The organism is Polyangiaceae bacterium (assembly GCA_015075635.1).
GTDB lineage: Bacteria > Myxococcota_A > Polyangia > Polyangiales > Polyangiaceae > JADJKB01.
In genome coordinates this window covers 795,904-1,718,649 of sequence record JABTUA010000001.1, presented here as the reverse complement: position 1 = coordinate 1,718,649, position 922,746 = coordinate 795,904, and the positions used below count along the sequence as shown (strand labels likewise).

Sequence of the window (922,746 nt, the reverse complement as noted above, 5' to 3'; positions counted from 1 at the left end):
GCTGGCGGCGGCGGCTCGTGGCGCGGCGCGCTCGGCAGGGGCGGCGGCGCGGCCTGCGGAGCCGACTTCAGCACCACGTCGGCCGCGCGCGGCGACGACGCGGCGACCGGCGACGAGCGCAGGGTGTCCACCCCGACGTCGGTCACCTTCACCTCGCCGGCGGGACGCGCCGGCGCACGGCGCTTCACGACGGTGGGGCGAATGCGCTCTTCGGCCGCCTTCGGCGCGGCCTGCTTCTCGAGATGTCGACGGACACGCTCGACGGCATCCGGTCCGACCACGCTCATGTGGTTACGCACGTCGGACACCCCAATCGACTGGAGCAAAGCCACCAGAGCTTTGTTTTCCATGCCCAGATCGCGGGCGATCTCGTAGACACGCATCTTCGTCATTCCTCCGTGGGCAAATCCCCACCGGCTTCGTCTCGTGCTGTTGGCTCCGCCGTGTGAGCCCAGTCGATGGTCTGTGCGAGGGCGCGGCCGAGCCCCGAGTCGAGCACGGCCACTATCCCCGTCTCGTTTCGGCGCGTGACGCGACCGAGCTCACTCTTGGTCCCCCATGCTCGAGCGAGCCCGCGGGCGACGGCGGCTCGAACCTCTTGGGCCTCTGCCGCCGCGCGGGCGTCGGTCGCCACGATCAGCAAGCGAGCCTTCGAGCTGCCGAGCGCCTCCTTGACCTCGTTCACCCCGACCGCGAGCTGCCGCGCACCGAGCGCCGCTCCGAGCAGGCTCTGGACCCGGCGATCGGCGGCGGCGCGGATTCGAGCCGCCAGCTCGGCGGCATCCGCTTGCACCGGGGCGCGGAAGCTCTTCGCGAAGCCGCGCTTGGCCGCCGCGCCGAGGCAGTCGGTCCTCGGGTGTACCCAGGCGCCACGCCCGCTCTGCTTGCCGGACAGCACCGGCCCGAGCTCACCGTCTGGTCCGAGCACGAAGCGCACCAGCTCCTCCGGGGCTGCCTCTTTCTGGCAGCCCACGCAAGTGCGGCTGGAACCGCTCGGCGCTCGGGCTTCGGACATGGTGAGCATGGGCCGCGCTCGCCTCACTCCTCCAGGGCGGCCGGGGCGGGGGCCGGGGCCGCCTGCGCCTCGGCGGCGAACTTCGCCCGCGCCAGGTCGATTTCCTTTGCCTCGTGATCGAGGAAGAACTGCGCGCCTTGCTGGATCAGTCGGGCCTTCTTGATGCCGAGGCCGGTGCGGATGGCCAGGCGGTCCGCGTCCTCGCGTGCCAGCTCGGCCACCGTCTTGTAGCCGGCCTCCTCGACCAGCTGCGCGGTGCGCAGGCCGACGCCGCGGACGAAGCGCAGCTTCTCCTTTTCGGTCAGCGGCTCCGGACGGCTGGCGGTCTGCTCGATGCGCTCGCGCCGCATGCGCTCCATGCTCGACTCCGCCCGCTCCTTCAGGGACTGAGCGGCCTCGGGCGTGCCGACGCCCTGGATGCTCACGAGCTCCGCCACGTCGGCCTCGGCGATCTCCTCCAGCGCACGGAAGCCCAGGCGATACATCGCGCGAGCCAGGTCCTCGTCGACTCCGTCGATCTGCCGGAGCGCCTGGAGCGCCTCCTCTTCCATCTGCTTGAACTTGCTCTCGCTGATGATGTCGAGCTTCCAGCCCGTGAGCTGGGAGGCGAGGCGCACGTTCTGGCCCTTGCGGCCGATGGCCAAGCTGAGCTTCTCGTCCGGCACCACGAGCTCCATGCGGTGGTCAGCCTCGTCGACGATGACCTTGTTGACCTCGGCCGGCTGAATCGCGTTGATGATGTAGCGAGCCGGATCCTTGTCGAACGGCACGATGTCGATCTTCTCGCCGCGCAGCTCCTGAACCACGGCCTGCACGCGCGAGCCCTTGATGCCCACGCAAGCGCCCACCGGGTCGACGTCCGAGTCACGGGTCGTGACCGCGATCTTGCTGCGGCTGCCAGGCTCGCGAGCCACGCCCACGATCTTGACGATGCCCTCGTAGATCTCCGGGACCTCGGCCTCGAACAGCTTGTCGACCAAGGGCGGGGCCGAGCGGCTCAGGATGATCATCGGACCGCGCGCCTCGCGGTCGATGTCCTTCACGAACGCCACGATGCGGTCTCCGGGGCGGTAGGTCTCCCGCGGCGTCTGCTCGCGAGCCGGCAGGATGCCCTCGGTGCGCCCGAGATCCACCACGATGTTGTGGCCCTTCTCGAAGCGCCGGACGATGCCGCGGATCAGCTGACCCTGGCGGTCCTTGTACTCGTTGTAGATGATGTCGCGCTCGGCGTCGCGCACGCGCTGGAGCAGCACCTGCTTGGCGGTCTGCGCCGCGATGCGACCGAAGGTGCTGCGCGCCTGTTTCATGTCGAGCACCGCGCCGAACTCCTTGTCCTGCTGCCGGGCCTTCTCGGCGTCACGCGGGTGCCAGAACACCTGAAAGCCGAGCTCTTCGCCGATCTCGGCTTCGAGCCCGTGCTTCTTGGCCACGTCGATGGCGATCTCCCGCTCCGGGTCGGCCACCTCCTCGACCACCGTCATGTACTGGAACAGGTCGATGTGCCCGCTGTCCTCGTTGAAGCGAGCCTCGAGCTCCCGCGTGGGGCCGAAGGCGGCCTGGGCGGCTTTCAGGATGGCGGCCTCCATCGTCTCGATGAGGATCTGCTTGTCGATCCCCTTCTCCTGAGCCACCTGTTCGACGATGCCTCCGAGGTCGTCGCCGAATCCAGCTGAGTGCGCTGCCATTTTCATTGTCTCCGTGATCTGAGCCCCGGGTCAGCGCCCGTGGCCGGATGCCCGTCGTACGGGCCCCTTTCCCTTCGGCTTGCCTTTGCGCGGGGCGCCGCCCCAACTGAAGGTGAGGCGCCCGCTCTCGATCTGCTCGAGCTCGAGGCTCGAGAGCCCCTGCTCCGTCTCGAGCACCACACGGCCCGACTCGTCGAGCCCGTGAAGCGTTCCATGAATCACCCGCTGCCCCGCGACGGCCTCGCGCAGCTTCAGCTTCGCGGATTGCCCCGCGAAGCGCGCGTAGTCCCGCGCCGAGTACAGCGCCCGGTCGAGCCCGGGGGAGCCGACCTCGAGCCGGTAGGCGTGGCTCAACACGTCCGCCACGTCGAGCGCGGCGGAGAGGTCGCGGGAGACGTCGGTGCACAGCTCGATGGTGATGCCCTCGCCGGGGATGCGGCCGTCCGGTCGCTCGATGGTGAGCTCCAGCAACCAGCCGCCGCGATCCGTGCGCCACACGAGCTCGACGCCCTCGACACCGTGCGCACGGAGCACGGGCTCCACCGCAGCGAGCACGCGCTCGCGGTCGAGACCGGGGAGACGTTCATGGGCGACGAGGGTCATGGATGGTTCTTTGGCGACTCGCGAGGCAGGCCACGGCCGTACCCCGCGCTCGAGAAGACCCGAGTTTTCCGGCCGAGATCGCGGGACCCGGCCAAAAAAAAACGGACCCTAGTAGGGGGTCCGTCTGGATCCACCCGAGTTGTCGGCGGGGTATTTAGCCGACGCCGCGGGGGAGCGCAAGCCAGGGAAAAACTACCGGGATTACCGGGGGATGGGCCCGAGAACCGGGGCAGCGCCTCAGCCGGGCTTGGGGCGCGAGCGCATTTTGCGGGGCGGCAGGAGCTCCTCCTGACCCGGGATCTTCTTGGCCATGAAGATCATCGCGTCCAGTTTGATGAAGTGCCGAACCCGGTAGAACTTGAGCGCGGCCTCGTTGTTCTCCGCGACCTCGAGCACCAGGTGCGTACAACCCCGCACTCGCGCCAGGTGCTCCAGCTGCTCGAGCGCGAAGCTGCCCACGCCGTGCCCCTGGTAGGCCGGGTGAACTGCCAGCTCCTCCACGAACAAGGGGCGCATGTCGCGCTTCTCGAAGTAGCGGCTGTTGACCCAGCTGTCCTTGGCGACCTCGAAGGCGCACTCCGAGTAGGCGACGATCTGGCTCTTCGACCCGGCGCCTGTCTCGAACACGAGCTGCTCGATACCTTCCTCTTCGTAGACCTCTTCGAACTGATTGCGCGTGCGGGGACGCTGGTACTCGACCGTCTCGCGGTTGACGTCGCGGAACACCAGCTTCAGGAACTCCCAGACGCGCTTGATGTCGCGCCGGTGCATGCGCCGCACGCGGATCACCGGCGGGGGGTCGGGCGCCGGGGTGGGCGCAGGGGCTGGCGAGGCCGGCTGGGTCTTCCGCCGCGCCATGGCTCACGCCAGGTTCGGCAACGTGACCAGATCGACGTGCAGAACCTCGTCGCTGAACGCCATCATCTCCGCCAGACAGCCTTCGCTCGGGCGGGTGTCGGTGCGGATCTTGGCGCAACCCGCGCGCCCACCTTCGAAGACGGTGTTCTCCAACTCCTGAATGTTGATGGCGTGGCGCTTGAGCACGCCCAGCACGTTGGCGAGCGCGCCGACCTTGTCCAGGAAGCGGACCACGAGCACGTAGCGCCCGCGGGTGTTGGCGGCGATGTTCACCACGTTCGGGACCTCGCCCTTCACCAAGAAGCTGCGCAAGATCCGCACAGTTTCCGCGGCAATCGCCACCTGCGCCTCGTCGGTGGAAGCACCGATGTGAGGCGTCGCGTAGACCAGCCCGGCGTGCAAGATGGCGTTGTCGTAGTCGGCCACCCGCGTGTCCGGCTCGTTCGGCAGGACGTCGAGCCCGACGCGCAGCTCCTTCATCGGCCCGAGCTCGGTGAGCGCCGCGAAGTCCACGAGCCCCGCGTCGGCGGTGTTGATCAGCATGCCGCCGTTCGGCAGCGCGGAGATCACCTCGCGCGAGATGATGCCGCGGGTACGCTCGGTCAGCTCCAGGTGCACGCACAGGATCTCGGAGCGCTTGGCCAGCTCGAGCACGTTCTGCGCCCAGCCGACGCCCAGGTCCGCGGCGCGCGCCGGCACCAGCGACCGGCTCCAGGCGTGGACGTCCATGCCGTAGGCCAAGCCCAGCTTGGCCACGGCGCGGCCGACGTGGCCGAAGCCCACGATGCCCATGCTCCGACCGCGCAGGCCCTTCGCTTTCGCGAACTCCTGCTTGTCCCACTTGCCCGCGCGCAGGCTGCTGACGGCGTCTGGCACGCGCCTGTCCAGGCTGCCGATCAGCGTCATGGTGAGCTCGGCGACACCGGAGGCGTTCTTGCCCGGGGTGTTCGCGACGTAGATTCCGCGCTCGCTGGCGGTCTTGACGTCGATGTTCTTCACGCCGGCCCCAGCGCGGATGATCAGGTTCAGCATCACCCCCGCCTTCATCGCGTCGGCGCGGACCTCCGTGCCACGAACCACCAGCACGTTGACGTCCTTCACCGCGGCGGGCAGCGCGTCTGCGCGGATCTCGGGCTGATACGAGACCTCGACGCCCAACGTGCGCATCTCGTCGAGCGCCGCCGGATTGAGCTTGTCCGCGACCAGGACCTTCATGAGGGCGACGCTTTTATCACGGGCGGGAGAGTTTTGTTACCGGGACGCCCGGACCCCGCGAAAGCCCGTTCAGCGCCTGGGCCCGATGCGGTGCTGGGTCTCTGCGAGGCAGAGCACGAGCTCCCCGCCCGGCGTCTCCGAGAGCAGCGGCGCGAGGCGGGTCTGGGCCTCCGGCGAGAAGCGCGCCTCGAAGCGTCCGTCTTTCACCCGAACGTAGACCGCGTCGTTGTCGCCGACGCACACGGTCGTCGGGTCGAGGCTCTCCTCGCTGCCATCCGAAAGCAGCAAGGTCACGCGGCCCGGCTCGACGCGGAGCGAGTGGACGAAGAACGGCACGTCGTCGACGCTGAAGTAGGTCCAGTCCCAGCCGTTGGTGAGGATGAAGCGGCCGTCGTCCGGGTGGCGGTCGATCCACGAGGCGAACGCGCGCTGCATGCCCGGGTGCTCCACCCGCGCGCCGTCGTGCCAGAAGCGCCCCTCGCGATCCAGTCGGATGCTGCTCTCGCGCGAGCGCCCCTCGGGCGCGGGCCAGCGGAAGAACTCGGGGTGATCGCCGGGCTTCACTTGCCTTGCACGACCTGGGTCAGCGCGCCAGCGGCGACGAGCCCGCGTGATTCGACGCTGCCCGTCGCATCCGGCCAGCGCACCTCCAGCTGAGCCGCGTCGCAAGCGCCGACACCGAAGTGGACGACCAGATCGTTCTGCATGCCGAAGTGGCCGTACCCGCCGCCCACCTCACGCACCATTTTGGTGCCGCCGGCGTTCAGGGTGACGCGCGCACCGACGGCCGCGGCGTTGCTGCCGGGGCCGCCGCGCAGGTCGAGCTCGATCCAGTTGCCCTTGGTGGAGGCGTCGCTCTCGTACAGGTGGACCTCGTTCGTCGCCCAGATCTTGCCGCAGTCGCGCGCGGTGCCGGAGCCGACCACGACGTCCAAGTCGCCGTCGCGGTCGAAGTCCGCGACCGCCAGACCGCTGGCGCAGGGGTGCTTCAGGCCGTAGGTTTCACCCTTCTCCTCGAAGCTGCCGTCCACCTTCTGGTGGAACACCCACAGGTACTGATCGGCGTAGTCGCTCGACGCGACCAGGATCTCGTTGCGACCGTCGTTCTCCAGGTCGGCCGTCGCGGCCATCAGCCCGCCTTCGTTCCAGGAGGGCGTGGGGTGCGGCCAGGCGAGACCCAGCTCCGCGAGGGACGGTCGCGCGTATTTGACGGCGCCGGCGGCGGCGTCGCCCACCAGGAGCCCGCTCGGATCGCTGGACTGCCCGGCCCAGAAGTGACGGATCTCGGCGTTGTACAGGTCGAGCGTGCCGTCCCCGGTGACGTCCGCGCACACCGTGCTGAAGGTGTTGCCGTTGTTCCGCCACGGCATCGAGTCGTACTGGCTCCAGGCGGTGTTCGTGCAGCTGATCACCGGCTGCGGGTTCGCGGGGCACGCCGCGTCGCTGCTCTTGGTGCAGTAGCAGAGGAACATCTGGTTGTCGGTGAAGTCCTGGTTCTCGTCGCCGGCGAAGCCGCTGACCTTGCCCTGCTCGACGAACTTGCCGCTGCCGTCGTTGACGTAGAGCAGATTCCACTGGCGCCCGTAGGCGCTGACCAGGAGATCCATGTCGCCGTCGCCATCGACGTCGCACGAGGTTGCGCCGTAGGCCGGCCGGTGGTTGGTGCCTTCTTCGAGGCCCCAGTCGTCGGTGGTCAAGCCAGAGCTGTCCGTGACCTCCGTGAAGGTGCCGTCGCCGTTGCCCAGGTGCAGCCGCGCCTGCGTGCCGACGTACGAGGTGCCGTAGCTCTCGTACCAGCCGACCACGAACAGGTCGACGTTGCCGTCGCGGTTCACGTCCGCGAAGGTGGCGCCGCTGGTGGGCAGGCCCGTGCTGGCGTGCGGCTCCAGCGGCGGCGCCAAGCTGAAGTGCCCCTTGCCGTCGTTCAGCAGGAGCTCGCTGCGATCGCCGTCGCCGGGTGTCGGCGGCGACTGCACCTTCTTGTTGTCGGTGAAGGTCCCGCTGAACAGATCCAGATCGCCGTCGTTGTCCACGTCGGCGCTGACCACCAGGTGGGCCGCGCGCAGCTCGTTCTGGGCGCCGTCGCGGGGCGTGCCGTAGCCGCTCGCCAGCGTCTCGTCCACGAAGCTGCGTCCGCCGCCGGGAGCGGGGCGGTTCATCAGCACGCGAATCAGCGCGGGCTGGCCGCCGTCGAGCGGGTCCCGCGTGTTGGTGGAGAGCGAGTGGACCACGAGGTCGGGATAGCCGTCGCCGTCGAGATCCGCGGCCACCAGCCGGTTGCCGTTGACACCGCTGAGCCCCCACTCGGCCGTGCGCTTGGTGAAGGTCGGCTCGCCCGAGACCGCGTGCGCGTCGCAGGCCGGCGGGCTCCCGGCGCCGCCGCCCGTACCGCCGGCGCTGCCGCCGCTGCCCCCGCTGCCAGCGCCGCTCCCCGACTCGGAGCCGCAAGAGAGGGAGGCCATCCCGAACACGAGAGCTCCCACCGAAAACACAGTCCTTCGCATGTACGCACCCCGCGCGCCTGGCGCCCGCCTCACTTAGCACGGGCGATCAGAATTTCAATGCGGCACCAGCGCCCCGCGCCGCATCAGCCCGGCCAGCATCCGGATCACGTCCCGTCGCGGGATGCCGGAGGCGTCGATCACCTCCTGGATCGTGACGCCGCCCTCGGCGCAGGAGAGCACGAACGCCGCCTTGCTCGACAGGTTCAGCTTCTTCGGGTCGCGAGCGACGTCGGTGATCTCCAAGCGGCGGTCCAGAGGCCCGACCCGCGCCTCGAAGATGTGGTCGACCACCGGCATGCCGCTGCGCAGGACCTCGTACATCGCGGAGTTCTTCCCGAACAGCGCCAGCTCGAGCAGCGCCTCGGCGTGGCGCACGGCTTCATCCATTCGGCCGAGCTTGAGGGCGGCCCGCGCCTCTTCGAGCACTTGCTGGGCGCGCAGCACGTTCTTCTCCGAGAGCCCGTCGGGCGAGGGGCTCACGGGCGGCGGCGGGCTGGACGGGCTGCGCGAGATGCGCTCGAAGGGCGGCACGCTCTCGGGCGGCACCGGGCTCGCGCGGGCGGCCGGCGGTGGTTCTGGCGCCGGCGCCGCAGGCTGCGAGCTCGGCGTGCGCGACGGCCGGCGGGACACCGGCGTGAAGTGCTCGATGCGATGTTCCGCCGGCGTGGGCGGCGGGGTCCGGCCCGACTGAATGAGCGGAGCCTTGGGCGGACCCGAAGGGTGAGCCGAGGGGCTCGTCGCGCGCTCGGCGGTCACCTTCCGGGCCGCGAGCGGCGTCGGCTGCTCGTGGCGGGCGGCCGAGGTGGGAATGCGCTCCTCCGCCGCCGGGGGGCTCGTTTCGCTATAGGTGCCGAGCGACGCCGGAGCCGTGCGTCGCTCCTCCGGCGGCAGCGTGGTCGCGATCTCGGCGCCGCTCATCGCCTGCTCGAGCGCCTGGGCGTATTCGGTCACGGTCGGGTAGCGATCGGCGGGCAGCTTCGCCATGGCGCGCATCACCACGGCTCCGATCGCGCTGGGCACCCAGGGGGCGACCCTGGTCAGCGGCTCGGGATTCGCCGCGATGACCCGCGTCATGATCTCGACCGGCTCCTCGCCAGGGAACGGCGACTGCCCGGAGAGCATCTCGTAGGTGATGGCCGCCAGCGCGAACTCGTCCACGCGGTGATCGACCTCGCGCTCGCCCCGGGCCTGCTCCGGCGCCATGTACGCCGGCGTGCCGATCACCATGTTCTGCGCGGTGAGGCGGCGCCCCGCGCCGCGCACCTTGCTGATGCCGAAATCGAGGACCTTGGCGAACTCCTTCTCGCCGGTGACCCGGACCAGGAACACGTTTTCCGGCTTCAAATCCCGGTGCACGATGCCCTTCTCGTGCGTGCTGGCGAGGGCGGACGCGACCTGCGACGCGATGCGGACGGCGGTGGCCAGCGGCAAGCGCCGCTCGCGCTCGAGGCGCTCGGCCAAGGTGTCGCCGTCCAGGTACTCCATGACCAGGAACGGGTCGTGCTGCTCCGTCTCGTCCACGTCGAAGACCTGCACGATGTGCGGGTGCCCCAGGCTGCCCACGACCTCCGCCTCCCGGCGGAAGCGCTCGATGACCTCTGCGTGACGCGCGTACTGGGAGAGCAGGACCTTGATGGCGACGCGTCGCTTCAGCCGCACGTGCTCGCCCTCGTAGACGACGCCCATGCCGCCTTCGGCGATCTTCCGGACGACCTGATAGGTCCCCTTCAACGTGGTGCCCACCAGCGGGTCGGCGGGACGCAAGCCAGTGTCGGCCGAGTGGCCGGCGTCGTGAGCGTGTCCTTCGTCGCTCACGCTGCCCCCTCCTGGTCCACCTGCTGGCGCATGCGAGAAGCCTGAGGAAAGCACGCTCGCACCCGGGATCAAGCTGGCCGTGCTTTTCCCGAGGGATGGGCCACTGCCCGGCGGAGGCTAGACTCCCGGAAGTGTCCGACCGGCTCGATCGGGTGCGCTCCCTCAGCGTGAGCGACCACCGCCGCGATCTCGCGGGGATGCGCTACGTCTACCCTGTCGTGTCGCGCCGCGCCGGCGGCGTGAGCATCGGCGTGAACCTGAACCCGAACAACGCCTGCAACTGGCGCTGCGTGTACTGCCAGGTGCCGGAGCTCGTGGCCGGCAAGGGCCCGGCCATCGATCTCGAGCTCTTCGCCAGCGAGCTCGAGGAGATGCTCGATGCGGTCCTGAACGGCGACTTCCTCCAGCGCGCGCCCGAAGGGGCGCGCCGCCTGACCGACATCGCCTTCTCGGGAAACGGAGAGCCGACGACCTCGCCGGACTTCGGCCCGGCGCTCGAGGTGGTGGGGCGAGCGCTCGAGCGCTTCGGGCTCCGCGGCAAGCTGAAGGTCCTCCTGATCACCAACGGGTCGATGCTCGAGAAGCCCGAGGTGCGCGCCGCCGTCGCTCGCTTGGCCGAGCTGGGCGGCGAGCTCTGGTTCAAGCTCGACAGCGCAACCGCCGAAGGCGCGCGACGCATCAACTCGTGTCACGCTACGCCGGCGGAGCACTTGCAGAAGCTCCGCTCCGCGGCGCGTGCCTGCCCCACGTGGCTCCAGACCTGTTGGTTTCGCTGGCACGGGACGGCGCCGAGCGAACTCGAGCAGGCGGCCTACCTCGCGGCGCTCGGGGGCCTCGCCCGGGAGGGCGTGCCGGTCGCCGGCATCCATCTGTACACGCTCGCGCGCCCCTCGCTTCAGCCGGAGGCGACCGAGCTCGCGCCGCTCGAGCCGGAGTGGCTGGAGGCGTTCGCCGAACGCACTCGCGCGCTCGGCTTCGTCACGAAGGTGAGTCTCTGAGCGTCTCGTGCACGAGACCGAGCGCAACCAGGCACGCGACGTCGGCGCGCAGCACCCGCTCGCCCAGGCCCGCGAACGCGAAGCCCGCGGCAGCGAGCAGCGCGCGCTCGAAGTCCACCCAGCCGCCCTCGGGCCCCACCGCGAGCAGGAGTCGCTGACCCGCGCCCAGGCCCGCGCAAGCCTCATGGAGTCGCCCCGCGCTGTCCGGGTCGAGCGCCACGCGCCGGCTCTCCGCCGGAAGCTCGTCCTCCACCAGCTTGCGAAACGAGCGGTGCAGCGTGAGCTCGGGCAGGCGCGTGTCCCGCGCCTGCACCAGGCCATCGAGGAGCTGGCGCCGGATCTCGGCAGCCTCCAGGCGGTGCGAGTCGAAGTAGTAGCGCTCGACGCGGGCGGCGTTGCTGACGTAAATGTGCCCGACTCCGAGGGACCCGAGCGCGGGCAGGAGCCGCGCGAACACCTTCGGGCGCGGCATGGCCAAGAGCAGGTCCAGCCTCGGGCGCTCGGGCGTCGGCGCGCTGGCGAGGGTCGACGCGTCGAACACCACGCGGTCCGCGTGCACCTCGACGACCCGGGCGACCCCGAGCGGGCCGTCCACCAGACCCGCGCGGAGCTCTTGCCCCGGCACGGCCCGGAGCACCTCGCGCACGTGCCGCGCCCGCTCGTCCGTGAGCACCGCGCGCCCGCTCGGATCGAGCTCGCTCGGCTCGAAGAGCAGCAGGTTCAAAGCGTCGCTTCGCTCGCCTTGGCGCCGAGTTCGACCGCCTTCGAGCTGACCTTGAAGTCTTTGCCGTCCCAGACCACGTCGTGGCGCTGGAGCTTCACTGGCGCGTCCTTCTTCGCGCTACGGAGCCGCGCCAAGAACGCCGCGCGCTCCGCGTCGGGTGTGGTCAAGAGCACCGACGATAGCCCCGCCTTGGCGGCATCGGTCGCCTCGCCGAGCCCGAGGTCCTTGTCGTCGAGCCGAGTCACGAGCTGGACGTCCGCCGAGAGATCCTCCCAGGTCAGGAGCACCAACGTACCCGCGCCGCTGAAGAGCTGCAGCTCCTTCAGCTCTCGCTTCACGCTCTCCGGCTTGGTCCCCGCCGGCGGTTTCTCGACCAGGCGCGCGAGCCGAGCGGCCGACAGCATGCGCGCCCAGCGCCGCGGATCGGTCGGCCCGGGCGTACCCTGGGCGTTGGCGATCTTGCGCTCGAGCCTGAGCGCCTCGTCCACGCGACCGGCGCCGGCGGCCGCCGCCGCCAGCCGGAGCCAGCCGAGCGCGTCGTCCTTCGCCAGCTCGGTGATGGTGCGGTACTGGCGATAGGCCGGCTCGTACCAGCCGTGCCCCAGGTAGATGTCCCCGAGCAGGCGGCGCGAGTCGATGCCCTCCGGATCGAACTCGACGATCTCGGAGTAGGTACGCACCGCCTCGTCGGCCAGGCCCGCGCGGGCCAGGACGTCGCCGATTTCGCGGGCGATGTTGGGCGTGAGGAACCCCTGATCGCGCAGGCGGTGTCCCAGCGCCACGGCCTCGTCCTTCTTGTCGGCTTCGACCAAGAGCTTGACCAGTCGCATGCCGCCGTTGGGATCCTCCGGCGCCTTCGCGCTGGCCTCGCGCACCTTCTCGATGCGCTTGTCCACGTCCCCGATCTCGGACAGCTCGAGATCGAGCTTCGGCCAGTCCACCGCGCTGCCGAAGAGCGCGCGCTCCACCGCCGCCACCAGGCGCCCGTCCACGGCCCGGCGCAGGATCAGCTTGGCGACGAACTTCTGGACCTCCGGGCGGCCCACGAAGTGCGCGAGCACGACGCTCGCAGAGCCCTCGCCGTCGACGCGCTTCTGCAAGAGATCGAGGAAGGTGCGCTCCGCGCGCCAGTCGGACAGCTCGCAAGCGCCGAGGGCGGCGTCGTAGCGTTGCACGAGCTCCGCCGGGCTCTTGATGGTCTTGAGCCGCTTCTGCCAGAGCAGCACGCGCTGGGCCAAGGGCCGCGCCGCGGCGTCGCTGCAGGTGCGGAGCGCGGGGGCCGCCAGCGCGACGCCGCGCTTGTCCGCCTCCTGGTCCTTGCCCAGCTTACCGCCGTAGGGTGACGCAACCTCCGGGTCGAGCTTGACCGGTGCTGCGACCTTCTTCTTCTCCAGCACCGGCGGCGGAGCCTGGGGCAGCATGGTCGGCTTGGCGGGTTGGTTCAGGTCGTCGCCGTCGATGGGCCGAGCCTTCGGGCGAGCCGCGGCCCTCGGTGGGCCGCCTGCCCCCGCGGCGAAGCCTCCGCCTTTTCGACCCATGGCGCCCTGGTCGAGAGCTTCTTCCTGCGGCGCGGCGGGGGCGATGGTCGGCGCCGGCATCGGCTCCGCCGCCATCGGCGCCTCGGCCTTCTGCTCTTCCATGTCCGCGCGCGGACCCGGCGCGTAGCCCGGCTGCGCCTGGGTGGCGGGCGCTGGTCGTGACGCCGGAGCCGACTCCTTCTCGTTCGAGGCGCCCAGGTCGAGCTTGCTGCAACCGAGCGGCATGAACCCGGGCGGCGTGATGGCGGCGTGACGAAGCGCCAGGCGCCGCTCGCTGTCCGCGTCGAGGTCGAGCAGGGTGAGCTGCTTGCCGCGGAGCTTGCTCTTCTTCTTGCGCTGGATCCCCATCTGGTAATACGCGCCCTCGCTCTCGAGCGCGAGGATGCTGGTGAACGGCGTCATCAGGCCGTACTCCAGGCCGAGGGCCACGATGCGCCCGCGCTCCGCGTCCGGTCCCTGCGAGCCACCGAGCAAGCGCCGGACGTACTCCGCCGCCCAGAGCCGCGGCACGAACTCGGCGATCACGCTCGTCTCGCGCTCGGCCTCGTACTCCTTCGTGAACTGCTCGCCGCCGATGCGCCCCTTCACCTTCACGCGTTTGGGCAGGTCGTGGTGGGTGCGGGCCAGCACCACGACCTCCTGGCCGCGGCTGACCTTGCCGCTGGCGCTGTAGAACGGCTCGTCCAGGCCGGCGCCGAGATCGAGCTCCAGATCGGTGATGGTCGGGACCTTGAGCGCCGCGGTCAGCTCCAGCGCGCGCGCGGTGGTCTGCTCGGCCTCGTCCACACGGAACGCGCTGCCGCCGCCGGCCCGGGAGAGCTCGGCGAGCAGCGGGTAGTTCGCCTCCGAGCCGACGCCCACCGCGAACAGGCGCGAGCGAGAGGTGCCGAGCGCGCGCCGCAGGCGCTCCACGATCTGCTCGCCGCTGAGCTCGCCGCTGGTGGCCACGCCGTCGCCGACGTAGACCACGGCAGGCTGCTCGGCCCCGTGCAGGCGCTGGAGCGAGACGTCGAACATGCTGGCGATGTCGGTGGCGCCCCCCGGTTGGTGCCCCGCCAGCGCCTCGAGCGCCTTGGCGATCTCGCCCTCGCTGGCCGCTGCCATGCCTTCTTTCGGGTGCAGCACGGTCGGGCGCACGTCGAGCGCCACCAGGGCGAAGCGATCGTCGTCCGAGAGCGCGCGCATGATGGCCTCCGCGGTCGCCGTCTTGAGCTGCCGCGACGACTCGTCCCCGGCCGCGGAGGTGTCCACCACCACGACCACGTCGCCGCGCTGTTGCTTCACGCCTTTCCAGTCGAGGTCCGGCGTGTAGCGCACCATCACGTAGTCGGCGCTCTCGCCGTCGGCCTTGTGGCGCGACACGGCCAGCGCCGGGCGCCGATCCGGCAGCGTCGCCTCCAGCTGGAAGTCCGCGCGGGGCGTGTAGCCGGAGCGACGCATGGTCACGCTGCGTCCGTTGCCCTCGACGCGCGCGTCCACCAAGGTCGAGAGCTTCATCTTCGGCCCGGCTTCGCCCAGATCCACGCTGAGCGAGAACTCGCCGATGCGCACCGGATCGCCCTGCCCCATCGGGTAGACGTAGGTGAGCTTGCCGTCGTTCGAAGGGTTGATCTGCACGTAGCGCAGCACCACTCGACGGGTGCCCCCGGCGCGGATCGGGTAGATGCGCGCGCGGTAGCTGCGGGCGTCCACCCACTCCAAGATCGCGGGAGAATGGCCGGTTTGTTTGGCGGCGGTGTACTGCGCGGCCGCCTCCTTCGACTCGATGAACTCGCCTTCGATCAGGTTGCCGTTGGTCTCGAGCGCGAAGCTCGTGACGCTGGCGTTGTCCGGCACCGTGAACCAGTACCAGCCTTCCACGTCGCGCTCGCCCGGGTTGAAGAAGGTCTGGTCGACCTCGGTCTCGCTGAGCCCCTCGCGCACCACGGCGCGCACGCTCTGGCGGCCGATCTCCAGGCGCTTGGCCGCGCTGCCGGGCAGCGCTCCGACGTCCACTCCGTAAATGGTGCCGGCGCCAGCGCCGGGCACGCCGCTGCCCGAGGAGAAATCGGCCATGCCGCCGGTCCAGTCCTCCCAAAACGCGAGCGCGGCGACGACGGGCGCGGCTTCTCCCTTCACGCTGCCTTGCTCGCCGGCCTTCACCTCGGCGCGGCCGCCTTTGCCCGTGACGGTGGCCATGCCCCGAGCGACGTACACGGAGGCGTCGGCGCCGTCGCGACGGATGGCCACGCCGGCCTCCGCCGCCGTCACGCTCGTCGCGGCGATCTCGTGCACCATCGGCTTGCGATCGGTCGGCGGGGCGTCGAGGAAGTACTCGCCCTTCTCGAGCACGACCGACTCGCCGCCCAGCTTGATGCTGCTCTCGGCCCGCATGAACAGGCGCGACCCGTCGGGCAGCCGTACCAGCGCCCGGGCGCCCTTCTCGGTGGTGATCTTCGCGTCTGCGAGCAACGGCGTACCGCTCACCGCGCGCGCCGGTCCCTGGCCCAGGTCCACGCTGACCTCTCCGGCGGCCAGCTCGAGCCGCGCTTGGATCGGCGACGCCTTCGCCGGCGGCGGCTTGCGGAGCGCGACCGCGAGCAGCACCGCGACGAAGAGCCCGAGGCCGAGCACTGCCAGTACGAGCCGCGTGAGTGTTCGCGCGCGCGACGCCTTGAGGTTCTCACTCATGTCTTCCTCCGCCGATTCGGACTCCGCCTACGAGGCGTCCCTTGGTGCGAATGTTCCTGCGGTCCAGGCAAATCCACAAGTCCCACGGAGTGAAGAATCAACTCTAGAAAGCCAAGTCCAGCGCCTTGGTCGCGTTGCTGCGAACCTGCGCCTTGCCCTTGCGCTCGGCTTCCGCTGGAGCGGCCCCGGCAGGCGGCGACGAGAACCCTTCATTGGCCTGTCCGAGCGCGCTCGATTGACCCTGGAAATCCGCTTCGAGCTTCGCTTTGGCGGGCGACGGCGCCCGCGCCACGGTCGCCTCGCGCTGCTTCTTCAGGTCGTCGAGGCGCGCGTCGAGCTTGCGCCGCGCTTCCTCGCCGCGGCCCGCGGCCCACAGCTCGTTCGCCTCGGTGAGCGCGGCGGCGGTCTGGCTGCGCAGCATGCGCGCGGTGACCAACGGGTCGATCTCGCTCACGTTCGCGGGGTTGTCGGTCAAGAGCGCGCTCAGCTTGCCTTGGCACTCGCCCCGGGTCCCGAGCAGCGTGCCCGAAGACAGGTCGTCGTAGCCCATCTTGATGTCGGCGACGGGCCGCTCGCCGCTCGCGCCACGCGGAACGCGCAGCGAGACCAGGAGCGTCTTCTCTTCGCCGGAGCTGAAGCTGCCGAGGGGCACGAACAGCTTGCGGCCCTCGCGGCGGAACGTGCGATCGAACACGCGCTCGACCTCCACGCCCGGCGCCAGGTCGATGGCGACCTCGGCGTTCTTCGCCAGCGACTTGGCCAGCGTGTCCAGCTCCTGATCGAACACGCGGGGAAGATCCGCCGCGTTCTCCACGAAGTGGTGCCGGCCGTTCGACTCGATGGCCAGCGTGTTCATCACGCGCTCGTTGTAGTCGACGTCGACGCCGACGCTGCTGATGCTGGCGCCCATGTTGCGGATGCGCGCGCCGATGGCCCGGAAACCCTCCGGGTCGCGCACGCCCGCGGTGGCCTCGCCGTCGGAGAGCAGCAAGATGCGGTCGATCATCCCGCTGCGCTGGCGCAGCTGAGCCATGCCCTCGTCGATGCCGCACGAGATGCAGGTGTCGCCCAGCGCGGAGATGGTGCCCAGCGAGGCGCTGACGCGGTCGCGCGAGAAGGAGTCCACCGTCGTCGGGGCGACCAAGACCTCGGCGGTCTGGCTGTAGGTCACGACGGACACCACGTCCCCGTCGCGTAGGCGGCGCACCATGCCGCGGGCGCCGTCGATGGCGTTCTGCAAGCGCTTGCCCTTCATCGACCCCGAGCGATCGATCACGATGGCCAGGTTGAGCGGCGCGGCCACGGGCGGCGCCCCGGACCCGTCCGCCGCCACGTTGACCAGCAGCATGGTCTGGTTGTCCTTGCTGGCGAGGAGCTTGCCGTGGCCGAGTCGGCCCTCCATCATCAGCGTCCTGCCGGCAGTGAAGCTGGCGCCCGGGTGGGCCGGGACCTCGGGCTGCTCCGGCTCCGCGCCCCCCACCCCGCCGAGGGGCTCTGGCTCGAGCCGAGGCTTGGTCAGGGACCAGACCGACACGCTCGACAGCAACATTCCGATGGCCGCCAGGCCCGCGACGCTCTTGACCTTCATCTCGGCTGTTCCTCCCAAACGGGCCTGGAAGCGGGAGCTTACAGGCGGTGCTTCGTCAGTACGCCTGGGGCCGACAAAGGATCTCTCGGCCCTCGCCCCTGGCGAAAAAGACCGCAATATTCGGGGTCATCCTGCGGATGCCGCGCCGCGCCGGACACCCACGGCGCCCAGGAACTCCCAGGGCAAGATCGAGCCGATCAGCACGAACACGGCGTCGGCGTCCACGCGCTCTTCGCCCGCTGTCGTCCGCAGCACGACGTGATCCGGCTCCACGCGCGCCACCGTGGAGTCGAAGGCGAGCTGGACCCGCCCCTGCCCGACGAGGCGCTTCACCTCGTCGATGTTGCGAGCCTTCCCGCGACGGAACCCGCTGCCGCGGTAGACCAGGGTGACCCGGGTGGCGGGCTGGCGGGCGAGCGCGATGGCCGTCTCCATCGCCGTGTCCCCGAGTCCCACCACGACCACGCGCTGTCCGGCGAACGCCCGGGCGTCCACCAGCGCGTAGAACACGCGGGACTCGGCCGCCTGGGCGATGGGTACGTCCAGCCGGCGCGGCGAGCCCCGGCGGCCGATGGCGAGCAGGACGTTCCGCGCGCGATAGACCCGCTCGCCGCCTTCCTCGCCGAGCGCCGTCACGACGAACGCTTCGCCGTGCCGCTCGACCCGAGTGACACGGCGCCCCTCGTCGATGTCGAGCTCCGCCCGACGCACGATGCGGAGCCACTTGGCCAAGAGCTCCTCCTTGGTGGACTCCTCCAGCCACAGGTCGCCCACCATGGGCATGCCCAGGGGTTGGTCGAACACCAGCTTGCCGCGAGGGAAGCTCTGGATGCTGGCGGCGACCGTCGCCTGCTCCAAGAGCTTCGCCGTGAGCCCTCGGGCCTTGGCCTCGAGCGCCGCGCTGATGCCCGCGGGACCGGCGCCGACGACGATCAGGTCGAGGTCGCCGTCGCGGTCGCGCGCGCGCCCCTGCCGCTCGGCGATCTCGCGCACGGCGTGCGAGCCTTGGTTGATGGCGTTGCGGATCAGAGGCAGCCCGGTGAGATCGCCGGCCAGGTAGAGCCCCGGCACGTCCACCGACTCCAGCGTGTCCTTCACCTTGGGGCGGTCGTCGATGGGGTCGCCATCGCTGACCACCAGGGACCCGTTCGGACAGCGCTGCTCGCACAGCGTCAAACCACAGCAGTCGTCGGGTCGAGCAACGACCGCGACGTAGCGCCGCACCTCGAGCACGTCGTAGGGGCAAGCGTCGACGCAGGCATAGCAGCCGAGGCAGGTGGCCACGTCCACGTGTGGCACGCGTCGCACTGCTGCCGGCTGCACCACGCTGAGCTGACGCCGAGCCTGCTCCAGTCGCGCGGAGCGACGGCGTGCCCGTAGTCTGAGCCCCCCGAACACGAGCAGCGCAGCGCCGAAGCCGCTGCCGACGATCCCGACGGGGCTGCCCGCGACGCCGGCGAGCGCCGGCGCGGCGCCGCGGCTGGCGACCTCGCGCGCCGCTTCCCAGGCGGCGTCGCGCTCGGTGGTGGCGCCGGGGGCGACCTTCGCCCCGACGCCGGCCAGCCCGCTGACGGCGCGGTGCTCGTCGAAGCAGACCGTGGGGCGCTCGGGCGAGCGCTGGCCCTCGATCAGGCACTCCCGGATCGGATCGTCCTGCCGTCCGAGGTCGTGGCACTTGGCGCACGCGCGCGCCGGGACCAGCGGCACGCTCACGGTCTTGGTCGGGCGGAACAGAGTGTGCTCCCCCGAGAGCTCGCGCTCCCAGCCCGTGCCGTAGCGGATCACCGCGCCGTCGGGCGTGAACGCCACGCCTTCGTCGGCGCGATGGATTGCGTGGCAGCTGGTACAGCCGAGCTCGCGCCGCCTCCGCAACTCCTGGTGCGCCGGGCGCTCCGAGGGGAGCCCGCCGTGACAGCGCCGGCAGGCCTCCTGGGGCTTGCCCTCGTCGGTGTGGCAGCTCCCGCATTCGAGCTTGGCGAGGCGATGCGGGCGCGACTGCCCGCCGGGAGAGCGCAGCCCGGGCAGCCCGCTGCTCCAGATCGCGAGCGCGGCGGCCACCACGGCGCCGACGGCGGCGGCCGGGAGCAGACCGCGAAATCGCGTCACGTCGCTGGTCTCGAGCGCGCGCGGCGCGCCTCGGCGGCGGCCGTGGGCAGCCTCGGGCGCGAGCTCGACGAGGGGACGGTCGTCGGCCATCACCACCTCGTCATCTGGAGCACGTGCAGCGCCAGCAGCACGAGCAAGATCCCGGTCCCGAGCAGGTGCGCGGGAACCAGGCCTCTCAGGCAGAAGGTCAGCAAGCGTCGCGCGGGCAGCGCGCGGAGCTCGACCACGATGCGGATCAGCTCATCGAGCCCGTCCAGCCGTTCTCCGCCGCGGCCCTCGAGCACGGCGTCCACGCGCGCGCGGAGCACGCTGCGCTCCTGGCTGAGCGTGCGACCGGACGCGATCAGCGCGAGGGCGCCGAACGGTGAGCGCGCGTATGGGACCAGCAGCTTCTCGGTGATGGTCTTTGTCAGCTCGCTGGTGCCGCTGGTCGCGCGGTGCAGCCGATCGAACAAGGTGTCGTTCTCCAGTGCCAGATCCTCGGGCAGCGCGCCCTTTCGCTCGAGACGCGAGAGCCGCGCGGGGATCCCGCGGTAGGCCAGCGCGGCGACCCCACCGAGGAGCGCCGTCAGCCAGAACGCCACCGAGAGCGCGCCGGCCAAGCCGTGACCGATGCGTCCGCCGGAGTGCAGCGCGACCGCAGCCACCGTCCCGAGGCCGAGCGCGACGTGCAGCCGATAGTGCGGAACGACGCGCGAGCGCGGTGCAGGCATCTCTCGAGCGTCCGTCTTGCGCGCGCGGGGCTTCGTCCAGCGCTTGCCCAGGCGCTTGGGCAGCGCGTAGGCGGCGAGCCCGAAGCAGCCGAGGAGCGCGCCGAGCCCCGCCGCGTAGGGCAGACCGCTTCCCGGCGACCCGAGCGCGCGCGCGTGGAAGAGCACGCCGGCCGGGACCAGCCCGATGGCGAGCGCGACACCGACCGAGGGCGCGAGCGCGAGCCAGCCCGAGCGCTCCGGCGCCGCGCTGGCGACCGCCGACTCGCCGCCGAACAGCGCGCCGAGCTCGCGGAAGTCGCGCTGCGGATCCAGCCGGGTGATGGCCTCGGTCGGGCAAGCGCTGACACAGGCTGGGGCGTCGAAGCCCTTGCACAGGTCGCACTTCACCGCGACCTCCTCCGAGCCGCCGCCGGCGGCGCGGGGCGCCATCCGGATGTTCTCCCAGGGGCAGGCCTTGGCGCAGGCGCCGCAGCCGGTGCAGAGCGCCTCGCGAATGAACACGTCCCCTTCCGGATCGCGACCGATGGCGCCCGTAGGGCAGTCGATCATGCACACCGGGTTGTGGCAGTGCTGGCACGAGCTCGGCAACATCAGGCTCTTCGCGGCGCTCTCGGCCACCGCGAGCTCCGTCACGATTTTGTCTCCTCGGCGCACCAGGCGCGCGACGCCGTCGTGGGTGTCCGCACAAGCCCAGGCGCAATGACCGCAGCGGACGCATCGGTCTTGGTCGATGGCCAGGAGCGAGCGCGCCATCTGCAGTCGATACAGATCCTGGAACACGTGCTGGGTGGTCTTTACGGAAGCGTCGGCGACTCGCCGCTGGCGCGCCACGCGCTCCGCCCGAAGACGCGCGATGCGCTCGAGCACTCCCGGGTTGCGATCGACGAGCGAGCGGAGCAGCGCGCGTGGCACCGCCAAGAGCTGGCAATCTCCCTTGGCCACGGCGTGCACGCCGCGCCGCTCCCCCGAGAGCGCGTCTTCGTCTCCGAACAGGTCGCCTCGGCTCACGTAGGCCCGCACCTGGACTCGACCTTCGTGCTCGGTCTGGAGCTGGAGCAGTCCGCTCACCACCAGGTACGCCGCGTCCGACGGATCGCCCACTCCGAACAGGCGTGCGCGTCGAGGCAGCGCGGTCCAGCGCACCCCGTCGAGCAAGAGCTCCAGATCTTCTCCGGGCAGGTCCCGGGCGAACGCCAGCGTGCCGAGCAGGTCGCGGGAAGCCGCGCGACGCAGCGCGCGCTCCTCGCGCGGCAGGCCGTCGCCGCCGCTCTTGGCCAGCGCCCGCGTCAAGACGCCCATGGGGATCTCGGCCAGCTCGCAGGCTTGCTCTGCCGTGGCGGTGGCCGCCCGCGCGGCGCCCGGCAGCGCCGCTTCTTCGCCCAGCGTGTCGCCCCGCCGCGCGCGCCGCAGCTCGCTCTCGTGCTCGTCGCCGCGGCGCACCGCGGTCAGGCGGAGCGCGCCGCTCGACACCACGAAGAGCGCGTCGCTCGGCTCACCAGCGCGGTAGAGCACGTCGCCGGCGGCGAGCTCGCGCCAACGCCCGGCGCGTTCGACCTCGGCGCGTGCGCGGGCGTCGAGGCCGACGAGCGCCGGCGCGTCGAACACCGAGGGCGGCCAGGCGCTCGAGCTCACCGCACCACCGTGCTCACGCGGGCCATCTCCACGATGGTGTTCCGAGCGAGCGCGCTCTGGTCGATTGCGGGTCCGCTGGGGCGCTTGCCCAGGCGCGCCTGCCGGCGCTCGTAGTCGATGAACGCGCGCAGCAGGAAGGGCGGGAAGGCCCGGAACAGGAGCCGTGTCTCGACCTCGAAGGGTGGCGTGAACCCGCTGGTCGGGATCTCGTAGACGTAGGTGATGGGGACGCGCGGCGGCAGCGAGCGCGTGTCGATGATGGCGTCGGGACCGCGCGTCGCGCCGCGCGTCGCGTCCAGGGCACCGATGGGGAAGTAGGTCTCGAACAGCGCCTCGTCGCCGAGCAAGTTGCTCTGGCACTCGCCCGTGTCCGGATCGTAGGTGCCGTCGGCGTAGCGATCGGCGCGCGCGCGCTCCTGGCCCGGCAAGGGCTGGCAGCGGCCGCTCGCGTCCACGCTGCCGATGCAGACCACGCAGCGCAAGAAGCCGTTCTGGAAGTTCACCAGGCCTCGCCCCCGGAAGCGCTGGCCGCCGCGCGCCGGGTTCGGGCTGAAGCGCGGGACGTCCGGCCCATCGGCGACGTCGGCGCCGAACATCCCGAGCGGACGCCCCTGCCCGTCGCGGAGCCCGTCGTCGGTGTTGACGCGCAAGAAGACCTTGTCCCGCAGATCCTCGTCGTCGCGCTCCACGCGCCCGACCTCGTAGACCCGGCGCCCGCGGGCGTCGCTGACGCGGAGGTGCAGCCAGACCTCGCGTTCTTGGCTGAACCCCGCAGGGACTCGGTGCCCGCCGCCCACGTTTTCGAACACCACCGGCAGCTCGAGCGTCGCGCCGCGCAGGGCGGGACCCTCGAGCTTCAGCGAAACGCTCGCTTGCAGCAGAATCTGGCGCCGCTGGGCGGCTCCGAGCGGGATCCCGAACACGTCCACGGTGGGCTCACTGACCAGGCCATCGGCGAACTCCGCCGAGAGCGGTAGATCGACCCCGCTGAAGTAGTGCGGCGTGCTCCTCCTGGGCTCGCCCGAGCTGCTCGCCCAGCGCCCGTCGGGATAGCTCCCGGGCGCCCGCTTCACGAGCCGCGTGCCGGGTGGGCAGCCGCTGCCGCCCGGCGCCCCGCGTTCGGTCTCGCACACGCCGGGGAACGTGGACATGTGGCAGTCCTGACAGCTCGCCGCCTTGCGGCCCGCGCGAGCCTCCGCCGCGACGTAGTCCTGCCACTCGCTGAACGCGTTGCGCAGCCGCTTGAAGTGCTCGCCCTTGCGCGCGCCGATCACGTCGCTGCCGAACAAGCGCACGTCGTGGCAAGTGCCGCAGAAGCGACTGTCCTGAAGGAACGCGGCGGCCGCCTTCGTGGGTCGGGCGTGCGCGCCGCCGGGCACCCGGTCCTCCGGCGCCGCCGCTGCCGCGAACAGCTCGGCGGGATCGAGCTCGTAGCCGCTATTGGAGATGCCGAACGCGCCCCGGGCGTCTTCGGGGCGCATGCTGAAGCGTTCGCCGGTGCGCGTGCTCGTCCAGAACGGATTGCCCTGGTAGCCGCCTCGCGCCGGGCGCACCGGCCCGCGCACCTGATGACAGAAGCCGCACGAGATCCCTTCCATGGCCCGCTCGGAGAGCAGATCCGCGAGCGGCAAGCGGGAGCGCGCGTCGCTGCCGCGTCCGTCCCAGGCCGGCAGGCTCTTCTCCAGGTTCTCGGCGGGCGCGTGACAGTTCACGCACCAGAGCTCGCCGCCAGAACCGGTGACCGGCAATCCGGAGACGCGATCGCGGCACGCCCCCGCTCCGGCGCTGCGCAGAATGCCGGCGCCGTTCGGGCAGTCGAGGTCGCGCCCGACCTGCTCCTCGATCAAGATCTCCAGCGCCTGGTAGAGGGGGCTCTTGGCGGCGTGCGCCATCACCGAGCGATGCCACTCCCCGGTCTGGCGCGGGTGGCACGCCGCGCAGTCGCTGGCCAGCGTCTCGCTCGGCCGGAGCGGCTCCCGAGCCAAGGCTCGCTTCTCGGTGCCAGGACGCTCGTCCAAGGCCGCGAACGCGACGGCGGCCAGCGCGAGGCCGGCCAGCACTGGCAGAAGCGCGCCGAGCCGCCAGCTGGAGACTGGCTTGGCCGGACGCGCGCCCTCGGTCGTCGGCTCCGCGGCCCGCGGTGGCTCGGGCGCTCGGGGGTCCGGAGAGCGCGCGGTCTTCGGGGCCTCCCCGGCGAGGAAGCGCGAGAGGCCCCTTGCGATCTCCGCCGCGCTCTTCGGGCGCTCGCGCGGGTCCGGATCCAACAGGCGCAAGCAGAAGCTCTGAAGCCCGGGGGGCAGCAGGGCGGCCCGCGCGTCGGCGATGGGCGGCGGCGCGCGGTGCGCCGCCTCCTCGAGACCGTGGCGCAGGCCACGCACCGCGAAGGCGTGCTCGAGCGCGAGCCCCCGGTAGAGCATCAGCCCGAGCACGTAGCGGTTGGCCGCGTTGTCCCAGGCAGCACCGTCCGCTTGCTCCGGCGGCATGAAGCGCGGGGACGCACTGTCCGCGGCGCGGTCGGGCAGGGCGGGCTCACCGACCAGCGCGTGGATCAGTGGGTCCGCCAGGAGCTCGACACGGTCGCCGACCACGACGACTCCCTTGGGCGAGAGCGGTCCCGGGAACAGGCTCGCCTCCTCCAGCGCCTCGAGCACACGCGCGAGGGCCAGGAGGCGCTCGACCACCGAGCTGGGCTCGTGCTCCGCGCGCAAGAACTCCGCCAGCGTCTCCCGAGGTACCCGGCGCTCGACCCAGATCCCATCGGCGTCCTCACCCATGGCGACGAAGCCGCCGATACCGCGGCGCCCGAGCTCCGCGAGCCGTTCGGCGAGGGCGCGCTCTTCGGACCCCAGCCGCCACAGCTCCGCCGAGCCCGCCTCGAAGCGTCGCGCTCGACCGACGCGGCCGAGCTCCCGACGGCTCACCGCGCCTCGCTCCGGGGATTGGCGGTGAGCGCGGGCTCGTTCCTCGGCTCGTCGTCCGAGCCAGAAGCGCGCACGAGGTAGGTGACGAGGCCGGCGATCAGGCTGAGCAGGACCACTATCAGGAGCCCCGTGCGCGCCGGAACGTCGCGCGGCGCCGCGGCCTTCTCCACCAGCGCGATGGTGTCGGCGCGGGGTTTGTCCTGCTTCGGTCGGGGCGCAGGCCGCTCTGCGACATCCGCCTCGGGGCCCTTCTTGGCCGTGGCCTCCGCCTCGCGCTCGCTCGCGGCGGGAACCGTCGCGCTCGGCCGGGTGCGCCGCCGCGCTCCGCCGCTCGCGGGAGCGAAGGGCTCGAGCTCGTGCAATACGTCCGCCGCAGAGCCCGGTCGATCGTCGGGGCGCTTCTCGAGCAGCTCGAACAACAGGCGCTCGATGCCCTTGGGCAGAGCACCCCGCACCTTGTCGCCCAGCGGCGGCGGCGCCTGCGTGCACTGCATGTTCAAGAGCTCGCGCGGAGAGGGCGACTCGAAGGGCGGCTTGCCGGCCAGCATCTCGTACAGCACCAGGCCCAGACAGTAGAGATCGCTGCGCGCGTCCACGCCGGTCGCGTCGATCTGCTCCGGGCTCATGTACTGCAGCGTGCCCACGCTGTGCGTCGTGGTCTTGCTCAGCGCTTGAAGCACCTTGGCGATGCCGAAGTCCATGACCTTCACGCCGCCGTCGTCGAGGATCATCACGTTCTCGGGCTTCAGATCCCGGTGCACGATGGGCGGCTCTTGGCGGTGCGCGGCGGAGAGCGCCGACGCGATCTGCACCGCGACGTCCACCGCCTCTTCCCAGGGCAACGCGCCGTGTTGGTTCAGGTACTCCCGCAGCGTCTTGCCTTCGAGGTACTCGAGGGCCATCACCAGCTGCTCGTCCGCCTCGGTGCAGGCCAGGCAACGCACCACGTTCGGGTGGTCCAGGTGCGCGAGGATCGTCATCTCGTTCAAGAACAGACGGCGCCCCTCCTCGCTCTTGGCGAGCTCGGGCCGGAGCACCTTCAGCGCGACGCGCCGGCGGGAGAGGCGCTCCTCGGCCTCGTAGACCTTGCCCATGCCGCCCTCGCCCACCAGCCGCCGAACGAGGTACTCGCCAATCCGCTCCATCAGCCTTGCCGCCTTGATACGCGCGAGCAGCCGAATCGTGCTGCCGCCCGGGGTCGAGCCTACCGCCCGCCGCGTGCCCAGAAACGCCGCGCGCGCCGCCGACCTTGCAGTCGGGCCGGACAACCCCCGGATATCTCAGCGCAAGTCCCTGGGTCCGGGGCGGGGTGGCTGGATAGGAAATTGATAGGAAGCTCGGAGGAAGCTCTTAGGAACACGGTCCGCAGCAAAGCCCCATCCTCGCTCGAGTCAGGAGGAACGACGGAGATGGGCATGAAGAAGCTGTTCAAGTGGGTTTCGGTCGCGGTCTCGATCCCGGGGTCCTTGCTCGGGGCTGGGCTCGGGTTCGTCTACGCGGGTCTGCCCAACGCGCCGGCGGCGAGCGACGCGCCGGTGTCGGCCACCCCGGAGGCGGTCGAGCGTGGGCGTTACCTGGCCAACCACGTCGCCGGCTGCACCGACTGCCACTCCAGCCGGGACTTCTCCCGCTACTCGGGGCCCCTGGTGCCGGGCACGGAGGGCAAGGGCGGACAGCGCTTCGGCCGGGAGCTCGGCTTGCCGGGCACCGTATACGCGCCGAACATCACCCCGGCCGGCGTCGGAGCTCACAGCGACGGAGAGGTCGCGCGCGCGATGACCACCGGAGTCGCCCAGGACGGGCGCGCGCTCTTTCCGCTGATGCCATGGCAGGACTTCTCACACCTCTGCCAGAGCGACGCCGACGCCATCGTCGCCTACCTGCGCACGCTCTCTCCGAAGGCCGGCACGGTGCCGGAGGCGCAGCTGGACTTCCCGGTGAGCCTGCTGATCCGCACGCTGCCGAAGGCCGCCGAGCCCTGGGCCTGCCCGGACAGCACGAAGGACCCCCTCGCGGCGGGCAAGTACCTGGTCACGGTCGGCGGCTGCACCCACTGCCACACCCAACGCGACGGCAACGAGCCCAAGGCCGGCATGTACCTGGCCGGCGGCACCCGCATCCCGCTCCCGACCGGCGGTGCGGTGCGCTCCGCGAACATCACCCCCGATGCGGAGACCGGCATCGGCCGCTGGACTCGGGCCGAGTTCGTCGCGCGCTTCGCCGCCTATCGCGATCCCAAGGCGGCGCCCAGGGTCGAAGCCGGGCAGCCGAACACGCTGATGCCCTGGACGTTCTACGCGGGCATGAGCGATGCCGACCTGGGCGCCATCTACGACTACCTGAAGAGCGTCCCCGCGGTGCACAACCCGATGCTGCGCTTCGAGCCCTGATTCAGCCGCACTCGCGCTCTTCCAGCACGACGGCGCTCGTGGCCTCGAGCATGAAGCGGCCCCGGCGCGTCGGCACGATGCGGACGTCCGGACACTTCTGCTCGAGCCGCTTGCGCAGGAGGATCAGCCGGCTCTCGAGGTTGTCCTTGATGGGCGGCAGGCCGAGCGTGGTGTCCAGGCGCAGCTCGCGGTTGGAGAACTCGGTCTCTCGCCCCGCCTGGTGCTCCTTCAAGATCTTCCACAGGATCTTGCCGGGCACGTTGCGGATCAAGTACTCGCCGTCCACGAACACGCAGTCGTCGTTCTTGTAGAAGCGGAACACGCGTGTTCGCTGCGCCGCCGGTCCGGGGGCGGGAGCCAGCTGGCTCGGCGGCTCGAGCTCCTCGTCGTCGCGGCTCTGCATGTGGTCGATGCCGATGGCGATCTGGTTGCCGATCACGGCCAGGAACGCCTCGTGCCAACGCTGAAAGCACAGCGGATCCCGGCTCTCGACGGCGAGCACGCCCACCAACTTGTCCTGGAGCAGGAGCGGCAGCGCCATGTGACTGCGCGCGTCGGAGAGCCCGGGCAGCGGGATCTCCGGCGTGAGCGCCGCCGAGCCGTCGGTGGCGCTCACCCGGTCCCGCACCGCCCGCCCGTAGCGCAAGAGCTCGTCCGTCGCGCTCATGCTGATCAGCCGGCGCTGCTCGGCCACCGTGCCTATCAGGCCTTCTCCCACGCTGACCTCGGCGCCGATGCCGCTCTCGCCGAAGCCATGCGAAGCGATCGTGAACAGGCGCCTCCCGGTCTCGTCCGGCAAGAGCACCATCGAATGAGAGAAGTGAAAGAGCCGGTCCAGCGCGTCGAGCGCCGACTCGAGCAGCTCGCCCAGGTCCCGCGCCAGGTTGATGCTCGACGAGACCGACTGCAAGCCCCGGAGCTCGGTGATGGGCCCCGGCGGCTTCTCGGCGAGCTCGGGTTCGTCGCATGGCTCGGGCGGGCGCAAGAAGCCTTCGATGCGCTCGAGCTCCAGCACCTCGTAGACGTCCGCGGACAAGAGCCGGAAGATGCCGCTCATGCCCGTGTGCGAGGCGATGGCGTCGATGCGCAGGGACATCTCGTCGAATAGCGGGCCCTCCTTCTCGGAGTGGTCGAAGCGACACAGGAGCCGGTAGGCGTCGAAGGTCAGCGGGTCGTAGATCTGAAGGCAGGCGCGCGGGTTCTCTTCGACGTTTTGCCGCGTTTTGTTGAAGAACTGGCAAGAGAGCGCGACGCGGCGCGCGTCGATCAGCTTCACCTGCGAGACCAGCGTGATGTTGGGCACGCCGCTCTTGGAGCAGGTGGCGATGCTGCAGGGGATCACGCCCTGGAAGCAGCGATTCAGGTCTTCGAGCGCCAGCGTCACGCTTCGCTCGCGGCGAGCCGCGCTCCGGCGCCGGGCCCCGGCGTTTGGTCGAAGACCTCCGTCACCTCGATCTCGACGGCGTGGGCCGGCAGGAACGCGATCCTCCGCGACACGCTCGGGGGCAAGCCCACGATGTCGAGCTCCTTGGCGAATGCCTCGACGTAGCGCTCCATGATCGCGCGCTCCGCGTTCGTCGCTTCGCGGACCACGACCGCGCGGCCCTTGAGCTGCCGGGTGCGGTGCGTCGGAACCTCGGAGAAGGTCACGGCCACTTGCCCGTTGTCGCGCAGATTCGCCACGCTGCGCGCCGCCGTTGCCTGCGGCAAGAACAGAGTCAAACGACGCCCGTCCGCGTGCACGACGCAACCCACAGCACGCGCGCACTCGGGGACGAGCTGTGCGTCGCGCGTCCCCAGCATGGTCGACACTCCGCCTCGAAGGAGCTGACGGAGCGCGTCGGAGATCATGGACCGCGCATCCTAGACCAATCTTCTGGCGGATTTCAGCAGGGTTGACGCGGCGCCCATGCTTCGCAAGCCTGTCCCGCGGGTCATGAGCCTGTCGAGCGTCCTCGAGCAGAGCGATCTCACCACGCTCTCGGTCCTGCGGCAGGGCGACGAGGTCGTCTGCTCGGTCAGCCGCGAGTGGGACCCAGGTCAGGACTTCTCGGGATACGGTCGGCGCTTCAGCAGCGATCAGTTGACGTGTCGCGAGCCAGAGGTCCTGGGCGACGCGGCGGCTCGCGCGCTCCTCGCCGAGCGCGGCGCCGAGGGCGCGCTGGCCGCGCTCTCGGAGGGGATGCGCCGGGGGCGGCACGAGCTCTTCGTGATGCGGCGCCACTCGGGCCTCGGCGTGGAGGTCTGCCACTTCGTGCACTCGACGGCGCTCGGCCGACGGAACGGCTTCCACGCGCTCCGCGCCGGCGGCATCCGCCGCCTTCCGCCGGGCGTCGCCGAGGGCGAGGCCCTCGCCGACGGGCTGAACCTGTCGCGCGCCATGTCGTTCAAGTGCGCCGCCGCCGGGGTCCCTTTCGGAGGCAGCAAGACCACGCTCTCGGCCGCCCCGTTTCCGGCGTCCGACGCGGCTCGCGTCGGCTTCATCGCCTTCTGCGTGGACCGCGGCCAGCTGATGACCGGACCCGACATCGGCCTCGAGCCGGACTTGCTCGACGCGCTCTCGCGGGTGACTCCCCACGCCCTGTGCGGCAGGTCGAGCCCGCTCGGCTCCACCGCAGGGCCCACGGCGGCCGGCGTCCGCGCGGCGCTCGCGGCCGCCGCCGAGCACCGCTACGGCGCGCGCAGCCTGAAGGGAAAGCGGGTCGCGCTCCAGGGGCTCGGCTCGGTGGGCCTCGAGCTCGCCGTGGAGCTCGCCGCGGAGGGCGCGGAGATCATCGGTGCCGATCCCGATCCGGAGCGCGTCGAGATGGCGCGGGCCCGCCTCCCGAAGCTCGTCGTGACCAACCCGGAGCGCGTCCTGTACACGGACTGCGACGTGCTCTCGCCGTGCGCGCTCGGCGGCGTGCTCGACGCGCGCAACATCGGCGAGCTGCGCTGCGCGATGATCTATGGCGCGGCGAACAACCAGCTCGCGGCGAGCTCGACCGAAGAAGAGCTCGAGCTCGCCGAGCTGCTCGCCGCACGCGGCGTGCTGTTCCAGCCGGATTTCACCTACACGATGGGAGGGATCCTCACGGGCTGGGAGGTCTACCAGAAGCGCGATCTCGCGAGCTTCGCCAAGGTGCAGACGGACATCTCGCGCGCGGCGGGCGACGGGACGCGCGATCTCTTGCGCGAGGCTGCGCGGACCGGCGAGACGCCCTCGGCGGTGGCGGTGCGCTGGTTCTCGCCGCTGGTCTACGGAAGCTCCGAGTGACGGGCGGAGACCTCAGCCGGCGCTGGCAGAGCCTCGCGCCCTACCTGCTCGCGCTCGCCGTCCTGCTCGCCTACTTGCCCTCGCTCTCCGGCGGATTCCTCAACTGGGACGATCCCTGGCTGATCCGCGACAACCGCGTGCTCGCCGACCCGAGCCCGTCCGCGCTCGGGCGCATCTGGCGCGATTTTTCCCCCGAGACCCGGCTCGAGCTGGGCGCGGAGTATCTGCCCGTGCGAGACACGGAGCTCTGGCTCGAGGCGCGCCTGTTCGATCTGTCCCCGGGTGGCCTGCGCGCCTCGGCGCTCGCGCTCTACGTCGCAGCGATGCTGCTCTTGCGCAGCGCGCTCCGCCGGACACTCGGGCGGCCGGTGCCCGCCGAGGTCGCGGCCTGGGTCTTCGCGCTCCACCCCGTGCACGTCGAGAGTGTGGCCTGGCTGTCCGGGAGGAAGGACGTGCTTGCCCTCCTGTTCGTGGCGGCGGCGATGGCGGTGCACGCGGGGACGAGCCGGCAGAGGCTCTGGGCAGTGCCTGCCCTGCTCCTCTCGGCCCACCTGTCGAAGTCGATGACGGTGGTGGCCGCCGGCCTGCTCGTCGTGCAAGACCTGCTCGCGCGCCGTCGCCCGGATCTCCGCATCTACGCCGGCGCAGGTGCAGTCGCGTTCGGCGCGCTCCTGGTCCATACCGCGGTCGGCGATCTGGTCGGAATGACCCAACCGCCAGCCGGCGGCAGCACGCTCACCCAGGCGCTCAGCATGGCGCCGGTGGTCTGGCGCTACGTGGGCTGCCTGTTCTTTCCGCCGGCGCTCAGCCTGGTGCACGACGTCCCGGTGGTCGCGCGCCTCGGCGTCACCACCCTGCTCGCGCTGGGGCTCGTCATGGGCTGGGGCGCCGCGGGCGCGTACCTGTGGCTGCGCCGCGCTCGCCCGCTCGGCCTCGCGTCCTTCCTCGCGTTCTTCGTTCCGCTCCTGCCGGTGAGTCAGCTCGTCTTCCCGCTCCAGAACCAGATGGCCGATCGCTACCTGTTCCTGTCGCTGCTCGGCGCGGCGCTGCTCTTCGGCGCGCTCTTCGACTCGGTCCGGAGCCCGAGCTTCGCGCTGGCTCCGCTCGTGCTCTTGGGCCTCGGGCTCGCGACGGCGGAGCGCGCGTACGTCTTTGCCTCGAGCGAGCGCGCGTTCGCGGACGCGACGGCAAAGACCCGGCTCTCGCCCACCGCGCCTTACCAGCTCGCGAGCGCGCTCGAGGAAGGGCGCGACATTCCCGGCGCGCTCCGCCTCTACGAGCTCGCCCTGGTGCGCAGCCGCGGACGCGACGAGGTCGGCCGTCGCGCCACCAACAACCTGGCCAAGCTGCGGGTAGAGACCGGTGACCTCGAGGGAGCCGAGGCGGTGCTCGCGGCTGGGCGCCTGCGCTGGCCCGACGATCCCAAGATCTACGCGAACCTGGTGCGCGTGCTCTCCCGCCAGGGTCGGACGACCGAGGCCAGGGCGCTGTTCGACGAGCTCGTCCGACGTTTCCCGGAAGAAGCCAGGCAGAGCGGCGCGCGTCCCTGAGCGCGGCCCAAGTCGGGCCAAGACTTGCCCCGGGGCCGTTTCGGCGACACCTTTCGCCGCGTCATGGACGCCAGCGGCAGCCACGAGTCGAACCGGGCCTATTACGACGCCTTCGCCGAGGAATACGAGAGCCACCGCGGAGACAACGACCCGGGCGGCTACCACGACCTCCTCGACGAGCTCGAAGCGGAGTTCGTCGAGCGCTACGGCCGCGATCGCGACGTGCTCGAGGTGGGCTGCGGCACCGGGCTGGTACTGTCGCGCATCGGGCGCTTCGCGAGGAGCGCCCGCGGCGTCGATCTCTCGCCGGGCATGCTGGAGAAGGCGCAGGCGCGGGGGCTCGACGTGGTGCTCGGCTCGGCCACGGAGCTGCCCTTCGCCCACGAGAGCTTCGACGTGACCTGCTCGTTCAAGGTGCTGGCTCACATCCCGGACATCCGTGTGGCCCTGTCGGAGATGGCGCGGGTCACACGCCCGGGAGGCGTGCTGATTGCCGAGTTCTACAACCCGTACAGCTTCCGCGGCCTGGCCAAGCGCCTGGCGCCCCCCGGGCGCATCGCCGACGCGACCCACGAAGGCCACGTCTACACCCGCTACGACTCGCCGCGGGCGGTCGAGAGGCTGCTGCCGCCGGGCTGCCACATCGTGGACTCCCGCGGCGTCCGCATCGCCACGCCGACCGCCAAGATGATGAAGCACCCGGTGGGGCGCCGCTTCTTCCGCGCCGCCGAGCGCGCTCTCTGCGACTCGCCGTTCAAGTACCTGGGAGGCTTCTGGATCGCGGCGATCCGCAAGCGGGGTTGATCAGCGACCGGCCCGATACTTCCCGTCGCCGTCCGCGTCCACGTAGATGGGGTTGGTGATGGCGATGGGGGTGAGCGGCTCGTCCCCCGGGCCGCCCACGATGGGCGGCAGCGCGCGGTCACCGTCCACGCGCACGACGACGAAGGCGTCGGTGGGCGCCTCGACCGCGACCGTGTCGGAGAAGCGCACCGGCCCCGTCCCCGCCGGAACCGCGAGATCGCGCTTCACCTCACCGTTCACGTAGATCCTGAGGCGCGAGACCGAGACCCAGTCCGGTGCCCAGAGCTTGAGCTCAAGGTTGACGCGGCCATCCCGAGCGCGAACCAGCTCCCCGTACGACTTGTCGGCGACGCGGGCCTCGACGAAGGGGCCGGAGCTGAAGAACGAGTGGCCCTCGCGGAAGGCGGCGGCCATGCGGTCACCGTCCACGGCGGGCACGGGGTCGTCGAGGCGCACGTAGTTGCGCGGATAGCCGGCGTAGCTGGTCTGGATTTCGTGAGTGTCCGAGTTGCCGACGGCGGTGACCCTGCGGCCGCTCCTGAGCAGCCCGAACCAGTCCGCGAGCACCCGCTCCACGGCCTGCGCGGAGCCGTGCTTGGCCCCGTTCATCACCTCGATGGCGTCGAACTCGAACGACACGCGGTTCTTGGTGAAGCGACCGGACCTGGGATCGAAGCCGCCCACGCTGAAGTAGCCCATCTTGCCCAGGCGGGGATGGTTCACCGTGACGAGCGCGCTCGGTCCATGGCGCCGGAGCGCTCCGAGCAGCTCGTCTGGACGCATGCCGTTCATGCGCACGCCGTGCAGGACCCACCAGTCGTTCTCGTCGCGCATGGGGAATGCCCCGAAGTGCCCCCAGTCCGTGGTGCTGATCTCCGATCCGGCGACGGTGCCGAGCAGGTCCCGCGCACCCGCTCGCTCGATCTCCGGGCGGTAGTCCGTCACGATGTTGTGATCGGTGGAGACCAACACGTCCACGCCTTCAGCGGCGAACTCGTAGACACGCGCGGGCATCGGCACGCTCGAGTCCCAGGATGGCGCGGCGTGGACGTGCATGTCCGCGCTGAGCCAGCCCTCCCGGACCACGACCTTGGTCAGCGTGGGCGTGATGGAGATGGGGTCCTCGCCCACACGGAGCTCTTCGACGTGCAGGCTCCACTCGAGGCCACGGCTGACGTAGACGTCGTAGCTGCCCTTGGGCAGCACGAAGGCGCCGCTGCCGCTCAGGGAGAAGACCCGATGGTAAGCCACCATCCCCCCGTCGATGGCGGCGGTGGGCAGACCCATGCCCAAGTCCGGGTTCGGCGTCCCGTCCCGCCCGAGCAACGTGAGCTTGCACGGGATGGACTGCCCGGACGGGTCGCGGACGGAGAAGCTGACGTTGCCCCGCTGCTTCGGCGCCGGCTCCTGCGGGCTCGCCGACGGGAGCGGGCTCGCTCCGGAGTCCACGCCGAGACCTTCGAGCTCACGGCTCGGCGCGCGACCGCAGGCGTGGCTGAACAGCCCCGCAGCCAGCGCGAGAGCCAGACCGGGGACGAGCAGGTCCGGCGGTCGCATCAGAAGCGACCGACTACGCCGAGCTCCATTCCCCCGGCGGTGGGCAGCGCCAACGGACGCAACGAGACCACCGGCGCATCCGGCGTGCGGCGCAAGTCGGGGCTGAGCGGTTTCTTCACGGTGTCACGGAACTCCGGAACGAACGCCAACTGAGCCTGTAGCACGCCCACGGCGGCCACGCCCACAAAGCCCCAGCTCGAGATGGTCAGCACCTGGTGGGCCGAGCGGAGTTTGTTTTTCAAGTCCGAGGGATCTGGCGGCGGGTCGTCGTCGGCGCGAGCGTTGAGATCCAGCTCGATGACCATCGCCGTGAGCGCGGTGCCAGCCAGCGCCACCTCGGCCCCCAGGAACAGGTAGCCCAGGAGCGGGTCGCGGTTCTGGAACTGCCCCACGCCGAAGGGCAAAGCCGCGATCCAGCGGTCGTTCTTTTCGACCACGACTTCGCGGCTCGCCAGCTCTTCGAGTCGCTCGACGCGGCGGCGCTCGGCGAGCGCTCGGCGCGCGGCCTCCTCCGCGGCGGCGCGCTTCTTGGCGAGCTCCTCGGCCTGCGCCTTCTTGATCTCGTCGACCAGCGAGTCCCGCACCTGGAAGAAGCGATCGATGACGGTCGCGGGGAAGACCAAGCTGTCCGGCGCGCGCATCTGCGGGTTCTGACGGATGGCGGCGCGCATCTGCGCCTCCGCCTCGGGGACCTGACCGTTGCCGATCAGACACGCGGCGTAGTAGATGCGCGCGCGCTCGAGCACTTCGGGGTCTTGAAGCTTGCGCGGCTCACTGCCGACGAGGTCCGCGAACTCCTTGACGCAGTCGGCGTACCTGCCAGCGTCGTAGAGCGTGATGGCTCGCGCGAGCTCGGCCTCGTCGCTGAGGCCACCCGCCTGGGCCGACGCGCGGGATGGCGTCAGCGCGAGCGCCAAGAGCAGACCGAGCAGGGGTGGGCGGATTCGAGCCGGGGGCATCTTGGCCGCGGCTTCGAACGACCGTTCGGAGCGCGCCGAAACCGAGGTTCGAACGCGGCAGCGGGCGCGTCAACCTCCTAGGGCCAGGCGAGCTGTCGAGACTGGCCCGGGCCGAGCTCGACCTTGGCGGCTTTTGGCGCCGAACCGGCGGGCGGGCCGACGATCGTGCAGCTGCCCTTCACCGTCGATTCGGGGCCGGGGATCTTGACCGTGATCGAGCTCCCACCCAAGAGCTTGCCGCTGAACAGCAGCGGGCACTCGGCCTCGGAGCCCTCGGGGCCCGCGAGCGCGAGCGAGGCGGGCTTGAACGGGGCGGCCCCGTGGATCGTGAGCACGCTGGTGCCGGCGGTAACGTCGAAGGCCCTGGGCCCCTGGTTGACGCAGCAATCGCTGTTGGGAGGCACGACTTCGAGGGTGTGCTTGCCGACCGCGAGCTCGAGCGTCTTGCCGAACCAGCCGTCGACCGCCTGTCCGTCGACCTTGACCACCCCCGAGCGCGCGCCGGTCACCACGATCATCACCTTGCGCGTCTCCGTCGGCCCCGCGCTCGGCAAGGGCCCAACGACCGGCAGCTTGGGCGCCGTCACGGGGCGCTCGCTCGGCGCCGGTTGGGCGCTCGCCGAGGCTCGCGGGGCCAGCGGCGGCGCGCTCGGTCCGGGGCGCACCACACGCTCGGCGCTCGGATCGGGATCCGGCAAGAGGACCGGCTGCCGCGCCTGCCGGCTCACGCCGTAGGCGACGCTGCCCAGCACCACGCTCATGGCGAAGACCGCACCGGCACGCGCGCCCAGGCGCCGGCGCCGCTCGCTCTGCGCGAGCCCCGCGACCTGTTTCAAGAGCTCGGCGTCGTCGGGGCGAAACGCCAGCGCGCGGTTGAAGTAGGCGGCGGCGGCAGGGGCCTGCCGCGCCGCGCGCGCCTTCTTACCCAGCTCGACCAGACGCCGGACCACGCGGCCTTCGTAGTCCGCGGCGTAGCTCTCCGGCGAGGTGAGGTACTCGACCAGCTCGCGCCGCGGGTTGTCGAAGCCGACGGACGCCAGCTCCTTGCGCAGGGCTTCGCACAGCTCCCCGCAGCTCGGGTAGCGGCCCTCCGGCTCGCGCGCCAAGGCGCGCTCCACGATCTTGCTCAGCCCCGCGCCCACCGTAGGGCGCGCGCGCTCCGGCGGCGTGAAGGTCCCGTCGAGCACCTTGCGCAGCACCTGAGCGGGGTTCTTCCCGTCGAACGGCAGCCGACCCACCAGGCACTCGTAGAGCAGCACGCCGAGGCCGAACACGTCCGCGCGGGCGGTCACGTCGCCGCCCTCGATCTGCTCCGGGGCCATGTGCGCCGGCGAGCCGAGCACTTGACCGGTGCTGGTCACGCCCTGGGCGTCGAGCAGCTTCGCGATGCCGAAGTCGGTGATCTTCACCCTGCCCGACTCGGCGTCCGCCGGTCGCTCCTGCGACGCTCCGCGCTTGCTCGACGAGCGATCCGAGAAATCGACCAGCACGTTCTCGGGCTTCACGTCGCGGTGGATCACGCCTTGCTCGTGGGCGTGCTCGAGCGCCGCGCCGATCTCGATGGCCATGGCCGCGGCGACCTCGGCGGGCATGTGGCCGCGCTCGGCCAAGAGCTTGCGAAGCGTCGTGCCGGGCACGAGCTCCACCACCAGGTAGCGCTCGTCATCGGCCTCGTCCGAGACGTCGTAGACCTCGACGATGTTCGGGTGCTTGAGCTTGGCGACCGCGCGAGCCTCGCTGACGAAGCGCAAGCCCACTTCCTTGTTCTCGCGCAGGTGTTTGTGGATGACCTTGATCGCGACGTCGCGGCCCAGGCGCCGATCGCGAGCGCGGTACACCGTCGCCATGCCGCCATGTCCGATCTCCTCGAGCACCTCGTACTTCTCGAGCTTCGGGATCAGTTCGGCGACGAGCGGCACTAGCCCGCCTCCCAACCGCGCGACGCGACTCGGCTCACTTCACCACCTCGACGCGCAGCGCGTTGGTCGAGCCCCGCCCCCCGACCGGCGCGCCGTACACGATCACGAAGCGGTCGCCGACAGCGACCATGCCGCTGTCGACGAGCAGCGCGCGGGTACGCGCCGCCAGGACCTCGAGGTCGGTCACGACGTCCAGGGCTCGGGGCGACACGCCCCAGAATAGCGCGAGACGGCGCAGAGTCCGCTCGTCCGGCGACAGGGCCACGAGCGGAACCATGGGTCGGGCCTTGGAGACCAGGCGAGCGGTGCCCCCGCTCTCGGTGAGAGCCACGATGACCTTGGCGCCGACTTCCCGGGCAATGCTGCACGCGGCATGGGCGATGGCCTCTGCGGTGGCGCTCCCGCGCTCCGAAGGCACGGGCTGGAAGAACGGGCTCGCCTCGGCCTCTCGGATGATGCGGTCCATCATCTGGCAGGCCCGGATCGGGAACTTCCCGGTCGCCGTCTCCCCGGACAGCATCACCGCGTCCGCCCCGCCGAACACCGCCCCGGCCACGTCGCTGGCCTCGGCTCGGGTCGGGCGCGGCGCGTCCACCATCGATTGCAGCATCTCCGTCGCGACGATCACGGGCTTCTTGAGCGCCCGACAGGTCCCGATGATCTGGCGCTGCACCACCGGCACCCGCTCCGGCGGGAGCTCCACGCCCAGATCGCCGCGGGCGACCATGGCCGCGTCCGCTGCCTGCACGATGGACTCGATGGACTCCACGGCGCTCGGGGTCTCGATCTTGGCCACGATGGGCGTGGGCCGGCCGTGTCCCGCGCACAGCTCGCGCAGCTCCTCCACGTCGGCGGCGCTGCGCACGAACGAGAGGGCCACGTAGTCCACACCGAGACCGAGACCGAACGCCAGGTCCTCGCGATCCTTCTGGGTCAGTCCGCCGAAGCGCACGCGGTGCGACGGCAGGTTCACGCCCATGCGCGCGCGCAGCGCGCCCCCGTGGTCCACCCGCGCCATGACCCGCTCGTCGGCCACCTGCTCGACCCGAAGCTCGACCTGGCCGTCGCCGAGCAGGATGCGGTCGCCGGCGCGCAGATCTTCGTGCAGGCCGTCGTAGTCGACGCCGATGGTCTTGTCGTCCCCCGGAGCGCGCGCCACCAGATCGACGCTCTGCCCCACCTCCAGGCTCGAAGGCACCACGCTGCTGGTGCGAATCTTGGGGCCGCACAGGTCTTGCAGGATGGCCACCGGCTTGCCCGCCGTGGCGCTCGCATCCCGGATCAGCTCGACCATGCGCCCGTGGTCCGCGTGGGTGCCATGGGAGAAGTTCAAGCGCGCTACGTCCATCCCCGCCGCGATCAGCTCGGCGATGCGCTCGGGGGTCTGCACCGCCGGCCCCAGAGTGCAGACGATCTTGGCGCGGCGGAGAGTCATCAGGCGTCATGGTGCCACAGCACACGGCCGCCTGGGGGAGAACGCTCACGAGGCAAACGCCGGCAAAAGACGCTATAAGCCGGGCCATGTCCGGATTTGCACGCGACGAACGCGGGGGCGCCACCCTGGGCGGCAGGTCTCTCGCCGAGCTCTTGGAGGAGGCCCGGATCCCGACTCCCGCCTACTTCTACGACCTCGACGGCATCAGCCGGGCGACTCGCGAGCTGGTGACGGCCTTCGATGACTCGCCGGGCCTGGTGGCGTACGCCGTGAAGGCCAACACGGCGGGGAGCGTGGTCCGGGCAGTCGCCGGTGCCGGCGGTGGCGCCGACGTGGTGAGCGGCGGCGAGCTCGAGGTCGCACTCGGCGGGAGCATGCCGCCGGATCGCATCGTGATGAGCGGCGTCGCGAAGCTCGACTGGGAGCTCGACCTGGCCATCTCCCGCGACATTCGCGCCATCCAGCTGGAGAGCGTCGAGGAGGTCGCGCGGGTGGCGGCGCGAGCCCGCGCGCTCGGCAAGACCGCCCGCGTCAGCCTGCGCATCAACCCGGACGTCGAGATCGACTCCCACGCTCACATCGCCACCGGACACGACGAGGCGAAGTTCGGCATCGTGGCCCGGGATCTGGCCGCTGCGTTCGCGGAGCTCGAGCGGGCCGGCAGCGCACTCCGGCTCGCCGGGCTGTCCACCCACGTCGGCTCGATGCTGGCGACGCCGGCCCCCTACCTGGAGAGCGCGCGCGTGGTGTGTGGCGTCGCCAAGGAGCGCCTGGGGGCCGGGAACGCCCTCGAATTCGTGGACTTCGGCGGCGGCTTCGGCATCGATTACGGCGGCGCGCCCGTCGACGCTCCGCCCGCGTTCGTGCGCGCTGCGCTCGCGCTGTTGCGCGAGCAAGGCCTCGGCGAGCTCGCGCTGGTGGTGGAGCCCGGACGCGCGCTGGTCGCGCCCTTCGGCGTGCTCGTCGCGGGCGTCGTGCAGTCGAAGCAGAGCGGGGCGCGCCGCTGGTGTCTGATCGACGCGGGGATGAACGATCTGATCCGTCCCGCGCTCTACGCCGCCCGTCACCGCATCGAACCGCTGGAGCGCGCGCCCTCGGCGCCCGAGTGGCAGGTGGTGGGACCGGTGTGCGAGAGCGCCGACGACTTCGGGCTCCATGCCTTGGGGCCGAGCGTCCCGGCGCGGATCGTGGTGCGAGACGCCGGGGCCTACGGCTTCACGATGGCGAGCGAGTACAACGGCCGCGCGTTGCCCGCCGAGGTCTTCGTCAGCCGGGGCAAGGGCGCCCACGTCTCGGCCTCGCCCGGCGTCCAGAGCTGGGTGAAGCGGCGGCTGGAAGCCTGAGGGAGACGCACGCGCTACGGCTTGCGCTTCAGCGCCGGGGTCTGAGTGGACGAGCGCCGCCGCGTCCCGGTGTGCTTTCGCGCGATGTTGCTGGTCGGAGGTTCGGTGCGGTCGTAGCGCCGCGCGGCGCTCCCGTTGCGCGGCGGCGGGGTCAGGCTGCGCGTGCGGTAGACTTCGCCGTCGACCACCACCTCCACCCCGAGCGATCGACAGCGCCGCGCCACCCGCTCGATGTCGGTGCCTGGACTCAGCAGGAGCCCGGCGGGCGGCGACGGATCGACGAACAGATCGGCGGTCTGCCGGCGCGTCCGAAGCATCTCGCGGATCTCGTTGTCCTCGACCCACAAAAAGCCCTGGGTCGGCACGTACTCCGCACGGCCGAGCACCGCCGAGGCCTGCGTCAGCATGCGCTCGATGGGGTCCGGCAGCTGGGCCAGCGCCTCGAGCCGGCCCTTGAGGTTGTCGGCGTCGAAGCCCGCGGCGAGGGCCAGCGAGAGGGTGTGTTGGGTCACGCTGACATCGAGGCTTCCAGTGACTGAGCCGATCTCGATCAGCGGGGAGAGCGCTACGACGCTGCCGATGCGGTCCGCCGGGCCGATGCGCAAGACCTGACCATCGACGAAGCGGCTGCCCTCCCGCTGCGCGTCCGGGTTGGGCAGCGCGGTGCCCGTGATGTAGGCGCGGCCGCGGGGCGTGATGCGCAGGGTCGGACGCTCCGAGTCGTCGGAGGGATCCCCGAGGTCGACCACCCCGAGGGAATGCAGCGTCTCGCAGGCGATGCGCTGAGCGATCTCCGCCGGGGTCGAGACCTCGACGCCCGCTCGTTGGGCCCAGCGCTCGAGCAGCCGCGCCAGCCCGGGCGTGCGCGAGTCGGCGCGAACGAACGCCGCGACGGCCTCCCACGGTGCCCAGCGCCCGTCGCCGAGCTCGCGCAGCGCGTCGAGCACGATGCGGCGAAGCACGCCCACCGCGCTCGCCTCCCGGGCCTCGGCAGTGACGCGCAGCACCTCTCCGTCGGGTCGTGCTTCGTCCCAGGCGCCACCGCGCAGCCAGGTCTCGAACAGCAGGCGCCCGAGATCGCCGACGCGGCTCGCGCCCGGCGGTGAGGTGACGCTGATCACCGAAGCGTCCCAGAGCCCCATTGCCCGGCTCAGCGCCGCGATCAGCGCGACCGAGTCCGGATGCTTGCCGAAGCGCGTGGCGAGCTTCGAGACGAGCGACCGCGGGGTGCCGACCCCGGGACGCACGTCCACCGAGGGGTCGCGCACCGCCAGCGCCAAGGCGAGCGCCAGCGGCACCGGATCCTCCGCGAAGCGCGCGCGGCGCGGCGCGTGGTCCTCCGCGAGCACGTAGCTCAAGATCTCGCGGCGCTGCGCATCGCGCTCGGCGCGGCGCTGCGCGCCCACCACCGCCGCCACCTCCGTCGGAACGACGTGCCGGTTCGGGTACACCGGGATCAAGAATCCGCGGCGCTCCAGCGCGAAGCCCACCCCACGACGCGAGGGCGTCGCGCCGGTTGCGCCGCGCAGGCGCATCGGCTCGCGCTCCAGGTCGAGCAGCTCCTCGGTGTCGACCTCGCCGCCCACCTTCTCGACCGCCTTGAGCAGCTTGCGCTCGAGGGGGGCCAGCGCCTCCACCTCCTTGGCGAGCGCCTGCGGGTCGTTCATGACCTCCCAAGCCGGCTCGAGCGAGAGCGCCAGGGGCGGTGTAGCCGGACGCCCCAGGTAGTGCGAGGCGATGCTACTCGCGACCTCGGGGCTCGCCTGAGCCAAGAGCGCACGGGCGCCGCGCGGATCGTCGCCCTGCCAGCTCCGCACCTGGACCATGTAGGCGATGGGGAGGATCAGCTCGACCCCGCCGTGGTTTCCGCCCCGTGCGAACACGATGCCCCGATGGACCAGCGGCGCCACCGCCGGGGGCAGCGCGTCCAGGACGAGCACGCCTTTCGCCTCGGCGATGCGAAACAAGAGCTCCGCGGTCGCACCGGGCAGGTACCCGGCCGGGTCCCGGACCTCGGGCAGAGAGACCAGCGCCCGCGCCACCTGCGACGCGACGTCGATGCGCTTGGCCTGATCGACCGCGATCTCCATGCGGTCGATCAAGGACGACAGCTCCCGCTCGGGCAGCTGCCTGAGCAGGTCGGCTAGGCGGAGCGCGTAGTGCGATAGTGCGCTCCTTCCTGGCTCTCGACCCTCCATGCTTGCCGCTCCTGGGGCGCAGACGAGTCCGCGCTTCTCACAGGAAACCGCGATTCGGCGCGCTTGTCCAGGCGGGGTAGTGCTGACGCAGGTGGTGGGTGACTCACGCACACTGTCTCCCACATCGCGGCGCGCTCGCGCTAAATGTGGGAGCGGAGCGCAGACGCTCGGTCGGAGGCCGCTTGATCCTACGCGATCCCGTTCATGGACTGGTCGAATTCGAGACGGACGAGGAAGACATCGTCTCGGCGCTGCTCGAGGCCGCGGAGGTGCAACGCTTGCGTCGCATCCGCCAGCTCGGCCTCGCCGCCCTCGCCTACCCGGGCGCCGACCACACTCGCTTCTCGCACGCCATCGGCGCGGCGTTCGTGATGACGCGCTTCATCCGCCGCATGCGCCAGGTGCACGACGAGCTGCCCTTCTGGCAGCGCGTGACCACGGAGCGCGCGCGGGACGCGCTGGCCGCGGCGCTGCTCCACGACGTCGGGCACGGTCCGTTCTCGCACCTGTTCGAGGAGGCGCTACCCGACGGGCCACGCCACGAGACCTGGACCAGCCGCATCATCTTGGATAGCGGGACCGACGTGAACCGCATCCTCTCGCGCTACGACGCCACCTTGCCCCAGCGGGTGGCCGAGCTGGTGCACGGGCGCCACGAGCTCACCTTTCTGGCGCGCGCGGTCAGCGGCACCTTCGACGTCGATCGCTGCGACTACTTGCTGCGCGACGCCTACTTCACGGGCGTCGGCTACGGCTCGTTCGATCTGGACTGGCTCTTGCGCAGCCTGCGCCTCGGCGCACCCCAAGTGGACGGACAAGCGCCGCCGCTCGCCATCGACGGCGCCAAGGGCCTGCCGGCCATCGAGTCGTTCATCCTGGCGCGGCTCTTCATGTTCCAGCAGGTCTATTTCCACAAGACCTGCCGCGCCAGCGAGTGGCTCTTGGCTCGCATCCTCGGCCGGGTGCGCCAGCTGCTCGTCGACGGCACGCGCCTCGGCGGCGTTCCGCAGGCCGTTGCGTCCCTCTCCCGCGACGGGGACGCTGCGCTCGGCGACTACCTCGCGCTCGACGACGCGATCCTCTGGACGGCGCTCGCCGAGTGGAAGAACGCCGGCGATCCGGTGCTGCGGGACCTGTGCACGCGCCTGTCGACGCGCAAGCTCTTCAAGACCTACGAGCTGTACGGCGCCCAGGCCGAGCCGGAGGTGCGCCGGGAGCTGCTCGAACGCGCTCGAGAAGTGGCGCGGGCCGCGGGGCTCGATCCCGAAGTGTACGTCGGGCTCGACTGCGCGTCCGACCTACCCTTCGACGACTCCGACGGCTCGCTCACGGTGATCTTCCCGACGGGCGCGCCGCGCCGCCCGGGTGACGTCTCCTACCTGCTCGGCCGTCTACGCGGCCAGCGCATGGCGCGCGTGCGCTTGATCTTCGCCGAGGAGCTGCGCGACGAGATCAGCCGCGCCGTGGAGAGCTGATGCCTCGCCTCTGGTGGTGCGCCGCGCTCCTGCTCACACCCGCGCCGCTCCTGGCCCAGGGCTGGGACCCCGGCGAGCCCACTGCCTCGCGCGTGCGCGGGCAGATCTCCGAGCCACGCGGCGGTCGCGGCGACGGCGTGCACGGGCGCTTCGCCGGCGACTTCGACCTGGGCTTCGGGCTCGGGCTCGGCACGACGCAGGACGACGCGCTCGGCGCAGCCCGGCTCGGCCTGCACTACTACTCGACGCTGGGGGTGTACGCCGTGTACGCCGACGGGCTGGGCCAGGAGGGAGAGACCCGGCGTTTCGGCTCCTTCGGCGCGGAGCTCCGCCCGCTCTTCCTCCCGCGCTGGTCACAGGATCTGGAGCAAGGCCCAGCGACCCTCGATCTGGCCATCGACTCACTGTCCTTGGGGATGGGCGCGTTCTTCGCACAGCCGCGCGGCCGCGACTTCGGCTCGGCGCGCGGGCTCGATCTCTCGCTCGGCGCGGGTCTGCCCTTCTTCCAGAACGCCTCTGGGCCCTGGCTCGAGGCGCGCTACGTGTACCGCTGGCTCGACCCCGGCGGTGCGGACGAACGTGACCACGCCGTCTTGGTGGTCCTGTCCTGGCACAGCGTGCTGCTCAGCGGCCTGGCCGAGTGAGCGCCCGCTCCCGGCTCACGTGCTCGATCACGGCAGCCCGCTCGCGCTGCACGAAGTCGCGCACCGCTAGGTCGAGGCGCCGGTCCAAGAGGAGGTGGGTGCTGTGGGTGACCGTTGGCAAGAAGCCGCGCGCCGCTTTGTGCTCGCCGCCCGCTCCGGGCTCGAAGCGTGCGAGCCCGCGCTCGATGCAGTCTTGGATGCCTCGGTAGTAGCAGACCTCGAAGTGCAGGAAGCGGCGCTCCTCCCGCGCGCCCCAGTAGCGGCCGTAGAGCGCGTCGCGCCCGAGCAGGTTGAACGCACCGGCGATGGGCTCGCCCCCGCTCGCGTCGCGGGCGAACACCAGGTGGATCTGCTCGCCCATCTTGGCGCAGACCTCGTGGAAGAACTCGCGGGTCAGGTAGCGGCGACCCCAGACGAACTTGTCCACCGTCGTCAGGTACAGCTCGTACACCGAGTCTATCTGCGCGGAGGAGAGCGCGCTCCCGAGCATCGACTCGATGCACAGGCCGCTCTCGGCGACCTCGCGCCGTTCGCGCCGGAGCTGGTGGCGTTTCTTGGCGTCGAAGCTCCGGAGGAAGTCGTCGAAGCTCGCGAAGCCGGCGTTCTCCCAGTGAAACTGGATTCCAGCTCGGCGCGCCATGCCGGCGGCTTCGAGCCGATCGGCCTCGTCCGCGCTCGGGAACAGCACGTGAGCTCCCGAGGCGCCGATGCGCTCGGCGAGCGCAGCGAGACCTTCGGCGAAGGCGCGGGCCACGCGCGCCGGATCGGCGCCGGGTGCGCTGAGCAGGCGCGGGCCAGTGGCGGGGGTGAACGGCACCGCGACCACCAGCTTCGGGTAGTAGTCGAGCCCCAGCCGCCCCTCCGCGTGGCTGGCCCAGGCGTAGTCGAAGACGAACTCTCCCTCGCTGTTGCCCTTCACGTAGGCCGGCGCGGCCGCGAGCACTCGCCCGTCCTCTTCCAGCGTCAGGTGCATGGGCAGCCAGCCCCGCTCGGGGCGCACGCAGCCGGTGGTCTCCAGCGCGTCCAGCCAGGTGAACGAGAGAAACGGCGGCGCGGACGACGCCAGCTCGTTCCAGGTCCGTTCCCCGACGTCGCGGATCGAGTCGTGGGTGCGAAGCTCCAAGGCTTTGGCCCAAGCATAGTGGAGCGCGGCCGCTCGGGAAGCTTCCCCGACCCTTGGCCGTACATTCCCTCGGGATGATCCGCCCCGCCTGCTATCCTTCAGCCATGTCCGCCGTCCGTCGCGCTCTCGTGTTCCCGCTCCTCGGCCTCGGCGTCGCCGCGCTCGCCTGCGAGGTCGACAGCGGGAGCTCGCGCCCCGCGCAATACCCGCCCCAACAAGGCCCGCCCGGCTACTACGGCGGCTACCCTCCGGGGCAAGCGCCGCCCCCGGGCTACGGCCAGCCGCCGCCCCCCGGCTACCCGAACCAACCGCAACCGGGCCAGCCGCAGCCGGCGCCGACGCCGACCCAGCCGGCGCAGCCGCCGCTGCCTCCGGTGGCCTACGATCCCATCAACGCGACGGACGTGCTCTTCCTGCGCGGGCGCGCGCAGGCGGTGATCCAGGAGCTGATCGCTGCGCTCGACGCAGGAAAGTCGCAGAAGGTCGCCGGCATCCCGCTCATCGTCGATGATCGCGTGGGCGAGGTGAACGCTTTCGCCGCCTGCACCAAGGGCGGCAAGAGTGTGATGGCCATCAGCGACGGACTGCTCGACATCGAGGCACACCTGGCCCGCGCCAAGGCCACAGACGAGATCTTCGGCACGCAGAAGACCGGGCAATACATCCAGCTGGTGGCCAAACACCAGAAGCCCGGCAGCCCGATCGTGAGGCCGGCTGCCGGCTTCTTCGACCCGGCCCAGGACGCCGACGGCCGCAAGGTCAAGCGGCAACACGAGATCCTCGACGAGCAAGTCGCGTTCGTGCTCGGACACGAGCTCGCGCACCACTACCTGGGACACCTGCCGTGCACCGCGACCGGAGGCGGCGTCACGGCGGCGGAGGTCAACCACGTGCTCTCGAGCGTCGTGCCGCTGTTCAACCAGCCGAACGAGCTCGGCGCTGACGTCGCCGGCACGAACAACGTGCTCGGCGCAGGCAAGCGCCGCGCGCCGGCGTATCACTGGACCGAAGGCGGCGGCCTGTTGACCATGCAGTTCTTCGCTGGGCTGGACTCGCTCTCGCCCATCGACGTGTTCAACTTCGAGCGCTCGCACCCGCCGCCGCAGATCCGCACGCCCGTCATCCAGCAGGCCGCGTCCAGCTGGCGCTCGAGCGGCGGCCAAGGCTGGCAAATCCCCGGGCTGCCGTTCTAGTCTGAAGCGGTGAGCGACAAGAGCGAAGAGCCCACTCCACAACGGCTCAGGAAGGCTCGCGAGCAAGGCGACAGCCCGATCTCGCAGCCGCTCACCCAGGCGCTCGCGTTCGTGGTGGCGGTGGCGCTCGCCCCGGCCGCCATCGCCGCGACGCTGGCGCGGAGCGCCGAGCTCTTGCCCCGGGCGATTGAGAATCCCGGCGCTCCTCACACGCCCCTCGCGCTGGCTCTGGACGTGCTCGTCTTGTCGCTGCCCATCGTCGCCGCCGCCGCGCTCGCCAGCGGTTTCGCGGGCGCGGTGCAGGCCGGCGGCGTGGTGGCCTGGAAGAAGCTCGGGCCCGACTTCAGCAAGCTCAATCCGGCGCAGGGCCTGAAGGCGCTCCTGACCCGCGAGCGCCTGATCGGCATCGCGCGCGCCTTGGTCGCGTCGCTGGTCGTCGCCTACCTCGCCGTGCGCCTCGTGATGACCCACGCGCCGGACGTCGCGGCCACCACCGGCGCGCTGGAGAAGGGCGGCATCGTCGCCGGCCACCTGCTCGAGAAGCTCGCCTGGATCGCGGCGCTGGTCGGCCTCGCCCTGGCCGCGGTGGACGTCCTGGTGGTGCGGCAAGCGTGGCTGCGCAGAAACCGCATGAGCAAGGACGAGGTCAAGCGCGAGCACAAGGAGAGCGAGGGCGACCCCGAGCTCAAGAGCGCGCGGCACCGGGCCCACCAAGAGATGCTGGCCAGCGCCACCGTGGCCGCCGTGCGCACTGCGACCGTGCTGGTCGTCAACCCGACCCACCTGGCGGCGGCGCTCAGCTACGACGAGGAGAGCGACGAGGCCCCACGCGTGGTCGCGCAGGGTCGCGGTGATCTCGCGCGGCGAATGGTCGAGGCGGCACACGCCTTCGGAGTGCCCGTGGTGCGCGACGTGCCCATCGCCCGCGCCCTGCTCGAGCTCGAGGTGGGCGACGAGATCCCGGAGGCGCTGTACGAGGCCGTCGCCGAGATCGTGCGCGAGGCCTGGGCCGAGAGCGAGCGGGAGCGGTCCGGTCAGCGCTGAGCGGCGGCTGTCTGCTCCACGACCTGGGTCCAGGTCCGCGCGGCGTCCTCGCTGCCCGCCGCGTGAGAGAGCTGAGCCAGGAAGCGAGCGCACGCGATCTCGCCTCTTTGGTCGTGCGCCTCGCGGGCCCGGGCCAGCGCCTCGAGCCCCTCGAGCAACGCCTCGGTGCCGCGCCCGGCGCTCGCGAGCGCCACGCCCAAGGCCAGCGCCGCACGGCTCTTGTCGCCAGGAGGCAGGCGCTGGGCGCCGAGCTTCGCGCTGCGTAGGCGCCGGAGCGCGTCGGTGACCTGGCCGCGCGCCAGGCTGGCCATGCCCTCGAGGCGGTCGGCGACTACGTGCTGCGTGCCGTCGTCACGCAACTCGGAGGCGAGAACTTCCATCGCGGCGTGGTCCCCGTGCTTGAGCGCCTGCACGAAGCGCTGCGCGGCCACCTCGCCGGACGGCGGCGGCGCTCGCGACGGGCGGTCGGAGATCGGCGCGGGCATCATCGACGGCGGCGGGGGCACGTCCGAGCGCTGGAGCCCAGCCCGGTCCGCGTGCGCCCCGGCAAACAGCCCGCGGTGCCGCACCAGCGAAGGCTCACCGCTCTCGCCGAACACCTCGAACGCCATCGCCGTGTCCTCGAGCCCACCGGCCCGGAGCGCCCCCGCGCCGCGCCGCGCCAGCGGCAACGCGCGATCGACGTCGCCGCCCAGCATCGAGTGCACCGTGGCCGCGACCGCGCACAGCGGCTGGTCCGCGCCAGCGAGCACCGCCGCGGCGGCTCGGTGCAGGCGAGCGCGCTCGGCCTCGGCGAGGGCGTCCGTGAGCACGAAACCCAGCGTCGCCGATGGCAACATCAGGCGAGCGCCGTCGCGCAGCACCAGGTCTGCCGCCTCGAGCGCGTGGAGCATCTCTTCGCTCGGGGGCGGCTCCTTCATCATGCCGAGCAGCGCTGCCAGCTCTTCTTCCTCCGAGTCCCCTCCCAGCACCGCCAGGCCGCTGAGCACGGTCTTCACCCGAGGATCCCAGCGGCGCACGCGTCGCGCCAGCAACTGTTGCGGTGAGAAGGCCCCGGCCTTCGCGGTGCGCTTCAGGCTGGCGTCCTCCTTCAGCACCAGCTCCCCACTCTCGAGCGCGTCGGAGAGCGCCGCGAGAATGCCGAGGGGCAGCCCGCCGCCGCGCGCCGACCAGCGTTTGGCCTCGGAGCCGCGCAGGCGCCCGCTCGACAGCTGGTTCACCAGCTCGACGGCCTGCTCGGATTCGAGGGGACCGAGCTCGACCTCGAAAGCGCGGGTCAGGTGCGAGAGCGCCTCCGGCAGCGCCAGGCCGTCCAGCGCCCGCGCAACCACCGCGAACGCCCCGGACTTCGCCGCGTGCACGACCGCCTCGAGGCTGTCCGCGTCGATCTGCTCGACGTCGTCGATCAGCACCAGCCCGGGGCTGTCCTCGCGGCGCAAGAGCGCCGCCAGCAAGTTGCTCGAGGTGTCCAGGTCGAGGCCCTCGCCGGCGAGCACGCTCTCGAGCGAGGACGACAGCGCCGGATCGAGCTCCGCCTGCGCCTCCTTGGCGCGGGCCAGCGCGCGCCTGAGCGAGCCGAGCGCTTCACCCAGCCGCGGCCGAAGCCAGAGCGTGCGGCGCGCGCGCTCCCGGGCTGCCAGCTCTTCGAGCCAGCGCGTACCGCCGGAGCCGCGCCGTCCGGTCACCAGACCCAAGGTGCCCGGCGGCGGCGCGACCGGGGCCTGGCCCAGGTAACGCGCCCGAACCAGCGCCACGGTCGGAAAGCCGCGCTCGGGCTGCCACGGGTGGCGCACGTCGAGCCGCACGCCGCGCACGCGCGCCCCGCCGAGCAGGCCGATGCGCGAGCCGCGGACCAACAGCCGTTCGTCGCGCACGGCAGCGATATTGGGATCGACCAGCACCTCGCCGGAGCGCGCCACGCGCGCGAGCGCCCAGGCCATCACCAAGGGCGGCCCCCAGGCGAACGACATCCGACCCGTCCCGCCGATCTCGCCCAGCTCACCTTGTGCGATGCCGACGCTGAAGCCCAGCGCCGGGCTGTCGTCTCCCGTCAGTAGCTCGACCAGGCTCTCCATGCCGTCCGGGGGAAAAGCCACCGCAAAGCTGGCCGCGTGCCAGGCCACGAGCTTGCCGCCGCCGGCCTCGGCTCGGGAGAACACCGCATGCGCGGCGCGCGCGTAGTCCTCCGAACGATCCGCGAGCGCCACCGCACCGCGCCAGCGGAAACACGCGACGATGCGATCGGGACCGGTCATGTACCGATGCGGATCTTCTTCTTGAGCTGGGCCAGCTCGTCGTCGACCTCGCTGCCGCCCTTGGGCGCGTCCGCCCCTCCACCGCCGTACTCGAGCGCGCGGAACTTGGCTTCGACTTCCTGCTTGGTCATGCCACCGGGCCCGCGCCCACCGCCCAGCGCTTCGTCCAGCTCGCGCTGAGCCTGCACCGCCGTTTCGACGCCTTCGATCTGGTCCTCCATGCGCCGGAACTCCGAAAACGCGCTGGTGCCCGACCCGCTGGCGCCGAGCCCTTCGACGCCTCCGCCCGCCTTGACCTGCTTGGCCTTGGCGATGATGGTGTTCTTTTTGGCCTGGATCTCCTCGAGCTTGTGCTCCATGCGCTCGAGCTCGGACTTCATTTCCAGCGCGGCGCCGCGCTGCTCGGCCCGCAGCGCCTCGGCCCGATCCCGCTCGGCGGTCACGCGCTTCTTCTGCACCAGCGCCTCGCGCGCCAGATCGTCGTCGTCGTGCTTGACCGCCAGCTCGGCGCGCTTCGACCACTTCTCGACCTCGGTGTCGAGCTCGGCGACCTTCTGCCGGAGCTGCTTCTCGGCAGCGACTGCCCGGACGACCTCCTGCCGGCCGGCGCGCACCTGCTCCTGCATCTCGAGCACGGTCTGCTCGATGGACTTCTTCGGGTCATCCGCCTTGTCCAGCAACGCGTTGAAGTTGCTCGAAATCACGCGGCCCATACGATCGAAGATCCCCATGACCGAGACCATGCCACGGCCCAAAGCGCGTCGCCAGAGCCTAGCCTCAGTCTCGATCGGTTCTCCCCGAGTCGAGCTGGGTCGCCACCACCGGCAGGGCAATGGTGACCCGGGACGGGGCGGTAGAGAGGAGCATGGGCCGCACAGGAGCACCCGCCCAGTGCCGAAGCCCCGTCAGCGGTTGGTGATGTGGATGGCGTGACCCAGGGAGTGCGCGGCGGCCTCCATCAGCGCCTCGCCCAGCGTCGGGTGCGGGTGGACGGTGAGCGCGATGTCCTCTGCGGTCGCCACCATCTCCAGGGCCAGCGCGGCTTCGCTGATCAGATCGCTGGCCGAGGGTCCGACGATGTGGATCCCCAGCACCCGACCGGAGGCCTTGTCCGTGAGCACCTTCACGAAGCCGTCCGTCTCGCGGATGCTCATCGCGCGGCCGAGGGCCGCGAACGGGAAGCGCCCGACCTTGACCTCGAGGCCTTGCTCCTTCGCCTGCGCCTCGGTCAGGCCGACGGTGGCGATCTCCGGATCGGTGAAGATGATGCCCGGGATGGTCACCCAGTCCTTGGCCGACGCCTTGCCGGCGATCACCTCGGCGCAGATCTCGCCTTCCTTGGTGGCCTTGTGCGCGAGCATGGGCGGACCGCTGACGTCGCCTACCGCGAAGATGCCCGGCACGTTGGTGCGGCACTCGGCGTCGGTCGGGACGAAGCCTCGCGCGTCCACCTTCACGCCCACCTCTTCCAGACCGATGCCGCGGGACCGCGGGCGCATGCCCACCGCCACCAAGACCACGTCGGCGTCGACGCGCTCCGTGGCGCCGCCCACGGAGACGACCACGCCGACGCTGCCGTCGGCGCTCCGCTCCCAGCGCTCGGCCTTGGCCTGCTTGAGCACCCGGCCACCCTTCTTGGTCAGCGAGCGCTCGACGATCTTGACCGCGTCGGGGTCCACGCCCGGGAGCAGGCTCGGCGTCAGCTCGATCACGGTGAGTTGTGCGCCGAAGGCCTGGTAGACCATGCCGAGCTCGAGACCGATCACGCCGCCGCCGATCACGGCGAGCCGCTTCGGCACCTCCGCCAAGCTCACGGCCTCGCGGGCGCCGATGATCTGCTTGCCGTCGAACTCGAAGCCCGGCACCTGAATGGTCGCCGAGCCGGTGGCGATCACGATGCCTCGGGTGGCGCTGACGCGCAGCTTGTCTCCGTTCGCGCGCGTCACCTCCAGCGTCTTTGGGTCCACGAAGCGCCCCATGCCCTCGATGGCCTCGGCGCCGTTCTGCTTGAGCAAGAGGCGCACGCCACCGGTGAGCTTCTTGACGATGCCGTTCTTCCAGCTCTGAAGCTTGGCGACGTCGAGCGAGACGCTGCCGAACGAGAGGCCCTGCTCGCCGGCCTTGCCCGCCTTCTCGTACTGGTGCGCCGTGCTGATCAGCGCCTTGGACGGGATGCAGCCCCAGTTCAGGCACACGCCGCCGTACTCCTCGGCCTCGACGCACGCCACCTTCAACCCCAGCTGACCCAGCCGAATGGCGCAGGGGTAACCGCCGGGACCTCCACCGAGCACGACCACGTCGAAGCTTCGCTCTTCCATCTTTCGCCCCTAATAACACCGGGCACGGGAAAGACCCTAGTGCCGATGCAGCGACGCGGCGGAGCCGCGGGGGATCATGCTGGGACGGTGCGAGAAGACCTCGACCGTCTCGCTCCGCGGCGGATAGATGAACTGGAGCGGCGAGCGCAAGAAGCGCCCGAGCACCGCGAACAGCAGGCGCAGGCCGCGACCGAGCGGCACCTCGCGGGCGCGGAACGCGACCCCCAGGGCCAACAGGAAGCTGATGCCGAAGTTCATGCTGCCGATGGCCAGGATGCCGAGCGCCGCCCAGCCCACGCTGGGATCGGTGAGGCCCGCGAGGCCCATGGACTTGACCGAGAGCGCCAGCGCGCCGCTCGACAGCGTCACGTGGCGCACGTCCAGCGGCAGCCCGAAGAACTTGCCGAACGCGGGGGTCATGCCGAGCAGCACGCCCAGGGTGACACTGCCGCCGAAGCCGGCGACGTGCTTGGAGAAGAGCTTGCCGAGCCAGCCGAGCAAGCGTTTGCCGAAGAAGCGCCTCGAGCGGTGCTGCGCGATGGCCTCGGGGATTCGGCGGTACACCGCCCAGTTCTCCAGCCAGCCGGCGCCGATGCTGGAGGCCCAGAGCAAGACGCCGGTCAGCGCAGCGTAGGGGATGGTGCCGCTCTTCCAAGGGTGGAACGAGTCGATGGTGTACTGCGCGTTCTCGGCGTCCAGGAAGGTGCGACCGGTGGACGCGCGAAACACCACGTCGAACAACACCGCCGACGGGATGACCACGCCGATGTTGCCGAGCGCCGCCGCCAGCTGAGAGCGGCAGATGCGCGCGATGGTCGTGATCAGGTCGTCGAGCTGGTGCTCGTCGCGCTGGCCGCGGATCGAGCCGGCCAACGCCGCGGCCGTCATGCTCGGCTGCTTGGTGGCCAGCGTGAAGCCGAGCAGCTGCATGGTCACGAAGCTGCCGGCGTAGTTGAACGCCGACACCATACCGTCCACCGCCGGCGCGAAGTGCGCCCACTTGGTGAAAAACTTCATCACGCAGGTGAACACGGTGAGGAAGCCTCCGCCGCCGGCGGAGGCGAGCATCTTCCACCACTCCCCCCGCGACACCGTGATGTAGTGCTCGCCGGTCTCACCCGCGCGCTCGATCACCTTGCGGGCCAGGAGCTGCATGTTGTCGCGGATGACCCCGCGCACGCTGCGCTCGCGCAGGCGCGCCCGGCAGAGCTCGGCCACGAACGTGGTCTCCGCGCTGACCAGCTCCGGCGTGCTGCGCGGATCGAGCGCCACCAGGATGGACTCGACGCGCTCCAGGCACTTGGTGATGACGTCGAGCCGGTACACGACGTCCACGCTGACGCCGAAGCGCTCCAGGTTTTCGTGCACCACGACCATGTCGCGCCGGCACATCAGGCACAGATCCGGCAGCTCCTCCCGGCTGGCGTGGGGCAGGCGGAAGAAGGGCGACTCGCGCACCGGCCCCACAGGTCCACGGCGCCGGATGTCGTCGGAGAGGCCGAGCGCCGAGACGCGCGTCGTGAGCAGCGCCAGGGCGTCCTCGGTCGCGTCCCTGAGCGGCTGCCACACGTCGCCGAGGCGCGCGAACAGGTCGAGCACGAGCTCCGCCGGCAGCGACGCCAGCCAGTCTGCGTCGCGATTGGTGCGGAACATGCGCGCGAACAGCTTCGCCAGATCGCCGTAGTCCGGCGGCGACGGCAAGAAGCGCCGGGCCAGCCGATCGCTGGTCTCGTCGAGCAAGCCACGGTCGTTCGGCAGCCCGACCTCGCACAGGAGTCCCAGGGCGTTCGACTCGCGCAAGAGCGAGCCGATGCAGCCGCTCAGCCGCTCGCGGAAGACCGGCGCCACGTCGAGCGCGCGGAGCAGCAATCGCAGGCGCGTGGTCGCGTAGGGCTCGGGCGGCGCCCCCTCCACCGGCGGCGGCTTCGGGCCGTCGCACAACCAGCGCGCCAGCTGCTCCACGCCCTCCACGCGGTGCTCGAGATCGCTGGCCGGGTCGAGCGCCGCCAGCCGCGCGTGCAGCTGTTTCACCGCCCGCGTCGTGTAGCCGCCCGCGGTCAGCCCGCGCGCGAAGCTCGACACGTCGGGTACGCTCCCGCTCACCTCCGCCGGCATCTCCACGCGGCGAGCGTACACGATCCCGGCCGAGCCAATGAGCGTGAGCGCATGTGTGACTCGCTCGGCGGACGGGACCCGCGTGCCTTGGCTCTCGGCTCACGGGGCTTGACATCCCGCTGGAGGCCGAGCGGTTCATCAGCTTGGGGGGTGCAGGCGCTCGGTCCGAGTGTCGCATGTACGGACCGCAGTTGCACTGATGTCAGATTGCCTGCATAGTAGAGTCATGTCGAAGACACTGACGCTGCGCAACGTGCCAGAGGACGTAGTGAAGGAGCTGCGACGACGCGCCAAACGCAACGGACGCTCCGTGCAGAGCGAGCTCCTGACCCTGGTGCGCCAAGGCACGATCGATCAGCGCTCGCTCGAGGAGCGCCTGGCCGAGCTCCGGCGGTCGCTGCCACGCCGCATGCGCATCGCAGAGATCCACACCGCGATCCGCGAAGGGCGCCCATGAGAGTCGTCGTCGACACGGATGTGGTTGCGGCGGCCCTGCTCGGCGAAGAGCGCAGAGGCGCGGAGGCCGCTCGCCTGCTCGCGAAGGCGGACGTGCTGCTCGCTCCGTCACACTGGAAGGCCGAGCTGGCGAACGTGTTCTGGAAAGCAGTCGTGTTCGGTGCCGTGCCCGCGGATGCCCTGGGTGACCTGTTCCGCGCTGCTGAGCTCCTCGGCATCACCTCGGTCGACGTGTCCGAGCTGTGGCGCGGCGCGACTTCCCGCGCGGTCACGCTGCGCCAGTCCGCCTACGACGTGCTCTTCGTCGAGCTCGCGCTGCGCGAAGGGGTCCCGATGGCGAGCTACGATCGAGCACTGGCGACCAAGGCGCCGCGCGTCGTGGTGCCGCCAGGCAGGCTACTGCGCGCGTGAGAGCTTCCCTCGGGTGCGCAGCTCGGCATGCAAGCCGCGCGCTGGCTCGCGAAGACACCCCCGCCGGCGCTCGACCCTCAGTGCCCGCTCGGCGCCCTGGGCCCGCGGCGCATCTCTTCGCGCTGCTCGGAGAGGTGCCAGGGCAGCTCCGCGTAGACGTCGTCGAACAGCGTGTCGAGGGCGGGAGGAGCCAGCTTCTCCACCGCGTCGATGGCGCGTGAGATCTCCTCGTTCAGCTCCTGGTCGATACGCTCTACGCCCGCGGCGTCGAGGTGTCCTTCGCGCTCCAGGTAGCGCCGCAGGCGGTCGATCGGGTCCTTCTCGGCCCAGCGCTTCACCTCGTCCTCGGAGCGGTAGCGCGTGGGGTCGTCGCTGGTGGAGTGCGCGCCCATCCGATACGTGAACGACTCGATGAAGCTCGGGCCACCGCCGGCGCGCGCGCGCTCGACCGCGTCCTTGACCACGCGGTAGACCGCCAGCGCGTCGTTGCCGTCCACGCGCACGCCGGGCAGGCCGTAGGCCTTGGCCTTGACCGCCAGGGTCTGCGACGCCGTCTGCCGCGCCGTGGGCACGCTGATGGACCAGTGGTTGTTCTGGCAGATCATCACGCACGGCACCTGGAACACCGCCGCGAAGTTCATGGCGTTGTGGAAGTCGGGCTGGCTGGTGGCGCCGTCGCCCAGGAAGCCGACCGCCACGACGGGCTCCCTCCGGAGCTTCGCGGCCCAGGCGGCGCCCACGGCCTGGGGGATCTGGGGGCCGATGCAGCTCGACCAGGACACCTGGTTCACCGCCCGGCCGGCCATGTGGCTCGGCATGTTGCGACCCTTGAGCACGTCGAGCTCGTTGCCGAACACCTGCGCCAAGTACTGGTCGAGTGGGAAGCCGCGGACGAGCATGATCGAGCTCTCGCGCAGCGCGGGGAAGATCCAGTCGCGGGGCTCGGTGGCCAGCGCCGTGGCGATGGGCGTGGCCTCCTGCCCGGTGCAGGTGCCGTAGAAGCCGACGCGACCCTGGCGCTGCAGGCCCACCATGCGCGTCTCGAGCACGCGCATCTTGCGCATCTCGCGGTACATGCGGAGCAGCGTCTCGCGGGGCAGCCGGGGATCCGTCGCCGGATCCGCGCTGCCGTCGTCGCGGAGCGTGCAGAGGAGCCCGACGCTGGGATCCCCGTCCGGCAGGCGCTGCATCGCCGTCACTCGGATTCCGCCTCGAGCATGTTCAGAAGCTCCGTGGTGCGGTCGTCGTCGAGCTCGAGCGCCTCGGCCAGCGCGTTGATCACCTCGTTCTCGCTGTCCTCGATCTCGCTGTCGGCGAAGGCCAACGCAGCCGCCAAGGAGAAGGCCGCGTCCACGAGCGCGGGGTCCTCCTTCAGCGTGGGCGCCACCGCCGCGAGCCGGGCCTCGAGCCCCTGCTTGGCGAGCTCGGCGCACTGCTCGAAGAGCTTCTCGATGTGATGCGTGCGCACGGCGTGCTGCGTCAGCCCGCGCACCGCGCCGCGGAGCACCTCGCGTTCGCTGTCGGTGACCTTGCCGTCCGCCATCACCATCAGGCACATCACCTCGAACAAGGCCTCGAAGCGCGCCTTGGCGTCCGGATCGCCTGCGAACGGGTCGTCGTCCGCCGCGGCCTTCATGAAGTGGACGCTTGGCGGCTGGCCGACCTCCAGGAGCTCGTCACGGATCCGGGCCAGGGTCTTGTCGCGGAGCTGAATCATGCCGTTCGTCTTCGCCGCGGTCGGTCCGGGCGTCAACGCCTTCGGGCGGGGCGAGCAGCCCGAGCGCTTCTTCCACCGCGCTCGGCTCGGCGCGATCGGGCTTGCCTTGCATGGCTTCGAGCAGCGGGCGCGCCTCGGCGAGCCGCGCGCGCCCGGCGGCGGCCACCGCCAGCGTGCGTGCATCTCGCGACCAGGAACCGAGCCCCCGCAGGATCGCCTGCCGTGCCCGGGCGTCGCCGAGGCGGGCCAGCGCGACGCGTGCCTGCCACGCGAACGGATCACGGCTCACCCCGAACACACCAAAGGCACGACGCGCGAGCCCGCCGCGGGCGTCGTCCAACCCGAGCGCCCCGGCGAGCTCGATGGCGGCCTCCGCGTCCTCTGGCTCCGCGGCGCCCTGACCGCTCCGAACCGCGTCCACGATCACGCTCGCGCCGCTCTTGTCTCCCGCTCGCCCGAGCACCAGCGCCGCGGCCAGCTTCACGCTCGTGTCCGTGTCGTCGAGCGCGGCGCGCGCGGCGTTGCCCAAGCGCTCCGGCAGTTCGACGTCACCGCTCTCGAGCCAGCGCTCCTCCGCCAGTCGCAGCGCCACGTAGCGGACGTGGGGATCTTCGTCGCGCACGAAGCGGTGGAGCACGTCGAGCGCTCCGGCCCCCTGCAGCTGAGCGAAGGCGATCAACGCCTGGAAGCGCAGCTCCGGTTGCTCGTCACGGAGCGCCCGCTCGATCACCCGGGTGGCGTCCTCGTCGTCCGCCTGGCCGAGCTCACCGAGCGCGACCAGCGCCATCTGGCGCACGCGCGGCGCATCGTCCCGGCCCGCGGCCTCCACCAGCGCGGGCAGCGCCGCCCGCGCGCCGGCGTCCGCCAGCGCCACCGCCGCCTCCGCGCGCACGGCCACGGCCGAGTCCTCCGAGAGCACCCGCCGCAGTCGCTCGACCGCGACGTCCGCTCCCTCTCGGGCATGGCGCCCCAGGTCCCGCACCGCCGACACCCGGACCTCGAGCTTCTTGTCCCCGGCGTCGCGCAGCGCCGCGGCGAGGGTCCGTGGCAATGGGGACAGGCCGAACATGAGGCGCGGAGGCTAGCCCCCCAGCCTGGGGTCGCCAACCTGGCGTTGGCACGCGGAGTGCTTGCGGGGGGCGCGGTTCAACGGATTCAGGCATCCATTGTCCCCGGCCGGAGGAGCTCAAATGCACAAGGTGATCATCATCGTCGGACTGGCCCTGGCAGCGGTGAGCTGCGACAACCCCCAAGCTTCGACCACCGGCAGCGCGGCGGCGGAGAGCACCGCGGCGCCTGCGGCGGCGAGCGCGCCCGCGCCGCAGTCGAACCTGCCGCCCCTCGACCCCAAGAACATCGTCAGCATCGCCATCGGCTCGAAGGACCACACCACGCTGGTGACGGCGCTCAAGGCCGCGGACTACGTGCCCTCCGTGGCGAATGCCGGGCCCCTGACGGTTTTTGCGCCGACCAACGCCGCCTTCGACAAGCTCCCGGCGGGCACCGTGGACGGCCTGGTCAAGCCCGAGAAGAAGGACGATCTGCGCGAGATCCTCAAGTACCACGTGACCACTTCGGTCTACGACGCGGACAACCTGAAGGACGGCGACACCCTGTCGATGGCCAACGGCCAGAAGACCACCGTGAAGGTCAAGGACGGGAAGATCAGCATCAACGAGGCCAACGTCGTGGCCTCGATCCGGGCCTCGAACGGCATCGTCCACGTCGTCGACGGCGTGCTCCTGCCGCCGAAGAAATAGCTCCCGAAATCGCGCAAGCCGTGCGTGCGGCGAATTGTCGCACGCAAGCCGCGCGCGGCTCTCAGACCCACAACGGACACCGTTATCCACGAAACGACAGCTCGAACCCGGGGCATGACGGATGTCAGCCCCCACGAAATTCGCGGCACGGCAGTTGCTCGTGACGTGCCGCGAGACCCGGAGGCTCTTCATGCAACTCTCGATCGGTAAGGCGCTCATCATGGGGGGCGCAGTCCTCGGCATCGCCGTCGCGGCGGCGTCCTGCGAGAACAAGGCGGAGAAGAAGGCCACCCAAGCGCCCAGCGGCGCCCTGGGTGCGTCCGCGTCGCTCAAGCAGCTGATGGACACTCGTGGCCTCAGCGAGGCCGACGTCGAGGCCGCGGTGAAGACCTACGTGCCGGGCGGCAAGTCCGACGAGTACATGATCTTCGCCTCGGGCGGTCACTCCGGTCAGGTGATCGTGATCGGCGTACCGTCGATGCGCATCCTGAAGGTGATCGCGGTCTTCGCGCCGGAGCCCTGGCAGGGTTACGGCTACGGCGGTGACAGCGACAAGGTGCTCGCCGCCGGCAACCAGGGCAACCGGAAGCTCAGCTGGGCCGACGTGCATCACCCGAACCTGAGCGAGACCAAGGGTGACTACGACGGCAAGTACCTGTTCGTGAACGACAAGTCCAACGGTCGCGTCGCGGTGGTGGACCTCACCGACTTCATGACCAAGCAGATCGTGCCAAACCCGCTGGTGGCCAGCGATCACGGCGGCGCGTTCGTGGATCCCAACACCGAGTACGTCATCGAGACCAGCCAGTACCCCGCCCCGCTCGGCCGCGATTACGCGCCGATCAGCGAGTACAAGGAGAAGTATCGCGGCCTCGCGATGTTCTGGAAGTTCGACAAGGAGAAGGGCCGCATCGACCCCGAGAAGAGCTTCGGCATCGAGCTCCCGCCCTACACTCAGGATCTGGCGGACGCCGGTAAGCTGGTCAGCGACGGCTGGGCCTTCGTCAACTCCTTCAACACCGAGATGGCCACCGGAGGCACGCTGGAAGGCAAGCCGCCGATCGAGAGCGGGGCGTCCAAGAACGACATGGACTACCTGCACGTCATCAACTGGAAGAAGGCCGAGCAGCTGGTCAAGGACGGCAAGGCCACTACGATCAAGGGCGTGAAGGTCCTGCCGATGAGCGTGACCGGGGCCGAGGGCGTGCTCACGCTGGTCGGCGAGCCCAAGAGCCCCCACGGCTGCGACGTGACGCCCGACGGCACCGCCGTCGTGGTCGGCGGCAAGCTCGACACCCACGCCACGGTCTACGACTTCGCCAAGATGAAGGCGCTCATCGACGAGAAGAAGTTCGAGGGCAAGGACGCCTACGGCGTGCCGATCATGGCCTTCAAGGACGCGATTCGCGGCCAGGTGGAGATCGGCCTCGGGCCGCTCCACACCGTGTTCGACGACAAGGGCTTCGCCTACACCTCGGTGTTCATCGAGAGCGTGGTCGCCAAGTGGTCGGTCAAGGACCTGAAGACCGTGGAGAAGCTGCCGGTGCACTACAACATCGGCCACATCATGGCGGCCGAGGGCGACACGGTCAGCCCCGACGGCAAATACGTCGTGGCCATGAACAAGATGAGCATGGACCGGTTCACGAAGGTCGGGCCGCTCTACCCGCAGAACTTCCAGCTCGTGGACACCACGGGTGACAAGATGCGCATCTTGGTGGACGCCCCGATCGGCCTCGGCGAGCCGCACTACTCGCAGATGATCAAGGTCGACAAGCTGAAGCCCATCAGCGCCTACAAACCCGGCGAGAACCCCTACACCGGTCACGTGGATCCCAACGCGACGCTCAACGAGAAGTCGGCGAAGATCACCCGCAACGGCACCACGGTGGACGTGTGGATGACCGCGATCCGCAGCCACTTCGTCCCCGACCAGATCGAGGTCAACGAAGGCGACACGGTGAACCTCCACATCACCAGCCTCGAAAGCGCCGAGGACCAGGTCCACGGCTTCGCGCTCAACATGTACAACATCAACGTCAGCCTCGAGCCCGGCAAGCACGAGAACATCACCTTCAAGGCCGACACGCCCGGAGTGTTCCCGTTCTTCTGCACCGAGTTCTGCTCGGCGCTCCACCTGGAGATGGCGGGCTACCTGCTGGTGAAACCCAAGGGTCAGTGACGGGGGAGATCGTCGAGCACTTGACATGACCGCGACGGCGGATCTCGAGCACGAAGTCGAAGTTGACGATGGCCACCGCCACCTGGCGGTCGTGAAACCCGAGCCCGCCCCGCGCCGCACGGTGGCGAGGTGGAGCGTGATAGCGCTCTGCCTCGCCGCGGTCGGGCTTCAGGTCGCGTCGTTCTTCCAGCCCTGGTGGTGGATCAAGCTCTACGCGCCGCAGTACCCCAAGGGGCTGAAGATGGTCATCTCGCTCACCGGCGTGTCCGGCGACGCGAAGGAGGTGGACATCCTCAACCACTACATCGGCATGGAGAGCCTGACGAAGGCCGCGGTGCTCGAGCGCCAGCTCGCCGGCTACGGCGTCGCGTTCCTGGCCATCGCGGTCGTGGTGGTGGCGCTCCTGGCCGGAAAGAAGCTCGGCAAGCTGCTCGCCGTCGTCGGCTTCAGCTTCCCGTTCGTGTTCCTTGCCGACAGCTTTTACTGGATGTACCGCTTCGGCCACAACATGAACCCGGAGGCGCCCATCCGCCTGCCGCCGTTCACCCCGCAGCTCTTCGGCAACGGACAGATCGGCCAGTTCATGACCTTCGCGCAACCCTCCACCGGCTTCTGGCTCGCCGTCGGCGCCTTCGTGGCGCTCGCCGCTGCGGCCATCGTGCGCGGCCGGGTGTGCGCGGGCTGCGCGAAGGCCGGGAGCTGCGGCGCGGTCTGCCGCGACGCCTTCATCGGACCGAAGGCAGGCGCAAGTCCATGACCCCCTCCGCGCGGCGGCGAGCAGCTTGGGCTACCGCCGCCGCGGTGGGGCTCGCGCTGACGCTCGTCGCAGCCAAGAACCTGCGCCCGAGCTGGCACGCGCCGGGTGAGCTGCCGACTCCCAGGGGCCCGGCGACCCTCGTACCCCCGCCCGGCGCGGCGCTGGCGCGGGACGAGGCCGAGCTCGGCAAGCTCCTCGGCGACCCGAGCGGCCCCGGCGAGATCTGGCTCGATGCGCGGGTCTACCACGGCGACTTCGAGGTCAAGCGCCCGCTCACCCTGCGCGGCACGGGGCAGAGCGTGCTCGACGGCTCCGGCGCCGGCACCGTACTCAGCATCGAGGCCGATCGCGTCACGGTTGAGAACCTCACGCTGCGCGACTCCGGCCGGCGCCACACCCAGGAAGACTCGGGCGTGAAGGCCACCGGAAAGGGCATCGTGCTCCGGAACCTGCGCACCGAGGACACGCTCTTCGGCATCCAGCTCGCCATCTGTCACGGCTGCCTGGTCGAAGGCGTACACGTCGCCGGGACGGCCGGCGAGGAGCTGCGCGGCGACGGCATCAAGATCTGGGAGTCCCACGACTCCGTGGTCCGGGCGTCGCTGGTGGAGCGGGCCCGCGACGTGGTGGTCTGGTACTCGCGGGGCGTGACGCTCGAGAGGCTCACCGTGCGGGGCAGCCGCTACGGCGCGCACTTCATGTACGCGCACGACTCGGCCTCGAAGGACGGTCGCTTCATCGACAACGAGGTGGGGATCTTCGTGATGTACAGCTCGCGGGTGTTTGCCAAGGGCAACGTGCTCGCGGGGGCCAAGGGCTCCGCCGGAATGGGCTTCGGCTTCAAGGAGAGCGAAGCCGTCGTCCTGGACGACAACTGGGTCGTGGCCAACACCACCGGGATCTACCTCGATCACACGCCGCGCTCGCCCAACCAGGAGGTACGCTTCGAGCGGAACGTGCTGGCCTTGAACGACGTCGCGCTGCGCACCCACGGCTCGAACCGCGGCATCCGCTTTGCAGACAACGACATGCATGGGAACGGGACCGTCGGCGAGGTGGACGGAGGCGGCGACATGCTGGCGCTGACCTTCTCCGGCAACTACTGGTCGGACTACGCAGGCTACGATCTGAACCGCGACGGCCAGGGCGACGTCCCCTTCGAGGTGAAGCGCCTGTCCGGCGAGCTCACCGACGCGCGCCCGGTCTTGCGCTTCTTCCGCGGCACCGTGGCGATGAGCCTGGTGGACGCCATCTCCGAAGCCGTCCCGACCTTCTCGCAGCGCAAGCTCCTCTCGGACGGCACGCCGAGCTTCGGGCGGAGGCGACCGTGATCGAGCTCTCGCACGTCAGCAAGTCCTTCGGCCGCGTGGTCGCGCTGCGCGACGTCTGCCTGCGCATCGACCCGGGAGAGCGCGTGGCGTTCATCGGCTCGAACGGCTCCGGCAAAACCACGCTCCTGCGCAGCCTGCTCGGCCTCCTGCGCGTGGACGGCCGCGTGAGCATCGCCGGCGTGGACGTGGCGGTGAGCCCGGAGGTCGCGCTCAAGAGCGTGGCCTACATGCCGCAGATCGCGCCGCCCATCGAGGCGCCGGTGCGGGAGGTGGTGGCGGCCATCTGCCGGCTCCGGGAGGTGAAGCCGAAGGCCGTGGCGGAGCGCGCGAGCCGGCTCGGGTTGGTGCTCTCCGAGGTGGACAAGGTGCGCTTCCGGGATCTCTCCGGCGGGACGAAGCAGAAGGTGCTCGCGGCGCTGACGCTGGCGGCGGAGGCGCCGATCCTGGTCTGCGACGAGCCCACGGCGAACCTGGACGCGCAGGCACGCGCCGCGTTCTTCGCGGAGCTGGACGCCCGCCCCAAGCACCACGTCACCCTGCTCTGCTCCCACCGCCTCGACGAGGTGCGGCAGCTCGTCGACCGTGTGGTCGAGCTCCGGGAGGGGCGCATCGAGCGCGACGCCTCCGTGGAGGAGCTCCTGGCCGATCGCCAGCGCTTCCGCGTCGAGGTCACGCTGGCGAAGGCCGCGCCGGAGAGCGTGCGAGCCTTCCTCCTGGAGAGCGGCTTCAGCGCGGCGGGCGCCGAGCGCTTCGAGTCCCTGGTGACCCAGACGGACAAGGTGGCGATCGTCGCGCGCCTGGTGCGTGAGCACGGCGCTTCCATCTCCGACCTCAGCGTCTACCACGTGGACGAGCTGGATCTGACCGAGCGAGCCAGCGAGCCGCGGCTCAAGGTGGTGTGAAATGAAGAGGCTCGCCCTTGCCCTGATGGCCCTTCTGGTCGCCTGCGAGTCCGCCGACGCGCCGAAGGACCCCATCTGGGGCAAGCAGCCCTGCGGCAGCTGCGCCATGCTGGTCAGCGAGCCGCCCCACGCCGCGCAGCTCGTGACCGCGGACGGCACGCGGGTGTACTTCGACGACGTCGGCTGTCTGGCCGCCTACGTGCTGGAACGCAACATCAGCCCGCCCAAGATGTGGGTGCGCGACGCGGCCGGCACCTGGGTGGACGCGCGCAGCGCGAAGTTCAAGACCGGCGGCAAGACACCCATGGACTTCGGCTTCGTTCACGCGCCGGACGGCGACGCCAGCTTCGCGGACGTCGAGCGCGCCGCCAAGAAGCGCGCGGAGAAGCCATGAGCCAGTCCGATCGCCAGAACGCCCTGTTCCGCCTCGAGATGGCCGACGCTTTGCGCTCGCGTTGGGTGGTGTTCACGGCGGCGGTCTACGGCGCGGTGTTCGCGGCGTTCGTCTGGCTCGGGCTGCGCGAGTCCACGGTGCTGGGGTTCACGGGCCTGTCCCGCGTGGTGCTGAACGTCGCCAACGCGGTGGTCATCGCGGTGCCGCTGGTCGCGCTGGTCGCGTCCAGCCAGACCATCGTGCGCGCGCGCACCTCCGGGTTCTTCGAGCTGGTGCTGGCCCAGCCCTGCCGGCGGCAGGACTGGCTGGTCGCGGTGATCGCCTCGCGGGTCGTGGTCGTGCTCGGGCCCCTCGCAGGGCTCTTGCTCGGGACGCTCGTCACGGGCCTGGTCACCGGCTCCGACGAGGCGCTCTTGCCGTTGGTCCTGCGCAGCCTGGCGGTCACCGCGGGCCTGTCCTGGGCGTTCCTCGGCATCGGCTTCCTGGCCTCTTCGCTGGCGCCCACGCCCGAGCGCGCAACGGTGTACGCGCTCCTGGCGTGGGTGGTGGGCGCGGCGCTCCACGACTTCGCGCTGATCGGCGCGCTCCTGCGCTTCCGCCTGGCGCCGGAGGCGGTGTTCGCCCTGGCCGCCGCGAACCCGGTGGAGGCCGCGCGGGTCGCGTTGCTCTCGGGAGTCGACCCTGAGCTCGGCGTGCTCGGTCCGGTGGGCTTCTGGCTCGCGAATTCGTTCGGCTCGAAGCTCACGCTGCTCGTCGGGGTCGGCTGGCCCGTCGTGCTGGGCTCGCTGTGCCTGATGCTGGCGGCGCGACGGCTCTCGCGGGCTGATCTGGTGGCGTGAGACCAGCGCGAGTCGAGCACGAGTACGAGTACGAGTACGGGCAGGTAGAAGAGGAAGAGCGGGGACGGGCTCAGAAGCAGAACAGAAGCTGGTGCGAGCACTCGGCCGCAGGCCGGGCCCGGAATCACGCCATGGGGCTTGGCAAGATCAGATCACGATCGGCCAAAGAGAGGAGAGTGAGAAGACCCGGCGAATCCGGGCGCCGGCTGTTTGAACCGTGCGGAAGCGACGCGAGGAGTTGGGGGCCAGTCCGCGGAGCGAGATGAAGAGCGTGACCTACTCCACGTGCACCCAGCGCCGCACGCCCTCGCTCGCCAGCTGCAAGGTCCCGCTCACCAGCATCACCGCGACGACGCCCACGCCCAGCACGTGAGGCGCGCGCAACATCGCCAGCGTGCCCTGCTCGAGCAGCGCGCCCAGGCTCACGCCGTCCGGCGGGCCCAGGCCGACGAAGCCCAGCGCCGTCTCGCCGAGCACCACGCCGGCGGCCGAGGTCCCGATCTGAACCGCGACCGGACCGAGCAAATTCGGGATCACGTGAACGAGCACGATGGCGGCGCGACCGAGCCCGAGCGCCCTGGCAGCCTCGACGAACTGCGACTCGCCCAGGATGCGGGCCTGCGCCGCCGCCACCCGCGCGAACGGCGCCCAGGCGGTGACGCAGAACACCAGGCCGATGTGCAGGCGCGACGGCGTGCTCACCGCGGACAGCACCGCCAGCGCCAGGAGGAAGGTCGGGAACGACTGCACCAGATCGCAGGCGCGCAGCGTCCAGCGCTCGAAGCGTCCGCGCGCGAGGCCCGCCGCGGCCCCGAGCGGCGTGCCCACCAGGAAGCCGAACAGCGAGACCAGCGCCGCGAGCGCGAGCGCGCGCAGCGTGGCGTGGCTGACCAGGGCCAACAGATCCACGCCGGCGTCGCCCGACCCGAGCGGGCGTTCGGCGCTGGGCGGAGCCCAGGCGAGCGGGAGGCTCAGGCGCGACGGCGAGCGCTCGAGCGCGAGCGCGACGAGCGCGCAGACGACGGCCAAGACCAGCGCGGGGACCAGCGCCGACAGAGCCGCCTTGCGCCGCCGGGTCGTGCGCAGGTCCTCGGTCACTGCTCCCTCCCGCGCGGATCGATGGCGGCGTGCACCGCGATGGCCAGCGCCTGCACCGCGACGAAGAGCAGGCCCGCCGCGACCACGCTGGCCTCGAGCACCGGGATGTCCCGCGCCGCGTAGGCGCTCAGCATCAGCGTGCCGAGGCCCGGGCGCTCGAAGAGCCGCTCCAGCACCACCGCGCCGCCGAGGAGCGCGCCGAGCTGCGCGGCGATCACCACCGAGATGGGCGCGGAAGCGGCGGGCAGCGCGTGCACCACCCAGACCCGGAAGGCCGAGCCGCCTTTCGCCGCCGCCACGTCCAGGAACTTCGCGCGCCCGAGATCGAGCAGCGCGGCGCGACCGATGCGCGCCACTTGCGCTCCGAGAGGCAGCGAGAGCAGTCCGGCCGCGAAGAGCAGGCCGCTCGCGCCGCTCTCCGGATCGCCGGGCAGCGGCACCCAGCGCAGGCGCACCGCGAGCACGAAGGTGGCGAGGGGCGCGAACGCCAGGAGCGGCGTCGCCGCCACCAGGAGCACGGCGCGGTGCAACCACTCGCGCCGCGGCCCGAGCCAGGGCCCCACGCACAAGACCGCCGCGGCGATGCCGGCGAGCGCGCCGATCAAGACGGCGCTGCCCGCCAGTGCCGCGGTCGGACCGAGGGCGCGCCCCACCTCGTCGAAGGCAGCCGTCCCCGGGCGCGCCAGCGAGTCGCCGAGATCGAGCCGCACGAGGCCCGCGAGGAAGCGCGCGTATTGCACCGGCAGCGAGCGGTCGAGGCCGAGCTTTGCGCGCAAGAGCGCGCGATCGCTCTCCGATGCCTGCTCCCCGAGGACCAGGGCTGCGGGATCGCCCGGCAGAAGGCGCAGCGCCAGAAACGTCAGGCTGGCCAGCGCGACCAGCGTGAGGAGGGCGCCGCCGGTGCGTCCGAGCACCGTGGCTCCGAGCCGGAACGCCGCCACGAACGCGTCGTGGAGCTTCCCGCCCGAGCGCTCGGTCATGCGTCGGTGGAGGCGTCGGTCCCGGCGTCGGCGGCGTCGCCCGCTCCGCCGTCGCTGGCGCCGTCGGCGCCGCCATCGCCCGCGTCGCTGCCGCCCTCGCTGGCGTCAGCGGGCGCGTCGCTCCCCGCGTCCTCCGGCGCGCCCGCGTCCGGCTGCCAGGGCTTCACGTCGAAGCCCGCGTCGGTGCCGGTGCAGACCTCGGTGTTGGGATTCTCGGGCAGCGGAGTCCCCGAGTAGGGCACGACGCACACCTTGCCGCTCGGTGAGCCCCACTCCACCACCTCCGCTCCCCAGGGGTTGTCCTTGGCGCTCAGGTCTTCGCAAGCGTAGCCGGAACGGCAGTCACCGTTGCCGCCGCAGCTGCGCAGACAGAACGTGCGCTGGAGGCGATCTTCTTCCTGCGGGTCCTGGCAGACCAAGCTGTCGGAGGTGTAGAACGCGACGCAGATGGCCTCCTCGGGGCAGGTGCCGGGCTCGCAGTTGAAGATGGTGCAGTAGCCGCCCGGCTGCGTGGTGTCGCAGAGACGGTCACCGACGTTGGAGCAGTCCGTGGACACCGAGCACTCGTCGCCGATCTCCGGCTTGCAGCCGAACGCCAGAGACGCCGTCAGAGCGGCGAGCAAGGCCCAGCGATCGAGGTCGGGACGCGCCATCTGAGCGGGCGGACTCTAGCGACCTCACCGGAAAAGTCACGACGAAACGCCGTTTGCCCCCGGGCCCCGCGGCACCTCGGGTTCCATCGGGCGGAAAAGCGCTCTATGAGCAGCATGGGCGCGCCCGCGGCATGGCCACACACATCACGATCGACTGCATCAACTGCGGCGCGTGCGAGCCCGACTGCCCGAACGACGCCATCAGCCAGGGCGACGAGATCTACGAGATCGACCCGGAGCGCTGCACCGAGTGCGTCGGCTACTTCGACCACGAGGCCTGTCAGGCGGTTTGCCCGGTGAAGTGTTGCCTGCCGGATCCGCTCCGGGTGGAGACCGAGCCGGTGCTGCTCGAGCGTGCGCTCCGCCTGCACCCGAACGACCCGGATCTCCAAGCTCGCGCCCAGCGCGGCGAGGTGCCGTCGCGCTTCCGAAAGTGAGATGAGGATGAGGCGGCTGACCGTGGTGATGAGCGCGCTCTTTGGCGCCGGATGCGGCGGCGGCGCGCCGCTGCTCCACCCCGCGCACCCGCTGCCCGAGGAGCACGTGGCGATGGGAGCGGGCGTGAGCTCCCAGTTCGTGACCGGCGACGCGGACTCGCGCATCGCCGACGCGCGGGCCGCGATGAGCGACGGCGCCGTGGACTCCGACGCGGAGCGGGACCGGTACGTGGGCGGGGCGCTGGCGCACAGCCTGCTCGCACCCGGGCTCGCGCCGTGGGTGGGAGCGCGCGCAGGCCTCGGCTACTCGGCGGAGGCGGGCATGACCTACAGCGGGCGCGCGGTGCGCATCGACGGACGCTACGCTCTCGCAAACGACAGCCTCGCCGCGAGCGCGGGCCTGGGCGCGAGCGGCGTCCTGGCGCGGCCCGGCAGCGATCCTCCGACCGAGGCCCGAGGCGGCAGCGACGAGCAAGTCCCCGGTCTCGACGTCGGCGGCGTCTCCGGCTTCGGCTTCGACGTTCCGCTCCTGGTCGGCTGGCGCAGCACCGCCAGTTTGTTCCAGGTTTGGGTGGGCGGACGGGGCGGCTACGAGCGGCTGCGCGGCACCGCGGTGATCCGCATCGACACCGATCCGACGCAGGCGGACGAGGCGCCGTTCGAGGCCGAGCGCTGGTTCGCGCTCGGCGTGCTCGGCTTCGGTGTCTCCATCCACCCGGTCACCGTCGCCGTCGAGCTCGACGCCGGCTACCAGTCCGGCAACGGCTCGATTCAGCTCACCGGCGCGACGGGCGGACGCGCCCGCCACAGCGCCAAGCTGGACGGAGTGACGCTCGCCCCCGGGGCGGCGGTGATCTTGAACCTATGGAAGTGAACCGGGGAAATCTCCGACATATCGCCCATTTGCTCCGGGGGCCGTTGCCCGGCCCCGGCCCAGGGCCTAGGATAGCGAGCGTGAACCCGGTCGCCGGTCGGTCAAGTGTATTCGCGCTGTTGGGCGCGCTCTCGCTGGGTTGTTCCGCCGAGCTCGAGAGCTACAGCACGGACGCGGATACCGCCTCGAGCGCCCACGCGCTCGTCACCGTGCAGCGCTCCGTCGCCGCCGACGGCAGCGCGGCGCGGGCCGACGTGCTCGCCGGCTTCGTGCGCGTGCCGGCGGACGTCGATTCGCGACCGCTGTACGAGCTGCTCGGGCTGCGCGCCGCGATGCCGGCGCTCGGACAGTGCCGAGAGAAGAGCCTCGGCCCCGACGCGGCGCCGCCGCTCTCGGGCGTCGGTCGCGTCGAGCTGCTCGAGGCCGGCGACGTGTGGGTCGGCGCACCCGGCAGCGAGACGACCCTGGCCCCTCACGCTTTCCCCACCGTCACCGAGCAGATCGCCGGCGTGCTCTACGCCTCGCGAGATCGCTCGGCCTCCGCCTTCCCTGCCGCGAGCTCGTACTCCGTCCGCACGGTCGGCGGTCCTTCCATGCCCGCCCTCAACATCACCCGTGAGGCTCCGGTCGAGCTCGACAGCGTGGCGGTCGGCGGCGTCGCCCTCGCCGAGGTCAAGGAGCTCGGGACCGGTGCGCCCATCGACGTGACCTGGGGCGTGGGCGCGAGCGGCGACATCGTGGTCGCCGAGCTCGCCACCCAGGACGGCGTCGTCGCCTGCGCCTTCCGCGACGACATGGGCACCGGCACCATTCCGGCGGGCAAGCTCGTCCACTCGGGCGCCGGCCGCTTCTCGCTCTCGCGCATCCGGACCGCCAGCTTCCGCGCCCCTGGCGTCGATTTCGGCGAGCTCTGGTTCCAGTTCGAGCTCGGCGCCAGCGTGACCTTCAAGCCCTGAGCCCGCCCCATGCGGATCGGCCCGGCAGCGCGCTCGTCGATCCTGCTCGCGCTGTGCGCGAGCCTCGTCGCCTTCGCCGTCGAGGCCGAGGCCAAGCCCAAGGCTCGCCCGACCGCGCGACGCGCCACCGGCGCGGCCTACCGCGCCCACGTGCTCCGCTGGCACGCGAAGGACGACGCCGCGCGCGCTCCGCTGGACGCGCAGGGGCGCCCGAAGCTCGTGCTGGAGAACATCAACACCAAGGAGCGAGTCGAGCTCGAGGCACTGGGCGACGGCGGCGGGTTCAGCGAAGCGGAGCGCGCGCGCGCGACGAGCGTGCTCCGGGACACACACCGCGGCGGCGACCGCGCCGCCGATGCCGAGCTGCTCGATCTGCTCTACCGGCTGCAACGGCACTTCGACGCACCTTGCGTGCGGGTGGTCAGCGCGTATCGCGCCGGCGGCGCTTCGCAGCACGCGCGCGGGCGCGCCGCCGACATCGTGCTCCCCGGCGTGGACGACGCGAAGCTGGCGGCCTACGCGCGCTCGCTCGGCAACACGGGCGTCGGGCTCTATCCGAGGAGCGGCTTCGTGCACGTGGACGTGCGCGAGAGCCCCCACTACTGGGTAGACTCGAGCGGCCCGGGAGAGCGCAGCCGCCCCGTCAAGCAGAAGAAGCCCGCGAAGAAGGTCGCGCGGAAGAGCCCACGACCCGGCGTTCGATGAAGACCGTCGCCGAGCTCGAACGGAGCGACCGGCTGGAAGAGGCGGCTGAGCTGGCGGAGTCGAGCGCCGCGCACGCCGAGGCGGCGCGGCTCTGGGAGCGGGCCTGCCGCTACGATCGCGCGGCGCTCGCTGCCCTCGCCGCGGGCGACGCCCGCCGAGCGATGACGCTCGCCGTCCGGGCGGCGTCCCCCGAGCTCGAAGCCCGAGCCAGCAGCGAGCTCGCGAAGACCCCACACGAGGCGGCCTTGCTCGCCGCGCAGCTGTCCGACCAAGGGCGCTTCGCCAGCGCGGCGCGGCTCTGGCTCGCGCTCGGCGACCCGGGCGCCGCGGCCGGCGCCTTCGAGCGCGTCGGGGCCTGGCTCGACGCGGCGCGCTCGCACCGCGCGGCCTCCGACCCGCGCCGGGCGGCGCGCTGCCTGGAGCAGGCGGCTGAGGACGAGACGGCGGGGTTCGAAGCGCACTTGATGCTCGGGGAGCTCTACCTGGAGCACGCGCGACACGACGCCGCGGTGCGTGTGCTCCAGAGGATCCCGAAGAGCGCGCCGGAGCGCGCACGAGCGCTGCCGCTGCTCTCTCGCGCGCTCTCCGCGTTGGGCCTCACCGACGCAGTCGCCGAGCTCGGACCCGAGCTTGGAGCGCTCGGCGCGCAGGCGCAGGCACGGGCCCAGAGCTCGCCCGCCACCGAGCCCGGTGAGTCGGTGCTGTTCGGGCGCTACCGCGTGGTCGCGGACGTCGCCCGCACTCCGACCGCGCGAGTACTGCGGGCTCTGGATCTGGTCGCCGGCGGCGAGGTGGCCGTCAAGCTCTTCTCCGCCGCGTCCCTGCGCGACGCGGGTCGCGACGCGTTGGTGCGCTTCGAGCGCGAGGCCGTCGCGCTCGGCAAGCTGCGCCACCCCGCCATCGTACCGCTCCGCGGCTACGTCCCCGAGGGCCCGGCGGTGGTGCTGGAGTGGATGGCCGGCGGCTCCCTCGCGGATCTGCTCGAGCAGGACACGATCTCGCCGGCGCGCGCCGTCGAGATCGCCGTCGCCGTGCTCGGCGCGCTCTCGGAGGCCCACCGCCGTGGCATCCTGCACCGCGACATCAAACCGGCCAACGTGCTGTTCGACGCCGCCGGCGCCGCGTACCTCGCGGACTTCGGCACGGCCCACGTCGCCGACGCCGCCGCCACGGTCACCAGCGGCGTGATCGGCACGCTGGCCTACATGGCGCCGGAGCAGCGCGCGGGCGCGCCGGCCAATGCCCGAAGCGACGTCTACGGCGTGGGGGCGCTGCTCTGGCACGCGCTGACCGACGCCCCGCCGGCAGAAGACCGCGACTTCCTCTCGGACGAGCTCGGCGACGCTCAGCGGGACTTGGTGCGGCGCCTGATCGGCCCCGAGCCCGCGCGACCCGAGAGCGCGCTCGAGGCGCGCGACCTGCTCGCCGCGTCGAGCTGGCCGCGGACCAAGCCGCCGCGCCGGCCCGCGAGCGTCGCGCCGGTGTCGCACCCCGCCGCGAGCGCCCGCGGCAGGCTCACCCTGATCGACGGCGTGCGTTACCGCGACAGCTGGCTCGAGCGCGACGTCTACGTGCTCCAGCTGGCGAGCGCCGCCGCAGAGCGCGCCCGCGCCTTCGCGCGCGCCGACCACCGAGCGCTCGCCAGCGTCCTCTGCGTGCAGCCGGATAAGAGCGCCGTCTGGGTGGAGGTCGTGAGCGGGGAGCGCGTTACCCTGCTCGACCCGCAGGAGCGCCGCGAGCTCGGCGACGCGCTCGCGGCGCTGCACCGAGCGGGCTCCGCTCATGGCGCCGTGGACTCCTCCCATGTGATTCGCCGGGGTGGCGAGACGCTCCTCGGGTTCCCGCTGTCCCCGGCCCACGGCAGCGCGGAGGCGGATTTCGAGGCGCTCGATGCGCTCGCCCGGAGTACTCTCCCCGCGGGATGAAGACCCACCGCGTCTACTTCGTGCCCGGCATGTTCGGCTTCGGCAGCCTGGCCGGCTACGACTACTTCCACCACGTGCGGGTCGCGCTCGAGCAGCGCTTCGCCGACGCCGGGGTGGAGCTCGTGGCAGAAGTCGTCCCAACGCCGCCCACGTCGTCGCTCCGGCACCGCGCGCGCATGCTCGCCAAGGCCGTCCGGGCAAGCGCCAGCGGCGAAGGTCCGATCCATCTGGTGGGGCACTCCACCGGAGGGCTCGACGTGCGCCTGGTGCTCTCTCCCACCACGGATCTGCAGAGCGACGCGGAGCGGCTGCGCTGGCGCCCGCGGGTGGTGAGCGCGATATCGCTCAACACGCCGCACTACGGCACGCCGCTCGCGAGCTACTTCGCCACGGTGTCCGGCACGCGCGTCCTGTACGCGCTGTCGTTGCTCACCGTGGTGTCGCTGTCGGTGGGTGAGCCTTCGCTGGCAGTCTTCTCCAAGCTGCTGGCGGCGCTCGGCAGCGTGGAGCAGCTCTTCGGCGGCGACGTGCGCCTGATCAGCGGAGCCACGGACTTGATCCTGCGCTTCGTCGACAAAGGCGGGCGCAGCGAGATCTCGGGCTTCCTGGAGAAGATCCGCAGCGATCAGGGCGGCGTCGTGCAGATCATGCCCGAGGCCATGGACCTGTTCAACGCTACCGCCGAGGACAACCCGAACATCCGCTACGGCTCGGTGGTCACCGCAGCGCCGGCACCGCAGGCCATCCGCTTCGCCAAAAAGGTGCGCTCACCCTACGCGGCGCTCACCGCGGCGATGTACTCGACGCTCTACCAGTTCACCAGCCAACGTCACAAGATGTACCCCTACGCCAACCCGACGCCCGAGCAGCAGGTGCTGCTGAAGGTCGGGATCCGCGAGGAGGTCACGGACAAGAGCAGCGACGGCATCGTGCCGACCCTGAGCCAGCTGTGGGGCGATCTCGTGTGGTGTGGCGAAGGCGATCATTTGGATGTGCTCGGACATTTTCACGATGACGAGAAAGAGCGGCGCCACGTGGACTGGATGACCAGCGGCGCCCACTTCAATCGCCAGCGCTTCAGCGCGCTCATGGACGCGGTCGCCAAGTTCCAGCTGTCGTCCTGAGTGACGCTCGGCTATCCTCACTCGTGGGATCGGGTGACGACATGAAGAAGATCTGGCTTGGTCTGGGCGCGCTGGTGTTGGTGGGGTTGCCGGCGGCGTGCGGCGGCGACGACGGCGGTTCGGACGGCAGCGGCGGCAAGAGCACGGGCGGCGCGAGCTCCGGCGGCGCGAGCTCCGGCGGCGCGAGCTCCGGCGGCGCGAGCTCCGGCGGCGCGAGCTCCGGCGGCACCAGCTCCGGCGGCACTAGCTCGGGTGGCAGCGCGGGCGCCGGCGGCGCGCGCGGCGCCGGCGGCGGCGCGGGCGCCGGCGGCGGCGCGGGGACCGGCGGCAGCGCGGGTGCCGGCGGCGGCTCGGGGACCGGCGGCAGCCCTGGAACCGGCGGCAGCGGTGGCGCCGGCGGCTCGGCCACGGGCGGCAGCGGCGGCACGGGTGGAACTGGTACCGGCGGCACCGGAGGCATCGGCATCGGCGGAACCGGCGGAACCGCCGGCACCGGAGGCAAGGGCGGCACCGGAGGTACGGGCGGCATCGGCATCGGCGGCTTCGGCGGCGTGGGCGGCAAGGGCGGCACCGGGGGCACGGGCGGCAGCTCGTGCAGCGGCCTCGAAGCGGACTACAAGACGACGCTCGCCGCCGCGAAGGAGTGCAGCACGCTCCTTCCGACGCTGCAGTGCACGGTGCTGGTCGACGATCAGCTCGCCTGCCCCTGCTCGACCTATGCGAACCCGGCCAACACGGCGGAGATCACCAAGCTGCAACAGCTCAAGACCTCCTGGGTGACCTCGGGCTGCAACGTCGGCGTGATCTGCCCGGCCATCGCCTGCCTCGTACCGAGCGGTGCCTCGTGCACCGGCTCTTCGGGCACCAAGTCCGGCAGCTGCGTCGACAAGTGAGTCAGCGCTTGGCGTTCCGGGCGACGGTGTCGTCCGCCCGGACCTTCGCCTCGGGCTCCGGCGGCGGATCCACGATGCGGTAGACGAGGTCGCGCTCGCGCCCGGCGCGCAGGTAGCGCACGCGCAGCTCGTTGGCGTTCTTCAGCGACTGGAACGCCGCGTAGGCTTGCGTCTCGCGCTCGATGGGCATGCCGTTCACGCTGAGCACGACGTCGCCCGGGCGCAGGTCCACACCCTGCCAGAAGTCCGGCGGCTTGAGCTGCACGACCCGGAAGCCTCGGAAGCGACCAGCCTCCAGGGACGGCTCGACCTCCACGCGCTGCAAGAACCACCCGAGGCCCGCCTCCACGGTGGCGTGCACCTCGTCGCGCCAGAGCGACCCCGCGGGCGGCGCCGGCCGCGCCGGCTCGCTGTTCATGGCGTCCTCGGCGTCGGCCTCTTCGACCAGCACGTCGCTCGGCGGATACTCCGCCTCGCTCTCCCGCGCTCCGCAGGCGACCAGGGTGAGGGCAAAGGGAAGAAGGCGAATCAGCCCGGGCTTCACGCCTGGAATATGGGCCGGCCCTGGCCAGCCAGGCAACTTTGGGGGTTATGCTCGGGAGCATGAGGCGCCGGGCCCTGCTTCTGGTCTGCCTGCTTTCGCTGGGTTGCCGGGCGCCCACCGAGATCGACGACGTCCCCTACGACCCCCGCTACGGCGACTCGACGAAGCTGGACCTGTACCTGCCGGACGAATCGGGCGCTCAGCCCGCCGTGATGTTGATCCACGGCGGGGCCTGGCGCTTCGGCGACAAGCGCCACTTCACCAATGCCGCGCGCCGCTTCGCACGCTCCGGCTACGTGGCGGCCAGCATCAACTACCGGCTGGTGCCCGAGGGCGCGTTCCCGAACGGACCGCGCGACACGGCCTGTGCGCTGGCATTCCTCCAGAAGAACGCCGGCGACTACGGCATCGACCCGGAGCGCATCGCCGTGGTGGGCTACTCGGCAGGCGGTCACCTCGCCTCGTTGCTCGGCGTGGCCTGGAACGAGCCGAGCATCGAGCCCGACTGCGAGTGGGGACCACCGGAGCGCCCAGCCGCGGTCATCCCCGGCGCGGGCGCCCACGATCTGCGCGCGCGCGCCGATGTCGAGTGGGTTCAGGACTTCATGGGCGGGACGCTCGAGGAGCTCCCCGACAAGTACCAACAGGCCTCGCCCATCGCGCAGATCGACCCCGGGGAGCCACCGTTCTTGCTGGTGAGCGGCGGCGGCGACTGGATCGGCGTGCCCGAGCAGTCGCGTTGGATGCGCGACGCCCTGCGCGCCGTGGGCACGGAAGCGGACGAGCTGCGCTTGGCGGGTGGCGGCCACCTGGTTCAGCCCGGCGCCGATCCAGGCGAGCTGCAATTCGGCGTGCTGCTCGAGACGCCGGAGGCCTGGCTGGTCATCGCCGACTTTCTGGCACGCCACATCGGTGAGCCATGAGAGGCTGGCTCGCGGCGCTGATGGTGCTCGTCTTGCCCTGCGCAGCCGGCGCCGCGCCCCAGGGCAAGCGCAACGCCATCTCCCACAAACCCTTCGCGTTGGCTTCGAGCGGGCTCAGCGTGCAGTACGAGCGCTACTTGGCCGAGCGCTGGAGCGTCGCCGGCGGGCTCGGCGCGCGCCGCGCCGCGCGCGAAGACTTCAGCTCCCACACCGTCACCGTGCTCAGCGAGGGACGCTTCTGGCTCACGCGTCGCGACTGGGCGTCGGGCTACGCGGGCATGGCAGGCCCGTACCTGGCGCTCGCGCTCGACGCCGCCCGCACTTCCGTCCGCTACGTGCCCACGGACCGCCACGTCGGCGCGATGTGGGAGGTCCAAGAGCGCTTCGGGTTCGGCAACCGCTTCGTTCTCTGGGGGTTGCAGGAGCTCAGCGTCGCAGCGTCCGTGGACGTGCTCCACGACTTCGACGAAGACGGTCGGCTCGCACCCAACACGCAGACCACGCTCGGCCTGGACTTCACGGTGGGCTGGGTGTTCTGAGCGCTCGGTCGACGGCAGCGAAGACCCGCCCCGCCACCTCGTCGGGGCTGCCGACGCCCGAGACGTGCTCCAGGCGGTCACCGGGCACCAAGCGCTCGGCCTGTGCGTAGATCTCCGCCAAGCGGCGCTGCAGCTCGCGCTTCTCGTACAGCTCCTCGCTCCCGCCCCGAGCGCCGCGGCGCTGCTCGGCCAGCTCCGCGGGGACGTCCACCACCAGCGTGAGATCCGGGCGCAGCGCCCGGGCGTTCAGCTGGCGGATCCACTCGACCACCTGCTCGCTCGGCGCCGTGACCGACTGGTACGCCAGGCTCGAGAGATCGTAGCGATCGGAGACGACCCAAGCGCCCGCCGCGAGCTTCGGCTCGATCTCGCTCGCGACGTGATCGACGCGGTCGGCGGCGAACAGGAGCGCCATGCTGTCCCAACTCGCCGTGCGCGGTTCGCCGCTCGGCCCCGTCACGGCGTGGCGCAGGTACTGGCGAATCAACGCACCGACGGGCCCGTCACTGGGCTCCCGCGTCTGGTGGACCGCGAGACCACGAGCCTCGAGCGCTCGAGCGAGCCGTCCGAGCTGAGTCGTCGTGCCGGCACCGTCGATGCCTTCGAGCACGACGAAGCGCCCGCGCACCGGGCTCACGCCGCGGCTCCCGGCGGGCCGTCCTCGCCCAGGACCACGTTGTCGATGAGGCGCGCGGCGCCGACCCGCACCGCCAGCGCCAGCACGGCGCGCTCGCCGACGCTCGCGTCGTCGGCGAAGGGCTCGAGCTCTTCGCTGTCGGCCAAGGTCACGTAGTCCGGGCTCAGGCCGGCAGCGACGACGGCCGCTTCGACCGGTCCGCGGAGCGCGCCGGCGTTGCGCTCCCCGGCCTCGAAGCGGCGGACCGCCGCCGCCAGCGAGCGCGACAGCACCAGCGCTCGTTCGCGGTCCTCCGCCGACAAGTAGGCGTTGCGCGAGGAGAGCGCCAGTCCGTCGGGCTCGCGCACGGTCGGGTGGCCGACGACGCTGACCGGGAGGAGCAGATCCCTCGCCATGCGCTGGATCACCTTGAGCTGCTGGTAGTCCTTGCGGCCGAACACCGCCGTACACGGGCCCGCCGCCGCGAACAGCTTGGCCACGATGGTCGTCACTCCCTCGAAGTGACCGGGGCGCGAGCGGCCGCAGAAATGCTCCGTGAGCCCGTCGACGCGCACGCGGGTCTTCTCACCCGCAGGGTACATCTCGGCTACCTCCGGCGCGAAGATCAGCGCCGCACCGGCCGCCTCGCATTTCTCCAGATCCGTCTCGAGCGTTCGCGGGTACTTCGCGAAGTCCTCGCTCGGACCGAACTGCGTCGGGTTCACGAAGATGGTCACCGCGACGTCGTCGCTCCTGCGGCGCGCTTCGCCCACCAGGGCGATGTGCCCGGCGTGCAAGGCGCCCATGGTCGGCACCAGGCCGAGCCGACGCCCCCGCGCCCGCACGCCGTCGCAGGCAGCACGGAAGTCGGCGACGGTCCGGCAGAGCTCGAGCGGCATGGAAGGCACCGGATTCATGCACAGGCGCGGCGCGGCGGCTACGATTACCCCCCGGGCTTGCAGTCCCGCTCGGTAGTCGGGCCGGACAGAGGTTGAGAAGCGACGCGTTCTCGAAGAGTTGAGGACGGTCACGGGTACGGCGCGCGAGCAGGCGCAAATTCGCACTCGAGGTCAGGACGGGCCGGCGCTGGAGGTCGGGGCGTGGCTCTCGGGTGGCGCCGGGCGTTGGTGAAGCGCTGGCGGCGTCGGCGCAGCGGTCGAGCGCACGACGCAGAGCTCGATGACCGCGAGTGCGGCACTGCGTGCAGCTGCCTGGAGGGAGCGCCATCGGACTCGAGCTCGACGCGCAGCTTCCGGACCCACGGCGCTGCCGCTGACAAAGACCACCAAGGGCATCCCGTGCACGCCCGTTTGTTTGCGGGCGTGCGAGCAGCGTTTCAGCGTACGGTGACCTGAAGGAAAGAGCATCGAGACGTCGATTTCTCTTGACGCATTCTCGAGCGACGCGCGTTCGCGTTCGACGACCACGCGGGTGAGGGCCTCTCGCTCGCGCGTGGTGACGCGCTCGTGCGCGTTCGTGCGCGCGACGACGCGCGACGCTTTCCGGTGCTCGAAACGCGCTCTGCGTGCCAGCGGTGAGCTCATCTGTGCCTCGAACAGGTCGCACTCAACGCAGAGTCATCGGCATGCTCGTCAAACGCTTCGGCGACGCGCGCCTCGACGAGGTCCGCGACCCGCGCAACCCACGCGGGCGTCGCTGGCGCTCGGGCGGTGCGCGACCTCGGACTTCACTACCTGTTTGCGGTCAAGAGCACCCAACCCTCCCTCCACACCGAGGCCGTGCGCTGGATGGGTGGCCTGGAGCCTGACCAGGCCGCCGCCACCAGCACGGATCTCGACCACAGTCGCTCCGTCGTGCGGCGCATCTACCTCGGTGAAGCCCTTGCCGCGCCGGAAGGTTGGGAGCATCTCAGGACCGTGCTCCGCGTCGAGGTCGAGACCCTCGACTCCAATGGCGTCCGGGTCGCGAACGACAACCGCTACTTCGTCTCCAGCTTGCCACGCTCTCGTCTCACCGATGCCGAGTGGCTGCTCGTCGTACGGCGCCACTGGGGCGTCGAGACTGCCCATCAGCTTCTCGATGGCGCCTTCGCCGAGGACCATCATCCGTGGATCGAACAGAACCCGCGAGCCACGGTCGTCGTGATGGTGCTGCGGCGCATCGCATACACGCTGCTCGCGCTCTGGCGCGGGGTGACTTTGCGCAGCGACGAACAGCGTAGGCGGCCCTGGCGCGACCTGATGCGCGACATCTGGCTCTGCACAGTCAAGGCCACCGCAGAGACCCCTCGAAACTCGAGTGACCGCCGGCTCCCGCCGGCGCCTGCGTGACCCGTGCCGAGGCCTTCGCGCCGACCTGCTCTTTGACAGACTCCGCGTCGATCACCGCCCTCGGGCTCCTGCCCCCGTAGAGGCTCGATGGCACTTGCTCCTGTGCGGCCCAGTACCTCTCCACCGCCCCGTCCCCGGGGCACCACTTCCCCGCCGGTGGTGGCGACCCAGCTCGACTCGCGGAGAACCGATCGAGACTGCCCGGGCTTGTCGGCGGCACCGCGCTCGTGCTCCGCTTGGGTCATGACGGGCAGGTCGCTCGGGTGGGTGGTGGGGCTCGGGGCGGCGTTGGCCGCGTGTGGTGGCGACGACGGCGGCGGCAGCGCGGGGAGCGGCGGCACCCCCAGCACGGGTGGCGCACCGAGCGGCGGCGGCAGCGCCGGCACCCCGACCGGCGGTAGCAGCAGCGGCGGCACTGGTGGCAGCGGCACCGGCGGCGGCGCAACTGGCGGCGCGAGCAGCGGAGGCGGCGCGGGCGCCGGCGGCGCCGGCACCGGGGGCGGCGCGAACGGCGACATCCCGGGCGGCGGCACGGTGCTCTTCCAGGAGAAGTTCGACGACGCGAGCTTCACCGCCCGCGGTTGGTACGACGGCTCTCAGGGCACGATCAGCCAGACCGAGCACGCTCCCGGCAGCACGAGCTCGTTCCAGTGCGCGTTCGCCCAAGGCGGCACCGCCTGCTCCGCCGGCAAGCCGGCGCGCCACAAGATCACGCCCAGCGAGACGGTTTACGCGAGCTTCTGGCTCAAGCTCAGCTCGAACTGGGTGGGCTCCGGCAAGCCGTATCACCCGCACATGTTCCACTTCATCAACGACCTGGACGGCGACTGGGTCGGTCCCTCGCACACCTACCTGACCACTTACATGGAGGTCGTGGCCGGCAAGGCGTTCCTCGGGCTGCAAGACAGCAAGAACGTGGACCTGAATTGCATCTTGAAGAACGACGACAGCTTCGCCGGCTGCAACGGCAACTTCGCGACTTATCCGTTCACCGAGAACCGCTCGGTCTGCGCCTGCAACGGCCTCTTGGGCGATCTCCAGGGCCGCGACTGCTTCTCGAACGGCAATGGCACCTGGTACAGCTCGCGCAGCTGGACGGCTGCGAACGCATGGGTCGATGCCGCCGGCCCGAGCTACAAGGGCGACTGGCACTTCGTCGAGGTCTACTTCGCAATGAACTCGATCCAGGGCGGCAAGGGCGTGGCGGACGGCAAGATCCGCTGGGTGCAGGACGGCGTGACGCTGATCGCGTCCGACAAGATCTTGATGCGCACGAGCGCACACGCGACGCTGAAGTTCAACCAGTTCGCCATGCTGCCGTACATCGGCGACGGCTCGCCGGTGGCGCAGTCCTTCTGGGTGGACGACCTGACGGTGGCGACGGCCAGGCCCTGACTCAGCCGACCACCGGCAGGAGCAACCGCGACCCCCCGAGCTCGATGGCCCAGCGGACCGGACGTGGCCCCGGCGGCGTGGTGAAGTGATCCACGTCGGCGGCGCCCAGCACGAGCCGCAGGCGTGTGCCGGCCCGAAATCGCGTGGCCAGCGGCAGGAGCTCGATGGCGTGCGTGGCGAGCTCGTCCGGCGCGAGCGTGCGCGCGTCTCTTCGCAGGAAGCTCGCCTCCACGCACGGCGGTCGCGCTCCGTCCTCGACGAGCCGCGTGCGGTGCAGCGTGCGCAGGGCTCCCTCGCTGAGCAGATGCGAGGCCCCAGAAGCCTCGACCTCCTCCAGGTACACCACGATGGCCGAGTCCGGCGCGCTCGACGCGAGGGCCAGCACCAGCACCGGATGCCCAGCCACGACCAGCTGAGCCGACAGCGGCTCGGAGTCGAAGACCAGGTACCCCTCTGGCGAGCGCCCGCGCCCGTCCGCCACCAGGAACGGACAGAGCAGGGTGCGCCAGCGCGAGCGCTGACCGGCGCCGACGTCGAGCGGCATGCTGGCGGTGTCCCGCCCCTGTCCCACTCCGTCGCGGAGCAGCCGGCGACCGCGCGCGAAGCCGAAGCTCGCGACCCGCGCGTCGGTGGGCGGCCAGCTCGGGGCCGTGGACCAGCGACCCTCGCCCATCAGGTAATAACGCACCCGCGGCGCCTGCGCGCGCGGCGACTGCTCGGGGACGAGGTGCGCGTCGAAGAAGCGCAGCAGCTCCGCGGCATGATCGAACGAGGCGCGCCGCCCGGGCGCCTCCGGATCGAGGTCGAGCTGACCGCCGTGGACCCAAGGGCCGATGAGCAGGCGGCTGTCGGCGCCGAGCCGCTCGAGCGCGGCGTGGCGCTTGACCGCCGCGTTGGCGTAGCCGCCGTCGAACCAGCCGCCGTAGCTCAGCACGGCGACCTTCGCGAGCTGCGCCACGTACGAGTGCGGGCTGAAGTACTCGCTCGACTTGCCGGGGATCGGCGCGTCCGTCGGCACGTCGTCGCGGAAGGTCACCTCGCTCGCGCCATCGTGCACGTAGTAGTTGTCGGCGTGCGCGCGCAGCGCGTCGGTCAGGATCTCGCCACGCGGATCGTCGTCGGTGCCCGCGACGCCGCCGAGGCCCCAGTCGATCACGCGGCCCAGCGCGCGACGGAGCGCCGGGTGGTCCAGGCGACGCGCGACCGCGGGCGGGAGCAGGCCGTGCGCTTGCAGCATGTAAACGAGCGCGACCATCTCGCCGGCCTGGTTGCGATCGAGCGCGGCGTTGGCCGTCTCCCAGGCCTGGGTGAAATACGAGGAGTGCAGCCCGCCCGGGAAGCCGACGTCGGCGTACACGTCGAAGAGCGAGAAGCGCGGCGCGACGGCGCGCACCGCGGGGTGCCCGGTGATGCCGAGAAATTCTGCCGTGGTGCCCTCGTAGGAGACGCCGGTCGAGCCGATGCGACCGTTGGACCAGGGCTGCTTCACGATCCAGCTGGCGATGTCGGCGCCGTCGGCGACCTCGCCGTCGAGCCACCACGGGCACGGCCGCTCGCCGAACGAGGCGCCCGAGCCCCGCGCGTCCACGTCCACCCAGGCGTAGCCGCGGGAGGTGAAGAGCTGCCGCATCGGGCCGTTCATCGGATCGAGGGTGAGCTCGTCGAGCAGCGGCCGGAGCGCGGGGTTCACGCGAAAGCGGCGGAAGTAGCGGGTTTGTCGCAGGATCGTCGGTAGCTTCGCGCCGCCCTTCCCGCGCGGCAGGCACACGTCCACGGCGATGCGCGTGCCATCCCGCATCTGGAGGTACTCGGAGCGTCGCTCGTAGCCCCGAAAGCGCGCGGGGCGGAGCGCCAGGTACTCGGCGTGGCTCGGATCGCCGTCGCGCGACGCCTTCATGCGCGCTCAGTCCTCGGTGGGGCCGTAGCCCGGTGGCTCGGAGGCGACCACGGGTTTGGCGCCGGTGGGCTCGCCGGTGCTGTGCGCCTTGCCCATGCCGAAGCTGTGGGCTTCGCCGGGGAACGCACCGGACTGCACCTCGCTGACGTAGCTCTGCGTCGCCCGGACGACCGCGTCGCCGAGCTCGGCGTAGCGCTTGACGAACTTCGGTTGCACGTCTTCGTACATGCCCAGGAAGTCGTAGCAGACCAGCACCTGCCCGTCGCAGTGCGGGCCTGCGCCGATGCCGATGGTCGGAATGCGCACCGCTTCGGTGATGCGCCGCGCGACGGTCGCCGGCAGCCCCTCGAGCACGATGCAGTACGCGCCAGCCTGCTCCAGAGCTTTGGCGTCGGCGAGCACGCCGGCCGCGGCGTCCTCACCCTTGCCCTGCACGCGAAAACCGCCCATCGCGTGCACCGACTGCGGCAAGAGCCCGACGTGGCCCATCACCGGAATGCCCGCCTGCACGATGCGATGCACGTGCTCGGCCACCACCAGGCCACCTTCGAGCTTCACCGCTTCGAAGCCGCCGTTCTTCAACAGGCTCCCGGCGTTCTCCAAGGCCTTCTCCGGCGAGACCTGGAAGCTCATGAACGGCATGTCGCCGACCACGTGTGCGCGGCGCGCCGCCCGGGCCACGGCGCGGCCGTGGTAGCAGATCTCCTCGACGCTCACGCTCAGGGTGTTGGCGTGTCCCTGCACGACCATGCCCAGCGAGTCACCCACTAGAAGGATGTCGGCCCCGCCCTCGTCGAGCAGCCGGCCCAGGGTCGCGTCGTACGCGGTGACCATCGCGATCTTCGGACCCACCCCCTTGCGGGCGCGCAGGCTCGGGACCGTGACCTTGTCGGGCTTCATTTGGGCCGCCGGAGCCTAACATGGGCCATGCCGGCCCTTGGGCCGGGTCACCCGGGAACACTATCCCCCCTGTCGCTCGTAGAAAGAAGCGGGCCGAGGGCCCAGAATAGGACCCGCATGCCGCCTGCCGATTCCGAGCTCGGCCGCTTCCGCCGACTGTTCCAGCGCTGGGCCCGCCAGGTGCGGCTGCGCCTCGCGCTGCGTTGGGTCCTCTCGGGCCTGGCCATCGGGCTCGCGCTCGGTGCGATCGCAGCCGCCGCCCTCTGGTGGCAGCGCTTCGGCTCGCTGCGCCCCTTCGCCGCGGCGCTCGGCCTGCTCGGGGTGCTGGTCGCGGCCTTCGTCGCGCTCCGTCGCAGGCTCAGCGACGCCGACGTCGCCCTCTACCTCGACGCCCGCCTCGACGCGAAGGAGGCCATCAGCACCGCCCTCGAGGTCGGCGAGCGCAGCGACGAAGCGCGCGCCGTCGTGCTCGGCGACGCGACCGACGCCCTCGACAAGGGCGATCCGAAGCGCGCGAGACCGCGCGTGCTCGCCTGGCTCCACGCGCTCGCGCCCGCCGGCGCCGGCGCCCTGGTCTACCTCTGCCTGATCCCGCTGCCACCTGCGCCCGCCGCGCCACCGCCACCGCCCGGCTCTTCGCTGGTTCAAATCGCCGACCTACGAGGCCTGGAGAAGATCGAGCGCCTGGAGAAGCTCGACGCGCGAGACGCCGAGCAGCGTGAACGCCTGAAGCAGATCGCCGAAGAGGCGAAGCGGCTCCGCGAGCAGCTCTCCAAGGGCATGGAGAAGCGCGAGGCCCAGTCGAAGATCGCCAAGCTCCGCGACGACGTCGCCGCGGAGCGGCTCAAGCTCGGCGATCAGAAGAACCGCGCTGGTCTGGAGGCGGCGGTGGGCAAGCTCGCCGACAACAAGTCCACCAAAGACGCGGCGAAGGCCCTGGGCGACGGCGATCTGGTCGAGTTCGACAAGAAGATGCAGGAGCTGGCCAACAAGGCCGAGAAGGCGGATCGCGAGGCCGCCAAGCAAGCGCTCAAGGAGGCGGAGAAGGCCGCGCGGGAGAAGGGCGCGAAGGAGCTGGCCAAGGCCCTCGAGGAGCAGCAGCAGCTGTTCGAGAAACGCGAAGCCAAGGCCGAAGCGCTGCGCGAGCTGGCCAAGGGTTTGAAGGGCAAGCTGAGCGAAGAGGCCCTGAAGGACCTGGAGGAGTTCGGCCAGAGCGGCAGCCCCGAAGCGCAGAAGCGCCTGGCGGAGTCGCTGGAGAAGGCCCTGCAAGGCATGAGCGAAGAGGAGCGCAAGCGCCTGGCGGAGCGGCTGCAAAAGCAGATGGAACAGCAGCCCGGCGGCGCCAACCCGATGACCAAGGAGCAGATCGACGAACTGGCCAAGCGTCTCGGCACGCCCGAAGGACAGAAGGCGCTCGAGGAGCAGCTGAAGGAGCTGGCCAAGCCCGACGCGAGCCAGGAAGGCGAGCGCGAGAAGGGTCTCGGCGACGCGGAGAAGGGCGGAGCCGAAGCGGAGCGCGGGCTCGGCGGGATGGCGCCGGTGCCGATGGAAGGCAACGGTCAGCCCGGCCCCGGCCAAGGCGACAAGGGGGACAAGGGCAACCCGGGGGGCCCTGGCCAGAAGGGCGACAAGGGCAACAAGGGCGACGGCTCCGGCGGACCCGGCAGCAAGAAGGACTTCGGCACCGGCGATCACAAGGGCAACACCAAAGAGCTCGACGCGAAGGGCCTGCGGGCGAAGGCCGGCGCGAAGCTCAACCCCGGCGCGCCCATGCAAGGCAGCACGCTCGGTCGGGCGCCGTCGCGCCCCGGTGAGACGGCGAACCAGGCCGGCACCGGCGCGCTCGGGCAGGCAGGGCCGAGCGAGCTCGGCGGGGTCGAGGGCTCCGAGGTCCCCGAAGAGTACCGCGAGCAAGTGGGCCGCTATTTCCAGCCGTGAGCAGCGGCTGATTTCCGACTACGCTCCGGAGGTCCCATGACCCAGAGCACCTTCGAAGCGCGGCTCGCCCAGGCCCGCGACGCATCCGCCCGGCTCCGAGAGGCCATCGGCACGGTGATCGTCGGGCAAAACGCCGTCGTCGATCAGGTGCTGTGGGGCCTGATCGCCGGCGGGCACGTGCTCTTGGAAGGTGCCCCCGGCCTCGGCAAGACCTTGCTGGTGCGCACCCTCGCGTCGAGCCTCGAGCTCAAGTTCTCGCGCATCCAGTTCACCCCGGATCTGATGCCCAGCGACGTCACTGGCACGAACGTGCTGGTGATGGACGCGACCGGCAGCGCCACGGGGCGCTTCGAGCTGCATCGCGGCCCCATCTTCGGGCAGGTCATCCTGGCCGACGAGATCAACCGCGCCACGCCCAAGACCCAGAGCGCTCTGCTCGAGGCCATGCAGGAGCATGCCGTCACGATCGCCGGCACCCGGCACGTGCTCGACCAGCCGTTCTTCGTCTTGGCCACCGAGAACCCCATCGAGATGGAGGGCACCTACCCTCTGCCGGAGGCCCAGCTCGATCGCTTCCTGCTCAAGGTGATGGTGCCCAACCCGAGCGAGGACGAGCTGACCGCGATCCTCACCCGGACCACCGGCCACGAGGTGGAAGCCCCGAAGAGCGTGCTGCACCGCGACGACGTGCTGGCGCTGCGCGCCCTGTGCCGCGACATCGCCGTGGCGGAGCCGGTGCTGCGCTACGCCGCGCGCTTCATCGGCGCCAGCTCGCCCGACTCCCCGACCGCGCCCGAGATCGTCAAGCGCGGACTGCGCTACGGCGCCGGCGTGCGCGGCGGCCAGTCGCTGGTCTTGGCGTCCAAGGCGCTGGCCCTGCTCGAAGGCCGGGCGCAGGTGGCGTTCACCGACATCCAACGCGTCGCGCCGCCGGTGCTCCGACACCGCATGATCCGCAGCTTCGAGGGCGAGGCCGACGGCCTGACCACCGATCAAGTGGTGGAGGAGCTCACGCGCGCCGTGCCGACGCGCCCGGGCCCAGTGGAGCAGGTCGTACAAGGCAGTCGATGAGCGTGCGTCGGGTCCGCGCTCTCCTGGCGCTCCTGGCGCTCCTGCTCTCGACCGTGCTGGCGAGCGCCCAGGATCCCGAGCCCGCGCCGGGCGCCGGACCCGCTGCCCCCGCTGGCCCAGCGGCCCTCTTGCTCGACGCCGTGCCGTTGCTCGGCCCGGGCTCGCCAGCGGGGGAGCGCTGGCTCTCGACCGTGGTGCGCCTGGTCAACACCACCGAGCAGCAGCTCGAGGGCCACGTCGAGCTGACCAGTGAGCTCAGCTGGAGCCGCGGCGAGAAGCGCCTGCGCACCCGCGCTCCGTTCGCCGTGGCGGGCAAGGGGCGGGTGACGCTCCAGCTGCCGACCCACGGCTTCATGCACACGCCGCCGCAGCTCGCCGTGAAGGCCTTCGACGGCAAGGGCAAGGAGCTCGCCTCGGCGAATCTCCCGGATCCGCGCCCGCTCGAGCCGACGCTGTTCGATCTGAGCATGCCGAGCCGCATCGGACCCGGCGTTCGCGGCAAACGGGTGGCCGCGCAGCATACCGCACCGTTCCGCTCCAGCTACAGCTACAGCGCGCCTTCGCTGGGAGTGGCGTCGCCGCAGGTGAACGCCGCGACCGGGGAGCCGGTCTTGCCGGACCGAGCGGCGGGCTACGCGCCCGCCACGCTGATCTTGGCCAAGAGCGATCAACTCACGGCGCTCCAGGGCGCGGAGCTCGACGCGCTCTGCCATTGGGTCCTGGGAGGCGGCTCGCTGGCGGTGGTGATCTCCAGGCCGGAGGATCTGCGCTCACCCATCTTGTCGGCGATGGTCGGCGCCAACATCCAGCCCGCGCCCCCGCCTGCCGGCTTCGGCGGCCAGGCGGAGTTCGTGGTGCCGACGGACACCGGGGGCAGCTACGGCTACGCGCCCCGCAACGTCGTCAAGCGCGCGTCGCCGGGCGCCGAGGTCAAGCTGACGGGCTACGGTGGCGGCAACCTGCGCCCGAGCCCCTGGGGCGCGACGGCCAGCTACGGCATGGGCGAGCTGACCTTGCTCGGCTTCGACGCCACGAAGGACCCCGCCGCGAGCGACGAGTGGGCGCGGCTCAAGATCGTGGACCTCGTGCGCCACGCCTGGGACCGACAGGTGTCGGTGGCGCTGCCGCACGCCGCAACCGCCCTCGACAGCGGCGCGCTCGACAGCATCAGGAAGCAGCTCGATCCGAACGAGGGCGCGCGCTGGGCCATCGTCGTCGCCCTGCTGCTCCTGATCGCGTACTCGATGCTGGCGGGTCCGTTGAACTTCTACCTGGCCTCCAAGAAGGGCAAGCCGCTCAGGGCGCTCTGGCACTTGCCGATCTGGTCCGGAGCGACGATGGCAGCCATCGTCGTGCTCGGCGCCATGGCGAAGGGCGTCTCCGGACGCGCTCGGCACCTGACCTTCATCGAGGCGGGCGCGGGCATGACCCGCGGCGCGGTCACGCGCTTCCGCGGCTTCTACGCCTCGGCGGCGGAGCAGCTCCTCGTGCGCGCTTCGGATCGCGGCAACGTGCTCGACGTCGCCGGCGACGACGCCAGCGAGACCTCGCGGGAGCTGGTCGTCGATCGCGACGGGGCCCGCCTGGAGAAGTTCCAGGCCAAGCCCTGGCAGACGGTGGTGGTGCGCGAGGACGGCTTCACGTCGCTGGGCGGAGGCGTCAGCCTGATCGAGCGTGGCACCGACGTGGAGGTGAAGAACCGCACGGCCCGCGACCTGATCGGAGTGTTGGTGTGGCGGCCGAAGGGTGAGGTCACCTACTTCCCGCGCATCGAGGACGGGCAGAGCGTGCTCGCCTCAGCCGGCCGCACGCTGCCGAAGAAGATCGGCCGGCGGCGCTTCATCGGGACGCTGAACCTTCGGGATCTGGACGCGCAGGACTTCGCGGCGACCCTCGAGGCCGACGTCAAGGGAGCCGGCGAGGCCTGGAAGGCCCTCGACGACCTGATCGACAACAACGTCAACTGGTGGCCGGACGACGCGCCGGCGCTGATCGGACAGCTCGAGGGCGGCGAGGGCAAGACGGCCGACTCGGGCCTGTCCGTGGACGTCGACCGGGTGCTGGTGCGGGTGGTCGGAGTGGGAGGCGTGCCGTGAGCCAGGGCTCGCTGCTGGTCACCATGCCCGGGCCGAGCGCCGGGCTGATCGAGCCGCCCGCGATCCGCGTGCGCCATCTCTGGCACCGCTACGGCTCCATGGACGTGCTGCGCGACGTGAGCTTCGAGGTCGGCCACGGCGAGATCTTCGGCTTCATCGGGCCGAACGGCGCCGGCAAGACCACCACCATCCGCATCATGGCGACGCTGCTCGACCCCATGGCGGGGCGGGTCGAGATCGACGGCATCGACGTCTCGGTCGATCCCGATCAGGTGCGGCGGATCATCGGCTACATGCCCGATCACGCGGGCGTCTACGACCGAATCACGGTGCGCGAGTACCTGGAGTTCTTCGCGGACGCCTATCGGGTGGCGAACATCGGCGTGGTGGACGCCGTGATCGAGCTCACCGACCTGGGCAACCTGCAAGACCGCCTGGTCGCGGCCCTCAGCAAGGGCATGAAGCAGCGCTTGGGCCTGGCCCGCATCCTGCTCCACGACCCGAAGATCCTGATCCTGGACGAGCCCGCGAGCGACCTCGACCCCCGCGCCCGCATCGAGATCCGCGATCTTCTGCTCGAGCTCCGCGAGCTCGGCAAGACCATCTTCCTGTCGAGCCACATCCTCACCGAGCTCAGCGACGTGTGCACCTCGGTGGGCATCCTGGAGCGCGGCAAGCTGGTGGTCGCTGGGCCCATCGGTCAGATCGCCGAGCGGCTGGAGGTGCAGCGCGCCGCGGAGGCGGTGGGGCTGCAGCCCGGCGCAACCGGAGCGCCGGCCCCGGTGCAAGCCTTCGTCCCGGCGGTGCCCGAGCCGGGACCTCCGCCCGCAGGGGAGCGCGCTGCGACCGGTGCTCCCGCACCCGTGATCACGGCGGGCGGGGCCGAGATCCCGTCGTCCACGCGCAAGCGCCTGCGCCTGCGCGTGCTCGGGGACTCGCGGGTCGTCCTGCCGCTGATCGCCGGCGGCACCGGGATCCTGAGCGTGGAGCCTGGGCCCGGCGGGCAGCTCACGGTCTACTACGTCGGCAACGACCGCTTCGTGGCCGACGTGGTCCGCCACCTGGTCGCCAACGGCGTCGGCATCGTCGGCGTCGAGCCCGAGCGCAACGAGCTCGAGCGCATCTTCCTGGAAGTCACCCGGGGGGATCTGCAATGAGCGCGCAGACGGGCCGCCCGACCCTGGCTGACGCGCCGCCCTCGTCGCGGCGCATCGACCGCGCGCGCATCCGGGTGGAGAAGCTCCGGAACGACCCGAACCCGATCTGGATGCGGGAGATGCGCCAGGCCGCGCGCCTGGGCCGCACGCCGATCATCCTGGCCATCATCACCGGCCTGATGGCGCTCTTGATGTGCGCCGTGGGCGGCGTGGCCAGCGTCGCCACCGAGCCCGCCAAGGTCGGCGTCGCGCTGTTTCACACCTTCTTCTCGCTGGCCTTCGCCGTGGTCACCTGGATCGGCCCGGCGGTCGCGGCCAGCACCATCGCCAGCGAGCGCGGCGGTCGCACCTGGGAGGCGCTCTCGCTCACGGGCCTGGGCGCCACCACCATCGCCCAGGGGAAGTTCCTGGCGTCGCTCAGCTACATCTCCCTCTACATCGTGATGCTGGTGCCGGTGGGGGCGCTGCCCTTCCTGTTCGGCGGCGTCAGCGCGCTGGAGGTCTTGTGCGCCTTCGCGCTGCTGTTCTGCTTCGGCGTGCTGTCGGTCGCCTTCGGGCTCAGCATCAGCTCGCAGTTCTCCAGCACCGCGGTCGCCATCGTGGTCACGCTGCTGGTGGCCATCCCGCTCTCCTTGCTGATCTACGTGCTGGGCGGGGTGGTGCTCTCGATCGCCGTCCACGACCTCTGGCCGGCGATCCCCAAGGGCGCGCCGGTCTGGCTGCCCACGGCCTACGTCCGCGCCGACTTCGGCCTCGAATACATCGCGTTCCTGGTGGCGGCGCCCCTCGCGACAATCGCCCTGCCGGCCTGGTTCCTGTACGAAATCACCGTCGCCAACATGGGCGGCATCAGCGACGACCGCTCGAGCGGGGTCCGGCGCTGGTTCCTGGTAGCCGCGCCGGCCTTCACCATCGCCACGGTCGTGCCGGCCTTCGCCGTCCCGTCGGACTACTGGGCCGCGGTGGCCATCGCCCTCAGCCTGACCTTCCTGTTCCTGGTGGTGATGGCGTTCGTCTTCGCCGGCGAGCCCCTGGGCCCCTCGCGCCGGGTGCTGATCCACTGGGACCGGCAGCGGGTCGGCAAGCTCCGTCGCTATCTCGGACCCGGCATCACCCGCGCCTGTTCGCTGCTGATGGTCGTCGGCACCGCGTGCGTCGCGCTGCAGATGGCCATCGGCGTGGCCCTCGAGCTCAGCTCTCGTTCGCCCGCCGCCGAGGAGAACGCGTTGCGGGTCGTCGCGTTCGGCGGCTACGTCGCCGGCTACTGCCTGTTTCTGGCCGGCTTCGCCGCCTGGACCCGGGCCCGCGCCTCGACCACCAGCGTGCCCCGCGCGCTCTTGGTGGCCGCGTTGTTCTTGACCACGGCGGGACCTTGGCTGGCGATGGCCGTGGCCGGCGTACTGACCGAGGGCAGCGACAGCGCCTTCGTGTTCGCCTCGCCCTCCCCCACCTACGTGATCGTGATGCTCAAGCAGATCGGCAGCACCTCCCCGGACTCGGAGCTGGTGCTGGCGGCGGGCGCGGCCTGCGCGTTCGGCTGGGGATTGCTGGGATTTGGCCTGTTTGGTGCTGCCGCGACGCGCACTCGCCGCGTCGTGCGGGAGCACCAGAAGGCGCAGGAGAAGCTCGACGCCATGCTCGCGGCCGAGGAAGAAGCAGCTCGGCGTGGCCCCGAGCCCGAGCCCGAGGCGGCCCCGGCCGAAGCGCCGACCCAGGAGAGCTGAGTCGTGTCGGGTACGAATCCCTCGCTGCTCGACCCCGAGTTCATCCGCGAGCTCGAAGCGCTCAGGCGCCGACTGGAGATCCGCGCGCGGTCCGGAGCGGCGGGTGAGCACGCGGCCAAGCGCCGCGGCGGCTCCGCGGAGTTCCAGGAGCACCGCTACTACGAGCCTGGCGACGACCTGCGGCGCGTGGACTGGCTGGCGTTCGCCCGCACGGGCACCCCGGTCGTGAAGCTCTTTCGCGCCGAGGAGGACGTGGTCGTGCGCCTGCTCCTCGACGCCTCGGCGTCCCTCGAGTTCGGCGACCCGCCCAAGATCGAGGTCGCCCGCCGCCTGGCCGCGGCCCTGGGCTACATGGCGCTCGCCGGCTCGCAGCGCGCGCAGGTCCTGGTGGCGGGTGCCCGGGAGACGACGACCGGGATCTCGCGCCGGGCGAACGCCCGCCGCGGACGCGGTGGGCTCGCCGGGCTGCTCCGCGATCTCGGGCGCGACGCTCCGAGCGGACGCGTCGATCTGGCGCGCGCCATCGACGACGTGGTCGCACAGTCGCCTCGCCCCGGGATGCTGGTCGTGCTGAGCGACTTCTTCGATCCCGGGCCGGTGACCGCCGCGCTCAGCCGCGCGGTCGTGTCCGGACACGACGTGGCCCTCGTACAAGTGGTGGATCGAGGGGAAATCGAGCCGAAATTGGAGGGAGACTACGAGCTCGTCGATGCGGAGACGGGACAGTCGCTGAGCATCACGATGGATGCCAGCGCCGTCGAAGCCTACGTGCTCCGCTTCGCGGGTCTCGTGGAAGAGCTGCGCGCCTGGGCCCGACGCCACGGCGCGAGCTACGTACGCGTCGCAACGGACGAGGCCCTCGAAGGCGCCGTCCGACGATTCGTCGCTCGTTCCATCGACTGAACGTCAGCGCGCTGACGGACGACGGAAAGAGAACGCGGGAGGAGCGCGACGCTCTCGAGCCGCCGCGCTCGCCACCGCTCGAGCCCCTCAGGTACCGAGTCGCTGGGCGAGCCCAGCGACCTGGCACCGAGAGAGACTCACTTCTTCTTCCGACGGGCCTTCTTCTTGGCCTTCTTCGGAGCCGCCTTCTTGGCCGCCTTCTTGGCTGCCTTCTTGCGACGCGCCTTCTTCTTCGGGGCTGCCGCGGGTGCCGCTGCCGGAGCTGCTGCCGCCGCCGCTGCCTTCTTCGATGCCTTCTTCTTAGCCGCCATGATCTGTTCTCCGTATCAGCTCACTGAATGAGCAGGGTGAACACACTTTCATCCATTCGAGTGCATCTCGTCAAGACGATCTTTTCATGCATCGCGATCTCGAACGTCGACTCGCGCGCGCGACGTGCTCGCGCGCACACCACGAACGTGCGCTCGGTGCGCGCGTCGGTGCGTGCGTCGCACACGCTCTCGGAGCGGCGCTCGACGGCGTGTCGTCACGCTCGCGGCGCAGCGATCGAGAGCGCGTGCGAGCGCGTCTCGTCGGCGCGTGGCGGCGCGACGCACACCCTGATTTTTCACGCAGAAACCCCGCAAAACGCCCCTTCGCGGGCGCACCCATACGGCGTGACGAACGACCTCCCGGACGGCGGCCCGCGCAGCGTCGCCAATGCGCCGCAGACCGGGGGCCCAGTCCAAGCTAAGCTCCCCCGCGCATGCCCATCGAGCTGCGTAGCCCCGGGGGTCTCTGGCTGCTCGGGCTCGTCGTGCCGTTGGTGCTCCTCTACGTGCTGAAGGTGCGCCGCGTACAGCTGCGCGTCGCCTCGACTTGGCTCTGGGCCGTCGCGGAGCGCGATCTGCTGGCAAAAAGCCCCTTCAAACGCCTGCTGGTGCAGGTCCCCCTGCTGCTTCAGCTCGCGGCTCTCTTGCTGCTCGCCCTCGCGTTCGCAAAGCCCGCCACGCGCGGGGGAGCCATCGTCGGCGACCACGTCGCCATCGTCGTGGACGTCAGCGCTTCGATGGCCGCGCGGACGCCCGAAGGCACGACCCGCATCCAGGCCGCCCGCGCGGCCGCCATCAACGTGGTGCGCGCGCTGGGACCGGGGGCGGACGCGCTGATTATCGAAGCGGGTCGCGAGGCCCGCATCGCCTCGCCGCTCGACCGGGATGGGCGCCGCCTGGAGGCGGCCATCGAGCGGCTCGAGCCCGGCGACATCGAGGGCAACCTGGGCCGCTCCCTGGCCATCGCGGCGGACCGCCTCCGGCAGCTGCCGGGGGACAAGCGCATCGTGGTCGTGACCGATCGAGCGCTCACCGATCCGGAGTCGCTCGCCGCCGTGTCGCTTCCGGTCGACGTGGTCGACGTCGGCGGCGAGGCGTCGAACACCGCCATCGTCCGGGTGGACGTGCGAAGTGGCCTGGATCCAGCCACGAAACGCGATCAAGTTCAGGCCTTCGTGCTGCTCGCCCACTACGGCAAGGCACCGCGGGACGTCTTCGTCACGCTCCGCCAGCGCAACGTGACCGAGCCCCTGGCGTCGCGGAAGCTGACGCTCGCGCCGGGCGAGCGGGCACCCGTGGTCCTCACCTTCGAGCCCACGACCGGCGACCGCGGCACGGGGCTGGTGGTCGAGCTGTCGCCGGACGACGCCCTGCCGACGGACGACCGGGCCTACGCCCGGGTGCCGATGGGGCGGAAGATCCCGGTCGTGCTCGCCCCGGGCGACGGCGCCCCTTGGGTGAAGCGCGCGCTCTCCGCGGATCCGGACGTGGAGCTCCTGGGCGCGAGCCTCCAAGCGCTCTCTACAGCGGCGGTCCCCGATGACGCGCTCTTGGTGGTGGACGGCGCGTGCCCCGCACCGCTGCCCGGGGGCGACGTCTTGCTGTTGAACCCGCCGGCCGGCAAGTGTCGCACGGCGCTGGTGGGCGAGCCCCTCGAGAGGCCCAGCATCACGTCCTGGAGCGAGGCCGACCCGCGCTTGCGTTTTCTGACCTTGGATGGGGTGGAGGTCGCCCGCGCTCGCAAAATCGAAACTGAGGGGCAAGCAGACGCACTAGTGAAGACCCGCGAGGGCGTGCTGATCAGCGACGTGTCCTCTCCAGGCCGTACCGGCACGTTGGTGGGCTTCGACGTCGGCGACAGCAACTGGCCCCTGAAGGCGTCGTTCGTGCTGTTCGTCCGCAACGTGGTGGAGCTCGCGCGCTCCCATCGGGCCCGCGGCGTCACCGGCCCAGCACGCACCGGCGAGCCGATGACGGTGCGGGTGCCGCCCGACCTCACCAGCGTCGAGGTGGAGGATCCGGCGGGAAAGAAGCTGTCGATCCCCGCCAAGGCGGGGCTCACGGTGGTGCCCGAGGTGGCTCGGGCCGGCTTCTACTTCGTGAGCTGGAAGGGCGAGCGCCCGGGCAGCGTGCTGGTGGCCGCCAACCTCACCAGCGAGGTCGAGAGCAACATCGCCCCCAAGACCCTGCCGAGCGGAGGCGCCCCGGTCCGGGTCTCGGACGCGGCGTCGGTGGCGGACTCGCACACCGACTGGGCGTGGGTGCTCGCCGCCCTGGCCCTGGCGTTCATCGCGTTCGACGCCTGGTGGTTGACGCGACGGCCCCGGGTCGGCTCGCCGCTGGCGGTCGCGGCGCCGAAGCTGCCGGACCGCCCCGCGGCGCGAGGTGGGCGGTGATGCCTCCTGCCCTCGGTGCGCAGCTGCCTTGGCTGGCCCTCGCGCTCGGCTTGGTGGTCTTCGGCAGCTACCTCGGCTGGGCCCTGCGGCGCGCAGGGCTCGGGCGGCGGCCGCTGCTCCTCGGCCTGAGCCTGCTCGGCGTGTTGCCGGTGCTCTACCTGGGCCTGACCTGGGCGCGGGTGCTCTCGGAGCACTACGTCCGGTTCGAGCGCCCCCTCTTGGCCCTGCCGGCGGCCGTCGTGGTCGCCGCGATCGCTCACCGGCTGCTCGGCTTGTCGCCGCGCCAGGGCGCCGCCCGCCGCACGCTCACCGAGCTCCTGATTGGGTTTTCTGCGCTCGCTGCGGCCTTCGCGGTGTCCGGCGCGGAGCTCGGCAAGCCCCTCGATCGCCTCGCCATCCTGGTGGTCATCGACCGCAGCCGCAGCATCGACCTCGTCCCGGACGCCGACGCGCGGGTCCGAAGCGAGCTCCAGATCGCCGAGCTCGGCATGCGTGACGACGACCGCATCGGGACCCTCGCCTTCGCCGCCGAGGCCGCGGTCGAGGACCCGCTCAGGCCTCGGAGCCGCCTGCCGGCGCCCCAAAAGGTCGAGCTCGGGCGCGACGGCACCGACATCGCCGGAGCCATCCGCCGTGCTCTGGCCGAGGTCCCGGCAGACTCCGCCGCGCGCATCGTGGTGCTGAGCGACGGCGTGTCGACCCGGGGCGATCCGCTCGAAGCCGCCGCCGCCGCCGTCGCCGCCGGCATCCCGGTCGACGCGGTGCCCCTCGACCAGTCCAAGGTCCCCGACGTGCGCGTCGCCGCGCTGCGCATGCCCCCCCGGGCCAGCGAAGGGGAGACCATCGAGATGCGGATCGTGACCTCCGCCAGCGCCGAGACGCCGCTCGAGCTACGCATTTTCCGCGACGGACAGCTGCTCCGGAAGGGCAACGCCAAGGTCGCCGCCGGCGAGGACGTGCTGCGCCTCCGGGAGCAGGCGCCGGGACCGGGCCTGCACCGCTACGACGTCGAGATCACCGCGCTCGATCCGAAGCTCGACGTGCGGCCCGAGGACAACACCGGGTCCACCTTCGTGCGCGTCCGCGGCCAGGCCGCGGCCCTGGTGATGGAGCGCGATCCCAAGCTCGCCGGAGCCATGATCCGCGCGCTCGAGGCGGCTGCCTTCCGCGTGGACAGCGTCGGCCCGAGCAGCGTTCCCGCCGACATCGCGGGCTTCGCCTCCTACGACGTGCTGGTGCTCTCCGACATCCCGGCGCCCGATCTGTCCCCGACCCAGATCGACGCCCTCGCCAGCTACGTGCGCGATCTGGGCGGGGGCCTGCTCCTGATGGGAGGTGACAAGTCCCTCGGGCCGGGCGGCTACGGCAAGACCCCCATCGAGGAGGTCAGCCCGGTCTCCTTCGACCTGAAGCAGGAGCGCCGGCGCGCGAGCCTCGCGGAGGTGATCGCCATCGACTACTCCGGCTCGATGGCGATGCGCGCAGGGAAGCACACCAAGCTCGAGCTCGCCAACGAGGCGGCCGCGCGCTCGGCGGAGCTCCTGGGCACGGGCGATCGGCTCGGAGTCATGCACGTGGACACCGTGGTCAGCTGGACCGTCCCGCTCGGGCCGCTCACGGACAAGGCGGCCATCAGCAAGGCCATCCGCGCCGTGGGGCCCGGCGGCGGCGGCATCTACGTGGACCTCACCCTGCAAGCCGCCTACGCCGCCCTCGATCGCGAGAAAGTGAACCTCAAGCACCTGCTCCTGTTCGCGGACGGCTCCGACGCCGAGGAGCGCGCGGGGGCCTTCGGCCTGGTCGCGGGGGCGAAGTCCCGCGGCATCACCACCAGCGTCATCTCCCTGGGCCGCGGCTCCGACACGGCGGATCTCGAGAAGATGGCGCGCCTCGGCGACGGGCGCTTCTACCTGGTCGAGGACGCGGGCCGGCTCCCCAGCATCTTCGCTCAAGAGACCGTGCTCGCCGCCAAGAGCTCGATCAACGAGACCACCTTCAAGGCGGAGCCGGCCTCGCCCGGCGCTGCCACCCGAGGCATCGACCTCGGCGCGCTCCCGGTGCTCACCGGCTACGTGGTCACGATCCCGAAGGGGCGCGCGCAGGTCCACCTCAGGGGCCCCGAGGGGGATCCCATCCTGGCCACCTGGTCGATCGGCATCGGCCGCGCTGGGGCCTTCACCAGCGACTACAAGGACCGCTGGGGCCGCGCCTGGACCTCGTCGCCGGAGGCGTCGCGTCTGTTCGGCCAGCTCGCGCGCGATCTGACTCGACGCGCGGACGACCCGCGAGTGCGCCTCGAAGCCGACGCGGCCGGCGGCGAGCTGCACGTGCGAGCGAACCTGGTCGGCGACGACGGGCGCGCCGAGAGCTTCCGCCGGCTCAAGGCCCGCGTGGCGGGTCCCGACGGGTTCCAGCGCGAGATCCCCCTCGAGGCCGTGGGCGCCGGCGCCTACGCCGCGACCATCCCGCTCTCGCGCCCGGGCGCCTACATCGCGACGGCAATCGACGAGATCGCCGGCGACGCCGTCGCGACCACCGGGGCGGTGCTGAGCGCCGGCGAAGAGCTTCGGCCGACGGGCACCGACCGCGGCCTGCTGACCCGCGTCGCCGAGATCACCGGCGGACAGGTCCGCGACACGCTCGCCGGCATCTTCAAGGAGCGCAGCGTCAAGCGCTTCGCCTACACCAGCCTGACTCCGCCGCTCTTGCTCCTCGCCGCGCTCGCGCTGCTGTTCGGGGTCGGCGCGCGCAAGCTCGCCTTGCCGGAGCGCCTGAGCTCGCTCCCGGCCCGGTGGCGGGCGCGGGCGCGCGCGCGGGAGGCGCGCACCCAGGCCGCGGCCGAAGCGCGCGCGGAAGAGTCCCGAGCAGCCACCAGCACGCTGGGCGCGCTTCGGGAGCGCAAGCACGAGCGCGGTGCGGAGCTCCCGCACCCCCGCGTCACGACCGACGCCGCCCCCCCCAGCGTGCCTCGCTTCGGCCACGCGACCCCTGCCCCGCGACCGGTCGTCGCCCCGCCACCGGCGCACGCGGCCCAGGCCGGCGCCGAGCCTGCGGCGGGGCCAGCTTCCTCCCGTCAGATGAGCGCCGCCGAGATCCTGCTGGCACGCCGGCGCGGACGACGGAAGTAGATGCGAACCCCGCCGGGCATTCTCGGACGCCAAAGCGCGCAACACGGGGCTACTATCCCCGGCGCTCGCATGAGGTCCCTCTGCCTGCTCGCCCTCGCTGCCGCATGCTCCCGCGGGCCGGAGCCCTGCGCCTCCGCCGGCGTCTGCCCCGAGGGTCAGGAGTGCCTGGCCAACCGCTGCGTGGTCGCCGGCGGCGATCCGGTGCCCGCGGATAGCCACCGCTTGGTGCTCGAGCCCGAGCAGATGGCCGTGGTGGGCAACGCCGCGACCGAGCCCGGCGAGCTGCCGGCTGCGGTCACCTTCGGCGGCGGCGCGAACGGCACCTCGACGCTGTACCTGAAGTTCCCGCCGGTCTGGCGCCACAAGCGGCGCATCGAAGCCGCGTTCCTGATCCTCGAGCCGATGCCGGCGACCTTCGGCAGCGCCGAGGACGTCGCCGTGGACGTGTGGCGCGTGCGAGAGCGCTGGGAGCCGAGCTCCCTCACCCGGATCGAGCAGCCCGAGCTCGGCCCGCCGCGCAGCCGCGGCCTCGCGCGCTCCACGCCCCCGAGCCCGCTGCGCGTCGACGTGACGGCGCTGGTGACTCACCTCGCCGAAAACGCCGGAAGCGACCACGGGATCGCGCTCCGCGCCGGCTCCGGCGACAGCGCCGGCGCGAGCTTCGCGACCGGCACGAGCGGCGGAAGGAGCCCGCGCCTGGAGATTTACGTGAGGTGAGGTTCCATCGGCGATGAAGTCGCTCTAACGTCCCGGCGATGTCCGACACGCTGCTCCAGGTGGAGCACCTGACGACGGCGTTCCATACCGACCGCGGGACGCTCCGCGCGGTGGACGACGTGTCGTTCAGCGTGAAGAAGGGCAAGACCCTGGCGGTCGTCGGCGAGAGCGGCTGCGGCAAGAGCGTCACGGCGCTGTCGATCATGCGCTTGGTCCCGTCGCCCCCCGGCAGCATCGAGCGGGGCAAGATCGACTTTCTGGGCAAGGACCTGGTCGGGCTGCCGGAGAAGGAGATGCGCAGCGTCCGCGGCGACAAGATCTCGATGATCTTCCAGGAGCCGATGACGTCGCTGAACCCGGTGTACTCCGTGGGCGCGCAGATCGTCGAGGCCATCCGCATCCACCGCAAGGTGAGCCGGCGCGCGGCGCGTGACCGCGCCCTGGAGATGCTGAAGCTGGTCGGCATCCCGAGCCCCGCGGAGCGCATCGACGCCTACCCGCACCAGCTGTCCGGCGGGATGCGCCAGCGCGTGATGATCGCCATGGCGCTGGCCTGCGATCCGGCGCTGCTCATCGCCGACGAGCCGACGACCGCCCTCGACGTGACGATCCAAGCGCAGATCCTCGACCTGCTCCGGCGCCTCCAGGAAGACCTGGGCATGAGCATCCTGTTCATCACCCACGACCTGGGTGTAGTGGCCGAGTTCGCCAGCGACGTGGTGGTCATGTACGCCGGCCGCGTGGTCGAGACCGGCAGCGTCGAGCAGATCTTCGCCGACCCGCTGCACCCCTACACTCGAGGGCTGCTCGCCAGCGTCCCGCCCATGGACTCGTCGCAGGACGCGGGCAAGCCCCGGAGGCTCCCCACCATCGACGGCGTGGTGCCCGATCTGGCCAAGCTGCCGGCGGGTTGCCGCTTCGCCGACCGTTGCGCGCTCTACGCCAGTGGTCCTGACGGCGCCGAGCGCTGCACCAACGAAGAGCCCGAGCTCTCCCGCGTCGCCGAGGACCGCAGCGTGCGCTGCCACTTCGCGAAGGGGGCGAATTGAGCGAGCCCGACGACAAGGAGAAGAACGGCGGTAACGACGAGCTCGGGAGCGCTGCGCTCTGGGAGCCGCCGGCGGAAGAAGCGGCTGCGGCGGTGGCCGGGGCACCCGACGCCGCGGAGGCGCCGCGCGAGAAGAAGAAGACGCTGCTCCAGGTCGAGCGCCTGGCGAAGTTCTTCCCGGTCAGGAAGGGCCTGCTCGGCCGCACCAAGCTGGTGCGCGCGGTGGACGGCGTGACCTTCTACGTGCGCTCCGGCGAGACGCTCGGCCTGGTGGGGGAGAGCGGCTGCGGCAAGAGCACGCTGGGCCGCACCGTGCTGCGCCTGATCGAGCCGACCTTCGGCCGCATCGTCTTCGACCAGAAGGACATCACGCCGCTCTCCCAGGCCCAGCTGCGCCCGCTCCGGCGGCGCATGCAGATCATCTTCCAGGATCCGTACTCGTCGCTGAACCCACGCATGACCGTCCGCGCCATCGTGGGAGAGGCGCTCAGCATCCACAAGCTGGCGAGCTCGCGCTCGGAGGAAGAGGCCAAGGTCGAGGCCCTGCTCACGCGGGTGGGCCTCCGGCCCGAAGCGATGCACCGCTACCCCCACGAGTTCAGCGGCGGCCAGCGCCAGCGCATCGGCATCGCCCGGGCGCTCGCCGTCGAGCCGGACTTCATCGTCTGCGACGAGCCCATCAGCGCCCTGGACGTGTCGATCCAGGCGCAGATCGTCAACCTGCTGCTCGACCTACAGGACGAGTACAAGCTCTCGTACCTGTTCATCTCCCACGACCTCAAGGTGGTCGAATACGTGAGCCGGCGCGTCGCCGTGATGTACCTCGGCAAGATCGTCGAGGTCGCCCGGGCCGCCACGCTCTACGAAAAGCGCCACCATCCTTACACGCGCGCGCTGCTCTCGGCCATCCCGGTCCCCGATCCGGCCCGCCGCCGCCTGCGCATCTTGCTCGAGGGCGACGTCCCGAGCCCCATCGATCCACCGACCGGCTGTAGCTTCCACCCGCGCTGCCCCAGGGCGGAGAAGGGCAAGTGCGACGTCGAGAGCCCGCCTTTGCAGGAGATTGAGAAGGGCAGCCATCACCGCGTGGCGTGCTGGAATCCTTATGTTTGAATTTTCGTTTGCGATCACGCCTGCACTGGCGTCAGGCGATCGTGGCTCGCTGATGCATGCCGGCGCTGGCCTCGCCAGTATTCTCGTGCGTCTGGGTCTCAGTGGCCGATCGGGATCTGATCTTGGCAAGATCCAAGATGCTGTGCCGGAGGCCGCTCGCGCGGCCGCGCCGCTTCGCGGCGGAGAATTTCTCATTCTCGCTCGCGCACGTGTCAGCGCCTGGCGGCTCTTCCCACCTGCAACATGCCGGCGCTGGCCTCGCCAGTATTCGCGGGCGTCTGGGTCTCAGTGGCCGATCGTGATCTGATCTTGGCCAGACCCACGACGTAGTGGCGGAGGCCGCTCGCGCGGCCGCGCCGCTTCGCGGCGGAGAACTTCTCATTCTCGCTCGCGCACGTGTCACCGCCTGGCGGCTCTTCCCACCTGCAACATGCCCGCGCTGGCCTCGCCAGTAATCTCGGGCGCCACGCCTCTTTGGCGGATCGTGATCTGAGCGTGGCAAGACCCGGGAGGTGATCCCGGGGCCGCTCGCGCGGCCGCGCCGCTTCGCGGCGGAGAATTTCTCATTCTCGCTCGCGCACGTGTCACCGCCTGGCGGCTCTTCCCACCTGCAACATGCCCGCGCTGGCCTCGCCAGTATTCTCGGGCGCCACGCCTCTTTGACGGATCGTGATCTGACCGTGGCAAGACCCGGGAGGTGATCCCGGGGCCGCTCGCGCGGCCGCGCCGCTTCGCGGCTGGCTCACCCGTCAGGTCTTCAGAGCGCGAGGCGGGACACCGAGGCGAACCACCAGTTCGTCCAGTACACCGCGCCTTGGGCGACCGCGATACCCGTGGGCAGCATCTCGCCCTCGGCGAGCACCTCTTTCTTCGACCCGCCGGCTTTGGGCGCGCGCTGCACGCGGCCCTGGATGGTGCAGCCGGTCGTGACGCAGGCCCCCCAGCTCGTCCAGTACACGTGAGCCTCATCGACGGCGATGGCCTGGGGCGCTTGATCGGCGGCATCGGTCGCTTTTGCGACGTACTCCGGCGCAGCCCCGACGAACGCCATTCGATGGATGTCGCCCTCCGCGGTGCTCCAATAGACGTGGGTCGCGTCGGTGGCCAGGGGCCCCGGCGAGAACTGATCCAACACGAGGGGCTCGACGGTCTTCAGCGTTGGGCTGGGCGAGTCGCCCAGGTCGACCGCGATTCGGCTGACGGTGCCATCCAGGAACCCGGGGCCGTTTCCCATCGTGGTGAGGTAGAGAGCGCCGCCGCTCACGGCGAGCGCGCGGGGATTCGGGAGCGGTCCGGTCAGCGGCCAGCTCTTGTTGCCGACCAGGTACACCTGCTTCACGGTGGTGCCACCGACGTAGAAGGCATGCTTCCCGGACACCGCGACTCCGTGCATCGTCACCGGGTCACTGACGAGCGACGAGACCGCCCCACCCTCCTTGTTGACCGCCTTGAGCTCCCCTTCGGCCGACGTCCAGTAGACGGTGGTCGAGTCGCTCGCGAGGGCGACGACCTCCGTGGACCCGCCAGGGTCGAGACGCTCGAAGTTCTTGCCGTCGAGGTCCATGACCCACAACGCCCCCGTCAGCACCGACTTCCCCAGATCTCCGGAGTCCCCGACGAACAAGTGAAGACCGTCGGCGACCAGCGGACCCAGAGTGCCCGAGGTCGAGCTCGAGCCCGGCTTGGAGAAGACCACCGCGGGCTGACACTTGCCGGCCACGCATCCTCCTCCCAGGCAGGAATGGCCGCACGAGCCGCAGTTGTTCTCGTCCGTGAGGACACCGCCGTCGTTGCACGGCGGCGTGCCCGCCGCTCCTCCGCTCGCGCCAGCGCTGCTCGATGCGCCGCTGGCGCCGCTGGTACCGCCGGCGCCGGCGCCCCCGGCTCCCGTCTTCGAGTGCTCCGTGGTGGAGGTGCAGGCAAACGCGACGGCGAGCGGCACCAACAGCGACGACACGCGCAGCCAGCTCACGACCATACTCACCAATATACACCCCGTTGGAGGTCCGTAGCCACTAGACCTTTCGCGGCCCGGACGAGGCGAAGTGCCATGATCGCGTCTCGTGTCGCAGATGATGGAGCGGTGAGCTACGCTCGCACGGTGAGCAGCATGCGCTCGCAACCGCGGTCGCACCTACTCGACTACTGGCCGGACGCCGACGAGTAGAGAACGAGCGCAATGGCGCGCTCCCTGCGCGGGTGACGTGAACCAGCCCCTGCCCTAAGCTCCCCGCCATGCCCAAGACCATCCGCATCCACCAAACCGGCGGGCCCGAGGTGCTCTCGCTCGACGAGGTCGCGCTGCCCGAGCCGGGACCGGGTCAGGCGCTGGTGCGCCACCGCGCCATCGGGCTGAACTTCATCGACACCTATCACCGGAGCGGCTTGTATCCCCTCCCCGCCCTGCCCCACGGCATCGGCATGGAAGCGGCCGGCGTGGTCGAGAGCATCGGGCCGGGCGTGACCGAGGTGAAGGTCGGCGATCGCGTGGCGTACGCCGGCGGTCCGCCGGGAGCCTACGCCGAGGCGCGCCTGATCCCCGCCGATCGCCTGGTGCACGTCCCGCCGTCGGTGTCCGACGAGCAGGCCGCCGCGATGATGCTCAAGGGCATGACCGTCGAGTACCTCACGCAACGCTGCCGGCCGGTGCGGAGCGGCGAGACCGTCTTGTTCCACGCCGCGGCGGGCGGAGTGGGTCTCATCGCCTGCCAGTGGCTCCGTCACCTCGGCGTCACCGTCATCGGCACCGTCGGCTCCCGCGAGAAGGCGGAGCTGGCCCGGGCCCACGGCTGCGCGCACACCATCGTGTACACGGAGGAAGACTTCCCGAAGCGCGTGCGCGAGCTGACCGGCGGCGCCGGCGTGCCGGTGGTATTCGACTCCGTCGGGAAGAGCACCTTCCTGGGCTCCCTCGACTGCCTGTCCCCGCGCGGCATGCTGGTCGGCTTCGGCAACGCCTCCGGCAAGCCGGACCCCTTCGACATGCAACTGCTCTCGACCAAGGGCTCCCTCTACCTCACTCGCCCCACGCTGATGGCCTACACGGCCAAGCGCGAGGAGCTGATCGCGAGCGCCAACGCCCTGTTCGACGTGGTCGCTCGGGGCATCGTGAAGATCGACATCACCCGGCGCTGGCCGCTCCGCGAAGCAGAGCAGGCTCACCGCACCATGGAGGCGCGGCAGACCGTCGGCTCGTGTCTGCTCGAGCCCTGAGCCCCGTGCAGGAGCGCAAGAAGGTGCTGAACGAGCGCGCCGGAGCGGCGAGCTGAGAAGCGCATGCCGCGAGCACTGCTCTGCTTCGTGCCGCTCGCGCTCGCCGCGGCCTGTGGGGACGACACCTCCGAGGTCGCGGCGACGGGTGGAACCGCTGGCAGCGGCGGCAGCGCCGGCAGCGGCGGCAGCGCCGGCGGCGGCGGCTCCGGCGGCGACGCCTCCGCCGATGCGCCGGCCTGCCCCGGCGCCCCGACCCTGCACACCTTCGTCGCCCTCGGCCCGAGCGAGCAGGTGCTGAATCCGGGACGCGGCTTCCACGACTTCGTCGATCTCGCCTCGACCGACGACTTCCAGGGGGTGCGCGCCGCGGGCCGCACGCTGGCCTACGCCGGCGTGTCGCTCCTCGACTACCTCGACGCGCCCATCCCGAGCGGCTTCCTGAGCCAGCTCTCCGCGGGCCTCGACCGGGTCCGCGCCGCCAAGATCAAGGTGATCCTGCGCTTCGTGTACCGGAACGACATGGCGGCTCCCAACGACGCGAAGCTGCCGCGGATCCTCGAGCACATTCAGGCTCTCGCCCCGCTCTTGAAGCAGCACGCTGACGTGATCGCGGTGCTCGAGGCGGGCTTCATCGGTCCGTGGGGCGAGTGGCACTCGAGCAGCAACGGCCTCGACACCGACGCCGCAGCCAAGAAGGCGATCCTGGACGCGCTGCTCGCCGCGACTCCCGCCGACATGTTCGTGCTCGTGCGCCGCTGGAGCTTCAAGCACGACCACGCGGGAGGTCCCGTCACCGCGGCCCAGGCCTTCGACGGCACGCCGGTCTCGCGCCTCGGGCATCACAACGACTGCTTCCTGGCCAGCGACGACGACATGGGCACCTACCCGTCCGGGCAGGCCGCCGCGTGGAAGGCGCTGATCGGAGAGGACACGCGCTTCGTGCCCATCGGTGGCGAGACCTGCGCGGACTACCCCGCGCGCACGACCTGCAAGGTCGCCGTGCCCGAGATGAGCCAGCTCCGCTGGTCCTTCCTGAACGCGGTCTACCACCCCGCCGCCCTCGCCCGCTTCCAGAGCGAGGGTTGCTACGACGAGATCGCGAGCCGGCTCGGCTATCGCCTGGTGCTCGAGTCGGCGACCTTCCCGGAGACGGCGAGCCCCGGCTGCGCGCTGCCCCTGTCGGTGAAGCTCCGCAACGACGGCTTCGCCGCGCCCTATCACGCGCGCGAGCTCGAGCTGATCCTCGATGGCCCGACCCGCTTCGTGGCCAAGCTCCCGGTCGATCCGCGGCGCTTCGACGCCGGCAGTCACGCTTTCGACGTCTCGGTGCCCCTGCCAGCGTCCCTGCCGCCGGGCAGCTACTCGCTGGCGCTCCGGCTGCCGGATCCTGCGCCCGCGCTGCGCGAGATCCCGGAGTACGCCATCCGCTTCGCGAACGCCACGGGCTGGGACGCGACGACCGGAACGAACTTGCTCTCCGCGGACCTGTCGCTGACGCCCTGAGCCAGTCGGCTCACTTGGATGATGCGGGAGGCGCGACAGCCAGCGCCGGCGCCGGCCCCGGCTTGCACTCCACCACGCTGAGCTCCATCGCGAGCCCCCTCGGACGCGCCAGGAGCAGGCGGCCCCGCGCGAGCGCGAGCAGCTCCGCGCTGCGCACGACGGGCTCGGGCCCGAGGGAGTCGAGCAGGCTCGCGCTGGCGTTCACCGCTCCGATGCGGGTGGCGTCGCTCACGCTGCCGAGCGAGAGCCAGCCGTGCGGCGCGCTCGGGTCCTTCGGCGCCGAGTCCACCAGGAGCGCGGGCGCCCCCACGCCCGGCCCCTCGTCGTCGAGCAAGTGGCGCTCCACGGAGCCGTCCGCCCGCACCCTCCCCAGGTGGATGCGGCGCTCCTCGGCGCCCGGCGCCGAGTCGTCGTCGCGCCAGGAAAGGAGCGCGGAGCCATCTGCCCCCGGCGCCAAATCGAACACCAGCACGTGCGCGTTCTTCGGCGTGACCGGTTTGGGCTCGCCGAGCGCCACCCCGTTCTGATCGAGCGGCACCGCGGCGAGGTAACGCTCTCCGAGCTCGACCACCGCGGGCTCCGAGACGTCCGCGGACGCGCTCGGCGCCGGGCCAGCCGCAGGCTTCGGCGGCAAGGTCTTCTGTTTGGGGGTGATTGCGCGCGCCACCCAGGCCGCCCAGAAGCCTCCCGGCCGGCGGACGATGCGCGGCGACTCCGCGTCCTCGCTGGGCGTCGAGACGATGCGCTTCTTGGTGACGTTGGAGACGTCCTTGCGCGCGAAGCTCGCGGTGACGATCACGCCGTGCTTGTCCGTCGCGCTCCACTCGTCCCAGATGGCCACGCCCCGCTCGGGCCCGAGCTCCAGGCCGGCGACCCGGGACTCGTCCCGGCTCTCGGCGATCTCGGCGCCCAGCACCACGCCGAGCTTGCCGGCGCTGGGCTTGATGGCAGCGAGCTTGAGCAGCTCGCCGCCCGCGTCGGTGTCGTGGACCAGCGCGATCAGGTCGTCCTCGAACGCGGCCAGCTCCGGGGGCTCCGGGTTGGCGTGGAGCTTGCCGAGCTCCGCCACGCGCCCCGTCCCGGCCTCGGCGTCGAGCAGGGCCACGAGCGCGGTGGTCTTCCCCGCCTGCATCGAGAGCGCCGACACCGCGAAGCCGTCGCCGAACGAGAGGCCCCGGCCGATCTCCACCGCGAACGGCAGCGCCGGTTGGTCGGTGCCGTCATCCTCTTCCTGCCCGGAGTCGGGTGCCTCGGCGCCGCGCTCACCCAGCGTGAAGCTCTTGCCCGGGAACGGCTCGCTGCAGCGGGGCGACGCGCTGACCGGTGCTGCCGACGCGCTCGGGGCCGCGCTCGGAGCGCTCTCCGGCACGCGGCGTTTGCAGGCGGAAAAACAGGCGAGCGCCGCGCAAATCGCCAGGGGCGGTCCGAAGCTCGGGCGCGAATTGCAAAGCATGGCTCGGCGGCGCATGATGCCTCGCCCGAGCGGGGTGTGCCAGCGAATGCCGAAGCGCGAGCTGACTCAGCCTTACGAACCGAATCCCGCGCTTCGAGCGCTGTATCGCCGGTTCTTCGATCGCATCCAGGTGGACGAGTCCTGGGTGGACGACGTCCGCCGTCTGGCCGATCGGGGCAGCGTGGTCTACGTGCTCCGGAACCTCAACTTCATCGATTTTCTGGCGCTCGACCACCTGACCAAACGCTTCGCGTTGCCCCAGGTCCGCTTCGCCAACGACCTCGGCCTGTGGATCCTGAACCCGATGGGCAAGGGCTGGCTCAACGCCATCTTTCCGCGACGCGACGTGAGCGCCTCCGACGAGCTCGCCGACGCCCTCACCCGCGGCGGCTCCGCGGCGCTGTTCTTGAAGCGCCCGCCCGGCGTGCTCGACGTGGCGGCGGGCGGCAGCCACGGGCGCGGGCTCACGGAGGGCGACGACCTGGTCCGCACGCTGATCCGCCTTCAGAACCGCCAGGACCGCCCCATCCTGCTCGTTCCTCAGGTCTTCGTCTGGAGCAAGGAGCCCGACACCCGCGGCAAGGGCTCCTTCGACTTCGTGCTCGGCCCCCGCGAGTGGCCCAGCCCCGTGCGCACGGTCGGACAGTTCCTCTACAACTACAAGCACGTCGCGCTGAAGGCCGGGGACGCGCTCGACCTCCGGGCGTTCCTCGCCAAGGAGAGCTTGAGCGAGGACGTCGCGGTGCGGCGCATCACCTACGCGATGTTGGCTCGTGTGGAGCGCGAGCGGCGCAGCGTGACCGGCCCCGCCGAGAAGGCCCCCGATCGCGTGCGCATGGAGATCCTCAGGACGCCGCGCCTGCGCGGCATCATCGAGGATCTGGCCGGCGAGAAGCCGACCGACCGCTACGTGATCACGGCCCGGGCCCTGAGCATGCTGAGGGAGCTCCAGGCGACGCCGGACATGGCCGCCATCAAGGGGCTCGAGGCGATCTTCGATCGCGTCTTCCACCGCATCTACGCCGGCATCGAGTACGACAAGACCGAGATCGAGCGGGTGCGCGAGGCGGCCAAGCAGGGCTCGCTGGTGCTCCTGCCCAGCCACAAGAGCCACATCGACTACCTGATCCTGAGCTACGTCTTCAACGAGTCGAACCTCCAGCTGCCGCTGATCGCCGCGGGCGAGAACCTGAACTTCTTCCCCGTCGGCACCATCTTCCGCCGGAGCGGCGCGTTCTTCATCCGCCGCTCGTTCAAGGGCGACAAGCTCTACACGGCGGTCGTGGACGCCTACATCCGCCGGCTGATCCGCGACGGCTACCCCATCGAGCTGTTCCTGGAGGGCAGCCGCAGCCGGACCGGCAAGCTGCTCTCGCCGAAGTTCGGCCTACTGAACATGATCGTGGACGCGGCGCTGGCGGTGCCGCAGCGCACCACGTACTTCGTGCCGGTCAGCATCGGCTACGAGCGCATCGTCGAGGCCGGCAGCTACGTGCACGAGATGGCCGGCGGCGAGAAGAAGAAGGAAGACGCCACGGATCTCTTGCGGGCGCCCGAGGTGCTGCGCCACCGCTACGGGCGCATCAACCTTCAGTTCGGCCAGATCCTGAGCCTCTCCGAGCTGGCGCAGGAGCTCGGGACGGATCTCGGGCGCATCAGCTCGCCGGCCAAGCGCCGCGCGCTGGTGACACGGCTCGGCAACCGGGTGATGGACGAGATCAACCAGGTCACCGCCGTGACCCCCGGCGCGCTCACCGCCATGGCGCTGCTCACGCACCCGCGCCGCGGCATCCCGTTCACCGAGCTGGTGGAGCGTGCCACCCAGCTGCTCTCGGTGCTCGCGTCGATGGGCGCGCGGGCCACGCCCGGCGCCGTCACCCCCTCGGGCACGCTGCGCGCCGAGGCCATCCGCGAGGCCGCCCAGATGTTCGCGGACGCCGAGCTCGTGGACGTGCACACGCCGCTCGGCGAAGGGGTGAAGGAGAAGCGCTCGCGGGCCATCGAGGACGAGTCCATCCTCACGCCCGTCGAGAAGAAGCGCCTGGTGCTCGACACCTCCAAGAACATCATCATCCACTTCTTCGTCGAGCGGGCGCTGGTCGCGGTGGCCCTGCTGGTCTCGCCGGGCCCTCCCGTCGCCGAGGACACGGTGCGCGAGCGCGTCCAGACCCTGTCGCGGCTGTTCAAGCACGAGTTCCGCTTCCGCGCCGACGCGCCCTTCGACGCCATCTTCGACGAGACGCTGCTCGGCATGCAGGAGAGCGGCGCGCTCGGGCGAGACGCGAGCGGCGCGCTCGTGCCCGGCCCGGGTGCCGGTGGCTGGTCGGGCCGCGAGTGGCTCGAGCTCTACGCAGCCATCGTGGTGAGCTTCCTGGAGGGCTACCGCGTGTCCGCCCGGGGGCTCGCGCTGTTGCTCAAAGGCGCCGCCAGCGAGAAGGAGCTCACCAAAAAGAGCCTGGCGCTCGGCAATCGCATGTTCTTCGCCGGCGAGCTCTCGCGGCGGGAGTCGGTGAGCAAGCCGCTGGTCGAAAACGCGCTCGCCTCGTTCGTGGACCAGGGCTACATCATGAAGAGCGAAGGCAAGCTGGAGCTGACCGACACCTTCGCGACCCAGAAGGCCGTGGCCACCATCGAGAGCAAGATCGCGCTGTTTTTGGGTGAGGACGGCGCATGAGACGCGCGCTCTGGCCGTGCCTTGTCTTCGCGACCGGCTGCGTCGGGACGCCCACCCCACTGGCCCCGAACGTGGACGGCTCCGTGGGCGTTCCACACGCCGGCGTGCTCCGCGGCGCGGAGGAGCTGCCGGTGAAGGGTCCCGGCTTCGTGCGCTACCGGCCGAAGAGCCCGAACTACTGGGGCAACCCGCGGCTGGTGCGCAGCATCACCGGCATCGCGGCCAAGGTCAAAGATGCCGTGCCCGGCGGCGCGCCGCTGGTAGTCGGCGATCTCTCGGCCCGCCACGGCGGCAAGATCCCCGGGCACCGCTCGCACCGCACCGGCCGCGACGTCGATCTCCTGTTCTACGTGACGACGCCCTCCGGCGCGCCGGTGCCGAGCCCCGGCTTCGCCAAGATCGGCACCGACGGCCTGGCCCAGGTGAAGGACGAGCACTTCGTGCGCCTGGACGTCGAGCGCAACTGGCTCCTGGTCAAGGAGCTGGTGAGCTCGGAAGAAGCCCAGGTGCAGTGGATGTTCGCGAGCCGCGGCGTCGAGGCCCTGCTCATCGACTACGCCCGCGCCCGCGGGGAGCCCCTCGAGATCATCTGGCGCGCGGAGACCATGCTGCTCGAGCCCGGCGACTCGAGCCCCCACGACGACCACGTCCACGTGCGCATCGCCTGCTCCGCGGAGGAAGAGGCGGCGGGCTGCGAAGGCGGCGGGCCGCGCTGGGAGTGGCTCCGGAGCCTGCCGCCCCTCGGCGAGCTCGACGCGCAGACGCTCGGCGAGATCGCCCGCGACGACCCCTTCGGCCTGGAGGCCGCGGCGCTGGAAAGCGCAGCCGCCGGCGGAGATGCCTGAGAAGGGCAAGCTGCTCGAGGGTGACTGCCTCGAGCTCGTGCCCAGGCTGGTGCGCCGCGCCACGGAGCGCTTCGACCTGGTGTACGTCGATCCGCCGTTCAACACGGGGCTCGCGCACCGGGCGCGCGGCAAACAGGGCGCGCGCATCCGCGGCGAGCACGCCTACGCCGACGCCTGGGGCGGTCTCGACGCCTTCCTGGGCATGCTGGAGCCGCGGCTCGCGGTGCTCCGCGACGTGCTCGCCGAGACCGGCAGCCTGTGGCTGCACCTCGACCACCGCACGGTCCACGACGCGAAGGTGCTCGCCGATCGCGTGCTCGGCCGCGGCGCGTTCAAAGGCGAGATCGTCTGGGTGCCCGGCAACGGCGCGCGCGGCCGGCGCGGCCCCAGCGTGACCCACCAGACCATCCTGGTCTACGCGCCCGGGCGCGAGATGCTCTGGAACCACCAGGACCCGTGGCTGCGCGAGCCGTTCGCGTCCGTGAGCCAGAAGATGCACTTCAAGAACCAAGACGCGAGCGGGCGTCGCTACCGCGACCGCACCATCGCGGGCAAGACGTATCGCTACTACGCCGACGTCGGACGCCAGCTCGGCAGCGTCTGGAGCGACTGCCCCGCCATGCGGGCGAACACCCCGCTCAACCCCGAGACCACCGGCTACCCGACGCAGAAGCCCGAGCGCCTGCTGGAGCGCATCGTGCGCGCGACGACTCGCGAGGGCAGCCGCGTGCTCGATCCGATGTGCGGCAGCGGCACCACGCTGGCGGTGGCGGCGCGCCTCGGCCGGCGCTGGGTCGGCGTCGATCGGAGCCCGGTGGCGCTGGCGATCGCGCGGGCGCGCCTGGGCGTGTGAGGGGTCAAACGCGCGGCTGGGAGCCGGTGCGGTGCAGGGGCAGCTCCTTCACGACGCGGAACCCGAGGCCCATGCCGCGCGTGAGCCCGTAGAGCCCGCCGCGAGAGGCGGCACGAGTCCAGCTGGCGTCGCCGCTCCACAGCCCCGAGCGCACCATGCGAAAGCCGGACTCTCCGCGCCCGGTATGCGGGTCCGGCTCGGGCTCGGCGTCGAGCTCGGCGGCGGTCTTCTCCCCGAAGAGATCGCCGACCCACTCCCGCATGCCACCGGCCAAGTCGCGAACGCCGTAGGGCGAGACGTCCTTCGGGAAGGAGCCGATGGGCTCGGGTTGCTGCAAGAACGGACGCGAGTCGCGCATCTTGCAGAAGGTGGCGTCGAAGTGGTCACCCCAGGGGAAGAAGCGCCCGTCGGCGCCGCGAGCGGCCTTCTCCCACTCGACCTCGCTGGGCAAGCGAATCGGTGCACCGGTCCGCGCCGACAGCCAGCGGCAGTAGGCACGAGCGTCGAACCAGTCCACCAGGCTCACCGGGAGCCGCCAAAGGTGACCCTCCTCCGGAGGAAACAGCTTGCGCGCCTCGCCCTCGATGATGTCGGGTAGCGGCTCCCACGCCCCGGTTGGCCCGCGCCGCACGGCCATGCCCTCGGAGCCCCGCACGTCGTGCGGCGCGCGCTTCTGCGCGAGCCCCAGATCACTCTCGTTCAGCTCGTCCAGGAGCTCGCAGTACTCCCGGATGGTCACCGGGAACTCGGCGATGGCGAAGTCACCGACGAACACGTCCTGGCGCGGGATCGGGTCGATGGCGTCGGGGTCGCCGCCCAGTGTGACCGTCGCGCCGGGAACGTAGATGAACCCGGGACCGATCTCGTCGTCGCGGTAGAGCGTGACCCGGCCGTCGTGGCGACTGCCGCGCCCGAGCGCGACCGGGTAGCGAACGTCCCGATAACCCGGCGCCTTGAGCACGATCAGGTAGCTGCCCGGATCGAGACGCACGTCCGACAAGGGCGTGCGTCCGAGGAAGCGCTCGGCACCGGCCGTGAGCACTCGGTCCTGCTCGGTGTAGCGCTGCGCGAAGACCTGAGCGCCGGGTGGGTCGGAGCTCAGGCTGAGGCGCGCCTCCGCGCGGAGGAGCGCGCCGAAGTGCCCGGTGTCGTGCTCGAGCACGAGCGCCTCGTAGTAGATCTGCGCCGCCGGGCGGCGCTCGGCCTCGGCCGAGATGGCCCGGGACCAGTACAGCTCCGCCAGACCTTGGTGAGCCGGCTGGCACTCCGAGTCGTAGCCGAGCGCCTTGGTGTAGAGCTCGATGGCCTGAGCCAGAGCCAGCGCCCCCTCGCGATCGGCTTCGGCGATGCGGTCCTCGATGCGCCAGGCGGCGCGCTTGCGCTCGACCGACTCCCAGGCGGCGATCTCCTTGGCGACGGCGCGGGCCACGCCGCCGAGCTGCCGGCGCTCCGCTTCCAGCTCCTGGTAGCGACGGACGGGCTCCGTCGCCTGCTCGCACAGGCGCAGCGCTTCTTCGCGGCGGCGCTCTCGCTCCTTGGCGCCTTCGAGGAACTCCTCGACACGCTCCGCCACGAGGTCCGCGCTCTTGGGGCGTTCGCCGGGCGCTCGCGCCATCAGCGAGAGGCAGAGGTCCTCGAGCAGGAGCGGGCACGACGCTGTCAGCTGGCGGGGTGGCGTCGCGCCTTTCTCGTACGCCTGGACCATCTTGTGCGCGTCGGCGGCGAAGCCGAACGGGTGCTTGCCGGTCAGGATCTCGTAGAGGATCACCCCGAGCGCGAACAAGTCGCTGCGCTGGTCCACTTCGCTCCACAACCCGAGCGCGACCTCGGGGGCCAAGTAGCCAGGCGTCCCGCCCGTGGGAGAGCCAAATGCGGGCGGTGGCTGCGAGCCGCGCAGGTGTTGGCGCACCACGCTGTCACGGTGCAGCTTGGCGAGCCCCCAATCGGCCAAGTACACCTCGCCGAAGTCGCCGAGCAGGATGTTGTCCGGCTTGATGTCACCGTGGAGCACACCGCGGGCGTGCGCATACGCGAGCGCGCGACAGACCTGCACGAATGCGCCGAGCAAGCGCACCATGGGCCACTGCTCGCGGAGCTGGGGCCGGTCCAGCACGTCCCCCAGCGACTGCTTCTTGACGACCCGCATGGTGTAGAAGGGCTGGCCGTCGTCGAGCGCGCCCAGGTCGTACACCGGCACGATGTTCGGGTGCTCCAGCTGGGCGGTGATGCGCGCCTCCTGGAGGAAGCGGCGGATCATCGGCCGATCCGGGTCCGGCTTCTGCATCGTCTTCAGCGCCACGATGCGGCCGATCTCGCGATCGAGCGCCGCGACCACCTTGCCCATCCCGCCGCGGCCAAGGGGCTCGACCGTCGAATACCTCGGGCCCTCGAAGCGACCGGGGAGCAGGCTGATCTCCCGGCGCGATGGGCCGGTGCCGAGCTCCACGCTGACGGGCGGGTCGCCTTCGTCCCCGGGCACCGTCGCGCGCTCCGACGCGATGGGGGCCGCGACTTGCGGGAACGCCTGGAGCGTGGCGACCGCTTCCCGCGTCAGCGCCACGACACGCTCCTTGGGGAGCACCGTCTCGAGCACCTGCTCCGGCGGTGCGTTCGGCTCGGCGGCGATCTGCGCGAGCTGCCAGAACTCCTCCGGGCTCATCAGCCCGCGGGCCAACGCTTCGAGCGCAACCTCCCGCGCGTTGCGGAACTTCATCGCAAGAACCAGCCTATCACGCTCCCGAAAAGCGAGAGGCCCGCGGAGCGGCGGGCCTCTGGCTCGAAATCCGTGCAGCGCGGCTACTGAGCGCAGGCCACCGGACGCAGCGCGTACACCGCCGCAGGCTCTTGCGCCGGATCCACGCTGCCGTCGTAGGTGGTGTCCACGCAGCAGTTGGAGCGCGCCATGTGCGTGAGCACGGAGAGCGTGGCGTTCATGCGGCCAGGACCCTCGGGAACGTTCTGGAGGATCTTGTTGTAGACCGAGATGTGCGCGTTGCAGGGGTTCGGCGGCCAATTCGGTCCACCGATACCGGGCAAGTGCGCCGTGTTCTCGAGGCGCTTGAAGAAGCCCGGGGAAATCTCGGTGCCCGGGTAGCCGATCATCGTGTTCTCTTTGCGGACGAAGTCCTGGAGCTTCACGACGGCTTGCTTCTGCGAGGCAGAGCTGCCGACGCCGGCCACGGTGAGGACGCCGACGGCAGTGAGCAGGGCGGTGAGCTTCAGGTTGGGCATGGGGTGTGTGCTCCTCGAGTTCGAACTGGGTGTAGGGATCCCCCGATACTAAGAGAGAACTATACTGGGCCCGCATTCACGCCGTCAAACTGCGCACGCGCGCGCACAGCCGCGGCACGTGTAGGTGGAGAAGGCAACGGCGCGGCGCGGCAGTCTCGTTGGCGATTGGGGCCCCGGCCCCAATCTCGTTGGCGATTGGGGCCCCGGCCCCAATCTCGTTGGCTCGTTGGCGATTGGGGCCCCGGCCCCAATCTCGTTGGCTCGTTGGCGATTGGGGCCCCGGCCCCAATCTCGTTGGCGATTGGGGCCCCGGCCCCAATCTCGTTGGCGATTGCGGCGCGGCGTGCGGCTCTAGAGCCGCATTTCTCGGAGGTCGGACGCGAGCGTGAGGGTCGGCTCGGTCTTGGCCTTCACCTCGTCGGCGCTCACGCCGGGGGCCAGCTCGCGCAGCACCAACCCACCTTCGCCGACGTCGATGACCGCCAGCTCGGTGATGATGCAGTGCACGACCCGCTTGCCCGTGAGCGGCAGCGCGCAGGCGTTCAAGATCTTGGGCGCGCCGTTCTTGGCCGTGTGCTCCATGATCACGACCACGCGCTTGGCGCCGTGAACCAGGTCCATCGCGCCGCCCATGCCCTTGACCATCTTGCCAGGGATCATCCAGTTGGCGAGATCGCCGTCGCGGCTGACCTCCATCGCGCCCAAAATGGCGAGATCGACGTGCCCGCCCCGGATCATGGCGAAGCTCGTGGCGCTGTCGAAGATCGACGAGCCCGGCAGCATCGTCACCGTCTCCTTGCCGGCGTTGATCAGATCGGCGTCCTCCGTCCCCTCCAGGGGATACGGCCCGATGCCCAGGAGGCCGTTCTCGCTCTGGAGCATCACCTCCACCCCCGGCGGGATGTAGTTCGCCACCAACGTCGGCATGCCGATGCCGAGGTTCACGTAATAGCCGTCCCGGAGCTCCTGGGCGGCGCGCTGTGCAATCTGCTCTCGCGTCAGCATTTCTGGCTCCTCAGCTCTTGCGGGTGGTGCGGCGCTCGATGCGCTTCTGGTGGGCGCCGTTGCCCACCACGACGCGCTGCACGAAGATGGCCGGAGTGTGGATCTCGTCTGGGTCGAGCTGCCCGACCTCGACCAGCTCCTCGACCTCCGCGATGGTCGTCTTCCCCGCCATCGCCACCAGCGGGTTGAAGTTCCGCGCCGTGAGCCGGTAGCAGAGGTTGCCGTACCGGTCGCCCTTCCAGGCCTTGACGATGGCGAACTCTCCGGTGATGCCGCGCTCCATGACGTAGGCGCGCCCGTCGAACTCGCGCACCTCCTTGCCCTCGGCGACCTTGGTGCCCACCCCTGCCGGCGTGTAGAAGGCCGGGATGCCCGCGCCGCCGGCGCGCAGCCGCTCCGCCAGCGTGCCCTGCGGCACGAGCTCGACCTCGAGCTCCCCGGACAGGAACTGCCGCTCGAACTCCTTGTTCTCGCCGACGTAGCTCGAGACCATGCGCTTGATCTGCTTGTTCTGAAGCAAGATGCCCAGGCCGAACTCGTCGACGCCACAGTTGTTGCTGACGAAGGTGAGGTTCTTCACGCCCTTGTCGCGCAGGGCCTGAATGGCTAGCTCGGGGATGCCGCACAGACCGAAGCCGCCAGCGAGGACGGTGGCGCCGTCCCCGATGTCAGCCACTGCCTCGGCAGCGCTCTTCATGACCTTGTCCATGGCGCGCCCAGCTAGCACCGGCCGCGTGCGGGCGACAAGCTCAGGCGGAAAACCCGAGCGCCCGCCGCTGCGCCGGGCCGCTCGGGCGACAGCCTTTAGGCGGAGAACCCGAGCGCCCGCCGCTGCGCCGGCCGCGTGCGCGTATCGCCCCGGCGCCAGAGCAGGCCGTCGAGCGCGTAGTGCGTCGCCTGCGGGAGCGCCAGGAGCGGCACGAGCAGCGCGGCCCATACGGGCGAGAGCTCGACGCCGCTCGAGTCGAACAGCCACGGCCGGTCGTGCCAGATGAGCCGGTCCCACGCCAGCTCCTCCACGAACGCGAGCAGAAGGAGCAGCCCCACGAACGCGCCCACGCCGCCCGCCACGATGCGCGAGCCCAGGATGTCCGGTCGCTCGTGCTTGCGCGCCACGGCGTAGGCGTAGAGCAGCGCGAAGTAGGGAACGCCGTGCACGATCACGTTGGTCACCGTGAACTCGAAGTCGCTGTTGGTGCGCACGATCCCGAGCCACCACACGGCGGCGGTGGTGAGCACCACCACCAGCTTCCCCAGATGAAGCGTGCGCGTGGTGGCGGCCAGCATCACCTGCCGCGCCACGAACAGCCCGAGCAGGCCCACCCAGACCAGCTGCGCCGCCGGGAGCAGGCGCGCGGCACCCGCCCCCAGATCCACGAAGTCGCCTTTGACGAACCACGCGAAGTCGGTCGTCGCGATCCGCGAGTGCCAATGCAGGACCGGGTAGAGCGTGGCCGCGTAGACCGTCGCGTCGTCCAGCACCCGGTCGAAGACGCCGCGCTGGCCAGCCCGCGCGCGGTACACCGCCACCCACCCCACCTGCTGGCGGATGAAGTGGAAGAGCGCTACGTAGGCCAGGGCGCGCCAGAACACCATCGACCCTTGCGCGTAGAGCAGCGCGCCGAGCGCCCAGCAGGCGAGCGGCACGCCCAGGTAGCGCCACTTGTGCCGTCCGAGCTCCTCACGGTCCAGATAGGTGCGAAACAAGGTGGACCAGACGTGCGCGACGTCCACCGCCACCACGAACAAGAGCCAGCCCCACTCCGGCAGCGGCCCCGGCGCGAGCCCCACCGCCCGCGCCGCGCCGACCAGCGCGAACGAGCACAGAGCGCTCCCTCCGAACAGCAGCAAGTCCGCTCGCGGTCCCCAGAGGAAGGGCCCGAACGACAGGGAGGGCGCGGCGCCGGCGGCCATCGCCGCCACGTATAGCGCGGATCTCCCGTTCCCCGCTCCGCGTCCGCCCACCGGCACCCTCATCCCGCACGCACTTCGACGCCCCCGGTGTTCCCCGCCCCGCGTCCGCTCGATAGCGTCCCTGCTCGCCCGCGTCCGCCTTCCGGTCATCCCAGCTGGACTCCGACGGCTTCGCTCTCTCGGCCCCGTGTCCGCCAACTGATGATTCAAAGAGGGATCTCAAAGGGGCCAACCGCACGCCCAACCGCACGCCCAACCGCACGCCCAACCGCACGCCCAACCGCACACTTCGCCGGCGCGAGCGCCCTCGGGTCGGCGCCGCGCGCCCAACCGCACGCCCAACCGCACACTTCGCCGGCGCGAGCGCCCTCGCGAGGAGACGAGGCGCCGCTCCGGCGCGGGCAGAAGCAGCGTGAAAGACGCGCCCCGGGCATCGACGACGTGGCGTGCTGGTGGTCAGCGCCTGGCAGTCACACCATCCCGTCCAAATTTCGACAGACTTTCAGAGCAGCGACTCGACCTCTCGGCCAGATGCGCGCAGCACCTCTTCTGCCGCGCGCACGCCGTGGTCCTGCGCCTCCTCGAACAACCCGACGCCGGACAGATCCGAGTGCGCGAAGTGGACGCGACCGAAGGGCTCCGCCGCTTTCTTGCGGGCCGCTCCCCAGACGAAGCCGGGGCGCGGGCGCACCATGGCGTGGCCCCAGCGCCAGACGTCGATGCGCTCGAGGATCTTGGACAGACCGTCGTGCGCCGGCTCGAGCTCGCGCAGCACCTCCGCACAGAAGGCCGGGTGCTCCATCTCGAGCAAGCGCGTGCGCGCAGCGCGGGCGTCGCCGTCCACGAGCGGCTGGTAATAGGTGCAGACCGTGGGCCCGTAGTCCTCCAGCCGCTGGTGGTTGGCCACCACGTAGCCCAGCGACGTGCCGCCGTAGATCACGTTGTCCCAGGCCATGCCGAAGCCGCGGCTCTTGGGGCGTCGCGAGAGGTGCAGGTTGGCGACCCACCACACGCCGTAGTCGAACGCGGTCAGGTGCTCCGGCGGCGCGTCCCGGAAGGGCCTGAGCACCCGCGGCACCACGAACTTCGGCAGAGCCAGGATCACGCGCTCCGCGACGATGCGCTCCAGGCTCCCGCCGCGGGTGTCCAGCACCGAGAGCTCGACCCCGCTCTCGCCGGGCACGACGTCGGTCACCAGCTTGCCGGTCGAGAGCCGGTCTCCGGCCAGCGCGGACAGGTGGCGCACGATGCGCCCGTTGCCCTCGGGCCAGGCGATGAAGGGCGCGCTCTCGGCGCGCGGCGCCGGCACGCGCGAGCAGAAGTAGAAGAGCATGGCCCAGGCGCTGGTGTCCGCCAGCGACAGGCCGTAGTCGTCGCGGCAGGCGTACTCGACCCACCAGCGCAGGAGCTCGCCGCCGAGGCCACGCTCCCGGAGCCAGGCGTCGGCGCTCTGGCGATCGAGCGCGGTGACCTCGGCGTCGTCGCTCGAGCGGCGGAGCGGCAGCTCGAATGCGCGGCGGCCGCGCGCGTCGCGCCAGGCGACCCAGCGATCGACCTCCTTCTGGAAGCGCTCGAGCTCGTCTCGATCGGCGTCGCTGGCGATGCTCTGCGGGTAGAGCCCCTCGTGCCAGCTTCCTTCGACGAACACGCGCTCCTCCGGCTCGCGCACCAGGAGCTCTTCCTTGCCCCGCGGCTCGCCGTCCGGGCCGCGGGCTTCGAGCGCGCCCATCTCGTCGAGCAAGAGGGTGAGCGCGCGGTTGTCGCGACCCGGCACGGGCACGTAGTGGGCGCCCCAGGGGTGCGGCACCACGCCGTCCGTGCCGTAGCTGCTGGTACCGCCCGGCTCTGGCTCGAGCTCGAGCACGACGAAGTCCCGAAGGCCCGCGCGCTCGAGCCGCCATGCCGCCGAGAGCCCGCTCGGCCCAGCGCCGACGACGGCCACCTTCACGCGCCGCGGCTCTCCGCTCGCGCGCTCGACGGTGGCGTCCCGTAGGCGGTGGCCGAACCCGACGGACGCGCCGCGGATGCTGCCCGGCACCTCGCGCGGCGAGCGTTTGCAGCCGGCCGCCGCCGCCAGGGGCGACGTCGCGAGCAGGCCGAGCAGCTCCCGGCGCGAGACGCTCATCGCGAACGCTCGGTCACAAGCAGCAGAAGGTGACGGGGCCGGCCGGATCCGCCGAGCCGGTCACGGTGCCGCCCGTCTTCGGACAGGTCGCCCCGGAGCCCGAGCCGCCGACCAGCTTCATCGAGCGGCTGTCGCCGCCGTTGCCCTGGCAGCCCGGCGACGCGACGGGAGAAGAGTCGGCCTTGATGTTCGTGCACCCCGACATCTCCGCGACCGCGAGGGTGTCCTTCTCCTGCAAGCACGCAGAGTCGGTGTAGAGCTCCAGCGTCGCGCCGGTGCAGCCGCCTGTGGGGGTGCCGCATCCGCACGCCGAACAGGTCCGCGTGTCAGTAGGCGCCGCGGTGTAGAAGACGGCCTCCTTGCCCCACGCCGAGCTCGGGCAGGTCACGTCCCCGGCCTTGAAGATGCAGATCTTCTGAGCGAACCCGGACGGCGCCGTGGGGACACACACGTTGGAGGCCCCGCAGCCACCGGGATCCCCCGTGGGGTCGCCGCAAGCGCGCACCGACTTGGTGTACTTCGCCGTGGGCTTGACCATCGTGCCCTGGGAGCTCGAGGTACAGGTCCCACCGGCCGCCACCAGGTTGGTGAACGCGGCGGAGACCGGCTTGGTGGCGCCCGTCGGGTCCCAGCACAAGCTCTGGGTCTTGCAGGTCGCTCCGACGGTGATCGGCGGCGGTGTGGGTGAGCCGGAGCCGCAGACGCCTTGCCAGTAGCCCCAGCAGCCGCTCCCACCACAGGACGCCCCGTCGAAGAAGACCACGTCCGCCGAGCAGGTCACGCCGCTCGGCGTGCCGCACTGACAGGTCGGACACGTGACGGTGCCGGCGTCGAGCGTCGAGCTCGCGGTCTGCTTGATGGTCGGGTAGCTGCTTGGACAAGACGGCGGGGTCGCTGTGCCCTCGTAGTAGACCACCGGCCCTTCCCAGCCGCTCGGGGGGCTCGGCACGCATGTGCCGTTACCACAGCTCGCGCCGCCGCCGCTCCCGCCAGTGCCGCCACCGCCCGTCGCACCGGTGCCGCCACCGCCCGTGGCACCGGTGCCGCCGCCCGTGCCCCCGCCACCCGTCGCGCCGACGCCGCCACCCGCGCCAGCCACGCCGCCGGTAGCCCCCGAGCCCGAGACGCCGCCCGTCCCGTAGAACTCGTTGTCCGGAATGAACGAGAACTCCGGGAAGCCGCAGCTCGCAACCAGAACGACCGCGCCCAAGAGCGCGCCGCGCCGGACCCAATCAGAACGCACCGACAAGGTTCACTCCCTTCAGCTCGGGTCCGGGCACCACGTTCAGGCGCACGCGCGCGCTCTTCGGCTTCTCTTTCGGGGCGTCGCCGCCGCCGCCGCTCAGCAGCATCACGGTTGCGACCCCGATGCCGACGACGCCCACGCCGAGCCCGATGTTCGCGAACAGCGCGTAGCGCTTGCCGTCGTCCGAGAGCTTCTGCTTCGACGCCGGACACGTGCCGTCTGGGCGGCAGAAGCCCTCGAGCTCGTCCTGGTTGTCCTTCATCTGCGTGTAGAAGTAGGCGCCAGCGCCCAGGCCGACCACACCCACGCCTCCGATGATCCAGGGCAGCGCCCCAGCGCCCTTCTTCTCGATCTTCACGTCGGGCTTCTGGTCCGGCTCCGGCTCGGGCTTGGGTTCGTCCACCGGCGCGGGCTTCGCCTTGAAGTCCTCGGGCGGCACCAGCTCGACGCTCTTGCTCTCGCCTTCGGCCAGGGTGACGGACACCTCGAACTCGCTGCCGCCGATCTTGGCCACGATGCGGTGGGGTCCCGGATCCGTGGAGACTTCCTTGCCGACCTGCGCCTCGCCGAGCGCCACGCCGTCGAGCTCGATCTTGGCCGACTCGGCGCCCTTGCCGCGGGTGATCGTCAGCTTCGGCACACGCGCCTCGAGCTGCTCGCGCGCCTTGCTGATCTCGTCGAGCTCCTTGGCCTTGGACTGCTGCGCCTCGTATTCGGCGATACGGTACTCGCCGAGCGCTTCGTTCAGGCGCCCCAGGTGCTCCTTGCAGCGGCCGATGTGGAAGCGCACCGCGGGGGTGGTCTTGACCTTGCCCACCTCTTCGAACTTGCTGAGGGCGCTGGCCCAGTCGCCGGCCGCCTCGAGGCTCACGCCCTCCTTGAACAAGGTGCGGGCCTTGGCCAGCTCGGCGGGGCTCTGGGCGAAGGCCGGCCCGGCCGCGAGCGTCGCCGACCCAAGGGCCAATGAAACCGAGAGCATCGCCACCGAAAGCGCAGTACCCAAGCGTCGAAGTCGCATCCCTGAAGCCTTCCTTCGCGAGTCTAGCACCGCTCTCCCCCTCCAAGCTCGGGCCAAAACGACCGAATGGCCCTACACCGGCGGCGGCGGCCGCGTGGAGGTCCGCGCGTGCCGCTGAGCGTCGCGCTCGGCCTCGGCCACCAGCCGCGAGTACGCGTCGAAGCGCTCGGGCACCTCTTTTCGCGACTGCGGCGGCGAGCCGGGCATGGGCGTGGGGGTCCGCGGCGGGCCGGCTGCGCCGGTGAACGACGCCACGCTCGACACCCGACTCGCCCGGTCCACGCGCACGCCGATACGCTCGGCGAGGTAGTCCACGAGGCGATCGAGGTCCTGCGCGCCTCCGGAGGCTTGGCCCAGGATGGAGAAGTCGAAGGCGCGGGCGTCGATCCGCGCCGCCCACAGCACCGTCGCGAAGTGCAGATCCGCCGCGGCAAATGCGTCGAGCTGAGTCGCCGCCGCGAGCTCCACGCCGGCCTCGGGCACCACCGCGCGGAAGGTGGAGCTCGACGCCGGGCGAGAACGCTGCCGCGAACCGAGCTGGACCTCGCCCCGGACGATGGTGAGCAGGGCCCGGTAGGGGATGGGCATCGAGCGCTCGCTCAGGTGGAGCACCAGGCTGTTTTCGCCCAGCTCCAAGGCTCGAAGAGGCACGAACATGCGACCCGGATCCGCGGCGACCGCGGTGTCCACCACCGCCACTCGAAAGCCCTGGTCGCGGAGCTGCCGGCCGAGGGCTTCGGCCTGCTCCGGCGCCGCGATGGCCTTGATCACGCCCCAGGCCCCGGGCTTGAGCTTGGTCTTGAGCTCGTAGGGCAAGAGGCCGGCCACCTGGGCGATCCGCCCATATTCGTCCTCGCTGCCCGAAAAAGGCGGCCCAATCAGCACCAGCATGGCTCTTCCCGGAGGGCCGATCTTACGCGAGCCGGCTCAGCTGGCCGAAAAACCGACTGGCCAGCGGCCCCACGGTCGCGAAAAACCCGGGGTTCGTGATAAACGACCCCTGGTACCACCGAGCCAAAGAGCCGGCAGCGAGGGAGAGGCAGCGCGACATGGACATCAACTGGGCCCCGTTCGTGAAAGCACTGATCGCGTCGATCGTCTACTCGCTGATCGGCATCGTGATGTTCGGCATCAGCTTCCTGGTGATCAAGCTGGTGACACCCTTCTCGCTCCGGAAGGAAATCGAGGAGGACCAGAACACCGCGCTCGCGATCATGATCGGCTCGGTCATCCTGGGGCTGAGCATCATCATCGCCTCCGCCATCGGCGGCTGAGCCCAGGCCCGCGAACGCGATCGTCCCGATGACGGACGGGGACGAGTCGATCGAACCGAAGCCGCGCGGTTGGCCAGACCCCGGCCGCGCCGCTCCTGCTCGGACGCACGCCACGCTGCTGCTCAGCATGGTGCTGGTCATCGCCACCGCCGGGCTGGTGTACGAGCTGGTGATGGCGGCCGTCGCGAGCTACGTGCTCGGCGACTCGGTCACCCAGTTCTCGACCGTCATCGGCGTCTACCTGTCGGCGATGGGCCTGGGGGCCTGGCTCTCGCGCTTCGCCGAGCGCCGGCTCTCGCTCCTGTTCGTGGACATCGAGCTCGGCACTGCGCTGATCGGCGGGCTGTGCGCGCCGGGTCTGCTCCTGGCGTTCAGCTACACCAACGCGTTCCGGCTGATCCTGTACGCGACCGTGGTCGCGGTGGGCGTGCTGGTGGGCCTGGAGCTGCCGCTCCTGATGCGCATCCTCCGGCGCGAGCTCGAGTTCAAGGAGCTGATCGCCCGCGCCCTCACCTTCGACTACGCCGGCGCGCTGGTGGGCTCCTTGGCGTTCTCCCTGTTCCTGGTGCCGCGCCTGGGCCTCGTCCACACCTCGCTGGCCTGCGGGCTCTTGAACGCGGCGGTGGGGCTGCTCTCGACCTGGGTCCTGGTCCCCGAGTCGGAAGAAGAGCGGCGCGGCATGGCGGGCGCGCGCCTGCGCGCCGTGTTCGTGCTGGTCCTGCTCGGCCTGGCGCTCTTGCAGGGCAAGCACTTGACCTCCCTCGCCGAGGCGCAGAGCTTCGGCGGCCGCGTGCTGCACGCCGAGAGCTCGCCGTACCAGCGCATCGTCCTGTCCGAGCGGGGCAACGGGTTCGCGCTGCACCTGAACGGCAACCTCCAGTTCACGAGCCGAGACGAGCACCGGTACCACGAGGCGCTGGTGCACCCTGCGATGGCGGCGGCGGCCTCCCGGCGCCGCGTTCTGGTGGGCGGCGGCGGCGACGGCCTCGCGGTCCGCGAGATCCTGCGCTGGCCCGACGTGGAGCGCGTCGTCCTGGTGGATCTGGACCGCGCCGTCACCGATCTGGCGCGCACGCGGCCCGAGCTCGTGGCGCAGAACCAGGGCTCGCTGTCCGATCCGAAGGTCCAGGTCATCAACGCCGACGCCATGATCTGGGTCGCGGAGAGCCGCGAGAGCTTCGACGTCATCGTCCTCGACTTCCCCGACCCCAGTAACTACTCGGTGGGCAAGCTCTACAGCACCGAGCTCTACCAGCGGGTGCGCGCCCGGCTCGCGCCGGGCGGCGCGCTCGGCGTGCAGTCCACCTCCCCGCTCCTGGCGCGGCAGTCCTTCTGGTGCGTGGTCGGCACGCTGCGCGCGGTGGGGCTCAGCGTCCTGCCCTACCGCGTTTACGTGCCGAGCTTCGCGGACTGGGGCTTCGTGCTCGCGGGGCTCGACCCCGTCGAGCGTCCCACCCGCCTGCCGCCGGGCCCGCTGGCCTACCTGGACGCGCACACCCTGGCCCAGCTGTTCGAGCTCCCGAGCGACGTCGGCGAGCTGCCGGTCGAGCCGAACCGCCTGAACAACCAGGCCCTGGTCTCGTATTACCTGCGCGAGTGGAGCCGTTGGGAGTAGCGGCGCGGAACCGGGCTACCGCTCCGAGCGATGCGTGTTAGATCGTCCGCCTCGACTGGAGCCGGTGACCATGGGGAAAGACGCGATGACGCTCGAGACGCAGCTGGACTTTGCACAGAAGTGGGAGCGCGAGTGCCCGGACGACATCTGGTTCACGCAGCCGCTCGGCGGGGGCAAGCTGCGAGACTTCACCTTCAAGGAAGCCATCGGCGAGGCGCGGCGCATGGCGGCCCACCTGAAGTCGCTGGACCTGCCGGAAAAGTCGCAAATCGCGCTGTTCAGCAAGAACACGGCCTGGTGGATCTTGGCGGATCTCGCCATCTGGATGGCCGGCCACGTCTCGGTCCCGCTCTACCCCACGCTCACGCCGGAGACGATCCGGCAGATCCTCGAGCACAGCGAGGCGAAGCTCATCTTCATCGGCAAGCTCGACGGCTTCAAGGCGATGGAGCCGGGCATCCCCGAGGGGCTGCCGCGCATCACGCTGCCGCTCTCGCCGAAGCTCGACGCGCCGAGCTGGGACTCGATCGTCGAGAAGACGGAGCCCCTGGCCGGCGAAATCCGCCGCCCCAAGACCGATCTGGCGACCATCGTCTACACCTCGGGCTCGACCGGCGTGCCCAAGGGCGTGATGCACAGCTTCCAGACCATGATCGACCCGGGCCAGAAGTTCCTGGAGTTCCTGGAGATCAAGCGGGAGGACCGCATGCTGTCCTACCTGCCGCTGGCCCACGCCTTCGAGCGCTACGTGGTCGAGACGGGCACCCTCGGCACGGGCTTCCGGGTGTTCTTCGCCGAGAGCCTCGACACCTTCATCGAGGACATCAAGCGCGCGCGCCCCACGCTGTTCGTCAGCGTGCCGCGGCTCTGGCAGAAGTTCCAGCTCGGCGTATTCTCCAAGATGCCCGAGCACAAGCTGAGCTTCATGCTCAAGGTGCCGATCCTGAGCGGCATCATCAAGAAGAAGGTGCTCGGCGGCCTGGGCTTCGATCAGGTGCGCATCGCCGGCAGCGGCTCGGCGCCCATCCCCGCGGAGCTCATCGCCTGGTACCGCTCGCTCGGCCTCGAGTTGCTCGAGGGCTACGGAATGAGCGAGAACTTCAGCTACTCGCACATGACGCTGCCGGGGGACGTGAGGGTCGGCTACGTCGGCAAGGCGTGCGCCGGCGTCGAGTGCAAGCTGAGCCCCGAGGGCGAGGTCTTGGTCAAGAGCCCGGGCACGATGCTCGGCTACTTCAAGGCGCCGGAGCTCACCGCCGAGATGTTCACCGAGGACGGCTTCCTGCGCACCGGCGACCGCGGCGAGGTGGACGCGGAGGGTCGCTTGAAGATCACCGGACGCGTGAAGGAGCTGTTCAAGACCAGCAAGGGCAAATACGTCGCCCCCGCGCCCATCGAGAACAAGCTGCTCCTGCACTCCGACGTCGAGCAGGCGCTGGTCACCGGCAACGGCTTCCCTCAGCCCTACGGCATGGTGGTGCTCAGCGAGCAGGCTCGGAAGCGCGCCAAGGACGAGGCCGAGCGGCAGCAGCTGGCCGCCGCGCTCAAAGGCCACCTCGACGAGGTGAACGCCACGCTCGATCAGCACGAGCAGCTCGACCTGCTCGCAGTGGTCACCGACGAGTGGACGATCGAGAACGGCTTGCTCACGCCGACCATGAAGCTCAAGCGCAGCGCCATCGAGCAGAAGTACGGCCCGCGCGCCGAGAGCTGGTACGAGCAGAAGAAGCCGGTGATCTGGGCGTGAGGTTCAGAACCCCGGGTCGGTGACGGGCGGCGGGACGAAGCCGCCGCCCTTCTTGACCTCGGGCTTCTTCGGATCCGGTTTCTTCGGATCCTTCGCGTCTTTGGGCTCCGCGGCTTCCTTCGGGTCCTTCACCGGCGCCTTCGCCAGGCCGCCTTGTCGGGCCTGCTGGCCCTTCTCGACGCCGAGCTGGTTCAGATCGATGGCCCCCGTCTCGTCGAGCTTCTCGCCGTCGTCCGGCTTCTTCGGCGCCTCCGGCTCGGCGGACGCCACCGACGCCGTCGGCACCACCGGCGACTGCGCGGCAGGGCTGTCCCCGCTGCCCTTCAGCGTGCGCGTCAGCACCAGCGCGCCGCCGATGAACAGCGCTGCGACGAACAAGCCGCCCACGACCCAGACCGCGCCGCGGCTCTTCTTCTTGGGCGGCTCGGACGGGAGCTGAGTTCCGAACGGAGTCTCCGGTGCGCTGAGCGCGCTGGAGGTGAACTCCGGCACCGACGGCCGGAGGAACGCACCGCTCGGCGTGGGGCCGGTCAGCCCGGTCAGGCCGGTGACGGAGGGACGCGAGTGGTCGGGGTTCGACGGCGAGCCGAACGGCGCAGGCACGACGCGCGTGCCGAGCTCCGGGAAGCGCCCCGTCGTGCCGGACGCCTCGACGGAAGACGCGCGCTCGTCGGCGAGCCGGATGGCGTCGCGCAGCGCCGCGCGCCGCTCGTCGCCTCGATCCCCGAGCATGGCCGTCACGAACTTGCCGACGTCCTCGGTGCGCACCCGCGGGACGGTCGGCGGGAAGACGCGATCGAGCGCGGCCTCGAGCTCCGCGGCGGTCTGGAAGCGCTTGTTCGGATCGCGATCGAGCGCGCGCATCACCACCGACTCGAGCGGTTTCGGGTACTCCTTGTCGTAGGCCCGCGGCGGGATGATCGGCCGGTCGGAGACGATGTTCTGCAGCGTGATCATGTCGTTCTCGCCGCGGAACGGATGTTTACCGGTCGTGAGCTGGTAGAGGATGATGCCCAGCGCGAAGATGTCGGTGCGCCGATCGATGTCCTTGCCGAGCGCTTGCTCGGGGGACATGTACGGCGGCTTGCCCTTGATCTGTCCGGAGTTGGTGTGCTCGACGGTGCGACCGGCGGCCTTGGCCACGCCGAAATCGACGATCTTCACCACGCCGTCGAAGGTGATGAGGATGTTCTGCGGCGAGATGTCCCGGTGCACGAGGCCGATGGGCGTGCCCTGCTCGTCCTTCAGCTCGTGCGCGGCGTGCAATCCCGCGGCTGCGTCCTGCACGATCTTGACGGCGATGGGCCGCGGGATGCCCTCGCGCTTGGCGGCGGTGCGGCGGATGTTCGAGAGCGGCTCGCCGTCCACCCACTCCATCACCAGGTAGAGCAGGTCGTCCTGCTCGCCGAGGTCGGAGATCTCGACGACGTTCGGGTGACGGATGCGCGCCGCGATCTGCGCCTCGTCGAGGAACATCTGCTCGAAGTGCGGGTTGTCGCTGATGGTCGGCAGCATGGTCTTGACTGCGACCGTCTTGGTGAAGCCGCGGGTGCCCTTGAGGCGCGCGGCCCAAACGGCAGCCATGCCCCCCTGTGCGATTGGCACCAGGAACTCGTACCGGCCCACCGTCTGGCCGGGCTGGATTTCCCCGAGCGTCCTCATTGGTGCGACTTTGTGTGGCAAGAGCGTGGCAGACAGACCGGCGCCGCACAAGCGTCAGCGCGCGCGGTGCCACAGTGTGCGCCGGTGTGCGCGGAGAGCTGGGCTCGAGAGGTTGCCAATGGAAAGCAGAGACGCACGAAGGCGCACGCCGGATCTGGCTCTCGGGCAGGTTTCGGCGGCGACGGCACCACCTCGTTCTGACTCCGACGAGACATCGGCTCCGCTTGGCGTCCGGCGGACCCGCGGGAAGGGCCCTGGGGGCTAGCTGGGGAGCCCCTGTGCAGGCCTCCTGTACAAGCCGGGAGTATCTTGTGTTCACCCGTGCGAAAGTTCAGTGCCTTCGCCTGCTTATCGACAATCGCCCAACCTGTCGTGGTTTTTTGTTGTCCCAGCCCAAGGGGTTGGGGTAAGAAGACCCTCCACCCGCCGCGACAGCTGTTCGTCGGTGCAGCCGGTTGGACCACCATCCCCGGCTCACCCCCGAACGCACGTTCAGTCGAACGGTCCAAGCGCGCAGTGGGGGGTGACTCAGACTTTTGCAGACTTGGATTCGGGTGACGGGGCTCCGGTCCCGCTGCCGGCAGACGGAAGAACTTGGCTTGGACAATGGGGGTTTCCGGACGCCCTCGCTCCCCCCAGGAGCGGGTGGCGCGAGGCGTTTTGCTCTGCGCGCGGACCGGTGCCGCTCGCAGATGAAGGCAGCACATGCCGCAAGTGAAGGAGCGAGGGATGGCGCAGTCGACGATCGTGGGGCAGGAAAGCAACGTGAAGGCAGCAGCCGCGGAAGAGCCCGCCAAGAAGCGGGGCTCGGCGCGCCGCAAGAAGGGCGTCAGCGTGGAGCGGCGCTTCACCCAGCCGGGCGAGACCGGCTTCGAGAACGTCACCTTCGAGCTCCGGAAGAGCGTCATCACCAACCCCGACGGCTCGGTGGTCTTCAAGATGGAAGGCGCCGAGATCCCTGCCGCCTGGTCGCAGCTCGCGACCGACATCGTCGTCTCCAAGTACTTCCGCAAGGCCGGCCTGCACGGCGACAAGACGCGTGGCGAGACCAGCGTGCGCCAGGTCGTGCACCGCCTCGCGCACACCATCCGCAATGCCGGTGAGCACTTCGGCGGCTACTTCGCCAGCAAGAAGGACGCCGACGCCTTCGAAGCGGAGCTCTCCTTCCTGCTCGTCAACCAGTACGGCGCGTTCAACTCCCCGGTCTGGTTCAACTGCGGGCTCTACCACGAGTACGGCATCGAAGGCTCCGGCGGCAACTGGGCCTGGAGCGAGGCCACGGACACCATCGGCGAGACGGCCAACGCCTACGAGAAGCCTCAGTGCTCCGCCTGCTTCATCCAGAGCGTGTCGGACGACCTGATGGCGATCTACGACCTGATGAAGAGCGAAGCGCGGCTGTTCAAGTACGGCTCCGGCACCGGCTCGAACTTCAGCGCCATCCGCGGCAAGCAGGAGAAGCTCTCCGGCGGCGGGACCTCCAGCGGGCTGATGAGCTTCCTCGAGGTGTTCGACCGCGCGGCGGGCAGCACCAAGAGCGGCGGCACCACGCGGCGCGCCGCGAAGATGGTCTGCCTCGACATGGACCACCCGGAGATCGCGGACTTCATCGGCTGGAAGATGCGCGAGGAGAAGAAGGCTCAGGCGCTCATCGCCCAGGGCTTCGAGAACGACTTCAACGGTGAGGCCTACCGCACCGTCAGCGGGCAGAACAGCAACAACAGCATCCGCGTCACGGACGACTTCATGAAGGCCGCGCTCGCCGGCGGCAAGTGGCACACCATCGCCCGCACCACCGGCGACGTGGTGGACACCTACGAAGCGGCAGACCTCTGGAACATGATCGCCCAGAGCGCCTGGGGCTGCGCGGATCCGGGAGTGCAGTACGACACGACGATCAACCGCTGGCACACCTGCCCGAACTCGGGGCGCATCAACGCCTCTAACCCGTGCTCCGAGTACATGTTCCTCGACGACACGGCCTGCAACCTGGCGTCCTTGAACCTGACCAAGTTCCTGCGCACCGACGGCAGCTTCGACATCGACGGCTACCTGCACGCGGTGGACGTGTTCTTCATGGCTCAGGAGATCCTGGTGGACTTCTCGAGCTACCCCACCAAGAACATCGCGCAGAACTCCCACGACTACCGCCCGCTCGGCCTCGGCTACGCGAACCTGGGCACGCTCTTGATGCTGCTCGGCGTGCCGTACGACTCGGATCAGGGTCGCGCCATCGCCGGCGCGCTGACCGCCATCATGTGCGGCCGGGCATACGCCCAGAGCGCCAAGATGGCCGCCAGCAAGGGCCCCTTCCCCGGCTTCGGCAAGAACCGCGAGCCGATGCTGCGCGTGATGCGTATGCACCAGGAGGCGGCCTACGCCATCAACCGCGACGAGTGCCCGCCGGAGCTGTGGCGTGCTGCCGCCGCCGCCTGGGACGAGGCGGTGAGCGTCGGCGAGCAGCACGGCTACCGCAACGCACAGTCGACGGTGCTCGCGCCCACCGGGACCATCGGTCTCTTGATGGACTGCGACACCACCGGCGTCGAGCCGGACTTCGCGCTGGTGAAGTTCAAGAAGCTGGCCGGCGGCGGCTACTTCAAGATCGTGAACCAGTCGGTGCCGGAGGCGCTGCGGCGTCTCGGCTACGCCGAGGCGAAGATCCGCGAGATCGTCGCCTACGTCTCGGGCACCAACACGCTGCTCGGCGCTCCGCACGTGAGCCGCGCGTCGCTCAAGCAGAAGGGCCTCACGGACGAGGACCTGGCCAAGATCGAGCAAGCCATCCCCGGCGTGTTCGACCTGCACCTGGCGTTCGCGCCCTGGGTGCTCGGCAAGGAGACCTACGAGCGCCTGGGTGTCACCGCCGAGCGCATGAGCGTGCCGGGCTTCAACCTGCTCAGGCACCTGGGCTACAAGGACGCGGAGATCTCCGAGGCCAACGACGTCATCATCGGTCGCATGACCATCGAGGGCGCGCCGTACCTGAGCGAGGAGCACTACGCCGTGTTCGACTGCGCCAACCGCTGCGGCCGCATCGGGCAGCGCTTCCTGGCGCCGATGTCCCACGTGCACATGATGGCGGCGGTGCAGCCCTTCCTGTCCGGCGCGATCAGCAAGACGGTGAACCTGCCGAACGACGCCAGCGTGGAGGACGTCCGCGAGATCTACGAGGAGGGCTGGAAGCTCGGGCTCAAGGCCGTGGCCCTCTACCGCGACGGTTGCAAGGCCAGTCAGCCGCTCTCGACCTCGAACAAGGACGCCAAGGACAGCCAGACCAACGAGCACGAGGGGGTCGCGCCGGCCGCACGCGCGGTCACCCTGACGCGCCCGCAGGGCACTCGCGTCCGGCTGCCCAAGAAGCGCCGCGGCTTCACCCAGGAGGCCGCCGTCGGTGGCCACAAGGTGTTCCTGCGCACCGGCGAATACGACGACGGCACGCTGGGCGAGATCTTCATCGACATGCACAAGGAAGGCGCCGCCTTCCGATCGCTGATGAACTGCTTCGCGATGGCGGTGTCGGTCGGCCTGCAATACGGCGTGCCGCTCGAGACCTACGTCGAGCAGTTCACCTTCACGCGCTTCGAGCCCCACGGCGTGGTCACGGGGCATCCGAACATCAAGTTCTCGACCAGCATCGTGGACTACCTCTTCCGCGTGCTCGGCGTCGAGTACCTGAAGCGCTACGACTTCGCGCAGGTGAAGCCGGCGGAGTCGCAGTCCGGCATCGAGGATCCGACGAATCCGCTGGTCGAGGGACCGCCGGAGAGCGTGAGCCTGTTGCCCCCGCCGGGCCCCGGCAACGAGCCGCAGACGCTGGTCGGCACCGACGTGCACGGCGCGCTCGACGCTCAGCTCGAGGAGATGATGGGCGACGCCCCGGTGTGTGACAGCTGCGGTCACATCACCGTCCGCAACGGCGCTTGCTACAAGTGCCTGAACTGCGGCAACTCGATGGGATGCTCATAGGGGACTTGCCGGGTCCGGCCGGCCGCGGGGCCCAATTCGCCAGCCGCTGGTGAAAGGCCTCGCCATCCGCGGGCGTTCTCGGCTCGAGAAGAATCTCCAAACCGGGAAATTCCTGGTAAAAGAATCCCCGATGCTGAACCAAGGGAAGCTCAGCGCTCGGGCCGGGGTGTTCGCAGGCGCGCTCGTCGTGCTCGCGCTCCTGGCCTGCAAGAAGAGCAGCAGCGAAGCCACACCCACCGCGGCGCCGGTGCCGGAAGCACCGCCCGCCGCGACTCCCGAGGCACCCAAGGCAGAGGAGCCGGCTCCGAGCGCCAGCCCCGAGCCGGCCGCGGACACCCCCAAGCCCGTGGCGACGACCACCACCAAGGTGACCGTCGACGCCGGCACGCAGCTCAAGGACGCCGGGACCGTGAAGGACGCGAGCGTCGCTGACGCGGCCGTCGACGCGGCCAAGCCGGCGAGCAACGCCGCCGCCGACGCCAAGGCCGTGGAGGCGTGTTGCGCGGCGCTCGCCGCGGAGTCGAAGAAGACCAGCCCGCACACCAACAAGTACAAGTCAGCCGCCGCCGTGTGCAGCGGCATCGCCGCCAGTGTGAAGAAGGGCGCGGCCGACGCGACCTCCGCCAGGACCACCATCCGCGCCCAGCTCACGGGTGTGCCCATCCCGGGCGGATGCTGAGCTCCAACAGATTTCAAATCGTTTGCCCCTGACCCCCGTCTGACTCGATACGACCCTTGGAAGTCCCTGAAGAGGGAGGACCGTTTCGGAGGACCCGATGAACAAGGCTTCAGAACCCGTGACGCGTACGCTCCTCGCCCCCATCGCTCTCGGGCTGATGCTGCCTCTGGGTGTGGCGCTCTACTCCGGCTGCAAGAAGGACGAGCCGCCGCCGCCCTTGCCCTCTGCTGCCCCGGCGACGACTCCCAGCGCTCCCGTGGTGCTCGAGGTCGAAGACGCCGGCGACGACGGCGACGCGGACGACGGCGACGCTTCGGACGCGAAGAAAGGCGTCGGCGTCCCGGCCGCCAGCCTCAAGGCGTGCTGCAACGCGCTCACGCAGAACGCCGCCAGCGCGCCTCCGCCCACGAACGTTTACATGACGCAGGCCGCCGCGGCGTGTCACGCCGCCGTCGCGCAGGGCAAGGACAAGGCCAGCGTCGTGGGCATCGTCTCCGGTGCGCTCAAGGGCGCCGGGATGCCGGCCGCCTGTCGGTGAGCTCAGCGTACCAAGTGATCGAACCCGCCGCGCGTGATGCGCGTGCGTGAGCCGTCGTCGCCTTCGAGCCAGACGCCGGCGCCGCGTTCGACGCGTCCGATGTGTCGAGCACCGCGGGGGCACCGCGCAACGGCGCAGAGGAGCGCGTAGTCTTCGCCGCCGTGGAGCGCCAGCTCGAGCGCGCTCGCTCCGATGCGCAGTGCGGCGCGGCGGAAGCTCGCGTCCAGGGTCTGGCAGAGGGCGCGCTCTTCGAGCACCACCCGCACGCGGCTCGCCCGACCGAGGTGCGCGGCGTCGCCGGCCAGGCCGTCCGAGATGTCGATGGCAGCGTGCGCCGTCTTGGCCAGCGCGCGCCCGTGGTCGATCAACGCGACCGGGCGCCGCCACGCCTCCGCCCACGGCGAGCGCCCCCGCCGCCCGGCCTGGAGGAGGCGGAGCCCGAGCGCCGCGCGACCGACCTCGCCGACCAGGATCAGCCGATCGCCGACGCGCGCCCCCGAGCGCAGGAGCGGACGCTTCGCTCGGCCCAGCACCGTCGTCACCAGCGAGAGCTCGGGTGCCCGCGAGATGTTGCCCCCGATCACCGGGCAATCGATGGCGCGGGCGGCCGCCGCCTGCCCGCGCGAGAGCTGGGCGAGCTCCGCGCGGCCGACGGACTTCGGCAGCGCGAGCTGGCAGAGCGCCGCCACGGGCGTGGCACCCATCGCCGCGAGGTCGCTGGCCGCCGCCATCAGCGCGCGCCAGCCGAGATCTTCGAGGCTGAGCCAGCGCCGGTCGAAGTGCACACCCTCGACGCAGGCATCCACGGTCCAGACCAATCGCTCGCGACCGAAGCGCAGGACCGCCGCGTCGTCGCCGATGCCGAGCTCGACGTGCCCCGCGGGCTTGCCTGTCGAGAGCGCGCGCTCGAGCAGCGCGATCGCCTCGAGCTCGCTCAGGCGATGGTGGTGCGACGACACGGGATGGTCACCACGAATACCGCGCCCCGCGGCACGTTGTCCTCGACTCGCACGGTGCCGTCGTGGGCGTCGATCAGGCGCCGCACGATGGACAGGCCGAGCCCGGTGCCCTCGTGCTCCCGGGTCGCGCTGCCGTCCACCTGGTAGAAGGCGTCGAACACGCGCTCCTTCTCCGCGTCGGGCACGCCGATGCCAGTGTCGATGACCCGCACCTCGATGGCCGGGCGCTTGGTGCTGAAGAGCACCAGGCCTCGGCCCTCGTCGTCAGCGCGGCGCTCCAGCACCGAGGCCCGGACCGAGAGCGTCACGCGGCCCTGCTCCGGGGTGAATTTCAGCGCGTTCTCGCTCAGGTTCAGGAACACCTGCCGCAAGCGCTCGACGTCCGCCCACACCGTGGGCAGGCCTGGTTCGGACTCGACGCTGATCTCCACCAGCTTCTTGCGCGCGGCCGGAGCCAGGGTCTGCGCCACGTCTCGGATCAGCGGCACGATGTCGATCTCCGCCTTGCGCAGGCTCATCGTCCCGCTCTCGAGCTTCGACAGGTCGAGCAACCCCTTGATCAGGCCGAGCAGCTGCTCGCCCTTCTCGTGGATGGTGTGCACGAACTCCTGCTGCTCCTTCGTCAGCTCGCCGGCGATGCCTTCCTTCAGCATCTCGCTGTAGCCGATGATGCTGGTGAGCGGCGTGCGCAGCTCGTGAGAGACGGTGCCGAGGAAGTTGCTCTTGAGCCGATCGAGCTCCTTGAGCCGGTCGAAGGCGTGCTGCAGCTTCGCGTTCTTGTCGGCGAGCTCGCGGTAGCTCTCCTGCACGCTCATCAGGTGCATGTTGCTGGTGAGCAAGGCCTTGTGGCCGGAGAACAGGATCAGGTCGAGGGCGTGGCACAGGTGGCGAACGATGCGCCGCGCCTGCTGATCGGGAAACGCCGGAAGCTCCAGCCAGGCGCTCGCGACCCGCGCGCCGTCGATGCCGGCGTCCAGCCGGGTGAGCTCCGCGCTCGGGCCCGGAGCCGCTGGGTCGCGGTAGGGCCCGAGGATCAGCCGCCCGAGCCGCCGCCCGTCGTAGCTGATGGCGCGGACGATGTAGCGTGCGCCGGTCACGCAGGTCAGATCCGCCTCGGTGTCAGGCTCCGGCTCCAGGGATTTCACCGCGGAGATCACCGACGCCAGCGCGTCCCGCCCGGCTTTGTGCTCGTCCAGGTAGGCGTAGAGCGGAGGCTCCCCACTCGCGTCGGCGAGCAGGTTGCCGCTTTCGCTGAAGATGCGCAGCGAAACACCGAACAGCTCCCGCGCGCTCTCGGCCATCTCGCGGAGCGCGCCTTTGTCCACCAGGCTCTCGAGCTCGACCGAACGGCCCATGGTGAGCTCGTCCAGCAGAGTGACCGGGGCCTCGGCCATCACTCTCCCTCCGGTCTGAGCACCTCGAGCGCGCCGCCCACACAGGCACCGAGCACGTCCGCGAGCGGCCGGTCGTGGCCGAGCCGCTGCGCGACGGACTCGAGGAAGGCCGTAGAGTCGAACCCGAACTTGCGGTTCAAGTCGTGCTCGGCGTCGAGCGCGCTCCAGGTCAGATAGAGCAGACCGATGAAGCTCTCGACCACGCCCTCGCCACGCGTCGCCACCGCCAGGTACACGGGCTCTCGACCCTGCGCTGCGAGCGAGGCGATCTCCTCGTCGCTGCGCACCGCCGGCAGGTCACGCTTGTTGAACTGGATGATCAGCGGGATCTGCTTGAGCGTCAGGCCGTAGGTCTTGAGGTTCTCCTTCAGGTCCACGAACGCGGTGGCGTTGTTCTCCGTCTCGGCCACCTGCGAGTCGGCGATGAAGGCGATGCCGTCGGCACCCTGCAACACCAGCCGCCGGGTCGAGGCGTGGATCACCTGGCCCGGGACCGTGAACACCTTCAACCGCACCGAGAGCCCGCCCTTGTCCCGGAAGGTGAAGGGCAACAGGTCGAAGAACAAGGTGCGGTCGTCCCGGGTCTCCAGCGTCATCAGCCGGCCGGTAATCGTCGGATCCGCGGCCTCGTGCAGCGCCTGGAGGTTCGTCGTCTTTCCGCTCAGGGCCGGGCCGTAGTAGACGAGCTTGATCGTGAGCTCACGAGCGGCGAAATCAAGCTGCATGGCGCGGAGGGATGACTCTAGCGCAGCGCCCCCGCGCTGGACACCCGGGAATTCCCGGGAGGCTCGGAGCGGGCGTTGAGCAAGGCGCTCGTGCTGATCTGGCTCGGGACCTCCGCGGCGCAAGCCAGCCACGAGCCGGAGCTCGACTCCTGGGCGCGCGCGCGCTGGGTGGAGCTCGAGCCACCCGCCACGGATGCCCCCGCCGGCTTGCCCTACGACGACGCGCTGGCTCAGAGGCTCGAGGAGCTGCTCGACCAAGCGCGGCTCGCCGCGAGCTCCCTGGACGACGCGACGGCGAGCGAGCGGCTGCGCGCGATCGAGCAGAGCTTGCGCGAGCACCCGGCTTTGCCGCAGGCGGCGTGGCTCCTCGCCGAGGCGCTGCAGATCGAAGCCAGCATCGCCGGGCGCACTGCCCCGGACGATCGCCCGCAGCTCTTGGCGCGCGCCCGGGCGCTCGAAGGCCAGCGCGCGACCGCCTTCGGCGAGCCGGCCGAGGCACGAGCACCGAGCGCGCCGCTCTTGAGCGTCTCGCTCTCCACGCGCGCCTCGGACCAGATCTACTTCGACGGCAACCGCGTCGGACGTCGCTTCGAGCTCTTGCCCGGCGAGCACCACGTCCGCGTCGTGCGCCGCGGGCGGGTGGTGTGGGCCGGCTGGGTGCCGGTGGAGAAGGCCGGCGCCCTCGCGCTGCCGCTGCCGGCTCCGGTCGCGTGCAGCCTCGACGATCTCGGCGACGTACGCGTGAGCGGCGGAAAGGTCTCGGTACCGGCCCACGTCGGCTGCGCGCGCTGGGCGGTGGCGCGCCCGGCGGCGAGCGGTGGCATCGAGATCGCGTCGTGCCGGGGCTCCTGGTGCGGCCCGCTCATGCCGTGGAGGCGCCACGACGGCGCGATCTACAGCGGTCCGCCGCAGCCGCCGCCGGAGCCGGGCTTTCCCGCCTGGGCCAGCTGGGCGCTGGTCGGAGTCGGCGCAGCCGTCTTGACCACGGGCGTGCTCTGGCAGGCCGGCGCCTTCGACGAGCCGGGGCGGGGCTCCACGCGCTTCGAGCTCTGGGGCCCGGGCCAGCGCTCGACCAGCGGCGCGCTCAGCCCCAGCGCGCGCGGGCGTCGCTGATCGCCTCGAGCACGCGGGCCTTCGCCGGTCCGCCCACGACGTGGCGCCGCTCCACGGCCTCGGCCGGATCGAGCGCGGCGGCCACCGCGTCGCCGCCCAGAGCCGGGTGAGCCTTCGAGAGCTCCTCGCGAGACAGCTCACCGATCTGCACTCCCTGCTCCTCGGCCCGCTTCACGATCGCGCCCACGATGTGGTGGGCCTCGCGGAACGGCACGCCCTGGCTCACCAGGAAGTCCGCCACGTCGGTCGCGCACACGTGCCCCGCGCCGAGGGCCTCGCGCATGCGCTCGCGGCGGAAGGTCGCGGTGGCGATGGCGCCGGTGAGCGCGCGCACGCTGACGAGCGCGTTGTCGAAGGCGTCGAAGATCGGGCGCTTGTCCTCCTGAAGATCGCGGCCGTAGCCGAAGAAGAGGCTCTTCTCCAGCACGAGCAGCGCTGTCGCGCTGCCGATCAAGAGCGCCGCCTTGCCCCGCACCAGCTCCGCCACGTCGGGGTTCTTCTTCTGCGGCATCATGCTGGAGCTGGTCGAGAACTGATCGCTCAGGCTGATGAAGCCGAACTCCTGGCTCGACCAGAGCACGATCTCCTCGCCGATCCGCGACAGGTGAACGCCCAGGATCGCCAGCGCCCCGGAAAGCTCCATCAGGAAATCGCGGCTGCCGGTGGCGTCGATGCTGTTCCGGGTCGCGCGCGCGAAGCCGAGCTCCCGCGCGGTGGCCTCGCGATCGAGAGGAAAGCCCGTGCCGGCCACCGCGCCCGCGCCGAGCGGGCACTCGTCCAGCCGAGCCAGCGCGTCCGCGATGCGCCCGCGATCGCGCCAGAGCATCTCTTGCCACGCCATCAGGTGGTGCGAGAGACGACTCGGCTGCGCGCGTTGCAGGTGCGTGTAGGAGGGCATCAGCGTGTCGATCTCGTCCGTCGCCCGAGCCACGATGGCGCGACCCAGCTCGGCGAGGGCTTCGAGGGTCTCCTCCGCGCGACGCCGGGCGTAGAGCCGGAGGTCGGTCGCCACCTGGTCGTTGCGAGAGCGCGCCGTGTGGAGCTTGCCGCCGACGGGTCCCACGATGGCGGTCAGGCGCGCCTCGATGTTCATGTGGACGTCTTCCTTGGCGCGGTCCCAGCGGAGCTCGCCGCGCTCGATCTCCAGAGCGACCTGGCCGAGCCCCGCCACCAACGCCTCGACCTCTTCAGCGCCGATCACGCCGGCGCGCCCGAGCCCCCGCGCGTGCGCGATGGACCCTTGGATGTCTTCGCGCCAGAGCGCCGAGTCCACGTCCACGCTGGTGTTGAGCGCCTCCATCGCCAGGTCGATGGAGGCTTCCAGCCGACCTCCGCGCGCGACGCTCACGCCGAGGCTCCTCTGAGCTTGCCCCGGAGAGCTTCGAGCCGGGCGCCCAGCTGCGAGAGTCGCTCGCTGTCCCGCTCCGAGCGGGCGAGCTCGGCCTCGCGGTCGCTGGCACCGGCCTCGCGCTCCGCGCGCACGGCCGCCAGGACCTCGATCACCTCGCGGTGCAGCTCCTGGCCTGCGGTCACGACCCACTCGTCCAGCCGGCTGGCGAACTCGTCCACCATCTCGTCGATCTTGGGGCCGACCTTGGCCGCCGCCTCGCGCAGGACCACGGGCCCGAGCTCCAGCGCGCGCTTCTTGATCTCCGCCTCCGTCCGGCCGCGGTTCCACAGCGCCAAGGCCGGCGCCGCCGCCAAGAGCAGCCCGCCGAGCAGGGCGTTCGCGAACATCACGCCCATGCCGAGGCTGAGCACGGCGAAGATGCCGACGTCGTAGGCGAAGCGGTCCACCTCGATGGGCGGCGCCTTCAAGTCCGCGCCCATGGCGCCGCTCACGCGCTTGCCCACGTCGTGGGCGTCGTCCTTGACCAGAGCGACCATGCGCTCGCCGAGGGCCTCGAGCGCCGCGGCGATCTCCCGGGTCTCGAGCTCCGCCCACTGCCGGAACGAGTGCTCGAAGAAGGGCCCCAGGTGCTGCTTCAGGTCGTCGCCGCTCGCCTGCTGCAAGATCCCCGGGAGCTGACGCACCACGTCGTCGCAGAAGCGATCCAGATCACGGCGCGCCCACGCCTTGATGGCGCCGGCTTCTTCCCGGATGTCCAGGCGCCGCTTCTCGATGGTGTCGGCGTGCCCGGCCAGATCGGACTCCAGTAGCTCGATGCGACGCGCGAGCTGCTCGGCGCTCATGGCCACGGCGCGGCGCCGCGCGTCCACCCCGCGCCCGAGCACTGCGGCGGCGGACAGCCCCTCGCCCAGCGCGTTGTCCAGGAGGATGCGCCCGCGCTCCTCCGCCAGGAAGCGCATCAGGTGGTCCACCAGCTCCGGGACGCCGCTCTCCTCGGCGCGCCCGGCGAGCGCCGCTTGGGCGCTGACGGGGAACACCGGGGGATCCTCGACCAGCGCGCTCAGCCGGTTCTTCACGTAGCCCAGGGCCTCGGCGCGCTCGTCGGCGTTCCAGATGTCGCTCTTGGCGACCACGAAGAAGATCTTGTCGCGGCTCTTGCCGATGAGCTGATGTTCCAAGAACAGCCGCTCGCTCTCCTTCACCGGCTGCCCCGCGTCGAGCACGAACAGCACCGCGTCCGAGCGCGGGATGTAGCCATAGGTGATCTCGGCCCGGGTGAGCGAGAGATCGTTCACTCCGGGGGTGTCCACCAGCACGATGCGCTCGCGCAGGAGCTCCGCCGGCAGGCACACCTCCACGTAGCTCACCGGCTCGTCCGCGCGGGCGCCGCCGGTGGCGAAGGTCTTCACCTCCTCGAAGGGCAGCGGCTGCTCTTGCCCCGAGGCGAGCACGACCTTGGAGCTCGGCTCGTCACCCCACTCGATGTGGTGGATGACCGCCGTGGTGGGCGTGACCCCGACGGGCAGCACGGCTCGGCCGAGCAGCGCGTTCACGAACGTGCTCTTGCCGTGGTTGAACTCGCCGACCACGACCAGGTGGAAGCGGTCCCGCTCCAGCTTCTTCACCAGATCCGCGTCCACCCGATCGGCGAGCGACGCGGCGCCCACGCTGCGCGCCAGATCCGAGAGGCTACCCAGCGTTTCGATGACTTCGAGCTTCCGCTCGCGAAAGGAATCTAGCATTTGTTCTCGTCCATCCGGCTAGGGGAGCCTAGCGAGGATTGATTTCTCTCTCCGATGATCGGGGAATTGTCTCTTCTCCGATGACCCCCGTCAGCGCCTCGCCACACGTCCCACCGGCAAGACAGTCGGCGCCGGTCCGGGCCGGCGTTCTCACTCCGCTCACCTTGGCGGATCGTGATCTGATCTTGGCAAGCCCCACCGCGTGATGGCGGGCGGGATTGCTCTTCTCTCCGATGACCCCCGTCAGCGCCTCGCCACACTTCCCACCGGCAGGACGGCCGGCGCCGGTCCGGGCCGGGGTTCTCACTCCGCTCACCTTGGCGGATCGTGATCTGATCTTGGCAAGCCCCACGGCGTCGTTCTGGGCTCGGCCTGCGGCCGAGCGACACTCCCGAAAGGTCCGGCGCCTCATTCCGCGCCAACCCTACCCTAGCACCTTCACGATCTCGTGAACCTTCTCGTCCACCTGCTCCATGGAGAGGCCGTCGTCACCTTTGCCGACGTGCTGGCGGAAAAGCGAGCTCTGGCCGAACTCCCGGAGCGCCAGCACGCGCTTGGGGAGCCAGGGATGGGTGGCGAACACCTCGCTGAAGCGCCCGACGCTGCCTTGGGCTTCCTCGTGCTGCTCCAGGAACGCCTCGATGTTGAGCTCTTCGTACAGCTTCTGCGAGCCCAGCGCGAGCTTGGTCAGGGCGCGGGACGCGACGTCCAGATCGCGGGCGCAGAGCGCGCCGGCGCGATCGCAGGTGATCTCGGCGCGGCGCGACCAGGCCCGGAGCGCGAGCACCGCGGGCAGGCTGGCGTAGCGCAGGAACAGGCCCGCCATGCGCGTGAGCATGAAGAGCGCCGTCAGGTAGACCACGTGGTTGTTGTGGATGTGACCGCACTCGTGGCCGATCACGCTCATCAGCTCGTCGTCGGACAGGTGATCGACCAGGCCCGAGTGGATCATGATGAACGAGTCGTCGTTCGTTCCGTAGGTCGCCGCGTTCATCTGCGGGTTGTTGACGACGTAGAGCGTGGGAGTGGCGATGCCGAGCGTGGAGCCGCAGCGCTCGGCCAGCGCGAGCACGCGCGGGAACTGTCGCGGGCCCACCTTGACGGCGTGCCCCAGGAGCTCCGCCTTGCCGATGTGCTTGAACATCCGGACGCCCGCCGCTACGGCGAGCTCCACGGGCTTCATGGTCTCGAAGGCCACCCGGGTCTTCTTGTCCCAGGCGTAGGCGTAAGCGTGCGAGCTCTCTCCGGAGCTCGCTCCGGGATGCGCTTGCTTCCGCTCATCGACGAACTTCTGAAAATCGAGCGATTCTACTCGGGCCACGCGTGACTCCTCGGGTCCGCTGAACGTAACGTCGGGCCCCCCACCGCGCAATCGCCGCGCCCGGAGCTTCAGCCGAGCGAGAGCGCCACCGGCTCGAGCACGCCGGCCTCGATCTCGGCCAAACGCGCCAGAAAACGCCGGTAGTCGCGCAGGGGTGGCTGGCCCGGCGGCGCGCGCAGGGAGTAGTCGGTGATGCGCGTGGTGGCGAAGCGCAACGCTCCGAGCGCGGCCTCCACACCGAGCGCGGCGAGCTCGCGCGGCTCGAGACGACGCACTGCGTGATAACCCTCGAGCATGCTCCGGACCAGCTCGAGGTCGAAGCGGTCGCCGAAGCACCAGGCCTGGACGCAGACCATCAGGTCGAAGGCGAAGACGCCGAGCGACGCGCTCTCGAAGTCGATGAGCGCGGCGAGCTGACCGCCCCGCCAGAGCACGTTGTCGCGGAACAGGTCGCCATGGATCACACCGCTGGGCAGGCTCGGGTCGCGCTTCTGCGCGTAGCGCACCAGCCGCTCCGCGATTCGCTCCACGTCCTCGGCGTACTCCGGCGTCCGCGCGCGCTCGAGCCGCGCCTGCAAGTCGCCGAGCTCGAAGCGACTAGGCGCCAGCTCGTCGACCTTCACTAGGTGCACGCGCGCGAGCGCCGCACCCACCGCGCGGGTGTGCTCGGGTCGCACCCGCGCCTGGCACAAGATCTCCCCCTCTATCCAGGGGAAGAGCGCGACGGGCTTGCCGCGGTGCTGCTCCAGGCGCTGCGAGAGCGGCTCCGGCGTCGGCACGCCGGCCCTCGCGAGCGTGGCGAGCAAGGCGAGCTCGCGCCTCGCCCCGGCCTCCACCTGCTCCTCGTACACGCGCAGGAACACGCTCTGCGCGCTGGCGGTCTCGACGCGGAAGTTCGAGTTCACGCTGCCGCCGGACAGGGCCTCGACCTGGCGCACCTCGAGCCCGAACGAGCGCCCGATGCGGCGCGCTTCTTCGAGCTCGAGCGGGGTGAGCCGGGCCATCGCGGAGGCCATGATAAGACGCCGCTCACGCGGGGCGAAACCTGGTGCTATCCTTCACGGGTCTCGCGAGGCGGATGCCGGAAGTCTACGGAAACACCACGGGCCTGTCGCCGAGCGCGCAGAAGGCGCTCGAACGCATCTACCGCCGTCGCGTCCCGCTCGACCGCATCGCCACGCCGGAGCTGGTGCGCTCGCTGTCCGAGGCCTCGCGGGAGAGCCAGCGCCAGGTCGGCGCGCTGGTCCACCGCTCCGGGCAGGTGGACTACGTCGTGGTCGGCAGCCCCACCGGGCTGATGCTGCCGGACATCGGGCGCCTGCGCGCAGCCCAGGGGCGCTTTCGCGCGCTGCGCCTGGTGCACACGCACCTCTTCAACGAGCCGCTGACGCGAGACGACCTGGTCGATCTCACGCGCCTGCGCCTGGACCTGATCGCCGCGGTGCTGCTCAGCCGCGAGGGCGAGCCGCGCAGCATGACCTGGGCCTACAACGTGCCGACGCGCGCCAGCGGAGACACGCCCTACCAAGTGGTCGCGCCAGTGCCCTGGGGCTCGCCGCAGCCCGACTTCGGGCAGCTCATCGGCGCGCTGGAGAACGAGTTCGACAAGTTCCAGCGCCTCAGGGAGGTCCGCGCCAAAGACGGGCGTGCCATCCTGGTGCACGTCGGCGAAAAGCGCGTGCCCGGCGCGGCCGCCCGCGCCGGCGCGCGCCTGAACGAGCTCGAGAGCCTGGCCCACACCGCCGGTGTCGAGGTCGTGGACAAGGTGGTGCAGCTCCGGGACCGGGTCGACCCCAAGCTGGTGCTCGGGCGTGGAAAGCTGGAGGACGTCGTGATGCGCGCCATCGAGCAAGACGTCGAGACCTTGATCTTCGATCTGAACCTGACCCCCGCGCAGGCCCACGGCATCAGCCAGGAGACTGACCTCAAGGTCATCGATCGGAGCCAGCTGATCCTCGACATCTTCGCGCAGCGCGCCGAGACGCGAGACGGCAAGCTTCAGGTGGAGCTGGCGCAGCTCAAGTACGCGCTGCCGCGCCTCGGACTGAAGGACGACTCGCTCAGCCGCCTCACCGGCGGCATCGGCGGGCGCGGTCCCGGCGAGACCAAGCTCGAAATCGGGCGGCGCCGCGCCCGCGATCGGGTGCACCAGCTGGAGCGCTCGCTCGGGGAGCTGGCGAAGAAGCGCGCCGAGCGCCGGCGCCGCCGGGAGCAGAGCGGCGTGCCCGTGGTGGCCATCGTGGGCTACACCAACGCGGGCAAGAGCACGCTCTTGAACACCCTGACGGACGCCGGCGTGCTGGCCGAGAACAAGCTGTTCGCGACCCTGGACACCCGCGCGCGCCAGCTCCACCTGCCGGACGGGCGCAACGTGGTGCTCACGGACACCGTGGGCTTCATCCGCGAGATGCCGGAGGGGTTGTTCGCGGCGTTCCGCGCCACTTTCGAGGAAGCCGCGGAGGCCGATCTGGTGCTGGAGGTCGTGGACGCCGCCGATCCCGAGCACGCCGAGCACGAGCGCACGACGGCGGGGCTGCTGGAAGAGCTCGGCCTCTCGGCCTTGCCGCGCCTCACCGTCTACAACAAGGTCGATCTGCTGGAGCCGGGCGAGCGCGACGCGCTCGAACGTTTGCCCGAGGCCACCACCATCTCGGCGCTGCGCAAGGACACCACGCTGACCTTGCTGCGACGCATCGCCGAGCGACTGCCCTCACGCACGCCAGAGCGCGCTGCCCCAGTGGAGCCCGGCCCCGAGAGCCAGGAAGCACACGAGCTGGCCGGGGCGTAGGCGGCCGTCCCGGCGCATCTCGTCGAGCAAGATCGGGATGGTCGCGGTCGAGGTGTTGCCGTAGCGCTCGATGTTGGAGGGCACCTTCTCCTCGGGCACGCCCAGCCGCTCGCGCACCGCGGCGTTGATGCGCTCGTTGGCCTGGTGCGCGACGAACCAGTCGATCTGCTCGAGCTTCACCTTGGCCTTCGCACACACGCGCTCCACCGACTTCGGCAGCAGCGTGACCGCTTGCCGGAACACCTCGCGCCCGTCCATGCGCGGGATCCACAGATCCTCGGCCACGGTTTGCTCCGAGATGAAGGGGCGCGAGCGGAACCCCGCCGGAATGGCCAACCGATCGGCGTAGCGGCCGTCGGAGTGGAGATCCGTCGCGAGCAGCCCGCTGCCCGGCCGCCCGGAGCGCTCGACCACCAGCGCACCAGCGCCGTCGCCGAAGATGATGGCCAGCGAACGATGCCGCGTGGCGCGCGCCCAGTCTTCTTCGGAGGGCCGAGCGCCGGTGTCCTGCTCCAGGAGGTCCCAGTCCCGCCAGGGCATGAAGCCGGCGTGCGCCTCGGCGCCGACGATGAGCAGCGTGTTCGCCGCCCCGCTCGCGAGCAACGAGTCCGCCACTTGCAGGCTGTAGATCATGGCGGCGCACTGCTGGCGCATGTCGAGCGCGGGCACGCCGCGGCAGCCCAGCTTCGTCCCGAGGATCACGCCCGAGCCCGGGAACACGTGATCCGGCGTCATGGTGTTGAACAGCACGTAGTCGACGTCTTCGGCGGCGCGCCCCGCGTCGTCGAGCGCCGCCCGCGCCGCTTCGACGGCCAGATCCGAGACCCCCTGCCCCTCCGGACAGAAGTGCCGCTGCCCGATGCCGGTGCGCTGCCGGATCCAGGCGTCGCTGGTGTCCATCACCCGCGCCAGGTCGTGGTTGGTGTACGGCCGCCCCGGCAGGTGGCGTCCCGATCCGATGATGCAGAGTCCTGGCATGTGCCCCTCGCGTCGCGGCCGCCGGGGATAATCGAAAGCTCACCCATCGTCACCTCTTGGATTGGTTGAACCAGGGAAATTTGGCTGGAGCCAGCCGAGCAGCGCGCCGAAAAAGATTCCGCAACTCGCGCTGCCGATCGGCCGATTGGGCCGGCATGCGCGCGCCCCTCCTCGGTCTGTGCCTGCTCCTCTCGGCCTGCGGCGGCAGCCTCTCGCGCGCCCAGCACGCCTTCGACGAGGGGCGTCACGCCGACGCGGTGGACGAGTACCGGGCGCACGAGGCCGAATTCGACGAGCTCGGCCCCCGCGCTCAGGCGCGCTATTCGCTCTACCGTGGCCTCTCCCACTTCGCCTGCGGCGATCTGCGCGCCGCGTCCTTCTGGCTCGCGCGGGCACGCGACGCCAGCGCCCGCGATCCGGGCGTGTTCGACGTGCGCGAGCAGGGCCGCCTCGACGCGGCCTGGCGCAGCATGGGCCTGATGCCCGGCGAGTCGGCGCGAGTTACTTCAGGGCTTCCGGCAGCCGTCCCAGGGCACTCCGAACCGCCGCACGCATCGCGCTGAGCTCGACTGACCGGACCTTGCTCGGGCGATCCGTCGCCTGCGCGCGCCCGTTGATCACCGCGTGGATGCTGCCGCCCCGCGCCCGGCGCAAGGTCGCGCTCACCACCGCCACGGTCTCGGCCTGCCCCGAGCTCTCGCGCGTGGCCATCTGCGTGAGCGACGCCGACAGCACGAAGCGGTCCTGCGCCTTCACGTTCGACAGATCGACCTCGCCCAGCTCGCGCTCCACGAGGCCGCGGAACGCTTGCTCCAGCTTGGGATCGGCCCGCACGACCTTCACTTCGCCCAGCGCCACCGGCGAGGAGCCCGCGTCCGCCCGCGCGCCGAATCCCGCGAGCACCGCCATGCCGAACAGGGCAGCGAACAGTCGTCTCCTGCTGCGCACGAATACGCCCAAAGCCGTCTCCTCGGAAGCAGCCGAAGCCGAGCGCGGCTTCGGCGCACCCACGTGGCTATCAAGGCCGGCGAGGGACGGCCAAGTTTCAGCGCGCCGGTTCGATGCGGTCGGCGTCCACCGTCTCGTCCCAGGCGGTCTCGTAGCCTTCGTAGTGAACCAGGTAGCGGTCCGGCGCCGCGACCGCGACGATCGTCGCCAGGTACTTCGAGCCCCGCCACTTCACGCGCACGCGGTCGCCGGGCTTGTAAGCAGTGGCGCCGGGAGCCGGGCCGGAGCTCTTGGGCGCGACACCGCTGGCGCGCGCGACCTTCTCCGGGGCGGGAGGCGCGTTCACCGGCCCGTCGATGCGTCCCTTGATGCGATCGAGCGTGACGTCCTCGTCCCAGCGCGCCTCGTAGCCGTCGAAGTGAACGCGGAAGCGCGCGGTGCCCTTCTTCTCCAGGATGTAGGCCGGGTAGTTGCGTCCCTCCCACTCCACCCAGACGTACTCACCCACGCGGTACGGCTCGGTGCAGGCCGCGAGCGCGAGCGCCAGGAGGAGCCAGCCGAGACGCATCCCCGCGGGCTTAGCCAAAATGACCGCGGAGTGCCAGCACCGAAGCGGTAGCTAGGGGGTGTCCCTAGTTCGTGTGCGACCGAGCGGCTCGATTCGCGCCGCTCGGCGATCAGCCGAGCCCCGGAATCACTTGAACAGTCTGGTCATGATCAGATCTCGATCCGGAAATGAGGCGTGAGCGCGAAGACCGGCCGGGGCCGGCGCCGGCCGTTTCGACCGAAAGGAAGGGTCGCGTGGCGCTTGCTGCCGCCAGCGGAGCGCGAATCAGGGACACCTCCTAATACGGCGCGCTCGACTCGAACGCCTTCGCGTGCGGCGCCGGACCTTCGACGATGACCACGAGCTTGCGATTGTTCCAGTAGAACGACTCCGGGTACCCGCCGGTGACCGCGACCACGCTGCCGCGCACCGCGCCCGAGCTGTCCGTGACGTTGCCGCGGGTGACCTTCTGCCCAGGCTTCAGGTTCGAGATCGAGGTGCTCCAGACGTTCTGGATGCGGTCGTTGGCGATGGACTCCGTGGGGTACACCAGGAGCAGGTGGATGATCCGCGCGCCGCCCGGCGAGGTGTAGACCGCGCCGATGCTGTCCACCACTCCGGGCGGGACCTTCTCGAGGGGCGAGGTCCCGACCAGGCGGTAGTCGCCCACCTGCGGCCGGACCAGGCTGCGCACCGAGCCGCTGCTCGGCACCTCGCCGCCGGGGCCCGACGAAGGACCGCTGCTGCCGCTGCTCGACGAACCGCCCAGCATGACCAGGACGATGATGAGACCCACGCCCATCAGCGCCGCGAACCCCGCGCCGAGGCAACCGGCGACACCACAGCCGCCGAGGATCTTCAGGCCGCCGCCGCCCTCCTCGGGAGGTGGCGGCATCGCGCCGACCGGCGTCGCGCCGTAACCAGGCGGACCGGGCGGGGCCACGCCGTAGCCGGGGGGCTGCGCAGGCGGCGCGCCGTACTGCGGCTGCGCCGGTGGTGGACCATAGGCCGGGGCGCCGGGCGGCGCGTAGCCGGGCTGCGCGGGCGGCGCGTAGCCGGGCTGCGCAGGCGGCGGACCGTAGCCCGGAGCCTGGGGCGGCGCGTAGCCGGGCTGGCCAGCGAACGGCCGCGGTCCACCCGGCGGACCGGCGGGGCCCTGCGCCGGGAGCGTGTGGCCACAGTTCGCGCAGAAGCGCGCGCCGGGGTCGAGCTGCGTGCGGCACTGCGGGCAGAAGTTCACGATGCGCCCCCTTCCAGTCCGAGCGCGCGGCGGCGTTCGAGCGCGGCGGCGCGGATCTTCGCGACCTCGGCGTCCACGCGGGCGCGTCGCGCCGGATCGGCCTCACCCGCCAGGCGCGCCTTGGCGAAGGCGAGCTGCACTTGCAGGTTGTGCAGGCTGCGGAGCCCCAAATAGAAGCCAATCTTGAAGGTCAAAACGGTCTTTGCGTACGTCAGCTGGCGCGCGATCACGCTCTTCAGGAGCGGCAGATCCGCGGCCCCGACCGCGCCCGTCGAGAGCTCGTCGTCGAGGTGACCGTGGATCGCGCGGCGCTCTTGCAGGAGCGCATACACGGCGACCAGCGCGATGAACACCACCGGCACGCCGAGCGCGAGGTTCGCACGCAGCGCACCGCTGTCGCCCAGGGCGTTGCCGTGGCGGAGCAGCTGGTAGGCGGCATCGGCGATCACCGCGCCGATCAGCGACACCACCGGCAACACGGCGCGCAGGATCGGCGCCTTCGCCTCCGAGGCCAAGCCGAAGCCCGCGCCGATGATCGCGCCGACCACGCCGTCCGAGAGGCCAGAGAGCGCCAGCTTGCCGAAGCTCGCCACCTGCGACACCTCGAGGCCCGGCACGCTGACGCTGGCGAACGTCAGCTCGTGGACCAAGCGCTCGCCCACGCCGAAGCCGAGCCCGCCGCAGGTGCCGTACACGATGCCGTCCATCGTGCCGTTGAACTCCTCCCAGCCGCGCCGCTGGCCATAGGCGACCAACACGCCGACGCCGGCGCCGATGCCCAGGAACTTCACCAGCTCCTTGATCGAGGCGCTGGCCCAGAGGTTCAGCCCGAGCAGCGTGTTCTGGGCGACCAGGGCGACGAGCGTGGCGCCGGCGGCACCCAGGAAGAACACCATGAGCATGGCCCACAGCGGCTCCTTCTCGTTCATGTCCACGAAGCGCACGACGGCGAGGTACAGGATGGCGAGCAGGAGCGTGGAGATCAGGGTCGAGGTCATCGGGGGCCCCGGCGACGTTAGAGCGTCTTTCGACCCGATGGAACAGTGGCGGCGCGGGGTTGGGGTTCCCCGCGCGGGGTGCGGGGCGAAGCCCCGCCGTGAAGACCGGCGAGGCCGGCGCCGACTGCGGGTCCGGTCGCGTTCGATCGCCAGACGCCGTGTGGCACGAGTCGAGAATGCTCTAGTCGATTTCTGCCTTGGGCGTGAATCCCGCGTGGTCCAGCGCCGGGTGCCTCGATTCGAGCCAGCCGCCGATGCGCGCGCGCGTGGTCCGGTAGGCGTGCTCGAGGATCTTGCGGCGCGCCGCGAAGCTCGCCGGGTTGTACATGAAGAGCAGGGCGTCGGTCGGTTCGGGCTCGATCAGGAGTACGTCCGCGGCCCCGCTCTGGACGATGCGCGTCATGGATTCGTGCATCTGCTGGTGCATGCCGATGCGCAGCGACTGGTTCATCACCCACATCAGGCCCTTGTCGCGCACGCTGCCCTTCAGACCGTGACCGGTAGGTACGGCCTGAGCACGCACGGGGACCATGGGGTTCACCACCACGATCACGTTGGCGCCCTCGCCGACTGCCACGTCCAGGTGCGAGACCTGGGCGGAGCCCGCATCGATGTACCAGCGGTCGGCGATGCGCACCGGCGAGAAGAACGGCGCCACCGCCATGCTGGCGATGCAGGCCCGGGTCACCGGCACGTGATCGAAGCCCTCCGCACCGAACAGCACGCGCTCCCCGGAGTCGAGGTCGTGGGCCATGATGCGCAAGGGCTTGGGCATGCCGTGGAACGTGTTCGGGATGCCGCGCCGCACGAAGAAGTCCTCCAGGAAACGCTCGTAAGCGTCGAGGGAGAAGAGCCCGGTGGGCAGCGTGTCGTAGAAGCGATCGAGCTCCTCCCAGAGCACCGCCGGGGAAGGCGCTGGCGCGCGCGAGATCAGGCTGCTGGTGCCGTGGCGGAGCGCCTGCCAAGCGCTCACGAGCGTGCGCCGCCAGGCATCGAGGTCCATTTTCAGGATGTGCTTGCGCTCGAGCGGGAAGTACTGGTCAGCCGGATCCAGGAACGCGCGGTACAGGCGCTCCGGGTCTTGCCCCGCGGCCAGGGCGGCGGCCACGCTCGCTCCGCTGTTGGTGCCCACGTAGAGGTCGAAGCCCCGCTCTTCCAGACCCAGGAGGCCGTCTTCCAGCGCGGCCAGGGCGCCGATCTGGAACATCGCGCCGGTGGCGCCGCCACCCGGCAGGCACAGCGCGACCCGCGGCTCGGCCATCTCAGCCCTCAGCGCCCGCGCAGGTGCGGCACGACGCCGCGCTTGGTCACGGTGTCCTCGGCGAGCTCGGGCCTCGTCTCGGCGTAGTCCAAGGTCGAGTGCAGGCCACGGCTCTCGCGGCGGCTGGCCGCGCACGAGATGATGAGCTCGGCCACGGTGGCGATGTTGCGGAGCTCGAGCAGATCGCGGTTCACCAGGTGCTTCCAGTAGTACTCGCGGATCTCCTCCTCGAGCAGCGCAACGCGCCGCGCCGCTCGCCGGAGCCGCGTGTCGCTCCGCACGATGCCGACGTAGTTCCACATCAAGCGGCGGAGCTCGTCCCAGTTCTGCGTGACCACGACCGCCTCGTCGCTCGGCACGGCGCTGCCCACCTCCCACTCCGGCACCTCCGGCCAGGGGCTCTGCCTGAGCTCCGGCAACAGCGGGCCGGCCTTGTCCGCCGCACGCTTGCCGAGCACCAGGCCCTCGAGCAGCGAGTTCGACGCCAGGCGGTTGGCGCCGTGCAGGCCCGTGCACGCGCTCTCGCCGATGGCCATCAGACCCGGCAGGCTGGTGCGCCCGTGCAGGTCGCTGGTGATGCCGCCGCACAGGTAGTGCGCCGCGGGCACCACCGGCAGCGGTCGCTCGGTCATGTCCATGCCGTAGCGCAGGCACTCCGCGTGGATGTTCGGGAAGCGCTCCTTGACGAAGCTGGCGGGCTTGTGGGTGATGTCGAGCAGCACGTAGTCGCTGCCGCTCTTCTTCATCTCGAAGTCGATGGCCCGGGCCACGATGTCGCGGGGCGCCAGATCCGCCATCGGATGGTGCCGCGTCATGAACGCTTCCTTCGTCTCCGGGTGGCGCAGGATCGCGCCTTCGCCCCTGAGCGCCTCGCTGATCAGGAAGGTCCGGGCCTGCGGGTGGTGCAGGCAGGTGGGGTGGAACTGGTAGAATTCCATGTTCGCGATCTCGGCACCGGCGCGGTACGCCATGGCGATGCCGTCGCCCGTCGCGACGTCGGGGTTCGAGGTGTAGAGGTAGACCTTGCCGGCCCCGCCGGTGGCGATCACGGTCTGGCGCGCCAGCACGCGGCGCACGGTCCCGCTCTTCTCGTCCAGCACGTAGGCGCCGACGCAGGTGTCGGGCCCGCCGAACTTGCTGAGCACGATCAGGTCCACGCCCATGTGCCAGTCGAGGAGCGTGATGTTCGGGTTCTCCGCCACGCGCTCGAGCAGCGTCCGCTCGATCTCGCGACCCGTGATGTCCCCCGCGTGCGCCACGCGCCGCGCGGTGTGCCCGCCTTCGCGGCCCAGGTCGAGCTCACCCTGCTCGTTCCGGGAGAACGGCACGCCGTAGTCGACGAGCTGCCGGATGGCGGCGGGACCCTCCTTGACGCACAGCTCGACGGCCAGCTGGTGACAGAGCCCGGCACCGGCGGTCAGCGTGTCGGCGACGTGGCGCTCGAGGGTGTCGTCGGGGGCGAGCACCGCGGCCACGCCGCCTTGCGCCCAGGCCGTCGAGGAGTCTTCCCGCGCGCGTTTGGTCACGATCAGGACGCTGCCGTGGCGAGCCGCGTTGAGCGCGAAGGTGAGCCCCGCGATGCCGCTGCCCAGGACGAGGCAGTCCGTGGTGATGGACATGGGAGGCGGCATATTCCACCGCCGGACCCCGCGAGCGCGAGAGAAACCGCGGGCCCGGGCGCGAGCGGCAGAGAATGCGGGGCATCGTCATTGACGCGACGCTCCAAAGGATCTACCTCGCTCGGGTCCAGCGCGCCGTTTCCCGGGCAAATCCGGGCGGCTCGCGAGACAGCCCCTCGTCCCTCCGGCTCGATACACGCCCCCTCCCTCGGGAGGAACGTGGGCGGGCCTCACCAAAGGAGCTTGCCGTGAAGATCCTGGTCCCGCTCAAGCGGGTCGCGGACCCCGCGAACCACAACAAGGTGAAGATCCCTGCCTCCGCCGACAAGGTCGATACCGCCGGCCTGGAGTGGCAGATCAATCCCTTCGATCTGTACGCCCTCGAGACCGCGCTGCGCCTGACCGAAGACGGCAAGGCCCCCAAGGTTCGCGTGGGCGAGGTCGTGGCCCTGACGCTCGGGCCGACGGAGACGGAGACCAACCTGCGCTCCGCGCTCGCCACCGGCGCCGACCGCGCCATCCGCGTGGACACGACGGACGAGGCGCTGGACGGCCGGCTGGTCGCCCTGGCCATCAAGAAGATCGTCGAGGAGGAGAAGCCCGACCTCGTCATCATGGGCAAGCAGGTCGTGGACGGCGAGAACAACTACGTCGGCCAAGCCGTGGCCGCGATGCTCGACTGGCCGATGGCGACGTTCGCAGCGACGATCAAGGAGGAGGCCGGTGGCCTGCTCGTCGGGCGCGAGGTGGACGGCGGCGTCAGCACGCTCAGGGTGAAGTTCCCCGCGGTGATCACCGTGGACCTGCGCATCGTGGCGCCGGACAGCGTGTACTCGTCGAAGACGGCCGCGGGCTTCAAGTACCCCTACGAAGAGGTGCGCTTCGCGCCCCTGCCTGCGATCATGCAGGCCAAGAAGAAGCCGCTCGCCGTGAAGAAGCTCGCCGAGCTGGTCGGCGACGCGGCGCTCACCAGCAAGTACGTCCGGTTCGAGGCGCCCCCCGGGCGCAAGGCCGGCGTGAAGGTCAAGGACGTAGCCGAGCTCGTCCAGAAGCTCGCCACCGAGGCGAAGGCCATCTGAGGAAGGAACGAGCCATGGCAGACATTCTCGTCGTTGCAGAGCTGACCGCCGACGGCAAGGTCAGGAAGACCACTCACTCGGCCATCGCGATGGCCAAACAAGCGTTGCCCGCCCTGGGCGGCAGCTTCTCCATCCTCGTGATGGGCGCGAGCGCCAAGGCCGCCGCCGCGGAGCTCACCGGCTTCGGCGCGGCCAAGGTGCTGGCTTGCGAAGACGCGAGCCTCGCGAACTACGTGTGCGAGCAATACGCGCCCACGGTGGCCGAGGTCGGCAAGGCCTACGGCCTGATCGTCGCGTGCGCGTCCAGCTTCGGCAAGGACCTGCTCCCGCGCGTCGCCGCCAAGCTCGACGCCGCCTACGCCGGCGACTGCTCGGGCCTCAGCGTCAGCGGCAACAAGGTCGTGTTCAAGCGCCCGATGTTCGCCGGCAACGTGTTCGGCCACGTCGAGCTCGGAACCGCCATCCAGGTCGCCACCGCGCGCCAGAGCGAGTTCGAGCCCGCCGCTCCGAGCGGCGGCTCCTCCCCCGTCGAGTCGGTCGCCAAGGTCGCGCCCAGCGCCGGAGCCAGCCGCGTCGAGTTCGTCTCGCTCGAGGCGGTCAAGAGCGCCCGCCCCGATCTGGGCGAAGCCAGCATCGTGGTCTCCGGCGGCCGCGCGTTGAAGGAGAAGTTCTTCGACGTGCTGAACCCGCTGGCCGACACCCTGGGAGCCGCCATCGGCGCCAGCCGCGCCGCCTGCGACGCCGGCTACTGCCCAGGCGATCTGCAGGTCGGCCAGACCGGCAAGATCGTCGCGCCCAGCCTCTACTTCGCCATCGGCATCTCCGGCGCCATCCAGCACATCGCCGGCATGAAGGGCAGCAAGACCATCGTCGCCATCAACAAGGACGCCGAGGCCCCCATCTTCCAGCTCTCCGACTACGGCCTGGTCGCCGATCTGTTCCAGGCGGTCCCGGCGCTGGTCGAGGACCTGAAGAAGCACAAGGCCCAGAAAGGCTGAGCCACATCACCTAGCGCCCGCGCAGCCGTCGAGCTGCGCGGGCTTCGGGGCGTAGCGCAGTTTGGTAGCGCGCACGGTTCGGGTCCGTGAGGTCGGCAGTTCGAATCTGCCCGCCCCGACTACTCGCTTCACTTCGACTGTCCGCCAGCGGCGGCAGGCCCCGCTCGGCGCGCAGCGCGTCGATCCAGTCGATGATGGCGTCCTCCAGGGCCTTCAGATCAGCCTTCGGCCGCACGAAGAATCGCTCGGTCTTCATGGCTCGAGCCCCAGGCAAGTACCGCAGAGCGTGTCGAGGCCGATAGCCAGGTCGGCTCCATGCAAGCGCAGGACGAAATCGGGATCGTCGCCACGGTAGCCACCGAAGAGCGCGAGAGCGAGCGGCACCGGCGCGCCGAGGGTCTGGCTCCAGCGATCGATGGCCGAGTAGACCAGGCGGCTCGACTCCAGCCATTCCTCGGTCGAGCACTGGCCGCCCAGGTCGTCCTCTTCATGCGAGTCGGCGCCGTGCGCGAACGCGACGTAGTGGACGCGGCGAGCGAGGACCAACTCGCCGATCCGCGCGAGCCCGCCCTCGAGCTCGGCCAGGTAGGTCGCGTGGTCGCCGGACGGGTCGAGGTTCACTGCGATGGCCTGGTCGAGATCGGGGACGAACCCGCGAGAGTCGCCGATGCTGTTGCCGAAGTGACCGTCCAGATCGATCCAAGCGCCGCACAGCCCGCGCTCGCGATGGAGGAGCACGCTGGCGATCACCTGGCCGCTGAAGGTGCAGAAGGCCGAGCCGCCGCGGGGCGTGGCGTGGTGGAAGCCGCTGGTGGGGCTCACTGCGATGCGGGCGGGGCGGTCGCACGCGGCGCGCAGGGCGGCGACGAGGCTGCCGTTGGTGTAGCGGACGCTCTGGGCGAAGGCTGGGCTCCAGCAGAGCCCGTTGGACTCGGCGTGCGGGGCGTGGCCGGCGAAGAAGCCGTCCACGTAGGCGGCTTCGTGGGCGATCAGGAAGTCGTCGCGGCCGAGCGGCGCGAAGTCCTCGCGGAGCCGCGTGGCCGAGGCGAGCGGCGAACGGAGCAGCCACTCGACGTAGCGGCGTGGCTTCGTCGGGCTCTTGGAGAAGTTCCCGCGCGAATCCGGGGCGGCGACCTCGGGGCGGTAGAAGACATCGACGACGGGTTCGTAGTGGCGCATCGGTTTTCCTTTCGATCGCAAGCTGCGACCGAGGGCGTGACCGGCGCGTGACAGCCGGGGATTTCGGCTAGTCCGGGTCGGTGTCGGCGTAGCCCGCGTCGCTCACGGCGCCCAAGACGACCAGGCCGGGGGCGAGGCGCGGGCGCTCGCCTGGGGCTGTGACGACGAGCTCGTCGGGCAGTCTGAGGCCGCGGGCGCGCAGCTGTTCGGCCAGGCGGTGCCGCACCTGCCTGAGCGCGGTCTGCTGCGCGCGACCGTCGCTGCCCATCACGCGCACGGTGAGCTGTCGGGCATCGGCGGCGTGCTGTCGGAGCAGACACGCGAGCAGACGCGCGGCGCGATGGGGCAGCGGCAACCACGGGCCCTCGGCGAAGCGGAGCACCGCCCCGGCGCGATCCGGCGGGAGCCGGAACACGAAGGCGGGCACGAGCGTCGGTGCCAGCGCGTCGAGCTCGGCGAGCGCGGTCGCCTCGGAGACGCTGACGTCGGCGAGACCCGGGTCCGGGCCGACCAGCCGCCAGTGCGCGTCGCCGAGGTAGGGCTCGTCCGGCCGCGCGCCGCGCCCTTCGAGGGGCGCTCGGTCGAGATCGAGGAAGTAGCCGGCGAGCTCGAGCATCGCGAACAGGTCGGTCTGGATCGGCACGGACGGTGCGGAGGCGTCGCGCCCGCGCACCCAGGCGTCGTGCGCGCTGACCGCTTCCGCGAAGGTGCGCTCGACGACCGCGCGCGAGGCGCCCAGCCGCCCGAGCAGGGCCAGCCGATAGATGCGCGGATACGGGCCGAGCAAGGGCTCCCGCGCCGCCTCGGCGAAGAGCGCGTCAGCCTCCTCCAACGTCTCCTGCGTGCGCGGGTCGCGGAGCACGAGGTGCGCGAGGCGGTACGCGGCGAGCGCGGCCCACGGCTGGAGCTTGGGCGGCGCGCTCGCGAGCTCGTGGGCTTCGCGCGCGCGTTCGAGGGCGTGGGACGTCCCGGCGCGCAGGAGCTTGTGCGATGCAGCCTCGGTGAGCAGCCGGTTCACGCGGGCGCGACGCTCGGCGAGGGAGGACACGAGGGCCAGAGTAGCTCAGGGCAAGTGGGCGATTCGTTCGATCTCCGCCACGTATTCGCCCGAGAGCCCCGCCTCCCTCGCGCCCTCCACCAAGAGCTCCCAGTACTCTCGGCTCGGCAGCATCTCGGCTGCCTTCTGCGCGACCACGTACACCCAGGCCTCCACCGAAGACCCCTCCGGCGTCGTCACCTTCCAGAGCTCGCGCCGGTAAGCCGTCGGCACGCCCTCGTAGCGGTCCAGCAGCTCGAGCTCGTCGCCGACGTCGAAGAGCGCACCCCAGACGACGCTCCCTGGCGCCGGGACCAGATCCGCCACGCCGCCGCGGCGCTTCTCGGAGCGGCGGGTGAAGCCCAGCCGGAACCCCTCGACCCGCGCGACGCCGAGCTGGCGCGCCGACGGGCAGCGCTCGCGGAGCGCACTCTGGCCCAGGTTCGAGCCGTAGGCGAAGTAGGGGACCGTCATGCCGTGGGCAGACGCTGCCTACTCCGGCACGCACACCGAGCGCGACTTCGTCGAGCCGACCTGCTTCTTCGTGACGCACGCCGAGCCAGCGGGGCACTCGCTGGCGTTGCTGGCCGGCGTGCAGCTGCGCGCGCACATGCTGCCGCCGAGCGCGGGGTCGTTCACGCAGTAGGTGAGCGGCGTTCCGGCCTGGTCGGGACACGAGCCGGTGCAGGCGCGGGTGCAGACGCCGGCTGCGGTGGTGCTGGCTCCGAAGCAGGTGTTGCCGCTCTGGCAGTCGCTCGCGTCCAGGCACTGATCGCCGATCCAGCCCGGCGAGCCGGGCAAGCAGACCTTGGCCGTGGTGGTGCTCGCGCCGAAGCGCTTCTGGGTCTGGGGCTTGAAGTGATCGAGGGGGCGGCAGCCGAGGTTCGTGCTGTTCTCCTTGAGCACGCACATTCCCTTGGTCGGGGCCTCCGGATCGGCGACGCAGAACGAAGTGGGGTAGCCGGGCTTGTCGGGGCAGAGGCTGGTGCACGACTTGGTGCAGAAGCCGCGCTCGCTCAGCGGGTTCGTCTTGCACGTCAGGCTGGGATCGACGCAGTCCGAGTCCTCCACGCACTCCGCGCCCAGCCACGGATCGGGCACGTCCACGCGCACGCCCTCGGCGTCGCGCTCGGGCTCCCGCTGCAGGTGCACGGGGACCTTCGCCAGGCCCTTGATGCGCGCGTAGAGCTCCAGCACGTCCTCGGCGCGCATGCGGATGCAGCCGTGAGAGACGAAGCCGCGCCGCAGGTTGCCGCCGTTCGCCGCGCGGTAGTTGTCGACCGGTCCGTGGATGGCGTACGGCCCACTGAAGGACAGGAACGGCAAGCCCGCGAACACCGGCAGCGTCTCGCCGGTGGCCTTGTCGGTCCACCAGATCTTGCAGGCGGTGCTGGTGGCGGGCGTGATGCTGAAGTCCTGCTTGCCCTGGCTCAGCACCGGGAACATGCTGCGCGACTCGCCGGACGTCGTCTCGCCCGCGTTGGTGTTGATGGTGCCGGGGCCGATGGGGAACACCTTGTCGTAGCCCGTCTCCGGATCGACCAGGTGCAGCGTGAGACCGTTGAGCGAGACGGTGATCCGCGGGTCCTTCAGCTTCGGCAGGTTCGGGATGGCCTTGCAGGTGGTGGCCGCTCCCCAGTTGCCGTCGGCCTTGAGGTCGTCGGCGCCGAGCTCGCCGAGCTCGATGTCGTCACCGTCGAGACCGGTGCCCTCCCCGTCGTCGCCGGCCACCTCGTCGCTGCCGCACGCCGAAAGCGAGAGCGGGAGGCAGAGCGAGGTGGCGGCCAGGGTGAGCCGCGCCCGGCGAAGCAGTGGACGCATGGGGCCACTCCAGCAGAGCGCGGACGACGATCAAGCGCTTTTTTCGCGCGCCGGCCTCAGCCCTCCGGCGGCAGGAGCACCGCGTCGAGCACGTGGATCACGCCATTCGTGGCGACGATGTCGGTTTGCACGACCTTCACCGAGTCGTTGAGGATCACCGAGCCGTCCATCACCTTGATGCTGACGTCGGCTCCGTTGACGGTCTTGGCGCTGGACAGCGTGACCACCGTGTCGGCGCGCACGTCACCGCTCACCACGTGGTAGGTCAGGATGTCGGCGAGAGCCTGCTTGTTCTCGGGCTTCAGCAGCGTGTCCACGGTGCCAGCCGGCAGCTTGGCGAAGGCGTCGTCCGTGGGCGCGAACACCGTGAAAGGGCCGGGACCACTGAGCGTCTCCACCAGGCCTGCGGCCTCGACCGCCGTGACCAGGGTGGTGAAGCTCCCCGCGGCCTGCGCGGTCTCGATGATCGACTTCTGCTGCTGCTGGTTCGAGGGCTCGGACGAGTCGTCGTCAGAGCCGCAGCCGGCTACCCCGACCCCGAGAGCGATGACCAATGCCGTGGCGAAACGAGATGTGATCTTCATAGATTCCTCCGTTGAGACTTTGTCTAATACCCATATTAGACATGTCTGGTTTCACCGAGCAGTTCGTTTGTGTCGTACTCGCACCTACATGCCCGTCCGGGCTGGCCGATTGACGCCGGGGAAGCTCAGCGGGAGCAGCGGCCCATGCGACTCGGAACGCCCCTCTCGCCCAGCGCCACCAAGGTCATGTTCCTCGGCTCCGGTGAGCTCGGCAAAGAGGTCGTGATCGAGCTTCAGCGCCTGGGTGTCGAGGTCATCGCGGTCGATCGCTATGCGGACGCGCCCGGGCAGCAGGTGGCGCATCGCGCGCACGTCATCGACATGACGAACGGAGCGGCGTTGCGCGAGCTGGTGCTGAAGGAACGCCCGCACCTGGTCGTGCCCGAGATCGAGGCCATCGCCACCGACGAGCTGGTGAAGCTCGAGGCCGAGGGGCTGGCCAAGGTGATCCCCACCGCCAACGCCGCGCACACCACCATGAACCGCGAGCGCATCCGCAGGCTCGCCGTCGAGGCCGGGCTGCCGAGCTCGCGCCATGCGTTCTGCTCTTCGCTCGAAGAGCTCGAGGCTGCGGTGGACGGCGGCATCGGCGTGCCGTGTTTCGTCAAGCCCGTGATGAGCTCGTCCGGCAAAGGGCAGAGCAAGATCAAGGACCGCTCCCAGGTGAAGCTGGCCTGGGAGTACGCGCTGGCGGCAGGGCGCGTGAAGCAGACCCGCGTGATCGTCGAAGCAGAGGTCGAGTTCGACTTCGAGATCACGCTGCTGACCGTGCGCCACGCCGGCGGCACCGCGTTCTGCGAGCCCGTCGGCCACGTGCAGATCGACGGCGACTACGTCGAGTCGTGGCAGCCCCAGCCGATGACCCCCGCCGCGCTCGAGAAGGCCCGCGGCATGGCGCGCGAGATCACCGATCGCCTGGGCGGCTGGGGCATCTTCGGCGTCGAGCTGTTCGTGAAGGGCGATCAGGTCTGGTTCTCGGAGGTGAGCCCCCGCCCCCACGACACGGGACTGGTCACCCTGGTGTCGCAACACCAGAGCGAGTTCGCGCTGCACGCGCGGGCCATCCTGGGCTTGCCCGTGGACACCAGCCTGCGCACCCCCGGCGCCAGCGCGGTCGTCTACGGCGGCCTGGAGCAGAAGGGCATCGCCTTCGAGGGCGTGGCCGAGGCGCTCGCCGTACCCGGCACCGAGCTCCGCCTGTTCGGCAAGCCCGAGTCGTTCAAGAAGCGACGCATGGGCGTGGCCCTCGCCCGCGCCGACTCCGTCGAGCTCGCACGGGAACGCGCCAAGCTGGCCGCCGCGGCGGTGAGGCCGGTCGCACCGTGAGCTGAGTCAGGGCGCCCGCACCGCTTCCACCACGAAAGAGCGGCACTGCCCCTCGCCGCAACTCCCCGGGTGATCGAGCCAGCGTCCCAGGGCCCGACAGCGTGTCTGCGCCTGCACGCGCTCGTGCCCCGGCACGGAAGCTCGGAGCAGGACGTTCACCTCGCGCCGGCTGCCCTCGTCGTAGAAGCGGTCCTGCGTCTCGCAGTTCCCGCACACCCCCAGGATGGTGTACGGGCCGCGGAATGCGCCCACCAAGGCGGTGGTGCCCGCTGCGGGCGGCGGGACGCCCGCGGACGGCGGCGCGCGATCTCCTCCGCTGACGCAGGCTCCCGCAATCATCGCACTCAGGAAGAGCCAGCGTCCCAAGTCACCTCCGCCGGAAAAATTACACGGATTTTCGCGGGAGTGCTTGACATGACCTCCGCCATTGTTCATGTTCGCGCGCCCTTCCGGCCCCGGCCGGAGGCGGGGCGTAGCGCAGTTTGGTAGCGCGCACGGTTCGGGTCCGTGAGGTCGGCAGTTCGAATCTGCCCGCCCCGACAAAAACCCAAGGCAGGTCACAGTCATCGGGTCTGCCCCGATGCCGGTCGTGCGCCGCCTCTTCTGCCTCTGTCTACTGGCCGCCCTCCTGCTCCTGACCGCCCGCGCGCGGGCCCAGGACTGGGACCGCTCCAAGACCCGCGCCGACCTCGCCGCCGGCAAGCCGCTCGTGGTCCACGTCCGGGTGGCCCTGTGCTCGAACGACCAAATCGACTGCGGCAGCAAGATCGCCGGCCGGCCGGGCAACCTCAGCCACAACGTGTACTGGGGGGCGGTGTTCGGAGCGCGGCGTTTTCTGGAAATGAAGTCGAGCGGCTGGGAGCGCCTGAGCCTGGGCAAGCTCGATGACGTCGTGCTCGAGCGTGCCGTCTACCGCCGGAGCATCCCGGGCAAGCGCTGGGGCCTCAGCCGCAAGCTCGAGCAGATCGTCGTGCTCGACGCCGTGCACGGCGATCGCATCGACCAGGCGGTGAGCGGGTTCTGGGCGAGCGCCACCGGCGGCGAGAAGCTCGTGATCGACGACGGCGCGCAGAAGCGCGAGGTCGCCGTGCACGTCACCGGCTACGTCGGGCACAACCGCTTGATGGACGGCCTCGAGCTGCCGGAGCGCGCCGAGAGCCCCGCCGCCATTCCATCGTTCGTGCTGGCCTGCTACTCCGAGAACTACTTCGGCAAGAAGCTGCGCCGAGCCGGCTCCGAGCCCCTGGTGATGACCAAGCAGCTGATGGCCCCCGAAGGGTACGTGCTCCAGGCAGTGCTAACCGGCATCGGCGACAACAAGGACCAGAAGCAGATCCGGCTGGGCGCCGTGTTGGCCTACGCCAAGTGGCAGAAACTCTCCCACGGCAGCGCGTCCTGGATCTTCGCGGGCAAGTAGCCCGCGGCGCCGCGGCGCAGGGTCTCCGCGCTCGAAGTTCCGCGACCCGCCGCCCCGGCGTGTTTTGGCCGCACGTGCGCGAGAGCTACTCTTCGTCCAGGACGCAGGTCACGCGGGCCACGAACTCCGTGCTCGGCGAGCCGCGGTAGCTCAGGATCTCGATCAGCGCGGCGGGTTTGATGCGTACCACGATGGGCTTCGGGGCCACGTTGGTCGAGACCTGGCAGGTCGCGAAGGACGCGCAACCGTTGTAGAGATGCACGATGTGGTCGTAGCCGTAGTTGCGGTAGCGCGCCTCGGTCCAGGCTTGTACGCAGTACACCGGAGCCTCGGGATCCCGAGCCTCGGTCGTCCGGTCTCCGTGCACGACAGCCGGCGCCAGCAACGCCAGCGCGACCAGCGCTGCCACGCGCAGCCGTTTCGCGCTTCGATGGGCCATGTCTGCCTCTGCTCGGGAGGCGGCAAGTTCGGGGCCAGCTGGACTCGACTTGGGCAGTCTCGGCGGGACGGCGCGCAGTTCGAGGTCAACGCTTCGCGAGCGCCGTGGACAGGCGCTCCGCAAGCTCCGCGAGCGCGGCGTCGTCGCAGGGCAGCTCCACGTAGTCGAGCGGATCCGGGAGCGCGAGCGCGACGCTGGACAGACAGTTGTCGCGAATGCAGGCGACCACGTGGGGCCCGTCGGCGCGCGCGATCAGCTCGGCGAGGACGGGCCAGTGGCCCTGCTTCGCGGCCTCCAGCTTGCCGACGCCGCCGACGATGACGACGTCGGCGCTCTCGGAGGCGAGCTCCTTGGCGAAGGCGAAGCCGGCGGCCCGGAAGGCGTAGCCGCACAGATCGGGCTCGCTCGACGTGCGCGCGAGGATCCCGACCTTCTCCGGAGCGGAGACGCTCACGATGTCCCAGCCCACCGTCTCGCCGCTGGCGTCGGAGACGTCCTCCTGGACGAAGCCGGTGACGCGCAGGCCGCGCGCCTGGAGCAGCTCCGCGAGCTTCTTCGCTGCGCGCCCCTTCTCGGTGCCGGGTGCTCCGACGATGGCCGACCAGCTCGACATCAGGGCTTTCTCCTGGCCCTGAGCACTGCGCGCAGGGTGACGAGTAGAAATAGCACGAGCGTCAGCGCGTTGCCGATGGCGCCGTGCTGGCGCAGTCCGGCGTGGCCCAGCAGGTCTCCCGCGATGCGCGCGGCGAGGGAGAGCTGGAGCAGTGCGAGGTGCAGGTAGAAGAGCGGGCTGTACGGCAAGGGCGTCCCGAGCACCGCGGGGAAGATCACCGGTGCGTGGGCGAACACCATCGAGAACACGAAGCCCAGCATCAGCGCGTGCACGAAGGCGTCGTAGCGGGCGCCCGCCGTGTCCGCGCCGGCCCAGAGCATGCCGAGCGCGCCCGCACCCAGCCAGAAGTAGCCGGCGAGCAACGCTACGGCCATGTAGCGGGTGAGACCACGCTTCTTCACCGTGTGGCGAGCCACGTCGAAGACGGCGAGCCACAGCGTGACGCCAGCGAGGCCGAGGCCGAGGAGCCGCGGGGAAAGAGCGGCGCCCCAGAGGACGACCGCAACGGCGAGAACGAAGGCCCGCCCCGCGTTCGGTCCGGGCGCGAGCACACGGCCGAGCTCGCGCCGCTCGGCGAAGATGGTCAACACCAAGAACGCGATGAACCAGGGCACGATCCAGGGCCTGCCCAGCGCCCATCCCAGATTGCCAGCGCACCAGGCCAGGGCAGCGAGACAGAGCACGAGCGTGAAGTCGGCGACGTGGCGTCGCGTCAGATCGACGCTGACGGCGAAGAACAGCGCGCTCGCGCCGGTGGCGAGCCACGCGGCTGCGCCGACCTGGCCGGACAGGGCCACGAGACCCGAGGCGCCCGCAGCCAGCGGCGCGGAGTAGGCCCACGCCTTGCCGTGCGCAACGGCGCGCTCGAGGCCGATGAGCGCACCGAAGAAGCCGGACACCATCAGCGGGCCGTGGAGCGCGGAGACCGAGAGCACGGGCGCCGGCAGGACGACGCCGAGGCGAGCGAGACCCGCGCCGATGCCCGACAGCAGGCAGAGCGCGGCGACGATCAGAAACGGCAGGCGTCCGAGCTTCATCGGCCGGAGCCGAACGCGCCAGCGACGTGCTCGGCCATCAAACCGGGATGCCAAGGCGGCTCCCAGACCAGCTCGATCTCGATGCTCTCGAGCTCGGGCAGCTCGGCTTCGATGGCCTGACGCGCCTGCTCGGTGATGTACGGACCGAGCGGGCACGCGGGGCTGGTCATCGTCATCTGGACGTCGACCCGCTTGCCCTCCACGGCGACGGCGTAGACGAGCCCCAGATCCACCACGTTGATGCCGAGCTCGGGATCGTCCACGCGGCGCAGGGCGGCCCAGACCCGCTCGCTCTGGCTCGGCTCGGCCGTCATGGACAAAAGCCTGCCGGCGGGCCGGCGAAATGGGAAGGGTGCAACTCAGGAGACCAGCGGGTAGACTGCTCGGGTCATGGGCGTCCGGGAGTTCATCGAGCGAGCCAAGGCTCTGTCCGGGGCAGAGCCTCAGCTCCTGGACCGCATGGCGGCCGCCGCGTCCACCCGCACGCTGGCCCGCGGCGAGGTGCTCTGGCGCGCCGGTGACCTGGCGAAGTCGTTGACCGTGATCAAGAGCGGCCTGATCAAGGTCGTGCGCCCGGCCGCGCGCGGCCGCGCGTCGATTTGCGGCATCTTCGGCCCCCCGGACACGGTCGGTGACCTGGCCGTGCTGCGCCAGATCGCCTACCCGGCCGACGCCATCGTCGCGACGGAGTCGGCGACGGTGATCAGCATCCCCGGCTCGCTGCTCACCGATCCGAGCGCGCAGAGCACGCCCTTGGCGATGAGCATGGCGTGCGCCATGCACACCAAGCTGACCGCCCTGCACGACAAGGTCGAGGTGCTGTCCGCCGGCTCGGTGGAGTCTCGGCTGGCCACGCTCTTGGTCAAGCTCTACGACCGCTTCGGGGACGACTTCGACGACGGCTCGCACAGCATCCCCGTGGCTCTGTCGCGCCGAGAGCTCGCCGAGCTGGTGGCCACTTCGTTCGAGACCGCCATCCGCGTGATGACCCGTTGGGAGCGCGAGGGCGTGCTCGTGACGACGCCGCACGGCTTCACCGTGCACGACATGAACGGCCTGAAGGCCGCTGCCGGCGGCGAGAGCGGCGAAGCTCTCTTGACGCTCAGCCGTTGACCACGGACAGCGTCGTCCCCAGCAGGGCGCGACGAGCCCGCTGATCTTCCGCGAAATCGCCCTGATAACCCGGCGGCACGTAGGAGCAGAGGCCGTCCCAGTCCAGGTAGTCGCCCGTGACCGCGAAGGCGCGCGCCCGGGAGCCGCCGCACACCCGGGCGTACTCGCAGGCGCCGCACTTGCCCTTCAGCCGATCGGCATCGCGCAGCGCTTGGAAGACCGGGCTCGTGCGGTAGATGTCGATGACGTCCTGCTTGCGCACGTTGCCGCAGGGGATGGGCAAGAAGCCGCTGGGAAACACCTCGCCGCGGTGCGACACGAACAGGAAGCCGCGCCCGTCGTTGACCCTGAGGCCCAGCTTGCCGTGGGTGCCGTAGTCGGCGGCCGTGCCCGTGGCCTTCTTGCGCTGGGCGAGCACGCGCCGGTAGTGCGGCGCCGCCGTGGTTTTGATCGCGAAGTCTTCGCGCTCAGCGATGCTCGCCAGCTCTTCGAGGGCGCTCTCCACCGCAGCGTCGCTCGGCAGCATGCGCAGGCCCGCGCGTCCGGTGGGCACCACGAAGAACACGCTCCAGAGCACGCAGCCCGTGTCCCGCACCAGGCGCGCCATCTCGGGTAGGATGTGGATGTTGCCGGCGTGGATGCTGGTGTTGATCTGCGTACCGATGCCGTGCGCCTTCGCGTCCCGCAGGATGCGCAGCGACAGCTCGAAGCTCCCGGTGACTCCGCGGAACGCGTCGTGCACCGCGGCAGTCGGCGCGTCCACGCTCACCGCGAGCCGCGAGAGCCCGGCCTGGGCGAGCTCGGCGATGAGCTCCGTGGTCACCAACGGCGTGGCGCTGGGAGTGAGCCCCATGAGCAAGCCACGCGAGCGCCCGTAGGCGACGAGCTCGAGCAAGTCGGGCCGCTTCGCCGGATCCCCACCGGTGAGGATCACCAAGGGCACGTGCGCGCCGGCGAAGCTGTCGAGCAGGCGCTTGCCCTCGGCCGTGTCGAGCTCGCGGGGGTCGCGTCCGGGCTTCGCACAGGCGCGACAGTGTTGACAGGCCAGATCGCAGGCCTGGGTCGTCTCCCAGATCGCGATGAACGGATGCTCGTCGAATTTTGCCAAGGGGGTCTCGCGGCGTTCTGCAATCCACGTGCCCCGCGCGCTCAGGTGTGCCCTATCGAGCCATTGGCGGGACCCACGACCTCACGGCGGTGAAATCGGCGCGAGGCTTGCGGCGATCAGCCCCCGCCGCGCAGGTCTTGCGCAGGGCGGTGTCACGGATTGGCTCGATTATCCGCGGGTTTCGGGCCGGCGCCAGCGAAGCCTCCCAACTCCTGACGCTTGTCAGCTAGGGTGCCCCCGCGGCCCCACAGGCCGCTCGCTTTGGCGTAAGAAGTCGCGCCGGGCGGGAGTACTCGGAGGAATTGAACATCATGGACTTTCGGATTGTTCTGGTCGCGAGCGGCGCGCTGCTCTTGAGCGTGGGCTGCAGCAAGGAAGACAAGGCTTCGGGCGGCGCGGTGGGCGCAACCACCGGCGCGGCCACCGCCGCCGCGGGCGGCGGCGACGACCCCAAGGCGTATTACAAGATGAAGTGCGTCGTGTGCCACGGCGAGGCCGGCGGCGGCGACGGTCCCGGCGGCTCGGCGCTGACGCCGAAGCCCCGCAACTTCACCGAGGCGGCCTGGCAGGACTCGGTCAAGGACGACGAGCTCAAGAAGGCGATCGTCGAGGGCGGCGCGGCCGTGGGCAAGAGCGCCGCGATGCCCGGCAACCCGGACCTCCGGGGCAAGGACGCCCTGGCGGACGGGCTGGTCAAGCTCATCCGCGGCATGAAGAAGTGATTTCCGTGGCTCCCGCTCGGAAGCGCCGGCGCCGCGGTCAGCCGCGGCGCTTGCGCTCGGGAGCGCTCGAAACGTCGGCGAGCGTGGTCCGGCTCGCCCAGCTCTGAAGCGCGTCGTTCAAGACGGACCAAGCGGGGTGGAGCGGGCAAGGCCGCTTCGCGTCGCAGTTGCCCCAACCGAAGGCACAGCGCCCGCCGACCGGCGCCTCGCCCATGGCGCCCAGCACGTCGGCGAAGCGGATCTGCGAGGCCGGCCGCGAGAGCGCGAAGCCGCCGCCGTGGCCCTTCTGCGAGGTGAGCAGGCCCGCCGCCACCAGCCGCCGGAGCACCTTCGACAGATAGTGCACCGGCACGTGCGTATCGACCGCGAGGTCGGTGGCGCGGAGCGCAGGCTGGTCGCCCTGTTGAGCCAGGCGCGTCATCGCGCGCAGCGCGTACTCGGCGGTCTGGGACAAGGGCGCAATCCCTTCGCGTGCGACGACCCCGAGCCGGCGCTTGCCGGCGGGCTTGGCTGACTTCCGCATGATCGATGTCACTCCGCAAAAAACCCAGCGTTGAAACCTACCCCATCAATAGACCACGATGTCCATAGACATCAAGCCCGCCGAGATCCCGGCCATGATCGAACGAAGTCACAGCGAGTCGCCCGAGGCTGCCGGAGCCCGCCGTTGGGTCTTGCTCGCCGTCGGCTCGCTGCTCCTGTCCGGCGTGCTGGCGCTGCTCTTGGTCGTGGCGCGCGCGCCGGTGTTCTCTCGCCTGGTCACTGACCCCGCGTTCTTCCGTCGCTGCCTGGTCGTCCACGTCGATCTCTCGCTCCTGGTCTGGGTCTACGCGTTCGCGGCGGCGCTGCTCTTCTTGCTGCCACGCCCGGGGCGAAGCTCGCTCGCGAGCCGAGCCGGCGTGTACGTCTCCGCGTTGGGTGTGCTCATGCTGCTCGTCGCCGCGGCCGCACCTGGGGCCCAGCCGATCCTTGCAAACTACGTACCCGTCATCGACCACTGGTCCTTCGGCGCTGGACTCTTGGTCTTCGCCGCCGGTGTTTTGGTCAGTGTGGTCGATCGCCGGCTCCTGCCGAGCGAGCCCGTCCCCGGCAGCGTGCTCTCCGTCCCGGCGGCCGCCGTGCCCGGGCTCCGCACCACCGGCATCGCGCTGTGCATCGCGGCGCTGACCTTCGCCGCCACCTGGCTCCGGCGCCCGAGCGGGCTCGACCCCGCCACCCTCTACGAGCTCGGCAACTGGGGCGGCGGGCACGTGCTTCAGCTCGCGAGCACCGCCGCCATGCTGAGCGTCTGGTTGATCCTGCTCTCCGGCGTGCTCGGCCGCTCGCCGGTCTCGCGCAACGTCGCCGCGGCGCTCTTCGGCCTGTTGCTCTTGCCCTGGACCTTGGCGCCTTTGCTGGCGGCGAGCGGCATGCAGGACGTCGCGGCGCGCGAGGGCTTCACACTCTTGATGCGCTGGGGGATCTTCCCTCCAGCCTCGATCCTACTCGTGCTGTGCGTCGCGGCGGTGGTGCGCGGCTTCCGCGACGGCACGCTCTCCCGCGCGGATCTGCGCGACCCGCGCCTGATCGGCTTCTTCGCCAGCGCCGGCCTGACGACGCTGGGCTGGATCCTGGGCGCCCTGATCCGAGGCTCCACCACGATGATCCCGGCCCACTATCACGCCTCCATCGGCGGCGTGACGGTGGCGTTCATGGCGGCGAGCTACCCGCTGCTCGAGGTGGTCGGCGTGCCGGTGCGCGACTCGCGGCTCGCGCGCCGCGCGGCGCACCTGCAACCCGCGCTGTTCGGCGTCGGGCAGAGCGTGTTCGCCGTCGGCTTCGCGCTGGCGGGCGCGCACGGCATGGGGCGCAAGCTCTACGGCGCCGAGCAGAACGCGCACAGCGTCTGGCAGAAGCTGGGCCTCGGCGTGATGGGCCTGGGCGGCCTCTTGGCCATCGTCGCCGGCCTGCTCTTCCTTGGCATCGTGGTGGGCGCGTTCCTGCGTCGCCAGCGCGCCCAGGTCTCGGCCTGGGAGCTCGTGGGCCCGGGCTCGTTCCTGGTGCCCGCGCCGGCCCACGCCCAAAGCTCGACCCGCGCCGGAGCGGGGGATCGATTCGAACTCAATCAGAGGACTGGAGGGTCAAATGGCTGAACCAGAGCAGACACATCCGATTCAGAGACTGCTCGACAACCCCTGGCTGCTGCTCGCCCTCGGGGTCTTGCTGCCAATCATCTCTTACACGGTCTGGGGCTTGGTCGAGCTCCAGAACCTGAAGCCCGCGCTCTTGCCCTGAGGAGAGACCAATGGGAATCACAGCCCCGCCCGCAGATTGGTTCAAGGCCCCCTCGGGGACCGAGCGCGCCTGGATTGGGCTCGCGCTGCTCTGGTGCATCGTGCTCACCCTGGCGATGCCGTACTGGCACTTCAAGGGCAAGCAGAACAGCACCGGCGAAGCCTACGCCGTCGAGCCCGCGAAGTTCGGCGCCCGCGTCCAGAGCTTCGTCGCCTCGAACAAGGTGGACGAGAAAGGCGGCATCCCGGTGGTCGAGCCCGCGCCCGGCGGCGACGCCTACCTGCAAGCGCAGATGTGGACGTTTTACCCCATCATCAAGCTGCGCAAGGGGCAGACCTACCGGCTGCACATGTCCTCGATGGACATCCAGCACGGCTTCTCGCTCCTGCCCATCAACATGAACTTCCAGATCCTGCCGGGCTACGACCACGTGCTCACCATCACCCCCACGATGACGGGCGAGTTCCCGATCATCTGCAACGAGTTCTGCGGCATCGGACACCACCAGATGACCGGCAAGATCATCGTGACGGAGTAAGCCCATGACGACGATGGATCCCACTGTCGAAGGCGCAATCGCCGAGACCCCGGCCGACACGGCCGAGCCCAAGGGCAACCACCTGCCGGGCATGAGCCGCATCTGCGGCACCACCGGCTTCACCGTCGATCTGACGGCGCAGAAGTTCATCCAGCTGAACGCGGTCGCGGCGGTCGTCTGCCTGCTCATCGGCGGCGTCGCCGCGCTGCTCATCGCGCTCACCCGCTGGCCCGCGGTCCACCTACTCCCGGCGGAGTGGTACTATCGCTTGGTCACGCTGCACGGCCTCTCGATGCTGATCCTCTGGATCATCTTCTTCGAGATCGCGGTGCTCTACTTCGCCGGCACGGTGCTCTTGAAGAGCAGGTTGGCGTCGGCGTCGGCGGCCTGGGTGAGCTTCGTGATGATGGTCGTGGGCGGCGGTTTGGTCGCGGCCATGGTGCTCACCGGCAAGGCCGACGTGATGTTCACGTCGTACGCGCCGCTCAAGGCGCACCAGCTCTACTACCTGGGCGTCATCCTGTTCGCGGTCGGCACGCTGATCGGCGTGATCAACTTCTTCGCCACCATCTACATCGCCAAGCGCGACAAGACCTACAAGGGCTCGGTGCCTTTGGTGGTGTTCGGCGCCATCACCGCCGGGATCATCGCGGTGGCTACGCTGCTCCACGGCGCCGCCATCTACATCCCGACCTGGCTCTGGGCCCTCGGCGTCATCCCCAACATGGACTCGGCGGTGTACCGCCTGGTGTTCTGGGGCCTGGGCCACCCGTCGCAACAGATCAACGTCGCGGCGATGGTCAGCGTCTGGTACCTGCTCAGCGCCATCACCGTCGGCGGCAAGGTGCTGAACCAGGGCGTCTCCCGCGTCGCCTTCCTGTTCTACATCCTGTTCATCAACCTGGCCTCGGCCCATCACCTGTTGGTCGACCCGGGCGTGAGCGCCGGCTGGAAGATCTGGAACACCTCCTACGCGATGTACCTCGCCGTGCTCGCCTCGATGATCCACGGCTACACCGTGCCGGCCTCCGTCGAGGTGGCGCTGCGCAAGCAGGGCCACGACAAGGGCCTGTTCGGCTGGCTGGGCGCCGCGCCCTGGAGCAACCCGGGGTTCTCGGGCTTCTTCCTCAGCCTGATCATCTTCGGCTTCATCGGCGGCATCACCGGCGTGACGCTGGGCACCGAGCAGATCAACATCATCGCCCACAACACCCTGCGCATCCCCGGCCACTTCCACTCCACGGTGGTGGGCGGCACCACGCTGGCGTTCATGGCCGTGACCTACTACGTGGTCCCGCTGATCTTCCGCCGCGAGTACCCGCTCCGGGCCGTCTGCAAGGCTCAGCCCTACGTGTTCGCCCTGGGCATCGTGCTGATTTCGTTCGGCATGTCGTTCGCGGGCTCCTACGGCGTCTCGCGACGCCACTGGGACATCGAGTTCACCGGCGCGACGCACGCCGCCGGTTACGACGCCAGCGTGCACGTGTGGCTGGCGATGGTCGGCATCGGTGGCATCATCGCCTTCACGGGCCTCTTGATGTACGTCGTCCCGACGGTGCTCGCCGTGTTCTTCGGCAAGAAGATCGACGGCAAGATGACGGCTTGGTGAGGAGGCAGGAACATGGCTGAACAAGAGAAAGCCGCAGACGTGATCGAGAAGGAGTCGGACCACCACGGTGACGAGGCCCACAAGGCCCCGGGCACGTTCGTGCTCACCCTGGTCCTGCTCGTCTCGTTCGCCGTCTATTACTTCGCGAACTGGAAGGCGCTCGCGGACGTCTGGCACGTCCGTTGAAGGAACCCCGCTCATGACCAACTCCGCGGACACACCTCGCCCCGACCAGGGAACGCCCAGCGATTCGGGGCAGGAGCGCGCCGCGGAGTCGGCTGGGGCGCGCTGCGAGGCGGCCGAGCGACGCCTCGCGCCCAGCGCCCTGGCCAAGGACGACGCCTCGGGGTTGCCGCGGCCGCTGGCGGCGCTGCACGTCTTCTTCTCGTCCTGGCGCTTCCCGGTGCTGATGCTGGCGGTGCTGCTCTCCTTCGACCTGTTCCAGCTCCTGATGCTGGTGATCCCGAAGAGCGACAGCGGCGTCGGCGCCTTCGCCGAGGAGTTCCGCGTCTGGTGCTACGGCCTGAACCAGCAGACCGGGGAGTTCGAGACCAGCTACATCGCCATCTTCCTGGCGCAGCCAGCGGCCATGTGCGCCGTCCTGGCGGTGGTCTGGGGCAAGCAGGTGCGCGAGGCGCTGCGCAGCCGGCGCCGGGCCATGCTGCCGTACCTGGCCGCGGCGGCGGCCCTGGTGAGCATGGCGCTGGTCTCGCTGGTCGGCCTGGGCGAGAAGACCGCCCAGGCGGCCGCGCCCTTCCCCGCACAAAAGCTCCGCACGGCGAAGCCTGCTCCGGCGATCGCCCTGCTCGACCAGAACGGGGACGAGACCGAGCTCGCCTCGCTCAAAGGCAACGTGGTCGTGGTCACGGGCATCTACGCCACCTGCTTCCACACCTGCCCGCTGATCATGGGCCAGCTCAAGCGCGGTCTCGACGCGCTCACCCCCGAGGAGCGCCAGATCGTGCGCGTGGTCGCGGTCACGCTCAACCCCGAGCACGACAAGCAGCCGGTGATGCTGAAGACGGCCGCCCGCTACCAGGTGAAGGCCCCGGAGTACCGCCTGCTCTGGGGCGAGCCGGCCAAGGTGAATGCCACCCTCGACGCCTTGGAGATCGCTCGCTCGAAGAACCCGATGAACGGCGAGATCGACCACGCCAACCTGTTCATCGTCGTGGACAAGCTGGGGCAGGTCGCCTACCGGCTCACGCTCGGCGAGCGCCAGGAGCGCTGGCTGGTCGACGCGCTCAAGCTGCTGGTCCAGGAGCCCTCCGCCTGAGATGGACCCGAGCGCCCCGACCGAACCGGTGGGGGGCGCGGCGACGGAGGCGTCGCCTGCGTCCGCGAGCAAAGCTCACGTAACGTCACCCGTCCGCGCGCTCACGGTGATCCGCGACGACGGCGAGCGGATCGAGCCGCCGGTGCGCGGCGAGCGCGCGCTCCGCGTCGGCAACCGGCTGTTCCAGGCCCTCGACGCGGCGATCCATCGGGGCGTCCCGGTAGAGCTGAACCCGCTGGCTCAGACCGGCGCCATCGCCAACACCACGCTGATCACCGCCATCGTCTCCGGCATCGTGCTCCTGCTCTGGTACCGGACCAGCGTGCACCTGGCCTACGACTCGGTCGTCGCCATGGGCCAGCAGCGCTTCGGCGCTGGGCTCGTGCGCAGCCTGCACCGCTACAGCTCCGACGCAGCGCTCCTGTTCGTGCTCATCCACGCCGTGAAGCTGTTCTTCGAGCGACGCTTCGGCGGGGCACGCTGGCTCGCGTGGGTGACGGGCCTGGCGCTGCTCGCCCTGCTCTGGCTCGACGGTTGGCTCGGCTACTGGCTGGTCTGGGATCAGCGCGGGCAGCTCGTGGCCCTCGGCTCGGGCCACCTGCTCGACACCCTGCCCATCTTCGCCGATCCGCTCTCGCGCTCGTTCCTGGTGGACGACCGGCTGAACTCGCTCCTGTTCTTCGTGGTGTTCTTCCTGCACATGCTGCTGCCGCTGGCGATGGGCATCGCGCTCTGGCTGCACATCACGCGCCTGTCGCGCCCCTGGTTCCTGACCCGGCGGGTGATGACGGCCTGGGTCTTGGTCTCCCTCACCGTGGTCAGCGCGGCCTTCCCCGCTGACGCGGCGGGTCCCGCCAAGATGGCCGTTCGCCCCGAGGCCTTCAGCATCGACTGGTGGTATCTGGCGCCCGTCTGGCTCACCGATCGCCTGGGCGGCGGCGCGCTCTGGGCCATCGTGCTCGCCGCCGGCGCGCTGCTCCTGCCCATCCCCTGGTACCTGGCGCGGGGGCGCGCGCGGGTCGCAGAGGTCGTTACCGCGCGCTGCAACGCCTGCGAGAAGTGTTATCACGACTGCCCCTACGACGCGATTCAGATGGTGAAGCGGACGGACGACAAGCCCTTCCCCGCCATGGCCAGCGTCGACCCCGGCAAGTGCATCGGCTGCGGCATTTGCGCCGGCTCCTGCGACTCGGCGGGCATCGGCCTCACCTGGTTCGACAGCATCCGGCAGCGCCACCGCATCGACGAGCTGGTCGACCAGGGCTTGGGCGCCACGGAGCCGGTGTTCCTCGCGCTGGTCTGCAGCGAGTCCGCCGGCGCGCACCTCGAAGTGGACGCCGAGACCGCGCGCTCTGCCGAGCTCCCCGGCTACGCCGTGGTGCGCGTGCCCTGCGCGGGGTGGATCCACCCGCTCAGCGTCGAGCGTGCGCTCCGGCGAGGCGCGCGCGGCGTGCTGATCGTCGCCTCTGGTCCGGGCAGCTGCATGTACCGCGAGGGCAACCGCTGGACGGCCGAGCGCATGAGCGGAAAGCGCGAGCCCAGCTTGCGCGCCGACAAAGTGGACGCCAGCAGAGTCCGCGTGGTCGAGCTCTTCCGCACCCAGCGAGGCCGCCTGGTGGCCGAGGCCAAGGACTTCGCCGCGCAGGTGGCCCGCGCGGGCGCCAGACCGCCCAGCCTGCCGGCGCGCCTGCTGACCGGCCTCGGGCTCAGCGCGTTGTTCGGGCTGGTGACCTGGGCCGGCACCGCCGCCGTCTACCGCACGCCGGACGACCCGGCCCCCAAGCTGGTGATCTCGTTCAAACACCCGGGCAAAGCCGGCGAGAACTGCCGCGAACCCAGCGCAGAGGAGCTGGCGAAGCTCCCGCCGCACATGCGCCAGAAGCAGATCTGCGAGCGGCGACGCGCCAGCGTGCGCCTGCGCGTGACGGTGGACGGCGAGCAGATCTCCAGCCGCGCCTACGAGCCGCGCGGCATCTGGGGCGACGGCAACAGCATCGCGATCGAGCGCTTCTCGCTCCCCGCGGGGCCCCACGCGGTGAAGGTCGAGCTGGGCGACACCATGAACCCGGACGAGCTCAACCACTCGACCCAGCGCACGATCACGCTGAAGGAGCGCCACAACACGGTGCTCCTGTTCGACAAGATGACGGACTTCGTCTGGTTCGAGTGACGCGGCGGCGCTCGCCTCCCGACGCTCGGGCGCTCGCCTCCCGATGCGCGGCGCTCGCCTCCCGACGCTCGGGCGCTCGCCTCCCGATGCGCGGCTCTCGCGTCCCGACGCTCGGGCGCTCGCCTCCCGATGCGCAGCGCTCGCCTCCCGACGCTCGGGCGCTCGCCTCCCGATGCGCGGCTCTCGCGTCCCGACGCTCGGGCGCTCGCCTCCCGACGCGCGGCGCTCGCCTCCCGACGCTCGGGCGCTCGCCTCCCGATGCGCGGCGCTCGCCTCCCGCGGGGCCTCGCAAGCTCCAACCGCACGCCCAACCGCACGCCCAACCGCACGCCCAACCGCACGCCCAACCGCACACTTCGCTCGCGTGGGACACCCCTCCTTCGAGCTTCGAGCTGCATCGGGTCGCGTGCTCTCCCGCTGGCGCACGTTCCGGCGCGCTAGTTCTGCGCGTCCCGGTCAGGCACCCGTTTCGCGAGGTCCCGCGTACTGCCGGAGCGTGTTAGATCCCCACTCGCCATGAGCGAAGAGATCCCGTTCCGCACCATCATCGAGCCCTTTCGCATCAAGGCGATCGAGCCCATCCCGCTGACGAAGCGCGCCGAGCGCGAGGCCTTGCTCGAGCAGGCCGGCTACAACCTGTTCAAGCTCCACGCCGAGCACGTGACCATCGATCTGCTCACCGATTCGGGCACCGGCGCCATGAGCGATCGGCAGTGGGCCGCCCTCCTGGCCGGCGACGAGTCTTACGCCGGCAGCCGCAGCTACGACCACTTCGAGACGACGGTGAAGAGGCTCACCGGCCTGCCCCACGTCTTCCCCACGCACCAGGGCCGGGCCGCGGAGCGCATCCTGTTCGAGGCCGTGGTGAAGCCCGGTGACGTGGTGCCGAACAACACCCATTTCGACACCACCCGCGCGAACCTGGAGCACGTTGGGGGAGTGGCCCTCGACCTGCCGCGCTCGAGCGACGAGCGCTTCGGCGGCAACATGGACCTGGAGGCGCTGGAGCGGGCCCTCACCGGCGACCGCAACGTGCCGCTGGTGATGATGACGCTGACCAACAACGCGGTGGGCGGCCAGCCCGTGTCGCTGGAGAACATGCGGGCGGTGCGCGCGCTGTGCGACCGCCACCAGGTCCCGCTGTTCGTGGACGCGGCGCGCTTCGCCGAGAACGCCTGGCTGATCAAGCGGCGCGAGCCCGGCTACGCGGACCACACCCCGGAGCAGATCGCCCGGGAGCTCTTCGACCTGGCGGATGGCTGCACCGTGAGCGCCAAGAAAGACGGCATCGTCAACATCGGCGGCATCCTGGCCACTCGGCGCGCCGACTGGGCGCGGAAGTTCGAAGTGCTGCTGATCTTGAGCGAGGGTTTCCCCACCTACGGCGGGCTCGCCGGGCGTGACCTCGAGGCGATGGCCGTGGGGCTGATCGAGGCGCTGGATCCGGAGTACCTGCGCTACCGCGAGGCGACGGTCGCCTATCTGGCGCGCGGGCTGGAGAAGGCCGGGCTGCCCATCGTCAATCCGCCGGGCGGGCACGCGGTCTTCATCGACGCGGGGCGGGCGTTGCCGAAGATGCCGCGCGCCGAGCTGCCCGCGCAGGCCATCGCCATCGAGCTGTATCGCGAGGGCGGCGTGCGCAGCGTGGAGGTGGGGACGTTGATGTTCGGCGCCGCCGCGCAGCACGAGCTGGTGCGGGTGGCGCTCCCCCGCCGCGTGTACACCGCGTCCCACGTGGATTGGGTGATCGAGACGGCGGAGCGCGTGGCCGCGCGCCTGGGGGAGATCCGCGGCTATCGCATCGTCGAGGAGCCGCCGCTCCTCAGGCACTTCACGGCTCGGCTTCAGCCGATTTGACCGGCGTGCGCGGCACCAAGAGGTCCTCCAGGAAATACGCCGCGAGGTCCGCCCGGCCCGACAGCCCCGCCTTCTTGTAGAGCGAGCGGGCCTGCTGGCGCACCGTGCGCTCGCTCACACCGCGCAGATCGGCGACCTCCTGGTGGCTCAGACCCTTGAGCAGGAGCAGGCCGATCTCGCGTTCCGCCGGCGACAGGCCCCAGCGCTCGAACTGCCGGTCGATGGCGGCGCCGAGCCCCTCGATCAGGTCCCGGGCCTCGTTGCGCCAGCGCTCGGCCTCGGCCCGCTGGTCGGCGAGCCGAGCTTCGAGCTGCGCCGCCTCGCCGCGCAGCGCCCGAGCCTCCGCCCGCAGCTCCTCGGCGTCACGCCGCAAGACCAGCCAGCGCCGGGAGAAAGCGACGCCGCCGCCCAGGGCCAGCAGCACGATCGTGCCCTCGAGGCCCAGGTGCGACGGGCCCGCTCCGTGCAGGTAGTCGAAGAGCAGATCCGAGCCGATGATGCCCCCGATCAGCACGAACAAGAGGGCACCGAGCAGCGTGCGCCGAAGCTCGTGGTCGGGGCGGTCGGACATCAGCCGGCGTGAGCATAGTCGACCCAAGCGCGCGAACCAGCACGCCACTCGCCTACAGTGTGGGACAGCGCGGGCTGACGGGCGTCAGCGCGGAGCGGCGCTGCACCGCGAAGAATGTGCGGATGCGCCCGATCCTCCTCGTCAGCCTCCTCGCTCTCTCCGCCCTCGGGGCAGCTCTGCCCAGTTGCTCCCAGCGCGAGGTCGAGTCCGAGCAGACGTATTTCGAGCGGAAGATCGCGCCCATCCTCAACGGCTCCTGCGCGCGGAGCCCGACGGGGTCCCTGTGTCACATCACGCAGGACGAGCGCGGCAACGCCCTCGGCAACCTGGACGTCACCGAATACGACCTCGTCGCGAAGCGCCGAGACCTGCTGGTGAGCTACGGGCCGTACGGGCTGCCGGCCCTGCTGCTCAAGGCCTTCCCGCCACAGTCGCTGCAGCTCACCGCGTACGACGGCACGACCGAGACCATCAACACCGCCATCCCGCACACCGGCAACTCGATCCTCGATCCGAGCACCGCCGGCGCCCAAGCCATCCTGAAGTGGATCGAGCGGGGCGCCACCGAGAACAACGCCGAGCGGAAGCAGGCCAAGATCGAGAAGGAGCCCTGCCTGGATCGCATCGGCAAAGATCCGATGTTCGATCCGAGCAAGGACCCCGCGACGCCGGACTACGCGGCGTTCGTGAGCGACGTGAACGACTGGCTGGTCTCGAGCTGCGCTGGCTCGAACTGCCACGGCGCGCCGGAGGGCTCGTTCCCGCTCTCGTGCGGCAAGACGCCGGAGCAGAAGCGCTGGAACTACTTCTCGGCCAGCGACTACGTGGCGAAGGACCCGCAGTTCAGCGAGCTCCTGAGGCGCCCGATGAACCCCGCCTACGGCGGCACCTACCACGAGGGCGGCGCGTTCTTCGATTCCCCGGCCGACGCGCAGTACCAGAAGGTGCTCGCGTGGGCGAAGGCCCAGGGCGGCGCCACGAACGTCCCCAAGGACGCCGGCTTCGACCTGTTCGCGAAGCGCGTGCAGCCGATGCTGGTCAAGCGGGGCTGCATCCTGGTCGGCTGCCACTCGGCGCCTGCCTTCAACGACTTCAAGCCGCGGGCCTCGAGCGGGAGCCACTTCGGCCTGGCCGCGACCCGCGACAACTACCGGCAGGTGCTGAAGCAGGTCGCCCTGGAGTCGCCGGATCCCAACGCGGGGCGGCTGATCCGCAAGAACCTCGAGCCCGGCCGGGGCATCAAGCACCGCGGCGGCGCGCTCTTCTCGCTGGGCGGCGATCCGACCCAGTGCGACCTCAGCGCGGCCGAGACCGGGCCGCTCGACGCGCAGGACCCGTATTGCGTGCTGGTCGCCTGGATCGCCAAGGAGCGAGCCGAGCGCACCAAGGATCTCGCGCCCCTCTCCGGTATCGTCTACGTGAAGCGGCCGCCGTCCTCGGCGCCCGAGACGCTGCAGGGCTTCGAGAGCTACACGCCCGGCGCCGACCTGCGCTTCATCGGCGCCACGCTCGACGCGCAGGGCAAGCTCGCCACCAGCGGCGGAGACGTGAGCCTGTCCGCCGGATGCGGGCTCGACCCCGCGACCGCGGACGTGAGGCGACCGCAGGTCTCCTGGGACGGCAAGACCGTGGCCTTCGCGGCGCGAACGTCGGCGACGACTCCGCTCCGGATCTACAGCATGAAGCCCGACGGCTCGGGCTGCGCCATCGAGCCCGTGATCGGCGCGCCGCCCAGCGACGAGACTGGAGCGGCCGTCCCGGACAACGGCGAGCCGATCCACGACTTCGATCCGGCGTTCGCCCCGGATGGCACGCTGGTGTTCGCCTCGACCCGGGGCAACATCCGCAAGAGCGCGGAGTTCAAGGGACCGCAGCGCTCGGCGGCGGACCCGTCAAAGCTCAATTCGAACATCTACGTGCTCGAGAACGGCAAGATCCGCCAGCTGACCTTCCTCTTGAACTACGAGGGGCAGCCCAGCTTCAAGCTCAACGGGCAGATGCTGCTCACCGCGGAGAAGCGCGCGCCGGGCTTCTACCAGCTCGCCGCGCGTCGCATCAACCTGGACGGCGGCGACTACCACCCGCTCTTCGGCCAGCGCCCCAGCATGGGCTACCTGCAGCTAACGGACTGCATCCAGCTCCCGGACGGCAACTTCGTCGGCGTCGCCAGCGATCGGGGCGCCGCGCACACGGCCGGCACGCTGGTGACCGTCAACCGCTCCATCGGCCCGGACAACGTGAGCCCGAACCCGGACGACTACATGGAGGACCCGGACGCGCTGGACTACGCGAAGACGCCGTTCTTCCAGCGGGCGCTCACCATCCTGGATCCGGCTGCCACCGGCCGGGTCGGCCAGGCCACCCTGGGCGCCTACCGCAACCCCTCGGTGCTTCCGAACAGCGACATCCTGGTCAGCTACGCCGCCAACGTGGTGGACGTCGGCAGCTTCAGCGGGAACTTCGACGTGGTCACCGTGGACTCGGTGTCGGGGCAGCGCACCTCGCTCGCGGGCCTCGGCGATCCGAACGCCGACGAGCTCTGGCCGGTGGCCGTGTTCGGCCGGGTCAACCGCGGCGTGTTCCGCTCCACGCCGGCGGATCCGACGGGCAGCGCGGTGATCTACACCGAGGACGACGATCAGAGCCGCACGGACCGCGCGCAGCTCACCTACCTGGACTTCCCGATGATCACGAGCCTGATGTTCCAGAGCACGCGCTCGCGCCGGACCATCCACACCGACATGGACGACTTCGAGTACTGGGAGGCGTTGCCGCCCCAGGGCGAGAAGAGCCTGGACGACGCGAGCCCGTACATCATCGACGACGGCAAGTTCGGCAAGCTCTACGCGCGGCGCCGCCTCTTGGGCAAGGTGCCGCTCGAGGACGACGGCTCGACGCGCCTTCAGCTCCCGGCCGGCGTGCCCGTGGTGCTGAGCGTGCTGTCCAAGCTGCAAGGCGAGAGCGACTCGACGCTGCACCACCAGAAGGAGGAGATGCAGTACTACCCCGGCGAGTGGGTGACGCTGTCGTTCCGGCGCGAGCTGTTCAACAACTTCTGCGGCGGCTGCCACGGACCCACCAGCGGCAAGGAGCACGACGTCGCGGTGAAGCCAGACCTCCTGAGCCAGGCCTCCAAAGCCGTCGCCAAAGCCGCGGATCCCGTGGACCTGGTGAAACTGACGCCCGGCGAGCCCAAGGCGCCTCCGTTCCCGTGAGCGGGCCGGCGTGGTACGGGTCCGGGACATGCACCCGGCCCGCCGCCACCTCGCCGAGGACCACGCGCGGCTCGAGCGCCTGTACGCGGAGCTCGAGAACGCCCTGGACAGCGCCGATCTCGCGGTCGTGCAGCAGGCCTGGACGCGCTTCGAGAAGGATCTCCTCGGGCACCTCGAGGCTGAGGAGCGCTGGCTCTTCCCGCTGATGGCGGCCGACCACGCCGCCGACGTCAAGGAGCTCCGGCTCGAGCACGAGCGCCTGCGCCACCTGGTGAGCGAGGAGGGCCTGGCTGCGGATCTCCACACGCTGCGCAAGGAGACGGCGCAGGAGCTTCTGACCGAGCTCCGCGCGCACGGCGCCCACGAGGACGACACGGTCTACACCTGGCTCGAGAGCGTTCCGGAGCCGACCAAGCTCCAGGAGTTGCTCGACGCGCTGGTGCGCCGCGCGGGGGGTATCGTCTCGGGGTGAGAAAGGAGGTGCCCATGAGCGAGCTCAGACTGACCCGCTTGGTTCAAGGCGGCGGTTGAGCCCGGAAGCTTCCGGCCGAGGACCTGGTCCAGGTCCTGAGTCAGCTCCCGATGCTCTCACATCGCTGGGTGAGCTCCGAAACGGGCCCGCTCGACGACGCGGCGATCGTGTCTCCGGAGCTCGGCGCGCAGGGCTCGCTGGTGCTGACGCTCGACGTGATCACGCCGGTGGTGGACGACCCGGTCGCGTTCGGGCAGATCGCGGCGGCCAACGCCCTGTCCGACGTCTACGCCATGGGCGGAGATCCGCAGGTGGCGCTCTCCTTCGTCGGCATCCCCGACGCGGTGCCGCTCGACGTGCTCGCCGCCATCCTGCGCGGTGTGACCGAGAAATGCCACGAGGCCGGCTGCGCCATCGTCGGCGGCCACAGCATCCGCGACAGCGAGCCCAAGGTCGGCCTGGCCGTGGTCGGCTCTGTGGATCACGCACGCGCCTGGACGCACAAGCGAGCGCTGGCGGGCCAGCGACTGCTGCTCACCAAGCCCATCGGCACCGGCGTCATCGCGCAGGCTGCCCGCTCCGACCGCGCTGCCGCCGACTCCGTCGGGCTGGCCACGCGCTGGATGGCCCGCCTGAATCGCCACGCCAAGGCGGTGGGCGTCAGCCACGGCGCCACGGCGGCGACCGACGTCACCGGCTTCGGTCTGCTCGGCCACCTCGAGCACATCGTGGCCGCGAGCGGGCTCGAAGCGCGGCTGAACGTCGCGGCGATCCCGCTCCTGCCGGGCGCCCTCGACGCGGCCCGCGAGGGCCTCGTGCCGGGTGGCAGCAAGCGCAACCTGCGCTACGTCGAGGCTCACCTCTCCGGCGCCGCGGCGCTCGCTCCCGAGCTCTTGACGGTGCTCGCCGACGCGCAGACCAGCGGCGGCCTCTTGCTCTGCCTGCCTGCGGAGCGTGCGGAGTCGGCGCTCGCCGAGCTGGGCGAAGGCGCTGCGCTCGTCGGCGAGCTCGTGAGCGGCACCGCGGGGCGGATCGCGCTCGAGTGACCGCCGCTCAGCCCTGGTGCATCTCATCCACCACGCGGCGCAGCTCATCGAGCAGTGGGTGCTCCCAGTCGCTGCTCAGGCTGACGATGACCTCGCGGTAATACCAGAGCGTCTCGTCGCGGGTCGGCGTGAAGCGTTCCCAGACCGCTTCGCCGACCAGTCGCCGATCTCGCACGATGGCCGAGGCGTTGTGGAGCTTGTCGGCGGCGCTGATCAGCTTGAGCTCCGCCGGTTCGTCGCGCAGGCGCTCGAGGTAGGCCACCTTGCGCTGCTTCCACGGGGGCTTGGGCTGAGTGGTCGTGTCGCTCAGCGCTTCGACGAAGCGCGCGACGCGATCGCCGAAGCGACGGGCGAGCTCGTCGCGATGTGCGCCCTCGATGTCCTCGAGGTAGTCGTGACAGAGGGCGGCGACGATCTGCTCCTCGTCGCCGCCGTGCTCGGCGACCGTCGCGGCGACCTGGAGCAGGTGCGACAGGTAGGGGACGCCGGAGCCTTTTCGCACCTGGCGCCGGAAGGCCGCCGCCACGAACCCGAGCGCGTGGTCCAGGCGCTCGGAGTACTGGGGCTCCACGCTGTGCTTCACGTCCCGAACTCTACCCCCACCCACGCGGGGCGGCAGGCCGGGCTTTTTCCAGTCACAGCGAACCGATCTGAGGTATTCTCGTGACACTGAAATCGCGTTTGCGGGCGATCCGGGCCCGCCGCCAATGACCGGAGGCAGCCGTGCCGATTGACGTTCCCGCCGTGCGGATCCTGATCGTCGACGATGACCGGGCCATCTGCGACTACATGCAGACGCTGCTCGAGAAAGACGGCTTCACCGTCAAGGCGCTGAGCGATCCCACGCTCGTCGAAGACGAGGTCCGTCAGGGTAGCTACCACGTCGTCATCTTGGACCTGATGATGCCGAAGCTCGACGGCATCGAGGTCTTGAAGCGCATCCGCGAGCACGACACCGACGTCGCCGTCGTGGTGTTCACTGCGCATCCGAACCTGGACTCGGCGGTGGCGGCGATGAAGCTCGACGCCGTCGACTACATCAAGAAACCCTTCAACGTCGACGAGTTCCGCGAGGTCTTGGCTCGTGTGATGCGCAAGAAGGGGCTGGCCCGCACCCCGGAGGAGCAGCTCCACAAGATCATCGGGGACACCATCCGCAACATGCGCAAGGTCAAGGAGCTGACGCTCAAGCAAATGAGCCGCCGCACCGGCCTGAGCATCTCCCTCTTGTCGCAGATCGAGCGGGCGGAGAGCAGCCCGTCGATTTCCAGCTTGTACAAGATCGCGCTGGCGCTAGACACCAAAATCCAGGACCTCTTCGGCGACAACTGACATGAACCACCTTCACGACTTTCGCGGTACGCGCCGGCTGTCTCTGGTGGCGCTGACCGCCTTGGCCTCCCTCTCGCTCTGGCTCGCGCCGAGCCCCGGCCGCGCCGACTGGCCGCCGCCCCTCACCGCGACCTCGAGCGACATGAAGAACCCGGCGAACTGGCCGAACGATCCGGGCTACGGCTACAAGGCGAGCGAGAAGGCCAGCGAGCGCAGGAGCGGGCAGTGGCAGTTCTACTCCTTCATCCCGGACCGCTCTCCCGGCGGCTTCGTCCCGCCGCTGAACCCCGGTGAGACGGCCTCGGGCATGAGCGTCGATCTGGCCTGGCGCCACACCATCGGCGACGACCGGGTGCTGATCGCGGTGCTCGACTCCGGCATCAAGTGGGACGAGGCCGATCTCGCCGAGAAGGCCTACCTGAACCTGGGCGAGCTCGCGGCCCATCCGCCGCTGAAAGCCGACGGCTCCCCCTGCGCGCCGCTCGACCCGCTCAAGCCCACCGAGAAGCTCTTCGACTGCAACGGCGACGGCATCGCCACGGTCGGCGACTACAAAGATCACCCGGGCCTGTCCCCGGCGGCGAGCCCTGGTCACCCGGCTGGCGACTGGAACCAGAACGGCATCCTGGACGCCGGCGATTTGATCGACAACCCCATGTTCTCCGACGGGGTGGACGACGACGCCAACGGCTACGTCGACGACATCTCGGGCTGGGACTTCTTCAAGAACGACAACAACGCCTACGACGACACCCGCTACGGGCACGGCACCGGTGAAGCGCGGGACTCCGCCGCCGCGACCAACAACGGCATGGGGGACGCGGGCATCTGCCCGATGTGCCGCTTCGTCCCGCTGCGCGTGGGCGACAGCTTCATCGCCGACGGTCAGGACTTCGCCAAGGCGGTGGTCTACGCCACGGACAACGGGGCGAAGGTCGTGCAGGAGGCTCTCGGCACCATCAACATGAGCGGCTTCGCGCAGACGGCGATGGACTACGCCTACGAGCGCGGCACGGTGATCGTGGCGAGCATGGCCGACGAAAATAGCCGCCACCACAACGTGCCCGCCGCCGCCAACCACACCATGCCGGTGCACGCGGTGACCATGCTCGGCGGCGACGACCAGAGCACCACCGCCAAGAGCTTCCTCTCCTTCAACAACTGCACGAACTTCGGCGCGCAGAACTACTTGTCCGCCTCGGGCACGGGTTGCTCGAGCGAGGCGACCGGGAGGCTGTCGGGGCTCGCCGGCCTCGTCTACTCGATGGGCGTTCAGCAGAAGCTCGACCCACCGCTGTCCGCCGGCGAGGTGATGCAGATCTTCTTCAAGACCGCCGACGACATCAACATCGAGGCCTCGCAGAAGCCGGGCAGCGAGTTCTACTGGTCGCAGGAGGGCTTCGACCAGCGCTTCGGCTACGGCCGCGTGAACGCCAACACCGCGGTGGAGTGGGTCAAAGAGGGCCGCATCCCGCCTGAGGTGGACATCGTCCGGCCCTACTGGTTCGAGACCCTCTACAAAGACCAGGTCACGGCGGCGGTGCCGATCATGGGCACCGTGCGCGCGCGCCGCGCGCCGCTCTACAGCGTGATCGTGGAGTGGGCGCCGGGGGTGCAGCCCTTGGACGCTGCGTTCAAGGTCATCAAGAAGCTGGAGAACATCAAGAGCAGCGAGGTGCCCGTGTTGGGCAAGGACGGCACCCCGCTCGCGACCTTGGACGTGCGCGAGATCGACGTGACCCACGAGCGCGACGTGGACAGCCCGCTCGGCGAGAACGACCGCACCATCACCGTGCGCGTGCGGGCCATCGCGCACTACGGCGGCAACCTGGGCGACGTCGAGGGCGAGCTCAGGCGCGCCTACGCCGTGCACGAGGACGACACGCTCCTGCCGGGGTTCCCGCTCTTCCTCGGCGCCTCCGGCGAGTCGAGCCCGAAGCTCGCGGACATCGACGGCGACGGCGTCCGCGACATCGTGGTCGGCACCGCCGACGGCAAGCTGCACGTGCTCAGCATGGCGAGCGGAAAGCCGGCGTACGTCAAGGGCTTCCCCTTCTCAACCGATCCCATCGACGGCCTCAATCCCAAGCTCCCCCTGAGCTACGCCGCCGCCCCGGGCTACTCGGCGCCGGAGACCCTGGTGAACAAGGACGCGGCCCGCGAGGCCATCAGCCCGACGCCGGCCATCGCCGACCTGGACGGGGACGGCAGGCTCGACATCGTGGTCACCACCTACTCCGGCACGGTCTACGTCGTGAAGAACGACGGCAGCGCCCTGCCCGGCTGGCCCCAGCGGCTACCAGAGATCCCGTCGTGCCCGTACGGCGCGCCGAAGCCGACCGACAAGGCGTGCATGGACACGGACACCCGCTTCGCCCGCGGAGCGTTCGGCAGCCCAACCATCGAGGACATGGACGGCGACGGCAAATACGAGATCGTGCAGCCGGCCTTCGACGGCAAGGTCTACGTGTTCAAGGCCGACGGGACCCAGCTCGACGGCTGGCCGGTCGCGGTCCACTACGAAGGCGGGGACGGCAGCGGCGAGTACAACCGCATCTTCACCTCCGCGGCGGTGGCGGATTTCACCGGCGACGGCCGTCCCGACGTGTTGGTCGGCTCCAACGAGAAGCTCGGCAAGGCGGGCGGCGCCGGAGCCTTCTACCTGATCGACGGTCGCGGCACGAAGGCCGGGGCCAAGCCCTGGCTCACGAACTGGCCGGTGACGACCATCTCGTTCAACCTGTTCCCGCTGATCTCGGAGGGCGTGGGCAACTCACCCATCGCTGGTGACCTGGACGGCGACGGCAAGCCCGAGGCGGTCATGCACGGCAACGCCAGCGCGCCGCTCATCGTGCCCACCGATCCCGGCACGCAGAAGCTGCTCTCGTCCACGCCGACCAACGCGCTGCCGGAGCGCATCAACCCCGACACAGGGGCCAAAGAGCGCGGCCTCGCGCCGACCAGCATCTTCGGCGCGGACTCCAAGGCCAGCCAACCGGACACCATGTTCCCGCTCTTCGCCCAGCCATCGATGGGCGATCTGGATCAGGACGGCGTCCCGGACGTGGTCTCGAGCGGCGGCTCGCTCAGCCTGGCGCAGAACCTGCTCTCCAGCCAGCCGGCGAAGGGCCCAGCGCAGAACCTGCTCTCGATGTGGAGCGGCAAGACCGGGCGCATGTTGCCCGGCAGCCCCGTGGTGCTGGAGGACTTCACCTTCTTCAACAGCCAGGCCATCGCCGATCTGAACGGCGACGGATACCCGGAGGTGATGACCGGCAGCGGCGGCTACTTCGTGCACGCCGCCGACGCCTGCGGCCGCGAGCCCACGGGCTGGCCCAAGTTCACCGGCCAGTGGATCGTCGCGACCACCGCGGTCGGCGACGTCACCGGCGAAGGGAACCTGGACGTGGTGGTGAACTCGCGCTCCGGCTGGCTCTACGCCTGGAAGACCGAGGGCAAGAGCGACGGCGTCGTGGCCTGGGAGAGCTTCCGCCACGACAACCGCAACACCGGCCACTACGGCACGCCGCTCGAGCAAGGCACGAAGCAGAGCGGGGTCGTGCCGCTTCCGGTGGACGACGAGGGCAAGTGCGTGGTCACCGACGGACCCGCGAAGAACCCGACCAAGTCCTTCGCTGCGGCCGGAGGCTGCGGCTGCCGCACCGCGGGCGGCGAGCTCAGCGGCGTCTGGGGCCTCGCGGCGCTGGCGCCGCTCGGCTTGCTCGCCGCGCGGCGCAGGCGGCGCCGTCCCGAGTAGTGCCGAAGGTCGGACTTGAACCGACGACCCCACGCTTATGAAACGACCCGAGACGTCAGCACAGAGCATGTTTCCTGCGCTGTCGTCGCGCGTGATGACCACGGAGAACCCACCGTAGACGTGGGAGTGTCCGATCCTGGTGTCCGATCGTTGGGCACACTCTCGAAAAGCGTGGGGTCTGTCGCCGCTCTGCCGGTGGACGAACGGGCCGCCGTGCTCGCTGAGCTGCGGCAGGCTATCGCCGCGCTCCCTGCCGGCCCCAGCGAGCCGAGGACGCGGCTCGTCGCACTGGCGAGGCGCCTGGAAGCAGCGCAGGCCCAAGACGCCCAGCGGGCCGCCGGCGGTGCAGCGTGACCGACGTCCTGCTCCCTGGTCGTCGGGCTCGCCCTCGGCGCAGTGGTCTGCTGGCAGGCGTGCCGGCCGTAGCCCGGTCCTTGGTTGTCCCACCGTTGGACAGCTCGGGCCCGGTGAGGCAGAAGAAAGCCCGGCGAGCCTTGCAGGGCTCCCGGGCTGTGGGTCGATCGTGGCGACCAAGAGGAAAGTACAGCGGGCAAGAGGATCGAGCAACGGGACGCCCCCGCGCTGTAGGTGCGGCCGCGCCAAGAGCCCGACTGCGCAGTGCTGCATCGGCTGCGAGACTCTCGAGCGCAACGAGCCGTCGGGCTGGGTGGGAGAGCGCGGCGAGCTCCTGGCTCTGGTGCGACGCCTGCGTCGCTCGTCCACGCGCAAGGACCGCGAGATCGGGCGTCTCATGCTGGCGGCGCTGGCACCGCAGGTCAGCTTGGCGGCGCTTGCAGCCGCTTGCTCGAGACTAGAGCTGTCGGCGGAAGGACGGCCCTTCAGCCTGTACGGGCCAGAACGCTCGCCGTTGCCCGCAAACCCAGCGGTCGACGAGCGCTTGCGCGAGGCGGATAGGTTGATCGCGGCTGCGCGAAAGAACGCCCCGAGGGAGCCCGAGATCTCGCATCGCCCGGTGATCGACGTCTGCATTGCGGCAATGCTCGTGGCTCGGACTGTCAAGAAGGGTCGTTGGGAGACCGCGTTTCGGCGGCGGCTAGCCGAGTCCGAGTGCGACCTGGCGCGCGACATGTCCGCATCTGCGATCGCTCAGCTGTGCGCTGCCTTTGAGGCCCCTCGCGTGAACTGGAAACAGGCGGAATCCGTGCTGAGCCACCTCGGCTTCCGGATCGCGTCGCAGACGCTCCAGACGCTCTACAAGCGCGCAAAGGCCCGCCTGTTTGCGAGGGAACTCGCCCGGCACAAGTTCGGAACATAGGAGTTCCGCGACAGGTTGCGGTCGCGTCCGGCATTTTGGGGCCGATGCTGCGTCGTCGCCCGCCCCCCGAGATAGTCGCCCGCGTCGCCGAGATCGTCCGCGTGCTCGGTGCCGCCGATGCCGCCCGTGCCCTAGACCTGGGGCGCGCGACGGTCGAGCGCCTCGCCCGAGGGGATCGCGTCATGCGCGGGTCGATCGCGATCGCGGAGCGGTCGCTCGGGGAGATCGCTCGGGGGCGTCGATGATCCTCCGCGCCGTCATCGACCAGGTGCTCGACCTGCTCGAGGCCGAGCCCGAGCTAGCGGAGCGGGTGCGTGTCGTGCTCGGCGCAGGTGCCGACAAAGCCGCGCCGCGACTGCTCGACCGCGCCGAGCTCGCCGCAGCGCTGAAGGTCTCGCCGGCGTCGCTCGACCGCCTGCGAGGCGAGCCCGCGTTCCCGGAGGTGCGGATCGGCGACGCTCCGCGGTTCGAGTTCGAGGCGGTGCTGCGCTGGCTGCGGTCTCGCGCGGACAGGCCCGACGACGGCAACGTGGTGCACCTCCGGAGGCGGGCCAAGTGATCGCCGAGCTGATCGAAGCGCGTCGACGCCGAGTGGCGCTCGAGGACCGCGTGGCCAGGCTGCGCCAGCTCGTTGACGTCGAGCTCGGCACCATCGCCAGCGAGCTTCACGCGATCGAACGCCTCGAACGAGAGGGCGCGCGCGCGATGCGGGAGCTCGAACCGGAGCTGAACGCCGAATGAGCAGCCCGACCGCCACGCGGACGAACGGCGCCAAGCCAAAGCTCCGCCCTGTCGCGTCCCAGACGTCGCCGGCCGACGTCGCTCCGCCGCCGCACGACCTCAGTGCCGAGCGGGTGGTGCTCGTCGCGTGCCTCGACAACCCAGGCGCGATCGTCGACGCGCGCGCCATCGTCGCTCCCACGGACTTCTTCGAGCGCGATCACAGCCGGCTGTTCGCTGCGATGATCGATGCCGCGGAGGCCGGCGTCGCAGTCGAGCCGGCGCAGCTTGCGGTGCTGCTCGCGGAAGATGGCGCACCGCTCGACGCCCGCGCCGTCGAGGACCTGGTCGACCTCCGCGACCTGAATCCGGCCACCGTCCTCTGGCAGCGGGCCGCCGAACGGGTGCGCGATCTGTCTCGGAAGCGTCGCGAGCTCTCCGCAGCCACGGGCCTTGTCGCCGCCATCCGCTTTGGAGATCAAGAACTCATCGAGGCAGCTCGCGCTCGGCTTGCCGCGGCGAGCCCAGCCGTGTGCGAGAAGCCGAGCGAGCCACCGGTCACGCCCTCGAGCATCGTGTCCACGTGGCGCACCGAGGGTCCGCTTCAGCGCGTGCCCACGGGCATCGACGCCCTGGACGCGATGTGCCGCGGGGGCCTGCCCGTCCCGTGGCGTGTCGTCATCGTGGGCGCGCCCAGCGCCGGCAAGACGGCGGTCGGGACCATCGCCGCCGACACGCTCGCGAGGACCGCCGCTGACTCTGGGCTCTGCGTCGGCATTCTCGCGGTCGACGAAGAGCCCGAAGACCTCACGGTCAGGCTCGCCCAGATCGCAGGGTTCAGCGTGGCGCAGCTCGAGCTCCGGGACCCTGATGTGCTCGGGGACGTCGAGGCCGAGCTCGCCGAGCTCCGGGTGCGGTTCTACGACGCCGCCCACACCATCGAGCGGGCAGCCGAAGACCTGGCGCAGTGGTGCGCGGAGGAGCAGCGGCGCGGGGCGCTCCTGGTGGACTCGCTCCAGGCCGCGACGTCGGAGCTCGCGGTCACGGCGAAGACGCCACGAGAACACGTCGAGGCGAACGTGCGCGCGATCCGGTGGTGCGTGTCCCACCATCGGCTGCTCGTCATCGCCACCAGCGAGGCGAACCGCGGAAGCTACCGGAGCGAGGACGCGGCCGACACGACCAACGACATGGCCGCCGGCGCCGAGTCTCGGTCGATCGAGTTTGGTGCTCAGACGCTCTTGATGCTGCGCACCCCGAAGGACCAACCTGACGTCATCCACGTCCGCGTGGCGAAGAACCGCCGAGCCGACCGGGGCGAGTTCTGGCTGCGGCTCGATCGTGACCGGCACCGGGTAACCGAGTGCGCGGACCCAACGACGGACCCGAGAGCGGTGGAGCAGCGCGACGAGCAGCGGCGCGGGGCCACGCTCGGACGTCTCGACGCAGACGCCAAGGTCCTGGTGCGAGTCATCGTGGCCAATCCTGGCCTGGGCGAGCGCGAGCTCCGCACCGCCGTCAAGGCCGCCGGCTACCCCTGGGGCCGTGACCGCCTCGACGCTGCCAAGGCCCGCCTCAAGGCCGGCGTGGCTGGCTCCCGGCTGGTGAACCGCGGAGACGACCGGGCCCATCGGTGGCACGTCGAACCCATCTCGGAGGACGGCTCATGACCTCACGTGCCGCATGTGCCCGGCACGTGCCCGGCACGCCCAGGCGTGTGCCCGGTTCGGTGGTGTGCCGCGCTCCCTATGGGGGAGCGGCACGGCACCTGGGCACGCGCTCGCCTCGGGCACTAGCTGTGCCCCAGCTCCGCCGCGGGAGGCTCGCCATGAAAGGCACCCGTCCTTTCAACATGAGGCCCCCCCCCTCCCCCCTGGGCTCGCCTACATGCAAAAAGCCCGCGATACCCGGGGTATTGGGGCACCCCTCGCGGTGCCAGAGGGCCGCCTCTGGCGCGCAGCGCGTCATTTTTCCCCCGCCATTTGGCAGCCAAACGAGCGGAAAGGCCTGGATTCATGCCGCGTAAGCTGAATCCCCCGCTCGTCGCCAAGATCAAGCGCCTCAAGGCGAGCGGGTCGACGCATGAGGAGATCGCCGACAAAGCCGGCGTGTCGCGCGGGACCGTGTCCAACGCGCTCCGCCAAGTGAAGCCAGCCAAGCCAGCCGCGTCGACCAAGGGCGCGCCGGCTGCGCCCTCGTCGCCAGAGCCCTCGGCGCCCCTGCCCGTCGAGCCCATGACGCCCGAGGGGCTCCTGCTAGAGCTGCAGCGCGAGCTCGCCGACCTCCGGCGGGACGCGGAGCAGGCTCGCAAGAACGGGGACGACGCAGGCCTCTCCCGGACTCAGCGGCTCCGCAGCGCCCTGCTCTGCCTGGCGACACGGATTCAACGCTCGCTGCCGATCGCCGACGACATGGTGCTCGTGTCGCGAGACGCGCTGGAGCAGGCCGCAGCGAGCGCCCGCGCGAAGATCCTCGAGCGCATGCGTCGCTCGGCGAGAGGGGGCGCATGAGCCGACCCGCGACCGCTGCCGAGCTCGACGGCTTCCGCGCCGTGCTGGACACGCTCCTCGCCGAAGCGTGGCTCGCGGCCCTGCGCGGCCGTCCCGACGTCGCCGCGCTTTTCCTCGAGGCCTCGGCGCCGGGCCTGGCGCTGCTCGCCGGCGTCGCTCGACGAACCGGAGGCCCGTCGTGAGCGCCTCGACCAGCCGGGTCTTCTCGTCCGTGACGCTCGCGAGCGGGGTCGTGCGCATGATCGGCGCCATGGCGTGGCCCGGCGAAACGCCGAGCGTGAGCGTCACGCGGTACGACGGCGGCCGCCGCATCGGGCGCACGGCCTTCTACGTTGGACCCGCGGTCGACGCCCTGGTCGAGGCATTGCGCCGCGCCGGCGAGTCGCGGTTCAGCGGGAGAGAGGTAGTAGCCCTCTTGCCGCACGGGAGCGAGCTGGAGCTCGAGATCTCCGTCGAGCGCTCGCACAGCCGCGGCGCGGTCGTGACGTTCGTCCGTGTCCGCCGCCATGACCGCGAGCGCGTGGGCAACGCCACGGTCATCTCCGGCTCAGAGCGCTCATCCCTTGGCCACGCCTGCAGGTGGGCACGCGAAGCGGCCGCGCAGCGCCAAGAGGACGATGACGTCGAGCGCTTCCCGGGCACGGAGGCGCCATGAGCGGGCCGCTCGGCAATCCGCGATGGGGCGAGCTCATCGGGCGCACCACGCCCTCGAGCGAAGAGCTCCGGATCCTGCTCTGCGTGTACGCGCAGGAGCGGCTCGGGTTCGTGCTCGAGTGCGGTGCCGAGCTCGCCCTCGTGTTCGCGGTCATCGTGGCCGAGCGCGAGGCCGAGATCGTTGAGCTCGCGCGACAACATCACCGCGGCAGCGCCGCACAGCAGCAGAAGGACCTTTCATGAAAGCCAGCATGATCCCGACGGAGAACGAATTGCGCACACAGGCGGTCGAGGCGCGCCTGCGTCGAGAGCACGACGAGAGCGCCGAGAAGAACGCGCGGCTACGGCTCGAGCGGCTCGAGCAGCTCGAGGCCGATGCGAAGCAGGTGCGGGGGCCGCGGCGCGAGCTGATCTTGCCCGTGGTGTCGGAGCTGGTCGCCAAGGCCCGCGCCGACTTCAAGCGCTACGACGTCGCCGCGAAGGCGCTCGACCGCGCCGAGGCCGAGTGCCGGAAGGCCGCGAGCGCTGTCGACGTCGCGCACTCGCGCCGCGCCGAGGGAACCATCGACGCTCGCGAGGCGCTCGAGCGCCAGAATGCTTGCGTCGTCGCTGAGGCCGCCGAGGCGTGCCGCTTCCGGGAGTTCGCGGAGGCCAGGCGCGCGGCGAGACTGCCCGTGGTCGACGTGCCCACCGAAGCCCGGAGAGCCGAAGATTCGACGCGGGCTCTCGCGGTGGACTTCGTCGAACACGGCGCGGACTTCTCGCACGACTACCACCGGCCCTCGCCCGACGTCCGCGGGCTCGCCTACCTCGAGGGACGCCGGGCGCCGGCGATCGTGGCGTGGTTCTCGATCTTCGAGCTCCGCGAGCTCGCCGGCCTCGAGGACAGGTGCAAGGCGCGCGACAAGCAGCGGACGAGCGCCGACCTCGAGCAGCTCTTCGCCGTCCGGTGGGGTGAATTCGAGCGCATCGAAGCCCTGCCGCCGGCGCAGCGCGAGCGAGAGCGCACGCCATGATCCGCAAACGAACGCCTTCCGAGGTCCGCGCGGCGCTGCTCGCGCGCGGCATCGCGGTCGGCGCCTCAACTGAGATCGTTCTCGAGCAGCCCAGAAAGGAAACGAACACCATGATTCGCAAGCACGGCCTCACGGGGCTGGACCCCAAGCAGGCACAGAAGGCCCTGGACGGGATCGACAAGATCCTCGCGCAACTCTTCACCGGCTACGATCCCGAAAAGGATCGCAGCGACGCCATCCTCGCCTGCGAGGGCGCGGTCGGTGGGGGCGACGGTGCCGAGGCGGAGGAGCCACCGACGGCACCGACGGCCATTGCACGGCTCTCGCAGCGCGAGCTGGACATGTGCAGGAAGTACGGCGTGGCGCCAGAAGCGTACAAGCGGACACGGGACGCGATCGCCGCCAAGAGCCGTCGCGTCTGACCTTGGCGGCCTGGCGCCGAGGTCATCTCTCGGCGCCAGGACGTCGGCGCCCGCCGGTGCCAAAGAAGGGAACCCTCATGAGCGCCATCGACTACGCAACAACCGTCACCAGTCTCGACGCCGCGATCGCCACGGCTTCCGGCGAGGACCTCGTGCTCCTCCAGGACGTTCGCCTGCGGCTTGCCGACAAGGGCGCGGAGCTCACGGCGCGGTGGTCGGCTGCGGTCGACACTGCCAAGACGGCCTGGATCGCCGCCGCGACCGTGGCTTTCACCCAAGCGAAGGAAGCGGCGGACTACGTCATCACGACCGCCGGGCAGCCCGCGCCGCCGGCGATCACGTTCAACACCTACAGCTCGGCCGAGATCGTGGGGCGCCTGAGCGCGGCACAGGAGCTCGCCTCGGGTGCGGCGGCGCGCGCTCTCGAGAGCTACGGCTCCGCCTTCCGCAGGGCCTGGGCTGACAACTCGGAGGCGACGTCGCTCTACACGGGCGCGCGGAAGAACCCGAGCGACCCGTGGGCTGCCCCCGTCGCCGTCGCCTCGATCGAGCGCGAGATCTACGTGCTCATCGCCGAAGCCACGGAGCTCCTCGCGATGGTGGCGGCCTGATGGCGGAGTGTCGCCACGGCTTCCACCCCGGCCGGTGCCTGGCGCCCGCGTGCGAGAATGCGCCGGTGCCGGGCACGAAGCCGCGCCCGGCCCTGCGTCGCGCTGTGCGAGAGGTCACGCAGACGCGTCGCGAGGTGCGAGAGGTCGCGGAGGCGCGTCGCGAGGTCAGAGACGTCGCGGTCTCACTCTCGGAAGCCGAAGCTCGCGAGGTGCGGCGCTTGATCCTGGAGTACGGTGCGGACCGGGCGGCGCGTCAGCTCGGGCTCGACGCGCGAACTGCTCGAAAGGCCGGTTGTCGAGAGCCCGTCTCGGCGCTCACTGCCGCCGTCGTCCGCGCAGCCCTCGCGAAAGGCAGAGGGTGATCGATCGGGCGAAAAGCTCTCGATGGTGCAAGGCGCGAATTGGCAAGCGCCAACCCGTCGACGTCGTCGGCTCATGTCGCGTCCTGGGGCGGTTCGGCGCGAGGCACGGCCGCAACGCCCGGCGGGGAAGGCAGGCCTCCGAGGTCGACCAGGTCGAGGTCCTCCCCGCCATCGCCGGCCGCGCCACGTCCCTCGCGCGCCCCGAAGTGCCGGAGGTTTCGCGGCGAGGCGCCGCCCGGATTTCCATCGACCGAGCTCCTGCGTATGCTGAATTGAAAAGGCCCCGCGGCGTGCAACCGCCCGGAGCCCAGACTCACAAGGAGGTAGATCCCCATGAGCACCAAGAGTGTACCGAACGAAGCGGGCGGAAAGAAGCGCGGGCAGGCACGTGCCAACCCTGCTGACTGCCAGCACCCGACCGGCGCCCGCTACAACCGCCTTCTGGCCCGCGACGTCGACGACCTCCTCGGGCGCGTCGAGGGTTCCCTGCTCGAGCTCGTCGAGGGATTGACCGCGGAGGGCGAGGGCTACCAGCCGGCTGAGGACCTGCTCGAGGCCCTCGGGCGCCTGGTGACGGCTCGCCGCAATCTGGACACGCTGACGGACCACCTCGACACCGAGCTCGGGACGGTGCGGCCATGAAGCGTCGCAACTGGCGCGACGAGCGCACCGCCGTCGTGGACTTGGACAGGTATCGGTCGTGGCGCGAGGGAACGGCGATACCCGTCGTGCAAGGCACGACGTCGGTCCACGACTACATTCACCTCTCCCGCGGAGACGTCGCCTGCCTGCATCGCATGAAGCGCCAGATGCGTCTCGGGTCAGAGGAAAGGAACTACCTCGGGGAGCCACGACGCTTCAGAGCGGACGGCGGCAGCGCCGACGTGATCCCGTTCCCCGTTCGCGAGAAGGCAGGGGCCGATGGCTGACCTCGCAAAGGACCTCGGCTCGCCACTTCTCAGCCGCGTCGAGGCCGCCGACTACCTCCGCATCGGTGCACGCACGTTCGACCAGCGCGTAAGGTTCAACGTGGGCGGGCTGCGCGTCGACGCCGTGCGCATCGGCGGGCGCGTGCTCTTCCGGCGCGAGGACCTCGACGGCTGGATCGTCGCGCAGGCGGCCGAGCAGCTCGAGCTCGAGCGAGCTCGCGGGGAGCAGGCCGAAGTGCTTGCAGTGAACGGGCTCGAGCGCCGTTCGGTCATGGCCACGGGAGCGGCGCCGCCGGCGCCCGCACCTGCACTTGCCGGCGATCCAAAGTGGCGCCGGGTGCTGCACTCACCGCGGCGCGCCAGGGGAAAACAGGGAGGCAAGCATGGCAAGTGAACGCAAGGGCGGGCGGAAGCCCACGGGCACGCTCATCCCCACGAAGGAAGGTCTCGCTGCTCGCGTGCCGATCATCGTCGGCTACGTCGAGGGGAAGCCCGTCCGCGAGAAACGTTGGTTCAAGCTCGGCACGGACAACAAGGCGCTGGCGCGCGCGAAGCTCGCTCGACTGATCGCCGAGGCCGAGGCCGGCAACGTGCCCGCGGCGGACGATGCTGCTCGACCGGAGACCGTGGCTGAGTACGCCGAGCGGTGGAACAAGTCGCGCACCGCGCGCGGCGTGCGCTGTGCGCACTACGAGAAGTCCGTCTTCGAGAGCGTCTGGAAGCCGGCGATCGGTGACCGACAGCTCGCCGCGGTGACAGCGGCAGAGATCCGAGCGGTGCTCGAGGACGTGGCTGCAGGCCTGCTCATGTGGAAGCGCAACGCTCGCTCGGAGCCCCAGCGCTACTCACGCGCGAGCATCGTCCACATGCGCGCGACGATCTTCCGTCTGTTCCAAGCCGCGTGGAAGGACGAGCTAGTCGCCGAGAACCGCGTGGCGCGCGTCGAGGTGCCGGAGCTCGAGGAAGAGAAGAAGGCCCGCGCCGTCCTGACCGACCAGGAGATCGGACAGCTCGTCGCGCACCCCGACGTCGACGCCGAGATCAAGCTCCTGGTCGTCCTGTCCCGAACGATCGGCGGACTCCGGGCGGGCGATCTGAACGCGCTCGACTGGGCCTCGTTCGGTCCTGACTTCGCGACATGCACGTTCGTCCGGCGCAAGACCCGGAAGAAGCGACCGATGCCGCAGACGCTCGAGGTGCCCGCCGTGGTGCGGCCGTTCATCGCTGCATGGTGGGAGCGGCACGAGCGCCCGAGCTCGGGCCCGGTGTTCCCGGTGCGGAAGGGGAAGCGCGCCGGCGAGCAGAAGAAGGCCTCGAACATGAGCTATGCCGACCGGCTGCGCCGGGCCCTTCTGGTCGCTGGGATCGAGCGGCACGAGCTCCACCACGACACCCCGACGACCCGCCAGGTCGACTTCCACAGCACCCGGCGGGCCTACGCGACCGCCCTGGCCCGCGTGGGGGTCAACGAGCAGACCGCCATGCAGCTGACCGGGCACGCGGACTCGAAGGTCCACCGGGGCTACGTCGAGGCCGCGAGCATCCAGGTTCTACCCGCCGCGGCCGTGCCCAAGCTGGACGCTGGCGCGGTTCGGACACTCGCTCTGTCCGAACGTCGTGGTCGCGGGAAGGTGCGCACCCCGAAACCTGAACAATCTCAGTGCCGAAGGTCGGACTTGAACCGACGACCCCACGCTTATGAAGCGCGTGCTCTAACCAGCTGAGCTACTTCGGCTGAGGGGCCGGGACTATGTGCGGTCGCCCGGCTTCGGTCAAGACCCTGTGCGGGGCCCGAAAAAGTGGCCCGCCGCGAAGCCCGAGCCCGCCCCGCTCGGACGCGCAGGGCGGGCTCGCAGGCTCGGCTCACCTCCGATACGCGAGCACCCAGAGCACGGCGATGATGCCGTCGAGGCTCGCCATGACCCGCGTTGCTTCGGCCGGCGGCAGGTAGCGGCACGCCCGCGCGATGCGCAGGGCCATGACGGTCTCGCGAGCGGAGTTGAGAGCGTCCTCCAGGCGCGAGCGTCGCTTGCCGGCCTTGTTCCAGACGCCTTCGCTACCGTTCAGCGCTGCGCTGTTGCTAGCGCTCTTCATCTGACCGGCGAGGTCGCGGTCGTGCCGGGCGACCTGATCGGCGAGCTGATGAACGTCGCGCACCATGTCTTCGAGCGAATCCAGGACTCTCATGAATCATCTCCTCTTTCTGCCTCTCTCTTCGAGAGCGACAGTCCCCGCGGCGCCGCGCGCAGCGCGGGTCAAGGGCGAGGGCTCGCACAGCGAGCCCGAGGCGCGGCGCTAGCCGCGCGAACCCTGGACGCGCGCGAGCACGGCGCTAGAATCGGAAAGCGACGAAGAGATAATCCCCGCGGGGAGCTGACCTTCCAGGACCAGGTTCAGGATCAGGACCGGGATCAGGTTCGGGATCAGGTTCGGGATCAGGTTCGGGATCAGGTTCGGGATCAGGTTCGGGATCAGGTTCGGGATCAGGTTCGGGATCAGGTTCGGGATCATCCCCGGTCCTGATCCCGGTCCCGAGCCCGGTCCTGGTCCTGATCCCGGTCCTGGTCCTGATCCCGGTCCTGATCCTGATCCCGGTCCTGGTCCTGATCCCCGGTCCTGGTCCTGATCCCGGTCCTGATCCTGATCCCGGTCCTGGTCCTGATCCCGGTCCTGATCCTGATCCCGGTCCTGGTCCTGATCCCCGGTCCTGGTCCTGATCCCCGGTCCTGGTCCTGATCCCGGTCCCGGTCCCGTCCCCGCGCTCAGCTCCCCCCGCGTCTCCCCTTCCCCGGCCCTTCCCGCCCCACCGCCGGGTTCGTCGCGTCGAACGTCATCCGCAGCGGCTGGGGCCCCGGCAGCAGCTTCGCCGGCAGCGGCCCGAACGGCGCTGCCCGCCGGACGGCGGCGACCACGTTGCGGTCGAACTCTTCGATGCCGCTGCCCCGCGTGACGCTGATCGACGACAAGCTGCCGTCCTTCTTGATCACCATCAGCACCGTCACCAGACCCGAACGCCCATCGGCGATGGCCCAGTCTGGGAAGGCGTTGCGCCAGAAGGGCTCGACCTTGCGCTCCACCCCGCGGAAATAGCCGAGCACGCCGGAGTCGGCGCCGACGTCGAGCAGTGCGCCGGGCCCCGTGCCGCTCGGCGCAGAGCGCGAGCCGCTGCCGCTCGAGCCGCCGCTCGCGGGCTTGCCCGGTCCGAGCTCTCCCCCCACTCCGGCGCCGCTTCGCCCGCCGGCAGTGCTGGCGTGGATCAGCGAGGCCACGGCGTTGGCGACGTCCTGCGAGCTGTCGGTGTTGTCGTTCGGCCGCCCCTTGTCGAGCGAGGGAACGGCCGCGCGCGCGGCTGGCACCATGGGTCGCGCGAGCATCACGGCGGCGCTGCGCCGGAAGTCCTTCCCCGGCGCGCCGACGTGGGTTCCGAGGGCCGCGGTGTCGCGCTCGCCGCCCGTCTCGGCGCCGCCCGCGGGTCGCTCGGGGCCGCTGCCCTCCTCCGTCTCCGCGCCGCCGAGCACGGAGCCCTGGTCCGACGCCTGACCGCCGGTCGCCATGCCCCGCGAAGGATTGGTGGCCGCGGCGGGCCGGCGCAGCGCGAGCTTGCCGCTGCCGGAGGCGACGAACGACAGCTCCATCGGGTTGGGCGTCGCGCGGCGATCGTCGTGGGACGCGCGGTGGTCTGCGGTTCGCAGCCGCTGCACCTGGCTGCGGTCGAGACGGTTCAGCGGATCGCGGTCCAGGCTCAGACCGTCCACGCTGTCAGCCAGGTTGAGCGCGCGCTCGCTGGCCTCGGTCGTTCCGCCACGACCGGGATCGGCGATGTCGGGCCGCGGCGTGCGCTCACCGCCGAGCGGGCCGACGGCCGGGCGGTCGCGCGGCTCGGCCTCCGGATCCGCGACACCGGCGAGACCCGCTGCGGACACCGTGGGCAGCGAGACCTCGGAGTCCTCGAGCGTCACCTCGACGCTCCGGGGTGCTGCCTCCTCGAGGCGACGCTGGGAGAGCGACTGGTGCAAGAGCCAGGCGCCGAGGCCGATGCCCGCCACGTGCAGCACCACCGAGGTCACGAGCGCTCCCGGTGCTGCGAGGGTGCGCGGCCGCTTCATGCTGGCCTAATTCTGGACGATACCAGCCGCCGCCGCCAGAGGCGGCCCGAAGCGCCGGCAGGCGTTCTCCGTGGTCAGCGCCGAGAGCGCCTCGAACCCCATGTTTCTGAGGCTCGCCACCGCCCGCGCGGTGTGCACGACGTGCGCGGGCTCGCAGCGTTTGCCGCGCAAGGGATGTGGGGCCAGGTAGGGAGCGTCGGTCTCCACCAGGATGCGGTCGGCCGGCGCCCAGGCCGCCACGTCCTGCACGGCGCGGGCGTTCTTGAAGGTCACCACGCCGGAGAACGACAGGTCGAAGCCCAGGTCGAGCGCCCGCGCGGCGAAGACACGGTCTTCGCTGAAGCAGTGGATGACGCCGCCGACCTCCCGCGCGCCTTCGCTCTCCAGGATCTCGAGCGTGTCCGCCGCAGCCTCTCGGGTGTGCACGACGATGGGCAGGCGCCGCGCTCGCGCGAAGCCGATCATCTCGCGAAACACCTCGCGCTGCACCTCGCGCGGCGAGTGGTCGTAGTGGTAGTCGAGGCCGATCTCGCCGATGGCGACGACTCGGGTCGCGGGCGCGAGCTCCTCGAACAGCGCCCGGAGCTCCGGACCGTGGCTCTGCGCCTCATGGGGGTGGACGCCGACGGTGGCCACGACGTCCGGGCGGCGCTCTGCCAGCTCGAGCGCGAAGCGCGCCTGCTCCGCACCCCCCACCCCGATGCACACGAACGCCCCCACGCCTTCGGCCCGGGCGCGCTCGATGACGGCGTCGGCGCCCTCGGCGAAATAGCCGGCGTCCAGGTGACAGTGGGTGTCGACGAGCATCTACAAAAAGGAGAAGGGCGGGATCCGAGGAGCCCGCCCCTTCCTCTTCCTCTACGGTCTAGCTCAGTTGCCGCCGTAGATCTGCAGCGCCGGCTCCGGGAAGCCGAGCGTGGCCGCCGCGTCGCGCGTGTAGTCGAGCAGGCCGCGGTAGTCGCGGAGCTCGCGGCACTTCTTGTTGTCGTCGCAGATGGTCGCGCCCTTGATGATGGGCTGTCCCGAGCTGTCGAGCACGACGTTGGCCGCGCCCGTGACCGGATCGTAGGGCGTGGTCGGGTCGAGCTCGTAGGCCTGGCCCGTCAGGATGTTCGCCCACTGCACCATCTTGGCGGCGATGCCCTTGTCGTACTTCTTGCCGAGCAAGGTCTCCTCGCCGTAGCGCTTGGCGATGTAGCGCTGCCCGGTCTCCGGATCGCGCCACTCGACCATCTGCTTCGGCAGGTAGCTCGGATCCACGTCCGAACCGAGCTTGTACAGGCGCATCATGTCGACCCAGTCCCAGTTCTCGCTGGTAGGCAGGTAGACGTAGGACCAGAAGACGATGAACTTCTGCACCTCGTAGCCGAGCTGCGGGTCCACCGGCCGCGAGCCGGTGCTGGTGCCGCCGGAGCCCACCGGATCGCCCAGGGCGGTCTGACAGAGCAGCGTGCCGTTGACCGGCCAGCAGACCTCCGGGCCGTTCGGCGCGATGAACGACACCCAGCCCAAGGACTCCTTCGGGTACTTCGGGCCGCTGTCGCTCTCGATGACGTGCGGCGCGCCGTTCGGCTCCGCCGTGACGCGCGCGGCGAAGAGCCCGCGGTCCCCGGTCAGCATCGAGCCGATCAGCCGGCGCATGCCGTCGCCCCACAGGTCGGCGTAGTTGATGTGGCCGAAGCGAGCGTCGAGGCCGTCGAAGCGCCAGAAGTTGAACGAGCGGTAGGACGCCTCCAGCATCGACTCGATGGCGAAGGTCTTCTCGTAGTACGAGCCTGCCTGGTTCAGGTAGTCGATGGTCCAGTAGCCCTGGCCGAACTGGAAGTCGTTCGACAGCGGCTTGCCGCCGAACGAGACGTCGCCGGCCTCCGACATGCTGGTGCCGTTCGGGATGTCGACCAGCGTCGGGTCGATCCCGGCCCCGCCGGACACGCCGCCGATCACGTCCTCCTCCGGCATGAGCGGGCTCTGCGGATCGCTGGCGTCGTCCGCGTAGTGCGGGCCGATGTGCGGACGGGTCATCACGCGCACGAAGTGGTCGAAGCCGAGGGCCGCGCCCACGCCCGTGTCGTAGAAGAAGCCGCCGTCACCGAAGTAGGCGCCCATGATGGTCGAGAGTGGGAGCCCCAGGTTCTTCGAGTACTCCTTGGCGTAGAAGCCGGCGATGTACGCGATGCCCTGGGTCAACGCGCTGATCTTCGCGTGGTAGCGGCTGAGCGCGCGCTGGTACGCGCCGTAGACCGTGAAGTTCACGCGGCCGTTGCGGAAGTTGTCGAACGGGTGGCGGTTCTCGTAGAGGTTCGAGTGGAACGTGAGCTCCTCGAACAGGTCGCCGCCGTTGTCGTGGCGATAGCTCGAGGGCGACCAGCCGTCCGCGTATTCGTCGGACTCGAAGCCATAGGGCATGCGCGGCCGGCCGTTCTCGTCACGCGCGCGCCGCGAGGTGAAGAAGCGCGGGTTGGTGCCGGTCTGGTCCGAGAGCTGGTCCGGCAGGAGGTCCGTGTAGGCCACGTAGTCCACCGGGATGCGCTCGCACTTGGTGCCCTTGACGATGCGGCCGTCGAAGACGGGGTCGTAGACGCCGTCCCTCTCGCTGTCCCAGTTGGCGGGGGGCGAGGTGTCCGCCGGCTGGCAGTTGCGGATGAACTTGAACCACTTGTTCCACTCCGAGTAGTGCATCAGCTCCTCGGCGTTGCTTCCCCAGTTGTCGTCGGGGCGAGCCACCACCTGACCGAGCAGGCCACCGGCGAAGTCCACCAGCCCGGCCACCTCGTTGCCGGCCGGAGTGCCTTCGATGACCACGTCACCGTCCTGGTTGCGGACCGTGGCGATCATGTTCGGGTCGTTCATCACGTCCACGACGTCGCCGTAGAACATGCGGGCGCCGGCGTAGTCGTAGACTCCCAGGCCCAGCATGTCCTGGGTCAGGTCGCCGGCGTAGTCCATGGTGGTCGTGTGCTGCCAGGTCCAGATGGAGTGGTCGTGCTCGTCGGCGGTGATCGGATCCCAGTAGCGGGGTCCGACGCAGGCTGCGCCGTCGTCGACGGCGTCGGTGCAGGGCTCGTTGACCTTGTCGTTGTCGGTGCGGAGCTGCCAGTACTGCGGGCGCCAGTTGAACTTGTCGTAGGAGCTGACGAAGTTGTGACGGAAGCCGACGGTGTGGCCCATCTCGTGGGCGATGACCGCGTAGTGCATGCGTGCCCGGAGGTAGTCCCACATCTTGTCGACGCGACCCTTGGTCTGACCCGGGCTCTCGTTCTCCGCCGCCGGGAACTTCGTCTTCATGATCTTCGCCAGCGCGGGGAGGCCGGTGGGCTCGGGAGCGCCGACGATGCACTGCCCCTTCTTGGCCAGGTGCATGTGGAGCTGCTGCTCGGCCTCGCGCAGCACATGGGAGCGCATGCCGCGGAGCGGGGAGGCCTGCTCGAGCACTGCGTCACCCACCGGCATGGAGGGGTCCACCCCCGCCATCTGCGTCCACATCGGGCCCATCAGCTGGGCTTCGATCTTGGTGCCCTTTGCCGCGTTGATGCGCTGGTCGAACTCGGCGCGCGCGGTGCCGCTGGCCTCCGGAGGCAGGCGGTTCCACCAGAGATCCGTCTTCATGTTCTCGCGTAGCTTGCGCGGGTCGAGGATGGCTTTCGCCTTCTTGACCGCCTTCGCATCGACGTTCTCCGGGCTCATGCCGTGGATGCCGGCCATGCGCTTGTTGATCTCGGCGCGGGTCATCTTCATGCCACCGGCGAGCTCGCGCGATGCCTTGCTGCCCTTGCCCAGATCGGACTCGATCCAGTTGCGGATGTAGGAGCCGCTCGAGATGTCGCTGCTCTTGAGCTCGCCGTTCATCCAGCGCAGCTGGTCGACGAAGCCCTGCGCGGCGGTGTCGGTGACGGCGTTGTAGACGTTGATGCCGGCGCTGATGGCCTCGCCGGTCAGCGGGTCGGCCAGCGTCGGGCCGTAGCCCCAGGGCGACTGGCTCTGGCGCGTCGGCCAGACGTTGACGTGGTGGTAGCGGATGTCGCCGGGACGGACCTTGGTGCCGACCTCGCCGCAGGCCGAGTCGTCCCCCTCGACCACCGGGTTGTGGCAGAGCACCACCATCGGCCGGATGCCAGCGTAGGTCTGTTCCATGTCGGCGACCTCTTCGGCCTGCTTCATTGGGAACTGGCCAGCGCAAGCCCCGGCGTCGCCCAGACCAGCGCTCTTGCCGTTCGTGCGCTTGCACTCGACGAGCCGGGCGGCCTGCACCGCGCCGCGGATGGCCATGTCCCACTCCTGGGTCGCCTTCCGGGTCCAGTCGAACATCAGGGTGTCGCCCTCCGGTCCCACCGTGTAGCGCCACACCACTGGACGCAGCTCGCGCTTGGCGTACGGGATGGTGCAGAGGCCCGTGAGGTCGTCGCAGCGCGAGCCGGGGTCGGCCGTCGCGCACTGGTCCTCGGTGCCGTCCTTGTCGGCGTCCGCGTGGGGGTCGAGCTTCGCCAGCCGCTGCTCGGGAGTGTTGCACTCCAGCGTGGTGTGGCTCTTCATCCAGATGTTGTAGCGCTGGGCGAAGCGCCGCCACTCGTTGTCGATGATGCCGTAGCGGTTGTCCCAACCCATGCGGTCCTGGGTGAAGATGCCGAACGAGTTCATGCGCGAGCCGTCCCAGTGCATGGGCTCGTAGTCGGTGTGGCCCTCTTCTCCGGGCTGCGCCACGCGCTTGAACGAGTAGCGGACGGTGACCTCGCTGTTCTCGCAGTTGCCCCAGGGAGCCGTCGCGCCGATCACGATGCTGCCGCGGTACAGGCAGGCGTTCAGCGTCTGGCCGAAGACGGTGACCATCTTGGGCTTCAGGTACAGCTTGTTCGTGATGTCGAAGTAGCCCTGCTTGCCGTCGAACACCGGGGCGTCGGGGTTGTTCGGATCGTCCACATAGTACTGCAAGCTCTCGGTATCGATGCTGTCGCCGAAGGCGCCCTGCGCCGAGATCGGGTCCCACCACATCGAGCTGGCGACCAGGTTCTGCGACCAGTCGACGCGGAAGTACTTGCGCTCGTACCAGGGCCGATCGCTCGAGTTCTCCTCGACGACGTTGAGCTCCTCGCCGGTAGTGGCGTTGTAGGCGCGCTTGATGTCGAAGTGCGACTCGATGCGCCAGGAGCCGATCACGCGGCCGTCGTTGGTCGTCTTGCTGCCGTGGCCGTCGGAGCCATCGATCTCCTCGTAGGTCAGGCGCGCGTTCAGCACGTCCTCGAGGATCTCCCACTTGACGCGCCGGAGGCCGCCGACCAGGCCCGGGAACACGCCCGCTTGATCCGCCCCGAGCGGGACGTCGGTGATGGTGGCCGCCGTGTAGAACTCCGGATCGTCCGTCGGAGTCTTCAGATCGGCACCGACGAAGAAGCTCTTCTCCAGAGCGTTCGCTTGCACCTTGTTGATCGGCTCACGCTCTTCCGCACAAGCGCCGGCTACCGCCACCAGCGCTCCGAGCACACCCATCTTCAGCCACTTGCTCGCGATCGACATCGCACTCCTCCCGAAAGCTCGAGGGTCCGTCCTAGCGACGTTCTCCGGCCTCTCTGCCCAAGCGAGCCCGAAGCCTCGAGCGGCCGGTAATCTACACCCAAGCCGGCGACTGGCCAGCGCGAAGTGGCCAGGCGGCCGGGTTCGCCCCGGCTGGAAAGCAGTCTGGCTGTACGCCCTGTTCCTAGGAGAATCGCCTGCGAATCCAGAGCAGCAACGCGCCGGCCAGCAGCACACCGGCCCCCACCGCCAGCTCGCCCCAGCGCGCGGCCCGGGCGACCAGCCAGACCGCGCCCAGGGCCAGAGGAGCCGGCCAGGCGTGCCGGAGCGAGAGCCCACGCTCGCCGGCGAGGGAGAGCTTCACCAGCGAAGCCAAGCTCATGCCGTATTGAGCGAGCACCGCCACGCTCGACAGGGCGAACAGCTGCATCAGTCGCCCGGAGAGCACGAACACCAGCACCAGCGCGACGGTGATCCAGAGCGCGCGCTGCGGCACGTGCCGGGCGTCTTCGTGCCCGATCCAGCTGCCGAGCCCGTCGGGGCGGCCGAGCGTCGCGAGGTAGCGCGGCGTCATCGCGAACATGCCGAAGGCGATGCCGAGTGCCGAGACGTTCGTGCCGAGCGCCACGGCGGAGGCCACGCGCGCGCCGCCGAGCTCCGAGCCCAGCGCGACCAGCGGCGCCTTGCTGGTCGCGAGCGCCGGCACCGCCGCCACGCACGCGGCGTGCAAGAGCACGTAGAGCGCCGCCGCGAGCATCAACGAGAGCACCGTCGCCGCGGGGATCGCGCGGGCGGCCCCGCGAGCATTGCCGGCCGGCACCGGCACGATCTCGAACCCCTGCGTCGCGAACACCACCACCAACGCCGCGCGCGCGAAGTCCGCGCCTGGCACGACGCTCGGCGTGGGCAGGTCCTTCGGCGCGGCGAAGAAGAGCGACGCGAGCAAGAGGAGCGGCACCAGCTTGAGCACGGTGATCCCGCTCCAGACCCAGGCGCTGGGTCGGAGGCCGCTGGCCGCAGTGCCGGCCAGCACCAGCACCGAGAGCGCAGCGAAGACGCGCTGACCGACGACGCCGTCGAAGCCTAGCAGCGGGCCGGCGTGCTGGCTCAAGCCGGCCATCACCGCCGAGGTGCTGAACAGCGCCGAGACGTACGCGACCCAGCCCACCGCGAAGCCCGTGCTCGGCCCGAACGCCGCCCGCGCCCAGACGTAGGGCCCGCCGTCTTCGGCGAAGCGGCTGCCGAGGGCCGCGTAGGCCAGCGCCACGGGCAACAGGCAGAGCGCGGTCAGCGCGTACACCCACACCCCCGCGGTCCCCGGCACCAAGCCCGCGACCTCCGCCGGCGTGAAGAAGATCCCGACGCCGACGATGCCGTTGACGCCCAAGGCGAGCAGGCTGCCGAAGCCGAGCGAGCGGCGCGCGGGGGCGGGGCTCTCGGACATGCCGGGCCCGGAGCCTCAGTGGAGCAGATCGACCAGGCGCTCGCGCACCAGCATCGTCGCGGCGTCGGCGGCGGAGCCGTCCTGGTAGCCGAAGCGGCTCTTCCAGCGCTCCACCGCCGCCCTCACCTCCACGCGCCGGCTCTCGTCGAGCCCGCTGCCTTCCTCGCGCAAGAGCACGACCACGTCGCGGGCGAGCTTCGCCACGGCGACGCGCCGTTCCGCGAAGACGGCGTCCTGCATCCGCTTGAGCTGCGGCGCGAACACGCGGCTGTTGTCGATGCTGTCGCCGGGGTGGTCGATGGCCCAGGCAGCGACGCGGCTGATCAACGAGTGCCGCAGGTCTTCCGGCTTGTCGGGGGAGCCGAGCAACGCCTCGACCTCGCCCATCAGACGCGGATCCGGGTCCTCGTACTGCCCGGTCAGAGGATTGCGTAGCTTCTCGCCCTTCACCCAGTAGCTCACCTGGGTGATGTAGCGGTCGAAGAGCTCGCGATAGCGGGTTTCGTCGACGAGCCCGCTCGACACGCGGAGCTCGTCCTCCAGCGTCTCGAGCAGGCGGTCGCGCAGCTCCTTTCTGAACTGCAGGTGGTCGTGGTAGCCGCCCGGCACCTTCTCTTCCTGGAGCCAGGCGTACTCGTTGGTGCGCTCGCACAGGCGGTCGAGCTCGTCGAGCACGGCGAACGGCGACAGGCAGTCGTAGAGGGGGTTCTGCGCCGCGTCGAGCAAGAGCGTACGCATTTCCCGCGGGCTCGCGCCGGTGGAGCCCTCGTAGATCGGGTAGGCGTCGCTCTCGTGGTAGATGTCGCAGATGGCGGAGCGCAGCAGCTTCGCGCTCTCCTCGTCCATGCGCGCGGGCGCGGTCCCCGTCGCGTAGAGATCGACCTTCTCGAGCGCGCTCAGCTCGCCGACCAGGTCGCGCACGGGCTTGTCGTAGCGGTCGACCGTGGGCCGGCGCATGCGCGTGAGCACCGCGAACATCGCGGCCATCCGCGTCGCATGCGGCGCCACGTGCTTCTTCACCTGCGGCGCGATCTGCGCGTCGTAGATCTTCTGCTCCTCGACCCAGCTCCGGAGGTACGGGACCTTGATCAGCTCGAGGCGCCCGCGGAAGCTCTCGAACTCCGGGTGCTCCCGGAAGGCAGCCAGGTGGAGCTCGTTGCCGCTCGCGAGCATCACGCAGTTGACCTGCACGTTCTGCGAGCGCAGCGCGACTTCGCCCGTCTCCGCCGTGATTTGCAGGTACTTGAAGGCATCGAGGGGCCGCTTCAGGATGTCCGAGAATTCGAGCATGCCGCCGGCGGCCTCGATCAGCTCGCCGAAGGCCTCGAACAGCGTCACCGCCTGCAGCGCCGAGGGCAACGCGGAGAGCGATCGGTCGGCGGTCACCTGGCGCTCGCCGGCGTCCACCGAGAGCTGCGGACCCAAGGTGACCGCGCCGACGCGATAGCGCTGGGAGATGAAGTAGCGCTCGACCTGCACGTGCCTGAGTACTTCCTCCAGCGAGCCATCGTAGCTGGAGAGCAGCGCCTCGTAGACCTGCTTGCTCTTGTGGGAGAGGTTTCCCCGCGCGATCCAGTTCGGCGGCGGCTCCTTGGCGCCGGCGTCGCGGTAGAGGCGCTCGAGCAACGCACCGCGTGCCTCCTCCGGCAGGAGGAACAGCGGGTGATCGCGCACCTCGACGATCAAGCGAGCGTCGATCTGATCCTCGGGCAGGTGGGCGTAGCTGCCGTCCCCGGTGATCACCGCCGAACGCTTGCCACCGAAGCCGATGGCCCCTTTCAGCTCGCGTTGACTGGGAAAGACCCAGTGGAAGCGGTAGAGCGCGCCGGCGGGCAAGGACGAGTAGTGCTCGAGGGCGCGCATGATGCAGGCCGCCGCGGTGCTCTTCGCCGAGCCGTTCGGACCGTGCGTGAGCAGGATGCGGTTGGGGCGACCCTCGCGGACGAAGTTGTTGAGCGCGCGGAACAGCTCGCCCTGGAGCGCTTCCTGGCCAACCAGCGCGTCACGACCGGACGCGTCGTCCTCGAAGGGCTGGTCGAACAGGACGAAGCGCGTCTCCACGCCCCAGGGATGCTCCACGGCTTGCTTGCCATAGTGCTCGAACATGTCGCGCATGTAGCGCGCCGCGTCGCGGGAGTGGGCGAGCGGGTCGGAGGCGAACAGCTCCAGGTACTCCTGGAACGAGAGCACGCGCCTCTCTTGCTCGAAGCCTCGCTGGACTTGCTCCGCGATCTGCCTGAGCTCGTCGAGGATGCGCTTGTCGCCCATCCCCCTACTTCTACTTCACATCCACATCGACCGCGAGCGCACGCTTCTCGATCAAGCACTTGTCGTCGGTGCAGACCGAGAAGTGGAACACCCCCTTGATCTGCTTCTTGCCCTTTTCGGCGGTGAAGGCCACGGGCATGGTCACCTTCATGTTCTCGATCTTGGCCTGGTCCTTCTTGACGATGGCCGAGGGATAGGTGACGCCGGCCGTCTCCGCGGTCTTGAACTTGTAGGGGTACTTGTCGTTGGCGTGGAACGGGGCCTTGGCCTCGAGCACGATCTCGACTGAGCCCTGCTGTCCGGCTTTGTAGTCGCCGCCGCCCTTCATCTCGAGCTTGAAGGTCTCCTCGGAGTAGGACCCTTTGGCCGCCGCGAGATCGACGGCCGCGCCCTCACCCTCCTCCGCGCCTTCCGGCTTGGCGACGGCGGGCTCGGCGCCGGCCTTGTCGCCCGCACCCACCGCCGCGGGGGTCACCTCCGTGGGTGTGCCCTGGCTCGGCGGCTTCGGCTGCTCCGCGCTCGGGGTCGCTTCTTTGCTGCAGCCGAACGCGACCAGGGTCGCGCCGAGGAGGAGCGCCGCCCAGCGCCCAGTGTAGGTGGAGATGGGAGACAACCGATGAGTCATGGACACTCTCGATACCACACGGTCAAAACCGGGGCCATACGCGCTCGCAGCCAGCATGTGAGCTTGATACGCGCGAGCCGCGCGGGAGGTTCCCGCGGGCGTCAGCGGAACAGCACGACCACGATGACGACCCCGAGGAGAAGCGCGATCCCCCCCACGGCGAAGGCCAGGAGCAGACCGAAGTTGCCCGACTTCGGCACACCCATGGGAACCAGGTCGTCCGGGTAGGCCCCGTATTGCCCGACAGGACCCGGGGGCGCCGGGTGGGCCGCGCCAGGGGCGGCGCCGAACGCCTCGCTCTCGCCGAAGAAGTTGTCGGCGACGTCGGGCGCCGGCACGCCCGCTGCTTGCATCATCTGGGGCAGCTTGTCGCGCACGATCGCGCCGAGCTGCTCCTGGGGCACCGTCGCCCACTCACGGTGCGATCCCTCCAGGCCGAAGGCGTGCCCGAGCGCGTCCGCGAGGGCGCCGATGGAGGGGATGCGCATCGACGGGTTCTTCTTGAACGCGTGCACCATCACGCGGTCCACCGTCGGCGGCATGGGGTTCGGCTTGCCCTGCGCCGCGATGCTCGGCGCGGTCGGCTCCTTGGTCAGGATCTCGAGCAGGATGCTCGGCCCGTTGTTGCCCTTGAACGGCACCGTCCCCACCAGACACTCGTAGGAGATCGCGGCCAGCGCCCAGACGTCCGCGCGGTGGTCCAGCGTCTCCAGGCCCTGGGCTTGCTCCGGAGCCATGTAATACGGAGACCCGATGGTGGTGCCCATCACGGTGAGCTTCTTGGCCGGATCGCTCTTGTCCTTCACCGAGCCGAAATCGAGGATCTTGACGATGTCGCCCTCGCGGGTCTGACACAAGAACACGTTGTCCGGCTTCAGATCCCGGTGAACCAGCTTCTTGGCGTGCGCCTCGTCGAGCGCCAGCGCGATCTGGCTCACCATGCGGATCACGCGCTCCGGCGGCAGCACGCTCTCGCGCTTGAGCGTGGCCCGGAGCTCCTCGCCGTAGAGGAACTCCATCACCAGCGCGTAGCTGCCGTCGTGCGTCGGCTGGAAGTCGGTCACCTCCACGATGTGGTTGTGCGGGAGCTGCTTGCTGACCTCGAACTCACGCTTGAAGCGCTCGAGCGACACGTTGTCCGTGGCCACGTCCGGGTGCAGGATCTTGAGCGCGACGTTGCGCTTGTCGACCATGTCGAGCGCTTCGTACACGCGCCCCATGCCGCCGTCGGCGACGACCCGCCGCACCTGATAGCGGTTGCACATCACCTGGCCGATACGCGCGTCGCCGTCCGCGGACGCGATCGGGGCCTGGGTGGCGCTGACCAGCTCGCGACCGTCGACGGGGCAGAAGCCGGCGTCGTCCGGGTAGAGCCGGGCACATTCGGCACAAGCCTTCACGACCGGTCTGGCCCCTCTCCCTCGCGTGGCGCCACGACGCTCACGGACCCGTGGAAGGGCCTTCCTCCGATTGGGACGCTTCCCCCGGCGGCACGTCGATCCGGAAGTAAAGGATGCGGTTGCAGCTGGGGCACTGCCCGAACTCCTCGTTGCGGCGCAGCTGCTGGTACAGCATCGGGGGCAAGCGCATGTGGCACTCGCTACAGGTGCCGTCCGTGGTGAACGCCAGCGCCGTCCCACGCCGCTTTCGCACCAGCTCGTAGCGCCGGTAGAGCGCCGGCTGGATCCGGGCCACGATGTCCTTGCGCGAGGTCTCCTTGCTGGAAGCGCTGCTCTGGACCTCGCCCAGGCGGCTCGTGGTCTCGCCCTCGGTCTCGCCCAGCTCGCTCGAGATCTTGTCGCGGTCGGCCGTGGTGGACTCGATGCCCTGCCGTGCCTGATCTGCCAGGCCGTTCACGCGCTCGATCTCGATCTCGCGGTCACGGTACAGCTTGCGCAGCTCCTCGACCTCGCGCTGCGCGGCGTTTGCCTCTCGCTCGGTCCGGCAGCGTGCGAGCTTCTCCCTCGATTTCTCGATCTGGTTGCTCATCTGCCTGAGCTCCAGCATGAGCTCGTTGCGCATCTTTTCCATGTCCTCGACGCTCTGGCGATCGCGCACCAGCTTGGCGTCGAGCTCCTGGAGCGCCTGCCGCTTCTTGTCGAGCGCCTCGCGCTCTCGGCTGAGCTGTTCTTGGAGGTCCTTGATCTCCGAATCCAGTGCCGAGAGGCTTTCGAGCGCGTCGATTTGGGATTGCAGTTTCACGGCCGAACACGGCTCCTTGTCACTAAGCATCCCCCCGAGGACGAGTGTGGGCCCACCTGGGTTCGAACCAGGAACTGCCCGGTTATGAGCCGGGGGCTCTGACCGATTGAGCTATGGGCCCGGCTAGTCGGAAGAGGAGCGCACCTTCGGCCCGAGGTCTTCGACAGGGAAGGAACGCGGGCCCATGCAAGCTCCACGCCCGGAAACCTAGTCGAACGGCCCGGGTGGGGCAACAGCGGGAACGATCCCGGAGATTCTCGCGCGAAAGCTGCTCGACTCGCGCACTTCCACGCGGCGATGAGACCCGCCACGGGAGCCTTTCGTCGACGTCACCCGCGAAGAGTGACCTGGCTCCCGCCGGGCGAGGAGGCGTCCGCCGGCTGATTCGCCGCTCCTGACGATCGAGAGACGATCATGGCAAGACTGGCTGAGTCGAGCCCTTGGGATCCGCGCAGCAGCGGAAACCCACCTGATAGAAGCGGAACCAGCGGTTGTGCGAGTTGGTGACCGGGCGGCAGCGCGCACGGATCGGCCCCCAGTAGCCCCCTTTCAGGCTGGAGACGTCCTCGTCCTTGTCCAGCTTGGGGTCCTCGTTCACGACCCACTCGTCCACGTTCCCGGTCATGTCGTGCACGCCGAACGGGCTCACGCACCCGCTCATCGCCCCGCTCGGGACGCGCTGATCGAGCCGCGACACCTCGTCCGAGATGAGTCGGTCGTGGGAGAACGCGGAGAAGTTGGGGTCACGGTAGTGGCGGTCGATGTTGCAGGCCTCGGCGTTGCGCTCGAACCCGTACGGGTACGGCAGCTTCGCCTCGCCCTCGCACGCGAAGGTCCACTCGCTCTCGGTGCAGAGCCGCTTGCCTTCGGCCTTGCAGGCTTGCTCCGCCTCCACCCAGCTGGTCATCACCGCCGGCAGCGCGCCCGCCTGGTTCGGGTACTCGTAGCGGTCGATGCAGAAGCGCTTCTGCACCTTCTGCCCCTCGCACAGGATCTTCTCGTCGTAGCGCCGGCAGCGATCGCGGTTTTCCTGGATCCACTCCAGGCAACGGTGCCCGACGTAGGGGCAGTACGTGCCCGCGACCAGCTGCATGTCGGGACCGCACGTCCCGCTCTCCAGCGGGGCCACCGCGGGCGCCGGCGGCGTGGCGCGCCCGGCCGCCCGAGCGATGACGTCGCGGGGTGCGTGGGCGAGCTGCGCCGGCCGCTCCGGGGCCACCCAACGCGGCGCGACTAGCCCCAGGCCACCGAACGCGCACAGGGTCGCCGCGCCCAGCGCGACGAGCCGGCGCGTCCCCCGCGAGGGGCGCTCGGCTGCACGCTGGGGCACGACCGCGGCGGACATGGGCTCGCGGAGTCTAGCCGCTCGGCTCGGCGCCGTCCGCCCGCCGCTCCTCGCTGACCGGCACCGGCCAGCCGCCGGGGCCTTTCCTCTGGTCGAGCTCGTGCTTCGGGCGTGGCTCCGGCGGCAGCGCCGCGGAGATCCCGTCCTGGGCGTCGGCGCAGCAGCGAAAGCCGATTTGATAGAACTGAAACTCGGGGCCGTGGGTCTTGGTCGTGAGCCGGCAGGTGTTCCGGACGGGCCCCCAGTAGCCGCCGTTCAGCGTCGAGACTTGAGCGCCGCCTTCTTCCGAGTTGTCCGTCCACTCGTCCACGTTGCCCACCATGTCGAACGCGCCGAACGCGCTCACGCATTCGGGGTGGCTCCCGATCGGATCCGCCTGCCAGAGGCGGGCGATCTCCGCGGCGCGCGAGCCGGGTGAGACGAGCTTCTTCGCGTCGGCCTCTTGCACCGGTCGGCTCACGTTGCACGGGCTCGGCAGACGCTCCCAGCCGTAGGGGTACGGCGCGCGCTTCGGACCCTCGCACGCCAGCGTCCACTCGGCCCGCTTGCACAAGCGCTTGCCGACGCTCTCGCAGGACTTGCGGGCCTCGTACCAGGTCACGAAGACCGCGGGCTTCTCGCCGACGCGGTTCGGCCACTCGTGACGGTCCACGCAGAAGCGGCGCGGCTCCTCGTTGTAGCGGCACTCCGGCTTGCGGGCGTACTCGGCGCAGCTCGGGCTCGCCTCGTCGACGAAGCGATCGCACTGGTACTCGACCACCGGGCACGAGCTGCCGTCTACCAGGGCCATGTCATCGGGGCAGGCCTGGGGCAGCTCCGCGATGACGGGGACGCTGGCGGCCGAGGCCGCGGCCAGCTGCGCCTCGGGCGGCACCGCGCTCGGCAGCGGCAGCATCGCGACCAGGAGCGGGATCAGGGGGCCGTACTCGGGCGAAATCACGACCGCCCCCTTATCGGAGACCCACCGGCCCTCGGCCAAGTTCCCGGAGGATCCGGACGTTTGGACAGGTCCCAGCCGACGCAATCCGCTCTAAGCTCGGGGGCCCTCCATGCTCGACAAGCTCGTCGTCAAGAGCGCCTCTCAGCACAACCTGAAGGACGTGAGCTGTGAGCTGCCCCGCAACCGGCTGGTGGTGATCACCGGGCCGAGCGGCTCGGGCAAGTCGTCGCTGGCCTTCGACACCATCTACGCCGAAGGCCAACGCCGCTACGTGGAGTCGCTCTCTGCCTACGCACGCCAGTTCCTGGATCAGCTGCCGAAACCTCGCGTCGAGAGCATCGAGGGGCTGAGCCCGGCCATCGCCATCGAACAGCGCGCGCTCGGCAAGAGCCCGCGCTCTACCGTCGGTACGGTCACCGAGATCGCGGACTACCTGCGGCTCTTGTTCGCACGGGTGGGCGTCCCGCACTGCCCCATCTCGGGCAAGGTGCTGCGCGCCTATACGGTGCAGGAGATCGTGGACGCGGTCGTCGCCCGCGGCGAGGGCGCCCGCGCAGCCATCCTGGCTCCGGTCGTGCGCAAGCGCAAAGGCGAGCTCCGGGCCGAGCTCGAGCAGCTGCGCCGTGACGGCTTCGTGCGTGCACGCGTCGACGGGACACAAGTCGACCTGGGCGAAGAGCTCGACCTCGACCGTAACAAGGCCCACGACCTGGACGTCGTCGTCGATCGCATCGTGGTCAAGGCGGGCGTCAAGGGGCGGGTCACCGACTCCGTCGAGCTGGCGCTGAAGCTGGGCGACGGCACCGTGCTCATCGACCCGGTGGACGGCAGCGAGCCCGTGGTGATGAGCGAACGCCTGGTGAGCTGGGAGCACGGCATCACGCTGCCGCCCCTCGAGCCACGCCTGTTCTCCTTCAACAGCCCGCACGGAGCCTGCCCGGTCTGCGACGGCCTGGGCATGCGCTCGGCGATCGACCCGGCGCGCATCGTGCCCGACGACACGCGCACGCTACGCGAGGGCGCGGTGGCGGCGTTCGGCCGACGCGGCTCGGTGGCCACCGCCACGGAGGTGGCCGCGCTGGTCGAGGCGCTGGGCGTCAGCCCGGACAAGCCCTGGAAAGATCTGCCGGACGAGCAGCGCCAGGCCATCCTGTTCGGCAGCGGCGGCAAGGCCAAGAGGAAGGGATCGAGCTACGAGGGCATCGTGGCGCGGCTCGAGCGCATGCTCGAGACCGGCGAGCTCGAAGACCAGGAGGACCACGACGACTACGAGGGTGCCATCGGCCCGGAGGATCTGGGGCGCTTCGTCGTGAGCCAGGTTTGCGCCGAGTGCCAAGGACGGCGCCTGCGTCCGGAGGCGCTGTCGGTCAAGCTCGGCGGTCGCGCCATCTCGGAGGTCAGCACGCTGCCGTTGCGCAAGCTGAAGGACTTCCTGAACGAGCTCAGCGAGAGCGAGTCCATGGTCGGCCGCGACGCCGCCATCGCCAAACCCCTGCTCAAGGCCGTGATCGAGCGAACCGGGTTCCTGATCGACGTCGGGCTCGACTACCTGACGCTCGACCGTCCGGCTCACACCCTGTCCGGCGGCGAGGGCCAGCGCATCCGTCTGGCGACCCAGATCGGCGCGTCTCTCGTCGGCGTCCTCTACGTGCTCGACGAGCCGAGCGTGGGCCTGCACGCCCGCGACAACGAGCGCCTGCTCTTGGCGGTGCGCCGCCTGGTCGAGAAGGGCAACAGCGTGATCGTGGTCGAGCACGATCGCGACGCCATCCTGGCGGCGGACTACGTGGTGGACATGGGGCCGGGCGCCGGCGCGCACGGCGGCACCATCGTCGCCACCGGGACGCCCGCCGACCTGATGCAGAACCCGGCGTCCGTCACCGGCCCCTACCTGTCCGGGGAGAAGCGCCTGCCGCTGCCCAAGGTCCGGGTGAAACCCGGCAAGAAGAAGCTGTGCGTGGTGGGCGCGCGGGCCCACAACCTGCGAGACGTGAAGCTCGAGATCCCGCTCGGTTGCATCACCGCGGTGACCGGCGTGAGCGGCTCTGGCAAGAGCAGCTTGATCGTGGACACGCTGCTCTCGGCCGCGCGCGCGGAGCTGTACGGCGCCACGGGCTGGGTCGGGCCCTGCGATCGCATCGAAGGCCTCGGCCAAATCGACAAGGTGATCAGCATCGATCAGGCGCCCATCGGCCGCACACCGCGCTCGAACCCGGCGACCTACACCGGCATCTTCACGCACCTTCGCGAGGTGTACGCCGGGCTGCCGGACGCTCGGGCGCGTGGCTACAAGCCCGGGCGCTTCTCCTTCAACGTGAAGGGCGGGCGTTGCGAGGCGTGCCAGGGCGACGGCGTGTTGCGCATCGAGATGCACTTCTTGCCCGACGTGTACGTGACCTGCGACGCCTGCGGCGGGCGGCGCTACAACCGCGAGACGCTCGAGATCCGTTACCGCGGCATGTCCATCGCCGACGCGTTGGACCTGACCGTGGACGAAGCCTTCGACCTGTTCGAGTCCCTGCCCCGCATCGCGCAGCGCCTGAGCGCGCTACGCCAGGTGGGCCTGGGCTACGTGCAGCTCGGCCAGCCAGCCACCACGCTGTCCGGCGGCGAGGCGCAGCGCGTGAAGCTGGCCACGGAGCTGGCGCGCAAGGCCACGGGCAGCACGCTCTACGTGCTCGACGAGCCCACCACCGGCCTGCACTTCCAGGACATCGAGCTCCTGACCCACGCGCTCACGGGCCTGCGCGACGCCGGCAACTCCATCGTGCTCATCGAGCACAACATGGACCTGGTGGCGTGCGCGGACTGGGTGGTCGATCTCGGCCCCGAGGGCGGCGAAGGCGGCGGACGTATCGTCGCCGAGGGCACGCCGGAGGAGGTCTCCGAAGCCGTGGACAGCCACACCGGGCGTTACCTGGGGGAGGTGCTGCGCCGCGACGCACGCCCGGCGCAGAAGCCGCAGCCCGCGCCCGCCGCGAGCGCACGCCGCGGCGCGCGCGGGCGCTGAGACCTACTCCCTCGCCGGTCTCCCGTGAGCCTTGGCCGCGAAGGTCGAGCCTCAGCCGAAGTCTTTTTCGACCCGCTCTTGATCCTCTTTGCAGCGGATGCAGAGCGTGGTTTCCGGGCGCGCCTCGAGGCGTTTGACCGAGATGCGTTCCCCGCAGTCGTCGCACACGCCGAAACTGCCGGAGTCGATCTTCTCCAGCGCCTTCTGGATCTTGTCCAGGAACGCCTTCTCGCGGCCGCGCAGGCGGAACGTGAAGGACTGAAGGTACTCGCTGGAGGCCAGGTCCATCTCGTCCGGCAGGTCGTTGGCGTCGAGGGTCATGTCCTCGTCCAAGGTCTGCTGCGCTTTGCGGATGATCTCCATCCGCTTTTCGTCCAGCAGCTCCTTGAATTTCTTGAGCTGAGCTTTCGTCAGCTTGGCTTCACTGCTGGCGGGGCCGGCTTTTTCGCTCGATTTGGTTGCCATCTCGCGCTCCGAGAGCCCCCGAACCTAAGACGCCGACCCGGCGTCGTCAATCGTCGGAACGCGCGGATCGGGCGCCGGCGGTTTGGCCTGGTTTTGGCTATGCTCGCGCCGATGCTGCGCCTCGATCCGACCCGCCCCCCCGCGGCGCCCCGGGACGCGGCCACCGTCGTCGTGGTCCGTCCGGGCGGCCCCGGCCTCGAGCTCTTCTGTGTGAAGCGGCACGCCGCTTCGGGGTTCCTCGGCGGCGCGGTCGTGTTCCCCGGTGGCAAGGTCTCCCCGGCGGATCGCGCGCCGGCCTGGGAGCGGGCCTCCACTCCGCTCGGGCCGCGCGCCGCCAGCGTGGCGCCGGACCCGGTGAGCTGTCGTGCGTTCGCCATCGCGGCACTGCGAGAGCTGTTCGAGGAGGCCGGCATCCTGCCCTTGGCCGGCGCGAGCCTCGACGACACGGCCGTGGAGAACCTGCGCGGCGAGCTCGCGGCCCGGACGCCGGAAGGGAGCGACGGCTCGCGGGAGTTCCTCGAGCTCCTCGCCGAGCGCGGGCTCATCCTCGACACCGCGGCGCTCGAGGCCATGGCGCGATGGATCACGCCGGCGGCAGAGGAGCGCCGCTACGACACGCGCTTCTACGTCCTCTGCGCGCCCGCGGGGCAGAGCGGACGGCACGACGAGCACGAGACCACCCACAGCTTCTGGGCGACGCCATCCGAGATCCTCGAGGCGTGGGAGAAGGACGAGATCTTCCTGGCGCCGCCGACCGTGCGCACGGTGCAGCTCCTGGCGCGGGCGAACGACGTCGAGACGGCCCGGGCCATCGCGCGCCGTCAGCCCCTCGAGCCGGTCTGTCCATTCTTCGCCATGGACGGCGACGCCGCGGTGCTCGCCCTGCCCGGGGATCCGCTCTACCCCGAGCCCGCCGCGCCGCCGGCCGATGCAGACGCTCCCACGCGGTTCGTGCTCCGGGACGGCCGCTTCGTACCGGAGCGGGTGGCTCAGCGCCCTTCCCGGTAGGCCCGCACCGAGTTCACGATCGCGTCCGCGAGCTTCTGCCGATAGTCCCCGGTGTTGAGCCGCGACTCACCCAGCGGGTTCGAGATGAAGCTCGTCTCGAACAGGACCGCCGGCATGCGAGCGCCGGCGAGCACGTAGAAGCCCGCGCGCTTCACTCCTCCGTCCGGCTCGTCGGAGTAGGACTGCGCGAAGGACGCGAGCGCAGACTTCTGCAACAGGTCCGCCAGGCGCACCGAGCGCGACAGCGAGCCAGCGTCGAGCACGCGGCTCATGGCGTTGGCGAGCTCGGCCGCGGCCGCCGCCGAGGCGGCGTTCTCCCGTGCTGCCACGGCGGACGCCAAGGTGTCCCGCGAGTCGTCGAGCACGAAGGTCATGAAGCCGCGCGCGCTCGGGTCTTCGCTGGCGTTGCAGTGGATGGACACGAACAGATCTGCTTGGAACGCGTTGGCGCGTGCCGTGCGCTCGTCGAGCGCGACGAAGTCGTCGGAGTCGCGGGTCAGGAGCGTGGCCACGCCCAGCTCGCGCGCCAGGATCGGCGCGGCGCGGTGTGCGACGTCGAGCGTGACGTCTTTCTCCCTGAGCCCCGCCGGTCCCACCGCGCCGGGGTCGTGGCCGCCGTGACCGGGGTCGAGGACGACGCGGCGAATCGTCCGCGGGCCCGTCGTGGGCTCCGGCGCGGGAGCGGCCGTCGGCGCCGTGGACACGTCGATCACCAGGCGGAATGGCTCGGGCAGGTAGAACACCTTGCGGTGAACCGCCTGCGCCAGGTCGAGCACCACCCGCGTGCCCTTCTCGCGCTTGCCCAGGCGGACTCGCTCCACCAGCCCGCCCACCTTGTGCTCGAGCGCTCCCTTGTAGGTCGCGCCGTCGATGTCCACGTACAAGCGCGGTCCTCGCGCCGCGCCCTCGGCGGGAATGAAGCCGACGTCGAACAGCGTGGGGTGAGTCACGAACACGACGACGCGAGCGGCGTCTTTGGCTCCGTAGCGCTCGATGTTGGTGATGCGCACCGGTCCGGCGCGCTTGCCGGCCCCGAGGGTCGGAACCACCACAGGACCGTGCGCGTCGATGCGAACGTTCGCGCCGCGCGCCGCGCCGGCGTCGGCGCCACCGGCGTCCCCACCGCCGGCCTGGCGATCTATCTCGGCGAGTACGTTGGGCAGCGGACGAAACGCCGCGAGCGTGGCGAGCACGTTCTCCGCGCGCTCGCGGCAGGCGCTAGACTCCGCGCCGACCTTCACCCGATACGCTCGAGCATAGGTCTCGGCGGGCGACTGCTTGTGCTCGCCCTCGAGCAGCGCTCGCTCCAGCCGCGCGAGGCAAGCCCCCTCCCCGGTTGCCGACTCGAGCCCGCGGTAGAGCTCGAGCGCCTCGAGCACGTCCGGCTCGCGGTGCTCCAGGCGCCAGAGGCGCGCACGCAGCTCCGCCGCGCTGCGAGAGAGCGCGGTGGCTTCATTGCCGCTCGCCTTGCCGGCGGCGACCGCGAGCGCATCGGCCTCCGCCACCGCCTCGGCGCGGCTGGGCAACACGGAGAGCGGAGCGCGCGGCTGGGCGCTCGCCGACGCGGACCCGGTCGGGCTCGCAGAGCCGCTGGCGCAAGCGACCACGAGGGCGAGCACGGAGCCGAAGGGGGCGAGGCGAAGGACCGCCATATCCGGAGAGTTGCCACGAGGAAGCGGGGGTGGGCCAAGCCCCTGGGCCTGTCTCGGAGCTTTTCTTAGGGAATTCGCGGACTCCGTGCATTGCCGGGGGTGGGCACCGGGTGCTAGCCTTCAGGCGTTTGCTCGAGGATGACGGCCATGGCGAACCAGAATCAGGGCGTCGACGCCGACGAAGCTGACGAGCTCGCGAACCAGTTCAAGCCGATGTGGGAGTCGGACGACGAACCGGCGGCAGCTGCGCCCGTAGCGCAGGCTGCCGCGCCAGCGCCCGAGCCGGCGCCGGCCACCGCCCCGTCACCCGCACCCGCTGCACCCGCACCCGCACCCGCACCCGCACCCGCGACCGCAGCCCCTGCCCCGGCACCAGCACCCGAGCCTGCGCCGGCGCCCGCTGCGGCGCCCGCGAGCACGCACAAGATCGTGGGCGTGCCGGTGGTCAAGGTCGCCGGCCACTCCAAGCCGCCGCCGGCGCCAGAGCCCGAGCCCGCACCGGCGGTCGATCACAAGAAGACGATGCTGGGGGTCGCGCCGCCGCCTCCCGCCAGCGAGGCAAGCGCGACTGCCGAGCCTGCGCCGGCCCAAGCAAGCGCGACTGCCGAGCCTGCGCCGGCCCAAGCGGCCCCGCTCGCGGTCAGCAAGACGCTGGTGCTCGGCAGTGTGGACGAGGAAGCAGTCGTCGCACAGCGGTCGGTGGAGGTCGCGCCCGCGCCAGCACCCGCGCCGAGCGCGTCCGAGCCTGCGCCGGCAGCCGCCCCCGCGCCCGCGCCGGCGGCCGCGCCCGCGCCTTCGCCCGAGGCAGCCGCACCGCCCGCGCCGGCGCCGGTCGCGATCGCCGCGGCACCGGCCGAGGCCCCGCGCTCGCGCCGCAGCCAGGCGACCGCGCCGCGCTACGAAGAGGACGTCCCGGTCACGCCGGTCAAGCGCAACAACGTCGTGTTCATCGTGCTCGGCGCAGCGCTGCTCATCCTCGTGCTCGTCGGGGTCAAGCTGATCCTGGGCGGCGGCGCGAGCGAAGAGGAAGCGAAGCCCGCCGAGCGCGCCAGCTCCGTGCCGGCTGCGACCGCCACCGAGGCGAAGACCGCGGAGCCCACCGCGAAGCCGCCGGCCGAGCCCGAGGCGACGAAGCCGCCCGCAGAGCCGGAGCAACCCGCCAAACCGGCGCCGATCGCCGAGACCAAGCCGGCGCCCAAGCCCGCAGCGGGCACCAAGCCCGCGCCGGGCCCTGCGCCCGCCAAGCCGATCGGCGGGCCGAAGCCCGCTCCCCCCAAGACGGGCGGCGGGACTATAGTCCGTGAGACTCCATTCTGAAGCACCCGCTCCCCACTCCGACGAGTATCCATGACCCGCCGATTCGCCTCCATATTCGCCGTGCTTCTGGCCATGACCCTGCCTCTCGTCACGAGCGGCGTCGCCCTGGCGCAGGACGACGCCTCGATCCAGATGGCGCGCGAGCGGTTTCAAGAGGGCGTGAAGTTCTACGACCAGAAACAGTACGACAAGGCGCGCGCCGCCTTCTTGCAAGCGTACGCGCTGAAGAAGCACCCTGCGGTGCTGCTCAACTTGGCACAGAGCGAGCTGCGCTCGGGCCGAGAGGCCGACTCCGCTAAGCATTTCGCGCAGTACCTCCGCGAGAACAAGGAGGCGACGCCGGCGGAACGCCAGGAGGCCGAGAAGGGCCTCGCGGCGGCCAAGGCCAGCGTGGGCGAGCTCAACATCACGGTCGTCGACGGTGCCGACGTGTACGTGAACGGCAACCTCGAAGGGCGCTCGCCGCTCGGCGGCCCCGTCTACCTCAAGCCGGGCTCGCACAACCTCGAGGCGCGCAAGGACGGCAAGAGCGCAGCGTCGCCGGTCACCGCCATCGCAGGCCAAACCGGCTCGGTCGAGCTCTCCTTCACGGGGCCCAGCGGGCCGGTGGCTGGCCCAACGCCGGTGGGCCCCGGAGCGGGCGCTGACCCTGCGGGCGGGCCGCCCGGACCCGTTCCACCCGGCGGCGGCCTCGGAGCCCCCCCGCCCGGCGAGCCGCCGCAGGCCGACAAAGGCAGCGACAAGCCGAGCTTTCTGGCCTGGGCCAAGCAGAAGCCCCTGGCCTGGGTCGGCGGCGGCGTGGCCGTGCTCGGCCTCGCGGGCGGTATCGGCTTCGCGCTGACCTCGAGCGCGAGCTACGACGACGCCGAGACCATCCGGCAGAAGATCATCGACCAAGCCCAGAAAGATGGCGTGTCCGGGCCTTGTGGCCCGCCGCCCAAGACCACCCCGACCAACTACACGAACGCCTGCGACAAGTACCAGCAGCGCGTGGACGACGGCGACTCGCAGAAGAGCCTCTCGACCGTGAGCTTCGTGATCGCCGGCGTCGCCGTGGCCGGCACCGTCGTCTATTACTTCCTCGATACCGGCTCGAACAAGGCCAGCATCGGTCAGCGCGAGCGCGGACGCCGCGCCGCAACCAAGAGCCACGGCCTCCGAGCTTCGGTCGTGCCGTTCGTGGGCCCGAACGAGCGCGGCCTCGGCGTGGTCGGTCAGTTCTGACTCGAGCTTCGGCCGTGAGCGGCTTCACCCGCCGGCTTTGTCCAGCCAGGAGCGGAAGGTCGAACGCGGCACGCCCGCGGCCCGCGCGGCCGCCGCGGTGACTCCGCGGTGGCGCGCGAGTAGCTCCAGCGCGGCCTCCGGCGAGAGCGCCTGCGGCCTCTTGTTGCTCGCGCTCACCGGCAGCTGAACGTGGCAGGTGTCGATCACCGTCGCGGGGGCGGCGACCGCCGCGCGGTACAGCACCGCGCCGAGCTCGCGCACGTTGCCAGGCCAGGGATACTCCACCAGCTTGGCGATGGCGCCGCTGGTCAGTCGCTTGGGGCCGACCTCCGGCAGGTAGCGTGCGAGCAGCGCCTGGCTCAGCATGGGAATGTCGCTCTTGCGCTGCCGGAGCGGGGGGATCTGAATCACGATGGTGCTGAGTCGGTGCAAGAGGTCGGCGCGAAACCGCCCTTGCTCCACCCGCTCCTCGAGCGGCGCCCAGGTCGCAGACACCACGCGAACGTCGATCTGACTCGCTTGGTTGGCTCCGACCGGTCGTACCCAGCCGTCCTCCACCACGCGCAAGAGCTTCACCTGCACGCTCGAGGACAGCTCCGCCACCTCGTCCAGGAAGATCGTCCCACGCTGCGCTTGCTCGAACGCGCCGGAGCGCGTCGCGATGGCGCCCGTGAAGGCACCTCGACAATGCCCGAACAGTTCTCCGTCGGCGAGCGATTCGGCGATCGCGCCGACGTTGAGCGGAACGTACGCGCCGCCGCGACCGCTGAGCCGATGCAACGCCTGCGCGACGACGTCCTTCCCGGTGCCCGACTCGCCCCGCACCAGGACCGGCGCCTTGAGCGGCGCGTGCCTCCGCACCAGCTCCGCGACCTGCAACATCGCCTGAGAGCTGCCCACGAGGCCCGGGATCCCGTCGCCTTCGAGGGCGCCGTCGGGCTCGCTCGCGCCACGGACCACGACGCTGGTCCTTCCGATCACGAACACCCCCGCTCGCCCGGAGAGAACCGCTCGGGGCACCCGAGCCGAGCCGACGAACAGGCCGTTCTTCGAGCCCACGTCTTCGATCACCACGCCGCGCGGCGTCCCGACTAGCCGGCAATGCCGTGCGCTCACCGTCGGGTCGGCGATCCTCACGTCGGCGCTCGGCCCGGCACCGAGCAACAGCGGCCGCGTCATGTCGAGTCGCGCTCGGCGCGTTCCGTCCGGCGAGCCGATTTCGAGGAACCATGGCCCGCGCGTGCACTCCCCCGTGACGTCCTGCGTTTGCTCGAATGTGTCTGGCTTGCTCGTCTCCATCGTGTGGACGACATCGGCGGCTGGGCTGCGCGAGTTGCGCGCGTTTCTGAGAATGTGGTTGGGCACAGATGCGCCGTTTTTCCCTCGATCCGTCCGCGCCGGCCGCGCCGCCCCCGCACGCGCCGAGAGGGGCTGTCCGGGGCGACCGCCACCGTGCTAGAGAGGCGCCCATGTCCAGGTTCTGGCTGCTCGCCGTGTCCGCCGGTCTCAGCCTGTGCCCGCTCTCCGCGGCGGCGCAGGAGCCCCCGGACGAGACTTCCGAGGCAGCAGGCGAAGAAGCGGAAGGCGAGGCGCCGCAGGAGGCCCCCGAGCCCAGAAAGAAGCGCCCCCCCACCGAGGAGCCGGACGAGGACGGACCCGAGCCACCGTTGGTGGTTCCGGCGCCCGATCAGCTGAGCGGACACCTCCAGCTCTCTCCCTCCGCGGGCGTGGCCGTCCCCTTCGGCAACCTCGAGGAAGGCGCTGCGCAGAGCGACGTCATGGGCAGCGGCTGGGCGTTCGGGCTGGAGGCGTCCTACGGCCTGACCCGCACGGTAGCCCTCGGCGCCTTCGGCCAGCTCTTGTCGCTGGGCAGCTCGGAGGACTGCTCCGACTGCAAGGCCCAGAGCATGGCGGTCGGTGCCTTCGTTCGCTACCACCTGGTGCAGGGGGTCCGCTTCGATCCCTGGATGAGCGCCGGCCTCGGTTATCGCAGCACCAAGATCTCCGGCCTCGGCAGCGACGTGACCTATTCGGGCGTCGAGTGGCTGCGGCTCATGGTCGGCGGCGACTGGTACGCCTTCGACAAGGTGGGCTTCGGTCCGTACCTGGAGCTCGACATGGGTTACTACGGCAAGCGGTCACCCGGCCAGCTCGGCACCTCCGCCGCCCATTGGCTGTTCGCCACCGGCGTCCGCGTCACGCTGGATCTACCCGGGAAGTAGGACGCCCCCGCGGCGACGCCGAGACCAACCGCCAAGACGCCAGCGGAACGCCAAGTTCGCCAAGTCTGAAAATCAATACTTCAGACTATCTGTCCTTGGCGAGTCTTGGCGGCTTGGCGGCTTGGCGGTCTTCTGCGCCCCGCGCCGGGCCGCGTCACCCGACCGCGATGCCGAGAGCCTTGCGCAGCTGCGCGTAGTTCTCGCTGACGCTGAACAGGAGCAGGTCCTTGATCTTCTCCTGCGGCGTCAGGTCACCCGGCAGGGACGGCTCGGCCCCGATGATCTTCTTCGCGATCTCGAGGTCGGCGCAGACCAAGAGGCCCGCGCGGCACGCCGTCTGTTCCACGGCCTGATTCCAGCGCTTGATGTTTGCCTTCGCGCCTTCGTCGATGAACTTCTTCACCACGATGCGCAGGCCCTCCAGCTGCACCGGCTGCATGTACTTGGCGAGCTCCTGCGCGGTCGCGCGGATCTGGGCCTGCATGTCCGCCGGCATCGGCGTGTTGGGGGCGGCGATCATCACGCCGGCGAACAGCATGATGGTGAGCTCCGCCTGGGTCGGGAAGAGCGTGCGGATGTAGTGCTCACCGCGGTAATACGCCAGGTGCTTGCCGCAGATGAAGGTGAGCTCTTGCGGCTGGAAACCGGTGAGCACGGTCTGCCCCGCCAACGAGGCCGGGGGCACCGCCGGTACTGCGACGATGGAGCCCGGGACGTCGTTGCGCACGTACAGCTCCGGCGACGGAATACCCAGCACCTGCGCCGCCCAACCGAAGGTCTTGGCGAAGGTGACGGTCGAGGTCGCCGGATCTTGCTTGAAGCGCTTGTCCAGCGTCGGCAGCTTCCCTTGCGACTGGAGCTGCGCGATCTTCGCCTGCAGCGCGGCCGGCGCGATCATCTCCATGATCTTGGAGATGTAGATGTTCTCGTCGGGGTGGAAGAGGTGCTTCACCCAGTGCTCGTTGCCCAGGCGGCCCTTGACCTGCAGCATGCCCTGCGGCTTGTAGTCCTCGAAGAACTGCTTCTCCTCCCCGTCGACCTTCTTCATGAAGGCCATGGCGGCGGCTAGGCACCACGCCTCGTCGTAGGAGCGCTTCTGCAAGTAGAGGCGGTAGAGCGAGCGGTAGGGATCCACCTTCAGCGGGTCCGCCTCGAGGATCGTGCGCTGCTCCTCGATGGCCTCGTCGAAGCGCTCGCTGACCTCGTACAGCTCCGCCAGGATCTGGTGCTGCATCACATCGCCGGGCTTGATGGTCGTAGCCATCTTGAAGGCCTCGATCGCCTCCTCCGGACGCTGCAGCCGATCGCGGTAGATCAGCCCGAGCTGGTGCCAGAGCGTGTGCTCCAGGTCGGAGTTCCCCTTGCCCGCGATGCGGTGGAGCATCTTGCGGTAGGAGCGTTCGAGCTGCTTCCAGTTCTTCTCCTGCGTCAGGATCTTGTTGATGCGCTCGAAGGCCTGCAGGTAGCCCGGGTTCAGATCTAGCGACTCGTTGAACAGCTCCACCGACCGGTCCAAGTCGTTGAGCTTGTCGCGGTAGATCTGCGCCATCGTGTAGAAGTACCGGCTCTTGATCTCCGGCTTCTCCTCGATCGCGGCGATCGAGTGCAGCGTGTCGATCATCTTCTGCCACTCGGAGGCCTCGCTGTAGAGCTGCAAGAGCTTGTGCAACAGCACGTGGTCTTGCGGCTTCAGCTCCTGGGCCTCTTCCAGCGCTTCCAGGGCCTTCTGCGGGTTCTTCTCCTTCTCGGCCCAGAGGTCCCCGATCTCGTTGAGCAGCGCGTAACGCTCCTCGCCGTCGTAGACGCTGTCGAGGATCTGGCGCTTGTACGCGGCGACCTGCTTCCAGTCGTTGGCCTGGCCGTAGACGTCGATCAACGCCTCGAGGGTGGGGCGGTGCTCGCCGTTCAGAGCCAGCGCCTTCTCGAAGTTGTTGATCGCCTGCTTGGCCTGGTGTTGCTCGCGTTTGATGCAACCGAGCCGGAAGTAGACGTCCGTGCGCTGCTCGACGTCCTCCTCACCCAGGGCGGTCAACACCTTCTGGTAGTTCGTGAGCGCGGTCGGCCAGTCCTTGAGCTCGTAGCCGGCGTCAGCGATGCCGCGAATGGCCTCTTGATCGGTGAGATCCAGGTGGTTCGCGGTCTGATAGGCCTTGAGGGCCTTGTCGTGGTTACCCAGCGCCGAGTGAACCTTGCCGAGCAGCTTGTAGAGCATGTGCTGCTCGTGCCGCTCGCGGTTCTTGGCCTTCTTCACCAGCATCTCGGCCAGGGGCTCGGCCTCCTGGAAGCGACCGATGTTGCTGTACTCCTGCACCAGCGGCAGGGCGGCTTCCTCGCAGTCCTCGTCGCACTGCATCGCGAGCTCGTACGCCAGGACGGCCTGCTCGTGCTCGTTCAGCATCTCGTCGCGCAGCTTGCCGAGCTCCACCAGCAGCTTGGCGCGGGCGCGCGGGGCCTGGGTGTTGAGCTGCTCCTGCTCCAGGTATCGAGCCGCGCGGTCCCAGTCCTGTTCGTCGACGGCGATGGTGCGTAGCGCCGCGAGCGTCGGCAGGTGGGTCGGGTCGAGATCCAGGGCCATCTCGAAGCGCTCCTGAGCCTGCGAGCGGTCGCCGAGCTTCTCGTCGAGCGACTTGCCGATGCGGTAGTACATCTCGACGCGCTGCGTGCCGTCGGTGGTGAGATCCGCCACGCGCGTCATCGACTCGATGGCGCGGGCCGCGTCGCCCTGCTTCTCGTAGAGCTTGGACAGCGCGTCCAGCGCCTCGATGTGGTTCTCGTCGAGATCGACGATGTTCTGGTAGGCGTCGATGGCGCGGTCGACGTCGCCGACTTCCTGCGCGTACACCTCCGCCATGGCGCCGTAGAGCTCGATCTTGGTGGACTGGTCCGCGGCCTCGGCGATGTGGCGCTCGTAGGTGTTGATCAGATCGAGCCACTGCTTGAGGCGGCGGTAGCAGCGCTCCAGGCTGACGTAGGCGGACTCGCAGCTCGGATCGATCTCGACGGCCTGCTCCAGCCGTTGGGCTGCCAAGTCCGCCTTGAGGAACTGCTCCTCTTGGATCTGCGCGAGCTTGAGCAGCACGTCGACGCGCTCGCGCTCGGTCTCGACCACGTCGAGCTGACGCTCGAGGATCTCGACCATGTCCGGCCAGTCCTGGACCGCCTGATAGATGCGCTCCAGGCCGCGCAGCGCGAAGATGCTGCTGCCGTCGAGCTCGAGCACCTCGCGGTACACCTTGCCGGCGCGCTCGAAATCGCCGAGCGCCGTCTCGTACAGGCCGCCGAGCCGCATCTTGTGCTGGGCGATCTGGTCTGGGTCACTCAGCGCCTTCACTTTGCTGGTGAGGATCTGCACGAGGTCGGCGTGGTTGGCGCGCTCGTCGTAGATGCGCTCGAGAGCCTCGAGCGCGGGCAGGAACAGCGGGTCCACCTCGAGCGCACGCCGGTAGAAGGTGATGCCCTGGTCCGCCTGGCTCATGTGCTTCTCGAGCAGCTCGCCGAGATCGCACAGGATCACCTTCTTGTCGTCGTTGGCGACGGCTACGTCCAGGGCGCGGGTGAGCGTCTCGCCCATCTTCTGCCACTGCGCGCCCAGCCGGTAGATGGCGGCCATCTGCCGCATGACCTGAACGTTGTTCGGGTCGAGCTGCATGACCTGTGCGTAGTAGGGCTGCGCGTACTCGGGGTGACCGAGGTCCTCGCCGTACCACTTGCCGAGGCGCAGGCAGAGCTGGATCTTCTTGTCGTTGTCCGCTTCGTCCTTCAGCCAGGCGTTGGCGGTGTTGATGAGCTCGCCCCAGCGGCCGGTGCCAGCGGCCATCCGCTCCAGGTAGCGGGTGCTCTCGTCGTCGCCGTAGTCCTCGGCGAAGGCGTTGACCAGCGCGTCGAAGGCCTGGTTCTTGTCGTCGAGCTTCTCCTCGAAGACCCGGGCGATGCGCCGGAGAAGGTCGTTCTTCTCCTCGGTGGTCTCGCGGGTCTCGAGCCGGTTCAGGTAGAGCTCGACCAGCTGTTCCCAGCGCTCCGCAGCCGTGTGCAGGCGCTCGAGCGACTCGAAGGCCTCGTCGTGGGTCGCGTCGATGGTCAGGATCCGCTCGAAGGCCGGCGTGGCCTTGTCGTAGTCGTTGACCTCTTTCTTCCAGATCTGCGTGACCTCGAGCAGCTCGCGGATCTTCTCCGCCGGCTCCTCGAGCGCTTCGGCTCGGCGCAGCTTGACGTCCACGACCTCGACCCAGCGCTCCTCGGCGCGGTACACGCGCTCGAGCTCCGCCATGGCCTCGAAGTCGTGGGGATCGACCTCGAGCAGGTTGCGCCAGGCCTCGGCGGACTCGAACGGCTGCTCCAGCACCTGCCCGTAGGTCTTGCCGAGCTCGCGGTAGATGGCCACCAGCTCCGTGGGGTCGAGCAGCGCAGAGGCGCGATCGATGCTGGCGTGCAGCGCCGCGACCAGCTCCCGCGGGTCCTGCCGCACGCGCCAGATCTGCGCGATGGCACGCAGCGCAGCGACGTTCGAGAAGTCGATGTCGAGCACGCGCTGCCAAGTCTCGAGCGCCTCGTCGTCACGTCCGAGCTGCTCCGAGAACAGGCGAGCGCGCCGGGTCAGGATGTTCACCCGGTCTTCGTCGCTCTCGGCAATGTCGAAGTGGCGCTCGAGCATGTCGGTCAGCTCGGCCCACTTGCCCTGCTTCTCGTACAGCCCCGCCAGGGCCCAGAGCGCCTCCGGGTCCTCGCCACGCAGGTCGAGCACCCGCTTCCAACCCTCGATGGCCTCCTCGGTCTTGCCCAGTCGATCGGCGGCCAGCTGGGCCATCTTGGCTCGGATCTCGGCCTCTTGGACGTCGCCTACTGCGTTCTCCAGCTCGCGCCGGAACACCCCATCGAGCTCGACCCACTGCTCGGTCTGCTCGTAGATGCGACCGAGGGCGCGAATGGCATCCTCGTTGGCCGGCTCGAGCTGGTCGAAGATGCGCCGGAACGCTCGGATCGCGTCCTCGACTTGGCCCAGCTGCTCCTCGTAGACCTGGCCCAAGCGGGTGTTGAGCTCGACCTTGTCCCGGGGATCTTCCGCGGCTTCCGCCCGCTGCTCGAGCACGCCGGCCAGCTCAGGCCACTGCTCGAGCAAGGAGTAGATGCGGTCGAGGTTCGCCAGCGCGTCGACCTCTGCCGGTACGACGGTGAGGACGTAACGGTAGGTCTCTTCGGCCTTCGCGACGTCGGCCAGCTCCTCTTCGAACACGCGCGCCAGGCGCTTGCCGATGGATGCCTGCGTCGCGGGCTCGCTGCCTTCGATGCCCAGCACGTCGGCGTAGGCGTTCGCCAGCTGCTCCCAGCCGCCGTCGATCATGGCTGCCAGGCGCTCGATCTCCTCGCCCGTGCGCTCGTCGAGCGGGCGCTCCTTGATCGCGCGCACGTGCACCTCGAATGCACGCACGGGATCCATCAGACGCTCTTCGGCGTCCTCCGCGATGCGGTGGTACATCGCGATGCGCTGGTCAGGATCGGTGATGTGGCCGAGCTCGGCCTCGCGGACGCGGATGAGCTTCTCCCACTCGCCGGACTGCTGGTAGAGCGGCTCGAGGATCTCGGCAACCTCCAGCTGCTTCACCCCCGACTCGAACAGGCTCTCCAGGGCACCCAGCGTGTCGCTGTGCTCCGGCGCCGCGTTGATCACCTCGCGATAGGCCTCGATGGCCTTGTCCAGGTCTCCCAGCCTGAGCTGATAGACCTGCCCGAGTCTGAACTTGAACTCGAGGATTTCGTCGGGGCTCTGTCCGATGTCGGCCTCGCGCTTCAGCACCTCGGCCAGATCCGTCCAGCGCTCGCTCTGTGAGAACAAGCGATCCAGCGCGCGCACGGCGCTCTGGTTCTCCGGATCGGCCTCGAGTACGCGCCGGTAGCGCGCGACGGCACCATCGACGTTCTCGAGCTGCACCTCGTAGACCTGGGCCACGCGCAGGCCCAGCTCGACCACGCGCTCCGGTTCGCTCCCGAGCTTGTCGAGCTCGGCGTCATACAGTTGGGCGACGGCGGGCCACTTCTCGATCAGGTTGGCCAGGCGCTCCAGCGACGCCAAGGACTCTTCGTTCTGAGAGTCGCACTGAACCGCGCGGGCATACGTCGAGAAGGCGTTGTGCGGGTCGGCAAGGCTCTCTTCGTACAGCCGGGCGATGCGGTGCAGCAGCTCGACCTTGGCGTACGGCTCCTCGGAATGGCGGACCTGGACCTCGAGCACGCTCACCAGGCGCTGGTACTCGCCCATGGCGTCGTACACGGGCTCGAGCACGGACGCCGCAGCGAGCGCCGAGCGGTCCCCGTCCTTGATGCCTTCCAGGGCCGCCAGGGTCGGCTGGTGATCCGACTGGATGCCCAAGATGTCGCGGTACAGCTCGACCGCGCGCTCCACGTCGCCCAGGTGCTTCTCGAACAGCTCGGCGATGCGGTACTGGAAGCTGACTGCCTCCGCCGGATCCTGCGTGAGCTCGGCCTCGTGCTGCAGCACGCTCAGGAGCTCGGGCCAGTTCTGCGCGGTCTGGTACAGCACGTCGAGCCGGCCCAGCGCGGTGAGGTCGTCCGGGTCGAGCTCGAGCACCTTCTGGTAGGTGTCGATGGCGCGGCTCACGTCGCTGAGCTCGCGCTCGTACACGGCTCCCACCTGGTAGAAGATCATCTTCTTTTCGTCCGTATCCAGGACGAGATCGACCTTCTTGTTGTAGACGCCGAGCAGATCTTCCCAGCGCGAGAGACCGAGGTAGAGGTTGATCAACGCGTCGATGCTCTTCAGGTCCTCGGCGTCGATCTCGAGCACCTTCAGGTAGACGTTGATCGCCGCTTCCTTGCGCTCGAGCACCTCTTCTTCGATGTTCGCCGCCTGGTAGAGGGCCGCCTTCTGATCCTCGGTGTCCTCCAGGATGGTGGCCTTGCGTTGCAGGATCAGCGCCATGTCGGCGTAACGCTCGGTCGACTGGAACAAGGTCTGCAGCGACTCCGCTGCCGCCAGGTTCATGGCGTCGATCTTGAGCACCTGACGGTAGAGCTCGATCGCGCGATCGACGTTGCCGACGTCGTTCTCGAACACTCGAGCGGCGAACGTGTAGAGCTGGCTCGCCAGCTCCGGATCGCTCTGTTCCTGCGCCAGGCGCTCGAACACCTGAGCCAGATCCTGGAAGCGCCCGGTGGCGCGGGCGAGGCGATCGAGGCCGGCCTGCGTCTCCTCGTGGGAGGGGTCCGCAGCCAGCGCGCGTGCCAGCGTGTCGAACGCCGAACCGATGTCTCCGGCCGCGTCCTCGTGCAGGGTCGCGATCTGGTGCAAGAGCTCGACCTTGCGCGAGGCGTCCTCCGCCCGGCGCACCTGAACCTCGTGCACGCCGATCAACTTCTGGTAGTCGCCTTGTTGACGGTAGAGCGGCTCGAGGATCTCCGCGATGGCCAGCTCGTGCTCCGGCGACTGTCCGAGCCGCTCCAGGGCGGCCAGGGCCGCTTCGCTCGTCGGCTCGCGCTCCAGCACCTGGCGGAAGCCCTCGATGGCAGCCTCGATGTCGCCCATGCGGGTCTCCCGCAGCGACGCGAGGCGCAGCATCAGCGAGAGCTGCGAGGCCTCGTCGGCGGCCAGGTTCAGCTGGGTGTCGAGGTTCTCGGCCAGCTCCGGCCACATGCTCTGCCGGGTGAACAGGCCGTCGAGCGCCGCGAGCGCCACGCTGCTCGCGGGGTCGAGCGCCAGCACCTCGCGGTACGCCGCGATGGCCTCCGCCGGCTTGCCCAGCTTCTCCTCGTAGACCTGGGCCATCTGTGCGTAGAGCGACTCGCGCTCCGCACCGTCCTGGGCCAGGTCGATGCGACGCCGGAACACGCCCACCAGGTCCTCCCAGTGGCCGGTGCCGCGGTACAAGGCGTCCATCGCCGCGAGCGCCTCGGCGTCGCCGGGGTCTAGAGCGAGCACCTTGTCGTAGCTCTGCGCGGCGTCTGCCACGAGCTGGAGCTGCTCCTGGATGGAGGCCAGGCGCATCCAGTAGTCGCGCGCGAGCGTGGCGTCGTCGAGCGCCCCGCCGATCTCCTGGTAGATGCGGATGACCTCGTTCCAGGCGCCGGACTGCTCGGCCAGCTGCTCGAGCTCGAGACGCGTGTCCGCCAAGGCCGGATCCTGCTTCAAGGCCCGCGCTTGCGCGTCGATGGCTCGGTCGAGAGCCTGCAGCTGGTTGGCGGCGACGGAGGCGATCTTGCGCAAGAGGGCGACCTTCCGCTCCGGGTCGGGGTCGGACTGCGCCAGGATTTCGAGCGCGCCGATCAGCTTCTCCCAGTCCTCGCGAACCTCGTAGATGGTCTCGAGGATCGCGGCGGACTCCGCGCGCAGGTCCGCGTCGCTGAGCATCGCTTCCAGCGCCAGTCGAGCACCCTCGTGATCCTGGTTGATGAACAGGATCTCGCGGTAGTTGGTCAGCGCCCCGGGAGCGTCGCCCAGGTGGCTGGCCTGAACCTCCGCCAAGCGGAACTTCAGATCCACCAGCTGCTCCTCCGAAGCATCCAGGTCGATGCGTCGGCGCAGCACGTCGGCGTAGGCCTCCCAGGACTGGGTCTCGCGGTAGAGCCGATCCAGCGCCTCGAGCGCCACGCCGTCCGCCGGGTCGTCCTCCAGCACGGCTTGATAGGTACTGATGGCGGAGACGGGATCGCCGAGCTGCCCCTCGTGCAAGCGAGCGATCTCGTACAAGATCGGCTTGCGGGTCTCCGTGTCGTAGGCCAGCTCGCGCTTCTTGGCGTAGACCTCGAGCAGGTCCTTCCAGCGCTCGGTCTGGCGATAGAGCTTCTCGAGGGCCTCCAGAGCCACGGCGTTTTCGGGCTCAGCCTCGTAGACCGCGCGGTACTCCGCGAGCGCGTCGTCGATGCGACCGACCTCGTCCACCAGGATGCGCCCGAGGCGGAGTCGGAGCGCGTTGCCCGAGGCAGAGTCGCCTTCGCCGTCCGCGCGCTGCTCCGCGGCGCGGTACGCGGCGACGACGTCGTCCCAGCGTCCCGTCTGGTGCGCGGCGCGCTCGACGTCGGCCTGGCTCTGCTCGTCGTTCGGTGCGATCTCGAACGCGGACAGGAAGCGCTCGAAGGCCTTCGCCTTGTCGTTGATCCGGGTCTCGTACAACGCCGCGACCTCGCGCAGCAGCGCGAGGCGCTCCTCGGGCTCCTCGACGTGGCCCAGCTTCACCTCGATGGCGCTCGAGAGCCCCTTGGGGTTGTTGGCCTGGGTGTAGACCGGGATCAGGCGTTCGGCCGCCTGCAGGTGCGTCGGCTCGATGCTGAGCACCTTCTCGTAGGCCTTCGCCGAGCGATCGGGCTTGCCCTTCTGGGTCATCCACAGCTCGGCGATCTTCAGCAGCATGCCGATGCGCTGCTCGTTCGTCTCGGCCTTGGCCTCGTTGCTCTCGAGCACGCGGATGAACTCGTCCCACTTGCCCGTGTCGGCGTAGAACACCTCGAGGTCGTCCCAGCGACCGAGAGTGACGTAGCGCTTCTTCAGCTGCTCTTGAGCGCGCCGGTCGTCGGGCTGGATGGTCAGGAGCTGCCGGTACGCCTCGACCGCGCGAGCGTCGTCCTTGAGCCGATCGCCGGCGACCTGCCCCAACTTGTTGAGAACGGCGATCTTCGCCGTGGTGTCGTAGGTGATCTGGACTTGCTTCTCGAGCACGTCCGCCAGCTTCTCGTAGTCACGAGCACGCTCGTAGAGCTGCGCCAAGGCGTCGATGGCGTCGGCGTCCTCCGGGTCGTTCTCGAGCACGACGGCCCAGAGGTCGATGCAGACCTCCGGCTTCTTCACCCGCTCGGTCGCGAGCTGAGCGATCTCCTTGTACGCGGCGCTGCGTACCGGCCCTTGCTCGTATTGATTGGCCTCGTTCGTCTTGAGCTGGATCAGCTTCTCCCAGTCGCGCCGCTTCTCGTACATCTGGCGCAGGTAGTCGATGGCCGCGGGGTTCGCGGGCTCGACCTCCAGCACCTTCTCGTACGTACGCACGGCTTCGGCCTGGTTGACGAACTTGTTCACGTAGAGATCGGCGGCACGCAGGTACAGCTCGACCCGCTCAGCTGGGTCCTCGACCTCGTCGCCCAGCGCGACCAACGTCTTCACGTACTCGTGGAACTTCTTCTGCGCCTCCTGCTCGTCGAGCTGCGCGCGGAGCTGAGCGATCTTGGCGGGGTCACCACCGCCGCCGCTCGGGGCGGCAGCCGCGGGAGCCGCGGACGCCGGAGCGCGCTCCGCCACCGGGGCGGGAGCAGGGCTCGGCGCCGGCTCGTCCGCCGGTGGCGCTGCCGGGCTCGGCTCGAGTTCGGCAGCCGCCGCGGCAGCGGGTGCGCCGCCGAGCTTCTCCCCGATTTGCGCTTCGAATGCGGTGAGCGCAGGGTGTTCCGGATCCACGGCCGCCAGCCGATCGAAGAAGCTGCGGGCGCGGATCAGATCACCGAGCTCGCGCCAGAGCACGAGCCCCGCCTGCGCCAAGAGGTAAGCGCCGTCGCGGGACGCGCCGACCTTCTGGGACAGCTCGTCGGCCTTCGCGGCCACGTCCGCCCACTGGCCTTCGCGGGTCCCATGCAGGTCCCGATAGAACGCGAACGCGGCCTCGTGCGTCGGGTCGAGGCTTAGCGCCTCGTCGAGCAGCGGCGCCGCAGCTTCGAGGTTCTGATGCCGGAGCGCCCAACGGACGCCGAAGCGGAACGCGAGATCGGCGCGGCTCTTCGAGTCGGACACTTGCTCGAGCACCTGGCGCTGCATCGCGATCACCGCTTCCGCGCGGCTCGCCTCGACCAAGAGCCCTTCGTACAGGGCGGACACGACCACGCTGCCCGGATCGGACGAGTATGCGCGTCCGAGGATGCCCTCGACCTCGTCCGGCGCGTAACGGCGCGCGATGCGCGCAGCGCGGAGCAGCGCTTCGGCCTTGCCGGACGCAGTGTCCGTCTCGTGCGCGGAGCGGAGCACGATGCCGATGCGCTCCTGCCAGTCCTCGGTGCCGACCATCACGTCGTCGAGCAATTGGCCGACGTCGCCGGACTGCCCGTCGTTCATCGCACGCGCGTAGGCGTCCGCGGCACGCTCGTAGTCGCCCAGATCGCAGAACACGTCTCCGAGCTCGCGGTACAGCGCCGGAGCCTGAGCCTCGTCCGAGTTCTTGAGCTGAAGCTCCAAGAGCTTCTGCACCATGTTGAGCTTGCCGAGCTCCCAGTAGATGCGCCGGGCTTCGGCCAGCGCTTCGCCCAGCGCGGGATTCAGCTTGAAGGCATCCTGGAAATGCTTCAGCGCCTTGACGCTCTGAAGGAACTGCGCGTGCAGCAAGCGCCCCAAGCGGAGGTGCAGCTCCGCCTTGGCGGCCGGGTCCTGAGCGCTCGCGATCGCTTGCTCGAGCGCTTCGGCGAGGCCGGCCCAATCATGGTGACGCTCGAGGTTGTTCAGACGCTGCTCTAGATCCATGCTTCCTCGGACAAATGACGCGCGCTCGCTGCCGGGCTCCCGGGCCGGGAGCACCGGTCTGCGACGGACTTCATCGACACATCGAAATCAAACACCCTCGCACCCGGCCGGGCGAGCTCGGCTTGCTCGTCTTGGCGGGGAGAACACCGCAAGGTCAGTTGACCTTTCCGCCCAGTTTCTGGATGAGCGTGTTGCTGGTCTCGCATTGTTCCTTGTACTTCGACGCCTGTGCGCTGCGGCAGGCACGCTTGACGAACGACGACAGGAGTCGGACCGCCTTCTCCTTCTGGGGCGGGTCCATCACCGCGTAGGTGCTGCCGAGGTTGAACGAAATCTCGGGGTGCGAGTCCCCGGCGACCTCCTCCGCCTTCTCCATCGCCGCGACCATGCCCGCCTTGTCGCCGGACGCCTGCGCGACCTGGAAGCGGAGCACGTACATTCCGTACAGGTGATTGTTGTTCTTCTCACCCGGCGGAATGATTCGCGTGCCTTCTTTCAAGACACCCTCGGCCTCGTTGTAGAAGCGCATGGTGATGTAGAGCTCCGCCAGCGGCGGGTAGAAGTAGGGCGTCATCGAGTCGTGCTCGATGGCCTTGGTGTAGTTGTCGAGCGCTCCCTGCTCGTCGTTGGTCCACAGGCTGGCCTCGCCGAGGAAGTGGTAACACTCGGCCATCGCCGGGTCTTTCTCGATGCACTTCTTGAGGGGCTCCTTGGCCTCCTCGTACTTGTCGGGGTTGCCCGCCTCGGCCATCTTCACCAGCGCGTAGCCGCGCTTGTAGTAGTAGTTGGCGAAGCTCGGCGCGACCTGCGCGGCCCGGGACAGCGTCGAGGCCATCTTGTCCCAGTCTTCTTTCTTCTCGTAGGCCTTCGAGAGCTTCCACATGATCCGGTGGTTGGTCGGATCGAGCTGGATCGCCTGTTCGTACTTCTGAATCGCACCCTCGGTGTTGACCTTGATGGCCTGATCCCCCTCGTTGGCGAGGTTGATGGCCTCGATGTGATCGCGGCTGCATGCGGACGCCGCCAGAATCACCCCGGCGATGAAGGTAACCTTCGAAACACTTGCCAGTTTCATCGTGCTCACCCTGTCGATAGCCCGAGCCAAGGACCCGCTCCGCGGGAGCGAGCCCCTGCCCCAACGCCTGAGGCAACCGCCAAAAAGCGGTGCACGAGCATAGGCAGACGGGAGGATCGAAGTAAAGGCGGTTCGTGGCAGGATCTCGGCGAGATTCCTTCAGGTTTTGTGGAGTCGAGCCGTCCCCGACACTGGGCCCGGAGCGGTCGAGTCGACCCACTTGGTGGTCGCGGGGCAGCGCGGGCAGGCAGCGACCGACAAAAAAAGCGAAGCGCGCCACCCGTGGAGGGGGCGCGCCTCGCTCTCGAGCCGGCCGTGAGGCGCTCAGCCCGGGCTGAACATGATCGGGTAGACCACGGTCACGATGCCGCCTTCCGGCTGCGGGAAGGAGAGGCCGTAGTACGCGCTGACCACGCAGCCCACGACGCCGCTATCCGGGATGTCCGAGCCACCGTTCGACACGTTCGACACGGAGCCGTCGCGGCCGATCACGAAGCGCACCGACACGCGCCCTTCGAGGTTCGGGTTCCGAGACAGGCCCTGCTCGTAACACATACGGAAGCGACCGTAGTTCTGCCGGACGATGCGCTGGATGACCTCGGGCGGCAGACGGCCGCTGACGGTCGTCGCGCCCATGCGGACCTTCGGCGCGCGCGTCGCGTGGGAGCCACCCAGGCGGCCGTGCCCCGAGCCGAAGCCCTGGCCGGTGCCGGTGCCGGCGCCGTGACCGAGGGTACCGATGGAGCCGAGGCCGATGCCCTCGCCGCGACCGCCGCCGCCCTCGCCGATGCCGGAGAGACCCAGACCGCCGGCGCCGAAGGCGTCACCGATTTCGTCGCCCCACATGTTGCCGCGGGCCGACATGTCGTCTTGACCGAGCGAGGTGTCGCGACCCCAGGGGGCCGTCGGAGCGTTCGGGTCGCCCGCGGCGCCGGTGTTCAGGAGGCCGATCATGCCGAACTCCGTCGCCTCGCGCAGCGCGGCCTGGCGCGCGATGTGCGGGTCCGGGTTGTCCTTCGGGCCCTGCACTGCGTAGCGCTTGTTGGTGGCCTTCGAGGTCGGGTTACCCATCGAGCCTTCTTCGCCCTTGGCTCGGGTGCCGGTCCCGCCTTCCTTGTTGTCGGCCTTGTCCTCGGTGACCTGCTCGGTCTCCTTCTCCTCCATCTCACGCTCGGCAGCGCTCTTCAGGTACTGCTGGATGAGATAGAGCTGATCCTTGTCGATGCCTTCGTCGTCCGTCAGGCCGAGCGGCGGGACGAAGAACGCCATGGCCGCGATGAGGCCGGCGTGCGCCAGGAACGACAGCGCGAAGTAGACGAACACCGTCCAGTCCACGCCCGCGCCGACGCCGTGCTTGATGGGCTTGCCGGCGTTGACAGCCGCCACCTGGAACACGAACTGGTCGAGCTCGATGCGCGCGCGTGCGCCGCCAGGCAGCGGGAACTGGTGACCACCGCTCACCTCGGCGCTCGGCTGCGCTTTCGTGCGCGCCTCGTCCAAGGTCATGCGGGGCTGCCCTGGGATCTCGATGTGACCCTTCGCGCCCGGCGGGATGATCACCGCGAGCGAGGCGCGATCACCGACCACGACCGGCATGCGCGTCGTGCCGAGCTTCTCGGCCGGGATGTAGAAGTCGCAGCCGAAGTTCTTGGTCTGCTCCTCGCCGACGTAGAACGTCCGTGGCGGCGTCAAGTGCGAGACGTGCAGCACGTTCGTGCCCCACATCACCATCACTTCGACGGACGCGAGGTGCGGAACCTCGACCTCTTCCGCCGGCACGTCCGGTCCGCTCTTGATCAGCGTGTAGGTGTAGGTTCCGGGCGGTGCGTCGTCGGGGACGCGCAGCGCATCGACGCGCGCCTGCTGCTGAGCACCGGCCGCGAACGGGTTGAGCGCCGAAGCGCCCACGTCGAACGGGCTGGCCGTGCCCACGGCGAACGGGCTGGACGCGGCCGCTGCCGCGAAGGGGTTCGAGCCGCCGAACGGGTTCGCGCCGCCGAACGCAGCCGCAGGCGGAGCGGGCGGAGGGGTAGGCGCCGCAGCGGCCATGACCGGAGCCGGCGCAGCCTGAACTTCCGCACCCGCCGCTTCGGCGCGCTCGAGCACGATCTTGGTGCCGCCCACCTGGACCTGGTCGCCCACGTGGAGCTTGCACTTGTTCACGCGCGCACCGTTCACCATCGTCCCGGGCTCGTTGCCCAGGTCGATGAGCGTGATGTCGTCGGGGCTGCCGACCTCGATCACGGCGTGCATGCGCGACGCGAGCTCGTCGTCGACCCGCAGGTGACTCTTCGGATCTTTTCCTACCTTGACGATGTCCTGCGCGATGGTCTCGCGACGTTGCAGCGCATCACCCTGGTAGAGCGCGAACGTGAGTACAGCCTTTGCCATGCTTCTGCTTCCCTGGTTGTCCCGGACGGCCGGGCCCTACGGCCCGACAGCGACCAGCCTCAGATGTTCTCGACCGACTTCAGCATTTCCGGCACGAAAGAAGTGCGCGGACGGATCAGCGTGGTGCGAGCCGCGCGGGGACGAACGCGAATGGTCGCATCGTTCGGGCCGAATCCGCCAGCATTCAGCGGGTCGTCGTCGAACGTATAACCGTATCCGTCGTCCCCACCCTTGCTCTCCTTCGCCGCTGCCTTGCCTTGCGCGAAGGCCGAGGGAGCGACGACGAAGGCCGCGATTGCGAGAGCCGCTGCAAAACCAACCCGGAGAGAGCGAGCCATGGTTCTAGTCTCCTCAAAAAATTCCGACGCAATTACAGTGTGATTGTACTTCGGCCCAAGAGCATACGTCAATGGCTTCGCGGGAGCCGTCCGCGTCTTCCGGAGTTGGGCGCAATTGAGCACCACGAAGGAGAGAGACAGCCCCCCTTCGTCGAAGTTCCATTGTCGCTCGAACCCGAGAAGAAAATGCCAGCGGCCCGCGCGACCGGGAGGTCCCGGTCGGCGAGCCGCCATCCCCGTACGGGATCACTCACTTTTTGGCGCCGCCCCCAGCAGCAGGCGGCGGAGCCGCTCCCCCGCCCTCGGGAGCAGCCGGCGGCGGAGCGGGCGGCGGCGGAGCGTTCTTGGCCGCCTCGCCCTCCTTGATGAACTTCACCGTGTCCTCGATGTCCTGGGTGCGCTCTTTGGCGCGCTTCACGGCGTCCGCGAACTCCGGCGCGCTGCCGGCCTTGTCGATGAACTGCTTGTAGGTCGCAGCCGCCTTCTCGAACATCGGGATGGTTTCCTTCTCGGACCCGGACTTGGTCCGGTACTCCTGAGTCAGAATCGCCTCGTTGTAGTAGGTCTCGGCGCGGCTACCGTCGATCTTCTTGGCTTCGTCCAGCGACGCTTGGGCCTTCTGGACCGCCGAGTTGTCTCCGAGCTTGATCTGGCCTCGGATGGCCAGGGCCAAGCCCAGGTGTGCCTCGTACTCCTTGGGCTTGAGCTTGATGGCGTCGCGGTAGGCCTTCTCGGCCTCCTCGAAGCCCCGGAAGCCCAGATTCACCGCGGCGTAGTTCATGTGCGCCTCGAAGAACTTGGGATCGAGCCGGCGCGCTGTGGCGAAGCTCTTCACCGCGCCGTTGAAGTTCCTGAGCTCGACCTGGATCAAGCCAGCGGTGTTGTGGAGCGGCGCGTAGTTCGGGTTCTTGCGCACGCCCTGGGAGGCCACGAGAGCTGCCAGGTCGAGCTGCTGCGAGTTGACGTCCTTGGCCTTGGTGCTCGCGGCGACCAGGCCGCGGCGCTTACGCCCGCCCTTCGCCGATTCGGCGTCCGCTTTCGCCTTCGCCTGCTCCAGGTAGAAGATGGCCAGCTGGTTGAACGCGGCCATGTAGGAGTCGTCGATGGCCAGTGCGCGCTGCAGGTTCTTCTTGGCGCGCTCCATGTCGTTCTTGCCGTCCTGGTCCGGCGTTTCCGCGTTGCGCTCGAGCTGGAGGGCCGCGAGGCTGACCAGACCCTCGACGTTCTGGAACTTCGCGTCGCGGATGATCTGGTCGAGCGTCGAGATCGTGCCCTCCAGGTTCTTCGACTTCTCGAAGTCGTAGAGCGCGAGCTGGGCCTTGGCGCGGTGGAAGCCGGCGTCGGCGCTGGCCGCCGCCTGGAACTGGGCCCGCGCCTCGGCGTCCTTGTCGCAGCGCTGGTAGGCGAGCCCGGCGTTGTAGAGCGCCTCCGGCAGCGGCTTGTTGGTCGCTGCCTGCTGGGCCTTGCTGGCGGCGATGAACTGCTCGGCCACCGCCGCGCAGCTCGACTCCGCCCAGTCGCCCTTCTTGTCGCGCTCGGCGAAGGCGTCGAGCGCCCGGTCGAAGCCGGCGGCGGCTTCCTTGGACACGGCGACGTTGCCGAGACCCTTCTTGCCGCTGTCCTTGTCCGGGCTCAGGGCGCCTTTGCCGCTTCCGCCCCCGCCGCCACAACCGACCGCGCCCAGCATCAGAGCCGCTACGGCAAAACAAGCGACGCGCATCTTGAGGTTCTCCATGGCGCTCATCACTTCTTCCCGCCCTTCTTGTCGTCCTTCTTCTCGTCCGTGGCGGCCTTCTTGGGAGCCGGGGGCTCGGGCGGGGGAGCCACGGTGACCATGGGCTCGCCGCCGATGCGCAGCGGGAACGCCTGCTCGTTGAGCACGCTGTTCACGCGCGTCGGCGCGCCGCGGAACTCGTCGATCAGGTGGTATTCGGTCTTGTAGGTCTTCGCGAGCCACTTCTCGCACTCGCGGCTGTACTCGTCGAAGTACTGGTGCTTCACCGAGTACCCGAGGCAGGTCTCGAAGGCGCCACGCGCGGTCTTCTTCTGCGGCTCCGAGGCGTCGTCGAGGGCGCCGTAGTACGCGGTGCGCAGCTCGAAGTCCTTCTTGATCGAGTCGGGGATGGGAGCCGCGCGGAACTCGTCCACGAAGGTACCCCACATGTTCCCGACCTGGGAGCCGGCGGCGATGACCCAGCGCGGCGGCGGCACGGGCTGAAGATCGACGATCTTCTTGTATTCCTTGGTCGCCTCGTCGATGAGCGGCTTCTTCTTGCCGATCCAGTCCTTGACCTTGACGTTGATGTGCTTGAGCACCTCGTCCTTGGTCGCGGGGCCCTGGAAGGCCGGGAACTTCACCGCGTCCACCTTCGCCTTCTTCTGCTCGGCGAAGTAGAAGTGGGACTCGCCCACGGCCTCGAGCGCACGACCGAGGCGACGCTGCTTGTCGCCCTCGCCCTTCTCGATCTCGGCCACGGCTTTGGACGGGTCCGCCCAGAGCTTGACCACCGCGCCATACTCGTTGGCAGCGTTCTTCTTCGATTCCTTGAGGGCACGTCCCATCAGCGCATGGGCTTGGACTCGCACGTCGAGGGTCGCCTTGGCATCGATCTGGCGCATGGCGCCGCCCAGGCGCTTGGCCACGTTGCCCCAGTCCTTCTTCTCGCCGTAGTGCGCGGCGATGGCGAAGGCGATCTGGGCGACCTGGTCGGGCTTGCGAGCGCCGAAGTAGCGGTTGAACTTGTCGGCGTCCTCGATGGCCTTGTCGTCCTGGCCGAGGCCCAGGCGCAGCACCACCGCGTCGCTCAGGGCCTTGTCGGCCTCCTCGCCGCACTTCCTGAGCTTGCCGCAGGTCTGCTCGACGTAGCGCTCGAAGAAGTCCGCGGCGCGGTCGTATACGGCGATGGCCTGGTAGTTGCCGCCGATCTCGTACGTGGCCTTCTGCGCCAGGTCGCTCTTCTCGAGCCCGTACTTGGGATCGAGCAAGATCAGGCGGGCCTGGATCGACTTCGCGAGCAGGCGACCGGCCTGGTAGGCGCGGGCCATGTTGTAGACGATTTCCGAGGCCTTCTCGCACTGCTTGGGTTTCTCGCCCTTGGAGAGCGGACCCTCGCAGTAGCCGCGCCACATCTCCAGGTACATGTCTGCACCCTTCTTGTAGTTGTCGACGGCTTCCTTGGTGTTGTTCTTGTCCAGCTGCGAGTCCGCGAGCTCGACGGTCTTCTGCGCGCGCAGGCGCTGGATGTCGAACTGGATGCGGGTCAGGAGCTCGCAGTTGTCCTTGTTGTCGTCGTACTTCTTGCCCTCGCAGTAGAGCTTCAGGAACTGCGGCACGTCCTTGCCCATGTCGTCGAAGCAAGTCGGGCGCGGGGGCTCCGCACGGCTGCCGAGCACGTTCAACGTCTCGAGGTAGAGGTTCGCGGCGTAGATGCCCGAGTCGTGGCTGGAGTGGTTCAGCGCGACGTCGCGGAACGCGAGCGACGCCTCCTCCCAGTGCTGGGCCTCGTAGTAGGTACGGGCGCGGGCGAACTTGACCTCGACGTACTGGTCTTCCGCCGTCTTGTCGCCCTTGGCCGGCGTGATGTAGCAGACGTAGCGGTTGAAGGCGGTGATCATGCCCTTCTGCAGATCGGTGAAGGGCTTGGGCTTGAACTTGTCCCACTCGCCTTTCTTCGCCTCGCGGTCCTTCGCGTCCGCTCCGGACGGGCCGAGGCCCTTGCCCTTGCGGTCGGACTGACCCTTGTACATGGCGTCGTACATCTTCTGGTAGCAGAGCACCGAGGCGTAGGCGGCTTCCGCTGCGCTCTCGCCCTTCGGGTCCTCGGCCACCACGGAGTCGAACGCCGGGCCACACTCCTCCCAGCGCTGCTGGAAGTAGAGCAAGTCGGCCATCGCGTACTTGATCTTGTACAGCGTCGGCCAGTCGCTCTTCACGATGCGCGGGAACTCGAACTTGCTGAACTCGTCGCGCTGGAAGTTCTCGGCGACCTTCTTGTAGAGGTACGCGGCGAGATCCATCGTCTTCTTGTCGCCCGTGCCGCGGACGCCGCCGGAGCCGACGGCCTCGAGGTGCCAGGCCATGGCGCTCTCGGAGAGCAGCTCCGCGGTGCGGTTCGCGCACTCGAGCTTCTTGTCCGCCGGGTAGCTCTCCTTGGCGAAGGAGTTCCGCATGGCGAGCTGCGTGTCCAGCTCCTTCTTGATCCCGTCCTTGTCGGACGACTTCATGGCCTGCGTCGCGACCGTGATCTGGGTCTGGTAGTGGCAGCTCTTCGGTCCCCTGTCGCGGCTCATCAGGTCGCGGTAGAGCGCGATGCCCTCCTTGTAGTGACCGGTGTCGATGTAGGCCAAGCCCAGCTCGTTGAGCATGTCGATGGTCTTGGTCTGCTCGCCACCCTTGTCGCCGGACAGGGGCTTGAAGAAGTTGAATGCGCGCTCGGGCTGTCCGCTCGCGGCGTACACCGGGATCATGTCGCGGCGGGCGCTCTTGGCGAGCTGAGCGGCGTTCGGCAGGGACGAGTACTGGTCGCCGTACTCGATGACCTTTTTGAACTCGTTCATCGCGTCGGCGTACTCGCCCTTGTTCCAGTGAACGTAGCCGAGCTTGTAGCGAGCGAAGCCGTACACCTTGTTGTCCGGCGCCGGGTACTTGATCACTTCCTTGTAGGCCGCCGCGGCCAGGTCCCACTTGCCCGGGTCACCCTGCGCCTCTTGGAAGAAGAGCTCGCCGAACGCCAGGTACGCGTTGGGGATGTAGGGCGACTTCGGCGCCTTCTCGATCAGCTCGAAGTAGACCTTGCGCGCGTTGGTCAGGTCGCCGGCCTGCTCGTGCTCGTAGGCGAGGTAGTAGAGCACCTCGTCGAGCTTCGAGTAGTTCGGGTAGGCCGTCTTCATCAAGGTGTAGTACTTGATGGCGCTCTTGCGCGCGGCCTCCACGATCTTCTTGGCCGCCGCCGCGTCGCTGCGGGCCTTGCTCGCCTCGGCCGGCTTCTTCTTCTTCAGATCCTGGCTCTTGACGTCGGCAGCCGTCTTGTCGCGGAGCGCGGCGCTCTCGAGCTCGACGTAGCCTTCCGCCAGGCGCCGGATCAACTGCGGGCGATCCGCCGACTTCTTCGGCGTGTTCTTGTAGAGCCGCTCGAGACCCTGGATCTCGGTGATGAGCAGCGCGCGAGAGCGCGCCTGGAGGCGGTTCTTGCGGCTGTCGCGCTGACCGGCGGCCATGGCCTCGGTCGGGTTCGTCGGCTTGGCGTTGCTCGCGTCTTTGCGCTCGCGAGGCGGAGGTGCGCTCTTGAACGCCGCGGGCCGCTTGCCACCGACCTGGAACTTGCTCGGCCCACCAGGGCACTCGCTCAGGTTCTTCTTGGCTTCGGCCCCGACGCAGGAGCTCGACAGGTCGTCAGCCGCGCCGGCGGACGCCGGGGCGAGGACGATCGCACCCAGCAGGGCCGCCAATACGGACAACGCTTTGAGGGACTTCATCTTCGTTACCTCCCACATGCCGACTCGACCACCTGACGGTAGAAGCCGAGCTCGTCGCGCCAATACTCACCGTCGAAGGGCCAGAGCACGTGCTCCTCGTCCGGTTTGACGACGCCATAAATCTTCGATTCAGCCTTGCTGACCTGGCCCTTGCTGATCTTCTCGTCGAGCAAATTGCGCTGGGCCGCCGTGATGTCGATCAGGATCTTCTCACCGTTGCGCAGGTGCTCGTTCAGCTCGTCCACGTTGCGCTGGTAGCGCAGGAGCGCGAGCTCGCCGGCCTGCCGCACGGCCAGATCGCGGGCGATCTTCAGCGAGTCCTCGACCTGCTTGCCCACTGCGGAGCCGCGGAACGCCGGCGGTGACTTCCGGTAGCGGTCCATCTCGTCGTCCAAGATGCGGACGTACTCGATGTTGCGGAGCAGCTGGCGATCCGACAGGGCGTTCTCGACGATCGGCTTGATCTTCGGGTCGAGGTTGGCCTTGCCCTCCCGCACTTCCTTCAGGAACTTGAAGAACGGCTCTTCCTGGTTCTCGCCCTTGAAGCGCTTCAGCACCTTCTCCAGCTCGTCGCGGATGGGCACGAACTTCTTGTTGAAGCGCGCGACGACGATGGTGGCGCCTTCGTAGTTGCAATTCGCGAAGTAGATGACCGCCTTGAGCACCTCCGCCTCCGGATAGAAGGAGTTCGGGAAGTACGGCGACTGGATGGTGTGGATGTTGCCGAGCGCGTGCGGGTAGTCGCCGGCCATGAAGTAGGCCCAGGACTGCTCGAACAGCGCGTCGAGCCAGTACTCGCTGGCGGGCTCGATCTGGTTCCAGTACTTCACGGCGGCGCTGAGCTTCTTCTCGTCGACCAGCGGAGTGTTGCTCTCCGGGTCGAGCTTGATCGAGGCGGAGTAGTACGTGCGGGCCATCGACAGGTAGGCGAGGTCGCGCAGGCGATCCTCGTCCTCCACGCCCTCGGCGCCCTCGTCGATGATTTTCTCGATGCGCTGGAACGACTGCACCGCGGGGACGGACTTGCGGAGTTGCACGTAGCTGATGCCGGTGAAGAACTGGCTCTTCACGTAGTACTCGCTCTTGCGGTCCACCTTCTGGAACAGACGGATGGCCTCCTCGTACTGGCGGTTGCGGTACTTGTACCGGCCGAGCATGTAGTTGAGCTGCCAGAACAGATCGCGCTGCTGCTCGTTGTCGAAGCGCGCGACCTGATCGTCGCTGTACTTGCCGACGCGCTCGATGATGTCCGCCGGCTCCGGCAGCTGGGTCGCGAGCTTCGCGAGCCAGAGCAGCGTCTCCTTGAATTTCAGGTGATTCTTGTTGTCGGCGATCTGGCTGAAGAGCGCGTAGCTGGCCTGGTAGAACTTGAGCCGGTAGAGCGCGATGGCCAGGTAGTACTGCGCGAGCTGCTTGTTGCCCGGGTCGTCGCTGGTCTCGCCGTTGACGACGCGAAACAGCGCCTGCGCGGCCTCGTTCCAGCGCTCGCGGTCGAAGAGCTTCTTGGCAGCCGCGGCCTCCTCGGTCATCTGACCGGCGACCACGGGGCCCTGCTCTTTGCCCTCTTGTCCTTCGTCGAGGTCGATGTCGACCCCGCCCTTGCCGTCGCCCTTCTTGGCGTCACCCTTGGCGTCGCCTTTGGCGTCACCCTTCTTCGGATCCGCTTTCGGATCGACCTTCGCGTCGCCCTTGGCCGCGGGCTTCGCAGCAGGCTTCGCTGCGGGCTTGCCGGCAGGCTTCTTCGGAGCCTTCGCGGCCTCCTCGTCGAGATCGATCACTTCTTGCGCGACCGCATCGCTGCTCGTGCTGACGATGCCCAGTGCGGCGGTGGCCACGATGCAGGTGGCGACAAGGCGCTTTCGGAACATGGATCCTCGTTTTAGTTGGGGACTTCGGGCGCTCGGATAGCTCACGCGCCGGCGGCTCTGCTCGGAGCCCCCAGAAGCTGGCATCGAAAAGTTCAATGAGAACCGATAGATACCACGCGCGGCCGGGCTGATGTTAGGTGGCCCCGCGCGGCGTTGTCAAGCGTCACCACAAGGGATTTCGGTCCCGTGCCCCGGGGCACGAGCCGGTGGGCGGCTCATCGCCGGGGTGACGCCGCCGCCGACCGGCGCTCGGTCCGACCGAGAGGCCACGAAAACCCTTGGGTCCCTTTCGCGTTGACGGATCTCTCCGCGCTCGACTAGCTTTTCGCGAACGCACGTCCCGGTGCGGTGGGTCGACTAAGTAGCAATGTGCTCGGGGGCTTTCTCCGAGCGCGACTAGGTGGCGAGCAACAATGACACGTTCGATTCCGGCTAGTTGGCTGATCCTGGCGGCTGCAATGGGCCTCGGCGCGCTCGCGTGCGAGCCCGGCGGCGTCGGCGACCCCTGCATCCCCGAGGACGAATACCAGACGACCTTCGGCGGCTACGACCCCAGCGAGGTCAACGTCGAGAGCCGCTCCTTCCAGTGCGAGACGCGCGTCTGCCTCGTCAACCACTTCCAGGGTCGCGTGAGCTGCCCGTACGGCCAGACCGAGGCGGACGTTCCCGCCAACCCGGCCTGCCCGCAGTGCACTGGCAACCTGGCGGGCACCGATCCCAAGCGCTGCCGCATCCCGGGCACGAGCGGGCAGCTGGCGGAGGACGTCATCAACGTGCCGGTGCCGGCTCAGCTCGTGCGCCGCACCGCGGCGGCGTCGCCGGAGCACGGCGGCGAAGGCGTGCAGGACTCGGTCTACTGCTCGTGTCGCTGCAAGAACGCCGACGGGAGCAAGGACGACGGCGCCCGCTACTGCGACTGCCCGAGCGGCTTCTCGTGCGAGAAGTTGATCGACGATCTGGGCCTGGGCTCCTCGCAGCTCGCCGGCTACTACTGCATCAAGTCCGGCTCCAACAGCAACTTGACCGGTGGTGGCTCGGAGTGCAACGCCGCGCTCAACAACTGTGGCAACGACGGGAAGAACCCGTAGCGCTGCGGAACCAGATCGGCATGCGCTCGGCAGCGCCGCCGAGCGGGCGGTTGTCGACTATCTGAGGGCGCGCGGCTTCGACGTCGTCGCCACGAACCTGCGCCTCGGGCGGCTCGAGCTCGACGTGGTCGCGCGCGACGGGCGAGTGGTCGTGGTGGTCGAGGTGCGCACGCGGGGGCCGGGCGCGTGGACCAGCGGGCTCGGCAGCATCGACTCGAAGAAGCGCCTGCGCGTGCGCCGCGCCGGCGAGCGCCTGTGGCGCGATCGCTACAAGCACGACGCCAGCGTCGATCGCATGCGCTTCGACGTGGCGAGCGTCACCTTCGAGGCGGGCGTGCCCAGGGTGGAGTACGTGGTCGCGGCGTTCTGAGCAGCTGGCGGCTCGAGCCTCGGCTCAGTCCAGCGTCCCCTGCATCTCCGAGCGAAGCTTCTTCAGCGGCTCGAGATCCGCCGCTTCGGCCTTGCCCTCGAGCTGCTTCATCGCCGCGTCGAGCAGCGCGATCTCGTCTTCCTGACGCTTGCGCCAGTTGACGACCATGTCGTTGAAGGCCTCGAAGAAGTCCACCAGCTCGTCGCCTTTGCGCAGCTTGCCGGGGATCTTGAGCTTGCCCTCACCGACCTCGCGGATCTGTCGCTTCATCTTGTAGATGGGGCCGGCGACCTTGTGGGTGACCAGGATGCCCGCGACGCCGATGCCGAACACCAGGAGCAGGAGCACGGCAGTGAGCGACGTCATCATCGTCCTCTGCTGGCTCGCGATGTCGGCGGATTGTTGCTTCAGGCTCGCGGCCTGAGACTCCAGCTGCTCCTGCTGCTTCTTCAGCCGGTCGTCCTGCGCCTGCGCGTCGGTCTTGAAGGCCTCGAGCAGCTCGGGGTTGTCCTGGTAGGCCTCGTCCTTGACGATGTTCATCTGGACGACCGCGCTCACCTTGCGGCTCTCCTCCACGACCTGTTTGCCGAAGGTGACGACCTGCTCGCCCTTGTTGACGGTGGAGTAGCTCTGGGCGAGCACCGCGTTGCTGGTGCGCCAGAGAATGAAGCCCAGCGATGCGCTCAGCACGACCGCGATGGCAACCAGGTAGCCGGTGTACTTCAGCTGAAATTGCGTATCGAGCAGGTAGTTGCGAAGCCGGCGCTGGTGACGCCCTCCCGCTGGTGCCCGTGCGGTTGCCGCTTCTGCCATGGTGGTTCTTCCCTCAATCCGTTCGACGACCGCGCGAGGCGCCCGAAGGCGCCATCGTACGGCGCCCGCCGTTCGACGAGCAAGATTGGGCCTTTTGCCCCGATTCTACTTCCCCCGCACCCACGCTCACTGGATGCGCTCCATGTTCTGGGAGAACTTCTGGATGGCGCGCTCGGCGGCCATCTTGATCAGGTCGTCCTCGCTGTCGGTGTCCCGACCCGAGACCCCGTCCTGCGTGAGCTTCACGGGGATGTTCCCCTTCAGCGCCTTGCCGGGATAGGTGAAGATGGCCACGTCGATCTTGATCTGGAGCGAGCCGCCCGAGTACTTCGGCTCGAGCACCTTGGGGGAGAGCATGAACGCCTTGAGGCCCTTCCACTTGGCCAGGCGCTTGGTCGCGACCGCCGGGGTCTCGTCCGCGGGGGCGATCACGAAGCCGTCCTCGCTGCCCGCGGCCTTGACCATCATGGAGCGCACCAGCTTCGGGACCTCGTCGCCGCTGCGCCCCGTCTTGTCGCTCGGCTTGGAGATGAAGAGGTAGACCTTCGTCTTGGCGGTGATGGCCGGCTCGCTGGCGCCCTTGAGGCCCGCGAGCGCCTTCTTGATCGCCGCCTTGACGCCCGCGTTGCTCTCGTCCTCCAGGCGCTTCTCCAGGCAGTCTTCCCCGCCCTTCTTCAGCTTGCCGAGGCCCGCCGCCGCCGCGGTGCGCACGGTGGTGTTCTCGTCCTCGAGCCCGCCGCACAGCGGCTCGACGGCGCGCTTGGACTTGGAGGCGCCGAGCGACAGCGCGGCCTGAGTGCGCACGCGGAAGTCGTCACCGTTCTTGAGCTTGTCGGCCGCCTTGTCGATGGCGTCTTCGGCCCACGCCGGCGCGGCCACCGCGAGCACGGCCCACGCCAGGAGCGACACGACGATGCGGCGACCCGCCCGGGACATTCGCCGGCAGCCTAACACGACCCGAGTCTCGCCCGCGGTCAGCATCGCTCGCGCATTTCGCTCTACCTACTCAGACGGATCGCGCCACCCGCTCCTTCAATCGGGGCTATGCTCGGGCCTCCGGCTCCCACATCCGACTTCATGCGCGTACCCGCTTCTTTTTCTGGCTTCTTGCTCGCCCTTTCATGCTGGGTCTGGGCGTCGGCGGCGCTGGCGGTGAAGGTGCAGGTTCGCGGCTCGACTCAGCTCGAGGCCCGCGCGCTGATCCGCGATGGCCGCCTGGAGCTGCGAGGCGCCATCAAGGACGACGCCGGTCGCGCCATCGGCCAGGCCCGCTTGCGGATCAATGCCAGCCGGGAACGCGGCGGCCCGAGCCTACGCCTCGGCCGGCCGACGGGCTGTGCCAGCACCACACAAGGTCAGCTGCACGCCGCGTTCGACGAGCTCTTGGTGGACACGGACGGGGCAGGCTCGTTCTGCGTCGCCTTCTTCGACGTCGATCGGCGAGCCGCGCTGAAGGTCGGCTTCGAAGGCGACCGCTATCACGAGAGGAGCGCCATCGAGCTCGACGTGGACTCCTCTCGGCGCAGCTTGGTGCTCTCGTTCTCACCGGCACCGGCGCTCTTGGCGCTCGAGCGCGAGACCCACGCGGTGTGGATCGACGCCCGCGTGGAGCCGGCCGAGGAGCCCGTGAGCGAGGCGCTGCAGCTCAAGCTCGTGCTCGAGGAGCGCGACGGGACGCGTCGGGAGCTCGGCCGGGCGGCGATCAGCTCCGGAGAGCGGGCGGAGCTCATCGTCAAGAGCCGAGACCTCGGCGCGCCCGGCCCCGCGACTCTGGTCGCCGAGTTCGCGGGCTCCGACACGGTCCAGCCTGCCCGGCGCACCGCCCCGGTTCAGCGCAACGTGCGGGTCTCGCTCTCGGTCGCCGGCGCCATCCAACCCGCTGACCCGAGCTCCGGCCTCGAGCTCGACGTGGCCGTCGGCTCTGCAGTGGGAGCGGTGCCCGGGGGCAGCGTCGAAGTGGTAGTCGGTAAGGACAGCGTCGGGACCGCGCCGGTCCAGGGTGGCACGTCGCATCTCGTCGCCGTGTTTCCCCTGCCCGCCTCCGGCTCGGTCCCAGTCGTCCTGCGCTACCTGCCAGAGGCGCCCTGGTGGCTGCCGGGCGAACCGCTCGCTCTGAGCGTTCCGGTCTCGCCGCCGAGCCCTTGGCGCCGCCTGCCCTGGGTGGTCGCCGCGCTCGGCATCGGAGCCTGGGTCGTCCGGACCTGGTGGCGGCCCCCGCGCACCGAGAAGCCCGAACGCGACCGGGTCAGCTTGCCCCCCGGGCGCCCCTCCCTGGACGTGATCGAGATCTTGCCGGAGAAGTCCGGTTGGCGCGGGCGCGTGGTGGACGCGCACGAGGGGAGCGCCATCGAGGGCGCGACCCTGACCATCATCTTACCAGCCTTCGCGACGGACGGCGTCGCGGCCCGCAGCGTCTCGGACGAGGCGGGTCGGTTCGAGCTCGCGCCGGTCCAGCGGGTGGAGGGCGCTCGGCTCGAGGTCTCGGCGCCCTGGCACTCGACCCTGGTGCGCGACCTTCCCCCGGACGGCCACCTCCAGGTGAGCCTCGTGTCACGGCGCCGAGCGCTGCTCGGGCGGCTGGTCGAGTGGGCCACCAGAATGGGCAAGCCGTGGACGGCGCCGGGGGACCCCACACCGCGTCACGTGGCCTCGGTGGCCCGGGAGCGCCGAGCCGAGGACGTCGCGGCTTGGGCGAACGAGGTCGAGCGCGCGGCGTTCGGCGCGGAGGCTCCGGATGCGGAGGTGGAGGAGCGGGTTCGGGAGCAGGAGCCAGCCTGGCGGAGCGCTGATGATCCCGGACGTTGACGGGCCAAACGCCCCCTCCCTATAGTCCGCCGCCCACCTGCCTCGGAGGCCCGCGCCACAGATGGAAATCGTCTACGTCCTCGTCGGGATCGTGGCGCTCGTCGCCGTCTACTTCCTGTTCCTGCGCAAGCCGGAGCCCGAGAAGCTCGAAGCGCCGCCCAAGCGCGAGCTGCCGGAGAAGAAGGAAGAGGCGGCGAAGAAGCGCGAGGAGCCCAAGCCCAGACCCGCCGCCGAGAAGGCCGCGGCCAAAGCCGAGCCCGCGAAGGAGCCGGAAGCCGGCGAGCGTGCGGAGCCGAAGATCCAGGAGGCGGAGATCCCCGTCGAAGCGGAGGCGCCGGCGGAGCCCTCGCGTCCGTCGCTCACGCACGCGCGGGACGTGGCAGGGCTGCGCAAGGGGCTGGCGAAGTCGCGCAGCGAAGAAGGCTTCTTCGGCAAGCTCAAGGCGCTGATCAGCGGGAAGAAAGAGATCAGCCCGGCGATCGCCGAAGAGATCGAGGAGATCTTGCTCGCCTCCGACGTGGGCGTCCCGACGACGCAGGCGATGCTCGCGCGCATCAAGGAGACGCTGAGCAAGGCCGATCTGCTGGACTCCGCCCGAGTCTGGGATGCCGTGCGCGACGAGGCGAAGCGCATCCTCGACGTGGACGGCAAGGCCGGCGCGTTTCCGTTGCGCGGCAGCCCGACCGTGGTGCTCATGGTCGGCGTGAACGGCGCGGGCAAGACGACGACCATCGGCAAGCTCGCGACGAAGCTACGAGCCGACGGCAAGCAGGTCGTGCTCGCTGCAGCCGACACCTTCCGCGCAGCCGCCGTGCAGCAGCTCGTGGTGTGGGGGGAGCGCGTCGGCTGCGAGGTCGTGCGCGGCAAAGACGGCGCCGACCCGGGCAGCGTCGTGTTCGATGCCATCAAGAAGGCGCAGGAGTCCGGCGCGGACGTCGTGCTCGCGGACACCGCGGGCCGGCTGCACACCAAGACCAACCTGATGGCCGAGATGAAGAAGATCGCGAAGACCGCCGACAAGGCGCTCTCCGGGGCACCCCACGAGGTGCTCCTGGTGGTGGACGCGACCAACGGCCAGAACGCGCTGGCCCAGGCCAAGGAGTTCAAGGAGCAGCTCGAGCTTACCGGGATCGTGCTGACCAAGCTGGACGGGACCGCCAAGGGCGGGGTGATTCTGGGCATCTGCGACACTTTCGGGGTGCCCGTCCGGTTCGTGGGGCTCGGCGAGCGTCCGGACGACCTGAGGGACTTTTCTCCCGACGAATTCGTGGAGGCGTTGCTCGGCCAGGACAGCGAAGCGAGCGCGGCTTGAGCCGCTCGCGACTTTCTCTTTAGTTTTCGGGGTTGATCGCAAAAAAGCGCGCGTGATATAGTCGCGCGGCACTCGGGCGTGGCGGATTTCGCTAATTATTTTGGGTAGTTGCAGAGCTCGTTGTAGCGGTAGTCTCCGCAGCGGTTGTCGTTCACGGAAAGCGGAAGAGGCATCGATGAAGAAAACGCGCGTCGGGCTCCTCGTTGCGGCTGCGCTCTGCGCAATGCCCGCAGGTGCCTGGGCTCAGGGCAAAAAGCCCGCTGCTGGCGACAAGCCGGCACCGGCCGAAGCCGGCAAAGAAGCCGGCAAAGAGGCCGCGGGCGAAGGCACCGAGGTCGCAGGCGAGGGTGGTGAGGCCGGAGAGGCCGCTGAGGGCGGCGAAGAGCCGGGCGGCGAAGAGCCGGAGAGCGACCTGGGGGACATCTGCAAGATCGACCCCGCCGCCTGCCCAAAGATCGACATGAACAAGGAGGCTGCGAAGCCTCTCAAAGAGCAGATCTACGCCGTGCAGCAGATCTTCGCGCTGCGCGTGCGTCGCTTCGAGGTGAACCCCTACTGGTCATTCAGCTTGAACGACCAGTTCGTGAGCCACCCCGGGCCCGGCCTGGCGCTCAACTACTACATCACCAACGTGCTCGCGGTGGGCGCGAACTTCAACTACTACCAGCCGTTCAACGTCGACAGCGAGTTCAACTCGCAGGTGCGTCGCTCGGCGCGCGTGGGTGTGCCGCTCACGGAGTACAACTGGGGCGCGGCGCTGAACTTCACCTACGTGCCGGCCTACGGCAAGTTCGCCGGCTTCGGCGACTTCATCTTCCACTACGACGCCTACGTGGTCGGCGGTGTGGGCGCGATCAGCACGCGGCCCATCCCGGTCATCGACCCCGACAACCGCAACTTCGAGTGGGAGAACCGCATCGCGTTCAACGCCGGGCTCGGGCTCCGCATCTTCTTCAATCGCTGGTTCGCGGCGACGATGGAGGTCCGCGACTACATCTTCAACGACAAGCTCGAGAACACCGAGATCCCCCTCACCCAAGCGGCCCAGCAGGATGACGCCAACTGGTACGGCGAGTCCAAGCTGACCAACGCCGTCCAAGCTCAGGTGGGCGTGTCGATCTTCATTCCGTTCTCCTTCGACTACAGGTTGCCGAAGTGATGCGCGCGGAAGGAACGATGGGAAGCACCATGAAGACGACGGCAACCCTACGCAAGCTCTTCACCGGCCTCGCCGCGCTCGTGGCGATGGGCTTGGTCACGGAGCGGGCGGAAGCCCAGGAGATCCTGCTCACCGGTCCGCTCGCCGGCGCGCCCGCCGTGCGCAAGCTGCGCCTGTACCGCGAGAAGCGCATCGAGGTCGCCCCGGCGGTCTCGTTCACCCTGCTCGACGAGTACCAGCGCGAGATCTTGTTCGGCGCGCGCCTGAACTACAACCTGACCGACTGGCTCGCCATCGGCGCGTTCGGCGCCTACGGCGCCATCAAGATGCCGACCGGGCTGAGCGACAAGATCCAGGACGTCAACGAGGCGCGGCGTGCGACCCAGCCGCCGGACTCCACCGATCGCCGCCTGACAGCGGTGAACCTGGGCCCGGACTTCAAGGAGCAGCTCGGCGGCATGGATTGGGTGCTGGCGCCGCAGATCACGGGCGTGCCCTTCCGCGGCAAGCTGGCGCTGTTCCAGAACATCTACGTGGACACGGACCTGTACTTCTTCGCCGGTCCCGCCTTCATCGGCGTGAGCGAGCGCAAGGACTGCGCGAACGACTGTGCTCTGCAGTTCGACAAGGCGAGCCGCGTCGCGGTCGCGCCTACCTTCGGCCTCGGCTTCACCTTCTACGCGAACAAGTGGAACGCCCTCGGCTTCGAGTGGCGCGCCCTGCCCTTCTCGTGGAACACGGGTGGCTTCGACACCAAGGGTGGCGGCAAAGACCAGGAGTTCCCCGACAACAAGATCGACGACAAGGACCGTCAGTTCCGCTTCAACCAGTTCCTGACGGTGTCCTGGAACTTCTACTTCCCGCAGCAGTATCGCGTCAGCGAGTAGCGGGAACCGCGGGGGGCGCTTCGAGGAGCGCGGAGGCTTCGGCCCCGCGCTCTTCGTGTTTTCTGGGTCCACGATGTCGAGCAGCGCTCTGAGGACGCAGCCCTGGAGCGCACGAAGGACTCGGGCTTCCTTCGTTGCGTCACTGCGCCGCGTCTCCGCCCCGCCAGGCGGACACCCTCGCGTCGTTGCGCCGACCTTCCGCCCCGCCAGGCGGACCCCCTTCGCGTCGCTGCGCCGAGCTCTGCCCCCGCCGGGCGGACGCCGGCTCTCAGTCTTTTCGGATCTTGTCACCGGCTCGGGAGAATCCGGGCGGCAGCGACCTCTCGCAGACCTCGCGCAGCTCCTCCGGCACGCTCCAGTCTCGATCCGCGAGCCCCTGCGCGATGCGGTTCTTCACCCGCAACGACTCCTCTTCCTCGAGGGCCGCGACCAAGGCCGGCACGCTCTCCTCCATGCCCACGGCGAAGATGGTGGTCACCGCCGAGAAGCGCACCGGCTCGCTGGCGTCGGTCATGAACGGCTCGACGGCGATTCGCACCTCGTCGCTCTTGAACTCCTCGAGCATGCGAATCAGCTGGATCTTGGGCTCCGGGTTCCTGACGTATTCGGTGTCGAACAGGTCGAGCACGGCGAGCAGCTCGTCGCAGAAGCTGTCCGAGGGCACGATGTCCTTCAGCGTCTTCAGCGGCCAGGTCAAGCTCTCGGCCTTCCGGCAGTAGTCTCGGATGGGATCGAGCGCTGCCTCGCCAGCGGCGACGATGCCCCGGGCTGCGGACTCCTTCTCTTCCTGATCCGTGATGGAAGGCTCCATCGTGAAGTCGAAGCGGCGGAGCAGCGCCCGGGCGCTGTCGGCCGTGGCCATGCGCGACAGCTCCTCGATGGCCTCCTGGCGGTCGTAGTTCTGCGCCAGCTTCTGGGACGCCAGCTTGCCGAGCCGGGCGATCTCCTTGTCGCTCTTGGTCGGCGCTGCGCCGCCCTTGTTGTCGCCCTTTCCTTTGCTCAAGAAATCGAACAAGCCCATCAGAGTCACCTCGCCGGGCGTGGCGCCGCGGCGGCAGGCTTATAGCCTGGAACGCGGGGACGTGCGAGCGCGAGCGCAGGCGCGCGAGCTCGCGAGCTCGCGGCTCAGGGGCTCGGCGGGCCGGGCGGCGCTCCGCCGCCTTCGAAGGTCGCGGGGTTCTCGGCGGGAACGCTCGGGCGACCTTCGTCATCGGTCGTGTCCTCGGGCACTCCCATCAACGCGTTCAAGAGCGAGTTGATGCGGAAGACCAGGCCCCCGAGGTCGGGATGCTCGATCTGGAAGCGCAGATCCGTCTTGCCGTTGATGATGGCGAGGATGCCCTCCTCGAGCTCGGAGACCGGGCGCTCGTAGTAGTTGCCGAGCAACGCGCCGCCGACGCCGACCAGGAGCAGGCCCAAGGCGCTCACGCCGAACACCGGCCAGAGCAGGCCCGAGAGACTGCCGACCAACGAGGCCGGAACCGCGGCGGTGAGCACCGCGCGCTTGTCGTCGCCGTAACCGACCAGAGGCGTGGAGCCGTAGAGGTAGCCACCCACCGCCGTATCCGTCACCGTGAGGGCCACCGTGTCGAGCGCCTTCTGCGCCGAGTCCTTCGCGTTGCCGGAACGGACGGCGTCGATCAGGCCCGAGCCGCCGCCGCTGCTGGCCACCAGCTCGAGCTGTCCGCCTGGGACGCTGAGCGCGAGGAACTGACCGCTGGTGAGCTCGCTGGTACGCGAGAGGCGGTCGTCGTTGAGGGGCGTCCCCAGGACCAGCGCGCCGATGACCGCACCGTCGTCGCCGCGGATGGGGGCGTAGGACGCCAGGACCTGCTCCTGGCGCTCGCGGTTGAGCCAGACGTCGCTGGCGGTGTTACCGCTGGTCAGGGCCGCCACCAGCGAAGGGTAGGCCTCGCCCAGCTTGTCGCCGCGCATCAGGTTCGAACCGTTGCGGCCGATGGCCACCGCCTGCTTGTCCACGAAGACGACCACGGACGGCGCCATCTTGGCGAAGGTCGCGTCGGCGACCGCCTCGTCGCGGATCTTGTTGGCCGCGGCCGTGGCCGCCTGCTGGCGCGCCTCCGGCGTCCCGGCGGCGTACACGCCTTTGACGCTCTCGGTAGCGGTCCGCGAGTCGAGCCAGCGCTCGATCCGGGCGCCGTCGAGCGCGAGCTGGGCGGCGGCAGCCCGCAGGGCCTGAGAGACCTCGGTCTTGCGCTTGGCTGGGTTGGCGACCACGTCGCCGAGCGACGCAGCCAGGAGCACGTAGCTCAGGATCCCGACGATAGCGACGATTCCCGCGTTGACGACGATGATCTTCCACCGCATGGTGTGTCCCTTCGACGGTCCGAGGCCGAGCTTCGAGCTCGGACCCCAGCCCCTCACGCACAGCGCCGCGCGAGGCTATCATTCTCGTCGTCGCAGGTGAAAGCCATGAACGCGCTGGCCCTCGTGGACGACCCGCTGTTCGCCGAGCACGAGGCGCCGGCAGGCCACCCGGAGCGCTCCGAGCGCCTCGACGCCGCTCGGGCCGGCTTGGCCCGCGCCCACCTGGCGCTCGGCACCGAGACCCTGCGCCCACGGGATGCCTGCGACGAGGAGCTGGGCCGGGTGCACGGGCCGGGCTACCTCGCCCGCCTCGGCCAGGCGGCCGGCAAGGCTGGCTACCTGGACGCGGACACCTTCTTCAGCCCGGCCTCGGTGGCTGCCGCCCGGCGGGCGGCAGGCGGTGCGGTGGCTCTGGTCGACGCGCTCGCGGAGGGCCGGGCCCGCTACGGCCTCGGGCTGGTTCGGCCACCCGGGCACCACGCCCGGCCCAACGCTGCAATGGGCTTCTGCCTGCTGAACAACGTCGCCGTCGCGGCGGCGCACGCCCGGTCCCGCGGGATCGAGCGGGTGCTGATTCTGGACTGGGACGTTCACCACGGCAACGGCACGCAAGAGATCTTCTACGACGATCCGAGCGTGGTCTACGTGTCCCTGCACCAGTACCCGTTCTACCCGGGCACCGGCGCCGTGAGCGAAGTGGGGCGCGGGGACGGAGTCGGATTCACGGTCAACGTGCCGCTGTCCCAGGGAGCCGACGACGACGTCTACGTCGCGGCCTTCGACCGGGTGATCTCGCCGATCGTCGAGCAGTACGACCCCGGGCTGGTGCTGATCAGCGCGGGCTTCGACGCTCACCGCCGCGATCCGCTCGCTGGGATGGCGCTGAGCGAAGAGGGCTACGCCCGGATGTTGGGCCGCGTCGCCCGAGCCCTGCCCCACGGTGACGTCGGGCGCTTGTGCCTGGTGCTCGAGGGCGGCTACGACCTCCGAGCGTTGTCGGACTCGCTGGCCGCGACCCTCGCGGCGCTCGAGGACGCGCCCGCGGACGCCGGCCCGCCAAAGGCCCCGTCGCCTCGACACGCCCGCGAGCTCGAGGCCGTCGTGGCCCAGCAGAGGCAGTTCTGGCGGCTCTAGCCTGCCCCAATCGAAACTCCGCCTTGCCGACCCCCGGCGGCGTGGACTACACCTCCCGGCGCGCTCGGCCTTCGCGGGCGCTGTCCACCCGGACACGGTGGGTGTAGCTCAGTGGTAGAGCACTGGATTGTGGCTCCAGGTGTCGCGGGTTCAATTCCCGTCACTCACCCGAGGATTCTCGGTTTCTCATTTCTCGTCGCGCCACTGGACGCGTCTGGCGACTCTTCCGCTCCGCCGCCAGACCGCGCTGGCCTCGCCAGTAGTCTCGGGCGTCTGGGCCTCCGTGGCTGATCGAGATCTGATCTGGCCAAGACCCCCGATGTGATCCCGGGGGCCGCTCGCGCGGCCTCGCCGCTTCGCGGCGGCTGACCGGGGCGTTCTTCCCGTCCCCGTCCCCGTCCCCGTTTCCTCGGGCTCCCGTGCAAGTGGGCGACCCCGGATCAAGCGCAGCCAGCTGTGAGGATCTGCTGGCTGTGATATGCGCCCGCCATGGCCGTCGTCTCCCGCTCCCTCGATACCCTCGCCATCCACGCCGGGCAGGAGCCCGACCCATCCCACGCTGCGGTGATGCAGCCCATCGTGCTCTCGAGCACCTTCGCGCAGGCAGAGCCCGGCAAGCCCAAACGCTTCGAGTACTCGCGCAGCGGCAACCCCACGCGCGAGGCGCTCGAGGCCTGCATCGCGGCTCTGGAAGGCGGGCGGCACGGCTTCGCCTTCGGCAGCGGCAGCGCCGCGACGCTCACCCTGCTTCACACGTTGCGCCCGGGGGATCACGTGATCTCCGGGGACGACGTCTACGGAGGGACGTTCCGGCTGTTCGACAAGGTGCTCGCGCCGATGGGTGTCGAGACCACCTTCCTCGACATGCGCCACCTCGATCGGCTCGAGGCCGCCATCAGCGACAAGACCCGACTGGTCTGGATGGAGACTCCCACCAACCCACTGCTGAAGCTGTTCGACATCCGCAAGATCGCCGGCATCGCCAAGGGCCGCGGACTGCCCCTGGTGGTGGACAACACGTTCGCGTCGCCGATGTTGCAGCGACCGCTCGAGCTCGGCGCCACGGTCGTGATGCACTCCACGACCAAGTACATCAACGGGCACTCCGACGTCGTCGGCGGCGCATTGGTCACGAGCGACGAGCCCCTGGCCGAGCGCATCCGCTTCCTGCAGAACGCCATCGGCGCCGTGCCGAGCCCCATGGACTGCTACCTGGTGCTGCGCGGGCTCAAGACCCTGCCGGTGCGCATGCGCCAGCACGTGAAGAGCGCCTCGGAGCTGGCGCGGCGCCTCACCGAGGCGAAGGGCGTCCGAGTCGTCCACTACCCGGGCCTGCCCACTCACCCCGACCACGCGCTCTGCCAGGCGCAGATGGCCGGGGGCGGCGGGATGATCAGCCTGGAGCTCGACGGAGGCGTCGATGAGTCGCGCCGTTTCCTGAGCGCGCTCCGCATCTTCACTCTCGCCGAGAGCCTGGGCGGCGTGGAGTCCCTGGCGGAGCACCCCGCGATCATGACCCACGCCTCCATCCCTGCCGAAGTGCGGCGCAGCGTGGGCATTTCGGACAGCCTGGTGCGGCTATCGGTGGGCCTCGAGGACGTGGAGGACCTGTGGAATGACCTGCAAATGGGCCTCGCGGCCATGCGCTAGGGGCGCCTGCCGTTTGCTCGCAGCGCCCGCTTCTTGCTAAACATGGGACGGGGTCAGACCCGGAAGGACGAACATGATGCTTCGAGGCTGGAGTGCGGGCGCGGCGGTGGGCTCAATATTGGCGGTGCTGGGCTGTAGCGACCCGGCCGCTCCCCCCGCCACGGGTAGCGCGACCGTCCAGCTTTCGGCGGTGTCACCGCCGGTCGCGGGCAAGTCCTGTGCGGCCCAAGGCGACCCGATCTTCCTCGGCCTGAACGGGGTAGGCCCGTCAGGGACCGCCAAGGGCAGGCCTTACACGGACGACGAGGACGGCGCCAACGTGTCGTGCTCCGTGGGCAGCGGCTCCGAGATCAAATTCAGCGGCCTGATCGAGAACTCCGGCGGCGTGTTCTTCCAGGTCACCGGCTCGGTGGTCAAAGGCGGCACCGGCAAGGCCTCGGTGAGCGTCTACGACCCGGACTCCACCGACGTCCTCACCAGCCCCAACGACCAGCTTTGCGACGTGCGCGTGGACACCCCGCCGCTCGTCGTCGGCGAAGAGAGCATCTGGGCGTCTTACTCCTGCCCGGCGCTCACCTCGAAGGACAACCAGTCGATCTTGTGCGACGTCGATCTGAGCTGGTTCTACTTCGATCACTGCAAGTGATCGGGAAATCAGGCTTCGCTGCTCCGGGAGCCCTCGCTGCCCGGCGCGGGCTCGTCCTGCACGGGCTCGGCCGCCGGTGAGGGCTCGGAGCCCGAGCTGGCGCTCGCGGCGGGTGTCGGCTCGGTCATCTCGATCGTGCTGTTGGACTCCTCGATCTTGACGATGACCGCGGTGATGTTGTCCTCGCCGCCGTGCTCGTTCGCCAGAGCGACCAGGCGGCGGCACGCCTCGGCGATGTCCGCGTTGCCGCTCATGACTTCGAGAATCTCACCGTCGTCGATCATCCCGGACAGCCCGTCGGAGCACAGCACGTACAGGTCCCCGGCCTGAGCGTCGTCGCTCTGAAGGTCCACGGTGACGTGGTCCTGCATGCCGAGGGCGCGCGTGATCACGTTCTTCGGCAGCTCGCTGCGCTGTTCGTCAGTCAGCTCGGGCATCGCCAAGAGGTAGTCGTTGACCAGCGAGTGATCGCGGGTGAGCTGCGAGATCTTGCCCTCGCGGACGCGGTACGCGCGGCTGTCGCCGACGTGACCGATGAACATCTTGCTCTTCGTCGGGCTGAACAGGGCGCCCACTATCGTGGTCCCCATGCCGTGACACTCGCGCGAACGCAGGCTGCGCTCGATGATCTGACGATTCGCGATGCGGATGCCGGTGAGCAGCCGATTCTCTTCTTCCGAGAGCCGGGAGTCGAAGTGGAACGGCCACGTCACGTCCTCCGCAGCCGTGGCGCGGAAGAACTCCACCATCGAGTCCGTAGCGAGTCGGCTGGCCACGTCCCCGGCCCGATGCCCGCCCATCCCGTCGGCGACGACGTAGAGCTCCTGATCGTTGAGGATGGCAAAGCTATCCTCGTTGTGGTCGCGCTGGAGCCCCACGTCGCTGATCCCAGCCGCAAGTGCGCGGAGCTTCGTCATTCGGCCTACTGAAATCTTCCCGTTGTGTGTTTCCGATGTCAAGCACGCTAGACCGCGAGGATTTCCTTCTCTTTGCCGGCGATGATCTGATCGACGGAGGCCGCTGCTTCGTGCACGATTTCCTCGGCCTTCTTCTTGCCCCGCTCGACCTCGTCCTCGCTGGCCTCGCCAGCGTCCTTCAGCTCGTTCAGCATGTCGAGCGCCTCGTGCCGGGTCTTTCGGATGGCGACCTTGCACTCCTCGCCGTGCTTCTTGGCGACCTTGACCAGGTCCTTCCGGCGTTCCTCGGACAAGGGCGGGATGGGGATCCGGATCAGATCGCCGTCGGTCTGCGGATTGAGCCCCAGATCCGACTCGCGCAAGGCCTTCTCGATGACCTGGGCCTGGGACTTGTCCCAGGGCTTGACGGTGATGAGGCGCGGCTCCGGGACGCTGACCGTCGCCATCTGGGGGATGGGCGTGCTCTGGCCGTAGTAGTCGACTCGAATCGAGTCGACCATCCCGGCGTGGGCGCGCCCCGTCCGGAGCTTGCCGAGCTCGCGCTTGAGGGCCTCCTTGGCCTTCTCGATCCCGGATTTCAGCTCACCCAGCGTGTCGTCAATCATTGCCATGGTCGAACCTCGTGAGCGGCGCGGACCATAACACCCGACCCCAGGCACCGCGAGAGGCGTTTCGGGCGCCGCCGCACCGCGCTAGACTCTTGCCCGACATGCCGCGGATCCGCCACGCCGTCGCCGCTTCCTTGGCCGTCTTGGTGCTCGCCCAGGCCTGCAAGCGCGAGGAAAGCCCACCCCGCTACCCGACGGGCGGGGCTGCCACCGGCTACCCGCCGCCGAGCTACGGGCCAGCGCCAGGCCCGACGGCTGAGCCGACCGCGCCGCCGCCCGCCACCGCGCCAACCAGCCCGACCCCGGCCGCGCCGGACGGCCCCGCGGCCGCCGCCGGCCTGCCGTGCAGCTCGGACGCGGACTTCATCTGCCCCTTCGGGCGCTGCCTGGGCGGACGCTGCGGTGGCTGCCGGCGCGAGACCGACTGCAAGCCCGGCGCAACCTGCGCGAGCACGCCCGTCGGCATGACCTGCCTGCCGAGCATGGCGCCCGCCCCTGCCCCGACACCGACGGCACCTGCGCCTGCCCCGGCGCCCGCGCCGGCGCCCACGCCTGCGCCGACCGCGCCCCCGGCGCCGCCGCCCGACAGCTTCGCCGCCGCCCGCGAGCGCTGCCTGAAGCGCACCAACGAGTATCGCGCCACCAAGAACCTGCCGGCGCTGTCGCTGCGCACGCAGTCGTCGAGCTGCGCCGACGGCCAGGCGCAGTCCGACGCGACCAGCAAGACGCCCCACGGCTCTTTCGGCAAATGTGGCGAGCTCGCGCAGAACGAGTGTCCCGGTTGGAAGGGCTCCACGGACGTGGTCGTGGACACCTGCATCAAGGCGATGTTCGACGAGGGTCCCGGCGCCGGACCGGCGCACGGGCACCACAACAACATCATGGACGCCAGCTACACCGCGCTCTCGTGCGGGTTCTTCGTGGCGTCGGACGGCAGTGTCTGGCTAGTCCAGAACTTCCACCGCTGACGTTCACTTCTTCTTGGGTGGCTTCTTCTCCGCCGACGCGCTCGGGGCAGGCGCCGCGTCCTCGGGCGCCTGGGCATCCCAGAATGCCTTGTCGGCCTCCTCGAGCTTCTTCTTGTTCACGTCGTCCACCACCGCGGCTGCGCTGGCCGCCGTCTCGGTGACCGCGAGGTTCGCCTGACGCGTGACGTGCGCCGTGTACAGGCCCAGACCGCCGATGGCGAGCGCGAGGCCCACCAGCACGCCCGCGAGCACCTTGCCCCTTCCGCCTTGGGGTTGCATCTCCTCGAGCTCGAGCTCGAGGGTGCTGGGCTGAGTGGGACGCACGGCGTAGCTGACTTGCTCGCGGCTCTCCTGTGCCCACTGACTCAGCTGCTGCAGGGCGACCGCCGCCTCACGCGCGCTCTGGAAGCGTTGGGCCGGCACGCGGGCGCAGGCGCGCATGAACCAGGTGTCGAACTCCCGGGGGACGTTGGAGTTGACCTTCGACGGGACCGGCATCGGCGCCGAGCAGACCTTGAGCACGACCTCGCCGATGACGTCGCCGCCGAAGGGTGGGCTGCCGCAGAGCGCGGAGAAGGCGCAGGCGCCCAGCGACCAGACGTCGGAGGGCGGGCCTACCGGATGCGACGAGGTCAGCGCCTCCGGGCTCATGTAGTGCGGGGTCCCGAGCAGCGCTCCGGCCTGCGTCCCGCCTTCGACTTTGTGCTCGTCGTGTGCCAGCTTCGCGATGCCGAAGTCCACGACCTTGACCGTGTAGCCGAGCCTCCCCGCTTCGGGATCCCGGGCCAGGAAGATGTTGTCGGGCTTCAGGTCGCGGTGCACGACGCCGGCCTCGTGGGCTGCCTCGAGGGCGCGGGCGACCTGGGTGACGATGGTCGTCACCTCCGGCAGGAGCAGCGGTCCGCGGGTCTTGATCGCCCGCTCGAGGGGCTCACCCTCCAGGTACTCCATCACGATGTAGGGATGACCGTCCTCGGTCACGCCGTGGTCGTGGACCTTCACGGCGTGCCGGCTGTTGATGCGGGCGGCCGCCTTGGCCTCGACCTCGAACCGGCGGCGCGCCTCCGAGCTCTTGGCGAGCTTCGGGTGCACGAACTTGATCGCCACCGGGTGCCCGAGCGAGACGTGCCGGCCCAGCCAGACCGAGCCCATGCCGCCCTGGCCGATGACGCGCTCCACCGTGTAGCGCCCGCCGACGACGGTCCCCTCGAGGTTGGGCGGAGGTGCGGTGGTCATGGAGGGGAGAGAACCGGCCGCGGTTAGCTTACGCTATCCCCGTCGGCGGGTGCCAGCCCGAGAGAAGATGCGATTTCGAGTCGTCACGTGGAACATCCACAAGGGGATCGGGGGGCTCGACCGGCTCTACCGAATCGAACGCGTGGCCGGGGCGCTGCGCGAGATCGCGCCCGACATCGCCCTCTTGCAGGAGGTCGCGCAGGATCTGCCGCGCGCGCGCCATCATGAGCAGCTCGGGTTGCTCGGCGCCGAGCTCGGCATGCGCCACGCCGCGTTCTCACCCCAGCATCGCTTCACCCGCGGCGGCTACGGCAACGCCATCCTGAGCCGCTGGCCGCTGCACGACGTGAGTGAGCTCGATCTGACGATCGGCACGCGCAAGAAGCGCGGGGCGCTCTCGGCCCGAGCCCGGCTGCGCCTGGGACGGCACGCGCGCTCGGTGGTGGTGTGCTGCATGCACCTCGGCCTCGCCGGCTCCGAGCGCGACCGCCAGCTCGAGCGCTTCCTGTCGTCGGATCCGTTCCGCGGCCTGCACCGGCGCACGCCGGTGGTGCTCGGCGGAGATCTGAACGATCTCTGGGGCACGCTCGGACCGCGGCTCATCGAGCCCGCCGGGTTCCGCCGAGCGGGGCGGCTCTGGAGCACGTTCCCAGCCTGGCTCCCGATCCGCCCGCTCGACGGCGTGTTCGTGCGCGGCGACGCGGTCGTGGTCCACGCCGCGGTCTCCCGCACCGTGCTCTCCGAGTCGGCCTCGGACCACCTGCCGCTCTACGCGGACCTCGCGCTCGAAGGACTGTCGGCATGACCGACGCGCCGGACATCGTCACACCGGGTCAGGTGATCGACGACAAATTCGAGGTCGAACGCCTGCTGGGTCGCGGAGGCATGGGCGTCGTGGTGCAGGCGCGCCACCTCGAGCTCGATCAGCGCGTCGCGATCAAGCTGCTCAAGGAAGGCGTGCTCGAAGGTGACGAGGCCGTGCAGCGCTTCACCCGCGAGGCTCGCGCGTTGGCGAAGCTCGGCGGCGAGCACGTGGTGCGCGTGACCGACGTCGGACGCCTGCCGCAGGGCACGCCCTACATGGTCATGGAGTACCTGGACGGCGAGGATCTGTCCGCGAGCTTGCGCCGGCGCGGACCGCTGCCCCCGGACGAAGTGGCGGACTACCTGGTCCAGGCCTGCGCGGGCCTGGCCGAGGCGCACGCGACCGGCCTGGTGCACCGCGACCTGAAGCCCGCCAACCTGTTCCTGGCGCGACGGACCGACGGCACCACGCAGGTGAAGGTGCTGGACTTCGGCATCGCGAAGTCGATCGGCGGCACGCGCCTGACCGCCGACTTCGCCGTGCTCGGCTCGCCCCGCTACATGTCGCCGGAGCAGCTGCGCGCGCCCCGCAGCGTCGATGCCCGCACGGACATCTGGGCGTTGGGCGCCATCGCGTTCCGTCTGCTCACCGACAAGCCGCCCTTCGCGGCCGAAGGGCTCGAGCAGCTGATGGAGGCGATGCTCGCGGGCAAGCGCCCGGCCCTCGCCGAGCTCCGGCCCGGGCTCCCGGCAGCGCTCGTCGAGGCCGTCGAGCGCTGCCTGCGGGTGAACCCCGAGGAGCGCTTCGCGAGCGTGGTCGATCTGGCTCGAGCGCTCGCCGAGGTGGGACCACCGAGCGCCCGAGAGCGCGCCGCGCGCCTCGCCCGCGCGTCGTCGCCGCCGCCGCCCGAGCCGGCCGCGGCGGCGCAGGCCGCGACGGTGCCCTTCGCGGCGGTCCCCGAGGCCAAGGCCCGACCCATCCTCGAGCCGACGCTGGACGACCCGGCGCTCCGGGAGTCGGTGCGCCCGAGCCGCGCGCGAACGCCGCGCTGGGCCATCGCCGCCGGGCTGGTGATCGTGGCGAGCGTCGCGCTGATTGCGGCGGTCCTGAGCGGAATGCTGGGCGCCACGACGGGCTGGCTGCTCGGGGCAGACCGGCGCGAGGTCCGCCTGGACTACGACCCGAAGCGCGTCGATCCGGTCACGCTCCTGCCCCAGGCCGCGAAGCTCGCCGCCGAGATCGAGCCCGGGGCGGAGCTGGTGAGCATCGAGGTGGACCCGGTGGTCGGCGGCTGGGTCGATGTCACCAACGGCGGCCTGGTCTATTTCGCGTTCCAGTACGGCCTCGACGGCGGGAAGGCCGGCTGGGTCGAGGTGACGGCGGAAGACAAGGGGCTCAGCGCCATCCGCCACTCGATGCCGCCCCGCGGCAAGCCCGTGGCCCGGCCGACCTGCTCCGTCCTGGAGATTTGGAGAGCTGTCGCGGCCGCCGGTGTGCCTCCCGAGCTGCCCCTGAGCTTCGGCTACGGAACGACCCCCGGTGCGGCACGCTGGCGGGTCGAGGCAGCCGGACGCCCCGAGCTCCGGCGGAGCGTGGATGGGACGACCTGCAAGGTGGTCCAGACCCCGGAGTGAGGTTGATCGCGTACGGCGTTTCGCGGTACTTGAAGCGCATGCCGAAGCCCACGCTCGTCCGCGACATCATGACCCGCGAGGTCGTGACTCTGTACGAGGAAGACAACCTCCTGGGCGTCGAGGAAGGGATGCGGCACTTCCGCTTCCGCCACCTGCCGGTGGTCGACGACGGCAAGCTGGTCGGGCTCATCACCCAGCGCGACCTGCTGCGCATCGCGGCAAGCGTGGCTGAGCCGGGCGGGGACAAGAAGACACACAACATCAAGGAACGGCTGTTCGCGCGGGACGTCATGGCCCGAGAGCTGGTCACCGTCCGGGAGGACACCCCCATCGCCGACGCCGGCCTCTTGATGTGGAACAACAAGCTGGGCTGCCTGCCGGTGGTCTCCGACGACGGCAAGCTGCTGGGCATCGTCACGGAGGCGGACTTCGTGAAGCTGGCGCTGAAGCTCCTCGAACAGTCCCCCTGAGCCCCTGGCTGGAAAGACCGGGCAACCGGCCGGTTCTCGGGTATCCTTCCGCGCATGCGACGGCTCTTCGCGCTCCTTTGGCTTCTTCCAATTGGCACGGTTCTCGGCGCAGCGTGCTCGGCGTCCGAGAGCGGCAGCAGCAGCGGCGGCAACGGCGGCGGCGGCACCGGCAACACCGGCGGCGGCGACGCCAGCGTGTGCGGGTTCTGCATCCAGAAGAGCTACACGCCCTGCGTGGACGGCCAACCCGGCACGCCGATCGAGTGCGAGGACACTTGCACGAGCGGCCTCGGCTGCACGCTGTGCGCGCCGGGCTCGACGGTGTGCGTGGGCAACGAGGTCCACAAGTGCTCCGAGGACGGCATGAACCAGGACGAGCTGGTCCAGACCTGCAACGTCTCCGCCGGCGAGGTCTGCGGCGGCGGCAAGTGCGGCACCGCCTGCGAGCTCTCGACGGAGACGCCGTCGAACGTGGGCTGCGAGTTCTGGGCGGTGGACCTCGATCAGCAGGACGGCGGCGGCAACGATCCGGCCAGCATGCCCTGGGGCGTGGTGCTCTCGAACGCAGGCCAGAGTCAGGCCAACGTGACCATCGAGCTGAACGAGGCGCCGGTCGGGCAGCCGCTGGCGCTCAAGGTGGTCAAGCAGGTCTCGATCGCGCCGGGCGCGCTGGAGAAGGTCGTGCTGCCGACGCGCGAGCTCGACTGCGGCGTGAAGCCCAACGATTACGCCTCACCGGGAACCTGCCTGTCTTCCCAGGCGTACCGCATCACCTCGAGCTACCCGATCATCGTCTACCAGTTCAACGTGTTCGAGAACGCTTACTCGAACGACGCCTCGCTGCTCCTGCCCACGAGCGCCCTCGGCAAGTGGCACCGCGTCATCGGCTGGGGCGCCGGTCACCCGGTGCCGATCAACTTCCCGGGCCTCGGCCTGATCATCGACCGCTCCTACGTCACCATCGTGGGCACCAAGCCGGGCACCACGGTGAAGGTGCGCCCGAGCTGGCGCATCAAGGGCAACCCGCCCATCGCCGCCACCCAGCCGGGCGGCGAGATCGTGGCGAACCTCGGGCCCTTCGACGTTCTGAACCTCGAGACCGACGACGCCACGATGGCGGACGACCAGAAGACGATGGCCGATCTCTCCGGCACCGTCGTCGAGTCGAACCAACCCGTCGCAGTCTTCAGCGGCGTAGAGTCCACGGGCGCTCCGGGCCCCGTGCAGGTGCCGACCCCGCCGGGCTGGTCGAGCGGCGACACCTGCTGCCTCGATCACCTGGAGGAGCAGATCTTCCCGGTCGAGTCGGTGGGCATGAAATACGTGATCGCGCGGAGCCCCGTGCGCTCCACCGGCTCCTGGAAAGAGCCCGACGTGATCCGCTTCGTGGGCGTGGCCGAGACCGCCAACGTGAAGACGACGCTGCCCGCGCCCTACAATCAGTTCACCATCCAGCCCGGCGAGGTGGTCACCACCTGGGCCCAGAGCGACTTCACGGTCAGCGCGGACAAGCCGGTGATCGTCGGGCAGATCTTGGTCAGCAATCAGCTGGTGGACGGCCCGTACATCGGCGATCCGTCCCTGACGGTGTTCCCCCCGGTCGAGCAGTACCGCACGGAGTACGTGTTCCTGACCCCGGGCTCGTGGAGCCAGAATTGGGTCGTTATCACCACCGAGGTCACCGCCAAGACCATCATCGACGGCTCGGCGACGGACAACTGCACCAAGGAGGCCTCGGGCATCCTCGACGGCGTGCCCTACGAGTCTCGGCGCTGCAAGCTGACCGAAGGCGTGCACTACCTGACCGGCGACAAGCCCTTCGGCATCGTCGCGTACGGCTACGGCGCGGCGGGCTCCTACGCCTTCGCCGGCGGCGCCAACGTGAAGAAGATTTACGATCCGCCGCCCATCAAGTGATCCGGAGCCTGCGCCAGGCTGGGCAGGCTCCGCGGCAGGAGCGAGGGCTCCGAGATGCGGATGGTGAAGGCGAGCCCGAGCACCAGCATGAAGGTGTCGAACTGGTGTCTCGCGCCGTCGTAGGTGTGGCGCTCTCGCATGGCGGCGCCGGTGAGATCCGCCGCGAGCCCCACCGCGACGCGTGAGCTCGTGGGCAAGTCGAGCCCGAGCCAGACGCTCCCCACCGGGCCCCACTGGGTCATGCCCTCCTCGTCGCGGTCGAAGCTGTAGAGCACGCCGGGCCCGACCGCGCCACCCAGGCGGAGCACTTTCGCGGGCAAGCGGTGATCGATGAACAGCGCGCCGTAATACAGGCCTTGCGGCGTGTCGTGCCACTCGCCGTCGAAGTAGTTGGCCGGCGCGTGCACCAAGCGCCCGAGCCCCCCGAGGGTCACGTCCCGGCCGAGCCGGGCCGCCGCGGCGAGCTGCAAGGTGATCGCAGGGCCGCTCGGCTCGAGCTTGTTCTTCGCGTCTTCGTCCGCGGTCGGGTGGTAGCGCGTGCTGGTGCGCAGGTACGCGCCCCCCACGTCCAGGCGCAGAAACCAGGCGTCGCTGGAGAGCACGACGTCGGGATCCTCCTCGACGGGTGGCGGCGGTCCAGGCTCCGCCGCAAACGCCGGCCCGACGCCGAGAGAGGCGAGGCAGAGGAGCGCTGCGACCGCGGGACGCACGACGCGAGGAGGCTAACACGGAGCGGTTGAGCTAGCCTTGGGAGCCGTGCGGCTCTCCACGCGCGCCCTCGCGCTCTCCTTGTTGCTCATGGCCCGCTCCGCCTCCGCGGACGTGGCCCCACCCCCAGGGTACGTCGAGAAGTGCAGCGTCGAGAAGCAGCGCGGCGCGGGCGAAGACTGCGTGGCGTGCAGCACCTACTTCGCCGAGGCCGACGCCTGCCAGAAGCAATACGCCCCGCGGGGCTACGCCGAGCGCTGCCGCACGCGCGGCGCCAGCACTTGGACCGAGGTCTGGTGCAAGCCGAGCTCGGCCGCGGCCGTGTCGTCGCTGGCCGAGCCCCGCGACGCCGGCGGCGCTGACCCCGTGCCCCAGCCGAGCGCGCTCGCCTCGTCGTCCGCAGAACCGCCCGCCACGAGCACGCCCACGCCGAGCGGGGCTCCGACGCCGGACACGAACCCGGCGGCGCCCGGGACGAGCGCGCAGCAGTCGTCCGTCCCCAACACCGCCCCCCGAGAAAAGAGCGGGAGCTGCGGCGCGTGCGAGCTCGGGCGGCCCGCGTCGAGCAGCACACCCCTCGCCTGGCTCGCGGGTCTCCTGGTGCTCAGAGCAAGGTCACGTCGAGCTGGAACGTCCCGCTCACGCTCGGCGTGTAGCTGTCGATGATGGGTTTGTCCTAAGAGACGGCGAGCTGCGACAAGTCCCGTCGCTACGGGGGTGTACGTTCGAGCCTCGTCGATGTCCGACTCCTTCGTCCGCTACCTGCTGCTCCTGCGCGAGATCCCCACCGCGCCGAAGCACGTGGACACTGCGACGCTGGCACGCCGGTTGAAGGACCACGGGATCTGCGTGACTCGACGCACCATCCAGCGGGACCTCGAGCGGCTGTCGTCACGCCTGCCTCTGCACTGCAACGACGCGAGCAAGCCCTACGCTTGGGCCTGGCACGAGGGCGGCGGCGAGTCCTTCCGCGCTCTCGTGCTGCGCGTGGCGAAGCACGTCGAACGCTGACCCGGTATCTGCTTGACGCGCTACCGCGCGCGGCGTTCGCTCGACGCACCTTGGCCAAGAAGAGCGAGCCCGCCGTCCCGCTCACCGACAGACTGGTGTCCGAGGTGGAGTCCATGGTGCGTGCGGAGCGCTTCGTTCCAACCAAGCAGCTCGTGCGGGGCAAGCTGTCGCGGCACGACGAGGCGCTCCTCTTCGAGAAGCTCGCCCTACGAGGGCTCGAGCGAACGCCGAAGGGCGTGCGGACTCCGCTGGCCGGGCAGATCGCGTCGAGCATCGACGCGACGACGCCAGTCCCGCTGGCGGCGCTCGCCAAACGCGTGCGCGGGGCGACCGCGGCCGAGGTCAAGCGCACGCTGTACGAGCTGGTCAGAGCGGGGGAGCTCTCGTTGCTGGCCGGCGCCAGCACCGACGAGGTGACGCGACCTGGCTCGCACGTGCTGGCCCCAGCCGAGCTCGATGCGCTGCGGGATTTGGCCAAGCTCCTGCCGAAGCTGGTCGCGCGCGCCCGACCCCGGAAGGGCCTTCCGGCGAAGACTCTCCGCCGCGCCGAGGCGCGAGCCGTGCTGGAGCCGCTCATCTCTCTGTCTTCGTCGCCTGCCGCGCCCGCCGGAGAGGTCCTCGAGACCCTGGCGGCCCTCGAGCGAGCCCGGGGGCGCTCGGTGTTCGTTCCGGACTTGGTCCGCGCGCTCGGCGCCGCCGAGTCCCCCGCCGGCGCCCACCGAGCGTTGCTGGCGCTCGCGCACACGGGGAAGGTGGAGCTTCGCCCGGAGAGCGGCGTCGGCAACCTCTCTGCGGCCGATCGCGCGCTGTGCCCGTCCGACGCGCAAGGGACGCTGATCTCGTACGCCCGGGTGCTCGCGGGAGGCAGGGCATGAGAGGCCCTTTCGACTTCGAGCACGCCGACCCCTGGAGCAGCGACGTCGTCGACGTCGAGTCCCTGAACGCCCAGCTGAGCGACGCCGTGCTGTCTCGGATCGAGGAAGTGCGTCGAGCGGCTCCGCTGGGGCCCCGAGAGCTCGGCTCGAGCACGCTCTTGGGGCTCGGCCCGGCGGGCTCGGGCAAGACCCACCTCTTCGTGCGCGTGCGTCGCCGGCTGGGTCCGCGCGCGGCCTTCGTGCTCGTTCGCCCCGAGATTGGCATCGAGGCCACCCCACGTCACGTCCTGACGCAGATCGTCGACTCGCTCCAGCACCCCGCCTCCGGCACCACCGACCGCCAGCTCGACGTGATCGCGGCTTCGATGCTCGCGGCGGTGTCCGGCGAGCGGGTCGGGCCTCACGTGCTCATCGAACAGCTGCGGCAACGCGACGAGCGCCTGCGGGAGGATCTGATCGAACGCGCGACGGCCCACCTCGAGGCGTTGTACCCCGAGGTCTGGACGGACTATCTGGAGCGCCTGCTGCGCGCGCCGTTCTTGCCCGCGCCGGATCGCCGAGCCGCGAACGCCTGGCTCGCCGGCAGGGAGATGAACGACGTGCAGCTGAGCAGGCTCGGCGGCGGCGCGAGTCTCACCGAGGCCGACGTGCTCCCGGCCCTGCGCACGCTCGCCGTCGTCGCGGCCCACGGCTCGCCCATCGTGCTCGTCTTTGATCAGCTCGAGAACCTGGTGACCACGGAGCACCAGTCGTCGCGCATCGCAGCGCATGGCAACCTGATCAGCGAACTCCACGACAGCGTCCGCGGGCTGGTGATCGTCCAGCTAGCGCTCGACGCGGAGTGGGATCGCAACATCCGCCCGAAGCTGGCCGCGTCTCACCGCTCCCGCGTCGAGTCGAAGCTGTTCGAGCTCTCGTTGCCCACGCCGGATCAGCGTGAAGAGCTGGTGCGCGCCTGGCTCGGGCGGCTTCCAGAGGCCGAGCGGGGCGAGCCATTCCCGTGGCCGTTCACGCCTGAGCAGCTCCAGGCCTGGCGTCGTGCGACGGTCATGACCCCGCGCATGCTGATGATCGCGTGTCGCGAGGCACTTCAGCCCTCGCTTGCGCCGGCCGCGGCACGCGCCAACGAGCCCGCGGGCGGAGCCGAGGCACCGCCCAGCACCAGCATCGAGGACCGCTTGTCGGAGCTCTGGGCGCTCCACCTGGCGCGCGGGCGGGCCGAGCTTCAAGACGTCGCGTCCGACGGGCGTGGGCTCGACGCCGAGCGCCTGGCGAGCGCCCTGATGGTCGCCGCCGACCTGGCGGACCTCGAGCCCTCGACCACCACGGACAGGGTCACGCGCATCGTGACCTTGCAGCGGCCCGGGCGTCAGCTGCGCATCGTGCAGCACGCCCACCCCCGCTCGGTCGCCGCGGCGCTCCAGCACGCGGCTGCCGCCGAAGATCCCGCCCGCAGCGTCGTCGTTCGCGAGCACACCCTGGCGTTCTCGCCGACGTGGACCAAGGTGGACGAATACGCGCGCGAGCTGGGCGCGCGTGGCGTCGGGTGGGTCTGGCTCGCCGCAGAGGACGCGACCCGCCTCGTCGCGCTCCACGACTTCCTCGCCGCAGGACGTTCGCAGGACCTCGCAGGCTCAGACGGTCGGCCGCTCGACTTCGCCGTCGTCGAGCGCTGGGTCAAGCAGGACCTGGACTGGCAGAGCTGGCCGGGCGTGCGTTCTGCGCTGTTCGGCCTGGACCGCGAGGATGCGAGCGTCGAGCACGAGCCGGTTCCTCCAGCACCCGCGCCTCGCCCACCGACACCGAAGCCACCACCGGGCGCCGACAGCCTGCGCACCCCCACGCTCGTCGTGCTGCGTCGCCTGCGCGTAGCCAGCGTCGATCGGCTGCTGCGGGAGGTGCGCCATGTCGATCCCGGGGCAACGGCTACGAGCGTCAGCCACGAGCTGGCTCAGGCTGGGTCGGCGGTGGCGTGGTACGGCCGGCGTCTCTGCGTGTTCGTGGAGCGCGAGCCATGACCCAGCTCACGGTCACCGAAGTCCGGAACGCGCTGCGTTGCCCGCGCGTCTTCGCCCTGGGCCGGCGCTATTCGAAGAGGGTCGTGTTCCCCGTCGGTGCGTCCGCGCTCGGCTCGGCGTTCCATCGCATCGCGGATCGGTTCGCGGCGGGCACCGCCCGCCTGCCGAAGCGGTTTCACTCGCTGGCCACATCTGCGCCCGCAGACGAGCTCACCGACGCCCTCGCCGGCCTCCTGCTTCACCACCTGGTCCACGAGCTCGAGCGCAATCCGACCTACCACTCGATGCCCGGCGAGGTGGACGACCTGGCGGAGGCCTTGCGCGCCTACGCAGGCTACCTGGCTCAACGCATCGCCCGCAGGTCGGGCAACGTCGCCGCGGTGCTCGAGCGATTTCTGCACGGCGCGGAGGTGTCCGTTCGCTGCGAGCTCTCGACGCCCGGGGGCGCGGTCGAGCTGTCCGGGAGAATCGACGCGATCCACGCGCCGGACGAGCACTCGTACGAGGTCGTGGAGTACAAGCTGACCGACGAGTCCACCGAGGAGCTCGACCGGGCCCAGGTCGCGCTCTATCGCCGCATGTTGCAGCGTGATCGAGAAGCCGTGCCCATCATCCTGCGGTTCGGCCCTGGGCTCGTCACCACGCGGCTCGAGCCGCAGGCCGCCGACGCCTGGGTCGAACGCGAGCTCGTGCCGCTCTTGGGTCGCATGGCGATCTGGGTGGAGAAGCCCGAGAGCGCGCCCCCCACGAAGCGCACCGACCTGTGTCCGTCGTGCCCGCTCCGTGCGGAGTGCATCGCGCTCTACCGCGACGCCGTTCCGCCCCGCGATGACCCGCCCTCGAGCGCGTATCGGCCTCGACCGAGCCCCACCGGAGACGTCAGCCTGCCAGAGCCGGGGCGACGGGAGGCGCCTCCGAGTCAGCGCGCAGTCCGAGATCCCGACGCGGTCGCGGAGGCCACGGAGCTCGTGGCCCGGGTGGTGGGCCTCTACGCAGATCAGGGCGTTGCGGCCACCGTGCGCCAGCCACCCCGCATTGGGTCCCGCCTGATTCGCATCGAGGTCACGGCGAGCCGCGGCAGCATCAAGGAGCTCGACCGCGCCAGCGCCGACGTGCTGCATCACCTGGAGGCCGACCACGGCACAGCCGCGAGCTACGGGCAGGAGGGCTCCCGCCGCGTGATCGACGCGCAGCGCAAGCTGCCACGTGCGGTGCGGCTGTCTCCCATGCTCGATATCTGTCGAGACTGGCTCGCCGCCCGGCCCGGGCGCTTCGTCCTGGGCGAAAACGTGGACGGTGAGCCCCTGCGGGCGGATCTGTCGGAGCCGACTTCGTGCCACCTTCTGATCGGCGGCACGACGGGCAGCGGAAAGTCGATCCTTCTCCGCTCGATCGCCGCCGGCTTGGTCGAGTTTCAGCCACCCTCGGCGCTCCAGCTCACGCTCGTCGATCCGAAGCGAGTCACCTTCGGCGCGGTCGCATCGGCGCTCGGCGCGCACCTGTCGCGCGGGGTCTGCTTCGACGCCAGCGAGACCGTGGCCATCCTCGCGGATCTGGTCGCGGAGATGGAGGAACGCTACCAGCGTTTTGCCGCGCAGCGGGTCGAGAACATCGACGACTACAACGCCGCCGCGGCGCCAGGCGAAGCATTGCCCCGGCACGTGTTGATCATCGACGAATTCCAGGATCTCCTTGCAAGCAAGGACACCAAGGACGAGTTCCTGGCCTCCGTACAGCGACTCGGCGCGAAGGCGCGCGCGGCCGGGATCCACCTGGTGCTCGCGACGCAGCACCCGGATCGCAAGACCGTGCCCGCCGCCATCAAGGTGAACATGACCGGCAAGGTCGCGCTGAAGGTCCATCAAGCCACGGACTCCCTGGTCGTGCTCGGCACCCGCGGCGCCGAGAAGCTCCTCGGCAACGGAGATCTGCTGGCGGACTTGGGACGCGGTGTGGTGCGGGCGCAGGGCGCGTTGCCGTAGCCCGCGGCCCGTACCTGCGACAGCTTTCGTCGCACCCGGGGAGCGCTGACCTGTCGGTCGCGAGCCGAGGTATCGTTCGCGAATGCCGCGTCCTGGTCCCGAGGCGGAGACGGTCCACCGGCTGTGGACCCTGCTCCGGCTCATTCCCCGCCGGCCGCGCCGCGCCGACACCGGAGCGCTCAAGCGCCAGCTCGACACGGAGGGCATCGACGTCACGCCGCGCAGCATCCAGCGCGATCTCCAGCACCTCGCCGCGCGCTTTCCCAACCTCCACTGCGACGAGCGCTCCAAGCCCTACGGCTGGAGCTGGGACGGTGACGTTCCCTTGCTCGAGATCCCGGGCATGGGCCTCGCCTCCGCGGTCACCTTCGAGCTCGTCCAGGCCCATCTGACCCACGCGCTCCCGCGCAGCACCCTCAGGACCCTCGACCCCTACTTCGCTCGGGCGCGCGAGGTGATCCGGAACACGGCGAGCGCGAAGCTCGCGCGCTGGCCCAGCAAGGTGCGGGTGTTGCCACGGGGTCTGTCGATGCGGGCGCCCGAGGTGTCGCCCCGCGTGCTGGACGTGGTCTACAGCGCTCTGCTCGAAGAGCGCCGCCTTCGCGCGCACTACCGGCCCAGGCACGCGCCCGAAGCCAAGAAGTACGAGCTGAACCCGCTCGGGTTGGTGGTGCGCGACGGCACGCTGGCGCTGGTGTGCACGTTCTTCGACTACGAAGACCCGCACTACGTGCTCTTGCACCGCATGTCGCAGGCCGAGCTCTTGGACTCCGCGGCGCGGAGGCCCAAGGGCTTCGATCTCGACGCCTTTCTCGCGCGCGGCGGGGTCGGCTTCGTGCATGGCGATCCCATCGCGCTCGAGGCCCGGGTGGCCCGCGAGGTCGCCATCACCCTGCACGAGACCCCGCTCAGCGCCGACCAAGAGCTCACTCCCGCGGGCGACGAGCACGAGCTCCTGCGCGCGACGGTGCCGAACACGCTCGAGCTGCGCGGGTGGCTCCAGAGCTACGGCCCGCTCATCGAGGTCAAGAGGCCCGCGGCGCTGCGGAACGAGCTGGCGGAGAAGGCACGACAGCTCGCCGCCATGTACGGCAAGCGCGGGGGGAAGTAGCTCGGATCACCCCGCCGCCGAGAGCCTCGCATCCGCCGCGAGCTCGTCCCGCGTCGCCAAGGCCACGCTCCGCAGCGTCGCGCTCACGAGGCAAGGTGGCAACGCCGGTCGCGGCCCCGCCGCGCTTCGATGAGGTGATTCCATGCGCATCGACATTCCGGCTGACGTTCTCGAGCTGGTGGCCCGCAAGAAGCGCGACGTTCTGGCCCGAAGAGCCCAGTCTGCTGCAAAATCCTGACACACGAAGGGATCAGCGAGCGCTTGGCCGAGGGGCTGCGACCGCGGACGCTCGCGCGCGTCGGCGCGGAAAGCGAGCACGTGCCGGGGAAGCTCGCGGTCGAAGCCGGCGGCGACACCCATCGCAGGCTGGTCGCCGCTGCGCTGGCGCAGCCGAGCCCACCCGAATGCGCTCCCCCACGAACAGCGAGACCCTCTCCGGGACGTCCGGCAACGTCAGCTATGCGGCGGCTGTCTGGAACGGCGCCGTGTATCTGCGCGGCGGCGGGGTGACGGCGGCAGGCGCGCGGGAGCGCTCAACGGTTGACGGACGCCATTCCCGGCGCGCTGTAGCGGGTGCCTTCCGCTGCGCCTGGCGGCAGGATGGCGTCGAGCGCGGCGAGGTCGGCGGCGCTCAGCGTCACCGCCGCCGCCGCGGCGTTCTCGTCCAGGCGCGCGCTGCTGCGGGTGCCCGGGATGGCCACGACATGGTCGCCGCGGCTGAGGACCCACGCCAGCGCGAGCTGAGCCGCAGTGCAGCCCTTGCGTGCTGCGAGCGTCTCGACCTCCTTCACCAGCGCGAGGTTCTTCGCGAAGTGCTCTTCGCTGAAGCGCGGCAGGTTGCGGCGGAAGTCGTCCGCGGCAAGGTCCGCGCGCGAGCGCAGCTGGCCGCTGAGGAAGCCGCGGCCGAGGGGGCTGTAGGCGACGAACAGCGTGCCCAGCTCGCGACAGGTCGCGAGGAGCTCGGTCTCCGGCTCGCGGCTCCAGAGCGAGAGCTCGGTCTGGAGCGCCGCGATCGGGTGGATCTTGGCGGCGCGGCGCAGGGTCTCCGGCGCGGCCTCGCTCATCCCGAGCCAGCGGACCTTCCCCGCCTTCACGAGCTCGGCCATGGCGCCGATGGTCTCCTCGATGGGGACCTCGGGGTCCACGCGGTGCTGGTAGTAGAGGTCGATGTGCTCGACGCCGAGCCGCGCGAGGCTCGCGTCGCACGCGGCCGCGACGTACTCGGGCCGGCCGCTGATGCCGAGCCAGGATCCGTCCTCGCCGCGACGCACCGCGAACTTCGTGCACAGGAAGGCCTCGTCGCGCCGGGCCTTCAGCGCCTGCCCGACGAGCCGCTCGTTCTTGCCGGCCCCGTACATGTCCGCGGTGTCGAGGAACGTCACCCCGCGATCGAGCGCGTGGTGGATCACCTCGACCGAGCGCGCGTCGTCGCTCGCCCCGTAGAACTCGCTCATCCCCATGCAACCCAGGCCGATCGCGGTGACCGACGGCCCGTTCTGTCCGGCGCTTCGTTTGTCCATGACGGTCTCCTTTCGTACGCCACGCCTGTCGTACCGGAAAGGGAAAACGCCGGCTGAGGGCGCCTTGCATGAGTCCGCGGCAGGATCTCCTCGAGCCCCGACATCAGCGCGAAAGGCATCGAGCTCCGCAAGTACGACTCCACGGGCCCGATCAGCCGCATTCGACACAGCGTCCCGCTCGGCCGGAGCGCGTCTTGCACCGCCTCGGTCGGGCGCGCCATCCCACAGGCCATCATCGCAAGTCGGGCATGAGGCCGCGGCACGGCCTGAACGGCCGCCCGCAGCGCCTCCTCCTGGACGAGGATGGCCGCGAACAGCAGCACGTCGCGCGCGACGGGGCACGCTACCGAGATCACCACGCCGCGGCGCGCGAGCAAGCCGAAGTCGGACACGGAACGTCAGGCTGGACGGATGGCCACGGAGACCCCAGTCAGCCCCTCTGCCCCCAAACCCTCTCCCCCAACCCCGACGCCCTTTGCACGCGCGCTCGGATCGCGTGCTCGAGCACGGGCTTCGTCCCGAAGAGCTGCACCTTGCGCTTCGCGCGGGTGATCCCGGTGTAGATGAGCTCGCGGGTCAGGATCGGCGACACGCGCTCGGGCAGCACCAGGGCCACCTCGTCGAGCTCCGACCCCTGCGCCTTGTGCACGCTCATCGCGAACACCGTGTCGTGGGGAGGCAGCTGGCCGGGCGGGAAGCGGCGGGGCGTCGCGGACTTCGAGCCGGGGAAGAACGCCACCAGCGGCGGCGACTCGCCGTCGGAGACCGGGGCCTCGGGATCCCGCGCGATGACGCCGACGTCGCCGTTGAACAGCTCGAGCGCGTAGTCGTTGCTCGTGATCAGGATGGGGCGCCCGTCGTACCAGTCGCCGCGACCCTGAAGCTTGCCGTGGCGGGTGAGGTGCTCCGCCACGAAAGCGTTCAGGGCGTGAACCCCGAAGTTCCCTTGGCGGTGGGCACACAGGAAGCGGAAGGACGAGAGGATCTTCAGCTTCTCGTCCACGGGCGCCGTGCCGAGCCGCGCGAAGCGGTCGAGCACGAGCTCCCCGAACACCGCTTCGAGCTCGGCGCCAGGCTCGACGGGACACAGCTCCACCTCCGCGCCCGACCCGTCCAGCACCTCGAAGGCCTCCTCGGCTCGCCCGTTTCTCACCGCCGTCGCGAGCTTGGCGATGGCGCCCCCACCCTCGAATCGGTGCACGTACGTCAGGTGCACCATGCAGTCCTGGGCCCCGGACAGCGGAAGGCTCGGTGAGACGGGGAGCGCATCTCCGGTCAGACGCTTCACGACGCCGGCCATCTCCCGCGAGTAGCCGTCGTCGGGATTGCCACCGTAGATGTCACCGAGGATCGCCCCCGCCTCGACCGAGGCGAGCTGGTCCTTGTCGCCCAGCAGCACGAGCCGCGCCCTGGGGTGGACCGCGTCCACGAGCTTTGCCATCAGCGCCAGATCGACCATCGACGCCTCGTCCACCACCACGATGTCCGCGGGTAGTGGGTTGTCGCGGTTGTGCCGGAAGCGCGTGGGCGCCCTCTGCTGGTAGCCGAGCGCGCGGTGGATCGTCGAGGCCTCCGCGGGAATGTGAGGCCGCAGCGCCGCGGGGATGTCGGCCAGATTCTGCTGGATGGCCTCGCCGAGGCGCTGCGCTGCTTTGCCCGTGGGCGCGAGCAGCTGGATGCGGTGCGGCTTTCGTCCGTGCTCGAGCTCCTGCTGCTGAAGCAAGAGCAGCACCTTCGCGACCGTGTAGGTCTTGCCGGTGCCCGGACCGCCCGAGATCACCGAGAGGCCGCGCAGCGCCGCGAGCAGGCAAGCGCGGCGCTGACCCTCCATGCCCGGCTTCGAGACCGGGAAGAGCGCGTCGAGCCCCTTCTGGAGCAGCGCGCCGTCGAGCTCGGCGTGAACCACCTTGCTCCGCTCGAGCAACGCCTCCGCGAGCGCTCTTTCGTACTCGAAGTAACGCGCGAGGTAGAGCCTGCTCCCGGACAGGACGAGCGGGCGCGGCGCTTCAGCCGACGGGGTGTCCAGCGCGACCAGCTTGCTGCTCCGCAGCGCCGCGAGCCAGGACTCGAGCTCGGGCAGGACGATTCCTTCGAGCGGTTTGTCCTCCTCATCCGTGAACACGCGCGTGCCGAGCTCCGCGAGCTCCGCACAAACGTGGCCGCGCTGCACGGCCCAGCTCGCGAAGGCCGCACCCAAGGCGACCTCGGGGGACGCTTCGCCTGCGAGCTCGAGGAGCGTCTCCGCGAGCTCGTGGTCCAGGTGCGACAGCACCCCGAGCCCGCACAGCGTCGCCGTGGTCGAGGGAGCGGTCATGCGCCACCTCCCGCCCGCGCTTCGACGCCGAGCTTCGCGCCGTCGAGCACGGCGCCCAGGGCCCGGATGCGGGCGAGCGGAGGCTTCTCGAAGAAGACCCCGTTCCCGAGAGGCGCGCTCGGGTGCATCCCCTTCACGAACAAATAGAAGACTCCGCCGAAGTGCCGCTCGTACTCGTAGCCCTTCTTCCAGTGGGCGAGGTAGCGATCGAGAGCCAGCGTGTACAGGTGATATTGCAGGAAGTAGTGCGACTCCTCGAGCTCTCGTCGCATCGCGCCGAGCCCGTAGTCGTCCAGGTGATCGCCCAGGTGGTTGGTCTTGTAGTCCACGACGTACCAGAGCCCGGCATGCTCGAAGACCAGATCGATGTAGCCCTTGAGGAACCCCCGAAGCTCGCGGAAGCCCAGTCGCTCGACGCGGTCGGCGTACGCCGCGGGCAGCGCGCCACTCGGACGATCGCTCGGGTGCGCGCGAAACACCTCGGCCAGGCGCCGGCGTGTGAGGCCGGCGTCCCCCTCGCCCACCGGCATGCGGAACTCGAGCTCCGCGAACTTCTTCCGCGCCCCGATGTCCCCGAGCCGCGGCCCATCGCCGAGGAGCGGCGTCTCGAGGGTCTCCCGGACGGCTCGCACCATCTGCGCGCGGCGGATCTCCAGCTCCTCCGCGGAGAAGCTCTGCGTGAAGCCGGAGCCGTCGAGCTTCGCCTGGGCGACCGCGGCGATCTCCGCGTCCGTCGCGGACGCGAAGTCGAGCTGCTCGAACACGTCGTGGAACAGATCTCCGGTGCGCCGGCCACGCGGGAAGCCGTCGAGTGTGATGCGCGCGCGCTCGCCGGGCACGATGGGAGTGGGTGCAACCTCGGCCGCCGCCGCCGCGCTCACCTCCTCGTCGCGGTCCCGACCCTCCTCCTCGTCGAGCTGCCAGCCGAGCTCGCGCTTGATGAGGTTGGAGAAGCTGCTCGTCTGCTGCCAGGACTGGATCCGGCTCGGGATGGGCCGCGCCTCGAGCGGAGCGCCCGCTGGGGTCTCCTGCGTGATCGGGTCTTCGTCGTCGTTCAGCGGCACGGACCGGAGCGCGAGCGCGCCCTTGGTACGGCTCACCAGCTGACCCAGGTCGCGCTGAAGGACCGCGTCGGCGGCCTGGCTCAGGCGCGCTGCGTTCGGGAGTTCGGGCGGGGTGAGCGCCCCGGGCGGGTGCAACAGGTACGCCGCGGCCGACTCACCCAGGAGGTTGAATCCACCCCACACGATCGTCGTCCGGTGCTTGGCGCGCGTGAGTGCCACGTACGCCACGCGCATCTCCTCCGCGAAGCTCTCCCAGCGTGACCACTCCCAGTTGTCGCTGCGCGCCTGCGCATCCACGTCGATGTCGAGCGTCGCGCTGCCGCTTCGATCGTGGAAGCGGAACGGTCCGTTGATCTTCTTGCGGCCCACGGAGTCCCACAGGAACGGGCAATACACGACCGGGAACTCGAGGCCCTTGGCCTTGTGAACGGTCAGGATCTTCACCGCGGCCTCGTCGCTCTCGAGGCGGATCTCGGCGCGCTCAGGCACCGCGGCCTCGCCCCCGCGCTGCTCTCCGAGCCAGGCCAGGAGCGCCGCGGGGCCCAGGTGCTGCTCCGTCGCCACCCGGTGAAGGAGCTCCGAGAGGTGCAGCACGTTCGTGAGGCGACGCTCACCTCCGGCCAGCGCGAGCAGGTTGGCTGCCGCGCCGGTGTCCGTCAGGAGCGCGCGGAACATGCGCACGAACCCGCGCTCCACCCACAGCTCGTGCCACTTGCGAAAACGGGTCAGCCAGATCTGCCACCACTCGGGATCGGACTCGCGCGCCGCGATCTCGTCGCCGGTCACGCCCAGGAGCGAGGTGGCCACGGCGCGCCTCAGGTCGAAGCGGCTCATCGGATCGAGCACGGCACCCAGGACGGCTTGAACGTCCGCGGCTTCCTCGGACTCGAACACGCTGGTGTCGCTGATCACCACCGACACGATGCCGCGCGCCCGGAGCGCGTCTTGCACCATGGAGCACTGCGCGTTGGTGCGTGTGAGCACCGCGACGTCGCCGGCGCCGATGCGCTCCGGCTCTCCCGACCGAACAATCGTCGACTCGCCGCCGAGCAGACGCACGATATCCGCCGCCACGATGCGCGCGGCAGCGCGGCGCGCGAGGGACTTGTTGACGGGCTTCGTGTCGTCGGTGCGCGTCGCGAACAGCAGTTCGACCGAGGCCCGGGCCGAGGCGTGCGGCGCGTCGAAGGCGTTCGTGGCGCCTGGCTTGGCGCCCACGTCCGAGTAGTCGATGTCGGGGATCAGGAAGGTCCCGGGCGGCTGGAACAGCTGATTGATCACGCCGACGTGCCCCGGATCCGAGCGGTAGCTCGTCCCCATGCTGAAGCGGCGCGCGTTCTTGGCGGCCGCGAGGTAGGCGAACACGTCCGCTCCGCGAAACGCGTAGATGGCCTGCTTGGGATCGCCGATCAAGAACAGCGGGTGCGAGCCGCCGCCGAACACGCGTTCGAAGATCTCGAACTGCACGGGATCGGTGTCCTGGAACTCGTCGATCAAGACGGCCTTGAAGCGCTGGCGCAGCACCTCCTCCAGTCGTGGACCGTCTTCGCCCTCGAGCGCGTCGGCTACCCTGAGCAGGAGGTCTTCGAACCCGAGCACGCCGCGCTGAGTCTTGCGCCGCAGCAATTCCTTCGGAGCCTCGCTCAACACCTCGTGCTCGAGCGAGAGGACTCGCAACCACGAGAGACGGACCAAGCGCTCGAACGCGGCGAAGAAGGGGTGGGCGGCGCCGGGATCGCCGGCGAACTTCACGTACAGGCTGCCGGCGACACGGGCAGGGAACAACTTCTCGGCGCCCGGGGGGAAGTACAGCTCGTCCGGATCGTCGCAGGCCACGCAGGCGCGCAGCTCTTCGAGCAAGACGTGGATGGCGTCGCCCTTGCCGAAGGCCGACGCCTTGCAGTGCTCGCCGACGTAGGCGAACCCATCGAAGCGAGCGAGCTGCTGCCGGACTTCGGCGAGCGCCCGCTGGAGCGCGGCGGGCTCGACCGGCGCGAGCGCCGCCGGCACCACGGCCACGCGGGGGTTTCGCCGCGACTCTTCGAGCAGCTGCCTCAGCCGCTCCATGTCCACGCCGAGCGCGGCAGCTTGTCGCGCAAATCCCGGGGAACCGTGGGCGACGCGACGCTGCCACAGGTCGTACAAGACGTCGTCGTAGAGCTCGCTCAGATCCGGAATCAGCTCCGCGCCGAAGGGCACGCGGGTTCCGAAGGCGTTGTCGTGGAGCACGCGCTGGCAGAACCCGTGGATGGTGGAGATCGGCGCCTCGTCGATGTTCTCCACGGCACGCCGCAGGCGCTTCAGATCTTCCTCGAGCGCGGCGCCCCGGCGCTTCGCCAGCTTCGCGAACGCTTCGTCCTTCGGGATTTCTCCCCCGAGCGCGGCGCGGAAGGCCGCCTCCGCCTCGACGATGCGCCCGCGCACGCGGTCCCTGAGCTCCGCCGTCGCAGCTTCGGTGAAGGTGACCACCAAAATCTCGGAGGGGTCGAGCTTCGACTCCAGCAAGAGCCGCACGAACAGCGTGGTGATGGCGTACGTCTTCCCGGTTCCGGCGCTCGCCTCCACGAGGTTCTTCTTGTCGAGCAAGATCTCCACCGCGTCGAACGGAACGGTCGCCGGAGCGGTCATGGCTTCTTCTTCCCGCCCTTCGACGGCTTCGTCGCCTTCGCCGGCGCCTTCGCTGCCTGGGCCGTCGCCTTCGCACCATCGAGCGGGCCGTACACCGCCGCCGCCACCTGGTGGAACTCGGTGTGCTCGAGCTCCTTCTCGCCGACCTCGAACGCGGGATCGAACGGCGGCAGCATCCCGCTGAAGGCGCGCGTCGGGTGCGGATCGAACGCGGTCTCGCAGAGGTCCCCCTCGTCGTAAGCCTTGACCGCCGCCGCCTCGCCGTTCTTGCCTTGCGCGACCGCGTCGAAGTAATCGCGGCTGGTCTCCGGCATGAACGGCAACGGCCGTTCGAGCCCTCGGCGATAGAGCTGCACCAGCGCGCCCAGCTCGCGGGCCGCTTGCTGCGCCGACAGCGGGCCCCACTCGACGGCGTTCGCGTCCGCGCCCTTGCCTCGCCCGATCCACACCGTCCGTGCGCCGTTGTCGGAGCCCGAGCACAGCGCCAGGTGGCGGATCCACGCCTCCAGCACGTACTTGGGCGCAAGCCTCGAATAGGTGTGCTTCACGACCCCGCCGGCCCAGCGATCCCCGATCGCTCCCGTCACCCGCGTGCCATCTTCGAGCTCCACTCGCACCTCGAGCGGCTCGAGGCTGGGGCCCCGCCGCTCGGCCCGAGCGCGCTCGGCGATCGCCTCGCAGGCGGCGAGCAGCTTCTCCAGCTCGAGCCTCCCCGGATGTCCGAGGGGCAGCTCGCCCTGCGCGCGCAGCAGGATCTCGGCCTCGTCCAGCGGGCGGCCGTCGAGCAGGCAGCCCAGGAGAGCCGTGCCGAGCTTCCAGTTGTCGAGCTGGTCGAGCTCCAGCGGCTCCCGGTCGGACATGCCGCCGTCTTCCTGCCTGAGATACAGGCCGAGCCGGCGGTTGAGGAAGTAGGCGGGCGGCGACTTGAAGAACTTCACCAGCTCGTCGAGGCGGAGCTCGACAACGTCCGCGGGCCCGAGGCTGCCTTCCATGAACAGCTTCGTGGCTTGCCGCCCCTGCACGGACGACCGAGCGGCGGACGCGTACGCGATCGAGTGGCTGAACAGCCGCGGATCGGAGCCGTCGAAGTAGCGCGGGCTGAAGCCCTGGAGCGGGTGCGTCACCACGAACGCCTCGCGGGCGCGGGCGCTCGGGTCGTCTCCCTCCGCGCCAGCCTTCGTCGGAAGGTCCACGCGCGCCGCGAGGTAGTCGAGCAGCTCGGAGACGCACACGGAAGGCGGGCGTGGCCGATTGTCGCGCACGCTCTGGCCGGTGTAGGTGATGACGAGCCGCTCGCGTGCCGCGCACACGGTCTCCAAGAACAAGTAACGGTCGTCGTCGCGCGGCGAGCGGTCACCGGGGCGCCGCAGCAGCTTGCCGTTGCGAATCAGGTCGAGCTCGACGGGGCGCGGCGAACGGGGGAAGTCCCCGTCGTTCATGCCGAGCAGGCACACGACGGAGAACGGGATGCTGCGCATCGGCACCATCGCGCAGAAGGTCACGCCGCCGGACAGGAACCCCCGGTCCGCCCCCGCGGAATCTGCCGCTTCTTCGAGCAGCTCACGCAGCACCTGGACGTCCACGCTACCTTCGAAGCCCGCGGCGGCCGCATCGCTGACCGCGCGCTCGAGCGCCTGGCTGACGCGCGCCATCTGCCGCGCGCTGTCACGGCTCTCCGAGAAGAGCGCGGCGCCGAGCTCCACCAGGCTACCGGCCCACTCCGCCGGCGAACGTGGCCGTTCGAGCTCGTGCAACCAGCGAAACAGCGTGCGCGTGAACCACGCCAGTGTGCCGAGCAGCTGCGCTTCCTTGCCCTCCACGTCGTCAAAGGGCAGCACGCCTTCGAACAGCGCTTGCGCGCGGCCGGGCATCGCATAGCCGAGCATCAAGCGCCGCAGGCCGAAGCGCCAGGTGTTCGCCTCGTCCTCGGGCACGCCGAGCTGCCCGCGATGAGCACGGTCGATGCCCCAGCGCACGCCGCTCGCGCCGACCCAGCCTCGGAGAGTCTCGAGCCCCGCGGTGTCCAGACCGAAGCGGTGCTGCACGGGGCCGAGCACGAGCAGGTCGAACACGTCGGAGGCCGTGACCCGCCCGCGCACCATGCCCATCACGCGCAGGAGGGCGTCGAGCACCGGCGAGCCCTGTCGGTCGGAGCGATCGGCCACGTGGTACGGGATGAAGTCCGGATTGCCGAGGTCGCGCGAGAACACGGCCTCGATCAACGGCGCGTAGGTCGGCAGATCCGGGACGAGCACCACGACGTCCTCGGGAGCCACACGGTCTTCCTTCCGCGTCAGCAGCTCGAGCAGCTGGTCGTGGAGCACCTCGACCTCGCGCATCGGTCCGTGGCAGGAGTGGAACGAGATCGCGGGCTCGGAGCCGAGCGCGAGCTTCGGCGAGCTCGCCGGCGCGACGGCGTGGAGATCGGCCTGGAGCGCGGCGAGCAGCGAGCTTCCGGGGGGCGTCTCATGCAGGTCGTGCGGCACCGCCGCGACGCCCACCCGGCCGAGCTCCGTCTCGAGCACGCGGTCGAAGTCGGCGCCCAGCAGGCCTAGCGACGCGAGCAAGGCGTTGTCCACGTCGAGCTCGGCCCGTCTGCCCGCGCGCTCCGACTCTCGCAGCTTACAGGGCCAGAACCCCGGCGCCGGCGAGAACAGAAACAGATGAACGTCCACGTGGCGCGAGAGCGCGGCGAGCACCCGCACGTAGAGCGGGGGCAAGGTCGAGACGCCGAAGAGCAGTACGCGCGGCGGCAGTCCCTCGGGGCTCGCGCCCTTCACCAGTGCGTCGATGACCCGCTCGCTGGCCAGGCCCAGGTGGGGGCGGTTCAGGCGCGCGGAGACGTGCTTCCAGAGCAGGGGTTGCCAGCGGTCGCCCTCCGGAACGCCGCTGACGTCGCCGGCCTCCCAGGCGCGGATCCAGTCGGGCCGGTAGGTCAGGTACTGATCGAAGACGGTGGCGATGCGCGTCGCGAGCTGCGCCATCCGAACCCCGTGCGCGTCGCCGACGGCGTAGCGCTTCAGCGCCGAAAACTCGGCTTGCGCCACCAACTCGGGAAGCACGGCCTGAACCCCCCAAGCGAGTAAGTCTTCCGAGAGTGGGGGATCGCCCAAGGCGTCGTCGCCGAGCACCTCGCCGACGAGCTTCTCCACCAGCTCGCGCGGGTACAGCATGGGCGCGGCCCACACTCCGAAGCGCTTCGCCAGCTCGCCGCCGAGCCAGATGGACATCCCCCTGCCCTGCACGACGACAGCCTCGGGCGAGAGTGGCCCACCGATGGGCTCCGCGAGCAGATCGCCGAGCGACGCGACGAGGCGCTCGAGGCGATTGCTGCGGTGGAGGTGGAACATGTCGAGGGGAACGCGAGGCTAGGGCGCGCGGGGTCGGGCGCCAATGGCATGATGCGCTCGGGGTGCGACGAAGGTTGGCGCAGCGCTGCCGCGCGGGATGACATTATTCGTCCCAGCTCGGGTTGTCCTTGCCCGTCGCCGGCGTAGCTTGAGGTCATTCAGCAGAGGCCGCCGTGCAGCTTCGAGATTCACCGCCGGGCTCCAGTGCCACCGTCGCTTGTGGTGGACCCGCGCCCGAGCTTCAGGTCGATGCGTCGCTGCAGGTGGTCTTCGACCACGGCTCGGACGTGGGCGAGGTCGCGCGCGGCTACATCCCGGGCGGCGTGCTCATCGATCTGCCGTACTACGAGGTGAAGCAACGGCTCGCCGACACCCGCAAGGCCCTCGAGCACGGAGCCAAGGTCATCTACGAGGCGTCGTTCAACGCGGACGGCGTCTTCGTCGCCGTGGACATCCTCCATTGGTCGAGGCGCGGCTGGACCGTCACCGAGGTCAAGAGCACCACGAGCGTGAAGCCCGCCCACATCCCCGACGCCGCCATCCAGACCCACGTGGTTCGCAAGGCGGGGCTCGACGTCGCGCGCACCGAGGTCATGCACCTGAACACCCAGTGCCGTCACCCGAACCTGGCGAACCTGTTCACGCGCGCCGACGTGACCGAGCAGGTCGAAGCCGAGCTACCCAAGATCCCGCGCGAGGTCCGGCGCCAGCTCCGGATGCTCGAGGGCCCGCTGCCCGACGTCGACATCGGCGATCACTGCAACGACCCCTACGACTGCCCGTTCGTGCCCCGCTGCTGGCCCGAAGCGCCGAAGGACCACGTGGGCACGCTCTACAAGATCGGACGCAAGCGGGTCGAGCAGCTCCTCGAGGACGGCTACGAGTCCATCCACGATCTCCCTGACGACGTCGAGCTGAGCGACATCGCCGATCGGCAACGCCGTGCGGTGCAGAGCGGAGAGATCGTGGTCGAGCCCGGTCTCTGCGACGCCTTGGCTCAACTGGAAGGTCCGCTCGCCTATCTCGACTTCGAGACGGTGTCCCTGCCCATTCCGGTCTGGCAGGGATGTAGTCCGTACGACTCGCTACCTGTGCAGTTCTCCTGCCACATCGAGAATAGGCTCGGCGGCTTCGACCATCACGAGTGGCTCGCCGATGGGCCCGACGATCCGCGCGAGGCTCTTGCTCGAGCGCTCATCCACGCTGTGCGAAGCGCCAACACCATCGTGGCCTACAACGCCAGCTTCCGAGCTCGAGCGCATTCGCGAGCTCGCCGATGCCCTACCGCATCTCGCCTCGCCTCTGGCAGACATCGCGGGGCGCATGCGCGACCTGCTCCCCATCGTTCGCAACCACGTCTACCACCCCGATTTCGGCGGCCGATTCGGCCTGAAGCGCGTGCTCCCGGCGCTGGTGCCCGAGCTGAACCACGCCCAGCTCGAGATCCAGGATGGCGGCGTCGCGACGGCGGAGCTCGAGCGGCTGATGTTCGCTGGCGCGGATTTGTCCCAAGCGGAGCGACTAAAGCTCAGGTCGGCGCTACTCGCGTACTGTGAGCTCGACACTTGGGGGTTGGTGAAGATCGTGGAGAGGCTGCGCGGGCTCGCGGCCGCGCCTGCCCGGCAGATCCACGAAGCGGAACCGAAGGGCCCGATGGCCGGGGTGTGCACCGGGGTGCGCATGGGAGGCAAAACGAAAAACGCCGGCTGAGCTTCAGGGCTCAACCGGCGGAATTCGCACTCAGATTTTCGGAGCGGGAGAAGGGATTTGAACCCTCGACGTCCACCTTGGCAAGGAGCCGAAGAGGGTGACGGGCCGTGTCGACCCGTTACAAATCCGCAAGGTTACGTGACCACGCGTGCCTGGGCGTTCCCTCCCGTTTCGAAGGGTGGGTGTGCATTGGGGTGTGTGGAAGCGCGGGCGCTCCGCGTCATGTCACCTGCTGGAACCTTGCGCCTTGGCACCCAACCCGGCGAGCTCTCGAAGCTCGGCATCAAGGTGGCGAAGTCACCGAGCTCGGCTCGCGCCAGCTCGTGCACGTGGAAGCGGCGGTCGACCCCTTCGACGACTGAGCGCGCCCAGCGCGAATAGCAGCCCGAGTACCGTGCTGGCGCGCGCGCCACCGTGCGCGGGGACTCGGCAGCCGCAGCCCGAGTCGTCACCCGACGCGGCGGCGGTCTGGCCCGCGTGGCCTCCAGCGCTCGTGCCCGCGGCACCGCCGCCAGCGCTCGGGCCGCTGCCCGCGCCGCCCGCGCTTCCGCCCGAGCTGCCCGAGCCCGCGGCCCCTCCGCCCGCTGGCGCTCCTGCGCTCCCAGCTCCGCCTCCCGCACCGTCGGGCCCGGCGTCGATGCTGGTCTCGGCGGCGACCTCGGCGGGTGCGTCGGCGGGCGCGCCGTCGGTGCTCGCGTCGGCGGCGTCCGGCACCCACCAAGGGCCGTCCCAGGAGATGCCCGCGTCGAGCTCTTCCGGGCTGTCCTGTACGAAACGCGCACGGACCCGCGACGCCGTCGAGCCCTGCGCGGAGATGCTTCGCGGGTACACCACGAGCACTCGGCCCGCAGCGCTGGCCGCAGCGCGCACGCTCGAGGTGAGGGCGTCGGAGACCTGGAAGCCGCCGTTGCTCGCCGGGCCATCCAGTAGCTTCCCGTCTGAGCCGAGGCGCATCCCGACCACCGCGCTCACCCCGGCGGCCTGAGCGGACCAGAGCGTATAGTAGTGCTTGCCGTCGAAGGCGGCGCTCGGTGTGAAGTCGTCGAGCGAGCTCGTGGCGATGGCGATCGGCGCGGGGTCGAGCAGCGTGCCGTTGGCTGGCTCGACGCGCATGCCAAAGACGTTGCGCTGCGCCGGGGCGCCTCCCGCGTTCTGAGCCCACGCGAGCAGGAAGTTGGCGCCGTCGCTGGCGGCCTGCACCCGCGCCTTGTCATCGACGTCGGCCACGTCCTTCCCCGATGGGTCGATGCTGCTGCCGAGCGCGGCGCGCACTCGCGCATGACGGAGCTTCCACTTGCCGGCGGAGAGCTCTTGCCAGGCGATGAGATAGGTCCGCTGCGAAGCGTTCGCGACCCGGTCCGCGCTGACCGCCGGCCCCGAGCGATCGTTGCTCGCGCTGCCGATGGAGATCTGGTAGCCGCTCACGTTGCTCTGGAGCGTGCCGTCGGCGGCATAGCGCACCGCGCTGAGCGCCTTGCCACCCCCGGAGACCTGCTCGAGGTACGCCACCAGATAGCCCACGCCGTCGGAGGCGATCGCCGGCTCCGTCCGCGCGACGTTGCCGGAGGAGTAGTGGACCTGCTTCCCGTCGGAGGCAGGCGTCCCGTCGAGCACGGCGCCGTCCGAGGCGCGAACGCGCGTGCCGCGGATGCCGCTCGTACCGCTCTCCCACACCACGAAATAGTCCTTGCCGTCGGAGGCTACGGCCGGCGCGAGCTGCTTGCCGGCGCCGGTGGACACGGCGAATCCGGTCGGGTCGAGAAGGCTGCCGTCCTGCCCCTTGATCCGTGCGGCGAAGACGTCGCTGTCGTCGAGGCCCGGCTGCCGATTGCGATTGTCCGCCCAGACGACGAGGAAATCGGCACCGTTGGAGGCCACCCGCGGCTCGAGCTCGTCGTTGGCGGACTTGGCGACCACGGTCGACTTCTGCACGGCGAGTGTGGTCGGGTCCACCTGCATCGCCACGCTGTAGTTGAGGGCGAGCAAGCTGCCGGGCGAGAGCGTGGCGCCCACGATCGGGTTGCCGGCGCCTGTCACCGCCGCGATCCACTTGCCGCAGGTCCCGGTCTGCTTGTCGGCGAGCGCGCCAGTGGTCGTGTCGAGGCGCGAAGCGTATAGCGCCTTCGACTGCACGGTCAGGAGCAGCCGCGACGTGCCGCTCGCCAGTACGAGCGCTTGGGTGACTCCGGTCGCGCTGCACACCGGGAGGCCACCGGGCAGCTGGTTGAACTCGTCGGGAGGATCGAGCACGACCCCGGCCGGCGTCACCCGGGCCCCGGTGATGCCACCCCCGCCCCAGGTTCTCCACGCGACGAAGTAGTTCGTGCCGTCGAACGCCGCCGAGGCATCGTCCATGCCCCAGCTCACGGCAGGGCCGCTGGCGAGCCCCGTGATCTTGAAGGGCGTCGAGTCCAGCACCGCGCCCGTGGTGGCGTCGAAGCGAGCTCCCTTGCCGTCAGCGGCGACTAGGACGTTCGCTCCGTTGGTCGCCACGGCTTTTCCGGTGCCGCTGAGCCCGGTCATGATGGCGGTGGGGCTGGTCGTCGGGCTGCCGTCCACCCTCTGCCCCGTCACGGCGTCGAGGCGCGCGCCGCGGATCACGCCCGCCGACCCGCCTTCGGACCAGACCACGAAGTATTGCGAGCCGGTGAAGAGCAACGCCGGGCGACCTTCCAGCGCGCTGGTGGTCGAGATCGGGATGTCTTTCGCATCGAGGACGAGCCCGTCCGACGCTCGGACGCGCTTGGCCAGCACGTCCGAGAAGAAGCCGCTCACAGTCCAGGGGTAGGCGATCAGGAAATCCGTGCCGTTGCTCGCGACCGACGGACGAGCGGCCCCGAGCACAGCGCCGAACGCGTCGCTCGCGAGCGCGATCTCGATGCCGAAGGGGTCGAGGAGCTGCCCGCTGGTCGCGTCGACGCGCGCGGCGTAAACCCACCCCTGGGGGCTCATCCAACTCACGAGGTAGGTGTTGCCGGCTCGCGCCACGGACATGGACGGCGAGTCGTCGGCAGTGGACACCGGATTGTCGACGCCGAATTCCGGAGAGATCAACGGATCGAGGACGGCCGGATAGCGTGCGCCGTCGACCGCGCCCGCGGGCACGCGGAGCACGATCTCGTCGAGGACGAGCTCGGCCAGGACCGCGAGCTTCTCGCCGTTCGCGTCGATCCACGTCGCGTGGCCGTAGGCGAGGCCGAGGCCCGAGCCTGGGTCGAGGAAATGAAGCCCCGACGCCGTGCGCGCGGCCAGAGGCAGGCCGGACACGCGCAGCCTCACCTCGAGCGGGCCTGCTCCTTCGGGTCGTCGGTCGAACGTCCAATCTTGGAGCACCCCAGCGCGCGTGTTGCGACGGCGCTCCGTCACTCCGTCGCTCGACGAGCTGACCGACCCATCGCGTTCGGCGATGCCTTCCTCGCCGAACGCGGCTCGCCAGCCGTCCCGCCCGAGAAACACCCGCTCCAGGCTCAGGCTGAGCGTGGACTCGGCCCGGCCGCTCGGAGTGACGCTGAGCACGGCACCTTGGCTCCGGCTGGTATAGCTACCGCACGCGGCGCGAAAGCCGGGCGCCTCACGGCGAAAGGCGAAGCGAGCGCTCTCGACCAACGCGGCGAAGTCCAGGCGGATCTCCTCGGACGCGACGCGCGGCGGAGAGCTGCCGCCCCGCCTGTCGTTGCCCTCGCAAGACGCGAGCGACGCGAGCAGGACGATCAGCAGCAGTGCGATGTGTGCAAGACGCATGGTGCCTCCACCCGCCCGCGATTGTGCCAGCACGCGGCGGTGGTGCGAAGGGCTGATTCGTTCACCGCCGCCAGAAGTCCTCGAGCAGGCTCGTCTTCTCCCTGCTCACCGGCAGCTCTCCCCGACCATCGACGGGCTCAACGCCGAGCTCGGACGCGCCGGCATCCACGACCAGCTCGTGCACAAGCGGATCACCGCGCTCGCGGAGCTCCGCAACAGTGCCGACCACGGCCACTTCGACAAGGTTTCGAAGGAAGACGCCGCCGACATCGTCGGCTACTTCCGCCGTTTCTGCTCCGACCACCTCGTGCATCCTGGCCCTTGATGGGTCGTGACCACGTCACGGCCGCCGCGGCGGGCACGGCCCGCCGCGCCGCCCTCTGCACGGCGCGGAGTGGTCTCGCTGCTCGTCACTGCGGCCGTGTAATGGTGCGTTGGGTCTCGACGGCGGAGTTCGGCGAAGCGCGGCTCGACTTCCACGCGGCGCGGCGAGGTGCACCGATGGGCCGCCCGCCGCGGGCCAACGCGCCATTATTCGGTCCGCGGCGTGTCGCTACTTGACCCGGCGAAACCGCACACCGCCGGATTGATCACGAATCGGCTTCGGCCCTCGGATCACACCTTGTGCTGATGCCAGGCGGTGCAACGCACGATACTGCGCCTTCTCCCGTTCGCTCGCAGCGGTCAGGAAGCGGGGCAGCCAATACAGGGCGTTATCGACCGCGTCAGGGTAGGTTTCAAGCTCACGACGGAGAAAGGCAACAACCCGACCCACCCCGACCTTCGGCACCAAGCAGCGAAGCCAAAGCTCTACATCGCTTGGGTCCGAGCCCAGGATGCCCCTCTCCAGCAAATTCTCCGCATGCTTGCGATTCGTCAGCGCGGCGCGAGCGACCTCCAACCCGACGACGATGTCGCGAGAAATCAGGCGCTGGATGAGCTCGTATCTCTCGGCGTCGGGCACTTTCCGCAATCGGCGGACCAGCGTGCTTTCTCGCACGCTGTTTCGTGGCCGAAGCGGCACGTTCTCCACATCAAGAGATTCAGGCATCACTCGAATTGCGCCGGTCGGAAGCTGCTGGAAGGCAACCCTGCCTGGCCACTGTACTCTGGGCCCGGACGGAAATGGCCTGATTCATTGCTCCACCATCGAATCTCCCCACGCGTTGTTCGACCAGAGAACTGAATCCTCCCAGCGTATTCAACGTCGCTTCCCCTCGCGATGTCCGCGTGTCCGATCCGAGTCGCTCCGGCTTTCAAGCTGACGCGCATCGCGTAGATCCTGCCGTTCTGTGTGACGAAATTGTAGCTCCCGCTGGCCGATCTGACCTGCCCGCTCGGCGTGATCTCCACCCACTTTCCCCCTCGCTGCTCAAGCACTGACGGTCGTACTGGGGTGGTAGGCGTGCTCGGGTCGAGATTCTTGAAGAGCTTGGAGCCCTTTGGACCACTGCCGCCGCTCCCGCCACTCCCACCGCCGCCATCGGGAGGTGCACCGGGCGCCGTCGGCGAAGCCGCCGCAGGCGCCACGGAGCCGCCGGGCGTAGATGCCAACTGCGGTGACGACCGTTCTGGTGCGTCTGCCGTCATCATCAGCGCCGCTCCGAGGATGATGGAAGCCCGAGAGAGCGCAGTGAGTATGCGCGTCCCCAGGGTCTCGCCGACTACCGGCGCCGTGGTCGTCGGCGGAGCTGCTCGCGGACCCACCGGCGCCGGTGGCGGAGGCGGAGTCCGCGCCGGCGGCAGGAAGGGCGTCGGAGATGGCATCCCGGACGCGCTCTGCGAACACGACATGTTGGACCAGCATCCCTGCTGAGTACCGGCGGCCACGCCGACGTTGTCCTGGCCGTTGTTCGCGCCGCCGGCCCCCTCGAATCCGCCGCTTGGATTCGCGGCCGGCGCTCCACCGCTCCCTCCAGTTTCCTGTAGACCGCGCGGGTCAACGTTCTTCAGAGCCCCGCCGCTCACGTACGCGTACACATTCAGGTCCGCGCCGAGCGCATGTACGGTCAACGGATCCGCACTCACCCACCGATTCAGAAGCGGCGCGTAGTACCTCTTGCCAAAGTACTGCAGCCCGACCTCAACATCGTTCTCTTTGCCGGTGAACCGATAGTCCTCCCTGAATCCGGCCCACCTCGCAGGCCTGTAGTCGCTCTCCGCAGCCCCGTACGCCTGGAACGTACTCCTCTCAACGAGCTCGCTCGTCGCCCGGTCGAACACCACGCTCGTCGAGCCGAGGTGGTCGCCGAGCTCGAAGAGGACGTGGAGATGTGACTGCCCGATGCTCGGGACGTCGAGGTCTTCCCATGCAACGCGCGCGAGCCGGGCGCCGTTCGCGAATAGGTATGGGACTTCGGTGGTCTTCGAGAGCTCGTAGTCCGCGTCGTCCGCGGTCCCCGCGAACCCGTACGCTGCCCTCCGCAGCTCCAGCGAGCCGAACACGTACACCGTGTGGCGCTCAGCGCCGCTCGAATCGATCGCGGTCTTCAGGACACGCTGGTCGCCGGCGTCGTATGCGTGACGGAGGCGCGCCCCGAGCACTGCGCCCGTCGGCACGCCGTCGGCCGGCGGCGCGGCGCCGGTGGGCAGGTCCCAGCGCGCAGCCTCGGCGAGGCGGCCGACCTCGTCCCACTGGTACTCGAAGATCTGGCTGCACCCGCCGGGAGTCGGGAGGCACGGCCCGGTGCGCTCGAGCGCCAGGCGAACGAGATGCCCAGCAGCGTCATACTTCGCGCTGAGCTCACCCTTGTGGGTGGAGGTGCCGCTCTTGTTGCTGGCGGCTGCGAGCTGGTACGGCTTGCCGTTCGTCAGGTTGTTGGTGATCGAACCGAGCGAGCGGTCGTAGAAGCCGCCAACGTCGTCGTCGGTCTTGGACGTGTTCCCGAGCCAGTCGTATTCGAACGCTTGCCAGAGCGGGCGCTTGGCAAACGACGAGTGCGGGCTCGGCGTCGCGCGGCGCGGATCCTGGAGTGCGGCGGTGCCGCTGTTCTCGGCCTCGAACGGCGAGGTCCAGGTGTCGTCGCCGGCCGCGTACTGGTAGTCCACGCGCCGCACGCGGTTCAGGTCGTCGTACTGGACCTTGCGTGTGACAGGCTTCGCTCCGGCGGGCCACTCGTCAGCGATGCGCCAGTCGCGGATCTCGACGGGGTTATTGACCGAGTCGTATGCGAAATCCTCGTCCTGGAGCAGGAGCTGGAAGGTCGGCAGCGAGCCCGGGATCGGCGCGGGCTGAATGACCGCGGGCGAGACCGACCACTGCGGCGGAGGACCGCGGTAGGTCTGGACGTTCTTGAGTCGCCGCCGATTGTCGAAGAAGAAGTCGGTCGTGGTCTTCGCGATGTCTCCGTATTCGATCGACTCGATGAGACCGTCGGCGGTGCGGAGCACCTTGTTGACCAGCGAGCCGTAGCTCCCGGCCACGCTGCCGACTGCGCCGCGATTCGTGTAGGTCGTCTCGACCGCGCTCTCGTTGTTCGTACCGAGCAGGTCGGCGACCGTGGCCCCCGTGCTGGCCTTCACCTCTCGGTCGGCGGCGTCGAACGCGACGGTCTTGTAGTACCACCTGGGCGCGTAGCGCCCTGCGAGCGGGCCGGTCATGTTCGGTCGCGTGACCCGCACGGCTTCTTCGAGCTTGCGGCCGCGCGCGTCGTATCGGCTCCAGACGGCCGAGGCTCGATCGAACACGGCGACCGGGCGGCCGAGGGAGAAGCCGGTCGAGAAGCCCGCCGGCGCTTCGAGCCCGGTGATCGGAGTCGCCGGAGCGGTGTCATAGAGGTAGATGACCTCGAGGCCGGTCAGGGTGGAGACCGTGGGCGCGCTGTAGGCCGCGTGCTGGCCCGTGACGCAAGGCGCGTAGTCCTCGCCGGCCAACCGCCCGGCGCCATCATAGAAGAAGCTCGAGCCGCAACCGCGCGCGTCGCTGGTCGCGCGGAGCTCCCCCTGATCGTTGTATGCGTACCGCCACGCTTTGATGCCCTGCCCGACGTCGGCGTTTGCCGCGGGATTCGCGGTGAACCCGACCGTGGTGTGGGGCTCGACGTTGAGCACCATGCGCCCGAGGGTGTCGTAGCGCATCCAGCGCACGACCTTGTCGTTCGTGCCGGCGCGCACGCGCTCGATGACCTCGGGCTCCCCGGTTGGCAGATAGGTGGTGCGGGTCTCGCGCGCGATGATCGAGCCGTTCTCGCGGAAGCGCTCGATCGCGACCGCGGTGCGGCCGTGTCCGTCGCGGCGTTCCGTGGCCGGCGTGCCCTGATGTGGGCCTGGAAGGATGTCGGCCGCATCGAAGAGGTCTGTGCTCAGCGCGTGGTAGACGCTCTGAAGCGTGACCGTGCCGTCAAGGTCGAAGGTCTGGAGCTGCCGGCCGAAGGCGTCGTAGCGCTGGCGGCCGTACGGGGCGCTCGGGGCGACGCTCACGTCGAAGGACTGCCACGTACCAGTGAAGAAGACCTCGAGATACTTCCTGCGAAGCGCGCCCTTCGCGTCGAAGTCCACGAACCCGCCGGCGACCCAATCGCCGCCATCACCAGCGGCCTTGTCGGCCTCCTTCAACGTCGCGCGCGTGCGGCCCATCCCATCCACGAAAGAGACCGACTCGAGGTACTTCGCTTCCGCGGGCCCGCCACCGTCCTGAGTCATCGAGTGGATGGCCGAGTAGGGCTTGTTCAGATCGGGCGGCAGGAAGTAGGCCAGCTTGACGGTCTCGACCGTGCCCGCGCCGCCACCGGGCAGCGGCCGAGTGAGCGCCGTCAGGCGTCCGAAGTGGTCGTACGTCATCCTCGCGGGTTGCGCGTTCCAGTCCCTCACCTCCGAGGCGAGCTCGAAGCCGCGGTCGAAGTCGGCCTGCGTCGTCAACGGGGCGGTGCCGCAGCCGCCGCGGAAGATGGTCTCGGTAACCGGGAGGTCGGCGAAGGCAGTGTCGTAGGAGATCTGCCGGCAGCGCTCAGTCTGCCCGCCTCCAACGGGCGCGACATCGTCGGTGACGTTGCCGAACTGGTCGTAGGTCTTGTTCGCGACGATCTTGAGACCGTCGGTGGACAGACCCGTCGGCACTGAGCCGGCGACCGAACGGTCCACGCCCAAGGACCCAGCGAGCTGGGCATGGACGTAGATGAGATCTCCGTTCGCGTCATACGTGTTCCGTGTGTCCTTCCACTCCGTCGTGCCGTGGTTCTTGCCGGTCACGAAGCTCCGACTCGTGCGCCAGTTCCACTTCGTCGGATCTCCCGGCGGCAGCGCTGCGAGAGTGTGCTGCCAGATTTCCTCGTCTACCGCCGGGCACGCATCGCCGCTCTCGCACCCGAAGGCCTTGGCGAGCGTTCGGTTTCCGAAACCATCGACCACGAAGATCGAGCGCGTCCGGGCGAACCCAGCGCTCGCACGGGTCGGCACACTCACCGGTGTGTCGTCCGTCGTGGTGCCGGCGACGTCGAGCGTCACGGCGTTCACGGCGGCCACGGTTGACGCCGTGGTGGCCTGGGCGGTGTCGTACAGGGTTTGGCCGGTCTCCACCACGTGGGCGTGTCGAACAACCCTCCCGTCCAGTCCTTTGTAGAGCTCGCGCAGCACGTACCGGTTCGACTCCGTCTGCAAGTAGCGCCCAGTCTCGTCGCGACGTTCGGTCAGCCACGGCAGCCCTTTCAGCGCCTCACGCGGGTTGTCTCGCCACCGCTCGGGCAGGGTGCACTCGGCAGTGGTGTTCGTGGGCGTCTCGTCCACGCACTCGCCCAGCAGGAAGCGCGAGTTGGTCATGTCGGTCGGGCTGTTCACGTCGCCGACGCGGCGGGCCGACGCGCGCGCGAACCCGCGGAATTCGCGCTGCTGGCCGTCGAAGCCCGGGTCTCCGTAGGTGTATTCGGTCACGTACGCGCCGCCGAGCCCGTCTTGCTCGGTGACCTTCTTGACGACGTGCGCGACGGTCGGCATGCGCGTCGCCCACTTCGCCGGAGTCGCTTCGGCCGCGAGCATTTCGGCCGTCGAGGTCGAATACTCGACCGCCGTCGTCTTGCCGAGGCCGTTCTGGACCTTGGCCAGCAGCCACGGGCGCACGCCGCCCGCCAGGTCGATGTACTTGTAGTCATAGCCGTCACCCCAGAGGATGTCCCGGGTGCCCGAGCCGTCGACGTCCACCAGGCGCACGCGGTCCGTCGCGGCGGGCTTGGGCGGCGTGTTGTAGAGGATGTGCCGGTCGGTCCAGGACTCGCCGTTCACGTTCAGGTAGACGTCCACGGCGTTGAACCGGACCTCGACCAGATCCGAGAGCCCGTCGCCGTTCACGTCGTCGAGCAGGAGCTTGCCGTCGCCGACGACCCCGAAGTTTGGGCTCGACGTCATGGCGATGTGCCGGTCTTGACCGAACGTCCCGGAGGGGCAGTTGTTGCGAATTCCCGTTCCCCAGAACCCGTTCCCACGCCCCGGCCAGTACCGGATCTCCCCGGCGCGCACCCGCACGATGTCGGTGATGCCGTCCCCGTTCATGTCGCCGAGGAAGACATCCGGATCGCTGAACTGGATCGGCGTTGCGCTCCACGGGAGACAGGAGGTCACCGGATCGTTCGATGCCGTGGCGCTTTCCGGCCCAGTGCGCGTGCCTTTGCCGAACTGGCCGTCCTGCGACGGGTAGCGTCCAAGGGCGAAGAACGTCTGCATCTGGGTGCCGGTCGTGACGACGACGTCCACGAGGCCGTCGGAATCAACGTCGAAGACCCGAATCTTCGAGCTTTCGTTCGTGAAGTCGATCTTCACGTCCTGCGCGGACGCCGTACTGATCGACCGGCCCTTCCATTGCCACGCGCCGTTCACGAGCTCCGGCGCCAGCACCTCGTACTTCTTGGCGATCGGCATGTGCACGAGGTTCGCGCGCCCGTCGCCGTCCAAATCGAACACCGAGACGTTCGTGTTCGAGAGCTTCAGGATGTTCTCGTCCGTGCCCGCAGGGATTCCGGCAGGATCGACCGCAATCGTCGTCGCGCTGAACCCCAAGCCGAGCGGGTTCGTCGTCGCGCCGGCAGCGCCGCTGACGAAAAGGCCGTGTTTGCCGTTGAATAGGGCCGGTGCCGTGACCACCACGTCCGGCAACGCGTCCGAGTTGACGTCGAACAGGTCGGTGAGCGCCTCGTCGAGGGAGTACTTCGGGCTCGAGCCGAGGGAGACTTGCTTCTCCACGAAATCCTCGAACCCGAGCTTCCCGGGCTGCGGCTTGACGTGCGTGTACTCGAACGTCATCGGCGGCAGCTTCGCGCACGACTGCGCGTCGCCTTCGCCAGGCGCGGACGCCTCGCTGCCCGCGCAGCGTCCCTCGACCTCGACCTTCTCGAGCAGCGAGACGTGGAAGGAGTCGTTGTAGGTCAGGTGATACTTGCGGACGCGCTTGAATCCACCGGTATTGTCGAAGGTCTTGCTGGCGACTTCCACCGTCGCGAGGCGCCAGCGCTGGTCGATGCGCCAACCGGGCCGGAAGGAGAAGGTGGGATCGGGTCGGAGTTGCCAGACCAATTGGGTGTGGTGAGCGAAGTCGGCGAGCGTGGTCGTGGTCGGGTTCGCCTTGGGTGTCGTGTCGTAGATGTCCGTCAGGTAGGCACGGCCGGAGTCTTGGGTGTAGCGATACACCACGACGTTTTTTGGATTGGCGTCGCCATGGGTGTCGTACTGCCGGACGAGGTGCCAGCGGTAGATCTCGGCTAGCGCATCGGAGTTGCGCTCGAGCCCGGCTGTGTACGTGGTCTCGTTCAGTGGAACGCCGAGCTCCATCGTGACGCCGGTCTTGCTCTGCACGCGCCACGTACTGCTGCCGTTCCAGAAGAAGCGGAGGAACGACCCTTCAACGCGAGGACGGTAGTACTCCCACCCGGTAGCCCACGCCGGGAGCTCCTCGCCTGCCTGGAGCTTGCCCGCGCACCCGAGCGTCGCGTGACCGACGGTGCAGATCGGGATCAGCTCCTGCCCGCCGTTGAACACGAAGCGGTCCCGCTCTGGGTGCCAGCCCGTCCCATCGTTGTACTTCGGGGCGCCTCGATCCGTTTGCCGTGCGATGAACGGCACCGGAAGATCCCAGCCCACGCCCGCCGCGCCGAACCCTGCGCTCGAGCTGTACGAGAGCCCGAGCGAGGGCTGCGCAGCCCCACGGGCCGAGGGCAGCGAGAAGGGCACGCTGAACGTGGCGATGCCCGTCGAGAGCTGGGCAGAGAAGCTCTCGCCCATGCCCTGGATGCTCCCACTGGTGCTGGGGAGCGAGATGGCTTGGCTCGTGACGCCACTCTTGTCGGCGCCGCTCGGCAGGGATGCCGGTGGTATCGCGGGGGCCACCGGTGTCGAGGACACGTCCACGCCGGCGACGGGCTTGGTGCTGACCTTGGCCTCGCTCTTGTTCCGAACCGCCGGTTGTGAGCTCTGGCGCTCTGACGATTCCGCGACGGGCAGCTCGGACTCCGCCTGGGCTTCGGTCGAAGCCTCGTCCGCGGATTCCGCGGCGGGCGGTGACTTCTCGGGCGAGCTCGCGCGGGCTTCCGGACCGGTCGTGAGCGCCACGCAGGACCCGAGGAGCGCCGCCGCGACGAGCGCGATGCGGCCTGCCACACCCGTGCGCCGGCTCATCCTGACCCCGCATCGAGCATGAGGTTCTTTCGCAGGATCGGCGCAGGTATGAACTCGACGACGACGTCCGGCGCGCCTTCGTCCTTTCCGAAGACGAGACCATAGTCGTCCCACGCAGTGACCAGCGCGCCCTCAGGCGCGAGAGGGCTCGCCGCAAGCGCGGGAAATCGCTGGTCGCCCGGCGTGTGCCCGTCCCATCTAGGCAAGCGCAGAGGCGCGCCCAAGGTGATGGTCGAGCTGTTCCACAGGACTTCGCGCAACCAGAGCTCCTCGGCCTTCGGATCGCCGGATGCAGCGGCTTCGCGCCATGAGAGGTAGATGCGTGAGCCGACGCGAACGGCGTTCGGGTGGCTCTGGGCTTTGGTCACCCCGGTATCGAGCGCGATCGCTGCGGTGACGCCGGGGGCGCTCGGGCTCAGGAGCGCACCACGGAGCTTGGACGCCGCGCCTGAGCCCGCGCTGAACACGACCAGCAGCGTGGACGAGTCGAGCTCGGCCAGAGCCGGCTTGTCCTCGGTCCCCGGAGGAACGTGTGGGCCAACCGACCAGGTGGTACTGCCGGACCGTGCTTCGAGGGTCTCGGAGCCGTTCGTGGTGGTCGCGCGCCACGCCGCCGCCCATGTCGATCCGAACGTGCCGAGCGCGACGTTGGCTTCGGCGTTCGGTGAGTCGGCAAGCGTCTGGTCACCTGTCGACTGGGGATTGAGCGCCGCGTCGAAGAGCCGGTAGCGGATGTCTGGACCGTTCACCGCATCGGAATCGTCGACCCACGCAACCACGAGCTCTGTCCCGGTCCAGAGAACATCTGGGTCCGACTGTGAGAACGTCGTCGTCTTGTTGGCATGGGCGGGCTCGCCGGAGGGCGCCGCGGAAGGATCGGCGAGCCGCAGCGCGACACCGAGCGAGTCCCCATCTCCGTCGAAGTCCGTCCACGCCACCGCGTACTTCGTACCGGGAAGCGCCGCCACGACGGGTGAGCTAAAGAGGAGCGGTTTCGACTTGGTCCCGGTGCTCACGAGCAATGGGCTCGCGATGCGCACGCCCTTCGGGTCGAACGCATTGAGTGCGATGCGCGGCGGCGCGAACCCGGGCTCCACGTAGGCCACGGCGAAGCCATCGGCGTCGGCAGCGACCGGGTGTCGGCCTTCGCCAAGGTAGCGACCTGAAGCGGGCTTGCCCGAATCGTTCACCGGCGGCGTGACGCACAGGAAGTCGTTCACGAAGCAGGTCGTTGTGCAGGCGTCGTCGTTCGAGGTGTTGCCGTCGTCGCACTCTTCGTCGAGGCCGCGGATGCCGTCGCCGCAGACGGTCGAGACGGGGCCGCTGTCGACGTCCGCCGACGCGTCTGGCGCTCCGCCGCTACCGCCATCGCCGGGGTTGATGCCGCCGGAGCCGCCGAGCGCATCACCACCCGTTGCACCGTTGCCGCCGATGCCGCCGCCAGCCGCGCCTCCGCCGCTGCCGGGAACTCCGGCAGCGCCGCCGCTGCCGGCAGCACCACTTACACCCGAAGCACCTCCGGTGGCCGGGCCGCCATTGACGGCGCCACCCGGTTCGGTCGGACCACACCCTCCCGCCGAGGCGATGCTCCCGGCGAGGGAGAAGGCACCGAGCCGCTGCGCCCAGGACCGCATGCAGCACCTACTCCTGCGCAACCCAGTAGGAGGATCCTGCAAGCACCTGCACGCGTTCTATCCGATCGAGCACGACCTCCGGCAGGACTTCAAACTCGAGCTCGTAGGCGCCTCCGAAGGGGCGAACCTGAAGCTCCGTCCGGCTTACTGCCCCGACATACTGGGTGTTCCAACCATCTTTCAATGGGTCCAGCCAGAGCTCAGCAGCGAGTCCCTTTGCTCCCTCGATGCGCCCGATCGGCAGCGCAGCCGTGTGCCACGCGCCGCCAAAATCCGTCACATAGGCGGGCCCCGTCTGGGTCAGCCCGTAGCGGATGAAACCCTCATTGTAGCAGGCTAGGGGGTCGGCGGCCTTCTTGCAGTCCTTGACCCCCGTTCCGACGAAATTGACCGCGATCAATCCCCAGCGAGCGTTGTACCTGAGGTCGTAGGGCTCGGAGCTAATCCCCTTGTTGAGACGCCCCCAAGGGTCGAGAAGGAACCGAAGTCTCGCCCGGACTGGGTGACTTCCGGGGGAACAGAACGTTCCGGTCCCGTCGGTCGGCTTGACGGCTGTCCAGACGCCGGGACCGTTACCGCCGTCTTGGACGCACAACATGAACCACTCCCCGCGCTGAAGGTACAGGTCTTGCCCATCGACATTCGAAGCCTCGCCGGCGGCGAGCCCGGGAAGTGTGATCACGTCGATATCGGATTGAGCGACAGCACTTGGACGATTCAAGGTGAACCCGGCGGTGAATGCCTCCAGGTTCGCCACGTAGTCTTCGATCTTGTTCGCGTAGATCCCACCGGGGACGGGCGTGCCGACGGCGAGGCCGACAGCCTTGGGGAGGCTGAGGTCGTATCCGTAGACCTCGTCGGCCCAGGTCGATGGCGATTGGACGAACGGTTCCGGCTCGGTGATGGCCGAGAGATCGACAACGTATCTGCTCTCGATGCTCCTACGGGCGGCAAGGGCATAGCGGCGAGCGCCCTCGACCAGCGCCTTTGCGCGCCACAAGTCGTAGGCCCGATACCTCCGGTGTAACCCAAAAGAAGTCCGAGAGCCTGATGCAGCGAGGGACGATTCCAGTTCGAATCGAGACTTCGCCAGCCCTGCACTCTGAAGAATCTGCTGAATGCGTGCGGCGCTCTCTTGGATGCGCGCAATCGAGTCCGTGGTCCCGCTGATTGCGCTGACAATCCCCGCATATCCGGACAGGGCAGACACCACCACTTGCTGCTGTGCAGGCGGGAGCTCAAGCTTTAGCTCTTCACACTTGTGCTTCTGAGCAAGCCAAGGTCCGGGCGACCAACTGAGACCGAACCCAACTCCTGTGCCGCCCTTGCCTCCCAGATTCAAGCCAGCCGACGCGGAGAGTCCCTGCAGTAGCGCCTTCCGCATCGTCCCCGCGGAGCAGTTGAGGTCCTTCAGTTTCTGCTTCGACTCGAGGATCTTCTCGGCAAGCTCGACTTGGGCGTCGGCAGCCTTCCATGATGCATACAGCGACTTGAGGTTTTCACTCGGCGCTTTGAGCGCGGTCCATTGCTCGATGAACGCGGTCTGAAGCTCGCCGCCCGCATACTCTGAGAAAGCGGGCGCCTTCGACGCCTTGATCTGCGCGAGGACCGGGTTTGCCACCTGGACCTCAGTCGTCAGTACGGCGTTCACCACTTCTTCGATGACGCAATAAATCGCCACCGACGGCTGCGTTTCAGGGTCCGGTGCCGACGCGCACACAGTATTCGGCACTGGCGCTTGGACGCCTGGGTACCAGTCGATGCTTGGCGTAGTCCGTGTCAACTTCACTTCGCAAGTATCGGAGGCCGCTCCGCAGGACGCCGCAAGCGCCTCCTTGAAGGCCACCGTCGCGAGAGCGCTGTCTGCCGCGAGCTGCTGCTCCGATTCGTAGTCCTGCACGAGCCCGTCCACTGCCTTCTCCACTGCGGCAGTGGCGCTCGATGCTGCTTGTTTGGCGAGCTTCATGTACTGAGCGGGCGCGTCCTCCGAGTTGATACCTCCAGACAAATCCGGGGTGTACTGGGGACTCCAGTCGTGTGGAAGGCCGAATGCATCAAATGCGGGTCGCACCGGGTTGTGCGGGGTGACAACTCGCTGCTCTTGGATCAGTCCCCCGAGCTTGCCCCCGGTTGCGATGTATTGTCCTTCTTCCAGGTGGTCGACATCGAATCGCAAGTTCGCACCGAGCAAACGGGCTTGGACTCCGTCAGAGTCGAAGCGCACCGCGAAGATCGTGTGCGTCTTCTCGTCATCCAGCGGCATGAATGCCGCCCACCGGCGCGGTGTCGCTCCGTAGTATGAGTCCAGCGTCGGGTTCTGGGGCAGAACCAGTCCGCATTCGTGGTTGCCGTACGCGAGGTTGATGACCTGTTCAAGTGTCTGCCCATACAGAGAGATCGTTGGCGCCGAGACAAGGTTTCCCGCGAGCGGCGAATGCGCCGCACACACTCCCCAAGCGACGCCCGGACCGGGCTGCCAGAACGCGTCATCCGCACCGTATGTCCCTTCAACATAGTACGTTGAGAGGAACACGGATGGCTCGGGCACGAACTCGGCAACCAACAGAGTATCGCCCTTCACCTCTAGTGCTGGACGCACATTCACACTGCTAGTCCCAATCGCTCCGTTGATGGTTTCGATGACGCGGCGTCCCTCGGCAAAGTAATCCGTCAAGCGTGGAAGTTCGGGGAACGTTTGCTGGGTGTATGCCTTATCGGTCAAGTACGCCATGCTCCACATGAGCATTTGCCGTGTGGCCGCTAGCGCAGAAACGCTGCCCAACGAAGCGTCCCGGAAGTGGTTGGTAAGGCCTGGCATTGGGCCCTGCCCGGCCCACCCATACGTCACCAGCGGATTGACTTCCCACGGCGCCATGAACGTCTGCGTGCCATAGCGAGTGAATCTGGGCGCGTCATCCTCCAGTGAGCGCTGCGCGAAGACCTCGTCGCGGTGGATGTGGAGCACCTTCCCGGTGGGACTGGTCATCGACTCAAATGTCAACGACCTGGTCGCGTTGACGGCCCCAGCTCGTGTGTCAATGGACTTGTCTTCGGCCATAGGCCACGCCCACCACTGCCCGCCATTGCATATGGGTGGAAGCTGGCCTGGGTACGTAATATCAGTCGCAGGTGGGACTGCCGCGTAGTCGACCGCTCGAATCAGGAACTCGACGAGTTGACGGGCGTGCTGCGGCGTAATGCGGTGCTGCTCCCACAAGACGTACTTCTCGTTGGGGAATGCAAGCGTTGGTTCGAGCACGGTGTCCGACGTCTCGCATCCCGTGCACGTGTTCGTCACATCGTCGCAATTGAAACCGACCCCGCATGTGCCACCGGAGCCGCATGGCCCCCCCGTCACGGGCTTGAAGCATGTATCCTTGCGCAACTGAGTCTCGACGCTCTTGTATAGGAAGTCAGCACTCTCCTGCTCCAAGAGCGCGTTACAGGACTCCTCCTGAACGACGAGGCGCACGGCGTCATGCGACCGCGCAAGACTCCAAAGCTCCCAGACCTGGGGCTCCAGAACGTCACGCTGAAAGTGCGGGTGAGCGGAGTATTCCGGCCAGTCGAAGCCCCAGCCAGGCAGGCCTTTTCCGCTGGCGTACGGGACATCGCCGGGTTGCTGGGATCCCGTCGGGTGGAGCCAGGGACCGTCGTCCCGAACGGCAAGTGCTTGCCCGCCAAACGCAGCGGCGAGCAGTCGTTGGTACCAAGAACCCGCTCCCCAGAGCTCGTCTCCGCGGTTCTGTCCAACGCGGTCCGTTGGTAGTCTCGCCCCACGGCTACGCGCCAGCAAGGACAACAGTTCTTCGCTAACCGCAACGTGGAGCTGTACTGCGGCGGCGAAGTCTCGCCCCATCGCAAACAGGTGCGCACGAGGGTCCCCGGAGCAACCTGGGATGGCGTTATCCGCGCACTGCGCGGCCCAGGTCTGAACGCTCGCGAGCAGCCCGGTCGCCCCCGGATTGCGGGGCGCAGAAAAGAGAACGCCAAGTGCGGCGTAGTGCAGCATGGCAATCTGCACGCGCTGTCGAATCGTATCGAGGAGTTGGCGCTGCTCTGCTTCACCGAGCAGGAGCGCTTCGCCACTGGACGCGCCAGGCGCAAGTTGCCGCATCTTCTGTGCGATGCACAAGTTCACGCCTGCGACGCGCAGCAGGCCACTCGCCTGGTCCAACGCTGGGCTCGCAGTTGGGTTGACAATGCGCTCCTTGACACCGACGGGTTCCAGGATGACCGCTTGGTTGTTGGCCAGCGTGATCGGATCGCAGTTGTATAGGCGTTCCGCGCGCAGCTCGATCCACGCTTGGTACCATGGCCGGTTGTCGATCCCTGACTTCCACGGAGGGCTGTTCTTCGGCGCGGCGTGCGCGATGTGAGCCTTGATCTGCTGGAGGTAGTCGTCGGTTGTGTAATCCGTACCGAGTTCTGCAGTGGCAAACTGGCCCGTGACCGGATCCATCATGCACGCCGCGAAAGCGTCCGCGACGACGAGGTCGATTTGGGTGCCGTCCCATTTGGACTCCACATTCCCGGTCGTGGAGGAAGGGACTCCGCAGACTACGTTCTTCGGTGCAGTCTTCGCGCAGCAAGGAACCGGCGTCAGTCCTGGTACTGCAATAGCTGACACCCGAGTGGCAATCTCAGGCTGATCGGTCGCCGTGGCGCAGGAAGCCGCGAGCAGTGGTAGTGCCACCAGCAATTTTGCAAGTCGCGTCATGTTCCCTCCTACTCGGCACTCCATGAACACCGAAACGTCGCCGGGCCCGGCGCTGACTCGGCCTCGAACGACCGGACTTCGTCGATCGCACCTGGAACGCGCCCCGAGATCAAACAGACGTCGTGCTGCGGCGCGCACCCGAGCACTCGCTGATCCGCTTCGGGTTTGACGAATTCGCCCGGGGCGACCAAGGTGTCCTGCATTCGGCCGGGCTCACCTGTTCCCGCCTTGGTTCCGGTGATGGCGCCGAGGATTGGGTTGCAGTTGTCGCGGCAACAGGAGCGAGGATTGGTCCAGCTGACCGTCCAGTGGCGCTCGCAGGTAACCGGCTCATTGCCCCAAGAGAAACGGGTCACGTTCGGACCGCGCGCCGCGAGCAACCACTGAGCAACGGTTGGAAGGCTCCCACCAACCCATGAACAGAACTGCTTGGCCTGTTTCGGTGTCACACACGTAACCGGCGCATCGGCGGCACCCTCGACATCGAACGTGAACCCCGCCGCCCCCGCCGCGCGCTCTGCACACTTGGGCGAGGAGTCACCTGGAGCCGAGCAGTTTCCGCCTTCCACGCAGCGAGCGTACTGGGCGACAGTGGTCGGAGTGACGGCGATGCGAAATGACTGCACCTCAGTCGTGTGCCTGGACTTTCCGAGCTTGACGCCTACCGTCACCGTACCGCCAGAAAGGCCGATTTGGGCCGGAACTGCGTCCTTCGGCGCCCGCGCCGACGTGTTCCGCTCTTCGCCGTCGGCGCACGAAAGGGTCCCGCCGGCGGCGATACTCAGCACGACGGCTGACATTGCACTTCTCTTGCGTCCCCGACTCATCTTGCTCGCCTCCTCCAGATTCCCAACACTCCAAAGGCAAAGAGCACTACCGCGGAGTGCCCCGATTCTTGCGCGGGCGTTCGACACCCGCATGCGCCGGATTCTCGTGCGTCCGCACCCTGCCCGTCGCCCCCCGCCCCACCGCCGCCGGCGCCGCTGGTACCTCCCTCACCGGGCGCACCCCCGCTTCCTCTGACCGTGAGCTTCAGGACCTCAGCAGAGCTCAGTACACTGGATTCGCCATGACCACCGGCAACGAGGACCGCCCCCGAGAGCAGCGTTGTCACGGTGGGCGACCCTCGAGCCGCGCCAAGCGTAGGGAGAGGCGCGGCGCTCCCGCCAATGAGCTGTGACGCCGCAGGACTCCAAGCTCCCGATGCTTCGGCTCCCCCGGCTACGAGCACGCCCCCCGCGAAGGCCGCCGCGCCATGGGAGATTCTCGCGAGCCCCACCACTTCCTTCCAGGTTCCGCCCGCAACGAGCGCCTTCAGCGGTGAAGCAAGCGCGGTCGAGTACAGCGAGCCCAGACAGCTAGCTGGGAGTCCGCTGCAGCCGCCAGCAAGCACGAGAGTAGCGTCTTCCATGACGACAGCTCGGTGAAGCCACCGCGGACCGGGTAGTGGGACGGCTTTCGACCAGGTATTGGAGTCTGGATCGTAGACCTCAGACGACGCCGTGACCTCAGGATAGCCGAGTGCATCGACGCTGTATCCGCCAGCGGCAAGCACGTGCCCATTCGGAAGCAGGGTCGTGGTGTGACCCGCGCGCGACGTGGCCATGCTTGCGGCCGGAGACCACTTTTCGGCTACCGGATCAAATAGCTCCGCCGACGCGGACGCACCAACTTGATCGAGGCAACGGCCGTCCTTGCAGCTCCCGGTAGTGAGGACGCGACCGTCCAGCAGTGCTGACGCCGCGTCGAGGATTCTGGCTTCCGCGAGGGCACCAACCGCGCGCCACGTGCCCGTCTGCGGTTCGTAGAGCTCCGCGCTAGTCAAGATGTGCTCGTACGCACATACCGGCGCATCGCAGCCACCAAAGGCCAGCACCGTCCCAGATGCGAGTCGCACCGCGTGGTGCTGGTACCGCCCATTCTTCAGCGAGCCGGTGGTGGCCCATGTGCCCGATGCCTGGTCGAAGACTTCGGCAGACGACTCCCCGTAGACTCCACCCACAACCAGGACACGCCCGCTGCTCAGAACGGTAGCCGAATGCTCGGCACGCTCCACGGCCATGTCTGTGGTCAGGGTCCACTCCGCTTCGAGTGCGAGGGCGGTCTGCGAACCATCGACTGGGGTAAACACGACTTCGCATACTGAGGCACCTGGCGAGACCAGCTGCCGTCCCCAGGGAACCGCTGGCGACTCGTCCGCCGCGCAACTCGGTGTCGAAGCGCGCCAGCGAGCATCGTGTCCACCGCTCCGCGGCGGACGTGCCCGCAATCGTGGAGCGCCGGTCGCGTCCATGAACTCCACTGACTCGCCCACTATTCTGAGCGCGGAAACTCCGTCAAGGCCCGCTACCATCCGGAAGGCCCGTGCACCCGCGTGCCAGACCGGTTCAAGCGGCACCCGCAGTGCGCCGAGCGCTTGCTGCGACGTCGAGGGCGGCACGTTCAACCTCACCGCCAGTGCAGCCGACGCGGGGCGCACCACAATTCCAGAACTCAAGTGCTCGACAACTAATCCCTTCACACTCCACGCGTCAGCAGGTGGGCGCGGTGTGGCGCCAGCTGTCAGCGTGAGGGAAACCGCAAGAATCGCCGCCTTGGAGAACGCGCGCAGGTTCATCGGCCGAGCCTTGCTCCTCCGCGTCTGTGCGCGCCAACCGAAACCGCCGCCCGCACGAGTGGTGTCATCGTGGATCGCGCGGAAATCCAACCATCCTCACCGTGCGTGTACACGGCCGCCAGCGCCCGCCGCGCGCCAATGCCCGCTGTCGCCATGCTCGACGGTTTCCAATCCGGCATGGTCCTCACTCTTCGCGTTCCTCCTCCACCGTCGCGCCAACGAGCACTTGCAGCCGCCTGAGCCCATTCAGGATTGCCCGCGAGGACTCGGCGTCAACCGACAAGATCCGACATCCATACGACAGTGTGCGCGGATCTGCGTCGGCGCGACGCGCAACGACGGCGTGGTCAGTCGAACTGGGTAGAGCAGCTGTACCCGGTGCCAACAACGGTCTCGATGCGCACGCCAAGCGGCTCCAGGACGTCGCGCATGCGCTCGATGTGTTTCTCCAGTGCCTTGTCGGTCGCGCACGGGTTCTCGAGTCCAAAGGCTTTCAGGGCGTCAAGCTCCACCGGCTCCCCCTTCGCGGCAACGAGCTGCCTGAATATCCGGCGTTCTGCACCGGGCTTGAGCGCATCCAGCACCGTTTTGAGGCGCGACCGGGCGCCGGCACCGTTGGCGCGGGCTGCGCGGACCCGCCGGACCACCGCTCGCAACCTTGCGCGAAGTTCCGCGCCCGGGGCGGGCTTGGTGACGAAGTCGTCGGCTCCCGCGTCGAGCGCCTCGACCTTGATGTCCGAGTGGCCCAGGCAGCTGACCATGACGATTCCGCCCCCGAACTTCAGTTCGCGCAGCCGGCGGCAGGCGCTGATCCCATTCTCTCCGCAGAGCAGCACGTCGAGGAGAATCAAGTCGCAGCTCAGCAGGACGCCGGAGCGCAGCGCTGCTTCCGCGGACTCGAAGTCTTGGACCGAGAAGCCTTTGCCCTGAAGAAGGCGCCGGAGGGCTCGGCGCTGCAGCTCCTCGTCGTCGATGATAGCGACCGAAACGTCGGGGCGTTGGGACTGAATGGCCCGCGTGCCGTCCGGGGGAGTGTCCATCGGTGCGTCCATCGGTCGTTCACCCGCGGGAGTTGCGCGATTTCTTCATAGGCCCCGGCCCCGGCCCTGGCCTCACCCTGCGGTCGCAGGATACCGGAATCCGCCTGCGAGGTCATGCGGCACTTCCAGTCGCAGCTGCGACCGTCCGTGACGCAAGACCCATGATTGACCCTACCGATACGGTCAGCCCCGCTTCCCGCGCGGGCGAGCTGCCTTCCGCCCGGGAGCAGCGACCGCCATCTGGGCGAGGACGACCACGGCCTCCTGCGCGTCCGGCGGCAGGCGCTCGAATCGCGGGCCGATGCGCTGGGCGGCGGCTTGCGGAACGGAGGGGCCGAGGAGCTCGGCGGCGGAAACCCGGAGGGCCTTGGCTACCGCAAGGATCGTCGAGAGGCGCGGGTCACGGCGGTCGTTCTCGAGCGTGGAGAGGTAGTGCGGCGAGAGGTTCGAACGTTCCGCAAGGTCATCGAGCGTCAGGCCCAGCGCCTTGCGTCGGGACCTAATTTCCGCGCCGAGCTTCATGCTCCCGAGCGTGACCCCCACCCCTTCGGTGAATGCACGACAGGACATGGTCAAGTTGCACGACAGTGCCCGCGAACGCGATCAAAGGCGCCGCGCAAACCGACGATCGTCTCCACATGGGTCGTCGATCTGGTGGACAGGTTGCGTCGCAGCCGCCCCACCACGCCGTCGCAAGGCGCGGCTCGACGCCCGCCACGAACGCCTCACGCGCGCCGGCGACGTCGCAAGGCGGCGAGCAGCGAAAACCCAAGGAGCCACGGAGCACGCGCTTGCGCGGGAGTCGAGCGGCATCCGCAGCCGCCGTCCGACGAGCCGCTCGATGGCGTCCCAGTCTGCCCCGCGGTCCCGCCAGCCGGCTCTCCGCCGGTGCCGCCCGAGCCGACTGGCGCATCCACGCACTTCTGGTTCAGGCACACACGCGACAAGATGCAGTCGAAGTCGGACTGACAGCTCGTAGGACACTCGTCGATGGTGGGGTCGCAGGCGTAGTAGCCGCAGTTCGAATCGTTTGCCTCGCACTTACCCTGCCCGTCGCAACGGTGGATCACCAACTCCGAAGGCAAATTGCATTCGGTGTTCGCGCACGTGGTTCCGGTCGGATGAAGCGCGCAAGCCGCGGCGCCGTCGCAGACACCCGTCTTGCCGCAGGTGCTTTCGGCTTCCTGCAGACACTCGTCGAGTGGATCGGTCCCGTTCGGGACGGGCTCGCAGACGCCGTCAGCGCCTCCGCCCTTGAGGGACGCTGCGCACGCGCGACAGGGCGCTGGGCACGCATCGTCGCAGCAATATCCGTCCCGGCACACGTTGCTGGCGCAAGCCGTCGCGCCGGTGCAGGGCAACCCGCGAAGCTTCGCCTGGAACACTTCGGCCGTCTTGCTCTGCACGCCCCCGGTAACCAGGATTCGCGCGGTGCCGGCCGCGTCGGACAATAGAGTGGCGGTGGCGTGGCCCTACCTTCCACGAGGTTCGCCGCGGCGAGCCACGTGTTCTTCGTGGGGCTGAAGTAGTCCGTGGGCGCGAGCTCGGTGGTCCCCTGGTATCCCCCGATCGCCATGGCAGAGCCGTCGGAAAGAGGAATCAATCGGTGCCAGATACGTTCGGTGCCTGCCTGAACGGTGGACCAGGTCCCCTGCGACGGGTCGTAGACCTCACCGATGCTCGTGAGCACGTCGTCGCCGCCCGATACGAGCACTCGACCGTCCGAGAGCCGCGTAGCCGCATGTCCCCAGCGCGAACGCCCCAGCGGCGCTGCGCTTTTCCACGTCGAGGTCGTCGGATCGAAGATTTCCACCGACGCGAGCGCGGCGGTGGTCTTTCCACCCGCCACCAGGAACCGCCCGTCCGCGAGCTCCGTGCCCGATGCGCTGGTCCGCGCCTGCGCCAAGCTGGGTCCCGGCGACCATGTACCCGCCGCGGGATTGAATATTTCGGTCGAGGCGAGCTCCCACAGCTGGAACCCGCCGTAACCTGCCACTACCAGGACGCGCCCGTCGGCGAGCCGCAGGGCGGAGTGATCGTATCGACGCGTCTTGAGCGAGCCCGTCGCGGTGAAGGCGCCGGTCTTCGGGTCGTAGATCTCGCACTCCGGAGTCGGTTCGCCTTGATCGCCTCCGACGATCAGGACGCGCCCGTCGGCGAGCAGCGTCGCGGTGTGCTGCCGTCGTTCGACGTTCGTGACGCCGGTCGCCGCGAAGGTCCCCGTGGTCGGATCGTAGAGCTCCGAGGCCTTGGTTGGGTTGAAAGGATCGGGCTGCTGTCCGACCACGAGCACCCGTCCGTCACCCAACACAGTTGCCGTGTGCTCCCAGCGCTCGACGATCATCCCGCTGGTCATCGTCCAGGGAGGATCGACGACAACAGGAGGCACCAACCCGCGGTCGTCCCACACGAGCGAGAGCGTGCACTCTCGAGCCCCCGGTCGGGTGATGGCGCGTTGCCAGGGCGCCGCGGGGCTCCTATCGACAGCGCAACCGTCGATGCCGAGTCGAGCGCGCCGAGTCACGCCGGCTGCATCGACGACCACGGCGGGGCCAACACGAATTCGCGGCGCGCCTTCGTCGTCGAGGAACTCGACCACCCCGTCCACCTCGCGAAGTCCAGCGACGCGAGACACATCGACCTGGTATTCGATGCGCGGCGGGTGGTCGCTGTCGAGGAGCCAATAGTCTTCCACCCCAAGTGCGGCGCTGCGCAATCCGAGCGTGGCTCCGGGACGTGCACCTCGGTACGCGACCCAGCCGCGATCGACCTTTGCTTCGCCTACCGACTTCCACTCAGCGACCGTGAACGCCACGCTGAGGCCAGAGCTCGGGTCGGAAAGCGTGACCGGTGCTTCACCCCATCGACGCGGCAGGCTGACCTCTAGGCCCGCGCGAGGTCCGGAGTTCGCCAAGGAAATGGTGCCGTCGCTGCGCAACCAAGCGGCGCCCTCGCCACCCTGCGCGAGTGACTGAAACCGCTGCAACACTGCCGACTCCGAATCCGGCGATCCGCTCGCGGATTCGTGCGAAAACGGACCGGAGCCACACCCTGCCAAGAGCAGCACCATGCACCAGACGACTCTCATGATCGGCTCCCTCCGAGCGTGTGCACGCAGCGCACGCACAGTGGACTCCTCCAACGTCTCCGCGTCAAGCGCACCCCGTGCACAGGAGACGAGCGCACCCGCATGGTGGGGGGCCGATCCAATTTCGGAGCCGCGCCAACGGCGGGGCTATGGCTGCGAGAGCCGCACAACAATGCAAGCAGTGAACCTTCTCGGAACAGCTCGGAGTATCCGAGCTGCGACACCTCGGCCCGCGTCAGCCGAAGTCCCCTCGGTAACCAAACCTGTCCGCGCTCGCGCAGCCGCGCTGTACGGCAACAACCTGCAATGATAGCGTCGCTCCTGATGGGTGGCATGAGACATCTGGGTGAATGTGTGGCCGCGGCTCTGCTGCTCGCAGCGGCGACCGCTTCCGCGCAAGAAGCATCGACCGCACCGAAGGAAGGCGTGCCGGCCGAACCCACACCGGCTCAGCCGGCCGCTGCCCCCGACGTCGTTCGGCTCAAGGACGGCAGCATGTTTCGCGGAACGATCAGCGAGCGCGTCGAGGGCGACTACGTGGAAATCGTTCTCGTGACTGGGAAGACGCGGCGCTTCACCATGGACCAGGTCGAGTTCGCAGGCGCTGCTGCGAGCTTGCCCGGCCCGAAGCCGGAGCCGCGCAAGACCGAGGCGCCAGCCGGAAAGAAAGAGGTTCGCCCGCTGGTGACCATTCGCGGCGAAGAAGCGAGAGTGTCGCTAGTGGCGGTCGAGCCGAACGTAACTTTCCACCGCCGGGCGGCGACTGCAATTGCAGGTAATGTCGCGGCGACCGGATACGACGAGATCTGTGTGGCGCCTTGCGAGGCGACGCTGCCCGCAGGTACCTACACGCTTGCGCTCTCGAAGGACAAGGACAAGCCCTTGGAGACCGATGCTGTTCGCATCCCGGCGGGTAGTACCCGCCTGGAGGGCAAATTCGAGAGCCGTGCAGGTCTGCGTACCGGCCTGCTCTTGGGCGGCATCGCCGCCGCCGGGGTCGGCACCTACTTGATGTTCACGTCGAGCGAAGAGAAGGAGGAGTGCGATTCGCTTGGCTGCAACTCTACGTACGAACTCAACTCCACCAAGCTCTACGGCGGAGGGGCGCTGATGATTGGAGGTGGCGTTCTTGCCTGGTATGCCTTCGGCATTCGCGACAAGGCTCAGGTCACCGTCCAGCCTGTTTCCTCAGGCGCACTTTCGCGCCGCGCGTCTTCGTCCGTGCGCGCTCTCGTGCCCGCAGGCCTCTCTGCGTCGGCGCAGTTCTAACGCCGAGCATGGGCGGCTCCTGACTAGCGCGCCCCCGCCGTGCGCGCTCGGGTTCGCGGCGAACCTCCGCGGAGCTCTCGGCCCAGTGCACCACATCGACGCGGTCCAGCTTCAGGTCTTCGAGCGCTTCGGAGGGAAGGTGTCATGCCGGGAGCGCTCGGCCTCACCGAAGGCGGACGCTGCGGAGCGCTCCGCCCTGGACGCCGCGTTCCCGCGACTGGATGCCACGCGTAGATCCAGGTTCAGAAGCACGTCGCCGTTAGCAGGACGCCCGGCGCGAACGTCGGGTCGCGCTCGATCAGGGTGGTCAATCTCACGCTCAAGCCAAAGTTCCAATCGACGCTCGTGGACCACTCGTGGCCGACGCCGAGTGCTGCTCCAGGCGCAGCGTGTGTCTGGCGGCTGATCGTGGCGCCCAAGCCGCCGGCGATTTGGAAGTGAAAGCCGTCCCAGCCGCTGAAGTAGTAGTCGAGCGCTGGGCCGACCACGCCGACGAGGCGTGGCTCTGCTCGCCGCTCGAGAAGCGGGACGCCCTCGCCGTACGCCCCGCCGCCGAGCACTAGGCCCCGGCTCACGGGTCCGCCGAGCGCGAGCTCGAACGGGATAGCCAGCCCGGCGACGGTAGTGCTCGATGTGACGAACGAGCCCCACGGGGGTCCCGCGTAAATCGTGCTGCTCTTCGGACCGAAGTACGCACCGAGACCCGCACCCAAACGGACGTACTGACTGGGATCTCGTGCGCGAACGGGTTGCGCCCGACCCGCGGAGTCGGCGCGGGCCTCGGCGACCGTGGCGAGCACGAGCGCGGCAATCAACCCGACCGCGGCGAGCGGCTTCCCACTCATGCGCGCAAACCTATCACAGGCATCCCGCGCCGCCTCCGCGAGCTCTTCGGCGGCCGAGCCCGGCCGCGCTGGAATCGTCACCACCGCTCGGCCCTCGGCTCGATACCGGTCGAGCACCGTGCGTTCGTGCTCGACGCCCCGCTCCGCCAGGAGCTTCCCGCTCCAGCTCGTTCTGCCCAGGGCGCTCGAGCTTCTTCTCGGCGACCGCGATGTCGGGCACGGTCTTGTGCTCGCACTCCGAGAATCCGCTCGGATCCGTGGCGGCCAGAATCAGGCTGGAGACCGAGCGATGCATCGGGGGGAACGATCGCGGGAACGATTGCCGGATTCAAGAGGCCGAACCTGCCGCGCAGATCAGGTCGAACACGTGACGGACAGGTATGTGAAGCTCGTCGAGTCCGCGTCCAACTCGCGCGAGCCAACGCAGATCCTCGCTCTCGTTGCTGATCCGGTGTTCGCGTACGTCGGAACGCAGACTCACGCGGATCTCGCGCTGCCGAGGCAGCGCCGGGCCTGATGCAATTAGCCCGGCCCGAGACAATCGAACCGGGCGAGTTGGACGGTGGAGGCGAGGTCGGTCGTGGCCCAGCTGATCACCACGCTGTGACCGCTGGGCGAGCCGATGATGTTCGGGTGCCCCTGGAAACTGGCCGCGAAGGGTAGACTTTGCAGCAGGTCGCCATGAGCATCGACCATGGTGAGCACGATGTTGGCCTTCGTGTCTGGTGGATGGTCCACCCAGGTGAGAGCCAGCGTCCCATTCTCGACGGACGCCGCATCGACATACACGGGGAATGCTTTCGCGCCAGTGAGCACGAAGGGACCGAAGAACGCGCCCGCAACGGCGTCGATACGGGCCGCGTTCAGCACAGGTGCGGCGCCGCCGCTCGCCTGTGTCCATGCCACAAAGGCACCCGTGGGATGGGACGCGACGGAAATCGCGTTTGGCGGAGCATCGACCTTGAAGCTATGCAGCACGCTCACGGAACCGCTCGGCAGCAGGTGCAACACGTCGATACGAAGCGGCGGGCCGCCGACGTTACTGGACCCACAGCCACCCGGTGGCGCGAAGGCGCCGTTGGAAAGCGCGAGCAGCCAGCCGTCCTGGAATCCAATGGCGTCCGCCGTGATGCCCCCAACGGCGCATGCCAGCGTTTGGGTGCTCACTTCCGGTGTCGGGCCGCTGGACTCCACGATGTGGACGACGAGCCGACCGTCCAGAGAGGCGATGCCTAGGAGATGCACCCCGGTTTGCGCTCCTCGCGCGACGAACAGCGGGGCTCCAACGGTAAACAGCGGCACGCCGGGAGCAACGGGGCCCGTCGCCGGGTCGATGTTGGGGGTGAACCCGAGCATTGGCCCCTGACCGAGGAGCAGGGCGAATCGACCGCCAAAGCTCGAACCAGTGCGGAGATCGCTCGCGAAATCCACCGCCGGGAGAAGCGAGACCGCCGGCGCCAGTTTGCCGGTCGGGGGCCACGCCAACCACGGTGAGAACGTCGCAGCATCGACATCCGACTTGGACGCCGGGCCCGGTGCGGCGCTCCGAATGAACGCGACCGACACCTGCTCGCCGTCGTCGCTCGACGCGACGGCTTGTGGGCCAAAGTCAGCGGAGGCGGAGCCCGGCTGGATTGCCACCACGGGATCGACCTGTTGGAGTGCGACGCACCCAGCAACGCCGCTCGTGCCGCCGACCGCGCCGACTCCGCCAGTCGCGCCGGCTCCGCCTGTCGCCCCCACGGCTCCAGCGCCTGCACCGCCGCTGTCCACGCCCACGCCGGGATCGATCAGACCGGTGCGCGAACCGCACGCGGCGCAGAGCGCGACCGCCACAAGCCAAGCGAACCGAGGACCTACCCGCAGCTCGGAACGGGTGGCTCGTCGTAGCTGCATCGGAGGACGCCATTCGCCCGCTCGCACGCCGCGACCGGATACGATCCAAACCCGCACGGAGTATCCCAGCAGTAACAGTACCCAGTGTCTTCTTGCTGGCAGCAGTACGCAGCGCTGCCAGTACATGAGTCCACCTCGTAGTCGATGGCCAAACCAACGCCGCACACACAATCCCCGTTCACCGAGCTCGGGCCGCAACGCACACGTTCGCAGATGCAGGAGTCTTCGTAGTCGCAGCACACGGAAAGGGCTCCGACGTTTTCCGGAGTGCATGCTTTCCCGAAGTCCGCTTCGGACGAGTAGCTCCCCGGGTCTCCACAGATGCAGCCTGAAGGGTTGCCCGTGTCGCCGTTCATCGCCTTGCAGCCAGATCCGCTCGGACCTCCCGATGACGACCCTGAGCTGCAGTTGAGAAGGGCTCCAACCGTGAGAAGCGCAAGCGCCCGCGACCAGGACATGCTCCTGCGTCTACGGCCTTCACCGCGGCCGGTCAACGACGGGCGTACCAGCTGTACCTGATCCGTCCATGCACTGTCCGCACGCGGCGCCGCACTGCTTTGTGGCAAGGCAGTGTTTCCGCTGGAAACAACCAACAGCACGATTCCTGTCCGCTCGCGTTCAATCGAGCGCGGCGGGTTCAGGGCGTGCGGGCCGAGGGTTTTGCCGACGATACTTGCCTGCGCCGTAGGTGGTGCCTCTGGTGGTCGCTGGCGGCATCACGCAACCCTCAGCTGCTACGCTTCTGACGCATGTCGGCGCCCACGACCCGCCTCGCGCTCCGCGCCATCCCGTGGCTCGTTGCCGCCCTGGCCACGGCGACCGCGTGTGCCGGCGAAGCGGACGGTTCAGGCGCGAACACCTGTCCAACTGACTTCCCGTCGGGAGCCTGCAGCGCAGATCCCGAGCTCCGATGCGAATACGGCGGCTCGTGTGGTTACACGTTCGCATGCGCGAACGGGCAATGGGTGAAGGTGGGCCTCCCGTGCGACATCTTGCCGTCCTGCCCACCCAAGAGCACCCCACTACCGAAGGTGGGGGATGGCTGCCCGCACTCGAGCCCAGCGTACTGCAGCTTCACGGCGAGCTGCGGCTGGATTGGCAGCGCCGAGTGCCACGCTGGGATCTACGACAGCGTCTTCGACCCGTGCCACGACGGCGGCATGGACGCCGCACCGGACAGCGGCGCGGAGGCCGGGCCGGACTGACCCCCAAGACCGCACCCGAAAATTCGGCGGCGGACCGATGCCCGAGCCGCAACCGCATGCCCCAGAACCGGAAGGATTACTTCGCGACCTTGGCGAGCGCACCATCTTTCGCGCCGACGTAGTAGACGCAAGTCGCGTCGACCGCGACATCGTGGGCCTTGTTGTCGGTCAGCTGGGCGAGGGTCACCGGTGCGCTGCCCAAACTGGGCCCGCTCGCGACGGGCATCGGAGCAGGTGAGCTGGGGATAGTGGTGACGCCGCCGATGTCAGAGACAGCCCGTTTTCACTACCCGCACGTCGTCGACGTTCCACGGAGACGGTCGCAAGTCGGCGATGCGCTTCATGGTGCGACCGGGCGCTCGGCGGGTCGCTACTCCCACCGGGCCACCAAACGCCCGCAGTACGGAGTGTCCAGCTCGGCAGTCACCACCGGTGAAACTCCGCAGCGCTCGAGAGTCCCCGTCAACCCACTCACCTGGCTGTGCTCGATCCAGACGTACTCGTCCACGAAGTGCAGGAGCGCGCTCTTCGGACCCGTCATCTCGACACGCCACTCGCCGTAGTCGACCATCATGCGCCGGTTCTGCCCCAACCAGGTCAGCGCTTCCTCGGGCTCGCGTTTCGCCAGGTACCTCATGAACGCCTCGGCGCGGATCAGCGGCGACAGCCTTGGCGTCGCCCTCCACATCCGCCCGAGCGCGCCGCCAGGATCTTCCTCGTCCAACAGCACGGCGGCCACTGCTTGCTCCCGGAGGAATGCTCTCAGCGGGTACATCAAGAACGGCCACCTGGAGCGAGCTCCAGACACGGCTCGCCACACTGCCAGAAGGTCCGGCGACCGCGCTTGAACCGCCTGTTCGGCCAGCTGGAAGAACAGGCCGCGTACACGCGCGTGGGCGGGCGCGTCCGCCATTCGCTTCTCGACCCCGAGCAGCGCGAGGCCCGGCCCGAGGTCGACGGTCAGTCTGCAGGCTGTCGTGCCGACATCCTACCACCTTGCCAGCCCGGGAAAGTACTGGTGTGCTCGACAGGCAGTGGCGACGAACATCAACGGTGCGCAAGGCATGATCGCGCGCGACGAGAATCGCGCCGCGCGCGCGACCGATGACCCTGTGGAGCGGGCCGTGACCGAGATTCGTCACCTGTCCCGCGCTGCATCCATCGAGCTCGCGCTCGGCGTCGGGGGGATCGTGTTTCGCCACCTGTTCAAGGGCGACATGGAGCTCGTCCGGCGCAACGGGCCCAAGGAGGCGTCGTTCCGACGTCTCGCGCTGCACCCCGAGCTGCCGATGAGTGCCGCGAGCCTTTGGCGTGCCGTCGCGATCTTCGAGCTGTCCACGCGCGTTCCGCTGATCACGCAGAGCAAGCACCTCGGGGTAACCCACGTTCACGCCGTCTTGGGCCTGCCGGCCCGGGATCAGGAGCAACTGCTCGGCACGGCGGAACGCGAGCGCTGGACGCCAGCTGCCCTGCGCGCCCGGGCGGCCGGGCGCCGAGGCGGACATGGAGGACGTCGGCCCAAGCTCGAAATCCTGCGCGTGCTCGACGGACTTCGGCGCCTGGCGGCCGTGCCAGTCGAGACCTTTGGCGATCGTGCCGCCGTGGCGACGCTCAGCGCGGAGGACATCGACGTCGCCCTGGTCGCGCTACGCGAGCTCGACGAGCGACTGGTCGAGCTACGAGCGCTGCTGCACGAGGCCAGCGGCTGAGGACAGGCCACCGGGACCGTTTCAGCGTGAAACAGTCCCCCCCGAGCTCAGTTCGAGGAACTTCGAACCGGGCTGCCGCCGACCAGCGGCAGGAACGCCCGCACCGTCGTGCCGACCCCCGGATCCGAGTCGATGATCAGCTCACCGCCGGCGCGGCGCACCCGCGACGACACCAGGGTGAGCCCGAGGCCGAGACGCCCCTTGCCCGTCGCCGTGAAGAAGGGATCTCCGGCATGAACGCGGACATCTTCGGCCATGCCCGCACCGTCGTCCGAGACCTCGAGCACGACCGCGTCATCGACCAACGAGACGTCGACGGACACCCTGCGCCCCGCGCCGCCCCGCGCCGCCACCGACTCGACGGCGTTCGCAACCAGGCTCGCGACGACCATGGCCGCCTGCCACCGGGGCATTCCGATCTGGCACGCGCGATCCACGACCTGCACTTCGAACGCGGCGCTGGGCTGGACTCCGGCCGCGAGGGTTCGCGTCACTTCGCGCGCGACTTCGCAAAAGTCCACGACCTCGTCGGTCGGCTCGGTGCTGACGAGCTCCCGCATGCGCTCGACGACGCTTGCCACACCCGCGACTGTTTCGGCGATTGCGTGAGCGCGGTCGGCCGGCGCCTTGTCGCCGCCAATCTGCCGGGCGAGCTCGGCGCTTTCCTCGGTTGCGCGGGAGAGCGGCCCTGCGATCGCCTCGCCGAGCGCGGCGGCGAGGAGCTCGAGAGCCGTAGTGTCGTCTTTGCGGACGAGGTCGATGAGGAAGAGATCTCGGTGCAGTCGCGCACGCGCCCTCGCACCGGTACGCTCGACCACTCTCTCGAAGGTCGCACCGGATGCGTCGCTGGCGAGGATGAACTCGTCGGCGCCGTAGGCGATGGCGCGTTGCCCCGCTTCTTCGTCGCGGACGACGGCGAGAACCGCGCCGTCGACGAGCAGGCCCGTTATCGTCGCTGCGGGGCGCTCCGGGTTGCCAACGACGTGTCGGAACCGGTCGTCGCGCAACGAGGGAACATCATGCTCGTCGAGGAGCCAGAGCACGGTGATGGGCGCGGTCATCCTCGCCTCATATACCGGCGCGTACACAGGACGACCAGGGCTCCCACGCGCGAAGAACGGCCATTTCACCGACGAATCGTCGGTGCTCGGTCGTAGACCTCGCGCAACCCCCGGAATTCGCCAGCGTCCGGGAGGCACTCTTGCACCGAGGCGCACCGGCCGTTCTTCTAGCGACTGCAGACTCGATCGGGGTTGTCGAGGGTGGGGGCGCGCGGGGGGGCTCGGGAGGGCGGGCGCGCGTCTTCTCGTGTCCTGCTACGTGCACGCGCCGCTGTGAGCCACGCGCACGCCCTCGGTCGCAGCGCATCCCGCGTTGACGTAGGTCTTGCCATTGCACCCGCAGACCGGCGAGAGCTGCCCGGTGCAGGTGCCGCCGACCGTCACGCAGCCGCCCGGTCCGTCGCACGTCTCTGCGTAGCAGTACTCCCCGCCCTGGAAACATTGGGAGTCGTCGATGCACGGGAACTTGGTCCCTTCGGGCGGGAAGACGCAGAGTGCCGGCTTCGCGGGGTCGAAGCACTGGCCAGTGATGCTGCAGCACTCCTGTCCCTTCGGACACATCGAGGACGTCGCGCAGAACGTCACGGTCTTGCCTGCCGAGCCGCCACCCGCGCCCAGCGTCTGCGTTTCGCCGCACTTGCCCTGACCGATGACGTACACGCCTTGCGCACACGCGGTCTGCACGTCGGGGTACGTGACGCCGTTGCATCCGCACATGAGCATGCCGCTCGAGGTCCCGCAGTTGGTCTTGGACTCGCAGTAACCGGGACCCAGGCAGAGCTGCCAGCTCGCTGGCGAGCAGAATTCGCCCGGTGCGCAGTGCGCGCTGGAGCCACACGGTTTCTGACCTTGCCGTCCCGGCGGTAGATTGGGCACCTCGCAGCTGCCCGGCGAAGCCGACGGGTCGAAACACTTCCCGGTTCCGAGGCAGCAGTCCTCGTTCGCCGCGCAAGTCACGCCGGCGCAGAACACACCGGCACTCCCAGCCACTCCGGCGCTGCCCCCGCCCGATGTCGTTCCTCCCCCGCCGGGCGACGCGGCAGTTCCGCCGGTGCTTCCCGTCGCGGAGCTTCCGCCGGTGCCTCCCGTCGCGGAGCTTCCGCCAACTCCACCGGTGGTGCCGGCGCCGTCGCGCTCAATGCTGCCTGAGCACGAAACGCTCGCGACCACGACGGCGACAACTGCGAAGATTCGCGTTGCTCCTCTGTTCCACGTACGCATGTCGTGAGCTTAGCTCACAGTGATGACGCGCCCGCCTGCCGGCCGCGCGCATCCCTGGAATCGGGAGACCCAGCGGCAGCCTTCCCCGGCCTCCGCTCCGCCCTGCATGGCGCCGCACCGAGGGCCCAAATAGAATGGATTGATGAGCGCGAGGCGCGTGGTCCTCGTTGGTTTCGCGGTAGGCGTCATCGCCTGTTCCGGGAAGACGGATCGAAGCTGCAACGAGGCTTTCGACGACTGCGGTCAGGCGTCCGGAGGCTCGTCCGGAACCGGTGCCACCGGCGGTGCGTCGAGCGGCGGTAGCGGCGGCGTGCCCGCGAGCCCAGAGCCCCCCGACGGCCCGTTTCCGGCACCGAACGTCGCAGCAGCGAGCTGCTCCGCGCCGGGCACGGTCACCGACGTCTTCGATCTGGCGGGCGTACGCGCCTGGCTCGCGAGGACCTGGTTCTTCTGCAGCGGCGGTTCCATCTTCGAGTCGCCCCACGATGGCATCGAGTTCGCAGAAGACGGTCACTGGTATTTCCTGGATTTGAAGCTGGGAAAGCTAGTGCGGCGCCAGGGGTTCTCGGGGGGTGGCAACTGGGACTTGGTGGACACCTCGAGCATGAACGGCCCCGGTCCCAACTCGGTTCAGCTCAACATCAACAGCTCCCAGGGCGGCGGCATCCCCGCGTTCGTTCGCTTCGCGGTTGAGCCGCTGAAGCTCAACCTGAGCGCGTACCCGGGCGTGCCCACGGAGTATGTCGCGGCGAGCGCCGCAGGCCCGCCAGCCGCCTGCGCAGTGTGCGAGCATCCTTTGTTCACTTGCGGGAAACCCGGTTCGGAGTCCGTCGACTTCCAGCTGGAGTCGCAGCAGAGCGGCGGTTGCACCGGACGCATCGTGATGGCGGGGGGTACGCCTTCCACCGAGGTCAAGATCCAGTGCAGCCCCGCCGCGGTCTGTGCCAACGAGCTCTGCTCACCCACTGAGCTGACCGACACGTCGTTCACCTGGAACGGGGCGACGTGTAGCGCTTCGGACTGAACCTGATCCAAACGGAACCATCCAAGCTCCGCCTGCGGGTGCGCCGTGACAAAGCAGCGGCCTGCGATGGCCCGCTCGTGCTGAGTATCGTTCGCGAAACTCGAATGCGCTCCCGGCACCCGCGGCAGGACGGGCGCGCAGGCCCTGCAGTTGCGGGACCAGAGGCGGGTCGATAGCGTCCGCTGGTGGAGGCACTGATGCGGAAGTCCGTCCTGCTAGTCGCATGCTCTCTCGTTGTCGGAGGTTGCGGCAGTTCAGGTTCAGGAGGCGGGGCTGCCGGCGGTGCGGCAGGCATCGGCGGCGGACTCGGAGGGTCCGGTGGGCAGACCGGCGGGGCTGGAGGTTCTGGCGGGACTTCGACCGGTGGAACTGGCGTCGGCGGCGCGAGCGGGGGCGGCGCCCCGGGCACTGGAGCCACTGGTGGTACCGGGGGCAGTCCCGCCGGTTGTACGGAGATTCACCTCTCAACGCTCAAGTTCGATGCGGCCAGCTCGAACAGCGTCGCAGCGCTGTTTCGCGCCGAGCTCTCGACGACACTGGGTGAGCCCACCTCGGTGGACGGCATGACGCTCACCATCGCGTCGCCGGACGGCAGTGCGCTGGACAAGACCGGCACGTTCACGCTGGGTTCAGGAATCGAGGCGAACTACTCGACCTGCGAGCACTGCGTGGTGGTCGTGCAGGATGCCACGGGGACGAACAAGAAGTTCTTCCCGGAGAGCGGGACGATCACGATTTCGTCCAGCACGCCTCCATCGTCGGCGGCCACTTCCGGCCTCACAGGCAGCCTCGACAAGGTCAAGCTGGTAGAGGTGACGATCGGTGGCGCGCCCAACTACGTTTCGACCCCCGTGGCGGGTGGCGCCTGCCTCTACTTCACCGCCGAGCCGCTCAACGCCGTGCCGTAGGCCTTCGCGGGTTCTGTCAAGGACAGCGGCTCGCTGACCTCGGCTCGTGCGTACCCGGTTGTGCTCGATCCTCTTTGCGCAGCATCATGTTTCGCATGAGCGACGCCTGGATGGCGAGACTGAAGGACCCGCAGCCCTGGTCGGCGCCGCGGCCGCTGCCGCAACCGGCCACCGCGGGTGACATCTGCGTGCGGCTGTACCAGCAGGGTGATGGCCCGGCCCTCTTCGCTGCGATAGACGACCGTCGCGAGGCGCTGCTCCCGTGGATGGCCTGGGCCTCGAGCGACCCGCGGCGGGTCGACGACAGCATCTTCTACGTCGAGCGCTGTCGCCGAGCGTACGAGAAGGCCGATTGCCTCGATTTCCCGATGGCTATCTTGGACGCGAGCTCCGGTGCGGTCCTAGGCGGCACTGGCCTCCACGAGATTGTCCCGGACCTTCGACAGGCGGAAATCGGCTACTGGGTCCGCGGCACGCACCAAGGCAAGGGCATCTGCACGCGGGCGATCGGCGCGCTGATCAGCGCGGGACTTCGGCCCACCGAAGAGGGCGGGTGGGGGCTGCGCCGCATCCTGATCTTCAACGACGTCGAAAACGTCGCCTCCCGGCGAGTGTGCGTGAAGCTCGGGCTGCGCCTCGAGATGCGGATGCAGAAGGATCGGTACCTCGATTCGTACCGGGACACCCTTGGGTTCGCGGTGCTGGCTGACGAGTGGGACTTCGAACACAATCGGACGAAGCCAGGGACCGCGGGACAGAACTGATGGCAGAATCAGGGTCGGGGACGTCGCCTGCACATCGCTCCTCCGGCGCCCCCGCGAGTTTCCGCACCAGAGCCCGGATTGGGAGGCCGGCATCACGATCACCTCAAGTACGAGCGAATCATCTGGAACGTCCAGAGCACGCTCCAGGACGACGGACAGTGCAGCCAGAAGGGCGATTTCGTGGCCATCGGCGCCAGCAGCGGCACGAAGCTCGGCGGAGGCCAGTGGGGATCCACTGGCTAGGCCCGTCGTCATCTGAAGCGGACGCACCAAGCCACGTTTCGTTACGTGATTTTCAAAAGCGTCGCGCGCCTCATCGCCGCCGCCCGTGCAAGTCTTGGGGCGGCGCCACCCAGAGGGCTCGGAGCCGAGGTGCTACACTGGCTGCGTGAAGACTCTGTGGGTCCTCCTACCGCTGGTCGGGGCCAGTGCCTGCGGCGGCTCGACCAGCGACACGGCCCAACAGAACCCCGACGCTTTGATCGAGGAGCTGTGCGCCAAGATCTCGAATGCCCAGTGCTCGCCCATGACCGCAGAGGAGTGCAACGCCCAGCTCCACGAGCAGCGCGCCAGCGAGGCGAAGACCGGCTGCACCGCAGCGTTCGACCAGGTCGTGACCTGCGGCATCGAGAAGTTCTCCGGCTGCGAGCACGACATCGACGACCTCTGCAAGCCGGAGCTCGACGCCCTCGATCAGTGCTCGTACCCGAGTAGCGGAGACGAGTGCAGCATGGGTCAGGGCGGCATGGGCCCGGGTGACCCGCCCTACAAGCAGAGCTGCAAGATCTCGTGCCCGACCTGGGGCGTCGATTGCGAAACCAAGGACTCGCCGACCGTGGTGTGCACCTGCACGGGCCCGAAAGCGGGCGTGACGTTTGCGCCCTCGAGCTGCCTCGAGCTGTCGACGAGCCTCGGCGCCGAGTACTGCGCGGGCTGATGCTGTACCCCGGCGTGGTGGCGCAAGCTCTCGCCGCCGCTGGCTCGACGCACGCGGTCGTGCGAGGCTCGCTCCGGGTCAAATGGTGTCGGCGCGCGGCCAAATCGTCGCACTCGGTGGCGGCGGGTTCTCCATGGAAGTGAACCCTGCTCTCGACGACTTCATCCTCGGGCTGGCGCGCTCGCCGTGTCCGCGCATCTGCTTCGTGCCAACGGCGAGTGGCGACAACGAGAACTACGTCGTGCGGTTCTACAAGCGCTTCTCGACGGCTCAGTGCCGGCCAACCCACCTGGAGCTATTTCGCCGGAGCGTCACGGATCTGGCGGCGTTCGCCAAGGAGCAGGACGTCATCTTCGTCGGGGGCGGCAACACGGCGAACATGCTCGCCGTCTGGCGCCTCCACGATTTCGATGGCGCGCTGCGCGGAGCGCTCGAATCAGGCAGCTTGCTCGCGGGCATCAGCGCCGGATCCATCTGCTGGTTCGAGCAGGGGATCACGGATTCGTTCGGCCCAGAACTGAACCCGCTCGCGGGGCTGGGCTTCCTGCCCGGTAGCAATTGCCCCCACTACGACGGAGAGCCGAAGCGACGCCCGGCGTACCACGCACAAGTTCTTGCCGGCATGAAGGCGGGGTACGCCGCCGACGACGGGGTCGCTCTCCATTTCGTGGATGGCTCACTGGCAGACGTCGTCTCGTCGCGACCGGGCGCGAGCGCGTACCGGGTGGAAGCCGTCGGCGGGCAGATCGTCGAAACGCCGATCGCCGCGCGTCGAATCGGTGAAGCCGAGCCATGACCTGGTACGCCACGTTCTTCGACGACCTGTACGGACAGGTGTTGGCCGACCAGTTCACGCCGGCGCTCACCGCCCAACACGCTCAGATCGTGAAGCGACTGCTCGGCCTACGACGGGGGCAGCACGTGCTAGACGTGCCGTGCGGCCAGGGGCGAATCGCGATTCCACTGGCGAAGCTGGGCATGGACGTCACCGGCGTGGATTTCTCTCAACCCTACCTCCGCCGGGCTCGCCGTGCCGCGCGGGACGCGGGCGTGAGCGTGCGTTGGACGCTTTCTAGTGGAAGGTTTCAACAAGACCTGGCTCCTGCGTCACCATCTCTCCCAGTGGGAGGAGACGCATGGCGGTGTCCACATCGCCAATGTCTGGCGCTGGGACGAGCGCACCAACCGGATGCGCGACCTCTGGACGATGACCAAGGGCCAACGCCGAGTGCGGCGCAGCGTCTCGGTCCGCCAGTACAGCGGCGCCGAGATCCGCAACCTGCTCCTCGCGGCGGGGTTCGAGCGCGTCGAGCTGTTCCGCAGGGCGCCCACCCCCGCTCAGTTCACGGCCAATTCCCGCAAATGGGTTGCAGTCGCCCACAAAGCCGAGGGCGCCATGCGCTGGCCCACCAAGGTTCGCGCGTAGTCGCCAAACTCCGCGCCGTTGAGTGCCAAGGCGTTGGGCCAGCCCTTCCGCGTCGTAGCGAAGGCCATGGGCCTCAAGAAGCGCATCACGCCCCGGGCCATGCGCCGCACGTTCCAAGATCTGGCACGGGCGGCGGAGGTCTCGGACGTGGGACGTGGTGCGCATCGGTGTGCGCATGGGAGGTGAAACGAAAAACGCCGGCTGAGCGCTGAAGCTCAACCGGCGGATTTCACACTCGATCTTTCGGAGCGGGAGAAGGGATTTGAACCCTCGACGTCCACCTTGGCAAAAGGGGAAAATCGCGTTTCTCGCTGTTACGCATCTTCGCAAGTCATCGTAATCGCACACACGCCGTTACCCGGACGATCCAGCCGTTACGGAAAAGTGGTGCTTCAGGTGGTGCTTGGAAATCTTGAGCACCACCTGCTCGAGTCCCGAGGTGATGCTCTGGTGGTGCTCGCCCCAGGCTGAGCACCACCTCGAGCTCCACGCGAGGATTTGCGGCGTCGTTGCGCGCGGACTTGAACCCGTTACCAGGCCCGAGCCCGCGCCTGCGCGAGCCCAGGGCGAAGCCTCGCCGACGCGCCTGGGAAGCCTCTGCGAGGCCTCGCAGGGGACACAAAGTGGCTGTTTTTGTGCTAGATCCCGTATTCCGCAGCTCGACGCGGAGCGACGCAGTCTTCGCGCTCGCAGGGCGCGCTGTACGCGCGCAGTGGGCGCGCCCAGCGCGCGCAGTAGCCGCGCCCAGCGCGCGTATTGCGCGCGGCAAGTCCGCGCGGGGCACGCGCGCAAACGGCGGTTTTCGCGGGCGTGCGCCCGTCGCCGCGCGACACCGTGTCGGACACCGCCCGTGCGGCCGTCGTAGCGGCGTCTGTGCGGCCGTTCGCGCGGCCGTCGTGCCGCCGCATTTCGGGCCGCTCCAGGGCCGAATAGGCGGCCGATAGAACGGCCGTTTCTCGGGCGCTGGATGACCTCCTTGCCGAGCCGGACGATCTGTGGCTGACTCCGCCGCCATGAATCTGCTCGTCGGTAACAGCTACGTCGTCGCCCAGCGCGACGCCCGCTGGCTTGCCCGCGGACGAGCACCGTTTGCTCCCTGGTGGGGCGGGTAGACTCGAAACGACAGCGTCGTTTCTTCGAGGCCCGCCCGAAAAGGAGCGGGCCTTTTCGTTTTTGTCATGTTGCTCACGATCACGACCACGCACCGGCCGGCGCCGGATCTCGGCTATCTCCTGGAGAAGCACCCGGGGAGGTGTCAGAGCTTCGAGCTGAGCTTCGGCAAGGCCCACGTGTTCTACCCGGTGGTCACCGAGGAGAAGTGCTCGGCTGCACTGCTCTTGGATCTGGACCCCATCGGCCTGGTCCGGGGCCGCCGGGGCGGCGACGCCCCTACCCTGGGCGCCTACGTCAACGACCGGCCTTACGTCGGCTCGTCGTTCTTCTCGGTGGCCATCGCCCAGGTGTTCGGCTCGGCGCTAGGGGGTCGCTCGCGGGAGCGGTCGGAGCTCGCGAAGAGCGCCATCCCCCTGGAGGTGAGCTTGAGCGCGCTGCGGTGCCGGGGCGGCGAGAGCCTCGTTCAGCGCTTGTTCGCGCCGCTCGGGTACGAGGTGACGACCCGGCCGCTGCCGCTCGATCCCGAGTTTCCGGAGTGGGGTCCTGGGGCGCACCTGGCTCTCGAGCTCGAGGGGCAAGTGCGGCTGTCCGACCTCCTGGCGCACCTCTATGTGCTCATGCCCGTTCTGGATAACGACAAGCACTACTTCGTGGGCGACGACGAGGTGGACAAGCTGCTCGCCAAGGGTGCGTCCTGGCTTCCGGCCCATCCCGAGCGCGAGCTGATCGTGTCCCGCTTCCTCAAGTACCGGCGGAGCCTCGCCCGCGATGCCCTCGAGCGTCTCGCTGCAGACGATGAGGTCGACCCCGACGCGAACGAAGAGGCCAAGCAGCGCGAGGAGGCCGCGGTCGAGGAGCGCGTCCGGTTGAGCGAGCAACGTCTCGGGGCGGTCATCGGAGCCCTGAAGGCGGCGAACGCGAAGAGCGTCGTCGACTTGGGCTGTGGCGAGGGTCATTTGCTCCGCGCGCTGATGCAGGACAAGGACTTCACGCGAATCGTCGGCATGGACGTCTCGCCGCACGCGCTCGAGCGCGCCCACGAGCGCCTCCGTTTGGACGAAATCCGGGAGCGTCAGCGGGGCCGGATCAGCCTGGTTCAGGGCTCGCTCGTGTACCGGGACGAGCGCCTGGCCGACTTCGACGCGGCGTGCCTCGTCGAGGTGATCGAACACCTGGACCTGGAGCGCGTCCCGGTGCTCGAGCGCGTGTTGTTCGAGCACGCGAAGCCGCGGACCGTCGTCGTGACCACGCCGAACGTGGAGTACAACGTGCGGTTCGAGGGTCTGCCAGCGGGTTCATTCCGACACCGCGACCACCGCTTCGAGTGGAGCCGAGAGCAGTTTCAGGGGTGGGCGAACCGAGTCGCTGAAGAACACGGGTACGCGGTCCGGTTCGTGCCCGTCGGGCCGGAAGACCAGGGCGTGGGAGCTCCCACTCAGATGGCGGTGTTCTCGCAATGAAGCTCGAAGTACCCCAGCTATCGCTCGTGGTCATGGTCGGAACGACCGGGAGCGGCAAGAGCACTTTTGCCCGCAAGCACTTCAAGCCCACCGAGGTCTTGTCGTCCGACTACTTCCGCGGGCTGGTGAGTGACGACGAGAACGACCAGACCGCGTCGGCCGCGGCCTTCGATGCCCTGCACTACGTCGCGGGAAAGCGTCTCGCCGCCGGAAGGCTCACGGTAATCGACGCCACGAACGTCCAACCCGACAGCCGCAAGCCGCTCGTCGCGCTCGCTCGCCAGTACCACTGCCTGCCTGTCGCGATCGTCCTGCAAGTGCCACCCAAGGTTGCGCACGCCAGGAACGCTACCCGCCCGGACCGCTCGTTCGGCGAGCACGTCGTCTCGAGGCAACACCGGGACCTTCTGCGTTCACTCAAGTCGCTACGCCGTGAGGGCTTCCGGCACGTGTTCGTGCTGGAGCCCGAGCAGATCGAGGCCGCGACGATCGTCCGGACCCCGCTCTGGAACGACCGGAAGCTGGAATCAGGACCGTTCGACATCATCGGTGACGTGCACGGCTGCTTCGACGAGCTCGCCGCGTTGCTCCAGCAGCTGGGATACGAGCTCTCCGGCCCGCCGGACTTTCCGCGCGCGGTCCCGCCCGCAGGTCGGCGCGCCATCTTCCTTGGTGATCTCGTCGACCGGGGGCCGAAGATCCCGGCCGTCCTCAAGCTCGTGATGTGGATGGTGGCGAACGGGCATGCGCTGTGCGTCCCGGGCAACCATGAGCGGAAGCTGGCCCGGAAGCTCAGCGGAAGGGACGTGCGTATCACGCACGGCCTCGAACAATCCCTGCGCCAGCTCGAGGCAGAAGACCCGGCGTTCTCGAGTCAGGTCCTCGAGTTCATCGAGTCCCTGGTCAGCCACTACGTGTTCGATGACGGCAATCTCGTCGTGGCGCACGCGGGCCTCAAGGAAGAGCTTCAGGGGCGAGGCTCCGGCAAGGTCCGCGACTTCTGTTTGTTCGGCGAGACCACGGGCGAGACCGACGAGCTGGGCCTCCCGGTTCGGTACGACTGGGCGTCGGAATACCGCGGCAAAGCGATGGTCATTTATGGCCACACGCCGGTTCCCAAGCCGGAGTGGGTCAATCGCACTCTCTGCATCGACACGGGTTGCGTGTTTGGCGGAAGCCTCACCGCGCTGAAGTACCCGGAGCGCGAGCTCGTCCAGGTGAGCGCGGCGCGTACCTATTACGAGCCGATCCGCCCCGTGGCACGCGCCGATGAACGCGGCGACCTCCTGGACGTGAAGGACGTGCTCGGCAAGCGCGTCCTCTCGACGCGGCTTCACTCGAACATCACGATTCGCGAGGGGAACGCCTGCGCCGCCCTCGACGTGATGAGCCGATTCGCGGTGGCCCCGAGCTGGCTCATCTACCTGCCGCCCACGATGTCGCCGACCGAGACGGCAGAGAGCGGACCGTTGCTCGAGCACCCGCGAGACGCCTTCGCGTACTACCAACGCCAGGGCGTTCCAGAAGTCGTGTGCGAGGAGAAGCACATGGGCTCGCGCGCCGTCGTCATCGTGTGCCGTGACCCAGGCGTGGCGCACCGGCGTTTCGGCGCACATGACGAACGCATCGGCGTCGTTCTGAGCCGGACTGGGCGTCCGTTCTTCTCGGATCGCTCCCTCGAAGAGTCCTTCCTCGCTCGGGTTCAGGCGGCCGTCACGTCCGCTGGATTCTGGGATCGCTTCCAGACGGACTGGCTCTGCCTCGACGCCGAGCTCATGCCGTGGTCGGTCAAGGCGAAGGAGCTGCTCCGCGAGCAGTACGCTGCGACGGGCTCGGCGGGCACCGCGTCGCTCGGCGCTGCATCCGCCGCGCTCGAGCGCACCCTCGACCGTGGGGAGACGCTGGCCGATGGCGCTCGAGCTACCATCAGCGAACTACTGGGCCGCTTCCGCGAACGCGAGAGCTCGGTGGCGCGCTACATCGACGCGTACCGGCGCTACTGCTGGCCCGTCTCGAGCTCGAGCGATCTCGTGCTCGCGCCGTTCCACCTTCTCGCAACGGAAGGCAAGGTCCACACCGACCAGACCCACGTTTGGCACATGGACACGCTCGCCGAGCTCTGCCGACAGGATCCGGAGCTCCTCCTTCAGACCCCCTACCGGCGAGTCGATCTCACCAGCGCCGAGAGCCAAGTTGCCGGTGTCGAATGGTGGGAGGCCATCACGAGCGCCGGCGGCGAGGGCATGGTGGTGAAGCCCCTCAGCTGGATCGTGAAAGGCAGACGTGGCCTTGCGCAGCCTGCCATCAAGTGTCGCGGTGCCGAGTACCTGCGCATCATCTACGGGCCGGAGTACTCGGCACCCGAACACCTCGAACGCCTTCGGGCACGCGGGCTCTCCGTCAAGCGCTCGCTCGCGATGCGCGAGTTCGCGCTCGGTCTCGAGGCGCTCCACCGCTTCGTCGAGGGAGAGCCCCTGTACCGCGTTCACGAGTGCGTGTTCGGCGTCCTCGGGCTGGAGAGCGAGCCGGTGGATCCGAGGCTGTGAGGCACGGCGGGGCACTCCGGACGCACACGGCACTGGCCAAGACGAAGCCCACGGCGCGAACTGGAGGAGGCGGTCAGAGCCAGCGGTAACTCTTGCCCGCATACGTGAAGCGGCCATCCCCCGCGGCCACGCTGTGCTTTCGAAGCTCGTCGCGAATTCGTTCGGCGACCGCGGGATAGAAGTACGGAACGTCGAAGGATCGCTGCCCGCGGCCACCGTTGTTGTACGTGCTCCTCATCTTTTGGCCTTCGGCTGCTGGCGCGATGCCAAGACGCTCGATCGCTTTCGAGATCACCGTGCTGTTCGACACGCCGACAAGCTCGACCAACTGCGTACGAGACAGGAGCGATGCATCATCCGGGCGTTGCGTGATGTCTTGCTGCCACTTCCCAGGGCCGGGAACCCGGCCGTCCTTCGTCGTCCACTTCTTGGTCGGCATGTTGTGTCACGCAGCAGGCGCCTGCAGCCTCTTCGTTGTGATCTGGTCGATGAGCTTCGCGGCGCGTTGCTCCATGGACTGGAAGGAGTCGGCGCCCGACCTCCGCTCCGTACGCTTGCCGACGAGGTCCTCGACGAGTTCGTCGATCGCGAGCAATTCGGAGTCGTAGAAGTCGCCGAGGAACGACTCGAACTGCTCCCAGAACGCAGCCTGGACTGAAAGTGCCGAGTCCCGATACGCCGAACGCACGCCGTCGCGCGCATTGCGGAGCTGAAGGCGATGCTGCTCCTGCTGGCGGTCCTCTGCGATCTGCGCGACCACAGCGAGGACTCCGCCGATCGCGGAGATGACACGGCCCGCGTTGCCGACCGCCCTCGCGACCTTCACCGCGCCCCAGGGTTGGAACTTCACCCCGAAGAACTTGCCGACGTTATATACGGCCTTGTGTGCGTCGCTCCCGCGAGCAGCGGTCGCGCCGAACGCCGAGGCTCCGTCTGCTGCCGGGCCAGTAGCCCATCGAGCGGCCCATTCACCGATCTCTTTCGCGACGTTGCCGACCTTCTTCGCCTTGACGGGCCAATCGGCGAGGACTTCCTCCTTGGAGCGGGCCTGCCATGCGGGAGGGGCGTAGTCGCCAAGTGCAGCGTCGCGGGGCGCACCACCTTCGACTTGACCGCTCAGTTCGCGGGCCAGCACGCCATCGCGAAGCGCCTCCAACTGCCGGCGAAGCTCACCCAACTCGGTCTCTATACATTGGCGCGCTTCGTCGGACAGCGCTGCGCTTCGAGCACTCGCGCGCCGCTGTGCGGCGGAGTGGAGCGCCTCGACGTCCTTCTCCGTTTTGCCGGGCTCAATCGCCTCCGCAACCTCGTCGCCATACTTCCCGATGTCCGCGACCGCTCGCGAGATGACTCCGCTCATCGCGGTGCGGAGCCGGCCCCTCGACGCCAGCAGGATGCTGCGCTTCCGGTGCAGGAGTTCGAGCGCGGCGCGCTCCTCCGGGAAGTCCGTCGAGAGAAGCGCTGACGCTTGCTCGGCGATGCCGCGCATCGTGATGAGCGGCGCCGACAACCGACCGGCGAGGCCACGCTCGGCGATGAAGGCGTTCAGCGCATCCGTAAGTGCCCCGATGTTGGCGATCTCGAGCAGGTCGGCGCGGTCCTCGTCATCGGCCCCCTGCGCCGCAAGCCACGACCGCGCGTCGACAAACACGCCTCGGAGATCGGCCAACGAGAGCGGCGCGGTCACCTTTTCGATGTCCGGGCGCTTCGTCTCGGGCGAGCCTGGGTCCTGGTCCATCTTGTTGACGACGAGCAACATTCGCCTCGCGTGCTGACGGTTGAAAGCAAGCTCGCGGAAGTGGCGCCCGATGGTGTCGTCGAATAGCTCGTTTGTCACCAAGAATACGAGGAGATCTGCGCGGTCGATGATAGCGTACGTCTTCTCATCGTGGTCCGGGTGCCCTGCGTGAATGCCGGGTGTATCGAGGAGGCGCACGCCGTTCCAGTCGTAGGCGGTGACGGCGTCGGTGCAGACATCGGAGTCGATCACAATGTCCTCCCGACCGGTAAGCACCCGCAGGATCGTCCCCTTTCCGGCGTTGTATTGGCCCACGAACGCGATCGTGAGGGAAGGCGCATCGCTCGACGCACCGACGATGCGTACTTCGTCCACCTCGCGCGAGAGTGCGTTGACCGTGGGGTCCTCCGAGCCCTCCGTCGCCGTGCGCAGATCCCGTTGAAGCTGCCGGGTGGCCGAGAGGATCTCGCCAAATTCGAAGGAGGTGTTGTCAGCCATGTGCGTGTGACTCCTCGTCGATCACCTTGATTCGGATACCCACGAGGCGGCTGGCAAGGGAGACGTTGCTCCCGCGCCGCCCGATGGCTCGTCCCACCTCCCGCTGGGGGACTCGAACAACCGCCGTCTGCCCTGAGATGGAGACCGTCGTCGGAGAGACCGAGGCCGGACGCAGCGACCACGCCACCTTCTGCACCATGGACCCATCGGGAATCCCATCGACCCACTCGCCGATAGCGAGCCCTACCTGCTTGCAGAAAGCAGAGGTGTCGGTGTCGCCGTGCCATAGGAACTTGGCGCGCACGCCGGGATCACGGACCACGCGGGCCACGTGCGTCTCTTCGACCGGAGCCCCAACGAAGTGTCCGGCGCGAACGAGGAGGCGTCGGTTGAGTCCTTCGACGATCGCGCCCACCTGGCGCGCGCCGTCGTCGAGGGAGCGAGAGACATCCCGCATACCCCGGTAGAGCTGCTTCGTGTCGTTGCGAATTGCCCGAACGAGCCGGCTTGTCACGCTGTCGTAGAACCACTTCTTCAGGCCGTTCGCGACCTCCAACTCCAACCGGTCGATGCTCTCTCGGAGCTGTGACGTGGCCTTGGCTTTTTGCCGCTGGAGCTTCTTCTCCCGATCGCCGAAGAGCCAGGACAAGCCAAGAGCGATCACACTGATCCCACCCGCGACCCACCCGACCGGGTTCCAGAAGTTTGCAGCGCCGAAGTAGCCGGCGACGGCCGCGACACCGGCCAGCGCGCCTCCTGCGGCGGAGAGCCAACGAAGGGAACGTTTCACATCCCACGGGTCGAACTGGGACCAGAGGCCGCTCGAGACCCTTGAAGCGCAGGAAGGTGTCCGCAACCACGTGCTCGCTGGCGTCGGGCGCATCCGCGCGTCGAACTGATACCTCGCCGATGCGATCGCGCGCGCAGAGGTCGGTCTTGAGCTGGCCGCCGAGCGACAGTACCGCGATGTCGTGGGGCTGGAGGCCCTCGGAGAGCGCCTTCTGGATTTCGCGAGCGGCGTATTCCTCGACGGCGGTCGCGCTGGGCAGCCTGACGATGCGGAGCTCGTCGATGGGGACGATGGGCGCGGGCGGCGGCGCGGACGACAGGCGGGCGGGCGGCGGAACCGAGCTGGGCTCCCTCGTGCGGTAGTGATCTGCGAACGCGGCGAGCGGCTCCGGGCAGCGGTAGCGCTCGCGCAGCTCGGCCAGTGCGCCGAAGCAGTCCTTCGGCACGTGGCGGTCGCGCCAGAAGCCCTGGCCTTCGTCCGCGAATCCCCAGAGTGATCGGCCGTCGGCGAGGCCTCGCACGAGCTCCCAGTCGTTCGGCGAGAGATCCTGTGCCTCGTCGATCACGACCGCGTCGAAGCGATTCCGCCCGAGCTCGAGCGCGTCGGCCGCTGCGTGCAGCGAGACGAGCTCCCAGGTCTCCGCGGACCACGCGCTGGGCGGGGCGCCGTCTTGCGGATCGATGCCGACCTCCGTGATCAGCTCGGCGGCGAGCTCCCGAACGGTGAAGGCCGTGTCGATGCCGCTCGCCCTGAGCGAGCTCGCGAGCGCGTTCGTCCAGCACAAGAGCGCCGGTCGCGCTCCCCGGGCGCGCAGCCGCCGCCACATCTCGCACGCGAGCAGCGTCTTGCCGGTGCCCGGACCGCCAGTGACGAGGCAGCGCTGGTTCTTCCGCAGCATGTCGAGCAGGTGCAGCTGCTGCTGGTCGAACGGGATGAGCTCCTGCTCGCGGAGGCGTGCACGGTCCCCGAGCACGAGGCGTGGGGTCCAAGTCTCCCCCCAGAGCTCGTGAAGGAGCTCCACCCAGCGCGAGTCTCGCGGCCTCTGTTGCGGTGGGAAGAGCCGCTCGCGCATCGCCTCGAGCGCTTCACGCAGGTAAGGCAGGTCTTGCTGCCCGAGCACGGCGCCGTCGAGGTCGCCTTGGCGGGGTGGATTGCTGAAGGGGCTGCTCGGGAACGCGGTGGCCACGGCGAACACCGGAGTGCCCCTCAGCCCGCGCTCTTCGAGCTTCGAGACGAGCAGCCGCGCGAACGAGTGCCCTTGCTCGCGCGGCGCACGCGCCATGAGCTTGCCGTTCTGTAGCCATTGCCCGTCTCGAACCTCGATGGCGCCGCCCTTCACCTCGATCACCAGGAGGCCACGGTCGGGGATCGCGACCACGAAGTCGCCCTCGCCTTCCCATCCCGTCTCCGAGCGCACCCGCAGCGAGTGCCAAGCGCTCCAGCCCTGCGGCAGTCCCGTCGCGAGCGCGCGGTGGAGGCTTTGCTCGGCGTGGCTGCTCGTCGGGCGCGGCGCGCCTTGGGGATGGAGACCGGTGGGGGGCACTGGTTGGATGATACACGGGCGCTTACAGCGAGCCTCCGCGCCAGGTGCCTCGCTCCATCGGAGGGGGACGCGAGACCCCGGGCGAGGTCGGGCACCAGCTCCTGAGGAACGCATCCGTGGTCGGACCCGTCGGGCACGGCGGCGGCGGGAACTCGTCGTCTGCCAGCGGCGCTTCGCGGAATCTCGCTGGGACCGAGGGTATCGGGAGCCTTGCGAGCCGCGCGTGCGTCACGGATTGTCGCAGGGGGCTCAGCGCGGCGAGACACACCGCGACGATGCAGGCGCATGCAACGGAGAAGCGGGACACGGAGAGTGGCGACATGCGGGTCAGACCCGCAGAAAAGTGTCTGGGTTAGGCCCACGCAGGGGCCTTCCCTGTCCCACCGATTCCGGAACCGTTCACGCGGCGAACTGTCGGCTGATCGCGTGTTCCGTCAGTGCGCGGTGCGCGCCGGCGACGTGTGACATTCTCTGTCTCGCGCTTGCTTGCTGCTCTCCGCGACGTGCGTAGGGTGGAGACATGTCGCTCTGGGCGCGCAGCATCTACACCGAGGTTCCGAGTCTTCACTTCCTCGGCTCCGACGAGCGGAAGATGGTCTTCCTGGACATCGAGACCACGTCGCTCTCGCCGCGCGCGGGCGGTGTGACGCTGGTCGGGCTGACGTACGCGGTGCCCGGCGGGCGCGTCGTCGAGCAGCACTTCGTGGACCACCCGCGAGACGAGGGCCGCGTCCTGCGCGAGGCCGCGCGGCGGGTTGCGCAGTTTTCGACGGTCGTGACCTATCACGGGCTGGGCTTCGACGTTCCGTTCCTGCAGGCCCGCGCTGAGCGCCACGGCTCGTACTGGCCCGAGCTCCAGCACTGGGATCTGCTCCCCGACGCCAGGCGTTGGCGGCGCACCCACCGCGCGCCCGAGAACTGCCGGCTGCAGACGGTACTCGAGCACTTCGCGCTGGGCCGCGAGGACGACACCACCGGCGCCGACATGGTCACCGCCTACCAGCGCTGGCTCAGCAAGCACTGCGTGGAATCCCGCCAGATCGTGCTGGAGCACAACGCGGACGACGTCAGGTTGCTGCCCGAACTCGCTCACCTGCTGAGCGAGCGCTCGCGACCGCGCGGGCAGGCGCCCGGTGGGCGGGTGCGTCGCGGAAGGTCTCAGGTCCAGCTCGTGTTGGGGAACTGAGCTGCGACGACTCTCGTCGCTCGGCGGGCCTAGGTTGGAGACTGGCGAGGAAGGAGCAGCGATGGTCGAAGTCCTGACGCATGAAGGGATCAGCGAACGCTTGGCCGAGGAGCTGCGGGCACGGGCGCTGGCTCGCTTCGGCGCGGCAAGCGAGCACGTGCCGGGGAAATTCGCGGTCGAGGCCGGCAGCGACGCACATCGCAGGGTGGTTTCCGCTGCGCTCGCCCTGCTCGAGGGGCTCCACCCCGCAGGCGCGCCGCGACTCGCCGACGGGCCAGCGGTACAGGACGCGCTCCGATACGTGCGCGCGTGGCTCGAAGACGGCACGGAGCTCCAGGGGCTCGAGCGCGCGCGCTTCGCGCTGATGAAGGAAGTGGACGCCCACGAGGCGACGGTCGACCAGTGTTGCGCCTGCTGCCAGCAGATCAAGGCCCGCGAGGCGCGCTCCCCATCCGTCCCGGCCTATCTGCGGGCCAGTCGCAGGCTCGCGCTCCGGCGGCTCGTCCTGCAGCGCGTCGAGGCCGCCCGCGCGCTCCTGAGCCTGACCCGCGCCCCGTGTCTGCTTCACGCCAACGCCCTCGTCAACCAGCTCGCCCATGCGGCGGCCGCAGCAGAGATGGCGCTGCTGCACCTCGAAGCGCCGACCATCGCCGGCGTCCTCGCCCACGGCGAGGTCATGGCCGCCTGCCGAGCGCGTCACGTGACTGAGCTCGCCGAAGCGGCCTGGCACACGCGACTCTCGGGCATCGACGCGGCGGAGGTCCACGTGGCGACCGCCGCAGTCAGCCACTTCACGAGCTCGGCCGCGGCCTTCATCGACTGGGTCGTGGGCGACGCCCCGACGACCCGCGCGCACGTCGCCATGGCCTGACCCACCAAGGCCGCCGGGCAGGTCCGTGTCGTACTTCCACCGCCAACCTCCGAACCGGCAGAAAGAGTCGCAAATGAACGCACCCCTCGAAACCCAGGCTCTCTTCGCGAAACTCTCGGTCGGCGAGGCCGCCGTTCTGCTCGGCGTCGAGCTCGTGCCCCTGCTGCTGAGCGACTCCGACGACCAAGCGGACGCCTTGCTGCTGGAGGAAGGCATCGCTTCCGGTCAGACGCAGGTCAACGAGGTCGGCGATGGCGGCGTCGTGGGCCAGGTGCGCGTGCTCCACCGCGGAGGGGTCCCGTTGCTGGTGCTCCAAGGTGAGCAGATCCTCGGCGCGAAGCAGAACCGCTCGTTCAACTCGAGCTTCCTGGTGGAACCCGGGGCGGAGGTGGTGCTGCCGGTGAGCTGCGTCGAGCAGGGGCGCTGGCGCCACACCACGCGGAGCTTCGTGGCGGGGTCGACCACGCTGGCGCCCGAGATCCGCGCGCGGAAGCTGAAGCGCGTGAACGACTCCATCCGCACCACCGGCACCTACGACTCCAACCAGCGCAGCGTCTGGTCCGACGTGCACGAGTACATGGAGGCCACCGGCACGCACTCCGCCACCAGCGCCTACGAGGACGCCCGTCGCCAGCGCGCGGAAGAGACCGAACGCGCGATGAGCACCCTGAGGCCGGTGCCGGGGCAGGTCGGGCTTGCGGTGGTCCGCGACGGCCGCGTGGTACTGATGGATCTCTTCGGCTCCAGTCGGCTGTTCGCCCGTGCGTTCCAGAAGTGCCTGCGCGGCGCGCTGGCCGATCTGCCGCTGGAGGCCGCGCAAAGCACCCAGAATAAGGCGTCAGCCGCAGAGGCAGTCCGGGCGGCGCTGAAGGAGCTCGGCTCAGCCGAGCCCACCCGCATGCGCTCTCCGACGAACAGCGAGACGCTCTCCGGAACCTCCGGCAGCGTCAGCTACGCGGCGGCTGTCTGGAAGGGTGCGGTGTATCACTGCGCGGCGGCGGGGTGACGGCACCGATGGGCGGCGGACCGGCACACCGCGACAGACCCGGCCGGCAGCGTTGCCCTGAAGGTCAGGACTCGCTCCGGATCGCCTGCACGGGAGCGACGTGGTACGCTCACGATCGACATGACTTGGCGTGATCGCATCGTAGCCGATCCCTCGATCTGTCACGGGCAGGCGACTATCCGCGGCACGCGAGTAATGGTCAGCGTCGTCCTCGACAATCTGGCAGACGGGCTATCCGCCGACGAAATCGTTCAAAGCTACCCGTCGCTAACCGTCGACGATGTCCGCGCAGCCATGTCATACGCGGCCGACTTGGCGCGGGAGCGCGTCTTGCCGTTCGGTGCAACGGGCTCGTGATCGCATTCAAGCTCGATGAGAACCTGCCGACCGAGGCTGTCGCGCTGCTCCGGCAGGACGGGCATGACGTGAGCAGCGTCATGCAACAAGGACTTGGGGGACACCCGGACCCGGATGTGTCCACGGTATGCCGAAGCGAGGGGCGCGTGCTCGTGACGCTCGACGTCGACTTTGCGAACGTGCAGAACTACCCGCCTTCCGAATACCCGGGAATCATCGTGCTCCGCCTCGCAAGGCAGGGAAAACTTCAGGTCCTTGCTGTGCTCGACGCGTTGCGCGGCCGGCTCGACCCCTCTGAGCTCAAGGGCAGACTCTGGATCGTCGAGGAGTCTCGTATCCGCATTCGTGAGTGACTGCGGAGCCCTTCACCTGCGACCGCCTGCGTCGCTGCCCGGTGCTACGCTTGCCTCATCCATCCAGACGGGCAGAGGGACCCGGCCCATCGAAGCCCGGCCAACCTACCTCACCAGGCAAGGTGGCAACGCCGGACGCGGCTCTGCCGCTCGCGATGAGGTGACCGATGCCCATTCACATCCCAACTGACGTTCCCAAGCTCGTAGCCCGCGAGAAGCGCGAGGCTCGGGTTCGGAAGGCCCAATCCGACGCGCTCGAGAGGACGAAGGCGCGAGCCAAAGCCCTCGAGAGGGCCGGCGCTGCCGAGCCCGCGCGACGCGCCATTGGATTCGCACGCGCCCTGGCCAAGAAGCTCGCCCTACCGCCGGGCGGGATTCGGATCTTCCTGGATCACCGCGGGCGCTGCATCACGCGCGCGTGGGTGATGCCAGATGGATCGTTGTACATCCAGCACGTCGTCCAGCCTTTCGCCGTGTTCAACGTCCACGTCCGCCGCAAGTCCGACCTCCTCGACAAGGCTCCTGCAGACTTCATCCACGCGCTGGCCGCAGCCATCGACAGCGGCGAGGTGTGGAAGCACGTGCGCGAGAACAGGTAGCGGGCGGTGCGACAGCTTGCGTCGCTCGGCAGCGCTAGGTTGGTTGGAGGTTAACCGCCGTGCAGCTTTCGAAGTCGAGATTCACCACCGGACTCCAGTGCCACCGTCGCCTGTGGTGGACCGTGCACGAGCGCGACGCGCCCGAGCTTCAGGTCGATGCCTTGCTTCAGGTCGTCTTCGACCACGGCTCGGAGGTGGGCGAGGTAGCGCGCGGCTACTTCCCGAGCGGCGTGCTCATCGACTTGCCTTACTACGAGGTGAAGCAACGGATCGCCGACACCCGCAAGGCCCTCGAGAGCGGAGCCAGGGTCATCTACGAAGCGTCGTTCAAGGCGGACGACGTCTTCGTCGCCGTGGACATCCTCCATCGGTCGAAGCGCGGCTGGACCGTCACTGAGGTCAAGAGCACCGCGAGCGTGAAGGCCGCCCACATCCCCGACGCGGCCATCCAGACCCACGTGGTTCGAAGGTCAGGGCTCGACGTCGTGCGCACCGAGGTCATGCACCTGACCACCCAGTGCCGCCACCCGCACCTGGAGAATCTGTTCACGCGCGCCGACGTGACCAAGCAGGTCGAGGTGGAGCTGCCTGCAATTCCCCGCGAGGTGCGCCGCCAGCTCCGAATGCTCGAGGGCCCGCTGCCTGACGTCGACATCGGCGATCACTGCAACGACCCGTACGACTGCCCGTTCGTGTCCCGGTGCTGGCCCGAGGCGCCGAAGGACCACGTGAGCACGCTCTACAAGATCGGCCGCAAGCGGGTCGAGCAGCTCGTCGAGGACGGCCACGAGTCCATCCACGACCTGCCCGACGACGTCGAGCTGGGCAACATCGCCGACCGGCAACGCCGTGCCGTGCAGAGCGGAGAGATGGTGGTCGAGCCCGGCCTCGGCGCCGCCCTGGCAGAGCTCGAGGGGCCGCTCGCCTATCTCGACTTCGAGACCGTTGGCCTGCCCATCCCGATCTGGCCGGGGTGCAGCCCATACCAATCGGTCCCGGTGCAGCTCTCGTGTCACAGCGAGAACGCCCGCGGCCGCCTCGACCATTACGAGTGGCTCGCGGATGGGCCCGACGACCCGCGCGAGCCCCTCGCACAAGCGCTCATCCGCGCCGTCCGAGGCGCCAGGACGATCGTGGCCTACAACGCCGGCTTCGAGATCGAGCGCATTCGAGAGCTCGCCGATGCCGTTCCCCACCTCGCGTCGCCTCTGTCAGACATCGCAGGGCGTGTCCGAGATCTCCTCCCCATCGTCCGCAACCATGTCTACCACCCCGACTTCGGCGGCAGCTTCGGCTTGAAGCGCGTGCTTCCGGCTCTCGTGCCGGGCCTGAGCCACGCCCAGCTCGCGATCCAGGACGGCGGCGTCGCGACGGCGGAGCTCGAGCGCCTGATGTTCGGTGGCGCGGAGATGTCCCTGGCTGAGCGGTCGAAGCTGAGGTCGGCGCTAGTCGCGTACTGCGAGCTGGACACGTGGGGGTTGGTGAAGATCGTGGAGAGGCTGAGGGAGCTCGGCCAACGCATGACCACCAGTCGACGCACGGCCAAAGCACGGTGAGGAGGAGGCGCGATGCAGCTGGACAAGCATGGCCGCGGGTTGCGAGACGGCGGAGGCGGGGCGCAGCTCCCAGCGCCCGATGCGCTCGACCTCACGCGTGGCGGGCACATCCGGTGCCCGAAGTGTAAGTGGGCCCCTCGCTCCTACGACCTCTGGTCTTGTCTCTGCGGCTGCAGTTGGAACACCTTCACGACGAACGGCGTGTGTCCCGCTTGCAGCATGGCCTGGACCGAGACGCAGTGCATCCGATGTGGCGAATGGTCGCCGCACGCCGATTGGTACGAGAGCCCGGGCGAGGTCCCACCGTCAGGGCGCGGCGCGGAGCGATGAACCACACAGAACCTCGCGTCCAGTGCCACAGGACGCTGCCCGTAGACGCCACCGACCGCACGCGGTGAACTCGGCCCGACATGGAACCACTGGACGTCATCTTCGGTCACCTAGACGCCTGGCGCCATCTTCCCGCGTACCAGCTGGAGCGCCGCGTCGATGTCTTCTTCTCGGTCTACTTGCGCGGCGTGGTGGAGGAGCTCACCGGCGTCCCGCTCGAGGACGAGCTCGTTCCAGAGTTGCCGATCAAGCGCGACCTGGTCTGGCCCGACCGACCTACCGAACAGTCCGTCAAGGTCGACTACGCCCTCTTTGCGAAGGACCGCAGCCAGGTCTTCTTCGTCGAGTTGAAGACCGACGACGCCTCTCGCCGCGATTCGCAGGACGAGTACCTCGAAGCCGCCAAGCGATTGGGCTTTCGACCCATCGTCGAGGGCATCCACTCGATCATCAAGGCGACGGCGGCGCGCCAGAAGTACCACCACCTCAGCGCCGCGCTCGCGCGACTCGGGTACCTCGAGCTGCCGCCGGACCTGGAGAGGTACCTGTACCCCGCGCCGCGCTCGGGGCTCTCAGCGAAGCTCGCCCAGATCGTCGTCGCACCAATCGACACGCCGATCGAGGTCATCTACGTCCAGCCCACGGCGACCGGGAGCGATCGCTGCATCAACTTCGATCGATTCGCCGGCTACGTCGCCCGGTTCGACGATCCATTCTCGCAGCGGTTCAGCGCTTACCTCGTGCGGTGGAAGGAGAGCGCTGGAGCGCGGTTGCCAGGTGTGGAGAACGATGGCGCTGTCTGAAACAGAAGTACTGCACGCGCGCCAAAATGCCCAGACGACTTCGCCGCTGGGCGGGACACGCTTGCGCGTGGGTAGCCGCGCTAGCGAAACGCCCTCTCCGGCATCGCCAGATCCACTGACCCCGTCCCAAGAATCCCCCCTTCTGCCTCGGGCCGATGCAGCGGTTCGCCGAACAGCGGCAAGCCTTCAGCAATGCAGCGAAATAGCGCTGCGGCGGTCATGAGCGCATCGAAGTCGTCTTCGCCCTGAGCGGCCGCGTCGGTGTCTCGGATCTGGACTCCGGTCGTGGCGACCCATTGGGCCGCGAGCAGGTCGCGGATCGCGCGGAGCCGAACCGGAGCTTTGGTCTTGCTGACGGCGAGTCGAGGTCTGGCGTGCTCCTACTCGGGCCACCCGGAACCGGAAAGAGCTTGCTGGCGCGCTCGATCGCCAGGTGCGTCCGCGGCGGCCACTACTTCGAGCACCTGCTCACCGAGCACACCCACCCCGACGAGCTCTACGGCCCGCTGAGCATTCCCGCGCTGGAGCGCGAAGAGTACCGGCGCATCACCGAAGGCTACCTTCCCTCCGCTCACGTCGCCTTTCTGGACGAACTCTTCGAGGCTAGCCGGCTGTTGTTCGCGGGACTTCCTGCCGGTGTTGACCGCGTGCATCTTCCACCACGGCAAGCGCGTTACAACCCATCCCGTTGCTTGGCCTCATTGCGGCGTCTACGCCCTCTGCTCCGACGGCGCGTACAGCGCATTGCTCGACCGCTTTCTCGTGACGCTCGTGGTCGAGCCCATCCGCGATGAGGCTTGATTCCTCGAGATCAGCGCGAGCCAATTCAGCCCGACGAGCGCGACCGGCAAAGGGCGGCGTTGCGAGGAGCTGCTCAAGGTACACGGTGCCAGGGGGCTGAGGACCTCCGCGAAGTGCTGCCATGCGCCGTAGACCGGTCAGTGCACCGGCTTCGCCCGGATCTCGTCCACCACTTCTCGCAGGGCGGGGTAATGAGCGACCAGCGCATCCACGTCCGCCACCGATGCCCCGCTCTCCCTCACGTACCCCTCGATGAAGGCGCTCATGCAGGCACGGGTCGCCTGCGTCAGCGAATCGAGAGCCCCGGGATCGCGTCCGTCCGGGGCGGGAAGCAGCTTGCTCACGAGTCCAAGCACGAACTCGGGCTGCGCGCTCGTGGCGCTCTCGGCCAGCCGGCGGGCCGCGCGGTTCCAGGACGGCTCGTCGTGCACGCAAGACACGAGATCCCTCAGTTCGCATCTCAGCGTGCGACGGCGCGCCCACTCGGAAGGAGTGCGCGATGCCTCGCGAGCCCGCGGGAGCCAGTCCTCGAGCAACGCGACCACCACCGGTTCGCGGGCGGCTCCCGCGTCGGCGATTGCCTCCTCGATCGCTCGTAGCGCCTCGGCAGGCTTGAGCTGCGCGGCGAGTCGGACACCCTCGGCGTAGTGTATGCCCCACACCTGCTCGAGAAGTTCGGCGCTCCCTACGGCTCGTGCTCCCTGCTCGTCGATCTTTTCGATCCAGGAGACATACTCGGGAGAAGCGACCTGAAGGTAGCCGTTCGCCCAGCAAGCGAGGTCCCGCATTCCCTCCTTGGTGGGGTGGAGCCAGGCAACGAGTACGTCCAGTATCGGCTGATCAATCCGGTCGCATTCGCGCAATCGCCGGATGGCGTCCGCGACCTCATCCGTCACCTCTTGCGCGCCTTGGCAGTAGTCGGCGAGTGCCAAGTAGCAGTCGCTCCTTCGATGGTGCGGACTTCGCCCTTCGTCCTCGCACCTGAGAAGCTCGGAGGCGTAGGCAATGCAGAAGTGAATAATGCTGCGCGACGCCATCTGCGGGCCCATGCCAAGGGAGCCGATCCTCGCAAGCACGGCAGCGCACGCCGCCATCGACTCCCGGCTGTCCTGCCGGAACGCCTTCAACGCGAGGGCCGCGAAGCGCTTCCGCACCTCGGCGACGAATCTCGGCACGCGGCCGGCCACAAGTCCCGGGGCGATCCTCGTTCCGTGCCAGGCGACTGCCTCAAGAAGCACGACTAGCCGTTCCTGGGCAAGCAGAGGGATGGAGTCGGCGATACCGTCGAGCTCGTTGAGCCTCTCCTCTCCTCGTTTCGAGAGTGCGGATTTTGCCGCCGCAAGCTCAGAAACCGTCGTCCCTGGCTCCACGAGAGCCCGGAGCAGCTGCAGCACTTCAGCCTTCTTCGACATACAGACCTCAATGCAGCGACGGTGCGCCTACCCTCCACGCTGAGCCAGGCGACCGCGCTGATGCTACTCCACCCTTTGCCCACCCAGTAGCATCGCGTTCACGCAACACTCACCGGCGCCGTTATCGCCCCCTCGCCCGCGGGCACGTCCGCACCATTCAAAACGAACTGCGCACACCCCTGACTTTCGCAGAACGCAACGAACGCGCAGGCGAGCGAATCCCAGAGATCCGCCCACGACGGGTCCTTCTCGATCTTCCTCATCGACGGGACCGCCGCCCTACCGGCGGCGAGGTCAGCGAGGACCGCTTCACGCTGCCAACCCAGGCGCTGCTGGCTGCGCCCCGTAGGGACGCTGGACGCTCCGCACACGTCGTTGCCCGTGTACTGCCAGTCTGCTGACACGACCAGGTCCAGCATCGCCCGCGAATCGTCGCGAAGCACGGCGAGCTTGCCGTTCGCTCGCGCATAGGTGTCACTCGGAAAGGCTTCGCGCATGAAAGCGCCCGTCCGCACATCGGGTGAAACGCACAGCACTGACACGGCAGGCCATGCTGCTCCATCGGGCTCGGCCAAGCCGGCCCGCGCCGCGAGCTCGTGCATCACCCGCAGACCTACCAGCTTCCAGATGTAGCGTTGGAAAAGCGGGGAATCGTTCTTCTGCTCTCGATAAAGCACGAGTTTGGCGAGGAAGTCCTCGCGGGTGGCGGTCGCGTGCGACGTAGCTGCCGCGGCCTCCGTCGCTCGCTGCCAGCCCGCCGCCGCGAAGCCGCACGGCGCATCGATCGCGAGGCCACAAGGCTCGGTCCCACGCGACCGCCGTTCGAGCCAGCGTTGGACCAACGCCGAACGGTCCAGGGCGCTGTCGACCCCGCGCCTGACCGGCTCCGAGAGCCAGCCCGTTGCTCCGAGTTCGAGGTAGTCACTCGCAGCACGCGGCCAGGACGCTCGCTCTGGGCCGCGAACGGCGCCCCGCTCAAAGACCACCGAGGCCGTCCCGCCCGCGTCCGCACTGATCAGCGCAAAGTTGAGGACCTTGTCGCGAGCCGAGCCTACGTCAATCCCGAGCCAGTACCCGGTCTGCACCTCAGCCCTTCCCATGGTGGGACCAGACGACCATCGGGCAGCCGCCCTGACAACCGCAGAGACTGCGCCAACCGTGTCAGGCCCCTCCGGCCGCCCCCGTCTGCTCTCCCGTGACCCTCGCACTACTCCGCAACGCCCCCGACCCGACCGCCTGCCAGAAGCTCCCGCTCCTCCTCGCCGGCCTCGACGCAGCCCTCGCGGAGCGCAAGCGCGAAGCCCGGCTCTGCCTGCTTTCCGTCCTTGCAGGCCATCACGTGCTCCTGCTCGGGCCACCCGGAACCGGAAAGAGCCTGCTGGCGCGCTCGATCGCTGCGTGCGTCCGCTGCGGCCACTACTTCGAGCACCTGCTCACCGAGCACACCCACCCCGACGAGCTCTACGGCCCCCTGAGCATTCCCGCGCTGGAGCGCGAAGAGTACCGGCGCCTCACCGAAGGCTACCTTCCCTCGGCTCACGTCGCCTTCCTGGACGAGCTCTTCGAGGCCAGCGGGCCATTGTTCGCCGGGCTGCTGCCGGTGCTCAACGAGCGCGTCTTCCACAACGGCAGGCTCGCGCAGCCGATCCCGTTGCTCGGCCTCATCGCTGCATCCAACGCCCTCCCCTCCGACGGCGCGCGCAGTGCGTTCCTCGACCGCCTGCTCGTGACGATGGTGGTCGAGCCGATTCGTGATGAAGCGCGATTCCTCGAGGTCTGCTGCGGGCAACGCGAGCCGTTTCAGCCCGAGGATTGCGACCGCTTGTCGGTGAGCGAGATCCGGGCCCTTCGGGCGGAGAGTCGACAGGTCGCCTTCCCTCGGTCCACCCGCTTGGCACTCCTCGCTCTTCGTCGACATCTGGCGAGCGCGGGCGCTTTCGTGAGCGACCGGAGATGGCGCTGGGCGTTCGAGCTGCTTCAGACCGCCGCTCTCACCAGCGGGCGGCGCGAGGTGTCCCTTGTTGATCTCCTGCTTCTGGACTCATGTTTGGGCAGCGCGGTGAGCCCACAGTGCGCTCGCACCGCCGTGCGAGCAGCGGTTGACTTCGCGGATCCCGAGCGCTCGAAGGCGCGCGGTGCATGGGCAGAGGTCGAAGCTGCAACAAACATGACCGAAGAGCTCGACGCGCTAGCGCCGATCCGCGGGCGAGCCGTCTCCGCCTTTCGCGCGACACTCTGCGAGCTGGCAGTCGACCTCGACGAGCGCCGTGCCACGCTCGCTGCGGATATCGAGTCCTCACCGTGGCTGCACGATGCCCCCGCGCAGCTTCTCAGCGACATGGTCGACGCGCGACGCGAGCTCGCCAAGCTGCGAGAGCGCGCCGAGCGCGTGGGAAGGCCGCCGTGACACCGGGGCTTGGCGTGGAAGAGATTGCGTCCGAGCTGACCCGATACCTCGTGGGGCGCGAGCGAGACGTTGCGCCGGGCTTCGCACGGTTGCTGCGCGTGACGCTTGCAAGGGAGCTCGAAGAGCTTGCCGCGGTCTGCGTGTCACCTGCTGCCGCTGAAGACATTGCGAGGTCGCTGGCCGGCGGTATGCTTTCGGAGCTGGAGGGCTTGTCGCCGGCGGAGCTCGCGCGGAACTGTCGACGCGCCTGGGACTGCGACCTGGATTCCGACGGCGCCAAAGTGATGTTGGCCGAGCTATGCGGGTTCCCGACGACCGCAAGTGGTCCAGTTCCTTCGAGCCGATCGCGCTGGCCTTCGGTCGACCGCTTCGGAGCGGCCGTCGCCGAGATGCTGGAACCGGAGCGTCTGCGGCGGGTCGCGCGCGCCGCGATGGGGAGCTGGCGTGGCACCGCGGAGCTCGCGCGGTTTCTGGGGGACGAGTGGCACGCTGCGGTGGCGCAGCTCCCCGGGCCAATCGGGGCACGCCTGGATCCTGGCTCCATCGTGGCCCGTGCAGAGCACCTTGAGGTCGCTCGCGATCTGGCGCAACGCCTGGGTCGGCCCGACAGTCGCTCAGCGGCCGAACCTCATCGGCTCGGCACCCTCCCTCCCTCACGCCTCGCGTTGGGATCGGAGCTTCGGGGCGTCATCCCAGCGGAGCTCGCCCTGCTCGCGCGGGCGACCACTCGCCCACTGTTCCTGGAACGGCTTGCATCGGAAAAACTAGCTGTCGTCGAACGACGCACTCGCACGGTTCGGCACACTCGGGGCCCGCTCATTGTTCTGTTGGACGTCAGCGGGTCGATGGCCGGCGAGCCCGAGCTCGACGCGAAGGCCATCGTGCTGGCGCTGGCGCGCGAGCTCCGAGCGGAGGGTCGCCTGTTGCGCGTCATTCAGTTCAGCGGGGCGTCCGATCAGCAGACCCGGGACGTCCAGCCTAACCCGCTGGGGCTCGCGAATCTGGTCGAGCTCCTGGGTCAGAGCTTCCACGGTGCGACAGACTTTGACGCTGCACTCCTGAGTGCTCTCACGTCGCTCGATACGCCGAGCTGCCGACAGGCGGACGTGGTCATGGTCACCGATGGAAAGGGCAGGTTTTCGAGGGCAAGCGCGGACGCCGTTGAGCGGGTTCGACGGGAGCGCGGAGTCCGGTTCGAGCTCGTGCGGGTCGCCTCCGCCTGCTCCGGTGCGACAGGATCGTTCGCAGCTCGCAGTGACTTCGACAACGAGAGGCGTTGCGACGACGTCTCGCGGAGAAGCCCATCGGGTTGGCCCTGCGCCGAAGGCGTCGTGATACCGTGAAAGCAATCGTCGACGACTGGATGCAGATGCCCACCGACCGCGACGACGCTGCAAGCACGACTCGCCGCCGCGTCGCTGCGCTCACGTGCATGCTGGCGCTGGCGCTGGCGCGCCCGGCCTCTGCGGAGGGAACAATCGGCAAGAAGGTCCGCGACAAGACTCGCACGGCCCTGCCCGCGTCCAGCGCAAGCACGCCGTCGTATCGGAGCCCGCAGCCCAGCGCACGGTACCGTCCGGCAGCCCAGCCGAGCGAGGAGCCGCGGAACCTGGGCCCCGAGCCGCCTTGGCCGGAGTCGGATTCTGGTGACCAAGACGTCGCCCTGGCGGTGCGCGGCCAGCCCGCGCAACACCCTCGGCTCGCCCCTCACGAATTCGAGCTGGACCTCATCGGAGGCGGGGGGATCCGCGGCTGGAGCGTCCAGCAGTACCCGGCCATGACCGCGAAGGCCACGACGTACACCACGTGGCAACTCGACCTGCACGCCAACATGGGCGACGTGCTTCGCATCCATCGGGGCTACTACGAGTCCAACGGCCTGGCGGCACCACGCGGGGAGTTCGCCGCCGCGGCCGAGTCGACAGGCAATGTCGCGGCAAAGGCCGCGTGGTTGCTGGCGATGGTGGGCATTCCGATCAGCGAGCACTGGGAACCCGTGCTGCGCTACGAGGCGCGCGCGTTGGAGAGCACCGCCCAACCCACCCAACCGGTTCGGATCATTCCTCACAAGGCGAGCCAGAACGATGACCCGGCGAGCTTCCCGCTCACTACCCAGCCGATTCACACGACCTCGTCGTTCGAGACTTTCGTCGTCGGCCTTCAGTACAACCACGACGCTCGACAGACCGGCATGCTGGAGACCCCGACCAGCAAGTACCCACCCTTCTACCTCGGTGTCGGCTACATCGCTTATGCGAAGCCGTACATGCTGCGCGTCGGCGACGCCTACCTGGATGAGTTCGTGTTCGATGCCCGTTTTCGTGGAGCTGGACTGGCGCTCGGCGCGGGCGTGCCACCTTCACCGGAACGCCTGTACTACGACGTCGCGATGCAGTTCGGCGTCGGGCAGGTTCACCTGCTCCAGGATCTCGAGCTCTCCGACGCGCTGCCGGAGGACTGGACCATCGGCTACTACCAAGCCAACGCGGTCGTCGGCTACTTCGGCGCCCTGACGACGGGCGCTCCCTCACTGGTGGCCGGGGCCACCGGGTCGATCGGCGGAGCGTCGTTCTTCTACTCGAAGAAGTCCGACGACAAGACCGACACTACCGGCTCGGGGAGCTCGACCGGCGCTGAGCAGGAATCCCCGCCGCTCAACTGGGACGTTCTGTGGTCCCTCCAACTCCATGCCGTCCTCACCCTGTGAGCTGCCGATGCTGCGAACCTGCATCCTCCTCGGAGCGCTGTCTGCGGGACTCGGTGCCTGCGACCGCCCCGCGACTTCACCTCCTGCCAAAGACGCCCGACCGGAGGAGAGCGCACCGAAAGAGCTTGCCGCTCTCCGAGTCTACGTCTCGACCAAGGATATCTTCGGCGCGAGCGGGGGCGTCTATCTCGCGCTCAAGTCCCACCTCGAGAAGCAGGGCTACAGGGTCGTCGAGCAGCGCGCCAGCGCGGATCTGGTCCTGCAACCGACCGTGCGAGTCGTCGAGGAGAGGGGCTTTCTCTCGAGCGACCACCGAGTCCAGATCGTGATGGTCGCCTTGGCCGGCGAGGAGAAGCTGGACGAGTTCACCGCGGAGTTCGTCACCTCGAACAAACGGGTCGACCGCGGGAGCATTCGAGACCTGCTCGTGGCTCTCCGACGCTCGTCCGCGGTGTCTCGCCACGCACGCGAGCTGCGTGCTGCTGCCGAGGCGGCCCCGAGCGCTCCGGTCGAGGACGAGGATCTCGAAAAGGCGTCGCCCAGCACGGAAGGCGACGAGGGCAAGCCCAAGGAGGATCCACCTGTCCAGAAGAGCGACGAGCGCGGCGTCACCCCCGAGGTCATCGACCTCGACGAAGAGAAGTGACTCCGGCCGCGGACCGCCTCGACTTCACCCCGCCAACCACCGCAGCACGGCCTCCTGGGTCTCCTCGCTGACCTTGGCGTTCCTGGCTCCCCGGAGCTGCGCCAGCGTCAGTGCCGAGCCCTGGATCGCGACTTCGAGCGTGGCTCGTTCCGGAGCGAGCACGCGGTAAACGTACGCCCTGCCCTCGAAGATCGCCGGAGCATGGGCGAGCACGCAGTGACGGAGCTCACGCCCTTCGGCGGCAAGCTCATCGACGGTGGCAACGGGCACGATGCTCTCGGTGCCCGGAAGCGGCGCACGTGGGAACTCGTGGCTTCCGTACCGTTCGACATAGTCCGGCAATCGGCGCTCCGCGGCTGCGAGGTTCACGAGGTCGCTCCATCGATCGTGGAGCTGTCGCAGATTGGCAACGGTTCGGCATCTGTCGAGAACCGCGGAGACGTCGCGCCTCCCGAGCGCCGCGCCGAGCCGCCGCACGTCCCTCACGACCAGCGGGAGCTCCGTCACGAGCTCGGGTCGCTCCTCGCCTTGGGCCACCGCTTCGCGGAAGAACCGGAAGCGGCGGAGGCGTGGTGTGAGCACGACTCGACGAAGGTCGCCGACCCGAACCTCCGGTTCGTGGCGAAACCACGCGACTACTTCTGGCTCGGACAGAGCGCGCTGGAGCAGCTCGAGCTCACCGCGCGAATAGCTTGCGACGAACTTCTGCAAGAAGCGAAGCGTCGAGGCGGAAGCCTGTTCCCCGGCACACCAGCGGAGAACTTCGACGCGTCGGTGCTCGAGAAGGTGCGACGCGCGAGGCATGCTCACGTCACGCCGATCCACCGCCGAGGCGAACAGCCAGAGCAACGTCGGAGCCCCCCGAGCCAGATCGCGTGCGGCTGGGCAATGTCGAAGCAACCGGAGCACCGTCAGTTGCCAGGAGACGTACCGGCGCGCTGATTGGCGTGCCCACTCCGGGATGTCGGCGGCGAAGCGTCGAACTGGATGGTAGCCGGGGAGCCGTTCCACGGAGGCAACGTTCAGGACTTGCGGGTCCATCTCTTCGCGGACCCAGCCTTCGAGGTCCTGGCGGTAGAGCTCGAGCCCGTCGGGCCACGAGGACAGCCGCAGTTGCACGCCGAGAAACGGGGCGAAGCTGACCCACAGCGAGCCTTCTGCAAAGCGGTACTTCGCCCGCGGCGGCTGCACGGCGCCGCTTCCGCCGAATGGGATCAGCTCGGACAGGGGTCGAACAGGCAAGCGTTCACTCCTTCGCCCGGGTGCTTGGGGTCATCTGCGGAACGCCGCCGCGATCGCGAACGCAATCGCGGTCAATGCGAACATCACGACCGCGGCAGCGCCGAGGCCAACCGCACTTGCGATCAGGATGGCCAGCAGCCCTCCGCGTTCGATGATCGCGACCGGCTCACTGCCCCAGCACAGGTCCACTGCACCCCCCAGGACTGCAGCAATGGCGCCGAGCAACGCGACTCCGACCAGCTTGTTGACTTGGAGCACCTTCAGCGCCGCCTGAAGCACCAGAACGCAACCCCAGGCGGCCGGGACCAGCGCCGAACCGACGAGCCCGAAGATCAGTACTCCCGAAACCTGTCCCGAGACCCCCTGGCCCAGCGGATACACCCAGCCGAGAATGCCGCCCGATACGGCTCCGAGCCCAAGCGCGACCACGGCGTGACCGGTCCCCGACCAGAGGCCCGTGAGCACTGCTTCTGGGTACGTTCGCGGTGACGGCGGAGTCGAAGGCTCGGCAGAGAGCTTCCGGCTGATTTCGTCCCAGTCGAAGGGTTCGCTGCCCTCGTCTTCCTCATCCCCCGGGTCCGCATCGTCATCCGGCCCGTCGTCCGTGGAACCGGCCTGAACTTCGGCATCCGCCATCTCGACGGCCAGGAGGCTCGTGCTCTCCGTGATGAAACCGACGAGCGCCGGATACTCCCGGGCATAGCCGTTCAGGCGCTCGCTGCGGTCGCGGTCCAGGTCGAGGGCAATCGCCTGGTCGATGCGTTCGGCCGCTTCGCGACAGACGCGCGCTTTGTCCCTGGCGAACCTGATCTCAAAGGTCAGAGCCAAGTGCGCGACCCAGACGTCGCACGCTGCAGCTGCATCGGCCGGGTCTTGGCCGAGTGCTTGAACGCCCCGCGCCAGGCGTTCCAGCTGGGCCTCGAGATCGAGCTCACCTTCGGCCTGCGAGCTTGCCCGACTCTCTATCGCGGAAGTCGCGGCACGGACGCGGAGCTTGGTGCGCGCGTCGCTGGTTGCGACGGCCCCAGCGTGCGAGACGATGTCCGAGGGTGCGTTCGACACCGCGCCTGTCGCTTGCTCCTCGAGGTCGATCGCGCGGCGGTCTTGCGCGAGCCCTGATTTCCGCAGTGTGCTACGGAGCGAGCGCAGCGTCTCCGTGTCGCAGGCACTTGGCGGGAGCGCTTCCCGGTCGGGTACCGTGTATCGCTCAGCCTCGGCAATGAGTCGGCTGCGTTCGTAGGCGCACTCGAACCAGTCTCGGAGGTCGGTGGCCTCGGTCCCCGCGAGCTGCGCGCCCATGTCGGCCAGCGCCTCATCGAGCCCAACCGCCTCCCGGTCCCGGACCTGCTCGGCCAGGGCCTCCACGTACCGAACCCGAAGGTCATCTGGCGTCATGTGTCACCCCTCGACGCAGTGGGAACGACGAACCTGACAGGCCTCTACGCCCCTGTCAGGCCTCCACGCGGGCGATCGTCACCTTCACCAAGGAGGCTCGAATGGCAGACAAGCCGGACTTCGGCCGACAGCTCAAGGAGGCCCGCGCCCGAGGTGACAAGGAAGCTGCGCGAGAGGTGTTCCGACAGGCCAGCGCCTGGAATGCGGCGAATCGACGACCTCGTCGGGACGATGTGGCAGGCGACCTCAGACTGGCGGTGCTCCGGCGGAACACCGCCGACGCGGAAGCGGTGGTCCTCGACGCGCTGGAGCAGCGGCAATCCCACCTGCTCGACCCCGACGACCTGGTGTGGGTGGTTGCCCAGGTCGGCGCCTGGGAATCGAGCTGGAGAGCGGGGCAAGCCATCGCGGTGTGGCTCTACCACCACGGGCCAGGCCACCGCGCGCTCGTCGAGGTTGCGGAGCAGATCGCCGACTGTGACAACGCGCGGTGGCTCGACGAGGCCCTGCTGTGGATCGAGCCGACGCCGCTCCGCTGGTACCAGAGCGCCTGCTGGCATGTCACGTGCGGGTGCGGCGGGGGCTCCAGCCCGGACCCGGTCGAAGACTGCAGCGACCATCCGCGGTGGGTCGTCGAGCAGCGCGGAGATGCGGCACGCCGCAGCCTGCGCGCTGCGCCCGACTTCGCGGAACCCGGCACCGACGCGCGGCGAGTTCTCGAAGCCTGGGTCGGAGCGCTCGCGTGACCAGCGGAAGCCCGGAGATCGGGCGCTGTTCCGTGTGCCGACGCACGGCGCGCCTCGAGCACGGGGTTGTGCAGCGTGCGGCTCGAGGCTGGGACACCGCTTCGTGGAGCTCGCTGCTCGGGTGCGGAGGGACCGCAGGTTCGCTGCCATGGTCTTGGACGCGATCCGAGATCCCGTGCACAAGGAGCTGTTCGTCCAGCACTTCGGCTCGGAAGAGAATTGCGCTCCGAAACGCCAGTCTTGACCCGTGTCAGGCGAGAGCTCGCGCTCGTCGTCTCGCCTCCGAGAACAGGGGAACGAGCCATGACACACCGCCGGTCCAGCACCGACGCCTTCGCCCAACACTTCATGGAGTACGCCTTGTTCGCGCGACTCCACGCCAGAGGGCGCCTCGGCCCAGCTCGCCTGCTTGCCTGGCTCTATCTCCGGGTACGCGATCTGCCGCCGGCGCACGCCGCCGCCCTGGCCGGCGAGGCCGGAGCTCTGGGCGATGACATCGAGGCCGAGGCCAAGCAAGGCGCCGCGCTCATCCTGGCCATTGCCGCCTCCGACTCGAACCGTGGTCGAGCACGACTGATGCGAAGCATGGTGAAGGCGAGCGCTCCCCCGACTCCGCTGATGAGGGCGGGCGGCTCGAGCTAGCCTCGCGGCGTGGCAGATCCGACGCCGAGTATCCATCCCTCTCGTCGCAGAACCGCGGCGCGCTCCTCTTGATTCGTGGTGGGATCGGAGAAGTATCCCGCCAGGGAGCCCGCGGCATCGTGGGAGGCGGCCCACTTCACGTAGCTCAGCACCTGGGCCGCGTCGCGAACGGGATGTAGGGTCAAGTCCACGTCGATGCACCCCGGCCAAATTTCGGCGTGTACGACGTCTGCGTTTTCAGGAAGTTGGAACCCAGTCTCGTACGGCCACACCAGGCCCCGAAGCTCCGGCGAGCTCCGCAGGCGGTGGAGCATCGCCATGCCAAGGATGGCTTGGCTTCCCACGGAGCCGTTGCCAAAGAGTTGAAAGGGCGAGAACGCCCTGCGGCGACTCGCCCGGAGCCGCTGCTCGACAATGCGGTACTCGGGGGTCGAAATGGGCGCGCTCTTTGTCGGGCGCAGATGTGGCCCCGCCTTTGAGACCGGGCAACCCCAGAACAAGCCGGCTCCTGCGAGCTCATTGAGCGACGCTGCTACTTCGAATCGGTTGTTCCGGTTGGAAGGGAGATCCTCGACATGGTGTTCCAAGTGGCTCCACAGAGTGCTCCACGTTGGAGAATCAGTATTCGGAAACAGGAGTGGGTAAGCGTCGTGAGGGTAGCCGTAGGGGATGTCGAGCCCCAGCAGCACCTTGCGCCCCGCCTCGACGTGGCCGCGAATCTTGCCCGCAATCTCTGACGCGCAGTCCGCGCGTGTCCGCGGATTCGACGCCCGGTCGGCGGACACGACCAAGACATTCTCGACGAACACGCCCTCGCCAACCCAGATGCTGTCCTTCCCTGCCTTGGGTTCAGAGTTGGCGCTGAAGTCGACAAACACATAGGCGTCGAAGCGGGTCACGCCCGCTCGACGGACCGTGGTTTCGGCCCGCAAGTGCTGAACGGGAACCGTCGAATCGACGTGCTCGATCGCGCTGTCGTCGCCAAATGCTAGATCAATGGGGGGGTCTTCTGGGCCTGCGTAGTCGATGGCTACTTCGACCTCGCTGCCGGCAAGGCTCCGCCACAGCGCGACGTCTTCTCTGTTGACGAACTTGAAAGAGTGGGTGGGCCGACCGTCTTTCCCGGGCTCCGAGTGCACCATGGGGCATTGTCGCCCTCCGATGTTTAGAACGACGTACTGGCATTCTGCGACTTCGCGACCGAGCGGGTACTTGCTGTACCACCACTGGTTGTCTGCAATGACGATCTTGGGCATGACTTCGCTCCGTCCGGCAGATACGTGCGCGCCGTTCATATCAGCCTGGCACCTAGCCGCCAAGCCTTGAGGACGCTGCGCCGTGGGCGTTCCTGACACCGAGACCTGCAGCCCCCTGGCGGATTGGTCGTGGTCGAGACCCAGGCTACATTCATCGACGGGTCGGCCCATGGCGGTACATCGTGGCGGGGTTCAGCCCCCTGGCACCGTGACCCTCGCTCAACTTCTGAGGGACGCGCGATTCGAAGGCATCCCGACGACGACGCTGCGGGTGCACCTAGAGCCGGCGCGCGCGGGCACGTGGCTTCCCGACGGGCAGACGGCTTGGCGCACCCTCTACGACGCGGGGAAGGTCGCGAAGCTCGCCAAGAAGCTGCCGCGGCGCCGTGCCGCCGCCCCGATCACCACGCGGCGCTTGCGTCGACGCAAGGTGTCGCCAGGGCAAGAGCGATCGCAGCGGGGAGCCCCGGACGGGTGGGTGTCTCTGGCACAGCTCGCGGCAGAGCTCGATCGCGAGCCGCGGCAGGTGATGCGAACGCTCAAGCGTCACGATGCGGAGCTCCGCAAGATCGGCCGCGCAACCAGCGAGCTGCGCACCCTGCGAGAGCTGCTCGAGCAGGTGGGCGAGGACCCGGCGCTCGCCGAGCGCGTCCCGCGCCAGAAACGCGTCGTCGACGGACGGGAACGTTGGATGTTTGAGCGCGGGGCGGCGCTGGCGGCGTTCGACGGGGGACGCCCGACGGAGGCGATGTGGATGCGCTGGGCGACGGCGAAGCTCGCCGCGCTTCACGACAGCCTGGACGAGCAGACTCGCACGCGCATCGCGGAGCACGCAGTCGCGGACATCCTCACGTGGGCGTTCCTGGAGCATGAAGGCCAGGAGGCGTGGCATGCGACGGAGCGTCTGACCCGTGAAGCCCATGGTCACTGTTTCCGCCACCCGCCGTAACCCGGACGTGCTCGCCAGTACTAAGGCGCATGAACAACGCCGCGTCCCGCTCCCGCAACCCCCTCGACCCTCGACCGGGCACCTCGTGCCCCCCGCCCCACGTCCCGGACCTCGACACGGCCGTCAGCGCCGTGCACCGCGCCGTCCGTGACGGCGACCGCGCCGCCTTCGAGCGGCGGTTCACGCGCCTCGACCGCTCACTGCGCGCCCACCGCGGGCAGATCTTCTGCAACGCGTCAGGCCTCGACCTCGACGAGCTCCGCCAGAAGGTGCTGATCCGCGTCAACGCCTACTTCGAGCAGCCGGAACCCGAGTCGGTGCGAAACGCCAGGGGCTGGCTGCGCACGATGGCCGCGAACGCCGCCATCGACGAGCACCGCTCGCGCGCCCGATTCCGCGCCCGTCACGTGGCCGAAGACTCGCCCGCCGCCGCACACACCGAGCAGTCCGGCGTCTTCCCGCGAGCCGACTTCCTGGTCGAGCTGGACCAGGAAGCGCGGGCGCGCGACGCAGCGATCCGGCACTACGCCGACGCGGCCGCTGCGGCCGCGCCCCCGACGTCCCGGGCGCGGGCACAAATCTGGACCTGCTACTGGCTGCGGATCTGCGCTGACACGTCGGCGGAAGTCGCCGAGCGCCTCCGCCAGCAGGACCTCGGCGAACCGAGCGAGCAGACGCTCTGGCAATGGGCCAGTCGCGGCCAGCGGCTGCTCGAGCAGCTCTGCGCCGCCGACACGGACCGCGACCGCGCCGAGCGCGTGCTCGAGCGGCTGTGCTAGGCGCTGCGCGCTGAGGCGAGGCTCGGGGCCTCCGTGGGCGCTCACCGGATGCCGTACAGCTCCAGCACCGCGGCCCATCCGCTCGGCAGCGTCTTCGGAGGTTCCTCGAGCTCACGTCCGTAGCGGCAGACCATCTCCAGGAAGTACTTCGCGTGCAGGAAGGCCTCGACGACGGGACGAGTCTCGTGCAGCCATCGCTCGTTGTGACTGCCCTCGAATTTGCGGCCCGTTCCCTCGTCGACGATCTGCACGAACCACGGGTGGAGCATGCCGTCCGAGCTCAACGCGCGCAGGGCCGCGGCGATGCGTGTCGTGACGTCCTGCAGCCCGTACACCTTGAAGCTCCAGTGCCAGAACCGGTACCGGCCTGGCGACCGCGTTGGGCGTGCAAGACATCGAGGCTCGCCTCCGCAACCTTCAGCAGGTCGGCGCGTTGCGCACTCTGCACGACGAGCTGGCAGACCAGCTGATCCAGACAGACAAGACGTTCTCCACTGATGACCGCGAGAAATTTCCGAGGCCCGCACTCCGGGGGTCGAAGGACATCGTTCCCATTCGGACGCTCGCGGAGCTCGACGCGGAAGGGCGTGTCATGCAGTACTGTTCCGTGGTCTACGCCCGGGACGTGAGGAACCGTCTGGCCTGCATCTACCGCGTCCTCAGCCCCGAGCGAGCCACACTGGAAATCGACCTGAGCGGGAGCCACCCGCGCGTTGCGCAGCTCCGCGGCTTTCAAAACGGCCCGGTAGCGCACGAGACGTGGCAAGCCGTCTTCGCGTGGCATCGCTCGGCCCTGGTCGAGTGGAAGGAGCGGCAGGCTCGGCGCAAGAGCGCGAAGAAGCCGACCAAGCACGCGCGTTAGTCGGCGGGGGGCTGGGGCCTGTCAAGCGGAGCGCACGCCGAGCGTCTGTCACTGCAGTGACCTCCCATGCTCTGCCGCGCATCGGCGCCTGCCCGTGCTGTCTGACTCCGTCCCGGCTCGCGAGCGTGTTCTGCGCCGAGTGCGTCGGGCGTTTCGGCCTGCGCTTCGCTGCTTTGGTCGTCCGGGTACGCGCCGACCGTCAGTTCGCGCGACTGTGCTTCGAGGCGCTGTCGCGCGAGGCGCGGCCACGATTCATCGAGATGTTCGGGGACCCGTTAGATGAGGAGGAGACCGCACTAGTCGTGGGCGCCCGTGCACAGATCCTCCAGCTCGACGTCAGGCTCCCGTCCTCCCCGTCGTCAGCGTGGGCGCAGTCGTGAGAGTCAGAAAGGACGAGGCATGGACACACTCTTCATGGGCATCGACGTGGCAGGCCGCTCCAACACCTGGGCCTGCCTGATCGTGGAGCAAGACGACGGCCTGACGCTGGTGAACGGCCCCGCGCGACGCACGCTCGCGGAAATTGTCGAAGCCGCAACGAGCAACGAAGTGGCAGCCGCCGCGGTCGACGCGCAGCTCACCTACGCCCTGAGCGAGGAGAACGGGTTTCGTTCCTCGGACGAGCAACTCCGGGCCTTGCTGCCGGCGGGCTGCCGCGACTGGGTCGCCTCTCAGAACTCGCTCATGGCGGTGCCGGTACGCGGGCGACAGCTCGCCGAGGCGTTGGCTCCGCGAGTCGGCACCCTGCTCGAGACGCACCCCCGGGCGTGCTTGCAATTCCTCCTGCCCGACCAGAGCGAGGCGGTCTCGGGTTACAAGAAGAAGGAGGACCCGCGTCGACAAGCGTGGCTGGATGCACTCTGGCAAGGACTGAACGCCGCCTTCAGTCTCAGAGGGTCCACCCCTGAGCTCGATGACGGCGTCATCGATTCGACGGTTTGTGCGCTGGCTGCGTGGGCCTACCACCGCGTTCCGGAGCGCCTGCGGCGGCTGAACCAGTCGGCGTCAGACGCACGAGGTTGGGGCCCTTTCTACGTGTTCACCCGATAGGGGCAACCGGTACCTCCGAAGGACCTGCGCCTGCTTCACGACCTCGCAACTCTGGGCCTCGTGGACATCCCGCAGTCACTCTACGAGCAAGCGTTTCCGAAGCACCAATGCGGAGCCGCGAGCACGATTGGTGGTCACCTCACCACTCCGTCGCCCCCCGAACGACACCCGCTTGCCACTCCGCCTCGGGCCAGCCGGTGCGTCCCCGGGCTTTGTGCAAGCGGTCGAAGTAGTCGATGACTCGTTGCGGCTCTTCTCCCAGGCGCACCAGCACGCAGCCCAGCACCGTGCTCGTGCGCCCGCGACCGGCGAGACAGTGAACGACCACTCCCTGGTGCTTCGCCAGGCGATCGAGGACCAGGTCGACGTGCCGGCGGATGAGCGCGAGCTCGGCCCCAGGATCGGCCGGAGGGGCGCCCGTGAACAGATCCTCCAGCTCGACAGCAGCCAGGAGCTCCACCGGCGTGGGGTCGTAGTGAGCTCGTTCGCCGGTCAGACAGAGCACGCCGCGGATCCCTGCCTCGAACAGCGATTCCCAGTCCGCGGGCGGCCGCCGCATGGGATGCGGCATTCCGAAGAGGGGCGCCGGCTCGAGCGCGACGCAGTAGAGCTCTTCCGGCGTGGCGAAGCCGGAAACGCAAGGCATCTCGCGAAGCTCCAGCATCAGCGAGGCTCCGCTTGGCGCGGTCGCGCGGCGGCCTCGCCCGCGCTAGCGCCCTCGCCGCGACGCTCTTCGCGCAGCACGTTCCTGCTCCGACTCTCGCCCGCCGGAAGCACAACCGATGCGCTGCTCAGCGCCGGGACCCCCCGGGACGCCGCGGGATCCACGACGACCCGGCACAGCCGCGCGGTGTCCCCGTCGCAGCTCAGGCCCACGGCCAACACGATCATGATCCCTGGATCCATCCGTCTCCTCCTTTGCTTCGGGCCCTCACAGCGGTCGCTCCCGCTCAGCTCGGCGCAGCAACTTCTGCACCGTGCGAAACGTCGAATTCTGAGGCTCGGCAGCGAGGGCATGGCCGAGCTCGCGCCGGGCCGCCGCCACGTTGCCAAGCTCGATGAAGGCCCGGGCCAGGCACCCACGCACGGTCGGGCGCAGGCTGTTTCCGACAGGGAGCGCGAGGACCAGGCGCCCGAGGAGCGGCAGCGCGCGGCGGTACCGGCCCGCCGCGAACGCGCCGAGCGCCCGGGCGTGCAGCGCACGCAGCGCATGCGGCACTGGCGCGGGCTTTTCGGGATCGGCGGGGCCTGGAAGAGTCTGGGTCATCGCGTTGCTCCCGAGAGTGTGAGCATTGGACGCGACAGCTCCAACCCGCGTTGGGACACGGAATGTCCGACTGGACGGACGTGCGGGGCCGTCGAGCGCCCACGCGAGGCAGAACACCGCGGAGGCCACGATGGTCGGGCCGCGTTTAGCTGGACGTGAGTGGTCGCCAATGGGCGGGCGGCAGGGACGCCTCGGCGCCTCGCGCCCGGACGGAGTCCGCGTCGACCGGAACGTCCTGGCGGGCGGGCGAAGCCAAGGGGCCAAGACACCATCGACGTCGTCGCCGCGCAGGGCTGGAGTCTAGATGGACGCGGATCGATTACATAGGCCGAGCCGGAATTCGCATCTCGGAGTGGCTAACGTCGCCGCTTGTCGCACCAGGATTCGCTCGGTCGCCAGGGGGTTCTCAACTTTTCCCACGGTAGTAGACTCGGCGACATGCTCATTCGGCGGAGGTACCTGAGAAGGCGCCCGGCGTGCTTCGCGTCAGTTCTGATTTCGATCGTCGTGCTCGCACAGGGCTGCAGCTCTTCGGACTCCTGTGAGGACACCCGGAGCTGCGGGAGCGCAAAGGACGCCGGCGGTGAAGGCGCGGCACCGGACGGCGGAGCGGATGCGACGACCGACGGGGCCGACGCGGTTCCTCCCGATTCGGCAGTGGGCGACTTCTCGATATCGAGTGCGCCGGGGCCGGTCACTCTTACCTTGGGGAACTCAGTCGAGCTGACCGTGTCCATCACCAGGAGCAGCGGGTCCTCCGAGTCTGCAGTGGTGTCCGCCGAGGGCCTTCCCGCAGGAGTCGTGTCAACGACGGCCATTGCAGCGCCCACCGATGCGTCGGTTACGCTCACCATCAGTGCAACGCTAGCCGCGCCGCAAGGTCCGAAGGACATCACGGTGTCAGCCACTGGGTCGAGCACAGGGCTGAACCGGACTGCGGCAACCAGCCTGTTCGTCCGCGGACGACCGGGCTCACTCGACACTACCTTTGGCAACCAAGGCCAACTGGAAGCGCACGCGGGCGGCGTAGACAGCTACTGCCTCGACATGGCGATACGGTCGGACGACAGCATCGTCCTTGCTGGCTGGGTGGGAGTCGGCCCGGTTGGAGGCACGACTCCAAACGGCACGGCGCTGGCGAAGTTCAAGCCAGACGGCACGCCCGACTCCACGTTTGGCGGGTCTGGCACAGTCCACGCTCCCATCGCCGCGGACGAGCGCGGTACCGTAATCGCTGACCAAGGAGCGAAAGGGGTGGTTGTCTTCACCGAGTCGAATGCTCCCACAGGTGGCGTCCTACGTCGGTATCAAGCGGATGGATCGATCGACTCTGCGTTCGGCAGTGGCGGCACCGCTACGCTGCCGGCGGCGGCGAAGAAATTCTCTGCGCGCAATCTCGTCGTGCAAAGCGATGGGAAACTTCTGCTTGCAGGTAGCGCACTGAACGCTTCCAACAACTGGAACTTCGCAGTCGCAAGACTAAGTGCGGACGGGCAGATCGATTCCACGTTTGCGGCTGGGGGGCTAGTCGTCGTGGCCGGCACGGTGTGCGAGCTTGCCAATGAAGCGCGCATAAATACGAACGGCAGCATCATGCTGGTCGGAGAGTCTCACGACTGTTACGACCCGCAGTCATACCAGCCGCTCATGGCAAAGCTCACTCCGACAGGCGCTCCGGATCCGAACTTCGGCACGCAAGGCAAGAGCCTCCTATTCGCTCCCACAAGCGGACAGGCTCATGCGTTCCTCTTCGAGCCTCCCTCGAGCTTCATCGTCTTGACCGGAAAAGGGCTTGGAACGCTGTCGCTCGTGGACTCGGCGGGGAAGGACACGCAGACCCTCGGAGTCTTCGGATCCGTGACCTTCCCACAGCACGCTACCCACCTAATCCGCCAGGGAGACAACAAGATACTCGCCGTTGGCTTTGTCGGCGAACACATCCTGCTGACCCGCTTCCTGCCTGACTTCAAGCTCGATGGTGCCTTTGGAGAAGGCGGGCAATACGTGGTCTCGACTGGGTCGCTGCTGATGTACGGCATCCGAATCGGATTCCAGAAGGACGGACGAATCGTGATGGCCAGCACCAAATGGCTCCCTCCGTACACGACCCCAAGCTTCAGGATGTGGGCTGCTCGGTTCTGGAACTGAGCTCGTCCCTCGTCGGGGGGCGGAGCACGCCGAGCACTGAATGAGTGCGATCGCCGCGAAGTCCGCGCCGGCGTTCTTGCTGCCCGCGAGGCTCGCAGACGGCGCCCCCGAACACAGCTAGAAAACCCCGCCAAATCAGCTATCCCGCCCGCGGCATTGTCGCTCCCCCACCGCGTCCCCCGCGGTGCACGACAGCGGCGCCTGCGCGCTCTTGTAGCCCCAAGGTGGAGGCGCACCACCCCGTCGTTCGTCGGCCCGTAACACCTGCCGGCGACCAGAGCCTTCGCCGGCGAAGTCGACCTTGACCCGCTGTCCATCAGCGCTCACGATTCAGGACACATGCGCCCGCTGTTCGACACCCTCGTCGCAGCCGACCCGTTTCGGTTGGTTCTCGACCGGGCCCGCGAGGAGGTCGTCAAGATCGCACGCCAGTGCTCGCCGGAGGCGCGCCAGGTCGCCCAGCAAGTAACGGCCTTCGCCGGCTCGCCCGAGAGCTGGCGGATCTACTGTGGCGTGACGTGGCGCACCTGGTGGCGTCAGGACCCGAAGTCAGCGCTGACCTACCTCGTGACCACGCGAGACCGCGGCGCGGCCCTGGCGGTCATCGAAGCCGCGCGCGAGTCCGCCGTCCTGCTCGGGGTGTGCGCGGACGAGCTCCGCGCCTTCGATGCCTTCATCGCCTCGTGGGCTGGCTGCCCTGACGAGCTCTGGCCGGTGCTCCAGGACCTCCTCGTCAATCCTCCAGACAAAGACCCGATCGCCGAGATCACCGCCAGCGCGGGAAACCTGCTGGAGCTGCCCCAGCCCGAGCAGGCCAAGGTCAGCCAGCAGATCCTGGACGCCCTGCGTGAGACGGTCGCCGAGCGCATGCAGAAGCTCGCAACCCCAGCCCCGATGCCTTCCGCTGCTCGCTTTCGGCACGCGCGGTTCCGGGTTCGCCGCCATGGTCGCCGCGCGCGCCCTCGCCGGCCCCGCCCGGCACGGGCGTCGCCCTCGGCCAGCGCGGACCCAGACCCAGACCCAGACCCAGAGCCGGCACCAGAGCCAGACCAGGCACCAGAGCCAGAGCCGGCACCAGAGCCAGTCCCGGAACCGGAACCAACCCCTGAGCCCGGCCCAGCCCCTGTGCCAGCGCCTGCCGCCATCCCGCGACGGCTGCTGACGACGCGCGAGGCGGCGGCCTACTGCAGCTACACGAGCACGTCCGCGCTCAGGAAGGCGAAGCACGAGGGGCGCATCGTCGCCGCCGGCAGCCGTGGCGGACGGGGGACCCTGATGTGGGACCCAGCGGAGCTCGACCGATTTCTGCGCGGCGGCACACCTGTTACGGTCGAGTCGGATCGTCCGGGTGCGGCGCCCAAAGGAGTCGCACATGGACAACTGGAAGACACAGTGGAACTGCCTGGTCACCCCGACGCGGGTGCCGGGCGTCTGGAAACGGAAAGGAGGAGGTCATCTCGTGCGAGCCCGGGTCGTCGATCCCCTGACGGGACGCATGAAGGAGATCAAGAGGGTCCTGCCCGAGGCGGACCTGGCGACGGCGTTCAAGTGGCTGGAAGACGAGCGGGCACGCGTGCGGGCCGGCCTCGTCATTGCCCAGCTACCGAAGACGCGCTTCGCCGACTTCGCGCTCTCGGTCCTGGACCACAAGCTCCGACAGGGGCATCTCAAAAGCGCAAAAAGCGCTGAACGCTGGAAGTACACCCTCGAGCACCTGATCGGCGGGACCGTTACCGCCGACGAGTCACGGCACGTGCCCGGCTTCGGCGACTGTTTCGTCGACCAGATCCGGAGCGAGCACGTGCTGGCGTGGCGGGAGGGCATCGTGGAGCTGATCGTCGCGGGCGAGTACTCGCCCAACACGACCAACGGCTGGCTGTCGGTCTTGCGCGTCATTGCGCAGGAGGCCAAGCGCCGGTTCAAGCTCCCCGAAGCCTTCACGGAGGGCGTGCCGGACTTCGACACGTCCGAGCACGTCACCTACCCCGAGGAGGCGCCGAACTCGCTGACCCGCGAGCAGGTGCCGGAGTTCTTGGCCGCGCTCCGGGAGCTCCACCCGGCGCACTACGCCATGACCTACCTCGGGCTGGCGACGGGCCTGCGCCCGTCGTCGCTGCGACCGCTCAGGCGCGCGGGGCCGACCCCAGACGTCCTGTGGGAGCAGCGCCGGCTCCTGGTCCGCCGCTCACAAACGCTCGGCGACACGCCGTTGAACACCACCAAGCAGAAGACCCGTTACACCATCGACCTGCCACAGGAAGTCCTGGACGTCCTGGGGTGGCACGTGGACACGCAGCTCGTCACCCCGCCGCAAGCAGAGTCCGAGCTGCTTTTTCCGTCCGTAACGGGTGGCTATCGGTCGCCGACAGTGCTCAACAAGCCCTTCGCGGAGGTGTCCGAGGCCATCGGTCTCGGCTACGCCTTCACGCAGAGCGGGATGCGCCGCACGTTCAACGATCTGGCTCGAGCTGCAAAGGTCGAGGCACTCGTTACGCGCAGCATCTCGGGGCACCTCACGGAGCGGATGCAGCACCACTACTCGACGGTCCAACCCGACGAGCAGCGGGAGAGCATCGGGCGCGTCATCAGCCTGTTCGGGACGCGCGGGATTGACGACGCCGGTAGTGATCGAATGCACCAAAGTGGTGCGTTTCCCACAGTAGGTGGTGCTTCAGGTGGTGCTTCGGATCCTGGAGGTGGTGCCAAGAACGAAAAAGCCGGCTAGCGCGTCTACGCTAACCGGCTGATTCTGTTCTGCTCTGCTTGAGCGGGAGAAGGGATTTGAACCCTCGACGTCCACCTTGGCAAGGTGGCACTCTACCGCTGAGTTACTCCCGCGGAAGGGCGTGTAACTACCGCTCGGGCCGAGACCTGTCAAGCTCTCGAATCGACGGTTATTTCCGCGTGATTTCCACGCTGGGACCGCGGATGCGACCGCTGATGTCGACCTCGGGGCCCGGCTCGGGTCGAAGGGCACGACCGCCGGCACCGAGCCCGAGCCACAGCGTCAGGCGACCGGCATCGAAGCCCTCCGGCAGCCGGATCGTCAGCTCGTCGGCGACGACGTCACCGACGCGCCACTGGTAGGTCGGGTAGCGGCCGTCGGCGGGGTAGTGATCGGCGCGCAGGCGCTCGCGCCCGGTCTCGTCCACGCCGGAGACGATGACCCGCAGGTCGTCTCCGATGCGCGCGAGGCACTGCCAGTAGAGCGTGACGCGCAGTGTATCGCCGGGGTGAGCGACGGGGCTCTCGACGCGATGCCCGGTGAAGCGGACGAGGCGGTCGATGACGACGTTGGCGCGGATGGCATTCGGGGGCAGCTCGCGCACGGTGGGACCGGTCGGCCGGATCGTTCGACTGGACGGCAGCGACTCCTCCCGCGCGATCTCGAAGAGCAGGCCGCGGGCGTCGATGGCCGCGGAGCCGACGCACAGCGCCAGGGCCCGGGAACGCGGGCGATCGACGAGCACGGCGGCGCGGAAGGCCGCGGACTCGCCGGCCTGCCAGAGGTGGTCCCGCGCCGGGTCGTAACGCCAGCCGGCGGCGACCTCGGTGCCGTCGCCGAGCGGGCGGCGGGTGCCGATGGCGGCGTGCACGGCCGAGGCCAGCGGATTGGCGCCGGGGGTGAGGACGACGGCGAGCAGACGCAGGAGGTCGTTCACGCTGGTGCGCAGCGCGTGGGTCGAAAGCAGCGGCACGTCGAAGCGCGGCGCGACGCGCTGGGCGCGGGCGTCACGGCCCTCGACCAGGCGGTTCTCGTCGAGGGAGACGTCGCGCTCGAAGGTCGAGGTCGAGGTCATGCCGAGCGGCAGGGCGACGCGCTGGCGGAGCAGCCAGCCGATGGCGCGACCCTCGCGGGTGGCCAAGGCGTGGCCGAGCAAGGCGATCCCGAGGTTCGAGGGTTGGAAGCGCTGGCCGGGCGGGGTCTCGAGCCGGGTCTTGGCGAGGAGCGCGGCGAGGGCCGGCTCGTCGCGAGCCGCGGCCTCGAGCTCGGGGACCGCGGGCAGGCCGGAGGTGTGGAGGGCGAGCTGGCGCAGCGTGATCGGCTGACCGTCGTGCTCCGGCAGCTTCAGCGTCGCAGGCAGGTGAGCGCGAGCCGAGTCGTCGAGGCTCGCGCGCTTCCGCGCTACCAGCTCCATGAGCAGGATTCCGACTAGAACCTCGGCCAGACCTCCGAGCTCGAACAGCGAGTCCGCGTTCGGTGGGCGCGGATCGTGGTGGCCCGTGCGACCGAATCCGAACACGCTGGGGCGACCGTCCTGCCACAGGCCGACAGTGATGCCGGCTTCCGGCGCTGCCGCGTGAAAGGAGCGCACCCGCGCGGCGATGCGCTCCCGAAGCTCCTCCTCCGGCGTGGGCGCGAACGGATACGGCTTCTTCGGCTGCGAGTAGCAGCCGGGAGACAGGGCCGCGAGGGAGCCGGCCATGCCGATCAGGAACGCGCGCCGCGTCGCCACGGCGCGTACTGTCGACCCTATCGCCGGGGAGGACAAGGTTGCCTCGTCCTACTCGTACTCCCAGTCGGTGTTGTTGACCTCGGACAGCACGCCCAGCCCGGCCTTGGCGGCGGGCTCGAGGAAGCGGAGCACCGCTTCGCACTGCTCGATGGAGCGCTGAACGTGCTCGTCCACGGTTTCGCGAGGCCAGGCCGGGGCGTCGCCTTGGGCACGCGCCGCCACACGGAGCTCGCTCAGGGGACGCCGCGCCCGGACCTCGCGGAGCTCGTGCGCCCGGAGCCAGGCGTAGCGCCGGAAGTGAGTGCCGCGGAACTCCACGCTGCCTGCGTCCGTCCCGGCCGGCACCAGCTTGGAGCAGCCGGTCGCGCTCAGCGCCAGCCAGGCATGGAGGGTGAAGGTCCCCCCGCTCTGGCAGAGCTCACCCTTCGAGCGCTGGTGAACGAAAGACGCCGGGAAGAAGTACATCACGTACCCGACCCGGCGAACGAGCGCGTCGCCGCGCAGCCCGAGCGCGCCGTGCAGGTCCTTCCACTTGCCGAGGTCGATGCCGAGGCCGGTAACGGCCCCCTCGACACGCGACACGCGCTCTCCGTCGCTCGCTCGGGCGAAGTCGTCCGTCGCGAGCGGCGCGAGGTAGCGATGGAACAGCTCGATGTCCGCGTCGCCGAGGAGGTGGTGGTTCAGGTACACGGAGTCAGCTCCGTCGCGGGCGGCGGTTCGCCTACACCCGCTCGACGTCCACGACGCCCTGCACCTTGGTGAGGGCCTTCATCACGTTCTTGAGCTGGGTGAGGTCGCCGACGTGGAAGGTGAAGACGTTGCAGGCGCGGCCGTCGTCCTGCGCGCGGCAGTTCGCCTCGCTGATGTTGATCTTCTGTGCGCTGAAGGTCTGGCTCACGTTGGCCAGGATGCCCGGCTTGTTGGTGGTGGTGACCTTGAGCTGCACCGGCCGGTTGATCTTCGCCTTGGTGTCCCAGGAGACGTCGATGCGGCGCTCGGGATCGGTGTCGAAGGCCTTGACGCACTCGCGACGGTGGATGGTGACGCCGCGACCGCGGGTGATGAAGCCGATGATGGTGTCGCCGGGCAGCGGGTTGCAGCACTTGGCGTAGCGTACGAGCACGTCGTCCACGCCGCTGACGCGGATGCCGCCGACGTCCTTGCCGGTGACCTTGCGCACCAGCTGCTCGATGCGACCCGTCTTGAGCTCCGGCGGCGGCTCCGTGGTGCCCTCGGGCTGCTTCGAGCGCAGCGACCTGACGACGTCCTCCGTCTCGAGCTTGCCGTAGCCGATGGTGAGCAGGAGCTCGTCCCAGCTGCCGGTGCGGTGCGCCTCCCACAGCCGGCGCATCTCGTCTTCGTTCTTCTGGAGGCGCGTCAGGCTCATGCCGGCCTCGCGCATGGCGCTGTCGAGCAGCTCGCGCCCCAGGTTGATGCTCTTCTCGCGCTGCTCGCTGCGCAGGAAGGTGCGCACGCGGTTCCGCGCGCGGGTGGTGACCGTGTAGTCCAGCCAGTCCTTGCTGGGGTGCTGCTGCGGCGAGGTCATCACCTCGATCACGTCGCCGTTGCGCATCTTGTAGCGCAAGGGGACGATCGCCCCGTTGGCGCGGGCGCCGGAGCAGCGATTGCCGACCTCGGTGTGGATCGAGTACGCGAAGTCGATGGGTGTCGAATTGCGCGGGAACATGCGCACGTCGCCCTTGGGCGTGAACACGTAGATCTCGTCGGGGAAGAGATCGATCTTCACGCTCTCCAGGAACTCCGCCGGATCCTTCAGGTGGCGCTGGTACTCCGCCAGCTCCCGCAGCCAGCCGAACTTCTCGGCCGCGTTCGGGTCCACTCCCCCGGAGTTGCGCTCCTTGTACTTCCAGTGGGCGGCGACGCCGTGCTCGGCGACCCGGTTCATGTCGTGGGTGCGGATCTGGATCTCGATGCGCTGCCGTCCGGGGCCGATGACCGCGGTGTGCAGCGACTGGTACATGTTGGGCTTGGGCAGCGCGATGTAGTCCTTGAAGCGCCCCGGCACCGGCGTCCACTTGGAGTGCATCACACCGAGCACGGCGTAGCAGTCGGCGATGGACTCGACGCAGACGCGGAACGCCAGGATGTCGTACACCTGCTCGAAGTCGCTCTGCATCGACTTCATCTTGCGGTGAATGGAGTAGATGTGCTTCGCGCGGCCCGTGACCTCGGCGCCGAAGCCGTGCTCCGCCAGGCGCGACGAGATGGTGCGACACACGCCCTCGATGTAGCGCTCGCGCTCCTTCTTGGTCTTGGAGAGCTTGTGCATGATGTCGCGGTAGGACTCCGGGTCCAGGAACTGGAACGAGAGATCCTCGAGCTCGCTCTTCAAGAGCTGAATACCGAGGCGGTTGGCGAGCGGCGCGTAGATCTCCAGCGTCTCGCGCGCGATGCGCTCCTGCCCCTCCGCGCTCATGTGCTGCAGGGTGCGCATGTTGTCCAGCCGGTCGCACAGCTTCACGAGCAGGACGCGGATGTCCTGCGCCATGGCCACCACCATCTTGCGGAAGCTCTCGGCTTGGCGGTCCTCCTTGCTGGTGAAGTTGATCTTGCCGAGCTTGGTGACTCCATCCACCAGGTGCGCGACCTCGTCGCCGAACTCGCGCGCGATGTCGTCACGGGTGGCGCCCGTGTCCTCGACCACGTCGTGGAGCAATCCGGCGCAGACGCTGGCCGTGTCGAGCCGGAGCTGCGTGATGATCTCCGCGACGCTGGCGGGGTGGATGAAATACGGGTCGCCACTCTTCCGCATCTGCTCGCGGTGAGCCCACTCGGAATAGTGGTAGGCTTTCCGAATCAGATCGGTGTCCGCTGCAGGCTGGTAGCCCTGCACTCTTTGGACGAGCTGTTGAACGTCGAGCACGGAAGATGACCGAGCGAAAGACTCGGGCGCATGGAAAGTATCACCACGGCATGTCCCTCGCAAAACCCGCGTTGGGCCCGCATGGACGCCCGAACAACGGCGAACGGCTCACACCGCTCGGGGTGTACGTCCACTTTCCGTGGTGCCTGAAGAAGTGTCCGTACTGTGATTTCTTGAGCATTCCCCACGAACGGCAAGGCCTGCCCCATGCGGCCTACGCGAACGCCGTGATTTCCGAGCTGGAACGTCGACGGGAGGCCCTGACCGAGGGTTGCCTCGAGAGCGTGTTCTTCGGCGGCGGGACGCCGAGCCTGTGGGAGCCGCGGGAGCTCGGGCGGGTGCTGGCCAGTATCCGCGCGAGCTTTGCGCACCAGGGGGACGTCGAGGTCACCGTCGAGTGCAACCCCTCGAGCTTCGACGCCGAGCGGGCGCGCGCCCTGCTCGACCTGGGTGTGAACCGGGTGAGCATCGGCGTTCAGAGCCTGAACGAGGAACGCCTGGCGTTCCTGGGTCGCCTGCACGACGCCGCCGGTGGCCTCCGCGCGGTGCGCGACGCACTCGCGGCCGGCGTGCCCCGGGTGTCCGCAGATCTGATCTACGGCGTACACGGACAGACTCCGGAGGAGGCCGCGGCGGAGGTGCGGCGAGTCGCAGAGCTCGGCGTCGAGCACCTCTCCGCGTACGCGCTGACCATCGAGCCGGGCACCGAGTTCGGACAGCGCGCGCGGCACAAGAGCTTGCCGCTCCTGCCCGACGAGGTCATCGCCGAGTCCTTCGTCGCGGTGGACGAGGCGCTCGCGACGCTCGGCTTCGAGCACTACGAGATCAGCAACTTCGCCAGGCCTGGCGCTCGCTCCCGCCACAACCTGGGCTATTGGCTCGGGGGCGAGTACCTGGGCCTCGGAACGGGAGCCTGGGGCACGCTCGGCCGCGTGCGCTACCGCAACACGCCCGCGGTGGAGCGCTACCTCGGGGCGGACTGGAGGCGGGTGGATCTGTCGCGGGAGAGCGCCCTGGTCCCCGAGCACGAGCCCATCGACGCCGAGACGGCGCTTCGCGAGCGCATCCTGCTCGGGCTCCGCCTGGCCGAGGGCCTGGATCTGGGAGCCGCTGCGCAGGAGCTGGGCGTGGCGGCGTGGACGGACCAGCGCCGCAGGGCGGCGCAGAAGCTGCTGGAGCGGGGTCGGCTCGCGCTGGAAGGTGACGTGCTCAGGATCCCGAAGAGCGCGTGGCTCTTCGCGGACGGGACGATCGCTTCGTTGATTTGACCGGTGCAGATTCACGCGCCACGAACGCCACGAACGCCACGAAGAAGAAGAAGAAGAAGAAGAAGCAATCTTTGTCTCAGAGGCAGAGGCGCAGGCCTCAGCCGACGAGCGCTTGCCGCACCTGCAGGAGCGCTTCCGGCAGGGCGCCCAGCACGAGCTGTGCGTCGAGCCGGAGCACGCGGTAGCCGAGGCGCCGGAGCGCCCGTTCCCGCCGCGCGTCGGCGGCGACTCGCCTGCAGTGGTAGCCCCCGTCCACCTCGATGACGAGCCTCGCCGAGGGCACGACGAAGTCCGCGATGTAGTTCCCGAGCACCACCTGACGGCGGACCTCGACGCCGAGCTTCTTGGCCCGCAGCGCCTGCCAGAGGGCGGCCTCCGACCGGGTGGGCGCCGCACGCATCTCGGCGGCACGCTGCGAGAGGACTTGCTGGCGACGAAGCTGAGTGATGGGGCGAGCGGACATGGGTTCCTCCGAGGCCCGGCGTGGTGGGCGGGCTTCGCGACCCAGGGCGCACGATCTGTGACACGCCGCCTGTGGCGCTCTCAGCTTCGTATTCGTCGACACATTCGGCCCGTTGCTTCGAGTGATCGAGCGGCGTGGCGCAGAGCGTGCGCCGGTTGAGCGGAGCCCGACCACCGCGCCGGGCCGAGGACACCAGGCCGCTCGCAGCAGCGTGCGACGACGTGCCAGCTACGGAACACCGCACGTAGCGACGAGCGAAGACGCACCGAGCTCGGGACGACCCGTCTTCCCCATTCGCGCGAAGCGCGAATTTGGGGAAGACCGACGCCGCGCAGCGGCGGCGAGTTGGGGCAGGAAACCGATGAGTTGGTCGTGCCCACGGCTTGGAGATCGCCCAACCTCGTGACCGAGCCGGACCCGGATCTGGACCGACTCGCTACGGTCGTGCTCGATGCGGCCTTCGCAGTGCATCGCTCCATGGGTCCGGGCTTCGTCGAGTCGGTCTACGAGGAGTCCTTGGCCATCGAGCTCCGCCGCCTCGCTATTCCGTTCCAGCGTCAAGTCTCGATCCCGCTGAGCTACCGCGGTCTCGCCGTCGGCGAGTGCCGCCTCGATCTGCTGGTCGGCGAGCGATTGGTGGTGGAGGTCAAGGCTGTGGAGGCGCTCGCGCCGGTTCACTTCGCGCAGGTCATCTCCTACCTGCGTGCGTCGCGCTGCCGGCTGGGACTGCTGGTCAACTTCAACGTGCATCGGCTGCAACGCGGCGTCCGCCGAGTGCTGCTCGCCGCACCCACCCCTCGTCCGTGAACGATTCCCGAAATTTGAAGTCGTTGCGTCGTTGCGTCGTTGCGTCGTTGCGCAAGCTCAGTCCGACGCGCTCTCCGGTCTGACACCCAAATCTCTTCTGCTTCGTGGCGTTCGTGGCGTTCGTGGCGCCGTGGCGCAACTCTCTTCTCCGCTCACGCCGCCCGACGCGCCGACGCCCACCAGGTCTCCAGATCCCCGAGCGCGCGCGCCGCCAGGGCCTCGTAGCGGGCGCGCTTCTTCAGGCGCGTGCCTTCCAGCGGCGGCAGGTGCGCGAAGGTGATGTTCGACGGCTGGTAGTCGGTTGTCGGTCGCGACAGGTGCGTCAGCAGGCCACCGTGCGCCGTGGTGGCCGGCGGCGGCAGCGGCGTGCGCCCTGCCAGGCGCTCGGCGACGAAATGGGCAGCCAGCCAGCCGCCCGCGGCGCTCTCCACGTAGCCCTCGGTGCCGGTGATCTGCCCCGCGAAGTACAGGCCCGGCTCACCCTGGAGCTCAAGCGTGGGGCCCAGGCACTTGGGCGCGTGGATGAAGGTGTTCCGGTGCACCGAGCCCAGACGCAGGAACTCCGCCTGCTCGAGCCCGGGGATGGTGCGGAGCACGCGCTGCTGCTCCGGCCAGGTCATGCGCGTCTGGAAACCCACGAGGTTGTAGGCCGTGCCCGCCTCGTCTTCTTTGCGCAGCTGCACCACCGCGAAAGGCCAGCGCCCGGTGCGCGGGTCGTCGAGACCGACGGACTTCATCGGTCCGTAGCGCAGCGTCATCTCGCCGCGGGCCGCCATCACCTCGATGGGCAGGCAGCCTTCGAAGTAGCGCACCTCCTCGAAGCTCTTGGGCTCGACCTTCTGGGCCTCGCGCACCGCCTGCACGAAGGCTAGGTACTGCTCCTTGTCGAGCGGGCAGTTCACGTAGGCCTGCTGGTCTTCGGCGGTTTCGCCCTTGCCGTAGCGCGACGCGACGAACACCTTGTCCCAGTCGATGCTGTCGGCGTCCACGATGGGCGCGATGGCGTCGTAGTAGGCCAGGTGCTCGCTGCCCACGCGAGCGGCGATGTCTGCCGCCAGCGCGGCTCCGGTGAGGGGACCCGTGGCGATGATGCACGGGCGCTCGCTCGGGATGCGTTCGACCACGCCGGGCACCAGCTCGACGAGCGGGCTCTCGCGGAGGCGCCGGGTCATCTCCGCCGCGAAGCGCTCGCGGTCGACGGCCAGCGCGCCGCCGGCGGGCACGCGCGTCTTCTCCGCCGCTTGCATCACGAACGAGCCCAGGCGCCGCATCTCCTCCTTGAGCAGCCCGACCGCGTTCACGAGCGCGGCGCCGCGGAACGAGTTCGAGCAGACCAGCTCCGCGAGCGCGTCGCTCGACTGGGCCTCGGTGCGCTGCACGGGCTTCTGCTCGAGCAAGCGCACGCGGATGCCGCGCGCCCCGAGCTGGAGCGCCGCCTCGGAGCCTGCGAGACCCGCGCCGACGACCGTGACCGTGGCGGTCACGGCGCCGCGGACTCGACGGGCTGCCTGGCCCCACGCGCCGAGAGCGTGGTGCCGGACTCCGGCGCGCCCTCCGCGTCGGGCTGGGCCGCGCCCTCCTCGGGCACGACGACCTCGCGGGAGTAGCCGCAGTCCTTGCCGCGCGGGCATACGATCTTCTTCTTCTTGCCGCCGGTCTCGGTCAAGAACGGGTGCTTGCAGAGCGGACAGGGCTCGTTGATGGGCCGCTGCCAGAGCTTGAAGTCGCAGTCCGGGTACTTGGTGCAGCCGTAGAAGGTCTTGCCGCCGCGCTTCTTGCTGCGCACCTCGACGATGTCCCCGCCGCACTTCGGGCAAGGCACGCCGAGCGGTACCGGCTTGGCGTTCTTGCAGGCGGGGTAGCCGCTGCACGCCAAGAACTCCCCGAAGCGCCCGGTCTTGATCACCATCGGCTTGCCGCACTTGTCGCAGATCACGTCGGTGACCTTCGGCTCGGCCGCCGGGGCGCCGTCCTTGCCCAGGTCGCGGGTGAACTTGCACTTCGGATAGGCCTCGCAGCCCATGAACCAGCCGTTCTTGCTCCAGCGCTTGAGCAGGAACGAGCCACACTCCGGGCACTTCTCCTCGGTCTTCTCCGGCTCCGGCGTCCAGCGCTTCTGCTTCTTGGCGACGTCGAGCACCTCGCGGAAACGCTTGTAGAAGCGCCCGAGCAGCTTCACGCGCTCGAGCCGCCCGGCCTCGACCTCGTCGAGCTCTTCCTCGAGCTTGGCGGTGAAGTCCGGGTCCATGAAGTCCAGCTGGGTGCCGAGCAGGCCGGAGACCACGATTTTGCCGAGCTCCGTCGGCTTCATCTGCCCGCCGGGCAGCTTCTCGACGTAGTCGCGGGCCTGCACCTTGCTGATGATCTCCGCGTAGGTGCTGGGCCGGCCGATGCCGCGCTTCTCCAGCTCGCGGACCAGCGAGCCCTCGTTGTAACGCGGCGGGGGCTGCGTGAACTTCTGCTCGGTGAGCACGCCGGGCGGGGTGACCAGCGAGAGCTCCTCGTTCTCGTGGAGCTCCGGCAGGGTGCCGTCGTCGCTGTCGAAGCCCAGGGTCTTGACCGTCTCGCCGGAGGGCGGCGGCGGCACGCTGTCACGCGCCTCGCCGTCGCTCACCTCATCCTCGCCGGCCAGCTTCTCGCCCTCGCCGAAGGTGCCCTTGCCGTACTCGGCGAGCCAGCCCGCGAACTTGAGCACCTTGCCGTTGGCGCGCAGCGTGAGCGAGGCGTGCGCGGCACCCTTCCGGGTCGGCGTCGCCTCGATGTCCACCGCGGTCTGGTCGTAGACCGCCGGCGCCATCTGCGAGGCCACGAAGCGATCCCAGATCAGCTTGTAGAGCTTGTACTCCTCGGCGGTGAGGTGCTTCATCACCACGTCCGGAGAGAGCTCGAGGGAGGTCGGGCGGATGGCCTCGTGGGCCTCCTGCGCGTTCTTCTTGGCGCGGAAGACGTTGGGCTTCGCGGGCAGGAAGTCGGCGCCGTACTTCTGGCCGATGTGCTCGCGCACTGCGTCGATGGCGTCCTGGCTGACGCGCATGCTGTCGGTACGCATGTAGGTGATGAGCCCGACCGGGCCGCCGTCCTTCTTGAGATCGACGCCTTCGTAGAGCTTCTGGGCCACGCTCATGGTGCGCTTCGCGGTGAAGCGCAGGTAGCCCGTGGCGTCCTGTTGCAGCTTGCTGGTGGTGTAAGGGGCGGGCGCGTTACGCTTCTGCTCCTTCTTGACGACGGTCGCGATGCGAAACTTCGCGCTCTCCAGATCGGCGCGGATCCCGCTCGCTTGCTCAGCGTTCTTCACCTCGGCCTTCTCGCCGCCGAGGCGGGTCAGGCGCGCCACCAGCGGCGCCGAGGTCTTGCTCTTCAGGGCAGCACCGACGTTCCAGTACTCCTCGGAGACGAAGGCCTCGATCTCGCGCTCGCGCTCGTCGATCAGGCGCAGGGCCACGGACTGCACGCGGCCCGCCGAGAGCCCGAAGGCGAGCTTGTTCCAGACCAGGGCCGACACGTCGTAGCCGACGATGCGATCGAGCACGCGCCGGCAGCGCTGGGCGTCGTACAGGTGCTCGTCCAAAGCGCGGGGCGACGCCAGCCCCTTCTCGACCCCCTTCTTGGTGATCTCGTGGAACTCGACGCGCACCACCTCGAGCTTCGGCCGCTTCAGCTCCTCGAAGATGTGCCAGGCGATGGCCTCGCCCTCGCGATCGGGGTCGGTGGCGAGCAGCAGGCGCTCGGCCTTCTTGGAGTGCGTCTTGAGCTCGGTGAGGACCTTGGCTTTGGCCTCGATGACCTCGTAGGTCTCACGGAAGCCGTTCTCGACGTCGATGCCCATGCGCTTGGGCAGATCCTTCACGTGGCCCTTGCTGGCCAGGACCTCGTACCCGGGACCCAGGTACTTCTTGATGGTCTTGGCCTTGGCCGGTGACTCGACGACGACGAGGGTCTTCTCCATTGGGCTGCCCGAATCCCCCTTGATGCGATCCCGGAGGACGACGTGCAAGGCCGTTCCCCGACGATACCGCATCAATAGTCAATGCTTTCGCCGATTTACGGACCCGCCCGGGTTCGAGGGGGCCGCTACTAACACGCCTTCCAGCTTCAGAGTCAAGAGCGCGTATTGAATGCGCGGGATGCTCAGGCCCGTTCGCTGAGCGATTTCGTCGGGATGCGTGGCCCCCGCAGCGTGAGCCGCCAGCACCGCTCGGAGCTCGGGGTCCGGGTGGGTGGGGACGGGCCGCGCCGGTGGCGGAGGCGGAGGCTCGGACCCTTCTTCGCGGGCGGGCGCGGGCACGGGCGCGGGCGCCGGGGCGGGCGCGCCTACGCGCGCGAGGGGGTGGAGGTTCTGTTCGCGGAGCCGGTCGAGCACGTCTTCGGGGCCGTTGCAGAGCCGAGCGCCCAGCGCGAGCTCGAGCGCCCAGCCGGAGCCGCGGCGGTTCCACGGAGCATGGGGCACCACGAAGAGGGTCCGGCCCATCCGGCGCGCCTGCTTGGCGGCGTTGCGGGCGCCGCTGCGCCAGGGCGCTTCGACCACCACCACGGCGTGGGACAGCGCCACCAAGAGCGCGTTGCGCGCGAAGAACGCGTCCGGCCGGGCTGGCACATCCGGGGCGTGCTGCGAGAGGAACGCGCCGCCGGCGCGGACCACCTGCTCGAACAGCTCCGCGTTCTCCTCGGGGAATGGCCGCTCGAAGCCCGACGGCGCCACCACCACCGTCACGCCCCCGACGTCGAGCGCGCCCAAGTGAGCTGCGGTGTCGATGCCCTCGGCACCTCCGGAGAGCACGGCGACGCCCGCCCGAGCCAGCGCACCAGCGAGGTGGCGCGCGTAGGCCACGCCTTCCTTGGTGGGAGAGCGCGTCCCGACGACCGCCACGCAGGGCACGCGGGGCAGCTCGCCGCACAGGTAGAGGCGCTCGGGAGGCCTGGGCAGCTCACGTGCGCGCGACGGCAGCTTCGCGCCACTCAACACTTCGACGGGGAGCTCGGGCACTCGCCCCCATCGGTCGCTCAGCGCCGGAGTTGCGCGATCACTTCTTGAAGGCCTGGGCGCCGACCAGCCCTTGGCCCTTGAGCACGTGCATGTCGATCTTCACGGCCAGCGGCGTCGGGTAGGGATTCTTCACGCACTGCTCGTTCGGGCCCACCGTCGGATCCACGCTGTCGGCGTCGCTCTGGGCCAGTACCTGCGGCGGCATGGGCGGCGCGGTGAGGATGTTGATCTGGTAGTTGAAGACGCCCGGGTTACCGAAGCCGATGAAGGTGTAGCAACTGCCCGGCTGGAGCGTGAAGTCCGCCTGGGCGTGCCCGCCCTGCTGGAGCTTCGCGCTCATCAGCTGGCCGTCGGCCTTCTTGCCCTTGGCGTCGGTTCCCGCCTTCATCTTGATGCCCGCCTCGAGCTGACCCGTCTCACCGCCGGTGAGCAGGCCGAGGGTCGCCGCGCCTCCGGAGAGCGCCCCGGCGATGATGGCCTGCAGCGCGTTGGGGTCGCTGCCGACGGTTCCGAGCGCAGGAACCTGCCCGGGTTGCGGGTTGCAGGGTTGCCCGGGCTGGCAGGCCCCTGGCGCTCCGGTGCCGCCGTCCGGCCCGACCGGCGCCGGCCCGGGGCCGGGGCCGGGGCCATACTGACCGCCGGACTGGCCTTGCTGGAACTGAGCGTCCTGGCCTTGGTCCTTCTTCTTGCACTGCGTGAGCGCAAGTGCACCCAGCAGGGCGACGCTGATGGCCGTTCGTGAGGTCATGGAATGCATGCTCGAAGCTCCCTCTGGCAGCTGAAATCGGCGAGCTGGAGTCTATACCCACATCGCCCCACAGGACCAGGACCTGTGGTAACAGGGTCGGGGTGAAGGTCGTCGTCGCCACCCACGGGCACTGCTTCGACGGGCTCGCCAGCGCCGTGCTCTTCACGCGCTTGCTGGGCGCGCTCGACGAGAAGAAGCGCAAGTGCGTGTACCGGGCGTGCGGCTACGGCAACGGGCAGACCCGCGCGGACGCCGAGATCCTGAGCGGCGACGAGAACGCCATCCTCGACTACCGCTACTCGGCGACGGGGAAGGTGACCTGGTTCTTCGATCACCATCGGACGGCATTTCAGACGAGCGAGGAACAGCGGGTATTCGAAGCGCACAAGGGCAACGGCCGTTACTTCTACGATCCGGACTACAGCTCCTGCACCAAGCTCATCGCCGACGTCGCCTGGCGACACTTCGCCATCAACGACCCGGGGCTCAAGGAGCTGGTCCACTGGGCCGACATCGTGGACGCCGCGCGCTTCGACTCGCCGGAGCAGGCCATCAGCCGCACCGAGCCCATCTTGCGCATGGTCAGCGTGGTCGAGCACTACGGTGACGACAAATTCCTCGAGCGCATGGTGCCGGAGCTCTTGAAGAAGCCGCTGGCCGAGGTCGCGCGCGCCAAGGCCATCGAGGACCGCTTCAAGCCCTTGGGCGACAAACACGCGCGCTTCGTCGAGCGCGTGCGCCAGGCGGGCCAGCGCATGGGTCGAGTCGTGTTCGTGGACCTGACCAGCTCCGTGCTCGACAGCGTCGGCAAGTTCGTCACCTACGCGCTCTTCCCCGACTCGGTCTACTCGGTCATCGTCGGCGTGCTGAAGAGCGGCGCCAAGGTGAGCGTCGGATACAACCCGTGGAGCGGCAAGCCGCTGGACACCGACATCAGCGCGATCTGCGCGCGCTACGGCGGCGGTGGGCACCCCGTGGTCGGCGCGATCTCGTTCCGATCGAACGAGGTGGACCGAGCGCGCGAGGTGGCGCGGTCCATCGCCGAAGAGCTGGCGTGAGCCCCCGCCGCGAACCGCCGGCGCTCCGCCACTTTCGTCGCCACGCTGGCGCACCCCCTTGGGTGCTCGGTCACCGCGGCGCCCGGCGCGAGGCGCCGGAGAACACGCTGCCGGCGTTCCAGCTGGCGGTGGAGCAGGGCGCCGCCGGCGTCGAGCTCGACGTGCGTCTCGACGGCGACGGCCGCGTGATCGTGCTCCACGACCGCACGCTCGAGCGCGTGACCTCGGGCGCGGACTCGCGGGACGTCGAGCAGCTTTCGGGGCGCGAGCTCGACGCCGTCTCCCTCGCGGGGGGCGCACGCGTTCCGGCGCTCTCGGAGGTGCTCGACTGGGCGGTGAGCGGCGGCCACCTCCTGAACGTGGAGCTGAAGCGCGACGTCAGCGAGCGCCGCGCGCTGGTGTGGCGCGTCGCGAAGCTCCTCCGGGCGCACCCGGCGGCGCGCGAGCGCGTGCTCTTGTCTTCGTTCGATCCGTTGTTCGTGCGGGCCCTCGCCTGGCTCGTGCCGGAGGTACCGAGCGCGTGGCTGGTCCACGCGAAGCAACGCGTGCTCTCCGCCGCGCCCGGGTATCGCCGCCTGGGCGCGGTCGGGGTGCACCCGGAGCTTGCGATTGCGGCCGACGCCCGCGTGCGCCGCTGGCACGCCCAGGGCGCCCTGGTGAACGTGTGGACGGTGAACGAGCCCGCCGAGGCACGACGCCTGGCGGCGGCGGGCGTGGACGCGCTGATCAGCGACGTGCCGGGCGCGATCGCGAAGGCGTTGGATTGAGATTGCGCCACGGCGCCACGAGCGCCACGACGCCACGAAAGAAGAAGAATTTGGTGTCAGACCTGGGAGCGCGTCGCCCACTGCAGCGCTCGGCTGCCCCGAGGCGCTGAACCAGCACGTCATCCAGCTCGCCTCGGGGACCCGCCCTTTCCAATGCGCGGAACGTCCATCCCGCGGACGTCCCGTGCGCCAGAGCCCGCTCCGATGCGCCGAACGTCCATCTCACGGACGTCCCGTGCGTCAGAGCCCGCTCCGATGCGCCAGACGTCCATCCCACGGACATCCCGCGCGTCAGAGCCCGCTCCGATGCGCCGAACGTCCATCCCGCGGACGTCCCGTGCGCCAGAGCCCGCTCCGATGCGCCAAGTCGCCCCGGTCCGAAGGTCCTCGTCAGCTGCACAAGACGAAGATCGTTGCGTCGTTGCGTCGTGGCGTCGTGGCGCAACTTCTTCCGCTCCCCAACCCGGACAAGTCGCCCCGGTCAGAAGGTCCTCGTCAGCTCCGCAAAACAAGAATCGTGGCGTCGTGGCGTCGTGGCGTCGTGGCGAAACTTCTTCCGGTGCTCTGCCGCCAACCCGGACAAGTCGCCCCGGTCAGGAGGTCCTCGTCAGCTCCGCAAAGCAAAAATCGTGGCGTCGTGGCGTCGTTGCGTCGTTGCGCAACTTCTTCTTCTGCCGCCCAACCCGCACACTCACGCGGAGATGCGGCCGCCGCGGGCATCACGGGTGCTCGGGGCCGGGCGGGCGCTGCGGCGCGTGTCCGCGATGGCCGCCAGGATCTCTTGCAGCACCATCACGCCGACGTGCGCCGTGATCTCCGAGACGTCGAACGGCGGGCAGATCTCCACCACGTCGAAGCCGACGATCTCGCTCCCGACCAGCGCCCGCAGGATCTGCTGTAGCTCCCACGAGGTCATGCCTCCCGGCCAGGGGATGCCCACGCCGGGAGCCTGCGAAGGGTCGAGCGCGGCGATGTCCACGCTGACGTAGACGGGACCTTGCCGCACGATCTTGCGCAGCGTGCTGACGGCCGAGTGGAGATCCCACTTCACCTCGTCCACGTTGACGATCTCGAAACCATGGCTCATCGCGAACGCGAGGTCGCCGGAGCTCGAATACGGCCCGCGCAGGCCGATCTGCACGGTCCAGTCCGGGCGTATCAGGCCTTCGCTCACCGCGTGTCGAACCACGCTGCCGTGGTGGATGTCGCGGCCCCAGGCCGGGCCCGCGGTGTTGCTGTGCGCGTCGATGTGCACCAGACCCACGGCCTTGAGCTTGGCGCGGTGAATGCCGCGGAGCACGCCCAGCGTAGCGGTCTGATCGCCGCCGACGTAGCCGCCGATCACCCCGGAGCGGGCGATGGCCTCGGCCCGCGCGGTGATCGCGTCGAGGGCCGCGTCGATGTCGTGAGGGGAAGCCGCGACGTCACCGCCGTCGGCCACCCGGAGCTCGTCGAACACGTCGATGCCCAGCGCCGCGGAGAACCCCCGGGCGAGCGCCGAGGCGTCGCGAACCGCCCGGGGCGCGAGGCGCGCGCCCGGCCGGTAGCTCGAGCCGGCGTCGAAGGGAACGCCGCACAGCAGCACGTCCACGTCCGGGACGCTGCCCGCCTCCTGCACCACGGGCAGACGCAGGAACGTCGGCACGCCGGCGAAACGCGGCAGGCGTTCGGTCGGGGTCGGACGCGAGCCGGCGCGCTTCTCGGCGGATTCGGCCTGGCGGGCCGCGCGCTTGGCGGCGGCCTTCTCGCGCTCCGCCTTGGTCTTCTGGGCTCGGCCGCGCTGCTCGGCACGCTGCTTGGCCAGCGCCAGGCGCTCGGCGCGCGCCGCGTCGACCAGGGCCGCCCGGGCCTTGCGCTTCTTGGCCATCTCGGAGCCGAACTATACGGAAAAACCGCCCGGACGGATCGTCAATCCGCGCAGGCCGAGTGTCGCACCCGCACGCCGCGCGGCGGAACCTGGCGGAACACTCCCTCGGGGATCGGAGGATTGTGCATCACTTCCTTGTTCCGGAGCACGAGCTCCTGGTCCGTGTCCGGAGTCACCAGCCGCAGCCGCTTCGGCACCTCCGCGCCGCACGCCGGCCCGCTCGGCTGAATCGTCGGCTCCAGGCCCTCCGGGTCCTTGCGCGGGGGCGCGGTCTTCACCGCTTCGTGATCGGCCAGGTACGCGCGGTAGAGGTCCATGCCGTGCTGGGCCACGTGCACCTCGAGCACGCGCACCCGCTGCTTCTGCCAGGGCTCCGCCCAGTCGCCCGGGTGGGGCTCGAGGTGGATCTCCTGTGTGGCCGAGTGCTTGCTGGTGATCTTGAGCACGTATTCGCCGCCCTCCCAGCCGAGCGACGCGGCGGCCGGCTCGTGCACCAGCACCGGCGCCTCCCCGCGCAGGAGCTGCGACAGCGCGAAGGGCGGCACCGGCACCTGGGTGAAGCGGGCGACGTTGCAGGTGTTCGCCGGACCGCGCAGGAAGGTCTTCTCCTTCAGGTCGTAGAGCGCGAAGTCTCGACCGTCGGCGGTGAGCGTGGAGAGGGTGACGCCGAACGGGCTGAACACGTCGAAGCGCAGCTCCTCCGGCAGCATCGTCATGTACATCACGTTGCCGCGCACGCGCCCGCGCTCGCCGAAGTAGTCGAGCTTGGCCTCGCCCTGCACGCCGCGGCTGCAGGCGTAGGTCGCGTGCATGCGCTCGAGAGCCTCGTGCGCGTTGGGGAACTGTGACGGCGGCGGCGAGCGCGAGCAGCCGAGCAGCGCGCCCGCGAGAGCGAGCGCCGCCAGGTCACGCGCTGTCGGCGCCGGGCTCATGAGCCGCGAAGCGCCTCGAAGAGCTCCACGTCCGGGACCGGGAGGGTCAGACGCGTCTGGAGCACCGCGACGCCTTGTTCCTCGCACAGGCGTGCGAGCCCGATGCCGTCGACCAAGGTGACCGGCGCGGCCCCGGTGGCGGCGGCCTCTTCCCGAGCGCCGCTCAGCACCTGGCCCGTGGTCACGAGCCAGCCGGCGGCAGCCGGCCCGTAGTGGTGCAGCGCACCGCGCAGCTCGGTCACGCGCTCGCGGCCGATCTCGCGGCCGTCGCGGCGCACGACGACCGCGGTCGGCACGTTGCCACCCGGTCCGCGGGCGACCGCCGACAGGTGCAGCTCCGAGCCCGGCGAGCCGGGGCGGCGCACGACCTGGACGTCGGTCATGCCGATGCGTTCGAGCAACAGGCAGGCGATCTCGCCCATGGCCCGGTGCGGGAGGTCCTGGATGCGTCGGAGCAGCGTACGCCTCACGGCCTCGCGGTAGCGCTCGGCCAGAGCCGCGATCTCCCGCTCCATCCGCAGCGCTTCGGGGTCCAGCGCCCAGTCCGTGAGCGCGAGGCGACCGCCGCTGATGCGGAAGCGCACGCGCTGGCCGGCTGCCTCGCGGCGCAGGTTGTCCGCGCGCGCTGCGGCCAGGATCTGGCCTTGGGCCTGCTGGAAGTCCCCGGTCAGCCGCCCGCGCCGCTGAGCGGCGTCCGCGAGCTTCTGCGCGCCGACGGGCCCGCCGCCCCGGTCGAAGGTCGAGAGCAGCGACGCCACCGCGTCGGCCAGGGGGCGCGCGGCGAGCTCGTCGAGCGGAGCGCCGCCCTCGTCGCGGCGGTCGCGGTCGCGATCACGGTCACGGTCACGGTCACCACGGTCACCACGGTCACCACGCCCACGATCCCGATCCCGGCCGCGGTCGCGGTCACGGTCACGGTCACGGTCACGGTCACCACCGCGGTCGCGCGGCTCCTCGGACGGCTCACCTTCGCGGATGGCATCGATGGGCACGTCGGCTGGCGCATCGGAGACGGTGTAGGTCGGCAGATCGTCCCCGCCTGTGCGCACCTCGTCGCGCTCGTTGCCACGCCCACGACGCCGGCGGCGACGGCGACGACGCCCGCCGGCATCCTTCTCGCCTTCCTCCCCCTCGCCTTCTTCTTCGCCCTCCTCTTCTTCCTCCGGGCGACCGAAGATCGGCAGGTCGTCGTCGGCCTCCGGTTCGAAGAGATCGCTGGCCGCGGCAGCGCGCTCGCGACGCGCGACCTCCTCGGCGTCGGTCTTCGCGACGGTCGCCTCTTCGCCCTCCTCGTCGTCGAGCACGTTGCCCGGCGCCGAGTGCAGGAGCTCGTCCTCTTCCTCCTCGTCGCTCTTGCCGCCGTGCTCGAGCTGGGAGAGATCCAGCTTCGCGTTCTTGGCGATCTCGAGGGCCGGCGTGCGATCCGCCAGGCCCTTGTCGATGGTCGACTGGTCCCATTCGCGGAGCGCGAAGACGCCAGGCTTGATACGGACGAGGGGGTTCTCCTTGTCCCCCTTCTTCACGAGCGCTGCGAGCCGGGCCCCCATCGTCACCTCGGGGCTCTTTCCGACATGGCTCAGCAGGTTCTTCTCGATCGCGACGTCCGTTATCTCCTTATAGTGCAGGGGCTTGCCCACGAGGCGCAGTACCTGCGCCGCAGCTTCCGTAAAGGTCATTCTGAGTCTCTTGGTTCGTGGAGAACATTGGGTTCTCTCGGGTGGCACGCCTGGGAAGCGATCATCGCTCCCACCTCCGGCAATGCGCACACGCGGCCTGGCGCATAGCACGGCGGCTCTGGGCCGGGAAACCGGAATTCACGCCCAGAGCGCATCCGCCGCGGTTCGATAAGCCTGGAGCGTTGCCTCGTCGAACAGCACGAAGCGGACCAGCTTCGGCACGCCGCCACTGCCGAGGCCGCGCCGGACCGCCTCCAGAGCCACGGGCGCCGCCAGCTCCACGGGGTAGCCGTAGACCCCGGTGCTGATCGACGGAAAGGCGATCGACTCGATGCCGTTCTTTCGGCACAGCTCGAGCGCCTTGGCGTAGCAGCGCGCGAGCAGCTTCGGCGCGCGCTCGCCTTCGCGATCGTAGATGGGGCCGACGCAGTGGATCACCCATCGAGCGGGGAGCGAGAACCCCGGAGTGATGACCGCACCGCCGGTCTCGAGCACGCCGCCCGGCAGGTCGCGCTTGAGCTCGCGCAGCGCGAGGGCGAGCTCGGGGCCCGCGGCACGGTGGATGGCGCCGTCCACGCCGCCGCCGCCCATGAGCAGCGAGTTGGCGGCGTTGGCGATGGCCGTGGTGTCGGACTCGGTGATGTTCCCGCGGCGAAGCTCCAGGCTCGCCTCCCCCAGCGAGTAGCGGTGCATGGCGGAAACTAAAGAGGATTTGTGCCCGCCGTAAAGCCCGCCTCGGCGGCAGCCCGTTTTGTGCCGTATGCTTCCGTGGGTGGACCCGGAGCGCCTTCTCGAGGAGCTCGTCAAGGTGGCCCGCGCGCTGGGGGTCACCGTGCGCATCGAGCCGCTGCGCGTGGCAGTGCACCACGCTTCGGGGGGCATGATCCGCTTGAACGGCCAGTCGCTGGTGTTGCTCGACGCCAAGAGCCCGCTCTTCGACCGGGTGCTCACCCTGGCGGACGCCATCGCTCCTCTGGCGGTCCACGGTCTGCCCGCGGAGCTGACCTCCGAGGCCCGCGAGCTCCTCGAGGCCGCGCGCGCCAAGCGCGAGGGACGCGCCGCCGCCGGCGAGAGCCGCGCGCGGCAGGTGCGCGTCCTGGCGCGACCCAAGCCGCTACGCCGTGCGCGACCGCGGTGAGCTAGTCCGTGATAAGAGCCCCGAACGTGGAGCTCGAACCCTCGGTCCCTCTCGCGCCGAAGACGACCCTCGGGGTCGGTGGCGCCGCCGCAGCGCTCGCCGTGGCCCGGAGCGAAGCGGACGTCGCCGAAGCAGTGGCGCGCGCCCGAGCGCAGAAGCTCCCCCTCCAAGTGCTCGGAGGCGGCAGCAACCTCGTGGTGTCCGACGCGGGGGTCGAGGGTCTCACGCTCGCCATCTCGCTCCGGGGCGTGGAGTGGCGCGCGGACGGCCGAGTGACCGCCGCCGCCGGTGAGCCCTGGGACGCGCTCGTGGCGGCCAGCGTCGAGCGCGGGCTCGCGGGGCTCGAGTGCTTGAGCGGCATCCCCGGCCTGGTCGGTGCGACGCCGATCCAGAACGTGGGCGCCTATGGCCAGGAGGTGAGCGAGCGCATCGCGCGGGTGCGCGCCTTCGACCGAGAGAGCGGCGCCGTGGTCGAGCTCGGGAACGGCGAATGCCGCTTCGCCTACCGCGACAGCTACTTCAAGAGCCACGCGCCGGGGCGCTTCGTGGTGCTCGCGGTGGAGTTTCGCCTGACCCCCGGCGGCGCGCCGGCGGTGCGCTACCCGGAGCTCGAGCGCGAGCTCGCCGCACGCGGGCTCCGCGAGCCGAGCCTGGCCGACGTCCGGCGGGTAGTGCTCGCGCTGCGCGGGCGAAAGTCCATGCTCTTCGACCCGAGCGACGAGAACGGCCGGAGCTGCGGCTCGTTCTTCGTGAACCCCATCGTCGATGCGGCGCTGGCGGATGAGGTCGGCGCACGGGCAGCCGATCCGAGCATGCCCCGCTTTGCGCAGGCCGACGGACGCGTGAAGCTCTCCGCCGCTTGGCTCATCGAGCGCGCGGGCCTCGAGAAGGGCACCCGCGACGGCAACGTCGGCCTCTCGACCAAGCACACACTCTGCATCGTCGCTCACCCGGGGGCGCGCGCCGACGAGATCGTGCGCTTCGCCGCGCGCGTGCAGAGGACCGTGCTGGAACGCTTCGGCGTTCGCCTCGAGCCCGAGCCCGTGTTCTGGGGTTTCGCTCAGCCGCCGATGCCCTGATACACGGCCTCGATGGCCTGCTCGAGCTTTGCGGGGTCGGTGCCGCCGGCCTGGGCCATGTCCGGGCGACCGCCGCCGGAGCCGCCGACGATGGCCGCGATGGGACGGATCAGCTCGCCGGCCTTGAACCGATCGGTGAGCTGTTTGGCGACCGTGAGCACCAGCTGTGCCTTGCCGTCCACCTCCGAGCCGACCAGGACGATGCTGTCGCCGAGCTTGTCGCGCAGCTGCTCGGCGAGCTCGCGCAGCGCGCCTCGATCGGTGACCTCGGTCCTGACACCCAGCACCTTCACCCCGCCCAGGTCCCGGGCCTTGCCGAGGAGCGCGTCCATGCCGCCGCCTCCGCCGCCGGTCAGGAGCTTCTTCTGGAGCTCCTCCACCTTCTTCTCCAGGCTCCGGCTCTCGGCCACGAGCTTCTCGATCTTGTCCACGAGCTGCGCCGGGCTCGCCTTGGCCGCCTGCGCAGCGCGACCGAGCTCGCTCTCCAGCGTGCGCAGGTGGGCGAGGGAGCCCTCTCCCGTCGTCGCCACGATGCGCCGGACGCCGGCGGCGATGCCTTGCTCGAGCTGGATCTTGAACAGCCCGATGTCACCGGTGGCCCGGGCGTGGGTGCCGCCGCACAGCTCGACGCTCTCCGCCATGCTGAGCAAGCGCACCGTGTCGCCGTATTTCTCCTCGAAGATCATCATGGCGCCGCGCTTCTTCGCCTCGTCCATGCTCAAGACCTCGGTGCGCACCGGCGCGTTGGCCAGCGTGCGCTGGTTCACCAGATCTTCGATCTTGGTGAGCTCCTCCGGGCTCAGGGCCTTACCGTGCGTGAAGTCGAAGCGCAGCCGCTCGGGGCCGACCAGCGAGCCCTTCTGCTGGGCGTGGCTGCCCACCACCTGGCGCAGCGCCCAGTGCAGGAGGTGCGTCGCGGAGTGGTTCTTCCGGATGGCGTCGCGGCGCGCCACGTCGATGCGGAGCTCCGCCTCGTCGCCGACGCGGAATCCACCCTCTTCCACGGTGGCTCGGTGGACGACCAGGCCCGGCACCGGCTTCTGCGTGTCGGTCACCCGCAAGCGTGCGGCGCCGATCACGATGCTGCCGTGATCGCCCACCTGGCCGCCGGCTTCGCCGTAGAACGGCGTGCGCTCCGTCACCAGCTCGACGGCGTCGCCGGCCTCGGCCGACTCCGCCAAGGTACCCGCCTTGACGATGGCGACGACTCGGCTCTTGTCCACGTCCCGTTCGTAGCCGCTGAAGGCGACGGCGCCGCTCGGCAGCTTGCCGAGCGCGTCGCGGTACACGCTCTCCACCGCCTGCTCCATGCCGCGGAACTCACTGCGCTTGCGCGCCTCCTCCAGCGCCGCGTCGTACCCCGCGACGTCCACCGCGTAGCCCCGCTCGGCGCAGATCACCTGGGTGAGGTCCAGGGGGAAGCCGTAGGTGTCGTAGAGCTGGAAGGCGTCCGCGCCGGAGAGCTCCTTCGAGTCGGCGCGCTTCATCGCGTCGAATGCGAGCTCGAGCAGCGACAGACCGCGTTCGATGGTCTGGCGGAAGCGCACCTCCTCGGCCTCGGCCACGGAGCGGATCATCTCCCGACGCTCGCGGAGCTCCGGGTATTGCTCGCCCATGTGGGTGACGACCAGATCGGCGACGTCGTGCAGGAACGGCTCCGCGATGCCGAGCCGGTGCCCGTGACGGATGGCCCGCCGCATCACGCGCCGGAGCACGTACTCGCGCCCGGTGCGGTCCGGCATGATGCCCTCGGCGATCAAGAACGCCGTGGTGCGCGCGTGGTCCGCGATGACGCGCATCGAGACCTCGTCCGGCGTCATGCCGCCGGCGTAGGGCTTCTTCGAGAGCTCTGCCGCGCGCTCCACCAGCGTGCGCAAGAGATCCGAGTCGTAGTTGCTGGTCTTGCCCTGCACGATGCCGGCCAGGCGCTCGAGTCCCATCCCGGTGTCGATGCTGGGCGCCGGCAGCGGCTCGAGCGCGGAGTCCTTCTGCTTGCGCTCGAACTGCATGAAGACCAGGTTCCAGATCTCCATCCAGCCGTGGCCCTCGGCGGTCTGCTCCTGCCCGAAGCGTCCGAGGTCCACCTCGGGACCGACGTAGTAGTGCAGCTCGCTGCACGGACCGCAGGGACCGGTGTCACCCATGGCCCAGAAGTTGTCCGCCATGCCCAGGCCCAGGACGCGGTCGTCCCCCATGCCGGTGACCTTGCGCCAGAGCTCTCGCGCCTCGGCGTCGGCGGGCACGCCCTCCTCGCCCTTGAAGTAGGTGAAGACGAAGCGCGACGGGTCGAGCCCGACCTCCTTGATCAGGAAGTCCCAGGCGAACACGATGGCCTCTTCCTTGAAGTAGTCGCCGAAGCTGAAGTTGCCCAGCATCTCGAAGAACGTGTGGTGGCGCGGGCTCGGGCCGACGTTCTCCAGGTCGTTGTGCTTGCCGCTGATGCGGATGCACTTCTGGCTGCTGGCGGCGCGGGTGTACGCGCGCTTCTCGCGACCGGTGAAGCAGTCCTTGAACTGCACCATCCCGGCGTTGGCAAACATCAGCGTCGGATCGTTGGGGGGCACCAGAGCACCGCTCTCTACGACCGCGTGCCCGCGGCTCCGGAAGAACTCGAGGAACGCTCGGCGCAGCTCCTGGGACGTCTTCGACATGGCAGGGCGGGGGTCTAGCACAGGCCCCCGCTCTGCGCGCGGCTGGAGTAGCATCCCGAGCCGGACCCGCATGGCCGACGCCGCACTCGCCCTGGTAGAGGCCAAGGACCTCGGCCGCGTCGAGGACCGGGTCGCGCTGCGCGGTAAGCTCGCGCTGGGCGCCGGCGCGCGCGGGGCGGCGAGCCTCGTGCGCACCACCAAGGGCCTCTACCTGGTCGCGGCGAAGAGCGCCTCCGAGGGCGTCGCCATCGACCTGCTCGGACGCAGCGACTTCCGCTACGAGCCGGGCTCCTTCGGCGATCGCATCGTGGTCGGGGACGCGGAGGTCGTGGTCCCCACGACTGCGCGACGTGACGCGCGTCGCGCGCTGGCCCTGGCGCGCCTGAGCGGCGGCTCGCAGGAACGCTTGCAGGAGCTCGGCCGGCACGTCGCCGCGCTCAGCCCAGTCGTTCGGGCGTTCCTCGGCGGGTTCATCGAGCCCGGCGAGCTCTTGCTCGCGTTCCGCGAGACCGACAAGGGCGCGCCGGTCGAGTCGGCGCTCTGCCCGGGCCAGAGTGGGACCGGCTACCTGTTCGCGAGCGAGCGCCGGATCGCCCGCGTGGTGCTCTCCGAGCTCGGCGACCGGCGCGTCGAGGCGCTGGACGGCGTGCGCCTCTCGCTGGACGAGAGCCTGGGAAAGTCCGAGGTACTGGCGGGGCGCTTCCGCTGGCGAGTGCCGCGCTCGGAGCTCGATCTGTGGCGCGAGCTCCTCGCGGCGCTCGAGCACGAGGGACCGGCGCGCATGCGGGTGTTCGCGCGCTGGAACTGGCTGGGGCGCGCGGATCCGGCCTCGCTCGGGTTCGCCCGCAGGCTGCTCGACCGCTGCGTGAAGGCCGGCGACCCGCTGGCCATCGCCGCGGCGGTGATGGTCTCGGTGGACACCTCGGAGCCGCTCGAGCTGGGCCCCGAGGTCGACGGCCTCGTCTCCGCGCTCGCCTCGCATCGCCTGCCACCGGACGCGCTGGCCGCGGTGTGGAAGGACTTCCGCCTGTCGCCGGAGGCGGCGGTGGTGCTGCTCGACCGCCTGACGAGCCACGGCGACGCCGCCGAGCCTTGGGCGCTCACGCTCCACGAGCGCCTGCACGCACGCTTGCTCGATCTCCGCCACGATCCGAAGCGACTGGCGCGCGCGGACGTCGAGCTCGCCGAGCACCTGATCCGGTCGGGCCAGCGCGAGCGCGCGCGGGTGCTGCTCGAAGCTCGATTGGCGGCGCTGCCAAGCGAGGAGCTGCTCGATCTGTTGCCGAGCCAGGACGCGGATCTGACAGCGGGCGCCGGCGGACAGGTGCTGCGCATCCGCGTGTTCGAGCTGTTGGCGGACGCGCGCCGCACCGCACAAGGTCCGTGCGTTCGTGCCTTGGCCGAGCTCGCGCGCTTGCAGCCGCTGGTCGAGGCACGCGTCCGCGCGCTTCACTCGGTGGCGGAAGGCGAGCTCCGAGAGCGCGCCTCCGTGGTGCTCGCGGCGCTCGGGCCCGGCGGACTCGCGCGCCGAGAGCTGGCCGGGGGCGAGCGGGAGACGTCTGCGCTGACCGAGGAGCTCTTGCGCGACGTGCTCCCCCACCCGGCGGCCCGAGAGGGCAGCGCGGTGCTCGGTCGCATTCAGAGCCTGCTCGCCGCCGTGCCCGAGCCGGACCACGGCATGCTGCTCGAGTACGTCGAGCCCATCAGCGTGGCGCGCCAACCCGAAGCCGCCCGCGCGCTGATGCACGCCGCGCGCCTGCTCGGGGTCGAACGCGTGCAGGGCTTCGTCTCCCGCGGCAAGAAGGGCATCGGGCTGCGCGCCTACGAGGGGCCGCCGGCCTTCGTCTTGGTGGGCGGCCGCCACCTGGACGACGATCCCGAGTACGGCATGACGGCGAGCGAGCTGTCTTTCGCCGTCGCCACCGAGATCGCCCACGTCGCCTACGGCCACGCGCGCGTCACCTCGAGCGAGGTCTGGCGCGGGCTGTTCGACCGGAGCCGCGAAGGCCTCGACCTGCTCCTGGGCCTGTTGCCGCTGTTCAAGAGCTACCGCATGGCCGAGCGGGCGTACTCGCTCTTGCAGAAGATCCCCACCAGCACCATCCAGCGGGTCGTCGGCGGAGCGAGCGCGGTGCGGAAGCGGCTCAAGAGCCGCCCCGATCTTGGCATGCCCCACGAGAGCGACGACGTGCTCTCCGCCATGCACGAAGATCTGGTCGCCACCGCCCGCGTGATGCAGCTCACGGCAGACCGCGCGGGGCTCCTGGCGTGCCGCGACCTGCCGGCGGCGCTGCGCGCCATGCTGCTGGTGCGACCCGACCAGCGCGCGGAGCTCTCGCTCGGAGAGCGCGACGGCGCCCTGGCCGTGCTACGCGAGCGCACGCCGGAGGGACACTTCGCGCACCAGGATCTGGCGGTGCGCATCGCCGCGCTGCTCTCGTTCTACCTGTCGGACGACTACGCGCGGCTGGTCGCGGCTCAGCGCCTCTGACCGTGCCGGCCCGCTCCGTCCGCGAACACCTTGGCGCCGAGCGCGGCCTCCGCCAAGACCTCGCGGCCGCGTGCGGCCTCCCGCGCGATGCCTTCGGAGAGCGGCAGGCCCTGGGCGTCGAGCAGGGACGCGCGGTCCGCGAGCAGGCAGGCCCAGGGGAACGCCGCGAGCTCGCCGGCGAGCTCCACGGCTCGCTCGAGCGCGCTGCCGTCCTCCACCACGCGATCGACCAGGCCGATGCGCTCGGCCTCGGTAGAGTCGACGAGGCGGCCGGTCAGCACCAGATCGAGCGCGCGCCCGAGCCCGACGATGCGCGGCAAGCGCTGCGTGCCCCCGTCGATCAGCGGCACGCCCCAGCGCCGCTCGAGGCAGCCGAGCTGGGCCGAGCGCCCGGCCACGCGCAGATCGCAGAACAGCGCGATCTCGAGGCCGCCGGCCACGCAATGGCCCTCGATGGCGGCGATGCAGGGTTTCTCCGACCTGAGCCGGGTGAAGCCCATCGGGCCTTCGCTCGAGTCCACGTCGTTGTCGAGGGCCTTCAGATCCGCGCCGGCGCAGAACGTGCCGCCGCTGCCGGTGACCACCAGCACCCGGAGCGCCGCGTCCGCCTCGAAGCGCCGGTAGGCGTCGAGCAACGCGGCGGCGGTCGCGCGGTCGACCGCGTTCCTGCGTTCGGGTCGGTCCAGACTGACCACGCCCACTTGCCCCCGAGACTCGAATCGCACGCTCATCGCCCACTCCTCTCGAGCAGCTCCAAGTAGAGCCTCTCGTAGCGTCGCGCCACCACCTTGGCGTCGTGCTCCCGGGCGATGTGGGCGCGCTGCGCCTCCACGACCTGGCGCACCCGCGCGTCATCCCGGCACAGCTCGAGCACCGCTCCGACCCACGCCGCGCGGTCCCCCGCCGGCAGTTGCACGGTGCCGCCCAGCTCGCGGAGCGGTCCCTGGTCCAGCGCCAGCACCGGCACGCCGAGCCGCATCGACTCGAGCAGCACGATCGGCATGTCCACCTTGCCCCAGAGGTCGTCCACCGGAAACAGCACGGCGCGCGCCTCTTCGATCAGCGCCAGCACGTCGGGGAGCGCGGCCGTGAAGCGCGTGTGCCGCTCCGGCAGCCGGCGCTCCAGCGCGCGCGCCACCTCGGGGGCGCGCGGCGTCTTCTCGCGATAGGCGAACACCACCACCAGGTTCGGCAGCTCCCGGCACAGCGGCTCGACCAGCGCCGCCACGTTCTCGGCCCCGGCGGACAGCTCGATGTCCCCTGGGTAGACCAGGATCAGCGCGTCGTCGGGGAGCGCCAGGCGCTGCCGGAGCGCGCGCCGCGCCGCCAGCGCGCGCGGGGCGAGCTCGGCGACCGGCGGTGGGATCACCTCGATGCGTCGCCCCGGCGCCTGCTCCGAGATGCGGGCCGCGGTGGCGCAGCTCTGGGCGACCACGACGTCGCCGAAGAGCAAGCGCGCCACGCCCGCGAAGTCCCGCGGAGGTGACGCGATGGTCTGCATGACGCGCGTGCGTCGAGCCGCGCGGAGCAAGCGCGCGACGCGACTCGTGCGCGGATTGGGCGCGAACACGAAGTGCCAGAGCGGCGCCCGCGCGGAGACCGCCAAGAACGACGCCGCGCGCGCGTTCTCGATGAACGCGGGCGCGTGGGCGCCGGCATCCGAGTAGACCTCGACGCTCTCGACACCCGGGAGGGGCTCGGCGCCTCTCGCCCCCATCACCACCGGGTGCACCTGCTCCAGGTTCTGGGCCACGTCGCGCACCAGGCACTTCGTGCCGTCATGGAACGGCGGCACCACCGGCTTCGAGACGAACAGGACGCGCGGCGGCGTGGGCACGGGTCCCTGGTATCGGCCGACCTGCCGGCCCCCGTCAATCGCGCTACTACCGGGTCGCCGCCGCCAGCGCCTCCGGCGCGCGTTTGACGGCGCTGGCTACTGCCGCGGCCAGGACCAGCTTCTGAAGCTCGCCAGCCCGCTTCTTGGCCTCGGCCTTGCTGGCCCGGGTGCTGGCAGAGCCGGTGACCGTGCCGGCGATGGCCTGCTCCGGCATGCGGTGCACGACGTACTCGACGCTCGCGGAGTACACCACCTCCGAGCCCTCCGCCGACTCGTTCAGCTTGCGCAAGAGCCCGGTCACCATGACCATCTTTTTGCCCTTGTCGGCGGCCTCGGCGCTCTCGCTCTCCTCGATCACCTTCACGCCGGGCAGCTCGCCGAACCTCTGGCGGCTCGCGCTCTCGAGGTCGCCCACCAACTTGCCGCGCACGTCCTTGCCCATGCGCATCCGGCCCATCTTGACGATCATCTTCACGCTGCTGCTGGTGACCATCCTGAGCGAAGCCAGCGTTGCCTGGATCTGGGTCCGCACCGCCTGCGAGCTGTCCTTCTTGTGCGCTTCGAGCGCCGGGATGCTCTGCTTGTCGCCCAGCACCTTGAGCGCGGCGGCGGCGGCGGTCCGCACCGCGGCGTTGTCGTCGTCCAGCGCCTTCTCGAGCGGCAGGCGGGCGTCCGGGTGCTTCGTCTTGCCGAGCTCGAGCGCGGCCTGCACGCGCACGCGGAAGTCTTCGCCCTTTGCGAGCCGCTCGATCAGCTGGTCGACTGACCCGGCGCCCGCGGCGCTGCCGTGTGAAATGGCTAGCGCCAGCGCGCACGCCACGGCGAGCGCGAGTCGTTGCAGCCGGAGGCCGAGCCAGAACCGCACGCTGAACGTCAGCGTAGCTCAGTGAGGACGCCGACCCAAGATGGGTCGTTCGCCTACATGGGCTTACCTCACTTCAAGAGGTCGGCGACATGCGCGTCGATCTCGGCTTCGTCGCCTTTGCGGAATCCAGCGTGCACGTAACGAACGATGCCGCTCTTGTCGATGAGGTACGCGGTCGGCATCGTGGGCGGCGAATAGGTCCCGGAGACGGACTGTCCCTCGTCCCAGCCGATGGCGAACTTGGCGCCGTTCTTCTTGGCGAAGTCCGCGATACCACCCGGCTCGTCGTCGATGCTGATGCCGACCACCACGAGCTGCCCGGCATATTTTTCCGCCAGCGCCTGGTGGTGCGGGAACGAGTCCTTGCACGGCTCGCACCAGGTCGCCCAGAAGTCGACCAGCATCACTTTTCCGGCGCCGTCGGACAGCGCGACCTTCTTCGCGCCGCCGGAGTAGCCCGGGAGGTCGAAGGGGGGCGCCGGAGCCCCGACCAGCGAGTGCTCCGCAGCGCCGCCGGTCTGGCTCGGTCCCATCTTGCCGCAGCCCATCGCCGCGAGGCCGAGCCCCACGGCGACGATCACTCCCCCCCAACGCGAGAAGCACTTTCGTTGGGTCACTTCTTCTTCTTGTCCTTCTTCTTGTCGTCCGCGGGAACCTCGTCCGGGCACCCGTCCTCGTCCTGGTAGCCGTTCTTGGTCTCCGGCTGATCGCCGCACTCGTCCTGCTGGTCCGGCACGCCGTCGTTGTCGTTGTCCGGATCGGGGCAGCCGTCGGTATCCTCGAAGCCGTCGGTGTCCTCCGGAGCGTCGGGGCACTTGTCGAGCTTGTCCGGAACGCCGTCGTTGTCGCGATCGGGCTCGTCCGGGCAGCCGTCGTCGTCCTTGAAGCCGTTCTTGGTCTCGGGCTTGTCGGGGCAGCGGTCCTGGTCGTCGGCTACGCCGTCACCGTCGTTGTCGAGCTCGGGGCAGCCGTCGGAGTCCTGGAAGCCATCCGGGTCTTCCGGCTGCTTCGGACACTTGTCGGCGTCGTCGGGGATGGTGTCGCCGTCCGAGTCGCGCGCACCCGCGGGGCAGCCCTGCGCTTCTGCGGTGCCGGCGATGGTCGGACACTGGTCGTCCGCGTCCGGGATCCCGTCGCCGTCCTTGTCCCCGCCTTCGTGCACGTACATCACGCCGAGGAAGGCGCGCACGGTCGGCACGCCCACACCCTGGATCAGGCCGGTGCCTACGCCCGCCGAGATCACGAACGGAGAGTCGAGCGGCATGATCTGCACGCCAAGGTCCGCCTCGAGGCTGTTGGTGCCGTTCTTGGCGCTGAACTTCGTGCCGCCGAAGCCGTCGAGCACGAGGCGGAATACCGGGCTCGCCTTGAAGCCCGCTCCCACGCCGTATCGGAACTCCGGTCCGAGAGTGGTGGAGCCCACGCGCCCCTCGCCGCGATACACGGCGCCCAGGTTGCCGCCGAAGGAGAACGGGCCCTGCTCGCCGTCGAAGATGCCGCGAATGCCCGCGGTCGGCGTAGCGTCGCCGATGTAGTTGTCCTTGGCGGTCGCCCGCCCGAGGGGGCCGGTGAACCATGCCCCGACGCCGACCACGAAGGGGTCCCGGAGCTCGCCGTGGAGGCGGTACTTGCCCTCCAGGGTGGCGTCGCCCATGCCGACGGCGTCGATGCCGCCCTGCTTGGCGACGCCTCCCTCGTCGATGCCATCGCCGTTCACCCAAGTGACGGGGACTTTGAGCCCGACCTGCAAGCGCGGGATCGGGGTCAACGAGGCCAGCGCGTCGCCCGTGACCAGGTTCTCGATGACCTTGAGGTCGTCGATGCCGCTGGCGTTCGGGTCGTCGCAGTTCGTCTCGCTGAAACAGCTGCGCACCACGAAGGGCTTCCAGGCGTAGTTGACGAAGAGCCCTGCGCTCCACGCCATCTTGCCGTCGGTCCGCACGCCGCGCGTGCTGAAGTAGTTACGGGGCCCGGGCGCCGGGTCGAAGCGCTGAACCGAAAACTCCTTGTCGGCGGCGTCCTGCGCCAGCGCCGGTGCGGCAGCGAAGACGAGGCCGAGCACGCTGGCAGCTCCGACCGCTCCGGCGATGCGGCGCGAGCGGTGGGAGGTGCTTGGGCGGAAGCGGGCAGCGGGGAGCGCGACGAGGGGCAGCGGCAACGGAATCATCCTCCGACACCGAGGGGGTTCACCCTCAGCGAAGCCAAGGCTCGCATACCCCGCCAGCATTTCGCAACGGCCATGATCGACAGACAAAGCCCGAGATTTTCGAGGCCGGAGCCGTCCACGCTATCCTCTCGTCCGTGGCGCTCTGCCCGGTGTGCAAGAACGTGCTCGATGACGCTGCTCGGTTCTGCACCGAATGCGGCGCGCCGCAGCCTGCCCGCGAAGCGGCGCGGCGCTTCGGAGAGGACAGCGAGCTCGACCTCGGCTGGGGCAAGGTCGTGGTGGGCCCGCGCATCGGCGAGGGCGGCATGGGCGTCGTGCACCGCGGCTGGCTCTACTACAACCCCGCCGGCGACAAGGCCGGGACGCCGGCACATCCGGTCGCGGTCAAGGTGCTGCACCCGCTGCTCAAGAGCCGGGAGCGAGCCCGACGCCTGTTCATGGGCGAAGCCAGCGCGCTCAGCCGACTCTCGCACCCTAACATCGTCCACTTCTTCGCCATGGTCGAGCCCGAGGGGCAGCTCGCCATCGTGCTCGAGCTGGTCGAGGGCGAGCCGCTCTCCGCCCTGATCGAACGCCAGGCCAGGAGCGCGACCCCCGGTGGGCTGCCGTGCTTGCCGTTCATGCGCGCGTGGCACTTCTTCTCGCAGCTGCTCGGGGCGCTGGCTGCCATTCACGCGCTCGGCATCATCCATCGCGACGTCAAGCCCAGCAACGTGCTGGTGCGCGTGGACGGCGTGGTGAAGCTCACCGACTTCGGCATCGCGCGGCTGCCCGCCGATCACGCGAAGAACACCGGGGGCATGGCGCCGGGCACCGGCGCTTACATGTCGCCCGAGCAGGTGCTGGGCAAGGAGATCGACGCGCGCGCAGACTTGTACAGCGCCGCCATCGTGCTGTTCGAGATGCTCACGGGCATCACTCCCTTCGATGCGCCGACCCGTAACGAGATCATGGTGCGGACCGCCCAGGTCGAGGAGTCGCCGCCGCCGCTCACGGCTCAGATCCCTCAGGCGCCCAGGGTCCTCGACCTGCTCTTCGCCCGAGCCCTGGCCAAAGACCCGATGCACCGCTTCCACTCGGCCATCGAGCTCGGCGAGGCGTTCCGCACCGCGCTCGGCCTGCCGGAGAGCGCCGGCTGGTCGGCCCAGCAGCGCCTGGCCGACAACGCTGCGGCGATCTCTCAGCTCGGCCTGCCGCAATCGAGCGCCCCGCCCCTGCCGAAGACGCAGGCCGACCAGCTCCGCACCGACGTGATGCAGGCCTACGAGGCGGAGCCCCGAGTCCGAGCCTGAGGCTCGCGAAAGGCTTCGGAAAAAGTGCGTCGTTGACAGTCTTCCCGGGCGCGTGCGATAGCCACGGCCGGCCGTCGAATGCTCAAGCGATCCGCCTTCCTTTTGTCTCTGAGCTGGGTCGTGACGAGCGCCCTGGCGCAAGCGCAAGCGCCGGCACCAGCGCCACCGAAGCCTGCGCCAGCGCCCGCTGCCAAGCCCGCGCCGGCTCCGCCGAAGCCGCCAGGTGCCAAGCCCGCGGCTGCCGAGCAGCCCGCAGCGGAGGAGCCCGAACCGCCGCCCAGTCCCGAGGGTGAGGAAGAAGAAGAGCCGCCGGCGAAGCCGCCCACCACCGGCAAGGGACCAGGCGGTGAGGGCGTCACTCCGACGCCAGCGCCAGGAGGCTTCGGGCCGATGCCGATGTGGCCGCAACCGGCGACGGACGCTGCGGCGCTCGAGAAGCAAGGCAAGGAGCCGGCGGCGGCGCAGAAGCGCGCCAAGACGTCCGACGAGATCTACGCCGAAGACTGGTGGTCCCACGCGCGGCCCATCTTCGAGATCCACGGCTACTACCGGCTGCGCGCTGAGCTGTTCCACAACTTCTCGCTCGGCCGCGTGGACCCGCCGAACACCGCGCTCTGGCCGCTGCCGAGCGACAACCACTACAACTCTCGGACGGGCGGCTCGTTCGGGCCGGCGCTCTGCACCGGGGACGAGTCCGCCGAGTCCTCGTCGGCCAGCGACGATCCGCGCGAGGGGCTCTACCCCTGCAAGAACAAGACGCAGGCCGGCGCCAACATGCGCTTTCGGCTGAACCCGGAGCTGCACGTCTCGGACAACCTGCGCGTCCTGTCGCAGATCGACCTGCTCGACAACTTGGTGCTGGGCTCCACGCCGGAGGGCTACTCGAACTCCCCGGGCGCGACGGGCTACGTGGTCAACAAGCGCAGCGGCTACAACCCCATCGGCGCCTTCGACAACACGCAGGCGCCGCCCAGCGACGGGCGCAACAGCTTCCGTGACAGCATCCGGGTCAAGCGCGTGTGGGCGGAGTACATGACGCCGGTCGGCCAGCTGCGCTTCGGACGCATGCCCAGCCACTGGGGCCTGGGCATCCTGGCCAACGCCGGCGACGGGCCGGACGACGACTACCAGACCACGAACGACCGCATCATGTTCGTGACGGGGCTGAAGTCGTTGGATCTGTACCTGGGCGCCGCCTGGGACTTCGCCAACGAAGGGCAGACCAGCGACTCGCTGAACCAGCCGCAGGCCCAGCCCTACGACATGGGGCAGCTCGACGACGTGGATCAGTACGTGTTCGTCCTCGCGCGCCGCAAGAACCCGGAGCTCACCAAGCTGGCGCTGGCGCAGGGCAACCTGGTCCTGAACGGCGGCGCCTACGTGGTGCATCGCCGCCAGCTCATCGCCAACGAGGGCGGAACCGGCCAGTGCGGAACCGGCGCCCCGACGCTGGGCTGTCCCACCGAGAACTTCGGCGCCGGCTACGTGCGCCGCGGTGCTTCGGCGTGGATCCCCGACTTGTGGATCCAGCTCCTCTACAAGAAGTTCCGCTTCGAGGCGGAGGCGGTCACCATCCAGGGATCCATCGAGAGCACGCCCGACGACGCGGTGAACGGCCGCAAGATCGAGCAGTGGGGCTACGCCGCGGAGATCGAGCAGAAGCTGGTCGAAGACCGACTGAAGCTCGAGTTCAAGACCGGCTGGGCCTCGGGCGATCCAGACGTGTTCGGCCCCATCAGCGGCGCGGGCGGCCTCTCACCGGGCTGGAACGGGCTGCAGCCGCAGCAGGGCGACGACACCATCAGCACCTTCCGCTTCCACCCGAACTACAAGGTGGACCTGATCCTCCACCGGAACCTGCTCTCGCGGGTGCAGGGCACCTACTACTTCCGGCCCAGCGTCGAGTACGACTTCATCCGCGAGCCCAGCGGCCAGCGCTTCGGCGGCGGCTTCGCGGGGATCTGGACGCGCGCCAGCGAGTTCGTCCAGACGCCGGGACACAAGCGCGATCTCGGCATCGAGCTCGACCTCTCGCTCTACTACCAGTCGAAGGACGGCTCGCTGAACGACAACCACGACAAGCCCGGCGGCTTCTACACCATGCTGCAGTGGGGCGTGCTCTTCCCGATGGGCGGCCTGGGTTACCAGGAGGTCGAGGCCCAGCAGATCGAGCAGGGACTCGGCCCCGGCTCGACGGAGACGAGCACGGCGCAGATCCTCCGCTGGTACTTGGGCGTTTTGTTCTAAATTAGGTCCAGGTCAACCTGAACTCGCAGATGGCCGCGCCGTTCGCGCGACAGGCGAGCTCCTGCACCGCCGGGTTCTTGCGCGGGCCTAGCTCGATGGAGCCGAGCATCCAGCCGCCGATGGCCTTGCAGTGCGCCGGGTGCGGCTCGGGGAAGTCCACGATGCTGACCATCAAGGTGTTGCCGCCTGCCGAGCGGCTCACCAGCCGCCCGCCTTCGTAGTGCTTGCTCCACAGGCTGCTCGCCAGGCCGACCAGCATGCCCGGCGTGACGTGACGCATGATCAAGCTCTTCCACACGCCCGCGTTGTGGGAAGCGGCGAAGCGCCCAGACTCCCAGATCAAGCTGCCATCGCCGCTGCCGAACTGGCGATCGACGAGCTGGTTGACCTCGACGAACAGCGCAAACGGGACCCAGCCTCCGGGCGGTGAGTCCTTGGACGCGAGCAGGGCCCGGAGCTCGGGGCTCGCTGCCCGGCGCAGCCGCTCCGGAGCGTGCTCGCCGAAGCGCGCCTCGGCGAACGCCTGACGCACGCGCACGGTCGAAGCCTGCACGCGCGCCGGCCGGTTGGGTGCGACCGAGAGCCTCATGCGACGGTGAGAAGCGTACCCCCCGGCAGCCGGAGCCACAAACCAGACCGGCTCGCTGAAAATCAGCCGAAATCAGGCGGCAGCACCCCGCCAGCCCTGGTCAAGCGTCGGGCCTCTGGTAAAGATCCGGCGCGGCCGCGCGCGCAAGGGTCCGTGCGCGAGCGCGTCAAGGGAATCAGCATGACTTCGCTTCGAATCGCATCGGCAGTCCTGGCTCTCAGCGCACTCGGCTCGGTCGCCTGCGGCGGCGACGACGGCGGCGCCGCCGGCAGCGGCGGCAGCGGCGGCTCCGGCGGCAGCGGCGGCACGGTCACCGGCGGCGCCGGCGGCGGCGGCGGTAGCGCGGGCAGCGGAGGTGGCGCGAGCTGCGCGGAGGCGCCCGGCTTCCCCTCGAGCGACACCGATCATGCCATCGAGGAGGTCACCGGCACGGTGCTCGATCTCGCTGGGGCTCCTGCGGCCGGCGTGCCCGCGCAGGTGTGCGGTTTGGACGTCTGCCTGTACGGCAGCACGACCGACCAGGGCGTCGTGTGCAACCCGGACAAGACGAGCGGGCTCTGCATTCCCGGGATCTTGCCGGACGCGGGCACCACCTTCAAACGCCCCGCGTTCAAGTACGGTGACGGCATCGGCTACGTGCGCTTCGCGCAGCTCCTGCCGACCAATGTCTCCAAATACGCGCTCGGTGACGTCGTCACCGCCAAGCTGCCCGATCCCGCGCAGGGTGTGGCGCTCGCGGGCGGCAGCTCGGCCACCAGCAACGGGGTGACCCTCACGCTGGCTGCTGGCACCAAGATCAAGTTCGACGAGCTGACCTTCGACACCGAGGAGCTCCAGAAATTCCGTGCGGTGGAGCTGCCCATGGCCAAGGCTCCGCCGGCGGTGGATTCGGCCGCCGGCTTCGAGATCTTGGTGGGCACGACGCCCATCGAGAGCGATTTCTGCCCCCACGCCACGCTGAGCGTGCCGAACACCCCGGGCTGGCCCGCCGGCACCGAGGTCGAGTTCTGGATCCACGGCGTGACGGCGAGCGAGGGCTGGTGGGCGCCCTACGGGGGCTGGGCGAAGGTCAGCGGAGGCAAGGTGAGCGCGGACGGCAAGAGCGTGGTGACCAACGACGGCGAGGGCGTCCCGTCCCTCAGCGTGTTCGGCGTCAAGAAGAAGTGATGGGACGGTGGACTCAATCTGCGCTCGGATGCGCCCCGCGCTGGCTGTTGCGCGGCGCGTTCCCAGGGGGCCTTGCTGATACCCGCTCAGGGGGCGCCGCGCGAACGGTCCCACCTGGCAACGGGAGTGCGCCGGCCTCGCCGGCATTCTCGTGGGTCTCGGCCTTGGTGGCGAGCCGAGAGCTGCCCGTACCAAGACAGCGAAGGTCGAGTCGGCTCGTGCTCACCGCTGCAGTTGCGCTCCTGGGCAGCGCCTGCGGGACCAACCGTCCCGACATCCCGGCCTACCTGCTCGAGGACGACGCGGGCACGACGGCGGGCTACCCGAGCGGCCCCTACGCGAAGAGCATCAGCGACGCGCTGCCCATCGCCGACATCAGCTTCCAGAAGGGTTGGTTGAACCCGAAGGCGGAGGGCTACGACCCGGCCAAGCTCGTGCCCATCAAACTCTCGGACTTCTACGATCCGGACGGAACGAAGGGGCACGAGATCCTGCTCTTCAACACCGCGGCGGGCTGGTGCGGCGCCTGCAAGAACGAGCACGAGGGCACGGGCTCCAACCCCTCCCTCGGCGAGCACGCGGCGGCCCTCGCGCCGCGCGGCTTCGTGGTCTTGAGCGCGCTGTTCGAGGACGGCAGCTTCAACCCGGCCCAGGAGAAGCACCTGGTGAGCTGGGCCAAGACCTACGAGACGGACTTCCCGTTCGTGCTCGACCCGGAGAATCAGCTGGGCGGCACCTTCGGCGTGGATCAGACCGCGCCCCTCAACCTGGTGGTGGACGCCAAGACCATGAAGGTGCTGTTCGGCACCACCGGCGACAAAGGCGCGGTGATCTGGCCGTTCGTCGAGGGCGAGCTCGAGAAGCGCGGGAAGTAGCGGCATGCGCGTCGGGATCCCTCGAGCCGCGGCGAGCGGAGTGCTGGTCCTCACGCTCGCCTCGTCTGCGCTCGCGATCGAGACCGGCAAGTTGGGCGACGACGAGGTGCACCTGGACGTCACCAACGCCACGAGCGTGCTCTACAACTTCGACAACCGCGACTCTCGGCCGCTGGACGTGCCTACGCGCGCCAACGACGACTGGGGCATGTGGTACAACCGGCTGAACCTCCAGGCCTCCTGGGGCAAGGTCACCGCCGGGCTGCGGATCGACAACGCCTGGTTCTATCGTTCGCCTTACCCCGAGGCCATCGCGCTCGACGTGGTGGAGACGCGGCCGGCGGGCGGCGGCATCTCCGACGCGCAGCTCTTCCGCCAAAAATTCAACGAGGCCGGCGCGGAGCTGTCGAACCGCTACATCAACTGGGTCTACCCGTCGAAGTACTACGTCGGCTACACCACGCGGGACGTCGAGGTCACGCTCGGGGACTTCTACGCGGCGCTCGGCCGCGGCTTCGTGCTCAGCGTGCGCAAGATGGACGAGCTGGCCAGCGACACCACGGTGCGAGGGGCGCGCGTGACCGGCCGCATCAACGCGGGTCCCCTGAAGCTCCGGCTCTCGGCCCTGGGCGGCGAGATGAACCCGCTGCGCATCGACGAGTCGAGCGGTCGCTACCTCGGGGTGACGAGCGACGTCACGCCGAGCTGGGTCGCGGCGACCGAGGCCGGCATGCCCCGGGCGGTGGAGACGGATTTCCTGCCAGCATCGCCGAGTTACGCGCCGGACCGCCTCGTCGCGACGCAGATCGAGATCATGCCGAAGGGGCTGAAGCTCGGCACTCAGGCGTCGTTCCTGCGCCGGCAGGATCCGCTGACCTCCGACGTGGTGCGCCAGGCCGACACCGTCCTGACAGGCAGCCAATCCCTGGAGATCGCCGACTTCGACGGCTCCGGGGACGGCTACGTCGAGGTCGCGGTGCAGAGCCTGGACGACGCGGACCGCGACCGCACCAGCTCGAACCGGGAGCTGCTCGACGGCAAGAAGGGCTACGCGGTCTACGCCGCGCTGACGCTGATCGAGGATCCGGTGACGCTGATGTTCGAGGGCAAGCACTACCGGCGCTTCTTCGCGCTGGCGGCCAACGTGGACACGGCCCGCGCCAGGGAGTTCTCGTTGGTGCAGTACAGCGCGCCGCCCACCACCGAGGCCTTCTGGATCGACACCGAGTTCGAGGGCTTCAACACCTGCGTGACCGGCGGGCGGCTGAAGGGCGACGTGCACCTGAGCAAGGACGAGAGCGTGTTCGCCTGGGTCGGGCACTACCGGACCTGGGCGGAGCGCGCGCTGAACGAGAGCTGCGAGACCAGCGACGCGAACTTGAACCGGGTCTGGGATCTCGCCTCGGGCATGGAGATCACGGCGCAGAAGCGCAAGAGCCGCGCGAACCTGACGGTCGGCGCCCGCATCGACGAGGCTGAGGAGGCCATCGCGCTGCCGAACGGCGCCCAGACCAACCTCTATTACCAGGAGACCTACGCGCGCTACGACGTGATCCGCTGGCTGGGTGGGCCGTTCTCGCTCCAGCTCCAGGGCTGGCACCGGCGCCGGCACCAGGTGGTGGGCGGCCCGGAAGATCCGTGGTTCGAGGGCCAGCACATCACGGGCGTGGACTGGTCCCCGCACCTGTCCGCCGCGTTCGGCGTCGAGTACAGCACCAACCCCTCGGTGCCGGACATGTATTACAACGGCCAGCTCACCTACAAGATCACGCAGTCCTCCAGCGTGGGTGCCTTCGTGGGTCAGCGCCGGGGGTCGCTCCGCTGCGTGGGCGGCGTGTGTCGCATCTACCCGCCCTTCGAGGGCGCGCGGCTGGACGCGACGGTGCGGTTCTGATCCACCGAGTGGCCGCCGTGTAGGTCGATGGAGGCGCGCGTCGATGGGGAGCTGGCACGCTCCCTGCGATCTCGCCTCCAGCACATGCCAAAAGCCGCGAATTGCGCCCCGAGCGTGACCCCGCGTTCCCGGCTCGTGCGTGCCTTGTCGTTCACGCTGCTCGCGTTCGGCTGCGCCGCGCCCCGCGAGATCGAAGACGTCCGGTACGACGCGCGCTTCGGGCGCGCCACGCTGGACCTCTACCTGCCGGAGAGCGGCGACGCGCTGCCCACGGTGATGCTCATCCACGGCGGCGCCTGGAAATACGGCGACAAGAGCGCGATGCGCCCCATGGCCCAGCGCCTGGCGCGCTCCGGCTGGGCCGTGGCCAGCGTCAACTATCGCCTGCTCCCGGGCGGCGAGTTCCCGCGGAACTTCCAAGACGTCGCCTGCGCGCTCTCCTTCTTGCAGGACAACGCCGCAGAGTGGGGCCTCGACCCGGAGCGCATCGCCGTCTCCGGCTACTCCGCCGGGGGACACCTGAGCGCGCTCCTGGGCGTCGCCTGGGACGACCCCGAGCTCGCGCCGGACTGCGCTTCGGGTGTGCCCATGGCGCCGGCGGCGGTGATCCCGGGCGCGGGCGTGTACGACCTTCAGGGCAAGAGCCACGACATCGTCGAAGAGTTGCTCGGTGGCAGCGAGAGCCAGGTGCCCGAGCGCTACCGTCAGGCCTCCCCCATCACCCACGTGCGCCCGGGGCTGCCGCCGTTCTTGCTGATCACCGGTGGGGCCGACTGGTTCGTCGGCATCGACGGCACCCGCGACATGGGCGAGGCGCTCCGCGCCCAGGGCAACTCCGCCGAGGTGCTGACGCTCGCCGGCGGCGGACACCTGCTGAACCCCGGCGCCGATCCCGGCGACATGCAGATCTCCATCTCGCTCACCACCCCGGAGGCGTGGCTCGCGCTCGCCGACTTCCTCGTGCGCAGCATGGGTGAGCCTTGAGGGTCGGGCTGGCGCTGGCGCTCGCGCTGTTGTCCCTCTCGTGGTGCGCCCGTGCGCGAGCTGCAGAGCCCAAGCGCAACGCGATCTCCTGGGAGCCGTTCGCGCTGCTCTCGCGCGGCATGCTGATCCAATACGAGCGCCTGGTGCTGCCGGAGCTCAGCCTCGTGGGCGGCGTGGGCGCGCGCTTCGGGGCGCGTGACGACTTCGCCTCCCAGACCTGGGTGCTCAAGGCCGAGGGCCGCTGGTGGCTGAAGGAGAAGCGCGGCATGACCGGTCCCTACCTCGCGCTCGGCAGCGTGGCCGCCCGCACGTCCCTCGAGAGCCGGCGCCAGAACCGCTCCCTGGGCGCCTACTGGCAGGTCGAGGAGACCGCACGCTTCGGCTACCGCTTCGTGGTCTTCGGCCTTCAGGAGGTCACGCCCTCGGTGGGGCTCTCGGTGATCCACGAATTCGACGAGCGCGGGCTCCTCGCGCCGGTCACCCGCGGCACCATGGGGTTCAACCTGACCGTGGGCTGGCTGTTCTAGGGAGAAGCGCTCTCTCTTGCCGTGAATCCACGGGAGAGAAGCTGCGCCACGAACGCCACGACGCCACGAAGAAGAAGAAGAAGAAGAAGAAGCAATCTTTGTCTCAGAGGCAGAGGCGCAGGCCTCAGCCGACGAGCGCTTGCCGCACCTGCAGGAGCGCTTCGGGCAGGGCGCCCAGCACGAGCTGTGCGTCGAGCCGGAGCACGCGGTAGCCGAGGCGCCGGAGCGCCCGTTCCCGCCGCGCGTCGGCGGCGACTCGCCTGCAGTGGTAGCCCCCGTCCACCTCGATGACGAGCCTCGCCGAGGGCACGACGAAGTCCGCGATGTAGTTCCCGAGCACCACCTGACGGCGGACCTCGACGCCGAGCTTCTTGGCCCGCAGCGCCTGCCAGAGGGCGGCCTCCGACCGGGTGGGCGCCGCACGCATCTCGGCGGCACGCTGCGAGAGGACTTGCTGGCGACGAAGCTGAGTGATGGGGCGAGCGGACATGGGTTCCTCCGAGGCCCGGCGTGGTGGGCGGGCTTCGCGACCCAGGGCGCACGATCTGTGACACGCCGCCTGTGGCGCTCTCAGCTTCGTATTCGTCGACACATTCGGCCCGTTGCTTCGAGTGATCGAGCGGCGTGGCGCAGAGCGTGCGCCGGTTGAGCGGAGCCCGACCACCGCGCCGGGCCGAGGACACCAGGCCGCTCTCAGCAGCGTGCGACGACGTGCCAGCTACGGAACACCGCACGTAGCGACGAGCGAAGACGCACCGAGCTCGGGACGACCCGTCTTCCCCATTCGCGCGAAGCGCGAATTTGGGGAAGACCGACGCCGCGCAGCGGCGGCGAGTTGGGGCAGGAAATGCGCCACGAACGCCACGACGCCACGAACGCCACGAAGAAGAAGAAGAAGAAGAAGAAGAAGCAATCTTTGTCTCAGAGGCAGAGGCGCAGGCCTCAGCCGACGAGCGCTTGCCGCACCTGCAGGAGCGCTTCGGGCAGGGCGCCCAGCACGAGCTGTGCGTCGAGCCGGAGCACGCGGTAGCCGAGGCGCCGGAGCGCCCGTTCCCGCCGCGCGTCGGCGGCGACTCGCCTGCAGTGGTAGCCCCCGTCCACCTCGATGACGAGCCTCGCCGAGGGCACGACGAAGTCCGCGATGTAGTTCCCGAGCACCACCTGACGGCGGACCTCGACGCCGAGCTTCTTGGCCCGCAGCGCCTGCCAGAGGGCGGCCTCCGACCGGGTGGGCGCCGCACGCATCTCGGCGGCACGCTGCGAGAGGACTTGCTGGCGACGAAGCTGAGTGATGGGGCGAGCGGACATGGGTTCCTCCGAGGCCCGGCGTGGTGGGCGGGCTTCGCGACCCAGGGCGCACGATCTGTGACACGCCGCCTGTGGCGCTCTCAGCTGTAGGTTCCGGAAAATCTGCCCCTGGTTTTCCGGAAACTCTGGCACCGGTGGGCAGTACTGGGACGGCGCTTCCTTGCACGTCGGCGGGGGCCGCCTGAAGGCCGCGTGACGCCACGGCGTGCTCGTCTGGGTCGAGCTCGTCGTGCGGCAGGTGGCGCGTGCGACCCGAGGGGCCGTCGAGGACAACGATGCGGCCGCGTTCGAGGATGCGGTCGACGATCGCCCTGGCGAGGTCGGGGTCGCGCGAACGCGCGGAACGGCTCGGCCTTCGAGGGCCGCCCGATCCGGCGCGCCTTCCGCTCGCGCGCATCGTCCGCATCAGACGGCGGCGTCTCCTTGTCGAGCCGGCGAACCTGACGGAGCGACACTCCCGTCCGCTTCGCGACGTCCGCAGCGCTCAACCCCGCACGGCGGAGAACCTGAACCTCGTGTCTCTTGAGGAGCGGCAACATCTCCTCCGGTTGCCGCTGCCGTTTCATCGCGTCAGCTACGCTTGGCTCCATCTCTGGCTCCCTTCAAGGGGGTGCCAGATTTTCCGGAACGGATGCGGCCAGATTTTCCGGAACTCACATCAGCTTCGTATTCGTCGACACATTCGGCCCGTTGCTTCGAGTGATCGAGCGGCGTGGCGCAGAGCGTGCGCCGGTTGAGCGGAGCCCGACCACCGCGCCGGGCCGAGGACACCAGGCCGCTCGCAGCAGCGTGCGACGACGTGCCAGCTACGGAACACCGCACGTAGCGACGAGCTAAGACGCACCGAGCTCGGGACGACCCGTCTTCCCCATTCGCGCGAAGCGCGAATTTGGGGAAGACCGACGCCGCGCAGCGGCGGCGAGTTGGGGCAGGAAATGCGCCACGAACGCCACGACGCCGTGACGCCACGAAAGAAGACGAAGAAGACGAACTTTGGTGTCAAACCTGTATGCGCGTCGTCCGGGCGATGCTCCTGTTCCCCCGAACGCTGATCCCAGCACGTCATCCGACCTGCTCAGGGCTCCCAGGTCGGAAGCTCCTGCTCCGGTCCACAAAACGAGAACCGTGGCGCCGTGGCGTCCGTTGGCGCCGTGCCGCATTTCTTCTGCTGCCCGACCGATGGTCCTTATCAGGACTTCCAGCTCGGGAGGCTGGCACTCGCAGGCCATCCGTGTCACTCCCTCGGGTCGAGGGACAACGTGAGCCTGCGAGTCGGTGAAGTCGTCGGGGGACGTTACCGCGTGGACGCCGCGATCGGCGGCGGCGGCTTCGGCGCGGTGTACCGTGCGACCCAGTTGAACTTGAACCGTGCGGTCGCGCTCAAGGTGCTGCACCCGGGCCTGGTGGTCACCGACGGCGCGCTGGCGCGCTTTCGGCGCGAGGCGGAGCTGGCGCAGCAGCTCAAGAGCCCGAACACGGTCCGCGTCTACGACTTCGGCACCACCGACCATGGCCTGCCTTTCATCGCCTGGGAGCACCTGGAAGGGCGGCCTCTGGACACGGTGATCGCCCGCGAGGGGCCGATGCCGCCGTCGCGCGTGGCGCACGTGGCGCGCCAGATCCTGAAGGCGCTGATGGAGGCCCACGCCGCCGGGATCGTGCACCGCGACATCAAGCCGGCGAACATCGTGCTCACGGATTTCCCCGGCGAGCCGGATTTCGTGAAGGTGCTCGACTTCGGCGTGGCCAAGACGCTCCAGGAGTCGGGCGCGACGATGACCGCCGGGGCCACTCCGGTCGGGACGCCGAGCTACATGTCCCCAGAGCAGGTGAGGAACGAGGCCATTGGGCCGGGCACCGACCTCTACGCGCTCGGGTTGACCATGGCGGAGCTCCTGGCCGGACGCGTGGTGGTGCAGGGGCGGAACCTGATGGACGTCTTCCTCGCCCACTCGTCGGCGGAGCCTCTGGCGCTTCCGCCGGAGGTGCTCGGCGGCCCGTTGGGCGGCGTCATCCAGCGCGCGACGCAGAAGTCGCCGGCGCTCCGCTACGGCTCCGCGGCCGAGATGCTGATGGACCTCGAGCGCGCGCAGAGCGGTGCCGGCCCCCAAGCGCTCGCAGCCACGTTCCCAGGACACGGCTCCCTCGCGCCGCCGACCCCGGTGTCGCCGTACGCGCCGGGGCCCTCCACGCCGCCGCACACGGGTGGCGCGGTGCAGGTGATCACCCAGGCGCCGGCGACGCGTTCCGGCGCCGGCATCGCCATCGCGGTGGTCGCGGGCATCGTCGCCTTGGGCGCAGCCGGCGTCGTGGTGGCGGCGGTCGCGTTCTTCCTCGTGCAGCCGTCATCCACCCCTCGCGCGGGCGCCGGCCCCGGCGCCGGCAGCGAGCCCCCCGCTGCCGGGGAGCCCACCGAGCTCGGGGCGCGGAGCGGCAAGGGCTTCGACGGCATCGGAGCCACCACCATCGGCCTGCGCATCAAGCCGGCGGGCTGGCACGTCGTCGGCGAGCCGATCAAGAACATCGAGGGCACGTTCACCAGCTCGCAGATGTCCATCCAGCGCGGCACCGACAAGGGCACGGTCACCCTGTACCGCTTCGACGACCTCGAAGAGGCGAAGAAGACGGAGCCCCTGTTGCGGCAGAAGCTCGGCGTAGCGGTCGAGCGGGAGAGCGCCGCCATCCTGGAGGTGCTGGTGCCGCAGAACGAGGCCGAGGCCAAGAAGCTGCTCGGGGCGATCAAGGGCTCGTGATTGAGCTAACCTCGCCAGCATGAGCCGGCTCGCTCGAGTCCTCGGGGTGTGCCTCGCCATCGTGGCGGTCGCGTCGTGCGGGAGCGACGACGCCGCGGAGCCCTCCACCACGCCGGAGTGCGAAGGCGAGAGCGTGGAGTGCTCGGAGGACGCGCTCTCGCTGCGGATCTGCAACGCCGGCAAGTGGCAGGTCACCGAGTGCATGCGCGAGCAGGGCAAGGTCTGCGACGTCGATCGGTGCGTCGAGCCCTGGCGCTGGGGCAGCCCGAAGTTCGACCAGTGCGCGGGCGAGCCGAAGGCGACCGCCGAGTCATTGCGGGAGAAGGCCGAGTATTTCGAGGACGTCTCGAAGCGCCTGCACGTTCACCCGGCGCTCGGCTGGATGGCTGACGTGACCCTGCCCTGCGCCGGCAGCGACTGTACCAAGCCGGGCGTGCCCGAGACGACGGCGACCTACGACGACGTGGAGAGCTGGGACACGGGCGAGAACGATGGCCTCTGGAGCGCGCTCTACATGGGCGCCCAGGCTTACCGCTGGGCGGTGACCCAGGACCCCGCGGCCCTCGAAATGTTGAAGCTCCTGCTCGACTCGGAGGTGAAGCGCATGGAGATCACCGGCGTGCCGGGCATCTTCACGCGCCAGATGATCCCACCGGGAGTGCCGGGCATCGCTTGCCCCACCGATCCGGCCCAGTACGCGCCGGACGAGAAGAAGACGAGCAACCATTGGGTCAAGGTGGCCGCCGACGGCTGCCTCGAGAACACCGACCCGACGACCTTGGCCTGGAAGAAGTCCAGCGTGTGCGGGCTCGGCAAATACGCCGGCTGGTGCTTCCTCGACAACGTGAGCGAGGACGAATACGCGGGCCACATGTTCGCCCTCGGCGCCATCGCCAAGCTGGTGGACGACCCGGACGTGCAGACCACGGTCAAGAGCCTGCTCACGAAGGTCGGCGATCACATGATCGAAAACGAGCTGACCTTCGTGGACTGGGACGGACGCGTGACCGAGCACGGCAAGATCTGGGCGGGCACCTTCTTCGGCGGCTACAACGCCGCCATGAGCCTGTCGTTCATGAAGACCATCGCGCTCGCGACGGGCATCCAGAAGTACCAGAGCTTCTACGAGGACTGCCTCTTGCAGCGCAGCGGCGAGAACGCCTGCATCCACCACCTGGGAGCGACCACCAAGCCCTACGACGACGTGCTCTCGCCCGTCGGGCTGAACCTGGGCTGCAAGGCGAACTGGAACAACTACTCGATGTACATGCTCTCGCTCCACGGCCTCCTGTGGGGGGAGCGGGATCCGGTGGTGCGCCAGAAGGCCCAGCTGGTGCTCGAAGGCGAGATGTGGAACCCGCCGGACTACCCGCGCCCGCTCTCGGAGCAGAACAACAGCTTCTTCGACTTCATCTACGCGGTCAGCAAGCCCATCGGGCCGAACGACCCGCCGGCCAAGCAAGCCGTGGAGAACGGCATCTGCATGCTGCGGCAGTTCCCGGCGCACAAGCTGCCCTTCGACTTCACCTGCCCTGCCTCGAGCTGCGTGGAGGTGTGCAAGGACCGCTTCGACGAGCCCATGACCGACTACCCGCGCCCGATCGCCGAGCGTTGCGTGGCCCGCTTCGTGTGGTGGGGCTCGCCCTACTCCACCAAGCCCTGCACGGCCGACCCGCGCTACGTGCGCTCGCCCGCCGACTACCTGGTTGCGTATTGGATGGGCCGCTACTACGGGTTCATCGACGAAAAGAGCTGAGGAGCCCAACTGATGACGGAAGCAAAGGAACACAAGGGTGGCTGCCACTGCGGCAAGGTCCGCTACCGGGTCAACATGGCGCTGGACAAGGCCATCAGCTGCAACTGCTCCATCTGCAGCAAGAAGGGCTACTTGCTCTCGTTCGTGCCGGCCGCGGCCTTCGTGCTCGAGAGCGGACAAGAAGCCCTCACCGACTACCAGTTCAACAAACACGTCATCCATCACCTGTTCTGCTCGAGCTGCGGCATCGAGTCCTTCGCGAACGGCGAAGGTCCTGACGGTTCGAAGATGGTGGCCGTCAACGTGCGCTGCCTCGACGACGTGGATCTGTCGAAGCTCCAGCTGAGCGAGTTCGACGGCCGGAGTATGTGACCCTCAAAGACGAGCTTCGGACCACCGGGACGCTGGCCGGTCCGCTGGTGCTCGGCCACTTGTCCACGGGCCTGGTCAGCTTCGTGGACAACGTGATCGCCGGCCACCACGGGACGCGCACGCTGGCCTCGGTCACCATCGGCACCGCAATCTTGTGGCTGCCGCTCACGGTGGTGCTGGGCACGCTGATGAGCGTGCCCCCGGCCGTGTCGCAGCTGCGCGGCGCGGGAAGGCGCGCGGAGATCGGCCCGCTCTTCCGCCAGGCGCTCTGGCTCGCGCTCGGGCTCGGCCCGCTGCTCTTCCTGTTCCTGACCTTCGCGCCGCGGGCGCTCGGCCTCTGGGGCATCTCGCCGGAGATCGCGCCGGGGGCCACGGGCTTCTTGCACGGCATCCGCTGGGGGCTGCCCGCGTTCACGCTGTTCCTGTGCATGCGTTACCTGACGGACGGCCTGCACTTCACCTTTCCCTCGATGCTGCTGTCGTTCGCGGGGCTCTTGATCCTGGTGCCGCTCGGCTACGCGCTCACCTTCGGCGCGCTCGGCCTGCCGGAGCTCGGCGCTCGCGGGCTGGGCTTCGCCTCGGCGGCGGTGATGTGGTGGCAGGCGCTGATGCTGGGCCTGTACCTGGTACGGGCGCGTCGCTTCGCCGACCTCGGCCTGTTCGCCCGCTTCGACCCGCCGCGCCTGGCCGAGATCCGCGCCTTGCTCACGGTGGGCCTGCCCATCGGCTTCACGGTGCTGATGGAAGGCAGCTTGTTCATCGTGGCGGCGCTGCTCATCGGCCGCCTGGGCGAGGTCCCGGCGGCCGCGCACCAGATCGCCATCAACGTCGCGAGCCTCTGCTTCATGGTCCCGCTGGGGCTCGCGGAGGCCACCACGGTCCGCGTCGGGCACGCGGTCGGCGCGGAGGACCGCCCGGGCGTGCGCCGCGCCGCCTTCGCCGGCTTCCTGCTCATGCTCGCGACGCAGTCCGTGACCGCCCTGGTGCTCTTCGCCGGCCGGGAGCAGCTGGTCACGCTCTACTCCGACGACGCGGCCGTGGGCGCGCTGGCGGCGAGCTTGATCCTGTACGCAGCGGCGTTCCAGTTCCCCGACGGGGCGCAGGTCCTGTCCAACGGCTCGCTCCGCGGTCTGAAGGACACGCGCGTGCCGATGCTGCTCGCGGCCGTCGCTTACTGGGGCATCGGCATCCCGCTCGGCGCCTGGCTCGCGCTCGGCGCGGGGCTCGGGCCCAAGGGGATGTGGATGGGCATGATCGCCGGGCTCAGCGTCGCCGCGCTGCTGCTCGGCATGCGCTTCCTGCGCGTCTCGCGGCTGGCCAGGCCGAGCTAGCCCCGCCGATCGCGATCTAGCGCGCTCGCAGCAGCGTGCGATGACGTGCCAGCTACGGAACACCGCACGTAGCGACGAGCGAAGACGCACCGAGCTCGGGACGACCCGTCTTCCCCATTCGCGCGAAGCGCGAATTTGGGGAAGACCGACGCCGCGCAGCGGCGGCGAGTTGGGGCAGGAAATGCGCCACGAACGCCACGAACGCCAGGAACGCCACGAAAGAAGAAGAAGAGAATTTGGTGTCAAACCGGAGCGCGCCTCGTCCGCTGCGATGCTCCTCTTCCCCCGCGCGCTGATCCCAGCACGTCATCCGACCTGATCCGGGACTTCCAGGTCGGAGGGTCCAACAGGACCACAAGACAAGAACCGTGGCGCCCGTGGCGTCCGTGGCGCATTTCTTCTGCGGCTCACCCGCTTGGGTCGGAAGCCGCGGGCGCGATGGTCAGCTTGCTCGGCTACTTCTTCGCCAGCGCCGCTTCGACGTCGCGATCCACCGCCGTCGAATCGCCGGTGGTGTAGCCCTCTTTCTTCGTCAGCACGCTGCCGTCGCGGCCGATCAACACGCTGTACGGAGCGCTGGTCTTCGGGTTGTAGAGCGCCACCACGCTGGTCTCCTGATCGAGCAAGATCGGGAACGACACGCCGAGCTTCTGCACGGTGCTCTTCACCTGCGCGATGGAGTCCGGGCCGTCGATGGACACGCCGAGCACGACGAAGCCCTTGTCCTTGTGCTTCTTGTAGAGCTCGTCCAGGTGCGGCATGGAAGCCAGGCAGGGGTCGCAGAAGGTGGCCCAAAAGTCGATCAGGACCACGTCCTTGCCCAGGTGGTCCGAGAGCCGCACGGTCTTGCCGTCCAGGGTCGAGAGCTCGAAATCCGGCGGCCTCGCCCCGCCGGTCTCGGCGCTGGACGCACCCGGGGGCGAGCCGCCGCCGCAGCCAGGCGCGAGGCACGCCAACAGAGCGAGCAGGGCGCCGCGCGCCGCGAGCTTCGTCGTCATCACAGGTTGGACAGAGCGTCGTCGATTTCCGCCAGCACGCCGTTCGGCCCGGTGACGGCGCCGCCCGAGAGCTTCTTCACGATCGTCATCGTCTTGGTGTCCACCAAGAGACCGCCGGGGACGGTGCCCTGCTCGAAGTACACGCCGATCTTGAAGGCGGGATCGACGCCCATCGGGAACGCGACCTCGTACGTCTTGCCCCAGGACGCCAGGTTCGCCGGCGTCGCGGGGCCGGGCGGGTTGGCGCCGTTCTCCATCAGCGTGCCGAAGACCTGCACCCCCTTGGGCTTGATCTCCTGCTCGTAGGTGTCCTCGTCGCGCATCTGCTGGTACTCCGCTTGGCAAGGCCCACACCAGACCGCCGAGGAGTTGATCCAGAGCAGCTTCCACGGCTTCGTGCCGTCGGGGTTGTAGTACTCAGCGATGCTGACCGGCTCGAATGCGCCGGTGTCGTAGGCAGCGTCGGCCGGAGCCTTCCAGCCGAGCAACGCCAGCGGCTCGATCACCGAGTCGACCTGAGTGCCGAAGGGAGCCTCGGGATAGACGAAGCTGTCGAAGGGCGGCTCGGTCACGTTGCCGCCCCCGCCGCTGCCGGTGTTGACCACCGTGCCTTTGTCGAACTCCTTCTGCGCGGGCGGATCGGCGGCGTCGGAGCCGCATGCCGTAGAAAGTAGAGCTAGGACACCGACGCTCGCGAACAGGGCCGTCTTCATGGGTAGCCTCCCGGGACTGTGCTAAACCCGCGTGGAGCATAGCGGGAGCGGTGATCCCGTCAAGCGACGCGGCAGGCTTCCCCCGCCCGCCGGGCCGCGGTAAGGGCGAGCCCTCGGTCATCCTTGGGGTTCCGGCCGGGCGGGCCGGAGAGAGCGCACGGAAGGTTCAGCATGGTCAGGTCCAAAGAGTGGTCGTTTGGCGAGCTGGGTCGAGCCCTGGGCGCGGTCCTCGGGGTGGTGGCGGTGGTCGGGCTCGCGCTGCCGGCGTGCAGCGGCGACGAGGAGGCCAAGGGCTGCGAAGGCGTCGTCAGCGCGTCCGGCGAGTGCCAAAAGAAGTGCGTCGACACCGGCTGCACCACCGGCATGAAGTGCGTGCTCAACGCCTGCGGCCAGACCTGCGCCGATCCGGTCAAGGACTGCCCCGCCGGCAAGCACTGCTACGCGGTGAACGCCGACGACGGCACGCCGGGCCAATACTGCATCTGGGCTCCGTTCACCAAGGGCGGCACGGTGCTCGGCCAGTACGACACGACGTGTACCGTCGACACCGACTGCGACGAGCTCCGCGGCTACAAGTGCCTGGGAGGCACTTGCAAGCTCACCGGTTGCAAGCTCAACGCCGACTGCGCCGACGTTCCCGGCTCCTGCGTCAAGGACCCGGGCGGCGACCCGACCAAGAGCTACTGCGAGAAGGGAACCAAGGCGCTCGGCCTCGCTGAGAAGTGCACCAAGTCCGCCGAGTGCGACGGCGACCAGAGCCTCGCCTGCGTGAACGGCGAGTGCAGCTACGTCGGCTGCTCGACCCACGCGGACTGCGCGACGGTGGGCGAGTGCAAGGCGGCGAAGGACGCGGAGGGCAAGGACGTGCTCGCCTGCGTCAAGGGCACGACCTACCCCACCGGCCAGTTCGGCACCAAGTGCCCGGGCGGCACCACGGCGAAGGAGTGCGACGAGGCCAACAAGTTCGTGTGCGTGGGCGCCGGCCCCGGTGACATCGAGGCCTACTGCACCAAAGCGGGCTGCCTGGCAGACAGCGACTGCGCCGCCGGCTACGCCTGCGCCACCGTCCGCACCAGCAAGAAGCCCTGCGCCGACGCCTGCGGCATCACCGGCGCGTCCGGCAGCGGCTGCGTCACCGCCGCCGAGATCGGCGCCGGCAAGGAGTACTCGTGCGGCGGCATCAGCCTGCTCCGCAACATCTGCCTGAAGCGCGCCTTCTGCAACGACTGCGAGACCGACGACGACTGCCGCGCCAAGCCCAACCAGCTCTGCGCCAGCGACGGCAAGGGCCACAAGTACTGCACGGAGCTCTGCGATCCGAACCAGTCGAACGCTTGCTCCTGGGGCAGCGCCGCCGACTGCGCCGTGCACGACACGGCCCTCGGCAAGCCGACCTGCGCGCACAAGTTCGGCGCGTGCAGCGGCACCGGCAAGGGCTGCGAGCCCTGCCGCGACGACGCGGACTGCCCCACCGGCTTCTGCTCGCGCTCCGACTACACCGGCGAGAGCTTCTGCGTGGACCTGGGACCGAGCTGCGACTGCGCCGGCTTCCCCACCTCTCAGAACGCAGTGTGCTTGGACGGCGGCTGCCCGAAGACCCCGGGTAACATCAACATGAGTTGCTACGGCGGCTCGGCCGTTCCCTCCACCAGCCTCTTGGCCAAGAAGTGCTATGGTGCGGACACGCTCAGCGGCGCCAAGTGGCCCTACACCCGACCCGGCTGCTGGCCCGAGTGACACGCCGCACGGTTGTGTCGCCGCGGGATTCGTCGTAGCGAAGTCCCCGCGGGGCGACATTTGCATGCGCCGCTCACGGCCCCCGTCCAACGCGGTGGGTCCGGCCTGCGCCAGCTTCGTATGGCCATGGGATGAACCAATAGGGAGAGCTTGATCATGAAGAAATCCAACGTATTCGCCGCCGCGCTGCTGCTCGGCGCTGGCGTGCTCTCGGTGAGTGGCTGCGAGAAGCTAGAAGAGGCGCAGGGCGCCGTCTGCTGCGACGAGTTCCAGGTGGGCGGGACGATTTCGGCCGACATCGGCGGCGGGGCCCAGGGCCAGGTCGCCGCGCAGGCCATCGCGGACTTCGCCGGCATCGCCTCGGCGGCGGTCAGCGATCTCACCGCCGCCTGCCGGTCCATCGCCCAGGATCTGGACGTCGACAAGGCGACGCAGGACGCGGCGGAGGCGACCGAAGACAAGCGCGGCAAGATGAAGGCGTGGTGCAGCGCCGCGGTCAGCGCCATCGGCACGTTCAAGGGCAAGGCGTCGGGCACGCTCACCGTGAACGTGACCCCGCCGGTGTGCGAGGCGAGCATCAGCGCCAAGGCCAACTGCCAGGCCAAGTGCTCGGTGGACGGCAAGTGCGACATCAAGGCGAACCCGCCCACGTGCGAGGGCGGCAAGCTCGAAATCGCCTGCAAGGGCAGCTGCACGGCGAGCGCCGGCGCAGAGGTCGCCTGTGAAGGCGAGTGCACCGGCGAGTGCAAGGGCGAGTGCACGGCCGAGGGCGGCGTGGAGTGTACGGGCAAGTGTGATGGCACCTGCGAAGCGTCCGCCGGCGGCACGGGTCCGCAGGCCGACGGCACCTGCAAGGGCAGCTGCAAGGGCACCTGCTCGGCCACCGCGCCGAGCGCCACCTGCACCGGCTCCTGCAAGGGCAGCTGCACGGCGGCCTGCAAGGCCAGCGCGTCGGCCAGCGTGAAGTGCGACGGCAGCTGCGACGCCGACTACGAGCCCGTCAAGTGCTCGGGTGGCGAGCTCAAGGGCGGCTGCCAAGTGGACGCCAAGTGCGACGCCAACTGCGACGCCAGCGTCAAGGCCAAGGCCGAGTGCCGCCCGCCGCAGGTGACCGTGGCGTTCTCCGGCGCGGCCGACGTGCAGGCGGCCGGCAAGCTCCAGGCCACGCTGAAGGCGAACCTGGGCGTCGTCTACGCCTTCAAGGCCCGCCTCGAGGGCATGGCCAAGATCGCCGGACAGCTCTCGGGCAACGTCGAGGCGGTCGCGGACATCAAGGCGGCCTGCATCCTGCCGCTGGTCACCGCCGCGGGCGAGGCCGTGAAGGACGTGGGTGACTCGGTCAGCGTGTCGGGCAGCATCGTTACCGAGGTGAGCACCAAGTAAGCGCCGAGCGCGTCAGGCGCCACCAGCGCGCGTTCCCGTCTCGGGAGCGCGCGCTGGGCTTTTGTGGGTTTGACAAGGCGTCGCCTCGGCCCTACGCCAGCGCGGACATGTCGAGCGAAGAGCAAACCCCGAGCATCTCCGGCCGCGCCATCGCCGAGGGCGATCCGGTGCCGGGAGTGAAGAACGTCGTGCTGGTGATGAGCGGCAAGGGTGGCGTGGGGAAGAGTACCGTCGCCGCCAACCTGACCCTGGCCCTCTCCCGGCGCGGCTACCGCGTGGGCCTGCTCGACGCCGACATGTACGGACCCAGCGTGCCGACCATGTTCGGCATCACCGGCCAGCCCACCACGGACGGCAAGAAGATCACGCCGCTAGCGCGCTTCGGCGTGAAGCTGATGAGCATCGGCTTCATGCTGGAAGATCCAAAGAGCGCCATCGTCTGGCGCGGGCCGATGTTGCACGGCGCGCTCGTGCAGTTCCTGAAGGACGTGGACTGGGGCGAGCTGGACTTCCTCCTGCTCGACCTGCCGCCGGGCACCGGGGACATCGCGCTCACGCTGTCTCAGCAGCTCCGCACCAACGGCGCGGTCATCGTCACCACCCCGCAGGAGGTGGCGCTGATGGACGTCTACAAGTCCGTGAGCATGTGCCAGAAGGTCGGCATTCCGATCACCGGCGTGGTCGAGAACGAGAGCTACTTCATCTGCGACGGCTGCGAGAAGCGCCACGAGCTGTTCGGCTCCGGCGGCGGAGCGAAGGTGGCGGAGATGGCCGGCGCGCCCCTGCTCGGCCAGATCCCCATGCACCCCAGCGTGCGCGAGTGGGGCGACGCGGGCACTCCGCTCGTCCAGGCGTCGCCCGGCTCCGCCATGGCCAAGGCGTTCGTGGAGGTCGCAGATCGACTGGTCGAGCAGCTGGAACGGGACAACCTTGCCGCTGCCGGAGGCCTGGTCATCGACAGGAGCGGCGGGGTGAATCGACACTTGCCGATTTCGCGCTGATTGGCAGGCGCCAAAAGGCGCGTTATAGGGCCGTTCCCCCAAGTCAGGGGGCACTGGTACCCGCATGTCCACCGAGACCGAATCCCCCACGACCGACTCCGCGCCCGAAGGTGAGGAGCAGAACACTTCCGGGCAGGCTCCGGCAGCTCCCGCCGAAGTGGCAGCGGCCCAGGGGCAGGACGCGGCGCCGCAGGCTGCCGCCGCCGAAGGCGAGCCGGCCGGAGACCTACCGGGTGACGACGCTGGCGACGAAGTCGAGGGCGAGGGCGAGGGCGACGCGAGCGACGCGAGCGACGCGGGCGAGGGTGCCGGCGCGGGCGAGGGTGCCGACGCGAGCGGCGAAGGCGAGCCCGGTAAGAAGAAGAAGCGCCGGCGTCGCAAGAAGAAGAAGCCCGGCGAGGGCGCCGAAGGCTCCGGTGCCGAGCCGCGCGACGACGCGAGCAAGCACCGCCCCCACCGCCCCGCCACCGAGCGCGCGCCGTTCCACGTCGGCGAAGAGGTCTTCGGCAAGGTGACCGCGGTGCTCGACACGGCCGTGATGGTCGATCTGTCGGGCAAAGCCCTGGCCATCTTCGACCGTACCGAGATGGAGGCCGACGACCTCGTGCCGAGCGTCGGCGACCGCTTCGTGGCCCGCATCCACAACGACGGCGTGCGCGGTGGCCTGGTAGTGCTCACGCGCAAACCGCTGCGTGAGGAAGAGATCAAGCCGGCCGTCGAGGCTGCGTCCAAGGACGGCTCGCTGGTGCAGGGCCTGGTCACCGGCGTGATCAAGGGCGGCGTCGAGGTGGACATCTCCGGCCTGCGCGCCTTCGCGCCGGCGTCCGGCATGGACCTCCACCCGCAGAACGCGAACTTCACGGGCCTGGTGGGCCAGCGCCTCGATTTCAAGGTGATCCAGTACAAGAACGCCGGGCGCGACGTAGTGGTGTCGCGGCGCCCGATGCTCGAGGCGGAGGCTCACGAGCGCCGCAAGCACGCGCTGACCCTGCTCACCGAGGGCCAGGTGCTGAAGGGCATCGTCCGCACCGTGGTCGAGTGGGGGGCGTTCGTCGCGCTGCCGGAGGCGGAGAACCTGGAAGGCCTCGTCCACATCTCGGAGGCGAGCCACGACGCGCGCGCGCGCATGGCCGACCTCGTGCGCCCCGGCGCCGAGGTCGAGGTCAAGATCCTGAAGATCGACGAGAAGGGCAAGATCTGGCTCAGCCGCAAGGCCCTGATCGAAGACCCTTGGGCCGCGGCCCGCGAGAAGTACGCGCAGGGCTCGCGCCACACCGGCAAGGTGCAGCGGCTGCTCGACTTCGGCGCGTTCGTCGAGCTCGAGCCGGGCGTCGAGGGCCTGATTCACATCACCGATCTCTCGCTGACCCGCATCGAGCACCCGAACGAGGTGCTGAAGGAGGGTCAGGACGTCGACGTCGTCGTCTCCAACTTCGACACGCGCACCAAGAAGATCGCGCTGCACCCCGCGCCCCCGCCGGAGCGCGCCGACGAGGCGCCGCAGAAGGTCGCGCGCAACGCCGTGGTCAAGGTGGAGGTGATCAAGCACGAGGCCTCGGGCCTGATCGTGCGCATCCTGGGGGTCACCGGCCGCGCCGCGCGTGGCTTCTTGCCCGCCGGCCAGACCGGCACGCCGCGGGGGACCGACCTCCGCAAGCACTTCAAGATGGGCTCCATCCTCGACGTCAAAGTGCTCGAGGTCGATCCGCGCCGCGGCGAGCCGAAGCTCAGCATCAAGGCCATGGCCGAAGACGAGGAGCGCCGCGCGCACCGCGAGTACCGCCAGGCCCTGCAAAAAGAGGGCGGTTTCGGCACCCTCGGCGACCTGCTCAAGAAGAAGCTCGGCGGCTGACCGCCCCGCTCGAGGGCGCCGACTCGAAGAATCTGCGCAACGACGCAACGACTTGTCGTTCTTGCGGGAGCTGACGAGGACCTTCCACCTTCCGACCCGGAACCCTGTCCGGGTTGGGCAGCAGAAGAAGTTGCGCCACGGCGCCACGACGCCACGACGCCACGACCATTGTTTGCGGACCTGACGAGGACCTTCTGACCGCGAGGAGTTCCCCTCGGAGAGGTTCATCTCTCCTGGACCGAGCCGTCGACGTCCAGCGCGACGGCGGCGAGCGCTCGGATGTCCGCGGGATGGACGTTCCGCGCAGCGCAACCGCCTGCGACGCACCGGATGTCCGCGGGATGGACGTTCCGCGCAGCGCAAACCCACTGCGACGCACCGGATGTCCGCGGGATGGACGTTCCGCGCAGCGCAGCGGCCTGCGACGCGCCGAATGTCCGCGGGATGGACGTTCCACGCATCGGAACCCCGAGGCGAGCAGGATGACGTGCTGGGATCAGCGCCCGGGGAGGACCGACCCGTGCAGTGGGCGACGAGCCCCCAGGTCTGACACCAAGATCTTCTTCTCTCTTCTTCGTGGCGTCGTGGCGCTCGTGGCGTCGTGGCGCATTTCCTGCCCCAACTCCTGGAGGGGGAGATGTCAAGAATGGTTCTTCGCGTGGCCAGGGCCCACGACGCAGTTCGCGCGTCGGGCGGTTGGCTAGCAGTCACGGAGTAGCGCTCGGGGCTAGCGCCTTTCCAGGTACGCGAGTCTGGCGGCGCTGATCGAGACGGCGTGTCGCGGTGCGGAGACGATGAGCTGCTGATGGCGTTCTGAAAGTAGATGTCCGTGCCTGTCCGATTAGGGCGGCACGATCCTCCTGGAAGGGCCTCTTGGGTCCATGGCTTCAGTAGATGCTCCGAGGACGCACAACCTCGCATGGGGACCTCCGCTGCGCGTACAGGGGGCCAGTTGGGGCATGGGTGCTTGTCCTCGAAGTTTTTGGGAGCCGCCGGCGAGCATTCGCTCCATCTGCACCGAGAGCGCGAGTGGCGAGCAGCTACTTCGCGTCTGTCGTGCAGTGCTTGGCCGGGTCGTACTCCTCCTTTTTTCCAGATCGCCAGGGTGGCCGAAGCGATGCGACGCAATCGTCAGGCGGGCGAGCGGTGGCTTGAGTTCTGCAGCAGCCGGTCGTAGTCGCGGCGCAGCGGGTGATCGGTCTGGGCGATGACGCTGAGCGCCGCGCCTTTGAATATGGCCTTCAGCAGGGGATTGCGGTTGCGGTTGAGGCCGCGGGTGTGGGCGACCTGACGGCGCACCCAGCGCTGGCTCCGCTCGTCGCGCTCGTAGTCCGACGAGCTGCGCGTGACGATGCCGAGGCCGCAGTACCCGAAGAAGTCGCGCTTCGTGGAAAAGCGGAACGGCGTGACGACGATCGCGACGATGTACGCTGCGCGCACCGGGCCGATACCTGGCAGCGTCGTCAGCCGGCGCACCTCCGCATGCTCCCGTGCTTGCTCGAGCAGCCATATCTCCGCCTGTTCGCGGACTTCGCACAGACCGTCGAGCTCGGTCGACAGCAGCTGAGCCATGCGCGCTCGGGCCGGCGGCAGCTTCGGCAGCCACTGATCTCGGGTATCCGGGTCGTAGATCTCGTTGCCCATGCCGTGGATGCCCCGAGAGCGATACAGCGCATTGAGCCTGAGCTTCGTGCGGACCACGTCGGCAGTAGTGACCCGATGAGCTCGCACCGCCTCGCGCAGCTGCGTGAAGCGGCCGCGCGCCTTGAAAAACGACGTTCTCGAGGTCGCCCTTGCGGAGCTTCGAGGCGAGATTCCAGGCATCGATGGGTCGTTCTTCGCTCCGGCATGCTTGTCGGGCTGGACCACCACGAGCTCCGCCACGTGCGGCTCCAGGACCTCGCAGAGCCATTCGCTGAGGGTGCCCTCCTCCATGCACAGGCGACGCTGTCCGGGAATGGTGCGAACGAAGTCGATCAGCACTTTCGCGTTCGTCTCGAGCGTTTGCTCGCGTAGCTGACGGCCTGCCGAGCCCATCACCGCGAACGTGCAGGTTTGCGAATGCGCGTCGAGTCCTATATAGCGATCCATCGGTGTCCTCCTTGGTGGCTGTTTCGGTTTGCACTTGAGGCAGTACCACCACCGGAGGACGCCGGTCGCAGAGCACGCGTTCCAGGCGATGGGCGCTCAGCCACACAGTCAGCGCGAGCACTCTGAGAACAGCTGAACCGAGCGTTCCAACCGCCACCCCCGTCTTATGCCTCGCCGCCGCTGCGCGGCGTCGGTCTTCCCCAAATTCGCGCTTCGCGCGAATGGGGAAGACGGGTCGTCCCGAGCTCGGTGCGTCTTCGCTCGTCGCTACGTGCGGTGTTCCGTAGCTGGCACGTCGTCGCACGCTGCTGCGAGCGGCCTGGTGTCCTCGGCCCGGCGCGGTGGTCGGGCTCCGCTCAACCGGCGCACGCTCTGCGCCACGCCGCTCGATCACTCGAAGCAACGGGCCGAATGTGTCGACGAATACGAGGCTGAGAGCGCCACAGGCGGCGTGTCACAGATCGTGCGCCCTGGGTCGCGAAGCCCGCCCACCACGCCGGGCCTCGGAGGAACCCATGTCCGCTCGCCCCATCACTCAGCTTCGTCGCCAGCAAGTCCTCTCGCAGCGTGCCGCCGAGATGCGTGCGGCGCCCACCCGGTCGGAGGCCGCCCTCTGGCAGGCGCTGCGGGCCAAGAAGCTCGGCGTCGAGGTCCGCCGTCAGGTGGTGCTCGGGAACTACATCGCGGACTTCGTCGTGCCCTCGGCGAGGCTCGTCATCGAGGTGGACGGGGGCTACCACTGCAGGCGAGTCGCCGCCGACGCGCGGCGGGAACGGGCGCTCCGGCGCCTCGGCTACCGCGTGCTCCGGCTCGACGCACAGCTCGTGCTGGGCGCCCTGCCCGAAGCGCTCCTGCAGGTGCGGCAAGCGCTCGTCGGCTGAGGCCTGCGCCTCTGCCTCTGAGACAAAGATTGCTTCTTCTTCTTCTTCTTCTTCGTGGCGTCGTGGCGCTCGTGGCGTCGTGGCGCCATCTCTCCAGCACCCGCTCCGCGCCGGGGAGCTACTCCCGCCGGAGCGCGTGAATGGGGTCCAGACGCGCCGCCCGGCGGGCCGGGAAGAAGCCGAACGTCACGCCGATGGTCGTGCTCACACCGAGGGCCACCATCAACGCGTCGGTGGACACGCCCATGTCCCAGCCCAAGGCCTTGGCGATGCTGCGCACCGCCAGCACGGCCAGGAGCGTGCCGGCCGCTCCGCCCAGGAGCGACAGCACCACGGCCTCGACCAGGAACTGGAACAGGATGTCGATCTCGCGGGCGCCGATCGCCATGCGGATGCCGATCTCGCGCGTGCGCTCGGTGACGCTGACCAGCATGATGTTCATCACGCCGATCCCGCCGACCACCAGGCTGACCAGCGCGATCGAGAGCAGGAGCGTGCGCAGCGTGCTCAGGATGCCCTCCTGCCGCCGCCGGAAGTCCTCCTGGCTGCGGATGCGGAAGTCGTTCTCGGCGCCCTCCGTCAGGCCGTGACGCTGGCGCAGGATCGCAGTGGCCTGCCGCTCGACCTCGGCGGCGGAGTCCGGCGTCGCGCCCTGCAAGAGGATGCGCCCCACCTGGCCCGGACGGGTCTGGAGCAACTTGGCGCGCAGGGTCGCGACCGGCATCACCACGACGTCGTCCTGGTCGTTGCCGAACGGGCCCTGCCCTTTCTGCTCCAGCACGCCGACGATGCGGAACGGATGGCGCCCGATGCGCAGCACCTGCCCGACGGGATCTTCGGCGCCGAACAGGCTCTCCTTCACGGTGACACCGATCACGCACACCTTCTCGCCGATGGTCTCGCTGCTGGCCGTCCAGAGCGTGCCGGAGCCGAGCTTCCAGCGGCGGATGTCGAAGAAGGCGCGCTTGCTGCCCACGATCATCGTGGGCGTGTTGGCGTCGCGCCACGCCACCTGCGCGGAGCTGAACAGGAGCGGCGCCGCCTTCTCGATGGCCGGAGCCTCCTCGGCGAGGGCGTCGGCGTCGCCTTCGGTGAGGATGCCGGCTGCGCGCTCGTCGCGCACGCCGCTCTTCAGCGTCTCGGCCGGCATCACCATCAGCGCGTTCTCGCCCATGCTGTCGATACGGCCGGAGATCTGCTGCGTCGCGCCCTCGCCCAGGGCGACCACGATGGTGACGGCGGCGACGCCGATCAGGATGCCGAGGGCCGTCAGGCTGGCGCGCAGCGGGCTGCGCCGGAGCGCGCCCATCGCGAGCAGGAGCGCGGTCCAGGCGGCGCCGAAGATCCTACTCATGGCGCAGCGCCTCGATGGGGTCGAGGTGTGCGGCGCGCCGCGCGGGCCAGAACCCGAACGCGAGCCCGATGATCACGCTGGTGGAGAGCGCCACCCCCACGGCCTCGGGGCTGAGCCGCATCGGGAAGCCGAGCTCCTTGGCGAACGCGAGCATCAAGAGCGTCGCCGTCAGGATGCCCGCCAGGCCCCCGAACAGCGTGAGCGCGATCGACTCCAGCAGGAACTGAGCCTGGATGTCGCCGGGCTTGGCGCCGATGGCCATGCGGATGCCGATCTCCCGCGTGCGCTCGGTGACCCCGACCAGCATGATGTTCATCACGCCGACGCCGCCCACCAGGAGCGAAATCGCGGCCACCGACAACAGCAGCACGGTCAGCACCGTGAAGATCCCCTCCTGCATCCTCTGGAACTCCTGCTGGGTTCCGATGCGGAAGTCCGGCTCCTCACCCTCGGCGATCTGGTGACGCTGCATCAGGATCTGCCGCACCTGCCGCTCCGCCTCGCTGGAGTGCTCGGCGCTCTTGGCCGAGGCCATCACCAGCTGCACGCGATCCCCCAGGGTCGGGACGACCCGCGAACGCCAAGTGCCGATCGGGATCAGGAGCCGGTCGTCCTGGTCCTCGAAGGGAGACTGCCCCTTCGAGCGCAGCGTGCCGATGATCTGGAAGGGGTGCTTGCCGACGCGCACCCAGCGGCCGACCGGATCCTGGTTGCCGAAGAGCTTCTGCTGGGCCGTCGGCGCGATCAGCGCGACCTTCGCCTTGGTCTGGGCCTCGCTCTCGTTGAAGCGCCGCCCCGTCGCCACTTCGTAGCCCCGCACCTCGAAGTAGCTCTCGTCCACGCCCATCACGCCTATCTTCCCGTTGCCGAGCTCGCTGACGACCTGAGCGTTGACCTCCGAGTAGACCGTGACCGCCGTGACCGCGGTGGCCTCCCGACGGATGGCCTCGGCGTCCCGCTCGGTGAGCCCCATGCCCATGTTGGCCCGGGACTTGGCGCCGCTCTTGGCCGCCGGCTGCGAGAAGATGAAGACCACGTTGGAGCCCAGGCTCTGGATCTGCTTGTCGATCTCGCTCCGCGCGCCGGTGCCCAGGGCCGCCACCAGCACCACCGCGGCGACGCCGATCAAGATCCCCACCGAGGTGAGGAGCGAGCGCAGTCGCTGCCGCACCAGCGCGAGCATCGCCATGCGGAACGACGTCAGGATCGCGTTCATGGCCTGCTCTCCACGGCGGCGGCGACCCGGGGGTTCTCGTTCCTCTCGTCGCGGAATATGCGGCCGTCGCGCACCGTGATGATGCGGCGGGCACAGGCCGCGATGTCGGCTTCGTGGGTGACGATCACGACGGTGATGCCGTGGTCCTCGGAGAGCGCCTGGAGCAGCGCAAGGACCTCGTGGCTGGTGCGCGTATCCAGGTTGCCGGTCGGCTCGTCCGCGAGCAGGAGCGGCGGGTTCGTGACCAGCGCGCGGGCGATGGCCACGCGCTGCTGCTGCCCGCCGGAGAGCTGCGCCGGCGTGTGGTGCGCGCGATCCGCCAGGCCCACCTGCGCCAGCGCGCGGGCGGCACGGCGGAACCGGTCGCGACCGCTCACCCCGCGGTACACCAGCGGCAGCTCGACGTTCTCCAGCGCCGTGGTGCGCGGGAGCAGGTTGAAACCTTGGAACACGAAGCCGATCAGGCGGTTTCGGACCAGCGCCCGCTGGTCGATGGAGCGCTCGGTCACGTCGATGCCCGCCAGCTCGTAGCGGCCGCGGGTGGGGCGGTCCAGACAGCCCAGGATGTTCATCAGCGTGCTTTTGCCGCTGCCGCTCGTTCCCACGACGGCGCACAGCTCGCCGGCGCCGATCTCGAGCTCGACGTCGGCGAGGGCGTGCACGACCTCCGGGCCGGTCAGGTAGTCTTTGCACACGCCGCTGAGTCGGATGAGCGACGACATCTGCCTCAGAACATGCCGAAGCGCTTCTGCTTCTTCTCTTCGCGCTGCTCGACCACGATGGGCCGACCGGCGGCGAGGTCGCCCGCGTCCTTCAGCTCCGTCCACACGCCGTCGGTGATGCCCACGCCCACCACCCGGTCCTCCAGCGTCTCGGAGCCTGGAGCGCCACCGGCGACGAGGTAGATGCGCCCCTTGCCCGGGTCGAGGGGCGGCGGCGGCTTCACGGGCTTCGGCTTGCCGTCCTCGTCTTTTTCGGGAAGCGGGCGGAAGCGCAGCGCCGCGTTGCGCACGGCGAGGGAGCTCTTGGCCTCGCGGGTCTTGATGGTCACGGTCGCCGTCATCCCCGGCCTGAGCTTCAGCTCCGGGTTCGACACCTCGATCACCGCCGAGTACGTCACCACGCCCTGGACGTTGTTCGGGCTGAAGCGGACCTGGGTGACGGTGCCCTGGAATTTTTCGCCCACGAAGGCGTCCACCACGACCTCCGCCTTCATCTGCTCGGCGATCTTGCCCACGTCCGCCTCGTCGATCTCGGCCAGCACCTGCATCTTGGACAGATCCTGCGCGATCACGAACAGCACCGGCGCCGCGAAGCTCGCGGCCACGGTCTGACCGGAGTCGACCGCGCGGTTCACGACGATCCCGTCGATGGGCGAGAAGATTCGCGCGTACGCCAGCGTCGTCCGCGCGCCGGAGAGCTGCGCGCGGATCTGGGAGATCTGGGCCGAAGAGGCCGCCACGTCGGCGTCGGCGACGTCGTGCTCGCCCTGCGCCTGCTCGACGTCGGCAGGGCTCGCGATGCCTTCGGCCTTCAGCCCTTGCAGCCGCTTCAGGCTCGCCTTCGAGGTGGCGAGGCGAGCTTGGGCGCGCTTCAGGCTGGCCTCCGCCGCCTTGAGCTGGGCACCGCTCTGACTCACCTGCGCGCCGTACAGCGTGGGGTCGATCTCGGCGAGCAGGTCGCCCTTCTTCACCTTGCTGTTGAAGTCGACGTGCACCTTGACGATCCGCCCCGAGACCTGCGCCCCGACCTGCACCTCCGTCAGCGGCTTCACGCTGCCGGTGGACTGCACCTGCTCGACGATGTCGCGCTGCTCGACGGCTTCGGTGCTGAAGCGCGGGGCCGGCGGCGGCCGCGTCGCGCGGCGATAGCTGGCGAAGCCGACTACGGCAGCCACGATCACGCCGACGACGATCAAGCGCCGGACCCAGCGGCGAGCCCCCTCGGCGCGAAGCTGCTTCTCGAGGTCGCGAACCGCGTCGGTCACGACCCCGGGTTGTGTGCCGTTCTGGGCGTCCTCACTCATGGCGGAAAGCGCCCAGGGTATAGCGCCGAACCCGCGGCGCCGCGGCAGGACCCGGACGGAGCGCCGATTTTGCGGCAATTCTGCAGGACATTTTTCGCGTGATCTCGGCAGCTTGGGCGAAGACACCGGGGGGGCCAAGGCCCGGCGCCGCCGGTTTGTCCAAGCGCTTGGTGTTGAACTATCGTGACCCGTCGAATTCGACCCCGGCCGGCTCCCTGATCGGTCAGGGCCGCGCGCCGGGACCGGCATGTCTCAGAAGAGCGACCGCGAGCTGGTGGATGCGGCCCGGAAGGGAGACGCCGAGTCGTTCGGCGTCCTGGTGCGGCGCCATCAGAAGCGCATCTACCGACTCGCGGTGCATTTGTTGCGCGATGCCGCGGAAGCCGAAGACGTGACTCAAGACACATTCGTGCGGGCCTATGGCGCGCTCGACCGCTTCGACGGACGTAGCGAGCCCTTCACTTGGATGTATCGGATCGCCGTGAACCTCTCCTTGAATGCGATTCGCTCCCGCAAGTCGGGGCGCAAGGCGACCACGCCGGACGATCCTCGCATCGAGGGGCTCTTGGCGGACCGGAAGAGCGTCGAAGCGGATCCGGCGCGCCTCGCCTCCGATCGCCAGGCTGCGCTGGCGCTGGCGGATGGTATCGATCAGCTGAGCGAGACCTTGCGCACGACTCTGATCTTGGTCAGCGTCGACGGCCTCTCGCACGGCGAAGCAGCGGCTGTTCTCGGGTGCCCCGAAGGCACCGTGGCGTGGCGCGTCCACGAAGCGCGGAAGAAGCTGCGTGCGCACCTCGCGAGCGTTGGTCATCCTGAAGATTCGGGCAAATCATGAGCGAGCAGGACCGAGAGGCACGGCTCCCGAAGCCCTTCGAAGCGATGCTGGACGGCTGGCCCGTCGCCGAGCGCGACGACGCCTTCTGGGACGACGGAGCCGAGAAGATCACCGAGCGACTCGAGTCTGCGCGTGGCGAAGCCGCCGCGCACAGCGCGTTGCTCGAGCCGCCGCTGCCGGCCGAGGCCGGCGAGCCGGGGTTCGAGCGCACGCCGAAGGCGGAGGAGCCGCCGCCGCGGAGCTTGGCGGAGCTGGCCCGCATGAGCCTGGCGACCGAGGCCCCGAAGTCGGACGCCACCGATCTCGCGCTCGCGAGCCTGTCCTTGGCCAACGGCGCCCGAGCGAGCTCACCGCTGATCGCCGAGGCCGAGACCGCGGCGCGCGCGAGCGCACCTGCCGTGGAGCCCGTGGCCGCCGCTGCTCCGGTCCAGGCGCTGCCCGTCCGGCGCCCCCAGCGCTCAGCGGCGGGACCGTTGGCCATGGCCGCCATCGGCCTCATGGGCCTGGCCGCCGCGGCGGTGATCGTGGTCCGTGCCCAGCGTCAGGGTGAGTCGAGCCCGATCGCGGCAGCTCCCCCGAGCGCTGCCCCGGCCGCGGTCGCGGCCCAGCCGACCGCGACCGCCACCGCCGAGGACATCGTGGCCCTCGACGATCTCTCGCCTGGCAAGGCCGCCGGCGCGGCCCCCGCACCTCGGCCGAGCGGCGAGAAGGTTGCCGCCAAGGCGGGCGGGCAGAAGCCCGAGGAGCCGCCGGCACCGGAGGCCAAGCCGGCGGAGCCGCCAGCGGCCGTCGCCAAGGCGGAGGAGAAGAAGGACGACGAGGCGGCCAAGCTGATGAAGCCGGCGGCGACCGCCGGTGATCTGCCGGACAAGCCTTCCACCGGCGCGGTTCAAGCGGCCATCGGCTCGGTCATGGGCTCTGCGCGCGCCTGCGTCGCCGGGCACGACGAGGACTCGCGGGCGACCATCACCTTCGGTTCGGACGGCCGGGTGTCGTCCGTGGCGGTCTCCGGCAAGGCCGCGGGAACGCCTGCCGAGGCCTGCATCAAGGCGGCCCTCGGCAAAGCCCGGGTCCAGCCGTTCGCGCGGCCGAGCTTCAGCGTGGGCGCGGCGATCAGGCCGTGACGATTCGGGGGAAATCCCCCGCGTTGACAAGGCCGGCTCCATCCCGCATATTCCCGCCCCCTCGGCCGAGCGGCCGTGGCTTTTTCGAGGATTCCGACGATGGTTTCGTCCACGAAGCAGACCTGGCGCCGGCGCGCGATCAACACCGCCCGTAACGGGCGTTCCCAGAAGCGTGCGCGCGTCGCGGCCGCGACGCCCGAGTTTCCCATCCACCCCGAGGGCTACGACGCGAAAGCGCCGGACGCCAAGAAGAAGAGCGCCTGAGAGATCCCCATGGCGAACCACCCCTCTGCACAGAAGCGTAACCGACAGCGCGTCGTGCGCACCGAGCGCAACCGCGCGGCCAAGAGCACCGTCCGCTCCGCCGTGAAGAAGGCCCGCGCGGCCATCGCCAGCGGTGACAAAGCCGCGGCGAAGGCCAGCGTGGCCTCCGCGAGCACGGCGCTGGCCAAGGCCGCCAAGAAGGGCGTCCTGCACAAGAACTCGGCTTCGCGCGTGACCTCGCGCATCCAGACCGCGCTCGGCAAGCTCGGCTGAGGCCCGCACCCCGAAAGTGGGAGCTTGCCGCGGCCCCGAGCGGCCGCGTGCTACCATCCTCTCGCGTCCGCCGTGGAGGCGGACCGAGAGCTTCATGGGTCGCCGAGAGGAGGACGTCGACGAGGATCTCTGCGGCACGGTCGTCGCGGGGAAGTACCGAGTCGAGCGCCTGATCGGTCGGGGCGGCATGGGCGCGGTCTACGAGGCGACCAACGTCGCCATCGGCAAGCGCGTCGCGCTGAAGTTCCTGGACCGAGAGGCCGCCCGCGACGCCGACGCGGTGGCGCGCTTTCAGCGCGAAGCGGAGGCCGCGGGAGCGGTCGAGAGCGCGCACATCGTCCACATCTTCGACTCCGGCAGCTCGGAGGACGGGCGCCCGTTCCTGGTGATGGAGCTCTTGAGCGGCGAGGATCTGCGCTCCCGGCTCAAGCGCGAGGGGCGCTTGCCGGTGGCCGACGCCATCCACATCACCGGGCAGGTGCTCCGCGCTTTGGCCCGCGCCCACGCGGCGGGCATCGTGCACCGCGACCTGAAGCCGGACAACGTCTTCCTGTGCCGGCGCGACGACGACCCCACGTTCGTCAAGCTCGTGGACTTCGGCATCTCCAAGATCACGCGTCGCGAGACCACGCTGGACACGCTCACACGCCGCGGCGTGGTGCTCGGGACCGCGTTCTACATGTCGCCAGAGCAGGCCCAGGCGCTGCGCGACATCGACGGGCGTTCGGATCTGTTCAGCGTCGGCGCCATCTTGTTCGAGGCCCTGGCAGGCCGGCCGCCGCACGTCGGCTCGGTCTACGAGGCCGTGCTGATCGACATCTGCACCAAGGACGCGCCGGACATCCGCACGCTCGTGCCGGAGGTCCCCGAGCCCGTGGCGGAGGTGATCGCCCGCTCGCTCCGCCGCGAGCGCGAGGCGCGCTGGCAAGACGCGAACGACTTCTACGACGGCCTGGCCTTGGCCGCGCCGGGCCTGCTCCGCACCGGTGGCCTCGGGTTGCCGCGAGCTCCGCTCTCGAGCGGGGCGGACACGAACCCGATCGGCAAGCCCGCGTCCGCGGTCGAAGCCAAGGTGGTGACGGCCGAAGGCACCGCCGTTCATCCGAGCGTCCCGGGCGACGCGCGAGCTCAAGCCCGACGCACGTTGGTGGCGGTGATCGTGGCGGCCCTGGGCGCCTTCGCCCTGACGGCGCTGCTCATGACCCGCCGCGGGGGCGGCTCCGACTCGCCGCCGGTCCAGCCAACGGCCGCCAGCGCACCCGCCGCCGCTCTTCCGAGCTCGCCGAGCCCGGCGCCCTCGCTCTCCGTTGCGCCCGAAGTGCCGGATGCGGCGGTGAGCGCGCACAAGCCCGTGCGCCCCGCCAAGCCGGGAGCAAAACCCGCGGCCTCGACCCCGAGCGCGACCCCGGTCAAACCGGGGCCCGCCGGCGTCGCGACCGGGCTCACCCTGGACACCAAGGGGCCGTAGCACAACTAGCGCGTGACCCCGCCGGAGCGATCGGGCAAAACCCGCGGGAGTGCTCGCCCGCGGCATCGCCCCCCGTCTCGGCCGTCCCGGCCGGCGCCTCCCGCTGCTGCTCGCGGCCGTGGCGAGCCCCGCCTTTGCCCAACCCGCGGCGACCGCCCCCGCCGCCCAGGAGGATCCGAAGACGAGCGAGGCGCGCGCTCACTTCCAGAACGGGGTGAAGCTCTTCAACAGCAGGAACTGGCAGGGCGCTCTCGCCGAGTTCGACGCGGCCTACAAGCTGAAGCCGGGGCCCAGCTCGCTGAAGAACATCGCGCTCTGTCAGAAGGAGCTCTTCCGCTACTCCGACGCGGTCGACACGCTGAAGAAGCTCCTCGACCGCCACGGCAAGGAGCTGTCGGAGGACGAGGGCCGGTCGGTGCGCGAGGCCATCACCGAGCTCGGCTCGCTGGTGGGCAGCATCGTGGTGCGAGTCACCCCCGCCGAGGCCCGGGTGTTCCTGGACGGCCGCGCGCTCGAGCCGCGGGAGCTCGGGACGAGCATCCAGCTGAACACCGGCGAGCACGTGCTGGTCGCCGAGGCCCCCGGCTACGCCAAGATCGCCCGCACCATCCGCGTCGCGGGCGCGCAGAAGGACGTGCCGGTGGAGTTCGCGCTCGTGGCGAACGCCGGCTTCGTGTCCATCACCAGCCAGGACCCAAAGGCGGCCATCGCCATCGACGGCAAGGCCCTGGCCTTCTCGTCCTGGCGCGGGCCGCTCGACCCCGGCCGACACTACGTGCAGGTCTACCGCGACGGCTTCAAGCAGTTCGAGCAGGCCTTCATCGTCGAGGTCGGCAAGAACATCGACATCGAGGCGGTGCTCACCCCCGACGACCGGACCGGGCCGAGACCTGGTGACCCCAAGCCGCCGCAGCAGCGCGGCTGGTACGCGCTCGCCGCGCTCTCCGGCATCGGCCTGCGCAACGCTCCCGGGGGCCTCGAGATCGACCAGAGCCAGGTCACCGGCAGCTCGCTCGGCGTGCGCGCGGGCTATCGGGTGTGGACCCCGGTCGCGGTGGAGTTGCTCCTGGAAGGCGGAAAGCACGAGGTCGACAAGGCCTGCGACACCGGCGTCAGCTCGCGCAAGTGCGGTACGTCGAACGCCTTCGAGCGCTCCTTCACCCTCGACTCGGTGCGCTTCGGACCGAACCTCCGGATCATGAGCGCCGGCGAGTCGCTGCGCTTCACCTCGGTGGTGGGCGCCGGAGCCGTGCGCCACGAGCTCGACCTCGACCCGCCCGACTCGACCGAGCCCGGGGCGAACGAGGCCATGCGCGGGGGCAACGCCAAGGGCTGGGACCCGTATTTTCTGCTCGAGGTCGGCGCCCAGTACAACTGGGGGCACGTCCTGCTCGAGCTGTGCGGCCTCGTTTTCATCGACGGAGCCAGCAACGCCAAGGGCAGGCTCGACGACGGCAAGAGCTGGACGCCGTTCGAAGACACCGGCGGGCTGATCATGGGCGGGATCGGCCTGCGTGGCGGCTGGAGCGAGTGGAAGCCCAGATAGAAGGGGACGGAGCATGAGCAACAGCAAGGCCATCGGCACCTACTCCGCGGAGAACCGCCACTTCGAGCCCAGCCCGGGCTTCCGCGAGCTGGCGCGCGTCGGCAGCAAGGAAGAGTACGAGCGCCTCTACCGCGAGAGCCTCTCGTCACCGGACACGTTCTGGAAGCGCGAGACGAGTGAGCTCGTCCTCCGAAAGCCCTGGACCGAGGTCACCGTCGGCGAGCTGCCCCACGTGAAGTGGTTCGTCGGCGCCGAGCTCAACGTGACCGAGAGCTGCCTCGACCGGCACCTCGCTGCGCGGAAGGACAAGCGCGCCATCGTCTGGGAGAGCGAACCTGGGGAGGTCCGCACCCTGACCTACGGCGAGCTCCACGCAGAGGTGGTCCGCTTCGCCGCGGCGCTGCGCGGGCTCGGCGTGAAGAAGGGCGATCGCGTCGCCATCTACATGGGCATGGTGCCGGAGGTGGTGGTGGGCATGCTGGCTTGCGCCCGCATCGGCGCGGCCCACAGCGTCGTTTTCGGGGGTTTCGCCGCGGAGTCGCTGCGGGACCGCATCAACGACTGCCAGGCCAAGCTCGTCCTGACCCAGGACGGCGCCTGGCGTCGTGGCCAGGTGGTGCCGCTCAAGACCACGGTGGACAAGGCGGTCGAGAGCACCCCCAGCGTCGAGAAGGTCGTCGTGCTCAGGCGCCTCGGCGACGAGCGCTGCCCGGTGGAGCTACGGGCCGGGCGCGACGTGTGGTGGCACGAGCTGGCCGCGAGCGCCGATCCGGCGGCCGGCGCGCCGGAGATCGTGGACGCCGAGCACCCGCTGTTCATCCTCTACACCTCAGGCTCCACCGGCAAGCCGAAGGGCGTCCTCCACACCACGGGGGGCTACCTGGCCGGGACGCACGTCAGCACCAAATACGTGTTCGACCTGCGCGATGACGACCTCTACTGGTGTACCGCCGACGTGGGCTGGATCACCGGCCACAGCTACATCGTCTACGGTCCGCTCTCGAACGGCGCCACGTGCCTGATGTACGAGGGCGCGCCGAACTTCCCGGATTGGGGTCGCTTCTGGCAGATCGTGCAGAAGCACCGCGTCAGCATCCTGTACACCGCGCCGACGGCCATCCGCGCCTTCATCCGCGCCGGCAACGACTGGGTGACGAAGCACGATCGGTCCAGCTTGCGCCTGCTCGGGACGGTGGGCGAGCCCATCAATCCAGAGGCCTGGATCTGGTACCACGAGATCGTGGGCGACAGGCGTTGCCCGATCGTGGACACGTGGTGGCAGACCGAGACCGGTGCGATCATGCTGGTGACGCTCCCGGGCGCGGTGTTCAGCAAGCCCGGCTCGACGGGGTTGCCCTTCTTCGGGGTGAAGCCGGAGGTGGTGACCAGCGACGGTGAGGCCGTGGGTCCGAACGAAGGCGGGCTGCTCGTCCTGCGCCAGTCGTGGCCCAGCATGCTGCGCACCATCTGGGGCGACGACGAGCGCTTCGTGCAGCAGTACTTCAGCGAAATCCCCGGCAACTACTTCACGGGTGACGGCGCTCGCTCGGACGAAGACGGCTACTTTCACGTGGTCGGTCGCATCGACGACGTGCTGAACGTCTCGGGGCATCGCATCGGCACCGCGGAGATCGAGAGCGCGTTGGTCTCGCATGCGTCGGTGGCCGAGGCAGCCGCGGTGGGCCGTCCCGACGACTTGAAGGGTCAGGCGTTGGTGGTGTTCGTGACCCTGAAGCCCGGCTTCGGCGCCGGCCCGGAGCTGGCGAAGTTGCTGAAGGACCACGTGGGCCAGGAGATCGGCAAGTTCGCCGCTCCGGACGACATCCGCTTCGCCGAGAGCCTACCCAAGACGCGCAGCGGGAAGATCATGCGCCGACTGCTCAAGGACATCGCCGCGGGCCGCGAGACCCAGGGCGACACCTCCACGCTCGAAGATCTGAACGTGCTCGCGAAGCTGCGCGCGCCCGACGAGTGAGGGGTCACAGCACGCACTTCTCTGCCACGCAGTGCGCGCCTTCCGCGCAGTCGGCGTCGCCCCTGCAGTCCACGTTGCAGGCGACCTCGCCGCAAGCGTAGGGCCGGCAGGCGTCCACTCGAACCTGGCAGGCGCCCGCGCCGTCGCACGAGAAGACCTCCTGCGATCCGGCGAAGCAGGCCGAAGCGCCGCACTCGTTCTCCGGGTTCGCGCCCTCCGGCAAGAACGTGCAGAAGCCCGCCAACCCGGGAAGGTTGCAGGCCTCGCAGACGCCGCCGCACGACGAGGCGCAGCAAACACCGTCGAAGCAGTGACCGCTCTGGCACTCCGCGCCGCCGCGACACAGGAGTCCGATGTCAGGCGGGACCAGCGGGAAGTCCGCCAGCGGACCGAGCGTCGGGCTCAGGATGTCGTAGGCCAGGACCGGCCCCGGAAGCGCCCGCGGGTCGGGAGGCGAACGGCTGATCACTTCCCCGATGCTCGGCTCCTCGGCGCACTCCGATGAAAGCTCGCCGACGCTGACCGAGTCGTTACTCGCGCCGCAGCCCTGGGCGAGCACGAAACCAAACACCAACCAGAGAGGTGACATGGGATTCGTCCGCATGGCGTCCTCCATTCGAGATCGGATGTCGTTTTGCCGAAGGGTCGATGCTTGCGGCGTGCCAACGGCGCGGACGCGCCGCTTTTCTCGGGCAAGTCGCGACCGAGCCGCGTTCCAAGCCACCCACACCGCCGCACACTCTGCGGCCCTGGGCGCCCGTTCCGCACCCGTTGCGACGCCCGAGCCTCAGCCGCAGAGCTCGACCAGGATGCGATAGCCCTGCCGGAAGTGCTCGAGCTCCGCTTGCTCGTTGGGCGCGTGGTAGTAGTTGCTGCGCCCGAAGCCGGTGATCTGCACGTCGAAGCCGCGGCGTTGCAGGTCGCGCACCAGGGGGAGCGAGCCGGTCATGCTGTACGCCTTCGGCGGCTCGCCGGCGCGCGCCGCGCCGATGGCACGCGAGAGCGCCTCGAGCCCCGGCGAGTCGAGCTTGCAGGCAATGCCTTCCATGCTGCGGCCGATGGGCTCGAGCCGCACGCGACCGCGCTCGCCGCCTTGGGTGCGGGTGCGCGGGAAGCCCCGCGGGGGATCGCCCGCCTCGATGCGTCGGTCGATGTCCGCCACGAAGGCCGCCGCGCCGCCGATCGCGGCTTCCATGTCGTAAAAGGGCGTGAGCCGGATGTCCCCTTCCACCACGGCCAGCGCGGGGATCTTCGTGACCTTGTCGTTCGGCACGTGCATGCGCGTGGCCTTGAGGGACGAGCTCGACAAGAACCCCCAACGTGCCTCGTCGGGGTGCGCGGGGAATTTCTGCTCGAACCACTCGACCAGCGCGCGAGAGGTGGCGCCCGCGAGCTCGAGGGCGTTGACGCAGTTCTGCGTGAAGCCGGAGTGGCCGCCGACCCCCGTGGCCTCGAGCCGCCACATCGCCATGCCGCCGGTGCCGACGGTGGGACCGAAGTCGGCGCTGTCGAGCCAGTAGATGGTCCCGGCCGCGAGGTCGTCGAGGGCCCCCACGCTGGCCGCGTAGTCGAGGCCGATCTCCGGGATGGGCGCCTCCTCCTCGTTGGAAATCAGCACGACCTTCACGGTGCGGTTCGGCTGAATCCCGCGCTCGCACAGCTCGACCAGCAAGTCCGTCAAGAGCGCGACGTGACCCAGGCAGTCGGTGACGCCACGTCCGTAGAGGACGTCGCCCTCCACCTCGAGCGCCCAGGGGTCGCGTTGCCAGCCCTCGCCTTCCCGATCCGCCGGCACGACGTCGAAGTGCGCGCCGACGAAGCCCACGATGCCGGAGCCCCGGCCTGGGAGCGTGAGCACCAAGTTCGGCCGGCCCTCGTGGCCGGGAGCCGCCAAGAGCTCCGCGGAGAGTCGCCCCGCCGCCACGTGGGGAGCGAGCCGCGCGAGCACGCGGTCGGCGGCCAGCTTCTCCTCCGGCACCAACCCCGCCGACGGCGAGTTCGCCAACCGGGGACCCAGGGCGACGAGCTCCGACAGCAGGCCGAGGAATCGAGGTTCGTTCAAAGCCAGGTTCTGCACGCTTTCGCCGATACCACGGGCGCGCTGGCGATCGCGCGAAATCCCGCGCGTGGCCGAGGAAACCTCGGTGGACTAAGCTCCCCGCCCATGCGCCCCGTGATCATCGGCGCCGGCCGCGGCAGCCGGCTCGGCCCCGAGACGGACGAGATCCCCAAGACCCTGGTCAAGGTCATGGGGCGACCGATGCTCGACTGGATCCTCGAGGCCCTCGGCGCCGCCGGCTTCACCGGGCGCGACGTGGTGTTCGTGTGCGGCTACGCGGAGGACGTGATTCGCGCGCGTCACCCCGAGTTCACCTACGTGAGGAACGCCGACTGGCAGAACAACAACATTTTGCTCTCGCTGCTTTGTGCGCGCGAGCACCTGACGGGCGGCTTCGTCTCGACCTACGCCGACATCGTGTACGAAGGCGCGGTGGTCGAGAAGCTGGTGAACGCCCCGGAGCACATCGCGCTCGGCTGCGACACCGAGTGGCGGCGCCGCTACGCGAAGCGCTCGCTGCACCCGGAGACCGACGCCGAGAAGCTGATCGCAGAAGGCCGCCGGGTGCAGCGCCTGAGCCGCCACATCCCGAGCGAAGAGGCGACCGGGGAGTTCATCGGCGTGATGAAGCTCGACCGACAAGGCGCACTGGAGCTCACGGACGCCTTCGATCGCGCTCGGGCGGAGTACGGCGGCAAGGTCTTCCGCGAGGGGAGGAGCTTCGAGAAGGCCTACCTGATCGATCTCCTCCAGCAGATGCTGGAGGCCGGCAGCGAAATGCACCGGGAGGACACCCGGGGGGGCTACATGGAGATCGACACCCGCGAGGATCTCGCGCTGGCCGAGGAGTGGTGGCTGAACCGCCCGTGAGCCCGGAGCGCGTGTCCGGTGACGAGCTGGTCCTCCGACTGGACCGGCTGTGGCGAGGCAGGTCTCCCGCAGTGCTCGCCTTCGACGGCGACGGGACGCTCTGGCGCGGGGACGTCGCGGAGGACGTGTTCCACTGGGCCATCGAGCGCGAGCTCCTGACCAACGCCCCGGAGCGCGGTCTGCGCGACACGGCCCGCGCCCACGGGCTCGAGCTCGACGGAGACTCCAATCAGCTGGCCGCCGGCTTGTTCGAGGCCTATCTCGCGGGGCAGCTCGCGGAGCGCACGCTCTACGAGCTCATGACATGGTGCTTCGCGGGCCTCGCCCTCGACGATCTCGGGGACCTCGCGCGCCAGGCCCTGGACGCGGCCGGGCTGGACGCGCGGCTGAACCGAGGCCTCGCGCCGGTGATCGACTGGGCCCGCCACCAGAAGGTCCGCGCCGTGATCATCTCCGCGTCGCCGCGCTTCATCGTGGAGGAGGCCGGCCGGCGCTGGGACTTCGCGCCCGCCGACATCGCGGCCGCGACCCCGGCGCTCGAGTCGGGTCGCGTGCTGCCGCGCCTCGCGAACCCGGTCCCCTACGGCCCGAGCAAGGTGCAGTTCGGGCGCCAGCTCTTCGCGGACGCGGCCTGGCTCGCGAGCTTCGGCGACAGCCGCTTCGATCTGGAAATGCTGGGGGCCGCCGAGCTCGCGGTCGCCGTCCAGCCCAAACCGGAGCTGCTGATGGCCCTGCGCGCGCTCCGCCGCGCCGTGGTGCTCGACGCCTGAAAGCCGCCGGAAAGCCTGGTCTTTCACCACGGTCGGCACCGGCTGAGCGATTGAATCGCCATTGACTTTGAGCACTTACGTGCAATACACGCATATATCCGATGCGTGTTTACGTCCGGCTCCTGCTCGGAGCGCTGCTCGGAGTGCTCGCCGCCTGCCGAGCCCCGCCGGAGGACGGCGCTCGCCTGCGCATCGCGCACATGGCCCGGCTCACCCACGCGCCGGCGCTGACCGCCCTCGACAGCGGCCGGCTCGGGCGGGCGCTGCCCGACGTGCAGATCGACGCCCAGCTGTTCGAGGTCGGCAACGCCGCCATCGAAGCGCTGTTCGCCGGCGACGCCGACGTGGCGCTCTTGGGCCCGAACCCGGCCATCAACGGCTTCGTGCGCTCGAGCGGTGAGGTCCGCATCGTCGCCGGAGTCGCCAGCGGCGGCACCGCGTTCGTGGTGAGGAACGACGCGGGCATCAACTCGCCGTCGGATCTGCGGGGGCGGCGGCTCGCCACACCACAGATCGCGAGCACGCAAGACGTGGCGCTCCGAGCCTACCTGCGCCGTCACGGCCTCGTCACCACGCTCGAAGGCGGAGACGTGATGGTGTTGCCCATGGGCAGCGCCGAGATCCGCCAACTCTTCCGGCGCGGAGAGATCGACGGCGCCTTCGTGTCCGAGCCGCTGGCGTCCGAGCTGGTCGCGTCCGCCGGCGCCCGCGTGCTGCTCGACGAGCGCGATGAATGGCCGGGCCGGCGGCACCCGGCCACCGTGCTCGCGGTGCGCAAGCGCTACCTCGACGCCCACCCCGGGAACGTCCGACGCCTGGTGGCCGCGCTCGACGCCGAGGCGCGCTGGGTCGAAGAGCACCGCGCCGAGGCCCTGGGGCTGTGTCTCGGAGGCATTCAGCGGCGCCTGGGCAAGGCCCCGCCCCGAGGCGTGGCGGAGCCCGCCTTCGAACGCGTGAGCTTCACCACGGATCCAATGCCGGAAGCTCTGGCGAAGCTCGCTCTGGACGCCGAAGCCGAAGGCTTCCTGCCGAAGGGCGCCGACCTGACCGGGCTCGTGCTTGGAGCCGCCCCGTGAGCACCGCCTGGCAGCGCGCGAGCGCCATCGTCGGGCTGCTCTTGCTCTGGCAGCTCGCGACGATGCTGGGACGCTGGCCCGCTTACGTGCTGCCGAGCCCGCTCGCCGTCGGCGCCTCGATCAAGGACGGCATCCTGAACGGAGTGTTGCCGACCGCCGTGGCGAAGAGCCTCGGGCGCCTGGTCCTGGGCTACGGACTGGCGAGCTTGGGGGGCGTGCTGCTCGGCATCGCCATGGGCCGCCTGCCACCCCTCGAGCGCTCGCTGGGCACGCTCCTGACGGGGCTGCAGTCGCTGCCCAGCATCTGCTGGATGCCGCTCTCGCTGCTCTGGTTCGGCCTGAACGAGCGGGCCATTCTGTTCGTGGTCGTGATCGCGACGCTCGGCACCGTGGCGCTCGCCGTCCGGGACGCGGTCCTGGGCGTGCCGCGCCTGTGGCTGCGCGCAGCGCGCAGCATGGGTGAGCGCGGCGCGAGCATGTGGCTCCGGGTGATCCTGCCGGCAACTCTGCCCGGCACCATCACCGCGCTGCGCATCGGCTGGAGCTTCGCCTGGCGCGCGCTGATGGCTGGTGAGCTGCTCTTCGTCGCCGGAGGTCTCGGCCAGGTCATGCACGTGGGACGCGAGCTGAACGACATGGCGCAGGTGATGGCCGCGATGCTGGTGATCGTCGTCCTGGGCTTGCTCTTCGACAACGTGGTGCTGGGGCAGCTGGAAGCGCGGATGCGGCGCCGCCGGGGCCTGTCCTGAGCGGGTGCGCTCCTCCCCTTTTCCGCCGGGACGAAAGCTGCTTTAACCGACGGTCTCCCATGCGCATCGTGCACAGTCTGGCCTTGGCCCTCGGGTTCATCTTGGCGTTCGGCGCCTGCGGCGGCAGCGAGCCCCCGCCCAAGACCGCGGGCAAGCCCGTCGAGGACGACCGCGAGGGGCCTTCCGGCAGCACCCTGGACGTCTCAGCCGAGATCGGCGCGCTCGACGAGAGCAAGGTCGAGAAGGCGTTCGCGGGCCGCGTGAAGAGCCTCTCGCGTTGCCTGGACTCCGGCGCCAAGCGCGTGGAGTTCATCGGGGGCCAGGTGGCCTTCTTCGTCAAGATCGACCAACACGGCAAGGTCGCCCACGCGCACCTGGAGAAGTCGTCGCTCGGCGACCGGGAGACGGAGAAGTGCATGCTCGACGCGCTGCGCGCCGCGGAGTGGCCTGCGCCGGTCGGCGGCCTGGTGGGCCTGGCGCGAAAGGGCTTCGATTTCGATCCGCCGAACGACGTGCGCCCGCCCACGGACTGGGACGGGGAAAAAGCGAGCGGCGCGCTCGGCTCGCGCAGCACCGAGATCGAGAAGTGCAAGGGGAGCAGCGCGGGCTCGTTCACCGCCACGCTGTACGTCAGCCAGACCGGCAAGGTCCTGGCAGCCGGGGTCACGCCTCCGGACGAGACCGGCGAGGCGGCCGTGGACTGCCTGGTCGAGGTGATCAAGGGCACGAAGTTCCCTTCGCCGGGCAGCTGGCCGGCGAAGGTGAGCGTGGAGCTCTAGACCCCATGATCCACCTCGAGGAGCGCGAGCTCACCATCCGCATCCATCTCTCCGCCAGCTTCGACCCGGACTACGACGGCGACGAGGACGGCTACGCCTGGTACGAGCGCTTCCAGCGCGAGCTCGAGCCCGAGCTCGTGCGCGCGCTGTTCGGCGTGTTGCGCTCGCACCCGCGCTTTTCGGCGCTGCCTGCGCCGCGGGGCGGCGATCCCGACTCCGTGCGCGAGATCGCCGTGAGCTTCGTGCCTTCGGCCCGCTGAGCGTCAGTCGCTCGGCGCGTCGTCGGCGCTGAACACGCTGAGCTCCAGCATCGCAGCTCCCTTGCCCGGCTCGGCGGCGGGCGAGAGCTCCACCCGGGCGGAGCCCAGGCCCGCCTTCACCAGTGCGTCGCTCACGCCGCGCAAGCGCTTGGCGGACTCCTCCGCCGCGACGTCGGCGCCCGTCTCGCGGATCTTCACCCGGCTCGCGCGATGACGCTGCGTCACGTTCGCCAGCGCGCCCACCACCTTCTGGCCGATCTCTTGCACGACCTCGCCGCTGAGCTCGGACGAAGCAATCCGGATCAGCGGCTTGCCCTCGACCACCGCGAGCTCGACCTCGCCGCTCTTGATCTGAGGCCCGAGGGCCAAGGCCAGGTCCCGCGCGATGGCCGCGTTGTCGGCCGCTTCGGCCTCGCACTGGCCGAGCTGGCGCGCCCGCTCCTCGGCCGCGTCCAGCGCCAGCGCCAGCTTGGACTTCTCTCCGGCGAGCTCCCGCAGGTGATCGCCCGTGCGGCCCAGCTCGCCGCGAAGCTGCTCGACGATCTCCGTCGCGAAGCGGCGCTCGGTCCCAGCCACTTCCGCCGCGAGCTTCTCCTCCGCCAGATCCGCCTCCAGGCGCTCGAGCTTCTTCTCGCGTTCGGCGAGCGAGGCGTGGAGCTCGTCCAGCTTGCGACTGACGTCGCTCAGGCGCGACTGCGTGCGGCGGTGAGCCTCCTGCTCCACCAGGATGGCCGAGCGCGCCTCCTCGTAGCGGGTGGCTGGGACCATGCAGGCACCCAGGGCGAGCGACGCGAGCATTGCGAGCGCGAGGTTCGATGTCGGGTTCATGGCATTCTCCTCACGCCACCAGGGCGCCGCGCAGCGTCAGGACGTCCAGGTGCTCCGCCAGGGTGAGCCGATCTGCGTCGCACATGCGCACGAACCGGAAGGCCTGCTGACTGCCCCGCGACCAAATCGGGCGAGCCCAGGCGGTGATGGGGTGGATGCGCTCGGGCAGCGTCAGAGTCAGCCTCTGAAGCAAGCCCTGGTGATGCGCTCCGATCGTGCGACCCCGATCCACGATGATGCCGGTCGGCGATATCTCGATCCCCCGGCAGCGCGAGACCAGGATGCCGTCGTGCGCGATGACCCCGAAATCCGTACGGCCTCGTAGGCCCACGCGACGTTCCATGAAAAACCTCCGTCCTCGGCTGGGATCGTAGAGGCGCAGGCCCAGCACGGGCCAAGTTCACACGCACATCCACCCACATGCTGCCGGTTATCGAACCTCTTCGAGAAGCGCTGGCGCTGCGACAACTTGGCCACTGCCGCACGCGAATCGTACGAGTGCGAGCGTGCAGAGGAAGCTCTGCCAGATGCTCTCTGGTGCCGCCGGCGTGCTCTCGATCGCTGGCTTGGTGGTGCTGCTCCCCCGCGGAGTACGCGCCGACGACGGCGCGCGCCCGAGCGTCGACCTGAGCCGCCTCCAGCTCGGCGACGACACCGCGACGGCTCCTCTCGACAACGGCGAGAACGCCGAGCTGACGCTGGACCCGAACCTGCAACGCGCGGCGCGCCGCTTGCTCGCGCTGGCGCGACCGCTCGAGGGCGCCATCACGTTGGTCCACGCGCGCAGCGGACGCCTGCTCGTGTTCGCGGAGTCCTCGCGCAAGGGCGGCGCTGCCGGCAGCGTGCTGCTCGCGTCGCGGCAGCCCGCGGCCAGCGTCTTCAAGCTCGTGACCACCACCGCCTTGCTCGAGCAGCGCGTCGTGGACGCCAAGACCGAGGTCTGCACGTCCGGTGGCACCCACCGCATCGAGCGGCGCCACCTGGAGCCTCCGCGCTCCGGTCGCGTGATCTGCTCCCCGTTCGGGATCGCGCTGGGACACAGCCGCAACGCGGCCTACGCCCAGCTCGCGACGGCTCACCTCTCCCGGGACGAGCTCGGCGACACGGCTCGACGCTACGGCTTCAATCGAGAGCTGCCCTTCGACGCGCGGGTGCCGCTCGGGACGCTCACGCTCCCCTACGGTGACCTCGACTTCGCGCGGACGGCGGCTGGCTTCACCGGCAGCACCCTGTCACCGCTCGGCGCCGCACAGCTCTCGTACACGGTCGCCAGCGGTGGACGGCGCATGCGCCTCCGGCTGGTGCGGAAGAGCGGAGACTTCGAGGCGCCGGAGACCCGCGAGATGCTCGGCCGGGTCACCGACGAGTGGACGGCGAGCCGGCTGACCAAGATGATGGAGGTCACGACTCGCGAAGGCACGTCGGCCGAGGTCTTCAGCGACGAGACCGGCCGCGCCTATTTGCCGCACATGCGCGTCGCTGGGAAGACGGGCACCCTTCAGCCGAGCCCGAAGCTGCCGACGACCAGCTGGTTCACCGGATTCGCGCCCAGCAAGAAGCCCGAGGTCGTGGTCAGCGTGCTGCTCGTGAACGGCGGTGCTTGGCGCCGCAAGGCGAACGAGGTGGCTCGGGACATGCTGCGCGCCTACTTCCACGCGCACGGCCGCCGGGGCGTGAGCGATCCCTTCGCCGACCCCGCCCCGGCAGCGCGCGTGGCTCGCGGTCCGCGCGCTCAGCGCTGATTGGTGCGGCGGCGACGCGCCACGCCGCCCAGGGCCACCAGGCCGAGGAACGTGCCGAGCGCGCCGGTCTCCGGAGCGCCCGGCGTGCTGCAGCCGCAGCCCTTCTTCGGGGCTGGGGCGGCGGTTCCGGCGTCCGCGCCCGCGTCCTCCGCGCCGCCCACCGGGGCGCCGGTCAGGCCCAGGGACTGGATCGGCGTCAGCACGACCTTCGCCGGGTCGATCTGCTTGCGGTCCTTGCGCGTCAGATCCGCGGCGACCCAGGTTTTGCGCAGACCTCGGTACTCGCGCGGCGGCTTACCCCAGCGCCAGCGCTCCGGCTGGTCGCACTTCATCATGCCCTTCCAGGGGTGGAAGTTGTTGTAGCGCGTCTGCATCTGGCTTTTGTCGGCCGGCTTCACCTCGGTCGAGATCTCCATCTTCTGGCCCTTGGGAATGGTGGCGCCGCCAGCGATGTGGCCCGCCGGTCCAATCTCCGGGTCGTCCGGCAGGTTCGACGCGTCGTAGCGGTGGTGCAGGCGCGTGAGCACGTACTTCTGTCGCGCCAGGAGCGCCTTGCGGCGATAGAGCTCCTTGCGGTCGGCCTCCATCTGCTTCTTGGCCTTGGGGCGCTCCGCCGGCTTGAGCGCCTTGAGCTCCTCGTCCTGCGCCTTCTTCTCCGCCTCGGTGAGCTCGGGTGGCTGCGGATTGCGCTCCGCCTCGGGCACCAGCTCCTCGAGCGCGTCGCCGCCCAGGCTCAACAGCTCGTGGGGCAGGAGCGGCTCGTTCTGACAGGGCTGCCCGCAACCCTCCGCCGGCCAGGCGTATTCGACCAGGAAGGACTTGGGCTCCTTCTGCTGAATCATGTCGTGGAGCGCGCCGTAGAACTCGCCCATGCGCTCCTTGACCGCGAAGTCCACGCTGATGTTCGTGGGCGGGAAGAGGTTTCCGTAGTTCTTCGCCTCGTAGCGCTGGTCCGGCGAGAGCACGTAGATGAAGAGCTCCTGCTTCTTGTCCAGGTTCACCAAGCCGAGCTTGGACGGGATCTTGGTCACCGCGGTCTGGGTGACGTAGCGGATCGGTGAGAGCGAGGCGCGCTCGCCGCCGACCAGCTCCACGCGCTTGGTGTCCACTTCCGCCACGATCACGTTCATGCCGGCGTCGACGTAGGGCTTGATGGCCGCGGCGCCCTTGTCCGTCAGCACGTAGCCCTTGCCCTTGAGGAACCCGGCCAGGTCCGCCGCCTGATCCTTGCCGAGCACGCTGATGGTGTACTCGCCCTCCTTGAACTCCGACTCCACGGTGACGAGCATCTCCTTCGGCACCTTCTTCTCGCCACCGACCTGCCCGCCGCCCAGGAAGGCGGTATCGGCGCTGGCGAGCTTGGAGCGCTCCCACTCCTGCTCGAGCGGACCCGGATCGCAAGGATCCATCTCCCAGAACTCCATGAAGCGAGGTGCGGTCAACATCTCGAGGCGGTCCACGAACTCGCGCTTGAGCGTCTTGACCTTGTCCGCCGTCACGTCCGCCGGCACCGGCATCACCAGCGCGAAGGGCTCGAGGGATCCCTCGTAGTCCGGCATCACGCTGACGATCGTCGTGTCCCCCTTCGGCATCACCGCGACGTGTGCCGCGTGCGCCGTCCCGACGCTCTCTTTCTTCCCCACGTAGAAACCAGGAAACGCCTGGGCGCTCGGCGGGTTGGCCGTGAAGAGAGCGGAGAGGAGCGAGGCAGCGACGGTGGTACGGAGCTTGTGCATCGCGCGAAGCCTAAATCACCAGGGCGTGCCAAGCGACCGGGATTTCTCCGGCCCTGCCAGCCCAACGCGCCCGTGGTAGAAGCTCGGCCGGCATGGACCTCGAGCTGAACGAGACGCAAGACATGGTCGCCGGGGCGGCGCGGGACTACGCGACGCGGGTGGTGGCTCCCCGCGCGGCCGAGCTCGACCGAAGCGGCGTGTTCCCGGCCGACACCGTGAGAGGGCTGGCCGAGCAAGGCCTCTTGGGCGTGAACGTAGCCAGCCGCTACGGCGGCGCGGAAGCCGGGGTGGTCGCGTATGCGCTGGCCATGCGCGAGGTCGCGCGGGCGTGCGCCTCGACCGCCGTGACCATGGCCGTCACCAACATGGTCGGCGAGGTCGTGCAGACCTTCGGCGACGAGGCGCAGCGCCAGGAGCACCTGCCCAAGCTCACGGGCGGGGAGTATCTGACCGGCGCCTTCGCGCTCAGCGAGCCCGGCGCCGGCAGCGACGCCGGCGGCCTCGGCACCGCCGCGCGAAAGACCGACGACGGCTGGGTCATCGACGGGCAGAAGCAGTGGATCACCAACGGGGGCTACGCCGGGCTGTTCGTGGTCTGGGCGCGCACGGGGGGCGCGGGCTCCAAAGGGATCTCGTGCTTCTTGGTGAAGAAGGGCACGCCCGGGCTCTCGGTCGGGCGCCCGGAGAACAAACACGGCCTGCGCGGCTCCAACACGGTGCCCCTCACCTTCGACGAGTGCCGCGTGCCGAAGGACGCCCTGCTCGGCGAGGAGGGCATGGGCTTCCGCATCGCGATGATGGCCCTGGACGGGGGCCGCATCGGCATCTCCTCGCAGGCCATCGGCATCGGCACGGCGGCGCTCGATGCCGCCGTCTCCTACGCCAAGGAGCGCCGGGCCTTCGGCCGGCCGATCGCGGATTTCCAGGCCATCCAGTGGATGCTGGCCGACAGCCGGACCGAGCTCGACGCGGCCTGGCTCCTGTGCCTGCGCGCGGCAGCGCTCAAGGAGAAGGGGGTGCCATTCACGCAGGAGGCCTCGATCTCGAAGCTCTTCGCCAGCGAGGCCGCCAACCGCGTCTGCAATCGCGCCATGCAGGTGCACGGCGGCTACGGCTACATCCGCGAGTTTCCGGTGGAGCGCTACTTGCGAGACGTGCGCATCACCACCATCTACGAGGGCACGAGCGAGATCCAGCGCATGGTCATCGCGCGCGAGATCCTCCGGTAGCCCCTGCCCTTGTCCCGAGTCGAGCTTCCACACATCCGGCGCGCGCTGTCGCCCGACGCCGAACCGCCCCGACCGGGGCAGGACGGCAAACATGCGGCGGTCGCTGCGGTGCTCCGCGCGGGCCCGACTGGCGCCGAGGTCCTGCTCATCCGGCGCGCCGAGCACGAGCGCGATCCGTGGTCCGGTCACATGGCCTTTCCCGGAGGTCGCTTCGACCCGGAGGACGCCCACCTGCTCGCCACCGCGCGGCGCGAGACGCTCGAGGAGGTGGGGCTCGATCTCGAGCGCTCCGCGGAGCTGCTCGGCGCGCTCGAGCCGCTGCCGGCGGTCGCCCGCGGGAGGCGAGTCGGGCTGACCATCGCGCCGTTCGTCTTCGAGCTCTTGGGCAGCGTGGAGCTCCGCCCCAATCACGAGGTCGTGGAGGCGCTGTGGGCGCCGCTCAGCGGTCTGGCCCGGGGCGAGGGCCGAGCCAAGGTGGACTACGTGCTCGACGGCCAGAAGCTCGAGCTCCCGGCCTGGGACGTCGAGGGCCGCGTGGTCTGGGGACTCACGTACCGCATGCTCGACTCGTTGCTCGAACGCGTCAGGGCGTCTCGTTGATCTGCGGGTCGCAGGCCTGGGTGAAGTCGCAGGCCGGGCCGCCTTTGGCCGTCACCGTCAGCGTGTACTGCGTGCAGCTCGCGGTGGCGCCCGACTTGCGCCGCACGCGCAAGAGGTAGGGCTTGGTGTGGGGGCCGCAGTGGATCGGCGCGGTCGCTCCACATGACTTCTCCCCGACGGTCTTGCCGCCGACGGTGCCGGTGCCATCCACGCACCAGTCGTAGCTGGTCAAGTCCGAGTGCTTCGCGTCGGGGGTGCCGCAGCTGCCTCCCCGGATCACGTCGAACACGAACTCGTTGTTGGTGGCCGGGGCCGAGAACTCGATGTGGACGTGGTAGCTGTTGGTGGTCGTCTCGTCGCTGTCCACGGTGTCGAACTTCCACCAGTCCACGTCGCTGTCGGAGCTCAGCGTGCCCTTCAGCGTCAGCGGCGTGGTGTTGGCGTCCGTGACGCTGCCCGCCGAGCTGGCGGTGGCGCTGCAGGTGTTGTTGCCGGGCTCCGCAGCGTCGACCTGACAGGCGCAGCCGTTCGTGGTCGGTCCCGGCGGGTAGGCCGCCCATCCCGTGTCGCACGAGTCGATCTCGCAGGCGCCGAAGCTGCACTTCTGCGTGGCGTGGGGCACCGTGCCCGGGCAGAGCTGGGTGGCCGTGCCGTCGTCGGGTGTGCCGTTGCAGTCGTTGTCGGCGCCGTCGCAAGTCTCCGGCTGCGGGGAGCTGGCGGTGCAACCTTCCCACTTCTGGGTCGCGCCGTTGCAGGTCTCGGTCCCCTCGCAGGTCACCGAGCCGTTGGTCTGGGTGCAGCGGCGCTTCACCCCGTCGCGTTTGCTGTTGCAGGGGCAGCTCTCGCCCCCGCTCGGGACGCACATCTTGGCCGGCTTGCCCCCGGAGCCCGCGTCGGCCACCCCCCCGTCGGGCGGCGGCATGCCGGGCGGGTAGCTGCCCACCGCAACGCACTCGAAGCCGGTGGGGCACTGGTCGTCGAAGGAGCAGTCGCGCGCGCAGAAGCGGTCGATCTTGGGCGACGGCGTGCACTTGTCGCCGATCAGCGGGCACTCGCCGTCCACGGTACACTTCGCGCACTGGTTGTCGGCGTCCGGGACACAGATGAAGCCGTGCTCCTCATGGAAGGTGCAGTAGCCGCCGGAGGGACAAGCCTTGCCCGCGGTGCACGGCACCACGCACACCTGCTTGGGCTGGCTCTTGCCGACGTCGATGCAGAACCCCGTCCCGCAGTCGCTGTTCTTGGTGCAGGGATTGCCGAAGCCGCCGGTCGGCCAGCCGCCGTCGTTGGCGCCCACGCCGCCGTCTTTGTTTCCCGTGCCGGCTGAGCCATCCGTGGACGCATCGCCGCCCGTGCCGCTCGGTTTGTCGTCGACACCGACGTTCTCGGCGCAGGCGACGATCCAGAGCATCGCCACCCCGAGAGCGAGCGCGAGGAGGCGTCGCGGGTTGACCACCGGATTTCGAGGATAGGCCCCACACCCGGGCCCGTCAAACCAGCCGCCCCGGGGCCACCGGGGCCTGGAGGCCCCTCGCGGGGACAATCGCGCTGAACTAGGCTTGTCGCGGCCGTCGATGAGTCGAGAAGCAGAGCCAGAGAACGCGCAAAACCCCGTGCTTGCCGGCAAACCCGCCCCGGGCGGCCGCTGCAAGGTGTGTGGAGGTACGCTGTCCGACTCTCTCCGCTGCGAGCAGTGCGGCGCGGCCTACGGTGAGGCCAACCGCTGCCCGCACTGTCGCTCGGTCGCCGACGTCGAGCCGGCGGAGCCGCTGCGCTTTCGCTGTCGGGTCTGCGGCGGCCCGCGCATCCCGGTGGACAGCCGGGAGATCGTCCGCACCGGCCGCGAGGTGCCGGTGCTCGCGAAGGCGAAGAAGGCGCACTTCGCCCGCGCGGCGTGGGCGGTCGCCGCGGGCGTCGTCGGCGGCTTCGGGGTGCTCTCGTTGCTGATGACGCTCCTGGTCGTGGCGTTCGGTCCGGGTCTCTTCACCTCGCTGGCGATGCTCGGCATGAGCCTGCTCCCGTTCGTGGTCGCGGCGCTGGCCTGGCAGAGAGCCAAGCGTCACGCCAAGGAGCGCGACCGATTGCTCGACGATGCCTGGAGCCTGGTCGCTTCCGACGTGCTCACGCACACCGGCAAGGAGCTCGAAGCAGACGACCTGGCCAAGCTGATGCGCATCGACGTGGAGCGTGCGGAGCAGGTCCTGGCCCACCTGAGCGCGGAGGACTTCATCCACGCCCGGGTCACCGACGAGGGCGACATCGCCTACTCGTCCAGGCTGCGAGTCGAGCCGGCGCTCGAGGAGCCGGAGGAAGAGGCCGCGCCGCCGGAGCAAGAAGAGGCGGAAGAGCTGGCCCGCGCGCGCGCACCAAAGCCGTGAAATCCAGAGCGGCTCGCCCTACCGCGAAAAACTCTTCCCTCCTGCGTAGCCCAATTCGCGCCGGCGGCTGGGCGCAAGCGCGCTCAACGAGCGAGGTCGGCGCGGGCGCGTCGGACTGGCGGGTGGTATGGGATCCGCTGTAGAAAACGCGAGCCCGAGACGAGCGATGGCCATCGACCACCAGAGCTTGTACCTGACGCGCGCCGACGCGACGGAGCCCACTGGTTTCGTGCGCCGCATGCTGCGCGAGCTCACGGGACACGACTGGCTGGTCTTCGTATTCCTGGTGATCCTGACCGCGGTCGCGCTGCGCTGCGAGCCGTCGCACGACCAACGGGTCTCGGCGATTCGCATGGGCTCGCTCCTGGCGTTCATGGTCGTGACGCTGGTGCTGGTGCGCGGCGGCCTGCTCAAGCACGGCTTCTGGGCACCGCTGATGTACCGCTTCGCCCTCTACGGCACGGTCCAGCTCAGCTACTTCTTCCTCGCGCGCCTGCTGCCCTTGGTCAACCCGACCACGGTGGACTACCCGCTCTACCAGCTCGACTTGAGGTTGTTCGGCTTCGAGCCCGCAGTGGCCATGGACGCCATCGTCACCCCGGTGACGACGGAGTGGTTCGCCTTCTTCTATTTCGGCTATTTCTTCCTGCTCGCCATCCACGTCATCCCGATTCTGCTGTTCTCGCGCAGCGCGCGGCAGCTCGGCGAGTTCGCCCTCGGCATGCTCGTGGTCTTCTGCGTGGGGCACGTGGTCTACATGCTCGTCCCCGGCTACGGGCCTTACCTGGCTTTGTCCGATCAGCTCACGAACCCGCTGCCCCACGGCATGTGGCGCGACCTGGTCATGGCGACGGTGGCCTCCGGCGGCTCGCAGATGGACATCTTCCCGTCGCTGCACACCGCGGCGCCGACGTTTCTCGCGCTCTTCAGCTTCCGCCACCGCGACAAGCTGCCGTTCAAGGCGAGCTGGCCCGTGACCACGTTCTGCGCGGTGAACATCGTGGGCGCCACCATGTTCCTGCGCTGGCACTACGTCATCGACGTGATCGCCGGCCTGGTGCTCGCGACAGTCGCGTACCTGGTCTCGGTGCGGGTCACGGCCTGGGAGCTCGAGCGCCGCGCGGCGGCGGGCCTCTCGGAGTCCTGGCCGCGCTTCCGGCGCACGAAAGCCTAGCCAGCCTCACTTCTCGTAAACCTGCGCGGCGGCGATTCCGGAGCCGGCGGACACCGTCATCACGACCTTGAGCGGCGCGGCCATCGGGAAGGCCCACTTCCAGCAGTTCGGGTGAGGCGCCAGGACGGCGTTGGGCGCGGCCGTCTGGTCGGTCGCCAGGACCGGTGAGCCGAGCCCCGGCAGCGGCGTCTGGGCGACCAGCTGAAGGTCCAGGTTCTGCACGTTGGGCAGGCCCGCGCCGACCACCGAGTAGCACTTCCCTGGCTGGGCGTTGAAGGTCGTCTCGAGGATCTGGCCCTGCTGGAAGTTGCCGGCCAGCATCGTGCCGCCGACGGCCTTGGCGCCGGGCGCGCTCTGCTTGGCGAGCACGTCGAGGGCCTGGGCGGCAGCGCCTGCGCTGGCGGCGTCCAGCGGAGTGGCGGAGGGGCCGCCGGTCGCGGTCGGAACTGGAGGAGGCGGCGGGGCCGTCGAGGTGGTGGCGGTGGGGGGCGGCGCCGTTTGGGCGACGCACGCCTGGCCGTTCCAGACCTGCCCCGGCGGACACTGTGGGGCCGGGCCGGGGCCCAGGTTCGACTCTTCGCCGCCCTTCTTCTTGCAGCCGACGAGGGTGGAGGAGACACAGAGGGACAGGGCCAAGGCGAAAGTGCGCGTCATGCCCGGGACAACGCCCGACGCCGCGGCAGCTTACAGGCCCAGATCCTGGGCGCCTGTCGGAAAGGGAAGGCCATCGTCCGCAAACGGCGGCGCAGCCCGCCGTTCAACCGGGGCCAGGGGACAGGCAACCGGCAACAGGCAATGGTCCGGCGGCGCACGCACCCGGCGCCGTCCGGCAAATCATGGCAAGACTGCCCAAGTCGCGCTCAGCGCACGTTCGCGCAGAACCCCTCGTAGTCCACGTAGCCCTTGATGGTGGGCGACTCGCCGCAGGCCGGGCAGCTCTTGTCGCGGCGGAGCCTGAGCGTGCGGAAGCTCATGCGCATGGAGTCGTAGGTGAGCAGCCGTCCGACCAGCGGATCGCCCTTGCCCAGGATCAGCTTGATGGCCTCCGTGGCCTGAAGGGTGCCGATGATCCCCGGCAAGATCCCCAGCACGCCGGCCTCCGCGCAGGAGGGCGCCAGGTGCGGCGGCGGCGGCTCGGGGTAGAGGCAGCGGTAGCAGGGCCCGACGAAGGGCGCGAAGGTCGTGACTTGACCGTCGAAGCGGAAGATCGAGCCGTGAACGACGGGGATCTTGTGAAAGAGCGAGGCGTCGTTCACCAGGTAGCGCGTCGGGAAGTTGTCGCAGCCGTCGATGATCGCGTCCCAGCCCTGACCGAAGATGCGATCGACGTTCTCGCTGGTCAGGCGCTCCTGGAACTTGACCACCTTCACGTCTGGGTTCAGCTCGTTGATTGTCTTCTCGGCGCTGTCGACCTTGGGCGTGCCCACGCGCGAGGTGGTGTGAATCACCTGGCGTTGCAGGTTGGAGGCGTCCACCACGTCGGCGTCCACCAGCCCCAGCGTGCCCACGCCGGCGGCGGCGAGGTAGAGCGTCGCCGGAGCGCCGAGCCCGCCGGCTCCGAGCAGGAGCACGCGGGACTTCAAGAGCTTCTCTTGTCCGCGCTCGCCGACCTCCGGCAGGAGCAGGTGGCGCGAGTAGCGGTCGAGCTGCGCGGGGCTGAGCTGCGCCGGCTCTTCGATCGGATAAGAGAGATCCTTCCAGCGCACGAAGCCCGGGTTGGCGCTCCACACGTTGGTGTAGCCGAGCTCGGCCAGCGTCTTGGCGGCGAACGCGCTGCGGATGCCGCCCGCGCAGTAGACGACGATCTCGCGCCCCTTGTCCGGAAGCTTCTGCTCCGCCTGCATTTCGAGGAATCCGCGCGGGACGTGCAGCGCGCCGGGGATGAAGCCGCCGCGCACCTCGTCCTTCTCGCGCACGTCGAGCAGGGTGAAGTCGGCGCGCCGCTCGAGCTTCTCGCGCAGCTCGTCGAGGCCGAGGGTGCGGATCGACGAGCGCACTTCGGAGAACAGGTCGCTGTAGGTTTTCGGCATGGTTCCGGGGGACTCCACTAAATGTCGCACTATTCCGATGCGACAATTATCAGGACGAAGTATTGGCGCTGGGCCGGGGCTGTCAAGCCGCCCGGCCGAGTCGGCTCTCTACCACGGCTCCAGGGCGTCAGAGCAGCGCGAGCAGCGCTCGGGCATCGCCCAGCTCGGGCGCCGCGGTGAGCAGCCGGTCGGCGAGGCTCCGCCAGCGGGCATCCGCCTCCACCACCGAGAGCACGTCCTCGAGCAGCCTACCCATGCCGTACAGATCCTCCGCGAACCCGACGCTGCCACCGCGGACTCGCTCCGGGCTCATGTAGCCGACGCTGCCGCCGACCACCACCTCCTCTGCGCGGTGCGCCAGCCCGAAGTCGGAAAGCACGGGCTCGTCGGGCTGGCGAAACATCACGTTGGCGGGCTTCAAGTCGGCGTGCACGAGCCCCGCGGCGTGCACGCGCCCGAGCGCGCGCACCAGCGGCGTGAGCCAGCGTTCGATCGGGGAGAGGTACGCCGCGTCGCCGGCGGCGATGCGCTGTTTGAGCGATCCCTCCGCGAGCCACTCCATCACCAGGAGGCCGCGCGCGAGATCCACGTCGAAGACGCGCACCACGCCGGCGCCCGCGAGCCGAACCGCCGTCCGCGCTTCGCGCGCGAGCTTGTCCCGCTCGCGCTCCGGCTGATGGTAGATCTTGAGGGCGACGCGCCGGCCCAGCGCGTCGTCGATGGCCTCGAACACCGTGCCGGCGCCGCCGCGCCCCGCCTCGGCGACGATGCGCAGCGAGGTCTCGGGAGCCTCGGCCCGAAGCAGCGTCGGCTCGGCGAGCGCCGAGCGCAGGGCCGGCGTCCTGCCGCCGAGCGCGCGCCGCCAGCGCTCGTGGCGCTCGCGTGCCCCGGGGGTGTCGATGTCGCGGGCCAGGACTCGCTCCACCAGCGTGAGCGCTCGCGCCACCTCACCCGTCTCCGCGCTGGCGTCGGCCGCGAGCAGCAACGCCGCCGCGGAGCTCGCGCCGCCGAGGAGCGCGAGCGCCCGCCCGGGCTCGCCGCGCGAAAGGAGGAGCTCCGCGGCTCGCGTGCGCAAGCTCTCCGTCGCGAGCCCGGCTTGGGCGGCTGCCTCCACGAACCCGAGCGCCGCTCGCTCGCCGCTCGTGCCCCGCGCCCGCTCGAGCTCGCCGAGCGCGACGCGCTCCTCGACCTGGTCGCCGCGGGCGAGCGCGGCGAGCGGGGGGAGCTCGGCCTCGACCCGTGGCGCCGGCGCCGGCGCCGCTTCGACGCTTGGTGGCGCGTGCTCCGCTGGCTCGGGCGCTCCGCCGAGCCGTCGCTTGAGACGCTGCCAGAGGCTCACTCGACGACCTCGAGCAGCACGGGACCGTCGACGCTGCGCCGCAGTCGATCGCCACGCAAGAGCTGGATCACCCCGTGGACCGCCAGCGCGTCGAGCAGAGCGGGCGCACCCAGCTCGAGCTCCAGCCAGCCGTCGTCGGCCGCCGAGAGCTTCCAGCCGTCGAGCTCGAGCGTCCCGAGCGGCGCGTGCACCACCTCCGAGGCATAGGCGATGCGCACGCCGCCGTTTTGCCAGGGGGTGAGCTCTACGCGCACCTCACCACCCAGCTCGAGCTCGAGGCCCGGTCCCACGCGCACGGGCGCGCCGAGCCGTGCACCGGCGAGCAGCGTGCCGTTGCGCGAGCCGAGATCCACGGCCTCCGGCCCCTCCGGGCTGCGCCGGATCGAGAGGTGCGTCCGGCTCACCGCCGGCGAAGCGATCACCAGCGTGGCCTCGGCACGCCCGAGGGTGACCTCGTCGCCGAAGATCACGTCGAGGGTCTCGCCTCCGAGCGAGAGGCGCACGCGTGGCAGCGAGATCCGGCGTAGCTGGATGGACTTCAGCAGGTCGGCGACCCGAGCGTCGGGTTCTCGTAGGTCACCTCCGACCGCCAGCGCCTCGCGGCGCGCGCCGCTCAACGCCAGGTCCCCGACCCGGGTGTGCAGCGCGAGGCGCTCGCGTTCCGCGCGCTCGCGGGCCTGCTCGGAGTCGAGCACCGCCTCGAGTCTGTCGATGGCGCCGGCTTCGACCAGCATGCGGGCCTCTGCCTCGCGATCACCGACCCGCGCGTACACCTCCGCGGCGAGCCCGGCTTCCCCGACCTGTTCGAGCCGGGCGGCGAGCGCTTGGAGCTCGGCTCGACTCGGCGCGTAGGCGCTCGACTCGATCAGGTCGAGCGTGAGGCGCGCGCGCTTCGCCTCGACCTCTCTGGCCTGCTCGCCGCTCGCCAGGGCCGCTGCTTGTCCCAACAGGAGCCGCCGCCGCTCGACGTCCAGCGCCGCTTCCGCTCGGAGCAGTAGCACGCGCACCGCTTCCTCCCGCTCGTCGAGCTCGACGTACGAGGCCGTCGCCTCCTCCAGTGCGCCCGTCGCCTCGAGGCGGCGCGCGCGCGCGAGCCCCGCGCGTCGCCGCCCGGCGAAGAGCTCACCTACCTTCGAGAAGAAACCCATCCGGCTCCCGTCGTTCTCCGGCAATCCCGCCTCGGTTTCAAGGCTCGTGTCGGTGCCGCCTCGGGGAAAGTCCGGAACATCTGGTGCTTTTTGCTGGGGCGAATCCTGGTAAGCTTGCTCGACTCCGAAACGAGCCCCGAGGAGACGCACCCGACAATGAGCACGACACGACTGGGAGAGCTGCTGGTTCGCGAGAAGCTCATCAGCCTCCAGCAACTCCGACGCGCCCAGGACGAACAGCGACAGTCCGGCCAGAACCTCGGCTACACGCTGCAGAAGCTCGGCTTCATCTCCGACGGCGAGATCACGAACTTCCTGAGCGCCCAGTACCGACTGCCCGCGATCAACCTCGACGAATACGAGATCGACAACGAGATCATCAAGCTCGTCAGCCGGGACGTCTGCGAAAAGCACAAGATCATCCCCGTCTCGCGCTCGGGCCAGTCGCTGATCGTCGCGATGGCGGACCCGACCAACCTGCACGCAATCGACGACATCAAGTTCCTCACCAACTACAACGTCGAGCCCGTCGTCGCGAGCGAGACGGCGGTCGCCAACGCCATCGAGCGCTACTACAACGCCGGCCCTTCGTACGAAGAGCTGATGACCGATTTCTCGCTCGACGAGACGGACATCGACTTCTCCGCGGACGAGGAGGACGTCAACGCGCTCGAGCTCGAGAAGCAGAGCGCCGACGCGCCGGTCGTGCGCCTGGTCAACGTCCTGCTCTTGAACGCCATCCGCAAGGGCGCCAGCGACATCCACGTCGAGCCCTACGAGAAGCGGCTGCGCGTGCGCTACCGCATCGACGGCGTGCTCCACGAAGAGATGAGCCCGCCGCTCAAGCTCAAGAACGCGCTGGTGAGCCGCCTGAAGATCATGAGCCAGCTCGACATCGCCGAGCGTCGCCTGCCCCAAGACGGGCGCATCAAGCTCAAGCTCGGCAAGGGCCGCGAGATGGATTTCCGCGTCTCCGTGTTGCCGACGATGTGGGGCGAGAAGGTCGTCCTCCGCCTGCTCGACAAGGGGAACCTCCAGCTGGACATGACCAAGCTGGGCTTCGACGCGGCCCCGCTCGAAGACTTCGCCTGGGCCATCAACCAGCCCTGGGGCATGGTGCTGGTGACGGGCCCCACGGGGTCCGGCAAGACGACCACGCTGTACTCGGCGCTCTCGGATCTGAACAAGCCCGGAGTGAACATCTCCACGGCGGAAGATCCCGTCGAGTACAACCTCCACGGCATCAACCAAGTGCAGATGCACGACGAGATCGGGCTGAACTTCGCCATGAGCCTGCGCGCGTTCTTGCGCCAGGATCCGGACATCATCATGGTCGGCGAGATCCGTGACTTCGAGACCGCGGAAATCGCGGTCAAAGCCGCGCTCACGGGCCACTTGGTGCTCTCGACTCTGCACACCAACGACGCCCCCGCGACCATCAGCCGCCTCCTCAACATGGGCGTCGAGCCGTTCCTGATCACGGCCAGCGTCAACCTGGTGTTGGCCCAGCGTCTTGCCCGCAAGGTCTGCGTCGACTGCAAATACGAGGTGCCGACGGACCCGCAGACGTTGATCGACATGGGCGTCACCGAGGAGCAGATGGACAAGGGCGTGCGCGTCATGAAGGGACGCGGGTGCAACACCTGCAACAGCACGGGCTACAAGGGCCGCATCGCGCTCTACGAGGTCATGCGCTTCCGCGACGAGCTCAAGGAGATGGTGCTGCAAGGCGCGTCCACCACCGAGCTCAAGGTGGGCGCCATCAAGCGCGGCATGGTGAGCCTGCGCATGGCCGGCATCAGCAAGGTGATCGAGGGGATGACCACTCCTGAAGAAGTGCTCCGCGTCACGATGGCGGACTGAGAAGGACGACGATGGCCATCAGCGAAGAAGGCGTAAAGGTCAACCTCCACCAGCTGCTCCGCGCCATGATCGAGAAGGGCGCGAGCGACATGCACATCACCACGGGCTCGCCGCCGCTGCTGCGCATCGACGGCGCGATCGTGCCGCTGAAGCTGCCGCCTCTCTCTCCCGTCGAGACCAAGCAGCTCTGCTACTCGGTCCTGACCGAAGACCAGAAGATCCAGTTCGAGAAGAACAAGGAGCTCGACCTCTCCTTCGGCGTGAAGAACCTGTCGCGCTTCCGCGCCAACATCTTCATGCAGCGCGGCGCGGTCTCCGGTGCCTTCCGCTCGATTCCCTTCAAGATCTTGTCCTTCGAGGAGCTGGGGCTGCCGCCGGTGGTGACCGAGCTGGCCAGCAAGCCGCGCGGGCTCGTGCTGGTGACGGGGCCAACCGGCAGCGGCAAGAGCACCACGCTGGCGTCGATCATCGACAAGATCAACAGCGAGACCCGTCAGCACATCATCACCATCGAAGACCCCATCGAGTACCTGCACCCGCACAAGCGTTGCATCGTCAACCAACGCGAGGTCGGCAGCGACACGATGAAGTTCAAGGACGCCCTCAAGTACGTGCTGCGTCAGGATCCCGACGTCGTGCTGGTGGGCGAGATGCGTGACCTCGAGACCATCGAGGCGGCGCTGACCATCGCCGAGACCGGCCACTTGGTCTTCGCGACCTTGCACACGAACTCCGCAGTGCAGAGCATCAACCGCATCATCGACGTGTTCCCTCCGCACCAGCAGTCGCAGGTGCGCGCGCAGCTCTCGTTCGTGCTCGAGGGCGTCATCTCCCAGCTGCTCTTGCCACGGGCGAACGGCCCGGGCCGCGTGCTCACCCTGGAGGTGCTCACGCCGAACCCGGCCATCCGCAACCTGATCCGCGAGGACAAAGTCCACCAAATCTACTCCCAGATGCAGGTCGGGCAGGCCAAGCACGGCATGCAGACCATGAATCAGTCGCTGTTCTCGCTCTACCAGCGCCGCCTGATCACGCTCGACGAGTGCATGGGCCGTTCGAGCGAGCCCGACGAGCTCCGGATGATGCTGGAAGGCAAGACACCGGTGGCCGCCACCCCGATGGGCTCGGCGCGCTGAAAACCTCGGGCGCCGCCCGAACCGAGCGGGATTTTCTCGGCACCCCCGGCGGGCGCGGGAGCTTTTTGCCCATCGCTCAGGCAAAAGCTGGTAGGAAACGCCCGTCGAAACGGAGGAGCATGGCGCAGCATCGAATGTCGGGGCGCTCGCTGGGTGGTTTGGTGGGGCTGGCAGCGCTCCTCTTGGCGCGCGGCGGCGCGGCGCAGGCTTCGGTTCCGGAGCCGCCGCCCCCGGCGGAGCCCTGGTACGAAGCGGTGCAGCTCAGGGCGTTCGCCGACGCCTACGCGAACGCGAACTGGGCGTTCCCCAAGCCGGCGACCTACCAGCCGCCGACGCGTTCCTTCGACGGCGCGCAGGGCTTCGCGCTCTCCTGGGTGGGCCTCGACGCAGCGTTCTCGCCGGAGCCGGTGGGCGGCGTGCTGAGCTTGCGTTTGGGCCCGACCGCGCGCCTGCACGCCAGCGCCGACGCCGGCACGGGGCTCGAGTACGTGAAGCAGGCCTACGTGGCGTGGAAGCCGGGCTCCGGCTCGGTCACGCTCGAGCTGGGCAAGTTCGACACCTTCGTCGGCTCGGAGGTCGCGGAGAGCCAGGACAACTTCAACTACACGCGCGGTCTCTTGGATTCGTTCGCGCAGCCGCTGTTCCACACGGGCCTGCGCGTCACCGCGGAGCTGGTGCCGGAGCTCACGCTCACGACCATGGTCGCCAATGGCACGAACCGCTCCTTCGACAACAACGTCGGCAAGACCTTCGGCCTGGGCCTGAGCGTGAACCCGAGCGATTCGTTCGCGGCGAGCCTGGCCTGGATCGGCGGCCCGGAGCAGACGGACTCCACCGAGGTCGCCTGCACCAGCGGCACGGCCTATGACCCGGACGCGGGCACCTGCGCGGCAAAAGCCGGCGCGCCGGCGCAGACGCACGTGGTCGATCGCGGCGGCGCCAACGACTTCGACTCCTGGCGCCACCTGATCGACCTGACGCTGACCGTGCAGCCGCTGGAGACGTTGGCCATCGCGCTGAACGCCGACTACGGCGTGGAGGGCGTACGCCCGGACGACACCAGCATCGAGGCCAAGCCGGAGGCCCAAAAGTGGTACGGCGCGGCGCTCTTCGCCCGCATGCAGCTGAACGAGACCTGGGCGGTCGCCGTGCGCGGCGAATACCTGGCCGATCCGGACGGCCGCGCCTTGAGCTACACGCTGCCGGGCGGTGCGCTCCTCGACAAGACCGAGCTCGCCAGCGCGACGCTCACCGTCGAGGCGCGCCCGACCGAGAACTTGATCCTGCGCCTGGAGAACCGCGGTGACTTCGTGCTGAAAGGGGAACCCGACGAGGAGATCTTCCGCGAGAAGGTCCGCGACGGCTCGAGCAAGCTCTTCACGACGACGCTGGGCGTGGTCGTGACGACGAATTGATTCTCGCTCCGCCCGACTCCACGCGCCGGGAGACGAGAATTTGCGCCGCGACGCCACGAGCGCCACGACGCCACGATTTCCATTCTTTCGTGTCCCGAGACGTTCAGCCGAGGCCAGCACCTTCCGGCTGGCGCACGCGATGTTGGTAGGAGATGAGGATCTTGCGCCGTTAGCCACGCCGACGTCGCCGACGGATGCTTCTCCGAGGTTCCTTCTTCCTGGGCGAGCTTGGCGTTCTCTCTGGCGTCCTGGCGGTTCGCTCCCGATCGGCGGCGGCACTGGCAGAGATGTGGCCAATCATGTGCCCCGTGCTCACGGGCCGTCGAGCCACGACACGAACTGAAATTCTCTGCGTGGCGTCCGTGGCGCTCGTGGCGTCCGTGGCGTCCGTGGCGAAGAAATCTTGGGCACGCCGACGTCGCCAGCGAAGCGAGCTCCGGCCTGCGCACAGACCCTTCGAGCCACGTCACAAACTGAATTCTCTGCGTGGCGTCCGTGGCGCCGTGGCGTCCGTGGCGCAAAGTCTGGGGGTCGGAAGCTCTCAGGTTCGCAGCCGGAACGGCCCGGCCTGGTGCACCTTGCCGGGCAAGCGCCGGCCGGTGACGGCCTCCGCGACGCGCCCGGCCTCGATCAGCGCGTCGAGGTCGATGCCGGTGGCGATGCCCATGCCGTGGAGCATGAAGACCAGATCCTCGGTGGCGAGGTTGCCTGCGGCGCCGGGTGCGTAGGGGCAGCCCCCCAGGCCCGCGACCGAGGCGTCGAAGTCGCGAACGCCGAGCTCGAGCCCGACCAGCGCGTTGGCCAGCGCCGTGCCCCGCGTGTCGTGGAGGTGGAGCGCGACCTTGTCCGCGGGGAGCTCCGCCAGGAACATCTCGACGAGCTTCCGCGTCTGGAGCGGGGTGCCAACGCCGATCGTGTCACCCAGCGACACCTGGTAGCAGCCGAGCTCGAGCAGGCGCTTCGTGATGGCGAGCGAGCGCTTCGGGTCCACCTCGCCTTCGTAGGGGCAGCCCCAGACCGTGGAGACGTACGCGCGAACGCGCATGCCGGCCTCCAGCGCCGGCGGCACCACCTCAGAGAACGTGTCGAGGGACTGGTCCAGCGTCTTGTTGGTGTTCTTCTTGTTGTGGGTCTCGCTGGCCGACATGAACACGGCGATCTCGTGCAGGCCCACAGCCTTCGCGCGCTCGAAGCCCTTGGCGTTCGGACACAAGGCGCTCAGGGTGACTCCTTCCTTCGCGCTTACGCTCCGAACCAGCTCGTCCGCGTCGGCTAGCTGCGGCACCCAGCGCGGCGACACGAAGCTCGTCAGCTCCAGGCGCGTGAGCCCCGAGCCGAGCAGCGCCTCGACCAGCCGCTGCTTGGCGGCGAGCGGGATGGGTGTGGCCTCGTTCTGCAGCCCGTCTCGCGGCGAGACCTCGTAGATGGAGACTATGTCCGGGAGGCTCTGGAACATCGACTCTCTGCTCACCTCTCCAGCAGCCGGACCTGGCGCTGGCGCGGGTGGGGGGTGAACTCGATGGGGTACTCGCCGCTCCAGCAAGCATGGCAGAAGGACCCCTGGTCGGGCCGGGTCGCCACGACAGGCAGGCTGCGCGAGGAGCCGTTGCCCGTCTGCCGCGGTCGCGCGGAGGTGACCGCCTCGAGCATGGCGGGGAGCGACAGGTACGCGAGGCTGTCGCTCGTGATGTACTGGTTGATCTCCTCGACGCTGTGGCTCGAAGCGATGAGCTCGCCGCGCGTCGGCGTGTCGATGCCGTAGTAGCAGGGCCAGGCGGTGGGCGGGCTGGAGATGCGCATGTGCACCTCGCGGGCGCCGGCGTCACGCAGCATCTTGACGATCTTGCGGCTGGTGGTCCCGCGCACGATGCTGTCGTCCACGACCACCACCCGCTTGCCGCGCAAGGTGTCGCTGATCGGGTTCAGCTTCAGGCGCACGCCGAAGTGGCGGATGCTCTGCTGGGGCTCGATGAAGGTCCGGCCCACGTAGTGGCTGCGCACCAGGCCCATCTCGAAGGCGAGGTGGCTCTCCTCCGCGTAGCCGATGGTGGCCGGGACGCCGGAGTCCGGCACCGGGATCACCACGTCGGCGACCACGGCGTGCTCGCGGGCCAAGGCCCGCCCCAGGTTCTTCCGAGCTTCGTACACGCTGATCCCGTCGATGCTGGAGTCGGGCCGCGCGAAGTAGACGTACTCGAAGATGCACGATTGGCGCCGGACGCTCTCGAACGGTCGCGAGCTCGTGAGGCCGCGTTGGTCGACCACCAGCATCTCGCCCGGCTCGATGTCCCGCACGAACTCCGCGTCGATCAGATCGAAGCTGGTGGGTTCGCTGGCCACGACGTAGGCGTCGGGTTTGCCGGGGAGCACGCCGAGGCAGAGCGGCCGAATCCCCATCGGGTCTCGAACCGCGATCATGGTCTGCTCCGTCAGGAACAAGAGCGAGTAGGCGCCTTCGACCTGTCGCAGAGCGTCGGCGATGCGCTCTTCGAGCTGTCGCGCCTTGCTCATCGCCATCAGGTGGACGATGACCTCGGTGTCGCTGACGCTCTGGAAGATGGACCCGCGCTCCTCGAGCTTCTCTCGGAGCGCTTCCGCGTTGGTCAGGTTGCCGTTGTGAGCGACGGCCAGAGAGCCGCGCGAGTAGTCGATGGCCAGCGGCTGCGCGTTCTTCAAGAACGAGCCTCCCGCCGTCGAGTAGCGGACGTGCCCGATGGCGCTGGTCCCCTTCAGGCGCGCGATCTGCTCTGGCGGGAAGACGTCGATGACGTGTCCCATCCCGCGGTGCAAGAAGAGCTGCTGGCCGTCGCTGGCTACGAGGCCCGCGGACTCCTGGCCGCGGTGCTGCAGGGCGTGCAACCCGAGGTAGGTCAGATTGGCCGCCTCGGGGTGGCCGTAGATGCCGAATACTCCGCACATATCGCTCTTGGGGCGCGAGCCCGCCTGGATACTGCACACTCGGCCGGGGTTCTGCCAGCACCGCCTTGCCGAGGTCTCGGCCCGGGCGTCCCGGCCCGCACCCGCCCCGGAGCGTCCCATTTCGGGGCGGACCGCGAAACTCTTAGAGCTTTTGACACCATGTGACTATCCTTGCCTCCCCGATGAGCGCCTTCGAGCAGCTCCTTGAGGCTTGGCGGTCGAACCCCGACGCCGACTCGACCGTCGCGCTCTGCGCTCGCCTCGGCGCGTCGCCTCGGGAGGATCTGGTCCGCGAGGTCGGGGCTCGAGCCGAGCAGTGGCACGCCGGCGACGGCGACGTGATGCTGGCCGTCGGCCGCATGTACCTGGACGCCGGGATGCTCGCGGAGTCCCAGGGCGCCTTGGTCAACGCTGGGAAGGCGAACCCCCGAGACGGGCGCGCGTTCCGCTACCTCGGGGAGGTCCTCCTGCGCCGCGGCGACGCCGGGCGCGCGGAGAAGGTGCTCCAGCGAGCCATGCAGCTCGGCGCGACGGATCCGGAGGCGAAGCTCTGGCACGACCGCGCCGTGGTCTACGTCGCGCTGCAAAAGCGGGTCGGCCCGCAAGCGGTCGCGCAGGAGGTAGCCAGAACGCTCCCCGCGCGAGCACCCGCGCCAGCGGCCCCGCAGGTCGCCATGCCCGCGCCTTCGGCGTCGCCTTGGGCGGAGGAAGCGCCGACCATGCGCAAGTCCGTCGGGCAAGCGCCGCCACCCGCAGCTCGACCGGCGATGCCCAACGCCCGTCCGCGCTCGGTGCCGCCGCCGCTGCCGCCGGCGCCACTGCCCGTCGCGATGATCCCTGCGGCAGCGCGGGCCCCAAGCCTGAGCGACGACGACGACACCACGGTGCACCACAGCCCGGGGACAGACGCTCGCGACATGTTCCCAAGCGGGAGTGGGACCACTACTCGGCGCCAGACGCACGAGCCCGCCATGGCCGCGCCCGCGCAGGCGTACCAGGTGCAGAGCCCGCCGGCACCGCCGCCGCGACACCCGCCGCCGGCGCCGGCGCCGCCCCCCTACGCTCCACCTCCGCCCGCTTACGCGCCTCAGCCGCCCGCGTACGCCCAAGCCGCGCCGGAGCCGTACCCAGCGCCTGCCTGGTCGCCGGAGCCGGCGCGCCCGCAGGTGCCCACCTCACCCATCTCGGGACAGGGTTACGCACCCATCCCGCGCGGGCCCTTGGAGGAGGACGACTCGCCGCCGGTCCGGCGGGAGGACGTCGCGAACCCCACGCCCGAGGCAGTGCTCGAGAGCCTGGCCCGCGTGGGCATCTACGAGCCCGGCGGCGGCGCGCCGCCGGCCTGGGAAGCGGCAACGCCCCAGCGCACCCGCGGGTCTTGGGTCTTGATCGTCGCCACGCTGCTCATCCTCTTGGTGGGCGGTGGCGGTTTCGCCTACGCGCGCAAGGTCCAGAAGGACCGCGCCGCGCTGGCGCAGCGCCTGAGCGACGAGGTCGAGGTGATGCTCCACAGCGGCGAGATGGCGCAGCTGCGCGCCAGCGACGACCGCATGAGCCGCATCTTCGAGCTGGACTCGCGCAGCACGCGCGCGGCCAGGCTCTGGTTGCAGAACCGCGTGCTCAGCGCGCTCATCCTGCCCTCCGAGGCCCGCGGTATCGACTCCGCCATGCACCGCGCGCGTTCGCTCGAGGTGCCGGAGGCGCAGGTCGTGTTCGGCAAGCTCGCGTCGTACCTGGTGGAAGGCGACCTGGCGGGCGCCGCCGCCTCGCTGCCGAAATACGACAAGGACGCCGGCAAGGACGCCTACTACCAGCTCACGGCAGGCGCCGTGCTGGAGCGCGCCGGCGACCAGCGCTGCATCGAGCGCTACGAAGCCGCGCGCGCCCTCGACCCCAAGCTGGTCGTTGCGGACATCCTGCTCGCCCGCGCCGTCTTGCTCGAGCTCGGCCCGGCGAAGGGCAAGCCCGTGATCGAGGAGCTCAAGAAGAAGACCGGCGAGACCGCGACCACCCGCGCGCTGGAGGCGCTGGCGTGGGCGGTGGATCCCGAGCGGCCGAAAGAGCTGCCGAAGAGCGCGACCCTGTCGGAAGAAGACCGGAAGATCCTGGTCATGCCGCTGCTGCCGGTGCCGGCGGTCGTCGAGGCCATCCAGTCCATCGCCGGAGGTCTCGAGCAGAAGGCGGTGAGCGCCATCGACAGCGCCGTCAGTCTGTCCGACACGCCCGCCATGGCCACCGAGCTCGGCTTCCTCGCCATCAAGGCCGGGGACGAGAAGCTCGCGCGCAAGGCAGCGCTGCGGGCCTTGCAGTTCTCCGCGCTCTACCCGCAGGCGCGAGTGCTCGCCTCGCGCGTGGCGCTGCTCGGTGGGCGCCTGGACGAGGCCAAGAAGGCCATCGAAGAGCTCGACGCCAAGACCCCCGAGGTCGCGGTGGTGCGCGCCGTCTTGGCGTACGAGACGCTCGACGGCTCCGAGCTCGGCAGCGCCATCGAGGCCATGGGCGAGCTGCCGCAGAAACACCCGGACTACATCTCCTTCGCCACGATGCCCTCGGTGGTCACGGGGCTCGAGCTGCCGACCCCGGACAAGCTCGAGCCCATGGCCCAGCCGTCCATCCCCTGGGGAGAGCTGGTGGCCGTCGATGCGGCCTTGACGCTCGGAGATCTCGCGCTCGCCGAAAAGCTCACGACCGCTTGGGGCGAAGGCGCAAGTCGCCCGGTGTACGCCCTGCGCTTGTCGCGGCTACGGCGCTACCAGGACAAGCTCGACGACGCCGACAAGCTCTCGGGTATCGCCCTGGAGCAGGGCAGCACGACGGTCTCGGTGCTGACCGAGCGGGTGTGGGTGCTCATGGCGAAGAACCAGCCCGGTCCGGCGCGGGACCTGATCTCCAAGTACCCGAGCCTGCTCGGGCCGCTCGCCGGCTGGCTCCGGATGTACGTGGACGCGAAGGGCGGCCGCGCTCCGGAGGCCCGTGCCAAGGCCGCGCAGCTCGACCCGCCACCGGACGAAGCGCCGCTGCTCCTGCGCGTGGTCGCGGCCCGCGCGCTCGCGGTCACCAAGGACCGGCGCGCCAAGGGCTACGTCGCCCTCTTGCAGAAGAAGCTGAAGAAGCACCCCGAGGTGCTGAAGGCCGCCGACGAGCTGAAGTAGCGGCATCGGCTGGCGCGTCCGAGGAGTTGCGCCACGGACGCCACGGCGCCAAGAACGCCACGGAGAGAATTTCCCTTTGTGTCGTTCCCGGCGACCGTGCGCTGGCCGGAGCGGTCTCACTTCGCCGGCGGCGTCGGGGTGTCCCCAGAATTTTCGCCACGACGCCACGGACGCCACGGACGCCACGAAGAGATTTCAGTTCGTCGCGTGGCTCGACGACCACGTGCGCGGGCCGGATGGGTCGCGCTTCGCCGGCGGCGTCGGGGTGTCCCCAGAATTTTCGCCACGACGCCACGGACGCCACGGACGCCACGGACGCCACGAAGAGATTTCAGTTCGTCGCGTGGCTCGACGACCACGTCGCTGGCCGGATGGGTCGCGCTTCGCCGGCGGCGTCGGGGTGTCCCCAGAATTTTCGCCACGACGCCACGGACGCCACGGGCGCCACGAGGAGGATTCCAGCTCTTGTCGTGGCTCGCTGGGCCCGCGCGCAGGCCTGAGCGGGCTAGTCGTGGTCGAACGTTTCGGGACAGCGCACAAACCAAGAGACCGTGGCGTCGTGGCGCTCGTGGCGTCGTGGCGCAGACTCTCTTCCGCCTCCAGCGCCACCTGCGCAGGCCTGAGCGCGCTGGTCCTGGCCGGACGTCTCGGGACAGCACATCAATATGAATTCGTGGCGCCCGTGGCGCTCGTGGCGCCGTGGCGCGAATTCTCTTCCCGAGTCAGTTCCCGGCCACGCAGGTCAATCTCGTGAAGTACACCTGCCAGCTGCCGGTGCGGCGGTCGTCGAACAAGACGCCGACGTCGCCCTCCGGCCCGAACACGGCCACCGGCGCGATGGTGTCGCTCGAGTCGTTGGTGATGCGCTTGCGCGGAGAGATCACCTCGAGCTCGTTAGACATCATCTGGCTGTAGAGCTCGTAGTTCCCGTCGTGGTCGTCGGCCCAGAGCATGAGCACGCGGTCCCCGAGCGGCAGAAGCCACTGCGTGCGCGCGAAGTTGGCGCCCGAGGTGAGCTTCTTCTCCTTGATCAGGACTGTGCCGTCTTCCTTGACCACGGCGCCCCAGATCGCGTTGCCGGGGATGCTCGGCCGCTTGCTGTACGCGATGACGTAGCGGTCCTTGTTCCAGACGATGGTCGGATCCACCGCGCTGTCCTCGCTCAGCGTGATCACCGCGCTTGGCGACGTCAGATCCGGCGCCAGCGTGCGCATCCCGATCTTCTTGCTGATCGGGCTGACCATGTTGAAGGCGATGGCGATGGTCTTCTCGCCCTCCGCGATGCGGGGCGTCTCGGCGTGGATGTTCGGGCCCGTGAGCTCGACGTTCCCGCCGATCAGCTGCCCCTCGACGCCGATGCGCTGGCCGTACACGCGGTAGTCGCTGGGGCCGTTGCGGCGGTCGTCCCATACCAGCACGAACTCCGCGCCGTTCCAGATCATGTTGGCGTGCAGCGAGAAGCCGTCGGCGTTGGTCACGCGCAGATCCGGTCCGAGCTTCTTGCCGTTGGCGTCGATGCGGTTGAAGTAGATCTCGTAGTCGTTGTCGCGGCGGTCTTCCCACGCCGTGCCGAAGATCTTCCCCGTCCAGACGATGGGACCGGTGAAGGTGTCGCTCGGGACGTTGGTGATGGGCGAGTCGCCGAACTTGGTGCTGCCGTCCGGGTTGAGCCCCTTCACGTAGGTGCGCCAGGCGTCCTTCTGCCCCGCGTAGGCCGCGGCGTAGAACTGATCGTTCCAGGCGATGCCGCCGTGGCCGGCCTGGATCTGGTCGAGGCTCGAGACGCGCACGTCGCCCTGACCCGCCGGGACGTAGCTCATGCCTTCGTCGATCACGCCGTTGCAGTTGTTGTCCACGCCGTCGCAGACCTCGGTGCCTCCCGGGAAGGCCTTCGCGCTGGTGTCGTCGCAGTCGTCGCCGCAGGAGCCGGGCGCTCCGGGAGCGAACCCGGGGCGCGGCCCCTTGAACCCGTCGCCGTCCTGATCGAGCGCGAGCTCGCGGAAGTCGCACAGCCCTGTCTCGGGCAGGCAGCTGTCCTCGGTGCACGGATCCTCGTCGTTGCACTCGAGCGGCACGGGCACCGTACACTTGCCCTCCTGGCACTGGCTGCGCAGGCACAAGTCGTCGCTCACGCAGTCGTCGTCCGAGGTGCAATCCGGCGTGATGACGTCCGCCGGCGCGTCCAAGCCCGAGTCGGGGCCGGCGTCGGTGTCACCGATGCGCAGTCCGCTCTTGCTGCCACAGCTCACGGTCAAGACCGGGGCGCAGACGATCGCCGCCCCGAGCGCGACGAGCGCGCGACGAATCAGTAGCATCCGCCAATTCCTTCGACGTCGATGGGCACGCAGAACAGACCGGGGGGACACTTTGCCGCTCCGAAGAGATCGCAGAGCTGCACGCACTCGGTGCCCTGACCGGTGACGACGCAGACGAACCCGCCGGCGCAGTTCTGCGCCCCGCACGGATCGCCCTGCTTGCCCGTGCCGACCGGCGCGCAGATGGCGCCGAAGAGCTCGTGGTCGCAGGGCTTGGTCGGGTACTGCACGAAGGGGTAGCAGGCCTCGCCACCCGGGCAGGTGTTGGGACCGAAGGGGTCGCAGTCTTTGATGGGCGGCGGAGGAGCCGCGTCGGGACAACCCGGATCGACGTAGGTGCCGCCCGTGCCGCCCTTGCCCCCGACGCCGCCGGTGCCGCCGACTCCGCCGGTGCCGCCGGTGATCATCGTGCCGCCGAAGCCGCCGATGGAACCGCCGCTGGCCCCGGTGCCGGCGGCGCCAATCCCGCCGCTCCCGGCGCCGCCCGTTCCGTCGCCATCCCCCGACACCGTGCCTCCACAACCCGCCGCGATCAGCACCCCTGCGAGAATGCAGCTCGAGCCCCGCAAGCCAACCATACCCGCGAGGCTAGCAGGGTTCGTGCCACCGCTCACTCGGCTAGAACGCCGAATTGTCCGCCGGAATGGGCGAAAGCACCGGACTGCCGTGCAGATCCTGACGCCGGGATCCGCTCGGTCGTGCGGCCGGCGCTTGCCGGGAGTCCGAGCGCGGGTTACCGGTCCGGCCGTCGCCGTGACGGCGACGCCACAGGTGTGCCGACGATGAAGTCCAGGTTGGCCCTCGCAAGCGCGGCGCTCGTCGCGCTGGGCTGCGGTCGGAGCGAGGAGCCCGCGGGCTCGCGCCCGGCCAAGGCGGCCACCGTAGTCGTGGCGTCGCCCGGGCCCCGCGCGACGCCCGCGCCATCGGCGCCCCCACCCCCGCCCCCATCCGCGGTCGCCGACAAGCCCCGCTGCGTGGTGCCCTCGCCCGCGACACCGCAGCCCAGGGCCGAGAAGGCGAAGCACTGTCCCGCCGATCCGAGCGGGAACCTGCCGCTCGGCCGCGGGCACGTCACGTTCACCGACGCGCCGGGCAGCCCCCGTGTCGAGGTCGAGCTCGCGGATCGCCCCGAGACTCGCGAGCGCGGGCTGATGTACCGCACGGGCATGCCCGACGACGCCGGCATGCTGTTCTCGTGGCCCAACGAGCAGGTTCGGAGCTTCTGGATGCACAACACCTGCATCCCCCTCGACATGCTGTTCATCGACGCCCGCGGGTTCATCGTCGGCATCCTCGAGCAGGTGCCGACGATGAACGACGAGTCACGCTCCATCCCCTGCCCCGCTGCGCACGTGCTCGAGCTGAACGCCGGCTGGACCCGCGCGCACGGGATCACCGCGGGCCAACGCCTGCGCATCGAACCTTGAATCTCGAAAGAATGCGAAACATGACCCGTTCGAAATCGATCCTCGTCCTGCCGCTCTTCCTCGCCGCCTGCGAGGAGCCGCCGCCGGAGCCCGAGCCCGTCGCCCGCCCCGCGTCCCCGGCCGTCACGCCGGCCCCCGCCGATCTGGCCGGCAAGGCCGAACGCACGGCGGCGCCCACTCCGCCTCCGCCCCCGCCGTCGGAGCCCAAGAAGCTTCCGGCCAAACCCGTCGCCGAGGTGAAGCCGAGCGAGGACGATCCGCTGAAGGGCAAGTTCACCCTCGCCGATGCGACCAAAGGACTGACCGGAAAGGGCGCGCTCATCGCCGAGATCAAGACCGACAAGGGCACGCTGTCGTGCACGCTGTACGAGGACAAGGCGCCCATCACCGTCGCCAACTTCGTCGGCCTGGCGCGCGGGCTCCGGCCCTGGAAGACGCCCGCCGGCAAGTGGGAGAAGAAGCCTGGCTACGACGGCACGACGTTTCACCGCGTGGTGAAGGGATTCATGATCCAGGGCGGCGACCCCGCCGGCAGCGGCGCGGGCGAGCCCGGCTACGTGATCCCGGACGAGGTCTGGGAGGACGCCCGGCACGACCAGCGCGGCCTGCTCTGCATGGCCAACCGCGGTCCCAACACCAACGGCATGCAGTTCTTCGTGATGGACGGCGTCGCATCGCACCTGGACGGCGGCTACACCATCTTCGGGAAATGCGAGCCCGAGAGCGTGATCGAGGCACTGGCCAGCGTCCCGGTCCGGGGGGAGCGCGCGGTCACGCCGCCGAAGATCGAGAAGGTCACCATCAAGCGCCAGGCGAAGCCCGCCGGCGCCGCAGCCCCAGCGGCCGCCGGGCAGAAGCCCGCAGCCCCAGCCCCGCCGGCCCCGCCAGCCCCGAGCGCCAAGTGACGGCCCTCGGCAAAGTGGTGTAAGCAGTGACGCGCGGAGGACGTTGAGGTGCAGCCATGAAAGACCTTCGGATGGCGCTCGGGCCCCTCGCCAGCTGGTGGCGCTGGACCTTGCTGTGCGTGATCACCCTGTTTGCGCTCGGCTGCGGCGGCGGATCGCTGGCGAAGGCGCCCGAGGCGGCGATGGCCCCCGCGCCGCCCATGGAGGAGCCGGAGGCCACCGCCACCGGCGCGAGCTTCAGCGCCGACGACGCGGTCCTCTACCGCGAGAGCGAAGCCAAGCCGATGCCCGCCCGCGGCGGGATGGCCCAGGCCACGCCGCCGGGTCCGCCGGCGATGAAGAAGGAGGCACCGCCAGGTGTCCCCGACGCCGCCACCGCGGGCAAGGAGCAAGCCGCGGTCGCCACCGGAAGCGACGGCAAGAGCGTCGCGGGTCCGCTGCTCATCTACAAGGCCCAGCTCTACATGGCCGTGTTCGAGACCAAGAAGGCCATCGACGCGGTGGAGAAGCTCGCCAAGGACAACGGCGGCTACCTGGTGTCGCGCGAGGACACCCGCATCACGGTGCGCGTCCCCGCGGGCAAGTTCGACGGCGCCCTCGACGAGGTCGCGAAGATGGGCGACCTGTTGCACCGCAACGTCAACGTGCAGGACGTCACCGCGGAGTACACCGACCTGGCGATCCGGATGCGCAACCTGGAAGTGATGCGCGAGCGCCTGGAAGAGCTCTTGAAGAAGGCCGCCAAGGTCGAAGAAGCCCTCGCCGTCGAGCGCGAGCTCGAGCGCGTCGCGGGCGAGCTCGAGCGCATCAAGGGCCGGCTCAAGCTGCTGCGGGAGCTGGTCACGTTCTCGACCATCACCGTGGAGTTCCAGCCGCGCCCCGTCGATCACGTCGACTCGAAGGTGCGCCTGCCCTTCCCCTGGCTCGATCGCCTCGGCCTCGGCGATCTGTTGCGTCTGTGACGAGAGGACTGCCATGAAACGCCACATCACCGCTCTAGTCTTGGTCTTGGCAGCCCTGCCCCTCTTCGGCTGCGGGCACCACTTCGAGACCACGACGCCCCAGGGCTTCGTCGAGCTCGAGGACCAGGAAGCCTACGAGTACCGCGCCACCACGGCCGACGGCCTGGTGATCGCGGTGCGAGAGATCGAGCACGACCCCAAGGGCGAGATGGCCTTCTGGACGCGCGCGATCGAGAACCGCATGCGCCAGCGCGGCGGCTACGCGCTGGTCGGCACGCGCGACGTGAAGACCAAGAGCGGCTTGGACGGCAAGCAGCTGCGCTTCGGCCACGACGAGAGCGGCAAGCCGCACCTCTACTACGTCACGATCTTCCTGACCGAGGACTACATCTTCCTGCTCGAGGCCGGCGGCACGAAGGAGCTGATGGAAAAGGGCAGCGCCGGGCTCGATCAGGCGATCGACGGCTTCCGAGTGAAGTAGACCTAAGCACGGCCCGGGGGCCCGCCGCCGCGCGTGGGCCGGGTACGGCGGGAGGTTCCGAGGTTCTGAGCGAGGGGCTCCTCGCGCACCGAGCGAGGACTCGAGCGCCCGAGGGCGAAGATCGCGCGCACCCTCGGCGACGACCGGCCGATGGGGCCCGCGATGAAACCCCACGGCGCGCGATTGGGTTGTCCCGAGCTGCCGCCGTCCCCTGGTATGCTGAGCGGCGGGTGGCGGACGTGAGCTCGCGCGCGGACCAAGCGGACGATACTCCGAGTGGCGGGCTCACGCTCCTGGTCGATGGACCGTACCGGGACGTGCTCTGGCCGCGGGATCCGCCGGACGTGCTCGTCGTGGACGACCAGCGGAAGTTCGCGGACATCGTCGCGCGGAGCCTCGAGCGCGCGGGCTGCGCCACCGAGGTGTGCACGAGCCTTCGAGAGATGTTCACGCAGATCGAGCACGCGCCGCCGGACCTCCTGGTGCTGGACCGGTGGCTCTTGGACGGGGACGGAGTCGAAGCCTGTGAGGCGCTACGGTGTCGGGGCGTTGCCGGTGGCATCATCGTCATGACCGGGGACGCCGCCGCCGGTGGCGACGCGCGCCTCGCGGGAGCCGACGACTTCATCCTGAAGCCGTTCGCGGTGAAAGAGCTCGTGACCCGCGCCGTGGCATTGACGCGCCGGGTGACGGGCAGTGTGACCGAGCGCGGCGAAGGCGATCGCAGCAAACGGCAGATCGACGAGGACTACGAATGAGTACGACGGACGGCCGAGTGGAAGAAGCCAATCGCGAGGCAGACGCGCTGGAAGAAGCTGGTGACCTGAATGGGGCTATCGATGCAGTATCGGCTGCGATTCTACTTGCGCCGGCGAGACCAAGACTCTTTGCGCTTCGCGGACGACTGTAAGTCGAGCCGCGCCTCGCCGAGCTCCCGCCGTCGAGGCCCAAGGCACCATTACACGGCCGCAGTGACGGGCTGCGCGACCAGGCCGCGCCCGTGCAGAGGGCGGCGCGGCGGGCCGCGCCCGCCGCGGCGGCCGGGCGGCCCTCGAGCCGTGCGGAAGCCCGCCCGGGCCGACAGCCCAGGCGGGCCCGCGTGCACCGAGTCAGCGCCGATACGCGAGGACCCAGAGCACGGCGATGATTCCATCGAGGGCCTGGATGCCCTGGTTCGCCTCCGAGGCGGGGAGGTAGCCGCACGCGCGCGCGATACGCAAGGCCATCAGGGTTTCCCGCGCGGAATTCAGCGCGTCTTCCAGCCGCGAGCGGCGCTTACCTGCTTTGGCCCAGACGCCCTCGCTGCCGTTGAGCGCCGCGCTGTTGCTGGCGCTCTTCATCTGCGACGCCAGATCGCGATCGTGCCGCGACACGCGGTCTGCGAGCCGATGGACGTTCTTCACCATGTCTTCGAGCGAGTCCAAGATCCTCATGACGCACTTCCTGTTCTGCTTTCTCTTCGAGAGCGACAGCTCCCCCGCGCCGCGCACAGCGCGGGTCAATGGCGAGGGCGAGCGCAGCGAGCCCGAGGCGCGGCCAGAGCCGCGCGCACCATTGAGGTGCGCGAGCACGGCGCTAAGCTGAGAAAGCGCCGAAGAGCCCGATCCCGCCCAATCCCGCCTAATCCCGATCCTGATCCTGATCCTGATCCTGATCCTGGTCCTGGTCCTGGTCCTGATCCTGATCCTGATCCCGATCCCGCCCTGATCCTAATCGGGCTGGTACACCACCGTCTGCGTCCCCTCCTGGTGGTAGTACTTCGCGTACTTCGGCCGCTGGAACGTGAGCGCACCAAACGAATTGACGACGATGCTCCACACCGCGGCGCTCCAGAACAGAGGCCCCAGTCGGAAGCCGCCGATCGCGAGCAGGCAGAACAGGAACACCGAGTAGTCGTTGGAGAAGCGGTAGCCGAACTGCACCCAGCCGGTGTTCTGGTAGAAGAGCGTGGGCACCGCCACCGCCAGCGTGGTCAGCGTGAGCCCCCAGTGCAGCCGGGTCCATTTGCGCGGCCAGAGCAGCCACAGGTAGAGCGGCGTAGTCACCCAGAGCGCCAGCCCGTGCGCGTTGATCTGGAAGCGCGGGTCGGCCGGGGCCTTGGCGATCCAGGGCAGGCTGGTCAGGACCACGCCCAGGTTCTTGCCCAGGTAGTGGTAGTTGAAGAGCCCCCACTTCTCCATGCGCGGGCGCCACAGCACCGTCAGGTAGCGGTAGCCGAACTCGAAGGCGTCGCCGAAGCGGGCGCGGTTGTACCAGGCCGCGATCGCCAGCACGCACGCCAGCGGCGCGCCGAAGGACACCAAGAGCAGGACGAAGCGGCGCTTGTCCAGGCCTGCCCAGAGCTCGCGGACTCGCCGGGACGGGCCGACCTCGCTCGCGCTGGCGCCGCTCGAGACCCGGAGCGCCTCGAACAGGAACAGCGGCACCGCGTAGAGCAGGGGCGCGCGGGTGAGGAACCCCAGCCCCACCAAGAGGCCGGCCAGCATGGGCCGCTCGGCGTCGAGGGCGCACAGCACGTAGAGCGCGGCGATGGCCGCGCCCACCACGTGCGCCGCGAACCAGACCGTGCCCTGCTCGGCGGTGAAGAAGTACACGCTGCCGAACGCGAAGAGCAGGCTCAAGACCAGGCTGAAGCGGGTGCCACGCCCCGTGAGGCCCATGCGCCGGAGCTTCTCCAGGCAGAGGAACAAGACCGCCGGCGCGATGCCCGCCAGCCAGATGAAGAACTGGCCGTCCTGAACCCGGATGGCCGAGCCGCCGAGCTTCACCAGGGGCAGGAGCAGCACCGCCGGGAAGGGCGGGAACACGATGAACCACTTGTCGCCGTACTGGGCGAAATCGTTGTTCTGGGCGTAGCCCGGCGGCGGACCCCCGAGATCGAGGCGGCCCTTCAGCCAGGCCTCGGCCAGGAGCGCGAAGTGGTTGAACGGAGTGTGCTCCGTGAGGGTCTGCCGCGAAGCGCAGGCGAAGAACACCGCGGCGGTGAGCAGGTACAGGCCGAGGGCGAGGGTCAGGCGTCGCGCGCGCCCGTCGTCGCGGAGCCTCGACCACATCGGGGTCGCAAGCTACCACAGGGCCCGGGTCGACAAATGCGCGGACTCGTGTACCTTCCGCGGCGTGTCCAAGCCTTCGTTCGTGGTACCGCTCGCCGACCTGGAGCGCGAGCCCCGCGACGTCGAGTGGGAGATCGGCGAAGCCTGGCTCGGCCGCGCCCTCGAGGGGACCGACGCCAGCCCGCTCGGGCCGGGGCGGCTCGAGGCGCGCCTGACCAAGAACGGCAAGGACGTCCTGGTGCAGGGCAAGGCCACGGCCCGGGTCAGCGTCCCCGACGCCCGCACGCTCGAGCCGGTCGAGGTCACGCTCACGTCCGAGGTGTTCCTGATGCTGGGCCCAGCCCCGACCGACGTGGGCCCCAAGCGTGGGCGGCAGCGCCCGAAAAAGCCCGGGGAAGTCGCGCCCAAGAAGCCGAAACGCGGCTGGAACGACGACCCGGAGCTGAGCGACGCCCAGGCCGGGCAGGACACTTACTCCGGCGAAGAGGTGGTCCTGGACCAGTTCGTGCGGGAGTTCCTGCTGCTCGAGCTCCCGATGGTCGTACATAAGGACTTGCCAAGCGGCCAGGCACCCGGTATCGCTCCGCCCCCGGCTCCGGAAGCGGAGGCCGAGGTGCGAGTCGACCCCCGCCTCGCCCCACTCGCGGCGATCGCAGAGCGGCTGCGCGAGCGAAAGAACTAAGGAGCAATTCCGTGGCTGTTCCGAAGCGACGAAACACTTCCAGCAAACGCAACACGCGGCGCGCCAACCACGACAAGGTGGCCGCACCGAACATCGTGCCCTGCCCGAACTGCTCGGCGCCGATGGTGTCGCACCGCGTCTGCCCGGCCTGCGGCCACTACAAGGGCAAGGCCGTGGGCAAGGCGCCGGCCAGCGACGAGTGACAGCCGCGTAGCGCGCTTTGCAGCGCGGTGGTTCAACCTTTTTGCGGTGACGTCTCGCGCGGGAGATCGTACGAGCGCCGAATGACGATCAGCGTCGGACCGCGGAGCCGGATCGCCGGCACGGGTGCCTACGTGCCCGAGCGGGTGATGACCAACGCGGAGCTGGAGAAGCTCGTCGACACCTCCGACGAGTGGATCCAGGAGCGCACGGGGATCAAGGAGCGCCGCATCGCCGCCCCGGGCGAGGCAGCGAGCGACATGGCCGTGGGGGCGGCCCGCCGCGCCCTGGAAGCCGCGGGTTTGAAGCCGACGGATCTCGACATGATCATCGTCGGGACCATCAGCGCCGACATGCCGCTGCCCGCCTGTGCGGCTTTCGTACAGCAGAAGCTCGGCTGCCCCGGCATCCCGTCCTTCGACGTGGCGGCAGCCTGCGCGGGCTTCGTCTACGCGCTGTCGATCGGCGACCAGTTCATCAAGAGCGGCGCCCACGAGAACGTGCTGGTGGTCGGCGTAGAGCTGCTCTCCCGGGTGCTCAACTGGAAGGACCGCACGACCTGCGTGCTGTTCGGCGACGGCGCGGGGGCGGCGGTGCTCACACCCGCGGCGGGTGACGGGCGCGGCGTGCTCTCGACGCGCCTCTACACCGACGCGACGCTGGCCGAGTCGCTGTGCATCCCGGCGGGCGGCAGCAAGGAGCCGGTCACGCCGGCCGGAATCGAGGCCGGTAGGGACAAGGTCCACATGGTCGGCGGCGACATCTTCAAGGTCGCGGTACGGAACCTGACCAGCGCGTCCCGCGAGGCGCTCGAGGTCGCCGGGCTCGGCACCGACGCCGTGACCTGGGTGGTCCCGCACCAGGCCAACATGCGCATCATCAGCCAGGTGGCGCAGCGCCTCGACATCCCGCTCGATCGCTTCATCCTCGACATCGAGCGCTACGGAAACACCTCCAGCGCCTCGATCCCCATCGCGCTCGACGAAGGCGTGCGCGACGGCCGCATCAAGCCCGGCGACACGGTGCTGATGTGCGCGCTCGGCGCCGGGATCTCCTGGGCGAGCGCCCTCGTTCGGATGTGAGGGACGCGATGACCACCGCCTGGCTCTTCCCCGGACAGGGAACGCAGACCGTCGGCATGGGCAAGGCGCTCCACGACGCCTCGCCCGCGGCGCGTGAGGTGTTCGAGCGCGCGGACCGAGCGCTCGGCTGGTCGCTCACTCGGCTGTGCTTCGAGGGACCGGAGGCGGAGCTCACGCTCACCGCCAACACGCAGCCGGCCATCGTGACCGTGAGCATCGCGACCTTGGCGGCAATCCGCGAAGCGCTGCCGGACATCGGTCCGCCGGCCTTCGCCGCCGGGCACTCGCTCGGGGAGTACAGCGCGCTGGTGGCCGCCGGGGCCCTGAGCCTGGAGGACGCAGTGCGCCTGGTGCACGTCCGCGGCAAGGCGATGCAGGACGCGGTGCCGGAGGGTGAAGGCGCCATGGCCGCGCTGATGGGCGGCGACGCGGCGGCGGCGGCGGAGCTGTGCCGGCAGGCTGCCGCCGACGGCAGCGTGCAGCCGGCGAATTTCAACGCGCCCGGGCAGGTGGTCATCGCCGGCAAGAAGGCCTCGGTGGAGCGCGCGATGGAGCTGGCGGAGCAGGCCAAGCAGAAGGCCATCCCGCTCAAGGTCAGCGCTCCTTTCCACTGCGCGCTGATGGCCCCGGCCGCGGCGCGCATGCGCGTCGAGCTCCTGGCCGTCAGCTTCGGCCCGCTCGCCTTTCCGGTCGTCAGCAACGTCGAGGCCCAGCCCAACCAGGACCCGGACCGGATCGCCGAGCTCTTGGTGCGCCAGATCGACGGCGCGGTGCGCTTCCAGCAGAGCATCGAGCTGATGGCGGCGGCCGGCGTGAACCGAGCCCTGGAGATCGGCCCGGGCAAGGTGCTGGCCGGCCTGGTCAAGCGCATCGACAAGCGCATCTCGGTGGTGTCCGTCGGCGACCCGGAATCGCTCCGGCGGTTGGTCGAGCTCGCCGCGACGAGTGCGTAGGATCTTTCCCGCTCGACACCGGGCGTTGCGTGGTAAACGGTCTCGGCCCGAAGGGGAGCAAGATGTTCGATCTAACCGGCAAGGTTTGTCTCGTCACCGGCGGCTCGCGCGGCATCGGACGCGCGTGCGCCGAGGCCCTGGCATCGCGCGGCGCCCACGTCGTCATCGGCTACGCGGGCAACGAGGCCGCCGCCCGGGACGCGGCGGCGGCCTGTGAGAAGGCCGGCGGCAAGGCCGAGCTCTGCCAGTTCGACGTGAGTCAGACCGCTGCCGCCGAGGCAGCCGTGGCGGAGGTCGCGAAACGCCTGGGGCGCCTCGACGTGCTGGTGCTGAGCGCGGGGATTTCCATCGACGGCCTGCTGCTCCGGCTGAAAGACGAGGATTTCGAGCGCACGCTGGCGGTGAACCTGAAAGGCGCCGTGGCCTGCGCGCGCGGAGCGCTGAAGCCGATGATGCGGGCCAAAGGCGGGCGGATCATCTTCGTGTCGAGCGTGGTCGGCGAAATGGGCAACGTCGGCCAGACGGCCTACGCCGCATCCAAGGGCGCCCTGCTCGGGGCCGCCAAGTCCATCGCGCGCGAGTACGCCTCGCGCAACATCACGGTCAACGCCGTCACTCCCGGGTTCATCGAGACCGACATGACCCGGGACCTGCCGGAGGAGGCCAAGACGGCCATGCTGTCGGCGGTGCCCCTGGGTCGCCCCGGCACCGCGGCCGACGTGGCGGCGGCCGTCGTCTTCCTGGCCTCCGACGAGGCCGGCTACGTCACCGGACACACGCTGCGTGTGAACGGCGGCATGTACATGTAACCATTAACTTTCTTCAAACCAGACGAAATCCTTACCCAACCCGGGGCGCTCCGAGGTAGGACGCGCCCCCTCTGGAGGACGAAACATGGCGGAAGGCCGCAACATCGAGGCCGAGGTCAAGCGCATCATCAAGGAGCAGCTGGACGTCGACGAGAAGGATATCAAGGCGGAGTCCACGTTCATCGACGACCTGGGGGCAGACTCCCTGGGCCTGGTCGAGCTGGTCCTGGCGTTCGAGGAAGCGTTCGAGATCGACATCCCGGACGAAGACACGGAGAAGATCCGGACCGTCCAGGACGCCATCGACTACATCGAGAAGCACGTCCCGGCCTGAGCCTGGACGTTTCGTCGCTCGGGTCGCTGCGTGATCTCTGTCACCGTGGCGGCCCGGGCACGTGCCGTGGAGCCCTGATGGAGCGCGTCGTAGTCACCGGGATTGGTCTGGTCACGCCCAACGGAATCGGGACGGAGCCCACCTGGCGGTCGCTGGTCGCCGGGCAGAGCGCCGCCGGACCGATCACGCAGTTCGAGGCGGACGAGCGTTATCCCACGCGCTTCGCCTGCGAAGTGAAGGGCTACGATCCGGCCGAGCACATGGATCGCAAGAAGATCAAGGAGGTGACTCGCTTCATCACCTTCGCGATGGGGGCGACCAAGATGGCGCTGGCGGACGCCGCGCTCGAGCTCAGCGAAGAAGAGCGGGACACCACCGGCGTGTTCATCGGCGTCGGCCTCGGCGGGCTCGAGAACCTGGAGCGCTGCACCCTCACGCTGGAGCACAAAGGCCCCGGCAAGATCAGCCCGTATTTCATCCCCTCGCTGATCGCGAACATGGCCGCGGGCCAGGTCTCCATCGCGTTCAACCTGCGGGGCCCGAGCTACGCGCACACCAGCGCGTGCTCCTCCAGCGCCCACGCCATCGGCGAGGCCTACCGCTGGATCCAAGAGGGACGTGCCAGCGTCATGGTCGCCGGCGGAGCGGAGGCCACCATCACCCCAATCGGCATCGCCGGCTTCTCGGCGATGTTCGCGCTCTCCCGGCGCAACGCCGAGCCGACCCGCGCCAGCCGGCCCTGGGACAAGGGACGCGACGGCTTCGTGTGCGGAGAGGGCGCCGGCACGCTGGTGCTCGAGTCGCTGACCCGGGCCAAGCGCCGCGGCGCGCGCATCCTCGGGGAGGTCGTCGGGTTCGGCGCAACCAGCGACGCCTACCACATCACCAAGCCACCACCGGACGGCGCGGGGGCCATGCGCGCCATGCGCATCGCGCTCGGAGACGCGAAGCTCGCCCCCGAGCAGATCGACTACATCAACGCGCACGGCACCAGCACGCCGGCCGGCGACATCGAGGAGGCGAAGGCCGTGGCCAACCTCTTCGGCAGCCACGCGCTCGACAAGAAGCTCTGGGTCAGCTCGACCAAGAGCATGATGGGGCACCTGCTCGGTGCCGCTGGCGCTGTCGAGGCAGCCCTGTGCATCAAGGCCATCGAGACGGGGCTCGTCCCGCCTACCATCAACCTGGAAGACCAAGACCCGGAGTGCCCCTTGGACTTCGTGGCCAACGAGACCCGGGAACGCCGCGTGCGTCGCGCTTTGAGCAACTCGTTTGGATTTGGCGGCACCAACGCCAGCCTCGTGCTCGCCGCGTTCGAGGGCTGAACGCCTCTCCCCGAGCCGGATCATGCAATGTCCTTCCTGCCGTTCGATGGAGAGCCGAGTGGTGGACTCGCGGCTCGTCGCCGGCGGGACCGTGACCTGGCGGCGTCGCGAATGCGACGCCTGCAAGCGGCGCTTCACCACCTACGAGCGGGTCGAGCTGAGCCTCCCGGTAGTGATCAAGAAGGACGGGCAGCGCGAGCCGTTCGACCGCCAGAAGGTCCTGGCCAGCCTGCGCATCGCCTGCAACAAGCGCCCCGTCTCGCTGGACACTCTGGAGGAGGAGGCGGAGACGCTGGAGCGCGAGCTCTCGGAGGGCGGGGAGCGCGAGCTCTCCTCGCTGGAGATCGGGGAGAAGGTCATGGATAGGCTCAAGCGCCTCGACCAGGTCGCCTACGTGCGCTTCGCGAGCGTGTACAAGTCTTTCCGGGACATCGACGAGTTCATGCGCGAGATGAGCGTGCTGGTGCGTCCGAAGGAAGGGCAGTGAACGTGGCCGACGTCGACGCAAAGCTGATGGCCCGCGCGCTCGAGCTCGCTCAGGGCGGTGACCCCTCCCCCAACCCGCACGTGGGGTGCGTCATCGCCGACGGAGCGACGATCCTCGCGGAGGCCTTCCACGAGGCCGCCGGACTCGATCACGCCGAGGTCGCCGCGCTGCGCGCGGCCGGCGACGCCGCCAAGGGCAAGACGCTCTACGTGACGCTCGAGCCGTGCAACCACGAGGGCCGGACCGCGCCTTGCGTGGACGCGATCCTCGCCGCCGGCATCAAACGCGTCGTGGTCGGCTGCAGCGACCCGAACCCCAACGTGCCGGGCGGCGGGGTGCAGAAGCTGAAGGACGCAGGCGTCGAGGTCACCGTCGGCGTGCTGGAGAAGGACGCCCGAGCGGTGATTCGCCCCTGGGCGAAGTACATCACCGAGGGCGCTTCCTTCGTGGGCGTGAAGCTCGGCATCTCGCTGGACGGTCGCATCGCGACGCGCACCGGCGCCAGCAAGTGGATCACCTGCCCGGAGTCGCGGACCCGCGTCCAGGCGCTCCGCGCCAGGCACGACGCCGTCATGGTGGGCATCAACACGGTGCTCGCCGACGACCCTCGCTTGACCGTGCGTGACATCCCTGGCCGGAGCCCGGTGCGCGTCATCATCGACAGCCGGCTACGCCTGCCGCTCTCGAGCCAGCTGGTGCAGAGCGCGCGGGAGGTGCCGACCTGCGTGGTGACCACGCCGGAGGGCCCGCGCAGCGCCGAAGAAGAGCTGATCGAGGCCGGCGTCGCCGTGATCCGGGTCGCCGCCACGGCGGAGGGTCGCTGCGACATGCGGCTGGCGCTGCGCGAGCTGGCAGCCCGCGAGGTCGTCAGCGTGCTGTGCGAGGGCGGCGCCGAGCTGGCGGGGAGCCTCCTCGCGACCGGCCTGGCCGGCGAGATGCACGTGTTCATCGCGCCGGTGATGCTCGGCCCGCGTGGTCGGCCGGGCGCGGTGGACTGGGCCGGACCGGAGACGCCGTCGGACGCCCCGCGCATCGACCCCCCGGTGTGGGAGCTGTGCGGGAACGACGCCTACGTGTCCGGGCCGCTCGTTTACCCGAAGAAGCCGGCGCGGACGACGTCGCACGGCTGACGCGGGCGCCTGGAGCACGCGCGGCTGAGGGGCGGGGCTGGCAGGGTCCGGAGCCGGATGTTAGGTTTCGCGGCAGCATGGCTCTGCGCGAGATCCTGGAATACCCCGACCCCCGCTTGCGTGAGGTGGCCAAGCCCGTGCCGCGCGTCGACGACGAAATCCGCAAGCTGGTCGACGACATGGCGGAGACCATGTACGACGCTCCGGGGGTCGGCCTGGCGGCGCCGCAGATCGGCGTGGGCCTCCGCGTCTTCGTCATCGACATCGCGAGCGAGGACGAGCCGAGCGAGCTCCGCGTCTTCATCAACCCCGAGCTCGTCGCGCTGGACGGCACCCAGATCTGGAACGAGGGCTGCCTGTCGTTTCCCGGCGTGAGCGAGGAGATCAAGCGCGCCGAGCGCGTGAAGGTGCGCGCCCTCGACCGGGACGGCAAGCCCTTCGAGCTCGACGCGGACGGCCTCCTCGCGGTCGCCGTCCAGCACGAGAACGATCACCTGAACGGCGTCTTGATGATCGACAAGCTGAGCGCTCTGAAGAAGCGCATGATGGGGCGCAAGCTCGCCAAGAAGCAGAAGTCGCAGGACGCCGAGGCCTGAGTCGGCTCGCGCCGTCCGGGCGCGAGGGAAGACGGAGCCCGACTCTGCCCCGCTCAGCGCGAGGGCGGCCGGGTGAACAGGCTGCTCTCGAGCTGGAAGCCGCGACCCGAGATCTCGTCCGCCACCTTGGGCACCGAGCCGGCAGCGTTGAAGGTGCCTTCGACCGCGCCGCCGGCGGCGGTGCGCTCCACCGTGAAGGAGAAGATGTCGGAGAGTTTGATCTCGTCGGCGCTGACGCCGGCGAGCTCCGCGACGCGCAGCACGCGCAGGCGGCTGTCGCGCAGGCGTCCAACCTCGACGACCACGTCGAAGGTGGAGGCCACCCACTCGCGTGCGGCCGCGATGCCGGCAGCCGGCCGCGCGGCGGACACGTCCGCCGCGAAGCGCGCGAGGGCGCGGCGCACGCTCGTGGCGTGGACGCTGGCCACGACCCCGGACACACCGTCGCCGACCACGTCGACGAGCGCCGCTGCGAGCGCACGGTTGGCGACTTCGACCACGAGCCGCGCACCCGGTACGTGGGCCGCGATGCCGAGGGCACGCGCCGCCTCGTCCCCCGGACCCAGCGCAAGCCGCGTGACACCCTCGGTCGAGGGCGACACGTCGTCGAGATCGAACAACACGACCTGCCGCGAGTCGCCCTGGGCCGCCGCGAGCGCCGCGACCACGGCGCTGGTCCCGGCGTCCCGCGGCCCGGCGACCAAGACGTTGAGGCGCGCCGCCACGCACTGGCCCAGGAAGGTGGCGATGGCGCGCGAGATGGTGCCGCTGCGAACCAGCTCCTCGAAGCTGGCGCCGATGCGGCGCGGCTTCTGGATCACCAACAGACCCGCCGGCGCCGCGGCGCCCACCGCGGCCCAGAGCCGCGAGCCGTCCCTGAGCTGCCGCTCGACGCTGGTCTCGTCGGCCCCGAGCGCCATGCCGGCGGCCCGGCACAGGCGGCGCACCACGCGGCGAAGCGCCTCTTCCGAAGAGAAGCCCGGCGTCACGGGCACGTGTCGGCCAGCTTTCACGGCTGAAATCGCGTCGAAGCGGGTGGCGACGATCTCGCTCACCGAGGAGTCCACCAAGAGGGGGCCGATGGCACCGAGCTCGAACAGCTCCGCCCTCGCCTCCTGCGACAGGCGGCCGACATCGACGTCGGCGGGCAGCTCTCCCTGGCTCTTCAGCTCGTGGGCGCGTTCCTCGATGGAGCGTTCGATGCGTCCGCGAGTCGATTCGTCGATGATGCCGTCGAGCAGGGCAGCGTCGAGCTCCCCGACGACGCGACCGACCAGCGAGGTGAGCGCCGACCGGTGGCTCTTGGTCTCTTCTCCGGACTGCACCATCTGGCGCAGATCGATGTCGGCGTGCGAGACGTCGACGACGCTCGCCAGCGGCATCTTCTCCGAGGGGTGTGCCTCGGAGGGCGCCTCGGGGCGTGGCGCCGAGGGCATGCGCGGCGGTCCGGGGACCTCCGGATAGCTGACGCCGCTCGCCTCCTCGAGCTCCTGCTCGGGGAACGCGGTCGCGCCCGAATCGCTGGCGGCGGCCCGCACCGCGGCTGGAACCGGACCGCTGCCCGTCTGCTCGCCGCCGGTGCTCGGCTCGCTCTGGCCCTCCGGCATCTCGATGCGCAGCACGAAGTCGCCGATGTAGATGCGATCCCCTTCGCGCACGATGGTGGCCTGGGAGATGCGGCGACGATTGACGTAGGTGCCGTTCGTGCTGTTGAGGTCGGTGACGATGAAGCGCGAGTCTCGGAAGATCAGGCGCGCGTGACGCTTGCTGACGTTGCCCTTCGGCAGCATCAGGTCGTTGCCTTGCACGCGACCGACACTGACTTCGGGGCGCTCGAAGACCTCCCGGCGTTCGGCGCCCCCCTTCTCGCTGATGACGATGGCGAACAACGACCGACTCGACTGCGTGGGGGAGATCACAAGCGGCCCGATAGATCTGCCGAAATCCCGGGGGACCTGTCAATCACGGTCCATCGGTCCCCGTGGAATTTCGCGGGCTGGGCCCGCCGGGTCGCCCCCCTCCCGTTCGTTCGGGTCAGCGGTCGGTCGGGCCGGACTGGCCCTTGACCTCGGTGGTGACCAGGGCCAAGAGCTCGCCGGCCAGCGCCATTACGTCCCGCTCCGAGAAGCCGCTGCCTCGGAGCTCGCGGTAGATGGTTTTCGCGAGGATCCGCGCGGCGCGGGGATCGTTGGGGGTCGGGCTGCTCTCGAACGGAAGTGCCATCTGGATGAACCACTCGCGGGCGGGGTGCCCGAACTACCTTTGCGGCGACTCCAGTATGAAAGAAGGATGCCAACGACGCTGGAACCTCAGATGGCCCCGCCGCGCGACCAATCGTCGCCCCGAGGCGCGTCATGACGCGGCGTGCGCAAAGGCCGCTTCGCACCCCGCCGCGAACCCTGCGCAGCACCGCGAATTCTCCCATCTTTCACTGGTTCAACCGCCTCAGTCCCGGGCTACGAAGGAGCTGGGACAGGGGTAGCTGGTGACCAGGACCTTCGCCGGGCGCTCGACGGCGGTCAGCAGGCTGGTGACCAGCTCCCGACCATCATCCCCGAAATAGAGCGCCTCCCCGACCTCCGGCGGGCCTCCGTCGGGGATCGCCACCCCGTTGGTCTGGAAGCGGACCCGTCCGGTCAGGGTCCGCTGAAGGGCCAGGTGGGAGGGCAGCCAGGTCCCGGAGCGGCGGTCCCGGACCGCCACGCAGACCGCGTCTCGGAAGTGGTACTCGGTGTTCCGCGTCACGAACATCCGGTGGCGCCGGCGGTCTCGGCCGACGAAGCTCGGGCTCTCTTGGGTGGTGGTCTCGCTCACGATCTGTCGCCTCCTGGCTCGGAGTGAGGCTGGCAGCGCAGGCGGGGTTCGGCCAAGTTTCGACGGCCGGGCTTCGCGAAGCGCTTCGCTAACGCTTCGCCGACAACTTCGTGCGACCGCGCGCCGCCCCGTACCATTTCGTTCGTGCGCGCGCGTTCGCCTGGCCCCGGGCTCCGCAAGACCGCTGGCTTGCCGGTGGTACAGCGGCGGCGCGTCGATCTCTGGCAGAGCAACGACTACCGCTGGCGCGAGCTCTTCGAGACCGCTGACGTGATGAGCGAAGGCGCGACGCGCGTCGAGCCGGATGGCCCGGTCTACTACGGCTCGACCAGCGTGCTGCTCACGCTCACCTCGTGCGGCGGCCTCGTGCCGGACGCGGACGCCGAACAGTTGCTCGCGCTCGTGCCTCGCGATCCCCACGCGCGGCTGCGCGCGGTGCGGGTGGCGTGCCTGGAGGCGCAGCTGCGGTCGGGCGGAACGCTCGGACGCGTGCAGGCAGAGGTCACCGTGAAGCGGGACCCGCGCGGCATCCGGGTCGACATCGACGTGGAAGCGGACGTACACGCGCTCGACAGCGCGGAGACGGGTTGAACGCGGAAGCAATCCCGCGAAGAACGTCAAGCCCGTTCGCGCACCACCGTTCGGGGACACGTCGAGCTGTCACCCACCACAAATCCGCGGAGTATCTGCACGCGAATCCTTTGCGGACACTCCCGCTCTTGACATCGATCGGCGCGCGGAAGAATTGAGAAGCTACGTGACCTCGCGCGAGGTCGGCCCCGATGAGCATGAAGCGCAAGAAGCGACGCGACGACAAGGTGATCCACGTCGTGTTTGGTCCTGGAGGCGGCCGCGTCCAGACCAAGCAGAGGCGGGCTACCAACGAGAAGCGCGACGCCGCACCGACGAGCCGCGAGCCCCTGACCGACCTGTTCACGCAGAGCGAGATCGCTCGGCTCCTGGACATTTCCCCCAATCGTCTGCGTACCCTGGACAAGACCGGCGTGGTACCGCCCACGGGCCGGCGGCGGGGCCGGCGGGCCTACACCTTCTCCGACCTGATCGCGCTGCGCACGGCTCAGGCCCTGCTCGACCAGAACGTACGCCTGCGCGACGTGACCCGCGCGGTCGGCGCGCTTCAGCGCACGCTGCCCCGCGTCGCTCGCCCGCTCGCGGAGCTGCGCATCGTCTCCGACGGGCAGCGGGTGGTGGTGCGCACGCAGGACGGCTCCTTCGAGCCCCTGACCGGTCAGATGGTGCTCGACTTCGAGGTGAAGTCGCTACGCGACGACGTCGTCAGGGTGCTGCGCCCTTCGGCGGGTCGGGAGCGCTCGCGCACCGCCTACGAGCTGTACCTGCGCGCGAGCCAGCTCGACGAAGATCCCGCGACGATGGACGAGGCCGAATCGCTGTACATGCAGGCGCTCGAGCTCGACCCCTGGCTGGCCATCGCCTACACGAACCTGGGCAACGTGCGCTTCCGGCGCGGGGACGGGGACGCCGCCGAGGCGCTCTACCGGCAGGCGCTCGAGATCGACTCCCGCCAGCCCGAGGCCCAGTACAACTTGGGCTACGTGATGCTGGAGCGCGGGCACCCCGAGCTCAGCATCCCGCTCTTCCACGGAGCGCTGGAGAGCGACTCGAAGTTCGCCGACGCCTACTTCAACCTCGCCATGGCCTACGAGCAGGTCGGCGAGACGGGCAAGGCGCGACCGTTCTGGAAGAGCTACATCCAGCTCGAGCCTCAAGGCACGTGGACGGAGATCGCGAAGAGGCATCTTTAGTCTCGCTCCGCGGGCGGCCCCAGCGCCTCGCCACTCGTCCGACAGGACGGACAGCCGGGCGCCGGCCCGGGCCGGTTTCTCACTCTCCTCTCATTGGCGGATAGATGGGATGAGGCGGGCCCCGAGCCCGTCACGTCCATGCGAAACGAACTCGCCGAGAAAGTAGCGGCCGACCTCTCGCCGACGGGTTTCCCTGTCAGCACCCCCACGTGCTCAGAGGCACAACCGAACGGGGGCCAGAAGGAGAGGTCAGCCATGCGGAAAGTAGCACTGGACCTTGGTGCGCGGAAAACCACGTTCTGCGAGGTCGAGGGCGAGCAGGTACTCCAACGGGGCGCGGTGACCGAGCTCGGGACGCTGTCATCGCTGCTGGGCCCGAGCCAACCGCCAGCGGTGGTCGCGATCGAAGCTTGCCGCGAAGCCTGGTACGTCCACGACTTGCTCACCCGGTGGGGCAACCAAGTCGTGCTGGTCGACACGACGCGGAGCAAGCAGCTAGGCATCGGCCGCCACGGTCGCAAGACGGACCGAATCGACGCAGAAGTCCTGGCGCTCGCTCTGGAGCGCGGGGGCATACCGATGGCCCACGTGCTGTCGCCGCAGCGGCGAGAGCTCCGGCGCTGGCTCAACGTGCGGCGCGCGCTCGTCGAGTCCCGGGCGCAGATGGTGACCACTGCGCGCGGGCTGGCGCGAGAGCACGGAACGAAGCTGCCCAGGTGCACGGCCGAACACTTTGCGAGCACCGTGACCAAGCAACGCCTCGACCTCGAGCTCGGTTCGATGCTCCTGCCCTTGCTCACGCTCCTCAACGGAATCACCGCAGAGCTGAAGACGGTCGAAGCGAAGCTCCTCGAACTTTGCGCGACGGAGCCTGTTGTCGAGTTGCTCGCCACCACACCCGGCGTCGGTCTCATCGTCGCGGCCAGCTTCGTCAGCGTGATCGACGATGCGAAGCGCTTCCGCACCGCTCACCAAGTCGAGTCGTACTTGGGGTTGGTGCCCAGCGAGGACAGCTCGGGAGGGAAGCGGCGCATCGGCGCCATCACCAAGAAGGGCAACAAGTACTTGCGCGCCCTGCTCGTGCAGGCCGCGTGGTGCGTAAAAACTCGGGCTCCGAACGACCCGCTGCGGCTCTGGGCTCATGAGGTCGCCCAGCGACGCGGCAGGCGCGTGGCAGTGATCGCGTTGGCGCGCAGGTTGGTCGGCATTCTGTGGGCGATGTGGCGCGACGGCACCGTCTACGACCCTGAGCACCTGGCCCGCGCCAGCAGCCGTGGCACCCACCGTGCCGCACGATCGGCCGAGCTTCGCGCCAAGGCCCTCGCGGCGGCCGCCAAGAAGCTCTCGAAGAAGGCTCCAACCAAAACGCGGGAGGTGACTCCCGTCGCGTAACTCACGCGTCTCCAATCCGCGCCGCGAGCGCGACTGTGAGAGCGGCCAGATCGGTTGGTGGATGAACGCGAAGATCGCGATGGTGCGGCGCCACGGCGTCGAAACCCGTCGGATAGAGTGCGTCGCCACCCTCCTTTTCGAAGCCCCATCTGCGGGCGAGCTCACCTAAAGCAAGGGCCCATCAAGCCCGAGCTCGAACACCGCGAATAGTCGATCGAAGCCAGCTCGTAATCCGTCGCAGCAAGCAGCGCCTCACCTCAACAGCGGGCCCCAGCTCGCACCGGACAGCTCCATGCCCAGGTCTCGTACCGCCACCACAAGCACCCGATGTGCCCGAAAGAGAACGGCAAAAATCCCTTTCATTCAGTTGACGTCAGGCCCGCCTCATAGTCGTGATCTGATCTTGGCAAGCCCCAAGGCGTCGTAGCGGGCTCGGCTTGCGGCCTCGCGCGCCCCCGCACCTGGTCCTGCTCCCGTCTCTGCACCAGGACCTGCTCCAGTCCCCGCACCAGGTCCGGCTCCAGTCCCCGCACCAGGACCTGCTCTCGTCCCCGTTCCGTTTCTGCGTCCCCGCAGCAGGTCCTCGTCCCGCCCGCACCAGGTCCTGCTGGGTCCACCTCTGGATGCATCTCCGTTGCGGGAACGCTCACACGGAACCACGTCCGCGCACATTGCGTGTCTCCGACGGGCGCGAGAGAATCTGGGCTACCAGGAGGGTGTCATGGGTAGACGGGTGCGGGTGAAGTTGACTCTCTCTCTCTCTCTCGCAGTGGTAGGGTTGTGGGTTACTCGCTCGAGTGCCGAGCCCGCTGCGAAGCCGCCAGCAGCCGCGAAGAAGGTCGAGGATACGGAGGCGGGCGACGGCGGCGATCACGGCGCCGAGGAGGCATGGGTCGATTGTCCTCGACGCAAACACGTCCGTGCAGTCGATCCACTGGGACCCGTCGTCGCTCACGGGGCGAGTGAAGCTCCAGGCTACCGGCGAGGCCTGCTTCGCGCCGAGGAGGGTCGGCTCTTCCGTCGAGCCAGCCTCCAGCTCGATCCGTTCGGGGAAGACTTCTTCTTCACCGGGCTGACTCTGCCGCGCCCGAACCCGAGTCGCGACGAGCTGGCGCGCTTGGTGGAGCTCGCGGTGCGGCTCGCCGGGAAGCGACTGCCAGCGCCACCGCTCGTGACCGCGGCGCGCGCCGCGACCGAAGAAGGGGCCGAACGACGCGTCTGGGACGTGGCGTTCGTGCACGAGGGAGTGCCGGTCACACCGGGGCGCTGCCAGCTGTCCGCTCCCGCGCGCCAGCCATTCCCTGCTGCGGTGAGCTGTAGGGTCCCGGCAGGCGAGTCGCCGCTCACCTTCGACCGCTTCGTGGTCTCCGATGGTGAGGCGATACAACGCTCCATCGCATCGAGCGGAGTCCACGCCCACGTCGCAGACGTCCAGCGGTCGTACGTGGTCCGCGGCGGCGTACGTGACGGCGGCGGGGCCCAGGGGCGCTTCTACGTCGTTCACTTCGACGGCCGGCGGGAAGTCCTGACCGTGTTGGACGCGATGGGCCGAGTGCTCGCCACGGGTCCGAACGAGAAGTCGTTCACGTTCACCGGGTATGACCCCGACTACCTCGGCGGGCTCAAGCAGGTCCAGACCCACGTCGAGGTCGGGGACGGCCAGATCGCGCACCTCGACACTGCGCCGCACGATGCGACCAGGGTGTCTTGCATCACGCCTGATGGCGGACCTCTCTACCCGACAGGGTTCGCGGTGTGTCGCAACGACATGCTAGTCGATGAGAACGCTTTCTCGCTGCAACCGCTCGTCGCGCCTCGCTCCGACGACGACTACACCAACCCCGCCAACGCGCCGGTCCCCGTCAATGTGCAGCCCGACCCGCTCGGACCGCAGCTCCTGCTCCTGAGCCAGCAGCACGGGGTCGGACCGCTTCACGGCACCTTGAACGACGTGACGGTGAGGCCGGCGCTGAACAGCTCGCCGGGATGGGTTCACTACCTTCGGGACGACGTCACGAGCGAGCAGCCCGTCGGTCCCGCGCACCACGCCGAGCTCCAGGCGTTCCACAACGCCGGCAAGCTCCAGAAGTTCTACGCGCTGCTCGACTCGCGCTTCGAGGTGCTGGGGCAGGACCGATTCCGCACATCCATCACCGTTCACTGGCGGCCGGTCTTCACCCAGGACGACGACCTTGCGACGACGGACTTCAACAACGCCAAGGCCGGGCGCTACACCATGAAATTCGCGGACGCGCGGCCCTCCAGCGGCTCGGCGCCGACGCCCCATGCGCTCGACGCCACGAGCGACGGCTCCCTGTTCGCCCACGAGTACCATCATCACATCCAGGAGTCCCTCGCGAAGGACGGCGGCTGGCAGCTCGTCCCCAACCCCGCGGGAGACCCGGACGAGCTGTTCCCCGGCGAGTGCCCCCCGAACCAGCCCTGCAAGCGGCGCTACGTCGTGCTGGAGGGCGTCGCCGACGGCTTCGCGGCCCTCGAAGTCCGGCGCGCGTTGCTCGGGCCCATCTTCGCCTCCACGACACCGCTGAGCGAGCTCATGGGCGTGTGCGACGACAAGTCCGCCTACGGCACCGGCACCATCGGGCTGGGCACTCGCTCGCTCTGCAACACGCGGGCGTTCGGGTTCTGGAAGGAGGTCGAGCCGCCCGGCGGGGACACCAACGCCTGCACCTGGCCGTCGTTCCTCGCCGACCAGTTCCACTCCGACCGGCGCCTCGTCGTCGGCGGCGCCATGTTCGGCTACGCGCGCCGCTTCTTCGACTCCGGTGTCGGCAGCGGCATCCCTGCCCGTCACCTCCTCGAGGCCGAGCGGGCCCTTCAGGCCACCGCCGACGGGGAGGTCAAGTACTTCAGCGCCCTGGCGACGTACCTGAAAGCCTCTCCGTATGCCGACGTCCGTCGCTGGACGCACACGGCGCGCGCCGCCTTCATCGAGAAAGGCGTCTTCCCCGCGGGCGTTCACTTCCTCTGGGCGCTTGGCACTGGAGACCCGGACGCACGTCCGATCGTGCGCTGCAACTCGACCGAGTGCAGCGACGCCCTGGCTCTGAACCTGCTCGCGCAGACGCTGACCATGTCCGGACCCTTCGACTGGAGCTCGACCGCGCAGGCGCCGGAGTTCGACTTCTTCGCGGTCCCGGGGACGAAGTTCACGGGCGCGACCGGCGGGCTCAACCAGCTCTGGGTCGAGCTCTCGGACAACCCGGCGTTCAGCTCCGCGGCGGGCGGCGTCACGACGAGAGACCCGCAGACGTTCAGCCCGACGACCCGACTGAACTGCTCGCCCAGCGGCTTCTTCCGCGCCAAGCCGTCCGCGTCGAGCTGGGCAGCCGTGGCTTCGTCGGCGCTGGCCGACGGCGACCGCGTCTACTACCGGGTGCGCCAGTGCCTGGCGAGCGCGACCGGCCCGGATGACCCCAGCGCCTGCGTCGTCAGCGCGACCGCTACGACTCCAGCCTACGTGCGCGCGCACCTCGAGCCCGGAGGCTGCCCCGCGCAGTGCGGCGTCGTGGGCGCCGAGACCGAGCGCGAAGCCTGGCCCTGGCTCGCGCTGCTTCCGCTCGCTGCCGGGCTCTCGCGACGCGTGGTGCGCCGCCGGCGGACGCCATGAACCGAGCGCTCGTCATCGGGCTGCTCGCGGTGCTGAGCGCCGCGTGCGGCGGCAGGACGGAGGACTCCGCCGCAACCGCGCCCACATGGCCGAAGACCGGGTGCCCTCCCGGCACCGACCTCGTGGACGGCCGCTGTCGCGTCCGCGAGATCTACGTCCCGGGCGGGACCTTCACCTTGGGCCGGGGCTACTGCCCCGTCGCCGGCGTGCACCAGCTCCCGCCGTCCTTCGAGCCCTGCCCGCTGGCGGACACGCCGCACGAGGTCACCGTCGCGCCGTTCTGGATGGAGGCCACCCTGCGTACCTGGTCGCACTGGGAAGACGATCCCGACTGCCCCAGTCAAGAGCTCGAGTGTGCGCAGCCAAAGGCGTACATGCCGCTCCTGTCCGATATCGCCGTCGCCCAACCGGACTACGACGGACCCGGCACGCCATCACCGGGCGATCAGATTTGTGGCGAGGAAGGCAAGCGCCACATCGACGAGGCTCAGTGGGAGTGGGCCGCCACCTGGGGCGGCACCCGCACCTACCCCTGGGGCGAGGCTCCTCCGACCTGCGAGCTCGCCAACATCGACGCCAAGAAGTGCCCGCCCAAGGTGCCGTGGGTGGGGAACGACATCCCGGAGGTGAGCGCGGCCGGCAGCTACCCACCGAGCCCGGAGGGCATCTACGACCTGGCCGGCAATGCAGGTGAGGTCGTCGGCATCGCCAAGTACGCCTACACCGAAGGCTACACGGAGCTTCCGACCCGGCCCACCAAGTGCCCGCCGGGTCAGACATGCCCGTGGCCCAAGGTCATGATCCTACCGGTGCGCGGTGGCTCGACCAATGACCCCCCGGAGAAGTTCCGCGCAGCTCATCGAGGAAGGGGGAGCGCCTACAACGACATTCCCGGCTTCGGCTACCGGTGCGTGCGACCCGTCGAGTAGCCGATCCCCGCCTCGCGACACTCCTACCAGTTCCAACGGGCTGACTCCGCGGACCACCCCTCACGCCGAGCGTCGCCGTGCAAGCCTCAGCGCCCCAGAACTCGGTGCGTCAGGCTGGGCAGGTTCGCGCGCACGCGGGCCAGCACGGCGGGATCGAGCTCGGCGACCACGACGCCGGGGCCGTCCGAGGCCTCGGCGATCACCGTGCCCCAGGGATCGGCGAGCAGCGAGTGGCCGTAGGTCGTGCGCCCCTTGGGGTGCGTCCCCCACTGCGCCGCGGCCAGCACGAAGCACTGCGCCTCGATGGCCCGCGCCCGGAGCAGCACGTGCCAGTGGTCCTTGCCCGTGAGCAAGGTGAACGCCGCCGGCACCAGGAGCACCTCCGCGCCTCGATCGGCGAGCGCGCGGTAGAGCTCCGGGAAGCGCAGGTCGTAGCAGATGCTCAGGCCGAGCCGGTAGCCGAGGACGTCGATCACCTGCGGCTCTCGCCCCGCGGTCGTCGCCGCCGACTCGCTGATCTCGCTGCCGTCCGGCAGGCGCACGTCGAACAGGTGGATCTTGCGGTAGGAGCCGGCGAGCGTGCCGTCGGCGCCGTACACGGCCAGCGTGTTGAAGGGACGCCGCTCGTCGCCGCTCGCCTCGGGGAAGCCGCCGGCCACGAGCACCACGCCGCTCTCCTTCGCCATCGCGGCGAGCGCCGTCTGGATCGGGGCTCCGGGGTCGCCGATCTTCTCCGCGATGCTGCGCTTGTCCGCCTCGGGACCCATGAAGGCGAAGTTCTCCGGCAGGAGCACGAGCTTCGCCCCGCGCTCCGCCGCGCGGCGCACCCAGTGCCGACAGCGCTCCAGGTTCTCGCCGACGTCTTCTTGGCTCTGGAGCTGCACCGCTGCGACGCGGAGCGGCTCTCGCGCGTTCGTCTCTGCCATGGCCACGGAGTCTACGCGCCCGTCGGGCGTTATCGGAAGAGAATGAAAACCCGCTGGTTTCGCCGGCAAAGGGTCGGTACGCTGCGAGCGGACTGTCGGGCTCATGAGCGAGAAGACCACCGGAGCGATGGCCGAGTTCGGCACGCCCGCCTCACCGAACCGCGGTGGGCCGGTGGCGGGGCTCGTGCTGCTCTACGCGGAGAACTACGCGGAGCTGCCGCCGGTGTGGCTGCTGGACAAGGAGCGCCTGACCATCGGCCGGGACGAGGGCACCGACATCCGCATGAACGTCAACGCGGTCTCGCGCGTCCACGCCGAGGTCGGCTGGGAGAACGACGCCTGGGTGCTGCGCGACCGGGGCAGCCGCAACGGCACCTTGGTGGACGGGCGGCGCATCACCGCCGTCGAGCTCGAGCCCCTCAACGAGGTGCGCATCGGCGACGCGATCCTGAAGTTCGTGGACAAGCACGCCGAGGCCTTCGCCGACTACCGCATCGACGGCGCCATGCTCCACGGCGCGGCGCGGCGGGGCGCGAGCGACGGCGCCATGATCGGTGGCTACCAGATCGACCGCATCGCGGCCGACCTCGGGCGCATCGCGCCGACCCCGCTCAGCGTGATGCTCCTGGGCGAGAGCGGCACCGGCAAGGAGGTGGTCGCCCGGGAGCTGCACCGCCTGAGCGGCCGGCGCGGCGCCTTCTCGGCGGTCAACTGCGCCGCCATCCCCGCCACGCTGATCGAGAGCGAGCTGTTCGGCTACAAGCGCGGCGCCTTCTCCGGCGCGGACCGCGACAAGCCCGGCCTGATCAAGAGCGCGCACGAGGGCACGCTGCTGCTCGACGAGATCGGCGACATGCCGCTCGAGGCGCAGGCGAAGCTGCTCCGGGTGCTGCAAGCCAAGGAGGTGTTCCCGCTCGGCGCCACCGCGCCGGAGCGCGTGGACGTGCGGGTGATCTGCGCCACTCACCGCGATCTCTGGCGCCTGCAGCAGGGCGGCTCGTTCCGGCAGGACCTGTTCGCGCGCCTGAACGAGTATCAGCTCAGGCTGCCGGCGCTGCGTGAGCGCAAAGAAGACGTCTTCATGCTGGTGCGCGCCTTCCTGGCCCGCCACGGGCGCCAGGAGCTGACCCCGTCATTCGGGTTCATGACGGCGGCGCTCCAGTACGACTGGCCCTACAACGTGCGGGAGCTCGAGGCCTGCATCAAGCGCTGCGTGGCCCTGGCCGAGACCACCGTGCTCGGCGATCAGCTCCTGCCAGCCCCCGTCATCGAGGCCATGGAGGACTATGGCGACGCGCTCCGGCCCGGAACCGGCACGGCGCCCGGCAGCCTCCCGCCGCCGCCGGCGAGCTACGAGCCACCTTCCCGGACCCAGGTGCCGACGGACGCGGAGCTGCGCGCGCTGCTCGAGCAGCACGGCGGCAACGTGGCCGCCGTCGGCCGGCAGCTCGGCAAGGCGCGCATGCAGGTCCACCGCTGGATGAAGCGCTACGGCATCCACGTGGACGATTTTCGGCGGGGGTAGCTGCGACCCGTCGAGTAGCCGGCAGCGTGGTTCTTCACTCCGCGCACGGCGCCGCCCCCGCCGCCCGCGCTGCCGCGCAGGCGCGCTCGGCGTCGGCGCAGGTTCCGTCCTCACAGACGCGAGCCAGGTAGCGCGCGCGCCCTGCGGGACAGCTGCAGCACACCTGGCTGCACACCGAGGCCGCCTGGCAGGGGGCTCCGGTTGGCGCGCGGGAGTCGAGCCGAGGGCACGCGCCGCAGCCGGCTCGGATCAGCTCGGCCCGGACGTGCGGGCCACCCGCGTCGCGATCGACGAGCGCGACCACGCCGGCGCCCTCGCAAGGCGCGAGGCAGCGGGCGAGGGCGGCGTGCTCCGCGCCACACTCCGCGATCCCCTCGCCCCGCTCCAGGCAGAGCGGCGCGCTGCACGCGGCGGAGCAGTCGAGGCGCCGGCCCGCGGCGCAGCCCAGGTAGGCCGCGCGCTCGCGGCTGCACCCGGCCTGCTCGACCTCCGCGCCCCGCTTGGCGCAGTGCTCGACGCAGCGAGCCTGGTCGCTCGGCCGCGAGCCCTCCCGGTCGCAGCCGCTCCCGGTGAGCGCCGCGCAGGCTGCCGCGCAGCTCCGAGCGAGCTCGTCGGCTCCTTTTCGCTCGCTGCCGCCGCGACAGCTCGTCGCGACGACGATGGCCCAGAGTCCGCAGCCGAGCGCGATCCGGCGCGGGCGGCCACGAGGCCTGAGCGAAACGGCGGGGGCCATTTGGGGGGTTTTTCCTGGCGACTTGAGACAGGAGCAATCCTAGGCTACCCGGACGCTCGCGATTTCGAGTAGATGGCTCGCCAGATCGCTCCTTTCCTCGGCCCTCGATGCCCGTCTTGCTTGTCGCCGGTCTCTGCCGCCTGGGGCTCGTCCTCCGGGCGGGGGTCCGAGCGCGAGCGCTGCTCGGATTTCTGGCGCTGCTCTGGGTGACGCCGGTGTGGGCCCAGGGCGTCCCGCCGCCGGCGCCCAAGCCCGCGGAGCCCAAGCCCGCGGAGCCCAAGCCCGCGGAGCCCAAGCCCGCCGAGCCCAAGCCCGCCGAGCCCAAGCCGAAGACGCGCGTGGCCGCCGGCGACGCGCCGTCGGTGCCGCGCCTGCCGCCGGGTGAAGCCGAGAAGGCCCGGGGCCTGACCATCGTGCGCATCGACGTCGAGGGCAACCGCCGCGTCACCAAGGAAGACATCCTCACCTACCTGCGCGAGCGCGTCGGACAGACCTTCGCCCCGGAGGCGCTGACCGGAGACGTCCGCGAGCTGTGGAACTCCGGCTTCTTCGACGACATCGAGGTGGACCTCGACAAGAGCGACGCCGGGGTGACCTTGCGCTTCTTCGTGCGCGAGCGGCCCAACATCTCGGAGGTCGTGTTCGAGGGCAACTCGGAGATCGACGAGGAGGATCTCGTCGAGGCCATCGAGGTCAAGTCCAACACCATCTTGAGCCAGCCGGCGGTCAGGCGCAGCATCCAGAAGATCCGCGACATGTACGCGGAACGGGGCTTCTTCCTGGCTGAAGTGAAGAGCGAGATCGTCCCGCAGAAGAACAACGAAGTGGCCGTGAAGCTCTCCATCACGGAGCACGGGCAGGTCAGCGTCCGGCGCATCACCTTCATCGGCAACCACAGCATCCCGGACGAGGAGCTCAGGGAGCTGATGTTCACCGGCAACGCGGGCTTCTTCGCCTTCGGGTCGGGTGGACCCTACCGGCAGGACGCCTTCGAGCGCGACATCGCGGTGATCAGCGCCCTCTACTACGACCGCGGCTACCTTCAGGTCTCGATCAGCACACCCCGCGTGATGCTCACCCCCGATCGCAACGGCATCGAGGTCAGCATCACCATCGACGAGGGCCCTCGCTACCGCATCCGGCAGCTTCGGGTCTACGAGCGGGGCAAGGACGGCACCGAGGTCGAGCCGATCAACGGCCGCCGCAAGCTCCGCAACATGGTGCGGGCCAAGCCGGGGGACTTCTTCAACCGCGCCGAGCTCCTGGAGGACCTGCAGTCCGTACGCACGCTGTACCGCGACCACGGCTACGCGAACGTGGAGGCGAACCCGCAAACGCGCCTCGACCAGGAACGCCACGAGGTGGACATCGTCGTGCCCGTGGAGCGCGGCCCCCTCGTCTATTTCGAGCGCATCGAGATGCGGGGCAACTCCAAGACCCGCGACAAGGTGCTCAGGCGAGAGCTCGAGGTCGAGGAGGGCGAGCTCTTCCACGAGACCCGGCTCGACAGGTCCAAGCGGCGCATCACGGCCCTGGGCTTCTTCGAGCGCGTGGACATCTCGACGGAAGAGGGCTCGGCGCCCGACAAGATGGCCGTCTACATCGAGGTGACCGAGCGCCCCACCGGCACCTTCCAGGTGGGAGCCGGCTTCTCCAGCATCGAGAACTTCATCGCCACCGCGCAGGTGCAGCAGGCGAACCTGTTCGGCAACGGCCAGAGCCTGTCCTTGCAGGCGCAGGTCAGCGGGCTCAGGCAGCTGGTCGACGTGCGCTTCTACGAGCCCTACTTCCTGGACAGCGACTTCTCGGCCAGCATCGATCTGTTCGATCAGCTGCGCATCTACAACGACTTCAGCGAGTCCACCCGCGGCGGCTCGCTCACCTTCGGCTACCCGATCGTGGAGCCGGAGCTCTCGGCCAGCGTGGCCTACACGGCCGAGCTCAACGACGTGTCCACGCAGACCACCTCGACCATCCTCGGGCAGACCGGCGGCACCAGCGTGTTCCGCCAGCTGCCGCTCGCCAACCTGTTCAACGACGGCTTCACCTCCAGCGTGCGCCCGGCGCTGACCTTCGACACCCGGGACAACCGGCTCTTCCCGACGGCCGGCGTCTACCTGCGCGGCTCGTCCGAGCTGGCCGCCTCTTCTTTCGGCTCGGACAACGAGTTCTTGCGCCACCGCGGCGTGGCGCGCTTCTACTACCCGCTCGGCTCCGGCTTCGTCGCCAAGCTCAACATGGAGGGCGGCCACGTCACCAGCCCATCGCAAGACGGCGTGCCGATCTTCGCCCGCTTCTTCCTGGGCGGCATCCTCGACGTGCGCGGCTTCCGCTTCCGCTCCCTGGGCCCGCGCGTGCCGCTCATGGCCATCACGGATCCGAACAGCTCGCCGATCCCGTACGGGGCGAACATCGGCGGCAACCTGATGTACTTCCAGAACCTCGAGATCGAGTTCCCGATCATCGACAAGGTCGGCATCCGCGGCGTGCTCTTCACCGACGCCGGCAACTCCTGGAACCTGGAGGAGAACTACTGCGACACCGCCGGCCAGGGTGCGCTCGCCTATCAGGGCTCGGTGTTCAAGGAGACCAGCCCCTGCTTCGACGGCTTCTCCAGCCTCGCCGCGCTCCGCACCTCCTACGGCTTCGGCATTCGTTGGTTCTCGCCTCTCGGCCCGCTGCGCTTCGAGTGGGGCTTCCCCTTCAAGCCGCTCCCCTACGAGGAGTCGAGCGTGTTCGAGTTCACCATCGGCAACTTCTTCTGATGACCCAGCGATGAGCGCCTCGGACTCCGCCGACGACATCCCTCCGACGCCGAAGAACGCGGCCTCGTCTCAGGACACCGAGCGGGACCTGCCGCCCCCGGAGCGGCGGTCGAGCACGCGCCCCGCCGCTCCGTCGGAGGAGCTGGACAGCTCGACGACCCTCGGCGAGCACACGCTGCTCAGCGTCAAGGCCGCGGCCGATCGCCTGAGCGAGCGTCCGGACCACCGGGTGGACGAGCTGGATCGGCGTCTGGTTCAGCTCGAGGCGCGGCTGAAAGTGCTCGAGCTCCAGCGCGCCGGCGGCTCGCTCGGCGACAAGCGCTGGCTGTTCTGGGTGGGCCTGATGCTGGCGCTGATCCTGGGCTGGCAGCTCCGGGCCTTCTTCCGCTGACACGCGGTCGCGGCGCTCACGCCTCGTCGTCCGGCGCCCCGAGTCCGGCATCGACCACGACTCGGAGCGCCTCGATGTGACCGAGGCTCGCCTCGACGACCTCGATTTCGGCGCCGCCGATCCGAACTCGGTCGCCGACCCGCGCTCGCCGGCCGAGCTCGGATTGGACGACGCCGCCGAGGGTGTCCTCGTCGCGGTCGCTCAGCTCGATGCCCGCCAGCCTCTCCACTTCCCCCACCAGCATCGCTCCCGACACGACGAAGACTCCCTCCCCCATCCGAACCAGGCTGGGTCGTTCGCCTTCGTCGAACTCGTCACGCAGCTCCCCCACCAGGTCCTCGAGCACGTCCTCGAGCGTCACGATCCCGCTGACTCCACCGTATTCGTCCACTACGGCCACCAGGTGCAGCCGCCCGGCTTGCATGCGGTCGAACAGGCGGTCGAGCGGCAGCGTCTCGGGAACGAACTCCAGCTTCCGCGTGACGGCTTCGAGCGACTCCGGGCGAACCTTGGCGTGAAACAGGTCCTTGATGTGAACGAACCCCAGGACTTCGTCGAGCCCCTCCTTGCACACCGGGAACCGCGTGTACCCGGAGGCACGGGCCCGCTCGAGGCTCGCCTCGATGGGGCTCGAGGTCGAGAGCCAGACCACCTGGTGTCGCGGAACCCGCACCTGGCGCGCGAGCTTGTTCCCGAAGTCGAAGAGCCGATCGGCGATCTCGCGCTTCCGGAGCGAGAGTGGGTTCCCCTCCGCCGACGCGAGCAGCATTCGCAGCTCCTCCTTGGAGTGACCGCTCTCTGCCTCGCTGACCGGGCGAATACCGACCAGGAACAAGAGGGCGTTGGCGGCGTGGTTCAAGAGCCAGATGGCCGGAAAAGTGAGCTTGTAGAACAGGAACAGCGGTACGGCGGTCCAAAGGGCGGACTGCTCGGCCTTGCGGATCGCTATCGACTTGGGCGCGAGCTCGCCGATCACGATGTGCAGGGCGGTGATGCTCACGAAGGCCACGCTGATGCTGACGGAGCTGACCACCGCCGGCGACGGATCGCCCAGGCGCATCAGGAGCGGGCGGACGAGCGCCGCAAACGCCGGCTCGCCGATCCAACCGAGTGCGAGGCTGGCGAGCGTGATGCCCAATTGGGTCGAGGACAGATACGCGTCCAGGTGACGGATCATGTGGCGCGCGATGATCGCACGCCGGTTCCCGCGGCTCAGGTGGGGCTCGATCTGTGTCGGCCGGACCTTGACCAGCGCGAACTCCGCCGCGACGAAGAAGCCGTTGAGGAAGACGAGCACGATCGCGATCGCGATGCCCAGCCACGGGGCCTCGGCGAAGACGCCGTGGTCGTCAGCTGATGCCGTCCGTTCGTAGGTCATGCTCGAGCTCGCCCGTCACCGAGCCCCGTCGCGTCGACGAGCCCAATTCTCCGCAGGCGACTCTCGCATGCGTCGCTCCTCGACGCCAAGCCGTGCTCCTCGCCGACGGCTCTGGGCAGCGGAGCTCTGGAACGCGCTCGATCGGGGGGCGCACGGCGGCCACCGAAGGGCTCGCCGCGCGCCCGACTTTCTCGCAGTTTTTCCAGCAGTTCCGTGGCCCGTTGGGGGTCGCCGAGGGCGCCTCCCCGTGGTAAACGAAGCAGCTCGGAAAAAGCGACTTCATGGCCAACCCGCCCCCCCAGAATCCGTCGCCGCAGGACCACCCGATCAGCATCCAAGACGAGATGCGGACCTCGTATCTCGACTACGCGATGAGCGTGATCATCGGCCGCGCCATCCCGGACGTGCGCGACGGTCTGAAGCCGGTGCACCGGCGCATCCTCTACGCGATGCGCGATCTGAACCTCACGCCGTCGACCAGCTACCGCAAGTGCGCGCTGGTGGTCGGCGAAGTCATAGGCAAGTACCACCCGCACGGCGACGCGGCGGTCTACGACGCGCTCGTGCGCATGGCGCAGGACTTCTCGCTGCGCCACATGCTGGTGGACGGGCAAGGCAACTTCGGCTCCGTGGACGGCGACCCTCCCGCCGCCTACCGCTACACCGAGTGTCGCATGGCGAAGGTCGCCATGGACCTGATGGAGGACATCGAGAAGGACACCGTCGACTTCGCCCCGACCTTCGACGAGTCGGGGCAGGAGCCCACGGTCCTGCCGGCGCGCTTCCCGAACCTGCTCGTCAACGGCTCCGGCGGCATCGCCGTCGGCATGGCGACGAACATCCCGCCCCACAACCTGGCGGAGGTGATCGACGCGACCATCTTCCTGATCGGCAGGCCGGAGGCGACGGTCGAGGAGCTGATCGCCATCGTGCCCGGGCCGGACTTCCCCACCGGCGGCATGATCCACGGTCGCTCTGGCATCTGGCAGGCCTACAAGACCGGGCGCGGCAGCGTGGTGATGCGCGCGAAGACCGAGGTCGAGAAGGTCATCGGCTCGAACGACCGCGAGCAGATCGTGGTCACCGAGATCCCCTATCAGGTGAACAAAGCGCGCCTGGCCGCCAAGATCGCCGAGCTGATCCGCGACAAGCGCGTCGAGGGCATCCGTGAAGTGCGCGACGAGAGCGACCGCGACGGAATGCGTCTCGTCGTCGAGCTCAAGAAGGACGTCTTCCCGGACGTGGTGCTGAACCAGCTGTACCGCATGACGGACATGCAGGCGTCCTTCGGCATCATCAACCTCGCCATCGTGGACGGGCGCCCCGCGGTCCTGGACCTCAAGGAGACGCTGGTCCAGTTCGTCGAGCACCGGCGCGAGGTGGTGAGCCGCCGCACGCGCTACGAGCTGGCGCAGGCGGAAGCGCAGAAGGAGATCGTCGAAGGCCTCGGCATGGCGGTGACCGAGGTGGACCTCGTCATCAAGACCATCCGTGCGTCGCGCGACAGCGACGAGGCCAAGGGTCGCCTGATGGCGCTGCCGCTCGCCGGCCTCGAGGAGTTCGTGCGCCGCTCCGGGCGACCGGAGGCAGAGATCCAGGCAGCGGCCGCGGTGAAGGACTACCGCCTCTCGGAGCGGCAAGCGAAGGCCATCCTGGAGATGCGCCTGTCCAAGCTGACGGGCCTCGAGTACGAGAAGCTCGCCGAAGAGTACGGCACGCTGTGCAACGAGATCACTCGACTGCGCGCCATCCTGGCCGACGAGAAGCTCTTGATGGAGGTCATCATCGCGGAGCTCCGCGCGGTGCGGGAGAAACACGCCGAGCCGCGCCGCACCGAGATCGTGGAGAACGAGGCCGAGATCCAGATCGAGGATCTGATCCAGGAAGAGCCGATGGTGGTGACCATCTCCCACCAGGGCTACATCAAGCGCACCGCCCTGAACGACTACAAGGCGCAGAAGCGCGGCGGCAAGGGCAAGACGGGCATGGAGGCCCGCGACGACGATTTCGTGAACCAGCTCTTCGTGGCCTCCACCCACAGCTTCGTCTTCTTCTTCAGCGACGCTGGCAAGCTGTACGTGAAGAAGGTGTACGAGATCCCGATGGCGGCGCGCCAAGCCAAGGGGCGCGCCATCGTGAACTTCCTGGGCGTCGAGGAGGGCGAGCGCATCCGCGCCATCACCCCGGTCCCCGGCTTCCAGGAAGGCCTGTTCGTGACGACCTTGACCACCGGCGGCCAGATCAAGAAGACCGAGGTCCTCGAGTACGAGAACTACCGCGAGAAGGGCATCATCGGCGTGAAGATCGCCGAGGACGACCATCTCTTGTCGGCGACGGTGACCGACGGCTCGCGGGAGTTCCTGATCGCCACCAAGAGCGGCAAGAGCATCCGCTTCGACGAGCAGCAAGTGCGTCCCATGGGCCGCGGCGCAGCCGGCGTGAAGGCCATCGATCTCGACGAGGGAGATCAAGTCGTGGGCTTCGCGGCTACCGATCCGCAGCGCACGCAGGTCCTGGCGGTGTGCGAGCGCGGCTACGGCAAGCGCACGCCGCTCGAGGAGTTCCGCCAGCAAAACCGCGGCGGCAAGGGCATCATCCTGATCGACGCCAGCGACCGCAACGGGCCGGTGGTGGGCATCGCGCTGGTGATGGAAGGCGACGAGGTGATGTTGATCACCGACCGCGGTCAGACCATCCGCACCACCGTCTCCGAGATCCGCGAGACCGGCCGGAACGCCCAGGGCGTGAAGGTGATGAGCGTCGAAGAAGGCGAGCGCGTCGTGGCCATCGAGGCCATGAGTGAGAGCTCGTCGGGCCTGGACGACGAGAGCTTGATGCCGCCGGAGATCGACGGCGGCTCCGAGCCCCCGTCGGGCGACACCGGCGAGGCCAGCGGCGGCGAGGCCAGCGGCGGCGAGGGCGGAGGCGAGCCGAGCGGGGGCGAGCCGAGCGAGAGCTGAAGAGGTGTCCATCATTGTCGATTTCGTCGGGCGGAGACGCCCGGCGAAATCGACAAAAGGAAGAACGGCCAGGAGTGCGCGGAGCGTGTTCCTGACCAAGCTCTCTTTGGACGTGCGCTCGAGGCTCGACCGCTACGCGAGCCACGTGGCGGCATGAGCGAGGACGTTGGCTGCAATGGCGCCGAGGAGAGCGACGCACGTGACCTTCGTGAGACCTCGGACGAGGACGGCCGCGGTGCCGTGGTGGCACTCGAGGTGAGCGTTGGACAGTTCGCAGAGTGCCGCGCGGGCGCGATACGCGCGCTTGCCTTCGTCCGTCTTCATCCGCTCGAGCCAGGCGTCCACCTCCGGACTCACGGGTTTCGTCGAGCCCATCATCGCGCTTCGGAATCGCGATGATGGGCTCGACTCCGGCACAGGTCGCAGCTTCGATGCACGAGTGCTTCGCATGATTCGCGTCCGCCAGGAGTTGGCCGGGAAGGGTGCCCGTGCGCGCCTTGATGTCCTCGAGCATCGCTCGACCGAATTGTCGCGATGCTCGTGAAGCTTTGCCGGGCTCTACGCGATGGCTGACCGGAATCGCGCTCCGGTCGGCCGTCCCCGCACCCGCACCCGCACCCGCACCCGAATCCGAACGCCCACTGCCGAGGTCCGGGTGCGGGTGCGGGTGCGGGTGCGGGTCAATTCTTGGACCGCCGAGCCGGAAGAGGGGCGTCTCGCCAGGCGTGGTGAACGGCCGCCAGCTCGCCGAGGCGCCGGTGTCGCTTGCGACGGCAACGCCGCTCATCTCCTGTCGCCAGTGATGGAATGCCGAACTAGCATGCGCACCTGATGTCGCAGTCGTCGCGCCGTCGAGCCCCTCCCCCCGCGAAATCCGGACAGGTGGCTCGCATGTTCGAGCTGCTCTGCAGACAACACCCCGACGCGCACTGCGAGCTCGACCATCGAGATCCGTTCCAGCTCGTGGTGGCCACGGTGCTGTCCGCGCAGGCGACGGACGTAGCCGTGAACAAGGTGACGCCCGAGCTGTTCCGGCGCTGGCCGAGCGCGGCGGCGCTGGCGGCCGCCGACCCCGCCGAGGTCGAGAAGGTCATCGGCAGCTTGGGCTTCTTCCGCCAGAAGACCAAGAGCATCACCGGGCTGGCAAAGGGGCTGCTGGAACGGCACGGCGGTCAGGTGCCGAGGACGCTGGACGAGCTGGTGAAGCTCCCCGGCGTCGGCCGCAAGACCGCGAACGTCGTGCTCGGGGTGGCGTTCGGCACGCCCGAAGGCGTGGTGGTGGACACGCACGTGTTGCGTCTCTCGCAGCGCCTGGGCTGGAGCCGCCACGACACGCCCGAGAAGGTCGAGACCGATCTGATGCGCGTGCTGCCGCGGGAGCACTGGGATCGCGTGTCCCACACGCTGATCTTCCACGGCCGGCGGGTGTGCTCGGCGCGCAAGCCGGCCTGCGCCGCCTGCAGCGTCAGCGAGCTGTGTCCGAGCGCGTTCAAGGCCGAGCAGGTCGGACGCAAGCCACCCCGCCTGCGCACGGACAAGGCGCCGGCGAAGAAGAAGGTCCCGAAGAAGAAGGCGAGGAAGAAATGACCAGCGTCGCCAAGATCGAGCTGTTTCACGTCGCCGTGCCGCTCCCGGCGACCTTTCGGCCGAGCTGGATCCCCGGCTTTCCGCAGAACGAGAACCGCTTCACGCTGATCAAGATCACGACCGACGACGGCATCGAGGGCTACAGCGCGGGGCCTTGCATGGGCCACGAGCGCGCGGGCCTGGGCGAGCTGGTGGGGCCCTACCTGATCGGCGCCGACGCCACGGACATCGGCCTGGTGCAGCAGCGCCTGCGCGAGATGGGCTACCTCGGCTGGCGCAACTGGTGGATCGAGCCGGCCTTCTGGGACATCAAAGGCAAGCTGGCGAACAAGCCCGTGTACGAGCTGCTCGGCGGCACGCCGCGGGAGGTTCCGCTCTACGCCTCGACCGGCGAGGTGAAGGAGCCCGGCGCGCGCATCGAGGAGGCCGAAGCGCGCCTCAGCGAGGGCTTCTCGGTGCTCAAGCTGCGCGTCCACGACTTCGATCCGGCCGTGGACGAGCGCCAGGTCGTGGAGACCGCCAAGGCCGTGGGCAGTCGCATGAAGCTCGGCGTGGACGTGAACCAGGCCTGGCGCGTCACCGCCATCGGCCCGGCGCCGCTCTGGGATCTCGCGCGCGCCAAGCGCTTCGCCGACGTTTGTGCCGACGCAGGCCTGACCTGGGTCGAGGAGCCGCTGCCCATGGACGGCTACGAGGAGCTGTCGGAGCTCAGTCGATACAGCCGCGTGCCCATCAGCGGCGCGGAGCTCCACACGGGAGGGCTACCGGAGCTCCGCATGATGATCGAGCGGCGCTGCTACTCGATCTTCCAGCCCGACGCGATCTTCACGGGCGGCATCGCGCAGACGCTGGAGGTGGCGAAGCTGGCGAAGCAGGCCGGGCTCGGCTACACGCCGCACACCTGGACCAACGGCATCGGCTTCGCGGTGAACCTGCAGCTCTGGCTGGCGACCGGCGCCGAGAAGGAGCTCGAGTACCCGCTGAACCCGCCGGGCTGGGTGCCGGAAGCGCGGGACGGGCTGCTGGAGACGCCGTTCCTGCACCGGCGCGGCAAGCTCTCGCCGCCGGCGTTGCCCGGGCTCGGCTTCCGCATCGATCCCAAAGCCCTCGCGCGCCACGCCAAGCGCTTCTTCGTCATGGACAAGAAGCGCCTGGTCTGGTTCTCGCTCCGGACCCGCGGGCTCCGGGCGTCGCTCGAGATCGACCGGGCGCGGAAGGCCGCCACACGCGCGTAGACGCTGAATTTCCGCCGCGCTAGAACCCTGACGTGTTTTTGGGTTACGCGTGCCGCCGCTGCGGCGGCGAGCTTCGCCCCGACGAAGCCACCTACCGCTGCCCGCGCTGCGACGGCAACCTGGACGTCCGCCCGGACTTCGGGGGAGCGAGCCGCGACGCCATCAGCGCGAGCCGTGATCCCTCGCTCTGGCGCTACGCGCCGCTCTTGCCGGTGCCGGTACCGGCGGCGAGCGCCGGCCCCCTGCGCGGCGTCGGCGGCACGCCGCTGTATGCCGCGCCCCGCGTGGCGGCGAAGCTCGGGGTCGCGCGCGTCTGGCTCAAGGACGAGGGCCGCATGCCCACCGCCTCGCTCAAGGACCGCGCGAGCGCGGTGGTGGTGCAGCGCGCCCAAGCCCTCGGCCTCTCGCCCATCATCACGGCCTCCACCGGCAACGCCGGCGTGGCCCTGGCCGCCATGGCGCCCTGCGCCGGCATCGAGCCGGTGATCCTGGTGCCGGCGAGCGCGCCGCCGGCGAAGATCGCCCAGCTCCAGATCTTCGGCGCGCGCCTGGTGCTCGTGCGCGGCAGCTACGACGACGCCTTCGCGCTCTCGGAGGCGGCGGCCCGGGAGCTCGGCTGGTACTGCCGGAACACCGCCCAGAACCCCTTCACCACCGAGGGCAAAAAGACGGTCTCCTTCGAGATCGCCGAGCAGCTCGGCTGGAAGGCGCCGGATCGGGTGTTCGTCTCGGTCGGCGACGGCAACATCCTGGTCGGCGTGCACAAGGGCTTCCGTGAGCTGGTCGAGCTCGGCTTCATCGAGCGCATGCCGAAGATCATGGGCGTGCAGGCGGAGGGCTCCTCGCCCATCGCGCGGGCGTTCCTGGCCGGCAGCGACCACATCGAGCCCTGCGAGACCCACACCTTGGCCGACAGCATCGCCGCGGGAAAACCCGCCGACGGCGAGCGCGCCCTCGCCGCCGTGCGCGAGACCGGCGGCGCCTTCGTGATCGTCTCCGACGAGCAGATCCTCGCGGCCATCGCCACGCTGGGCCGGACCGCGCAGGTCTTCGCCGAGCCGGCGGCGGCGGCGGCCTACGCCGGAGCGGAGCTGACGGAGCTCGCCGCGGACGAGGAGATCGTCGTGCTCGTCACCGGCAACGGTCTGAAGGACATCGGCGCTGCCACGCGCGCCGCCAAGGCCAGCCCGCCCGTCATCGAGCCGAGCCTTGCGGCTTTGAGCCAGGTGTTGAAAGAAGGAACCCCATGATCGACCTGACCGTGAACGAAGCGGGCCTCGCCAAGGCCGTCCAGCGCGCGAAAGAGAAGAACATCGTCATCCCGACGCTGGCTCAAATGGTCGATCCCAAGAAGATCCCGCCGAAGGTCGTGGCGGGGCTCGGCAGCGTCGGGCTCTGGGACGTGAACCCGCTGAACCTGTTCCGCATCAACTGGCACAACCAGCCGGTCGAGAAGGGCGGCGGCTTCGGCGGCGTGAACTTCGTCGAGTTCCCGAGCGAGCTGACCGGCATCGAGGCGCGCATCATCGCGCTGGTCGGCAAATGGTTCCCCACCGGCGCCCACAAGGTCGGCGCGGCCTTCGGCTGCCTGGCGCCCCGGCTGGTGACCGGGCAGTTCGATCCCACCTCGCAGAAGGCCGTCTGGCCCTCGACCGGCAACTACTGCCGCGGCGGCGCCTACGACTCGGCGCTGCTCGGCTGCGAGTCCATCGCCATCCTGCCCGAGGGCATGAGCAAGGAGCGCTTCGAGTGGCTCAGCAAGGTGGCCGGCGAGGTGATCAAGACGCCGGGCACCGAGAGCAACGTGAAGGAGATCTTCGACAAGTGCTGGGAGCTCCGCCGCTCCGGCCAGTCGCTGATGATCTTCAACCAGTTCGAGGAGCTCGGGAATTACCTCTGGCACCACGAGGTGACCGGTCGTGCCATGGCCGAGGTGCTCGAGAAGGAGCTCGGCCCGAAGGGGCGCCTGGCGGGCCTGGTGGTGACCACGGGCTCCGCGGGCACCATCGCCGCCGGCGACTACCTGAAGAAACACTTCCCGGGCAGCAAGATCGGCGCGAGCGAAGCCGCGCAGTGCCCCACCCTGCTCGCCAACGGCTTCGGCGAGCACCGCATCGAGGGCATCGGGGACAAACACGTGCCCTGGATCCACAACGTGAAGAACACCGATCTGGTGATGGCCATCGACGACGAGGCGAGCATCTCGGCCATCCGCCTGTTCAACGAGCCGGCGGGCAAGAAGCACTTGGCGAGCCGCGGCCTCTCGGCGGCCTTCATCGACAAGCTCTCGCTCCTCGGGATCTCCGGCGCGGCCAACCTGCTCAGCGCCATCAAGCTGGCCAAGTGGTACGAGCTCGGCCGCGAGAGCGTGGTGATGACCGTGCTCACCGACTCGATGGAGATGTACCAGAGCCGCCTCGCCGAGCTGAACGCCGAGCGCGGCGCCTTCACCGAGGTGGACGCCGCCGTGGCGCACGAGCGCCACATCCTGGGCGTGGGCACCGACCTGATGGAGGAGCTGTCGCACCCCGCGAAGAAGCGCGTCCACAGCCTGAAGTACTACACGTGGGTCGAGCAGCAGGGGAAGACCTACGCGGAGATCCAACAGCAGTGGCACGACGACGAGTACTGGACCGGGATCCCGAAGCTTGCGCCCAAGCTCGACGAGCTGATCGGCGAGTTCAACGCGCGGGTGGGCCTCGGCTGAGACTCTGATATTCTCTGCCCCATGCCCGGCATCGACTTCACGCTGAATGGGGAGAAGCGCCACCTCGAAGTGGCGGCGGGGGAGTCGCTGCTCGACGCGCTCCGCGACCGCTGCGGCGTCACCTCCACCAAGGACGGCTGCCAGCCCCAGGGCCAGTGCGGCTGCTGCCTGGCCCTGGTAGACGGCCAGGCGAAGACGACCTGCGCCCTCGACGCCGAGAAGGTGGCGGGCAAGGAGGTGGTCACGCTGGAGGGCCTGCCCGAGAGCGATCGCTCGCTGCTCTCCCAAGCCTTCGTGGTGTCCGGCGGGCTCCAGTGCGGCTTCTGCATCCCCGGCTTCGCCCTGCGCGCCAAGCAGCTCTGCGACAAGAACCCGAGCCCCAGCCGCGACGAGATCGCCAAGGCCGTCGATGGCCACCTCTGCCGCTGCACCGGCTACGTGAAGATCATCGACGCCATCGAGCTCTACGCGAAGGCGAAGCGCGGCGAGCCGCTGCCCGAGGCGAGCGCGGACGCCGGCCTCGGCAAGCCCTACCCCCGCTACCGGGGCGCGGAGATGACCCTCGGCGACCGGCCCTACGTCGCCGACATGGTGCGCGAGGGCATGCTCCACGGCGCCCTGGTGCTGTCGCCGCACCCGCGGGCGAAGGTGACGCGCATCGACACGACCAAGGCCAAGGCGCACCCCGGCGTCCGCGCGGTGGCGACCGCCGCCGACGTGCCCGGCGAGCGCTGGTACGGCCTGCTCTACGCCGACTGGCCTGCGTTCATCGCCGTCGGCGAAGAAGCCCGCTACGTCGGCGACGTGCTCGCGGCGGTGGCGGCCGACGACGAGGCGACGGCGCGCGCCGCAGCGGCCCTGGTCGAGGTGGACTACGAGGTGCTGACGCCCATGCTCTCGCCGGCCGAAGCGCTCGCGGAGGGCGCGCCGCGCGTGAACCCCACCCACGACAACGTGCTCTCGCGCTCCATCATCAAGCGCGGCGACGTCGAGGTGGCCTTCGCCCAGAGCGCCCACGTGGTGGAGGGGACCTGGCAGACCCAGCGCATCGAGCACCTGTACCTGGAGCCGGAGGCGGCCCTGGCAGAGCCGCTGCCGGGCGGGAAGATGGCCCTCTACACCCAGGGCCAGGGCGTGTTCGACGACCGCCGGCAAGTGGCGAAGCTCCTGGGGATCCCGGAAGACGACCTGTACGTCGAGCTGGTGCCGAATGGCGGCGCCTTCGGCGGCAAGGAGGACATGAGCGTGCAGTCGCAGACCGCGCTGCTCGCGAAGCTCACCGGTCGGCCCGTGCGCATCGAGCTGACGCGCGAGGAGTCCATCCGCATCCACCCGAAGCGCCACCCCATCCACATGCAGTACAAGGTGGGCTGCGACGCGGAGGGACGCCTCACTGCGGTGAAGGCGCGCATGGTCGGCGACTCGGGTCCTTACGCCTCCGTGGGCGGCAAAGTGCTGGAGCGCGCGGCCGGCCACTCCTGCGGGCCTTACCGCGTCCCGAACGTGGACGTGGAGGCCGTCGCCGCCTACACCAACAACCCGCCCTGCGGCGCCATGCGCGGCTTCGGCGCGAACCAGGCGAGCTTCGCCATCGAGGGCTGCCTGGATCTCCTGGCGAAGAAGGTCGGCATCGACGCCTACCAGATCCGCGATCGCAACATCGTCGCCGTTGGCGACCTGTTCTCCACGGGCCAGGTGCTGGAGAAGTCCGTCGGCATCCGCAAGACCCTCGAGGCCGTCAAAGACGTCTACTACCAGGCCAAGAACGCCGGCAAAGCCGTGGGCATCGGCTGCGGCATCAAGAACAGCGGCATCGGCAACGGCGTCGAGGAGTGGGGCAAGTGCCGGATGGTGGTCGAGAAGGACCTGACGGTGTCGCTCTACAACGGCTACACCGAGATGGGTCAGGGCCTGCTCACCATCCTGATCCAGTTCGCGACCGAGGTGACCGGCCTGCCCGGCAGCGTGTTCCGCCCCAAGGTGGACTCGACGTTCGCCCTCGGCTGCGGTCAGACAACCGGCTCCCGCGCCACGCTCTTCGCCGGCAACGCCGTGAAGAGCGCCGCCGAGAAGCTCAAGGCGGATCTCGATCGCGGCAAGACGCTCGGTGATCTGGTGGGCCAGGTCTACGCCGCGGACATCGTGATCGCCGACACCACCCCGCTCGGCAAGCCGGCGGCCAAGATCAAGACGCACACCGCCTTCGGCTACGCCACGCAGGTCTGCATCCTGGACGAAAAAGGGCGCATCGAGCGCTTCGTCGCCGCGCACGACGTCGGGCGCGTGGTGAACCCGGTGCTCTGCTCCGGCCAGATCGAGGGCTCGGTGCACATGGGCATCGGCTACGCCCTGACCGAGGAGCTGCCGACGGAGAACGGCATGCCGGTCACGTTCAAGCTGCGCGAGATCGGCGTCCTGCGCGCCCGCGACATGCCCAAGGTGGACGTGATCATGGTCGAGGAGCCGGAGCCCGAGGGTCCGTTCGGGGCCAAAGGTGTCGGCGAGATCGGCCTGGTGCCCACTGCGGGCGCGGTGGCCGGTGCGCTGGAGGCCTTCGACGGCATTCGCCGCACCACGTTGCCGATGAAGGACTCGCCCGCCGCCAAGGCGATGAGCGTCGGCCGCATCAAGGGAGATCGGGAGAAGTGGCGCTGAGCGCCCTGTATCTCGACGCAGGCGAGCACTCGGTTCTGGTCGACGGCGGCGTGATCGCCGCGCTCGGCCCGGGTGCCCGCGCCCCGGCCGGCGCGAAGGTCCTCGATTGCCGCGGCCTGTCCATCCGCCCTGGCGCCGTCAACGCGCACACGCACCTCTACAGCGGCCTCGCGCCGCTCGGCATGCCTGCGCCGGAGCCGCCGCCGGAGAGCTTCGTCCAAATCCTGGAGCGGCTGTGGTGGCGGCTCGACCGCGCCCTCGACGCGGAGTCGCTGTTCGTCTCCGCCGAGCTCTACCTGGCGGAGTCGCTGCTCGCCGGCACCACCGCGCTCATCGACCACCACGAGTCGCCCGCCTTGATCGAAGGCTCGCTCGATCTGCTCGGCGACGCGGCCCACAGCCTGGGCTGTCGCCTGGCCACCGGTTACGGCGCCACGGATCGCAACGGCGGCCCGGAGGAAGGGCGCCGCGGCCTCGGGGAGTGCCGGCGCTTCGCCCGGGAAAACCGCCGCCCGCTGGTCCGGCCGCTGGCGGCCCTGCACGCCTCGTTCACGGTCAGCGACGAGACGGTGAGGCTCGCAGGCGGGCTCGGGTTGCCGGTGCACGTTCACGTGGCGGAGGACGCGGCGGACGTCGCGGACGCCAAGCGCCGCGGGTTCGCCGGGCCGCTCGAGCGCCTGCTCGAGCTCGGCGCGCTGCCGCGCGGCTCGATCCTGGCGCACGGCGTGCACCTCACGCCGGAGCAGGTGCGCGCGGCGGACGAGGCCGGGCTGTGGCTGGTGCAGAACCCGCGCTCCAACGCCGGAAACCGCGTGGGCTTCGCCAAGAACCTCGACGCGAGCCGGCACGTCGCCTTGGGCACCGACGGCTACCCCGCCGAGATGGCCCTGGAGCGCGCAGCGCTCGCCGAGGAAGCCGAGCGCGCGGGCCATCCGCTCGGCCCGGAGCTGCTCGCGGCTCGGGCACGCGGCGCCTACGCGCTGGCTTCGGAGCTGTTCGGAGTACGCCTCGAGCCCGAGCTCAGCCTGGGCGCTGCCGCAGATCTGGCCGTCTGGGGCGACGCCGACAAGCCGCGGCACGTCCTGGTCGCCGGCGAGCTCGTCGTCGAGGACGGCCGGCTCACTCGGGCAGATCTCGCGCGGATCCACCGCAACGCCAACGCGGAGGCCCCGGCTCTCTGGCAACGCATGAAGGAGCTCCGATGAGCCAGCCCTCCATCGATCCCGATCGCCTCTACGCCTCGCTGGCAGCGCTGGGCGAGATCGGCGCCTACGACGACCCGCGCACGGGCCTCCGCGGGGTGAACCGCCTGGCGCTCACCGCTGCCGACGGCGCTGGTCGCCGCCACGTGGTCGAGCAGATGAAGCGCCTGGGTTTGGCGGTCACGGTCGATCGCATCGGCAACGTCTACGCCCGGCGCGAAGGCCAACGACCCGAGCTTTCGCCCGTGATGATGGGCTCGCACATCGACTCCGTGGAGACCGCCGGTCGCTTCGACGGCTGCCTGGGCGTCTTGGGCGGCCTCGAGGTGATCGCCAGCTTGAACCAGCACGGCCTCCGCACGCTGCGGCCGCTGGTGGTCGCGTTTTTCACGGACGAAGAGGGCTCGCGCTTCGGCACCGACATGCTCGGGAGCGCCGTGGCCACCGGGCGCCTCACCCTCGAGGCCGCCTACGCTCTCAGGGACAAGCGGGGGCTCCTGCTCAAGGACGAGCTCTCGGCCATCGGCTTCCTGGGCGACAGCGAGGAGCTGCTCGCCGCGCCCTACGCCTACCTGGAGTGCCACATCGAGCAAGGCCCGGTCTTGCGCGCGAACGGCACGGACATCGGCGTGGTCACCGGCGTGCAGGCCATCAGCTGGCACGAGCTCGGCATCGTGGGCAAGAGCGCCCACGCCGGCACAACGCCCATGGGTCTGCGCGCCGATCCGGCGGTCGCCGCCGCGCGCATCGCGCTCCGCATGCGCGAGATGGCCACCTCGGGCCGCTACGGGGACGGCATGCGCACCACCATGGGCTCGATCATCCCGCGGCCGGGGCTGGTCAACGTGGTGCCAGCGGAGGTCGTGTGCAGCGTGGATCTCAGAAACCCCGACGACGCGCTGATGCGCCGCGCCGAGGCAGATCTCATCGAGTATTACGCCGAGGTCGAGACGCTCGAGAACGTCAAGCTCAGCTGGCGCCAGACCGCCCGCACCGAGACGGTGCGCTTCGCGGACGTGGTTCAGGACCGCGTCGAGGCCGCGGCGAAGGCCCGGGGCCTCTCCACCGAGCGCATCGTGTCCGGCGCCGGGCACGACGCCCAAGAGATGGCGCGCCTGACCCAGGCCGGCATGGTGTTCGTGCCGGGTGAATACGACGGCATCAGCCACAACCCCCGGGAGCTCTCGACCCGCGAGCAGTGCGCGAACGGAGTCAACGTGGCTCTGGACGTGCTTCTCTCCTTCGCCAACGAGGAACCATGACCCGCATCGCGGTGACCCAGACGGTGAACGCCTACCGCGACATGCCGGCGAGCGTCGCCGAGCTCGCCCAGCTCGAAGGCAAGCTCGACGCTCTGCGCGAGCAGAACGTCGCCCACCACGTGGACTTGATGCGCGCCGCCAAGGCCCAAAGCGTCGAGGTCATCGGCTTCGGCGAGCTCTTCCCCGGGCCCTACTTCGCCCTGGGCAAGCACCCGATGTGGTTCGCCCTGGCGGAGGACGCCGCGACCGGGCCCACCGTGACCACGCTGCGGGCCGCCGCCAAGGAGCTCTCGATGATCGTGGTCGCGCCCATCTACGAGCGCGATCCGCGCGGCCAGCGCTTCAACACCGCCGTCTTCATCGACGAGCAGGGCCAGGTACTGGGCAAATACCGCAAGACCCACCTGCCCTGCGGACAGAACGAGCAGGGCAGCTTCGACGAGCCGTACTACTACGACAAGAGCGACGGCCAGAACGGCGAGAGCGCCGCCAACGTGTCGAAGAACCCGTTCTTTCCGGTGTACCAGACCTCAGCCGGCCGCATCGGTGCGGCCATCTGCTACGACCGCCACTTCGAGGGCGTGATGTACTCGCTCGCCCGCGAAGGCGCCGAGCTCGTGTTCTCGCCCGCCGTCACCTTCGGCGACAAGAGCCAGCGCATGTGGCAGCTCGAGTTCCAGGTGGACGCCGCGCGCCACCGCCTGTTCATCGCCGGCTCGAACCGCAAAGGCCAGGAGCCCCCCTGGAACCAGCCCTACTTCGGGCAGAGCCACGTCGCAGGTCCGAACGGCGTCTTGCCGAACCTCTCGACCCACGAGAACCTGATCATCGCCGACGTCGATCTCGCGCTGCTCTCGGGGCCCGATCCGTCGGGCTGGGATCTGCCGCGGGACGTGCGCTACGAGAGCTACTCGAAACGGGGGTGACGTCAGGGGCCGTGCGCGCGGCCCGGCGCGTGATACCTTCGAACAAGGAACTTCTCATGGCCAGCGGTTGGGCTCACGACGGAGCCGTACAGGAACAGATCGACGCGACCGTGGAGAGCGAGGTCGCCCGCGTCCGGAGCCGTCTGGCCCAGACCGAGAGCCTCACCCATTGCGAGGACTGCGGGGAGGAGATCCCGGCGGCGCGGCGCCGCGCGGTCGCCGGCGTGCGCCGCTGCGTTCAGTGCCAGTCCGAGGCCGACCAGCAAGAGGGACAGCCGAGCCTGTACAACCGGCGCGGCAGCAAGGACAGCCAGCTGAAATAGGCGCGCGCGGCGTGACGCTCGCCTTCACTCGCTCGGGGCGCTGACGTAGCTCACCCCGCTCTCGTCGAGCACGCTCTTGCCCAGGAGCTTCATCAGCCGGAGGTAGGTGAGATCGACCTCGACGCTGGCGTGGCCGCTCAGGTTCTGTGTGGGGTCGTCGGCGTCGCAGCTGAGCTCGAAGCCGGCGCCCGTGTAGCTGGCGCGGCCGTTCTCGAAGCTGGCGCCGAAGTCACGACCCTGGAAGCGGCCGAGCACGGCGAAGCCCGCGCCCAGGCGCTCGACGAAGAAGCCGTCGCGATTCTGGTGTTTCGCGAACTCCTCGCGGCTGCCGAAGAAGCGCGGCTTGAGCAGGTACGGGCCGCCGTCCTCCGGGCAGAACACGTCGCAGTTGCCGCACTCGTTGCAGAAGTCGGCGTAGTTCGCGATCTGGTGCTTCTTCTCCACCGTGTGGCTGCCTTCGGTGCGGATCTGGAAGGCGCCCGAGGGGTCGCGCACGGCCTTCTGGATCGGCACTTCCATCTTCGGCAGCTCGTAGGTGAAGTTCGCGTCGTTCGGGCAGACCGGGATGCACTTGTCGCAGGTCAGGCAGTCGAACAGGACGAGCAGCGAGCCCACCTTCTTCGGCGGCTTGTTGGTGGCGGCGCGGGTGTAACGCGGATCGGCGAGCAGGGCGTCGAGGTAGGCGCGCGTGTTCTCGAGCTTCGCCTCCGAGACCCAGCGTGGGTAGAGCTTCGGTCCCGCCGCCGCAGCGAGATCGGCGCCGGACAGGAGCGCGGCACGGCACTCGGCGCTGCCTCCACCGCCGGCGCGCTCGAGCGCAGCCTCGCCTCGTCCCTTGGCGCGGATGATGAAGTCGCCGACGCTCCCTGCGGGGCCCATGCGCGTGCCGAGCTCGCGGAAGTAGCCCTCCATGCGCGCGTAGCCGCCGGTGCGGAGCAGATCGGTGCACACCGTGACCGGCACCAGGCCCAGGCTCACCGCGTCCGGGAAGTTCTTGGCGTCGATGCCGGCGGAGAACGAGATCGGATAGCGGTCGCCGAAGGCCTCGCGAAAGCGACCGACGAGGCTCATCGCCAGGACGTGCAGCGGCTGCCCGGACAGGTACATGACCTTCTCGGTGGCCGGGAAGAAGCTGCGCTCGTTCTGCACGATCAGCGTGTTGGTGAACTTCACGCCGAAGCCGCGGCCGAGGCCCTTGGCCTTGTCACCGAGCCGACCCACGAAGTCCACGGCCTGCTCCCAGGTCGCGTCCTTGTCGAAGGCTTCGTCGGGCGCGTGGTCGGCGTAGCCGAGCACGTCGTTGAGCAGGCGGCGCACCTCCGTCTTGCCGAGCAAGGTCGGGTTCAGCTTCACGATGCAGTGCAAGCCGAGCTTCTCCAGCAAGAAAGCGGTGATGCGCTCGATCTCGTCGGGCGGGCAACCGTGGAAGGTCGAGAGCGTGAGCGTGTCGGCGAGGCGGGTGCGGAACGGCAGCTCTCGGTAGCGGGCGAAGGCCGGCGGGATCTGCCGGCGCAGCCGCTCGACCACGGCGCTCGCGTCCAGCATGCCCGAGAGGAACGCCTGCACGCGTTCGTTCTGGATGCCCGCGAGGTCGTAGCCGACGCTCATGTCGAACACCCAGCGATCGAAGCCCGGCTGGAGCTTCAGCTTCCCGCTCGCGATCAGGATCTCGAGCAGCATCGAAGCCTTCACGTACTCCTCGAGTGACTGCTCGAGCGTCAGCTCCTGCGACCACTCGACGTTGTAGCCGATGGTCTGGGCGTCGATGCACGGCCGCGGGATCTGGAGGCGATCCATGATCTGCACGGTCTTCAGCTCGAAGATGCGACCGCCGCCCAAAAACGAGAGCACGATGTTCTGCGCGAGCTGCGAGTGCGGCCCCGCCGCGGGGCCGAGGGGCGAGGCGGCCGTGTGGCCGTGGAAGGCCACGGACAGGTCCTTCTCCGGCAGCCCGCGCACGAACTTCTTCTCCGGCAGGTGGAACATCGCCTGCTCGTGCTCGAGCTCGCTGAAGGCCCGAGTCAGGAGGCGCGCGAAGGGGTACGGGACGAGCTCGGCCACGGCACGGGATGATACCTGGTCATCCCCTGGCTCGGAACTCTGCGATCAGCTCCTCCGAAGCCGTGTAGGGATCGGTCTCCTTGCGCTGGACGCGCTCCGCGGCTCGCTCGACTTCGGCTCCCAGCTCTCGGGTCGCCTCTTCGGTCAGGGCTTCGCGCAGGAACGCCAGCATCGAGAGGTGCAGGCGCTCGGCGCGCCGCAGCTTGCCCGCTTCACCGTCGAGCCAGACACGGTGCTCGCGCAGCTTGGCCGCGAGCTCGGGGATGCCCGTGCCGCGAGTTGCGGCGGTCTTCACGATGGGCGGCGTCCAGGCGTCACCGCTGGCACCTTGGGCGGCTCGGCCGCCGACGGTCACGGCGCTATGGCCACGTCCCTTCCCAGCGGCCACCGAGTAGATGTCGCCGGAGAGCGCGAGCATCACCTCCAGGTCGCGCACGGTGGCGTCGGCGCCGTCGCGGTCGGCTTTGTTCACGGCGAACACGTCCGCGCACTCCAGGATGCCGGCCTTGATCGCCTGCACGTCGTCGCCCATGCCGGGCGCCATCACCACCAGGGTGGTGTGCGCCATGCGCGTGACCTCGAGCTCGTCCTGGCCCACACCGACGGTCTCGACGATGACGACCCTGGCGCCCCAAGCGTCCAGGATACGGCTGATGTCGCTGGTGGAGCGCGAGAGCCCACCCAGCGCGCCGCGCGTGGCGACGGAGCGGATGAACACCTCGGGGTCCTCGAAGTGCCGCTGCATGCGGATGCGGTCGCCCAGGATGGCGCCGCCGGAGAACGGGCTGGTGGGGTCCACCGCCACGACGGCGACGCGCTCACCCGCCCCGCGGAACTGCGTGATGAGCTGGTCGGTCAGCGTGCTCTTGCCGGCCCCGGGTGTGCCCGTGACGCCGATCAGCCAGGCGTCGCCGGTCTTCGGGTACAGGGCCTTCATCAGCTCGCGGTGGCCCTCGAGCCGATCGTCCACCGCGCGGCAGGCCCGAGCCGCGGCGCGTGGGTCCCCAGCAAGGATCCTGCTCGGAAGGTCGCTCGCCATCCCGAGCCCGAGCTTACACCCGCTCGCGCTTGCGCTGTTCCATGATGCGCTCCACGGTCCGGGTGGTCATGCGCGCCTCGCGCACCTCCGGATCGGCCAACATGCGCTTGTGGAAGTCGATGTTGGTGCGGATGCCGCCGATGATGAACTCGTCCAGGGCGCAATCCATCTTGACGATGGCCTGCTCCCGGGTGGGAGCGTGCACGATCACCTTGGCCAGGAGCGAGTCGTAGTGCTGCGGCACGGTCCAGCCGCCGTAGATGCCGGAGTCGACGCGGACGCCGCCGCCGCCGGGCGGGTGGTACTCGGTGATGAGCCCGGGCCAGGGCGCGAAGGTCTCGGGGTCTTCGGCCATGATCCGACACTCGATGGCGTGGCCGCGGAACTTCCACGGGCGCGTGTCCGGCAGCTCGAGCTTCTCGCCCGCAGCCACGCGGATCTGCTCCACGACGAGGTCCACGCCGGTCACCAGCTCGGTCACCGGGTGCTCGACCTGGACTCGCGTGTTCATCTCCATGAAGTAGAGGCTCTTGTCCTCGTCCATCAGGAACTCGAGCGTGCCCAGGGAGGTGTAGCCCGTCTCGCGGATGGCCTTGCGGATGCGCTCGCCCATCTCCGAGCGGAGCTTCTCCCCCATGGCGTAGCTGGGGGACTCCTCCACCAGCTTCTGGTTCCTGCGCTGCAAGGAGCACTCGCGCTCGCCCAGCGTCCAGACCTGACCGTGGTCGTCGGCCAGCGCCTGAAACTCGATGTGGCGAGGCCTCTCCACGAAGCGCTCCAGGTACAGCTCCGGGTTCTTGAAGCTCGCCATGGCCTCGGCCGTGGCGCTCTCGAAGGCGCGGCGAACCTCGGAGAGCTTGCGCACCACGCGCATGCCGCGGCCGCCGCCGCCGCCTCGCGCCTTGACCATCACGGGGAGCCCCACACGTTTCGCCTCGCTCTCGGCGTGGGACGCGTTCTGGAGCGCCTCGCTGCCGGGGAGGAGCGGCAAGCCGAACCTTCGAGCCGCTTCGCGGCCGGTGAGCTTGTCACCCCACTGCTTCATCGCCTCGGGCCGCGGGCCGATGAAGGTCAGGCCGCAGCGCGCGACGACCTGCGCGAACTCGGAGTTCTCGCTCAGGAAGCCGTAGCCCGGGTGGATGGCGTCGGCGCCAGTGATCTCCGCGGCGCTGATGATCGCGGGGACGTTCAGGTAGCTCTGGGACGCCGGCGCCGGGCCGATGCACACGGCCTCGTCGGCGAAGCGCACGTGCAGCGCCTTGGTGTCCGCCTCCGAGTGGACCGCCACGGTCTTGACGTCGAGCTCGCGGCACGCGCGGATGACGCGCATGGCGATTTCGCCGCGGTTGGCGATGAGGACCTTGCGGAACATGGCTCAGCTCTTCTTGAGCTTGAAGAGCTTCTGCCCGAACTCCACGCTCTGCCCGTTCTCGACCAGCACCTCGACGATGCTGCCGGGGAACTCCGCCTCGATTTCGTTCATCAGCTTCATGGCCTCGACGATGCAGAGCGTCTGCCCCTTCTTCACCACGGCCCCGACCTCGACGAAGGGGTCGGCGTCGGGCGCCGGCGAGCGATAGAAGGTGCCGACGAACGGCGAGGTGATGAACACCACGCTGGGGTCACCCTCGTCCTTCTTGGCAGCGCTGGCGGCGGCCGCCGCGCTGGTGGTCACCGGGACCTGAGCCGGAGCGGCCTGCAGCTGAGCGGCCGTGACCAGCGGCGCTCCCCGCGCCATCGAGATGCGGACGCGCACCTTCTCGTCTTCGTACTCGAACTCGGCGGCGCCACCGTCCTCGAGGGTCTTGAGCAGGTTCTTGATCTGCTTCAGCGGAAGGTCCATCGCGCGGAAGCTACTCCGGGATTCGTTGCAGGGTAAAGCGAGTGATTTTCTGGGCCGCGAAGCCGAGTTCGCGCCGTTCCGACTCGGGTTTCGTCCCTCGCCCTGCCCCGCTTCCTCGAAGCGCGCTCGGGAAACGCCCTGCGGCAATTCCCACCGGACGGCGGGAATTGGCCAACCCGCCGGAGCTCTCGTGGACCGTGGACTCCGTGGCAGGCCGTGATTTGCGGATGGCAGGACGGCGGAAGTCGGCCTGACGCTGTGCGGCGCTCAGCGCGGACGCGGCGCGCGTAAGTGCTCGACGAGACCACGAAGCGCCAAGAGATACGAGTCCGCACCAAAGCCGGCGACCCTGCCCAGACACGCCGGAGCGGTGCGGGAGCGACGCCGGAACTCCTCGCGAGCGTCCGGGTTGGTGAGGTGGACCTCGACGGCCGGCAGCCCGCAGCCCTTGAGGGCGTCGTGGAGCGCCCAGGAAGTGTGGGTGAGCGCGCCGGGGTTGATCAGGATCCCGTTGAGCCCAGCGTCGTCCGCCCCGTTGATCCAATCGATCAGCTCGCCCTCGTGGTTGCTCTGGCGGCACACGACCTCGGCGCCGAGCTCGCGCGCGGCGAGGGCCAGACGCTCGTGGATCTGGGCGAGCGTGAGCGTGCCGTAGATCTCGGGCTCGCGCCGGCCCAGCCGGTCCAGGTTGGGACCGCTCAGGACCAAGATGCGCTCGACCCGAGCCCCACGCGCGGGGCGGCGGCGCGGCGGCACGCGCGGCGCGCGAGTACGACGGCCCGCGACCGCAGGAGCACCTCGACGCGAGCGCGCCGTCATGGTCGATCCGTCAGGAGCCCAGCTCTTCGACCAGCTTGGGCGCGGCCAGACGCAGTAGGAAGCGCCCCTTGCCCAGGTTGCCCTCGGGCGTCAGCGTGATGGCCACGAAATAGTTTTCGTTGAGCACGCGGATCAAGGTGACCATTTTGGCGCTCTTGAAGGCCACCTCGCGTGTGTCGCCCGCATCCAGCATCTCCGAGGCCCGCTGGATCGCTTTGACCACCACGCTGACCTCCGCGCCCACGGTCTCGATGTCGAACGGCGACTCGTTCTTGGCGTAGCTTTCGAGCGGAATGCCCTCGAAGTCCATGAGAAGCCCGGCCATGCCGCCTTCCACGCCGTCGACCACGCCCTGCAGCGCCTCCTTGAACATGGGCCAAATCGTACTGGCTTTGGCCCAAACGAGTGAATGTTTCTGCGTGTGGCGCGCTCGACGACGGCGCCCGCCAGCCGTCCGGACCGGGGGCCCCGGGCTGGGGCCGAGAATGCGACCGGCCGCAGAAATCCGGCCAAAACCGAGCCCCTGGACCCGGCCAGCCATGGGACTTGCACCCGGACGCCGGCTGGGGGATGTCCACCAGGGAGATCTGCCCGCTGACCGTCCTTGACCCCCCCGACGGCGAGCGGCTACCTTCCCGTCCCTCTCGAGGCGCGAGGTCTCGAGACGTGAAACTTGCTCGCTCGAGGTAGGTAGTCGAAGCCCATGCGTGCGCGAGCGGGGGATCCGCCCCGCACAATGACACAGAAGGTCCTCGCAGGACGGGCCGACGATCCAGAGCTCAAAGGCGAGCTGGTTCGAGTGAAGGTGGACCAGGTCATCCTGGCCCGCGATCCCTCGCGCGCGCTCGGCGAAGCGCTCCAGGCCGGCATGAAGAAGTGCGCGGTCGAAGTCGCGGTCGCCTACGACACGCGCTGCGTCACGACGGACGGCGCAGAGACCGCCGGCGACCGCGTGATGCGCGCGGCGCTCGGCACGGGGCTCCTCTTGTCGCGCCCGGGGATCGGCTTTCCCGCCCCGGTCCACCTGGAGCGATTCGGCAGCCCCGCGCGCCTCGCGCTGTGCGACGAGCCCCGGATCGCCGCGGTGGGCGGCGTGGGCATGCTGACTCTGGTCGCGGCGCCGTCGCAGCTGGCGGAGGCATTGGCGACCGGCGCGATCTGGCTCAGGCCTCCGCGCAGCATCCAAGTGCTGCTCTCCGGTAGGATCCGCCCCTTCGTGTGCGTGCGCGACGTCGCGCTGGAGCTCGTGCGTCGCGGCCTCGGAGACGTCATCCAGCGAGTGGACCGCGAGCATCAGGCGCCCGTCGTCATCGAGTTCGCGGGCCCGAGCGCGCGCCTGCTCTCGGTGCCCGATCGCGCCGTGCTGGCCGCCCTCGGACCCCATCTGGGCGCTACCGCTGCGGTCTTCGTCAGCGACGAGAAGACCGAGGTCTACCTGCGCGACCAGCGCCGTTCCAAGGCGCACCGCAGCCTGACGCCGGATCCCGGCGCCCCCTGCGACGACGTGATCAGCGTGGATCTGTCCGCGGTCGATCCCTTGGTGATGGACGAACAGGGCGTGGTCCGGCCCGTCCGCGAGCTCGCCGGCAAGCCGGTCCTCCAGGTGGTGCTCGGCGGCGACACCGGCGCCTCGCTCCGCGACCTGTTGGCCGCGGCTGCGCTGCTCAAGAGCAAGCGCGTCCCGCCCCGGCTGGACCTGCTCATCGCCCCCCCGTCTCGCCAAGCTCTCGAGGTGCTCGCGCACTCCGGCGCGCTCGTGGATCTGATCGCCACAGGCGCTCGGCTCATCGAGCCCGATCAGCGCCTGGTCACCGGCGAGCTCTACCCCCCGCCCGCCGGTGGCGTCTCGCTCAGGACCTGCGATCCGGAGCCGAGCGCTCCCCCCGAGCGTCGCTTCGTCGTCGCCTCGGCGGAGACCATCGCCTACGCCGTCGCGTCGGGCAGCGTCGGAGACCCGCGCTCCTTCAAGCGCCCAGTGCGGGTGACCGTGCCGCGCACCCTACCCACGGACGACGTGCTGATCGTGCGCAAGGGCAAGGCCAAAGGCAAGGGCGAGGGCGACGGCGGCAAGACGCCGCTCTCGACGCTGCCCCCACCGGCGGGATGGAACGCCGCGGCGACGCTTTCGTTGGTGAAAGAGCGCGCGACCATGACGGAGCCGAGCGCCATGCTGCTCTCGTCCCTGGATGCCGTGCGCTGGGCGGCGCGCTACGCCTCCGACCTGCCCGCGCTCCGGGCCGTCATTGCCGAGCACTTGCCCGCCGGCATCGTGCCGCAGTTCGCCGCCCTCGGCATCGCTGCCCTTACCGCGGACGCCGCGACGTTGAAGAAGCTCGGCCAGGAGAAGAGCCTGACGCTGCCGGCGCCGAACGGCTCGGACGTCTCGGTTTCGGCCGGTGCGACCAAGGCGGAGCTCAAGTGGGTGGCAATCGGCGCCGAGCGCTCCTGGACCGAGTCGGGGACCGCCCGGGGCTCGGCTGCGCCCCCAAAACCTGGCCGCTGACGCGCAAGCCGGGGTCGACGGCGGTCGCCCCGGCCGTCTAAGCTCCGCCGCCATGGGGAAGCTTCAGTTACTCGGGGTGATGGCCTGGTTGGCGACGCCGAGCGTCGCGCTCGCGCAGGCGGTTGACGCAGAGAGCAGCAAAGGCGCCGCTGAGCCGAGCGCCGTCGAGAAGGAGCAGGCCGAGGCGGGGACGGCGGACAAGCCGGCGGCCGCGACCAGCGCGGCCCTCGACGACGCCGAGGCCAAGGCCAAGCAGGAGAGCGCCTACGGCCACGGCCGGCAGTTCGGCCTGCGCGCAGGCATCGTCGGCGGCTACCGCATGGTGTTCCGCTACGACGAGTCGCCGCTCTGCAACGAGTACAAGACCGACAAGAGCCTGAAAGACCAGCAGAAGTTCTGCGGCCACGCCTCGCCGCTCGCCGCCGAGGTAGCGGTCAGCTTCGCGCCCGTCGACGCCATCGAGCCGTTCCTGTTCGGGCGCTTTGGGCTTCAGAAGGAAGAGAAGACCGGCACCGACGCGGTGATGGTGGTCGGCGCGGGCTTGCGCGTCTACACGATGGCTGACTCGGCCTTCAAGGTGTTCATCGAGCCCGCCATCGCCGCCGAGCTCGAGGGCGGCACCGCGGACAAGCGGGTCCCCGACCCGACCTACGACCCGCAATACAAGAAGGACGTGCTGTTCCACTTGGCAGCCGGCCCGCAGTACGATTTCGCCAAGATGGTCGGCGTCTACCTGGACGCCGGCATCACCACGGGCATCCTGCGCAGCATCCACTCGAACCTCGAGCTGCAGCTCGGTCTGCAGTTCCGAGCACCCTGATGAGCTCACGACCGTTTCGAGTGCTGGGGGTCCAGCAGATCGCCATCGGCGCCCGGGACAAGAGCGCGCTCCGCAAGCTCTGGCTCGACACGCTCGGGCTGCCGCTGGTCGCCGAGAAGCGCATGGAGCGCGAGAACGTGGATGAGGACATCACCGCCGCGGGCGCTGGCGCCTTCCGCGTGGAGATCGACCTGATGCAGCCCATCGACCCGGAGAAGAAGCCGGCCGTGCACGAGGTCCCGCTCAACCACATCGGGCTCTGGATCGACGACCTGCCCCGTGCGGTCGAGTGGCTCACGGCACAGGGCGTGCGCTTCGCGCCCGGCGGCATCCGCGCCGGCGCCTCGGGTCACGACATCTGCTTCATCCACCCGAAGGGCAACGCGGAGCACCCCATCGGCGGCGAAGGGGTGCTGATCGAGCTGGTGCAGGCGCCGCCAGAAGTGATCGCCGCTTTCGAGGCCGCAGGCGGCTGACTCACGCCCGCGCGCGCAGGCGCTTGCTCAGTGTGTCGATCGCAAAGAACAGCGGAAATCCGAGGGCGGCGAGGGCGACGAATCCCGAGGCCACCGGGCCGGTGCCGATGGCGCGGCAGAGCGGCGGAAAGTACAGCACCGCCCAGGCGAACGCGAGCTCGACGCCGACGCCGACCACGAAGAACGGGTTGGCGAGGAGTCCTCGATCCAGCCCCGAGCGCCGCTCGTAGCGCCGGCCCACCAGGTTGGCGATCTGCACGAAGATCACGCTCACCAAGGTGATCCCCGTCGCCCCCCGGTAGAGCGGATCGCTCGCGTCGGGGATGCTGCCGAAGCGCCAGCCACCGGCGAGGAGCACGGTGAAGAACATGGCCATCGCCCAGAGCGCCTGAATCACGCCCAGGAACAGGTAGCTCCGGAGGAGGAGGGAGCGGCTGAGCAGGCGCCCCCGGGCGCCGCGCGGCGGGCGTTTCATCGCCTCGCCGTCGGGTGGCTCCCGGCCGAGGCCCACGGCGGGGATCAGATCCGTGCCCAGGTCGATGGTCAAGATCTGGATCACCGTCAGACCAAGCGGCACCGGCAACGCCACGTAGGCCAGGAACGGGACGATCTCCGGCACGTTGCTGGCCAACACGTAGCTCGTGAACTTCTGCACGTTGGCGAAGACGGCGCGCCCTTCCTCGATCCCCGCCACGATGCTGGCGAAGTTGTCGTCGAGCAGCACGATCTGCGCGGCCTCGCGCGCGACATCGGTCCCTGCCAGGCCCATCGCGATGCCCACGTCCGCCGCGCGCAACGCCGGCGCGTCGTTCACGCCGTCGCCCGTCATCGCTACGAGCAGCCCCAAGCGCTTGAGCGCGCTGACGATCTTGAGCTTCTGTTCCGGGGTGGTGCGGGCGAACACCCGCACCTCGGCGCCCAGGAGCCGCATCAGCTCGTCCTCGCGCAGCTTCTCCAGGGCCTCGCCGGTCACCACCGCGTCCGCGGGCGACCGCGCCGGCAAGATCCCCGCGCGCTCGGCGATGGCCCGCGCCGTGTCAGGGTGATCGCCGGTGATCAAGATCACTTTCACACCAGCGCCACGACAGCGCGCCACCGCGTCGGGCACCTCTGCACGCAGCGGGTCTTCCAGGCACAGGAACCCGAGCAGCGTGAGCCGGGCCTCGAGGTCGACCTCCGTGTGCCCGACCTCCCCGGGCCCGAGCGATCGCGCGGCGACGGCGATCACGCGGAGACCCCGCGAGGCCAGGCGGTGCACCGTCGCGTCGCACTCGTCGAGGCTCGCGCTGTCGGCTGCGACGTTGCCCGAAGCACGATGGACCTGGGCCAGGTGGGGCCGCACTACCTCCCACGCGCCCTTGATGACGAAGCGCTGCTCGGCCCCGAGCACCACCACGCTGGCCGCCCGGCGGCGAGCCACGTCGAAAGGAAGATGGCGCACGACTTCCGTGGCCAACTCGAGCGGCGCGCCGCCGGAGAGCTCCAGCGCACGCGCCGCGGCCACGTCGAGCGGATCGCCGGTCAAGACGCCCTTCTGCTGGTGAATCTCCGACGCCCCGACGGCAGCTTCGAGCACCCCACGGGCCGATTCACCTTCGAGGGCTTCCCCGCTCGCGGCGTCGACGACCCCGACCACGGTCAGCTCGTTCTTGGTCAAGGTGCCGGTCTTGTCCGTGCAGATCACCTCCACCGCGCCGAGCGCCTCGACGGCGTTCAGGCTCTTGACCAGCACCTTCCGCTTCGCGAGTCGGAGCCCGCCCATGGCCAGGGCCAGGGTCAGCGTCGGCAAGAGCCCTTCGGGGACGTTGGCGACGATGATGCCCAGCATGAACACGATGTTCGTCCAGAGCGGGCGCCCGGAGGCCACGCCGTAGGCAAAGAACCCGAGACCCATCACCACCGCGATCGCCGTCACGACGCGGACGGTGCGACCGACTTCGGTCTCGAGCGGCGTGGGCGGGCGGCGCACCTCGACGCTGAGCGCAGCGATTTTGCCGAACTCGGTGCGCCGCCCAGTCGCGAAGACGACGGCCTCGGCGGATCCGCGAAGCACCGAGCAGCCCGCGAACGCGACGTTCGGCGCGTCCACGAGCCTGCCGCCGGCGGCCGGCTCGTGGGAGAGGGTCTGGTGGCGAGACTCGCCGGTGAGCGGCGCGTTGTTCACCAGGAGCCCGCGCGAAGCGACGACACGCGCGTCCGCAGGGATACGGTCGCCTTCGGAGAGCAAGACGAGATCCCCGAGCACCAGGTCCGCGATGGGCACCCGAAGCTCGCTGCCGCCGCGTCGCACGCTGATCTCCTGGGGCAGGAGCTCGGAGAGCGCCTGCATCGCGCGCTCGGCGCGCAGCTCTTGGGCGAAGCTGAAGAGCGCGTTCAGGAGCGCCACGCCGACCAGCGCCCAGCCGAGCACCGCCATGCCCTCACCGGGCTGCATCTGGTCGGCGACGAAGCAGAGCAGCGCCGACACGTCGAGCAGCAGGGCGAACGGGTTGACGAGCTGCTTGCCGAGACTCCGGAGCCAAGGCAGGCCGGGCGCCGCGCTGAGCACGTTGCGACCGAGCTCGCCGAGGCGCCGCTCGGCCGTGGACGGGTCGAGCCCCGAGCGCGAGCTCGACAAGAGCGCGAACACCTCGTCGACTTCCAGGTTGTGGATCTGCCGCGCTTTCACCGGCCGCTCCGATACACGGCGACGTCGCAGGGAGCGTCGCGCAGCACCTGCTCGATGGGGTTGCCGTAGACGAGCCGATGGGGAAGCGAGCGTTCGGAGGCGCCGAGGCAAATCAAGCGAGCCCGATGCTTGCTGGCGTGGACGAGGATCTCCTTCGGGACGTCGTCGGAGACGACCACGCTCGAATCGAGGGCGAAGCGACGCGCCTGGAGGCCGGCGCGGAGCTCGCTCTCGACGGCGTGCACGAAGCGCCGTCCCTCGCCGAGGAGCCGCTCCGCGGAGCGGGCGTCGAGGGCACGATAGCGCAGGCGGGAGACCTCGCGCACGAAGAGCACGTGCAGGTGGACGAGGCCCGGGTCGAGATGGTCGAGGAGCGGGATGGCTCCCGCCGCGCCGCGCGGATGCCCGGAGAGCGGGAGCAACACGCGCTCCGGGTGCCCCAACGTCCCGGGGTGGACGACTCGGAGCGCCACCACGCCACACGAGGCGCGGGCGAGCAGCTCTGCGCTGACCGTGCGGGCGAGGTAGGCCAGGTTGCGCGGGCGCTGGCGCGTCCCCGCGATGATCATGCCCGACTTTGCGCTGGGGGCGCGGGCGAGGATCAGCTCGGCCACCGACTGTCCCTGCCGAGGCACGAGCTCGACCTCGAGGCTCACCCCAGCCACGCGGCACTCCCCCTCGATGCGCGCGAGGCGGGGCGCGACGACGGGGTCTCCCTCGTGGACGTGGACCAGGCGCAGGCGCTTGCTTGCAGACGCCGCGGCGAAGCGCACCGCGTAGTGCGCCACCCAGTCGCCGTTCAGGCTGCCGTCGTAGGCGAAGAGCAGCAGGGTCCCCTCCCCTTCAGCGCGAGCGGAACACGGCCAAGAGCCGGCGCGCACCCTCCGTCGGCGTGATGGCCCCGCTGCCGACCAGCGCTTCGATCTCGGGGGCCGCCTGCTGCACGACCGGGCTCTCCCAGAGCTCGGCCTCGAGCGTCTCGCGCACCAAGCTCGAGAGCCAGGTCTTCTGTTGCGCCCGCCGCCGCTCGGCGAGCCGTCCGGTCTGCTCGAGGAAGCGCCGGTGCTCTTCCAAGAGCGACCACACCCCGTCCACGCCGCGCGCTTCCAGGGCGCTCAGCGTGGTGACCCGTGGCACCCAGGGCGCATCGTCGCCGCGGAGCAGGCGGAGCGCGCTCTTGTACTCGGCGGCAGTACGCTCCGCGCGGGCAAGGCCCTCGCCGTCGGCCTTGTTGATGGCGATCACGTCCACCAGCTCCAGGATTCCGCGTTTGATGCCCTGAAGCTCGTCGCCAGCGCCGGCCAGCGCCAAGAGCAGGAACGAGTCCACCATGCTGGACACCAGGTGCTCGCTCTGGCCCACCCCCACCGTCTCCACCAGCACCACGTCGAAGCCGGCGGCCTCGCACACCAGGAGCGCCTCGCGCGTATGCCGGGCCACGCCGCCCAGAGCGCCGGCCGCCGGGCTCGGCCGGATGAACGCCTCGTCGCGAGCCGCGAGCCCAGGCATCCGGGTCTTGTCCCCCAGGATGCTCCCGCCGGACACCGCGCTCGACGGATCGACCGCCAGCACGGCGACGCGGCGCCCCGCCTGGATCAGGTAGAGGCCCAGCGCTTCGATGAAGGTGCTCTTGCCGGCACCAGGCACGCCGCTGACGCCGACCCGAGCGGCGTTGCCGGTGGATGGCAGCAGGCGCTCGAGCAGCCGCTGCGCCGCCTCCTGGTGGTCGGCGCGGGTGGACTCGACCAGGGTGATCGCCTTCGCCAGCGCGCGGCGCTCGCGCCCGAGCACGCCTTTCGCCAGCTCCTCGAGCTCCCCGGGAGTCACGCCATCACCGAGCTCTGCGCGACTGGATCACGTCGAGCACCTTGGCAGCCGAGATGGGCACCGGCGTGCCCGGGCCGAACACCGCGGCCACACCCGCCTGCTCGAGCGCCGGGTAGTCCTGCGCGGGGATCACGCCGCCGCACACCACGGCGACGTCTGCGGCGCCGGCGCGACGGAGCTCGGCGATCAGCTCCGGCACCAGCGTCAGGTGCCCTGCGGCCTGGGTCGAGACGCCGATGGCGTGTACGTCGTTCTCCACCGCCTGGCGCGCGACCTCCGCCGGCGTCTGGAACAGGGGGCCGACGTCCACGTCGAAGCCCGCGTCCGCGAACGCCGTGGCGATCAGCTTCGCGCCGCGGTCGTGCCCGTCCTGGCCCATCTTGGCGACCAGGATGCGTGGCCGGCGCCCTTCGGACTTCAGGAACTGCTCGATGCGCTCACGCAACGCCCCCCACTTCGGGTCGCTCTGGTAGTAGCTGCCGTACACGCCGGAGATGCTGCGCGTCTCGGCTTGATGGCGGCCCCAGACGGCCTCCAGCGCCGACGAGATCTCCCCGACGCTGGCCCGCGCGCGAGCGGCGACGATGCTGAGCCCGAGCAGGTTCCCTTGCCCGGACTCGGCGGCCTGGCGGAGCGCGGCGAGCGCGACATCGACTGCCTTGCCGTCACGACTGCTGCGGACCTTCTCGAGCCTGGCGATCTGCGAGGTGCGCACCGCCGTGTTGTCCACCACCCGAACCTCGATGGGCTCCTCGTTCTCGACGCGGTACTCGTTCACGCCGACGATCACGTCGGCGCCACGGTCGATGCGCGCCTGGCGCCGCGCCGCAGCGTCCTCGATGCGCAGCTTGGGCATCCCGGCCTCGACGGCTCGGGTCATGCCACCGAGCGCTTCGACCTCTTCGATCAGACTCGACGCTCTCTGCGCCAAGGCGTGCGTCAGGTGCTCCATGAAGTAGCTACCCGCCCACGGGTCCACCACCTGCGGGATCCCGGTCTCGTGCTGGATCACCAGCTGCGTGTTCCGCGCGATGCGCGCCGCGAAGTCGCTGGGCAGCGCAATGGCCTCGTCGAACGAGTTGGTGTGCAGGCTCTGGGTGCCGCCGAGCACGGCGGCCATGGCCTCGATGGTGGTGCGGATCACGTTGTTGTGCGGGTCCTGCTCGGTCAGGCTGACGCCGCTGGTCTGGCAGTGCGTGCGCAGCATCATCGAGTCCGGCTTCTTGGGCTCGAAGTGCCGCTTCATCAGCGTGGCCCAGAGCAGGCGCGCCGCCCGCAGCTTGGCCACTTCCATGTAGAAGCTCATGCCGATGCCGAAGAAGAAGGACAGTCGCGGCGCGAAGCTGTCGATGTCGAGTCCCTTGCCGAGCGCGGCGCGCACGTACTCGAGGCCGTCGGCGAGCGTGAACGCTAGCTCCAGATCGCAGGTCGCGCCGGCCTCCTGCATGTGATACCCGGAGATCGAGATCGAGTTGAACTTCGGCATCCGCTTCGCCGTGTGCTCGATCACGTCGGCCACGATGCGCATCGAAGGCGCCGGCGGGTAGATGTACGTGTTGCGGACCATGAACTCCTTGAGGATGTCGTTCTGGATGGTCCCGGTGAGCTCGGCCTCGGGGGTCCCCTGTTCCTCGCCGGCCACGACGAACATGGCGAGCACGGGCAAGACCGCGCCGTTCATGGTCATGGACACGCTCATCTCGCGGAGCGGAATGCCGTCGAACAGGATCTTCATGTCCTCGACGGTGTCGATGGCCACGCCGGCCTTGCCGACGTCGCCGACGACCCGCGGGTGATCGCTGTCGTAGCCACGGTGGGTGCAGAGGTCGAAGGCGACGCTGAGGCCCTTCTGCCCGCCGGCCAGGCCACGGCGATAGAAGGCGTTCGACTCTTCGGCGGTGGAGAAGCCGGCGTACTGCCGGATGGTCCAGGGACGGCCGGCGTACATGGTCGCCTTGGGGCCGCGGACGAAGGGGTAGTCGCCGGGGATGGTGTCGGTGAAATCCAGACCTTCGACGTCCCTCCGGGTATAGAGCGGCTTCACGTCGAGGCCTTCGGGCGTGTGCCAGGTCAGGCTCGCCGGGTCCTTGTCGCGGAGCTCGCGCTTGGCGAGCCGTTGCCAGAGCTCGAGGTCGGCAGGGCGCTTGGGATCCATCGAGGAGGCTTCTTACCACCGACTTTTCCAGATCGCTCGGTCCGGCCGATCCTCGTGTAAGATTTGCGGATGCGTGAGCTCTGCTGTTTCGCCTTGGCCCTCGTGCTCCTGGGCTGCGGCTCCAACGACGACGACGGGGGCGGCGGGGGCGCCCCCGGAGGGAGCTGTGACAGCGCGGGCACGAGCCCAGCGGCGTTCGAGTGCAAGATCGTCGAGCTCGTGAACCAGCACCGCGCCGCGGGCGCGACCTGCGGTGGCAACGCGATGCCGCCCGTCGGAAAGCTGACCATGCACTCCACCTTGCGCGCGACGGCCCGTGCTCACGCCGCGGACATGGCGCAGAAGGGCTACTTCGCTCACGACAACCTGGAGGGCAAGTCTCCCTTCGATCGCATGAGCGAGGCCGGTTATCAGTGGAGCACGGCGGGCGAGAACATCGCGGCCGGTAGCCCGACGCCGGAGGGCGCCATGGACCAGTGGATGAAGAGCCCCGGCCACTGCGCGAACATCATGAAGGCCGAGTTCGAGGACATCGGCGTGGGCTACGCGGCGCAAGACGGCAGCAAGTTCACTCACTACTGGGTGCAGAACTTCGGAGCCCAGTAGCGTCGAGTCGCCTCACGAAGCGCTGCGCGACCCGGGTGAAGCCCAGGGAGACGTAGAACTCGTGGGCCTCGCGCCGGTGGTCGCTGCTGGTGAGCTCGAGCCGATCGGCGCTCCAAGCTCGGGCGCGGGCCTCACAGGCCGCGACCAGGAGCCGGCCCACACCGCGGCGGCGCGCTGCCTCCGCCACCACGAACGCGGTGATTCGCGCGATGGGTCGCGCCTCTTGAAGCAGCGGGATCAGGTGCAGGCTGGCCAAGCCCACCGGGGTGCTCCCGATGACGGCGACCAAGCTGACATCCGCCGCCGATGCCGCGAGCTCCGCCAGGCGTTCCCGGACCTCGCTCGGAGTCCGCGAATACCCGAGCTGCCGCAGCAGCTCGGCGAGCGCGTCGTCGTCGCTCGCGTTGGCCTCGCGCACGCGCGGCGCCGGCTCTCGCGTCATCCCGCCGCCCGCATCAGCGCCCGCACTCGCTCGAGCTCCACCGGCTCCGCCACCCTGCCCTCGCGCTTGAGGCTCGTACCGACGATGGCGCCGTCGGCGACGCGCAGCAGCGCGGCGATGGTCGCGGCGCCAGCGCCACTGCCGACCAACAGCGGCCGATCCGGCACCGCCGCGCGAACGCGTTCGAGGCGCTCGAGGCTGGTCGCCTCACCCGTGCCGCTGCCGGTCACGATCAGGCCGTCGGCGAGCCCGCGGTACGCCGTGTCCTTCGCGCTCTGGACCAGGTCGAACCCGGCCGGCGGCGTCGCGTGCTTGACGGCGACGTCAGCCAGGATCTCCACGCTCGCACCGCTCGCCGCACGCTCGCGCAGGGTCTCGTGCGCGCGCCCCTCGATGCTCCCTTGATCGGTGAGCATGACCCCCGTGTGCACGTTCACGCGGATGAAGTCGGCGCCGATGGCGGCGGCGATGGCCAGCGCAGCTCGGGCGTCGTTGCGCAGCACGTTCACGCCGAGGAGCGGTTCGGCGCCGACCGCGACGCGCAGCCGTTCGCCGAGCACGGCCATCTCGGCGATGGTGGCCGCCGGGACGCGATCGCCGAAGAACGGGGCGTCGCCGAAGTTCTCGACCACGAACCCGTCGAGCCCGCCGCTCATCAGAGCCTCCGCGTCGGCGAGGGCTCGCCCGAGCACTGCCCCGCGGCTCTCGAAGCGCGGGCTGCCGGGCAGCGGCAAGAGGTGGATCACGCCGAGCAGGACCTTGTCGCCGGCGCGAGCCCGAGCGCCGATCGAACGCGTCATATCCCGACTCGCTCGAGCACCGCGTCCAGCGTCTCGGACAGCCCGCCCAGCGCTGCGTCCTCGACGAATCGGCGTTCGTAGTCGGGTGTGGTCTCGCCCACGATCAGGTGGATGGAGACGCCCAAGTGGAACGGCATCGCCAGGTCCAGCTCGTAGATGTCTCCGACCAGGAGTGTGCGCTCCGGACGCGTGCCGGTCTGATCCCAGATCCCGCGCAAGACTTCGTAATAACGCCCCCGACGCAGGTAGACCGGACGCGGCAGGCCAGCGAGCGCCTGCGTCTCGGGCAAACCGGCGAACGTGCCGTCGACGCCCACGGGCTCCTCGATGAACGCCTTCCTCGCGTTGCCGCGCACCGTGGGCAGCCGGGCCGCGGCCGGGAGCAGGGAGCGAACCTTGCGTGTCACCGCCTCCGTTCCGGAGTTGGTGACGACGTAGACGGGCACGCCGGTGTCCAGCAGGCGCTCGAGCACGAGCTTCGCCCCGGGACGAAACACCGTCGCCGAACGCTCGTAGCTCTGCCCATACAGCTCGGAGAGCGCCCGCTCTCGCTCGGCCGGATCGAGGTAGGCGCCGAAGCGGTCCATGAGCATGCGCGCCACCGTGGTCGAACGGATGTAGGGATCCGCGTTGCCCGGGGCGACCAGCTTGCCCTGGAACAGCCAGCCGTACTCCGCTGGTCGCGCGCGCACCGTAGCCTCGCACTCGCTCCAATCCGCGGCGATGTCGCGCCCCAGGCGCTCGGCCAGATCGGCGCGGTAAGCCTCGACGAAGGGCGCGCCCTCTTCCTCGGCGAGGGTGAACGTTCCGTCGAAATCCAGGAGCACGCAGTCGAAGCGCATGGCGCGTGAGGGCGCAGCCTAGCACTGCCGGAAATCCGGCGGAAATACCTGCTCGTCGATAGTCCGCCCGCCGCAGCCGGACGGGGGGCATGATCGCCTCGGCATGCCTCTCTTCGGCCGCTCCGACGGGGATCTGGTCAAGGACCTGCCGCCCGTGCGCCGGATGATCCCCTACCTGATGCGCTCGCGCACCGGCGCGGTCGTGTTCCACGACACGGTGTACGAGATCGGGCGCGCGCGCGCCTGGGTCGAAGCGTTCAACGCCGCGCGGCCCGAGCGCCCCAAGGCGACGCTGTTCCACCTGCTCATCTGGGCCGCTGCGCGCGCGCTGCACGCGCGTCCCGGCCTGAACCGCTTCGTCTCGGGCTCGCGGGTCTATCAGCGTCGCGAGGTCAGCATCTCGTTCGCCGCCAAGCGCGGGTTCTCCGACGACGAGCCGATCGTCACGCGCAAGCACGGCTTCGCGGAGGGAGTGTCCTTCGCAGACACGGTGGAGCGCCTCACCAGCGGCGTGCGCGACGTGCGCGCCGGCAAGCAAGACCGCGCGGACAAGGAGATGAAGCTCGCCCTGATCCTGCCGGGCTTCTTGCTGTCACTGGCGGTCCGCCTGCTCATCTGGCTCGACCACGTGAACCTCTTGCCAGTCTCGATGATCCGCCCGGATCCGATGTTCGCCAGCTTGTTCTTGGCCAACCTGGGCTCCGTGGGCCTGGACCGCGTGTCGCATCACCTCTACGACTACGGCAACGTCAGCTTGTTCGGCGCCATGGGCACGAGCGGCCCGCGAGTAGTGGTCGGGGAGGACGAACAGCCGGCGGTGCGCGACACCGTGGAGATCCGCTGGAGCTTCGACGAGCGCATCAACGACGGCTTCTACTGCGCAGCGTCGCTCGGGCTGGTCAAAGAGGTCTTCGAAGATCCGGAGCGGATCTTGGGCGATCCCGCCGCAGTCACCCCGTCCTGAGCTCAAACGTCCAGCGCCTCGGCCTGGTCCGCCCGGTCCATGATGAAGTGGAAGCGCGCCTGCGGGTCCTTGCCCATCAGCTCGTTGACGACGCGGTCGGTGGCGAGCGCGTCGGCCACGTCGATCTTCATCAGCCGGCGCGTCTTCGGGTTCAGCGTGGTCTCCCAGAGCACCTTGGGCATCATCTCGCCCAGGCCCTTGAAGCGCGTGATCTCGGGCCGAGCGTTGCCCCGAGCCTTCTCCTTCAGGATACGCTCCTTGTCCGCGTCGTCGGCGGCCCAGTGCGTCTCCTTGCCGATGTCGATGCGGTAGAGCGGCGGCACGGCCACGAACAATCTGCCTTGACGGATCAGCTCCGGCAGGTGGCGGTAGAAAAAGGTCAGGAGCAGCGTGGTGATGTGGTGCCCGTCGCTGTCGGCGTCGGCGAGCAGCACGACGCGCTCGTAGCGCAGGCGGCCGATGTCGAAGCTCTGCCCGACGCCACAGCCCAGGGCGGTGACGAGATCGGCGATCTCCTTGTTCTCCATCACCTTGCCCAGGGCCATGCCCTCCGTGTTGAGCACCTTGCCGCGGAGCGGGAGCACGGCCTGCGTATTGCGGTCCCGCCCCTGCTTGGCGCTGCCGCCGGCGCTGTCGCCCTCCACGATGAAGAGCTCGGTGTCCCGCCGGTCACTCGCGCTACAGTCGCTGAGCTTGCCCGGCAGCATCGTGCGCCCGCTGGTCGCAGTCTTGCGCGTGACGGCCTGACTGGCCGCGCGCGACGCCTCGCGGGCCCGGGCGGCCAGGATGATGCGAGCCACGATCTGCTCGGCCGTGCTGCGGTTCTGGTTCAGCCACTGCTCCAGCGACGGACGCACGGCGCCGTCCACCGCGGCCTGCACCTCGGGGTTGTTGAGCCGGTCCTTGGTCTGGCCCTGGAACTGCGGATCGGACACGAACACGCTGAGCACGCCGGTCAGGCCCTCCCGGATGTCTTCGGCGCTGAGCGTGACGCCACGCGGCGTCAGGTTGTGCGTCTCGATGTAGTTGCGCACGGCCTTCACCATGCCGGAGCGGAAGCCCATCTCGTGAGTGCCGCCGGAGCCGGTCGGGATCCCGTTCACGTAGCTCTTGAGCTGCTCCTCCGTGGACTCGGTCCACTGGAACGCGAGCTCGAGCCTGAGCCCATTGTCCCGGAACAAGGAGAAGGGCTGCTCGTGCACGGCACGCGCCCCACGCTCCCTGACGATGCGGGTCAGGAACTCCGCGATGCCCTCCGGGTGGTGGAAGGACTCCTTCGTGCCGTGGGTCTCGTCGGCGAAGCTGACCGTGAGGCCTTTGTGCAGGTAGCTCGCGATTTCGAGCCGCTCGCGCATCAGCTCGGGGGAGAAGTCCGTCTTGGGGAAGATCTCGGGATCCGGGCGGAAGAACACGGTGGTGCCGCTACCCCGAGCCTTGCCGACCTTGGTCAACTTGCCGACGGGCTTGCCACCCTGGAACTCCATACGGTGCTCGGCGCCGTCGCGCTTGACGGTGGCGACCAGGCGCGCCGAGAGCGCGTTCACGACGCTGGCGCCGACGCCGTGCAGGCCGCCGGCCGTCTTGTAGCTGTCGTGCTCGAACTTCCCGCCCGCGTGCAGGGTGCAGAAGATGATCTCCAGCGCCGTCTTCTTGTGCTTCGGGTGAACGTCCACCGGCACGCCGCGGCCGTCGTCGCTCACCGTGACGCTCTGCCCGTCCTTGTGCAACGTCACCGTGATCTGGCTGGCGAAGCCGTTCATCGCCTCGTCTACCGAGTTGTCGACGATCTCCCAGACCAAGTGGTGCAGTCCGGCGCTGCCGACGCCGCCGATGTACATGCCGGGGCGCTTGCGAACGGGCTCGAGGCCCTCGAGCACCGTGATGTCCTTGGCGGAGTAGGTCGGCATGCGCGTCAGCCGCTCCCTTCTTCGAACGTGGGTGGCGCCGGCGGGGGCTGGAAGACGGGCTCGAGCAGCGCACCGCGCTTCATCACCTCGCGGCCCTTGCCCCCGCGGCTCGAGAGCTCGTACTTGCTGGGCGAGATCTTCTGCTCGCCGCCCAGGCTCGTCTTCATCACCAGACCCTCGCTGTCCTCGTCCACGGCGCGGAAACCGACGAGCTTGTCGCCCTTGTCGAGCTTGATCAGGAGCACGCCCTTGCCCGGCCCCGAGAGGTAGTTGACCTCCTCGACTTTGCACAAGAGCGCGCGCCGCGCGGCCGTCGCCGCCACCAGGGTCTCGTCGCCGTGGACGGCGTAGACACCCACCACGGTGGCGTCCCCGGCCGGCTTGGCGAAGCGGCGGCCGGCCCGAGTGCTGGGCTCGACGAACGGCGACAGGCCGAAGGAGAGCACGTAGCCGTCGCTGGTGGCCGCGCAGGCGTAGGTGGCCGGAAAGTAGCCTTCCTTCTCCGCGATGTCCCCGGTAAGGCGCGGGTCGAGGGAGAACATGGCCACGATGCTCTCGCGGTCCTTGAGCTTGAACAGCTTCTGGATGGGCTCGCCGTAGCCGGTGGTCGCCGGCACGTCGGCGATGCGCGCGGTGTACACCGTGCCGAAGCTGGAGAAGAACGCCACCGTCGCCCGGGTCGAGCCCGCGACGCACGCCAGCACCTGGTCGCCTTCCCGGACGCGCGTCGCGCTCGGGTCCTTGATCTCCTTCTGGCGCTTCACCCAACCGTCGCGGGTGATGAGCACGTGGTTGTCCTCCGCGATGATCAGGTCTTCCGCCGTGAGCTCCGGCTCCGCCGCCACCTCTTCGATGATGGTGCGGCGCTTGGAGGCCTTGCCGAACGTCGCCGAGACCTGCTCCAGCTCCTTCCTCACGATGGCCCAGCGCCCGCGGCTCTCGGCTTCGTTCAGGAGCTTCTTGATCTCGCGGACGCGCTTCTGCTTGTCCTTGAGCTCGTTCTCGATGACCAGGATCTCCAGGCGCGCCAGCCGGTAGAGCTTGAGCTCGAGGATTGCGTCGGTCTGCTCCGCGTCGAGCTTGAAGCGCGCCATGATCTTCTGCGCGGCGTCGGACTTTCCCTCGCTCTTGCGGATGATGCGCAAGATCTCGTCGAGAGCGTCGAAGATCGCGGCGAAGCCCTCGAGGATGTGGATGCGGCGCTCGAGCGCCTCGAGCTCGTGGCCGAGGCGCCGAGTCACCACCTCCAGCCGAAAGTGCAGGAAGTGCCAGAGGATCTGCGCCAGATCCAGCCGCTCCGGCCGGCCCACCTCGGGATTTTCGGTGGGCACCAGGCAGGTGAGGTTGACCGCGAAGTTCGTCTGGAGCGGCGTCTGCTTGTACAGGTAGGCGAGCGCCTTGTGCTCGTCGGCGTCGCGCTTGAGCACGAGCTCGATGCAGACGTCGTCGGTCGAGACGTCGCGTACGTCGGTGATCAGCGGCATCTTCCGGCTGGTCACCACCTCGGCGATGCGCTCCACCAGCTGCGCCTTGTTCACCGCATACGGGATGCTGGTGATGAAGAGCCTCTTCTCACCGCGGGTCACGGGGCCGAGCTTCCAGGTACCGCGCACCTTGATCGTGCCCTGCCCGGTCTCGTAGATCTGCTTGATCTCCTCGGTGCTCGAGACGATCTGCCCCCCGGTGGGGAAATCCGGACCCTTGATGGTGCGGCACAGCTCCCGTGCGCTCAGCGTCTTCTTCTCGACCAGAGCGTCCAGGAGCCGGATGGCGCCGGCGCACACCTCTTCCAGGTTGTGCGGGGGGATGTTGGTGGCCATGCCCACGGCGATGCCGGTGGCGCCGTTGACCAGCATGACCGGCACCTTCGCCGGCAGGACGACCGGCTCTTCCTTGGTCCCGTCGTAGTTCGGGCGGAAGTGTACGGTGCTCTGCTCGAGCTCGCCGAGCAGCTCCGACGAGATGGCCGTGAGCCGGCACTCGGTGTAGCGCATCGCCGCAGCCGGATCGCCGTCGAGCGAGCCGAAATTGCCGCTGCCGTCCACCAGCGGCTCGCGCAGCGAGAAGGGCTGCGCCATGCGCACCAGCGCGTCGTAGATGGCCGCGTCACCGTGCGGGTGGTAGTTGCCCATCACGTCGCCGACGACCTTGGCGCACTTGCGGTGCTTGGCGTCGTGGGTGATGCGCTGCTGCCACATCGTGTACAGGATGCGCCGCTGCACCGGCTTCATGCCGTCGCGCACGTCCGGGAGCGCGCGGGCGGTGATGACGCTGAGCGCGTAGCTCAGGTACTTCTCCTGCGCGACCTCGTGGAGCGGCGCGTGCTCCTCCGGCCGCGAGAGTCCCAGCTCGAGCTGGCCGCCGCGACCGCGACCGCGACGCGGGGGCTCGCCGCCGGTTTTTCCTGATTTTCTCCGGGTCGCCACCGCGACGACGCTGCTAGCCCGTTCAGCGCGAGGCTGTCAACCCCCGCGCTTCCTCTCGCGCAGGATCCGCTCGAGTACCTGCTGGGCGCGGGCCGCGATGGCGTCGGCGTGGCGGCTCGACTCGGCCGACCGAGCCAGGCCCGCGAGGACCAGGCAGATGGGCACCCGCTCGCCGAGGCGAACCGGGACCGCGTACAGCTCGCGGGCTCCGACCCAGCTCCGCAGCTCGCGGTGCAGCTCATCGTCGGGGAGGCGACCCAAGAAGTGGCCGTGCGCTTCTGCTGCCGCGACGATCGATTGGCGTGCCGCAGGGAGCCACAGGCCGAGCGCTGCCGGGTCCGGCGGCTCGGCGGCGCGCGCCTCGTGCCCCTTGCCCCGCGCGGCCAGCACGAGCACACGCTCGGCCAAGGGCCCGGCGATCACGGACATCTGCTGCACCAGGTCGTCTGCGCTCTCCGCGCGGTCGAGGAGCGAAAGATCCGGTTCGCGGGGAAGGGCGCGGGGGGCGGGCTCGGGCGGCGGCGGGACCTTGGAACGAACCAGGCCGATGACCTCGGTGCCGGTCTCGTCCAAGCCGAGCGGCATGCTCTCTCGCGTCGAGCCGACTCCCGGGTTGGTGTCCACGCGCGAGCGAGCGGGCTCGATCGAGCGACGAACCAGCGGAATGGGCGGCCAGCTCTGGTGCTCGCTCGGGCTCTCGGCCGGGCGCCCTTCGGCAGTGACGCGGTAGGCTTGCCGAAACGCCGGGGACGACTCGCGCCGCACCACGCGGGTGCCGAACGCCGGCGTCCGCGTGCTCCTGACGGCGGCCCGATCGCGCTCGTCCAGCCAGCGGTCCAGCGCCAGCAAGAGCTCGCCGAGCGGAGCCCGCACGATGGAGACCGGTGCCCCCAGTTGGTGTGACAGCTCGATGCCGACCGCAGGATCGAACGGATCGACCGCAGCGACCTCGACGGTCCCGGCAGGCGAGCGCCCGATCGGCACCGCCAGCAGGCGCTCGCACATACCGGTCGGCAGGTGCTCGCTCAGCTCGAGCGAGACGCTGACCGTCGACAGGACCGGGCCGCGCGCGCGCCCGAGCTCGCGGTCCACGAGATCGGCCGTGTCCGGGCCGCGCGTGACCAGCGCCTGCACGAAGGGCACGCCGAGCGCCACGGCATCCGTGAGCGCCGCGTAGATCTCCTCCGCCGGCACGACGCCGGTTTCCAGCAGACGACGCGCCAGCTCCGCGCTCACACCCCCGAGCGAACACCGACGAACCCCAGGCCGCAACTGGGTCGCGCTCAGTCCTTGAACTGGAACACGACCTCGGTCTGGCGGATCAGGCCGAGCTCGTCGCGCGCCACCCGCTCGACCGCCGCAGGATCGTCCTTGATGCGCTTCACCTGGGCCCTAAGCTCGGTGATTTGCTGGCTCAGCCGCGAGATCTCCTCGTCGGCCTTGGCGCGCTCCTGGCGCAGCGCGCTGAGCCTCCCGAGCCCGGTCGGGGACAGGATCAGCACGGGAACCGCGACCACGGCCACCACCAGGATGGCGAGCGGCAGGACCCGCTCGAGCAGGACGGCTCGCGAAGACACGCGCACGAGCCTTCTCACGAGCCGCCGCACCGGTCCAGAAAGCGGGGTCGGAGACCCCTCCCCGACGCGCCGCGGCACGCCATTTTCTTTCGCTCTTCCGCGTGCTTTTCCCTGCGGGCTTTGGCTATCATGCCCCGCCGCCGGCCGGGTCCCCCGGACGCTCTGGGACGGACGACACCGCGGCGCACGGGACGGACATGGAGACGGACATCCTTCGAGCAGAGCTGGAACGAACCTTCGAGCTGGACGAGCTCCTGAACCTGAGTCGTAACGTGCTCGGCTTCGATCCCGAAGTCGTGGGCGGAGCGGCCGCCAAGGGCTCCTTCGCCAACGCGCTGACCCAGCACTGCGTCGAGGCCGACGCCGTTGAAGCGCTGTGCGACGCCCTGTTGGCCTCGAAGCCGGACGTGAACGCCAAGATCGCCACCATTCGGCTCAGCGGTCTGCCGTTCGACGAGGAGCTGCGACCGGGGCAGGCGCTCGGCGACTACACCATCGTGCGCAAGCTCGGCGAGGGCAGGCTCGCGCTCACCTACCTAGCCAAGGGCGCCGACGGCGAATACAGGCTACGGGTGCTGCGCCGAGAAGCGACGCGAGATCGGCGCGGCCTCCACCGGTTTCTGACCGTCAGTCGCCTGATCGGCACCATCTCCCACCCGGGCTTGCCCAAGCGCCTGACCGCCGGTCAGGTCGACGACCGCTTCCTGGTCGCGCACGAATTCGTGGACGCGCAGCCGCTCTCGGTACGGATCTCACGGACTGGGCCGATGCACATCAACGAAGCGCGCCCGCTCCTGCGCGCGGTGCTCGAGGCGCTCCGCGCCATCCACGACCGCCGCCTGGCGCACGGCGACCTGCGCCTGGAAAACCTGCTGGTCCATCGCAACGCCGACGGCTCGCAGCAACCGATCTTGGTGGACGCGGGCTCCGACCGGTTGCGCGCCCGCGCGCGCGTGCAGAGCGCCGGACAGACCGAGCTGTTCTCGACCGTGGGCTCGCCGAAGTCGGTAGCGCCCGAGCAGATCCGCGGCATCCCCGCCGATCCCCGCAGCGACGTCTACTCGTTCGGCTGCGTGCTCCACGAGATCTTGTGCGGCAAGCCGGTGTTCGGCGGACCGACGGCGATCCACGCCGCGATCGGTCACCTCACCGAGGCGCCGCCGGCGCCGAGCAGCGTGGCCCCACGCGGCTGGGTCACGAAGGAGATCGACGACTGGGTCAAGTCGATGCTCGACAAGGAGCCGGAGAAGCGGCCGAAGAACGCCGGCGCGCTGCTCGAGGCGCTGGAGACCATGGGCCGCTCTGCCGTCGCCAAGAAAGAGTCCAAGCTCTCCGACGCGGAGCTCGACAAGCGCGTCGAAGCCCTGGTCGCCGATCCCGCGGACGGAGACGCGGCGGTGGCGCTCGAGGCCGCGGTCGAGGAGGGCGCCGATGCCGCGCGAGTCGCCGAAGCCTTCAGCATGGCCGCCGACGGCATCGAGGTCGGAGACGACAAGAAGAAGCGCGAGACCAAGAAGAGCCTGCTCTTCCGCGCGGCGCGCCTGTTCGAGTACCAGGCCAAGGATCTGGAGAAGGCCGAGCAGATGTACACCTGGCTGGTCGATCTCGACCCGGCCGACGACATCGCCGTCACCGCGCTCGAAGACGTGCGCAAGCAGCTCGGCAAATACGAAGAGCTGATCGAGATGTTGCTCACTCGCACCGAGAAGGCGGAGAGCCGCACCGAGCGCGCCCGCGCCTACGCCGAGATCGGGCGGCTCTACGTCGCCGAGCTCGACGATCCCGAGCAAGCCATCGTGGCCTACACCCAGGCCTTCTGCGAGGACCCCAGCCAGGCGAGCTACGTCGAGGAGATCGATCGCCTCGCCGGCACCAAGACCGAGCGCTGGAACGACGTGCTCGCGACCGCCGCGCAGACGGCGACCAGCGACATCCCGCAGGAGACGAAGAACCCGCTGCTCACGCGCATGGGCCGCTGGTACACCGAGAAGCTGACTCGTCCCGACCTGGCGCTGCCTTGCTACCAGGCGGTGATTGCCAGCGACCCGGCCAGCGACGCCGCCCTCGAGGGTATGACCCAGATCTACCGCAAGGCCCAGCAGTGGCCGGAGCTGGTGATGGTGCTCGCCAGGCGCGCGGACGGCGCGGTCACGCCCGCCCGAGCCCGCGACCTCCGGGCGGAGGCCGCCGAGATCCTGGAGCTCCAGCTCAGCGACACGGGGCGCGCGCGCGACCTCTACGAGCAGGTGCTGGCCGAGGACCCCGGGCACGCGAAGGCGAACGAGGCGCTGGCGCGGATCTACGAGCGCACCGGCGACTTCGCTGGCTACGTCAAGCTCCTCGAGCGCCGGGCCGAGGCGCTCCGGGGCGAGGAGCGGCTGAAGGTCCTGTGCCGCATCGCGGACGTGTACGAGGACCACCTCAAAGACGAAGCCGAGGCCATGCGTCGACTCGACGCGGTCCTCGGCGAGGACCCGAAGAACCTCGACGCGCTGAGGGCGCTCGACCGTCTCTACAGCAAGAACGGGCGCTTCCAGGACTTGCTCGAGAACCTGCACGCGCAGCTCGCGCTGGCCGCCACGCCGCGCCAGAAGATCACGCTCTGGGAGCGCATCGCCGGCATCCACGACGAGGAGTTCTTGAACCACGCGAAGGCCGCCGAAGCCTGGGAGCAAGTCCTGGCGGTGGACAACGTCCACGAAGCCGCGCTCTCGGCCCTCGGGCGCCACTACCGCGCGCTCGACCGCTGGGAAGACGTCGCCGCGCTGATGGAGAAGCAGCTCAAGCTCGCCGCCGAGCCGGAGCGCCAGCTCGAGCTCTGGCTCGGGCTGGCTCGCGTGCTCATGGATCAGATCGGGAACCCCGAGCGTGCGACGCGGGCGTACGAGCACGTCTTGACCCTCAACCCCGAGCACCCCGGCGCGCTCGAGGCGCTGGCGCGCATCCGCGAGACGTCGGGCGACGCTGACGCGGCGCTGGCAGCCATCGAAGCGCTGGCGGAGAAGGCAGCCAGCAAGGAGGCACGAGCCGAGCAATACGTGCGCGCGGCCAAGCTGCTCGAGGGCCGCGGCGACCGCGACGGCGCCATCGAGCGCTACAAGCTCGCGCTCGACGCGAACCCGAGGGACGCCGGGGCGTCCGCCGCGCTGCGCGGCGCGTACCTGTCGCGCGGCGACGTCAACGCGGCCATCCAGCTCCTCGACCGCGAGATCAACGAGACCGACGGCGAGCGCGCCAAGGCCAAGCTGGCCGGAGAGATGGCCGTCTTGTTCCGCGACCGACTGAAGGACGACAAGCGCGCGGAGGAGAGCGCCAAGCGCGCCATCTCTTTCGACCCGACGAACCTCCAGGGCTTGATGGTCCTGGGTGACCTCGCCTTCGAGAGCAAGCGCTTCCTGGAGGCCGCCAAACACTTCGGTCTGATCGCCGAGCGCGCAGACTCGCTGGACAAGAAAGACGCCACTCGCATCCTGGTCCACTACGTGGACGCCTTGAGCCAGACGGGCTCCACCGAGCAGGCGCTGGCGCCGATGGACACCTTGGTGCGCATCGCGCCGGACGACGCCGACGCCATCGGCCGCGTCGCCGCCGTGACCTTCGAGCACGGCTCGCCGGGCCGGGCCGCGGAGCTCTACAAGGACCTGCTCGAGCGCTTCGGCAAGCAGCAGAAGGGCAAGGATCGCGCCCTCAGCCTGTACCGCCTCGGCGAATCGCTGCGCCGCGCCCACGACCTGGACGGCGCGCTCGGCCCGCTCGAAGAGGCCGCCGAGCTCGACCCGTCGCTGCCGGCTCCGCTCGAGTCCCTGGCGAAGTACTGGGAGACCAAGGAGGACTGGGAGAAGGTCCTGAAGGTCAAGAACCGTCACCTCGATCTCGCGACGGGCGAGGAGCGCGTGCAGATCCTGCTCGACATGGGCGACATCGCCGCGACCAAGCTCAACGACCGCACCCGCGCGGCGAAGAGCTACGTCGCCGCGCTCGAGGACAAGCCCGACGACCGGCGGCTGCTCACCAAGCTGATGCAGCTCTACAGCGAAGAGAAGGACTGGGGGAAGCTGGTCGACGTCGTGCTGCGTCTGGCCGATTTCGTCGAGGAGCCCAAGCAGCGGGTGAAGTACCTGCACACGGCAGCGGTCGTGTGCGCGCGCCAGATGGGCGACGTCGATCGCGCGCTCGAGCTCTACCAACGCGTGCTGGAGGTCGAGCCCAAGCTCGAGAAGGCGCTCAACGAGGCCACCGAGCTGCGCCGCGAGAAGGGCGACTACGAAGGGGTCGAGCGCCTGCTCCAGCGCAAGCTCGAGATGGCGACGGCCGACAAGGACCGGAACGCGATGCTGGCCACCTTCTCGGAGCTCGCGGAGCTGTACGAGAAGAACCTGGGCTGGATGGACCGAGCCATCGACGCCTACGAGGCGGCGCAGACTCTGGAGCCGGAGAACGCCGCGCGCCAGACCAAGCTCGCCGAGCTGTACGGCTCCGATCCCAAGAAGTACCTCGACAAAGCCGTCGCGGCGCAGCAGGTCATCTTGCGCCAGAACCCGTATCGCCCCGAGATCTACAAGGCGATGCGCAAGCTCTACACCGAGGTGAAGGACGCCGATGCCGCTTGGGCGCTGTGCCAGGCGCTCTACGTGTTGAACCTCGCCGAGCCGGACGAGGAGCGCTTCTTCAAGCGCATGCGCCCCGAGACAGCCGCGCCGGCGCAGGCCGCGCTCACCGACGACGACTGGCTCGTGCACCTGATGCACGCCGACGCCGACCCGCTCCTGACCAGCGTGTTCGCGCTGATCGAGCCGGCGGTCATCGCGGCCCGCGGCCAGCACTTCGAAGCCCTGGGCTTCGATCGCCGCTACGCCATCGACCTGGCTCGACACCCCTACCCGATGAGCCAGACGTTGTTCTACGCCTGCGGCGTGCTCGGCATGGAGCCACCGCCCACCTTCCAGAACAACAACGACCCCGGTGGGCTGTCCTACCTGCACGCCTACCAGCCGTCGGTCGTGCTCGGCATGGCCGCGCTCTCCGCGGACGTGCCGCCGCAGGCCGCGGCCTTCATCGCGGCGCGCCACATCAGCTACTTCCGCCCTGGAATGTACGTGCGGCACCTGGTGCCGAGCGGCACGGGATTGAAGGCCTGGCTGTTCGCCGCAATCAAGATGATCGCGCCGCAGTTCCCCGTGGCAGCCGAGATGGAAGGACCGGTCACCGAGGCGCGCCAGGCCCTGGAGCGCAGCCTGCACGGCCAGGCCAAGGACCAGCTGGCGCGCATCGTCGCCAAGCTCATCCAGTCGGGCGGCGCCCTGGACCTGAAGAAGTGGCTGGGCGGCATCGACATGACCGCCGACCGCGCCGGCTTCGTCTGCGCGCACGATCTGGAGACCGCCGTCGAGATCATCAAGGCCAGCGACGAGAGCTCGAGCGCCGTGCCACAGCAGGAGCGCATGAAGGAGCTGGTGCTCTACAGCGTCAGCGAGCCTTACTTCAAGCTGCGGAAGAAGCTCCGCATCTCGGTCGATTCCTGAGCGCTCCGCCGGCCTCCCGCCGAAGCTGCACGGAGATTTGCGCCACGGCGCCACGGCGCGACGAACGCCACGACAGCAGAAGATTCTTCACTTCACTCCGGAGCTCGCGCATGCGCCGTGCACGGAGATTTGCGCCACGGCGCCACGAACGCCACGACAGCAGAAGATTCTTCACTTCTCTCCAGAGCTCGCGCACGCGCCGTGCACGGAGATTCGCGCCACGGCGCCACGAACGCCACGAACGCCACGACAGCAGAAGATTCTTCACTTCTCTCCAGAGCTCGCGCACGCGCCGTGCACGGAGATTCGCGTCACGGCGCCACGAACGCCACGAACGCCACGACGGCAGAAGAGCTCTCGATTTTCTCCCGAGCAGAGGCACCCGCCGACGCAGCGCTCGGTCCGCCGCGGCGGCGGGACTTGCGCTAGTGCCGCCCTCGCCCGAACGGCCGAGGCCAAACTCTCTTCTTCGTGGCGCCGTGGCGCCGTGGCGTCCGTGGCGCAAAGATCTCGAGTTCGCTCGACGCTTCAGGAAGCACGCGCCCCGACCCGCGCGAAGCACAAACCCAAACTCCTTCTTCTTCGTGGCGCCGTGGCGTTCGTGGCGCAAAGATCTCGAGTTCGCTCGACGCTTCAGGAAGCACGCGCCCCGACCCGCGCGAAGCACAAACCCAAACTTCTCTTCGTGGCGCCGTGGCGCTCGTGGCGCCAAATCACAGGTTGGAGATCGACGCTTCAGGGCTCCGCCAGATTAGTTCGCGCCGCCCGAGAAGCCCCGCACGCCGCGCGGGTTCTGCGCCCCGCCCGCCGAGCCGAGCGGGGCCGGCTGGGCGTCCAGCTTGCCGAGCGGCCCGGTGAGCCGGAAGGCGTAGAAACCGTCGGGGCGCTTCGCGCGCTGGTTCTTCGGATCGAGATCGAAGAGTCCCGGCAGGGACGAGCCCGGCTCGCCGAACAGCGCCTTGGTGGTGTCGTTCTTCGCCTTGAACTTGTCGGCGAATTTGAAGCGCAGCGACAGCTCCGCCAGGCTCGTGTCCAGAGGTTCGCGCAGGCGGATGCTGCCGTCGGCGGCGAGCTCCACGTCGTTGCCGCTCGCGGCGAGCTTCTCCAGCTTGAGCCGGCCTTCCGTGGCCTCGGCGACCAGCGAGAGCTCCCCGGCCTCCACCTTCGGCAGCGCGATGGTGTTGCGGATCTTGGCCTTTCCGTCGCCGAAGGCCAGGTCAAGGATCTTGAGATCGATCTTGCCCTCGGCCTTGGAGAGCTTCGCCTCCGGCATGCGCAGGTCGATGGTCCCGCTGAGCTTGCCTTCGAGGGGCAAGCCGACCATCTCGCGGAGCAAGGGCAGGTCCCCGACGTTCACGCCGTCGAGCTCGAGGAAGAAGCTCCGCGCGCCGTCGGCGTCCGAGGTCTTGCCGCTCAGGCTGCCGCCGAAGGCCTCGCCACCGAAGCCCACCTGAAGCGTGCCGAACAGCAGGCGGAAGAGCGAGACTCGCAGGTGGATGTCGTCCACCGTCACCACGCGCCCCTCCTCTTGCTTGCCGTCCTCCCCCGCTGGCCCGGGCGCGCCGTGCAGCTTCACGCCCTGCGCTTCGACGCCGGAGATCCAGTAGCCGCTCATCGAGTCGATCTCGAGGCGCGTGCCGGCACCCGCGGGTTGGCGTGCGTTGAACTCCGCGACCAGGCGCTCCTTCAGCCGATCGTAGGGGAAGGAGAGCAGCAGGAAGCCGATCAGGGCCCCGAAGTAGAACGAGGGGTAGAGCACCCCCTTCAGGATCTTCTTGCCACCCGGGCTCATGGCACCGCCCCCTTGTCCTTCTCGGGCTTCGCGTCCTTCTTCTTGTCCTCCGCCTTGCGGTCGAAGGCGCTGACGATCATCTCGACGTCGTAGGAGTCCGGCTCGGTGGCGCGCTTCCTGATATTGAGCCTCGACACGCTGGCGGGGTGCCCCGACTGCGCGATCTTCTCCATGAACTTCACCAGGTTGAGCATGCCCACCTTGCGCAGCACGATCTTGGTCGAGCGCTCCTCGAAGCGCTTGCCGTGCGGCACCACGGCACGGTCTTGGCTCTCCGGGATCTCGATCTGCGACTGGCTCGCCAGCTTCTCCAGGAACGAGGCCAAGGGCGGCGTCACGTTGGCGTAGCGCTGAGCGATGTCCTTCCTCTCCTTGTCGCGCGTGGCGATCACGGCGCGGCTGGCCTGGATCGAGCTCACGGACTCGCGCAGCGCGTCGTTGTGCGCGCGCTTCTGGCCGAGCACCGCGGCGACGCCCGCGGGCAACGCCAGGAGCAGAAGCGCCGCGAACACCGTGAGCAAGATGCCGAGCAGCTGCCGCTCGCGCGGCTCGAGTTGCTGGATGCGATCACCGAGGGCCATGGCTCACTCCGGCGCGGCTTCGCCGCCCTCCGTCTTCTTCTTGGCCTTGGTCGCGTCGGCGCACTTGACCTCGAGCTCCAGCACGTACTTCTGGCGGTCGCTGTTGATGACCTGCGTCACCTTGGAGATCTTCGCGTCGTTGAAGCAGCGCACGTTCTTCAGGTTGGCGAGGATGGTCTGCGCGTCCTCGGCGGAGCCGACCACGCCGGTGATCTTCACGTGATTGCGCTGCATGTCGAGCTCTTCGATGTCGTGCGTCACGCTCGACGGCACCGCCTTGGAGATCTCGACCATCACGTCGAAGGCGTCGACCGCCGGGCGCGGGTCCACTTCGTCCTTGCCCTGGGCCTTCTCCAAGAGGGTCTTCGCCTCTTCGGGATCCGTGGTCTCCTGGCCGAGCACTTCCTTGCTGAGCGTGGCCAGGGCCTTCGTGAGCACCTCTTCGTCGCGCCCGAGCGTGCGCAGCTCCGCCCAGGCTGCGAACGCGAAGCTCACCACGATGGCGACGCCGAGGCCGGTCAGCAGGGGAACGCGCTCCTTCAGGAAGCCGTAGCCGCGCTGGAACGCCAAGGGTCCGCGCCGGAGATCCAGATCGTGCGCGCGACCCGCCAGCCCGAGTCCAATGGAGATGGCCTTGGCGAAGCGCGGCAATGCCTCCGCCAGCTCGGGCAACACGCCTTCGATCCTGAGCGGCGGCAGCGCGCCGACGGGCACGCCGAGCTCGTGCGCGATATAGGCCTCGGCCCCCGGTGCGCCGGCGCCACCGCCGACGAGATAAACCTGGGCCAGCGGCTCGCCGCCGGACGCGGCGAACGCCGCCGCTGTCTGCCGGAGCTCGGAGGCGAGGGCCGGCGCGCTCTCCGGAAGCCCCGCCACGCCCCGCGACAGCGTGCGCGCGAACACGGGCTCGCCGGACGACAGCACCACCACCTCCGAGTGCTTGCCGCCCAGATCGACCAGCGCCACGGGCCCCGGCACCGCCAGCTCCGGGCAGACCGACGCGAGGTTCGCCAGCGGCAGCGGCCCGGCCGCCATGCGCTCGACCGGCCGCCCGAGCACCCGGGCGACCTGCTCCAGGCGCGCGCGCACGTGCTCGATGCGCGCCGCGGCCGAGAGCACCACGATCGGAGCGCTCCCGCCCTGCCGCCGCAGCAGGCGGTAGTCGAAGACCAGCTCGTCGAAGTCGACCGGGATCTGCGCCTCGAGCTCGAACGGGATGACCTCCGCGAGCTGCTTCATCGCCGTGCTCGGCAGCTTGAGCCGGTGCAGGAAGGTCTGCTCGCCGTCCATCGCGACCGACACCGCCTCGCTGTGCTGGAGCAGCGGCAGCGCGCAGCTCGCGAGGGCTTGCTCGAGCTCCTCCGGCGCCGCGATCTCCACCTCCAGCATGCGCTCCACCACCACGCGGCGGTAGCTCGTCTGGAGCAGCACCGCGCGCACATGCGACGAGCGGAGATCGATTCCCACTAGGCGTGCCATCAGTCGACTCGGTAATAAATCACGTTTCCACCCGGGCTCGGCTGGAAGGCCGCCGCGATGGTGGCTTCTGTAGCACCATCTGGCAGGTTCGTGCCGCTGGCCGCAGCGGCGGCGCCGCCAGCGGCGGCGGCGGCGGCTTCCAGGGCGCTCATTGCGCCCGGGGCGGCGCCCGGCGGCGGCGCGCCGCGGAAGTCCACGACGGCGTGGACCTTCACCCGCGTCTCGCGCTGCCCGGCCTTGACGTAGCCCGTGGAGTAGATGCTGAACACTAGGCTCTCGGTGGTGATGGCCTTGACGGTCTCGGTGTCCGACAAGAGCTGGATCGGCTTCATCTCCAGGGCCGCGAGCGCCGCGCCGAACATGCCCTTGCCCTTGAGCGCACTGATGAAGGCCTTCGGAGAGCCGAACAGCGGCGCGCCCGCCGTGAACGACTTGACCAGATCGAAGGCGGTCAGAAACTTCGCCGCCTCGGCCGGGTCGCTGCAGAGCGGCGTGCCGGGCACGGCGGCGCCGCAGATCACCGCCAGCACGGTCTGCGGGTTGGCGGTGTTGACGTTGACCTTGCCCTGCCCCCAGACCGTCATCACGCGCTTGTCCGGGCGGCTCGGATCCGGGTCCACGAAGGCGGTCCAGAAGTCGTCGCCGACGCCCCGCACCAAGCGCAGCTCCTCCAAGCTGTCGAAGGCCGAGTTCTTGCGCGGGTAGGGCTTCTTGAGCAGCTGGTAATACGAGTCCTCGGCGCCGGCCTGCTGCGCGGAGCCGGAGTGCGGATCGCACACGTAGGCTTCCTGGTCGGGATCCGTCCAGTCGATGATGGCGCCGCAGATCGCCTGTCGATCGGAGAACTGTCCGTCTGCGTCCCGGTTGGCGAAGAGTGGGTCGTACTGAGGATTGGCGAGCAGGCCGATGAGCTGAGCGGCCAGCCGCGCCTGGCTGAAGGCGTCACCCCGCGCGGGGGTGTTGACGTTCACCTTCGCGTCCTCGTCCACGATCTTCACTTCGAAGCCCGCGCCCTCCAGGCCCAGGTTCTTGCCCTCGCTGACGCCGACGCCGGACAAGCTGAGGAAGGCCTCGTTGCCTTCGCTGTCGTTGAACGCGCCGAGCACCCGATCGGCGAACTCCCAGACCGGGATCTGCGGCGGCCCCTGCTTCATCAAGAGGAAGAGCGGCGCCAAGGCCTTGCGAATGGTCGGCTCCGAGGCGATCAGGAGGCGCGACAGGTTCACGGAGCTCTTGGCGGCGTACTCCGCCTTCAACGCGTCGCGCTGGGAGAGCGCGCTGCCGAGCTCCGCGCTGGTCTCGTCCTGGAACTCCGCCAGCATGACCGCGAGGATCGTCAGCGCCGAGAGCACGAGCACGATGGCCACGCCACGCTGCTTGCTGCGGCGCCGCCGCCGCGCGGCCCTCCGTTCACTGCGTGGCAAAGGTCAGCCCTTTCTGCACCGGAATGCCGATCTTGCTCGTGAACCGGATCGGCTCGCGGCCGCGGCCCTCGGCGGCCCGGCGGCCTTCGTTCAGGACCAGGATGATGCGCACCTGGTAGGGCAAGCGGCCGAGCTGGCCGGTGGCCTGGCTGGTGTCCCAGGTCTCGGTCCACTGTCCCGTGAGCGGGTCCAGGTACTCGAGGTCGAACAGATCGATGTCCGTCGCCAGGATCTCGATGCGACCGCCGCGCTCGGGCTTCAGATCGGGCCGCGTGCTCACACGCCGGACCAGGTTGGTCGTGCCCTGCTTCTTGTCGTCGGCCTCGCCGAAGTAGGAGATCTCGGCCTGGTCCGACTCGTGCGAGTCCCGATCCGTGCGCACGTTGGCGAAGGAGGCGAAGTCGACGCGATCCGCCGGAGTGCCGCGGGTGCCGACGAAGGCGGTCTTCACCACGATGATGCTCTGGTCGATGGGGACGTGGGAGGAGACGTAGGCGCTCTGGAGCTCCCGCGTGAGGCGAGCCATGGCCAGGCGTCCCTCGCGGTAGCGGTCTCCCATGCGCTGAATGCCCTCGCGGCTGCGCCGCATTCCCGCGAACGCCGAGTAGATCAGGACGGAGATCATCGACAACACGACGATGGCGACGAGCAGCTCGACCAGCGTGAAGCCGCGAAGCAGGCGGACGACTCGACGACGGGTCAACGGCCACCTCCGGTCGTGGGGCGGGTACTGCCCCCACGCGTCGTGGCGGCAGCACCGCCGCCGGTACCCGTACCGCCAGTCAGCCCACCGACTTGATCGCCGAGCGCTCCCAGCCCCGCTGCGGCGTTCGGATCGAGCCCCCCCATCTGCGGGTTGGTGATGTACTGCGTCACGGAGAGGTCGCGGTCGCTCGAGCCCTCCTTCCAGTGCACCGTCAGCGTGACCTTGCGGATGCTCGCCTCCAGCATCGGCTTGAGATCCGGGTAGACCATGCTCATCACGAGCGGCGCCATGCCCTGAACGCCGCCGGCGGCAGCGCCGGACGAGAGCAGGCTGGACAGCCCTCCGATGCCGCCGTCGCCGCCCAGCACCGCGGAGCCGCCGGACTGCAGCGCCGCGAGCCCGCCGAACGCGCCGAGCCCACCTGGATCGTCCGTCCCACCGTCGCCGGAGCTGCTCAGGTCCTTGGGCTGGGGCAGCTCCACCGTCTCGATCTTCCAGCTACAGCGATAGCGGCTCTCGCTCTCGTCCTCGCAGCAGGTCCCCTCGTCGTTCTGGTCGAGGAGCGAGAAACCCTTCTTTTGCAGCTCGAGCTCGACCTCCGCCATCTTGCAGCGCGCCAGCCCGGTGGCCACGCTCAGGTTCTGCGCGCGCTGCGAGCTCGAGAACAGGCCGGCCTGCGAGCTGAGCAGCACGGTCATGCCGAGGCCGAGGATGGCGATGGCCACCAGCACCTCGAGCAAGGTGAAGCCACGGCGCGCCCTCACCGCTCCTCCTCGATCTGGCCGAAGTCGTCGTCGTTGCGCGTCCCCTCGAGCTTGACCGCGCCGCGCTCGATCTTCGCCCGGCCCGTGAGCGGGCTCACGACCACGCTCAGGCCCTCCGGATCTCCCTCGCGCACGACCTGCACCACGGCGCGCTCGGTGCCGCCACCGGGCCAGAAGTAGAGGTACGCGCGGCCGCTGGTGCGGGGCTCCTCGTCGTGCTCGGTCTGTACCTGCTTGAGCAACACGCCGGCGCCCAGGCCCCGACCGGCGGCCGGCTCGTCGCCGTCGAAGCCGAACTGCTTCACCGGCTTGAACTCCGCCCGCGGCGCCTTCGGCCCGTCGATGATCCGCTCCGCTTCCTCTTTGGCCTTCCGCTCCGCCTCCGTCGCCGCCTCGGCCCCGCCCCCGGTGTTCTTCTCCTCCTTCACGCGCAGCATCACGCCGCTCGACTCCTCGAGCAGCAAGCGGTGAGCGTCGAGGTCGAACACCAAACGCACCGGCTTGCCCGTGGTGTTGGCGCGCGTCACTCCCATGCGCACCGCGCTCACGATCAGCGTGGCCGCCGCCCGCTGCCGGCTGGAGGTGAGCATCCCGGAGCCGAAGATCACCGTGCCGGCCATCAGCGCGATCAGGGCGACCACGATCAGGACCTCGATCAGCGTCAGTCCTCGCCGCCCGGCGCGCCGGCGCCGCACGGGGGTCTCCGTCTGGTCGAGGCTAGTCGTCATCACTCTCCGGCGGCACCCTCGGCGGCGCCCGCGGCGGCCTTCGGCACCTTGATGTCGTCTTTGGTGCCCTTCTTCTTGTCGGGCCCCATCGAGGTCACGGAGACGTCGCCGTCAGTGCAGGTGATCGCGTAAGGCTGACCCCAGGGGTCGTTGGTGTTCGCGCCCGGATCGAGCTGCTTGTCCTGCACCAGCTGGCTCATGGTCGGGCAGTTGGTCTCGTTGTTCGAGGCCTGCCAGCTCTGGGTGGCCTGGCGGATCACCCGCGCGCCGGTCTCGGCGGTCTTGATCTGCGACTCCCGGAAGCGAGGGAGCGCGAAGAACGCCACACCGCCGGCGACCATGGCGATGATCGCCACGACGATCAGCACCTCGAGGAGGGTCACGCCGCGGAGGCTCGCGGCCCCGCTCAGCCACTTTCGTCGTAGACCGCTCCGAGCCCGCGGGGGCCGGACGCGGCTGGCTGCGCTCGTCGCGGGCTCGCTCTGCTCGCTCTCCGGTCCCTCACGCATGATCATTTCGGGTCTTTCCGTCAGCATTTCCTTCTCCTCTAACTCACTCAATCCGATCCAGACCGCCGGGTTCGCCGTCGGGTCCGTCACTCATCAACTCGTAGGCGGTGCCTTCGCGCTTGCCCGGGCAGACCAGGCGCAGGGGTCGGCCCCATGCGTCCTTGGGCGGCGCGTCGAAGTGCGCGTACTGGACCACCGCCCCGAGATCCGGCGGACAGCCGCCGTCGCGCTCCGCCATGTAGGAGTCCACCGCGCGGCGCGCATCGAGCAAGGTCGCCCGCGTCTGGCGCACGCCGGCCCGAGTCCGCTCGCGCACGCCCACCCAGGCCACGACCCCGACCACCGCCAAGGCCAAGAGCACCGGGCGCACGCGCCCGAGCCCCAGCCGGCGCACCAGCCCGCCCCGCCCCTCCCAGGGGAAGAAGATGCGCTGATCTGCGGTTCGGCGGCGGCGCATGGGGGCTCATTGGACCAGTTGGTTCATCTGCATCAGGGGCATCAAGATCGACATGGCGATGAAGCCGACGACCGCACCGAGCGCGAGGATCATCACCGGCTCGAGCAGGCTGGTCAGCGCCGTCACGCGCGTCTCGACGTCGGACTCGTAGGCACGGCTCACGTTCTCGAGCATGGCCTCGAGCTGGCCGCTGCGCTCGCCCACGGCGATCATGTGGATGACCATGGGTGGGAAGGCGCCGCTACGCTTCAGCGGCTCGGCGATGCTCTCACCCTCGCGGATTGAGCCGATGGCATCGGTCACGACGCTCTCGAGCCGCACGTTACCGAGCACGTTGCGGCCGATCTCCATGGCCTTCAAGAGCGGCACCCCGCTCGAGAGCAGCGTCGACAGCGTGCGCGTGAAGCGCGCCACGGCGACCAGCAGGTTGAGCCGTCCGAACACCGGCCAGCGCAGTTGGAGCACGTCCCAGCGCATGCGCCCGGCCGGGCGGTTCTTCCAGCGCTGGAACGAGAAGCCCGCGATCAGCGCGAGCGCGATCAGGAGCCACCAGTAGTCGCCGAGGGTGTTCGACACGAAGATGAGCAGCTGCGTGTTCCAGGGCAGCGTCTGCCCCAGGTTCTCGAAGATGCTGGTCACCTTCGGCACCACCGCGACCATCAGGAACCCTACCAGCAAGCTGCCGATGAGCATCATCAGCACCGGGTAGGCCAGCGCCGACACCACCTTGCCCTTCAGCCGCGCCTGGCCCTCCATGAAGTCGGCCAGGCGCTCGAGCACGTTCTCCAACGTGCCCGAGGCCTCCCCCGCCGCCACCATGTTCACGTACAGCGGCGGGAACACCCTCGGGTGCATCTCCAAGCTCTTGGCGAAGCTAGTGCCCTCGTTCAGCGTCTCGCGCACCGCCGAGAGCACGCGCACCAGCTGCTCCTTCTCCACCTGCTCGGTCAGCGCGGAGATCGAGTCCACCAGCGGCACGCCGGCCCGCACCAGCGTCGCCAGCTGCCGGGTCATCACCGCGACGTCCGCCGAGCTGACGCGGCGGAAGATCGCGAACAGGTCGATCTCGCGCTTGGACTTCTTCTGCTTCTCGCCCTCTTCGTTGGCGAGCGTCAGCAAGATGCCGTCCTTGCGCAGGAGCGCGCGCAGCGCCTTGGCGTTGTCGGCGTCGCGGTAGCCCTTGACGGCCTTGCCGGACTCGATCTGTATGCCTCGGTACTCGAAGACGGCCATCAGCGCCTCACTCGTCGATCAGGAAGTCTTCCTGCGTCGCAGCGACGACCTCCTCCACCGTGGTCTTGCCTTCGAGCACTTTGCGCGCTCCGTCGTCGCGCAGCGTGTCCATGCCCTGCGACTGCGCCGCCCGCTTGATGCTCTGCGCGTCCGAGCTCTGGAGCACCAGCGCGCCGACGGCGTCGTCCATCACGAGCAGCTCGTAGATGCCGAGCCGGCCGCTGAAGCCCTTGCCGTCGCACTTGTCGCAGCCGCGCGCGCGGTACAAGGTGGGCATGCCCGGGCCGCGCCAGCCGACCGGATCGTACTCGGTACCAGGCACCACGTAGCGCGGCGAGAGCCGGCGCGCGTCGCGCCGCCGGGTGCGCTCCGGGTCGATGCCGATCTGCCGGAGCTCCCACTCGCTGGCCTGGTAGGGCTCCTTGCACTCCTTGCACAACACACGCACCAGGCGCTGCGCCAGGATCCCGATCACGGTGGAGCGCACCAAGAATGGCTCCATCTCCATCTCGACCAGCCGCGTGACGGCGCCCGGCGCGTCGTTGGTGTGGATGGTCGAGAGCACCAAGTGACCGGTGAGCGAGGCGTGGATGGCGATCTCCGCCGTCTCCTTGTCGCGGATCTCACCGACCATGATCACGTCGGGGTCCTGCCGCAGGAAGGCGCGCAGCGCGCTGGCGAAGGTGAGGCCAATCTTGGCCTGCACCGGCACCTGGTGGATGCCGGCGATCTCGTACTCGACCGGATCCTCCGCCGTCAGGATGTTGACGTTGGGGCGGTTGATCTTGTTGAGGCAGGCGTAGAGCGTGGTGGTCTTGCCGCTGCCGGTGGGACCCGTCACCAGGATGATGCCGTCCGGGCGCTCGATCAGGCTGCTCATCAGGGCGTAGTCGCGGGACGAGAAGCCGAGGTCCGTCAGATCGAGCAGGACGTTGGTCTTGTGCAGGAGGCGCATCACGATGCGCTCGGCGTCCCGGCTGGTCGGGATGGTGGAGACGCGGATGTCGATGCTGCGACCGGCGATGCGCAGCGAGATACGCCCGTCCTGCGGCAGGCGCTTCTCCGCGATGTTCAGCCCGGCCATGATCTTCACGCGGGCGACGACCGAGCTCATGAACTGCCGCGACGCGCGGCGCGCGACGTAGAGCTCGCCGTCGATGCGATAGCGGACGAGGACCTCCTTCTCCTCCGGCTCGATGTGGATGTCGCTGGCTCGTTCCTTGACGGCGCTGAAGAACAGCCCGTTCACCCAGCGGATGATCGGCGCATCCTCGTCGGACTCGAGGATGTCGACCTCGTCGTCGTCGCTCAGCTTGTCGTCGCTCTCGAGCTCGCTCTGCGTGTCTTGCTTCTCGAACACGCGGTTGATGGCGTCCACCACCATCTCCGGCGCGCCGACCACGGCGCTGACCGGCTTGCCGAACGTCGCGCGCACGTCGTCGAGCGCGGCGGTGTCCAGCGGGTCCGCCGAGAGCACCTCGACGCGATCTTCGCGCTCGGCGGTGATCAGGATCTTGTGGCTCTTGCAGTAGCCGATGGGCAGGCGCGTCGCGAGCTGAGTCGGCACCGCGGCGAGGTCGATGCGCTCGACGAACGACAGGCCGCACTCGGCGGCCAGCGCCCGGGCCACGTCGCTCTCGCTGGCGATGCGAGACTGCACGACCAGCTCCGTGAGCGAGGTACCCTTCTCACGTTGCTGGAGGAACAGTGGCTCGAGACCCTCCGGCGTCACCACGCCGTGGCGCACCAGGATGTTGCCGAGGGCTCGCTGCTCGATCACGGCTCACTCCACGCGCTCGACGCCGACGCTGCGCGCGATGGGGTTGATGCGGATCGGCGAGTCGAGGGAGCCGCCTCGCGCGGGGGGCGGCGTCGGGGCCGGCGGATTGCCGCCCGGGTCGGCGGCCGGGGGCGTGGCTGGACGCGGCTGGCGCGGGCGCACGGGGCGCGGCGGGGTCGGCGCGGGTGGGGCCGGTGCGGCTCCGCCGGCCCCACCCGCCTTGACCGAGTGCGGCAGCTCGATGGGCTCGCCGGGAGTGTGCTCGAGCTTGCGGGGTCGGGTCTCGTTCTCGAGCCGCTGCTGCTCCTCGACGGCGGCGTAGGCCTGTCGGATCTCCTCCACCAGCCCGTTGGTCTTCTGGTAGTCGAGCGGCGGCTTCCAGTCCTGCCCGCTGAAGACGAAGTAGCGGTCGATGAACTCCTGCCGCTCTTGCATCTTGCGCTCGAAGATCTTGCGCAGATCTTCTTGGCCGTGGATGACCGTGGGCGTCAGCACCAGGAGCAAGTTCAGCTTCTCCCGGGTGACCTCCGAGTGACGAAACAAGAATCCGAGCACGGGCAGGTCACCCAGCACCGGGATCTTCTTCCGGCTCTTGCGCTCCGCCTCGCGCATCAGTCCGCCCAGCACGATGGTCTGCTGGTCGTCGACCTCGACCGTGGTCCGGGCGGTGCGCTTGGTGATGGGCACCACGCCCAGCGCTCCGACGGCGGAGCCGGCTTCGCTGATCTCCTGCTCGATCTCCAGCCGTACCTGGTTGGTCTCGTTCAGGTGGGGCGTGACCTTGATCTTGATCCCGACGTCCTGACGGGGCGCGTTGAAGCCCATGCCCCCGGCCAGGAGCGGCAGGTTCGCGAGGGCTCCCGCGGCCCCCGCTTGACCGCCGGCCAGTCCCGCCAGGCTGCCGAGGCCGCCGCCGCCCAGGTTGGTCTGCAGCGGCACGTTCTCGCCGACGCTGATCTCCGCGGCAGTGTTGTCGGTGGCCAGGATGTGCGGCGTGGCGAGCACGTTGGCGTCGCCACTCGAGGCCAGGGCCTGGAGCACCACGCCAAAGGCGGGGATCGACAGCCCGGTCCCGAGCAGGTTCGAGGTGCCGGCCAGCTCCGGACCGCGGGCGCCGAGGGCCACGCCCTGGAGCAGCTCCGGGTTCGCCGGGAAGGTCAGCGAGTTCGATGCCTCGAAGCCGCCCAGGAACAGCGTGTCGCCGCCGCCGCCGAGATCCGCCGTGGTGCCGCCGTGGAACGACACGCCGAGGTTACTGGAGTGCTTCACCGACACGTCCATGATCACGGCCTCGATGAAGACCTGACGGCGCGGACGATCCAGCTTGCCCACGACCAGCCGCATCGCGGAGTAGTCGCGCCCGGACGAGGTCACGACCAACGAGTTGGTGGCCTTGTCGGCGATGACGCGCACGTCGCCCTCGAACATGCCGGCGGGTCCACCCTGCTGCCCGGGTTGACGCGCGCCCTGCAGCATCTGGGTGAGCACGTTGGCCAGCTCCTCCGCCGTCGCGTGCTGGAGCGGCATGACGTGCACCTTGCCTTCGGCGGCAGGCTGCGTGTCGATGCGCTTCATCAGCTCGAGCAGCTTGTGGTAGCTGTCGTCCGTCCCGACCACGATGAGCGAGTTGGTCTGCTCGTCGGCGACGACCTTGGAGAGGCCCCCTCCGCCGGCGCCGCCGGCGCCCTGGCCCTTGTCGAGCTCGAACAGCTCGTTGATGCGCTTGGCCATGTCGGCGGCGGAGCCGTAGTGGACCGGCTCGATCCACATGCGCGACCCGGCGCCGCCGACGTCGATCTCTTCGAGGATGCGGATCATGCGCCGGATGTTGGTGCCGGTGTCCGTCATGATCAGCAGCTGTCCCGGCCCGTAGACGGAGATGTCGGCTTCCTTGCTCTTGAACTTCGAGAGCAGTGCCATGGCCTCGTCCGCTCCGACGTTCTTCAGGCGGTAGAGCCGCGTCACGTAGCGGTCCGACGCCGGCACCGGCTCGCCACGCGCGTAGATGGGCGTGGGCGCCGCGACGGAGCCGGCGCTGTCGATGATCTTCAAGAAGCGGCCGTGCGGCACCACGGTCATGCCGTTCGCCTCGAGGATCGACAGGAAGGCCTCGTAGGCTTCGCCCAGCGTGACCGGCTCGGGCGAGACCACCGTCGCCTTCACCTGGCGCACCTTCGGCCCGTAGATGAAGCGCCGCCCCGTCATGCCGCTGATGTGGTTGACCAGCTCCGCGAGGTCGGCGTCCTGCAGGTTGAACTTGACCAGGTGCCCGCCGGGCTTCGGGCGATACGGCACGTCGGCGGCTTTGGCGATGGCCTCGGTGCTGTCCGGCAGCGCGCCCTTGGCGCCGGGAGGTTCCTTGTCTGGCGCCGCCGGGGCCGCCCCGGGACGGCCCGGAGCCGCCGGCGCGGCGGGCGCCGGGGCGGGCTGCTGCTTGGGGATGGCTGCAGGCGCCGGGACCGGCCTGCGAATGGGCGGCGCCTGCTGCGCGAAGGCGGGCAGCACGGTGAAGATCGCCGAGAGCGCGAGCACCCCCGCGACCGATTGCAACTTGCGCTTCATCTCACTTGATCCGGAAGTCGATGCTCAGGGGCTTGCCGCGGCGGTTGATCTTCACGTTGAGGTTGCTCGCGGTCCGTAGCCGCGCGTAGGCCTCGAGGGCTTTCTCGGGGCTCGCCATGTTGAAGCCGTTGATGGATTCGAGACGGTCGCCCGTCTGGAAGCCCAGGGTGCCGAGCAGCGTATCGGGACGGATGCCGAACATGCGGATGCCGACGACCTTGCCGTTCTGCTGCTCCGGAACGATGCGGGCCGAGCGCATCAGCTCGGCCTGGTTCTCCAGGATCTTGTCGACTACCGAGCGGTCCACGTTGAACTCCGTCTCGCTGACCTTCTGGATCTTCGACGCGATGTCCTGAGGCACGGCGCCCGCGCCGCCCTTGGCAGCAGGCGGGGCGGCGCCGGGGGGGGGCGCTGCCGCCGCGGCAGGCTTGGGCGCCGGCTGCGCCGAGAAGAGCACCAGCTGGCAGAGGGAGCCGGCGCTCGTGAGCCAGACGGACGGGCTGTTCTCCCGGGGGTTGTAGCCGATGTACGTGACGTCGTGCGCTCCGACTTTGTCGCCGACCCGCCGAATGGTCGGCCGCGGCTCGCCGGGACCTTGGAGCGCGGCGATGGACCAGGTGGGGTCAGAAGACTCCGTGATGATGCTGACGCGGATCCCGTCGCACTGCCCGGCCGAGAGCGGATTGCTGAGATCGGCGCTGGGAGTCGGGAGCGCGCTCATGTCGAGCTCCGTCGCATTGAGAGGACCGGTCTCGTGGTCGAAGGGGTTGCGCGCGAGGATGGCCTCGCCGCTGCGGGTAGCTACGTCCTGGTGCGCGGGGCGCGCATTCGGCGGCGGCATCGGAGCCTGCGTCAGCGTCTTTTCGTCGGCCGCGAGCGAGGCGCCGAAAAGCTTCATCGCCCCGGACGCCTGGAAGTACGCCATGGCGGCCACCAAGGTCAGCACGACCACGGAGAAGTACTTCTTGAGGAGGGCGTCGAAGGCCACGGATGCTGGGACCGCTTAAAGCCAGAGGCGTGCCAGGGTCAATGGATAAAGAAAGCTCGGAATTTCCTGGTCTTACGCAAGGGGTTGGAGGGCTTCTTCTCGCCAGAGTGGCAGCAAAACGGCTTCACGGGTGCTCAGTGTGACAAGTTGTCAATCGGCGCCGCGGGCAGCCCCGCGTCGGAAGAATGCGCCACGAGCGCCACGACGCCACGAACGCCACGAAAGAAGAAGAAGGAGTCTTTGTCCCAGAGGCAGAGGCGCAGGCCTCAGCCGCCGAGCGCTTGCCGCACTTGCAGGAGCGCTTCCGGCAGGGCGCCCAGCACGAGCTGTGCGTCGAGCCGGAGCACGCGGTAGCCGAGGCGCCGGAGCGCCCGTTCCCGCCGCGCGTCGGCGGCGACTCGCCTGCAGTGGTAGCCCCCGTCCACCTCGATGACGAGCCTCGCCGAGGGCACGACGAAGTCCGCGATGTAGTTCCCGAGCACCACCTGACGGCGGACCTCGACGCCGAGCTTCTTGGCCCGCAGCGCCTGCCAGAGGGCGGCGTCCGACCGGGTGGGCGCCGCACGCATCTCGGCGGCACGCTGCGAGAGGACTTGCTGGCGACGAAGCTGAGTGATGGGGCGAGCGGACATGGGTTCCTCCGAGGCCCGGCGTGGTGGGCGGGCTTCGCGACCCAGGGCGCACGATCTGTGACACGCCGCCTGTGGCGCTCTCAGCTTCGTATTCGTCGACACATTCGGCCCGTTGCTTCGAGTGATCGAGCGGCGTGGCGCAGAGCGTGCGCCGGTTGAGCGGAGCCCGACCGCCATGCCGGGCCGAGGAACCACGAGCCGCTCGTGACCCTCAGCGACGCCGCGCCAATCTCGGAACGACCCGTCTTCCCCATTCGGGCGAAGCCCGAATAAGGGGAAGACCGACGCCGCGAAGCAGCGGCGAGTTGGGGCAGGAAGACTCCGAGGCCCGGCGTGGTGGGCGGGCTTCGCGACCCAGGGCGCACGATCTGTGACACGCCGCCCCAGTCGCGCTCGAGCGCGCTGACGCGGGCCACTCACCATCACGCGTCAGCTCACCGCGCGGCGTGGCGCAGAGCGTGCGCCGATTGAGCGGAGCCCGACCGCCATGCCGGGCCGAGGAACCACGAGCCGCTCGTGACCCTCAGCGACGCCGCGCCAATCTCGGAACGACCCGTCTTCCCCATTCGGGCGAAGCCCGAATAAGGGGAAGACCGACGCCGCGAAGCGGCGGCGAGTTGGGGCAGGAAGACTCCGAGGCCCGGCGTGGTGGGCGGGCTTCGCGACCCAGGGCGCACGATCTGTGACACGCCGCCCCAGTCGCGCTCGAGCGCGCTGACGCGGGCCACTCACCATCACGCGTCAGCTCACCGCGCGGCGTGGCGCAGAGCGTGCGCCGATTGAGCGGAGCCCGACCGCCATGCCGGGCCGAGGAACCACGAGCCGCTCGTGACCCTCAGCGACGCCGCGCCAATCTCGGAACGACCCGTCTTCCCCATTCGGGCGAAGCCCGAATAAGGGGAAGACCGACGCCGCGAAGCGGCGGCGAGGCATAAGACGGGGGTGGCGGTTGGAACGCTCGGTTCAGCTGTTCTCAGAGTGCTCGCGCTGACTGTGTGGCTGAGCGCCCATCGCCTGGAACGCGTGCTCTGCGACCGGCGTCCTCCGGTGGTGGTACTGCCTCAAGTGCAAACCGAAACAGCCACCAAGGAGGACACCGATGGATCGCTATATAGGACTCGACGCGCATTCGCAAACTTGCACGTTCGCGGTGATGGGCTCGGCAGGCCGTCAGTTACGCGAGCAAACGCTCGAGACGAACGCGAAAGTGCTGATCGACTTCGTTCGCACCATTCCCGGACAGCGTCGCCTGTGCATGGAGGAGGGCACCCTCAGCGAATGGCTCTGCGAGGTCCTGGAGCCGCACGTGGCGGAACTCGTGGTGGTCCAGCCCGACAAGCATGCCGGAGCGAAGAACGACTCCATCGATGCCTGGAATCTCGCCTCGAAGCTCCGCAAGGGCGACCTCGAGAACGTCGTTTTCAAGGCGCGCGGCCGCTTCACGCAGCTGCGCGAGGCGGTGCGAGCTCATCGGGTCACTACTGCCGACGTGGTCCGCACGAAGCTCAGGCTCAATGCGCTGTATCGCTCTCGGGGCATCCACGGCATGGGAGACGAGATCTACGACCCGGATACCCGGGATCAGTGGCTGCCGAAGCTGCCGCCGGCCCGAGCGCGCATGGCTCAGCTGCTATCGACCGAGCTCGACGGTCTGTGCGAAGTCCGCGAACAGGCGGAGACATGGCTGCTCGAGCAAGCACGGGAGCATGCGGAGGTGCGCCGGCTGACGACGCTGCCAGGTATCGGCCCGGTGCGCGCAGCGTACATCGTCGCGATCGTCGTCACGCCGTTCCGCTTTTCCACGAAGCGCGACTTCTTCGGGTACTGCGGCCTCGGCATCGTCACGCGCAGCTCGTCGGACTACGAGCGCGACGAGCGGAGCCAGCGCTGGGTGCGCCGTCAGGTCGCCCACACCCGCGGCCTCAACCGCAACCGCAATCCCCTGCTGAAGGCCATATTCAAAGGCGCGGCGCTCAGCGTCATCGCCCAGACCGATCACCCGCTGCGCCGCGACTACGACCGGCTGCTGCAGAACTCAAGCCACCGCTCGCCCGCCTGACGATTGCACGTCGCATCGCTTCGGCCACCCTGGCGATCTGGAAGAAAAGGGAGGAGTACGACCCGGCCAAGCACTGCACGACAGACGCGAAGTAGCTGCTCGCCACTCGCGCTCTCGGTGCAGATGGAGCGAATGCTCGCCGGCGGCTCCCAAAACTTCGAGGACAAGCACCCATGCCCCAACTGGCCCCTGTACGCGCAGCGGAGGTCCCCATGCGAGGTTGTGCGTCCTCGGAGCATCTACTGAAGCCATGGACCCAAGAGGCCCTTCCAGGAGGATCGTGCCGCCCTAATCGGACAGGCACGGACATCTACTCTCAGCACGCCATCAGCAGCTCATCGTCTCCGCACCGCGACACGCCGTCTCGATCAGCGCCGCCAGACTCGCGTACCTGGAAAGGCGCCAGCCCCGAGCGCTACTCCGTGACTGCTAGCCAACCGCCCGACGCGCGAACTGCGTCGTGGGCCCTGGCCACGCGAAGAACCATTCTTGACATCTCCCCCTCCAGGAGTTGGGGCAGGAAGACTCCGAGGCCCGGCGTGGTGGGCGGGCTTCGCGACCCAGGGCGCACGATCTGTGACACGCCGCCTGTGGCGCTCTCAGCTTCGTATTCGTCGACACATTCGGCCCGTTGCTTCGAGTGATCGAGCGGCGTGGCGCAGAGCGTGCGCCGGTTGAGCGGAGCCCGACCACCGCGCCGGGCCGAGGACACCAGGCCGCTCGCAGCAGCGTGCGACGACGTGCCAGCTACGGAACACCGCACGTAGCGACGAGCGAAGACGCACCGAGCTCGGGACGACCCGTCTTCCCCATTCGCGCGAAGCGCGAATTTGGGGAAGACCGACGCCGCGCAGCGGCGGCGAGTTGGGGCAGGAAATGCGCCACGAGCGCCACGACGCCACGAACGCCACGAAAGAAGAAGAAGGAGTCTTTGTCCCAGAGGCAGAGGCGCAGGCCTCAGCCGACGAGCGCTTGCCGCACTTGCAGGGCGGACATGGGTTTCGGGGTGCGCAACTCTCCACACCAGAGCTACGCGTCCTCGCCGAGCTTCCGGTAGATGGTCCGTGTGCTGATGCCGAGGAGCTGCGCCGCCAGCGACTTGTCCCCGGAGGTGTAGGCCAAGGTCTCGCGGATCAGCCGGTGCTCGACCTCCTCGAGGGGTGCCGATCGCGAAGGTCAGGGCCGACGGCGCCGGCGCGCTGGCCTTGGCGACCGCGTCCGGGAGGTCCTCGAGGCGCAGCGTGTCGGTGCGACACAGCACCGCGGCCCGCTCGATCACGTTCTCGAGCTCGCGCACGTTGCCGGGCCAGGAGTAGTCGGTGAGCTTGCGCATCACGTCAGCTGGCACGATCAGGCGCGGCCTGCCGTTCTTCTTGCAGTACACGCCCAGGAAGTGGTCGACCAGGAGCGGGACGTCCTCACCGCGATTGCGCAGCGGCGGAGCCGTCACCGCGATCACGTTCAGGCGGTAGTACAGATCCTCGCGGAAGCGACCCGCCTCCACCTCGGCGGCGAGGTCCCGATTCGTGGCCGCGACGATGCGGACGTCCGCCTTCACGGGGTTGCCGCCGACGGGCTCGTACTCGCCCTCCTGCAGCACGCGCAGGAGCTTGACCTGCACCGCCGGGGTCAGCTCGCCGATCTCGTCCAGGAACAGCGTGCCGCCCGCGCGCGGGCGAAGCGCCCGTCACGCTTGCTCACCGCGCCGGTGAACGCACCGCGCTCGTGGCCGAACAGCTCTGCCTCCAAGATCGACTCGGGAATCGCCGCACAGTTGACCGCGACGAAAGGCCCGGATGCGCGCGCGCTCTTGCTGTGGATGTAACGCGCGATCAGCTCCTTGCCGGTGCCGCTCTCGCCCAGCACCAGCACCGTCGCTGACGAGGGCGCGGCCTGCGTTGCCACGTCGAGCACGCGCCTGAGCGCCGCGCTCTGTCCGACGATCTCGCGCGTGGTGAGCAGCTTCAGCTCCTCGCGCAAGGAGCGGTTCTCCGCGACCAACGAGTGACGCTCCGCCGCCTTGCGGATGCTCTTGACGATGTTCATGCGCTTCAGCGGCTTCTCGACGAAGTCGTAGGCTCCTCGCGCATCGCCTGAACGGCGGTCTCGACCGTGCCGTAAGCGGTCATCAGCACGACCTCGGTGTCCGGCGAGATCTCCTTGAGCGCCCGCAGCAGCTCGACGCCGTTCACACCCGGCATCATCAGGTCCGTGAGCACGACCTGAACCCGATGCTTGCGCGCGAGCTCGAGGGCGCTCTTGGCCCCGTCGGCGCTGAGCACGCGCATGCCCTCGCGGCCGAAGATCTTCTCGAGCGAGGCGACGTTGGCGGGCTCGTCGTCCACCACCAGCACGGTGATGTCGCTCTCGGCTGCCGGCCCGGCTCGCTCGGGCTCGGGCTCGAGTCCCGAACTTCTGTCGACATGTCATTCATGTCGCCAGATTGTCTTAGCAAGGACTGATTGTCAACGTCTGGTCAATTTGTCGCGTTCCTGTCGGCGGCGCACTGCCGCGAGGCTCAGGAGGGCCAGCGCCACTGCGGAGAATTTCACGTCTTTCCCGGAACTTCCGGGCTGACGACAGGAACAGCTCCCGCGTCGTCTCGGGTCACTTTGGTGGTCTGGCCCTGGCCGCCGCTGCCGGGTGCCGCGCCGCTGCCACCGCCGGTCCCGGCGCTGGACCCACCTCCTGAGCCGGCTGCCCCGCCCGCGCCGGCGCAGGCGCTCACCGTCATCGGGCTGCCCGACAGCTCCTTGGCAGGCCCGCCCGTGGCGTCGGCGGCGACGGCCCAAATCGTGTGCGACTGCCCGTCGAGCAGAGCGGCGGGAGTCGCGAGCTCGAAGCCGTGCTCGCAGGAGCCGATGGCCGCGCAGAGGTCGGGGCGATTGACGTTGGCCGGCGTGACGAGCGGAGTCGCGCCGGCGCTGCCCGGCGCCGCGTCGACGTAGATCTGCACGTCGAGGGCCTTCGCCGGCTCGTCTGGGTCGTAGGCCCAGCCGCGAATCGTGGCGCACGTCGCCTCGTCCAGATACCCAGCGGGTGGCTGGTTCACCGGCTCTACGCACGGACCCGTGGCCTGCAAGAGCTTGATGTCGGCTCCGTAGAAGAAGCGCAGGATCTCGTCGTAGTCGTAGCCGTTCGAGTTCTCGAGGCAGCGCGCGCTCCACTGACCCATGCAGCCACGGTTCTGACCGTAGACGGGCTGGTTCGGCGGAATGTAGCCGAGCGCGGTCATCTCCACGTCGGCGCCCGTCTTGCCCTCGTTGTAAGTGATCCAGTGCTCCGTGGACGATGTCCCTGCGCCCTTGCAGGATGGCGGCGGCGGATCTTTGTCGCCGGCGACGTAGAAGCCGTAGGTCAGCATGCTGTCGTAGGACAGGTAGATGCCGCTCGTCTCCTTCACTGCCTGAAAGGCCTTGGCCCTGGGCTGGCGCCGCAGGTGTACACCTGACAGCCCTGCCCGTCGCAGATCTTCCCGCTGGTGGCCATCGAGTAATACGCGACCGAGCGCGCGGCGATGGCCTGCGCCTTCAGCGCTTCGAGGTTCGCGCCGCCGTTCTCGCAGGTGATCACGTGCGGCAGGTAGTCGGTCTCGGTGTCCTTATTGGTGCCGTTGACGTTGATCTGGCAGTAGGCGGCAGCGAGCGGCGCCTTGACCGCTTCGCGGATGCGCCCCACCTGCCCCGCGTCGCGCTCCTCCCCACAACCCGAGAGGAGCACGGCGGTCAAGGCGAGCCCGGTTCGTCGCACCATGTTCGGGACAATACCCGGAGCGCGCCCGGCGTCAGCGGACCAGCTTGGAGACCTGCTTGAAGGCGTCCCCGCTGGCCCGAGCGAGCCAGTCGAACACCACGGTCTCGCTGGTGGTACGTGTGGCGCCGGCCTTCTCGCACAGCGCGAGGCCGACCTCGCGGTGGTCCTCGCGGCGCGACGCCACACCGTCGATGGGAACGTGGACCTCGAGCCCGCGCGCCACGAGGTCGCGCACCGTCTGGTAGACGCAGACGTGGGTCTCCATGCCCAGCACCACGGCCGCGGTGACGCCCGACCCGGACAGGCGCTCGCCGAACCCGGCGGCGTCGCAGGCGCTGAAGTCGAGCTTCTCGAAGCACGGCGCGTCCGCGCTCTTCAGCGCCTCGGCGACCTCCGGCACGGTCGCGCCCAGGCCCTTCGGGTACTGCTCCGTCGCGAGCACCCGTGCCCCGAGCAGGCGGGCCGCTTCGACCAGGATGCGGGCCGAGCGCTTGACGCGCTCGAGCTGCTCGGCGGGCATCGCCGCCGCGAGGCGGTCCTGCACGTCCACGACGACGACGGCGGTCTTCTTCGGATCGAGGCGCTGCATGCCCTGCCGTCTACACCAGAGCAGAGAACGCGGACAGCCCCTCAGGTGAGGTAGCGAATGAGGTCGCGGCGGTAGTCGAATCGGAGATCGAGCTTCGCCAGGCAGCGGCCGCCGGCGTCGACCAGATCGGCCGACACGCTGCTCTGCGCCGAGAAAAAGCCGCGGAGCTCGCGACCACGCGCGGCGTGCAGCCGCCCCGGCGTGCCGTCGCCGAGCGTCAGCTCGAGGTCGTACGCCGCCGCGAGCGGCGTCCAGCGGTCGAAGGTCACGCGGCCGCGCACCGGCAGCCGCTCGCACAGCCCCTTGGCGTCGAGCACGCCTTCGACCGCGATCGAGCGCCCGAGCCCCGGCAGCAAGAGCGGCCGGGTGCCCCAGAGCTCCAGAGTGGCCGGGAGCCCGCCGCCCGCTCGTCCCTCGGGTCGCCAGCTCCCGACCAAGAGCTGTCGAAACGGCTCGCGGCGGATCATGCCCCGGGCTCGTCGAAGTCCTCGGGGGCGAGCACCAGGCGCTCGACCCGCCGGCCCTCGGCGAGCGCATCGACGATCTCCGGTAGGTCCGCCGGCTGGACGCGCCCGTAGAAGTAGTGGTCCGGCTCGACGGCGATGGTCGGGCCGGCCCAACAGGCGTCGAGGCAGCTCGCGCTACAGGCCCGCGCCTCGAGCGCCGCGAGGCCCCTCTCCTTCAGGAGCGCCTTCAGCTGCTCGTGCAGCTCGACCGAGCCGCGGGCCGCGCACGAGCCCTTGGGCGTGCCGTCGGGCCTCCGGTTGACGCACACGAACAGGTAGCGCTTGCGCTGAGACATGCGGGGCGACAAACGTCACCCTCGCGGCGCCGCCGGTCAAGTCGATCCCGGCTGGCGTAGACTGGGGCGGATGCGGGCCATCGACGACCTGACCGTACCCCGAGCCGGGGCCGAGACACGGCACGCTGGCTCTACGGCGAGTACCTGCGCCACCTGACGGCGCGCTTCGTCGCGCTCTCCGACCGCGCTCCTGGCCTGGAGCCGGTGACCCGCTGGGCGAAGGAGCTGCTCGCGGCCCGGCGCCCCGGCGCGCTCTTCGCTGCGCTGCGGCTCCCCACGGTCTCGGTGCTGGTCCGGCTCGTGGACGGCGCACTCGCGCGGGGCGAGCACCCGCACCCTGCCATTTGCGGGGAGCTCGCGGCGCTCGTGTCCCTCGAGCTCGCGCTCGGCGGCGAGCTGCCGGCGGCGCCGCTCGAGCTGCCGTGTCCGCCGATCCTGTGCGCTCTCGGCGCCCGGCGCGCCATCGCCTTGCCGAGCGGCGCGCTCCTCGGCTGCGGGCCGAACGGCGCGGAGGTGTCGACCGGAGGCGTGCGCCTGAGGCTCGACCAGGCCGAGCTCGACCCGCCGCTGGTCGACCTCCACGGCTACCACGCGCTCGACGCCGACTTGGTGTTCGCGACCGTGGACAACAACCCACTCGCCGGAGTCGAGGCGCACCCGGAGAAGGCCGGTAGCCGGGTCGATCTCGGCGGGCACGACACCGGGACCTGGCTCTCCTCGCTGGAGGCGGCGCTCTCGATCATCCGTGAGCACTTGCCGGAGCTCGCCCGTGAGCTCGCGCTCGCCTCCACTCAGCTGATCCCGGTGGGGTTCTCCCGGGAGCGTCACGAGTCTGCCTCCTACGCGGAGGCGGTCGGCAGCCTCTACCTCTCGCTCCACCCCGACCCTTTGACCCTGGCGGAGGCGCTGATCCACGAGCACTCTCACGGCAAGCTCAACGCGCTCTCGGCGCTCGGGCCCCTGCTCGAGAGCACGGGAGAGACGTTCACCTCTCCGGTGCGCCCGGATCCGCGACCGCTCCACGGAGTGCTGTTGGCGGTGCACGCTTTCGTGCCGGTGGCGGTGCTCTACGAGCGCATGCGAAGCGCCCGTGACCCGCAGGCGCTGACGCCGGCCGCCGAGCGGCGCTTTCGCCAAGTCCTCCAGAACAACCGCGAGGGCACGCGCACCTTGCTGGAGCACGCTCGGCCCAGCGCAGCCGGCGCGGCGCTCCTCGCCGAGCTCCGACGCTGGGACCAGCACTTCGCCTGATCAGAGCACCGCGCGCACCGACTCGTCCACGATCGCCAAGAGCTCGTCGAGCTCCGCGTCGTCGATGTTGAGCGGCGGAGCCACGTACACGACGTTGCCGAGCGGGCGGACGTATGCGCCCCGCCGCAGCGCTTCGGCGTAGACCCGCCATCCGCTGCCCGCGAGGTAGCCCTCGCCGCCGCCCAGGTCGAGCGCGCCGATCATGCCGAGGCAGCGCACGTTCGTGACGCCGGCGAGGTCGCCGAGCCGCGCGAACGCGGCGGCGATGCGCGGCGCTTTGGGCCTGGCGCGCTCCAGGATGCGCTCGTCGCGGTAGACCGCGAGGACCTCGCGCGCGACGGCCGCTCCCAGCGGATTCCCGCAGTAGGTGTGCCCGTAGTAGAACGCCCGGGAAGCGTCGCCCAGGAAGCCCTCGAACACACGCTCGCTCACCAGCGTCGCGGCCATCGGCAGCATGCCGCCGCTGAAGGCCTTCGCCGTGCACAACATGTCCGGGCGCACGCCGGCGTGCTGGAGCGCCCACATCGGACCGGTGCGACCGTAGCCCGTGAACACCTCGTCCAGGACCAGGAACACGTCGGCCTCGCGCGCCAGCTCCGCCGCCTTCGTCAAGAGCTCCGGCGGGTACATGCGCATCCCTGCTGCGCCTTGCACGACGGGCTCGAGCACGACTGCGGCCAGCGTGTCGCGCGACTCGTCGAGGACGCGTGCCAGCGAGCGGAACGCGCGCTCGTGCCCGGAGGCATCGACTGGAACGTGGATGCAGTCGAGCAGGACGCTGGCGAACGGGCGGCGGAAGACCTCGACGCCACCGAGCGCGCTGGCACCCAGAGTCTCGCCGTGAAACGCGCCGCCCAGAGCGACGAAGCGCGTCCGGCTCGGGCGGCCGTTCTGCTGCCAGTACTGCAGCGAGAGCTTGAGCGCGACCTCCACGGCCGTCGAGCCGTCGTCGCTGAAGAAGACCCGCTCGAGGCCCTCCGGCGCGACCGCGACGAGCTCTTCGGCCAGCAGAGCGGCGGGCTCGTGGGCGATCCCCGCGAGCGGTACGTGGCTCATCGCCTCGGCCTGCCGGCACAGGGCTCGGACCAAGCGCGGGTGTCCGTGTCCGAGCGCGGCAGTCCACCAGGAAGAGTTCCCGTCGAGGTAGCTCCGGCCGTCCGCGTCGTAGAGCCGCGCGCCTCGAGCCTCGCTGATGCACAGCGGCTCCGTTCGCTCCACGTAGTCCTGCATCGGGGTGTAGGGGTGCCAGACCCGGCGCTTGTCCGCGCCCACGATGCGCGCTCGGTCACTCACGCGCGCTGCTCCCCATGCGCTCCGGCGAGGCGCCACCCGCGTGCTCCGCTGGCAAGAGCATGCGCGCCGTGGTGCCTCGAGCCAGCTTGCTCTCGAGCTCGAGCCTGCCGCCGTGCGCACGCACGATGCGTTGCACGATGGGCAAGCCGAGCCCCGTTCCGCTCGGACGCGTGGTGTAGAATGGCTCGCCGGCGCGAGCCATCACGCCCTCATCCATGCCGCTGCCGTGGTCACGCACCTCGATGCGAGCGTAGCGCGTCCCCTCCAGCTCGCACTCGTCCACCGCCACGACGATGGTTCCGCCTTCGGCGCTGGCCTGGCGAGCGTTGTCGAGCAGGTTGCCGAGCGCGACTCGGAGCAGCGACTCGTCCGCGTCGATCTGCACCGGCGCGGCCTCGACGCGCAGCTCCTGCGGCGGCACCGCCTCCGCGTTCCCGACCACCGACTGCGCCAGCTCTCCAAGGTCCACCGGTGCCGGACGCAAGCTGGCCGGTCCGGCGAAGCGCAACAGATCCGTCACCAGGCGATTGAGCCGGCCGGCCTCCTCCTCGACGATGTCGAGGAGCATGCGTTGGTCGGCCTCGCCCGCCTGCGCGCGCCTGAGGCCCGCGACGGCGTTGCTGATGATGGCCAGGGGGTTCCGCACCTCGTGGGCTATGGACGCGGCCAGCTCGCCCACCGCGGCGAGCTGCTCCTTCGTCTCCAAGGTGCTCTGGACCTCGCGCAGCTCGGCGTGAGAGACGCGCAGCTCCTCCGTCGCCTGCTGCAGGTGGGACTTGGTCGCGAGCAGCTCGCCTGCCGTCAGTCGGTAGCGGAGCACCAGCGTGCTGGCCACCGCGAACGCGTAGAGCATGAAGGCGTGGGGCAGCGCGTACAGCGTGCCGGTGAGCACGCCGGTGGCCATCAGGATGTCGTTGATCCCGGCGGCGAAGACGAAGAGCCCGCCGATGAAGGCGATCAGCGCCTCGCGATCGCCGCGGCGGTAGGCCCGCAGGAACAAGAGCTGAGTGCCGACCAGCTGGAGTCCGGTGACGGCGAAATAGACGACCGCGAGCGCCGTCGGATCCGCGCCGCCTTGGAGCACGACGCCTCCGAACATCGAGTGCGGGCGGATCACCGCGGTGCCGGGCCGCCACCACAGCCCGAACAGGTTCGCGAGCTCGAAGAACGACGCCGCAGCGTAGGCGGCCAGCGCGGCGCTCCGAGCCCGCTCCGGGGCGGCGTAGCGCAGCGCGTAGTGGAGGTTCAACGCCGGCGCCGCGATGGCTCCGACCAGGACGACCTGCGAGGCCCGGAGCCAGACCTCCGGCGACGTCGCCATGCTCATCCACGCCATGCCGCCTGTGGTGAGCGCCAGCGCGAAGCAGAGGAGGCCGAACAGGAGGTAGTCGCGCTCGCGCCGGCCCCAGGCGAACACCAGGCAGAAGAACACGCCGACCGCGACCTGCGCGACGCCCCACGCGACCAGCACCCCAGCGAGCAACGACTCCGTCATTTCACGGGCTTGTCCGCGAGCTCGCGGTTCACGCTCACTGTCCGGGCTACACGGCTCGTCGCGTCGGGCGTCCCGGCTTCGTCGAGCAGGCTGACCTCGACGTCGATGTCACCGTTCGGCGCGTCGTGGAGCGTGAGGGGTTGCCAGCGCTCCAGGCGGCGCTCGAGCTCGAGGTTCGGGCCCACGACCCTGACCTTCGCGCCGCCGCGGCCGAGAGGCGCTCGGGCGCGGCCAGGAAATCGATGGTGACGGAACGCGCCGCGTCTTCGCCGTTGTAGGTGCCTGCCGGCGAGAACAACGCGAGCTCGGGCGCCGGGGCGCGCGAACGGTCCCGCTCGCCCACCCAGAAGCGCACCAGCGCGAACGGCGCCCGCGAGCCGCCGGTCCCCGGACCAGGGCCGAGCGCTCGTCCACGGCCGCCAGCGAGAGCCAGTGCGGTCCCGCCGACAGTCCCACCGCGTCGTCGACCAACCCGCCCAGCTTGACCTCCGCCTTGTCGAGCACTCGCCTCGGTCGGTGGTGATCGAGCGCGATGAGCACGCCTCGTCCCTCCGCCGCCTGCGGCCACCCGGCGACCTTGGTCCGCACGGTGTAGCCTGAGGCCTTCGGGATCAGGATGCGTTGCTCGGCGAAGGGAAACAGGATCTCGACGTGAGCGTCGGCGTTCGTCGTGCTCGCGCTCGGCTCGAGGCGAGCCGGCGACGGCGCTGGGGTCGGCGCCGTCGCGCTCGGTGCTGGAGGAGGCAAAGCGCTGGGGCGCGGCGCCGGGCGGGCCGTCGCCGGGCCCGGCGGCGTCGCCGGTGGCGGGGACGCCGCGGCGCAGGCCAGCGCCACCGAGGTGGCCAGAGTGCTCGCGGTACGAGCTCGATTCACCAGCGCAAGGTAGCGCATTTCCGCGCCGCCTTGGCGGACGCGACCGGGACTACCGGCGCGCCGCCAGCTCTGGTAGCCCCGATGTCCCATGAGCTACGTGGTCCTGGCCCGCAAATGGCGACCGATGAGCTTCGACGACTTGGTCGGGCAGGAGCACGTGGCGCGCACCCTCGCCAACGCCATCGACGCGGGACGGGTGGCGCACGCATTCTTGTTCACCGGGGTGCGGGGCGTCGGCAAGACCACCAGCGCCCGAATCCTGGCCAAGGCGCTCAACTGCGTGCGCGCACCGGGCAGCGTCCCCGCCGGCACCGATCCCGGCCCCACCGCTTCCCCTGTTTGAAGTGCGCGCCCTGCCTGGAGATCGCCGCCGGCAGCGACGTGACGTCCAGGAGATCGACGGCGCCAGCTACAACGGCGTGGACGAGGTGCGGCGCCTCCAAGAGATGATCCCGTACCGACCCGCCCGCGACCGCTTCAAGATCTTCATCGTGGACGAGGTCCACATGCTCTCGCAGAGCGCGTGGAACGCCTTCCTGAAGACGCTGGAGGAGCCGCCGCCTCACGTGAAATTCATCTTCGCGACCACGGAGGTGCACAAGGTTCCGATCACGATCCTGAGCCGCGTGCAGCGCTTCGACTTCAAGCTGATTCCGACGCGCTTGATCGCGGACAGCCTGCGGAAAGTGACGGCGAAGGAGGGCGTCGACGCCGACGATGCCGCCCTCGCGCTGATTTCTCGCGAAGCAGCCGGCAGCATGCGGGACGCGATGAGCCTGCTCGATCAGGTCATCGCCTGGGGCGGTCCCAGGCTGACCGGGCCGGACGTGGCCCGCGTGTTGGGCGTCGCCAGCCACCAGGTCCTCCACGACATCACCGGCGCGTTGGTGCGCGGCGACGCAGCCCGCGCGCTCGGCGTGGTCGCGGAGCTCTCCCGAGAGGGCCAGGACATCCCGCACGTCGCCAGGGATCTGCTCGCTCTGCTCCGAGACGTCGTCGTCGCGAAGGTCTGCCCGGAGCCCGGTGAGCTGCTCGATCTCGCCGACGAAGAGCGGCGCGACGTGATGGAGCTCGCGAAGCACGAGAACGCGGACGATCTGGTGCGCCTGCACCAGGGTTTCTCCCAGGGCTTCGACGACGTGGTCAGGAGCGGACAGCCCCGCGCCGCGCTCGAGATGCTGCTGGTACGCCTGGCCCGCCGTCCGCCGCTCCTGCCCATCGACGATCTGCTCGGCAGGCTCCGGGAGCTGGAGCGGCGGCTCGGCAGCGCGCCGCGTCGCGACGTCGGCCGCGAGAGCCCTCCTCTGCCCGACGCCCCGCGCCGCCCCGAGGCGCGCCCGCGGCCCCGGATCCGCGCCCGGCGGAGCGCCCGAGCAGGCCGAAGGACGGCCGCGAGGAACCCCCACTCGCACGTCCCGCGCTGGCGGCGGTTCCGCCGGTTGCTCCCGCGACGCGCGCCGAGCCCGAGCCGGAGGAGCGCCCTCCGACTTCGCGGTGGTGGCGTTCGTCGGCATCTTGGAGCGGCTGGCTGCGGAGCGCCCGGAGCTCGCCGCGTTCTTCGAGCACGCCGCTCCGCTCACGGTGACGCCGACCGAGCTGGTGGTCGGATTCGAGCCGGGCAGCGTGGTGGCGGCGCAGGCGGCGGGAAAGGAAGCGGTGGCCGCCCTCACCCGAGCTGCCAGCGAGCACTTCGGCGCGCGCGTGCACGTCGTGGTCGAGCTCGACTCGGAGCGCTCCCGGGGCTTCGACACGTTGGCCCAGCAGCAGGTGCGGGAGCGCCGCGCCAAGGTCCAGCACGCCATCGCGGAGGCCAAACGCCACCCTCGAGTGGTCGACGCCATGGAGGTCCTGGGCGCGCGACTGGAAGGATCTCAAGCTCGCGTCCGACTGACGTCGGCTTGCGCTCGAATCCGAGAGAGAGAACACTCCCGCCGTGCTTCCCGAGCGTCTGTCCCGTCTGATGCAACTCTTCGCGCGCCTGCCGGGCGTCGGCGAGAAGACGGCTCAACGCTATTGCCTGTTCCTGGCCACCGAGAGCGCCGAGCTCAGTCGCGAGCTGGGTGAGGAGCTGCTCCGGGCGGCCGACAGCGTTGGTCCCTGCGAGCGCTGCGGCAACCTGGCGGAGGTGGATCCCGAAGGGCACCGCGTTTGCCACGTGTGCCTGGACAGCCGTCGCGACCGCTCGCTCCTGTGCGTCGTGGCGCGGGTGCAGGATCTGCTGGCCATCGAGAAGAGCGGCGCTATGCGCGGTCGCTATTTCGTGCTCGGTCGCCTGCTCTCGCCCCTCGACGGCATCGGGCCGGAGGAGCTGCCGATGCAGGCGCTCTTCGAGCGCATCGCCAGCGAGGGTGTGCGCGAGGTCATCGTCGCGACGCCCCCAGCGTGGACGGAGAGGCCACGGCGCTCCTGCTCGCGCGCGAGCTCGCTCGGGCGGGCGTCAGCATCTCGCGCATCGCCAGCGGCGTCCCCCACGGCGGAGATCTCGAGTTTGCCGACCAGATCACCTTGGGACGCGCCATCGACGGGCGCCGTTCCATGGGGGGCTGAAGGTGTCTCGATTGACTGCTTGCGAGCCGGCGCAGCCGCGCGGTTGATCTGCGGCGCCTCCGGCGCCAATATGCGCCGCCTCATGACCCGCAAGGTGATCTCGAGCCCGAGCGCCCCCGCCGCCATCGGACCTTATTCGCAGGCCGTGTCGGCCGGTGACCTGGTGTTCTTGAGCGGCCAGATCCCCATCGATCCGAGCACCGGTGAGCTCGTCGTTGGCGACATCGAGCTGGAGACGCGGCGCGTGCTGGACAACCTGGGCTCCGTTCTCGGAGCTGCCGGCGCCGGCTTCCAGGATCTGGTCAAGACGACGATCTACCTGACCGACCTCGGCGATTTCGCTGCGGTCAATCGCGTGTACGCGGAACGCTTCGCCCAAGATCCCCGCTCGGGCCACCGTGCAGGTGGCCGCGCTGCCCAAGGGCGCGCGCGTCGAGATCGACGGCATCGCACGTTTGCCGAACAAGGGATGACCCATGGCCCAAGACACGACCAAGTCCGACTTCGACGCTGCACAACTCGACGCCACCGCCGACGGCGCGCTGGCCGCGCTCGCCAGCGCAGGCAAGCGCGCGCCTCAGCTGATCGACGCCTGGGTGAAGCGCGGGAACGCGGCCGCCGTCGCCGAGGCCGCCGAGCACGCCCAAGGCGCCGAACGCAAGGCGGCGCGCCGCGCCATCGGCGTGTTGAAGAGCCGTGGCGTCGCCATCCCGGAACGGCAGCGCACCGCCACGCTCGGCCGGCAAGCCCAGGAGGAGGTCACGGAAGCCTGGCTCATGCCGCCGGACACCGCGGGAAACACGCTGCTCGTCGTGGCCTCTCATTCGGGCGCCAGCCGCTACAAGAGCGCCTTCGTGGTGCTGCACGACGCCCTCGGAGTACACCGCGTGGACGTCGCCGAGCTGTCGCTCTCGCAGCTCAAGGGAAACATGAGCAAGGCGCTGCCGGGCGCCTCCTACCGGCCGGTGAAGGTCCCGGTCGAGTGGGTCCGTCATCGCATTGCGCAGGCGCGCAAGCTCCACGGCGAACGCGGCGTGCCGGAGCCGCTGGGGTTCACCAGCGCCCGCGCCCTGCTCGAGCCCGCGCCTTCGAGCGCCCCGAGCCATCCCTTCGACGACGAGGGCTTAGAGCTCGCGCCGGACGACGCCAAGGAGGTCGGCCTGGCCTCGGCGGCGCTGCACTCGCTGCCGGAGTTCCGCGGTTGGTTCCCGACGCGGGGCGCGGTGGAAGAGATGCTGGTCAAGGTCGGCGAGACGGTCCCGGCGGGCGAGGAGCCCGCCCCGGAGCAGCTGCGCCTCGCGCTGGAGGCCGAGATCGTCGCCACCACCGATCGCTACTTCTCCCCGAACGGCGCGCCGATCTCGTGCGCGCGATGAAGGACAGCGCGCTCTCCATCCTGGCGCGGGAAGGCGAGCAGAAGGCGCTGGAGGTCGCCGCCACCATCAGCTGCATCGAGTCACGCGGCATCCTCAGCGACGCTCCGCACGAGGTGGGCTTCTTGAAGGGCTTCTTCGAGAAGGCGGTGAGCCTGCTCCTGGCCCAGGGCGGCGGCAGCCTGCGCATCCCGGTGCGAGCCAAGCCCGCCGAGCCCGCACCGGCACCGTGACCCGCGGCGCGCTCCTTCCAGCCGATGGAGAAGTTGCGCCACGACGCCACGAACGCCACGAACGCCACGAAGAGAATTTTTTGTCTCTCGAGCTGGCGGCGCCCTTCAGCGTCCGGGCGCGAGCTCGACCCGCTGCCTCATCGAACGGCCGATGAGTTGAGCGTTCCCACGGTCTGGAGATCGCCCGACCTCGAGTTCTGGTTGCGCCACGACGCAACGACGCCACGAACGCCACGAAGAGAATTTTTGTCTCTCGAGCTGGCGGCGCCCTTCAGCGTCCGAGCGCGAGCTCGACCCGCTGCCTCATCGAACGGCCGATGAGTTGAGCGTGCCCACGGTCTGGAGATCGCCCGACCTCGAGTTCTGACGTCCGAACAGGACCCGGGGCTACCGACTCTCGACGGTCCTCGCCCGATGCAGGCCCGCCAACTCTCACGACACACAGAGAAATTCCTCCGTGGCGTCGTTGCGTCGTTGCGCCGTGGCGCACTTCTCTTCTGCCTTCGGACCACCCGGAGGCCATCGGCTCTCGCTCGCGCCTCAACCCGCGACACCACCAAGAAATTCCGCCGTGGCGTCGTGGCATCGTGGCGCACTTCTCTTCTGCGCGCGGCCAGGTCTCACTGGTACTTGATGACGATGTTCCCTTCCAGGAACACGCTGCCGTTCTCGCCGTTCGTGAACAGGTCGTAGGCGGGCCCGTCGCTGCCGCAGGTCACCTTCTTGTCCGCCGCTGCCGTCTCCGAAACCGTGCAGGTCGCGGGCGGGGCGCCCGTGTCCACCGCTCCGAGGGGAGCGCTGGCGTGCACCGAGTAGTTGCCGCTTGCCGGGAAGGTCGCGTCGATGCTGCCCTCGTCCGCGACGGTGATCTTGCCGCCCTTGGCGCCGGCGGAGACCCCGACGACCCGCAGCACGACGGAGGGGTCGTCCATGCCCTCACCGTCGGTGGTGATGTTCACGTCGTCGCTCACACCGAGCACCGAGACCTTGCCGTGGCAGGTGACGCCAGTGGCGACGACGCTGGCCGCACCGTTCACGTAGCAGTCGCCGAGGGAAGCCTTGTTGGTCAAGGTGACGGTCTTGGCCTGCGACACCGACTTGACGTCCACGTCGAACTCGCCCTTGTTGGCTAGCGGGCCGTCTCCGTGGTTCATGATGGTCAAGTTGCCGGCGAAGTCAGCCGGTAGCTTCACCGTGACCGAGGCGCCGAGCCCGTTGGTCGGGTTCCCCTGACGTGCGGCGGTCACGTTGACGTTCGCCCCGTCCTGGATGGTGAGGAGGAGGTTCTCGTTCATCTGACGGGTGGCCAGCTCCTTCTCGTCGTAGGCCTCGAAGTCGAAGGGCTTGAAGATCACCTCGACGGTGCCGGAGGCGGCCCCGCCTCGACGGTGACGTTGCCGTACACCGTGGCGATCGTGACGTCGCCACCTTGATAGGGGACGGTCTTCGACACGTCCGTGCCGTCGAACTTCGTCAGCGACTTGCCCTGGATGCAAACGCCGTCCGATTCCTGCTCGTCGGGCCCACAGTCGGAGAGCTTGCAGCCGCTGGTGCCGAAAAGCGCGAAACCCAAGAGCCCCAGAGTCAACGTGCCAAAGAAGTGTTTCATGGTTCTCCGCCTACCTCGTCCCATCAGTCTACGTGGATTGTCCCGGTTTCTTCCCCGTCTCCGCCCGGGTTCGACGGCCGCCGCCGGGGTGGGATTCACCCGCCGGACCCGACACACAAACCTTCTAGATCATTGCTTTTTCTCGGAATGCCCGGAGCAGACGGGCGCTCACGGGCCGGGCCTGCCGGCGCCGATGACCCGGGAATCCACCCGCACCACGGCGAGCAGCTCCCGGATGCTCGACGAGATGAAGACCTCGTTCGCCGCGCTCAGCTCCGCGACCGGGAGCGCCCGAAGCTCGACCGGGAGCCCGAGCTCGGCAGCCACCTCGAGCAGCTTCGCCCGGGTGATCCCCGGCAGGATGCCGGCGCTCTCGGGGGGCGTCACGAGGACCCCGCGCAGACCGCGAAGACGTTCGACGACGCTCCCTCCACGACGTTGCCAGCGTGGTCCACGATCAATGCTTCGGCCGCACCTTCCGCACGCGCCTTCCGCATCGCCAGCACGGCCACCAGGTAATTTCCGACCTTCGTCCCAGCCGCGTCCGTAGCCTCTGCGACGCGTTGGGTCCGGTAGGTCACCGCGGCGATCCCTCCGCGTAGAGCTCCGGCGCGGGCGGCGTCAGAGGGCCACGATGATCACGCGCAGGGGCCGGACTTCGAACCCCGTGTCCAGCCCCAACGGTCCGCTGCCGCGAGTCACGATTACCCGGACGTAGCTCTCGGGATTGCCTGCGGCCGCCAACGCTTCCGCGACCTCCGCCGCGATGCGGCTCCGCGGCACTGGCAGATCGATGAACACCCGAGCCGCGCTCTGCTCGAGCCGGCAGAGGTGCTCCGGCAGCGCGAACGGACGCCCGCCATAGGTGCGGATGGTCTCGAACACCGAGTCTCCGTAGAGGAATCCGCGATCGAATACACTGACCCGAGCCGTCTCGGGCGCGTGCGCGACTCCGTCGATCGAGACGACGGTCGTCACGCTCGACCCCAGCTCGACAGCTCCATCTCGGCCCGGGCGCCTGCGCTGGCGATGGCCGTCTCGAGCAGTCCAGGTCGGCCGCTGCGGCGCGCGGGTCCAGGGGCTCGCCGACCACGACGACGACGCGGGAGAAAGGCAGCACCACCAGGAAGTCGTCCCACGCGCGCGAGAGCCTGAAGGCCCAGGCCGCGCAACTGCCGACAGGGAAGAGCGGCGCCTGGGCCAGGAGCGCCGCCTTGGCAGCGCCGGGTTTGGCGCGAAACGCCGGTCCGCGCGGGCCGTCGACCGCGAACAGCGCGTGCTCACCCGCCCGCGAGAGGCGGCGCACCAGAGCGCCGAGGGCGGCGGCGCCCCGTGCGAGCTCGACCCGCGCACGCTCCGCACGCCCACCGCGCCCAGGATGCCCGACTGGGCTCACCGTCCCGCGACCGGCTCACCATCGCCACGCTCGGGCGTCCGCGGCGCGCGCGGAGGAGCGCCATCTGCCGGCCATGCCAGAACGCGAACACACTGGGCGGTGCGGAGTCGAAGGTGAGCGGCGCAGTCACCCTCACGCGAAAGGTCCAGACCCACGCCCGCACCACCAGGCCGAGCAGAAAGCCGATGAGCCGGCGCATGCCATCCAAGTCATGCACTGTGGTTCCGGGGCTCAGCCCTTGAGCTCGGCCATGAGCTGCTTGGCGCGTTCGAGCTTGTCATCCGCCTGGATCGCGCGTTCCAGCATCTGGATGGCCTTGGGCTTCTCGTTCTGCTTCGCGTGGATCTCGCCCAAGTGGAAGAACACCTCCGCCTTGGTGATCGGCGAGTCCGCTTCGAGCTTCTGCAGCAGCAGCGCGCGGAACATCTGCATCGCCTTCTTCAGATCGTCGACCTGAATGGCCACCAAGCCGAGCGCCTTGAGCACATGGACGTTCCCGGGCTCGATGCGGAACGCCTTGTCGAGCTCCTCCAGTGCCTTCTCCGTGTTCCCGTCGGCGATGTGTGCGTCCGCCAGTCGGCGGTGGATCTCCGCCAGCTCTTTCGAACGCTTGCCGCCGTAGCTCTCACGATTTTCTCCAGGACCGCCGCCGCCGCTTTCCCCTTGCCCGACGCGCTGTAAGCGTCACAGAGAGCGAGCAAGAGCTCGCGGTCGTCGGGCCTGAGCGCGCTGGCCTTCTCCAGCACCAGGCTGGCCTCTGCCCAATCGCCACGCTTCTTGGCATGCGTGTCCGCGGCGCGACGCAGGAGCGGGATCTGCGCGTCGACGCCCTCGGCCAGCTCGGCGTCCACGACCAGGTGAGCGGCGAGCTTCTCCCAGGACTCGGTCGCCTCGTAGAGCGCGAGCAAGCGGGCTCGCACTTCCTTGTCCGCCTTGTCCACGCCGAGCGCGCGCTCCAGCGCGGCGGCAGCAGCGACCTTGTCTCCGAGCTTCTCGTGGACGTCCGCCAGGGTGCCGCACGAGCGCACGGCATCCGCGCCCTCGCTCACGCCGATCAACCGGTCCAGGATCCGCGCCGCCTCGGCCAGGTCACCACCTGCCTGGTGCAAGCGCGCCAGCGCCTCGAGCGCCCCGCGGTGGGAGCCGTCGCGGTCCAACACGGCTTGGTAGGTCTCGATGGCCTTGGCGCGGTTCTTCAGCCGTGTGTCGTAGATCTCGCCCAGGCGCACCTGGAAGCGCAGCTCCGCCTGCGTGTCGCCGCGGGAGCGGGCCGCCTCGATTTGTCCCGACAAGAGCTCGGCGAGCTCCTCGTCGCGTTGCGCCTTCTCGTACAGCTCGCTCAAGGCCACGACAGCGTCACCGTTGCCGGGCTCGTCCTCGAGCACCGTCTTGAGAAAGTCCACGGCGGCGTCGATGGCCTGGAAGCGCTCGACGTTCAGCTTCGCCAGATCGATGCGCAGCGCGCTGCGCTCGGAGGCGCTGTCGGCGTTGTCCACGAGCCGCTCCAGCAAGCGCCCGAGGTTTTCCCATCGCGACGCCGACACGTACAGCTCTCGTAGCGCAGCAGCAGCGTCGCGGTCCTGCGGATCGTCCTCGAAGAGCTGCTCGTAGATGCCGATGGCGTCGTCGCGCCGGTCGAGCTTGCCCTGCGCGATGGCAGCAGCGCGGTGGCGGAGCTCCCGGATCTCGGCGCCCGCAGCCCCGAGCTCGGCACGGCGGCTGAGCAGCCGGAACGTCTCGGCGAAGTCGCCAGCGCGCTCACTGAGCTCGGTCAGCTCCGCGAGCGCCCAGGTGTTCGCGTCGTCTTGCTCGAGGAGCTCGCGCACGACGGACTCGGCCAGCTTCGCGTCACCCAGGCCGTCGGCCAGTCGCTTGGCCTCGCGGTAGGCGTCCTCGCGCCGAGCCTCGTCCACTTGAAGCTTCGCCCGGCGACGCAGCGTCTCGACCAGGTCTCGTTCGCGGCCCGGCGCTCGCTGCACCTGCTCGAGCAGCACCAACACGTCGTCGCTGTTCGGGTCGAGCTCCAGGGCCTTCGCCAGGGAGCGCTCTGCTGCCACCCCGTCCTCCATCTTGTCGCGCTGCCAGGTGGCGATGCGCACGCACAGGTCCCGACCCAGGTCGCGACCGAGCTCGGGGTTCTTGTCCACGGCGGCCCCAGCGCCGCAGCCGCCCCTCCCAGTTGCCGGTGATGGCGGCCAAGCGCTCGATTTCGTCCAAGAGCGCGGCATCGGAGGGGTCGTCGGTCAGGCCCTGCTGCAGCACTCGCTGCGCGGCGGCCGGGTCCTTGGCGTCGTCCTCCAGCACGCGCGCCAGGTTCTTGCGCATCTCGATGCGTTGTTCCTTGCTGTCGGCGAAGCCGACGCGCTTCTCGTACAGCGACGCCAAGCGGTCGGTCTTGCCGCGCTGGCGGTACACGGACTCCAGGACCTCCGCGGCCTCTTCGAACAGGTCGCGCTCGCTAGTGAGCTTCTCGAGCTCGTCGGCGGCGCCGTCGTGCTCGGGCGCGCGCTCGAGCGCCATGCGAAAGGACGCGAGCGCGCGGGCGGGCTCCTCGAAGGCCTGCACCTGGATCATGCCCAGCCGGTGGTAGAGGTCGGCCTGACCGGCGTCCGAGGGCTCCAGGGCGATGCGGCGTTCGATGACGTCGGCGAGCTCCTTCTGGTTGCCGAGCTTCGCGTGCAAGCGATCGAGGGCGAGCAACAGCTCCGGCTGCTCGCCAGCCTGCTCGAGCGCACGAACGTAGGCCTCCACCGCGCGCGCGTCGTCGGACAGCTGCTCTTCGGCGATGCGGCCGAGCCGCGCCCACAAGTCCTTGGCGACCTCTGGCTCGAAGATGCTGCCCGCGCGCTCCGCCAGCGCCTCGGCGTAGGCCGGCCAGGCGTTGGCGGCGGCCGAGAGACGCTCGATCTCCGAGTGCAGATCGGCAGCGTCCGGGCGCTCCGCCAGCGCGCGGAGCAGCGCCGCTTGGCGTCAGCCGTCCGGCCCAGCTTCGCGTCGAGCACCTCCGCTATGGTCCGAAGCGTCTCGGCGCGCTCGCTCGGGTCCGACTCCACGCTGAGGCGCATCTCCAGCGCGTCCGTCAGCTCGGCGTGGCGTTCGGTCGCGCGCAGCACCGGAATCAGGATCCCGGTGACGACGAGGCGCAAGTCCTCGTGCTCGCGACCCAGCGCCGACACCCGCGCCAGAGCTTCGGCATCACTCGGCGCCTCGTCCAGCACGAGCCGGTAGGCCTCCAGCGCTTCGTCGTAGCTGGTCAGCTTCTCCGCCAGGAGATTGCCCATTCGCGCCGCAACCGGGCGCGCTCATCCGACGACTCCGCGCGGCTCGCCTCGAGCTTCAGATTGTCGAGCAGCTCCGGCCACATCTCCTCCTGCCGGTAGAGCCGGTCCAACTCGCGCAGCACCTCGGGATCCGCGGCACGGATGGACAACGCTTGGCCCAGGAGATCGATGGCCTTGCGGCGATCGGAGAGCTTATCCTCTTGGAGCTTGGCGGCCCGGCGCAAGAGGTCGTATTTCAGCTCGGCGTCGTCCTCACCGCAGAGCTCCACGCGGCGCTGGTAGAGCTCCGCCAGGAGCTCGGCCTCGGTCCCGCCCTCACGGAGGTCGATCAGGCAGTCGACGGTGAAGGCGCTCTCCGGATCGAGCTCCAGCGCGCGCTCGTAGGCAGCGATGGCACCCGCCGGATCGTCGAGCATGTCGCGCTTTGACTCGCCCACGCGACGCCACAGGCTCGCCCGCTCCTCGTTCTCGAGCACGTACTCGGCCTTCGAGGTCAGCACGTTGACCAGCACGGCCCAGTCGCTGAGCAGCGTGGCCAGCATCTCCATTCGCGCCAGGACGTCCAGGTCCGACTCGTCCACCTGACGCAGCCGCTCGTAGGCCCCGAGCGCGGCGCGCGGGTCGTCCCGGCGCTTGTCATGGACCTCCGCGACCTTCGCCAGGAGATCGCGGCGCGAGCATGTCCGGGCTCTCCTCGAGCGCGGCCTCGTAGGTCTCGGTCAACTTGTCCCAGGAATTCGTCAGGTCCGTCAGGCGCTCGAACTCCGCGCGCGTCTCGGCGTCGTCCGGGTCGAGGCCCACCGCCACGCGTAGCGCGCGACACGCCCGCGTCGCGTCGCGCCCGCGCTCCTCCCAGAGCCGGGCGGTCTCCCTGAGCACGAAGACCTTCTCTTGCGGCGTCTCGGCCAGGGCATAGCGGTCCTCGTTCAGGCGAACGAGTCGCTTCCAGTCGTCGGCGCCCTCGTACAGGGGCCGCAAAATCTCCACCACGCGCTGCTTCTGTCCCTCGTTTCCGAGCAGGCCCTCGAGCTCCGCGACGGCTTCGGCGTGACCGGGCACTCCGCGGACGATCTCCTCGAGTTGGTCCACGGCGCGGTCTGGCTCCGAGAGCTCCTTCAGGTAGAGGCGCGCCAGCGCCAGACGGTGGGGCGCAGCGGGCTCCGGATCCAGGGCGCTCTCCGCGCGGCGCAGGTGGAGCTCCGCGAGGTCGGTCCAGCGTTCGCGCTCGCGGTACAGCTCGGTGAGCGCGTCCAGCGTGCGCTCGTCGCGCTCGTCCACGTCGAGCGCGGCTCTATAGGTCTCGATGGCCGCATCGGGGTTGCCCGCCCGCTTGCGCTCGAGCTCGGCGATGGTGTGGAGCGCCGCCAGTCTGTCCGCCGGCTCGAAGCGATGGTCGAGCGCCGCGCGGTAGTGCTCCACGCGCTCGGCGTGGCGGTCGGTCTTGACCAAGATGGCGTCCACCGCGTCGAACAGCTCGCGGCTCTCGGGCTCGAAAGCCAGAGCGCGCCTCGAGAAGGCCAGCGCGCGGTCGTTGTCGCCCAGCCCGGCGAAGATCTCGCCGGCACGCCGCGCGAGGTTGGCCGTCGCCGGCTCGTCGGCGACCACGTTCTCGAGCTCCGCGGCGTAGATCTCCGCCAATCGCTTCTCGGCGCCCGCGACCTTGGCCAGGCGCTCCAGCTCGGTGATGGTCGGCGCGTCGGACAGGTCCTCGTGCAGGAGCTTGGCGGTGGTCTCCAGCGCCGCGACGTAGTCCTCCTTCTGCTCTTCGTAGAGCTGAGCCAGCCGCGACAGGAGCTCCCGGCGTTCGTCCGGGTCCTGGCTGACCTCGAGCCGAGCCTGGATGGACTCCATGACCTTTCCGAAGTCCGCCCGGAGCAAGTAGACCGGCTCCAGGATGGCCGCGGCGCGAGCGCGGTGCTCGGCGTCGCCGCCGCCGCTCATCAGCCTCTCCAGCTCACCGATCGCGCCTTCGTGCTGCTTCTCGCTGCCCAGTGCCTCTTCCAGCTCGTCGAAGGCGCGCGGCACCTCCTGCATGCGCTGCGCGAGCACGCGCGCCATCTTGACGTGCAGGTCCGCCGGCTTGCCCTGCCCGGCGTCCAGCTGGCGGCGGTGGAGGTCCACCAGGTCCTGCCAGCGCTCCTCCAGCGCGTAGAGGCCCTCCAGCGCCTCGATGGCCGGAGCCTCGAGCGCGATGTCCAGGATGGACTCGTAGGCACCGACGGCTCCAGCGTTGTCGCTCAGCGCGTCGGAGAGGAGCTTCGCCTTGCGGTAGAGCAGCGTCTTGCGCTCGTCGTCCGACTCGGCGTTCTCGATGCGTCGCTCGAAGATGCCGAGCAGACTCTGGGAGTCGCCCTGCTCTTCGTAGAGCGACTCGAGCGAGCTGAGCGCGTGACGGTCCTCCGACCGGAGCTCGAGCGCCTTCTCGTAGTACTCCCGGGCGAGCTTCTTGTCGCCGAGCTTCTGCCGGGCGAGGTCCGCGACCTTCAGCGTGACCGAGAGCTGCAGATCGCCGTCGAAGATGTTGGGCACGACGTCGCACAGGAGCTTGACCTGGTCGGCATGGCGTCCCGATGCGGAGGCGAGACGATCGAGATGGTTGAGCCAAATCCGAGCTCCGTATGGCCCACGGCCTCGCGCAGCGCACGCTCCGCGTACTCGTAGGCGCGACGGGTGTCCTCCAGCGAGTGCTCGGCGATGTGCAGAGCCTTCTCCAGCGCCTCGATCTTCTCGACGGGGTCGTCGGTGGCGGCGACCTCGATCTCGAGCACGCGCAGGAGCGGCTCGTGCGCCCCTCACCTTCGTAGATGGGATGTAGGATCGCAGCGGCCTCGCGCCGCGCCTGCGACTCCTCCGAGTCGAGCAGCTTCTCCAGCGCAGCACGGCTGGGCGCGTGCCCGGTGTCGAGCGTGAGCGCGCGACGGTAGGCGTCCAGCGCACCCTCCAGGTCGTTCAGCTGCTCGCGCTTGAGATCCCCGAGCTTGAGAGCAGCTCGAGGCGTTCGCCGTCGTTCTGCACCACCTCGAGGTGAGCGGTGTACGACTCGGCCAGATCGTCCCAGCGCTCTGCCGACTGGTAGAGCTTCTCCAGCGCCAAGAGCGACTCCAGGGACGAGCCGTGCTCGTCCACCACGGCGCGCCAGGCTTCGATGGCGTCGCTCACGTTGCCGAGCTTCTGGGCCTGCACCTCCGCCATGCGCACCATCAGCTTGCGGCGCAGACCGACGTCTTCGGTCACCTCGCGTCGACGATCGAGGATCTGCGTCAGGCTCCTGTAGTCCTCGGTCTTTTCGTACAGGGCGTCGAGCGACGCCAGGGCCAGCTCGTCGGAGGGGTGCTCCTCGAGCCGGGCCTTCCAGGCCTCGACGGCGCCCGCGGAGTCTTCCAGCACGCTCTGGTAGAGCTCTCCCAGGCGGCCGAAGAGCTCGCGCCTCTTGTCGCCTTCTTGCTCCAGGGCGACCTGGGTCTTCAGCACCTCCGCCAGCTTCTTGTGCTGGTTCGAGGCGACGTAGATGCGCTCCAGCGCCCGGGCAGCCGGCAGCACCAGCTCGGCATCGGACTCGTCGAGCGCGAGCACCCTCTTGTAGGTGTCCTCCGCGCGAGCGGGGTCGCTGAGCAAGTCCTCGTGGATGGCAGCCGCCTTCATCAGGATCTCACCCCGCAACCCGGCGGTGTCGGCCTTCTCGGCGGCGCGATCCAACACTTCTGCGACTCGAGCGTGTGCGCCCGTGCGCCGGCCGATCTCGATCAGCCGGGTCCGCGAGTCGCCGTCGAGCGGATCGAGCGGCACCAGTCGAGCCAGTGCCTCGAAGGCGCCTTCGTCGTCGTGCATGCGCTCGTCTCGCAGCCGCGAGACCCGGCGCAAGAGCTCGCGCCGCTCGTCGTCCAGCACCGGATCTGGGCTCTCCTGACCTCGCAGCGTCTCGTCGAGCTCCTCGAGCCGGATGCCGAGCACGCGGACCAGGTCGCGGATCTCGTCCCGGGCCTCGTACACGCCCTCCAAGATCTTCGCGGCTCGTCCCCGCATGCTGCCGATGGCGAGGAGCTTCTCCGCGAGCTCTCGCGCGTCGTAGTCGTTGGGCCGTTCGCGCAGCACGTTCTCGACGTGCCCGATGGCGCGCTCGGGGTGGTGCAGCCGGTCGAGCTCGATGCGCGCCAGGCGCAGCTCGAGCTCGAGCAGCTCGTCACCGCTCGAGAGGTCCACGCGCCGAGCGAGCAACCGCGCCAGGTCTTCGTGGCGGTCGAGCCGCGCGTAGAGTCGGTCAAGGGCGCGGATCCCCCCGTCGTGGCTCGGATCGAGGTCCAGGATGCGCTCGTAGTGCGCAGCGGCCTTGACCGCGTCGTCGATGATCTCCTCGCAGACCAGCGCTACCTCCACCAACATCTCCGCCTTGCGCGCCGGGTCGTCGGTGGCCTGCGCTGCTCGATCGTACAGCGCCTCGAGCTCGCTCCAGCGCTCGGCAGCCGTCAGGATGTCCTTCAAGCGCAAGAATGCGCGCTCGTTGCCGGCGTCCAGCTTGAGCACTCGCTCCAGGTAAGGTGTGGCTCCGATGGGGTCGCCGAGCTTGTCCTCGTAGAGGCGCGCCGCGCGCTCGCACAGCTCGACCTCGATGCTCCGGTCCAGGCCGCCGCGCAAGATCTCTCGGTACGCCTCTGCCAGATCCGTCGGACGACCCGCCGAGGCCGCCAGCGCGTCGGCGCGCTCCCACAGCGAGAGCTCGGTCGGGAACTCGCGCACCGCGGCCAGCATCACGTCGAGCGCGTTGCCGTGGGCACCCAGCTTCTGGTCGTGGACGTCTGCCAGGCGCGAGTAGATGTCCAGGCGCTCCGCCTCGTCACGGGTCTGGGACAGCATCACGCTCAGCGCCTGGGCCTCCCGGCGCGCGTCACCACCGCTGGCGTATTGCGTCGCCAGGACCTCCGCCGCGCGCGTCTTGGTGGAGTCGCGTTCCATCAGCTTCTCCAGCACGCTCATCGCGCGAGCGTGCCCGGGTGACAGCTCGAGGGCGCGCACCGCCGAGGACAAGGCGTCGTCGAAGCGGTCGAGGCGCAGGAGGTAGAGCTCCGCCAGCTCGACCTCGCGCTGAGCGAGGTCGTCCCCGCTCAGGCGATCACGGTGCCGCTCGATGACCTCGGCAGCGCCGGCGGCGTCGTCGGAGAGCAGCAACAGGCGCGGCAGCGAACGGAGCGCGTTCGGCTCGCCGGGCTCCACCTCCAGGATGCGACGATACAGCTCGACGGCCTTCTCCTGCGACTCGAAGACCTCCTCCTCGAGCGTGGCCCACTCGCTCAGGATCTGCAGCTTGTCGGCGTCGCTCGGGGCGTGCTGCACGCGGAGGTCGAGCAGCCAGCGCAGCTCGTCGCGGCGGTCGTGCTCGCGCAGGAGCCCGTCCAGAGCACCCGCCACCTCTCGATCCGCGGGGTCGCGCTCGAGCAGGCGCTTGTAGGCTGCGATGGAGTCGTCGGTGCGCCCGAGCTCCCGCGCATAGAGTCCGGCGAGCTTGAGCGTCAGGTTTCGCTGCTCGGCATCGAGCATCGCGGACGCGCGTGCCGCCGCGCCGTCCGGCACGGTGACGGCGTCCTCGCGCCCCTTCTTCTTGCCGCGCTTCTTGCCCTTTTCCGCGGCGGCTGCCTCGCCTTCGCCCGCTGCCGGCCGCGGCAGCGACTCCAGCCGCGCCTCCAGGGCGCTCGCCAGCTCGCCGAAGGCCTGAGCCGCCCGCGCCGTCTCTTCCAGGAGCGCGAGCGCCTCGGCGTTCCCCGGCGAGAGCTCGTAGGCCCGGCGCGCGTAACCGGCCGCGGCCTTCTTGTCGGAGAGCTTGTGGCTCGCGGTGTCGACCAGCTTCTTGAGCCACTCGAGGCGGTCTTCCGTCGAGTCGGTCGCCTCCGCCAGGAGCTCGTAGAGCGCCGGCAGGCGCGCCCACTTCTGGTCGTGCTCGTAGAGCGGGATCAGCGCGCGCGCCGCCCTGGCGTCGGTGGGGTCCACCGAGAGGATGCGCTCGTAGGAGCGGAAGGCACGGTCGGTTGCTGCAGGTGTTGCTCGAGCACCGCCGCCGCGCGGTACGACAGGTCGATCTTGCTCTTGTCGTCCTTGGCGCGGTCGGCGGCGGTGCTCAGCACCTCCGCCAGTCCCTCCCAGTCGCCTTGCGACTCGTACAAGCTCTGCAGCCCGTCGTAGTCTCCGCCGGAGAGGTAGGCGTCGCGCAGTACGCGCAGCGCGCGGGCATGGCCCGGCGACAGCTCTAGCACCCGGCGCCACGCGCTGGCCGCGCGAGCGTGATCGCCGAGGTGGTCGGCGTACACGCCGCCGAGCTTCTGCAGCACGGCGAGACGGGCCGCTTCGTCGCTGGTCGCGTCCACGCGCTTCTCCAGCACGGAGGCCAAGGTCTGCCAGTCCTTGCTGCGCTCCGCGTGCTTCTCCAGCGCGTCCAACACCTCGACGCGACCCGGCTCGATCGCGAGGATCTGCTTGTAGAGCTCGACCGCGTCCGCGCCGCGGTTCAAGCGCTCGGCGGCGAGCTGGGCCATCTCGGTGAGCAGCGGGATCTTCGCGGAGCCCGTGAGCGCGCCGACCTCCCGCTCGTACAGCTCGTACAGGGCCGGCCAGGCGCGGCGCTTCTTGTACAGCTCCGCGAGCCGCTCCCGCGCCTCGGCGTCCGTCGGGTCGACCCCGAGCAACGCCTCGTAGGCGTCCGTCGCGTTCTGGACGTTGGAGAACTGCTCGAGCCAACGCCGGGCGACGGCGCGATACAGGTCCTTCTTCTCGGCCGCGTCCGGGGTGATCTCGGCGAGCTTGAGCTGGTTCGTCAGCAGGTCGCGCCAGCGCTGCAGCTTGTCGTAGAGCTGAACGAGCTCGCGAACCTCGACCACGTCGTTCTCGTCGAGCTTCTCGTCCAGCTGCACGATCTGGTTGAGCACGCTGACCAGCGCCGTGTCGCTCTTGAGGTGCTGGCGGTACACCTGCGCGACCTCGCGCAGGATGCCGACGCGGCGCGCGACATCGCTGGGGTCAGCACGCTCCAGCTCCTGACGCAGCAGCTCGACGAGGGCGTTGTAGCCTTGGGTCTGCTTGTACAGTCGCTTGAGAGCCTCGCGGGCCTCGACGTTGTCCGGGTCCTGACGCAGCACGCCCTTGTATTGCTCGATCGCCTTCTGGGCGTTGGCCTGGCCCTCGGCGAGCCGGGCGATCTCGGAGCTGATGGCGGTCTTGTCCGGACCGTCCTTCATGGCGCGCTGGGCGGCGCCGAGCACGTCCATCAGGCGCTTGTCGTCGTGCTCGGCCGCGGCGAACTCGCGATAGAACTCCAGCACCAACGGCTGCGTCGGCTCGACGCGCGAGATGCGCTCGAACCAGCTCTCGGCGTCGCGCAGGCGGGCGGCCTTCTTCCACAGCAGCATGGCGATCTGCAGCATGTCGCCCACGCGCTCGGGGCTGGACAGATCGCGGCCCTTGAGGTCGCGCTCGTAGAGCGCGCACAGCTCGTCCCAACGCTCCGCGTGCTCGTAGAACTCGCTCAGAAAGGCCATGGCTTCGGCGAAGTCCGGCTTGTCCCGCAGGATGCGCTCGTAGGCCCGCGCCGCCCGCTCCGGGTCGGAGAGCCGCGTCTTGAACAGGCGTGCCAGGCGCACTCCGGCCTCGATGCGATCCTTGGGCAACTCGGCTCGATCGGTGACGCGCTCCAGCACCCGCGCGACGTCCTGCCAGCGCTCCGACTGCCTGAGCACGCGCTCCAGCATCTTCGCCGCCCGCACGTTGCTCGGGTCGAGCCGCACCGACTGCTCCAGGCGCTCGGCGATGGACTTCGAGTCGGCATCCGCGCTGCCGAAACGGAACTCCATCTCCGCCGCGCGCATCAGCATCGAGCTCTTGTAGACGTCGTCCGGCGCCTGCTCCGACTCGCTCGTGTAGGTCGCCACCAGATCCTTCCAGCGACCTCGCTTGCCCTCGCTCTCCTCGATGGCCTCGATCACGGCGGACTCGTCCGGGACGAGCTCCAGGTAGCGGCGCGCGGCGCGTAGCGCGGCGTCCTCGTCGAACAGCTCGTCGCGCTGGACCCGGATGCGCTCCTTGAGCAGCACGGGCTCGGCGTCGCTGCCCTTGGCCGCCGGGATGGCGACGTCGAGCAAGCGCAGCACCGCCTCCCACTCGCCCCGGTCGGCATGGCGCGTCCGCGCGTGCTCGAGCAAGCGCAGGAGCTCGGTCGAGGGTAGGTCCCGGTCGGGCGCTTCGACCGCGGTGGTCAGCGCCTCCACGCCGGAGCGAGGTCGGGGTCGTCTTGGAGCTGGCCGAGGGCGGTCCGGATGGTCTCTGCGTGCATGCTCTGCCCGTATGGAAGTCGCTGTCCCAGATGCGCTCCCGGAGGAGCGCGCGCCGCCACGCCTGAGCGCGCGTGGGGCCTCGGGCAGACTAGGCTCCCTGCGGGGGTGACAAGCCCTCTAAATCAGCGAATCCTTTGCGGTTCCGCGGCTGCTTTGAGCTTGACCAGGAGGCGCCGTTGGGCGCGGATCGCGCCCGGGCTGCCGCCGAGGCTCTCCGCCCGCGCCAGCGCGGCTTCGGCCTCGTCGAGCCGGCGGAGCTCGAGCAACGCCCACGCCCGGCCGAGCTGGAGGTCCCCGAGCTTGGGGCGCTCCCGGGCGAGCGCGTCGTAGTGCTCGAGCGCCGTCGCCGCATCCCCTTCCGCGACGGCGACGGTGGCCAGGCCCAAGCGGTTGTCGAGGGAGCTCGGGGCCGCGGCGAGCCCCCCGGAGTACGCCGCCTTGGCGCCTGCGAAGTCCCTCAGCTTGAGCCGAACCAGCCCCAGAGCGTGCCAGGCCCTGGCGTCTCGTCGGTCGCGTCGCACGGCCTCCGCCAGCCGTGGCTCCGCCAGCTCCGCCTCGCCCCACCTCCGCCGCGCGCAGCCCCCCGGCCCGGGCCCCCGCCGGGCTGCGTGGCGCGACTTCCGCGGCGCGGTCGTACATGGCGAGCGCGTCCTCGTAGCGTGCGCGAGCTCGAGCGCGTACCCCATTTCGATCCATGGCGTGGGGTCGCCCGGTCCGAGCGCGGCCGCCAGCGCAGTCGCCTCGCGCTCCGCGGCGCCCAGATCGCCGGTCAGCGCGATGATGCGGATCAAGAGCTTGCGCTCGTCGATCGCGCCCGGGTGGCCCGCGATGTGCTCGCGCAAGAGCGCGATGGCCTCCTTTTCGCGGCCTTTGTGCACCAACATGCGGGCGCGCTGGCGGTTGCTCGCGTCGCTCGCGGCGCAGCCCACGCTGAACGCGAAGAGCCCGACGGCGGCGAGACGGCGGAGCATGGTGCGCCAAGGCTTGCATGCCCGGGAACGAAGCGGTAGCGGGGCGAGCATGAAGTCCAGTGACATCAAGACCGTCGCCGTCATCGGCGCAGGGCAAATGGGCGGGGGCATCGCGCAGGTGGCCGCCACCAAAGGCTACGGCGTGATCCTGAGCGACGCTTCCGTCGAGCTCGCGAAGAAGGGCAAGGACAAGATCGCGAAGATCCTCGCCAAGCAGGTCGAGAAGGGCAAAGCGAAACCAGACGAGGTCGAAGCCTTGCTCGGCCGCATTACCCCGCACGCGACGGGCGAAGGCCTGGAGACGGCGGACGTCGTGGTCGAGGCGGCCACCGAGAACCTGGACGTGAAGATCGCGCTGTTCAAGGCGGCCGACGCCAAGATGCGATCCGACGCGATCTTGGCCTCGAACACCTCGAGCATCAGCATCACGCGCCTGGCGGGACAGACGGGGCGCCCGGACCGCGTGATCGGCATGCACTTCATGAACCCGGTCCCGCTGATGAAGCTGGTGGAGCTGGTGCGCGGCGTGCAGACCAGCGAGGACACCTACGCCGCGATCAAGGAGCTCAGCGAGAACCTGGGCAAGACGGTGATCACCAGCAAAGACCAGCCCGGCTTCGTGGTGAACCGCATGCTCGTGCCGTTCTTGAACGAGGCCTGCTTCGCGTTGCAGGAGGGTCTGGGCACTCCCGAGGACATCGACCAGGGAGCGAAGCTCGGGCTGAACCACCCGATGGGCCCGCTCGAGCTCGCCGACCTGATCGGCCTCGACACCCTGCTGTTCATCGCGGAGGTCTTGCACCGCGAGTTCGGCGACGACAAGTACCGCCCCGCGACGCTGCTCAGGAACCTGGTCGCAGCCGGCTGGTACGGCAGGAAAGTCGGCCGCGGCTTCTACGTGTACGACGACAAGGGACAGAAGGTCGGTCGCGCCTTCGAGAGGTGAGCCATGGCGAGCTACGAAACGATCACGGTCGAGCATGCGGACGGCATCGCCGTCGTCACCGTCAACCGCCCCGACAAGCTGAATGCGCTGAACGGCAAGGTCCTGGTCGAGCTGACGGCCGCCTTCGTGAGCCTCTCGGAGAGCGAGCCCCGACGCGGGTCGCGATCTTGACCGGCGCGGGCGACAAGTCCTTCGTCGCGGGCGCGGACATCGCCGAGATGAGCGCGATGAACGCCGCGCAGGCCAAGGCGTTCAGCGACGCCGGGCACCGCTTGGGCCTGGTGATCGAGTCGGCGGCGTTCCCGGTGATCGCGGCCGTCAACGGCTTCGCCCTCGGCGGCGGCTGCGAGCTGGCGCTGTGCTGCGACTTCATCTACGCCTCCGAGAAGGCGCGCTTCGGGCAGCCGGAGGTGAACCTGGGTCTGATGCCGGGCTTCGGCGGCACGCAGCGGCTGGCGCGGCGCGTCGGGCTCGCCCGGGCCCGGGAGCTCATCTACACCGGCGATCCGGTCCCAGCGGATCGCGCCCTCGCCTTGGGTCTGGTCAACGAGGTCGTCCCACACGCGGAGCTCCTGACCAAGGTGCGGGCGGTCGCCGCGAAGATCGCCGGCAAGGCGCCGGTCGCCATCGCCTACTCCAAGCGCGTCATGGCGCGAGGGTTCGACGCGGATCTGGGCGTGGCCAACGAGCTCGAGGCCACGGCGTTTGCCTCGCTCTTCGACACCGCGGACATGCGCGAAGGCACTCAGGCGTTCGTGGAGCGACGTGCCGCGAAGTTCATCGGGCGCTAGCCCTCTGGTGCTGGGGGCCCTGATCGCCCTCCCGCTCGCGGCAGGCTGCGACGGCTGCGGCAAGGACAAGCCCTATACCCCTTCGGGTGGCGAGCGGCCTGCCGAGCGCGGTCGCCGAGGCAGACGCCGGGCCGGACGAGCCGGACGCGGGACTCCCGCGCCCGAAGTTCGTGGTGCGCGTTGCCTCGCCGGCGCCGGACCGGGCCACGCGCTGGTCGCTGGACGGGCGCGAGCTCGCGGCGCCCGCCGGGCGGGTGTTCGAGCGCGGTATCGCCGCCGACTTCGACGGAGACGGAACCCGGGAGAGCGTGGTCTGGACGCTGCCAGCCGCCGCGACGCCGCCGGCGCCGGCGGGTGAGCTCTGGCTCTTCCCGAGCGCCGGCGCGCCGCGGAAGCTGCTCGAGCTCCCGGGCTTCGTTCCGACGGGGCCTGCCTGCAAGCACACCGCGGCGCTGCTCCAGACTGGGCCGAAGAGCGTGACGCTGGACGTCTCGGCGAGCTGCACGACGACGTTGCTCGCGCGGCGCCCACCCGGAGCGTATCGGTCGTCGCGCCGCTGTCCGATCGCCCGCACGTGCTCACGCTGCGCGTCGCCGCCGCGTTCTCGACCGAGCCCTTCGCCCTCGACGTGGACTCCACCGACCGGGACGGGGACGGCCGGGACGACGTGCGCCTGGTCGTGACCCAGAAGCCACCGTGCAGGACCGACCCGGCGCTGGTGGCCCAGGGCTGTCCAACGGACAAGGAGGACAAGAGCGTGAGCGCCCAGGTCGTGTGGATCGATCGCGCAGCCGGTCTGTCGCGCGACGCGACCGAGCCCGCGGCCTCCCTCGGCGCCCTCGCCGCAGCGGAGCTGGGGCGCTCGAAGCGCAAGCAGACCGCCGCGAGCGTGCCCCGCGGCGTGGCCCAGCTCCGGCGGCTGCTCGGGACGCTCTGCGCGGAGGGCGCCGCGTCCCGCCTGTTCGAAGCCGACGGCAGCATGTTGCGCTGCGAGCCGCTCGGTACCGTGGTCGAGCGACTGCTCGTCGCCGAGGTGCAAGCCGCCCTCACCGAGAAGGACGTCGAGCGCGCGCTCGCTGCGCTCGATCGCGACGGCTGGTACTTCGGCCGGGTGCCGGACAAGCGGCGAGCCGAGCTCGTCAAGAGCGTCTCGGCCGACACGACCAGCGTCGAACCGAAGGTGACCAAGCTGGCGGTCTCGCCGCTGCCGCGCGGCAACGCACCGCGCCCTCAGCCCGTTGGCATTCGAGAGCTCCGGCGCGCTCCTGGTTCAGACCAGCGGCGGCCTGTCACGCATCGGCGAGCGGGACTGCCGAGCCCGTGGAGCCCGACGCCGACCTCGGCGCTTGGCCCCTCGCCATCGAGACTCGCGGCGGCCAGCGCCTGGAGAACGTGGTCTTCCCGTGCGATCGCTCGGACGTCTACCTGAACGTCGCCTCCGGCCGGGGCGCAGCAGTGCCGGCGCTGCCATCGTCGCTGCTCTCGCCGCGCCCCGGCGCGTGCTCGGGCGGCAAGGCACCCGAGGCCAGCATCATCGCGCTCGGTGAGAAGGACGACAGGCTCTCGCTGCTCGTGGCCGGCGAGAGCTTCGGCCCGCGCATCAGCCGCGCGGAGGCGGTGCTCCGGCCGCGCCTGCTCGGCACGCCGCGCTCGCCGGACGGACGTCACCTGGTCGTCCCGACGTCCCTCGGCCTGCTGGTCGAGGGCGGCGACAAACCCGAGCTCTGGCGCGTCAAGGACGCGGGAGCCTGGTCCGAGTGCACCGTCGCCGACGGCGCCAAGGCCGTCGCGTGCGTGTCGGGAGCAGAGGTGGTGCTCTTGCGCCGCTGACGCGGCGGCGACTTCAGCCCTTGGACGGGGCCTTGGAGCGCTCCAGATAGCTGGCGTTCCGCGTGTCCACCTTGATCCACTCGCCTTCGGTGATGAACAGCGGCACCGGGATGGTGGCGCCAGTGGAGATCTTGGCGGGCTTGGTCACGTTGGTGGCGGTGTCGCCCTTGGCGCCGGGCTCCGTCTCGGTGACCTGCACCACGATGTGCGGCGGCAGCGCCACGCTGACCGGGTTGCCCTTGTAGATGGTGACCTGGACTTCGACGCCGTCGATCAAGAGTTCGCGGCGTCGCCGACCGCGTCCTTGTGGACGGCGATCTGCTCGCCGCTGTTCGGGTTCATGAAGTAGTACATGTCCCCGTCGGGGTAGATGAACTGCACCGTACGATCCTCGACGTCCGCCGCCTCGAGCTTCTCGCTGGAGCGGATGTTCTTCTCGATCGTGCCGCCGGTGAGCATGTTCTTCATCTTCGTCCGGGTGAACGCCTGCCCCTTGCCCGGCTTCACGAACTGGAAATCGACGACGATGTACGGCTGACCGTCCATCATCAACTTCAGGCCTTTGCGGATGTCGCTGGTGTCCATGCTGCTCCGGTCGCGCGCGCCGGTCTCGGGCTGCGCGGGGGCACGGCTCTAGCGGGACCTGGCCCGCCATTCAAGGCGGAACGGCGCCGACCGCGCGAATCGAGGTGTTTTCCGCTGGGTACGCCGCTTGAGGCACGTGCGGCGCCGCGCCGGTCGGGCGCGGGCAACCGCTCGATGGGCCGGGCCGAGCTTGCCCGGGCCCTGTTTAGGCGATACTTCCGTCCCGGTCGGGATGGACGAGTACGAGCTCGAGGAGATCAAGCGAGAGATCGTGGAGAGCCGCTCGCTCACCATCAAGACGAACAACCTCGTGAACGCCCTGGCGGCGGATCTGAAGAGCATCGCCAAGCGCCAGCAGGGGCTCGAGCGCCGCATCTGGGTCAACAGCTCGACGGCCTACGTGGTCACGATCATCGTGCTGTTCATCGGGCTGAAGCTCGCTTGGGATGCCCGCCTCGACGCTGTGCGCGCCGAGACCAAGGGCTCGCGCGAGCGCATCGAACAGCTCGAGAAGGAGCTGAAGGCGGTGCAGGCCCGCGAGGAGTCGGGGCAGAAGGGCGGCCGCGCGGCCAGCGAGTTCTACGACCTGGTGGTCAACAACAAGCGCCGCGAAATCGTCGAGCGGTTCGACGAAGTGGCGAAGCTGCCGCTCACCTCGACCGAGCGCGCCGTGTTCGAGGCCGCGGTCGAGCGCGCGCGCAACGAGCTCTCGCTGATCGCCTATCAGACCGGCCTGGACCACGTGCGAACCGGGCGCTGGCACGAGGCGACTCAGGCGCTGAAGGAGTCACTTCAGCACAAGCCCGACGCCGCCCACAGCCCCCAGGCGAAGCTCCAGCTGGCGCACGCGCTGCGCTCGCTGTCGCGCCAACGCGAGGCCATCCCCATCTTGCTGCAGATCTCCGAGGTCTCCGTGGACAAGGAGGTCATGGATGAAGCGACGCTCTTGCTCGCCAACTGCCAGATCGACATCCAGGCCTGGAACGACGCCAAGAACACGCTCCGGTCGTTCGTGCGCCGGTTCCCCACCAGCCCGCGCATCAACGAGGTCAAGTCGAAACTCGCGGAGCTGATGTTGCATCACTAGTGCAGGGTTGGATCCCTGGGCCAGCTCTTCTCCGGCTCTTGCCCCAGCTGCCACTCCACGTAGTCCGCCGGCGCCTCGATCACGTCGATGACGTGCTCGGCGCGGAACGGAACTTCGGCTCCGTAGCAGAGGTACTGGTCGCCGTCCGGGGCGATGGACACCGGCTCGTTGTCGAGGATCCCGAGGTAAGTGTCACCAATCTTCTCGGCGACGATGACCCACATCCGCTCTCCCGTCACCACGACCTCGCCCTGCTCGTCCACGGCTTCGATGTCGAAGAACAGGCGCACGGCTTGCCCGCGCTCGAGGTTCGCACGCACCTCCCGCTCGGGGATCCAGAAGGTGTCCGGATACAGGCGGTGAAACTCCTCTCGGACCGCAGCTCCCAGGAGTCGATGGCGCGCGAGGCGAGTCGCATGAAGCTCGTTCGATTCTACCAGACCGGGGCACTCAGGGGCGGCCGGAAGCGCGGTCACCTGCGGGCCGTTCCACCACTTCGCGGCGGGGTTGTTCGGGCGCGGGCCGACCAGGACCAAGGCGTAGGTCGCCTCGTCCAACACGTCCGAGAGCTCCCCGAACGCGAGCGCGTCCTTCCAGGTCTGCGTGTAGAAGGGGCTCGAGGCGTTCTGGCTCGTCACCTCCAGGAGTGACGCCGAGATCGGGGCCCCGAAGCCCGTGGCGGAGTAGCCGAGCAGCGGCGGTCGCGGCGCGACGGAGCCGAAGACCACGTTGTAAGCGACCGAGATGCCGGGGATCGAGCTGCCCTTGGGGTGCGCGGAGGTGACCGAGATGGGATCGGCCGCGAGCGCCGCGTTGACCACCATGAGCCCCATCGCCCCCGGCTTGGTGACACGCGAGAGCGGCACCAACACCGGCGTCAGGGTCGGCGTCGAGGGCGTATAGGCGGCGCCGCACACGTAGGTCTCCAGCGGATCGCTGAACGCCGGCCCGCCGATGCAGCCGGTCGCGGCGAAGAGCAGGCTCCACCCCATCGACAGCGTGCCGGCGGGTAGCACCGGCAGCTCCGCGGCGCGGAGCTTCGGCGGCGGCGGCAGCGCGGCCGGCGCGTCGCTCGGCGCGTCGCTCGGCGCGTCGCCGGCGTCGTACGGTGAAGCGTCTGCGTCATCCACGGCCGCGTCGGCGTCCGGCTGCGCGAAGCTCTCGGCCAAGGCGATGGCGTCGGCGCAGCTCTTGCCCCGAGCAGCGAGAAGTCTCCGGCCACGACTATGGGCAAGACGTCGTCCTTCGCCCAGTCGAGCCCGGGAGCTCACTGACGGCGAGGGCGGCTCCCCAGCTCAGACCGGCCGCGGGCAACGGGCTGCCCAGCACCGGCTCGGGCAGCCCATCCACGACCCTGGCAAAACAGTAGGCGATGCGCGTCGCGTCCACGACCCCGTGGAGCAGCGTGAGCTTGCTCGGCCCGGTTGGCTCGACGAACACGTCCGGCCCGACGTCGAGCTCGACGTCGGGAGCCGCGTCCGCTGCACTGCCGGCGGCGCCGCCCGTGGCGGGAGGGTTCTGCTTCTTCAGCGCGTCGTGGTCGCCTTCGCAAGCGAAGATCGCAGCGCCGAGCAGCGTGAAGAGAGCGAGCAGATTCCTTCGCGCCCGGCCCCGCCGCCGCCCGCGCGTTCGCCGGTATTCTCGTGGGTCCTGGTCGCAGCGGCAGTTCGCGATCTGCTCGTGCCAAGACAGCGAGAGTCGAGCCGGCGGGCAAGCATGGCTGACGAGAGCTTAGCTCGGAAGCGCTCCGCGTCAGCCCGCGCCGACGAACTTCGCGACCAGCGGCCCGTTGCCCTGAACCGCCGTGCGCTGCTGATAGAGCGCCATTCCCCTGAGCCCGCCCAGCTCCTCACCTCCCCGGCGCGGCCAGGCCCGCCGTGGACGAGCTGCGGCAGCACGGTACCAGGCGCGATACTCTTGTCGGCGACCTTCGCGTCCACCACCACGAGCCGGCCGTGCCACGGGCGATGCCCTGTACGACCTCGCTCAGCGCCTTTCGATCGTCGCCGTAGACGGACGCGACGAGCCCACCCTGCCCCGCACGCACGATCTGGAGCGCGCTCGCGACGCTGCCGTCATAGGGCAGCAGCGTGGCCACCGGCCCGAACACCTCGTGCTCGTGAACCGAGCTGGCGGCGAGCGCGTCCGCGGCCTCGAGCAGCAAGAGCGGCACGAAGAAGCCCTTGCCCGCGGGCACGCCGATGGGCGAGAGCCGAGCGGGATCGCCGAATGCGAGCTTGGTCTCGGCGCGCAGCCGCTCGATGCCAGCCAGCACGTCACGCTTCTGGCTCGCCGTCGCCACCGGTCCCATGCGCACCTCGTCCAGCGCCGGATTACCGATCTTGATCGTCGCGAGCTGCTCGGAGAGCGCCTCGCGCACGCGTTCGAGGCAGCTCTCCGGGACGACGACCCGACGGATGGCCGTGCACTTCTGCCCGGTCTTCTGCGTCATGTCCCGGGCCACGTCGCGCACGAACGCCTGGATCGTGGCGTCCTCGGCCTCCGGCAGGAGCAGCGCGGAGTTGAGACTGTCCGCCTCGACGTTCACGCGCAGACCTTGGGCGAGCAGGCGCTCGGTCTTGCGGATGGTGAGCCCCGTCCCGCTGCCGCCGGTGAAGGCGACCACGTCCTTCCAGGTCAGGTGCTCCAGCAGATCGCCGGCGGAGCCGCACAAGAAGCTGAAGGCTCCGCGCGGCAGAAAACCAGCGCCCACGCAGATCTCCGCGGTGCGGTGGGCGAGCAGCGCCGTCGCCGTCGCCGGCTTGGTCAAGACCGGCATGCCGGCGAGCAGGGCGCACGCCGCCTTCTCCGCCCAGCCCCAGGCCGGGAAGTTGAACGCGCCGATGTGCACCGCAACGCCATGCCGCGGCGAGAGCACGTGGTAGCCCTGAAGGCGCGAGCCCGAAATGTCCGTCGGCTCGCCGTCCACCAAGAGCTGCCTGTCGCCGAGCTTCTTGCCGAGCTCCGCGTACGCCATCAGCGTGGCCGTGGCGCCGTCGATGTCGAACTTGGCGTCGGATCGCGTGTTGCCACCGTTGGCGATGGCCAGATCGATCAGCGCGTCGCGCTCGGCGAAGATGGCCTTGCTCATCTTCTCGAGCAGCTCGCCGCGCTCCCGGAACGAGAGCGCGCGGAGCGCCGGGCCGCCCACGTCCCGCGCGTGAGCGAGCGCCTTCTCGAGGTCAGCGCCCGCGCTCGAAGCCCCCGCCAGCACCTCCTCGGTGGCGGGGTTCACCAGCTCCGCGGGCTTGCCGCTGCCCAGCGCCCACTCGTCCGAGAGGTAGCTCGGCAGGAGCCTCACGGCGTGCCTCCGGAGATCGAGATCAGCTCGACGTCGAACACCAGCGGGCCCGCCGGGCGCCGGGCCGCGTGGGCTTGTCGCCGTAGGCCAGCTCCGCGGGGATCCAGAAGCGCATGCGATCGCCCTCGACCATCAGCTGTAGTCCCTCGGTCCAGCCCTTGATCACACGGTTCAAGGGAAGCTGGTGGGCTCGGCGCGCTTGATCGAGCTGTCGAACTCTTTGCCGTCCGGCGTCCAGCCCGTGTAGTGCACCGTCACGCGGTCGGTCGGCGCGGGCTTCTTCGTACCCTTGCCCTTGGCGAGCTGTTTGTAGACCAGACCGCTCTCGGTCTTCTTGGCACTCTTCGGCGCGGCCTTCACGTCAGCGGGGACCGGCCAGGGCTTGGGCGTGGCGAGGATCTCGAGCAGCTCGACGTCGAAGGTGAGCTGTCCGGAGGGCGCTCCCATGCCGGCGTTCTCACCGTACGCGAGCTCCGCCGGGATCCACAGACGTCGCTTCTCGCCGACGACCATCAGCTGCAGCGCTTCGGTCCAGCCTTTGATCACGCCGCCCACACCGAAGGTGGCAGGGTCGTTCCGCGCCACCGAGCTGTCGAACATCTTCCGTCTTTGGTCCAGCCCGTGTAGTGGACCTTCACGCGATCCTCGAGCTTCGGCTTGTCCTTGCCCGTGCCCTTCGTCAGCACCTTGGTGAAGAGCCCCGACGCGGTCTTCTTGGCGTCCTTGGGCGGCGCCGCGACGTCCTCCGGTGCGGGCAGCCCCTTGGGTTGCGGAGGCTCGGGCGGCTTGACGCTGGCGGTCGGCGGCGCGTTTGCGCTCAGGGCGGCGACCGGCGTCGCGGCAGGCTTGGGCGCGGGCTTCTGCTGCTCCGGCTCGGGCGGTGGCTGCTCGCAAGCCACGAGCAGGAACGGCAGGAGCACGGCGCTGCGCACGAGGGCGTTTCTCGACATGGGACGCCGTTTTCCTCACGACGCCGCCCGAGGCGCAAGGGTCTTGCGCGCGTCCGAGGAAACCCCGGGGTTTTGCCGGAGTCAGGGCCCGGCGCCGCAGCACTCCGGCGGGCGCTTCGCGTCGCACTCCTGGGAGAGCTTCACGCGCCAGGATCGCTCGAAGCAGCGGCTGGCACAGCTCCCGACCTGCATGCCGCAGCCGTCGCCCTGGGAGAAGTCGTAGCTCGAGCCACAGCTCTTCTGCGGCGCGTCGTCCGCGTCGGTCAGGCCGGAGCAGCAGCTCGCTTCGCCGCAGGCGCGACACGAGCACAGGCGCGTGTGGGTGATGCTGGTTCCGATCTCCGGCGGCGGTCGCGGCTTGCCGACGGCCGTGGTCTCCGGCAGCTCCACGCACGCCGAGCCGGCGAGCAGGATGACCAGGAAGAGAAGGCGCATCTTCGTTTGCGACACCTTCACCCCGGCCGCCTTTGGCGCTCAGGCCTCGAATCCCACCCGCACCACCGCGAGCGGTCGCTCGACCTGGGAAAGCTCGGCGAAGCTCCGCTCCTTGGCGGCCGCCTCGGGCAGGAACACCGCCACCACCCCGATCTCGTCGTCGCTCTCGAACGCCTGCATCAAGAGCCGGACCACGTCGCCGGCGAAGCTAGGCTTGCGGTAGGAGACCTCGGCCCGGCGCGCCAGCCGGCGCGGATCGCGGCCGAGCTCGGCGAAGCGGCGCAGCGCTGCCTCCTCCGCGAGCCTCGGGTACGCGAGGAAGTTCACGTGTTGGTTGCCGTCGGTGTGGCAGAGGCCGAACACCAGCGGCGCGACGTCGAAGCGCGGCGTGGCATCGAGGGCTCTGGCGCCGCTCGGCAGCGCGAGCAGCGCGCTGGGATCGCGGTAAGTCACCGGCGGCGCGGGGGCCCGACAAAAGCGGATCGTCGACGCTGAGCACGCGGTGCTGGCCCGCCGGGGCCGCGGGCCGGGTGAACACGCGTGTTGCCCGTAGGCGCGCGCGACGCGCACGCGCTCGTCGCTCACGGGGTCTGCGCCCGGGTTGCCGGGCACGCCCGCGGCGCGCTGGAGATGAGCCAGGTGTCGAACAAGACGCGCGTCGTCCGCCCGGCCTCGTCCACGCTGCGCCCGAGCTGCCAGCGCACCTCCTGGTCGCAGAGCGCGCGCACGCTGATCGGGTCATCGCCGCCCTCGAGCTGCACGTAGGTGAGCACCGCGCGCACGCCGTCCCCGCCCAGACGCAAGAGCGCGTTCGCTACCTCCATCTTGCCCCACAGGATGGGGCCGATGGCGGGCCAGATCCCCTCGAGGCGCAGGCGGCCGTCCTGGGCAACGTCCTCGAAACGCAGTCGGCTGTGCCCGTGTCCGAGCTGGAGTCCGGACACCTCCGGCGGCTGTGGGAACGCGAAGAAGCTCATGCGGGCTTCCGGCAGGGATGTCCGTGGTCGAGCGGTCCGTGGCCCTTGCCGAGCCCCGGTGCCGATGCGATGGCCTCGAGCACGTAGTCCTGGCGCGCGCCACGGCGTCTTCGAGGCGGAGGCCCTCGGCGACCCCGGCCGCGATGGCCGAAGCCAGGGTGCAGCCGGTGCCGTGCGTGCTCCGGCTGTGCAGACGCGGGCTCTCGAAGCGCCGCTCGACACCGTCGACCGTGCGCAAGAGATCGACCACCGTGTCCCCGCCGAGGTGTCCGCCCTTGACCAAGACGGCGCTAGCGCCGAGCCCTAGCAGCGCGTCGGCGGCTCGGCCCATGTCGTCGGGGCTCTCGACCTTGACGCCGGTGAGCGCCTCGGCCTCGGGTGCGTTGGGGGTGACCAGCGCCGCGCAGGGCAAGAGCCGCAGCTTGAGAGCGCTCTTGGCCTCCGCGCGGAGGAGCGACGCGCCGCCTTTGGCGACCATCACCGGATCGACGATCACCGGCACGCCCCGCGCGTGACGCTCGAGCGAGCGCACCACCGCCTCGATCACCTCGGCGCTGTGCAGCATGCCGGTCTTCACGCAGTCGGCGCCGATGTCGGTCAGCACGACCTCCATCTGCTTGGCCACGAAGGCCGGGTCCACGGGCACCACACCGAAAACGCCGCGGGTGTTCTGCGCCGTGAGCGCGGTGATCGCGGTCGCCGCATAGCCGCCCAGGGCGGTCACCGTCTTGATGTCCGCCTGGATGCCGGCGCCGCCGCCAGAGTCCGAACCGGCGACGATCAACACCCGACCGATGCTGGGACGCTCCTCTGCCATGGCGCTCAGAGCTTCACCACGCTGACGTTGTCGATGTCGGCGCGTCCCGGGTAGTGCGCCGAGAGCCAGATCAAGATGCGCTTGGCGTTGGCCGGCGCAGTGACTTCCCACTCGAGCAGCTTCCAGTCGAAGTCGTTCTCCGCCGCCGTAGCCGTCTTCGGGTTCTTCTCGTCGCCGAAGAAGGCGTCGCTCCCGTCCAGCCACCACTGCGCTCCGATGATGAACCAGGCCGCGGGGTTCACGCTGTTGCCGGTGGATCGTACGCTGGCGCTGATGCGGTACTTGGCGCCGCCCACGATGCTGTCGTAGTCGCTCACGCGTTGGATGGCGTAGCAGTCCCACTCGCCTCGCGCGTCCATGGCGAGGGCGCTGCCGCCGCAGCCGGTCGGGGCGGCGCTGAGGAACACGTGCTCGCTGGGCTGGCCGGAGCCCTTGCAGGCGTCCGGCTGACCCGGCGTGCGGACCTCCCAGCCGGTTGGCGCGAGCCCATCCATGCCTTCTTCGAAGCTGCCGTGCGCCAGCAGGTTGCCCGCCGGAGCGCTGCACAGGTTGCCGCCGCCCCCGCTGCCGCCGCTCGAGTGCCACCGCTCGAAGTGCCACCGCTGCCGCCGCTCACCCCGGCAGCACCGCCGCTCGAGCTGCCTCCGGTCGCGCCGCCGGCGCCGCCGCCCGAGCTGCCGCCGGTCGCCGAGCCACCTCCGCTGCCACCGACGTTGGACGCGGTCCCCGAGTCGTCGTCACCGCAACCGATGGCGAGCACGCAGGGCAGAGCGAGGAGTGCAAGGCGCATGGCCGGACTATAGGCGATCACGCGCGCTCGGGCGACGCGAGCAGAAAGCGCAAGAGGCTCGTGGCGTCGAGCCTGTCCCGGGTCGTCATCACGAGCTTCTCGTTCAGCGTCCAGCGCGCGCCGTCGGCCAGCAGGTTTTGCCGGAGGAAGGCCCCGCCTCGGGCGAGAGCCAGTCGTCGCCGAAGCGTACCTCGAGCGCGCGGTGAACCTGCGCGGCCACACAGGCCGCGAGCTGATAGCTCTGAGTGTAGACCGGGTAGGTCGCCAGGAAAGGCGACGTGGCCCAGACCGGCTCGGCGTCACGCGGCACGAACAGCCCGGAGAGTCGGCGCTCGATGTCGAGCGAGAGGGCGTCCAGGTTCGCGCCGTCTTGCTCCAGCGCGGCGCGCTCGAACGCGGTGGCAACGAGCCCGCGCCGGATCGACACCAGCGTCTCGAGCCTGCGCGCGCGAAGGACCGTCTCGCTCTCCTCGGCGCTGAGCCTCAAGTGCTCGCGGAGCACCCGGGGCTGGTCGAGCAAGCGACCGAACACCTCCGCCACGCCCTCGGCGTAGGCGGGATCGAGCAGACCGGGGACCCACTCGTAGCCTTTGTAGAGCGGCTCCGCGCTCTCGGTAGAGCGCACCGCGACCGCGTGGCCGAGCTCGTGCAGTAAGAGGCCGAAGTAGCGGATCCCGGGCGGGGAGCGCACCACCAGGCGCACGTCGTCCGGCACGCGGAGCGCGATGGTCTGGCCGCCGAAGGCGAAGTCGCGCACCGTCACGTCGAGCTTCCAGGCTGCGACGTCGAAGCCGAGCGCGTGGAAGATCCCCTCGACCACCGGCCGCGCGCGCTGCTTCGGGAAGCGCTCGTGCGGCACCGTTGCCTGCTGGTGGAGCCAGTGATCGACGTCCCAGCTGGCGAGGCGTGGCCGCCCGAAGAAGCGCCGCCCGTGACCCAGCGCTTCGGCGAACGAGCGCCGGGTACGTTGGGCCAGATCCGAGAGCACGCGCTCCGTCGTCGCGACGTCGGCCCCGCGCACCTCGAGGAGGGCGGTGTAGAAGGACGGACGGCCTAGCTCTTTGGCGAGCTCGCGCCGGCGCCGGAGGAGCTCGCTGGCGACGGGCGCGGCCTTCCGATGCAGCTCGTGCTCGATCTGCCGGGTGCGACGCCGGGCGCGCGGGTCGCCGGAGCGCCGCATCTCCGCGAGCTCGGATCGGGTGACGGGCCTTTCGTCGACGACGAAGCGGTGGTCGTTGAGCGTGGCCTCGAGCTCGTCGGCGAGCTTGGCCGCCCGCGGATCGCCGAGCAGCCGCAGCCCGAGCGCGCCCCGCCTCCAGAGCTCCGCCCGGCGTGGAGACACGATGCGGTCGCCGAAGCGCGCGAGGATGGCGTCGGCCTCCAGGAACACCTCGCGCCCGCGGCCCTGAGCCGCTCCATGCGCGCGCTCTGCGCCGGCCCCTCGGCGAGGCGCGTCCGGCGTAGCGCGACCACTCGTGCTCGCCGTGCTCGGCCATGAGCGCTTCGTAGCGACGCCCCAGGGCGTCGAGCCGCTCGCGGGCCTCGCGACGGCTCCGAGCCGGGGCGCCGGCCCCCGGCTTCGTGCCGAGCCGCGGAGCGCAGGCGCCGGCGAGAGAAGCGAGCAGAGCGGCGAGGGCCTGGCGGCGGCGCATGGCGCGGAGTCTAATGAGATTGTCCCGTGCGCGCCTGGCCGAAGCGTCGAATCCGGATGCACGCCGCATTCGCCCTTGTCCTCGCGCTGGTGGTCGGCGCCTGCGCCAGCGTGTTCGGCCCGCCGTGGCTGGCTGGTTCGCGCTCGCCACCCGGCGCTTCCGCGTCCGGCGCCGGCTCTTGTCCGAGCCCTTCCCGGAAGGGTGGCGCACGCTGCTCGAGCGCCGCGTGCCGTTCTGGCGCCGACTCGGCCCGAAGGACCGCCGGCGCTTCGAGGACGACGTGCGCATCTTCCTCGCCGAGCAGCGCATCGTCGCGTCGCACGGCGCGCGCCTCGCGCCTCGACGACGAGACCCGCGTGCTGATCGCGGCCTCCGCCGCCATGCTCGGCCACGGGCTACCGGACTGGGAGTGGCCCACGCTGCGGGACATCGTGGTCTACCCCAAGGCCTTCGACGAGAGCTACGCCGTGGAGGGCCGCGGACGGATCGCCGGCATGGTCCACGCGCAGGGGCCGATCTTGCTCTCGCAGCGCGATCTCAGGCACGGCTTCGCGCGCCCGAAGGACGGGCACAACGTGGCGCTGCACGAGCTGGCGCACGTGATGGACTTCGAGGACGGCCGCGCCGACGGCGTCCCGGCCGATTTGGAATGGATCTCCACCGCGCCCTGGCTCGATGCGGTGGCGACCCGCCTGCGCAAGATCCGCAAGCGGCGCTACCCCAGGTGCTGCGCGACTACGCGGGCACGAACGAGGCGGAGCTGTTCGCCGTGGCCGTCGAGGCGTTCTTCGAGCGCCCCGAAGAGCTCCGCGCCAGGACCCGGAGCTCTACGAGATGCTCGCGAGCCACCTGAACCAGCGCCCGGCGACGCGCTGACTCGGGTTGGAGAAGCGGTCGCGATCCGCGACTCACTCATTTGGCCAGGAAGCGCTCCGGCGAGACGCCCTGCGGGCCCAGGAGCTCCGCCAGGCTCTCGCGGTAGGTCCGGAGCGCCACGTCGCGGGCCTCGGACGAGACGTGAGGCCCGGCGGGGCAGGCGGGCAGCGCCTCGTCGTCGAAGCAGGCAAGGGAGGTCGGCAGCCAGCGATCGACCGCGGTCGAGAGCCGGTGAACGAAATCGGGCTCGCGCTTACCCAGGTCGCGGAGCGCGGCCTGGCTCGCGGCGATGTGCTCCTGCTCGTCGGCGATGACCCGCACCGCGAGCTCCGCCACCCGCGCGTCCGGAGCCGCCGCGTAAGCGCGGAGCTGATAGTAGACGGCGCGGTCGAACAAGATGCCGACCACCACCATCTCGAGCCAGGTCTCGGGGCTCGGGAGCTCCGCGACCCGGGGCGAGACGCGGCTCATCAGATCCCCACCGCCCTGCTCTTCCAGCAGCGTGGCGATGATCTCGAAGTGCTCCAGCTCGTCCAGGCAGTGGCGAGCGAGCATCTGCTTTTCGTCCAGCGTCGGCGCCAGCGCCACACCGCTCGAGAACAGCTGCGCCGCCGCCAGCTCGCGGTATCCTTGGCGCTCCAGCAGGGCCTGGAGGCACGCACAGGCCGGCGGACGCTCGCTCATCTCAAGGCCGCGCGTCGCGATTGAGCGCGTAGGTCCCCGTCCACGTCGCGGAATCGAGCACGTGACCCTTGATGGCGGAGAGCGCCTCGGGACCGCCGAAGCGCTCCGGCACGTCCAGCGAGGGCACGTCGAGGGCGTAGATGGTGAAGGTGTAGTGGTGCAGCCGCTCGTCGTTGAACGGAGGCCACGGACCGTCCCAGCCACCGTAGTCGCCGGCCATCGCCGGGTCGCCGGCGAACCAGTCGCCATAGCTGTTCTTGCCGCGGCGGCCGTTCTTGGTGGGACCGAGCGGCTTGCCCTTCGGTACGAAGGCGTCGGAGTCGGCACCCTCCTCCAGCGACGTGACGCCGAGCGGAATGTCCACCAGAACCCAATGGTAGAAATCCACCCGCGGCAGATCGTAAGGCACGCTGCGATCGGTCTTGTTCACGTCGTCGGCCTTCGATGGCACGTCGCGGTCGTGGCAGATCAGCGCGAAGGACTTGGTCCCGGGCGGAAAGTCGCTCCAGGCCAGGTGCGGGCTCTGGTTGGGGCCGGGAACGGGGCCCCTTCGCCGCGGACTCCGGCGGCGAACTCCTCCGGAATGCGACCATTGGCTGCAAACGAGCGACTCCCGAGCCTCGCGAAAACCCTCACGCGAGATAAGTTGGATCGGCGACCGCGAATCGGTCGGGCGCGGCGAAGATGGCGCGGACCGGACCGGACCGCAACGGTATACTGGGGGCTCGGACGCGCCGCGGCCGCAAAGCCTCAGGGATTGCCCGCGATCGCCTTGATCGCGAAGTAGCAGAGCACCGCGATGGTCGCGGACGCCGGGATGGTGAAGATCCAGGCCCAGACGATGCGCCCGGCCACGCCCCAGCGAACGGCGTTCAGCCGCCGCTCGGCCGTGCCCACGCCCACGATGGAGCCGGTGATGGTGTGGGTCGTCGAGACCGGTACGCCCATGAAGGTTGCCATGGCCAGCGTGACGGCTCCGCTGGTCTCCGCGCAAAAGCCGCCCACCGGCCGGAGCTTGGTGATCTTCATGCCCATGGTCTTGACGATGCGCCAGCCACCCATCAGCGTGCCGAGGCCCATGGCAGCGTGACAGATCAGCACGACCCAGAGCTGTGGCTCGACGTGCTTGCTCTTCTCCTGCAGACCCGCCGTGATGAGCAGGAGCGTGATGATGCCCATGGTCTTCTGGGCGTCGTTGCCGCCGTGCCCCAGGGAGTAGAGGGCGGCGGAGACGAGCTGCCCGCGCCGGAACCCCTTGTCTATCTTGCCCGGCCGCATCCTGCCGAAGATCGCCTTCGTCAGCTTCATCAACAGGAAGCCGATCAGGCTGCCGAGCAGGGGTGCGACCAGGATGAACGCCACGGTCTTGCCGAACACCTTCATGTCGAGGATCGACAGGCTCGGCGTGTGAGCGAGGGCACCGCCCGCGAACGCGCCCATCAGCGCGTGCGACGACGAGCTCGGCAGGCCCCACCACCAGGTCAGGAGGTTCCAGGTGATGGCGCCGATGAGCGTTGCCAGGATCACGTTGTAGGTGACGCTGGAGAGCGCGACTCCCTTGGCGATCGAGGCCGAAACGTGGGTCGGGTAGACCAGGAAGGCCACGAAGTTGAAGAACGCTGCCCAGACCACCGCGGCGCGCGGGGAGAGCACCCGGTGCTCACCACCGTCGCGATGGAGTTCGCCGCGTCGTGGAACCCGTTGATGAAATCGAAAATCAGTGCCGTGACGATGATCGCGATGAGCAGCGCCGTCATCAAGCGTGCTCCAGGATGATGCCCTCGATGATGTTGGCGACGTCCTCGGCGCGGTCCGTGGAGGTCTCCATCGACTCCAGGATGTCGCGCCACTTCATCAGCTCGAGTGGGTCGGTCCGTTCCTTGAACAGGCGGGCCAGGGCGCGACGGAAGATCATGTCCGCGTCGTGCTCGTGCTTGTTGATGCTCCGGCACAGCTCCAGGAGCGGCGCCGGATCCTTGATCTTCTGCAGGCCGTTCACCGCCTTCTGGATGTCGGCCACGGACTTTTGCAGCGTCTCGACCAGCTCCAGCGCCTCCGGCCTCACGCTGTCGACCTCGTAGAGGGCGATCTTGTCGCCGGCGGCGTCCACGAAGTCGAGCACGGAGTCGAGGCTGGTGATCAGCGCGTGGATCTCCTCGCGGTCGAGCGGTGTGATCCAGGTCTGGTGCAACGCCTGCACGACCTCGTGGGTGATCTTGTCCGCGGCGTGCTCGAGGTCCTTGATGCGCGCAGCGAGCTCGGTGGCGCGCGCGGGTTGCTCCAGCATCTCGCGCAGTGCGTCCGTCGCTTCGACCGTTCTCTCCGTCATGGCAGAGAACGCTGACCAGAAGACTCCGTCTCGCGTGAGGGCCATGGGGGTCCTTTTCGCGCGTGACAAAACAGGGGAAGCGCGGCCCGGTCAAGCGCCACATATTCAGCGAGCAAACATTCGTAACAATTAGGGAATTGTTCTCGATGCGGACCCGATCGATTGTGACATTCGCGTGACGACCGCATGCGCGAGGGTCCTGCCGAGCCCTCGGCGGACCGCCCGGGCGGCGTCGGCAGTGGACCTGAGGTCGTCGGAGACGGCCACCCCGCCGCGCAGCACGGCGCGCACTCGGGCGAGCGCCGAGAGGTCACGTGTCAGATCGCCATCGACCCACAGCAGGTCTGCCGCGAGCCCCGGGCGGAGCGCGCCGCGGTCGCGGAGCCCGAGCAGCTCGGCGGCCCCAGGGTCGCTGCGCGCAAGCACTCCTCCTTGCCGAGGCCGGCGCCCTCGAACAGCGTGAGCTCCTCCAGCGGGCGAAACACCGTCGAGAACCCGTAGGGGCCGTCGCTGCCGTAGGCGAACGGCACCTTGCGCTCGCGCAAGAGCAACAGATTGGCGATCGCGTTCCGCACGCCGTCCCGAGCCGCCGCCTTGGGCAGGCCGCCGGCGATCCCTTCCGGGAGCACGTGCTCGCTCGCAGCGTAGGCCTCCGCGAAGCGGCGCCACGAGCGCCGGACGGGCTCGGCGACTCCGCGCTGGCGCGTCGGGTCTCGGTCCCAGCGCTGTTCGGCGCCCAAGCAGGCCGAGTGGAACACCCAGAGCGTGGGGCAGACGCTGACCCCGGAGTCGGCGACTCGCGCCACGATCTCCGGGTCGAGCGGGTCGAACGCCGAGTGCATCAGCGCGTCGACCCCGGCGGCGAGCGCCACGCGGTAGTCGGCGTTCCAGTGGGCGTGAGCCAAGACGCGCAAGCCCGAGGCGTGCGCCTCTTCGACCACCGCGCGCGCCACCTTCTGCGAGAACGTGGGCAGCGCAGAGGTCGTAGCCGCGGTGCATGATGCAGATCTTCACGTGATCCATGCCGGCCCGCGCCACCCGCGCCACCGCGCGCCGCGCGCGCCTGGTCGGTGCAGGGGATGGCGGCTCCGAGCCAGAGATGCGCGCGGCTCATCCAGTCGAGGGGGTACCCGAGCGGCACGGTCAGCAGGGGTCCTGCGGCGCGGATGCCCGGACCAGCGCTCGGCTCGCTCCGGGTCAGCGCGCAGAGCGTGGAGATCATCGGCGCCGGGCAGCCCATGTCTCCGACCGTGGTCACGCCAGCGCGCACGGCCGAAGAGAGGTTCAGCGCCACGGCAGCCGGGTTCGGGGCCTCGTGCGGCTCGAACAGACCCACCCGGGCGATGTGGCAGTGGGCGTCGATGAGCCCGGGCAGGAGCGTGCCTCCACGCATGTCGCGGGCGCCCGCTGGGAGCGCGCGCGGTCGCGGGCCGCGCTCGGACCGAGCGGATGCGACCGTCGGCGACCACGATTTCGTGCTCGCCCCGCAGGAACCGCTCGCCGTCGAACAAGCAGTCGGCGACGAGCACGCTCTCGGCCGGCATTGGCACAGCGTACTACGCCATTGCTCTGCGCTCGCGTCGAGTCGCAGCGAGCGGGGCTGGCGCGCCGCGAGGCGCACCAGGGCCCGACACCTCAGGGTTGCCGGCGCAGGCCGCGCCAGAATTGCCGTGGTATACAGCCGGCCATGAGCCACTTTGCCGCGCCTGTGAGCCTGTACATGACCACGGCGGTCAGGTCGGTGCTCCCCACGGACGGGCTGGAGCGCGTCCAGGCGGAGCTCGCGCCCCAGGCCTTCTCGGCGGTGGCGGTCGTGGACGAGCGCGCTCGTCTGGTCGGGGTCGTGTCCCGTACCGATCTTCTGCGGGTCGGCCGGCGGCAAGCCGGGACGCGCAGCGGCTCCAGCGTCTTGGTCGTGCCGCGCAAGGCCGTGCACGAGGTGATGGAGGCGGACGTGGTCACGGTCGGCCCCGACACGAGCCTCGCTCAGGCGGCCGCGCTCATGCTCCAGCACCGGGTCCACCGGCTCTTCGTCGAGGCTGCCGGTAAGCTCGTCGGGGTCATCTCGACCCGGGACCTGATGTTCGCGGTGCGCGACAAACGCTTGGTGGATCCGATCAGCGCGTTCATGTCCCATCCGGTGTTCTGCGTGAGCTTCGACGAGTCGCTGGCGGCCGCGGTCGAGCGCCTGGACAAGGCCCACGTCTCCGGCCTGGTCGTGGTCGAGGACGACTGGCCCATCGGCGTCTTCACCCAGGCGGAGGCCCTGGAGGCCCGGACCTGCCCGCGACACGCCGGTGGAGCAGGCGCTCTCTCCGGCGATGTTGTGCCTGGACATGGACACGCCCATGCACCGCGCCGCGCAGCAGGCGGGCGCCATGGACGCGCGCCGCATCCTGGCGGTCAAGAACCGCCGCGTGGAGGGGATCCTGACCGGGCTGGACTTCGCGCGGGCTGCCTGCAGCTGAGCTCGCGGAGACTACGGACGGTCTTCGAGCTGCGACAAATGCTAAATCGCGCTCATGTTGCGACGCGCCGTGCTGCTCTGCGCCGTCATCGCGACCTGCCTTGGCTGCGCGTCCGGAGCACGCCACCAGCACGTGTCGCTCCTTCCGCGCCAGGAGACCGCTCCGGACTACCCGGCGCCGGAGAAGCTCGACGTCGTGAAGCTCGACGCGAGGGAGTGGGAGTCCATCGCGAAGACCAGCCGTGCGAGCCCCTGCGACCGGCACGCCAAGTTCGTGGCTGCGGACGGGCTGGCGCTGGTGAACGAGGCGTTCCGTGCCCTGGCGGCAGACGGCGTTCAGCACGTCGAGGCGGACTGCACGCGAGAGACGGTGCGCCTCCGGGTGAAAGAGCGCGAGCTCGACCTGGATTTCTTGCGCGCCAACGTCGAGAGTGACGCTCACGGCAAGCTCGTCCGTCTGCTCGGCTTCTCCGCGAGGAACGGCCGGCTGGTGCGCGCAGTGTTCCACCTGAAAGACCGGCGGCCCACCGACGGGCTCATCGTCGTCAACGTGCTGCGCTACCTGCCGACGGAGATCGGCCCGGTCTACTTCCACCGCATCGAAGATCGGGAGGAGCTCTTCGTCACCTCGAAGGGCGACGGTGAGAAGCGCGGAACCTTCATCGTCAGCCGAGCCTGGGGCGAAGACGACGAGCTGCAACTGGGCGTGGCCCGCTACGTGGTCTCCGGACGCTGAGTCTCCGTCGATCCTGGATGGCCCAGCCCACGCCCTCGCGGCCCGATTGGTGGCTCGGCACGGCCACCGGCGTAGTACGGGCTGGGCTCGAGGAGCCACTCCGGTGTTCGCGACAACGCTCAGGGACAGTATTTCCGCGCCAGCTCGGCCGCGGTGGCGTCGGCGCCGGCAGCGCGCGCGGCGGCGCAAGCATCCGCCGCCCTACCTGCCTTCTCGTAGCGCGCGCAGAGGTCGGTGAACAGCGTGCGCGCTCTCTCGTCGCCCGCGCTCGCTTGAGGAACACCCAAGCGCGAGCCGGCTGCCCGACGCGGGCATAGACATCGACGAGGCCGTCTCCGGCGCCCTGTCGCAGCTCCGCAGCGCAGGGCAGGCTGGGGAACTGCTGGAGGGCTTCGAAGGCCTTCTTGTACGAGCTCAGAGCCTGGGCGTCGTCTCTCTCACGGCGCGTGTCGCCGAGCCGCAGCATGGCGTAGGCGTAGGCGGCGTTGTCCGGCGGCGGGTACTTCACCACTTCGGTGTACGAGGCCGTGGCCAGGTCCAACTTGGAGGGATCGCTCAGCGCTTCCCTGGCGAACAGCTCGCCGAAGGCCAGGTAGGCGAGCGGGAGCAAGCGCGAGCGCGGGTACTTCGAGACCAGCTCGAAGTACTGCTTCCTCGCCTCGGGCAGATCGCCGCGCTCTTCGGCCGCCCGCGCGCGGACGTAGACGGCGCGCTCCTCGCCTTCCGCGGGTACGTCCGCGGCCCGCCGGAGCGCGTCCACGCAATCGCTCGAGCCCCCGCCCGCGCTGCTTCCGGAGCTGCGCGCGACGCCTCGGTCTCCGGCGCCGACTTCGCCTCCGGCACCTCGACCGTCGAGGGAGGCGCCGCCGGCGCGGTGGGCTGAGCGCCCCGCAGCTCGCCACGACACACCCGCTCACCAAGACCCAGCGCCTCATGCGGTCGGCTGTGCCACGGGCTGCGGGACGGGGCCCCCCTCGTCCCCCGCCCGGCCCGCTCACGCTTCGGACTCGACCAGCTCGCGCTGCGCCGCAGGCTCCGCGTCCGCTTCGAGGAACGCCCGCGCTCCGGCGCCTTCGGCGAGGGAGTACGCCTCCTCGCCGTGCAGCGTGGTGTCGAGGCCCTCCAGCTCCTCGTCCTTCTGCGCGCGGAGCCCCATCACCTTGTCGAGCACCTTCAACAGCACCAGGGTCCCCACGCCAGCGAACGCCGCCGCGGCGCCCACACCGATCAGCTGCTCGACGAACACGTTGGTCCCGCCCTTGAGCAGGCCGTCTTGGCCTGCCGGGTTCCAGACCTTCGAGGCGAGAACGCCGGTCAACAGCGCGCCCAGCATGCCGCCCACCCCGTGGACGCCGAAGACGTCGAGGCTGTCGTCGTAGCCCGCCTTGTTCTTGAGCAGCACGCCGCCGTAGCAGGCCACGCCCGCGAGGAGGCCGATCACCATTGCGCTCATCGGACCAACGAAGCCAGCGGCCGGCGTGATGGCGACCAGCCCTGCCACGAGCCCCGAGGCGACGCCGAGGGACGACGGCTTGCCGTGACGCAGCCACTCGGCGCCGGCCCAGGCCATGGCGCCGACGCCGGCCGCGACGTGCGTGTTCACGAGCGCCAGCGCGGCGAGGCCGTTCGCGCCGAGGGAGGAGCCGGCGTTGAAGCCGAACCAGCCGACCCAGAGCAGCCCCGCGCCGAGCAGCGTCATCGTCAGGTTGTGGGGCGGCGCCTTGCGTTTCGGGTAGCCCGCGCGCTTGCCGAGCACGATGGCGAAGACCAGCGCGGACACGCCAGAGGAGAGGTGTACGACGGTGCCGCCGGCGAAGTCGAGCGCCCCGCGCTCGAGCAACCAGCCACCCGGGCCCCACACCCAGTGACAGAGCGGCGCGTAGATCAACACCGACCAGAGCGCGGTGAACACCGCGTAGGTCGAGAACTTGAGCCGCTCGGCGTACGCGCCCGAGATGAGCGCCGGCGTGATGATCGCGAACATCATCTGGAACGCCATGAAGAGCAGGTGCGGTACCGTGGTGCCCTCGCGCGGCTCGAGGCCCACGCCCGCCAGGAACAGGTACTGCGTCCCGCCGACCAGGCCGCCCTTGGTCTCGCCGAACGCCAGCGAATAGCCGACCGTGACCCACGCGACGGTCACGATGCCCATGGCGAAGAAGCTGTGCATGAACGTAGAGAGCACGTTCTTCGCACGCACCATGCCGCCGTAGAACAACGCCAAGCCCGGCGTCATCATCAGGACCAGCGCGGTCGAAACCAGAATCCACGCGGTATCGCTTCCGTTGATCTCGTTCATGCTGCTTCCTCGTCTCCGCACGGAAGCCTGACGCTCGGATGTTTCGGTGGTGTTTCGCCCGGGTTTTCCCCGAAGCACACCTGAAAATCCCTGCCACACCCGCCCACACGGGCCCGGCGCGTCAGTCCGGGAACTGGCGCACGGTCTTCTGGGAGCGGGGATCGAGCTCGGCGACCGCGCGGAGGCCCAGGAGCCGTGGGTCGGGGCGCTCCATGCCGAAGACCAGGAGCTCGAACGTTCGGTACACGATGTCCTCGACGGCGAGCGCGCGGCTCTGCGCGCCGGGCTTCACGCGCGAGAGCTCCAGCCGTCGCGTCCCACGCGCTCCAGCGTGCAGACGGGCAGGCTGATCATGCGGTGGTGACGGCGCCGCGTGCCGTCCGGCGCCGGCCACTGCGCCACGTGGACGTGCACCTCACCCCGACGCCGTGGTGCGAGTACAGGTAGACGATGGACGCTCCCAGGCGCAGCTCCAGGATGCGCAGCGCCGCCAGCCCGCCCGTGGCCTCCGCGGTGCGCAGGTGGCGCACGATCTGGATGGGGCGCCCGGTCGCGCGCGTGAACTCGGCCGCGCGGGCCTCGACCTCCAGCAAAACGCCTGCCACATCGCGTCGAGCGCCGTCTCTGCCCAGGCGTCCCGCTCGCGCCGAGCCTCCTCGGCCTCGCGCTGCCGCCGCTCCGCCTCGAGCCGCTCCGACTCGATCTGGCGCATGCGATTGAAGAGCTCGTCCCAGCGCGACACTTCGGGTCTCACCCGTCTGGTACGAAGCCCGCGCCCCGGAGCTTCCTTGCCGCTATGCTCCAGCCGAGCCCGTGACCACTCTGCGCGACTACCTCGAGGCGCTGCGCGACGACGCACGCGACTGGACGGCGGGGCGATCCCCGTGGGCGCGCCTGCTGCTCTACCTGTACCTGGTGTATGCCGGTGTGCGCCACCTGCTCGACCCCATGTACCGCTCTTGGTTCGGCGGTATCACGCTGATCTTGCACGAGATGGGGCACTTGCTCTTCAGCATGCTCGGGCAGACCCTGATGCTCCTGGGCGGCAGCCTGACGCAGCTCGCGGCCCCGGCGCTGGCCGCGCTCTACCTGCTGTTCTTCCAGCGCGACTGGTTCGGGCTCGGTCGGCGCCTCCTGGCTCTCGTTCAGCACCTTCGAGCTCGCCACCTACGTCGGCGACGCCAACAAGAACCAGCTCGCCTTGGTCGGCATGGGCGACAAGGTGCTGCACGACTGGGACACGCTGCTCACCCAGTGGCACCTGCTGAACCACTGCGACACCTTCGCCACGCTGCTCCGCGCCTTCGCGACGGGCCTCTTCGCCGGCGCCGCCTGGCTGGGCGCGTGGCTCTTGTACCGGATGTACCGGGCGGACTAGAGGGCTGCTAGCTTCCTCCGCGAGGCCCCTTGGCGGAACGGCAGACGCAGGGGATTTAAAATCCTTCGCCCGAAAGGGCGTCCCGGTTCGAGTCCGGGAGGGGCCACCGGAGCGTTACTTGTAGCGCTCGAACAGCGCCGTCTGCCGGCTCGCCAAGGACACGCGCTGGCCGCGCACGATCAGCGCTTCTAGCTTGGTCGAGAGCTCGAAGGGATCGCCGGACCAGAGCGCCAGGTTCGCGACGCGACCTGGCTCGACGCTGCCGTAGCGGGCGTCGAGCCCGAAGGCCCGGGCCGGTGCCCGGGTGACCGCGTCCAGGGCGGCGTCGTGCGAGAGCCCCGCGCGCACCGCGTTGCCGGCGATCTGCCGGAGCTTGCGCGCGTTGTGGGTCTCGCCGCTGGTGATGATCACGCTCACGCCGGCCTTGTGCAGGCGCGCGGCGTTGTCGTCCTTCACGAAGCGGGCCGAGAAGGTCCGCGGCAGGTTGTCGAGCGGATAGGTGACGACCGGCAGCTTGGCCTTCGCGATCGCGTCGGCGACCTTCCAACCCTCGGCGGCGGAGGCCAGCAGGGCGCGGAGCTTGTTCTCCTTGGCCAGCGCGAGCACCGACAAGATGTCGGCGGCGCGATCGACGTGGAACACCACCGGCAGCTTGCCCGCCAGCGCCTCGCCCACCGCTCGCAGGTCGAGTCGGCTCGCCACCAGCTTGCGCATCTGATTCTTGTCGAAGCCGCCGGGGTTCTTCTTGAACTCTCGGGCGTCGTCGAACAGCTCGCGCAGCCCGAGCAGCGTGCTCCCGATGCTGGCGTGCCCGGCCTCGAGCCAGGCGTCGTCGATGGCCACGCGCAGGGCGAGGCGCTGCACCACGATCGGCGACAGCGTCGCCTCGTCCACGAGATCGACGAAGGCGCTCTGCCCGCTCACGAGCCCGCCGCGGGGCACGATGCCGAGGCTGGTGATGCCGCCGCTGCGGGTGACGGCCACGGCGCTGGCGGCTGGGTCGTAGCCGTCGGCGGCCAGGAACGCGGCGCGGATCGGATCGGAGCTGGCGTGCTCGGCGTGCCGGCTGGACGCTTCGAGGTCGATCTCCATCAGGCCGACGCCCGTCAGGAGGTCGATGAACCCGGCGGAGAGCGTCTTGCCGGTGCCGTCCACGACTTCAGCGCCCGCGGGCGGAGCGCCCCCGGCCTGGACGCGGGTGATCTTGCCGTCTCGGATCTCGACCAGGGCGTCGTCTAGCGCGGGCGAGCCCGCCCGGATCAGCTTCGCGCCGCGGATCACCAGTGGCTTGGGCGCGGGCTTGCCCTGAGCCAGGGCGGGCGGTGCCAGAGCCAGCGCACCCAGGGAGAGCAGCGAGCGGCGGCTGAAGCTCACGGCCCGACCTCGTAGTCGCTGGACGGAGCGGCTTGTTTTGCGTCGAAGCGCAGGACGCCGTCGATGAACACCAGCTCCGCCTTCGCGTACACGCTGAGCGGATCCCCGCTCCAGACCACGACGTCTGCGTCTTTGCCCGAGGCCAACGTGCCCACCCGGTCGTGGACGCCGAGCACCCAGGCTGGATTGTGCGTGACCCAGGTGATGGCGCGCGCGGGGTCGATGGCCAGACCGGAGTGTTTGCCGCTCCAGAGCGCCTTTGCCGCCTCTTGGTTCAAGCGCTGCACACCTTCGGGCGAATCGGAGGACCACGGGGCGACCGCCGGCGCTCTCCACCAGGGCGATGTTCTCTGGGATGCCGTCGTAGGCCTCGAGCTTGAAGCCCCACCAGTCCGCCCAGGTCGAGACGGCGATGCCGCGACGCACCAGCTCGTCGCGGATCTTGTAGGCGTCCAGGGCGTGGTGGAAGCTTCGCACCGACACGCCCATCTCGTCGGCCAGGGCGAGCATCCGCATCATGTCGTCGGCGCGGTAGCAGTGGACCTGGAGGAGGATCTTGCCTTCGAGCACGCCGGCCAGCGTCTCGGCGCCGAGATCACGCTCAGGCGGCAGCGTCTCGTCGCCGAGCTTCGGCGCTTCCAGCTTCTCCTTCGCCCACTCGCGCTGCCAAGCCTCGCATTGACGCTTCTTCTGCCGCTCCTTCTGGCCTTCGCACCACTTCTGGCGCTCCGAGCGCTCCTGGTTCTTGGCGGCGAATTCGGCGCGTTTCTCGTTGAACTCGTCCTGGCGCTTCTGCTCGGCGACCCGCCAGGTCCGCCAGGACTCCCGCAGGCGCCGGGCGGCGAGGAACGCCTCGCGCTGCCCTGCCAGGTTGCCCATGCGGGTCGAGGGAGCTTGTTTGCGCTCGCCGTACACACGCTTGGGTTCTCGCCGCAAGCCATCTTGAGCCCGGACGGCGCGCCGGCGAAACGCATCGCGGCCGCGGTGGTCGCGCGGCGCAGCTTGAGCGTGACCGCACGCCCGCCGATCAGGTTGGCGGAGCCCGGCAGGACCTGGATCGTCGTCACCCCGCCCGCTACGGCGCGCTCGATGGCGGGGTCGTGCGCCCAGAAAGCGTCCAGCGCGCGCACCGACGCCGCGACCGGCGCCGTCGCCTCGTTGCCGTCGTCGTGGGCGCGGGCCTGGGGTTGCGGGTAGACGCCGATGTGCGAATGGGTGTCGATGAGCCCCGGCGTCACCACCTTGCCCGCCACGTCGATGACGCGCGCTTTGTCCGGCGCGCTGCCGTCGCCCGGGCCGGCGGCGGCGATCTTGCCATCCACCAGCAGCACGTGTCCGCGTTCGACGCTCTTGCCGTCGCCGAGCAAGAGCTTCGCACCGCGCAGGAGCACGGCCCCGGTCTGGCGCGGCTGCACCTCCACGAGCTCGGCGCCCTCCGGGACCAGGGCGGCTCCGGCGCCCGGTGCGCGCCATCTGCCGCGGGACGACCTTGGCGGCAGGTCGGCGCGCGGCGTCGCCGCGCTGCAAGCGGCCAGGCCGAGGACCAGGGAGACGACGCTCGAACGCAGCACGCGGTCGATCCCGTCAGTCGAACGAGACGCCCAGCGAGAAGCGCCCGAACAGGTCCGCAGGGAAGATCGGGCCGTTCAGATCCACCAGGTCGGACACGTCGCGGGTGCGGGACAGCAGCAGTTGGTCGTCGCAGCCGCTCGTGGTGGCCTGAGCCACCGACGTGGCACCTTCCGGGAAGCAGCGCTGCTGCTTCTTCAGGTGCAGGCCCAGGCCGATGCCGCCGGAAATCGTGAAGGCGCCCCAGCGCGAGGCCGAGCCGAACATGAAGAAGACCTCGCGCTCGGTGACCTCGACGCTGTCGATGGGCCCGGCGTTGTCCTTGGTGGAGTATTCGTAGCCGTAGTTGGTCATGCCGAGCCGGATCACGTAGCCGCGCAGCGCTTTGCCATCGAGCCACAGGCCCACGTCCACCGTCGCGCCGCTGATCGGACCGAGCCCGTTCGACGCCTGGTAGACGTCCGCGGCGCCGCGGAAGTTGAGCGTCGGCGGCCGGTCGTTGGCCACGAACACCGGCACGACCTCGATCGAGAGGAAGTCCAAGAGCCCCACCTCGAGCTCGAGCCCGAGCCGGCCCTCCAGCAACCAGTTGAACGGATCCACGCGCACGGAGAAGGGCGGCATCTCGAAGCCGCGGTCCGGCTTCTCCGGTGGCGGCGGCGGCGGAGCCGAGTAGTCGAGCGGCGGCAGGTTGGGGTCCCGGCCGGGCAGGGCGGCTCTTCCGCGCCGGGCGCGGGGCGGGTGCGGGGCGGGGCGGGGCGGGGCGGGGGCGGGGGCGGGTGCGGGCGCGGGCGCGGGGGCGGGTGCGGGGGCCGGCGCGGGGGCGGGCGCCGGCGGATCGGGCTCGGGCTGCGCGAAGGCCGGGACGGCCGCCAAGCCTGCGGCGAGCACTAGGAGCGAGGTGAAGCGGGCCACGCATCGGCGCTTAGCGCACAACCCGCACGGCGTCACCGCGGGCGCTCAGAACTCCGCGTTTCCAGGAGTGCGCGGGTACGGGATGGCATCGCGGATGTTGGCCAGGCCGCACACGTACACGACCAGGCGCTCCAGGCCGAGCCCGAAGCCGGCGTGGGGCACCGTGCCGTAGCGCCGCAGATCGCGGTACCACTGGTAAGCGGCGGGGTTCAGCCCGAACGCGGCCAGGCGCCGGTCCAGGACGTCGAGCCGCTCCTCGCGCTGCGAGCCGCCGATGATCTCGCCGATCCCGGGCGCCAGCACGTCCATCGCCGCCACGGTCTTGTCGTCGTCGTTCAGGCGCATGTAGAACGCCTTGATCTTCTCCGGGTAGTTCATCACCACCACGGGCTTTCCGAAGTGCTCCTCGGTCAGGAAGCGCTCGTGCTCGGTCTGAAGATCCATGCCCCAGGCGACGGGGAACTCGAACTTCTTGCCGCTCTGCTCGAGCAGCTTCACCGCGTCCCCGTAGTCCACCCGCGCGAAGGCGGCCTCCACGAACTTCTGCAAGCGGTCGATGGCGGTCTTGTCCACTCGCTCGACGATGAACTTCATGTCGTCCTCGCGCTCGGCGAGCACCGCGCGGAAGACGTACTTCAGGAAAGCCTCCGCCAGATCGGCGTCGTCGTTCAGGTCGGCGAACGCGATCTCGGGCTCGACCATCCAGAACTCCGCCAGGTGGCGCGCCGTGTTGGAGTTCTCCGCGCGGAAGGTGGGCCCGAAGGTGTAGACCTTGGACAGGGCCAGGCAGTACGCCTCGACCGCGAGCTGTCCCGAGACGGTCAGGAACGCCTCCTTGCCGAAGAAGTCCTGGGTGTAGTCGATCTTGCCTTCGGGGCCCCGGGGCAAGTTGGCCTGGTCCAAGGTGGAGACGCGGAACATCTGCCCCGCGCCTTCGCAGTCGCTGGCGGTGATGATCGGCGTGTTCACCCAGAAGAAGCCTTGCTCGTGGAAGAAGCGGTGGATGGCCTGCGCGATGCAGTGGCGCACGCGACTCACCGCACCGAACGTGTTGGTCCGCGGGCGCAGGTGCGCGACCTCGCGCAGGAACTCCATGCTGTGGGCCTTGGGCTGGATGGGATAGGTCTCCGGATCGTCCACGAAGCCCGAGACCTCGATCCGGCTCGCCTGGATCTCGAAGGCCTGCCCCTTGCCCTGCGAGCGCACGAGCTTGCCGGTGCAGACCACCGCGCAACCCGGCCCGAGCCGGAGCACGTCGCGCTCGTAGTTCGACAAGGCCTTGTCGGCCACGACCTGGATCGGGGCGAAGCAGGATCCGTCGCTGACGTGGATGAACGAGAGCCCGGCCTTGCTGTCGCGGCGCGTGCGCACCCAGCCCCGGACCGTCAGCTCCGCACCTTCCGCACCGGCGCCCGCGAGCGCTTGTTTCACCGAGTAGACCGCCATCGTCGTGGTTCCTTCGAGGAGGGGCGCGGATGATACCGAATCGGCGTGTTTCGGCCAGCGGGGCGCGGTATCTTGCGCGCACCATGCGCTTCACGTGGGTCTTCGTCGCCGGCGTCCTGTGTCTCGGTTGCGGCTCGAGCGAAAAAGACGACGGCGGCGGGACGGGCGGCGGCGGCGGCGCGTCGGGTCCCTGGCGCATGGACGCCCCGCTGCCGGAGGCGGCCTCGTACCTCTCGGCCGCCGAGGCCGACGGGAAGATCTGGGTGGTCGGCGGTATCGCCGGCAGCGTGAGCAACAAGGTGTGGAGCTACGACCCCGCGGCGGACAGCTGGGTGGCGGGACCCGACCTGCCGGAGGCGCGCGAGCTCGCCGCCGTCACGAGCGTCGCCGGTGACCTCTACGTAGTGGGCGGCTTCAGCGAGATCGGCGCGACGGCGACCGACTCCACCTACGTGCTGCCGGCCGGCGGCAGCGCCTGGCAGAAGAAGTCGTCGCTGCTCCTGAACCGCGCCGGCGGGTACGCCACCAGTTTCGACGGCCAGGTCTACGTGGTCGGCGGCACCGACGACTCGAAGCTGCTCGGCGACACGGTGGTGTTCGCCCCCAGCACCAACAGCTGGGCGGTGAAGTCGGCCATTTTGAACCCGAGGGTGCGCTTCGCGGGCTTCGTGCTCACGGGCTGGGTGTACGCAGTCGCCGGCTCCACCGAGAGCGGCGGCGTGACGAACAAGGTGGACGTCTACGAGCCCCAGGGCGACGTCTGGACCGGCGGCCCGGACTTCCCCACGCCCCGCGCCGGCGCCGGCGCCGCGGTGCTCGACGGCAAGGCCTACGTCGCCGGCGGCGACGCGGCGGGAACCGTGGACGCCTTCGACGGCACGAGCTGGTCGAGCGCTCCGGCCCTCGGCACGCCGCGCCTCGGGCCCGCGGTCGTCGCGGCAGGGGGCCGGGTCTACGTCATCGGGGGCGAGCTGCCGGAGGGCGGTATGACCAACGTGGTCGAGTCCTACGCGCCGTAGTTCTCGACCCGCGCGTGAACGCGGCTTCACGCCGCTCGGAGCGAGACCGAGGAAGCAGCCCTTGCGCGCGCGGCACGCACGTTGCAAAGCAGCGCGGACCATGCAGAAGCTCCTTCCCATCGCCCTGTACCTCGGCCTCCTTTCCACGGCGTGCGGTGGCAGCGACGAGTCCTCGGGGAACAGCGCGACCACGGATCTGCGCGTGACGATCGGCGGCTCCGAAGCGGCCTTTCCCCACGCCGACGGCCACTCGGGCCAGACCGCGAAGAACGTCACCGCTGGCGTGCGCAGCCTGACGCTGCTCGACGACGCCGGCGGGCAGTGGGTGCTCTTCGACGCGAAGCCCGCCAACGCCGCGGTGAGCTACGCCGACGGCGCGAAGTCCGAGCTCGCCGTGGTCGCGCCCGCGGCCGTGCGCGCCGGGCACTACACCAAGGCTCGCCTGGTCCAGGACTGGTCGCGCTTCGACATCGCCGCGACCCTGCACGAGGGCGGCAGCGCTACCGCAGGCACCCTGCACGGGCTCACGGTCACCAGCGACGGTGCGCTGGTGGACGGCAAGGAGCTCCCGAGCGGTCACTACGCGCAGACCTTCACCGCCGGCGGCCTGTCCCACGACTACACCGGGACGACGCCCATCCCGGAGCACTCGACCACCGCCGGCGCCGAGGCGGTCGTCGAAGACGGCGAATGGGCGGTCTACTTCCCCGTCGACCTCACGGTAGCGGCGGGCCAGACGGGCACGCTCGCGATCCGCGTGAACCTCGACCACGCCTTCCGCTGGTCGGATCTGCCGGGCGCCGGCTACGCGGAGGGGACCTACGACATCGCGCCGCCGCTCTACGAGCCGGTGGAGCAGTTCGGTGGCAACCGCTTCGACGTCACGCTCGACTGACCGAGAGGGCTCAGTTCTCGATCACGCGCACGCGGTTCATCTTCACCGGCGTGACCGGGCGATCGCCCGCGTCGGTCTTCGTGGTCTCGATCTTCTTCACCACGTCCATGCCGGCGATGACCTTGCCGAACACCGGGTGCTTCGACGCGCCGGGGGTGAACCAGTCGAGATACGAGTTGTGCACGGTGTTGATGAAGAACTGGCAGCTGCCCGAGTTCGGCCGGCCGGTGTTGGCCATCGACAAGGTGCCCGGCTCGTTCGAGAGCTTGGCGGTGTGCTCGTCCTTGATCGTGCCGTCCGGACCGTCGCCGGTGCCGGCCCGCGGGCTCGACGGGTCCTTGCTGTGCGGGCAGCCGAACTGCAGCATGAAGCCGTTGATCACGCGGTGGAAGTGCAAGCCGTCGTAGAAGCCGCTCTTGGCGAGCTTGACGAAGTTGCCGGCGGTAATGGGCATCTGATCGGTGAAGAGCTCCACCGTGATGTCGCCCAGGCTGGTCTCGAGAACTGCAGTGGGGTTCGCCATGGTGGGGGGGAACCTAGACGATACCCGGGTGCGGAGCTAGGCTTGTTTGATGGAAGGGGAGCACCTGGACGACGAGCTCGAGATCATGTCCGAGCGGGCGCGTGAGCGCGCCGAGCTGGACCCGGAGGTATTCGAGCAGCCGCTCAGCGTGCTCTGCCGCCATCCCGCCGCCAGCGTGGACATCGGGGCGACGGTGGAGCGCGCGGTGGCGCTGATGCGGGAGCGCCGCTTGGGGGCCGTGTTGGTCACCGACCAGGGCAAGCTCGCCGGCATCGTGACCGAGCGCGACCTCCTGATGAAGGTCGGCCTGGACGGCGAGAGCTGGCGCCGGCGCCCGGTGACGGAGCTGATGACTCCCAACCCGGACGCGCTCGAGCTCGACGACGCGCTGAAGTTCGTGCTGAACCAGATGCAGGTCGGCGGCTACCGCCACGTGCCCGTGGTCAACGACCGCGGCGAGCCCATCCACCTGATCTCGCTGCGCAACGTGGCACGCTTCGTCATGGACCAGTTCCCGAGGCTGGTGGCCAACATCCCCCCGCGCCCGTCGCGTGGCGCGCCACCCTGGGGCGGTTGAGCCCCCGCCGCTCGCGGCGTTTTGGGCCGAAATGGGCCCAGCGTGTAGGCTTCGTGGCAATCGTGAAGCACCGAGCCGCGCTCCTCGCCTTCGCCCTGCTCCTCGGCGCCTGCCAGGACGAAGAGCGCTGTGAGAAGGCCCGGCTCGCCACCGCGACCGAGTGGGAGAAGGTCCGAAACGAGGCGGGGCGCTTCAAGTTCCAGGGGGTGGCGGGCTACGAGGAGATGAACGCGACCCAGAAGACCACGCACCTCGACGCCTTCACTGCGATCGAGCAGCAAGCGCAGCTCGTGTTCGAGTCGTTCGCCTTCAAGAAGATCTCCTGGACCACCGGGACCCGGGCGCGCGATCGCGCGGTCAAGGAGTTCAACGGCTACTTCGACAAGGACAAATACGTCGGGTTCAAGGGCCTCCTGGACTCCGCTCAGAAGCGCTTCAGCGAGGCCGAAGCGGCTTGCCGGTGAGCTCGAGGGATCTCGCCACCGCGTTGTTCGTTCTGCTCGGTGCCGGGTGCGAGGACGTGCGTCCCGCCACGCGACCGACCCCGCTCTTTCCCGTCGAGCTGCCCCCCGCCCCAACGCCGCTGCGCGAGTGTCGCTTCGAGCCGGTGACTCGGGCGAGCGGAGCGGCGGAGCCGGCCAAGTCCGGCGCCGACATGTGCTTCACCGCCGGCACGGAGCCCGAGCCGTGGTGGATGCGTTACCGCGCGGACGCCGCGCCGACGCCGATGACGGTTGCGGCCGACGCCGCTCCGCCACCGCCACCGCCGGCGTGCCCGCCGGACATGCTGCTCGTCGATGGGGAGTATTGCCCGGACGTGCGGCAGCGCTGCCTGCGCTACCTCGACGACGGCGTTCCCGGCGGCTTCCTGAGCCACCACCGCTGCGCGGAGTTCGACAAGAGCCCGCAGTGCCTCGCGTCGCGCCAGCACCGCCGCTTCTGCATCGACCGAGACGAATACGTGCCGCCCGGCGCCGACAAGCCCCTGGTCGATCAGTCCTGGACGATGGCGAAGGACCTCTGCGAGAGCCAGGGCAAGCGCCTGTGCTTCGAGTCCGAGTGGCAGTTCGCGTGCGAGGGCGAGGCGCTCTGGCCCTACCCCTACGGCTTCACCCGCAACGCCAAGCTCTGCAACCACGACCTCGGCGACCTGGAGTACCGGGGCAAGCTCCGCGACAAGCGCGTGCGCCCCGGCGATCGTCCAGCCTGCGTGAGCCCGTTCGGCGTGCGCAACATGGTCGGCAACGTGGACGAGTGGACGATGCGGGACGGGATGCAGAAGCCCTGGCGCTCCTCGCTCCGCGGCGGCTGGTGGTTGGCGGGGCGCAACAACTGCGGTGCCGCCACGACCGGTCACGACGAGTACTACTTCGGTCCCCAGACCGGCGTCCGCTGTTGCGCGAACGCGCTCTGACTCCCTGAGCCAGCGCAGGTCGCGCACGTGCGCCCACGCAGCCGGCGTTGACAGCCGCCGGGTGCTCTTGAATCCTTGGGGGCACCATGCGCCGCACCGCTCTCTGTTCGGCCTCGCTCGCCCTCCTTCCGGTCCTCCTGCAGAGCGGCTGCAGCGCCAGCGACGACCACGACGAGACCCCGGGGGCGAACGACATCGCCGCCTGGGAGGACGCCTACGAGCAGAACGAGATGGGCAAGGCCGACTCGAGCGGCTGCTCGGGCGTGGTGGTACCCGACAAGAACGGCTTCGCGAAGCGCGTCGCGCTGACCTTCGACGACGGCCCGAACCCGGAGACGACGCCCCAGGTGCTCGACATCCTGAAGCAGTACGGGGTCAAGGCCACGTTCTTCATCAACGGCAAGCGCGTGACCAACGACGCCGCGCGCGCCGTGCTCGCGCGCATCAAGAACGAGGGCCACATCCTGGCCAACCACTCCCAGGGCCACCTGAACTTGAAGACCGTCTCCAGCGCGAAGATGCAGGAGGAGGTCACGAAGACCCACGAGGTCATCCTCGGAGCAGGCGTGACGCCGCGCTACTTCCGCTTCCCGTTCGGCTCGGCGAACTGCGGCGCCGTCGATTTCGTGGAGGGCCTCGGCTACGCCGTGACCGGCTGGCACATCGACTCGGCGGACTGGTGCTACGCCGCCTCCTCTTCCGGTTACTGCTCGCCGTCCACTTTCCGCTACGTCCCGGACGGCTTCCGCAGCGACATGGTCGGCTACACGATGAGCCAGGTGAAGAGCAAGAACGGCGGCATCCTCTTGTTCCACGACATCCACCAGAACACGGCCTCGCACATCGGCGAGATCATCCAGAAGCTCGTGGACGGCGGCTTCAGCTTCGTGAACCTGGACGACACGGCCACCTTCCCGCTCTTGAACGGCCAGACCCCCGCGCCCACGCCCTTCATCGGCGACCCGTGCAAGAGCGACGCGGACTGCGGCTTCAGCGACGCCGGCAAGAACGGCTCCTGCCACCTGTTCACCCCGAGCGGCGGCGGCGAGACGGGCTTCTGCACGCTGGCCTGCCAGGGCTTCTGCCCGGACAAGAGCGGCAAGGCGCCGACCTTCTGCACCAGCCTCGACGGCGGCGCGAGCGGCAGCTGCGTCTCGAAGTCCGACGCCCTGAACGGCAACTGCAGCAAGATCTCCGGGACTTCCGCCGCCAGCGCGGACCGCTTCATCGGCTCGTCCACCGCAACGCCCTCGACAGCCCAGGCCTGCCTGCCACAATAGCGCCTGCATGCGCGCGGGCTTCGCCGGTCTCCTGCTCCTCGGAGCAGCGTTCTTCGCTTGCTCTTCGGACGACGACGCCGAGACGCAGCCCTCGGGCGGCTGGTCCCCAGGCACGATCTTCACCACGCCGCGCGAGCCGAGCGCCCGCGGCTTCGTCGATCGACGCGGCCTGATCCACGCCCACAGCGTGCACAGCCACGACGCCTGCGACGGCCAACCCAAGGACGACGCCGGGGCGGTCAACGCCCCGTGCCTGAAGGACTTCCGTGCGGGCCTGTGCGCCAGCCGCCACGACTTCGTGATGCTCACCGATCACAACGACTCGTTCGGCAGCACGGAGTACCCCGAGAGCCTGCTCTTCGACGCGAGCCAGGGCGACGTGCTCGTCGAGCGCGACGGCGCGCCGGTCGCCAATCGGCTCGCTTGCCCCGATGGGAACCCGCCGCTGGTGCTGGCCGGGACCGAGTCCGGCTTCATGCCGGTGGGCATCGAGCGGCACGTCGCGCCGACAGCCGCCGAGCGGGGCGCCGTCTACGGCGCCGAGACCGCGGAGGCCATCGCCAAGCTCAAGGAGGTCGGCGCGGTGGTGCTGGTGCAGCACACGGAAGACTGGACCGTCGAGCAGCTCGGCGAGCTGCCCCTCGACGGCTTCGAGATGTTCAACCTGCACGCCAACACCATCATCGGTGCCGGCGCCGCCATCGGGTTGATCGCGGATCTGAAGGAGCCGGAGCTGCTCCCCTACCCCGATCTGGTGCTCCTGCCGATCGTGAGCGAAGACAAGCGCTACTTGGAGCGCTGGGGCACCGTGCTCGCCAGCGGCAAGAAGCGCGTCACCACCATGGGCACCGACTGCCACCAGAACACCTTCAAGGACATCCTGCCGGACGGCGAGCGCATCGACAGCTACCGGCGCATGATGGGCTGGTTCTCGAACCACCTGCTCGTGAAGCCCGACGCGGGCGGCAGCTACGCCGATCTGGAGCTCAAGGAGGCGCTCCGGAGCGGGCGCCTGTACGGCGCGTTCGAGGTGCTCGGGTTCCCCGAGGGCTTCGACTTCCATGCCAAGACCGGCGCCGGCGTCGCCGAGATGGGCGGCGAGGTCGCGCTGGGGGACGCGCCGGAGCTGGTCGCGAAGCTCCCGAAGGTGAAGGAGCTCGACCCGAGCGTCAAACGCCCGGATTTCGTCGTGCGTCTCTTGCGCGCGAAGAGCGGCGGCTGGGACGTGGTGAAGGAGACGGCCGAGGATCTCGCCCACGTCCCGAGCGAGCCGGGCGCGTATCGCGTCGAGGTGCGCATGAAGCCGCGGCACCTGCTCCCGCACCTGTCGAGCTACGCGGATCTGGCGGAGAAAGACTTCGTCTGGATCTACTCGAACGCCGTGTACGTGAAGTGAAGCTCACGCCCAGCTGGGTAGGTTGCCCTCGAAACAGGTGATGGTGCGCGGCGCCCGCGCGGAGGACATCTGGGCGCGCAGCGGCCGCTCCGGCGTGCCCTCGAGGAGGCCCTCGCTCGGGTCCCAGTCGGGCTCGGCCCCGGGCCGGAGCGCGTGGAGCCCGCTCTGGAGCGCAGCGATGACGTAGGTGTGACCGGCGACCCGGCAGCCGAGCCGGTCGGCGAAGGCGCGCGCGAACGCCTGGCCCGCCCGCGCGCCCAAGGTCTCGCAGCTGCGGAACCAGAACAGCGCATCCGGCTCGAAGCGCTTCGCCAGGCGCTCGAGCCGCGCCGCATGGGGATGCCCGCGCAAGAGCGAGCCCGAGTCGAGCGTCTCGGCGCCGAAGCGCGCGTCGCCCCACTTGCCGTGGCCCCAGAACTGGATCTCGGCGACCCCGCGCTCGGGCTCGGTGGACTCGAGGAGCTCGAGCGCCTCGCCCCAGCTGGCGGCACCGCGCGCGGAGTCGAGGAGGCCCCGCACCCGGTACAGCTTGGCGCCGGCCGCCCAGGCCAAGCTGAGCCCGCCGGCGCTCTTGTCGTACACGAGCAGGCGCAATCCGGAGCTGGGCACGCCGTCGAGTTTGCACCATCCGGGCATTGATGGGAGAAAGCTTCGTCTCCGATGCTCCGAGCTGTCTCTGCCTGGCTTGTCGTGCTCGTCCTCGGGGCGTGCTCGGCGGAGCCGGCCGCGCCGAGCTTCGTCCCGGAGTGCAACGTGAACCAGTTCCGCGCCTGCGAGACGGAGGAGTGCCGTGGCGCCCAGCAGTGCGTCGAGCCCGGGCTCTGGGACCGCTGCTTCTGCACCGTGCTCGACGCGAGCTATCCGAAGCCCAAGGACGCCGACTCGGACGCCGACGGGAGCGCGGATTCGGCGCCGGAGTGAGCGACAGGTGCTAGGATCTCTCGACGCATGAGCGCTGCCAGCGACACGCCCGGCTCGATCGTGGACGCCAAGTACGCCTTGATCGAGCAGATCGGCGCCGGTGGCATGGGTACGGTGTGGCGCGCCTTGGTCTACGGCGCCGAGGGCTTCCGGCGCACGGTGGCGGTCAAGCGCCTGAACGAGGCCTTCAACGACTACCCCGAGGTCGTGCAGATGTTCGTGGAGGAGGCCCGCGTCGGCGCCATGCTGCGGCACCCGAACGTGGTGCAGATCCACGACTTCGGCATCGACAGCGAGGGCCAGTACTACCTGGTCACCGAGTGGGTCGAAGGCATCCACTTCGGCGACTACCAGCGGAGCTTCGCCGGCGTTGCCGGCGGCACGCCTTGGCCTCTGATCACCGCCATCGCCATCGAGGTGCTGCGCGCGCTCGACGCCGCGCACGGTGCGCGGAACGAGAGCGGGAAGCGCTCGCCGGTGCTGCACCGCGACGTCTCCCCGCCCAACATCCTGCTCGACGTGACCGGGATCGTGAAGCTCGCGGATTTCGGCTTGGCTCGTGCGATGGACCGGGGGCGCATCACGCAGCCGAACGTGATCAAGGGCAAGCTCAGCTACCTGGCGCCCGAGATGCTCCGCGGCGAGGAGGCCAGCGTGCAGAGCGACCTGTTCAGCCTGGGGGTCTGCCTCTGGGAGGCGCTCGCCGGGCAGCGACTCTTCGACGCACCGACGGACATTCAGGTCCTGGCCATGCTCCGGGACCCGCGCGTCCCGCTCCTGTCGGTCAAGCGCCCGGACCTGCCGATGGGCCTGACCACCGCGGTGCACCGGGCGCTCGAGCGCGACCCCAAGCGCCGCTTCGACTCCGCGCTCCAGATGCTGGAGTCGTTGCGCGAGGTGCTGCGGGTCATCCCGGAGTCGACCTCCGGGCCGGTGCTGGCCGCCAGCATCGAGGCGGCCCGCGACCGCATCCGGAAGGCCCCCCGCTGACCCGCCCCGGTCCCGCCATTTCTCCGGGTTTTTGAGGTTTGAAATTGAAAACCGTTTTCAGCTGAGCTAGACCCACCGGGTGAGCATGAACCTCGCCCAGGCTGGAATCGGCCAGATCGTCACCGTCGAACGCGTGGGCGGCGAGCGGGCTTTCCGCCGCCGCCTGATGGAGCTCGGGCTGGTGCCCGGTACGCGCATCGAGGTCCTGGGCGTGGCGCCGCTCGGCGACCCCATCGAGCTCTTGGTGCGAGGCTGCAGCCTGTCCATCCGGCGCTCCGAGGCGGAGCAGGTGGCGGTCGTCGCGGTCGAGATCGCGCGCGATTCCGAACCAGAGCACGCGCCGCTCGAGCCCGAGCTCGGTGCGCCGAGCGTGATGTGACCGCCGAAGCCTGTCACGAGCCCAGCCCGAGCGCTGCCCCAAGTCCCGCCCGAGAGCGCCACTTGGTGGTGGTCGTGGGCAACCCGAACGTCGGAAAGACGACGCTCTTCAACCGACTCACCGGGCAGAACGCCCGAGTCGGCAACTATCCCGGCATCACCGTCGAGCGCCGTTCCGGAGAGCTGGTGCTCGAGGATCAGCTCGCGGAGGTCGTCGACGTCCCGGGTGCCTACTCGCTCGCCGCACGCTCGCCCGAAGAGCAGATCGCCATCAACTCCATCCTGGGACTGTCCGGCTTCGCGCGGCCCGACCTGGTCGTGGTGGTCGTGGACGCCGGGCAGCTCGTCCGCAACCTGTACCTGGTGCTCCAGCTCGCGGAGCTCCGGGTGCCGCTCGTCGTCGCGCTCAACATGATCGACGAGGCCGGCGAGCTGCCCCCGGACGCCACGGTGGTGAGCGAGGTGTTCGGCGCCCCCTGCGTCCCCACCAACGCCAAGAGCGGGCTCGGAATCGAGGCTCTGCGCGGCGAGATCGCCCGCTGCCTGAAGGAACCCCCGGCAGCTCGAGTCGACCTCTCCTACCCGGACGGTCTGCGCGCCGGTTTGGACCGAGTTGCGGAGGCGCTTCCCCCAGAGTGGCGCAAGAACGTCGAACGCGACCGCGCCCTCGCGCTCTGGGCCCTCTCCAGCGTGGACACCGACGACGAGCTCGAGGGCATCCCGGCCCCGCTGCGCGAACGTTGTCTGGACGTGCAGCGCGACCTCGGAGATCACGACCTGGATCGCGAGGTGATCGCGACCCGCTACGCCTTCCTCGACTCGCACGCCGAGCGCATCTTCGGCCGCTCGGCGAAGCACCCGCCCAAGCGCGCCGGCTCCGCGAAGCTCGACCGCTTCCTGCTCCACCCCGTGCTCGGGTTCGTGGCGTTCGTCTCCATCATGCTCTTGATGTTCATCGGCCTGTTCTCCGGGGCGGAGCCGGGCATCGCGCTGATCGAGGGCGCATTCGGCGGCCTGGCAGACCTGACCCGGGACCACCTACCCGCGGGCGTGTTCCGGGACTTCCTGACCGACGGCGTGATCGGCGGCGTCGGCAACGTGCTGGTGTTCCTCCCGCAGATCTTGCTGCTGTTCCTGTTCATCGGCGCGCTCGAGGACAGCGGCTACATGGCGCGCGTCGCCTACTTGATGGATCGCATCATGCGCGCGCTCGGCCTGCACGGTCGCGCGTTCGTGCCCATGCTGTCGGGCTTTGCCTGCGCGGTGCCGGCCATCCTGGCGACGCGCACGATGGAGCGCCGCCGCGACCGGCTCCTGACCATGCTGGTGGTACCACTGATGACCTGCTCGGCACGCCTGCCGGTGTACACGCTGGTCATCGCTGCGCTGTTCCCGGAGCGCAGGCTGCTGGGCTTCTTGCCCTTGGGCGCGGTGCTGATGGTGGCGATGTACTGCTTCAGCATCGCGATGACGCTGCTGGCAGCCGCGGTCATCGGCCGCACCGTGGTCCGCGGCAGGCGCGTGCCGCTGATCCTGGAGCTTCCCCCCTACCGCGTGCCCAGCCTGGGCAGCGTGCTGCGCATGATGTGGGAGCGCGCGGCGGTGTTCCTGAAGGAGGCGGGCACGGTGATCTTGGCCTGCACCATCGTGCTCTGGGCGTTGCTCTCGTTCCCGCGCGTGGACGCTGCCGCGGCGCCGGGCGAGCCGGTCGCGGCCGAGGTCCAGAGCGGACCCGACGAGGCCCGCCTGCGCGCCCTGGCCCTCGAGCAAAGCTACGGCGGCAAGCTGGGCAAGGCCATCGAGCCAGCGCTCCAGCCCCTCGGCTTCGACTGGAAGATCGGTGTCGGGCTGATCGGCGCCTTCGCGGCCCGCGAGGTGTTCGTCTCGACGCTGGGCGTCGTGTACGGCGTGGGCGGCGGCGACGAGGACACCACCCCATTGCGGCAGCGCATCAAGAGCGAGACGCGAGCCGACGGCCGCCCCGTGTATTCGGCGCTCACGGGTCTCTCGCTGATGGTGTTCTTCGCCCTGGCCTGCCAGTGCATGAGCACGCTGGCCGTCGTCAGGCGCGAGACCCGGAGTTGGCGCTGGCCCGCGTTCCTGTTCGGGTACATGACCGCGCTCGCCTACCTGGCGAGCCTGCTCGTGTACCAGGGCGGCCGGCTGCTGGGGTTCGGGTGAATCAGAACAACCCCGAGACGCTGGCGTAGCCACCACCGGGCTGCGGCGCGACGTCGACGCGGAAGCGCTTGGACCGACCGGCAGCCGGGGCCTCCGACTTCCCGCTCGGCGCGAGCATGAGGTAGGTGCCCACGCCGAGCGCGACCAGCCCGACGCCCAGCGAGATGTCGGCGTAGAGGTACTTCTTCTTGATCGGATCCAGGTCGTCGTCGGTGCAGGTCTTGAACTCGGCGCACGCGAGCGCGTTCTCGTCGCTCTTGCCGGACGATCCGAAGTACGCGAAGCCGCCGATGCCGACCACGCCGACGCCCATCAGCACGTAGGCCAGGGTCTTGCTGCCCTTGACGTCCTCCGTGGTGATCTTCGCCGCCCCCGAGTCCCCGCCGGGTTCGTCGCCGGCGCCGTCCCCACCGGCCGCCTTGCCCACCTCGAACACGATCTCGATGTTCTGGGCCTTCTTGCCCTCCTTGACCACGAACTTGAGCTCCTTCGAGCCGTGCTTCGCGCTGTCGAAGACGAAGGTGTGGGTGCCCGGGTCCATCGGGATGGCCTTGCCGTCCAGCGACTCCGCCAGGGTCTGATCGCCGAGCGAGACCTTCACGTCGCTCAGATCTTCGCTGCCCGCCTTGGCGCTGAACACCACCGTGGGGATGGCGCCCTCGACCTCCGAGAGCCACTTCGCGCAGTCCTTCTTGATGAAGGCCGGGCAGGCGGTCTGCGAGCAGGTGACCAGGCTCTCGCGCGCCGCGCGCAGCTTGCCGCCGCTGCGCTGCTCCTGCGACGCTTCGTAGGCCTTGGCGCAGTCGGCCTTGGTGTCGGCGAAGGCAGGTCGGGGCAGCGACACAGCGGCCAGCGCCACGGCGGAACAAAGCATGAGGTGCTTCGACATCGAGCCCGAGTCTAGCGCATCTCGCGACGCGGCCCGCAAAGACTCACATGCAGCCGGGCTTGACGCGGCGGACGCCGTTCTTGTCCACGATGAACGGCGGGTCGCAGTTGTCAGCCGCGGGTTTGGGGCCCGGGGCGGGCGTACGAACACCTGGAGTCTTCGTCCCGCGAGGCGGCGGCGCCGGCGCTTTCGGCAACTGCTCCACGCTCACCACGGGTGGCGCTTCCGGTGTCGGTGCCGGTGCCGGTGCGGGCTCCGGGACGGGCGCGGCCGCGGAGACCGCCTCGGGCGGCGCCGGCGGATCGGGCGGCATGGGCTCGACGTCCGACTTGCTGCGCCCGAGGAGCACGAACACCACCGCGACGACAGCGATGCCGAGCGCGGCCGCGACGCCGATCAGCGCCGCGAACACGCTGCGCCGCCCGGGCGCCTGCGCTCCGGTCATCCCCGAGGCGTGCGTCTGGGCCGAGATCACCGACGGCCGGGAGATCCCGGTGACGTGGGAGACCTGAGACGGCGACGTGATTGGATCGCCCTGGGCTCCAATGGGCCAGCTCGTCGGGACCGGTGCCATCGGCTGCGAGTGGGAGGCCGGGCCGACGTAGGACGGGTGAGAGCCGTAGCTCGGCGCCGACACCGGCACCGCGTCCACCGCGCGGATGTGCGCCAGCGAACCGCTCTCGATCTCCGCGACCTGCCGGGCACGCTTGCCGATGGTCTCCTCGCCGATGCGCTCGGCCCACTCGCCGACCTCGCGCGACATGGCGATGGGGCCGGCGTGCTCGAGCGCGATGGCGAATTCCCGGGCTGTGGGCCAGCGACGCTCGATGTTGCGGTCGAGCGCGCGCAGGACGATCGCGTCCAGTTGGGGAGGCACGCTCGGCTCCAGGCTGGACGGCGGAGGAATCACCGCCTCCAGCAGCTTGGTCAGGATCTCACCCGGGTCGTCGCCGTCGAACAGCCGGCGCCCCGTCAGCGTCTCCCACAGCACGATGCCCGCGGCGAACACGTCGGTGCGGCGATCCACGCCTTTGCCCCGGAGCTGCTCCGGGGCCATGTAGCTGACCTTGCCCTTCATCTGGCCATCCCGCGTCGAGGTGACGCGGGCCGCCGCCTTGGCGACGCCGAAGTCGAGGACACGCGCCGTACCGTCGGTGCCCACGAGCACGTTCTGCGGGCTGACGTCGCGGTGTACGATGTTCAAGGGTTCGCCCTGCTCGCTCTTGGCTTCGTGCGCAGCGTGCAGGCCGTGGAGCGCCCCTGCCAGGATGGCCACCGCGATGCGCGGAGGCACCTGCTCGCCCTGGCGGCGCGCCGAACGAATGAGCTTGGAGAGCGCCTCGCCATGGACGTAGTCCATGACCAGAAACACCTCGTCTTCGAGGGGCACCACGTCGAGCGTGCTGACCACGTTCGGGTGCTGAATGCGGGCGGCGAGCCGCGCTTCGTCCAGGAACATGGTGACGAAGTCGGGGTCCTTGGCGAACTGCGCGTGCAAGCGCTTGATGGCCACCGTGCGCGAGAACCCCACCGCTCCAACCAGCCTGCCAAAATGCACCGTGGCCATACCGCCGGCCGCGATTTCGCCGTAGAGCGCGTAGCGCCCGACGATACGCGGCTGCTGGGATACCGGCACCGGGCTCGCTTGCATGGGCCTTCGAAGCCTATCAGACGCGGCTACCCTCTGGTAATCACGGGGCGAAAATGCCGGGGCGTACCACCCACACGCACTCCGACGCGCTGCGCCGATCGCACGACGAGGGCAGCGAACGCCGCAGGCTTGCTCGCGAATTCTACGCCAGGCCGGTGCTGCGGGTAGCTCGGGATTGCGTCGGCAAGCTCTTGGTTCACGACCTCGGGGGGCGGGTGCTCGTCGGGCGCATCGTGGAGGCGGAGGCCTACCGGGGCCCCGAGGACCTGGCGGCCCACAGCGCCCGCGGCCGGCGCACCCCTCGCAACGAAGCCATGTGGGGCGAGGCCGGGCACGCCTACGTGTTCTTCGTCTACGGTCAGCATTGGCACCTGAACCTGGTCACCGGCGCCCCGGGCGAGCCTCACGCCGTCCTGATCCGCGCCGTCGAGCCGGTCGAGGGCACCGAGCTAATGGCCCGGCGCCGCGGCATGAGCGCCGATCGGCGGGAGCTGACCAACGGGCCCGGGAAGCTCTGCGTGGCCTTCGGCATCGACCGTCGCTACGACCGCTTCGACCTCGCCGGCGGCGGCGCGCTCTACCTCGCGGACGCCCCGAAGACGCGCGTCGTGCGCGCGCGCCGCGTCGGCATCGACTACGCCGGCGCCTGGGCGGAGCGTCCCTGGCGCTTCTGTGAAGCTGGAAACCGCTACGTCTCCCGAGCGCCCGAGGGTAGGCTGCGCGACAAATGACCGTTCGCTCCCCTTCCCAGCGGCCGGCACCTCGGTCCCAGCCGCCGGCGCCGCTCGAGCGCCGCCGCGGGCGGCTCCGGGACAAGCGCATCACGCTGGCGGTGTCGGGGAGCATCGCGGCCTACAAGGCCGTGCTCCTCGCGCGCCTGCTGGTCACCGAGGGAGCCCAGGTTCAAACCCTGTTCACGCGCGCGGCGAGTCAGTTCGTCGGGGCGGCGACCTTCGCCGGAATCACCGGCAAGCCGGTGCTCACCGACATGTTCGATCCGGCCGTCGCCGGGGAGCTCCACGTGGACCTCGCGAGCAAGACCGACCTCTTGCTGGTGATTCCCGCCACCGCGGACCTCTTGGCCCGACTGGCCGGCGGGCGCGCCGACGACCTGATCACGGCCACCGCGCTCTGCGCTGCCTGTCCGATCCTGGTCGCGCCGGCGATGCACCCGGCGATGTGGGCGCACCCCGCGACGCAGCGCAACGTCGAGCTCCTCACCGCCGACGGCCGCGTCGAACGCGTGGGCCCGGTCTACGGCGAGGTCGCCTCGGGCGAGCACGGGATCGGGCGCATGTCGGAGCCGGAGGAGATCCTCGCCGCGGTGCTGGTCAAGCTCGCAGAGCACGACCTCCGTGGGCGCCACGTCGTGGTCACGGCGGGCCCGACCATCGAGGACATCGATCCGGTGCGCTTCTTGAGCAACCGCTCGAGCGGCAAGATGGGCTTCGCCGTCGCCGAGCGGGCGGCCGCACGCGGCGCGCGCGTGACCCTGATCACCGGACCGGCGCAGCTGCCGACGCCCTACGGAGTCACGCGCGTCGATGTGCGCAGCGCAGTCGCCATGCGTGGCGCGGTCTGGCAGGCGCTGGGGCCGGACCTCGGCGCCGCGGACGCGCTGGTCATGGCGGCTGCGGTCGGGGACTACCGCCCCGCAGAGACGCACGCCACCAAGCTCAAGCGCGAAGGCGACCAGATGCGCCTCGAGCTGGTGCAAAATCCGGACATCCTCGCCGAGATCGGCGCCGCCCGCGCCGGCCGTCGCCCGGTGCTGGTCGGCTTCGCAGTGGAGGCGGACAAGAACGACAAGGTCGTGGCCTACGCGCGCGCCAAGCTCGGCTCGAAGAAGGTGGACGTGGTGGTCGCGAACCACGCGGACGACTCGTTCGGCAAGGACGACAACCGCGTGAGCCTGGTCACCCAGGACCGGGTCGAGCCGCTGCCGCGCAGCAGCAAGCTGGAGTTGGCCGACCAGATCCTCGACTTTCTGGCGCGCAGGCTGGAAGAGCAGCGCTGATGCGTCCCATCCTGCTGGTGGTGCTGGCCGTGGCCTTGGCGAACGCCTTCGCGTTCCGGCTCGACGTCGCCGGCAGCTGGAAGTTCTGGGCCGGCCTCGGCCTGCCCTACGCGGCCCTCGCCGCCTTTGCGCTCTACAAGCTCTGGGACGACGGGACCCTGCTCGACGTGCTGCGGCCCCGCTGGGGTGACTTCAGCATCGGCTTCGTCACCGCGGCGGTCCTGCTCGCTGGATCGTGGGCGGCCCGCAGCGTGCTGGTTCCGACGGGCACGCCGCGTCACCTGTGGTTCCTGCGGGTCTACGCGCAGGTCGGCGACGCCGACACCGTGCAGCGCTCGCTCGTGCTGACGCTGGTGCTGCTCGGCATCGCCCTGTGCGAGGAGCTCACCTGGCGCGGCTTCGTGCTCCCCGCCGCAGAAGAACGCTTCGGCCCCCGAAGCGGCTGGCTCGTCGCCGCGCTGGCCTATGCCCTCGCGCACCTGCCCACCGTATTCACGCTCGGCGATCCCGTCGCCGGGCCGAACCCCCTCTTGCTCATCGCGGCCCTCGGCGCCGGGCTGGTCTGGACGTTCACCGCCAAGATGACCAGGCGTTTGCCGCCGGTAATCGTCTCGCACCTGGCGTTCTCGTACTTCTCGGTGGTGCAGTTCCGCTGGCCGGGGATGTGAGGGGCGTGGCCAGCCTGCGCGCGCGACGCTGGCTCAGCGCAGGCGTGCTAATCGCCTGCTTGCTCGGCTTCCTGGCGCTGTTCGGCACGAGCGACGACGGCGAGCTCGACGGAGTGCCGCGCACGGCCTACCTGGTCGCCGGGCTGATGGTGCTCGGCACCCTCGCCTTCGGGCTCTCGGTCTGGCTGCTCCGCTGCCCGCGCTGCGGAGCGAATGTCGCGCGCGGGGCCGTGGGTGGCGGCGGAGAGAAGTCCGTGGTGACTACCCTGGTCGCGCTGCTGCGCCCGCTGTCGTGCTCGGAGTGCGGCTACCGGGAGCAGCGCTGAGCGAGCATCTCGGCACGGGGGTTGCAGGCTTCTGCCGCGTGTCCCACGCCCGCGCTCTCCCCCGTCTCCCCAAGCTGCTGTTTCCTCTCTCGATCGCCGGCGCCCTCTGCGTGGGGTGCGGGCGAGCGCCCGAGTCGGGACCCGTCGGCGAGCCTCGGGCCGCGCCGACCTCGGTGGACGCGATCCCGGCGGGCCCCGTCGCCGGCAAGATCGCCGGCAAGCCGTTCGTGCTGAAGGGCGCACGCTTCTCGATGGACATTCGGCCTGGCCACGAGCAGACGGACATCATCCTCACCGACGCAGACACCCGCGATGGCTGTGCGGATCTCGGACCCACGCACGCGACCAGCGTCTGGCTGCGCTGGACTGGCGTCGGGGTGCCGCCAGCGGAGACCGTGCGAGTCGGCCCGAACGAGGCGGGCCCCTGGCAGGTCCATTACGAGCGCTACGACGGTCGTCACTGGATCGGCAACGGCAACTCCTCGGCGATCCTGGCGCTGAAGGCCCCCCGCGTGGACCGCAAGCTCGAGGGCGACCTCTCGGTGTGCTTCGGCGATGGCGCCGACAGCTGCGTAGCCGGCAACTTCGTCGCCCGCGACTGCCCCATCCGCATCGACGCGCCGGTGCGCGGCGCGTCGGCCCTGGAGCCGCTGCCCGGCGGCGGGAGCTGGGGAGATCTGCCCACTGGGGCAGGACTCCCCAGCCCGTCGAGCTCGGCCGCGGCGGCTCAGCCATAGTCGAAGGCCTGGGCACGCCTGCCACGTGCGGTGGAGGCGATCCGGCTCAGCCGTAGAAGTAGAAGAAGCGGGGCAATGTCCCGAGCTCCTCCTTGAGCACGAACACCCGCTTGCGCTCGAGGATGGTGCGCACCTCGCCGTTCGGGTCGAGGAGATTGCCGAACTTCCGCGCGCCCGTGGGGCAGGCCTCGAGGCAGGCTGGGTAGCGCCCGACTCGGGTCCGGTGCAGGCAATACGTGCACTTCTCCACCACGCCCACGGGGCGCAGACGATTGGAGAGGTAGCCTTGATCCGGGTTGATGCGGCTCGGTCTGATGGTCGGCTCCGCGAAGTTGAAGCGGCGCCCGAAGTAGGGGCACGCCGCGATGCAATAGCGGCAGCCGATGCACCAGTCGTAATCCACGACCACCAGCCCGTCGGGCTCTTTCCAGGTGGCGCCCACCGGACAGACCTTGCAGCACGGCGGGTTCTCGCAGTGCTGGCACTGCACCGGGAAGTACACCTTGCCTTTCACCGGCACTTGCTCGTGCTCGTAGTAGTGGTTGCCGCCCTCGAAATCGACCGTGCCGCGGTCCATCTCGACAACCTGGATGTAGCGGAACTTCGGCTCGTCCGGCAGGTTGTTCTCGCGCGCGCAGGCCTCCGCGCAGCGGCGGTTGCCGTTGCACAGCGAGAGGTCCAGGGCGTACGCGAACTCGACGCCATCCATGGGCTTTGGGTCGGAGATCTTGACCTTCACGCCGCTGCGCTTCAGGACCTCGGCTTCCAGGCGCGCGAAGAGCTGCTTCTTGTCCTCTTCGCTGAGCTCCTTGTAGTGGGCGTGGAACTTGGCTGTCTGGTCGCAGGCGGAGCTCGTCGCCGCGGCGGCCACCGCCAGCGCGCCCTTCGCCAGGAACTCCCGGCGCGACCCCTCCCGGCCCAGCCGGAGCTCTACCAGCTTCTCTCCGCGCTCAGCCGCGCTCGGGGCCGCTCCACACGTCTTGCCGCAAGAAGCCATCACAACCTCCCTGCTTTCTGCGGAGGCACCGGGGGACCTTCGGGCTCCAGCTTGGCGAACGGCGGGTTGTGAGGATTGTGGCAGGCGGTGCACGACCGCTTCACCTGCGTCCCCCGCCAGTGCCCCATCGTCTTGCCGTGGACGGAGAGCTTCCAGTCGCGGAGCTTGTCGCCGTGGCAAGACCCGCACAGAAGGTGCGCCTCGTCGAAGGTCACCAGCGAGCCGTTGGCGATGACCAGCCGGTCGATGTTGGTCTCGGAGTGGCACTGGTAGCACCACGCCTTGGAGTCGCCGTGGTGCAGCTCCTTGTTGCGCTGACTGTGGAACTCCACCAGGAGCCGCTGCTGCGAATTGGTCTGCCGCTTCGAGTGGCACTTCTCCGAGCACGGGTAGGTGACCAGGTAGCGCGTCCGGGCCTCGACGCTCACGGACTCCGGGTCCGCCGGCGGGCTCTCGACGTCCACGCGGTGTCGCTCCGGTGCGTGGCAGGCGCAGGCGCCCAGCGCGACCAAGAGCGGGATCCGAGCGCGAAGCGACGTCATGACTCCTCGAGCTGGACGAATTGACCGGCCTTGATGAACACCGGGATGCTGAACTTCGCCAGGAGCGTGTAGACCAGGGCGCCCGAGGCCCAGATCCCGGCGGCGATGGCCAGCTCGATCTGCGACGGCACGTACTCGTAGATCTCGCCCAGGGCGTCCGGCGTGAAGCCCGGCACGACCAACCCGAGGCCCTTCTCGATGTAGACGCCGATCAGGATCAGCACGCAACCGAGGTTCAAGAAGCGCTTCTTCTCGCGGGTCTTCCGCACCACGAACAGCACGAAGGCCGTGCAGTTCAACGCCAGTGCCGTCCACATCAGTGGGACCAGCGCGGCGTGCCCGTGCAGCCCGAAATACAAGTACTGCATCGGCGCCATGTGGTGGCTCTGGCTGTAGAACTCCTTGAACGCCTCGGCCCCGAACAGGAACAGGTTGAAGGCGAGCGCGTAGGAGACGAGCTCGGCGATCTTGAACAGGGCCCGCTCGTCCATGGCGATGCGGAACTGCTTCCCGACCACCTGAAGCACCAGGATCATCAGCGCCGGCCCCGAACAGAACGCAGAGGCCAAGAACCGCGGCGCCAGGATGGACGCGTTCCAGAACGGCCGCGCGACCAGCCCGTTGTAGAGGAACGCGGTGACGGTGTGGATACCGACGGCCCAGGGAATGCTCAGCAGGATGAGCGGTAGGATGGCCGTGTATTTCTTGCCGTGAGCGACCTTGTACAGGATGAAGAAGAACACGCTGGCGTTGATGACCAGGTAGCCGTTCAAGACCAGGATGTCCCAGGTCAGGAGCGACACGGGGAAGTTCGGCCGGCCGACGCCGGGCATCAGGTGCCACAGGTTCTGCGGGCTGCCGACGTCGACGGTGACGAACAGGATGCACATCACGATGGCCGTGATCGCCATCATCTCGCCCAGGAACGCGATCTCCTTGATGGGCTTGAAGTTGTAGACGTAAGCCGGGATCACCAGGAGCACCGCGGCCGCTGCCACGCCGACCAGGAAGGTGAAGTTGGAGATGTAGAATCCCCAGGCCACCTGGTTGCGCATGTTGGTGACGACCAACCCTTCTCTGAGCTGGATCACGTAGGCCCAGACTCCGAGGCCGATCACCAGAAGCAGGAACAGTACCCAAGTGCGGTAGCCACGCCCGCCCTTGGGGACCTCCTTCAGCGCCGCGACGAAGTCCGAGAGCCCACCTGGCATGCTCACTCCTTGGCTGCCTTGGCCCGCGTGGAGCGCTCGATCTCCGAGACGAAGTCCTCGATGCTGTGCTGAAGATCCGTGCTCAGGTAGCCGAGGCAGTCGGCGGTTACCCGGCACACCGCCTCGGTGCGCGGCTCGAGCTCGACGCGGTGCAGTGAGCGCAGGCGCTCGAGCCCCAACGCGCAGATCAGCGCGTCGTCCACCCTGCCCAGGGGTAGGTCGTCTCCGATGATGTCGAGCGGGTTGCAGACGTAGCTGAGCAGCCCACCCGCCATGCCGCGGGCGGAGGCGTTGTCCGTAGATTGCACGATGACCTTCTCGACGGCGGCCACCAGCTCGGGCAGGAGCAGCTGCACCAGCCCGAGCCGAACGTGATCCGCCGCGGAGGCCGCCGGGGCGATGCGCGAGCCGGCTTCCAGCTGTTCCGCCCCGGCGCTCTGCTCGTACTCGCGGGCCATCATGCCCCGGAGCGCCCTGGACATCTCCGACATTACTTGCTCTCCGGCAGCGGCTCAGCGGCAGGCTCGAGCCTCTGCCGCTCGCGCCGATCGCCGATCTGCACCACCGCAGCAGCGCCCCCGACCGCCGCGACGAGCGCGGATTTTGCGCGCACCCACCGTGGCTGGCGTTCGTCGTCGGAGCGATCGAGCTGAGCGCGACAAGCGAGCGAGAGACCGACCGCCGGCACGACGGTCGCTGCGGCCGCGAGGGCCATGTAGATCCACACCTCCATTTTCTCCCTCCAGTTCTGCCCACCGCGGTGCACGTCATGTGCCAGGACGAGCGGAGCAGCGCGTCACGCTTTGCAGCCCGCGAACGCGCGCAGTCGCTGCTCGACGCACGAGCGCGAGCGAGTGATTTCTCCCCGCTGAGGAGATCCGCCCCACTCAGTGTGCTATCAATGGACATCGTGAGGGGCGAGGTGGGATCGCGGGCGAATTTGGCCGATCTATCGAGGGCGCTGCTTCAGCTCTCAGCGCTCGACGCCCCGCGCATGGAGTTCCTGGGACTGGTGAGCGAGGCGCTGATGGACTTCAGCCAGGCCGACGCGGTCGACGTCTGCTTGCACGAGCGCAATCGCTACTTCTGCGTCGGCGCCGTGCGCAAGCAGGGTGCCACGCAGGTCGCCTGGGACTGCTGCAACGCCGACGACGGCGTGCCGTGTCGCGCGCTGGGCGAAGGCGGGCTCGCGTGCGTGCGCCCGGCCATGCACTCGGGCCCGACTCAGGTCGTCCGCGGTAGGCCGAGCGGCGTTCGCCTCGCCCCGGAGAACGAAGCCGGGCAACCTACGGACTCCAGCGTCCTTTCCCCGTTCATGGTCGGCGCCGCCTCCGACGGGCTGGTCATGCTCAGGACCTGTCGCCACGAGTGGTTCAGCGCCGAGCAAGCCGAGCTCTACGCGAGCTTGAGCGACCTGCTCGGCGTCGCCATCGAGCACCAAGCCGCGCAGCGCAAGCTGTTGGTGCGGGGCCGCGAGCTCGCCACGCTCTACCAGATCGCGCGCCTCGTGAGCGTACCCGACGCGAGCGTCCCGGAGACGCTGGACAGCATCGCACAAGCGCTCCCCGGCGGCTGTCCGGAGCCCGCGCGGGTGAGCGTGCGCATCGTCGTGGACGGCGAGACACATGGTGCCGAGGTCGCGCCGGCGGGCGCTTCCAGCGTGAGCCGTCCGATCCTGGCGCACGGCGCGGAGCGCGGAGTCATCGAGCTCGCGCTCGCCGAGGGTGTGACGCGCGCGGCCGACGACGAGCTGCTCGCGTCCATGTCGCGCTTGCTCGGCGGCGTGGCTCGACAGGTCGAGAACCTCCTGTGTCGCGCCCAGCTGCGAGCCGAAATCGAGGGCTCCGAGCGCCACATGCGTCACGCCGATCGCCTGGCGACGGTCGGCACGCTGGCGTCAGGGCTGGGCCACGAGCTGGTAGAGCCGCTCACGGCCATCGTCGGCTTCGCCGAGCTCCTGCACAAGGACCCGAGCCTGTCGGAGCAGGCGCAGAAGGACCTCGAACGCATCGAGTCCGCGTCGAATCACGCGCGGGAGATCGTCCGCCGGCTGATGCTCTTGGCACGCCAGTCCCCATCCGGCTGGCAAGAGGTGGCGCCGAACCAGGTCGTGGAGGACGCCCTCTCGTTCGTGGAGCAACGCTGCAAGACGACGAAAGTGCGCATCGTCCGCGAGCTCGACCCAGCGGCGCCCAGCATCGTCGGCGACCGGACCCAGATCTGCCAGGTGGTGGTCAACCTGGTGCGCAACGCCATTCAGGCGATGCCGAACGGCGGCGAGCTTTGCGTGAAGACCCGCGCGCTGCCGGACGGGCTCTCGATCCGCGTCGAGGACTGCGGTGTGGGCATGAGCGACGAGACGCGCTCGCGGATGTTCGAGCCGTTCTTCACCACTCGGACTGCGCGCGGCGGCATGGGGCTCGGCATGGCTGTCGTCCACGACATCGTGGGCCTGCACGGGGGAAGCATCGACGTCAGGAGCACGCTCGGCGAGGGCACGAGCATCGACGTACGCCTCCCCCTCGAGCCGCCCGGCCGCGCGGCGAAACAGGGGGAGGGCAATGGTGGACGCGGCGGTTGACGCCTCGATCCTCGTAGTCGACGACAGCGAAGACTCGCGGGAGCTCGCGCGCCGGCACCTCGCCGCGCACGGGCACCGGGTGCAGCTGGCCGCGAGCGTCGAAGCGGCGGTCGAGCTCCTCGGCAAGGGCGGGTTCGACTTGGTCGTCACCGACATGCGCATGCCGAACGCCAGCGGGCTCGAGCTGGTGCGCTACGTCCACGAGAACTTCGCCGCGACCGCGGTCGTGGTGCTCACCGGCTTCCCCGACGTCCACGACGCCGTGTCGGCCGTGAAGCTCGGAGCCGACGAGTACGTCAGCAAGCCTTATTCCGAGGCGGAGTTGCTCCAGGCAGCGCAGCGGGCCCTGCGCAGCCTCAGGCGCAGGCTGATCGGCCTGGACGAGGCGGAGGCCGCCAACGTCGCCCGCCACGGCATGATCGGCGTCTCCCGGCCCATGCGCCAGGTGTTCGCGGCGATCTCCAAGGTCGCCGCCAGCAGTGCCGGCGTGCTCCTGACCGGCGAGAGCGGCGTCGGCAAAGAGCTCGTGGCGCGCGCCATCCACGCCGAGAGCCCGCGGCGGCAAGCGCCCTTGGTCCCCGTCAACTGTGGCGCCATCCCGCAGGAGCTGTTCGAGAGCGAGCTCTTCGGCCACGCGCGCGGCGCGTTCACCGGCGCCAACAACGAGCAGCCCGGGTTCTTTCAGGCGGCGGACGGGGGCACGCTGTTCTTGGACGAGGTGAGCGAGCTCAGCCCGAAGCTCCAGGTGAAGCTCCTCAGGGTGCTGCAAGACCGCCAGGTCTACATGCTCGGCGCCACCCGCCCGCGCAAGGTGGACGTGCGCATCGTCGCCGCCACCAGCCGGGACTTGAGCGCGATGATCGCCGACGGCTCGTTCCGCGAAGACCTCTACTACCGGCTCGCCGTGGTGGCGATCCAGGTGCCCCCGCTCAGAGAGCGTGGTGACGATCTGATCTTGTTGGCGCGGCACTTCGTCGCGCGCTTTGCGGACGAGCAGGACCGCCCGCCGCCGGAGCTCTCGGAAGAGGCGCTCCGCGCTCTGGAGACGCACTCCTGGCCGGGCAACGTGCGCGAGCTCGAGAACCTGATGCACCGCCTGGTGGTGATGGGCGAGCGGGATCGCATCGACATCGTCGATCTTCCGCCGAGCATGCGCTACCTGGTCCCTCCCAGCGAGCGCCGCCCTCGAGCCCTGGAGGCAGTGGAGCGCGACCACATCCAGAGCGTGCTCGACAGCGTCGGCGGCAATCGCAGCGCCGCCGCCCGCATCCTCGGCATCGACCGAAAGACGCTGCGCGAGAAGCTGAAGCCCCGGTGAGTAGGCAGCGCCCCCGATACGATCTACTCTCGAGGCGTGAGACGCTTTCGGTTCGCGCTCGTGCTCGCGGGGCTCGCCGCAGGGATCCTTCACTGCTCGTCCGAGGACGACGCCAAGAACGTGTGCGAGCCCGGCCGCCAGATCGCCTGCGCGTGTTTGAGCGGCAGCGGCATCCAAGTCTGCCGCGGCGACGGCAGCGGCTACGCGGCCTGTCAGTGCGGCGACGCCGGCGCCGACGCGAGCGCGGGCATGGGCGGGGGGGGCGCCGCCGGGAGCGGCGGCGGGCCGAGCGGCGGCAGCAGCGGCTCGAGCACCGGCGGCAGCTCGAGCGGCGGGGCCAGCGGCAGCGGCGGAGTCGCGGGCGACGCGGGGGGCAGCTGCGCGCCGGGCACGGCGACCAACGTGACGGGCAGCTGCGATCTGGTGGCGCAGAACTGCCCTGCCGGCCAGACCTGCCGCATCCAGCAGACCGACGCCGGCAGCTACGTCAGCGCCTGCATCAGCCTGGGCAACGGCACGAAGAAGCTCGGCGAGTCGTGCAGCACGCACGGCGACTGCCAGGCCAAGCTGAGCTGCGCGCTCTCCAAGTGCACGCGCCCGTGCTGCGCGTCGCTCGAGGCGACGCTGTGCGGCCCGAGCGGGTCCTGCGACATGAAGATCAGCTACGGCAGCTCCGACTTCGTGCAGGTCTGCACGTTCTCGGCGCCGTGTACGCCCTGGGCCAAGGACTGTCCGCCCGGACCGGAGTCGGACTGTCACGTCGGCTCCGGCGGCAAGCTCAAGTGCAGCTTCCCCAACTACGCACCCGACGCCGGCTCGACGCTGGGTTTGCCGTGCCAGTTCTTGAACGACTGCCAGGACTCGCAGCAGTGCGACTTCTCCAGCGGCAGCGGCGTGTGTCGCTGGCTCTGCAAGGCGTCCGCGACCGGCGCGCCGGACGCCGGCAGCGTGGGCGGCACGCCCGGCAACGGCGGCTGTCCCAGCGGCCAGACCTGCAAGGCCTACTCGAGCCCCAGCTGGCTCGGCGTGTGCAGCCCCTGAGCCCGAGCCTTCAGCGCTTGTCGGCCACCGCGTTCGGCTTCTCCGGGCTGAGCGTCAGCTCCGCGAGGCGATCCGAGAGCGCGACCTTGCCCGTCATCAGCTGGCCCTTCAGGTCGGTGACCTCGATGGTCGCCCTCTGAAGGCGGTTGCTGATCTCCTCCATCTTCTGGGCCAGGTGCCGGCTCAGCTTGTCCGCCGAGGTCACGCGGCGCAGCGTGACGAGCTGGGCGTGGATCTCGTCCACGCGCTCTCGGTAGGTCGTCATCTGTGACTCGAGGGTCGAGACGCGCTCTCGGGTATCCACCATGTGCTTGTGCAGGCGCACGATCTCGTCGAGCTGCTTCTGGAGCTCCGGCGCGACGGGCTTGGACTTCTTCAGGAACAGCGCCAGGGTCTCGACCCCGGCGTCGGTGTTGATGTCGATGCTCTTCTCGAGGGGCTGGCTCTCTTCGATCTCGAGCTCCAGGGCGCCGCGCGCCGGCACCGTGACGGGGAACAGGTGCGCGCCCCGGAGCTTCTCGACCTTCACCTTCGAGTCCCGGAGCTTCCAGCCTTCGGGCACGGAGTGGCGCACCCATACCTTGGCCGGGGCGTCGCCGCGGTTGGCGAGCGCGAGCTTGGTGCGGCGCACGGTCTGCGCCTCGGTGCGCACGATGCCGCGCTGGATGGTGACCAGGCGATCGATCTCCTCGCGGGTGTCCACCACCGGCTCGACCAGGAGCTGCTTGTCCAGCGCGAAGGGAATGAAGGCCGAGCTCTTGGGTGGGATGGGCTCGCTCAGGCCTTCACCCAGGAACTGCCCCGCGGCGTAGACCGTGAACGGCCCGGACTCGAGAGTGTGCTCGCTGGGGTTCTCCAGCCGGACGGCGCGGAACGCGAAGCGCCTGGAGCCGCGCGACGAGACGGGGTCGTAGAAGTAGACCTGCTCGCCCTTGGTGGTGACGCTGAGCATGTTGAGCAGCGCCGAGCGGTCCTTCTTGATGCTGAGGGGCGTCGGCGCCACGAACAGCGCGCTGCCGATGGGCTCGCTCTGGGCGGCGGCCGGGTCCGGAGCCTTCGCCTGCACGGGCTTCGCCTTGTCCTGCGCGGTGACCAGGCGCACGCCGTCGCGGTCGGAGGTCTTGCCGGTCGCGACGACCTCGATCTGCGACTCCGGAACGCCGTTCCGGACCAGCGCGTCCTTCACGGTGTTGGCGCGGCCGAGGGAGGCGTTCTTCAGATCTGGCTCGCCAGGCTTGGCGAAGCCCTCGATGCGGATGTGCTGCCCGGTGGAGCGGAGCTTCAGCGCGAGACCGGCGACCTTGTCGTCTTGCGCGTGCTCGGAGCCGAGCCTCCGCGCCCTGGCCATGGGCTTCTTCCCCTTGCCGCCGCCGCTGCCGCCGGCGGGACCGAAGCCCCCTGCCGCCAGCGTGTCGGCGTCGGGCTTGGCCTCTGCGCCGCCCCGCTTGCCCAGCCGCTCGACCTCGTCCAAGGCGATGTTGCCGACGACGGCAACCTCTCCGCCGGCGACGGCGTACGGCGAGCCGCCGGTGGGCGGCGCCAGCGCCACCGCGGGCCCCTCGTTGAGCGTCTCGCGCTCCACGAAGCGCACGCTGTGCAGATCGTACTTGAACGACAGCGCCGAGGTGCTGCCCACCCCGACGGTCACCTTCTCCCAGTCTTCGCCGGAGACGTTGTCGACCACGGCCCAGGCCTCGAGCCGAGCACGCCCGTCTTTCCCGAGCTCCACGCGGTAGCTCGGCTTCCAGGCCGGGCTCTCGGTCACGTAGGTGATGGCGATGTCGCGCGACGCTTCCTTCGGCAGCTCGATGCCGAGCTCCACCATGTCGCCGTGTACGACCCGGGTCGGAAAGGAGACCGGCAGCGATTTGCCGCTCTTCGCGTCGCGGATGGTCAGGGACTTCAGGAAGTCGTCCACGCGCTCCGCGGGCACGCTCAGCACGAGCTTGCCGTCCACCACTCGCGCGTGGCGCTCGAAGTAGGCGACTCCGCTGCGGTAGACGATGACCCGGCCGAGCTCGGCGTCCGATTTCACCGGGCGCTGTCCGAAGCCTGCGCTGCAGGCGGCGCTCGACAGGGCGAGCAGAATCACGAGCCCAATCCGACTTCGAAGCATGGAAATCCTCCTCTGGCGCCCCTCACCCCCTGGAGCACCTGCGTTCGACACAGTTGAAAAGCTGGCGTTGGGTACGGCCGAGACTGGCGAACGATCTTGCCGTCGCCGCGATTCGATCCGATGACCTGCCCATGCACTTCCTGCACGCCATGGTCAGGGTTCGGAACCTCGACGATGCCCTCGATTTCTTCGTGGGTGCCCTGGGCCTCAGGGAGCTCCGGCGCAAAGAGCACGAGAAGGGGCGCTTCACCCTGGTCTTCCTGGGCACGGGCTCGCCCGGGGACTCCGCCGAGCTCGAGCTCACCTACAACTGGGATCAGAGCGAGCCCTACACGGGCGGGCGTAACTTCGGGCACCTGGCCTTCCGGGTGGACGACATCTACGCGACCTGCGAGCGCCTCGAAGCGCGCGGCGTCGCCATCCTGCGCCCGCCGCGGGACGGTCACATGGCCTTCGTGCGCTCGCCGGATCAGATCTCGATCGAACTGCTCCAGCGCGGGGACGCGCTGCCGCCGAAGGAACCTTGGCTCTCGCGGCCGAACCAAGGGCAGTGGTGAGACCCCGAATTCACGCCGACCCCGCGGCGCGTACGCTGCGGCTTTCGTCGGCGCGCGAACCAGGTTAGACGCGGCGAGCCCCTCGGACCGCCCATGGCCTCACCCAAGATCCAGTCCACCGCCACCGCCGTCTGCGTTCGCATCGGCGGCCGGGAGCTCCGGTTGTCCCCGGGCACCTACACGTTGGGTCGCCACCATTCCTGCGACATCGTGCTCGAGTCCACGCTGGTGTCCCGGCGCCACGCCCAGCTCGGCGTGACGCGCACCACGGCGGTGCTCACGGATCTCGGCAGCTCGAACGGCGTGTACGTCAACGGAGAGCGCGTCGGCGCCCCGGTCAGCCTGCGCAACGGGGATCGCGTGCTGCTCGGCGACCAGGAGCTCGAGGTCGCCCTGGGCTCCGCGAGCGGACCCGTCGCCATCGACAGCAAGCGGCTCGCGTTCGCGCAGTCGTTGGACCTTCGCGTGAGCGACGAAGACCTCGACGACATTCCGCACTCGAGCGAGCGCTCCGCACCGGGGACGCGCACGGTCGATTTCTTCGAGCTCGTGGGCCGGGTCGTCGATCGCGTGCTGGCGGCGGGGCGCTACGACGAGGCCGCCACCATGTTGCAGTCGCAGCTCAGCAAGGTGCTGGCCGACGCCCGCGCGGGCCGAGCGATCCCCGCGGCCAATCGCGACGCCTCGCTGCGCTACGCCATCCTCCTCGGCGCCGGCGCTGGCGACGCTCGCTGGCTCGACTATGCGCTCGACCTCTTGACGGCCTGCGCCAGTGCGCCGACGCAGGAGCTCGCGCAGGATCTCGAGGAGGCCGTGGCGAAGGTCGGCGGCGTGGACGAGCAGCGGCTGGCCCGCTACGTGGCGGTGGTGGACACCTTCCCCGAGGCCCTCGAGCGGCTGCGGGGCGTGACCCTGGCCCGGCAGCTCCAGCGCGTCGCGCGTCGGGCGCGCTGAGTCACTTGCGCGCGCAGCGCTCGTCCGGCACGCGTGGCAGGCGCGAGAAGCCGCGCCCGGCGAAGACTGGGCCGACGGGGCGGTACTCGAGCTCTCGCTTCGAGCCGGCGCGCTCGATCTGAAGCCGCACCGGCACCGACGGCGAACCGGGCTGGTGCAACAGGGACACGACGCGATCCCCGACGCGGACTCCGGCGCGCTCGGCAGCCCCACCGGTCGCGACGCGTGTCACCGAGCCTCCAGCGTCGCGCTCGAATCCGAGGGCGAAGCTCTCGAAGCGGCGCGGCCCCGCCACGAAGCACGGGCCCAACGCGTCGTTCGGCAGCCCCCGCATCCGACCTGCGCCGATCTCTTCGCGGAAGAGCTCGCCGCCACCCGCGCCGAGCTCGCGCTCGAGGGCGTCCACCCAGGCGCTCTCCGGCAACGGCTGCGGTTTCCGGTAGAGCTCGCGCAACACGCCGTCGAGCGAGCGCTTGCCCTTGGATTTTCCACGAATGAGCGAGTCCGCACTGGTCGCGTGGCGCGCGCCGCGCGCGACCAGGAGCGCCGCCACGTCGGGCTCCGCCGCCCGCTTCGCGAGCTCGGCGTTGCCCAAGAGCGCGTGGGGCGAGGTCACGACCAGGCGCTCGATTTCGTCGGCCTCGGCCAGGTACTCCCCGGGCGTGAGCAGGCCGAAGCGAAAGCACAGCTCCCGTGCCAAGAAGCGCGTGACCCCCTCCACGAACCACAGAGACTCCGCGCCAGGCGGCCCGATCCAGAGCGCCGGGCCCATCCACTCTCGCAAGAGCTGGTGCGCCAACGCGACGCGCAGCGGACCGCCGTAGCTCTGGTTCACGCCGACGTGGAGGAGCACGCTGGCGCTCTGACGCATGGCCTCGAAGCTCCCCGCGGGGCGCCCGTCGGAGACGAGGAGCAAGGTGAAGGGCGCGCTCCTCTTCTCTCCCAAGTATTCGCGCGCGGCGCTGCGGAAGCTGGCGACCTCGGCGGCGACAGAGCGCGGATCGAAGCTCGTGTAGCCGAGCCAAGCCACCTCGTCGTGTCCCTCCGGTCCGTCGAGCACCGCGTGGCCCATCGGTCCCGCCAGGAAGCTCATGCGCCGGAGCGCTGCGCCGGAGAGCGTGAGCGTGCGGCGCTCGCCCACGCCGAAGCCGGACGCCCCGCGGGCGTCGGGATGCAGCTTCTGGGCTTCGATGCCGAGCTGGGTCGGCACCTGTCGATCGGCCCACGCCGCCGGCAGCGCGAAGAGCGCGTCCCCCGCGGCCGCCAGCCGGTTCGGATCCAGGAAGACGCCGAGCGGCCCCGATGAGAAGGCGCTGGCAGCGCGCTCGTAGCTCAAGCTGAGCGGCGGCGACGGCGCGCGCGCGAGCGCGAGCACGAGGCCGTCTCCCTCGGCACTGAGCTCGACGCCGATGGGGCCCTCGAGGTCCCGCGCGGCGATGGCCGAGACGCCGCTCCCCGGTGCGCGCGCGAGCGAGAGACGACGGAGCTCGTCCGGAGGCCCGCGGAGCTCCAGCGTGACCGCGACCACGGGGGCGGGCATGAGCTTCGGCGAGAGCGTTAGCGCGAGCGCGGGTCGGTGGTCCGGCGCTACCTGCACCGGAGCGCGCGCCGAGCTCGCCGCGGGGCCGGGCAGGCTCGGAGGAGCGCCCACCGGCTCCGCTGCTCGGGCGCAACCGAAGGTCGCCCCGAGCGCCAGCCAAAACAGCGCGCGGCGGTCAGCCACCGCCAATGCGCGCGAGCTCTTCGTCCGAGACGTCGAAGTCCGAGAACACGCTCTGCACGTCGTCGTGCTCGTCGAGCGCGTCCACCAGGTTCAGACAAACCTCGGCGTCCCGCCCGGCGACCTCTTTCTTGTTCTTCGGGACGTAGGCGATCTTGCTCTCGCCCAAGGGCAGACCGGCCTTCTCGAGCGCTGCCACGACCTCGTACAGCTGCTCCTTCGGGGTGTAGACCACCCAGAGGTCGCCTTCGTCGCGGTAGTCGTCGGCTCCCGCCTCGACCGCCGCCTCCATCAGCTTGTCTTCGCTGACCTGCTCCTTGTCGAGCGAGATGGTGCCCAGGCGATCGAACGCCCAACCTGCCGTCCCCGAGCTGCCGAGCAGGCCGTTGTTGCGCTCGAAGATCTTTCGCAGCTCCGCCACGGTGCGGTTGCGGTTGTCGGTCATGCCTTCGACCAGGAACAGCGTGCCGGCCGGGCCGGTGCCCTCGTACAGCACCTCTTCGTAGGCAGCGCCCTCGATCTCGCCGGTGCCGCGCCCGATGGCCCGCTTGATGGTGTCGGCCGGCATGGCCTGTCCCTTGGCGTCGTTGACCGCCTTGCGCAGGCGTGCGTTCGCGTTGACGTCGCCGCCGCCGATGCGCGCCGCGGTCACGATCTCGCGGATGAGCTTGGTGAACAGCCGGCCGCGCGCGGCGTCCAGCGCGCCCTTCTTGCGCTTGATCGTGGCCCATTTGGAATGACCGCTCATTCGATGCTTCTCCGTCGGGGGCGCCTACCTACCACAGCTTGGCCCGGCTTCACTGCGTCAAAAACCAGTCGATGCCCCGCCGGACCTCGAGGTGGAGGTGGTCTTTGTGCCGGCGATCGTAGTGCGGGGTCAAGATCAGGTTGAAGCTGCCGAGCTCGTCGATGGCGCAGACCAGCTCGCGCAGCGCCAGTGCCTTCGGCTTCTGGGGCTCCGGCGCCCCTTCGCCGCAGGTGCGGGAGCCGATGCCGTGCCCCTCGAAGTCCCGAAGCACGTTCAGCACCTCGCCGTCCTTCCGCACGATCTCGACGACGTCGATGGCCACCCCGGCGGCGTGGCGCCAGCCGCGGCGCTGTACCCAACGTCCGCGGTGGACGCTGTTGAAGCGGACGCGCGCGACGCCGCGATCGGCCACGACCAGCGCCAGGTCGTCGAGCGCGAGCAGGAGCCGACAGTCCATCAGCGGCCCGTCCTTGGGGTGAGCGACCGTGGGATGGTGCATCTCGAAGACCACGCCGCGCAGCGGTCCCGTCAGACGCACCGGCGTGTCGATGGTCGGCACCTTCGGCCCGCGGGTGAAGGGCGCGCCGCGCACCCCGAGCTCCGCCAGGCACTGCTCGGAGGCCTCGGCGTGGTAGCGCAGCGCTCGCAGGCGCTCGGGGCGGGGAGGAAACACCACCATCGGATTGCCGGCGTGGAGGCTCGCCGGGGCGATCAGGGTCGCCAACGCGAGCACGGCCAGAAACGCGAGGGAGCGCATGCGGGCCGGCCAGAGTCTCGCGAATGGTGGCCGATTTCGAGGCAAAAACTGGCGTCCCGGCGGCCGTGTGCGAAAATTACGATGACCTTCGTGTTGTTACGCTTCGCCGCCGCCGCCGCGTGCGTGGCCCTAGCCGGATGCCACGGGGTGGACGACGCGCCCCGGCCGTCGCTCTCGACCGGGCTCACCTCGCCCGCGAGGGCGCTAGCCGCGTCGCTACGGGTGACTCGGCCAAAAGCGGCGCCGGCGCCGGCGCCCGCAGCCGCGCACGACGACGGCGCCGCGTGCCGGGCCGAATGGGCGCGCCTCTCGAAGCTCCCGGCCCTGCCAGGGACCCCAAAGCTCGAGAAGCAGCGCGCCGAGACGCTGGCGCGCGCCAAAGGCGAGCCCGTGCTGTTCGTGCGTCCGCCGGAGTGGCAGCGCACACCCAGCCCGATCGTGCGCGGCTATCGCAAGGCCCTCGGCGAGTCGCGCTTCCCCTGGGACACGCTGCGGCTGATCCGCGATCGCTTCCGCTTCGCGCCGAAGGTGGGGCGCGAGGTGCTCTTGCGCGACGGCTACCTGTACGCGGACTCGCCGGATCTCGCCTGGTCGCTCTGGGACTCGGTGCGGCTCGAGCACCTGTTCGACGAGCCAGCGCTCGTCATCGAGCGCGGCAGCGTGCGCCTCTCCGTCGCGCGCGACGCCCAGCGCGGGTACGTGTACTCCGACGGTCCCGACCGGGGGAAGGCCGCGCGACTCTTGCTCTTCGACAGGGTCAGCCTCGCCGGCGAGCCCGCGCGTGCCCCGCTCCACCTCGACACGCGCTCCCTCGCGCACGAGCTCGGCTTCGAACGGCTGCGCGTCGAGCGGCTGACGAGCGAGGGGCACTTGACCAGCCTGCGCTACGAGGGCAAGTGGGTGCGAACGGTACTGGCGGCGGACGGCCCGCGCTTGAAGCGACGCTGCGAGATCGTCGAGCCCGCCGAGCGCGCGGCCATCGCCGATGCCCGCGCCCGAGCCGAGACCCGCGCGCGCGTGCTCGCCGCGCTGCGCACCGCGATGCTGCGCGCCGTGGAGGAAGAGCTGCCGTTCGACGAGCCCAAGACGGAGTGGGGGCAGCAGGACGGACACCTGAAGCACCACTGGCTCCGCGCGTACCAGAAGGGCGAGGCCCACTTCGCGTTCCAGGGCGATCTTTACCCGGTATTTCGCCCGGACGGACAGGTGGCTCCGCCGCAGGTGTGCATCGACTTCGTGACCGAGACCCTGGAGCGCGCCAGCGGGACCTGGTGGCGAGGGCGCGGCGAGCCACCGGGCCGCGATCAAGGCGGGCTCGACTTCGACGGCCTGATCGGCCAGAGCCGACGGCAGGTCACCGCGTTCATCAACTACACCAAGACCCACCCGGAGGAGTTCGAGCACGAGCTCTTGCCCACCCCGAAGCGACTCCCCTACGTATTCAAGCGGGAGTTCTACCGGCACCTGGCCAAAGAAGCCGACCGCTACGCGCCCGGCACCATCGTGATCATCCGCGGCTACGCGCCGTGGGATCACTACAACGTCCCGCACTACCACGCCTTCTTCGTCTACGAGGCCGACCCCATCACGGGCGTGCCGATGCTGCTCGCCGGCAACGCCGGTCGCCCGCGGGTGCAGAGCTGGGAGCCGGTGATGAGCCGCGCGCCGCAGCGCAACATCGAGTACCGCATCGCGCCGAAGCTGGAGTGGCTGGCGCGCCTGATCCCCGACGCCGGCCGCTCGGAAGCGGCGCCGTCGCTGGTCGAGGTGTTCTGATATCTTCGCCGGCATGAGCCAGGTCTGGCACGACGACGACGAATTCTGGGCTGCCGTGGAGCCCGTGCTCTTCAACCCCGCGCGCAACGCCGGCACCGCGGCGGAGATCGACGGCGTGCTCGCGCTCTCGGGTGTCGCCCCCGGCGCGCGCGTGCTCGATCTGGGCTGCGGCCCGGGTCGCGCGAGCCTGGAGCTCGGGCGGCGGGGCTACGTCGTGACAGGCGTGGATCGCACGGCGCTGTATCTCGAGCGCGGGCGCGCTGCGGCCGCGGCGGAGGGGCTCCGGATCGAGTGGGTGCTCGGCGACATGCGCCGCTTCGCACGATCGGCGAGCTTCGAGCTGGTGACCAGCCTGTTCTCGACCTTCGGCTTCTTCGCCGACGACGCCGAAGAGCGCGCCGTGGCCCGAAACATGGCGGAATCGCTCGCGCCGGGCGGGTGCGCAGTGCTGGAGATGGCCGGCAAGGAGATCATCGCGCGCATCTTCCAGCCGCGCTCGTGGATGAACGGCGAGGGCGCAGAGCTGCTCGAGGAGCGCAGCATTCGCCCCGGTTTCGCCTGGGTGGACACGCGCTGGATCCTGCACCGCGACGGGCGTCGCTACGAATACCCGGTGAGCCTCCGCCTCTACTCCGGCGCCGAGCTCTCGCGCCTCCTGCTCGAGTCCGGCTTCTCCCGGGTCGAGCTCTACGGCTCGCTCGCCGGCGCGCCGTACGACAACGAAGCGAAGCGCCTGGTGGCCGTGGCGCGCAAGTGATCGCTACCTGCCGCCGTACTCCGCCGTCGCGAACTCCACGATGCGATCCACGATGATCCGTCCGTCGCGCACGAACAGGTCGTTGTGGTGCCCGCCCTTGACGGCGTAGAGCGTGGCGGTGGGAAAGACCTTGGAGAGCCGCTCGCCCATCGAGTACGGGATGACCTCGTCGTCCGTGCCGTGCACGACCAGGACGGGCAGGGTCAGCCCCGGCGCCTTGGCGACGTTGTCGAACTTGTCGTGGATCAGCCAGCGCGCCGGCAGGATCGGCAGCGTGGTGGACGCCATGTCGGGGATGCTGGTGTACGGCGAGATCAGGACCAGGCGTGCGCCGTGGCCGCGCTTGGCCATCTCCACGGCGACGCCGCTGCCCAGCGACTGACCCTGAAGCACCACATCGGTGGTCGGCACGCCCAGGCCGTTGTGCAGGTGCCAGAGCGCCGCCTCGGAGTCGGCGTAGATGGCCTCCTCCGTCGGCACGTAGTCCTTGGCGAGTCCGTAGCCCGGGTACTCCACCGCGAAGAAACCCAGGCCCGCGCGCTTGAACGACCAGGCGAGCGGCGTGAGCTGGCCGAGCTCCTCGGCGTTGCCGTGGAAGTGCACGACGGTGACCGCGTGCTTCTTCGTGGGCGGGACGTGCAGCGCGAAGACGGTGCGCCCGCTCGGCGCCGTGACCCGGGTCAGCTTCGCGTCATCCATGCGCGGCTCTTCGCCGAGCTTGGGCGCGGGATAGAGCAAGCGCCGCTGGCCAAAGTAGGCCAACGCGCAGAGCGCGCCGTACGCGAGCGCCACGACTCCGACCACGCCCAGCAATCGCTTCACCGCCCTCAAGGCGCCTACATGTTAGCTCAGGTCGGCAGGCCCGCGACGCGGCGGTAGGCCTTGCACTGTGGATCGCCGGGCTGCAAGAGGTGGCAGATCGCGCCGCGGGTCGAGTAGACGGAGCAATCGTTGGGTCGCCCGGGCACGCCCAGGTGGATACACGAGCCGTCCGGACGAGCGGCGAACGCTTGCTCGCCGAAGTGGCCGGGCACGATGCCAGCCAGGATTTCGTGCCTGCCCTCCCGCTTCCAGCGCACCAGATCCTCGGCGGCCACGCCCACTCGCCCGTCGGAGGCATCGCGGCAACAGGCCGCGCACTCACGGCAGTCGTACGGCGCGGCGCTCATCGCCAGGTTGTAGCACGCCTCGGCTTGACGCCTCGGCGCGGTGACACCCTACTTCCGCCATGCCCCTCAGAGATCTCGACGTTCAGAAGACCGTGGGCCTCTTGAACTCGATCCTGGAGCACGAGCTCGCCGGGGTCGTGCGCTACACGCACTACGCGCTGATGGTCACCGGGCCGAACCGCATCCCCATCGTCGCCTTCATGACGGGGCAAGCGCAGGAGTCGTTGCTCCACGCACAGCAGGTCGGAGAGCTCCTGACGGGGCTGGAGGGACATCCGTCGATGCGCATCGCTTCGCTCGAGGAGTCGTACCAGCACTCGACCAAGGCGCTCCTGCAGGAGAGCCTGAACCACGAGCTCGACGCCGTGAAGCTCTACAAGGAGCTGCTCGGGACCGTCGAGAACGCCAGCATCTACCTGGAAGAGTTCTGCCGCACCATGATCGGCAACGAGGAGCGGCACCAGCTCGAGCTGAAGAAGATGCTGCGCGACTACGGCTGAGCCGTCGCTCACTTCTTGCGGTACGGATTGTCTGCGAACCCGCCGCCCGTGGTTGGCTTCGGCGGGGGCTTGGCGGTCGTGCCGCCGCCCGTCGGCTTCTTGGCGAACTCTAGGGAGAGCTCGCTCGTGCCTTCGCCGACCTTGCTCTTGACCCGGCGCCCGTCGGCAGAAACGGCCTCGATCACCGCACCCGTGTCCGGGTGCCAATCGAGCTCGACCTCCGGGGCGGCGGGCTGGATCTGGATGGTCTTGTCGGCGACCTTGAGCGTGGCGATGTCGGCGTTGGCCTTGATGGTGAACGTGTGCTCCTTCACCTCCGTCGGCGCGGGCGGAGGCGCGGGCTCCTCCGTCGGACCCGGCGCCGCCGCGACCGCCGGGAGCGAGCTCTTCGACGCCTCGGGCTCGGCCCGTTTCCCGACCGACATCAGGATCACGCTGACCAGCACCACGCCGATGCCGAGCCCGCTGGCGACGCCGATGATGGCGGCGCGGTTGCGCCGGTCGGAGAAGATCGCCGCGATGCTCTTCTCGACGGAGGCCGTCACCGAACCGGTCACCGGGACCGGACCGTGCCCGCCTTGCTCCTTCCAGGCGATGGTCGCCCCGGTCGTGTCCTCACGGACCGGAGCTTGCCCGGGCTCCGCCTCGGGCTCCGCCGTCACGGCCTCCACGCGGAAGGAGCCCGACGGTGCGTCCAGTGGCGACGGCGTAGCCCCGGTCTCCCGCACCGCGTCCACCAGCGCGCCGACCTGGCCGCGCAAGCGCCGGATTTCCTCGACCTTCTTAGCGCGCTCGAGCAGCTTGGGTCCGACGATGCGCCGCACGAACTCGGCCACCTCGGCGGTGTCGGCGATGGGGTGCGCCGAGAGCAGCCGGCGACGGAGCGCATCGGCGCTGGGGCAGCGCGCGTCCAGATCGCGGGTCAGCGCCCAGTGCATCGCCTCGTCGAGCTCTTCCGGCAGATCGGCGCGGACGCTGCGCAGACGTGGCGGGTCTTCGTTGACGATCTTGAGCAGCGCGCCGATCTCGTCCTCGGTGTCGTAGAGCCGCTCGCCCACCAGCGCTTCCCAGGCCACGACGCCCGCCGCCCACACGTCGCACCGCCGATCGACCTTGGCGCCCCGCGCCTGCTCCGGCGCCATGTAGGCGATCTTGCCCTTGATCTTCCCGGTGCGGGTGTGTCCCGCGGTGTACGCGACCTTCGCGATGCCGAAGTCCGTGAGCCGGCTGACGCCGTCGGTCCCCACCAGGATGTTGTGCGGGGAAAAGTCGCGGTGCACCACCCCAAGGGTGTCGCCATCGCGATCCTTCAGCTCGTGCGCGGCGTGGAGCCCCGCCAGAGCGTCGGTCACGATGCGCAGCGCGACCGGCTCCGGAATGCGCTCCCCCGCGCGCTTGGCCGCGCGCCGGAGCCCCGCGAGGGTGTCTCCCTCGACGTACTCCATCACCAAGAAGAGGCCGTAGGGGTCTTCGCCGACGTCGAGCACCGGGACCACGTTCGGGTGGCGGATCTTGGCCGCGAGCTTGGCCTCCTTGAGCAGGTCGTTCGCGAGCTGCGCGTCGGTCTCGGCGGTGCCGTGGATCATCTTCACGGCGACGTGGCGCTGAAAACCTCCATCACGCGCGGCGACGCCCAGGTACACGGTGGCCATGCCGCCTGCACCGATCGGTGCGAGCAGCTCGTACCATCCCACGCGCTCCGGGAACGGAGCCGAGATCCTGGACACCGCGAAAACTATACCATCGGCGGAACGCCGGCGCGTTGACCGCCGGTGCGTCGCCGGTAGACTCCGGAGGTCGAGCGCGAGGGTGCCGTGAAATCCGCAGGATCGGGCAGGATGGGGTGGGTGGTGATGGCCGCCTCGCTGACCGCCTGCCTCGGCATCTCCGACGTGGACGAGCGCGACGGTGGCGCGACCGGGGGCGGCGGCTCGGGGATCGACGGCGGCGGATTCCCTGGATATGGCGGGACCGGCGGGGGCGACAGCGGCGCGACCGGCGGGAGCGACAGCGGCGGGGCCGGCGGCGGCAGCTCGGGCGGCGCGGCGGGCGACGGCAGCTCCACGGGCGGCGGCGCCGGAACCGGCGGCATCTCGAGCGGCACCGTCACGCTCGAGCCCGGCCTGGCGCTGGCCGGCGACGGCTTCCTCGCCCACCCGGATCTCTGCGGCAAGACCGTCCACGATTCGTACCAGCAGTCTTCCTACAAGGCGATCCACGCGGGCCGCGACGTGCCCTGCAACGGGCTGTCCACCTACCGGGCCTTCGTGCGCTTCGATCTCGGACCGGTGCCGGGCCCGGTGAAGAAGGCGACGCTCAGGCTCTACTACGCCCAGAAGGCCGAGCCGAACGCCGGCGTGGGGCTCTGGGCCATCCCCGACTTCAACCAGCTGACCGCACAGAGCTGGAACCTCGCGCTCGGCACGAGCTATGGCACTCTGGTCACGCCGACGAGCGCGCTCGGCTGGGCTCAGAAGGACGTGTCGAATGCGGCCAAGGCCGCTCAGAGCCAGGGTGACGCGGCCGCCTTCGAGCTCCGCTACTTGGACGAGAGCGAAGACCCGGCGGGCAAGTCCCGCTGGTACGGTTTCGTGGCCACCGAGAACGGCACCCTCGGCCCCGAGCTCGTGGTCGACTACTGATGTCAACAGGAGGGCACTCCAGCATGCCTCGCATCGCAGTACTGACCTCGGGCGGGGACGCGCCCGGGATGAACGCCGCGCTCCGCACCATCGCCAAGGTCGCCGCCGTCCACGGCGTCGAGGTGATCGGCTTCGAAGACGGCTACGACGGGCTGATCGACGGCCGTACGCGGCCGCTCACCCGCAAGACCGCGGGCGGCCTGGCGACCACGCCGGAGCTCGGCCTGACGGGCAACCTCGGCGGCACCTGGCTCGGCAGCTCGCGCTGCGCTCGTTTCGTCACGCCCGAAGGCCGCGCCGCGGCCGCCGCACGGCTCGACGGCTTCGCGGGCTTGATCGTGATCGGCGGCAACGGCTCCCTCACCGGCGCCCACAAGCTGGCCCAGGAGACCGGCGTGAAGGTCATGGGCGTCCCGGCCTCCATCGACAACGACGTCGGCTGCACCTCCACCGCCATCGGCGTGGACACGGCGCTCAACGTGATCGTCGAAGCCTGCGATCGCATCAGCGACACCGCCCGCTCGCACCGCCGCGCCTTCATCGTCGAGGTCATGGGACGACACTCGGGCTACCTGGCGATGGCCTCGGCGGTCGCGGTCGGCGCCGACGGGATCCTGTTCCGAGAACAAGGGCGGAGCGAAGCGGAGCTGGTGAAGACCGTCGCCGATCTGTTGCGCCGCGGCTTCGCCAACAAAGGCGACAAGCGCCGCGTGCTGGTGATCAAGGCCGAAGGCGTCGAGGTGCCGTGCACGCGTCTGGTGCGCCTGGTCGAGGACGAGCTCCGAACCGACCTGCCCGGTCTCGAGGTGCGCGCCACCGTGCTCGGCCACCTGGTGCGCGGCGGCAACCCGACCTACCAGGACCGCATGGTCGCTGGCCGGCTCGGGCTGGCCGCGCTCGACGCCTTGCTCGGCGGGCAAACGGATCAGATGGTCGCCTGGCTCCCGCAGCAGGTCGAAGGCGGCATGCCGACCTCCGATCCTGCCATCCAGCGCTTCACGCTCGAGCGCGTGCTGGACGAGACGCGCTCTCTCCTCGATGGGACGAGCGCCGTCACGCGCTGGCGCGTGGGGATGATCGAGAAGCTCGAGGGCGCGCTCTCGCTGTGAAATGACGGTGTTCGGGAGCTACTCGCTGCTCGGGCGCCTGGCCTTCGGCGGCATGTCCGAGGTCCAGCTGGCGGAGCGGCGCGACGCGCCCGGCCGCCGTTTCGCGCTCAAGCTGCTGCTGCCGGAGCTGTGCGCCGACCCGGAGCGGGTCGAGCAGTTCCGTGCCGAAGCCGAGCTCGGTTCGCGCTTCGAGCACGCGAGCGTCGCGCGCGTCGTCGATCGCGGCGAGGTCGATGGCAGATCATTCCTGGCCACGGAGTACGTGTCAGGGCTGGATCTCTCCCGCACCACCGAGCGCCTCGCGGCGCAGGGCCAGCGTCTGCCGATCGCCGAGGTTCTGGCGATCGTGAAGTCGGTCGCCGAGGCGCTCCACTACGTCCACGAGCTCGGGCTCGTGCACCACGACGTGAACCCGGACAACATCCTGCTCTCCGACGACGGGCAGGTGAAGTTGATCGACTTCGGGGTCACGCGCCCGGCCGGGCCCAGCAACGGGCTCTTGCTCGGCAAGGTGGCGTACGCGGCGCCCGAGCAGCTCGAGGGCAAGCCCGTGGATCGTCGCGCCGACGTGTTCTCGCTGGGTGTGGTCCTGCACGAGCTCTTGACCGGGCGGCGCCTGTTCAAGCGCGAGACGGAGCCCCAGACGCTCTTGGCGGTGGTCGAGGCGCGGATCCCTCCCCCGAGCGAGCTGTCGCCGGAGCTGCCGCACGCCCTCGACGCCGTCGTCACACGGGCGCTCCGGCGCGAGCCCAAGGAGCGCTACTCGAGCGCGGCGGAGCTGGGCGGCGCGCTCGGGGCAGTGACGCTGCCTCGGGCGGCGTGGTAGGTTTTGCGCATGCGCTCTTGGCTTGCTTCCGCGCTGGCGGTCTCTGCGTTCTGGCTCTTCGGCGCGGGCTGCGCCACGGGCACGGACGACAGCATCGGTGAGGGCGGCGCTGCTGGCGCTGCTGGCTCGAGCGCCGGCGGCGGCGGTGGCGCGAGCGGCGGCTCGGGCGGTGCGGGCGGCGGCGGCGGCTCCGGCGGCGGCGTCAGCGGCAGCGGCGGCGGCTGGCCCACCGGCGGCAGCTCCGGCGGCGGCGCGAGCGGCGCGAGCGGCAGCGGAGGCTCGGGCGGCGCAACGGGCGGCAGCGGCGGGAGCACCGGCGGCTCGGGTGGTGCGACCGGCGGCTCGGGTGGCGCGACCGGCGGCAGCGGCGGCACGACGGGCGGCTCGGGCGGTGCGACCGGCGGCTCGGGCGGCGCGACCGGCGGCTCGGGCGGCTCGGGCGGGACCTGCCCCGGCACGACCGTCAACGGCACCTGCGTCTACATGGCGAACAAGTCCGGCATGGCGCAGTCCGCCGCGCAGGCGGCCTGCACCGCGCTGGGCGCCGGCTGGGGTCTATGCTCACCCGCCACGCTCTGCGCCGCCGGCACCTTCAGCTACCTCTCCACGGCGGGCTGCAACTGCAACGGCGGCGCCGCGGCCTGCGCCTGCGGCACCACCAACAACCTCTACGTGCACGTGCAAGGCACCGCCTCGCCCTACTACATCCGCACGTCGCTCGTCCCAAACTGCAACTGGTCCTCCGACGCCTGCACGGACTCGGTGAGCGAAACCTGCGGCGCAGCGCTGTGCTGCAAGTGAGAGCCCCGACGTAGCTCGCCGGGGCTCGGTGCGAAGGAGAGGACTTGAACCTCCATGGGAGTTACCCCGCTAGCACCTCAAGGCGGCGGCGTCGCGCGGCGCAGCAGGATTTCTGCGGGCTTTGATGCACGACGACGCCTGCGAACGCGTGCTGAGGCACCGGTTTCGGGGAAGCTTCCCCGAAACACCACTGCACGGCCGCTGCCGCTGCCAAGACTTCAGGCGTGGTTCCGTGCACGGCCCCTTTGTGGGGGGCCGTGCCAATGGCGCCGGCGTGCCGCCGGGTTTCTGCGGTGATTGTCAGGCCGCACCGGCAAGTACCTAGGAGCCCAGCCGACATCTGCGTGGAGGTTGCGCGCTACGAGGTCGTCCAATACGACTTCAGCAGCTCGCTTCTTTTGCGAAGCAGCTGGAACTTCCCGAACCGTTGCATTGGCAATGTCACAGTTTCTCCCCGGGTTTCTGGCGGTCGGCGTCTTGATGCTCGGCGCGTGCGAGGAATCAGAAGACGTCTGTGGCATGGGTTGTGGCATCCCGTTCCTGGCATCGGCCGCGTTCGACGCTGGCTCGACGGCCCACTCAGATCACTGACGCGTCTTGCGCGCGTTACGCGCGAGAACGCCTGGGCTCGGTGAGGCGGCAGACGGTGCAGAAGGAACTCAGCGCGCTTCGTCGGTTGGTGGGTTGGTGCGAAGAACAGGGCATGCTCACCCGCGCGCCCCGCGTCCCGCCGCCAGCGAAGCGCGCGACCGGAACTCCATTCAAGCTGCCACGCCGTTCGAAGCCCACACCCCTCTCCGCCGAAGAAGCACTGGCGGTCATTGCCGCGCTGCCGGAATGGTCGTCGAGCAAGAAGGTCGATCCGTTCCCGGTGCGCGCTCGATTCCGCTTCGCCTTCGAGACCGCGCTCCGACCAAAGACCATCGACCGGCTCTCGGTGCCGGAGAACTTCGTTCGCGGGGGCTCGGTGCTGATCATCACCGACGAGATCGACAAGATCCGGTTCGGGCGCGAGCTACCGCTCACTGATGGCGCGCGCGCCGCTCTCGACTCCGTGTGCCCGGAGGCAGGGATCATTTTCGGCAAGCACGACTACCGCGATCAGCTCGAGAAGGCTGCGGCGGTCGCCCTGACACCAGAGAAGGCGAAGACCTTCGCGGGCTACGACCTGCGTCACGCGCGGGCGACGCAGTGGGCGGAGTCCGGCAACTTGGTGGGAGTCGCGTACCTGCTCGGGCACAAGCAGATCACGACGACGAACAAGTACGCGCGGCCGAATCGCGCGGCGGCGGAGAGGGTGTTGCTCGTGATCAAGGACTGCGCGCGCGCGTCATGGACCAGCGCACAGAGCGAATTGCAGGCGGCGGCGTAGCGGAGTGCGACCGCCCTCGCTCACTTCGGCGAGCCGGCAACAGGGAGGGCGCGAATCCTGACGGAGCTGTCGTCGATCAACACGATCGCGCCCGAGATGAGCACGTCGGTCACCGCGGGCAGCCGCGCTGCAAGCACTTGGGCGATGCGATCCGGTCTCACGTCCCGCAACCGGAGAACGACGACCGAGGGGGTACTGGTGCCTTGAACGGCGAGGATCCTGCCGAAGTCGAGGTCATTCGTGATGATGACTTCTCCCCTCTCGCGCGCGTGATCGACGATCGCCTCGTCGCTCGCGGCCCCGAGACCTCGTTCCCTCACGTGTGCCGTGGGAAAGCCGGCGGCAGTCAGCACGCGCGCGACCGACGCCGGCAGGTTCATGTCGACGAGAAAGGCCGGAGCCGGCACTCAGGCGACCTCGAGAACCTGCTCCCCCACCGACCAAGCGGCGAGAGTCAGAGCCTGCCGGATGTCCTCTTCCTCCAGCTCCGGCCACTCCACGAGGATCTGCGCGGTGGTCATCCCGGAAGCCAGCGAGGCGACGATGGACTCGACCGTGACCCGAAGCCCACGGATGCAGGCCTTCCCGCCACACTTCTCTGGGTCGAAGGTGATGCGCTCGAGTTTGGTGTGCCTGCGCTCCATCTCCAAAGGATAGGCGCGGGCAACGATCCCGTCCAGCTACGCAGAGAAAGCCCCTCGCCGGCGGTCACACGTTGCAGAGCGGGGCCCACTCCTCGGGCGCGAGCTCCGGCTCACCGATCCGGGCGAGCACGGCGTTCACGTCAGCAAGAGTCACGTCCGAGGGCGCCATCAGCTCCAACCCGATCGGTTTCCCGCTCGCGTCGTAGTCCACTCGGACTCCTCGCCCGCCCTCATCAGTCCGCGCCGCCCGAACGCCCGTCACGCGCGGCAAGTACAGGTACGCTGCCAGTGCCTTCCCCCTGCTGTACGTCACCTCGAGGTATCTCGCCTTCATGGGGTCACCGGGCGCCGAGAAGCATAAGACGCCCGTAGCTCGGCCTCCCACAAAGGGGCCGAGCACGGAACCACCTCAGGGGTCTTGTCAGCGGCAGCAGCCGCGCCGCGCGCTTTAGAGTTTCGGGGAAGAATTTCGGGGAAGGTCGGTCTTCAACGGCGCGAGGTCTTTTCGGTTGCGCCGCAAGCCATCGAGATCGTTCAGTGCGAAGGAGAGGACTTGAACCTCCATGGGAGTTACCCCGCTAGCACCTCAAGCTAGTGCGTCTGCCAGTTCCGCCACCTTCGCGTGGGGACGGGAAAGTAGGCGGAGCGCCGATAAAGTCAAGACGCCGCGCGATCCGCTGGGATTTCAGCGGCGAACGAGCAGACCGCGGAGCACCTCGATCACCTCGCCCATCTCGAAGGGCTTGCGGATCCAGGCCTGAATCTCGTCTTGGAGCGGCTCGGGCACGCCGGTGGGTGAGCCGCTGATCAGCACCACGGGCACGTCGCCGGCACGCTGGCGCAGCGTGCCGAGCGCGCCGGTTGGATCGCTGGCGATGGGAGAGAGGTCGAACAGCGCAGCGGAGAGGCCGGCGCGGAGGTCGAAGGACGAGAGGTCGTCGGCGCTGGAGATGCTGACCACCCTGGCGCCGCGGGTCTCGAGGGCGAGCTCGATCAGGCCCAGCACGGCGGGGTCGTCCTCGAGCACCAGCACGCGCGCGCCCTCGAGCCGGGCGGGCAAGGTCGGGTGGCGGGCCCCGCTCTTGGTGTCGCTCTTGGGCCAGATCAGCTCGAAGCACGCGCCCGGACCGGACCGCGCGAGACCGAGCTCGCCTCCGCGCTCGCGCGCGACGGCCGCAGAGTGAACGAGACCGATGCCGGTCCCGCCGGGGCGCGTGGAGTCCGGCGCGAGGAAGAGAGAAACCGCGCGCTCGGGCTCGATCCCCGGGCCTTCGTCGCTGACGCGAAAGGCCAGTGAGCCATCGGTCTCGCCGAGCGACAGCGTGACGACGCCTCCGGCCGGCGAGAACGCTACGGCGTTGAGCAGCAAGTTGAGCAGGATGCGGACCACGGCGTCGCCGTCGGCGACCCAGTCGTCGAGCCCGGTGTTGGTCTCGAAGTGTACGCCGACCCCCTTGCGCTCGGCGGCGGGCGTTACCCCGAGCACGGCGGCTCGGGCCAGGGCGGCGGCGCTCTTCTCCACGTCCGAGGAGCCGTCGTCGCTGCCGATGGCCCGCCGCGCCATTCCATGGCCGAGGCGCGCGTAGCTGGCGGCCACCTCCAGGGCATCCCGGGCCGGACCGTCATCGGCACGACCCCGAGCGATGTCGAGCCAGCCGAGCACGACCGTCAGCGCGTTGCCGACCTCGTGCAACGCCGCAGCGAGATCGCGCTGCGCGGCGCCAGCGTTCTCCGCCTCGGGTACCGGGGACTCGCTCACGGGACGGAGCGGCGCGCGCTTCACGCCAAATAGCCTATTACGCCAGCCGCGGCGGAACCAGCTCAGTTCAGGTTGGCCGGCAAGAGCAGCTGGAAGTTCCCGCTATCGTCGGCGCGCGCCTCGGCGATTTGCACCACGGACTTCGCGCCAGCGCGGTCCTCGGTGTAGCCCGACTCGTTCAGGTAGATGAAGGCGCGGATCAGCGTGCCGGGCACCGGCAGCGGCGCCTCCGCGCCCGGAACGGTGATCAGGCCCTGGTAAACCACCGGCAGCGGCAGCGTCATCGCGCCCAGGTCGTGAACGCCGCTCTGAACCTCGACGTTGGGGCGGACCAGCCACGCGAAGCCGGTGCCGTCGGGAGGGCGGATCGAGAAGTCGAACACACCGGGATCGGCCTCGAGGGAGAACGACCCGCTCTCGCCGACGATGCCCGACGACGCCTTCGGAGCGAACGGCACGGCGCCCACGGCGATCTCCAGGGGTGTGGGCGGCACGGGGGACGCGGCGGCCTGGACGGTGGCGCCGGCGGCGACCTTGCCGCCGCCCGGGATCAGCACGCTGCCGCCGACGTCGGAGACCAGCTCCAGCGTCACGCTCTTGCCGCCTTGCTTGGGCTGGCCGGAGGCGACGCTGAGCTTGGCGCGAGTCGTAGCGAAGCCGGAGGCCGCCGGCGGCGAGACGAACACGTCGTATTCGCCCGGCAAGAGCTGGACGTTGGTGGCGACGCCGTGCTGGACCTCCACCGTCTTCTCGAAGAACGCCAGGCCGCTCTGGCTCGTGCCCCCGCTCGTGGCGAGGTCCAGCTTGGTCGAGACGAAGCGCGCCGCCGCCAGCTGCTCGAACGGAGCGCCGTTGGTGCCGAACAGGCTGATCTGATCGAGCACCACGGCTTCCGGCCAGAGCTGCTTCTGCGCCTCGATGGTGGCCTTGCCGGGCGTGAACAGCTCGAGGGCTGCGCGCTCCAGCACCAGCGTGGGCTTGTCCGCGCCCGCCGGAGGACGCAGGCGCACCAGCTCCTTGCCGGCCTGGGAGCCGTCGCCTGACGCTTCGGAGTACTCCACCGCGGCGATGTAGTGCTGGCTCGTAGCGTCCTGCGAGGCGAGCTCGAGCTTTGCTGGCGCCGAGAGCACCTGGCCGCTCACCGGGTCGATGACGTCGATCCCCCAGTCCGCGAGCGGAGTCTTGTCCGCCGCTGTGACGCCCGACTTCGGCAGGAGCACCTCGACCTCCAGGAGCTTGGGCGCCTGGAGCGGGATCTTCGCCTCCACGTCGCCAGCGTCCACCGTCACGCCGCGCACGAGCTGCGGCACCACGGTGCAGGAGCTCGGGCTGGTGTTCTTCTCGTCGGTGAGCGGCGAGATGTAGACGTCGTAGTCGTCCGGCGGCAGCCAGGCCTCGAACTCGAACTGTCCGGACTTGGAATTGAAGGCGGTCTTGGCCGTGTAACGCGGTGCGGGCAGGCCCAGGATGGTCGTGGTGGAGCTGAACGTCACCTTCACCGGCGGTGTGGGGCTCTCGTTGGACAGTCCGTAGGCGACCGTGCAGCTGCCCTGGTAGTCCGCCTTCTGCGGCTGCACGGTACCGGTGACCTTGCTCACCACGCCCAGGGCGAGACCCAGCTCGCCGCCGCTGCTGGCGATCTCCGACGGCACGATGAAAGACAGGCCGCCGTAGCGGTCGGCGTCCGCCGGCGGCGTGACCTCGAACAGCACCTTGGCGAACTGCCCCTGCTCTGCGTGGCAGATGCCGAGGTCTTGGTTGCACTTGCCGGTGCCGCAGTCGGTGTCGGACTGGCAAGTGTTTGCCGTAGGGTCGATGGTCTTGTCCTCGAGCGCATCGACCGAGCAGCCGAGGGCGAACGCCGACAGAAGAAGTAGTGGCAAGGCCCGCATCAGTTCGTGCCTCCGCTCGAGGGGCACTCACCCATCAGAGTCTTCCCTTCGTCGTCGTCGACGTTGACCCACCAGGTGAGGACGGCGGTGTCGTCGTCCTTCTTCGGCTGGTTCTTCTCGTCCAGATTGCTCTTGTGGGTGACCACCATGGTCAGCGAGTGGCAACCCGGATCCGCCACCACGACGTCAACGGGAATGTCGATGGGGCGCTCCCCGTCGTCGAGCCGTCCCGGCGCGATTTCGCGGAATCCGCGCGGGTTCTCCTTCTGGGGCACGCCACGGTCGACGAAGACCTGGGCCAGGAGCTCTTCGCCGGCGTCCTCGGAGCGCAGCGGCACGTTGAAGTGAATGGTCTCGCCCAGCTTGACGGGGTGGGTCTTGAGCACGCTGGGGAGGGCTTTGGTTGCGTTCAAGAACGGGGGCGTCTGCTTGGCCACGCCGTATTCCGCCGGATCCGAGACGATGCAGGCGGAGGAAATGACGGCCACGACCCCCACCAATAGCGACGGTCGTGCCAACCGCCGATTCCGGCCAGATCGCTGCGGTCCCGAGGCTTTCGGGTGTGACAGCCGAGTCGTGGCAGGGGGGAGCCGGGCCATGGCCTGCCGGTACTCTAGCTCAGCCGCCCCCGACGGGCCGCGTCCCCCGCGGGGACTGCCAGCGGGCTGCCGCGTACTCGGAGCCCGTGGCCAGGCGCACCAGATCGGCCAGCCCGGCGTTGGCCGCCACCGCCTGGGTCAGATTGGCCGGAGACTGCACCGCCTCGGGCGGGATCCCCTCCTGCCGGCAGGCCTGGCGCAGCGCCACCCCCAGGTCCCCGGACACGAAGAGCCCGGCGCGCCGGGCGGCCCGGCGGGCGCTCTCCATGCCGGTCTCGTAGTCGATGCCCTGCGGCTCGTGGCAGAGCTCGCGCAAGCGGCGCTGCGAGCGCGCCGGAATGCGCTCCCACAGCACCTCCGCCAGACTGGCGGCGCTCGCGAGCTCGGACTTGTGCTCCGTGGGTGGGCCGAACGCCAGGAGCATGCTCTTCAAGATCGAGCGCGCTTGCTCCTCGCTGCTGCCGAACAAGAGCACGTGCTCCGGGAGCGTGGCGATCAGCATGGCGCCGAGGTGGTAGCTGAGCTCGGGAGTCTCGCGCGTCACGTCTCCGCCGGCGATCACGGCCGGCGGAGTGAGCAGCGCGACGCCGAGGGTGATCGGCCCCGCGGTACGGCGCTGGAACAGCGGGGTCCGCGTGAGGCCGAGCACTCGAGCAGCGGAGGCGTAGGTGCGCCCGATGGGGCTGGGCGAGGTCAGCGGAACTCGGGCGGCTCCCGCCACGCCGTAGGTGGACGGGTCGCGCCGGAACACGTGGCTCGCCCCTTCCCAGACCAGCGCCAGCGCTTCGAGCACGGGGCTCGTGAGCTCGCGGAACAGGAGCGAGCGCAGGCGCGTCGGGTCCTCGGGTTGCTCCGCCAGGCTGGGCGGCGGGGCGGCCTCGACGCTCGGGTCGAACAGCGACAGCGCGTGCTCGACGGCGCGGGCGTAGACGTGGTTCTTGTCCGCCAGCGCCGCCACGTAGAGCTGACGCATGAGCTCGCGGTCACCGGGCCTGAGGCCGACCATGCGGCGGCAAACGGCCACGAGATCGTGGGAGCGACTGCGGCGATTCTCGAGCTGGCGGACCAGCTCGAAGCCCGCGTCCAGCGAGCCCTTGACGAGCTGGTCGAGGAGCTCGCCCTCCATGGCGCTCGCCGCCGGGAAGGTGCCGGACACGCGCCGGAGCGACGGCGGCATGTCCAGCTTGCCCTCGAGCCGCGACTCCGCAGCCTTGTCCCGAATGACCGGCGGCTCTTCGATGGGCAGCGGCGGCGGCGCGCTCTTCTTCGGTGGCGCGTCGGGCGGGACGCTGCCTTTGGCGCGCACGACTTCCGGCGGCGCGGTCGAATGATAGGTCGTGCTCGGCCGCGCCGACGGCTTCGGCGGCGGAGACTTCTCCGAGTGGCGTGTGAGCGGCGGCTCCGAGTCGCGCGGACCCGGCAGCGAAGCCGGCCCGTCTTCGACCACCGGCTCGGCCCGGGGCAGCCCGGGCTCCGTGTCGGTGCGGCGCACGACAGCCGCGTCCTTGCGCGCCCCGCTGCGCTCCCGCGCCAGCTCCCGGGCCAGCTCCTCGGAGCGCAGCTGCGCGCCGAGCGCGAGCGCAGCGTCGCGGGTCGCCGGCTCGAGCGCCGCGATGCCCACGAACCCCAACGCCCGCGCGGTGTCGCCGGTCTCGCGCGCGGCATCCGCGGCCATGATGGCGACGCGCCCGCGATTGCGCACGCCTCGCAGGTCGCCTGCGAGCGCCAGATCGAAGAGCGGCAGCGACTGCGCGTGCTCGCCGCCCTCGCTCAGGCGTTCCGCGATGCCCAGCGCGACCAGCGGCACGTTGCCGAGGTCGGCCGAGAGCTTCATCAGCTCACGCATCCCGGCTCCCGTGCCCACGGCGCTGTCCAGCGCCTCGGCGATCAGGAAGCCCCGGAGCTCCGCCTCCTCGGGCGTTAGCGCCTCGTCGATGCCGCGCAGCGCCGCCACTACCAGGCGCGCGTGCTCCCGAGAGGTCGGCCCGCGCACTCGGTACTCGAGCCAGCGCGCCAGGATCTGGGGCTCGGCCGCAGCGGGCGCGACCTGGGCCGCGCGCTCCGCGATGGCCAGCGCATCCTGGGGCTGCCCGGCCAGATCGTAGGCTCGCGCGGCCTCCACCAAGAGCGCGACGTGGCGCTCGCTGTTGCGCGCCACCGACCCGGCCAGCTCCTCCAGCGCCTGCCCGAGCGCGCGAGCGTCGCCGCTCTGGCGCTCCACCTTCACGGCGAGCTCCAGCAGGTCGCCGGATTGCGCCCAGGCCTCCATGCCCTCGAGCACGCGCCGCGCGGCCTCGACGTCGGCACCGGCCAGGAAGGCCTCGCACGCGCGCCGAGCCAAGTCGGCTGCTTCCACGCGATCGGTGGTCACGGCGCTCGCCCGCATCCAGAGCGGTGCTGCTCGCAGAGGCGCGCCGAGCCGCTCGTGCAGATCTGCCAGCACGCGCAGCACCGACAGGTGATCGCCGGTGGCCGCCAGGACCGCTTCGAGCTCGCTGCGCGCCTCGTCGGCCCGACCGAGCCGCTCTTCGAGCAAAGTCGCGCGGCGCAAGCGCAGGCGTCGCACGTCATCCACACGGGAGGCCAGCGTCGCGCGCCGAGCCAGGAGCGCCACGGCGCGCTCGTAGTCTCCGCGCTTCTCGGCGGCGCGTTCGAGGGCGCCGAGCGCGTCAAGGTCGTTCGGCTCGAGCGCCGACAGCTCCAGGTAGCGTGAGGTGGCGCCGGCTTCGTCGCCCAGCTCCTCGAGCAGCGGCGCGAGCTCGCGCAAGAAGCGGACCTTCGCCCGATCTCCCACCAGATCGACCAAGCTGCCCAGGGCGCCCGCTCGACGCTTGCCGTCGCGAGCTTGACCGGCCAGCGTCGCCATGTCCTCCAGCAGGCCGTGGTCGCGCGGCACGCTGCGGAGCGCCACCTCCAGGACCTCCAGCGCCCGCTGCGGCTTGCCGCGGGTGGCGAGCAGCGCCGCGAGGTCGCGGCCAGCCCGCGCGAGGGCGGCGCCGTTGAGCTCGCCGAGACCGAGCTCGGACTCGAGCAAGCGCTCGAGCTTGTCGTTGTTGCCGACCTGGACGTAGAGCTCACGCAGCCGGAGGCGCGCGCGCCGCCGGTCATCCACGCTCACTGCAGGATCGTGCTCGACCCGCTCGAACGCCTCGATGGCCAGGAGCGGGTCCCCGTCGCGCTCCGCTCGAGCCGCCGCCTCCATCATCGTGTCGATGCGCTCCGAGGTGGGCACGGCGCTGGCGATGCGGCCGAGCAGCGTGGCGTCGCCGGTGAGCTGGGCTGCGAGGGCGGCGCGACGTGCCAGCTCCAGGTCGTCGGGATCCCGCTCCGCCGCCGCGACCATCAGCGCCCCGGCGCTCGCGCCATCGTCCAGCGCCCGGGCGATCTGAGCTCCGAGCTCGAGCAGCTGCCGCCCGACGTTGCCGTACTTCTCGGCGCTCTCCTTTCGTACCCGCTCGACGAAGGCGCGTGCGAGCTCCGGCTCGCGCACGAGCTCCGCGCCGCGCTCGCCGAGCTCCGCATACCACTCGACGGCCGCGTCCGAGCTCACCGCGCGGTCGAGCGCGGCGAGCGCGAGGCGCGACAGCCCGAGATCGAGGGCGACGCTGGCAGCGGCGATGGCGGTGCGAGCGCCATCCGGACCTTCCAGTCGCGGGAGCAGGGACTCGAGCGCGTGCTCGAAGCGCATCACGCCGATCTCGCGGTACTCGGGCGACACCCGCGACAGCTCGGAGATGGCGGCTCCGAGCGCGATCAGGAGGGTGGGCTCGGGGCGAACGGAGAGCGCACGCAACAGCACGTCCACGCGCAGGCGCGTGCTGTCCTCGTCCGAGCCGCCAAACGCCGCTGCGCGCTTGAGCCAGGATGCCCGCTCGCTCGGCGCGCCGGAATCCGCGACCTCGGTCAGGGTGCGGACGACCTCCGCGCCGCGCCCCGCGCGCTCCGCCAGACGTCCCATCAGCACGAACGTGATGCCTTCTGCTGGCACGGCGCGGAACGCGCGGATGGCGTGATCGAGGGCGCGCGAAGGCTCTCCGCGCCGCTCGAACTGGCGCGCCGCGCGATAGTGCACGGCGCGCTCGCCGTAGGTCCCGAGCGCAGCTCCAGACAGCTTCTGGTAGAGCGCCTCGAGCGTGTCGAGATCGTCGGGGCCCGCCGCTCGTTCGGCGACCGCGAGCACGTCCGCGTGCGTGGCGTCGAGGTCCAGCGCGGCGGCGGCAAGGCGCAGCGCCTCGCGAGTCTCGCCGGCGCCCAGGGCGACGTTTGCCGCGACCCCGAGCAGGCGAGCTGCGTCCTCGGGGTGGCCCTGGGCCTGGGCGAAGGCCTCGAGGTGCTTCAACGCCTCGGCGTAGCCGGCGAACGACACCAGATCTCGGGCCAGTCGCGAGACTCCGTGGATGGGATCGAGCTCGGCGGCACGGCGCCAGGCCGCGACGGCCCCTTCGGCGTCACCCGCCAGGTCCCAGCGTGCGGCGCCGAGCTCGCGGAAGGCGCGGCCGCGGGTCTCCGCGTCCGCCTCGGAGAGCTCCGCCAACGCCTCCGCCCGTGCGCCGAGCAGCGCCAGCTCCCCGTCGGAGCTGCGGGCTGGCGGAGCGTCGCCGAGCGCCGACAGCACGCGCTCGGCCGGCGCCCCTTCGCCCTTGGCGCGCGCCAGCGCGCGCGCCACGCCGTCGGAGTCGCCCCCTGCCTTGCGGCGCGCGGCGATCTCGAACAGCAGCTCGATGCGCTCGTCCCGTTCGACGCTGACCGCCAGCGTGCGCTCGAGCAGAGCGAGGGCCAGTCCTGGCTCGCCGCCGGCGTCCGCCACCGCCAACACCGTCTGCCTGAGCTCCTCCGAGCGCGGGCCGAGCACGTCCAGCGCGCGGCGCGCCATGGCCGAACCACGAGCACGATCGACCTCGGCCAGCCGCAAGAGCGCCGCGGACAGCGCGGAGGCGAGGTCCGCCAGGGGCTGAGGTTGCGACAACAGCCACGACAGCGCATCCGCGATGCGCTGCCCATCCCCCGACTCGGTCACGCGCCCGAGCAGAGTGCGGACCGCACGCGCATCCCCGGGCCTGAGCGCGAGCCAGCGCTGCGTCCACAAGAGCGAGAGCCCCGGATCCCCGAGGGCCTCGTGGGCGACCGCGAGCGCTTCGCACAGCGCCGCGCGCGGCACGATGAACCCCATGGCACGCTCGAGCGCGTCCGCCACCGAGCGGTCCGGGGCCCGCGAGAGCGCGACCGTCGCCAGGACGCCGACGGGCCGGGCCTGTGAAGGATCCGCGCGGGTCGCCTGCTCGGCGGCGGCGCGAGCTTCCTCCACGTCGCCGGCAGCGAGCAGCGCCTCAGCCGCCGCGGCGAGCAAGACCGCGCGCTCGGCGGAGGAGGCCGGGGCGGACAGGCGCATCAGCGCGTGCGCCCAGGTGCGCTCTTCCCGACGGCGACAGGCGAGCACGACGGCCATGGCGCACGCCGCAGGGTGGCTGGCGGATGCCGCGACCAGTGGCTCCAGCGCGCGCAGCGCTCCCGCCTCGTCGCCACGCGCGAAGCGGCGAACCGCGAGCGACAGCGCGAGGCGTTCGTGATCGGCGCCCGGACCGCGGGCGAGCGCGCTCTCCAGCGCGACCGTGAGCTCGTCCTCGCGGCCCTCGCGCACCAGCACGCGCTCCCGCGAGCGCTGCCAGGGACGGTGCTCGCCGGGGAGCTCGAGCAGGGAGGCCAGCGTGTCGAGGTACTGCTCGACCCGGTCGGGACGCGAGCGCAGGAGCCCCGCCAGCTCCCCGAGCAACGGCGCGCGCTCGCCTCCCGACTCGAGCTCGCGGTAGAGCTCCGCGATCCGAGCCTCCTCTTCGCGGGCGGCGGGCTCTACTCGCGCGACGAGCTCGGCGAGCTCGGCGTCCGGCCCGAGCTCGAGCGCGGCCTTGCCCGCCCACGAGGCGAGGCCCGGCAGACCGAGGCGGTTGGCGCCGAGCTGGGCCAGATCGCGCAGAGCAGGCCGGCGCTCGGGCCTTCCCTGCTTGGCCACGCGGAGCAGCGCGCTGATCAGCGGGGAGGCGTCTCCGGTCGCGCCGTGCTCGCCGATCAGCGCGTCACGCGCCTCGCTGGAGGTCGGGTCGAGGGCCAGCACCTCGACCCAGGCCTCGATCGCCCGTTCGGGAGACCCGAGCGGGCCCGCGTAGAGCCGGGCGAGCGCCGCGCGACCCGCCGCCCGCTCGCTCTCCGGCAGCGAGAGCAGCGCGAGCTCCTGGCGGGCAGCGGCGAGCTCGACCAGCCCGACCCGCCCGAGCAGCTCGTCGAAGCTCGGACGCCCCTTGGAGCCGGCCTCCGCGGCATCGAGCTCTCCCTCCAGGCGAGCGTCGAATGACGCTCCGAGCGCCCGCGGCAGGTCGTCGGCCGCCAAGGCCTCGCGCACGCGGCGCAGGTGAACGCTGCGGCCACGGTCGCCGCTGGCCCGCGCGTGCTCGCGCAGCACCTCGTCCGCCGCCCCCACGCGGCCTCGAACTGCGAGCGCGCCCGCGAGCCGTTCGGCCGGCAGGGGCTCACCCGGCGCCATTTCGAAGGCGCGCAGAAGGTCCTCGAACGCGGCGGCGCGATCCCCACTGGCCTCGCGCCGGCGGAAACCCTCCAGGTAACCTTCCGCGGCTCGTTCGGACGAGACGGCATCCTCCGCCCAGGCGCCGATCCCTGCCTGGAGCTCCGGCGCCACGGCGTCCGCGGGGTCTTCGCGCGCCGCGTCGAACAACGCATCCGCGGCGCCGGCAGCGTCTCCTGCGCGACCCAGCGATACGCCGATGCGCGTCAGGATGCGCGCCGCCGCGGCGCCCGACAGATCCGCGACCAGCGGCCGCAGCGTGGCTGCGGCGAGCGCCGGCTCGCCGAGGGCTGCGAACCATCCCGCCAGCTCTTCTCGAAGCGCCGCGTCGTGTCCGAGCAAGAGCGCGCGCCTTGCGAGCTTGGTCGCGCTGTCGAGCTCGGTGCCGCGAGTGACGAGCGCGCGCGCCAGCTGGGTCGCACTGACGCGTTCGCCTTCGAGATCCCCGGCGGCAGAGCAGGAGCGTACCCGGGCGGCCAGGTGCGCGAGCTCAGCGCGGGGTCCGGTGCGGCGCGACACGGGGGGATCGGCGAGCTGGATCTCGAAGGTGAGCGAGGCGGCCGAGCGAGGCGCCTCGCGCGCCTCCGTCCACTCCGGCGGCCGAAGCGTGGTGCGCGCCTTGCCCCGAGCGCCTTCCGATGATCCGTTGTCCGAAGGTGTGGTCATGAACGCCAGAGACCCCCGTGCGGCCGACCCTATCACTATCGCGACAACTGCCCTTTTCCGAGTCCGATAAAGCGGGCTTGTCCTCGAAATCTACCGGGTCTAGCCTCAGCGGGTCGCGGCGGTCCGACCCCCGCGCCGGAGGCACCGAACATGGCACGCACGATTTCCGCTTCGTTTTCGAAGACTCTCGCCCTGGTCGTGGCGGGCACGCTCGCCAGCACCAGCGCCCTGCCGTTGGCCATGGCCCAGGGCAAGGCGCCTGCGGCGGCCGCCGACGCCAAGAAGCGGGACGCTGCGCGCAAGGCCTACCAGGCCGCCGAGAAGGACTACGCGGCGGGCAAATACGCCGAGGCGTACGCGGGCTTCAAGAAGGCCAACGAGACCCTGCCCTCGCCCCACGCGGAGTACTGGATGGCGATGGCCTTGGACAAAGACGGCAAGAGTGAGGACGCCGCGGCGGCCTTCGAGAAGCTGCTCGCCCATGCGGACGTGAGCAAGCTCGGCGACGAGAAGATCGGGCAGGTGAAGGATCGGCTCGCGGAGCTCAAGGGCAAGCAGACCGGCGAGGTGAACATCGCGACCACGCCCCCCGGCGCCTCCGTCAGCGTCGATGGCACCGCGCAGCCTGGCGAGACGCCGATGGTGATCAAGCTGCCTCCGGGCTCGCACACCATCACCATCACCAACCCTGGCTACGAGAAGCAGGAGCTGAAGGTGGACGTGACCGCCGGCAAGCGCGTCGATCAGAACATCGAGCTGAAGGCCAGCGACCTCGAGGCGGCGCCGGCCCCGGTGCCCGCGGAGACACCGGCCCCGGCGGAGCCCACCGAGCAAGGCGAGCCGGCGGCCCCGGCACAAGCGAAGAGCAAGCTCCCCGCCTACATCACCCTCGGCATCGCCGGCGTGGCCACTGGTGTCGGTGCTTTCTTCGGCGTCAAGGCGCTAGGCGCGAAGAGCGACTTCGACGACGAGCCGACCACCGACAACGCAGACAGCGTGGAGCGCAACGCTTTGATCGCCGACATGGCCTTCGGCGTCGCCATCACGCTGGGCGTCACCGGCATCGTGCTCCTGACCAGCGGCGACTCCGCCCCCGAGAAGGAAAAGACGTCCAAGAAGAGCCTGCCCAAGAAGGCTCGCTTCAACGTCGCCCCCTACGCCACGCCGAACGGCGGCGGCGCAGCGGCCCGTTTCGTGTTCTGAAACCCGATCCCGGTGCGGGTCGTAGAACCCGGCATGCGTCGGCACCCTTTCTTCGCCGCGATCGCGGCGTTATGCGTGCTGGGAGGCTGCATGTCCAAGCAAACCACCGATCCCGAGCGCGGAGCCACGAACGCCCCCGCAGAGTCCGGCGGCAAGACGCCCGCCACCGCGCGCGAGACGGCCGTGCTCGCCGGCGGGTGCTTCTGGGGCATGGAGGACATCCTGCGCAAGATCCCGGGGGTGCTCGAGACCGAGGTCGGCTACGCCGGAGGCACCACGACGAGCCCCACCTACGAGGCCGTGAAGACCGGTTCGACGGGACACGCCGAGTCGGTGCGCATCGTCTTCGACCCGAGCAAGCTCAGCTACGCGGAGCTGCTCGAGAAGTGGTTCTTCCGCATGCACGACCCGACCACGAAGAACCGCCAGGGCAACGACGTCGGCACGCAGTACCGCTCTGCAATCTTCGTGTCGTCGCCGGAGCAGCGCAAGATCGCCGAGGCGGTCAAGGCGCGGGTGGACGCGAGCGGCAAGTGGAAGTCCCCGGTGGTCACCGAGATCGTCGAGGCAGGCCCGTTCACTCCGGCGGAGGGCTACCACCAGGACTACCTGGAGAAGAACCCCGGCGGCTACACCTGCCACTGGCTCCGAGACTAGGCCCTCAGCCAAACCGGGCGGCGATCGCGTCCATCACCTTGCCGTACTCCGGCGGCAGCATCACCGGCGGGTTCGCCAGCGAGCTCTCCACTCCGGGGATCTGGCCCTCGTGGTAGCGCACCTTGAACTCGGTGAACTTGAGCCCGTTCGCGGTGGAGACGCAGACCACGCGCTCCCCGCGCGCGATCTCGCCGCGGGCGACGAGCTTCTCGATGACCGCGAGCGCCACGGCCGTGTGCGGGCAGGTGTACATCCCGGTGCGGTCCGCGCGCGCGGCGGCGTCCGCCAGCTCCTGCTCGCTCGCCTGCTCGACCAGGCCGTTCATGGCCGCCAGGGCGCGTAGGGCTCGCGGCGCGCTCACCGGGTTCCCGATCTGGATCGCCGTCGCCTGGGTGGCCTCTGCCTTGATGGGCGGCACCTCGGTCAAACCGGCGCGCACGGCGCGGTAGAGCGGGTTGGCGTTCTCGGCCTGCGCCATCACCAGGCGCGGGAAGCGCGTGATGAGCCCCAGCTCCTTCATCATGGCGAAGCCGGCGTGGAGCGCGCTGGCGTTGCCGAGGTTACCGCTCGGCAGCACGATCCAGTCGGGGACCTCCCAGTCGAGCTGCTGAACGACCTCGATGGCCACGGTCTTCTGCCCCTCGATGCGCAGCGCGTTCATGCTGTTGGCGAGGTAGACAACACCTTCCTCGGCCAACTGCTGCACGATGGCCATGCAGCCGTCGAAGTCGGTGTCCAGGCCGAGCACCAGCGCGCCGTGCGCCAGCGGCTGCACCAGCTGCCCCGTCGAGATCTTGCCGCGCGGCAAGAGCACGACGACGGGAAGCCCGGCGGCGGCGCCGTAAGCGGCGAGCGCCGCGCTGGTGTCGCCGGTCGACGCGCAGGCGACGGCCTTCACCTTCAGCCCCTCGCGCATGGCCCAGCGCACGACGCTCACCAGCACGGTCATCCCGAGATCCTTGAAGCTGCCGCTGTGGCTGTTCCCGCAGAGCTTCACCCAGAGCTCGTCCAGGCCGAGCTGCTTGCCGTAGCGCTCGGCCCAGAACAGGTTGCTGCCGCCCTCGTACATGCTGACGATCAGCTCGTCGGGCACCTCGGGCATCACCCACTCGCGCTTGCCCCAGACGCCCGAGCCGTAGGGCCATTGGCTGCGCATGTAGCGGTCGTCGAACAGCTGCTTCCACTCCGATGCGCTCCGGGCGCGGAGCGCCTCCAAGTCGTGGACGACCTCGAGCAGGCCGTGGCACTTGGGGCAGCGGTAGATGGCCTGCGTGACGGGCCACGCGCCGTCACACCCTGCCAGGCAACGGAACTCCGACTGATGGCTCATGGCGGCGCCGGAGTATGGTCGGGGCAGCCAGGCGCGCAAAGCCGCCGTCGATGCGGGAGCGCACTTGCGTCCAGCCCGAGCGGGAAGAAACGTCCGCGCGCCGCGTAGGAGCGCGCTGTGAAAACACCGAGCTTCGTCATGATCCCGCTGCTCGCGCTGGCCACCGCCTGCGCCGTGGCGACCGAGGGCCCGGGCGCGCCGGAGGAGCAGGCCGCCCAAGGTCAGGCCGACCTCTCCGTCTACGACGACGACTTGAACGGCCTCTGGCTCGCGAGCGTCGACGGCGTCCAGGCGCAAGAGCCCAGCGTGATCGAGTCCTGGCCCGCCGTGGGCATTCGCCTGACCCAGGCCGGCACGAGCCACTCCCTCGTTCGCAGCGCCGACACCCTGAGCGCCGCCACTCCGCCGGTCTCGCTGTCCGTCCTGGCGAACGGCTACAGCGTGATGGACGACCAGCTCGAGGGCAGCGTCGACGGGCACTCCGTGGAGCTCAGCCGCGACACCCGCGAGAAGGCTCCGATCACGCTCTCACTGCCCGGCGATCGACCCTATCGCTCGTTCTTGGTGGAGCAGCTCGTTCCGCTGGCGCAGCAGGACCGCGAGTCCTACACGACCTTCACCGGCTGGAAGGTGGCGAGCTTCCTCAAGAGCTGCGAGCTCTACAAGAGCGGCTCCTTCCAGTGGAAGTACATCAAGGGCGATACTGCGGGCCAGCGCAGCTACAACTTCCTCTCCATCGCCTACGCGCTCGACAACGTGAAGACCACGCCGCGGCGCTTGATCAAGGAGAAGAAGTTCGTGGACGCCGTGAAGGCCAACCTCAAGGACGAGAGCCTGGCCGGGCTCGCGCTGTCCACGTTCGCCATGTACTTCTCCACGGGCGCGGGCCGCTCGATCCGCATCCCGATCGGCAACGACTCGACCATCTACTTCATCACCGATCGGCCCAGCCGCGCCGAGCGCATCGGCCTGGTGGCGATGAAGACGCCGACCCACGGCCCGCTGGCGAGCACCTTCGGCCGGCAGCTGCTCGACCTGGGCGCGATGCCGGCGAGCGACGACGCGGTCTACACGCGCAGCATGATGGAGATGCTCGCGAAGTCCGACGCCGCGCGGGCGGGGCAGCTCTCGGGCGTGGGGCGCTCGGCGCTCACCGACTGGTTCGCGGTCATGGCCATCGAGGACTACCGCGGCGTCGCCTTCGGTTGGCCGACGCTCAGCTGGGGCTACAACATGACCAACGTGCAGTTCTACGGGCTGGTGGTCCGCGCCCTCGCCCGCCCGGGCGCGACCGACGCGGCGGGCAAGCCCGTCGCCGGTCAGGTCGTGGTCGGCAAGCAGCTCCGCCCCGGCGATCCGTCCTACGCGGACGTGCTCAACCACGGCAACGACATGCAGGAGTACGCCGACATGGCGGCGCTGAAGCAGCTCGCGACCGGGTACCTGCGCGAGAAGCGCCCGAGCCACGTGGCCGCGGTCGAGGCGGCGTTCGCCGGCGTCATCCCGCCGAGCGAGCTGCCCTGGGCTGCGAAGCAAGACATCTTCCACTTCGTCACCGCGCAGCTCTACGACGCCAAGGGACGCACCGCGAACTTGAAGGGGCCCGCGGCAGCCGCGGCCATCGACGCCGTGAGCGCTCTCCTCGAAGTGCTGCGTCAGGACTCGGCGGCGTTCGAGGCCTACGTGCTGGCGAAGGGCTACGCGAAGAGCAACGAGCCGGCGCCGAAGTCGAGCGGGTTCTAGTCAGTCCTGGCGCGAGCTCAGTCTCACCGCAGATCGGGAGAGAGCCGCCACGACGCCAGGAGAACGCCAAGTTCGCCAGGAAGAGATCTGAATTAGATCCAGAGACTCGAGAGCCGAGGAGTCTCCGACTTGGCGAACTTGGCGCGGCGTCTTGGCGGTTTTCTGTGGGTCCAGGCGGGCGCAGTCCGGCTGACTCTGACCGAGCGTTGACGGGGCGCCGAGAGCGCGTGTATTCCGCTGGAATGCGCCTCATCGCAGCGACCCTGGGCTTCTCGGCGCTCCTCCTCGCCGGCTGCGGCGACGACGCCTCGGGCGGCGGCACGAGCGGCTCTGGAGGAGCGGCCGGCAGCGACGGAGGCCCCGGCGGCAGCGGCGGAGCTGCCGGTTCGAGCGGTGGCAGCGCCGGGGCAGCGGGCTCGGGCGCGAGCGGCGGCACCGCAGGCGGCGGCGGCGCCGGTGGCGGCGCAGGCGGCAGCGGCGGCAGCAGCAACCTCACCTGCATGCAGGAGCTCGACCAGCGCGGCGTCGGCTACACCACCACCACGGCCAAGGGGGTTGTGGACGCGGTCAAGCTGACGGGGCCGCTCAACGGAGTGCTGATCGCGAAGACCAACACCGATCAGGTCGCGACCGATCCGATGGCGTGCAACTTCGTGCTCCACCTGTGGGAGATGGCCGAGGTGCTGAAGGCGCACGGCATCCACAAGATCGGCACGCTGGGCTCGTATTGCTACCGCTGCTGCTGCTACTGGTCCGAGGAGAACTTCTGTCGCGGGCCGAACGACCCGGAGCCGGACTGCTCCGTGGCGCCCTGGAACGGCTACTCGAACCACTCCTGGGGGCGCGCCGTGGACATCCGCTACCTCTACAAGGACTCGGGGCAGGTCTACGACATCAACAACCCCGCCCACTGGGTCGAGTGGGCTACGGCGTCTCAGACCTGCACCCAGGGACTCGCGGCGCAGACGGGCATCAGCAAAGAGCTCTACACGCTGGCCTGCGAGCTGTCGGCCAAGCACGTGTTCGGCACCATCCTCACGCCGAACTACAACTCGGCGCACCGCAACCACTGGCACGCCGACATCGGTCAGAACGCCGAGCCGACCACCTGGAAGGTGCTGTCGAGCGAGGCGCACGTGGACGAAGGGCCGGGCGACGAGTAGCGCTCAGTCGTCCTCGAGCTCGTCGGCGGGGTCGTCGACGGCCGGAGGCGGACCGCCCATCGGGCGATCCGGGCGTGGTCCTCGCAGACCGCGACCGCGCGGACCTCTGGGCCGGTCCGCCAGCGTCGCCGCGAGCTTGTCGCGTTGCTCCGGCTTGATCACGCCGAGCAACGCGTTCAGGTACTCCGCTTGCTTCTTCGCCATCTCGCGGTGGCGCTTGGCATCGGCGCCGAAGTCGAGCTTGGCCGCGCTGAAGGTGTCCTTCTCGAACGCCGTCAAGAGCGCGTCCATGCGCTTCTGCATCTCTTCGCGCGCCCCGTCCGCCTTCCCGCCCTCGCGGCCCATGTCGTGCTTGGCGAGGATCGGTTCGACCCTCTTCTGTTGGTCCGCGTCCAGGCCGAGCTCTCCCGAGAGGCGCTCGAGCCGGCGCTTGGCGCGCTCCTCGTCCTTCGCCTTGTCCGGCTCCGGCTTGCCGCGGTCCTTGAAGCGAGCCTCGCGCTCCGCTTGACGCTTCTTCACGCCCTCGACCAGCGCCTTGCGCTGGGCGGCGTCGAGCTCCTTGTGGAGGGCGTCCAGGGCCTTGACCTCGGCGTCCTTGCGCGCGGCCGCCGCCTTGTCCAGCTCGGAGAGAGAGGGCTCGAGCTTGGCCAGCTCCACCTTGCCCGCCTTCACGCCCTCGGTCATCGCGGCGTTCAGGGCCTTGCGTGCCTCCGGAGCCGCGGGACCTCCGCCGCCGAGACCGTCGTAGAGCTTGTCGAGGGCGGCCTTCTTGTCCGCGGGCAGATCGAGCTCGGCGGCGGCCGCGTACATCGCCCCCGCGAGCCCTGCGCGGTCGCGCCGCGGCTTGCGCTCCGGCGCGGCGCTCTCGGCGGGGGCGGCGGATGCGCTGGCTGTCGGCGCGAGCTTTGGCGCCTCCAGGGTCTTCGGTGCCTCGGCCGTCGCCGGCGCAGAGACGCTGGGCGCGTTGTCGCAGGCCAGGGCGGTGAGGAGCAGCGTCGAGCAAACTACGGAATTCCTGAACGACATCGATTCACCTCCGAAGAGCTGGCGGACCCTACGCCTGCCGGAGTCGGGGGAGAACCCCTGGCTGTGTTGCAGACTGAGACACCGTGAGCTAGGGACTGAGGCTCGGGCGGCGGGTCATCGCCCGGAAGGAATGCGGTCTCATGCGCGGTTTCCTGCGTGGATTGGTGTTGCTGTTGGTGTGCCTGGGCTTCGGAGCAGCGGCATGCGCCGGGAGTGAAGACGCGGGTGAGGACGGCACGGGCGGCGCCGCCGGCGACGCCGGCCCCGACGGCACGGCGGGCGACTCCGGCTTCAACTTCGACGCTTCGACCTGCATCCCGAAGACCTGCGCCGACCTCGGCGTGGACTGCGGCCAGCAGGCGGACGGCTGCGGCGCGATCATCGACTGTGGCGGCTGTTTGGCCCCCGAATATTGCGGCGGCGGCGGTCCCAGCAAGTGCGGCAGCGACCCCTGCACCAAGAAGACCTGCGCGGAGCTCAACGCCTTCTGCGGCCAGCAGGGTGACGGCTGCGGTGGGTTGATGGACTGCGGGACCTGCACGGCGCCGCAGACCTGCGGCGGCGGCGGCGTACCGAACGTCTGCGGCGGGACGGCCTGCACGGCCAAGACCTGCGCGCAGATGGGCTACGACTGCGGGCCGGTGGCGGATGGCTGCGGCGGCCTCACGCAGTGCGGAACCTGCACCAAGGCCGGCGACATCTGCGGCGGCGGCGGCAAGCCCAACGTGTGCGGCAGCAGCGTGCCGCCGTGCGTGAAGAAGACGTGCGCCGACTGGGGCGCGAACTGCGGGCCCGTCAGCGACGGCTGCGGAGGCATCGTCCAGTGCGGCAGCTGCGCCTCGCCCAACTGCTGCGGCTGCGGCGGCAGCCCCAGCGTGTGCGGCGGAGCACCTCCGGCCTGCGTGAAGAAGACCTGCGCGGACTACGGCGCGAACTGCGGGCCCGTCAGCGACGGCTGCGGCGGCCTGACCGCGAGCTGCGGCACCTGCCCCTCCGGCCAGTGCTGCGGTTGCGGCGGCACGCCCAACGTCTGCGCCGGCGCCTCCGCCTGCACTGCGCTCACCTGCGCGAGCTTCCCCTCCGGGACCTGCGGCCAGCAGTCCGACGGCTGCGGCGGTTTGACCGCCAACTGCGGCGGCTGCCCGTCGGGGCAGTTCTGCGGCGGCGGCGGGCCCAACAAGTGCGGCTCCGGCTCGACCTGCATCAATCTCCAGTGCAAGCAGGTGAGCTGCCCGAGCGGCACCACCAGCATCAGTGGCACGGTCTACGATCCGGCCGGGCTGCGTCCCCTGCCCAACGTCTACGTCTACGTCCCGAACGGCACTCCCGCGGCCTTCACGGCCGGCGCCACCTGCGACAAGTGCGGCTCCGCCCTGTCGGGCCTGCCGCTGGTGACGACGCTCACGGACGCCACCGGCAAGTTCAAGCTCGACAACATGCCGGTCGGCGCGGACATCCCGGTGGTGATCCAGATCGGCAAGTGGCGGCGTCAGATCAAGGTCACGACGACGCAGTGCACGAACACCGCGGTCGCCGCGGCGCTCACCCGACTGCCCCGCAACAAGAGCGAGGGCGACATCCCCAAGATCGCGCTGACCACCGGCGGCTTCGACTCGCTCGAGTGCCTGCTCCGCAAGATCGGCATCTCGGACACGGAGTTCACCAACCCCGGCGGCACGGGCCGCGTGAACCTCTTCCGTGGCCAACCCGCCACCGGGCCCAACCAGTCCGCGGGCAAGTACGACGCGGCCTACGGCGGCGCAAACTTCCCGAGCTCGATGACGCTCTGGGGCAGCCTCTCGGCGCTGCAGGCCTACGACGTCACGCTCCTGGCCTGCGAGGGCGACACCTACACGGTGACCAAGCCTGCCAGCGCGCTCAAGGCGATGTACGACTACTTGAACGTGGGCGGCCGCGTGTTCGCCTCGCACTATCACCACTACTGGGTCAGCGCGAACACCAACGGCACGGGCACGGGCGCCTGGAGCTCGCTGGCCAGCTGGATCTACCCCTCACCCGGCCTCCTCAACCAGCAGAACGGGCTCGTCGTCCAGGGCAAGATCATCACCAGCTTCCCCAAAGGAAACGCCCTCGCGACCTGGCTCCAGACGGTGGGCGCCTCGACGACCTTCGGCGATCTGACCATCAACGACGCCAAGAACAGCGTGAAGAGCTTCGACCAGTCGCGGGTGACGGAGTGGATCTACGTCCAGAACACCAAGCTCTATCCCACCCTCACGCAGGTGCCCTACGCGACGGAGTACATCACCTTCAACACTCCGGTCGGGGCCTCGACGGCCAACCAGTGTGGGCGCTTCATCTTCAGCGACATTCACGTGTCGTCGGGTGACAAGGGCACGGCGTTCCCGAGTGAGTGCAAGTCCACCACGATGAGCCCGCAGGAGCTCGCGCTGGAGTACATGTTCTTCGACCTGTCGTCGGCTGTCTGCGACGAGAAGCAGCCGCCCCCCACCTGCAGCCAGCTCACCTGCGCCGACCAGGGCATCCAGTGCGGGCCGGCGCCCAACGGCTGCGGCGGCGTGATCGCCAGCTGCGGGACTTGTCCGTCCGGCCAGGTTTGCGGCACCGGCGGCAAGTGCGCGACCTCGAGCTGCACGCCCACGACCTGTGCGGCGCTGGGCAAGAACTGCGGCCTCTGGTCGGACGGCTGCGGCAACACGCTGAACTGCGGCACCTGCACCTCGCCGCAGACCTGCGGCGGCGCCGGCACTCCCGGCGTGTGCGGAGCGGGCAGCTGCACGCCCACGAACTGCACGGCGCTGGGCTACAACTGCGGGCTCTGGGCCGACGGCTGCGGCGGCACGCTGAGCTGCGGCACCTGCACCGCCCCGGCGAGCTGCGGCGGCGGCGGCGTGTTCGGCAAGTGCGGCGGCAGCGGCTGCCAGAAGAAGACCTGCGCCGACATGGGCGTGAGCTGCGGGCTGTCGGGCGACGGCTGCGGCGGGACCATCGACTGCGGTCCTTGCGACGGCGGCGTGACCTGCACGCCGCTCGACTGCGGCGGTCGCTGCGGCCCGCAGGGCGACGGCTGCGGCGGCGTCTTGCAGTGCGAGGCTTGCCCCGGCGGCACCTGCGTGCCGACGACCTGCCTCAAGGCCGGGGCGCAGTGCGGCTTCTACCCCGACGGCTGCGGCGGCTCGCTCAGCTGCGGCACCTGCCCGAGCGGACAGGTCTGCAGCAACAACAAGTGCCTCACCATCGGCTGAGGCGGCGCCTGCATCGGGAAACGCCGGGCGTGACCATCCCGCCCGGCGGGGGGGAGTGCGCCGGCCCAACCCAGAGGACGCTCCGGCGTCCCGAAGGGCGGACTATAAGCTTCCCCGATGCACGCGCCTCCCCCCGGCTTCACACCTCCCCCGGGTCCGCCCGGTGGCTTCCTGCCTCCGCTGCCCGGTGTCGCCGTCCAAGACGCCCGCGCGCTGGCCCAGGGCCAGGTCAATGGCCCGGCCATCGGCCTGATGATCGTCTCGGGCCTGTGCGCGCTGTTCTACGTCTTCGCCACCGTGATGGTGCTGTTCGCCGGCGGCATCACCTTCCTGCAAGGTGGTAGCGGAGATCCGGGCGCGGCGCTGGGGATGGGGATCGGCGCGGCGATGTACGCGTTCTGGGCGGTCGCGTCGATCGTGTGCTTCGTCGGCGCCCTGCGCATGAAAGCCATGAAGAACTACGCCTTCGCGGTGACCAGCGCGGTGCTCGCCATCCTGCCCTGCACCACCTACCTGTGCTGCATGGCGATGATGCCCTTCGGCATCTGGGCGATGATCGTGCTGATGAAGCCCGAGGTGAAGGCCGCCTTCGGCTGAGCGGTCTAGGGGGTGTCCCTAGTTCGGTGTGCGACTGAGCGGCTCGATTCGCGCCGCTCGGCGGCCAGCCGAGCCCCGGAATCACTTGAACAGTCTGGTCATGATCAGATCTCGATCCGAAAGTGAGGCGTGAGTGCGAAGACCGGCCGGACGCGCTTCGCGATACCCGACGGGGTGGGCCGGCGCCGGCCGCTTCGACCGAACGGAAGCGTCGCGTGGCGCTTGCTGCCGCCAGCGGAGCGCGAATTAGGGACACCCTCTAGTTCAACCGTCTTCGCCCATCGGCGCGAGCAGGCTCTCCACGTCGTCGGGCAGAAGGCGCAGCGTGCCGACCTCGCTGCCGAGCAGCGTGTCGGCCAGATTGCGCTTCCGCTGTTGGAGCTCGAGCATGCGCTCCTCGACGCTGCCTGCGACGACCAGGTTGTGCACGAACACCGGTTGGGTCTGTCCGATGCGGTGTGCGCGGTCCGTGGCCTGCATCTGCGCCGCGGCGTTCCACCAAGGGTCGTAGTGGATGACGGTGTCGGCCCGCGTCAGGGTCAGCCCCGTGCCGCCGGCCTTCAAGCTGATCAGGAACACGTCCGCCTCGCCGCTCTGGAACGAGTCCACGAGCTTGTGTCGCTCCTGGGAGGCGCCGGTGAGGGTGACGTGGCGGATGCCGCGCTCGGTGAGACCTTGGGACAGGAGCGCGAGCATGCGGGCGAACTGCGAGAAGACGAGCACCCGGCGCCCGCGCCCGAGCTCTCCCGCCAGGAGCGAGTAGAAGGCCGCGGCCTTGGCGCTGGTCTTCACGTCCCGGGCGGCGTCCACCTGGACCAGACGAGGATCGCAGCACACCTGGCGGAGCTTGGTCAGCGCGTCCAGGATCATCAGGCTCGACGCCTCGAAGCCCTGCCGGCGGATCGCCGACCGCACCTCGGCGTGAGCAGCGACGCGGATGCTCTCGTAGAGATCGCGCTGGTCCTCCTCGAAGCTCACGTGGCGCACCAGCTCGGTCTTCGGCGGCAGGTCCCGAGCCACCGTCTCCTTCAGCCGGCGCAGCACGAAGGGCGAGACGCGCGAGCGCAAGGCGTGCAGGCGGGTCTCGTTGCCCTCGCGTTCGATGGGGTAGCGGAAGCCGCTGCGAAAGCGCTGCGCGCTTCCGAGCAGGCCGGGCATCACGAACTCGAACAGGCTCCAGAGCTCGTCCAGGTTGTTCTCCACCGGCGTGCCGGTCAGTGCCAAGCGGTGCCGCGCGCGCAGCGTGCGCGCCGACTGACTGGCCTGGCTGCGCGCGTTCTTGATGGCCTGGGCCTCGTCCAGGATCACGTAGTGGTACTCGTGCTCACGGAAGCGCGACAAGTCGCGGGTCAGCACCGAGTAGGTGGTGAGGACCACGTCGCTGCCGGAGAGCTTCCCGAACGCCGCGTGGCGCTTGCCGCCGTGGAGCACCAGCACCCGGAGGTGCGGCGCGAACTGCCGGATCTGCCGGCGCCAGCCCTCGATCAGGCTGGTCGGGACGACCACCAGCGCCGGCAGGTCCATACGCCGCTGCTCCTTCTCGATGGCGAGTAGCGCGATGGTCTGGAGCGTCTTGCCGAGGCCCATGTCGTCGGCCAAGACGCCACCCACGCCGTGATCGCGCAGATGGCAGAGCCAGGTCAGCCCGTCCGCCTGGTAGGGCCGGAGCTCGGCGTGGAGCACCGCAGGCCGGGCCGCACCGGCCGGCGTGCGCCCGAGCTTCTGGCCGCGCTCCACCGCGTCGGAGCGACCGGTCCAGCTGAGGACTCGCCCTTGGCCCTCCAGAGCTTCGGTCAGCCTTCCCACCGCGGCCAGGTTGGTCTCGTGCAGGCGCAGCTTGCGCCCCTGACCGTCGTAGAGCTCCGCCAGGACCGCCAGGATGGGCTCGAGGCGTTCCCAGGGAATGGCCACGAAGCGCCCCTTGGCCACGGGCAGCGCGCGGCAGCGCGCGACCTGACGCGACAGCGACGACAGGCGCGCGCCCTTCGGCGCCTCCTCCAGCAGCTTGATCAGCGCGGGGACCAGGTCGATGACCTCGCCGTCCACTTCGAGCCCGAGCTCCAGCTGGAACCACTCCGCCTTCTCGCGGACGTCACCCAGCCGCGCGACCCAGCGCTCCGCGCTTCCCACCACCTGGAACTGAAAATCGGGGGCGATCTCGACCTGCCAGCCCAGCGCCCGGAGCTCCTCGACGGCGAGCCCGGAGAAGGAGCAGATGGCGTGCACGTTGTCGTCGACGTTGATCAGGTAGTCGGCGCGCACGCCGTGGGGAGCGACGACGCTCTCCAGGTGGTCGATCTCCACGGCACCGTAGCGCTCGATGCGCGCTTGCACGGCGCGCTCGGCGCGCAGATCGCGCTCGATCTCCGGCTCGGCGCTCTCGGCCTGCTCCCAGGCGTCGTCGTGCTGGGGCCGCACCTCGACGCCGCCGTAGTCGAAGCAGAGGCAGAGCACCGCGTGCTCCCTCTCCCGCCAGCGCCCGTCGGCGCCTTCGACCAACAAGCGCTCCGACGACAGCCGAAGCTTGACTCCGAATTTCTCTCCGTACGCCGCCGGTACGGCCCCCGCCGCCTGATCGAGTTGATGCGCCTGCACTGGGTCCGAGTCTTCGTTCTTACTCGGGCTTGCCTTAGATCAAAAAAAACCTCTCTTGTCGATCCCGCTCGCGATCGAAAGTGCAGATCGGCCGGCCGATCGCTCGCGCGCTCGACCTACATGGACACACACAGCCTCGCCCGGGCAGTCTCGCGACGATATCCGTCTCGCGCGGGCTCACGCGGGTCGAGCGACCCGCCTACTTGCAGCAGTTGCAGGTGTTCTTGACGGTACAGTCCTTCACGGCGCTGGCCTTGGTCGTGCCCGGACCGTTCACGCCGCCCGCTGCCTGAAGCTCCGTGCCGCACTTCAAGAGCACGCAGATCTCGTCGCAGCAGTTGTTCTTCTGGGCGCAGTTCCGGAGCCCCACGCAGGTCGCGTCGGCCTCGCACGCCTTGAGCTCGGTGAGGCAGCTGTCGCAGGCGCAGTTGGCGCAAGCCGGATCGGGGTTGGTCGCCGCCTTGGCCTTGCACTCGGCGAGATCGCTGCCCGCGCCCGCCGCGCCGCCGCTCGACGCCCCACCGCTCGACGTTCCCGCTGCCCCGCCGCTCGACGCTCCGCCGCTCGACGCTCCGCCGCTCGATGCTCCGCCGCTCGAGCTACCCGCAGCGCCCGACGCTCCAGCGCCGCCGCCGGAGCTGGCGCCGCCGCTGCTGCTGCCACCGCTCCCGGACCCGCCGCCGTCGTCGCCACCGCAGGCAACGACCGCAACCAACCCAAGAAGAACCCCAGAAAACACCAGCCCCAGCTTCATCTCGCCACCCTCCAGGGGGCCTTGTCCGGCCCGCCGGCCGAATATCCCAAACGACCGGCGCAAAGTCAAGCGGCGTCAGGGTGCCGGGACCAGGCCCTTTCGGTCCGCCATCAGGTTCTCGAGGAAGCCAGCCGCCTGGTTCATGGCCGCGGGGATGTCGTAGATGACGAAGTGCCCGTCGCTCGCGTCGTCGGCCGTCCACTGCGCGAGCACGCCGCTGGCGGCTCCGCCAGCCAGGTTTCCGCTCAGCCCCTGGGGCGGAATGGTCACCGGCTCGAGATCGGCCCAGGCCAGCTCTGCAATCTCGTGGATGACCGGCGTCTGCGGCGGCAGGCCCAGGGCCACGGCCTGCACCTCGATGCCGTGCGGCGGGGAGTAGCTGTCCCCGGACCCATCGGCGTTCACGCCCTCGGTCATCATCATCGGCTTCGGCAGAAAACCCGCGCGCGGGCGCCGCACGAGCATCGGCACGTAGTGGATGGGGTCGGTGGGGTCCACGATGCTCTGCGCCAGCGACATCGCCGGATGGAACAGGTTGAGCTCGTCGGTCTCGTCGCCGAGCAGACCGAGGAACACGGTCTTGACCAGACCCGCGACGTCCACGGGCTTGGTCTTCTCGAGCAGCGCGATGCTGATCATGCTGCCGGAGCCGCTCAACATGCCGCCGCGCGTCTGGTCGTCCACCGCCAGGAACAGCGGACCGTTCAGCCCGCCCTGCGAGTGGCCCATGAACGCGACCTTGTCGGGGTCGAAGCGGATCTCCGAGCCGCCGCTGATCGACGCCGGAATGGTGATCTTGCTCTTGGTGAACAGGCGCGCCTGCTGCACCACGTCGATGGCGGACTGTGGGCCGTTGGCGCGCGCGGCCACCGGATTCTCGACGTTGAAAAACAAGAGCTCCGGCGTGCCGGCGGAGGCGCCGGGACGGTCGCCGTGGAAGATCTGGTCGATGCCCATGGTCGCGATGCAGCGCTTCGCGAGCGCGGTGCCTTCGTCCTTGGGACCGATGAAGCTCCGGTAGTTGCCGCCAGTGCCGTGAGCGTAGAGCACGATGGGGTAGCCGCTCGCCGGCATCGGGCAGGCCGCTGCCTTGGGCACGGTGAGGGCGAACCGCAGGTCGAAGTCGTCCTGCACCGCGGGCTCGCCCGCCGCGTCGAACGCGAGGGCGCCGCCGTCGCCGTACTTGGCATACGGGATCTTGCCCTGCTGAAAGTTCGGCGTGGGCCCGTAGCGTCCTTCGTAGGTGTCGTAGAAGCCGGCTTCCTCCGCCTTCTTCAGCGTGCCATCCAGGATCTTCGGCTCCGGGTAGCTCGCCACGACGAAGTCGCGGATCTTCGCCGTCTCGGCCACCGGATCGTCGGTGGTGAACACCGCCAAGTGGACGATCGAGCTCTTCGCGACGCCGGCCTGCTCGAGCTCGGAGAGGGCGCCCGACAGCGCCGACTTGGCGAGCGCTGCCGGGCCGCTCGCGTCGTCATGGCCGAGCACGGCTCGGAGGTCCGGCGAGGGCTCGATGCGACCGCCGTCGGCCGCCCGCACGCGTTCGGTGACCACCAGCGCGTAGCGCGTGCCCGGGCGCAACGGGAAGCCCAACGCCGGCATGAAGGCCAGGGTGTTCGGCTGCCAGTAAGCGCCCTCCTCGGCGCGGAAGAAGCTCGCGACGCGCTGGCGCGCTCCGCGCTCGGGCGAGTCCGGGTCGACGTCGATCAGCTGCACGACCGCGTCGTCGCCGAGCGACGCTCGAGGCGTGGGCAGCGAGCTCGGGGCGAGCGGCGTCGTGAAGCGCAGAAACCCCGGCGCGGCCGGCGAGAAGCCCGTGAGCACGCCCTTCATCGACTCGATGTAGCCCTTCAGAATGGGCTTCTTGCGCGGGTTCGGGTAGCCCGTGAAGCGGACCGTGCCGTCGCTCTCCTTGCGCAGATCGCTGGGCCAAGGGTGATCGAAGAAGGTCTCTTCGGCGAGCTCGTCGAGAGAAGCGGGAGCGACGAAGATGCTCTCGCCGCTCTTCTCTACCTCCTCGCCATCCGAGCACCCCGCGGTCAGCGACACCAGAACCAGGAGCGTCCACCTCGGCCCGAGCATGCGCCGGTTCTATCACGCGCGACCCCACGCCGGGGTCACTTGACCGTGACGGTCCAGGGGAACGTTTCGACGTGCCACTCTTGCGGGTGGGCGTATTTCCCGATGCGGATCGAGAGCATCTTGCCTTGTACGCAGGCCTGCGCTCCACCCGAGCCGGACATGCTGCCGGTGCCCGAACCGTCGGGGCGAAAGCCACACGAGCCGGTGTAGGTCTCGCTGGCCGCGCCGGGCGTCTTGTTCGGGGCGCACGCGACTGCCGCGGCGGCGGCCGCCGAGCTGACCTTCTTCTGCACGGCGGCGACGTCGATGGGCTTGAGCTCGCCGCTCGATGCGGCGCTCGGCGCGGGGGTGGGCGCGGGGGCCGGAGCCTCGGTCGGGGTTGGCGAGGGCTCGGCCGCGGGGACCTTGTCGCCAACGACAGGGGTCGTCTTCGTCGCGGTCGTCGAGCGCGGCGACTTCGCGTTCGACGCCGACGAGGTCCCCAGAGTGGGCTCCGCAGGGCTCGCGGTCGCCCCCGTCGGCGCCGGGTCGGCGGGAGTCGCTGCGCCCGCCTGGGCCGCGGAGCTCTCGCTGGGGCTCTCGCTGGTGTAGAGCCACGCGCCCGCCCCGACGGCGACGATGGCAACCCCGCCCACCAAGAGCAATCCGGCCCCGAGCAAGATCAAGAGCGGGGCCTTCGAGGCACGCCGCGGCGGCAGCGCCGAGGCGCTCACCGGGTGGGACGCGGAGATCCCCGGCATCGACCCGCTGGCGAGGGCCGGAGTCGGCACCGGCAGGCTCGGCAGCGTTCCGTTCAGCATCGCTTCGAAGGCAACGAACGCAGCGTGCGCTTCGGGAAAGCGCTGGCCCGGCTCCCGCGCCACGGTACGGGCGAACCAAGCGTCGAAGCCCGGCGGGAGCAGGTGCTCGACACCGTATTCCCGCGCTCGCTCCGACGCCGGGACCAACACGTCCATCAGCGTCTCGCGGAACAGCGCGCTCAGCGCGGCGCCCGGCTCGTTCGCCGCGTGCCAGTAGTGCCGTCCGGTGAGCAACCGGAACGCGATGAGCCCCAGCGCCCAGACGTCGGCGGCAGGAGTGATCTGGGCGCGAGGATCGCTCTGCTCCGGCGCCATCCAGAGCGGCGTTCCGACCTGCCCGGTCCCGCTCTCCTTGGCCTCGGCCGCCAGCTTGGCAATGCCGAAGTCGAGGACCTTCAGCTGGCGGGTCGTCTCTGCGCTGTGAACCTCGGCGAGGAAGATGTTCTCGGGCTTCACGTCGCGGTGCACGATGCCCACGGAGTGTGCCGCCGCGAGCGCGTGGCACAGCTGGCGAAAGATCGGCACGATCTCCTGCGCCCCGAGCGTGCCCCGGCGCGCGCAGAGCTGACCCAGGTCTTCGCCGTGCAGGAGCTCCATGGCGAGCCACGGAATGCCGAGGGCCGAGTCCACCCCGGCGGCGATCACCTCGACGACGTGCTCGCTGGGGATGCGCGCGCCGACCCGGGCCTCTTGCTCGAAGCGCTCGCGCATGCGCGCCTGCGCGATCAGCGTCGGGTGCATGATCTTCAGTGCGCGCTTCTGGCCGGTGCTGATCTGCTCCGCCAGCCACACCCCTCCCATGCCCCCGCGGGCGAGCTCCCGCTCCACCCGGAAGTCCCCCCCGATGACCGCTCCGGCGAGCTGCATGACGCCGGTCGTTATTGCACGCTTCCTGCTCGGGCGCAGTATCCTGCCCCCGTGCTCGTCCGCCGCCTGGGAACTGCCGGCGCTCTCGCCGCCCTGCTGACCGCCGCAGCCACTGCGCAGGCTGCGGGTCCGCTCGGGCCGGAGGGCTCGACGATTGCCACCAGCGACTACCGAGTCGATCTCACCCAGGGCGTCGTGCTGGCCGGAACGCGGGTGCTCGGCCTGGCAGGTGCCTACGTCGCCATCGCGGAGGGCGTCGACGGCAACGCACAGAACCCCGTGGCGCCGGCGATGCGCCCAGTCCACTCCTTCGACCACACGGACTACGACCTCGGCTTCGGGCTGACCTTCCCCGCGGCCGTCAGCGGCAACGATCTGTTCAACAGCGGCGACCGCACCAGCGTGTCGGCGTCGCAGTCGGACGCCTTGTTCCTGGATCTCGCCGCAAACCTCCAGCTCGGTCGCTGGGGTGTGGGCGCGTCGATTCACTACACGACGTTCGAGGTCGCCTCGGCGGACGGGCAGAGCCTGGGCCTGAACGCTCGCTTCGGCGGCGTTCGCTTGCAGGTCGCCCGTTCCTGGTTCGACGGACAGTTCCTGCTCGGCCTGGGCAGCCGCGGCACCGGGCTCCTGGTCGAGAACCAGGCTCCGGAGCCCGGTGAGCCCAAGCAGCTGTTCCACATCGAAGGCGCGGCGGCGGAGCTCGGCACGATGTACCGCCCGAACGGAGATCCGTACCGAATCGGCGTCGCCGTCCGGTCCGCGGTGATCACCAACGAGCTCAGCGCGGACGTCCCGAAGGACGCCGCCGGCGACCGCGTCGTCAGCCGCAACGGCATCGACCTGTACCTGCCGAACGAGGTGACGCTGCCCTGGGACATCGACGTGGGGCTCGCCTTGCAGCTCGGGCCGCGCCCGCTCAACCCGCGCTGGGTCGACCCCGACGAGGCCCTGGCGCGGCTGGATCGCTACCTGCGCTGGAAGGAGCTGGAGCGAGCGCGACGGAAGCGGGCGCTCGCCGCCGAGCGTCCCTCCGCCGCGCGCCAAGCGGCCTTGGAAGCGGAGAGCGCCAGCGACGCGGGCCTGGACGAGTTGCACCGCGAGCGGGCGCTCAGGACGTTGCGCGAGCGGCTGCGGCAGCGAGCCAAGGCGATGGAGCGGTTCTACGTCCTGATCTCGACCTCGCTCCTGATCACCGGTCCGGTCAGAAACAGCGTGGGCGTCGAGTCCTTCATCGAGCGCAGGGTGCAGCGCTCGGGGCGGAAGGCGACGTACACGCCTCGCCTGGGAGTCGAAACCGAGGTCGTCCCGCACTGGCTGAAGCTCCGCGCGGGCAGCTACGGCGAGCCCACGCGCTTCGAGTCGCGGGGAGCCAAAGCGCGCTTGCACGGGACCCTGGGCTTCGACCAGAAGCTGTTCCCATGGACCGCGTTCGGGATCTTCGACGAAGACACGGAGTGGCGACTTGCGGCTGCGCTCGACGGAGCGCGCCACTACTTCAGCTGGGGCCTGAGCGTCGGAGTGTGGCGATGAGAGCACGCGCGCTCGGCTGGCTCGTGCTGGCGCTCGGCGCGTGCTCGAAGCCAGAGCCCCCGCCCGTGGAGCGCAAGGAGCCCTGGCTCGCGAACCCGCCGGACGCGGCCGCCGCGATCTCGGCGAAGTACGTGGTGAGCGAGCGCTGCGAAGCCAAGGTCGAGCTCAAGGCCAAAGAAGCTACGCCACGCGGTACGTTCCGCGTCTGCCGTGGCGAGCTCACGGTGAACCTGTCGGATCTGACGGCGAGCCGCGGCACGCTCGCGGTGGACGTAGCCAGCATCGAGATCAAGGGGGATGGCGACGCAGGCCGCAGCGACGAGCGTAGCCAGGATGCGCAGAACTGGCTCGACGTCGGCGCGACCCGCCCCGAGGCTGACCGCGAGCGCCTGCGCTGGGCGGTCTTCACCATCACCTCGCTGACCGACGCGAGCAGCCCGAGCGCTCATGCTGGGCGGCGGGAGCGGGCCGAGCCCGACGCGGAGGAACCGGCAGCGCTGCCCGAAGACGACGCGGGGGCGGAGCGGCGCGCGGAGCGCCGCAGCGTGACCCTGACCGCGAAAGGCCACCTGCTCTTGCATCGCGTGCGCGTCGACGTAGAGGTCCCGATCCGTGTCGCCTTCGACTACGGCGCCCGCCCGACCGCCGACGCGCTGCCGGAGCGGATCGCGCTCACGACTCGGCGTCCGGTGGTGGTCACGCTGGCCGCGCACGACATCAAGCCGCGGGATTCCGCCGGAGTGTTTCAGGCGCAGGGCATGAAGCTCATCGGCACCAAGGTCGGCGCCAACGCCCGAGTGACGCTGTCCGCCACCGCCGCCCTCGTGAAGCCCTGAGCCGAAACCCCACGCCCGCTGGTGCGTAAGTACTTGGGTCAGCGGGGCAAACTGTCCCGGAACCGGACAAAAGCCGGGCCGGCCAGGCCAAAAGCCGCTATCTTTCGCCCCGTCAAGGAGTCCAGAGGAAATGTCGCACAAGCTCTCGTTCACCCACATCGCAGCCACCCTCGCCGCGCTCGGAGCCGTCGCCTGCGGCGGCTCGAGCCCGCCCGCCGAGTCCCCCGTCGAGGCGAAGGAGGTCCCTGCGGCGACGGAGTCCGCGCCCGAAGAGGCCGCGTCGGAAGCGACCGCCGAGCCTGCGGCCGGGGAGAGCGTCGCCACGGAAAAGCCGGCGGGAGAGGAGACGGCCCCGACCGAAGCGGCGCCCGCCGCACCCGCGGCTACCACGACCGCGGCGCCGGCCCCCAAGCCCGCGGCCAAGAAGAAGGCCCCCGCCACCAAGAAGGCCGCCGGAGCCAAGGCGGGTTGCGGCGCCGGCACTTGCGGCTGACCCCTAGGAGCGACGTGCCGGGCGCGGAGCGGAGGCTGACCGGTGTGGGCCTCGGCCTGCGCTGGGAGTTCCTCGAGGAGGTCCTCGACGGGCCCGCGCTCGACGTCGCGTTCTTCGAGGTCTGCCCCGAGAACTACATGCGCCGCGGGGGCTACTACCCCGCCGCGCTCGCGAGCATCGCCGAGCGCTACCCCATCGTGACCCACGGGCTCACGCTGTCGGTGGGCGCGAGCGAGCCACCCGGCGACGACTACCTGACGGAGCTCCGCGCCGAGACGCGCCGCCTCGGCACGCCGTGGCACAGCGACCACCTCTGCCTGTCGAGCGCCGGACCGCGCCTCATGCACGAGCTCATCCCGCTCAAGCAGAGCAGCGCCAACGCACGGCGCGCCGCCGAGCGCCTGCGCCAGACGCGAGACTTCCTCGACCTGCCGATGCTCGTCGAGAACATCACCTGGTACGCCCACCCCGGGCGGCGGGAGCTGCCGGAGGCCGACTTCATCAGCGAGGTGCTCGAGCGCGCCGACGCGGGCCTGCTCCTCGACGTCAACAACGTCTGGGTCAACGCGCAGAACCACGGCTTCGACCCGCGGGAGTTCATCGCGGCGTTGCCGCTCGAGCGCGTGCGCCAGATCCACGTCGCTGGGCACACGCGCACGGAGTCGGGCCTGATCCTCGACACCCACGGCGCGCCGGTGGTCGATCCGGTGATCGAGCTCCTCACGTGGACGCTGGAGCGGGTTGGACCCGTGCCGGTGCTGCTCGAGCGCGACAACCAAGTGCCAGAGCTCGCGGAGCTCTTGGACGAGGTGAGCCGGCTCTCGGCCGCGTACGACCGAGCAATGTCGAAGAAGGAGGCACCGCTTGCCCGAAGCGCTTGAGCTGGCCATGGCGGACCTGGTGTTCGGCCCGGGCTTCGCGCCGGACGACCGCGGCGCGCTCCGCGCGTGGCTCGACCGGAACGGCGTCGACGAAGCGGACGCGCACGCGATCCTGGACGACGGCGCCGAGCGCCTGCTCGTCTACCGGAAGCTCGTCAGGGGCACGCTGCGCGAAGCGGTGGAGTCTGCCATCCCGCGCAGCATGGCGCGCCTCGGGCCGGTGTTCGACGAGTACTTCGATCGCTATCTCGCGGAGCAGGCCCCGCGCTCCCGCTACCTGCGCGACGTCACGACGGAGCTGCTGGAGTTCTGCGCGCCGTTCTGGCCCACCGACGCCCGCGTCCCTGCTTGGGCGATGGATCTCGCGCGCCACGAGGCGGTGCAGATCGCGGTCGCCTCCGAGCTCGCGCGCCCGCCCGGGGCGGAGCCCGGGGAGCTCGCGCTCGGCGCGCCCGTCCGCTTCATCGAGGCCATCCGGCTGATGCGCTACGACCACGCGGTCCATCGGCTGAGCGACGACGTCGACGATCGCACCCCGCCGCTCGCCCAGCCGACCGCGCTCCTGGTCTACCGGAGCCCGGAGCACGAGGTGCGCTACCTGGAGACGAGCCCCCTCGCCGGCCTGGTCCTCGAGCGCCTGCTGGCGGGGGAGCCCCTGGGCGCCGCCATCGAGGCCGCATGCGCCGAAGCGGGACACGCCGTGGACGCTTCGGTACTGGACGGGATGGCCCGGCTGCTCGCAGACTTGGCCGCGCGCGGAGCGCTGCTCGGATCGCTCGAAGCGGAGGAAGCCTAGATGACGGTACGCGACCCCTTGGGCATCGCCGGCGAAATCGTCGCCGACAAATACAAGATCGAGCGCGCCGTGGGCGAAGGCGGCTTCGCCGTCGTCTACCGAGCGGAGCACACGATCTGGAAGAAGCCCGTCGCGATCAAGTTCTTCAGCGAGCTGTCCAGCGTGGCCGTCGATCAGCGCGAGGCGATGCAGCAGGACTTCATCAACGAAGGCGCGCTCCTGACCGAGCTCTCGAGCCAGACGGCGGCGATCGTGCAAGCTCGCGACGTCGGCACCTACACCACGCCGGAGGGCCGCTGGATGCCCTTCATGGTGCTGGAGTGGCTCGAAGGCCGCTCGCTCGAGGACGTCATCGTCTCGGAGGTCAAGGCCGGACACCCGCGCTTCTCGTTGCAGGAGGTGTTGCGCCTGCTCGGCCCGGTCGCTGCGGCGCACGGTCGAGGCATCGCACACCGCGACGTGAAGCCACCGAACATCTTCGTGCTCGGCGACGATCCGCGCCAGGGCTCGGTCACGGTGAAGATCCTCGACTTCGGCGTGGCCAAGATGATCACCGACAACACGCAGATGAAAGCGGCGTTGGCCAAGACCGGCACGAACATCACCTCGTTCACCCCGCAGTACGGCGCTCCCGAGCAGTTCAGCCGGAGCTACGGCGCCACCGGACCCTGGACGGACGTGTTCGCGCTGGCGCTGGTCGCGGTGGAGATGCTGGTGGGCAAACCAGCGCTCGACGGCGAGGATCTGGTACAGCTTGCGTTTTCGGCCGGTCACCCCGAGAAGCGCCCGACGCCGCGCACGCTGGGTGCGGTGGTGAGCGACGAGGTGGAGGCCGTCCTCGCCAAGGCGCTCTCCGTGCAACCTACGGCGCGCTACTCCCGCGCCTCCGAGTTCTGGGCGGCGCTGGAGGCCGCAGCCAGTGGCAGCCGAGCCGCCAGCGCCGAGGCCCTGGGAGCGACCATGGCGATGCCGGACTCCCTGCGCTCCGCCATCACGCCAATCCAACCCGCCAAGACCGAGCCCGCGTTGAACCGGGCCCACTCCGCGGTCACCGTGGATCCCTCCACGCTCACGCCGGCGCCGTCGGCGCCGGGCGCAGCCAAGAGCAAGACCGGGATGATCGCCGCCGGCGTGGTCGCCCTGGCCGCGCTGGGCGGCGTCGCCTTCTTCGCGCTCCGCCCGGACTCCGACAAGCCCACTCGCCCCGCCGCGACCCCCACGGTCAGTGCGGAGCTCGGCGCGCCGGTCGCGAGCGCGCCGGTCACGGCCCCGGCGAAGTCCGACAGCTGCCCCGGAGCCATGTTCAAGATCCCCGCCGGGCAGTTCTACATGGGCTCGGACGACAAGGCGGCCGAGGACAACCAGAAGCCCGCCCACAACGTCTCCCTAGACGGCTTCTGCATGGACTCGACCGAAGTCACGGTCGCGGACTACCAGAAGTGCAGCCAGACGGGCGCCTGCCGGCGGCTCAAGCCGGAGGTCGGCTACGTCAAGATGAAGCCCCACGAAGAGAAGGCCTTCCTCCCGCTCTGCAACATCGACGCGAGCGGGCGCGAGCAGCACCCGATGAACTGCATCTCGTGGCGCGATGCCGACACCTTTTGTCGCAAGAACGACAAGCGGCTGCCGACCGAGGCCGAGTGGGAGTACGCGACGCGGGGCCCCGACGGTCGCGTGTTCCCCTGGGGTGACGACAAGCCCACGGTGGCGCACCTGAACGCCTGCGATCTGGACTGCGTGACCTGGTCGAAGAAGGCGGGCGTGGGCGTGCTGGTGCTGTTCGAGAGCGAGAGCGACGGATTCTCGGCCACGTCACCCGTCGGCAAGTTCCCGAAGGGGGACTCGCGCTTCGGCCCGAAGGACGTGGTGGGAAACGTCTGGGAGTGGGTGGCCGACTTCGAGGGAAGCTACACGGCCGCAGAGCAGAAGAACCCGACCGGTCCGTCGAGCGGCGAGAAGAAGGTGATCCGAGGCGGGTCCTGGAACGGCGCCCGCGAGGAATGGCTGCACCCGAGCTTCCGCTTCGCCGCCGAGCCGGAGCGCCGCCACCCCGCCATCGGCTTCCGCTGCGCGAAGAGCCTGTGAGCGAGCGGGCGCTCGCGAGGTTCCACGATGTGCTCTAGACTTCCCGGTCGATGAGCAGGAGCCCGCTGGATCATCCTCGGCTCGCGGTCATCGACCGCAAGCTCGACTCGGGCGAGCTCGACGAAGCGCAGCACCTGCTCGCCCAGCTCGGGGACAACTACTTCTTCCGTCACGCCACGACCTACCTCGCTTCTCGACTGCTCTACCTGCGCGGCACGCTGGACGAGGAGAGCCTGATCGAGCGTCTGGTGCGCGTCCTGAACGAGACGCACGACTTCCCGGAGGCGGAAGCGCTGCTCGCGCAGGCAAAGGCCGGGACCTTGGTCAAGCAGGCGCCGGTGCCGCGGAGCTCGCGGCCGCCGCCCGCATCGCTCGGCAGTCAGCCGCCGGGACCCGAGATCGAGATCGCCTTCGGGTCTCGTCATCTCCCCGAGCGCCCGCGACTCGGTACCCCGGAGATCCCCCGGGCGGGACGCGTGCCTGACGTCGCTCACGAGGCCAAGGCGGCCCGCCCGGGGTCGATCCCGGACCTGGAGATAGCCGGGGCACCCCCGCCGGGCTTCGCGGCGGAGGCAGCGCCCGCCCGACGGACGCCGGCGAGGCCAGCGGCGCCACCAGCTGGACCGCGGGAGGAGAGCCTGCAGCTGACCGAGCGTGCGCCCGTGCGCGCGCGGGACTCAGAGCCCATCGCCGGCGCCCGATACTCGTCGACGCCCAGCGCCTCCGAGGCGGTCTCGCTGCGCAAGAAGAGCACGGGCCCGGGACGGCCGGCGGGCTCGAGCTCGCCGGCAGCCCGCCGGCAGTACACCGAGCCCATCATCGGTACCGAACCCCCAGCGCCGGCCGAGCGCGCCAGCTTGTTCGAGGTGGCGGGGCTTCTCGACGCGGGCAGAGCTGACGAAGCGCTGAACGTGCTCGCGACGCGCGGCGATCCGGCGGAGCCGGACCACGCTTTGCTCAAAGCCCGCGCTCTTGCCCGAGCCGGGCGAGGCGCGGAAGCCGTCGAGGTCGCGCGACGCCTGGGCGCTGCGCCACTCCTCGAGCCGACCATCCGCGCCGGCGTGGCCCGCCTGGCGCTCGAGCTGGGCGAGGTCGATTTCGGGCTCGAACAGGCTGCTCGGGCCCACGAGGAAGATCCGATCCAGCCGACGATCCGCCTGACCTACGCCTGGGCGGCCCTGCGCCGCGCTCGGCGCAGCGCGGATCCGGAGCTGGTGTCGTACGCCTCGCTGGCGCTCCGGGAGCTGGTGGGCGACGGCGGTCCGCACGAGGGTCTGCTGCTCGGCCTGCGAGCCTGCGTCGAGGCGCACTCCGGCGACGCGCTGCGCGCGCTTCGGCTCGCCGAACGCGCCATCGCTCTCGAGCCGAGCGCAGACGCCTACGCAGCGCTGGCCATGGCCGCAGCGAGGCTCGGTCGGCCCGACGACGTGAAGCGCGCGAGCGCCTTGCTCCGGGACAAGAGCCCGGCCGAGGCGGCCGCCCTCGGGGCGAGCCTCGAGGCCCACGGCGAGGAGCTGTTCGAGCTCGTCACCAAGCCCGAGAGCATCTACGCCCCGGCGGCCAGCCCGGACACGGAGGCGTCGAGCTTGTGGGGCCCGCTCGAGATGGCGGTCGTACAGGGCCACTGGAGACAAGCATTCGAGACCTTCGCCCAGCTCGGGGCCGACACGCTCTCGCAAGTCTCGGCCGCGACGCGGCACGAGCCGCCGGCACTGGCCGCAGTGGCTGCCAGCTTTCTCACCGTGGCTCCGATTTCCCGCGACCTCGCGCCGTTCGATCAGACGCCCTGGAGCCTGCTGCGCATCGCCGACCTGTTCGCGCTGCTGTCGCGCGGTGCAGCCGAGGTCGCCATCGACCACCCGCTGGCGACGTTGATCGGAGCCTACGTCGGCGAATCGCTGCGACTCTGCTACCGCGCCCGCTGGTCAGGCACTCTCGACGACCCCGCGTCCCGCGAGGTCACCGGCGAGCAGGGCGCCTTTCGCCCCTTCGCGCTGGTGCTCGCCGCGCTCGCCGGAAGAGGGGACTTGTCGGCAGCGGCGAGCCGCGCGGAAGCGGTGGCGAGCGACAAGACCGTGTTGCCACACCTCCCCGCAGTGACGCCGCTCTGCCCCTGGGATCCGGCGCAGTGGCCGGCGCCTTCGCGCCTCCCTCACTACGCCGTCGCGCTCGAGCGTTCGGTGATCTCGGTCTTGTGCGCCGAGCGCACCGGAAGCGGGCTGGACGGCTCGATGGCCAGCCTGAACGCGCTGGACGAGCACGTCGAGAGAATCGCGCCAAAGCGCGCGCCCCTTCACGCAGACACGCGCTGGGCGCGCCGCGCCACGGTGCTGCTCGGCGCCTACCTGGGCGAGGTGCTCAGGCGGGAGACCGGCGCCGACTGGTCGAAGCGGGACAGCCTGGAGCTGGGACCCACGAGCTATCGCCTGGTGCTCCCCTCCGGTCGCGAGGCCTGGCCGATGGAGCACGTCTTCGCGCGGCTGACCGCCGGGGCGGTGTCGCTGCACGAATACGCGCTCCGGATCGATCGCTGAGCGCGCGGCTCGGACGGCGGCGAGTGTCGCGTCAGGGGTGAATGTGGACCAGCGTGCCTTGGCGCAGGCTCATCGCGCCGTGCCAGCCCTGCGGAACCGGCGGATCGGTCCAGTGAAACAGCCAGCGCGCGTCGAGGGGCGACAGGTTCACGCAGCCGTGGCTGCGCGGGCGACCGAACGAGTCGTGCCAGTACGCCGCGTGGAACGCGTAGCCGGCCTGGAAGTACTGCACGTACGGCACGTCGCGCAAATCGAACTCGTCTCCGAGCTCGTCGCCGCTCATGGTGGCGGTCACGTGCTTGGTGTGAATCAGAAACTGCCCGCGCACCGTGGAATGAGTCTCCTTGGGGTCGCCGAGGCCGTCGGCCCCGGTCGAGACCAGCGTCACGTACACGGGCTTCTGGCCCTCGTAGGCCACCAGGACTTGCTTCAGAATCGACACGTCGACCCAGGTGCGGCCGTCGGTTGCCCAGCCTGGCCGATTCCGCATCGGCTCGACGCGCACCAGGTGGTCCTCTCGGAGCCACTCGCCGCTCTTGGTCTGGGCGTAGCCGACTCCGTTCCTCCGAACGCGCAAGGGCGTGACCGCCAGCGCCTCGCGGTACCCGAGCGGGCGCACGGGCACGAGCCCCGTCGAGCGCGGATCGCCGGAGTAGAGCTGCGCCCCTTTGGTCATGACGAACACCACCGGCAGAGTGGTCTCGGCGTCGAGGGAGAGGCCGTGGAACGCACTCGGCGCGACCCGACGCATGCGGTCGAGCGGGACCACGTCGAGATCCACGCTGAGACCGAAGCGGCGCCCCTCGTGCTCGAAGAAGTCGAGGAACGCGAAGCCGCTCTTGGGCACGGCGCGCCCCAGGTACAAGCTGCCAGACGAGTGGCGCACGCCGTTCCAGCTCATCACCTGCCGGCCGCCGGCGATCAGGTCGGGGATGGGCTCGAATGGCACGTCGTCCCAAGCCGGATCGGGCTTCCTTCGCGCGTGGTGCACCAGGTCCTGCTCGACCAGACCCTGCTCCTTCGGGCTCGGGACCTTGGTGTAGAACGGTGGCGTCGGGAACGCCGACATGCCGTAGGCGTAGGGCAGCGCGGCGTGGCGATCCGGGCGCCGCGCCGAGGCCGTCACCAGCGGGTGATTGACGTCGAGGGTCGCGTTCTTGCCCACGCACACGAAGCCCTGAGGCGCGATGCGGTACCAGCCACCCGCGCAGCCGCCGTCGCCCACCGGCTCGGGCGAGCGCTTCACGATCGCTCCGCCGCGCAGGTACCCTATCTTCTTCGCGCGCCAGCTCGGCGACGCGTAGACGAAGGTCTCTTTGCTCGTGGCGGCGAGGGCGAGCTCGGCGTCCACGCTTGCCTCGGGTCCGGGCGCGGCGGCCTCGCTCCCGCCCTCCTCCGCCTCGGCGGGCTCGGCGAGCACGTCGCCGGTCTCGAAGCTCGCCGGCTGGGTCTCGCCGTTCGGGTCGCCTCCCGGCGTGGGCGCCGCCTCCGGCAATGGTCGCTCGGGAACCCGCGAGGCGGCGACCTGCACGAAGCGCCGGGCCCGCGGCATCTGCCTCGAGAGGGCGCTTCGAGCTCCGAGCACGCTCTCCACCTCGCAGCTGGCGAAGGAGAGGCCGAGCAGGGCCACCGAGAGTCGGGCGAAGCGGGTGGCGAGGGCCATGGCTCTTCCGCCGTCGCTAGCGGTCCTGTGCGGGTTTGGCCCAGTTTCCTGCGGGTCCATGCTCGAGGCTCCCCTCGCCCATCCGCCGTGATAGACCGCCGCGCATGGCCACCGACCCCGTGACACTGGACCAGCTGAGTGCCCTCGACGCCCACCTGACCGAGGACGAGATCATGGTGCGCGACGCCGTGCGCCGCTTCGTGCGCGAGCGCTACCTGCCGCGGGCCGGCCAGCTCTTCGAGGAGGAGCAGTTCCCCACCGATCTGATCCCCGAGATAGCCGAGATGGGCCTGCTCGGTGCCGGCCTGAAGGGCTACGGCTGCGCGGGCATGAGCCCGGTGCAATACGGGCTCATCCTGCAGGAGCTCGAGTACGGCGACAGCGGCCTGCGCAGCTTCGTCAGCGTCCAGGGCTCCCTCGCCATGTACTCGATCTGGGCCTACGGCAGCGAGGACCAGAAACAGAAGTACTTACCGAAGATGGCCAAGGCCGAGCTGATCGGCTGCTTCGGGCTGACCGAGCCGGACAGCGGCTCCGACCCGGGCTCGATGACCACGCGCGCGCGCAAAGACGGCAACGAGTGGGTGCTCAGCGGCACCAAGATGTGGATCACCAACTCGCCCCTTGCGCACCTCGCGATCGTGTGGGCGAAGGTGGAGGACGGCGGTCCCGAGTCGATCCGCGGCTTCATCGTCGAGCGCGGCGCGAAGGGCTTCGAGACCCCGAAGATCCACGGCAAGATGAGCCTGCGCGCCAGCGAGACGGGCGAAATCGTGCTGGACGAGTGCCGCGTGCCGGAGGCGAACATGCTGCCGAACGGCCAGGGCCTCAAGGCGCCGCTCGGCTGCCTGACCCAGGCTCGCTTCGGCATCGCCTGGGGCGCCCTGGGCGCCGCCAAGGCCTGCTTCGACTCGACGGTGAGCTACGCCCGCACCCGCGTGCAGTTCGGCGTGCCCATCGCGTCGAAGCAGCTGATCCAGGAGCAGTTCGCCGAGATGGGCAGCGAGATCATCAAGGGGGACATCCTGGCCCTGCACTTCGCCCGGCTGAAGGAGAAGCACGGCAAGCTCCGCCCCGATCAGGTCTCGCTCTGCAAGCGCAACAACGTGCGCGTGGCGCTCGAGACCGCCCGCGCCTGCCGCGGCATCCTGGGCGGCAACGGCATCCTGCTCGAGTACCCCGCCATCCGCCACATGCTGAACCTGGAGAGCGTCTACACCTACGAAGGCACGCACGAGGTGCACACTTTGGTGCTGGGCATGGCGTTCACGGGGATCAACGCGTTCTGACAGAGTTGCGCCACGACGCCACGACGCCACGATGCCACGAAAGAAGAAGAAGTTCTTGTCTCAGAGGCAGAGGAGCGACCGCGCGCCTCAGCCCACGAGCGCGTCCCTCTATTGCTGGAGCGCGGCCGGCAGCGCAGAGAGCACGAGCTCCGCGTCGAGCCGGAGCACGCGGTAGCCGAGGCGGCCGAGCTTCCGCTCGCGCCGCGAGTCCGCTGCGCGTCGCCGCTGGTGGTATGCGCCATCGACCTCGATGATCAGTTTCGCCGAGGGCACCAGGAAGTCGACGATGTGATCGCCGAGCACCACCTGCCGGCGGACCTCGACCCCGAGCTTGCAGCCCCGCAGCCACAGCGCGTGCCAGGGTTGACACGGTGGATCCGTTTGCTACTACCCAAGGTAGGATTCTGTTCCTACTAGGAGTAGTCATGGCCGCGACCGAGAAGCTGAGTCTGTCCATCGGCGCCGAGCAGGCCAAGTGGGTCCGGTCCCGCGCCAAGCGCAAGAAGAAGAGCGTTTCTGCCATCGTGACGGAGGCGCTGGCGACAGTCGCCCAGATCGAAGCGCGACGTGAGTTCCTGTCAAAGCTCGACGCCGACGAGCTCGCGACCGACGCCGAGGCGGCCGAGATCCGAAGACAATGGTGGGGCTGACGCTGGACACCGGTGCGCTGCTCGCTCTGGAGAGGAGGCGACAGCGGATGCGCAAGGTCATCGACGTCGCGACCCGAGACGCTGTCCCGATCACGGTCCCGGTCGTCGTCCTGGCGGAATGGTGGAGAGGTCGTAGCGACCTGCGTGACCTGATTCGGCGCATGGTCACGATCGAGCCCATGCAGGAAACTCTCGCTTTGGCCGCGGGCGAGGCACTAGCGGCCGTCCGCGGCGCGACTCTCGCCGACGCGGTCGTGATGGCGTCGGCCGCGCAGCGCGGCGACATCGTGTACACGTCCGACGTGGGCGACTTCCTGCGGCTCCAGGCCTTCTTCCCCGCAGTGCGCGTGCTGGCCGCGTGAGCGACCGCACCCGGGGACACTGGAGCCTCACGACGCCGAGCAAGGGTCTCGCGACCTGCTCCGGCCAGCGCTCGACGTCTGCCGCCTGGGAGCAGCTCCTTCTGCTCGGACGAGCGCCCGTCTCCCGGAATGACACCGCAGAAACGGACATACATTCAGCTGGTTACGCGCGTTGAGCCGATTCCATGTCCTGCGGCCATGTAGGTTAGGAAACGCTTCCATGCCCCCGCCGGTCTCGCTCGTAGCCCTGCCGCACCTGCGCCTGCTCGAGCGACCTGGCGATGCAGGCTTACGCGCAGGCCGCCAAATTCACCGGTCCGCTGAGCAGCAAGGCACTCATCGGTATGCACGTGCAGCCGGGTGGGGGGGGAAGCCTCGGCAACGCGACGGCATCTCTCACGCCGAGCGCGGGTGTGGAGGGCCCGGTGTACTTCAACACGTCGCACCTCCCTGACCCGACTCTCACGACGACGTCGAACACTCAGGGTGGCATCATCTTCGAGGTCGAGCCGGGCGACTATGAAGCAAGCGTCGCTCACCCGACGCTGAATTGCGCTCCGCAGAGCATCTTCTGGGTCGGCAAGGACGCCGCGCACGCGAAGATCCACGCGGTCGCCGGCTACCTCACGGTGGTGGTCTTCAGCTGTTATTGAGCGTGGCGCCGCGGGTGAGAGGACTTCGCGGGCGAGGGCCAGCCTCCGCGCGTGTCAGTCAAGGTTCGGCATGCCAACGTCTCGCCGAAGCGATGGCGTTGCCACTTCGGACGAACGCGTCCCCCTAGCCGCGTGAGCGCGAGCAGCGACATGACGCCGCCGGAGGTCGTGGCCGGGCGCGGGGCTGCACTGACAGTGGCGTACGGCTCAGGCCTTCCCGATCGCCATCAGCTTCAGCTGTCAGCCCACGAACGCGAAGTGGTTCAGCTTGACCCCAGGCGCCGCGACCGGCGCAAACTGGAGCAAGGGCGGCGGAGCGCCGACGGGGAGCATTACCGCCTAAACGCCCCGGCACTTGGGCGGTAGAAACCCGGGTGTATCCTCGCCTGATGCGCACTTCTTTGCTCGGATTGCTCCTCTTGGTGAGCTGCCGTTCGACGGACCAGAACGTCCCAGCTACGAGTGCGCCGCCCGCGTCCCCGGTCCCGGTTGCGAGCAGCGCTCCGCTTCCCACGACGAAGAAGCCTCCGACCAAGATCGACGAGCTGTTCCAGCGCTACGAGGAGAAGCTGCCCGCGCCCGCGACGCTCTCCGAAGGGAACGGGGTGACGATGGTCTGCCCGAAGCACGGGCACGCGACCTACACGCTACTCCGCGCCACCGCGGACAAGGTTCCGATCCCGAACGACGCCGCACTCCTCGATCTGGTCCCGTGGCTCCGTCACGCAGACGCCTGCATTCGCCAGATCGCCCTCGACGCGCTCGTGTCGAAGATCGCCTTCGCTCACGACCGACTCGTGATCCCCAACATGCACGAGCTGGATCATCACCTGTATCACCAGATCTTCGTGGCCTTCGTTGCGTACCTCGAGCAGAAGCACGTCGCCTACGCGCCCGCTTCGTTCGAAGGCATGATGCTGGACGTGAAGGACGCGGACTTCGCGCCGCTCATTCAGGGCGACTGGGCAGAGGACGCCAGCGCGGGCAAGAACTTCCGCACGTTCGTGAAGCTCGAGGGCAGGAAGCTGGTCGTCACCAGCCACCGCGTGCACGCCGACCCGAACTGGCCCGACCACACCATCACTTCCGAGACCAAGGAAGCGCGGGTGAACGACCAGAAGCAATTCGTCGTCACGGGCCTCTGGCGCGTCGAATCCAACGCCAGAGGGTACGAGGGCAAGAAGGTGGAGCCTTCGGACTTCACCTACACGTTCTGGCCGGTGTCCCGGGACATCGTCTGGTTCGACGAAGGACGCCGGAACAACTGGGTGAAGCTGGTGCGCGCGAAGAAGTGAGGGCAGATCCCCGCGCTGGCGGCGACCACGCTCGAAGCGCGCCGCGCGGCATCAGCTCGCGCTGCAGTCGTACACCGTGACCCGCTGGTAGATCGCGCCGACGGGCGCTGCCGGATACACGAAGTGATCGCGACCGACGAAGAGGTAACGGAACGGCGCGGCGTGCTTGGGACCGCTGCACTTCGCGGGGTTGGCCTCGAAGCCTGGCTCACCGGGCCAGAGCAACGGCTCGGTCACGTTCCAGAGCGACTGCGCGCCTTTGAGCACCTCGAGCTGGAACGAGTTGCTCTCCCAGTGCGCCTTGAACGTCATCACGGCGTCGAGATCCCAGCCGAACACCGCGGGCGATTGCTTGTCGAAGCCGCCGCCGTAGCCCAGCGCGCCGGCTTTCAGCTTGACGTGCGAGTCGAGCTTGGCGGCATCCCAGAAGCCCGGAACGTCGGGCAAGTAGCCGTAGACGCGCAGGTGGGCCCACGACTCGCAGGCGGCTGCGGCCTTGTGCATGCTGCCATGGGGGCTCTCGAACAGCCCGATGGGCATGGCGTCGCACTCGCACCATTTGCCCGGAGCGGTGCCGCCTTCGCCCTGACATCCATCGTAGGGGCACTGCTTGCCGTTCTTGTCGACCACCTGCTTGGTCGGGTCCAGGTTCTTGGCGACGATCTCGAAGCGACCGCAGGGGACGGGCTTGCCCAAGTCGTAGACCAGGCGGTTTTCGAGCGCCACGGTCTGCCAGCCGCCGGCCACGAACGCGCCGCCCTCCTGCGCGGCGTCCGTATTGCCGTCGGTGAGATCGTCATCCACGAGCTTGGTACAGGTGTTGCTGCAACACGGGCCGCAGTCGAGGGGGTTCCCGCAGCCGTCGTCGGGCGCTTTACCGCACGACAGGTTCGCCTCGGCGCAACTCTTCGGCACGCAAGCGCCTCCTCCCGTGCCGGCCGCCCCCGCGCCCCCGCCACTCGAGCCACCGCTCGCCCAGGAGCCGCCGGTCACCAAGCCTCCGCCGACGCCGCCGGCTCCTCCTCCCCCGGCGTGGCTCGGGCCGGACGACTCGTCCGCCGCGCACGCGACGGCTGTCATCGACGCCAAGAGAGCGATGCGAACGCTGCTCCGACCCATGCCGCCGCCATTCTACCCCAACCCTGGCGCTCGCGGTCGTCGTCGCTTCGACGCGGGCGCCGAACGACTCGAACCTTCGCGCGCCCGGCTCGTGATCGTCAGCGACGGCATCACCTCGGTGAGTGATGGCTCCTCTGCCCCGTGCGCGGCGTGCGCTCCGGGCGGGGTGGCGTTAGCCGAGTTCGAGAAGCGAGGTTCGTCCATGAAAGAGCTGATTCAGCAGTTGGTGAACAAGGCGGACTCGAGTGAGGCGCAGGCCACGAAGGTGGCCGAGGTCGTCCGAGACTTCATCGGCGAGAAGCTCCCGGAGCCAATCCGCGGACCCGCGCTGGCGGCGCTGACCGGACAGAACGTGGACGGCGCAGCCGACGCCATCAAGGGCGTGGTCGGGAAGCTGTTCGGCTAGGCTCGTGACGCCGGGGCGGGATGCGCGCGTCTCCGTCGGAGGCGCGGGTCCGCTCAATCCGGCGCGTTCGCGCCGGTTCGGCCGTGCACCCGCGGCAGCGTCTCGAACCCGCGGCGTGCACGCGCGATGTTCAACACGACCTGGTTGACCAGGAGCACGGCATTGCCGGCGACGACCGCGTACGGCGTCCAGCTCGGCCGGTAGCACGCCGCGAGGAACGCCGCGGCGAAGCCGAGGGCGGTGAACGTGCCCCAAGGGTCCATCAAGGTGGCCATGCCGCTGGCGAAGGTCGCCGACACCAGCAGGAAGCCGATCAGGACGGAGCGCATGTCGAGGCCGAGCCAGCTGGCGCCCACGCACCAGACGACAGTAGCCGCCATCCCGGTCACGATGACCGACATGCTGGTACGGTTGATGCGGTTCTCGAGCAGCTGCCTTCCACGGGTGGCCACCACCACGACGCCGATCGCCGTGAAGCCCAAGGTGAACCCGACCAGGGGTGTCACGGTGGCGGGCGGGACGAAGGCGACCACGCACCAGAACCCGACCCACACCAGCCCGAACACGGCGCCGAGGAGCCCTCGCATCTTGTGCCCGAGACCCCGATCCGCGTCGGTCACGATTCGGCGCAGCCGCGCTTCTTCTGCGACGGCCCGCGCTCGGGCTCGGGCGACGCGCTCCAGCAGCTCTTCCGGCAGTCCTTGCTGCGCCTCCGCGATGCGGCCTGCAGCATGCGCATCCTCCCGCGACAGTGCGCGCTCGACGCGCAGAATGGCCAGCTCACGCAGGCCTCGAACGGCTTCGTCGCACTCGGCCCACTCTTCGAGCGCCGCGCGATAGGCGAGCTCCGCCGCGACGCAGGCACGCTCTGCGCCCGTCTCGTCTCCGCGCTCTTCCGCGCTGGCGGCGAGCGCGCGTTCCTTGTGGCCGCGCTCGACGAGCCGCAGGGCGCCCCGGTGTTGGGTGAAGGTCGCCAGGGCCAGGCGTACGTCTTCCGGGTGCGCGGTGCGCTTGCCGATGTCCGGCTCGAGGGCGCGCTCGGTGATGCGCCGGAGCTCGACGGGGACGTCTTCGGGAAGCGCGGGCAAGCGCGTCGCATCCGTCGCCGCGTCGATGACCCGCGCCTCCAGCGAGACGCCGGCGTGAGGGGGGTGACCGGTCAACACATGGTACAGGGTGGCGCCGAGCAAGTAGGTGTCCGTCCACGGCCCCAGGCGTGAGTCGCGTCCCAAGAGCTGCTCCGGCGCCATGTAGCCGGTCGTGCCCATCAGGTCGTGAGCGTCCTCCTCCGCGCCGTCGGGATCGTCCAGATCGCGCGCGATGCCCCAGTCGAGCAGATACACCTCACCGAAGGAGCCGAGCATGACGTTCCCGGGCTTGACGTCGCGATGGATCACGCCGCGGCTGTGGGCATAGGAGAGCGCACGGGCCACCGCCATCAACACGTCGAGGTTCCACTCCAACAGATCCGTCGCTCCGAACAGCGCGCGCACGCGTTCCGGGTCGCGCATCAGCTCGGTCCAGGTGTGCCCTTCGATCAGCTTCAGCACGACCTGAGGCACGCCATCCGCACCGCGCACGATGTCGTGCACCGGCACGATGTTGGGGTGCTCCAGGCGCCCGGTCACGCGCGCCTCACGGAGGAGCCGAGCGACGTCCGACTCCGAGCGGCGGTCTCCTCTCAGCGTCTTCACCGCGACGGCGCGATCGAGCTTGAGCTGCCGGCCGAGTCGCACGACGGCCATGCCGCCTTGGCCGAGCGTGGCGCCCACGTCGACGCCCTCCAGCCGAGGCGGTTCGGGACGCTCGGGGCCCGGTCGAATGCGCAGGGTGCGACCGGGCTGCGTGGGCTCCGCCTGGACCGCCAAGTCGGCCAGCTTGCGGCGCAGCGCCGGCCGCCGCTCCAGCCGCGTCTCGAGCGCCTCGGCGTCGGCTTCGTCGAGCCGACCTTCGAGCAGCTCCGTCAGTTGGCTGGCGTCCTCATCCACGCGGCAATTGTCCACGAAAACTCTCGCGTTGCCGTCTTCGTCGACGACGCGCATCCGGAGCCGTCCGGACGGTTCCAGACGGGAGCGTTCATTCCGCCCGGGGGTGCCCAGAAAACCCCGACGAAACGCGGCTGGATCGGTTCCTGCTACCGGGGGGCCAAATGGGACGGAGCGGGCTGATCCTCTTGGCGCTCTCGGGCGTGCTGATGAGCGCGTGCGCCGCCACCGAGGTTCCCGAGCAGGGTGGGCCGATGGGAGAGGCGGGCGCAGCCGGGGCGCCGGACGGTGAAGGTGAGCTCACTCCGGACCCGCCACCCGCCAGCGGTGGCGCGGCGGGCGCAGCCGGAGCCGCGGGCGCGGCAGGCGCGGGCGGGATCCCGGGGCCGACTTGCGGAGACGGGTATTGCGATTCCGGCGAGAGCGCGTGCGAGTGCCCGGGCGACTGCGGTCCTTGCAGTACGGGCGGGAGCGGCGGGACGGGCGGCATGCCGAGTGGCGGCACGGGCGGCGGGGCGAGCGGCGGGGCGAGCGGCGGCGGCGGCGCCAGCGGTGGCGGTACGAAGACGCCCGGCGAAGAAGCGATGCTGCGCGCCGAGAGCGGTATCGGCTTCTCTTACTGGTGGGGCCACGGTCGGTTCCTGCCGGAGGGCCCGAGCGCGAGCAACGCCGGGTCCTGCTCGGGCAGCTGCCCGAACTGCTCGCACAGCGGCAGCTACGGCGGCGATTGCTCCGGCTACGTCGCGAAGATCTGGCAGGTCCCGTCGAGCAACATCGATCTCACCAAGGACTCGCATCCCTACTCGACCGCGGATTTCGACGAAGACGGGAGCCAGTGGAGCACGGTCCCGCAGGGCTCGCTGAAGGCGGGCGACGCGATGGTCTATCGCAGCGGCGGCGCGGGCCACATCTTCCTGTTCGGCAAGGGCGACCCCTGGGGCTCGATGTACGCCTACGAGTGCAAGGGCTGCTCGGCCGGATGCGTGAAGGGCTACCGGACGGTCTCGAGCGCCTACCACGCGATTCGCAGGACGGGCTACTGAGGTCAGTGCACAGCCATCGGTGGGAACAACAAGAACGCCGCCAAGGCCCCCGCCAGCCCGGCTCCGACGGCGATCCAGGCCGTCTCCGTGCGATTGCTGTGCTCGAGCTCGGCGCTCGCGTATTGCTCCGGTTCGAACGGGATGGGCGCGTGGTTGCCGGACCTGAGCCACGTCTCGCCCTCGAAGCGGTGCACGCGAATCGGACGGCGCAGGACGTATCCGCCGTGACCGCTCTTGGGGTGCAGGCGCACCTCCTTGTAGCGGACGACCTCGATCGTTTCCCCGTCGAGCCCGGCCACGCGCACGCTGTCGTCGGTCTCGAGGCGCGCGAGCCGAGGGACGTCCACCGGGCGGATTCGGTCGGTGTGGCTACAGCCCAGGGCCAAGGCCGCCGCGACCGCCAGGGCACCCCTCATGTGCGAGCAGCGTAGCACTGGAGGTGCGGTGCGCCACGCTCGGGCGAACGCCGGCGCTACTGCGCGGAGCAGTCCGTCAGCGACGTGTCACCGACGAAGCTCACCACGTCGTCCGGGTCGTTGCTGTCGTATCACCCGGCGAGAGTCGAGGGGCGGGTGGAGCTCAGCAGCCGAACGCTTGAAACTCGAACACCTTGGGGTTCGACGCCTGGCTGCAGGATGCCGCGTGCAGGCCGTAGATGCGGACCTTGGTGGTCGAAACCGGCGCGGTGAAGGTGTACTCCCAGTCGTTGGTCTTGCCCGCCACCGTGCCGTTCGTGACCCAGGACGAGCCGTTCCACCACTGGATCGTGCCCCCGGCGGCGGTGCGACCGGTGACCGAGCTGCAGCTCGAAGCAGAACAGGCGGTGGTGTCGATCTTGATGCGGCCGACCGTGACCGCACTCGGCCAGGTCAGCTCGACCCAGGCCGTGCCTGGGCTGCTCGTCGCGGAGACCCAGTGCCAGCCCTGCGCCGAGCACTGGGACTCGTCATAGCCGTCGTTCATGTTGTCGGGGCCGGTGGTGCCCGAGCCGCCACCGCTGCTCGCCGCGGTGGCCGTGAGGGCCAGGTTCTGGGTCGGGTTGCAGGTGTTGACGCAGGAGCCGCTGACGCAGGTCTGCGCGCTGCTGCACACGGTGGTGCAGGCGCCGCAGTGGCTCGGGTTCGTCTGCAGGTTCACGCACTGGTTGCTGCAGTTCGTGAGCCCACTGCCGCAGACCGTGGTGCAGGCGCCGTTCTGGCACACCTGACCCGAAGCACAGGCCGTGGTGCAGGTGCCGCAGTGCGCCGGATCGGTGTTCAAGTTGTAACATTGGTTGTTGCACTTGGTGAGCCCGCCGCTGCAGACCACGGTGCAGGCGCCGTTCGCGCAGGTCTGCCCCGCCGCGCACGCGTTGCCGCAGGCGCCGCAGTGCAGCGGGTCGGTGCTCAGCGCCACGCACTGCCCCGAGCAATTCGTCGTGCCGCCCGAGCAGACCAGCTGACAGGCGCCGTTGACGCAGGCGTTGCCGCTCGGACATGGCTTGTTGCACGCGCCGCAGTGCACCACGCTGGTCGAGAGCTCGACGCACTGCGTCCCGCACTTGGTCAGGCCGCCGGAGCAGACCAGCGTGCACTGCCCGTTCTGGCAGCTCTGCGAGGCCGGACAGGAGTTGCCGCAGGCGCCGCAGTGCAGCGGGTCGATCTGGGTGTCGACGCACTTGCCGCTGCAGTTGGCGGTCCCGCCGGAGCACTGGAGCGCGCAGCTGCCGCTGGCGCACACCTGGCCGGTGGCGCAGGCGTTGCCGCACGCGCCGCAGTGCGAGGCGTCGACGTTCGTGTCGACGCACTTGCCGCTGCAGTTGGTGGTCCCGCCCAGGCAGGACAGGGCGCACTGCCCCAGCGAGCAGACCTCGCCGTTGTTGGTCGCGCAGAGCTTGCCGCAGGCGCCGCAGTTCTCCGGATCCACGCCGGTGTCGACGCACTTGCCGCCGCATTCGGCGAAGCCGGCCCCGCAGGTAGCGTTGCACTTGCCAGCGGCGCAGAGCTCGCCGGCGAAGCAGATGTTGCCGCAAGCACCACAGTTGCCCGGATCGGCGCTGGTGTCCACGCAGATGCCGTTGCAGTTGGTGGTCCCGAAGGAGCAGTTCGCTCCGCACTTTGCGGACGCGCAGACCTCCAGAGCCGCGCAGGCGTTGCCGCAAGCACCGCAATTCTTCGGATCGTTGTCGGTGTCGGTGCAGGTCCCGCCACAGACGAGCTGGTTGCCGAGGCAGCTCGACGAGCAAGCTCCCGCCTGGCACACCTCTCCCGCGTTGCACACCTTGCCGCAGGCGCCGCAGTTCTGCGCGTCCACGCTGGTGTTGGTGCAGACGCTACCGCACGCGACCGTTCCCGCTCCGCAGGTCGTGGGGTTGGACGCATCGACGCCGGGGCTGTTGGTGCAGCTGCCGAACGTCGCCAGCACCAGCGTGATGACCGCTGCCCGGGCCCAGGCCGAGATGACGCGCGCGCGAGTCGCCATGCGAAACTGTCGCACGGCTCCCGCGCGCAGGTGAAGTCTCGCAGCAAGTGAGGTGGGAGAGTCTCGCACCAGCGAGGCTCAACAAGACGCGCAGCAATCACCGTAGAACCAGCACCAGGCGTCGCAGTAGCACTGCTCGCCCCCGCTGCCCGCGCTGCCCGCGCTGCCCGCGCTGCCCGCGCTGCCCGCGCTGCCCGCGCTACCGCCCCCGCTGCCCCCGCTGCCACTGCCGCCCCCGCAGGCCGCGCAGCAGTCGTTGTAGTAGCTGCAAGACGAGTCGCAGTAGCACTGCTCGCCGCCGCCGCTGCCACCACCGCTCGCCCCGCCACCACCGCCCGCCCCGCCGCTGCCGCCCCCGCTGCTCCCGCCCGCGCCGCTGCCACCCGAACAGGCCGCGCAGCAGTCGCCGTACGAAGCGCAGTCAGCGTCGCAGTAGCACTGCGGGGCGTCCGACTTGCCGGTCGGCGCGGCGCCGAACTTGCTGGCGCGGATGGCGTGGTAGCCGCCGGAGACGAGCGAGTCGACGGTGCGCGCACGGAACTGCATGTCGTCCGCGGTGCTCGCCTGCTCGAGCACGCAGGCCTCGGTCTTGGCCGCGTCGTTCCAGCCCACGAACATCACGATGTGGCCGGACTTTCCGCTGCGGTAGACCATGGCGTCGGCGGGCACGAGCTCGTCGAAGGAGCCGAGGCTCGACCACTCGGCGCCATCCTCGACGAAGCTCGCCGTCGTGTACGACGTGCCGAGCTCCCAGCACATCGAGACGAAGCCCGAGCAGTCCGTGCGGTACCCGCCGTACTGCTGGCTCTGGCTGTAGGGCACCTGGGCGTCGTACCAAGCGAACCCGCGCTCGATGGCCGTCTTGCGCCCACCCTGCACGCTGGCGAGGATGCCGTCGCGGGAGAGCGTACAGCCTACCTTGAGCGTTCCCGAGGTGTCGCCCAGGTCGCCGGTGATCGGGGGCGGCGAGGTATCCGTGGCACAGCCCAGTGCGACGACCGAGAGCAGGAACGCGAGCGAGGGAGCCAGGACACGCATGGTGCTCTGGGGAGCAAGGCGCGTGCCGGCGCACATGCGCCCGGAAATGGCGGGAAACCCCAAGGATCCGCCGTGGGTTCGGCGACAGTCCGGACTCCGGGTGGAATCCTTCCGGACGCTCAGGCCCGGTTCAGCCCGACCCCGACCAGGAACACCTCCGAGCTCACCGAACGGGTCCCCGCCGGGCGAATCGTCTGCTCCTTGGCGTAGCGCGCCTTCACGGCCTGCTTGGCCGCCTGGAAGTCGGCGCTCATGAACAGCTTGCCGACGAACGCGCCACCGGGCTTGCCCAGCGCCGCCGCCACTTCGAGCGCGCGCATGAAGAGCTCGAAGGAAAGGGTCTGGTCGCGCACCTTGCTGCCGCTCGTGCTCGGCGCCATGTCGCTCAACACGACGTCGTAGGGCGCGAAGGTCGAGAGGGCCTCGTTCGTCAGGTCGAGCGCGTCGCCGCGGATCACCGTCACCTGCTCGGGAAAGGCCTGGCGGATCTCCTGAAGGTCCACCGCGAGCACACGTCCCTTGGGGCCGACCTTCTGCGCCGCGTACAGGCTCCAGCTGCCTGGCGCCGCCCCCAGATCCAGCACGTGCTTGCCGGGGCCGAACAGGCGCACCCGGCGGTCGATCTCCTCCAGCTTGAACACGCTGCGGGCGGGATAACCCTGCGCCTTGGCGGCCAGCGTGCGCGCGTCGGCGCGGGAGTACGGGTTCTGGCGGCGGCTCACGAGGTGGACCAGACGTACCCGGCGATGCCTTCGTCGATGTAGCCGAAGGCGCTGACGGCGTTGTTCTTCTCGGCGAGGCTCGTGGTGTAGAAGTGGCTGCTGCTCGGGTGGCTGAGCCGATAGAGCGGGACCGCGCCGCAAGTGGCGCTGGTCGCGACGTAGCCGAGCACACCTTCGTTCAGCGCGCCCGCGGCCCCCTCGCAGTTGCTGGCCTGGGTGTAGAAGTGCTTTCCGTTCGCGAGCAGACAGCGATGGAAGGCCACCAGCCCCGTGGTGGTTGCCTTGTACACGTAGAAGAAGTTCTGGAGCTCGACGGTGAAGCCGCAGCAGGCCGCCTCGGTCAGGCTCGTGGTGTAGAAGTGCTCGCCGGCCTTGCTCGAGCGGTGGACTCCGTTGCGACATCCGGCGAAGTCGTCGCAGTTGTTGTCGCAGTTGTCGTCCTTCAGGTTGCAGGTCTCGGCCGGTGCCGAGGGGCAGGAGCACTGCGGCTCTTGCTTGCAGGTCGCGTAGTTCATGCAGCTGGTCGGCTGCTGGGCGCTGCACGCGCCCCAGCTGCCCGCAGCGCAGGTCTGGGTGCCGCTGCCGCAGCTCGTGCTGCACGACTGCGTGAGCCCCTCGTCGACCTGCCCGTCGCAGTCGTCGTCCTTGTTGTTGCAGAGCTCGGCGCCGCAGCTGCCGCCGCTTCCGCCGCTCGCGCCGCTACCGCCGCCGCCGCTCGGCCCGCCGCCGCTGCCGCCGGGTGCTCCGCCTCCACCCGGCGCGCCGCCGCCCGGTGCGCCCGCCGTGCCGCCCGTGGAAGAAGCGTCACCCGCGCTCCCGCCGCTCGGTGCCCCGGCGCTGCCACCCGACTGCTCGCTCGGGTTCGTCGTGCTCGAAGAGCAGCCCCCGAACGCGAGCAGCCCCAGGAGCACCGACCCGAGAGCGAGCTTCACCCTCACTCAGCCAAGGCTAACGGTGGTCGCGAAGGAACGCAACCGGCGCTCAAGGCTCGCGGTAGAAGCGCGGCACGCGCCGCGACACCGCCGTCAGCACTTCCCAGGGAATGCTGCCGAGGTGCTTGGCGATTTCTTCGGCGGTGATTGCGTCGCTGCCCAGCGGGCCCTTCTGCGCGCCGAGCAGCACCGTCTCGTCGCCCATCCGCGCGCCGTCGATGTCCGTCACGTCGATCATGGTCATGTCCATGCTGACCACACCGACGATGGGCGCGCGCTTGCCGCGCACCAGCGCGAAGCCGTTGTTGGACAGCCCGCGGGACAGGCCGTCGGCGTAGCCCATGGGCACGGTGGCGATGCGGCTCGGCCGCGTCGCACGCCAGGTGGCGCCGTAGCCCGCGCTCATGCCCGGCGCGAGATCGCGCAGCGCGATGATCTCGCTCTGGATGCGCATCACGGGGCGAAGCTCCGTGGACAGGCCGTCGCTGGGCGAGACGCCGAACAGGGCGATGCCCGGACGCACCAGGTCGAGGCGAGCGCGAGGGCTCGCGAGGGCCGCGGCGCTGTTGGCGGCGTGGCGCAAGCGGGGCGAGAGGCCCATCGCGCGCAAGCTGGCCGTCGCCGCGTCGAAACGGTCGAGCTGCTCGTCGATGCCCTCACCGGTGTCGGCGCAGGCGAAGTGGGTCATCAGCCCCTCGAGCTGGACCTCCGGGTGACGCAGGAGCGCGGCCCCGAGCCTTCCGGCGTCCTTCGGCATCACGCCCAGGCGGCCCATGCCCGTGTCGATCTTGACGTGGACGTTGATGGGCTCGCTCGACGAGTAGCGGACCTCGTCCGCCAGCTCCTCGATGTGCCCGGCCTCGAACACCACCGGCGTCAGCTCGTGGCGCAGGAGCTCGCCCCAGGCGCGGCCGTAATAGCCACCCATGACCAGGATGGGCACGCGGATCCCCGCCTCGCGCAGCTCGATGCCCTCCTCCAGGAGCGCGACGCACAGGCCCGTGGCGCCGGCCCGCTCCAGCGTGCGCGCGACGGCCTTGGCGCCGTGGCCGTAGCCGTCGGCCTTGAGCACGCCCCAGACCTGGGCGCCGCCCGCCACCCGCTGCAAGACGCGCAGGTTGTGGCGCAGGTTCGCCAGGTTGATCTCGGCGCGGGTGGGCCGCACGGCGTCCGAAGGGACGGCCCGCTGCGGCCGGAGCACGCGCGGAAGTGGTGTGCTGAGGGCGCTCACGCCGGGTCCGAGCAGAGGATGCTGCACCGTCATCGTGGCCTTTGGATTGTCGAAACTGCCTAGCCCCGGTCGTCGTGCCGCGTCAACTAATTGGGGCTCACCTGTAGCAACGCTGAACGCACCTGCCGTAGTCCGCGTCGCAGGTCTTGCAGCTCCCGCGCTTGGTTCCCGCGTCCGGATTGCAGGCTTCTCGACACTCTCTCCAGGACGAGCGGCAGTCCGCGGCGCAGTCGGCGCCCGGCGGCTCCGCGGGCGAAGCGTCCGGTTTGTTCGCGACGGCGCCGTCAGGCGCGCCCGCATCCTTGCCCGCCGTCGCGGTGGAGACCAGCGGCGGCGGTGGCGCGTGCAAGCTGGTCGGCACCGGCGCCTCCGTCGCACCGGTCCCGCCGTCGTGCACGCTCAGGTCGAGCTCGGGCCGAGAGCTGTCACCGGTCGCCAGCGTGGCGATGCGCCGGCGCGCGTACTCCAGGCGATCGCGGGTCTGTCCATACGTGTAGCGCTGGCTCCACTCCTTCCAGCACGTGATGCGGTGCCCGGGCGCGACCTTCTCGTCCAGGTCGAGCCGGTAGCAGTGCTCGAAGCGGATGTTCCCCTCGTAGATGGCGCTCACGCTCGGGCCACAAGCGGCGACGGCGAGCGCGAGGGCCAGGGAGCGGCGGGGCACTCCCCGACTATAGATCACGGTCGGCTCGGCCGAGGTGCTATGGACGGCGGCATGTTCACCGGCTTGGTCGAGACCACGGGCGAGCTCCGCGCGCGGGAGCGCCGGGGGCCGGGCTTTCGCCTGGAAGTCGCCTGCACGCTCGGCCCGCTCGAGCTCGGTGACTCCATCGCCGTGAGCGGCGCCTGTCTGACGGTGATCGCGCACGACGAGCGCGGATTCTCCGCCGACGTGTCGCTCGAGACGGCGGAGAAGACCACCCTCGGTCGGCTGCCGTTGGGCGCCCGCGTGAACCTGGAGCGTTCGCTCAGGGTCGGCGACCGGCTCGGCGGGCACCTGGTGAGCGGGCACGTGGACGGCGTGGCCAAGGTACGCTCCGTGGAGAGCGTGGGCGAAGCCTGGCGCGTGTGGGTGGAGCCGCCAGCGGAGCTCGCGCGCTTCGTCGCGCCGAAAGGCTCGGTCACGCTGGACGGGACTTCGCTCACGGTCAACGGTCTCCAGGGCGACGCCTTCGACGTGATGTTGATCCCGCACACCCGCGAGGTGACGAACCTCGGGCGTCTGGCCGCCGGCGTTGAGCTGAACATGGAGGTCGACTTGGTCGCGCGCTACGTGCTCCGCTACCTGGACGCCTCCAGCGCCGATCCCGACGCTCGCCTGCGCGACGTGCTGGAGCGCGCCGGCTTCATCCGATCCTGAGTCGAGTCATGCCTCACCGCGCTGCCCCCCGCCCCCTGGACATCGAGCCCGAGCCGCTCACCCGCGTGCGCCGCGCGTTGGACGACATCCGCGCCGGCAAGATGGTGATCTTGGTAGACGACGAAGATCGCGAGAACGAAGGCGATCTGACCATGGCCGCCGATCAGGTCACGCCGGAGGCCATCAACTTCATGGCCATCCACGGCCGCGGCTTGATCTGCCTGACCTTGACCGAAGGCCAGGTGGAGCGGCTGGAGCTGCCGATGATGCAGCCGCCCAAGGGGCGCGCCGGACCGCCGCTCGGCACGGCGTTCACCGTCAGCGTGGAGGCGCGAGAGGGCGTGACCACCGGCATCAGCGCGGCGGACCGCGCCCACACCGTGAAGGTCGCCATCGCCCCCGACGCGAAGCCGGACGACCTGGTGACGCCCGGCCACGTGTTCCCGCTGCGCGCGCGGCGCGGCGGCGTCCTGGTGCGCGCCGGACAGACCGAAGGCTCGGTGGACCTGGCGCGGCTCGCGGGACTCACTCCGGCCGGCGTGATCTGCGAGATCATGAACGACGACGGCACCATGGCGCGGATGCCGGATCTCGAGCGCTTCGCCGAGAGACACGGGCTCGTGATCCTGACCATCGCGGATCTGATCCGCTACCGGCTGCAGGCCGAGAGGTTGGTCGAGCGCGCCGAGGAGGCGGACATCGTCCTGGACAGGACCGACACCGCCTGGCGAGCCATCGTCTACGAGGCGACCGTGGAAGATCGCCAGTTGATGGCCTTGGTGAAGGGCGACCTGTCTCGACCGGGGGCCATCCTGTGTCGCATGCACTCCGGCTCCACGCTCGGTGACGTGTTCGCCTCGCCGGCGAGCGAGGGCGGGCGCAACCTCTTCGAGGCCGTGGACGCCATCGAGGCCGAAGGCCGCGGCGTGATCGTGTACCTGCCGCCGAGCGGGGATCTGAGCGCCGAGCTCGAGTCGATCGCTCGCCGCACCAAGAGCTCGCCGCTGGCCTCACCGGCCCCGCTGGACAGCCGCGCCCACGGCGGCACGCTGCGCGAATACGGCCTGGGCGCGCAGGTGCTGCGCGAGCTGGGCGTGAGCCAGATCCGGCTCTTGACCAACAATCCGCGCAAGATCGCCGGCATCCACGGCTACGGCCTCGAGGTGGTAGAGAGCGTGCCGCTGGTGAAGAACCGCCCGAGCCAGCTATCGTAGGTCCTCCGATGTCCGACTCACCCAAGCTCATCGAAGGCACGCTGATCCCGCCGGGCAAGGCGCGCTTCGGCATCGTCGCGTCGCGCTTCAACGACTTCATCGTGGACCGGCTGGTGGCCGGCGCGCTGGACGCCTTCGCGCGTCACGGCGTCCCGTCCGATCACGTCACGCTGGTGCGGGTGCCAGGCAGCTGGGAGCTGCCGCTGGTCTGCTCGCGCCTCTGCAAGAGCGGCAAGCTCGACGCTGTGATCGCCCTGGGCGCGGTGATCCGCGGCGGTACGCCGCACTTCGACTACGTCGCCGCCGAAGCCGCCAAGGGCGTGGCCGCTGCCTCCGCAGAGAGCGGCGTGCCGGTGGTGTTCGGCGTGCTCACCACGGACAGCATCGAGCAGGCCATCGAGCGCGCCGGCACCAAGATGGGCAACAAGGGCTACGACGCCGCGATGGCCGCCATCGAGATGGTGAGCCTCGGCAAGGCCCTCGCCGACGCCGGGCTCTAGCCACCATGGGCGCACGCAGCGGAGCACGCGAAGCGGCCTTGCAGCTGCTCTTCGGCATGGAGATGAGCGGCGCACAGGCCGATCAGGCCATCTTCGACTTCTGGCGCGAGATGCCCGGTGACGCCGAGGGTCGGGACTACGCCAACGAGATCGTGCGCGGCGTGTGCTCCGACAAGGAGGCGACGGACGCGCTGATCCGCGCCGCCAGCACCAACTGGCGACTGGAGCGCATGACGCGGGTGGACCGGAACCTTTTGCGCATGGGCGCCTGGGAGCTCCGCACCCAGCCCGAGACGCCGCGGGCCGTGATCATCGACGAGGCCGTGGAGCTTGCGAAGCGCTACGGCACCGAAGACAGCGGAGCGTTCGTGAACGGCGTGCTCGAGCGCATCGCCAACGATCTGGGGCGCAAGGACGCGGACGCCGCCGGTTGAGCGAGCGATGGACCTGCGCTTCGTCACCCGAGACCTCAGGCGCCTGGATCTGGCCGCGACGGAGGTCTTGCTCGGCACCCTGACCGAGGACGAGCGCCCGCCGCACGGCGTGGCCGGGCTGGTGGACTGGCGCCTGGCCGGCCGCGTCTCGGAGCTGCTCCGGAGCGGCTACGCCACCGGTGCGTTGGGTGAGGTGCTGCTCGTCCCCGGCAAGCCGAAGCTGCCCTTCGACAAGCTGGTGTTCTTCGGCTGCGGCCCCCGCTCCGCGTTCGGCGAGAAGACCTTCCGCCGCGTGATCGAGAACATGCTCGCGACGCTGGAGGGCCTCTGCGTGCGCTCCGCGGTGGTGGAGCTGCCGGGCCGGCACTTCGACGCGATCTTGCCGGAGCGCGCCGCCGACATCCTGCTGGAGCAAGCGGCGTCGCGGCCGGAGCACGACGTTTGGACGCTGGTCGAGACCGCCGAGGCTCAACGCAGCATCACGCAGCACATGGTGGCGGAGCGCCGCCGCGTGCGGCAGCCTTGAGCGGGCTCTAGTCTCGACTTGCGCACTCTCACGCCGTGAAAGACCTGCCGCGTGTCCGTTTCGTCGAGGTCAAACCCCGAAGCGTGACCTGCGAGAAAGTCGCGACTCATCCCGCGGGACGAGGAAGCACCCGCCGGCCCACCCCTCCGGGTATCGCGAAGCGCGTTCGCCGGCAGTTCCCGTGGGTTCTCGCCACTCCTGATGATCGTGATCTGATCGTGGCAAGACTGCCCAAGTCGAGTCTAGTCCGGGATCCGCGCCCCGCCGAGCGCCGTGCGGCCGTTCGGCAGCTTGTCCCACTCGAGCACGAGGCCCTTGTAGACGTGCTGCGCGAAGGCCTCCGGCGCGGCCCCTTCGTTGTTCTCGATGACCTTCTCCGGCGGACCCAAATACTGCTGGATGGCCGCGGGGATCATGCCGAACATCAGGTCCGGGGGGATGGCTCCGTTGAACAAGCCGTAGACCTTGCCGCCTGCCTTGCGGCCTTGCCGGTGCGCGCGGATGCGCTTCACCTTGCCCTGATCGTTCAGCTCGAACTCGACCGCGCGGGCGACGTAACGGCACAGACTCTGCGTCTTCTCGTCGCAGGGCGCCTCCATCAGCCGCTCCACGGTGGCGACGGACGCGCCGAGGCGAATCGCCCCCACGCCTTGTCCCGCGACGATGGCCAGGCGCGGTCCGCTCGCGACGGGGAACCCTCCGTGGCCGAACTTCTCTCCTTCCCCCCAGGCGGCGCTCGCCGTGGCGGGTGCCGGCGCTGTGGCGCTGGCGGCCGACGCAGCGGGATCGGCGCTGGGCGCCGGAGTGCAGGCCCAAAGCGCGAGCGCCAGGGGCCAGAGTGCGGAAACGGGGCAAGGTTCGACGCGAAGCATGGTATGGCAGCTCGTTCCGAGTAGCGCAGATGACGCCCCTCGACCAGCGTCGCTTCTTGTTCGTCACCGGCAAAGGGGGTGTCGGCAAATCGACGGTGACCGCCGCCCTGGCAGTAGCCATGGCGGCGCGGGGTAAACGCGTCCTGGTCACGGCCTGCGACGCCAAGGAGCGCATCAGCCTGCTCCTGGGCTCCGCCCCCCTGACCTCGGAGGTGCGGCAGCTCAGGGAGCGGCTCTTCGCGGTGAAGCTCGTGCCCCAGGTCGCGCTGCGCGAATACGGTGGCATGGTCCTGAAGAGCGAGGTGGTGTTCGGCGCCGTCTTCGACAACAAGTACGTCCGCCAGTTCTTCGCGGGCGTGCCGGGCTTGCACGAGTGGGCCATGCTGGGCAAGGCCTGGTTCCACGCCATCGAGGAGAGCGCGGACGGTCGGCCGCGCTTCGACGTGGTGCTGTTCGACGCGCCGGCGACCGGCCACGGCCTGGACATGCTGCGGGTGCCCAAGGTGATCGTGGACGTGGTGCCGCCCGGTGTGCTGCGCCGCGACGCGGAGCGTGCCTGGAAGATGTTCCAGGACGAGAAGCAGAGCGGCGTGGTGGTGGTGACGCTGCCGGAGGACATGCCGACGAACGAGACGCTGGAGCTCTACGACGCGCTCGAGAAGGAGCTCTTCCTGCCCGTCGCGACGCTGGTCATCAACGGCGTCATCGAGTCCATGTTCAGCGAGGCCGAGCGAGCACTACTGCTGTCGGACCTGACGCTCGATCGCAGCCGGCCCGGCGACGAAGCGATCGCCTGCGGCATCCGTCGCTCGATCCGTGAGCGCGTGCAGGCGCAGAGCCTCTCGCGCCTGCGCGCGCTCGGCGGCGCGCAGGTCGAGCTGCCGCTCTTGCGGAAGGACGCGGCGACGCCGGAGGCCATCGCGGAGCTCGCCACTCGCTTCTAACCCTCGGTAATCACAAAAAGGCCCGGGATAAAAAGCTGCCCTCGCGCCGTCCGAGCGCTATCGTGACGGGTCGGCAAGGCATGGCACCCAAAGTCCCCGAGAGAGGCCTCGTTCTGGCCGGACGCTACCGGCTCGAGGAGAAGCTGGGGGAGGGTGGCATGGGGACCGTGTGGCGCGCCGAGCACCTGGTCTTGTGCGCGCCGGTCGCGGTCAAGGTCCTCGACCGCGACCTGTCCAAGGACGAAGAGGCCCACGACCGCTTCATCCGCGAGGCCCGCTCCGCCGCGGCGCTGCGCAGCCCGCACGTGGTGCAGACCCTCGACTACGGCATCGACGACGGCGTCCCGTACATCGCGATGGAGCTTCTGGAGGGCGAGACGCTGCAGCAGCGGCTGGCGCGCCTCGGCACGATGACCGCGCTCGACACCACGCGCGTCATCACACAGGTGGCTCGCGCCGTGGCCCGCGCGCACGAGGCGGGCATCATCCACCGCGACCTCAAGCCCGAGAACGTGTTCATCGTGAAGAACGAGGACGCGGAGATCGCCAAGGTGCTCGACTTCGGCGTCGCCAAGGTGGACAAGGCCCAGCTCGGTCCCAAGGGCACGCGCACGCGTACGGGCTCGCTGCTCGGGACGCCGTTCTACATGAGCCCCGAGCAGGCCCAGGGCAACAAGACCATCGACCCGCGCTCGGACCTCTGGTCCTTGGGCGTCATCGCCTACGAGTGCGTGACGGGCAAGCGCCCTTTCGAGAGCGACGGGCTCGGTGACCTGGTGCTGCAGATCTGCGTGCGGGACATGCCCGTGCCGAGCCAGATCGCCGAGGTCCCACCCAGGTTCGACGACTGGTTCGCCAAGGCCTGCAACCGCGATCCGGAGCTGCGCTACCAGACGGCGCGCGAGCTGGCGGACGGCCTGCGCGAGGTGGTGGGGCTCGAGGCGCGGGAGACCCTGGCCACGATCTCCGACGACGAGATGACCGCGCCGCCCAAGAGCGTTGTCGTGCGCAGCGACCGCGACGCCGAGTCGAGCGGCACCGCGAAGACCATCGTGGACGCGCCCAAGGACGACGACGAGCTCGCGGTGCCGAGCGCCAAGAGGCCGTCGCTGACCGTGCGCCAGTTCGGCACCACGCAGTCGAGCGTGCCGCAGAGCTCGAGCCGCACGGCGCTCCTGGTGGGCGTCGGTGGCCTGGCGCTGGCGGTGGGCGCGGTGGCGGGGTTCCTGGTCCTGGGCGGCCCAGACGTGCTGGGAAGCACCACGCCGGAGACGGAGCCATCGGCGGAGGCGGGCGTCGCGGCCACGCCACCCTCGGCGAGCGCCGAGAGCGAGCCGAGGCCGGTCAAGAAAGAGCGCGAGCCGGAGCACGAGTCCGACGCTGCCGACACCGAGAGCGCGGACGCAGCAGCGGAAGCGAGCACGGCAGCGAGCGCGGACGCCTCGGTCGCGAAGCCCGTCTCGTCGGAAGACAAGCCGGACAAGGAGAAGAAGGGCCCGGCGGACGCCTCGACCGATCGCGACTGGGGCAAGACGGGCACCGAGGAGCCCGCGCCGAAGCCCCCCGAGCCGAAGCCGCCTGAGGAAAACAAGCCCCCGGCGTTGCCGACACCCCCTGCGCCGCTGAAGCCGGACGCAGGCTAGCGCGGGTTGTCGATCATGCCGGTGATGAGCGAGGCCAGGTTGTGGCCGTCCACCATCCGGCTCGACAGCACCGTGCCCTCGGAGTCGCTCATGAAGATGCGCAGCATGTTGCCGTGCACGGACGTCACCACGATGAACGGCGTGGTCACACCCTGACGGCGCACGCGCGCCAGCACCTGCAGCGCGCTCGGCTCCGGCAGCCGCGCACTGGCGATCACCAGATGAAAGCGTGGCCCAGCGAGCAGAGTCTGCTCCAGCGAGTCGCCGTCGCGGGCCTCCACGATCTCCGCGCCCAGGTCACCCAGCCAGGGTAGGAGCAGCCCGCGCGCCGCGCGATCCGCCTCCGCCAAGAGCAGGCGCGGCGTGACCTGGCTGCCGTCCCGTCGAATCGGCGCCCGGCTGGAGTGCGGACGAGACTCGAGCGTCAGCACCTTGCCGCGATCGTCGGGGGTTCGTCCGTCTTGTGCAAAGACCTCCATGACCCGAAGTCGCGCCCGCGGCATACCCCGCACGTTGCAGGCCGCGTGCCGGGCCAATCCGGCGCCAAGTGTCTGAAATTGTGTCGTAGCGGAACCTTCTCCGGGCCGCCCATTTCAGATCTGCACGGCAGCCCTGAAATCGGCCGCGCAGGTGCGGGCCCGCGTCGAGAGCGCAAATGCGCTCCCGGCGCGGTTGCGCGAGGCCCCTCCGTCTGGGAAGAAACGCCCCCTCTCGACGTAGGAACTCGGCCCATGTCTCGCCTCGGTCCGAAGCTCGGCCTCATCGTCCCCGCCATCTTGGCTGCCGCGTGCGGAAGCTCCGCGGGCTCGAGCGGCGGCGCGACGTTGGGCGAGTGCGACGCGCTGCACTCGTGCTGCGACGACATCGCCGACGCCACCGCAAACCAGAAGTGTCACGACCAGGCCACGCAGCTCGCCAGCGCGCAGAACGGCGCGCAGGCCTGCGCGACTGCCATCCAGGGCTACACCGCCGCCGGCATGTGCGGCTCGAGCGGGGTCGGGGGTGGGGGTGGGAGCGGCGGTGGGTCGGGCAGCGCCTGTTCGGATCTCGGCGCATGCTGCGCGGGCGGCGACGCGAGCTTCCAGGAGCAGTGCCAGGTCGCGCTCGACGCCTACCAGAAGAGCAGCGATCCGGAGACGGCGTGCAAGAGCGCGCTGATCGCGTACGAGCAGGGCGGATTCTGCGGCGGCGGCAACGGCGGAGCCGGAGGCGGGGCGGGCGCAGGCGGCAGCGCGGGCGCGGGCGGCAGTGCAGGCGACGGCGGCGGGAGCGGCAGCGGCGGAGCCAGCGGCAGCGGCGGAACCAGTGGCGGCGGCGGAGCCAGCGGGGGCGGCGGAACCAGCGGCAGCGGCGGCACCAGCGGCAGCGGCGGCACCAGCGGCAGCGGTGGAACCAGCGGCAGCGGCGGCAGCGGTGGCGCAGGCGGCACCACGGCAACCACCGAGGACAGCAACGCGACCTGCAGCGACAACAAGGACAACGACGGCGACGGCTACGTCGATTGCCTCGACTTTTCCTGCAGCAAGAACCCGAGCGTGACCATCTGCAAGGGCACCCCGGGGCCAGAGACCACCGACGCGATGTGCAGCGACAAGAAGGACAACGACGGCGACGGCTACGTGGACTGCTCGGACTACGACTGCCAGAACAGCCCGAACGTGACCGTGTGTCCGTGAAGCAGTAGCAATACGCGCCGCGCGGCGCTAAACCCGCACGCCATGCGGGCGATGGTGCTGGGAGCAGGCAGGATGGGCCGCGCGGCGGCGTGGGACCTCGCGCGCCAGCCGGGCGTGGACGTCGTGCGCTTGGTCGATCGAGACACCGAGGCGCTCAAGGCGGCAGAGCGCGAGCTGGCGAAGCTGCTCACCGAGACGGCGCCGGAGAGCAAGACCAAGATCGAGGCGGAGCGCTACGACCTGGCGGACGAGAGCGGCCTCAGGCGCCTGCTCGGGGGCTTCGACGTGATGCTGTCGAGCTCGGACTACCGCTACAACGAGTTGCTCACCCGGGCTGCCATCGACGCGCGCTGCCACATGTGCGACCTGGGTGGGAACCTGTTCGTGGTGGAGCGGCAGCTAGCGCTGGACGAAGACGCGAAGCGCCAGGGCGTGACCATCGTGCCGGACTGCGGGCTCGCGCCGGGCATGGCCTGCCTGTTCGCGGCCTGGGGCGTCGACCGCTTGGACGCGGTGGACAACGTGAAGATCCGCGTCGGCGGTCTGCCCGCGCACCCCAAGCCGCCGCTCAACTACAAGATGCTGTTCGCCGTGCGCGGCCTGACCAACGAGTACCTGGAGCCGGCAGAGGCGCTGCGCGACGGCAAGATCGTGCGCGTTCCCTCCTTGACCGAGCCGGAGCCCATCGAGTTTCCGTACCCCTTCGGCACGCTGGAGGCCTTCAACACATCCGGCGGCTCGTCCACGCTGCCGCGCACGCTCAAGCACAAGGTGCGTAACCTGGACTACAAGACCATCCGCTACCCGGGGCACCTGGCGGCCTTCGCCGGCATGCACGCCATCGGCCTGCTCTCGGAGACGCCGGTGGACGGCGTCGTACCGCGCGAGCTCACCGAGAAGCTGATCGATCGGTCGCTGCGCGACGATCACGACACCGACGTGGCGCTGGTCCGCGTGAGCATCGAGGGCAAGAAGGGCGGCAAGAACCAGCGCCTGGTGTTCGAGGTGATCGACCGCCACGATCCGAAGACGGGGCACAGCGCCATGGCGCGCACCACCTCGTACCCCGCCGCGGTCGTCGCCTACATGCTCGGCGCCGGCGCGGTGCAGAAGCGCGGCGTTCTGCCGGGTGAGCTGGCGGTCCCGCTGGAGGCCTTCGTGAGCGCCGTGCGCGCCCGCGGCATCGACGTGAAGGAGCGATGGGAACCGCTCGTCTAGTCGCGCTGGGCCTGGTCGCCTCCGCGTGCGCGGCCCCCCTCGCCGCGCCGCCCGCACAGCCGCGCCCGGCTCTGAAGCAGGTCGCGAGCGAGCCGGCGCGCGCGGCGGAGAAGCAGCCGGAGCCCCCGCCGGAGCCTGCCGTGGTGGCGGCACCGCAAGCGCCCGAGCGCGAGCCCACCTGTCCGGAGGGCATGGCGCTCGTGCTGCGCTACCAGGGCCCGTATTGCATCGACCGCTGGGAGGCATCGGTGCTGCGGGTGAAGGCCGACGGCCAGACCGCACCGCACCCGTTCAACCAGAACGTGGACGGCCTGGAGAAGGAGGTCCGCGCCCAGAGCAAGCAGGGCGTGCGCGCCCAGGGCTACATCAGCGGCACACAGGCCGCGCGCGCCTGCGCCAACGCCGGCAAGCGGCTGTGCGAGATCGACGAGTGGGTGCGCGCGTGTCGCGGGCCGAAGCTCACGCGCTACCCATACGGCGACGAGCGCCGCCCGAACGTCTGCAACGATCGCTTCAAGGTGCTCGATCACCACCCGGTGCCGATCCTCTGGAAGAAGGACCCCCTCGACCCGACGGACGAGAAGCTGATGTGGCACCCGCGCTTCATGAACGACAAGCGCCTGCTCGAGCTGCCCAACACCACCGCGCCCACCGGCGCCTACGCGAAGTGCACGAACGACTACGGCGTCTACGACATGGTCGGCAACCAGCACGAATGGGTGAACGACCCGGAGGGAACGTTCTTCGGCGGGTTCTTCATGGACACCTTCCAGAACGGCGAGGGCTGCGAGTACCGCACCGGCGGCCACCCGTTCGACTACCACGACTACTCGACGGGCTTCCGCTGCTGCGCGGACGCGAGCTGACCTCAGTCGAGCAGCTCGGGGTCGTCGCTGATGCGCAGCACCAGCGGCGGGTGGTCTTCGAGCACCAGCCGCCGCCCGCGCTCGCGGTAGCCGGCGCCCTCCGCGTCGTCCACCCAGTGCGCTCGGCCGAGCACGGCGATGGTCTCGCCTTCGGTGACCAGGCCTTCCTGGCACACCAGATCGTTGCTGCTCACGCGAAACAGGTCACGACCCTGCGCAGCGCTCTCGTGTTGAGCGAGGATCTCGGCCACCGCCGCCGGCATCTCGCCGACGCCCCGGAATCTGAGCTCGTGAACCGCCAGCCGCAGCTCGGGTGTGAGCGGCTTCACCAAGGCGCGGCCCGACTCGTCCTCGATCCAGAAGTCGGTCGCGTCGCTCCGGGTGGTGACCTGACGGCGCTGCTCGCGCATGCCCACGCTCTCCACGGCGAGCTTCCAGATCAAGCACGGCTCCCCCGTGGCGGGGCCGGCGAGCAGCTTGCCCGCGCTCCCGACCTTGCCGACGACCTTCACCAGCGCGCCCTCCTCCGCGTCGGCGATGCGCACCTGGCGAGCCGCACCCAGCAGCTTCTTCACCTTGCGCTCGTCGCTGCACCACCAGCGCCAGAGGCGCACGATGCCCAGCACCACCAGCATCATCGCGAGCAGCTCGGCGACGAACTGGACGAGCTCCCCCGGCGGAATCACCGGCCCGCTTCTACCGCGCCGGCTGACAAATTGGCAGTCGCCGGGGAGCCGCGGCCCCGCGAGCTGCCAAATCTTCACGCGCGAAGGGTCTGGCCCACGCAAATCCCGCCATTTTCACGCTGGCACGCCGCTCGCTACGCCGTCCGTCACGATGGATCGCGACGCCATCGTTCGCACGCTCGCGCTCGGTCTGATCCCGGTGATCGCCGGAGGTCTGTACCTGGCGCGCGAGCCGAAGCCGGCGCCCGCGGAGGCCGCAGCGCCCAGCAGCGCGCCCGCGGAGCCCCGCGGCCTCGGTCCGCTCGCGGGAGCGCTGGCCGAACGCGGCGAAGCGGCGCTGGCAGCGCCGAAGCCGAGCGCCGCACCGAGCGCCCCGCCGGCGGACGCGCTCGCCGCGACGAACCTCCCGCTCGCGAACGACCCGAAGTCGCCGCCCAAACGCGCGAAGACACCCGCCCCGCGCGGCTCGTGCTCGGGCGTGGAGGTGCGGCTCATCACCGACTCCGACGATCCGAGCTGGGCCTTCGCCTCGCTCTCGCCCGCGGCCGGCGAGCGCGCGGTGATCCGCCGCGTCGGCGAGCGCATCGGCGACTACCGCGTGGCGAAGATCGAGTGGGACCGCGTCTGGCTCACCGGTGCCGGCGGGCGCTGCGCCGCCGCCATGCACTTCGGCGCGCGCGAAGCCAACGAGGCCGAGGACCTGCCGGCGAAGAAGCGCCGCCGCGGCCTGCCGGACGAGCGCCGCGAAGAGCAACCCTGGCGGCTGAGCGGCGAGCTGGTGAACGGCATCGAGAAGCTCGGCGAGACCAGCTACGCGGTGGACCGGGGGCTCGTGCCGGCGATCTACGCGCAGGCCGGCAGCTTGCTCGCGGGCCTGAAGATCGAGCCGGTGCGCCGCGACGAAGAGGTGATCGGCTTCGAGCTGGGCGAGGTGCGCACGGACTCGTTGCTCGAGCGCCTCGGCGTCGAGACCGGCGACCGCGTGCTCGCCATCGACGAGACCCCGGCGCTCGACCTGGAAGCGCTCATGCGCGCGCTCGGCGCCGCCCGCGAGAAGGATCGCCTGGTGGCGCGGCTCGAGCGGGCGGGCGAGGCCTTCGAGCTTCGAGTGACTGTGCGCTGAGCTTCGACTGGACGCCACGCGGTGCGGCCCGACCTGGCCCTGACAGCGCTCGTCGAACGGGTCAGTGCAAGTAGCGCGGCGAAGCCCGCGTCACTTGCCGAGATCGGTCGGGATGGGGATGCCGAAGCTCTCCACCGCGTCCACCTCCGCGGGGAAGAGGGACATCGCTTCGAAGGTCCCCTTGGTCGGATCCTTGCCCTGGCCGTTCAGCTTGACGGTCTCGACGCTGAGGCTGCCGGTGGCGCGCCAGCGCTGGTCGTCGTGCTGCCGGAACACCCCGGAGATGCGCGTGTTCTCCGCGTCCACGACGATGCCTCCGGTGCCCACGGTCACGTGGATCAAGAACGGCGCAGTGCCGAAGGCGGTGGTCGCGTTGGCCTCGTCCTTGGCGAAGCCGTCGGCGATGAAGAAGTAGCCGTTCGGCGGCTCCGACTCCGGCAAGAAGTCCACGTATTGCTCGAGCTTGGTCTGCTTCTCGCTGGGCTTCGCGCAGTGCGGAGTGTCGAGCAGCGCGCAGATGGGTGTCTCTCCGCCGCAGTTCGAGGGACAACCCGGCCGGCTGTTGAGCTGCGGCAGGCGATTCGCGTTGGTGAAGTGGGCGCGCCACACGCCCGTCTCCGGATCGATCTCCAGGTAGGTGTAGACCTGGATCTGCACGGCCAGGTACTCCACGTTCAGGACGAAGTAGTAGTAGCCGGTCGGCAAGAGGGTGTTGCCCCCACCCTGGAGCTGGAAGGTGAACGGCAACCGGATGCGCGTCTTCGTCTTGTGACCCTCCATGTCCTCGAGCCCGGGCTCGATCAGGAGCAGGTAGGGCGAGGACACCGCGAAGGCCTGCTGCGGGTCGATGGTCAGGGTCGTGTCCGCGAGCTCGAACTTGGCGCCGTAGGTCGGCCCCTCCGGCTCTGGCTCGAGATCCGGCTCGGGCGAAGCTCCGTCGTAGGCGACCAGCGTGTTCTCCCTGAAGCCCTCGAAGTCCGGCGGCGACTGCTCGTCGAGCAGGTTCTCCTCCGGGTCCATCACCGCCTTGACGAGCTTCAGCTTGAGCGAGCTCTTCACGAACGGCTCGGAGAACTTCACCACGAACGGGGCGTCCGGCGCGGTGGTCATCACGCCGTTGTCGAGCCCGTCGACCTTGGGCTTCGGCGGCGGATCGAACTCCTGGCAGGCGGCCAGACCGAGGGAGAAGAGCGCGGCGAGGAAGACGGTACGTCGGGAAGGCATCTCGCGTTTTCCTGCTCTCGATTCGTGTTGTGGTGCACTCTTCAGGCCGCGAAGAACCCGCTGCGCGAGCGTTTCTTCGAGGTTTCCAGCGGAGCGTGGCCTCCAAGACAATCGCGACTCGTCCCACGGACTAGGAGGCATCCGCCGGCCTCGCCGGCAGTTTCCGTTGGTTTTCGCCACTCCTGATGATCGCGATCTGATCATGGCAAGACTGCCCAAGTCGAGGTTAGAACACGAAGGTCGTGCGACCTTGGATTAGCACGCTGCGCACGGCTTGGCCGTTCTCGTCGTGGAAGGCGTCGCCAGGGAACAGGATGGCGCCCTCCAGATCGAACAGGAAGTGGTCCAGGTATTTCCACTGGAAGCGCCCGTCGAGCTCGGCGCCGTAGAAGTTCCCCGGCTTGCCGCCGTTGAAGTTCACCAGATCGTCCTGGATGCTGGCGCCGTCGCGCGCCTTCAGGCTCTCCGTGGGGTCCACCGTGCCGGACGGCGCCCAGGCCAAAAGCAGGCCGCTGCGCAAGAGGACGTTCTTGTGCGGTCGCAGGTCGAACTGCGGGAACACCGCCACTGCGTTGGTGAAGGAGCCCTCGGTGTCCACGCGCTCGGCCGGGAAGGTGTCGGCGCCGATGCGCTCCAAGAGCACCACGCCCGCCGCGCTGGAGCGCGCCGACTCGAAGTGCAGGATGCGCTCGAACATGAGCAAGCCGACGTTGTTGTCCTCGGCGAAGACCAGCTGCGTGAGCGCGGTACCCGGGTTGGGATTGCGGTCGCCGGTGGCCAGATCGCCCTCCAGGTACGCGGTCCAGCTCGGCTCGTCCCAGCGCAACACGGCCCGCGCGCCGAACTGCTCGACCTTCTGCCGCACGATCGGGTCGTTGTTGATCAGCGAGAGCGCCTCGCTCACCTCGCGCGTGCGCCCGAAGATACCCACGCCCTCGAGGCCCGCCGTCAGACGGTCCAGGCGACCGACGGCCTTGAGGTTCACGATGTTGACGTTGGTGTCGTAGAAGCGCTCCCAGCGGTGCGCGTAGGTGCCCTGGAACTCCAGGTGGGTGCGCTTGATCGGGTCGGGATCCAGCCAGCGCACCACCATTCCCGCGCCGTGCAGGTCGTCGCCGAACAGCCGGATGTCCTTGGACGCGCCGCGGTCGTAGAAGGCCCCGGTGAAGAGGCCGCGATCCCGACTGGTGTCGCGCTCGCTCTCGTCCTTGAAGCCCTCGAGCGGCTTGGTCACGAAGAGGACGCGGTCCGTGGTGTCGCCGGCGTTGGAGTAGCCGAAGCGGTTCGTGCGGCCGTCGCCGTCGGCGACCAGGATCGACATGCCCTCCGTGGTCGGCTGCCGCCCGATGCGCAACAGGCCCACCGGTGTCACCACCTCGCCGTACGCCCGCCGCAGCTTGAAGCTGTCGCTGGGCACTAGCACGTAGCCGTAGCTGTCGGGGTCGAGCTCGTCGCCACCCACGTAGCCGACGCCGGGCTTGGCGTTGTTGGGGTTGGTCGCGGCGACGCGCGTGCCGCTGTTGGGCGAGGGGCTCTGGCCGAAGGTGCCGTTGTCGCCCCAGAGCGTGCCGTCCAGCCCGTCGAAGCTCATCACCAGGCGGACCTTCTCGTCATAGTCCACGGTGGCGTCGAGGCGCAGGCGGTGCTCCACCCAGCTCGCGCGCCGGTGCTTGACTCCGTTCAGGTCCACCGGGTTCACGTACAGCCAGTTCGCGCGGTACTCGGCGCCCACTTGCAGGCCGTAGTCGCCGAACTCGTGGCGCGTCGGACCGGCGATGCCGTCGTCGTCCGCCCAAGGTTCGACCACCTGAGCGCGCGCCGGTGCCGCGACCAAGAGCGAGAACACGAATGAGAGCAGGAGCGGCGGCCCGAGTCGTCGCATGAGAGAGCCACGGTAGCGGAGGCTGCCCCGAGCGAGAAGCACCTGGCGGCCCGTCCCGCCCTCGTGCAAGGCTTGCCCCCGTCGCATGGCAGACAGCGCGCTGGTCACCGGAGCCGCCGGCTTCATCGGCTCTCACGTCGCCGATCGCCTGCTCTCGCTGGGGTTTTCCGTCACTTGCTTCGACAATTTCGACCCCTACTACGACCCGGCTCAGAAGCGCCGGAACGTGGCCGGAGCGCTCCGAAACCCGAGCTACCAGCTGATCGAAGGGGACGTCCGGGACCGGGCGGCCCTCGAGGCAGCCTTCGACCGGGCAAAGCCCGACGCCGTGGTGCACCTCGCGGCCAAGGCCGGCGTGCGAGCCAGCGTCGAGGATCCGCTGTCCTACGTCGAGGTCAACGAGGTCGGCGGCCTGTTCGTGCTGGAGGCCTGCCGCGCACGGGGCTGCGTGCCCGTCGTGTTCGCCTCCACCTCCAGCGTGTACGGCGGCGGCGCGGTCCCGCCCTTTCGCGAGGACGACCCGGCGACCGCGCCCCTCTCGCCCTACGCCGCCAGCAAGCGCGGCGCGGAGCTGATGGTGCACGCTTACCACCACCTGCACCAGCTGCCGGTGGCGATCGCACGCTTCTTCACCGTGTACGGCCCACGCGGTCGCCCCGACATGGCGATGGCGTCGTTCACCCGGGACCTGCTCCGCGGCCACCCCATTCGGCTGCACGGCGAGGAGACCGCCCGCGACTTCACCTACGTGGACGACATCGTGGACGGAGTCGTCGGCGCGCTCGATTGGGTACGGCGCACGCGCGGGCTCGACACCTTCAACCTGGGTCGCAGCGAGCCGGTGCGCGTGCGCCGGCTGATCGAGCTGCTCTCGGCGGAGCTCGGCGTGCCCGCCCAGGTCACGCTCGGCAAGCTCGGCGCGAGCGAGGTGCCGGTCACCTGCGCCGACGTCTCCAAGGCCGGCAAGGCGTTCGGCTACGCGCCCAAGCTCAGCCTGGAGGAGGGCGTCCGGCGCTGGGTCGCCTGGACGCGCAGCAGCGACGAGGCGCCCGAGGAGCTCCGGGAGCGTTCGTGAGCCGGCCCGGCGAAGCCGCTCCGGCGTCGGTGGAGCTGCCGCTCTGGCGGCGCATCCTACCGTTCGCCACCGCCCTCGCCCTCCTGGCGTTCGTGCTCCTGCGCCTCGACTTTCGCGCCTTTTGGCACGCGGTCTCGAACACGCACTACGTGCTCTTCTTTCTGTTCACGCTCGCGTTCAACGCTGCCTTGCTCGCGGCCGACGTGCTCGCGACGGTGCACGTGTATAACCGCCTGGTTTGCCCGGTGCGCTACGGCGAGCTGTTCGTGATCCGCGCCGCGTCCTACCTGCCGAGCCTGCTCAACCACCACGTCGGACAGGCCTGGCTCACCTACTTCATGGCCAAGGTCTACAAGGCGTCGCTCTGGCGCGTCGCCGGCGCCACGCTCTTGGTCTACGCCACGACCTTCGGCTGCGTGTTCCTGATCGGCGCCGCCGCGCTGCCGTTCAACCACGGCCGCGTCACCTGGCTCGCGCCGACCACGGCGGTCATCGGCGCCGCCGGCGTCGGCTACATGCTGGTGATCGCGATCAAGCCCGCGCTCATGCGGACGCGCCAGACCACGCTGGCGCTGGTCGAGACGGGCGTGCGCGGGCACCTGCTCGCGCTCGCCTTCCGCCTCCCGCACATCGGCGTGCTGTTCGTCGGCACCTGGGTGCCGTTCATGTTCTTCGGCGTGTACATCCCGTTCACGGACGCCCTCGCCTACATCCCGATCGTGATGCTGGTCACCGCCCTGCCGATCACGCCGCAGGGCGTGGGCACGCGCGATCTGATCGCGCTACAGCTCCTGGCCGGCTACGCCTCCGGCAACCCCGAGCAGCAGGCTGGTGCCATCGCCGCGACCACGCTCTCCTGGGCCTGCGCGCTCACCCTGGTACAAGCGGCCCTCTCGCCGCTGTTCATGCGCAAGGCCCAGCGCATGCTGGCCGCCTGACGCCCCCCGTTCTCGGCACGGCGCCCCTCTTCCCGGCGCGCTCCTGCACGCGGCGCTCACCGGTCGCAAGCCGCCTGCGTCCCAAGCTGTGGAGAGCCAGCGCTCGCCTGGGCGACGAACGCCTGCTGTTCGAGCCCGAGGTGGCGCACGCTCTTGACGCGTTCGCGGACGCGCCGGAAGGTGCCTCGGAGCCAGCATGTCGAGCACGCGCCCGCCGCCCCACCTGCCCCGAGTCGTCATCGAGCGCCTCAGCCCCGAGCTCGACGGCGGGCGTCATCCGGTCAAACGCGTGGTCGGCGACGCGGTGCGCGTGAGCGCCAACATCTACAAGGACGGCCACGAGCTGATCGGCGCGCAGCTCCTGAGCCGCGGCCCCGGCGAGCAGCTCTGGCGAGAGGATCCCCTCGACTACAACTTCGACGAGGATCGCTGGCACGGTCGCTTCGTTCCCGACAGGATCGGCCGCTGGGAGTACAGCGTCGAGGCCTGGCCCGATCCTTTCCGCACCTGGCGGGAAGATCTGAAGAAGCGCCTGGATGCGGGGCAGGACGTGTCGAGCGAGCTGCTCGAAGGGGAGCAGCTCGTGCACCGGCGGCTCGCTTGGCTCGGCGAAGAGGCGCCGATGGAGCTCAGGCACGCCGCCAAGGCGCTGGGCGACACCGAGGCGACCAGCGACGCGCGGCTGGCGGTGGCCTTCAGCAAGAAGCTGGAGGAAGCCATGACCGGGCCCCTCGATCCCGAGCACGTCACCCGCCACGAGGCGCGGGAGCTGGTGGTGGATCGCGAGCTCGCGCGCTTCGGCTCGTGGTACGAGCTGTTCCCGCGCTCGCAGGGGCGAGTGCCCGGCAAGCACGGCACGTTCGCGGATCTGGAGCGGCGCCTGCCGGACCTGGCGGCGCTCGGCTTCGACGTGCTGTATTTGCCGCCGATCCACCCGATTGGGCACACGCACCGAAAGGGGCGCAACAACGCCAAAACGTGTCAGCCCGGCGACGTGGGCAGCCCTTGGGCCATCGGCGACCGGACGGGTGGGCACGACGCGGTGCACCCGGAGCTCGGAACGCTCGCGGACTTCGTGCACCTGGTTGGGAGAGCGCGGGAGCACGGACTGGAGATCGCCCTCGACTTCGCGCTCCAGTGCTCGCCGGATCACCCGTGGATCCACGAGCACCCGGAGTGGTTCTTCGTTCGCCCCGACGGCACGCTGCGCTACGCCGAGAACCCGCCCAAGAAATACGAGGACATCTACCCGCTGAACTTCTGGTGCGCCGAGCGGCACGCGCTCTGGACCGCGTGCCGCGATCTGGTGCTGTTCTGGGTGGACAAGGGCGTGAAGGTGTTCCGCGTGGACAACCCGCACACCAAACCCTTCGCGTTCTGGGAGTGGCTGATCCGCGACGTGAACCGGCGCCACCCGGAGGTGATCTTCCTGGCGGAGGCATTCACGCGACCGAAGCGCATGCAGGGCCTGGCCAAGCTCGGCTTCACGCAGAGCTACACCTACTTCACCTGGAAGAACACGGCGTGGGAGCTGAAGGAGTACCTGTCCGAGCTCGCGCTCGGCGAGATGGCCGAGTATTACCGGCCCAACTTCTTCGCCAACACGCCGGACATCTTGCACGAGTACTTGCAGGACGGCGGGCGCGCGGCGTTCCGCATCCGACTCCTGCTCGCGGCGACGTTGAGCCCGACCTACGGCATCTACAGCGGCTACGAGCTGTGCGAGAGCTCCCCGGTCCGGCGCGGCAGCGAGGAGTACCTGGACTCGGAGAAGTACGAGATCAAGGTCCGCGACTGGCACGCCCCCGGCAACATCCGCGCGGACGTGGCCCGCGTGAACCGGGTGCGGCGCGAGCACCCGGCGCTTCAGCGCCTGGACAACCTGCGCTTCTTGCACACCGAGTACGAGCCCGTGCTCGCCTACCTGAAGTCCGCGCCGAACGACGACCTGATCGTCGTGGTCAACACCGACCCACACCACGCCCACGAGACCTTCGTCCACGTGCCGGTGGACGAGCTCGGTCTGGGCCAGCACCAGCCCTACCAGGTGGTGGACCTGCTCACGGACGAGCGTTACGTCTGGCACGGCACGCGGAACTTCGTTCGCCTCGATCCCTCGGACAAAGTCGGCCACGTCCTTCGCGTCGTGCGGAGCGACGCCGAGGCCTGATCCTGGTAGGGTCGGCGGCAGCGTGCGCGTCTGGCCCGGCGATCCCCATCCTCTCGGCGCCACCTGGGACGGCGAGGGCGTCAATTTCGCGCTCTTCTCCCACGACGCGGAGGCGGTGGAGCTGTGTCTGTTCGACGAGCGCGGACAAGAGACGCGGGTGCTCCTGCGCGAACGCCAGAACCGAATCTGGCACGCCTTCTTGCCCGACGTGCGGCCCGGGCAGCTCTACGGCTACCGGGTACACGGGACCTGGGCACCGGAGCGGGGCCTGGCGTTCAACCCGCACAAGCTGCTGGTGGACCCCTACGCCAAGGCGATCGCGGGCAAGCTGAACTGGCACCGCGCCATCTTCGCCCACGAGGACGGCCTCGGGGTGAGCGAGGACAGCTTCTCGCGGGAGGACAGCGCGCCGCACGTGCCGAAGAGCGTGGTGGTGGACACGGCGTTCACCTGGGGAGAGGACCGCGCGCCCCAGACCCCGTGGAGCCGCACCGTGATCTACGAGTGCCACGTCAAGGGCATGACGGCGCGTCACCCCGACGTGCCGCCGCACCTCCGGGGGAAGTACCTGGGCCTGGCCTCGGATCCGATCCTCGATCACCTGAGCGAGCTCGGCGTGACCGCCGTCGAGCTCTTGCCCGTGCACCACCGCGTCTCGGAGCGACACCTGTGCGAGCTCGGGCTCGACAACTACTGGGGCTACAGCACGCTGGGGTTCCTGGCTCCGGACTCGCGCTTCGCCTCGAGCGATCGCGGCGCGCAGGTCACCGAGTTCAAGACGATGGTGAAGGCCTTCCACCGCGTCGGCATCGAGGTCCTGCTCGACGTGGTCTACAACCACACCGCCGAGGGCGACTCCAGCGGTCCCACGGTGTGCTTCCGGGGCATCGACAACCGTGCGTACTACCTCTTGAGCCCCGACGATCCGCGGCGCCACCTGGACTTCACCGGCTGCGGCAACACGCTGCGACTGTCCCACCCCCGCGTGCTTCAGCTCACGCTCGACAGCCTGCGCTACTGGGTCCAGGAGATGCACGTGGACGGCTTCCGCTTCGACCTGGCGCCCGTCCTGGCCCGAGAGCCCACGGAGTTTCAGAGCTTCGCCCGCTTCTTCGCCACCGTGCAGCAGGACCCGGTCCTGTGCCGCGTGAAGCTGATCGCCGAGCCCTGGGACGTGGGCCCCGGCGGCTACCGGCTGGGCGCCTTCCCGCCGCTCTGGGCGGAGTGGAACGGGCGCTACCGCGACGTGGTGCGGCGCTTCTGGCGCGGCGACGAGGGCCAGGTGCCGGAGCTCGCGGCGCGCCTGTCCGGCTCGAGCGACGTGTTCCAGGGCAGCGACCGCGGGCCCTACGCCAGCGTCAACTTCGTCACCTGCCACGACGGCTTCTCGCTGGCCGATTTGGTCAGCTACGAGCAGAAGCACAACGAGCAGAACGGCGAGGAGAACCGCGACGGCGCGAACGAGAACTTCAGCCGAAACTGGGGCGAAGAAGGCGACACCGAGGTGCCGGCGATCCAGCGGCTGCGCGAGCGGATGCTGAAGAATTTCGTCGCCACGCTGGCGTTCTCCCAAGGTGTGCCGATGATCTCCCACGGCGACGAGCTCGGGCGCACGCAGCGAGGGAACAACAACACGTATTGCCAGGACAACGAGCTCGCCTGGGTGGACTGGGAGATGACTCAGGCGAAGAGCGAGCTGCTCGGCTTCTTTCGCAAGGTGTTCCGCATCCGCGCGACGAACCCGGTGTTCCGCCGGCGCCGCTTCTTCGCCGGCGATCCCGTCACCGACGAGGGCTTCAAGGACGTGCACTGGCTTCGCGCGGACGGGCGCGAGATGGCCACCGAGGACTGGCACCACGGCAAGAACCGCGTGCTGGGCATGCTGATCCACGGCCAGGCCTCCGACGAGGTGGACGAGCGCGGCCGGCCGAACCGCGGGCAGACCCTGCTGTTGCTCCTGAACGCGGCGTCGCGGGCGCGGCAGTTCGTGCTGCCCCTCTTGCCTGAGGCCGGGCGCTGGCACGAGGTGGTCAACACCGCCCACCCGACGCACCGGGTTCCGCGCGGCTCGACCATCCCCCTGCCGCCGCACTCCCTCGTGCTACTGAGCCACGACGAGAGCTGAGGCGGCCGGCATGACGACCCTGGAGATCGAGAGCGTCGCGGACGACGGTCTGCTCGGCCTGGTGAAGCGCGCCGAGCAGGCGGTCCTGGAGCAGACCACCGACCCGGTTGGCCTGCTGCGCATCGAGCTCGCCGAGCCCGGGCCCGACTTCGCCGCGGTGGCGGTCGAGGCGTCTTTCGTCGAGCGCCGTGGCGCGGGCGTGGTCGAGCGACTGGACGTGGATCTGGCGAAGGTGGTCGAGGAGACCCCGCCGCGCGACCAGCTTCTCTCCGTGATCGGCAGCTGCGGCGGCGTCGCCTACACCAGCATCTGCCTGCGCAACGCCGAGCGCGAGCTCGCCGACGTCACCCTGCACTACGGCTGGCGCATCCGCCTGATCGGCCGCTGTACGGCGCTCTCCGCCGGCGGGCTCGGGTCGGAAGACGTCGCCGCTTGCCAATACGCCTTGGCGGCGCTGGGCGTGAGGGCGAGCGCCGTGGAGGGCGAGCTCCGCGTGTCCGGGCGTCGCTTCGGTGGCGCGCCGACCGCTGCCGATCAGGTCGAGGCCTTGCTGCGCACGCGCGAGCGCGGGCTGGACGTCGAGCTCTACGCCTCGACCTTGCCGGTGACGCGAAGCGTGAGGATCGCGCTCGGGGAAGCTCGGCTCCTGTGCACCGTGAGCCGGCAGATCCCGGCGGACGCGACCAGCATCGCGCGCGACGCGGTGGCGCTGCGCGAGGTGGTGGAGCAGCAGCTCGGCTTCGCCGTCGGCGTCCAGCGCTGGCGCGTGGACAACGCGCACGGCGAGCGGCGCGAGCACCGCCCGCACGGCCCCATGGGCGGTGGGCAGGGCGTTCAGTGGTCGCTCAACTGGGGCGCGAAACGCGGCTGAATTCCCTCGATGCCGGCGACGCCAGACGCGGTTATACTCCGGGTATGAAGACCGCCGTATCGGTCCCCGACGAAGTCTTCGCCGCCGCGGAGCGCCTCGCCAAACGCATGAAGCTCTCCCGCAGCGAGCTCTACTCGAAGGCGCTCAGCGAATACGTGGCCAAGCGCGCACCGGAGGCGGTGACCGAGGCGCTCGATAGGGTGTGCGCAGAGCTGGGGAACGAGCCGGATGCGCTGATGCAAGAAGCTGCCAAGAAGCTCCTCGAGCGCTCGGAATGGTGATCGGGCAGGGTGAGGTCTGGTGGGCCGATCTCGGTGATCCCGGCGGCTCGGGGCCGGGGTTCCGCCGGCCCGTCCTGGTGGTTCAAGGGGATGCGTTCAACCTGAGCGGTCTGTCCACCGTGGTGTGCGTACCGCTCACCTCTCAGGTGAAGTGGAGCGAGGCCCCGGGAAACGTGCTGCTGTCGGAGCGCGAGACGGGGTTACCCAAGCCCTCCGTCGCCAACGTCAGCCAAATCATCGCGCTCGGTCGGCGCACTCTGGACGAGCGCGTCGGAAAGCTCTCGAGACCGCGTCTCGCCCTGGTGCTCGCGGGGATCGACGTGATGCTCGGGCGCTGAAGCTGCTCGATTCCGGCGCGAAACACCGCTGATCTCCGCCCGCAAAGCTCGCGTCGAGGAGCGGCGCGGGCTGTGGTAAACAGCGCGCCGCGATGTCCGAACCCAGTCTCGAGCTCGAAGAGCATGATCAGATGGCGGAGCTCGGCGGCCCCGCCCAGGACCGGGAGCGGCTCTTGCACGGCGAGCACCACGAGCCGCACCGCATCCTGGGCGCGCACCCGGCGCGAATCGGCGGCCGCGACGGCGTGGTGGTCCGCGCCTTCCACCCGGACGGCAAGCGCGCCGAGTGTCTGCTCCACGACGGCAGCGAGCTCTCGATGGTCGGCCTCGGCCAGGGCTTCTTCGCAGTGTTCGTGCCCGGGGCGAAGCTGCCGCTCACGTACCGGTTGCGCTTCCATTTCGCCGACGGCCAGAGCTGGGAGCGCGGCGATCCGTACCGCTTCCTGCCGACGCTGGGCGAGGTGGACCTGCACCTGATCGGCGAGGGCAACCACCGGCGCCTGTGGACGGTGCTCGGCGCGAACATCAGGACCATCGACGGCGAGGCGGGCACCGCCTTCGCGGTCTGGGCGCCGAACGCGCGCCGCGTGAGCATCATCGCCGACTTCAACGGCTGGGACGGGCGCCTCCTGCCCATGCGCTCGCTGGGCGCCTCCGGGATCTGGGAGCTGTTCGTGCCGGGCGTGGGAGAGAACGCGCTCTACAAGTACGAGCTCAAGACCCAGGAGGGCGGCCTACGGTTCAAGGCGGACCCCCTGGCCCAGAAGGCGGAGCTGCCGCCGGCGACCGCGTCCTTGGTGACGCGCTCCGAGCACCAGTGGCGCGACGGCAGGTGGATGACCGAGCGCAAGAAGCACGATCCCACGCGCCGCCCGATGAGCGTGTACGAGGTGCACCTGGGCTCTTGGATGCGCGTGCCGGAGGAGGGAAACCGCTCGCTCAGCTACCGCGAGGCGGCGCCCAAGCTGGTCGAGCACTGCAAGCGCTTCGGCTTCACGCACCTGGAGCTGATGCCGGTGGCGGAGCACCCGTTCTTCGGCTCCTGGGGCTACCAGGTCACGAGCTACTTCGCGCCCAGCGCGCGCTACGGCACGCCGGACGATTTCCGCTGGTTCGTGGACTACTGCCACCAGCACGACATCGGCGTGATCGTGGACTGGGTGCCGGCGCACTTCCCGAAGGACGACTTCGCGCTGCGCCGCTTCGACGGCACGGCGCTGTACGAGCACGAGGACCCGAGGCGCGGCGAGCACCCGGACTGGGGCACGCTGATCTTCAACTTCGGCCGGGCGGAGGTGCGAAACTTCCTCCTGGCCAGCGCGCTCTACTGGCTGGACGAGCTGCACGTGGACGGGCTGCGCGTGGACGCCGTCGCGTCCATGCTCTACCTGGACTACAGCCGGCCGCACGGGGAGTGGGTGCCGAACCAATACGGCGGACGCGAGAACGTGGACGCCATCGAGTTCATCAAGGCCACGAACCACATCATCAAGGAGGAGGTCCCGGGCGCCTTCACCATCGCCGAGGAGAGCACCTCCTGGGCAGGGGTGACGCGCGACGCGCGGGAGGGCGGGCTCGGCTTCACCTTCAAGTGGAACATGGGCTGGATGCACGACACGCTGAAGTACTTCGAGAAGGATCCGGTGCACCGCCGCTACCACCAGGATCAGCTGACCTTCTCGATGATTTACGAGTTCCACGAGCGCTTCATCAACAGCATCTCCCACGACGAGGTCGTGCACGGCAAAGGCTCGCTCTACTCGAAGATGCCGGGCGACCACTGGCAGAAGCTGGCGAACCTGCGGCTCTTGCTCGCATACCAGGTCACGCGGCCCGGCAAGCAGCTGCTGTTCATGGGCACCGAGGTCGCGCAGGAGCGCGAGTGGAGCCACGACACCAGCGTGGACTGGCACCTGCTCGACCACGATCCGGAGCGGCGCAGGCTCCAGCATTTCCTCGAGACGCTGGGGCGTCTCTACCTGGCGACCCCCGCGCTCTGGGAGAACGACCCGAGCCCGTACAGCTTCGAGTGGATCGACTGCTCCGATCACGACAACAGCGTGCTCAGCTTCGTGCGCCGGAGCGGCGACGAGCACGTGGTGGTGGTGATGAACATGACGCCGGTGCCGCGCCCGGGTTACCGCGTCGGGTTCCCGGACGCCGGGCACTGGGTCGAGCTGCTCAGCAGCGACGACCCCGACTTCGGCGGCAGCGAGGTGGAGACGCGGAAGTCCCTGGAGACCGATCCCATCCCGGCCCACGGCCGGGCGCAGTCGGCGGAGCTCACGCTGCCGCCGCTGGGCCTCCTGGTGCTGGGGCGCGCCAGCTAGCCATGCCCGAGTACAGGAACCTCGACGCGAAGCAGATCGTCACCACGGTCGAGGTGCTCGCGCGCCGCATCGAGGAGCGCTTCCCCGACGCGAACCTGTGCAAGGTCGCCCAGGAGGTCGTGCGCGTCGCCCGCGGCGCCAGTGAACGCGTCGACGCGCTCGCTCAGCCGAACGTCTCGCTGCGCGCCGGCGTGTGGCTCTTGGTGGCGGGGGTCGTCGGAGTGCTCTTCCTGATGGTGCCCGCTCTGCGCCTGAGCTGGCAGATCCGCGCGGGGACGGAGCTGATCCAGACGCTGGACGCGCTGCTCGAGGCGCTCTTCTTCATCGGCGGCGGCATGCTCTTCCTGGTCACGCTGGAGGGCCGCATCAAGCGCCGCCGCGCGCTGGCCGAGTTGCACGAGCTGCGCGCGCTCGCGCACATCGTGGACATGCACCAGCTCACCAAGGACCCGGAGCAGCTGCTCTCCTCGGGGCCGCGCACCGCGTCGTCGCCCGAGCGCACGATGACCGACTTCGAGCTCCAGCGCTACCTGGACTACTCGACGGAGATGCTGGCGCTGCTCGGCAAGATCGCCGCGCTCTACTCGGCCCGCATGGCCGATCCGGTCGTGCTCTCCGCCGTGGACGAGGTCGAGGAGCTGACCACCGGGCTCTCGCACAAAATCTGGGAGAAGATCTCGCTCCTGCGCGCGACCGTGCTCCGCAAGGAGCAGGCCGGCAGGCCCGCGCCGCGGGTGCTGGCGCCGGGGAGCTCCGGCGCCAAAGCGCGCCATCACCGCCGCCGGCTGTAGCTACTCCCGGCCTCGATCGCCGTCTGGAACCGCGACCCGCCGCATGCGCTCGGCGAGCTCGTCGCGATACGCGGTCAGCTCCTCGATCGAGAGCGGGCTGAGCATCGCCGGCATCGGGCTCACCGGAAATTGCCGCAACAACCAGGCGATGATGGCGGGATCGGTCCTCGAGCGGCTCCGACCCAGGTGGCGAACCAGCCTGGGCTAGAGCGCACGGATCTCGTCGGGGGTCACGAACAGCCAGACGTCCGGCGTATTCGCCTCCCGGAGCAAAGCCCCGAGCCAATACGCTCGGCTGTCGAGGTCGGCGTCACCGAGGTGTGCTCTGAGCTCGACAACGGAGCAGTCCGCCCACCAGAGGAAGTAGGGGCGCGCGTCGCCGTTCAACAGCTCTGGCGCAGACGGCGGTAGCATCGGGCGGGCACTGACCACGGCAGGCACAGCGTACCCCTTCCCCTGCTCGCGGGCGAGCGGCCCGCTTGACGCCCCGCCGAGCCGTGCCTAACCGAAGCCCTCTTCGAAACGAGGGAACACCATGGGCATTCAGCGCGCGCTCGGAAACGTCAAGGACACGGTGCAGAACATCCCGGCCTTCCGCTCGCTCCTCGAGCAGGGCAGCGAGGAGGCGGCCGCCGCCGAGCAGGCGGAGCAGTCCGCCGCCGCCGCGCGGGCGATGTGGGTCGGCGCGCTGACCGAGACGGCGTACATCATCGCCGCCGCCGACGGGAAGGTCTCGGACGCCGAGAGCGGCGAGATCGTGGAGGGCCTGGTCGGCCTCACCGACGGCGCGATCCCGGCGGAGGAGGTCGTGGACATGCTCGAGCGCGTGCAGGGCGCGGTGGAGGAGGAGGGGCAGAAGGCCCGCTTCGCCGAGATCGCCGGCATCGTCAGCGACGAGGAGCTGCGCGACGCCTTGTACCTGGTGGCCTGCGCCGTGGCCTGGAAGGACGGCGGCATCGGCGAGAAGCAGGGCCTCGCGGTGCGCGCGCTGAAGGACGCCTTCGGCTACTCCGAGGGCAAGCACCAGAAGCTGCTCGCCGCCGCCCGGGGCTGAGCCCCCGGCTTTCACCAACACCGGCAGCTTCGTCGTCGGCGTGGGCAGCGGGAAGATCGGCCAGGCCGGCAAGTTCAACCTGACGGTCACCAAGCTGATCGACGAGATGTCGCTGAGCGAGAACTGAAGGGCTGGCCGAGCGCCGCCGATCGCGAGCCGCATCGCCCTGGTGACACGAACGGCTGCCCTGTCTGAGCTCACGAGTGTGAGAGTTCGGCGCAGGCGATTCCAGGTCTTTACCTGCGATCGCGGTCGCATTTGGGTAGACGTGGACCGGGACGATCCCGAGCGCGTTCGGAAAGTGTTGCAGGAGTTGGTCGAGTCCGGCTTCTGGCGGGAGCTTGACCGCTTCCCGGTCGACGCAATCGCCCGGGCCTTGCCCCAGCTCGAGCTGGCGCGCGAAACGAGAAGGTTGCTTGAAATCTGGATCGAAGAGAGGGGCGAAGGCGGGCGCGCCGCCTGAGCTCAGCCCGTGACAAGAGCGGGCGCTCGAGGCCGTCGCCAGGGCGCGGCTCGCCAGCGAAGTCACGTTCGGCGGAGCGACCGCGCTCTCCGCCGTGTATCTGCACCATCGGCGGTCCTTGGACCTCGACTTCTTCATGATGCGGCAGATCGAGCCGGGTGAGCTGCGCGACGTCGTGGAGGCGCTTCGCAAGCTGCGCTTCGGCGTGGAAGAGCGCACGCTGGGGCCGCGCACGATGCTGGTGCTCTCGTCGCGCGGTCGCGAAGTGGGCCACGTGGACTTCGCATACTACCCTTACGACCCCGTAGGCCGGCACACGCAGTGGCACGAGTTCTTCGTGGCGCTCGCGCGTGGTCTGGTGGCGCGCGGACCATGAGGCAGCTCGCGAGGGGGGCCGCGCTCCGCGGCGCCTCCGCCTGCTCAGTCGAGCACCAGGTCGAACTGCACTGCGACGTCCACGTTCTTGCCGGCTTCGATGGTGAACTTGTTGATGGGAAGCGTGACCGGATCGCCGGCCTCGGGCTCCCGGGTCGTGGCGCCGTTGCCGTCCAGGTCCATGAACCCCAGGAACATGTACTCCGCGGGGGGGAGCGGCGCGCTCTTCCAGGTCTCGGCGCTCTGTGCCGCGCTCGTGAGATCGACGTTCGTGAGCTCGACGCTGCCCTTGTCCGCGGCGCCTTCCTTGGGACCGACCAGGGTCACGTCCGCGGCCAGGTACAGCGCGCCGTAGATGTCGCCCTTCAGCGGGTCCACCAGGTTCGGGTTCACCTTCACGCCGTTGGTGACGGCGAAGCTCAACGTGGCCGTGCCCGGCGCGGGTTGGTCCGCTCCGCCGTCGTCGTCCGACGAGCAGGCGGCGCAGCACGCACAGAGCACGAGAGCGGCGGCGACGCGCTTCATTTCGAGGTGGCCTCGCAGTTGAAGGCTTCCGTCGCGCCGCGCACGTAGCCGAAGGAGCCGCACATTTCCTGGGGGAATTGCACGACAGTGGCCTCGGGGTTCTTCCACTCGCAGAGCGTGCGGATCACCGTGCCCTTGGTCAGCTTCATGGGGTTGTTGAACAGGAGCGTGACCGGAGGGATGTCGCGGTAGTCGGGCAGCCACGGGTCGGCGAGATAGAAGGGCTCGAGCGAGTCCGCATCGGCGCCCCACGAGAGCTGGAAGCGGGAGCCCAGGTAGTGCATGTGCCCGCCGACGAAGAGCAGATCCATGTCCTCGTTCACGGTGCAGTCGAACTCGACCGCCGAGGTCTGCTTGGGCGGCAGGGAGAAGTCGATGCTCCCGGTGGCGAACGTCGTGGCCCACTGCTCGACCTGGTCCACCGCCATCAGCTTCAGGCGCGCGACGTCGCGGACCAAGATGTCGCGGTTGCCCACGTTCAGCGTGTGGGCCTGGATGACCACGTTCATGCCGGAGACCATGCGGATGGCGTGCTTGGCAGGCAGCTCGGACACCGGCAGCACGAAGGTGTTGAACTCCCCCATCGACGTGCCGCTCGAGCAGTCCTCGACGGTCCCGCTGGGCTTCGGTGTCTTCGGCTTCAGCACCACGACGTGGTGACCGAACTCGCTCTGGATTCCGTCGAGCCCCACCACTGCGACGTCGGGTCCGTCGTGAGTGTAGTAGAGGCAAACCTGCGTCTCCTCTCCGGACGGCACCGTGACCTCCGGCACCACCACGTCCAGGTAGCCGGGATCCGCCGCCGGGATCTTCACGCGCAGATCCCGCGGTCCCGAGTCGTCACCCGACGAGGACGACGAGCCGCAGCCAAGTAGCGAGAGGGCGAGAGCTACCCCCCAGCACGCCCGAACCCCGTTTGCGTTCACCCCGACGAGGTATCACTCGGCGGACGCCCGGTCCAGCTCGCCTCGGGCAGACCCAGACTCGATCGGTTCTACCCGAGTCGACCTGCGTCGCCACCACCGGCTGGGCAATGGTGACCCGAGACGGGGCGGTGGAGAGGTACTGGGCCGCACAGGAGCAAGTGCCATCGAGCCTCTACGGGGGCAGGAGCCCGAGGGCAGTGATCGACGCGGAGTCTGTCAAAGAGCAGGTCGGCGCGAAGGCCTCGGCACGGGTCACGCAGGCGCCGGCGGGAGCCGGCGGTCACTCGAGTTTCGAGGGGTCTCTGCGGTGGCCTTGACTGTGCAGAGCCAGATGTCGCGCATCAGGTCGCGCCAGGGCCGCCTACGCTGTTCGTCGCTGCGCGAAGTCACCCCGCGCCAGAGCGCGAGCAGCGTGTATGCGATGCGCCGCAGCACCATCACGACGACCGTGGCTCGCGGGGTCTGTTCGATCCACGGATGATGGTCCTCGGCGAAGGCGCCATCGAGAAGCTGATGGGCAGTCTCGACGCCCCAGTGGCGCCGTACGACGAGCAGCCACTCGGCATCGGTGAGACGAGAGCGTGGCAAGCTGGAGACGAAGTAGCGGTTGTCGTTCGCGACCCGGACGCCATTGCGGATTGGCGGCGTGAGCTCATCAGTCAGCTGCTCGACCTCGCGCAGGCTCCTGCTTCCGGCCACCATCCCGAGCAGCGCGGCCAAAATAGAGAGTCCGGCCGAGCCGGAGGAACTTGCTCCAAGCGAGGCGTTGTCGCGATAACGTCACCCAGCGCGTGGCGCGGAACACGAAGTACACCGTCCCAGCGACGTCCACGCGGATCGCGCGGGTCGCGGACCTCGTCGAGGCGCGCGTCGCCGAAGCGTTTGACGAGCATGCCGATGACTCTGCGTTGAGTGCGACCTGTTCGAGGCACGGATGAGCTCCTTTCCTTCGTCCGCATGCGTGCCCACGGCGCTGCCGCTGACAATGACCACCAAGGGCAATCCGTGCACACCCCATTCGACGTGGGGTGTGCCCGAACCGTCTCACGGTGTGAGAATGGCGAGCGTCGCGCGAAGCATCGGCTCGAGCAGCGGCTCCACCTCGCAGAGGCGCGCTTGCTCGACGGCTCGCCGCGCGTCCGCTCGCTTGAACCCCATCCGAACCAGCGCTCCGAGCACCTTTTCGGACACGCCGCCCTCGGGCGCGGGCGTCGGCGCTGGTGGCGCCGGTGGCGTGCTCTGTCTTCGCCTCGCTCGCGCCTCCGAGATCCGCGAGCCCGGCTTCGTCTCGCGGCGCTTGCGGGGCTTGCCCGCGCCGGCGCGGCGCTTCGTCTCCCGCTCGATGAGCAGGTCCAGCGCGCGCTCGAGGATCGTCGCGAGGTCGCCGCTGGGCACCGTGTGGCTGAGCAGCGCCCGGGCCTGCTCGAGCTTGTCGCGGAACGCAGCGTGGGCGCTGAATTCCACGCGAACGCTCTCCGGCGAGAGCGGCTCGACGCGAGGGCGAGGCGCCTGGGCCGGCGGCGGGGCCGGGGTACCTGCCCCGGACCATGTTCTCTCAGGTCACCGTACGCTGAAATGGTGCTGGCACGCCCCCCAGCGACTGGGGCGTGCACGGGATGCCCTCGGTGGTCTTTGTCAGCGGCAGCGCCGTGGGTCCGGAAGCTGCGCGTCGAGCTCGAGTCCGATGGCGCTCCCTCCAGGCAGCTGCACGCAGTGCCGCACTCGCGGTCATCGAGCTCTGCGTCGTGCGCTCGACCGCTGCGCCGACGCCGCCAGCGCTTCACCAACGCCTGGCGCCACCCGAGAGCCACGCCCCGACCTCCAGCGCCGGCCCGTCCTGACCTCGAGTGCGAATTTGCGCCTGCTCGCGCGCCGTACCCGTGACCGTCCTCAACTCTTCGAGAACGCGTCGCTTCTCGACCTCTGTCCGGCCCGACACCGAGCGGGACTGCGGGCAGACCCGGGCAGACCGTGGCCTCACCGGGCCTGCGCTCGCGCCGCTCCGCGCTGGGCTTCCGGACTGACTCTGCCTTCGAGCTCAAGGGCAGGTCGTGCCCGCGGGTAGGCACACGGTGTTGCCGAGCACGGTGCAACAGACCGGCATGGCGTTGCCGTTGCCGCACTCCCAGCAGCCGGAAGCGTAGAGGAAGCAACTTGCCCGCGGTGCACGCGCTGCCGCACGAGCCGCAGTGCTCGGGATTGGTCTTCAGGTCCACGCAGGCGAACCCAGCGAGCGCGTTGCCACACGCGGTGAGCCCTGCCGAGCCGGCCGACTTGCAGGCGCCGTTCTCGCAGCGGTTGTTCGAGCCCAGGCAGCCCTTGTTGCACCCGCCGCAGTGCCCGGGGGCGGTGTTGGTGTCCACACAACCGGAGAGGCCGCAGGTGGTGGCGCCCAGCGCGCAGGCGTCGGTCGAGCAGGCGCTGCCAGCGCATTTGCCGCCGTTGCCACAGCTCTTGCCGCAGCTCCCGCAGTGCTGCGGATCGGCGACCTTGTTCACGCACGCCGTCCCGTTCGGGGTCGCGCACTGAGTGACCGTGGCTGCGTTGCAGGTCACGCCGCAGGCTCCGGAGGTGCAACCCTTGGTTCCGGTGCCGGAGCCGGAGATCGGGTCCGAGCACACGGTGCTGCATCCGCCACAGTGGTGGCCGACCAGGAGTCTTCAACGGTGATCAACTGCGTGGTCGCCCTGTGTCCCAGGGGAACAGAAGAAGCAGGGCTGTCACTAGGGGTTCGCCTCTGGCCCCCGCGCGCGGGCTACTTCTGGGTAGTTGCGCGCCATTCTGCCCTCCGCCCTACCCCAGCGCCGGCCGCCCCATCCCGCGGTAGCAGAGACCCGCGTCCTTCACGCTCTCGGGCACCAGGCAGTTTCGGCCGTCGAACACGTGACGGCCGCGCATCAGCTCGCGGATGCGCTCGAAGTCCGGCGACCGGTACTGGTTCCACTCCGTCGCCACCACCAGCGCGTCGGCGCCGCGGCAGATCTCGTAGTAGTCGGCGCTGAGCGCGACCTTCTCGGCGATGCCGGCCTCCTTCAAGCGCACGAGCGCCGTCTCGCGGGCCTGCGGATCCGTGGCGCGCACGCTGGCGCCTTTGTTCACCAGGTGCTCGATCAGCTTGAGCGCTGGCGCCTCGCGCACATCGTCCGTTCGCGGCTTGAAGGCCAGGCCCCAGACCGCGACGGCCTTGCCCGCCAGACCGCCCAAGTCCTTCTCCATGTGCTCGAGCAAGAGGCGCACCGGCGCTTCGTTGGCGACCGTGGCCGCCTCGGCGACGCCCATCTTCACGCCGAGCTCTTGCCCGGTGTGCACCAGCGCGCGCAGATCCTTGGGGAAGCAGCTGCCGCCGAAGCCGAGGCCGGGGTAGAGGAACTGAAGGCCGATGCGCTCGTCGCTGCCGACCGCGAGCCGCACGTCCTCGACGTCCGCGCCGACCACGTCGCAGAGCCGAGCGATCTCGTTCATGAACGAGATCTTGGTCGCGAGCATGGCGTTGGCCGCGTACTTCACGATCTCGGCGCTCTCCGGGCTCATGCGATGGATGCGGTTGCGCTGGCGATTGAAGGGCGCGTAGAGGCGAGCGAGGATGTCGAAGGCCTCGTCGCTGTCGGTGCCGACGACGATGCGGTCCGGCTTCAGGAAGTCGTTGACCGCGTCGCCCTCCTTGAGAAACTCGGGGTTACTGACCACGCTGATGCGGTGCTTGGCGTGCTTCGCCACCACCTCGCGCACCTTCTTGTTGGTGCCCACGGGGACCGTGCTCTTGGTCACCAGCGCCAGGTCGTTCGTCGCCAGCTTGGCGACGTCCTCGGCGACCTTCAGCACGTGTTGCAGGTCGGCGGAGCCGTCCTCGTTGGGCGGGGTGCCCACGGCGATGAACACGGCCTTGCGACCCGCGATGCTGTCCGCCAGGTTCGAGCTGAAGCGCAGGCGATCGGGGTGATTGCGCTTCACCAGATCGTCGAGGCGCGGCTCGAAGAACGGGACCTCGCCGCGACGCAGCTTCTCCAGCTTGCCCTCGTCCACGTCCACGCAGACCACGTCCGTCCCGACGTCGGCGAAGCACGCCCCGGCGACCAAACCCACGTATCCCGAGCCCACGACTGCGATGCGCATGACGCGGCTCGTCTACCCTCCATTCAGGCAGCTGTCGAGGCTCGGTCCGTGACGAACGTCACGACGCCCGCCGGCGCCGCCAGGTAGATCCGCGCCGGGACCTCGTCCTCGTCCCCGGCCTCGAGCGCTCGGGCGAGGGCCTCGCGCTTCCCCGCGCCGCTGACCAGGACGAGGATCCTGCGCGCCGCGAGCAGCGTGCTCGTTCCCAGGCTGACGCGCGGCTCGAGCCCGCCGCCCGGCTCGACGGCGACCACGCTGGCCGCGTCGCGCACCGCGCCCGTGCCCGGGAACAGCGAGGCCGTGTGCCCGTCGTCGCCGATGCCGGCCACGATCAGGTCGAAGCGACCGCCTGGGCCGAGCTCGCAGCCGAGCGTGGCCGCGTATTCGCCCGCGTCACCCCTCATGCGAAACACGTGCGCGCTCGGGATGCCCGCCGGATCGAACAGGTCGTGCTTCGCCGCGCGGTAGTTGCTGCGCTCGTGGTCGGGCGGCACGTTGCGCTCGTCCACGAAGAACCAGCGGCAGCGCTCCACGTCGAGGCCGCTCCGGCCGAGCAAGCGATAGGTCTGTCCCGGAGTCGAGCCGCCGGAGAGCGCCACCCGGGCCACTCCGCGCTCGCGGATGGCGGCGTCGATGCTCTCGCGCATCAGCGCCGCGGCGCGCTCGGCCAGCTCCGCAGCGTCGGCGACGACCACGATCTCAGGCATTGGGCTTCCAAGTGCGGAACAGGGAGAGCGTCTCGCGCAGCAGCTGATCGGCGTTGAAGCTGCGGATCGCGCGCTCGACCAGCTCGGCGTCGTCGCGGCGCGGCGTGGCGTAGCGGCGCACCTGAGGAGGATTCCCCGGCGCGTTGACCGTCCAGGTCAGGTGCTCGCCGTCCGCGTCGCGCTCGACGCGCGCCCCCACGGGCCCCGCCGGCAGCTCGGCAGAGAGCTCCACCGAGATCATGCAACCCGGCGTGACACCTGCGCGGGCGTCGCTCTCGACGCGCACCTCGACGGGCTCGCCGCGGGCGTCGCTGAACGCGGGCCGCCAGCCCAGGCGCGCCGCGAGCCAGGCGACGAGCAGCTCGGCCTCGGCGCTGGCGCCGGCGTGATCGCGGCGCTCGGCGTGGAGCACCGAGACCGAGCGCACGCTCGCCAGGGCGGGCCGGAGCGCCGGGTCGTCGAACACGCGGGCCAGCATCTCGCGCCAGCGGCGCGTGCGGATGAACGCCAGGTCGTGGAGCTGAGCGCGGGAGCTCGCCGCGAGCTGGGCCGCGCGGGTCAGGCCCATCTCCGCGCTGTCGATCACCACCGCCCCGGCGCTCTTCGCCAGCGCGTCCAGCACCGAGGCCGGCGCCCCCGGACCGGCGAAGACGGCCGTCGGCAGCGACGACTCGACCAGCGAGTCGAGGATCGACGCGGCGCGCTTGCCCACCATGGCCCCGAAGCGCAAGGTCACGCGCTCAGCGCAGACCGCCTCGCGGGTGGTGCCCGGCTCCAGCCGGCACACCGCGGACACGTCGCCCTCGAGCGCCCAGGGCTCGAGCCGGCCGTCCACGTTGACCACGAAGGTTCGCGCGCCGAGCCGCGCCGCCACGTCCTCCAGCGTCTCCAGGAACAGGCACTCGCTCTGACCGTGGAGCGCCACCAGGTTCAGCGTGGTCGCGTGGGGTTTGGCGCTGCCGGACTCGTCGGGCTGCCAAAGCGCGCCGAGCTCCTTCTCGATGCGCGCCAGCGCGTCGCTCACGCGCGCGGTCACGGCTTGCTCCAGCGGTGCGAGCTCCGGCCGAGCATCGCGTCGGACTCGGCGGGTCCCCAGCCGCCCGCTTCGTAGCTGGTGAGCGGCGCCTCGTTCGCGCGCCAGGTGCCCAGGATGGGATCGACGAAGGACCACTGCGCCTCGACCTCGTCGTGCCTCGTGAACAGCGTGGCGTCGCCGCGCATGGCGTCGAGCAGGAGGCGCTCGTAGGCCTCGGGGCTCTCGTGACCGAAGGCGGTTCCGTAGCGGAAATCCATGGCCACGTCGCGCATCGCCACGCCCTGCCCCGGGATCTTGGTGGCGAAGCGCAGCGCGATGCCCTCGTCGGGCTGGATGCGCAAGACCAGCGAGTTCGGCTGGCGCAAGCTGAGCGCGCTGGTGTCGAAGAGCGGGTGCGGCAGCGGCTTGAAGTGCAGGACGATCTCGGTGACCCGCTTGCCCAGGCGCTTGCCCGCGCGCAAGTAGAACGGCACGTCCGCCCAGCGCCAGTTGTCCACCCGCGCTTCGATGGCCACGTAGGTCTCGACCTCGCTCGCCCTGGCCACGTCGGGCTCTTCGCGATACGCGGGCACCGCGTCGCCGCGCACCACGCCGGCGGCGTATTGGCCACGCACGGCGAAGCGGCGCACCTCCTCGACGCTGTTGATGGGCCGGAGCGCACGTAGCGCCTTGACCTTCTCGTCGCGCACCGCGTCGGCGTCCCAGGCAACGGGTGCCTCCATCGCCGTCAGCGACAGCAACTGGAGCGCGTGGTTCTGCACGATGTCGCGCATCAGGCCGGTCTGCTCGTAGAACTTGCCGCGCCCTTCCATGCCGATGTGCTCGGCCACCGTGAGCTCCACGTGCGAGACGTGGTTGCGGTTCCAGAGCGGCTCGAAGATGGTGTTGCCGAAGCGCAGGACCAACAGGTTCTGCACCGTCTCCTTGCCCAGGTAGTGGTCGATGCGGAACACCTGCCGCTCGTCCAGCAGACCGAGCAGGTCGCGGTTCAGCTGCTTCGCCGACGCCAGATCCACGCCGAAGGGCTTCTCGACGATCACGCGGGCGTAGGGCGTGCCGTCGCTGCCGGGCGGCGGGCACAGGCCCGCGTTCACCAGGTTCTGCACGATGCCGCGCACCGCGTCGGGCGGCACCGCCAGGTAGAAGGTCCGGCCACCGCGCGTGCCACGCTCGCGGTCCAGCTCCTCGAGCGTCAGCTTCAGCTTCTGGTACGCCGCAGGGTCGTCGAACGCGCCCTGCACGTAGCGCATGCCGCGCGCGAGATCGTCCCAGACCAGCGAGTCCACGGGCTTCTGCCGGGCGTACTTGTCCACCGCGCCGCGCATCTTCTCGCGCAGATCGTCGTCGCTCATCGGCCGCCGCGCAAAGCCGACCAGCGCGAATGCGCTCGGGAGCATGCGGTTCTTGGCCAGCGCATACACGCCTGGCACGAGCTTGCGACCGGTGAGGTCACCGCTCGCGCCGAAGATGACCAGCACGCAGGGATCGACACTCAGGTCCTCGAGCACACCGGCGCGCAGCGGATTCTCGGGCGGGGGAAGGGTTGCCATGAGCCCGCGATGTTACGCGCGGGAGCGCGTCTCCACACCCGCCACGAACAGCGTGAGCGCGCCGAGCGCCGTGACCCAGAGCCCGGCGAAGGTCGTGTGGTAGAGCACGCGCAGGACCTCGAAGCCGCCCCAGAGCAGGAACGCGCCGCCCACCAGCATGGCCAGCGTGCCCGCGGCCCGGCGGTCCACCCAGGCCAAGAGGCCGGCGAGGAGCGCGCCCACCGGCAGCAGGTACAGCAGGTAGTAGAGCGCGCCCCGGTCCTTGGCGAAGGAAATCACCTGCCAGCCGTTCACGAAGAAGCCGGCTCCGAAGCCGCGCAGCCCGAACCAGCCCAGGCAGAAGCCCGCCACCACCAGCACCGCGCCGATCAGCACCCAGACGTTTCGCAGTTTCATGCCCGGTTCCTACGCCCGGGCACCGACAATGTGCCCGAATTAGTTCTGCATGTTTCGATAAGCAGTGCTAATTGACTAGGATGCAGCTCCACCGCCTGGAGGGCTTCTTCCACGTGGCACGGGAGCGTGGTTATGCCCGCGCCGCGCGGGCGTTTCCCTACCCGATCACCCAGCCGGCGGTGCACCAGCAGGTGCGGAAGCTCGAGCAGGAGCTCGGCGTCTCGCTGTTCGAGCGGGTGGCCAAGGACCAGGTTCGTCTCACCGCCGCCGGCGAGCGCCTGTTCGAGTTCTGCGCGCCGTTCTTCGAGCAGATCTCGCTCGTCGCCGACTCGATCCGCAGCGCACGCTTCGGCGGCACGTTGCGCGTGGACACCTCGGGGCTGGTGACCCGGCAGCTGTTGCCCGAGTTCCTGCGCGCGCTCCGTGACGCACGCCCGGACATCCACGTGGACATCGAAGACGTCGCGCTGACGGATCTCACTCGCCTCGCGAACGGCGACTGCCACCTGATCGTGGACTACTGCGAGCGCGTCCCTGCGGGCTGCGAGTCGCGCCGCGTGGCCACGAGTCACTCGTACCTCGTGGTGCCCGCCGGTCACCGGAGTGACCTCGCCTCGCTGCGCCGCGCGGCGTTCGTCAGCTACCACCCGTCGCTGCCGCACCACGCCGTACAGATGGAAGCGGTGCGCCGCCACATCGGTGTGCCCGCGCGCACGATCTCGGCGAGCGGTGTGGACGCCATCCTGGCGTTCGTACGCGCCGGCCTCGGCTTCTCGGTGATCCCCTGGCTCGAGCCGAGCGGCCCCGTGCTCGACGGGGTGGTGGCCCAACGTCAGCAAGGCCCCGGCACGTCGTTCCCGATCCGTGCAGTCTGGCGCGCGGGCCTGAGCCACCCGCTGGTCGAGGCGGCCCTCGCGCACTTGCCCGAGCGCTGATCCGGTTGACGGCATCGGTGCATCTGCGCAACCCTCCACGAGCGGAGGTATCGGGATGCGAAGGTGGCTCGCGACGCTGGTGTTTCTTGGGGCTTCGAGCGCCGCAGTCGGCGCCGCCGCGCAGGGCGCGGAGCCGCCGCCTCCTCCACCGCCGCCGCCGCCAGCTGGCGAGCCCCCGCCCCCACCGCCACCGTCCACGGTAGCGCCCGCGCCGGCGCCCGCGCCGCCACCCGGACAAGCTCCCCCGCCGGGCGCCTACGGCCAGCCGGGTGCGCCGCCGCCCCAGGGCGCGCCACCACCCGGCTATTACGGCTATCCGCCGCAGGCTGGGCCGCCACCGCCGCCGCCGCCGGCGAAAGAGGGCGTGCACGAGCACGATGGGTTCTTCCTGCGCTTCGGCATCGGCTACGCGTACGCGAACGTCGCCGTCAAGGTGAAGGAGCCGGACACCGGAGAGGAAGCCACCCTCAAGGGTAGCGGCATCGGCATCGGCTTGGCGATGATCGGGGGAACGGTCGCCCCGGGCTTCGTGCTCGGCGGCGCGCTCCTGGGCCACGGCTTCAGCGAGCCGGACTTCGAGGTGACGGACGCGGCCGGTAACAAGCGGGACGTGGACACCACGGACGAGACGCTCACGTTCTCGGTGATCGGCCTGTTCGGCCAATACTACTTCGACCCCAATTCGGGCGGATACTTGCAGGCGCTGATCGGCTTCGGCCAGCTCGACGACGGCGACGACGACGACCCCGACGACGAAGAGCGCCCGAGCGGCGCCGTGTTCGGCATCGGCGGCGGCTATGACTTCTGGGTCGGCGAGCAGTGGAGCATCGGACCAGAGCTCCGGCTCATGTACGCCCCGCTCAAGTACGAGCGAACGGTCAGCCTGGGCGGCGTCTCGGCGACGACCAAGCAGGACTGGAACACCACGGTCGTCTCACTGATGTTCACCGCCACCATGCACTGACGGCTCAGCCCTCGACCAGCACGAAGGTCCCGCCGCCCATGCCGTAGGCCTGCACGGTGTCCCAGCCGGCGGGCAAGTCGGGCGCGACCCAGTCGAAGGTGCGCTTGGCGTCGATGGGCGACAGGTTGATGCAGCCGCCGCTCATGCGCTCGCCGAAGTTCTCGTGCCAGTAGCTGGCGTGGATCGCGTACGGGCGCTTGAAGTAGATGGTCCAGGGCACGTCCGCGATCCAGAAGTCGCTGCTCTCGGTGCTCATGCTCGAGAAGTGGTGCTTGCTCTCGACGAAGTAGCGCCCGTAGGGCGTCGCGTCGGTCTTGCCGGGCGAGATCAGCGTGGTGAAGACGGGCTTCGGCCCCTCGTACAGGGTCAGCGTGCCGCGGTTCACCCGCACGTGGATCCACTTGCCGGTGCCCTTGACCTCCCAGGGCGGCTTCGGTCGCGCCTCGACCAGCGTAGCGTCGCTCCGCTCGATGTAGACGCCGGGCTCCCGGGTCTCCAGGAAGCGCTGCTTGCCGCTCTTCTCTTCGCGGCCCGTGAGCGCCACGTGCGTCCGGAGCGGCCAGCTCTCACCGCTGCGCTCGAAGCCCTGCTCGGTCTTCCTCCACTTCGGGCGCGCCTGCTTGCGCATCCAGGCGATGGGCAGCTCGACGTCCGAGCCGAGCTCGACGCCGCGGAACTCCGAGACGCGGAAGCGCTTGAGCCCCCGGGCGGGCACTACGCTCATGTCGGTGGACAAGACCCAGGTCTCGCCGAAGGCCTCGAACGCGCGGGTGTAGGCCAGCATGTTGCCCGCCGGGAACTTCTTGAAGAACACGCCCTTCGGCTCGCCCCAGGGCGTGGGAACCTGCCCGCCGTCGCGCAGGAAGTCGGGAATGGGACCGTTAGGCGCGATCGGCTCGAGTTCCGCGAGCTCGTCGTGGCCCGCGTTCCAACCCTTCATCTTCGGGCGCTCCCGCGCGCCGGTCCGCCACAGCATCTTCTCGGGCGGCAGCGGTTTGGTCAGCAGCGGCGTGCCGACGCTCAGCGCGTACTGGTACGGCATCACCCCGGGCGCCGGCTCGGTCCAGATCCCCGCCTGCATCCAGCGCGACTGCATGTCGAGGGTCGCGCGTGGTCCAGCGCACACGTAGCCCCCTTCCACGCTCACGAAGCGCGGGCACGAACCGTTCCCCGGCAAGAGCTCCGCCGAGGTCAGCGGCAAGCTGCCGCCAATGCGGATGCTGCCGAGCGGCAGCGAGCCCGAGCGCGGAGCGGGCTGAATCCAGGTGCCCCAGCCGATGGAGCCGACGGCGCTGCCGGCTGCCGGGGGCGCCGCCCTCGGGTAGCCCTCGCCGAAGTACTCCGCGAGGCTCGGCGTGCTCACCGGGGCCGCAACCGCTTCCTGCACGCCGGCGCGCGCCGCCGCGGGCGCCTCGACCGGCGCGGGGCTCGTGCTCGTGGGCGACGAGCGCACGCCGGGCTCGTGGTTGGCAGCACATGCCACCACGATGGCCGCTCCAGCCAAGACCACGCGCCGCATCCGGCGAATTGTCTCGCGGCGGCGGCGCGGGATCCAGAAACGGGCCTCCGTGCCCGGCGTCTGTCAGAATTCGCGGGCTTCCCCCCATGCGCGTCACCTTCGGAGCGCTCGCCGCGTTGCTCGGCGGGCTCGTCGGCTGCGCGGAGCGCGCGGAGAAACCCGCGGGCGCCGACGCGCAGATCTCCATCCCCGAGCCGAGCGCGGCGCCGGCCGCCGAGCCCCTGCCCGAGGCGGCCCCGGCGAAGAGCGACCGCCTGGTGGTGCTGGTGGGCGGCGACGTGAACCTGGGCCGGGGGGCGGGGCAGGCCATCCTGAAGGATCCGAAATACGATCCCTTCCACGCCATCGCGCCGCTCCTCGCGAGCGCGGATCTGCGCATGGTCAACCTGGAGTCCCAGCTCAGCGAACAGAACGGGCAGACCCAGCACCCGGTGAACCACCTGGTGTTCACCGGGCCGCCGGGAGGCGCCGACGTGCTGGCGCGCGCCGGCATCCAGCTGGTCTCGCTCGCGAACAACCACGCCTGGGACTACGGCAAGAGCGCCTTCTTGCAGACCCTCGACAACCTGGAGCGCGCGGGCGTGCGCTACGCCGGCGCCAGCCGCGAGCCCTCGCGCATGTACGAGCCCACGGTGCTCAGCGCCAAGGGCTGGAGCGTGGCCGTGTTCGGCGTCACCGACATCTGGAACCAAGGGCCCATCCAGGAGCACGAGGGGCGAAACCACATCGCCTGGGCGGCCTTCAAGCTCCTGAAGGAGCCGCTCGAGAAGGCCCGGAAGGAGCACGACCTGGTGCTTCTGCACTACCACGGCGGCGGCGAGTACCAGGACGTGCCGATGCAGTGGACGCGAACCTTCGTCGCGCAGGTGATGGGGGCCGGCGTCGACGCGTTCTTCGGTCACCATCCCCACGTGCCCCACGGCGTGGCGTGGCACGGAGACAAGCCCGCGTTCTACAGCCTCGGCAACTTGGTCTTCGCCATGCACAGCGACTACCCTTGGACCGGAACCAGCTTCATGGCCCGCGTCACGTTCCACGCCGACGGCCGCCTCGAAGCCGAGGCCTGCCCGTATCACATCCTCGGCCACGTCCCGATGCCGTTCGAGGGCAAGACGCAGCCGGCGCGAGAGCGGACCTTCACCCACCACCTGCAGCAGGTCTCGGCGGCCACCGGCGGCACCAACGTGGGCGCGCCGGGCGAGCTCTCCTGTCTGCCGCTCAGCCCGCGGCCCAAGAAGGAGCGCAAGTGAAGCGCGCGCTGGTCGCGCTGCTCTTCGTCGCCGGGTGCGGGTCTGGCGGACACGACTCGCCGGTGCCGTCGGCGAGCGCCTCGCCCAAGCCGGTCGCCGCGCCGGCGCCGGCTCCGCCGGCCGCGCCGAGCTGCGCCCCCGGCTGCAACTCCCTCGAGCGCTGCGAAGCGGGGCGCTGCCTGCCGGCCTGCGGCGAAGGCGAGGTCTACGTGCCGGCCACGGGCCCCGGCGGCTTCGAGATGGGCCGCGGACCGCGCGGCGCCCAGGACCAGAAGCACGTCGTGGTGCTGAGCAGGCCGTTCTGCATGGACGCCACGGAGGTGACCGTCGCCGCGTACAAGCGCTGCGTCGCCGCGGGCACCTGCACCATCCCTCAGCTCAACGACCAGAACAGCAACTACCGCGAGGAGTTCCACCGCGACGATCACCCGATCAACATGGTGAACTTCGGCCAGGCCAAGCACTACTGCGAGAGCCAGGGCAAGGCGCTGCCCACCGAGGCGCAGTTCGAGTGGGCCGCGGGCCACGGCGACGGCCGCAAGTACCCTTGGGGTGAGGCCGAGCCGAGCTGTGAGCTCGCCGACTTCACTCCGGGTGGCTCGCCCAAGACGGATCCGGCGGGCGACGTCGGCTGCCACGGCGGCGGCACCAGCAAGGTGAAGGCGCATCCCGCCGGCAGGACCAGCTGGCCGAACGGCGACATCTTCGATCTGGGCGGCAACCTCTGGGAGTGGACCAACGACTGCTACCTGCCCTACCCCAGCGAGAAGGTCGTGGACCCGAGCCCGCAGACGCACCCGAACATCCCCGGTGACTGCTACGTGCGCGCGCTCCGCGGCGGCGGCTGGAACCGCAGCAAAGAAGCGCTGAAGGTGGCCTGGCGCGCGGGCTCGAAGAAGACCTATCGCGTGCCGGGGCTCGGCTTCCGCTGCGTCAGGAACGCTTCCTGAGCGCTCAGATCTCCGCGGCGCGCTGGAAGGCCGCCGCGATCAACAGCGCGAGCACCATCAGGAAGACCAGGAACCCGGTCGTCAACAAGAGCACGCCGAAGACCTTGTGCAGCTCGCGTACGGCGGTCGCCAGCGCGTTCTTGTCGGACCAGCGGGCCTTGGCGGCCTGGGACAGGGCGTGCGCCGCGCGGCCCAGGAGCACGCCGAGCCAGACGTTCGCCGCGCCGATGGGCGCGACGTAGAGCAAGACGCCCACGTCCACGCGTCCGGTGAACGCCACCAGGACCAGCACCAGTGCCAGCGCGCCGGCGGCGAGGCTCAGCTTGCCCAAGATCCCGGCCCGCGCCGCGAAGCTCTCCAGGAGGATCACGTCGGCCTCCGCCGCCGCGCCGCCGATCAAGGGATCGGGGATGGGCGCAGCCTCGTCCCCGTCGGCGGCCGCCACGGGTTTGTCGTCGGACGCTTCGTCGCTCATGGGAGGATCAGCTCGCGGCGTCGTCCTCGAGCTGGTCGAGGATCTGTCCGGCGCGTTCCTCGGAGATGCCGAACCACTCAGCGAGCTGGTTGATCAGCGCGTTCTCCTCGTCGGCGATCTCCTCGTCCGCCAGCGCAACCGCCGCGGCCAGCGCGAAGGCGCCCTCGGCCTCGCTGGGCTCCTCGGCGATCTCCTCGGCGATCTCCTGAAGGCGAGCGTCGCGGCCCTGCTCCGCCAGGCGCTTCTGGTAGTTCTCGATCATCACGTTGATGGTGCCGCTGCGGAGCAAGTTGTCGCTCAGCCCGCGGATGGCACCGCGCACCACGTCGCGCTCGGCCTCCTCGATCTTGCCGTCCGCGCTCATCATCAGGAACATGGTCTCCGCCAGGGGATCGATGCGCGACAGCGCCATCGTCTCCTCTTGGCTGAGCAGACCCTCGCGCGTCAGCGTCTCGTAGGCGGGAGACAGCACCATGGTGGGCCGACGGCCGCTCGCGAGCAGGGCATCTCGAAGGCGCGTGATGGTGCCGGTCTCGATCTTCATGGGCATGGACGCTACACGGTCGAAGAACCGCGATCCAGGGCCTGGCGACGCATGCGATCCGCACGCGCAACCCTCAGGGAGTCAGCGCGCGCGGGCCTCCGCCGGCACGAACACCAGCGTGCCGGCGCCCAGGCGCACCCGGTGGCCGCGCCAGACTACGTGACGCTTGAGCGGCGCGCGGAACCACACGAACAGCATGAACAGCTCGCGCAGCGGCGAGAGCAGCGCCGGCAGCCAGGCGTGCTTGTAGCCGCGCAAGGCGACCCAGCCGCCGACGTCGCGCAGCGCGAGCAGGGTCAGCGCCCAGGTGACGGCCGCGGCGGGTCCCAAGAGCCAGATGGCCAGCGGCAGGACCGCCAGCGGGCTGGTCAGCGGCTCGACCAGCTGCGCCGCCGGGCGCAGGCGCGAGCGCAGCATGGCCCAGCGCTGCTGGCGCTGCACGAAGCCGCGCACGCTCATGCCCCGGGTCACGTTGTCCAGCACCGTCGGCGCGATGCGCACGCGGTAGCCGCCGTGCTGGAACAGCTTGCCCATCACGTAGTCCTCGGCGAGCACGTCCGCGACCCGGCGGAAGCCGCCGAGCTCATCGAACATGCGACGCGAGAACAGCATGCTCTTGCCGATGATCAGCGCGTCGCCGAGCAAGGTCGGCAGCGCGGTGCCGGCGGCGCAGAAGCCGTTCAGCTGCACGTTCTCCAAGGCCGAGCCCAGGCCGTCCTCGCCGGTGCCGGCGAACAGGTTGGTGACCAGGCCGTTCTTCGGGTCGGCCAGCAGGGTCTCGACCATCTCGGAGACGTAGTGCGCCGGCGCGCGCACGTTGCTGTCGCTGATCAGGAGCAGGTCGTGAGAGGCGTGGGGCAACATGCCGAGCAGGTTGTCCACCTTGGGGTTGATGGCGGTCCCACCCGTGTGAACCACCAGCTTCACGTTCGACGCGGGGTAGCGGGCCGCGAGCTCGCGCACCACCTCGATGGCCGGGTCGTTCGGGCTCTGCACGCCGAACACCAGCTCGAGGTTCGGGTGATCTTGCAGGAAGAAACTCTCCAGGTTGGCGGAGAGGCCCGCGTCTTTGCCGCACAGCGGCTTGAGCACGCTCACGGGCGGCAGCGCGCGAGCGCGTCCGGCGCGCTCCTCGGCTGCCAGCCCGTCGAAACGACTGGTGGAGAACGGATCCTCGATCCGGCTGGCGAGGCTCTCGGGGAGGCGCTGCCCACGGGTCGCGCGGATCACCGAGAGCGTCCCGAGCAGCGTCCACGCGGTGCAGAGACCGGTCAGCGCGAAGGCAACGGTGTTCATGACGACTCCTGGGTTCGGGTCCGGAAGATCAACGACCAGAGCGGCAGGCAGAAGGCGAAGTAGACGAGGTTGGTGGTGAGCAGGCGCAGCGGCAGGTAGGGCAGCTTGGTCAGCGTGACCGCGAGATCGAAGAGCACGATGTTCGCGACGAAGCCGAGCGACTCCACGCCCAGGAACTGCGCACCCTGGCGCAGCCAGTCGCGCGAGCGATCCCCGAACGCGAACCACTTGTTGCCCACGAATTGAACCGCGATGCCGAGCGCCAGCGCGGGCACGCTGGCGACGCGCGGCGAGAGGCCGAAGCCGCTGACGAGCACGCCGAGCGCGACCAGATCCGTCGCCGTCGCGAGGAGGCCGATGGTCGCGCTGCGCGCCACCACCCAGAGGCCGTTGATGAATGTCGGATTGACCACGCCCAAGAGCCAAGCCAGGCCCGTGCCATTGGCGCGCCCGAGCAAATCCGCCGACTTGGCGGCATGCGCGAAGCCGGCTACCGCGAAGCGCCTTACACGACTGGTTGAACCACTTCGCGGCGACGGTGTATGCCTAGCTCGCAGGAGCGAGCAGCGCGACCGCCACCAGCGCCAGCGCCGCGCCCAGCCACTGCCGGGGCGTCAGCCGCTCGCCGAGCACGAGCAACGCGAGCGCGACGGACACGAGCGGGTAGAGCGCGGTGGTGACCGACACCACGCTGACGGGCAGGCGCGCCGCGGCGCGGTAGTAGAACGCCATGCCCGTCGTCGCGGCGATGCCCGCGAGGGCCGCGAACAGCACGCCCTTCGGTTGGAAGCTCGGCGCGAGCGAGCCGCGGGTGGCGCCGTAACCCAAGAGACACACCACCGAACCGAGCTGTTGATAGAAGAGCGCGCTGAACGCGTCCGGCAGGTGCTTCACCGCGAGCTTGGGCAGAAACGCCCAGAAGCCCCAGCAGACGAGGGTGATGACGGCGTGGATCCACGGCATGCGCCGTAGGTTAGCCCACGAGCGCCTTTGCGGCGGTCAGCGCTGCAGCCGGTGACTCGAGCGGCTCCCAGCCCAGCACCGCGCGGGCGTCGGCGACGTAGGCAGGGCGGCGCATGCCCACGAGCACGCTCGTCACCCCGGATTGGCTCGCGACGACGAGGAGCGCCTTCTGGGAGAGCGTGGCCGCACGCCGCGCCGCGGGCAGGTGAGGATCGAGCGCCGCGTGCAGGCGCAGCGAGAAGGCGCGGCTGCGCTCCGCCGCGCGCTGCCCGAGCGCCGCGAGCAACTGCTCGAGCGCCGGCGCGTAGCGCGCGCGAAAGTCTCGCCAGGGCTTCTCCGCATCGCCGCGCATCGCGCGATCGAGCGCCGAGAGCACGTGGTGCGTGCGCGGCAGGACCACCTCGTGCTCGATCTGGCTCCACTCCGCGAAGGTCTGCGCCGCCGCCGGCAGTCGGCCGAGCTGCTCGCCCCAGTTGAAGAGCGCCTCCGGCGGCGGGCTGCCCGGCCCGGTGCGGAGCCTCGGCGCCAGCTGCTTCCTGAACTCTTGCTCCAGCTCCGCGACGCGCGCCAGCGCTGCTTCGATCGGAGGTGCGCCCGCCAAGATGGGGGGGTCGGCCAGGCGCACCAGCTCTTGCCCGGCGATGACGTTCAGCGGGCGATTGACCAGCACGGCGATCTTCTCCCGCGCCGCCAGCTCGAGCACGCCGCGCTCGGCGGGGCCGGTCTCGAACAAGTTCAACGGCAGCTGGAGCACGCGGAAGCCGTGCGCGTCACCCCCGGCGCGCCGGGCCGCGGCGAGGAAGCGCGCGAGCTCCGTGGCATCGCGATCGTCCGGCGAGCTGCCCACGGTGTTGCTCGACACGCCGTAGGCGCGGATCCTCCCGCGCGCTCGCTCGGCTTCGAGGTGCACGAACGCCGCCTCGACGCGCCGGTAGAACTCGTCGCGCAGCTTCCCGAGCGGGCCTTCGCCGCGCTTCACCGCGTCGGTGAGGAAGTACTCCGGGTTGTGGAGCAGACACACGTCCAAGCTCTCGAGACCCAGGCGATCGAGCGAGCGCCCGAGCTGGTCCTCCAGCCACTCGGGGTGGAGGTCGTGCCAGATGCCGGGCCCGACCTTGACCATCTCGGGGAAAGCCCGACCCGCGCTCTCGCGCTCCTTCGCCAGCTCCAGATTCTTGCCCTGCACGTAGCCGAGCTTGGAGACGACCACGATCTGGTCTCGCCACAGCCGGCCGCTCTGCTCCAGCTCGGCGAGCACCTCACCAATCAGGCGTTCGCTCTCCCCGTCGGTGTAGTTGGTCGAGGTGTCGATCAGGTTCACTCCGGCGCCGAGCGCGTCGATCAACGCCGCGCGGTGCTCCGCGCTGTGCGCGCTGACGCGGTAGCCGCCGAAGCCGAGCCTGCTGACCCAGAGCCCGCTCGCGCCGAGCTCGACGTAGGCGTTCTCAGGGTGCTTCTCCGAGAGCGCACGCGTGCCTTCGGCGCTGGCGTGGCCCGGGAGCTTCTTCGCGCCGATGCAGCCTCTGCGCGCCTCCCGGGCGCTCTTGGCGGCGGCGCCGAGGGCCTCGGCGACCTCCTCCGGCTTGGTGATCGGCGCCTGGCAGGCGTAGTCGCGGCACACGTACAGGGCCGGCTTGCCGTCCACCAGGGACTTGCCTCGAGTCAGCGCGGAGTGGTCCGTACCGAGACCGATCGAACGATTGGGCAGGTAGTGACGAGAAACTTCGGCCCAAAGCGGCTGGCGGTCGCTCGCTTCGCCGACCAGACAGAGCTCGAGGGGCGGCTCGGCCAAGAAGTCCACTACGCCGAGGGAGGTCGCGAACGAGCGCGGCGAACGCTCGATGAGCTGGCCGTAGGCGGTGAGCGCGGAGGCGGCGCGCTCGCGCCACTCGGGGCGATCGAGCTGCACCGAGAGCCGCGCGAGCAGCCGCGCGGCCACCGCATTCGGGTTCGGCAGGGCGCCGTCGTGCCCCTCGCGGGTGCGGGTCAGGAGCTGCTCGTGTGCGTGAGCGGTGAAGTAGAAGGCGCCACCCGCCGGATCGCCGAAGTCGGCGAGCAAGCGCTCGCAAAGGCGCGTCGCGTTCGAGAGGTGCGCCGCCGAGCCCCCAGCTTCGTAGAGGTCGAGCAGCGCATCGCCGAGGTAGGCGTAGTCCTCCAGGTAGGCATCCAGGTGAGCCTTGCCACCACGCGCGGTGCGGTAGAGGCCACCGTCGGGCCGCATCAGGCGATCGAGGGCGAAGGCGGCTGCGCGCTCGGCGCTCTCCAGGTAGCGCTGATCGCCCAAGATGCGCGCGCCTTCGGCCATGGCGCCGATCATCAGCCCGTTCCAGGCAGAGAGCACCTTGTCGTCCAGGAGCGGTGGTACGCGCTCGGAGCGCGCGGCGTAGAGCTTCTGCCTCGCGCCGGCCAGGGACGCGGCGAGCTCGGCGTCCGGCTTGGGCGTGTTGAGGATGCTCTTGCCCTCCCAGTTCCCCGCCGGTGTCACGTCGTAGAAGGCGCAGAACCGATCGGCCTCCTCCGCGCTCAGCACGGCTCGGATCTGATCCGGGCTCCAGACGAAGAACTTCCCTTCCTCGCCCTCGCTGTCGGCGTCCGTGGCGGAGTAGTAGCCGCCTTCCGGGCCTTGCATCTCGCGTAGCACGTAGTCGAGCGTCTCTCGGGCCACCCGGGCGTACTCCGGGTCCTGCGTGACCTGGAAGGCCCAGAGGTACACCCGGGCGAGCGCCGCGTTGTCGTAGAGCATCTTTTCGAAGTGAGGAACGAGCCAGCGCTCGTCCGTCGAGTAGCGCGCGAAACCACCCGCGAGCTGATCGTAGATGCCGCCGTTCTTCATGCCGTCCAGCGTCTTCGTCACCATCTCGAGCGCTTGGGCGTCGCCGCTTCGGTGGTGGTGGCAGAGGAGCAGCTCCAGCGCGGAGCAGGGCGGGAACTTCGGCGCCGCGCCGAAGCCGCCCCAGCGCGGATCGAAGGCGGCGCCGAGCTGCTCCACCGCCGCGCCGATCGCGTTCGGGTCGATGGAGCTCGCGCGCGCGAGCTTCGACTGCGCCTCGACTTGCTCGGTGAGCTCCTCGGCCTGCGCGAACAGGCTGTCGCGCTCTTTTTGCCAGAGCTCGGTGATGCGTCCGAGCAGCGTGCCGAAGCCCGGGCGTCCGTACCTGTCCTCGGGCGGGAAGTAGGTGCCGGCGAAGAACGGGCGCTGGTCCGGAGTCAGGAACACCGTCATGGGCCAGCCGCCGCCGCCGCTCATGGACACGGTCGCGGCCATGTAGATCTCGTCCAAGTCCGGGCGCTCCTCACGGTCCACCTTGATGCAGACGAAGTGCTCGTTCATCTGCCGCGCGATGACCTCGTTCTCGAAGCTCTCGCGCTCCATGACGTGGCACCAGTGGCACGCCGCGTAGCCGATGCTGAGCAGGATGGGGCGGTCCTCGCGCCGGGCGCGCTCGAGCGCCTCCGGTCCCCACGGGTACCAGTCCACCGGGTTGTGGGCGTGCTGGAGCAGATACGGGCTGGTCTCGGTGATCAGCCGATTGGGCCTGCGATCGGGCGCGGACATGGGCCAATGCCTAGGGATGCGCCGAGCCCGCGGCAATCGATAGGGTCACCATTTCGCCCAAGGCCCCGAGCCTGTACTCTGAGCGCTGCTTTTCATCGGGAGGAATCGATGCGTAAGGTCACCAGCGCAGTCGCGCTTCTGAGCGTGCTTGGAATCATGTCCTGCTCCGCGGCCGACGAGCCGACGGAGACGTCTTCGCCCAGCGAGCCGACCGGAGAGGCCACGGAGTTTCTGACCGGCCCCTGCACGGCGGGCAACATCGGGCAGCCCTGCGATCCGGACGGCGCCACGGGTCCACTGCTCGAGTGCGGCGGCATCTGCTTCGTGGGCACCAACAGCTTACCGGCGTGCGTGACGCTCGCGGCAGCCGGCATCAAGACCCTCGACGGCGCCGCATGCGGCACGGTCAGCGGCATCGGCAGCGGACCCTGCGCCAACTCGTGCCTGAACGGCGCTTGCATCGCGGTGGCCGCCAAGGCCGGCGCGGCTTGTCGGCCGGCGAACTCTCTCAACACGAACACGTGCAGCGGGCAGTGCAACGGCACGGGGACGTGCATCTCGGCGGTCAGCCCATGCAGCTATGGCCGCAACGGCTGCGTAGTCAACACTTGCATCATCAATGCCACGGCTGGCAGCTGCCAGGCGCTGAACCTGCTGAAGGACACGAGCTGCAACGACGGCAACGCCTGCTCGCTCACGGACACCTGCGACGGCGCGGGCAAGTGCGCGCCGGCGACGATGAAGAACTGCGACGACGGCAACGTCTGCACCACCGACACCTGTAACCCCAACAACGGGGTGTGCCTGGGGCAGCCGAACACCAACCCCTGCGACGACAAGAACGCCTGCACCACCGGTGACACCTGCGCGAACGGTTCGTGCCAGCCGGGCACCACGCCCACGAACTGCGACGACAACAACGCCTGCACCACCGACAGCTGCAACCCCGCCACCGGCTGCGCTCACGTCGCGAAGAACTGCAACGACAACAACGCCTGCACCACCGACAGCTGCAACACCACGAGCGGCGCCTGCGTGAACACGACGGTCAACTGCGACGACAACGATCCCTGCACGACCGATGCCTGCAACACCACCAGCGGGTGCACGCACACGCCGATCGCCGGCTGCGCAGACGCGGGCAGCGGAGGAACCGGCGGTACCGGTGGCACGACCGGCGGTACCGGTGGCACGACTGGCGGTACCGGCGGCACGACCGGCGGGACAGGCGGCACGACCGGCGGGACCGGCGGTGCGACCGGCGGTACCGGCGGTGCGACCGGCGGTACCGGCGGCACGACCGGCGGGACAGGCGGCACGACCGGCGGGACAGGCGGTGCGACCGGTGGCGCGGCGGGCAGCGCGACCGGCGGAACAGCGGGCAGCACGGGCGGCGCGGCGGGCAGCGCGACCGGCGGCGCGGCGGGCAGCGCGACCGGCGGCGCGGCGGGCAGCGCGACCGGCGGCGCGGCGGGCAGCGCGACCGGCGGCAGCTCCACCGGCGGCAGCGCGAGCGGCGGCAAGGACGGCGGCGTGGGCGGCGGCAAGGACGGCGGCACCGGCCTCGACGTCGGCGAGGACGACGGCGGCTGCGGCTGCCGCGTTCCGGCCCGGAGCGCTCCGTCGTCGAGCTGGCTCGTGCTGACGGCGCTCGGGGCGTTGTTCGCGCGTCGCCGCCGGCGCTGAAGTGAGGCGGGGCAACCGCGGCTAGGGCGCGTGCTTCAACAGGAGCACGTGCTCTCGCCGCGGCTCGCCGCGAAAGGCCGCCTGGCTCGGCAGGTGGAAGTGCGGTCGCTTCTGCGACGCCCGCGCCACTACCAGCAGCCCGACGTTCTCCGCCAGCGCGGCGGTGACCTGATCGGCGCGGAAGGCCCGCCCGCTGAGCGCGCTGTCCGCGATGATCAAGGCGGCGGCGCCCTTCGGCGAGAGCACCCGCGCCATCTCCCCGAGGCAGGCGCCGAAGTCGCGCCGCCAGGTGGCGAGCGCAGCGTCGAAGGTCCTGCCCTTGGCGCCGCGCCGCGAGCCGATCTCGAAGCGCTCGAAGCGCTCCTCCTCCAGCCCCAGCCAGCGCAGACGCACGGCGTGGTGCGAGTAGTAGTCGTACACGCCGGGATAAGGCGGCGAAGCGACCACCAGCGCGACGCTGCCGGCGCGAACGCGCTCGAGGTGGCGTGCGTCGCCGGGGCCGACCTTGACCTCGATCCGCGGATCCGCGACCAGCGCCTGATAGGCTTGCAGGCGGCGCACCAGCTCCTCGGTCTTCTTCACGAAGAACGCGATCGCGAAGCCGCCAGGCAGCCGCCGCGCCGACGTCCGACTGGTGGTGTCGCCCGGCTTCTTGCTGACCTTGGTCAGCATGGACGAGAGCACCAAGAGCAGCGCGCGCTTCATTTCTCCGCGCGGGAGGGAGTCGATGCCGCTCGTGAGGCTGTCCAGCTCGAGCAGAACGTGTATGTCGAAGAGCTCGCGGTCCTCCGGTCCGTAGCGACGAGTCGGCGCCGCCTTGGCCAGCCGGCGAGCGTCGGCTTTCTCCGCGATCTGCTGCGCCGTCTCCACCAGACTGGCCGTCTCCCGCGTCCCCAGCCCCAACGTCTTCAGCTTCGCCAGCTCGACAGCGAGCGGGTTGGCGTCGATGCCGAGCGCGCGTCGCCCGAGCCGGTGCGCCTCGACCAGCACCGTGCCGCTGCCGCAGAACGGATCGAGCACGGTGTCTCCCGGCTTCGAAAGACCTTCGACCAGACGCGCGGCCGTCTCGGGGTGCAGCCGCGCGGGGTAGCTGTGGAAGCCGTGGACGTGGCGCATCGTGCTCTGTTCGTCCGCGCGCACGCTGAGGGCTCGCTTCAGCACCTCGGCCCGAGCGAGATCCGGGCCCGCCGTCTCGATGGCACCGCCCACGTGCGAAAGCGAGCGGCGCTCGCGCCGCTCCGGTGGCGGCAGCTTCTCCGCCTCCACCTCGGCCTTCTTCGCTTTCGCCTTCGCCACCTTCATTCCGGGAGCCGCCTCAGCGAGCCCCACGGAAACGGCTTCCAGAACGGTGTGTCAACGTCTTTCGACGGATCGACGTGGAACCAGGGACCACCGTCGGGAGCGCGCAGCACCTGCATGTTCTGCGCGGGCATGAAGCTCTGACCGAGCAGCGCCACTCGCTCCTTGCCCCTGGCGACGTCGAGCACCAAGACGACGTGGCCCGGGTTGCCGGGCAGGATGAAGAAATCGCCGGCGCGCAGATCGACCGGCAACACCTGCCTGGCCTGCTTCTCCAGGCTCACGGTGTTGGCCCAGGCGAACACCGCGTCCAGGTATTTGCGGAAGCTCGCGTGGTCGTCCACGGCCTTGCTCCCAGGCACCCACTGGATGCTCGCGCCCTTGGGCACGATGCGCTCGCCGCTCGCCCAGCGCGACCATGGCAGCTCCATGCCAGCGGCGGCGCGATAGCTCATGTCGCGCGCACCCTGCGACCAGCGCCACTCCGCGTGCAGGCGGATCACGGTGTCGGCGCACTGCTGCAGATCCGCGCGGCTGACGTCGAGGGCGACGACGGCGGCGATGCGCTTGTCGGTCGCGGGGTGCAGCACGCGCCCGTCGAAGGCTCGCACCGGCGTCCCGGCCTCGGCCAACGGCAGGTCGCCCAGCCACTCGCCGAAGCTCTTCGGCACCGGGACGACCCGCCGGAAGCCGGGCGGCGGCGGGAAGCGCGTGCGCAGCGTCTCGACCGCCTTCGGTTCCAGGTTCGGGTCCGCGAGCCACGGGTAGCGTTCGGCGCTCGGCGGCCCCGGGAGCGCTTCGGGCGCGGGCGGGGGCGCCGCGGGCGGCACGGCGCTCGGCGCTGCGCTCGCCGGCGCGCTCGGCGGCGCCACCGGCTCGGCCCGCGGCGGCGCCGGCGGCGCCGGATCCCGGCACGCACACAGCCCGAGCGCCAAGAGCAGGAACGGTCGCACGCTTCTCACCCGAGCCCGCGCAAGTCGGTGGCTTCCTTCACCCGGGTCACGGCCAGCGCGAACGCCGCGGTGCGCATGGAGCAGCCGTGCTCCTTCATGGTGCTCTGGATGCACCTCCAGGCCTCGACCATGTGGCTCTCGAGCTCGCGGTTCACCTGCTCCTCGGGCCAGCGGAACTTCTGCGTGTTCTGCGTCCACTCGAAGTAGGACACGGTCACGCCGCCGGCGTTGGCCCAGATGTCCGGCAGGCAGACCACGCCGCGCCGGTTGAAGATCTCGTCCGCCTCCATGGTGGTCGGGCCGTTGGCGGCCTCCACCACCCACTTCGCCTTCACCTTCTCGGCGTTGTCCCGCGTCAGGACGTGACCGAGCGCCGCCGGTACGAGCACGTCGCAGTCCGTCGTCAGCAGATCCTCGTTCGAGATCGGGGTGCTGCCCGGGAAGCCGACCACGCTGCCGGTCGCCGCCGCGTGCTCGACCACGCGCGGAATGTCGAGCCCGTCGGGGTTCGTGATGCCGCCCTTCACGTCGCTCACCGCGAGCACGCGCCCGCCCTCCGCATGGACCAGCTTGGCGAACCAGCTGCCCACGTTTCCGAAGCCCTGCACGGCGAAGCGCGTGCCCTGGAGCTTCCGACCCTCCGAGGCCAGGACCTCGCGGATCGCGAACAGGCAGCCGCGACCGGTGGCGGCGTCGCGGCCGAGGGAACCGTGGAGCCCCACCGGCTTGCCGGTGACGACGCCGGGCGAGAACCCGTAGCGCTTGCTGTACTGATCGAACATCCACGCCATGACCGAGGCGTTGGTGTTCATGTCCGGCGCGGGGATGTCCGCGTCCGGGCCGATCAGCTCGGCGATCTGGTCGATGAAGCGCCGGCTCAGGCGCTCGAGCTCACGCCGCGAGAGCTTGCTCGGGTCGACCTGGATGCCGCCCTTGGCCCCGCCGAACGGCACGTTCACCACCGCGGTCTTCCAGGTCATCAGGCTCGCGAGCGAGCGCACCTCGTCGAGGTCCACGTCCGGGTGATAGCGGAGCCCGCCTTTGTACGGCCCGCGGGAGTTGTCGTGCTGGATGCGGTAGCCGATGAAGTTGCCGATGTTGCCGTCGTCGAGCTCGATCGCGACCTCCACCCGGAGCTCTCGGCTCGGCGTGAGCAGCAAAGTCTTGTAACGCGGGGAGAGCTTGAGCAGGTCGAACGCTCGAGTCAGGTAGTGATTGGTGGTCTCGGTCGCGTTCATGCTCATGGGCGCCTCCCTCGGAGACGGGGAGAGTATCGCGATGGGCGCGCGGGCGGAAAGGGGTACGCTCCTCGACGTGAGAACGTGGCTCCTCGCCGTCGTCGTGGCCGCCGCGGGTTGCCAGAAGCCGTGCGATCCGATCGCAGAGAGCCCGACCGCCAGACGTCTGGGCGTGGTGCTCGACGGCGGACGCGTTTGCAAGGAGGACAACCTGGTCGTGACGGTCGAGTACCCCGACCGAAAGCGGGAGGAGCTGGCCGGGGCCTACGCGAGCGCGCTGGAAAAGGCGGGCTGGAAGGCCGAGCAAGTCTCCCCGGCGACGGTGCTCGCGACCCGCGACGCCGACACGGTGTTCGTCGTCACCGGCAAGGACGAGAAGACCCGGCGGGTGCCCTTCGCAGTGGTGCGCCACTGCTCCGACCCCAGGTGCCGCATCATGCTGGAGGAGCTGGCGGCGGAGCTCAAACAGTCCAAACAGTAGGGCACCGCTCCGGCGGCGAGGTACCCGCGCGTGCTCTTCGCCGAGGTGCGCCCCCGCTCCCCCCGCGTGCCCCATGGGCGCGGGCCGCGCGAGGAGGCCTCGCGACGCCCAGCCGCACGCCCAACCGCACGCCCAACCGCACGCCCAACCGCACACCCAACCGCACGCCCAACCGCACGCCCAACCGCACACTTCGGCCGCGGCGCGCACCCCATTCCCCGCTCCCGCACGCCCAACCGCACGCCCAACCGCACACTTCGGCCGCGCCGCGCACCCCATTCCCCGCTCGACCGCCCAACCGCACGCCCAACCGCACGCCCAACCGCACGCCCAACCGCACGCCCGCCGCATCCGCGCCCCGTGCGGTGAGCCGCGACATGGCGCGTGAGCGCGCTCGCCCCGACCAGCCTCAGCTCGCGCGGTGCGCCTTCACGACCGCCATCACTTCCTCCTCGGTCAGGATGTGATCGCTCTCCTTGGCCTTGCCCAGGATGGCCTTGACCAGCGTCTCGCTGGGCTCGATGTTGCGCGTGCGCAGCCAGTACGTGACGTTGCTGGCTCCCGACATGTAGCCGATGACGATCTCCTGCTTGCGGCCGAACATGCCGGCGGGCACACCGCTGTAGATGCGATCGGCCAGCCAGGCGTCGCCCTTGGCCTGCGCCTTGATGATGGCGGCCGCGTGCACGCCGGTGGCGGTGCGGAAGGCGTCCTGCCCGACCAGCGGGTAGTTGATCGGGATGTGCCAGCCGACGGCGCGCGCGGCCGTCTCGCAGTACTCGACCAGGTGCGTCAGGTCCTGGTTCTCCAGCATACCGAGCAGCTTGAGGTTGAGCAGGATGAGCTCCATCTGCGCGTTGCCCACCCGCTCGCCGATGCCCAGGGCGCAGGCGTGGACGCGGCTCGCGCCCCACTCCAGCGCGTAGATGGCGTTGACCAGGCCCAGGCCACGATCGTTGTGACCGTGCCAGTCGATGCCGACGTCGGCGCCCATGCCGGCGATCAGGCTCTGCGTGAACTGGATCAAGTTGCGCACGCCGTCCGGCGTGGCGTGGCCCACGGTGTCGCACAGGCAAAGCCGCGACGCGCCGTGATCGACCGCGAGTTTGAACAGCTCGGACAGCACCTGGGGGCGGCTGCGCGTGGTGTCCTCCGTCACGTAGCAGACCGAGAGTCCTCCCTTCACGCCGACGTCGATGGCCTCGGCGCTGCGCTTCTTGATCAGCTCGAGGTCCCACTCCTCTGCCAGCGCGCGGATCGGGCTCGAGCCCACGAACGCGTACACCTCGACCGGGATGCCGGCGCGCTGCGAGAGCTCGACCATCGGCGAGATGTCGCCGGGAACGGTGCGACCCGCGCAGGCCACGCGGATCTTCAGCTTGTGCTTGACGATCTCCTGGCACATGCGCAGGCAGTCGTCGAAGGCGCGCTTGCTCGAGCCGGGCAGGCCGATGTCCGCCTGGTGGATGCCGAGCTTGTCCATCAGGTGCAAGAGCTGAAGCTTGTCCTCGATGTTCGGATCCTTCACGCTCGGGTTCTGCAGCCCGTCGCGCAGCGTCTCGTCGAAGAACTCGACGCCACGGGGGATGACCCGACCCTTGCGGGCGATCTCGTTCCAGTCGTAGACCAGATCGTCGTTGCGAGGCGGCTGGCTCGGCATGCCGGGAATATGGCCCAGCGATCCGGCAGCTCGCAACCCCGACTCGACCGGGAACATGGCGCGCTGCGTTGCGGCGTTGTACTCCTTCCCCGATGCCTTCCGACGCCACGCGCCGACTGATCCGTCAGCGTCTGACCGACGAAGTGGGTCGCATCGAGAAAGACGCCCCCCGCCGCGTCGCGCTGGTGTACCCGTCTCCGTACTCGGTGGGCATGAGCTCGCTCGGGTACCAGCGCATCTATCGCGCAATCCAGGCGCTGCCGGGCCTCGGCTGCGAGCGGGTGTTCTTGGACGACGGCGGGGAGGACGCCGGCGCCCGTGTCGAGAGCCCCGTCAGCTACGAAGGCACGCGGAGCCTGGGCGAGTTCCCGGTGCTGGCCTTCAGCGTGGCCTACGAGCTGCAGCTCGCCGGCCTCGTCCGCATGCTGGACGCGGCGGGCATCGCGCCCGAGCGCGCGTTGCGCGACGAACGCGCGCCGTTCGTGCTGATGGGCGGGCCGCTGACCTTCAGCAACCCGCTCACCCTGGCGGGCTACGCCGACGCGGTGATCCTGGGCGAGGCCGAGGAGATCGTCGCCTTCGCCCTCGAGACCATCCTCGGAGCCGAGAGCAAGTCGAGCGCCCTGACGAAGCTGGCGGCGCACCCCCACGTATTCGTGCCGGCGCACCACGGCGCCCGATTGCCGCCCATCGCGGCCTGCGACGACGCGCTCTTGCCCGCGGTGAGCTGCATCCGCACGCCGCACGCCGAGCTGTCCGACATGCTCTTGCTCGAGACGGAGCGCGGCTGCTCGCGCGGCTGCACGTATTGCGTGATGCGGCGCACCACCAACGGCGGCATGCGCATCGTGCCCATGGAGGTGGTGCTCGAGGCCATCCCGCGGCAAGAGCGCAAGGTCGGGCTGGTGGGCGCGGCGGTCAGCGACCACCCGCGCATCACCGAGATCGTGCGCAGCCTGGCCGAGCGCGGCACCCAGGTCGGCCTCTCCAGCCTGCGCCCGGACCGCCTCAAGGACGATTTCGTGGCGGCGCTCGCGGCGGCCGGCCACAGGACGTTGACCACCGCCCTCGACGGTCCCAGCCAGCGCATGCGCGACGTGATCGAGCGGCGTGGTCAGGAGCAACACTACCTGGGCGCCGCGCGGGCCGCCCGCGCTCACGGCATCGAGCGCTTGAAGCTCTACCTGATGATCGGCCTGCCCGGCGAGACCGACGCCGACATCGACGAGTGCGCGCGCTTCGTCGGCGAGCTCTCGAAAATCGTGCCGGTGGCCCTGGGCATCTCGCCCTTCTGCAGCAAGAAGAACACCCCGCTGGACGGCATGCCGTACGCCGGCGTGGATCTGGTCGGACGGCGGCTCGAGCGCCTGCGCCGCGGGCTCCGGGGGCGCGCGGACGTGCGCGCCGTGAGCGCCAAGTGGGCCTGGGTCGAGCACGTGCTCTCTCAGGGCGGCGAGGCGGAGGGGCTCGCGATGGCCGGCGCCGTGCGCGCCGGCGGCAGCTTCGCCAGCATGAAGCGCGCCTTCGCCGCGCTCGGCCACCGGCCCGACGGGCACGGCTACGCCGAGGCGCGCCCGCCGCTGAAACCCGACCGGGAGCGTAAGCGACGGCTCGCGCTCTCGACGGGGTAGGTCTGGGCCTCACTTCGTGTGAGCAGCCCCTCACTCCGCGCTCTTCGCGAACGACAACGAGACGAGCCCGGCGCCAAGGGTGTCGTGCGCGCTCGGCTCCAGGAACTCGTCCGGCCCGTGCGCCTCCTCGACGCCGAAGCGGCGGCGCACCTCGAGATCGTAGATGTGCGTCGGCCGCACGTTGCCGAGCGCCGCGAACACGTTGGCGCGGACCTTGGGGTTCTCGGCGTCGAGGCGCGTGAGCAGCTCTTTGACGCGCTTGCGCTGAAGGTTGTCCTGCGATCCGCACAGGTTGCACGGCACGATGGGGAACTCGCGCTCGGCGGCGAAGGCCGCGAGATCCGCCTCCGAGCAGTAGACCAGCGGGCGGATCACCACGTTGCGTCCGTCGTCCGAGCGCAGCCGCGGCGGCATCGCCTTCAGCTGTCCCGAGTAGAACAGGTTCAGGACCAAGGTCTCGATCACGTCGTCGCGGTGGTGCCCGAGGGCGATCTTGGTGGCGCCGAGCTCCTCCGCCACGTTGTACAGGATGCCGCGCCGGAGACGGGAGCAGAGCGAGCAGTACGTCTTCCCCTCGGGCACCTTGTCCTTGACGATGCTGTAGGTGTCCTCGACGACGATGCGGTGCTCGTAGCCTTCCTTCGCGAAGTATTCGGGCAACACCTGCGACGGAAAGCCCGGCTGGCCCTGATCCAGGTTCACCGCCACCAGCGAGAACGGGAACGGCGCTCGGCGCTGCACCTCGCGCAAGAGGTAGAGCAAGGCGTGCGAGTCCTTGCCGCCGCTGACCGCGACCAAGACCCGGTCGTTCGGCTCGAGCAGCCCGAAGTCCGAGCTGGCCCTCGCGACCAGGCCGAGCAGGCGCTTTTCCAGGCGGGTCATCGGCGCGGAAGCTAGCATGCCGGGCGGATGAAGCCCTTCACCCGCGGCGCCTTCGCGGAGCTACCCGAGACACCCCGCGTCGCCCACGCCTACGCGAAGTCCCAGCCCCGCACGCTGGAGCTCGACTCGCGCGCCTTCGGGCGCCACGCGGTTCACCTGCGAGAGCTGGGCGAAGGGCCGCCGCTCTTGCTGATCCACGGCCTGATGACCTCGAGCTACTCCTGGCGCTACGTGCTCGAGCCGCTCTCGCGCTCTTTTCGAGTCATCGCCCCGGATCTACCCGGCGCCGGCCGGAGCGCCAAACCCGACGTCCCTTACACGGCGGCCGCGATGGCGCGCTGGATCATCGAGCTCACCGACGCCCTTGGCATCCGCGGCTGCCGCACCATCGGCAACTCGCTCGGAGGTTACCTGTGCATGCGCGCCGTGCTGGAGGACCCACAGGTCTTCACGCGCCTGGTGAACATCCACTCGCCGGGCACACCAGACGCGCGGCTCTGGGCGCTCCACGCAGCGCTCGCCGTACCGGGCGTGCGGGCCGCGCTCGCGCGCTTCGTTCGCAGAGACCCGCAGCGCTGGGTCCACCGGAACGTCCACTACTTCGACGAGAGCCTGAAGTCCTTGGAAGAGGCCCGAGAGTATGGCGCCGTCGTCGCGAGCCCCGAGGGCTCCCGCGCCTTCGTGCGCTACCTGGGCGAAACGCTGGACCCGCGCGCCATGCGCGACTTCGTGCGCGCGGTCGGGCGAGGACCTTTCCCGATCCCGCTCCAGCTGGTCTACGCGCGGCAGGACCCGATGGTGCCACCGCGCGTTGGGGACGAGCTCGCCGCGCTCCTGCCGGGGGCCGAGCTCCACTGGCTCGAGGACACCTCGCACTTCGCCCAAGTCGACAGCCCGGAGCGCTTGCTCGCGGTGGTCGAGCCGTTCCTCAGTTCGCCGCGAACGTGACCGCGAAGGCCGGCACCTGCGCCGTCGCACCGCCGAGCTTCCTCTCCTTGCGCTGGGCGTGCAAGGCGTCCATCACGGCGACCAGCTCGCCGAACTCGGTGTCGTTCAGCGTGTGCAGCACGGCCTGGTCGGTCTTGTCGTCGGTGGCGGCCTTGTGCACGCCTTGCGTGCGCCACTCCTCGGCCAGGCGCTTCTCCAGCTCCGGGAAGCGCACGTCGCCGGCCTCCGTCTTCACGGGCTTGCGCTCGACTTCGGCCGTCGCCACGACCGTGTCCCCTTGCTTCCAGGCGAGGGAGAACTTCTTCTCTTTCATGTCCACGTGCAGGCGCTTGGGCTTCTCGTCCTTGCAGGGCCCGTCCTCGCACTGCTTGCCAGGCACGTTCGCCGAGGCCTCGACCCGGGCCATCTGAGACCAGACGGCGGTGATCAGCAGGAACGACACCAGACAGAGCAGGAAGTCGATGAACGGAACCAGTGGCAGCTCGCGGTTGGTCTCGCGGCGGGATGATGCGTGGGAACCCGTGTCGATCTGAGCCATTTCTCGCCTCCGAGGAGGTCGGACAAACGGCGCTCGCCGTTCCTTGGCTGCTCAGCAGTTCTGCGCCAGCCGCTCACCCACGATGGCGTGGAGTTGCTCGAACTCGAAGGGCTTCTCCAGGCGCGGGTTGCCCACGCGGCGCAGGAAATCCCGGGCCCGAGCGGTGAACGCGCCGCCGGTCATGAACACCAGGCGCTCCTCCAGGCCCGGGCGGGTCTGGGCCAAGGCCTCGTGCAGATCCATGCCCGACATGTCCGGCATGAGCAGGTCGCACAGCACCACGTCGAAGCCCGGATCCGCCCCCAGGACTGCCAGCGCTTGCTCTGCGCTGGTCGAGACCTGGACCTCGTAGCGCTCGGCCAGCACGCGGCGCAGGGTCTCGGCCACCACCGCGTCGTCGTCCACCACAAGCACCCGCGCCCGCCGGCCAGCCGGGACCGGGACGCTCGAGGAGCGAGCGAGCTCCGCGGCCGGCCGGGTTCCGGGCGGGAGCACGACGCGGAAGGTGGTGCCCTTGCCGAGCTCACTGTCCACCGAGATCTGCCCGCCGAAGGAACGCACGATGGCGTGCGAGATCGGCAGCCCCAGCCCGGTCCCGGACGGCTTGGTGGTGAAGAACGGATCGAAGATCCGATTCAGGTGCTCGGGCGCGATGCCCTTGCCGCTGTCCTTCACCTCGACCAGTGCCGAGCCGTCCTCGCCCGTCGAGAGCCTGACGACGATCACGCTGTGATCGGCGCGAGGGGTCGGGAAGGCCTGGGCAGCGTTGGCGAGGATGTTGATGAAGAGCTGCTCCAGGCTGTTCGGATCGGCGTCCACGGAGGGCACGCCCTCGTCCTCGACGCGGAGCTCGGCACGGTCGGAGACTTCACGTTCGACGGTGCGCAGCGCGCGGCGCAGGACCTCGCCGAGGTCCACGCCGTGGCGACGCGTCCGACGCCGCGACGAGAGCGAGCCCAGCTCCTTCAGGATCTGTCCGACCCGCTCGGCGCCGTGCCGCGACTCGGCCAGGCGCTCCGCCAGGTGCGCCATGCGAGCAGGATCCGCGCACGCCTCCGGCAGCTCACGGAGCAGGTACTCAAGGTTGAGGAGCAGGTAGGCCAGCGGGTTGTTGATCTCGTGGGCCACGCCCGCCGACATGGTCCCGACGCTCGCGCTGCGGTCGGCGACGATCAGCCGGGACTGGTCGTGGCGGCGCTGGGAGAGATCGCGGGCGACCACCACGCAGGCGGGCTGGCCGTCCCACTCCGCGCCGAGCCCCAGGCACTCCACGTCGAACAGACCGCCGCCGGCGCGGCGGACGCGGATGCGCAACACGCCGCGGCTGCCCGGCTCCGCGAGCAACGCGCTGATCGCCTGGGTCGCCTTCTCGACGTCGTGGGTGTGGATCACCTCGGTGACGCGCAGCTTCGCCAGCGCTGCCACGTCCGGCGAGCCGATCCAGCGCAAGAGCACCGGGTTCGCGTAGAGCAGCCCGCTCTGCCCGATCACGGCCACCCCGTCCGGTGCCGCGTCGAGCAGGCGCTGAAAGTCGGCGCGCGCGCGTTCCAGCGCGCCCGCCCGCTCCTCGCGGAACACGTAGACGTCGAAGTGCGAGCCAGGGTCGGCTTCCTTCGCGACGCTCGCTCGGAGCTCTCCACCGTCCTTCTTTCGGAGCAGAGCGTCTCGGACCCGCGAGTGGTCGCCGCCCAAAGCGGCGAGCAGCTCCGGCGACAGGTAGTGGCCGGGGCTCAGACGCTCGAGCTCAGCGGGCTCGTAGCCGAGCAGGCGCGCAGCGCCGGGGCTCACGAGGGCGTGGCTCTGGACGCTCCCGCGCGGCGTGGCCACCACGCCCACCTGGGCCTGATCGGCCGCGGCGAGCAGTGCGGGGCCGAGCCCTCTGGGGAGTCCGCCCGCAGCTCTTCGCACCACGCCCGAGATTCTAGCCCTTTTGCGCTTCGGGCGGCGTTGATCTAAGTAGGCGAGGGTGAAGCCGGCCCAGCTCGCCCAGCTCGTCGTGGTCGCCATCGCCGCGTTCGGCGTGTATTCGTTCGCGCGCACCGCGCGGGACGGAGAGGCGCGCAGAGTCTGCACCTCGCTGTGCGCGCTCGGACCGACCTATGCGGGACGGAACCGCATGGCTCCGGACTTCGAGCTGCCGTCGCTGAGCGGCGAGAAGGTCCGCTTCTCGAGCTACCGCGGCAAGGTGGTGATCCTGAACTTCTGGACCAAGACCTGCCGCCCTTGCCTGGAAGAGATGCCCTCCCTCGCGGAGCTCGGGCAGGTGGTCAAGACCCACGACAACATCGTGCTCGTCACCATTTCGACGGACGACGGCGTGGACGACGTGCGCGGCACGCTGCAGAGCGTTCTCGGTACCGACAAGCCTCCGTTCGAGGTGCTCATCGACGAGGACGCGAAGATCGTCGGGGACAAGTTCGGGACCAAGCTCTACCCTGAGACCTGGTTCATCGATCCCAAAGGCGTGATCCGCGCGCGTGTGGACGGCGCGCGCACCTGGGACGGCTCGATCCCGGTGGGCTTCGCCGAGAGCTTGAAGGATCCCTACGCCTGCAGCATCGCGTTCCAGCGCGGCCGCGCCGTGGGCGAGAACGCCGGGCTGTGCAGCGAAGTCGCCTCGGTAGAGTGAGCGCTCAGCTCCCGCAGATGTTGTACTCGGGCAGGATCCCGCTCGGCTTGCAGGTCGTGCCGGTCGGGCACACGCCCGGCGACTTGCCGCACACCACGCGCGCGCCGCTGTAGCCGCAGTAGGTCTTGCAGGTGAAGTCGGTGTAGTAGTTGCCCTGGCGCGACTGCACCAAGGTGCCGCAGCAGCTCTGGCCGCTGCCGCAGTCTTCCGGACCGTCGCAGTTGACGTTGGTGCCGTAGCAGGTCTGCCAGTCTTGCTGGCAGGTCGCTTTGTAGCTGCCGCTGCTCCAGTTCTGGCAGCAATAGCTGGTCGAGTTCGTGCACGTCGAGGTGCCGCAGGTCGTGGTCCCGGCGCCGACGACTCCGCCCGTACCGCCGCTGCCACCGGTACCACCGGCACCACCGATACCGCCGATACCACCGACGCCACCCATGCCACCCATGCCACCGATGGGCCCGCCGCCGGTGTTGCCGCTGCCGCCGGTGTTGCCTCCACCCGTCGCGCCGACGCCGCCAGTGTTGCCCGTGTTCCCGGTGCCACCGGTGTTGCCTCCACCCGTGGCGCCGCTACCGCCGGTGTTGCCCGTGCCGCCGGTGTTGCCTCCGCCCATCGCGCCGCTGCCGCCGGTGTTACCTCCGCCCATCGCCCCGCTGCCGCCGCTACCGCCCGTGTTGCCGGTGCCGCCGCTGCCGCCCGTGTTGCCGCTGCCGCCGCTGCCGCTCGTGTTGCCGCTGCCGCCGTCACCCGCGGCATTGCCTGCGCCTGCCACGCCCCCCGAGTTGCCTGCGCCTGCGACGCCCCCCGAGTTGCCGCTGCCACCCGTGCTCGCTCCCCCGCTCGAGCTACCGCCGCTGCCGCTGGCGTTGCCGCTACCGCCCTTGCCACCGTAGAGACCGGTGTCACTCTCGCCGCCGCACGCGACAGCGAGCAGACCGGCTGCAAACAAAGAAAGGAAAGGCGATCGGGAGCGCATCGGGTTCTCCTTCGTGGCGCGCGGGCCGCGGGGGACTCAGCCGGCGTGCGACCCAGAGGATAGCCGCGACCGCCCCCTCGGGCTAGCCTCGCTCGCGTGAAGACCCTGATTTGCCGCTGCGAGGACGTGACGCTGCACGAGCTGGAGCACGCGATGTCGCTGGGCCATCGCGACATCGAGTCGGTCAAGCGCTACACCGGCTTCGGCACGGGTTGGTGCCAGGGCAAGTGGTGCATGGGCCTCACCGGCAAGCTGCTCGCCGAGCGTGGGGGAGATCCCGGACGAGGCTTCACGCCGCGGCCACCTTACCACCCAGCCAAGCTCGCGGATCTGGCGGGGCTCGATCCGGAGTGGGGCTACGAGGAGTCGGACTAGTCTCCCTCGTACTCGCAGCGCGCGTCGCAGGTCTCGTGGACCGTGATGCGCGCGAGCTCGGGCAGCTGAGGCTTGATGCGCTGCCACAGCCAGCGCGACAGGAGCTCGCTGGTGGGGTTCTCGAGCCCCGGCACGTCGTTCAGGTAGCGGTGGTCGAGCGCGTCGTAGATGGGCGCCCAGATGGCGTCGAGATCCCCGAAGTCGATGAACCAGCCGGTCTGGTCGTTCACCGGTCCGGCGATGCTGATCTCGATCTTGAAGCTGTGCCCGTGCAGGCGCTGGCACTTGTGACCCTCCGGCACGTTCGGCAGGCGGTGGGCGGCTTCGAAGCGGTACTCCCGGACCAGGCGGACTTTCACGGCAGGCGGAGCTTAGTCGTCAGCTCCGTTCTGGCAAGAGCACGCCAGGGTTGAGCACGTTCGAGGGATCGAGCTCGCGCTTGACCGCCCCGAGGCTCGCCAGCACGAGCGGCGAGCTCTGGCGCTCGTACCAGGGGCGAAAGTCGCGCCCCACCGCGTGGTGATGGGTCGTGGTGCCACCCGCCGCGAGCATCGCGTCGGTGATGGCGGTCTTGAGCTCCTGCCATTGCGCGAGCTCCGAGCCGATCCGCGCCGGGGTGATCACGGTGAAGTAGGGCGCCGCGCCGTCCGGATACGCATGCGTAATGCGGCAGCTGACCAGCGCCTTCTCGCCCGCGGCGATGCGCGCGGCCTCCAACACGCTCGCGTCGAGGGCCTCGAGCTTGTCCCAGGTGACGGCGGTCTCGAAGGTCTCGACGAACACGCCGCGAGCGACCAGCGCGTCGCGCAGGTAGGGCGCGCGCAGGAAGGCCTCGCGCCAGGCGCCCTCCGCCGCGTCGCGCGTGCCCGAGTCTTCGTGGCGGGTGTGCAGCGCCTTGTCCGGCACGCTGCCGCCGTGGTCGCGGCAGATCTCGGCGGCGCGCTCCGCCCAGGCGTCGAGCTCGTGGTCGCTCGACTCGAACCCGAGCATCAGCACGGCGACGTCGCCGCCCGCCGCGCCGTTCATCATGGCCTCCAGCGGATCGAGCAGGCGGCAGTTCGCTGGCATGAGGCCTGACTGCGCGAGACCGCGCACCGCGCGCAGCCCGCTCGCGAAGTCGGGGAAGCGCACGCTGGCTTTGGCGCGGAAGCGCGGGCGCTCGAACACGCGCATCCAGGCCTCGGTGATCACGCCGAACGCGCCCTCCGAGCCGATGAAGAGCCGCTCCGGGCTCGGACCGGCCCCGTCGCCGGGCAGGCGGCGCGTCTCCACCAGGCCGCGCGGGGTGACCACCCGCAGCGACTCGACCAGCTCGTCGATGTGCGTCGGTCCGGTGGCGAAATGCCCGCCGGAGCGCGTGGCGATCCAGCCGCCCAGCGTGGAGAATTCGAACGACTGCGGGTAGTGGCGCAACGTGAGCCCGCGCGCGCGGAGCTCCGCCTCGAGCTCCGGGCCGAACGCTCCGGCCTGGATGCGCGCTGCACGCGACAGGTGATCGATCTCGAGCACCTTGTTCATGCGCCGCAGATCGACGCTGATGACGCCGCGGTAACGCTGGCTTCGCGTGGGCTCGACACCGCCGCACACGCTGGAGCCGCCGCCGAAGGGAATGGCGGCGATCTGCCGAGAGCCGCAGAAGTCCAGGAGCGCCGCCACGTCCGCCTCGTTCTCCGGGAAGGCGACGAAGTCCGGCGGGTTGTCGAACTGCCCGGCGAAGCTGCGCACCAGATCGCGATAACCCCGGCCGTAGCTGTGCAGCGCGCGCTCGAAGGGATCGCCCGACAGGAGCCCCGCGATGGCCGGGGTCGGCGACAGACGCGGAGGGCGCAGCGTGATGTCCTCGAGCCGCGGCGCGGGGCGAGCCACGAGCGCCGGCATCCCGAGCAGCGAGGGCAGCGCGGCCTCCACCGCGACCAGCGCGGCTGGATCTGGCCCCACGTCTCGGTTGCCCCAGCCCCAGAAGCTTCGCTCGGACATGCCGGGAGGTTAGTCGATCAGTACGGCGACTTCACGCTGCCGTGGCCGTTCTGGAGGCCCGTCGTGAAGAACTCGACGTACTGGCCGATGGCCTCGTCGGTGAAGATCAGGCCGCCGTGGTCGGCCACCTTGCCGCCGACCTTGTCGAACTGACACAAGACCGCGGTCGCCCCGCCCACGTTGCCGGTGGTCGGCGAGCCGACCTCGGCGAACCCGGAGGCCTCGGAGGCGCGGTGCATGAGCCCGGCGCCGGTCGCGCGGGCCAGCGCCTCGCTGGTCGAGTTCGGCACGATGGCGTCGTTCACGACCTCTTGGATCAAGACGTCGCGCGGCTTCCAGCTCGGGACGCCGTCGAGGGGCTCGAGCGCCGCGTGCCGCGCGTAGTTCAGCGGGTCGCCCGGATCGACGATGGCCTGGGAGAAGGCCATGAACCGCGCCACCGCGCCGAAGGGCGTGCCGGGCGGCGTCAGCGACTTGATGACCCCGATGCTGAACAGGTTCGAGTCCCGGAGCAGCATCATCAACCCCGCTCCGCCCACGTTCCAGGTGGCCTGGGTGATCTCCGGTGCGAGCGCGAACACGCTGGCCCCCTGCACGCTGCCAAAAGAGTGCCCGATGTAGAGGATGCGCGACACGTCGAGATCGGGCTTGCCGTCCGGCGCCGGGTTGCCGCTCGCGTCCAGCGGCAACAAATCGAGCGTGCCGAGCGTCTGGATGAAGCGCACCAGCTCCAGCTGGTCGAGCGCCATCTGGCGGAAGTTGTCCCGCGCGCGGCCGATGTCGAACTCCATGGAGCCTTGCTCCACGCCGAAGAAGCTGAACGCGCTCGACACCACCGAGCCGCCGCCGCTGCCGCGCGAGCCGTGCTCCGGCGAGTCGATCGCGAACACGGCGACCCCGTTCGGATCCAGCGCGGCCAGGCGCTCGGCGGTGCCCCAGTTGCCGTCCTTGTCGCCGCCCAGCCCGTGCTGGAAGATCACGACCGGTCGCGGCCCGCTGACGCTGGCGTCGGAGAACGCGAGGAACGTCTCCATGTCCACCGACTTCTGCTCGACCGGCGCACCGCCGGCGCCGAGCTGCCACTTGCCGTCGGGCTTGCCTTTTCGGAACTCCGGCGCCGGGAAGCTGGCCTTGAACCGCGCGCGCGCGTCCGACGCGACGGGCGCTTGCTCGACGCTCCAGCTGCCCACGAGCGGCGGCACCGGCGCCGCTCGGCGCGCCTTGGCCGCCGCGATCATCGCGTGCTGCACGCTCGCCGTCGTGAACAGCGTGCCGGCCACCACGTGCGCGCGCGTCGTGCCCACCACGGGCGCCGCCTGGTCGAGGGCCGCGCGGAGCGCCACGTCGTAGTCGTCCTTGGAGCTGCCGAGCGCCCTCTGCATCGCGCTCGACCGACCGACCCGGGTGCCGTCCAAGGCCCAGAGCTCGTCGGTGACGCCGAGCACGTAGCGCTTGCCGGGCAGGAGCGGCGTCGCCGGCTCCGCCAGGAGCGTGAAGTCGTCGCTGGGGAAGTCCACGTCCTTCAGCTGCTCGAAGTAGCGCGGCACGATGCCGATGGCCTTGCCGCTGTCGAGCTCGACCAGGAACAACGGCGTGCCGCTCTTCGTGTAGTCGCTCGCGTCCTTCACCGGATCGAGGACCGGCGGATCCGCCGTCGGCAGCTTCACCAGCCCGCGCGGGTCGATGGGCCCAGACAGGCGCACGCCGACGCCCCCCGTGGTGGAGAAGCCGTCGAGCTCGTTCAGCTGCGCCAGGGTCGTCGGGTACGCCGTCACCAGCTGATCGACGGTGTTGTCGCTGCCGATGTGCACCCGCAGCCCGGAGGGCGTGCTCGGGTCGGCGACCGTGTAGCGGTCGGAAGGAAAGAGCGTGAGCTCGGTCTCCGCGGGCGCACCGTAAAGCACCACCACCGACGCGGTGTCGACCGCCGGCTCGTCTTCGCCGCTACAGCCCACGAGCCCAAGCAGACCGAGCAGACACCCCGCGCGACGCATCCCGTGATTGTATGCTGGCGCCATGGCGCTGTCCTGCGTCCGCTGCCGATCGCCGCTCGAAGCCGGTGCGCGCTTCTGCGGTGCGTGCGGCGCTTCGGCCCCGGAACGCACCGCCACCACCGCCGTGGAGGGCGCCTGCTCCGGCTGCGGCGCGCTCGCGCCGAAGGGACTCTCGGTCTGCGAGGTGTGCCAGAGCTCGCTCGACGGCGGGCGCGTGGCGCTGCCGGGGCTCGGCCAAGACCCGTACTGGGTCGGGGTGATGGCGAGCTTCCAGTGCCGCGCCTGCGGCCACGTCTCGCCGCTGAATCACCTGGACGTGGACGGCTCGGTGATGTGTCTGCGTTGCGGCGTCGATCAACGCTTCGATCCGGAGCAGTGGTGGAAGTCCGTGGACTTCGCCCACGCCGTCGGCGATCTCGCCGGCAGCCCCGAGGGGAGGTTCCCGCAGTCCGTCTCCGTGGCGCTCGACAACGAGGTCGCGAACGTCGGCGTCGAGCGCACCTTCGCCGAGCAGCAGCAAGGCGACGACGACGAGGGGCACGCGATGACCTTGTGCGCGATGCTGGGGCATCCGCTGTGCGAGGGGTGCCGCACTCCCCTGGCCTTGACGGAGCTCACGGAAGCGAGCCTCGTCACGCGCTGCCCGAGCTGCCAGAAGAGCCACAGCTACGACCGCCCGCCGAGCGTTGCCCGGCGCTACCCGGCCTTGCGCGGCGTCGTCGCCGAGGAGCACGAGCGGGCGAATCTGCCGGTTGACGTCCAGAACGACGCCGGTGGCGCCGTGCTCCTCCGCTGCCCGAACTGCTCCGCTCCGCTCGCGGTCACCGGCTCGAGCACGGTGGTCACCTGCCGCTTCTGCAACGCCGTGAGCCGGCTGCCGCCGGCCGCGCTCCGAGGCCTGGGCCACCACGCGCCGAAGCGCCTGCTCTGGTGGATGCTGTTCCAGGGCCCGAGCCACGCCCGCGCTCGCCTGCGCGCCCTCGCCGAGGAGCGCGCCGCGCGGGAGCTCGCCGCGGCGAGAGCCCCGGCCCTCGCGCCCCGGGCGCTCCAGCAGCGCGCGCCGCGCGACAAGCGGCCGAGCCCTGCGCTCGCTCTCGCCATCACGGGTGCGATCGTGGTGGCGGTGGTGGTCCCCGCGCTGCTGTTCCTCCCCAAGAAGCAGAGCAACGCTGGCGCGGCCCGCGCCGTCACGGCGACCGAACCCACGCCCGCCGCGACCGCCGTCGCGCCGAAGCCGCTGGTCGCGCTGATCTTCCGCGGCAAGGTGCAGAAGGCCCAGGGCCTCGCCCTGAAGCCGGGCAGCCCGTGCCGATTCGACGTGGAGACGGACGGCCACGCCATCCGCACCGCGAAGCTCTCGTGCGGAGACCAGGTGCTTTACGACGACTCGCGCCCGATGAACGGCGTGTCCAATCGCAGCTGGGGCTTCGCCGAGGGGCGCACCGACGCGGGCTGGGTCTACTTCACCAAGTACTCGGACATCGGCCAACGCTCGGGGCGACCGCAGCTCCAGCTCGACAGCGGGCCGCGCCTGGGCAAGGTCGAGAACACCGAGCTGCCGGAGTGGGTGGTCACGCTCGCGCTCGATCCCCACAGCGAGCCGCGGAGCGGCGAGCCCATTCTGGCGCCGACCACGCCCGTGGTCTGGGAGCCGCTCGGGCTCGAGCTCACCGTGAAGGAAGCGACCGGCGCGGCTCCGGCACGCAGCGGCGCGCGCTGCCGGCTCGAAGCCCGGCCCTTCGTGGTGAGCGCAGGGCAGACCTCGTGTCGCGCCAAGCTCGCCTGCGGCGCGAAGGTCGTCTACGACAGCATGCGCCCGGGCTTCGCGCTGCCCTGCACGCTCGGCGCCGACGGCAAGCTCGCGCGCCTGCACGACCAGAAGACCTCGACCGCGGACAAGGACCCCGCGCTCGACGCAGACTTCGCGACGGGCCGGGTCGAGGTCAAGGACGACGGCGCGCGCGCGTTCGGGCTCGTGCTCGCGAGGTGACGTCTACTCGAACTCCAGCCGCCAGCGGATGTCGGCGCCCAAGTTGCCGAGTGACGAGCTCGAGATGTCGTTCACGTTGTCGTAGGAGCCCTCCAGGCTGACGCGGTTGTTCAGGCGCCACTCCAGGTTCGAGCGGATCTCGCGGGACTCGGCCAGGCCGCTGGTCACGTTGGCGCGGATGCGCTCGGCCAGGCGCTTGCCGATGGTCACGGTGGGCTCGGTGCGCCCGGTGCGCGACGAATACGCGCTGCCGAAGCGGAACTCGTCGATCACCGGCAGCGCCTCGGTCACCGCACGGTCGGCGCCGCTCAAGGTGCCCAGGGCCTCGAGCGCCACGCTCTCACCCACGCTGGCGCTCTGGGCCTGATCCAGCTCCGCGCGCGTCAGGCCCACGGTGAGGAGCAGGAAGATGTCGTCCTGCGCCAGCGCCGGATCGCTGGTCAGGTCGATGTTGAGCTTGTCCGCGTCGCCGTGGGCGCGCATCGAGATGCGCCAGCGGCCGCCCTGGGCGGCGCCGGCCTGGCTCCCGCCGGAGCTCGACGTGGACTGCGCGCCCTTCTCGGCCTGGCTCGACTCGCTATAGCGGCGGTACTCGGTGACGGCGGTCACGTCCACCTGCGGCGCGATGCGCGTCAGGTCGTCGAAGCGCACCACGCCCTGGCGGATCTCGAACTCGTTGCGCCGGAGCTTGATGGTCCCACCTTGCTTGAGCTTCACCTCGCCGCGCATGCCGAAGCGCTGGTTGGTGCCCGCCAGGGTGAGCCCCTCTGGATCGAGCTGGAGCTCGGCCTCGATCAGGTTGTTGCGCAGCTTGAGCGCGCGATCGCTCTTCAGCGTCACGTCGAAGTCGATGAAGTCGTCCGCCGGATCGTAGGCCTCGAACGCGGTGCGCTTGCCGCGCTGGGCCAGGGTCGCGATGTCCGCGGTCATGACCACGGGCCGCGTGTACTCGAAGGACTTGAGCAGCACGTTGCCGGTGACGCTCGGCAGCTTGCGCTCGCTCTCGCCGTCGGCGGGGGGCTCCCACTTGGCCTGAAGATCGGCGTCCACGCTGCCCTTCACGCCCTCGGCCAGCGGCAGCGCGATGTCGCGGGCGGTGATGGTGCCGGTGGCGCTGCCGAGCTGGAAGCCCTTGAGCGGCGCGCTGCCGGCGATCTTCAGCGACCCGGAGCCGATGCGCGCGGAGCCCCGCGTCAGCCTGAGCTCGTCGTTGTCCACGTTGAGCGAGACCTTCACCTGGGTGATGGGCGCGAAGCCGCGGAGCAGCACCTCACCGCCGTCGAGGTCGAAACCGCCCTGGTAGCGTAGCGCCGCTACCGGACCAGTCACCTTGAGCCCACCGGCGAGCTTGCCCTTCACGCTCTGAACGCGCGGGAACGCTCCGGAGAGCTTCTCGAGGTCCATTGGCCTGAGCGCTAGCGAGGCGTCCACGGTCGAGCTCTTGCCCAGATCGCCGACCGTGCCTTTCACGTCGAAGATGCTCTCCTGCCCGCCCGGGGTACGCAGCGCCAGCGCCAGCGCCGGCATGCTGAGCTTGCCGTCGGCGAGCGCGATGGGCTTCGAGCCGGGCAACACCTCCGCCCCCAGCCCGCCGCGCGCGACCGCCAGGCGCTCGATGACGAACGTGCCCTTGGCCGCGCTCGGGCGATCGAGCAAGAGGTCGTCGATCTGCATCTTGCCGCTCAGCTTGCCGGTGGTCTTGCCGCTCGCCCCGGAAGGCGCGAGCTCGGCGAAGGCGCCCAGGTCCAGGTCCTGGAAGTCCAGCCTTCCCTTCACGTTCTTCTTGCGCTGGCGGGTCACGCGCAGGTCCTTGAAGGCGACCTGGCCGCCGAACATCTTGCCGTCCACGTGGAAGGTGCCGGCGGTTGGATCCGACTCCCACTCCGCGCGATCGAAGGGTGCCGTCACCGCTCCACCGCAGCGTGTGCGGCCTACCACCTTGAGCGGGCGTTTCACGGGTTTCAGCGTGATCCCCAGCTCGGAGCTGGGCAGCGTCTGGCTGCCCACTCGCATCGGCGAGACCCGCACGTGGCTGGTGAAGGCCAGCTCGTCCACGCTGCCGCTGACCTCGGCGATGCCGCTGCCGCGGGCCTCCACCAGCGCGCCCAGCGTGCCCATACTGTCGATCTTCGAGAGCGGCACGGAGGTGCCCACCAGGTTGCCGCGCACCACGCCACCCTTCCGCATGCTCAGCGAGCCCAGCAGAGTGCCGGTGCCCTTGGACAGAGTCATGCTCGGCACGTCCATCTCGATGCCGAGGTAGCTGGCGTCGCGGTCGAGCCAGCGGAACTCGAAATCGGCGCGGCCGGCGTCGTATTTCTCCTCGAAGAGATCGAGGTTCTTCATGTCCACGCGCCCGAGCACGCTCAGGTAGCCGCCCCCGCAGCGGTCCTTCTTGCCGCCGAGGTCGTAGTGAACGCGCGCGTCCACCTTGCCGGCGCCGAAGATGGGATCGAAGCGCGGGTCCTGGTCGAACAGGAACATCGCCAAGAAGTCCCGAAGGTCGAAGCGCTCGGACTGCAGGTTGGCGTCCAGGAGCACCGTGGAGCCGCTGTCGAAGTCGAGGCGCGCGGTCGGTACCACGAAGTCGCTCTTGCCCTTCTGCCCGCGCACGTCGGTCAGGTCCACGACCAGCGGGCGGAACTTGACCTTGCTGCTCTTGATGTCCCCGACCGGGAAGCCGCCGAACTCGAACTTCGAGATGGCGAGATCGCCGGTCAGCAACGGATCGCCCGATTTTCCAGCCATCTGCACGGCCAGGTCGGCGGTGCCGGCCCAGGGTATGTCCACCAGCGGGCTCACGTCCGAGAGGTCGATCTTCGAGCCTTTGCCGATCTTCAGCTCGATGTCGTTGTGGAAGCCGATCGACACCAGCGAAGCCAGCACCGTGCTCTTGCCGAACGTCGCCTTGGTGTCGACGAACTCGAGGGCATTCGGCCGCACGGCGACGCGCCCGCGGATGCTGGCGGCGTGTACGCCGATCATGTGCTTCCTCGCGGGGTCGTGGTACGCGCGGTTGTACACCTCGAAGTCCGAGGTCTCGGCCGCGAGGTCCGCGTCGATGCGCAGCGGCGAGAGCGTGCCTTTGATCTTGGTGACGCGGGTCTTGTCGAGATCCCAGGTCACGATGGTGTCCGGCGTCACGCCCAGGTCGCGCATCAGCGCGGAGAACGACTGGTTGGTCCCGTCCACCCGCGCCGCGGTGATGGGCGCGCCCTTCGCCAGAGGCTCGATGCGCGCGTCGCTGACCACCAGGACGCCCTCGGCGAAGTGGGTCTCGAAGCGCGAGATGTCGATGCGGTCGTTCTCGAGCTCGACGCTGGCGTCGAGCTTCTTCGCCAACCGGTACACGTCGAGCTGGAGATCGCCGCCGCGCAGGCGGCCGCGGATCTCCGGCAGCTTGGTGCGGCCGTCCCAGCGCACGTCGCCGGCGAAGGCCGCCCAGCCCGCCAGCGGCGCCATGTTCACGTAGCGGTTGGTGATGGCGGCCGGCGCGCGGGCCACCACGTGCCCGTCCACCAGCGGGGTCTGCCCGGCGCGTGGCTCGACCCGGAGCTGCGACAAGCGGAGCGCCACCCGTGCGGCGCTCTCGTCGTCCTCCGCGAGACACTTGGGCAGGGTGTTCTCCGCCGGATCCTGATCGGCCACGCCGAGCAGGGCCAGCCGCCGCACCAGCAGCTTGTCGCCCTCGACGCGCAACCGCACGTCGAGCTGGCACACCACGTCTTCGTCGTACGCCGTGTAGGTGAACTCGCGCTGACTGCCGGCGTCGAGCTCGCCGCGGCGGTTCGGCGCGGTCTCCGCCGCCTTCAGCGTCACCTTGCGCGGCGACACGATGCTGGTCTCGGCTGCGCGCAGGCCGACCTCGAAGGATGGGCCCTTGTCGGCGAAGACGTCCAGGTCGATGGGGCCGGTCTTCACGCGGAAGCCGTCAATGTCGAGATCGAGCTCCGCCTCGGTGACGCCGAGCGAGGCGAAGGGCGCGCGCTCCATCTTCTTGGACGGAGCCTTCGTCTCCGGCAAGCGGTAGCTGAGGTTCGCGAGCTTGCCGTCACGCAGGACCAGCCGAGTGCGCGGCCGTTGGATCTCGACGTCCCCCACGTCGAGCCGGCCCGCCAGGAGTGAGAAGAACTTGGGACGCACCGAGGCGCTCTCCGCGACGAGGAACGGCGCGCCGCCGTCGGAAGCGGGCACCACCAGGTCCTTCAACGCGACCCTGAGCGGTAGAAGCTGCATCTCGACGCGGTAGCTCGCCGTGACCCCGAGCTCCTGCTGGAGCACCCTGGCGGTCTCCCGCGACGCCCAATCGAGCACCGGACGCGAGCGCACGGCCACCGCGAGCGCGAGGGGGACGGCGCCGATCAGCGCGAAGACGGCGCACAAAAGCCTCGCCAACAGGCGGCCGAAATCGATTGGGCGCCGTGCGGAGGCCATACGGGTTAGACGTAGAGCGTAACGCGCGCGGCAAATTATCGGCTTTTCGGCGTGTGATTCCGGCTACTTGAGGCCGAAAACCTGACGCGAAAGGCGAGCCGGTCGCCCGCTCAGTGGAGCTGGTACGTCGCGACCACCGGGTCGTGGTCGCTCGCGGTGTTCACGGCGCCGGCGTGCAGGATGGTCACCGACCCGGGGTCGAGCAGGCTCTTCGCCGTCGGGTCCACGATCTGGTCGTCGTAGAGCTGCGGGTTTCCGCCGAAGGTCACGCTGTAACGTTCGGCGGCCGGCATGGTCTCGGTGGCGCTCGAAAAGAGCAGCGGCGCCGAGCCCGCCAGGGCGTTCATCGGATCCGAGCCCGGCGTGCAGTTGAAGTCGCCGAGCACCACGATGGCCGCGTACTGATCCGCGAGGCGGATGCCGGTGGCGATCTTGCGGGTCTGCTCGGCCTCGGCGATGCGCTTCACGGCGCTCTTCGGATCGCCGTCCTCGGCCTTGAAATGGATGCCCAGGAGGGCCAGGTGCCGAGTGTTCACGTTCAGGTGGACTTCGAGCACGTCGCGCGCGAACTTGAAGGTCTGGGTCGGATCGGTGGAGGCCTTGAAGAACTCGTCCTTGTGCGAGGGCCCGAGCTGGAACGCCAGCTCCGACAGCACCGCGATGTCGATCCCGCGCGGATCGTTGCCCTGCGTGATGGCGCGGTGCGGATACCCGCCGAGCTTCTGGCCCAGGTCGTCCACCACCGCCTGGTTCTCGACTTCCTGGAGGATCACGACCTGGGGTTTCTCGCCTGAGATGACGCCCGAGATGGCGTCGAGCTTGGCCTGGTACTCGGCCGTCGGCACGATGGTCTCGTCCGCCTCCGCGATCTCCAGGCTGTCGCGCTTGTCGTTGTAGAGGTTCTTCACGTTCCAGTTCATCACCCGGACCGGCTGGGGCGGGCCGGCTTCGGCCTCGACCGCCGCGTCCGGCGGCCCCGGCTCGGCGTCCTGGGTCGGCGTGGAGAAGTCCTGCTCCGTGCCGGGGCAACCCACCGCGGCCAGGGCCAGGGCGAAGGGGACGAGCAGCGCGGCGATTCGGCGCATCCGCCGGAGCATGGCGCAGGACGGCCCGCGCGGTAAGGTCATTTCCGCCGGGACTGTGCTAAACGGCCGGCCCCGCCGAATGACCGAGACGCCGAGCATCGCGGACAAGACGCGCGCCATGGAAGCGCTGGAGCGCGCAGCGGAGCTGGCCGAGCGCGGCGTCAGCGCGCGGCCGGTGTCGCTGATTTCGCCGGCGGATCTGGGAGCCCTGACGCCGCCGGATGTCCGGCCGCTGCTCGACCGCGTGATGATGGGCCAGCACGCGGACGAGGGCCTCGACTCGCTGCTGGTGACGGGCGTGCTCGACACGGTGCTCCCGGAGGTGAAGGCCATGGTCGGCTTCGGCGACGGCGAGTGGCGGCACAAGGACGTGTGGAAGCACACCAAACAGGTCGTCTGCCAGAGCGTGCCGCGCCTCGAGGTGCGCTGGGCCGCGCTGTTCCACGACATCGGCAAGGTCAAGACCCGCAGCATCGACGAGCGCGGGGAGGTGCACTTCTTCGGCCACGCCGAGGTGGGCGCGCGTATGTTCGACAAGCTGGAGCGGCGCCAGCACTTCTTCAGCTCGGAGGAGGCGCTGCGCGCGTCCATCCGTTTTCTCGTGCTGCACCACCTACGCGCCAGCCAGTACGACGGCAGCTGGACGGACAGCGCCGTGCGGCGCTTCGCCCGCGAGATCGGCCCGCACCTCGAGGATCTGCTCTGCCTCTCCCGGGCCGACATCACCACCAAGCGCCCGGAGAAGAAGCGGCGCGGCATCGGCTACATCGACGAGCTGGCTGGGCGCATCACCGCCCTGGCCGCCGAGGACGCCAAGCTCCCGCCGCTGCCGTCCGGCGTGGGCACCGCCATCATGGCCGCGTTCGGCATCCCGCCCTCGCGCCAGCTCGGCGACCTCAAGCGCGCGCTCGAGGCCGCCGTCGAAGCCGGCGAGATCCCGGGCCAGCAAGAGGCCGAGTTCTACGTGCAGTTCCTGGTGGAGAACCGCGCGCGTTTCGGGCTCTAGCCGACCTCCCGCGCACCGCACGCCCATCAGCGCAGGCGATGCCCGCCACGCGGACGTTCCGCGCACCGCAACCCGCTCCGAGCACGCCTACGCCTGCCGCGCCATGGCGCAGAGCCCCGTCGCGATGCCACGGACGGCGTTCCGGAAGCCCTCGACCATGCGGCTCTCGTTTGGAGCTGCGGCGCGCGGCGCTTCGCTCAGCCAAGCCGCGACGCCGCCCGAGTCGAGCACCCCGGCGAGGCCGTAGACCCGCGTGCGCTCGAGGGGGATGCCTGCCGCGAGGGACGCCGCGAGATCGACGCGCAGAGCCGATGCGTTCGGGTAGCGACTCCCCGGATCGATGCCGACGCCGTGGTCGCCGACGATGCCCACGTCGATGCCGGCGCGCGCGCCGAAGCGCGCGACCGCGGTCTTCGCGTACGACGACACGAGCGCGGGTCCGAGCCAGGTGCCGATGAGCTGCGCGAACGGCGTCTGGTAGACCATGAAGCTGACCTCGTCCCAGTCGATGCCGCTCACCGGGATCGAGAGCGCGTCTTCGAGGGTGGTGTCGCCTTCGCGCTGGTCGAGCACGAGCGGGTAGGTCACCGCGTGCGCCGAGACGCCGGCGCGGCGCAGCGTCTGCACGCTGCGCGCCAGGCTCGCCCGCGCCTTGGCGAAGCGCGTGGGTCGCACGTGCTCGGAGAGCATGCCGAGCACCTTGTCGGGGCGCCGCCGTGCCGCGCGCCGGAGCGACTCGGAGTACGCATAGTCGGGCTCGAGGTCGAACGACACCCACTCGAACACGGGCCCGCCGCGCTTCGCGCGCCAGTCGAGCAGCGCGAGCAAGAGCTCTCGCGTCTCCTCCACGTTCGCCTCGCCGATCCAGTAGCCTCGTTCGCGCGGCAAGAGCGGCCAGACACGCACCGACACGCCCGCCTGCGCCGCCTTGCGGGTCAGCTTGGCGAAGGCCCGATCGCCGAGCCGCTCGCTGGGCAGCGACAGACCGATGCCCAGGCCGCTGGCGGACAAGGACGGCAGCGCGGCCTCGACCGCCGCGTCCGGCATCGACTCGGCCCACAGCGACAGAACCATGCGCGGACGCTAGCGCAACCTGCCCAGCTTCGCCGACGTGGAGTGAGGCCCGCCGCGCAGGATGGCCCGCCGCACCTCGGCCAGAGGCGCGCTGGCGTTCAGCCGCCCTTCCTCGACGCCGAGCTCTCGCCAGAGCGCGTCGAGATCCACGCGGCTCGCCGAGCGTGCGTGAGCGCGCGCCAGCGGCTCGAGCGCGGGCACGCCGCAGCTCTCGTCGGAGAGCGAGAGCGTGCGATCGAGCGGCCACACCTCGCTGGCGTGCCCTCCGGCGGCGAGCACGGCGCGCAGCCCGTCTTCGAGCCCGCGCGCGCCGCCGGTGCGACGACGGATCTCCACGTCGGCCAGCATCACCACGATGGCCCCGCCCCAGTACACCTCGCCGAAGTCCTCGGCTCGCTCCAGGCCCTTCTTGCTCACGGCCTCGAGCCCCAGCGGCATGGCGCGTCGGAACTCCGCCCACACGCTCTCCTCCGTGCGCCAGCCCGCGCGCGCACGGATGATGGGCTCGAAGTAGGTGGCGAGGCCTTCGTCGAACCACTTGCCCTCGCCGGAGAAGCTGGGCACGCCCAGGTGAAACAGCTCGTGGACCAGGATCCAGTCCTGGTAGAGCCGCGCGCGTCCGGTGTGCTCCCCGACCAGGAGCACCACGCCCGGTGCGCTCTCCGGCAGCACCTTGCCGAACAAGACGCCGTCGCGACCGGGCACCGGGATGACCGTGACCAACACGTGCGGTACCGGGAACTTCCGCCAGAAATCCCCGACCGCGCGCGCCGAGGCCTCGATCCAGCCCGCGAGCTCGTCCTTGCCGGCGTCGAGCCTGCCGTCGGCGAAGGCCACGCGCAGCCTCGAGTCGTCCACGTCGAGCGTGCGCGACTCGAAGCGCCCGAACAGCGCGTAAGTGCCCACCGGGATCTCGTGCGCCTCCAGCGTGTAGGCCCGGTCGGAGCGTGTCAGCCCGGTCTCGAACGAGAAGCCCGGCGGAGTCTCGACGCGCACGCGCACCGGCACGTCGGTCGCGAGTGGATCGGGGTGGACGAGCCAGCTCGAGACTGGCGCCACCAGCGTCGAGCCGGAGCGGAGCGCGATGTCGAAGCTCTGGGCGCTGGACGCCAGCGCGTCCAGGTTCACCCGATACGACAGGCGCGCCTGTCGCGACGGAGCCGCGAGCACGAAGCGCGGACCGTGCCGGGTCACTCCGGCAGGGAGTCGAGACAGGTGCTGAACGCTCGCCGCCTCCGCCGCGCGGAACGCAGCGATCTCCTGGCCACTGCACGCCACGTCCACGTCGAGCAGGAGCGGACGTTCGCTCGCGACGCGCACGCGGGCATCACAGGCGGTGGGCTCGATCCGCGTCGCCGTCTCGGGCGCGCGCGCGCAGGCCAGGGAGAGCAACGCCGCCGCGGCCGCCCTCCCGAGCCTCACGCGGTGGCCTCGGTTGCGGCGTTCTGCTGGGCCACCAGGCCCTTGGCGAAGGCCAGCGACGCGTACGGCAGGACCAGACCGGGCAGGCCGATCTTCGGCGCGAGCTGGCCCACCAGGCCGAAGAGCAAGACCAGCGTGCGCTCCACGTAGAAGTAGCCGTCGGGGTACTCGACGCTCTTCATGATCTCGCGCAGCTGGCCGCGCACCTGCTGGTAGCCCTCCACGGTCAGCTTCTCGACCGTCTCGCGATCGAGCTGGGCGAAATCCGTGATCTTCACGCTGGCGAGCATCCTCAGGTACTCGCGCCCGACTCGCGCCAACAGCTCGCGATCGCCGCCCTCGGCGACGAAGCCCATGCGCTCGAGCCCGGCCAGCACCTGGTCGTCGCTGCGGGTGATGGCGCCGAGCACGACCATGCGCATGCCGTCCGCGAGGCTCGGCGTCACCTCCTCCACGGCGCCGTAGTCCAAGATCACCAGCGTGGGTCCCGGGCGCACCAGGAAGTTCCCGGGGTGCGGATCGGCGTGGAACACCTGGTGCTCCAGCAGCATCGAGAAGTAGCACTCGGTCAGGAGCTTCGCGACCGCCTCGGTGTCGATGTCGAGCTTCTTCAGCGTCTCGAAGTCGGTGATCTTCGTGCCCTCCTCGAAGGTCATGGTGAGCACGCCGGCGTTGGTGAGCTCTTCCACCACCGTGGGCACCACCACGTCCGCGCGGCCCGCGAAGATCTTCCGCATCCGCTCCATGTTCTTGCGCTCGTTCGCGTAGTTGGTCTCCCGCGCGAGCATGGCGGACAGCTGGTCGAGCACCCGCTCGAAGCGGGTGATGGGGAAGATTCGGCCCACCACCGGCATGATCGAGCGCAGCACGCCGAGGTCCCGACGGATCAGCGTCTCGATGCCCGGATACAAGACCTTGACCGCGACCGGCACTCCTTCTTTGGTGACGGCGCGATGGACCTGTGCCAGCGACGCCGCGGCCAGCGGCACGCGATCGAACTCCGCGAACTTCGACAGCGGGTCCTCGCCCAGCGCTTCGCGCAAGCGCTCCTCGATGCCGTGGAACGGTTGGGGCGGCACCTTGTCTTGCAGCTTCTCCAGCGCCTCACCGTAGGCGCGCGGCAAGAAGGTTCCGATCACGCTGAGCACCTGCCCTACCTTGATGAACACGCCGCGCAGTCGCGTGAAGCCGTTCACCAGCCGGCGCGCGTTGTTTCGGTGCACGTGCTCCCAGCGTGACGCCACTGCCTTGCCGCCGAAGATCTTCGAGGCGAGCCAGTGCAGCCCGTAGGACGCGAAGATCGTCCAGAACATGAGCAGGGCACGGAAGGAGCGCAGCACGGAGGATGGAGGGTACAGCACCGTTTTGGGCCGCTCGGTGGGCCCGTCCATGCCGCGGCGTTCCATAGCCAAATTTCCATACGAAAACGCAGCGATCCGCGGATCGAGCCGTTTCTCCGGGCGGCGGTGAGATACCCCCGTAGTCAAGAGGGTATTTCCATTCCCGATATTTTCAATAGACTGGGCCCCCGTGCGTAAGCCCGCGAAAAGACCGGGACCCACTGACGGCGAGCTGTACCGCCGCGGGGTCGCGATTGGGCTCGTCGGCGTCGCCGCCGTGGCGCTAGCGACCGGGCTGCGCGCGGGACCGGTCGCCAAGGCGACCTCCTTCTTCCGCCGCTTCGCCACCCCGCAGGCCGCCGCCGCACCAGCCGCGGCGGCGCCGGAGCGCGAGCACCTGGTCGCCGAGCGCATCAGCGACGAGCTGCGCAAGAAGGGCTTCCACGAGTGCTTCCCCCACGATCCGATCGGCCTCGGACCGTACACGCCGTTCAAGAACGTGAGCATGGGCCGCATCGCGATCCCCCAGGTCGGCGGGCATACGTCCGGGATGGGCTACGACGTGCTGATCCAGTTTCACGGCCACAGCCCGGTGCGGAAGACCTTCGTGCAGGTCTCCCGCGGCACGGTCTACGTCGGCATCGACCGCGGGCTCGGCAGCGGTCCCTACTCCGACGCCTTCGGCAAACCGGACGTCTTCCCGGCGTTGCTCAAGTCCATCGAGGCCGCGCTGAAGAAGCACAGCGGGGACTCGCGCGCGCACATCCGCCACCTGGCGCTCTCGGCTTGGAGCGCTGGCTACGGCGCCGTGAACGAGATCCTCAAATACGGTGACGACCGCATCGACGCGGTCGTGCTCCTCGACGGGCTGCACGCCGCCTGGAACCCGGCGGCTCGCTCCCACGACGAGGGCCTCTCGTCGCTCAGCAGCTTGCCGCTGGGACCGACGTTCCGTTACGCAAAGCGCGCTGCGAGCGGCGAGAAGCTGTTCGTCTTCACGCACTCGGAGGTCGTGCCCGAGACCTATCCCTCCACGCGCCAGACCGCGGACCTCTTGCTCGCCGAGCTCGGAGTGGCTCGGACCGCAATTTCCCCGGGGGAAGAGCGCTTCGGCCAGACCTCCACGGCGGACCAGAGGGGCTTCCACGTCTGGGGCTTCCGGGGCGCCAACGAGCACGCGCACTGCAGCCACATCCCGCACATCGAGCGCGTGCTGCACCTGCTCGAGGACACCTGGCAAACGCCGGCCATGGATCGCAGCGTGCCCTTCACTCCCGCGCCGGTGCTCGGGCTGCCGGACGGCGGCAGCGAGCCGAGCGTCGAGGCGCCCGCGGCAGCGGGTAGCCCGCTCGCCGCCGCGCTCGGCGTCGAGCCCGAACGGGTCGAGCTCTTGCCACGATCGGCGCCAGCTGAGGAGCCGGCGACTCCCCGCGAGAACGAGGTACCTTCGCCACCCAAGCCAGAGGCACCTGAGCTCGAGCGCCCCGCGCTCGAGGAGTGATCAACCGCCGATGGCGTAGAGCACGCCTTCGCCGGTCCCGACGAACAGCCGTCCGTCTTCGGCGATCGCCGCCGGAGCGTAGATGGCGCCGTCCGGGTTCTCCCAGCCGCAGTTCTTCCCGCCCGAGCTCGGTCCCGAGCCGCCCGCGCGCTTCGAGTCACCCAGGAAGAGCTCCCAGGCGACCTTGCCGCTCCCGGCGCGGAGCGCGTACACCGAGCCGTCGAAGCGCGGCAGGTAGACCAGATCACCCGCGACCGCCGGCGACGACCATTGCGGGAAGAAGCAGCGCCCGATCTCCTCGCGGTACGACGAGCGCCCGGTTTTCGCGTCGAGCGCGGCCACGTCGCCGGAGTAGGGCTCCCCGTAGATCAGCCGATCGGCGACCAGCACCGGCGTGGAGCGCAGATTCCCCCACTGGCCGGGTCCTTTGGCCTTCCACTTCACCGCGCCGGTCTTCTTGTCCAGGGCGTAGACCGCGGGCAGATCCTCGTAATAGGTGTCCCGCCCGAAGGGCACGTAGACCAGATCCTTGCCGACCACCGGCGGCGAGTACACCTCGATCGCCTCCTCCGGACCCTGGTTGTTCCAGGCGGCGCGCTTCACCTGCTTCTTCCACGCCGGCTTGCCGTCGAGGCCGAGCGCGGCGACGTCGCCGCCCTGCGAGGCGACGAAGATCTGGCGTCCGTCGCTGGAGGCGCCGCCGCGGATCGCGCCGGTGAGCTGGAGCTTCCACAGCTCCTTGCCGTCCGGGGCAGCGAAGGCGCGCACCCAGCCGCCGGCGTCGCCCACCACCACGCGGTCGCCGACGATCAGCGGGTGCGTGTACATCTTGCCCATGCCTCGGGCCTTCCACGCGACCTTGCCGGTCTTGATGTCGAGCGCGTACAGGTGCTCGTCGTCCGAGGAGGCGAACACGTGCGTCTTGGTGGCCGCGACGCCGTTGGCGTCCTGCGCGAAGTGCGCGAACCAGACCCGCTTGCCCTTCGCAAAGTCGAAGGCGTACACGCCGTCCTTCGGATCGGGCTTGTTGTGAGCCGTCCCCGAGCTCGGCGCGATCACCAGCGCCTTGCCGAGCACGATCGGCGAATTGAGCCACGACATCACGCCCACCTCGGCCTTCCACAAGATGCGCGGCTGGCGGATCTCCGGCGCGTTCGTGGCGCCACTGCGGGCGTTGTCGCCGTGAAAAGTCGCCCAGCCGCTGGCGCTCGAGACGTCCACCGCGATGGTCGGCTCGGGCTCCTTCGCCTCGGGCTCGGGGGTCGCCGGCGGCACTTCCACGATCGTGGGCGCGGGTGCAGGAGCGCCCTCGGCAAGAGTGGGCTCGTTACCGGGCCGCGCGGGCAAAGGCCCGCTGGCCGATGGTGCCGCTCCGGTGCAAGAGAGGGCGGAGAGCGCGAGTAGCAGCGACCAAGTGCGCATGCGGAAGACGACAGCGCCGCCCTTGTCGCCCGTCAAGAGTTCAGCTTGTGCTCGCCGGGCCGAGGGATATGCTGGGACGGTCCAGGGGGTCCGTTTTCAGCGGATCCGAGGGAGGACGATGCGGTCATGAGGGACCGTGCAAGAACCATTTGTGGCAGCGGTGCGAGCAGCGAGCCTGGAGCCATCGCGGCGATCAACGAAGCCATCACCCAAGCGAAGGCTCAGCTCGGCGGAAAAAACGCCGACCTAGCCTTCGTGTTCGCGTCGCCGCGCCACGCCCTGGCCGAGGCCTTGGGCGAGGCGAAGCGGCGACTGCCGCGGGTGGATGTGGTGGCCTGCACGACCGCCGGGGAGATCACCGAGCGCGGCCTGACCCGCGGCGGAGTCTCCGTGATGCTCGTCGGGTGGGGCGAGGCCGCACACCTCGCGGCGGGGCGCGGCGCCCCTCACGACGACATCCCAGCGCTGGCCCAGGCCCTGGGCGGGCGCTTTCTGGAGCACAGCCCGGAGCGCGCCAAGTACGCCGCCTGCGTGCTGCTCGGGGACGGCTTGTCCCCAGCCTTCGAGAAGCTCGTGCTCGAGTTGCGCAAGTCGCCGCGCCACCGCCACCCCATCGTCGGGGGCGGCGCCGGCGATGACGGACGCTTCGTCAGCACCGCGGTCGCCGTGAACCAGCAGGTCTTCCGCGGCGGCATGGCCTCGGTGCAGATCACGTCCGCTCACCCGTGGGGAGTCGGCGTAGCTCACGGCCTGACGCCGACATCGGCGCGCATGACGGTGACGAAGGCAAAGGGCAACGTCGTGCTGGAGATCGACGAGCGCCCGGCGCTCGACGTGTACCGCGACTACGCCAAGGCCCAGGACCTCGACTTCGATCGCCTCGACCTGCCGCAGTTCCTGGTCGAGAACGAGCTGGGCGTGCTGCTCTTCGAGGACGTGGTTCGAGTGCGCGCGCCGCTCCGCGTGCTGCCGGAAGGGGCGCTCTTCGTCGCAGGCGAGGTCCCGGAGGGCTCGACCGTGTGCCTGGTGCGAGGCTCGCAGGATGACGTCATCGCCGCCGCCCAGAGCGCTGCCGAGGACGCGAAGGACGCCCTGGGCAGCGTGCAACCCGCCGGCATCCTGCTCTTCAGCTGCGTGTGCCGCGGCATGGTGCTGGGCCCGCGTTACGCCGAGGAGATCGCCGCCATCCGGGCCGTGTTCCCGGATGTTCCCATCGCTGGCTTCTCCAGCTACGGCGAGGTGGCGCGCACGAAGAGCCGCCTGGACGGCTATCACAACAACACGATCGTGGTCGCGGCGATCCCGGAGTGAGGCTCAGGCTCGACTTCCGCTGACTTGGCACGAGCAGATCTCGGCCTGCCACTGAGGCCAATCCCCACGAGATTACCGGCGAGGCCGGCGCGCCCCCGCTGCCGGGTGGGAGTACTCGCCCGGCGCCCCTGGTCGGCTCTCGACGGGAACCCCCAGGAGAGGCGCCGCGCAGCAGCACTCGCGGAGCACGAAAGAGCGAACCCCGAGTTAGCCGAACGGCAGCGCGGAGAGATCGACGTTTCCTCCGGAGATGACCACGCCGACCCGGCCGAGGCCCGGCATGGAGCGGAACACGTCGGAGAGCGCGGCCGCCACCGAGACCACCCCGCTCGGCTCGACCACCAGCTTCATGCGCTCCATGACCAAGCGCATGGCGCTGACGATCTCGTCGTCGCTGACGGTGACGATGCGATCGACCTGATCGCGAATGATGGGCCAGGTGTAGCGCCCGAGCCCGGCGTGGAGCCCGTCGGCGATGGTGTGCGGAGCAACCTGCGGGACGAGCTCACCCTTCGCCTTGCTGCGCGCGGCGTCGTCGGCGCCCGCGGGCTCCGCGCCGAGCACGGCGACACCGGGCCAGAGCGCCTTGACCGCGACGGCGATGCCGCTCACCAGACCGCCGCCGCCGATGGGGGCGACGACGGCTTCGAGCTCCGGCACTTGCTCGAACAACTCGAGCGCGACGGTGCCCTGGCCGGAGATCACGTCCGGGTGGTCGTAGGGCGGGATCAGCGTGGCGCCGGTGTCTTCGCAGACCTCCCGGGCCGTGCGCTCGCGCGCGGCGAGCGTGGGCTCGCAGGGAACGACGCGCGCGCCGTACCCGATCACCGCTTCGCGCTTCACCGCCGGGGCCGAGGTCGGCATCACCACGTGGGCGGGGATGCCGCGGAGCTTCGCGGCCAGCGCCAGCGCCTGCGCGTGATTGCCGCTGGAGTGCGTGACCACACCCTTTCGCGCGACCTCGTCCGGCAAGCGCATCACCGCGTTCATGGCGCCGCGGATCTTGAAGGCGCCCACGCGTTGCAGGTTCTCGCACTTGAAGAACAGCTTGCGCCCAGCCAGACGGTTCAAGGTCGAAGAGGTGAAGATCGGCGTCTGGTGCGCGTGGCTCGCGATGGTCTCGCGCGCAGCGCGGATGCTCTCGAGGGTCACGGAGTAATCGGTCATGCGAGCGGGAAGCTAGACCGCGAAATGAAAAAGGGCACCCGAGATCGTCTCGGGTGCCCACGGTGCTCTGCGTCAATTCGCGACCGTTGCGCCGCGCGTCACGCAGCGCCGTGCGAAGTCTTCTTCGCGCTGTTCTTCTTCGCGCCCTTGCCGTGCTTCGCCTTGTTCATCAGGCGCAGCACCTTCGCCTGCTCGCTGGGCTTCAAGATGCCGCGGATCTCCGTGACCTGACGCTTCTGGATCTCCGCGAGCTTGGTCCTCTGCGCGTCCATACCGTCGATCGCGGCCTTGTAGGCGTTCTCGTCGGTGCTGTTCGACTGGTTCAACTTCTGCAGCGCCTCGCGGTGCTTCTTCATCTCCGCCTGCACCGGCTCGCGTTCGGTCCGGTACTTCTTCATCACCGCGATCACCCGCTTGGCGCGCGCTTCGTCCACGCCTTCCTTCTTCAGCGCCTCCAGGATCCGCGCTTCGCGCTTGGCGGCGTCGGGCTTGGACTGCGCCTTCTTGCCGGCCTTGGCGGCGGCCGGAGGCTTCGCGGGGCGCGCTTCGGCGAAGGCGGGCGCGGCGAGCAAGCTCAGGGCGAGGGCGGTGGCGAGGACTTTGAGGGGACGCATCTGGTTTTTCTCCTGTCGGACCCGGTTCGTGTCGAGGTCTCGAACCGCACATGCCGGGCCGGGAGTGCCCGTTAAGGTCCTTTCCACTACAGTGGCAGCGGATGAGCGCCGCGAACCCCGAAAAGCAGGAGCAGATCGCGCGACTCGACCAGGGGTTCACGCAGGCGGTCCCGCACAACCGCGCGCTCGGCTTGCGCTTCGTGGACTTCGCCGACGGCGAGGCCACCATCCTCCTGCCCTGGGCGCCGCACTTGGTGGGCAACCCGGAGACGGGCGTCTTGCACGGCGGCGCCATCACCTCGCTGCTCGACGCGACCTGCGGCGCCGCGGTGTTCATGAAGCTGGGCGAGCCGATGCCCATCGCCACGCTGGACCTGCGCATCGACTACCTGAAGCGCGGCGAGCCGAGGCGCGACGTGACCTGCAAGTGCACCTGCTACAAGGTCACGCGCCACGTCGCCTTCGTACGCGGCCTGGCCTACCACGACAGCGAGGACGACCCGATCGCCGCGGCCTCCGGCAGCTTCATCATCCAGGGGCGCGGCCGCCCCATCGTGGGCAAGGAGCGCGCGTGAGCGAGCTGGTCCGGCGCATCGGGGACGCCAAGGCCAGCGGCGACTACCGCGTGCTCTTGGACATGATCCCGTACGCGCGCTGGCTGGGCATCGACGCCGAGGTCGTGGACGGCGAGCTGCTCGGTAAGCTCGTGTTCACCGACCCACTGATCGGCAACCCCGTGCTCCCGGCGCTGCACGGCGGGACCATCGGCGCGCTGATCGAGTCCACGGCCATCTTCCGCCTGTTTTGGGAGGCGGAGACGGTGGTCATCCCCAAGACCATCAACCTGACGGTCGCTTACCTGCGCTCCGGCAAGCCCGTGGACACCTTCGCGCAGGCGCACATGACCAAACACGGTCGCCGCGTGGCCAGCGTCTGGGTCGAGGTGTGGCAGGAAGACCGCGAGCGACCCATCGCCACCGGCACGGTCAACCTGCTGATCGAGCCGCTCGAACAGTAATCACGGGTCGAGCATGAAGCCCACGCGCAGACCGCCGCGCAGGAAAGACGCCGGCGCGCGACCGCCGCTCTCGAAGTAGCGCTCGTACGCCACGGCCAGGCCCGCCCAAGGCAAGAAGCCCCGGGTGCGCAGCGCCGCCACGCCGATGGTGCCTCCCACGCGAACGCCATAGCTGAAGTCCTGATCATCTGCCTGGAAGAGCGCGACCGGCGCGACCTCCGCGTCGTAGTGCCAGGAGACGTCGTGGAAACGCACGACGAAAGGGATGGCCGGGAAGTAGTTGATGGCGAGCTGGGTCGGTCGCACGTTCGGGCGGATCATCGCGCCGCCCCCGAATTCCGCGCCCGCGAGCAACGTGACCGCGCCACCGAAGCCCCAACCCGGCAAAAGGCGCGCGGTGCCGCCACCACCGAAGGTCCAGTCGCCCTCCGTCCGGCGCAGCTGCAGCATGCCGCCAGTCTCCAGGCTCAGCGTGAAGCGATTGCGATCCGTCTGCCGCCCGATGAAGTCCGGCTCCGGCTCGACGTAGAACGGGCAATCGACGCTGGCGCGGTCCATCGCGTGGTTCAGAGCGCCGAGCTGTCGTTCGACGAAGAGCGCCTCTTTCGTGTCGCCGTCCAGCTCGCGACCGGCGCGTGCGAACAGCGCGCGCGAATCGCCGAGCTCACGAGCGCGGCGCTCCAGCTCGGTCCGCGCCTCGATGCGCGCCGCCGGATCGGCGCGACACACCGACTGGAGCGTCGCGGGCAGCACCTCCTCGTAGGCGCGCCGATCCACGAACCAGCCGAGGCTCTGCTCGACGCTGACGATGCGCTCGACGTCGGCCAGGAGCCCGCGCGTGTCCTCGCGCAGCGCCTGGGCGCTCCCGCTCCAGACCAGCGCCGCGAGCCCGAACGCGAGAGCGCTTGCCCCCGGCGCCGAACCGAGCCAACTGCCGCCCATGGAATTTCCCACTTGGTCCGCGCTCTGCCTTCTGTGTCTCTCTTCCGCGGGCTGCTCCGACGAAGACGAGACGAAAGCTAGGGCAAAGCCAGTGCTGGCGCCAGTGAGCGGCACGGCCGCGCCGTTCAACGACGCCGTCACGGGTCGCATCGATGGGGCTACGATCGGTGTGCTCGAGCACCCGGACATGAAGATGACGACCGGCGCCGACGGGCTGTTCTCGTTCGACGGCATCTACTCCGGCGAAGAGGTCACGCTGGTGCTGGAGCACCCGAGCTGGCCCACCACGCAGACCGGCACGCACCTGGTACCCGAGGAGGGGATCGAAGACCTGACCTTCCAGGTACCGACCAAGCCGATCTACGACGCGCTCGCCGCCATCGTGCAGATCACGCCGGACCCCACCACGTGTCAGATGGTGACGACCGTCACGCGCAAGGGCGGGACCATCCTCGCTCCCGGAGCGCACGGCGAGGCTGGCGTGACCGTCAGCCTGGCGCCGGAGCTGCCGAAGGAGCGCGGCCCGGTCTACTTCAACGCCAGCGTCATCCCGGACAAGAGCCTGACCGAGACGAGCGAAGACGGCGGCGTGCTCTTCACCAACGTCCCCCCGGGCGAATACGTGTGGAGCGGCCACAAGTCCGGCGCCGCCCTCGGCGACGTGAAGTTCAAGTGCCGCGCTGGCGTCTTGGTGAACGCCTCCCCCCCGCGCGGCATGAACGTACTGTGACTCAGAGGTAGTCGCAGGGCGTGTCGCACTCGTTCAGCAGGCACAAGACAGCGCCGTTGTAGTTGGAACCGCCGGCGTTGTGCGCCGCGATGCAGGCCTGCATGCAGGTGCTGTTGATGTCGGTCTGATCCGGGCAAGCGCGCGCGCAGGTCACGAAGTCGCTGCAGTCCTTGGAGCCCGCGCAGTCGCCGACCGCCTTGCAGCACTTCTGCGCGAGGCAGGCCTTGCAGTCGGCGGTCTGCCCCAGATCGCCGCAGCTCGCGGCGTCGCCGCCGGCGCTGCCGCCGCTACCGGCCACGCCGCCGCTGCCGGCCGCGCCGCCGGTCGTCCCAGCCGCGCCGCCGGTGGCCGAGCCCGCTGCGCCGCCCGTTCCACCAGTCCCACCCGTGGACGAACCGCCGCCGTCATCGTCGTCGCCGCACGACATGACGGCCCCTGCCGCGAACACCGCCAGCACCCAAGCGCGCCTGAACATCTCGTTTCTCCCTGAAGCGGCCCGAGCGCGAGCCGAGGAGCATCCTAGCATTTCCGATAACCCGCGGAATTTTCGCGCGCGCTCGACAGTCTCTCAAGATCTTCCGATCAAGAGCCGCCGTTTGCGCTATGGAAGGCGGGTCGGACGACCCCCTCGCCGCGTTTGCCGGTGAGCCGATCCGTCGCCGGCCGCGCCTCGTGCGCGTGGAGCCCTGATGCTAGTCGCCATCCCTAGAGAGGTGCGCCCCGGCGAACGCCGCGTGGCCGCCACCCCCGAGACCACCGCTCGCCTGAGGAAGCTCGGCTTCGACGTCGCCATCCAGAGCGGCGCCGGGGAAAAGGCCTCCTTCGCCGACCAGGACTACGAAAAAGCCGGCGCCCGCGTGGTGACCGACGTGGAAGAGCTCTGGTCGAGCGCCGACATCGTGCTGAAGGTGCAACCCCCGGAGGAGCACCCGGAGCTGAAGCGGCACGAGGTCGAGCTCCTGCGCGAGAAGCAGACCCTCGTCAGCTTCGTCTGGCCGGCGAAGAACAAGGAGCTGATCGAGCGCCTGGCCGCGCGCAAGGTCACGCTGATGGCCATCGACCAGGTGCCGCGCGTGACGCGCGCGCAGAAGATGGACGCGCTCTCGTCGATGGCGAACATCGCCGGATACCGCGCGGTGATCGAGGCGGCCAGCTTCTACGGTCGCTTCTTCACCGGTCAGATGACCGCGGCCGGCAAGGTCCCCCCGGCCAAGGTGCTGGTCATCGGCGCCGGCGTCGCGGGCCTGGCCGCCATCGGCGCCGCGCGCGGGCTCGGCGCCATCGTGCGCGCCTTCGACACGCGCCCGGCGGTCAAGGAGCAGGTCAAGAGCATGGGCGCCGAGTTCATCGAGGTGAGCCTGGTCGAAGACGGCACCGGCGAAGGCGGCTACGCGAAGGAGATGAGCGCCGAGTTCATCGCGGCGGAGATGAAGCTCTTCGCCGAGCAAGCGCGTGAGGTGGACATCATCGTCACCACCGCGCTCGTGCCCGGCAAGCCCGCCCCCGTGCTGATCACCGAGGCGATGGTGAACAGCATGCGCTCCGGCTCGGTGATCGTGGATCTGGCGGCGGAATCCGGCGGAAATTGCGCCGTGACCCACCCCGGCGAGGTCATCGTGCACCAAGGGGTCACGGTCATCGGTTACGTGGATCTTCCCAGCCGGCTCGCGCCCACGGCCAGCCAACTCTACGGCACCAACCTCACGCACCTGCTCGCGGACATGGGCGGCGCCAAGAGTTGGCACGTCGATCTCGACGACGAGGTCATCCGCGGCTCGCTGGTCTTGCTGGAAGGCGAGCTGATGTGGCCGCCACCGAAGAAGCCCGAGCCCGAGCTCAAGAGCAAACCCAAGAACCCGCCGAGCACCATCCCGCCGCCGGAGGCGAAGAAGCTCGAGGCCGCGCAGAAGAAGCCCGAGCCCAAGAAATCCGGGACCCGCTCCGCCATCGCGCTCCTGTGCATCGGCGCGGCGCTCGCGGCCCTGGGTCTGGTGGCTCCTGCGAGCTTCCTCGCTCACTTCACCGTGTTCGTGCTGGCCTGCTTCATCGGCTGGCAGGTGGTCTGGAACGTCACACCCGCCCTGCACACTCCGCTGATGAGCGTCACCAACGCCATCAGCGGCATCATCCTGATCGGCGGCATGCTGCACGTGTCCGGGCCCATCGCGGCGCCGGTCACGCTGGTCGGAGCCATCGCCGTATTGATTGCCACCATCAACATCTCCGGAGGATTCCTGGTCACGCAGCGCATGCTGCGGATGTTCCAGCGGTAGCGCGCCATGCCCCAGAGCCTTCAGAACATCGCCTATCTCGTCGCTGGCGTGCTCTTCATCCTGAGCCTGGGGGGGCTTTCGAAGCAGGAGTCCGCGCGGCGCGGCAACGTCTTCGGCATCGTGGGCATGCTCATCGCCCTGATCGCCACCGCCGCCAGCCCCAGCGTGACCGGCTACGGCGTGCTCGCCGGCGCCATCGGCATCGGCGCCGTCATCGGCGCGGTGCTCGCGGCCCGCGTCGCCATGACCAGCATGCCGCAGCTGGTGGCCATCCTGCACAGCTTCGTCGGCGCCGCCGCCGTCCTGGTGGGCGTTGCCAGCTTCCTGGATCCGCCCGACGATCTCACCGGCGCGGAGGCCGTCATCCACGAGGTCGAGGTGTTCCTGGGCGTGTTCATCGGCGCCATCACCTTCACCGGCTCCGTGGTCGCGTTCGGCAAGCTCCAGGGCTTCATCCGCAGTAAGCCGCTGCTCCTGCCGGGCCGGCACTGGGCCAACCTGGCCATGCTCGCCGCCTCGCTCTGGCTCGGCGCGCAGTTCCTCGCTGCGCCCGAGCAAGGCGCGCTCCAGCCCCTGTTGATCATGACCGCCATCGCCTGCGTCCTGGGCATCCACCTGGTGATGGCCATCGGCGGCGCGGACATGCCGGTCGTCGTGTCCATGCTCAACAGCTACTCGGGCTGGGCCGCCGCGGCGGCAGGCTTCATGCTCGCCAACGACCTGCTCATCATCACGGGCGCCCTGGTCGGCTCGAGCGGCGCCATCTTGAGCTACATCATGTGCAAGGCGATGAACCGCTCGATCGTCAGCGTCATCTTCGGCGGCTTCGGCGCCGAGGAAGGCGCGGCCCCGGCCAAGCGCGCCGGCGAGCCCCAGGGCGAGGTCGTCAGCGTCACCGCCACCGAGACGGCTGAGCTCCTTGCCGCCGCCAAGAGCGTGGTCGTCGTGCCCGGCTACGGCATGGCGGTCGCCCAAGCCCAGTACCCACTCTGGGAGGTCGCCAAGCTGCTGCGCGATCGCGGCGTGAACGTGCGCTTCGCCATCCACCCGGTCGCCGGTCGCCTGCCCGGGCACATGAACGTGCTCCTGGCCGAGGCCAAGGTCCCCTACGACATCGTGCTGGAGATGGACGAGATCAACGAGGACTTCCCCCAGACGGACGCGGTCCTGGTCATCGGCGCCAACGACATCGTCAACCCCGGCGCCCTCGACGACACCTCCAGCCCCATCTACGGCATGCCGGTGCTCGAGGTCTGGAAGGCCAAGACCTGCGTGGTGATGAAGCGCAGCATGGCGAGCGGCTACGCCGGCGTGGAGAACCCCCTCTTCTTCAAGGAGAACACGCGCATGCTCTTCGGCGACGCCAAGAAGACGGTGGACGCGATCCTAGGTGATCTCCGCACCGCCACCGGCGCGAAGGCGGCGTAGCCAACGCGGCGGACTTGCGGGAGGGCGGTCCGCCCCAAGGGGCAGCCCTAGAATTGGTGCTGGGAGGAAGCGCCAGCGCGCGCCGCAACGACTCGTCGGGGTGTGACTGCGCCATGCGCGAAGCCTGGCTCGATGGCGCCCCCGCGACCGACGCCAGCGTCGTGCACCAAGCCGAACGGTGCTCGGGTCCAGCGGACGCATCCTTCTACTTCAACTACGACGTGCTTGGCAGCGCCGGCGCCGCTGGCACGTCCAATCGATGAACCGCCCCCTCGACGCCGAGCGACCTGCACTACTCACCTTGCACCCGCCGCTGTTGCGCCTTGCCTACTGACGGCTTGACGCTCGGCGTTCACAGGTGAACGCCGTTCGCCACGCGGCCGGAGCAGCCCCGCGCCGGAGCACCCTCGCCGCGCCGGGCGGCGACTCACCCGCCGCGCTTGAGCTCGGTGAGCACCAGCTTGCTCACGGCCTTCAGCGTGTCGAACACGCCCATGCCGGAGCGCGCGTTGGCCTCGAAGTCGGGAACGCCGGTCGGGTTCAGCAGCTGGCGCAGCTCCTCCACCTCGACGGCGTTCGGGAGGTCGCGCTTGTTGTACTGGATCACGAACGGGATCTTCTCGAGCGAGTAGCCCTGCTCCGCCAGGTTGGTGCGCAGGTTGTCCAAGCTCTCCTGGTTGGCCTCCAGGCGCTCGATCTGGCTGTCGGCCACGAAGATGACGCCGTCCACGCCCTTCAGGATGAGCTTGCGGCTGGCGTCGTAGAAGACCTGGCCCGGGACCGTGTAGAGGTGGAAGCGGGTCTTGAAGCCGCGGATCTCACCCAAAGACAGCGGCAGAAAGTCGAAGAAGAGCGTGCGTTCCGTCTCCGTCGCGAGGCTGATCATCTTGCCCTTCGCGTCTGGATTCGTGCGCTCGTAGATGTACTGCAGGTTCGTCGTCTTCCCGCAGAGGCCTGGCCCGTAATAGACGATCTTGCAGTTGATCTCCCGAGCCATGTAGTTGATGAAACTCATCGGCGGGGCCTCTCCTCAGTCGTTGAAGAGGTTGTCGATGTCTTCATCGGTGATTTCGGCGAATGGCGAGTCGGCCCCCGGCGCCGCCACCTTCGAGAGCAGCGCCTCGAAGATCCGGTTGAGCTCGTCCGTGGCCTTGCGCACCCGAAGGCGCACGAGACCCAGGCTCGATTTCGCGTCGAAGATCACCACCAAGATGACGCGGTTCCCTACGAGCTGAATGTGGATGTTCGCCTTCTCCCCCTCGTGGAACTGAGCTGCGAACTCGTTCTCACGCAGGAGCTTGGCGATGCCGCCCGTAGCGGCGATGTTGCCCGCCGTCAGCGAGGCAAGCGACGTCGTGTCCAAGTTGTCGACGTCGCCAGCTGCTGCGATGAGCTGACCGTTCTTGTCGACGATGAAGACGACCCTGGCGTTCGCTTCCTTCACCAGGCGGTCCACGACCGTCTGGATCTGGTTGAACTCCTCTTCGTACATCACCATCTGCGGGTTAACCATCCGAACCTCCGCAAGCCGCCCGCGTTCTCTTCACGAGCGCCGCCCACGCGTGTCCCCTCCGATTCTTCAGCGAAAATCGCCAGAGAATGGAGGTTCGAGCCTGATAGCGTTCCACCCTTCTACCGAACCCCCTACGGGCCAGCAAGCATGGCATCGCCGGAGGGCCTTCGGCGCGAGAAACGCGCGGATTTCAGCGGTGGGCGCGGGAGCACCCAGGCGTGAATCCGGAGGGTTTGCAGGTCCCGCGGACCGGTGCTTATGGTCCGGCCGTGAGACGCTTCGCCCTCTACCTTTTCGCGCTCTCGATGTGCCTCGTGCCCCATGCGAGCGCGGACGTTGGGCGATTTCACCTGGCGCTCGGGGGAGCGCTGAGTCGCCTGGACGCGGCCCGGGGTCCGCACGCCTACGGAGCCCTGCGCGAGGTCTGGAACACCTGGGACCGCGCCGATCCGACCCAGGTGGAGGAGGCGCTGCTCGCCGCCGAGCGGAACCCGAAGCTCGACGCGCCGGTGCGCGCCTACGCGGGGCTCCTGGCAGCCTACACGCGCATGCGGCGAGGCGACGTCGCGGCGGCGCGCAAGAAGATCGACTCGCTGGGCTTCGTTCGGACCTGGCTCGTGGTGGGACCCTTCGACAACGAGGGCAAGAACGGGCTCGACATGGAGCACGGGCCCGAGGCGGACTTCGGGCAGGCCATCGTCCCGGGCCGGGCTTACTCCGGCAAGGAGCGACCGGTGCGCTGGCGTGCTGCGCCGGAGGCTTTTCCGTTCGGGTATCTGGATTTCGGCGCGCTGCTCAGGCCGGAGCGCAAGGTGTGCGGCTTCGCCACCAGCTTCGTCCGCGCCAAGGCGGGCTCGAAGGCGCCGCGCACGGTGAGCGCTTGGGTCGGCGCGAGTGGCAGCTTCGCCTTGTACTGGAACGGGCGGATGGTGCTGAAAGACGCGGCTTATCGCGGGCACGACGCCGATCGCTTCGGCACCACGCTGACCCTGAGCCCGGGCTACAACAACCTCACCGTCAAGGTCTGCAGCGACGACGCGCCGCCGGTGGTCTCGGTGCGGCTCGGCGACGCGAAGGGCGCGCCGGACGCCGCGCTCGAGATCACGAACGACCTCGGCGCCAGCGCTGAGGCCGCCAAGCTCGCCCCGACCAAGGCCGACAAGAGCGAGAAGCCGGCGGCGGCCCGTGCGACCCTCGGTCCGGTGCCCGCGTTCCAGGCGCTCACGGCAGGCAAGGCGCCGCGACCCGCCGATCTGGAAGCCTACGCGCGCTACCTGGACGCGACCGGCGGTGACGACAAGACCAAGCACGAGGCGCGCGACCTGGCGCGGCGCGCCGCCGAGCTCGAGCCGAGCGTGGAGCGGCTGCTCTTGGCCGGCGAGCTCAGCGAGGACAGGAACCAGCGCCGGGAGTGGGTGGACAAAGCAGAGGCGTTGGCGAAGAAGGGCGGAAAGCCGCACGTCGACGTGCTCTTGGCTCGGGCAGATCTGGCGCGCTCGGGCCTGAGCTGGCAGACGGCGTCGCGCTACCTCGACCAGGTGCTCGCGCTCGATCCGGATCAGGTGGACGCCATCGCCGGACGCGTCATCACCTACAACATGGCGGGGCTCAAGCGCACCGCGCTGAGCACGCTGGAGAAGGCGCTCGAGCGCAACCCGAGCGCGCTACTGCTCCTGAACATGCACGCCTCCCAGCTCCGGGCGCTGGGGCGCTCGACGGAGGCCAGCGAGGCGGAGTCGCGCTACGCCGCGCTGCGTTTCGACGATCAGGCCTTCCTGAGCGGGCAGATCGATCTCGCTCTGGCGCGGCGCGATCGGGCGGCGACGGAGCGCTGGATCGAGCGGCTGCTCGAGACGGATCCCGACAGCCAGTGGGCCCACGGCGTCGCGGCGCGGAGCTATCGCGCGCTCGGGCAGGCGGAGCGCGGCATCGCGACGTATCAGCGCGCCCTGGCGCTGGCGCCAGAGGACGTCGGCACGCTGCGCGCGCTCGCCGATCTCCAAGGCGAGCTCGGACGGCGCGACGAGCAGCTGAAGCTCTTGCAGGCCATCTTGAAGATCCGCCCGCAGGACAAGGACGTGCGCGAATACGTCGAGCACATCGAGCCGCAGAAACCCCGGGCGGACGAGGCTTGGGCCTGGCAGAGCGAGAAGTTCCTGAAGCTGCGCCACGCGTCTGCCGCGGGGCAGAATCGCCGCACGCTGCGCGATCTGACCGTGACCACGGTCTTCGAGAACGGTCTCAGCAGCAAGTTCCGCCAGGTGGTGTTCCAGCCGCTGAACGACGCCGGCGCGGCCATGGCCCGGCAGTACGCCTTCCAGTACGAGTCGGACCGCGAGGTGGTGCAGCTGCGCGGCGCGCGGGTCTACCGCGGCGACGGGCGCACGGACGAAGCGGTGGAGTACGGCGAAGGCGCCGCCGACGACCCTTCGATCAGCATGTACACCTCGGCGCGGAACTTCTACGTGCAGTTCCCCAGGCTCGACCCCGGCGACGTGGTCGAGCTGCGCTACCGGGTGGACGAGGTCACGCCGCGCAACGAATACGCCGACTACTTCGGCGAGGTCGTGTTCTTGCAGTCGAACGAGCCGCTTCAGAACGCGGAGTACGTGCTGATCACGCCGAAGAAGCGCACCTTCTACATCGACGAGAAGGTGCCGGGGCTCAAGCGCGAGACGCGCGATCGCGGCGAGCAGCGCATCTACCGCTTCGTCGCCGACAATGTGCCGCCCATCGTGCCGGAGAGCGCCATGCCGCCGTGGTCCGAGGTGTTGGGCTTCGTCCACGTCTCCACCTACAAGGACTGGAAAGACCTGGGGCGCTGGTACTGGGGCCTGGTCAAGGAGCAGTTCGACCTGGACGACGAGACGCGCAAGCTGGCACGGGAGGTCGCCAAAGGCGCGAAGACGGACCAGGAGAAGGTCAAAGCCGTCTACAACTGGGTCGTCAAGAACACGCGCTACGTGGCGCTCGAGTTCGGCATCTACGGCTACAAGCCGCGGCGCTGCGTGCAGACGGTCACGCGCGGTTGGGGCGACTGCAAGGACAAGGCGACGGTGATCGTGACCCTGCTGAAGGAGCTGGGCGTGCCGTCCACCATCGTGATCTTGCGCACGCAGATGCGGGGCGACTTCCGCTCGAGCATCCCGAGCTTGGCAGCCTTCGATCACGCCATCGTGTACGTCCCTTCGCTCGACCTGTATCTGGACGGCACCGCCGAGTACACCGGCTCGACCGAGCTGCCGGACATGGACGCCGGCGCGCTGGCGCTGCTCGTGAACGAGGGCGACTCGAAGCTCGTGCGCGTGCCGGAGCGCGACTCGAAGAAGAACCTCCAGATCCGCAGCGTGAGCGCGACGGTCGGCGACAGCGGCGATGCCAAGCTCGAGATGGACTACGAGACCCGCGGCTCGGAGGCGGCGGACTGGCGCCGGCGCTACCACGCGGAGGCCACGCGCCGCGCACGGGTGAACGCCGATCTGGGTCGCGAGTTCCCGGGCTTCGAGATCCAGGCAGGCAACGCCGGCGTCGTGGCCGGCGACCTGGAGAACCTGGAGATCCCCGCGAAGCTCAAGGTCCGGGGCACCGCCCGCGCCTTCGCCCGCAAGGAGGGCGACTCCTTGAGCATGAGCGTCACGCCCAGCGTGCGCTTGACCACGAACTACGCCTCGCTCTCACAGCGCAAGCAGGACGTCCGCATCCCGTCGTTCTCCAGCATGGAGGACACCTTCGTGGTGAAGCTGCCGCCCGGAGCGAAGGTGAAGAGCGCGCCACACAGCGTGAAGGGCAGCTCGCCTTTCGGCTCCTACGAGATCGAGGTCGGCGTCGCCGCCGGACAGGTCACGGTCAAGAGCCGAGTGGAGGTGAGCGCGACGCGAGTCACGCCCAAGCAATACCCTGCGTTCAAGCAGTTCTGCGAGGACGTGGACCGCGTGCTCAGCGCGCGACTGGTGGTGCAGCCGTGAGGCGCTTCATCTGGCTCTTGTGCCTGGTGGTCCTCGCCGCCTGCGGCGGGCGCGGCGCGGAGCACGCGCCGACGCCGCTCGGCGAGCTGCGCCGCGTGGGACCGACCACGACCAACGCCGAGCTCTGCGGCGAGTGGCTCCTTCACGAGCTGGTCTCCCCCGGTGGCGATGCGCGCACGGCGGACAAGGCCCGCGCACGGCTCGACGAGCTGGGCGGGGGCGGCATGCTGGCGCACCTGGCCCGCGGCCTCGACGACGCCATCCACGGGCGCATGCTGCACGCGCCGGATCACTACCTCCAGGCGACGCGCGCGGCGCGCACCTCCAGCGATCCGCGGGCGCCCGTCATCGCGTGGTTCGCGGCCAACCGGGCCGTCGCGCTGCGCAGCCACGGCAAGGATCTCTGGCCGCGCTGGAAGGGCTTCGTGAGCGAGGCGATGAAGGAGCCGCTCTACATGGGCTGGCGCGCACGCGCGGAGCTGGTGGAGTGGTGGGCGGACGAGGCCTACGCAGGCGCCGCCAAGAACGTCGAGCAGCTGTCGGCGGCGGAGTACGGCTGCGTGGACGACGTGCGCATCGCGGGACCCTTCGGCCGGGGCGTGGCGCCGGACTCGTATCGGAGCTTCGCGGCGGAGCGGCCGGGCCCGTGGCCCGCGCGCTGGGCGCCGAGCCGCGGCGCGTTCGTGGCGCCGCGGGTGCTCGGCACCAAACAAGAGGGCTGCTTCGTGCGCGTGGACGAGCCGGTCAGCGGCGGCGTGTTCTACGCGGAGACGTTCCTGGAGCTCGACGCGCCCGCCGAGCTGATCCTCGCAGCCCAAGGCGCGCTGGCGATGTTCGTCAACGACGAGAAGGTCCTGGATCGCGACCCGCGCATCTGGGGCGTCTGGCCCAGGTTCGGCGTTCAGGTCTGGCTGCCGGCAGGACGACACCGCGTGCTGGTACGCTTGGCGGATCCTCAGACCAGCGTGCGGGTGATGTTCGCCGACGGGAGGCCGGCGGACGCGAGAACCTCCGCCGATGCCGCCGCGCCGTACAGCGTGGTGCCACCCCGCGTGGCCGGTGAGCCGAACGTCGTGAGCCGCTACGTGCAGCGCGGCGACGTCGTCGATCCCGGCGACGACGTCTCGCGCTTCGTGCTGGCCTACCTGGCCTACTCCGAGGGCCAGGGCGACGTGGCCGCAGTGCTCACCGAGCCGCTGCTCAAGGACAACTCCAGGGCCACCGGGCTGGTGCTCGGCGCCTCGGCCACGTTCGCGGATCGCGATCCGCTCTTCGACCAGACCAGCGTGCGCGATCTCGCTCGGGAGCTCCACGAGCGTGCGCTGAAGAAGGACCCCCGCCTCTGGCAATCGGACCTGGCCCTGGCGCTCTGGGAGGGCGAGCGCGCCGGACCCACCGAGGCGGTGCGACGGCTGAAGAAGCTGACCGACCAGTACCCCGAGGTCTCGGGACTGCTCCTCGCGCTCGCGCGCCTGTACGGGGAGCTCGGTTGGGTCGCGGAATACTCGGACTCGGCCAAGAAGCTCGCTGAGCGCTTCCCCGACGACGTCGAGGCGCTGACGGCGGCTCTCGCCGTGTACGAGTCCCAAGGAAACAAGGCGAAGGCCGACGCGCTGGTGGCTCGCATCAAGAAGCTCGACCCGGACAGCGAGATCGAGCTCACGCGCGCGCTGGCTAGAGACGACTACGCCACCGCGCTGGCGGAGCTGCGCCGCATCGGCGCGCGCCACCCGGAGCGCAAGGACGTCGCCGAGCGCATCCACGACGTGATGGTGCGGGCCGGCAACACCTCCGAGACCTGGAAGAAGCTCGAGTCGGCCATCGCCAAGGCCCCGCTCGACGGCGGCGCGCGCCTGGCCCTGGCCGACGCGCGCTTCGGCAGAGGCGAGCGCGACGCGCTCAGGAAGGCGCTCGTCGACGCGCTCGCCAACGGCGCGAACACCAGCGCGCTGGAAGGGGCGCTGGACCTGGTCGAGGGCACCACCGAGCTCGAGCACTACCGGCTGGACGCGCGCGCGATCATCCGCGACTACGAGAAGAGCGGCCTCGAGCTCCAGGGAACCGCGGCGCGCGTGCTCGACTACGCGGCCATCTGGGTCCACGCCGACGGCTCGAGCCGCATGCTCGAGCACGAGGTGATCCGCATCCAGAGCGCGGAGGCCATCGGCAAGCTGGCCGAGCACCCGAAACTCGACGGCGTGGTGCTGCACGCGCGGGTGATCAAGAAGGACGGACGTGTGCTCGAGCCGGAAGAGGTGCCGGGCAAGCCGACCATGACCTTCCCGCACCTGGAGGTGGGCGACTACATCGAGACCGAGCACGTGGTCACCCGACCCGGGGACGGCCGCGGCAACCAATACGTGAGCCCACACTGGTTCTTCCGCGAGGAGAACATCGCCTACGCTCGCAGCGAGTTCGTGGTGATCCTGCCGGACGGAAAGCAGCCGGAGATCGAGACCCACGGCGGCGTGCCGGCGCCGAGCATCGAGAAGAAAGACGGCATCGTGGTGCGGCGCTGGCGGGTGGATCGGAGCCCGGCCGCCGAGATCGAGCCGGGCAGCCCGCCGATCACGGAGTTCTTGCCGAGCGTGCGCCTGGGCTGGGGCGTGGAGCTCGAGGAGCGCGTGGCGGCCTTGGGTGACTCGCTGGCGGACGTGGCGCCGATCGATCCGCGCGTGGCGCGCATCGCGCGGAAGATCGTCGAGCCGCTCCCGTCGAGCGCGGAGGTCGAGCGCGCGCGACGGCTGTATCGCTGGGTGCTCGCCAACGTGGAGGAGGGGCAGGAGGCCGACGGTCGCCGCGTCGTGGTGAGCAAGCGAGGCAACCGCTGGCGCGCGTTCATGACGCTGTGTCGTTCGCTGGGCCTTCGGACGACCTACGCCGTGGCCAAGAACCGGTTGGCGCCTGAGCCGACCGGCAAGATCAGCCGCGCCACGCAGTTCGCGGAGCCGCTGGTCCGCGTCTCCACCAAACAGGGCGAGTTGTGGCTGACGGTGGCCAGCAAGTTCGCGCCGTTCGGCTACGTTCCAGCGGAGATCCGGGGTGTCCCGGCCTTCGTCCTGACCGGGAACGGGCCCAAGCAGGTGGTGACGCCGGTGGGCGGCACCGAAGACAGCGTGACCTACGAGGGCAAGGTCGAGCTGGCGACGGACGGCTCCGCGAAGCTCGATCTGGTGCAGCGCTTCACCGGCAAGTACGCCATGGCCGTGCGCAGCGCCTTCATGCAGCTGCCGGAGGCGCAGCTCCGCGACGTGGTGGAGTCGAAGCTCCTGGGGCGCGCGCTGCGCGGCGCGCGATTGGTGAAGCACGAGCTCGCTCACCTCGACGATCTGGATCAGCCGCTGCTCCTGAAGATGAAGGCGGAGATGCCGGGGTTCGCCCAGCAGAGCGGCGCGGACCTGGCCATCTCTCCGCCTTTCTCCCCGCGCGTGGCGCAGCTGGCCACCCTGCCGGTGCGCCAGACTCCGCTCTTGATCGGCGAGGCCACGCACCAGGAGGTGCGCCTCGAGATCGAGCTACCGAAGGGCGCGGCGCTGCGCGACGTCCTGGCGGGGAGCACGCTGAAAGACGGCGACCGTTCGGTGAAGATCAGCGATCGGCTGGAGGGCAAGACGCTGGTCCTCGAGCGCGTCCTCGACATCCCCGCAGGTCGCGTGAAGCCCGAAGACTACCCGTCCTTCCTGGAGTTCGCCCGGCGCGCCGACTCGGCCCTCGGTCGTGACGTGCGCCTGCGCGTCACGCGCTGAGTTAGGCTCGACTCGCGCGCGCTCGCGCCTCGGAACACCCGCTGCGGGAGCTCTTCGTCGAGGTCACCCGTCAAGCGAACCCACGAGGAAGTCGCGACTCATCCCACGGGACGAGGAGGCCTCCGCCGGCCCCGCCGGCAGCTTTCGTGGGTCGCTACTCCTGACGATCGTGATCTGATCATGCCAGGACTGCCCAAATCGAGGGCGGTCACTTGTCTTTCTTGGCCTTGATCGCGTCGTCTTTGGCCTTCGCGTCGGCTTCCTGCAGCCGGGTGGCGATGCGCTTCTTCACCGCGGCGTAGTCCGAAACCAGCTTGGTCCAGGTCGCGATCTTGCCCTTGCGGTCCTCGGCGCTCTTGGGGAAGGCCTTCGCCGCCGGCTGCTGCTGTGCGAACTGCGCATAGGCGTTCCAGCGATCCGTGGCGTCGTCGTAGGACTTCTGGCGCTCGCGCAGGTCGGCCAGCACGAACAGGATCTTCGCCTTCAGCGGGTGATCGCCGCCGACGAAGCGCAGCGCCGCGACCCAGGCCGTCTCGGCCTCCTGGGTGTCGTTCTTGGCGAGGTGCGCCTCGCCGATGCGGTAGTGGCCCATGGGATTCTGGGGCTCCTTGGTGATCGCCTCCTTGTAGGCAGCGATGGCACCGTCGAAGTCGCGCGCGACGTACAGGTCGTCGCCCTTCTTGAGCTGCTCCCAGAACGGGCTGATGCCCTTGATCCCTTGTGGGTCCTTGCGCGGACCAGCAGCCGCGGCTGCGGGCTTGTCGGTCTTCCCCTTGTCCTGTGCGGCCGCCGGCAGCGCGAGCGCCAGCGACACGAGAGGCAGAACCCAGAACCGGCTCTTCATGCTCGAAACGCTAACACGGGCCCCGCGGGTGTTGCGAGAAGGGGACAAAGCCCTGAAATTTCGCTAGTTGTCGGGGATGCGTGTCACCGCCTACCCCTGGGCCTCGCTGGAGCGCCTGCCCCGCCGGGCGTGGCGCGAAGCGCGGGCGGCGCGGCGCGCGGTGGCCCGAGCGCTCCAGGTCGAGCGCCTGGCCCAGGCGTGGAGCGCGCTCACCTCCTCGGAGACGCACTTGGTGCTCGGCGACGTCGGCGTGGACGCTCTCCCTTCGGGGAGCGACGCCGTCGCGCTCGAGCTCTCGGACGGCTCGCTCTTGCTGGTGTCCCTGGAGGCGGCGCTGGTCTCGGCCCTGCTCGGGCGCGTGCTCGGCCGCCCGGTGGGGCTCACGGCGCCGGGCGCGCCCCTGGACGCGACGCTCGGCGGCGCGCTCGCCGCGACCCTGATCGAGATTGCGCGCCGGAGCGGAGCGCCCGAGCCGCTGGCCTGCGCGACGCGTGCGATCCCGTCGGGCGCGAGCGCGGTGCGGATCACGGGCACCGTGGTCTTCGACGGCAAGCCCTACGCCGCGCGCTGCTGGGTGCTCCCGAGCCAGGGCCCGGAACCGCCGCTCGGTCTCGCCGAGCTGGGCGACCTTCCGGTCGCGCTGCGTCTGGTCGCCGGGCTCTCGCTCGCGGATCCCGGCGAGCTCGCGACGCTGGGCCCCGGTGACGCCTGGCTGGCCGGCGCCGGCTTCTGGCTCGACGCGAGCGGCGCCGGGCGCGCGGCCCTGGCGGCGCCGCGGAGCGAGCGCGGGATCGCGGTGAGCTTGGCGCCCGCCGGCGAGGTCGTGGTAGGGGACAGCGTCGTCGAGCTTCTGCTCGACGTGGAAGGCGCGATGAGCTCGGCGAAAGACGACATGGGTGGGGCGCTCGCGGAGGCGGTGCTGGACGCTCCGGTGGTGGTGCGGATCGAGGTCGGCGCGGTGTCGATGAGCGCGCGGGAGTGGGCGGCGCTACGGCCCGGAGACGTGATCGAGAGCGGGCGCCGCGTCAACGATCCGGTGGTCTTGCGCGTGGCGGGGCGCGAAGTGGCCCGCGGCGAGCTGGTCGAGATCGAAGGCGAGCTCGGCGTGCGTATTCGCGAGGTCGTTCCGTGAAGCTCTGGCTCGGGAGCCTGGCGCTGCTCCTGGTGCTCGGCTGCGACAAGCCGGCGCCGCCGCCACCGGCAGCGAGCGCGTCCGCAGCGCCCGTCGCGTCGGCGCCAGCGCCGCCGATGCCCAGCGCCGCGCCCGCGGAGCGGAGCGCCACGGCCGGCAAGTGGAGCGGGAGCTACCAAGCCCAGCACTACCAGATCGAGGCGCCGAAGGGAGAAGGCGCGCGGGAGTGGGCCGGAGACGACGGCGGCGCGCACGCCGGCAGCGGCAGCGTCAGCCTGGTGGTGGCCGAGAGCGGCGAGATCCGCGGCAGCGCAGCGGGCGCGCTCGGCGAGCACAACCTGGTCGGCGAGGTGGACGGCGAGACCTTCCGCGTCCGCTTCGCGCCCAAGCAGCCGGGCGACCGCGCGTTCGGCGGCTTCACCATCCTGACGCGCGAAGGCAGCCTGATGAAGGGTCGGCTCCAGGCCTCGACCGGCGACAGCAAGACGGTGCGCGACGCGCTGATCAGCGTCAGCCGTGGCGAGGCGGACGCCGCGGACTGACGCGATCGTGCTAGATCGCCCGGGTGACCACGGCGCTGCTCGATCTGACGGTGCTTGCGACGAACGCTCGCACCCGGGGGATCGGGCGCTACGTGTCCGACCTGGCGCTCGGCATGGCGCGCGCGTCGCGCGTCACCATCGACCTGCGGGTCATGGGCATCGAGCGCCTGGGCTGGGCGGGCGGCGCCATCGTCACCGAGGATCTCGCCGGCGCCGTCGAGCGACTGACCTCCCGTGACGAACCCGCACAGCCGCACCTGTCCTGGGCGTACCGCGTGCGCGTCGCGATGGGTGCGGCGACGCGCGCGCTCTCGGCGGACCTCCTGCACACCGGGCATCCGAACGCGACGCCGCTCGGCGAGCTGGGCTGCCCGCGCGTCACCACCTGTCACGATCTGATCCCGCTGCGCTTCCCCGAGAAGTACGTGGGCTGGCGCGACGGGAGCCGGGCCAGCCGCGAGCGCATGGATCACCGGCGCTACCACTCCGCCAGCCACGTGATCGCGGTCAGTGAGACCACCGCCAACGATCTGGTGACCTTGCTCGGCGTCTCGCCGAAGAAGATCAGCGTGGTCCACAACGGCGTGGATCTGGAGCGCTGGTCCAGCGAGCCGGGCGCTGAAGATGGCGCGGTGCGCGCGCGCTTCGGCCTGGACGAGTCGCCCTACGTGCTCTGCGTGGGCGCAGCAGACTTCCGCAAGAACTCCGGGCGCATGTTGGCCGCACTGGCCAAGGTGCGGCGGCGCTCGCCCGACGCGGACGTGAAGATGGTCTGGGCGGCGCGCCTCGACCTGGGTGCGCAGCTCGAGCTTCGCCGAGCCGCGCTCGAGCACGGCGTGTCCGGGGCGCTCGCGCTCGTGGGCTACGTCTCCGACGGCGAGCTCGCGGCGCTGTATCGCGGCGCGGTCGCTCAGCTCTTCCCCTCGCGGGCGGAGGGCTTCGGCTACCCGGTGGTGGAGGCGATGGCGTGCGGTTGCCCGGTCATCACCAGCGACCGCTCGAGCCTGGCGGAGATCGCCGGCGACGCCGCGATCCAGGTGGATCCGGAGGACGACGACGCCATCGCCGACGGCATCCACACGCTGTTCGATCAGCCGGCGGAGCGCGAGCGGCTGAGCGCTCGGGGCACGGCGCGAGCGCGGCGCTTTGGGGTGGAGCGCATGGCGGAGCGGACCCTCGACGTGTATCGCGAGGTGATCGCCAAGGCGCGGAGGGGCAGTTGAGCGACGACATCGCCGCGCGCCTGGCGGCGGTGCACGCGCGCATCGAACGCGCGGCGCGCGCGGCAGGGCGCGATCCGAGCTCGGTGCGCCTCTTGGCGGTGAGCAAGACCAAGCCGGAAGCGGCGATCCGCGCGGCCTACGCGGCGGGACAGCGGGACTTCGGCGAGAACTACGTGCAGGAGCTGGCCGAGAAGGCCGCCGCCCTGACGGACTTGCCCGACCTTCGCTGGCACATGATCGGGCACCTGCAGCGCAACAAGGCCAAGCAGGTCGTGAAGCTGGTGAGCGCCATCCACACCGTGGACTCGGTGCGCCTGGCCGAAGAGCTCGGCAAGCGTGCGGCGGAGGCCGCCCGCGATCGGCTCTCGGTCTTGGTCGAGGTCAACGTGGGTGGTGAGGTGCAGAAGAGCGGCTGCGCCCCGGCGGAGCTCGGCTCGGTGATCGCGGCGATCGAGCGGGCGCCGGCGCTCGGCTTGTCGGGCCTGATGACGGTGCCGCCGCACACGGACGATCCGGCGGGCGCGAGGCCCTTCTTCGATCGACTGGTCGCGCTCAGGGACGCGCACGGCGGCGTGGCGCGGCTGCCGGAGCTCTCCATGGGCATGACCCACGATCTGGAGCAGGCCATCGGCGCTGGCGCGACCTGGGTGCGGATCGGCACGGCCATCTTCGGGGAGCGCGCCTGATGGCGCAGAAGAAGCGCGAGGCACCGGCTCAACCGACGCTCCTCGGTGCGGTCGCGCGCCGTGGCACGGCGCCGCTCGCCGATCGCATGCGCCCGCGGACGCTCGACGAAGTGCTGGGGCAGCGCCACCTGATCGACGCAGGGAAGTGGCTCGCCGACGCCATCCGCCAGGACCGCGTGCCTTCGCTCGTGCTCTGGGGTCCACCGGGCTCCGGCAAGACGACGCTGGCGCACGTCATCGCCGGCTCGACCCGCTCGGAGTTCGTGGCCTTCTCGGCAGTGCTCGGCGGCGTGGCCGAGCTTCGCGAGATCATCGCGGCAGCTCGGGAGCGCCTCGCCTACCAGGGCCGGCGCACCACGCTCTTCGTGGACGAGATTCACCGCTTCAACAAAAGCCAGCAAGACGCCTTCTTGCCCCACGTCGAGGCCGGCACCATCACCCTGATCGGCGCCACCACGGAGAACCCCTCGTTCTCCGTCAACGCCGCGGTGCTCTCGCGCTGCAAGGTGCTGCGCCTGCACGCGCTGGACGAGCGCGATCTGATCGCGCTGCTCGGACGCGCGCTCTCCGATCGCGAGCGCGGGCTGGGCGGACGCGAGCTCTGCGCCGACGCGGACGCCTTGGGCATGATCGCGGCGAACAGCAGCGGGGACGCGCGCCGCGCGCTGGGTCTGCTCGAGACCGCCGTCGCGCTCTTGCCCGAGGGCCGAGCCGAGCTCTCGCTGGAGGACGTGAAGCGCGCTGCCGAGGAGCGCACGCTGCTCTACGACAAGTCCGGCGAGGAGCACTACAACGTCTCAAGCGCGCTGATCAAATCGATGCGCGGCAGCGATCCCGACGCTGCCATCTACTGGTTTCTGCGCATGCTCGACGCGGGCGACGACCCGCTGTTCTTGTCGCGACGCCTGATCATCTTCGCCAGCGAGGACGTCGGAAACGCCGATCCGCGCGCGCTCCAGGTGGCGATGGCCGCCGACGAGGCCTTCCGCCGCGTGGGCCTGCCGGAGGGCGTCTACCCGCTGGCTCACGCCTGCCTGTACCTGGCCAGCTGCCCCAAGTCGAACGCGGTCAAGCGCGCGATCGAGGCCACGCGCGCCTCGATCGCGGAGAAAGGCGCGCTGCCCGTGCCAATGAAGCTCCGCAACGCGGTGACCGGGCTGATGCGCGCCGAGGGCTACGGCGAGGGCTACCGCTACGCGCACGATTTCGAGGGCAGCTACGCGCCCGGGGAGACCTACCTACCCGACGAGCTGCTCGGGCGTCGTCTCTACTCGCCCTCGAACGAGGGACTCGAGAAGCAGATCCGCGAGCGCCTGGAGCGCTTGCGCGACAAGAAGTGATCAGCCGTCGTTCGGCGCTACGACCACGCCGATCTCCGGCATGTTGCGGTACTTCTGCGCCCAATCCAGGCCGTATCCCACCACGAACACGTCGTCGATGGTGAAGCCCAGGTAGTCGATGCTGACCTTCTTCTTGGTGCGCGCCGGCTTGTGCAGGAGCGCGCACACCTTCACGCTGGCGGGGCCGCGCGTCTGCACCTGGTGCACCAGGTAGTCGAGGGTCAGGCCGGTGTCGACGATGTCCTCGACGATGAGCACCTCCTCGCCGTCCACGGGTCGGGCGAGATCCAAGGTGATCTGGACGACACCGCTCGACATGGTGTCGTCGCCGTAGCTCTGCACGCCCAGGAACTCGACCCGCAAGGGCAAGTCGATGCAGCGCGCCAGATCCGCCGCGAACATGAAGCTGCCCTTGAGCACGCACAGGAGCACCAGCGGCTTGCCGCGGTAGTCGCGGGTGATCTCCGCGCCCAGCTCGCGCACCCGCGCCTGGATCTGCTCCGGCGAGTACAGCGTCTTGATCTTCTCTCGGTACCAGGCGTTGGGCATGAGGAGCGGGTACCGATGCGAGCCTCCGCGGTCAATCGCTGGTCACGCTGATTCCGACGCGAACGGCGTCGCCGTCGGTCCTCCAGAACACCGCCCCGTGGAGATCTGTGCGTAAGGTGTGGATACCTCGACGGCCGAGCGCGGCGAGTGTCTCCGGGTGCGGGTGGCCGAATCGGTTGCGGACCCCGCAGGAAATCCCGGCAAAGGTCGGGCGCGCCGCGAGGAGCAGGTCGCTGCTGCTGGAGGTCCGGCTGCCGTGGTGGCCGAGCTTGACGAAGTCGGCGCGAAGCTCGCTGCCATGCTGCTGCACGAGCTCCGCTTCCTCCTCGCGCTCGGCGTCCCCGAGCAGGAGCGCGCGGCGCTCGCCGAGGCCGAGCGCCAGCACCAAGGAGTTGTCGTTCGCGTCCCGGTCCGGCACGAAATCGGGACAAGGCGCGAGCACGCGGACGAAAGCGCGCGAGCCCCTGCATAGCTCGCCGGGGCGCCGTACTCGTACGCCGCGCGCGCGTAGCCCGTCGAGCAGCGCGCGGTACTCCGGGCCCGCACCCTCGCGCTCACCTTGGCCGCTGTCCCAAAGCTCCCCGACCTCGACCCGAGCGAGGGCTCCCGCCAGGCCGCCGAAGTGATCCGGGTGAGGGTGCGAGAGCACGACGACGTCCACCCGACTGCGGCGCCGCGCGCGCAGCACCGGCGCGACGACCCGCGCGCCCGGATCCACCGGGCTGCCCACCGAGCCGCCACCGTCCACCAGCATCAGCGCGCCGTCGGGCAGATCGACCAGGATGGCGTCGCCCTGTCCGATGTCGAGCAGCGTGACCCGAAGCTCGCCCCGCGGGTGACCCGCGCGCCAAGCGGCGAGCTCGACGGCACCGAGCAGGACCGCGCCGAGGAGCGCCCAGCTCAGCCGCGGCGGGCGCAGCCAGGCCCCGAGAACCGCCAGGGCGAGCACCGCGTAGTGCCACTCGCTGGGCGCAGGGATCGGGAACGTCAGAAAGCGCGCGGAAGCTCCCAGGTGCGCGACGCCGCGCACCCAGAGCAGCGCGCCGGAGCCGACCAGCGCGACCCCCTGATCGAGCCCCGGCACCCCGCTCACGAGCGGGTGCAGCAGACAGAGCGGCAACGCCACCGCTTCGCCGATGGGGGCCGCCAGCGTGTTGGCGAGGATGCCAGCGAGAGTCTGCTCCGGCGACAGGAGCGCGAGCAGCGGTGCGCAAGGGAGCATCGCGGCGAGCGTGGTGGCGAACGAGCCTAGGACGAAGCGGAGCGGTGCGAAGGGGAGGCGTTCGGTGAGCCGCGTCAGCGGCTGGCCCAGCACCACGAGCCCCACCGTGGCGCCCGCCGAAAGCAGGAACGACACGTCGAAGGGCAGCAGAGGATCGACGCACACGCCGACGAAGAGCGACAGCCCCAGCGTGCGCTCGGCGCGCGGATGGCGTCCCGCGGCCCGGATTAGGTAGGCCGCGGCCAGCATCCAGGCGGCGCGCCAGGCCGAGCCGCTCCCGCCGGCGAAGTCGGCGTAGCCCAGCGCGATGGGCACGCCCAAGGCGGCCGCGATGCGTCCGGAGTCCAGCCGCGCAGCCAGGCTCTCGATGCGGCAGAGGAGCGCGCCGAGCGCGCGCACCAGCGCCGCCACTGCGAAGACCAGGTGCGTGCCGCTCACCGCCAGGAGGTGCGAGAGCCCGCTCGCGCGGAAGGCGCGGTCGTCTTCAGGGTCGAGATCGCTCTCACCCAGCACCAGCGCCCGGGCCAGCGGCGCCGCCGCGGGCACGAAGGAGCGATCGATGGCGAGACGCGCGCGCTGACGCGCACGATCGACCCACGCGAACAACGACCCGCCGCGTGTCACGGGGTCCGCGGACAGCAGCATGCCGCTCGCGGTCGCTTCGCGCCGCGCAGCGCCGGGGGTCGGATCCGGCAGCTCGCGGTTCCTGAAGAGCTGCACGGGCGCGAGCTGCGCCACGATGTCCAGCTGATCACCGCGGCGAAGATCTGCGGGCCCGCCGTGCAGGCGCGCCTTCAGCGGCGCGAGGGAGCGGCCCTCGCAGTCGATGTCGCGGAGCTCCGCCAGAAACGACATGCTCCCGCCGAGCCGCGTGGGTGAGCTCGCCACGCGCGCGCTGGCGGCGCAGCGCTTGGGCTCGGGCAGCTCTGCGCGAGCGCGGAGCCACGCGCGCTGCCACGAGTCGAGCGAGAAGCGCGCGCCGACCGCGCTCCCGGAGAACGCCAGCACGGCGATCACGATGACCGAGGCGCGTACGCGCCCGAGCGCGACGCCGATGGCGAGCGCAAAGGTGAGCGCGGCCGACCAGGCCGCCACCGCCGCGAGCGGCCCCGCCGCCAGAGCCAGGGCCGAGATCAGGAGGGCATCGCGCCTCACGCCGGCGGCTTCAGCAAACCCCGGGCCAGCCACAAAACGACTGCGGCGCCCGGGAATTCCGGGCGCCGAGTCATCACGGGCGAGTGGCGAAGCGCCGCTCGCCGCTGGCGATCGCCATCAGACCCCGCAGTACGACGAGCAGGCAACCTCGTCGTTCTGCGTCGCGCACAGACACGCGAGACACGTGTCCGTACAGCCGCCGCAGTTCGGGTAGGTGCAGTCCCCGCCACCACCGCCGAGGCCGCCGGCGCCGCCGATGGGCGGCGAGCCGCCGTCACCGCCGAGCCCGCCAGCGCCGCCAAGCGGCGCTCCACCGGAGCCGCCGCCGGAGCCGCCGGAGCCGCCGAAGCACGACTGAGCGGTCTCGCAGGTCGCGTCCTGCATGCACTCGACGGCGCCGGGGGGCGGATCGGCGCAGGCGAGGGCGCAGATGGACGGATCTTGCTGACACTCCGATGCGAGCGCCTGGCAGACGCTCAAGCAGTCGCCGCCGCCGCCGCCCGAACCGCCGCCGCCACCCTGACCGCCGCCGCCGCCCTTGCCGCCACCGCCCGGACCACCCGGAAGCGCGCCGGGGTTCGAGCCGGGAGGCGCGCCAGGGTTGCCGGGCACTCCGTTCGAGGTCGCTCCGCTGCTCGAACCGGTGGTCTGACCGCTACCGCCGCAAGCGATCGCGATCAGCGCCGAGGAAAAGATCACAGACAGTTGCCGGCTAGCCATGGCGTGCCTTTCCGCCCGAGGGCGTCCCAAGAATCAGAAGTAGTATAGCGCGGCAATGTTACCTTGGAAAATGTCCCAAGGATTCCCGTTCACCGTGGTGGTGAACTCGTTGTGCTTGGTCTCGCCAGTCTGCTCGGGGGAGTTCGGCTGCGTGTAGGTGTACTTGACGGAATCCATGCGGAACAGCACGCCGATGCCACCCTGGAGCGAGAGCTGCGGGATGCCCATGAAGCCGAAGTGGATCTCCGCACCGGCGCGCGCGCCCAGATCGATGCCGAGGCCGCTCTGCTCGAGCTTGGTCCCACCGGCCTCCTGCGTCCGCTGAGCGAAGCCCACGTTGGCCTCCGGCACGAGCAGGAACGTGAAGTGCTTGCTCGACGCGAGCGCCAGGGGCAGGCCGGCGTGGAGGAGCCCGGCGTTGATGCCCGCCTCGTCGTTGGTGACGGTCTGGTTGCCGTTGTTGTACGAGTCGCTGCCTCCGGTGGAGAGCAGGCCCAGGCCGATGTCGATGCCCATGCCCTGATCGAGCCAGTAGCGCATGCCCACGGCGGGAGCGGAGACGTACTGGATTGGGGGCGGACCGGGAGGGCCGCCGCCAGCGAGCGGGATCTGGAACCGTCCCATGTACCCGACCGCGAAGTGGCCAATCATGGCCTCGTGGTCCGATTCGCCCGCGGTGCCTTGTGCCTTGGGTCCGCCACCGGCGCCCGGGAGCGTCATGCCGACCTCACCGCTCGCCTCCGCGTCCTAAGCCAGAGCGCTTCCCGCGAACGAGACCGCCGCTACTACCACCGCCGCTCCAACACTGAGCTTCGAGATCCGCATCTACTGATCCTCCGATGAAGGCCGGTCTTCGGCCCGGAAACTACAAGGTGCCCTGCCTCGGGCGGGCGCATGCTTGCCCGAGGGCACGGACGACGTCAACAACCCCGGACCACGGGGAGAACGCGGGGAAACCCCGCTCGGGCTCCTCCTACGACCTTGCCGGTGCCCATCTTCCCCACCCGGCGCTAGAACAGCCCCCGTGAGGCTCGGGCGCCGCGCATTTATCTCGGTTTTGCCGCTGATCGGCTGTAGCCGGGCAAAAGCGCGCTCGGGGCCTGCGGGTCGGGTCGTCTCGCTCTCCCCAGCCACCACCGAGGCTGTGTTTGCGCTGGGTCACGGCCCTCGCCTGGTCGGCCGCTCCCGCTACTGCGACTTCCCGCCGGAGGTGAAGGCGGTCCGTCCCGTGGGCGGCTTCGTCGATCCGAGCCTGGAGGCCATCCTGGGGGTGAAGCCCGATCTCGTGGTCGGCGTGCAAGGCCCGGGGCTCCGGGACTTCGCCGAGCGGCTCGACGCGCGCGGCATCGCCACGTTCTTCCCGCCGACGCAGAGCCTGATCGAGATCGGCGCCATGCTGGTCGGTCTCGCGCGCTTGCTCGGCGACGAGGCCCGAGGGCTCGAGCAGAAGGCGAACATCGAGCGCGAGCGCGCCGCGATCGAGCAGGCGCTCGCCGGGCGCGCGCGCCCCCGCGCGCTGTACGTGTTCGGCCTGCGGCCGGTGGTGGTCGCGGGGCCCGGGAGCTTCCCGGACGAGATGCTGCGCCTGTCCGGCGCGGACAACGTGATCACCGGCGAGCGGAACCGCTTCCCGACCCTGGGCATCGAGCGCGTGCTCGCGCTGGATCCCGACGTGATCATCGACTCGACGGGCGGCGCCATGCGCGAAGGCATCAACATCAGCAAGGAGCTTCCGGGCTGGAGCGAGGTGCGCGCCGTGCGCGAAGGCCACCTGATCGTGGTCTCCGACGACCGCGTGCTCAGGCCTGGGCCCCGCGTGGGTCAAGGCCTCTCGATCTTGGCTCGCGCGCTGCACCCGGGAGCTCGGTTGCCGTGAAGCTCCGCGCAGACGTGGCGCTGGTGGAGCGCGCCCTCGCCGCGTCGCGCACGCAGGCGCAGGCACTGATCCTGGCCGGCCGTGTCTTTTCAGGAGAGCGGCGGGTGGAGAAGGCCGGCGAGCTCCTGGCGGACGACGCGGAGCTCCAGGTGCGCGGCGCGCCGCGCTTCGTGTCGCGGGGCGGCGACAAGCTGGAGGGTGCCCTGACCGAGCTCGCCGTGGACGTCGCGGATCAGGTCGTGCTGGACATCGGCGCCTCCACCGGCGGATTCACCGACTGCGTGCTCCAGCACGGCGCCAGCAGGGTCTACGCCGTCGATGTGGGCCACGGTCAGCTCGCGCAGAAACTCCGCGCTGACCCGCGCGTCGTGGTGATGGAGCGCACCAACGCCCGACACCTGAGCGCGGCTTCGTTCCCGGAGCCGATCGGGCTCGTGGTGGTGGACGCTTCGTTCATCGGCATCGAGAAGCTGATGCCGGCCATCTCTGCGATCTTGCCGCGTGCAGGGCGGCTGCTCGCGCTGGTCAAGCCGCAGTTCGAGGCCGGCCGCGACGCCGCCCGCCGCGCGCGCGGCGTGATCCGCGACCCCGAGGTGCGGAGCGCCGCCATCGCCGAGGCCCGCGCCGCGATCGAGGCCGCGGGCTTCGACGTGCTCTCCGAGTGCGACTCCAGAGTCGCCGGGCCGAAGGGCAACGTGGAGCGCTTCGTGCTCGCGACGCGCCTCGCGTAGTCAGCGCCGCCCGGCGAGCTCGGCTTCCAGCTCGCGGACGCGCTCTCTGAGCTCGCTCGTCTCCCCACGCGCGGCCTCCTCCGTGGTCACCCAGAGCTGGGCGCCAGCTTCGTCGTCCGCGATCGAGACCTTCCCGCCCCCGCTCCGCAGCCAAGCCTGGAGCGCGACCGACCGCACGGGGCCGGCGCCCTGGTACACCCGCTCGAATCGCGCGCCGGCGTCCCCCTGCCAGATCTGGATCTCGAATGGCCCGCCGAAACGCTTGGGTCCGATGCGCAGCGGGTCGAGCACCCACAGCTCCGGGACGCCGCACGCCGCGTACTTCTCGTGCACGTCGGCGTAGTCCTTGTACGGGTGGCTCTCGCTCACCACCTCGATGGCCAGGCGCGGCGCGACGTGACCGGGCTTCCAGAGGCACAGGCTCGACAGGCGGTCGGGGTCCGGCGGCGCCGGCTCGATCAGGCACAGATCCGGGTCGATCCCGACTTGCGGGTGCCGCGCGACCCAGCGCAGGGCCAGGTTGCGCGCCACGATCGCCGGCCTGCCGCTGCGAGCGACCCAGGCCGCAAGCAGCGCTCGCAGGTACTCGATGGTGAGATCGTGGGGACGCGACTCGGGCACGGAGACCTCGGGCAGCACCCAGGTCTCGAGCTCGGGCTCGAGCCGATAGTGGAGCTCGATGATTCGCGCTTCGCTCACCATGGCCAGTGTACCGTGCTCGATCCGCGGACGCTGCCCGAGGAGGGTTTGCAGGCGACGTGAACCAGCAGGAAACGCCCGGGTTCCGTGGCTGAAGCCGCTGGCGAATCGCCACTTCGCCACCGGCGATCGCCGCTACAGCACCAGCACCCAGACGTCGTACAGCGTGTGCGTCCACACCGCCGGAGCGAAACCTCGGAAGCGGTAGATGACGGTGAACACCACCCCGCAGGTCCAGCGGAACACGAACGAGCGCAGCTCGAACGGATCGCCGTAGGCGCCCACGTAGTGCCAGCCGCTGAACACCGCGGCGGCGATCAGCGCCCAGGCCACGCCCAGGAGGCGCGGCCGCAAGGGATCGACCATCGGGAACATCAAGAGCAGCACGCGCAGGCCCAGGCCGTAGAGGATCACCCGGAAGGCGATCTCCTCGTACAACCCGGCGCCAGCGCTCATCACCGCGCCGGTGAAGCCGCCGCCGAGGGGCGCACCTGCCAAGGTCAGCTTTCCCACGACCCAGCCGGCGATGAAGCGCATGGCCACCGCGTACAGGGTGGCCTCCACCGCCAGGAAGGCGAAGCGCTCCCACTCGAGGGCGTGTCCGCGCCCCAGCACCAGGAGCACGCCGACGAACACGCCGCCGATGAGCAGGGTCAGCCCGGCGTAGGCGACCATGTTGTTGTTGGCCAGCGCGATCAGCTCGCTGGTCACGACGTCGGCCGCGTTGCGCACCGGCAGGAAGACCACGCCCAGGTGGTAGAGGACGAAGATCGGCAGCGTGAGCACGAGGTCCGACCAGGCGTCGCTCGCCTTGGCGAAGAAGCCGGCCTTCTGCTCCGCGGGCTTCTCCGGTTCCGCCATGTCAGCTCGGCCTGAGGTGGTAGACGACCCAGCCCACCAGCATGACCCAGCCCATCACGATGGCGACGAACGGGCCATCTTTCAGCATTTCCTGGGTAGGGCTCTCGGCCCGGGGGCGGCTCCGGACCAGGTGCAGGAAGCGCCAGACGCCGAGCACCACGAACAGCGTGCTGGGCCAGAGCCACTTGGTCTTGAAGAACTCCTGGGTGTGCGGATCGAGCGTGTACGCGACGTAGGTCACGGTGGTCAGAAGGGCCGTGACAGTCAGTGCGACGTCGAGCCCCCGCGAGCTGTAGGACTCGAGCGCCGCGCGGGTCTTGCCGCTGCCGCCGGTGGCAGCCAGCGCCAGCTCGTGGCGGCGCTTGCCGAAGCCCAGGAACAGCGCCAAGAGCGCGGTACACACCAGGAGGTACCACGACACCGAGATCTGCGTGGCGAAGCCGCCGCCCATCACGCGCAGCACGAAGCCCGCGGCGATGCAGCCGACGTCGAGGTAGGCGATGTGCTTGAGCTTGAACGAGTAGGCGACGTTCAGTCCGAAGTAGGCCGCGGCGGCCGCGAAGAACTGCCAGGAGCGGAACGCCGAGCCGGCGAGCGCGCCGATGACCAGCGCCACGGCCAGCGCCCGCGCGGCGGGGATGGGGACGCGACCCGAGGCGATGGGACGGAAGCGCTTCACGGGGTGCTGGCGGTCCGCCTCGACGTCCGCCAGGTCGTTCATGGTGTAGACGGCGCCGGCGAGCAGGCAGAACGCGAAGAACGCCGCCGCGGCCCGCCAGAGCAAGAGCGGGTCGAAGATCTCTTTGGCGAACACCACCGGCGCCAGCACGAAGACGTTCTTGACCCACTGGTGGGGGCGGATGGTCTTGATCACGCCGCGCAGGCGCCAGAAGAGGTCTCCTTCGCTGCGCGGGACCTCCGCCAGAGCGATGCTGACCTCGGGCTGCTCCTCGGGCCCGAAGTCCGGCTCGTCGGTCTGGTTTTCACGCGGCGCGTCCGCCATTCGACGCCGGGACCTTAGCGCAAACGGAGCCCAATCGCGCGAGGTTCCGGGCTAGTCTCCGGGGCCGTGCTGCCGTCGATTGCCTACCTGGATTTCGCAGGTCGCTGGTACGGGCAGGTGAGCTACGACCTGGCCTCGAGCGGGGTCACCCCGATCGCCGAGGAGTCGCTGGGCGCCGGCGCGCCGGTCGCCGACATGGGGGCCCGCGAGCGGTTCCGCGAGGCGGTCGCGGCGCGCTACCGCGTCCCGGCCCGGGAGGTCGTCACCACGCTCGGGGCGAGCGGCGCGCTGTTCGTCGCGCACGCCACGCTGCTCGAGCGCGGCGAGCGGCTCTTGGTCGAGAATCCGAGCTACGAGCCGCTCTGGCGTGGCGCGGAGGCGCTCGGGATCGGCGTCGATCGCTTCGAGCGCCGCTTCGATGCCGGCTTCGCCCTCGACCCCGACGCGGTGCTCGCGGCCTGTCGCCCGGAGACGCGCGTCGTCGCCATCACCAACCCCCACAACCCGACCGGCGCCGTCGCCAGCGAAGCCGAGCTCACCGCGCTAGCGAGCGCGCTCGAGCCCAGGAACATCGCGCTCTTGATCGACGAGGCCTACCTGGAGCTCGCCGCGCCGCGCACGACCGCGCGGCGGCTCGGGCCGAACATCGTCAGCTGCTCGAGCGCCACCAAATGCTGGGGCGCCGGCTGGACCCGCGCGGGCTGGTTGCTCTTGCCGGAGGCGCTGGTCGAGCCCGCCTCGCGCGTGGAGCGCTTCACCCAAGGTTTGGCGCCGCCGGTGACCTGGGCCTGGGGCGAGCGCGCGGTCACCCGCGCCGATCGCCTGCTGGAGCGCGCGCGCCTGCTCCAGGCGGGCAAGCGCGAGCTCGTGGACGCCTTCGTCGCGCGCCACTCGAGCCTGTCCTGGGTGAGCCCGCAGGCAAACGGCGTCTTCGGCTGGGTGCGCGACTCGCGCGGCGAAGATGTCTTGCCGAAGATCGAGCGCGCCATCCGCGAGCTCGGCGTGATCGCGGCGCCCGGCGCCTTCTTCGGTGAGGCCAGCGCCTTTCGCCTGGGCTGGACCACCGACGGCAAGAAGCTCGCCGAGGGGCTCTCGCGCCTGGCCAAGGCCCTCGAGCTGGAGACCCGCGCGTGACCCCACGCCAGCGTCACGCCGCGCTGGTGCGCGAGATCCGCGCGCACGACTACCGCTACTATGTGCTCGACGATCCGCAGATCGGCGACCGCGAGTACGACGCCTTGTACGCGGAGCTGGTGGCGCTGGAGGCCGCGCACCCCGAGCTGGCGGGCCCGGACTCGCCCACTCGCCGCGTGGGCGGCGCGCCGCGCACCGATCTCCGGACGGTCGAGCACGTGGTGCCGATGATGTCCCTCGACAACACCTACGACGAGCAGGAGCTCGAGGACTTCGTGCGGCGCGTGCACGACGGGCTGCCCGCTGGCGCCACTCCCGCGTTCTGCGTGGAGCCCAAGCTCGACGGCGCGAGCGTCGAGCTCTTGTACCGCGAGGGACGTTTCGCCGGCGGCTCGACTCGCGGCGACGGCGTGGTGGGCGAGGACATCAGCGAGAACCTGCGCACCATCCGTTCGCTGCCGATGAGCATCGATTTCGCGGGGCCGCTCACGCTGCGCGGTGAGGTGGTCATCTACCGCAAGGATCTCGAGCTCATCAACGAAGAGCGCGCGCGGGACGGGGAACCTTTGTTCGCCAACCCGCGCAACGCCGCCGCCGGCAGCCTGCGCATGGTCGATCCGCGGATCGTGGCCAAGCGCCGCCTGCGCGCGCTGATCTGGCAGGTGGTCGAGGATCTGGGCGGGAGCCACTCCGCGGCGCTCGATCGCGTCGCGAAGCTCGGCCTGCCGACCCACCGCCAGCACCGCGTGTGCAAGAGCGTGGACGAGCTGCACCGCGCGGTCGCCGCCATCGAGGCGAAGCGCAAGGATTTCCCCTACGAGATCGACGGCGCCGTGGTGAAGGTGGACGCGCTCTCCCAGCAGGCCGTGCTCGGCGCCACCGCGAAGTTCCCGCGCTGGGCCATCGCCTACAAGTTCAGCGCGGAGCGGGCCGAGACCACGCTGCTCGACATCATCGTGCAGGTCGGGCGCACCGGCGCGCTCACGCCGGTGGCGGTGCTCGAGCCGGTGCAGCTGGCCGGCACCACCGTCTCCCGCGCGTCGCTCCACAACCGCGAGATCGTCCAGAACCTGGGCGTCCTGATCGGCGATCGCGTGGGCATCGAGAAGGCGGGCGAGATCATCCCGCAAGTGGTCAGCGTGGACCCGAGCGCGCGGCGCGGCACGGAGAAGCCCTGGCACATGCCGGAGCGCTGTCCCGTGTGCGGAACCGCCGTGGCCCAGCGCGAGGGCGAGGTGGCCATCTGGTGCCCGAACACGCGCTGCCCGGCGGTGGTGAAGGGCCAGATCATCCACTTCGCGCGGCGTTTCGCCATGGACATCGATGGCCTCGGCGAGTCGTTGGTCGATCAGCTGGTGGACGGCGGCCTGGTCCACGACGTCGCGGATCTCTACGACCTCGGCGTCGAGCGCGTCGCCGCGCTGGAGCGCATGGGCGACAAGAGCGCGCAGAACTTGATCGACGCCATCGCCGGCTCCAAGCAGCGCCCGCTCGAGCGCCTGATCACCGGGGTCGGCATCGAGCACGTCGGCCAGGTCGCCGCACGGCAGCTCGCGGAGGCCGCCGGGGATCTGGCCACGTTCGTGGGCTGGAGCGCCGGCGACGTCGAGCGCGTGGTCGGGGCCATCTCGGGCTTCGGGCCGAAGATGGTGGAGAGCGTACGGGCGTTCCTCGCCGATCCATCGAGCCACGCGCTGCTCGAAAAGCTGCTCGCTCGCGGCGTCTCGACCCGCCAGCCCGTCGCCGCCGTCGCCAGCGAAGGCCCGCTCTCCGGCAAAAGCTTCTGCGTGACGGGCGTGCTCAGCCGCAAGCGCGAAGACGTCCACGCCGACATCCGCGCGGGCGGCGGCGAGGTGCACGACAAGGTCAAGAAGGGCACGACCTTCCTGGTCGCCGGGGACAAGGTCGGCAAGTCGAAGCTCGACGGCGCGAAGAAGCACGGCACGCAGGTGATCGACGAGAAGACGCTCGGGGCCATGCTCCGGGGAGAAGGACCATGAAACGATTTCCGCGCCTCTCACCGGCGGCGCCCACGAAGATCGTGTGCGTCGGACGCAACTACGGCGCCCACGCCAGGGAGCTCGGCAACGAGGTCCCCAAGGAGCCCTTGTTGTTCATGAAGCCGCCGTCGTCGCTGCTCGCGCCGGACGGCACGGTCTTCTTGCCGCCGGAGAGCGAGCGCGTGGAGCACGAAGCCGAGCTCGCGGTGGTGATCGGCACGCAGGGGCGGCGCATCCCGGTCGCGCGCGCCCTCGACCACGTGTTCGGCTACACCATCGCCTGCGACGTCACCGCGCGGGATCTGCAGAAGAAGGACGGGCAGTGGACACGCGCCAAGGGCTTCGACGGCTTCTGCCCGCTGGGGCCGGAGGTCGTTCAGGGCGTCGATCCCGGGGCGTTGGGCGTGCGCCTGCGCGTGAACGGGCAGGCGCGCCAGGACGGCAACACCCGCGACATGGTCTTCGACGTGGCCACGCTGGTCGCCTACGTCTCGAACGTCATGACCTTGGAGCCGGGGGATTTGATCTTGACGGGAACGCCGGAGGGTGTGGGACCGCTGGTGGCAGGGGATCGGGTGGAGGTGGAGATCGACGGGATTGGGGTGCTGCGGTTTGGGGTCGAGAAGGAGTGACTCAATCCCTCATCCCGCTCGTCCGGTCCTTGCCGTAGATGCCGTCGCCGATGCGGCGCATGCGCGCGAGCTCGTCCTCGTTCATCGGACCGAGCTCGAGCGCGCGCAGCGCCTCGCGCATCTGCTCTCCGTTGGCCGGCCCGCTCATCACCACGTCCACATGCGGATGGGACATGGCGAAGCGATAGCAGTCGGCGCCGCTGGGCGTGGTCTCACCGGCCGGAGTGCGCTTCGGGTCGAGCAGGTGCCCCCAGCGCGTGGTCGTGTAGGTGATGACGCCCGGGCGCTTGCCCACGTCCAGGCCGTCGAGCGACTGGAACACCTCGCGCTCGGCCCCGCGGTGCACGGCGTTGTAGCGCACCTGCCAGATGCCGATGCGCTGATCGTCGAGCAGCGTCGGGAACAGCGGGCGGCGATGGCTGGAGATGGCGATGTGCCGCGCCTTGCCGGAGGCGACCAGCTCCGTCGCCGCGTCCATGATCCGCGCGGGCGGCGCGTCGTTGAACCAGCCGAGCAGGAGCACGTCGGCGTAGTCGAGCTCGGCCTCCCTGAGCGCCTTCTCGAAGGAGCGCTTGAGCCAAAAGCCGAGCCGCGAATAGCTCTGCACGCACACCACCAGGCGCTCGCGCTGCTTCTTGGCGAGGCTGCGGATGGCGGCGCCCATCTCCGGCGTGCGGCGCGATCCCCAGTAGAAGTAGTTCACGCCCTGCTCGAAGGCCTCTTCGAGCGAGCGCTGATCCACGCCGTAGCTCGCCGCGACGCCCAGGCGCCCGACGTGGAGCCCGGTGCGGCCGAGCTCGATCTGCTCGTGGAAGTCGCTCATGGCAGCCCGCCGGGGAGTCTATGCCAACTTCGCGGGATGGTGCGATGCTCCCGAGCCAATGCGCCGCCCCGCCCTGATCGGAGCTGCCGTTCTCGGCGCGATCGTCGCGCTCGGGGTGGTGCTGTTCGTGGCGCGGCGCGAGCGGGCCGATCCCGCGCGCTGTCCCGACGGGCTCGCCGCGCAAGGTTTTCGCTGCTGCGCGCCTGGGCAAACCCTCGCGCAGGGCGCGTGCAGCGGCACGCCGGCCAGCTGTCCGTCCGGATTCGAGACGACGTCGCGCGGCTGCGTGGCCCAGGCGCGGCGCGTGCTGATCGCAGGCGGCACGCTCACGCTCTCCCCCAACGACTGGGAGGCGGAGGGCGTCGTCGCGCGAACGCTGACCGTCGCTGCTTTCGAGCTCGACACGACGGAGGTCACGCACGCGCGTTGGAGCAGCTGCGCAGGCTGCCGCAAGCTCGACCACTCGGAGCCGGGGCTGCCGGTGACCGGCGTGAGCGCCGACGAAGCGGAGAAGCTGTGCCTCGCGGCGGGCGGGCGCTTGCCGAGCGCCGACGAGTGGCTGTTCGCCGCCACGAGCGCGAGCGTGAGGCGCTACCCCTGGGGTCAGACCGGGCTCGTGTGTCGCCGGGCGAGCTTCGGCTTGGTCGAGGGCCCCTGCGCGATCGGCGCCGACCGCCCGGAGCTCGCGGGAGCTCGTCCCGACGGCAGGAGCCCCGAAGGTGTGCTCGATCTGTCCGGCAACGTCGCCGAGTGGGCGCGCGAGCCCGACGGCAGCGCGCGCGCGCGCGGCGGCAGCTTTCGCTCGCGGGTCGCCGGCGAGCTGAAGTCCTGGGCCGCCGAGTCCGCGGCCGGACCCGCCGCGCACATTGGCTTCCGCTGTGCGTATCCTTCGGGTCCGCACTAAGCTCCCGGCGATGTCCGCTGCCGTCCTCTGCATCGGCACCGAGCTCACGCGCGGTGAAATCGTGAACACCAACGCCTCCTGGCTCGCCGAGACGCTGACCGACGCGGGCCTCGAGGTCGCCGCCATCGAGGCCATCCCCGACGAGCGCCAGCAGATCGTGGACACGCTGCACCGGCTGAGCTCGCAGCACCTGGTCATCGTGTGCACCGGCGGCCTCGGTCCCACCACCGACGACATCACCAGCGAGTGCGTCGCCGAGGTGATCGGCGTTCCTCTCGACCGCGACCAGGTGTCGCTCGAGGCGATCCGCACGCGCATGGACAAGTTCGGACGGGTGATGGCCGAGTCCAACAAGAAGCAGGCGGACTTCCCGCGCGGCGCCACCATCCTGCCGAACCGCAAGGGAACGGCCCCCGGCTTCGCGGTCCAGCTCGGACACGCGCGGGCCTTCTTCATGCCGGGCGTGCCACGCGAGATGAAGACCATGTTCGGCGAGCTCGTGGCGCCGGCGCTCGCTCCCTTCGTGCGCGAGGCGATGAACCAGGTGCGCCTCAAGACCTTCGGCATGACCGAGTCCGGCGTGAACGACAAGCTCGCGGGCATCGAGGCCGAGCATTCGGTGACGCTGGCCTACCGCGCTCATTTCCCCGAGATCGAGGTGAAAGTCCTGGCACGGGGCGAAGACGCCCGCGAGCGCGCGCGGCGGGCCGCAGACGCCGTGATCGCCCGGCTCGGCCCCGACGTCGTGTACGGCGAGGGCGACGTGACCTTCGCCGAGCAGCTGGGCAAGCTGCTGGTCGAGAAGAAGCTCACGTTGGCCGTCGCCGAGTCGTGTACCGGCGGCGGCGTCGGGCGCTTGCTCACCGAGCGCAGCGGCGCGAGCGACTTCTTCGTGGGTGGAGTGATCAGCTACGCGAACTCGGCGAAGCAGGGCCTGCTCGGCGTACCGGCGGAGCTGCTCGCCGCGCACGGCGCCGTGAGCGCAACCGTCGCGCGCGCCATGGCGGAAGGCGCGCTCCGCGCGCTGGGCAGCGAGCTCGCGCTCGCGCTCACTGGGGTCGCCGGACCCACCGGCGGCACGGCGGACAAGCCCGTGGGCCTCGTCCACTTCGCGGTCGCCAGCAAGACAGGCACCAGCGATCGCCAGATGGTCTTCCCCGGCTCGCGCACGCAGGTCCGCGACCTCGCCGCGTTCGCGGGCCTGTCGCTGGTGCGCAAGGTCGTGTTGCACGGGCACGACGAGGACGCTTGAGCGACTCGCTCCGGTTGTTCTTCGCGCTACCGCTGCCGGAGGCCGCGCTCGAGACCTTGGTCGCCGCCCAAGCCCGCGCCAAGGCCGTCGCCTCGCGCCTGTCCCCGCGTTGGACCAAGACCGAGCAGATGCACGTGACGTTGAAGTTCCTGGGGCAGTTGCCCGGAAATGCGCTGCCGCGGCTGGAGGAGATCCTCGCGACACGGGCGGCAGCAGCGCAGCCCTTCGACGCGACGCTCTCCCAGGTGACGGCCTTCGGCGGCCGGCGCGCGCGGGTCTTGGTCGTGGAGCTCGCGACGGAGTCCCCCGTGCTCGCGGCGCTCGCCACCGGGCTCGACGAAGACGCAGCAGCGCTCGGCGTCGCGCGCGAGACTCGCCCCTTTCGCGCGCACGTCACGCTGGCGCGCTTCAAGCACCCCGGCGACGCGCGCGCGGTCATCGATGCCGCGGAGGTCGCTCCGGTGCCCGTCTCGTGTGGCGAGCTTCGCCTCTACCGGTCGGAGCTCACCCCGAGCGGGAGCCGCTACACGCCGGTGGCCGCGCGCGCCCTCGGCTGATCAGCTCTCGGGCTGCTCCAGCGCCGCGAGCAGAAGGTCGGCCAGCTCCGCCAAATCCTGCCGGTGAACGGTGAGGATCTCGTACACGCGCCGCTCGTCGATCCGGTCGTACAGGTGGACGACTCGGTTGCGGAAGCCGACGATCGGCGAAAATCGTGCTGCCGTCCCGGGTGGAAGGAGCTCGGCCTCCTCGAGCCGAGCAAAGACATCGTGACTGGTCCGAGGGGTGGGCAACGCCCGCGACGCGACGATCACCGAGCCGAGATCGATCAGCGCCTGAATCGACGTTTGAAGGAGATACAGCGTGCTCGCGACGTTGCGAAAGTCCCCGGTGAACTCCTCGAGAGAGCCTGCCGGAACGCGCGCGAGCTTATCGAGGTTCGCCTTCAGCACGTCCAGCTTGGACCAGAGCTGCTCCTGGGTCATGCTTTCTCCTGAGCCAGCGGCGCAACGCCGAGACCTTGCCCTGCGTCGCCAGCTCGTAAGTCGGACGGAAGTCGAACGCCCGCATCAGCACGTCGGACTCGAAATCGACTCGCCGGGCCGCGTCTGCCTCGTGGATCCGTTCGCCCTCGGAGAGAACCCGATGGCAAAAGATCGGGCCCTGCTCCTCCAGATCGACCACGTCCACGCGTTCGACGCCGGTCGCTCGAGTCACGTCGGCGGCCACCTGAACGGCGATCCTCTCCCGGGACTCGGGCGCGTCACCTCCGCGACGGAACACGAGCCCGATGTCGATGTCGCTGTCTTCTCGCGCGTCGCCGCGCGCACGGGACCCGAAGAGGTAGCTGACTGCGATCTCCGCATGCGCCGAGAGCGCTTCTCGGAGGGCGGACGAGAGCTCGGGCGCGACGACCACCCGTGAAGGGTACCACGTCACGCCTGAGCGTGAGGCCGCGGGGCTTCGGTCGGTTGCTCGACCGGCTTGGTCTTCTTCTCGAACACCAGGCCGTCGCCGCCGCGCTTCACCACGATGGTGTCGCCGGCCACGAAGTCGCCGGCGATCACCCGCTTGGCGAGGCCATCCTCGACGTGGCGCTGAATCGCGCGCTTGAGCGGCCGCGCTCCGAACTGTGGATCCCAGCCGACCTCCGCCAAGAGCTCGCGGGCGTCGTCCTGCACCTCGAGCACGAGCTCGCGGGTGGCGAGGCGCTCCGCCAAGAGCTCGAGCTGGATGTCCACGATACGCCGGATCTGGTCGCGACCGAGCCGGCGGTAGACCACGATCTCGTCGAGCCGGTTCAGGAACTCCGGGCGGAACTGGTGGCGCAGAGCCTCCATCGCCGTGCGCTTCATGATCTCGCTCTTGTCGGCGTCCTCCAGATCGCGCCGCTCTTCGATGGCGCTGAGCTCGGTGGTGCCGACGTTGCTGGTCAGGATTACCACCGTGTTCTTGAAGTCCACCGTGCGGCCCTGGCCATCGGTCAGGCGGCCGTCGTCGAGCACCTGGAGCAGCGTGTTGAAAACATCCGGGTGCGCCTTCTCGATCTCGTCGAACAGGATCACGCTGTAGGGTCGGCGCCGCACCGGCTCGGTGAGCTGGCCGCCTTCGTCGTAGCCGACGTAGCCCGGCGGCGCGCCGATCAGCCGGCTGACCGCGTGGCGCTCCATGTACTCGCTCATGTCCACGCGGATCATGGCCCGCTCGTCGTCGAACATCAGCTCCGCCAACGCCCGGGCGGTCTCCGTCTTGCCCACGCCGGTCGGACCCAGGAACAGGAAGCTGCCGATGGGCCGGCGCTCGTCGCTGAGCCCCGCCCGCGAGCGGCGCACGGCGTTGGCGACGGCCACCAGCGCGGCCTCCTGACCGACCACGCGCTCGCGCAGGTTCTCCTCCATGGCGAGGAGCTTCTGCATCTCACCCTCGAGCATCTTGCTCACCGGCACGCCGGTCCACTTGCTGATGATCTGGGCAATGTCCTCGTCGCTGACCTCTTCCTTGAGGTAGCTGCCCTTCTCCTGCACGCGCGCGAGCTCCGCGCGCAGCGCCTCCGTCTCCTTCTCGGCGCCGGGGATGGTGCCGTACTGGATCTCGGCAGCCTTGCCCAGATCGCCCTTGCGGCGCGCCTGCTCCATCTCGAGCTTCAGCTCCTCGAGCTTCACCTGCTTCTCGCGGACCGCAGTGATGATCTCCTTCTCGCGCATCCACTGGGCGCGCATCGCGTCGCGCTGCTCCTCCAGATCGGCGACCTCGCGGCCCAGCTCCTCCAGCCGCGCCTTGCTGTGCTTGTCCTTCTCGCGCTTCAGCGCCTGCTCTTCGATCTTCAGCTGGAGCAGCCTGCGCTCCAGCTGGTCGATCTCGAACGGCATGCTGTCGATCTCCATCTTGATCTTGCTGGCCGCCTCGTCCACGAGATCGATGGCCTTGTCAGGCAAGAAGCGATCGGTGATGTAGCGGTTCGAGAGCACCGCCGCCGCCACCAGCGCCGAGTCCTGGATGTGGATGCCGTGGTGCGTCTCGTAGCGCTCCTTGATGCCGCGCAGGATGGCGATGGTGTCCTCCACCGTCGGCTGGCTCACCATCACGGGCTGGAAGCGCCGCTCGAGCGCGGCGTCTTTCTCGATGTGCTTACGGTACTCGTCGAGCGTGGTCGCACCGATGCAGCGCAGCTCGCCGCGGGCCAAGGCGGGCTTGAGCATGTTGGCCGCGTCCATGGCGCCCTCCGCGGCGCCGGCGCCGACCAGCGTGTGCAGCTCGTCGATGAACAGCACGATGGCGCCGCTGGCTGCCTCGACCTCCTTCAGCACGGCCTTCAAGCGGTCCTCGAACTCACCGCGGTACTTCGAGCCCGCCACCATGCTCGCCAGGTCCAGCGCCAGGATGCGCTTGTCCTTCAACGACTCCGGCACGTCGCCGGCGGCGATGCGCCGCGCGATGCCCTCCGCGATGGCGGTCTTGCCCACGCCGGGCTCGCCGATCAAAACGGGGTTGTTCTTGGTGCGCCGGGACAGCACCTGCATCACCCGGCGGATCTCCTCGTCGCGACCGATGACCGGATCGATCTTGCCCCGGCGCGCCAGCGCCGTCAGGTCGCGGGTGTACTTGTCCAGGGCCTGGAACTTCCCCTCCGGGTTCTGATCGGTGACGCGCTGGCTGCCGCGCACCTCCGCCAGGGACTGCACGAGCTTGTCGTACGAGAGGCCGTGGCGGTTGAAGACCGCCTGCACGTCCTTGTCGTGCTTGGCCGCCGCCAGGATGAAGTGCTCGACGGAGACGTAGTCGTCCTTGAACGCCTTGGCCTCGTCCTCGCTCTTGGTGAGGAGCGGCACCGCGCGCCGCCCGAAGCTCGGCTCGCCGCCACCGCTCACCTGCGGCAGCTTCTCCACACGGCCCGAGAGCTCCTCGGCCAGGGCCTCGGCGTTGGCGCCGGCCTTCTCGACCAGCGGCCGCCCGAGGCCCTCTTCCTGCCGCAGGATGGCGACCAGGATGTGCTCCGGGATCACCTCGGGGTTGCCGCGGCGCACGCAGTCCGCGACCGCCGCACTCAGCGCTTCTTGGCTCTTGGTCGTCAGTCGATCCATCCGCATGGGCACACCTGTCTCGTTCGACCCCGCGGGGCGGGGCGCTTCTTCTCAGACCCGAAGGCTCAGCTCACCGCCCCGAAGCCAATCGCGGGCACGAAGCTCCCCAGAAACTAAGGCCGGATCCTTGCAGATCAAGGGGGTCGGGCGCGGGGGACCAAATGCAAAAGAGCCGCGAGGCACGCGTGCCCCGCGGCTCTTCCGCGTTTTGGACTGGAAGGTCTCAGTCCGTGGACGAGTCCGTCGCCGCGTCGCTGCCACCTTCGGTGGCGGCGTCGGTGCCAGCGTCGCCGGTGCTGGGCGTGCAGCTGGCCGGGCCGCCGTCCACAACGCCCGTGCCGTCCACGCAGCCGAAGTTGGGACCGCCCACGCTGGTGAAGTTCGCCATGTAGCCGCACTTGCTCACGACGCTGTTGCAGCAGCCCGGGATCTGCGCGGGGCCGCCATCGAGCCCGGTGAACACCAGGGGCGCGCAGTTCGAGTCCAGGTTGCCAGGCTGCCCAATTTCGTAGCAGCCCGTGGGGAGACCGGTGAGCGTGGCGATTGTGGTGTTCACGTCGCCGCCGCACTTGTCCTTCGCCGTGCCGGCGCAGCAGCCCTTGAGGTCGAGGAATCCGGCGACCTTGTAGTCTTGGCATTGGTTGCTGCCGCAAGTGATGCCGCCGCCGCCGGAACCACCGGACCCAGCCGTGCCACCGCCGCCCGAGGCGCCACCGCTACCAGCCGTGCCGCCACCCGAGCCGCCGGAACCGCCGGTGCTCCCACCGGAGCCACCCTTGCCGCCGCCCGAGCCGCCGCCGCCGTCGTCGTCATCGCCGCAAGCGGGCGTGCCGAGAGCCACCACGGAGAGCAGGCCAAAACCGAAAACAAGCTTCAAAGAACCACGCATAGTCGCACCTCGTTAGAACCGGCCGCGGAATAAAGCACAAACGGCCCGGTAGGGAAAAGGAATCAATCCCGCTCGCGCACGAGCTGGGAGAGCTACCGTTTAGCACGCCGCCGGGGCCCTGGCACCGGGCGCAGCTGCGCCCTGAGCTGATCGGGCCTAGATGTCCAAGTTCCGGACGTTCAGGGCGTTCGCCTCGATGAACTGCCGGCGCGGCTCCACCTGATCGCCCATCAGGATACTGAACAGCTCATCAGCGGCCACGTCGTCGGTGACCCGGACCTTGAGCAGGGTCCGGGCGTCCGGGTTCATGGTGGTCTCCCAGAGCTCGGCGGCGTTCATCTCGCCCAGGCCCTTGTAGCGGGTGATGCTGGTGCCCTTGCGCCCACGCTCGTCGATGTGAGCGTCCAGCGACTCGGGGTCCGGCAGGCTCACCGGCTGCCCGGCCTCGGTCTTGGCCGTGTAGGGCGCCGGGCCGATGGAGCGGATGTCCTCCTCGATGGCCAAGAGCTCCTGGTATTCGGCGCTGTCGGCCAGCTCCCAGTCGGCGACCGCCCGCCGGGTGGAGGAGCCGGGGCGGAACTTCACCGCGATGCGCCCGCCGCCGTGAGTCTTGTCCCAGTCCACGTCCACCGTGAGCGGGAGCAAGTCCGGGTAGCGCGTCTCCAGGTACGCCCTGAGCGCGTCCGCCGCGGCTTGCACCTTCTCCGAGCTGCGGAAATCCTCCCGCGTCATCCCGCTCGAGCGCAGGAGCGCGCCGACGACGCGCGCGTCGCAGCGGCGATCGATCTTGCCCAGGATGTGTCGGAACGAACGCAAGCGGGTCGCCAGCTCGTAGAGCGGCTTGCCCGAGATGGCCGGACCCTTCGCGCTCTGCACGGTGAGCCCGTCGATGCCGTTCTGGGTGAGCAGCCGGTCGAGCGCCGTCTGGTCCTTCAGATACAGATCCTTCTTGCCCTTGCGCACGCGGAACAGCGGCGGCTGCGCGATGTACAGGTAGCCGCTCTCGATGAGCTCGCGCATCTGGCGATAGAAGAACGTGAGCAGCAGGGTGCGGATGTGACTTCCGTCGACGTCGGCGTCAGTGTTCTTCACACAGATTCCGCCAAATCCAGCCACGAAGTTCTCGTCGTCTTCGACGGAGAAGTCGTAGACGTTGCCGTTCGACGCCGGTACCTGGTGCACCTCCGTGACCGGCAGCGCGATCAGGTCGCCATCGATCACGTCGAACGCCCGATTCACGCTGGCGTGCTCGCTCAGAACGGTCTGCTCGACGCTCGCTGCACCGGGGTGACTCGACCAGACCGGCCGCAGTCGGACCAGGTGCTCGCGGGCGCTGACAGTGAGCGTGTAGTGGACATGGCGGGTGACGCAGGGCTTGCCTCGTACCTCGCGCTCCACGCCGTCGGGCTCGCGGGACGAGACGGACGCGACCACGCCGAGGCTCGAGAGCAGAAACGAGACCCCGCTCGCCAGGCGCCGCGACGAGGTCGAGAAGACGATTCGACCCGCGGTTGCGGTTCCGTCGCCGAGCAGGTAGCCGCGAAGGAACGCGAGCCGGAGCTCCTCGCTCACGCCGAACGCGAGATTCGGAACCTGCTTGGTGATCGACTCCATCCCGCGGAACCCGAAGACGTGCTGCCAGGCCAGCGCCGCCACGCGGTTCACCAACTTGAGCTCGCCGATGCGCGCGTCGGACTCGTAGCTCTTGGCGGGCAGGCCGAACACCTTCTCGATGGCCGCGCCCATCTCGGGCAGGAAGCGCTCGTTGCCCTTGCCAATGGCCAGGCGGATGCCGCCGCGATCGCTGCACGAGCCCTCCGCGAGGTAGAAGCCGAGCAGCGTACACAGCTCGGGCCCCACCTCGACGAAGCGACGAATGCCGACCTTGCCGTAGTGCTCGGGCGTCAGCTCCAGGTCTTCGCGCGACCCGAACCAGGCGACGTCGTCCGCGTCCAGGTCGGAGAGACGCACGTAGGGCCGCACCTTGTTCTTCGGCGCCCCGCGATACTGGTCCGCCCAGATTCGCTCCAGCTTGCTCGGCCCCACCACGAAGCGGCCCTGCAGCTCCTCCGCGGAGACGCCGACGGCTGCGAGGTAGCGCTCGAAGTGCTCCAGCGTCGGACGGCTCGTCAGCTTCTCCCAGCCGTAGAACGTGACCGGCTGGCGAATTCCGACCTTCTCACACAGCTCGCGATTGGAGACACCCGAAGAACGCCGCCGTTCCGCGAGCTCCCGCCATAGCTCCGCCGGAGCATCGACTCGCGCCGACACCAGCTCGGGCCGCTCTGCGTGCTCGGCCAAGACCTCCGCCTTGAACCACGCCTCGACGGCCGGGCCCCGAAGCCAGATCTGGCTCGCGGCCTCCGGTACGCCGTGGAGCTCGGCCAGTAGATCGATGCGCTCCGGCGCCGTCTCCGGCAGGCGCAGCGTGCGCGGCGCGACGACCCGATCGCCGACGCCGATCTGGTCGCCACGTTCGAGCACGACTTCGCCGTTTCGGTAGACGAAGACGCTGTGGCTCGCCGTGACCCGAACGCTGCGGCCGTAGGCCGTCTCGATCTCGAAGAGCGGCTCGGTCACCGCATGGCGGATCACGCCCTTCACCGGGCGAAACTTCACCGCGTGGTCGTCCTTGCCGAAGCAGAGCACCTCGCCCAGGCCCGCGCCGGTGCGCTTGAAGTAGCCGTCGGTCTCGGCAACGCCCTCGAGCGCCGCGTCGATGTGGGGGCCGATCTCGGCCATCCTTGTGCCGCGCTCGTCGCGCACGAAGACGTGCTCGCCGGCGTCCACGCTCATCAATATCACCCGGTGATACCTGACCTTCGACAGATCGAAGTTGCCGTTCTCGCCGATGCCGCAGCCGAGGGCGCTGATCAAGGTGGCGACCTCCTGGCTGGAGAGCATCTTGTCCAGGCGCGCGCGCTCGACGTTCAGGATCTTGCCCTTCAGCGGCAGAATCGCCTGGAAGTGGCGATCGCGGCCCTGCTTCGCGCTGCCGCCGGCGCTCTCACCCTCGACGATGTAGAGCTCGCTCTGCGCCGGATCCTTGCTCTGGCAGTCGGCCAGCTTGCCGGAGAGCGCGGTCGAGTCGAGCACGCCCTTGCGCACCACCTCTCGCGCCTTGCGCGCGGCCTCGCGGGCGCGGGCGGCCATCACGGCCTTCTCCAGGATCTTGCGCGCGGTGCCCGGGTGCTCCTCGAAGTAGCGCCCGATCTGCTCGGTCACGATGGTCTGCACGATGCCGGAGACCTCGCTCGAGACCAGCTTGCTCTTGGTCTGGGAGTCGAAGCTCGGATCCGGGTGCTTGACGTGGATCACGCAGATCACGCCCTCCCGCGCGTCTTCGCCGGAGATGCCGCTCTTGGCGTCCTTGAGCAGGTTCTGCGCCTGGCCGTAGTTGTTGAGCAGACGCGTGAGCGCGGTGCGAAGCCCGGTCAGGTGCGTGCCGCCGTCCTTGTTGTGGACGTTGTTCGTGTAGCAGAGGATCTGCTCCTGGTACGAGGCCGACCACTGGATGGCCAGGTCCACGCCGACGGGGGCCTTCGTGTCCTCGCCCTGCACCTCGGTGGTGAAGGCGATCACATCCTCGTGGATGGGCTCCTTCTTCTGGCTGAGCAGCGCGACGAACTCCTTGATGCCGCCCTGGAACTCGAAGGTCTCTTGCTTGCCCTCCGCGCGCTCGTCGGTCAGCTCGATGATCAGCCCGGAGTTCAGGAACGCCAGCTCGCGCAGGCGATTGGCCAGGATGTCGTAGTTGTACTCGGTGCTGGTGAAGATCTCCGTGTCCGGCTTGAAGGTGACCTTCGTGCCGTGCCCGTCCGTCTCGCCGATGCGCTCGAGCGCGCCCTGCGGGACGCCCTTCCGGTACTCCTGGAAGTAGAGCCCGCCCTGGCGCCGGATCTCGAGCTGGAGCTTCTCGCACACGGCGTTGACCGCGCTCACGCCCACGCCGTGCAGGCCCGCGCTGACCTTGTAGCTCGAGTGGTCGAACTTGCCGCCGGCGTGGAGCACGGTCATCACGACCTCGGCCGCGCTGACGCCGCGCTCGTGCATGTCCACCGGGATACCGCGGCCGTCGTCCTCGACGGTGACCGAGCCGTCGAAGTGGACGGTGACCTTGCAGCGCGTGCAGTGCCCTGCCAGGTGCTCGTCCACCGCGTTGTCGATGACCTCCCAGACCAGGTGGTGCAGCGCCGAGCCGTCGTGCACGTCGCCGATGTACATGCCCGGGCGCTTGCGCACGGCTTCGAGCCCTTCGAGCACCGTGATGTTGGCGGCGTCGTAATCCTCGGGTGGCGGAGGTTGCGACGGGGATTCGGGGTTTTGCGGAGCCTCGGTGGTCAAGCAGAGATCCTCGGGTTTCGGTTTCGACGCACGACACACGGCGCGCCCAGGAACGCGGAGAACGGTGCCGCCGATTTCGGCTATCGCAGCGCGCGCGGAGAGCTCGCGAGCGACGGTTCGAACGGGGGATCGGCGGGCGTCAAAACGAGCTGCTTTCGTATACCCTCTTCAGGGGTGCGCGGCAAGGCGAAGACAGGGAGATTTCCGCTGGATTTCGCCTCCAGAGCGGCCGCGGAAATCGGCCCTTTTCGGGCCCTCTTTTCGGGCTGCTCAGCGCAGCCGGGAGACGGCTCCGGCGAGCAGCGAGAAATCGGCCCGATCTGCCGCCGCGACGTCGGAGATGACGAACAGCTCGGGCCTGGGCGTGGTCACGAAGACCTGGCTCGGCACGTCCCGGAGCAGCGCGAACACCGCCTCGAAGCGCTGCGCGTCGAGCTCGCTGGAGACGTCGTCGAGGAGCAGGATGGGGTGCGCGCCCCGTGCCTGCCGCACGCAGTCGAGCTCGGCGACCTTCAAGGCCAGCGAGAGCACGCGCTGTTGCCCCTGGGAGGCGTGCCGGCGCGCCGAGCGGCCGTCCACGTCGAGCTCGAGGTCGTCGCGCTGCGGCCCGAAGCTGGCGCTACCCCGGCCGAGGTCGGCGGGGCGTGTCGCGGTGAGCGTCCGGCGGAACTCCTCCTGGTCGGTGCTGCCCGCGCTCCTGAGTCTCACGGAGAGCGACAGCTCCGGAGCGGCCATGCTGGCGAAGGCGGGCCCGAGCGCCTCGGCGAGCCGCGCGGCGGTGCGCTCGCGGATGCGGCAGAGGGCGGCACCGTGCTCGGCCAGGATGGCCTCGTAGGCGTCGAGCTCGGCCGCGCGAGTCCCGCGCTCGTCGAGCGCCCGCTGCCGCTCGCGCAGCGCCACCGCGTAGCGCGAGCGGTGATCGGCGCTGACCGGCTCCAAGAAGAGCGCGACCCGGTCGAGCAGCGTGCGGCGACCCAGCGCCGGGCCGCTCGCCAAGGCCAGATCGCCGGGGTGGAAGACCACGACCGGCGTCTTGGTGGCGTAGAGCGAGAGGCGCGCGATGCGCTTGCCGTCTGCGGAGAAGACCCGCGCCCGCTGCCCCAGCACGGCGCGTTGCTCGCGGCCCAGGCCTGCCTCGCGGATCTTCGCGCTGACCAGCGCGCTCTCGGCGCCGGTCTGGATCACCTCGGCGTTCTTGTCGGCGCGAAAGCTCTTGCTGGTGGCGAGCACGTACAGCGCCTCGAGCAAGCTGGTCTTGCCGTGCCCGTTGTCGCCGGACACGACGTTGAGCCGGGGCGCCGGCTCGAGCTCGGCAGAGGTGATGTTGCGGAACGCACGGATCGCGATCCGCTCGAAGCGGAGCTCGGCGGGCACTCAGATCCGCATCGGCATGATCACGGCGAGGTAGCTCTTCTTGGTGCTCTCGCTGGCGGGCTTGACCACCGCGGGGTCGAGCTCACCGCTGATGCCGAGGATGACCTCTTCGTCGTCGATGGCGCCGAGCACGTCGAGGAAGTAGCGCGCGTTGAAGCCGATGGTCATCGGGCCCCCGTCGTAGTCGATGGGGATCTCGTCGAAGCCCTCTCCGCTCTCCGGGCTCTCGCTCTCGAAGCGCACCTTGCCGTTGTCGAGGGTGAGCTTCACGCCGCCGGTGCGGTCGCTGGCGGCCAGGGCCACCGCCTTGAGCGCGTCCGAGAACGGCAGGCGCGGGACGCGCACCGCCTTCTCGGTGGCCTCCGGGATGACCTGCGAGTACGGCGGGAACTGCGCGTCCACGAGCTTCACGCTGAAGCGGAAGCCCGCCAGCTGGAAGAACGCGTTCGGTCCGCTGGTGCCCAGCTTGATGCTGCTCCCGTCCGTCGCTTCTTCGCCCTTGCCGGCGTCACCGCGGGCCTCGTCGCACAACCGCTTGAGCTCGAGCAGGCCCTTCAGCGGAATCAGCATGGTCTGCGAGGCTTGATTGCCCGGGACCTGGATCTCCAGCTTGCTCAGGCGGTGCCCGTCGGTGGAGACCATGCGCACGCGATCGCCATCCCACTCGAACAGCGCGCTGTTCAGATGCAGCCGCGTCTCGTCGGTGGAGACCGAGAACTGCGTCGCGGCGATCAGCTGCGAGAGCGTGTCCACGTCGAGCGACAAGAGCTGCGCGCCCTCCGCGAGCTCGGGCAGCGCGGGGAACTCTTCTCCCGGGATGCCGTGCACCGTGTAGCGCCGCGCCGAAGCGACCGAGCGAATGGTCGTCGCGGCACCGTCGGTCGTCGTGATCGAGACCTGACCTTCGGGCATCATCTTCACGCGCTCGAACAGGTCACGCGCACCGACGGCGATGGAGCCGCCCTTGTCCACGCGCGCCTTGATCGTGCCGCTGACGGCCAGATACAGGTCCGTGGCGGCGAGCCGGAGCTGGTCCGGTCCGGAGACTTCCATGAGCACGTTGCCGAGAACCGGCATGGTGCTCTTTTTGTCCGCCACGCCCTGGCAGCGCCCGAGGACGCGCAGGAGATCCTTTTTGCTCACCACGACCTGCATGGTCGGGCCGTCCTACCTGCGTCCTCGCTTGGGCGCTAGGCGAGAGCGCTAGGAATGCGCGGGTTTTCTTTGCCCAAGTTCTCCACAGGGTTGGTGGAGGTGGGTGGGTCGGCTCTCTTCTCTCTCTGTTTGTAAGAAATAAATAGAGAAGCAGTCGTCATAGGGCCTGTGGATGCTGGGGAGAACCGGCCAAGTAGCTGAAAGCAATTGCCTATGTGGACCCTGAGGTTGGGGAGGGAGAGGTCCCGTTAGATGTAGGTGGGTGTGGAGGAACAGCTCCCGGGGTGAGATATGCAAGGCGGGCCCGGATGTCTTCCTCAGGCTTTTCCATAGCTTGTCCCCACCCTGTGGAGACGCATGCCTCCAGGGCGCGGAAGGGCGCTCAGTGGGCGCGAGCGCGCTTCTTCTGGGGCTTCTGCGCCCGCAGGGGCTCGGCCGCCTCGAGGCGCGCCAGGGCGTCGACCAGGGCCCTCCGCGCTGACTCGTAGGTGCGCGGGCCGATCTTGTCCGCCTGTCGGGCCTTCTCGACCGCGACGAGCTCGTCGAGCAAGAGCTTGCGAGCGCGCGCGACGTCCTTCTCCGGCAGCGACGTCAAGGAAGGCTTCTCCTTGTCGTCACGCATCGCGAGGTAGAGGCCCAGCGCGCCGAGCCCGAGGGCGATGCCGGCGGCGTACCAGCGGCCGGGGCCCGGTGAAGGGATCCCGGTCAAGCGGATGGCCAGCTCCTGCATCTCCGGCTCGCCGGGCTTGAGCTGGCGCCCCGTGACGAGCATGCGCCTGCCGTCCTCGCGCATGCTGGGCTGGGCCGGGCTCATGCCCGAGACCTCGAAGCTCATGCCCTTGGCCGACTCCGCCATCACCTGCACCTCCGCGACGTGCGGCGGCAGCGAGAGCTTGAAGTCCACGGTCTCGTCGTGGTCGTTCGGGACTTGGAAGCGGAAGGCGACGTCGTGCTGCCCCGGGCTGAAGGTGCCGAGCAGCTTCGCCCCGCGGTCGCCGTCGGCGGCGAAGCGAGTGTCGCCCATGGATTCCTGGGCGTTGAAGCCCTTCCAGCCCTTGGGCAGGTCGATCACCAGATCGTCCGGCACCCAGGTGGTCGTGCCGACGTTGAAGACGCGGAACAAGACCTCGAACTGGAAGACGTCGTCCCGCGGCTCGACCATGACGAAGCCGCGCATGCCGACCATGGAGCGACGGATGTCGCTGGTGACCGGGTACACGTGCAAGACGACGTTCTGCCCCATGTCCTCCCGGAGGTTGAACGATGGCGAGGCGTATTCTGCCTCGTCGCGCTTGACCGTGATGCGGTAGCTGAACTTGGAGCCGACCCCGAGACCGTCGAAGCGCACCTTGCCTTCGGGGCTGCTGGGGGCGTTGCGGAACTCCTTCGAATCGCCCTCGGCGACGCTCTGGCGCAGGATGAGCAAGCGCACGTCCACACCCGGCAAGGGGTTGCCCTGGCCGTCGTTGATCAGCGCCTGAATCACGCCGACCGGCACCTCTGCCGAGGGGTTCGCGCTGTCCGCTCGGCCGGCGCCGGGCAACTGCGCGCCGCCCGTGGGCGGGTGACCCGGCGGCACCGCACCCTCGGGCGCGGGCGCGTCTTCCGAGTCACCGATCGGGGGATGGCCCGGCGGCATCTGTGCCGGGGCTCCCGGCGGCAGCGGCGCCTGCGCGAACGCGAGCCCCGAGATCAGCGCGAAGGCGGCCGCGACGCCGAACGAGCGCCTCATGACATCGACTCCCCGCACTGCTTGCAGAAGCGCGCGTCGGGCTCGTTCTTGGTCCCGCACTCGACACATACCGTCCGATCCTGATCCTGATCCTGATCCTGATCCTGATCCTGATCCTGATCCTGATCCTGATCCTGATCCTGATCCTGATCCTGATCTTCTTCCGGCCCCGGCTCCGGTTCCGGCTCCGGCTTGGCCTTCGCCTTCTCAGCCTGCTCGAGCTTCTCCTTCTCGAGCCGCTTCGCGATCAGCTTCTCCACCTTCTCGCGCGCCGGCGTCTCCGCCTTGTCCAGCTCCTGGAGCAAACGGCGAGCCTCGTCGCGGTAGCGCGCGGACAGCGCGTTGTAGTCCTCGTCGCTCACCTTGCCGACGCTGCGCTCGTACTCCAGGTCCTTGAGCGCCCGCAGCACCGAGCGCTTCTTCTCCTCTTCGGCGGACGGCGCGGCCAGGGCCAGCGCCTCGTCCAGGCTGAGCTCGCCGTCGTCGCCCAGGCTCTGCACGCTCTGCCACAGGCTGGCGATGGCGAAGAGCAGCATGCCCCCGGCCAGGACCAGGAGCCCCACTCCCAGACCACGCCAGGCCGCGACCCCGCCCGCCACCGCGACCAGGAGCAGCGGCGAGTAGGGGCGAGCGCGAAGCAGGAGCTCGTTCAGACCGGGCGGCACGGCACTCCCGTTATCAGCTTCGGCGTCACGGAGCTATTCCGTCGAGCGGCGTAGACGCCGAGCGGCGTAGACCCCTAGGGCGAGCCCGCCGATCAGTGCAGCCGAGGCGCCCGTGACCGGCAGGGGCTGGGCGGGGCTCTCGACGGCGGCAGGGGCGGGCTCGGGGGGTGCGCGCGCGCCGCGCTCGGCGGCGAAGGCGGTGGACGGGCCCATCGCCATCCAGACCGCGAAGGCCACGCCGGACAGACCCGCGGCGGCGGTGCGGACGTAGCCCCAGGCGCCGACCTCCTTGAAGGCGACCTCCGGCCAGAGCGACAGGCTGGCGCCGAAGATCAGCACCACGACGCCGACCCAGATCCACGACACCAGGGGGTTCACGTGGAACTGGAACGCCGCCTTCTTGGTCTCCGGGCTGACCATGCCGACGACCAGGTACAGGTCGTCGCGGAGGCTCCGGTGCATGGCCACCTCCGTGGTCGGCATGTCCGGTGAGCGTTTGTAGACGAACTTGGCCGGGGACATCACGCCCAGCGAGCGGGTGCCGTGGGTCACCTCGACGTCGGCGAAGACCATGCGCTTGTTGACGTCGGTCTCCATGCGCGGACCCTTGTAGGTGAGCTCGTAATCGCCCACCTTCATCTTGTCGCCGGGGGAGAGGCTCGCTTCCTTGTCGATGCTCCAGGCCTTGCCGGTGAAGCCGACGAACATCAGCACGATGCCGAAGTGCACGATGTAGCCGCCGTAGCGGCGGCGGCTCTTGTCCACCAGGCGGCTGAGCGCGGTCAGCACGTTCTCCTGCTCGCCGGCCTTCAGCGACGAGCGGCGCCGGGCAGCGACGCCGCGGGCGAACTCCTGCACGATCACCGCGGTGTTGAAGGCCGAGAGGGCGATGACCACCAAGGGCAGTACCGCGCCGAGCTTCTGCAGGATGACGCCGACCACGCCCGGGTAGAACTGATCGGTGTGGACCAGCGCCGGGTAGCCGAAGCGTTTGCCCAGGGCGAGGTGCGCCACCACGGCGACGGCCGTGGCTGCGAGCGGGATCGAGAAGGCCTTCTTCAGCGACTCGCCGCTGGTCTTGCGCCAGCCGAACAGCGGCGCCATGCCCATCAGCGCGAACAGGAGCACGCCTGCCGGCGCGATCCAGCGGTTGAAGAAGGGCGGCCCGACGGTGACGCTCTCCTTGTAGATCCACTCGCTGATCTTCGGCCACAGCGTCGCCACCGCGACGAAGGTCATGATGCCGACCAGCACCCAGTTGTTGAGCACGAAGGCGGCCTCGCGGCTGGCCACGGCCTCGATGCGCGACTCGGCGCGCAGCTCGCGCCAGCGCCACACGATCAGGCCGGCGCAGGCCGCGACGATGAAGCCCATGTAGTAGACGAAGAAGATGCCGATGTTGCTCTGCGCGAAGCTGTGCACGCTGGAGATGAGGCCCGAACGCGTCAGGAACGTGCCGAAGATGGTGAGCAGGAAGGTCAGGCAGATCAGGAACACGTTCCAGACCTTGAGCATGTTCCGGCGCTCCTGGATCATCGTCGAGTGCACGTAGGCGCTGGCGGTGAACCAGGGCAAGCACGCGGCATTTTCCACCGGATCCCAGGCCCAGTAGCCGCCCCAGCCGAGCTCCTCGTAGGCCCAGATCATGCCGAGCACGTTGCCGATGCTGAGGAACAGCCAGGCGAAGAGCATCCATTTCCGCACCGCGACGATCCAGTCGTTGTCGAGGCGTCCGGTGACCAGCGCGGCGATCGCGAACGAGAACGGAACGGCGCAGCCGACGAAGCCCATGTAGAGGGCCGGCGGGTGGATCGCCATCCAGTAGTTCTGGAGCAGCGGGTTCAGGCCCTCGCCATCCAGCGAGGCTCCCGACATGCTGGTCGAGAACGGGTTCGCCGCGAACAGCATCAGCACGGCGAAGAAGCTGACGATCGACATCAGCGTGGCGATCACGTAGGGCTGGAGCTGCCGGTAGCGGCCCCGCATCCAGTACAAGCAGGAGGCGCTGTAGCCGGCGAGCAGGGCGGTCCACCAGAGCAGCGAGCCGTCCTGACCGCCCCAGAGGGCCGCGAACAGATACTGCGTGGGCATCGAGCGGTCGCTGTAGCGGGCGACGTAGCGGATGCGGAAGTCGTGGGTGATGAAGGCGTACGCGAGCAGGACGGTGCCGAGCGCGATCAGCGCGCAGGTCGCGTAGCCGCCGAGGCGGGCCGCATCGAGCAGCCGCGGGCGGCCTCGACCCGCGGCGATGGACACCGCGAAGGTGTACGCCGCAGCGACCAGAATCGCGTAGATGACGCCGGTTCCGAGCTCAGGCAGGGATTGCCACATGGGAGGGAGCGGAGCCTACCACGGGCGCGCGGGGGTGCTGCCGCGCAGTGGCTGCGCTCACCCTTCGTCCGAGACGAGGGTGCCGACGTCTTCCCCCAGGCAGACGCGCTCGATGTTGCCCGGCGCCATCTTGAAGACGCGGATGGGCAGGCCGTTCTCCCGGCACAGCGCCACCGCCGTGGCGTCCATGACCTTGAGGTTCTCGCTCAGGAAGCGCTCGTAGGCGACGGTCTTCAAGAGCGTCGCGCCCTGGTGCCGGACCGGATCGCGGTCGTAGATGCCGTCCACCTTGGTGGCCTTGAGCAGCGCCTCGGCGCGGATCTCCATGGCACGGAGCGCCGCCGCGGTGTCGGTCGAGAAGTAGGGATTGCCGGTGCCGGCGGCGAAGATCACGATGTGTCCCTGGTCCAGGTGCCGGATGGCGCGCCGGCGGATGTAGGGCTCAGCGACCTGCCGGATCTCGATGGCGGTCATGACCCGGGTGGGGATGCCGCGGCGCTCGAGCGCGTCTTGCAGGGCCAGCGAGTTGATCACCGTGGCCAGCATGCCCATGTAGTCGCTCTGCGCGCGGTCCATGCCTTCGCTCGCGCCCTTGAGCCCGCGGAAGATGTTGCCGCCGCCGACCACCAGACCGAGCTGCACACCGGAGCCGTGCACCTCGCCGAGCTCCGCGGCGGTGGCCGCGAGCGTCGCCGTGTCGATGCCGGAGCCGCCGGTCCCCCCCGACAAAGCCTCGCCGCTCAGCTTGATCACCACCCTGCGGTACCGGAGGCTCGAGGCTCGATCAGTCACGGTCCCGAGCACTAGCCGCGTCGCGGCCGCCCTGCAACGCTCGCGATGCCTGGCACCGCGGACAGGGTCGTAGTATTCGATGCCGGCCATGCCCGTTCGCACGCCGATCGCCGCACTCCTGCTCGCAGGGCTCGGGGTCCTCGCCTGCAACGAGAAGGCCATCGACAAGACGCCCGCCGCCGACTCGGGCGCCGCCCCTGCGCCGAGCGGGCTCTCGCCGGAGCTCGCGCAGAAGCCTCTCGCCACGGTCGGCGACCGGGTGATCACGCTGGGCGAGTTCGCGGCCACCATCGACCGCATGGACCAGTTCGAGCGCCTGCGTTACCAGTCCGTCGAGCGCCGCCGGCAGCTGCTCGACGAGATGATCAAGGCGGAGCTCCTTGCCATCGAGGCCAAGAAGCGCGGCCTGGACCAGAAGCCCGAGGTGAAGGAGCGCGTCCGGCAGATCTTGCGCGAGGACGTGATGCGCCAGGTGCGCACGGAGACCACGGCGCCCGCCGACATCCCCGAGGCGGAGGTCCGCGCCTACTACGACAAGCACCGCGACGAGTTCCGCGATCCGGAGCGGCGGCGCGTCGCGCACGTCGTGGTGGCGGACGAGGCGAAGGCGAAGCAGCTGCTCGAGCAGGCGAAGAAGGCATCGCCCACCGACTGGGGCAAGCTGGTCCGAGACCACTCGCTGGACAAGCCGCCGCAGGGTGCGGCGACGGGCCCGGCGGAGCTGGCCGGGGACCTGGGAATCGTCGGGCCGCCGGGCGCGGCGAAGGGCGACAACCCCAGAGTGCCGGAGCCTCTCCGCGAGGCCGTGTTCAAGATCGCGGCGGTGGGCGGCATCCACGAGCAGGTCGTGGCCGAAGGCGGCAAGTTCCACATCGTGCGCATGACCGGCAAGACGGACGCGCGCGATCGCACGCTGGCCGAGGCGGAGCGCACCATCCGCGTGGCGATCTTGCAGGAGCGGGTGCGCGCGGCGGAAGCCAAGCTCGAGCAGGAGCTGCGCGCGCGCTATCCGGTCAAGATCGACGACAAGGCCCTCGAGAAGGTCGAGGTGCCCAGGTCTCCGCTGGAAAAGCTCGATGCAGGACCTGCCGCTCCCAAGTAGCGCGCTCGTCGTCTTGCCCCAAGCGGGCCCTTCGAGCGGCGGCCGAGGCCGCCGCGAGCGCCGCCCCGCGGACTGGAAGTGGCAGCTCGCCAACGCGCTGAAGAGCGCCGCCGAGCTCGCCGCCGAGCTCGAGCTCAGCGCCGAAGAGCGCGCGGGAGCCGAGCGCGCCGAACGGGACGGTTTCCCGCTCTCGGTCACGCCGTATTACCTCGGGCTGATCGACCGGAAGGACCCGGCCTGTCCCATTCGGCGTCAGGTCGTGCCGCTCGGGCGCGAGCGCGAGACGACGCGCGGCGACTTGGTCGATCCGCTGGGCGAGGTGGCCCACGAGGTCGCGCCGGAGCTGGTGCAGCGTTACCCCGATCGCGCGCTGCTCCTGGCGACGGATCGCTGCGCCGTATACTGCCGCTTCTGCACGCGCAGTCGCATGGTCGGCGGCGGCAGCGGCACGCGCTCGCTCGACCAGCTCGACCCCGCCTTCGACTGGCTCGCCGCGCACCCCGAGGTGCGCGACGTGATCGTCAGCGGGGGCGATCCGCTCACGCTGGCCACCCCGCGCCTGGTCGCGGTGATCGCGCGCCTGCGCCAGATCCCGAGCATCGAGACCATCCGCCTGGCCACGCGCGTGCCGGTGGTGCTGCCGCAGCGCATCGGCGGCGAGCTCTTGCGCGCGCTCGCACCGTTCCATCCGCTCTGGGTGATGACGCACTTCAACCACCCGAAGGAGCTGACGCCGCTCGCGCGCCGCGCGCTCGAACGCCTGGCGGACGCCGGCTTCCCCGTGATGAACCAGAGCGTGCTGCTCGCCGGCGTGAACGACGACGCCGCGGTGCTCGCGGAGCTGTTCCGCGGGTTGGTGCGCTGTCGCGCGCGACCCTATTACCTGCTCCAGGCGGATCCGGCGAAGGGGACGGGGCACCTGCGCACGCCCATCGCCACGGGCATTTCGCTCATGGAGCAGCTCCAGGGGCGGCTGAGCGGCATCGCGCTGCCGAAGCTGGTAGTGGACACGCCCGGCGGGTTCGGGAAGGTGCCCATCGGCCCCGACTACGTGCTCGCGCGAAAGGACGGCGTGACGCGCTTCCGCACGCCGCGCGGCGTGGAGGTCGAGTACTTCGACCCCGAGCCGCCTGCTGGCGAGCGGCGATGACGGCGGGCGGCCCTCGTGGTAGCGAGGGCGCGCCATGTCCAACGGCAAAGACGCTCTCGCTCGCCTCGACGCGCTGAACGAAAAAGCACTGGAAGGCGGCGGCAAGGCCCGCGTCCAGAAGCAGCACGCCGCCGGTAAGCTCACCGCGCGCGAACGCATCGAGCTCTTGCTCGACCCGGGCAGCTTCGTCGAGCTCGACCGCTTCGTCACCCACCGCTGCAACGACTTCGGCATGCAGGATCAGAAGATCCTCGGTGACGGCGTGGTCACCGGGCACGGCACCGTGGACGGGCGGCGCGTGTTCGTGTTCGCGCAGGACTTCACCGTGTTCGGAGGCTCGCTGTCGGCCGCCTACGCCTCGAAGATCTGCAAGGTGATGGACCTGGCGATGAAGGTCGGGGCGCCGGTGGTCGGCCTCAACGACTCCGGTGGCGCGCGCATCCAAGAGGGTGTCGAGTCGCTGGCCGGCTACGCCGACATCTTCCTGCGCAACACCCTCGCGTCCGGCGTCGTCCCGCAGATCAGCGCCATCATGGGGCCTTGCGCCGGCGGCGCCGTGTACTCGCCGGCCATCACCGACTTCATCTTCATGGTGGAGAACACCTCGTACATGTTCATCACCGGCCCCGACGTGATCCGCACGGTCACCCACGAGGAGGTCACCAAAGAGGAGCTGGGCGGCGCCCACGCCCACGCCGAGAAGAGCGGCGTCGCCCACTTCACCTCGCCGGACGATCGCGCCTGCATCGCCAAGGTGCGCGAGCTCTTGAGCTTCCTGCCGCTGAACAACACCGAGGATCCGCCCGTGGCCGCCTCCCGCGATCCGATCGACCGCGAGGTGCCGGAGCTGGACACGCTGGTGCCCGCCGAGAGCAACAAGCCGTACGACATGAAGAAGGTCATCACGGCGGTGGTGGACGACGGCCACCTGCTCGAGGTGCACGAGCACTGGGCGAAGAACATGGTGGTCGGCTTCGCGCGCATCGGCGGTCGGCCGGTCGGCGTGGTGGCCAATCAGCCGGCGTTCTTGGCCGGCGTGCTCGACATCGACGCCAGCATCAAGGCCGCGCGCTTCGTGCGCTTCTGCGACTGCTTCAACCTCCCCATCGTGACCTGGGTGGACGTGCCCGGGTTCTTGCCCGGCGTCGATCAGGAGCACCACGGCATCATCGTGCACGGCGCCAAGCTCCTGTACGCGTTCTGCGAGGCCACAGTGCCGAAGCTCACGGTGATCACGCGCAAGGCCTACGGCGGGGCCTACGACGTCATGAGCAGCAAGCACGTGCGCGGGGACGTGAATCTGGCCTTCCCCACCGCCGAGATCGCGGTGATGGGCCCCGACGGCGCGGTCAACATCGTCTACCGGAAGGAGATCGAGGAGGCCGCCGACGGCGACAAGGCCCGCGCCGATTTCAGCGCCGAGTACCGCGCGAAGTTCGCCAACCCCTACAAGGCCGCCGAGCTCGGCTTCGTGGACGAGGTGATCCACCCGCGCATCTTGCGCAAGCGCCTGGCGGTGAGCCTGGAGATGCTGAAGAACAAGCGCCTGGACAACCCGCCGCGGAAGCACGGGAACATCCCGCTCTAGGGACGCCACGCTCACCGAGGCAGCACTGGCTCGCTCAAGAGGCTGCTCCCGTCCACCCAGAACACCTGGCCGCCGTCCACGGCGAACGCCTTGGGCTCCCGCGTGTCGATGCCGTAGTGGCGAGCCCCGGTCGGGTCCTTGGCCCCCGGGACGACGGCGGCGACACCGCCCCGGCCGCTGGTCACGATGCCGAAGTAGGCCGCTTGGCCGTCGGTCCGCACCTCCGACGGGGCCCAGTTGATGCCGTCGAGCGTGACCTTCTCTCCGCCCTCGAGCGGCAGAAAGGCCGCCTTGTACACCTTGTCGGTCACGTACAGATACCGACCGACCCGCGCCATGGCCTGCGGCTCGAGCAGCTTGCCCACCACGCGCACGGTTCCAGACGCCTTCGCGAGCTCGCGGATCTCGCCGCGCGAGTCGCTGAAGTAGACGGCGTCGTTCTCCACCAAGATGCGGGACACGTACGGCGACGCGTCGGCGCGCGACAGCGCTCCGCTCGCGCTGCGACGATGGAGCCCGTCTTGCTTGCCGATCCAGAGCTCGTCGCCGTCGAGCGCGAAGCACTGGGCATCGTCGGCCAATTGCTCCACCTGCTCGCCCTCGCGACGCTCGAGCAGCGTCGCGCCGGAGGACCGAAGGACGACGAAGCTCGCCCCGGAAGGCTGGAAGTCGACGATCTGGCCCTCGACCGTGAGGACCGGGCTCGGGGCGCCGCCGGCCTTCGGAACGCTCAGGATCTGTCCTTTGGCCGAGACCAGCAGCCGATCGCCGTCCGCGCGCATGCGCGTCGCCGAGTCGAGCAGGGGGACGGACGCGACTGTGCGGCGCCGGGCCGAGATCTCGCACCTCCCCAAGAGCTGCTCGGCCTGGGTCCGGCCGTCGGCCTCGAGCTCCACGTAGTCGAAGCTCCGCGCCAGGAGGGTGCGGTAGAGGCGCTTCACCGTGCCCTTGCGCGAGCCTTCCAGGCCCAGCTCGCGGCCGACCAGATCCGCGCCTCGCATGCGCTCGAGACCGCTCGGGAGCGCGCTGCGGTCGGGGGTGCCCACGGGTCGATCGGTCCCGTGCTGGAGCACCTCGCCCGAGCCGGCGCGCACCACTCGCACGACGCAGCGCGTGTTCGTGTGCGGGGCCAGCGCGTAGACGGCGTCGGGGAGCGGGCCCGTCTCGGTGGCCGTCGCCGCGATGACGACGCACACCAGGATCACGAACCCGACCACGGGCCCGAGGAGCACCGTGGCGAACGCCGCTCCGCCCGCGGCCATCGCGCTCCGGTCGAGGGCGCGCGCCTCGCCCTGCACCTGCTCGAGCAACTGCCCGACCCGTGCCTGGCGCTTCGCGCCGAGCCGCGAGAGCACGCTCCGGGACACGACGTTGTCCGCCTGGCAGAACCCGCAGCGCACGATGCCCTGCTTCGCGTGGACCTCCAGCGGCCCGCCGCAGACGTGACAGCGGGCCGGCTGGCCTTCGGCGCTGGGCGGCACCGCCGCGCAGCGCTCGGCGAGCGCGACGCCGCGGCGGTGCACGTGTCGCAGCGCCATGAAGGAGGCGCCGAGCCCGAGCACGAGCGGCAGCGTGCCGACCAAGATGAAGAGCAGGCTGGCCGGCTCGAAGGACTCCGTCGTCCCGAAGAGCGCGACGCAGCCCCCCGCGAGCAGCACCAGCGGCAAGAGCACCACGCCGAGCCCCACGAACAGGAACACGAAGTAGGAGCGCGCGCTCGCCACGTTGAGACGCTGCGCTCCCGTGAGCTGTCGGTCGGCGGCGTCCGCCTGCCAGAGCGCCTCCGCCGCCGCGCGGAGCTCACGGCTCAGCTCGGGACCCGGCGGGCCCTGGTGCTGGCAAGCGCCGCACGCGATGACGTCCGGCGTCGCCAGCGACACCGGCGCAGGGGCGCCGCAGCTCGGACAGGCTACCGAGAGCATCGCGGGCATTGTCGCCTCTCTCGCGGCCGGGGGGAACGAGAAGCGCGCTTTGCCGGCTCTGCGCTTTCCTGCTACACACCTCAGCATGAAAAAGAAGCGCCGGAAGGGAGCGAGCGAGACCTTCTCGGTCTCGGTGGATCCGCGCACGAAGGCGATCCTGCGCGGCCGCGCAGACCGACTCTACGGCGGCAATCTGTCGGCGTTGATCACCGACCTCGGACGTGAGGTCGAACGCCGGGACGCGTTCGAGAAGGTGCGCGAGTGGGCGGGCGGGTCCGTGCTCGGCGACGACGACCGAGCCCGGATCGACGCGGAGCTCGAGGAGGGGTGGCGACACGCTCGCCGCCACGCGAAGAAGCTGCGCCGCTCCAGGGCCGCATGAGACAAGGTGTCACTTTCGACACCGGCGTGCTCATCGCCATCGAGCGCCGGAGGCAGCGGGCGCTGCAGGTCTACGAGCGACTGGGTGAGCGGGGCGTCTCGGTCAACGTCCCGTGGGCGGTCGTCGCCGAGTGGTGGCGCGGCCGCACCGACCTCCGGGAGAACATCCTGCGCTTCATCGACGTCGAGATCCCGACCGTGGCGCTCGCCAGGGTCGCGGGGGAAGCGCTGGCAGCCGTTCGCGGCGCATCGACCATCGACGCCATCGTCATGGCGTCGGCGGCGCTTCGCGGCGACGTCGTGTACACGACGGACGTCGCCGACCTGGAGGCGCTCCGCGCGCACTTCCCGTCCGTGCGCGTCCTCGGTGTGTGAGCGTTCAGAGCACGATCGCCAGCACGATCGAGATCACCACCAAGCCGACCGCGCCGGCTACGAGCAGGTAGCCCTTCTTCACTGCCTCGCGGTCGTAGGCGTCGAGCGCGGCGAGGTGCAGGGCGTTCGACTCCGTCAGGCGACGCAGGTTGGCCTCGCCGGTGCCGATGGCCGCGAGCGCGGCGGGATCGAGCGAGAGGCCGTCTCGCTGCGCGACCAGCCCGCGGCCGACCTCGGCGAGCGCGCTGGTGAGCTCGCGCTGCGCGTCCGAGAAGCCGGCGTTCGCGGCGCTGAGCTGGCCCTGGAACTGACGCGCCAGCGCCTTCTGCTGGTCCTGGATGCGTCGCGTGTGCTGGCCCAGCGCGCCCAGGTGATTGCGCACGGTCTGGAGCGCGGCCTGCGCCTCGGCCAGCGCGTGTTTGTGCTGATCGACCTCGGGCTGCACCGCCGCGGCCTGGGACTCCAGCGCCTGGATGCGCGCGGCCGCGTCCGCCGGCAGCGGCGTGTTCGGCGGGCTGCCGGCCGGAAGCGCGCTCATCTTCACCGAGCGCGCCTCGATCAGGAAGCGCTTCTGCTTGGCGACCACGCGGCCGAGCTCGGCCTCGCGCTCCGCCACCGCTGCCGTCGCGCGCTGCTTCTCCGCGTCCAGGGGCGGGAGCTGCTCTTGCACGGCGGCGAGCTGCTGCTCGAGCTGGTCGTTCTGTGCCTTGAACTGCTCGTTGGTCTGGCTGAGCGCCGCGCCGCGTTCTCCGGCGATGCTCTCGAGCTGCCGCACCGCCTCGAAGCGGGCGTCGTTTCCGAGCGCCGGGCGCGCTGCACTGGCGACGCCGGCGAACAGCTCGTCGAGCTTGCATTCTTGGGCGGTGATCTCGCCGTTCAGCCGGGCGAGATCCGCGCGGAGCTCGCGCTGTCGGGTGAAGACCCGGAAGGCGTAGAGCGGAGCGAGGTAGATGGCGCTCGGCGCCGGTCCGTAGCGGGCGAGCAGTCCGGCGGCGCTGGCGTCCACCGCCGGCAGCTCGGGTGCCAGGCTGCGTTGCGGCGGCGGAGCCGTGGGTGGCGCGGTCGGCGCCCCCGGCGGCGCCGTCGCGCCCTCCGGGGCCGGCGGGCGGTACGACGAGAGCTCGAGCCCGAGGCCGCCTGGCTGCTCGTCGTCGTCGAGATCCATGGAACCGCTGTCGTAAGCGCCGCTCGACGCGGTCTGCCCGTGCAGGTCCGAGACGCCGGAGCCGCTGCCGAAGTGATCCTCGTCGAAGCCGCCGCCGAAGAGATCGAACGCGCCGCCACCTGAAGCGGGTCTCGGCGCTGGAGCGGGCCCGGCGGGCGCCGCAGGCTTCGCGGTCTCCGCTCGACGCGGAACGAGGGGCCCGAGATCCAGGTCCGGCACGTCGCCGGGCTTGGTCGGGTCGTGTGGGTTGCCCATGGAATGTGGGCGGCTAGTCTACGCTGCTCTGCTCGTGGGCGTAAGCCGTGAGCTCCGCGTGAAAAGAGCGGAACGCGGAGTCCTCCGGCCACGCGGGGGCGTTCGCCAAGAGCTCGCGCGCCTCCGCCTTCTGCCCGCGGTCGATGCAGACCACCGCGGCGGCGTAGCGCAGCGGCCAGTGGATGAGGGCATTTCTACGGGCTGCCTCCCAGAGCAACGCGGCGTCGCGAGCCTCCGGTTGATGCGCGAAGGCCCGGGCCACGGCCCCGACGGCCTCTCTGAGCAGGGCAACGCGTCCGCGCAGCTCCTCCCCGACGGCCGGCAGCGGCAGGTTGCGCAGCTCTTCCGCCTTCTCCAGCGCCGCACCACGCTCGCCCTCGAACGAATCGAGCAGCGTCTCGACCAGCAAGCGGTGCTCGTAAGCCGCGGGCCAGGCGTTGCCGCGGGAGGCGTGGGTCAGCGCGGTGCGCGCGCGATCCGTGTGCCCGCTGGCCGTCAGCGCCGTCGCGTGCAGGAGCGGCACCGTGGTCTCCGCGTGGGGCAGGCTGTTGAGCGAGTCGTGCCAGAGCTCGAGCAGCTCCTCGGCGCGCCCCTCGACCAACATGCGGCGCACGCGGCGCTTGCCGGCGGCCCGGAGCACGAACCAGGCGACGACCACGCCGACCGCGAAGAGAGGCACCACGAGCCACCAGGCGTTCTCGCGCGCCTGGTGGAGCGCGCCGGCGACGAGCGCCGCGGATCCCAGGAGCAGGATCGAGGAGCGGAGGCGAGTGAGCATGGGACCGGGAGAACGTGGGCCCGACGGCTGCGCTTGTCGAGCGACCTTTACAGGCTGGGCCCCCCGCGCTAGGTAACCGGCGTCCGCAACGTGTGGGCTCGCCAACAGCGCACCTCGAACCCCGCCAGGGCCGGAAGGCAGCAACGGTAGGAGGAGAGCGGGTGTGGCGGGCCCTTTCCCCTTTTGTGCGCTCACACGCCGAACATCTCGATCACCGCGCCGTTGTGCGCGAGCGGGGCGTCGAGGGCGTAGTGGACCAGGGTCTTCGCCACGTCGGCCGCGCTCATGCGCGGTGGGAAGCCGCTGCCCTCCAGCATGTCGGTGTCCACCGAGCCTGGCAGCAGCACCACGGCCGAGAGCCCGCTGTCCGCGAGCTCCCCGGCCAGGCTCTTGGTGAAGCCGACCAGGCCCCACTTCGAGGCCGCGTAGGCCGCGGCGCGCGGGCAACCCAGGGTGGACGAGATGCTGCCGACGTTGACGATACGGCCGCTGCCGCGCGCGCGCATCGCCGGCAAGAACGCGCGCGCAAGCTGAAAAGGCGCGCGCAGGTTCACCGCCAGCTGCTGATCCCAGCTCGCGGCGGAGGTCTCCTCGACGCTCGCGCGCGCGATGACGCCCGCGTTGTTGACCAGCACGTCCGGCACGCCGTGCGCGAGGCAGCGCGCCGCCGCGTGCTCGACCGCGTCGCGATCGCCGAGGTCGCAGGGCTCGATCATCACCCGCACCAGGCGCGAGGCTTCGGCGGTCGTCTCGGACAAACGCGCGGAGGGTTTCCCCAGCAAGATCAGCTCGACCCCGCGCGCGGCGAGCGCGAGAGCCGTCGCGCGCCCGATGCCGCGGCTCGCTCCGGTGACCAGCGCCAGCGTCACGGAGACAGCTCCGCCCGGAGCGCCAGATCGAGCTCGCGCGCGCTGGCGGGATCCGCCAGGTCACCGGCGCTCGCCTGGGTACGGACCGTGGCGTCGGCCTGACGCGAGCCGCGCGCGCTGAGGCAGCTGTGGCGCAGCGTGATCTGGCAGAACGCGCCGCGGGCTCCGCCCAGCTCGACCAGCGAGGACACGACCTGCTCGCCGATCTGCTCTTGCAGCGCGAGCCGCCGTGCGCAGGCGTCCACCAGGCGCGCGATGGTGCCGAGCCCCAGCACGCGCTTGCCCGGGCGGTAGGCCACGGTGGCGTGTCCGAGCGACGACAACAGGTGGTGCGGGCAGACCGTGGCGACCGCGATGTGCCGCACCACGACGATGCCCGGGCTCGACTTCGCCGGCGGCGAGCCGTCGGCGAGCAAGGCCGAGAGATCCGTGGCGTACCCGGTCAGGAGCTCGTCTGCGAACGCCTCGGCGACGCGCTTGGGCGTCTCCGCCAACTCGGGCTCGAGCCTCGGATCGCGCCCCAGTGCGCGAAGGAAGTCGGCGATGGCTCGCTCGGCGGCGGCTTTGTCCATGCCTCAGTTCCAGAGCCGCTCGCGGGTGTCGGCACGGAGCGGGCGCCGGCCGGAGTAGCCGGACTCGAGCTCGTGCCAGTAGCGAAGGGACTCTTCTCCGTAGCGCCAGCACAGCCAGACCAGCTTGCCGTCCACGTTGCCGTAGAAGTCGAGCAGACCGATCTGCGGATCCTTGACCACCGCGCCGAGCTTCTGCACCTCGCGCCAGCCGTCGTCGTAGGACTTGATGCGGCCCGCCAGCTCGACCTTCAACCGCACGATGTCCTGCGAGTCGTCGTCGGTGGGCTCGATGGTCGCGGGCAGCCCGCCCGCCACCCGAGCCAGCTCCGCCAGGCCCTCCTCGACCACGCTCTGGCGGCGGAGCTGCTCCGCGACGAGCTCCGTCAGGCGCGGGATCAGCGCGTCCACTTCGGCCGGGGTGAAGACTCGCGGGAGCGCCACCATCGCCTCAGGTGTCGATGCCCCAAAGCACGCCGAGCGCGTCGGGGAGGTTGCCGTTGCACTTCATGTTCACGCAGTTGCCACAGGAGGCGGGGAACAACGCGGGGTCCTCGCAACGGGTGCAGGCAGTGAGGTGCGTGCGCGCCGCCTCCAGCTCCGCCGAGAGCCGCTTGAGCAGCGCGATTCGCGTGTTCATGAGATCGACGTGCTCCTTCAGCCGGGCCACCACCTGCTTCGAGGCGGTGGACCCCGAGCGCTGCCGACACTTCAGCTCGAGCATTTCGCGGATCTCTTCCAACGCGAAGCCAGCCGCTCGCAGGTCGCTGATCCAGAGCAGCTTGCGCAGCTCGCGCATGGGGAACAGCCGGTGTCCGCCGCCGGTGCGTTGCAGGGGCTCGATGAGCCCCGCCTCCTCGTAGAAGCGCACCGTGCGCAGCGTGTTCTGCGACAGCCGCGCCATGTCGCCGGTGGTCAGGAGGCCGTCCTTGCGCCGCGCCTCGGGACGCGCGCGGCGTCGAGTCGAGACCCGGATCGGCTTGGCTGTGGTCACTGGGCCCACTCCCTAGCGAAGAGTAGAAGGGCGACCACGCTTGTCAAGCAGCGTGCCGCGACAATTTTGCCTACGTCACTCGCCGGCGGCGTCGCCGCTCGCGGCGTCTGCGAGCCCGGCGTCGAGGTGACACGACACCACCCAGCGACCGTTCTGGCAGATCGCGTTGGGCGCGCCGACCTTGCACACGCCGGCGAACGCGGCGACGTCGAACACCGGGCACTGCATCCCGTCCGCGCCGCACGCGGCGGGCTCGCCGTCGTACCAGACGGCTCCGTTCACCACCTGCCCGGCGCGGACCTCTTCGCACTTGCGGGGCGCCGAAGTCGTCGCGTCCGGCACGAACTCCGGCGGGCGGTTCTGGTCGTCGGAGCCGCACGCGGTGCCGAGCCAGAGCGGGACGACCAACCAGGAGACGCGCATCAGAAGCCGGGCATGAGCGCGATGGAGGCCTTGGTCAAGAAGAAGTCGGCGATCAGGATCGAGATGGAGACCACCACCACCGTGCGGGTGGTGCTGTTCCCGACGCCTTCGGTGCCGCCCCGCGTGATCATGCCGAAGTGACAGCCGACCAGGGCGATGATGGCGCCGAAGAACGGCGTCTTGATCATGCCGCTGACGAAGTCCTTCATCGTGACCGTGCCGAGCGCGCTGTAGAAGAAGAAGCTCGACGGGATGCCGAACTGGAAGTCGGTGATCAGCATCGCGCCGGTGAAGCCCAGGACCAGCGCCAGGGCGCCGAGCACGGGCATGACCAGGATGGCGGCGAAGACCCGCGGCAAGACCAGCTTCTTGTAGGGGTCGGCGCCCAGCGCCCGGAGCGCGTCGATCTGCTCGGTGACGGCCATGGAGCCCACCTCCGCGGCCATGCCGGCGCCGATGCGACCGCCGACGATCACGGCGGTGAGCGTGGGCGCGAGCTCGCGGGCGAAGGAGAGGCCGACCACGCGGCCCGTGTACTCCATACCGCCGAACTTGCGCAGGCCGAACGCGAACTGCACCGCCATGACCATGCCGATGAAGATGCTGGTCACCACCACGATGCCCAGCGACTTGACGCCGAGCGACTCGAGCTGAGTCAGGATCGCGCGACCTTCGAACGGCCGCTTGAAGAGCGCGCGGGTGGTGCGCGCGACCATGTGCGCGACCAACCCAAGGTGCTCCAGGAAGCCGAGCATGCGCAGGGAGAACGCCGGCTCCTCGACCGGGCGCGGCAAGATGCTGGCGCGGCCAGAGGTGGGCTCGGTGTCGGAGGCGTCGCTCATGGCTCAGCTCAGGGTGGAGAAACCGCGCACGAAGCGCTCGAACGCCTCGCTGCCGGAGTCGTCGCTGCCGATGCGCAGGAAGTCGTACACGCAGCCGTCCTTCTTGATCACCACCACCACGAAGTGCTTGGGGACCCCGTCGAGCTTGGCCAAGAGCACCGTGCGCAGGGCGTCCCTCCCGTCCAGGGAGAGCTTGTCCTGGCTCTGCACCTGGCGCTCGGTGAAGTGCAGGAACAGGTGGTGGGTCAGCGACTCGAGCGGCACGTCGTCGCCGTCTTTCCCGCAGCGGCCGTTGACCGCGATGGTGGCGGCGCTGCTGCGATCCCGATACGCGATCAGCGTATTGTCCGCCTCGATGGCCTGCCAGTCGGCGGGCACCGGGCCGACGCGGAACGCGAGCTCGCCGTTCCGATAGGTCTGGCCGTCGAAGCTCTGGCTCGCGCAGGCCGCGGCCACGAGGCCGAAGAGCAGCGAGAGCGGGCGCGCCGGCATGGGACGCCGACGTTAGCATCGCTCGGCCGTGGAGGGGGTCGCGCGGGGTCCGACCCGGACTTACTCTGGCCTCCGTCCCCCGATGATCCCGATCCGCGACGACAACCCCCGGCGCTCGACCCCGCTGGTGAACACGGCGTTGATCCTCGCGAACGTCGCGGCTTGGCTGGTCGAGTGGACAGTACTGAAGGGCGGCGGGACGTGGGTGCTGTCGGGCTACGGGCTGGTCCCGGCGCGCTTTCTGTCCGACCCCGCGGCGGACTCCATCACCCTGCTCTCCAGCATGTTCCTGCACGGGGGCTGGGGCCACCTGCTCGGGAACATGCTGTTCCTGTACGTCTTCGGTGACAACGTCGAGGACGCGCTCGGGCACGGGCGCTACCTGCTGTTCTACCTGGCGTCGGGCCTGGCCGCGGCGGCGGCGCAGATCGGCATCGACCCCGCGAGCACCATCCCGATGGTGGGCGCCTCGGGCGCCATCGCCGGCGTGCTGGGCGCGTACCTCGTGCTCTTCCCGCGCGCGCCCATCGTGGTGGTGAACCCGGTGTTCCCGCTCTGGTTCGTGTTCGGCGTGCTGCTGGTCTTCCCGGCGTGGTTCGTGGTCGGCGAGTGGTTCGTGTGGAACCTGCTCCGCGGCGTGGCGTCGCTCTCGCGCGAGAGCTCGGGCGGCGTCGCTTTCTTCGCTCACCTGGGCGGCTTCCTGCTCGGCTTGCTCGCCATCCGTCCTTTCATGTTCGGGCGCACGCGGCGCTCCGCGCCGGCCTGGCACGGCTTCCGCCGTCCGAGAGAGCCGCGCCTGCGCGCCGGCGAGTACCGGGGAGGCCCGCGACGCGACCCTTGGGTGTGGTAGATTCCCCGACCCGCGATGACCCAGGTCCGCATCTACAACACGCTCAGCCGAAACGTGGAGCCGCTCGAGCCGCGGCAAGACCGCAAGGTGGGCGTCTATTGCTGCGGTCCGACCGTCTACGACGTGCCACACGCGGGCCACGCGCGCTCGGCCATCGCCTTCGACGTTTTGGTGCGCCACCTCCGAGCGCGCGGCTTCGACGTCACCTACGTGCGCAACATCACGGACATCGACGACAAGATCCTGGCCCGCGCCAAGGAGAACGGCGAGGAGCCGCTGGCCCTTTCCCAGCGCATGGCCGAGGTCTACCGCCAGCAGATCGGGGCCGTCGGCTGCCAGAGCCCCACCCACGAGCCGAAGGTCAGCGATCACCTGCCGGAGATCTTCGCCATCGTGGAGAAGCTCGTCGAGCGCGGGGCCGCCTACGTGGTGGACATGCCGGGCGGCACGCGGGACGTGTACTTCTCGGTGCGCAGCTTCCCCGGCTACGGCAAGCTGTCGCGTCGCAAGATCGACGAGCTGGTGAGCGGAGCCCGCGTCGAGAAGGACGAGACCAAGCGCGACCCGCTGGACTTCGCGCTCTGGAAGGGCGCCCCGGAGGACGAGTGGGGTTGGAAGAGCCCCTGGGGTCACGGCCGCCCCGGATGGCACATCGAGTGCTCGGCGATGAGCGGCAAGTACCTGGGCCACGGCTTCGACATCCACGCCGGCGGCATGGACCTGATCTTCCCCCACCACGAGAACGAGATCGCGCAGAGCGAGGCGGCGGAGCCCGAGGGCGGAGATTTCGCCCGGGCCTGGATGCACAACGGCTTCGTCAACGTGGACAAGGAGAAGATGAGCAAGTCGCTCGGCAACTTCGTGACCGTGCGCGACGTGCTGGAGCGCAACGACCCCGAGGCTTTTCGCTGGTTCTTGATGACGGTTCACTACCGCGGGCCGATCCAGTTCGACACCGACAAGCTCGAGGATGGGCGCGTGGTGTTCCCGGGCGTGGACGAGGCGGAGCGCCGGGTGGACTACGTGTACGCGACGCTCGGGCGGCTGGCGGAGCTGTCCGCCGAGGCCTCCGGCGTGCCGGACAAGCTCGCGCCGGAGCTCACCGAGCCGCGCATCGCGCTCGGCAAGGCGATGCAGCGCGCGCAGGACGCGCTGGACGACGACCTGAACACCAGCGTGGCGCTGGCAGAGCTCGGTGAGCTCGCGCGGCTGGGCAACGACGTCTGCGACCTCGCACAGAAGCGGAGGAAGGACGCCGCCTTCGTGACCGGGGCCCGCGCCGTGGGCGCCGAGGCCCTCGGGCTGATCGAGGCGCTCGGGCGTCAGCTCGGGCTCTTGCAGGTGAGCCGGGAGGCGTATGCCGCGCGCACGCGCGAGCGGCGCATGCGCCTGCGGGGCCTCTCGGCACAGGACATCGAGGCGAAGATCGCCGAGCGCACGGCCGCGCGTCAGGGCAAGGACTTCGCGCGCGCGGACGCGATTCGGCAGGAGCTGGCGGCCCGTGGCGTGAGCCTGCGTGACGGGACGAGCGGGACGGACTGGACCGTCGAGGCGTGACTTGAGAGGTTCATGCGTGAAGCAGTGAGAATCCCGACGGCTCACACCCCGAAAGATGCCGGCGAGTGGGCGACATCGACGGCCGTTCAAGGTTCCGCTATCTTCTTCTCAGTTCAGCGCTTGACGCGACGGGAGGGTGATATGTACACACGCAGCACGCAGCACGCAGCACGCAGCACGCAGCACGCAGCACGCAGCACGCAGCACGCAGCACGCAGCACGCAGCACGCAGCACGCAGCACGCAGCACGCAGCACGCAGCACGCAGCACGCAGCACGCAGCACGCAGCACGCAGCACGCAGCACGCAGCACGCAGCACGCAGCACGCAGCACGCAGCACGCAGCACGCAGCACGCAGCACGCAGCACGCAGCAGTAGCCGTCGCTTTCGCGGTGGTCGCTTGTGGGGGTGAGGTAGCCACGGATGCTGCGCTGCCGCAGGGCCATGGTTTTCCGCTCGACCGTGGTGACCCGCGGGCCGTGCTTCCCGAGGAGCTCCGCAACCAGCGACCAGTCGCTCACGTCGAACGGGGCGCGGTGATTCGCAGTGACGTGCCAAGACGTCCCGGGGGAGAGACGGCGACTGTCGTGCGCCCTGGCGGACGAGCATCGGAATGGGCCCTGCCTCCGACGGGGTTCCGCAGTCAGGACGACGTTGATGGAAGTCCCACCCCACAGTTGGTGTCATCGCCATTTGAAGGCCTGGCTCCAAGTGGTGCGGAGCACGTGGAAACCGACCCGGAAGCGGACATCGCCCAGGTTCAGCAAGCATCGTCGAGGACCACCGGGTACGACACCTCCCACTGGAGGGCGAGAGTAGGTGTGTACGTCTCAACCAATCTTGGGATGTGCAGCGGGACCATGATCGGCAGTCGAAGCGTTCTGACCAATGGTCACTGTATCGCGTCGGGAGGTGCCGTCGCGTCGAGCGTGTGGGTCGTGCCGGGGCTTGACGAAACCTACATGCCCTACGGCATGGCGAGGTGGACGCGCGCCATGATGCCAAACGAGTGGTACTACGACGGAGACAAGGAGCACGATTACGCTGTCATCACCATCGACAGGGAGCTCGGAAACTATACTGGATTTGCGGGGCTATTTCGCGGAGGTCAAATCACGGGCGATGACTTCTTCGGCTATGGGTACCCATGCGACGTCGCCGGGTTCAACTGCGCGCAACAGTGGTGGCTGGAGGGAATGGTGTACTGGGAGGGGGTGTGGCGGGTGTTTCACGATGCCCCGACGTACGATGGAAACAGCGGCACCGGTCTCTGGCTTGCCGCGAATCCGGTTGGTTTGATCGCAATGCACCGGGGCCGATTCTCGGATGGGACCCCCAATGGGATCCGGATCGTCACGCCGACGACATGTGATCGGATCATCGCATACGCACAGGCTGGACTTGGGGACCCCCTGGACCCAATAGAGAATTCTTCGTGGGGCGCCTTGGGCGGATGGAATGGGTTGAGCAGCGCCGGGTTCGTGGCGGCGCCCGCGTTGGTCGACACGAATGATGGTGAGCTTCGTTTGTTCGCCTGGACGGCAGGAAACGGCACAACCGGGAACCCTGTCTACGCCAAGCGGAAGACTGCAAGTGGATGGCTTTGGGGTCAGACGAACATCGGCGGCAACACTTCTGGTCAGATTTCGGCTGTGTCGCGCGCTCCGGGGCAGACGGACGTCTTCGCACGCGACGCGACGACCGGCAGCGTCGTGACGAAAGCCGTGAACAGCCAAGGTGTCTGGTGGCCATCAGCGGGTGGTGCTTGGCACTCGTTGAACATTCCGATCACCGAGTCGCCCACCGGCCTTGCAACCGCCACCAATGAACTCTGGGTCTTCGCATCGGTCAGTGCTGGCACGATCGCGATTCGGTGGAACGGAGGGAGCTGGCCCAGCGGTGCCTTGCAGATCGGTGGCAATGTCATCGGACCGATTGCTGCCGTGTCGCGAAGCCCCGGCCAGCTCGACATATTTGCTCGCGAACGCGGCACCAACCGTATCATTACGAAGGCCCGGAGCGCTGGCGCTGTTTGGTGGCCGAACCTCCTGAGTTGGTACAGCGGCGGGCCATTTGCGGCTACTGCGACGTCGGAACCTCCCGCGGTGGTGTCGTGGGGCTCGTCTCACCTCGACGTGTACGGTGTAGACGTGTCGACGAATCAGGTGATGCACGTGTGGTGGGACGGTTCTAGCTGGGCGGGACCTCAGTACCTGGGAGGAGACCCCAAAGGCCCAGTCGTGGCGATTTCCAGGGCGTACGGGCAAATAGACCTGTTCTTCCGGGACCGCGTTTCCGGCAGCGTCTGCACGAAGGCATATAACGTCTCTACAGGGTGGTGGCCGGCTTCGCCGACGGCGTGGCGGTGCGACCTCCTCACGGGGGACGTCATCGCTCTCGCGGCAGCATCCGCTGGCGTGAACCACCTGGAAGTGGTGGCTCAGACCGCATCGACCACGATCGCGAACAAGTGGTGGGATGGAGCGTGGCACCCGTGAGCGCGCGGTGGGCCGTGTGGATTCTCACGGCCGCAGCGTCTGGCCCGAGCTGCGGTTCCAAGGACTGCGACGAGAACGCTTACGCGTTGACGGTGAGCGTAGTGGACGCCTCGGTCGGAGAGCCCATTTGTGACGCGACTGTCACCGCCTCAGCTGACTCCCACAACGAGCAACTCGCTACCAGTATCTCGTGTACCTACGTGGGGCTTCGGGGCCGGTCGGGGACGTTCCTCGTTAGGGCAGAGCGCGTCGGGTTCACGACGAAGGATGTGTCGATCACGATTCTCGCTGACGAATGTGGCCCGCGACCGCGCCACGTGACCATCGAGCTGGAGCCGGGGACGTGAGGCGGTGGCCGTTGCTCCTTGCGTTCGCCACGGGTCCGTCCTGTGGAGGGGACACCTCGGAACGAGGGGCACTAGATGTCGCCGCAGTTTGCAGCGCCTGCTCGGAGGAACACGTTGACGCTTGTCGTTCGCAACAGGAGTCGCTCGATGAACGAGCTGGCGGTGGCTGTGGGAAGGTGCTGCACGCGTACAGACTCTGCCTGAAAGAAGAAGCGAACGCGCTCATCTGCTCGACTGATGGCATATCCGCACCAATCGGCTGCCACGACCAGGAAGTGTCCCTCGGTGCTTGCTTGCACCCTGCGGGTGAATGCGCCACCGTGCTAACCCCGACGACGTGCGAGCTCTTGTGCGCCGCGCTCGAGGTGAAGTGCACAGGGACGAACCAGTCGCCCTTCAAGTGCTTCTGCTCGGGGTTCGGCAAGTCAATGGAGTTTGCTCGGGACAGCTGCGTGGCGCTCGCGCCTGGAAACACACCCTGCGACGCACCATAGGCTCCCCGCGGCCTGGATGGTGGGACGACGGGGAACGAGTGGACCGTCGAAGCCTAGCTAGACCCCGATGAACAAGCGGTGCGCGAAGTTCCGCTCGAGCTTCGCCCGGAGCACCTTCTCCGCGGCCGTCTCGATGTCGTATTCGACGCGCTTGAACTCGAAGCGCTTCTTGTCCGTGTCGTAGACGGTGTAGCTGGCGCGGTTGTCGTAGTCGCGCGGCTGACCGATGGAGCCGACTGACACGATGTACTTCTTGTGCGGCTCGAGGTCGAAGTCCACCGGCGGCAGCTCCTCGACGCTGTTGCGGGTCAGCGCGAACACCTTGCACAGGTGCGAGTGCCCGATCAGCGTGATGTGCGCCAGCTCGTCGTAGATGGGCAGGCACTCGCGCGCCTGCTCCGGCGCGAAGATGTACTCGAACTCCTCCAGGCGCACCGGCGAGCCGTGGCACAGGAGCACCTCGACCGCGTCGAGTCGGATCTGGTAGGGCAGCCCGCGCAGCCAGTCCGTGTTGTCCTTCGACAGGAGCTGCGCGTGCGTGTCGAGGGCGTGGCGCGCGGCCTCGTAGTAGTACGAGTAGTCCATGCGCCCGGCGACGGCGGCGTCGTGGTTGCCCAGGATGGTCGCCTTGACCAGATCCCGCACCACGTCCGCGCACTCGTTGGGCGAGCCTCCGTACCCGACGGTGTCACCAAGGCAGTAGTACTCCTTGATGTTCTCGCTCTTGAACGCCTCGACCGCAGCGCTCAGCGCTTCGTAGTTGGCGTGGATGTCGCTGAGGATTCCGAGACGCATCGGGCTATCGGGGCAGGGGACCGAATCTAACACGGCACCCCCTGGCTTTCGGAACGCCTTCCATACGTCGTTCGGTCCGAGCGCGCCGGCAAGTCCGGAAAAGCGGCGCCCGCCGGCGGATCTCGGGCGAAACTCGCGAATTTGGGGTAAAGCTCCGCCCGTGGCGACCGCCGGAAATCCCGAGGCCGAGGGGCTCGACCTGCCCCCGGAGCAGATCGTGGAGCTGGGCGAGGCGACCCGGGAGTACGTGGTCCGTGCGCTGGGCGTGGAGCTCGACTACACGCCGGAGACCCTCCCGCTCCTGGATCACTACCTGCGCGAGGCGCGCGAGAACGTGCGCGAGCGCCCCGAGCTCGCGGAGCTCCTGACCCGGAGCGCGGGCGCCTACTTCGGCGAGGTGGTTCGCCGCACCATGCCTTGCTTCTGGCGCTTGCCGAGCGACGACGCCGGTGGCTGGCAGCTGTGCTGCGAGGAGGTGTACCTGGCGTTCAACCCAGTGGCGTTCGCCTGGGACGCCTTGTTCGAGTCCACGGACCATGCCGGTCCATCGTCGGAGCTGGTGCTCGATCGCGAAGATGGCGAGGCGCTCGAGAAGCGCCTGGCGGCGCTGCCGCCGGTCAGCGAGGACGAGTACTGGCTGCTCGCCACGCGCTTCGAGGTGCTCGAGATGGCGGCGGACCAAGCTCGCCAGGAGCTTCAGCGCGCGGGGCTCGAGAAGGTGAGCTACGGGCCTGCGGACTACGAGCCGGCGCCGAGGCCGATGGGCCAGGCCTGACTACGGCGGGGGCGTGCCCGCGTCCGGCGCGCCGCCCACCACGACGCGCGCTGGCAGCGAGACCACCTTCGCAGGCTCGATCGCGCTGCCCAGGAAGTCGCGCCACGAGAGCGAGTAGCGACCCGGGAGCGGGCCGATCAAGAGCTGCTCGGTCTGCGGCCGGATCCAGGCGACGGGAAGGCCGTCCACGAGCAAGTAGCGGAGCGAGTCGGTGCGGTTCACCGCGAGCACGCCCTCGCCCGGGGCGTCCTTCGCGGGGGGATCGCCGGGCACGGATTTGGTGTGGAGCGAAGCGAGCTCTTCACTCGTGAAGAACACCCCGGCCGCCTGCGGCGGCAGCTCGCCGGGGCGGAACGCGGCGCCCGCCGGCGGCACGAACAAGAGGCCGAACGGCAGCTCGGCCTTGCGCGCGATGGCGGAGACCTCGAACGCGAGCTTGCCGCCCTTGGGCCAACGCAGCTCTGCCTTGAGCGGCGTCCCGCCCTCGTCGCAGCCCTTGCCGGCGGGATCGACGGCCACAAGGTCGAGCAAGAGCCGGCACAGGAGCTCACCCGCGCGGCCGATGTTCGGGACGTTGCCGCTCTCCAGGCTGAGCTCACCGACGGGCGTCTTCAGCTCCCGCTTCACGGTCTCGAGCCCGAGGTAGTTGCCTTTGCCGCGCTCTGCGGGTTTGACCTGGGCGAGCGGCAGCGCGTCGGCGCGCCGCTCCGACACGAGCGCGCGCAGCGTGCCGGCGCGGAGCACGCGGTAGGCGTTGCCATCCGGCCAGACCAGCACGTGGCCGTAGTGCTCGCTCTGCGCGCGGAGCTCCGTGCCCATGGGCAGCGGGAACGCGACGGACGCGAAGGTGAAGCGCATGCGCCCAGCCGGCGCCAGATCCACCGTGACCTTCAGCGCGGTCTTTTCCTTCGCTTTCTTCAGCGCGTCCGTGGAGAGCTCCGGCACGGCGTTCGGTCCCGGCACGTCGAGCCATTTGAAGTGCGCCTCCAGCGTCACGCCGGTGCCGTCTTTGGCGGTGAGCGTGTCCCGCGGCAGCGCTTCCTCGTCGCGCAGCGGCGTCGGCTCCGGAGGTCCGGCCTCCGGCACGATCAGGCGACCGGCGGAGTCCGCCGGAATGCCGCCGCGCCCCGCGTCGAGCTTGGGCAGCGAGGACGGCTCGGCCGCCGACAGCAGCGGCGCCGGCAAGATGCTGGCGTTCGGGCTCGGTTGGTTCTGGCCTTCCTGGCCGCCGCCGGAACCCTGCGCGGGACAACCCGACACGAGCGGCAGGCACAGGAGCAGCGGAGCGACGTGTCTCGACATGGGCTCACCTCCGCGCGCGGCCGACCAGCTCGGCCACGGTCGTGCCCCGCGCCTCGCAGTGCGCGGTGATGCCGTCCAGCACCTTCTTGGCAGCGCAGGGATCGGCGAAGCTGGCGGTGCCGACCTGGATGGCGCTGGCGCCCGCCAGCAAGAACTCCACGGCGTCGCGCCAGGTGGAGATGCCGCCGATGCCGATGATCGGGATCGAGACCGCGCCGGCCAGATCCCAGACGATGCGCAGCGCGATGGGCCGGAGCGCCGGACCGCTGAAACCCCCGGTGCGGTTGGCCAGGCGCTGCCGCTCCGCGTCCACGTCGATGGTCATGCCCCGGATGGTGTTGATGGCCGTGATGGCGTCGGCGCCGGAGTCCTCGCAGGCCTTGGCCACGGCGACGATGTCGCCGGCCTCCGGGCTCATCTTCACCCAGAGCGGCAGCTTCGAGGCCTTGCGCACCGCGGCCGTCACCTGGGCCGCCAGGCGCGGATCCTTGCCGAACTCGATGCCGCCGTGGGACACGTTCGGACACGACACGTTCAGCTCCAGCGCATGCACGCCCGCTTCGCGGTCCAGGCGCTCCGCGATGGCGACGAAGTCTTCGGTGCTGCTGGCGAAGATGTTCGCGACCACCGTGACGCCACGCTCGCGCAGCGTCGGCAGCTTGTCGCGGCAGAACGCCTCGACGCCGACGTTGGCGAGGCCGATGGCGTTCAGCATGCTGGCTGGGGTCTCGCAGATGCGCTCCGGCGGATTGCCGGCCCGAGGCTCCAGGCTCAGGCCCTTGGTGCAGATGCCGCCGAGCTCGGCGACGTCGAAGAAATCGTCGTACTCGAGCCCGTAGCCGAAGGTGCCCGAGGCAGTGAGCACCGGGTTCTTCAGCGCGAGCGAGCCGATCTTCACCGCGAGGCGGCTCATGCGCGACTCCAGTCGATGCGGCGCGCGTCGATGCAGGGCCCTTGCGTACAAGCGTAGACGTAGCCGCCGCCACGCGCTGGCAGCGGGCAGCCCAGGCACACGCCGTAGCCGCACGCCATCGGCGTCTCCACCGAGACCTCGCAGGGCACGTCGCGGCGCGCGCAGATGTCGGCGACGGCGGCCATCATGCGATCGGGACCGCAGGTGAAGACCTCGGTGTCTTCGCCGAGCAGCCGCTCGAGCACGTCGGTGACGCGCCCTTTGACGCCTCGTGAGCCGTCCTCGGTGGTGACGTGCAGCTCCGCGAGCGCCGCGAGCTCGTCGTCGAGCGGCAGATCCTTCTTGGTCCGGGCGCCGTAGACGGCCACGGGAAGCAGGCCGGCGGCGCGGAGCGCGCGGCCCAGGAACAGGAGCGGCGCGACCCCCACCCCACCGGCGACCAGGACGGGGCGGCGGCCCGCGCTGGGCGCGCGCCACGGCACGCCCAGCGGGCCGAGCAGCGCGAAGGGCTCGCCGGGCTCGGCCCGGGCCATGCGCGTGGTCCCCTCGCCCACCACCTTGATCAAGATCGACGGCGTGGCGCCCCCGGTCAGGTAGCTCATGGGTCGCGGCAAGAGCGGCGCGTCGCCCCACTCGGCGCCGCGCACCATCACGAATTGACCCGGCAGCGCGCCTTGGTCCTTGCCGACGTCGAAGGTGAGCACGTGGTAGGCGGCGCCCATGCTCTCGCGGCGGAGCAAGGGCGCGACGAGCTGCGCGCGGCGCGGGAGGGTCGAGGCTTCCATCTCAGTCGAGCTCCACCTCGTCCGTGCCGGGCAAGAAGCGACCGCTCTGGGGATCGATGGAGAGTAGCATCTCGATGGCGTCCTCGCCGTTGTCCGCGTAGTAGGCCTTCCGGACCGCCAGCGTCGAGAAGCCGAGCGAGCGGTACAGTTGGATGGCCGCCCGGTTCGAGCGGCGCACCTCCAGTAGCACGAGACGCAGCTGATCGCGCGCGGCTAATGCGAGCTCGGCGCCGAGCAGCGCTCGCGCCACGCCGCGCCGGCGAAAATCCGGGTGGGTCGCGACGTTGATCACGTGCAGCTCGTCGCTCACCAGCCAGACCAGCAGCAGACCGACGGCATCGCCGCCGGGGGTCTCGCGCGCCACGCTGAGGCGTCCCCAGGCCCGCGCGGCCTCCGCGTCCAGGTCGATGTCCTGGTGCGCGAGCTGCGCGATCAGCGCGACGCGCTCGCGATCGCCAGGCGCCATCGGCTCGACGATCATGCGAGGGCCCACGCGCGTACGGCCAGGAGCGCGGCGTCCAGCGCCAGCAGGAGCGAGCCGTCGCCCCGCAAGATGGCGCCGCTGAAGGGTCCGCTCTGCGAGAGCAGCGCGGGCAGCGGTCGCAGGTTGCACTCCTCGACCTCACCGACGGCGTCCACGCCCACGCTCACGGTCGGGATGCCACGCAGCGAGAGCTCGAGCGAGAGCCCGGGCGGCGTGGCGGGTGTCTCCCCCAGGCAGATCAGGAGCGGGACGGGCGGCTTGTCGGCGGAGGCTGGCGCGAGGCGCCCGGTGAAGCTGACGGGCAGCGCGAGCTCCCAGCTGCCGGCCCGAAGCCAGAGCACCTCCGTGGTCCAGCGCTCGCTCGGCAGCTCCAGCGTGGCGCGGAGGCCGCTGCCCGGCCGGCGCTCGAGCTGGATGCTGCCGCCGAGGCGGCGCACGGTGTTCAGCGCGAGATCGAGGCCGAGGCCGCGGCCCGCCAAGAGGTCCGCTTCGCGTTTGGTGGTGAGCCCGGGCACGAACAAGAGCGCGAGCAGCTCGTCGTCGCTCGCGGCTCGCGCGGCCTCGGCGCTGATCGAGCCGCGCTCGACCGCGGAGCGACGCACCGACTCGATGTCCACGCCGCGCCCGTCGTCCTCGCACACGATGCGCAGCCAGTCTCCCGCGCGCTCGCCCGACAGACTCAAGCACCCCGTCGGCGGCTTGCCGCGCGCCTTACGTTCCTCGGGTGGTTCGATGCCGTGGGCCAAGGCGTTCCGCGCGAGCTGCATCAGCGGATCGACCAGGCGCTCCGCGACCTCGCGCTCCACGGGGGCGTCGCTGGCGCTGACCAGCACGCGGACGTCGCGGCCCTCGCGCTCGGCCAAGCGCTCCGCCGCCGCGCCGATCCTGGCCAAGGTCGCCGAGAGCGTGGTGCGGCGCACCAGCGCGATCTCGCGGCGCACGTCCGCGGCCGCGCTCTTCAGCCGGTCGGCGCCCTTCCGGCCCAGCGCGCCGCCGTGCTCCAGATCGTCGGCGGTCTGCGCCAGCGCGCGGGCAACGGCGCCGATGGTGTCGAGGGCCTTGGCGGGCGGGCCCCAGGGGCGCGGCGGACCGAGCAAGCGCAGCGCCTCGGCGAGGGCCACGCGCAGCTCCCGCAGGCGCACTACCTCGCGCTCCGCCACCGCCGCCGAGCCGCTGACCTCGTCGTGCGCCAAGCGGATCAGCTCGATGCGCTCGAGCACGCGCTCGAGCGAGACGCCTTGCACGCGCACGGTGTGCTCGCCGGTGTCCTCCTCCGCGGGGAGCGAGGGACGGCGCGTCGAGGCTGGCATCACCGAGCGGGGCCGGCCGCGCGCGCGCAGCGTCTCGAGGGCGCTCGTGCCGTCCTCCACCAGCGAAACCAGGAGGCTCGCGTGGCGCGGCAGGCTGCCCCAGTCGAAGCCCTCGGTCTTCAGCGCCGCTTCGAGCCCGTGGCAGTACCAAGCGGTCAGGTCGTCACCCACGGCCGCCGCCGTGCCCTTGATGGAGTGAATGGCGCGGACGATGGCCGCGGTGTCCGCGCCGTCCAGCTCTCCGATGCGCTCGCGGACTGCGGCCAGGTACTCCGAGCGATAGCTCGGCTCGATCTCCGAGGGAGCGAGGCCCGGCGGCGGCTCGGGCCAGCGCGTGTCGAAGGTCGGCTTGCCGCTCCGCAGGCGATCGAGCGCGTCGGCGAGCAGACGCGCGGCGTCGCGCGCCGCAGCGGCGTCGCCTCGGCGCAGCCGGCTGGAGAGCTGCGCGATCACCAGCGACAGGTCGGCGTGCCCCGCCATCGCGGAGGAGCCCTTCAGGGTGTGGAGCGCTGCGCGCATCTCGCCGAGCTCACCGCTGCCGAGGACGGGCAAGCGCCGGGCGATCTCTTCGGCGAGGAGCGCGTCGAGCTCGCTCTGGGTCACGGCTCGCCGCCCGGCTCACCGCGGTATTGCTCGCGGAGGAGCTTCACCAGGGGACCGAGGGTCGGGCCGAGCGAACCGAGCAGCGACGCCTGGTGCGGTCGGGCGCCGAGCGAGGTCAGCGCGCTCATCAACGCGCGGGCGTGGTCGGCCGCGTCGGCGACCAGCCGAGCCGTCTCCGGATCGGTGCGTGTGACTTGTTTCATGTGCTCGGCGACGTCGGCGAGCGCCGTCGAGACGTCGCGCTGGGCCGCCTGAGTCTGGAGCAGGTCCCGCGCCACCTCGGCGGTGCGCTGCGAAGCGCCATCGACGTCACCGCGCAGCTTCTCGCGGTCCTTGTCCATCTGGTCCAGCGCGGCCAGGTGCAGGTCGAGCGCGGAGCTCGCGCGGAGCGCCTGTGCGCGCACGTCCTCGGCGACGAGCACAAGAGGCTTTCCCGCCGGGTCACCCAGGCGCGCGCCTTCGAGGCCGGCGTTCAGCGCCGTGAGTCGGATCTGTTCGAGCGCTTCGCGGGCCAGCGCAAGGCTGGCGCGGGCCTCGCGCGCCCGGGAAAACAGCGTCTTCACCGCGTCCACCGCCGCCTCGAGCGCGCCGCGTTGTTGCGCGGAGCTGGCGCCGGCGGCTTGGCTGGCAGCGAGCGCGTTCTCGGCCGCGCGCTCTGCGCTGGCGAAGGCCCGGAACAACAGCGCATCGTCCACGCTGGTCGAGCGCTCCTCCCGAGGCGCGCCGCCCAGGCTCTCGCGCAGCGCGTCCAGGAAGCGCAGCGCCCGGCTCAAGCGTCCTCGCTCGCCGCGCGCTCGAGCTCTCGCGCCACGTCCAGCGGCTTCACGGTCCGCCCGTCGCAGGACACGCCGTCGCCGCTGGGTTCGAAGAACCCGGTCTTCTCGACCTCGACCCCGGCGAGCCCGACGACCTCGCCGGCGGCCAAACACACCACCAGGTGCGAGCCGGTGTCGCCGATGCGCGCGACCGGGATCACCTTGCCGGCGACCCAGGCCATGCCGAGCGGGCTGCCGGGCACGGCGGAGAGGCGCGGACACGCCTGCACGCTGTGCACGAGGAGCGCCGGCAGGAAGCGCGGCTCGCCGCGCACCGAGAGCACGAGCCCCGCGCCCCCGGGCATCAGGCCGCGCTCCGGCGTCGGACCAGTCGCGAGTTCAGGAACTGGTAGATGATCTTGCAGACCTCGAACGAGCTGCCCTCCATGAAATCCACGATTTCGCGCACGGTGCGCTGACCGTCGACCGCCTCCAGCACGGCCAGCTCGCGCTTGGTGAGCTTGGACTCGTCGCCGACGCGCTCGATGGCGCCTTCGTCCCGCGCGATCACCTCCTCGAAGTCGAAGGTGCCCTCGATCAAGCGCCACTCGTCCACGCGCCGGAAGCCCTCCATCACCAGCGCGCTGGTCGAGAGGCCGAGCCTCACCGTGGAGACCTCCGGCGGGATGCCTACGGTGAAGGTGAAGCGACCGGTCTTCCAGCGCACCACTTCGTAGACCAGCTCGGAGGCTTGGCGCGTGACGGCGTGGGTGATGGCCTCGGGCTCCACCAGGCCGAGCTCCTTGAGCACGTCGCCGAGCAGCCGCCGCGAGCCGGAGCGCTGGCCCAGCACGGTGTCGAGATCCTCGCGGCTGATGGCCTGAGACTCGACCAGGTAGCGACCGAGCAGGAACTCGTCGCGCACGCCGCGCGAGCGCGCGAAGTCGATGTTGCCCTCGCGCACGAACAGCGTGATCTCGCTCTTGCGATTGGAGATCACCAGAGCGCCGGTCTGATGCTGCAAATGGAGCAGCTGCAGGATCTCCGCGATGGAGATCACCGAGACGTCGCCGGCCAGCACCTCCTGGGTGTTCTCCCCGAAATCCAGCGCGCGGAGCAGGCTGGTGAGCGAGCCCATGCTCTCCGGCGTGACGGCGCGCTGCACGGCCTCGCCGAGCTTCTTCAGCGCCTTCGCCGGGATGCCCGAGACCTTCCCCAGCTCCGGCGTCACCAGCTTGACCAGCGCCGCCGAGAACTCCATCGCCGTCTGCACGCGGCGCAGCGCCGGATCGTCGCTCGGCACGACCTGGCTCGGCGCCATCGCCTCCGCGATGGTCTCGTCGTCCAGCATCGCGCCGGCCTCGGGGACCGGCGGCGCGCGGCCCTCCTCCTGCTTCTTGAGCGCGCCCTCGACCACGGCGATCAGCCCGCGGGCGTCGAAGGGTTTGGTGATGGCGTCGATGGCGCCCGTCTGCTGCACGAACTGGCCGCGGATCTTGTCGCCCTTGGCGCTCATCAGCACCACGGGCACGTTGGCCCGCTCGGGCTGCGCGCGGAGCTCGCGGCAGAACTGGTAGCCGTTCATGCGCGGCATCACGAAGTCGAGCAGCACCAGATCCACCTGCTCGCCGGCCTTCAGCTTGGTGAGGGCGTCCTGCCCGTCCTCCGCCGTGACCGCCTCGTACTCCTGCGACGTCAGGATCGACGCCACGACCTTGCGGATCGTGGGGCTGTCGTCGACGACGAGGATGCGAGCGCCCATGAGCGGCGCTATTGTAGGCGGGTCATGCTGGAACGGCGCAAGAAGGGGAAACCGCGGAAGAGCCCGGCGGCCATCGTGCCCGACGAGCTCCCCGTCTTCTCTGCCCTGGAGCGGGCGGGCTGGGTGGTGGTGATGGGGGAAAAACCCGGGACAAAGCCCGCCAAGAAGCCTAAGCGCCCTCGGTAGCCGTCCGGATGTGCAGGTCGGCCAGCTGAGCTCCGCTGACCGCGTTCGGGGCGTCGCTCATCACGTCTGTCCCCTTTTGAGTCTTCGGGAACGCGATCACGTCGCGGATGCTGTCGCTGCCGGCGGCCAGCATGGCCAGCCGGTCCATGCCCAGGGCGATGCCGCCGTGGGGCGGGGCCCCGTAGCGCAGCGCATTGAGCAGGAAGCCGAACTTCTCCTGGGCCTCCTGGTCGGAGATGCCCAGGGCCGCGAACACGCGGCGCTGTACCTCCGGGTCGTGCAAGCGGATGCTGCCCCCGGCGATCTCGAAGCCGTTCAGCACCAGGTCGTAACGGTGGCAGAGCACCTTGCCCGGGTCCTTCTCGACCAGCGGCACGCTCGCGTCGTGAGGACGGGTGAAGGCGTGGTGCGCGGCGGCCCAGCGCTTGCCGTCCTCGTCCCACTCGAACAGCGGTGGATCGACCACCCACAGGAACTGCCACTTGTCGCCATGGCCGACCTCCGGGATGAGCCCGAGCTTCTTGGCCACGTGGACGCGCAGGTTCGCCATCACCGTGTGAACCAAGCTCGCCTTGCCGAACTGGAACAGGATGAGGTCGTTCTCCTTGGCGCGGCAGTGGGAGTTGATGGCGTCGCGCAGGTTCGGGTCGATGGTCTTGGAGAACGGCGACTGCGTCCAGCTGCCGTCGGCGGCGACCTTGGCGCGCGCCAGGCCTGCAGCGCCCATGCTCTTCGCCAGCTGTTCCAGCTTGTCCGTCTCGGTGCGCGAGAGGCCCGCGTCGCCCGGCACCACCATGGCCTTGACGATCTCCGCCGGCAGATCCCGGCGGTGGACGCCGGACTTGAACTTCTCGGCGATGGGCTGCCAGAACGGCACGCCCCCGCCGTCGTGCTCGATCACCAGATCGGTCAGATCGACGTGTTTCATGCCGAAGCGCAGATCCGGCTTGTCGTTGCCGTAGTCGCGCATGGAGTCGTCGAACTTCATGCGCGGGAAGTGGCCGTCCGGGTAGAGCTTCTTCAGGTCCACGCCCAGGCCTTCGCGCCAGATGGCGAAGACCAGGCCCTCGACCAGCGAGAACACGTCGTCCTGATTGACGAAGCTCATCTCGATGTCGATCTGCGTGAACTCCAGCTGGCGATCGAGGCGCAGATCCTCGTCGCGGAAGCAGCGCACGATCTGGAAGTAGCGCTCGTAGCCCGCGACCATGAAGAGCTGCTTGAAGATCTGCGGGCTCTCGGCCAGGGCGTAGAACTTCCCCGGGTGCAGCCGCGCAGGCACCAGGAAATTGCGCGCGCCGCCCGGCGTGTACTTGACCAGGAAGGGCGTCTCGATCTCGAGGCAGCCTTGGCTCGACAGGTAGTTGCGCGTGGCCTGGTTGATGACGTGGCGCATGCGCAGCGAGCGTTGGAGCGGCCGGCGCCGGAGGTCGAGGTAGCGATACTGCAGCCGCACCTCCTCTCGTGTGTCGATGCTGTCGGTGATCTCGAAGGGCGGCGTCTCGGCCTTGTTGAAGATGGTCGCTTCCAGCACCACCACCTCGATCTCGCCGGTGGCGAGGTTCGGGTTGGTGGCCGAGACCATCTTGTTCTCCTTCTTGCTGAACTGCTCGCCGCGGGAGCGCACCCGGCCGCGGATGCCGATCACCCACTCGCCCCGGACCTGCTCGGCCAGGTCGTGGGCCTCCTGGGAGGCGTCCGGGTCGAACACGACCTGGGTCAGGCCCTCCCGGTCCCGGAGGTCGATGAAGATCAGGGAGCCGTGGTCCCGGCGGCTGTCCACCCAGCCGAAGAGGACCACCTCTTCGTCGATGTTGGCGGCGCGCAGGGCGTCGTTGTGGTGGGTGCGCTTGAGCTCGTCGATGAAGCGGGCCACGGGCAGTCCTTTCGGGGGGCACCGCTTTTAGCGCGGCCCCGCCCCAGGGCCCAAGTCGGCAGGCATGTTCCGGAAATTGGGCCTATTTCCCCGCGCATCGTAACGCTCCCGGGGTGAGCCCCCGCGACGCCCCCCCGCTGATCCGTCCGGAGCGGCATTGGCTCTACCCGCTGCTCGGGTGGCTGGCCTTCGCGGTCCCGCTGTTCGTGACGCTCGCTCGCACCAGCACCTTCACGCAGTGGCGGGACGATCTGCCGGTGGTCCGCGCGCTCGGTCTGGTGCCCATCGGCGGCGAGGGCACGCTCTCCAGCGTGCTGATGCAGGCGGCGTCGCTCCTGCCCATCGGCGGGCGCGTCTTCCGGGCGGCGTTGCCGAGCGCGCTCTGTCTGGCGCTCGCGGCGCGCTTGGCTTTCGCGCTCGCGGCGCGCCTGCTCGAGCAGAACGCCTCGACGCCTCGGCTCACGCCGTTCCTGGCCTTCGCTGCCGCGCTGACCGCGACGCTGGCGCCGACCTGGCAGCTCGAGGGCACCATCGCCGGGGGCTCGACGTTGGCCGCCGCCCTGGTGCTAGGCGGCTTGCTCCTCCGCCCCAGCGCCGACACCCGCGACGCGCGGGTCTGGCTCGGCTTCGGCGCTTTCGTCGGCCTGACCACGATGGAGAGCCACGCCGCTGGCGCCGCGCTCCTGGTCGCCCTCGCCGCGCAGGTGTTCGCGCTGGGAGAGGTGCCGCCGAGGCGCGGCCTGGCGCTCGCGGCGAGCGGCGCGCTGGCGCTCATCGCGCTGTGCGCGATCCCGATCGCGGTTCGTCCCTTCGCAGCCCGCGCGTGGGTTCACCTCGGGTACACGCTCTCGAGCGCCAGCGTCGCCGGGCTCGATGCAGCCGCCGAGCGCAGCGGTGTGCTCTCGACCTGGTTCGCCGAGGTCGGTCTCATCGCCTGCATCTTGGCCCTCGGCGGCCTGGGTTGGGGCCTCACCCGCGCGCGCACGCGCTGGATCGCCGTTCCCCTCGCCGCCCTGGTCGTGGCCGACGTGGTCTTCCCCGCCAGCCGGGGCGGTCTGCTGTCGGTCGATCCCCTGGCGCCGGTCCGCCTGCTCGCGGTCGTGGCCCTGGCCGCGGCCGCGGCCCTCGGCATCCACAGCGCCGCGGTCGCCTTGCAGCGCTCGGAGCTGCCGTTCGCGCGCTACGCGGCGGCGCTGCTCGTCGCCTTCGACTTCACGCTGGTGCTGGTCACCGGTGAGGACTCCGGCTTCCCCGCCGATCGCACCACGCAGAACGCCGCCGAGGTCTGGACCGACGAGGCGCTCGGCGGTTTGCCACACCGGAGCCTGTTGCTGGTGCGCTCCGAGACCGTGGCCTGGCGCTTGTGGGCCGCCCGCGTCGCCCGCGGCGAGCGACCCGACGTGGTGGTCGTCCCGCTGCCGCTGCTCGGCAAGGGCTCCGTCGCCAGCAAGCTCGTCGGCATGGAGCCCGCGCTCGCGCCGCTGATCCGCGACATGGCAGTGAACGGCAAGCCCAGCGAGAACGCGCTCTCCAGCCTGGCCGACGCGCGCCCTCTCTACGTCGAGCTCGATCCGAGCTGGGACAAGCGCCTGGTCGATCACCTGATCCCCAAGCCCTTCTGGCTGCGCTTCGCGCCTCACGCCTACGGCCGCTCCGATCGCACCGCCGCCCTGGAGAAGGGACGCCGTCCCTTCAAGCGTGTGCTCGACGCGGCGCAGACCCCCGAGCACAAGGACCGCGCCACCCTGACCATGCTCGGCGTGCGCGCCCGGGAGCAGGCCACGGTGCTCGCCTCGCTCGGCGATCGCGAGAGCGTGGGTGAGCTCCTGGAGGATCTGCGCAGCCTGGACCCGGAGCACCCGTTCGCCGCCGAGCTCGAGACGCGATTGAAGAAGAAGGCGACGGGGCGGGTGGACGTGAGCGGGTTGATTCAGTGAGGCGCGGACCGCGCGTCACTTCGACAGCTTGAACGAGCGGCATGCCTTCTCGAGCATCGGCCGGGTGTCCTCGGTGGGAATACCGTAGGTGTTGCACCAGACCTCGGCCCCGGCGACGAACCGAGTGAAGTTCTCCGGGTACGAAACGCCCTCACTCGAGGCAGACGGGACGAGGAAGTCGCCGTCGCCCAGCTTCGTCCCTTTGAATGGTCGCTCGAACGTCCCCCGGTTCTTCACGCGCTCGCTCGCTGCCTCCAGGTCGGCCGGCGCAGCCTCGGCGGAACGCACCACGACCGTCCAGGAGCCGCGACCCTCGTTCACCTTGCCCTCGAAAGTCGCGGAGACGTTGGATGGCGCGTTGGAGTGGGAAGCGGGCAGCATGATCTCTCCCCGAACCGGCGTAGAAAGGGTGACCTTCGTCATGCCCTTGTAGTCGTCGCCGCCCTTCTTGCACGCCAGGCTGGCCAACAGAACCAGCCCGGCCGTCATGATCACTTGCTCGAGCTTTGCCATGTGAGTCTCGACGCTAGACCGCGCGCCGCCGGGCTACAATGGTGTCCGACGCTACTTCACCGGATCCTTGTCAGACTGCACGCAGCCGGTGGTATCGAAGAGCATGAACTCGATCACCTTCTCGTTGGTGGTGAGGGGCTTGTCGACGTCGGTGCAGTGCGCCGGGTAGGTGGCGTTCGACGGCGGCGCCTTGACGTGGAAGTTGCTGAACAGGATGCGCCCGCACTGATCCTTCTCCGCCGCTCCGATCGGCGTGTTGAAGGTGAAGTGCTGCACCGTCACCGGCGAAGGCGAATGGATCCAGCGTTGCGCCGGCGCCGCGACGGAGTCCACGTACCACTGCGCGCTCTCCACCGCGATTTGGCCAAGGGTGGTGCTGACGCCGACCGCCACCAGCCACTCCGCGAAGATCTGGCCCTTGGGGAACGAGGTGTCCACCAGGGACGCGAGCGGCGAGGTCGGGTCCGGCTGGTTGTTGAACTGCGCGATGCCCGGGTAGGGCGCGGGGCTGTTCTCCTTCAGCCACTTGCCCCCGCCGTGGGTCAGAAACAGCCGGCCGCCCACGTCCACGTACGCCTTCAGGTTCGCGACCGCACTCGGCGGCATCGCCGGCTCGGTGGACGAGCTGGTGAAGTCGCAGGGGAAGAACACAACGTCGTAGTCGTCGAGCTTCTCCGGGTCGCCCCACAGCGTGCTCGACGCGGGCAGCGCCGGGCTCGCGTCAGCGCCGCTGCCCTTGAAGAGGTGCACGCGCCCGCTGCCGCTCGGTGCGGTGAGCTCGGCGGGATCGAGGATCTTGGTGAGCAGGCACTCGAGCCCGTCCACGTAGCCCGTCTGCAGCGCCATCTTGGGGATGTCGCCCTCGCTCTGGTTACGCGGCAGTCGCGTCTGCTCGGCGGCGAGCTTGGTGTCTTCGCAGGCGGTCACGGTCGGCACCTTGATCTGTCGCCGCCAGCGCCCGGCCTGGAGCACCAGTGTCACGTCCGTGCCAGCGGGCACGTTCTCGAGCACGAAGCTGCCGTCGCTCTTGCTCACCGTGCGCGTGACCGAGGGGCTCTCCTCCCCGCAGCGCACGCACGCGACCTCCGGGTCGAAGGGCTTAACGGCTCCGGCGGGCACATAGACAGCGACGTTCGGCAGAGGATCCGGCGAGACCTTGGTGGGAGCGTAGATGGTGCCGCTCACCGTGGTCTTCTTGCCGCCGGGGCAGCTCACGCCGCCACCGCTGCCGCCGATGCCGATGCCGCCGCCGCTCGCGCTGCTGCCGCCCGCTCCGCCCGCCGCGGAGCCGCCGCCGCTGGCGCTGCCGCTCGTGCCGCCGGCGTTGGAGGCGGTGCCGCCGTCGTCGTCGCCGCCGCACGCGCTGGCCGCCGCGAGTGAGAGGCAGAGCGCCATCACGAGTCGCCTCGATGCCGTCATGCCGGTGAGTGTACGCCTTTCGCCTACTGGCGCGAGTGACCCGGCGAGCTCGGCGCCCCGCAATGCTCGCACTGGCTCTTGGACGGGACGATGCCCTGGTCTCTGGCACTGGAGCTTTGCGCCGAGCGACCTCCGCCGCTAGATACCCTCGCGATGAGCCTACGCGAAGTCAGCGTCTCCACCGCGCGCGGGAAGTTCCAACAGCAGGTTCGCGTCGCCGGCGCGCCGGGCATCGAGGTGGTCGCCGACGAGCCCAGGGCCGTCGGCGGCGACGACGCCGGCCTGGCCCCCCACGAGCTCTTGCTAGCTGGGCTCGGCGCTTGCACCTCGATGACCCTGAAGATGTACGCCGAACGCAAGGGCTGGCCGCTCGAGCGGGTGGAGGTGAAGCTCAGCGCGACGCGTGGCGAGGCGTTCGTCATTCAGCGCACCGTCGCGCTGCACGGGCCCCTGGACGACGAGCAGCGCGCGCGGCTGCTCGAGATCGCGAACAAGTGCCCCGTGCACAAGACGCTGAGCGGAGAGATCCGCATCGAGAGCGCGCTCGGCTGACGTCAGCGCGCGCCGGCTTCCCAGATCGCCTTCAGGGTCTCCGCGCAGCCCTCGGCGAGCCCGTCGTTGCACATCGCCAGGAGCTGCTCGTCCTCGGCGCTCGGACCGATGCGCAGGCTCCCGGAGTCCGCCCCCGGCTTGGGCTTGCCCTCCGGGCACTGGATCTCGAGCTCGCCGGTCGAGTCCGGTGGCGAGGCCTGGCAGCCCAGCGCCGCCGCGCCACGCGTCAGCCGCGCGGTGGCATCGTCGCTCGCCGACCACGGAGTCTCGAGCATCTGGAACTTCGCGCCGCCCCCGCAAGAAGCGAGCAGCAACGCGAGCGGGATTGTCGTTCGCATGCCGGGAGCCTAGGCGAACTCGCTTGCCGTGCTAGCTTCGGCAGACCTCCGGAGGAGTGGCCGAGTGGTCTAAGGCAGCGGTTTTGAAAACCGCCGTGGGGCAACCCACCAGGGGTTCGAATCCCTTCTCCTCCGCCGATGCTCGGCGTCGTCGCCGGGATTCTCATGTGTGGTCGCTCCGCTCCCAGCAGCGAATCCCTTCTCCTCCGCCGATGCTCGGCGTCGTCGCCGGGATTCTCATGTGTGGTCGCTCCGCTCCCAGCAGCGAATCCCTTCTCCTCCGCCAGCGCGCGCTCAGAGCTCTTTGGTTGGAGCCGGCGGCTTCTTCGCGTATTCGGAGGTTGGCGCGGGGAGCTTCTCTTTGGTCGGCGAGACGACCTCCTTGGTCGGCGAGACGACTTCCTTGGTCGGCGAGACGACCTCCTTGGTGGGTGAGGCGATCTCCTTGGTCGGCGCCGTCCCTTCGGCGGCCGGCGCTTTGACCAGGCCCTTCGACTGGATGCCGCTTCCGGTCGCCGTCCCGCGCTCCGACGCGCCCGCCTGATCTCGGGCCTTGTTGGCCTCGGGGTCGGCGATGCCCGACCCGGCGCCTTCGACGGCGGGCGCGGCCGCTGCCGGCGTGCCCGGCTGCGCCTGCTGTGGGGACTCCGGCGACGCTTGTGCCGCGACGTCGTCGCTCTTGGCTCCGAGCTTGCAGCCGCCCGCGGTCGCCGACAGGGCGAGCGCGGCAGCGAGGAACTGTTCACGGTTCAGCTTCATGCGATCCCTCCGCGAGCGATCCACGTTACAGGGGCGCCGCGAAAACCGGAAGTGCCCGGTGATTTCGGCTGGAAACGCGCCCTGGTACGCTCCGCGGGCCATGTGCCGCAACATCCGCCCGCTCTTCAACTTCGAGCCGCCCACCACCGAGGAGGAGATCCGCGCCGCGGCGCTCCAGTACGTGCGCAAGGTCAGCGGAGCCACGCGTCCCGCGAGCGCGAACCAGGCCGCGTTCGAACGCGCCGTGGACGAGGTGGCGCAGGTGACGTCGCGCCTGCTGGGTCAGCTGACGACTCACGCTCCGCCCAAGAACCGGGATGTCGAGCGCGAAAAGGCCAAGGCTCGCGCGGCCAAACGCTTTGCGGTCTAGCTCCGGCGGAACACCACGGAGAAGTTGTTGGCCGGCATCGCCACCACTTCGTCGAGCGCGAACCCCGCCCGCTCGGCTTCCGCCGCTACGGCCTCCAGATCGCGCACGCCCCAGCGCGGATCGCGGGCGCGCAGCGAGGCGTCGAAGTCGGCGTTGCTGGACGCGGTGTGCGCGCCGAAGCGCCGATAGGGCCCGTAGAGGACGAGCACGCCGCCGGTGGGGAGGAGCTTGGCGGAGCCCGAGAGCAGGCCGAACGTGGCCTCCCAGGGCGAGATGTGGATCATGTTCACGCACAGCACGAAGTCCGCGCGGGACACCGGCCAGACGCGCGCCGTCACGTCGAGCTCGAGCGCCGGCGCGACGCGAGCGGCGCCGGAGTGGGCGCGCCAGGCGTCGATGCTGGCGCGGCTCTCGGGATCGGGATCCGTCGGCTGCCACTCAGCGACGGGCAGTCGCTCGGCGAAGAAACAGGCGTGCTCGCCGCTGCCCGCCGCGATCTCGAGCACGCGTGCGCCAGGGGGCACCGTGCGTTCGAGCACGGCCAGGATGGGCTCGCGATTCCTGGCGGTGGCGGGGGCGAAGCGTCGCGCGTCCATGCGCGAAGGAGCGTAGCCTCACTTCGGCTCCGGCGTGAATGCGAGCTCGCCCTTCTCGCGGGGCACGAAGGCGGAGTCGTCTCCGTCGGCCCAGGCCAGAGCGCGCTTCATGCGCGGCTCGATGTCCTTCGGGAAGGTGTGCCCGACCTTGCCCATGCTCATGAACGCCACGGGGAAGCCGGCGCGGGCGAGCTTCTTCGCTTCGCCCACCATGTGCCACTTCATCATGTCGTGGTCGCCGGCCGCGAGCACGAGGCGCTGCACGCCGGCGCGCCGCAGGCGATCGGCGCGCGGGTAGACCTTGGCCCCGATGGCGATCACGCTGCGCCAGCGGCCGTCGCCCGTGTTCGCGAGCTCGACGGCGCGGATCGCGCCCAGCGAGAACCCGATCAGCGTGCGGCCCGCCGCGGCGTCCACGTGCGCTGGGTAGTCGGCGGCGACCCGCGCGATGCTGGCCTCGATGGACGCCGAGAAGCGCGGATCTCCCGACCAGATGGAGCCGCCGCCGTCGCAGCGCAGGTTGGCGCGCGGGCAGACGAGGAAGCCGTGCTCCGTGGTCGCGCCGGCAAAGTGGGGGCACTCCCACTCCGGCTCGTCGCACATGCCGTGCAGCATCACGATGGGTGGGCGGGGCTTCGGGCTCGCGCGCCGCGCCGGGTACGTGAGCACGTTGGGCGTGCCGCGCTCGTCGTTCAGGTAGACGGGACCGCTCGGCAGCGGCGCCTCGGCCGCGGGCGTCGCGGTCCCACGCGATGGCGCGTGCTTGGCCGCGACGGTTGCCTCCACGCTCAGCGCGCCGATCAGCGCGCACACTCCCGCACTCACGCGCCGCAGGCGGCGCGCATGCTTCTGCTCCACGAGATCCTCCCGAGTCGCGTGCAAAGCGGGCACGCGGTGCCGGCCGACGTGTGGCCCGCTCGATTCGAGCGGGCCGCGATTTCGTCAACGCTTCGCCATCGCGGCGGCGCGGCCGAGCGTGACAGGCCGGACGATCAGCGGTCGCCGAGGCCCGGCGGGGCCCGCAAGGCGACTCGTGCGCCCATGATCTCGGTCACTTGGGCGAGATTTCCCTGCTTTTGTTGGTTACACACACCTGCGGCTCATGTATGCAAATGTGTGACTGGCCGGGGTGGCGAGTCGGGAACGCGGGAGACGGGACCATGGGGCGATCACGGATGTTCGATGCGGTGCGACGGGCGCTTCGGCTGAGCCACGAGGCCGAGGCACGGAAGCTCTCGACCGCGACCGCGCTCGCTCTCCGCGCGGAGCGTGAGCACGCGGCCCTGTCGCGCCGCGACTTCCTTGGTGGCGTCGCCGCGGGCAGCGCGGCGCTACTCGGCGTCGTCCCCGAGGTCCGGGCGGCGAGCAAGTTCGGCACCAACGCCCGCATCGCCATCCTGGGCGGCGGGCTCGCGGGGCTCGCCTGCGCGGACGCGCTGCGCGCGCGCGGTGTGAGCGCCACCATCTACGAAGCGCACTCGAGCCGCGTGGGAGGCCGCGTGTACTCGAATCGCAGCTTCGCCGGTCAAGTCGCCGAGAACGGCGGCGAGCTGATCGACAACCAGCACAAGCTGATGCTCGGCTACGCGCAGCAGCTCGGGCTGGCCCGCGAGGACTTGGCCAAAGCCCCCGGCGAGATCGCCTACCACTTCTTCGGACAGCGCTGGAGCGAGGCGCAGGTCGTGGATCAGGTTCGCGTGCTGGTCGCGCGCATGCGCCCCGATCTGCAGGCCATCTCGGGCGCGCCGAGCTTCTTCGGTCACAACGCCGCGGACCTCTTGCTCGACCACACCAGCCTGGAAGAGTACCTGCTTTCGCGCGGCCCCGACCTGCCGCTGGCGCGGGCCGTGATGAACGAGGCCTATGTCGCCGAATACGGCCGCGAGCCCAGCGAGCAGAGCTGCCTGAACATGCTCCTGTTCTTCCACCTGGATCGGCGCTCGAGCTTCGAGCCCTTCGGCTCCAGCGACGAGCGCTTCCACCTCGTGGGTGGCAACGACGCCATCGCCAGCGGCATCGCCGATCGGCTGCCCGGACCCATCGTGCACGGCGCGCGGGTCACGCGCCTGCGTCGCAACGCATCCGGCGAGTACGCCATCACGCTGAGCGGTTCGTCCACCGAGGAGCTGGCCGACGCGCTGGTGGTGGCGCTGCCGTTCTCGGTGCTCCGCGGCATCGAGCTCGACCCGAGCCTGGGCCTCTCCGCGGACAAGCTCCGAGCGATCCGCGACCTGGGCTACGGATACAACGCCAAGACCATGATCCAGTTCGACAGCCGCCCGTGGGTCGATCTCTACGGAGAGAACGGCACCGTCTACTCGGATCTGCCGAACGTGCAGAACGTGTGGGAGACGAACTACGCGGCGGCCGCGAGCAGCGCCATCCTGACCGACTACGCCGGCGGCGAGCGGGGCCGGCTCTTGCAACAGCCCGTGGTCTACCCGCCCGGTGGCGGCGCGCCAGTCAGCGGCTGCGGCAACTGTCACATCGGCTCCCCGTCGGCGAAGGTGATCGAGCCGACGCTGATCCAGAGCCAGGTCGAGGCGTTCCTGAGCGACCTGGACGTGATCCAGCCGGGTGTGAAGGCGGCGGCGACCCGAGCGAACGGCGCCTACCGCGCGCATTTCGCCCACTGGCTCACCCAGTCCACCTCGAGGGGCTCCTACACCTGCTACTTGCCAGGACAGTTCACCAACATTTGCGGCCTGGAATCGACGCCTGCGGGGCTCATGAAGTTCGCCGGCGAGCACGCGGACAGCTTCTACAACTACCAGGGCTTCATGGAGGGCGCGCTCACCTCGGGGATCCGCGCCGCCGGCGAGCTGCTCGCGGATCTGAAGCAAGGCTTGCTCTAGGCTCGACTCGGCCGCGTCATGCCGTAGTCTCCGGCCAAGGAGGCTCGACATGCGTCCGTCCCTCGCCAGTCTTGGCGCGCTCTGCCTGGTCCTGTTACCGAGCGCGGCTTGGGCCACGACCTACAAGGTCGGGCCGGCGCAGCAGTACAAGCAGCTCTCGGAGGTCGCGGGCCTGCTCGGCCCGGGTGACGTCGTCGAGCTCGACGGCGACGCGACCTACGCCGGCGGCGTGGTGTTCGACAGAGCCGGCAGCGCCGCCAGCAAAATCACCATCCGCGGCCTGCGCGTGAACGGCAAGCGGCCGGTGGTGAGCGGCGCCACCAACACCATCGAGGCGCAGGGCGATCACTACGTGTTCGAGGGCCTCGAGCTGACCGGAGGATCGTTCCGCTGCTTCTACCACCACGCGCACGACATCACGCTGCGCGACTCGGTGATCCACGACTGCCCGAAGCACGGCCTGCTCGGCGCCGATCAGGACTCGGGCTCGCTCTTGCTCGAGTACGTCGAGGTCTACAAGTGCGGCGGCGGCACGTTCGACCACCAAATCTACATGGCCACCGACGAGACGGCGCACCCGAAGAGCGTGTTCCGTATGCAGCACTGCTACGTGCACGACGCCAACGGCGGAAACAACGTCAAGTCCCGCGCCGAGCGCAACGAGATTTACTACAACTGGATCCAGGGCGCGATGTACCACGAGCTCGAGCTCATCGGGCCCGACGGACAGAACGAGGCCCTGGCGCGGGAGGACTCGGACGTCGTGGGCAACGTGCTGGTCAAGACCGCCAGCACCTACGTCGTGCGCTTCGGCGGCGACGGCACCGGCCAGACCTTCGGCCGCTACCGCTTCGTCAACAACACGGTGATCACGCAGGCCGGTGGCAGCGCCGTGTTCCGCCTGTTCGACGGCATCGAGAGCGTGGAGATGCACAACAACGTGTTCTTCGCCGAGGGAGGCGGCCCGGTGAACCTGCTACGAATGGTCGAGGCCAACTGGAAGAGCGGCAGCGCCGTCATCGCCGGCAGCAACAACTGGTACCCGACCGGCTCGACCAATGCGCCAGGCGAGTGGACCGGCAGCCTGACCGGAAGTGATCCGGGCTTCGTTTCCGGTGCCTCGGATCCGCACCCGACGGCGGCGAGCCCGCTCCTCGACAAGGCGGGCACTACTGCCAGCGCAGCGGGCTACGAGTTCCCGGCCCCGCTCTCGGCGCCCGCGTTCCTCCCGCCGCTGCACACGCTCGAGGCGGTCGGGGCGGCGCAGGCGCGGCCGGTGGTGGGGTCGCTCGACGTCGGAGCTTACGAGTACGGCACCGGGACACCTGGCACCGGGGGCAGCGGTGGGGCGGCGACGGGGGGCAGCGGCGGCGTGACGACGGGGGGCAGCGGCGGCGCAACGACGGGCGGCACGTCCGCGGGCGGCGCGCCGGGTAGCGGCGGAAGCGGCGTGAAACCGAAGAGCGGCGGCTCCGGTGGCTGCGGCTGCCGCGTGGGCGCGGAGGAGCCGGCGGGTCTCGGGGTCTGGGCGGCGCTGGTCTTCTTGGCCCTGCGCCGCAGGCGTCTCCCCTGAAATTTCGCGGGTTTGTCCCCGAGGTTGCGCGGCCGGGCGCCTTTGGCTAGTGTCCGCGCCCCTTTCCTAGGAGCGAGATCAAGATGGCACGCGTCACCGTCGAAGACTGCCTGGAGCAAGAAGAGAACCGCTTCGCCCTGGTGGTGCTCGCTTCCACTCGCTGCCGGCAGCTGATGAAGGGCGCGCCCCAGCTGGTCAACGCCAAGAACAAGCCCGCCGTGGTCAGCCTGCGCGAGATCGCCAAGGGCCGCGTGCGCTTCCACCGCACCGCCGACGACGTCGTGCGCGAGTACATCGCCGAGTGCGCGATGTTCGATCGCACGCTCTGACTCGAGTCTCGCGGAGCCACGAGATGGCCAAGCGCGGGCCGGTGATCGACGACGTCGACGCCGTGCGCGATGCCGGCGCGCGCGCGCACTACGACGACCCGGCCTACTACGATCTGGCCTACCGCGACCGGAAGCGCGACGTCGCCTTCTACGTGAGCGTCGCCAAGCGCTACGGCGGTCCGGTGCTCGAGTACGGGGTGGGCAACGGGCGCGTCGCGCTGGCGCTCGCCCGGGCCGGCTTCGACGTGGTGGGCGTGGACCTCTCGGAGCGCATGCTGGAGAGCCTCGGGAAGAAGCTCCGCGGCGCGCTGGCGGAGCGCGTCGAGCGGGTGCACGGGGACATGCGCAGCGTGCGCTTGCGGCGGCGGTTTCCCTTGGTGATCGCGCCGTTCAACACGGTGCTCCACCTGTACGAACGGCCGGACGTGGAGGCCTTCTTCGCCCGGGTCCGGGAGCACCTCGCGCCCGGGGGGCGCTTCGTCTTCGACTTCTCGCTGCCCTCCCCGGCGGATCTGGCGTTGGATCCCAATCGCTCGTTCGGCGCCCCGAGCTTCCGCCACCCGAGCACGGGCAAGACCACCCGTTATCGGGAGCGCTTCGAGTACCACCCGCTCCGGCAGCTCCTGGTCATCTGGATGGACATGACCCCGGCGGGTGGGGGTGAAGCGGCCAGCGTGCCGCTCTCGCACCGGCAGTTCTTCCCCCGGGAAATGGAGGCGCTCCTGCACTACAACGGCTTCTCGGACATCCGCTTCAGCGCGGACTTCTCCGACCGAGCGCCGGACGCCGGGACCGACTCCCTGGTCGCGAGCGCGACCGTTGCGAGGGCCCGATCGCGGGCATAGGTTCCGGGGGCGTCATCATGGCAGCGGACTTCTATTCGGAGCTGGGCGTCGCGAAGAGCGCCAGCGAGGAGGAGATCAAGAAGGCGTACCGGAAGCTCGCCGCGAAGCTCCACCCCGACCGCCACCCCGGGGACAAGAAGGCGGAGAGCCGCTTCAAGGCCGTCAACCGCGCCTACCAGGTGCTGAGCGACCAGAAGCAGCGCAAGCTGTACGACGAGTTCGGCGAGGAGGGCCTGCGGGAGGGTTTCAACGCCAACGCCGCCCGCGCGTACCGGCGCGCGTCGCGGGGCGGGCGCGCGCGCGGGGGGCAGGGCTTCTCCCTCGACGACATCCTGAGCGGCGGCGGCAACGGCGGCGGCTTCGGCGACCTGTTCGGCGACTTGTTCAATCAGGCGCGGGGACGCGGCCGGCCCAGCAAGGGCTCGGACGTGGCCGCGGAGGTGACCGTGGACTTCGTCAGCGCCATCCGCGGCGCCAACCTCAGCTTGCGCGTGCAAGAGCGCGGCGGAGACGTGACCGTGCGGGTGCCGCCCGGGGCCGGTGACGGCGACAAGGTTCGTGTGGCGGGCCACGGGGCGCCAGGCATGGGCGGGCCGGCCGGTGACCTGGTGCTGACCATCCGCGTCTCGCCGCACCCGGTCTTCGAGCGCAAGGGCCTCGACCTCCATCTGGACCTGCCGATCACGGTGGCGGAGGCGCACCGCGGCGCCAAGGTGCGCGTGCCGACCCCCGACGGAGAGGTCAGCTTGACGGTGCCGAAGCACGCGCAGAGCGGCAAGGTCGTGCGGCTGGCGAAGAAGGGCGTGAAGCGCGGCAACCAGCACGGCGACCTGTACGTGCGCTTCTTGGTCAAGCTGCCGGAGAGCGACTCGGCGGAAGTCGAGCGGGCCGTGGACGCGCTCGAGGCCGCGACTGCGGGCGACGTGCGCGCCGGGATCCGCTTTTGAGCCAAACTCTCCGGCGCGTCGGTGTCCGAGCTGGCATGCGCTGGGCTTGGGTGCTCGCGGTGGTCTCGACGAGCAGCGTGGCGCTCGGACAAGCCACGCCGCCCCCCGCCGCGAGCCGTTTCGATGCCGCGCTCGGGCGGGCGCGCGACGGCCGGGCGGCGTTCGAGAAGCACCAGGCGCCCAAGCGCGTCGCGAGCTCGAAGGACTTCGTGCGGAGAAAGCTCGGGCCCTGGTTCTCGGAGGTGCGCAAGCTCCACGACGAGGCCTCGAGCCGCTACGCCAAGGCTTTGGACGCGGCGAGCTCCGCGGCCGAGCGCGTCACCGTGCTTTCCGAGGCCGGCGAGATGTCGCTCCTGCTCGCGGAGCGGACCTATCGCGCCGGCGAAGGATCGATGCCAGCGAACATCGCCAAGACCGCCGAGCTCAAGGCCGCCTACCTGTCGGCGCTGGAAGACACCACGACGCCGATGCGCCAGGCCGCGGCGGAGACGCTCACCCGTTGCGCCACGCTGGCCGAGGCCCACGCCGTGACGAGCGCGGCGGCGAGGCGCTGCGTCTCGCTGCGCGACAACCCTAGCCGTGTCGATCCGAAGCTTCGAGCGAGCCCGGCAGAGGTGGAGCGCGGAGTGCGCCAGGTGCGCGCCAAGATCCGCCGCTGCTACGAGGACGCGTTGAAGTTCGAGCCGGCGCTCGCGGGTGACTTGAAGCTCCACGTCAGCGTCGGGCCGAGCGGCGCCGTGAGCGAGCTGAAGCTCTCGGGCAGCTTGGCCGGCCACGCGGTCGCAAAGTGCGTGGCCGGTGTGGTCGAGGCGCTGCCGCTGCCGCCCCCACCGAAGGGTACCAAGGTCGCGGTCAGCTACCCGCTCACGTTCGATCCGGCGCGCTAACTCCGGGGCTCCGCGGCGAGCTCGGCGCTTGCGCGCGTGCGGCGCGATTCGGCGGCAGGCGCCGTGGACTTCACGTTGCCGAGGTCGTCGTAGCGATCGAGCTCCAGCGTCACGCGGCGTAGCGCGGCCTGTTTCTCATGGAACGGCCGGAAGCTCGACTTGAAGCCGGCGACGACGATGTTCTTGATGTCCGAGAACGCGAGGCCCATCTGCGTGTGGCAGAGCCAGAGCTCCTTCGACACACTGGTGTCCGTGATCAGCCGGTTGTCGGTGTTCACCGTCACGCGCAGACCCAGGTCGTAATAGAACTTCAGCGGGTGACTCCCGATGTCTCGGACCGCGCCGGTCTGCACGTTGCTGGAAGGACAGCACTCCAGCGGGATCCGGTGGTCGTTGACGTAGTGGAGCAGGTCGCCGTTCTCGCGCAGGCGGCAGCCGTGCCCGATGCGATGGGCGCCGCAGACGTGGATGGCCTGCGCGACGGACTCCGGCCCGTAGGCCTCGCCAGCGTGGATGGTGCAGTTGATGTTGTTGTCGCGCACCAGCTGGAACGAGTCGCGGTGGTGCTTCGCGGGAAAGTCTGCTTCGGCACCGGCGAGGTCGAAGCCCACGACGCCGCGTCCCTTGTAAGCGACGGCCAGCTCGGCCATCTCGTAGGAGCTCTCCGGCGAGATGTTGCGGATCCCGCAGATGATCACGTTGGCCTTGATGCCATACGTCTCGCGGGCGCGGCGCAGCCCGTCGAGCACCGCCTCGACCACCTTGGTCAGCTTGAGGCCGCGCCGCCGGTGGAGCATGGGCGAGTAGCGCACCTCCATGTAGCGGACGTTCTCCTGGTGCGCGTCTTCTGCCAGCTCGAAGGCGATGCGCTCCAGGGACTCCTCGGTCTGCATCACGCGCAGCGTGATGTCGAAGCCCTTCAGGTAGTCGACCAGGGAGCCGAAGTTCTTGCCGCAGCCGATGGCCGCGCGCAGGCCTTCGACGGTGTTCGCGGGCAGCTCGATGCCCTCTTTCTTCGCGATGTCGAGGATGGTCTGGAGGCGGAGCGAGCCGTCGAGGTGGACGTGGAGGTCCGTCTTGGGGAGCGCCTGAAAGACTTCCAGCGGGACCTCGTGTCCGTCGCCGGGGGGCGCTGAGCTTTCTTGGTTTGCCATGTCCGACTATACCACAAAGGCCCACAAGTGGGGCCAGGCCAGTCGTCGGTGCTCTACCCTCTGTCACTCGAGCCCGAGTCGCTGCTGTCGCTCGAGCTCGAGTCGTCACCGCCGCCCCCGCGGTCGTCGTCGTCGGAATCAGAGTCGTCGTCGTCGGAATCAGAGTCGTCGTCGTCGGAATCAGAGTCGTCGTCGTCGGAATCAGAGTCGTCGTCGTCGGAATCAGAGTCGTCGTCGTCGTCCCTCGCGCGTTTGCGTTCCCGCGGGTTGGGTTCGGGCTCGTCGTCGTCGGTGCGCCGTCCCAGGAACGCCACCGCGCCCACCGCGGCCGCGATGACCGCCGCGAACACCCCGCCGGGGACACCGCTCCCGCCCTCGCCACGGGCCGCCTGGTCGAAGGCCTCGCGGAACACTTCCTCGGCCTGAGCGCCGACGATCTGCCGCGCGCCGACGTAGGTCGTCGGCAGGCCCTGGAAGCCGGCGTCGCGCAGGATCTTCGACTCGCGCTGGATGCGCTCGACGGTGGCGGGCGCCGCGAAGCAGGCGTCGAACGCCTTCGGATCGAGCCGGATCCCCATCGCGATGCGGCGCAGGTTGGTGGTCGACAGATCCTCGATCTCGAACATCTGGTCGGCCATCTCGTCGCCCTTGCCCTGCGCTTCGGCGCACACCGCGGCCTTGGCGGCGTCCATCGCGCTCGTGTGGCGCGGCAGCGGCATGTTCAGGCGCACGAAGTTCACCTTGCCTTCGCGCTCCTTCACCAGCTTCTTCAAGAGCGGGTGGAGCGCGCGGCAGAACGGGCACTCGAAGTCGGCGAACTCGACGACGTTGATCTTGCCGGCCTGGTAGTAGCTGGCGATGCCGGCGGGGACGGGCGCCTGAGGCCGGAGGCGCGGCCAGGCCAGGGGCGCGCCGATGGCCGCGACGGCGAACAGCACCCAGGCCCAGGGCGCGAACGGATCCCGCGCGCGCTCTTGCTTCTGCGCGAAGTACGCCGCGACGGCGGCGATGATCCCGGCCACGTCCACCACCACGCAGAGCAGGCAGAATTCGCCGATCTTCACCGCTTGGAGCACGATGAAGAAGAGCGCGACGGCGCCGCCCACACCGGCCATGGGGAACGTCCAGCGCCGGAGACCAGCGGAGAGCGAGACCACGAAGAGCGCGGCGAATCCCGCGATGCCGATCGCCGGCACGGGCAGGAGGCCGTTGAACAGATAGCCGAACCCGCTCGAGCGCACCGCCGAGCAGCCAGAGCCGGGGCTGCAGAACGCCGGGCTGAAGCTCACGTAGTCCACCAACAACGCGCCGCTGACGCCCAGGGCGACCAGGGTCGAGATGCGCAGGATGATGAGCCAGAGGGCGATCCGCACGGCCGGGCCATACTACTCGGAATCGCGGCGGGGAGGCCCTGTTTGGCGAGGCGTTTTTCGGGTATGCCCCCGCCATGGCAAAGCCCCTGCCCGCGCGCGGTGAGATCGTGCGCTGCCTGCACGAGGCCGCGCGGCCGCTCCACGCGCGCGAGCTCGCCACTCGGCTCGGCGTGGACGAGGCGGCGTACTCCCGTCTGCTCACCCTGCTCGATCAGCTGAGCCTCGACGGCACCATCAAGCCAATCGCCGGTCATCGCTTCAAGGCGCAGAAGCGCCCCGACGCCACCGGCTCGAGCTGGGAGGGACTGCTCAGCGTCCACCCGCGGGGCTTCGGTTTCGTCTCCGCCGTGGGGCAAGACGACGTGTACGTGGCGCCGGACGGCATCGGCGGCGCGCTGCACGGCGACCGCGTGCGCGTCACCGAGATCGGTCGCACCTCGCGCGGCGTCGAGGGACGCATCGACGCCATCGTCGCGCGGCGCAGCCCCCGGCTGGCCGGCGTGCTGCGCCGGCGCGGCAAGAGCGTGTGGCTCGAGCCGGACGACGCGCGCATCCGCGGGCCCATCGTGGTGGCGAGCCACGCCAAGGTCGGCAACGACGGCGACGCCGCCGTGGTCAGCATCACGCGCTTCCCTGAGTACGCGAACGAGAACGCCGAGGCCGATCTGGTGGCCGTGCTGGGCGCGCCGGGCGATCCGGTGGTCGAGGTCGAGAAGATCCTGTTGCGCGAGCAGATCGAGGAAGAGCACCCGGATGGCGCGATGCGCGAGGCGGAGGCCATGGCGGCCAAGCTCTCGCGGCTGCACGCCGAGGGGCGGGTCGACCTGCGGCACGTGCCGCTGCCGACCATCGATCCGGAGGACGCGCGGGACCACGACGACGCCGTCTGGGTCGAGCGCATCGGCGAGGGCTACCGCGCCTGGGTCGCCATCGCCGACGTGAGCGAATACGTGCAGCCCGGCACCGAGCTCGACGCCGAGGCGCGGGCCCGCGGGTGCACCATCTACCTGCCCGACCGCGCCATTCCCATGCTGCCCGCGGCGCTGGCCTCGGACCTGTGCTCGCTGATGCCGGAGGCGGATCGCCTCTGCTTGTGCGTGATTGCCGACCTCGATCGCCACGGCGTCGTGCAGGAGTTCGAGGTCGTCGAAGGCTTGATGCGCTCCCACGCCATGCTCACGTACCCGGGTGTGGCGCGGGCGCTCGGCTTCACGGAGACCCCGCCCAAGAGCGCGCAGGCGGAGGCGATGAAGAAGGGCCTGAAGGCGCTGGACGACCTGGCGCGCAAGCTGCGCAAGACGAGGCTCGCGCGGGGCGCGCTCGACCTGGATCTGCCGGAGGCCAAGGTGGTGCTCGACGAGCAGACCGGCGAGCCCACGGACGTGGTGCAGCGCGCGCAGGATCCGGGGGTCAAGCGCGCCTATCAGATGATCGAAGAGCTGATGCTGCTCGCCAACGAGCTAGTGGCGGAGTGGCTGGGCAAGCGGCGCTGTCCCGCCATCTACCGCGTCCACGGCCAGCCCGACGAGCAGAAGCTCGAGCGGCTCGGCGCTTGCGCGGAGACCATCGGCCTCGACGTGGACCTGAACGGCCTGCTCGAGCCCCGCGGCGTCAGCCACTTCTTGGCGCGCATCGCCGGGCACGAGAAGAAGCGGGTGCTGGAGATGCTGCTCCTGCGCTCGCTCAAGCAAGCGCAGTACGACATCGCCAACATCGGGCATTTCGGCCTGGCTTCGGCGGCGTATCTGCACTTCACTTCGCCCATCCGCCGCTATCCGGATCTCCTGGTGCACCGGGCGGTGAAGCACGTGCTCCGGGGCGGAAAGATCGACACCTCGCCGAACGCCATCGAAGACCTGCGCATGGCAGCCACCACCGCCAGCGCCCGCGAGCGGGCCGCAATGGAGGTCGAGCGCGAGGTCGTGGATCTGTACCGCGCGCTCTACATGCGGACGCGCATCGGCGACGTGCTCGAGGGCACCGTCACCGCCATCGTCGGCAGCGGCGTGTTCGTGGCGCTCGACGAGCCGTTCGTGGACGTGCTCGTGCGCTTCGAGGTGCTCGGTCCCGATCACTACGAGGCGAGCGAAGACGAGCTCAGCGTGGTGGGCTTGCGTTCCGGAGATCGCATCACGCTCGGGGATCGCATGCTGGTCGAGATCGAGGACGTCGCCGTCTTGCGACGCATGACGATGGCACGGCGCGTGCTCCCGGAGCGGATGATGAAGCAG

The 922,746-nt window shown here is 69.8% G+C and carries 761 protein-coding genes, 9 tRNA genes, 1 other RNA gene, 21 pseudogenes and 1 riboswitch (2 of these 793 cut by a window edge); of the genes and pseudogenes, 387 read left to right on the top strand and 405 right to left on the bottom strand.

The features are described from left to right. The 9 genes from infB to HS104_07620 form a co-directional block, all read right to left on the bottom strand. Positions 1–392 carry the 5' end (the start) of a translation initiation factor IF-2 gene (infB, locus tag HS104_07660; protein MBE7479845.1) on the bottom strand. The gene continues 2,242 nt to the left of window position 1, outside the view, so the window shows 392 of its 2,634 coding nt (coding positions 1–392); it begins with the start codon at positions 390–392; its stop codon lies beyond the left edge, outside the window. Continuing rightward, complete coding sequence (locus tag HS104_07655) at positions 389–1,015, bottom strand: YlxR family protein (protein ID MBE7479844.1); 627 nt, start codon at positions 1,013–1,015, stop codon at positions 389–391. The genes infB and HS104_07655 overlap by 4 nt, the downstream gene beginning before the upstream one ends. Before the next feature lie 23 nt (positions 1,016–1,038). Continuing rightward, positions 1,039–2,706 carry a transcription termination/antitermination protein NusA gene (nusA, locus tag HS104_07650; GenBank protein MBE7479843.1) on the bottom strand — a complete coding sequence of 556 codons (1,668 nt, stop codon included), beginning with the start codon at positions 2,704–2,706 and terminating at the stop codon, positions 1,039–1,041. Between the two features lie 24 nt (positions 2,707–2,730). Continuing rightward, positions 2,731–3,303 carry a ribosome maturation factor RimP gene (locus HS104_07645; protein MBE7479842.1) on the bottom strand — a complete coding sequence of 191 codons (573 nt, stop codon included), beginning with the start codon at positions 3,301–3,303 and terminating at the stop codon, positions 2,731–2,733. Positions 3,304–3,540: 237 nt separating this feature from the next. Beyond that, on the bottom strand, positions 3,541–4,161 hold the full coding sequence (locus HS104_07640) for a GNAT family N-acetyltransferase (protein MBE7479841.1): 621 nt from the start codon (positions 4,159–4,161) through the stop codon (positions 3,541–3,543). 3 nt (positions 4,162–4,164) lie between these two features. Continuing rightward, positions 4,165–5,376 (bottom strand): D-3-phosphoglycerate dehydrogenase, encoded by a 1,212-nt coding sequence (locus tag HS104_07635; protein MBE7479840.1) that lies wholly within the window; start codon positions 5,374–5,376, stop codon positions 4,165–4,167. Between the two features lie 69 nt (positions 5,377–5,445). Continuing rightward, the gene (locus HS104_07630; GenBank protein ID MBE7479839.1) at positions 5,446–5,940 is read right to left on the bottom strand and encodes a DUF1285 domain-containing protein; all 495 of its coding nucleotides are present in this window, start codon (positions 5,938–5,940) and stop codon (positions 5,446–5,448) included. Then, positions 5,937–7,838 (bottom strand): CRTAC1 family protein, encoded by a 1,902-nt coding sequence (locus HS104_07625; GenBank protein ID MBE7479838.1) that lies wholly within the window; start codon positions 7,836–7,838, stop codon positions 5,937–5,939. The genes HS104_07630 and HS104_07625 overlap by 4 nt, the downstream gene beginning before the upstream one ends. Positions 7,839–7,934: 96 nt before the next feature. After that, a complete protein-coding gene (locus HS104_07620; protein ID MBE7479837.1) occupies positions 7,935–9,695 on the bottom strand; it encodes a protein kinase in 1,761 nt (586 codons plus the stop codon). A gap of 95 nt (positions 9,696–9,790) precedes the next feature. On the opposite strand from HS104_07620, the gene HS104_07615 reads away from it, so the two are divergent. Then, positions 9,791–10,693: a radical SAM protein gene (locus tag HS104_07615; GenBank protein MBE7479836.1), complete on the top strand. Its 903-nt coding sequence runs from the start codon at positions 9,791–9,793 to the stop codon at positions 10,691–10,693. Here HS104_07615 and HS104_07610 read toward each other — a convergent pair. The 7 genes from HS104_07610 to HS104_07580 all read right to left on the bottom strand — a co-directional run bounded on the left by HS104_07610 (position 10,674) and on the right by HS104_07580 (position 25,730). Continuing rightward, positions 10,674–11,417, bottom strand: a complete 744-nt coding sequence (locus tag HS104_07610) for a 16S rRNA (uracil(1498)-N(3))-methyltransferase (GenBank protein MBE7479835.1) — start codon at positions 11,415–11,417, stop codon at positions 10,674–10,676. The genes HS104_07615 and HS104_07610 overlap by 20 nt on opposite strands. After that, positions 11,414–15,625 (bottom strand): FecR domain-containing protein, encoded by a 4,212-nt coding sequence (locus tag HS104_07605; GenBank protein ID MBE7479834.1) that lies wholly within the window; start codon positions 15,623–15,625, stop codon positions 11,414–11,416. The genes HS104_07610 and HS104_07605 overlap by 4 nt, the downstream gene beginning before the upstream one ends. 103 nt (positions 15,626–15,728) lie before the next feature. Next, positions 15,729–17,213: a VWA domain-containing protein gene (locus HS104_07600; protein MBE7479833.1), complete on the bottom strand. Its 1,485-nt coding sequence runs from the start codon at positions 17,211–17,213 to the stop codon at positions 15,729–15,731. Positions 17,214–17,339: 126 nt separating this feature from the next. Next, positions 17,340–19,409 (bottom strand): NAD(P)-binding domain-containing protein, encoded by a 2,070-nt coding sequence (locus HS104_07595; GenBank protein MBE7479832.1) that lies wholly within the window; start codon positions 19,407–19,409, stop codon positions 17,340–17,342. Further along, positions 19,409–21,664: a cyclic nucleotide-binding domain-containing protein gene (locus HS104_07590; GenBank protein MBE7479831.1), complete on the bottom strand. Its 2,256-nt coding sequence runs from the start codon at positions 21,662–21,664 to the stop codon at positions 19,409–19,411. The genes HS104_07595 and HS104_07590 overlap by 1 nt, the downstream gene beginning before the upstream one ends. Next, the gene (locus HS104_07585; protein MBE7479830.1) at positions 21,661–24,585 is read right to left on the bottom strand and encodes a hypothetical protein; all 2,925 of its coding nucleotides are present in this window, start codon (positions 24,583–24,585) and stop codon (positions 21,661–21,663) included. Before HS104_07585 ends, HS104_07590 begins: the two co-directional genes overlap by 4 nt. Then, positions 24,582–25,730 carry a protein kinase gene (locus HS104_07580; protein MBE7479829.1) on the bottom strand — a complete coding sequence of 383 codons (1,149 nt, stop codon included), beginning with the start codon at positions 25,728–25,730 and terminating at the stop codon, positions 24,582–24,584. Before HS104_07580 ends, HS104_07585 begins: the two co-directional genes overlap by 4 nt. 270 nt (positions 25,731–26,000) lie before the next feature. On the opposite strand from HS104_07580, the gene HS104_07575 reads away from it, so the two are divergent. After that, positions 26,001–26,975 carry a c-type cytochrome gene (locus HS104_07575; protein MBE7479828.1) on the top strand — a complete coding sequence of 325 codons (975 nt, stop codon included), beginning with the start codon at positions 26,001–26,003 and terminating at the stop codon, positions 26,973–26,975. Position 26,976: 1 nt separating this feature from the next. Here the strand turns inward: HS104_07575 and HS104_07570 are convergent, their stop codons facing one another. Together HS104_07570 and HS104_07565 are read right to left on the bottom strand one after the other, a co-directional pair. Then, positions 26,977–28,359 carry a GAF domain-containing protein gene (locus HS104_07570; GenBank protein ID MBE7479827.1) on the bottom strand — a complete coding sequence of 461 codons (1,383 nt, stop codon included), beginning with the start codon at positions 28,357–28,359 and terminating at the stop codon, positions 26,977–26,979. Then, positions 28,356–28,826 (bottom strand): pyridoxamine 5'-phosphate oxidase family protein, encoded by a 471-nt coding sequence (locus HS104_07565; protein MBE7479826.1) that lies wholly within the window; start codon positions 28,824–28,826, stop codon positions 28,356–28,358. Before HS104_07565 ends, HS104_07570 begins: the two co-directional genes overlap by 4 nt. A 58-nt stretch (positions 28,827–28,884) precedes the next feature. Here HS104_07565 and HS104_07560 point away from each other — a divergent pair, with 58 nt between their 5' ends. From HS104_07560 to HS104_07550, 3 genes are all read left to right on the top strand, one after another. After that, on the top strand, positions 28,885–30,231 hold the full coding sequence (locus HS104_07560) for a hypothetical protein (protein MBE7479825.1): 1,347 nt from the start codon (positions 28,885–28,887) through the stop codon (positions 30,229–30,231). Beyond that, on the top strand, positions 30,228–31,781 hold the full coding sequence (locus HS104_07555) for a tetratricopeptide repeat protein (protein ID MBE7479824.1): 1,554 nt from the start codon (positions 30,228–30,230) through the stop codon (positions 31,779–31,781). The genes HS104_07560 and HS104_07555 overlap by 4 nt, the downstream gene beginning before the upstream one ends. A gap of 63 nt (positions 31,782–31,844) precedes the next feature. Continuing rightward, positions 31,845–32,585, top strand: a complete 741-nt coding sequence (locus tag HS104_07550; protein MBE7479823.1) for a class I SAM-dependent methyltransferase — start codon at positions 31,845–31,847, stop codon at positions 32,583–32,585. Here HS104_07550 and HS104_07545 read toward each other — a convergent pair whose 3' ends face one another. The 4 genes from HS104_07545 to pyk form a co-directional block, all read right to left on the bottom strand. After that, positions 32,586–34,142 carry a CehA/McbA family metallohydrolase gene (locus HS104_07545; protein ID MBE7479822.1) on the bottom strand — a complete coding sequence of 519 codons (1,557 nt, stop codon included), beginning with the start codon at positions 34,140–34,142 and terminating at the stop codon, positions 32,586–32,588. It abuts the gene before it with no gap. Next, positions 34,142–35,101 carry a tetratricopeptide repeat protein gene (locus HS104_07540; GenBank protein ID MBE7479821.1) on the bottom strand — a complete coding sequence of 320 codons (960 nt, stop codon included), beginning with the start codon at positions 35,099–35,101 and terminating at the stop codon, positions 34,142–34,144. Before HS104_07540 ends, HS104_07545 begins: the two co-directional genes overlap by 1 nt. Positions 35,102–35,178: 77 nt before the next feature. Continuing rightward, positions 35,179–37,020: a protein kinase gene (locus HS104_07535; GenBank protein MBE7479820.1), complete on the bottom strand. Its 1,842-nt coding sequence runs from the start codon at positions 37,018–37,020 to the stop codon at positions 35,179–35,181. Positions 37,021–37,054: 34 nt separating this feature from the next. After that, positions 37,055–38,455: a pyruvate kinase gene (gene pyk / locus HS104_07530; GenBank protein MBE7479819.1), complete on the bottom strand. Its 1,401-nt coding sequence runs from the start codon at positions 38,453–38,455 to the stop codon at positions 37,055–37,057. Between the two features lie 86 nt (positions 38,456–38,541). Between pyk and lysA the strand changes: the two genes are divergently transcribed. After that, positions 38,542–39,798, top strand: coding sequence for a diaminopimelate decarboxylase (gene lysA / locus HS104_07525; GenBank protein MBE7479818.1), 1,257 nt, complete (start codon positions 38,542–38,544; stop codon positions 39,796–39,798). A 14-nt stretch (positions 39,799–39,812) separates the two neighbouring features. On the opposite strand, the gene HS104_07520 is transcribed toward lysA, so the two are convergent. Further along, complete coding sequence (locus tag HS104_07520; protein MBE7479817.1) at positions 39,813–41,996, bottom strand: hypothetical protein; 2,184 nt, start codon at positions 41,994–41,996, stop codon at positions 39,813–39,815. Between the two features lie 182 nt (positions 41,997–42,178). Here HS104_07520 and HS104_07515 point away from each other — a divergent pair, with 182 nt between their 5' ends. Further along, positions 42,179–43,471, top strand: coding sequence for an HD domain-containing protein (locus tag HS104_07515; protein ID MBE7479816.1), 1,293 nt, complete (start codon positions 42,179–42,181; stop codon positions 43,469–43,471). Further along, positions 43,471–44,115 carry a hypothetical protein gene (locus tag HS104_07510; GenBank protein MBE7479815.1) on the top strand — a complete coding sequence of 215 codons (645 nt, stop codon included), beginning with the start codon at positions 43,471–43,473 and terminating at the stop codon, positions 44,113–44,115. Before HS104_07515 ends, HS104_07510 begins: the two co-directional genes overlap by 1 nt. Here the strand turns inward: HS104_07510 and HS104_07505 are convergent. Continuing rightward, positions 44,096–45,238: an N-acetyltransferase gene (locus tag HS104_07505; protein MBE7479814.1), complete on the bottom strand. Its 1,143-nt coding sequence runs from the start codon at positions 45,236–45,238 to the stop codon at positions 44,096–44,098. The genes HS104_07510 and HS104_07505 overlap by 20 nt on opposite strands. A gap of 104 nt (positions 45,239–45,342) precedes the next feature. Between HS104_07505 and HS104_07500 the strand changes: the two genes are divergently transcribed. Continuing rightward, positions 45,343–46,431 (top strand): M48 family metalloprotease, encoded by a 1,089-nt coding sequence (locus HS104_07500; GenBank protein MBE7479813.1) that lies wholly within the window; start codon positions 45,343–45,345, stop codon positions 46,429–46,431. 9 nt (positions 46,432–46,440) lie between these two features. Continuing rightward, positions 46,441–47,475 carry an EscU/YscU/HrcU family type III secretion system export apparatus switch protein gene (locus HS104_07495; GenBank protein MBE7479812.1) on the top strand — a complete coding sequence of 345 codons (1,035 nt, stop codon included), beginning with the start codon at positions 46,441–46,443 and terminating at the stop codon, positions 47,473–47,475. Here HS104_07495 and HS104_07490 read toward each other — a convergent pair. The 4 genes from HS104_07490 to HS104_07475 all read right to left on the bottom strand — a co-directional run bounded on the left by HS104_07490 (position 47,466) and on the right by HS104_07475 (position 54,184). Next, positions 47,466–49,730, bottom strand: coding sequence for a hypothetical protein (locus HS104_07490; protein MBE7479811.1), 2,265 nt, complete (start codon positions 49,728–49,730; stop codon positions 47,466–47,468). The genes HS104_07495 and HS104_07490 overlap by 10 nt on opposite strands. Further along, entirely contained in the window at positions 49,727–50,461 is a 735-nt protein-coding gene (locus HS104_07485; GenBank protein MBE7479810.1) for a PspA/IM30 family protein, read from the bottom strand. Before HS104_07485 ends, HS104_07490 begins: the two co-directional genes overlap by 4 nt. A gap of 174 nt (positions 50,462–50,635) precedes the next feature. Further along, positions 50,636–52,048 carry a dihydrolipoyl dehydrogenase gene (gene lpdA, locus HS104_07480; GenBank protein MBE7479809.1) on the bottom strand — a complete coding sequence of 471 codons (1,413 nt, stop codon included), beginning with the start codon at positions 52,046–52,048 and terminating at the stop codon, positions 50,636–50,638. A 36-nt stretch (positions 52,049–52,084) separates the two neighbouring features. Further along, entirely contained in the window at positions 52,085–54,184 is a 2,100-nt protein-coding gene (locus tag HS104_07475; GenBank protein ID MBE7479808.1) for a gliding motility protein, read from the bottom strand. 205 nt (positions 54,185–54,389) lie between these two features. On the opposite strand from HS104_07475, the gene HS104_07470 reads away from it, so the two are divergent. Both HS104_07470 and HS104_07465 read left to right on the top strand, forming a co-directional pair. Then, complete coding sequence (locus HS104_07470; GenBank protein MBE7479807.1) at positions 54,390–54,620, top strand: Arc family DNA-binding protein; 231 nt, start codon at positions 54,390–54,392, stop codon at positions 54,618–54,620. After that, positions 54,617–55,030, top strand: a complete 414-nt coding sequence (locus HS104_07465; protein MBE7479806.1) for a type II toxin-antitoxin system VapC family toxin — start codon at positions 54,617–54,619, stop codon at positions 55,028–55,030. Before HS104_07470 ends, HS104_07465 begins: the two co-directional genes overlap by 4 nt. Positions 55,031–55,107: 77 nt before the next feature. Here the strand turns inward: HS104_07465 and pdhA are convergent, their stop codons facing one another. From pdhA to HS104_07450, 3 genes are read right to left on the bottom strand one after another with little or no spacing between them, the layout of a single operon-like run. Further along, positions 55,108–56,220 carry a pyruvate dehydrogenase (acetyl-transferring) E1 component subunit alpha gene (gene pdhA, locus HS104_07460; protein MBE7479805.1) on the bottom strand — a complete coding sequence of 371 codons (1,113 nt, stop codon included), beginning with the start codon at positions 56,218–56,220 and terminating at the stop codon, positions 55,108–55,110. 5 nt (positions 56,221–56,225) lie between these two features. Continuing rightward, a complete protein-coding gene (locus HS104_07455; protein MBE7479804.1) occupies positions 56,226–56,747 on the bottom strand; it encodes a TerB family tellurite resistance protein in 522 nt (173 codons plus the stop codon). Further along, positions 56,707–57,816, bottom strand: a complete 1,110-nt coding sequence (locus tag HS104_07450) for a HEAT repeat domain-containing protein (protein ID MBE7479803.1) — start codon at positions 57,814–57,816, stop codon at positions 56,707–56,709. The genes HS104_07455 and HS104_07450 overlap by 41 nt, the downstream gene beginning before the upstream one ends. Positions 57,817–57,937: 121 nt before the next feature. Between HS104_07450 and HS104_07445 the strand changes: the two genes are divergently transcribed. The 7 genes from HS104_07445 to HS104_07415 all read left to right on the top strand — a co-directional run bounded on the left by HS104_07445 (position 57,938) and on the right by HS104_07415 (position 64,912). Beyond that, positions 57,938–58,507: a fasciclin domain-containing protein gene (locus tag HS104_07445; protein MBE7479802.1), complete on the top strand. Its 570-nt coding sequence runs from the start codon at positions 57,938–57,940 to the stop codon at positions 58,505–58,507. Between the two features lie 220 nt (positions 58,508–58,727). Then, positions 58,728–60,689, top strand: coding sequence for a Sec-dependent nitrous-oxide reductase (nosZ, locus tag HS104_07440; protein ID MBE7479801.1), 1,962 nt, complete (start codon positions 58,728–58,730; stop codon positions 60,687–60,689). 25 nt (positions 60,690–60,714) lie between these two features. Further along, positions 60,715–61,446 carry a cytochrome C gene (locus tag HS104_07435; protein ID MBE7479800.1) on the top strand — a complete coding sequence of 244 codons (732 nt, stop codon included), beginning with the start codon at positions 60,715–60,717 and terminating at the stop codon, positions 61,444–61,446. Next, positions 61,443–62,777, top strand: a complete 1,335-nt coding sequence (gene nosD / locus HS104_07430) for a nitrous oxide reductase family maturation protein NosD (protein MBE7479799.1) — start codon at positions 61,443–61,445, stop codon at positions 62,775–62,777. Before HS104_07435 ends, nosD begins: the two co-directional genes overlap by 4 nt. Continuing rightward, positions 62,774–63,679 carry an ABC transporter ATP-binding protein gene (locus tag HS104_07425; protein MBE7479798.1) on the top strand — a complete coding sequence of 302 codons (906 nt, stop codon included), beginning with the start codon at positions 62,774–62,776 and terminating at the stop codon, positions 63,677–63,679. The genes nosD and HS104_07425 overlap by 4 nt, the downstream gene beginning before the upstream one ends. A gap of 1 nt (position 63,680) precedes the next feature. Beyond that, the gene (locus tag HS104_07420; protein ID MBE7479797.1) at positions 63,681–64,073 is read left to right on the top strand and encodes a hypothetical protein; all 393 of its coding nucleotides are present in this window, start codon (positions 63,681–63,683) and stop codon (positions 64,071–64,073) included. Beyond that, complete coding sequence (locus tag HS104_07415) at positions 64,070–64,912, top strand: ABC transporter permease subunit (protein ID MBE7479796.1); 843 nt, start codon at positions 64,070–64,072, stop codon at positions 64,910–64,912. Before HS104_07420 ends, HS104_07415 begins: the two co-directional genes overlap by 4 nt. Positions 64,913–65,188: 276 nt before the next feature. Here the strand turns inward: HS104_07415 and HS104_07410 are convergent, their stop codons facing one another. The 3 genes from HS104_07410 to HS104_07400 are packed head-to-tail and all read right to left on the bottom strand — an operon-like array spanning position 65,189 to position 67,643. Further along, positions 65,189–66,010 carry an ABC transporter permease gene (locus HS104_07410; protein ID MBE7479795.1) on the bottom strand — a complete coding sequence of 274 codons (822 nt, stop codon included), beginning with the start codon at positions 66,008–66,010 and terminating at the stop codon, positions 65,189–65,191. Next, positions 66,007–66,990, bottom strand: a complete 984-nt coding sequence (locus tag HS104_07405) for an ABC transporter permease (protein MBE7479794.1) — start codon at positions 66,988–66,990, stop codon at positions 66,007–66,009. Before HS104_07405 ends, HS104_07410 begins: the two co-directional genes overlap by 4 nt. Further along, a complete protein-coding gene (locus tag HS104_07400; protein MBE7479793.1) occupies positions 66,987–67,643 on the bottom strand; it encodes a hypothetical protein in 657 nt (218 codons plus the stop codon). Before HS104_07400 ends, HS104_07405 begins: the two co-directional genes overlap by 4 nt. A 131-nt stretch (positions 67,644–67,774) precedes the next feature. Here HS104_07400 and HS104_07395 point away from each other — a divergent pair, with 131 nt between their 5' ends. The 6 genes from HS104_07395 (at position 67,775) to HS104_07370 (ending at position 73,664) form a co-directional block, all read left to right on the top strand. After that, positions 67,775–68,080, top strand: coding sequence for a YfhL family 4Fe-4S dicluster ferredoxin (locus tag HS104_07395; protein MBE7479792.1), 306 nt, complete (start codon positions 67,775–67,777; stop codon positions 68,078–68,080). 7 nt (positions 68,081–68,087) lie between these two features. After that, positions 68,088–68,954 (top strand): hypothetical protein, encoded by an 867-nt coding sequence (locus HS104_07390; GenBank protein ID MBE7479791.1) that lies wholly within the window; start codon positions 68,088–68,090, stop codon positions 68,952–68,954. An 80-nt stretch (positions 68,955–69,034) separates the two neighbouring features. Next, the gene (locus HS104_07385) at positions 69,035–69,910 is read left to right on the top strand and encodes a hypothetical protein (protein ID MBE7479790.1); all 876 of its coding nucleotides are present in this window, start codon (positions 69,035–69,037) and stop codon (positions 69,908–69,910) included. 9 nt (positions 69,911–69,919) lie between these two features. Beyond that, on the top strand, positions 69,920–70,615 hold the full coding sequence (locus tag HS104_07380) for a YcbK family protein (GenBank protein ID MBE7479789.1): 696 nt from the start codon (positions 69,920–69,922) through the stop codon (positions 70,613–70,615). Continuing rightward, the gene (locus HS104_07375; protein ID MBE7479788.1) at positions 70,612–72,540 is read left to right on the top strand and encodes a protein kinase; all 1,929 of its coding nucleotides are present in this window, start codon (positions 70,612–70,614) and stop codon (positions 72,538–72,540) included. The genes HS104_07380 and HS104_07375 overlap by 4 nt, the downstream gene beginning before the upstream one ends. Further along, the gene (locus tag HS104_07370) at positions 72,537–73,664 is read left to right on the top strand and encodes a hypothetical protein (protein MBE7479787.1); all 1,128 of its coding nucleotides are present in this window, start codon (positions 72,537–72,539) and stop codon (positions 73,662–73,664) included. Before HS104_07375 ends, HS104_07370 begins: the two co-directional genes overlap by 4 nt. Positions 73,665–73,914: 250 nt before the next feature. Here HS104_07370 and HS104_07365 read toward each other — a convergent pair. Then, positions 73,915–74,262, bottom strand: a pseudogene (locus HS104_07365) (3-hydroxyacyl-CoA dehydrogenase). Here HS104_07365 and HS104_07360 point away from each other — a divergent pair. After that, a complete protein-coding gene (locus HS104_07360) occupies positions 74,216–74,557 on the top strand; it encodes a hypothetical protein (GenBank protein MBE7479786.1) in 342 nt (113 codons plus the stop codon). The pseudogene HS104_07365 and the gene HS104_07360 sit on opposite strands and share 47 nt — an antisense overlap. Before the next feature lies 1 nt (position 74,558). On the opposite strand, the gene HS104_07355 is transcribed toward HS104_07360, so the two are convergent. Further along, on the bottom strand, positions 74,559–75,101 hold the full coding sequence (locus HS104_07355; GenBank protein MBE7479785.1) for a hypothetical protein: 543 nt from the start codon (positions 75,099–75,101) through the stop codon (positions 74,559–74,561). Between the two features lie 59 nt (positions 75,102–75,160). Here HS104_07355 and HS104_07350 point away from each other — a divergent pair, with 59 nt between their 5' ends. Both HS104_07350 and HS104_07345 read left to right on the top strand, forming a co-directional pair. Next, positions 75,161–76,024, top strand: a complete 864-nt coding sequence (locus tag HS104_07350) for an alpha/beta hydrolase (protein ID MBE7479784.1) — start codon at positions 75,161–75,163, stop codon at positions 76,022–76,024. Then, positions 76,021–76,563 (top strand): hypothetical protein, encoded by a 543-nt coding sequence (locus tag HS104_07345; GenBank protein MBE7479783.1) that lies wholly within the window; start codon positions 76,021–76,023, stop codon positions 76,561–76,563. The genes HS104_07350 and HS104_07345 overlap by 4 nt, the downstream gene beginning before the upstream one ends. Here HS104_07345 and tmk read toward each other — a convergent pair. Then, complete coding sequence (gene tmk / locus HS104_07340; GenBank protein MBE7479782.1) at positions 76,541–77,191, bottom strand: dTMP kinase; 651 nt, start codon at positions 77,189–77,191, stop codon at positions 76,541–76,543. The two genes, HS104_07345 and tmk, sit on opposite strands and share 23 nt — an antisense overlap. Before the next feature lie 5 nt (positions 77,192–77,196). Further along, positions 77,197–78,078, bottom strand: a complete 882-nt coding sequence (locus HS104_07335; protein MBE7479781.1) for a pantoate--beta-alanine ligase — start codon at positions 78,076–78,078, stop codon at positions 77,197–77,199. Between the two features lie 771 nt (positions 78,079–78,849). Here HS104_07335 and HS104_07330 point away from each other — a divergent pair. After that, positions 78,850–79,470, top strand: a complete 621-nt coding sequence (locus HS104_07330; GenBank protein MBE7479780.1) for a hypothetical protein — start codon at positions 78,850–78,852, stop codon at positions 79,468–79,470. A gap of 243 nt (positions 79,471–79,713) precedes the next feature. Next, positions 79,714–80,865, top strand: a complete 1,152-nt coding sequence (locus HS104_07325; GenBank protein ID MBE7479779.1) for a hypothetical protein — start codon at positions 79,714–79,716, stop codon at positions 80,863–80,865. A gap of 1 nt (position 80,866) precedes the next feature. On the opposite strand, the gene HS104_07320 is transcribed toward HS104_07325, so the two are convergent. Both HS104_07320 and panB read right to left on the bottom strand, forming a co-directional pair. After that, a complete protein-coding gene (locus HS104_07320) occupies positions 80,867–82,762 on the bottom strand; it encodes a CocE/NonD family hydrolase (GenBank protein MBE7479778.1) in 1,896 nt (631 codons plus the stop codon). 6 nt (positions 82,763–82,768) lie between these two features. Beyond that, positions 82,769–83,662: a 3-methyl-2-oxobutanoate hydroxymethyltransferase gene (panB, locus tag HS104_07315; GenBank protein MBE7479777.1), complete on the bottom strand. Its 894-nt coding sequence runs from the start codon at positions 83,660–83,662 to the stop codon at positions 82,769–82,771. A 117-nt stretch (positions 83,663–83,779) separates the two neighbouring features. On the opposite strand from panB, the gene HS104_07310 reads away from it, so the two are divergent. Genes HS104_07310 through HS104_07285 form a run of 6 tightly spaced genes read left to right on the top strand, consistent with a single transcriptional unit; the run spans position 83,780 to position 92,551 of the window. Continuing rightward, the gene (locus tag HS104_07310) at positions 83,780–85,600 is read left to right on the top strand and encodes a hypothetical protein (protein MBE7479776.1); all 1,821 of its coding nucleotides are present in this window, start codon (positions 83,780–83,782) and stop codon (positions 85,598–85,600) included. Between the two features lie 36 nt (positions 85,601–85,636). Further along, complete coding sequence (locus HS104_07305) at positions 85,637–86,671, top strand: AAA family ATPase (protein MBE7479775.1); 1,035 nt, start codon at positions 85,637–85,639, stop codon at positions 86,669–86,671. Further along, positions 86,668–88,767 carry a hypothetical protein gene (locus HS104_07300; protein ID MBE7479774.1) on the top strand — a complete coding sequence of 700 codons (2,100 nt, stop codon included), beginning with the start codon at positions 86,668–86,670 and terminating at the stop codon, positions 88,765–88,767. The genes HS104_07305 and HS104_07300 overlap by 4 nt, the downstream gene beginning before the upstream one ends. A 23-nt stretch (positions 88,768–88,790) precedes the next feature. Then, entirely contained in the window at positions 88,791–89,924 is a 1,134-nt protein-coding gene (locus tag HS104_07295; protein MBE7479773.1) for an ABC transporter ATP-binding protein, read from the top strand. After that, complete coding sequence (locus HS104_07290; protein MBE7479772.1) at positions 89,921–91,648, top strand: ABC transporter permease; 1,728 nt, start codon at positions 89,921–89,923, stop codon at positions 91,646–91,648. Before HS104_07295 ends, HS104_07290 begins: the two co-directional genes overlap by 4 nt. Positions 91,649–91,651: 3 nt before the next feature. Continuing rightward, positions 91,652–92,551, top strand: a complete 900-nt coding sequence (locus tag HS104_07285) for a DUF58 domain-containing protein (protein MBE7479771.1) — start codon at positions 91,652–91,654, stop codon at positions 92,549–92,551. Positions 92,552–92,688: 137 nt separating this feature from the next. Here HS104_07285 and HS104_07280 read toward each other — a convergent pair whose 3' ends face one another. Continuing rightward, on the bottom strand, positions 92,689–92,862 hold the full coding sequence (locus HS104_07280) for a hypothetical protein (GenBank protein MBE7479770.1): 174 nt from the start codon (positions 92,860–92,862) through the stop codon (positions 92,689–92,691). 434 nt (positions 92,863–93,296) lie between these two features. Between HS104_07280 and HS104_07275 the strand changes: the two genes are divergently transcribed. From HS104_07275 to HS104_07255, 5 genes are all read left to right on the top strand, one after another. Next, positions 93,297–95,258: a VWA domain-containing protein gene (locus tag HS104_07275; GenBank protein MBE7479769.1), complete on the top strand. Its 1,962-nt coding sequence runs from the start codon at positions 93,297–93,299 to the stop codon at positions 95,256–95,258. Further along, on the top strand, positions 95,258–98,386 hold the full coding sequence (locus HS104_07270; GenBank protein ID MBE7479768.1) for a VWA domain-containing protein: 3,129 nt from the start codon (positions 95,258–95,260) through the stop codon (positions 98,384–98,386). Before HS104_07275 ends, HS104_07270 begins: the two co-directional genes overlap by 1 nt. A 69-nt stretch (positions 98,387–98,455) precedes the next feature. After that, on the top strand, positions 98,456–99,103 hold the full coding sequence (locus HS104_07265; GenBank protein ID MBE7479767.1) for a hypothetical protein: 648 nt from the start codon (positions 98,456–98,458) through the stop codon (positions 99,101–99,103). A 38-nt stretch (positions 99,104–99,141) separates the two neighbouring features. Beyond that, entirely contained in the window at positions 99,142–100,152 is a 1,011-nt protein-coding gene (locus HS104_07260) for an ABC transporter ATP-binding protein (GenBank protein ID MBE7479766.1), read from the top strand. A 92-nt stretch (positions 100,153–100,244) separates the two neighbouring features. Further along, on the top strand, positions 100,245–101,264 hold the full coding sequence (locus tag HS104_07255) for a dipeptide ABC transporter ATP-binding protein (protein ID MBE7479765.1): 1,020 nt from the start codon (positions 100,245–100,247) through the stop codon (positions 101,262–101,264). 757 nt (positions 101,265–102,021) lie between these two features. Here HS104_07255 and HS104_07250 read toward each other — a convergent pair. Further along, positions 102,022–103,242 carry a hypothetical protein gene (locus HS104_07250; GenBank protein ID MBE7479764.1) on the bottom strand — a complete coding sequence of 407 codons (1,221 nt, stop codon included), beginning with the start codon at positions 103,240–103,242 and terminating at the stop codon, positions 102,022–102,024. Positions 103,243–103,499: 257 nt separating this feature from the next. Between HS104_07250 and HS104_07245 the strand changes: the two genes are divergently transcribed. Then, a complete protein-coding gene (locus HS104_07245; protein MBE7479763.1) occupies positions 103,500–104,477 on the top strand; it encodes a quinone oxidoreductase in 978 nt (325 codons plus the stop codon). A gap of 63 nt (positions 104,478–104,540) precedes the next feature. Beyond that, positions 104,541–105,980 carry a DUF4832 domain-containing protein gene (locus HS104_07240; GenBank protein ID MBE7479762.1) on the top strand — a complete coding sequence of 480 codons (1,440 nt, stop codon included), beginning with the start codon at positions 104,541–104,543 and terminating at the stop codon, positions 105,978–105,980. A 10-nt stretch (positions 105,981–105,990) separates the two neighbouring features. Here HS104_07240 and HS104_07235 read toward each other — a convergent pair whose 3' ends face one another. Then, the gene (locus HS104_07235; protein ID MBE7479761.1) at positions 105,991–107,448 is read right to left on the bottom strand and encodes a hypothetical protein; all 1,458 of its coding nucleotides are present in this window, start codon (positions 107,446–107,448) and stop codon (positions 105,991–105,993) included. Position 107,449: 1 nt separating this feature from the next. On the opposite strand from HS104_07235, the gene HS104_07230 reads away from it, so the two are divergent. From HS104_07230 to HS104_07220, 3 genes are read left to right on the top strand one after another with little or no spacing between them, the layout of a single operon-like run. Beyond that, complete coding sequence (locus HS104_07230; protein MBE7479760.1) at positions 107,450–110,107, top strand: 1-acyl-sn-glycerol-3-phosphate acyltransferase; 2,658 nt, start codon at positions 107,450–107,452, stop codon at positions 110,105–110,107. Further along, positions 110,104–110,952, top strand: coding sequence for a penicillin-insensitive murein endopeptidase (locus HS104_07225; GenBank protein MBE7479759.1), 849 nt, complete (start codon positions 110,104–110,106; stop codon positions 110,950–110,952). The genes HS104_07230 and HS104_07225 overlap by 4 nt, the downstream gene beginning before the upstream one ends. Beyond that, entirely contained in the window at positions 110,945–111,805 is an 861-nt protein-coding gene (locus HS104_07220) for a site-specific DNA-methyltransferase (GenBank protein MBE7479758.1), read from the top strand. The genes HS104_07225 and HS104_07220 overlap by 8 nt, the downstream gene beginning before the upstream one ends. Positions 111,806–111,809: 4 nt before the next feature. Here HS104_07220 and HS104_07215 read toward each other — a convergent pair whose 3' ends face one another. The 9 genes from HS104_07215 to HS104_07175 all read right to left on the bottom strand — a co-directional run bounded on the left by HS104_07215 (position 111,810) and on the right by HS104_07175 (position 123,235). After that, the gene (locus HS104_07215; protein MBE7479757.1) at positions 111,810–114,518 is read right to left on the bottom strand and encodes an SUMF1/EgtB/PvdO family nonheme iron enzyme; all 2,709 of its coding nucleotides are present in this window, start codon (positions 114,516–114,518) and stop codon (positions 111,810–111,812) included. Between the two features lie 83 nt (positions 114,519–114,601). Next, positions 114,602–115,036 (bottom strand): hypothetical protein, encoded by a 435-nt coding sequence (locus tag HS104_07210; protein ID MBE7479756.1) that lies wholly within the window; start codon positions 115,034–115,036, stop codon positions 114,602–114,604. Positions 115,037–115,387: 351 nt separating this feature from the next. Further along, positions 115,388–116,041 carry a CoA transferase subunit B gene (locus HS104_07205; GenBank protein ID MBE7479755.1) on the bottom strand — a complete coding sequence of 218 codons (654 nt, stop codon included), beginning with the start codon at positions 116,039–116,041 and terminating at the stop codon, positions 115,388–115,390. 10 nt (positions 116,042–116,051) lie between these two features. After that, entirely contained in the window at positions 116,052–116,750 is a 699-nt protein-coding gene (locus HS104_07200) for a CoA transferase subunit A (GenBank protein MBE7479754.1), read from the bottom strand. 95 nt (positions 116,751–116,845) lie between these two features. Beyond that, a complete protein-coding gene (locus HS104_07195) occupies positions 116,846–117,955 on the bottom strand; it encodes a hypothetical protein (GenBank protein ID MBE7479753.1) in 1,110 nt (369 codons plus the stop codon). Positions 117,956–118,457: 502 nt separating this feature from the next. Continuing rightward, the gene (locus HS104_07190; protein ID MBE7479752.1) at positions 118,458–120,080 is read right to left on the bottom strand and encodes an FAD-dependent oxidoreductase; all 1,623 of its coding nucleotides are present in this window, start codon (positions 120,078–120,080) and stop codon (positions 118,458–118,460) included. Between the two features lie 13 nt (positions 120,081–120,093). Continuing rightward, positions 120,094–121,329, bottom strand: a complete 1,236-nt coding sequence (locus HS104_07185; GenBank protein ID MBE7479751.1) for a hypothetical protein — start codon at positions 121,327–121,329, stop codon at positions 120,094–120,096. Then, the gene (locus tag HS104_07180) at positions 121,313–122,344 is read right to left on the bottom strand and encodes a hypothetical protein (GenBank protein ID MBE7479750.1); all 1,032 of its coding nucleotides are present in this window, start codon (positions 122,342–122,344) and stop codon (positions 121,313–121,315) included. The genes HS104_07185 and HS104_07180 overlap by 17 nt, the downstream gene beginning before the upstream one ends. A 72-nt stretch (positions 122,345–122,416) precedes the next feature. Continuing rightward, a complete protein-coding gene (locus tag HS104_07175) occupies positions 122,417–123,235 on the bottom strand; it encodes a hypothetical protein (protein ID MBE7479749.1) in 819 nt (272 codons plus the stop codon). Positions 123,236–123,393: 158 nt separating this feature from the next. Between HS104_07175 and HS104_07170 the strand changes: the two genes are divergently transcribed. The 3 genes from HS104_07170 to HS104_07160 all read left to right on the top strand — a co-directional run bounded on the left by HS104_07170 (position 123,394) and on the right by HS104_07160 (position 126,980). Continuing rightward, positions 123,394–123,618 carry a DUF350 domain-containing protein gene (locus HS104_07170; GenBank protein ID MBE7479748.1) on the top strand — a complete coding sequence of 75 codons (225 nt, stop codon included), beginning with the start codon at positions 123,394–123,396 and terminating at the stop codon, positions 123,616–123,618. A gap of 28 nt (positions 123,619–123,646) precedes the next feature. Then, a complete protein-coding gene (locus tag HS104_07165) occupies positions 123,647–125,233 on the top strand; it encodes a polyamine aminopropyltransferase (GenBank protein ID MBE7479747.1) in 1,587 nt (528 codons plus the stop codon). An 85-nt stretch (positions 125,234–125,318) separates the two neighbouring features. After that, positions 125,319–126,980 (top strand): AMP-binding protein, encoded by a 1,662-nt coding sequence (locus HS104_07160; protein MBE7479746.1) that lies wholly within the window; start codon positions 125,319–125,321, stop codon positions 126,978–126,980. 3 nt (positions 126,981–126,983) lie between these two features. Here the strand turns inward: HS104_07160 and HS104_07155 are convergent, their stop codons facing one another. Then, on the bottom strand, positions 126,984–128,642 hold the full coding sequence (locus HS104_07155) for a serine/threonine protein kinase (protein MBE7479745.1): 1,659 nt from the start codon (positions 128,640–128,642) through the stop codon (positions 126,984–126,986). 729 nt (positions 128,643–129,371) lie between these two features. On the opposite strand from HS104_07155, the gene HS104_07150 reads away from it, so the two are divergent. The 3 genes from HS104_07150 (at position 129,372) to HS104_07140 (ending at position 133,828) form a co-directional block, all read left to right on the top strand. Beyond that, a complete protein-coding gene (locus tag HS104_07150; GenBank protein MBE7479744.1) occupies positions 129,372–132,611 on the top strand; it encodes a vitamin B12-dependent ribonucleotide reductase in 3,240 nt (1,079 codons plus the stop codon). Between the two features lie 130 nt (positions 132,612–132,741). After that, entirely contained in the window at positions 132,742–133,290 is a 549-nt protein-coding gene (locus tag HS104_07145; protein ID MBE7479743.1) for a hypothetical protein, read from the top strand. 118 nt (positions 133,291–133,408) lie between these two features. Continuing rightward, a complete protein-coding gene (locus HS104_07140) occupies positions 133,409–133,828 on the top strand; it encodes an acyltransferase (GenBank protein ID MBE7479742.1) in 420 nt (139 codons plus the stop codon). Positions 133,829–133,830: 2 nt separating this feature from the next. On the opposite strand, the gene thiL is transcribed toward HS104_07140, so the two are convergent. The 3 genes from thiL to HS104_07125 are packed head-to-tail and all read right to left on the bottom strand — an operon-like array spanning position 133,831 to position 136,906. Further along, positions 133,831–134,766, bottom strand: coding sequence for a thiamine-phosphate kinase (gene thiL / locus HS104_07135; GenBank protein ID MBE7479741.1), 936 nt, complete (start codon positions 134,764–134,766; stop codon positions 133,831–133,833). After that, the gene (locus HS104_07130) at positions 134,763–136,181 is read right to left on the bottom strand and encodes a PocR ligand-binding domain-containing protein (protein ID MBE7479740.1); all 1,419 of its coding nucleotides are present in this window, start codon (positions 136,179–136,181) and stop codon (positions 134,763–134,765) included. Before HS104_07130 ends, thiL begins: the two co-directional genes overlap by 4 nt. After that, positions 136,181–136,906 (bottom strand): gliding motility protein, encoded by a 726-nt coding sequence (locus tag HS104_07125; GenBank protein MBE7479739.1) that lies wholly within the window; start codon positions 136,904–136,906, stop codon positions 136,181–136,183. The genes HS104_07130 and HS104_07125 overlap by 1 nt, the downstream gene beginning before the upstream one ends. Before the next feature lie 75 nt (positions 136,907–136,981). On the opposite strand from HS104_07125, the gene HS104_07120 reads away from it, so the two are divergent. Then, positions 136,982–138,019 (top strand): hypothetical protein, encoded by a 1,038-nt coding sequence (locus HS104_07120; GenBank protein MBE7479738.1) that lies wholly within the window; start codon positions 136,982–136,984, stop codon positions 138,017–138,019. Here HS104_07120 and argH read toward each other — a convergent pair. The 4 genes from argH to HS104_07100 form a co-directional block, all read right to left on the bottom strand. Then, entirely contained in the window at positions 137,991–139,319 is a 1,329-nt protein-coding gene (argH, locus tag HS104_07115; GenBank protein MBE7479737.1) for an argininosuccinate lyase, read from the bottom strand. The two genes, HS104_07120 and argH, sit on opposite strands and share 29 nt — an antisense overlap. A 44-nt stretch (positions 139,320–139,363) precedes the next feature. After that, a complete protein-coding gene (locus HS104_07110) occupies positions 139,364–141,112 on the bottom strand; it encodes a dynamin family protein (protein MBE7479736.1) in 1,749 nt (582 codons plus the stop codon). Positions 141,113–141,536: 424 nt separating this feature from the next. Beyond that, positions 141,537–142,433, bottom strand: a complete 897-nt coding sequence (locus HS104_07105) for a M48 family metallopeptidase (protein ID MBE7479735.1) — start codon at positions 142,431–142,433, stop codon at positions 141,537–141,539. Between the two features lie 68 nt (positions 142,434–142,501). Beyond that, positions 142,502–143,437, bottom strand: coding sequence for a homoserine kinase (locus HS104_07100; protein MBE7479734.1), 936 nt, complete (start codon positions 143,435–143,437; stop codon positions 142,502–142,504). Positions 143,438–143,511: 74 nt separating this feature from the next. Between HS104_07100 and hflX the strand changes: the two genes are divergently transcribed. Next, a complete protein-coding gene (gene hflX, locus HS104_07095; protein MBE7479733.1) occupies positions 143,512–145,221 on the top strand; it encodes a GTPase HflX in 1,710 nt (569 codons plus the stop codon). Here the strand turns inward: hflX and HS104_07090 are convergent. Then, positions 145,144–146,199, bottom strand: coding sequence for a ketoacyl-ACP synthase III (locus HS104_07090; protein MBE7479732.1), 1,056 nt, complete (start codon positions 146,197–146,199; stop codon positions 145,144–145,146). The genes hflX and HS104_07090 overlap by 78 nt on opposite strands. Before the next feature lie 155 nt (positions 146,200–146,354). On the opposite strand from HS104_07090, the gene HS104_07085 reads away from it, so the two are divergent. Then, positions 146,355–146,762, top strand: a complete 408-nt coding sequence (locus HS104_07085) for a hypothetical protein (GenBank protein ID MBE7479731.1) — start codon at positions 146,355–146,357, stop codon at positions 146,760–146,762. Here the strand turns inward: HS104_07085 and HS104_07080 are convergent. From HS104_07080 to nadB, 6 genes are all read right to left on the bottom strand, one after another. After that, the gene (locus tag HS104_07080) at positions 146,701–147,147 is read right to left on the bottom strand and encodes a hypothetical protein (GenBank protein MBE7479730.1); all 447 of its coding nucleotides are present in this window, start codon (positions 147,145–147,147) and stop codon (positions 146,701–146,703) included. The two genes, HS104_07085 and HS104_07080, sit on opposite strands and share 62 nt — an antisense overlap. Positions 147,148–147,244: 97 nt before the next feature. Continuing rightward, positions 147,245–147,715 carry a hypothetical protein gene (locus tag HS104_07075; protein ID MBE7479729.1) on the bottom strand — a complete coding sequence of 157 codons (471 nt, stop codon included), beginning with the start codon at positions 147,713–147,715 and terminating at the stop codon, positions 147,245–147,247. Between the two features lie 277 nt (positions 147,716–147,992). Next, complete coding sequence (locus HS104_07070; GenBank protein MBE7479728.1) at positions 147,993–148,934, bottom strand: zinc ribbon domain-containing protein; 942 nt, start codon at positions 148,932–148,934, stop codon at positions 147,993–147,995. Next, complete coding sequence (locus HS104_07065) at positions 148,931–149,932, bottom strand: PrsW family intramembrane metalloprotease (GenBank protein ID MBE7479727.1); 1,002 nt, start codon at positions 149,930–149,932, stop codon at positions 148,931–148,933. Before HS104_07065 ends, HS104_07070 begins: the two co-directional genes overlap by 4 nt. Positions 149,933–150,113: 181 nt before the next feature. Then, positions 150,114–151,193, bottom strand: a complete 1,080-nt coding sequence (locus tag HS104_07060) for a patatin-like phospholipase family protein (protein MBE7479726.1) — start codon at positions 151,191–151,193, stop codon at positions 150,114–150,116. Between the two features lie 8 nt (positions 151,194–151,201). Then, positions 151,202–152,812: an L-aspartate oxidase gene (nadB, locus tag HS104_07055; protein ID MBE7479725.1), complete on the bottom strand. Its 1,611-nt coding sequence runs from the start codon at positions 152,810–152,812 to the stop codon at positions 151,202–151,204. A 248-nt stretch (positions 152,813–153,060) separates the two neighbouring features. Between nadB and HS104_07050 the strand changes: the two genes are divergently transcribed. From HS104_07050 to HS104_07040, 3 genes are all read left to right on the top strand, one after another. Continuing rightward, positions 153,061–153,891 (top strand): electron transfer flavoprotein subunit beta/FixA family protein, encoded by an 831-nt coding sequence (locus tag HS104_07050; GenBank protein ID MBE7479724.1) that lies wholly within the window; start codon positions 153,061–153,063, stop codon positions 153,889–153,891. A 14-nt stretch (positions 153,892–153,905) separates the two neighbouring features. Next, on the top strand, positions 153,906–154,889 hold the full coding sequence (locus HS104_07045; GenBank protein MBE7479723.1) for an electron transfer flavoprotein subunit alpha/FixB family protein: 984 nt from the start codon (positions 153,906–153,908) through the stop codon (positions 154,887–154,889). Positions 154,890–154,934: 45 nt separating this feature from the next. After that, positions 154,935–155,008 (top strand) — tRNA-Pro (locus tag HS104_07040). A 133-nt stretch (positions 155,009–155,141) separates the two neighbouring features. Here HS104_07040 and HS104_07035 read toward each other — a convergent pair. The 5 genes from HS104_07035 to HS104_07015 all read right to left on the bottom strand — a co-directional run bounded on the left by HS104_07035 (position 155,142) and on the right by HS104_07015 (position 159,509). Next, positions 155,142–156,068, bottom strand: a complete 927-nt coding sequence (locus HS104_07035; protein ID MBE7479722.1) for a hypothetical protein — start codon at positions 156,066–156,068, stop codon at positions 155,142–155,144. 67 nt (positions 156,069–156,135) lie between these two features. After that, entirely contained in the window at positions 156,136–157,116 is a 981-nt protein-coding gene (locus HS104_07030) for a hypothetical protein (protein MBE7479721.1), read from the bottom strand. 15 nt (positions 157,117–157,131) lie between these two features. Then, positions 157,132–157,578, bottom strand: a complete 447-nt coding sequence (locus HS104_07025) for a gamma-glutamylcyclotransferase (protein MBE7479720.1) — start codon at positions 157,576–157,578, stop codon at positions 157,132–157,134. An 18-nt stretch (positions 157,579–157,596) separates the two neighbouring features. Then, positions 157,597–158,925 carry a L,D-transpeptidase gene (locus HS104_07020; protein MBE7479719.1) on the bottom strand — a complete coding sequence of 443 codons (1,329 nt, stop codon included), beginning with the start codon at positions 158,923–158,925 and terminating at the stop codon, positions 157,597–157,599. A gap of 56 nt (positions 158,926–158,981) precedes the next feature. After that, positions 158,982–159,509, bottom strand: a complete 528-nt coding sequence (locus HS104_07015; protein MBE7479718.1) for a fasciclin domain-containing protein — start codon at positions 159,507–159,509, stop codon at positions 158,982–158,984. Between the two features lie 144 nt (positions 159,510–159,653). On the opposite strand from HS104_07015, the gene purT reads away from it, so the two are divergent. Continuing rightward, complete coding sequence (purT, locus tag HS104_07010; protein ID MBE7479717.1) at positions 159,654–160,835, top strand: formate-dependent phosphoribosylglycinamide formyltransferase; 1,182 nt, start codon at positions 159,654–159,656, stop codon at positions 160,833–160,835. Positions 160,836–160,841: 6 nt separating this feature from the next. Here the strand turns inward: purT and HS104_07005 are convergent, their stop codons facing one another. Further along, on the bottom strand, positions 160,842–161,174 hold the full coding sequence (locus HS104_07005) for a hypothetical protein (protein MBE7479716.1): 333 nt from the start codon (positions 161,172–161,174) through the stop codon (positions 160,842–160,844). Positions 161,175–161,301: 127 nt separating this feature from the next. Between HS104_07005 and HS104_07000 the strand changes: the two genes are divergently transcribed. Both HS104_07000 and HS104_06995 read left to right on the top strand, forming a co-directional pair. Next, positions 161,302–161,375: transfer RNA gene (locus tag HS104_07000), tRNA-Pro, on the top strand. A 40-nt stretch (positions 161,376–161,415) separates the two neighbouring features. Further along, positions 161,416–162,252 carry a hypothetical protein gene (locus HS104_06995; GenBank protein MBE7479715.1) on the top strand — a complete coding sequence of 279 codons (837 nt, stop codon included), beginning with the start codon at positions 161,416–161,418 and terminating at the stop codon, positions 162,250–162,252. Between the two features lie 85 nt (positions 162,253–162,337). On the opposite strand, the gene HS104_06990 is transcribed toward HS104_06995, so the two are convergent. The 4 genes from HS104_06990 to HS104_06975 all read right to left on the bottom strand — a co-directional run bounded on the left by HS104_06990 (position 162,338) and on the right by HS104_06975 (position 164,655). Then, positions 162,338–162,691 (bottom strand): hypothetical protein, encoded by a 354-nt coding sequence (locus HS104_06990; protein ID MBE7479714.1) that lies wholly within the window; start codon positions 162,689–162,691, stop codon positions 162,338–162,340. 85 nt (positions 162,692–162,776) lie between these two features. After that, positions 162,777–163,304 carry a DUF2478 domain-containing protein gene (locus HS104_06985; GenBank protein ID MBE7479713.1) on the bottom strand — a complete coding sequence of 176 codons (528 nt, stop codon included), beginning with the start codon at positions 163,302–163,304 and terminating at the stop codon, positions 162,777–162,779. Next, positions 163,304–164,341 (bottom strand): hypothetical protein, encoded by a 1,038-nt coding sequence (locus HS104_06980; protein ID MBE7479712.1) that lies wholly within the window; start codon positions 164,339–164,341, stop codon positions 163,304–163,306. Before HS104_06980 ends, HS104_06985 begins: the two co-directional genes overlap by 1 nt. Further along, positions 164,338–164,655 carry a metal-sulfur cluster assembly factor gene (locus tag HS104_06975; protein MBE7479711.1) on the bottom strand — a complete coding sequence of 106 codons (318 nt, stop codon included), beginning with the start codon at positions 164,653–164,655 and terminating at the stop codon, positions 164,338–164,340. Before HS104_06975 ends, HS104_06980 begins: the two co-directional genes overlap by 4 nt. A gap of 76 nt (positions 164,656–164,731) precedes the next feature. Here HS104_06975 and HS104_06970 point away from each other — a divergent pair, with 76 nt between their 5' ends. Next, positions 164,732–165,454: a Crp/Fnr family transcriptional regulator gene (locus HS104_06970; protein MBE7479710.1), complete on the top strand. Its 723-nt coding sequence runs from the start codon at positions 164,732–164,734 to the stop codon at positions 165,452–165,454. Here the strand turns inward: HS104_06970 and HS104_06965 are convergent. Further along, positions 165,444–166,562, bottom strand: coding sequence for a radical SAM protein (locus tag HS104_06965; GenBank protein ID MBE7479709.1), 1,119 nt, complete (start codon positions 166,560–166,562; stop codon positions 165,444–165,446). The two genes, HS104_06970 and HS104_06965, sit on opposite strands and share 11 nt — an antisense overlap. A gap of 311 nt (positions 166,563–166,873) precedes the next feature. Here HS104_06965 and HS104_06960 point away from each other — a divergent pair, with 311 nt between their 5' ends. After that, a complete protein-coding gene (locus tag HS104_06960) occupies positions 166,874–167,284 on the top strand; it encodes a c-type cytochrome (protein ID MBE7479708.1) in 411 nt (136 codons plus the stop codon). A 37-nt stretch (positions 167,285–167,321) separates the two neighbouring features. Here the strand turns inward: HS104_06960 and HS104_06955 are convergent, their stop codons facing one another. Beyond that, a complete protein-coding gene (locus tag HS104_06955; GenBank protein ID MBE7479707.1) occupies positions 167,322–167,807 on the bottom strand; it encodes an Rrf2 family transcriptional regulator in 486 nt (161 codons plus the stop codon). A 58-nt stretch (positions 167,808–167,865) separates the two neighbouring features. Between HS104_06955 and HS104_06950 the strand changes: the two genes are divergently transcribed. The 7 genes and pseudogenes from HS104_06950 (at position 167,866) to HS104_06920 (ending at position 177,008) form a co-directional block, all read left to right on the top strand. Continuing rightward, positions 167,866–169,416 (top strand): hypothetical protein, encoded by a 1,551-nt coding sequence (locus HS104_06950; GenBank protein ID MBE7479706.1) that lies wholly within the window; start codon positions 167,866–167,868, stop codon positions 169,414–169,416. After that, positions 169,409–169,558, top strand: a complete 150-nt coding sequence (locus tag HS104_06945; GenBank protein ID MBE7479705.1) for a hypothetical protein — start codon at positions 169,409–169,411, stop codon at positions 169,556–169,558. Before HS104_06950 ends, HS104_06945 begins: the two co-directional genes overlap by 8 nt. A gap of 10 nt (positions 169,559–169,568) precedes the next feature. After that, a complete protein-coding gene (locus HS104_06940; GenBank protein MBE7479704.1) occupies positions 169,569–170,096 on the top strand; it encodes a cytochrome C oxidase subunit II in 528 nt (175 codons plus the stop codon). Between the two features lie 91 nt (positions 170,097–170,187). After that, positions 170,188–171,891 (top strand): annotated as a pseudogene (locus HS104_06935) (cbb3-type cytochrome c oxidase subunit I). A 13-nt stretch (positions 171,892–171,904) separates the two neighbouring features. Further along, complete coding sequence (locus HS104_06930; protein ID MBE7479703.1) at positions 171,905–172,981, top strand: SCO family protein; 1,077 nt, start codon at positions 171,905–171,907, stop codon at positions 172,979–172,981. 106 nt (positions 172,982–173,087) lie between these two features. Next, complete coding sequence (locus HS104_06925) at positions 173,088–175,151, top strand: hydrogenase iron-sulfur subunit (protein MBE7479702.1); 2,064 nt, start codon at positions 173,088–173,090, stop codon at positions 175,149–175,151. Between the two features lie 516 nt (positions 175,152–175,667). Continuing rightward, entirely contained in the window at positions 175,668–177,008 is a 1,341-nt protein-coding gene (locus HS104_06920) for a tryptophanase (GenBank protein MBE7479701.1), read from the top strand. Here HS104_06920 and HS104_06915 read toward each other — a convergent pair. Then, positions 176,983–177,453 (bottom strand): LuxR family transcriptional regulator, encoded by a 471-nt coding sequence (locus HS104_06915; GenBank protein ID MBE7479700.1) that lies wholly within the window; start codon positions 177,451–177,453, stop codon positions 176,983–176,985. The two genes, HS104_06920 and HS104_06915, sit on opposite strands and share 26 nt — an antisense overlap. A gap of 248 nt (positions 177,454–177,701) precedes the next feature. On the opposite strand from HS104_06915, the gene HS104_06910 reads away from it, so the two are divergent. The 3 genes from HS104_06910 (at position 177,702) to selD (ending at position 182,312) form a co-directional block, all read left to right on the top strand. Further along, on the top strand, positions 177,702–180,794 hold the full coding sequence (locus HS104_06910) for a PD40 domain-containing protein (protein MBE7479699.1): 3,093 nt from the start codon (positions 177,702–177,704) through the stop codon (positions 180,792–180,794). A gap of 28 nt (positions 180,795–180,822) precedes the next feature. Then, positions 180,823–181,266, top strand: a complete 444-nt coding sequence (locus HS104_06905) for a hemerythrin domain-containing protein (protein MBE7479698.1) — start codon at positions 180,823–180,825, stop codon at positions 181,264–181,266. 110 nt (positions 181,267–181,376) lie between these two features. Beyond that, the gene (gene selD / locus HS104_06900) at positions 181,377–182,312 is read left to right on the top strand and encodes a selenide, water dikinase SelD (GenBank protein ID MBE7479697.1); all 936 of its coding nucleotides are present in this window, start codon (positions 181,377–181,379) and stop codon (positions 182,310–182,312) included. Between the two features lie 7 nt (positions 182,313–182,319). On the opposite strand, the gene HS104_06895 is transcribed toward selD, so the two are convergent. Next, entirely contained in the window at positions 182,320–182,859 is a 540-nt protein-coding gene (locus HS104_06895) for an HD domain-containing protein (protein ID MBE7479696.1), read from the bottom strand. 176 nt (positions 182,860–183,035) lie between these two features. On the opposite strand from HS104_06895, the gene HS104_06890 reads away from it, so the two are divergent. The 17 genes and pseudogenes from HS104_06890 (at position 183,036) to HS104_06810 (ending at position 197,436) form a co-directional block, all read left to right on the top strand. Next, positions 183,036–183,644, top strand: coding sequence for a response regulator (locus tag HS104_06890; GenBank protein MBE7479695.1), 609 nt, complete (start codon positions 183,036–183,038; stop codon positions 183,642–183,644). 1 nt (position 183,645) lies between these two features. Continuing rightward, positions 183,646–187,401, top strand: coding sequence for a VCBS repeat-containing protein (locus HS104_06885; GenBank protein ID MBE7479694.1), 3,756 nt, complete (start codon positions 183,646–183,648; stop codon positions 187,399–187,401). A gap of 697 nt (positions 187,402–188,098) precedes the next feature. Then, positions 188,099–188,677 (top strand): hypothetical protein, encoded by a 579-nt coding sequence (locus HS104_06880; GenBank protein MBE7479693.1) that lies wholly within the window; start codon positions 188,099–188,101, stop codon positions 188,675–188,677. A 241-nt stretch (positions 188,678–188,918) separates the two neighbouring features. Further along, a complete protein-coding gene (locus tag HS104_06875; protein MBE7479692.1) occupies positions 188,919–189,236 on the top strand; it encodes a hypothetical protein in 318 nt (105 codons plus the stop codon). Beyond that, on the top strand, positions 189,233–189,418 hold the full coding sequence (locus HS104_06870; GenBank protein ID MBE7479691.1) for a hypothetical protein: 186 nt from the start codon (positions 189,233–189,235) through the stop codon (positions 189,416–189,418). Before HS104_06875 ends, HS104_06870 begins: the two co-directional genes overlap by 4 nt. Next, positions 189,415–191,067 carry a hypothetical protein gene (locus tag HS104_06865; GenBank protein MBE7479690.1) on the top strand — a complete coding sequence of 551 codons (1,653 nt, stop codon included), beginning with the start codon at positions 189,415–189,417 and terminating at the stop codon, positions 191,065–191,067. The genes HS104_06870 and HS104_06865 overlap by 4 nt, the downstream gene beginning before the upstream one ends. A gap of 345 nt (positions 191,068–191,412) precedes the next feature. Beyond that, positions 191,413–191,907, top strand: a complete 495-nt coding sequence (locus HS104_06860; GenBank protein MBE7479689.1) for a hypothetical protein — start codon at positions 191,413–191,415, stop codon at positions 191,905–191,907. After that, positions 191,904–192,089 (top strand): hypothetical protein, encoded by a 186-nt coding sequence (locus tag HS104_06855; protein ID MBE7479688.1) that lies wholly within the window; start codon positions 191,904–191,906, stop codon positions 192,087–192,089. Before HS104_06860 ends, HS104_06855 begins: the two co-directional genes overlap by 4 nt. Beyond that, complete coding sequence (locus tag HS104_06850) at positions 192,086–192,562, top strand: hypothetical protein (GenBank protein MBE7479687.1); 477 nt, start codon at positions 192,086–192,088, stop codon at positions 192,560–192,562. Before HS104_06855 ends, HS104_06850 begins: the two co-directional genes overlap by 4 nt. Continuing rightward, the gene (locus HS104_06845) at positions 192,559–192,804 is read left to right on the top strand and encodes a hypothetical protein (protein ID MBE7479686.1); all 246 of its coding nucleotides are present in this window, start codon (positions 192,559–192,561) and stop codon (positions 192,802–192,804) included. Before HS104_06850 ends, HS104_06845 begins: the two co-directional genes overlap by 4 nt. Beyond that, entirely contained in the window at positions 192,801–193,577 is a 777-nt protein-coding gene (locus HS104_06840; protein ID MBE7479685.1) for a hypothetical protein, read from the top strand. The genes HS104_06845 and HS104_06840 overlap by 4 nt, the downstream gene beginning before the upstream one ends. After that, the gene (locus HS104_06835) at positions 193,574–193,999 is read left to right on the top strand and encodes a hypothetical protein (protein MBE7479684.1); all 426 of its coding nucleotides are present in this window, start codon (positions 193,574–193,576) and stop codon (positions 193,997–193,999) included. Before HS104_06840 ends, HS104_06835 begins: the two co-directional genes overlap by 4 nt. A 77-nt stretch (positions 194,000–194,076) precedes the next feature. Next, the gene (locus tag HS104_06830; GenBank protein MBE7479683.1) at positions 194,077–194,610 is read left to right on the top strand and encodes a hypothetical protein; all 534 of its coding nucleotides are present in this window, start codon (positions 194,077–194,079) and stop codon (positions 194,608–194,610) included. Positions 194,611–195,305: 695 nt separating this feature from the next. Then, positions 195,306–195,614 carry a hypothetical protein gene (locus HS104_06825; protein ID MBE7479682.1) on the top strand — a complete coding sequence of 103 codons (309 nt, stop codon included), beginning with the start codon at positions 195,306–195,308 and terminating at the stop codon, positions 195,612–195,614. Next, on the top strand, positions 195,611–195,901 hold the full coding sequence (locus HS104_06820) for a hypothetical protein (protein MBE7479681.1): 291 nt from the start codon (positions 195,611–195,613) through the stop codon (positions 195,899–195,901). Before HS104_06825 ends, HS104_06820 begins: the two co-directional genes overlap by 4 nt. Further along, positions 195,894–196,295, top strand: a complete 402-nt coding sequence (locus HS104_06815) for a hypothetical protein (GenBank protein MBE7479680.1) — start codon at positions 195,894–195,896, stop codon at positions 196,293–196,295. Before HS104_06820 ends, HS104_06815 begins: the two co-directional genes overlap by 8 nt. Continuing rightward, positions 196,285–197,436, top strand: a pseudogene (locus HS104_06810) (site-specific integrase). Before HS104_06815 ends, HS104_06810 begins: the two are co-directional and overlap by 11 nt. A gap of 126 nt (positions 197,437–197,562) precedes the next feature. Here the strand turns inward: HS104_06810 and HS104_06805 are convergent. The 14 genes from HS104_06805 to HS104_06740 all read right to left on the bottom strand — a co-directional run bounded on the left by HS104_06805 (position 197,563) and on the right by HS104_06740 (position 214,336). Beyond that, positions 197,563–197,636, bottom strand: a tRNA-Met gene (locus HS104_06805). A 128-nt stretch (positions 197,637–197,764) separates the two neighbouring features. Beyond that, entirely contained in the window at positions 197,765–198,088 is a 324-nt protein-coding gene (locus HS104_06800; GenBank protein ID MBE7479679.1) for a four helix bundle protein, read from the bottom strand. Between the two features lie 108 nt (positions 198,089–198,196). After that, positions 198,197–198,412 carry a hypothetical protein gene (locus HS104_06795; protein ID MBE7479678.1) on the bottom strand — a complete coding sequence of 72 codons (216 nt, stop codon included), beginning with the start codon at positions 198,410–198,412 and terminating at the stop codon, positions 198,197–198,199. Between the two features lie 251 nt (positions 198,413–198,663). Continuing rightward, positions 198,664–200,007, bottom strand: coding sequence for a TonB C-terminal domain-containing protein (locus HS104_06790; protein ID MBE7479677.1), 1,344 nt, complete (start codon positions 200,005–200,007; stop codon positions 198,664–198,666). A gap of 6 nt (positions 200,008–200,013) precedes the next feature. Next, positions 200,014–200,814 (bottom strand): TatD family hydrolase, encoded by an 801-nt coding sequence (locus HS104_06785; GenBank protein ID MBE7479676.1) that lies wholly within the window; start codon positions 200,812–200,814, stop codon positions 200,014–200,016. A 63-nt stretch (positions 200,815–200,877) separates the two neighbouring features. Continuing rightward, on the bottom strand, positions 200,878–205,515 hold the full coding sequence (locus HS104_06780) for a hypothetical protein (protein ID MBE7479675.1): 4,638 nt from the start codon (positions 205,513–205,515) through the stop codon (positions 200,878–200,880). A gap of 181 nt (positions 205,516–205,696) precedes the next feature. After that, positions 205,697–206,956 carry an APC family permease gene (locus HS104_06775; protein ID MBE7479674.1) on the bottom strand — a complete coding sequence of 420 codons (1,260 nt, stop codon included), beginning with the start codon at positions 206,954–206,956 and terminating at the stop codon, positions 205,697–205,699. A 15-nt stretch (positions 206,957–206,971) separates the two neighbouring features. Next, positions 206,972–209,224 (bottom strand): serine protein kinase PrkA, encoded by a 2,253-nt coding sequence (locus HS104_06770; GenBank protein MBE7479673.1) that lies wholly within the window; start codon positions 209,222–209,224, stop codon positions 206,972–206,974. Positions 209,225–209,234: 10 nt separating this feature from the next. Further along, positions 209,235–209,849: a hypothetical protein gene (locus HS104_06765; GenBank protein MBE7479672.1), complete on the bottom strand. Its 615-nt coding sequence runs from the start codon at positions 209,847–209,849 to the stop codon at positions 209,235–209,237. Positions 209,850–209,950: 101 nt separating this feature from the next. After that, on the bottom strand, positions 209,951–211,249 hold the full coding sequence (locus HS104_06760) for a serine/threonine protein kinase (protein ID MBE7479671.1): 1,299 nt from the start codon (positions 211,247–211,249) through the stop codon (positions 209,951–209,953). Between the two features lie 40 nt (positions 211,250–211,289). After that, complete coding sequence (locus HS104_06755) at positions 211,290–212,051, bottom strand: hypothetical protein (protein ID MBE7479670.1); 762 nt, start codon at positions 212,049–212,051, stop codon at positions 211,290–211,292. A 47-nt stretch (positions 212,052–212,098) separates the two neighbouring features. Then, positions 212,099–212,172 (bottom strand) — tRNA-Ile (locus HS104_06750). A 291-nt stretch (positions 212,173–212,463) separates the two neighbouring features. Next, entirely contained in the window at positions 212,464–213,396 is a 933-nt protein-coding gene (locus tag HS104_06745; protein MBE7479669.1) for an SUMF1/EgtB/PvdO family nonheme iron enzyme, read from the bottom strand. Between the two features lie 13 nt (positions 213,397–213,409). Next, the gene (locus tag HS104_06740; GenBank protein ID MBE7479668.1) at positions 213,410–214,336 is read right to left on the bottom strand and encodes an SUMF1/EgtB/PvdO family nonheme iron enzyme; all 927 of its coding nucleotides are present in this window, start codon (positions 214,334–214,336) and stop codon (positions 213,410–213,412) included. A gap of 109 nt (positions 214,337–214,445) precedes the next feature. Here HS104_06740 and uvrA point away from each other — a divergent pair, with 109 nt between their 5' ends. After that, complete coding sequence (gene uvrA, locus HS104_06735) at positions 214,446–217,346, top strand: excinuclease ABC subunit UvrA (protein ID MBE7479667.1); 2,901 nt, start codon at positions 214,446–214,448, stop codon at positions 217,344–217,346. Positions 217,347–217,397: 51 nt separating this feature from the next. On the opposite strand, the gene HS104_06730 is transcribed toward uvrA, so the two are convergent. Next, the gene (locus HS104_06730; protein ID MBE7479666.1) at positions 217,398–217,760 is read right to left on the bottom strand and encodes a TraR/DksA C4-type zinc finger protein; all 363 of its coding nucleotides are present in this window, start codon (positions 217,758–217,760) and stop codon (positions 217,398–217,400) included. 162 nt (positions 217,761–217,922) lie between these two features. Between HS104_06730 and HS104_06725 the strand changes: the two genes are divergently transcribed. Next, positions 217,923–218,819 (top strand): hypothetical protein, encoded by an 897-nt coding sequence (locus HS104_06725; protein MBE7479665.1) that lies wholly within the window; start codon positions 217,923–217,925, stop codon positions 218,817–218,819. Here HS104_06725 and HS104_06720 read toward each other — a convergent pair. Beyond that, positions 218,801–220,471, bottom strand: coding sequence for an N-acetylmuramoyl-L-alanine amidase (locus tag HS104_06720; protein MBE7479664.1), 1,671 nt, complete (start codon positions 220,469–220,471; stop codon positions 218,801–218,803). The genes HS104_06725 and HS104_06720 overlap by 19 nt on opposite strands. Before the next feature lie 297 nt (positions 220,472–220,768). On the opposite strand from HS104_06720, the pseudogene HS104_06715 reads away from it, so the two are divergent. Beyond that, positions 220,769–220,888: pseudogene (locus HS104_06715) on the top strand (lipoprotein Hlp). A 930-nt stretch (positions 220,889–221,818) separates the two neighbouring features. Then, positions 221,819–223,012: a tetratricopeptide repeat protein gene (locus HS104_06710; GenBank protein MBE7479663.1), complete on the top strand. Its 1,194-nt coding sequence runs from the start codon at positions 221,819–221,821 to the stop codon at positions 223,010–223,012. A gap of 24 nt (positions 223,013–223,036) precedes the next feature. Here HS104_06710 and HS104_06705 read toward each other — a convergent pair whose 3' ends face one another. Further along, positions 223,037–224,191 carry a sigma 54-interacting transcriptional regulator gene (locus HS104_06705; protein ID MBE7479662.1) on the bottom strand — a complete coding sequence of 385 codons (1,155 nt, stop codon included), beginning with the start codon at positions 224,189–224,191 and terminating at the stop codon, positions 223,037–223,039. 290 nt (positions 224,192–224,481) lie between these two features. On the opposite strand from HS104_06705, the gene HS104_06700 reads away from it, so the two are divergent. Next, the gene (locus tag HS104_06700) at positions 224,482–225,234 is read left to right on the top strand and encodes a hypothetical protein (protein MBE7479661.1); all 753 of its coding nucleotides are present in this window, start codon (positions 224,482–224,484) and stop codon (positions 225,232–225,234) included. Positions 225,235–225,388: 154 nt separating this feature from the next. Here the strand turns inward: HS104_06700 and HS104_06695 are convergent, their stop codons facing one another. The 7 genes and pseudogenes from HS104_06695 to HS104_06665 all read right to left on the bottom strand — a co-directional run bounded on the left by HS104_06695 (position 225,389) and on the right by HS104_06665 (position 247,710). Beyond that, positions 225,389–236,674 (bottom strand): tetratricopeptide repeat protein, encoded by an 11,286-nt coding sequence (locus HS104_06695; protein ID MBE7479660.1) that lies wholly within the window; start codon positions 236,672–236,674, stop codon positions 225,389–225,391. A gap of 154 nt (positions 236,675–236,828) precedes the next feature. After that, positions 236,829–237,716 carry a tetratricopeptide repeat protein gene (locus tag HS104_06690; GenBank protein ID MBE7479659.1) on the bottom strand — a complete coding sequence of 296 codons (888 nt, stop codon included), beginning with the start codon at positions 237,714–237,716 and terminating at the stop codon, positions 236,829–236,831. A gap of 357 nt (positions 237,717–238,073) precedes the next feature. Further along, positions 238,074–240,140 carry an AgmX/PglI C-terminal domain-containing protein gene (locus tag HS104_06685; protein ID MBE7479658.1) on the bottom strand — a complete coding sequence of 689 codons (2,067 nt, stop codon included), beginning with the start codon at positions 240,138–240,140 and terminating at the stop codon, positions 238,074–238,076. A gap of 59 nt (positions 240,141–240,199) precedes the next feature. After that, complete coding sequence (locus HS104_06680; protein ID MBE7479657.1) at positions 240,200–240,478, bottom strand: hypothetical protein; 279 nt, start codon at positions 240,476–240,478, stop codon at positions 240,200–240,202. A 250-nt stretch (positions 240,479–240,728) separates the two neighbouring features. After that, positions 240,729–242,222 (bottom strand): hypothetical protein, encoded by a 1,494-nt coding sequence (locus tag HS104_06675; protein ID MBE7479656.1) that lies wholly within the window; start codon positions 242,220–242,222, stop codon positions 240,729–240,731. Further along, entirely contained in the window at positions 242,222–245,953 is a 3,732-nt protein-coding gene (locus tag HS104_06670; protein ID MBE7479655.1) for a tetratricopeptide repeat protein, read from the bottom strand. The genes HS104_06675 and HS104_06670 overlap by 1 nt, the downstream gene beginning before the upstream one ends. Before the next feature lie 1,688 nt (positions 245,954–247,641). Continuing rightward, positions 247,642–247,710 (bottom strand): annotated as a pseudogene (locus HS104_06665) (histone). Positions 247,711–248,234: 524 nt separating this feature from the next. Here HS104_06665 and HS104_06660 point away from each other — a divergent pair. Further along, entirely contained in the window at positions 248,235–248,909 is a 675-nt protein-coding gene (locus HS104_06660) for a hypothetical protein (GenBank protein MBE7479654.1), read from the top strand. Beyond that, positions 248,884–249,279 (top strand): YraN family protein, encoded by a 396-nt coding sequence (locus HS104_06655; protein ID MBE7479653.1) that lies wholly within the window; start codon positions 248,884–248,886, stop codon positions 249,277–249,279. The genes HS104_06660 and HS104_06655 overlap by 26 nt, the downstream gene beginning before the upstream one ends. Before the next feature lie 24 nt (positions 249,280–249,303). On the opposite strand, the gene HS104_06650 is transcribed toward HS104_06655, so the two are convergent. Further along, positions 249,304–250,092, bottom strand: a complete 789-nt coding sequence (locus HS104_06650; GenBank protein ID MBE7479652.1) for a HAMP domain-containing protein — start codon at positions 250,090–250,092, stop codon at positions 249,304–249,306. 126 nt (positions 250,093–250,218) lie between these two features. Next, on the bottom strand, positions 250,219–251,028 hold the full coding sequence (locus tag HS104_06645; protein ID MBE7479651.1) for a HEAT repeat domain-containing protein: 810 nt from the start codon (positions 251,026–251,028) through the stop codon (positions 250,219–250,221). Positions 251,029–251,169: 141 nt separating this feature from the next. Here HS104_06645 and HS104_06640 point away from each other — a divergent pair, with 141 nt between their 5' ends. The 4 genes from HS104_06640 to HS104_06625 all read left to right on the top strand — a co-directional run bounded on the left by HS104_06640 (position 251,170) and on the right by HS104_06625 (position 256,255). Continuing rightward, the gene (locus HS104_06640) at positions 251,170–252,897 is read left to right on the top strand and encodes a carboxypeptidase regulatory-like domain-containing protein (GenBank protein MBE7479650.1); all 1,728 of its coding nucleotides are present in this window, start codon (positions 251,170–251,172) and stop codon (positions 252,895–252,897) included. Positions 252,898–252,958: 61 nt separating this feature from the next. Beyond that, positions 252,959–254,209, top strand: coding sequence for a signal recognition particle-docking protein FtsY (ftsY, locus tag HS104_06635; protein MBE7479649.1), 1,251 nt, complete (start codon positions 252,959–252,961; stop codon positions 254,207–254,209). A 175-nt stretch (positions 254,210–254,384) separates the two neighbouring features. Then, positions 254,385–255,368, top strand: coding sequence for an outer membrane beta-barrel domain-containing protein (locus HS104_06630; GenBank protein MBE7479648.1), 984 nt, complete (start codon positions 254,385–254,387; stop codon positions 255,366–255,368). An 86-nt stretch (positions 255,369–255,454) separates the two neighbouring features. Continuing rightward, positions 255,455–256,255 (top strand): hypothetical protein, encoded by an 801-nt coding sequence (locus tag HS104_06625; protein ID MBE7479647.1) that lies wholly within the window; start codon positions 255,455–255,457, stop codon positions 256,253–256,255. Between the two features lie 268 nt (positions 256,256–256,523). Here HS104_06625 and HS104_06620 read toward each other — a convergent pair whose 3' ends face one another. After that, a complete protein-coding gene (locus tag HS104_06620; protein MBE7479646.1) occupies positions 256,524–257,276 on the bottom strand; it encodes a HEAT repeat domain-containing protein in 753 nt (250 codons plus the stop codon). Between the two features lie 104 nt (positions 257,277–257,380). Beyond that, positions 257,381–258,583: a hypothetical protein gene (locus HS104_06615; protein MBE7479645.1), complete on the bottom strand. Its 1,203-nt coding sequence runs from the start codon at positions 258,581–258,583 to the stop codon at positions 257,381–257,383. Between the two features lie 105 nt (positions 258,584–258,688). Between HS104_06615 and HS104_06610 the strand changes: the two genes are divergently transcribed. The 4 genes from HS104_06610 (at position 258,689) to HS104_06595 (ending at position 262,013) form a co-directional block, all read left to right on the top strand. Then, on the top strand, positions 258,689–259,717 hold the full coding sequence (locus HS104_06610) for a histone deacetylase (GenBank protein ID MBE7479644.1): 1,029 nt from the start codon (positions 258,689–258,691) through the stop codon (positions 259,715–259,717). Between the two features lie 97 nt (positions 259,718–259,814). Further along, positions 259,815–259,886: transfer RNA gene (locus tag HS104_06605), tRNA-His, on the top strand. 320 nt (positions 259,887–260,206) lie between these two features. Continuing rightward, a complete protein-coding gene (locus HS104_06600; protein MBE7479643.1) occupies positions 260,207–261,367 on the top strand; it encodes a PLP-dependent transferase in 1,161 nt (386 codons plus the stop codon). 73 nt (positions 261,368–261,440) lie between these two features. Next, a complete protein-coding gene (locus HS104_06595) occupies positions 261,441–262,013 on the top strand; it encodes a hypothetical protein (GenBank protein MBE7479642.1) in 573 nt (190 codons plus the stop codon). Between the two features lie 8 nt (positions 262,014–262,021). On the opposite strand, the gene HS104_06590 is transcribed toward HS104_06595, so the two are convergent. Both HS104_06590 and frr read right to left on the bottom strand, forming a co-directional pair. Then, the gene (locus HS104_06590) at positions 262,022–262,930 is read right to left on the bottom strand and encodes a Stp1/IreP family PP2C-type Ser/Thr phosphatase (protein MBE7479641.1); all 909 of its coding nucleotides are present in this window, start codon (positions 262,928–262,930) and stop codon (positions 262,022–262,024) included. 47 nt (positions 262,931–262,977) lie between these two features. Beyond that, on the bottom strand, positions 262,978–263,535 hold the full coding sequence (gene frr, locus HS104_06585) for a ribosome recycling factor (protein MBE7479640.1): 558 nt from the start codon (positions 263,533–263,535) through the stop codon (positions 262,978–262,980). A gap of 104 nt (positions 263,536–263,639) precedes the next feature. Here frr and HS104_06580 point away from each other — a divergent pair, with 104 nt between their 5' ends. Next, positions 263,640–264,506 carry a hypothetical protein gene (locus HS104_06580; protein ID MBE7479639.1) on the top strand — a complete coding sequence of 289 codons (867 nt, stop codon included), beginning with the start codon at positions 263,640–263,642 and terminating at the stop codon, positions 264,504–264,506. A gap of 3 nt (positions 264,507–264,509) precedes the next feature. Here HS104_06580 and HS104_06575 read toward each other — a convergent pair whose 3' ends face one another. Beyond that, positions 264,510–265,742: a serine/threonine protein kinase gene (locus HS104_06575; protein ID MBE7479638.1), complete on the bottom strand. Its 1,233-nt coding sequence runs from the start codon at positions 265,740–265,742 to the stop codon at positions 264,510–264,512. Between the two features lie 67 nt (positions 265,743–265,809). On the opposite strand from HS104_06575, the gene HS104_06570 reads away from it, so the two are divergent. From HS104_06570 to HS104_06555, 4 genes are all read left to right on the top strand, one after another. Beyond that, positions 265,810–266,547: an endonuclease/exonuclease/phosphatase family protein gene (locus HS104_06570; protein ID MBE7479637.1), complete on the top strand. Its 738-nt coding sequence runs from the start codon at positions 265,810–265,812 to the stop codon at positions 266,545–266,547. Next, complete coding sequence (locus tag HS104_06565; protein MBE7479636.1) at positions 266,544–268,181, top strand: serine/threonine protein kinase; 1,638 nt, start codon at positions 266,544–266,546, stop codon at positions 268,179–268,181. Before HS104_06570 ends, HS104_06565 begins: the two co-directional genes overlap by 4 nt. Positions 268,182–268,249: 68 nt before the next feature. Next, positions 268,250–268,651: a CBS domain-containing protein gene (locus HS104_06560; protein MBE7479635.1), complete on the top strand. Its 402-nt coding sequence runs from the start codon at positions 268,250–268,252 to the stop codon at positions 268,649–268,651. Positions 268,652–268,705: 54 nt separating this feature from the next. Next, positions 268,706–270,568 carry an IgGFc-binding protein gene (locus HS104_06555; protein ID MBE7479634.1) on the top strand — a complete coding sequence of 621 codons (1,863 nt, stop codon included), beginning with the start codon at positions 268,706–268,708 and terminating at the stop codon, positions 270,566–270,568. On the opposite strand, the gene HS104_06550 is transcribed toward HS104_06555, so the two are convergent. Further along, positions 270,544–271,278: a hypothetical protein gene (locus HS104_06550; GenBank protein MBE7479633.1), complete on the bottom strand. Its 735-nt coding sequence runs from the start codon at positions 271,276–271,278 to the stop codon at positions 270,544–270,546. The genes HS104_06555 and HS104_06550 overlap by 25 nt on opposite strands. Positions 271,279–271,324: 46 nt before the next feature. Between HS104_06550 and HS104_06545 the strand changes: the two genes are divergently transcribed. The 6 genes from HS104_06545 to HS104_06520 all read left to right on the top strand — a co-directional run bounded on the left by HS104_06545 (position 271,325) and on the right by HS104_06520 (position 278,273). After that, complete coding sequence (locus tag HS104_06545) at positions 271,325–271,942, top strand: hypothetical protein (protein MBE7479632.1); 618 nt, start codon at positions 271,325–271,327, stop codon at positions 271,940–271,942. Between the two features lie 72 nt (positions 271,943–272,014). Continuing rightward, complete coding sequence (locus tag HS104_06540; GenBank protein ID MBE7479631.1) at positions 272,015–272,287, top strand: hypothetical protein; 273 nt, start codon at positions 272,015–272,017, stop codon at positions 272,285–272,287. Between the two features lie 50 nt (positions 272,288–272,337). After that, complete coding sequence (locus HS104_06535) at positions 272,338–273,162, top strand: hypothetical protein (GenBank protein MBE7479630.1); 825 nt, start codon at positions 272,338–272,340, stop codon at positions 273,160–273,162. Then, positions 273,159–275,180, top strand: a complete 2,022-nt coding sequence (locus HS104_06530; GenBank protein MBE7479629.1) for a hypothetical protein — start codon at positions 273,159–273,161, stop codon at positions 275,178–275,180. The genes HS104_06535 and HS104_06530 overlap by 4 nt, the downstream gene beginning before the upstream one ends. Next, on the top strand, positions 275,177–277,162 hold the full coding sequence (locus HS104_06525; GenBank protein ID MBE7479628.1) for a PD-(D/E)XK nuclease family protein: 1,986 nt from the start codon (positions 275,177–275,179) through the stop codon (positions 277,160–277,162). Before HS104_06530 ends, HS104_06525 begins: the two co-directional genes overlap by 4 nt. A gap of 82 nt (positions 277,163–277,244) precedes the next feature. Continuing rightward, on the top strand, positions 277,245–278,273 hold the full coding sequence (locus HS104_06520; protein ID MBE7479627.1) for a WYL domain-containing protein: 1,029 nt from the start codon (positions 277,245–277,247) through the stop codon (positions 278,271–278,273). A gap of 533 nt (positions 278,274–278,806) precedes the next feature. Here HS104_06520 and HS104_06515 read toward each other — a convergent pair. From HS104_06515 to recC, 4 genes are all read right to left on the bottom strand, one after another. Then, complete coding sequence (locus HS104_06515; protein MBE7479626.1) at positions 278,807–279,793, bottom strand: aldo/keto reductase; 987 nt, start codon at positions 279,791–279,793, stop codon at positions 278,807–278,809. Positions 279,794–280,223: 430 nt separating this feature from the next. Then, a complete protein-coding gene (recD, locus tag HS104_06510) occupies positions 280,224–282,107 on the bottom strand; it encodes an exodeoxyribonuclease V subunit alpha (GenBank protein MBE7479625.1) in 1,884 nt (627 codons plus the stop codon). Next, positions 282,104–285,799, bottom strand: a complete 3,696-nt coding sequence (recB, locus tag HS104_06505) for an exodeoxyribonuclease V subunit beta (protein ID MBE7479624.1) — start codon at positions 285,797–285,799, stop codon at positions 282,104–282,106. Before recB ends, recD begins: the two co-directional genes overlap by 4 nt. Next, positions 285,796–289,149 carry an exodeoxyribonuclease V subunit gamma gene (gene recC / locus HS104_06500; GenBank protein MBE7479623.1) on the bottom strand — a complete coding sequence of 1,118 codons (3,354 nt, stop codon included), beginning with the start codon at positions 289,147–289,149 and terminating at the stop codon, positions 285,796–285,798. The genes recB and recC overlap by 4 nt, the downstream gene beginning before the upstream one ends. 173 nt (positions 289,150–289,322) lie before the next feature. Here recC and HS104_06495 point away from each other — a divergent pair, with 173 nt between their 5' ends. Continuing rightward, complete coding sequence (locus tag HS104_06495) at positions 289,323–290,705, top strand: DUF2779 domain-containing protein (GenBank protein ID MBE7479622.1); 1,383 nt, start codon at positions 289,323–289,325, stop codon at positions 290,703–290,705. Positions 290,706–291,156: 451 nt separating this feature from the next. On the opposite strand, the gene HS104_06490 is transcribed toward HS104_06495, so the two are convergent. The 12 genes from HS104_06490 to HS104_06435 form a co-directional block, all read right to left on the bottom strand. Next, complete coding sequence (locus tag HS104_06490) at positions 291,157–294,600, bottom strand: hypothetical protein (GenBank protein ID MBE7479621.1); 3,444 nt, start codon at positions 294,598–294,600, stop codon at positions 291,157–291,159. Positions 294,601–294,661: 61 nt separating this feature from the next. Further along, positions 294,662–294,913, bottom strand: a complete 252-nt coding sequence (locus HS104_06485) for a hypothetical protein (protein ID MBE7479620.1) — start codon at positions 294,911–294,913, stop codon at positions 294,662–294,664. Between the two features lie 240 nt (positions 294,914–295,153). Beyond that, positions 295,154–295,651 (bottom strand): hypothetical protein, encoded by a 498-nt coding sequence (locus HS104_06480; GenBank protein MBE7479619.1) that lies wholly within the window; start codon positions 295,649–295,651, stop codon positions 295,154–295,156. Continuing rightward, entirely contained in the window at positions 295,651–303,195 is a 7,545-nt protein-coding gene (locus HS104_06475; GenBank protein MBE7479618.1) for a hypothetical protein, read from the bottom strand. The genes HS104_06480 and HS104_06475 overlap by 1 nt, the downstream gene beginning before the upstream one ends. Then, positions 303,192–304,829, bottom strand: a complete 1,638-nt coding sequence (locus HS104_06470) for a hypothetical protein (GenBank protein MBE7479617.1) — start codon at positions 304,827–304,829, stop codon at positions 303,192–303,194. The genes HS104_06475 and HS104_06470 overlap by 4 nt, the downstream gene beginning before the upstream one ends. A 7-nt stretch (positions 304,830–304,836) precedes the next feature. Beyond that, positions 304,837–309,549, bottom strand: a complete 4,713-nt coding sequence (locus tag HS104_06465; protein MBE7479616.1) for a hypothetical protein — start codon at positions 309,547–309,549, stop codon at positions 304,837–304,839. 8 nt (positions 309,550–309,557) lie between these two features. After that, positions 309,558–310,349: an SUMF1/EgtB/PvdO family nonheme iron enzyme gene (locus HS104_06460; GenBank protein ID MBE7479615.1), complete on the bottom strand. Its 792-nt coding sequence runs from the start codon at positions 310,347–310,349 to the stop codon at positions 309,558–309,560. Between the two features lie 23 nt (positions 310,350–310,372). Next, positions 310,373–311,680: a hypothetical protein gene (locus tag HS104_06455; protein MBE7479614.1), complete on the bottom strand. Its 1,308-nt coding sequence runs from the start codon at positions 311,678–311,680 to the stop codon at positions 310,373–310,375. A gap of 833 nt (positions 311,681–312,513) precedes the next feature. Next, positions 312,514–313,206, bottom strand: coding sequence for a response regulator (locus HS104_06450; GenBank protein MBE7479613.1), 693 nt, complete (start codon positions 313,204–313,206; stop codon positions 312,514–312,516). A gap of 183 nt (positions 313,207–313,389) precedes the next feature. Then, positions 313,390–313,728: a helix-turn-helix transcriptional regulator gene (locus HS104_06445; protein MBE7479612.1), complete on the bottom strand. Its 339-nt coding sequence runs from the start codon at positions 313,726–313,728 to the stop codon at positions 313,390–313,392. A 203-nt stretch (positions 313,729–313,931) separates the two neighbouring features. Continuing rightward, the gene (locus tag HS104_06440) at positions 313,932–314,276 is read right to left on the bottom strand and encodes a hypothetical protein (GenBank protein ID MBE7479611.1); all 345 of its coding nucleotides are present in this window, start codon (positions 314,274–314,276) and stop codon (positions 313,932–313,934) included. Continuing rightward, a complete protein-coding gene (locus HS104_06435) occupies positions 314,273–316,294 on the bottom strand; it encodes a hypothetical protein (protein MBE7479610.1) in 2,022 nt (673 codons plus the stop codon). The genes HS104_06440 and HS104_06435 overlap by 4 nt, the downstream gene beginning before the upstream one ends. Positions 316,295–316,648: 354 nt before the next feature. Here HS104_06435 and HS104_06430 point away from each other — a divergent pair, with 354 nt between their 5' ends. Beyond that, complete coding sequence (locus HS104_06430) at positions 316,649–317,563, top strand: hypothetical protein (GenBank protein ID MBE7479609.1); 915 nt, start codon at positions 316,649–316,651, stop codon at positions 317,561–317,563. 242 nt (positions 317,564–317,805) lie between these two features. Here the strand turns inward: HS104_06430 and HS104_06425 are convergent, their stop codons facing one another. Beyond that, positions 317,806–318,408, bottom strand: coding sequence for a hypothetical protein (locus HS104_06425; GenBank protein MBE7479608.1), 603 nt, complete (start codon positions 318,406–318,408; stop codon positions 317,806–317,808). Positions 318,409–318,930: 522 nt separating this feature from the next. Continuing rightward, positions 318,931–320,244 carry a hypothetical protein gene (locus tag HS104_06420; protein MBE7479607.1) on the bottom strand — a complete coding sequence of 438 codons (1,314 nt, stop codon included), beginning with the start codon at positions 320,242–320,244 and terminating at the stop codon, positions 318,931–318,933. Positions 320,245–321,053: 809 nt separating this feature from the next. On the opposite strand from HS104_06420, the gene HS104_06415 reads away from it, so the two are divergent. Continuing rightward, the gene (locus HS104_06415) at positions 321,054–321,509 is read left to right on the top strand and encodes a hypothetical protein (protein ID MBE7479606.1); all 456 of its coding nucleotides are present in this window, start codon (positions 321,054–321,056) and stop codon (positions 321,507–321,509) included. 76 nt (positions 321,510–321,585) lie between these two features. Here HS104_06415 and HS104_06410 read toward each other — a convergent pair whose 3' ends face one another. Then, positions 321,586–321,735, bottom strand: coding sequence for a hypothetical protein (locus tag HS104_06410; GenBank protein ID MBE7479605.1), 150 nt, complete (start codon positions 321,733–321,735; stop codon positions 321,586–321,588). Positions 321,736–321,879: 144 nt separating this feature from the next. Further along, on the bottom strand, positions 321,880–322,422 hold the full coding sequence (locus tag HS104_06405) for a DUF2378 family protein (GenBank protein ID MBE7479604.1): 543 nt from the start codon (positions 322,420–322,422) through the stop codon (positions 321,880–321,882). Positions 322,423–322,633: 211 nt separating this feature from the next. On the opposite strand from HS104_06405, the gene HS104_06400 reads away from it, so the two are divergent. Beyond that, positions 322,634–323,218: a hypothetical protein gene (locus HS104_06400; protein MBE7479603.1), complete on the top strand. Its 585-nt coding sequence runs from the start codon at positions 322,634–322,636 to the stop codon at positions 323,216–323,218. Positions 323,219–323,265: 47 nt separating this feature from the next. On the opposite strand, the gene HS104_06395 is transcribed toward HS104_06400, so the two are convergent. Together HS104_06395 and HS104_06390 are read right to left on the bottom strand one after the other, a co-directional pair. Then, entirely contained in the window at positions 323,266–324,279 is a 1,014-nt protein-coding gene (locus HS104_06395; GenBank protein MBE7479602.1) for a hypothetical protein, read from the bottom strand. A 255-nt stretch (positions 324,280–324,534) separates the two neighbouring features. Beyond that, positions 324,535–325,251 (bottom strand): hypothetical protein, encoded by a 717-nt coding sequence (locus HS104_06390; GenBank protein MBE7479601.1) that lies wholly within the window; start codon positions 325,249–325,251, stop codon positions 324,535–324,537. Positions 325,252–325,642: 391 nt separating this feature from the next. Between HS104_06390 and HS104_06385 the strand changes: the two genes are divergently transcribed. The 9 genes from HS104_06385 (at position 325,643) to HS104_06345 (ending at position 335,678) form a co-directional block, all read left to right on the top strand. Next, complete coding sequence (locus HS104_06385) at positions 325,643–326,524, top strand: hypothetical protein (protein ID MBE7479600.1); 882 nt, start codon at positions 325,643–325,645, stop codon at positions 326,522–326,524. A gap of 563 nt (positions 326,525–327,087) precedes the next feature. Continuing rightward, positions 327,088–327,432 (top strand): hypothetical protein, encoded by a 345-nt coding sequence (locus HS104_06380; GenBank protein ID MBE7479599.1) that lies wholly within the window; start codon positions 327,088–327,090, stop codon positions 327,430–327,432. Positions 327,433–327,527: 95 nt separating this feature from the next. Next, complete coding sequence (locus tag HS104_06375; protein MBE7479598.1) at positions 327,528–328,196, top strand: GNAT family N-acetyltransferase; 669 nt, start codon at positions 327,528–327,530, stop codon at positions 328,194–328,196. 78 nt (positions 328,197–328,274) lie between these two features. Continuing rightward, the gene (locus HS104_06370) at positions 328,275–328,439 is read left to right on the top strand and encodes a hypothetical protein (protein MBE7479597.1); all 165 of its coding nucleotides are present in this window, start codon (positions 328,275–328,277) and stop codon (positions 328,437–328,439) included. 145 nt (positions 328,440–328,584) lie between these two features. Beyond that, positions 328,585–329,133: a hypothetical protein gene (locus HS104_06365; protein MBE7479596.1), complete on the top strand. Its 549-nt coding sequence runs from the start codon at positions 328,585–328,587 to the stop codon at positions 329,131–329,133. 82 nt (positions 329,134–329,215) lie between these two features. Next, positions 329,216–329,929 carry a peptidase E gene (locus HS104_06360; protein ID MBE7479595.1) on the top strand — a complete coding sequence of 238 codons (714 nt, stop codon included), beginning with the start codon at positions 329,216–329,218 and terminating at the stop codon, positions 329,927–329,929. Next, positions 329,926–330,771: a methyltransferase domain-containing protein gene (locus tag HS104_06355; protein MBE7479594.1), complete on the top strand. Its 846-nt coding sequence runs from the start codon at positions 329,926–329,928 to the stop codon at positions 330,769–330,771. The genes HS104_06360 and HS104_06355 overlap by 4 nt, the downstream gene beginning before the upstream one ends. Before the next feature lie 966 nt (positions 330,772–331,737). Continuing rightward, positions 331,738–333,132: a 3' terminal RNA ribose 2'-O-methyltransferase Hen1 gene (locus tag HS104_06350; protein ID MBE7479593.1), complete on the top strand. Its 1,395-nt coding sequence runs from the start codon at positions 331,738–331,740 to the stop codon at positions 333,130–333,132. Beyond that, positions 333,129–335,678, top strand: coding sequence for a polynucleotide kinase-phosphatase (locus HS104_06345; GenBank protein MBE7479592.1), 2,550 nt, complete (start codon positions 333,129–333,131; stop codon positions 335,676–335,678). The genes HS104_06350 and HS104_06345 overlap by 4 nt, the downstream gene beginning before the upstream one ends. 73 nt (positions 335,679–335,751) lie before the next feature. Here HS104_06345 and HS104_06340 read toward each other — a convergent pair whose 3' ends face one another. From HS104_06340 to HS104_06325, 4 genes are read right to left on the bottom strand one after another with little or no spacing between them, the layout of a single operon-like run. Beyond that, complete coding sequence (locus HS104_06340) at positions 335,752–336,117, bottom strand: hypothetical protein (protein ID MBE7479591.1); 366 nt, start codon at positions 336,115–336,117, stop codon at positions 335,752–335,754. A gap of 6 nt (positions 336,118–336,123) precedes the next feature. After that, positions 336,124–337,914 carry a 50S ribosome-binding GTPase gene (locus HS104_06335; GenBank protein ID MBE7479590.1) on the bottom strand — a complete coding sequence of 597 codons (1,791 nt, stop codon included), beginning with the start codon at positions 337,912–337,914 and terminating at the stop codon, positions 336,124–336,126. Beyond that, a complete protein-coding gene (locus HS104_06330) occupies positions 337,907–338,245 on the bottom strand; it encodes a hypothetical protein (protein ID MBE7479589.1) in 339 nt (112 codons plus the stop codon). The genes HS104_06335 and HS104_06330 overlap by 8 nt, the downstream gene beginning before the upstream one ends. After that, positions 338,226–340,247 (bottom strand): NERD domain-containing protein, encoded by a 2,022-nt coding sequence (locus tag HS104_06325; protein ID MBE7479588.1) that lies wholly within the window; start codon positions 340,245–340,247, stop codon positions 338,226–338,228. Before HS104_06325 ends, HS104_06330 begins: the two co-directional genes overlap by 20 nt. 520 nt (positions 340,248–340,767) lie before the next feature. On the opposite strand from HS104_06325, the gene HS104_06320 reads away from it, so the two are divergent. From HS104_06320 to HS104_06280, 9 genes are all read left to right on the top strand, one after another. Beyond that, the gene (locus tag HS104_06320; protein MBE7479587.1) at positions 340,768–341,433 is read left to right on the top strand and encodes a ribonuclease H-like domain-containing protein; all 666 of its coding nucleotides are present in this window, start codon (positions 340,768–340,770) and stop codon (positions 341,431–341,433) included. 61 nt (positions 341,434–341,494) lie between these two features. Beyond that, on the top strand, positions 341,495–342,304 hold the full coding sequence (locus HS104_06315; GenBank protein MBE7479586.1) for a hypothetical protein: 810 nt from the start codon (positions 341,495–341,497) through the stop codon (positions 342,302–342,304). 73 nt (positions 342,305–342,377) lie between these two features. After that, the gene (locus tag HS104_06310) at positions 342,378–343,310 is read left to right on the top strand and encodes a hypothetical protein (GenBank protein MBE7479585.1); all 933 of its coding nucleotides are present in this window, start codon (positions 342,378–342,380) and stop codon (positions 343,308–343,310) included. Between the two features lie 120 nt (positions 343,311–343,430). Further along, on the top strand, positions 343,431–343,667 hold the full coding sequence (locus HS104_06305; GenBank protein ID MBE7479584.1) for a DUF433 domain-containing protein: 237 nt from the start codon (positions 343,431–343,433) through the stop codon (positions 343,665–343,667). Then, entirely contained in the window at positions 343,667–344,020 is a 354-nt protein-coding gene (locus HS104_06300; protein MBE7479583.1) for a DUF5615 family PIN-like protein, read from the top strand. Before HS104_06305 ends, HS104_06300 begins: the two co-directional genes overlap by 1 nt. Positions 344,021–344,072: 52 nt before the next feature. Next, a riboswitch (SAM riboswitch) is annotated at positions 344,073–344,182 on the top strand. Between the two features lie 5 nt (positions 344,183–344,187). After that, positions 344,188–344,619 carry a hypothetical protein gene (locus HS104_06295; protein MBE7479582.1) on the top strand — a complete coding sequence of 144 codons (432 nt, stop codon included), beginning with the start codon at positions 344,188–344,190 and terminating at the stop codon, positions 344,617–344,619. A gap of 59 nt (positions 344,620–344,678) precedes the next feature. Next, positions 344,679–346,175 (top strand): DUF2779 domain-containing protein, encoded by a 1,497-nt coding sequence (locus HS104_06290; GenBank protein ID MBE7479581.1) that lies wholly within the window; start codon positions 344,679–344,681, stop codon positions 346,173–346,175. A 410-nt stretch (positions 346,176–346,585) separates the two neighbouring features. Next, positions 346,586–347,308 carry a hypothetical protein gene (locus HS104_06285; GenBank protein MBE7479580.1) on the top strand — a complete coding sequence of 241 codons (723 nt, stop codon included), beginning with the start codon at positions 346,586–346,588 and terminating at the stop codon, positions 347,306–347,308. Between the two features lie 410 nt (positions 347,309–347,718). Next, a complete protein-coding gene (locus tag HS104_06280) occupies positions 347,719–348,102 on the top strand; it encodes a hypothetical protein (protein MBE7479579.1) in 384 nt (127 codons plus the stop codon). A gap of 144 nt (positions 348,103–348,246) precedes the next feature. On the opposite strand, the gene HS104_06275 is transcribed toward HS104_06280, so the two are convergent. Both HS104_06275 and HS104_06270 read right to left on the bottom strand, forming a co-directional pair. Next, positions 348,247–349,521, bottom strand: coding sequence for a hypothetical protein (locus HS104_06275; GenBank protein ID MBE7479578.1), 1,275 nt, complete (start codon positions 349,519–349,521; stop codon positions 348,247–348,249). Between the two features lie 98 nt (positions 349,522–349,619). Continuing rightward, on the bottom strand, positions 349,620–350,606 hold the full coding sequence (locus HS104_06270) for a hypothetical protein (GenBank protein ID MBE7479577.1): 987 nt from the start codon (positions 350,604–350,606) through the stop codon (positions 349,620–349,622). Positions 350,607–350,860: 254 nt separating this feature from the next. Between HS104_06270 and HS104_06265 the strand changes: the two genes are divergently transcribed. From HS104_06265 to HS104_06250, 4 genes are all read left to right on the top strand, one after another. After that, entirely contained in the window at positions 350,861–351,928 is a 1,068-nt protein-coding gene (locus tag HS104_06265) for an AAA family ATPase (protein ID MBE7479576.1), read from the top strand. Between the two features lie 665 nt (positions 351,929–352,593). Beyond that, positions 352,594–353,271 carry a VWA domain-containing protein gene (locus HS104_06260; protein MBE7479575.1) on the top strand — a complete coding sequence of 226 codons (678 nt, stop codon included), beginning with the start codon at positions 352,594–352,596 and terminating at the stop codon, positions 353,269–353,271. After that, the gene (locus HS104_06255; protein ID MBE7479574.1) at positions 353,238–354,635 is read left to right on the top strand and encodes a hypothetical protein; all 1,398 of its coding nucleotides are present in this window, start codon (positions 353,238–353,240) and stop codon (positions 354,633–354,635) included. The genes HS104_06260 and HS104_06255 overlap by 34 nt, the downstream gene beginning before the upstream one ends. 7 nt (positions 354,636–354,642) lie before the next feature. Next, positions 354,643–355,281, top strand: coding sequence for a hypothetical protein (locus tag HS104_06250; GenBank protein ID MBE7479573.1), 639 nt, complete (start codon positions 354,643–354,645; stop codon positions 355,279–355,281). 24 nt (positions 355,282–355,305) lie between these two features. On the opposite strand, the gene HS104_06245 is transcribed toward HS104_06250, so the two are convergent. Further along, entirely contained in the window at positions 355,306–356,523 is a 1,218-nt protein-coding gene (locus HS104_06245; protein ID MBE7479572.1) for a PcfJ domain-containing protein, read from the bottom strand. A gap of 30 nt (positions 356,524–356,553) precedes the next feature. Further along, positions 356,554–357,888, bottom strand: a complete 1,335-nt coding sequence (locus HS104_06240) for a hypothetical protein (GenBank protein ID MBE7479571.1) — start codon at positions 357,886–357,888, stop codon at positions 356,554–356,556. A gap of 206 nt (positions 357,889–358,094) precedes the next feature. Here HS104_06240 and HS104_06235 point away from each other — a divergent pair, with 206 nt between their 5' ends. Both HS104_06235 and HS104_06230 read left to right on the top strand, forming a co-directional pair. Then, a complete protein-coding gene (locus HS104_06235) occupies positions 358,095–358,664 on the top strand; it encodes a hypothetical protein (GenBank protein MBE7479570.1) in 570 nt (189 codons plus the stop codon). A 303-nt stretch (positions 358,665–358,967) separates the two neighbouring features. Next, a complete protein-coding gene (locus HS104_06230) occupies positions 358,968–359,306 on the top strand; it encodes a hypothetical protein (protein MBE7479569.1) in 339 nt (112 codons plus the stop codon). Here the strand turns inward: HS104_06230 and HS104_06225 are convergent. Further along, positions 359,303–360,562 (bottom strand): hypothetical protein, encoded by a 1,260-nt coding sequence (locus HS104_06225; GenBank protein ID MBE7479568.1) that lies wholly within the window; start codon positions 360,560–360,562, stop codon positions 359,303–359,305. The two genes, HS104_06230 and HS104_06225, sit on opposite strands and share 4 nt — an antisense overlap. Before the next feature lie 82 nt (positions 360,563–360,644). Here HS104_06225 and HS104_06220 point away from each other — a divergent pair, with 82 nt between their 5' ends. Both HS104_06220 and HS104_06215 read left to right on the top strand, forming a co-directional pair. Beyond that, on the top strand, positions 360,645–361,511 hold the full coding sequence (locus HS104_06220; GenBank protein MBE7479567.1) for a hypothetical protein: 867 nt from the start codon (positions 360,645–360,647) through the stop codon (positions 361,509–361,511). A gap of 29 nt (positions 361,512–361,540) precedes the next feature. Beyond that, positions 361,541–362,290: a hypothetical protein gene (locus HS104_06215; protein ID MBE7479566.1), complete on the top strand. Its 750-nt coding sequence runs from the start codon at positions 361,541–361,543 to the stop codon at positions 362,288–362,290. Positions 362,291–362,331: 41 nt separating this feature from the next. On the opposite strand, the gene HS104_06210 is transcribed toward HS104_06215, so the two are convergent. After that, entirely contained in the window at positions 362,332–362,625 is a 294-nt protein-coding gene (locus HS104_06210) for a hypothetical protein (GenBank protein MBE7479565.1), read from the bottom strand. A 50-nt stretch (positions 362,626–362,675) separates the two neighbouring features. Between HS104_06210 and HS104_06205 the strand changes: the two genes are divergently transcribed. Beyond that, complete coding sequence (locus HS104_06205; protein MBE7479564.1) at positions 362,676–363,152, top strand: PcfJ domain-containing protein; 477 nt, start codon at positions 362,676–362,678, stop codon at positions 363,150–363,152. 414 nt (positions 363,153–363,566) lie between these two features. Then, on the top strand, positions 363,567–364,202 hold the full coding sequence (locus tag HS104_06200; GenBank protein ID MBE7479563.1) for a DUF429 domain-containing protein: 636 nt from the start codon (positions 363,567–363,569) through the stop codon (positions 364,200–364,202). Between the two features lie 139 nt (positions 364,203–364,341). Here the strand turns inward: HS104_06200 and HS104_06195 are convergent, their stop codons facing one another. After that, positions 364,342–364,866 carry a hypothetical protein gene (locus HS104_06195; GenBank protein ID MBE7479562.1) on the bottom strand — a complete coding sequence of 175 codons (525 nt, stop codon included), beginning with the start codon at positions 364,864–364,866 and terminating at the stop codon, positions 364,342–364,344. Positions 364,867–365,133: 267 nt separating this feature from the next. Next, positions 365,134–365,469 (bottom strand): tetratricopeptide repeat protein, encoded by a 336-nt coding sequence (locus tag HS104_06190; protein ID MBE7479561.1) that lies wholly within the window; start codon positions 365,467–365,469, stop codon positions 365,134–365,136. 438 nt (positions 365,470–365,907) lie between these two features. Between HS104_06190 and HS104_06185 the strand changes: the two genes are divergently transcribed. Continuing rightward, positions 365,908–367,617 carry a hypothetical protein gene (locus HS104_06185; GenBank protein ID MBE7479560.1) on the top strand — a complete coding sequence of 570 codons (1,710 nt, stop codon included), beginning with the start codon at positions 365,908–365,910 and terminating at the stop codon, positions 367,615–367,617. A 549-nt stretch (positions 367,618–368,166) separates the two neighbouring features. Here HS104_06185 and HS104_06180 read toward each other — a convergent pair. Beyond that, complete coding sequence (locus tag HS104_06180; protein MBE7479559.1) at positions 368,167–368,562, bottom strand: hypothetical protein; 396 nt, start codon at positions 368,560–368,562, stop codon at positions 368,167–368,169. Between the two features lie 514 nt (positions 368,563–369,076). On the opposite strand from HS104_06180, the gene HS104_06175 reads away from it, so the two are divergent. After that, positions 369,077–370,342, top strand: a complete 1,266-nt coding sequence (locus HS104_06175; GenBank protein MBE7479558.1) for a hypothetical protein — start codon at positions 369,077–369,079, stop codon at positions 370,340–370,342. 41 nt (positions 370,343–370,383) lie between these two features. Here HS104_06175 and HS104_06170 read toward each other — a convergent pair. From HS104_06170 to HS104_06155, 4 genes are all read right to left on the bottom strand, one after another. Next, positions 370,384–370,455: transfer RNA gene (locus tag HS104_06170), tRNA-Gly, on the bottom strand. Positions 370,456–370,511: 56 nt separating this feature from the next. Next, on the bottom strand, positions 370,512–372,074 hold the full coding sequence (locus HS104_06165) for a beta-lactamase family protein (protein MBE7479557.1): 1,563 nt from the start codon (positions 372,072–372,074) through the stop codon (positions 370,512–370,514). Between the two features lie 48 nt (positions 372,075–372,122). After that, a complete protein-coding gene (locus HS104_06160) occupies positions 372,123–372,764 on the bottom strand; it encodes a hypothetical protein (protein ID MBE7479556.1) in 642 nt (213 codons plus the stop codon). Between the two features lie 31 nt (positions 372,765–372,795). Continuing rightward, on the bottom strand, positions 372,796–374,958 hold the full coding sequence (locus HS104_06155) for a bifunctional (p)ppGpp synthetase/guanosine-3',5'-bis(diphosphate) 3'-pyrophosphohydrolase (protein MBE7479555.1): 2,163 nt from the start codon (positions 374,956–374,958) through the stop codon (positions 372,796–372,798). Between the two features lie 50 nt (positions 374,959–375,008). Between HS104_06155 and hemW the strand changes: the two genes are divergently transcribed. Continuing rightward, positions 375,009–376,226, top strand: a complete 1,218-nt coding sequence (gene hemW, locus HS104_06150; protein MBE7479554.1) for a radical SAM family heme chaperone HemW — start codon at positions 375,009–375,011, stop codon at positions 376,224–376,226. A gap of 97 nt (positions 376,227–376,323) precedes the next feature. On the opposite strand, the gene HS104_06145 is transcribed toward hemW, so the two are convergent. Continuing rightward, on the bottom strand, positions 376,324–376,689 hold the full coding sequence (locus tag HS104_06145) for a DUF559 domain-containing protein (protein MBE7479553.1): 366 nt from the start codon (positions 376,687–376,689) through the stop codon (positions 376,324–376,326). 477 nt (positions 376,690–377,166) lie between these two features. On the opposite strand from HS104_06145, the gene HS104_06140 reads away from it, so the two are divergent. Then, positions 377,167–377,496 (top strand): GxxExxY protein, encoded by a 330-nt coding sequence (locus HS104_06140; protein MBE7479552.1) that lies wholly within the window; start codon positions 377,167–377,169, stop codon positions 377,494–377,496. A gap of 152 nt (positions 377,497–377,648) precedes the next feature. Here HS104_06140 and trmFO read toward each other — a convergent pair whose 3' ends face one another. The 4 genes from trmFO to HS104_06120 form a co-directional block, all read right to left on the bottom strand. Further along, on the bottom strand, positions 377,649–378,980 hold the full coding sequence (gene trmFO / locus HS104_06135; protein ID MBE7479551.1) for a methylenetetrahydrofolate--tRNA-(uracil(54)-C(5))-methyltransferase (FADH(2)-oxidizing) TrmFO: 1,332 nt from the start codon (positions 378,978–378,980) through the stop codon (positions 377,649–377,651). Next, a complete protein-coding gene (topA, locus tag HS104_06130; protein ID MBE7479550.1) occupies positions 378,977–381,442 on the bottom strand; it encodes a type I DNA topoisomerase in 2,466 nt (821 codons plus the stop codon). Before topA ends, trmFO begins: the two co-directional genes overlap by 4 nt. 78 nt (positions 381,443–381,520) lie before the next feature. Next, positions 381,521–382,480, bottom strand: a complete 960-nt coding sequence (locus tag HS104_06125) for a DNA-protecting protein DprA (GenBank protein ID MBE7479549.1) — start codon at positions 382,478–382,480, stop codon at positions 381,521–381,523. Between the two features lie 37 nt (positions 382,481–382,517). Beyond that, positions 382,518–383,228, bottom strand: coding sequence for a hypothetical protein (locus HS104_06120; GenBank protein ID MBE7479548.1), 711 nt, complete (start codon positions 383,226–383,228; stop codon positions 382,518–382,520). 101 nt (positions 383,229–383,329) lie between these two features. Here HS104_06120 and HS104_06115 point away from each other — a divergent pair, with 101 nt between their 5' ends. Both HS104_06115 and HS104_06110 read left to right on the top strand, forming a co-directional pair. Next, positions 383,330–384,286, top strand: coding sequence for a hypothetical protein (locus tag HS104_06115; protein ID MBE7479547.1), 957 nt, complete (start codon positions 383,330–383,332; stop codon positions 384,284–384,286). Next, positions 384,283–385,053, top strand: coding sequence for a glycerophosphodiester phosphodiesterase (locus HS104_06110; protein MBE7479546.1), 771 nt, complete (start codon positions 384,283–384,285; stop codon positions 385,051–385,053). The genes HS104_06115 and HS104_06110 overlap by 4 nt, the downstream gene beginning before the upstream one ends. 691 nt (positions 385,054–385,744) lie before the next feature. On the opposite strand, the gene HS104_06105 is transcribed toward HS104_06110, so the two are convergent. The 4 genes from HS104_06105 to HS104_06090 form a co-directional block, all read right to left on the bottom strand. Further along, positions 385,745–386,920 (bottom strand): arginase family protein, encoded by a 1,176-nt coding sequence (locus HS104_06105; protein MBE7479545.1) that lies wholly within the window; start codon positions 386,918–386,920, stop codon positions 385,745–385,747. Between the two features lie 41 nt (positions 386,921–386,961). Next, positions 386,962–387,852, bottom strand: coding sequence for a hypothetical protein (locus tag HS104_06100; GenBank protein ID MBE7479544.1), 891 nt, complete (start codon positions 387,850–387,852; stop codon positions 386,962–386,964). Further along, positions 387,849–389,528, bottom strand: coding sequence for a restriction endonuclease (locus HS104_06095; protein ID MBE7479543.1), 1,680 nt, complete (start codon positions 389,526–389,528; stop codon positions 387,849–387,851). Before HS104_06095 ends, HS104_06100 begins: the two co-directional genes overlap by 4 nt. A 138-nt stretch (positions 389,529–389,666) precedes the next feature. Next, entirely contained in the window at positions 389,667–390,221 is a 555-nt protein-coding gene (locus tag HS104_06090; GenBank protein ID MBE7479542.1) for an O-acetyl-ADP-ribose deacetylase, read from the bottom strand. 79 nt (positions 390,222–390,300) lie between these two features. On the opposite strand from HS104_06090, the gene HS104_06085 reads away from it, so the two are divergent. Both HS104_06085 and HS104_06080 read left to right on the top strand, forming a co-directional pair. Continuing rightward, the gene (locus HS104_06085) at positions 390,301–390,666 is read left to right on the top strand and encodes a hypothetical protein (GenBank protein ID MBE7479541.1); all 366 of its coding nucleotides are present in this window, start codon (positions 390,301–390,303) and stop codon (positions 390,664–390,666) included. A 26-nt stretch (positions 390,667–390,692) separates the two neighbouring features. Beyond that, positions 390,693–391,745 carry a UDP-N-acetylmuramate dehydrogenase gene (locus HS104_06080; GenBank protein MBE7479540.1) on the top strand — a complete coding sequence of 351 codons (1,053 nt, stop codon included), beginning with the start codon at positions 390,693–390,695 and terminating at the stop codon, positions 391,743–391,745. Here the strand turns inward: HS104_06080 and alaS are convergent. Next, positions 391,727–394,396 carry an alanine--tRNA ligase gene (gene alaS / locus HS104_06075; protein ID MBE7479539.1) on the bottom strand — a complete coding sequence of 890 codons (2,670 nt, stop codon included), beginning with the start codon at positions 394,394–394,396 and terminating at the stop codon, positions 391,727–391,729. The genes HS104_06080 and alaS overlap by 19 nt on opposite strands. 70 nt (positions 394,397–394,466) lie before the next feature. On the opposite strand from alaS, the gene HS104_06070 reads away from it, so the two are divergent. Continuing rightward, positions 394,467–396,887, top strand: coding sequence for a hypothetical protein (locus HS104_06070; protein ID MBE7479538.1), 2,421 nt, complete (start codon positions 394,467–394,469; stop codon positions 396,885–396,887). Here HS104_06070 and HS104_06065 read toward each other — a convergent pair. The 5 genes from HS104_06065 to HS104_06045 all read right to left on the bottom strand — a co-directional run bounded on the left by HS104_06065 (position 396,875) and on the right by HS104_06045 (position 401,747). Next, on the bottom strand, positions 396,875–397,618 hold the full coding sequence (locus tag HS104_06065; GenBank protein MBE7479537.1) for a crotonase/enoyl-CoA hydratase family protein: 744 nt from the start codon (positions 397,616–397,618) through the stop codon (positions 396,875–396,877). The genes HS104_06070 and HS104_06065 overlap by 13 nt on opposite strands. Next, positions 397,615–398,724, bottom strand: a complete 1,110-nt coding sequence (locus tag HS104_06060; protein ID MBE7479536.1) for a glycosyltransferase family 4 protein — start codon at positions 398,722–398,724, stop codon at positions 397,615–397,617. Before HS104_06060 ends, HS104_06065 begins: the two co-directional genes overlap by 4 nt. Positions 398,725–398,770: 46 nt before the next feature. After that, complete coding sequence (locus HS104_06055; GenBank protein ID MBE7479535.1) at positions 398,771–399,589, bottom strand: HEAT repeat domain-containing protein; 819 nt, start codon at positions 399,587–399,589, stop codon at positions 398,771–398,773. A 68-nt stretch (positions 399,590–399,657) separates the two neighbouring features. Then, positions 399,658–400,206, bottom strand: coding sequence for a TlpA family protein disulfide reductase (locus HS104_06050; protein MBE7479534.1), 549 nt, complete (start codon positions 400,204–400,206; stop codon positions 399,658–399,660). Next, on the bottom strand, positions 400,203–401,747 hold the full coding sequence (locus HS104_06045) for a thrombospondin type 3 repeat-containing protein (GenBank protein MBE7479533.1): 1,545 nt from the start codon (positions 401,745–401,747) through the stop codon (positions 400,203–400,205). Before HS104_06045 ends, HS104_06050 begins: the two co-directional genes overlap by 4 nt. A gap of 143 nt (positions 401,748–401,890) precedes the next feature. Between HS104_06045 and HS104_06040 the strand changes: the two genes are divergently transcribed. Beyond that, complete coding sequence (locus HS104_06040; GenBank protein MBE7479532.1) at positions 401,891–403,048, top strand: protein kinase; 1,158 nt, start codon at positions 401,891–401,893, stop codon at positions 403,046–403,048. 78 nt (positions 403,049–403,126) lie between these two features. Continuing rightward, positions 403,127–405,295: a TIGR04551 family protein gene (locus HS104_06035; GenBank protein ID MBE7479531.1), complete on the top strand. Its 2,169-nt coding sequence runs from the start codon at positions 403,127–403,129 to the stop codon at positions 405,293–405,295. Between the two features lies 1 nt (position 405,296). On the opposite strand, the gene HS104_06030 is transcribed toward HS104_06035, so the two are convergent. Then, positions 405,297–405,884, bottom strand: a complete 588-nt coding sequence (locus HS104_06030; GenBank protein ID MBE7479530.1) for a hypothetical protein — start codon at positions 405,882–405,884, stop codon at positions 405,297–405,299. 180 nt (positions 405,885–406,064) lie between these two features. On the opposite strand from HS104_06030, the gene HS104_06025 reads away from it, so the two are divergent. The 5 genes from HS104_06025 to HS104_06005 all read left to right on the top strand — a co-directional run bounded on the left by HS104_06025 (position 406,065) and on the right by HS104_06005 (position 411,331). After that, positions 406,065–407,051 carry a hypothetical protein gene (locus HS104_06025; protein MBE7479529.1) on the top strand — a complete coding sequence of 329 codons (987 nt, stop codon included), beginning with the start codon at positions 406,065–406,067 and terminating at the stop codon, positions 407,049–407,051. A 218-nt stretch (positions 407,052–407,269) separates the two neighbouring features. Then, entirely contained in the window at positions 407,270–407,926 is a 657-nt protein-coding gene (locus HS104_06020) for a redoxin domain-containing protein (protein MBE7479528.1), read from the top strand. 4 nt (positions 407,927–407,930) lie between these two features. After that, entirely contained in the window at positions 407,931–409,820 is a 1,890-nt protein-coding gene (locus tag HS104_06015; protein MBE7479527.1) for a hypothetical protein, read from the top strand. A gap of 114 nt (positions 409,821–409,934) precedes the next feature. Continuing rightward, on the top strand, positions 409,935–410,804 hold the full coding sequence (locus HS104_06010; GenBank protein MBE7479526.1) for an alpha/beta hydrolase: 870 nt from the start codon (positions 409,935–409,937) through the stop codon (positions 410,802–410,804). Then, the gene (locus tag HS104_06005; GenBank protein MBE7479525.1) at positions 410,801–411,331 is read left to right on the top strand and encodes a hypothetical protein; all 531 of its coding nucleotides are present in this window, start codon (positions 410,801–410,803) and stop codon (positions 411,329–411,331) included. The genes HS104_06010 and HS104_06005 overlap by 4 nt, the downstream gene beginning before the upstream one ends. Before the next feature lie 124 nt (positions 411,332–411,455). Here HS104_06005 and HS104_06000 read toward each other — a convergent pair whose 3' ends face one another. Beyond that, the gene (locus HS104_06000; GenBank protein MBE7479524.1) at positions 411,456–411,821 is read right to left on the bottom strand and encodes a DUF559 domain-containing protein; all 366 of its coding nucleotides are present in this window, start codon (positions 411,819–411,821) and stop codon (positions 411,456–411,458) included. 452 nt (positions 411,822–412,273) lie between these two features. After that, positions 412,274–412,639 carry a DUF559 domain-containing protein gene (locus tag HS104_05995; GenBank protein MBE7479523.1) on the bottom strand — a complete coding sequence of 122 codons (366 nt, stop codon included), beginning with the start codon at positions 412,637–412,639 and terminating at the stop codon, positions 412,274–412,276. A gap of 1,259 nt (positions 412,640–413,898) precedes the next feature. Here HS104_05995 and HS104_05990 point away from each other — a divergent pair. The 4 genes from HS104_05990 to HS104_05975 are packed head-to-tail and all read left to right on the top strand — an operon-like array spanning position 413,899 to position 418,851. After that, complete coding sequence (locus HS104_05990) at positions 413,899–415,392, top strand: protein kinase (GenBank protein ID MBE7479522.1); 1,494 nt, start codon at positions 413,899–413,901, stop codon at positions 415,390–415,392. Between the two features lie 19 nt (positions 415,393–415,411). Continuing rightward, complete coding sequence (locus HS104_05985) at positions 415,412–417,148, top strand: hypothetical protein (protein ID MBE7479521.1); 1,737 nt, start codon at positions 415,412–415,414, stop codon at positions 417,146–417,148. Between the two features lie 12 nt (positions 417,149–417,160). Next, positions 417,161–417,520: a GFA family protein gene (locus HS104_05980; protein ID MBE7479520.1), complete on the top strand. Its 360-nt coding sequence runs from the start codon at positions 417,161–417,163 to the stop codon at positions 417,518–417,520. Further along, positions 417,517–418,851 (top strand): MATE family efflux transporter, encoded by a 1,335-nt coding sequence (locus HS104_05975; GenBank protein MBE7479519.1) that lies wholly within the window; start codon positions 417,517–417,519, stop codon positions 418,849–418,851. The genes HS104_05980 and HS104_05975 overlap by 4 nt, the downstream gene beginning before the upstream one ends. A gap of 455 nt (positions 418,852–419,306) precedes the next feature. On the opposite strand, the gene HS104_05970 is transcribed toward HS104_05975, so the two are convergent. Then, positions 419,307–419,849: a TlpA family protein disulfide reductase gene (locus HS104_05970; GenBank protein ID MBE7479518.1), complete on the bottom strand. Its 543-nt coding sequence runs from the start codon at positions 419,847–419,849 to the stop codon at positions 419,307–419,309. After that, positions 419,849–420,562, bottom strand: a complete 714-nt coding sequence (locus tag HS104_05965; GenBank protein ID MBE7479517.1) for a redoxin domain-containing protein — start codon at positions 420,560–420,562, stop codon at positions 419,849–419,851. The genes HS104_05970 and HS104_05965 overlap by 1 nt, the downstream gene beginning before the upstream one ends. Positions 420,563–420,733: 171 nt before the next feature. On the opposite strand from HS104_05965, the gene HS104_05960 reads away from it, so the two are divergent. From HS104_05960 to HS104_05945, 4 genes are all read left to right on the top strand, one after another. Next, complete coding sequence (locus tag HS104_05960; GenBank protein ID MBE7479516.1) at positions 420,734–422,299, top strand: hypothetical protein; 1,566 nt, start codon at positions 420,734–420,736, stop codon at positions 422,297–422,299. Positions 422,300–422,455: 156 nt separating this feature from the next. After that, the gene (locus tag HS104_05955) at positions 422,456–423,682 is read left to right on the top strand and encodes a hypothetical protein (GenBank protein MBE7479515.1); all 1,227 of its coding nucleotides are present in this window, start codon (positions 422,456–422,458) and stop codon (positions 423,680–423,682) included. 107 nt (positions 423,683–423,789) lie between these two features. Then, a complete protein-coding gene (locus HS104_05950; protein MBE7479514.1) occupies positions 423,790–424,683 on the top strand; it encodes an Mrp/NBP35 family ATP-binding protein in 894 nt (297 codons plus the stop codon). Positions 424,684–424,747: 64 nt separating this feature from the next. Next, on the top strand, positions 424,748–426,535 hold the full coding sequence (locus HS104_05945; GenBank protein MBE7479513.1) for a 30S ribosomal protein S1: 1,788 nt from the start codon (positions 424,748–424,750) through the stop codon (positions 426,533–426,535). A gap of 1,131 nt (positions 426,536–427,666) precedes the next feature. On the opposite strand, the gene HS104_05940 is transcribed toward HS104_05945, so the two are convergent. Then, positions 427,667–428,626, bottom strand: a complete 960-nt coding sequence (locus tag HS104_05940; GenBank protein ID MBE7479512.1) for a transposase — start codon at positions 428,624–428,626, stop codon at positions 427,667–427,669. A 515-nt stretch (positions 428,627–429,141) separates the two neighbouring features. Here HS104_05940 and HS104_05935 point away from each other — a divergent pair. After that, positions 429,142–429,507, top strand: a complete 366-nt coding sequence (locus tag HS104_05935) for a DUF559 domain-containing protein (GenBank protein ID MBE7479511.1) — start codon at positions 429,142–429,144, stop codon at positions 429,505–429,507. Positions 429,508–429,625: 118 nt separating this feature from the next. Here HS104_05935 and HS104_05930 read toward each other — a convergent pair whose 3' ends face one another. The 4 genes from HS104_05930 to HS104_05915 are packed head-to-tail and all read right to left on the bottom strand — an operon-like array spanning position 429,626 to position 434,103. Further along, complete coding sequence (locus HS104_05930) at positions 429,626–430,861, bottom strand: ABC transporter permease (GenBank protein MBE7479510.1); 1,236 nt, start codon at positions 430,859–430,861, stop codon at positions 429,626–429,628. After that, positions 430,854–432,077, bottom strand: a complete 1,224-nt coding sequence (locus tag HS104_05925) for an ABC transporter permease (protein MBE7479509.1) — start codon at positions 432,075–432,077, stop codon at positions 430,854–430,856. The genes HS104_05930 and HS104_05925 overlap by 8 nt, the downstream gene beginning before the upstream one ends. After that, positions 432,074–432,799 (bottom strand): ABC transporter ATP-binding protein, encoded by a 726-nt coding sequence (locus tag HS104_05920; protein ID MBE7479508.1) that lies wholly within the window; start codon positions 432,797–432,799, stop codon positions 432,074–432,076. The genes HS104_05925 and HS104_05920 overlap by 4 nt, the downstream gene beginning before the upstream one ends. Positions 432,800–432,804: 5 nt before the next feature. After that, positions 432,805–434,103 carry an efflux RND transporter periplasmic adaptor subunit gene (locus HS104_05915; protein MBE7479507.1) on the bottom strand — a complete coding sequence of 433 codons (1,299 nt, stop codon included), beginning with the start codon at positions 434,101–434,103 and terminating at the stop codon, positions 432,805–432,807. Positions 434,104–434,350: 247 nt separating this feature from the next. Here HS104_05915 and HS104_05910 point away from each other — a divergent pair, with 247 nt between their 5' ends. The 7 genes from HS104_05910 to acs all read left to right on the top strand — a co-directional run bounded on the left by HS104_05910 (position 434,351) and on the right by acs (position 441,591). Next, positions 434,351–434,941 (top strand): sigma-70 family RNA polymerase sigma factor, encoded by a 591-nt coding sequence (locus tag HS104_05910; GenBank protein ID MBE7479506.1) that lies wholly within the window; start codon positions 434,351–434,353, stop codon positions 434,939–434,941. Then, positions 434,938–436,065: a hypothetical protein gene (locus HS104_05905; GenBank protein MBE7479505.1), complete on the top strand. Its 1,128-nt coding sequence runs from the start codon at positions 434,938–434,940 to the stop codon at positions 436,063–436,065. Before HS104_05910 ends, HS104_05905 begins: the two co-directional genes overlap by 4 nt. A 99-nt stretch (positions 436,066–436,164) precedes the next feature. Then, positions 436,165–436,329, top strand: coding sequence for a hypothetical protein (locus HS104_05900; protein MBE7479504.1), 165 nt, complete (start codon positions 436,165–436,167; stop codon positions 436,327–436,329). 9 nt (positions 436,330–436,338) lie between these two features. Further along, on the top strand, positions 436,339–436,602 hold the full coding sequence (gene rpsT, locus HS104_05895) for a 30S ribosomal protein S20 (GenBank protein ID MBE7479503.1): 264 nt from the start codon (positions 436,339–436,341) through the stop codon (positions 436,600–436,602). 94 nt (positions 436,603–436,696) lie between these two features. Then, positions 436,697–438,070: a protein kinase gene (locus tag HS104_05890; GenBank protein ID MBE7479502.1), complete on the top strand. Its 1,374-nt coding sequence runs from the start codon at positions 436,697–436,699 to the stop codon at positions 438,068–438,070. A gap of 118 nt (positions 438,071–438,188) precedes the next feature. Then, complete coding sequence (locus tag HS104_05885; protein MBE7479501.1) at positions 438,189–439,616, top strand: PEGA domain-containing protein; 1,428 nt, start codon at positions 438,189–438,191, stop codon at positions 439,614–439,616. A 13-nt stretch (positions 439,617–439,629) separates the two neighbouring features. Continuing rightward, positions 439,630–441,591, top strand: coding sequence for an acetate--CoA ligase (gene acs, locus HS104_05880; GenBank protein MBE7479500.1), 1,962 nt, complete (start codon positions 439,630–439,632; stop codon positions 441,589–441,591). 4 nt (positions 441,592–441,595) lie between these two features. Here acs and HS104_05875 read toward each other — a convergent pair whose 3' ends face one another. Continuing rightward, positions 441,596–442,195 carry a hypothetical protein gene (locus tag HS104_05875; GenBank protein MBE7479499.1) on the bottom strand — a complete coding sequence of 200 codons (600 nt, stop codon included), beginning with the start codon at positions 442,193–442,195 and terminating at the stop codon, positions 441,596–441,598. 183 nt (positions 442,196–442,378) lie between these two features. After that, on the bottom strand, positions 442,379–443,668 hold the full coding sequence (locus tag HS104_05870; GenBank protein MBE7479498.1) for a M20/M25/M40 family metallo-hydrolase: 1,290 nt from the start codon (positions 443,666–443,668) through the stop codon (positions 442,379–442,381). A gap of 87 nt (positions 443,669–443,755) precedes the next feature. Between HS104_05870 and HS104_05865 the strand changes: the two genes are divergently transcribed. The 6 genes from HS104_05865 (at position 443,756) to HS104_05840 (ending at position 448,154) form a co-directional block, all read left to right on the top strand. Next, positions 443,756–444,520, top strand: coding sequence for an NTP transferase domain-containing protein (locus HS104_05865; protein ID MBE7479497.1), 765 nt, complete (start codon positions 443,756–443,758; stop codon positions 444,518–444,520). Further along, positions 444,502–445,290, top strand: coding sequence for a haloacid dehalogenase-like hydrolase (locus tag HS104_05860; GenBank protein ID MBE7479496.1), 789 nt, complete (start codon positions 444,502–444,504; stop codon positions 445,288–445,290). Before HS104_05865 ends, HS104_05860 begins: the two co-directional genes overlap by 19 nt. 101 nt (positions 445,291–445,391) lie before the next feature. Beyond that, a complete protein-coding gene (locus HS104_05855) occupies positions 445,392–446,366 on the top strand; it encodes an ABC transporter substrate-binding protein (protein MBE7479495.1) in 975 nt (324 codons plus the stop codon). A 62-nt stretch (positions 446,367–446,428) separates the two neighbouring features. Then, the gene (locus tag HS104_05850; GenBank protein ID MBE7479494.1) at positions 446,429–447,115 is read left to right on the top strand and encodes an ABC transporter permease; all 687 of its coding nucleotides are present in this window, start codon (positions 446,429–446,431) and stop codon (positions 447,113–447,115) included. Between the two features lie 59 nt (positions 447,116–447,174). Then, the gene (locus tag HS104_05845) at positions 447,175–447,894 is read left to right on the top strand and encodes an AgmX/PglI C-terminal domain-containing protein (GenBank protein ID MBE7479493.1); all 720 of its coding nucleotides are present in this window, start codon (positions 447,175–447,177) and stop codon (positions 447,892–447,894) included. A 5-nt stretch (positions 447,895–447,899) separates the two neighbouring features. Continuing rightward, complete coding sequence (locus HS104_05840; GenBank protein ID MBE7479492.1) at positions 447,900–448,154, top strand: hypothetical protein; 255 nt, start codon at positions 447,900–447,902, stop codon at positions 448,152–448,154. A 3-nt stretch (positions 448,155–448,157) separates the two neighbouring features. On the opposite strand, the gene HS104_05835 is transcribed toward HS104_05840, so the two are convergent. After that, positions 448,158–448,982, bottom strand: a complete 825-nt coding sequence (locus HS104_05835) for a hypothetical protein (GenBank protein ID MBE7479491.1) — start codon at positions 448,980–448,982, stop codon at positions 448,158–448,160. A 10-nt stretch (positions 448,983–448,992) separates the two neighbouring features. Beyond that, a complete protein-coding gene (locus HS104_05830) occupies positions 448,993–449,325 on the bottom strand; it encodes a hypothetical protein (protein ID MBE7479490.1) in 333 nt (110 codons plus the stop codon). A 163-nt stretch (positions 449,326–449,488) separates the two neighbouring features. Between HS104_05830 and HS104_05825 the strand changes: the two genes are divergently transcribed. Beyond that, positions 449,489–450,724 (top strand): penicillin-binding protein, encoded by a 1,236-nt coding sequence (locus HS104_05825; GenBank protein MBE7479489.1) that lies wholly within the window; start codon positions 449,489–449,491, stop codon positions 450,722–450,724. Here HS104_05825 and HS104_05820 read toward each other — a convergent pair. Further along, positions 450,715–452,460: a DUF2330 domain-containing protein gene (locus tag HS104_05820; protein ID MBE7479488.1), complete on the bottom strand. Its 1,746-nt coding sequence runs from the start codon at positions 452,458–452,460 to the stop codon at positions 450,715–450,717. The two genes, HS104_05825 and HS104_05820, sit on opposite strands and share 10 nt — an antisense overlap. A 92-nt stretch (positions 452,461–452,552) precedes the next feature. On the opposite strand from HS104_05820, the gene HS104_05815 reads away from it, so the two are divergent. Together HS104_05815 and HS104_05810 are read left to right on the top strand one after the other, a co-directional pair. Next, a complete protein-coding gene (locus tag HS104_05815) occupies positions 452,553–453,689 on the top strand; it encodes an acyl-CoA dehydrogenase family protein (GenBank protein ID MBE7479487.1) in 1,137 nt (378 codons plus the stop codon). 3 nt (positions 453,690–453,692) lie between these two features. After that, complete coding sequence (locus tag HS104_05810) at positions 453,693–454,289, top strand: CoA pyrophosphatase (protein ID MBE7479486.1); 597 nt, start codon at positions 453,693–453,695, stop codon at positions 454,287–454,289. Here the strand turns inward: HS104_05810 and HS104_05805 are convergent. Then, entirely contained in the window at positions 454,273–455,745 is a 1,473-nt protein-coding gene (locus HS104_05805; protein ID MBE7479485.1) for a hypothetical protein, read from the bottom strand. The two genes, HS104_05810 and HS104_05805, sit on opposite strands and share 17 nt — an antisense overlap. A 118-nt stretch (positions 455,746–455,863) precedes the next feature. Between HS104_05805 and HS104_05800 the strand changes: the two genes are divergently transcribed. Then, complete coding sequence (locus HS104_05800; GenBank protein ID MBE7479484.1) at positions 455,864–456,667, top strand: zinc ribbon domain-containing protein; 804 nt, start codon at positions 455,864–455,866, stop codon at positions 456,665–456,667. Between the two features lie 166 nt (positions 456,668–456,833). After that, entirely contained in the window at positions 456,834–457,841 is a 1,008-nt protein-coding gene (locus HS104_05795) for a phosphatase PAP2 family protein (protein MBE7479483.1), read from the top strand. A gap of 6 nt (positions 457,842–457,847) precedes the next feature. Here HS104_05795 and HS104_05790 read toward each other — a convergent pair whose 3' ends face one another. The 4 genes from HS104_05790 to HS104_05775 all read right to left on the bottom strand — a co-directional run bounded on the left by HS104_05790 (position 457,848) and on the right by HS104_05775 (position 461,944). After that, on the bottom strand, positions 457,848–458,495 hold the full coding sequence (locus HS104_05790) for a hypothetical protein (GenBank protein ID MBE7479482.1): 648 nt from the start codon (positions 458,493–458,495) through the stop codon (positions 457,848–457,850). Positions 458,496–458,701: 206 nt separating this feature from the next. Next, positions 458,702–459,871, bottom strand: a complete 1,170-nt coding sequence (moeB, locus tag HS104_05785) for a molybdopterin-synthase adenylyltransferase MoeB (GenBank protein ID MBE7479481.1) — start codon at positions 459,869–459,871, stop codon at positions 458,702–458,704. A gap of 127 nt (positions 459,872–459,998) precedes the next feature. Beyond that, on the bottom strand, positions 459,999–461,210 hold the full coding sequence (locus HS104_05780) for a serine/threonine protein kinase (protein MBE7479480.1): 1,212 nt from the start codon (positions 461,208–461,210) through the stop codon (positions 459,999–460,001). Further along, complete coding sequence (locus tag HS104_05775) at positions 461,207–461,944, bottom strand: FHA domain-containing protein (GenBank protein ID MBE7479479.1); 738 nt, start codon at positions 461,942–461,944, stop codon at positions 461,207–461,209. Before HS104_05775 ends, HS104_05780 begins: the two co-directional genes overlap by 4 nt. A 570-nt stretch (positions 461,945–462,514) precedes the next feature. On the opposite strand from HS104_05775, the gene pilB reads away from it, so the two are divergent. The 3 genes from pilB to HS104_05760 all read left to right on the top strand — a co-directional run bounded on the left by pilB (position 462,515) and on the right by HS104_05760 (position 466,772). Continuing rightward, positions 462,515–464,221, top strand: a complete 1,707-nt coding sequence (pilB, locus tag HS104_05770) for a type IV-A pilus assembly ATPase PilB (protein ID MBE7479478.1) — start codon at positions 462,515–462,517, stop codon at positions 464,219–464,221. A gap of 11 nt (positions 464,222–464,232) precedes the next feature. After that, positions 464,233–465,357: a type IV pilus twitching motility protein PilT gene (locus HS104_05765; protein ID MBE7479477.1), complete on the top strand. Its 1,125-nt coding sequence runs from the start codon at positions 464,233–464,235 to the stop codon at positions 465,355–465,357. Between the two features lie 119 nt (positions 465,358–465,476). Beyond that, positions 465,477–466,772: a porin gene (locus HS104_05760; GenBank protein MBE7479476.1), complete on the top strand. Its 1,296-nt coding sequence runs from the start codon at positions 465,477–465,479 to the stop codon at positions 466,770–466,772. A 541-nt stretch (positions 466,773–467,313) separates the two neighbouring features. On the opposite strand, the gene HS104_05755 is transcribed toward HS104_05760, so the two are convergent. Both HS104_05755 and HS104_05750 read right to left on the bottom strand, forming a co-directional pair. Further along, positions 467,314–468,228 carry a hydroxymethylglutaryl-CoA lyase gene (locus HS104_05755; GenBank protein MBE7479475.1) on the bottom strand — a complete coding sequence of 305 codons (915 nt, stop codon included), beginning with the start codon at positions 468,226–468,228 and terminating at the stop codon, positions 467,314–467,316. Between the two features lie 11 nt (positions 468,229–468,239). After that, positions 468,240–469,691 (bottom strand): amidophosphoribosyltransferase, encoded by a 1,452-nt coding sequence (locus tag HS104_05750; protein MBE7479474.1) that lies wholly within the window; start codon positions 469,689–469,691, stop codon positions 468,240–468,242. Between the two features lie 182 nt (positions 469,692–469,873). Here HS104_05750 and HS104_05745 point away from each other — a divergent pair, with 182 nt between their 5' ends. Further along, on the top strand, positions 469,874–472,843 hold the full coding sequence (locus tag HS104_05745) for a hypothetical protein (GenBank protein MBE7479473.1): 2,970 nt from the start codon (positions 469,874–469,876) through the stop codon (positions 472,841–472,843). Between the two features lie 722 nt (positions 472,844–473,565). Here the strand turns inward: HS104_05745 and HS104_05740 are convergent. Continuing rightward, positions 473,566–475,158, bottom strand: a complete 1,593-nt coding sequence (locus HS104_05740) for a hypothetical protein (protein ID MBE7479472.1) — start codon at positions 475,156–475,158, stop codon at positions 473,566–473,568. Further along, on the bottom strand, positions 475,149–475,736 hold the full coding sequence (locus HS104_05735; GenBank protein ID MBE7479471.1) for a hypothetical protein: 588 nt from the start codon (positions 475,734–475,736) through the stop codon (positions 475,149–475,151). Before HS104_05735 ends, HS104_05740 begins: the two co-directional genes overlap by 10 nt. A gap of 204 nt (positions 475,737–475,940) precedes the next feature. Here HS104_05735 and HS104_05730 point away from each other — a divergent pair, with 204 nt between their 5' ends. The 5 genes from HS104_05730 to HS104_05710 all read left to right on the top strand — a co-directional run bounded on the left by HS104_05730 (position 475,941) and on the right by HS104_05710 (position 479,691). Next, positions 475,941–476,585, top strand: a complete 645-nt coding sequence (locus tag HS104_05730; protein ID MBE7479470.1) for a DUF192 domain-containing protein — start codon at positions 475,941–475,943, stop codon at positions 476,583–476,585. Between the two features lie 20 nt (positions 476,586–476,605). Next, on the top strand, positions 476,606–477,490 hold the full coding sequence (locus HS104_05725) for a peptidylprolyl isomerase (GenBank protein MBE7479469.1): 885 nt from the start codon (positions 476,606–476,608) through the stop codon (positions 477,488–477,490). Positions 477,491–477,546: 56 nt separating this feature from the next. Next, complete coding sequence (locus HS104_05720) at positions 477,547–478,452, top strand: DUF4349 domain-containing protein (protein MBE7479468.1); 906 nt, start codon at positions 477,547–477,549, stop codon at positions 478,450–478,452. 13 nt (positions 478,453–478,465) lie between these two features. Further along, positions 478,466–478,933, top strand: a complete 468-nt coding sequence (locus HS104_05715; protein MBE7479467.1) for a serine/threonine protein kinase — start codon at positions 478,466–478,468, stop codon at positions 478,931–478,933. 230 nt (positions 478,934–479,163) lie between these two features. After that, positions 479,164–479,691, top strand: a complete 528-nt coding sequence (locus tag HS104_05710) for a response regulator transcription factor (protein MBE7479466.1) — start codon at positions 479,164–479,166, stop codon at positions 479,689–479,691. Positions 479,692–480,042: 351 nt separating this feature from the next. On the opposite strand, the gene HS104_05705 is transcribed toward HS104_05710, so the two are convergent. Together HS104_05705 and HS104_05700 are read right to left on the bottom strand one after the other, a co-directional pair. Then, positions 480,043–480,366 carry a four helix bundle protein gene (locus HS104_05705; protein ID MBE7479465.1) on the bottom strand — a complete coding sequence of 108 codons (324 nt, stop codon included), beginning with the start codon at positions 480,364–480,366 and terminating at the stop codon, positions 480,043–480,045. Between the two features lie 276 nt (positions 480,367–480,642). After that, entirely contained in the window at positions 480,643–481,986 is a 1,344-nt protein-coding gene (locus tag HS104_05700; protein ID MBE7479464.1) for a hypothetical protein, read from the bottom strand. Between the two features lie 64 nt (positions 481,987–482,050). Here HS104_05700 and HS104_05695 point away from each other — a divergent pair, with 64 nt between their 5' ends. The 10 genes from HS104_05695 (at position 482,051) to HS104_05650 (ending at position 489,585) form a co-directional block, all read left to right on the top strand. Continuing rightward, positions 482,051–482,668 (top strand): DUF177 domain-containing protein, encoded by a 618-nt coding sequence (locus HS104_05695; GenBank protein MBE7479463.1) that lies wholly within the window; start codon positions 482,051–482,053, stop codon positions 482,666–482,668. 11 nt (positions 482,669–482,679) lie between these two features. After that, positions 482,680–482,871, top strand: coding sequence for a 50S ribosomal protein L32 (gene rpmF / locus HS104_05690; GenBank protein ID MBE7479462.1), 192 nt, complete (start codon positions 482,680–482,682; stop codon positions 482,869–482,871). A gap of 81 nt (positions 482,872–482,952) precedes the next feature. Next, complete coding sequence (locus HS104_05685) at positions 482,953–483,951, top strand: ketoacyl-ACP synthase III (protein ID MBE7479461.1); 999 nt, start codon at positions 482,953–482,955, stop codon at positions 483,949–483,951. An 8-nt stretch (positions 483,952–483,959) separates the two neighbouring features. Beyond that, positions 483,960–484,904 carry an ACP S-malonyltransferase gene (fabD, locus tag HS104_05680; GenBank protein ID MBE7479460.1) on the top strand — a complete coding sequence of 315 codons (945 nt, stop codon included), beginning with the start codon at positions 483,960–483,962 and terminating at the stop codon, positions 484,902–484,904. A gap of 62 nt (positions 484,905–484,966) precedes the next feature. Beyond that, the gene (locus tag HS104_05675) at positions 484,967–485,713 is read left to right on the top strand and encodes a 3-oxoacyl-ACP reductase FabG (protein MBE7479459.1); all 747 of its coding nucleotides are present in this window, start codon (positions 484,967–484,969) and stop codon (positions 485,711–485,713) included. An 85-nt stretch (positions 485,714–485,798) separates the two neighbouring features. Further along, positions 485,799–486,047 (top strand): acyl carrier protein, encoded by a 249-nt coding sequence (gene acpP / locus HS104_05670; GenBank protein ID MBE7479458.1) that lies wholly within the window; start codon positions 485,799–485,801, stop codon positions 486,045–486,047. Positions 486,048–486,124: 77 nt separating this feature from the next. Beyond that, positions 486,125–487,372: a beta-ketoacyl-ACP synthase II gene (gene fabF, locus HS104_05665; GenBank protein MBE7479457.1), complete on the top strand. Its 1,248-nt coding sequence runs from the start codon at positions 486,125–486,127 to the stop codon at positions 487,370–487,372. 22 nt (positions 487,373–487,394) lie between these two features. Next, on the top strand, positions 487,395–487,859 hold the full coding sequence (nrdR, locus tag HS104_05660; protein MBE7479456.1) for a transcriptional repressor NrdR: 465 nt from the start codon (positions 487,395–487,397) through the stop codon (positions 487,857–487,859). Positions 487,860–487,885: 26 nt separating this feature from the next. Next, the gene (ribD, locus tag HS104_05655) at positions 487,886–488,989 is read left to right on the top strand and encodes a bifunctional diaminohydroxyphosphoribosylaminopyrimidine deaminase/5-amino-6-(5-phosphoribosylamino)uracil reductase RibD (GenBank protein ID MBE7479455.1); all 1,104 of its coding nucleotides are present in this window, start codon (positions 487,886–487,888) and stop codon (positions 488,987–488,989) included. Between the two features lie 77 nt (positions 488,990–489,066). After that, a complete protein-coding gene (locus tag HS104_05650) occupies positions 489,067–489,585 on the top strand; it encodes a peptide deformylase (GenBank protein ID MBE7479454.1) in 519 nt (172 codons plus the stop codon). A gap of 53 nt (positions 489,586–489,638) precedes the next feature. Here the strand turns inward: HS104_05650 and tadA are convergent, their stop codons facing one another. From tadA to HS104_05635, 3 genes are all read right to left on the bottom strand, one after another. Then, complete coding sequence (gene tadA, locus HS104_05645) at positions 489,639–491,504, bottom strand: Flp pilus assembly complex ATPase component TadA (GenBank protein MBE7479453.1); 1,866 nt, start codon at positions 491,502–491,504, stop codon at positions 489,639–489,641. Positions 491,505–491,619: 115 nt separating this feature from the next. Continuing rightward, entirely contained in the window at positions 491,620–491,808 is a 189-nt protein-coding gene (locus tag HS104_05640; GenBank protein MBE7479452.1) for a hypothetical protein, read from the bottom strand. 222 nt (positions 491,809–492,030) lie between these two features. Then, on the bottom strand, positions 492,031–492,402 hold the full coding sequence (locus HS104_05635; protein MBE7479451.1) for a hypothetical protein: 372 nt from the start codon (positions 492,400–492,402) through the stop codon (positions 492,031–492,033). A gap of 141 nt (positions 492,403–492,543) precedes the next feature. On the opposite strand from HS104_05635, the gene HS104_05630 reads away from it, so the two are divergent. The 5 genes from HS104_05630 to HS104_05610 all read left to right on the top strand — a co-directional run bounded on the left by HS104_05630 (position 492,544) and on the right by HS104_05610 (position 500,135). Next, the gene (locus HS104_05630; GenBank protein MBE7479450.1) at positions 492,544–492,990 is read left to right on the top strand and encodes a hypothetical protein; all 447 of its coding nucleotides are present in this window, start codon (positions 492,544–492,546) and stop codon (positions 492,988–492,990) included. Positions 492,991–493,181: 191 nt separating this feature from the next. Then, positions 493,182–494,183, top strand: coding sequence for a tetratricopeptide repeat protein (locus tag HS104_05625; GenBank protein ID MBE7479449.1), 1,002 nt, complete (start codon positions 493,182–493,184; stop codon positions 494,181–494,183). 255 nt (positions 494,184–494,438) lie between these two features. Then, entirely contained in the window at positions 494,439–495,575 is a 1,137-nt protein-coding gene (locus HS104_05620; protein MBE7479448.1) for an IS110 family transposase, read from the top strand. 721 nt (positions 495,576–496,296) lie between these two features. Then, complete coding sequence (locus HS104_05615; GenBank protein ID MBE7479447.1) at positions 496,297–499,206, top strand: hypothetical protein; 2,910 nt, start codon at positions 496,297–496,299, stop codon at positions 499,204–499,206. Further along, the gene (locus tag HS104_05610; GenBank protein ID MBE7479446.1) at positions 499,203–500,135 is read left to right on the top strand and encodes an SUMF1/EgtB/PvdO family nonheme iron enzyme; all 933 of its coding nucleotides are present in this window, start codon (positions 499,203–499,205) and stop codon (positions 500,133–500,135) included. Before HS104_05615 ends, HS104_05610 begins: the two co-directional genes overlap by 4 nt. Before the next feature lie 86 nt (positions 500,136–500,221). On the opposite strand, the gene HS104_05605 is transcribed toward HS104_05610, so the two are convergent. Beyond that, positions 500,222–501,061 carry a carbon-nitrogen hydrolase family protein gene (locus HS104_05605; protein MBE7479445.1) on the bottom strand — a complete coding sequence of 280 codons (840 nt, stop codon included), beginning with the start codon at positions 501,059–501,061 and terminating at the stop codon, positions 500,222–500,224. A 127-nt stretch (positions 501,062–501,188) separates the two neighbouring features. Here HS104_05605 and HS104_05600 point away from each other — a divergent pair, with 127 nt between their 5' ends. Beyond that, positions 501,189–502,586 (top strand): sigma-54-dependent Fis family transcriptional regulator, encoded by a 1,398-nt coding sequence (locus HS104_05600; protein ID MBE7479444.1) that lies wholly within the window; start codon positions 501,189–501,191, stop codon positions 502,584–502,586. 34 nt (positions 502,587–502,620) lie between these two features. On the opposite strand, the gene HS104_05595 is transcribed toward HS104_05600, so the two are convergent. Beyond that, positions 502,621–503,319, bottom strand: a complete 699-nt coding sequence (locus HS104_05595) for a hypothetical protein (protein ID MBE7479443.1) — start codon at positions 503,317–503,319, stop codon at positions 502,621–502,623. Between the two features lie 371 nt (positions 503,320–503,690). Here HS104_05595 and bamA point away from each other — a divergent pair, with 371 nt between their 5' ends. Next, positions 503,691–506,084: an outer membrane protein assembly factor BamA gene (gene bamA, locus HS104_05590; protein MBE7479442.1), complete on the top strand. Its 2,394-nt coding sequence runs from the start codon at positions 503,691–503,693 to the stop codon at positions 506,082–506,084. A 10-nt stretch (positions 506,085–506,094) separates the two neighbouring features. Then, a complete protein-coding gene (locus HS104_05585; protein ID MBE7479441.1) occupies positions 506,095–506,475 on the top strand; it encodes a hypothetical protein in 381 nt (126 codons plus the stop codon). A gap of 16 nt (positions 506,476–506,491) precedes the next feature. On the opposite strand, the gene HS104_05580 is transcribed toward HS104_05585, so the two are convergent. Beyond that, the gene (locus tag HS104_05580) at positions 506,492–507,853 is read right to left on the bottom strand and encodes an HlyC/CorC family transporter (protein ID MBE7479440.1); all 1,362 of its coding nucleotides are present in this window, start codon (positions 507,851–507,853) and stop codon (positions 506,492–506,494) included. A gap of 281 nt (positions 507,854–508,134) precedes the next feature. Between HS104_05580 and gyrA the strand changes: the two genes are divergently transcribed. Next, positions 508,135–510,813 carry a DNA gyrase subunit A gene (gene gyrA, locus HS104_05575; GenBank protein ID MBE7479439.1) on the top strand — a complete coding sequence of 893 codons (2,679 nt, stop codon included), beginning with the start codon at positions 508,135–508,137 and terminating at the stop codon, positions 510,811–510,813. A gap of 132 nt (positions 510,814–510,945) precedes the next feature. On the opposite strand, the gene HS104_05570 is transcribed toward gyrA, so the two are convergent. Continuing rightward, positions 510,946–511,158, bottom strand: a complete 213-nt coding sequence (locus HS104_05570) for a transposase (protein ID MBE7479438.1) — start codon at positions 511,156–511,158, stop codon at positions 510,946–510,948. Between the two features lie 546 nt (positions 511,159–511,704). On the opposite strand from HS104_05570, the gene nth reads away from it, so the two are divergent. From nth to HS104_05525, 9 genes are read left to right on the top strand one after another with little or no spacing between them, the layout of a single operon-like run. Beyond that, positions 511,705–512,400, top strand: coding sequence for an endonuclease III (gene nth, locus HS104_05565; protein ID MBE7479437.1), 696 nt, complete (start codon positions 511,705–511,707; stop codon positions 512,398–512,400). After that, a complete protein-coding gene (locus tag HS104_05560) occupies positions 512,397–513,635 on the top strand; it encodes a mandelate racemase/muconate lactonizing enzyme family protein (protein ID MBE7479436.1) in 1,239 nt (412 codons plus the stop codon). The genes nth and HS104_05560 overlap by 4 nt, the downstream gene beginning before the upstream one ends. A 32-nt stretch (positions 513,636–513,667) precedes the next feature. Next, the gene (thrC, locus tag HS104_05555) at positions 513,668–514,885 is read left to right on the top strand and encodes a threonine synthase (GenBank protein ID MBE7479435.1); all 1,218 of its coding nucleotides are present in this window, start codon (positions 513,668–513,670) and stop codon (positions 514,883–514,885) included. Next, on the top strand, positions 514,882–516,342 hold the full coding sequence (locus HS104_05550; GenBank protein ID MBE7479434.1) for a pyridoxal-phosphate dependent enzyme: 1,461 nt from the start codon (positions 514,882–514,884) through the stop codon (positions 516,340–516,342). Before thrC (HS104_05555) ends, HS104_05550 begins: the two co-directional genes overlap by 4 nt. A 21-nt stretch (positions 516,343–516,363) precedes the next feature. Next, a complete protein-coding gene (gene xdh, locus HS104_05545) occupies positions 516,364–518,997 on the top strand; it encodes a selenium-dependent xanthine dehydrogenase (GenBank protein ID MBE7479433.1) in 2,634 nt (877 codons plus the stop codon). Positions 518,998–519,047: 50 nt separating this feature from the next. Beyond that, positions 519,048–520,202 (top strand): amidohydrolase family protein, encoded by a 1,155-nt coding sequence (locus tag HS104_05540; GenBank protein ID MBE7479432.1) that lies wholly within the window; start codon positions 519,048–519,050, stop codon positions 520,200–520,202. Next, positions 520,199–521,461, top strand: a complete 1,263-nt coding sequence (locus HS104_05535) for a M20 family metallo-hydrolase (protein MBE7479431.1) — start codon at positions 520,199–520,201, stop codon at positions 521,459–521,461. The genes HS104_05540 and HS104_05535 overlap by 4 nt, the downstream gene beginning before the upstream one ends. Further along, a complete protein-coding gene (locus tag HS104_05530) occupies positions 521,458–522,387 on the top strand; it encodes a hypothetical protein (GenBank protein ID MBE7479430.1) in 930 nt (309 codons plus the stop codon). Before HS104_05535 ends, HS104_05530 begins: the two co-directional genes overlap by 4 nt. A gap of 56 nt (positions 522,388–522,443) precedes the next feature. Then, positions 522,444–522,710, top strand: coding sequence for a DksA/TraR family C4-type zinc finger protein (locus tag HS104_05525; GenBank protein MBE7479429.1), 267 nt, complete (start codon positions 522,444–522,446; stop codon positions 522,708–522,710). Between the two features lie 24 nt (positions 522,711–522,734). On the opposite strand, the gene HS104_05520 is transcribed toward HS104_05525, so the two are convergent. From HS104_05520 to HS104_05495, 6 genes are all read right to left on the bottom strand, one after another. Then, positions 522,735–524,771, bottom strand: a complete 2,037-nt coding sequence (locus HS104_05520) for a 4Fe-4S dicluster domain-containing protein (protein MBE7479428.1) — start codon at positions 524,769–524,771, stop codon at positions 522,735–522,737. Positions 524,772–524,790: 19 nt separating this feature from the next. Continuing rightward, complete coding sequence (gene meaB, locus HS104_05515; GenBank protein ID MBE7479427.1) at positions 524,791–525,810, bottom strand: methylmalonyl Co-A mutase-associated GTPase MeaB; 1,020 nt, start codon at positions 525,808–525,810, stop codon at positions 524,791–524,793. Positions 525,811–525,823: 13 nt separating this feature from the next. Then, a complete protein-coding gene (gene accC / locus HS104_05510) occupies positions 525,824–527,182 on the bottom strand; it encodes an acetyl-CoA carboxylase biotin carboxylase subunit (protein MBE7479426.1) in 1,359 nt (452 codons plus the stop codon). 3 nt (positions 527,183–527,185) lie between these two features. Continuing rightward, positions 527,186–527,653 carry an acetyl-CoA carboxylase biotin carboxyl carrier protein gene (accB, locus tag HS104_05505; GenBank protein ID MBE7479425.1) on the bottom strand — a complete coding sequence of 156 codons (468 nt, stop codon included), beginning with the start codon at positions 527,651–527,653 and terminating at the stop codon, positions 527,186–527,188. Between the two features lie 267 nt (positions 527,654–527,920). After that, entirely contained in the window at positions 527,921–528,472 is a 552-nt protein-coding gene (gene aroQ, locus HS104_05500; GenBank protein MBE7479424.1) for a type II 3-dehydroquinate dehydratase, read from the bottom strand. A 10-nt stretch (positions 528,473–528,482) separates the two neighbouring features. After that, positions 528,483–528,845 carry a roadblock/LC7 domain-containing protein gene (locus tag HS104_05495; protein ID MBE7479423.1) on the bottom strand — a complete coding sequence of 121 codons (363 nt, stop codon included), beginning with the start codon at positions 528,843–528,845 and terminating at the stop codon, positions 528,483–528,485. A 363-nt stretch (positions 528,846–529,208) separates the two neighbouring features. On the opposite strand from HS104_05495, the gene HS104_05490 reads away from it, so the two are divergent. The 3 genes from HS104_05490 to HS104_05480 are packed head-to-tail and all read left to right on the top strand — an operon-like array spanning position 529,209 to position 532,271. After that, a complete protein-coding gene (locus tag HS104_05490) occupies positions 529,209–530,975 on the top strand; it encodes a 3-isopropylmalate dehydratase (protein ID MBE7479422.1) in 1,767 nt (588 codons plus the stop codon). Positions 530,976–531,027: 52 nt separating this feature from the next. Further along, positions 531,028–531,795 (top strand): hypothetical protein, encoded by a 768-nt coding sequence (locus tag HS104_05485; protein MBE7479421.1) that lies wholly within the window; start codon positions 531,028–531,030, stop codon positions 531,793–531,795. After that, complete coding sequence (locus HS104_05480; protein ID MBE7479420.1) at positions 531,795–532,271, top strand: VOC family protein; 477 nt, start codon at positions 531,795–531,797, stop codon at positions 532,269–532,271. The genes HS104_05485 and HS104_05480 overlap by 1 nt, the downstream gene beginning before the upstream one ends. Before the next feature lies 1 nt (position 532,272). On the opposite strand, the gene HS104_05475 is transcribed toward HS104_05480, so the two are convergent. The 4 genes from HS104_05475 to scpA are packed head-to-tail and all read right to left on the bottom strand — an operon-like array spanning position 532,273 to position 538,921. Further along, positions 532,273–534,939 (bottom strand): cation-transporting P-type ATPase, encoded by a 2,667-nt coding sequence (locus tag HS104_05475; protein MBE7479419.1) that lies wholly within the window; start codon positions 534,937–534,939, stop codon positions 532,273–532,275. After that, positions 534,936–535,820, bottom strand: a complete 885-nt coding sequence (locus tag HS104_05470; protein MBE7479418.1) for a universal stress protein — start codon at positions 535,818–535,820, stop codon at positions 534,936–534,938. Before HS104_05470 ends, HS104_05475 begins: the two co-directional genes overlap by 4 nt. Further along, positions 535,783–536,766, bottom strand: coding sequence for a methylmalonyl Co-A mutase-associated GTPase MeaB (meaB, locus tag HS104_05465; GenBank protein MBE7479417.1), 984 nt, complete (start codon positions 536,764–536,766; stop codon positions 535,783–535,785). Before meaB (HS104_05465) ends, HS104_05470 begins: the two co-directional genes overlap by 38 nt. 4 nt (positions 536,767–536,770) lie before the next feature. Continuing rightward, positions 536,771–538,921 carry a methylmalonyl-CoA mutase gene (scpA, locus tag HS104_05460; GenBank protein MBE7479416.1) on the bottom strand — a complete coding sequence of 717 codons (2,151 nt, stop codon included), beginning with the start codon at positions 538,919–538,921 and terminating at the stop codon, positions 536,771–536,773. A gap of 207 nt (positions 538,922–539,128) precedes the next feature. Here scpA and HS104_05455 point away from each other — a divergent pair, with 207 nt between their 5' ends. Then, complete coding sequence (locus HS104_05455; GenBank protein ID MBE7479415.1) at positions 539,129–539,527, top strand: CAP domain-containing protein; 399 nt, start codon at positions 539,129–539,131, stop codon at positions 539,525–539,527. On the opposite strand, the gene HS104_05450 is transcribed toward HS104_05455, so the two are convergent. The 3 genes from HS104_05450 to HS104_05440 are packed head-to-tail and all read right to left on the bottom strand — an operon-like array spanning position 539,490 to position 541,611. Beyond that, complete coding sequence (locus HS104_05450) at positions 539,490–539,969, bottom strand: GNAT family N-acetyltransferase (GenBank protein ID MBE7479414.1); 480 nt, start codon at positions 539,967–539,969, stop codon at positions 539,490–539,492. The two genes, HS104_05455 and HS104_05450, sit on opposite strands and share 38 nt — an antisense overlap. Next, positions 539,966–540,769 (bottom strand): BtpA/SgcQ family protein, encoded by an 804-nt coding sequence (locus tag HS104_05445; GenBank protein ID MBE7479413.1) that lies wholly within the window; start codon positions 540,767–540,769, stop codon positions 539,966–539,968. The genes HS104_05450 and HS104_05445 overlap by 4 nt, the downstream gene beginning before the upstream one ends. Next, positions 540,766–541,611 carry an HAD family hydrolase gene (locus tag HS104_05440; GenBank protein ID MBE7479412.1) on the bottom strand — a complete coding sequence of 282 codons (846 nt, stop codon included), beginning with the start codon at positions 541,609–541,611 and terminating at the stop codon, positions 540,766–540,768. Before HS104_05440 ends, HS104_05445 begins: the two co-directional genes overlap by 4 nt. Before the next feature lie 103 nt (positions 541,612–541,714). Between HS104_05440 and HS104_05435 the strand changes: the two genes are divergently transcribed. Continuing rightward, entirely contained in the window at positions 541,715–542,575 is an 861-nt protein-coding gene (locus HS104_05435) for a 2-oxo acid dehydrogenase subunit E2 (protein ID MBE7479411.1), read from the top strand. Positions 542,576–542,577: 2 nt separating this feature from the next. On the opposite strand, the gene HS104_05430 is transcribed toward HS104_05435, so the two are convergent. Genes HS104_05430 through HS104_05415 form a run of 4 tightly spaced genes read right to left on the bottom strand, consistent with a single transcriptional unit; the run spans position 542,578 to position 548,467 of the window. After that, entirely contained in the window at positions 542,578–544,482 is a 1,905-nt protein-coding gene (locus HS104_05430) for a type IIA DNA topoisomerase subunit B (protein MBE7479410.1), read from the bottom strand. A gap of 5 nt (positions 544,483–544,487) precedes the next feature. Further along, positions 544,488–546,908: a DNA topoisomerase IV subunit A gene (locus HS104_05425; GenBank protein ID MBE7479409.1), complete on the bottom strand. Its 2,421-nt coding sequence runs from the start codon at positions 546,906–546,908 to the stop codon at positions 544,488–544,490. A 36-nt stretch (positions 546,909–546,944) separates the two neighbouring features. Beyond that, positions 546,945–548,144 carry a hypothetical protein gene (locus HS104_05420; protein ID MBE7479408.1) on the bottom strand — a complete coding sequence of 400 codons (1,200 nt, stop codon included), beginning with the start codon at positions 548,142–548,144 and terminating at the stop codon, positions 546,945–546,947. Between the two features lie 47 nt (positions 548,145–548,191). After that, the gene (locus HS104_05415; GenBank protein ID MBE7479407.1) at positions 548,192–548,467 is read right to left on the bottom strand and encodes a septum formation initiator family protein; all 276 of its coding nucleotides are present in this window, start codon (positions 548,465–548,467) and stop codon (positions 548,192–548,194) included. A gap of 215 nt (positions 548,468–548,682) precedes the next feature. On the opposite strand from HS104_05415, the gene HS104_05410 reads away from it, so the two are divergent. Further along, positions 548,683–554,007 (top strand): tetratricopeptide repeat protein, encoded by a 5,325-nt coding sequence (locus tag HS104_05410; protein MBE7479406.1) that lies wholly within the window; start codon positions 548,683–548,685, stop codon positions 554,005–554,007. 751 nt (positions 554,008–554,758) lie between these two features. Here HS104_05410 and gspN read toward each other — a convergent pair. The 14 genes and pseudogenes from gspN to HS104_05340 all read right to left on the bottom strand — a co-directional run bounded on the left by gspN (position 554,759) and on the right by HS104_05340 (position 569,642). Next, a complete protein-coding gene (gene gspN, locus HS104_05405; protein ID MBE7479405.1) occupies positions 554,759–555,799 on the bottom strand; it encodes a type II secretion system protein GspN in 1,041 nt (346 codons plus the stop codon). Beyond that, positions 555,796–556,380, bottom strand: coding sequence for a hypothetical protein (locus HS104_05400; protein MBE7479404.1), 585 nt, complete (start codon positions 556,378–556,380; stop codon positions 555,796–555,798). Before HS104_05400 ends, gspN begins: the two co-directional genes overlap by 4 nt. Before the next feature lie 3 nt (positions 556,381–556,383). Beyond that, positions 556,384–557,859: a pilus assembly protein PilM gene (gene pilM / locus HS104_05395; GenBank protein MBE7479403.1), complete on the bottom strand. Its 1,476-nt coding sequence runs from the start codon at positions 557,857–557,859 to the stop codon at positions 556,384–556,386. Beyond that, on the bottom strand, positions 557,859–559,226 hold the full coding sequence (locus tag HS104_05390) for a general secretion pathway protein GspK (protein MBE7479402.1): 1,368 nt from the start codon (positions 559,224–559,226) through the stop codon (positions 557,859–557,861). Before HS104_05390 ends, pilM begins: the two co-directional genes overlap by 1 nt. Positions 559,227–559,269: 43 nt before the next feature. Continuing rightward, positions 559,270–559,962, bottom strand: a complete 693-nt coding sequence (locus HS104_05385; protein ID MBE7479401.1) for a prepilin-type N-terminal cleavage/methylation domain-containing protein — start codon at positions 559,960–559,962, stop codon at positions 559,270–559,272. Positions 559,963–559,982: 20 nt separating this feature from the next. After that, positions 559,983–560,753: a type II secretion system protein gene (locus HS104_05380; protein MBE7479400.1), complete on the bottom strand. Its 771-nt coding sequence runs from the start codon at positions 560,751–560,753 to the stop codon at positions 559,983–559,985. Then, a complete protein-coding gene (locus tag HS104_05375; GenBank protein MBE7479399.1) occupies positions 560,750–561,481 on the bottom strand; it encodes a prepilin-type N-terminal cleavage/methylation domain-containing protein in 732 nt (243 codons plus the stop codon). Before HS104_05375 ends, HS104_05380 begins: the two co-directional genes overlap by 4 nt. Before the next feature lie 323 nt (positions 561,482–561,804). Then, positions 561,805–562,017: pseudogene (locus tag HS104_05370) on the bottom strand (prepilin-type N-terminal cleavage/methylation domain-containing protein). 16 nt (positions 562,018–562,033) lie between these two features. Beyond that, entirely contained in the window at positions 562,034–562,447 is a 414-nt protein-coding gene (locus HS104_05365) for a type II secretion system protein GspG (protein MBE7479398.1), read from the bottom strand. Between the two features lie 6 nt (positions 562,448–562,453). Continuing rightward, a complete protein-coding gene (gspF, locus tag HS104_05360) occupies positions 562,454–563,680 on the bottom strand; it encodes a type II secretion system inner membrane protein GspF (protein MBE7479397.1) in 1,227 nt (408 codons plus the stop codon). 7 nt (positions 563,681–563,687) lie between these two features. Then, the gene (gene gspE / locus HS104_05355) at positions 563,688–565,460 is read right to left on the bottom strand and encodes a type II secretion system ATPase GspE (GenBank protein ID MBE7479396.1); all 1,773 of its coding nucleotides are present in this window, start codon (positions 565,458–565,460) and stop codon (positions 563,688–563,690) included. A gap of 3 nt (positions 565,461–565,463) precedes the next feature. Further along, positions 565,464–568,022, bottom strand: coding sequence for a type II secretion system secretin GspD (gene gspD, locus HS104_05350; GenBank protein ID MBE7479395.1), 2,559 nt, complete (start codon positions 568,020–568,022; stop codon positions 565,464–565,466). A 1-nt stretch (position 568,023) separates the two neighbouring features. Continuing rightward, the gene (locus HS104_05345; protein MBE7479394.1) at positions 568,024–569,010 is read right to left on the bottom strand and encodes a general secretion pathway protein GspC; all 987 of its coding nucleotides are present in this window, start codon (positions 569,008–569,010) and stop codon (positions 568,024–568,026) included. A 266-nt stretch (positions 569,011–569,276) separates the two neighbouring features. Then, a complete protein-coding gene (locus tag HS104_05340; GenBank protein MBE7479393.1) occupies positions 569,277–569,642 on the bottom strand; it encodes a DUF559 domain-containing protein in 366 nt (121 codons plus the stop codon). A 1,099-nt stretch (positions 569,643–570,741) separates the two neighbouring features. Between HS104_05340 and HS104_05335 the strand changes: the two genes are divergently transcribed. Further along, positions 570,742–571,701, top strand: coding sequence for a transposase (locus HS104_05335; GenBank protein MBE7479392.1), 960 nt, complete (start codon positions 570,742–570,744; stop codon positions 571,699–571,701). Between the two features lie 1,029 nt (positions 571,702–572,730). Here HS104_05335 and HS104_05330 read toward each other — a convergent pair. The 6 genes and pseudogenes from HS104_05330 to HS104_05305 all read right to left on the bottom strand — a co-directional run bounded on the left by HS104_05330 (position 572,731) and on the right by HS104_05305 (position 576,845). After that, positions 572,731–573,989 (bottom strand): annotated as a pseudogene (locus tag HS104_05330) (sigma-54-dependent Fis family transcriptional regulator). A gap of 260 nt (positions 573,990–574,249) precedes the next feature. Further along, entirely contained in the window at positions 574,250–575,104 is an 855-nt protein-coding gene (locus HS104_05325) for a hypothetical protein (GenBank protein MBE7479391.1), read from the bottom strand. Beyond that, positions 575,101–575,454 (bottom strand): SpoIID/LytB domain-containing protein, encoded by a 354-nt coding sequence (locus tag HS104_05320; protein ID MBE7479390.1) that lies wholly within the window; start codon positions 575,452–575,454, stop codon positions 575,101–575,103. Before HS104_05320 ends, HS104_05325 begins: the two co-directional genes overlap by 4 nt. A gap of 31 nt (positions 575,455–575,485) precedes the next feature. Further along, positions 575,486–576,043 (bottom strand): isochorismatase family protein, encoded by a 558-nt coding sequence (locus HS104_05315; protein ID MBE7479389.1) that lies wholly within the window; start codon positions 576,041–576,043, stop codon positions 575,486–575,488. A gap of 41 nt (positions 576,044–576,084) precedes the next feature. Then, complete coding sequence (locus HS104_05310; protein MBE7479388.1) at positions 576,085–576,510, bottom strand: hypothetical protein; 426 nt, start codon at positions 576,508–576,510, stop codon at positions 576,085–576,087. Next, on the bottom strand, positions 576,507–576,845 hold the full coding sequence (locus tag HS104_05305) for a (2Fe-2S) ferredoxin domain-containing protein (protein ID MBE7479387.1): 339 nt from the start codon (positions 576,843–576,845) through the stop codon (positions 576,507–576,509). The genes HS104_05310 and HS104_05305 overlap by 4 nt, the downstream gene beginning before the upstream one ends. A gap of 144 nt (positions 576,846–576,989) precedes the next feature. Here HS104_05305 and HS104_05300 point away from each other — a divergent pair, with 144 nt between their 5' ends. Further along, positions 576,990–578,096 (top strand): hypothetical protein, encoded by a 1,107-nt coding sequence (locus tag HS104_05300; protein ID MBE7479386.1) that lies wholly within the window; start codon positions 576,990–576,992, stop codon positions 578,094–578,096. Here HS104_05300 and bioA read toward each other — a convergent pair whose 3' ends face one another. Genes bioA through HS104_05285 form a run of 3 tightly spaced genes read right to left on the bottom strand, consistent with a single transcriptional unit; the run spans position 578,097 to position 581,069 of the window. Then, complete coding sequence (gene bioA / locus HS104_05295; protein MBE7479385.1) at positions 578,097–579,326, bottom strand: adenosylmethionine--8-amino-7-oxononanoate transaminase; 1,230 nt, start codon at positions 579,324–579,326, stop codon at positions 578,097–578,099. Between the two features lie 55 nt (positions 579,327–579,381). After that, complete coding sequence (locus HS104_05290; GenBank protein ID MBE7479384.1) at positions 579,382–580,884, bottom strand: hypothetical protein; 1,503 nt, start codon at positions 580,882–580,884, stop codon at positions 579,382–579,384. Beyond that, positions 580,881–581,069 (bottom strand): hypothetical protein, encoded by a 189-nt coding sequence (locus tag HS104_05285; GenBank protein MBE7479383.1) that lies wholly within the window; start codon positions 581,067–581,069, stop codon positions 580,881–580,883. Before HS104_05285 ends, HS104_05290 begins: the two co-directional genes overlap by 4 nt. A gap of 485 nt (positions 581,070–581,554) precedes the next feature. Between HS104_05285 and HS104_05280 the strand changes: the two genes are divergently transcribed. From HS104_05280 to HS104_05250, 7 genes and pseudogenes are all read left to right on the top strand, one after another. Next, the gene (locus HS104_05280) at positions 581,555–581,770 is read left to right on the top strand and encodes a hypothetical protein (protein ID MBE7479382.1); all 216 of its coding nucleotides are present in this window, start codon (positions 581,555–581,557) and stop codon (positions 581,768–581,770) included. A 75-nt stretch (positions 581,771–581,845) separates the two neighbouring features. Then, a complete protein-coding gene (locus HS104_05275) occupies positions 581,846–582,100 on the top strand; it encodes a hypothetical protein (protein ID MBE7479381.1) in 255 nt (84 codons plus the stop codon). Position 582,101: 1 nt separating this feature from the next. Continuing rightward, complete coding sequence (gene dnaX, locus HS104_05270; protein ID MBE7479380.1) at positions 582,102–583,718, top strand: DNA polymerase III subunit gamma/tau; 1,617 nt, start codon at positions 582,102–582,104, stop codon at positions 583,716–583,718. Beyond that, positions 583,718–584,304, top strand: a pseudogene (gene recR / locus HS104_05265) (recombination protein RecR). Before dnaX ends, recR begins: the two are co-directional and overlap by 1 nt. Before the next feature lie 82 nt (positions 584,305–584,386). Continuing rightward, positions 584,387–584,777 (top strand): annotated as a pseudogene (locus HS104_05260) (RidA family protein). A 3-nt stretch (positions 584,778–584,780) separates the two neighbouring features. Further along, positions 584,781–585,680 (top strand): hypothetical protein, encoded by a 900-nt coding sequence (locus HS104_05255; protein ID MBE7479379.1) that lies wholly within the window; start codon positions 584,781–584,783, stop codon positions 585,678–585,680. Then, positions 585,677–585,910 (top strand): hypothetical protein, encoded by a 234-nt coding sequence (locus HS104_05250; protein ID MBE7479378.1) that lies wholly within the window; start codon positions 585,677–585,679, stop codon positions 585,908–585,910. The genes HS104_05255 and HS104_05250 overlap by 4 nt, the downstream gene beginning before the upstream one ends. 620 nt (positions 585,911–586,530) lie before the next feature. Here the strand turns inward: HS104_05250 and HS104_05245 are convergent. From HS104_05245 to HS104_05225, 5 genes and pseudogenes are all read right to left on the bottom strand, one after another. Then, positions 586,531–587,265, bottom strand: a complete 735-nt coding sequence (locus HS104_05245) for a hypothetical protein (protein MBE7479377.1) — start codon at positions 587,263–587,265, stop codon at positions 586,531–586,533. Further along, positions 587,262–587,519, bottom strand: coding sequence for a hypothetical protein (locus tag HS104_05240; GenBank protein MBE7479376.1), 258 nt, complete (start codon positions 587,517–587,519; stop codon positions 587,262–587,264). Before HS104_05240 ends, HS104_05245 begins: the two co-directional genes overlap by 4 nt. A gap of 124 nt (positions 587,520–587,643) precedes the next feature. Next, positions 587,644–588,497 (bottom strand): annotated as a pseudogene (locus HS104_05235) (aminotransferase class IV). 649 nt (positions 588,498–589,146) lie between these two features. Continuing rightward, a pseudogene (locus tag HS104_05230) lies at positions 589,147–600,507 on the bottom strand (tetratricopeptide repeat protein). Positions 600,508–600,630: 123 nt separating this feature from the next. Then, complete coding sequence (locus HS104_05225) at positions 600,631–601,479, bottom strand: tetratricopeptide repeat protein (protein MBE7479375.1); 849 nt, start codon at positions 601,477–601,479, stop codon at positions 600,631–600,633. Between the two features lie 49 nt (positions 601,480–601,528). On the opposite strand from HS104_05225, the gene HS104_05220 reads away from it, so the two are divergent. The 5 genes and pseudogenes from HS104_05220 (at position 601,529) to HS104_05200 (ending at position 605,046) form a co-directional block, all read left to right on the top strand. Continuing rightward, the gene (locus HS104_05220) at positions 601,529–602,425 is read left to right on the top strand and encodes a 3-hydroxybutyryl-CoA dehydrogenase (GenBank protein ID MBE7479374.1); all 897 of its coding nucleotides are present in this window, start codon (positions 601,529–601,531) and stop codon (positions 602,423–602,425) included. A gap of 3 nt (positions 602,426–602,428) precedes the next feature. After that, positions 602,429–603,216 (top strand): annotated as a pseudogene (locus tag HS104_05215) (enoyl-CoA hydratase/isomerase family protein). Positions 603,217–603,302: 86 nt separating this feature from the next. Next, entirely contained in the window at positions 603,303–603,899 is a 597-nt protein-coding gene (locus tag HS104_05210; protein ID MBE7479373.1) for a hypothetical protein, read from the top strand. Beyond that, entirely contained in the window at positions 603,791–604,645 is an 855-nt protein-coding gene (locus HS104_05205) for a hypothetical protein (protein MBE7479372.1), read from the top strand. Before HS104_05210 ends, HS104_05205 begins: the two co-directional genes overlap by 109 nt. After that, entirely contained in the window at positions 604,609–605,046 is a 438-nt protein-coding gene (locus tag HS104_05200; protein MBE7479371.1) for a hypothetical protein, read from the top strand. The genes HS104_05205 and HS104_05200 overlap by 37 nt, the downstream gene beginning before the upstream one ends. Before the next feature lie 13 nt (positions 605,047–605,059). On the opposite strand, the pseudogene efp reads toward HS104_05200, so the two are convergent. After that, positions 605,060–605,631: pseudogene (gene efp, locus HS104_05195) on the bottom strand (elongation factor P). Positions 605,632–605,863: 232 nt separating this feature from the next. On the opposite strand from efp, the gene HS104_05190 reads away from it, so the two are divergent. Next, complete coding sequence (locus HS104_05190) at positions 605,864–606,718, top strand: hypothetical protein (GenBank protein ID MBE7479370.1); 855 nt, start codon at positions 605,864–605,866, stop codon at positions 606,716–606,718. Here the strand turns inward: HS104_05190 and HS104_05185 are convergent. From HS104_05185 to HS104_05125, 13 genes and pseudogenes are all read right to left on the bottom strand, one after another. Then, the gene (locus tag HS104_05185) at positions 606,715–607,887 is read right to left on the bottom strand and encodes a hypothetical protein (GenBank protein ID MBE7479369.1); all 1,173 of its coding nucleotides are present in this window, start codon (positions 607,885–607,887) and stop codon (positions 606,715–606,717) included. The two genes, HS104_05190 and HS104_05185, sit on opposite strands and share 4 nt — an antisense overlap. A 55-nt stretch (positions 607,888–607,942) precedes the next feature. After that, complete coding sequence (locus HS104_05180) at positions 607,943–608,158, bottom strand: hypothetical protein (protein MBE7479368.1); 216 nt, start codon at positions 608,156–608,158, stop codon at positions 607,943–607,945. Between the two features lie 312 nt (positions 608,159–608,470). Continuing rightward, positions 608,471–610,019: pseudogene (locus HS104_05175) on the bottom strand (3,4-dehydroadipyl-CoA semialdehyde dehydrogenase). Positions 610,020–610,041: 22 nt separating this feature from the next. Further along, entirely contained in the window at positions 610,042–610,194 is a 153-nt protein-coding gene (locus tag HS104_05170; GenBank protein MBE7479367.1) for an FKBP-type peptidyl-prolyl cis-trans isomerase, read from the bottom strand. Continuing rightward, positions 610,191–610,619, bottom strand: coding sequence for an FKBP-type peptidyl-prolyl cis-trans isomerase (locus tag HS104_05165; GenBank protein MBE7479366.1), 429 nt, complete (start codon positions 610,617–610,619; stop codon positions 610,191–610,193). The genes HS104_05170 and HS104_05165 overlap by 4 nt, the downstream gene beginning before the upstream one ends. Beyond that, a complete protein-coding gene (locus HS104_05160) occupies positions 610,562–610,969 on the bottom strand; it encodes a hypothetical protein (protein MBE7479365.1) in 408 nt (135 codons plus the stop codon). Before HS104_05160 ends, HS104_05165 begins: the two co-directional genes overlap by 58 nt. An 81-nt stretch (positions 610,970–611,050) precedes the next feature. Beyond that, positions 611,051–611,404 (bottom strand): hypothetical protein, encoded by a 354-nt coding sequence (locus HS104_05155; protein ID MBE7479364.1) that lies wholly within the window; start codon positions 611,402–611,404, stop codon positions 611,051–611,053. Between the two features lie 39 nt (positions 611,405–611,443). Continuing rightward, positions 611,444–611,857, bottom strand: coding sequence for a hypothetical protein (locus HS104_05150; protein MBE7479363.1), 414 nt, complete (start codon positions 611,855–611,857; stop codon positions 611,444–611,446). A 128-nt stretch (positions 611,858–611,985) separates the two neighbouring features. Continuing rightward, the gene (locus HS104_05145) at positions 611,986–612,381 is read right to left on the bottom strand and encodes a hypothetical protein (GenBank protein MBE7479362.1); all 396 of its coding nucleotides are present in this window, start codon (positions 612,379–612,381) and stop codon (positions 611,986–611,988) included. Continuing rightward, a pseudogene (gene thiD / locus HS104_05140) lies at positions 612,378–613,198 on the bottom strand (bifunctional hydroxymethylpyrimidine kinase/phosphomethylpyrimidine kinase). The gene HS104_05145 and the pseudogene thiD overlap by 4 nt, the downstream one beginning before the upstream one ends. A 5-nt stretch (positions 613,199–613,203) precedes the next feature. Next, positions 613,204–613,692 carry a hypothetical protein gene (locus HS104_05135; protein MBE7479361.1) on the bottom strand — a complete coding sequence of 163 codons (489 nt, stop codon included), beginning with the start codon at positions 613,690–613,692 and terminating at the stop codon, positions 613,204–613,206. Positions 613,693–614,091: 399 nt separating this feature from the next. Next, a complete protein-coding gene (locus tag HS104_05130) occupies positions 614,092–615,378 on the bottom strand; it encodes a hypothetical protein (GenBank protein MBE7479360.1) in 1,287 nt (428 codons plus the stop codon). Between the two features lie 272 nt (positions 615,379–615,650). Continuing rightward, positions 615,651–615,962, bottom strand: coding sequence for a hypothetical protein (locus HS104_05125; GenBank protein ID MBE7479359.1), 312 nt, complete (start codon positions 615,960–615,962; stop codon positions 615,651–615,653). Positions 615,963–616,289: 327 nt separating this feature from the next. On the opposite strand from HS104_05125, the gene HS104_05120 reads away from it, so the two are divergent. Next, entirely contained in the window at positions 616,290–616,493 is a 204-nt protein-coding gene (locus tag HS104_05120; protein ID MBE7479358.1) for a zinc-dependent peptidase, read from the top strand. Between the two features lie 59 nt (positions 616,494–616,552). Here HS104_05120 and HS104_05115 read toward each other — a convergent pair whose 3' ends face one another. The 5 genes and pseudogenes from HS104_05115 to HS104_05095 all read right to left on the bottom strand — a co-directional run bounded on the left by HS104_05115 (position 616,553) and on the right by HS104_05095 (position 620,482). Next, entirely contained in the window at positions 616,553–617,200 is a 648-nt protein-coding gene (locus HS104_05115) for a phenylacetate-CoA oxygenase subunit PaaI (GenBank protein MBE7479357.1), read from the bottom strand. A gap of 1 nt (position 617,201) precedes the next feature. Beyond that, positions 617,202–617,836: pseudogene (locus HS104_05110) on the bottom strand (YbhB/YbcL family Raf kinase inhibitor-like protein). A 114-nt stretch (positions 617,837–617,950) separates the two neighbouring features. Then, a pseudogene (locus tag HS104_05105) lies at positions 617,951–618,957 on the bottom strand (inorganic phosphate transporter). Further along, positions 618,957–619,574, bottom strand: a complete 618-nt coding sequence (locus HS104_05100; protein MBE7479356.1) for a DUF47 domain-containing protein — start codon at positions 619,572–619,574, stop codon at positions 618,957–618,959. The pseudogene HS104_05105 and the gene HS104_05100 overlap by 1 nt, the downstream one beginning before the upstream one ends. Before the next feature lie 272 nt (positions 619,575–619,846). Then, complete coding sequence (locus HS104_05095) at positions 619,847–620,482, bottom strand: hypothetical protein (protein MBE7479355.1); 636 nt, start codon at positions 620,480–620,482, stop codon at positions 619,847–619,849. Positions 620,483–621,216: 734 nt separating this feature from the next. Here HS104_05095 and HS104_05090 point away from each other — a divergent pair. After that, complete coding sequence (locus HS104_05090) at positions 621,217–622,431, top strand: CBS domain-containing protein (GenBank protein MBE7479354.1); 1,215 nt, start codon at positions 621,217–621,219, stop codon at positions 622,429–622,431. Further along, positions 622,379–622,732 carry a hypothetical protein gene (locus tag HS104_05085; protein MBE7479353.1) on the top strand — a complete coding sequence of 118 codons (354 nt, stop codon included), beginning with the start codon at positions 622,379–622,381 and terminating at the stop codon, positions 622,730–622,732. The genes HS104_05090 and HS104_05085 overlap by 53 nt, the downstream gene beginning before the upstream one ends. A gap of 119 nt (positions 622,733–622,851) precedes the next feature. Here HS104_05085 and HS104_05080 read toward each other — a convergent pair whose 3' ends face one another. From HS104_05080 to HS104_05065, 4 genes are all read right to left on the bottom strand, one after another. Continuing rightward, positions 622,852–623,019, bottom strand: a complete 168-nt coding sequence (locus HS104_05080) for a hypothetical protein (GenBank protein ID MBE7479352.1) — start codon at positions 623,017–623,019, stop codon at positions 622,852–622,854. 707 nt (positions 623,020–623,726) lie between these two features. After that, positions 623,727–625,031: an ammonium transporter gene (locus HS104_05075; GenBank protein ID MBE7479351.1), complete on the bottom strand. Its 1,305-nt coding sequence runs from the start codon at positions 625,029–625,031 to the stop codon at positions 623,727–623,729. Between the two features lie 121 nt (positions 625,032–625,152). Continuing rightward, on the bottom strand, positions 625,153–625,323 hold the full coding sequence (locus HS104_05070; GenBank protein MBE7479350.1) for a hypothetical protein: 171 nt from the start codon (positions 625,321–625,323) through the stop codon (positions 625,153–625,155). Between the two features lie 58 nt (positions 625,324–625,381). Next, positions 625,382–625,636: a hypothetical protein gene (locus tag HS104_05065; protein ID MBE7479349.1), complete on the bottom strand. Its 255-nt coding sequence runs from the start codon at positions 625,634–625,636 to the stop codon at positions 625,382–625,384. A 605-nt stretch (positions 625,637–626,241) separates the two neighbouring features. Between HS104_05065 and HS104_05060 the strand changes: the two genes are divergently transcribed. Next, positions 626,242–626,409, top strand: coding sequence for a hypothetical protein (locus tag HS104_05060; GenBank protein MBE7479348.1), 168 nt, complete (start codon positions 626,242–626,244; stop codon positions 626,407–626,409). Between the two features lie 23 nt (positions 626,410–626,432). Further along, a tRNA-Leu gene (locus tag HS104_05055) sits at positions 626,433–626,515 on the top strand. A gap of 8 nt (positions 626,516–626,523) precedes the next feature. Here the strand turns inward: HS104_05055 and HS104_05050 are convergent. Next, on the bottom strand, positions 626,524–627,783 hold the full coding sequence (locus HS104_05050; GenBank protein ID MBE7479347.1) for an amidohydrolase family protein: 1,260 nt from the start codon (positions 627,781–627,783) through the stop codon (positions 626,524–626,526). After that, on the bottom strand, positions 627,780–628,070 hold the full coding sequence (locus tag HS104_05045) for an amidohydrolase family protein (protein ID MBE7479346.1): 291 nt from the start codon (positions 628,068–628,070) through the stop codon (positions 627,780–627,782). Before HS104_05045 ends, HS104_05050 begins: the two co-directional genes overlap by 4 nt. Before the next feature lie 172 nt (positions 628,071–628,242). Between HS104_05045 and HS104_05040 the strand changes: the two genes are divergently transcribed. After that, positions 628,243–628,980 (top strand): hypothetical protein, encoded by a 738-nt coding sequence (locus HS104_05040; protein ID MBE7479345.1) that lies wholly within the window; start codon positions 628,243–628,245, stop codon positions 628,978–628,980. 387 nt (positions 628,981–629,367) lie between these two features. Here HS104_05040 and HS104_05035 read toward each other — a convergent pair whose 3' ends face one another. Together HS104_05035 and asnS are read right to left on the bottom strand one after the other, a co-directional pair. Further along, a complete protein-coding gene (locus HS104_05035; GenBank protein ID MBE7479344.1) occupies positions 629,368–630,267 on the bottom strand; it encodes a hypothetical protein in 900 nt (299 codons plus the stop codon). A gap of 45 nt (positions 630,268–630,312) precedes the next feature. Further along, entirely contained in the window at positions 630,313–631,713 is a 1,401-nt protein-coding gene (gene asnS, locus HS104_05030) for an asparagine--tRNA ligase (protein ID MBE7479343.1), read from the bottom strand. An 83-nt stretch (positions 631,714–631,796) separates the two neighbouring features. On the opposite strand from asnS, the gene HS104_05025 reads away from it, so the two are divergent. Both HS104_05025 and HS104_05020 read left to right on the top strand, forming a co-directional pair. Beyond that, positions 631,797–632,732, top strand: coding sequence for a hypothetical protein (locus HS104_05025; GenBank protein MBE7479342.1), 936 nt, complete (start codon positions 631,797–631,799; stop codon positions 632,730–632,732). Positions 632,733–632,832: 100 nt separating this feature from the next. Then, positions 632,833–633,627 (top strand): hypothetical protein, encoded by a 795-nt coding sequence (locus HS104_05020; GenBank protein ID MBE7479341.1) that lies wholly within the window; start codon positions 632,833–632,835, stop codon positions 633,625–633,627. 10 nt (positions 633,628–633,637) lie between these two features. Here HS104_05020 and HS104_05015 read toward each other — a convergent pair whose 3' ends face one another. Continuing rightward, positions 633,638–634,150 (bottom strand): peptidylprolyl isomerase, encoded by a 513-nt coding sequence (locus tag HS104_05015; protein MBE7479340.1) that lies wholly within the window; start codon positions 634,148–634,150, stop codon positions 633,638–633,640. A gap of 49 nt (positions 634,151–634,199) precedes the next feature. On the opposite strand from HS104_05015, the gene HS104_05010 reads away from it, so the two are divergent. The 5 genes from HS104_05010 (at position 634,200) to HS104_04990 (ending at position 638,817) form a co-directional block, all read left to right on the top strand. Then, a complete protein-coding gene (locus HS104_05010; protein MBE7479339.1) occupies positions 634,200–634,727 on the top strand; it encodes a CBS domain-containing protein in 528 nt (175 codons plus the stop codon). A gap of 62 nt (positions 634,728–634,789) precedes the next feature. Next, on the top strand, positions 634,790–635,191 hold the full coding sequence (locus tag HS104_05005) for a hypothetical protein (protein MBE7479338.1): 402 nt from the start codon (positions 634,790–634,792) through the stop codon (positions 635,189–635,191). After that, the gene (locus HS104_05000) at positions 635,188–636,141 is read left to right on the top strand and encodes an SUMF1/EgtB/PvdO family nonheme iron enzyme (protein MBE7479337.1); all 954 of its coding nucleotides are present in this window, start codon (positions 635,188–635,190) and stop codon (positions 636,139–636,141) included. The genes HS104_05005 and HS104_05000 overlap by 4 nt, the downstream gene beginning before the upstream one ends. A gap of 86 nt (positions 636,142–636,227) precedes the next feature. Beyond that, on the top strand, positions 636,228–637,421 hold the full coding sequence (locus tag HS104_04995; GenBank protein ID MBE7479336.1) for a polysaccharide deacetylase family protein: 1,194 nt from the start codon (positions 636,228–636,230) through the stop codon (positions 637,419–637,421). A 7-nt stretch (positions 637,422–637,428) separates the two neighbouring features. Next, positions 637,429–638,817: a hypothetical protein gene (locus HS104_04990; protein ID MBE7479335.1), complete on the top strand. Its 1,389-nt coding sequence runs from the start codon at positions 637,429–637,431 to the stop codon at positions 638,815–638,817. 3 nt (positions 638,818–638,820) lie between these two features. On the opposite strand, the gene HS104_04985 is transcribed toward HS104_04990, so the two are convergent. Continuing rightward, entirely contained in the window at positions 638,821–639,453 is a 633-nt protein-coding gene (locus HS104_04985) for a hypothetical protein (GenBank protein ID MBE7479334.1), read from the bottom strand. Positions 639,454–639,477: 24 nt separating this feature from the next. Here HS104_04985 and HS104_04980 point away from each other — a divergent pair, with 24 nt between their 5' ends. From HS104_04980 to feoB, 4 genes are all read left to right on the top strand, one after another. Further along, complete coding sequence (locus tag HS104_04980; GenBank protein MBE7479333.1) at positions 639,478–639,738, top strand: hypothetical protein; 261 nt, start codon at positions 639,478–639,480, stop codon at positions 639,736–639,738. A 27-nt stretch (positions 639,739–639,765) separates the two neighbouring features. Then, positions 639,766–640,728, top strand: coding sequence for a serine/threonine protein kinase (locus HS104_04975; protein MBE7479332.1), 963 nt, complete (start codon positions 639,766–639,768; stop codon positions 640,726–640,728). A gap of 85 nt (positions 640,729–640,813) precedes the next feature. Then, positions 640,814–641,107, top strand: a complete 294-nt coding sequence (locus tag HS104_04970) for a ferrous iron transport protein A (GenBank protein MBE7479331.1) — start codon at positions 640,814–640,816, stop codon at positions 641,105–641,107. Next, entirely contained in the window at positions 641,104–643,287 is a 2,184-nt protein-coding gene (gene feoB, locus HS104_04965; protein ID MBE7479330.1) for a ferrous iron transport protein B, read from the top strand. Before HS104_04970 ends, feoB begins: the two co-directional genes overlap by 4 nt. A gap of 1 nt (position 643,288) precedes the next feature. Here the strand turns inward: feoB and HS104_04960 are convergent, their stop codons facing one another. Then, on the bottom strand, positions 643,289–644,176 hold the full coding sequence (locus HS104_04960) for a hypothetical protein (GenBank protein ID MBE7479329.1): 888 nt from the start codon (positions 644,174–644,176) through the stop codon (positions 643,289–643,291). Positions 644,177–644,219: 43 nt separating this feature from the next. Continuing rightward, entirely contained in the window at positions 644,220–645,827 is a 1,608-nt protein-coding gene (locus HS104_04955; protein MBE7479328.1) for a serine/threonine protein kinase, read from the bottom strand. A 53-nt stretch (positions 645,828–645,880) separates the two neighbouring features. Between HS104_04955 and HS104_04950 the strand changes: the two genes are divergently transcribed. Genes HS104_04950 through HS104_04930 form a run of 5 tightly spaced genes read left to right on the top strand, consistent with a single transcriptional unit; the run spans position 645,881 to position 649,575 of the window. Further along, on the top strand, positions 645,881–646,558 hold the full coding sequence (locus HS104_04950; GenBank protein ID MBE7479327.1) for a DNA-3-methyladenine glycosylase: 678 nt from the start codon (positions 645,881–645,883) through the stop codon (positions 646,556–646,558). Beyond that, entirely contained in the window at positions 646,555–647,844 is a 1,290-nt protein-coding gene (gene coaBC, locus HS104_04945; GenBank protein ID MBE7479326.1) for a bifunctional phosphopantothenoylcysteine decarboxylase/phosphopantothenate--cysteine ligase CoaBC, read from the top strand. Before HS104_04950 ends, coaBC begins: the two co-directional genes overlap by 4 nt. After that, a complete protein-coding gene (locus HS104_04940; protein MBE7479325.1) occupies positions 647,844–648,512 on the top strand; it encodes a CPBP family intramembrane metalloprotease in 669 nt (222 codons plus the stop codon). The genes coaBC and HS104_04940 overlap by 1 nt, the downstream gene beginning before the upstream one ends. Positions 648,513–648,517: 5 nt before the next feature. Then, entirely contained in the window at positions 648,518–648,838 is a 321-nt protein-coding gene (locus HS104_04935) for a hypothetical protein (protein ID MBE7479324.1), read from the top strand. A gap of 38 nt (positions 648,839–648,876) precedes the next feature. Continuing rightward, positions 648,877–649,575, top strand: coding sequence for a hypothetical protein (locus tag HS104_04930; GenBank protein ID MBE7479323.1), 699 nt, complete (start codon positions 648,877–648,879; stop codon positions 649,573–649,575). Between the two features lie 46 nt (positions 649,576–649,621). On the opposite strand, the gene HS104_04925 is transcribed toward HS104_04930, so the two are convergent. The 5 genes from HS104_04925 to HS104_04905 are packed head-to-tail and all read right to left on the bottom strand — an operon-like array spanning position 649,622 to position 653,058. Beyond that, positions 649,622–650,572 carry a 4Fe-4S dicluster domain-containing protein gene (locus tag HS104_04925; GenBank protein ID MBE7479322.1) on the bottom strand — a complete coding sequence of 317 codons (951 nt, stop codon included), beginning with the start codon at positions 650,570–650,572 and terminating at the stop codon, positions 649,622–649,624. Then, positions 650,572–651,114, bottom strand: coding sequence for a hypothetical protein (locus HS104_04920; GenBank protein MBE7479321.1), 543 nt, complete (start codon positions 651,112–651,114; stop codon positions 650,572–650,574). The genes HS104_04925 and HS104_04920 overlap by 1 nt, the downstream gene beginning before the upstream one ends. Beyond that, positions 651,111–652,325, bottom strand: a complete 1,215-nt coding sequence (gene nrfD / locus HS104_04915; GenBank protein ID MBE7479320.1) for a polysulfide reductase NrfD — start codon at positions 652,323–652,325, stop codon at positions 651,111–651,113. Before nrfD ends, HS104_04920 begins: the two co-directional genes overlap by 4 nt. Before the next feature lie 2 nt (positions 652,326–652,327). Next, a complete protein-coding gene (locus HS104_04910; protein ID MBE7479319.1) occupies positions 652,328–652,807 on the bottom strand; it encodes a DUF1232 domain-containing protein in 480 nt (159 codons plus the stop codon). Positions 652,808–652,815: 8 nt separating this feature from the next. Then, entirely contained in the window at positions 652,816–653,058 is a 243-nt protein-coding gene (locus HS104_04905) for a hypothetical protein (protein MBE7479318.1), read from the bottom strand. A 177-nt stretch (positions 653,059–653,235) separates the two neighbouring features. Between HS104_04905 and HS104_04900 the strand changes: the two genes are divergently transcribed. Genes HS104_04900 through HS104_04890 form a run of 3 tightly spaced genes read left to right on the top strand, consistent with a single transcriptional unit; the run spans position 653,236 to position 657,265 of the window. After that, complete coding sequence (locus HS104_04900) at positions 653,236–654,906, top strand: hypothetical protein (protein ID MBE7479317.1); 1,671 nt, start codon at positions 653,236–653,238, stop codon at positions 654,904–654,906. Continuing rightward, positions 654,887–656,224 (top strand): sigma-54-dependent Fis family transcriptional regulator, encoded by a 1,338-nt coding sequence (locus HS104_04895; GenBank protein ID MBE7479316.1) that lies wholly within the window; start codon positions 654,887–654,889, stop codon positions 656,222–656,224. Before HS104_04900 ends, HS104_04895 begins: the two co-directional genes overlap by 20 nt. 36 nt (positions 656,225–656,260) lie before the next feature. Beyond that, positions 656,261–657,265: a hypothetical protein gene (locus HS104_04890; GenBank protein ID MBE7479315.1), complete on the top strand. Its 1,005-nt coding sequence runs from the start codon at positions 656,261–656,263 to the stop codon at positions 657,263–657,265. 10 nt (positions 657,266–657,275) lie between these two features. Here HS104_04890 and HS104_04885 read toward each other — a convergent pair whose 3' ends face one another. Next, entirely contained in the window at positions 657,276–659,357 is a 2,082-nt protein-coding gene (locus HS104_04885; GenBank protein MBE7479314.1) for a DUF4139 domain-containing protein, read from the bottom strand. A 155-nt stretch (positions 659,358–659,512) separates the two neighbouring features. Between HS104_04885 and HS104_04880 the strand changes: the two genes are divergently transcribed. Further along, positions 659,513–659,938 (top strand): VOC family protein, encoded by a 426-nt coding sequence (locus HS104_04880; protein ID MBE7479313.1) that lies wholly within the window; start codon positions 659,513–659,515, stop codon positions 659,936–659,938. Between the two features lie 93 nt (positions 659,939–660,031). Further along, complete coding sequence (locus HS104_04875) at positions 660,032–660,892, top strand: FHA domain-containing protein (GenBank protein ID MBE7479312.1); 861 nt, start codon at positions 660,032–660,034, stop codon at positions 660,890–660,892. A 1-nt stretch (position 660,893) separates the two neighbouring features. On the opposite strand, the gene HS104_04870 is transcribed toward HS104_04875, so the two are convergent. The 3 genes from HS104_04870 to HS104_04860 are packed head-to-tail and all read right to left on the bottom strand — an operon-like array spanning position 660,894 to position 664,117. Further along, positions 660,894–662,615, bottom strand: coding sequence for a hypothetical protein (locus HS104_04870; GenBank protein MBE7479311.1), 1,722 nt, complete (start codon positions 662,613–662,615; stop codon positions 660,894–660,896). After that, on the bottom strand, positions 662,608–663,360 hold the full coding sequence (locus HS104_04865) for a YebC/PmpR family DNA-binding transcriptional regulator (GenBank protein ID MBE7479310.1): 753 nt from the start codon (positions 663,358–663,360) through the stop codon (positions 662,608–662,610). The genes HS104_04870 and HS104_04865 overlap by 8 nt, the downstream gene beginning before the upstream one ends. A gap of 49 nt (positions 663,361–663,409) precedes the next feature. Then, entirely contained in the window at positions 663,410–664,117 is a 708-nt protein-coding gene (locus tag HS104_04860) for an extensin family protein (protein ID MBE7479309.1), read from the bottom strand. Positions 664,118–664,339: 222 nt separating this feature from the next. Between HS104_04860 and HS104_04855 the strand changes: the two genes are divergently transcribed. After that, a complete protein-coding gene (locus HS104_04855; protein ID MBE7479308.1) occupies positions 664,340–665,893 on the top strand; it encodes a hypothetical protein in 1,554 nt (517 codons plus the stop codon). Between the two features lie 13 nt (positions 665,894–665,906). Next, positions 665,907–666,650, top strand: coding sequence for a methyltransferase domain-containing protein (locus HS104_04850; GenBank protein ID MBE7479307.1), 744 nt, complete (start codon positions 665,907–665,909; stop codon positions 666,648–666,650). A gap of 3 nt (positions 666,651–666,653) precedes the next feature. Here HS104_04850 and HS104_04845 read toward each other — a convergent pair whose 3' ends face one another. Both HS104_04845 and HS104_04840 read right to left on the bottom strand, forming a co-directional pair. Next, complete coding sequence (locus HS104_04845) at positions 666,654–667,481, bottom strand: alpha/beta hydrolase (protein ID MBE7479306.1); 828 nt, start codon at positions 667,479–667,481, stop codon at positions 666,654–666,656. Between the two features lie 17 nt (positions 667,482–667,498). Then, positions 667,499–667,819: a YkgJ family cysteine cluster protein gene (locus tag HS104_04840; GenBank protein ID MBE7479305.1), complete on the bottom strand. Its 321-nt coding sequence runs from the start codon at positions 667,817–667,819 to the stop codon at positions 667,499–667,501. Between the two features lie 59 nt (positions 667,820–667,878). On the opposite strand from HS104_04840, the gene HS104_04835 reads away from it, so the two are divergent. After that, positions 667,879–668,319, top strand: a complete 441-nt coding sequence (locus HS104_04835; GenBank protein MBE7479304.1) for a bacterioferritin — start codon at positions 667,879–667,881, stop codon at positions 668,317–668,319. A gap of 8 nt (positions 668,320–668,327) precedes the next feature. Here the strand turns inward: HS104_04835 and HS104_04830 are convergent, their stop codons facing one another. Then, positions 668,328–670,046: a serine/threonine protein kinase gene (locus tag HS104_04830; protein MBE7479303.1), complete on the bottom strand. Its 1,719-nt coding sequence runs from the start codon at positions 670,044–670,046 to the stop codon at positions 668,328–668,330. 111 nt (positions 670,047–670,157) lie between these two features. On the opposite strand from HS104_04830, the gene HS104_04825 reads away from it, so the two are divergent. The 5 genes from HS104_04825 (at position 670,158) to HS104_04805 (ending at position 675,069) form a co-directional block, all read left to right on the top strand. Then, positions 670,158–670,961 (top strand): DNRLRE domain-containing protein, encoded by an 804-nt coding sequence (locus HS104_04825; protein MBE7479302.1) that lies wholly within the window; start codon positions 670,158–670,160, stop codon positions 670,959–670,961. Positions 670,962–670,984: 23 nt separating this feature from the next. Then, positions 670,985–672,070 (top strand): 6-phosphofructokinase, encoded by a 1,086-nt coding sequence (locus tag HS104_04820; GenBank protein MBE7479301.1) that lies wholly within the window; start codon positions 670,985–670,987, stop codon positions 672,068–672,070. A 1-nt stretch (position 672,071) separates the two neighbouring features. Beyond that, positions 672,072–672,896, top strand: a complete 825-nt coding sequence (locus HS104_04815; GenBank protein ID MBE7479300.1) for a serine/threonine protein kinase — start codon at positions 672,072–672,074, stop codon at positions 672,894–672,896. A gap of 9 nt (positions 672,897–672,905) precedes the next feature. Next, on the top strand, positions 672,906–673,697 hold the full coding sequence (locus HS104_04810; GenBank protein ID MBE7479299.1) for a hypothetical protein: 792 nt from the start codon (positions 672,906–672,908) through the stop codon (positions 673,695–673,697). A gap of 646 nt (positions 673,698–674,343) precedes the next feature. After that, positions 674,344–675,069 carry a tyrosine-type recombinase/integrase gene (locus HS104_04805; GenBank protein MBE7479298.1) on the top strand — a complete coding sequence of 242 codons (726 nt, stop codon included), beginning with the start codon at positions 674,344–674,346 and terminating at the stop codon, positions 675,067–675,069. A gap of 20 nt (positions 675,070–675,089) precedes the next feature. Here the strand turns inward: HS104_04805 and HS104_04800 are convergent, their stop codons facing one another. From HS104_04800 to HS104_04765, 8 genes are all read right to left on the bottom strand, one after another. After that, on the bottom strand, positions 675,090–675,476 hold the full coding sequence (locus tag HS104_04800; protein ID MBE7479297.1) for a DUF5615 family PIN-like protein: 387 nt from the start codon (positions 675,474–675,476) through the stop codon (positions 675,090–675,092). After that, positions 675,477–675,713, bottom strand: a complete 237-nt coding sequence (locus HS104_04795) for a DUF433 domain-containing protein (GenBank protein ID MBE7479296.1) — start codon at positions 675,711–675,713, stop codon at positions 675,477–675,479. It abuts the gene before it with no gap. A gap of 64 nt (positions 675,714–675,777) precedes the next feature. Beyond that, entirely contained in the window at positions 675,778–676,047 is a 270-nt protein-coding gene (locus HS104_04790) for a DUF2283 domain-containing protein (GenBank protein MBE7479295.1), read from the bottom strand. A 204-nt stretch (positions 676,048–676,251) separates the two neighbouring features. Then, a tRNA-Leu gene (locus HS104_04785) sits at positions 676,252–676,335 on the bottom strand. 63 nt (positions 676,336–676,398) lie between these two features. Continuing rightward, positions 676,399–677,496: a hybrid sensor histidine kinase/response regulator gene (locus HS104_04780; GenBank protein MBE7479294.1), complete on the bottom strand. Its 1,098-nt coding sequence runs from the start codon at positions 677,494–677,496 to the stop codon at positions 676,399–676,401. A gap of 38 nt (positions 677,497–677,534) precedes the next feature. After that, positions 677,535–679,364 (bottom strand): hypothetical protein, encoded by a 1,830-nt coding sequence (locus tag HS104_04775; GenBank protein MBE7479293.1) that lies wholly within the window; start codon positions 679,362–679,364, stop codon positions 677,535–677,537. Beyond that, entirely contained in the window at positions 679,364–679,852 is a 489-nt protein-coding gene (locus HS104_04770) for a hypothetical protein (GenBank protein MBE7479292.1), read from the bottom strand. Before HS104_04770 ends, HS104_04775 begins: the two co-directional genes overlap by 1 nt. 130 nt (positions 679,853–679,982) lie before the next feature. Then, entirely contained in the window at positions 679,983–687,203 is a 7,221-nt protein-coding gene (locus HS104_04765; GenBank protein MBE7479291.1) for a tetratricopeptide repeat protein, read from the bottom strand. Positions 687,204–687,353: 150 nt separating this feature from the next. Here HS104_04765 and HS104_04760 point away from each other — a divergent pair, with 150 nt between their 5' ends. Together HS104_04760 and msrA are read left to right on the top strand one after the other, a co-directional pair. Next, on the top strand, positions 687,354–688,406 hold the full coding sequence (locus HS104_04760; protein ID MBE7479290.1) for a PEGA domain-containing protein: 1,053 nt from the start codon (positions 687,354–687,356) through the stop codon (positions 688,404–688,406). A gap of 90 nt (positions 688,407–688,496) precedes the next feature. After that, complete coding sequence (gene msrA / locus HS104_04755) at positions 688,497–689,063, top strand: peptide-methionine (S)-S-oxide reductase MsrA (protein MBE7479289.1); 567 nt, start codon at positions 688,497–688,499, stop codon at positions 689,061–689,063. A 4-nt stretch (positions 689,064–689,067) separates the two neighbouring features. Here the strand turns inward: msrA and thrC (HS104_04750) are convergent, their stop codons facing one another. Next, entirely contained in the window at positions 689,068–690,393 is a 1,326-nt protein-coding gene (gene thrC / locus HS104_04750) for a threonine synthase (GenBank protein ID MBE7479288.1), read from the bottom strand. A gap of 117 nt (positions 690,394–690,510) precedes the next feature. Between thrC (HS104_04750) and HS104_04745 the strand changes: the two genes are divergently transcribed. Together HS104_04745 and HS104_04740 are read left to right on the top strand one after the other, a co-directional pair. Beyond that, a complete protein-coding gene (locus tag HS104_04745; protein MBE7479287.1) occupies positions 690,511–692,136 on the top strand; it encodes a hypothetical protein in 1,626 nt (541 codons plus the stop codon). Between the two features lie 242 nt (positions 692,137–692,378). Continuing rightward, complete coding sequence (locus HS104_04740) at positions 692,379–693,299, top strand: extensin family protein (GenBank protein MBE7479286.1); 921 nt, start codon at positions 692,379–692,381, stop codon at positions 693,297–693,299. 3 nt (positions 693,300–693,302) lie between these two features. On the opposite strand, the gene HS104_04735 is transcribed toward HS104_04740, so the two are convergent. Further along, positions 693,303–694,325 (bottom strand): hypothetical protein, encoded by a 1,023-nt coding sequence (locus HS104_04735; protein MBE7479285.1) that lies wholly within the window; start codon positions 694,323–694,325, stop codon positions 693,303–693,305. A 140-nt stretch (positions 694,326–694,465) separates the two neighbouring features. Between HS104_04735 and HS104_04730 the strand changes: the two genes are divergently transcribed. Both HS104_04730 and HS104_04725 read left to right on the top strand, forming a co-directional pair. Continuing rightward, positions 694,466–697,552, top strand: a complete 3,087-nt coding sequence (locus HS104_04730) for a hypothetical protein (GenBank protein ID MBE7479284.1) — start codon at positions 694,466–694,468, stop codon at positions 697,550–697,552. 117 nt (positions 697,553–697,669) lie between these two features. Next, on the top strand, positions 697,670–698,149 hold the full coding sequence (locus tag HS104_04725) for a hypothetical protein (GenBank protein ID MBE7479283.1): 480 nt from the start codon (positions 697,670–697,672) through the stop codon (positions 698,147–698,149). 264 nt (positions 698,150–698,413) lie between these two features. Here HS104_04725 and HS104_04720 read toward each other — a convergent pair whose 3' ends face one another. From HS104_04720 to HS104_04705, 4 genes are all read right to left on the bottom strand, one after another. Further along, positions 698,414–700,744, bottom strand: a complete 2,331-nt coding sequence (locus HS104_04720) for a DEAD/DEAH box helicase (GenBank protein ID MBE7479282.1) — start codon at positions 700,742–700,744, stop codon at positions 698,414–698,416. 199 nt (positions 700,745–700,943) lie between these two features. Beyond that, positions 700,944–701,498, bottom strand: coding sequence for a hypothetical protein (locus tag HS104_04715; GenBank protein MBE7479281.1), 555 nt, complete (start codon positions 701,496–701,498; stop codon positions 700,944–700,946). A gap of 75 nt (positions 701,499–701,573) precedes the next feature. Then, a complete protein-coding gene (locus HS104_04710) occupies positions 701,574–703,580 on the bottom strand; it encodes a hypothetical protein (GenBank protein MBE7479280.1) in 2,007 nt (668 codons plus the stop codon). Positions 703,581–703,615: 35 nt separating this feature from the next. Continuing rightward, entirely contained in the window at positions 703,616–705,247 is a 1,632-nt protein-coding gene (locus HS104_04705) for a serine/threonine protein kinase (protein ID MBE7479279.1), read from the bottom strand. A gap of 51 nt (positions 705,248–705,298) precedes the next feature. Here HS104_04705 and HS104_04700 point away from each other — a divergent pair, with 51 nt between their 5' ends. From HS104_04700 to HS104_04670, 7 genes are all read left to right on the top strand, one after another. Beyond that, the gene (locus HS104_04700) at positions 705,299–706,780 is read left to right on the top strand and encodes a hypothetical protein (GenBank protein MBE7479278.1); all 1,482 of its coding nucleotides are present in this window, start codon (positions 705,299–705,301) and stop codon (positions 706,778–706,780) included. After that, the gene (locus HS104_04695; protein ID MBE7479277.1) at positions 706,777–707,616 is read left to right on the top strand and encodes a YceI family protein; all 840 of its coding nucleotides are present in this window, start codon (positions 706,777–706,779) and stop codon (positions 707,614–707,616) included. The genes HS104_04700 and HS104_04695 overlap by 4 nt, the downstream gene beginning before the upstream one ends. A 130-nt stretch (positions 707,617–707,746) precedes the next feature. Continuing rightward, a complete protein-coding gene (locus HS104_04690) occupies positions 707,747–708,109 on the top strand; it encodes a hypothetical protein (protein ID MBE7479276.1) in 363 nt (120 codons plus the stop codon). Between the two features lie 35 nt (positions 708,110–708,144). Next, positions 708,145–708,990 carry a DUF692 domain-containing protein gene (locus HS104_04685; protein ID MBE7479275.1) on the top strand — a complete coding sequence of 282 codons (846 nt, stop codon included), beginning with the start codon at positions 708,145–708,147 and terminating at the stop codon, positions 708,988–708,990. Further along, on the top strand, positions 708,974–709,786 hold the full coding sequence (locus HS104_04680; GenBank protein MBE7479274.1) for a putative DNA-binding domain-containing protein: 813 nt from the start codon (positions 708,974–708,976) through the stop codon (positions 709,784–709,786). The genes HS104_04685 and HS104_04680 overlap by 17 nt, the downstream gene beginning before the upstream one ends. Continuing rightward, a complete protein-coding gene (locus HS104_04675; protein ID MBE7479273.1) occupies positions 709,787–711,871 on the top strand; it encodes an SUMF1/EgtB/PvdO family nonheme iron enzyme in 2,085 nt (694 codons plus the stop codon). It abuts the gene before it with no gap. 50 nt (positions 711,872–711,921) lie between these two features. Next, entirely contained in the window at positions 711,922–714,405 is a 2,484-nt protein-coding gene (locus tag HS104_04670; protein ID MBE7479272.1) for a hypothetical protein, read from the top strand. Positions 714,406–714,436: 31 nt separating this feature from the next. Here the strand turns inward: HS104_04670 and HS104_04665 are convergent, their stop codons facing one another. Continuing rightward, positions 714,437–716,068, bottom strand: a complete 1,632-nt coding sequence (locus tag HS104_04665; protein ID MBE7479271.1) for a L,D-transpeptidase family protein — start codon at positions 716,066–716,068, stop codon at positions 714,437–714,439. Between the two features lie 104 nt (positions 716,069–716,172). Between HS104_04665 and HS104_04660 the strand changes: the two genes are divergently transcribed. Then, positions 716,173–717,357 carry an acyl-CoA dehydrogenase family protein gene (locus tag HS104_04660; protein ID MBE7479270.1) on the top strand — a complete coding sequence of 395 codons (1,185 nt, stop codon included), beginning with the start codon at positions 716,173–716,175 and terminating at the stop codon, positions 717,355–717,357. 108 nt (positions 717,358–717,465) lie between these two features. On the opposite strand, the gene HS104_04655 is transcribed toward HS104_04660, so the two are convergent. Beyond that, on the bottom strand, positions 717,466–717,663 hold the full coding sequence (locus HS104_04655; GenBank protein ID MBE7479269.1) for a DUF559 domain-containing protein: 198 nt from the start codon (positions 717,661–717,663) through the stop codon (positions 717,466–717,468). 119 nt (positions 717,664–717,782) lie between these two features. Between HS104_04655 and HS104_04650 the strand changes: the two genes are divergently transcribed. From HS104_04650 to HS104_04635, 4 genes are all read left to right on the top strand, one after another. Then, positions 717,783–718,007, top strand: coding sequence for a hypothetical protein (locus HS104_04650; GenBank protein ID MBE7479268.1), 225 nt, complete (start codon positions 717,783–717,785; stop codon positions 718,005–718,007). Positions 718,008–718,054: 47 nt separating this feature from the next. Continuing rightward, positions 718,055–718,369: a hypothetical protein gene (locus HS104_04645; GenBank protein ID MBE7479267.1), complete on the top strand. Its 315-nt coding sequence runs from the start codon at positions 718,055–718,057 to the stop codon at positions 718,367–718,369. Between the two features lie 281 nt (positions 718,370–718,650). Then, positions 718,651–719,022 carry a hypothetical protein gene (locus HS104_04640; GenBank protein ID MBE7479266.1) on the top strand — a complete coding sequence of 124 codons (372 nt, stop codon included), beginning with the start codon at positions 718,651–718,653 and terminating at the stop codon, positions 719,020–719,022. 389 nt (positions 719,023–719,411) lie between these two features. Then, positions 719,412–720,317 carry a hypothetical protein gene (locus HS104_04635; protein ID MBE7479265.1) on the top strand — a complete coding sequence of 302 codons (906 nt, stop codon included), beginning with the start codon at positions 719,412–719,414 and terminating at the stop codon, positions 720,315–720,317. Between the two features lie 51 nt (positions 720,318–720,368). Here the strand turns inward: HS104_04635 and HS104_04630 are convergent, their stop codons facing one another. Beyond that, a complete protein-coding gene (locus HS104_04630; GenBank protein MBE7479264.1) occupies positions 720,369–721,436 on the bottom strand; it encodes a hypothetical protein in 1,068 nt (355 codons plus the stop codon). 202 nt (positions 721,437–721,638) lie between these two features. Between HS104_04630 and HS104_04625 the strand changes: the two genes are divergently transcribed. Continuing rightward, entirely contained in the window at positions 721,639–721,842 is a 204-nt protein-coding gene (locus HS104_04625; protein ID MBE7479263.1) for a hypothetical protein, read from the top strand. Positions 721,843–721,895: 53 nt separating this feature from the next. Here the strand turns inward: HS104_04625 and HS104_04620 are convergent, their stop codons facing one another. Continuing rightward, positions 721,896–723,884: a serine/threonine protein kinase gene (locus tag HS104_04620; protein MBE7479262.1), complete on the bottom strand. Its 1,989-nt coding sequence runs from the start codon at positions 723,882–723,884 to the stop codon at positions 721,896–721,898. Between the two features lie 107 nt (positions 723,885–723,991). Here HS104_04620 and HS104_04615 point away from each other — a divergent pair, with 107 nt between their 5' ends. Next, positions 723,992–724,870 (top strand): hypothetical protein, encoded by an 879-nt coding sequence (locus tag HS104_04615; protein MBE7479261.1) that lies wholly within the window; start codon positions 723,992–723,994, stop codon positions 724,868–724,870. Between the two features lie 2 nt (positions 724,871–724,872). Here the strand turns inward: HS104_04615 and HS104_04610 are convergent, their stop codons facing one another. Further along, complete coding sequence (locus HS104_04610; GenBank protein MBE7479260.1) at positions 724,873–725,286, bottom strand: hypothetical protein; 414 nt, start codon at positions 725,284–725,286, stop codon at positions 724,873–724,875. A 163-nt stretch (positions 725,287–725,449) separates the two neighbouring features. After that, complete coding sequence (locus HS104_04605; GenBank protein MBE7479259.1) at positions 725,450–727,330, bottom strand: hypothetical protein; 1,881 nt, start codon at positions 727,328–727,330, stop codon at positions 725,450–725,452. A gap of 295 nt (positions 727,331–727,625) precedes the next feature. Here HS104_04605 and HS104_04600 point away from each other — a divergent pair. Next, positions 727,626–727,766, top strand: a pseudogene (locus HS104_04600) (cell envelope biogenesis protein OmpA). Between the two features lie 721 nt (positions 727,767–728,487). Here HS104_04600 and HS104_04595 read toward each other — a convergent pair. From HS104_04595 to HS104_04585, 3 genes are all read right to left on the bottom strand, one after another. Then, complete coding sequence (locus HS104_04595) at positions 728,488–729,492, bottom strand: RlmE family RNA methyltransferase (protein MBE7479258.1); 1,005 nt, start codon at positions 729,490–729,492, stop codon at positions 728,488–728,490. A 579-nt stretch (positions 729,493–730,071) separates the two neighbouring features. Next, positions 730,072–731,187 (bottom strand): alanine racemase, encoded by a 1,116-nt coding sequence (gene alr / locus HS104_04590; GenBank protein ID MBE7479257.1) that lies wholly within the window; start codon positions 731,185–731,187, stop codon positions 730,072–730,074. Positions 731,188–731,350: 163 nt separating this feature from the next. Continuing rightward, positions 731,351–731,917, bottom strand: a complete 567-nt coding sequence (locus HS104_04585; GenBank protein ID MBE7479256.1) for a hypothetical protein — start codon at positions 731,915–731,917, stop codon at positions 731,351–731,353. A 51-nt stretch (positions 731,918–731,968) separates the two neighbouring features. On the opposite strand from HS104_04585, the gene HS104_04580 reads away from it, so the two are divergent. From HS104_04580 to HS104_04560, 5 genes are read left to right on the top strand one after another with little or no spacing between them, the layout of a single operon-like run. Beyond that, complete coding sequence (locus HS104_04580) at positions 731,969–732,613, top strand: riboflavin synthase (GenBank protein MBE7479255.1); 645 nt, start codon at positions 731,969–731,971, stop codon at positions 732,611–732,613. An 8-nt stretch (positions 732,614–732,621) separates the two neighbouring features. Further along, a complete protein-coding gene (gene ribB, locus HS104_04575; protein MBE7479254.1) occupies positions 732,622–733,827 on the top strand; it encodes a 3,4-dihydroxy-2-butanone-4-phosphate synthase in 1,206 nt (401 codons plus the stop codon). Between the two features lie 8 nt (positions 733,828–733,835). Next, positions 733,836–734,327 (top strand): 6,7-dimethyl-8-ribityllumazine synthase, encoded by a 492-nt coding sequence (locus HS104_04570; GenBank protein MBE7479253.1) that lies wholly within the window; start codon positions 733,836–733,838, stop codon positions 734,325–734,327. Between the two features lie 5 nt (positions 734,328–734,332). Next, complete coding sequence (gene nusB / locus HS104_04565) at positions 734,333–734,761, top strand: transcription antitermination factor NusB (GenBank protein ID MBE7479252.1); 429 nt, start codon at positions 734,333–734,335, stop codon at positions 734,759–734,761. A gap of 7 nt (positions 734,762–734,768) precedes the next feature. After that, positions 734,769–735,287 (top strand): leucyl aminopeptidase, encoded by a 519-nt coding sequence (locus tag HS104_04560; protein ID MBE7479251.1) that lies wholly within the window; start codon positions 734,769–734,771, stop codon positions 735,285–735,287. Between the two features lie 242 nt (positions 735,288–735,529). On the opposite strand, the gene HS104_04555 is transcribed toward HS104_04560, so the two are convergent. After that, entirely contained in the window at positions 735,530–736,159 is a 630-nt protein-coding gene (locus tag HS104_04555) for a hypothetical protein (GenBank protein MBE7479250.1), read from the bottom strand. 29 nt (positions 736,160–736,188) lie between these two features. Between HS104_04555 and HS104_04550 the strand changes: the two genes are divergently transcribed. Next, positions 736,189–737,103 (top strand): ArsA family ATPase, encoded by a 915-nt coding sequence (locus tag HS104_04550; protein ID MBE7479249.1) that lies wholly within the window; start codon positions 736,189–736,191, stop codon positions 737,101–737,103. A gap of 80 nt (positions 737,104–737,183) precedes the next feature. Then, positions 737,184–738,746: a serine/threonine protein kinase gene (locus tag HS104_04545; GenBank protein MBE7479248.1), complete on the top strand. Its 1,563-nt coding sequence runs from the start codon at positions 737,184–737,186 to the stop codon at positions 738,744–738,746. Here the strand turns inward: HS104_04545 and HS104_04540 are convergent. Continuing rightward, entirely contained in the window at positions 738,743–739,225 is a 483-nt protein-coding gene (locus tag HS104_04540; GenBank protein MBE7479247.1) for a response regulator, read from the bottom strand. The two genes, HS104_04545 and HS104_04540, sit on opposite strands and share 4 nt — an antisense overlap. A gap of 252 nt (positions 739,226–739,477) precedes the next feature. Between HS104_04540 and HS104_04535 the strand changes: the two genes are divergently transcribed. From HS104_04535 to HS104_04525, 3 genes are read left to right on the top strand one after another with little or no spacing between them, the layout of a single operon-like run. After that, positions 739,478–740,422 carry a hypothetical protein gene (locus tag HS104_04535; protein MBE7479246.1) on the top strand — a complete coding sequence of 315 codons (945 nt, stop codon included), beginning with the start codon at positions 739,478–739,480 and terminating at the stop codon, positions 740,420–740,422. Positions 740,423–740,464: 42 nt separating this feature from the next. After that, positions 740,465–741,640 (top strand): saccharopine dehydrogenase NADP-binding domain-containing protein, encoded by a 1,176-nt coding sequence (locus HS104_04530; protein MBE7479245.1) that lies wholly within the window; start codon positions 740,465–740,467, stop codon positions 741,638–741,640. After that, positions 741,622–742,506: an SUMF1/EgtB/PvdO family nonheme iron enzyme gene (locus HS104_04525; GenBank protein ID MBE7479244.1), complete on the top strand. Its 885-nt coding sequence runs from the start codon at positions 741,622–741,624 to the stop codon at positions 742,504–742,506. Before HS104_04530 ends, HS104_04525 begins: the two co-directional genes overlap by 19 nt. 2 nt (positions 742,507–742,508) lie before the next feature. Here HS104_04525 and HS104_04520 read toward each other — a convergent pair whose 3' ends face one another. Next, complete coding sequence (locus HS104_04520; GenBank protein MBE7479243.1) at positions 742,509–743,192, bottom strand: hypothetical protein; 684 nt, start codon at positions 743,190–743,192, stop codon at positions 742,509–742,511. A gap of 151 nt (positions 743,193–743,343) precedes the next feature. Between HS104_04520 and HS104_04515 the strand changes: the two genes are divergently transcribed. Next, positions 743,344–744,315 carry a hypothetical protein gene (locus HS104_04515; protein ID MBE7479242.1) on the top strand — a complete coding sequence of 324 codons (972 nt, stop codon included), beginning with the start codon at positions 743,344–743,346 and terminating at the stop codon, positions 744,313–744,315. Between the two features lie 90 nt (positions 744,316–744,405). Here the strand turns inward: HS104_04515 and HS104_04510 are convergent, their stop codons facing one another. Continuing rightward, positions 744,406–745,539 (bottom strand): hypothetical protein, encoded by a 1,134-nt coding sequence (locus HS104_04510; protein ID MBE7479241.1) that lies wholly within the window; start codon positions 745,537–745,539, stop codon positions 744,406–744,408. Between the two features lie 226 nt (positions 745,540–745,765). Next, positions 745,766–747,421, bottom strand: a complete 1,656-nt coding sequence (locus HS104_04505; protein ID MBE7479240.1) for an alginate export family protein — start codon at positions 747,419–747,421, stop codon at positions 745,766–745,768. An 85-nt stretch (positions 747,422–747,506) separates the two neighbouring features. On the opposite strand from HS104_04505, the gene HS104_04500 reads away from it, so the two are divergent. The 9 genes from HS104_04500 (at position 747,507) to HS104_04460 (ending at position 758,340) form a co-directional block, all read left to right on the top strand. Continuing rightward, positions 747,507–748,496: an SDR family NAD(P)-dependent oxidoreductase gene (locus HS104_04500; protein MBE7479239.1), complete on the top strand. Its 990-nt coding sequence runs from the start codon at positions 747,507–747,509 to the stop codon at positions 748,494–748,496. Continuing rightward, positions 748,493–749,434, top strand: coding sequence for a flippase-like domain-containing protein (locus HS104_04495; protein ID MBE7479238.1), 942 nt, complete (start codon positions 748,493–748,495; stop codon positions 749,432–749,434). Before HS104_04500 ends, HS104_04495 begins: the two co-directional genes overlap by 4 nt. Positions 749,435–749,630: 196 nt before the next feature. Next, positions 749,631–751,604 (top strand): alpha-1,4-glucan--maltose-1-phosphate maltosyltransferase, encoded by a 1,974-nt coding sequence (locus tag HS104_04490; GenBank protein MBE7479237.1) that lies wholly within the window; start codon positions 749,631–749,633, stop codon positions 751,602–751,604. A 22-nt stretch (positions 751,605–751,626) separates the two neighbouring features. Beyond that, on the top strand, positions 751,627–753,729 hold the full coding sequence (glgX, locus tag HS104_04485; protein MBE7479236.1) for a glycogen debranching protein GlgX: 2,103 nt from the start codon (positions 751,627–751,629) through the stop codon (positions 753,727–753,729). Positions 753,730–753,739: 10 nt separating this feature from the next. Continuing rightward, the gene (locus tag HS104_04480; GenBank protein ID MBE7479235.1) at positions 753,740–754,600 is read left to right on the top strand and encodes a hypothetical protein; all 861 of its coding nucleotides are present in this window, start codon (positions 753,740–753,742) and stop codon (positions 754,598–754,600) included. 44 nt (positions 754,601–754,644) lie between these two features. Beyond that, positions 754,645–754,881, top strand: a complete 237-nt coding sequence (locus HS104_04475; GenBank protein MBE7479234.1) for a hypothetical protein — start codon at positions 754,645–754,647, stop codon at positions 754,879–754,881. Further along, positions 754,881–755,219, top strand: coding sequence for a type II toxin-antitoxin system PemK/MazF family toxin (locus tag HS104_04470; protein ID MBE7479233.1), 339 nt, complete (start codon positions 754,881–754,883; stop codon positions 755,217–755,219). The genes HS104_04475 and HS104_04470 overlap by 1 nt, the downstream gene beginning before the upstream one ends. Positions 755,220–755,350: 131 nt before the next feature. Beyond that, positions 755,351–757,549, top strand: coding sequence for a 1,4-alpha-glucan branching protein GlgB (glgB, locus tag HS104_04465; protein MBE7479232.1), 2,199 nt, complete (start codon positions 755,351–755,353; stop codon positions 757,547–757,549). Between the two features lie 2 nt (positions 757,550–757,551). Next, positions 757,552–758,340: a hypothetical protein gene (locus HS104_04460; GenBank protein ID MBE7479231.1), complete on the top strand. Its 789-nt coding sequence runs from the start codon at positions 757,552–757,554 to the stop codon at positions 758,338–758,340. Between the two features lie 204 nt (positions 758,341–758,544). Here HS104_04460 and HS104_04455 read toward each other — a convergent pair whose 3' ends face one another. After that, on the bottom strand, positions 758,545–758,754 hold the full coding sequence (locus HS104_04455; GenBank protein ID MBE7479230.1) for a hypothetical protein: 210 nt from the start codon (positions 758,752–758,754) through the stop codon (positions 758,545–758,547). 121 nt (positions 758,755–758,875) lie between these two features. On the opposite strand from HS104_04455, the gene HS104_04450 reads away from it, so the two are divergent. The 3 genes and pseudogenes from HS104_04450 to HS104_04440 all read left to right on the top strand — a co-directional run bounded on the left by HS104_04450 (position 758,876) and on the right by HS104_04440 (position 760,233). After that, positions 758,876–759,394, top strand: coding sequence for a hypothetical protein (locus tag HS104_04450; protein MBE7479229.1), 519 nt, complete (start codon positions 758,876–758,878; stop codon positions 759,392–759,394). A gap of 268 nt (positions 759,395–759,662) precedes the next feature. Beyond that, a complete protein-coding gene (locus tag HS104_04445) occupies positions 759,663–759,857 on the top strand; it encodes a hypothetical protein (protein MBE7479228.1) in 195 nt (64 codons plus the stop codon). A gap of 19 nt (positions 759,858–759,876) precedes the next feature. Continuing rightward, positions 759,877–760,233: pseudogene (locus HS104_04440) on the top strand (nucleotidyl transferase AbiEii/AbiGii toxin family protein). Between the two features lie 44 nt (positions 760,234–760,277). On the opposite strand, the gene HS104_04435 reads toward HS104_04440, so the two are convergent. From HS104_04435 to HS104_04420, 4 genes are all read right to left on the bottom strand, one after another. Further along, the gene (locus HS104_04435) at positions 760,278–760,757 is read right to left on the bottom strand and encodes a hypothetical protein (protein ID MBE7479227.1); all 480 of its coding nucleotides are present in this window, start codon (positions 760,755–760,757) and stop codon (positions 760,278–760,280) included. Further along, positions 760,754–761,572, bottom strand: coding sequence for a hypothetical protein (locus HS104_04430; protein MBE7479226.1), 819 nt, complete (start codon positions 761,570–761,572; stop codon positions 760,754–760,756). Before HS104_04430 ends, HS104_04435 begins: the two co-directional genes overlap by 4 nt. Positions 761,573–761,935: 363 nt before the next feature. Next, entirely contained in the window at positions 761,936–762,403 is a 468-nt protein-coding gene (locus HS104_04425) for a hypothetical protein (protein ID MBE7479225.1), read from the bottom strand. A 324-nt stretch (positions 762,404–762,727) separates the two neighbouring features. Beyond that, positions 762,728–763,147: a hypothetical protein gene (locus HS104_04420; protein MBE7479224.1), complete on the bottom strand. Its 420-nt coding sequence runs from the start codon at positions 763,145–763,147 to the stop codon at positions 762,728–762,730. Positions 763,148–763,837: 690 nt separating this feature from the next. On the opposite strand from HS104_04420, the gene HS104_04415 reads away from it, so the two are divergent. Then, the gene (locus tag HS104_04415) at positions 763,838–764,212 is read left to right on the top strand and encodes a hypothetical protein (GenBank protein MBE7479223.1); all 375 of its coding nucleotides are present in this window, start codon (positions 763,838–763,840) and stop codon (positions 764,210–764,212) included. Positions 764,213–764,476: 264 nt separating this feature from the next. On the opposite strand, the gene HS104_04410 is transcribed toward HS104_04415, so the two are convergent. From HS104_04410 to HS104_04390, 5 genes are read right to left on the bottom strand one after another with little or no spacing between them, the layout of a single operon-like run. Continuing rightward, positions 764,477–765,796, bottom strand: coding sequence for a UDP-glucose/GDP-mannose dehydrogenase family protein (locus HS104_04410; protein ID MBE7479222.1), 1,320 nt, complete (start codon positions 765,794–765,796; stop codon positions 764,477–764,479). A 23-nt stretch (positions 765,797–765,819) separates the two neighbouring features. Next, positions 765,820–766,503, bottom strand: coding sequence for a 6-phosphogluconolactonase (pgl, locus tag HS104_04405; protein MBE7479221.1), 684 nt, complete (start codon positions 766,501–766,503; stop codon positions 765,820–765,822). Next, positions 766,496–767,539, bottom strand: a complete 1,044-nt coding sequence (locus HS104_04400) for a glucose-6-phosphate dehydrogenase assembly protein OpcA (protein MBE7479220.1) — start codon at positions 767,537–767,539, stop codon at positions 766,496–766,498. The genes pgl and HS104_04400 overlap by 8 nt, the downstream gene beginning before the upstream one ends. Further along, positions 767,536–769,089, bottom strand: a complete 1,554-nt coding sequence (gene zwf / locus HS104_04395; protein MBE7479219.1) for a glucose-6-phosphate dehydrogenase — start codon at positions 769,087–769,089, stop codon at positions 767,536–767,538. The genes HS104_04400 and zwf overlap by 4 nt, the downstream gene beginning before the upstream one ends. Positions 769,090–769,101: 12 nt before the next feature. Further along, on the bottom strand, positions 769,102–769,485 hold the full coding sequence (locus HS104_04390) for a hypothetical protein (GenBank protein ID MBE7479218.1): 384 nt from the start codon (positions 769,483–769,485) through the stop codon (positions 769,102–769,104). Between the two features lie 80 nt (positions 769,486–769,565). On the opposite strand from HS104_04390, the gene HS104_04385 reads away from it, so the two are divergent. Together HS104_04385 and HS104_04380 are read left to right on the top strand one after the other, a co-directional pair. After that, entirely contained in the window at positions 769,566–770,420 is an 855-nt protein-coding gene (locus HS104_04385; GenBank protein MBE7479217.1) for a LysR family transcriptional regulator, read from the top strand. A 55-nt stretch (positions 770,421–770,475) separates the two neighbouring features. Continuing rightward, complete coding sequence (locus HS104_04380; GenBank protein MBE7479216.1) at positions 770,476–771,384, top strand: autotransporter domain-containing protein; 909 nt, start codon at positions 770,476–770,478, stop codon at positions 771,382–771,384. 4 nt (positions 771,385–771,388) lie between these two features. Here HS104_04380 and HS104_04375 read toward each other — a convergent pair whose 3' ends face one another. Further along, entirely contained in the window at positions 771,389–772,903 is a 1,515-nt protein-coding gene (locus HS104_04375; GenBank protein MBE7479215.1) for a L,D-transpeptidase, read from the bottom strand. Positions 772,904–772,989: 86 nt separating this feature from the next. Here HS104_04375 and HS104_04370 point away from each other — a divergent pair, with 86 nt between their 5' ends. Both HS104_04370 and HS104_04365 read left to right on the top strand, forming a co-directional pair. Further along, positions 772,990–774,153 (top strand): CapA family protein, encoded by a 1,164-nt coding sequence (locus HS104_04370; protein ID MBE7479214.1) that lies wholly within the window; start codon positions 772,990–772,992, stop codon positions 774,151–774,153. After that, complete coding sequence (locus HS104_04365; GenBank protein MBE7479213.1) at positions 774,150–775,103, top strand: SUMF1/EgtB/PvdO family nonheme iron enzyme; 954 nt, start codon at positions 774,150–774,152, stop codon at positions 775,101–775,103. Before HS104_04370 ends, HS104_04365 begins: the two co-directional genes overlap by 4 nt. Before the next feature lie 4 nt (positions 775,104–775,107). Here HS104_04365 and HS104_04360 read toward each other — a convergent pair whose 3' ends face one another. The 6 genes from HS104_04360 to HS104_04335 form a co-directional block, all read right to left on the bottom strand. Continuing rightward, on the bottom strand, positions 775,108–775,578 hold the full coding sequence (locus tag HS104_04360; protein ID MBE7479212.1) for a hypothetical protein: 471 nt from the start codon (positions 775,576–775,578) through the stop codon (positions 775,108–775,110). Positions 775,579–775,585: 7 nt separating this feature from the next. Further along, positions 775,586–776,122, bottom strand: a complete 537-nt coding sequence (locus tag HS104_04355; GenBank protein MBE7479211.1) for a TerB family tellurite resistance protein — start codon at positions 776,120–776,122, stop codon at positions 775,586–775,588. Positions 776,123–776,203: 81 nt separating this feature from the next. Then, positions 776,204–777,418, bottom strand: coding sequence for a glycosyltransferase (locus tag HS104_04350; protein ID MBE7479210.1), 1,215 nt, complete (start codon positions 777,416–777,418; stop codon positions 776,204–776,206). Continuing rightward, a complete protein-coding gene (locus HS104_04345) occupies positions 777,415–777,831 on the bottom strand; it encodes a GtrA family protein (GenBank protein ID MBE7479209.1) in 417 nt (138 codons plus the stop codon). Before HS104_04345 ends, HS104_04350 begins: the two co-directional genes overlap by 4 nt. 133 nt (positions 777,832–777,964) lie before the next feature. Further along, positions 777,965–778,381 (bottom strand): EamA family transporter, encoded by a 417-nt coding sequence (locus tag HS104_04340; GenBank protein ID MBE7479208.1) that lies wholly within the window; start codon positions 778,379–778,381, stop codon positions 777,965–777,967. A gap of 10 nt (positions 778,382–778,391) precedes the next feature. After that, a complete protein-coding gene (locus HS104_04335; protein ID MBE7479207.1) occupies positions 778,392–781,937 on the bottom strand; it encodes a DUF255 domain-containing protein in 3,546 nt (1,181 codons plus the stop codon). A 1,134-nt stretch (positions 781,938–783,071) separates the two neighbouring features. On the opposite strand from HS104_04335, the pseudogene HS104_04330 reads away from it, so the two are divergent. Next, positions 783,072–783,347 (top strand): annotated as a pseudogene (locus HS104_04330) (hypothetical protein). Between the two features lie 297 nt (positions 783,348–783,644). Here HS104_04330 and HS104_04325 read toward each other — a convergent pair. From HS104_04325 to HS104_04315, 3 genes are read right to left on the bottom strand one after another with little or no spacing between them, the layout of a single operon-like run. Next, complete coding sequence (locus HS104_04325; protein ID MBE7479206.1) at positions 783,645–784,919, bottom strand: hypothetical protein; 1,275 nt, start codon at positions 784,917–784,919, stop codon at positions 783,645–783,647. 2 nt (positions 784,920–784,921) lie between these two features. Further along, positions 784,922–785,875 carry a hypothetical protein gene (locus tag HS104_04320; protein ID MBE7479205.1) on the bottom strand — a complete coding sequence of 318 codons (954 nt, stop codon included), beginning with the start codon at positions 785,873–785,875 and terminating at the stop codon, positions 784,922–784,924. A gap of 5 nt (positions 785,876–785,880) precedes the next feature. Further along, on the bottom strand, positions 785,881–787,113 hold the full coding sequence (locus tag HS104_04315) for a glutamate dehydrogenase (protein MBE7479204.1): 1,233 nt from the start codon (positions 787,111–787,113) through the stop codon (positions 785,881–785,883). 76 nt (positions 787,114–787,189) lie between these two features. Between HS104_04315 and HS104_04310 the strand changes: the two genes are divergently transcribed. Both HS104_04310 and HS104_04305 read left to right on the top strand, forming a co-directional pair. After that, entirely contained in the window at positions 787,190–787,594 is a 405-nt protein-coding gene (locus HS104_04310) for a hypothetical protein (GenBank protein ID MBE7479203.1), read from the top strand. A 30-nt stretch (positions 787,595–787,624) separates the two neighbouring features. Continuing rightward, complete coding sequence (locus tag HS104_04305; GenBank protein MBE7479202.1) at positions 787,625–787,963, top strand: PT domain-containing protein; 339 nt, start codon at positions 787,625–787,627, stop codon at positions 787,961–787,963. A gap of 40 nt (positions 787,964–788,003) precedes the next feature. Here the strand turns inward: HS104_04305 and HS104_04300 are convergent, their stop codons facing one another. Further along, the gene (locus HS104_04300) at positions 788,004–789,254 is read right to left on the bottom strand and encodes a 2-isopropylmalate synthase (protein ID MBE7479201.1); all 1,251 of its coding nucleotides are present in this window, start codon (positions 789,252–789,254) and stop codon (positions 788,004–788,006) included. Positions 789,255–789,346: 92 nt separating this feature from the next. On the opposite strand from HS104_04300, the gene HS104_04295 reads away from it, so the two are divergent. Beyond that, on the top strand, positions 789,347–790,885 hold the full coding sequence (locus tag HS104_04295; GenBank protein MBE7479200.1) for a radical SAM protein: 1,539 nt from the start codon (positions 789,347–789,349) through the stop codon (positions 790,883–790,885). A gap of 30 nt (positions 790,886–790,915) precedes the next feature. Here the strand turns inward: HS104_04295 and ttcA are convergent, their stop codons facing one another. Further along, the gene (gene ttcA / locus HS104_04290) at positions 790,916–791,785 is read right to left on the bottom strand and encodes a tRNA 2-thiocytidine(32) synthetase TtcA (GenBank protein ID MBE7479199.1); all 870 of its coding nucleotides are present in this window, start codon (positions 791,783–791,785) and stop codon (positions 790,916–790,918) included. A gap of 9 nt (positions 791,786–791,794) precedes the next feature. On the opposite strand from ttcA, the gene HS104_04285 reads away from it, so the two are divergent. Then, on the top strand, positions 791,795–792,715 hold the full coding sequence (locus tag HS104_04285) for an alpha/beta hydrolase (protein MBE7479198.1): 921 nt from the start codon (positions 791,795–791,797) through the stop codon (positions 792,713–792,715). On the opposite strand, the gene HS104_04280 is transcribed toward HS104_04285, so the two are convergent. Next, entirely contained in the window at positions 792,696–793,253 is a 558-nt protein-coding gene (locus HS104_04280) for a biopolymer transporter ExbD (GenBank protein MBE7479197.1), read from the bottom strand. The two genes, HS104_04285 and HS104_04280, sit on opposite strands and share 20 nt — an antisense overlap. A gap of 51 nt (positions 793,254–793,304) precedes the next feature. Continuing rightward, positions 793,305–795,164: a response regulator gene (locus HS104_04275; GenBank protein ID MBE7479196.1), complete on the bottom strand. Its 1,860-nt coding sequence runs from the start codon at positions 795,162–795,164 to the stop codon at positions 793,305–793,307. 55 nt (positions 795,165–795,219) lie between these two features. Between HS104_04275 and HS104_04270 the strand changes: the two genes are divergently transcribed. Further along, complete coding sequence (locus HS104_04270; GenBank protein ID MBE7479195.1) at positions 795,220–795,882, top strand: TlpA family protein disulfide reductase; 663 nt, start codon at positions 795,220–795,222, stop codon at positions 795,880–795,882. 4 nt (positions 795,883–795,886) lie between these two features. Here HS104_04270 and HS104_04265 read toward each other — a convergent pair whose 3' ends face one another. Continuing rightward, complete coding sequence (locus HS104_04265; GenBank protein MBE7479194.1) at positions 795,887–796,855, bottom strand: hypothetical protein; 969 nt, start codon at positions 796,853–796,855, stop codon at positions 795,887–795,889. A gap of 96 nt (positions 796,856–796,951) precedes the next feature. Here HS104_04265 and HS104_04260 point away from each other — a divergent pair, with 96 nt between their 5' ends. After that, positions 796,952–797,230 (top strand): (2Fe-2S)-binding protein, encoded by a 279-nt coding sequence (locus HS104_04260; GenBank protein ID MBE7479193.1) that lies wholly within the window; start codon positions 796,952–796,954, stop codon positions 797,228–797,230. On the opposite strand, the gene queD is transcribed toward HS104_04260, so the two are convergent. From queD to HS104_04245, 3 genes are read right to left on the bottom strand one after another with little or no spacing between them, the layout of a single operon-like run. Next, the gene (queD, locus tag HS104_04255) at positions 797,227–797,589 is read right to left on the bottom strand and encodes a 6-carboxytetrahydropterin synthase QueD (GenBank protein ID MBE7479192.1); all 363 of its coding nucleotides are present in this window, start codon (positions 797,587–797,589) and stop codon (positions 797,227–797,229) included. The genes HS104_04260 and queD overlap by 4 nt on opposite strands. Before the next feature lie 19 nt (positions 797,590–797,608). Continuing rightward, complete coding sequence (locus HS104_04250; GenBank protein MBE7479191.1) at positions 797,609–799,207, bottom strand: FAD-binding oxidoreductase; 1,599 nt, start codon at positions 799,205–799,207, stop codon at positions 797,609–797,611. 17 nt (positions 799,208–799,224) lie between these two features. Beyond that, complete coding sequence (locus HS104_04245) at positions 799,225–801,201, bottom strand: alpha/beta fold hydrolase (GenBank protein MBE7479190.1); 1,977 nt, start codon at positions 801,199–801,201, stop codon at positions 799,225–799,227. A 22-nt stretch (positions 801,202–801,223) separates the two neighbouring features. Here HS104_04245 and HS104_04240 point away from each other — a divergent pair, with 22 nt between their 5' ends. Next, on the top strand, positions 801,224–803,191 hold the full coding sequence (locus HS104_04240) for a zinc ribbon domain-containing protein (GenBank protein MBE7479189.1): 1,968 nt from the start codon (positions 801,224–801,226) through the stop codon (positions 803,189–803,191). Between the two features lie 3 nt (positions 803,192–803,194). Here HS104_04240 and HS104_04235 read toward each other — a convergent pair whose 3' ends face one another. Both HS104_04235 and HS104_04230 read right to left on the bottom strand, forming a co-directional pair. Further along, a complete protein-coding gene (locus HS104_04235) occupies positions 803,195–807,586 on the bottom strand; it encodes a translocation/assembly module TamB (GenBank protein ID MBE7479188.1) in 4,392 nt (1,463 codons plus the stop codon). Between the two features lie 149 nt (positions 807,587–807,735). Continuing rightward, on the bottom strand, positions 807,736–808,710 hold the full coding sequence (locus tag HS104_04230) for an endonuclease/exonuclease/phosphatase family protein (GenBank protein MBE7479187.1): 975 nt from the start codon (positions 808,708–808,710) through the stop codon (positions 807,736–807,738). A 79-nt stretch (positions 808,711–808,789) separates the two neighbouring features. On the opposite strand from HS104_04230, the gene HS104_04225 reads away from it, so the two are divergent. Beyond that, positions 808,790–809,716 carry an HDIG domain-containing protein gene (locus HS104_04225; protein ID MBE7479186.1) on the top strand — a complete coding sequence of 309 codons (927 nt, stop codon included), beginning with the start codon at positions 808,790–808,792 and terminating at the stop codon, positions 809,714–809,716. 87 nt (positions 809,717–809,803) lie between these two features. Here the strand turns inward: HS104_04225 and HS104_04220 are convergent, their stop codons facing one another. From HS104_04220 to HS104_04210, 3 genes are read right to left on the bottom strand one after another with little or no spacing between them, the layout of a single operon-like run. Then, positions 809,804–810,790 (bottom strand): hypothetical protein, encoded by a 987-nt coding sequence (locus tag HS104_04220; protein MBE7479185.1) that lies wholly within the window; start codon positions 810,788–810,790, stop codon positions 809,804–809,806. 9 nt (positions 810,791–810,799) lie between these two features. Next, positions 810,800–812,212, bottom strand: a complete 1,413-nt coding sequence (locus HS104_04215) for a hypothetical protein (protein ID MBE7479184.1) — start codon at positions 812,210–812,212, stop codon at positions 810,800–810,802. Then, the gene (locus HS104_04210; GenBank protein MBE7479183.1) at positions 812,209–813,552 is read right to left on the bottom strand and encodes an AarF/ABC1/UbiB kinase family protein; all 1,344 of its coding nucleotides are present in this window, start codon (positions 813,550–813,552) and stop codon (positions 812,209–812,211) included. Before HS104_04210 ends, HS104_04215 begins: the two co-directional genes overlap by 4 nt. A gap of 190 nt (positions 813,553–813,742) precedes the next feature. On the opposite strand from HS104_04210, the gene HS104_04205 reads away from it, so the two are divergent. After that, on the top strand, positions 813,743–815,053 hold the full coding sequence (locus tag HS104_04205) for a hypothetical protein (protein ID MBE7479182.1): 1,311 nt from the start codon (positions 813,743–813,745) through the stop codon (positions 815,051–815,053). On the opposite strand, the gene HS104_04200 is transcribed toward HS104_04205, so the two are convergent. Then, positions 815,054–816,328 (bottom strand): PQQ-binding-like beta-propeller repeat protein, encoded by a 1,275-nt coding sequence (locus HS104_04200; GenBank protein MBE7479181.1) that lies wholly within the window; start codon positions 816,326–816,328, stop codon positions 815,054–815,056. Between the two features lie 273 nt (positions 816,329–816,601). Here HS104_04200 and HS104_04195 point away from each other — a divergent pair, with 273 nt between their 5' ends. Next, a complete protein-coding gene (locus HS104_04195; GenBank protein MBE7479180.1) occupies positions 816,602–817,786 on the top strand; it encodes an FIST C-terminal domain-containing protein in 1,185 nt (394 codons plus the stop codon). A gap of 207 nt (positions 817,787–817,993) precedes the next feature. Here the strand turns inward: HS104_04195 and HS104_04190 are convergent, their stop codons facing one another. After that, positions 817,994–818,953 carry a pyridoxal-phosphate dependent enzyme gene (locus tag HS104_04190; protein MBE7479179.1) on the bottom strand — a complete coding sequence of 320 codons (960 nt, stop codon included), beginning with the start codon at positions 818,951–818,953 and terminating at the stop codon, positions 817,994–817,996. A 98-nt stretch (positions 818,954–819,051) separates the two neighbouring features. Next, positions 819,052–819,567 carry a periplasmic heavy metal sensor gene (locus HS104_04185; GenBank protein MBE7479178.1) on the bottom strand — a complete coding sequence of 172 codons (516 nt, stop codon included), beginning with the start codon at positions 819,565–819,567 and terminating at the stop codon, positions 819,052–819,054. 101 nt (positions 819,568–819,668) lie between these two features. Here HS104_04185 and HS104_04180 point away from each other — a divergent pair, with 101 nt between their 5' ends. Together HS104_04180 and HS104_04175 are read left to right on the top strand one after the other, a co-directional pair. Further along, a complete protein-coding gene (locus HS104_04180; protein ID MBE7479177.1) occupies positions 819,669–820,142 on the top strand; it encodes a PaaI family thioesterase in 474 nt (157 codons plus the stop codon). Positions 820,143–820,204: 62 nt separating this feature from the next. Continuing rightward, complete coding sequence (locus HS104_04175) at positions 820,205–820,585, top strand: PaaI family thioesterase (protein ID MBE7479176.1); 381 nt, start codon at positions 820,205–820,207, stop codon at positions 820,583–820,585. Here the strand turns inward: HS104_04175 and HS104_04170 are convergent, their stop codons facing one another. Continuing rightward, positions 820,586–821,527: a hypothetical protein gene (locus HS104_04170; GenBank protein MBE7479175.1), complete on the bottom strand. Its 942-nt coding sequence runs from the start codon at positions 821,525–821,527 to the stop codon at positions 820,586–820,588. A gap of 91 nt (positions 821,528–821,618) precedes the next feature. Between HS104_04170 and HS104_04165 the strand changes: the two genes are divergently transcribed. Then, positions 821,619–822,257, top strand: coding sequence for a hypothetical protein (locus HS104_04165; protein ID MBE7479174.1), 639 nt, complete (start codon positions 821,619–821,621; stop codon positions 822,255–822,257). A 1-nt stretch (position 822,258) separates the two neighbouring features. Here HS104_04165 and HS104_04160 read toward each other — a convergent pair whose 3' ends face one another. Continuing rightward, positions 822,259–822,732 (bottom strand): hypothetical protein, encoded by a 474-nt coding sequence (locus HS104_04160; GenBank protein ID MBE7479173.1) that lies wholly within the window; start codon positions 822,730–822,732, stop codon positions 822,259–822,261. Between the two features lie 214 nt (positions 822,733–822,946). Between HS104_04160 and pntA the strand changes: the two genes are divergently transcribed. From pntA to HS104_04145, 3 genes are read left to right on the top strand one after another with little or no spacing between them, the layout of a single operon-like run. Then, complete coding sequence (pntA, locus tag HS104_04155) at positions 822,947–824,530, top strand: Re/Si-specific NAD(P)(+) transhydrogenase subunit alpha (protein ID MBE7479172.1); 1,584 nt, start codon at positions 822,947–822,949, stop codon at positions 824,528–824,530. 6 nt (positions 824,531–824,536) lie between these two features. Continuing rightward, positions 824,537–825,958 (top strand): Re/Si-specific NAD(P)(+) transhydrogenase subunit beta, encoded by a 1,422-nt coding sequence (gene pntB / locus HS104_04150; protein ID MBE7479171.1) that lies wholly within the window; start codon positions 824,537–824,539, stop codon positions 825,956–825,958. 56 nt (positions 825,959–826,014) lie between these two features. Next, entirely contained in the window at positions 826,015–826,221 is a 207-nt protein-coding gene (locus tag HS104_04145; GenBank protein ID MBE7479170.1) for a hypothetical protein, read from the top strand. A gap of 164 nt (positions 826,222–826,385) precedes the next feature. Here HS104_04145 and HS104_04140 read toward each other — a convergent pair whose 3' ends face one another. Beyond that, a complete protein-coding gene (locus HS104_04140) occupies positions 826,386–826,973 on the bottom strand; it encodes a GTPase domain-containing protein (GenBank protein MBE7479169.1) in 588 nt (195 codons plus the stop codon). Positions 826,974–826,988: 15 nt separating this feature from the next. Then, on the bottom strand, positions 826,989–827,471 hold the full coding sequence (locus HS104_04135; protein ID MBE7479168.1) for a roadblock/LC7 domain-containing protein: 483 nt from the start codon (positions 827,469–827,471) through the stop codon (positions 826,989–826,991). Positions 827,472–827,740: 269 nt separating this feature from the next. On the opposite strand from HS104_04135, the gene HS104_04130 reads away from it, so the two are divergent. Together HS104_04130 and HS104_04125 are read left to right on the top strand one after the other, a co-directional pair. Next, positions 827,741–831,436, top strand: coding sequence for a DUF3857 domain-containing protein (locus HS104_04130; GenBank protein MBE7479167.1), 3,696 nt, complete (start codon positions 827,741–827,743; stop codon positions 831,434–831,436). Continuing rightward, complete coding sequence (locus HS104_04125; GenBank protein ID MBE7479166.1) at positions 831,433–835,182, top strand: DUF3857 domain-containing protein; 3,750 nt, start codon at positions 831,433–831,435, stop codon at positions 835,180–835,182. The genes HS104_04130 and HS104_04125 overlap by 4 nt, the downstream gene beginning before the upstream one ends. Before the next feature lie 208 nt (positions 835,183–835,390). On the opposite strand, the gene HS104_04120 is transcribed toward HS104_04125, so the two are convergent. Next, the gene (locus HS104_04120) at positions 835,391–836,026 is read right to left on the bottom strand and encodes a tetratricopeptide repeat protein (protein MBE7479165.1); all 636 of its coding nucleotides are present in this window, start codon (positions 836,024–836,026) and stop codon (positions 835,391–835,393) included. A 76-nt stretch (positions 836,027–836,102) separates the two neighbouring features. Here HS104_04120 and HS104_04115 point away from each other — a divergent pair, with 76 nt between their 5' ends. From HS104_04115 to HS104_04095, 5 genes are read left to right on the top strand one after another with little or no spacing between them, the layout of a single operon-like run. After that, positions 836,103–837,158, top strand: coding sequence for a FliM/FliN family flagellar motor switch protein (locus HS104_04115; GenBank protein MBE7479164.1), 1,056 nt, complete (start codon positions 836,103–836,105; stop codon positions 837,156–837,158). Next, positions 837,155–837,700, top strand: a complete 546-nt coding sequence (locus HS104_04110) for a hypothetical protein (GenBank protein MBE7479163.1) — start codon at positions 837,155–837,157, stop codon at positions 837,698–837,700. The genes HS104_04115 and HS104_04110 overlap by 4 nt, the downstream gene beginning before the upstream one ends. A 23-nt stretch (positions 837,701–837,723) precedes the next feature. Next, positions 837,724–838,923, top strand: a complete 1,200-nt coding sequence (locus HS104_04105) for a glycosyltransferase family 4 protein (GenBank protein MBE7479162.1) — start codon at positions 837,724–837,726, stop codon at positions 838,921–838,923. Next, positions 838,920–839,609 carry a YggS family pyridoxal phosphate-dependent enzyme gene (locus HS104_04100; GenBank protein MBE7479161.1) on the top strand — a complete coding sequence of 230 codons (690 nt, stop codon included), beginning with the start codon at positions 838,920–838,922 and terminating at the stop codon, positions 839,607–839,609. Before HS104_04105 ends, HS104_04100 begins: the two co-directional genes overlap by 4 nt. Next, on the top strand, positions 839,609–840,949 hold the full coding sequence (locus tag HS104_04095; GenBank protein ID MBE7479160.1) for a replication-associated recombination protein A: 1,341 nt from the start codon (positions 839,609–839,611) through the stop codon (positions 840,947–840,949). The genes HS104_04100 and HS104_04095 overlap by 1 nt, the downstream gene beginning before the upstream one ends. On the opposite strand, the gene hpt is transcribed toward HS104_04095, so the two are convergent. From hpt to HS104_04075, 4 genes are all read right to left on the bottom strand, one after another. Next, positions 840,950–841,498, bottom strand: a complete 549-nt coding sequence (gene hpt, locus HS104_04090) for a hypoxanthine phosphoribosyltransferase (GenBank protein MBE7479159.1) — start codon at positions 841,496–841,498, stop codon at positions 840,950–840,952. Between the two features lie 31 nt (positions 841,499–841,529). Beyond that, positions 841,530–843,875 carry a ComEC/Rec2 family competence protein gene (locus tag HS104_04085; GenBank protein MBE7479158.1) on the bottom strand — a complete coding sequence of 782 codons (2,346 nt, stop codon included), beginning with the start codon at positions 843,873–843,875 and terminating at the stop codon, positions 841,530–841,532. 117 nt (positions 843,876–843,992) lie between these two features. Next, positions 843,993–844,574 carry a hypothetical protein gene (locus HS104_04080; protein MBE7479157.1) on the bottom strand — a complete coding sequence of 194 codons (582 nt, stop codon included), beginning with the start codon at positions 844,572–844,574 and terminating at the stop codon, positions 843,993–843,995. Between the two features lie 54 nt (positions 844,575–844,628). Further along, entirely contained in the window at positions 844,629–845,315 is a 687-nt protein-coding gene (locus tag HS104_04075) for a hypothetical protein (protein ID MBE7479156.1), read from the bottom strand. Positions 845,316–845,739: 424 nt separating this feature from the next. Here HS104_04075 and HS104_04070 point away from each other — a divergent pair, with 424 nt between their 5' ends. Together HS104_04070 and HS104_04065 are read left to right on the top strand one after the other, a co-directional pair. Further along, on the top strand, positions 845,740–846,471 hold the full coding sequence (locus HS104_04070) for an ABC transporter substrate-binding protein (GenBank protein ID MBE7479155.1): 732 nt from the start codon (positions 845,740–845,742) through the stop codon (positions 846,469–846,471). Then, positions 846,468–847,202 carry a TlyA family RNA methyltransferase gene (locus HS104_04065; GenBank protein MBE7479154.1) on the top strand — a complete coding sequence of 245 codons (735 nt, stop codon included), beginning with the start codon at positions 846,468–846,470 and terminating at the stop codon, positions 847,200–847,202. Before HS104_04070 ends, HS104_04065 begins: the two co-directional genes overlap by 4 nt. On the opposite strand, the gene HS104_04060 is transcribed toward HS104_04065, so the two are convergent. The 3 genes from HS104_04060 to HS104_04050 form a co-directional block, all read right to left on the bottom strand. After that, complete coding sequence (locus HS104_04060; GenBank protein ID MBE7479153.1) at positions 847,203–847,901, bottom strand: Uma2 family endonuclease; 699 nt, start codon at positions 847,899–847,901, stop codon at positions 847,203–847,205. It lies immediately after the preceding gene. 135 nt (positions 847,902–848,036) lie between these two features. Further along, positions 848,037–848,762, bottom strand: coding sequence for a CPBP family intramembrane metalloprotease (locus HS104_04055; protein MBE7479152.1), 726 nt, complete (start codon positions 848,760–848,762; stop codon positions 848,037–848,039). Position 848,763: 1 nt separating this feature from the next. After that, the gene (locus HS104_04050) at positions 848,764–849,765 is read right to left on the bottom strand and encodes a decaprenyl-phosphate phosphoribosyltransferase (protein MBE7479151.1); all 1,002 of its coding nucleotides are present in this window, start codon (positions 849,763–849,765) and stop codon (positions 848,764–848,766) included. Positions 849,766–849,831: 66 nt separating this feature from the next. On the opposite strand from HS104_04050, the gene HS104_04045 reads away from it, so the two are divergent. From HS104_04045 to HS104_04035, 3 genes are read left to right on the top strand one after another with little or no spacing between them, the layout of a single operon-like run. Further along, positions 849,832–850,899, top strand: a complete 1,068-nt coding sequence (locus HS104_04045) for a pyridoxal phosphate-dependent aminotransferase (GenBank protein ID MBE7479150.1) — start codon at positions 849,832–849,834, stop codon at positions 850,897–850,899. Beyond that, complete coding sequence (gene ligA, locus HS104_04040; GenBank protein ID MBE7479149.1) at positions 850,896–852,899, top strand: NAD-dependent DNA ligase LigA; 2,004 nt, start codon at positions 850,896–850,898, stop codon at positions 852,897–852,899. The genes HS104_04045 and ligA overlap by 4 nt, the downstream gene beginning before the upstream one ends. Further along, positions 852,896–853,531, top strand: coding sequence for a fumarylacetoacetate hydrolase family protein (locus HS104_04035; protein ID MBE7479148.1), 636 nt, complete (start codon positions 852,896–852,898; stop codon positions 853,529–853,531). The genes ligA and HS104_04035 overlap by 4 nt, the downstream gene beginning before the upstream one ends. 1 nt (position 853,532) lies before the next feature. Here the strand turns inward: HS104_04035 and HS104_04030 are convergent, their stop codons facing one another. Next, positions 853,533–854,354, bottom strand: a complete 822-nt coding sequence (locus HS104_04030) for an aldo/keto reductase (protein ID MBE7479147.1) — start codon at positions 854,352–854,354, stop codon at positions 853,533–853,535. A gap of 58 nt (positions 854,355–854,412) precedes the next feature. Here HS104_04030 and HS104_04025 point away from each other — a divergent pair, with 58 nt between their 5' ends. The 3 genes from HS104_04025 to thpR are packed head-to-tail and all read left to right on the top strand — an operon-like array spanning position 854,413 to position 857,067. Next, positions 854,413–855,258, top strand: coding sequence for an SUMF1/EgtB/PvdO family nonheme iron enzyme (locus HS104_04025; GenBank protein MBE7479146.1), 846 nt, complete (start codon positions 854,413–854,415; stop codon positions 855,256–855,258). A gap of 10 nt (positions 855,259–855,268) precedes the next feature. After that, positions 855,269–856,510: a competence/damage-inducible protein A gene (locus HS104_04020; protein MBE7479145.1), complete on the top strand. Its 1,242-nt coding sequence runs from the start codon at positions 855,269–855,271 to the stop codon at positions 856,508–856,510. Further along, the gene (gene thpR, locus HS104_04015; protein ID MBE7479144.1) at positions 856,507–857,067 is read left to right on the top strand and encodes an RNA 2',3'-cyclic phosphodiesterase; all 561 of its coding nucleotides are present in this window, start codon (positions 856,507–856,509) and stop codon (positions 857,065–857,067) included. The genes HS104_04020 and thpR overlap by 4 nt, the downstream gene beginning before the upstream one ends. On the opposite strand, the gene HS104_04010 is transcribed toward thpR, so the two are convergent. The 11 genes and pseudogenes from HS104_04010 to HS104_03960 form a co-directional block, all read right to left on the bottom strand. After that, positions 857,068–857,493, bottom strand: a complete 426-nt coding sequence (locus tag HS104_04010; GenBank protein ID MBE7479143.1) for a DUF86 domain-containing protein — start codon at positions 857,491–857,493, stop codon at positions 857,068–857,070. Next, positions 857,438–857,926 carry a nucleotidyltransferase domain-containing protein gene (locus HS104_04005; protein ID MBE7479142.1) on the bottom strand — a complete coding sequence of 163 codons (489 nt, stop codon included), beginning with the start codon at positions 857,924–857,926 and terminating at the stop codon, positions 857,438–857,440. The genes HS104_04010 and HS104_04005 overlap by 56 nt, the downstream gene beginning before the upstream one ends. 17 nt (positions 857,927–857,943) lie before the next feature. Then, positions 857,944–860,595, bottom strand: coding sequence for an ATP-dependent chaperone ClpB (clpB, locus tag HS104_04000; GenBank protein ID MBE7479141.1), 2,652 nt, complete (start codon positions 860,593–860,595; stop codon positions 857,944–857,946). Positions 860,596–860,812: 217 nt separating this feature from the next. Then, on the bottom strand, positions 860,813–861,466 hold the full coding sequence (locus HS104_03995; GenBank protein MBE7479140.1) for a hypothetical protein: 654 nt from the start codon (positions 861,464–861,466) through the stop codon (positions 860,813–860,815). Positions 861,467–861,634: 168 nt separating this feature from the next. Further along, positions 861,635–865,762, bottom strand: a pseudogene (locus HS104_03990) (DNA gyrase subunit B). 330 nt (positions 865,763–866,092) lie between these two features. Then, the gene (recF, locus tag HS104_03985) at positions 866,093–867,196 is read right to left on the bottom strand and encodes a DNA replication and repair protein RecF (protein MBE7479139.1); all 1,104 of its coding nucleotides are present in this window, start codon (positions 867,194–867,196) and stop codon (positions 866,093–866,095) included. After that, positions 867,197–868,351, bottom strand: a complete 1,155-nt coding sequence (dnaN, locus tag HS104_03980) for a DNA polymerase III subunit beta (GenBank protein ID MBE7479138.1) — start codon at positions 868,349–868,351, stop codon at positions 867,197–867,199. It lies immediately after the preceding gene. 382 nt (positions 868,352–868,733) lie between these two features. Next, complete coding sequence (locus tag HS104_03975; GenBank protein MBE7479137.1) at positions 868,734–870,083, bottom strand: carboxypeptidase regulatory-like domain-containing protein; 1,350 nt, start codon at positions 870,081–870,083, stop codon at positions 868,734–868,736. Next, positions 870,080–870,748, bottom strand: coding sequence for a zinc-ribbon domain-containing protein (locus HS104_03970; protein ID MBE7479136.1), 669 nt, complete (start codon positions 870,746–870,748; stop codon positions 870,080–870,082). Before HS104_03970 ends, HS104_03975 begins: the two co-directional genes overlap by 4 nt. Positions 870,749–870,781: 33 nt before the next feature. After that, positions 870,782–873,079, bottom strand: a complete 2,298-nt coding sequence (locus tag HS104_03965; protein MBE7479135.1) for a heme lyase CcmF/NrfE family subunit — start codon at positions 873,077–873,079, stop codon at positions 870,782–870,784. A gap of 57 nt (positions 873,080–873,136) precedes the next feature. Next, entirely contained in the window at positions 873,137–873,961 is an 825-nt protein-coding gene (locus tag HS104_03960; protein ID MBE7479134.1) for a UMP kinase, read from the bottom strand. Between HS104_03960 and HS104_03955 the strand changes: the two genes are divergently transcribed. The 3 genes from HS104_03955 to HS104_03945 are packed head-to-tail and all read left to right on the top strand — an operon-like array spanning position 873,960 to position 877,711. Further along, positions 873,960–874,973 (top strand): peptidyl-prolyl cis-trans isomerase, encoded by a 1,014-nt coding sequence (locus HS104_03955; GenBank protein ID MBE7479133.1) that lies wholly within the window; start codon positions 873,960–873,962, stop codon positions 874,971–874,973. The genes HS104_03960 and HS104_03955 overlap by 2 nt on opposite strands. Further along, positions 874,948–876,123, top strand: a complete 1,176-nt coding sequence (locus HS104_03950; protein ID MBE7479132.1) for a KamA family radical SAM protein — start codon at positions 874,948–874,950, stop codon at positions 876,121–876,123. The genes HS104_03955 and HS104_03950 overlap by 26 nt, the downstream gene beginning before the upstream one ends. A 34-nt stretch (positions 876,124–876,157) precedes the next feature. Further along, on the top strand, positions 876,158–877,711 hold the full coding sequence (locus HS104_03945) for an acyl-CoA carboxylase subunit beta (GenBank protein ID MBE7479131.1): 1,554 nt from the start codon (positions 876,158–876,160) through the stop codon (positions 877,709–877,711). A gap of 11 nt (positions 877,712–877,722) precedes the next feature. Here the strand turns inward: HS104_03945 and HS104_03940 are convergent, their stop codons facing one another. Continuing rightward, positions 877,723–879,633 (bottom strand): hypothetical protein, encoded by a 1,911-nt coding sequence (locus HS104_03940; protein ID MBE7479130.1) that lies wholly within the window; start codon positions 879,631–879,633, stop codon positions 877,723–877,725. An 85-nt stretch (positions 879,634–879,718) separates the two neighbouring features. Between HS104_03940 and HS104_03935 the strand changes: the two genes are divergently transcribed. Continuing rightward, entirely contained in the window at positions 879,719–880,015 is a 297-nt protein-coding gene (locus HS104_03935; GenBank protein ID MBE7479129.1) for a hypothetical protein, read from the top strand. After that, a complete protein-coding gene (locus HS104_03930; protein MBE7479128.1) occupies positions 880,012–880,389 on the top strand; it encodes a hypothetical protein in 378 nt (125 codons plus the stop codon). The genes HS104_03935 and HS104_03930 overlap by 4 nt, the downstream gene beginning before the upstream one ends. A gap of 4 nt (positions 880,390–880,393) precedes the next feature. Here HS104_03930 and HS104_03925 read toward each other — a convergent pair whose 3' ends face one another. Next, positions 880,394–881,809: a hypothetical protein gene (locus HS104_03925; GenBank protein ID MBE7479127.1), complete on the bottom strand. Its 1,416-nt coding sequence runs from the start codon at positions 881,807–881,809 to the stop codon at positions 880,394–880,396. Positions 881,810–881,822: 13 nt separating this feature from the next. Next, complete coding sequence (locus tag HS104_03920) at positions 881,823–882,587, bottom strand: hypothetical protein (protein ID MBE7479126.1); 765 nt, start codon at positions 882,585–882,587, stop codon at positions 881,823–881,825. Between the two features lie 91 nt (positions 882,588–882,678). Between HS104_03920 and ffs the strand changes: the two genes are divergently transcribed. Next, positions 882,679–882,767: signal recognition particle sRNA small type (gene ffs / locus HS104_03915), an RNA gene on the top strand. Positions 882,768–882,778: 11 nt separating this feature from the next. Here ffs and HS104_03910 read toward each other — a convergent pair. The 7 genes from HS104_03910 to HS104_03880 form a co-directional block, all read right to left on the bottom strand. Further along, entirely contained in the window at positions 882,779–883,456 is a 678-nt protein-coding gene (locus HS104_03910; protein MBE7479125.1) for an SDR family oxidoreductase, read from the bottom strand. Then, complete coding sequence (locus HS104_03905; protein MBE7479124.1) at positions 883,453–884,028, bottom strand: GTP cyclohydrolase I; 576 nt, start codon at positions 884,026–884,028, stop codon at positions 883,453–883,455. The genes HS104_03910 and HS104_03905 overlap by 4 nt, the downstream gene beginning before the upstream one ends. 3 nt (positions 884,029–884,031) lie before the next feature. After that, positions 884,032–884,469: a DUF2203 domain-containing protein gene (locus tag HS104_03900; GenBank protein ID MBE7479123.1), complete on the bottom strand. Its 438-nt coding sequence runs from the start codon at positions 884,467–884,469 to the stop codon at positions 884,032–884,034. 7 nt (positions 884,470–884,476) lie between these two features. Next, entirely contained in the window at positions 884,477–885,019 is a 543-nt protein-coding gene (locus tag HS104_03895; GenBank protein ID MBE7479122.1) for a MerR family transcriptional regulator, read from the bottom strand. 75 nt (positions 885,020–885,094) lie between these two features. Then, positions 885,095–885,442: a hypothetical protein gene (locus HS104_03890; protein MBE7479121.1), complete on the bottom strand. Its 348-nt coding sequence runs from the start codon at positions 885,440–885,442 to the stop codon at positions 885,095–885,097. Further along, positions 885,442–886,284, bottom strand: coding sequence for an ABC transporter permease (locus HS104_03885; protein MBE7479120.1), 843 nt, complete (start codon positions 886,282–886,284; stop codon positions 885,442–885,444). Before HS104_03885 ends, HS104_03890 begins: the two co-directional genes overlap by 1 nt. 3 nt (positions 886,285–886,287) lie before the next feature. Further along, positions 886,288–886,776 carry a hypothetical protein gene (locus HS104_03880; GenBank protein MBE7479119.1) on the bottom strand — a complete coding sequence of 163 codons (489 nt, stop codon included), beginning with the start codon at positions 886,774–886,776 and terminating at the stop codon, positions 886,288–886,290. A gap of 82 nt (positions 886,777–886,858) precedes the next feature. Between HS104_03880 and HS104_03875 the strand changes: the two genes are divergently transcribed. Both HS104_03875 and HS104_03870 read left to right on the top strand, forming a co-directional pair. Next, positions 886,859–887,626, top strand: a complete 768-nt coding sequence (locus HS104_03875) for a rhomboid family intramembrane serine protease (protein ID MBE7479118.1) — start codon at positions 886,859–886,861, stop codon at positions 887,624–887,626. Positions 887,627–887,641: 15 nt separating this feature from the next. Continuing rightward, positions 887,642–889,183, top strand: coding sequence for a cysteine--tRNA ligase (locus tag HS104_03870; protein ID MBE7479117.1), 1,542 nt, complete (start codon positions 887,642–887,644; stop codon positions 889,181–889,183). Between the two features lie 113 nt (positions 889,184–889,296). Here HS104_03870 and HS104_03865 read toward each other — a convergent pair whose 3' ends face one another. After that, a complete protein-coding gene (locus HS104_03865; GenBank protein MBE7479116.1) occupies positions 889,297–889,704 on the bottom strand; it encodes a hypothetical protein in 408 nt (135 codons plus the stop codon). 204 nt (positions 889,705–889,908) lie between these two features. Here HS104_03865 and HS104_03860 point away from each other — a divergent pair, with 204 nt between their 5' ends. Further along, a complete protein-coding gene (locus HS104_03860; GenBank protein ID MBE7479115.1) occupies positions 889,909–891,681 on the top strand; it encodes a trypsin-like serine protease in 1,773 nt (590 codons plus the stop codon). Between the two features lie 898 nt (positions 891,682–892,579). Here HS104_03860 and HS104_03855 read toward each other — a convergent pair. Next, the gene (locus tag HS104_03855; GenBank protein ID MBE7479114.1) at positions 892,580–893,317 is read right to left on the bottom strand and encodes a metallophosphoesterase family protein; all 738 of its coding nucleotides are present in this window, start codon (positions 893,315–893,317) and stop codon (positions 892,580–892,582) included. 160 nt (positions 893,318–893,477) lie between these two features. On the opposite strand from HS104_03855, the gene HS104_03850 reads away from it, so the two are divergent. Further along, a complete protein-coding gene (locus tag HS104_03850; GenBank protein ID MBE7479113.1) occupies positions 893,478–894,092 on the top strand; it encodes a hypothetical protein in 615 nt (204 codons plus the stop codon). Here the strand turns inward: HS104_03850 and HS104_03845 are convergent, their stop codons facing one another. From HS104_03845 to HS104_03810, 8 genes are read right to left on the bottom strand one after another with little or no spacing between them, the layout of a single operon-like run. Further along, positions 894,093–895,394 carry a hypothetical protein gene (locus HS104_03845; GenBank protein ID MBE7479112.1) on the bottom strand — a complete coding sequence of 434 codons (1,302 nt, stop codon included), beginning with the start codon at positions 895,392–895,394 and terminating at the stop codon, positions 894,093–894,095. It abuts the gene before it with no gap. Between the two features lie 4 nt (positions 895,395–895,398). Further along, entirely contained in the window at positions 895,399–896,307 is a 909-nt protein-coding gene (locus tag HS104_03840) for a dihydroorotate dehydrogenase (protein ID MBE7479111.1), read from the bottom strand. Continuing rightward, positions 896,304–897,092: a dihydroorotate dehydrogenase electron transfer subunit gene (locus HS104_03835; protein MBE7479110.1), complete on the bottom strand. Its 789-nt coding sequence runs from the start codon at positions 897,090–897,092 to the stop codon at positions 896,304–896,306. The genes HS104_03840 and HS104_03835 overlap by 4 nt, the downstream gene beginning before the upstream one ends. Position 897,093: 1 nt before the next feature. Then, positions 897,094–897,573, bottom strand: a complete 480-nt coding sequence (gene rimI, locus HS104_03830; protein MBE7479109.1) for a ribosomal protein S18-alanine N-acetyltransferase — start codon at positions 897,571–897,573, stop codon at positions 897,094–897,096. After that, positions 897,570–899,489, bottom strand: a complete 1,920-nt coding sequence (locus tag HS104_03825) for an Hpt domain-containing protein (GenBank protein MBE7479108.1) — start codon at positions 899,487–899,489, stop codon at positions 897,570–897,572. Before HS104_03825 ends, rimI begins: the two co-directional genes overlap by 4 nt. Continuing rightward, complete coding sequence (locus tag HS104_03820; protein MBE7479107.1) at positions 899,486–900,262, bottom strand: methyl-accepting chemotaxis protein; 777 nt, start codon at positions 900,260–900,262, stop codon at positions 899,486–899,488. The genes HS104_03825 and HS104_03820 overlap by 4 nt, the downstream gene beginning before the upstream one ends. Further along, positions 900,259–900,609 carry a hypothetical protein gene (locus tag HS104_03815; GenBank protein MBE7479106.1) on the bottom strand — a complete coding sequence of 117 codons (351 nt, stop codon included), beginning with the start codon at positions 900,607–900,609 and terminating at the stop codon, positions 900,259–900,261. The genes HS104_03820 and HS104_03815 overlap by 4 nt, the downstream gene beginning before the upstream one ends. Continuing rightward, the gene (locus tag HS104_03810) at positions 900,609–902,006 is read right to left on the bottom strand and encodes a response regulator (protein ID MBE7479105.1); all 1,398 of its coding nucleotides are present in this window, start codon (positions 902,004–902,006) and stop codon (positions 900,609–900,611) included. Before HS104_03810 ends, HS104_03815 begins: the two co-directional genes overlap by 1 nt. 24 nt (positions 902,007–902,030) lie before the next feature. On the opposite strand from HS104_03810, the gene HS104_03805 reads away from it, so the two are divergent. Beyond that, the gene (locus HS104_03805; GenBank protein MBE7479104.1) at positions 902,031–902,192 is read left to right on the top strand and encodes a hypothetical protein; all 162 of its coding nucleotides are present in this window, start codon (positions 902,031–902,033) and stop codon (positions 902,190–902,192) included. Here HS104_03805 and aspS read toward each other — a convergent pair. Next, positions 902,176–904,068: an aspartate--tRNA ligase gene (gene aspS / locus HS104_03800; GenBank protein MBE7479103.1), complete on the bottom strand. Its 1,893-nt coding sequence runs from the start codon at positions 904,066–904,068 to the stop codon at positions 902,176–902,178. The genes HS104_03805 and aspS overlap by 17 nt on opposite strands. A 113-nt stretch (positions 904,069–904,181) precedes the next feature. Here aspS and HS104_03795 point away from each other — a divergent pair, with 113 nt between their 5' ends. After that, on the top strand, positions 904,182–906,005 hold the full coding sequence (locus HS104_03795) for a hypothetical protein (protein ID MBE7479102.1): 1,824 nt from the start codon (positions 904,182–904,184) through the stop codon (positions 906,003–906,005). A gap of 15 nt (positions 906,006–906,020) precedes the next feature. On the opposite strand, the gene HS104_03790 is transcribed toward HS104_03795, so the two are convergent. Further along, the gene (locus tag HS104_03790; protein ID MBE7479101.1) at positions 906,021–906,518 is read right to left on the bottom strand and encodes a hypothetical protein; all 498 of its coding nucleotides are present in this window, start codon (positions 906,516–906,518) and stop codon (positions 906,021–906,023) included. 51 nt (positions 906,519–906,569) lie between these two features. Then, the gene (locus HS104_03785; GenBank protein ID MBE7479100.1) at positions 906,570–907,937 is read right to left on the bottom strand and encodes a carboxypeptidase regulatory-like domain-containing protein; all 1,368 of its coding nucleotides are present in this window, start codon (positions 907,935–907,937) and stop codon (positions 906,570–906,572) included. Between the two features lie 90 nt (positions 907,938–908,027). Between HS104_03785 and HS104_03780 the strand changes: the two genes are divergently transcribed. Continuing rightward, positions 908,028–908,489, top strand: a complete 462-nt coding sequence (locus HS104_03780; GenBank protein MBE7479099.1) for an OsmC family protein — start codon at positions 908,028–908,030, stop codon at positions 908,487–908,489. Between the two features lie 2 nt (positions 908,490–908,491). On the opposite strand, the gene HS104_03775 is transcribed toward HS104_03780, so the two are convergent. Beyond that, positions 908,492–908,827: a hypothetical protein gene (locus tag HS104_03775; protein ID MBE7479098.1), complete on the bottom strand. Its 336-nt coding sequence runs from the start codon at positions 908,825–908,827 to the stop codon at positions 908,492–908,494. Positions 908,828–908,877: 50 nt separating this feature from the next. Here HS104_03775 and HS104_03770 point away from each other — a divergent pair. Further along, positions 908,878–908,962: transfer RNA gene (locus tag HS104_03770), tRNA-Ser, on the top strand. A 159-nt stretch (positions 908,963–909,121) separates the two neighbouring features. Here HS104_03770 and HS104_03765 read toward each other — a convergent pair. Beyond that, positions 909,122–909,586 (bottom strand): hypothetical protein, encoded by a 465-nt coding sequence (locus HS104_03765; GenBank protein ID MBE7479097.1) that lies wholly within the window; start codon positions 909,584–909,586, stop codon positions 909,122–909,124. 100 nt (positions 909,587–909,686) lie between these two features. Here HS104_03765 and HS104_03760 point away from each other — a divergent pair, with 100 nt between their 5' ends. Continuing rightward, complete coding sequence (locus HS104_03760) at positions 909,687–909,956, top strand: DUF2277 domain-containing protein (GenBank protein ID MBE7479096.1); 270 nt, start codon at positions 909,687–909,689, stop codon at positions 909,954–909,956. On the opposite strand, the gene HS104_03755 is transcribed toward HS104_03760, so the two are convergent. Then, positions 909,953–910,552 (bottom strand): DUF938 domain-containing protein, encoded by a 600-nt coding sequence (locus HS104_03755; protein ID MBE7479095.1) that lies wholly within the window; start codon positions 910,550–910,552, stop codon positions 909,953–909,955. The two genes, HS104_03760 and HS104_03755, sit on opposite strands and share 4 nt — an antisense overlap. A gap of 18 nt (positions 910,553–910,570) precedes the next feature. Then, positions 910,571–911,410, bottom strand: coding sequence for an alpha/beta hydrolase (locus HS104_03750; GenBank protein ID MBE7479094.1), 840 nt, complete (start codon positions 911,408–911,410; stop codon positions 910,571–910,573). Between the two features lie 302 nt (positions 911,411–911,712). On the opposite strand from HS104_03750, the gene HS104_03745 reads away from it, so the two are divergent. The 6 genes from HS104_03745 (at position 911,713) to HS104_03720 (ending at position 917,988) form a co-directional block, all read left to right on the top strand. Then, positions 911,713–913,407: an FAD-dependent oxidoreductase gene (locus HS104_03745; protein MBE7479093.1), complete on the top strand. Its 1,695-nt coding sequence runs from the start codon at positions 911,713–911,715 to the stop codon at positions 913,405–913,407. 49 nt (positions 913,408–913,456) lie between these two features. After that, complete coding sequence (locus tag HS104_03740) at positions 913,457–914,980, top strand: hypothetical protein (protein ID MBE7479092.1); 1,524 nt, start codon at positions 913,457–913,459, stop codon at positions 914,978–914,980. A gap of 83 nt (positions 914,981–915,063) precedes the next feature. Continuing rightward, a complete protein-coding gene (locus HS104_03735; protein MBE7479091.1) occupies positions 915,064–915,309 on the top strand; it encodes a DNA-directed RNA polymerase subunit omega in 246 nt (81 codons plus the stop codon). A gap of 23 nt (positions 915,310–915,332) precedes the next feature. After that, on the top strand, positions 915,333–916,154 hold the full coding sequence (locus HS104_03730; GenBank protein MBE7479090.1) for a class I SAM-dependent methyltransferase: 822 nt from the start codon (positions 915,333–915,335) through the stop codon (positions 916,152–916,154). Between the two features lie 17 nt (positions 916,155–916,171). Continuing rightward, positions 916,172–917,101, top strand: coding sequence for a J domain-containing protein (locus tag HS104_03725; GenBank protein ID MBE7479089.1), 930 nt, complete (start codon positions 916,172–916,174; stop codon positions 917,099–917,101). Positions 917,102–917,136: 35 nt separating this feature from the next. Then, positions 917,137–917,988, top strand: coding sequence for an AgmX/PglI C-terminal domain-containing protein (locus HS104_03720; GenBank protein MBE7479088.1), 852 nt, complete (start codon positions 917,137–917,139; stop codon positions 917,986–917,988). Here HS104_03720 and add read toward each other — a convergent pair. Next, complete coding sequence (gene add, locus HS104_03715) at positions 917,985–919,142, bottom strand: adenosine deaminase (GenBank protein ID MBE7479087.1); 1,158 nt, start codon at positions 919,140–919,142, stop codon at positions 917,985–917,987. The genes HS104_03720 and add overlap by 4 nt on opposite strands. Before the next feature lie 53 nt (positions 919,143–919,195). Continuing rightward, a complete protein-coding gene (locus HS104_03710) occupies positions 919,196–920,515 on the bottom strand; it encodes a thioredoxin domain-containing protein (protein ID MBE7479086.1) in 1,320 nt (439 codons plus the stop codon). A 74-nt stretch (positions 920,516–920,589) separates the two neighbouring features. Here HS104_03710 and rnr point away from each other — a divergent pair, with 74 nt between their 5' ends. Next, on the top strand, positions 920,590–922,746 hold the 5' portion of the coding sequence (gene rnr, locus HS104_03705; GenBank protein ID MBE7479085.1) for a ribonuclease R. The gene runs 162 nt beyond the window's last position; only the first 2,157 of its 2,319 coding nucleotides appear in the window; it begins with the start codon at positions 920,590–920,592; its stop codon lies off the right edge, out of view.

What these genes read in the sequence shown, in the direction of transcription:
- HS104_04240 (MBE7479189.1), top strand. Translation starts at nt 801,224, where the DNA reads ATGGCGCTGTCCTGCGTCCGCTGCCGATCGCCGCTCGAAGCCGGTGCG.
- recB (MBE7479624.1), bottom strand. Translation starts at nt 285,799, where the DNA reads ATGACCGCTCCGGCGACCGTTCCGTTCGACGCGGTGGAGATCTTGCTC.
- HS104_06230 (MBE7479569.1), top strand. Translation starts at nt 358,968, where the DNA reads ATGACACACCGCCGGTCCAGCACCGACGCCTTCGCCCAACACTTCATG.
- HS104_04605 (MBE7479259.1), bottom strand. Translation starts at nt 727,330, where the DNA reads ATGGCGACTCGCGCGCGCGTCATCTCGGCCTGGGCCCGGGCAGCGGTC.
- HS104_06685 (MBE7479658.1), bottom strand. Translation starts at nt 240,140, where the DNA reads ATGGCAAAGGCTGTACTCACGTTCGCGCTCTACCAGGGTGATGCGCTG.
- HS104_07470 (MBE7479807.1), top strand. Translation starts at nt 54,390, where the DNA reads ATGTCGAAGACACTGACGCTGCGCAACGTGCCAGAGGACGTAGTGAAG.
- scpA (MBE7479416.1), bottom strand. Translation starts at nt 538,921, where the DNA reads ATGGATCCCAAGCGCCCTGCCGACCTCGAGCTCTGGCAACGGCTCGCC.
- HS104_06395 (MBE7479602.1), bottom strand. Translation starts at nt 324,279, where the DNA reads ATGACCGCGCCCATCACCGTGCTCTGGCTCCTCGACGAGCATGATGTT.
- HS104_06320 (MBE7479587.1), top strand. Translation starts at nt 340,768, where the DNA reads ATGTCGCTCTGGGCGCGCAGCATCTACACCGAGGTTCCGAGTCTTCAC.
- HS104_07310 (MBE7479776.1), top strand. Translation starts at nt 83,780, where the DNA reads ATGCCGCCTGCCGATTCCGAGCTCGGCCGCTTCCGCCGACTGTTCCAG.
- HS104_04515 (MBE7479242.1), top strand. Translation starts at nt 743,344, where the DNA reads ATGGATCGCGACGCCATCGTTCGCACGCTCGCGCTCGGTCTGATCCCG.
- glgB (MBE7479232.1), top strand. Translation starts at nt 755,351, where the DNA reads ATGGCGGAGCTCGGCGGCCCCGCCCAGGACCGGGAGCGGCTCTTGCAC.
- HS104_03735 (MBE7479091.1), top strand. Translation starts at nt 915,064, where the DNA reads ATGGCACGCGTCACCGTCGAAGACTGCCTGGAGCAAGAAGAGAACCGC.
- HS104_06530 (MBE7479629.1), top strand. Translation starts at nt 273,159, where the DNA reads ATGAGAGGCCCTTTCGACTTCGAGCACGCCGACCCCTGGAGCAGCGAC.
- HS104_06120 (MBE7479548.1), bottom strand. Translation starts at nt 383,228, where the DNA reads ATGACCTCACGAACGGCCATCAGCGTCGCCCTGCTGGGTGCACTTGCG.
- HS104_05700 (MBE7479464.1), bottom strand. Translation starts at nt 481,986, where the DNA reads ATGTGGTCGAGGCTCCGCGACGACGGGCGCGCGCGACGCCTGACCCTC.
- HS104_04815 (MBE7479300.1), top strand. Translation starts at nt 672,072, where the DNA reads ATGACGGTGTTCGGGAGCTACTCGCTGCTCGGGCGCCTGGCCTTCGGC.
- HS104_06315 (MBE7479586.1), top strand. Translation starts at nt 341,495, where the DNA reads ATGGTCGAAGTCCTGACGCATGAAGGGATCAGCGAACGCTTGGCCGAG.
- pyk (MBE7479819.1), bottom strand. Translation starts at nt 38,455, where the DNA reads ATGACTCTCCGCCGCGCCAAGATCGTCTGCACTCTGGGGCCGGCGGTG.
- HS104_06920 (MBE7479701.1), top strand. Translation starts at nt 175,668, where the DNA reads ATGAGCGAAGAGATCCCGTTCCGCACCATCATCGAGCCCTTTCGCATC.
- HS104_06625 (MBE7479647.1), top strand. Translation starts at nt 255,455, where the DNA reads ATGGGCTTGGTCACGGAGCGGGCGGAAGCCCAGGAGATCCTGCTCACC.
- alaS (MBE7479539.1), bottom strand. Translation starts at nt 394,396, where the DNA reads ATGTCGAAGACGTCCCAGGAGCTGCGCCGAGCGTTCCTCGAGTTCTTC.
- HS104_06770 (MBE7479673.1), bottom strand. Translation starts at nt 209,224, where the DNA reads ATGGGCGACAAGCGCATCCTCGACGAGCTCAGGCAGATCGCGGAGCAA.
- HS104_07165 (MBE7479747.1), top strand. Translation starts at nt 123,647, where the DNA reads ATGACGGACGGGGACGAGTCGATCGAACCGAAGCCGCGCGGTTGGCCA.
- HS104_07065 (MBE7479727.1), bottom strand. Translation starts at nt 149,932, where the DNA reads ATGACCTCGACCCTGATCTCCACGCTCCTGCTCGCCATCCTGTACCTC.
- recD (MBE7479625.1), bottom strand. Translation starts at nt 282,107, where the DNA reads ATGACCGCTCCCTCGACCACGGCGACGCTGTGCGGGCTCGGGGTGCTG.
- HS104_04375 (MBE7479215.1), bottom strand. Translation starts at nt 772,903, where the DNA reads ATGCGGCGCGTGGTCTTGGCTGGAGCGGCCATCGTGGTGGCATGTGCT.
- HS104_03960 (MBE7479134.1), bottom strand. Translation starts at nt 873,961, where the DNA reads ATGGCCGGCATCGAATACTACGACCCTGTCCGCGGTGCCAGGCATCGC.
- HS104_06190 (MBE7479561.1), bottom strand. Translation starts at nt 365,469, where the DNA reads ATGACCCAGACTCTTCCAGGCCCCGCCGATCCCGAAAAGCCCGCGCCA.
- HS104_06950 (MBE7479706.1), top strand. Translation starts at nt 167,866, where the DNA reads ATGTCCATAGACATCAAGCCCGCCGAGATCCCGGCCATGATCGAACGA.
- HS104_07520 (MBE7479817.1), bottom strand. Translation starts at nt 41,996, where the DNA reads ATGGAGGGTCGAGAGCCAGGAAGGAGCGCACTATCGCACTACGCGCTC.
- HS104_05625 (MBE7479449.1), top strand. Translation starts at nt 493,182, where the DNA reads ATGAGCATGAAGCGCAAGAAGCGACGCGACGACAAGGTGATCCACGTC.
- HS104_06360 (MBE7479595.1), top strand. Translation starts at nt 329,216, where the DNA reads ATGGTGTCGGCGCGCGGCCAAATCGTCGCACTCGGTGGCGGCGGGTTC.
- lysA (MBE7479818.1), top strand. Translation starts at nt 38,542, where the DNA reads ATGTCCGGATTTGCACGCGACGAACGCGGGGGCGCCACCCTGGGCGGC.
- HS104_04660 (MBE7479270.1), top strand. Translation starts at nt 716,173, where the DNA reads ATGGCCACCGACCCCGTGACACTGGACCAGCTGAGTGCCCTCGACGCC.
- HS104_05190 (MBE7479370.1), top strand. Translation starts at nt 605,864, where the DNA reads ATGGACGAGTACGAGCTCGAGGAGATCAAGCGAGAGATCGTGGAGAGC.
- HS104_04955 (MBE7479328.1), bottom strand. Translation starts at nt 645,827, where the DNA reads ATGCAAGCGAGCCCGGTGCCGGTATCCCAGCAGCCGCGTATCGTCGGG.
- HS104_05365 (MBE7479398.1), bottom strand. Translation starts at nt 562,447, where the DNA reads ATGCGCCGCCGCCGAACCGCAGATCAGCGCATCTTCTTCCCCTGGGAG.
- HS104_04190 (MBE7479179.1), bottom strand. Translation starts at nt 818,953, where the DNA reads ATGACCGATTACTCCGTGACCCTCGAGAGCATCCGCGCTGCGCGCGAG.
- HS104_06795 (MBE7479678.1), bottom strand. Translation starts at nt 198,412, where the DNA reads ATGATCCCGAACCTGATCCCGAACCTGATCCCGAACCTGATCCCGAAC.
- HS104_06765 (MBE7479672.1), bottom strand. Translation starts at nt 209,849, where the DNA reads ATGACTCATCGGTTGTCTCCCATCTCCACCTACACTGGGCGCTGGGCG.
- HS104_05980 (MBE7479520.1), top strand. Translation starts at nt 417,161, where the DNA reads ATGACGGAAGCAAAGGAACACAAGGGTGGCTGCCACTGCGGCAAGGTC.
- nrdR (MBE7479456.1), top strand. Translation starts at nt 487,395, where the DNA reads ATGCAATGTCCTTCCTGCCGTTCGATGGAGAGCCGAGTGGTGGACTCG.
- HS104_06930 (MBE7479703.1), top strand. Translation starts at nt 171,905, where the DNA reads ATGACCAACTCCGCGGACACACCTCGCCCCGACCAGGGAACGCCCAGC.
- nadB (MBE7479725.1), bottom strand. Translation starts at nt 152,812, where the DNA reads ATGTCCATCACCACGGACTGCCTCGTCCTGGGCAGCGGCATCGCGGGG.
- HS104_07565 (MBE7479826.1), bottom strand. Translation starts at nt 28,826, where the DNA reads ATGATCTCCGACGCGCTCCGTCAGCTCCTTCGAGGCGGAGTGTCGACC.
- HS104_07595 (MBE7479832.1), bottom strand. Translation starts at nt 19,409, where the DNA reads ATGGCCGACGACCGTCCCCTCGTCGAGCTCGCGCCCGAGGCTGCCCAC.
- HS104_05485 (MBE7479421.1), top strand. Translation starts at nt 531,028, where the DNA reads ATGGGGAAGCTTCAGTTACTCGGGGTGATGGCCTGGTTGGCGACGCCG.
- HS104_07545 (MBE7479822.1), bottom strand. Translation starts at nt 34,142, where the DNA reads ATGCGACCGCCGGACCTGCTCGTCCCCGGTCTGGCTCTCGCGCTGGCT.
- HS104_05920 (MBE7479508.1), bottom strand. Translation starts at nt 432,799, where the DNA reads ATGTCGTCGCTCATCCGACTCAGCGGCGTGTGCAAAGACTACCTGACC.
- xdh (MBE7479433.1), top strand. Translation starts at nt 516,364, where the DNA reads ATGCCCGGCATCGACTTCACGCTGAATGGGGAGAAGCGCCACCTCGAA.
- HS104_03835 (MBE7479110.1), bottom strand. Translation starts at nt 897,092, where the DNA reads ATGGAAGCCTCGACCCTCCCGCGCCGCGCGCAGCTCGTCGCGCCCTTG.
- coaBC (MBE7479326.1), top strand. Translation starts at nt 646,555, where the DNA reads ATGACCGTTCGCTCCCCTTCCCAGCGGCCGGCACCTCGGTCCCAGCCG.
- HS104_05760 (MBE7479476.1), top strand. Translation starts at nt 465,477, where the DNA reads ATGGCGCAGCATCGAATGTCGGGGCGCTCGCTGGGTGGTTTGGTGGGG.
- HS104_07580 (MBE7479829.1), bottom strand. Translation starts at nt 25,730, where the DNA reads ATGGAGCGGATTGGCGAGTACCTCGTTCGGCGGCTGGTGGGCGAGGGC.
- HS104_04710 (MBE7479280.1), bottom strand. Translation starts at nt 703,580, where the DNA reads ATGCTCGGGCCGAGGTGGACGCTCCTGGTTCTGGTGTCGCTGACCGCG.
- frr (MBE7479640.1), bottom strand. Translation starts at nt 263,535, where the DNA reads ATGATTGACGACACGCTGGGTGAGCTGAAATCCGGGATCGAGAAGGCC.
- HS104_05960 (MBE7479516.1), top strand. Translation starts at nt 420,734, where the DNA reads ATGGTCAGGTCCAAAGAGTGGTCGTTTGGCGAGCTGGGTCGAGCCCTG.
- HS104_07160 (MBE7479746.1), top strand. Translation starts at nt 125,319, where the DNA reads ATGACGCTCGAGACGCAGCTGGACTTTGCACAGAAGTGGGAGCGCGAG.
- HS104_05335 (MBE7479392.1), top strand. Translation starts at nt 570,742, where the DNA reads ATGGATCGCTATATAGGACTCGACGCGCATTCGCAAACTTGCACGTTC.
- HS104_04550 (MBE7479249.1), top strand. Translation starts at nt 736,189, where the DNA reads ATGACGCCCCTCGACCAGCGTCGCTTCTTGTTCGTCACCGGCAAAGGG.
- HS104_05875 (MBE7479499.1), bottom strand. Translation starts at nt 442,195, where the DNA reads ATGCGGACGAATCCCATGTCACCTCTCTGGTTGGTGTTTGGTTTCGTG.
- HS104_06980 (MBE7479712.1), bottom strand. Translation starts at nt 164,341, where the DNA reads ATGAAGCTCGGACGCCTGCCGTTTCTGATCGTCGCCGCGCTCTGCCTG.
- lpdA (MBE7479809.1), bottom strand. Translation starts at nt 52,048, where the DNA reads ATGGAAGAGCGAAGCTTCGACGTGGTCGTGCTCGGTGGAGGTCCCGGC.
- HS104_06860 (MBE7479689.1), top strand. Translation starts at nt 191,413, where the DNA reads ATGCCGCGTAAGCTGAATCCCCCGCTCGTCGCCAAGATCAAGCGCCTC.
- HS104_04975 (MBE7479332.1), top strand. Translation starts at nt 639,766, where the DNA reads ATGAGCGCTGCCAGCGACACGCCCGGCTCGATCGTGGACGCCAAGTAC.
- HS104_06090 (MBE7479542.1), bottom strand. Translation starts at nt 390,221, where the DNA reads ATGCACCGCTACTCGCTGGGGGAGGCGAGCCTGGAGCTTCGCCGCGGG.
- HS104_05795 (MBE7479483.1), top strand. Translation starts at nt 456,834, where the DNA reads ATGGCCATCGACCACCAGAGCTTGTACCTGACGCGCGCCGACGCGACG.
- HS104_07605 (MBE7479834.1), bottom strand. Translation starts at nt 15,625, where the DNA reads ATGAGTGAGAACCTCAAGGCGTCGCGCGCGCGAACACTCACGCGGCTC.
- HS104_07265 (MBE7479767.1), top strand. Translation starts at nt 98,456, where the DNA reads ATGAGGTCCCTCTGCCTGCTCGCCCTCGCTGCCGCATGCTCCCGCGGG.
- HS104_07510 (MBE7479815.1), top strand. Translation starts at nt 43,471, where the DNA reads ATGCCTCGCCTCTGGTGGTGCGCCGCGCTCCTGCTCACACCCGCGCCG.
- HS104_07655 (MBE7479844.1), bottom strand. Translation starts at nt 1,015, where the DNA reads ATGTCCGAAGCCCGAGCGCCGAGCGGTTCCAGCCGCACTTGCGTGGGC.
- HS104_06945 (MBE7479705.1), top strand. Translation starts at nt 169,409, where the DNA reads ATGGCTGAACCAGAGCAGACACATCCGATTCAGAGACTGCTCGACAAC.
- HS104_07295 (MBE7479773.1), top strand. Translation starts at nt 88,791, where the DNA reads ATGCCCGGGCCGAGCGCCGGGCTGATCGAGCCGCCCGCGATCCGCGTG.
- HS104_06695 (MBE7479660.1), bottom strand. Translation starts at nt 236,674, where the DNA reads ATGGATCTAGAGCAGCGTCTGAACAACCTCGAGCGTCACCATGATTGG.
- HS104_07550 (MBE7479823.1), top strand. Translation starts at nt 31,845, where the DNA reads ATGGACGCCAGCGGCAGCCACGAGTCGAACCGGGCCTATTACGACGCC.
- ttcA (MBE7479199.1), bottom strand. Translation starts at nt 791,785, where the DNA reads ATGCTAGCTTCCGCGCCGATGACCCGCCTGGAAAAGCGCCTGCTCGGC.
- HS104_06960 (MBE7479708.1), top strand. Translation starts at nt 166,874, where the DNA reads ATGGACTTTCGGATTGTTCTGGTCGCGAGCGGCGCGCTGCTCTTGAGC.
- HS104_04615 (MBE7479261.1), top strand. Translation starts at nt 723,992, where the DNA reads ATGGGACGGAGCGGGCTGATCCTCTTGGCGCTCTCGGGCGTGCTGATG.
- dnaN (MBE7479138.1), bottom strand. Translation starts at nt 868,351, where the DNA reads ATGCAGGTCGTGGTGAGCAAAAAGGATCTCCTGCGCGTCCTCGGGCGC.
- purT (MBE7479717.1), top strand. Translation starts at nt 159,654, where the DNA reads ATGCGACTCGGAACGCCCCTCTCGCCCAGCGCCACCAAGGTCATGTTC.
- HS104_06865 (MBE7479690.1), top strand. Translation starts at nt 189,415, where the DNA reads ATGAGCAGCCCGACCGCCACGCGGACGAACGGCGCCAAGCCAAAGCTC.
- HS104_07245 (MBE7479763.1), top strand. Translation starts at nt 103,500, where the DNA reads ATGCCCAAGACCATCCGCATCCACCAAACCGGCGGGCCCGAGGTGCTC.
- HS104_06095 (MBE7479543.1), bottom strand. Translation starts at nt 389,528, where the DNA reads ATGACCTTTACGGAAGCTGCGGCGCAGGTACTGCGCCTCGTGGGCAAG.
- HS104_04980 (MBE7479333.1), top strand. Translation starts at nt 639,478, where the DNA reads ATGCTCCGAGCTGTCTCTGCCTGGCTTGTCGTGCTCGTCCTCGGGGCG.
- topA (MBE7479550.1), bottom strand. Translation starts at nt 381,442, where the DNA reads ATGGAGAAGACCCTCGTCGTCGTCGAGTCACCGGCCAAGGCCAAGACC.
- HS104_07020 (MBE7479719.1), bottom strand. Translation starts at nt 158,925, where the DNA reads ATGCGTCCACTGCTTCGCCGGGCGCGGCTCACCCTGGCCGCCACCTCG.
- HS104_05535 (MBE7479431.1), top strand. Translation starts at nt 520,199, where the DNA reads ATGAGCCAGCCCTCCATCGATCCCGATCGCCTCTACGCCTCGCTGGCA.
- nth (MBE7479437.1), top strand. Translation starts at nt 511,705, where the DNA reads ATGTTCGAGCTGCTCTGCAGACAACACCCCGACGCGCACTGCGAGCTC.
- HS104_04535 (MBE7479246.1), top strand. Translation starts at nt 739,478, where the DNA reads ATGTCTCGCCTCGGTCCGAAGCTCGGCCTCATCGTCCCCGCCATCTTG.
- HS104_05820 (MBE7479488.1), bottom strand. Translation starts at nt 452,460, where the DNA reads ATGCACAAGCTCCGTACCACCGTCGCTGCCTCGCTCCTCTCCGCTCTC.
- HS104_03745 (MBE7479093.1), top strand. Translation starts at nt 911,713, where the DNA reads ATGGGGCGATCACGGATGTTCGATGCGGTGCGACGGGCGCTTCGGCTG.
- meaB (MBE7479427.1), bottom strand. Translation starts at nt 525,810, where the DNA reads ATGGCGAGCGACCTTCCGAGCAGGATCCTTGCTGGGGACCCACGCGCC.
- HS104_07390 (MBE7479791.1), top strand. Translation starts at nt 68,088, where the DNA reads ATGAGGCGGCTGACCGTGGTGATGAGCGCGCTCTTTGGCGCCGGATGC.
- nosZ (MBE7479801.1), top strand. Translation starts at nt 58,728, where the DNA reads ATGGGGGGCGCAGTCCTCGGCATCGCCGTCGCGGCGGCGTCCTGCGAG.
- HS104_06830 (MBE7479683.1), top strand. Translation starts at nt 194,077, where the DNA reads ATGAGCGCCATCGACTACGCAACAACCGTCACCAGTCTCGACGCCGCG.
- HS104_05490 (MBE7479422.1), top strand. Translation starts at nt 529,209, where the DNA reads ATGACACAGAAGGTCCTCGCAGGACGGGCCGACGATCCAGAGCTCAAA.
- HS104_06250 (MBE7479573.1), top strand. Translation starts at nt 354,643, where the DNA reads ATGCTGCGAACCTGCATCCTCCTCGGAGCGCTGTCTGCGGGACTCGGT.
- HS104_06650 (MBE7479652.1), bottom strand. Translation starts at nt 250,092, where the DNA reads ATGGCAGAAGCGGCAACCGCACGGGCACCAGCGGGAGGGCGTCACCAG.
- HS104_07130 (MBE7479740.1), bottom strand. Translation starts at nt 136,181, where the DNA reads ATGGCCGAGGCCCCGGTCACTCTGCTGGACGAGCTCACCATGGGCCGT.
- HS104_06790 (MBE7479677.1), bottom strand. Translation starts at nt 200,007, where the DNA reads ATGAAGCGGCCGCGCACCCTCGCAGCACCGGGAGCGCTCGTGACCTCG.
- HS104_03880 (MBE7479119.1), bottom strand. Translation starts at nt 886,776, where the DNA reads ATGCCGGCGCGCCCGCTCTCGCTGCTCTTCGGCCTCGTGGCCGCGGCC.
- HS104_06620 (MBE7479646.1), bottom strand. Translation starts at nt 257,276, where the DNA reads ATGGGCTTGTTCGATTTCTTGAGCAAAGGAAAGGGCGACAACAAGGGC.
- HS104_06415 (MBE7479606.1), top strand. Translation starts at nt 321,054, where the DNA reads ATGTCGGCGCCCACGACCCGCCTCGCGCTCCGCGCCATCCCGTGGCTC.
- HS104_05550 (MBE7479434.1), top strand. Translation starts at nt 514,882, where the DNA reads ATGATCGACCTGACCGTGAACGAAGCGGGCCTCGCCAAGGCCGTCCAG.
- HS104_04435 (MBE7479227.1), bottom strand. Translation starts at nt 760,757, where the DNA reads ATGAAGCGCGTCGCCGCCGCTCTCGTGCTCTGTGCGTGCTGCGCCGCC.
- HS104_04725 (MBE7479283.1), top strand. Translation starts at nt 697,670, where the DNA reads ATGCACGCGCCTCCCCCCGGCTTCACACCTCCCCCGGGTCCGCCCGGT.
- HS104_06835 (MBE7479684.1), top strand. Translation starts at nt 193,574, where the DNA reads ATGATCCGCAAACGAACGCCTTCCGAGGTCCGCGCGGCGCTGCTCGCG.
- HS104_05915 (MBE7479507.1), bottom strand. Translation starts at nt 434,103, where the DNA reads ATGAGTGAGGACGCCCAGAACGGCACACAACCCGGGGTCGTGACCGAC.
- HS104_04905 (MBE7479318.1), bottom strand. Translation starts at nt 653,058, where the DNA reads ATGGAGGTGTGGATCTACATGGCCCTCGCGGCCGCAGCGACCGTCGTG.
- HS104_04300 (MBE7479201.1), bottom strand. Translation starts at nt 789,254, where the DNA reads ATGCCGAGCCAGCCGCCTCGCAACGACGATCTGGTCTACGACTGGAAC.
- HS104_05430 (MBE7479410.1), bottom strand. Translation starts at nt 544,482, where the DNA reads ATGCCGACCTACTCCGCCAAGGACATCACGGTGCTCGAGGGCCTCGAG.
- HS104_03785 (MBE7479100.1), bottom strand. Translation starts at nt 907,937, where the DNA reads ATGACGGCATCGAGGCGACTCGTGATGGCGCTCTGCCTCTCACTCGCG.
- HS104_06380 (MBE7479599.1), top strand. Translation starts at nt 327,088, where the DNA reads ATGACGCTCACCATCGCGTCGCCGGACGGCAGTGCGCTGGACAAGACC.
- HS104_04865 (MBE7479310.1), bottom strand. Translation starts at nt 663,360, where the DNA reads ATGAGCGGTCATTCCAAATGGGCCACGATCAAGCGCAAGAAGGGCGCG.
- HS104_06590 (MBE7479641.1), bottom strand. Translation starts at nt 262,930, where the DNA reads ATGACGAAGCTCCGCGCACTTGCGGCTGGGATCAGCGACGTGGGGCTC.
- HS104_07485 (MBE7479810.1), bottom strand. Translation starts at nt 50,461, where the DNA reads ATGGGGATCTTCGATCGTATGGGCCGCGTGATTTCGAGCAACTTCAAC.
- HS104_07090 (MBE7479732.1), bottom strand. Translation starts at nt 146,199, where the DNA reads ATGCCAGGACTCTGCATCATCGGATCGGGACGCCACCTGCCGGGGCGG.
- gspN (MBE7479405.1), bottom strand. Translation starts at nt 555,799, where the DNA reads ATGAGCCCGGGTGGCAAGAAGATCCTGAAGGGGGTGCTCTACCCCTCG.
- HS104_04335 (MBE7479207.1), bottom strand. Translation starts at nt 781,937, where the DNA reads ATGTCCGCGCCCGATCGCAGGCCCAATCGGCTGATCACCGAGACCAGC.
- HS104_05120 (MBE7479358.1), top strand. Translation starts at nt 616,290, where the DNA reads ATGGATCTCCACCGCGCCCTGGCTCGATGCGGTGGCGACCCGCCTGCG.
- HS104_07200 (MBE7479754.1), bottom strand. Translation starts at nt 116,750, where the DNA reads ATGGACAAGGTCATGAAGAGCGCTGCCGAGGCAGTGGCTGACATCGGG.
- HS104_07235 (MBE7479761.1), bottom strand. Translation starts at nt 107,448, where the DNA reads ATGCGCCGCCGAGCCATGCTTTGCAATTCGCGCCCGAGCTTCGGACCG.
- HS104_04925 (MBE7479322.1), bottom strand. Translation starts at nt 650,572, where the DNA reads ATGGCTTCTTGCGGCAAGACGTGTGGAGCGGCCCCGAGCGCGGCTGAG.
- thrC (MBE7479288.1), bottom strand. Translation starts at nt 690,393, where the DNA reads ATGAGCCATCAGTCGGAGTTCCGTTGCCTGGCAGGGTGTGACGGCGCG.
- HS104_05745 (MBE7479473.1), top strand. Translation starts at nt 469,874, where the DNA reads ATGAGCGCCTTCGAGCAGCTCCTTGAGGCTTGGCGGTCGAACCCCGAC.
- HS104_05320 (MBE7479390.1), bottom strand. Translation starts at nt 575,454, where the DNA reads ATGGTGCGACGAACCGGGCTCGCCTTGACCGCCGTGCTCCTCTCGGGT.
- HS104_07210 (MBE7479756.1), bottom strand. Translation starts at nt 115,036, where the DNA reads ATGCCCAACCTGAAGCTCACCGCCCTGCTCACTGCCGTCGGCGTCCTC.
- HS104_05075 (MBE7479351.1), bottom strand. Translation starts at nt 625,031, where the DNA reads ATGAACGAGATCAACGGAAGCGATACCGCGTGGATTCTGGTTTCGACC.
- HS104_04095 (MBE7479160.1), top strand. Translation starts at nt 839,609, where the DNA reads ATGGCGCAGAAGAAGCGCGAGGCACCGGCTCAACCGACGCTCCTCGGT.
- HS104_05905 (MBE7479505.1), top strand. Translation starts at nt 434,938, where the DNA reads ATGAGCGAGCAGGACCGAGAGGCACGGCTCCCGAAGCCCTTCGAAGCG.
- HS104_04920 (MBE7479321.1), bottom strand. Translation starts at nt 651,114, where the DNA reads ATGACGTCGCTTCGCGCTCGGATCCCGCTCTTGGTCGCGCTGGGCGCC.
- HS104_04620 (MBE7479262.1), bottom strand. Translation starts at nt 723,884, where the DNA reads ATGCGCGTCGTCGACGAAGACGGCAACGCGAGAGTTTTCGTGGACAAT.
- HS104_06775 (MBE7479674.1), bottom strand. Translation starts at nt 206,956, where the DNA reads ATGTCCGAGAGCCCCGCCCCCGCGCGCCGCTCGCTCGGCTTCGGCAGC.
- HS104_06885 (MBE7479694.1), top strand. Translation starts at nt 183,646, where the DNA reads ATGAACCACCTTCACGACTTTCGCGGTACGCGCCGGCTGTCTCTGGTG.
- HS104_06840 (MBE7479685.1), top strand. Translation starts at nt 192,801, where the DNA reads ATGAAAGCCAGCATGATCCCGACGGAGAACGAATTGCGCACACAGGCG.
- HS104_04035 (MBE7479148.1), top strand. Translation starts at nt 852,896, where the DNA reads ATGAAACGATTTCCGCGCCTCTCACCGGCGGCGCCCACGAAGATCGTG.
- HS104_04635 (MBE7479265.1), top strand. Translation starts at nt 719,412, where the DNA reads ATGCGCACTTCTTTGCTCGGATTGCTCCTCTTGGTGAGCTGCCGTTCG.
- HS104_04820 (MBE7479301.1), top strand. Translation starts at nt 670,985, where the DNA reads ATGCCTCGCATCGCAGTACTGACCTCGGGCGGGGACGCGCCCGGGATG.
- HS104_07195 (MBE7479753.1), bottom strand. Translation starts at nt 117,955, where the DNA reads ATGGCCGCCGGCGCCGCGCCCTCCCTGTCGTTCGGGCCCTTCCTCTGG.
- HS104_04645 (MBE7479267.1), top strand. Translation starts at nt 718,055, where the DNA reads ATGCGCAAGGTCATCGACGTCGCGACCCGAGACGCTGTCCCGATCACG.
- selD (MBE7479697.1), top strand. Translation starts at nt 181,377, where the DNA reads ATGCTCTCACATCGCTGGGTGAGCTCCGAAACGGGCCCGCTCGACGAC.
- HS104_06995 (MBE7479715.1), top strand. Translation starts at nt 161,416, where the DNA reads ATGCCGGTCGTGCGCCGCCTCTTCTGCCTCTGTCTACTGGCCGCCCTC.
- pdhA (MBE7479805.1), bottom strand. Translation starts at nt 56,220, where the DNA reads ATGCAGCGCCTGCCGGACGGGGATCCCAGCGTCGGGCTCCTCTGCACG.
- HS104_04350 (MBE7479210.1), bottom strand. Translation starts at nt 777,418, where the DNA reads ATGAACACCGTTGCCTTCGCGCTGACCGGTCTCTGCACCGCGTGGACG.
- HS104_06955 (MBE7479707.1), bottom strand. Translation starts at nt 167,807, where the DNA reads ATGCGGAAGTCAGCCAAGCCCGCCGGCAAGCGCCGGCTCGGGGTCGTC.
- rpsT (MBE7479503.1), top strand. Translation starts at nt 436,339, where the DNA reads ATGGCGAACCACCCCTCTGCACAGAAGCGTAACCGACAGCGCGTCGTG.
- HS104_07230 (MBE7479760.1), top strand. Translation starts at nt 107,450, where the DNA reads ATGCCTCGCCCGAGCGGGGTGTGCCAGCGAATGCCGAAGCGCGAGCTG.
- HS104_05010 (MBE7479339.1), top strand. Translation starts at nt 634,200, where the DNA reads ATGGAAGGGGAGCACCTGGACGACGAGCTCGAGATCATGTCCGAGCGG.
- HS104_03935 (MBE7479129.1), top strand. Translation starts at nt 879,719, where the DNA reads ATGAAAAAGAAGCGCCGGAAGGGAGCGAGCGAGACCTTCTCGGTCTCG.
- ribD (MBE7479455.1), top strand. Translation starts at nt 487,886, where the DNA reads ATGGCCCGCGCGCTCGAGCTCGCTCAGGGCGGTGACCCCTCCCCCAAC.
- HS104_05115 (MBE7479357.1), bottom strand. Translation starts at nt 617,200, where the DNA reads ATGAGCGAGCGTCCGCCGGCCTGTGCGTGCCTCCAGGCCCTGCTGGAG.
- HS104_04910 (MBE7479319.1), bottom strand. Translation starts at nt 652,807, where the DNA reads ATGTCCAGGGCGCTCCGGGGCATGATGGCCCGCGAGTACGAGCAGAGC.
- HS104_05315 (MBE7479389.1), bottom strand. Translation starts at nt 576,043, where the DNA reads ATGCAGCGCCTCGATCCGAAGAAGACCGCCGTCGTCGTCGTGGACGTG.
- HS104_05725 (MBE7479469.1), top strand. Translation starts at nt 476,606, where the DNA reads ATGACCCGTTCGAAATCGATCCTCGTCCTGCCGCTCTTCCTCGCCGCC.
- HS104_06410 (MBE7479605.1), bottom strand. Translation starts at nt 321,735, where the DNA reads ATGCCCGTCGCGAGCGGGCCCAGTTTGGGCAGCGCACCGGTGACCCTC.
- HS104_07625 (MBE7479838.1), bottom strand. Translation starts at nt 7,838, where the DNA reads ATGGCCTCCCTCTCTTGCGGCTCCGAGTCGGGGAGCGGCGCTGGCAGC.
- HS104_03855 (MBE7479114.1), bottom strand. Translation starts at nt 893,317, where the DNA reads ATGCGTCTCGGAATCCTCAGCGACATCCACGCCAACTACGAAGCGCTG.
- HS104_06640 (MBE7479650.1), top strand. Translation starts at nt 251,170, where the DNA reads ATGCGCGTACCCGCTTCTTTTTCTGGCTTCTTGCTCGCCCTTTCATGC.
- HS104_06670 (MBE7479655.1), bottom strand. Translation starts at nt 245,953, where the DNA reads ATGAAGTCCCTCAAAGCGTTGTCCGTATTGGCGGCCCTGCTGGGTGCG.
- HS104_06645 (MBE7479651.1), bottom strand. Translation starts at nt 251,028, where the DNA reads ATGTCCCGGGCGGGTCGCCGCATCGTCGTGTCGCTCCTGGCGTGGGCC.
- HS104_07205 (MBE7479755.1), bottom strand. Translation starts at nt 116,041, where the DNA reads ATGCTGACGCGAGAGCAGATTGCACAGCGCGCCGCCCAGGAGCTCCGG.
- acpP (MBE7479458.1), top strand. Translation starts at nt 485,799, where the DNA reads ATGGCGGAAGGCCGCAACATCGAGGCCGAGGTCAAGCGCATCATCAAG.
- moeB (MBE7479481.1), bottom strand. Translation starts at nt 459,871, where the DNA reads ATGCCGAAAACCTACAGCGACCTGTTCTCCGAAGTGCGCTCGTCGATC.
- HS104_04545 (MBE7479248.1), top strand. Translation starts at nt 737,184, where the DNA reads ATGGCACCCAAAGTCCCCGAGAGAGGCCTCGTTCTGGCCGGACGCTAC.
- HS104_07075 (MBE7479729.1), bottom strand. Translation starts at nt 147,715, where the DNA reads ATGCGTCTCGGCTGGCTCCTCCTGGCGCTCGCGCTCGCGGCCTGCACC.
- HS104_06680 (MBE7479657.1), bottom strand. Translation starts at nt 240,478, where the DNA reads ATGGCTCGCTCTCTCCGGGTTGGTTTTGCAGCGGCTCTCGCAATCGCG.
- HS104_05275 (MBE7479381.1), top strand. Translation starts at nt 581,846, where the DNA reads ATGAGCTACGTGGTCCTGGCCCGCAAATGGCGACCGATGAGCTTCGAC.
- nrfD (MBE7479320.1), bottom strand. Translation starts at nt 652,325, where the DNA reads ATGCCAGGTGGGCTCTCGGACTTCGTCGCGGCGCTGAAGGAGGTCCCC.
- HS104_05145 (MBE7479362.1), bottom strand. Translation starts at nt 612,381, where the DNA reads ATGAGCTTCTTCGCGTTCCCACAGCCGCCGGAGGTGTCCGGACTCCAG.
- HS104_06555 (MBE7479634.1), top strand. Translation starts at nt 268,706, where the DNA reads ATGCGACGGCTCTTCGCGCTCCTTTGGCTTCTTCCAATTGGCACGGTT.
- HS104_04690 (MBE7479276.1), top strand. Translation starts at nt 707,747, where the DNA reads ATGTCGCACAAGCTCTCGTTCACCCACATCGCAGCCACCCTCGCCGCG.
- HS104_04370 (MBE7479214.1), top strand. Translation starts at nt 772,990, where the DNA reads ATGCGCGTCACCTTCGGAGCGCTCGCCGCGTTGCTCGGCGGGCTCGTC.
- HS104_07400 (MBE7479793.1), bottom strand. Translation starts at nt 67,643, where the DNA reads ATGGCGCGTCCCGACCTCGATCGCTGGGCCTTGCTCGCCGCTCTGACG.
- HS104_04510 (MBE7479241.1), bottom strand. Translation starts at nt 745,539, where the DNA reads ATGCCTTCCCGACGTACCGTCTTCCTCGCCGCGCTCTTCTCCCTCGGT.
- HS104_04950 (MBE7479327.1), top strand. Translation starts at nt 645,881, where the DNA reads ATGCCGGGGCGTACCACCCACACGCACTCCGACGCGCTGCGCCGATCG.
- HS104_06820 (MBE7479681.1), top strand. Translation starts at nt 195,611, where the DNA reads ATGAAGCGTCGCAACTGGCGCGACGAGCGCACCGCCGTCGTGGACTTG.
- msrA (MBE7479289.1), top strand. Translation starts at nt 688,497, where the DNA reads ATGTCCAAGCAAACCACCGATCCCGAGCGCGGAGCCACGAACGCCCCC.
- HS104_04225 (MBE7479186.1), top strand. Translation starts at nt 808,790, where the DNA reads ATGACCGAGACGCCGAGCATCGCGGACAAGACGCGCGCCATGGAAGCG.
- HS104_03725 (MBE7479089.1), top strand. Translation starts at nt 916,172, where the DNA reads ATGGCAGCGGACTTCTATTCGGAGCTGGGCGTCGCGAAGAGCGCCAGC.
- HS104_07500 (MBE7479813.1), top strand. Translation starts at nt 45,343, where the DNA reads ATGTCCGCCGTCCGTCGCGCTCTCGTGTTCCCGCTCCTCGGCCTCGGC.
- HS104_04475 (MBE7479234.1), top strand. Translation starts at nt 754,645, where the DNA reads ATGAAGACCGCCGTATCGGTCCCCGACGAAGTCTTCGCCGCCGCGGAG.
- HS104_04020 (MBE7479145.1), top strand. Translation starts at nt 855,269, where the DNA reads ATGTCCGCTGCCGTCCTCTGCATCGGCACCGAGCTCACGCGCGGTGAA.
- HS104_06375 (MBE7479598.1), top strand. Translation starts at nt 327,528, where the DNA reads ATGAGCGACGCCTGGATGGCGAGACTGAAGGACCCGCAGCCCTGGTCG.
- HS104_03875 (MBE7479118.1), top strand. Translation starts at nt 886,859, where the DNA reads ATGATCCCGATCCGCGACGACAACCCCCGGCGCTCGACCCCGCTGGTG.
- panB (MBE7479777.1), bottom strand. Translation starts at nt 83,662, where the DNA reads ATGAAGCCCGACAAGGTCACGGTCCCGAGCCTGCGCGCCCGCAAGGGG.
- HS104_05850 (MBE7479494.1), top strand. Translation starts at nt 446,429, where the DNA reads ATGCTGGGACGCTGGCCCGCTTACGTGCTGCCGAGCCCGCTCGCCGTC.
- HS104_07220 (MBE7479758.1), top strand. Translation starts at nt 110,945, where the DNA reads ATGCCTGAGAAGGGCAAGCTGCTCGAGGGTGACTGCCTCGAGCTCGTG.
- HS104_03775 (MBE7479098.1), bottom strand. Translation starts at nt 908,827, where the DNA reads ATGCGAACGACAATCCCGCTCGCGTTGCTGCTCGCTTCTTGCGGGGGC.
- HS104_05790 (MBE7479482.1), bottom strand. Translation starts at nt 458,495, where the DNA reads ATGACGCGCACTTTCGCCTTGGCCCTGTCCCTCTGTGTCTCCTCCACC.
- HS104_04875 (MBE7479312.1), top strand. Translation starts at nt 660,032, where the DNA reads ATGGCCTCACCCAAGATCCAGTCCACCGCCACCGCCGTCTGCGTTCGC.
- HS104_04410 (MBE7479222.1), bottom strand. Translation starts at nt 765,796, where the DNA reads ATGCGCATCGCAGTCGTGGGCTCGGGATACGTGGGTTTGGTCGCCGGG.
- HS104_03920 (MBE7479126.1), bottom strand. Translation starts at nt 882,587, where the DNA reads ATGCTCACTCGCCTCCGCTCCTCGATCCTGCTCCTGGGATCCGCGGCG.
- HS104_06970 (MBE7479710.1), top strand. Translation starts at nt 164,732, where the DNA reads ATGGGCGTCCGGGAGTTCATCGAGCGAGCCAAGGCTCTGTCCGGGGCA.
- HS104_05525 (MBE7479429.1), top strand. Translation starts at nt 522,444, where the DNA reads ATGGCCAGCGGTTGGGCTCACGACGGAGCCGTACAGGAACAGATCGAC.
- HS104_07445 (MBE7479802.1), top strand. Translation starts at nt 57,938, where the DNA reads ATGCACAAGGTGATCATCATCGTCGGACTGGCCCTGGCAGCGGTGAGC.
- fabF (MBE7479457.1), top strand. Translation starts at nt 486,125, where the DNA reads ATGGAGCGCGTCGTAGTCACCGGGATTGGTCTGGTCACGCCCAACGGA.
- HS104_04385 (MBE7479217.1), top strand. Translation starts at nt 769,566, where the DNA reads ATGCAGCTCCACCGCCTGGAGGGCTTCTTCCACGTGGCACGGGAGCGT.
- HS104_05675 (MBE7479459.1), top strand. Translation starts at nt 484,967, where the DNA reads ATGTTCGATCTAACCGGCAAGGTTTGTCTCGTCACCGGCGGCTCGCGC.
- HS104_03930 (MBE7479128.1), top strand. Translation starts at nt 880,012, where the DNA reads ATGAGACAAGGTGTCACTTTCGACACCGGCGTGCTCATCGCCATCGAG.
- fabD (MBE7479460.1), top strand. Translation starts at nt 483,960, where the DNA reads ATGACCACCGCCTGGCTCTTCCCCGGACAGGGAACGCAGACCGTCGGC.
- argH (MBE7479737.1), bottom strand. Translation starts at nt 139,319, where the DNA reads ATGGAGGCGCTCAACACCAGCGTGGACGTGGACTCGGCGCTCTGGCGC.
- HS104_06815 (MBE7479680.1), top strand. Translation starts at nt 195,894, where the DNA reads ATGGCTGACCTCGCAAAGGACCTCGGCTCGCCACTTCTCAGCCGCGTC.
- HS104_06570 (MBE7479637.1), top strand. Translation starts at nt 265,810, where the DNA reads ATGCGATTTCGAGTCGTCACGTGGAACATCCACAAGGGGATCGGGGGG.
- HS104_04450 (MBE7479229.1), top strand. Translation starts at nt 758,876, where the DNA reads ATGGGCATTCAGCGCGCGCTCGGAAACGTCAAGGACACGGTGCAGAAC.
- HS104_04610 (MBE7479260.1), bottom strand. Translation starts at nt 725,286, where the DNA reads ATGAGGGGTGCCCTGGCGGTCGCGGCGGCCTTGGCCCTGGGCTGTAGC.
- HS104_06910 (MBE7479699.1), top strand. Translation starts at nt 177,702, where the DNA reads ATGCGCCCGATCCTCCTCGTCAGCCTCCTCGCTCTCTCCGCCCTCGGG.
- HS104_04665 (MBE7479271.1), bottom strand. Translation starts at nt 716,068, where the DNA reads ATGGCCCTCGCCACCCGCTTCGCCCGACTCTCGGTGGCCCTGCTCGGC.
- gyrA (MBE7479439.1), top strand. Translation starts at nt 508,135, where the DNA reads ATGGCCAACCCGCCCCCCCAGAATCCGTCGCCGCAGGACCACCCGATC.
- HS104_05015 (MBE7479340.1), bottom strand. Translation starts at nt 634,150, where the DNA reads ATGGCGAACCCCACTGCAGTTCTCGAGACCAGCCTGGGCGACATCACG.
- HS104_06145 (MBE7479553.1), bottom strand. Translation starts at nt 376,689, where the DNA reads ATGTCCGCTCGCCCCATCACTCAGCTTCGTCGCCAGCAAGTCCTCTCG.
- HS104_04765 (MBE7479291.1), bottom strand. Translation starts at nt 687,203, where the DNA reads ATGACCACACCTTCGGACAACGGATCATCGGAAGGCGCTCGGGGCAAG.
- HS104_07645 (MBE7479842.1), bottom strand. Translation starts at nt 3,303, where the DNA reads ATGACCCTCGTCGCCCATGAACGTCTCCCCGGTCTCGACCGCGAGCGC.
- HS104_04790 (MBE7479295.1), bottom strand. Translation starts at nt 676,047, where the DNA reads ATGAAGGCGAGATACCTCGAGGTGACGTACAGCAGGGGGAAGGCACTG.
- HS104_05305 (MBE7479387.1), bottom strand. Translation starts at nt 576,845, where the DNA reads ATGTCTCAGCGCAAGCGCTACCTGTTCGTGTGCGTCAACCGGAGGCCC.
- HS104_04230 (MBE7479187.1), bottom strand. Translation starts at nt 808,710, where the DNA reads ATGCGCCGAATCGCCGCGCTGCTCGTCCCCTTCGCCCTGGCCCTGGCC.
- HS104_04480 (MBE7479235.1), top strand. Translation starts at nt 753,740, where the DNA reads ATGACGACCCTGGAGATCGAGAGCGTCGCGGACGACGGTCTGCTCGGC.
- HS104_06845 (MBE7479686.1), top strand. Translation starts at nt 192,559, where the DNA reads ATGAGCGGGCCGCTCGGCAATCCGCGATGGGGCGAGCTCATCGGGCGC.
- HS104_05940 (MBE7479512.1), bottom strand. Translation starts at nt 428,626, where the DNA reads ATGGATCGCTATATAGGACTCGACGCGCATTCGCAAACCTGCACGTTC.
- HS104_04970 (MBE7479331.1), top strand. Translation starts at nt 640,814, where the DNA reads ATGAACCTCGCCCAGGCTGGAATCGGCCAGATCGTCACCGTCGAACGC.
- HS104_06355 (MBE7479594.1), top strand. Translation starts at nt 329,926, where the DNA reads ATGACCTGGTACGCCACGTTCTTCGACGACCTGTACGGACAGGTGTTG.
- HS104_05720 (MBE7479468.1), top strand. Translation starts at nt 477,547, where the DNA reads ATGAAAGACCTTCGGATGGCGCTCGGGCCCCTCGCCAGCTGGTGGCGC.
- HS104_06070 (MBE7479538.1), top strand. Translation starts at nt 394,467, where the DNA reads ATGGCCGACGCCGCACTCGCCCTGGTAGAGGCCAAGGACCTCGGCCGC.
- HS104_05250 (MBE7479378.1), top strand. Translation starts at nt 585,677, where the DNA reads ATGAAGGACAGCGCGCTCTCCATCCTGGCGCGGGAAGGCGAGCAGAAG.
- HS104_05135 (MBE7479361.1), bottom strand. Translation starts at nt 613,692, where the DNA reads ATGGATGGGCTCGCGCCAACCGGCTGGGAGGTCCGCACGCCGGGTCAG.
- HS104_04630 (MBE7479264.1), bottom strand. Translation starts at nt 721,436, where the DNA reads ATGGGTCGGAGCAGCGTTCGCATCGCTCTCTTGGCGTCGATGACAGCC.
- HS104_04705 (MBE7479279.1), bottom strand. Translation starts at nt 705,247, where the DNA reads ATGCAGCTCGCCGGAGCGGTCATCGGGGGGGACTTCCGGGTGGAGCGG.
- HS104_04050 (MBE7479151.1), bottom strand. Translation starts at nt 849,765, where the DNA reads ATGGCGGACGCGCCGCGTGAAAACCAGACCGACGAGCCGGACTTCGGG.
- HS104_06490 (MBE7479621.1), bottom strand. Translation starts at nt 294,600, where the DNA reads ATGCGTCTTGCACACATCGCACTGCTGCTGATCGTCCTGCTCGCGTCG.
- nosD (MBE7479799.1), top strand. Translation starts at nt 61,443, where the DNA reads ATGACCCCCTCCGCGCGGCGGCGAGCAGCTTGGGCTACCGCCGCCGCG.
- HS104_06660 (MBE7479654.1), top strand. Translation starts at nt 248,235, where the DNA reads ATGACACGTTCGATTCCGGCTAGTTGGCTGATCCTGGCGGCTGCAATG.
- HS104_06485 (MBE7479620.1), bottom strand. Translation starts at nt 294,913, where the DNA reads ATGCACGAGGTGGTCGGAGCAGAAACGGCGGAAGTAGCCGACGATGTC.
- HS104_07575 (MBE7479828.1), top strand. Translation starts at nt 26,001, where the DNA reads ATGAAGAAGCTGTTCAAGTGGGTTTCGGTCGCGGTCTCGATCCCGGGG.
- HS104_06700 (MBE7479661.1), top strand. Translation starts at nt 224,482, where the DNA reads ATGTCCAGGTTCTGGCTGCTCGCCGTGTCCGCCGGTCTCAGCCTGTGC.
- pntA (MBE7479172.1), top strand. Translation starts at nt 822,947, where the DNA reads ATGCTAGTCGCCATCCCTAGAGAGGTGCGCCCCGGCGAACGCCGCGTG.
- HS104_05930 (MBE7479510.1), bottom strand. Translation starts at nt 430,861, where the DNA reads ATGAGTAGGATCTTCGGCGCCGCCTGGACCGCGCTCCTGCTCGCGATG.
- HS104_07490 (MBE7479811.1), bottom strand. Translation starts at nt 49,730, where the DNA reads ATGACCGGTCCCGATCGCATCGTCGCGTGTTTCCGCTGGCGCGGTGCG.
- HS104_07290 (MBE7479772.1), top strand. Translation starts at nt 89,921, where the DNA reads ATGAGCGCGCAGACGGGCCGCCCGACCCTGGCTGACGCGCCGCCCTCG.
- HS104_05950 (MBE7479514.1), top strand. Translation starts at nt 423,790, where the DNA reads ATGTCGAGCGAAGAGCAAACCCCGAGCATCTCCGGCCGCGCCATCGCC.
- pgl (MBE7479221.1), bottom strand. Translation starts at nt 766,503, where the DNA reads ATGCCTGAGATCGTGGTCGTCGCCGACGCTGCGGAGCTGGCCGAGCGC.
- HS104_05020 (MBE7479341.1), top strand. Translation starts at nt 632,833, where the DNA reads ATGCAGAAGCTCCTTCCCATCGCCCTGTACCTCGGCCTCCTTTCCACG.
- HS104_04675 (MBE7479273.1), top strand. Translation starts at nt 709,787, where the DNA reads ATGACGGTACGCGACCCCTTGGGCATCGCCGGCGAAATCGTCGCCGAC.
- HS104_05495 (MBE7479423.1), bottom strand. Translation starts at nt 528,845, where the DNA reads ATGTTCAAGGAGGCGCTGCAGGGCGTGGTCGACGGCGTGGAAGGCGGC.
- HS104_05480 (MBE7479420.1), top strand. Translation starts at nt 531,795, where the DNA reads ATGAGCTCACGACCGTTTCGAGTGCTGGGGGTCCAGCAGATCGCCATC.
- HS104_04250 (MBE7479191.1), bottom strand. Translation starts at nt 799,207, where the DNA reads ATGTCCGAGCGAAGCTTCTGGGGCTGGGGCAACCGAGACGTGGGGCCA.
- HS104_06780 (MBE7479675.1), bottom strand. Translation starts at nt 205,515, where the DNA reads ATGTCGATCGCGAGCAAGTGGCTGAAGATGGGTGTGCTCGGAGCGCTG.
- HS104_04695 (MBE7479277.1), top strand. Translation starts at nt 706,777, where the DNA reads ATGAGAGCACGCGCGCTCGGCTGGCTCGTGCTGGCGCTCGGCGCGTGC.
- HS104_05685 (MBE7479461.1), top strand. Translation starts at nt 482,953, where the DNA reads ATGACGATCAGCGTCGGACCGCGGAGCCGGATCGCCGGCACGGGTGCC.
- HS104_03965 (MBE7479135.1), bottom strand. Translation starts at nt 873,079, where the DNA reads ATGTGGCAATCCCTGCCTGAGCTCGGAACCGGCGTCATCTACGCGATT.
- HS104_04555 (MBE7479250.1), bottom strand. Translation starts at nt 736,159, where the DNA reads ATGCTTCGCGTCGAACCTTGCCCCGTTTCCGCACTCTGGCCCCTGGCG.
- HS104_06710 (MBE7479663.1), top strand. Translation starts at nt 221,819, where the DNA reads ATGACCCGCCGATTCGCCTCCATATTCGCCGTGCTTCTGGCCATGACC.
- HS104_07110 (MBE7479736.1), bottom strand. Translation starts at nt 141,112, where the DNA reads ATGCTAGATTCCTTTCGCGAGCGGAAGCTCGAAGTCATCGAAACGCTG.
- HS104_07260 (MBE7479766.1), top strand. Translation starts at nt 99,142, where the DNA reads ATGTCCGACACGCTGCTCCAGGTGGAGCACCTGACGACGGCGTTCCAT.
- HS104_04810 (MBE7479299.1), top strand. Translation starts at nt 672,906, where the DNA reads ATGCGCTCTTGGCTTGCTTCCGCGCTGGCGGTCTCTGCGTTCTGGCTC.
- HS104_04295 (MBE7479200.1), top strand. Translation starts at nt 789,347, where the DNA reads ATGCCTTCCGACGCCACGCGCCGACTGATCCGTCAGCGTCTGACCGAC.
- HS104_06185 (MBE7479560.1), top strand. Translation starts at nt 365,908, where the DNA reads ATGCTCATTCGGCGGAGGTACCTGAGAAGGCGCCCGGCGTGCTTCGCG.
- HS104_06140 (MBE7479552.1), top strand. Translation starts at nt 377,167, where the DNA reads ATGGGTCCGGGCTTCGTCGAGTCGGTCTACGAGGAGTCCTTGGCCATC.
- HS104_03945 (MBE7479131.1), top strand. Translation starts at nt 876,158, where the DNA reads ATGTCCAACGGCAAAGACGCTCTCGCTCGCCTCGACGCGCTGAACGAA.
- HS104_06745 (MBE7479669.1), bottom strand. Translation starts at nt 213,396, where the DNA reads ATGTCCGCCGCGGTCGTGCCCCAGCGTGCAGCCGAGCGCCCCTCGCGG.
- HS104_06990 (MBE7479714.1), bottom strand. Translation starts at nt 162,691, where the DNA reads ATGGCCCATCGAAGCGCGAAACGGCTGCGCGTGGCAGCGCTGGTCGCG.
- HS104_06975 (MBE7479711.1), bottom strand. Translation starts at nt 164,655, where the DNA reads ATGACGGCCGAGCCGAGCCAGAGCGAGCGGGTCTGGGCCGCCCTGCGC.
- HS104_06030 (MBE7479530.1), bottom strand. Translation starts at nt 405,884, where the DNA reads ATGAGGCTCTCGGTCGCACCCAACCGGCCGGCGCGCGTGCAGGCTTCG.
- HS104_07250 (MBE7479764.1), bottom strand. Translation starts at nt 103,242, where the DNA reads ATGGTCGTGAGCTGGCTGCGCGTGTCGTCGCTGTTGGTGCCGCTCGCC.
- HS104_06630 (MBE7479648.1), top strand. Translation starts at nt 254,385, where the DNA reads ATGAAGAAAACGCGCGTCGGGCTCCTCGTTGCGGCTGCGCTCTGCGCA.
- HS104_03840 (MBE7479111.1), bottom strand. Translation starts at nt 896,307, where the DNA reads ATGAGCCGCCTCGCGGTGAAGATCGGCTCGCTCGCGCTGAAGAACCCG.
- HS104_04895 (MBE7479316.1), top strand. Translation starts at nt 654,887, where the DNA reads ATGGTGGACGCGGCGGTTGACGCCTCGATCCTCGTAGTCGACGACAGC.
- HS104_05730 (MBE7479470.1), top strand. Translation starts at nt 475,941, where the DNA reads ATGAAGTCCAGGTTGGCCCTCGCAAGCGCGGCGCTCGTCGCGCTGGGC.
- add (MBE7479087.1), bottom strand. Translation starts at nt 919,142, where the DNA reads ATGGCAAACCAAGAAAGCTCAGCGCCCCCCGGCGACGGACACGAGGTC.
- nusB (MBE7479252.1), top strand. Translation starts at nt 734,333, where the DNA reads ATGGGCGCACGCAGCGGAGCACGCGAAGCGGCCTTGCAGCTGCTCTTC.
- HS104_06575 (MBE7479638.1), bottom strand. Translation starts at nt 265,742, where the DNA reads ATGACCACCGCACCTCCGCCCAACCTCGAGGGGACCGTCGTCGGCGGG.
- HS104_04280 (MBE7479197.1), bottom strand. Translation starts at nt 793,253, where the DNA reads ATGGCTCAGATCGACACGGGTTCCCACGCATCATCCCGCCGCGAGACC.
- HS104_05160 (MBE7479365.1), bottom strand. Translation starts at nt 610,969, where the DNA reads ATGTCGAGAAACGCCCTCGTGCGCAGCGCCGTGCTCCTGCCGTTCCTG.
- HS104_05985 (MBE7479521.1), top strand. Translation starts at nt 415,412, where the DNA reads ATGAGCCGGCTCGCTCGAGTCCTCGGGGTGTGCCTCGCCATCGTGGCG.
- HS104_04775 (MBE7479293.1), bottom strand. Translation starts at nt 679,364, where the DNA reads ATGCGGGCCTTGCCACTACTTCTTCTGTCGGCGTTCGCCCTCGGCTGC.
- bioA (MBE7479385.1), bottom strand. Translation starts at nt 579,326, where the DNA reads ATGCAGGACTACGTGGAGCGAACGGAGCCGCTGTGCATCAGCGAGGCT.
- HS104_03955 (MBE7479133.1), top strand. Translation starts at nt 873,960, where the DNA reads ATGCCCGTTCGCACGCCGATCGCCGCACTCCTGCTCGCAGGGCTCGGG.
- HS104_07380 (MBE7479789.1), top strand. Translation starts at nt 69,920, where the DNA reads ATGCGGATCGGCCCGGCAGCGCGCTCGTCGATCCTGCTCGCGCTGTGC.
- HS104_05340 (MBE7479393.1), bottom strand. Translation starts at nt 569,642, where the DNA reads ATGTCCGCTCGCCCCATCACTCAGCTTCGTCGCCAGCAAGTCCTCTCG.
- HS104_07085 (MBE7479731.1), top strand. Translation starts at nt 146,355, where the DNA reads ATGCGCGCGCCCCTCCTCGGTCTGTGCCTGCTCCTCTCGGCCTGCGGC.
- acs (MBE7479500.1), top strand. Translation starts at nt 439,630, where the DNA reads ATGAGCAACAGCAAGGCCATCGGCACCTACTCCGCGGAGAACCGCCAC.
- HS104_06435 (MBE7479610.1), bottom strand. Translation starts at nt 316,294, where the DNA reads ATGAGAGTCGTCTGGTGCATGGTGCTGCTCTTGGCAGGGTGTGGCTCC.
- HS104_04180 (MBE7479177.1), top strand. Translation starts at nt 819,669, where the DNA reads ATGAGCGCCGCGAACCCCGAAAAGCAGGAGCAGATCGCGCGACTCGAC.
- HS104_07005 (MBE7479716.1), bottom strand. Translation starts at nt 161,174, where the DNA reads ATGATTGCGGGAGCCTGCGTCAGCGGAGGAGATCGCGCGCCGCCGTCC.
- HS104_06600 (MBE7479643.1), top strand. Translation starts at nt 260,207, where the DNA reads ATGGCCGTCGTCTCCCGCTCCCTCGATACCCTCGCCATCCACGCCGGG.
- HS104_06015 (MBE7479527.1), top strand. Translation starts at nt 407,931, where the DNA reads ATGCGCGTCGGGATCCCTCGAGCCGCGGCGAGCGGAGTGCTGGTCCTC.
- HS104_07100 (MBE7479734.1), bottom strand. Translation starts at nt 143,437, where the DNA reads ATGGCCCGGCTCACCCCGCTCGAGCTCGAAGAAGCGCGCCGCATCGGG.
- HS104_03765 (MBE7479097.1), bottom strand. Translation starts at nt 909,586, where the DNA reads ATGAAGCTGAACCGTGAACAGTTCCTCGCTGCCGCGCTCGCCCTGTCG.
- HS104_04760 (MBE7479290.1), top strand. Translation starts at nt 687,354, where the DNA reads ATGGCACGCACGATTTCCGCTTCGTTTTCGAAGACTCTCGCCCTGGTC.
- HS104_07225 (MBE7479759.1), top strand. Translation starts at nt 110,104, where the DNA reads ATGAGACGCGCGCTCTGGCCGTGCCTTGTCTTCGCGACCGGCTGCGTC.
- HS104_04285 (MBE7479198.1), top strand. Translation starts at nt 791,795, where the DNA reads ATGAAGCCCTTCACCCGCGGCGCCTTCGCGGAGCTACCCGAGACACCC.
- HS104_07190 (MBE7479752.1), bottom strand. Translation starts at nt 120,080, where the DNA reads ATGAGCGTCTCGCGCCGGGAGCTGCTCGGCCTGCTCGCGACGTCGCCC.
- HS104_06465 (MBE7479616.1), bottom strand. Translation starts at nt 309,549, where the DNA reads ATGACGCGACTTGCAAAATTGCTGGTGGCACTACCACTGCTCGCGGCT.
- HS104_05375 (MBE7479399.1), bottom strand. Translation starts at nt 561,481, where the DNA reads ATGACGACTAGCCTCGACCAGACGGAGACCCCCGTGCGGCGCCGGCGC.
- HS104_06335 (MBE7479590.1), bottom strand. Translation starts at nt 337,914, where the DNA reads ATGGCTGACAACACCTCCTTCGAATTTGGCGAGATCCTCTCGGCCACC.
- HS104_06345 (MBE7479592.1), top strand. Translation starts at nt 333,129, where the DNA reads ATGAAGCTCGAAGTACCCCAGCTATCGCTCGTGGTCATGGTCGGAACG.
- HS104_04220 (MBE7479185.1), bottom strand. Translation starts at nt 810,790, where the DNA reads ATGGTTCTGTCGCTGTGGGCCGAGTCGATGCCGGACGCGGCGGTCGAG.
- hflX (MBE7479733.1), top strand. Translation starts at nt 143,512, where the DNA reads ATGCCGGAAGTCTACGGAAACACCACGGGCCTGTCGCCGAGCGCGCAG.
- HS104_04825 (MBE7479302.1), top strand. Translation starts at nt 670,158, where the DNA reads ATGGGGTGGGTGGTGATGGCCGCCTCGCTGACCGCCTGCCTCGGCATC.
- HS104_03905 (MBE7479124.1), bottom strand. Translation starts at nt 884,028, where the DNA reads ATGGACAAAGCCGCCGCCGAGCGAGCCATCGCCGACTTCCTTCGCGCA.
- accC (MBE7479426.1), bottom strand. Translation starts at nt 527,182, where the DNA reads ATGTTCCGCAAGGTCCTCATCGCCAACCGCGGCGAAATCGCCATGCGC.
- HS104_06905 (MBE7479698.1), top strand. Translation starts at nt 180,823, where the DNA reads ATGCACCCGGCCCGCCGCCACCTCGCCGAGGACCACGCGCGGCTCGAG.
- zwf (MBE7479219.1), bottom strand. Translation starts at nt 769,089, where the DNA reads ATGGCAACCCTTCCCCCGCCCGAGAATCCGCTGCGCGCCGGTGTGCTC.
- HS104_06610 (MBE7479644.1), top strand. Translation starts at nt 258,689, where the DNA reads ATGAACGCGCTGGCCCTCGTGGACGACCCGCTGTTCGCCGAGCACGAG.
- HS104_04860 (MBE7479309.1), bottom strand. Translation starts at nt 664,117, where the DNA reads ATGCGCTCCCTCGCGTTTCTGGCCGTGCTCGCGTTGGCGACCCTGATC.
- HS104_04170 (MBE7479175.1), bottom strand. Translation starts at nt 821,527, where the DNA reads ATGGGCGGCAGTTGGCTCGGTTCGGCGCCGGGGGCAAGCGCTCTCGCG.
- rimI (MBE7479109.1), bottom strand. Translation starts at nt 897,573, where the DNA reads ATGATCGTCGAGCCGATGGCGCCTGGCGATCGCGAGCGCGTCGCGCTG.
- HS104_05830 (MBE7479490.1), bottom strand. Translation starts at nt 449,325, where the DNA reads ATGGAACGTCGCGTGGGCCTACGAGGCCGTACGGATTTCGGGGTCATC.
- HS104_07635 (MBE7479840.1), bottom strand. Translation starts at nt 5,376, where the DNA reads ATGAAGGTCCTGGTCGCGGACAAGCTCAATCCGGCGGCGCTCGACGAG.
- HS104_04490 (MBE7479237.1), top strand. Translation starts at nt 749,631, where the DNA reads ATGTCGAGCACGCGCCCGCCGCCCCACCTGCCCCGAGTCGTCATCGAG.
- HS104_06035 (MBE7479531.1), top strand. Translation starts at nt 403,127, where the DNA reads ATGCTCAAGCGATCCGCCTTCCTTTTGTCTCTGAGCTGGGTCGTGACG.
- HS104_04380 (MBE7479216.1), top strand. Translation starts at nt 770,476, where the DNA reads ATGCGAAGGTGGCTCGCGACGCTGGTGTTTCTTGGGGCTTCGAGCGCC.
- HS104_03870 (MBE7479117.1), top strand. Translation starts at nt 887,642, where the DNA reads ATGACCCAGGTCCGCATCTACAACACGCTCAGCCGAAACGTGGAGCCG.
- HS104_03790 (MBE7479101.1), bottom strand. Translation starts at nt 906,518, where the DNA reads ATGGCAAAGCTCGAGCAAGTGATCATGACGGCCGGGCTGGTTCTGTTG.
- HS104_03890 (MBE7479121.1), bottom strand. Translation starts at nt 885,442, where the DNA reads ATGCGCGTCTCCTGGTTGGTCGTCCCGCTCTGGCTCGGCACCGCGTGC.
- HS104_05445 (MBE7479413.1), bottom strand. Translation starts at nt 540,769, where the DNA reads ATGACGCGTTCGATCGGCGCTCGGGCTCGCGCCGGCGACAAGGTCCTG.
- HS104_04530 (MBE7479245.1), top strand. Translation starts at nt 740,465, where the DNA reads ATGCGGGCGATGGTGCTGGGAGCAGGCAGGATGGGCCGCGCGGCGGCG.
- HS104_03780 (MBE7479099.1), top strand. Translation starts at nt 908,028, where the DNA reads ATGCCCTGGTCTCTGGCACTGGAGCTTTGCGCCGAGCGACCTCCGCCG.
- HS104_03805 (MBE7479104.1), top strand. Translation starts at nt 902,031, where the DNA reads ATGCTGGAACGGCGCAAGAAGGGGAAACCGCGGAAGAGCCCGGCGGCC.
- HS104_05585 (MBE7479441.1), top strand. Translation starts at nt 506,095, where the DNA reads ATGAGCGCCTCGGACTCCGCCGACGACATCCCTCCGACGCCGAAGAAC.
- HS104_05755 (MBE7479475.1), bottom strand. Translation starts at nt 468,228, where the DNA reads ATGTTCCAGAGCCTCCCGGACATAGTCTCCATCTACGAGGTCTCGCCG.
- HS104_07275 (MBE7479769.1), top strand. Translation starts at nt 93,297, where the DNA reads ATGCCCATCGAGCTGCGTAGCCCCGGGGGTCTCTGGCTGCTCGGGCTC.
- HS104_03755 (MBE7479095.1), bottom strand. Translation starts at nt 910,552, where the DNA reads ATGGACGCGCGACGCTTCGCCCCCGCCACCGCCAGGAATCGCGAGCCC.
- HS104_05840 (MBE7479492.1), top strand. Translation starts at nt 447,900, where the DNA reads ATGATCCACCTCGAGGAGCGCGAGCTCACCATCCGCATCCATCTCTCC.
- HS104_03975 (MBE7479137.1), bottom strand. Translation starts at nt 870,083, where the DNA reads ATGAGGCGCTCGTTCGGCGTCGCGGCCGCCTTCGCGCTGATCTCGGGG.
- HS104_04840 (MBE7479305.1), bottom strand. Translation starts at nt 667,819, where the DNA reads ATGAGCGCCGCGCCGTACGACTGCCGTGAGTGCGCGGCCTGTTGCCGC.
- HS104_04175 (MBE7479176.1), top strand. Translation starts at nt 820,205, where the DNA reads ATGATCCCGTACGCGCGCTGGCTGGGCATCGACGCCGAGGTCGTGGAC.
- HS104_05600 (MBE7479444.1), top strand. Translation starts at nt 501,189, where the DNA reads ATGGCCGAGTTCGGCACGCCCGCCTCACCGAACCGCGGTGGGCCGGTG.
- HS104_06105 (MBE7479545.1), bottom strand. Translation starts at nt 386,920, where the DNA reads ATGGCCAAGAAGCGCAAGGCCCGGGCGGCCCTGGTCGACGCGGCGCGC.
- HS104_05740 (MBE7479472.1), bottom strand. Translation starts at nt 475,158, where the DNA reads ATGCTACTGATTCGTCGCGCGCTCGTCGCGCTCGGGGCGGCGATCGTC.
- HS104_06825 (MBE7479682.1), top strand. Translation starts at nt 195,306, where the DNA reads ATGAGCACCAAGAGTGTACCGAACGAAGCGGGCGGAAAGAAGCGCGGG.
- HS104_04640 (MBE7479266.1), top strand. Translation starts at nt 718,651, where the DNA reads ATGCAGGCTTACGCGCAGGCCGCCAAATTCACCGGTCCGCTGAGCAGC.
- HS104_05640 (MBE7479452.1), bottom strand. Translation starts at nt 491,808, where the DNA reads ATGGCACTTCCGTTCGAGAGCAGCCCGACCCCCAACGATCCCCGCGCC.
- HS104_05100 (MBE7479356.1), bottom strand. Translation starts at nt 619,574, where the DNA reads ATGGCCCTCACGCGAGACGGAGTCTTCTGGTCAGCGTTCTCTGCCATG.
- HS104_04265 (MBE7479194.1), bottom strand. Translation starts at nt 796,855, where the DNA reads ATGCGCTCCCGATCGCCTTTCCTTTCTTTGTTTGCAGCCGGTCTGCTC.
- HS104_05610 (MBE7479446.1), top strand. Translation starts at nt 499,203, where the DNA reads ATGAACCGAGCGCTCGTCATCGGGCTGCTCGCGGTGCTGAGCGCCGCG.
- HS104_04030 (MBE7479147.1), bottom strand. Translation starts at nt 854,354, where the DNA reads ATGAGCGACTTCCACGAGCAGATCGAGCTCGGCCGCACCGGGCTCCAC.
- HS104_06350 (MBE7479593.1), top strand. Translation starts at nt 331,738, where the DNA reads ATGTTGCTCACGATCACGACCACGCACCGGCCGGCGCCGGATCTCGGC.
- HS104_06195 (MBE7479562.1), bottom strand. Translation starts at nt 364,866, where the DNA reads ATGCTGGAGCTTCGCGAGATGCCTTGCGTTTCCGGCTTCGCCACGCCG.
- HS104_06875 (MBE7479692.1), top strand. Translation starts at nt 188,919, where the DNA reads ATGATCCTCCGCGCCGTCATCGACCAGGTGCTCGACCTGCTCGAGGCC.
- pilB (MBE7479478.1), top strand. Translation starts at nt 462,515, where the DNA reads ATGAGCACGACACGACTGGGAGAGCTGCTGGTTCGCGAGAAGCTCATC.
- HS104_05900 (MBE7479504.1), top strand. Translation starts at nt 436,165, where the DNA reads ATGGTTTCGTCCACGAAGCAGACCTGGCGCCGGCGCGCGATCAACACC.
- HS104_05605 (MBE7479445.1), bottom strand. Translation starts at nt 501,061, where the DNA reads ATGGCAGAGACGAACGCGCGAGAGCCGCTCCGCGTCGCAGCGGTGCAG.
- HS104_06100 (MBE7479544.1), bottom strand. Translation starts at nt 387,852, where the DNA reads ATGAGCCCGGCGCCGACAGCGCGTGACCTGGCGGCGCTCGCTCTCGCG.
- asnS (MBE7479343.1), bottom strand. Translation starts at nt 631,713, where the DNA reads ATGGCGGTCTACTCGGTGAAACAAGCGCTCGCGGGCGCCGGTGCGGAA.
- HS104_03720 (MBE7479088.1), top strand. Translation starts at nt 917,137, where the DNA reads ATGCGCTGGGCTTGGGTGCTCGCGGTGGTCTCGACGAGCAGCGTGGCG.
- HS104_04025 (MBE7479146.1), top strand. Translation starts at nt 854,413, where the DNA reads ATGCGCCGCCCCGCCCTGATCGGAGCTGCCGTTCTCGGCGCGATCGTC.
- HS104_05310 (MBE7479388.1), bottom strand. Translation starts at nt 576,510, where the DNA reads ATGATCCGCCGCGAGCCGTTTCGACAGCTCTTGGTCGGGAGCTGGCGA.
- ribB (MBE7479254.1), top strand. Translation starts at nt 732,622, where the DNA reads ATGCCTCACCGCGCTGCCCCCCGCCCCCTGGACATCGAGCCCGAGCCG.
- HS104_05890 (MBE7479502.1), top strand. Translation starts at nt 436,697, where the DNA reads ATGGGTCGCCGAGAGGAGGACGTCGACGAGGATCTCTGCGGCACGGTC.
- HS104_06200 (MBE7479563.1), top strand. Translation starts at nt 363,567, where the DNA reads ATGGGCATCGACGTGGCAGGCCGCTCCAACACCTGGGCCTGCCTGATC.
- HS104_05800 (MBE7479484.1), top strand. Translation starts at nt 455,864, where the DNA reads ATGAGTCGAGAAGCAGAGCCAGAGAACGCGCAAAACCCCGTGCTTGCC.
- HS104_04960 (MBE7479329.1), bottom strand. Translation starts at nt 644,176, where the DNA reads ATGTCGAAGCACCTCATGCTTTGTTCCGCCGTGGCGCTGGCCGCTGTG.
- HS104_06785 (MBE7479676.1), bottom strand. Translation starts at nt 200,814, where the DNA reads ATGCTCGTCGACACCCACTGTCACCTGGACGCCGGCTATTTCGCCGAG.
- HS104_05835 (MBE7479491.1), bottom strand. Translation starts at nt 448,982, where the DNA reads ATGAACCCGACATCGAACCTCGCGCTCGCAATGCTCGCGTCGCTCGCC.
- clpB (MBE7479141.1), bottom strand. Translation starts at nt 860,595, where the DNA reads ATGCGGATGGATCGACTGACGACCAAGAGCCAAGAAGCGCTGAGTGCG.
- HS104_03885 (MBE7479120.1), bottom strand. Translation starts at nt 886,284, where the DNA reads ATGAGCGACGCCTCCGACACCGAGCCCACCTCTGGCCGCGCCAGCATC.
- HS104_05775 (MBE7479479.1), bottom strand. Translation starts at nt 461,944, where the DNA reads ATGCTGGTCGAAGCCGGCGCCATCGACAGACTCGAGGCGGTGCTCGAC.
- HS104_04985 (MBE7479334.1), bottom strand. Translation starts at nt 639,453, where the DNA reads ATGCCCGGATGGTGCAAACTCGACGGCGTGCCCAGCTCCGGATTGCGC.
- HS104_05910 (MBE7479506.1), top strand. Translation starts at nt 434,351, where the DNA reads ATGTCTCAGAAGAGCGACCGCGAGCTGGTGGATGCGGCCCGGAAGGGA.
- HS104_06580 (MBE7479639.1), top strand. Translation starts at nt 263,640, where the DNA reads ATGCCGCGGATCCGCCACGCCGTCGCCGCTTCCTTGGCCGTCTTGGTG.
- HS104_07420 (MBE7479797.1), top strand. Translation starts at nt 63,681, where the DNA reads ATGAAGAGGCTCGCCCTTGCCCTGATGGCCCTTCTGGTCGCCTGCGAG.
- HS104_05620 (MBE7479448.1), top strand. Translation starts at nt 494,439, where the DNA reads ATGCGGAAAGTAGCACTGGACCTTGGTGCGCGGAAAACCACGTTCTGC.
- HS104_07640 (MBE7479841.1), bottom strand. Translation starts at nt 4,161, where the DNA reads ATGGCGCGGCGGAAGACCCAGCCGGCCTCGCCAGCCCCTGCGCCCACC.
- HS104_04835 (MBE7479304.1), top strand. Translation starts at nt 667,879, where the DNA reads ATGCCCCTCAGAGATCTCGACGTTCAGAAGACCGTGGGCCTCTTGAAC.
- HS104_07335 (MBE7479781.1), bottom strand. Translation starts at nt 78,078, where the DNA reads ATGCCGCTCGAGCTCTGCCGGACCGTCGCCGACTTCCGTGCTGCCTGC.
- HS104_04195 (MBE7479180.1), top strand. Translation starts at nt 816,602, where the DNA reads ATGAGGGACCGTGCAAGAACCATTTGTGGCAGCGGTGCGAGCAGCGAG.
- pilM (MBE7479403.1), bottom strand. Translation starts at nt 557,859, where the DNA reads ATGGCACGCCTAGTGGGAATCGATCTCCGCTCGTCGCATGTGCGCGCG.
- HS104_04730 (MBE7479284.1), top strand. Translation starts at nt 694,466, where the DNA reads ATGCGCGGTTTCCTGCGTGGATTGGTGTTGCTGTTGGTGTGCCTGGGC.
- HS104_04355 (MBE7479211.1), bottom strand. Translation starts at nt 776,122, where the DNA reads ATGAAGATCGAGACCGGCACCATCACGCGCCTTCGAGATGCCCTGCTC.
- HS104_04940 (MBE7479325.1), top strand. Translation starts at nt 647,844, where the DNA reads ATGCGTCCCATCCTGCTGGTGGTGCTGGCCGTGGCCTTGGCGAACGCC.
- HS104_06180 (MBE7479559.1), bottom strand. Translation starts at nt 368,562, where the DNA reads ATGGCGGCGAACCCGGAACCGCGCGTGCCGAAAGCGAGCAGCGGAAGG.
- HS104_06225 (MBE7479568.1), bottom strand. Translation starts at nt 360,562, where the DNA reads ATGCCCAAGATCGTCATTGCAGACAACCAGTGGTGGTACAGCAAGTAC.
- HS104_04570 (MBE7479253.1), top strand. Translation starts at nt 733,836, where the DNA reads ATGTCCGACTCACCCAAGCTCATCGAAGGCACGCTGATCCCGCCGGGC.
- HS104_05650 (MBE7479454.1), top strand. Translation starts at nt 489,067, where the DNA reads ATGGCTCTGCGCGAGATCCTGGAATACCCCGACCCCCGCTTGCGTGAG.
- HS104_07035 (MBE7479722.1), bottom strand. Translation starts at nt 156,068, where the DNA reads ATGCGCCACTACGAACCCGTCGTCGATGTCTTCTACCGCCCCGAGGTC.
- HS104_05225 (MBE7479375.1), bottom strand. Translation starts at nt 601,479, where the DNA reads ATGCTCCGCCGTCTCGCCGCCGTCGGGCTCTTCGCGTTCAGCGTGGGC.
- HS104_06295 (MBE7479582.1), top strand. Translation starts at nt 344,188, where the DNA reads ATGCCCATTCACATCCCAACTGACGTTCCCAAGCTCGTAGCCCGCGAG.
- HS104_07150 (MBE7479744.1), top strand. Translation starts at nt 129,372, where the DNA reads ATGGCGCAGTCGACGATCGTGGGGCAGGAAAGCAACGTGAAGGCAGCA.
- HS104_05750 (MBE7479474.1), bottom strand. Translation starts at nt 469,691, where the DNA reads ATGTGCGGAGTATTCGGCATCTACGGCCACCCCGAGGCGGCCAATCTG.
- HS104_07180 (MBE7479750.1), bottom strand. Translation starts at nt 122,344, where the DNA reads ATGCGACTTCGACGCTTGGGTACTGCGCTTTCGGTGGCGATGCTCTCG.
- HS104_06470 (MBE7479617.1), bottom strand. Translation starts at nt 304,829, where the DNA reads ATGCGGTCCTGGGCGCAGCGGCTCGGTGCCTTCTCCCTCGCCGGGAGC.
- HS104_07465 (MBE7479806.1), top strand. Translation starts at nt 54,617, where the DNA reads ATGAGAGTCGTCGTCGACACGGATGTGGTTGCGGCGGCCCTGCTCGGC.
- HS104_07125 (MBE7479739.1), bottom strand. Translation starts at nt 136,906, where the DNA reads ATGCAGCTTGATTTCGCCGCTCGTGAGCTCACGATCAAGCTCGTCTAC.
- HS104_04010 (MBE7479143.1), bottom strand. Translation starts at nt 857,493, where the DNA reads ATGACCCAGGAGCAGCTCTGGTCCAAGCTGGACGTGCTGAAGGCGAAC.
- HS104_05025 (MBE7479342.1), top strand. Translation starts at nt 631,797, where the DNA reads ATGCGCTTCACGTGGGTCTTCGTCGCCGGCGTCCTGTGTCTCGGTTGC.
- HS104_04990 (MBE7479335.1), top strand. Translation starts at nt 637,429, where the DNA reads ATGCGCGCGGGCTTCGCCGGTCTCCTGCTCCTCGGAGCAGCGTTCTTC.
- HS104_06615 (MBE7479645.1), bottom strand. Translation starts at nt 258,583, where the DNA reads ATGCGGTGGAAGATCATCGTCGTCAACGCGGGAATCGTCGCTATCGTC.
- HS104_05435 (MBE7479411.1), top strand. Translation starts at nt 541,715, where the DNA reads ATGCCTCTCTTCGGCCGCTCCGACGGGGATCTGGTCAAGGACCTGCCG.
- HS104_07350 (MBE7479784.1), top strand. Translation starts at nt 75,161, where the DNA reads ATGAGGCGCCGGGCCCTGCTTCTGGTCTGCCTGCTTTCGCTGGGTTGC.
- HS104_05965 (MBE7479517.1), bottom strand. Translation starts at nt 420,562, where the DNA reads ATGAAGACGGCCCTGTTCGCGAGCGTCGGTGTCCTAGCTCTACTTTCT.
- HS104_06460 (MBE7479615.1), bottom strand. Translation starts at nt 310,349, where the DNA reads ATGTCAGCCGTCGTGCTGAGTATCGCCGCCGGCGGGACCCTTTCGTGC.
- HS104_06340 (MBE7479591.1), bottom strand. Translation starts at nt 336,117, where the DNA reads ATGCCGACCAAGAAGTGGACGACGAAGGACGGCCGGGTTCCCGGCCCT.
- HS104_07560 (MBE7479825.1), top strand. Translation starts at nt 28,885, where the DNA reads ATGCTTCGCAAGCCTGTCCCGCGGGTCATGAGCCTGTCGAGCGTCCTC.
- HS104_05995 (MBE7479523.1), bottom strand. Translation starts at nt 412,639, where the DNA reads ATGTCCGCTCGCCCCATCACTCAGCTTCGTCGCCAGCAAGTCCTCTCG.
- HS104_07450 (MBE7479803.1), bottom strand. Translation starts at nt 57,816, where the DNA reads ATGTTCGGCCTGTCCCCATTGCCACGGACCCTCGCCGCGGCGCTGCGC.
- HS104_05845 (MBE7479493.1), top strand. Translation starts at nt 447,175, where the DNA reads ATGCGCATCGTGCACAGTCTGGCCTTGGCCCTCGGGTTCATCTTGGCG.
- HS104_04390 (MBE7479218.1), bottom strand. Translation starts at nt 769,485, where the DNA reads ATGAAACTGCGAAACGTCTGGGTGCTGATCGGCGCGGTGCTGGTGGTG.
- HS104_05935 (MBE7479511.1), top strand. Translation starts at nt 429,142, where the DNA reads ATGTCCGCTCGCCCCATCACTCAGCTTCGTCGCCAGCAAGTCCTCTCG.
- HS104_05925 (MBE7479509.1), bottom strand. Translation starts at nt 432,077, where the DNA reads ATGAACGCGATCCTGACGTCGTTCCGCATGGCGATGCTCGCGCTGGTG.
- HS104_05090 (MBE7479354.1), top strand. Translation starts at nt 621,217, where the DNA reads ATGAGCCACTTTGCCGCGCCTGTGAGCCTGTACATGACCACGGCGGTC.
- HS104_07615 (MBE7479836.1), top strand. Translation starts at nt 9,791, where the DNA reads ATGGGCCACTGCCCGGCGGAGGCTAGACTCCCGGAAGTGTCCGACCGG.
- HS104_04075 (MBE7479156.1), bottom strand. Translation starts at nt 845,315, where the DNA reads ATGACGCTCCCGGGCGCCGGTGGCGGACCCAAGGCACAAGGCACCGCG.
- HS104_07325 (MBE7479779.1), top strand. Translation starts at nt 79,714, where the DNA reads ATGACGGGCAGGTCGCTCGGGTGGGTGGTGGGGCTCGGGGCGGCGTTG.
- HS104_03740 (MBE7479092.1), top strand. Translation starts at nt 913,457, where the DNA reads ATGCGTCCGTCCCTCGCCAGTCTTGGCGCGCTCTGCCTGGTCCTGTTA.
- HS104_06425 (MBE7479608.1), bottom strand. Translation starts at nt 318,408, where the DNA reads ATGAGTGGGAAGCCGCTCGCCGCGGTCGGGTTGATTGCCGCGCTCGTG.
- HS104_06025 (MBE7479529.1), top strand. Translation starts at nt 406,065, where the DNA reads ATGACTTCGCTTCGAATCGCATCGGCAGTCCTGGCTCTCAGCGCACTC.
- HS104_05715 (MBE7479467.1), top strand. Translation starts at nt 478,466, where the DNA reads ATGAAACGCCACATCACCGCTCTAGTCTTGGTCTTGGCAGCCCTGCCC.
- HS104_06595 (MBE7479642.1), top strand. Translation starts at nt 261,441, where the DNA reads ATGATGCTTCGAGGCTGGAGTGCGGGCGCGGCGGTGGGCTCAATATTG.
- HS104_06450 (MBE7479613.1), bottom strand. Translation starts at nt 313,206, where the DNA reads ATGGACACTCCCCCGGACGGCACGCGGGCCATTCAGTCCCAACGCCCC.
- HS104_06560 (MBE7479635.1), top strand. Translation starts at nt 268,250, where the DNA reads ATGACCCGCGAGGTCGTGACTCTGTACGAGGAAGACAACCTCCTGGGC.
- accB (MBE7479425.1), bottom strand. Translation starts at nt 527,653, where the DNA reads ATGGACCTTCCGCTGAAGCAGATCAAGAACCTGCTCAAGACCCTCGAG.
- HS104_06800 (MBE7479679.1), bottom strand. Translation starts at nt 198,088, where the DNA reads ATGAGAGTCCTGGATTCGCTCGAAGACATGGTGCGCGACGTTCATCAG.
- HS104_07025 (MBE7479720.1), bottom strand. Translation starts at nt 157,578, where the DNA reads ATGACGGTCCCCTACTTCGCCTACGGCTCGAACCTGGGCCAGAGTGCG.
- HS104_04505 (MBE7479240.1), bottom strand. Translation starts at nt 747,421, where the DNA reads ATGCGACGACTCGGGCCGCCGCTCCTGCTCTCATTCGTGTTCTCGCTC.
- HS104_07280 (MBE7479770.1), bottom strand. Translation starts at nt 92,862, where the DNA reads ATGGCGGCTAAGAAGAAGGCATCGAAGAAGGCAGCGGCGGCGGCAGCA.
- HS104_04455 (MBE7479230.1), bottom strand. Translation starts at nt 758,754, where the DNA reads ATGCTACCGCCGTCTGCGCCAGAGCTGTTGAACGGCGACGCGCGCCCC.
- gspF (MBE7479397.1), bottom strand. Translation starts at nt 563,680, where the DNA reads ATGGCCGTCTTCGAGTACCGAGGCATACAGATCGAGTCCGGCAAGGCC.
- HS104_06985 (MBE7479713.1), bottom strand. Translation starts at nt 163,304, where the DNA reads ATGTCGAGCTGGTCGGCCATCGTCGGAGCACCCGGCACCGAGAAGGGG.
- HS104_03760 (MBE7479096.1), top strand. Translation starts at nt 909,687, where the DNA reads ATGTGCCGCAACATCCGCCCGCTCTTCAACTTCGAGCCGCCCACCACC.
- HS104_04460 (MBE7479231.1), top strand. Translation starts at nt 757,552, where the DNA reads ATGCCCGAGTACAGGAACCTCGACGCGAAGCAGATCGTCACCACGGTC.
- HS104_07305 (MBE7479775.1), top strand. Translation starts at nt 85,637, where the DNA reads ATGACCCAGAGCACCTTCGAAGCGCGGCTCGCCCAGGCCCGCGACGCA.
- HS104_04580 (MBE7479255.1), top strand. Translation starts at nt 731,969, where the DNA reads ATGTTCACCGGCTTGGTCGAGACCACGGGCGAGCTCCGCGCGCGGGAG.
- HS104_03730 (MBE7479090.1), top strand. Translation starts at nt 915,333, where the DNA reads ATGGCCAAGCGCGGGCCGGTGATCGACGACGTCGACGCCGTGCGCGAT.
- HS104_07600 (MBE7479833.1), bottom strand. Translation starts at nt 17,213, where the DNA reads ATGAAGGTCAAGAGCGTCGCGGGCCTGGCGGCCATCGGAATGTTGCTG.
- HS104_07045 (MBE7479723.1), top strand. Translation starts at nt 153,906, where the DNA reads ATGGCAGACATTCTCGTCGTTGCAGAGCTGACCGCCGACGGCAAGGTC.
- HS104_05705 (MBE7479465.1), bottom strand. Translation starts at nt 480,366, where the DNA reads ATGAGGATCTTGGACTCGCTCGAAGACATGGTGAAGAACGTCCATCGG.
- HS104_04245 (MBE7479190.1), bottom strand. Translation starts at nt 801,201, where the DNA reads ATGCGTCGCGCGGGGTGTCTGCTCGGTCTGCTTGGGCTCGTGGGCTGT.
- ftsY (MBE7479649.1), top strand. Translation starts at nt 252,959, where the DNA reads ATGGAAATCGTCTACGTCCTCGTCGGGATCGTGGCGCTCGTCGCCGTC.
- HS104_06215 (MBE7479566.1), top strand. Translation starts at nt 361,541, where the DNA reads ATGAACAACGCCGCGTCCCGCTCCCGCAACCCCCTCGACCCTCGACCG.
- HS104_07405 (MBE7479794.1), bottom strand. Translation starts at nt 66,990, where the DNA reads ATGACCGAGCGCTCGGGCGGGAAGCTCCACGACGCGTTCGTGGCGGCG.
- HS104_06720 (MBE7479664.1), bottom strand. Translation starts at nt 220,471, where the DNA reads ATGGCGGTCCTTCGCCTCGCCCCCTTCGGCTCCGTGCTCGCCCTCGTG.
- HS104_04120 (MBE7479165.1), bottom strand. Translation starts at nt 836,026, where the DNA reads ATGAAGAGCCGGTTCTGGGTTCTGCCTCTCGTGTCGCTGGCGCTCGCG.
- HS104_06275 (MBE7479578.1), bottom strand. Translation starts at nt 349,521, where the DNA reads ATGTCGAAGAAGGCTGAAGTGCTGCAGCTGCTCCGGGCTCTCGTGGAG.
- HS104_06540 (MBE7479631.1), top strand. Translation starts at nt 272,015, where the DNA reads ATGTCCGACTCCTTCGTCCGCTACCTGCTGCTCCTGCGCGAGATCCCC.
- HS104_05450 (MBE7479414.1), bottom strand. Translation starts at nt 539,969, where the DNA reads ATGACGCGAGAGCCGGCGCCGCGCGTGCGCGAGGCCAACGCGAGCGAC.
- HS104_03925 (MBE7479127.1), bottom strand. Translation starts at nt 881,809, where the DNA reads ATGGGCAACCCACACGACCCGACCAAGCCCGGCGACGTGCCGGACCTG.
- HS104_05400 (MBE7479404.1), bottom strand. Translation starts at nt 556,380, where the DNA reads ATGGCCCTCGGTGATCGCATCCAGCAACTCGAGCCGCGCGAGCGGCAG.
- HS104_04500 (MBE7479239.1), top strand. Translation starts at nt 747,507, where the DNA reads ATGGCAGACAGCGCGCTGGTCACCGGAGCCGCCGGCTTCATCGGCTCT.
- HS104_07015 (MBE7479718.1), bottom strand. Translation starts at nt 159,509, where the DNA reads ATGAAGATCACATCTCGTTTCGCCACGGCATTGGTCATCGCTCTCGGG.
- HS104_04670 (MBE7479272.1), top strand. Translation starts at nt 711,922, where the DNA reads ATGAGCAGGAGCCCGCTGGATCATCCTCGGCTCGCGGTCATCGACCGC.
- HS104_06940 (MBE7479704.1), top strand. Translation starts at nt 169,569, where the DNA reads ATGGGAATCACAGCCCCGCCCGCAGATTGGTTCAAGGCCCCCTCGGGG.
- HS104_04160 (MBE7479173.1), bottom strand. Translation starts at nt 822,732, where the DNA reads ATGTTCAGGCGCGCTTGGGTGCTGGCGGTGTTCGCGGCAGGGGCCGTC.
- HS104_05595 (MBE7479443.1), bottom strand. Translation starts at nt 503,319, where the DNA reads ATGGCCCCCGCCGTTTCGCTCAGGCCTCGTGGCCGCCCGCGCCGGATC.
- HS104_07155 (MBE7479745.1), bottom strand. Translation starts at nt 128,642, where the DNA reads ATGAGGACGCTCGGGGAAATCCAGCCCGGCCAGACGGTGGGCCGGTAC.
- HS104_05955 (MBE7479515.1), top strand. Translation starts at nt 422,456, where the DNA reads ATGAAGAAATCCAACGTATTCGCCGCCGCGCTGCTGCTCGGCGCTGGC.
- HS104_07060 (MBE7479726.1), bottom strand. Translation starts at nt 151,193, where the DNA reads ATGGCCGAGCCGCGGGTCGCGCTGTGCCTGCCGGGTGGCGGCGCCACC.
- HS104_05765 (MBE7479477.1), top strand. Translation starts at nt 464,233, where the DNA reads ATGGCCATCAGCGAAGAAGGCGTAAAGGTCAACCTCCACCAGCTGCTC.
- HS104_06385 (MBE7479600.1), top strand. Translation starts at nt 325,643, where the DNA reads ATGAGCGCGAGGCGCGTGGTCCTCGTTGGTTTCGCGGTAGGCGTCATC.
- HS104_05580 (MBE7479440.1), bottom strand. Translation starts at nt 507,853, where the DNA reads ATGACCTACGAACGGACGGCATCAGCTGACGACCACGGCGTCTTCGCC.
- HS104_07215 (MBE7479757.1), bottom strand. Translation starts at nt 114,518, where the DNA reads ATGAAGTTCCGCAACGCGCGGGAGGTTGCGCTCGAAGCGTTGGCCCGC.
- HS104_07395 (MBE7479792.1), top strand. Translation starts at nt 67,775, where the DNA reads ATGGCCACACACATCACGATCGACTGCATCAACTGCGGCGCGTGCGAG.
- HS104_07375 (MBE7479788.1), top strand. Translation starts at nt 70,612, where the DNA reads ATGAAGACCGTCGCCGAGCTCGAACGGAGCGACCGGCTGGAAGAGGCG.
- aroQ (MBE7479424.1), bottom strand. Translation starts at nt 528,472, where the DNA reads ATGACGGCGCGCTCGCGTCGAGGTGCTCCTGCGGTCGCGGGCCGTCGT.
- HS104_06855 (MBE7479688.1), top strand. Translation starts at nt 191,904, where the DNA reads ATGAGCCGACCCGCGACCGCTGCCGAGCTCGACGGCTTCCGCGCCGTG.
- HS104_06565 (MBE7479636.1), top strand. Translation starts at nt 266,544, where the DNA reads ATGACCGACGCGCCGGACATCGTCACACCGGGTCAGGTGATCGACGAC.
- pntB (MBE7479171.1), top strand. Translation starts at nt 824,537, where the DNA reads ATGCCCCAGAGCCTTCAGAACATCGCCTATCTCGTCGCTGGCGTGCTC.
- HS104_05530 (MBE7479430.1), top strand. Translation starts at nt 521,458, where the DNA reads ATGACCCGCATCGCGGTGACCCAGACGGTGAACGCCTACCGCGACATG.
- HS104_03940 (MBE7479130.1), bottom strand. Translation starts at nt 879,633, where the DNA reads ATGCTCTCGGTAGCCTGTCCGAGCTGCGGCGCCCCTGCGCCGGTGTCG.
- HS104_06705 (MBE7479662.1), bottom strand. Translation starts at nt 224,191, where the DNA reads ATGACGCGGCCGCTGTTGCTCGGTGCCGGGCCGAGCGCCGACGTGAGG.
- HS104_06515 (MBE7479626.1), bottom strand. Translation starts at nt 279,793, where the DNA reads ATGGACAAACGAAGCGCCGGACAGAACGGGCCGTCGGTCACCGCGATC.
- HS104_07370 (MBE7479787.1), top strand. Translation starts at nt 72,537, where the DNA reads ATGAAGACCCACCGCGTCTACTTCGTGCCCGGCATGTTCGGCTTCGGC.
- HS104_07240 (MBE7479762.1), top strand. Translation starts at nt 104,541, where the DNA reads ATGCCGCGAGCACTGCTCTGCTTCGTGCCGCTCGCGCTCGCCGCGGCC.
- HS104_04055 (MBE7479152.1), bottom strand. Translation starts at nt 848,762, where the DNA reads ATGGCGGAACCGGAGAAGCCCGCGGAGCAGAAGGCCGGCTTCTTCGCC.
- HS104_04315 (MBE7479204.1), bottom strand. Translation starts at nt 787,113, where the DNA reads ATGAACGCGACCGAGACCACCAATCACTACCTGACTCGAGCGTTCGAC.
- HS104_04625 (MBE7479263.1), top strand. Translation starts at nt 721,639, where the DNA reads ATGAAAGAGCTGATTCAGCAGTTGGTGAACAAGGCGGACTCGAGTGAG.
- hemW (MBE7479554.1), top strand. Translation starts at nt 375,009, where the DNA reads ATGTCCCTCGCAAAACCCGCGTTGGGCCCGCATGGACGCCCGAACAAC.
- HS104_07415 (MBE7479796.1), top strand. Translation starts at nt 64,070, where the DNA reads ATGAGCCAGTCCGATCGCCAGAACGCCCTGTTCCGCCTCGAGATGGCC.
- HS104_06000 (MBE7479524.1), bottom strand. Translation starts at nt 411,821, where the DNA reads ATGTCCGCTCGCCCCATCACTCAGCTTCGTCGCCAGCAAGTCCTCTCG.
- HS104_06285 (MBE7479580.1), top strand. Translation starts at nt 346,586, where the DNA reads ATGGAACCACTGGACGTCATCTTCGGTCACCTAGACGCCTGGCGCCAT.
- HS104_03845 (MBE7479112.1), bottom strand. Translation starts at nt 895,394, where the DNA reads ATGTCGAGACACGTCGCTCCGCTGCTCCTGTGCCTGCCGCTCGTGTCG.
- HS104_06305 (MBE7479584.1), top strand. Translation starts at nt 343,431, where the DNA reads ATGACTTGGCGTGATCGCATCGTAGCCGATCCCTCGATCTGTCACGGG.
- HS104_06675 (MBE7479656.1), bottom strand. Translation starts at nt 242,222, where the DNA reads ATGAGCGCCATGGAGAACCTCAAGATGCGCGTCGCTTGTTTTGCCGTA.
- HS104_07145 (MBE7479743.1), top strand. Translation starts at nt 132,742, where the DNA reads ATGCTGAACCAAGGGAAGCTCAGCGCTCGGGCCGGGGTGTTCGCAGGC.
- HS104_04880 (MBE7479313.1), top strand. Translation starts at nt 659,513, where the DNA reads ATGCACTTCCTGCACGCCATGGTCAGGGTTCGGAACCTCGACGATGCC.
- HS104_04135 (MBE7479168.1), bottom strand. Translation starts at nt 827,471, where the DNA reads ATGGTTAACCCGCAGATGGTGATGTACGAAGAGGAGTTCAACCAGATC.
- HS104_04795 (MBE7479296.1), bottom strand. Translation starts at nt 675,713, where the DNA reads ATGGAGCGCAGGCACACCAAACTCGAGCGCATCACCTTCGACCCAGAG.
- HS104_06475 (MBE7479618.1), bottom strand. Translation starts at nt 303,195, where the DNA reads ATGAGCCGGCGCACGGGTGTGGCAGGCCGCATCGCGCTCGTCGCGGCG.
- HS104_07270 (MBE7479768.1), top strand. Translation starts at nt 95,258, where the DNA reads ATGCCTCCTGCCCTCGGTGCGCAGCTGCCTTGGCTGGCCCTCGCGCTC.
- HS104_05815 (MBE7479487.1), top strand. Translation starts at nt 452,553, where the DNA reads ATGGACCTCGAGCTGAACGAGACGCAAGACATGGTCGCCGGGGCGGCG.
- HS104_05060 (MBE7479348.1), top strand. Translation starts at nt 626,242, where the DNA reads ATGGGCGACAAGGTGCTGCACGACTGGGACACGCTGCTCACCCAGTGG.
- HS104_05290 (MBE7479384.1), bottom strand. Translation starts at nt 580,884, where the DNA reads ATGACGGAGTCGTTGCTCGCTGGGGTGCTGGTCGCGTGGGGCGTCGCG.
- HS104_07345 (MBE7479783.1), top strand. Translation starts at nt 76,021, where the DNA reads ATGAGAGGCTGGCTCGCGGCGCTGATGGTGCTCGTCTTGCCCTGCGCA.
- HS104_05615 (MBE7479447.1), top strand. Translation starts at nt 496,297, where the DNA reads ATGGGTAGACGGGTGCGGGTGAAGTTGACTCTCTCTCTCTCTCTCGCA.
- HS104_05255 (MBE7479379.1), top strand. Translation starts at nt 584,781, where the DNA reads ATGGCCCAAGACACGACCAAGTCCGACTTCGACGCTGCACAACTCGAC.
- HS104_07435 (MBE7479800.1), top strand. Translation starts at nt 60,715, where the DNA reads ATGACCGCGACGGCGGATCTCGAGCACGAAGTCGAAGTTGACGATGGC.
- HS104_04525 (MBE7479244.1), top strand. Translation starts at nt 741,622, where the DNA reads ATGGGAACCGCTCGTCTAGTCGCGCTGGGCCTGGTCGCCTCCGCGTGC.
- HS104_05220 (MBE7479374.1), top strand. Translation starts at nt 601,529, where the DNA reads ATGAAGTCCAGTGACATCAAGACCGTCGCCGTCATCGGCGCAGGGCAA.
- HS104_06445 (MBE7479612.1), bottom strand. Translation starts at nt 313,728, where the DNA reads ATGAAGCTCGGCGCGGAAATTAGGTCCCGACGCAAGGCGCTGGGCCTG.
- HS104_04715 (MBE7479281.1), bottom strand. Translation starts at nt 701,498, where the DNA reads ATGAAGCTGGGGCTGGTGTTTTCTGGGGTTCTTCTTGGGTTGGTTGCG.
- HS104_04995 (MBE7479336.1), top strand. Translation starts at nt 636,228, where the DNA reads ATGCGCCGCACCGCTCTCTGTTCGGCCTCGCTCGCCCTCCTTCCGGTC.
- HS104_03950 (MBE7479132.1), top strand. Translation starts at nt 874,948, where the DNA reads ATGCAGGACCTGCCGCTCCCAAGTAGCGCGCTCGTCGTCTTGCCCCAA.
- hpt (MBE7479159.1), bottom strand. Translation starts at nt 841,498, where the DNA reads ATGCCCAACGCCTGGTACCGAGAGAAGATCAAGACGCTGTACTCGCCG.
- HS104_04560 (MBE7479251.1), top strand. Translation starts at nt 734,769, where the DNA reads ATGGACCTGCGCTTCGTCACCCGAGACCTCAGGCGCCTGGATCTGGCC.
- HS104_03810 (MBE7479105.1), bottom strand. Translation starts at nt 902,006, where the DNA reads ATGGGCGCTCGCATCCTCGTCGTCGACGACAGCCCCACGATCCGCAAG.
- uvrA (MBE7479667.1), top strand. Translation starts at nt 214,446, where the DNA reads ATGCTCGACAAGCTCGTCGTCAAGAGCGCCTCTCAGCACAACCTGAAG.
- HS104_04360 (MBE7479212.1), bottom strand. Translation starts at nt 775,578, where the DNA reads ATGAGCGACGAAGCGTCCGACGACAAACCCGTGGCGGCCGCCGACGGG.
- HS104_06520 (MBE7479627.1), top strand. Translation starts at nt 277,245, where the DNA reads ATGCCGCGTCCTGGTCCCGAGGCGGAGACGGTCCACCGGCTGTGGACC.
- HS104_06525 (MBE7479628.1), top strand. Translation starts at nt 275,177, where the DNA reads ATGACCCAGCTCACGGTCACCGAAGTCCGGAACGCGCTGCGTTGCCCG.
- HS104_07320 (MBE7479778.1), bottom strand. Translation starts at nt 82,762, where the DNA reads ATGAAGGCGTCGCGCGACGGCGATCCGAGCCACGCCGAGTACCTGGCG.
- HS104_03815 (MBE7479106.1), bottom strand. Translation starts at nt 900,609, where the DNA reads ATGCCCGGGGGCGCGGGGCTCGTGCTCTCGGTGCGCGGCGAGCCGCGC.
- HS104_04185 (MBE7479178.1), bottom strand. Translation starts at nt 819,567, where the DNA reads ATGCGTCCCCTCAAAGTCCTCGCCACCGCCCTCGCCCTGAGCTTGCTC.
- HS104_04540 (MBE7479247.1), bottom strand. Translation starts at nt 739,225, where the DNA reads ATGGAGGTCTTTGCACAAGACGGACGAACCCCCGACGATCGCGGCAAG.
- HS104_04340 (MBE7479208.1), bottom strand. Translation starts at nt 778,381, where the DNA reads ATGCCGTGGATCCACGCCGTCATCACCCTCGTCTGCTGGGGCTTCTGG.
- HS104_07300 (MBE7479774.1), top strand. Translation starts at nt 86,668, where the DNA reads ATGAGCGTGCGTCGGGTCCGCGCTCTCCTGGCGCTCCTGGCGCTCCTG.
- HS104_05440 (MBE7479412.1), bottom strand. Translation starts at nt 541,611, where the DNA reads ATGCGCTTCGACTGCGTGCTCCTGGATTTCGACGGAACGTTCACCCTC.
- HS104_07175 (MBE7479749.1), bottom strand. Translation starts at nt 123,235, where the DNA reads ATGCTGGTGCTGATTGGGCCGCCTTTTTCGGGCAGCGAGGACGAATAT.
- HS104_04115 (MBE7479164.1), top strand. Translation starts at nt 836,103, where the DNA reads ATGCGTGTCACCGCCTACCCCTGGGCCTCGCTGGAGCGCCTGCCCCGC.
- HS104_05945 (MBE7479513.1), top strand. Translation starts at nt 424,748, where the DNA reads ATGTCCACCGAGACCGAATCCCCCACGACCGACTCCGCGCCCGAAGGT.
- HS104_05865 (MBE7479497.1), top strand. Translation starts at nt 443,756, where the DNA reads ATGCGCCCCGTGATCATCGGCGCCGGCCGCGGCAGCCGGCTCGGCCCC.
- HS104_05855 (MBE7479495.1), top strand. Translation starts at nt 445,392, where the DNA reads ATGCGTGTTTACGTCCGGCTCCTGCTCGGAGCGCTGCTCGGAGTGCTC.
- HS104_05240 (MBE7479376.1), bottom strand. Translation starts at nt 587,519, where the DNA reads ATGAAACACTTCTTTGGCACGTTGACTCTGGGGCTCTTGGGTTTCGCG.
- HS104_05735 (MBE7479471.1), bottom strand. Translation starts at nt 475,736, where the DNA reads ATGGTTGGCTTGCGGGGCTCGAGCTGCATTCTCGCAGGGGTGCTGATC.
- HS104_04850 (MBE7479307.1), top strand. Translation starts at nt 665,907, where the DNA reads ATGAGCCAGGTCTGGCACGACGACGACGAATTCTGGGCTGCCGTGGAG.
- HS104_06480 (MBE7479619.1), bottom strand. Translation starts at nt 295,651, where the DNA reads ATGCCTGAATCTCTTGATGTGGAGAACGTGCCGCTTCGGCCACGAAAC.
- HS104_05410 (MBE7479406.1), top strand. Translation starts at nt 548,683, where the DNA reads ATGGAGACGGACATCCTTCGAGCAGAGCTGGAACGAACCTTCGAGCTG.
- HS104_04595 (MBE7479258.1), bottom strand. Translation starts at nt 729,492, where the DNA reads ATGTCGCAACGGAGTCCACCGCTCGAGCAAGGCCGGCGAGCACTTCTA.
- HS104_07170 (MBE7479748.1), top strand. Translation starts at nt 123,394, where the DNA reads ATGGACATCAACTGGGCCCCGTTCGTGAAAGCACTGATCGCGTCGATC.
- HS104_06310 (MBE7479585.1), top strand. Translation starts at nt 342,378, where the DNA reads ATGAACGCACCCCTCGAAACCCAGGCTCTCTTCGCGAAACTCTCGGTC.
- HS104_06725 (MBE7479665.1), top strand. Translation starts at nt 217,923, where the DNA reads ATGCTGCGCCTCGATCCGACCCGCCCCCCCGCGGCGCCCCGGGACGCG.
- HS104_04650 (MBE7479268.1), top strand. Translation starts at nt 717,783, where the DNA reads ATGGCCGCGACCGAGAAGCTGAGTCTGTCCATCGGCGCCGAGCAGGCC.
- HS104_04140 (MBE7479169.1), bottom strand. Translation starts at nt 826,973, where the DNA reads ATGAGTTTCATCAACTACATGGCTCGGGAGATCAACTGCAAGATCGTC.
- HS104_05165 (MBE7479366.1), bottom strand. Translation starts at nt 610,619, where the DNA reads ATGTTCGACAGCTCGGTGGCGCGGAACGACCCTGCCACCTTCGGTGTG.
- HS104_04740 (MBE7479286.1), top strand. Translation starts at nt 692,379, where the DNA reads ATGCGCCTCATCGCAGCGACCCTGGGCTTCTCGGCGCTCCTCCTCGCC.
- nusA (MBE7479843.1), bottom strand. Translation starts at nt 2,706, where the DNA reads ATGAAAATGGCAGCGCACTCAGCTGGATTCGGCGACGACCTCGGAGGC.
- HS104_05560 (MBE7479436.1), top strand. Translation starts at nt 512,397, where the DNA reads ATGACCAGCGTCGCCAAGATCGAGCTGTTTCACGTCGCCGTGCCGCTC.
- HS104_05970 (MBE7479518.1), bottom strand. Translation starts at nt 419,849, where the DNA reads ATGACGACGAAGCTCGCGGCGCGCGGCGCCCTGCTCGCTCTGTTGGCG.
- HS104_06065 (MBE7479537.1), bottom strand. Translation starts at nt 397,618, where the DNA reads ATGAGCGTGCGATTCGAGTCTCGGGGGCAAGTGGGCGTGGTCAGTCTG.
- HS104_07540 (MBE7479821.1), bottom strand. Translation starts at nt 35,101, where the DNA reads ATGCCCCCGGCTCGAATCCGCCCACCCCTGCTCGGTCTGCTCTTGGCG.
- HS104_04735 (MBE7479285.1), bottom strand. Translation starts at nt 694,325, where the DNA reads ATGTCGTTCAGGAATTCCGTAGTTTGCTCGACGCTGCTCCTCACCGCC.
- recC (MBE7479623.1), bottom strand. Translation starts at nt 289,149, where the DNA reads ATGTTCCACCTCCACCGCAGCAATCGCCTCGAGCGCCTCGTCGCGTCG.
- HS104_06405 (MBE7479604.1), bottom strand. Translation starts at nt 322,422, where the DNA reads ATGGCGGACGCGCCCGCCCACGCGCGTGTACGCGGCCTGTTCTTCCAG.
- HS104_05155 (MBE7479364.1), bottom strand. Translation starts at nt 611,404, where the DNA reads ATGCGCCTTCTCTTCCTGGTCATCCTGCTCGCCGGCTCGGCGTGCGTG.
- gspD (MBE7479395.1), bottom strand. Translation starts at nt 568,022, where the DNA reads ATGAAGCGCAAGTTGCAATCGGTCGCGGGGGTGCTCGCGCTCTCGGCG.
- HS104_07455 (MBE7479804.1), bottom strand. Translation starts at nt 56,747, where the DNA reads ATGATTCAGCTCCGCGACAAGACCCTGGCCCGGATCCGTGACGAGCTC.